This is a genomic window from Citrobacter sp. 506 (genome assembly GCF_050434985.1).
GTDB lineage: Bacteria > Pseudomonadota > Gammaproteobacteria > Enterobacterales > Enterobacteriaceae > Citrobacter > Citrobacter braakii.
In genome coordinates, this window is the sequence record NZ_JBNDJN010000001.1 from 632,046 (window position 1) to 1,554,791 (window position 922,746).

878 protein-coding genes, 13 tRNA genes, 2 other RNA genes, 14 pseudogenes, 2 riboswitches and 1 other annotated feature (2 of these 910 running past the window's edge) are annotated in these 922,746 nt (G+C 51.0%); of the genes and pseudogenes, 423 read left to right on the forward strand and 484 right to left on the reverse strand.

Translation table 11 applies throughout. The features are described 5' to 3' along the window. Both rstB and tus read left to right on the forward strand, forming a co-directional pair. On the forward strand, positions 1–677 hold the 3' portion of the coding sequence (gene rstB, locus ABIE10_RS03175) for a two-component system sensor histidine kinase RstB (protein WP_429154701.1). Its footprint begins 625 nt before the window's first position; only the last 677 of its 1,302 coding nucleotides appear in the window; the start codon falls outside the window, past its left edge; it ends in the stop codon at positions 675–677. A gap of 73 nt (positions 678–750) precedes the next feature. Continuing rightward, positions 751–1,680 carry a DNA replication terminus site-binding protein gene (gene tus, locus ABIE10_RS03180; protein ID WP_259688610.1) on the forward strand — a complete coding sequence of 310 codons (930 nt, stop codon included), beginning with the start codon at positions 751–753 and terminating at the stop codon, positions 1,678–1,680. Here tus and fumC read toward each other — a convergent pair. Further along, a complete protein-coding gene (gene fumC / locus ABIE10_RS03185; RefSeq protein WP_259688611.1) occupies positions 1,677–3,080 on the reverse strand; it encodes a class II fumarate hydratase in 1,404 nt (467 codons plus the stop codon). The two genes, tus and fumC, sit on opposite strands and share 4 nt — an antisense overlap. 141 nt (positions 3,081–3,221) lie before the next feature. Next, a complete protein-coding gene (gene fumB, locus ABIE10_RS03190) occupies positions 3,222–4,868 on the reverse strand; it encodes a class I fumarate hydratase (protein WP_425135741.1) in 1,647 nt (548 codons plus the stop codon). A gap of 262 nt (positions 4,869–5,130) precedes the next feature. Between fumB and manA the strand changes: the two genes are divergently transcribed. Together manA and ABIE10_RS03200 are read left to right on the forward strand one after the other, a co-directional pair. Further along, complete coding sequence (gene manA, locus ABIE10_RS03195; protein WP_049041450.1) at positions 5,131–6,306, forward strand: mannose-6-phosphate isomerase; 1,176 nt, start codon at positions 5,131–5,133, stop codon at positions 6,304–6,306. Positions 6,307–6,412: 106 nt separating this feature from the next. Continuing rightward, positions 6,413–7,921, forward strand: a complete 1,509-nt coding sequence (locus ABIE10_RS03200) for a YdgA family protein (protein ID WP_429154704.1) — start codon at positions 6,413–6,415, stop codon at positions 7,919–7,921. Between the two features lie 45 nt (positions 7,922–7,966). On the opposite strand, the gene ABIE10_RS03205 is transcribed toward ABIE10_RS03200, so the two are convergent. Then, positions 7,967–8,995 (reverse strand): Mal regulon transcriptional regulator MalI, encoded by a 1,029-nt coding sequence (locus tag ABIE10_RS03205; RefSeq protein WP_016153014.1) that lies wholly within the window; start codon positions 8,993–8,995, stop codon positions 7,967–7,969. Between the two features lie 169 nt (positions 8,996–9,164). Between ABIE10_RS03205 and malX the strand changes: the two genes are divergently transcribed. From malX to add, 3 genes are all read left to right on the forward strand, one after another. After that, entirely contained in the window at positions 9,165–10,757 is a 1,593-nt protein-coding gene (gene malX / locus ABIE10_RS03210) for a maltose/glucose-specific PTS transporter subunit IIBC (RefSeq protein ID WP_016153013.1), read from the forward strand. Positions 10,758–10,767: 10 nt separating this feature from the next. Continuing rightward, positions 10,768–11,940: a MalY/PatB family protein gene (locus ABIE10_RS03215; protein ID WP_429154706.1), complete on the forward strand. Its 1,173-nt coding sequence runs from the start codon at positions 10,768–10,770 to the stop codon at positions 11,938–11,940. A 100-nt stretch (positions 11,941–12,040) separates the two neighbouring features. Further along, a complete protein-coding gene (gene add, locus ABIE10_RS03220) occupies positions 12,041–13,042 on the forward strand; it encodes an adenosine deaminase (RefSeq protein WP_094169216.1) in 1,002 nt (333 codons plus the stop codon). Positions 13,043–13,094: 52 nt separating this feature from the next. On the opposite strand, the gene ABIE10_RS03225 is transcribed toward add, so the two are convergent. Then, the gene (locus ABIE10_RS03225) at positions 13,095–14,135 is read right to left on the reverse strand and encodes an oxidoreductase (protein WP_016153010.1); all 1,041 of its coding nucleotides are present in this window, start codon (positions 14,133–14,135) and stop codon (positions 13,095–13,097) included. 241 nt (positions 14,136–14,376) lie between these two features. On the opposite strand from ABIE10_RS03225, the gene blr reads away from it, so the two are divergent. The 12 genes from blr (at position 14,377) to gstA (ending at position 24,732) form a co-directional block, all read left to right on the forward strand. Then, positions 14,377–14,502 carry a division septum protein Blr gene (gene blr / locus ABIE10_RS03230; protein WP_019076739.1) on the forward strand — a complete coding sequence of 42 codons (126 nt, stop codon included), beginning with the start codon at positions 14,377–14,379 and terminating at the stop codon, positions 14,500–14,502. Between the two features lie 293 nt (positions 14,503–14,795). Beyond that, a complete protein-coding gene (gene ydgT / locus ABIE10_RS03235) occupies positions 14,796–15,011 on the forward strand; it encodes a transcription modulator YdgT (RefSeq protein ID WP_003832804.1) in 216 nt (71 codons plus the stop codon). A gap of 91 nt (positions 15,012–15,102) precedes the next feature. Then, positions 15,103–15,543 carry a DUF2569 domain-containing protein gene (locus ABIE10_RS03240; RefSeq protein WP_016153009.1) on the forward strand — a complete coding sequence of 147 codons (441 nt, stop codon included), beginning with the start codon at positions 15,103–15,105 and terminating at the stop codon, positions 15,541–15,543. Between the two features lie 76 nt (positions 15,544–15,619). Further along, a complete protein-coding gene (rsxA, locus tag ABIE10_RS03245; protein WP_003029144.1) occupies positions 15,620–16,201 on the forward strand; it encodes an electron transport complex subunit RsxA in 582 nt (193 codons plus the stop codon). Next, entirely contained in the window at positions 16,201–16,779 is a 579-nt protein-coding gene (rsxB, locus tag ABIE10_RS03250) for an electron transport complex subunit RsxB (protein ID WP_006684670.1), read from the forward strand. Before rsxA ends, rsxB begins: the two co-directional genes overlap by 1 nt. Beyond that, positions 16,772–18,889: an electron transport complex subunit RsxC gene (gene rsxC / locus ABIE10_RS03255; RefSeq protein WP_429154711.1), complete on the forward strand. Its 2,118-nt coding sequence runs from the start codon at positions 16,772–16,774 to the stop codon at positions 18,887–18,889. The genes rsxB and rsxC overlap by 8 nt, the downstream gene beginning before the upstream one ends. Continuing rightward, a complete protein-coding gene (rsxD, locus tag ABIE10_RS03260; RefSeq protein WP_016153007.1) occupies positions 18,890–19,942 on the forward strand; it encodes an electron transport complex subunit RsxD in 1,053 nt (350 codons plus the stop codon). It begins immediately after the preceding gene. A 9-nt stretch (positions 19,943–19,951) separates the two neighbouring features. Then, complete coding sequence (gene rsxG / locus ABIE10_RS03265; protein ID WP_016153006.1) at positions 19,952–20,572, forward strand: electron transport complex subunit RsxG; 621 nt, start codon at positions 19,952–19,954, stop codon at positions 20,570–20,572. Between the two features lie 3 nt (positions 20,573–20,575). Further along, the gene (locus ABIE10_RS03270; RefSeq protein ID WP_016153005.1) at positions 20,576–21,268 is read left to right on the forward strand and encodes an electron transport complex subunit E; all 693 of its coding nucleotides are present in this window, start codon (positions 20,576–20,578) and stop codon (positions 21,266–21,268) included. Beyond that, positions 21,268–21,903: an endonuclease III gene (nth, locus tag ABIE10_RS03275; RefSeq protein ID WP_016153004.1), complete on the forward strand. Its 636-nt coding sequence runs from the start codon at positions 21,268–21,270 to the stop codon at positions 21,901–21,903. The genes ABIE10_RS03270 and nth overlap by 1 nt, the downstream gene beginning before the upstream one ends. Positions 21,904–22,516: 613 nt before the next feature. Further along, positions 22,517–24,022 carry a dipeptide/tripeptide permease DtpA gene (gene dtpA / locus ABIE10_RS03280; protein WP_016153003.1) on the forward strand — a complete coding sequence of 502 codons (1,506 nt, stop codon included), beginning with the start codon at positions 22,517–22,519 and terminating at the stop codon, positions 24,020–24,022. Positions 24,023–24,126: 104 nt separating this feature from the next. After that, entirely contained in the window at positions 24,127–24,732 is a 606-nt protein-coding gene (gene gstA, locus ABIE10_RS03285; protein ID WP_429154715.1) for a glutathione transferase GstA, read from the forward strand. Between the two features lie 83 nt (positions 24,733–24,815). Here the strand turns inward: gstA and pdxY are convergent, their stop codons facing one another. The 5 genes from pdxY to anmK all read right to left on the reverse strand — a co-directional run bounded on the left by pdxY (position 24,816) and on the right by anmK (position 29,395). Continuing rightward, the gene (gene pdxY / locus ABIE10_RS03290; protein WP_019076734.1) at positions 24,816–25,676 is read right to left on the reverse strand and encodes a pyridoxal kinase PdxY; all 861 of its coding nucleotides are present in this window, start codon (positions 25,674–25,676) and stop codon (positions 24,816–24,818) included. Positions 25,677–25,740: 64 nt separating this feature from the next. Beyond that, the gene (gene tyrS / locus ABIE10_RS03295) at positions 25,741–27,015 is read right to left on the reverse strand and encodes a tyrosine--tRNA ligase (protein ID WP_049281605.1); all 1,275 of its coding nucleotides are present in this window, start codon (positions 27,013–27,015) and stop codon (positions 25,741–25,743) included. A gap of 126 nt (positions 27,016–27,141) precedes the next feature. Beyond that, positions 27,142–27,798 (reverse strand): pyridoxamine 5'-phosphate oxidase, encoded by a 657-nt coding sequence (gene pdxH / locus ABIE10_RS03300; protein ID WP_047500532.1) that lies wholly within the window; start codon positions 27,796–27,798, stop codon positions 27,142–27,144. Positions 27,799–27,856: 58 nt separating this feature from the next. Continuing rightward, entirely contained in the window at positions 27,857–28,186 is a 330-nt protein-coding gene (mliC, locus tag ABIE10_RS03305) for a C-type lysozyme inhibitor (RefSeq protein WP_085951051.1), read from the reverse strand. Between the two features lie 87 nt (positions 28,187–28,273). Beyond that, complete coding sequence (gene anmK / locus ABIE10_RS03310; protein ID WP_016152999.1) at positions 28,274–29,395, reverse strand: anhydro-N-acetylmuramic acid kinase; 1,122 nt, start codon at positions 29,393–29,395, stop codon at positions 28,274–28,276. A gap of 274 nt (positions 29,396–29,669) precedes the next feature. Between anmK and slyB the strand changes: the two genes are divergently transcribed. Continuing rightward, a complete protein-coding gene (slyB, locus tag ABIE10_RS03315; RefSeq protein WP_046276343.1) occupies positions 29,670–30,137 on the forward strand; it encodes an outer membrane lipoprotein SlyB in 468 nt (155 codons plus the stop codon). 47 nt (positions 30,138–30,184) lie between these two features. Here slyB and slyA read toward each other — a convergent pair whose 3' ends face one another. After that, positions 30,185–30,625 (reverse strand): transcriptional regulator SlyA, encoded by a 441-nt coding sequence (slyA, locus tag ABIE10_RS03320; protein WP_019076732.1) that lies wholly within the window; start codon positions 30,623–30,625, stop codon positions 30,185–30,187. Positions 30,626–30,817: 192 nt separating this feature from the next. Here slyA and ABIE10_RS03325 point away from each other — a divergent pair, with 192 nt between their 5' ends. The 3 genes and pseudogenes from ABIE10_RS03325 to ABIE10_RS03335 all read left to right on the forward strand — a co-directional run bounded on the left by ABIE10_RS03325 (position 30,818) and on the right by ABIE10_RS03335 (position 33,957). Then, entirely contained in the window at positions 30,818–31,054 is a 237-nt protein-coding gene (locus tag ABIE10_RS03325; protein WP_016156432.1) for a DUF1656 domain-containing protein, read from the forward strand. Positions 31,055–31,056: 2 nt separating this feature from the next. Next, on the forward strand, positions 31,057–31,920 hold the full coding sequence (locus ABIE10_RS03330; protein WP_429154720.1) for an efflux RND transporter periplasmic adaptor subunit: 864 nt from the start codon (positions 31,057–31,059) through the stop codon (positions 31,918–31,920). Further along, positions 31,917–33,957, forward strand: a pseudogene (locus ABIE10_RS03335) (FUSC family protein). The gene ABIE10_RS03330 and the pseudogene ABIE10_RS03335 overlap by 4 nt, the downstream one beginning before the upstream one ends. On the opposite strand, the gene sodC reads toward ABIE10_RS03335, so the two are convergent. From sodC to ABIE10_RS03350, 3 genes are all read right to left on the reverse strand, one after another. Beyond that, positions 33,933–34,457 (reverse strand): superoxide dismutase [Cu-Zn] SodC, encoded by a 525-nt coding sequence (sodC, locus tag ABIE10_RS03340; RefSeq protein WP_016156429.1) that lies wholly within the window; start codon positions 34,455–34,457, stop codon positions 33,933–33,935. The pseudogene ABIE10_RS03335 and the gene sodC sit on opposite strands and share 25 nt — an antisense overlap. 81 nt (positions 34,458–34,538) lie before the next feature. Next, positions 34,539–35,435: an aldo/keto reductase gene (locus ABIE10_RS03345; RefSeq protein ID WP_016152993.1), complete on the reverse strand. Its 897-nt coding sequence runs from the start codon at positions 35,433–35,435 to the stop codon at positions 34,539–34,541. A 49-nt stretch (positions 35,436–35,484) separates the two neighbouring features. Next, a complete protein-coding gene (locus ABIE10_RS03350; protein ID WP_016156428.1) occupies positions 35,485–35,724 on the reverse strand; it encodes a DUF1289 domain-containing protein in 240 nt (79 codons plus the stop codon). A gap of 101 nt (positions 35,725–35,825) precedes the next feature. On the opposite strand from ABIE10_RS03350, the gene ABIE10_RS03355 reads away from it, so the two are divergent. From ABIE10_RS03355 to rnt, 4 genes are all read left to right on the forward strand, one after another. Continuing rightward, complete coding sequence (locus ABIE10_RS03355) at positions 35,826–36,425, forward strand: TetR/AcrR family transcriptional regulator (protein ID WP_016152991.1); 600 nt, start codon at positions 35,826–35,828, stop codon at positions 36,423–36,425. Between the two features lie 54 nt (positions 36,426–36,479). Further along, complete coding sequence (locus ABIE10_RS03360; protein WP_003029197.1) at positions 36,480–37,577, forward strand: alkene reductase; 1,098 nt, start codon at positions 36,480–36,482, stop codon at positions 37,575–37,577. A 97-nt stretch (positions 37,578–37,674) separates the two neighbouring features. Beyond that, the gene (gene gloA, locus ABIE10_RS03365; RefSeq protein ID WP_003029198.1) at positions 37,675–38,082 is read left to right on the forward strand and encodes a lactoylglutathione lyase; all 408 of its coding nucleotides are present in this window, start codon (positions 37,675–37,677) and stop codon (positions 38,080–38,082) included. 94 nt (positions 38,083–38,176) lie between these two features. After that, positions 38,177–38,824, forward strand: coding sequence for a ribonuclease T (gene rnt / locus ABIE10_RS03370; protein WP_429154723.1), 648 nt, complete (start codon positions 38,177–38,179; stop codon positions 38,822–38,824). A 54-nt stretch (positions 38,825–38,878) separates the two neighbouring features. Here rnt and grxD read toward each other — a convergent pair whose 3' ends face one another. Further along, positions 38,879–39,226 carry a monothiol glutaredoxin 4 gene (gene grxD / locus ABIE10_RS03375; protein WP_003832760.1) on the reverse strand — a complete coding sequence of 116 codons (348 nt, stop codon included), beginning with the start codon at positions 39,224–39,226 and terminating at the stop codon, positions 38,879–38,881. 333 nt (positions 39,227–39,559) lie between these two features. Between grxD and ABIE10_RS03380 the strand changes: the two genes are divergently transcribed. Further along, positions 39,560–40,390 carry a C40 family peptidase gene (locus ABIE10_RS03380; RefSeq protein WP_019076728.1) on the forward strand — a complete coding sequence of 277 codons (831 nt, stop codon included), beginning with the start codon at positions 39,560–39,562 and terminating at the stop codon, positions 40,388–40,390. Between the two features lie 127 nt (positions 40,391–40,517). After that, positions 40,518–41,099, forward strand: a complete 582-nt coding sequence (sodB, locus tag ABIE10_RS03385) for a superoxide dismutase [Fe] (RefSeq protein WP_016152988.1) — start codon at positions 40,518–40,520, stop codon at positions 41,097–41,099. A 40-nt stretch (positions 41,100–41,139) separates the two neighbouring features. Here sodB and ABIE10_RS03390 read toward each other — a convergent pair whose 3' ends face one another. Together ABIE10_RS03390 and cydH are read right to left on the reverse strand one after the other, a co-directional pair. Continuing rightward, a complete protein-coding gene (locus ABIE10_RS03390; protein WP_103283845.1) occupies positions 41,140–42,309 on the reverse strand; it encodes an MFS transporter in 1,170 nt (389 codons plus the stop codon). A 176-nt stretch (positions 42,310–42,485) separates the two neighbouring features. Then, positions 42,486–42,575, reverse strand: a complete 90-nt coding sequence (cydH, locus tag ABIE10_RS03395) for a cytochrome bd-I accessory subunit CydH (RefSeq protein ID WP_003029209.1) — start codon at positions 42,573–42,575, stop codon at positions 42,486–42,488. Between the two features lie 297 nt (positions 42,576–42,872). Between cydH and purR the strand changes: the two genes are divergently transcribed. After that, on the forward strand, positions 42,873–43,898 hold the full coding sequence (gene purR, locus ABIE10_RS03400; RefSeq protein ID WP_003832757.1) for an HTH-type transcriptional repressor PurR: 1,026 nt from the start codon (positions 42,873–42,875) through the stop codon (positions 43,896–43,898). Here purR and punR read toward each other — a convergent pair. Then, positions 43,895–44,827, reverse strand: coding sequence for a DNA-binding transcriptional activator PunR (punR, locus tag ABIE10_RS03405; RefSeq protein ID WP_049281608.1), 933 nt, complete (start codon positions 44,825–44,827; stop codon positions 43,895–43,897). The genes purR and punR overlap by 4 nt on opposite strands. A gap of 113 nt (positions 44,828–44,940) precedes the next feature. Here punR and punC point away from each other — a divergent pair, with 113 nt between their 5' ends. Both punC and cfa read left to right on the forward strand, forming a co-directional pair. Then, positions 44,941–46,146 (forward strand): purine nucleoside transporter PunC, encoded by a 1,206-nt coding sequence (punC, locus tag ABIE10_RS03410; protein ID WP_016156423.1) that lies wholly within the window; start codon positions 44,941–44,943, stop codon positions 46,144–46,146. A gap of 290 nt (positions 46,147–46,436) precedes the next feature. Beyond that, on the forward strand, positions 46,437–47,585 hold the full coding sequence (cfa, locus tag ABIE10_RS03415) for a cyclopropane fatty acyl phospholipid synthase (RefSeq protein WP_016152983.1): 1,149 nt from the start codon (positions 46,437–46,439) through the stop codon (positions 47,583–47,585). 41 nt (positions 47,586–47,626) lie between these two features. On the opposite strand, the gene ABIE10_RS03420 is transcribed toward cfa, so the two are convergent. Then, entirely contained in the window at positions 47,627–48,274 is a 648-nt protein-coding gene (locus ABIE10_RS03420; RefSeq protein WP_047417658.1) for a riboflavin synthase, read from the reverse strand. Positions 48,275–48,491: 217 nt separating this feature from the next. Between ABIE10_RS03420 and mdtK the strand changes: the two genes are divergently transcribed. Then, positions 48,492–49,865 (forward strand): multidrug efflux MATE transporter MdtK, encoded by a 1,374-nt coding sequence (mdtK, locus tag ABIE10_RS03425; RefSeq protein ID WP_429154727.1) that lies wholly within the window; start codon positions 48,492–48,494, stop codon positions 49,863–49,865. A 38-nt stretch (positions 49,866–49,903) separates the two neighbouring features. On the opposite strand, the gene ABIE10_RS03430 is transcribed toward mdtK, so the two are convergent. Beyond that, positions 49,904–50,602: an RluA family pseudouridine synthase gene (locus ABIE10_RS03430; protein WP_429154729.1), complete on the reverse strand. Its 699-nt coding sequence runs from the start codon at positions 50,600–50,602 to the stop codon at positions 49,904–49,906. Between the two features lie 133 nt (positions 50,603–50,735). Here ABIE10_RS03430 and ABIE10_RS03435 point away from each other — a divergent pair, with 133 nt between their 5' ends. The 7 genes from ABIE10_RS03435 (at position 50,736) to ABIE10_RS03465 (ending at position 57,257) form a co-directional block, all read left to right on the forward strand. Further along, positions 50,736–51,527 (forward strand): PhzF family phenazine biosynthesis protein, encoded by a 792-nt coding sequence (locus ABIE10_RS03435; protein ID WP_200107803.1) that lies wholly within the window; start codon positions 50,736–50,738, stop codon positions 51,525–51,527. Between the two features lie 36 nt (positions 51,528–51,563). Continuing rightward, positions 51,564–51,872 carry a monooxygenase gene (locus ABIE10_RS03440; protein ID WP_016152978.1) on the forward strand — a complete coding sequence of 103 codons (309 nt, stop codon included), beginning with the start codon at positions 51,564–51,566 and terminating at the stop codon, positions 51,870–51,872. Between the two features lie 245 nt (positions 51,873–52,117). Then, entirely contained in the window at positions 52,118–52,513 is a 396-nt protein-coding gene (locus tag ABIE10_RS03445; RefSeq protein WP_019076721.1) for a RidA family protein, read from the forward strand. A 27-nt stretch (positions 52,514–52,540) separates the two neighbouring features. Beyond that, complete coding sequence (locus tag ABIE10_RS03450) at positions 52,541–53,509, forward strand: threo-3-hydroxy-L-aspartate ammonia-lyase (protein ID WP_429154731.1); 969 nt, start codon at positions 52,541–52,543, stop codon at positions 53,507–53,509. Between the two features lie 124 nt (positions 53,510–53,633). Then, positions 53,634–54,275, forward strand: coding sequence for a helix-turn-helix transcriptional regulator (locus ABIE10_RS03455; protein ID WP_016152975.1), 642 nt, complete (start codon positions 53,634–53,636; stop codon positions 54,273–54,275). Positions 54,276–54,816: 541 nt separating this feature from the next. Then, positions 54,817–55,311 carry a molybdopterin-dependent oxidoreductase gene (locus ABIE10_RS03460; RefSeq protein WP_016152974.1) on the forward strand — a complete coding sequence of 165 codons (495 nt, stop codon included), beginning with the start codon at positions 54,817–54,819 and terminating at the stop codon, positions 55,309–55,311. 17 nt (positions 55,312–55,328) lie between these two features. Then, positions 55,329–57,257: a putative bifunctional diguanylate cyclase/phosphodiesterase gene (locus ABIE10_RS03465; protein ID WP_137380396.1), complete on the forward strand. Its 1,929-nt coding sequence runs from the start codon at positions 55,329–55,331 to the stop codon at positions 57,255–57,257. Between the two features lie 155 nt (positions 57,258–57,412). On the opposite strand, the gene ABIE10_RS03470 is transcribed toward ABIE10_RS03465, so the two are convergent. After that, positions 57,413–58,372: a YbgA family protein gene (locus ABIE10_RS03470; protein ID WP_016156416.1), complete on the reverse strand. Its 960-nt coding sequence runs from the start codon at positions 58,370–58,372 to the stop codon at positions 57,413–57,415. A gap of 202 nt (positions 58,373–58,574) precedes the next feature. On the opposite strand from ABIE10_RS03470, the gene ABIE10_RS03475 reads away from it, so the two are divergent. From ABIE10_RS03475 to ABIE10_RS03530, 12 genes are all read left to right on the forward strand, one after another. Beyond that, positions 58,575–59,684 (forward strand): AI-2E family transporter, encoded by a 1,110-nt coding sequence (locus tag ABIE10_RS03475; RefSeq protein ID WP_016156415.1) that lies wholly within the window; start codon positions 58,575–58,577, stop codon positions 59,682–59,684. A 119-nt stretch (positions 59,685–59,803) separates the two neighbouring features. Continuing rightward, positions 59,804–61,588 (forward strand): sensor domain-containing diguanylate cyclase, encoded by a 1,785-nt coding sequence (locus tag ABIE10_RS03480; protein WP_047500554.1) that lies wholly within the window; start codon positions 59,804–59,806, stop codon positions 61,586–61,588. 218 nt (positions 61,589–61,806) lie between these two features. Next, positions 61,807–62,811, forward strand: a complete 1,005-nt coding sequence (gene trpS / locus ABIE10_RS03485; RefSeq protein WP_429154734.1) for a tryptophan--tRNA ligase — start codon at positions 61,807–61,809, stop codon at positions 62,809–62,811. 349 nt (positions 62,812–63,160) lie between these two features. Further along, positions 63,161–63,322, forward strand: a complete 162-nt coding sequence (locus tag ABIE10_RS03490) for a hypothetical protein (RefSeq protein ID WP_016152967.1) — start codon at positions 63,161–63,163, stop codon at positions 63,320–63,322. 289 nt (positions 63,323–63,611) lie between these two features. Beyond that, the gene (locus ABIE10_RS03495; protein ID WP_429155482.1) at positions 63,612–64,355 is read left to right on the forward strand and encodes an SDR family oxidoreductase; all 744 of its coding nucleotides are present in this window, start codon (positions 63,612–63,614) and stop codon (positions 64,353–64,355) included. Between the two features lie 413 nt (positions 64,356–64,768). Continuing rightward, positions 64,769–65,467, forward strand: coding sequence for a hypothetical protein (locus ABIE10_RS03500; RefSeq protein ID WP_429154736.1), 699 nt, complete (start codon positions 64,769–64,771; stop codon positions 65,465–65,467). A 6-nt stretch (positions 65,468–65,473) separates the two neighbouring features. Continuing rightward, positions 65,474–67,084 carry a hypothetical protein gene (locus ABIE10_RS03505; RefSeq protein ID WP_429154737.1) on the forward strand — a complete coding sequence of 537 codons (1,611 nt, stop codon included), beginning with the start codon at positions 65,474–65,476 and terminating at the stop codon, positions 67,082–67,084. Between the two features lie 554 nt (positions 67,085–67,638). Next, the gene (locus ABIE10_RS03510; protein WP_032947028.1) at positions 67,639–68,001 is read left to right on the forward strand and encodes a RidA family protein; all 363 of its coding nucleotides are present in this window, start codon (positions 67,639–67,641) and stop codon (positions 67,999–68,001) included. A 13-nt stretch (positions 68,002–68,014) separates the two neighbouring features. Continuing rightward, entirely contained in the window at positions 68,015–68,671 is a 657-nt protein-coding gene (locus ABIE10_RS03515; RefSeq protein ID WP_016152954.1) for a helix-turn-helix transcriptional regulator, read from the forward strand. Then, on the forward strand, positions 68,658–69,464 hold the full coding sequence (locus ABIE10_RS03520; RefSeq protein ID WP_016152953.1) for a PhzF family phenazine biosynthesis protein: 807 nt from the start codon (positions 68,658–68,660) through the stop codon (positions 69,462–69,464). Before ABIE10_RS03515 ends, ABIE10_RS03520 begins: the two co-directional genes overlap by 14 nt. A gap of 85 nt (positions 69,465–69,549) precedes the next feature. Continuing rightward, positions 69,550–70,719 (forward strand): branched-chain amino acid transport system II carrier protein, encoded by a 1,170-nt coding sequence (gene brnQ, locus ABIE10_RS03525; RefSeq protein WP_429154739.1) that lies wholly within the window; start codon positions 69,550–69,552, stop codon positions 70,717–70,719. Between the two features lie 258 nt (positions 70,720–70,977). Then, complete coding sequence (locus ABIE10_RS03530) at positions 70,978–71,490, forward strand: GNAT family N-acetyltransferase (RefSeq protein ID WP_016156401.1); 513 nt, start codon at positions 70,978–70,980, stop codon at positions 71,488–71,490. A gap of 51 nt (positions 71,491–71,541) precedes the next feature. On the opposite strand, the gene ABIE10_RS03535 is transcribed toward ABIE10_RS03530, so the two are convergent. Further along, the gene (locus tag ABIE10_RS03535; RefSeq protein WP_429154741.1) at positions 71,542–72,432 is read right to left on the reverse strand and encodes a LysR family transcriptional regulator; all 891 of its coding nucleotides are present in this window, start codon (positions 72,430–72,432) and stop codon (positions 71,542–71,544) included. A gap of 172 nt (positions 72,433–72,604) precedes the next feature. Between ABIE10_RS03535 and ABIE10_RS03540 the strand changes: the two genes are divergently transcribed. Next, positions 72,605–73,741 (forward strand): alpha/beta hydrolase, encoded by a 1,137-nt coding sequence (locus ABIE10_RS03540; RefSeq protein ID WP_181634777.1) that lies wholly within the window; start codon positions 72,605–72,607, stop codon positions 73,739–73,741. Between the two features lie 141 nt (positions 73,742–73,882). Further along, the gene (locus tag ABIE10_RS03545) at positions 73,883–75,076 is read left to right on the forward strand and encodes an MFS transporter (RefSeq protein ID WP_429154743.1); all 1,194 of its coding nucleotides are present in this window, start codon (positions 73,883–73,885) and stop codon (positions 75,074–75,076) included. Between the two features lie 98 nt (positions 75,077–75,174). On the opposite strand, the gene ABIE10_RS03550 is transcribed toward ABIE10_RS03545, so the two are convergent. After that, the gene (locus ABIE10_RS03550; RefSeq protein ID WP_019076706.1) at positions 75,175–75,645 is read right to left on the reverse strand and encodes a GNAT family N-acetyltransferase; all 471 of its coding nucleotides are present in this window, start codon (positions 75,643–75,645) and stop codon (positions 75,175–75,177) included. A gap of 248 nt (positions 75,646–75,893) precedes the next feature. On the opposite strand from ABIE10_RS03550, the gene ABIE10_RS03555 reads away from it, so the two are divergent. From ABIE10_RS03555 to ABIE10_RS03580, 6 genes are all read left to right on the forward strand, one after another. Further along, positions 75,894–76,874 carry a GlxA family transcriptional regulator gene (locus ABIE10_RS03555; protein ID WP_153690405.1) on the forward strand — a complete coding sequence of 327 codons (981 nt, stop codon included), beginning with the start codon at positions 75,894–75,896 and terminating at the stop codon, positions 76,872–76,874. Positions 76,875–76,952: 78 nt separating this feature from the next. Further along, entirely contained in the window at positions 76,953–77,963 is a 1,011-nt protein-coding gene (gap, locus tag ABIE10_RS03560; RefSeq protein WP_047417734.1) for a type I glyceraldehyde-3-phosphate dehydrogenase, read from the forward strand. 267 nt (positions 77,964–78,230) lie between these two features. Next, entirely contained in the window at positions 78,231–78,713 is a 483-nt protein-coding gene (locus tag ABIE10_RS03565) for a glutathione peroxidase (RefSeq protein WP_016152944.1), read from the forward strand. A gap of 199 nt (positions 78,714–78,912) precedes the next feature. Then, positions 78,913–78,989: transfer RNA gene (locus ABIE10_RS03570), tRNA-Val, on the forward strand. 4 nt (positions 78,990–78,993) lie between these two features. Then, positions 78,994–79,070 (forward strand) — tRNA-Val (locus tag ABIE10_RS03575). 199 nt (positions 79,071–79,269) lie between these two features. Continuing rightward, complete coding sequence (locus ABIE10_RS03580) at positions 79,270–80,010, forward strand: substrate-binding domain-containing protein (protein WP_429154747.1); 741 nt, start codon at positions 79,270–79,272, stop codon at positions 80,008–80,010. On the opposite strand, the gene ABIE10_RS03585 is transcribed toward ABIE10_RS03580, so the two are convergent. The 4 genes from ABIE10_RS03585 to puuE form a co-directional block, all read right to left on the reverse strand. Then, positions 79,979–80,731 carry an ABC transporter ATP-binding protein gene (locus ABIE10_RS03585; protein ID WP_429154749.1) on the reverse strand — a complete coding sequence of 251 codons (753 nt, stop codon included), beginning with the start codon at positions 80,729–80,731 and terminating at the stop codon, positions 79,979–79,981. The two genes, ABIE10_RS03580 and ABIE10_RS03585, sit on opposite strands and share 32 nt — an antisense overlap. Then, positions 80,728–81,732 carry a FecCD family ABC transporter permease gene (locus tag ABIE10_RS03590; protein WP_235116771.1) on the reverse strand — a complete coding sequence of 335 codons (1,005 nt, stop codon included), beginning with the start codon at positions 81,730–81,732 and terminating at the stop codon, positions 80,728–80,730. The genes ABIE10_RS03585 and ABIE10_RS03590 overlap by 4 nt, the downstream gene beginning before the upstream one ends. Then, a complete protein-coding gene (locus ABIE10_RS03595; protein WP_047358855.1) occupies positions 81,719–82,774 on the reverse strand; it encodes an ABC transporter substrate-binding protein in 1,056 nt (351 codons plus the stop codon). The genes ABIE10_RS03590 and ABIE10_RS03595 overlap by 14 nt, the downstream gene beginning before the upstream one ends. A 175-nt stretch (positions 82,775–82,949) precedes the next feature. Beyond that, a complete protein-coding gene (gene puuE, locus ABIE10_RS03600; protein WP_046274906.1) occupies positions 82,950–84,212 on the reverse strand; it encodes a 4-aminobutyrate transaminase in 1,263 nt (420 codons plus the stop codon). A 106-nt stretch (positions 84,213–84,318) separates the two neighbouring features. Between puuE and ABIE10_RS03605 the strand changes: the two genes are divergently transcribed. Beyond that, complete coding sequence (locus ABIE10_RS03605; RefSeq protein ID WP_429154752.1) at positions 84,319–85,794, forward strand: PLP-dependent aminotransferase family protein; 1,476 nt, start codon at positions 84,319–84,321, stop codon at positions 85,792–85,794. Positions 85,795–85,841: 47 nt separating this feature from the next. Here the strand turns inward: ABIE10_RS03605 and ABIE10_RS03610 are convergent, their stop codons facing one another. From ABIE10_RS03610 to ABIE10_RS03625, 4 genes are all read right to left on the reverse strand, one after another. Further along, complete coding sequence (locus tag ABIE10_RS03610) at positions 85,842–87,050, reverse strand: c-type cytochrome (protein ID WP_429154754.1); 1,209 nt, start codon at positions 87,048–87,050, stop codon at positions 85,842–85,844. 3 nt (positions 87,051–87,053) lie between these two features. Beyond that, positions 87,054–88,946 (reverse strand): NAD(P)/FAD-dependent oxidoreductase, encoded by a 1,893-nt coding sequence (locus ABIE10_RS03615; protein WP_016156387.1) that lies wholly within the window; start codon positions 88,944–88,946, stop codon positions 87,054–87,056. Positions 88,947–89,034: 88 nt separating this feature from the next. Then, entirely contained in the window at positions 89,035–89,508 is a 474-nt protein-coding gene (locus tag ABIE10_RS03620; RefSeq protein ID WP_016152935.1) for an ester cyclase, read from the reverse strand. An 11-nt stretch (positions 89,509–89,519) separates the two neighbouring features. After that, positions 89,520–90,947, reverse strand: coding sequence for a gamma-aminobutyraldehyde dehydrogenase (locus ABIE10_RS03625; RefSeq protein ID WP_016152934.1), 1,428 nt, complete (start codon positions 90,945–90,947; stop codon positions 89,520–89,522). Positions 90,948–91,262: 315 nt separating this feature from the next. On the opposite strand from ABIE10_RS03625, the gene ABIE10_RS03630 reads away from it, so the two are divergent. Both ABIE10_RS03630 and ABIE10_RS03635 read left to right on the forward strand, forming a co-directional pair. Next, positions 91,263–91,988 carry a FadR/GntR family transcriptional regulator gene (locus ABIE10_RS03630; protein WP_016156385.1) on the forward strand — a complete coding sequence of 242 codons (726 nt, stop codon included), beginning with the start codon at positions 91,263–91,265 and terminating at the stop codon, positions 91,986–91,988. A 24-nt stretch (positions 91,989–92,012) separates the two neighbouring features. Next, positions 92,013–92,711: a cache domain-containing protein gene (locus ABIE10_RS03635; protein WP_016152932.1), complete on the forward strand. Its 699-nt coding sequence runs from the start codon at positions 92,013–92,015 to the stop codon at positions 92,709–92,711. Between the two features lie 21 nt (positions 92,712–92,732). Here the strand turns inward: ABIE10_RS03635 and ABIE10_RS03640 are convergent, their stop codons facing one another. After that, on the reverse strand, positions 92,733–94,214 hold the full coding sequence (locus ABIE10_RS03640) for an APC family permease (protein WP_016152931.1): 1,482 nt from the start codon (positions 94,212–94,214) through the stop codon (positions 92,733–92,735). Positions 94,215–94,545: 331 nt separating this feature from the next. Between ABIE10_RS03640 and ABIE10_RS03645 the strand changes: the two genes are divergently transcribed. The 5 genes from ABIE10_RS03645 to ABIE10_RS03665 all read left to right on the forward strand — a co-directional run bounded on the left by ABIE10_RS03645 (position 94,546) and on the right by ABIE10_RS03665 (position 97,996). After that, positions 94,546–94,686, forward strand: coding sequence for a hypothetical protein (locus ABIE10_RS03645; RefSeq protein ID WP_016152930.1), 141 nt, complete (start codon positions 94,546–94,548; stop codon positions 94,684–94,686). 204 nt (positions 94,687–94,890) lie between these two features. Beyond that, positions 94,891–95,724 carry an ABC transporter substrate-binding protein gene (locus ABIE10_RS03650; protein WP_049281875.1) on the forward strand — a complete coding sequence of 278 codons (834 nt, stop codon included), beginning with the start codon at positions 94,891–94,893 and terminating at the stop codon, positions 95,722–95,724. Position 95,725: 1 nt separating this feature from the next. Next, positions 95,726–96,544 (forward strand): amino acid ABC transporter ATP-binding protein, encoded by an 819-nt coding sequence (locus tag ABIE10_RS03655; protein WP_016156382.1) that lies wholly within the window; start codon positions 95,726–95,728, stop codon positions 96,542–96,544. Continuing rightward, positions 96,544–97,329 (forward strand): amino acid ABC transporter permease, encoded by a 786-nt coding sequence (locus tag ABIE10_RS03660; protein ID WP_235116768.1) that lies wholly within the window; start codon positions 96,544–96,546, stop codon positions 97,327–97,329. The genes ABIE10_RS03655 and ABIE10_RS03660 overlap by 1 nt, the downstream gene beginning before the upstream one ends. Then, positions 97,319–97,996 (forward strand): amino acid ABC transporter permease, encoded by a 678-nt coding sequence (locus ABIE10_RS03665; protein ID WP_016156380.1) that lies wholly within the window; start codon positions 97,319–97,321, stop codon positions 97,994–97,996. Before ABIE10_RS03660 ends, ABIE10_RS03665 begins: the two co-directional genes overlap by 11 nt. A 9-nt stretch (positions 97,997–98,005) precedes the next feature. On the opposite strand, the gene ydhT is transcribed toward ABIE10_RS03665, so the two are convergent. From ydhT to ttrS, 9 genes are all read right to left on the reverse strand, one after another. Then, the gene (gene ydhT / locus ABIE10_RS03670) at positions 98,006–98,818 is read right to left on the reverse strand and encodes a protein YdhT (RefSeq protein WP_316147537.1); all 813 of its coding nucleotides are present in this window, start codon (positions 98,816–98,818) and stop codon (positions 98,006–98,008) included. Positions 98,819–98,821: 3 nt separating this feature from the next. Then, complete coding sequence (phsC, locus tag ABIE10_RS03675) at positions 98,822–99,607, reverse strand: thiosulfate reductase cytochrome B subunit (protein WP_016152924.1); 786 nt, start codon at positions 99,605–99,607, stop codon at positions 98,822–98,824. Next, complete coding sequence (locus tag ABIE10_RS03680; RefSeq protein ID WP_016152923.1) at positions 99,604–100,272, reverse strand: 4Fe-4S dicluster domain-containing protein; 669 nt, start codon at positions 100,270–100,272, stop codon at positions 99,604–99,606. Before ABIE10_RS03680 ends, phsC begins: the two co-directional genes overlap by 4 nt. Before the next feature lie 64 nt (positions 100,273–100,336). Beyond that, positions 100,337–101,002, reverse strand: coding sequence for a YdhW family putative oxidoreductase system protein (locus tag ABIE10_RS03685; protein ID WP_131379214.1), 666 nt, complete (start codon positions 101,000–101,002; stop codon positions 100,337–100,339). Positions 101,003–101,012: 10 nt separating this feature from the next. After that, a complete protein-coding gene (locus ABIE10_RS03690; protein ID WP_429155484.1) occupies positions 101,013–103,115 on the reverse strand; it encodes an aldehyde ferredoxin oxidoreductase in 2,103 nt (700 codons plus the stop codon). Positions 103,116–103,234: 119 nt separating this feature from the next. After that, entirely contained in the window at positions 103,235–103,861 is a 627-nt protein-coding gene (locus ABIE10_RS03695) for a ferredoxin-like protein (RefSeq protein WP_016152920.1), read from the reverse strand. A 482-nt stretch (positions 103,862–104,343) separates the two neighbouring features. Next, entirely contained in the window at positions 104,344–104,553 is a 210-nt protein-coding gene (gene fumD / locus ABIE10_RS03700) for a fumarate hydratase FumD (protein ID WP_003029345.1), read from the reverse strand. 92 nt (positions 104,554–104,645) lie between these two features. Further along, positions 104,646–105,230 (reverse strand): tetrathionate respiration response regulator TtrR, encoded by a 585-nt coding sequence (gene ttrR / locus ABIE10_RS03705; protein ID WP_019076688.1) that lies wholly within the window; start codon positions 105,228–105,230, stop codon positions 104,646–104,648. Then, positions 105,205–106,938: a tetrathionate respiration histidine kinase TtrS gene (gene ttrS, locus ABIE10_RS03710; protein ID WP_087121883.1), complete on the reverse strand. Its 1,734-nt coding sequence runs from the start codon at positions 106,936–106,938 to the stop codon at positions 105,205–105,207. The genes ttrR and ttrS overlap by 26 nt, the downstream gene beginning before the upstream one ends. Positions 106,939–107,165: 227 nt before the next feature. Between ttrS and ttrB the strand changes: the two genes are divergently transcribed. The 3 genes from ttrB to ttrA are packed head-to-tail and all read left to right on the forward strand — an operon-like array spanning position 107,166 to position 111,987. Further along, the gene (gene ttrB / locus ABIE10_RS03715) at positions 107,166–107,900 is read left to right on the forward strand and encodes a tetrathionate reductase subunit TtrB (RefSeq protein WP_019076686.1); all 735 of its coding nucleotides are present in this window, start codon (positions 107,166–107,168) and stop codon (positions 107,898–107,900) included. Then, positions 107,901–108,923 carry a tetrathionate reductase subunit TtrC gene (gene ttrC / locus ABIE10_RS03720; RefSeq protein WP_104651772.1) on the forward strand — a complete coding sequence of 341 codons (1,023 nt, stop codon included), beginning with the start codon at positions 107,901–107,903 and terminating at the stop codon, positions 108,921–108,923. Next, entirely contained in the window at positions 108,916–111,987 is a 3,072-nt protein-coding gene (gene ttrA, locus ABIE10_RS03725; protein ID WP_429154762.1) for a tetrathionate reductase subunit TtrA, read from the forward strand. The genes ttrC and ttrA overlap by 8 nt, the downstream gene beginning before the upstream one ends. 74 nt (positions 111,988–112,061) lie before the next feature. Here the strand turns inward: ttrA and ABIE10_RS03730 are convergent, their stop codons facing one another. From ABIE10_RS03730 to ABIE10_RS03740, 3 genes are read right to left on the reverse strand one after another with little or no spacing between them, the layout of a single operon-like run. After that, positions 112,062–112,874 (reverse strand): MetQ/NlpA family ABC transporter substrate-binding protein, encoded by an 813-nt coding sequence (locus ABIE10_RS03730; RefSeq protein WP_003029358.1) that lies wholly within the window; start codon positions 112,872–112,874, stop codon positions 112,062–112,064. A gap of 21 nt (positions 112,875–112,895) precedes the next feature. Next, complete coding sequence (locus tag ABIE10_RS03735) at positions 112,896–113,564, reverse strand: methionine ABC transporter permease (RefSeq protein ID WP_016152914.1); 669 nt, start codon at positions 113,562–113,564, stop codon at positions 112,896–112,898. Continuing rightward, entirely contained in the window at positions 113,557–114,579 is a 1,023-nt protein-coding gene (locus ABIE10_RS03740) for a methionine ABC transporter ATP-binding protein (RefSeq protein ID WP_016156371.1), read from the reverse strand. Before ABIE10_RS03740 ends, ABIE10_RS03735 begins: the two co-directional genes overlap by 8 nt. An 896-nt stretch (positions 114,580–115,475) precedes the next feature. On the opposite strand from ABIE10_RS03740, the gene ABIE10_RS03745 reads away from it, so the two are divergent. The 3 genes from ABIE10_RS03745 to lpp all read left to right on the forward strand — a co-directional run bounded on the left by ABIE10_RS03745 (position 115,476) and on the right by lpp (position 117,672). After that, a complete protein-coding gene (locus ABIE10_RS03745; protein ID WP_429154766.1) occupies positions 115,476–115,706 on the forward strand; it encodes a hypothetical protein in 231 nt (76 codons plus the stop codon). A gap of 7 nt (positions 115,707–115,713) precedes the next feature. Next, positions 115,714–117,126, forward strand: coding sequence for a pyruvate kinase PykF (gene pykF / locus ABIE10_RS03750; RefSeq protein WP_016152912.1), 1,413 nt, complete (start codon positions 115,714–115,716; stop codon positions 117,124–117,126). A 309-nt stretch (positions 117,127–117,435) separates the two neighbouring features. Further along, on the forward strand, positions 117,436–117,672 hold the full coding sequence (gene lpp, locus ABIE10_RS03755; RefSeq protein WP_003029373.1) for a murein lipoprotein Lpp: 237 nt from the start codon (positions 117,436–117,438) through the stop codon (positions 117,670–117,672). A 68-nt stretch (positions 117,673–117,740) separates the two neighbouring features. Here lpp and ldtE read toward each other — a convergent pair whose 3' ends face one another. From ldtE to ABIE10_RS03800, 9 genes are all read right to left on the reverse strand, one after another. Next, a complete protein-coding gene (gene ldtE, locus ABIE10_RS03760) occupies positions 117,741–118,745 on the reverse strand; it encodes a L,D-transpeptidase LdtE (RefSeq protein ID WP_181545894.1) in 1,005 nt (334 codons plus the stop codon). 117 nt (positions 118,746–118,862) lie between these two features. Further along, complete coding sequence (gene sufE / locus ABIE10_RS03765; protein WP_016152910.1) at positions 118,863–119,279, reverse strand: cysteine desulfuration protein SufE; 417 nt, start codon at positions 119,277–119,279, stop codon at positions 118,863–118,865. 12 nt (positions 119,280–119,291) lie between these two features. Then, a complete protein-coding gene (gene sufS / locus ABIE10_RS03770; RefSeq protein WP_429154769.1) occupies positions 119,292–120,512 on the reverse strand; it encodes a cysteine desulfurase SufS in 1,221 nt (406 codons plus the stop codon). Further along, positions 120,509–121,780, reverse strand: a complete 1,272-nt coding sequence (gene sufD, locus ABIE10_RS03775) for a Fe-S cluster assembly protein SufD (RefSeq protein ID WP_047417792.1) — start codon at positions 121,778–121,780, stop codon at positions 120,509–120,511. Before sufD ends, sufS begins: the two co-directional genes overlap by 4 nt. Further along, positions 121,755–122,501 (reverse strand): Fe-S cluster assembly ATPase SufC, encoded by a 747-nt coding sequence (gene sufC / locus ABIE10_RS03780; RefSeq protein WP_016152907.1) that lies wholly within the window; start codon positions 122,499–122,501, stop codon positions 121,755–121,757. Before sufC ends, sufD begins: the two co-directional genes overlap by 26 nt. Before the next feature lie 16 nt (positions 122,502–122,517). Then, positions 122,518–124,005, reverse strand: coding sequence for a Fe-S cluster assembly protein SufB (gene sufB / locus ABIE10_RS03785; RefSeq protein WP_016152906.1), 1,488 nt, complete (start codon positions 124,003–124,005; stop codon positions 122,518–122,520). Positions 124,006–124,013: 8 nt separating this feature from the next. Next, a complete protein-coding gene (sufA, locus tag ABIE10_RS03790) occupies positions 124,014–124,382 on the reverse strand; it encodes a Fe-S cluster assembly scaffold SufA (protein WP_153690418.1) in 369 nt (122 codons plus the stop codon). A 342-nt stretch (positions 124,383–124,724) separates the two neighbouring features. Next, positions 124,725–125,501, reverse strand: coding sequence for a hypothetical protein (locus ABIE10_RS03795; protein ID WP_032947027.1), 777 nt, complete (start codon positions 125,499–125,501; stop codon positions 124,725–124,727). 376 nt (positions 125,502–125,877) lie between these two features. Then, positions 125,878–126,765, reverse strand: a complete 888-nt coding sequence (locus ABIE10_RS03800; protein WP_029139523.1) for a LysR family transcriptional regulator — start codon at positions 126,763–126,765, stop codon at positions 125,878–125,880. 122 nt (positions 126,766–126,887) lie between these two features. Here ABIE10_RS03800 and ABIE10_RS03805 point away from each other — a divergent pair, with 122 nt between their 5' ends. Next, a complete protein-coding gene (locus tag ABIE10_RS03805) occupies positions 126,888–127,739 on the forward strand; it encodes a Vmh family MBL fold metallo-hydrolase (RefSeq protein WP_429154773.1) in 852 nt (283 codons plus the stop codon). A 67-nt stretch (positions 127,740–127,806) separates the two neighbouring features. On the opposite strand, the gene ABIE10_RS03810 is transcribed toward ABIE10_RS03805, so the two are convergent. From ABIE10_RS03810 to ydiJ, 3 genes are all read right to left on the reverse strand, one after another. Further along, complete coding sequence (locus ABIE10_RS03810) at positions 127,807–127,995, reverse strand: YdiH family protein (RefSeq protein ID WP_029139522.1); 189 nt, start codon at positions 127,993–127,995, stop codon at positions 127,807–127,809. A 77-nt stretch (positions 127,996–128,072) separates the two neighbouring features. Continuing rightward, positions 128,073–128,483: a 1,4-dihydroxy-2-naphthoyl-CoA hydrolase gene (gene menI / locus ABIE10_RS03815; protein WP_016152900.1), complete on the reverse strand. Its 411-nt coding sequence runs from the start codon at positions 128,481–128,483 to the stop codon at positions 128,073–128,075. Next, positions 128,480–131,536, reverse strand: coding sequence for a D-2-hydroxyglutarate dehydrogenase YdiJ (gene ydiJ, locus ABIE10_RS03820; protein ID WP_049281888.1), 3,057 nt, complete (start codon positions 131,534–131,536; stop codon positions 128,480–128,482). Before ydiJ ends, menI begins: the two co-directional genes overlap by 4 nt. Positions 131,537–131,749: 213 nt before the next feature. On the opposite strand from ydiJ, the gene ydiK reads away from it, so the two are divergent. From ydiK to ABIE10_RS03865, 9 genes are all read left to right on the forward strand, one after another. Continuing rightward, positions 131,750–132,859 carry an AI-2E family transporter YdiK gene (ydiK, locus tag ABIE10_RS03825; RefSeq protein ID WP_016156362.1) on the forward strand — a complete coding sequence of 370 codons (1,110 nt, stop codon included), beginning with the start codon at positions 131,750–131,752 and terminating at the stop codon, positions 132,857–132,859. A gap of 184 nt (positions 132,860–133,043) precedes the next feature. After that, positions 133,044–133,151, forward strand: an RNA gene (gene rprA, locus ABIE10_RS03830) — antisense sRNA RprA. 158 nt (positions 133,152–133,309) lie between these two features. Continuing rightward, entirely contained in the window at positions 133,310–133,666 is a 357-nt protein-coding gene (locus ABIE10_RS03835; protein WP_019076677.1) for a YdiL family protein, read from the forward strand. A gap of 48 nt (positions 133,667–133,714) precedes the next feature. Continuing rightward, positions 133,715–134,935 carry an MFS transporter gene (locus ABIE10_RS03840; RefSeq protein ID WP_047500326.1) on the forward strand — a complete coding sequence of 407 codons (1,221 nt, stop codon included), beginning with the start codon at positions 133,715–133,717 and terminating at the stop codon, positions 134,933–134,935. A gap of 240 nt (positions 134,936–135,175) precedes the next feature. Then, positions 135,176–136,411 (forward strand): MFS transporter, encoded by a 1,236-nt coding sequence (locus ABIE10_RS03845; RefSeq protein WP_181632585.1) that lies wholly within the window; start codon positions 135,176–135,178, stop codon positions 136,409–136,411. A gap of 21 nt (positions 136,412–136,432) precedes the next feature. Then, entirely contained in the window at positions 136,433–137,299 is an 867-nt protein-coding gene (gene ydiB / locus ABIE10_RS03850; protein ID WP_016156358.1) for a quinate/shikimate dehydrogenase, read from the forward strand. 36 nt (positions 137,300–137,335) lie between these two features. Continuing rightward, complete coding sequence (aroD, locus tag ABIE10_RS03855; RefSeq protein ID WP_429154778.1) at positions 137,336–138,094, forward strand: type I 3-dehydroquinate dehydratase; 759 nt, start codon at positions 137,336–137,338, stop codon at positions 138,092–138,094. Between the two features lie 156 nt (positions 138,095–138,250). Beyond that, complete coding sequence (locus tag ABIE10_RS03860) at positions 138,251–139,846, forward strand: acyl CoA:acetate/3-ketoacid CoA transferase (RefSeq protein WP_046274671.1); 1,596 nt, start codon at positions 138,251–138,253, stop codon at positions 139,844–139,846. Positions 139,847–139,859: 13 nt separating this feature from the next. Continuing rightward, the gene (locus ABIE10_RS03865) at positions 139,860–141,011 is read left to right on the forward strand and encodes an acyl-CoA dehydrogenase (protein ID WP_429154780.1); all 1,152 of its coding nucleotides are present in this window, start codon (positions 139,860–139,862) and stop codon (positions 141,009–141,011) included. Between the two features lie 54 nt (positions 141,012–141,065). On the opposite strand, the gene ABIE10_RS03870 is transcribed toward ABIE10_RS03865, so the two are convergent. Continuing rightward, positions 141,066–141,956 (reverse strand): AraC family transcriptional regulator, encoded by an 891-nt coding sequence (locus tag ABIE10_RS03870; RefSeq protein ID WP_429154782.1) that lies wholly within the window; start codon positions 141,954–141,956, stop codon positions 141,066–141,068. 505 nt (positions 141,957–142,461) lie between these two features. Here ABIE10_RS03870 and ABIE10_RS03875 point away from each other — a divergent pair. The 5 genes from ABIE10_RS03875 (at position 142,462) to fadK (ending at position 147,545) form a co-directional block, all read left to right on the forward strand. After that, positions 142,462–143,226, forward strand: a complete 765-nt coding sequence (locus tag ABIE10_RS03875; RefSeq protein WP_016156353.1) for an electron transfer flavoprotein — start codon at positions 142,462–142,464, stop codon at positions 143,224–143,226. Positions 143,227–143,247: 21 nt separating this feature from the next. Continuing rightward, entirely contained in the window at positions 143,248–144,183 is a 936-nt protein-coding gene (locus tag ABIE10_RS03880) for an electron transfer flavoprotein subunit alpha (protein WP_429154784.1), read from the forward strand. A 53-nt stretch (positions 144,184–144,236) separates the two neighbouring features. After that, positions 144,237–145,526: an FAD-dependent oxidoreductase gene (locus ABIE10_RS03885; protein ID WP_429154786.1), complete on the forward strand. Its 1,290-nt coding sequence runs from the start codon at positions 144,237–144,239 to the stop codon at positions 145,524–145,526. Beyond that, complete coding sequence (locus tag ABIE10_RS03890) at positions 145,523–145,816, forward strand: ferredoxin (protein WP_016152887.1); 294 nt, start codon at positions 145,523–145,525, stop codon at positions 145,814–145,816. The genes ABIE10_RS03885 and ABIE10_RS03890 overlap by 4 nt, the downstream gene beginning before the upstream one ends. 82 nt (positions 145,817–145,898) lie before the next feature. Continuing rightward, positions 145,899–147,545, forward strand: coding sequence for a medium-chain fatty-acid--CoA ligase (gene fadK / locus ABIE10_RS03895; protein ID WP_429154788.1), 1,647 nt, complete (start codon positions 145,899–145,901; stop codon positions 147,543–147,545). A 94-nt stretch (positions 147,546–147,639) separates the two neighbouring features. Here fadK and ppsA read toward each other — a convergent pair whose 3' ends face one another. Further along, on the reverse strand, positions 147,640–150,018 hold the full coding sequence (gene ppsA / locus ABIE10_RS03900) for a phosphoenolpyruvate synthase (protein ID WP_016152885.1): 2,379 nt from the start codon (positions 150,016–150,018) through the stop codon (positions 147,640–147,642). A gap of 327 nt (positions 150,019–150,345) precedes the next feature. Here ppsA and ppsR point away from each other — a divergent pair, with 327 nt between their 5' ends. The 8 genes from ppsR (at position 150,346) to ABIE10_RS03940 (ending at position 158,428) form a co-directional block, all read left to right on the forward strand. Next, complete coding sequence (gene ppsR, locus ABIE10_RS03905) at positions 150,346–151,179, forward strand: posphoenolpyruvate synthetase regulatory kinase/phosphorylase PpsR (RefSeq protein WP_429154791.1); 834 nt, start codon at positions 150,346–150,348, stop codon at positions 151,177–151,179. 126 nt (positions 151,180–151,305) lie between these two features. Beyond that, positions 151,306–152,352 carry a 3-deoxy-7-phosphoheptulonate synthase AroH gene (aroH, locus tag ABIE10_RS03910; protein ID WP_016152883.1) on the forward strand — a complete coding sequence of 349 codons (1,047 nt, stop codon included), beginning with the start codon at positions 151,306–151,308 and terminating at the stop codon, positions 152,350–152,352. Between the two features lie 124 nt (positions 152,353–152,476). Next, the gene (hemP, locus tag ABIE10_RS03915; protein WP_016156349.1) at positions 152,477–152,707 is read left to right on the forward strand and encodes a hemin uptake protein HemP; all 231 of its coding nucleotides are present in this window, start codon (positions 152,477–152,479) and stop codon (positions 152,705–152,707) included. Between the two features lie 74 nt (positions 152,708–152,781). Further along, positions 152,782–154,767 carry a TonB-dependent hemoglobin/transferrin/lactoferrin family receptor gene (locus ABIE10_RS03920; protein ID WP_047500312.1) on the forward strand — a complete coding sequence of 662 codons (1,986 nt, stop codon included), beginning with the start codon at positions 152,782–152,784 and terminating at the stop codon, positions 154,765–154,767. 47 nt (positions 154,768–154,814) lie between these two features. Then, positions 154,815–155,846 (forward strand): hematinate-forming heme oxygenase ChuS, encoded by a 1,032-nt coding sequence (gene chuS, locus ABIE10_RS03925; RefSeq protein ID WP_259686187.1) that lies wholly within the window; start codon positions 154,815–154,817, stop codon positions 155,844–155,846. Next, on the forward strand, positions 155,843–156,664 hold the full coding sequence (locus ABIE10_RS03930) for a heme/hemin ABC transporter substrate-binding protein (protein WP_429154794.1): 822 nt from the start codon (positions 155,843–155,845) through the stop codon (positions 156,662–156,664). Before chuS ends, ABIE10_RS03930 begins: the two co-directional genes overlap by 4 nt. After that, entirely contained in the window at positions 156,664–157,656 is a 993-nt protein-coding gene (locus ABIE10_RS03935; protein WP_032947022.1) for a FecCD family ABC transporter permease, read from the forward strand. Before ABIE10_RS03930 ends, ABIE10_RS03935 begins: the two co-directional genes overlap by 1 nt. After that, entirely contained in the window at positions 157,649–158,428 is a 780-nt protein-coding gene (locus ABIE10_RS03940) for a heme ABC transporter ATP-binding protein (protein ID WP_181220500.1), read from the forward strand. Before ABIE10_RS03935 ends, ABIE10_RS03940 begins: the two co-directional genes overlap by 8 nt. Here the strand turns inward: ABIE10_RS03940 and selO are convergent. The 6 genes from selO to btuC form a co-directional block, all read right to left on the reverse strand. Continuing rightward, positions 158,425–159,867: a protein adenylyltransferase SelO gene (gene selO / locus ABIE10_RS03945; protein WP_047500304.1), complete on the reverse strand. Its 1,443-nt coding sequence runs from the start codon at positions 159,865–159,867 to the stop codon at positions 158,425–158,427. The two genes, ABIE10_RS03940 and selO, sit on opposite strands and share 4 nt — an antisense overlap. A 61-nt stretch (positions 159,868–159,928) precedes the next feature. Further along, the gene (locus ABIE10_RS03950; RefSeq protein ID WP_049281901.1) at positions 159,929–160,642 is read right to left on the reverse strand and encodes an EAL domain-containing protein; all 714 of its coding nucleotides are present in this window, start codon (positions 160,640–160,642) and stop codon (positions 159,929–159,931) included. 319 nt (positions 160,643–160,961) lie between these two features. Continuing rightward, positions 160,962–161,426 (reverse strand): NlpC/P60 family protein, encoded by a 465-nt coding sequence (locus ABIE10_RS03955; RefSeq protein ID WP_047500302.1) that lies wholly within the window; start codon positions 161,424–161,426, stop codon positions 160,962–160,964. A gap of 77 nt (positions 161,427–161,503) precedes the next feature. Then, on the reverse strand, positions 161,504–162,253 hold the full coding sequence (gene btuD, locus ABIE10_RS03960; RefSeq protein ID WP_047500298.1) for a vitamin B12 ABC transporter ATP-binding protein BtuD: 750 nt from the start codon (positions 162,251–162,253) through the stop codon (positions 161,504–161,506). After that, the gene (locus ABIE10_RS03965) at positions 162,253–162,804 is read right to left on the reverse strand and encodes a glutathione peroxidase (protein WP_016156341.1); all 552 of its coding nucleotides are present in this window, start codon (positions 162,802–162,804) and stop codon (positions 162,253–162,255) included. Before ABIE10_RS03965 ends, btuD begins: the two co-directional genes overlap by 1 nt. A gap of 59 nt (positions 162,805–162,863) precedes the next feature. After that, complete coding sequence (gene btuC / locus ABIE10_RS03970) at positions 162,864–163,844, reverse strand: vitamin B12 ABC transporter permease BtuC (protein ID WP_032931198.1); 981 nt, start codon at positions 163,842–163,844, stop codon at positions 162,864–162,866. 304 nt (positions 163,845–164,148) lie between these two features. Here btuC and ABIE10_RS03975 point away from each other — a divergent pair, with 304 nt between their 5' ends. From ABIE10_RS03975 to ABIE10_RS03995, 5 genes are all read left to right on the forward strand, one after another. Then, complete coding sequence (locus ABIE10_RS03975; protein ID WP_049268801.1) at positions 164,149–164,307, forward strand: DUF1427 family protein; 159 nt, start codon at positions 164,149–164,151, stop codon at positions 164,305–164,307. A gap of 86 nt (positions 164,308–164,393) precedes the next feature. Continuing rightward, positions 164,394–165,608, forward strand: coding sequence for a PfkB family carbohydrate kinase (locus tag ABIE10_RS03980; protein WP_200013741.1), 1,215 nt, complete (start codon positions 164,394–164,396; stop codon positions 165,606–165,608). A gap of 31 nt (positions 165,609–165,639) precedes the next feature. Then, a complete protein-coding gene (locus tag ABIE10_RS03985; RefSeq protein WP_016152869.1) occupies positions 165,640–166,374 on the forward strand; it encodes an outer membrane protein OmpK in 735 nt (244 codons plus the stop codon). 17 nt (positions 166,375–166,391) lie between these two features. Further along, complete coding sequence (locus tag ABIE10_RS03990) at positions 166,392–167,354, forward strand: nucleoside hydrolase (protein WP_286454708.1); 963 nt, start codon at positions 166,392–166,394, stop codon at positions 167,352–167,354. Positions 167,355–167,357: 3 nt separating this feature from the next. Next, positions 167,358–168,587, forward strand: coding sequence for a NupC/NupG family nucleoside CNT transporter (locus ABIE10_RS03995; RefSeq protein ID WP_016152867.1), 1,230 nt, complete (start codon positions 167,358–167,360; stop codon positions 168,585–168,587). Between the two features lie 40 nt (positions 168,588–168,627). Here the strand turns inward: ABIE10_RS03995 and ihfA are convergent, their stop codons facing one another. From ihfA to thrS, 8 genes are all read right to left on the reverse strand, one after another. After that, positions 168,628–168,927: an integration host factor subunit alpha gene (ihfA, locus tag ABIE10_RS04000; protein WP_003030571.1), complete on the reverse strand. Its 300-nt coding sequence runs from the start codon at positions 168,925–168,927 to the stop codon at positions 168,628–168,630. Between the two features lie 4 nt (positions 168,928–168,931). Continuing rightward, positions 168,932–171,319, reverse strand: a complete 2,388-nt coding sequence (gene pheT / locus ABIE10_RS04005; RefSeq protein WP_065554668.1) for a phenylalanine--tRNA ligase subunit beta — start codon at positions 171,317–171,319, stop codon at positions 168,932–168,934. Between the two features lie 15 nt (positions 171,320–171,334). Continuing rightward, positions 171,335–172,318 carry a phenylalanine--tRNA ligase subunit alpha gene (pheS, locus tag ABIE10_RS04010; RefSeq protein ID WP_016152865.1) on the reverse strand — a complete coding sequence of 328 codons (984 nt, stop codon included), beginning with the start codon at positions 172,316–172,318 and terminating at the stop codon, positions 171,335–171,337. A gap of 167 nt (positions 172,319–172,485) precedes the next feature. Next, positions 172,486–172,610: a sequence feature (Phe leader region), on the reverse strand. Then, entirely contained in the window at positions 172,561–172,605 is a 45-nt protein-coding gene (gene pheM, locus ABIE10_RS04015) for a pheST operon leader peptide PheM (RefSeq protein ID WP_001386830.1), read from the reverse strand. Its footprint overlaps the feature before it by 45 nt. Positions 172,611–172,730: 120 nt before the next feature. After that, positions 172,731–173,087: a 50S ribosomal protein L20 gene (gene rplT / locus ABIE10_RS04020; protein WP_003030578.1), complete on the reverse strand. Its 357-nt coding sequence runs from the start codon at positions 173,085–173,087 to the stop codon at positions 172,731–172,733. A 55-nt stretch (positions 173,088–173,142) separates the two neighbouring features. Further along, entirely contained in the window at positions 173,143–173,340 is a 198-nt protein-coding gene (rpmI, locus tag ABIE10_RS04025) for a 50S ribosomal protein L35 (RefSeq protein ID WP_003030583.1), read from the reverse strand. A 96-nt stretch (positions 173,341–173,436) separates the two neighbouring features. After that, complete coding sequence (gene infC, locus ABIE10_RS04030) at positions 173,437–173,979, reverse strand: translation initiation factor IF-3 (protein ID WP_048997935.1); 543 nt, start codon at positions 173,977–173,979, stop codon at positions 173,437–173,439. A gap of 3 nt (positions 173,980–173,982) precedes the next feature. Then, positions 173,983–175,911: a threonine--tRNA ligase gene (gene thrS / locus ABIE10_RS04035; RefSeq protein WP_047500283.1), complete on the reverse strand. Its 1,929-nt coding sequence runs from the start codon at positions 175,909–175,911 to the stop codon at positions 173,983–173,985. A gap of 304 nt (positions 175,912–176,215) precedes the next feature. On the opposite strand from thrS, the gene yniD reads away from it, so the two are divergent. Further along, positions 176,216–176,323 (forward strand): small membrane protein YniD, encoded by a 108-nt coding sequence (gene yniD / locus ABIE10_RS04040; protein ID WP_003030590.1) that lies wholly within the window; start codon positions 176,216–176,218, stop codon positions 176,321–176,323. Between the two features lie 167 nt (positions 176,324–176,490). On the opposite strand, the gene ABIE10_RS04045 is transcribed toward yniD, so the two are convergent. After that, a complete protein-coding gene (locus tag ABIE10_RS04045) occupies positions 176,491–177,249 on the reverse strand; it encodes a DUF481 domain-containing protein (protein ID WP_016152863.1) in 759 nt (252 codons plus the stop codon). A 287-nt stretch (positions 177,250–177,536) separates the two neighbouring features. Between ABIE10_RS04045 and pfkB the strand changes: the two genes are divergently transcribed. Then, positions 177,537–178,466: a 6-phosphofructokinase II gene (gene pfkB, locus ABIE10_RS04050; RefSeq protein WP_016156336.1), complete on the forward strand. Its 930-nt coding sequence runs from the start codon at positions 177,537–177,539 to the stop codon at positions 178,464–178,466. A gap of 269 nt (positions 178,467–178,735) precedes the next feature. Then, positions 178,736–179,596 (forward strand): fructosamine kinase family protein, encoded by an 861-nt coding sequence (locus tag ABIE10_RS04055; RefSeq protein WP_016152861.1) that lies wholly within the window; start codon positions 178,736–178,738, stop codon positions 179,594–179,596. Between the two features lie 64 nt (positions 179,597–179,660). Here the strand turns inward: ABIE10_RS04055 and ABIE10_RS04060 are convergent, their stop codons facing one another. Further along, the gene (locus ABIE10_RS04060; RefSeq protein WP_019076635.1) at positions 179,661–180,197 is read right to left on the reverse strand and encodes a YniB family protein; all 537 of its coding nucleotides are present in this window, start codon (positions 180,195–180,197) and stop codon (positions 179,661–179,663) included. A 168-nt stretch (positions 180,198–180,365) separates the two neighbouring features. Between ABIE10_RS04060 and hxpB the strand changes: the two genes are divergently transcribed. The 4 genes and pseudogenes from hxpB (at position 180,366) to tcyP (ending at position 183,397) form a co-directional block, all read left to right on the forward strand. Beyond that, entirely contained in the window at positions 180,366–181,034 is a 669-nt protein-coding gene (hxpB, locus tag ABIE10_RS04065; protein ID WP_016156335.1) for a hexitol phosphatase HxpB, read from the forward strand. Between the two features lie 30 nt (positions 181,035–181,064). Next, positions 181,065–181,187: pseudogene (locus ABIE10_RS04070) on the forward strand (SDR family oxidoreductase); the annotation flags it as partial. An 83-nt stretch (positions 181,188–181,270) separates the two neighbouring features. Beyond that, positions 181,271–181,870 carry a metal-dependent hydrolase gene (locus ABIE10_RS04075; RefSeq protein ID WP_087121839.1) on the forward strand — a complete coding sequence of 200 codons (600 nt, stop codon included), beginning with the start codon at positions 181,271–181,273 and terminating at the stop codon, positions 181,868–181,870. Between the two features lie 135 nt (positions 181,871–182,005). Beyond that, the gene (gene tcyP, locus ABIE10_RS04080) at positions 182,006–183,397 is read left to right on the forward strand and encodes a cystine/sulfocysteine:cation symporter (RefSeq protein ID WP_019078417.1); all 1,392 of its coding nucleotides are present in this window, start codon (positions 182,006–182,008) and stop codon (positions 183,395–183,397) included. A 67-nt stretch (positions 183,398–183,464) separates the two neighbouring features. Here tcyP and cedA read toward each other — a convergent pair whose 3' ends face one another. Further along, positions 183,465–183,710 carry a cell division activator CedA gene (gene cedA, locus ABIE10_RS04085; protein ID WP_369707928.1) on the reverse strand — a complete coding sequence of 82 codons (246 nt, stop codon included), beginning with the start codon at positions 183,708–183,710 and terminating at the stop codon, positions 183,465–183,467. A 209-nt stretch (positions 183,711–183,919) separates the two neighbouring features. On the opposite strand from cedA, the gene katE reads away from it, so the two are divergent. Then, entirely contained in the window at positions 183,920–186,178 is a 2,259-nt protein-coding gene (gene katE / locus ABIE10_RS04090) for a catalase HPII (protein WP_235116730.1), read from the forward strand. A 36-nt stretch (positions 186,179–186,214) separates the two neighbouring features. Here katE and chbG (ABIE10_RS04095) read toward each other — a convergent pair whose 3' ends face one another. The 7 genes from chbG (ABIE10_RS04095) to osmE form a co-directional block, all read right to left on the reverse strand. Next, positions 186,215–186,973: a chitin disaccharide deacetylase gene (chbG, locus tag ABIE10_RS04095; RefSeq protein ID WP_429154806.1), complete on the reverse strand. Its 759-nt coding sequence runs from the start codon at positions 186,971–186,973 to the stop codon at positions 186,215–186,217. Positions 186,974–186,985: 12 nt separating this feature from the next. Continuing rightward, on the reverse strand, positions 186,986–188,341 hold the full coding sequence (locus ABIE10_RS04100) for a 6-phospho-beta-glucosidase (RefSeq protein WP_016152854.1): 1,356 nt from the start codon (positions 188,339–188,341) through the stop codon (positions 186,986–186,988). Positions 188,342–188,465: 124 nt separating this feature from the next. Continuing rightward, the gene (chbR, locus tag ABIE10_RS04105) at positions 188,466–189,308 is read right to left on the reverse strand and encodes a transcriptional regulator ChbR (RefSeq protein ID WP_085951046.1); all 843 of its coding nucleotides are present in this window, start codon (positions 189,306–189,308) and stop codon (positions 188,466–188,468) included. A 10-nt stretch (positions 189,309–189,318) separates the two neighbouring features. Further along, the gene (chbA, locus tag ABIE10_RS04110) at positions 189,319–189,666 is read right to left on the reverse strand and encodes a PTS N,N'-diacetylchitobiose transporter subunit IIA (protein ID WP_003030618.1); all 348 of its coding nucleotides are present in this window, start codon (positions 189,664–189,666) and stop codon (positions 189,319–189,321) included. 54 nt (positions 189,667–189,720) lie between these two features. Beyond that, a complete protein-coding gene (gene chbC, locus ABIE10_RS04115; protein WP_003030619.1) occupies positions 189,721–191,079 on the reverse strand; it encodes a PTS N,N'-diacetylchitobiose transporter subunit IIC in 1,359 nt (452 codons plus the stop codon). A gap of 87 nt (positions 191,080–191,166) precedes the next feature. After that, positions 191,167–191,487: a PTS N,N'-diacetylchitobiose transporter subunit IIB gene (chbB, locus tag ABIE10_RS04120; protein WP_003832547.1), complete on the reverse strand. Its 321-nt coding sequence runs from the start codon at positions 191,485–191,487 to the stop codon at positions 191,167–191,169. A 297-nt stretch (positions 191,488–191,784) separates the two neighbouring features. Then, positions 191,785–192,126: an osmotically-inducible lipoprotein OsmE gene (osmE, locus tag ABIE10_RS04125; RefSeq protein ID WP_016152853.1), complete on the reverse strand. Its 342-nt coding sequence runs from the start codon at positions 192,124–192,126 to the stop codon at positions 191,785–191,787. 210 nt (positions 192,127–192,336) lie between these two features. Here osmE and nadE point away from each other — a divergent pair, with 210 nt between their 5' ends. Next, positions 192,337–193,167, forward strand: a complete 831-nt coding sequence (gene nadE, locus ABIE10_RS04130) for an ammonia-dependent NAD(+) synthetase (protein ID WP_047498859.1) — start codon at positions 192,337–192,339, stop codon at positions 193,165–193,167. A gap of 105 nt (positions 193,168–193,272) precedes the next feature. After that, entirely contained in the window at positions 193,273–194,187 is a 915-nt protein-coding gene (cho, locus tag ABIE10_RS04135) for an excinuclease Cho (RefSeq protein ID WP_429154808.1), read from the forward strand. Here the strand turns inward: cho and ves are convergent. The 7 genes from ves to astC all read right to left on the reverse strand — a co-directional run bounded on the left by ves (position 194,147) and on the right by astC (position 201,933). Beyond that, the gene (gene ves / locus ABIE10_RS04140) at positions 194,147–194,722 is read right to left on the reverse strand and encodes an environmental stress-induced protein Ves (protein ID WP_200102373.1); all 576 of its coding nucleotides are present in this window, start codon (positions 194,720–194,722) and stop codon (positions 194,147–194,149) included. The genes cho and ves overlap by 41 nt on opposite strands. Before the next feature lie 351 nt (positions 194,723–195,073). Further along, on the reverse strand, positions 195,074–195,559 hold the full coding sequence (gene spy, locus ABIE10_RS04145; protein WP_003030629.1) for an ATP-independent periplasmic protein-refolding chaperone Spy: 486 nt from the start codon (positions 195,557–195,559) through the stop codon (positions 195,074–195,076). A gap of 349 nt (positions 195,560–195,908) precedes the next feature. Continuing rightward, on the reverse strand, positions 195,909–196,874 hold the full coding sequence (gene astE / locus ABIE10_RS04150; RefSeq protein WP_049282040.1) for a succinylglutamate desuccinylase: 966 nt from the start codon (positions 196,872–196,874) through the stop codon (positions 195,909–195,911). Next, entirely contained in the window at positions 196,867–198,210 is a 1,344-nt protein-coding gene (gene astB / locus ABIE10_RS04155; protein WP_202195172.1) for an N-succinylarginine dihydrolase, read from the reverse strand. The genes astE and astB overlap by 8 nt, the downstream gene beginning before the upstream one ends. Continuing rightward, positions 198,207–199,685, reverse strand: coding sequence for a succinylglutamate-semialdehyde dehydrogenase (astD, locus tag ABIE10_RS04160; RefSeq protein WP_429154811.1), 1,479 nt, complete (start codon positions 199,683–199,685; stop codon positions 198,207–198,209). The genes astB and astD overlap by 4 nt, the downstream gene beginning before the upstream one ends. Next, positions 199,682–200,716: an arginine N-succinyltransferase gene (astA, locus tag ABIE10_RS04165; protein WP_016152846.1), complete on the reverse strand. Its 1,035-nt coding sequence runs from the start codon at positions 200,714–200,716 to the stop codon at positions 199,682–199,684. Before astA ends, astD begins: the two co-directional genes overlap by 4 nt. Beyond that, positions 200,713–201,933, reverse strand: a complete 1,221-nt coding sequence (gene astC / locus ABIE10_RS04170) for a succinylornithine/acetylornithine transaminase (protein WP_169330182.1) — start codon at positions 201,931–201,933, stop codon at positions 200,713–200,715. The genes astA and astC overlap by 4 nt, the downstream gene beginning before the upstream one ends. Positions 201,934–202,377: 444 nt before the next feature. Here astC and xthA point away from each other — a divergent pair, with 444 nt between their 5' ends. From xthA to ABIE10_RS04205, 7 genes are all read left to right on the forward strand, one after another. After that, on the forward strand, positions 202,378–203,184 hold the full coding sequence (xthA, locus tag ABIE10_RS04175) for an exodeoxyribonuclease III (protein WP_016156323.1): 807 nt from the start codon (positions 202,378–202,380) through the stop codon (positions 203,182–203,184). 223 nt (positions 203,185–203,407) lie between these two features. Then, positions 203,408–204,064, forward strand: a complete 657-nt coding sequence (locus ABIE10_RS04180) for a TVP38/TMEM64 family protein (protein ID WP_186336866.1) — start codon at positions 203,408–203,410, stop codon at positions 204,062–204,064. After that, positions 204,061–204,771 (forward strand): TVP38/TMEM64 family protein, encoded by a 711-nt coding sequence (locus ABIE10_RS04185; protein ID WP_047417892.1) that lies wholly within the window; start codon positions 204,061–204,063, stop codon positions 204,769–204,771. Before ABIE10_RS04180 ends, ABIE10_RS04185 begins: the two co-directional genes overlap by 4 nt. Positions 204,772–204,803: 32 nt before the next feature. Next, the gene (locus ABIE10_RS04190; RefSeq protein WP_286454735.1) at positions 204,804–205,973 is read left to right on the forward strand and encodes an ABC transporter substrate-binding protein; all 1,170 of its coding nucleotides are present in this window, start codon (positions 204,804–204,806) and stop codon (positions 205,971–205,973) included. Next, complete coding sequence (locus ABIE10_RS04195; protein ID WP_103766212.1) at positions 205,946–207,481, forward strand: thiamine ABC transporter permease; 1,536 nt, start codon at positions 205,946–205,948, stop codon at positions 207,479–207,481. The genes ABIE10_RS04190 and ABIE10_RS04195 overlap by 28 nt, the downstream gene beginning before the upstream one ends. Continuing rightward, positions 207,481–208,113: an ATP-binding cassette domain-containing protein gene (locus tag ABIE10_RS04200; RefSeq protein WP_429154815.1), complete on the forward strand. Its 633-nt coding sequence runs from the start codon at positions 207,481–207,483 to the stop codon at positions 208,111–208,113. The genes ABIE10_RS04195 and ABIE10_RS04200 overlap by 1 nt, the downstream gene beginning before the upstream one ends. An 86-nt stretch (positions 208,114–208,199) precedes the next feature. Beyond that, positions 208,200–209,507: a sulfurtransferase gene (locus tag ABIE10_RS04205; RefSeq protein ID WP_429154817.1), complete on the forward strand. Its 1,308-nt coding sequence runs from the start codon at positions 208,200–208,202 to the stop codon at positions 209,505–209,507. Positions 209,508–209,607: 100 nt separating this feature from the next. Here ABIE10_RS04205 and ABIE10_RS04210 read toward each other — a convergent pair whose 3' ends face one another. Together ABIE10_RS04210 and ABIE10_RS04215 are read right to left on the reverse strand one after the other, a co-directional pair. After that, complete coding sequence (locus tag ABIE10_RS04210) at positions 209,608–210,231, reverse strand: CDP-alcohol phosphatidyltransferase family protein (RefSeq protein ID WP_429154819.1); 624 nt, start codon at positions 210,229–210,231, stop codon at positions 209,608–209,610. After that, a complete protein-coding gene (locus ABIE10_RS04215; RefSeq protein WP_429154821.1) occupies positions 210,224–210,793 on the reverse strand; it encodes a carboxymuconolactone decarboxylase family protein in 570 nt (189 codons plus the stop codon). Before ABIE10_RS04215 ends, ABIE10_RS04210 begins: the two co-directional genes overlap by 8 nt. A 79-nt stretch (positions 210,794–210,872) precedes the next feature. Here ABIE10_RS04215 and ABIE10_RS04220 point away from each other — a divergent pair, with 79 nt between their 5' ends. Beyond that, positions 210,873–211,286 (forward strand): pyrimidine (deoxy)nucleoside triphosphate diphosphatase, encoded by a 414-nt coding sequence (locus ABIE10_RS04220; protein ID WP_032947020.1) that lies wholly within the window; start codon positions 210,873–210,875, stop codon positions 211,284–211,286. Here ABIE10_RS04220 and ABIE10_RS04225 read toward each other — a convergent pair. Further along, positions 211,246–211,521 carry a YnjH family protein gene (locus ABIE10_RS04225; RefSeq protein WP_016152834.1) on the reverse strand — a complete coding sequence of 92 codons (276 nt, stop codon included), beginning with the start codon at positions 211,519–211,521 and terminating at the stop codon, positions 211,246–211,248. The two genes, ABIE10_RS04220 and ABIE10_RS04225, sit on opposite strands and share 41 nt — an antisense overlap. Before the next feature lie 237 nt (positions 211,522–211,758). Between ABIE10_RS04225 and gdhA the strand changes: the two genes are divergently transcribed. Further along, positions 211,759–213,102: an NADP-specific glutamate dehydrogenase gene (gene gdhA, locus ABIE10_RS04230; RefSeq protein ID WP_047498892.1), complete on the forward strand. Its 1,344-nt coding sequence runs from the start codon at positions 211,759–211,761 to the stop codon at positions 213,100–213,102. A gap of 63 nt (positions 213,103–213,165) precedes the next feature. Here the strand turns inward: gdhA and topB are convergent, their stop codons facing one another. The 3 genes from topB to ABIE10_RS04245 all read right to left on the reverse strand — a co-directional run bounded on the left by topB (position 213,166) and on the right by ABIE10_RS04245 (position 216,828). Beyond that, positions 213,166–215,112, reverse strand: coding sequence for a DNA topoisomerase III (gene topB / locus ABIE10_RS04235; protein ID WP_049282049.1), 1,947 nt, complete (start codon positions 215,110–215,112; stop codon positions 213,166–213,168). A gap of 4 nt (positions 215,113–215,116) precedes the next feature. Next, complete coding sequence (gene selD / locus ABIE10_RS04240; RefSeq protein WP_103766207.1) at positions 215,117–216,160, reverse strand: selenide, water dikinase SelD; 1,044 nt, start codon at positions 216,158–216,160, stop codon at positions 215,117–215,119. A 116-nt stretch (positions 216,161–216,276) separates the two neighbouring features. Then, positions 216,277–216,828, reverse strand: a complete 552-nt coding sequence (locus ABIE10_RS04245) for an NAD(P)H nitroreductase (RefSeq protein ID WP_016152830.1) — start codon at positions 216,826–216,828, stop codon at positions 216,277–216,279. Positions 216,829–217,003: 175 nt separating this feature from the next. On the opposite strand from ABIE10_RS04245, the gene sppA reads away from it, so the two are divergent. Genes sppA through pncA form a run of 3 tightly spaced genes read left to right on the forward strand, consistent with a single transcriptional unit; the run spans position 217,004 to position 220,585 of the window. Beyond that, positions 217,004–218,860 (forward strand): signal peptide peptidase SppA, encoded by a 1,857-nt coding sequence (sppA, locus tag ABIE10_RS04250; protein WP_016156312.1) that lies wholly within the window; start codon positions 217,004–217,006, stop codon positions 218,858–218,860. Positions 218,861–218,915: 55 nt separating this feature from the next. Continuing rightward, on the forward strand, positions 218,916–219,932 hold the full coding sequence (gene ansA, locus ABIE10_RS04255; RefSeq protein WP_016156311.1) for an asparaginase: 1,017 nt from the start codon (positions 218,916–218,918) through the stop codon (positions 219,930–219,932). A gap of 14 nt (positions 219,933–219,946) precedes the next feature. Then, positions 219,947–220,585, forward strand: a complete 639-nt coding sequence (gene pncA, locus ABIE10_RS04260) for a bifunctional nicotinamidase/pyrazinamidase (RefSeq protein WP_046275890.1) — start codon at positions 219,947–219,949, stop codon at positions 220,583–220,585. Positions 220,586–220,622: 37 nt separating this feature from the next. On the opposite strand, the gene ABIE10_RS04265 is transcribed toward pncA, so the two are convergent. From ABIE10_RS04265 to ABIE10_RS04300, 8 genes are all read right to left on the reverse strand, one after another. Then, complete coding sequence (locus ABIE10_RS04265; RefSeq protein ID WP_047498903.1) at positions 220,623–221,981, reverse strand: MFS transporter; 1,359 nt, start codon at positions 221,979–221,981, stop codon at positions 220,623–220,625. A 140-nt stretch (positions 221,982–222,121) separates the two neighbouring features. Continuing rightward, a complete protein-coding gene (locus tag ABIE10_RS04270) occupies positions 222,122–222,880 on the reverse strand; it encodes a DeoR/GlpR family DNA-binding transcription regulator (protein ID WP_016152825.1) in 759 nt (252 codons plus the stop codon). 136 nt (positions 222,881–223,016) lie between these two features. Next, the gene (gene ydjG / locus ABIE10_RS04275; protein WP_016152824.1) at positions 223,017–224,000 is read right to left on the reverse strand and encodes an NADH-dependent methylglyoxal reductase; all 984 of its coding nucleotides are present in this window, start codon (positions 223,998–224,000) and stop codon (positions 223,017–223,019) included. Between the two features lie 9 nt (positions 224,001–224,009). Then, positions 224,010–224,957: a carbohydrate kinase family protein gene (locus ABIE10_RS04280; protein WP_047358601.1), complete on the reverse strand. Its 948-nt coding sequence runs from the start codon at positions 224,955–224,957 to the stop codon at positions 224,010–224,012. A 4-nt stretch (positions 224,958–224,961) separates the two neighbouring features. Next, on the reverse strand, positions 224,962–225,798 hold the full coding sequence (locus ABIE10_RS04285; protein ID WP_016152822.1) for a ketose-bisphosphate aldolase: 837 nt from the start codon (positions 225,796–225,798) through the stop codon (positions 224,962–224,964). A gap of 24 nt (positions 225,799–225,822) precedes the next feature. Next, positions 225,823–226,866, reverse strand: a complete 1,044-nt coding sequence (locus tag ABIE10_RS04290) for an NAD(P)-dependent alcohol dehydrogenase (RefSeq protein ID WP_047498905.1) — start codon at positions 226,864–226,866, stop codon at positions 225,823–225,825. A 17-nt stretch (positions 226,867–226,883) separates the two neighbouring features. Then, a complete protein-coding gene (locus ABIE10_RS04295; protein WP_016152820.1) occupies positions 226,884–228,263 on the reverse strand; it encodes an MFS transporter in 1,380 nt (459 codons plus the stop codon). A 27-nt stretch (positions 228,264–228,290) separates the two neighbouring features. Then, positions 228,291–229,367, reverse strand: coding sequence for a zinc-binding dehydrogenase (locus tag ABIE10_RS04300; protein ID WP_016152819.1), 1,077 nt, complete (start codon positions 229,365–229,367; stop codon positions 228,291–228,293). A gap of 294 nt (positions 229,368–229,661) precedes the next feature. Here ABIE10_RS04300 and ABIE10_RS04305 point away from each other — a divergent pair, with 294 nt between their 5' ends. Both ABIE10_RS04305 and yajD read left to right on the forward strand, forming a co-directional pair. Then, entirely contained in the window at positions 229,662–230,915 is a 1,254-nt protein-coding gene (locus tag ABIE10_RS04305) for a glycoside hydrolase family 18 protein (protein ID WP_429154825.1), read from the forward strand. Between the two features lie 93 nt (positions 230,916–231,008). Continuing rightward, positions 231,009–231,353 carry an HNH nuclease YajD gene (yajD, locus tag ABIE10_RS04310; RefSeq protein ID WP_003832478.1) on the forward strand — a complete coding sequence of 115 codons (345 nt, stop codon included), beginning with the start codon at positions 231,009–231,011 and terminating at the stop codon, positions 231,351–231,353. A gap of 44 nt (positions 231,354–231,397) precedes the next feature. Here yajD and ABIE10_RS04315 read toward each other — a convergent pair whose 3' ends face one another. Together ABIE10_RS04315 and msrB are read right to left on the reverse strand one after the other, a co-directional pair. Then, positions 231,398–231,673, reverse strand: a complete 276-nt coding sequence (locus ABIE10_RS04315; RefSeq protein ID WP_016152817.1) for a YeaC family protein — start codon at positions 231,671–231,673, stop codon at positions 231,398–231,400. 42 nt (positions 231,674–231,715) lie between these two features. Further along, on the reverse strand, positions 231,716–232,129 hold the full coding sequence (gene msrB, locus ABIE10_RS04320; RefSeq protein WP_049282061.1) for a peptide-methionine (R)-S-oxide reductase MsrB: 414 nt from the start codon (positions 232,127–232,129) through the stop codon (positions 231,716–231,718). A gap of 341 nt (positions 232,130–232,470) precedes the next feature. Here msrB and gapA point away from each other — a divergent pair, with 341 nt between their 5' ends. Next, entirely contained in the window at positions 232,471–233,466 is a 996-nt protein-coding gene (gene gapA, locus ABIE10_RS04325; RefSeq protein ID WP_003030697.1) for a glyceraldehyde-3-phosphate dehydrogenase, read from the forward strand. Positions 233,467–233,665: 199 nt separating this feature from the next. Further along, the gene (locus ABIE10_RS04330; protein ID WP_016156308.1) at positions 233,666–234,550 is read left to right on the forward strand and encodes a D-hexose-6-phosphate mutarotase; all 885 of its coding nucleotides are present in this window, start codon (positions 233,666–233,668) and stop codon (positions 234,548–234,550) included. A gap of 95 nt (positions 234,551–234,645) precedes the next feature. Here the strand turns inward: ABIE10_RS04330 and ABIE10_RS04335 are convergent, their stop codons facing one another. The 4 genes from ABIE10_RS04335 to ABIE10_RS04350 form a co-directional block, all read right to left on the reverse strand. Continuing rightward, a complete protein-coding gene (locus ABIE10_RS04335) occupies positions 234,646–235,500 on the reverse strand; it encodes an aldo/keto reductase (RefSeq protein ID WP_429154829.1) in 855 nt (284 codons plus the stop codon). 178 nt (positions 235,501–235,678) lie between these two features. After that, positions 235,679–236,032: a hypothetical protein gene (locus ABIE10_RS04340; protein ID WP_429154831.1), complete on the reverse strand. Its 354-nt coding sequence runs from the start codon at positions 236,030–236,032 to the stop codon at positions 235,679–235,681. A 10-nt stretch (positions 236,033–236,042) separates the two neighbouring features. Beyond that, the gene (locus tag ABIE10_RS04345; protein WP_131348408.1) at positions 236,043–236,285 is read right to left on the reverse strand and encodes a hypothetical protein; all 243 of its coding nucleotides are present in this window, start codon (positions 236,283–236,285) and stop codon (positions 236,043–236,045) included. Between the two features lie 578 nt (positions 236,286–236,863). Continuing rightward, positions 236,864–237,610 (reverse strand): MipA/OmpV family protein, encoded by a 747-nt coding sequence (locus tag ABIE10_RS04350; RefSeq protein ID WP_235116717.1) that lies wholly within the window; start codon positions 237,608–237,610, stop codon positions 236,864–236,866. Positions 237,611–238,044: 434 nt separating this feature from the next. Here ABIE10_RS04350 and yeaG point away from each other — a divergent pair, with 434 nt between their 5' ends. Next, entirely contained in the window at positions 238,045–239,979 is a 1,935-nt protein-coding gene (gene yeaG, locus ABIE10_RS04355; RefSeq protein WP_047498919.1) for a protein kinase YeaG, read from the forward strand. 123 nt (positions 239,980–240,102) lie between these two features. After that, a complete protein-coding gene (locus tag ABIE10_RS04360; RefSeq protein WP_047498921.1) occupies positions 240,103–241,386 on the forward strand; it encodes a YeaH/YhbH family protein in 1,284 nt (427 codons plus the stop codon). Between the two features lie 62 nt (positions 241,387–241,448). Here the strand turns inward: ABIE10_RS04360 and ABIE10_RS04365 are convergent, their stop codons facing one another. From ABIE10_RS04365 to ABIE10_RS04405, 9 genes are all read right to left on the reverse strand, one after another. Next, entirely contained in the window at positions 241,449–242,705 is a 1,257-nt protein-coding gene (locus tag ABIE10_RS04365) for a fimbrial protein (protein ID WP_429154834.1), read from the reverse strand. Further along, positions 242,698–243,303: a fimbrial protein gene (locus ABIE10_RS04370; protein WP_047498925.1), complete on the reverse strand. Its 606-nt coding sequence runs from the start codon at positions 243,301–243,303 to the stop codon at positions 242,698–242,700. Before ABIE10_RS04370 ends, ABIE10_RS04365 begins: the two co-directional genes overlap by 8 nt. A 74-nt stretch (positions 243,304–243,377) precedes the next feature. Continuing rightward, the gene (locus ABIE10_RS04375; RefSeq protein WP_429154837.1) at positions 243,378–243,992 is read right to left on the reverse strand and encodes a fimbrial protein; all 615 of its coding nucleotides are present in this window, start codon (positions 243,990–243,992) and stop codon (positions 243,378–243,380) included. 16 nt (positions 243,993–244,008) lie between these two features. Beyond that, positions 244,009–244,575: a hypothetical protein gene (locus tag ABIE10_RS04380; RefSeq protein WP_153690440.1), complete on the reverse strand. Its 567-nt coding sequence runs from the start codon at positions 244,573–244,575 to the stop codon at positions 244,009–244,011. A gap of 145 nt (positions 244,576–244,720) precedes the next feature. Next, positions 244,721–245,332 (reverse strand): fimbrial protein, encoded by a 612-nt coding sequence (locus ABIE10_RS04385; RefSeq protein WP_200079652.1) that lies wholly within the window; start codon positions 245,330–245,332, stop codon positions 244,721–244,723. Between the two features lie 15 nt (positions 245,333–245,347). Next, positions 245,348–245,914 carry a hypothetical protein gene (locus ABIE10_RS04390; protein ID WP_153690442.1) on the reverse strand — a complete coding sequence of 189 codons (567 nt, stop codon included), beginning with the start codon at positions 245,912–245,914 and terminating at the stop codon, positions 245,348–245,350. A gap of 63 nt (positions 245,915–245,977) precedes the next feature. Continuing rightward, positions 245,978–248,605, reverse strand: coding sequence for a fimbria/pilus outer membrane usher protein (locus ABIE10_RS04395; protein ID WP_429154840.1), 2,628 nt, complete (start codon positions 248,603–248,605; stop codon positions 245,978–245,980). 33 nt (positions 248,606–248,638) lie between these two features. Beyond that, a complete protein-coding gene (locus ABIE10_RS04400; RefSeq protein WP_047498933.1) occupies positions 248,639–249,346 on the reverse strand; it encodes a fimbria/pilus periplasmic chaperone in 708 nt (235 codons plus the stop codon). Positions 249,347–249,411: 65 nt separating this feature from the next. After that, positions 249,412–250,020, reverse strand: coding sequence for a fimbrial protein (locus ABIE10_RS04405; protein WP_429154842.1), 609 nt, complete (start codon positions 250,018–250,020; stop codon positions 249,412–249,414). 860 nt (positions 250,021–250,880) lie between these two features. Here ABIE10_RS04405 and dgcJ point away from each other — a divergent pair. From dgcJ to ABIE10_RS04420, 3 genes are all read left to right on the forward strand, one after another. Further along, positions 250,881–252,371 carry a diguanylate cyclase DgcJ gene (gene dgcJ / locus ABIE10_RS04410; protein WP_016156302.1) on the forward strand — a complete coding sequence of 497 codons (1,491 nt, stop codon included), beginning with the start codon at positions 250,881–250,883 and terminating at the stop codon, positions 252,369–252,371. 44 nt (positions 252,372–252,415) lie between these two features. Beyond that, the gene (locus tag ABIE10_RS04415) at positions 252,416–252,919 is read left to right on the forward strand and encodes a YbaK/prolyl-tRNA synthetase associated domain-containing protein (RefSeq protein WP_046275927.1); all 504 of its coding nucleotides are present in this window, start codon (positions 252,416–252,418) and stop codon (positions 252,917–252,919) included. A 137-nt stretch (positions 252,920–253,056) separates the two neighbouring features. Beyond that, positions 253,057–253,503: a DUF441 domain-containing protein gene (locus ABIE10_RS04420; protein ID WP_016152803.1), complete on the forward strand. Its 447-nt coding sequence runs from the start codon at positions 253,057–253,059 to the stop codon at positions 253,501–253,503. Here the strand turns inward: ABIE10_RS04420 and ABIE10_RS04425 are convergent. Beyond that, positions 253,480–254,278, reverse strand: a pseudogene (locus tag ABIE10_RS04425) (AraC family transcriptional regulator). The gene ABIE10_RS04420 and the pseudogene ABIE10_RS04425 overlap by 24 nt on opposite strands. 99 nt (positions 254,279–254,377) lie before the next feature. Here ABIE10_RS04425 and ABIE10_RS04430 point away from each other — a divergent pair. Next, positions 254,378–255,565 (forward strand): CynX/NimT family MFS transporter, encoded by a 1,188-nt coding sequence (locus ABIE10_RS04430; protein ID WP_429154845.1) that lies wholly within the window; start codon positions 254,378–254,380, stop codon positions 255,563–255,565. A gap of 36 nt (positions 255,566–255,601) precedes the next feature. Here the strand turns inward: ABIE10_RS04430 and ABIE10_RS04435 are convergent, their stop codons facing one another. After that, complete coding sequence (locus tag ABIE10_RS04435; RefSeq protein ID WP_429154847.1) at positions 255,602–256,309, reverse strand: CTP synthase C-terminal region-related (seleno)protein; 708 nt, start codon at positions 256,307–256,309, stop codon at positions 255,602–255,604. 198 nt (positions 256,310–256,507) lie between these two features. Between ABIE10_RS04435 and ABIE10_RS04440 the strand changes: the two genes are divergently transcribed. Further along, on the forward strand, positions 256,508–256,855 hold the full coding sequence (locus ABIE10_RS04440) for a DUF488 domain-containing protein (RefSeq protein ID WP_016152799.1): 348 nt from the start codon (positions 256,508–256,510) through the stop codon (positions 256,853–256,855). A 7-nt stretch (positions 256,856–256,862) separates the two neighbouring features. On the opposite strand, the gene ABIE10_RS04445 is transcribed toward ABIE10_RS04440, so the two are convergent. Continuing rightward, entirely contained in the window at positions 256,863–257,111 is a 249-nt protein-coding gene (locus ABIE10_RS04445) for a putative hemolysin (protein ID WP_016152798.1), read from the reverse strand. A gap of 186 nt (positions 257,112–257,297) precedes the next feature. Here ABIE10_RS04445 and ABIE10_RS04450 point away from each other — a divergent pair, with 186 nt between their 5' ends. From ABIE10_RS04450 to yoaJ, 3 genes are read left to right on the forward strand one after another with little or no spacing between them, the layout of a single operon-like run. Next, positions 257,298–258,323, forward strand: coding sequence for a sensor domain-containing diguanylate cyclase (locus ABIE10_RS04450; RefSeq protein WP_131381123.1), 1,026 nt, complete (start codon positions 257,298–257,300; stop codon positions 258,321–258,323). A gap of 47 nt (positions 258,324–258,370) precedes the next feature. Then, the gene (locus ABIE10_RS04455) at positions 258,371–258,469 is read left to right on the forward strand and encodes a YoaK family small membrane protein (protein ID WP_032941789.1); all 99 of its coding nucleotides are present in this window, start codon (positions 258,371–258,373) and stop codon (positions 258,467–258,469) included. Between the two features lie 2 nt (positions 258,470–258,471). Beyond that, on the forward strand, positions 258,472–258,546 hold the full coding sequence (gene yoaJ / locus ABIE10_RS04460) for a protein YoaJ (RefSeq protein WP_101700011.1): 75 nt from the start codon (positions 258,472–258,474) through the stop codon (positions 258,544–258,546). A 49-nt stretch (positions 258,547–258,595) separates the two neighbouring features. Here the strand turns inward: yoaJ and ABIE10_RS04465 are convergent, their stop codons facing one another. Beyond that, a complete protein-coding gene (locus tag ABIE10_RS04465; RefSeq protein ID WP_016152796.1) occupies positions 258,596–258,844 on the reverse strand; it encodes a GlsB/YeaQ/YmgE family stress response membrane protein in 249 nt (82 codons plus the stop codon). A 359-nt stretch (positions 258,845–259,203) separates the two neighbouring features. Here ABIE10_RS04465 and fdhF point away from each other — a divergent pair, with 359 nt between their 5' ends. Next, positions 259,204–261,351: a formate dehydrogenase subunit alpha gene (gene fdhF, locus ABIE10_RS04470; RefSeq protein WP_429154851.1), complete on the forward strand. Its 2,148-nt coding sequence runs from the start codon at positions 259,204–259,206 to the stop codon at positions 261,349–261,351. 49 nt (positions 261,352–261,400) lie between these two features. Here fdhF and ABIE10_RS04475 read toward each other — a convergent pair whose 3' ends face one another. The 10 genes from ABIE10_RS04475 to ABIE10_RS04520 form a co-directional block, all read right to left on the reverse strand. Beyond that, positions 261,401–262,048, reverse strand: coding sequence for a hypothetical protein (locus tag ABIE10_RS04475; protein WP_047498949.1), 648 nt, complete (start codon positions 262,046–262,048; stop codon positions 261,401–261,403). A gap of 216 nt (positions 262,049–262,264) precedes the next feature. Beyond that, complete coding sequence (locus ABIE10_RS04480; protein WP_003832433.1) at positions 262,265–262,447, reverse strand: DUF1869 domain-containing protein; 183 nt, start codon at positions 262,445–262,447, stop codon at positions 262,265–262,267. A 3-nt stretch (positions 262,448–262,450) separates the two neighbouring features. Further along, positions 262,451–262,813 (reverse strand): DUF1971 domain-containing protein YeaR, encoded by a 363-nt coding sequence (gene yeaR / locus ABIE10_RS04485; RefSeq protein ID WP_429154853.1) that lies wholly within the window; start codon positions 262,811–262,813, stop codon positions 262,451–262,453. Between the two features lie 173 nt (positions 262,814–262,986). Beyond that, on the reverse strand, positions 262,987–263,625 hold the full coding sequence (gene leuE / locus ABIE10_RS04490; protein ID WP_141875084.1) for a leucine efflux protein LeuE: 639 nt from the start codon (positions 263,623–263,625) through the stop codon (positions 262,987–262,989). Positions 263,626–263,765: 140 nt separating this feature from the next. Beyond that, positions 263,766–264,416, reverse strand: a complete 651-nt coding sequence (gene zinT / locus ABIE10_RS04495) for a metal-binding protein ZinT (protein ID WP_016152792.1) — start codon at positions 264,414–264,416, stop codon at positions 263,766–263,768. Between the two features lie 85 nt (positions 264,417–264,501). Further along, positions 264,502–265,092, reverse strand: coding sequence for an ATP-binding cassette domain-containing protein (locus tag ABIE10_RS04500; RefSeq protein ID WP_049041643.1), 591 nt, complete (start codon positions 265,090–265,092; stop codon positions 264,502–264,504). Continuing rightward, positions 265,076–265,870, reverse strand: coding sequence for an ATP-binding cassette domain-containing protein (locus ABIE10_RS04505; protein WP_016152790.1), 795 nt, complete (start codon positions 265,868–265,870; stop codon positions 265,076–265,078). Before ABIE10_RS04505 ends, ABIE10_RS04500 begins: the two co-directional genes overlap by 17 nt. After that, positions 265,864–266,676, reverse strand: coding sequence for an ABC transporter permease (locus tag ABIE10_RS04510; protein WP_429154856.1), 813 nt, complete (start codon positions 266,674–266,676; stop codon positions 265,864–265,866). Before ABIE10_RS04510 ends, ABIE10_RS04505 begins: the two co-directional genes overlap by 7 nt. After that, complete coding sequence (locus ABIE10_RS04515) at positions 266,666–267,640, reverse strand: ABC transporter permease (protein ID WP_016156289.1); 975 nt, start codon at positions 267,638–267,640, stop codon at positions 266,666–266,668. Before ABIE10_RS04515 ends, ABIE10_RS04510 begins: the two co-directional genes overlap by 11 nt. After that, positions 267,640–269,226, reverse strand: coding sequence for an ABC transporter substrate-binding protein (locus ABIE10_RS04520; RefSeq protein ID WP_286454744.1), 1,587 nt, complete (start codon positions 269,224–269,226; stop codon positions 267,640–267,642). Before ABIE10_RS04520 ends, ABIE10_RS04515 begins: the two co-directional genes overlap by 1 nt. 432 nt (positions 269,227–269,658) lie before the next feature. Here ABIE10_RS04520 and ABIE10_RS04525 point away from each other — a divergent pair, with 432 nt between their 5' ends. Next, positions 269,659–271,746, forward strand: a complete 2,088-nt coding sequence (locus ABIE10_RS04525) for a TonB-dependent receptor (RefSeq protein ID WP_429154858.1) — start codon at positions 269,659–269,661, stop codon at positions 271,744–271,746. A gap of 285 nt (positions 271,747–272,031) precedes the next feature. On the opposite strand, the gene htpX is transcribed toward ABIE10_RS04525, so the two are convergent. From htpX to ABIE10_RS04545, 4 genes are all read right to left on the reverse strand, one after another. Next, a complete protein-coding gene (htpX, locus tag ABIE10_RS04530) occupies positions 272,032–272,913 on the reverse strand; it encodes a protease HtpX (protein WP_003034964.1) in 882 nt (293 codons plus the stop codon). Between the two features lie 192 nt (positions 272,914–273,105). After that, complete coding sequence (gene prc / locus ABIE10_RS04535; RefSeq protein WP_046276431.1) at positions 273,106–275,154, reverse strand: carboxy terminal-processing peptidase; 2,049 nt, start codon at positions 275,152–275,154, stop codon at positions 273,106–273,108. A gap of 19 nt (positions 275,155–275,173) precedes the next feature. After that, the gene (proQ, locus tag ABIE10_RS04540; RefSeq protein ID WP_003833781.1) at positions 275,174–275,860 is read right to left on the reverse strand and encodes an RNA chaperone ProQ; all 687 of its coding nucleotides are present in this window, start codon (positions 275,858–275,860) and stop codon (positions 275,174–275,176) included. A 96-nt stretch (positions 275,861–275,956) separates the two neighbouring features. Continuing rightward, positions 275,957–276,454: a GAF domain-containing protein gene (locus tag ABIE10_RS04545; protein ID WP_016152783.1), complete on the reverse strand. Its 498-nt coding sequence runs from the start codon at positions 276,452–276,454 to the stop codon at positions 275,957–275,959. A 128-nt stretch (positions 276,455–276,582) separates the two neighbouring features. Here ABIE10_RS04545 and yebS point away from each other — a divergent pair, with 128 nt between their 5' ends. The 5 genes from yebS (at position 276,583) to ABIE10_RS04570 (ending at position 282,604) form a co-directional block, all read left to right on the forward strand. After that, positions 276,583–277,866 carry a membrane integrity lipid transport subunit YebS gene (gene yebS, locus ABIE10_RS04550; RefSeq protein WP_016152782.1) on the forward strand — a complete coding sequence of 428 codons (1,284 nt, stop codon included), beginning with the start codon at positions 276,583–276,585 and terminating at the stop codon, positions 277,864–277,866. Next, the gene (locus tag ABIE10_RS04555) at positions 277,835–280,468 is read left to right on the forward strand and encodes a PqiB family protein (protein WP_047498962.1); all 2,634 of its coding nucleotides are present in this window, start codon (positions 277,835–277,837) and stop codon (positions 280,466–280,468) included. Before yebS ends, ABIE10_RS04555 begins: the two co-directional genes overlap by 32 nt. 83 nt (positions 280,469–280,551) lie before the next feature. After that, entirely contained in the window at positions 280,552–281,973 is a 1,422-nt protein-coding gene (gene rsmF, locus ABIE10_RS04560) for a 16S rRNA (cytosine(1407)-C(5))-methyltransferase RsmF (RefSeq protein WP_227021106.1), read from the forward strand. 100 nt (positions 281,974–282,073) lie between these two features. Beyond that, positions 282,074–282,310: a YebV family protein gene (locus ABIE10_RS04565; RefSeq protein WP_029139506.1), complete on the forward strand. Its 237-nt coding sequence runs from the start codon at positions 282,074–282,076 to the stop codon at positions 282,308–282,310. 102 nt (positions 282,311–282,412) lie between these two features. Continuing rightward, complete coding sequence (locus ABIE10_RS04570; protein WP_016152779.1) at positions 282,413–282,604, forward strand: YebW family protein; 192 nt, start codon at positions 282,413–282,415, stop codon at positions 282,602–282,604. On the opposite strand, the gene pphA is transcribed toward ABIE10_RS04570, so the two are convergent. The 3 genes from pphA to ABIE10_RS04585 all read right to left on the reverse strand — a co-directional run bounded on the left by pphA (position 282,605) and on the right by ABIE10_RS04585 (position 284,166). Continuing rightward, a complete protein-coding gene (gene pphA, locus ABIE10_RS04575) occupies positions 282,605–283,246 on the reverse strand; it encodes a protein-serine/threonine phosphatase (protein ID WP_429154864.1) in 642 nt (213 codons plus the stop codon). It abuts the gene before it with no gap. Positions 283,247–283,336: 90 nt separating this feature from the next. Then, positions 283,337–284,059 carry a GIY-YIG nuclease family protein gene (locus tag ABIE10_RS04580; protein WP_429154866.1) on the reverse strand — a complete coding sequence of 241 codons (723 nt, stop codon included), beginning with the start codon at positions 284,057–284,059 and terminating at the stop codon, positions 283,337–283,339. Next, positions 284,044–284,166 (reverse strand): GIY-YIG nuclease family protein, encoded by a 123-nt coding sequence (locus ABIE10_RS04585; RefSeq protein WP_429154868.1) that lies wholly within the window; start codon positions 284,164–284,166, stop codon positions 284,044–284,046. The genes ABIE10_RS04580 and ABIE10_RS04585 overlap by 16 nt, the downstream gene beginning before the upstream one ends. A 685-nt stretch (positions 284,167–284,851) precedes the next feature. Here ABIE10_RS04585 and ABIE10_RS04590 point away from each other — a divergent pair. Beyond that, positions 284,852–285,523: an SOS response-associated peptidase gene (locus ABIE10_RS04590; RefSeq protein WP_429154869.1), complete on the forward strand. Its 672-nt coding sequence runs from the start codon at positions 284,852–284,854 to the stop codon at positions 285,521–285,523. Here the strand turns inward: ABIE10_RS04590 and ABIE10_RS04595 are convergent. Continuing rightward, positions 285,516–286,784, reverse strand: a complete 1,269-nt coding sequence (locus ABIE10_RS04595; protein WP_429154871.1) for a Y-family DNA polymerase — start codon at positions 286,782–286,784, stop codon at positions 285,516–285,518. The two genes, ABIE10_RS04590 and ABIE10_RS04595, sit on opposite strands and share 8 nt — an antisense overlap. Before the next feature lie 2 nt (positions 286,785–286,786). Then, positions 286,787–287,206, reverse strand: a complete 420-nt coding sequence (locus ABIE10_RS04600) for a translesion error-prone DNA polymerase V autoproteolytic subunit (protein ID WP_287119254.1) — start codon at positions 287,204–287,206, stop codon at positions 286,787–286,789. 77 nt (positions 287,207–287,283) lie between these two features. Here ABIE10_RS04600 and ABIE10_RS04605 point away from each other — a divergent pair, with 77 nt between their 5' ends. Further along, complete coding sequence (locus ABIE10_RS04605; protein ID WP_429154872.1) at positions 287,284–287,526, forward strand: DinI family protein; 243 nt, start codon at positions 287,284–287,286, stop codon at positions 287,524–287,526. 113 nt (positions 287,527–287,639) lie between these two features. On the opposite strand, the gene ABIE10_RS04610 is transcribed toward ABIE10_RS04605, so the two are convergent. The 21 genes from ABIE10_RS04610 to ABIE10_RS04710 form a co-directional block, all read right to left on the reverse strand. Beyond that, positions 287,640–288,899 carry a tail fiber domain-containing protein gene (locus ABIE10_RS04610; RefSeq protein WP_429154874.1) on the reverse strand — a complete coding sequence of 420 codons (1,260 nt, stop codon included), beginning with the start codon at positions 288,897–288,899 and terminating at the stop codon, positions 287,640–287,642. 64 nt (positions 288,900–288,963) lie between these two features. Continuing rightward, the gene (gene cor / locus ABIE10_RS04615) at positions 288,964–289,194 is read right to left on the reverse strand and encodes a phage exclusion lipoprotein Cor (protein ID WP_429154876.1); all 231 of its coding nucleotides are present in this window, start codon (positions 289,192–289,194) and stop codon (positions 288,964–288,966) included. Positions 289,195–289,309: 115 nt separating this feature from the next. After that, positions 289,310–290,002: a hypothetical protein gene (locus ABIE10_RS04620; protein ID WP_429154878.1), complete on the reverse strand. Its 693-nt coding sequence runs from the start codon at positions 290,000–290,002 to the stop codon at positions 289,310–289,312. After that, positions 290,002–290,313, reverse strand: a complete 312-nt coding sequence (locus ABIE10_RS04625) for a hypothetical protein (RefSeq protein ID WP_429154880.1) — start codon at positions 290,311–290,313, stop codon at positions 290,002–290,004. The genes ABIE10_RS04620 and ABIE10_RS04625 overlap by 1 nt, the downstream gene beginning before the upstream one ends. Beyond that, the gene (locus tag ABIE10_RS04630; RefSeq protein WP_429154881.1) at positions 290,306–293,506 is read right to left on the reverse strand and encodes a host specificity protein J; all 3,201 of its coding nucleotides are present in this window, start codon (positions 293,504–293,506) and stop codon (positions 290,306–290,308) included. Before ABIE10_RS04630 ends, ABIE10_RS04625 begins: the two co-directional genes overlap by 8 nt. 52 nt (positions 293,507–293,558) lie before the next feature. Then, positions 293,559–293,927 carry a hypothetical protein gene (locus ABIE10_RS04635; RefSeq protein ID WP_071667516.1) on the reverse strand — a complete coding sequence of 123 codons (369 nt, stop codon included), beginning with the start codon at positions 293,925–293,927 and terminating at the stop codon, positions 293,559–293,561. Between the two features lie 79 nt (positions 293,928–294,006). After that, positions 294,007–294,606 carry a tail assembly protein gene (locus ABIE10_RS04640; protein ID WP_071667515.1) on the reverse strand — a complete coding sequence of 200 codons (600 nt, stop codon included), beginning with the start codon at positions 294,604–294,606 and terminating at the stop codon, positions 294,007–294,009. Then, positions 294,594–295,325, reverse strand: coding sequence for a C40 family peptidase (locus ABIE10_RS04645; RefSeq protein WP_429154884.1), 732 nt, complete (start codon positions 295,323–295,325; stop codon positions 294,594–294,596). The genes ABIE10_RS04640 and ABIE10_RS04645 overlap by 13 nt, the downstream gene beginning before the upstream one ends. 12 nt (positions 295,326–295,337) lie before the next feature. Beyond that, positions 295,338–296,111 carry a phage minor tail protein L gene (locus ABIE10_RS04650; protein ID WP_429154886.1) on the reverse strand — a complete coding sequence of 258 codons (774 nt, stop codon included), beginning with the start codon at positions 296,109–296,111 and terminating at the stop codon, positions 295,338–295,340. An 8-nt stretch (positions 296,112–296,119) separates the two neighbouring features. Next, entirely contained in the window at positions 296,120–296,470 is a 351-nt protein-coding gene (locus tag ABIE10_RS04655) for a phage tail protein (protein WP_429154887.1), read from the reverse strand. A gap of 65 nt (positions 296,471–296,535) precedes the next feature. Continuing rightward, positions 296,536–296,952, reverse strand: a complete 417-nt coding sequence (locus ABIE10_RS04660) for a hypothetical protein (protein ID WP_429154889.1) — start codon at positions 296,950–296,952, stop codon at positions 296,536–296,538. A 1-nt stretch (position 296,953) separates the two neighbouring features. Then, entirely contained in the window at positions 296,954–297,712 is a 759-nt protein-coding gene (locus ABIE10_RS04665) for a hypothetical protein (RefSeq protein ID WP_429154890.1), read from the reverse strand. Positions 297,713–297,880: 168 nt separating this feature from the next. Then, the gene (locus ABIE10_RS04670; protein WP_071684445.1) at positions 297,881–298,294 is read right to left on the reverse strand and encodes a hypothetical protein; all 414 of its coding nucleotides are present in this window, start codon (positions 298,292–298,294) and stop codon (positions 297,881–297,883) included. A 22-nt stretch (positions 298,295–298,316) separates the two neighbouring features. After that, positions 298,317–298,703 carry a hypothetical protein gene (locus ABIE10_RS04675; protein ID WP_418224566.1) on the reverse strand — a complete coding sequence of 129 codons (387 nt, stop codon included), beginning with the start codon at positions 298,701–298,703 and terminating at the stop codon, positions 298,317–298,319. 101 nt (positions 298,704–298,804) lie between these two features. After that, a complete protein-coding gene (locus ABIE10_RS04680; protein ID WP_429154893.1) occupies positions 298,805–301,858 on the reverse strand; it encodes a phage tail tape measure protein in 3,054 nt (1,017 codons plus the stop codon). Continuing rightward, positions 301,858–302,115 carry a DUF1799 domain-containing protein gene (locus ABIE10_RS04685; protein ID WP_429154895.1) on the reverse strand — a complete coding sequence of 86 codons (258 nt, stop codon included), beginning with the start codon at positions 302,113–302,115 and terminating at the stop codon, positions 301,858–301,860. Before ABIE10_RS04685 ends, ABIE10_RS04680 begins: the two co-directional genes overlap by 1 nt. 47 nt (positions 302,116–302,162) lie before the next feature. Further along, a complete protein-coding gene (locus ABIE10_RS04690; protein WP_429154897.1) occupies positions 302,163–302,501 on the reverse strand; it encodes a phage tail assembly chaperone in 339 nt (112 codons plus the stop codon). Between the two features lie 41 nt (positions 302,502–302,542). Continuing rightward, positions 302,543–302,827, reverse strand: coding sequence for an immunoglobulin domain-containing protein (locus tag ABIE10_RS04695; protein WP_429155490.1), 285 nt, complete (start codon positions 302,825–302,827; stop codon positions 302,543–302,545). Further along, the gene (locus ABIE10_RS04700; protein ID WP_429154899.1) at positions 302,791–303,960 is read right to left on the reverse strand and encodes a DUF4055 domain-containing protein; all 1,170 of its coding nucleotides are present in this window, start codon (positions 303,958–303,960) and stop codon (positions 302,791–302,793) included. Before ABIE10_RS04700 ends, ABIE10_RS04695 begins: the two co-directional genes overlap by 37 nt. Positions 303,961–303,964: 4 nt before the next feature. Then, entirely contained in the window at positions 303,965–305,269 is a 1,305-nt protein-coding gene (locus tag ABIE10_RS04705) for a terminase large subunit domain-containing protein (protein WP_429154901.1), read from the reverse strand. Then, the gene (locus ABIE10_RS04710; protein WP_429154903.1) at positions 305,247–306,230 is read right to left on the reverse strand and encodes a terminase small subunit; all 984 of its coding nucleotides are present in this window, start codon (positions 306,228–306,230) and stop codon (positions 305,247–305,249) included. Before ABIE10_RS04710 ends, ABIE10_RS04705 begins: the two co-directional genes overlap by 23 nt. A gap of 320 nt (positions 306,231–306,550) precedes the next feature. On the opposite strand from ABIE10_RS04710, the gene ABIE10_RS04715 reads away from it, so the two are divergent. Beyond that, complete coding sequence (locus ABIE10_RS04715; RefSeq protein WP_133086478.1) at positions 306,551–306,934, forward strand: hypothetical protein; 384 nt, start codon at positions 306,551–306,553, stop codon at positions 306,932–306,934. Between the two features lie 229 nt (positions 306,935–307,163). On the opposite strand, the gene ABIE10_RS04720 is transcribed toward ABIE10_RS04715, so the two are convergent. The 20 genes and pseudogenes from ABIE10_RS04720 to ABIE10_RS04815 form a co-directional block, all read right to left on the reverse strand. Further along, on the reverse strand, positions 307,164–307,442 hold the full coding sequence (locus ABIE10_RS04720) for a hypothetical protein (protein ID WP_429154905.1): 279 nt from the start codon (positions 307,440–307,442) through the stop codon (positions 307,164–307,166). Further along, entirely contained in the window at positions 307,439–307,984 is a 546-nt protein-coding gene (locus tag ABIE10_RS04725; protein ID WP_429154907.1) for a glycoside hydrolase family 108 protein, read from the reverse strand. Before ABIE10_RS04725 ends, ABIE10_RS04720 begins: the two co-directional genes overlap by 4 nt. After that, positions 307,981–308,256 (reverse strand): phage holin family protein, encoded by a 276-nt coding sequence (locus ABIE10_RS04730; RefSeq protein ID WP_128611492.1) that lies wholly within the window; start codon positions 308,254–308,256, stop codon positions 307,981–307,983. The genes ABIE10_RS04725 and ABIE10_RS04730 overlap by 4 nt, the downstream gene beginning before the upstream one ends. After that, a complete protein-coding gene (locus tag ABIE10_RS04735; protein WP_049041756.1) occupies positions 308,253–308,651 on the reverse strand; it encodes a putative holin in 399 nt (132 codons plus the stop codon). Before ABIE10_RS04735 ends, ABIE10_RS04730 begins: the two co-directional genes overlap by 4 nt. Positions 308,652–308,780: 129 nt before the next feature. Next, positions 308,781–309,422 (reverse strand): hypothetical protein, encoded by a 642-nt coding sequence (locus tag ABIE10_RS04740; RefSeq protein ID WP_429154910.1) that lies wholly within the window; start codon positions 309,420–309,422, stop codon positions 308,781–308,783. A gap of 479 nt (positions 309,423–309,901) precedes the next feature. After that, positions 309,902–310,711, reverse strand: a complete 810-nt coding sequence (locus tag ABIE10_RS04745; RefSeq protein WP_429154911.1) for an antitermination protein — start codon at positions 310,709–310,711, stop codon at positions 309,902–309,904. After that, a complete protein-coding gene (locus ABIE10_RS04750; RefSeq protein WP_200044079.1) occupies positions 310,708–310,848 on the reverse strand; it encodes a YlcG family protein in 141 nt (46 codons plus the stop codon). The genes ABIE10_RS04745 and ABIE10_RS04750 overlap by 4 nt, the downstream gene beginning before the upstream one ends. Further along, positions 310,845–311,453: a recombination protein NinG gene (locus ABIE10_RS04755; protein WP_429154912.1), complete on the reverse strand. Its 609-nt coding sequence runs from the start codon at positions 311,451–311,453 to the stop codon at positions 310,845–310,847. The genes ABIE10_RS04750 and ABIE10_RS04755 overlap by 4 nt, the downstream gene beginning before the upstream one ends. Positions 311,454–311,455: 2 nt before the next feature. Further along, on the reverse strand, positions 311,456–311,662 hold the full coding sequence (locus ABIE10_RS04760; protein ID WP_049281697.1) for a hypothetical protein: 207 nt from the start codon (positions 311,660–311,662) through the stop codon (positions 311,456–311,458). Continuing rightward, positions 311,662–312,264, reverse strand: coding sequence for a DUF1367 family protein (locus tag ABIE10_RS04765; protein WP_103766165.1), 603 nt, complete (start codon positions 312,262–312,264; stop codon positions 311,662–311,664). Before ABIE10_RS04765 ends, ABIE10_RS04760 begins: the two co-directional genes overlap by 1 nt. Positions 312,265–312,346: 82 nt before the next feature. Continuing rightward, on the reverse strand, positions 312,347–312,568 hold the full coding sequence (locus tag ABIE10_RS04770) for a hypothetical protein (protein WP_019076552.1): 222 nt from the start codon (positions 312,566–312,568) through the stop codon (positions 312,347–312,349). Positions 312,569–312,677: 109 nt separating this feature from the next. Further along, complete coding sequence (locus ABIE10_RS04775) at positions 312,678–312,911, reverse strand: DinI family protein (RefSeq protein WP_016236996.1); 234 nt, start codon at positions 312,909–312,911, stop codon at positions 312,678–312,680. A gap of 198 nt (positions 312,912–313,109) precedes the next feature. Next, a complete protein-coding gene (locus ABIE10_RS04780) occupies positions 313,110–317,261 on the reverse strand; it encodes an autotransporter outer membrane beta-barrel domain-containing protein (RefSeq protein ID WP_258040536.1) in 4,152 nt (1,383 codons plus the stop codon). A gap of 15 nt (positions 317,262–317,276) precedes the next feature. Next, positions 317,277–317,405, reverse strand: a pseudogene (locus ABIE10_RS04785) (ESPR domain-containing protein); the annotation flags it as partial. Between the two features lie 506 nt (positions 317,406–317,911). Then, on the reverse strand, positions 317,912–318,121 hold the full coding sequence (locus tag ABIE10_RS04790) for a hypothetical protein (RefSeq protein WP_103766163.1): 210 nt from the start codon (positions 318,119–318,121) through the stop codon (positions 317,912–317,914). After that, complete coding sequence (locus ABIE10_RS04795; RefSeq protein ID WP_103766490.1) at positions 318,118–318,429, reverse strand: hypothetical protein; 312 nt, start codon at positions 318,427–318,429, stop codon at positions 318,118–318,120. Before ABIE10_RS04795 ends, ABIE10_RS04790 begins: the two co-directional genes overlap by 4 nt. Before the next feature lie 14 nt (positions 318,430–318,443). Beyond that, positions 318,444–319,139 (reverse strand): replication protein P, encoded by a 696-nt coding sequence (locus tag ABIE10_RS04800; protein ID WP_103766162.1) that lies wholly within the window; start codon positions 319,137–319,139, stop codon positions 318,444–318,446. After that, positions 319,136–320,137 (reverse strand): replication protein, encoded by a 1,002-nt coding sequence (locus ABIE10_RS04805; RefSeq protein ID WP_200101237.1) that lies wholly within the window; start codon positions 320,135–320,137, stop codon positions 319,136–319,138. Before ABIE10_RS04805 ends, ABIE10_RS04800 begins: the two co-directional genes overlap by 4 nt. Positions 320,138–320,266: 129 nt before the next feature. Next, a complete protein-coding gene (locus ABIE10_RS04810) occupies positions 320,267–320,806 on the reverse strand; it encodes a toxin YdaT domain-containing protein (RefSeq protein ID WP_103766160.1) in 540 nt (179 codons plus the stop codon). Between the two features lie 11 nt (positions 320,807–320,817). After that, the gene (locus ABIE10_RS04815; RefSeq protein WP_103766159.1) at positions 320,818–321,039 is read right to left on the reverse strand and encodes a YdaS family helix-turn-helix protein; all 222 of its coding nucleotides are present in this window, start codon (positions 321,037–321,039) and stop codon (positions 320,818–320,820) included. Positions 321,040–321,149: 110 nt separating this feature from the next. On the opposite strand from ABIE10_RS04815, the gene ABIE10_RS04820 reads away from it, so the two are divergent. The 8 genes from ABIE10_RS04820 (at position 321,150) to ABIE10_RS04855 (ending at position 328,079) form a co-directional block, all read left to right on the forward strand. Beyond that, positions 321,150–321,563: a helix-turn-helix domain-containing protein gene (locus ABIE10_RS04820; RefSeq protein ID WP_181012489.1), complete on the forward strand. Its 414-nt coding sequence runs from the start codon at positions 321,150–321,152 to the stop codon at positions 321,561–321,563. Between the two features lie 290 nt (positions 321,564–321,853). Next, entirely contained in the window at positions 321,854–322,060 is a 207-nt protein-coding gene (locus ABIE10_RS04825) for a hypothetical protein (RefSeq protein WP_001568763.1), read from the forward strand. Between the two features lie 11 nt (positions 322,061–322,071). Next, positions 322,072–322,233, forward strand: coding sequence for a YdaE family protein (locus ABIE10_RS04830; protein ID WP_181012488.1), 162 nt, complete (start codon positions 322,072–322,074; stop codon positions 322,231–322,233). A 141-nt stretch (positions 322,234–322,374) separates the two neighbouring features. Further along, positions 322,375–325,302 (forward strand): RecE family exodeoxyribonuclease, encoded by a 2,928-nt coding sequence (locus ABIE10_RS04835; RefSeq protein ID WP_103766157.1) that lies wholly within the window; start codon positions 322,375–322,377, stop codon positions 325,300–325,302. 12 nt (positions 325,303–325,314) lie between these two features. Then, entirely contained in the window at positions 325,315–326,406 is a 1,092-nt protein-coding gene (locus ABIE10_RS04840; protein ID WP_429154916.1) for a RecT family recombinase, read from the forward strand. Between the two features lie 39 nt (positions 326,407–326,445). Continuing rightward, entirely contained in the window at positions 326,446–326,688 is a 243-nt protein-coding gene (locus ABIE10_RS04845) for a DUF4060 family protein (protein WP_047415379.1), read from the forward strand. Positions 326,689–326,752: 64 nt separating this feature from the next. Continuing rightward, the gene (locus ABIE10_RS04850; RefSeq protein WP_072034353.1) at positions 326,753–327,025 is read left to right on the forward strand and encodes an excisionase; all 273 of its coding nucleotides are present in this window, start codon (positions 326,753–326,755) and stop codon (positions 327,023–327,025) included. Beyond that, entirely contained in the window at positions 326,994–328,079 is a 1,086-nt protein-coding gene (locus ABIE10_RS04855) for a tyrosine-type recombinase/integrase (RefSeq protein ID WP_103766155.1), read from the forward strand. The genes ABIE10_RS04850 and ABIE10_RS04855 overlap by 32 nt, the downstream gene beginning before the upstream one ends. 336 nt (positions 328,080–328,415) lie before the next feature. On the opposite strand, the gene ABIE10_RS04860 is transcribed toward ABIE10_RS04855, so the two are convergent. Genes ABIE10_RS04860 through yobA form a run of 3 tightly spaced genes read right to left on the reverse strand, consistent with a single transcriptional unit; the run spans position 328,416 to position 330,025 of the window. Then, positions 328,416–328,754, reverse strand: coding sequence for a YebY family protein (locus ABIE10_RS04860; protein ID WP_003833793.1), 339 nt, complete (start codon positions 328,752–328,754; stop codon positions 328,416–328,418). Positions 328,755–328,774: 20 nt separating this feature from the next. Beyond that, on the reverse strand, positions 328,775–329,647 hold the full coding sequence (gene copD, locus ABIE10_RS04865) for a copper homeostasis membrane protein CopD (protein ID WP_047502000.1): 873 nt from the start codon (positions 329,645–329,647) through the stop codon (positions 328,775–328,777). Positions 329,648–329,650: 3 nt separating this feature from the next. After that, entirely contained in the window at positions 329,651–330,025 is a 375-nt protein-coding gene (gene yobA / locus ABIE10_RS04870; RefSeq protein WP_047415373.1) for a CopC domain-containing protein YobA, read from the reverse strand. A gap of 143 nt (positions 330,026–330,168) precedes the next feature. On the opposite strand from yobA, the gene ABIE10_RS04875 reads away from it, so the two are divergent. The 3 genes from ABIE10_RS04875 (at position 330,169) to exoX (ending at position 331,848) form a co-directional block, all read left to right on the forward strand. Then, on the forward strand, positions 330,169–330,399 hold the full coding sequence (locus tag ABIE10_RS04875; protein WP_003034925.1) for a DNA polymerase III subunit theta: 231 nt from the start codon (positions 330,169–330,171) through the stop codon (positions 330,397–330,399). Positions 330,400–330,505: 106 nt separating this feature from the next. After that, complete coding sequence (locus ABIE10_RS04880; protein ID WP_047415371.1) at positions 330,506–331,162, forward strand: carbon-nitrogen hydrolase family protein; 657 nt, start codon at positions 330,506–330,508, stop codon at positions 331,160–331,162. A gap of 23 nt (positions 331,163–331,185) precedes the next feature. Beyond that, on the forward strand, positions 331,186–331,848 hold the full coding sequence (exoX, locus tag ABIE10_RS04885) for an exodeoxyribonuclease X (protein WP_181220539.1): 663 nt from the start codon (positions 331,186–331,188) through the stop codon (positions 331,846–331,848). On the opposite strand, the gene ptrB is transcribed toward exoX, so the two are convergent. From ptrB to yebG, 4 genes are all read right to left on the reverse strand, one after another. After that, positions 331,845–333,905: an oligopeptidase B gene (gene ptrB / locus ABIE10_RS04890; RefSeq protein WP_429154921.1), complete on the reverse strand. Its 2,061-nt coding sequence runs from the start codon at positions 333,903–333,905 to the stop codon at positions 331,845–331,847. The two genes, exoX and ptrB, sit on opposite strands and share 4 nt — an antisense overlap. Before the next feature lie 86 nt (positions 333,906–333,991). After that, entirely contained in the window at positions 333,992–334,651 is a 660-nt protein-coding gene (locus ABIE10_RS04895; RefSeq protein ID WP_016156220.1) for a tellurite resistance TerB family protein, read from the reverse strand. Positions 334,652–334,752: 101 nt separating this feature from the next. Beyond that, positions 334,753–335,106 carry a protein YebF gene (gene yebF / locus ABIE10_RS04900; protein WP_049282078.1) on the reverse strand — a complete coding sequence of 118 codons (354 nt, stop codon included), beginning with the start codon at positions 335,104–335,106 and terminating at the stop codon, positions 334,753–334,755. Positions 335,107–335,227: 121 nt separating this feature from the next. Next, positions 335,228–335,518, reverse strand: coding sequence for a DNA damage-inducible protein YebG (yebG, locus tag ABIE10_RS04905; protein ID WP_003833810.1), 291 nt, complete (start codon positions 335,516–335,518; stop codon positions 335,228–335,230). Between the two features lie 132 nt (positions 335,519–335,650). On the opposite strand from yebG, the gene purT reads away from it, so the two are divergent. Further along, complete coding sequence (gene purT / locus ABIE10_RS04910; protein ID WP_046276424.1) at positions 335,651–336,829, forward strand: formate-dependent phosphoribosylglycinamide formyltransferase; 1,179 nt, start codon at positions 335,651–335,653, stop codon at positions 336,827–336,829. Between the two features lie 66 nt (positions 336,830–336,895). Here the strand turns inward: purT and kdgA are convergent, their stop codons facing one another. From kdgA to zwf, 3 genes are all read right to left on the reverse strand, one after another. After that, positions 336,896–337,537: a bifunctional 4-hydroxy-2-oxoglutarate aldolase/2-dehydro-3-deoxy-phosphogluconate aldolase gene (gene kdgA / locus ABIE10_RS04915; RefSeq protein ID WP_016152768.1), complete on the reverse strand. Its 642-nt coding sequence runs from the start codon at positions 337,535–337,537 to the stop codon at positions 336,896–336,898. Positions 337,538–337,571: 34 nt separating this feature from the next. Beyond that, positions 337,572–339,383: a phosphogluconate dehydratase gene (gene edd, locus ABIE10_RS04920; RefSeq protein ID WP_047358576.1), complete on the reverse strand. Its 1,812-nt coding sequence runs from the start codon at positions 339,381–339,383 to the stop codon at positions 337,572–337,574. 232 nt (positions 339,384–339,615) lie between these two features. After that, complete coding sequence (zwf, locus tag ABIE10_RS04925) at positions 339,616–341,091, reverse strand: glucose-6-phosphate dehydrogenase (RefSeq protein ID WP_003034896.1); 1,476 nt, start codon at positions 341,089–341,091, stop codon at positions 339,616–339,618. A gap of 368 nt (positions 341,092–341,459) precedes the next feature. Here zwf and ABIE10_RS04930 point away from each other — a divergent pair, with 368 nt between their 5' ends. Further along, positions 341,460–342,329 (forward strand): MurR/RpiR family transcriptional regulator, encoded by an 870-nt coding sequence (locus ABIE10_RS04930; RefSeq protein WP_429155493.1) that lies wholly within the window; start codon positions 341,460–341,462, stop codon positions 342,327–342,329. 118 nt (positions 342,330–342,447) lie between these two features. Then, positions 342,448–343,890, forward strand: coding sequence for a pyruvate kinase (gene pyk / locus ABIE10_RS04935; RefSeq protein WP_046276423.1), 1,443 nt, complete (start codon positions 342,448–342,450; stop codon positions 343,888–343,890). Between the two features lie 45 nt (positions 343,891–343,935). On the opposite strand, the gene lpxM is transcribed toward pyk, so the two are convergent. From lpxM to znuA, 3 genes are all read right to left on the reverse strand, one after another. Further along, complete coding sequence (gene lpxM, locus ABIE10_RS04940) at positions 343,936–344,907, reverse strand: lauroyl-Kdo(2)-lipid IV(A) myristoyltransferase (protein ID WP_080858667.1); 972 nt, start codon at positions 344,905–344,907, stop codon at positions 343,936–343,938. 119 nt (positions 344,908–345,026) lie between these two features. After that, entirely contained in the window at positions 345,027–346,346 is a 1,320-nt protein-coding gene (gene mepM, locus ABIE10_RS04945; RefSeq protein ID WP_016152763.1) for a murein DD-endopeptidase MepM, read from the reverse strand. Between the two features lie 15 nt (positions 346,347–346,361). Continuing rightward, on the reverse strand, positions 346,362–347,306 hold the full coding sequence (gene znuA / locus ABIE10_RS04950; RefSeq protein WP_019076521.1) for a zinc ABC transporter substrate-binding protein ZnuA: 945 nt from the start codon (positions 347,304–347,306) through the stop codon (positions 346,362–346,364). 78 nt (positions 347,307–347,384) lie between these two features. Between znuA and znuC the strand changes: the two genes are divergently transcribed. The 5 genes from znuC to roxA all read left to right on the forward strand — a co-directional run bounded on the left by znuC (position 347,385) and on the right by roxA (position 352,424). Then, positions 347,385–348,140 (forward strand): zinc ABC transporter ATP-binding protein ZnuC, encoded by a 756-nt coding sequence (gene znuC, locus ABIE10_RS04955; protein ID WP_016152761.1) that lies wholly within the window; start codon positions 347,385–347,387, stop codon positions 348,138–348,140. Next, positions 348,137–348,922, forward strand: coding sequence for a zinc ABC transporter permease subunit ZnuB (gene znuB / locus ABIE10_RS04960; protein ID WP_103766149.1), 786 nt, complete (start codon positions 348,137–348,139; stop codon positions 348,920–348,922). Before znuC ends, znuB begins: the two co-directional genes overlap by 4 nt. 153 nt (positions 348,923–349,075) lie before the next feature. Next, a complete protein-coding gene (gene phoP / locus ABIE10_RS04965; protein WP_046274776.1) occupies positions 349,076–349,747 on the forward strand; it encodes a two-component system response regulator PhoP in 672 nt (223 codons plus the stop codon). Next, entirely contained in the window at positions 349,747–351,210 is a 1,464-nt protein-coding gene (gene phoQ / locus ABIE10_RS04970) for a two-component system sensor histidine kinase PhoQ (RefSeq protein ID WP_016152698.1), read from the forward strand. The genes phoP and phoQ overlap by 1 nt, the downstream gene beginning before the upstream one ends. 92 nt (positions 351,211–351,302) lie before the next feature. Further along, complete coding sequence (roxA, locus tag ABIE10_RS04975) at positions 351,303–352,424, forward strand: [50S ribosomal protein L16]-arginine 3-hydroxylase (RefSeq protein WP_429154928.1); 1,122 nt, start codon at positions 351,303–351,305, stop codon at positions 352,422–352,424. Positions 352,425–352,528: 104 nt separating this feature from the next. On the opposite strand, the gene pepT is transcribed toward roxA, so the two are convergent. Then, positions 352,529–353,755, reverse strand: coding sequence for a peptidase T (pepT, locus tag ABIE10_RS04980; protein WP_047415361.1), 1,227 nt, complete (start codon positions 353,753–353,755; stop codon positions 352,529–352,531). A 250-nt stretch (positions 353,756–354,005) separates the two neighbouring features. Between pepT and potA the strand changes: the two genes are divergently transcribed. Together potA and potB are read left to right on the forward strand one after the other, a co-directional pair. Next, complete coding sequence (potA, locus tag ABIE10_RS04985) at positions 354,006–355,142, forward strand: spermidine/putrescine ABC transporter ATP-binding protein PotA (protein ID WP_047501985.1); 1,137 nt, start codon at positions 354,006–354,008, stop codon at positions 355,140–355,142. Then, positions 355,126–355,989, forward strand: a complete 864-nt coding sequence (gene potB / locus ABIE10_RS04990; protein WP_016150058.1) for a spermidine/putrescine ABC transporter permease PotB — start codon at positions 355,126–355,128, stop codon at positions 355,987–355,989. Before potA ends, potB begins: the two co-directional genes overlap by 17 nt. A 502-nt stretch (positions 355,990–356,491) precedes the next feature. Here the strand turns inward: potB and ABIE10_RS04995 are convergent. Next, positions 356,492–356,668 carry a YnfU family zinc-binding protein gene (locus ABIE10_RS04995; protein WP_213083733.1) on the reverse strand — a complete coding sequence of 59 codons (177 nt, stop codon included), beginning with the start codon at positions 356,666–356,668 and terminating at the stop codon, positions 356,492–356,494. A gap of 153 nt (positions 356,669–356,821) precedes the next feature. Here ABIE10_RS04995 and ABIE10_RS05000 point away from each other — a divergent pair, with 153 nt between their 5' ends. After that, positions 356,822–357,055, forward strand: coding sequence for a hypothetical protein (locus ABIE10_RS05000; protein WP_029139493.1), 234 nt, complete (start codon positions 356,822–356,824; stop codon positions 357,053–357,055). A gap of 19 nt (positions 357,056–357,074) precedes the next feature. Here ABIE10_RS05000 and ABIE10_RS05005 read toward each other — a convergent pair whose 3' ends face one another. Both ABIE10_RS05005 and ABIE10_RS05010 read right to left on the reverse strand, forming a co-directional pair. Continuing rightward, positions 357,075–365,657: a GH36-type glycosyl hydrolase domain-containing protein gene (locus ABIE10_RS05005; protein WP_429154932.1), complete on the reverse strand. Its 8,583-nt coding sequence runs from the start codon at positions 365,655–365,657 to the stop codon at positions 357,075–357,077. 156 nt (positions 365,658–365,813) lie between these two features. Then, complete coding sequence (locus ABIE10_RS05010) at positions 365,814–365,978, reverse strand: YnfU family zinc-binding protein (protein WP_175299807.1); 165 nt, start codon at positions 365,976–365,978, stop codon at positions 365,814–365,816. A 318-nt stretch (positions 365,979–366,296) separates the two neighbouring features. On the opposite strand from ABIE10_RS05010, the gene ABIE10_RS05015 reads away from it, so the two are divergent. Further along, entirely contained in the window at positions 366,297–366,413 is a 117-nt protein-coding gene (locus ABIE10_RS05015; protein WP_350185928.1) for a YnaM/YnfT family protein, read from the forward strand. A 262-nt stretch (positions 366,414–366,675) separates the two neighbouring features. On the opposite strand, the gene ABIE10_RS05020 is transcribed toward ABIE10_RS05015, so the two are convergent. The 4 genes from ABIE10_RS05020 to cspG form a co-directional block, all read right to left on the reverse strand. Continuing rightward, positions 366,676–366,849, reverse strand: coding sequence for a GnsA/GnsB family addiction module toxin (locus tag ABIE10_RS05020; RefSeq protein WP_016152691.1), 174 nt, complete (start codon positions 366,847–366,849; stop codon positions 366,676–366,678). A 206-nt stretch (positions 366,850–367,055) separates the two neighbouring features. Next, positions 367,056–367,286 carry a hypothetical protein gene (locus ABIE10_RS05025; protein ID WP_019076503.1) on the reverse strand — a complete coding sequence of 77 codons (231 nt, stop codon included), beginning with the start codon at positions 367,284–367,286 and terminating at the stop codon, positions 367,056–367,058. 73 nt (positions 367,287–367,359) lie between these two features. After that, complete coding sequence (locus tag ABIE10_RS05030; protein ID WP_103766489.1) at positions 367,360–367,548, reverse strand: cold-shock protein; 189 nt, start codon at positions 367,546–367,548, stop codon at positions 367,360–367,362. Between the two features lie 10 nt (positions 367,549–367,558). Next, positions 367,559–367,771, reverse strand: coding sequence for a cold shock protein CspG (gene cspG / locus ABIE10_RS05035; RefSeq protein ID WP_016152690.1), 213 nt, complete (start codon positions 367,769–367,771; stop codon positions 367,559–367,561). Positions 367,772–369,072: 1,301 nt separating this feature from the next. Here cspG and ABIE10_RS05040 point away from each other — a divergent pair. Then, a complete protein-coding gene (locus tag ABIE10_RS05040) occupies positions 369,073–370,158 on the forward strand; it encodes an FUSC family protein (RefSeq protein WP_080858655.1) in 1,086 nt (361 codons plus the stop codon). Between the two features lie 203 nt (positions 370,159–370,361). Here ABIE10_RS05040 and ABIE10_RS05045 read toward each other — a convergent pair whose 3' ends face one another. The 3 genes from ABIE10_RS05045 to cspE all read right to left on the reverse strand — a co-directional run bounded on the left by ABIE10_RS05045 (position 370,362) and on the right by cspE (position 371,701). Next, positions 370,362–370,532: a hypothetical protein gene (locus ABIE10_RS05045; protein ID WP_230852500.1), complete on the reverse strand. Its 171-nt coding sequence runs from the start codon at positions 370,530–370,532 to the stop codon at positions 370,362–370,364. A 339-nt stretch (positions 370,533–370,871) separates the two neighbouring features. Next, complete coding sequence (locus ABIE10_RS05050; RefSeq protein WP_071600303.1) at positions 370,872–371,060, reverse strand: cold-shock protein; 189 nt, start codon at positions 371,058–371,060, stop codon at positions 370,872–370,874. 428 nt (positions 371,061–371,488) lie between these two features. Continuing rightward, on the reverse strand, positions 371,489–371,701 hold the full coding sequence (cspE, locus tag ABIE10_RS05055) for a transcription antiterminator/RNA stability regulator CspE (protein ID WP_005127641.1): 213 nt from the start codon (positions 371,699–371,701) through the stop codon (positions 371,489–371,491). A gap of 553 nt (positions 371,702–372,254) precedes the next feature. Here cspE and ABIE10_RS05060 point away from each other — a divergent pair. Then, the gene (locus ABIE10_RS05060) at positions 372,255–372,467 is read left to right on the forward strand and encodes a KTSC domain-containing protein (RefSeq protein WP_016152687.1); all 213 of its coding nucleotides are present in this window, start codon (positions 372,255–372,257) and stop codon (positions 372,465–372,467) included. A gap of 138 nt (positions 372,468–372,605) precedes the next feature. Here the strand turns inward: ABIE10_RS05060 and ABIE10_RS05065 are convergent. Then, positions 372,606–372,713 (reverse strand): annotated as a pseudogene (locus ABIE10_RS05065) (antitermination protein); the annotation flags it as partial. Positions 372,714–372,952: 239 nt separating this feature from the next. Here ABIE10_RS05065 and potC point away from each other — a divergent pair. Then, positions 372,953–373,732 (forward strand): spermidine/putrescine ABC transporter permease PotC, encoded by a 780-nt coding sequence (gene potC, locus ABIE10_RS05070; RefSeq protein WP_003030794.1) that lies wholly within the window; start codon positions 372,953–372,955, stop codon positions 373,730–373,732. 27 nt (positions 373,733–373,759) lie between these two features. Beyond that, entirely contained in the window at positions 373,760–374,806 is a 1,047-nt protein-coding gene (potD, locus tag ABIE10_RS05075) for a spermidine/putrescine ABC transporter substrate-binding protein PotD (RefSeq protein ID WP_029139492.1), read from the forward strand. A gap of 51 nt (positions 374,807–374,857) precedes the next feature. Here the strand turns inward: potD and cobB are convergent, their stop codons facing one another. From cobB to lolC, 5 genes are all read right to left on the reverse strand, one after another. Next, positions 374,858–375,679 carry a Sir2 family NAD+-dependent deacetylase gene (gene cobB / locus ABIE10_RS05080; protein WP_016152685.1) on the reverse strand — a complete coding sequence of 274 codons (822 nt, stop codon included), beginning with the start codon at positions 375,677–375,679 and terminating at the stop codon, positions 374,858–374,860. A 15-nt stretch (positions 375,680–375,694) separates the two neighbouring features. Next, entirely contained in the window at positions 375,695–376,606 is a 912-nt protein-coding gene (gene nagK, locus ABIE10_RS05085; RefSeq protein ID WP_287108706.1) for an N-acetylglucosamine kinase, read from the reverse strand. Between the two features lie 141 nt (positions 376,607–376,747). Then, complete coding sequence (gene lolE / locus ABIE10_RS05090; protein ID WP_429154939.1) at positions 376,748–377,992, reverse strand: lipoprotein-releasing ABC transporter permease subunit LolE; 1,245 nt, start codon at positions 377,990–377,992, stop codon at positions 376,748–376,750. Further along, positions 377,992–378,693 carry a lipoprotein-releasing ABC transporter ATP-binding protein LolD gene (gene lolD / locus ABIE10_RS05095; RefSeq protein ID WP_003832278.1) on the reverse strand — a complete coding sequence of 234 codons (702 nt, stop codon included), beginning with the start codon at positions 378,691–378,693 and terminating at the stop codon, positions 377,992–377,994. Before lolD ends, lolE begins: the two co-directional genes overlap by 1 nt. Further along, the gene (gene lolC / locus ABIE10_RS05100; protein WP_003030806.1) at positions 378,686–379,885 is read right to left on the reverse strand and encodes a lipoprotein-releasing ABC transporter permease subunit LolC; all 1,200 of its coding nucleotides are present in this window, start codon (positions 379,883–379,885) and stop codon (positions 378,686–378,688) included. Before lolC ends, lolD begins: the two co-directional genes overlap by 8 nt. Before the next feature lie 261 nt (positions 379,886–380,146). Between lolC and ABIE10_RS05105 the strand changes: the two genes are divergently transcribed. The 3 genes from ABIE10_RS05105 to ldtC all read left to right on the forward strand — a co-directional run bounded on the left by ABIE10_RS05105 (position 380,147) and on the right by ldtC (position 385,890). Then, on the forward strand, positions 380,147–381,211 hold the full coding sequence (locus ABIE10_RS05105; RefSeq protein WP_019076499.1) for an acyltransferase family protein: 1,065 nt from the start codon (positions 380,147–380,149) through the stop codon (positions 381,209–381,211). A 118-nt stretch (positions 381,212–381,329) separates the two neighbouring features. Beyond that, a complete protein-coding gene (mfd, locus tag ABIE10_RS05110) occupies positions 381,330–384,776 on the forward strand; it encodes a transcription-repair coupling factor (protein WP_429154942.1) in 3,447 nt (1,148 codons plus the stop codon). A gap of 148 nt (positions 384,777–384,924) precedes the next feature. Next, positions 384,925–385,890 (forward strand): L,D-transpeptidase LdtC, encoded by a 966-nt coding sequence (gene ldtC / locus ABIE10_RS05115; protein ID WP_016156209.1) that lies wholly within the window; start codon positions 384,925–384,927, stop codon positions 385,888–385,890. Positions 385,891–385,975: 85 nt separating this feature from the next. On the opposite strand, the gene bhsA is transcribed toward ldtC, so the two are convergent. Further along, entirely contained in the window at positions 385,976–386,233 is a 258-nt protein-coding gene (gene bhsA / locus ABIE10_RS05120) for a multiple stress resistance protein BhsA (protein WP_029139491.1), read from the reverse strand. 243 nt (positions 386,234–386,476) lie between these two features. Between bhsA and comR the strand changes: the two genes are divergently transcribed. Next, positions 386,477–387,112, forward strand: coding sequence for a TetR family copper-responsive transcriptional repressor ComR (comR, locus tag ABIE10_RS05125; protein WP_200010164.1), 636 nt, complete (start codon positions 386,477–386,479; stop codon positions 387,110–387,112). Between the two features lie 254 nt (positions 387,113–387,366). Continuing rightward, positions 387,367–389,547 carry a TonB-dependent siderophore receptor gene (locus ABIE10_RS05130; RefSeq protein ID WP_429154944.1) on the forward strand — a complete coding sequence of 727 codons (2,181 nt, stop codon included), beginning with the start codon at positions 387,367–387,369 and terminating at the stop codon, positions 389,545–389,547. A gap of 57 nt (positions 389,548–389,604) precedes the next feature. Here ABIE10_RS05130 and ABIE10_RS05135 read toward each other — a convergent pair whose 3' ends face one another. From ABIE10_RS05135 to hinT, 8 genes are all read right to left on the reverse strand, one after another. Next, positions 389,605–390,144: a glycine zipper 2TM domain-containing protein gene (locus ABIE10_RS05135; RefSeq protein ID WP_003030814.1), complete on the reverse strand. Its 540-nt coding sequence runs from the start codon at positions 390,142–390,144 to the stop codon at positions 389,605–389,607. Between the two features lie 167 nt (positions 390,145–390,311). Beyond that, positions 390,312–391,616 (reverse strand): NADH-quinone dehydrogenase, encoded by a 1,305-nt coding sequence (gene ndh / locus ABIE10_RS05140; RefSeq protein ID WP_016152676.1) that lies wholly within the window; start codon positions 391,614–391,616, stop codon positions 390,312–390,314. Between the two features lie 236 nt (positions 391,617–391,852). Next, positions 391,853–392,395 carry an alpha/beta hydrolase YcfP gene (gene ycfP, locus ABIE10_RS05145; protein ID WP_003030817.1) on the reverse strand — a complete coding sequence of 181 codons (543 nt, stop codon included), beginning with the start codon at positions 392,393–392,395 and terminating at the stop codon, positions 391,853–391,855. A 21-nt stretch (positions 392,396–392,416) separates the two neighbouring features. Beyond that, a complete protein-coding gene (gene nagZ, locus ABIE10_RS05150; protein ID WP_047501964.1) occupies positions 392,417–393,442 on the reverse strand; it encodes a beta-N-acetylhexosaminidase in 1,026 nt (341 codons plus the stop codon). Positions 393,443–393,452: 10 nt separating this feature from the next. Continuing rightward, on the reverse strand, positions 393,453–394,277 hold the full coding sequence (thiK, locus tag ABIE10_RS05155; RefSeq protein WP_429154948.1) for a thiamine kinase: 825 nt from the start codon (positions 394,275–394,277) through the stop codon (positions 393,453–393,455). Beyond that, on the reverse strand, positions 394,258–394,899 hold the full coding sequence (gene lpoB, locus ABIE10_RS05160; protein ID WP_181220550.1) for a penicillin-binding protein activator LpoB: 642 nt from the start codon (positions 394,897–394,899) through the stop codon (positions 394,258–394,260). Before lpoB ends, thiK begins: the two co-directional genes overlap by 20 nt. Before the next feature lie 13 nt (positions 394,900–394,912). After that, positions 394,913–395,287, reverse strand: coding sequence for a YcfL family protein (locus ABIE10_RS05165; RefSeq protein ID WP_019076489.1), 375 nt, complete (start codon positions 395,285–395,287; stop codon positions 394,913–394,915). A gap of 2 nt (positions 395,288–395,289) precedes the next feature. Beyond that, positions 395,290–395,649, reverse strand: a complete 360-nt coding sequence (gene hinT / locus ABIE10_RS05170; protein WP_016156204.1) for a purine nucleoside phosphoramidase — start codon at positions 395,647–395,649, stop codon at positions 395,290–395,292. Positions 395,650–395,997: 348 nt separating this feature from the next. On the opposite strand from hinT, the gene fhuE reads away from it, so the two are divergent. Further along, positions 395,998–398,184 carry a ferric-rhodotorulic acid/ferric-coprogen receptor FhuE gene (fhuE, locus tag ABIE10_RS05175; RefSeq protein WP_429154951.1) on the forward strand — a complete coding sequence of 729 codons (2,187 nt, stop codon included), beginning with the start codon at positions 395,998–396,000 and terminating at the stop codon, positions 398,182–398,184. Between the two features lie 76 nt (positions 398,185–398,260). Here the strand turns inward: fhuE and ABIE10_RS05180 are convergent, their stop codons facing one another. Next, positions 398,261–399,151: a LysR family transcriptional regulator gene (locus tag ABIE10_RS05180; RefSeq protein WP_200010162.1), complete on the reverse strand. Its 891-nt coding sequence runs from the start codon at positions 399,149–399,151 to the stop codon at positions 398,261–398,263. 145 nt (positions 399,152–399,296) lie between these two features. On the opposite strand from ABIE10_RS05180, the gene ABIE10_RS05185 reads away from it, so the two are divergent. The 5 genes from ABIE10_RS05185 to ABIE10_RS05205 are packed head-to-tail and all read left to right on the forward strand — an operon-like array spanning position 399,297 to position 405,146. Next, positions 399,297–399,896, forward strand: a complete 600-nt coding sequence (locus tag ABIE10_RS05185; protein ID WP_047501958.1) for a cysteine hydrolase — start codon at positions 399,297–399,299, stop codon at positions 399,894–399,896. Next, positions 399,893–400,930 (forward strand): hydrogenase expression/formation protein HypE, encoded by a 1,038-nt coding sequence (gene hypE, locus ABIE10_RS05190; protein ID WP_429154953.1) that lies wholly within the window; start codon positions 399,893–399,895, stop codon positions 400,928–400,930. The genes ABIE10_RS05185 and hypE overlap by 4 nt, the downstream gene beginning before the upstream one ends. Then, on the forward strand, positions 400,905–403,238 hold the full coding sequence (gene hypF / locus ABIE10_RS05195) for a carbamoyltransferase HypF (protein ID WP_235116470.1): 2,334 nt from the start codon (positions 400,905–400,907) through the stop codon (positions 403,236–403,238). Before hypE ends, hypF begins: the two co-directional genes overlap by 26 nt. A gap of 22 nt (positions 403,239–403,260) precedes the next feature. Continuing rightward, positions 403,261–403,980: an HAD family hydrolase gene (locus ABIE10_RS05200; protein ID WP_200046489.1), complete on the forward strand. Its 720-nt coding sequence runs from the start codon at positions 403,261–403,263 to the stop codon at positions 403,978–403,980. Between the two features lie 17 nt (positions 403,981–403,997). Further along, entirely contained in the window at positions 403,998–405,146 is a 1,149-nt protein-coding gene (locus ABIE10_RS05205) for an MFS transporter (protein WP_235116484.1), read from the forward strand. Positions 405,147–405,244: 98 nt separating this feature from the next. On the opposite strand, the gene ABIE10_RS05210 is transcribed toward ABIE10_RS05205, so the two are convergent. Further along, positions 405,245–405,320: transfer RNA gene (locus ABIE10_RS05210), tRNA-Asn, on the reverse strand. Positions 405,321–405,480: 160 nt separating this feature from the next. Between ABIE10_RS05210 and ABIE10_RS05215 the strand changes: the two genes are divergently transcribed. Further along, positions 405,481–406,968, forward strand: coding sequence for an EmmdR/YeeO family multidrug/toxin efflux MATE transporter (locus tag ABIE10_RS05215; RefSeq protein ID WP_049040618.1), 1,488 nt, complete (start codon positions 405,481–405,483; stop codon positions 406,966–406,968). Between the two features lie 99 nt (positions 406,969–407,067). Next, a tRNA-Asn gene (locus ABIE10_RS05220) sits at positions 407,068–407,143 on the forward strand. A gap of 42 nt (positions 407,144–407,185) precedes the next feature. On the opposite strand, the gene cbl is transcribed toward ABIE10_RS05220, so the two are convergent. Together cbl and nac are read right to left on the reverse strand one after the other, a co-directional pair. Next, complete coding sequence (gene cbl / locus ABIE10_RS05225) at positions 407,186–408,136, reverse strand: HTH-type transcriptional regulator Cbl (RefSeq protein ID WP_016152661.1); 951 nt, start codon at positions 408,134–408,136, stop codon at positions 407,186–407,188. 101 nt (positions 408,137–408,237) lie between these two features. Beyond that, the gene (gene nac / locus ABIE10_RS05230; RefSeq protein ID WP_016156200.1) at positions 408,238–409,155 is read right to left on the reverse strand and encodes a nitrogen assimilation transcriptional regulator NAC; all 918 of its coding nucleotides are present in this window, start codon (positions 409,153–409,155) and stop codon (positions 408,238–408,240) included. Between the two features lie 60 nt (positions 409,156–409,215). Here nac and ABIE10_RS05235 point away from each other — a divergent pair, with 60 nt between their 5' ends. The 4 genes and pseudogenes from ABIE10_RS05235 to ABIE10_RS05250 all read left to right on the forward strand — a co-directional run bounded on the left by ABIE10_RS05235 (position 409,216) and on the right by ABIE10_RS05250 (position 412,649). After that, the gene (locus ABIE10_RS05235; protein ID WP_181012486.1) at positions 409,216–409,368 is read left to right on the forward strand and encodes a hypothetical protein; all 153 of its coding nucleotides are present in this window, start codon (positions 409,216–409,218) and stop codon (positions 409,366–409,368) included. A 113-nt stretch (positions 409,369–409,481) separates the two neighbouring features. Beyond that, a tRNA-Asn gene (locus ABIE10_RS05240) sits at positions 409,482–409,557 on the forward strand. A gap of 161 nt (positions 409,558–409,718) precedes the next feature. Next, positions 409,719–410,987 carry a tyrosine-type recombinase/integrase gene (locus ABIE10_RS05245; RefSeq protein ID WP_014229917.1) on the forward strand — a complete coding sequence of 423 codons (1,269 nt, stop codon included), beginning with the start codon at positions 409,719–409,721 and terminating at the stop codon, positions 410,985–410,987. Positions 410,988–411,411: 424 nt separating this feature from the next. After that, positions 411,412–412,649 (forward strand): annotated as a pseudogene (locus ABIE10_RS05250) (IS110 family transposase). 76 nt (positions 412,650–412,725) lie between these two features. Here ABIE10_RS05250 and ABIE10_RS05255 read toward each other — a convergent pair. After that, entirely contained in the window at positions 412,726–413,520 is a 795-nt protein-coding gene (locus ABIE10_RS05255; RefSeq protein WP_041165282.1) for an AraC family transcriptional regulator, read from the reverse strand. Between the two features lie 86 nt (positions 413,521–413,606). Here ABIE10_RS05255 and ABIE10_RS05260 point away from each other — a divergent pair, with 86 nt between their 5' ends. Next, positions 413,607–414,797: a CynX/NimT family MFS transporter gene (locus tag ABIE10_RS05260; protein ID WP_014229922.1), complete on the forward strand. Its 1,191-nt coding sequence runs from the start codon at positions 413,607–413,609 to the stop codon at positions 414,795–414,797. 208 nt (positions 414,798–415,005) lie between these two features. Here ABIE10_RS05260 and ABIE10_RS05265 read toward each other — a convergent pair whose 3' ends face one another. Continuing rightward, positions 415,006–415,611, reverse strand: coding sequence for a nitroreductase family protein (locus ABIE10_RS05265; RefSeq protein ID WP_048762596.1), 606 nt, complete (start codon positions 415,609–415,611; stop codon positions 415,006–415,008). 216 nt (positions 415,612–415,827) lie between these two features. Continuing rightward, positions 415,828–416,403 (reverse strand): YceI family protein, encoded by a 576-nt coding sequence (locus ABIE10_RS05270; protein WP_048762607.1) that lies wholly within the window; start codon positions 416,401–416,403, stop codon positions 415,828–415,830. A gap of 308 nt (positions 416,404–416,711) precedes the next feature. Here ABIE10_RS05270 and ABIE10_RS05275 point away from each other — a divergent pair, with 308 nt between their 5' ends. Continuing rightward, positions 416,712–417,098: a winged helix-turn-helix transcriptional regulator gene (locus ABIE10_RS05275; protein WP_014229926.1), complete on the forward strand. Its 387-nt coding sequence runs from the start codon at positions 416,712–416,714 to the stop codon at positions 417,096–417,098. Between the two features lie 189 nt (positions 417,099–417,287). Here ABIE10_RS05275 and ABIE10_RS05280 read toward each other — a convergent pair whose 3' ends face one another. From ABIE10_RS05280 to ABIE10_RS05290, 3 genes are all read right to left on the reverse strand, one after another. Then, on the reverse strand, positions 417,288–417,860 hold the full coding sequence (locus tag ABIE10_RS05280; RefSeq protein ID WP_014229927.1) for a flavin reductase family protein: 573 nt from the start codon (positions 417,858–417,860) through the stop codon (positions 417,288–417,290). A gap of 93 nt (positions 417,861–417,953) precedes the next feature. Then, the gene (locus ABIE10_RS05285; RefSeq protein ID WP_014229928.1) at positions 417,954–418,469 is read right to left on the reverse strand and encodes an NAD(P)H-dependent oxidoreductase; all 516 of its coding nucleotides are present in this window, start codon (positions 418,467–418,469) and stop codon (positions 417,954–417,956) included. 17 nt (positions 418,470–418,486) lie between these two features. After that, entirely contained in the window at positions 418,487–419,452 is a 966-nt protein-coding gene (locus ABIE10_RS05290) for an aldo/keto reductase (protein ID WP_082144865.1), read from the reverse strand. 116 nt (positions 419,453–419,568) lie between these two features. On the opposite strand from ABIE10_RS05290, the gene ABIE10_RS05295 reads away from it, so the two are divergent. After that, on the forward strand, positions 419,569–420,462 hold the full coding sequence (locus ABIE10_RS05295) for a LysR family transcriptional regulator (protein WP_041165285.1): 894 nt from the start codon (positions 419,569–419,571) through the stop codon (positions 420,460–420,462). 196 nt (positions 420,463–420,658) lie between these two features. Here ABIE10_RS05295 and ABIE10_RS05300 read toward each other — a convergent pair whose 3' ends face one another. Further along, positions 420,659–421,546: a LysR family transcriptional regulator gene (locus ABIE10_RS05300; RefSeq protein WP_048762594.1), complete on the reverse strand. Its 888-nt coding sequence runs from the start codon at positions 421,544–421,546 to the stop codon at positions 420,659–420,661. Between the two features lie 142 nt (positions 421,547–421,688). Between ABIE10_RS05300 and ABIE10_RS05305 the strand changes: the two genes are divergently transcribed. The 3 genes from ABIE10_RS05305 to ABIE10_RS05315 all read left to right on the forward strand — a co-directional run bounded on the left by ABIE10_RS05305 (position 421,689) and on the right by ABIE10_RS05315 (position 424,535). Then, positions 421,689–423,086 carry an amidohydrolase family protein gene (locus ABIE10_RS05305; protein WP_172569584.1) on the forward strand — a complete coding sequence of 466 codons (1,398 nt, stop codon included), beginning with the start codon at positions 421,689–421,691 and terminating at the stop codon, positions 423,084–423,086. Between the two features lie 14 nt (positions 423,087–423,100). Continuing rightward, the gene (locus tag ABIE10_RS05310) at positions 423,101–423,574 is read left to right on the forward strand and encodes a DMT family transporter (RefSeq protein WP_012539997.1); all 474 of its coding nucleotides are present in this window, start codon (positions 423,101–423,103) and stop codon (positions 423,572–423,574) included. Positions 423,575–423,674: 100 nt separating this feature from the next. Further along, positions 423,675–424,535 (forward strand): SMP-30/gluconolactonase/LRE family protein, encoded by an 861-nt coding sequence (locus ABIE10_RS05315; RefSeq protein WP_048762592.1) that lies wholly within the window; start codon positions 423,675–423,677, stop codon positions 424,533–424,535. Positions 424,536–424,640: 105 nt separating this feature from the next. On the opposite strand, the gene ABIE10_RS05320 is transcribed toward ABIE10_RS05315, so the two are convergent. Beyond that, entirely contained in the window at positions 424,641–425,594 is a 954-nt protein-coding gene (locus ABIE10_RS05320) for an aromatic alcohol reductase (RefSeq protein WP_014229934.1), read from the reverse strand. 69 nt (positions 425,595–425,663) lie between these two features. Between ABIE10_RS05320 and ABIE10_RS05325 the strand changes: the two genes are divergently transcribed. Both ABIE10_RS05325 and ABIE10_RS05330 read left to right on the forward strand, forming a co-directional pair. Next, the gene (locus ABIE10_RS05325; protein WP_196781243.1) at positions 425,664–426,098 is read left to right on the forward strand and encodes a winged helix-turn-helix transcriptional regulator; all 435 of its coding nucleotides are present in this window, start codon (positions 425,664–425,666) and stop codon (positions 426,096–426,098) included. A gap of 330 nt (positions 426,099–426,428) precedes the next feature. Further along, positions 426,429–427,385 (forward strand): alpha/beta hydrolase, encoded by a 957-nt coding sequence (locus ABIE10_RS05330; RefSeq protein ID WP_048762591.1) that lies wholly within the window; start codon positions 426,429–426,431, stop codon positions 427,383–427,385. Positions 427,386–427,902: 517 nt separating this feature from the next. On the opposite strand, the gene ABIE10_RS05335 is transcribed toward ABIE10_RS05330, so the two are convergent. Continuing rightward, on the reverse strand, positions 427,903–428,835 hold the full coding sequence (locus ABIE10_RS05335) for a LysR family transcriptional regulator (RefSeq protein ID WP_048762590.1): 933 nt from the start codon (positions 428,833–428,835) through the stop codon (positions 427,903–427,905). Positions 428,836–428,956: 121 nt separating this feature from the next. Here ABIE10_RS05335 and ABIE10_RS05340 point away from each other — a divergent pair, with 121 nt between their 5' ends. Genes ABIE10_RS05340 through ABIE10_RS05350 form a run of 3 tightly spaced genes read left to right on the forward strand, consistent with a single transcriptional unit; the run spans position 428,957 to position 431,784 of the window. After that, complete coding sequence (locus tag ABIE10_RS05340; protein ID WP_014229938.1) at positions 428,957–430,396, forward strand: NAD-dependent succinate-semialdehyde dehydrogenase; 1,440 nt, start codon at positions 428,957–428,959, stop codon at positions 430,394–430,396. 41 nt (positions 430,397–430,437) lie between these two features. Beyond that, a complete protein-coding gene (locus ABIE10_RS05345) occupies positions 430,438–430,764 on the forward strand; it encodes a carboxymuconolactone decarboxylase family protein (protein WP_014229939.1) in 327 nt (108 codons plus the stop codon). Between the two features lie 39 nt (positions 430,765–430,803). Continuing rightward, on the forward strand, positions 430,804–431,784 hold the full coding sequence (locus ABIE10_RS05350) for an NAD(P)H-quinone oxidoreductase (RefSeq protein WP_048762588.1): 981 nt from the start codon (positions 430,804–430,806) through the stop codon (positions 431,782–431,784). A 239-nt stretch (positions 431,785–432,023) separates the two neighbouring features. Here the strand turns inward: ABIE10_RS05350 and ABIE10_RS05355 are convergent. The 5 genes from ABIE10_RS05355 to ABIE10_RS05375 all read right to left on the reverse strand — a co-directional run bounded on the left by ABIE10_RS05355 (position 432,024) and on the right by ABIE10_RS05375 (position 436,772). After that, positions 432,024–433,171 (reverse strand): IS3 family transposase gene (locus ABIE10_RS05355; RefSeq protein WP_172568949.1). Its coding sequence is split into 2 segments (ribosomal slippage): positions 432,024–432,934 and positions 432,934–433,171, totalling 1,149 coding nucleotides; the frame shifts between segments, so codons are not numbered across the junction. 73 nt (positions 433,172–433,244) lie between these two features. Further along, positions 433,245–434,405: an acetylornithine deacetylase gene (gene argE / locus ABIE10_RS05360; protein ID WP_012541192.1), complete on the reverse strand. Its 1,161-nt coding sequence runs from the start codon at positions 434,403–434,405 to the stop codon at positions 433,245–433,247. Beyond that, positions 434,398–435,072: a DUF1028 domain-containing protein gene (locus ABIE10_RS05365; protein WP_012541191.1), complete on the reverse strand. Its 675-nt coding sequence runs from the start codon at positions 435,070–435,072 to the stop codon at positions 434,398–434,400. Before ABIE10_RS05365 ends, argE begins: the two co-directional genes overlap by 8 nt. Further along, positions 435,069–435,494 carry a RidA family protein gene (locus ABIE10_RS05370; protein ID WP_012541190.1) on the reverse strand — a complete coding sequence of 142 codons (426 nt, stop codon included), beginning with the start codon at positions 435,492–435,494 and terminating at the stop codon, positions 435,069–435,071. Before ABIE10_RS05370 ends, ABIE10_RS05365 begins: the two co-directional genes overlap by 4 nt. Positions 435,495–435,503: 9 nt before the next feature. After that, on the reverse strand, positions 435,504–436,772 hold the full coding sequence (locus ABIE10_RS05375; protein WP_012541189.1) for a flavin-containing monooxygenase: 1,269 nt from the start codon (positions 436,770–436,772) through the stop codon (positions 435,504–435,506). 608 nt (positions 436,773–437,380) lie between these two features. Here ABIE10_RS05375 and ABIE10_RS05380 point away from each other — a divergent pair. From ABIE10_RS05380 to ABIE10_RS05390, 3 genes are read left to right on the forward strand one after another with little or no spacing between them, the layout of a single operon-like run. Continuing rightward, positions 437,381–438,784, forward strand: a complete 1,404-nt coding sequence (locus ABIE10_RS05380; protein ID WP_012541188.1) for a purine-cytosine permease family protein — start codon at positions 437,381–437,383, stop codon at positions 438,782–438,784. Positions 438,785–438,798: 14 nt separating this feature from the next. Further along, complete coding sequence (locus tag ABIE10_RS05385; protein ID WP_082144862.1) at positions 438,799–440,445, forward strand: GMC family oxidoreductase; 1,647 nt, start codon at positions 438,799–438,801, stop codon at positions 440,443–440,445. Continuing rightward, on the forward strand, positions 440,438–441,928 hold the full coding sequence (locus ABIE10_RS05390) for an aldehyde dehydrogenase (RefSeq protein WP_048762581.1): 1,491 nt from the start codon (positions 440,438–440,440) through the stop codon (positions 441,926–441,928). The genes ABIE10_RS05385 and ABIE10_RS05390 overlap by 8 nt, the downstream gene beginning before the upstream one ends. A gap of 44 nt (positions 441,929–441,972) precedes the next feature. Here ABIE10_RS05390 and ABIE10_RS05395 read toward each other — a convergent pair whose 3' ends face one another. Beyond that, on the reverse strand, positions 441,973–442,893 hold the full coding sequence (locus tag ABIE10_RS05395) for a LysR substrate-binding domain-containing protein (protein ID WP_040206036.1): 921 nt from the start codon (positions 442,891–442,893) through the stop codon (positions 441,973–441,975). Positions 442,894–443,538: 645 nt separating this feature from the next. Between ABIE10_RS05395 and ABIE10_RS05400 the strand changes: the two genes are divergently transcribed. Next, positions 443,539–444,807, forward strand: a complete 1,269-nt coding sequence (locus ABIE10_RS05400; protein WP_048762580.1) for a tyrosine-type recombinase/integrase — start codon at positions 443,539–443,541, stop codon at positions 444,805–444,807. 149 nt (positions 444,808–444,956) lie between these two features. Here ABIE10_RS05400 and ABIE10_RS05405 read toward each other — a convergent pair whose 3' ends face one another. Beyond that, positions 444,957–445,679 carry a sulfite exporter TauE/SafE family protein gene (locus ABIE10_RS05405; RefSeq protein ID WP_040206044.1) on the reverse strand — a complete coding sequence of 241 codons (723 nt, stop codon included), beginning with the start codon at positions 445,677–445,679 and terminating at the stop codon, positions 444,957–444,959. Between the two features lie 11 nt (positions 445,680–445,690). Next, positions 445,691–446,587 carry an oxidoreductase gene (locus ABIE10_RS05410; protein WP_032936819.1) on the reverse strand — a complete coding sequence of 299 codons (897 nt, stop codon included), beginning with the start codon at positions 446,585–446,587 and terminating at the stop codon, positions 445,691–445,693. Between the two features lie 76 nt (positions 446,588–446,663). Between ABIE10_RS05410 and ABIE10_RS05415 the strand changes: the two genes are divergently transcribed. From ABIE10_RS05415 to ABIE10_RS05425, 3 genes are all read left to right on the forward strand, one after another. Next, positions 446,664–447,548, forward strand: coding sequence for a MurR/RpiR family transcriptional regulator (locus tag ABIE10_RS05415; protein ID WP_004899254.1), 885 nt, complete (start codon positions 446,664–446,666; stop codon positions 447,546–447,548). Next, on the forward strand, positions 447,548–448,405 hold the full coding sequence (locus ABIE10_RS05420; RefSeq protein ID WP_032754802.1) for a DMT family transporter: 858 nt from the start codon (positions 447,548–447,550) through the stop codon (positions 448,403–448,405). Before ABIE10_RS05415 ends, ABIE10_RS05420 begins: the two co-directional genes overlap by 1 nt. 235 nt (positions 448,406–448,640) lie before the next feature. After that, entirely contained in the window at positions 448,641–451,415 is a 2,775-nt protein-coding gene (locus tag ABIE10_RS05425) for a winged helix-turn-helix domain-containing protein (protein WP_048762579.1), read from the forward strand. Here ABIE10_RS05425 and ABIE10_RS05430 read toward each other — a convergent pair. After that, entirely contained in the window at positions 451,392–451,745 is a 354-nt protein-coding gene (locus ABIE10_RS05430) for a hypothetical protein (RefSeq protein WP_227952981.1), read from the reverse strand. The two genes, ABIE10_RS05425 and ABIE10_RS05430, sit on opposite strands and share 24 nt — an antisense overlap. A gap of 12 nt (positions 451,746–451,757) precedes the next feature. Next, positions 451,758–452,579, reverse strand: coding sequence for an MFS transporter (locus ABIE10_RS05435; RefSeq protein WP_227952978.1), 822 nt, complete (start codon positions 452,577–452,579; stop codon positions 451,758–451,760). Between the two features lie 172 nt (positions 452,580–452,751). Between ABIE10_RS05435 and ABIE10_RS05440 the strand changes: the two genes are divergently transcribed. Together ABIE10_RS05440 and ABIE10_RS05445 are read left to right on the forward strand one after the other, a co-directional pair. Further along, a complete protein-coding gene (locus ABIE10_RS05440; protein ID WP_016530710.1) occupies positions 452,752–453,558 on the forward strand; it encodes an SDR family NAD(P)-dependent oxidoreductase in 807 nt (268 codons plus the stop codon). A 235-nt stretch (positions 453,559–453,793) separates the two neighbouring features. Then, a pseudogene (locus ABIE10_RS05445) lies at positions 453,794–454,712 on the forward strand (hypothetical protein). Between the two features lie 571 nt (positions 454,713–455,283). On the opposite strand, the gene ABIE10_RS05450 reads toward ABIE10_RS05445, so the two are convergent. From ABIE10_RS05450 to ABIE10_RS05465, 4 genes are all read right to left on the reverse strand, one after another. Further along, positions 455,284–455,640, reverse strand: coding sequence for a helix-turn-helix domain-containing protein (locus ABIE10_RS05450; RefSeq protein ID WP_048762578.1), 357 nt, complete (start codon positions 455,638–455,640; stop codon positions 455,284–455,286). A 112-nt stretch (positions 455,641–455,752) separates the two neighbouring features. Next, complete coding sequence (locus ABIE10_RS05455; RefSeq protein ID WP_032754812.1) at positions 455,753–456,616, reverse strand: efflux RND transporter periplasmic adaptor subunit; 864 nt, start codon at positions 456,614–456,616, stop codon at positions 455,753–455,755. After that, complete coding sequence (locus ABIE10_RS05460) at positions 456,613–456,828, reverse strand: DUF1656 domain-containing protein (protein WP_032754814.1); 216 nt, start codon at positions 456,826–456,828, stop codon at positions 456,613–456,615. Before ABIE10_RS05460 ends, ABIE10_RS05455 begins: the two co-directional genes overlap by 4 nt. Further along, the gene (locus ABIE10_RS05465) at positions 456,818–458,854 is read right to left on the reverse strand and encodes an FUSC family protein (protein ID WP_032754817.1); all 2,037 of its coding nucleotides are present in this window, start codon (positions 458,852–458,854) and stop codon (positions 456,818–456,820) included. Before ABIE10_RS05465 ends, ABIE10_RS05460 begins: the two co-directional genes overlap by 11 nt. A 76-nt stretch (positions 458,855–458,930) precedes the next feature. On the opposite strand from ABIE10_RS05465, the gene ABIE10_RS05470 reads away from it, so the two are divergent. From ABIE10_RS05470 to ABIE10_RS05565, 20 genes are all read left to right on the forward strand, one after another. Beyond that, a complete protein-coding gene (locus ABIE10_RS05470; RefSeq protein WP_032754820.1) occupies positions 458,931–459,737 on the forward strand; it encodes an AraC family transcriptional regulator in 807 nt (268 codons plus the stop codon). A 600-nt stretch (positions 459,738–460,337) separates the two neighbouring features. After that, positions 460,338–460,532 carry an AlpA family transcriptional regulator gene (locus ABIE10_RS05475; protein ID WP_032754823.1) on the forward strand — a complete coding sequence of 65 codons (195 nt, stop codon included), beginning with the start codon at positions 460,338–460,340 and terminating at the stop codon, positions 460,530–460,532. Between the two features lie 52 nt (positions 460,533–460,584). Further along, complete coding sequence (locus ABIE10_RS05480; RefSeq protein ID WP_032754824.1) at positions 460,585–461,172, forward strand: DUF2857 domain-containing protein; 588 nt, start codon at positions 460,585–460,587, stop codon at positions 461,170–461,172. Then, positions 461,162–461,371 carry a TraR/DksA family transcriptional regulator gene (locus ABIE10_RS05485; RefSeq protein WP_022065314.1) on the forward strand — a complete coding sequence of 70 codons (210 nt, stop codon included), beginning with the start codon at positions 461,162–461,164 and terminating at the stop codon, positions 461,369–461,371. The genes ABIE10_RS05480 and ABIE10_RS05485 overlap by 11 nt, the downstream gene beginning before the upstream one ends. Positions 461,372–461,765: 394 nt before the next feature. Next, positions 461,766–461,987 (forward strand): hypothetical protein, encoded by a 222-nt coding sequence (locus ABIE10_RS05490; RefSeq protein ID WP_048762577.1) that lies wholly within the window; start codon positions 461,766–461,768, stop codon positions 461,985–461,987. Positions 461,988–462,059: 72 nt separating this feature from the next. Further along, positions 462,060–462,704 (forward strand): lytic transglycosylase domain-containing protein, encoded by a 645-nt coding sequence (locus ABIE10_RS05495; RefSeq protein ID WP_032754830.1) that lies wholly within the window; start codon positions 462,060–462,062, stop codon positions 462,702–462,704. After that, positions 462,701–462,979, forward strand: a complete 279-nt coding sequence (locus tag ABIE10_RS05500; RefSeq protein WP_032754832.1) for a TrbC/VirB2 family protein — start codon at positions 462,701–462,703, stop codon at positions 462,977–462,979. Before ABIE10_RS05495 ends, ABIE10_RS05500 begins: the two co-directional genes overlap by 4 nt. Positions 462,980–462,990: 11 nt before the next feature. Continuing rightward, entirely contained in the window at positions 462,991–465,738 is a 2,748-nt protein-coding gene (locus ABIE10_RS05505; protein WP_087051070.1) for a VirB3 family type IV secretion system protein, read from the forward strand. A gap of 22 nt (positions 465,739–465,760) precedes the next feature. Next, a complete protein-coding gene (locus ABIE10_RS05510; RefSeq protein WP_040206876.1) occupies positions 465,761–466,489 on the forward strand; it encodes a type IV secretion system protein in 729 nt (242 codons plus the stop codon). Between the two features lie 11 nt (positions 466,490–466,500). After that, a complete protein-coding gene (locus ABIE10_RS05515) occupies positions 466,501–466,776 on the forward strand; it encodes an EexN family lipoprotein (protein WP_040206878.1) in 276 nt (91 codons plus the stop codon). Positions 466,777–466,847: 71 nt separating this feature from the next. After that, positions 466,848–467,879 (forward strand): type IV secretion system protein, encoded by a 1,032-nt coding sequence (locus ABIE10_RS05520; RefSeq protein ID WP_040206880.1) that lies wholly within the window; start codon positions 466,848–466,850, stop codon positions 467,877–467,879. Between the two features lie 89 nt (positions 467,880–467,968). Then, positions 467,969–468,109 carry a hypothetical protein gene (locus ABIE10_RS05525; RefSeq protein ID WP_040206882.1) on the forward strand — a complete coding sequence of 47 codons (141 nt, stop codon included), beginning with the start codon at positions 467,969–467,971 and terminating at the stop codon, positions 468,107–468,109. Then, a complete protein-coding gene (locus ABIE10_RS05530; RefSeq protein ID WP_040206884.1) occupies positions 468,102–468,785 on the forward strand; it encodes a virB8 family protein in 684 nt (227 codons plus the stop codon). The genes ABIE10_RS05525 and ABIE10_RS05530 overlap by 8 nt, the downstream gene beginning before the upstream one ends. Beyond that, positions 468,782–469,672 (forward strand): P-type conjugative transfer protein VirB9, encoded by an 891-nt coding sequence (gene virB9 / locus ABIE10_RS05535; protein WP_170928019.1) that lies wholly within the window; start codon positions 468,782–468,784, stop codon positions 469,670–469,672. Before ABIE10_RS05530 ends, virB9 begins: the two co-directional genes overlap by 4 nt. Beyond that, positions 469,669–470,976, forward strand: coding sequence for a VirB10/TraB/TrbI family type IV secretion system protein (gene virB10 / locus ABIE10_RS05540; protein ID WP_048762575.1), 1,308 nt, complete (start codon positions 469,669–469,671; stop codon positions 470,974–470,976). Before virB9 ends, virB10 begins: the two co-directional genes overlap by 4 nt. Further along, on the forward strand, positions 470,966–471,985 hold the full coding sequence (virB11, locus tag ABIE10_RS05545) for a P-type DNA transfer ATPase VirB11 (RefSeq protein ID WP_048762574.1): 1,020 nt from the start codon (positions 470,966–470,968) through the stop codon (positions 471,983–471,985). Before virB10 ends, virB11 begins: the two co-directional genes overlap by 11 nt. A 60-nt stretch (positions 471,986–472,045) precedes the next feature. Next, positions 472,046–472,348, forward strand: a complete 303-nt coding sequence (locus ABIE10_RS05550; RefSeq protein WP_072032071.1) for a TrbM/KikA/MpfK family conjugal transfer protein — start codon at positions 472,046–472,048, stop codon at positions 472,346–472,348. A 698-nt stretch (positions 472,349–473,046) separates the two neighbouring features. Beyond that, positions 473,047–474,918 (forward strand): type IV secretory system conjugative DNA transfer family protein, encoded by a 1,872-nt coding sequence (locus ABIE10_RS05555; protein ID WP_429154978.1) that lies wholly within the window; start codon positions 473,047–473,049, stop codon positions 474,916–474,918. A gap of 11 nt (positions 474,919–474,929) precedes the next feature. After that, positions 474,930–475,676, forward strand: coding sequence for a MobC family replication-relaxation protein (gene mobC, locus ABIE10_RS05560; RefSeq protein WP_064793695.1), 747 nt, complete (start codon positions 474,930–474,932; stop codon positions 475,674–475,676). A gap of 107 nt (positions 475,677–475,783) precedes the next feature. Continuing rightward, the gene (locus tag ABIE10_RS05565) at positions 475,784–476,071 is read left to right on the forward strand and encodes a hypothetical protein (RefSeq protein WP_064793694.1); all 288 of its coding nucleotides are present in this window, start codon (positions 475,784–475,786) and stop codon (positions 476,069–476,071) included. A 163-nt stretch (positions 476,072–476,234) separates the two neighbouring features. Here the strand turns inward: ABIE10_RS05565 and ABIE10_RS05570 are convergent, their stop codons facing one another. The 6 genes from ABIE10_RS05570 to ABIE10_RS05595 all read right to left on the reverse strand — a co-directional run bounded on the left by ABIE10_RS05570 (position 476,235) and on the right by ABIE10_RS05595 (position 484,423). Next, positions 476,235–477,179, reverse strand: coding sequence for an ArdC family protein (locus tag ABIE10_RS05570; RefSeq protein WP_064793693.1), 945 nt, complete (start codon positions 477,177–477,179; stop codon positions 476,235–476,237). Positions 477,180–477,762: 583 nt separating this feature from the next. Then, positions 477,763–477,951, reverse strand: a complete 189-nt coding sequence (locus ABIE10_RS05575) for an IS66 family transposase (RefSeq protein WP_391585437.1) — start codon at positions 477,949–477,951, stop codon at positions 477,763–477,765. A gap of 491 nt (positions 477,952–478,442) precedes the next feature. After that, positions 478,443–480,260, reverse strand: a complete 1,818-nt coding sequence (locus tag ABIE10_RS05580) for a hypothetical protein (protein ID WP_227514810.1) — start codon at positions 480,258–480,260, stop codon at positions 478,443–478,445. Between the two features lie 532 nt (positions 480,261–480,792). Then, complete coding sequence (locus ABIE10_RS05585) at positions 480,793–482,736, reverse strand: DUF3732 domain-containing protein (protein ID WP_064793691.1); 1,944 nt, start codon at positions 482,734–482,736, stop codon at positions 480,793–480,795. Then, entirely contained in the window at positions 482,733–483,236 is a 504-nt protein-coding gene (locus tag ABIE10_RS05590) for a three component ABC system middle component (protein WP_064793690.1), read from the reverse strand. The genes ABIE10_RS05585 and ABIE10_RS05590 overlap by 4 nt, the downstream gene beginning before the upstream one ends. After that, a complete protein-coding gene (locus ABIE10_RS05595) occupies positions 483,236–484,423 on the reverse strand; it encodes an ABC-three component system protein (protein WP_064793689.1) in 1,188 nt (395 codons plus the stop codon). Before ABIE10_RS05595 ends, ABIE10_RS05590 begins: the two co-directional genes overlap by 1 nt. Positions 484,424–484,788: 365 nt before the next feature. Here ABIE10_RS05595 and ABIE10_RS05600 point away from each other — a divergent pair, with 365 nt between their 5' ends. Together ABIE10_RS05600 and ABIE10_RS05605 are read left to right on the forward strand one after the other, a co-directional pair. Next, positions 484,789–485,562, forward strand: coding sequence for a Hachiman antiphage defense system protein HamA (locus ABIE10_RS05600; protein WP_064793688.1), 774 nt, complete (start codon positions 484,789–484,791; stop codon positions 485,560–485,562). Next, positions 485,549–488,950, forward strand: a complete 3,402-nt coding sequence (locus ABIE10_RS05605; protein WP_064793687.1) for a DEAD/DEAH box helicase — start codon at positions 485,549–485,551, stop codon at positions 488,948–488,950. The genes ABIE10_RS05600 and ABIE10_RS05605 overlap by 14 nt, the downstream gene beginning before the upstream one ends. A 24-nt stretch (positions 488,951–488,974) precedes the next feature. On the opposite strand, the gene ABIE10_RS05610 is transcribed toward ABIE10_RS05605, so the two are convergent. After that, positions 488,975–489,223 carry a JAB domain-containing protein gene (locus ABIE10_RS05610; RefSeq protein WP_081277351.1) on the reverse strand — a complete coding sequence of 83 codons (249 nt, stop codon included), beginning with the start codon at positions 489,221–489,223 and terminating at the stop codon, positions 488,975–488,977. 408 nt (positions 489,224–489,631) lie between these two features. Between ABIE10_RS05610 and ABIE10_RS05615 the strand changes: the two genes are divergently transcribed. Continuing rightward, on the forward strand, positions 489,632–490,207 hold the full coding sequence (locus tag ABIE10_RS05615) for a hypothetical protein (RefSeq protein ID WP_172569583.1): 576 nt from the start codon (positions 489,632–489,634) through the stop codon (positions 490,205–490,207). 5 nt (positions 490,208–490,212) lie between these two features. After that, a complete protein-coding gene (locus tag ABIE10_RS05620) occupies positions 490,213–490,512 on the forward strand; it encodes a hypothetical protein (protein ID WP_172569582.1) in 300 nt (99 codons plus the stop codon). A gap of 158 nt (positions 490,513–490,670) precedes the next feature. Here ABIE10_RS05620 and ABIE10_RS05625 read toward each other — a convergent pair. Then, positions 490,671–490,790: pseudogene (locus ABIE10_RS05625) on the reverse strand (CBASS cGAMP-activated phospholipase); the annotation flags it as partial. A gap of 498 nt (positions 490,791–491,288) precedes the next feature. Here ABIE10_RS05625 and shiA point away from each other — a divergent pair. The 3 genes from shiA to ABIE10_RS05640 all read left to right on the forward strand — a co-directional run bounded on the left by shiA (position 491,289) and on the right by ABIE10_RS05640 (position 495,972). After that, positions 491,289–492,605: a shikimate transporter gene (gene shiA / locus ABIE10_RS05630; protein ID WP_016156198.1), complete on the forward strand. Its 1,317-nt coding sequence runs from the start codon at positions 491,289–491,291 to the stop codon at positions 492,603–492,605. Between the two features lie 118 nt (positions 492,606–492,723). After that, entirely contained in the window at positions 492,724–494,178 is a 1,455-nt protein-coding gene (locus ABIE10_RS05635) for an AMP nucleosidase (protein WP_016152657.1), read from the forward strand. A gap of 15 nt (positions 494,179–494,193) precedes the next feature. After that, entirely contained in the window at positions 494,194–495,972 is a 1,779-nt protein-coding gene (locus ABIE10_RS05640; RefSeq protein WP_429154984.1) for an aminopeptidase P family protein, read from the forward strand. Positions 495,973–496,027: 55 nt separating this feature from the next. On the opposite strand, the gene ptsG is transcribed toward ABIE10_RS05640, so the two are convergent. The 14 genes from ptsG to yceD form a co-directional block, all read right to left on the reverse strand. Further along, positions 496,028–497,461 carry a PTS glucose transporter subunit IIBC gene (ptsG, locus tag ABIE10_RS05645; RefSeq protein WP_016152655.1) on the reverse strand — a complete coding sequence of 478 codons (1,434 nt, stop codon included), beginning with the start codon at positions 497,459–497,461 and terminating at the stop codon, positions 496,028–496,030. A gap of 293 nt (positions 497,462–497,754) precedes the next feature. Next, positions 497,755–498,552 (reverse strand): metal-dependent hydrolase, encoded by a 798-nt coding sequence (locus tag ABIE10_RS05650; protein WP_286454770.1) that lies wholly within the window; start codon positions 498,550–498,552, stop codon positions 497,755–497,757. A 10-nt stretch (positions 498,553–498,562) separates the two neighbouring features. Continuing rightward, complete coding sequence (holB, locus tag ABIE10_RS05655; protein ID WP_286454771.1) at positions 498,563–499,567, reverse strand: DNA polymerase III subunit delta'; 1,005 nt, start codon at positions 499,565–499,567, stop codon at positions 498,563–498,565. Continuing rightward, positions 499,564–500,205, reverse strand: a complete 642-nt coding sequence (tmk, locus tag ABIE10_RS05660) for a dTMP kinase (RefSeq protein ID WP_016156195.1) — start codon at positions 500,203–500,205, stop codon at positions 499,564–499,566. Before tmk ends, holB begins: the two co-directional genes overlap by 4 nt. Next, positions 500,195–501,217 (reverse strand): cell division protein YceG, encoded by a 1,023-nt coding sequence (yceG, locus tag ABIE10_RS05665; RefSeq protein WP_370916023.1) that lies wholly within the window; start codon positions 501,215–501,217, stop codon positions 500,195–500,197. The genes tmk and yceG overlap by 11 nt, the downstream gene beginning before the upstream one ends. Before the next feature lie 2 nt (positions 501,218–501,219). Continuing rightward, positions 501,220–502,029 carry an aminodeoxychorismate lyase gene (gene pabC, locus ABIE10_RS05670; protein WP_286454772.1) on the reverse strand — a complete coding sequence of 270 codons (810 nt, stop codon included), beginning with the start codon at positions 502,027–502,029 and terminating at the stop codon, positions 501,220–501,222. 135 nt (positions 502,030–502,164) lie between these two features. Then, a complete protein-coding gene (gene fabF, locus ABIE10_RS05675; RefSeq protein ID WP_003036260.1) occupies positions 502,165–503,406 on the reverse strand; it encodes a beta-ketoacyl-ACP synthase II in 1,242 nt (413 codons plus the stop codon). Positions 503,407–503,491: 85 nt separating this feature from the next. Continuing rightward, complete coding sequence (gene acpP / locus ABIE10_RS05680) at positions 503,492–503,728, reverse strand: acyl carrier protein (RefSeq protein ID WP_000103754.1); 237 nt, start codon at positions 503,726–503,728, stop codon at positions 503,492–503,494. Between the two features lie 155 nt (positions 503,729–503,883). Beyond that, positions 503,884–504,618: a 3-oxoacyl-ACP reductase FabG gene (gene fabG, locus ABIE10_RS05685; protein WP_016152641.1), complete on the reverse strand. Its 735-nt coding sequence runs from the start codon at positions 504,616–504,618 to the stop codon at positions 503,884–503,886. Between the two features lie 12 nt (positions 504,619–504,630). Continuing rightward, complete coding sequence (gene fabD, locus ABIE10_RS05690) at positions 504,631–505,560, reverse strand: ACP S-malonyltransferase (protein WP_286454773.1); 930 nt, start codon at positions 505,558–505,560, stop codon at positions 504,631–504,633. Positions 505,561–505,575: 15 nt separating this feature from the next. Further along, positions 505,576–506,529 (reverse strand): beta-ketoacyl-ACP synthase III, encoded by a 954-nt coding sequence (fabH, locus tag ABIE10_RS05695; RefSeq protein WP_286454776.1) that lies wholly within the window; start codon positions 506,527–506,529, stop codon positions 505,576–505,578. Between the two features lie 77 nt (positions 506,530–506,606). Next, positions 506,607–507,686, reverse strand: coding sequence for a phosphate acyltransferase PlsX (gene plsX, locus ABIE10_RS05700; protein WP_071601761.1), 1,080 nt, complete (start codon positions 507,684–507,686; stop codon positions 506,607–506,609). Positions 507,687–507,808: 122 nt separating this feature from the next. Next, complete coding sequence (gene rpmF / locus ABIE10_RS05705) at positions 507,809–507,982, reverse strand: 50S ribosomal protein L32 (RefSeq protein ID WP_003036242.1); 174 nt, start codon at positions 507,980–507,982, stop codon at positions 507,809–507,811. Between the two features lie 16 nt (positions 507,983–507,998). After that, on the reverse strand, positions 507,999–508,520 hold the full coding sequence (gene yceD / locus ABIE10_RS05710; RefSeq protein ID WP_003036239.1) for a 23S rRNA accumulation protein YceD: 522 nt from the start codon (positions 508,518–508,520) through the stop codon (positions 507,999–508,001). Between the two features lie 197 nt (positions 508,521–508,717). On the opposite strand from yceD, the gene ABIE10_RS05715 reads away from it, so the two are divergent. Next, entirely contained in the window at positions 508,718–509,302 is a 585-nt protein-coding gene (locus ABIE10_RS05715) for a Maf family protein (protein ID WP_016152637.1), read from the forward strand. Between the two features lie 90 nt (positions 509,303–509,392). Here ABIE10_RS05715 and rluC read toward each other — a convergent pair whose 3' ends face one another. Then, on the reverse strand, positions 509,393–510,346 hold the full coding sequence (gene rluC, locus ABIE10_RS05720; protein WP_049259723.1) for a 23S rRNA pseudouridine(955/2504/2580) synthase RluC: 954 nt from the start codon (positions 510,344–510,346) through the stop codon (positions 509,393–509,395). A 698-nt stretch (positions 510,347–511,044) separates the two neighbouring features. Between rluC and rne the strand changes: the two genes are divergently transcribed. Continuing rightward, positions 511,045–514,293, forward strand: coding sequence for a ribonuclease E (rne, locus tag ABIE10_RS05725; protein ID WP_429155009.1), 3,249 nt, complete (start codon positions 511,045–511,047; stop codon positions 514,291–514,293). 242 nt (positions 514,294–514,535) lie between these two features. Here the strand turns inward: rne and flgL are convergent, their stop codons facing one another. The 11 genes from flgL to flgB all read right to left on the reverse strand — a co-directional run bounded on the left by flgL (position 514,536) and on the right by flgB (position 524,430). Next, positions 514,536–515,489, reverse strand: a complete 954-nt coding sequence (gene flgL / locus ABIE10_RS05730) for a flagellar hook-associated protein FlgL (RefSeq protein WP_016152634.1) — start codon at positions 515,487–515,489, stop codon at positions 514,536–514,538. Between the two features lie 14 nt (positions 515,490–515,503). After that, the gene (flgK, locus tag ABIE10_RS05735) at positions 515,504–517,162 is read right to left on the reverse strand and encodes a flagellar hook-associated protein FlgK (RefSeq protein WP_016152633.1); all 1,659 of its coding nucleotides are present in this window, start codon (positions 517,160–517,162) and stop codon (positions 515,504–515,506) included. A 64-nt stretch (positions 517,163–517,226) separates the two neighbouring features. Next, positions 517,227–518,177: a flagellar assembly peptidoglycan hydrolase FlgJ gene (flgJ, locus tag ABIE10_RS05740; RefSeq protein WP_429155011.1), complete on the reverse strand. Its 951-nt coding sequence runs from the start codon at positions 518,175–518,177 to the stop codon at positions 517,227–517,229. Further along, positions 518,177–519,253 carry a flagellar basal body P-ring protein FlgI gene (locus ABIE10_RS05745; RefSeq protein ID WP_019076467.1) on the reverse strand — a complete coding sequence of 359 codons (1,077 nt, stop codon included), beginning with the start codon at positions 519,251–519,253 and terminating at the stop codon, positions 518,177–518,179. Before ABIE10_RS05745 ends, flgJ begins: the two co-directional genes overlap by 1 nt. A gap of 33 nt (positions 519,254–519,286) precedes the next feature. After that, complete coding sequence (flgH, locus tag ABIE10_RS05750) at positions 519,287–519,985, reverse strand: flagellar basal body L-ring protein FlgH (protein WP_016152630.1); 699 nt, start codon at positions 519,983–519,985, stop codon at positions 519,287–519,289. A 57-nt stretch (positions 519,986–520,042) separates the two neighbouring features. Further along, positions 520,043–520,825, reverse strand: a complete 783-nt coding sequence (flgG, locus tag ABIE10_RS05755) for a flagellar basal-body rod protein FlgG (protein ID WP_003036202.1) — start codon at positions 520,823–520,825, stop codon at positions 520,043–520,045. 13 nt (positions 520,826–520,838) lie between these two features. Further along, complete coding sequence (locus ABIE10_RS05760) at positions 520,839–521,594, reverse strand: flagellar basal body rod protein FlgF (RefSeq protein ID WP_016156188.1); 756 nt, start codon at positions 521,592–521,594, stop codon at positions 520,839–520,841. 20 nt (positions 521,595–521,614) lie between these two features. After that, the gene (gene flgE, locus ABIE10_RS05765) at positions 521,615–522,868 is read right to left on the reverse strand and encodes a flagellar hook protein FlgE (protein ID WP_016152628.1); all 1,254 of its coding nucleotides are present in this window, start codon (positions 522,866–522,868) and stop codon (positions 521,615–521,617) included. A 26-nt stretch (positions 522,869–522,894) separates the two neighbouring features. Further along, positions 522,895–523,593, reverse strand: coding sequence for a flagellar hook assembly protein FlgD (gene flgD / locus ABIE10_RS05770; protein WP_016152627.1), 699 nt, complete (start codon positions 523,591–523,593; stop codon positions 522,895–522,897). A 12-nt stretch (positions 523,594–523,605) separates the two neighbouring features. Then, the gene (gene flgC, locus ABIE10_RS05775; protein WP_006685091.1) at positions 523,606–524,010 is read right to left on the reverse strand and encodes a flagellar basal body rod protein FlgC; all 405 of its coding nucleotides are present in this window, start codon (positions 524,008–524,010) and stop codon (positions 523,606–523,608) included. A gap of 3 nt (positions 524,011–524,013) precedes the next feature. Then, a complete protein-coding gene (gene flgB / locus ABIE10_RS05780; protein WP_016152626.1) occupies positions 524,014–524,430 on the reverse strand; it encodes a flagellar basal body rod protein FlgB in 417 nt (138 codons plus the stop codon). Between the two features lie 157 nt (positions 524,431–524,587). On the opposite strand from flgB, the gene flgA reads away from it, so the two are divergent. From flgA to flgN, 3 genes are all read left to right on the forward strand, one after another. Further along, on the forward strand, positions 524,588–525,247 hold the full coding sequence (flgA, locus tag ABIE10_RS05785; protein ID WP_047359507.1) for a flagellar basal body P-ring formation chaperone FlgA: 660 nt from the start codon (positions 524,588–524,590) through the stop codon (positions 525,245–525,247). 93 nt (positions 525,248–525,340) lie between these two features. Beyond that, positions 525,341–525,634, forward strand: a complete 294-nt coding sequence (gene flgM, locus ABIE10_RS05790; protein ID WP_049269896.1) for a flagellar biosynthesis anti-sigma factor FlgM — start codon at positions 525,341–525,343, stop codon at positions 525,632–525,634. 3 nt (positions 525,635–525,637) lie between these two features. Continuing rightward, a complete protein-coding gene (gene flgN, locus ABIE10_RS05795; RefSeq protein WP_016152623.1) occupies positions 525,638–526,060 on the forward strand; it encodes a flagella biosynthesis chaperone FlgN in 423 nt (140 codons plus the stop codon). A gap of 84 nt (positions 526,061–526,144) precedes the next feature. On the opposite strand, the gene murJ is transcribed toward flgN, so the two are convergent. From murJ to rimJ, 4 genes are all read right to left on the reverse strand, one after another. Then, positions 526,145–527,680 (reverse strand): murein biosynthesis integral membrane protein MurJ, encoded by a 1,536-nt coding sequence (gene murJ, locus ABIE10_RS05800; protein ID WP_016152622.1) that lies wholly within the window; start codon positions 527,678–527,680, stop codon positions 526,145–526,147. 223 nt (positions 527,681–527,903) lie between these two features. Continuing rightward, positions 527,904–528,827 (reverse strand): Gfo/Idh/MocA family protein, encoded by a 924-nt coding sequence (locus ABIE10_RS05805; RefSeq protein ID WP_429155017.1) that lies wholly within the window; start codon positions 528,825–528,827, stop codon positions 527,904–527,906. Between the two features lies 1 nt (position 528,828). Next, the gene (locus ABIE10_RS05810; RefSeq protein WP_181545791.1) at positions 528,829–529,476 is read right to left on the reverse strand and encodes a YceH family protein; all 648 of its coding nucleotides are present in this window, start codon (positions 529,474–529,476) and stop codon (positions 528,829–528,831) included. Between the two features lie 34 nt (positions 529,477–529,510). After that, entirely contained in the window at positions 529,511–530,095 is a 585-nt protein-coding gene (rimJ, locus tag ABIE10_RS05815; RefSeq protein WP_006685101.1) for a ribosomal protein S5-alanine N-acetyltransferase, read from the reverse strand. A 259-nt stretch (positions 530,096–530,354) separates the two neighbouring features. Between rimJ and mdtH the strand changes: the two genes are divergently transcribed. The 9 genes from mdtH to ABIE10_RS05860 all read left to right on the forward strand — a co-directional run bounded on the left by mdtH (position 530,355) and on the right by ABIE10_RS05860 (position 537,102). Further along, on the forward strand, positions 530,355–531,563 hold the full coding sequence (gene mdtH, locus ABIE10_RS05820) for a multidrug efflux MFS transporter MdtH (RefSeq protein WP_049040972.1): 1,209 nt from the start codon (positions 530,355–530,357) through the stop codon (positions 531,561–531,563). A gap of 114 nt (positions 531,564–531,677) precedes the next feature. Next, positions 531,678–532,238, forward strand: coding sequence for a lipoprotein (locus tag ABIE10_RS05825; protein WP_016152618.1), 561 nt, complete (start codon positions 531,678–531,680; stop codon positions 532,236–532,238). 106 nt (positions 532,239–532,344) lie between these two features. Beyond that, positions 532,345–533,391, forward strand: a complete 1,047-nt coding sequence (gene pyrC, locus ABIE10_RS05830; RefSeq protein ID WP_429155020.1) for a dihydroorotase — start codon at positions 532,345–532,347, stop codon at positions 533,389–533,391. A 65-nt stretch (positions 533,392–533,456) separates the two neighbouring features. Next, a complete protein-coding gene (dinI, locus tag ABIE10_RS05835) occupies positions 533,457–533,702 on the forward strand; it encodes a DNA damage-inducible protein I (RefSeq protein WP_003036157.1) in 246 nt (81 codons plus the stop codon). A 339-nt stretch (positions 533,703–534,041) separates the two neighbouring features. After that, the gene (bssS, locus tag ABIE10_RS05840; protein WP_003036154.1) at positions 534,042–534,296 is read left to right on the forward strand and encodes a biofilm formation regulator BssS; all 255 of its coding nucleotides are present in this window, start codon (positions 534,042–534,044) and stop codon (positions 534,294–534,296) included. A gap of 114 nt (positions 534,297–534,410) precedes the next feature. Next, positions 534,411–535,529, forward strand: a complete 1,119-nt coding sequence (gene solA, locus ABIE10_RS05845) for an N-methyl-L-tryptophan oxidase (protein WP_047501073.1) — start codon at positions 534,411–534,413, stop codon at positions 535,527–535,529. A gap of 52 nt (positions 535,530–535,581) precedes the next feature. After that, positions 535,582–535,695: a YceO family protein gene (locus ABIE10_RS05850; RefSeq protein ID WP_003036148.1), complete on the forward strand. Its 114-nt coding sequence runs from the start codon at positions 535,582–535,584 to the stop codon at positions 535,693–535,695. A gap of 263 nt (positions 535,696–535,958) precedes the next feature. After that, on the forward strand, positions 535,959–536,525 hold the full coding sequence (locus ABIE10_RS05855; protein WP_047501075.1) for a cytochrome b: 567 nt from the start codon (positions 535,959–535,961) through the stop codon (positions 536,523–536,525). A 1-nt stretch (position 536,526) separates the two neighbouring features. After that, positions 536,527–537,102, forward strand: coding sequence for a YceI family protein (locus tag ABIE10_RS05860; protein WP_047501078.1), 576 nt, complete (start codon positions 536,527–536,529; stop codon positions 537,100–537,102). A 46-nt stretch (positions 537,103–537,148) separates the two neighbouring features. Here the strand turns inward: ABIE10_RS05860 and ABIE10_RS05865 are convergent, their stop codons facing one another. After that, the gene (locus ABIE10_RS05865) at positions 537,149–538,201 is read right to left on the reverse strand and encodes a rhodanese-related sulfurtransferase (protein WP_016152613.1); all 1,053 of its coding nucleotides are present in this window, start codon (positions 538,199–538,201) and stop codon (positions 537,149–537,151) included. A 220-nt stretch (positions 538,202–538,421) separates the two neighbouring features. On the opposite strand from ABIE10_RS05865, the gene ABIE10_RS05870 reads away from it, so the two are divergent. The 3 genes from ABIE10_RS05870 to ABIE10_RS05880 all read left to right on the forward strand — a co-directional run bounded on the left by ABIE10_RS05870 (position 538,422) and on the right by ABIE10_RS05880 (position 541,177). Next, on the forward strand, positions 538,422–539,342 hold the full coding sequence (locus ABIE10_RS05870) for a Kdo(2)-lipid IV(A) acyltransferase (RefSeq protein WP_047501080.1): 921 nt from the start codon (positions 538,422–538,424) through the stop codon (positions 539,340–539,342). Between the two features lie 155 nt (positions 539,343–539,497). Continuing rightward, the gene (gene mdtG / locus ABIE10_RS05875; protein WP_016156180.1) at positions 539,498–540,718 is read left to right on the forward strand and encodes a multidrug efflux MFS transporter MdtG; all 1,221 of its coding nucleotides are present in this window, start codon (positions 539,498–539,500) and stop codon (positions 540,716–540,718) included. Positions 540,719–540,799: 81 nt separating this feature from the next. After that, complete coding sequence (locus ABIE10_RS05880) at positions 540,800–541,177, forward strand: MysB family protein (RefSeq protein WP_016152610.1); 378 nt, start codon at positions 540,800–540,802, stop codon at positions 541,175–541,177. On the opposite strand, the gene ABIE10_RS05885 is transcribed toward ABIE10_RS05880, so the two are convergent. The 3 genes from ABIE10_RS05885 to mdoG form a co-directional block, all read right to left on the reverse strand. Then, positions 541,178–541,405, reverse strand: a complete 228-nt coding sequence (locus tag ABIE10_RS05885; protein ID WP_047502427.1) for a YceK/YidQ family lipoprotein — start codon at positions 541,403–541,405, stop codon at positions 541,178–541,180. Between the two features lie 75 nt (positions 541,406–541,480). Next, positions 541,481–544,009 carry a glucans biosynthesis glucosyltransferase MdoH gene (gene mdoH / locus ABIE10_RS05890; protein ID WP_019076449.1) on the reverse strand — a complete coding sequence of 843 codons (2,529 nt, stop codon included), beginning with the start codon at positions 544,007–544,009 and terminating at the stop codon, positions 541,481–541,483. Continuing rightward, a complete protein-coding gene (mdoG, locus tag ABIE10_RS05895; RefSeq protein ID WP_085951042.1) occupies positions 544,002–545,537 on the reverse strand; it encodes a glucans biosynthesis protein MdoG in 1,536 nt (511 codons plus the stop codon). Before mdoG ends, mdoH begins: the two co-directional genes overlap by 8 nt. Positions 545,538–545,808: 271 nt before the next feature. Here mdoG and mdoC point away from each other — a divergent pair, with 271 nt between their 5' ends. Beyond that, positions 545,809–546,969, forward strand: coding sequence for a glucans biosynthesis protein MdoC (mdoC, locus tag ABIE10_RS05900; RefSeq protein WP_016152606.1), 1,161 nt, complete (start codon positions 545,809–545,811; stop codon positions 546,967–546,969). Between the two features lie 24 nt (positions 546,970–546,993). Here the strand turns inward: mdoC and ABIE10_RS05905 are convergent, their stop codons facing one another. From ABIE10_RS05905 to csgB, 6 genes are all read right to left on the reverse strand, one after another. Continuing rightward, positions 546,994–548,433, reverse strand: coding sequence for a phospholipase D family protein (locus ABIE10_RS05905; RefSeq protein WP_152903216.1), 1,440 nt, complete (start codon positions 548,431–548,433; stop codon positions 546,994–546,996). After that, positions 548,417–548,959 (reverse strand): O-acetyl-ADP-ribose deacetylase, encoded by a 543-nt coding sequence (gene ymdB / locus ABIE10_RS05910; RefSeq protein WP_016156177.1) that lies wholly within the window; start codon positions 548,957–548,959, stop codon positions 548,417–548,419. Before ymdB ends, ABIE10_RS05905 begins: the two co-directional genes overlap by 17 nt. Positions 548,960–549,059: 100 nt before the next feature. Beyond that, on the reverse strand, positions 549,060–549,380 hold the full coding sequence (locus tag ABIE10_RS05915; RefSeq protein ID WP_016152603.1) for a type 1 fimbrial protein: 321 nt from the start codon (positions 549,378–549,380) through the stop codon (positions 549,060–549,062). 151 nt (positions 549,381–549,531) lie between these two features. After that, positions 549,532–549,864 carry a curli assembly chaperone CsgC gene (csgC, locus tag ABIE10_RS05920; protein ID WP_016152602.1) on the reverse strand — a complete coding sequence of 111 codons (333 nt, stop codon included), beginning with the start codon at positions 549,862–549,864 and terminating at the stop codon, positions 549,532–549,534. 60 nt (positions 549,865–549,924) lie between these two features. Beyond that, a complete protein-coding gene (gene csgA, locus ABIE10_RS05925; RefSeq protein ID WP_016156176.1) occupies positions 549,925–550,374 on the reverse strand; it encodes a curli major subunit CsgA in 450 nt (149 codons plus the stop codon). A 40-nt stretch (positions 550,375–550,414) separates the two neighbouring features. Beyond that, positions 550,415–550,870, reverse strand: coding sequence for a curli minor subunit CsgB (gene csgB / locus ABIE10_RS05930; protein ID WP_019076446.1), 456 nt, complete (start codon positions 550,868–550,870; stop codon positions 550,415–550,417). A 759-nt stretch (positions 550,871–551,629) separates the two neighbouring features. Here csgB and csgD point away from each other — a divergent pair. The 4 genes from csgD to csgG are packed head-to-tail and all read left to right on the forward strand — an operon-like array spanning position 551,630 to position 553,975. Next, positions 551,630–552,280, forward strand: a complete 651-nt coding sequence (csgD, locus tag ABIE10_RS05935; RefSeq protein WP_003036091.1) for a biofilm master transcriptional regulator CsgD — start codon at positions 551,630–551,632, stop codon at positions 552,278–552,280. A 4-nt stretch (positions 552,281–552,284) separates the two neighbouring features. Continuing rightward, complete coding sequence (gene csgE / locus ABIE10_RS05940; RefSeq protein WP_016152600.1) at positions 552,285–552,677, forward strand: curli production assembly/transport protein CsgE; 393 nt, start codon at positions 552,285–552,287, stop codon at positions 552,675–552,677. Positions 552,678–552,702: 25 nt separating this feature from the next. Further along, positions 552,703–553,116 (forward strand): curli production assembly/transport protein CsgF, encoded by a 414-nt coding sequence (gene csgF, locus ABIE10_RS05945; RefSeq protein ID WP_016152599.1) that lies wholly within the window; start codon positions 552,703–552,705, stop codon positions 553,114–553,116. Positions 553,117–553,141: 25 nt separating this feature from the next. Beyond that, positions 553,142–553,975, forward strand: a complete 834-nt coding sequence (gene csgG, locus ABIE10_RS05950; RefSeq protein WP_016152598.1) for a curli production assembly/transport protein CsgG — start codon at positions 553,142–553,144, stop codon at positions 553,973–553,975. A gap of 48 nt (positions 553,976–554,023) precedes the next feature. Here the strand turns inward: csgG and ABIE10_RS05955 are convergent, their stop codons facing one another. The 4 genes from ABIE10_RS05955 to ghrA form a co-directional block, all read right to left on the reverse strand. Further along, positions 554,024–554,506: a DUF1097 domain-containing protein gene (locus ABIE10_RS05955; protein ID WP_016156175.1), complete on the reverse strand. Its 483-nt coding sequence runs from the start codon at positions 554,504–554,506 to the stop codon at positions 554,024–554,026. Between the two features lie 101 nt (positions 554,507–554,607). Continuing rightward, positions 554,608–555,162, reverse strand: a complete 555-nt coding sequence (locus tag ABIE10_RS05960; protein ID WP_016152596.1) for a TorD/DmsD family molecular chaperone — start codon at positions 555,160–555,162, stop codon at positions 554,608–554,610. A gap of 23 nt (positions 555,163–555,185) precedes the next feature. After that, entirely contained in the window at positions 555,186–555,923 is a 738-nt protein-coding gene (locus tag ABIE10_RS05965) for a phosphatase (RefSeq protein ID WP_016156173.1), read from the reverse strand. 86 nt (positions 555,924–556,009) lie between these two features. After that, positions 556,010–556,948: a glyoxylate/hydroxypyruvate reductase GhrA gene (gene ghrA, locus ABIE10_RS05970; protein ID WP_141875058.1), complete on the reverse strand. Its 939-nt coding sequence runs from the start codon at positions 556,946–556,948 to the stop codon at positions 556,010–556,012. Positions 556,949–557,183: 235 nt separating this feature from the next. Between ghrA and ABIE10_RS05975 the strand changes: the two genes are divergently transcribed. After that, positions 557,184–557,271: transfer RNA gene (locus tag ABIE10_RS05975), tRNA-Ser, on the forward strand. 368 nt (positions 557,272–557,639) lie between these two features. Further along, positions 557,640–558,008, forward strand: a complete 369-nt coding sequence (locus ABIE10_RS05980) for a hypothetical protein (RefSeq protein ID WP_429155029.1) — start codon at positions 557,640–557,642, stop codon at positions 558,006–558,008. Positions 558,009–558,065: 57 nt separating this feature from the next. On the opposite strand, the gene phoH is transcribed toward ABIE10_RS05980, so the two are convergent. The 6 genes from phoH to putP all read right to left on the reverse strand — a co-directional run bounded on the left by phoH (position 558,066) and on the right by putP (position 564,407). Continuing rightward, positions 558,066–558,854 (reverse strand): phosphate starvation-inducible protein PhoH, encoded by a 789-nt coding sequence (gene phoH / locus ABIE10_RS05985; protein WP_016152592.1) that lies wholly within the window; start codon positions 558,852–558,854, stop codon positions 558,066–558,068. After that, positions 558,833–559,129 (reverse strand): hypothetical protein, encoded by a 297-nt coding sequence (locus tag ABIE10_RS05990; RefSeq protein WP_016152591.1) that lies wholly within the window; start codon positions 559,127–559,129, stop codon positions 558,833–558,835. The genes phoH and ABIE10_RS05990 overlap by 22 nt, the downstream gene beginning before the upstream one ends. A 246-nt stretch (positions 559,130–559,375) precedes the next feature. Then, the gene (efeB, locus tag ABIE10_RS05995; protein ID WP_429155032.1) at positions 559,376–560,659 is read right to left on the reverse strand and encodes an iron uptake transporter deferrochelatase/peroxidase subunit; all 1,284 of its coding nucleotides are present in this window, start codon (positions 560,657–560,659) and stop codon (positions 559,376–559,378) included. Positions 560,660–560,664: 5 nt separating this feature from the next. Then, a complete protein-coding gene (efeO, locus tag ABIE10_RS06000; RefSeq protein WP_429155034.1) occupies positions 560,665–561,792 on the reverse strand; it encodes an iron uptake system protein EfeO in 1,128 nt (375 codons plus the stop codon). Between the two features lie 58 nt (positions 561,793–561,850). Continuing rightward, positions 561,851–562,684 carry an iron uptake transporter permease EfeU gene (gene efeU / locus ABIE10_RS06005; RefSeq protein ID WP_019076441.1) on the reverse strand — a complete coding sequence of 278 codons (834 nt, stop codon included), beginning with the start codon at positions 562,682–562,684 and terminating at the stop codon, positions 561,851–561,853. 214 nt (positions 562,685–562,898) lie between these two features. Continuing rightward, positions 562,899–564,407 carry a sodium/proline symporter PutP gene (gene putP, locus ABIE10_RS06010; protein WP_016152586.1) on the reverse strand — a complete coding sequence of 503 codons (1,509 nt, stop codon included), beginning with the start codon at positions 564,405–564,407 and terminating at the stop codon, positions 562,899–562,901. Positions 564,408–564,829: 422 nt separating this feature from the next. Between putP and putA the strand changes: the two genes are divergently transcribed. Then, a complete protein-coding gene (gene putA, locus ABIE10_RS06015) occupies positions 564,830–568,792 on the forward strand; it encodes a trifunctional transcriptional regulator/proline dehydrogenase/L-glutamate gamma-semialdehyde dehydrogenase (protein ID WP_429155037.1) in 3,963 nt (1,320 codons plus the stop codon). A 776-nt stretch (positions 568,793–569,568) separates the two neighbouring features. Then, on the forward strand, positions 569,569–569,964 hold the full coding sequence (locus ABIE10_RS06020) for a lysozyme inhibitor LprI family protein (RefSeq protein ID WP_053389922.1): 396 nt from the start codon (positions 569,569–569,571) through the stop codon (positions 569,962–569,964). Here the strand turns inward: ABIE10_RS06020 and rutR are convergent. The 3 genes from rutR to ABIE10_RS06035 form a co-directional block, all read right to left on the reverse strand. Continuing rightward, positions 569,961–570,599, reverse strand: coding sequence for an HTH-type transcriptional regulator RutR (gene rutR / locus ABIE10_RS06025; RefSeq protein ID WP_016156165.1), 639 nt, complete (start codon positions 570,597–570,599; stop codon positions 569,961–569,963). The two genes, ABIE10_RS06020 and rutR, sit on opposite strands and share 4 nt — an antisense overlap. A 58-nt stretch (positions 570,600–570,657) precedes the next feature. Further along, complete coding sequence (locus ABIE10_RS06030) at positions 570,658–571,572, reverse strand: DMT family transporter (protein ID WP_153690534.1); 915 nt, start codon at positions 571,570–571,572, stop codon at positions 570,658–570,660. Positions 571,573–571,736: 164 nt separating this feature from the next. Further along, positions 571,737–571,910: a general stress protein gene (locus ABIE10_RS06035; RefSeq protein WP_003036022.1), complete on the reverse strand. Its 174-nt coding sequence runs from the start codon at positions 571,908–571,910 to the stop codon at positions 571,737–571,739. A 386-nt stretch (positions 571,911–572,296) separates the two neighbouring features. Between ABIE10_RS06035 and wrbA the strand changes: the two genes are divergently transcribed. Together wrbA and ABIE10_RS06045 are read left to right on the forward strand one after the other, a co-directional pair. Continuing rightward, on the forward strand, positions 572,297–572,893 hold the full coding sequence (gene wrbA, locus ABIE10_RS06040) for an NAD(P)H:quinone oxidoreductase (protein WP_003832057.1): 597 nt from the start codon (positions 572,297–572,299) through the stop codon (positions 572,891–572,893). A 20-nt stretch (positions 572,894–572,913) separates the two neighbouring features. After that, on the forward strand, positions 572,914–573,141 hold the full coding sequence (locus ABIE10_RS06045) for a YccJ family protein (protein ID WP_016152581.1): 228 nt from the start codon (positions 572,914–572,916) through the stop codon (positions 573,139–573,141). A 38-nt stretch (positions 573,142–573,179) separates the two neighbouring features. Here ABIE10_RS06045 and agp read toward each other — a convergent pair whose 3' ends face one another. The 8 genes from agp to ABIE10_RS06085 all read right to left on the reverse strand — a co-directional run bounded on the left by agp (position 573,180) and on the right by ABIE10_RS06085 (position 580,058). Then, positions 573,180–574,421 (reverse strand): bifunctional glucose-1-phosphatase/inositol phosphatase, encoded by a 1,242-nt coding sequence (gene agp / locus ABIE10_RS06050; RefSeq protein WP_279265074.1) that lies wholly within the window; start codon positions 574,419–574,421, stop codon positions 573,180–573,182. A gap of 87 nt (positions 574,422–574,508) precedes the next feature. After that, positions 574,509–575,216, reverse strand: coding sequence for an ArsR/SmtB family transcription factor (locus tag ABIE10_RS06055; RefSeq protein ID WP_049283240.1), 708 nt, complete (start codon positions 575,214–575,216; stop codon positions 574,509–574,511). Positions 575,217–575,285: 69 nt separating this feature from the next. Continuing rightward, complete coding sequence (locus ABIE10_RS06060; RefSeq protein ID WP_279265075.1) at positions 575,286–576,041, reverse strand: sulfite exporter TauE/SafE family protein; 756 nt, start codon at positions 576,039–576,041, stop codon at positions 575,286–575,288. 134 nt (positions 576,042–576,175) lie between these two features. Further along, entirely contained in the window at positions 576,176–576,682 is a 507-nt protein-coding gene (locus tag ABIE10_RS06065; RefSeq protein ID WP_279265076.1) for a protein disulfide oxidoreductase, read from the reverse strand. Then, positions 576,672–577,295, reverse strand: coding sequence for a DsbA family protein (locus tag ABIE10_RS06070; protein ID WP_279265077.1), 624 nt, complete (start codon positions 577,293–577,295; stop codon positions 576,672–576,674). The genes ABIE10_RS06065 and ABIE10_RS06070 overlap by 11 nt, the downstream gene beginning before the upstream one ends. After that, entirely contained in the window at positions 577,292–579,172 is a 1,881-nt protein-coding gene (locus tag ABIE10_RS06075; protein WP_103766122.1) for a protein-disulfide reductase DsbD family protein, read from the reverse strand. Before ABIE10_RS06075 ends, ABIE10_RS06070 begins: the two co-directional genes overlap by 4 nt. A gap of 48 nt (positions 579,173–579,220) precedes the next feature. Continuing rightward, positions 579,221–579,583 (reverse strand): copper resistance protein, encoded by a 363-nt coding sequence (locus ABIE10_RS06080; RefSeq protein WP_103766121.1) that lies wholly within the window; start codon positions 579,581–579,583, stop codon positions 579,221–579,223. Between the two features lie 70 nt (positions 579,584–579,653). Beyond that, positions 579,654–580,058: a VOC family protein gene (locus ABIE10_RS06085; protein ID WP_103766120.1), complete on the reverse strand. Its 405-nt coding sequence runs from the start codon at positions 580,056–580,058 to the stop codon at positions 579,654–579,656. A 397-nt stretch (positions 580,059–580,455) separates the two neighbouring features. Between ABIE10_RS06085 and dsbA the strand changes: the two genes are divergently transcribed. From dsbA to ABIE10_RS06105, 4 genes are all read left to right on the forward strand, one after another. Next, positions 580,456–581,079 (forward strand): thiol:disulfide interchange protein DsbA, encoded by a 624-nt coding sequence (dsbA, locus tag ABIE10_RS06090; protein WP_016156157.1) that lies wholly within the window; start codon positions 580,456–580,458, stop codon positions 581,077–581,079. Positions 581,080–581,285: 206 nt separating this feature from the next. Continuing rightward, entirely contained in the window at positions 581,286–582,206 is a 921-nt protein-coding gene (gene cbpA, locus ABIE10_RS06095; protein WP_016152571.1) for a curved DNA-binding protein, read from the forward strand. Then, positions 582,206–582,499, forward strand: a complete 294-nt coding sequence (gene cbpM, locus ABIE10_RS06100; protein WP_016152570.1) for a chaperone modulator CbpM — start codon at positions 582,206–582,208, stop codon at positions 582,497–582,499. The genes cbpA and cbpM overlap by 1 nt, the downstream gene beginning before the upstream one ends. Positions 582,500–582,620: 121 nt before the next feature. Then, the gene (locus ABIE10_RS06105) at positions 582,621–583,307 is read left to right on the forward strand and encodes a Crp/Fnr family transcriptional regulator (protein ID WP_016152569.1); all 687 of its coding nucleotides are present in this window, start codon (positions 582,621–582,623) and stop codon (positions 583,305–583,307) included. 47 nt (positions 583,308–583,354) lie between these two features. On the opposite strand, the gene ABIE10_RS06110 is transcribed toward ABIE10_RS06105, so the two are convergent. The 3 genes from ABIE10_RS06110 to deoD all read right to left on the reverse strand — a co-directional run bounded on the left by ABIE10_RS06110 (position 583,355) and on the right by deoD (position 586,187). Then, the gene (locus tag ABIE10_RS06110) at positions 583,355–584,191 is read right to left on the reverse strand and encodes an outer membrane protein OmpK (protein WP_429155045.1); all 837 of its coding nucleotides are present in this window, start codon (positions 584,189–584,191) and stop codon (positions 583,355–583,357) included. 95 nt (positions 584,192–584,286) lie between these two features. Further along, on the reverse strand, positions 584,287–585,441 hold the full coding sequence (tsgA, locus tag ABIE10_RS06115; RefSeq protein ID WP_080858576.1) for an MFS transporter TsgA: 1,155 nt from the start codon (positions 585,439–585,441) through the stop codon (positions 584,287–584,289). 38 nt (positions 585,442–585,479) lie between these two features. Further along, positions 585,480–586,187 (reverse strand): purine-nucleoside phosphorylase, encoded by a 708-nt coding sequence (gene deoD, locus ABIE10_RS06120; RefSeq protein ID WP_153690539.1) that lies wholly within the window; start codon positions 586,185–586,187, stop codon positions 585,480–585,482. 319 nt (positions 586,188–586,506) lie between these two features. Here deoD and ABIE10_RS06125 point away from each other — a divergent pair, with 319 nt between their 5' ends. From ABIE10_RS06125 to ABIE10_RS06175, 11 genes are all read left to right on the forward strand, one after another. After that, complete coding sequence (locus ABIE10_RS06125; RefSeq protein WP_316147679.1) at positions 586,507–587,091, forward strand: GNAT family N-acetyltransferase; 585 nt, start codon at positions 586,507–586,509, stop codon at positions 587,089–587,091. A gap of 165 nt (positions 587,092–587,256) precedes the next feature. Beyond that, positions 587,257–587,480: riboswitch (cobalamin riboswitch) on the forward strand. 221 nt (positions 587,481–587,701) lie between these two features. Beyond that, the gene (locus ABIE10_RS06130) at positions 587,702–588,757 is read left to right on the forward strand and encodes an ABC transporter substrate-binding protein (protein ID WP_016152563.1); all 1,056 of its coding nucleotides are present in this window, start codon (positions 587,702–587,704) and stop codon (positions 588,755–588,757) included. A 66-nt stretch (positions 588,758–588,823) separates the two neighbouring features. Next, positions 588,824–589,891 carry a FecCD family ABC transporter permease gene (locus ABIE10_RS06135; RefSeq protein ID WP_016156150.1) on the forward strand — a complete coding sequence of 356 codons (1,068 nt, stop codon included), beginning with the start codon at positions 588,824–588,826 and terminating at the stop codon, positions 589,889–589,891. Continuing rightward, a complete protein-coding gene (locus ABIE10_RS06140) occupies positions 589,888–590,703 on the forward strand; it encodes an ABC transporter ATP-binding protein (RefSeq protein ID WP_316147670.1) in 816 nt (271 codons plus the stop codon). The genes ABIE10_RS06135 and ABIE10_RS06140 overlap by 4 nt, the downstream gene beginning before the upstream one ends. 10 nt (positions 590,704–590,713) lie before the next feature. Then, complete coding sequence (locus ABIE10_RS06145) at positions 590,714–591,154, forward strand: pseudoazurin (RefSeq protein ID WP_047501117.1); 441 nt, start codon at positions 590,714–590,716, stop codon at positions 591,152–591,154. A 27-nt stretch (positions 591,155–591,181) separates the two neighbouring features. Continuing rightward, positions 591,182–591,733: a ubiquinol-cytochrome c reductase iron-sulfur subunit gene (gene petA, locus ABIE10_RS06150; RefSeq protein WP_049042414.1), complete on the forward strand. Its 552-nt coding sequence runs from the start codon at positions 591,182–591,184 to the stop codon at positions 591,731–591,733. 1 nt (position 591,734) lies between these two features. Further along, entirely contained in the window at positions 591,735–592,895 is a 1,161-nt protein-coding gene (locus tag ABIE10_RS06155; protein ID WP_047501122.1) for a cytochrome b, read from the forward strand. 2 nt (positions 592,896–592,897) lie between these two features. Further along, positions 592,898–593,701 carry a cytochrome c1 gene (locus ABIE10_RS06160; RefSeq protein WP_200079703.1) on the forward strand — a complete coding sequence of 268 codons (804 nt, stop codon included), beginning with the start codon at positions 592,898–592,900 and terminating at the stop codon, positions 593,699–593,701. Between the two features lie 334 nt (positions 593,702–594,035). Then, positions 594,036–595,256, forward strand: a complete 1,221-nt coding sequence (locus tag ABIE10_RS06165) for a tyrosine-type recombinase/integrase (RefSeq protein WP_121584454.1) — start codon at positions 594,036–594,038, stop codon at positions 595,254–595,256. A gap of 115 nt (positions 595,257–595,371) precedes the next feature. After that, positions 595,372–597,195 (forward strand): hypothetical protein, encoded by a 1,824-nt coding sequence (locus tag ABIE10_RS06170; RefSeq protein ID WP_121584453.1) that lies wholly within the window; start codon positions 595,372–595,374, stop codon positions 597,193–597,195. A 171-nt stretch (positions 597,196–597,366) separates the two neighbouring features. Continuing rightward, complete coding sequence (locus tag ABIE10_RS06175) at positions 597,367–598,113, forward strand: hypothetical protein (protein WP_429155051.1); 747 nt, start codon at positions 597,367–597,369, stop codon at positions 598,111–598,113. A 254-nt stretch (positions 598,114–598,367) separates the two neighbouring features. Here the strand turns inward: ABIE10_RS06175 and ABIE10_RS06180 are convergent, their stop codons facing one another. The 4 genes from ABIE10_RS06180 to pilV form a co-directional block, all read right to left on the reverse strand. Further along, a complete protein-coding gene (locus tag ABIE10_RS06180) occupies positions 598,368–599,258 on the reverse strand; it encodes a plasmid partitioning protein RepB C-terminal domain-containing protein (RefSeq protein ID WP_121584451.1) in 891 nt (296 codons plus the stop codon). Next, the gene (locus ABIE10_RS06185) at positions 599,251–600,153 is read right to left on the reverse strand and encodes a ParB/RepB/Spo0J family partition protein (RefSeq protein ID WP_161958602.1); all 903 of its coding nucleotides are present in this window, start codon (positions 600,151–600,153) and stop codon (positions 599,251–599,253) included. The genes ABIE10_RS06180 and ABIE10_RS06185 overlap by 8 nt, the downstream gene beginning before the upstream one ends. Before the next feature lie 13 nt (positions 600,154–600,166). Then, a complete protein-coding gene (locus ABIE10_RS06190) occupies positions 600,167–601,678 on the reverse strand; it encodes a recombinase family protein (RefSeq protein WP_121584449.1) in 1,512 nt (503 codons plus the stop codon). A 593-nt stretch (positions 601,679–602,271) separates the two neighbouring features. Continuing rightward, on the reverse strand, positions 602,272–603,801 hold the full coding sequence (gene pilV, locus ABIE10_RS06195) for a shufflon system plasmid conjugative transfer pilus tip adhesin PilV (RefSeq protein ID WP_121584448.1): 1,530 nt from the start codon (positions 603,799–603,801) through the stop codon (positions 602,272–602,274). Positions 603,802–603,983: 182 nt separating this feature from the next. Here pilV and ABIE10_RS06200 point away from each other — a divergent pair, with 182 nt between their 5' ends. Next, positions 603,984–604,382: an H-NS family nucleoid-associated regulatory protein gene (locus tag ABIE10_RS06200; RefSeq protein ID WP_121584447.1), complete on the forward strand. Its 399-nt coding sequence runs from the start codon at positions 603,984–603,986 to the stop codon at positions 604,380–604,382. Between the two features lie 127 nt (positions 604,383–604,509). Here the strand turns inward: ABIE10_RS06200 and ABIE10_RS06205 are convergent, their stop codons facing one another. Together ABIE10_RS06205 and ABIE10_RS06210 are read right to left on the reverse strand one after the other, a co-directional pair. Next, on the reverse strand, positions 604,510–604,863 hold the full coding sequence (locus ABIE10_RS06205; protein WP_103929098.1) for a conjugal transfer protein TraD: 354 nt from the start codon (positions 604,861–604,863) through the stop codon (positions 604,510–604,512). Then, on the reverse strand, positions 604,863–605,111 hold the full coding sequence (locus ABIE10_RS06210; RefSeq protein ID WP_103929097.1) for a hypothetical protein: 249 nt from the start codon (positions 605,109–605,111) through the stop codon (positions 604,863–604,865). Before ABIE10_RS06210 ends, ABIE10_RS06205 begins: the two co-directional genes overlap by 1 nt. Positions 605,112–605,451: 340 nt before the next feature. Between ABIE10_RS06210 and ABIE10_RS06215 the strand changes: the two genes are divergently transcribed. From ABIE10_RS06215 to ABIE10_RS06230, 4 genes and pseudogenes are all read left to right on the forward strand, one after another. Further along, positions 605,452–606,576 carry a protein NO VEIN domain-containing protein gene (locus ABIE10_RS06215; RefSeq protein ID WP_429155056.1) on the forward strand — a complete coding sequence of 375 codons (1,125 nt, stop codon included), beginning with the start codon at positions 605,452–605,454 and terminating at the stop codon, positions 606,574–606,576. Between the two features lie 629 nt (positions 606,577–607,205). Beyond that, on the forward strand, positions 607,206–608,609 hold the full coding sequence (gene mobQ / locus ABIE10_RS06220; protein ID WP_121584445.1) for a MobQ family relaxase: 1,404 nt from the start codon (positions 607,206–607,208) through the stop codon (positions 608,607–608,609). Between the two features lie 268 nt (positions 608,610–608,877). Further along, entirely contained in the window at positions 608,878–609,819 is a 942-nt protein-coding gene (locus ABIE10_RS06225) for a hypothetical protein (protein WP_121584444.1), read from the forward strand. Positions 609,820–610,429: 610 nt separating this feature from the next. Continuing rightward, a pseudogene (locus ABIE10_RS06230) lies at positions 610,430–610,651 on the forward strand (MobQ family relaxase); the annotation flags it as partial. A 187-nt stretch (positions 610,652–610,838) separates the two neighbouring features. On the opposite strand, the gene ABIE10_RS06235 reads toward ABIE10_RS06230, so the two are convergent. The 7 genes from ABIE10_RS06235 to ABIE10_RS06265 form a co-directional block, all read right to left on the reverse strand. Next, positions 610,839–611,741: a hypothetical protein gene (locus ABIE10_RS06235; RefSeq protein ID WP_121584443.1), complete on the reverse strand. Its 903-nt coding sequence runs from the start codon at positions 611,739–611,741 to the stop codon at positions 610,839–610,841. Positions 611,742–612,041: 300 nt separating this feature from the next. Continuing rightward, the gene (locus tag ABIE10_RS06240; protein WP_429155059.1) at positions 612,042–614,201 is read right to left on the reverse strand and encodes a hypothetical protein; all 2,160 of its coding nucleotides are present in this window, start codon (positions 614,199–614,201) and stop codon (positions 612,042–612,044) included. A 708-nt stretch (positions 614,202–614,909) separates the two neighbouring features. Further along, positions 614,910–615,281, reverse strand: a complete 372-nt coding sequence (locus ABIE10_RS06245; RefSeq protein ID WP_153070201.1) for a hypothetical protein — start codon at positions 615,279–615,281, stop codon at positions 614,910–614,912. Between the two features lie 2 nt (positions 615,282–615,283). Continuing rightward, on the reverse strand, positions 615,284–615,547 hold the full coding sequence (locus tag ABIE10_RS06250; RefSeq protein ID WP_121584441.1) for a DUF1883 domain-containing protein: 264 nt from the start codon (positions 615,545–615,547) through the stop codon (positions 615,284–615,286). 457 nt (positions 615,548–616,004) lie between these two features. Next, complete coding sequence (locus ABIE10_RS06255; protein ID WP_429155062.1) at positions 616,005–616,178, reverse strand: hypothetical protein; 174 nt, start codon at positions 616,176–616,178, stop codon at positions 616,005–616,007. Between the two features lie 279 nt (positions 616,179–616,457). After that, positions 616,458–617,114: a hypothetical protein gene (locus ABIE10_RS06260; RefSeq protein ID WP_121584439.1), complete on the reverse strand. Its 657-nt coding sequence runs from the start codon at positions 617,112–617,114 to the stop codon at positions 616,458–616,460. A gap of 15 nt (positions 617,115–617,129) precedes the next feature. Beyond that, positions 617,130–617,684, reverse strand: coding sequence for a membrane lipoprotein lipid attachment site-containing protein (locus ABIE10_RS06265; RefSeq protein WP_121584438.1), 555 nt, complete (start codon positions 617,682–617,684; stop codon positions 617,130–617,132). A 620-nt stretch (positions 617,685–618,304) separates the two neighbouring features. Between ABIE10_RS06265 and ABIE10_RS06270 the strand changes: the two are divergent. After that, positions 618,305–618,682, forward strand: a pseudogene (locus ABIE10_RS06270) (hypothetical protein). 57 nt (positions 618,683–618,739) lie between these two features. Here the strand turns inward: ABIE10_RS06270 and ABIE10_RS06275 are convergent. From ABIE10_RS06275 to ABIE10_RS06330, 12 genes and pseudogenes are all read right to left on the reverse strand, one after another. After that, a complete protein-coding gene (locus ABIE10_RS06275) occupies positions 618,740–619,816 on the reverse strand; it encodes a hypothetical protein (protein ID WP_429155064.1) in 1,077 nt (358 codons plus the stop codon). Positions 619,817–620,356: 540 nt separating this feature from the next. After that, entirely contained in the window at positions 620,357–620,626 is a 270-nt protein-coding gene (locus tag ABIE10_RS06280) for a hypothetical protein (RefSeq protein ID WP_121584436.1), read from the reverse strand. Positions 620,627–620,788: 162 nt separating this feature from the next. Next, on the reverse strand, positions 620,789–621,553 hold the full coding sequence (locus tag ABIE10_RS06285) for a hypothetical protein (RefSeq protein WP_121584435.1): 765 nt from the start codon (positions 621,551–621,553) through the stop codon (positions 620,789–620,791). A gap of 840 nt (positions 621,554–622,393) precedes the next feature. Further along, entirely contained in the window at positions 622,394–622,639 is a 246-nt protein-coding gene (locus tag ABIE10_RS06290; RefSeq protein ID WP_202617564.1) for a DNA-binding protein, read from the reverse strand. 66 nt (positions 622,640–622,705) lie between these two features. Then, positions 622,706–623,046: pseudogene (locus ABIE10_RS06295) on the reverse strand (hypothetical protein). Between the two features lie 39 nt (positions 623,047–623,085). Continuing rightward, positions 623,086–623,322: a hypothetical protein gene (locus tag ABIE10_RS06300; RefSeq protein ID WP_121585474.1), complete on the reverse strand. Its 237-nt coding sequence runs from the start codon at positions 623,320–623,322 to the stop codon at positions 623,086–623,088. A gap of 80 nt (positions 623,323–623,402) precedes the next feature. After that, positions 623,403–623,699 carry a hypothetical protein gene (locus tag ABIE10_RS06305; protein WP_032816176.1) on the reverse strand — a complete coding sequence of 99 codons (297 nt, stop codon included), beginning with the start codon at positions 623,697–623,699 and terminating at the stop codon, positions 623,403–623,405. Positions 623,700–623,778: 79 nt separating this feature from the next. Beyond that, positions 623,779–624,093 (reverse strand): hypothetical protein, encoded by a 315-nt coding sequence (locus ABIE10_RS06310; RefSeq protein ID WP_004713594.1) that lies wholly within the window; start codon positions 624,091–624,093, stop codon positions 623,779–623,781. A gap of 31 nt (positions 624,094–624,124) precedes the next feature. Beyond that, positions 624,125–624,337 (reverse strand): helix-turn-helix transcriptional regulator, encoded by a 213-nt coding sequence (locus ABIE10_RS06315; protein WP_103929083.1) that lies wholly within the window; start codon positions 624,335–624,337, stop codon positions 624,125–624,127. 197 nt (positions 624,338–624,534) lie between these two features. Continuing rightward, positions 624,535–625,455, reverse strand: a complete 921-nt coding sequence (locus ABIE10_RS06320; RefSeq protein ID WP_121584431.1) for a DUF6387 family protein — start codon at positions 625,453–625,455, stop codon at positions 624,535–624,537. A gap of 293 nt (positions 625,456–625,748) precedes the next feature. Continuing rightward, positions 625,749–625,836: transfer RNA gene (locus ABIE10_RS06325), tRNA-Ser, on the reverse strand. A gap of 142 nt (positions 625,837–625,978) precedes the next feature. Then, positions 625,979–627,607, reverse strand: coding sequence for an ABC transporter substrate-binding protein (locus ABIE10_RS06330; RefSeq protein WP_429155066.1), 1,629 nt, complete (start codon positions 627,605–627,607; stop codon positions 625,979–625,981). Between the two features lie 270 nt (positions 627,608–627,877). On the opposite strand from ABIE10_RS06330, the gene yccA reads away from it, so the two are divergent. Further along, on the forward strand, positions 627,878–628,537 hold the full coding sequence (yccA, locus tag ABIE10_RS06335; RefSeq protein ID WP_016152501.1) for an FtsH protease modulator YccA: 660 nt from the start codon (positions 627,878–627,880) through the stop codon (positions 628,535–628,537). Between the two features lie 56 nt (positions 628,538–628,593). Here yccA and ABIE10_RS06340 read toward each other — a convergent pair whose 3' ends face one another. Further along, positions 628,594–629,070, reverse strand: coding sequence for a hypothetical protein (locus tag ABIE10_RS06340; RefSeq protein WP_429155068.1), 477 nt, complete (start codon positions 629,068–629,070; stop codon positions 628,594–628,596). After that, entirely contained in the window at positions 629,067–629,822 is a 756-nt protein-coding gene (locus ABIE10_RS06345) for a winged helix-turn-helix domain-containing protein (RefSeq protein ID WP_049042089.1), read from the reverse strand. Before ABIE10_RS06345 ends, ABIE10_RS06340 begins: the two co-directional genes overlap by 4 nt. Before the next feature lie 308 nt (positions 629,823–630,130). Between ABIE10_RS06345 and ABIE10_RS06350 the strand changes: the two genes are divergently transcribed. The 6 genes from ABIE10_RS06350 to tusE all read left to right on the forward strand — a co-directional run bounded on the left by ABIE10_RS06350 (position 630,131) and on the right by tusE (position 636,365). After that, positions 630,131–630,874, forward strand: coding sequence for a fimbrial protein (locus ABIE10_RS06350; protein WP_047359363.1), 744 nt, complete (start codon positions 630,131–630,133; stop codon positions 630,872–630,874). A gap of 74 nt (positions 630,875–630,948) precedes the next feature. Then, entirely contained in the window at positions 630,949–631,455 is a 507-nt protein-coding gene (locus ABIE10_RS06355) for a CS1 type fimbrial major subunit (protein WP_016152497.1), read from the forward strand. A gap of 72 nt (positions 631,456–631,527) precedes the next feature. After that, positions 631,528–634,245, forward strand: a complete 2,718-nt coding sequence (locus tag ABIE10_RS06360; protein ID WP_279265087.1) for a TcfC E-set like domain-containing protein — start codon at positions 631,528–631,530, stop codon at positions 634,243–634,245. Between the two features lies 1 nt (position 634,246). Beyond that, a complete protein-coding gene (locus tag ABIE10_RS06365; protein WP_279265088.1) occupies positions 634,247–635,404 on the forward strand; it encodes a CfaE/CblD family pilus tip adhesin in 1,158 nt (385 codons plus the stop codon). A gap of 10 nt (positions 635,405–635,414) precedes the next feature. Then, entirely contained in the window at positions 635,415–635,966 is a 552-nt protein-coding gene (locus ABIE10_RS06370) for a LuxR C-terminal-related transcriptional regulator (protein WP_279265089.1), read from the forward strand. Positions 635,967–636,035: 69 nt separating this feature from the next. After that, positions 636,036–636,365, forward strand: coding sequence for a sulfurtransferase TusE (tusE, locus tag ABIE10_RS06375; RefSeq protein WP_016152493.1), 330 nt, complete (start codon positions 636,036–636,038; stop codon positions 636,363–636,365). Here tusE and yccX read toward each other — a convergent pair. Beyond that, on the reverse strand, positions 636,362–636,643 hold the full coding sequence (gene yccX, locus ABIE10_RS06380; protein WP_016152492.1) for an acylphosphatase: 282 nt from the start codon (positions 636,641–636,643) through the stop codon (positions 636,362–636,364). The genes tusE and yccX overlap by 4 nt on opposite strands. A 34-nt stretch (positions 636,644–636,677) precedes the next feature. Continuing rightward, positions 636,678–636,824: pseudogene (locus ABIE10_RS06385) on the reverse strand (AraC family transcriptional regulator); the annotation flags it as partial. Positions 636,825–636,937: 113 nt separating this feature from the next. Here ABIE10_RS06385 and rlmI point away from each other — a divergent pair. Together rlmI and hspQ are read left to right on the forward strand one after the other, a co-directional pair. After that, complete coding sequence (rlmI, locus tag ABIE10_RS06390; RefSeq protein WP_049283229.1) at positions 636,938–638,149, forward strand: 23S rRNA (cytosine(1962)-C(5))-methyltransferase RlmI; 1,212 nt, start codon at positions 636,938–636,940, stop codon at positions 638,147–638,149. 57 nt (positions 638,150–638,206) lie between these two features. Further along, complete coding sequence (gene hspQ, locus ABIE10_RS06395) at positions 638,207–638,524, forward strand: heat shock protein HspQ (RefSeq protein ID WP_016152490.1); 318 nt, start codon at positions 638,207–638,209, stop codon at positions 638,522–638,524. A 67-nt stretch (positions 638,525–638,591) separates the two neighbouring features. Here hspQ and ABIE10_RS06400 read toward each other — a convergent pair whose 3' ends face one another. Then, positions 638,592–639,005 (reverse strand): CoA-binding protein, encoded by a 414-nt coding sequence (locus ABIE10_RS06400; protein WP_016152489.1) that lies wholly within the window; start codon positions 639,003–639,005, stop codon positions 638,592–638,594. A gap of 171 nt (positions 639,006–639,176) precedes the next feature. Here ABIE10_RS06400 and csgI point away from each other — a divergent pair, with 171 nt between their 5' ends. Next, the gene (gene csgI, locus ABIE10_RS06405) at positions 639,177–639,839 is read left to right on the forward strand and encodes a curli synthesis inhibitor (RefSeq protein WP_016152488.1); all 663 of its coding nucleotides are present in this window, start codon (positions 639,177–639,179) and stop codon (positions 639,837–639,839) included. Positions 639,840–639,932: 93 nt separating this feature from the next. Then, positions 639,933–640,391, forward strand: coding sequence for a methylglyoxal synthase (mgsA, locus tag ABIE10_RS06410; RefSeq protein ID WP_016152487.1), 459 nt, complete (start codon positions 639,933–639,935; stop codon positions 640,389–640,391). Positions 640,392–640,423: 32 nt separating this feature from the next. Here the strand turns inward: mgsA and helD are convergent, their stop codons facing one another. After that, positions 640,424–642,478, reverse strand: coding sequence for a DNA helicase IV (gene helD / locus ABIE10_RS06415; RefSeq protein ID WP_103766105.1), 2,055 nt, complete (start codon positions 642,476–642,478; stop codon positions 640,424–640,426). A gap of 125 nt (positions 642,479–642,603) precedes the next feature. On the opposite strand from helD, the gene ABIE10_RS06420 reads away from it, so the two are divergent. Both ABIE10_RS06420 and yccS read left to right on the forward strand, forming a co-directional pair. Then, the gene (locus ABIE10_RS06420; protein WP_429155073.1) at positions 642,604–643,050 is read left to right on the forward strand and encodes a YccF domain-containing protein; all 447 of its coding nucleotides are present in this window, start codon (positions 642,604–642,606) and stop codon (positions 643,048–643,050) included. Positions 643,051–643,068: 18 nt separating this feature from the next. Further along, positions 643,069–645,222, forward strand: a complete 2,154-nt coding sequence (gene yccS, locus ABIE10_RS06425) for a YccS family putative transporter (RefSeq protein ID WP_429155075.1) — start codon at positions 643,069–643,071, stop codon at positions 645,220–645,222. Here yccS and ABIE10_RS06430 read toward each other — a convergent pair. Then, positions 645,200–645,814: a TfoX/Sxy family DNA transformation protein gene (locus ABIE10_RS06430; RefSeq protein WP_047501141.1), complete on the reverse strand. Its 615-nt coding sequence runs from the start codon at positions 645,812–645,814 to the stop codon at positions 645,200–645,202. The two genes, yccS and ABIE10_RS06430, sit on opposite strands and share 23 nt — an antisense overlap. Before the next feature lie 216 nt (positions 645,815–646,030). Here ABIE10_RS06430 and sulA point away from each other — a divergent pair, with 216 nt between their 5' ends. Both sulA and ompA read left to right on the forward strand, forming a co-directional pair. After that, entirely contained in the window at positions 646,031–646,540 is a 510-nt protein-coding gene (gene sulA, locus ABIE10_RS06435; protein ID WP_032931135.1) for an SOS-induced cell division inhibitor SulA, read from the forward strand. Positions 646,541–646,897: 357 nt separating this feature from the next. Then, on the forward strand, positions 646,898–647,956 hold the full coding sequence (gene ompA / locus ABIE10_RS06440; RefSeq protein ID WP_047414154.1) for a porin OmpA: 1,059 nt from the start codon (positions 646,898–646,900) through the stop codon (positions 647,954–647,956). 97 nt (positions 647,957–648,053) lie between these two features. Here the strand turns inward: ompA and matP are convergent, their stop codons facing one another. After that, positions 648,054–648,506: a macrodomain Ter protein MatP gene (gene matP / locus ABIE10_RS06445; RefSeq protein ID WP_016152480.1), complete on the reverse strand. Its 453-nt coding sequence runs from the start codon at positions 648,504–648,506 to the stop codon at positions 648,054–648,056. A gap of 185 nt (positions 648,507–648,691) precedes the next feature. Between matP and ABIE10_RS06450 the strand changes: the two genes are divergently transcribed. Continuing rightward, positions 648,692–650,452: an AAA family ATPase gene (locus ABIE10_RS06450; RefSeq protein WP_049283226.1), complete on the forward strand. Its 1,761-nt coding sequence runs from the start codon at positions 648,692–648,694 to the stop codon at positions 650,450–650,452. Positions 650,453–650,520: 68 nt separating this feature from the next. Further along, entirely contained in the window at positions 650,521–651,039 is a 519-nt protein-coding gene (fabA, locus tag ABIE10_RS06455) for a bifunctional 3-hydroxydecanoyl-ACP dehydratase/trans-2-decenoyl-ACP isomerase (protein WP_003035875.1), read from the forward strand. Positions 651,040–651,146: 107 nt separating this feature from the next. On the opposite strand, the gene rmf is transcribed toward fabA, so the two are convergent. The 6 genes from rmf to rlmKL form a co-directional block, all read right to left on the reverse strand. Then, positions 651,147–651,314, reverse strand: coding sequence for a ribosome modulation factor (gene rmf / locus ABIE10_RS06460; RefSeq protein WP_003035871.1), 168 nt, complete (start codon positions 651,312–651,314; stop codon positions 651,147–651,149). Positions 651,315–651,572: 258 nt separating this feature from the next. Further along, positions 651,573–652,136 carry a membrane integrity-associated transporter subunit PqiC gene (pqiC, locus tag ABIE10_RS06465; protein ID WP_016152478.1) on the reverse strand — a complete coding sequence of 188 codons (564 nt, stop codon included), beginning with the start codon at positions 652,134–652,136 and terminating at the stop codon, positions 651,573–651,575. Continuing rightward, on the reverse strand, positions 652,133–653,773 hold the full coding sequence (pqiB, locus tag ABIE10_RS06470) for an intermembrane transport protein PqiB (RefSeq protein ID WP_003836843.1): 1,641 nt from the start codon (positions 653,771–653,773) through the stop codon (positions 652,133–652,135). The genes pqiC and pqiB overlap by 4 nt, the downstream gene beginning before the upstream one ends. Before the next feature lie 4 nt (positions 653,774–653,777). Further along, a complete protein-coding gene (gene pqiA, locus ABIE10_RS06475) occupies positions 653,778–655,025 on the reverse strand; it encodes a membrane integrity-associated transporter subunit PqiA (protein WP_047501146.1) in 1,248 nt (415 codons plus the stop codon). A gap of 15 nt (positions 655,026–655,040) precedes the next feature. After that, positions 655,041–656,948, reverse strand: a complete 1,908-nt coding sequence (locus tag ABIE10_RS06480; protein ID WP_016152476.1) for an ABC transporter ATP-binding protein — start codon at positions 656,946–656,948, stop codon at positions 655,041–655,043. Positions 656,949–656,960: 12 nt separating this feature from the next. Then, positions 656,961–659,069, reverse strand: coding sequence for a bifunctional 23S rRNA (guanine(2069)-N(7))-methyltransferase RlmK/23S rRNA (guanine(2445)-N(2))-methyltransferase RlmL (gene rlmKL, locus ABIE10_RS06485; RefSeq protein WP_016152475.1), 2,109 nt, complete (start codon positions 659,067–659,069; stop codon positions 656,961–656,963). Between the two features lie 98 nt (positions 659,070–659,167). Here rlmKL and ABIE10_RS06490 point away from each other — a divergent pair, with 98 nt between their 5' ends. Next, positions 659,168–660,274 (forward strand): YcbX family protein, encoded by a 1,107-nt coding sequence (locus ABIE10_RS06490; RefSeq protein WP_049042107.1) that lies wholly within the window; start codon positions 659,168–659,170, stop codon positions 660,272–660,274. Here the strand turns inward: ABIE10_RS06490 and zapC are convergent. Further along, a complete protein-coding gene (gene zapC, locus ABIE10_RS06495; protein ID WP_016152473.1) occupies positions 660,271–660,813 on the reverse strand; it encodes a cell division protein ZapC in 543 nt (180 codons plus the stop codon). The two genes, ABIE10_RS06490 and zapC, sit on opposite strands and share 4 nt — an antisense overlap. Positions 660,814–660,978: 165 nt before the next feature. Next, positions 660,979–661,989, reverse strand: coding sequence for a quinone-dependent dihydroorotate dehydrogenase (gene pyrD / locus ABIE10_RS06500; protein ID WP_047501150.1), 1,011 nt, complete (start codon positions 661,987–661,989; stop codon positions 660,979–660,981). Between the two features lie 242 nt (positions 661,990–662,231). On the opposite strand from pyrD, the gene ssuE reads away from it, so the two are divergent. Genes ssuE through ssuB form a run of 5 tightly spaced genes read left to right on the forward strand, consistent with a single transcriptional unit; the run spans position 662,232 to position 666,483 of the window. Further along, positions 662,232–662,807, forward strand: coding sequence for an NADPH-dependent FMN reductase (gene ssuE / locus ABIE10_RS06505; RefSeq protein ID WP_016152471.1), 576 nt, complete (start codon positions 662,232–662,234; stop codon positions 662,805–662,807). Then, on the forward strand, positions 662,800–663,774 hold the full coding sequence (locus tag ABIE10_RS06510; protein WP_153690550.1) for a sulfonate ABC transporter substrate-binding protein: 975 nt from the start codon (positions 662,800–662,802) through the stop codon (positions 663,772–663,774). Before ssuE ends, ABIE10_RS06510 begins: the two co-directional genes overlap by 8 nt. Continuing rightward, positions 663,771–664,916 carry an FMNH2-dependent alkanesulfonate monooxygenase gene (gene ssuD, locus ABIE10_RS06515; RefSeq protein ID WP_016156131.1) on the forward strand — a complete coding sequence of 382 codons (1,146 nt, stop codon included), beginning with the start codon at positions 663,771–663,773 and terminating at the stop codon, positions 664,914–664,916. The genes ABIE10_RS06510 and ssuD overlap by 4 nt, the downstream gene beginning before the upstream one ends. A gap of 11 nt (positions 664,917–664,927) precedes the next feature. Next, positions 664,928–665,719, forward strand: a complete 792-nt coding sequence (gene ssuC, locus ABIE10_RS06520) for an aliphatic sulfonate ABC transporter permease SsuC (RefSeq protein WP_016156130.1) — start codon at positions 664,928–664,930, stop codon at positions 665,717–665,719. Further along, on the forward strand, positions 665,716–666,483 hold the full coding sequence (ssuB, locus tag ABIE10_RS06525; protein ID WP_016152467.1) for an aliphatic sulfonates ABC transporter ATP-binding protein: 768 nt from the start codon (positions 665,716–665,718) through the stop codon (positions 666,481–666,483). Before ssuC ends, ssuB begins: the two co-directional genes overlap by 4 nt. A gap of 103 nt (positions 666,484–666,586) precedes the next feature. On the opposite strand, the gene pepN is transcribed toward ssuB, so the two are convergent. Further along, the gene (pepN, locus tag ABIE10_RS06530; RefSeq protein WP_429155085.1) at positions 666,587–669,199 is read right to left on the reverse strand and encodes an aminopeptidase N; all 2,613 of its coding nucleotides are present in this window, start codon (positions 669,197–669,199) and stop codon (positions 666,587–666,589) included. A 266-nt stretch (positions 669,200–669,465) separates the two neighbouring features. Between pepN and pncB the strand changes: the two genes are divergently transcribed. The 4 genes from pncB (at position 669,466) to aspC (ending at position 675,287) form a co-directional block, all read left to right on the forward strand. Further along, a complete protein-coding gene (gene pncB, locus ABIE10_RS06535; RefSeq protein ID WP_047501156.1) occupies positions 669,466–670,668 on the forward strand; it encodes a nicotinate phosphoribosyltransferase in 1,203 nt (400 codons plus the stop codon). Positions 670,669–670,834: 166 nt separating this feature from the next. Further along, positions 670,835–672,235 carry an asparagine--tRNA ligase gene (gene asnS, locus ABIE10_RS06540; protein ID WP_016152464.1) on the forward strand — a complete coding sequence of 467 codons (1,401 nt, stop codon included), beginning with the start codon at positions 670,835–670,837 and terminating at the stop codon, positions 672,233–672,235. Between the two features lie 601 nt (positions 672,236–672,836). Further along, positions 672,837–673,913: a porin OmpF gene (gene ompF / locus ABIE10_RS06545; RefSeq protein ID WP_016156126.1), complete on the forward strand. Its 1,077-nt coding sequence runs from the start codon at positions 672,837–672,839 to the stop codon at positions 673,911–673,913. A gap of 183 nt (positions 673,914–674,096) precedes the next feature. Beyond that, on the forward strand, positions 674,097–675,287 hold the full coding sequence (gene aspC / locus ABIE10_RS06550) for an aspartate transaminase (protein ID WP_016152462.1): 1,191 nt from the start codon (positions 674,097–674,099) through the stop codon (positions 675,285–675,287). Positions 675,288–675,341: 54 nt separating this feature from the next. Here the strand turns inward: aspC and ABIE10_RS06555 are convergent, their stop codons facing one another. The 7 genes from ABIE10_RS06555 to cmoM form a co-directional block, all read right to left on the reverse strand. Continuing rightward, entirely contained in the window at positions 675,342–675,989 is a 648-nt protein-coding gene (locus ABIE10_RS06555) for an MBL fold metallo-hydrolase (protein ID WP_003035823.1), read from the reverse strand. Between the two features lie 28 nt (positions 675,990–676,017). Beyond that, on the reverse strand, positions 676,018–676,566 hold the full coding sequence (locus tag ABIE10_RS06560; protein ID WP_016152461.1) for a YcbK family protein: 549 nt from the start codon (positions 676,564–676,566) through the stop codon (positions 676,018–676,020). 177 nt (positions 676,567–676,743) lie between these two features. Then, positions 676,744–678,495: a L,D-transpeptidase gene (gene ldtD / locus ABIE10_RS06565; RefSeq protein ID WP_016156125.1), complete on the reverse strand. Its 1,752-nt coding sequence runs from the start codon at positions 678,493–678,495 to the stop codon at positions 676,744–676,746. 255 nt (positions 678,496–678,750) lie between these two features. Then, entirely contained in the window at positions 678,751–683,211 is a 4,461-nt protein-coding gene (gene mukB, locus ABIE10_RS06570) for a chromosome partition protein MukB (RefSeq protein ID WP_425135646.1), read from the reverse strand. After that, the gene (gene mukE, locus ABIE10_RS06575) at positions 683,211–683,915 is read right to left on the reverse strand and encodes a chromosome partition protein MukE (protein ID WP_016152457.1); all 705 of its coding nucleotides are present in this window, start codon (positions 683,913–683,915) and stop codon (positions 683,211–683,213) included. Before mukE ends, mukB begins: the two co-directional genes overlap by 1 nt. Continuing rightward, positions 683,896–685,218, reverse strand: a complete 1,323-nt coding sequence (gene mukF / locus ABIE10_RS06580; protein ID WP_016156123.1) for a chromosome partition protein MukF — start codon at positions 685,216–685,218, stop codon at positions 683,896–683,898. Before mukF ends, mukE begins: the two co-directional genes overlap by 20 nt. Continuing rightward, positions 685,211–686,014, reverse strand: coding sequence for a tRNA uridine 5-oxyacetic acid(34) methyltransferase CmoM (cmoM, locus tag ABIE10_RS06585; protein WP_016152455.1), 804 nt, complete (start codon positions 686,012–686,014; stop codon positions 685,211–685,213). The genes mukF and cmoM overlap by 8 nt, the downstream gene beginning before the upstream one ends. A 135-nt stretch (positions 686,015–686,149) precedes the next feature. On the opposite strand from cmoM, the gene elyC reads away from it, so the two are divergent. Further along, on the forward strand, positions 686,150–686,914 hold the full coding sequence (elyC, locus tag ABIE10_RS06590; RefSeq protein ID WP_047501165.1) for an envelope biogenesis factor ElyC: 765 nt from the start codon (positions 686,150–686,152) through the stop codon (positions 686,912–686,914). Between the two features lie 35 nt (positions 686,915–686,949). On the opposite strand, the gene ABIE10_RS06595 is transcribed toward elyC, so the two are convergent. From ABIE10_RS06595 to ABIE10_RS06655, 13 genes are all read right to left on the reverse strand, one after another. Beyond that, entirely contained in the window at positions 686,950–687,843 is an 894-nt protein-coding gene (locus tag ABIE10_RS06595) for a YcbJ family phosphotransferase (RefSeq protein WP_016152453.1), read from the reverse strand. A gap of 162 nt (positions 687,844–688,005) precedes the next feature. Then, complete coding sequence (gene kdsB, locus ABIE10_RS06600; RefSeq protein WP_016152452.1) at positions 688,006–688,752, reverse strand: 3-deoxy-manno-octulosonate cytidylyltransferase; 747 nt, start codon at positions 688,750–688,752, stop codon at positions 688,006–688,008. Then, positions 688,749–688,931 (reverse strand): protein YcaR, encoded by a 183-nt coding sequence (gene ycaR / locus ABIE10_RS06605; RefSeq protein WP_003035793.1) that lies wholly within the window; start codon positions 688,929–688,931, stop codon positions 688,749–688,751. Before ycaR ends, kdsB begins: the two co-directional genes overlap by 4 nt. 51 nt (positions 688,932–688,982) lie before the next feature. Continuing rightward, positions 688,983–690,215, reverse strand: a complete 1,233-nt coding sequence (locus ABIE10_RS06610) for a winged helix-turn-helix domain-containing protein (protein ID WP_016152451.1) — start codon at positions 690,213–690,215, stop codon at positions 688,983–688,985. Between the two features lie 41 nt (positions 690,216–690,256). Further along, on the reverse strand, positions 690,257–691,234 hold the full coding sequence (gene lpxK, locus ABIE10_RS06615; RefSeq protein ID WP_047359381.1) for a tetraacyldisaccharide 4'-kinase: 978 nt from the start codon (positions 691,232–691,234) through the stop codon (positions 690,257–690,259). After that, the gene (gene msbA / locus ABIE10_RS06620) at positions 691,231–692,979 is read right to left on the reverse strand and encodes a lipid A ABC transporter ATP-binding protein/permease MsbA (protein ID WP_047501171.1); all 1,749 of its coding nucleotides are present in this window, start codon (positions 692,977–692,979) and stop codon (positions 691,231–691,233) included. The genes lpxK and msbA overlap by 4 nt, the downstream gene beginning before the upstream one ends. A gap of 36 nt (positions 692,980–693,015) precedes the next feature. Continuing rightward, positions 693,016–695,280, reverse strand: coding sequence for a ComEC family protein (locus ABIE10_RS06625; RefSeq protein WP_429155094.1), 2,265 nt, complete (start codon positions 695,278–695,280; stop codon positions 693,016–693,018). Positions 695,281–695,486: 206 nt separating this feature from the next. Beyond that, positions 695,487–695,771: an integration host factor subunit beta gene (ihfB, locus tag ABIE10_RS06630; RefSeq protein WP_003035780.1), complete on the reverse strand. Its 285-nt coding sequence runs from the start codon at positions 695,769–695,771 to the stop codon at positions 695,487–695,489. A 160-nt stretch (positions 695,772–695,931) separates the two neighbouring features. Beyond that, positions 695,932–697,605, reverse strand: a complete 1,674-nt coding sequence (gene rpsA, locus ABIE10_RS06635; RefSeq protein ID WP_003035776.1) for a 30S ribosomal protein S1 — start codon at positions 697,603–697,605, stop codon at positions 695,932–695,934. Positions 697,606–697,718: 113 nt separating this feature from the next. After that, a complete protein-coding gene (gene cmk / locus ABIE10_RS06640; protein ID WP_016152447.1) occupies positions 697,719–698,402 on the reverse strand; it encodes a (d)CMP kinase in 684 nt (227 codons plus the stop codon). A 233-nt stretch (positions 698,403–698,635) separates the two neighbouring features. Further along, positions 698,636–699,919 carry a 3-phosphoshikimate 1-carboxyvinyltransferase gene (gene aroA / locus ABIE10_RS06645; protein WP_047501177.1) on the reverse strand — a complete coding sequence of 428 codons (1,284 nt, stop codon included), beginning with the start codon at positions 699,917–699,919 and terminating at the stop codon, positions 698,636–698,638. Between the two features lie 68 nt (positions 699,920–699,987). Continuing rightward, positions 699,988–701,076 (reverse strand): 3-phosphoserine/phosphohydroxythreonine transaminase, encoded by a 1,089-nt coding sequence (gene serC, locus ABIE10_RS06650; protein ID WP_235116562.1) that lies wholly within the window; start codon positions 701,074–701,076, stop codon positions 699,988–699,990. 212 nt (positions 701,077–701,288) lie between these two features. Then, positions 701,289–701,981: a DUF421 domain-containing protein gene (locus ABIE10_RS06655; protein WP_235116563.1), complete on the reverse strand. Its 693-nt coding sequence runs from the start codon at positions 701,979–701,981 to the stop codon at positions 701,289–701,291. A gap of 136 nt (positions 701,982–702,117) precedes the next feature. Here ABIE10_RS06655 and ycaO point away from each other — a divergent pair, with 136 nt between their 5' ends. The 4 genes from ycaO to pflA all read left to right on the forward strand — a co-directional run bounded on the left by ycaO (position 702,118) and on the right by pflA (position 708,408). Next, positions 702,118–703,878 (forward strand): 30S ribosomal protein S12 methylthiotransferase accessory factor YcaO, encoded by a 1,761-nt coding sequence (ycaO, locus tag ABIE10_RS06660; RefSeq protein WP_047414124.1) that lies wholly within the window; start codon positions 702,118–702,120, stop codon positions 703,876–703,878. A gap of 404 nt (positions 703,879–704,282) precedes the next feature. Continuing rightward, a complete protein-coding gene (gene focA, locus ABIE10_RS06665; RefSeq protein ID WP_003831909.1) occupies positions 704,283–705,140 on the forward strand; it encodes a formate transporter FocA in 858 nt (285 codons plus the stop codon). A 59-nt stretch (positions 705,141–705,199) separates the two neighbouring features. Beyond that, positions 705,200–707,482, forward strand: a complete 2,283-nt coding sequence (gene pflB, locus ABIE10_RS06670) for a formate C-acetyltransferase (protein ID WP_016152441.1) — start codon at positions 705,200–705,202, stop codon at positions 707,480–707,482. A gap of 185 nt (positions 707,483–707,667) precedes the next feature. Next, positions 707,668–708,408 (forward strand): pyruvate formate lyase 1-activating protein, encoded by a 741-nt coding sequence (pflA, locus tag ABIE10_RS06675; RefSeq protein WP_003035751.1) that lies wholly within the window; start codon positions 707,668–707,670, stop codon positions 708,406–708,408. A 60-nt stretch (positions 708,409–708,468) separates the two neighbouring features. On the opposite strand, the gene ABIE10_RS06680 is transcribed toward pflA, so the two are convergent. Next, positions 708,469–709,317 carry a MurR/RpiR family transcriptional regulator gene (locus ABIE10_RS06680; protein WP_016156113.1) on the reverse strand — a complete coding sequence of 283 codons (849 nt, stop codon included), beginning with the start codon at positions 709,315–709,317 and terminating at the stop codon, positions 708,469–708,471. Between the two features lie 121 nt (positions 709,318–709,438). Between ABIE10_RS06680 and ABIE10_RS06685 the strand changes: the two genes are divergently transcribed. From ABIE10_RS06685 to ABIE10_RS06705, 5 genes are read left to right on the forward strand one after another with little or no spacing between them, the layout of a single operon-like run. Beyond that, positions 709,439–709,714 (forward strand): PTS sugar transporter subunit IIB, encoded by a 276-nt coding sequence (locus ABIE10_RS06685; protein ID WP_016152439.1) that lies wholly within the window; start codon positions 709,439–709,441, stop codon positions 709,712–709,714. Positions 709,715–709,730: 16 nt separating this feature from the next. Continuing rightward, positions 709,731–710,996 (forward strand): PTS ascorbate transporter subunit IIC, encoded by a 1,266-nt coding sequence (locus ABIE10_RS06690; protein ID WP_047501181.1) that lies wholly within the window; start codon positions 709,731–709,733, stop codon positions 710,994–710,996. A 12-nt stretch (positions 710,997–711,008) separates the two neighbouring features. Next, positions 711,009–711,806 (forward strand): transketolase, encoded by a 798-nt coding sequence (locus ABIE10_RS06695; protein ID WP_016156111.1) that lies wholly within the window; start codon positions 711,009–711,011, stop codon positions 711,804–711,806. Beyond that, a complete protein-coding gene (locus ABIE10_RS06700; RefSeq protein WP_429155103.1) occupies positions 711,806–712,717 on the forward strand; it encodes a transketolase family protein in 912 nt (303 codons plus the stop codon). Before ABIE10_RS06695 ends, ABIE10_RS06700 begins: the two co-directional genes overlap by 1 nt. Before the next feature lie 53 nt (positions 712,718–712,770). After that, positions 712,771–713,247: a PTS sugar transporter subunit IIA gene (locus ABIE10_RS06705; protein ID WP_429155105.1), complete on the forward strand. Its 477-nt coding sequence runs from the start codon at positions 712,771–712,773 to the stop codon at positions 713,245–713,247. Between the two features lie 45 nt (positions 713,248–713,292). On the opposite strand, the gene ABIE10_RS06710 is transcribed toward ABIE10_RS06705, so the two are convergent. After that, positions 713,293–714,441, reverse strand: a complete 1,149-nt coding sequence (locus ABIE10_RS06710) for an MFS transporter (RefSeq protein ID WP_016152434.1) — start codon at positions 714,439–714,441, stop codon at positions 713,293–713,295. A gap of 385 nt (positions 714,442–714,826) precedes the next feature. On the opposite strand from ABIE10_RS06710, the gene ycaC reads away from it, so the two are divergent. Continuing rightward, on the forward strand, positions 714,827–715,453 hold the full coding sequence (gene ycaC / locus ABIE10_RS06715; RefSeq protein ID WP_016152433.1) for an isochorismate family cysteine hydrolase YcaC: 627 nt from the start codon (positions 714,827–714,829) through the stop codon (positions 715,451–715,453). A gap of 29 nt (positions 715,454–715,482) precedes the next feature. Here ycaC and ABIE10_RS06720 read toward each other — a convergent pair whose 3' ends face one another. The 8 genes from ABIE10_RS06720 to lrp all read right to left on the reverse strand — a co-directional run bounded on the left by ABIE10_RS06720 (position 715,483) and on the right by lrp (position 727,653). Then, the gene (locus tag ABIE10_RS06720) at positions 715,483–716,346 is read right to left on the reverse strand and encodes a dimethyl sulfoxide reductase anchor subunit family protein (protein ID WP_200079542.1); all 864 of its coding nucleotides are present in this window, start codon (positions 716,344–716,346) and stop codon (positions 715,483–715,485) included. Position 716,347: 1 nt separating this feature from the next. Beyond that, entirely contained in the window at positions 716,348–716,965 is a 618-nt protein-coding gene (locus tag ABIE10_RS06725; RefSeq protein WP_003035741.1) for a DMSO/selenate family reductase complex B subunit, read from the reverse strand. Between the two features lie 10 nt (positions 716,966–716,975). Beyond that, positions 716,976–719,420 carry a dimethylsulfoxide reductase subunit A gene (dmsA, locus tag ABIE10_RS06730; protein WP_019076391.1) on the reverse strand — a complete coding sequence of 815 codons (2,445 nt, stop codon included), beginning with the start codon at positions 719,418–719,420 and terminating at the stop codon, positions 716,976–716,978. Positions 719,421–719,656: 236 nt separating this feature from the next. Beyond that, positions 719,657–720,949: a serine--tRNA ligase gene (gene serS / locus ABIE10_RS06735; protein ID WP_003831902.1), complete on the reverse strand. Its 1,293-nt coding sequence runs from the start codon at positions 720,947–720,949 to the stop codon at positions 719,657–719,659. A 92-nt stretch (positions 720,950–721,041) separates the two neighbouring features. After that, entirely contained in the window at positions 721,042–722,385 is a 1,344-nt protein-coding gene (gene rarA, locus ABIE10_RS06740) for a replication-associated recombination protein RarA (protein ID WP_016152429.1), read from the reverse strand. Positions 722,386–722,395: 10 nt separating this feature from the next. Next, positions 722,396–723,007, reverse strand: coding sequence for an outer membrane lipoprotein chaperone LolA (gene lolA / locus ABIE10_RS06745; RefSeq protein ID WP_003831898.1), 612 nt, complete (start codon positions 723,005–723,007; stop codon positions 722,396–722,398). 111 nt (positions 723,008–723,118) lie between these two features. Then, entirely contained in the window at positions 723,119–727,024 is a 3,906-nt protein-coding gene (ftsK, locus tag ABIE10_RS06750) for a DNA translocase FtsK (protein WP_429155111.1), read from the reverse strand. Positions 727,025–727,158: 134 nt separating this feature from the next. Continuing rightward, positions 727,159–727,653 carry a leucine-responsive transcriptional regulator Lrp gene (gene lrp / locus ABIE10_RS06755; RefSeq protein ID WP_002439523.1) on the reverse strand — a complete coding sequence of 165 codons (495 nt, stop codon included), beginning with the start codon at positions 727,651–727,653 and terminating at the stop codon, positions 727,159–727,161. A gap of 547 nt (positions 727,654–728,200) precedes the next feature. On the opposite strand from lrp, the gene trxB reads away from it, so the two are divergent. The 5 genes from trxB (at position 728,201) to infA (ending at position 734,025) form a co-directional block, all read left to right on the forward strand. Continuing rightward, positions 728,201–729,169, forward strand: coding sequence for a thioredoxin-disulfide reductase (gene trxB, locus ABIE10_RS06760; protein WP_016152427.1), 969 nt, complete (start codon positions 728,201–728,203; stop codon positions 729,167–729,169). Between the two features lie 114 nt (positions 729,170–729,283). Continuing rightward, positions 729,284–731,050 carry a heme ABC transporter permease/ATP-binding protein CydD gene (gene cydD, locus ABIE10_RS06765; RefSeq protein ID WP_103766088.1) on the forward strand — a complete coding sequence of 589 codons (1,767 nt, stop codon included), beginning with the start codon at positions 729,284–729,286 and terminating at the stop codon, positions 731,048–731,050. Next, a complete protein-coding gene (cydC, locus tag ABIE10_RS06770) occupies positions 731,051–732,772 on the forward strand; it encodes a heme ABC transporter ATP-binding protein/permease CydC (protein WP_019076386.1) in 1,722 nt (573 codons plus the stop codon). A gap of 44 nt (positions 732,773–732,816) precedes the next feature. Continuing rightward, the gene (aat, locus tag ABIE10_RS06775) at positions 732,817–733,521 is read left to right on the forward strand and encodes a leucyl/phenylalanyl-tRNA--protein transferase (protein ID WP_046274664.1); all 705 of its coding nucleotides are present in this window, start codon (positions 732,817–732,819) and stop codon (positions 733,519–733,521) included. 285 nt (positions 733,522–733,806) lie between these two features. After that, positions 733,807–734,025: a translation initiation factor IF-1 gene (gene infA / locus ABIE10_RS06780; RefSeq protein WP_002211347.1), complete on the forward strand. Its 219-nt coding sequence runs from the start codon at positions 733,807–733,809 to the stop codon at positions 734,023–734,025. Positions 734,026–734,104: 79 nt separating this feature from the next. On the opposite strand, the gene ABIE10_RS06785 is transcribed toward infA, so the two are convergent. Next, on the reverse strand, positions 734,105–735,016 hold the full coding sequence (locus tag ABIE10_RS06785; protein WP_016152423.1) for a LysR family transcriptional regulator: 912 nt from the start codon (positions 735,014–735,016) through the stop codon (positions 734,105–734,107). Positions 735,017–735,124: 108 nt separating this feature from the next. Here ABIE10_RS06785 and ABIE10_RS06790 point away from each other — a divergent pair, with 108 nt between their 5' ends. From ABIE10_RS06790 to ABIE10_RS06805, 4 genes are all read left to right on the forward strand, one after another. Then, positions 735,125–735,985 carry a pirin family protein gene (locus tag ABIE10_RS06790; RefSeq protein ID WP_141875031.1) on the forward strand — a complete coding sequence of 287 codons (861 nt, stop codon included), beginning with the start codon at positions 735,125–735,127 and terminating at the stop codon, positions 735,983–735,985. A 16-nt stretch (positions 735,986–736,001) separates the two neighbouring features. Then, entirely contained in the window at positions 736,002–736,679 is a 678-nt protein-coding gene (locus tag ABIE10_RS06795) for an isochorismatase family protein (RefSeq protein ID WP_429155115.1), read from the forward strand. Between the two features lie 149 nt (positions 736,680–736,828). Then, positions 736,829–736,916 (forward strand) — tRNA-Ser (locus ABIE10_RS06800). Between the two features lie 44 nt (positions 736,917–736,960). After that, a non-coding RNA gene (locus tag ABIE10_RS06805) (RtT sRNA) lies at positions 736,961–737,098 on the forward strand. 343 nt (positions 737,099–737,441) lie between these two features. Here ABIE10_RS06805 and rlmC read toward each other — a convergent pair. The 10 genes from rlmC to ABIE10_RS06855 form a co-directional block, all read right to left on the reverse strand. Beyond that, entirely contained in the window at positions 737,442–738,569 is a 1,128-nt protein-coding gene (gene rlmC, locus ABIE10_RS06810; RefSeq protein WP_429155117.1) for a 23S rRNA (uracil(747)-C(5))-methyltransferase RlmC, read from the reverse strand. Positions 738,570–738,610: 41 nt separating this feature from the next. Continuing rightward, positions 738,611–739,099 (reverse strand): YbjO family protein, encoded by a 489-nt coding sequence (locus tag ABIE10_RS06815; RefSeq protein WP_047501197.1) that lies wholly within the window; start codon positions 739,097–739,099, stop codon positions 738,611–738,613. A 59-nt stretch (positions 739,100–739,158) separates the two neighbouring features. Next, positions 739,159–740,004 (reverse strand): putrescine ABC transporter permease PotI, encoded by an 846-nt coding sequence (gene potI / locus ABIE10_RS06820; protein ID WP_016152417.1) that lies wholly within the window; start codon positions 740,002–740,004, stop codon positions 739,159–739,161. Further along, positions 740,001–740,954 (reverse strand): putrescine ABC transporter permease PotH, encoded by a 954-nt coding sequence (potH, locus tag ABIE10_RS06825; RefSeq protein ID WP_016152416.1) that lies wholly within the window; start codon positions 740,952–740,954, stop codon positions 740,001–740,003. The genes potI and potH overlap by 4 nt, the downstream gene beginning before the upstream one ends. 9 nt (positions 740,955–740,963) lie before the next feature. After that, positions 740,964–742,097 carry a putrescine ABC transporter ATP-binding subunit PotG gene (potG, locus tag ABIE10_RS06830; RefSeq protein WP_016152415.1) on the reverse strand — a complete coding sequence of 378 codons (1,134 nt, stop codon included), beginning with the start codon at positions 742,095–742,097 and terminating at the stop codon, positions 740,964–740,966. A 138-nt stretch (positions 742,098–742,235) separates the two neighbouring features. Next, the gene (potF, locus tag ABIE10_RS06835; protein WP_016152414.1) at positions 742,236–743,348 is read right to left on the reverse strand and encodes a spermidine/putrescine ABC transporter substrate-binding protein PotF; all 1,113 of its coding nucleotides are present in this window, start codon (positions 743,346–743,348) and stop codon (positions 742,236–742,238) included. A gap of 433 nt (positions 743,349–743,781) precedes the next feature. Next, positions 743,782–744,258: a YbjN domain-containing protein gene (locus ABIE10_RS06840; protein ID WP_016152413.1), complete on the reverse strand. Its 477-nt coding sequence runs from the start codon at positions 744,256–744,258 to the stop codon at positions 743,782–743,784. 90 nt (positions 744,259–744,348) lie between these two features. Beyond that, positions 744,349–745,251, reverse strand: a complete 903-nt coding sequence (rimK, locus tag ABIE10_RS06845; protein ID WP_016152412.1) for a 30S ribosomal protein S6--L-glutamate ligase — start codon at positions 745,249–745,251, stop codon at positions 744,349–744,351. Between the two features lie 59 nt (positions 745,252–745,310). After that, complete coding sequence (gene nfsA, locus ABIE10_RS06850) at positions 745,311–746,033, reverse strand: nitroreductase NfsA (protein ID WP_016156098.1); 723 nt, start codon at positions 746,031–746,033, stop codon at positions 745,311–745,313. Continuing rightward, positions 746,017–746,307: a YbjC family protein gene (locus ABIE10_RS06855; RefSeq protein WP_016152409.1), complete on the reverse strand. Its 291-nt coding sequence runs from the start codon at positions 746,305–746,307 to the stop codon at positions 746,017–746,019. The genes nfsA and ABIE10_RS06855 overlap by 17 nt, the downstream gene beginning before the upstream one ends. A 172-nt stretch (positions 746,308–746,479) precedes the next feature. Between ABIE10_RS06855 and ABIE10_RS06860 the strand changes: the two genes are divergently transcribed. After that, a complete protein-coding gene (locus tag ABIE10_RS06860; RefSeq protein ID WP_016152408.1) occupies positions 746,480–746,743 on the forward strand; it encodes a GrxA family glutaredoxin in 264 nt (87 codons plus the stop codon). Positions 746,744–746,777: 34 nt separating this feature from the next. On the opposite strand, the gene ABIE10_RS06865 is transcribed toward ABIE10_RS06860, so the two are convergent. Further along, positions 746,778–747,158 carry an inner membrane protein YbjM gene (locus tag ABIE10_RS06865; protein ID WP_016152407.1) on the reverse strand — a complete coding sequence of 127 codons (381 nt, stop codon included), beginning with the start codon at positions 747,156–747,158 and terminating at the stop codon, positions 746,778–746,780. Between the two features lie 269 nt (positions 747,159–747,427). Here ABIE10_RS06865 and ABIE10_RS06870 point away from each other — a divergent pair, with 269 nt between their 5' ends. Both ABIE10_RS06870 and ABIE10_RS06875 read left to right on the forward strand, forming a co-directional pair. After that, on the forward strand, positions 747,428–749,113 hold the full coding sequence (locus tag ABIE10_RS06870; protein ID WP_016152406.1) for an aspartate:alanine antiporter: 1,686 nt from the start codon (positions 747,428–747,430) through the stop codon (positions 749,111–749,113). A gap of 267 nt (positions 749,114–749,380) precedes the next feature. Next, positions 749,381–750,178 (forward strand): SDR family NAD(P)-dependent oxidoreductase, encoded by a 798-nt coding sequence (locus tag ABIE10_RS06875; RefSeq protein WP_429155122.1) that lies wholly within the window; start codon positions 749,381–749,383, stop codon positions 750,176–750,178. Here the strand turns inward: ABIE10_RS06875 and ABIE10_RS06880 are convergent. Further along, positions 750,165–750,725, reverse strand: a complete 561-nt coding sequence (locus tag ABIE10_RS06880) for a TetR/AcrR family transcriptional regulator (protein ID WP_425135602.1) — start codon at positions 750,723–750,725, stop codon at positions 750,165–750,167. The genes ABIE10_RS06875 and ABIE10_RS06880 overlap by 14 nt on opposite strands. Positions 750,726–750,810: 85 nt before the next feature. Here ABIE10_RS06880 and ABIE10_RS06885 point away from each other — a divergent pair, with 85 nt between their 5' ends. From ABIE10_RS06885 to ABIE10_RS06895, 3 genes are all read left to right on the forward strand, one after another. After that, positions 750,811–752,019 carry an MFS transporter gene (locus ABIE10_RS06885; RefSeq protein ID WP_029139467.1) on the forward strand — a complete coding sequence of 403 codons (1,209 nt, stop codon included), beginning with the start codon at positions 750,811–750,813 and terminating at the stop codon, positions 752,017–752,019. Continuing rightward, entirely contained in the window at positions 752,019–752,834 is an 816-nt protein-coding gene (locus ABIE10_RS06890) for a Cof-type HAD-IIB family hydrolase (protein ID WP_429155124.1), read from the forward strand. Before ABIE10_RS06885 ends, ABIE10_RS06890 begins: the two co-directional genes overlap by 1 nt. Before the next feature lie 106 nt (positions 752,835–752,940). Then, positions 752,941–753,222, forward strand: coding sequence for a hypothetical protein (locus tag ABIE10_RS06895; RefSeq protein WP_429155125.1), 282 nt, complete (start codon positions 752,941–752,943; stop codon positions 753,220–753,222). A gap of 28 nt (positions 753,223–753,250) precedes the next feature. Here the strand turns inward: ABIE10_RS06895 and ABIE10_RS06900 are convergent, their stop codons facing one another. Further along, positions 753,251–754,483 (reverse strand): MFS transporter, encoded by a 1,233-nt coding sequence (locus ABIE10_RS06900; protein ID WP_047501216.1) that lies wholly within the window; start codon positions 754,481–754,483, stop codon positions 753,251–753,253. A gap of 297 nt (positions 754,484–754,780) precedes the next feature. Between ABIE10_RS06900 and ybjG the strand changes: the two genes are divergently transcribed. Both ybjG and deoR read left to right on the forward strand, forming a co-directional pair. After that, positions 754,781–755,389: an undecaprenyl-diphosphate phosphatase gene (gene ybjG, locus ABIE10_RS06905; RefSeq protein WP_181545950.1), complete on the forward strand. Its 609-nt coding sequence runs from the start codon at positions 754,781–754,783 to the stop codon at positions 755,387–755,389. Between the two features lie 64 nt (positions 755,390–755,453). Beyond that, the gene (deoR, locus tag ABIE10_RS06910) at positions 755,454–756,212 is read left to right on the forward strand and encodes a DNA-binding transcriptional repressor DeoR (RefSeq protein WP_019076372.1); all 759 of its coding nucleotides are present in this window, start codon (positions 755,454–755,456) and stop codon (positions 756,210–756,212) included. Between the two features lie 45 nt (positions 756,213–756,257). Here deoR and dacC read toward each other — a convergent pair whose 3' ends face one another. Then, positions 756,258–757,460 carry a serine-type D-Ala-D-Ala carboxypeptidase gene (gene dacC, locus ABIE10_RS06915; RefSeq protein WP_016156089.1) on the reverse strand — a complete coding sequence of 401 codons (1,203 nt, stop codon included), beginning with the start codon at positions 757,458–757,460 and terminating at the stop codon, positions 756,258–756,260. A gap of 328 nt (positions 757,461–757,788) precedes the next feature. Here dacC and ABIE10_RS06920 point away from each other — a divergent pair, with 328 nt between their 5' ends. Continuing rightward, on the forward strand, positions 757,789–758,415 hold the full coding sequence (locus tag ABIE10_RS06920) for a glutathione S-transferase family protein (protein WP_141875023.1): 627 nt from the start codon (positions 757,789–757,791) through the stop codon (positions 758,413–758,415). Between the two features lie 5 nt (positions 758,416–758,420). Here the strand turns inward: ABIE10_RS06920 and ABIE10_RS06925 are convergent, their stop codons facing one another. Next, positions 758,421–759,518: a PQQ-dependent sugar dehydrogenase gene (locus ABIE10_RS06925; RefSeq protein WP_200107591.1), complete on the reverse strand. Its 1,098-nt coding sequence runs from the start codon at positions 759,516–759,518 to the stop codon at positions 758,421–758,423. Between the two features lie 102 nt (positions 759,519–759,620). Beyond that, positions 759,621–760,004 carry a biofilm formation regulator BssR gene (bssR, locus tag ABIE10_RS06930; RefSeq protein ID WP_094760733.1) on the reverse strand — a complete coding sequence of 128 codons (384 nt, stop codon included), beginning with the start codon at positions 760,002–760,004 and terminating at the stop codon, positions 759,621–759,623. A 230-nt stretch (positions 760,005–760,234) separates the two neighbouring features. Here bssR and rimO point away from each other — a divergent pair, with 230 nt between their 5' ends. Continuing rightward, positions 760,235–761,560, forward strand: coding sequence for a 30S ribosomal protein S12 methylthiotransferase RimO (rimO, locus tag ABIE10_RS06935; RefSeq protein ID WP_016152393.1), 1,326 nt, complete (start codon positions 760,235–760,237; stop codon positions 761,558–761,560). Positions 761,561–761,616: 56 nt separating this feature from the next. Here the strand turns inward: rimO and gsiD are convergent, their stop codons facing one another. The 6 genes from gsiD to ABIE10_RS06965 all read right to left on the reverse strand — a co-directional run bounded on the left by gsiD (position 761,617) and on the right by ABIE10_RS06965 (position 768,869). Then, positions 761,617–762,528, reverse strand: coding sequence for a glutathione ABC transporter permease GsiD (gene gsiD / locus ABIE10_RS06940; RefSeq protein WP_103766081.1), 912 nt, complete (start codon positions 762,526–762,528; stop codon positions 761,617–761,619). A 2-nt stretch (positions 762,529–762,530) separates the two neighbouring features. Beyond that, entirely contained in the window at positions 762,531–763,451 is a 921-nt protein-coding gene (gene gsiC, locus ABIE10_RS06945; protein ID WP_016152391.1) for a glutathione ABC transporter permease GsiC, read from the reverse strand. Between the two features lie 46 nt (positions 763,452–763,497). Next, positions 763,498–765,036 (reverse strand): glutathione ABC transporter substrate-binding protein GsiB, encoded by a 1,539-nt coding sequence (gsiB, locus tag ABIE10_RS06950; RefSeq protein WP_200083715.1) that lies wholly within the window; start codon positions 765,034–765,036, stop codon positions 763,498–763,500. 28 nt (positions 765,037–765,064) lie between these two features. Next, complete coding sequence (gene gsiA, locus ABIE10_RS06955; RefSeq protein ID WP_429155128.1) at positions 765,065–766,936, reverse strand: glutathione ABC transporter ATP-binding protein GsiA; 1,872 nt, start codon at positions 766,934–766,936, stop codon at positions 765,065–765,067. Next, positions 766,923–767,888, reverse strand: a complete 966-nt coding sequence (gene iaaA / locus ABIE10_RS06960) for a beta-aspartyl-peptidase (RefSeq protein WP_016156081.1) — start codon at positions 767,886–767,888, stop codon at positions 766,923–766,925. Before iaaA ends, gsiA begins: the two co-directional genes overlap by 14 nt. A gap of 192 nt (positions 767,889–768,080) precedes the next feature. Beyond that, on the reverse strand, positions 768,081–768,869 hold the full coding sequence (locus ABIE10_RS06965; protein ID WP_103766079.1) for an aminoglycoside adenylyltransferase family protein: 789 nt from the start codon (positions 768,867–768,869) through the stop codon (positions 768,081–768,083). 175 nt (positions 768,870–769,044) lie between these two features. Between ABIE10_RS06965 and moeA the strand changes: the two genes are divergently transcribed. Further along, a complete protein-coding gene (moeA, locus tag ABIE10_RS06970; protein WP_115190784.1) occupies positions 769,045–770,280 on the forward strand; it encodes a molybdopterin molybdotransferase MoeA in 1,236 nt (411 codons plus the stop codon). Further along, positions 770,280–771,029 (forward strand): molybdopterin-synthase adenylyltransferase MoeB, encoded by a 750-nt coding sequence (gene moeB, locus ABIE10_RS06975; RefSeq protein WP_016152385.1) that lies wholly within the window; start codon positions 770,280–770,282, stop codon positions 771,027–771,029. Before moeA ends, moeB begins: the two co-directional genes overlap by 1 nt. A 120-nt stretch (positions 771,030–771,149) precedes the next feature. Here moeB and fsa read toward each other — a convergent pair whose 3' ends face one another. Continuing rightward, on the reverse strand, positions 771,150–771,812 hold the full coding sequence (fsa, locus tag ABIE10_RS06980) for a fructose-6-phosphate aldolase (protein ID WP_016152384.1): 663 nt from the start codon (positions 771,810–771,812) through the stop codon (positions 771,150–771,152). Between the two features lie 132 nt (positions 771,813–771,944). On the opposite strand from fsa, the gene ABIE10_RS06985 reads away from it, so the two are divergent. From ABIE10_RS06985 to ABIE10_RS07000, 4 genes are all read left to right on the forward strand, one after another. Continuing rightward, positions 771,945–772,844, forward strand: a complete 900-nt coding sequence (locus ABIE10_RS06985; protein WP_016152383.1) for a glycyl-radical enzyme activating protein — start codon at positions 771,945–771,947, stop codon at positions 772,842–772,844. Positions 772,845–772,849: 5 nt separating this feature from the next. After that, on the forward strand, positions 772,850–775,282 hold the full coding sequence (locus ABIE10_RS06990) for a glycyl radical protein (protein ID WP_049040697.1): 2,433 nt from the start codon (positions 772,850–772,852) through the stop codon (positions 775,280–775,282). A 121-nt stretch (positions 775,283–775,403) separates the two neighbouring features. Next, positions 775,404–776,219 (forward strand): Cof-type HAD-IIB family hydrolase, encoded by an 816-nt coding sequence (locus tag ABIE10_RS06995; protein ID WP_429155130.1) that lies wholly within the window; start codon positions 775,404–775,406, stop codon positions 776,217–776,219. A gap of 153 nt (positions 776,220–776,372) precedes the next feature. After that, positions 776,373–777,635, forward strand: coding sequence for a DUF1479 domain-containing protein (locus tag ABIE10_RS07000; protein WP_429155132.1), 1,263 nt, complete (start codon positions 776,373–776,375; stop codon positions 777,633–777,635). 69 nt (positions 777,636–777,704) lie between these two features. Here the strand turns inward: ABIE10_RS07000 and ABIE10_RS07005 are convergent, their stop codons facing one another. Together ABIE10_RS07005 and ABIE10_RS07010 are read right to left on the reverse strand one after the other, a co-directional pair. Beyond that, positions 777,705–778,550 carry a hypothetical protein gene (locus tag ABIE10_RS07005; RefSeq protein WP_103766074.1) on the reverse strand — a complete coding sequence of 282 codons (846 nt, stop codon included), beginning with the start codon at positions 778,548–778,550 and terminating at the stop codon, positions 777,705–777,707. A gap of 108 nt (positions 778,551–778,658) precedes the next feature. After that, a complete protein-coding gene (locus tag ABIE10_RS07010) occupies positions 778,659–780,251 on the reverse strand; it encodes an ABC-F family ATPase (protein WP_049043037.1) in 1,593 nt (530 codons plus the stop codon). A 232-nt stretch (positions 780,252–780,483) separates the two neighbouring features. Here ABIE10_RS07010 and ldtB point away from each other — a divergent pair, with 232 nt between their 5' ends. Continuing rightward, entirely contained in the window at positions 780,484–781,404 is a 921-nt protein-coding gene (gene ldtB / locus ABIE10_RS07015) for a L,D-transpeptidase (protein WP_003035268.1), read from the forward strand. Positions 781,405–781,484: 80 nt separating this feature from the next. Here the strand turns inward: ldtB and ABIE10_RS07020 are convergent, their stop codons facing one another. Together ABIE10_RS07020 and mntR are read right to left on the reverse strand one after the other, a co-directional pair. Continuing rightward, positions 781,485–782,594 (reverse strand): anion transporter, encoded by a 1,110-nt coding sequence (locus ABIE10_RS07020; protein WP_429155135.1) that lies wholly within the window; start codon positions 782,592–782,594, stop codon positions 781,485–781,487. Next, positions 782,591–783,064, reverse strand: a complete 474-nt coding sequence (mntR, locus tag ABIE10_RS07025; RefSeq protein ID WP_003831586.1) for a manganese-binding transcriptional regulator MntR — start codon at positions 783,062–783,064, stop codon at positions 782,591–782,593. The genes ABIE10_RS07020 and mntR overlap by 4 nt, the downstream gene beginning before the upstream one ends. A 186-nt stretch (positions 783,065–783,250) precedes the next feature. Here mntR and mntS point away from each other — a divergent pair, with 186 nt between their 5' ends. Together mntS and ABIE10_RS07035 are read left to right on the forward strand one after the other, a co-directional pair. Then, a complete protein-coding gene (gene mntS / locus ABIE10_RS07030; RefSeq protein WP_016152374.1) occupies positions 783,251–783,379 on the forward strand; it encodes a manganase accumulation protein MntS in 129 nt (42 codons plus the stop codon). 276 nt (positions 783,380–783,655) lie between these two features. Further along, entirely contained in the window at positions 783,656–785,242 is a 1,587-nt protein-coding gene (locus ABIE10_RS07035; RefSeq protein WP_131380983.1) for a phosphoethanolamine transferase, read from the forward strand. Between the two features lie 63 nt (positions 785,243–785,305). Here the strand turns inward: ABIE10_RS07035 and ompX are convergent, their stop codons facing one another. Next, positions 785,306–785,821 carry an outer membrane protein OmpX gene (ompX, locus tag ABIE10_RS07040; protein ID WP_016152372.1) on the reverse strand — a complete coding sequence of 172 codons (516 nt, stop codon included), beginning with the start codon at positions 785,819–785,821 and terminating at the stop codon, positions 785,306–785,308. A 411-nt stretch (positions 785,822–786,232) separates the two neighbouring features. Between ompX and rhtA the strand changes: the two genes are divergently transcribed. From rhtA to ybiO, 6 genes are all read left to right on the forward strand, one after another. After that, positions 786,233–787,120: a threonine/homoserine exporter RhtA gene (rhtA, locus tag ABIE10_RS07045; protein WP_016156069.1), complete on the forward strand. Its 888-nt coding sequence runs from the start codon at positions 786,233–786,235 to the stop codon at positions 787,118–787,120. Between the two features lie 303 nt (positions 787,121–787,423). Beyond that, positions 787,424–787,927: a DNA starvation/stationary phase protection protein Dps gene (gene dps / locus ABIE10_RS07050; protein ID WP_006685362.1), complete on the forward strand. Its 504-nt coding sequence runs from the start codon at positions 787,424–787,426 to the stop codon at positions 787,925–787,927. Positions 787,928–788,292: 365 nt separating this feature from the next. Continuing rightward, entirely contained in the window at positions 788,293–789,039 is a 747-nt protein-coding gene (gene glnH, locus ABIE10_RS07055; protein ID WP_016152370.1) for a glutamine ABC transporter substrate-binding protein GlnH, read from the forward strand. A gap of 107 nt (positions 789,040–789,146) precedes the next feature. Continuing rightward, positions 789,147–789,806 (forward strand): glutamine ABC transporter permease GlnP, encoded by a 660-nt coding sequence (glnP, locus tag ABIE10_RS07060; RefSeq protein ID WP_003035248.1) that lies wholly within the window; start codon positions 789,147–789,149, stop codon positions 789,804–789,806. Next, entirely contained in the window at positions 789,803–790,525 is a 723-nt protein-coding gene (glnQ, locus tag ABIE10_RS07065) for a glutamine ABC transporter ATP-binding protein GlnQ (RefSeq protein ID WP_003035246.1), read from the forward strand. The genes glnP and glnQ overlap by 4 nt, the downstream gene beginning before the upstream one ends. Before the next feature lie 118 nt (positions 790,526–790,643). Then, positions 790,644–792,881, forward strand: a complete 2,238-nt coding sequence (gene ybiO / locus ABIE10_RS07070; RefSeq protein WP_049043042.1) for a mechanosensitive channel protein — start codon at positions 790,644–790,646, stop codon at positions 792,879–792,881. On the opposite strand, the gene rlmF is transcribed toward ybiO, so the two are convergent. Further along, positions 792,878–793,804 (reverse strand): 23S rRNA (adenine(1618)-N(6))-methyltransferase RlmF, encoded by a 927-nt coding sequence (gene rlmF / locus ABIE10_RS07075; protein ID WP_016152368.1) that lies wholly within the window; start codon positions 793,802–793,804, stop codon positions 792,878–792,880. The two genes, ybiO and rlmF, sit on opposite strands and share 4 nt — an antisense overlap. Before the next feature lie 210 nt (positions 793,805–794,014). Between rlmF and mcbA the strand changes: the two genes are divergently transcribed. The 5 genes from mcbA (at position 794,015) to ybiJ (ending at position 798,478) form a co-directional block, all read left to right on the forward strand. Next, complete coding sequence (gene mcbA / locus ABIE10_RS07080; RefSeq protein ID WP_016152367.1) at positions 794,015–794,275, forward strand: DUF1471 family periplasmic protein McbA; 261 nt, start codon at positions 794,015–794,017, stop codon at positions 794,273–794,275. Between the two features lie 293 nt (positions 794,276–794,568). Beyond that, entirely contained in the window at positions 794,569–796,854 is a 2,286-nt protein-coding gene (locus ABIE10_RS07085; protein ID WP_429155141.1) for a catecholate siderophore receptor Fiu, read from the forward strand. Between the two features lie 43 nt (positions 796,855–796,897). Continuing rightward, the gene (ybiX, locus tag ABIE10_RS07090; RefSeq protein ID WP_047501257.1) at positions 796,898–797,575 is read left to right on the forward strand and encodes a PKHD-type hydroxylase YbiX; all 678 of its coding nucleotides are present in this window, start codon (positions 796,898–796,900) and stop codon (positions 797,573–797,575) included. Between the two features lie 75 nt (positions 797,576–797,650). Continuing rightward, positions 797,651–797,917 carry a DksA/TraR family C4-type zinc finger protein gene (locus ABIE10_RS07095; RefSeq protein WP_279263442.1) on the forward strand — a complete coding sequence of 89 codons (267 nt, stop codon included), beginning with the start codon at positions 797,651–797,653 and terminating at the stop codon, positions 797,915–797,917. Between the two features lie 300 nt (positions 797,918–798,217). Then, on the forward strand, positions 798,218–798,478 hold the full coding sequence (gene ybiJ, locus ABIE10_RS07100; protein ID WP_016152363.1) for a DUF1471 family protein YbiJ: 261 nt from the start codon (positions 798,218–798,220) through the stop codon (positions 798,476–798,478). 97 nt (positions 798,479–798,575) lie between these two features. Here the strand turns inward: ybiJ and ABIE10_RS07105 are convergent, their stop codons facing one another. The 4 genes from ABIE10_RS07105 to rhlE form a co-directional block, all read right to left on the reverse strand. Further along, a complete protein-coding gene (locus tag ABIE10_RS07105) occupies positions 798,576–799,661 on the reverse strand; it encodes a malate/lactate/ureidoglycolate dehydrogenase (protein ID WP_200079522.1) in 1,086 nt (361 codons plus the stop codon). 161 nt (positions 799,662–799,822) lie between these two features. Continuing rightward, entirely contained in the window at positions 799,823–800,791 is a 969-nt protein-coding gene (gene ybiB, locus ABIE10_RS07110) for a DNA-binding protein YbiB (RefSeq protein ID WP_016156063.1), read from the reverse strand. 29 nt (positions 800,792–800,820) lie between these two features. Further along, the gene (gene dinG, locus ABIE10_RS07115; RefSeq protein WP_046274637.1) at positions 800,821–802,971 is read right to left on the reverse strand and encodes an ATP-dependent DNA helicase DinG; all 2,151 of its coding nucleotides are present in this window, start codon (positions 802,969–802,971) and stop codon (positions 800,821–800,823) included. Between the two features lie 96 nt (positions 802,972–803,067). Further along, positions 803,068–804,411 carry an ATP-dependent RNA helicase RhlE gene (rhlE, locus tag ABIE10_RS07120; RefSeq protein WP_047415258.1) on the reverse strand — a complete coding sequence of 448 codons (1,344 nt, stop codon included), beginning with the start codon at positions 804,409–804,411 and terminating at the stop codon, positions 803,068–803,070. 221 nt (positions 804,412–804,632) lie between these two features. Here rhlE and cecR point away from each other — a divergent pair, with 221 nt between their 5' ends. Genes cecR through ABIE10_RS07145 form a run of 5 tightly spaced genes read left to right on the forward strand, consistent with a single transcriptional unit; the run spans position 804,633 to position 810,274 of the window. Then, complete coding sequence (gene cecR / locus ABIE10_RS07125) at positions 804,633–805,310, forward strand: transcriptional regulator CecR (protein WP_016152358.1); 678 nt, start codon at positions 804,633–804,635, stop codon at positions 805,308–805,310. Continuing rightward, a complete protein-coding gene (gene hlyD, locus ABIE10_RS07130) occupies positions 805,307–806,302 on the forward strand; it encodes a secretion protein HlyD (RefSeq protein ID WP_016156061.1) in 996 nt (331 codons plus the stop codon). Before cecR ends, hlyD begins: the two co-directional genes overlap by 4 nt. Then, a complete protein-coding gene (locus tag ABIE10_RS07135; RefSeq protein ID WP_016152356.1) occupies positions 806,295–808,031 on the forward strand; it encodes an ATP-binding cassette domain-containing protein in 1,737 nt (578 codons plus the stop codon). Before hlyD ends, ABIE10_RS07135 begins: the two co-directional genes overlap by 8 nt. Then, positions 808,024–809,157: an ABC transporter permease gene (locus ABIE10_RS07140; RefSeq protein ID WP_016156059.1), complete on the forward strand. Its 1,134-nt coding sequence runs from the start codon at positions 808,024–808,026 to the stop codon at positions 809,155–809,157. Before ABIE10_RS07135 ends, ABIE10_RS07140 begins: the two co-directional genes overlap by 8 nt. A gap of 10 nt (positions 809,158–809,167) precedes the next feature. Then, positions 809,168–810,274, forward strand: coding sequence for an ABC transporter permease (locus ABIE10_RS07145; RefSeq protein WP_016152354.1), 1,107 nt, complete (start codon positions 809,168–809,170; stop codon positions 810,272–810,274). Here the strand turns inward: ABIE10_RS07145 and ABIE10_RS07150 are convergent. Further along, positions 810,236–810,646 (reverse strand): YbhQ family protein, encoded by a 411-nt coding sequence (locus tag ABIE10_RS07150; RefSeq protein WP_016152353.1) that lies wholly within the window; start codon positions 810,644–810,646, stop codon positions 810,236–810,238. The two genes, ABIE10_RS07145 and ABIE10_RS07150, sit on opposite strands and share 39 nt — an antisense overlap. 131 nt (positions 810,647–810,777) lie before the next feature. Here ABIE10_RS07150 and ABIE10_RS07155 point away from each other — a divergent pair, with 131 nt between their 5' ends. From ABIE10_RS07155 to ABIE10_RS07165, 3 genes are read left to right on the forward strand one after another with little or no spacing between them, the layout of a single operon-like run. Continuing rightward, on the forward strand, positions 810,778–811,539 hold the full coding sequence (locus tag ABIE10_RS07155; RefSeq protein ID WP_016156057.1) for an endonuclease/exonuclease/phosphatase family protein: 762 nt from the start codon (positions 810,778–810,780) through the stop codon (positions 811,537–811,539). Then, on the forward strand, positions 811,536–812,777 hold the full coding sequence (gene clsB / locus ABIE10_RS07160; RefSeq protein ID WP_200079517.1) for a cardiolipin synthase ClsB: 1,242 nt from the start codon (positions 811,536–811,538) through the stop codon (positions 812,775–812,777). Before ABIE10_RS07155 ends, clsB begins: the two co-directional genes overlap by 4 nt. After that, positions 812,777–813,739 (forward strand): lysylphosphatidylglycerol synthase domain-containing protein, encoded by a 963-nt coding sequence (locus tag ABIE10_RS07165; RefSeq protein WP_103766067.1) that lies wholly within the window; start codon positions 812,777–812,779, stop codon positions 813,737–813,739. Before clsB ends, ABIE10_RS07165 begins: the two co-directional genes overlap by 1 nt. 39 nt (positions 813,740–813,778) lie before the next feature. On the opposite strand, the gene ABIE10_RS07170 is transcribed toward ABIE10_RS07165, so the two are convergent. The 6 genes from ABIE10_RS07170 to moaA all read right to left on the reverse strand — a co-directional run bounded on the left by ABIE10_RS07170 (position 813,779) and on the right by moaA (position 817,226). Continuing rightward, the gene (locus ABIE10_RS07170; protein ID WP_003831536.1) at positions 813,779–814,483 is read right to left on the reverse strand and encodes a Bax inhibitor-1/YccA family protein; all 705 of its coding nucleotides are present in this window, start codon (positions 814,481–814,483) and stop codon (positions 813,779–813,781) included. A gap of 41 nt (positions 814,484–814,524) precedes the next feature. Beyond that, complete coding sequence (gene moaE, locus ABIE10_RS07175; RefSeq protein WP_046274634.1) at positions 814,525–814,977, reverse strand: molybdopterin synthase catalytic subunit MoaE; 453 nt, start codon at positions 814,975–814,977, stop codon at positions 814,525–814,527. A gap of 1 nt (position 814,978) precedes the next feature. Beyond that, positions 814,979–815,224 (reverse strand): molybdopterin synthase sulfur carrier subunit, encoded by a 246-nt coding sequence (moaD, locus tag ABIE10_RS07180; protein ID WP_016152348.1) that lies wholly within the window; start codon positions 815,222–815,224, stop codon positions 814,979–814,981. Continuing rightward, on the reverse strand, positions 815,217–815,702 hold the full coding sequence (gene moaC / locus ABIE10_RS07185) for a cyclic pyranopterin monophosphate synthase MoaC (protein WP_003035188.1): 486 nt from the start codon (positions 815,700–815,702) through the stop codon (positions 815,217–815,219). Before moaC ends, moaD begins: the two co-directional genes overlap by 8 nt. A 2-nt stretch (positions 815,703–815,704) precedes the next feature. Next, the gene (gene moaB, locus ABIE10_RS07190; protein ID WP_016152347.1) at positions 815,705–816,217 is read right to left on the reverse strand and encodes a molybdenum cofactor biosynthesis protein B; all 513 of its coding nucleotides are present in this window, start codon (positions 816,215–816,217) and stop codon (positions 815,705–815,707) included. Positions 816,218–816,236: 19 nt separating this feature from the next. Continuing rightward, positions 816,237–817,226: a GTP 3',8-cyclase MoaA gene (moaA, locus tag ABIE10_RS07195; RefSeq protein WP_279265141.1), complete on the reverse strand. Its 990-nt coding sequence runs from the start codon at positions 817,224–817,226 to the stop codon at positions 816,237–816,239. Next, positions 817,214–817,359: riboswitch (molybdenum cofactor riboswitch) on the reverse strand. Its footprint overlaps the gene before it by 13 nt. 392 nt (positions 817,360–817,751) lie before the next feature. Between moaA and yvcK the strand changes: the two genes are divergently transcribed. Further along, entirely contained in the window at positions 817,752–818,660 is a 909-nt protein-coding gene (gene yvcK / locus ABIE10_RS07200; protein WP_016152345.1) for a uridine diphosphate-N-acetylglucosamine-binding protein YvcK, read from the forward strand. A 64-nt stretch (positions 818,661–818,724) separates the two neighbouring features. Here the strand turns inward: yvcK and nhaC are convergent, their stop codons facing one another. The 3 genes from nhaC to uvrB form a co-directional block, all read right to left on the reverse strand. Then, a complete protein-coding gene (gene nhaC / locus ABIE10_RS07205) occupies positions 818,725–820,191 on the reverse strand; it encodes a Na+/H+ antiporter NhaC (protein ID WP_429155148.1) in 1,467 nt (488 codons plus the stop codon). 15 nt (positions 820,192–820,206) lie between these two features. Beyond that, positions 820,207–821,418, reverse strand: a complete 1,212-nt coding sequence (locus ABIE10_RS07210) for a trans-sulfuration enzyme family protein (protein WP_141875006.1) — start codon at positions 821,416–821,418, stop codon at positions 820,207–820,209. A gap of 316 nt (positions 821,419–821,734) precedes the next feature. Then, a complete protein-coding gene (gene uvrB / locus ABIE10_RS07215) occupies positions 821,735–823,756 on the reverse strand; it encodes an excinuclease ABC subunit UvrB (protein WP_016152344.1) in 2,022 nt (673 codons plus the stop codon). 770 nt (positions 823,757–824,526) lie between these two features. Here uvrB and ABIE10_RS07220 point away from each other — a divergent pair. Further along, a complete protein-coding gene (locus ABIE10_RS07220; protein ID WP_047359446.1) occupies positions 824,527–825,249 on the forward strand; it encodes an ATP-binding cassette domain-containing protein in 723 nt (240 codons plus the stop codon). On the opposite strand, the gene bioD is transcribed toward ABIE10_RS07220, so the two are convergent. Genes bioD through bioB form a run of 4 tightly spaced genes read right to left on the reverse strand, consistent with a single transcriptional unit; the run spans position 825,215 to position 828,839 of the window. Then, positions 825,215–825,913 (reverse strand): dethiobiotin synthase, encoded by a 699-nt coding sequence (gene bioD / locus ABIE10_RS07225; RefSeq protein ID WP_286455099.1) that lies wholly within the window; start codon positions 825,911–825,913, stop codon positions 825,215–825,217. The two genes, ABIE10_RS07220 and bioD, sit on opposite strands and share 35 nt — an antisense overlap. After that, positions 825,906–826,661: a malonyl-ACP O-methyltransferase BioC gene (gene bioC, locus ABIE10_RS07230; protein WP_181632741.1), complete on the reverse strand. Its 756-nt coding sequence runs from the start codon at positions 826,659–826,661 to the stop codon at positions 825,906–825,908. Before bioC ends, bioD begins: the two co-directional genes overlap by 8 nt. Then, positions 826,645–827,802 carry an 8-amino-7-oxononanoate synthase gene (gene bioF, locus ABIE10_RS07235; protein ID WP_286455100.1) on the reverse strand — a complete coding sequence of 386 codons (1,158 nt, stop codon included), beginning with the start codon at positions 827,800–827,802 and terminating at the stop codon, positions 826,645–826,647. Before bioF ends, bioC begins: the two co-directional genes overlap by 17 nt. Next, positions 827,799–828,839 (reverse strand): biotin synthase BioB, encoded by a 1,041-nt coding sequence (gene bioB / locus ABIE10_RS07240; protein WP_029139462.1) that lies wholly within the window; start codon positions 828,837–828,839, stop codon positions 827,799–827,801. Before bioB ends, bioF begins: the two co-directional genes overlap by 4 nt. 76 nt (positions 828,840–828,915) lie before the next feature. On the opposite strand from bioB, the gene bioA reads away from it, so the two are divergent. From bioA to ABIE10_RS07265, 5 genes and pseudogenes are all read left to right on the forward strand, one after another. After that, positions 828,916–830,205 (forward strand): adenosylmethionine--8-amino-7-oxononanoate transaminase, encoded by a 1,290-nt coding sequence (bioA, locus tag ABIE10_RS07245; RefSeq protein ID WP_286455101.1) that lies wholly within the window; start codon positions 828,916–828,918, stop codon positions 830,203–830,205. A gap of 358 nt (positions 830,206–830,563) precedes the next feature. Continuing rightward, positions 830,564–830,998, forward strand: a complete 435-nt coding sequence (locus tag ABIE10_RS07250; protein ID WP_153690586.1) for a hypothetical protein — start codon at positions 830,564–830,566, stop codon at positions 830,996–830,998. 171 nt (positions 830,999–831,169) lie between these two features. Further along, positions 831,170–831,430: a hypothetical protein gene (locus ABIE10_RS07255; protein ID WP_429155153.1), complete on the forward strand. Its 261-nt coding sequence runs from the start codon at positions 831,170–831,172 to the stop codon at positions 831,428–831,430. Beyond that, positions 831,399–831,551 (forward strand): annotated as a pseudogene (locus ABIE10_RS07260) (gp53-like domain-containing protein); the annotation flags it as partial. The gene ABIE10_RS07255 and the pseudogene ABIE10_RS07260, both read left to right, overlap by 32 nt. Before the next feature lie 99 nt (positions 831,552–831,650). Further along, a complete protein-coding gene (locus ABIE10_RS07265; protein WP_429155154.1) occupies positions 831,651–832,127 on the forward strand; it encodes a kinase inhibitor in 477 nt (158 codons plus the stop codon). A 56-nt stretch (positions 832,128–832,183) separates the two neighbouring features. Here the strand turns inward: ABIE10_RS07265 and hutH are convergent, their stop codons facing one another. The 5 genes from hutH to hutI all read right to left on the reverse strand — a co-directional run bounded on the left by hutH (position 832,184) and on the right by hutI (position 838,485). Continuing rightward, entirely contained in the window at positions 832,184–833,704 is a 1,521-nt protein-coding gene (gene hutH / locus ABIE10_RS07270; protein WP_047501300.1) for a histidine ammonia-lyase, read from the reverse strand. Between the two features lies 1 nt (position 833,705). Then, the gene (gene hutU, locus ABIE10_RS07275; protein ID WP_286455102.1) at positions 833,706–835,391 is read right to left on the reverse strand and encodes a urocanate hydratase; all 1,686 of its coding nucleotides are present in this window, start codon (positions 835,389–835,391) and stop codon (positions 833,706–833,708) included. A 125-nt stretch (positions 835,392–835,516) separates the two neighbouring features. Continuing rightward, positions 835,517–836,236: a histidine utilization repressor gene (locus tag ABIE10_RS07280; RefSeq protein WP_016152334.1), complete on the reverse strand. Its 720-nt coding sequence runs from the start codon at positions 836,234–836,236 to the stop codon at positions 835,517–835,519. Positions 836,237–836,323: 87 nt separating this feature from the next. After that, the gene (gene hutG / locus ABIE10_RS07285) at positions 836,324–837,265 is read right to left on the reverse strand and encodes a formimidoylglutamase (protein WP_103766055.1); all 942 of its coding nucleotides are present in this window, start codon (positions 837,263–837,265) and stop codon (positions 836,324–836,326) included. Next, on the reverse strand, positions 837,262–838,485 hold the full coding sequence (gene hutI / locus ABIE10_RS07290) for an imidazolonepropionase (RefSeq protein ID WP_049269855.1): 1,224 nt from the start codon (positions 838,483–838,485) through the stop codon (positions 837,262–837,264). Before hutI ends, hutG begins: the two co-directional genes overlap by 4 nt. A gap of 223 nt (positions 838,486–838,708) precedes the next feature. On the opposite strand from hutI, the gene ABIE10_RS07295 reads away from it, so the two are divergent. The 13 genes from ABIE10_RS07295 (at position 838,709) to ABIE10_RS07355 (ending at position 852,915) form a co-directional block, all read left to right on the forward strand. Then, positions 838,709–839,992: a putative acyl-CoA thioester hydrolase gene (locus ABIE10_RS07295; RefSeq protein WP_047502440.1), complete on the forward strand. Its 1,284-nt coding sequence runs from the start codon at positions 838,709–838,711 to the stop codon at positions 839,990–839,992. A 560-nt stretch (positions 839,993–840,552) separates the two neighbouring features. Further along, positions 840,553–841,260 carry a type IV pilus major pilin gene (locus tag ABIE10_RS07300; protein ID WP_049282673.1) on the forward strand — a complete coding sequence of 236 codons (708 nt, stop codon included), beginning with the start codon at positions 840,553–840,555 and terminating at the stop codon, positions 841,258–841,260. Between the two features lie 84 nt (positions 841,261–841,344). After that, positions 841,345–843,522 (forward strand): type II secretion system protein, encoded by a 2,178-nt coding sequence (locus ABIE10_RS07305; protein WP_153690589.1) that lies wholly within the window; start codon positions 841,345–841,347, stop codon positions 843,520–843,522. 16 nt (positions 843,523–843,538) lie between these two features. Continuing rightward, a complete protein-coding gene (locus tag ABIE10_RS07310) occupies positions 843,539–843,994 on the forward strand; it encodes a TcpQ domain-containing protein (protein ID WP_019076325.1) in 456 nt (151 codons plus the stop codon). Positions 843,995–844,014: 20 nt separating this feature from the next. Continuing rightward, entirely contained in the window at positions 844,015–845,457 is a 1,443-nt protein-coding gene (locus ABIE10_RS07315; protein WP_047497825.1) for a type II and III secretion system protein, read from the forward strand. Positions 845,458–845,464: 7 nt separating this feature from the next. Then, positions 845,465–846,010 carry a hypothetical protein gene (locus ABIE10_RS07320; protein WP_153690590.1) on the forward strand — a complete coding sequence of 182 codons (546 nt, stop codon included), beginning with the start codon at positions 845,465–845,467 and terminating at the stop codon, positions 846,008–846,010. Positions 846,011–846,014: 4 nt separating this feature from the next. Continuing rightward, positions 846,015–846,872, forward strand: a complete 858-nt coding sequence (locus ABIE10_RS07325; protein WP_153690591.1) for a hypothetical protein — start codon at positions 846,015–846,017, stop codon at positions 846,870–846,872. Then, entirely contained in the window at positions 846,854–847,390 is a 537-nt protein-coding gene (locus tag ABIE10_RS07330; RefSeq protein WP_429155159.1) for a hypothetical protein, read from the forward strand. The genes ABIE10_RS07325 and ABIE10_RS07330 overlap by 19 nt, the downstream gene beginning before the upstream one ends. Beyond that, positions 847,387–848,916, forward strand: a complete 1,530-nt coding sequence (locus ABIE10_RS07335; protein WP_047497808.1) for an ATPase, T2SS/T4P/T4SS family — start codon at positions 847,387–847,389, stop codon at positions 848,914–848,916. The genes ABIE10_RS07330 and ABIE10_RS07335 overlap by 4 nt, the downstream gene beginning before the upstream one ends. Beyond that, a complete protein-coding gene (locus ABIE10_RS07340; protein WP_047497804.1) occupies positions 848,900–849,937 on the forward strand; it encodes a type II secretion system F family protein in 1,038 nt (345 codons plus the stop codon). Before ABIE10_RS07335 ends, ABIE10_RS07340 begins: the two co-directional genes overlap by 17 nt. Before the next feature lie 12 nt (positions 849,938–849,949). Then, positions 849,950–850,747: a prepilin peptidase gene (locus ABIE10_RS07345; protein ID WP_047497801.1), complete on the forward strand. Its 798-nt coding sequence runs from the start codon at positions 849,950–849,952 to the stop codon at positions 850,745–850,747. Between the two features lie 12 nt (positions 850,748–850,759). Next, positions 850,760–851,536: a M23 family metallopeptidase gene (locus ABIE10_RS07350; protein WP_410399678.1), complete on the forward strand. Its 777-nt coding sequence runs from the start codon at positions 850,760–850,762 to the stop codon at positions 851,534–851,536. 14 nt (positions 851,537–851,550) lie between these two features. Next, the gene (locus tag ABIE10_RS07355; RefSeq protein ID WP_200079508.1) at positions 851,551–852,915 is read left to right on the forward strand and encodes a hypothetical protein; all 1,365 of its coding nucleotides are present in this window, start codon (positions 851,551–851,553) and stop codon (positions 852,913–852,915) included. Positions 852,916–853,030: 115 nt separating this feature from the next. Here ABIE10_RS07355 and pgl read toward each other — a convergent pair whose 3' ends face one another. After that, positions 853,031–854,026 (reverse strand): 6-phosphogluconolactonase, encoded by a 996-nt coding sequence (gene pgl / locus ABIE10_RS07360; RefSeq protein WP_016156024.1) that lies wholly within the window; start codon positions 854,024–854,026, stop codon positions 853,031–853,033. 165 nt (positions 854,027–854,191) lie between these two features. On the opposite strand from pgl, the gene ABIE10_RS07365 reads away from it, so the two are divergent. Further along, entirely contained in the window at positions 854,192–855,010 is an 819-nt protein-coding gene (locus ABIE10_RS07365) for a pyridoxal phosphatase (RefSeq protein WP_410394487.1), read from the forward strand. Here the strand turns inward: ABIE10_RS07365 and modC are convergent, their stop codons facing one another. From modC to ABIE10_RS07385, 4 genes are all read right to left on the reverse strand, one after another. Beyond that, entirely contained in the window at positions 855,011–856,069 is a 1,059-nt protein-coding gene (gene modC / locus ABIE10_RS07370; RefSeq protein WP_200051433.1) for a molybdenum ABC transporter ATP-binding protein ModC, read from the reverse strand. A gap of 2 nt (positions 856,070–856,071) precedes the next feature. Next, the gene (modB, locus tag ABIE10_RS07375) at positions 856,072–856,761 is read right to left on the reverse strand and encodes a molybdate ABC transporter permease subunit (protein WP_016152327.1); all 690 of its coding nucleotides are present in this window, start codon (positions 856,759–856,761) and stop codon (positions 856,072–856,074) included. Further along, entirely contained in the window at positions 856,761–857,534 is a 774-nt protein-coding gene (gene modA, locus ABIE10_RS07380) for a molybdate ABC transporter substrate-binding protein (protein ID WP_016152326.1), read from the reverse strand. The genes modB and modA overlap by 1 nt, the downstream gene beginning before the upstream one ends. A gap of 201 nt (positions 857,535–857,735) precedes the next feature. Beyond that, a complete protein-coding gene (locus tag ABIE10_RS07385) occupies positions 857,736–857,885 on the reverse strand; it encodes an AcrZ family multidrug efflux pump-associated protein (RefSeq protein WP_003023026.1) in 150 nt (49 codons plus the stop codon). 130 nt (positions 857,886–858,015) lie between these two features. Between ABIE10_RS07385 and modE the strand changes: the two genes are divergently transcribed. From modE to galM, 6 genes are all read left to right on the forward strand, one after another. Then, positions 858,016–858,804, forward strand: a complete 789-nt coding sequence (gene modE / locus ABIE10_RS07390; protein WP_016152325.1) for a molybdenum-dependent transcriptional regulator — start codon at positions 858,016–858,018, stop codon at positions 858,802–858,804. 67 nt (positions 858,805–858,871) lie between these two features. Then, on the forward strand, positions 858,872–860,344 hold the full coding sequence (gene modF, locus ABIE10_RS07395) for a molybdate ABC transporter ATP-binding protein ModF (RefSeq protein ID WP_429155166.1): 1,473 nt from the start codon (positions 858,872–858,874) through the stop codon (positions 860,342–860,344). A 217-nt stretch (positions 860,345–860,561) separates the two neighbouring features. Beyond that, positions 860,562–861,578 (forward strand): UDP-glucose 4-epimerase GalE, encoded by a 1,017-nt coding sequence (gene galE / locus ABIE10_RS07400; protein WP_016152323.1) that lies wholly within the window; start codon positions 860,562–860,564, stop codon positions 861,576–861,578. A 9-nt stretch (positions 861,579–861,587) separates the two neighbouring features. Continuing rightward, the gene (galT, locus tag ABIE10_RS07405; protein WP_016156021.1) at positions 861,588–862,634 is read left to right on the forward strand and encodes a galactose-1-phosphate uridylyltransferase; all 1,047 of its coding nucleotides are present in this window, start codon (positions 861,588–861,590) and stop codon (positions 862,632–862,634) included. A 3-nt stretch (positions 862,635–862,637) separates the two neighbouring features. After that, entirely contained in the window at positions 862,638–863,786 is a 1,149-nt protein-coding gene (galK, locus tag ABIE10_RS07410) for a galactokinase (RefSeq protein WP_047359465.1), read from the forward strand. Next, positions 863,780–864,820 (forward strand): galactose-1-epimerase, encoded by a 1,041-nt coding sequence (galM, locus tag ABIE10_RS07415; protein ID WP_019076309.1) that lies wholly within the window; start codon positions 863,780–863,782, stop codon positions 864,818–864,820. The genes galK and galM overlap by 7 nt, the downstream gene beginning before the upstream one ends. A 50-nt stretch (positions 864,821–864,870) precedes the next feature. Here galM and chbG (ABIE10_RS07420) read toward each other — a convergent pair whose 3' ends face one another. The 4 genes from chbG (ABIE10_RS07420) to chbC (ABIE10_RS07435) form a co-directional block, all read right to left on the reverse strand. Next, positions 864,871–865,629 carry a chitin disaccharide deacetylase gene (chbG, locus tag ABIE10_RS07420; protein WP_429155168.1) on the reverse strand — a complete coding sequence of 253 codons (759 nt, stop codon included), beginning with the start codon at positions 865,627–865,629 and terminating at the stop codon, positions 864,871–864,873. After that, positions 865,607–866,998, reverse strand: a complete 1,392-nt coding sequence (locus ABIE10_RS07425) for a 6-phospho-beta-glucosidase (protein ID WP_052137983.1) — start codon at positions 866,996–866,998, stop codon at positions 865,607–865,609. The genes chbG (ABIE10_RS07420) and ABIE10_RS07425 overlap by 23 nt, the downstream gene beginning before the upstream one ends. Before the next feature lie 73 nt (positions 866,999–867,071). After that, a complete protein-coding gene (gene chbR / locus ABIE10_RS07430; RefSeq protein ID WP_047497788.1) occupies positions 867,072–867,890 on the reverse strand; it encodes a transcriptional regulator ChbR in 819 nt (272 codons plus the stop codon). 12 nt (positions 867,891–867,902) lie between these two features. Further along, positions 867,903–869,261 (reverse strand): PTS N,N'-diacetylchitobiose transporter subunit IIC, encoded by a 1,359-nt coding sequence (chbC, locus tag ABIE10_RS07435; RefSeq protein ID WP_103766043.1) that lies wholly within the window; start codon positions 869,259–869,261, stop codon positions 867,903–867,905. A gap of 407 nt (positions 869,262–869,668) precedes the next feature. Between chbC (ABIE10_RS07435) and gpmA the strand changes: the two genes are divergently transcribed. Continuing rightward, positions 869,669–870,421: a 2,3-diphosphoglycerate-dependent phosphoglycerate mutase gene (gene gpmA / locus ABIE10_RS07440; RefSeq protein WP_003022999.1), complete on the forward strand. Its 753-nt coding sequence runs from the start codon at positions 869,669–869,671 to the stop codon at positions 870,419–870,421. Between the two features lie 155 nt (positions 870,422–870,576). Here gpmA and aroG read toward each other — a convergent pair whose 3' ends face one another. Further along, positions 870,577–871,629 (reverse strand): 3-deoxy-7-phosphoheptulonate synthase AroG, encoded by a 1,053-nt coding sequence (aroG, locus tag ABIE10_RS07445; RefSeq protein ID WP_016152319.1) that lies wholly within the window; start codon positions 871,627–871,629, stop codon positions 870,577–870,579. A gap of 317 nt (positions 871,630–871,946) precedes the next feature. Here aroG and ABIE10_RS07450 point away from each other — a divergent pair, with 317 nt between their 5' ends. Both ABIE10_RS07450 and zitB read left to right on the forward strand, forming a co-directional pair. Beyond that, positions 871,947–872,321 carry a YbgS-like family protein gene (locus ABIE10_RS07450; RefSeq protein ID WP_016152318.1) on the forward strand — a complete coding sequence of 125 codons (375 nt, stop codon included), beginning with the start codon at positions 871,947–871,949 and terminating at the stop codon, positions 872,319–872,321. Between the two features lie 113 nt (positions 872,322–872,434). Further along, complete coding sequence (gene zitB / locus ABIE10_RS07455) at positions 872,435–873,376, forward strand: CDF family zinc transporter ZitB (RefSeq protein WP_019076308.1); 942 nt, start codon at positions 872,435–872,437, stop codon at positions 873,374–873,376. On the opposite strand, the gene pnuC is transcribed toward zitB, so the two are convergent. The 18 genes from pnuC to cydA all read right to left on the reverse strand — a co-directional run bounded on the left by pnuC (position 873,373) and on the right by cydA (position 885,283). Next, positions 873,373–874,092: a nicotinamide riboside transporter PnuC gene (gene pnuC / locus ABIE10_RS07460; RefSeq protein ID WP_047497780.1), complete on the reverse strand. Its 720-nt coding sequence runs from the start codon at positions 874,090–874,092 to the stop codon at positions 873,373–873,375. The genes zitB and pnuC overlap by 4 nt on opposite strands. Before the next feature lie 27 nt (positions 874,093–874,119). Then, positions 874,120–875,163, reverse strand: coding sequence for a quinolinate synthase NadA (gene nadA / locus ABIE10_RS07465; RefSeq protein WP_016152315.1), 1,044 nt, complete (start codon positions 875,161–875,163; stop codon positions 874,120–874,122). A 269-nt stretch (positions 875,164–875,432) separates the two neighbouring features. Beyond that, positions 875,433–875,508, reverse strand: a tRNA-Lys gene (locus tag ABIE10_RS07470). Positions 875,509–875,540: 32 nt separating this feature from the next. Then, a tRNA-Lys gene (locus ABIE10_RS07475) sits at positions 875,541–875,616 on the reverse strand. Between the two features lie 152 nt (positions 875,617–875,768). Continuing rightward, positions 875,769–875,844 (reverse strand) — tRNA-Lys (locus ABIE10_RS07480). Positions 875,845–875,847: 3 nt separating this feature from the next. Next, positions 875,848–875,923 (reverse strand) — tRNA-Val (locus ABIE10_RS07485). Positions 875,924–875,949: 26 nt separating this feature from the next. Next, positions 875,950–876,025, reverse strand: a tRNA-Lys gene (locus ABIE10_RS07490). A gap of 165 nt (positions 876,026–876,190) precedes the next feature. Further along, a complete protein-coding gene (gene cpoB, locus ABIE10_RS07495) occupies positions 876,191–876,979 on the reverse strand; it encodes a cell division protein CpoB (protein ID WP_016156016.1) in 789 nt (262 codons plus the stop codon). Positions 876,980–876,988: 9 nt separating this feature from the next. Further along, entirely contained in the window at positions 876,989–877,507 is a 519-nt protein-coding gene (gene pal / locus ABIE10_RS07500) for a peptidoglycan-associated lipoprotein Pal (RefSeq protein ID WP_003022983.1), read from the reverse strand. Positions 877,508–877,541: 34 nt separating this feature from the next. Beyond that, a complete protein-coding gene (tolB, locus tag ABIE10_RS07505; protein WP_003022981.1) occupies positions 877,542–878,834 on the reverse strand; it encodes a Tol-Pal system beta propeller repeat protein TolB in 1,293 nt (430 codons plus the stop codon). 127 nt (positions 878,835–878,961) lie between these two features. Beyond that, positions 878,962–880,218 carry a cell envelope integrity protein TolA gene (tolA, locus tag ABIE10_RS07510; RefSeq protein ID WP_016152313.1) on the reverse strand — a complete coding sequence of 419 codons (1,257 nt, stop codon included), beginning with the start codon at positions 880,216–880,218 and terminating at the stop codon, positions 878,962–878,964. Between the two features lie 64 nt (positions 880,219–880,282). Beyond that, positions 880,283–880,711: a colicin uptake protein TolR gene (tolR, locus tag ABIE10_RS07515; RefSeq protein ID WP_003022978.1), complete on the reverse strand. Its 429-nt coding sequence runs from the start codon at positions 880,709–880,711 to the stop codon at positions 880,283–880,285. A gap of 3 nt (positions 880,712–880,714) precedes the next feature. After that, positions 880,715–881,407 (reverse strand): Tol-Pal system protein TolQ, encoded by a 693-nt coding sequence (tolQ, locus tag ABIE10_RS07520; RefSeq protein ID WP_016152312.1) that lies wholly within the window; start codon positions 881,405–881,407, stop codon positions 880,715–880,717. Beyond that, positions 881,404–881,808: a tol-pal system-associated acyl-CoA thioesterase gene (gene ybgC / locus ABIE10_RS07525; protein WP_003831439.1), complete on the reverse strand. Its 405-nt coding sequence runs from the start codon at positions 881,806–881,808 to the stop codon at positions 881,404–881,406. The genes tolQ and ybgC overlap by 4 nt, the downstream gene beginning before the upstream one ends. A gap of 330 nt (positions 881,809–882,138) precedes the next feature. After that, positions 882,139–882,432 (reverse strand): cyd operon protein YbgE, encoded by a 294-nt coding sequence (gene ybgE, locus ABIE10_RS07530; protein ID WP_016152311.1) that lies wholly within the window; start codon positions 882,430–882,432, stop codon positions 882,139–882,141. After that, positions 882,432–882,545 (reverse strand): cytochrome bd-I oxidase subunit CydX, encoded by a 114-nt coding sequence (gene cydX / locus ABIE10_RS07535; protein ID WP_003022970.1) that lies wholly within the window; start codon positions 882,543–882,545, stop codon positions 882,432–882,434. Before cydX ends, ybgE begins: the two co-directional genes overlap by 1 nt. Positions 882,546–882,559: 14 nt before the next feature. After that, a complete protein-coding gene (cydB, locus tag ABIE10_RS07540) occupies positions 882,560–883,699 on the reverse strand; it encodes a cytochrome d ubiquinol oxidase subunit II (RefSeq protein ID WP_016152310.1) in 1,140 nt (379 codons plus the stop codon). Positions 883,700–883,714: 15 nt separating this feature from the next. Further along, the gene (gene cydA / locus ABIE10_RS07545; protein ID WP_016152309.1) at positions 883,715–885,283 is read right to left on the reverse strand and encodes a cytochrome ubiquinol oxidase subunit I; all 1,569 of its coding nucleotides are present in this window, start codon (positions 885,281–885,283) and stop codon (positions 883,715–883,717) included. 1,217 nt (positions 885,284–886,500) lie between these two features. Here cydA and glmS point away from each other — a divergent pair. The 10 genes and pseudogenes from glmS to cobO all read left to right on the forward strand — a co-directional run bounded on the left by glmS (position 886,501) and on the right by cobO (position 897,654). Beyond that, positions 886,501–886,950: a methylaspartate mutase subunit S gene (gene glmS / locus ABIE10_RS07550; protein WP_016152308.1), complete on the forward strand. Its 450-nt coding sequence runs from the start codon at positions 886,501–886,503 to the stop codon at positions 886,948–886,950. Continuing rightward, complete coding sequence (gene glmL, locus ABIE10_RS07555) at positions 886,950–888,338, forward strand: methylaspartate mutase accessory protein GlmL (protein ID WP_047497777.1); 1,389 nt, start codon at positions 886,950–886,952, stop codon at positions 888,336–888,338. Before glmS ends, glmL begins: the two co-directional genes overlap by 1 nt. 18 nt (positions 888,339–888,356) lie before the next feature. Next, positions 888,357–889,802, forward strand: a complete 1,446-nt coding sequence (locus ABIE10_RS07560) for a methylaspartate mutase subunit E (RefSeq protein ID WP_047497775.1) — start codon at positions 888,357–888,359, stop codon at positions 889,800–889,802. Beyond that, a complete protein-coding gene (locus ABIE10_RS07565; protein ID WP_016152305.1) occupies positions 889,802–891,043 on the forward strand; it encodes a methylaspartate ammonia-lyase in 1,242 nt (413 codons plus the stop codon). Before ABIE10_RS07560 ends, ABIE10_RS07565 begins: the two co-directional genes overlap by 1 nt. A gap of 3 nt (positions 891,044–891,046) precedes the next feature. Further along, the gene (locus ABIE10_RS07570) at positions 891,047–892,417 is read left to right on the forward strand and encodes an acyclic terpene utilization AtuA family protein (protein ID WP_016156013.1); all 1,371 of its coding nucleotides are present in this window, start codon (positions 891,047–891,049) and stop codon (positions 892,415–892,417) included. Next, positions 892,414–892,731 (forward strand): DUF4387 domain-containing protein, encoded by a 318-nt coding sequence (locus ABIE10_RS07575; RefSeq protein ID WP_016152303.1) that lies wholly within the window; start codon positions 892,414–892,416, stop codon positions 892,729–892,731. Before ABIE10_RS07570 ends, ABIE10_RS07575 begins: the two co-directional genes overlap by 4 nt. 168 nt (positions 892,732–892,899) lie before the next feature. Next, a pseudogene (locus tag ABIE10_RS07580) lies at positions 892,900–894,181 on the forward strand (dicarboxylate/amino acid:cation symporter); the annotation flags it as partial. Positions 894,182–894,329: 148 nt separating this feature from the next. Then, the gene (gene glsA, locus ABIE10_RS07585) at positions 894,330–895,331 is read left to right on the forward strand and encodes a glutaminase A (RefSeq protein ID WP_429155179.1); all 1,002 of its coding nucleotides are present in this window, start codon (positions 894,330–894,332) and stop codon (positions 895,329–895,331) included. A 58-nt stretch (positions 895,332–895,389) separates the two neighbouring features. Next, a complete protein-coding gene (locus ABIE10_RS07590; protein ID WP_047497766.1) occupies positions 895,390–897,042 on the forward strand; it encodes a class I fumarate hydratase in 1,653 nt (550 codons plus the stop codon). Positions 897,043–897,051: 9 nt separating this feature from the next. Beyond that, positions 897,052–897,654 carry a cob(I)yrinic acid a,c-diamide adenosyltransferase gene (gene cobO, locus ABIE10_RS07595; RefSeq protein WP_016156012.1) on the forward strand — a complete coding sequence of 201 codons (603 nt, stop codon included), beginning with the start codon at positions 897,052–897,054 and terminating at the stop codon, positions 897,652–897,654. Between the two features lie 82 nt (positions 897,655–897,736). On the opposite strand, the gene ABIE10_RS07600 is transcribed toward cobO, so the two are convergent. Beyond that, entirely contained in the window at positions 897,737–898,639 is a 903-nt protein-coding gene (locus tag ABIE10_RS07600) for a LysR substrate-binding domain-containing protein (RefSeq protein ID WP_047359471.1), read from the reverse strand. Positions 898,640–899,044: 405 nt separating this feature from the next. Between ABIE10_RS07600 and cobA the strand changes: the two genes are divergently transcribed. Further along, positions 899,045–899,833, forward strand: coding sequence for a uroporphyrinogen-III C-methyltransferase (cobA, locus tag ABIE10_RS07605; RefSeq protein WP_200048814.1), 789 nt, complete (start codon positions 899,045–899,047; stop codon positions 899,831–899,833). Here the strand turns inward: cobA and ABIE10_RS07610 are convergent. After that, positions 899,812–900,705, reverse strand: coding sequence for a PocR ligand-binding domain-containing protein (locus ABIE10_RS07610; protein WP_429155183.1), 894 nt, complete (start codon positions 900,703–900,705; stop codon positions 899,812–899,814). The two genes, cobA and ABIE10_RS07610, sit on opposite strands and share 22 nt — an antisense overlap. Before the next feature lie 371 nt (positions 900,706–901,076). Here ABIE10_RS07610 and otnK point away from each other — a divergent pair, with 371 nt between their 5' ends. The 8 genes from otnK to ABIE10_RS07650 are packed head-to-tail and all read left to right on the forward strand — an operon-like array spanning position 901,077 to position 907,831. After that, on the forward strand, positions 901,077–902,333 hold the full coding sequence (gene otnK, locus ABIE10_RS07615) for a 3-oxo-tetronate kinase (protein WP_049281823.1): 1,257 nt from the start codon (positions 901,077–901,079) through the stop codon (positions 902,331–902,333). Beyond that, positions 902,330–902,974, forward strand: a complete 645-nt coding sequence (locus tag ABIE10_RS07620; protein WP_016152294.1) for an aldolase — start codon at positions 902,330–902,332, stop codon at positions 902,972–902,974. Before otnK ends, ABIE10_RS07620 begins: the two co-directional genes overlap by 4 nt. Before the next feature lie 9 nt (positions 902,975–902,983). Then, the gene (locus tag ABIE10_RS07625; protein WP_046274719.1) at positions 902,984–903,790 is read left to right on the forward strand and encodes a DeoR/GlpR family DNA-binding transcription regulator; all 807 of its coding nucleotides are present in this window, start codon (positions 902,984–902,986) and stop codon (positions 903,788–903,790) included. Then, a complete protein-coding gene (locus ABIE10_RS07630) occupies positions 903,771–904,547 on the forward strand; it encodes a hydroxypyruvate isomerase family protein (RefSeq protein WP_429155186.1) in 777 nt (258 codons plus the stop codon). Before ABIE10_RS07625 ends, ABIE10_RS07630 begins: the two co-directional genes overlap by 20 nt. Positions 904,548–904,575: 28 nt before the next feature. Beyond that, positions 904,576–905,388: a 3-keto-5-aminohexanoate cleavage protein gene (locus tag ABIE10_RS07635; RefSeq protein WP_429155188.1), complete on the forward strand. Its 813-nt coding sequence runs from the start codon at positions 904,576–904,578 to the stop codon at positions 905,386–905,388. 21 nt (positions 905,389–905,409) lie between these two features. Then, positions 905,410–906,756, forward strand: coding sequence for a bile acid:sodium symporter family protein (locus tag ABIE10_RS07640; protein WP_049281826.1), 1,347 nt, complete (start codon positions 905,410–905,412; stop codon positions 906,754–906,756). Positions 906,757–906,761: 5 nt separating this feature from the next. Further along, entirely contained in the window at positions 906,762–907,181 is a 420-nt protein-coding gene (locus tag ABIE10_RS07645; RefSeq protein ID WP_016152289.1) for a GlcG/HbpS family heme-binding protein, read from the forward strand. Continuing rightward, positions 907,178–907,831: an aspartate/glutamate racemase family protein gene (locus ABIE10_RS07650; protein ID WP_019076296.1), complete on the forward strand. Its 654-nt coding sequence runs from the start codon at positions 907,178–907,180 to the stop codon at positions 907,829–907,831. Before ABIE10_RS07645 ends, ABIE10_RS07650 begins: the two co-directional genes overlap by 4 nt. A gap of 53 nt (positions 907,832–907,884) precedes the next feature. Here ABIE10_RS07650 and mngB read toward each other — a convergent pair whose 3' ends face one another. Together mngB and mngA are read right to left on the reverse strand one after the other, a co-directional pair. Beyond that, positions 907,885–910,518, reverse strand: coding sequence for a mannosylglycerate hydrolase (gene mngB / locus ABIE10_RS07655; RefSeq protein ID WP_429155190.1), 2,634 nt, complete (start codon positions 910,516–910,518; stop codon positions 907,885–907,887). Between the two features lie 24 nt (positions 910,519–910,542). Then, positions 910,543–912,459 (reverse strand): PTS 2-O-a-mannosyl-D-glycerate transporter subunit IIABC, encoded by a 1,917-nt coding sequence (gene mngA, locus ABIE10_RS07660; protein WP_049281830.1) that lies wholly within the window; start codon positions 912,457–912,459, stop codon positions 910,543–910,545. A 184-nt stretch (positions 912,460–912,643) separates the two neighbouring features. On the opposite strand from mngA, the gene ABIE10_RS07665 reads away from it, so the two are divergent. Next, positions 912,644–913,360 carry a GntR family transcriptional regulator gene (locus ABIE10_RS07665; protein WP_019076293.1) on the forward strand — a complete coding sequence of 239 codons (717 nt, stop codon included), beginning with the start codon at positions 912,644–912,646 and terminating at the stop codon, positions 913,358–913,360. Between the two features lie 81 nt (positions 913,361–913,441). Here the strand turns inward: ABIE10_RS07665 and sucD are convergent, their stop codons facing one another. The 8 genes from sucD to sdhC form a co-directional block, all read right to left on the reverse strand. Continuing rightward, the gene (sucD, locus tag ABIE10_RS07670) at positions 913,442–914,311 is read right to left on the reverse strand and encodes a succinate--CoA ligase subunit alpha (RefSeq protein WP_003022929.1); all 870 of its coding nucleotides are present in this window, start codon (positions 914,309–914,311) and stop codon (positions 913,442–913,444) included. Next, complete coding sequence (gene sucC, locus ABIE10_RS07675; RefSeq protein WP_003022927.1) at positions 914,311–915,477, reverse strand: ADP-forming succinate--CoA ligase subunit beta; 1,167 nt, start codon at positions 915,475–915,477, stop codon at positions 914,311–914,313. The genes sucD and sucC overlap by 1 nt, the downstream gene beginning before the upstream one ends. Before the next feature lie 90 nt (positions 915,478–915,567). Further along, on the reverse strand, positions 915,568–916,791 hold the full coding sequence (gene odhB, locus ABIE10_RS07680) for a 2-oxoglutarate dehydrogenase complex dihydrolipoyllysine-residue succinyltransferase (protein ID WP_016156001.1): 1,224 nt from the start codon (positions 916,789–916,791) through the stop codon (positions 915,568–915,570). Between the two features lie 14 nt (positions 916,792–916,805). Further along, the gene (gene sucA / locus ABIE10_RS07685; protein WP_016152283.1) at positions 916,806–919,607 is read right to left on the reverse strand and encodes a 2-oxoglutarate dehydrogenase E1 component; all 2,802 of its coding nucleotides are present in this window, start codon (positions 919,605–919,607) and stop codon (positions 916,806–916,808) included. Positions 919,608–919,842: 235 nt separating this feature from the next. Beyond that, the gene (gene sdhB / locus ABIE10_RS07690) at positions 919,843–920,559 is read right to left on the reverse strand and encodes a succinate dehydrogenase iron-sulfur subunit SdhB (RefSeq protein WP_003022921.1); all 717 of its coding nucleotides are present in this window, start codon (positions 920,557–920,559) and stop codon (positions 919,843–919,845) included. A 15-nt stretch (positions 920,560–920,574) separates the two neighbouring features. Next, the gene (sdhA, locus tag ABIE10_RS07695) at positions 920,575–922,341 is read right to left on the reverse strand and encodes a succinate dehydrogenase flavoprotein subunit (RefSeq protein ID WP_003022919.1); all 1,767 of its coding nucleotides are present in this window, start codon (positions 922,339–922,341) and stop codon (positions 920,575–920,577) included. After that, on the reverse strand, positions 922,341–922,688 hold the full coding sequence (sdhD, locus tag ABIE10_RS07700; protein WP_005122550.1) for a succinate dehydrogenase membrane anchor subunit: 348 nt from the start codon (positions 922,686–922,688) through the stop codon (positions 922,341–922,343). The genes sdhA and sdhD overlap by 1 nt, the downstream gene beginning before the upstream one ends. Continuing rightward, on the reverse strand, positions 922,682–922,746 hold the end of the coding sequence (gene sdhC / locus ABIE10_RS07705; protein WP_016152282.1) for a succinate dehydrogenase cytochrome b556 subunit. Its footprint extends 340 nt past the window's final position; only the last 65 of its 405 coding nucleotides appear in the window; its start codon lies beyond the right edge, outside the window; it ends in the stop codon at positions 922,682–922,684. Before sdhC ends, sdhD begins: the two co-directional genes overlap by 7 nt.

Consider the following 922,746-nt stretch of genomic DNA (forward strand, 5'->3'; position numbering starts at 1 on the left):
TCGCCAGTAAGAAACAACTTATCGATGGCATTGCCCATGAGCTTCGTACCCCACTGGTACGCTTACGTTACCGGCTGGAAATGAGTGATAACCTCACCGCGCAGGAATCCCAGGCGCTGAATCGCGATATTGGCCAACTGGAAGGGTTAATCGAAGAATTACTGACCTATGCCCGGCTGGACCGCCCGCAAAATGAACTGAAGCTCAGCGTCCCGGACCTGGCCGTTTGGCTGACAACCCATCTGGAGGATGTGCAAAGCGTAAATCCTGAGCGTGCGGTGCGCTTACGCCATCTTAATATTGGCGACTACGGCGCGCTGGATATGCGCCTGATGGAGCGCGTACTGGATAATCTACTGAATAACGCCCTGCGCTATTGCCAGTCTACGGTGCAAGCGAGCCTGTTATTGAATGGCAATCAGGCGACGCTGGTTGTGGAAGATGACGGTCCCGGTATTGCTCCAAACGCCCGCGAACAGGTTTTTGAACCGTTTGTACGCCTTGACCCCAGCCGTGACCGGGCGACCGGTGGTTGCGGGCTTGGGCTAGCCATTGTTCACTCGATCGCATCGGCTATGGGCGGTACGGTCGTCTGTGATGAAAGTGAACTCGGCGGTGCCCGCTTTTGTTTCAGTTGGCCCGTCTGGCATAACATTCCTGAAATTTCAGCTGCCTGACCCATTCGGCTCGGTGGTCAAATGGTGGAGGTTGTGCTATAAAAAAGTATGTTGTAACTAAAATGGTAAATCTATGGCCCGTTACGATCTCGTCGACCGCCTGAACGGCACCTTCCGCCAGATTGAGCAAGAGCTGGCGCTTCTGAACGACAATCTTTTGCAGCAGACGCTGCTGATTGCGCGCGTCTTCTCGTTACCGGAAGTGGTCAAAGAGGCAGAGCATGCTCCACTGCAGAACATTGATGTTAAGCAGCATTTAGGTAAAGAGGCTGAAACGCTGGCGCTACGCCACTATCGTCATCTGTTTATCCAGCAACAGTCCGAGAATCGTAGCAGCAAAGCGGCCGTCCGCCTGCCAGGCGTACTGTGTTATCAGGTAGATAACGCAGCTCAGCGCGCTCTGGAAGAGCAAATACAGCGTATTAACCAGCTAAAAACCACCTTCGAGCGCATTGTCACGGTGGAATCAGGGCTGGCACCGGCAGCGCGTTTTGAATGGGTGCATCGCCACCTGCCGGGACTGATTACGCTGAATGCCTATCGTACGCTTACCCTTGTCAGAGAGCCTGCCACCCTGCGATTTGGCTGGGCCAACAAACACATTATTAAAAATCTGAAACGCGATGAAGTACTGCAACAACTGGAAAAAAGCCTGACGTCGCCGCGCAGCGTACATCCCTGGACGCGGGAAGAGTGGCAGGCGAAACTTGAACGGGAATATCAGGATGTCGCCGCCCTGGGCCAGCAGGCGCGCCTGAAGATTAAACGGCCGGTAAAAGTGCAGCCCATCGCCCGCGTCTGGTACAAAGGAGAACAAAAGCAGGTGCAATATGCCTGCCCGACGCCCTTGATCGCGTTGCTCAACAATGAAAACGGCATGACCGTACCAGATATCGGCGAGTTACTGAATTATGATGCCGACAATGTTCAGCATCGTTTTAAACCTCAGGCGCAGCCGTTGAGATTGATTATTCCCCGGCTGCACCTGTACGTTGCGGATTAACTGCCTGGCCGCATACTGCCAACCATCAGTTCCGGGCGTACCCAGCTGTCAAACTCCGCTTCGGTTAGATACCCCAGCGCCAGGGCGGAGGCTTTTAACGTCAGCCCCTCTTTGTGCGCCTTTTTGGCAATTTCAGCGGCTTTATCATAACCGATATGGGTATTGAGCGCGGTCACCAGCATTAGCGACTCGTTGAGCAGTTGATCGATTCGTTCACGATTGGGCTCGATCCCTGTCGCGCAGTGCTCGTTAAAGCTTTCCATACCGTCAGCCAGCAGACGCACCGACTGCAGGAAATTGTGGATGACCATCGGACGGTAAACGTTGAGCTCAAAATTACCTGACGCTCCGCCCATGTTGATGGCGACATCGTTGCCCATTACCTGACAGCAAAGCATGGTGAGCGCTTCACACTGGGTAGGATTGACCTTACCCGGCATAATGGAGCTGCCCGGTTCATTTTCAGGAATCGAAATTTCGCCAATCCCGCAACGCGGACCGGATGCCAGCCAGCGCACATCGTTGGCGATTTTCATCAGCGATGCCGCCAACCCTTTTAGCGCGCCGTGGGCGTGAACCAGCGCATCGCAGGTGGCTAGCGCTTCAAATTTATTCGGTGCGGTAACGAACGGCGCACAGGTAATGTCCCGCAATTCATCCGCGACCCGACGGGCATATTCCGGATGCGTGTTCAGTCCGGTCCCTACCGCGGTTCCCCCCAGCGCCAGTTCCGCCACGTGGGGTAAGCTGTTTTCAATGTGTCTGAGGTTATGTTCAAGCATTGCCACCCAGCCGGAAATCTCCTGGCCAAGCGTAAGCGGGGTTGCATCTTGCAGATGTGTACGACCAATTTTGACGATATCCGCGAAAGCGTGTGATTTATCACTGAGCGTTTTGGTTAAGACATTTAACTGCGGGATCAGTGAGTTACGCAGCGCCAGCAGAGCGGCAACGTGCATTGCGGTCGGGAACACATCATTCGAGCTTTGGCTTTTATTAACATCATCGTTGGGGTGAACTTTCCGTTCCATCCCCCGCACGCCGCCCAGCAACTCGCTGGCCCGGTTTGCCAGCACCTCGTTCATGTTCATATTGCTTTGCGTACCTGACCCGGTTTGCCAGATGGCCAGCGGAAACTCATCGCGGTGTTTATCCGCCAACACCTCAGCTGCGGCCTGCATAATAGCCCTGGCTTTATCCTCCGCCAGCAGCCCGAGATCCAGGTTAACCTTTGCTGCGGCGCGCTTCGTCAGCGCCAGCGCATGGATCAGCGAGACCGGCATTTTCTCCGTAGAGATACGAAAATGCTCCAGCGAACGTTGGGTTTGCGCGCCCCAAAGCTTATCGGCTGGAACATCAATCGCCCCCATTGAATCATTCTCGCGGCGTACCGTTACCATTACCTGCTCCTTACATTAACAATTGATTAGGTTATGTTTCGACATTGCCCATTTGCATTGGTCTTATGAGTATTAACGAGGATTAATCTGTCGTTTGGTGGTTCGTGCGGTAAAAAAAACCGCCCCGAAGGGCGGCTGACGTTACTTAACGCAGCGTGCGCACTGCGACGTCTGAATCTGCTTGAAGAAATCGTTGCCTTTGTCATCCACCAGGATAAACGCCGGGAAATCTTCCACTTCAATTTTCCAGATGGCTTCCATCCCCAGTTCAGGGTATTCCACACACTCCAGACTCTTGATACTGCCCTGGGCCAGCACCGCTGCCGGGCCGCCGATACTGCCTAAGTAGAAGCCGCCATGCTTATGACAGGCATCGGTCACCTGCTGGCTGCGGTTGCCTTTCGCCAGCATGATCATGCTGCCACCTGCGGACTGAAGCTGGTCAACATACGAATCCATACGCCCTGCCGTGGTTGGTCCAAGCGAACCAGAGGCATAGCCTTCCGGCGTTTTTGCCGGGCCAGCGTAATAGATCGGATGATCTTTAACATACTGCGGCAAACTTTCGCCGTTATCCAGCCGTTCTTTCAGTTTCGCATGCGCAATATCACGGCCAACAATGATGGTACCGTTAAGCGACAGACGTGTAGAAACCGGGTACTGCGACAGCTGAGACAGGATCTCTTTCATCGGACGATTGAGGTCAACGCGTACCGCTTCGCCTTCTCCCGCCTGGCGCAACTCTTCTGGTATATATTTGCCTGGATTATGCTCCAGTTTTTCGATCCAGATACCTTCACGGTTGATCTTAGCTTTGATATTTCGATCGGCTGAGCAAGAAACGCCCATACCAACCGGACACGACGCACCGTGACGCGGCAGGCGGATCACGCGGATATCATGAGCGAAGTACTTCCCGCCGAACTGCGCGCCCAGCCCTAAATTCTGTGCCTCAATCAGCAGCTCTTTTTCCAGCTCCACATCGCGGAATGCCTGACCATGTTCGTTACCTTCGGTCGGCAGCTCATCGTAATATTTAGCCGACGCCAGTTTCACCGTTTTCAGCGTGGCTTCCGCTGACGTTCCACCGATCACAAACGCAATGTGATACGGCGGACAGGCCGCTGTTCCCAGCGTTCGCATCTTCTCAACCAGGTAATTTTTTAATTTGCCCGGCGTGAGCAGCGCTTTGGTCTCCTGGTACAGATAGGTTTTGTTCGCCGAACCACCGCCTTTAGCAATACACAGGAATTTGTATTCATCGCCATCGACGGTATACAAATCTATCTGTGCCGGCAGGTTGGTACCGGTGTTCACCTCTTTATACATATCCAGCGCGGCGTTTTGTGAATAGCGCAGGTTGTCTTCGATGTAGGTGTTATACACACCGCGCGCCAGTGCAGCTTCATCACCGCCGCCGGTCCAGACGCGCTGACCTTTTTTACCCACGATAATCGCGGTGCCGGTGTCCTGACAGGTCGGCAAAATACCTTTTGCCGCAATATCAGAGTTACGCAGGAATTGCAGGGCCACATATTTGTCGTTTTCGCTGGCCTCCGGGTCACGCAGAATGTCGGCCACCTGCTGCTGATGCGCAGGACGCAGCATAAACGAGGCATCATGGAAGGCCTGACGAGCCAGCAGCGTTAAGGCTTGCGGCGCGACTTTAACAATCTCCTGCCCTTCAAATTCGGCAACGGAGACATGGTCACTGGTCAGCAGATAGTATTCGGTATCATCCTTTTTGAGGGGGAAAGGATGCTGATAATGAAAGGGTTTGTTTGACATTGTGCTCTCACTTACTGCTCGGTCTGGTTATTCTCTGGGCAGATGTTCCATTGCCCTGCTTCCCTGCCGCAGGTCGGGTTGTAGAAGGAAAGGCTTTCTGCAACCGGAATTACTCAGGGTATTAAAAGCGAGTCACCATATCCTACACAATTTTTTAACAAAAACTGAGACAAGTACGACTTTTTACATGTGCAGGTTACTTCGCTCAGGGTTTCTTGGTTTAATAGCCGTAGAAAATTCCACATTGAAACAGGGCTTGAGAATGCAAAAACTCATCAACTCAGTGCAGAACTACGCCTGGGGAAGTAAAACTGCGTTAACGGAACTTTATGGGATTGCCAACCCCACTCAGCAACCGATGGCTGAGCTGTGGATGGGCGCGCATCCGAAAAGCAGTTCGCAGGTTCTGGACGCTAACGGCCAGACGGTCGCTCTGCGTGATGTCATCGAACACGATAAATCCGCACTGTTAGGCGATGCCGTTGCGAAACGCTTTGGTGAACTGCCTTTCCTGTTTAAAGTGCTGTGCGCCGCGCAACCTCTTTCGATTCAGGTTCATCCTAACAAGCACAACTCTGAAATCGGATTTGCCAAAGAAAACGCGGCGGGGATCCCGATGGATGCCGCCGAGCGCAATTACAAAGATCCTAACCACAAACCGGAACTGGTTTTTGCTTTGACACCGTTCCTGGCGATGAACGCATTCCGCGAGTTCTCAGACATTGTCGCATTGTTACAACCGGTGTCCGCCGCGCATCCGGCTATTGCGCATTTCCTGCAGGAGCCGAGCGCGGAACGTCTGAGCTATCTTTTCGCCAGCTTGCTGAATATGCAGGATGAGGAGAAATCCCATGCGCTGGCGATCCTGAAATCGGCGCTGAACAGCCAGCAGGGTGAACCGTGGCAAACCATTCGCCTGATCGCCGATTTCTATCCGAATGACAGCGGGCTCTTCTCCCCGCTGCTGCTCAATGTGGTGAAACTCAATCCTGGCGAAGCGATGTTCTTATTTGCCGAAACCCCACACGCCTACTTGCAAGGTGTGGCGCTGGAGGTAATGGCTAACTCGGACAACGTGCTGCGCGCCGGACTGACGCCAAAATACATTGATATCCCGGAGCTGGTCGCCAACGTTAAGTTTGTCGCCAAGCCAGCCAATCAGTTGCTGACCACGCCAGTTAAGACTGACAGCGAACTGGACTTCCCCATTCCGGTCGACGATTTCGCGTTCTCCTTGCATGAACTGACCGCCAATGGCGCAGATATCAGCCAGCAAAGTGCGGCCATTTTGTTCTGCATCGAAGGTGAAGCCGTGCTGAGCAAGGGCGAGCAGCGTCTGGTGCTGCAGCCGGGTGAGTCGGCCTTTATTAGCGCGAATGAATCGCCGGTAAACGTCAGCGGCACGGGCCGTTTAGCTCGGGTTTATAACAAGCTGTAGCAAGATACTGATATTTTTAACAACTCTTGCTAAGCTGTAGTGAGTTAAAGACATGTCACTCCTCCAGGCGTCTTCAAACGCCTGGTTTTATTTTATGGATATCAAAATGAAAAAATCGCTGGTAGCTGCGGGTGTGGTGGTTGCACTGGGTATCGTCTGGACGGGCGGCGCCTGGTACACAGGAAAGAAACTCGAAACGCATCTCGCCGAGATGGTGACGCAGGCAAACGATCAGTTAAAACGCTACTCCCCAGAGGCGGGCATTGAACTGAGTTATCAAAACTACCAGCGCGGCGTGTTCAATAGCCAACTGCAGTTGGTGGTGAAACCTGTTGCCGGGCAGGCAGATTCCTGGCTGAAACCGGGACAAAGCATCGTCCTGAATGAAACCGTGGATCACGGTCCTTTCCCGCTGGCTCAGCTGAAATCACTGAATCTTGTTCCGGCAATGGCCTCCGTGAAAACGACGCTGGTCAATAACGACGTGACGAAGCCGCTGTTTGATATTGCCAAAGGTGAGACGCCATTCATCATTAATTCACGTATTGGCTACAGTGGGGATACCCGTTCCGATCTCTCCCTCAAACCGCTGAACTACGAGAAAGGCGACGAAAAAGTGGCCTTTAGCGGCGGGGAGTTCCAGTTTACGGCAGATAAGGATGGTAATGAGGTGTCGCTGACTGGCGAGGCGCAAAGTGGCCTGGTTAATGCCGTCAATGAGTATGATCAGAAAGTACAAGTTACTTTCAATAACCTGAAAACTGAAGGTTCCAGCAGTATTGCAAGCTTTGGTGAGCGCATCGGCGATCAGAAATTGTCCCTCGAAAAACTGTCGATTTCAGTCGAGGGCAAAGAGCTGGCGGTGCTGGAAGGCATGGGTATCGATGGCAAATCCGATCTGATTAACGATGGCAAAACCGTCAACAGCCAGTTGGATTACACCCTGAACAGCCTTAAATTGCAGGGCCAGGATATGGGGAGCGGTAAGCTGACGTTAAAAGTTGGCCAGATTGACGGTGAAGCACTGCACCAGTTCAGCCAGCAGTACAGCGCCCAAACCAAAGCGCTGATGGCGCAGATTGATGTGGTCCAAAATCCTGAGCTTTATCAGCAGAAAGTCACCGAAGCCTTCTTTAATGCGCTACCGATTCTGATGAAAGGCGAACCGGTTGTCACCATTGCTCCACTGAGCTGGAAGAATGCAAAAGGTGAAACCACATTTAATCTGTCACTGCTGCTAAAAGATCCGACCGCAAACACGGTGGAGCCGCAAACGCTGGCCCAGGAAGTGGATCGTTCCGTCAAATCGCTGGATGCGAAACTGACCATCCCTGTCGATATGGCGACTGAGTTCATGACGCAAATTGCCAAACTGGAAGGATATCAGCAGGAAGAAGCGGCTGGTCTGGCGAAGCAACAGGTTAATGGCTTGGCGGCGATGGGGCAGATGTTCCGCATTACGACTTTGCAGGACAACGTCATCGGCACCAGCCTGCAATACGCAAACGGCCAGGTGACGCTGAACGGACAAAAAATGCCGCTGGATGAGTTTGTTGGTATGTTCGGTATGCCTTCTCTTACACAGCCGGATGCCCCTGCCATCCCGCAACAATAATCACTCGTCAGTGACAGGCCCGATAACAGTGTTTATCGGGCTTTTTTATTTCGCCGCCACCAGACGAGCGGAAAGCGTCAGATTGCGTGAATGACCTTCATCGTGGGCAATGCGTTGTAGCATACGTTCAGCAAGGGTGTATCCCATTTCACGCGCGGGCGAACAGGCCCAGGTAATCGGGATATCGTCCAACGCGTTTTCCGCCACATCAGCGAATCCGGCCAACGATATTTGCTGTTCGAAATAGCGATCGACACCAATTTCACCACTCTGACGTCCTGCTCTCATCAGGCCAAACCAGGCGCCTATGGCGATTATTTCGTTGTAGCACACCACCGCGCTGATCGTGGGATTGCGGCGTAACAGCGCCGTTACCTCTTCTGCGGCCTGCTTCTGGCTGGATGAGCACTCCAACACCCAGTCGCTATGAAACGGTAAACCATATTTTAGTAACGTTGCACAATAACCGCCGACGCGCTCTGCGCGAGTCAATGAAGAACTCTGCCCGCCCAGCCAGGCAATACGCTGGTGTCCGTGGCGGATAAGATGTTCAACCAGTAACTGTGCAGCCTGCATGTTATCGGGCCTGACGGTGTCTGCGTCATCCATGTAGCTGGCGCGTGATGCAAATACCACCGGGATCCCTTTGTCAGCGGCCAACTGTTGCAGTGCATCACTGCTACCGGCGGCCCCGGCAATGACCACGCCATCCACCCCCTGGTTGAGTAACATCGCGAAACGCTGCGCCAGCTGCTCCCCATCTTTACCGCCGTGCAGTAAGAAGACCATGCGCCCCTGCGCTTCTAACGCTTCCGTCAGACCCGCCGTCAGCTCGGCGTAAAACGGCGTTGAGAGATCGCGTACAATCAAACCAACTACTCCGCTCTGCCCGCCGCGCAGCGCTGATGCCTGGCGGTTACGCACAAACCCCAGTTGCTCAATAGCAGCATTCACCCGCTCCCCGGTCGCTGATGAAATTCGCCCTTTTCCACTGAGCACCAATGAGACGGTGCTGACCGAAACCCCCGCAGCCAGCGCAACATCATGGATGGTTATTTTTTTGGCTATAGCCATAAAAACAGAAAACTCCCTGATAACGTGACGGATAAAACGTTTTATCAATCACTTATATTTATACCCCCTATTATCGTTCGATAATGTGATTTATACCGCACTAAAATTAGGTAAAACGTTTTATCTTCTCGCCATCATTAGTCAGCTAGCCTTTACAAGGAGTCGTTTGATGACGGCGAGAACCACACCAAAAATAACGTTATGGGAATTTTTCCAGCAGTTGGGCAAAACCTTTATGCTGCCTGTAGCGCTGCTCTCATTTTGCGGGATCATGTTGGGGATCGGCAGCTCGTTGAGTAGCCATGATGTCTTGACGCTGATCCCGGCGTTGGGGAATCCGGTGCTTCAGGCCATCTTTACCTGGATGAGTAAAGTTGGCTCATTTGCGTTTAGCTTCCTGCCAGTCATGTTCTGTATTGCCATTCCTCTGGGCCTGGCGCGCGAGAACAAAGGCGTTGCGGCGTTTGCCGGTTTTGTCGGTTATGCGGTCATGAACCTCGCCGTCAATTTTTGGTTAACCGCCAAAGGTATCTTACCCACCACAGATGCGGCGATCCTGAAAGCCAACAACGTGCAAAACATTCTGGGGATCCAGTCGATCGACACCGGGATCCTCGGTGCCGTTATTGCCGGGATCATTGTCTGGATGCTGCATGAACGCTTCCACAACATTCGTCTGCCGGATGCGCTGGCGTTTTTCGGTGGTACGCGCTTTGTGCCGATCATCTCCTCGGTGGTGATGGGATTGGTCGGGCTGGTCATTCCCCTGATTTGGCCAGTTTTCGCCATGGGCATTACCGGACTCGGTCACATCATCAATAGCGCGGGGGAATTTGGTCCTATGCTGTTTGGTACCGGTGAACGTCTGTTGCTGCCTTTTGGCCTGCACCATATTCTGGTGGCACTCATTCGCTTCACCGAAGCTGGCGGCACACAGGAAGTCTGCGGCCATAGCGTGAGCGGCGCACTGACTATTTTCCAGGCTCAACTGAGCTGCCCGACAACGCAAGGTTTCTCTGAAAGCGCAACACGCTTCCTGTCCCAGGGTAAAATGCCGGCGTTCCTCGGCGGTTTACCGGGTGCGGCATTAGCCATGTACCACTGCGCACGCCCTGAAAATCGTCATAAAATTAAAGGGTTATTAATTTCTGGTCTGATTGCCTGTGTCATCGGAGGTACAACCGAACCACTTGAGTTCTTATTCCTGTTCGTCGCTCCGGTTCTGTATGTAATCCACGCCCTGCTAACCGGTCTTGGCTTCACCGTGATGGCGGTGCTTGGCGTCACTATCGGTAACACTGACGGTAACCTGATTGACTTCGTGGTGTTCGGCATCCTGCACGGATTGTCCACCAAGTGGTACCTGGTCCCTGTTGTCGCGGCTATCTGGTTTGCGGTGTACTACGTGATCTTCCGCTTCGCCATCACGCGCTTCAATTTGAAGACGCCGGGCCGTGAAGTCGAAATTGCCAGCAATATCGAAAAAGTAATGGCCGGAGCGCCGGGTAAATCAGGTTACAACGTCCCTGCTATTCTGGCGGCGCTGGGCGGCGCGGAAAACATTGTCAGCCTGGATAATTGCATCACCCGTCTGCGCTTGTCGGTGAAAGATATGTCGCTTGTTAACGTACAGGCTCTGAAGGACAATCGTGCCATTGGCGTAGTACAACTCAATCAGCATAACCTTCAGGTCGTTATCGGTCCGCAGGTCCAGTCAGTGAAAGACGAGATCGCGGTTCTGATGAACACCGTACAGGCTTAAGGATAACAATATGTTTGATTTTTCAAAGGTTGTGGACAGGCACGGTACCTGGTGTACTCAGTGGGATTACGTTGCCGACCGTTTTGGTTCAGCCGATCTGCTGCCATTCACCATCTCCGATATGGATTTTGCCACCGCACCTTGCATTCTGGAGGCGCTGACTCAGCGCCTGTCACATGGCGTGTTGGGTTACAGCCGCTGGAAAAACGATGAGTTTCTGGCGGCGATAAGCCATTGGTTTCTTTCGCGACATAACACCCAGATAGATCCTCAGTCGCTGGTATACGGCCCCTCGGTCATCTATATGGTGTCGGAGTTGATCCGCCAGTGGTCATCCGTGGGCGATGCGGTGGTTATCCATACTCCGGCGTACGATGCGTTTTACAAAGCGATTGAAGGTAATCAGCGCCAGGTGTGCGCAGTCGGACTAGAAAAACGCGCCGACGGCTGGTTTTGCGACATGGTTGCGCTGCAGAAAGCCCTGTCTCGACCTGAAAGCAAAATTCTTCTGCTTTGCAGCCCACAAAACCCAACGGGCAAAGTGTGGACGCGCGACGAGCTGGAAACCATGGCAGAACTGTGTCAGCGCCATGGTGTAAAAGTCATCTCCGATGAGATTCATATGGATATGGTATGGTCAGACCGGCCGCACATCCCGTGGAGTAACGTCGCGCGTGGCAGTTGGGCACTGCTCACTTCCGGCTCAAAGAGTTTTAATATTCCGGCATTAACCGGGGCTTACGGACTCATTGAAGATGCTCAAAGCCGCAACGATTACCTCAGCGCGTTAAAAGGCCGCGATGGTCTTTCCTCGCCTGCGGTGCTGGCGCTTAGCGCACATATTGCCGCTTATCAACAGGGTGCAAGTTGGCTTGATGCGCTGCGCGATTATCTTGCCAGCAATCTGCATTACGTTGCGCGTGAGCTTAATGCCGCATTCCCCGAACTCAACTGGCAGATTCCGCAATCCACCTATCTGGCATGGATTGACCTGCGTCCGCTCAATATTGATGACCATGCCTTGCAGGATGCTCTCATCCACCAGCAGAAAGTCGCTATCATGCCGGGATACACCTACGGAGAAGAAGGTCGCGGTTTTGTACGCCTCAATGCCGGATGCCCAAGATCCAAGCTTGAAAAAGGCGTTCAGGGGCTGATTAACGCCATCCGTTCTGTACGCTAATTAAGTTTGCGCAATGAAATTATTCATTGCGCAACATAGCTTTTTATCCCGATTTTTTCATATAATACGACGCACTTTACCTAAATACACGAGTGCGACCATGATTGATACTTCCCTCCCCCTGACCGACGTCCATCGCCACCTTGATGGTAACATCCGTGCCCAAACGATCCTGGAACTGGGTCGTCAGTTCAATTTAACGCTTCCGGCACAAACGCTGGAAACGCTGATCCCTCATGTGCAAGTCACATCAACTGAGCCGGATTTAGTGAGCTTTTTATCCAAGCTCGACTGGGGCGTGAAGGTACTGGCCTCGCTGGATGCGTGTCGCCGCGTGGCATTTGAGAATATTGAGGATGCAGCACGTAACGGCCTGCACTATGTAGAATTACGTTTTTCACCCGGCTATATGGCGATGGCGCATCAGCTCCCGGTTGCGGGCGTGGTTGAAGCCGTCATTGCCGGCGTACGCGAGGGCTGCAAGACCTTTGGCGTCGAAGCTCGCTTAATTGGCATTATGAGCCGTACCTTCGGCGAAGCCGCCTGCCTGCAGGAACTGGATGCGCTGTTAGCCCACCGTGACCATATTACGGCACTGGATCTGGCTGGTGACGAATTGGGTTTCCCGGGCAGTCTATTCCTGTCGCATTTCAATCAGGCGCGCGACGCCGGCTGGCGTATTACCGTACATGCGGGCGAAGCCGCGGGACCAGAAAGTATCTGGCAGGCTATTAAAGAGCTGGGCGCAGAACGTATTGGTCACGGCGTAAAAGCCGTTGAAGACCGTGCGTTGATGGATTACCTCGCCGAACACCGTATCGGCATCGAATCCTGCCTGACATCGAACATTCAGACCAGCACCGTCGCCTCTCTGGCAACCCACCCGCTGAAAACATTCCTTGAGCATGGCGTTTTAGCCAGCTTGAATACGGACGATCCGGCGGTACAGGGTGTGGATATTATTCACGAGTACACCATTGCCGCGCCAGCAGCAGGACTCACGCGCGAACAGATCCGTCAGGCGCAAATCAACGGCCTGGAAATGGCATTTCTGAGTAACGAAGAAAAACGTGCCCTGCGCGAGAAAGTCGCGGCAGCGTGACGGTTAAAGTGCCGGATGAGATGCTGAGCATCGCCATCCGGCATTTGCCTAATCAGGCAAGGCACAGCGTCGAGCGATGTTTCGCCGATTCAAGACCCAGCTCAATCAGCTCCATGATTTGAATAGCTTGTCTCGCCGGTACCGGGTTTTCACCATGACCATTTAGCGCATCACGAATGCCAGCATAGTACGCCGGGTAATTACCCGGTACAGTCAGCCAGGTCTCTTCAACCTGCTCTTCGCCTTCTATTCGCGTCAACACGCCATCGCGCATGTCGTAACCCCAGTCTTCCTGAGGAAGTCGCTCGCCATTTTTCAGGCGCTCTTCCTGCGGGTCAAGACCATACTTCACATAGCTGCCACGCGATCCGTGCACGATATAACGGGCCGACTCAGCGGCAGCGAGCATGGTGCCGTGCAGAATCACACGACGCTGCGGGTAAGTCAGGATGGCATGGAAGTAATCCGTCGCTTGCGCACCTGGGCGAAGCTGAGCCAGGTCTACCGTCATGCTGACGGGCAAACCAAACAGGTTAATCGCCTGATCCAGAAGATGCGGTGCTAAATCATACCAGATGCCGCTTCCCGGCCCCCCCTGTTCACGCCAGCGGTCACGAACCTGCGGGCGGAATCGATCGAAATGGGATTCGAAATACGCCACCTCCCCCAAAACGCCATCCGCCAGCAGGGCTTTCAACGTCAGAAAATCACTGTCCCAGCGGCGGTTATGGAAAACGGACAGCACGCGGCCAAGGCTACGCGCCAACGCATCCAGTTCGCGCGCTTGTGACAGTGTCACGGTGAAAGGCTTATCAACAACCACATGTTTGCCCGCTTCCAGCGCAGCCTTCGCTAACGGGAAGTGAGTGTCATTAGGCGTGGGGATCACAATCAGGTCGATATTCGGATCGTTAAAAAGGTGTTTAGGCTCAGCAACAACCGCCACCGTTGGCCAGTCTGCCTTCACTTTTGCTTCATCACTACTGGAAACCGCAGCCAGTTCGAGGCCCGGTGTGCCCACAATCAGGGGGGCATGGAAGGTTTTACTGGCGTAACCATAGCCAATTAGCCCAACGCGGATGTTGTCACTCATGTTATAGCCTCTCAATTCAGGACTGACCTATTTCACACCATACCCTGCAACGTCTCAATAGTTTAATAACCATTGCGCTACAAAGGTTGTTTATTAACTTAAGTCAAACATATGCCACTTATGCTTAACTTGCAGCGAAAAAGAGGGAGAAATCGTTCCCAATTATCTTGCTGTATTATTGAGAGATTAGTAACATTTGCAGCCTGTGTTTATGGATAAATCAAAGCAAATGTCATCAGTAATGAATCGTCTTATTGAATTAGCAGGTTGGATTGTTCTCACCGTCTCTGTGATCCTGCTGGGTGTTGCCAATCATATTGACAATTACCAGCCACCGGAGCCCGTTGCTGCTGTGCAGAAGAAATAAGCATCTGCAGTCCCTTATAACCCGGCAATTAACATCGAGTAACGGCAGGGTTTGGCTGCAAAAGATCGAATTTTGTCAAAAAAAGAGAATAATGCCGCATCCCACTCCGGTGCATATTGCCTGCTGTAGCGAAGCGCGTTACCCTTACCGCAGGTGCGCATAGCGCCTGCTTTTCCACAGGTATGAACACTCTTCTCACATTTGCGCGTCAATCCGCTTTTACCTGTGCATGTTGTTTATTATTTATATTTACTACTCCGTTGGTATTATTTTATTAATATGGATTTCCATTTATGACTGTTCAGGATTACTTATTAAAATTCCGCAAAATCAGTTCACTCGAAAGTCTGGAAAAACTGTTCGACCATCTTAACTACACGCTCACCGACGATAGCGACATTATCAATATGTATCGCGCTGCAGACCATCGCCGTGCCGAGCTTATCTCAGGAGGTCGTCTGTTTGATGTTGGTCAGGTACCCAAATCAGTCTGGCATTACGTGCAATAAAGAAGAAAGTAGCGCTCAACGTTAAAAGCTTTATAATAATTGCCCCAAAATGAATGGCATGTTTGATTGCGCGCGTAAACCTGGAGAAGAGATGACTACCACACCGGCACAACGTATCGGGGGCTGGCTACTTGGGCCACTGGCCTGGCTGTTAGTCGCATTGTTGAGCGCTTCGCTGGCGTTATTACTTTATGTCACTGCGCTGGCTACACCGCAAACCTTCCAAACGCTGGGTGCGCAAAGTACGGCAAATTTGCTGTTATGGGGCGTCTCTTTTATTACCGCGATTGCCATGTGGTATTACACGCTGTGGCTGACGATTGCGTTTTTTAAACGCAGAGCCTGTGTGCCTAAGCATTATATTCTATGGCTGCTGATCTCCGTGTTACTGGCGATTAAAGCGTTTGCGTTTTCACCGGTTCCGGACGCCTTTGCCGTGCGCCAACTGCTGTTCCCATTGCTGGCTGCAGCACTGTTGGTGCCCTATTTCAAACGCTCGCAACGCGTTAAATCGACGTTTGTGAATCCGTAATAACCCTACAGTTAACCTGTTGTCGCCTGTTGTAGATTGTCAGATAATAGGCGGCTTTTTTATTTCAGGCCGAAAAATGACTGATTACCTGCTGCTGTTTGTCGGAACTGTACTGGTCAATAACTTTGTACTGGTCAAGTTTCTGGGGCTCTGCCCGTTTATGGGCGTTTCCAAAAAACTGGAAACCGCAATGGGTATGGGCCTTGCCACGACGTTTGTCATGACACTGGCATCCATCTGCGCATGGCTGATTGATACCTGGATCCTCATTCCACTCAATCTCATCTATCTGCGTACGCTGGCTTTTATTCTGGTCATCGCCGTCGTCGTGCAATTTACCGAGATGGTTGTACGCAAAACCAGCCCTGCACTTTACCGCCTGCTGGGGATCTTCCTACCACTGATCACCACTAACTGCGCGGTATTAGGCGTGGCGTTACTGAACATCAACCTCGGTCATAACTTTTTACAGTCGGCGCTATACGGTTTTTCCGCCGCCGTCGGCTTCTCACTGGTGATGGTACTGTTCGCCGCGATCCGCGAACGCCTCGCCGTGGCGGACGTGCCTGCACCGTTTCGCGGTAATGCGATTGCGCTGATTACCGCTGGTTTAATGTCATTGGCCTTTATGGGCTTTAGTGGTTTGGTGAAGTTGTAATGAATGCTATCTGGATTGCCGTTGCCGCAGTGAGTCTACTGGGTCTGGCGTTCGGCGCTATTTTGGGTTACGCCTCACGACGTTTTGCCGTCGAAGATGATCCTGTCGTGGAGAAAATTGATGAAATTCTCCCGCAAAGCCAGTGTGGACAATGCGGCTATCCGGGCTGTCATCCTTACGCTGAAGCGATCGGCTCTCAGGGCGAAAAAATCAACCGTTGCGCACCCGGTGGCGAAGCGGTGATGTTAAAAATTGCCGCCCTGCTGAACGTCGACCCGCAGCCGATTGATGGTGATGAACACGATGTTACCCCCGTGCGTATGCTGGCGGTCATTGATGAAAATAACTGTATCGGTTGTACAAAGTGCATTCAGGCCTGCCCGGTTGATGCGATCGTGGGCGCGACCCGCGCTATGCACACGGTGATGAGCGATCTCTGCACCGGGTGCAACCTGTGCGTTGATCCGTGCCCGACGCAATGTATCGAATTACGCCCGGTGGCCGAGACACCTGATAGCTGGAAATGGGATTTAAACACCATCCCTGTGCGCATCATTCCCGTGGAACAACATGTTTAAGTTATTCTCTGCATTCAGAAAAAACAAAATCTGGGACTTTGATGGCGGCATTCATCCACCAGAAATGAAGACCCAGTCGAACGGTACGCCGCTGCGACAGGTTCCGCTGGCGCCACGCTTTGTTATTCCGCTGAAACAACATATTGGCGCGGAGGGTGAGCTGTGCGTAAACGTAGGCGACACTGTACTGCGTGGTCAGGCGTTAACCCTTGGGCGTGGTAAAATGCTTCCGGTACATGCGCCAACGTCAGGCACCGTTGTTGCTATTGCGCCGCATTCTACTGCACATCCATCGGCATTAGCTGAGCTGAGCGTTATTATTGACGCCGATGGCGAAGATCGCTGGATTGAGCGAGACGGCTGGGCCGATTACCGTTCCCGCAGCCGGGAAGAGCTGATCGCACGTATTCACCAGTTCGGCGTCGCCGGACTGGGTGGCGCGGGTTTTCCCACCGGCGTTAAGCTGCAGGGCGGCGGAGATAAAATTGAAACGCTGATCATTAACGCTGCTGAATGCGAGCCGTACATTACGGCTGATGACCGCCTGATGCAGGACTGCGCGGCGCAGGTCGTCGAAGGTATCCGCATCCTGGCGCATATTCTTCAGCCACGCGAAATTCTACTGGGCATTGAAGATAACAAGCCACAGGCAATTTCCATGCTGCGCGCGGTGCTGGCTGATTCACACGATATCAGCTTACGCGTGATCCCCACCAAGTACCCGTCAGGCGGGGCCAAACAGTTAACGCAAATCCTGACCGGCAAGCAGGTTCCCCACGGGGGACGCTCCTCAGATATCGGCGTGCTGATGCAAAACGTTGGAACCGCCTACGCGATTAAACGTGCGGTGATTGACGGAGAACCGATTACCGAACGTGTCGTGACGCTGACCGGCGAAGCCGTCAGCCGTCCGGGCAACGTCTGGGCGCGTTTAGGCACGCCGGTTCGTCATCTGCTCAACGACGCGGGCTTCTGCCCTTCCGCCGACCAGATGGTGATTATGGGCGGGCCGCTGATGGGCTTTACGCTGCCGTGGCTGGATGTACCGGTGGTGAAGATAACCAACTGTCTTCTGGCGCCCTCTGCCAGTGAAATGGGAGAAACGCCGGAAGAGAAAGGCTGCATTCGCTGTAGCGCATGCGCCGATGCCTGTCCGGCCGATCTCCTGCCGCAACAGCTTTATTGGTTCAGTAAAGGGCAGCAGCACGACAAAGCAACGGCGCACAATATCGCGGACTGCATTGAATGCGGTGCCTGCGCCTGGGTATGCCCAAGCAATATTCCACTGGTGCAGTATTTCCGTCAGGAAAAAGCCGAGATTTATGCCATTAGTCAGGAAGAAAAACGTGCCGCTGAAGCGAAAGCGCGATTTGAAGCCCGACAGGCGCGACTCGAACGTGAAAAAGCAGCTCGTCTTGAACGTCACAAAAGCGCTGCCGTTCAGCCTGCGGCTAAAGATCATGATGCCATTGCCGCCGCGCTGGCTCGCGTAAAAGAAAAGCAGGCTCAGGCAATGCAGCCGGTAGTCATTCAGGCTGGCGAAAAACCTGACAATAGTGCCGTGATTGCCGCACGCGAGGCGCGTAAGGCGCAAGCTCGCGCAACCCGGATGGAAAACCCTCCCCAAACAGGAGGCAGCAGTACAGAGGTCGATCCGCGTAAAGCTGCCGTGGAAGCGGCAATCGCTCGTGCCAAAGCCCGCAAGCTTGAGCAGGAAACCGTAACGGAAACAGCCGAACCGGTCGATCCGCGTAAAGCCGCCGTGGAAGCGGCTATCGCCCGCGCCAAAGCTCGCAAGCTCGAGCAGCAGACGGTTACGGAAACGGTCGAACCGGTGGATCCGCGTAAAGCCGCCGTGGAAGCGGCTATCGCCCGCGCCAAAGCCCGCAAGCTTGAGCAGCAGGCGGTTACGGAAACAGCCGAACCGGTGGATCCGCGTAAAGCCGCCGTGGAAGCGGCTATCGCCCGCGCCAAAGCTCGCAAGCTCGAGCAGCAGACGGTTACGGAAACAGTCGAACCGGTGGATCCGCGTAAAGCCGCCGTCGCGGCCGCTATTGCACGCGCTCAGGCAAAGAAAGCCGCCCAGCAGCAGGTTGTAAACGAGGAATAAATGGTATTCAGAATAGCAAGCTCCCCTTATACCCATAACCAGCGCCAGACATCGCGTATCATGATGCTGGTGTTACTGGCTGCATTGCCGGGGATCGCCGCTCAGCTGTGGTTCTTTGGCTGGGGTACGTTGTTCCAGATAGTTCTGGCCGCCATCAGCGCTATCGCCGCCGAAGCGGTCGTGCTTAAACTGCGCAAACAACCCATTGTCGCGATTTTAAAAGACAACTCCGCATTGCTCACCGGGTTACTGCTGGCCGTGAGTATTCCCCCGCTCGCCCCGTGGTGGATGGTAGTTTTAGGCACGGTATTCGCCGTTATCATTGCTAAACAGCTGTATGGCGGCCTCGGTCAGAACCCGTTTAACCCCGCCATGATTGGTTACGTGGTGCTGCTTATCTCATTCCCGGTACAGATGACAAGCTGGCTGCCGCCGCATGAAATTGCGGCGACTGTGCCTGGTTTTTTTGACGCCCTGAACGTTATCTTTAGCGGACATACCGCCAGCGGCGGGGATATGAACACGCTGCGTATGGGTATTGATGGTATCAGTCAGGCAACACCTCTCGATACCTTTAAGACTTCGCTGCATGCGGGACGTACTGTTGAGCAGGTGATGCAATACCCAATCTACAGCGGCATGCTTGCAGGTGCTGGCTGGCAGTGGGTTAACCTTGCCTGGCTGGTGGGCGGCGTCGTGTTGCTATGGCAGAAAGCGATTCGCTGGCATATCCCGGTTAGCTTCCTGCTGTCGCTCGCAGTTTGTGCCACTTTAGGCTGGATTTTCTCGCCAGATTCGCTGGCCTCGCCTCAGTTGCACCTACTTTCCGGCGCGACCATGCTGGGTGCATTTTTTATTCTTACCGATCCCGTTACAGCATCAACAACCAACCGTGGTCGCCTGATTTTTGGCGCACTTGCGGGCCTGTTAGTGTGGTTGATTCGCAGTTTTGGCGGTTATCCTGATGGCGTGGCTTTTGCCGTATTGCTGGCAAATATCACGGTTCCCCTGATTGATTATTACACCCGCCCTCGCGTGTACGGACATCGCTAAGGACTCCCTATGCTGAAAACGATTCGTAAACACGGTATTACTCTGGCGCTGTTTGCAGCGGGCTCGACGGGGTTAACCGCGGCAATCAATCAATTAACCAAGTCCACCATTGATGAACAAGCCGCGCTGCAGCAAAAAACGCTGTTCGATCAGGTTCTGCCAGGCGATCGCTACAATAATAACTTGTCCGAAAGTTGTTATCTGGTCGATGCGCAGGCGTTGGGCAAAGGCACTCACCGAGTGTATATTGCCCGCCAGGACGATCGTCCTGTTGCAGCAATTCTTGAAGCTACGGCGCCAGATGGTTATTCCGGGGCTATTCAACTGCTGGTTGGTGTCGATTTTTCGGGTACCGTGTTGGGTACGCGGGTGACCGAACATCATGAAACGCCAGGGCTGGGCGATAAAATCGAACTGCGACTGTCCGACTGGATCACCCACTTTAGCGGCAAAACGATCGCTGCGGGTAACGACGCTCACTGGGCGGTGAAAAAAGACGGCGGCGACTTTGACCAGTTTACTGGCGCAACCATTACGCCGCGTGCGGTAGTTAATGCAGTAAAACGTGCCGGTTTGTATGCGCAGACGCTGCCCGCGCAACTTCCTCAACTTAGCGCCTGTGGAGAATAAACCATGAGCGAAATTAAAGACGTTATTGTCCAAGGGTTATGGAAAAATAACTCCGCGCTTGTGCAGTTACTCGGGATGTGTCCGCTGTTGGCCGTCACCTCGACCGCCACTAACGCGCTGGGCCTGGGACTCGCGACTACGCTCGTCCTGACGCTGACGAATCTGACGATTTCTGCCCTTCGTCGCTGGACACCGCCTGAAATTCGTATTCCGATTTATGTCATGATCATCGCCTCCGTGGTGAGCGCGGTGCAAATGTTGATCAATGCCTACGCTTTTGGCCTGTATCAGTCTCTGGGCATCTTTATCCCGCTGATTGTGACCAACTGTATTGTTGTTGGCCGCGCTGAAGCCTTCGCAGCCAAAAAAGGCCCTGCGCTATCCGCACTCGATGGTTTTTCCATCGGCATGGGCGCAACTGGCGCCATGTTTGTTCTGGGCTCGCTACGTGAAATAATTGGTAACGGTACACTCTTTGATGGCGCAGACGGTTTGTTGGGTAGCTGGGCCAAAGTATTGCGCGTTGAGATCTTTCATACCGATACGCCGTTTCTGCTGGCCATGCTGCCACCAGGCGCGTTTATTGGCCTGGGTCTGATGCTGGCAGTTAAGTATCTGATTGATGAGAAAATGAAGAAACGTCGTGCCGAGGCGGCTGTCACGGACAGTCCGGCTGGTGAAACAGGGAATGTGTAATGAACAAAGCAAAACGGCTGGAAATACTGACGCGCCTGCGTGAGAACAATCCGCATCCGACAACCGAACTTAATTTTACATCGCCGTTCGAACTGCTGATTTCAGTCTTGCTCTCCGCGCAGGCCACCGATGTCAGCGTCAATAAAGCGACGGCCAAGCTCTACCCCATCGCCAATACGCCAGCCGCGATGCTGGAGCTTGGCGTTGAAGGGGTTAAGTCCTACATCAAGACAATCGGTTTGTTTAACAGCAAAGCGGAGAACGTGATTAAAACCTGCCGCATTCTGCTGGAGCAACATAATGGTGAAGTGCCTGAAGACCGGGCCGCATTAGAAGCCCTGCCCGGGGTTGGGCGAAAGACGGCTAATGTGGTGTTAAATACCGCCTTTGGCTGGCCCACTATTGCCGTAGATACCCATATTTTTCGCGTTTGTAATCGTACCCAGTTCGCCCCGGGTAAAAACGTTGAGCAGGTTGAAGAGAAGCTGCTGAAAGTCGTACCCAGTGAATTTAAAGTCGATTGCCATCACTGGTTAATTCTTCATGGCCGCTACACCTGCATAGCCAGAAAGCCGCGCTGCGGCTCCTGCATTATCGAAGATCTTTGCGAATTCAAAGAGAAAGTCGATATCTGATGCTGCCGGGGCATACTGCTTGCCCCTCGCTAACATAACGATTAGTTATGCACTCCCCTGAGTTTATTTTCCCGACAATGATGCCGTTCAACCGCGCATATCTAATGCAATATTCTTGTTAATTAACACCTGAGCAGGTTAATCGTTTTTTTAGTAAAAGAAATTTCTATCTATACGTGATCCAGATCATCCAGATAACACAATGTTAAAAAATATTTATTTTTTAGTTAAAGTGACAATCAGATGACCTAACTGAACAGTTTCTAAACAAAACATTACACTGGCTATTTTTCAGATAATGGCCTATATCACTGGATTCAAGCGCAAATAGCAGAACATATCGCCACATTGCGGTTTTTACCCTGATTAAACAGTGTAAAAATCTGCCATTTTTCAAATGAAGAAATTTAACGCTAGATAACATTTCACAGTCCCGACGATTTCACCAGTCATGATATATGTAACAGATTATTACAAACCACTTGTCTGAATGGTCAAGATAGTGAACATTACTTGCCGTTTCCCCTCCCACTATAACAATCGGACGGATGAACTTGACTCATCACGTGCCTGAACACCCCCGTTGATATGGGATGTAAAAAAAGAGGTAAAAGTGTCTACTGCAAACAATAAACCAACAGAAAGCGTGAGTTTAAACGCCTTCAAACAACCAAAAGCGTTCTATCTCATTTTCTCTATTGAGCTGTGGGAGCGTTTTGGTTATTACGGCCTGCAAGGAATTATGGCCGTCTACCTGGTTAAACAACTGGGTATGTCAGAAGCGGATTCCATCACCCTTTTCTCGTCCTTTAGCGCCCTGGTGTACGGTCTGGTTGCCATTGGCGGCTGGTTAGGTGATAAAGTTCTGGGTACAAAACGTGTCATTATGCTGGGTGCCGTTGTCCTGGCCATCGGTTATGCGTTGGTAGCATGGTCTGGTCACGATGCGGGCATCGTTTATATGGGCATGGCGGCCATCGCGGTCGGTAACGGCCTGTTTAAAGCAAACCCATCATCCCTGCTCTCTACCTGCTATGCCAAAGATGACCCGCGTCTTGATGGTGCATTTACCATGTACTACATGTCCGTCAACATCGGTTCATTCTTCTCTATGCTGGCAACACCGTGGTTAGCTGCGCATTACGGCTGGAGCACCGCGTTCGCTCTGAGCGTCGTGGGTATGCTGATTACCGTTGTTAACTTCGCATTCTGTCAGCGCTGGGTTAAACAGTACGGTTCTAAACCTGACTTTGAGCCGATCAACTTCCGTAACCTGTTGCTGACTATTGTTGGCGTCGTGGTACTGATCGCGATTGCAACCTGGTTGCTGCACAACCAGCAGATCGCTCGTATGGTTCTGGGCGTCATTGCTCTGGGTATCGTGTTTATCTTCGGTAAAGAAGCATTCACCATGCACGGTGCTGCGCGTCGTAAAATGATCGTCGCCTTCATTCTGATGCTGGAAGCGATTATCTTCTTCGTGCTGTACAGCCAGATGCCGACCTCACTGAACTTCTTCGCGATTCGTAACGTTGAGCACTCTATTCTTGGCATTGCTTTCGAACCTGAGCAGTACCAGGCACTGAACCCGTTCTGGATCATCATTGGTAGCCCAATCCTCGCCGCTATCTATAACAAGATGGGCGATACCCTGCCGATGCCAACCAAGTTTGCGATTGGTATGGTGCTGTGTTCCGGTGCGTTCCTGATCCTGCCGCTGGGTGCTAAATTCGCTACCGATGCGGGCATCGTTTCCGTTAACTGGCTGATCATCTGCTACGGTCTGCAAAGTATCGGTGAACTGATGATCTCCGGTCTGGGTCTGGCAATGGTGGCTCAGCTGGTTCCGCAACGCCTGATGGGCTTCATCATGGGTAGCTGGTTCCTGACCACTGCCGGTGCAAACATCATCGGTGGTTACGTAGCCAACATGATGGCTGTACCAGAGAACGTCACTGACCCGCTGATGTCCCTTGAAGTCTACGGTCGTGTGTTCCTGCAGATTGGTGTTGCTACGGCTGTTATCGCTGTTCTGATGCTGTTGACGGCACCGAAACTGAATCGTATGACTCAGGACGATGACGTCAATGAGAAAGCCTCTAAGGCCGCGACAGCGTAATTCTCAGGGAAACTCTTTTTCAGGCCGCTAACTGGTGTTAGCGGCTTTTTTTTTGCCTGAGCTAGCACTACCATACGATATACCTCAGCCAAAAGGAGTTACCGATGAAACTGTTCTACAAACCGGGCGCTTGTTCTCTTGCTTCCCACATCACACTTCGTGAGAGCGGTAAAGATTTCACGCTGGATGGTGTTGATCTGATGAAGAAGCGTCTGGAAAACGGCGATGATTTTTTCGCGGTAAACCCAAAAGGGCAAGTTCCCGCGCTGCTGCTGGATGACGGTACGCTACTGACCGAAGGCGTCGCCATCATGCAATACCTGGCGGACACCGTTCCAGACCGTCAACTCCTTGCCCCGACCAGCAGCCTCTCCCGTTACAAAACAATTGAATGGCTTAACTACATTGCGACAGAACTACATAAAAGCTTTACCCCACTGTTCCGTCCCGATACGCCGGAAGACTTCAAGCCAACCGTTCGCGCGCTGCTGGAGAAAAAAATGCAGTATGTGAACGACGCGCTGCAAGATAACCAATGGATCTGCGGTTCGCGCTTCAGCATTGCGGACGCCTATTTGTTCACCGTGCTGCGTTGGGCCTATGCGGTTAAGCTGAATATGGCAGGGTTAAGCAATATCGATGCGTATATGGCGCGTATGGCTGAACGTCCGGCGGTTGCCGCGGCGTTGAAAGCAGAAGGGTTAAATTAATTGTTGTTGCCGGGTAGCGCTTGCGCTTACCCGGCCTACAGCCAAACGCAGGCCCGATAAGCGTGAGCGCCATAGGGCATTGGTTATAGCTGCGTCGCGCTGAAGTAGTGTTCAGGCTTCGCGATACAATCCTGCGCAGCCACGACCTGCAGCTCATACTCGTGCATTTTTTTGGTGGCAATCATCACTTCGTACACCGCCGCCGTCACGTGCTCCAGCGCCTGCTGTAAAGACGCGCCCTGCAGCAGTTTAACCAACAATAAGCCGCTGGTGACATCACCCACGCCAACCGGTTGACGAGCGCCAAAATCGACTAACGGTCGGCTGATATGCCACGCTTGTTCAGCAGTAACTAACAGCATCTCGAAACGATCTGCGCTGATACCCGCGCGAGCCAGATGCTTCACCAGCACAATTTCTGGTCCCTGAGCGATGAGCTCACGCGCTGCCGCCACGGCCTCATTGACATTATTCACCGCATGCTCGCACAGAATTTCGAGCTCAACCAAATTCGGGGCGATAATATCGCTGGCCGGAAGCGCATGGCGTACATGAAACTCCGCTACGCCCGGCGCGACGATACACCCTTTTTCCGGATGGCCCATCACCGGGTCACAAAAATATTTCGCCTGCGGATTGGCCGCTTTTACTTTGCGTACAATACCCAGAATATGCTCGCCCTGTTCAGCCGAGCCAAGATAGCCGCTCAGTACTGCGTCACAAGTCTGGAGTTTATCGATATCGGCAATACCCTGGACAATGTCAGTCAGATGACTCGGCGGCATAACGCAACCGGTCCATTTGCCGTACTGTGTGTGGTTAGAAAACTGAACGGTATTCAGCGGCCAGACATTTGCGCCAAGGCGACGCATTGGAAATTCTGCTGCACTGTTGCCCGCATGACCAAAAACAACGTGGGACTGGATGGCGAGGATATTCTTCATTTTACTTACCACAACCCTGAAAAAATAAAGGGGCGTAGTTTCCCACGCCCCTGCTAACTAAATCTTACTTCCAGCAAATCAGACAATAGTTCTTCTTGCCACGGCGCAGTAAGGTGTAGCGCCCGAACAGGATATCACTCTCCTGGAAGAAATATTCCGGATCGGATTGCTTCTCACCGTTGATGGTCACCGCATTAGACGCGATAGTCTTACGTGCCTGGCCGCGGGAAGGTTGCAGCTCGGAGTCCACCAGCGCCTGCATCAGATCGGCACCTTTGTCCATCTCGATCATCGGCACGCCATCTTGCGCCAGCTGTTCGAAATCCGCTTCGCTCAAATCGCTCAGATTACCGTTGAACAAGCTTTCGGTAATACGTTTTGCCGCTACCAGCCCTTCTTCGCCGTGAACCAGACGCGTTACTTGCTCAGCCAGAACATACTGGGCGCGCGGCGCTTTACCGCTATTTTTATCATCTTCTTCCAGCGCATTGATCTCTTCAATGTCCATGAAGGTGAAGAATTTCAGGAAGCGATAAACATCCGCATCGGCGGTGTTGATCCAGAACTGGTAGAATTTGTACGGACTGGTTTTCTTCGGATCCAGCCACACAGCGCCGCCTTCCGTTTTACCGAATTTCGTGCCGTCAGCTTTAGTGATCAACGGAACGGTCAGACCAAACACCTGGTTCTGGTGCAGGCGACGGGTCAAATCGATACCCGAAGTAATGTTGCCCCACTGGTCAGAACCGCCAATCTGCAGCGCAACACCGTGCAGTTTGTTCAGGCAGGCAAAGTCATAACCCTGCAGCAGGTTGTAAGAAAACTCGGTAAAAGAGATCCCCTGATCGTCACGGTTCAGACGCTGCTTCACCGCTTCTTTGTTGATCATCTGGTTAACGGAGAAGTGTTTGCCGATATCACGCAGGAAAGTCAGTACATTCATACTGCCAAACCAGTCATAGTTGTTCGCAGCAATCGCCGAGTTGTCGCCACAGTCGAAATCGAGGAACGGTGCAACCTGTTTGCGGATTTTATCCACCCACTCCTGCACGGTGTCTTCGGTATTCAGTTTACGCTCAGCGGCTTTAAAGCTCGGGTCACCAATCAGACCGGTTGCGCCGCCCACCAGTGCGACAGGTTTATGGCCTGCCTGCTGGAAGCGTTTCAGGCATAACAATGGAACCAGATGCCCCAAATGCAAGCTGTCAGCGGTAGGATCGAAGCCGCAATAGAGCGCGATCGGGCCTTGCGCCAGTCGCTCTGCTAACGCTTCCTCGTCCGTCACCTGGGCCACCAGCCCCCGCTCTTGCAATTGTTTAATCAAGTTACTGCTTGCCATCAAAATCTCCATGTATAAAACGACTGCACCTTAGCCGGTACACGACTTTTCGCCTGATGCGAAAGAAACATAGAATAAAGCGCCGGATTGTTCAGCACCAGCGCTTAAAACAAGAATTTTGCATCTTTAGGGGGCCAGGCGATCAATTTTCCACGCGTTATCTTCGCGTTGGTATAAAAAACGATCGTGCAGACGGTTTTCGCCACCCTGCCAGAACTCCATCTGCTCAATACTCACGCGAAAGCCTCCCCAGAAACTGGGCAGTGGAACGTCCCCTTGCTGAAACTTCTGCTTCAGTTCGAGGAATTTGCTTTCCAGAATACCGCGCGCGGAGATCCGACTGGATTGCTTAGAGACCCAGGCGCCAATCTGGCTATCACGTGGGCGACTGTGGAAGTATTTCACCACTTCCAGCGTGGACAGGCGCTCAGCCTTGCCGATCACCATCACCTGCCGTTCCAGCGTATGCCAGGGAAACAGGAGGCTGATGCGTGGGTTTTTCTCAATCTGATGTGCCTTACGGCTACCGAGGTTGGTATAGAACACCAGCCCTTTATCATCATAATGTTTGAGCAACACGATACGCTGATAAGGCTGACCGTTTTCATCGACGGTAGCAACGACCATCGCTGTGGGATCGGCCAGTTTGGCGTCACAGGCTTGCCCCAGCCAGCGCTCGAACAGCGCAAGGGGCTCGGCGGGAAGATCGCGGCGGCGGAGACCGCCTTTCGTGTATTCACGGCGCAAATGCGCGATTTGCTGCAATTCGTCGTTATCAGACATGATGTTGGCTACGGATTGTCAGTGGGTGACGCTATTGTGCGCCGCCCAGGTGAAAATCTCAACGCTTCGGGTTCTGTAACTGACAGTTATTTAGCACAATTCTGTCTCGTTTATAGACCGTTGCCTCGTCGCCTTTAGACCAGAAGACGTAAATACCATCGGTATAGCGAGCACCTGATGCCGACACGCCCTGTTTGAGGTTCAATAGCTGATTATCATAAACAAAACTCGCCATCTGACGGGTATTGTTCAGCTTCACGGTAAGCGGTTTTTCGTCACAGCGGTATTCAAGCGTATCCGTTTGCATACGCTCGACAAATTGGTTGTACACGCTGCACCCGCTAAGCAGTACCGGCAGACACACTAACAACAGTTTTTTCATAGCCATATCCTGAAGACTTTCCTGGTCCTGGAGGGTAATGGCACCCTCCCTAATATCCCTAGTTTATCGACATATGGCGCTGAATAATTTCAGTTAACTCTGAGTTCGTGGGTTAGCAGGATAAATCGCCCCTAAAACGCTCGGTTCTGATGCGCCGGTCACGGAAGGCAGATTTCCCGGTAATCCCGCCAGCGTTCGCCACGCCAGCCAGGCAAAAGCCAGGGCCTCCATATCATCGCCGCTGATCCCAGCCTCATCGGTTGAAGTGACCTCTGTCCCTGGCAATAATGCCGCCAGACGCATCATCAGCAGCGGATTACGGCTGCCGCCGCCGCATACCATTAGCCGTTCACAGCCTCCGCTTAGCAAGACCTGCTCGGAAATGGTCACGGCCGTCAGTTCGGCAAGCGTCGCCTGCACATCCCGCGGGCTTATTCCCGGGAACTGCGCCATATGACGTTCTATCCAGCCATAATTGAAATACTCGCGGCCAGTGCTTTTCGGCGCAGGCGCAGAAAAATAAGGATCGTTAAGCATATTTTGCAGTAAAGGCAGGATCACCGTTCCCGATGTGGCCCACTGCGCATCTTTGTCGTAGGGTTGGCCGCATTGCCGCCAGATCCAGGCATCCATCAGCATATTGCCCGGCCCGGTGTCGTAACCGCGAACGGGTTGCTGTGGGATAAGCAGAGACAGATTGGCAATTCCGCCGATGTTTAGCACCATCCGCCGCTCCGTTGGATGAGCCAACAGCGCCTGATGAAAAGCGGGAACCAACGGCGCGCCCTGCCCGCCGAGAGCAATATCGCGGCGACGAAAATCGCCGATCACCGTTATCCCGGTACGCGCGACGATTTGATTGTTGTCGCCAATTTGCAGCGTGTGCGGCGCAATTCCCGTCGGTTCATGCCACACGGTTTGCCCATGACAGCCAATCGCAACGATCTCCTGCGGTTTCAATTTTTCCTGTGCCAACAGCGCATTCACCGCCTCGGCAAACAGATAACCGAGCTGTGCGTCAAGTTGGCCAAACTGCGATAGCGTAAGCTGCTGCCCCTGACAGATATCCAGGATCGCCTGCTTTATATGGAGAGGGATAGGCCAGGTCAGACTCGCCTGTTGCGCAACCATCGTTTCATCTATTGTCGCCAGCACAACATCGACACCATCAAGGCTGGTTCCAGACATTACACCGATAAAACGGCCCGATTTCATATGTCATCCTTTTAAGCAAATTAGCCTTGACACTCAACCATAAAGTGCCGACTAATGCCATGCTTCCTTAATGATTTTTGAGGGCTAATCATTACAATGGACGCTTTATTACATCAATTATATGAATGATTCGTTTATACTCGGTATATCCGATTTCGGTTAAGATTTTCATATTGTTCCAGTAGAACATGTGACCTTAGGCTCACAAGTGCCATATAATTTAGCCATGAAGGGTGCTTTATTAGCGTTTCGTGGTGTTAAAGGAGATTTGTAAATGATTAAACGTGTGCTGATTGTTGCATTAATGGGTGTGTCTTTGGCGGGCTGCGTTAACAATGATAGCCTTTCAGGCGACGTATACACCGCATCCGAAGCGAAACAAGTTCAGAACGTTACCTACGGTACAATTGTTCATGTTCGTCCGGTGCAAATCCAGGGTGGCGATGACGCAAACGTGATTGGCGCAATTGGTGGTGCGGTACTCGGCGGGTTCCTGGGTAACACCGTCGGCGGCGGTACGGGTCGTTCATTAGCCACGGCGGCTGGCGCAGTTGCCGGTGGCGTAGCGGGTCAAGGCGTACAAGGTGCGATGAATAAAACCCAGGGTGTAGAACTGGAAATCCGTAAGGACGACGGTAATACCATCATGGTGGTTCAGAAACAGGGTGCGACCAAGTTCTCAGCTGGCCAGCGCGTTGTTATGGCTAACAACGGCAGCCAGGTTACCGTGTCTCCACGCTAATCGAATTCACGTGTGGTCAGGCTCTGGCCACACGTCATCTTATCGTTTCAGCCCTGTGACTGCAGTTCAATAATATTGTGTTCCAGTCTGGCGACCAGTTTAATCAGCAGATCAATTTCCTCAGCTGAAATCCCTTCCAAAATTTCTCCACGCGTCTTGTTGATAACCGCTTCCATATCTGCAATCAGCGGCTCTGCTTTTTCTGTCAGTTTAATTCTCTTTGCCCGACGATCGCTGGCGCAAGTCTGTCGTGAAATGAGTCCCTTTTCTTCCAGCTGGTCAAGCGTGCGTACCAACGAAGGCTGCTCGATGCCAATCGCTTTAGCCAACTGAATCTGCGATTGATCAGGCGGCAATTGATGAATGTTGTGCAGCGTAACCCAATGCGTCTGCGTCAACTCCAGAGGTTTCAGGCGATGGTCAATCAGAGCACGCCAAATGCGCACCAACCGTGCCAGATCAGAACCTAATGGCGATTCCAATTTCATCTCCTTATAATTAGCTTGCTAAGTTATTATGCTGATTTTAGAATAGTGTGCAGCATTTGTATTCCCAAAACAAATGTATTGCCAAATTTGCTTACCGGCTGACATTTTTTCAGACATTATGCGTTACAGAGACTCATTGTCTCTTTTTTGCTAAACCTATAGCAATGCTCTCTTCCGCCAAGGATTTTGCCCGTGAAGTTTATGTTTAATGCAACAGGATTGCCCCTACAAGATTTAATGATCGGAGCATCTGTCTACTTCCCTCCTGTTTTCAAGGCGTTTGTAGCAGGATTTATTCTCTGGCTGGTTGTTCATCGCCTGCTACGCGACTGGATTTACTCCGGCGAAATCTGGCATCCCCTGTTAATGGATCTGTCACTCTTTACGCTTTGCGTATGTCTGGCCTTTGTAATGCTGATTGTGTGGTGATTATGTCGCTTAAAACCATTAAATACTTCTCCACCATTATAGTCGCTGCCATCGCAGTTTTCGCCGGATGGTGGATGTGGAATTACTATATGCAATCGCCCTGGACACGTGATGGCAAAGTGCGTGCTGAGCAGGTCAGCATCACGCCGCAGGTCTCAGGCAGCATTAGCGAACTCAATATAAAAGATAACCAGTTTGTGAACAAAGGCGATGTCCTTTTTATCATCGATAAGACGCCGTTTCACATTGCTGAACTAAATGCGCAAGCGCAGCTGGCGAAGGCACAGTCCGATCTGGCGAAAGCCAATAACGAAGCCAACCGCCGCCGTCATTTATCGCAAAATTATATCTCAGCCGAAGATCTGGATACTGCTAACCTCAACGTGAAAGCCATGCAGGCCAGCGTTGAAGCAGCCGAGGCCAGCCTGCGCCAGGCACAGTGGCAACTGACGCAGACGGTGGTCAAAGCGCCCGTAGCGGGCTGGGTCACCAACCTTTCAACTCGTACTGGAGACTACGCCTCAACCGGTAAGCCCCTGTTTGCCCTTGTCGACAGCCACTCTTTCTATGTGATGGGGTATTTTGAAGAAACCAAATTGCGCAACATTCGTGAAGGTGCACCTGCGGTTATCACGCTCTACAGCGGCAACATAAAGTTACAGGGTCACGTATCCAGTATTGGTCGCGCCATCTACGACCAAAGTGTGGAAAGCGATTCCGGTCTGATTCCCGACATCAAACCCAATGTGCCGTGGGTGCGTCTGGCCCAACGCGTTCCGGTCCGCATCGAATTCGACGCTCTGCCGCAGGATGTCACCCTGGTTTCTGGTACGACCTGCAGCGTGTCTATCGGCCAGCGTAAATGAAACTGTCCCACCTGATGCCAGGCCATTGGCCGTGGTTTAAAGCCACGGTAGCGCAGTGGCGTTATGCGTTGCGAAATACCATTGCGATGTGTCTGGCGTTAACGTTCGCCTATTACCTGAATCTGGATGAGCCCTACTGGGCGATGACCTCGGCGGCAGTGGTCAGCTTTCCCACCGTCGGCGGGGTTATCAGCAAAAGTCTGGGTCGTGTTGCGGGTAGCTTGCTGGGTGCCACCGCCGCGTTGATTATTGCCGGTCATACCCTCAATGAGCCGTGGTTGTTTTTGCTGAGCATGTCAGTGTGGATCGGTTTTTGTACCTGGGCATGCGCGCATTTCACCAATAACGTCGCCTATGCCTTTCAACTGGCCGGTTATACGGCGGCGATCATTGCTTTTCCCATGGTCAATACCATAGAGATTACGCAGTTGTGGGATATCGCTCAGGCCCGCGTATGCGAGGTCATCGTCGGTATCCTGTGCGGCGGCATGATGATGATGATCCTCCCCAGCACCTCCGATGGCACTACGCTGCTTACCGCGCTGAAAAACATGCATTCGCGTTTACTGGAGCATGCCAGCTTACTCTGGCAACCGGAGACAACAGATGCGATTCGCACAGCTCATGAAGGTGTTATCGGTCAGATTCTTACCATGAACCTGCTGCGTATTCAGGCGTTCTGGAGTCACTATCGTTTTCGCCGTCAAAATGCGTTGCTCAATTCGCTGTTGCATCAGCAGTTACGTATGACCAGCGTGATCTCCAGTCTGCGCAGGATGCTCCTGAACTGGCCCACTCCCCCGGCTAATACCCGGGAAATCATCGAACAACTGCTCAGCGAGCTGGTCAAATCCAATACCGACACCTACACCGTCGCGCGTATTATCGCCCCCCTGCGTCCTCTCGATGCGCGCGACTATCGGCACGTCGCCTTCTGGCAACGACTGCGTTATTTTTGTCGGCTGTACTTACGCAGCAGTCATTATCTGCATTTACTGGAAAATGGCGTTACCGCCGAGCGTATTACTATCGCCCGCACGCCAGGACTTGCCCGTCATACCGATAATGCGGAAGCTCTCTGGAGCGGATTGCGTACGTTCTGTACCCTGATGCTTATCGGCGCATGGAGCATTGGCGCGCAATGGGAATCAGGCTCTGGCGCACTAACGCTCGCGGCCATCAGCAGCGTGCTGTATTCTGCCGTAGCCACGCCGTTCAAGTCGCTTTCTTTGCTGATGCGCACGCTGGTTCTGCTGTCGCTGTTTAGCTTTGTGGTTAAGTTTGGCCTGATGGTGCAAATCTCTGACCTCTGGCAATTCATTCTGTTTCTCTTCCCGTTGCTCGCTACCATGCAACTCCTGAAGCTGCAAATGCCCGCGCTGGCGGGTCTTTGGGGACAGCTAATCGTGTTTATGGGATCGTTTATCGCGGTGACTAATCCACCGGTTTATGATTTTGCTGATTTCCTGAATGACAATATGGCGAAAATCACCGGCGTGGCGCTATCGTGGCTGGCATTCGCCATTCTGCGGCCTGGATCGGATGCGCGGAAAGGCCGCCGCCATATTCGCGCCCTGCGCCGGGATTTTGTCGATCAGCTCAGCCGACATCCCTCGCTCAGCGAAAACGAATTTGAGTCGCTGACCTATCACCACGTCAGCCAGCTCAGCAACAGTCAGGATGCCCTGGCGCGACGCTGGCTATTGCGTTGGGGGGTTGTCTTGCTGAACTGCTCGCACGTGGTGTGGCAACTGCGCACCTGGGAGGTGCGTTCAGATCCTCTGGCTCGCGTCAGAGACGTGTGTATTTCGTTGCTTCGCGACGTAATGAGTGAGCGCGGCGTCCAGCAACGACCGCTGAATGCCACGCTGAGTGAGCTACAGCGTATTTGCGACACGCTCGCCCACCATCATCAACCTGCGGCGCAGGAACTGTCGGCGCTTATCTGGCGACTACACTGCTCGCTTTCGCAGCTCGAACAGGCGCCTCCGCCGGGTACGCTAGGCAATTGATTATTTGATAACGCCACAGGCGTAGCGCGCTCCGCCACCGCCAAGCGGTTTTGGTTGATCGGACATATTATCGCCACCGACATGGATCATCAGCGCTTTGCCTTTAACCTCATCGAGCGTTTTCAGCCGCGGCGCAATGACCGGTGTTGTGGCGTTACCGTCGTTATTCACCACCAGCAGCGGCAGGTCGCCCATGTGGCCTGCGCCTTCCGGGCCTTCGTGCTTGCCGGTTTGGTGCGGATCATAATGGCCTCCAGCCGATTCCGCGGCTGAGGCTTTTCCTTCTTTAATCGCCGGTTGGCAACTGCCATTCGCATGGACATGGAAGCCATGTTCACCCGGCGGCAGCGCTTTCAGATCGGGCGTAAACTCCAGCCCTTTCCCGGTTTCAGCAATAGTGACCGTACCAATCGCCTGGCCGACGCCTTGCGACGTTACCAGATTCATCGTCACTTTTTCTTCACTTGCAGCCTGCGCACCTGCACAGGCGAGTAGAGTAATAATGGCCAAACTCAAACGCTTCATAAGACCTCCGTCCGAAAGGTGTCTGATTGATAAGTGTAAACCAGTGACACAAATTTGAACGGAGAAGCGTCAAAAACGCGATTACGGTACGTCGTAACCCAGCGCGGCTTTGCGAATACGGAACCACTGCTGGCGAGACATGTTCAATGACTCAGACTCAACGGCAGCGCGTACGCGCTCTATCTTCCCTGAGCCAATAATCGGCAACGGCTGAGACGGCAGACGTAAAATCCAGGCGTACACCACCTGCTCAATGGACTGCGCGTTTAACTCTTCTGCGATTGTGGCAAGTTCATTACGTAATGGCTGGAACGCATCGTCATTAAACAGACGACCACCGCCGAGGCAGGACCAGGCCATCGGACGAATGCGCAGTTGTTGCAGTTGATCTAAAGTACCATCCAGCAGGAGCGGCTGATGTACCGGTGAGATCTCAACCTGGTTAGTCGCCAGCGTGAACGGCAGACGCGATTGCAGCAGTGAGAACTGTGCCGGGGTGAAGTTAGATACGCCAAAGTGACGCACTTTTCCGCTATGGTGCAATTTTTTGAACGCGTCAGCGACGTCGTCAGCATCCATGAGCGGATCGGGACGGTGGATGAGCAGCAAATCAATATGATCGGTCGCCAGTAACTTCAACGATGCTTCCGCACTGGCAATGATATGCGCGCTGTCGGTGATGTAATGACCCAACGCATTTTCCGTGCGCGCCGTCGTGGCGATCCCGCACTTGGTAACAATCTGCATTTTTTCACGCAGATGCGGGGCCAGCTTCAGTGCCTCGCCAAACGCCGCTTCACACTGGTATCCGCCGTAAATATCGGCGTGATCGACGGTGGTAACGCCCAGGTCCAGATGTTCTTCAATAAAGCTGACTAGCTGGCGCGCGGACATATTCCAGTCCATCAGGCGCCAATACCCCATTACAAAGCGAGAAAATTCCGGACCTTGCGGCGCAATAGTAATACGCTGAACCATAGCAGCTTCCTTATAAGTGAATGTGCATCGAGTATACGCAATTACGCTTTTAAAAGAGTGAAGGTTGTTGCGGTTCTTCCGAAGGGTTGGCTTTGTTTGCTCGTAATTTACGCATCAGGCGCTGACGACAAAGCCGTAGCACTTCCTGCTTTTCGGCATCGCTCATCTTTTGCCAGTTAAAACGCTCATCCCGACTGCGAAAACAGCCGCGGCAAAAACCGCGCTCGTCAGACTGACATATTCCACGGCATGGGCTCTGGACGGGGAAAAACTCCAGCTGTTCGGCCACATCCCCTCCTTTAGTAAGATTGATATACCTATTGAAGACGTTAACTGAATTTCTCGCAAGCGCTATTGCATTAGACCGACTGGTCTATTACACTCCTTCCCATGAACAAAATCACTGAACACGATACACGCGAACATCTGCTGGCGACGGGCGAACTGCTGTGTATGCAGCGCGGCTTCACCGGCATGGGCTTAAGCGAACTACTGAAAACCGCTGAAGTCCCCAAAGGTTCGTTTTATCACTATTTTCGCTCTAAAGAAGCGTTCGGTGTTGCGATGCTGGAACGCCACTATGCGGCCTATCATCAGCGACTGGCTACGCACTTTGATACGGGGGCAGGAAACTATCGCGACCGTATTCTGGCCTACTATCAGGAAACCCTGAACCAGTTTAGCCAGCACGGCATTATCAGCGGTTGTTTAACCGTAAAACTGTCTGCCGAAGTGTGCGATCTGTCAGAAGATATGCGCACGGCGATGGATAAAGGCGCGCGGCACATTATTGCGCTGTTAGCGCAGGCGCTGGAGAAAGGTCAGGCAAACCATTGTCTGTCCTTTGTTGGCGAGCCGTTACAGCAGGCGCAGGTATTGTATGCGCTGTGGCTGGGCGCCAACCTGCAGGCCAAGATTTCTCGTAGCGCCACCCCGCTGGAAAATGCGCTGGCGCACGTTAAAACCATCATTACTACGCCTGCCGTTTAACAGGCGTTTTTATTTCTTTTATTACTAGACGACCGGTCTATTCAGGAGTGCCATATGTCATCTGAAAAACTTTTTTCCCCACTGAAAGTGGGTGCTATTACGGCAGCAAACCGCGTATTCATGGCGCCACTGACGCGTCTGCGCAGCATTGAGCCTGGCGACATCCCTACTCCGCTGATGGCCGAGTATTACCGTCAACGCGCCAGCGCGGGTCTTATCATCAGTGAAGCTACACAGATTTCCGCGCAGGCGAAAGGCTATGCGGGGGCACCCGGCTTACACAGCGAAGCGCAAATTGCCGCATGGAAAAAAATCACCGCTGCCGTACATGCGGAGCAAGGTCATATTGCGGTCCAGTTGTGGCATACCGGGCGCATCTCTCACGCCAGTCTGCAGCCCAACGGTCAGGCACCGGTCGCACCTTCCGCGATTAGCGCCGGAACCCGGACCTCGCTTCGTGATGAAAATGGTCTGGCAACGCGTGCGGATACCTCAATGCCGCGTGCGCTGGAAACTGAAGAAATTCCTGGCATCGTTAATGACTTCCGTCAGGCGATTGCCAACGCGCGCGAAGCGGGTTTCGACATGGTTGAACTGCACTCCGCTCACGGCTATCTGCTGCACCAGTTCCTGTCGCCAACGTCTAACCAGCGTACCGATCAGTACGGCGGCAGCGTCGAAAATCGTGCACGTCTGGTGCTGGAAGTTGTCGATGCCGGTATTAAAGAATGGGGTGCCGATCGCATTGGTATTCGCGTATCTCCGATTGGCTCATTCCAGAACGTTGACAACGGGCCGAACGAAGAAGCCGATGCGCTGTATCTGATTGAACAACTGGGCAAGCGCGGAATCGCTTACCTGCATATGTCTGAGCCGGACTGGGCTGGCGGCGAGCCGTATTCCGATGCGTTTCGCGAAAAAGTTCGTGCACGTTTCCACGGTCCGATCATTGGTGCGGGTGCCTACACACCTGAAAAAGCAGAAGCACTGATCGAGAAGGGCCTGATCGACGCCGTTGCTTTTGGTCGCGCCTATATCGCTAACCCGGATCTGGTTGCGCGCCTGCAGCGTAAAGCGGAGCTGAATCCGCAACGTGCCGAAAGCTTCTACGGCGGCGGCGCGGAAGGTTACACCGATTATCCTACCCTCTAACGTCACAAACTCCGTTCTGCCATTGATAGCGGCGTAACAACGCCGCTATACTAAAACAACATTTTGAATGTATTAGCCATTTTCGAAGGGGAAAAAGATGCGTTTACTTCATACCATGCTGCGCGTGGGTGACCTGCAGCGTTCCATCGAGTTTTATACCAACGTGCTGGGCATGAAGCTGCTGCGTACCAGCGAAAACCCTGAATACAAATACTCTCTGGCCTTTGTCGGCTACGGCCCTGAAACCAGCGAAGCCGTGATCGAACTGACCTATAACTGGGGTGTCGACAAGTATGAGCTGGGCACTGCCTACGGCCATATCGCCCTGAGCGTAGACAACGCAGCCGAAGCCTGTGAACGTATTCGTCAGAATGGCGGTAACGTCACGCGTGAGGCGGGTCCGGTAAAAGGCGGCACCACCGTAATCGCGTTCGTTGAAGATCCAGACGGTTACAAAATTGAACTGATCGAAGAGAAAGACGCCGGGCGCGGCCTGGGCGACTAACCTCCCCACGGGCGCAGATCGTCTGTGCCCGTAGTTTTATACTCATCATTTTGCCATAATACGCGCTGCAATTTTCCCGTATTAAGAGACCCAGATGTCCGATAACGCTCAACTTCCCGGTCTGTGTGACCGTTTTCGTGGTTTTTATCCTGTCGTCATTGATGTCGAAACCGCAGGGTTCAATGCCAAAACCGATGCGCTGCTTGAGATCGCAGCCATCACACTGAAAATGGATGAACAAGGCTGGCTGATGCCGGACACGACGTTACATTTCCACGTAGAGCCATTTGAAGGCGCGAATTTGCAGCCGGAAGCCCTCGCCTTTAACGGAATTGACCCCAACAATCCGCTACGCGGCGCGGTCAGCGAATATGACGCTCTGCATGCCATCTTTAAAATGGTGCGTAAAGGCATTAAAGACAGCGGCTGCAATCGGGCGATCATGGTGGCGCATAACGCTACGTTCGACCACAGTTTTATGATGGCCGCAGCAGAACGCGCCTCGCTCAAACGTAATCCATTTCATCCATTCGTCACCTTTGATACTGCGGCCTTAAGCGGCCTGTCTCTGGGGCAAACTGTGTTATCGAAAGCGTGCCTGGCGGCAGGAATGGAATTTGACGGGACTCAGGCGCACTCGGCGCTGTATGACACCGAACGGACGGCCGTGCTGTTTTGCGAAATTGTTAACCGCTGGAAACGTCTCGGCGGCTGGCCTCTTCCCGTGCCTGAAGAGGCATAACGGACCGATAAAAAAAGCGACCATCACGAGGTCGCTTTTTTATTTACGCTGATATTATTCAGCGTCCGGCTCTTCGGTTTTGTATTTCGCCGCTGTTTCTTTAATCAGCTGCTGCAACTCACCGCGCTGGTACATTTCGATCAAAATGTCACAGCCACCAACCAGCTCACCATCAACCCACAGCTGCGGGAAGGTTGGCCAGTTTGCGTATTTCGGCAGCTCGGCGCGAATATCCGGGTTCTGCAGAATATCAACATAAGCAAAGCGTTCACCACAGGCGGACAGCGCCTGCACAGCCTGAGCGGAGAAACCGCAGCTTGGCAGTTTAGGGGAACCTTTCATGTACAGGAGAATCGGGTTTTCAGCGATCTGGCGCTGGATTTTTTCGATAGTGGTGCTCATTATCTTGCTTCCTTAAACTTCTTTTACGGCAGTAGTCTGACATTGTAGCGGGTCAGACAGGCAACGGAAAATAACATTTTCATTACGCGTTATTATTTTATCCCCTGACGCCAAAAGTTGCATTCACAATCTCATTTATCCCCTTAAAGCCTGTGGATTTGATTATTCATTCACCAACGCCAACTTTAATTGCTGATTTTTTTTGCGGTCGGTTACGAAACGTAGTTTTAAACAAAAAAGCTATTAACTTTCCCTCTTTCTATAGATTAGAATCATCAAGTTTTGAAAATCACACGCAGGCATGATAGACCTGCCTTACCAGAGGATTGCTCAGTGGCGCGGATAAACCGAATCTCGATCACGCTCTGTGCTTTACTTTTTACTACACTGCCCTTTACGCCCATGGCTCATGCTTCCAAGCAGGCCAGGACGACACCTACCCATTCCCACACCATCAAAACGGTAGATAAAAAGAAAAGCGCAACAACCAGCCAAAAAACAACAAAGACCAGCAAAAAAACGGCGACAAAAACCACCAGCAAAACCAGCACCAAAACCGCTTCTTCTTCTAAACATCGCACTGCCGCTCCGGCAAAGTCGACTAAAACGGCAAACCGTCGTGGTAAAAACACCGCAGCACAAACCGCTGCCGTTACCTGGACTGAAAAATGCACGCCGCGCAAAGGTCATAAGCCGCGCTGTGTAAAAGTGAAAACCACCGCACCAACGACGCTGGCTGACGCGCATAAAGTGAAAGTGCAGAAAGCCACTAAAACCGCCATGTCCACGCTGATGAACCAAATCGGCAAGCCTTATCGCTGGGGCGGCACCTCACCAAGAACCGGGTTTGACTGCAGCGGTCTGGTCTATTACGCCTATAAAGATCTGGTGAAATTCCGCATTCCACGTACAGCGAACGAAATGTATCATCTGCGCGATGCTGCGCCGATTGAACGTGGCGAACTGAAAAATGGCGATCTGGTATTTTTCCGTACCCAGGGGCGTGGAACTGCCGATCACGTTGGCGTTTATGTTGGCAACGGTAAGTTTATTCAGTCACCGCGCAGCGGCCAGGAAATTCAAATCACCTCTCTGAGTGAAGATTACTGGCAGCGCCACTATGTGGGCGCTCGTCGGGTAATGACGCCAAAAACAATTCGTTAAAAACTTACCCTACAGTACATGCTGTAGGGTAAGTTCTTCTTTTGCATAACCTTTCAATTTGCTACCCTATCCTTACTCACAATGAGGCTATTGTGTGTACTCAATATAAATAATAAGGAGAGAAGCAATGTCGTTTGAATTACCTGCATTACCGTATGCCAAAGATGCTCTGGCACCGCACATTTCTGCCGAAACGCTGGAATATCACTATGGCAAACACCATCAAACTTACGTGACTAATCTGAACAACCTGATTAAAGGCACGGCGTTTGAAGGCAAATCACTGGAAGAGATCGTACGTAGCTCTGAAGGCGGTGTATTCAATAACGCAGCACAGGTATGGAACCACACGTTCTACTGGAACTGCCTGGCACCGAACGCAGGAGGCGAACCTACCGGTAAACTGGCCGAAGCAATTGCCGCCTCCTTTGGCAGCTTTGCGGATTTCAAAGCGCAGTTCACCGATGCCGCTATTAAAAACTTCGGTTCTGGCTGGACCTGGCTGGTAAAAGGAACGGATGGCAAACTGGCTATCGTTTCCACATCCAATGCAGGTACACCGCTGACCACCGACGCGACGCCGCTGATGACCGTTGACGTATGGGAACACGCCTACTACATCGATTATCGCAATGCCCGTCCTGGCTACCTGGAAAACTTCTGGGCGCTGGTAAACTGGGAATTTGTTGCGAAGAACTTCGCAGCATAAAAAAGATGACGCAGAAGGAGAACCCTTCTGCGTTTTAGCATTAATTCGCGGTAGTGAAAGCCTCTTCAGGCTGTTTGCGCGCCGAGATAAAGACCAGCAGCAGCGCAAGTCCCGCCACAATTGCCCCCATCACCGGAACAAAGCTATAGCCCAACCCACCGGAAATCACCGCCCCACCGGCTGCGGCACCCAGAGCATTCCCCAGATTAAACGCGCCAATGTTGACTGACGATGATAATCCAGGCGCTTCGCTGGCAACGCGCATCACGCGCATCTGCAACGGCGGAACGACCGCAAACGTCGCTGCCCCCCAGATGACCATACTGACTGCCGCACCCAGCTCATTACGCGCCAGGAAAGGAATGGCCAGCATAATAACCATCAGCAGCAGTAAAAAGCCTTTCAGCGTACCGTTGACGGAACGGTCAGCCAGTTTGCCACCAAGATAGTTACCGATTGAGAAGCCAACGCCAATCAGCACCAGCATACCGGTCACAAACGCCGGTGTGGCATGGGTGATCGTATGTAACACTGGCGAGATATAGGTATAAAGCGTGAACATCGCCCCGGCTCCCAGTACGGTCGTCAGCAGCGCCGACAGCACCTGCGGACGCATAAGTACCGCCAGTTCGCTACGGACATCCGGGCGCTCTCCCGCCCCACCTTTGGGTAATGAGAAGAACAGGCTGACCATGGCGATGACGCCCAGACCCGCCGTTGCCATAAACGACATACGCCAACCGATGGTTTCACCAAGCCAGGTCGCCGCAGGAACACCGCCGATATTGGCAATGGTCAACCCCATAAACATGGTTGCCACGGCGCTGGCCTGCTTATGTTTGGGTACTACGCTTGCAGCGACAACGGAGCCAAGACCAAAAAATGCCCCATGGTTCAGACTGGTCAAAATACGCGATAACATCAGGGTGGTGTAATCCGGCGAAATAGCCGAAAGCACGTTGCCCAGCGTGAAAATCGCCATCAGGAATATCAACGCATTACGTCGCGCACGATGGGACAGCAGTAATGTCATCAGCGGAGCACCCACCATCACCCCAACCGCATACGCGCTGATTAACATTCCGGCCGCGGGAATCGAAACATCCACACCTTTGGCAATGACGGGCAATAATCCCATTGGCGAAAATTCAGTGGTGCCAATGCCAAACGCGCCGATCGCCAGCGCCAGTAAAGGATAATTGAGTTTCATATTTCGACTCCGTAACGTCGAGCCGGGGCGCGACATAAAATAAGAGTCAAAAGCATGACATTGATCGCAAAATTAATAAAGTTAACAAAATTGCAAAAGACTTTTGCTTATTCGCAAACAATCGACGGGAAAGGCAAGCGGAAAGGATGAGGGAGAGCGAACTCCCTCGGGGGAAATCAATGCAGCGCTGCGGTCAGGCCACCCGCGACGATCAAACCCAGAACAATAATGGTAGTCACTAACGAAAATTTCAGATCGGTGCTCATCAAGTTTTCTCCTTTTTATTCCCACACAAAAAGTGATATTGCGCATTTTTACACACTTGAAAGCAAAAATCTCTCACGATTTATATTGATAACTGCTTTTAACTCTTCCCCTTTTCGTTAAGATCAGACAAAATTCCACGCTTACTTGATTAGCGTACCGGCCATTGACCCCTTCCTGACGTTCCGTGTCGTTTTCCCGGCGTGCCGCAACCCTTACGTTGCGCTAAGGGTGTGTTAAGGCAAACGTTTACCTGGAGTATTCTCAGGAGCTTAGGATATGGTCTGGAGTGAGATGTAATGGCAACAATTAAAGATGTAGCGAAGCGAGCAAACGTTTCCACTACAACCGTATCACACGTAATTAACAAGACGCGCTTTGTCGCGGAAGAAACGCGTAATGCTGTCTGGGCGGCGATCAAAGAGCTGCACTATTCTCCGAGCGCCGTGGCGCGCAGCCTGAAGGTGAATCACACCAAGTCTATTGGCTTGCTGGCCACCAGCAGCGAAGCGGCCTATTTCGCTGAAATTATCGAAGCCGTTGAGAAAAACTGTTTCCAGAAAGGCTATACCCTGATTCTGGGTAACGCATGGAACAGTCTCGAAAAACAGCAGGCTTATCTGTCAATGATGGCGCAAAAGCGCGTTGATGGTCTGCTGGTGATGTGTTCTGAGTATCCGGAGTCGCTGCTTTCGATGCTCGAAGAGTACCGCCATATTCCGATGGTCGTCATGGACTGGGGCGAAGCTAAAGCCGACTTTACCGATACGGTCATTGATAACGCCTTCGAAGGCGGTTACATGGCGGGTCGGTATCTGGTAGAACGCGGTCATCGTGAGATTGGCGTGATCCCAGGCCCAATGGAGCGTAATACCGGAGCCGGGCGTCTGGCAGGCTTTATGAAAGCGATGGAAGAAGCGCTGATTAAAGTTCCTGAAAACTGGATTGTGCAGGGCGATTTTGAGCCTGAATCGGGCTATCGCGCCATGCAGCAAATTCTGTCACAGTCGCATCGTCCGACCGCCGTCTTCTGCGGTGGCGATATCATGGCGATGGGTGCGCTGTGCGCCGCTGACGAGATGGGACTGCGCGTACCGCAGGATGTTTCGCTCATCGGTTACGACAACGTGCGCAACGCCCGCTTCTTCACGCCGGCTCTGACGACCATTCACCAGCCTAAAGATTCACTGGGGGAAACGGCCTTCAACATGCTGTTAGACCGTATCGTGAATAAACGTGAAGAGTCGCAGTCTATCGAGGTTCATCCGCGCCTGGTAGAGCGCCGTTCCGTTGCCGACGGCCCGTTCCGCGATTACCGTCGTTAAGACTGTGGTGCGGGAGCCTCATCGGGCTCCCGCAACCATTCCTTATTCAGCGTTTCACTATCCCCTAAATAGTCCAGCAGCCAGCTCAATGCCGGCGATGTATCGTTCTGTTGCCATGTCAGGCAACATGCGGCATCAGGAAATGGATTCTCCAGCTGTAGCGCGACCCATTTGCCGCTATCAATCCACGGTTTGGCAAAATGCGTCGGTACCATGCCCACGCACAGACCTGCAGATAAACAGGTAGCAGAAGATTCCCAGTCAGGCACCACGACGCGCTTTTGGTTATCCAGCAGCCAGGTAATACGCTTAGGAAGCGTACGCGACGTGTCTTCACGCACCAGAGACGGCCAGTTGCGCAACGTGTCGTCGCTTAGCGGTCCGGGCATTGACGCCAACGGATGATGGCTTGCCACGACGCAGCTCCAGCTCAGCATTCCCATGTCGCGGAAGGTATAGCGCCCCCCCACCGGAATCGCCTGCGTGGCGCCGATTGCCAGCTCAACGCGCCCATCGGACAGCGCATCCCAGACACCGTTAAACACCTCCTGGAAAACCAGCAGTTCCACATCATCAAAATGACGATAGAAATCCACGATCATCTGTCGGGTACGATCCGGGCGGACAATGTTATCTACCGCGATCGCCAACTGCCCGCGCCAGCCGTTGGCAATTTGCTGACATTGCTGGCGGGTGATCTGCATTTTTTTGATAACAGAGCGGCCTTCTTTGAGAAACCATGCACCGGCAGGCGTCAATTCCACGTCCCGATGGCGTCGCTCAAAAAGCGGCACCGCCAGCCACTCTTCCAGTTGACGCACGGTGTAGCTTACCGCCGAGGGTACGCGGTGCAACTCCTGCGCGGCCGAACTAAAGCTACCGTTACGCGCAACCGCATCCACAACTTCAAGTGAATATTCCGACCACATATTCTGCCTACAAAAAATTTGAAATCAGTAAGCAAATATTAGCGTTTCACAGCAAGAATTACACTCACTACACTCAGCGGCATTGTACTACTGCTAAAAAAAGAGAAATGATGATGCAACCTGGGAAAGGATTTTTAGTCTGGCTGGCGGGTCTTAGCGTACTCGGCTTTCTGGCAACGGATATGTATCTGCCCGCCTTCGCCGCAATTCAGTCCGATCTGCAGACGCCTGCATCTGCCGTCAGCGCCAGCCTTAGCTTATTCTTAGCGGGTTTTGCCGTCGCGCAACTTCTGTGGGGGCCGCTCTCTGACCACTATGGTCGCAAGCCTGTTTTGCTGCTGGGTTTATCCATCTTCGCGCTGGGCAGTCTGGGCATGCTGTGGGTTGAAAATGCCACCGGTCTGCTGGTACTGCGCTTTGTTCAGGCCGTTGGCGTTTGTGCGGCATCGGTTATCTGGCAGGCGCTGGTCACCGATTATTATCCTTCACAAAAAGTAAACCGCATCTTTGCCACCATTATGCCGTTGGTCGGGCTATCCCCGGCATTAGCGCCGTTATTAGGCAGTTGGATCCTGGTACATTTTTCCTGGCAGGCCATTTTCGCCACCCTGTTTGCCATTACTCTAATCCTGATGCTTCCGGCTCTGCGCTTAAAACCAACAGCTAAAGCACGCGACGACAGCCAGGATAAACTGACTTTCGCTACCCTGTTGCGCTCAAAAGTTTACCGCGGAAACGTGCTGATTTATGCCGCCTGCTCCGCGAGCTTCTTCGCGTGGCTGACGGGTTCCCCGTTCATCCTCAGCGAAATGGGCTACAGTCCGGCGGTGATTGGCCTGAGCTATGTTCCACAAACCATCGCTTTCTTAATTGGTGGTTACGGCTGCCGCGCTGCGCTGCAAAAATGGCAGGGCCGTCAGCTGCTGCCCTGGTTACTCATTCTGTATGCCTTTAGCGTAGTGGCCACCTGGGCAACCGGATTTATTCACCATGTTGCGCTGGCTGAAATCCTCATCCCATTCTGCGTTATGGCGATTGCCAATGGAGCAATCTACCCTATTGTTGTGGCTCAGGCGTTACGTCCTTTCCCACAGGCTACGGGACGCGCAGCGGCATTGCAGAACACACTGCAACTGGGTTTATGCTTCCTGGCAAGCCTTGTGGTTTCCTGGTTGATCGCCACCCCGCTGCTCACCACCACCAGCGTGATGCTGACAACGGTGCTGCTGGCGGCCGCGGGTTACAAAATGCAATCGCAGAAGGCTAACGCCCCGCACACAGATGATCGGGCGCAAATTGCCCACGGTGAGTCTCACTAGTAATCACCTTTGATAATTGATTAGCCTGCTAATATTTATTGGTTGAATCGTCAAAAATTCAGGCCTATACTGATTTCCAGTTGTTAAAAAAACGATAATTGTTATGTGTTAACGGGGACAAGAACGTTCCCGTTTTCCCATGGATGGTCTTTTCGGCAAGGGTTCCTCCCTTCCTCTGTTCTACGTCGGATTATAGATTCGCGGATTAATTCCGTGAGAGTTCTCACAAAGCCCAAAAAAGCGTCTACGCTATTTTAAGGTTCTGATCACCGACCAGTGATGGAGAAGCTATGAGTTCATCGTGTATAGAAGACGTCAGCGTACCGGATGATGACTGGTACCGCATCACCAATGAATTATTGAGCCGTGCAGGTATTACCATTAATGGTCCGGCACCGGCAGATATTCGCGTAACGAACCCCGATTTTTTCAAACGCGTACTGCAGGAAGGATCGTTAGGGTTGGGCGAAAGTTATATGGATGGCTGGTGGGAATGCGACCGGCTGGACATGTTTTTTTGTAAAGTCCTGCGCGCCGGTCTTGAAAACCAACTCCCCCGCCACTTTAAAGACACGCTACGTATCGCCACGGCTCGCCTGTTCAATTTACAGACCAAAAAACGTGCGTGGGTCGTCGGCAAAGAACACTACGATTTGGGCAACGATCTCTTTACCCGCATGCTGGACCCTTATATGCAGTATTCCTGCGCCTACTGGAAAGATGCCGATACCCTGGAATCTGCCCAACAGGCGAAGCTAAAAATGATTGCCGAAAAACTGCAGTTGAAGCCAGGCATGCGGGTGCTCGATATTGGCTGCGGCTGGGGCGGCTTATCCCAGTTTATGGCGTCACAATATGGCGTTAGCGTGGTGGGCGTGACCGTTTCGGCAGAACAGCAGAAAATGGCGCAGGCGCGTTGTGCGGGGCTGGATGTCACAATTTTGCTGCAGGATTATCGCGACCTTAACGACAAATTTGATCGCATTGTCTCCGTCGGCATGTTTGAGCATGTGGGGCCGAAGAACTACGCGACTTATTTTGAGGTGGTTGATCGTAATTTAAAACCCGACGGCCTCTTTTTGCTGCATAGCATCGGCTCTAAAAAGACCGACAATAACGTTGATCCGTGGATCAATAAATATATCTTCCCGAACGGCTGTTTACCGTCAGTTCGCCAGATTGCCAACGCCAGCGAGCCGCATTTTGTGATGGAAGACTGGCATAATTTTGGCGCGGATTACGATACAACGTTGATGGCCTGGCACGAGCGTTTCATGAGATCCTGGCCTGAAATCGCCGATAACTATACCGAACGCTTTAAACGGATGTTCAGCTATTACCTGAACGCCTGCGCCGGTGCGTTTCGTGCTCGCGACATCCAGCTGTGGCAGGTGGTATTTTCCCGCGGCGTTGAACACGGCCTGCGCGTTCCCCGCTAATCGTTATTACCCCCGTGCCAACGGGGGTTTTACACTCTGACTTAGGCTCCCGCCTCACCCGTTACGTTACTGATGGCGTTTTCACGCGCCGCCAGTACGCGCTCAACGGTATCAACCACCGCCTGGGTTTGAGGATCGATTTCGATATTGACCCGCGCGCCTAACTTTTTCTTACCCAGCGTCGTACGTTCCAGCGTTTCCGGGATCAAATGCACACAGAAACGCGTCGGTGTCACCTCGCCGACCGTCAGACTGATGCCATCAATTCCGATAAATCCTTTGTACAAGATGTATTTCATCAGCGACGGATCCTGAACTTTAAACCACACCTGGCGGTTGTTCTCCGAGGTCAGAATTTTCGACACTTCGGCGGTCGTCATAATATGGCCCGACATTAAATGTCCGCCAATTTCATCACTGAATTTTGCCGCACGCTCAACGTTGACCAAATCCCCAACCTTCAGGTCACCCAGATTGGTGATACGCAGCGTTTCTTTCATCAGATCAAAGCTTATCTGGTTACCGTTGATTTCGGTTACCGTCAGGCAGCACCCATTGTGGGCAACCGATGCGCCGGTCTCCAGCGCATCCAACATATATTCAGGTAACTCCACAACATGCGTACGAAAATTTGGTTTTTCATCAATGGACACCAATTTCGCGGTGCCCTGCACAATACCCGTAAACATACTTCTAACTCCTGAACTGAATTAAGACATCTCTGCACAGCACAATAGCAGGTGGAAATTCAGGTTGCCAGCAATGCGCCGCTACTGCCTGTTTTTTCACTGGAGAATTACGTATTCCTCGCTACAATAGACTGAAATTTCCCCTGCTTTTTCTCCTTGCTGCCATATAAGGCGGCTTTTTTAGTCTCTCAAATAACAACAATATAGTGGTGTACACGTGCAAAAGTATGTAAGTGAAGCGCGTCAGTTATTAGCTCTGGCAATTCCGGTGATTCTTGCGCAAATCGCTCAAACCGCAATGGGATTCGTTGATACCGTCATGGCGGGCGGATACAGCGCCACGGACATGGCGGCCGTCGCCATTGGCACATCTATTTGGTTGCCGGCCATTTTGTTTGGTCACGGACTGCTGCTGGCCTTGACGCCAGTGATTGCGCAACTCAATGGTTCCGGGCGCCGCGATCGTATTGCCCATCAAATACGCCAGGGTTTCTGGCTGGCGGGCAGCGTCTCTATTCTGATTATGATCGTGCTCTGGAACGCGGGATACATTATTCGCTCCATGCATAACATCGACCCGGCGCTGGCGGATAAAGCCGTCGGCTACCTGCGTGCGTTGCTGTGGGGCGCGCCGGGGTATTTGTTCTTCCAGGTAGCCCGTAACCAGTGTGAAGGTCTGGCCAAAACCAAACCGGCGATGGTGATGGGATTTCTCGGCCTGCTGGTGAACATTCCTGTTAACTATGTTTTCATTTATGGGCATTTTGGCATGCCGGAACTTGGCGGCGTGGGCTGCGGCGTGGCAACAGCGGCGGTTTACTGGGTGATGTTTATCGCCATGCTGTCATACGTTAAACGCGCACGCTCGATGCGTGATATCCGTAATGAGCGTGGTTTCCAGAAACCGGACACCGCCGTAATGAAGCGCCTGGTACAGCTGGGTTTACCTATCGCGCTGGCGTTATTTTTCGAAGTGACGCTGTTTGCTGTGGTGGCGCTGCTGGTTTCCCCGCTGGGGATTGTCGACGTGGCCGGACACCAGATCGCGCTCAACTTCAGCTCGTTAATGTTCGTCCTGCCGATGTCTCTGGCTGCAGCCGTCACCATTCGAGTCGGTTATCGTCTGGGCCAGGGTTCCACGCTGGATGCGCAAACCGCAGCCAGAACAGGTCTGGGCGTCGGCGTCTGCATGGCGGTTGTGACGGCGATTTTCACCGTAACATTCCGTGAGCACATTGCCCTGCTCTACAACAATAACCCGGAAGTTGTCACTCTGGCAGCGCAGCTCATGTTACTGGCCGCGGTGTATCAAATATCGGACTCTATCCAGGTTATTGGCAGCGGTATCCTACGTGGTTATAAAGACACGCGTTCCATTTTCTTTATTACCTTTACGGCATACTGGGTACTGGGTCTGCCGAGCGGTTATATTCTGGCGCTCACCGATCTGGTGGTTGACCGGATGGGACCGGCAGGATTCTGGATGGGCTTTATTATCGGCCTGACCTCTGCGGCAGTGTTGATGATGTTGCGGATGCGTTTTCTTCAGCGCCAGCCGTCAGCGGTTATTTTACAACGCGCTGCACGATAATCCCCAAATAGCCGCCATCTGGCGGCTTTTTTATATCCTCAAAACGGGCTGGCGTTTTGGGTCGTCATCCATTCCTGACTGACCGGATGCCTGAAATGCAGTTCACTGGCATGCAGCATCAGTCTCGACGTCCGTTCGGTGCCTGGCAGCAGACGCCCACCATATAAATCGCACCCCAAAATGGGATGCCCCAACTGCTGACAGTGGATCCGCAACTGGTGGGTACGCCCGGTTTCAGGTGTCAGCCGTACCCGCGTCAAAGCGAGTAACTCCCCATCTTGCTGGCGATGATGAAAACGCTCAATAACCTGATAGCGCGAGCGCGCGGGTTTACCGTTAATGGCGCAAATCGACATCAGTGGAAACAGCGCCGGGTCTTTGGCAATCGCTGCGTCTATAACGCCTTCATCGTTTTTCAGATGCCCGCACAACAACGCACTATACACCTTGCTTACCGCGCGCTGACTGAACTGCTGGCAAAGCGCGGCGTTGATAGCCTTGTTACGGGCAATCACCATCAGCCCTGACGTCCCAAAATCAAGCCGATGTACCAGCGTACAGCCGGGGTAAATCTGTACCAGCCGGTGATGTACCGAATCGAGATTCTGCGGGTTTTTCCCCGACAAACTAAGCAGGCCGGTGGGTTTATTGATAAGCACCAGATGCTCGTCCTGATAGAGGATCGCTATCTCCTCATGACAAGGCGGGGCAATAAAGGTATCGAGGATCGTAGACATGAGCGGCCAGGATGAAGTGTGGAAACGGATGATAGCGAATTTTTACCACACTAGCGAATCAGGGCGCTTAACCAATGACAATCATTGCATGATAGAGTGTGGGATATCCTGAGTGCGATGAGAGGGTTACACCGTGCAACAAATCGATTTCTACATGGTAGATGCCTTTACCACTACGACGTTTGGCGGTAATGCCGCAGCAGTATGCCCGCTCGATGACTGGTTGCCCGATGAAATATTATTAAAAATGTCGCAGCAGCATAACCAGTCGGAAACCGCTTTTTTTGTCGCTAGTGAGAATGGCTTCGAGCTGCGTTGGTTTACCACGCAAGGCGAAATTAATCTGTGTGGGCATGCCACGCTTGCCGCCGCACATGTCATCTTTGAACATCTGGATTACCCGGAAGCGACCATCCATTTTGCCACCCGTTTTGTGGGTCCACTGACGGTCACGCGCAACGGTGATTGGCTGACGCTTGATTTTCCTGCCTGGCAAAGCGAACCTGCCGAACCGCCCGCCTTACTGCTGGAAACATTGGGCATCACCGAATATAAAGAAGTGCGCGTCGCGCGCGATTACATGGTCGTGATGGAGAATCAACAGCAGGTTGAGGCTGTGCGCCCGAATATCCACGCCATGATTCCCCTCGGGAAAATGGTATGTATCACCGCGCCGGGTGACGGGGAATACGATTTCGTCAGCCGTTTCTTCTGCCCGGGTGAAGCAGTCGCAGAAGACCCGGTCACCGGTTCGACGCATAGCATGCTGATTCCTTACTGGGCTGCAAAACTGAATAAAACGCAGATGCTGGCGCGACAGGTCTCTGAACGCGGCGGCGATTTACGCTGCCAGCTGACAGGAACACGTGTTTATATCGGTGGACAAGCAGTAACTTATCTGACGGGTAAAGTGCTGTTACGCTAGTAGCCTTACCCGAATTAACCAATCCATGGAGGATTTATGGCAAACAAACTCGTGCAGATACACTTTGATTTTCCTGGGCCGTTTGGCGCTGAGATGTCACATCAACTTGTTGAACTGGCCGAATCCATCAACCAGGAGCCGGGTTTCATCTGGAAAATCTGGACCGAGAACGCAGCAAACCACGAAGCGGGTGGCATCTACCTGTTTCAGGATGAAGACAGCGCTCTGGCCTATATCAAAAAACACACGGCCCGCCTGAAGCACCTGGGTGTGGAAGACGTGACGTGCAAAATCTTCGATATCAATGAACCGTTAAGTAAGATTAACCACGGCCATATCGGCTAATTTTTGGCTTTAACGCCCCGCCCCGGGGCGCTTCTTCACTCCCCTGCTTTACCCTCATCAAAAGCGTTCCCCCTCTTTCACCGCGCCAGGATAGCTATATAACGTGGGTCACGTTTGCCATAGTTCACAAAATCATCACCTGTGAAAACTATCACTAGCCGAACGCGGTATGAAAGCGTATAAAATAATACAAACAGTATTATTTTATACAAAATGAATTACCACTAACTACAGGAGATTCTCTTATGTCCGTGGACATTACATTGAACTCATCTGCAGGAGGTTTTCCGCCTGCAGGTCATTACTCACACAGTACAACGGCTGGCGGATTCGTCTTCATTTCTGGTCAGTTGCCGGTCACAAGTGATGGCGAAAAAAAAACCGAGGCCTCTTTTGAAGAACAGACGCGGCTGGTACTGCAGAATATTGATGCCTGCCTGGCTGGCGCAGGGGTTTCTCGACAGCACCTGGTGTCAGTACGCGTCTATGTAACAGATATCAACCAATGGCCAACGTTTAACAAAATCTATGGGGAGTGGATCGGTGATTTCCGGCCCTCCCGCGCGGTAGCGGGCGTTGCAGAGCTTCATTATGGTTTCGCGCTGGAAGTTGAAGCTATTGCCCTGGCCCCACAAGCATGACTTTTAACGACATACAGGTGAACAACAATGACTGAAATGACACTGCCTGATTATAACGATGTTGCCGCCGCGGCAGAGCGCATCGCCGACTATGCCAACAAAACGCCGGTGATGACCTCCCGAACGGTTAATGACGAATTTGGTGCTGAAGTTTTCTTCAAGTGCGAAAACTTCCAGAGAATGGGCGCGTTTAAATTTCGCGGAGCCATGAATGCGTTACGCCAGTTCACGCCAGAACAACGCGCTGCGGGCGTCGTCACCTTTTCGTCCGGCAACCATGCGCAGGCCATTGCCCTGTCGGCAAAATTGTTGGGGATCCCGGCGACGATTATCATGCCGCATGATGCCCCGGCGGCTAAAGTTGCAGCCACAAAAGGCTATGGTGGAAATGTGGTGATTTACGATCGCTATACCGAAGATCGTGAAAAAATCGGACGGGAGCTGGCAGAGAAACAAGGATTGACGCTGATCCCGCCATACGACCATCCGCACGTGATTGCGGGCCAGGGCACCGCCACAAAAGAGCTGATTGAAGAAGTGGGTCAGCTAGACGTTCTTTTCGTGTGTCTGGGCGGCGGCGGCCTGCTTTCGGGCTCCTCACTGGCAGCCAGACATCTGTCACCTGACTGCATCATCTATGGTGTCGAGCCAGAGGCAGGAAACGATGGTCAACAGTCGTTTCGCAGCGGAAAGATTGTTCATATCGATACGCCGAAAACCATTGCTGACGGTGCTCAGACCCAACATCTCGGGAATATTACGTTTCCGATTATCCAGCGAAATGTGCACGATATTCTGACTGTCTCAGACGATGAATTAGTCGCCTCGATGAAATTTATCGCTGAGCGAATGAAAATTGTCGTGGAGCCGACTGGCTGTCTGGGTTTTGCCGCCGCCAGAGCGCGCAAAACTGAACTTCGCGGCAAGAAAATCGGCATTATCATCAGCGGCGGGAACGTGGATATCAGCCGCTACAGTGAATTCCTTGCCGAGTAATTAAGAAGGTATCTGCCATGCGGATACCTTATTACCGTCTGAACACTCGCGTCTGGAAAAGCGAACCCTGCTCACTGTAAACTGCCCGCAATTATGGCAACAGGCATCACCGCAGGAGACTGGCATGCCAAAAACCGATAACAACTCACTTCTCAGCCAAATTGACACTATCGCCAGGGGCTTGAGCGAGACCTTCTCTCCGTTTTGCGAAGTGGTGGTTCATGATCTCAAAAATCCTGAACATGCCATTTTATCCATCCATAATAACCTGTCCGGGCGAGAACCCGGCCAACCGGCAACAGAACTGGGTCTGGCGCGAATCGCATCGCCTGAATTTCCCAGCATTATTGCCAACTACAGCAACCAGTTTGCCGATGGCCGCCCGGTGAAAAGTACCTCCATCGGCATCAAGGATGACGAAGGCAAATACGTAGCAGCACTCTGTCTGAACGTGGATATGACGCTGTTTCGTGGCATGCAGAGTGCCCTTGCGCGTTTTACTGAAACCGCTGACTCTCCCATTAAGGAACATATCGATCCCGGCAGTAACGAAGTCATCCGCCAGCGTATCGATGACTTTGCCGCTAAATGCGCAACGACGGCCCGCGCCCTGAAACCTGAAGACCGTAAACGACTGATTCAACAATTACGCAAAGACGGTTTGCTGAACGTACGAAAATCTATGGACACAGTGGCGCAGCATCTGGGCGTCTCCAGAGCAACCGCGTATCTGTATGCCCGCCAGTCGGCTCAGGCTGGCGAATAAACCCGGTTATGCGGCGCTCAGCAAGGTATATCCGCCTGGCTCATGCAGCAAGCCAGCGCGGCATATTCCCCCAATCGCGGTGCATCCAGCCATTGATAAGTTCATTAAGTTGCTGACGATCCCGTAGGTGATTTTGCATATTTTGAATTCCTGATAATTGACTATTTTTGAACGTCTGCTACGCCTGTGTAATCTAATCCCGGGAATAGGCAAAAGTTCGATTTATTCAACAAGGTTACCCGCCGATAAAACAACGATTTCCTGTCGCTGCACAAAAAAATAAACCTTTATGATCGTGTGATTTTTTAACAACCACAGAGTGAGTGTTTTTTGTACAGATACAACAAAAATCACCGTCCGTTAATAACAGACTTCGCCTGATTTAATAAATATTCATAACCATTAATCATGGCAACCCATTGATTTAAATGAATTAAAATACAAATAACTTCACATCATCAATAATAGACAGGCGGAATATATAAATAGCGTGATATCTAAATTATAATTCTTTTACATCCGGCTGATTGGTGAGGTTAGAATGCGGTTAATAGTCATGTTGGTAAGCGTTGTGCTCTCCACCCAGCTTTGGGCGGGTGAACTTTCCAGGCCCACCGGTAAAGTTCTTTTAACGTTATCCGGTAATATTGAAAATACAAATGAAGATGGGAAAGCGGTTTTTGATACCGCCAGCCTTGAGAAGCTGGGCATGGTAAGTTTTCAGACCACCTCCCCCTGGTATAATGGACGTACGACCTTTACGGGTATTCCACTACAAAAACTCATGGATTATGTTGGGGCGAGCGGCTCCGTTGTAAAGGTTACTGCGCTTAATGACTACACCACCGTTATCCCTCTCAGTGATTTCAAAAAATACAATGCCATCCTTGCTTTAAAAATCAACGGAAAATATATGCGCATCCGTGATAAAGGCCCATTATTCATTGTGTACCCCTATGACAGCATGCCGGAACTAAATAATCAGATTTATTATTCAAGGTCTGCATGGCAGGTCAGTAGTATGGATATTGAGTAAGCGTTCAGAGGAACATCATGAACAGAATACTGGCTGGCATCATCTTTTTTCTTTTTATATCGACCGGATATATCTCTTTCCTCGTGCATGAAAGGCAACAAGAGCTACAAAAACTGACTCACTACACCGATTCCTGGTCTGCCGCTCAGTTGGTATCTCAATATTACCGATTTGAATCGTTGCTTGGTCTTTACACTATCGATGATACGATGAATCTTGATGATGTACGCATGCGTCTCGACATTATGCTCAGCCAGAGTGATTTGATAAAAGAAGGTGATTTGGGGCGCTACATAGAAAGCAATATAGCCCACCGTGAGCTAGCGGTAACACTTGAAAATATCCTTAGTTATCTGGATGATAATCTCGAGAAAATGAACCGTCCAGCACTCCAGGCGTATCTGAAAAAAATGCATACCCTGGATGCACAACTTGGGCGTCTTTCATCCGGCGCATTAAACAAAGATGTTAACTCGATTAATAACGCCAACCAAAAAATTCAAACGCTGTACTATATTTACTCAACGACATCTGTACTGCTAATAATACTGAGTGCGATTCTGGGCGTGCTCATTTTTTATCAAAACAGAAATATTCTGCGGGGGCACCTTCAGGTCAAGAGTCTTGCCGAAGAACTGCAAAAATCGAAGGAAAAGCTACAGATTCAGAATGCCAAGCTGGAATATGACGTCTACCATGACTCGCTCACCGAGATGAATAACCGTCAGCTATTCTGGAGCGATTTAAATAAAACAATCGAAATGGCAGAGAAAAATAACGATGCTGTGACTGTGATGTTGTTTGATTTAGATCGATTCAAAGAGGTCAATGATACGTATGGTCATGATGCCGGTGATATGTTACTGCGCCAGATATCCGATCGTCTGATTTCGACAAGCCTTACGTCGGATACGCTGTATCGCTTAGGCGGGGATGAGTTTGCGTTTCTCTCAAGTGGCCTGACAGAAAGTCGGGCCGTGTCGCGAGCCCAGAAAATATGTGAGTTTATCAGCCAGCCCTACACCATTTACAACACAATTATCAACATAACTACCTGTGTTGGCATTGTTATCTCAGAAAATGAGCGTCGCTCCGACTATCTTTATAAATTTGCCGATCTGGCCCTTTATGAAGCCAAAAATGAAGGCTCTGGCAAGATAAAAGTCTTCCGGCAACGAATGTTAGAAAAATTGCAGGAAAGCAGAACGCTTGAGCATGATATGGCATTAGCAATAGTCAACAAAGAGTTCGTGGTGTATTACCAGCCTATTGTCGATTCTTTCAGTCAGAAAATATACAGCTATGAGGCGCTAATTCGTTGGGTCCATCCTCTCAAGGGCCTCCTGTCGCCGGATAGCTTTATTCCTGTTGCTGAAAAAACAGGGATGATTAATGAGATGGGGAAAGCGGTGCTGGAAATTGCCTGCAGGGAAGCCGCGGGTTGGGCGGTTCCGGCTAAAATTTCAGTCAATGTCTCCCCTGTCCAGCTAAGCAGCAAGGCCTTTGCAGGAATCGTGTTAACCATTCTGAAAGAAACTGGACTTCCACCTGACCGCCTCGAACTGGAAGTGACTGAATCCTCTCTCTTTACCGAGAGTGCTACACCGATAAATACGCTTAATAAGCTCCGGACCCTGGGGGTAAAAATCTCCATCGATGATTTCGGTACCGGATACTCTTCTCTTTCGCGCCTCAGCAGACTGGCCTTCGATAAAATCAAAATAGACAAGTCCTTTGTGCATTCGATATCTACGCAGGAAGACGCCCTGACTATCATCAAACTGATCACGGGTATGGCGAAATCTCTCAATATGAAGGCTGTTGCAGAAGGTGTTGAAACGCAGGAGCAACTGACAAGACTTCAGGCTCTGGGCTGCGATTTCGCGCAAGGATATCTGTTTGGTAAACCTCAGCCTTGTATCGATGAAGAAATCAGAAACGGTTAAATCGCGGTCGGCACATTTGCCCGTGGGTGCAGGGCCGCATTTTTATCATCGATTACACACCGTGAAAATTATCCCTGCTTAAACGCATCAGAAAACGGCAGGGATAACCTTCGCGAACAACGGATATTTTTGCCCCAGATTTACTCGCTATCAGGCTAATTAATCATTAACCGTAGGGCTAAATCCTTCGGATAAGGATCAAAATAGTTCTGGGTAAGCAAATAGCTGTCTGGGTATTCAGCAAGGTAGTGCTTGAGCAGAGTCAGTGGCGCCAATATTGGCAGCAGTCCGCCGCTATAGTTGAGGATAACGTCACGCAACTCTCCGCGCTGGCGGGTGTTCAACCGATCGCGGAAGTAGCCCTGAATATGCATCAGTACGTTGGTGTGATTTTTCCGTGAGGCGGGCTTTTTGAGGATCGCCATTAGCTTTTCGCGATATACCACGAAAAAAGCGTCCAAATCATCCCACTGATGGAGCGAGGCGACAAAAGGGCCAATATCCCGGTAACCCGCCTGGTGATGAGCCAAAAGCTGGAGCTTATAGCGGCTGTGGAAGTTGAGTAAACCGTGGCGAGTAAGACCAGAGGCTCGCAGCATATTAAGCTCATGTAACGCGAACACTCGCTCGACAAAGTTCTCCCTCAGCACCGGATCGTGCAAGCGGCCATCTTCTTCGACCGGCAACCACGGGTAGGTTTCCATTAAGGTGCCGGTAAACAGACCGGTTCCCTCTTTTCGCCCGCGATTTCCCTTTTCGTCATACAGCCTCACTCTCTCCATTCCGCAGCTCGGTGATTTAGCACAGACGATAAAACCCGACAGACCGCCAAGCCCATTGATATACGAAGCAGTGAAATCGGACATTTTATCGGTTACATCCTCACCAGGCGCATGGCTAAAACACATGCGGATATTCCCCTGGGCGGTTTGAACCAAACGCAACGCGGGGCGTGGTACAGGCAAACCGATGGACATCTCCGGGCAGACAGGTTTAAAAGTCACCCACTGAGCCAGCTCGTCCATCACAAATCCCATCCGTTTATGCCCGCCGTCAAATCGCACGGCTGAGCCGGTTAAACATCCACTAATCCCGATGACAGGTTGAGTGTTCATAACGCCCCCTCTTTTTTGACGCCCTTTTTCGGGAAGAAAAGTATGACTGTTTCACTAATAAATCATAGCGTACGTTATTTATCTGTCGCAGGCTCCCTACGAAAAACAGGTTAACCAATTTAAGTAAATATGCGCAGCGAAAGTTGGTAATTCCCCTGAACGGTTCTATAGTCGGGACTGCTTCTCATTACAGGGTTCACTAATGCGATTTAACGGACTGACTAAAGGTTTCTTCATTTTCATACTTGCCCTTGTGACCTGGGCGTTCTTCGATGTGTTGTCTCCCTATTTCTCTGCCATTTTGTGGGCCGCAATCTTAACCACCATCTTTAACCCGGTGAAAAACAGACTGCGCAGCGCGCTTGGCGAACGTAACGGGCTGGCGTCACTGCTCACCATCGGCATCATCTGTCTGATTGTTTTTATCCCACTGATGGTGATCTTCTCCTCGTTGGCTATTGAGCTGAACGTGGTGTATGCCAAATTACAACAAAACGACACTCAGTTCCCGGAAGTGGTCACCGCCATTATTTCGTATCTTCCTGACTGGGCCAGAGGATTCCTCGCAGAACATAATCTGGATAACGTCGCGCAGATCCAGAAAAAACTGTCCGACGTTGTACTGCAGGGTGGACAGTACCTCGCCGGCAGCGCGTTTCTGATTGGTAAGGGGACATTCGGCTTTGCTATTAGCTTTGGCATCATGCTGTATCTGCTGTTTTTCTTACTGAAGGACGGGCCGTACCTGGTGCGCCAGATTCTGGACTCATTACCGCTTTCTGATTTTGCCAAACAGCACCTGTTTGCCAAATTCGTCGGCGTGACGCGGGCAACGGTCAAGGGCACAGCGGTCGTGGCGTTGGTTCAGGGTATTCTTGGCGGCATCGCGTTTGCAATTGTCGACATCGACGGCAGCGTTCTGTGGGGCGCGCTGATGGCGTTTCTCTCCCTCGTGCCCGCGGTCGGCTCAGCGATCGTCTGGGTACCTGCGGCAATCTTCCTCTTCGCCACGCACCAGCTTTGGCAAGGGCTGTTTATCGTTGGCTTCTTCGTGATTATCGTCGGGCTGGTGGACAATATCCTGCGCCCGCTGCTGGTGGGTAAAGACACCAAAATGCCGGATTATCTGATTCTGATTTCCACTCTCGGCGGAATGGAGATCTACGGCATTAACGGCTTTGTGATTGGCCCCCTGATTGCCGCACTGTTCATTACCTGCTGGAACCTGTTTTCCGGGCGCGATCATGAAGGTAACGTGGAAGGAATCGACGAAGCCTTTATGGAAGAAGGAAAAAATCCTCCAGATTTATGATGGCAGGACGATAACAGAAGGCGGTCCTGAGACCGCCTTTTTTATTTTCACGCAAAATCATACGTTTCCTATAATTTCAATCATGCTTATTCATTAATCGTCGCAGAAGGAACTAATCAGTGCGAATTGCCACAATCACCAACTGGGCCTACAGCGCGACGGTGTGTCTGACCATTGCCTCCGGCGTTGTCATGTTGATGGCCTCCAGCGCCGATAACACCGAACGCCAGGTGGTGGAGCAGCGTTATCAATTCGATCAACTGACCGAAGAAGTCGAGCTCGATGCCTGGTCGCTGTCCAGTCTGGCACGCGAATATGTTATTGCAAAAGACCCGGAAGCGCTTAACGCCTACCGCCAGAAAGAAGCGTCGCTGAAAGCCGTTGAACAGCGGCTGTCGAAACTAAAAGACATTGGGGCGACGGATGAAGAGCTGGCGCTATTGCATGAAGGGCTGCAGATTGTTGATACCCTGCAGGATGAGCAAGCTGCGGCGCTTGCCAGCGTCGCGCGCGGAGAAGAGTCGCAGGCCATCGCCCTGCTGTATGGCAAATCCTATGAACAGGAACTGGAGCGAGCCCAGGACCGGATAGATCATTTCCGTCAGTTACTCGACAGCCGCGTACGCAACACCATTGAAGATGCCACTCAGACATCGCGCACGCTACGTACGGCTTCGGAAGTGATGGTCGGGCTGACGGCGCTGCTATTTTTGTTTGTTCTCGGCTTTATTTTAAAACGCCGCGTACTGCGTCCCGTGGTGCGTTTGAGCGATGTGGTTAACCGTCTGGCGTCGCAGGATTACGCCGTTGAGACACCCAGCTTTAATCAGATCGATGAAATCGGCGATATGGCGCAGGCGATCCGCATTTTTCGCGAGAACGGCCTGGCACGTCAGCGACTGGAGAAAGAACGAGACGCCGACTGGGCAATCCGCGAGCTGCTCGCACGTATGACTCAACGTTTGCAAGGCTGCGAGAATTTTGCCGATGTCATTAATGTGGCAGAGCTGTTTGCGCCGAATGTTGCTCCCGGTATTGCCGGGCGGCTTTACATACTGGATCGAGAGCCCTGGCAAATGCGCTGCGTTGCGCAATGGCTTTCACCGCAGGGCAAAGCGGATGCTTTCCACCCGGACGAATGCTGGGCAGTGCGCCGTGGTCAGAGTCATCCACCGGTGCAAGGCGAACCCGATATCGCCTGCTACCATCTACCGGAATCATGCCAGCAGCATACCCTATGCGTGCCACTGATTGCCCAGGGTGAAGCCATCGGCCTGCTCTCATTCCAGAACCTCAGCAATGATTCCGCTCCCTCTCGCGCGTATCTGGAACTGATGGCGGAAGCACTCGGTTTGGCGTTAGCCAACCAGCGCCTGCGTGATGCGCTGCTGGAGAAAGCACTCTACGACCCGCTAACCGGCCTGCGCAACCGTCATCATCTGGAAGATACGCTGCGCACCCAGATGAGCCAGGCAGTGCGTAACAAAGAGCCAATCAGTTGCCTGATGATCGATATCGATCATTTCAAAAATATTAACGACCGCTTTGGCCATGAGGCGGGCGATAGCGTGATAAAAAGTATCGCCACCACTATTCAGCGCGTTGTCCATGACAGCGGCATGGCCTTCCGCTACGGCGGTGAAGAGTTTCTGGTGTTGCTGGCCAATACGGATGAGCAGGCCGCCAACCGCTTTGCGACAGATATTTATAATGGTGTACGCGAACTGTCGCTGCGCTTTGGACTCTCAGAGATTGGTCACGTTGATGTCTCTATCGGCGTTGCCAGCTATCCGCAGCACGCCCAGAGCGACAATCTTCTGCGCGCCGCAGACGTGGCGCTGTATCGCGCGAAAGAGTTAGGCCGTTCGCGCATCGTGAGCTTTGGCATGCTGGAAGCGAGCTAAGATACGTCAGTACGCCGTGCATTGCTTTACCTCTGCGCCAGGCGGTGATATGTTGACTGGATGAACACAAAACACGATATCACCGCGTTTAATCACAACCTGTGGTGGCTGCCTTCTTAAAGGCGGTCAGAATGTGTTTTCCTCATTTTAAATAACCGCCGAAAGGCGGTTATTTGCATTTAAAGACCCCTTTCGGTTTTTTGATTAAGGAGTCTTACATGAACAACAAAACTATCATCCTCACTGGCGATCGTCCCACTGGCCCGCTGCATCTCGGCCACTATGTTGGCTCTCTGCGCCAGCGCGCCACGCTGCAACATGATTATCAGCAGTTTATATTGGTTGCTGACCTGCAAGGGCTAACCGATAACGGCAGCACACCACAAAAGATCCGCAACAATATTCCCGAAGTGCTGGCTGATTACCTCGCCGCAGGAATCGACCCGTCACTCACCACCATTTGTCTGCAGTCGGCCCTGCCCGCCCTCGCTGAGCTGACCGCGCTTTATATGAACATCGTTACCGTGGCTCGCGTGGAGCGAAATCATACGGTCAAAAACGAAATTGCGCAGAAAGGATTTGCCCGCTCGTTACCGGTTGGCTTTCTGGTTTATCCCATCAGCCAGGCGGCAGATATTACCGCCTTCAAAGCCGAGGTGGTTCCCGTCGGCGACGATCAGTTGCCCATGATCGAACAGACCAATGAGATCGTGCATAAGATGAATAGTCTGTTACCGACCTCTGTCTTGTCGCATTGTAAAGCGCTACTGAGTGAGACCAGCCGTCTTCCAGGGATCGACGGTAATGCCAAAATGTCAAAATCGCTCGGCAATACACTACTCCTGTCCGCCAGCGAAGAGGCTATTCATCATGCGGTCAGCGCAATGTACACCGATCCCAATCATCTAAAAGTGTCCGATCCGGGGCAGATTGATGGCAATATGGTATTTACTTACCTCGATGCCTTTCATCCGGATAAAGCAAAAGTGGCGGAGATGAAAGCACATTATCAGCGCGGCGGGCTGGGTGACCGGACATGCAAAAACGAGCTGGAGATGTGCTTGCAGGAGCTTATCGCCCCGATGCGCGAGCGGCGGGCAACCTACATCCAGGATAAAGGTATGCTGATGGCGATGCTCAAAAAAGGAAGCGAAGAGGCGCACGAGGTCACGCAGCAGACATTAAAAGAAGTAAAGCAAGGGCTGGGTTTGCCGGTGTTCTGAACTCGAAGCACTACAGGTTCGATAATTAAAGATAGCTCCCGACGAATGACAATCGCCGGGAGTGTCGCAGCTATGCGTTGACGCGTAAAGGTAACCTCTGTCACAGAGGCTAATTAATTCGCTGTTTAATAATCCGCGCAATACGATATGTCGTTTTTTATGCAGAGCTATTTCTACCCTGCACCTTCAATTATTTCAACTAATCATTATGAATTACCCATTACATGTACGGGCTCGAAATCCTCACCTTGCCTGAGATATGATTATTTGTTAAATTAACCGCATTAGCGTTAAATACATTGAGCATTACACAGACGCTATTTATACAATAATGAATGATGGAGTTAAAATGAAGTATGCGTTTGCATTAATGTTGAGTATGGTATTATCAGGTTGTACCGCAAATGATTGGGTGGATGCTGCAAGTGGAATAATGCAGGCAAAAGACCAACACGATAAAGACGCAAGAAACAATCGCATCAAAGAAGCCAACAGGGCTGCAGGCTACTGATATAAAAATGATTAGCACATCCCTCTTCTTGTCTTTATAAACAGAAGAGGAATGGTATTCTAAACAAATTTACTGACTAAATAGCACAATTAAAATTGGTGTATAGCGCATACATATCCTTGCAGAGAATATAATAATCTAACGCTCAGTCCGCTCCGCGCCAGATGCTGGCTTTGCAAGTCCCCTGTCCCTATTCCTCATGTAAAAATGGCACTAATTGAAAGATGCCAATCCACTTCCTCATGTATATCTATATCCACACATAGTCATAAAGAAAGGATGGATGAAGATGCTAAGAGGTAAAAGAGCTGTAATTACGGGTGGAGGTGGAGGATTTGGTCAGGCGCTGTGCGTGTGGCTGGCGCAAGAAGGCGTCGAGGTGGATTTTTGCGCGCGGCGTGCTGATGATATTCAAAAAACTTGCAGTATCATCGCGGCTGAAGGCGGGATTGCAAAAGGATATATCTGTGATTTAACCCAGCCTGAATCCCTTTCGCAGTTTTCTTCACAGTTGTTAACTTCAGACAAGCCCATCGATATTTTAATCCTCAATGCCGCCCAGTGGCTGTCAGGAACGTTAGACGATCAACCAGACGCAGAAATTATCAATACCATCAGTTCAGGCCTGACAGGTGCGATTCTACTGACTCATGCATTGTTGCCTGGATTAAGACGTTCAGAAAGCGCGGATGTCGTCTCAATAATATCTTCATGTGGGATTCCGAATTTTACGGATTCAATTGCGCATCCCGCTTTTTTTGCCAGCAAACACGGGCTTAGCGGATTCACAACTAAACTGTCACACCAGTTGTCCGAAGAAAATATACGTGTGACCGGGTTGTATCCACCGGATTTCGAACTTACAGGGTTAGATACGTTTGTTGATAGTCAATCCAGAATGGGGGAACGTTTATTAAATGGACGCTCAGTCTGGGAAACTATTCGTTTTGTACTCGCTCAACCGCGTAGTTGCCATATAGGTAGTATCTACTTTCAAGGTCCAACTCGCGAGAAACTGAGTTCCAGGGACTGAATTTGGTGACGTTTAACAACACGGTCAACGTCCGCTCTTGACATAGCAGCTCTTGAAGGTCGCCAGCCAGCTAGATGGTGATGGGAATGAGTAGTCAAAAGTTGTAGCCCCCTACCAGCACCATCAGAGATTCATGATTGTAACCCCCTAAGTTACAGTTGCTTCATTCTGTAAATAATAACTAATATGTTGTTATAAGGATGTATTTTTTTGGTAGTGATTTAGATCACGGTATTTACCTCAATAATAATGTAGTTGTTAAGGGGTTGCTAAAATCATAAGCAATTAAAAAGTTTAACTTTATTGTTTTATATTGTATTATCATGAAGTCTAATTAATAGTTGTTATGGTGCTCTTGACTTTTTAACGTGCTTTTCGGCGGTGAGTTAGTTAAATTGGAGGTTTAATTATTCATGGATATTCAAGAATACTTTACTAAATTAAATGCAGAATCCCAAACAGTCTTCGAACAGTCTATATCCCAAAAAGAAACTCTTGGTAAACTACACCATTTGTCTTCGTGTATATACGAGATGTCAAATTTTTTGAGAGACCCCCAAGAAAAAAGAATTTTAGAAACTGTTAGCGCTCAATTAGAATCATCAAACTATAGTTTGATTGTAGGTTTATATAGACAAGCCTTTTCATCACTAAGACTCGCACTTGAAATGGGGTTGGGGGCTATTTATTTTTCAGCTAGTAAATTAGAAATGCATGAATGGCTTGATGGGCGAAGGGATATTAAATGGTCAAGAATAATAGATGAGGAAAATGGAGTGTATTCCAAAAGATTTATTATGGCTTTTTTTTCTGATTTAGTGAATGATTCCGAAATTTACAGAAGAAATGCAATAAACGTTTATAGAAAACTTTCAGAGTATGTTCATGGCAACAACGAGACATGGATAAATGGAAGTATCAAAATCATGTATAAAGATGAGCTATTTGAACAATATTGTCAATATTACCAGTGTGTAACTGAATCTATATTGTTCGCAGCTACATGTAGATATGCTAAAACTTTTGATGATACTGAGCGCGAATCTTTGCAATTTTTGCCAGAAGATTTTAATCATATAGAAAAAATTAGAGAATTATTCGGTAGATCATAGGAATGAATGATGAGTGAATTTTATCTACGCACAGAAAGCATAAAACAATCAGATATTTTATCCTTGTCTGTTGTAAATTCAACTGACAGAGGGATTCTAGAAGCTCTGAAATCTAATGAACCTTGTCTTCTTGAAGGCTCAAGGGGCACTGGTAAGTCATTCCTTATGAGAGTTGCGGAATTAGAGTTAGAAGAAGGAGATAAGGCATGCGTAACAGTATTTGTTCCTTTCAACATGAGCTCTTTGATAACGACTGATGATAACCTTCAGTTTTATCATTGGATGATGGCTAAGACATTAAAATACTTGCTTAATAAGCTCAGAAAAATGGGGATGGTTGTTTCAGGCTTGACTTCTAATTTACTCAGTAATGAGCATAGTGACACAGAAGAAAGCGTTGAAACCAGTTTGAAAGAAATCGTAAGACTTTTCGAAGATTCTTATAAAGGAAAGATTTCTGTTGATATATCATCTCTACCTGATATTGAAGATGTTAAAGAAGCAATACAAATCATTTGTGAAGAAAATAATCTAGATAGAGTTGTTTTCTTTTTTGACGAGGCGGCGCATGTATTTAGACCAGAGCAGCAGCGTCAATTTTTCAGTTTATTCAAAGATCTTCGCTCACCATATATTACATGTAATGCGGCTATTTATCCTGGAGTTACTCACTTCGGTGATTCTTTTGAACCAATTCATGATTGTGTATTCAAAAAGCTTGAAAGAAATATTTTAGAATCAGATTACCTTCAATATTTTAAAGATATTGTATTTAAGCAGTCAGATGAATCGCTAAAGAAAGAAATAGATAATCAAAGAGATCTTTTCAATACGTTAGCTCTGGCTTCAGGTGGTAATCCTCGAATGTTGTTGCGAACGTTACAAGATCTATCAAAATTAAATGCCAGTGGAGTTAACTCCATAATAAAGTCCTTTTATCGGAATCAAATTTGGACAGAGCATACTGATTTGGGGGAAAAGTACAAGGGGCATCGTGAAGTTATAGATTGGGGTCGAGATTTCTTGGAAAACTCTGTTATACCTCGAGTAGAAGATTATAACAAGACTCGGAGAGATAAGGGTACAGATGAATCAACAATTTATTTTTGGATTCATAAAGATGCGCCAGAACCGGTTAAGGAGTCTTTAAGACTTTTAACTTACACAGGGATAATTAGAAAGATCGATAGCGCGGTTAGAGCCACCAGATCTGAACTTGGAACAAGATATGAAATAAAATATGGGTGCATGTTATCTTTAGAAAGCAACCCACATTCTGACTCAAAAGAATTTTATAAAAATTTGTCTGTTAAAAAATTCCCTGAGTTTGGTAAGAATCATGCTAGCTATGCTGGAAGTGAAAAGCTTCTTAATAAGCATGAACTTCAATATGAAGAGTCGCTAAGATCTCTCTTGAAAAAACCAATTAATGTATTAGTAGCGCTCACAAAATGGCAAAAAGAAAGATTACAGTCTGTTGGCATTAACACAATTGAAGATCTTCATAGTAATACTGAAGAAAGTCTAATTGAAAAAATATATGGCGTAGGCCCTTCGAGAGCACGGACTATGAAAAATGCTGCGACTGCAGAACTTCTTGAATATATTTCAGGATGATTTACTGATGTTGGCTAATGTGTTCTAAAATGTGTATTCCCTATATTCAGCTGACTGAATTTATTTGACTATAGCGCCATAAATTCACCTGCAACTGGTGGAATTATGGCGTATTTTATAGCTCAGATTCCACACGTCTTGATACAAAACCATCGGACTTACCATCCAAACACTACTATCTATTACATAGATAAAATATTTTGGGGTACTTGTGGTATGACCTTAAAAAAATGTAAATAAAACCTTACAGATCAATACGTTATAATATTTAGTATTGTTCCTATTATCGGTTTAGGTCCGCTCCTCGCCCACTACGGACATTCGCTCAGTTAGCTTATCCGATCAGTACCAGAAACAGACAAGCTTGTCCTTACAGAGCTTAAACGCGGTTCAGAGCATGTCCCATCCCGTCAACAAAACATCTGTCGATTCTCAGCTAGTGGAGATGCATGAAAGCCATAAAATCAACAAATGTTTAAAATAATAATTTTGTTTAATTTAAAATTAAGTCATGCTACCGTGCTACTACACTTTCTTTAGGGCAAATCTGACACATGTCTATCGTACGCTACCCCACGACCAAGCCTTTTCCCTTTTCAGACGCCGTGCAGGTGAACGGGTTTGTTTTTCTTTCAGGCCATGTCGCCATGAGCCCCGAAGGTGAACCGTTGTATGGATCTGTCACCCAGCAGACCCGGCATATCATGCACGCCATCCGGGAAACTCTGGCGCGGGCGCATACGACGCTGAACCACATTGTGAAAGTCCAGGTTTGGTTAAGCAGCATGGAGCACTTTAGCGAATTCAATGTTGCTTACAGCGCGTTCTTCCCGGAAGGTTTCCCGGCAAGGAGCGTCGTCACCAGCCACCTTGCATTTGATTTAGACGTCGAAATAGAAGTCCAGGCGGTTGTCTGATGGAGAGAGCAAAATGAAAGACGAACGTGAACGTTTAATCACTATTTTGACGGCTTCGCTTGAGGCATTGAGAACCACGCTTCCCTTAAACACAGAAGCAGTTCTGCATGACCTTACCCGCCCCGAATCGTCCGTGATAAGCATCATTAATGGACACGTCAGCGGCAGGAAAGCCGGTGATGCGCTGTTGTCCGGCCCGGAAAATGACACGGGATTTTTAGGTTTACTGGATGCTTCGCAGCGTGTTTCCAGTCAGGTATTCAGTGGATATACCACCACCACTCTCTCTGGCACCACATTGAATAGCGCATCGACGATTTATTACAGCAAGGACGGCGTGCCGTTAGTAGCTTTTTGCATTAACGTCGATATGGATGTGGTATCAAAACTCAAACGCGACCTGGACTATTTACTCCATCCGGCCGCCGCGGCTGAAACGCCGGATAATCCGCTAGCTGATATTCAGGATAAATCTCTGGATGACGTTATTTCGAAATTCAGACCCACGGGTTCAGAAAATAAAATTGATTTCAGAAAACGGGTTATTTCTGAAATACATGCTCAGGGCTTTTTCAAGATTAAAGGCAGCGTTAATCATGTCGCTAAAGCGCTGGGCGTCACCCGATACACCGTTTACAACTATCTGGATAAATTAAATGACAAAGTCTGACACCACAGTAATTCCTTTTTATCAGGTTGATGCTTTCACCTCTCAACCTTTTGGCGGCAACCCGGCGGGCGTTTGTCCGTTAACTGAGTGGCTGCCTGACGCTGTTCTGCAAGCCATCGCCACGGAGAATAATCTTTCTGAAACCGCGTTTTTTGTGCCGTTCGAGGAGGGTTATCAACTGCGCTGGTGTACGCCTGCGGTTGAAGTGGATTTGTGCGGTCATGCCACTCTCGCTGCATCCTGGGTGCTGTTCAACAAGCTTGGCTACCAACAAGAAACTATCAGCTTCCACACCCGCAGCGGCCTGTTGACGGTGAGTAAGAACGGGGACGAACTCTGCATGGACTTCCCGGCTAAATCGGCCATGAAGATTGATACTCCTGATGGACTGCCGGCAGCCCTCGGCATTACCGCCGGTGTTATCGGGGTGTGGAAATCGGACGATCTGATTGTACTGGTCGATGACAAAAATATCATCGACGGGCTTAATCCTGACTTCAACAAGCTGGCGGTATTCGACACCCGCGGCGTGATCGTGACCGCCGCTGATAACCAGTTTGATTTTGTGTCCCGTTGGTTCGGCCCGCAGGTCGGCGTGAACGAAGATCCAGTCACCGGGTCGGCACACACTTTCCTCGCCCCGTTCTGGGCGGCGCGTACGGGTAAAAATGTCCTGACCGCTCAACAAGGCGGGAAGCGTAAAGGGGCGTTGCGCTGTGTAGTTCGGGATGACGGGCGCGTGGAATTGCATGGCTTCGCTCGTATGACCATCGAAGGAATATTCCAGTTGTAATAACGATGTATGACCGGAACGGTGACCAGGCATATAATGACCACGCCTTCCAAAGCATGATGTTTATATAAAATAAGAGTTAATAATGACAGCAAACACCAGACTTTCATTGCCAGAGACAATGGCTCTTGGCGGGATGACACTTGCGCTTTTTTTGGGTGCAGGCAATATTATATTCCCGCCGCTGGTCGGCATGCAGGCGGGCGCAAACGCCTTTAATGCAGGCTTTGGCTTTATCATCACAGCGGTTCTGTTCCCGGCGCTGGCGATTATTTCCCTTGCCATTAATGGCGGAGATATCGCGGAATTAACGAAACCCTTAGGCAAATGGCCGAGCCTGATTTTTATTGGCATTTGCTTTTTAACGCTGGGGGTTTTATTTGGTACGCCACGCACCGCGACGATTAGCTACGAGGTCATCACCGATGGCGCAGCTAGTTCCCTGATGCAGAAGATTATATTTTCCGCCGCGTTCTTTGGCCTTGCTGGCGCGACGCTGGCTAAACCCGGAGAACTGCTGGAAATCGTCGGTTTCTTCCTTTCGCCCATTAAAATTAGTGCCCTGATTTTTATCGGCGTATGTGCCTGGTTACATCCGATTGGTGAGCTCACGACCGCCACAACCGCGTATCAAACTCGCGCGTTCGATACAGGGTTCGTCAACGGTTATCAGACCCTGGATGTGATCAGTGCGCTGTGCTTTGGCGCCATTATCACCCACACGCTTAAACAGCGCGGGATCCACCATCCGCGGGGCATCTTTACCCATTCCATCGCCGCAGCCTTTATCGCCGCGGCAGGTCTGGCCGTGATTTATATCTGCTATCTGTCGATGGGGTCCCACAGCCCGGTGCGGGGCGCAACGAACGGTATGCAGGTGATGAGCGCCTATGTCGAGACTGTTTTTGGCGTTTATGGCCGGGTGTTGTTGGCGGCGATCATTACCCTCGCCTGTCTGGTCACGGCCATTGGTCTGACGACCGGAACGGCGCGCTATTTCAACCAGACGACCGGTGCGTCTTATGGGCTGCTGGTGACGCTCTCCCTGATGGTGTCAGCAGCACTTGCCGTGCTGGGACTGAATTCCCTCACCGCAATGGCGGTTCCCGTGCTGTGCGCCATTTACCCGGCTGCGCTGGTCGTGGTCGCGCTGGGCATCGTTAGAAAATGGACAGACGTGCCGACGAATCTGTATCAGTTGCTTTTCTATAGCGCCCTGGCAGTAGGAATAATGAGCTTGTTTGTAAAATCCTGAATGAACAGCCGCAAGTTCGGAAGATGTCTTTTCATTTTCGCTCAAAGCAGACCAGGCAATCAGTTGGCCTGCCTGCTTCGAGCCAGAAGCTAACATCGATAAAAAATAACTTAATGGTCGAGCTCCACCAACTTCAGACCTTAGATTGCGTATTCAAAGTTTGAGGGTAAGACAGTCACAACGGACATATAGACTTAACAGGCCGTATATATTACAAATTTAAGATCATTTTTCTCTCATAAAGTAAGGGCCTCTCCCATGTCTTTAATCATACGACAAGCAACATTAGCCGATTCGGGATTACTAAATGAGCTTGGCTACCGCTTCTATACTGCGCACTTTAAGCATATGTGGAAGTCAGAATCAGAATTTGATAATTATTTGGAGGGTGAATATTCACTTCCTGTTATTGAGCAGAGTATTAATGATAAAAACATTAGCTGGTATATAGTTGAAATCGAGCAGCCGATTGGTTTTGTGAAGCTGACATGGCAAGCAACTATCCCGAATACAGACATCAGCGGTGTTTTACTTAATAAACTCTACCTTGCCCCAACCAAAACGAATCAGCATTACGGTCAACTAATGTTTAATAAAGTCATAGATCTTGCCCGAAGTCAGGGGAAAAAATATTTATGGCTGGAGGTTCTTGAACAAAATGAACGTGCTCAAAAATTCTATAAAAAGCAGGGAATGAAACACATCAGCGACATCATTTTCGAAACAAATTCACAGAGGAGCATACTCAAGTTAATGGGGATGTGTATATAAGGCCCGCTCCTCGCTAAGACCCGTTACCCTGACACTTGTGCAGCCTGGCCTTCATTCATAAATTCTCAGTGTATCGATAACTGCTCGCAGAGCGGGAGACACATTGCGGTGCGGATAATAGAGAAATGAGCCTTCCAGGCGTTGACTGTAGCGTTGTAAAACTCTGATGAGCGACCCCTCTTCTAAATCATCGGACACCAGTTCTTCCGGAACATAAGCCAGCCCCAGCCCCAGTCTGGCGGCTTTGGCTTCCATATAACTGTCAGCAAAAGCCCATTGTCCCTGCGGCTGATGCGTTATTTTTTTACCATCCTGTTGAAGCTCCCATGTATAGAGGCTTCCATCGCCATATTGATAAGCGATGCAGGGATGAACCGCCAAATCTGCCGGGACTTGTGGAAAGCCATAGCGGCGAAAGTGTTCTGGCGTACCAACAATGGCCATCTCCATGTCGGGGGAAATACGGACCGCTATCATGCCACCGCCAACTTCCGGTCCGAGACGTACACCGGCATCGAATCTTTCCGCAATAATATCGACAAACCGACTTTCGCTAATGAGTTCCAGCCGGATGTCAGGATAGCGTTGCTTAAACACCGCAAGCTTTGGCAGGAGCAGTTTATCAATAGCGTGCTGACTGGCATTAATCCGTACCGTACCTGACGGGGACTGGCGATAATGGGCCAGCGTGGCAAGCCCCATATCTAAAGCGTCGAATCCTGACTCAATAGTCCGGTAGAGTTGTTCGCCGGCATGGGTGAGCGATAGCCTACGCGTAGTGCGAGCCAGAAGCTGAACGCCCAGTCTTTCTTCAAGTTCGCGTACGGAACGGCTTATACCTGATTGTGCCAGGCCGAGTCGTTGCGCCGCAGCGGTAAAACTCCCTTCCCGCACCACCTGCATGAACAGGTATAAATCATTATAGTTTTCCCGTTTCGCCATCACGTTTCCCTCGCTATCGCATCACCATTTAGAACAATATGGTATTAATTCTAGCAATTTTACCCCTCTAATAAGCACTATTACTGCTCACTATAATGCTCGCATTGCAACAAAGCACAGCAGTGTTGTCCGTATGAAACCTGTATCTATCACGTTTTATGAGGGGATTTTGATGACTGCCTTCACCAAAAAACTGACAGCCGCGATACCAGCCATGCTGCTCTGCGCATCATTAAGTGGAGTTACAACGATGAGTTATGCCAATACAACCAATCCGAACGCGCCAGTTTCACTGGTCGAGACATGGGATAAAACCTTCGCTAAAAGTACGAAAATTAATCACCGTAAAGTGACCTTTCAGAACCGCTTCGGGATCACCCTGGTCGGTGATCTCTACATTCCAAAGGATCGCGGCGAGCGCAAACTGGCGGCCATTGCCATCAGCGGGCCTTTCGGCGCGGTGAAAGAGCAGTCCAGCGGTCTGTATGCGCAGACGTTGGCTGAGCAGGGATTTGTTACCCTGGCTTTTGACCCTTCATATACGGGGGAAAGCGGTGGCTATCCGCGTAACGTTGCCTCTCCGGATATCAACACCGAGGATTTCAGCGCGGCTGTTGATTTCCTTGGCCTGCAAAATGAGGTTGATCGAAATCGTATAGGATTACTGGGTATCTGCGGATGGGGAGGGATGGCCTTAAACGACGCCGCGATGGATACCCGCGTGAAAGCGGTGGCGACCAGTGTGATGTATGACATGAGCCGTGCGATGGGGCATGGCGTAGGTGATGGTAAAGACCGTTATACCACTGCGGATCGTCGCGCCGTATTACAGTATCTGAACGCACAGCGCTGGGAAGATGCGAAGAACGGAGCTTTCGCGCCCGGCGGGCATGACATTTATGTTGATGAAAAGGGGGACGTCAGTACGTCGAAACGTATTCTGCCAGAAACGTTACCCGCAAATCCCAATCCGGTTCTGAAAGAATTCTTTGATTATTATCGCATGCCGCGTGGTTTCCATGCGCGTTCGGTCAACTCAACTGGGGCCTGGAATGCGACGATGCCGCTGTCATTTATGAATATGCCGCTGCTGAGCTACGCCAATGAAGTCACTATCCCCACGCTTATCGTGACCGGCGAAAAAGCCCATTCACGCTATTTTGCTGAAGATGCCTTTAGGGCGATCGGCAGCAATGAGAAAGAGCTGGTGATTGTCCCGGGGGCAAATCATGTTGATCTGTACGACAACGTTGCGGGTAAGATTCCGTTTGCTAAATTTGAGCAGTTTTTCAATACCAACCTAAGATAACCGCTCCAAGCCGCCTGATATTTACAGGCGGCTGTAAAACGCCTGTAGATCATTTTCATCCATGTTTTGACGTGATTTCCTGAATGACGTCTGTCCGGACTGCGCCTGAACCAGGCCGATTCGATATTAAGAGATCTGATAATGTCCACAGTAAGACTAAAACCACATTACGAAAAAAAGCATGCGCATTGGGGGGGCGTGTTTGCCATGACGCTGTGCGTGTTTGTGCTGATCGCTTCCGAGTTTATGCCGGTCAGCCTGCTTACGCTTATTGCCAGTGATTTACACATTACCGAAGGGCTGGCTGGCCAGGGAATTGCAATCTCTGGCGCGCTGGCGGTCATTACCAGCCTGACTATCTCCCATATTGCCGGAGATCTGAACCGAAAACATCTCCTGCAGGGGCTGACGGTTTTAATGGCCATATCGGGGATAGTCGTCGCCCTGGCACCCAGCTATCCGGTTTATATCCTGGGGAGGGCCCTGCTTGGGGTGGTCATTGGTGGATTCTGGTCCATGTCTGCTGCAACCGCCATTCGGCTCGTTCCGCAGCATCAGGTTCCCCGCGCGCTGGCGATTTTTAACGGTGGGAACGCGCTGGCTACCGTTGTAGCGGCACCGCTTGGCAGCTATCTGGGGACGACCGTGGGCTGGCGAGGGGCTTTTTTATGCCTCGTTCCCCTGGCTATAGCCGCGTTCATCTGGCAGTGGGTCAGCCTGCCATCGATGGAAAACGATAAAAAACAAAAATCCCAGAGATCTATGCTTCGTCTGTTCCGCATCACCATTGTCCCTGCGGGACTCCTGGCCTGCGGGCTCTTCTTCATGGGGCAGTTTGCCTTATTTACCTACGTGCGCCCCTTTCTTGAAACCGTAACCCGCGTAGGCCCTTCTGGTCTCTCTCTGATTTTGCTCGCAATAGGCGTGGCGGGTTTTGTCGGCACACTGGCCGTATCAATATTCCTGAACACAAGTTTTTATCAGACTTTAATCATGATCCCCCTGCTTATGGCAGTGACTGCCGGGGCGTTACTGCTGGTTGGACACAGCATCTGGGCTGTTGCCGTATTGCTCAGCCTGTGGGGACTACTAGCAACGGCTGCGCCAACGGGATGGTGGACATGGATAGCGCGGGCACTACCCGAAGATGCAGAGGCGGGTGGTGGCTTAATGGTTGCGGTGATCCAGCTATCGATTGCACTGGGTTCAACGGCAGGTGGGTTGGTATTCGACACTCTGGGATGGCGCAGTACTTTTGGCTTGAGTGGTTTCTTACTTCTGGCGGCGGCAGCAATGACGATTGTCACATCCCGTCAAAACAGCAAAGCAAACTAGAACTATCCATTCATTTCTGGCGTGCTCTCTGTCATGGCATACGGCAGAGAGCCGAGTGTCCGCCCTCGCTGATCGCGGACCATTAGCCCAGTTATCTTCTATTTTTTCACCAAATATTTTCGCATCAGTGCATTTTGTAATGTCACTCCGCGACAGGCAGGAAACCCACGTTCCACAACATGAAAACCGTGTCGTAGAAAGAACGCCTCCGCAGCCTTACTGACATTTGAAGTCAGTTCGCCAATTCCACGTTGTCTGGCTTCTTCATGAATGCGATTCATCAGTAGTGTCCCTACTCCCTGTCTCGGGTAGGTTCCCGAGACAAAGAAATGGTCAATGTACCCATTTGGCTGAACATCTGCATATCCAGCTATTTCACCATCCACTTCAACAACAAAGGGGCGTAATTCCTTCATGTGATTGGCCCATTGTTCCGGGTCGATATCCGTTGGGGCCCACGCATCTATTTGTTCCTGTGTGTAATAGTGTGATGCGAGGGTATGTACAGAAGATAAAAAGACGCTGAACAACGAAATTTCATCTCCATTACTAAACCTTCTGATTTTCATAAGACCTCGTCAGGAGAGTGACTTGTAGAACAAGTCCATTTTTGGTGCAGCGGAGCGTCAGCTCCTCGCGGTGAGTTTAATGGGTCAATGCAACGCTATTCTTAATCAAGGGAGATGCTCAGGCAACGCCATTGAGTCAACATCAAACCATCGGCCTGTGGCGGTAATGTCGCTACGCCACGGGTAAGGCTTTTTCCAGTTGAGTATGTAATATTGACTTATTGTGTAAAAAGATTACTTTTCAGGACATGAAGAAGATACTCATTATTGTTCCCGATGGCGGTATGCTGTTTGAGTCCGCCGGTATTGCCGACATTCTGATGCAGGCCAACCGCCTGCATCCCAAAGGCGCTACGAAGACGTGTTACCAGGTTCAGTTAGCGACAACGCAACCGCATCAGGTGATCCATGGTCAGTCCGGCCTAAATTTACTGGCAGATCACCGCCTGCATGAGATAGACCCTCGCGAACCTCTCGATACCATCATCATCACTGGCAGAGGTCAAAACCCGCAGGAAGGAATTGCAGTGGTTGACTGGCTACGCCTTGCCGCTCCCCACGCCCGCCGCATTGCATCCATTTGCGGCGGCGCGATGCTGCTGGCAGAAACCGGGCTGCTGGACGGCAGACGAGCCACCACCCACTGGAAGCTACTGGAAACCATGCAGGCAGAATTCCCAAAGGTGCGCGTCGAAAGCGGTCCGCTCTATATCCAGGACGAACACATCTGGACATCAGGTGGCGTCAGTTCCGGCTTTGACCTGACGTTAGCGTTAGTTGAAGAGGATTACGGCTTCAGTCTGGCGCGCGACGTCGCTCAGGATTTCGTCATGTACCTGCGCCGTCCCGGGGGACAACTCCAGTTTAGCCGCTACAACCTTCAGCAGACCAGTACCCTGGGCCCGATTAACGATCTGCTCGCCTGGCTGCTTGAGAACCTCACCGCCGATCTCAGTGTGGATAAACTGGCGGAAAAAGTCGCCATGAGCCCACGTAATTTCACCCGCGTGTTTACCCGAGAAACTGGCGCATCACCGGCACGCTACGTGGCCGAAGCTCGTCTGGCCGCTGCACGACAGCGTCTGGAGCAGACCAACGAGACGCTGGAGCGTATCGCCGAACAAACAGGATTTGGTAGCAGCATTAACCTGCGACGGCTGTTTGAAAAACAGCTTCACCTGACGCCTGGTGAATATCGTCAGCGCTTTCACTGTCGTAAAATGGCGTAAAGTGATCCTTATTTGTCATTTACGCCAACTCGTGACCGGCCTAAATTGACTCCAGAGACAACAGATAAGGAGTTCATCATGGTAAAGGTCGGTATTAACGGTTTTGGCCGTATCGGACGTAACGTACTGCGTGCTGCACTGGGTAACCCGGAGATTCAGATCGTGGCAATCAACGATCTGACAGACAGTAAAACGCTGGCGCATCTGCTGAAATACGACTCGCTGCTCGGTAAACTCGACGCCGACGTCACCGCCGGTGAGGGGCAGTTGGTGGTTAACGGTAAATCCATTACCGTGTTCAGCGAACGCGACCCAGCCAACATCCCATGGCGTCAGCGTGAAGTCGATATTGTCATTGAAGCAACCGGCTTCTTCACTGAACGTGACAAGGCGGCGGTGCATATCCACAGCGGTGGCGCAAAACGAGTGATTATCTCCGCCCCCGGTAAGAACGATGATTTAACCATCGTGATGGGCGTTAACGATCACCTCTACTCCGCGGATAAACACTTTGTCGTCAGCAACGGTAGCTGCACCACTAACGGTCTGGCACCTGCCGCACAGGTTTTGCACCAACATTTCGGCATTAAGCATGGTTTGATGAATACCACCCACGCCTATACCAACAGCCAGGCGCTGCACGACCAGCCGGAAAAAGATCTTCGTGGTGCCCGCGCCGCTGCATTGTCGATTGTCCCCTACTCCAGCGGTGCCGCGAAGGCGCTTGGCAAAGTCATCCCGGAGCTGGATGGTCGCTTAACCGGTTACTCGCTGCGCGTACCGGTTCCGGTGGTGTCCATTGTCGACCTGACCGTAACGCTTGAGCGGGATGTTACAGCAGAGGAGGTCAATAATGCGTTTCGTGACGCCGCCGCGACAGGGCCACTGAAAGGGATCCTCGGCTACAGCGATGAACCGCTTGTCTCAAGCGATTACCAGGGTGACCCGCGCTCATCCATCATCGACGGCCTGTCAACGCTGGTGATTGGCGGCAATATGGTCAAAATTCTGGCGTGGTACGACAACGAATGGGGATTCTCTAATCGCCTCGTCGACCTGGCACTGCTAATGGCAAGGCACGAACGTTAATCCCCTGCTCTCACACTCTCTCTAAATCCACGCCAGGCGTGGATTTTTTTATATCTGTTACGTGTTTGTCGCAGTGACAATCGCGCACAACGTCACGCCCCCCATTTTTAGTCGTCACCTAACGATGCTGCTGGGGTGACGCGTTTAAAAACATTAGCGATAACCCGACAAAATAATAAATCGCCAGCACTTCAACGGTCAGTTTATTAATCAGACAGTTGCGACCATAATAAAATGAGTAATGCGATCTTATTTGAGGATTCCGGCATGATCACCTTTTATCAACTTACAGCCACCCGTCTGCATGGTGAGCCCGTCTCTATGGCCGACTACGCTGGCAAACTGGTTCTGGTGGTCAATACTGCTAGCCATTGTGGCTTCACGCCGCAATATGCAGGCCTCGAAGCGCTTTACAAGAAGTACGCCGCGCAGGGTCTGGTGGTGCTTGGTTTCCCCTGCAACCAGTTCGGTAATCAGGAGCCCGGCGGGGCCGACGAAATCTCGCAAACCTGTCACATCAACTACGGTGTGAGCTTCCCGATATTTGAGAAAGTGGAAGTCAACGGTGCGGCTACGCATCCGGTGTTTCGTTACCTGAAAAACGAATTACCCGGCGTGCTGGGTGGGCGTATCAAGTGGAATTTCACTAAGTTCCTGATCGGGCGTGACGGCAAACCGCTCAAGCGTTTTGCGCCGTTCACTACCCCTGAGAAAATAGAAACCGCGATCCTTGCTGCGCTTAAAGTCTGAGCGCACCTGTCATTCAAACCGTCCCCATTATGCCCAAGCTCACTGTCTGAATAAAAAACACGCAGCAAAATCAACAAAATATAATCAACTTGCTTAATTACTCTGCAATCGCGTGAGTTCAGGAAGAAAAATGCTATTTCCCTCTTGCCTCATTCGGTCTGTGCCGCTAATATTCGTCCCCGTTGTCACCTACAACGTTGCGTTCATAGCTCAGTTGGTTAGAGCACCACCTTGACATGGTGGGGGTCGTTGGTTCGAGTCCAATTGAACGCACCATCTTGCGTCCGTAGCTCAGTTGGTTAGAGCACCACCTTGACATGGTGGGGGTCGGTGGTTCGAGTCCACTCGGACGCACCAAATTATTTCTATGATTTGGTGCTATTTCCCTTCGTTACACCTCATAATTTCTTTTTATTCCCCTGTTCGTAGCCTTAAGCTTAATCATTACTCCGTATGATGCTGGCACAAAGCGATGCGCCAAAGCCTTCTAAACTCTATGCTCAGCGCGTATCATTTATCCTCTTCGCAAACCCTTTTTCGTCAGAGATCGGATACCATGCCCTCTTCCATTATTCTGTTTGCCGCGGGCAGTTTACGCCTGGCATTTGCCCCTTTAATAAGCCAGTTCTCGCGCCATAGCGGAATAGACGTGAAGGTGGAATATGGTCCGGCAGGTTTATTACGCGAGCGTATTGAAGCCGGTGAACCGTGTGCGCTCTTTGCCTCAGCCAATCGGGAGCACCCGCAACGCCTGCTGGTTTTGCAAAAAGCTGTCCTCACGCAAACCTTTAGTTGGAATCAACTGAGTCTGGTCAGCAACCGAAACGGCGCCTGGCTGGATTTGCTCCGCGACCCAACGCTACGAATAGGTACATCCACGCCCGGCTGCGACCCTTCCGGAGACTATACCTGGGCATTTTTCGACAATATGGATGTACTGGAGCCAGGACTCGGACAACAGCTTCGGGCGCGCGCCATCCCGCTGGTTGGTGGGCGTGATACGGTGAAAATCCCGTCTGGTGAACTGGCGAGCGCCTGGATCCTTCGCCAGGGACTGGCCGATCTGTTTATCGGCTACGCGCATTACGCGAATACGCTGCGCGCCCAACCCGACGTGCATTATGTAGCTATCCCTGATGAGCACAATATTCGCTGCGAATACCAACTGGCGGTGCTCGAGGCATCCAACGAGGTGATGGCGCTGGTTAAATTCATGCTCTCCAACGGCGGTCAGGCGTTTCTTACCGCCGCCGGGTTCTTACCTCTTAACGACGAACAGAAAACAGCGGTGCGATAAACGGCGTCGGGTGGTTCTCTACACGGAGTTTTCGCAGCAGTAAGCCATAGGCCAGGAACAGATTCTCTTCCGTCACAATGCTGTCCGTTGGCCCTGCCCGCCATTTTCCTTCGGGGAGCAGCAGCAAAGTATGGGTGGCTATTTGTAACGCATGCAGCGGATCGTGGGTCGAAAAAAGAATGCTGCATCCCTGTAGATGGGCCAGATCGCTGATGAGCTGAAGCACCACCTGCTGATTGGCGAGATCCAGCGCGGAGCACGGCTCATCAAGCAGCAGCGTTTGACACTCCGTCACCAGCGCCCGGGCTATCATCACCAGTTGCTGTTGACCCCCGGAAAGTGAGCTAAACGAGTGGGAAGCAAGCTGGGCAATATTTAACTGCTCCAGCGCCTGGGTCGCTCTTTGTTGATCCTGCTGGCTGGGTTGCGCAAAAAGCTTCACGTGCTGTGCCCGCCCCATCAGCACCACGTCGCTCACCGTATAAGGAAATGGCAGGTGGCAATGCTGCGCCACAATCCCTATCCCGCCGTCAATTTCAATGCTGCCGTCCAAAGCTGGTAGCGTGCCGGTTAGCGTATCGAGCAGCGTACTTTTACCCAGGCCGTTACGTCCCAGCACAGCCCAGATCTCACCTTTCTGGCAACTGAATGTAAGCGGCTCAAATAGCGGCGTGCGATATCCATAGGCAAGCGTGTTTACACGCAATGCGGCAGGTTTCATGATGTCTCCCGGCGGCTGGAGCGGATGAGTAAAAAAGCAAACAGCGGCGCGCCGAATATTGCGGTGATGATCCCAAGCGGTATCTCCGCGTGCATCAGGGTACGGGCAATATCATCCACCACAATCATAAAACCGCCTCCCATCCAGAAGGCGCACGGCAGTAGACGCCGATGATCAACCCCCACCAGCAAACGCGCCAGATGCGGAATAACCAACCCAACCCAGGCGATACTGCCGCTGACCGCTACCTGAGCGGCGACTAAAAAAGCGCAGCACAGCAAAACGCTGCGTCGCAGAGGAACCACCGCGACGCCTAGCGATCGGGCATCTTTATCATTGAGTGATAACAGGTTTATCCGCCAGCGTAGCTGGTACAAAACTGTCGCAGCGATACCGACTGGAATCGCCAACAGCAGAACTTTATGCCAGTTAGCCGTCGCAAAGCTGCCGAGCAGCCAGAACACGATATTGGGTAACGTTTCTTCGGTATCAGCCTGATACTGAATCAGACTCACCAGCGCGGCAAAAAAACCACTCAAAATGATACCCGACAGGATCAGCACCAGCGTATTCTCCAGCCCCTGCAGCGCAGCAATGGCATACACCAGGACCAGCGCCGTCAGACCGAAGAAAAACGTTGAACCCATCATCAACCACGGCGACAGGCCAAGCAGAATAGCCAGCGTTCCGCCAAAAGCGGCCCCGGACGTCACGCCAATAATATGCGGGTCGACCAGCGGATTATGAAATACCCCTTGCAGCGTCGCGCCACATAACCCCAACGCCCCACCCGCCAGCAGCGCCATCAGAATTCGCGGTAGCCTGACTGTCCAGATAACCTGACCGGCAATCCCTTCAGCGTCGCTATAGTGCATCAGGTGATAAAAGACTTCGCTTAATGACAGCGGATATTGTCCGAGACACAACGAACCAAGGCCCAGCAACAGGACCGTCGCGATTAAGAGTGGTTGCTGGAGTAAAATGCGCTTACTTAACTGCATCAGGCTGCCAGTTCACACCATAAAAACGCTGATAGTAGTCTTGCGCCTGCGCATCAACATCCACGTCTTTATAGGCGTCCGGGTACAATTTTTTGGCCATCCACAGCTCACCAATCGCCAACGCTTCTGGCATCGGATAGCCCCAGGCTTTGGCGTACTCAGGCATCAACCAGACGCGATGATTTTTTACCGCATCAATCCCCTGCCAGTTAGGATCGTTTTGGATCTCCGTTACCACCTGCGGGTAGCGATCCTGAACAAAAATTACCTGCGGGTTCCACGCCAATACCTGTTCCAGCGCAACCTGACGGGCGCCTTTCACACTGGCAGCCGCCACGTTTAGCCCACCCGCGTGCTGCATCATGAGTCCCGTGTACTTCCCGGAGCCGTAAGTCATCAGGTCGGGGTTAGCCATATAAATACGGACTTTTTGCGCATCCGGGATTTTTGCGACCGGCGCATTGAATTTTGCCCGCGCCGCAAAAACGTAGTCGATCAACGTCTCAGCTTGCGGTTTGCGCCCCACGACGTCCGCAATCAGGCGAATCCCCTGCTTTAACCCTTCGTTGTAGACCTGCTCTTCATCGGCCATGGTCGGGTTCATTTTATTCTGTTGCCCGGCTGCATCCTTGCGCAATGAGATTGCCACGACCGGAATACCGGCGTTCTGAATCTGCTGGATCATCTCCGCGGGCGCATAGTTGGCGACAAAAACCACCTGTGGATGAATCGCCAGTAGGCTTTCAATATTCACGCTGGTGAGATCGCCCGGCGTCGGCAATGTGGCAATTGTCGGCATAAAGCGCGCAAACTCAGGCCCGAGCTGTTTTTTCCAGCTCGACATCACGCCAATAATGTCCTGCTGAGCATTAAGCTGGACCAGAATATTCAGCGTCTGGTGTTGCAGCACGACCACTTTGTCGACGTGGTCCGGAATCGTGACCTGACGACCAAGCTGGTCGGTGATCGTACGGTCGGCCTGGGCAGAAAACGCAAACAACATGCTGGCGCATACCAGCACAAAAGAGCGGAAAGTTAACATGGGATACCATCTGGATAGCGGAGTAAAAGCGATGTGTATTAAATTACATAACGATATAACAGGCAACCCATTCGCGATAAATACCGCACGACACACGAGGAAGATCAATTTATGCCGACAAAAAAGCCGACGGTGATGACCACCGTCGGCTGTGGGTAACACGATGACTAATAGATTATTTGGTTGCCGCTTTAATGATATCGAGCGCTTTGGCGAACTGATCCTGCGGGATCGTCAGCGGATAAAGGAAACGAATAACGTTGCCATACTGACCACAGGTCAGCAGCAGTAATCCTTGCTCAAGGGCTTTCTTCTGCACGCGTTGTGCGGCGGCTGCGTTGGGTTCTCCCGTCGCTGCGTCACAGAATTCAGCGGCGATCATAGAGCCTAAGCCGCGCACTTCGGCCAGTTCAGGACACCCGGCTTGCGCGTCAGTCAGAGTGGCGCGCAATTGTTCGCCAAGAGCTGCCGCACGCTGGCACAGCTGTTCATCACGAATGATATCCAGCACCGCATGAGCTGCCGCAATTGACAGCGGGTTTCCGGCGTAGGTTCCGCCCAGACCACCCGGCGCAGGCGCATCCATAATTTCAGCTTTGCCCACGACGCCAGACAGCGGCATGCCGCCCGCAAGGCTTTTTGCCATAGTCATCAGGTCAGCTTTGTCAGCGTAATGGTCCATCGCAAACAACTGGCCCGTACGGGCAAACCCGCTTTGCACCTCATCGGCGATCATCACGATGCCATGCTCGTCGCAAATACGGCGGATGGCAGCCACAAACTCCGGCGGCGCCACCACGAAGCCCCCTTCGCCCTGGACGGGTTCGAAAATAATCGCTGCGACCTGGGTGGGATCGATATCGGCTTTAAACAGGCGCTCAATCGCTTTGATGGAATCCGCCGTAGAAATCCCCTGCAACTCGCAAGGATACGGTGCGTGGTAGACGGAGCCAGGGAACGGGCCGAACCCTTTTTTATACGGCGCCACCTTGCCGGTTAACGCCATCGTCATGTAGGTACGCCCATGAAAACCGCCGCCAAAAGCAATAACGCCAGGACGGCCGGTATGTGCACGCGCAATTTTCACCGCATTTTCGACCGCTTCAGCCCCGGTGGTGAAGAATGTGGTTTTGCGCTTGCCGTCGATTGGCGCAACGGCGTTGATTTTCTCCGCCAAAGACACATAGCTTTCGTACGGGACAATCTGATAAGCCGTATGGGTAAAAGCCTGCAGTTGCGCTTCGACTGCCTGCACCAGGCGAGGATGACGGTGTCCGGTGTTCAGCACGGCAATCCCGGCGGCAAAATCGATGTACTGATTGCCTTCGATATCGGTAATTGTGCTGTTTTCTGCTGACTGGGCATAAAAATCACACATTACACCCACGCCACGCGGGGTGGCATCCAGACGACGTTGTTGCAGGTTTTTATTGTTCATTCTCTACACCTTGTCCATTAATACATTTAGGTTGAATTACCCTTTAAATTTAGACGCCATCTGGTACTTTAATCGAGAGCCAAATCGTTTTATTTTAAGGATCCAAATGCGTTCACTTGCCGGAGATGTGATCAAGCAGGCATTTAGCCAGCAGACCGATGAAAAGCTGCATCGTCGCCTGTATGCCGCCATCTGCAGTTGCATCCTCGAAGGTAGCCTGAAACCGGCTACCCGAATGCCTCCGTCGCGTGACCTGGCAGGCGAACTGACGCTATCGCGCAATACCGTCCTGCGGGTTTACGAGCAATTGCAGGCCGAAGGTTATATTTCCGCGCGCACCAGCAGCGGCACATTTGTCACCGACAGCGTGCTGGACAATCTTGACCTGCGTCCCCACAAAGAGCCCGTTGCCGCCACACTGGAGGATCACACCCGCTTATCTGCCCGCTGCCTTGAGCTGCTGGGTCATGCCAGCGCCAGCCCTCGTCAATGGGGCGCATTTATTCCAGGCGTACCTGATGTGGAGCATTTCCCTCACCGGGTGCTCAAAAAAATTCAGGATCGGCTGGCGAGACGGTTGCGCCCGGAGTTTCTCACTTACGATGCCGCAGGCGGCGTGACTGAGCTGAAAGAAGCGCTGGCAGACTATCTGCGCACCGCACGCGGGGTGCGGTGTTCACCGGAGCAAATTCTGATTACTGAAGGTATTCACCAGGCGCTGGATCTGGTGACCCGGACGCTATGCAACCCGGGGGATAACGCCTGGATTGAGGAGCCGGGCTACTGGGGAATCAAAAATATTCTGCGCATCAATGCGGTTAACTTTTCGGCGATCCCGGTTGATGAACAAGGTATGGTGCCGCCGGAGGCTGGCGAATCTGCGCTAAAGCTGATTTTTGTGACACCGTCACATCAATATCCGCTCGGTTCGGTAATGAGCCTCAACCGCCGTCGGGCACTTCTCTTTCGCGCACGTGAAACGCGAAGCTGGATAGTGGAAGATGACTACGACAGCGAGTTTCGCTTTTCCGGCCAGCCAATTCCATCATTGCAGGGACTGGAAGAAGAGACGCCGGTCATCTATATCGGGACATTCAGTAAAACACTCTATCCCGCACTGCGGCTCGGGTATGTGGTACTGCCCAAACCGCTCGCCGCGCCGCTGAAGAAGGTTCATAACGACCTCTATCGTGGTGGACATTTGCTGATTCAGGCAGCGCTGGCGGAGTTTATCCGCGAGGGTTACTACGCGGCGCACATTCGTAAAATGCGCCAGTTGTACAGTCGTCGCCGCCAGACGTTGGTGGAGCTTATCAGTCGCCAGTTGGGCGAGCAGTATCTTGGCTCCTTCAGCAGCAACGCCGGGTTGCATATGATTCTACAGTTGCCCGTCGGGAGCGATGACGTTCTCATTGCCCAACAGGCAAATGCGCAAGGGCTGCTGGTGCGCCCGCTGTCTCGCTATTACGTGAATGAAGAGAAACGCAGCGGCCTGCTGCTGGGATTTGCCAGTATCGAAGAGAATGAAATGGCGTCGGCGTTTACCCGACTGGTGGGTATTATCAGAGTAAACGCCGTTTAAGCACTGCCGGATGGCGCTGCAAGCACCTTGTCCATCCGACATGCTGTTTAATGTGACGCTTTTTTAATTCCTGCCAGGTCCTTCTGGCTTACTTCGCCGTTCCCTTCTCCCCAACTTTTACGCACGTAATTAATCACGTCGCGCATTTCGTTGTCGCTTAACATGCCACCGTAAGCCGGCATCTTAAAGGAGACGCTGCCACGTGTTGTCGGTGTTTCTGCGCCGTGGGCAATAACTCTGAATAGCGGCGTCGGGTCATCAACCATCACCAGCGAATTGTTGATCAAAGACGGTGCGTTATCATCCGTACCTTTCCCCTCCAGACCGTGACAGGTGGAGCAGTAGCGGTTATAGGTCACTTTGCCCGCCTCGGGTGAATTCGACCAGGACACCGTAGTTGCCGCTGCGCGCACCGTTTCAGGCTTCTCGCTTTTCAGGCTCAGCAGATATTGCGCGATCGCCGTGGCATCGTCATCGGTCAGATACTGTGTACTCTGCGTGACGACTTCAGCCATCGAACCTGAAACCGCGGCATGCTTGCTTTTACCGGTCAGCAACAGCGATTTTAATTCCTGCTCAGACATTCCCGTGCCGCGCAGCGAAGGTGCATACCAGCCGTCGATCATCGCGCCGCTCAGGTACTCGGCATCAGCATTGGTATACGCTTTTTCGTTCATCGCCATGCCTCTCGGGGTATGGCAAGAACCGCAGTGTCCGGGACCTTCCACCAGATAAGCGCCCCGTTTTACTAACGCAGCGTTGTCATCCGTTTTCGCACTCTCTACAGCCGTCGCTGGCGCGTCGGTAAACAGCCAGTTCCAGATATGCAGCGGCCAGCGGGCGGAGAGTAGCCACGGAATGGCATTCTCTTTATTGGGCTGCGCAGTGGGGGTGACATCATGCATAAAATAGCGATATAACGCCTGTACATCGTCATCAGAAAGTTTCGCGTAAGAGGGATAAGGCATGGCCGGATAGAGCGGATGACCATCTTTGGCAATTCCCTGACGTACGGCCTTGTCAAAATCCTCGTATGAGTAATTACCAATACCCTGGGTCTTGTCTGGGGTAATGTTGGTCGAATAAATATCCCCTACCGGAGTAGGAAACTTTTTGCCACCCGCCATCGCCGCCCCCCCTTCGGTGGTATGACAGGCCACACAGTCAGAGATACGGGCGATATATTCGCCATTAGATTCCGCTGCACTCACAGAGGCGGTAAACAAACAGGCGGCAAGAACGGTTACATTACGCATAGATCACCCCATATCCTTGAGTTCATTAACCGCACGCCATGCCTGATCGATGGCCGTATGGGCATAAGCGCCCCAGTCAGAATCGGAATTAGCGATGGCAATGCGACCAACTGGCTGACGCGCCCGCTCGATAATTTCTGGCATTTTATCCATATCATCGAACAACGCGTTGGCGTAATACGCATAGCCATGCGCCCAGCGGTTAACCGTAATGGCGGAGATATCGCGTTGATTATCAAAGCCCGTTGAGCCAAACATTTCCTGTAACTGGGAGCGAATCATCTCCTCATGCGTCGCAAATGTGGTCCCCAGTAAATACGCTCGCCCCAGACGGAATTGCTCTCTGGCCGACAGATTACTGCCCGGATAAGTAGGCACATAGACCATGTGAATGACCATCGGATCGTCCGGTGAGGCCGGGTGTTGATACCCGCCGATGCTGACCGGATAGTCGAGCTTAATCCGGCTGTATGGTGCCGCCGGAGAGTAAAATTCATGCACGCCAAGCTGTTTGAACGCCTGCCAGTTTTTGACCACCACGTTGGTGTACACCAGCGGTGCCTTCACGTTCAGTTTGAGATCCGCCTGCTGCTGTTCCGGCATCTCAGGCACCAGATACGGGATCATCATGTTATAGCCCGCCATGATGGTGTTTTTACCGCGCACGCGATGCATTTTGCCGTCACGCAGATAGGTCACCACCACGCCATCCTTTGTGTTGGCCGCATTAATCACCGTGCTATTCAGACGCAAGCGCGTGGTGTTTTCCGGCAGATCCAGCTTTTCGTAATGCAGTCTGGCAAGGACAGAGTCTTCCATCGTGTTACCCGGTAGCGCATCCGGCAGCATATACCTGACTAACAGTCGGGCCAGCCCGGCGTTACCGTCAGGGAAATGGTAAACATACGGCTCTTCGAGGTCGGCCAGCGACTCGCCGTCCAACGGCGGTATTCCCAGCGCCTCCATGCCGGGTAATGCGCACGCCCTGGCATCGCTACAGGAAATGCCTTCAATGCCGATGGCGAAGAAGTCATTAGAACGCTGCTGAAAATAGAGCAGCGCCATTTTGCTCAAACCAACTTTTGTGGCCAAAAATTCACTGTAGCTGTGGGTATCCAGCCATTCCATTTTCTCATCGACCGTCATGCCCGGAAGATAGTCGCCAGGATGGACGTGCAGGTCGATCAACGCCTTTCGGTCGTGCTCACTTAGCGGAAAATCATTGATAAAGTCTTCAATTTTACGGCCATTGAGCCTGTTCGGCGGGATATCATCAGATACCGCGCGCCCCGGATCGCCGCTGACGATTTTTGTCTCGCCAAAATTCTTTTTGTCGAAGAAAACACCGCGACTGAGCTGCCAGTCGGGGTAGAAGTTTACGTCAAAACTCTCTTTTAACCGCGTGACGCTGACGCCCACGGTTTCCATCAGTTTTTGCACCTCAGGGCTGAAATTGTGCGCGGGCGACTGGAATGCTTCGCTACCGCCATAGCCGAGTAATTTCTTACCTGAGCTCGTAAATTCGTTACGTTTGGCGTGTCCGCCAAAATCGTCATGGTTATCGAGGATCAGGATCCGGCTATTTTGCCCGGCAAGCTGGCGCCAGAAACAACCGGCAGCCAGCCCGCTAATACCGCCGCCCACAATCACCAGATCGTACTCTTCCTCAACGGGCAGAGCGTTTAAATCAAAATGTTTATGCTCGCGGCCTACTGCATGCGCCATTTCAAACGATCCAGGATGATTACCCCGCAGCCCCGTCAGCCCTGGCGGATAATAATTTCCATCTATAAATGCGTTTCCCTTTCCTGCCGCCCTGACCCATTCCAGCGGGGTAAGCCCCGCAGCAATAGTCACCGCGACGCCGTTGAGAAAATCACGTCTGGTAATTGCCATTAACTTTTTTCCTTATTGCTACACACTGCCCTAAATACGACACAAATAAGAGATGTCCCCCTTCATAGTAATAAAGGGGGACAGCCGACTATTTCCCTGGCTTTAACTCTTCATCCAGTTTTTTAGAATCATAATAATCGCCTTGCCAGGTGATTTTACCTGCTTTAACATGAATATAGCTGACACCTTCAAATTTTATCGGATTATTTGTCGGCGGACTCCCTGCCCATTCGCCACTATTTTTGCCTGAAAATTCCCAACGAAACGCCACGGTATCTTCGTCGTAAACGGGTTTGCCGACCATTTTCCAGCTCAGATCTGGCACCGCCTTAATAAAGGCACCGATAACCTCTTTTTCAGCTTTTTCTCTGCCATTTATCGGTTCGCCAGCGGCGGCATCATAATAGACTGCGTCATCAGCAAGATATTGCGCGGCTCGCGAAGCATCGTGTGCATTCCAGGCCGCCATATACTCTTTAACGGTATTCAGCGATGTGCTTTCTGCCAGGCTATAGCCCGAGAACATCACGAATGAAAGCACCGCTATGTTTAATGTTTTCATCGAAATCCTCTCTATTCAGAAATGTCACACATGATATGTTTCACCCGAGTATATTCTTCGAGCGAATAGGATGAGAGATCTTTGCCATAACCCGATTTTTTGAACCCGCCGTGCGGCATTTCGGCGCACAGAGGAATGTGATTGTTGATCCACACGGTGCCAAAATCGAGGTCAATGCTGAAGCGCTGTGCGCGACCATGGTTACTGGTCCAGACGCTGGCGGCCAGACCATATTCCACATCATTCGCTTTGTGTAGACCCTCTTCATCAGTCGAAAACGGCTGAATAGTCATTACCGGTCCAAATACTTCATGCTGAATAGCTTCGTCATGTTGATGCAATCCGGAGACGATCGTCGGCTCAAAATAGAAGCCCGGACCTGGCCCGGCACGCCCACCCGTTTCAATTTTTGCATGTGCCGGTAAACGCGCAATAAAGCCTTTCACCTGCTCCAGTTGGTTTTTACTGTTCAATGCGCCATATAGCGCAGCCTGATCCGCTGGCGGTCCAAATTTAATACTCTTCGTTTTCTGAACCAGCTTTTCCAGGAATTCAGCGTAGATGGATTGTTCGACCAGAATACGCGTAGCCGCCGTGCAATCCTGGCCGGCATTGAAGAAGCCTGCCGTGGTGATCGTCGCGATCGCCTTGTCCATATCTGCATCAGCAAACACCACCGCAGGCGCTTTCCCGCCCAATTCCAGATGTGCCTTGGTCAGGTTCGCCGCTGCCGAAGCCGCAACCTGTAGACCCGCGCGGACCGAACCGGTAATCGAAACCAGTGAGGCCTTTGGGTTTGAAACCACCAGCGAACCGGTGCTGGCTTTACCTAATACGACGTTAAACGCCCCTCTTGGGAACAACGGCGCGGCCAGTTCAGCCAACAGCAGCGTGCTGACCGGCGTGGTGTCGCTGGGTTTTAATACGACCGTATTGCCTGCTGCCAGCGCTGGCGCAATCTTCCATACCGCCATCATGAACGGGTAGTTCCATGGCGTGACTTGGCCAACGATACCCAGCGGTTCACGGCGGATAGTCGAGGTAAACCCAGCGGAATATTCCCCTGCCGCTTTCCCTTCAAGACAGCGCGCCGCACCGGCAAAAAAGCGGATGGCATCGCAGGATGCCGCGATCTCTTCCTTCTCAATAAAATGGCGAAGCTGACCGGTCTCCTGACTCTGCGCGTTCACCAGCCGCTCAACGTTTCGTTCAATCTCATCTGCCAGCTGCAATAACGCCTTTTGCCGCTGTGCCGGCGTCGATTTTCGCCAGATGCTAAACGCCGCCTCCGCCGCCGAGTAGGCCTGCTCCACCTCTTCCGCATTGGCGTTGGGTGATAATGCGTACGTTTCGCCGTCGACCGGACTCACCAGTTCGAAGGTATCTTCGCTACGACCTGCTACGTATTGCCCATTGATAAAATGCTTCAGGGTTTTCATGTCTGTCTCCTGCCCGTTAATACATAAAGAATCTTATGTAATATATATATTGTAAAAGATTTTCAAATGCGCAACATTGACACTATGATAAGCCTCGCATTTTTAACTTAATTTTTACATTTTCGGGATAAGGCTTTTCATTGTGAGCCGAGGCTTTATGCTCAGCTCACAATGAGGTTATCGGGACACACATCCGCTTGTGCAGTGACGTTGCGCATAGGCATGTAAAATAACTCGGCCATTCTTACCTTCCTTGCCTGACGGGCATGTGTTAAAAATGGTCGTTGTTTCAGGGAATTGAGTGCAGAAAAGATTATGATTACTCACGCGGTCATATTTGCGCCTATCGGGCAGGTCAGTCGTTCAGACCAGATAGTGCAGCGCCTGTCAAACGCCATTATCACGGGGTTGCTGGAGCCAAAAGAACAGCTCCCCAACGAAACTGATTTGGCAAAGATGATGGGTGTCTCACATATCACTATCAGAGAAGCGCTAAACACGCTTCGGGCTAATAATCTTATCCATACGGTTCGTGGTCGTAATGGCGGGAGCTTCGTTTGCGAAAATATTGATGGCAAAAACAGCGCCCTGCATCCGTTCAAAGCGATCAGTACGGATTATCTTTCTGACCTGGGCGAAATGCATTGCGCCATTATCAGCCATAGCGCAAGGCTGGCTTCCAGACGGATGACCGGCGCGGATATCGCCAAATTTCGCGAGTTTGTTGAGGTGCTCAGCAAGGCAAACTCACCAGAGCTGATGACCCAGGCCGATATGCGCTGTCTACTGGCGATAGCTGCCAGTTCACATTCGGCGCGACTGGCCAATCAGGAGCTGCAGGTCCAGGCTGAATGGGCATCGCTGGTGGCGATACTTTATCGCGCAGACAACATTCATGCCGAAATTATTGCGCTTTACTCGGCACTGGCCGATGCGCTGGCTGCTCACAACGAGGCAGAATCCGTGCAGCTTGCCACACGGATCATCGACACGTTTACCTATTACCTTATTGAAAAAAAGCTGAAATATAACTCGAACTGACAATCAGTGAAGGCAGGACAGACAATGAGCTCTTCGACATCCTTAAGCGCATTAATTCGTAAGATTGATGATATTACCGCCTCTACCGTAGATTCTACCGTTGCGCTGGCGAGGAGCATCCATGAGGCGATTTCCGGGGTGCAAAAGGCCTCAGCAGAAGTTGTCCTCGATCCATCGGTGAGATCTACCGTTCAGCAACACATCAAGCGCACCCTCAGTAACAATCATTACTGTTCAGGGGCCGGGTTCGCCAGCCATATTGAGAGCACTGCCACCACAAAAGAGTATTGGCTGCTGGAATGGTGGTATAAGAAAGATAATGGTTTGAGTCAGGCGCACCTCGATTTAGATCAGGCCACCCAGCAACGCCTGGATTTCAGAACCTTCGAGTGGTTTAAGCACTCACCTCCGGCAGGAAAAGCCTATATCCACGGCCCCTACGTCGACTATATCTGCAATATTTCCTACACCCTGACCTCGGCAGTGCCGATCTACTACAACGATCAGTTTCTTGGCGTTGCCGCCGTCGATCTGCTGGTCAGTCAGATTGAGGCCGAACTGCTCTCCTGCGCTCATCCTGACTATGTCATTCTGACCAATCTGGAAAACAGAATTATCTTTTCCAGTTGGCCACGTTTTCGCGTGGGTGAATTACTCTCTCCCGCAAACAGTACCGTTGTTTATCAGAGCGACTACTTTATCCTTTATCACTATCAAAACTAAGGGCCCGAAGGCCCTTAGTTTTTAGTTATCCTGCCCCATATTCAGCTTGTTAGCGTAGGCAATGGCGTCGTTTTCCGGTGCCGCAGAGCGACCAAACGGTCGGGTCAGGAACATATAGATAAGCCCGGAGCCAACGACAATCGCCAGGCCGAACAGTACCGTCCAACGGTCGATGAAATCGCTGCTGTCTGCCGGTTGCGCCAACAACCAGATCCCACACAATCCATAGGCTAGCGCCAGCACGTTCACAATCACGCCCCAACCGCCAATGGTCCACTCCCCGGCCGGTTTCCAGCCTTTCAGGCGCTGGCGCAGTGCGGCAAGCACAACCATCTGGAACGAGATATAAATACCGATGACGGCAAACGCGGTAATACGCGACAGATTGTCTGGCTGGAAATAGACCCAAACGCAGATGATGACTGGCAGCAGACAGCTAACAACCATCGCATTATCCGGAACGCCATTTTTAGAGATCTTTGACATCCACTCACTTCCCGGCAGCATTCTGTCGCGGGAGAAAGAAAAGATAAGACGGCTTAACGCAGCCTGCAGAGACAAAATGCACGACAGCATCGCCACAATCGCGACGATGATAAAGATAGTTGCGCCGGTTTCACCAAGTGCTTCATTAAGGATGGCCGGAATCGGGTCAGACGTTTTGCCATTCACGATACTGACCAGATTTGGTGAAGCCAGGAGGTATCCCATGACGGAAATAATCGCCGAAATCGCACCAAATACGATGCTCAAAATCATCGCAACCGGGATCTTTTTACTTGGATTCTGTACCTCTTCCGCAACGTTACCGCAGGCCTCAAAGCCAAAGAACATAAACAGCCCCATCAGCGCGGCAGACATAAACGCGGTGGAATAGCTGCCGTCATGCGCCAGCACGCCCATCGAATCAAAAATAACGGAGAATGGCTGCGAACGGTGGAATATCAGCAGATAAATTCCCAGCGCAATCACGCTAACGATTTCACACCAGAAGCCAATTTTTGCGACCCGAGCCAGATTTTTAGTCCCGGACATATTAACAGCCATCATCAAAAGCAGCAGCAGGACGGAAGTCGCCAACATAGTGGCTGGCGTCTGACCATAGTGGAAGAGCGACTCAACAAATGTTGACGTATATTCCGCGATTGACGTAATGGTGACCACCAGGGCCCACAGGTAAATCCAGGCAGCGATCCACGCATATTTCTTGCCCCATAACCTTCTGGCCCAAGGATAAAGCCCGCCGGTTATCGGATACTGGGAAGCCACCTCACCAAACACCAACGCCACCAAAAGTTGTCCACATGCGACGATTAAAATCCACCAGACTGCGGGCGGCCCCGCCAGCGTTACGGCCAGTGCAAACAGCGAATAGACGGCGGTAAGCGGCGAAAGGTAGGTAAAACCCAACGCAAAGTTTGAAATAAGACCGATCGAGCGATTGAACTGTTCTTTGCCATCTTTTTGAAAATTATCGTTTTTCTTATCAGGTGTCTGTTCCATATAGCTTTCTCTTTTGTGGAATAGTCGCAGGGTTGAACAATTAATGTATAAAAGATATTAAGTTATATGTATAGTGATTTTGTCGCTAATTTGTTAAAAATGATCGCGCATCACGTTAATGAAAAGGTGGGAATTAAACAGTCGAGGGCACAAGCATTATTCGGTATTTACGCTTCACGGTTCTTTAGCAATTGCTAACTGTTGGCCAATTGGCGGGTAAACAGGCACCCCGAATTGAGTTCGACGCTAAGTAGCAAGAATCGCTGCTGTTAAGCAACATTTTTGCAATATAATAATGTGATGTTAAACGCTGAACCTGAGCAGGTGAATGATGGAAATTGATCTCGATAATCTGGTCTTTGATGGACTGGAAGAAGCGCAAGAGCGTAATGCTGAACGTCTGGAAGATGCAGACAAGAAAGCGCAGGACATTATTGCTGATAATGACTGCGGCGACGCCTGTAAAATCTGATTTCCAAACCGGCGCAATGCCGGTTTTTTTACCGCCAGACTATGCCCCTCCTCTTATCTACATTTCCCATTGCGTTTACCCATTGTTAACACCGCTTTCACTAATAACATTTTGTAAATAGATAAGAATTTTTTCTTATTTTGTCCTGAACGTAAGTTATGGGAGCGTAAAAAGCACAAACCAAAAACGACAGGGATTTACATCATGATGGCAACGAAAACTTATCGCGCTAAAAAAACACTGCTGGCACTCGGCGTGCTGCTGGCCACCGGCATTGCCGCCTCGCAGGCTCAGGCTGACCAACTGGCCGATATCAAAGCCGCAGGCATAGTAAAAGTTGCGACATTCGACGCGAATCCACCGTTTGGCTCCGTCGATGCCAAAACGCATAAGATTGTCGGCTATGACGTTGATTTTGCTGAAGCGCTGGCAAAATCCCTCGGCGTAAAACTGGAACTGGTAGCGACTAATCCGGCAAACCGCATTCCGTTATTACAATCCGGTAAAGCCGATTTAATCGTGGCGGATATCACGATTACGCCTGAGCGGGCGCAGGTCATTGACTTCTCCGTCCCCTATTTTGTTACCGGGCAGCAGTTCCTGGTACCGGCCAAATCCCCGGACCAGCTCGATGCATACAGCAAAGCGCGAATCGGTGCGGTGAAAGGCACTACCGGTGAGCAGGCGCTACATCAGCGCTTCCCGCAGTCACGTGTGCTGGCCTACGACGATATTCCACTGGCGTTAACCGCGCTACGCAATGGCAATGTTCAGGCCATCACCCAGGACAGTACGATTCTGGCCGGTCTATTAAGCGGTGCGCCGGATAAAGCAGATTTCAAAATTCTGCCTGACCTGTTGAGCAAAGAAGAGATTGGCGTGGGAGTGAAAAAAGGTGAGCCAGCGCTGTTAAAAGCCGTCAATGATGAGCTTTTGAGGCTGGAATCTACCGGGCAGGCGGCAAAAATTTATGATGTCTGGTTTGGCCCTGAAACCAAAAATCCGCAACCCCGCGCCTTTAAAATAGAAGCGAAGTAATATGCTCTCAGCCCTGTTTCATCGTTGTGCAGTTTCCGCGGCGGATTTTAACCATTTGCGCCAGGCAAGCGTCGAACTGCGCAATGTCATCAAACAGTTTGACACTCACACCGTACTTAACGGCGTCAGCCTGTCAGTTGAACCCGGTGAAGTGGTGACTATTCTGGGCCCTTCTGGCTCGGGAAAATCCACGCTTATACGCCTTATCAACCAGCTTGAGTCGCTCAGCGGTGGCGAGATTTTCATTGATGACAAACCAATTAGTCAGTTGCGCGGGGCAGCATTACGCCAGTTACGCAGCCGTATCGGTTTCGTTTTTCAGCAATTCAATCTCTATTCGCATCTGACAGCGCATCAGAACATCTCGCTGGCGCTGGAATATGTTCACGGCTGGAACAAGGCGGCAGCCGCGCGTCGGGCACTCGAATTGCTGGATCAGGTGGGACTGGCAGAAAAAGCGAGCGCCTATGCCGCACAGTTGTCCGGTGGGCAGCAACAGCGCGTGGCCATCGCCCGCGCGCTGGCCTCATCGCCACAAATCCTTCTGTTTGATGAACCCACCTCCGCGCTGGATCCAGAAATGATCGGCGAGGTATTACAGGTGATGAAAAACCTGGCCCACAGCGGTATCACCATGATCGTCGTGACCCATGAAATGCATTTTGCCCGTGAGATTGCCGATCGCGTGGTATTCATCGATGGCGGAGAAATTCTTGAAGTGGCCGCGCCGGAGGATTTTTTCACCCGGCCACAGCACCCGAGAACCCAGCGTTTCCTGAAAAAAGTGCTCGACCCGTTACACCAGGAGTCATCGCTATAATGCTTGCAATGGACTGGCAGGGAGTGCTGAGCGGGCAACCTCTGCAATGGATAATTTCCGGTTTTCTCACCACGCTCTGGGTGACACTGGCAGGTGTCGTACTCGCCACGCTCATTGCCATCTTCCTACTCGGCCTGCGTCTGACGGGCAATCGCTTCAACAAAGCGGTGGTCAGTGTATGGGTTTCGGTGTTTCGCAACACGCCTTTACTGGTGCAACTGATGTTCTGGTATTTTGCCGCATGGAACTGGCTGCCCCGCAACGTCATTAGCTTCATCAATGCAGAGCATCCCTGGTCTATTCTGCCAGGCGATGTCTGGTGGTTAACACCAGAGTTTATCTGTTCAGCATGGGGGCTGGGCGTATTTACCTCGGCATTTTTGGTCGAGGAGATCGCCTCTGGTTTACAGGCGGTTTCTGCCGGACAACGTGAGGCTGCCGTGGCGCAGGGTTTTTCATCCTGGGCGACGTTTCGTCACATTCTGCTTCCTCAGGGACTGGCGAACGCCTGGCAACCCATTGTTGGGCAATACCTTAACCTGATGAAACTTTCCTCGCTTGCCAGCGGTATTGGATTTGCTGAGCTAACCTACCAGGTGCGGCAAATTGAGAGCTACAACGCGCACGCGCTGGAAGCCTTTGCTGTTGGCACTGCGCTCTATCTGTTCACAGGCATCGTTCTGGGTATGCTGCTTACGCGTCTTGGCCCACGACCTGCATCGGGTAAATCGTCCAAGGTTAAAACGCGTATCTTCAGCGTCAGGAGCATACTGCATGATCGCTAATATTTCGGTCATTACCGACAATCTTGATTATCTCCTGTGGGGACGGGTGGCCCAGGGACAACCCGGCGGCGTTCTGCTCACGTTGTTAATGGCTCTCGGCGCGGCGCTGCTGGCCTTGCCTGGTGGGATAGTTCTTGCCTGCTGCGCCTGGCGTTTTCCAGGCACGGTTCGCAACGGGTTGTTTATCTGGGCGGAGTTTATTCGCGGCATTCCGCTAATCTTTGTGATTTTCTGGATGTGGTATTTGCTACCCATGCTGACCGGAAGCGATCTCCCCGGAGCCGTTACCGTGACGCTGGCGCTGGCATGGTTCACCGCTGCCTCGGTCATGCACTCAGTGTATGCAGGAATTAGCGCGCTGCCTGGCGGGCAATATGATGCTGCCGTGGTTCAGGGTTTTCGCCCGTATCAGGCCCTGTGGCTTATCTTATTGCCGCAGGTGCTGCGTAACGTACTGCCATCGCTAACGGGTATTTTTATTGGATTACTGAAGGACACGTCGCTGGCGTTTATCGTTAACGTGCCGGAACTCACAACGGTTGCGGGCCAGGTTAACAGCCGGGTACAAATCTATCCGGCAGCCATTTTTATTTTTACGGGACTGGTCTATTACCTGCTGTGCCTGAGTCTGGAGAAAATCACCCAACGCCGCTTCGCGTTAAAATGAGATCACGGCTCAACATTCCACAAACTGGTGGTCTTCGTTGAGCCGATATTTCACGCCCGCCTGAATGTTATTTTCCCCCTCAACGGCAAGCGCAAAACGCATTCTCTCACCATCGTGATAGGCCAGCGCCGCGCAGCCGCCGGGACCGAGTATTATCGAATCGACAACACCGGTACTGGCAACAACGGCGTTCTCTCCGCTGGCAATAATGTGGATGTTGTCGGCGCAGTTGGCGATTTTAGACTCTGCGCCAAAACAGGCCAACTGAGTTAAATCACCACCGCAGGCAATCCGGTTTCTGTCGCCGAGCGAACTGATGCGTACGCGCATGCCGGTACTGGCGATACGCGTCCCGTCACCCACGCTACTGATACGTGCCGAATTTCCCGCAACCGCAATTCGCCCGCGATCGCCTGAACTGCCGATATGCGCGTTATAGCCTACGCTACCAATACGTGCGCTGTAACCTGCGCTGGCGATCTGTGCGGCATACCCGGCGCTGGTGATTTTAACGTTATCGCCTGCACAACTGAATCGGGCATTATCTTCCGCACTCGCCAGCGGAGGGCTGATTTCCCCCGCCGTTTGCACACGGGAAATATTCCCCATCGCGCGAATATCCTGCTGGGCAAAACTCGCCTCTTCCCGCCATTTTGACCAGCCGTATTCCACCAGGCTATTTGCCCAGTCTGTATACCCTTCCCGCTGGAGCGCACGATGGACATCAGCATAGCTTCCGCCAGTTGGAAACGCGCGTAGAAACCAGCGATACATTACGGGCCCAACGCGCCAGGCCCGTAAGTCACTTCGCGTAATCATCATCGCTTAATGCCGGTGATAGCCATCCACCATACACTTGAAGGTTTCGCCCGGCGTACGTCCTGTCGTGCAGAGATAAAGATGCCCAAAAATGAAAAACAGACTGATTATTGCCAGCGCGAAGTGCGCCTGGAGCAACCAGTAACGCACGCCGGGGAACAGGTCACCGACAACCGTCGGATAGAGCGATAACAACCCTGAGATCAGCAGCAGTGGCAGTAAGCCATACATCACGCCAACATAGGCCGCCTGCTGTAGCGGGTTGAATTTAGAACGCTTTGATGCCGGGAATGGGTGTGACTCGCCCTGCATAATGCCAAACAGGTAAAAACGCGTTTGTCTTTGCGCTCGTCCGATCCAGCCCTGACGTTGAATAATATAGTGATGCCCGTTGCCGCCAATCAGATTGATCAGGACAAAGCCAATCCAGCAAGCGAGCAGCAAAAAGCCGCAGACCTCATGCACGGTAAGCAGGCTTTTCATCACCGACGCACTGACGACGGAAAAGTGATTGACCAGGCCACTGACCAGAAGTAGCAGAAATAGCAGCGCATTCGACCAGTGCCACAAACGAACGGCCTTCGAGTATAAATAGACTTTCTCACCGTGCCCTGCCGACGCTTTATGTGCGGCCCGAAAGCGCAGCATGGCGTGTAGCGCCAGCACCAGCCACATCCCCACCAGCATTAACCCGGCGATGACCAACCACACAGGCCAGTAGTCCGGTGAAAACAGGGGAACATACTGCGCAAGCTGGGCGTGAAACTGTTCGGCATTCTGCGACGCGTTCATACATTTTCCTTTTTAATCAAATGTTGACCGAACCGACGATACAGATGGGGTTTCCCGGCGCCTGCAAGTTGATGCTCGTAATACTTATTTTCTCTCAACCAGGTCTGAATTTCCGGGCTATCTTCGCGACCAAAAATCAGCGCATGTTCCGGGCAGGCGTTAACACAGATCGGCGGGAAACCTTTCGCCAGACGTGACTCAGCGCAGAAGTCGCATTTATCCGCCACTTTGGTCTGCGGGTTGAGATAGCGCACCTGATAAGGACACGCGCCAATACAGTAACTGCAGCCGATACAGGAAGACGTGTCTACCCGCACAATGCCGTTGTCATCTCGCCATGAGGCGCCGGTCGGACACACCTCAATACAGGGGGCATCATCACAGTGCTGGCAGGACTGACGGAAGTAGTGATACAGCGTTTCGTTGTCGTTGTCCGAAACCGGAATATGAGCTATCGACAAACGGCTACCCTGCGCAGGAACATGGTTGGTTTTCCTGCATGCGCGGGCGCAGATATTACATCCGTTACACAGTGATTCATCGTGAATCATGACGTAATGTACGTCTTTAGAACTCCTGGTACTCGCTAACAGATTTTGACCTGGGCCAGTGAAAAAAATCACCGTCCCCATGCCAATGACAAATTTTCGTCGGGTGAAGGACATCGGGTTATCCTCTAATACTGTGACAGTGGTCGTCCACACGTTCCATGACATCAACCTGAATAATTCAGGGGTTCTGATACTGCTCAACCTCAAGCCATTCGCACAGGCCGTACGCTTTGCCATAACTCATAAAACGTTCGCTGAACAAATAAGGCTCCGCATTTGACGATTCCACAGTCCGTATATCTGCATAATCAGGATGCGTTTCCATGGTCGTGAGTGCAGCGGCAATCTGTTGAGACTCAAAGCGATACGGCGGTTGCGTCAACATGGCGACCTTATAAGGGCGAGGATACGTTCGACAGTCGAAGCGTACCGCCTCGGCAATCGCACGGCAGATGTCGTTTTCCACCACCTGCACACACATGTCGGCGTAATTTGCCGTCATGGTTTGCGTCGAATAGAAATATGCTTCTTCCGCACCCTGCACACAGGTGATATCCGCACCATTCGCGTCCTGGCCCAGCACATCCAGCAGCGCGGAAAGATCGGTTTCAGGAACCGAATAAGGCGGCAGCAAAAAGACACTGCGCGCCACCAGTTGCCCCGATGCTGAATGCTGACGGATAAAATCTGCCACAATCGACTCCGGGCTGGCTGGTTCCTGAACCTGGGGCGCATTCATCTGTTCTACAGGCGGGTGAAACGCCTGCAGCCACTGTCTCTTTCGGCTATCCACTTCGTCAGGAAACGCCTCAACGGGGGTCAGAACGTCGCTCACGTTAGTCATCTCGCATTCCTTACGCCGGCAACAGATCTTGTGCAGCCAAATCAGCGGCTACATCTTCAAGTCCGAGTCGGTTCAGGGTTTCACGCGTTGGGCAACCCAGCTCTGGATCCCAGCCCATTTCCTGATAGAACATCGTCAGCGACTGACGCATATCCTCCCGGTCCATCTTGTCGGTCCCTTCAGTGAAGACCGGGATCTTCGGATCTTTATCAAACACCCAGGAGCAGATGAGATCATGCTCATTGCGCATATCTTTGGTTTGCATCAATTTGACCGTATAGGCACGGTGCAGGGTAAAGATGCGTTCAGCGGCCAGATCCAGACTCTCCTGCGTGGTTTCATCGCCGGTGACCGCCTGGAAGAATTTTGCTTCCAGATCCAAATCGCCGCGATAGTTACGGCTCTTGAGTGGTGAAACCGTCATCGGCCACACCCAGTTGCACAGCGTAACCGCGTTATGCAGACAGACTTTCAGCAGCGTCCATTTGGCATATTTGATCTTGGCGGCATTGATCGGGGTGTAGTTTTTGGTTTCGTCGTATGCATCCTGCGAACCAAATAGCTCGCCCGCCACTTCGCGCTGTAATTTCAGCGGTAAACCGGAACCGATGAAGTTGATATGGGTGTGCGCCATACAGTCACGGTTAAACATACAGTTAGTGATCGCCCCCACCTGTGCAGAGGCCTCGTTTGCATGGTGGACAGGGAAACCAAACGGCGACCACAGTTTATTTTTGGCATAACCCCAGTACTCTTCGCCCAAATTCCAGCGTTCAGCAATGGCATACGATCCGTCCGCAAGATGGCTGAGTTCCCCCGCGCGATGCGCCAACCGGTAGTAAAAATCTTTAATAAAATGAGGATCGCCCGCTTCCAGCTGATCCCAGCGGATCTCCGCATACTCTTCAGCTGGCAGTACGCGCTTAAAGACGCCTTTCGAATAGCAGTAAGTAAAATCACGGTGCAACTGTCCGTAGTTACACCAGATGCCATAATCGTCAAACAGGTTCAGACCAATCAGATTTCCCACCACGCGCCCATCGTCTTTATCGTCGAAATCTTTCGGGCCATTGGGGAAAATGGTGGTGTGGACAAAGTTCGCCACGCAGGTGTTACCGCCGGTACTTGGCACACCAAAATCTTTCACACGCGGGACATTGAGCTGCGACATACAGCGAATGGGGCATGAATGGCAGCCGCTCATTTTGACCGTGTATTTCTCAGCGGCTGGCCCCAGATCGAACACGGATTTATAGGTACGGAAACCCACGGTATTCTGGTTACCCGGCGGGATTTCCCCGGTTTCGATTGGTCCCCCTTCTGCCGCGCCCCAGAACAGTCCCTTACGGGCCGTCCAGCGCGAGTTTGGCGAAGAGTATTCTGCCCAGGCCTGCGGGGTGCTTGGCACAACGTGGTTGTTGTTGGCACCGATGAGCTCGGTCATCATGTAATCATTGAGCCGCTTCATCTCTTTACGATCGGCAATATTAACCCCTTTGGTCCCTTCTACCGCAATAGCCTTCAGGTTTTTCGACCCCATTACCGCGCCAGTACCGGCGCCTCCGCTGTGGTTGCGACTGTTGATCATGCAGGAGAGCGGCACCAGATTTTCACCCGCCTGACCAATAGCGGCGACGCAGGTTTCCGGGCTGGTAATGCGGCAAATCTCTTCGGTTGTGGCGCGCGTTCCCTTACCCCACAGGAAATCGGCTTTTTCGATGCTGACCTTTTCGTCTTTAATGTTGATCCAGACAGGCGTCGCGGACTTGCCTTCGATAATAATGGCGTCGTAACCGGCGAATTTCATTTGCGCAGCAAAGAAGCCGCCCATATGAGCATCCACCACTAAATTGCCTTTGGTAAAAGTCGATAAGGAGGTGATATTGACGCGGGAGCTACAAGGGGCACCAGAGCCCGTTAATGGCCCGGTGGCGAAAACCAGTTTATTCCCTTCATCAAAAGGCATGGTGCCTGGCGGGACTTCGTCGTACATAATTTTATAACCAAAGCCCATCCCGCCGACAAATTTTTTAAATTTACTGGAATCTTCAAGGGTGATATTCCCCGTGGTGAGATTGACCCGTAAAATATTACCTGTCCAACCATTAGCCATCATGTTTTCCTTTGCAAGAAGGTTTAATAGATATACCCGCCATCCTTCAGGCAGTTTTTTTTGCAAAACTGCGATATTTTTGGCAATTAATGACGCGTATCAGGTATGCCTGCTATCTATCAAACAGTAATATCTTTCCACTCGATAATTTTTAATGCCCCAGTCGGACAAGCATTGGCGCACTCCCCACATAACACACATTTTGAGGATTTTTTTGTTTCGGTATTCACGGTCGCCATCATCCACGGGCAGGCGGTGGTACAAGCGCTACAGCCAATACAACGTTTATGATCCACCGCAATACAGCCGTCTTCCTGTTTCCAGGTAATAGCGCCAATGGGGCAGACCTTCATGCATTGCGGATCTTTGCACTGACGGCAGGTATCAGCGGTATAGTTTAAATCGCCATAAAGTCCGCCACCGGACCCGACGCCATCATCGCCAAAGAAGAAGTTGCGATGGATTTTTATACGGGAAAAGAAAGTCCCCACGGCACCATCGTTATAGTTGGTACAGGAAATTTCACAGCGGTGGCAGCCAGTACAGCGCGCTCGCTGGGTCACCAGCACCCCTTTCGGCGTATTGATAAGCCCCACGGTACCGCTGTCGATATCTTCCTGCTTACAGCCAAAAAGTGATAACAGTGCAGGGGCGATGGTTAATCCCGCCAAACCTTTTCCTGATATCCGCAGAAATTCAAGCCGCGTTAAACCACAATCTAAAAATGGACGATCAACCTGATTCATTTATTTCGCATCCTCTTCGCAAACGCTGTGTTAGCAACACCTCCGGGCTAAATTAAACCCGTGCAACTCAAGCCATTTCGGGCGGTTAATGTTGCCAACAACACGTAAATTTTTGCCCTAACCTGATCGCGTAAAATGACGGTGGTTAAACTGAATGAATCTAATCCTTTAGGGTTAGGCGTAAAGATAATGTGGTTATTCAGCGCTCATAGTTTTGATCGTCATCAATTAAAAAACGGAAGGGAAATAATAAATGCGGAGTGAGATTTATTATCATTAAGATAAGTTGAAATAATATTTCACATGCTTTGCAAATATTTGTGACTCTACTCGCATGTATATTTTAATATATCATTCGGAATATAACTCAATATACAGCGAAGGTTACTCTTCTAATTGCAGCACTAAATTATTTATATTGATAGATTAACGTGACGAGAATAAAAGGACGGCGAACGAGACCACCATCCTCTTTTTGTGGATTAACCGGCTAATGCTTTAATGACGGTCTCAATAGCCTGTTTTTCTAACTCGCTGCGCTTCACGCGCTGGTTGGCGAGGGTGGTTCTCAGTACTCCCGCAATGACGATATGCTTAGGCTCTTGTCCCAGATCGCGCATTTCCAGCACTACTTTACCGACTACTCTGCACATTTCACGGTACAACTCATCGTCTTTGGTCTGATTTCCCATTTTTTCCCGCTCGTCATTAACTCAAACCAACAGCATATATCAGTCTGACGGATTAGACAAAATTCAATGAAAATCAAATAAATGTCATAAATTTACTGAATCCTCTGCAGTCGATTAACCAGTTCAGCAAGACTCCCCGCCTGCATTTTTTCCATCACCCGCGCCCGATGAACCTCAACCGTGCGCACGGCAATATTCATGGCATCAGCAATTTCCCGATTCATTAACCCTTTTGCTACCAGTTGCGCCAGCTCTCGCTCCTTTGGCGTAAGCTGCTGATAGCAAACCACGATCTCTTGTCGCGAAAAGGCGGCGTGAGAAATCTGCACTGCATGCTCTAACGCCGCTTGCAGAGGCGCGGCGGAAACCGGCTTTTGCAAAAAATCGACCGCACCGCGTTTCATTTGTTCAACCGCCATCGGCACATCGCCATGCCCGGTGAGAAATACCACCGCCAGCGTACTCTCACGCTGGCGCATGGCTTCATGCACAGCATGCCCATCCATTACAGGCATACGCATATCCAGCAAAAGTACGCCCACCTGGTGCAGATTTGCCTCGGTGAGGAATGTTTCGCCTTGCTCCCAGCAACACACCTCATATCCCAGACTTTCCAGTAAAAACGCGCAAGCCTGGGTGACGGCAATATCGTCATCCAGCAGATGAATGATTGCCACGACGGCCTCCCTCCGGGTTTTGCTTAAAATGTAATGTCACCACCACGCCCGCTTTTTCATCTGGAGCCTGATGATTTTTGATCTCAATGTCTCCGTTTGCGTAGCGCACCAGCCGCTGACAAATGGCTAGCCCCAGCCCCATGCCCTCTTTACGGGTGGTCATAAACGGCTGAAAAGCCTGGTACAGCTGCATCTCATCAATACCTCCGGCGTTATCCTGCACCTGAATACTCACATCACCATCCTCACGCTGAGCGCTAAACCACACGGTGGTTGCCCCCGCCTGGGCGGCGTTGAGAACCACATTGGCCAGTACCTGTTCGAGGAGAACACACGGCAACGTTAATGTTAACGCCTTACCGATCTGCGTTTGCAGCGCTACCGCCGGAAATTGCTGGGGCATGCGTAATAATTGCCAGACGTGATGGATAGCATCGTGAACGTTAACAACTTGCCAGTCATCGGTCATCACCGGATTGCCCTGTGCCTGGCTGACCCACTGGCGAAGATTGTGCAGCGTATCAGCCCCCCGCTGCGCCTGGGTATCAATGTGTTCCAGCGCGGGCAGCAGTGGATGCTGTTGATCCTGATTACGCAGGCGGATCAGACAGCCCTGCGCATAATGACGGATAGCCGATAGCGGCTGATTGAGCTCGTGGGCAAAACCCGACGTCATCTCGCCAAGCACGCTCATTTGGCGAGCGGTTTCCAGCTCCTGTTCCTGTTTGCGCAACAATACGTTGTTTTGCTCCAACTGCCTGCCGCGTCGGCGGACCAGCAACATCACCCAGATGTAATTGAGCGTCAACAACAACAAGACAAGAGCCGCGGCCCCCATCGCCAGCCGATGTTGAATAAACCAGCTTTTGACATCCAGCCACAGCTGGCGCTGCTGCGGATGCTGGCGGACATCGCGCAGCAACGCTTCCACCTCGCGGGTCGAGGCGGGCGCCCCCCAGCGAAACGTCGCGTTCTGCGGCGCATTGAACAGGGCCCGCGTGACGCGATCGGCCAGCTCGTCGCTTACCGCAGGCAGTGCCGCAAATGACCAGTCAGGATAGAGCGGCGTACTGGTTAAACAGGGAATCGACGTTGGATGGTTAAGCACGGCCGTAAAATCTGTTTTACGAATAAGCCCTTCTTCGTCCATTTTTTCCAACAGGCACACCGGCACAATCACTGCCTGCACGGCTTTTTCGCGTAATAAATAGAGTAAGGCATCGGCTGGAAATCCGGTAAACGTCAGGCGCAAATCGCGCTCCGGGCGCAGGCCGGCATCGCTGAGCGCTTTATATCCCAGCAAATAGCCGCCAAATGCCTGAGCGTCAATGGCACCCACCGTTTTGCCGATCAGATCGTGTGCGGAGGTTATCCCGCTATCGCGCCTGACGAGGATCGCGCTGCCAATCACATTACTGGTGGCTTTCCCCCCGCGAGTAGAACGGAGTGACGCCAGCCAGCGTAGCGCAGCGCGGCTGTTTAGTTGAACAAATTGCGCCGGATTAGTGACCACAAATTGTACCGTTCCACGATTCACCGCCTCCTGCATCTGCCGCAGGTCCAGTGGTTGAATGTGAAACTGTTCGCCGGGAATTTGCTGATTCAACAGGGTTTCCAGCGGCTGCCAGTGATTACGAGTGGAGACCTCCCCACGCATCGCCAAAACGCCAATGTTCCACGTCTGGGCCCTGACCACACCGCTTAGCATCCATAGCGACACCAGCACCGTCAGACATTTTGCTACGTTGCGTCCCACTCAATTATCCCTGTCAATTATGTTGTTTTAGATCAACAACAAGCCGGGTATGTGGTTAACCACAATAGAGTACCCCCCGTCACGATTTTTACACTGTAAATCATCAAGATTCTTTATTCATCACACGCAAACCAACGGCGTGACCAATGTTTCGTTGTTGCATCGTGACGGGAGAAAATATGGACAGCAGTAAACGGCAGTTTCTCCAGCAACTGGGCGTCCTGACCGCTGGCGCATCACTGGTACCCTTGGCTCAGGCGCAATTCCCCTTCTCGCCTGAACGCCATGAAGGCTCACTTCAGCATCGCTACGCCATGCTGGTTGACCTGCGACGCTGTATCGGCTGCCAGGCCTGTACTGTCAGTTGCGCCATTGAAAACCAGACGCCACAGGGTGAATTTCGCACCCTCGTTAACCAGTACCAGGTGCAGATTGAAGGTCAGCAGAGCGTCACCAACGTCCTGCTGCCGCGGCTGTGCAACCATTGTGATAATCCTCCCTGCGTGCCCGTTTGCCCGGTACAGGCTACCTTCCAACGCGAAGACGGCATTGTGGTGGTCGACAACACGCGCTGCGTGGGCTGCGCCTACTGCGTGCAGGCCTGCCCTTATGATGCGCGGTTCATCAACCATGAAACACAAACCGCCGATAAATGTACCTTTTGCGTTCACCGCCTCGAAGCAGGCCTGCTCCCGGCCTGCGTGGAATCCTGCGTCGGCGGCGCGCGCATCATAGGCGATATCAAAGATCCGCACAGCCGGATTTCTCAAATGCTGCGTGAACACCATGACGCCATCAAAGTCCTGAAACCGGAAAACGGGACATCACCGCACGTGTTCTATCTGGGTCTGGACGAAGCGTTTGTAACCCCGTTGATGGGACGTGCTCAACCCGCTCTCTGGCAGGAGGTTTAAATGAACCATTCACTGGTTATTGAAGAGGTTCTGGCCCATCCCCAGGACGTAAGCTGGTTACCCTGGGCCGTACAATATTTCTTTTTCATCGGCATTGCCGCCTGCGCCGCGCTGTTCGCCTGCGTGCTTCACTGGCGTAAACAAGAGATGCCGGAACTGGAAAACCTGACGCTGTTAATCGCCCTGACCTGCGCAATTACCGCGCCGCTGGCGCTGACCGCTGACTTACACCAAACCGCCCGCGTCTGGCATTTCTACGCCTGGCCGACGCCGTGGTCCTGGATGCCCTGGGGCGCGCTGTTTTTACCGCTCTTTACCGGCTTCTTAGGTCTGTGGTTTCTGGCGCAGCATGTTAAACGGTTAACGCTTAAAAGTTACAGTGTCACTAAGTGGCTGGCGATAGGTAGCGCCTTGTCAGCCATCGGGTTGCTGGTATACACCGGCCGCGAAGTGTCGGTAGTGCAGGCGCGTCCCGTCTGGTTCAGCTACGCCTTTCCGGTTGCGATGTTCCTCAGCGCGCTGCAAACGTTTCTCGCCCTACTCATCGCCGCGACAAAACGCGAGGGAACATTGACCCGCAAACTGGCGTGGGGGCAGACAGTCACCCTGATGGTACTGGCTTTGGTCGTGGTGATATGGGTGAGCGGCAATACGCTTTCCGGTTCGGCTATTCGCCAATGGCTGAACGTTGCCCCGTTAGCACGACACTACGCCATCGGTTGGGTTGCGCTATGGCTTGTTTCGCTTGTCCTGTGCGGGCTGGTGCTCCGTAACCCCTTATCACTGCCGCTGCGCATATTACTTGCATTTAGCGCGATGGCGCTGTGCTGGCTGATGCGCTGGACGTTACTTATCCAGGTGCAGACCATCCCGAAATTTAACGCGCTGTTTAATCCTTACACCCTGCCCGGTGGTACCGATGGCTGGCTGGCCATTGTGGGCACCTTCGGCCTGTGGATAGCACTGATCATTATTGTTCGTGAAGCCCTGAACGCGATCGCAAGGAGAATGCAACATGGTTAATTTAACCCGTCGTCAGTGGCTTAAAGTAGGCCTTGCCGTAGGTGGCATGGTGACTTTTGGCCTGAGTTATCGGGATGTGGCAAAGCGCGCGATAGACGGTTTGCTGGACGGCTCCTCGGGCAAAATTACCCGAGACCGCATCTTTGGTAACGCCCTCATCCCCGAAGCCAATGCCCAGCCGCGCTGGCAGCAGAACCCGCAGCAGGTTATCTCCATGACACAGTGCTTCGGCTGCTGGACGCAGTGTGGCGTGCGGGTGCGCGTTGACAGCGAACAAGGCAAGGTGTTGCGCATTGCGGGCAACCCCTATCACCCATTGTCTCACGAGCACCATATTGACGCCTCCGTCCCCTTTGCCACCGCAATGGAACAACTGGCGGGCGAAACGGGTCTTGACGCGCGTTCCACGGCCTGCGCCCGTGGCGCAACCTTACTTGAAGGTTTATACAGCCCGTTACGCATTCTCCAGCCCATGAAACGTGTCGGCAAACGCGGTGAGGGAAAATGGCAGCGCATCAGCTTCGAACAGCTGATCAAAGAGGTGGTGGAAGGCGGCGACTTGTTTGGTGAAGGCCACGTTGACGGCTTGCGGGCAATCCATGACACCAACACACCGCTTGATGCCAGGCATCCCGGCTTTGGCCCTAAATCCAATCAACTGCTGGTCACCAATACCAGCGATGAAGGACGTGATTCATTTTTGCGCCGCTTTGCATTAAATAGTTTTGGCAGTAAAAACTTCGGCGCTCATGGCGCTTACTGTGGTCTGGCATACCGGGCCGGTTCCGGTGCGTTAATGGGCGATCTGGATAAAAATACCCACGTGAAGCCCGACTGGGACAATGTCAAATTCGCGCTATTTATGGGAACGTCTCCGGCGCAATCCGGTAACCCGTTTAAGCGCCAGGCTCGCCAACTGGCCAGCGCCCGTTTACGCGACGACTTCCGTTATGTGGTGGTGGCGCCGGCCCTGCCATTAACCACGGTGCAGGCTGACAATCGCGGCCACTGGCAGCCTGTACGTCCGGGAAGTGACTCCGCGCTGGCGATGGGGATGATCCGTTGGATTATCGAAAAACAGCGTTATAACGCCGATTATCTCACCATTCCCGGCGTACAGGCCATGCAGCAGGCCGGGGAAAAAAGCTGGACTAACGCCACGCATCTGGTGATTACCGATGAGCTTCCAACCCTTGCCGGACAGCATTTAACCCTCGCGCACTTGAGTGCAAACGCCGCCCAGGAGCCGGTGGTCATTAACGAGGCCGGCGAAATTGTCGCCGCCAGCAGTTGCCCACGCGCGCAGCTGTTCGTCACCCGCCAGGTCACGCTGGCAGACGGTCAGACGGTGACGGTAAAAAGCAGCTTCCAGTGTCTGAAAGAGTCCGCCGGGAAACTAACGCTGACGCAGTACAGCCAACAATGCGGCGTGTCTGAAGCTGACATTGGCGCCCTGGCCGACGCGTTTACCCGCCATGGCCGCCAGGCTGCGGTGATTACGCACGGTGGAATGATGGCAGGCAATGGATTTTATAACGCCTGGGCGGTGATGATGCTCAATGCGCTGATTGGCAATCTCAGTCTTGAAGGCGGCGTGTTTGTCGGCGGCGGCAAGTTCAATGGCGCCACCGACGGTCCGCGCTACAACATGGACAGCTTCGCCGGGAAGGTAAAACCAAAAGGATTAAGCATCGCGCGCAGTAAAACTGCTTATGAGTCTTCCGAAGAGTATCGCAATAAGGTGGCCGCCGGACAATCGCCCTTCCCGGCCAAAGCCCCGTGGTATCCGTTTGTCGCAGGCCAGCTTACCGAACTCCTCGTCTCGGCGCTGGAAGGCTACCCTTATCCGCTGAAAGCCTGGATCTCCAACATGACCAACCCGTTCTACGGCATCGCAGGGTTGCGCGGCGTGGCGGAAGAAAAGCTCAAGGATCCTGCGCGTCTGCCGCTGTTTATCGCTATTGATGCCTTTATGAACGAAACCACGGCGCTGGCCGATTACATCGTGCCGGATACCCACAACTTTGAAAGTTGGGGATTCAGCGCCCCGTGGGCCGGCGTTGCCAGTAAAGCCACCACCGCGCGTTGGCCGGTAGTGACAGCGGCAACCAGCAGTACCGCTGATGGTCAACCCGCCTCGATGGAATCTTTCTGTATCGCAGTGGCAAAACGTATCGGGCTCCCCGGATTTGGTGACAATGCGATTACCGATCCGCAGGGCAATCACTATCCGTTGAATCGTGCGGAAGATTACTACCTGCGACTCGCCGCCAATATTGCGTTTATGGGCAAAGCGCCGGTCGCTGAAGCGCAACCGGAAGACCTGGCGCTGACTGGGGTACAGCGGATCGTGCCTGTGATGACCCAAACGCTGAAAGCCGATGAAATCAGCCGGGTGGCGTTTATCTACTCCCGCGGTGGGCGTTTTGCGCCAGACAACAGCGGGCGGGTTGAGAATCGGATAGGCTATGCGTGGGAAAAACCGCTACAAATCTGGAATGCGGACGTCGCCGCGCACCGCCATGCAATTACCGGCGAGCGCTACAGCGGCTGCCCGGCCTGGTATCCTTCACGCCTGTCAGATGGGCGTGCGGTCGAGGAGTTGTTCCCGGAACAAGAGTGGCCGCTGAAACTGATTTCTTTTAAATCCAATACCATGTCCAGCGCCACGGCGGTGATCCCTCGTTTGCATCATCTGAAGCCGGTTAATCTGGTGGCGCTTAATCCGCAGGATGGTCAACGGTATGGTTTAGCGCACGGCGATATGGTGCGTATCACCACGCCTGGCGGTCAGGCGCAGGCGCAGATAAGCCTGCTTAATGGCGTGATGCCGGGCGTGATCGCCATTGAACACGGTTATGGGCATAAAGAAATGGGCGCGGCGCAGCATACGCTCGACGGCAAGCCGATGGCGTTTGACGCACAAATAAGGTCGGGGATTAATCTCAACGATTTGGGCTTTGCGGATCCTACCCGGCAGGTAGCCAATACCTGGCTTGACTGGGTGTCAGGTGCAGCGGTGCGCCAGGGGTTGCCAGCGAGGATTGAGCGAGTGAAACTCTAGCGCCGGATGGCCACACCAACGCGTTTTATCCGGCCTACAGAACATCGTAGGCCGGATAAGGTAACGCCAGCGGATCAGTTATTTACCGGGATCACCGCACCTTTATATTTGGTGCGGATCCAGTCCTGGATCTCTTTTGAGTGCAGGACATCAACCAGCGCCACGATATCTTTTTTCTTCTCGTCGCCACGATGCACGGTAATGATGTTGGCATACGGGTTGTTTTCACCACTTTCGACAGCGATAGGATCTTTCACCGGATCCAGCCCGGCGTCGATGGCGTAGTTGGCGTTAATCACCACCGCATCGCCTTCGTCGTTGTTATACATCTGCGGTAACAGCGCGGCTTCCACGTTAGGCAGGAACTTCAGTTTTTTCGGGTTCTCGACGATATCGCTAATGCGCGCGGTGACTTTATCCACGCCCGGCTTCAGCTTGATTACGCCCTCTTTTTCGAAAATCGACAGAATACGGCCTTCCTCAGATACCGCATCGCGCATGATGACCTTGCCGCCTTCCGGCAGATCTTTAAGCGATTTCACTTTTTTCGAATAGATCCCAATTGGCTCGATGTGAATCGCTCCGGCACTGACGAAATCGTAGGTTTTATCGCCCGCATGATCTTTAATCACGCTGTTCAGGTACGGAATATGCTGGAAGTAGTTAGCGTCAATCTCACGGCCAGCCAGCGCGGTGTTGGGCAGAATGTAATCCTGGAACGGTTTAATCTCTAAATCGATCCCTTGCTTCGCCAGAATAGGCTTAGCCTGCTCAAGGATCTCCGCGTGCGGCACGTTTGAGGCACCAACGGTCAGAGTATCTGCCCAGGAGGCAAAGCTCAGGGCGCTTAAGGTTGCTGCGGCGAGTAACGTCAGTGATTTTTTCATGATAATGGTTTCCGTATTTTATTAGCGTTTATCTAACAGAGAGGTGATCACATCGCCGCAAAGCTGGATGATGAAGACAATGAGCAAAATCGTCACCGTCGCCACCAGCGTGACGTCGCTGTGGTTGCGCTGAAAACCTTCCAGATAGGCAAGATTCCCTAAACCACCGGCGCCAATTACCCCTGCCATCGCGCTGTAGCTGACCAGCGCAATCAGCGTCACGGTGATCCCGGACACCAGAGCAGGAGAGGATTCCGGCAGTAAAACCCGAAAAATAAGCGTGCTTAGCCGTGCGCCCATCGAACGCGTCGCTTCAATAACGCCTTTGTCGACTTCACGCAGGGCTATTTCGACCAGACGCGCATAAAACGGTGCGGCACCTACAATCAGCGCAGGCAACGCGGCATTAGCGCCGAGAATGGTGCCAACCATCGCTTTGGTAAACGGGATCAGCAGCACGATCAGAATGATGAACGGGATGGAACGAAAGATATTCACCACCAGCGAAATAACGCTATACACCGCGCGATTGTGAAACAGTCCGCCGCGTGCGGTCAGGAACAGCGCCAGACCAAGTGCAACGCCCAGGACAAAGGTCGCCGCGCCAGAAAGGACCGTCATGTAGAGCGTTTCCTGGGTTGCTGCCAACAGTTGCTCCCACTTCAGATGAGGAAACAGTTCTTCAGCCATGGTTGATCACCTCGCCTTCAATGTCGCTCTGGCGCAGATCGGCCAAAATATTGTTCAATTGTTCCTCAGAGGCCACAACGTGCACCCAAAGCTGACCAAACACGCCGTGCGCGGTTTGCGTCATCTTGCCGTGTAAAATGTTAAACGGCAGGCCATAGCGCAGGGTCAATTCGCCAACCACAGGCCGATGCGTACGTTGCCCGGTAAACGTTAGCTTGATCACCACACCGCCCAGCTCGCGGGCCAACTGTGGGTTAAACTCGTCTTCTTCGGTGTACTGACTCACCTGACGAACGAACTGTCGGGTGATCGGCTGCTGCGGATGGGTAAAGACGTTGAGCACGTCGCCTTCCTCAACGACCCTGCCGTTTTCCATTACCGCGACGCGATCGCAGATTTTGCGTACCACGTGCATTTCATGCGTGATCAGCACAATGGTTAATTTGAAACGGCGATTAATATCGAGCAGCAAATCGAGGATCTGATCGGTAGTTTGCGGATCCAGCGCCGAAGTGGCTTCGTCACACAGCAGAACGTCAGGATTGTTCGCCAGCGCACGGGCAATTCCTACCCGCTGTTTTTGCCCACCGCTAAGCTGGGACGGATACGCATTTTCACGACCGCTCAGCCCCACCAGCGAAATCAGTTCAGCAACTCGCGCTTTAATTGATGCTTTTGGCGCTCCAGCAATTTGCATAGAGAACGCAATATTTTCACTAACCGTTCGTGACCACAGCAAATTGAAGTGTTGAAACACCATGCTGATTTTCAGTCGCGCCTGACGTAAAGATTCCCCACGGGCGGCAGAGATATCGTGGCCGTTAATCGTTACGCTGCCTGAAGTCGGTTTTTCCAGACCATTAAGTAAGCGTATTAAGGTGCTTTTCCCCGCCCCGCTGTAACCAATAATTCCGTAAATCTGTCCTTGTTCAACCGTCAGGTTGACGTTATCGACAGCGGTAATGGCAAGCCTGCCTGGCGTAAACACTTTCGAAATATTTTTCAGGACAATCATGTCGTTTAGGTATCCGCTGCTGCTTATTGTTCTGCTGCTAGCGCTTTTGGCTGTTTAGCAGTATGGATGTCCAAACGAGTGTAATCAGTGAGATTAGCTTTTAAAATGAATTAAAACGCATTTGATATAACTTTTAGAAATATGTCGGTTTGGTCGGCGTTATACACAAAAAGTCAGGGATTGGGATGTAATGCTTGTCAGTTAAGCATTATTGAGAACATATGATTTCGGCTCAGGGTTCCGTTCACCTCAGTGGTATCAATTCTCTGAAGCTCAGATACCCGTGAACGTGCAAGGGAGGCTCATCGATTTTCAGCCTGACCGGGGTCATCGCTGCAACGCACTGACTTCCAGTTAACTCTGTTTTGCTGTTCAGATAAAAAACGCAGGTGGTCAGGTGTGGGCTGGTCCGGCTGAAAATTGCCGACGTGTTTCCGTAAGGCCGGGAGAACCCGCAGGGATGCGGGTTCAGGGCGCGTTTTGCAGGGACGCTGCCTCGCGCCCGGCCCGGTAGCCTGGAGGAATAAACGGAGGGGACCGCGGAGCGGCAATTTTCCCGCCGGGAGCCGGGATTGTTAAGGGTACGGCGATAGTACCCTTAACACGTTCACAGGAATCGGTGTTTCAGAGAAACGATGAACATGAGGTGAACGGAACCCTTTCTCTGTGATGGGATGTTCATTACCTCCGCCAACACATGTTGATGCTTTCTGAAACTAAGGTGTTAGCTGAACGGCATTGGGATGACAGTTACACCTTGTTGCGCAACAAATGCTGCTGCGAATAACCTCTTTATCCATACCTGGAAACAAATTAATGAATATTTTCTGTAAAACTGCACAGAAGTGTTTTGAAACGCTGTTTCCATTTTCCTTTTTGATAATTTTCAGCGTATAATGCGCGCCAATTGTCTCTTGAATGGTTTCAGCACATTGACCTGTAAAACTCAACGACTACAAAACTCACCATCCCGTTGGGCTGAAACACAAGCACACATTCCTCTGCACGCTCTTTCGATGTCACCTATCCTTAGTGCGAGGCATCACAACTTTCGTAACTCAGGTTTAGCTTCCCGTCCGTGCGCGGTGGGAGCCAGATTTCCATATCCTTCTCAACTTAAAGACTAAGACTGTCATGAAAAAGACGAAAATTGTTTGCACCATCGGTCCGAAAACCGAATCCGAAGAGATGTTAACCAAAATGCTGGACGCGGGCATGAACGTCATGCGTCTGAACTTCTCCCACGGGGACTATGAAGAACACGGTCAGCGCATCAAGAATTTGCGCAACGTCATGAGCAAAACCGGCAAGAAAGCCGCAATCCTGCTCGACACCAAAGGTCCGGAAATCCGTACCATCAAACTGGAAGGCGGTAACGACGTTTCCCTGAAAGCGGGCCAAACCTTCACCTTCACCACCGACAAATCCGTTGTCGGCAACAACGAAATCGTTGCTGTTACTTATGAAGGCTTCACTAAAGATCTGTCCGTCGGCAATACCGTTCTGGTTGACGATGGTCTGATCGGCATGGAAGTTACCGCTATCGAAGGTAACAAAGTTATCTGTAAAGTGCTGAACAACGGCGACCTGGGCGAAAACAAAGGCGTTAACCTGCCGGGCGTTTCCATCGCGCTGCCAGCACTGGCTGAAAAAGACAAACAGGACCTGATCTTCGGTTGCGAGCAAGGCGTTGACTTCGTTGCAGCATCCTTTATCCGTAAACGTTCTGACGTCGTTGAAATCCGTGAGCACCTGAAAGCGCACGGCGGCGAAAACATCCAGATCATCTCCAAAATCGAAAACCAGGAAGGCCTGAACAACTTCGACGAAATCCTCGAAGCATCTGACGGCATCATGGTTGCTCGTGGCGACATGGGCGTTGAGATCCCGGTTGAAGAAGTTATCTTCGCGCAGAAGATGATCATCGAAAAATGTATCCGTGCACGTAAAGTCGTTATCACTGCGACCCAGATGCTGGACTCCATGATCAAAAACCCGCGTCCGACCCGCGCTGAAGCCGGTGACGTAGCGAACGCCATCCTCGACGGTACCGATGCAGTAATGCTGTCTGGCGAGTCTGCAAAAGGTAAATACCCGCTGGAAGCCGTCACCATCATGGCAACCATCTGTGAGCGTACCGACCGCGTGATGACCAGCCGTCTGGACTTCAACAACGACAGCCGCAAACTGCGCATCACCGAAGCCGTTTGCCGTGGCGCGGTTGAAACTGCAGAAAAACTGGATGCTCCGCTGATCGTTGTAGCAACCCAGGGCGGTAAATCTGCTCGCGCAGTACGTAAATACTTCCCGGATGCCACCATCCTGGCGCTGACCACCAACGAAACTACCGCGCGTCAGCTGGTGCTGAGCAAAGGCGTTGTTGCACAGGTAGTTAAAGAAATCAGCTCTACCGATGATTTCTATCGTCTGGGTAAAGAAGTCGCTCTGGAAAGCGGTCTGGCTCAGAAAGGTGACGTTGTGGTGATGGTTTCCGGTGCACTGGTTCCGAGCGGCACGACCAACACGGCATCCGTTCACGTGCTGTAATAATTCCAACGCGAATTAATTTGCTTAAAAAAGCGCCCTGGTGGCGCTTTTTTTATTTTATCGATAGCTACAATTAATAAAAAATCAAATCGGATTTCACTATCTAATCCGTGATTATCTAAGATGAATCCGATGGAAGCTTTCTGTTTTCACTCGGGTTTTTAGCCGTTTTTGCACAATTCGATGCTTCTTTGAGCGAACGATCAAAAATAAGTGCATTCCCATCAAAAAAATATTCTCAACATAAAAAACTTTGTGTAATACTTGTAACGCTACATGGAGATTAACTCAATCTAGAGGGTATTAATAATGAATCGTACTAAACTGGTACTGGGCGCGGTAATCCTGGGTTCTACTCTGCTGGCAGGTTGCTCCAGCAACGCTAAAATCGATCAGCTGTCTTCTGACGTTCAGACTCTGAACGCTAAAGTTGACCAGCTGAGCAACGACGTGAACGCAATGCGTTCCGACGTTCAGGCTGCTAAAGATGACGCAGCTCGCGCTAACCAGCGTCTGGACAACGCAGCTACTAAATACCGCAAGTAATAGTATCTGTGTAATAAAAATGGCGCACATTGTGCGCCATTTTTTTTGCTCTGAATTTCCCTTCCCTGTTATTGCGTAACACGCACCTCTGCATCCTCTCCCGGCACGCCATTCTGTGCAGACTTCACTTCCGCGCCATTGCTTACGACCGACGCTTGCCCGGCCGTTACGGTGACCGGATAGCCCGCACGACGATACAAGGCTCTTTCCACCAAACTGTTATCGACGGCTTTATTGTCTTTAAACTGGGTAAAACCGGCTGGCAGCACATACGGCATGGTCTGGACGTTTTGCTCCTCTTCCGGCGACAGCGGTCGATGCACCTCGACATAGCGCATTCCGTTCGGCTCTATCGAATATTTTATCGGCTCATTAATCACCCGAACCGGCGTTCCTGTCCGGACCTGAGCAAACAGTGCTTTGATGTCCGGCGCGTTCATGCGAATACACCCAGAACTTACGCGCAGTCCCACGCTGTCCGGTGCACTGGTGCCATGGATCAGATATTCACCATTTCCATGTGCCAGACGCAGTGCAAAGCGTCCTAACGGGTTATTTGGCCCGGCAGGTACTACTGGCGGTAATGTTATGCCGCGCTCCAAAGAGCGTTTACGGATGCCTGCTGTAGGGGTCCAGGTCGGATTCGGGATTTTCTGCCCAACCCGGGTTTCCATTACCGGCGTTTCCAGCCCCTGCAAACCGATACCAATTGGGAAAACCTGAACAATATTCTCTCCCGGCGGGAAGTAATACAGACGCAGTTCCGCCAGATTCACAATAATGCCTTCTCGTGGTGCATCCGGTAGCAGTAATTGCGAGGGAATAGTAATTAGCGTTCCGGGTTTAGGTACGGGGGCAATCGTATTATTGGCTTCAAGGATCAGCATTGCGGCGGTATCAAACTTACGGGCAATCGCCTGTAGGTTTTTATCGCCTTCCTGCACGGTGTAGGTTTGATTTTGCCCAACAAGACGGCTGTTCGCCTGAGGCAAAGGATAATCGACCGCCCATGCGGCCTGAATAGCGCTGTAAGCGCCGATTAGCATTAACGTAATAACAGACGCGCGTTTCATACTCACCCCCCTGGCGTTCCTGCCGGACGGCGTCGAGCGCCCGATCCGGCCTACGAGTCACTGCGTTGCACTACCTCACTCTTTCACGTCGAGCTGAAATTGACGTGTTTTATCAGTTTAGCTAAGAGTTGCGGCTTTGGTGCGAATAGCCCGAATCATCGCCTCCAGCCCTTGTGAACGAGACGGTGTGAGATGCTGTGCGAGCGCCATTTTTTCAAACCACGGACGCACATCAAAATTCACAATATCCTGGGCCGTCATGCGGTCATATAAAATGAATACGACAGCGATAAGCCCTTTCACAATTGCCGCATCGCTGTCGCCCTGTAATTCAATAATTCCTTCAGCATTCTGACGCATGACAATCCATACCTGACTTTGACAGCCCTGGATGCTATTTTCCGTATTACGATCGTCGTCATTTAATTCCGGCAAACGCTGACCCAGTTCAATAATGTACAGGTATTTCTCTTCCCAATTAGCGCAACGCAGAAAATTACGCAACAACTTTTCTTTATCCGGCAGCGCAGCCATAACGCCTCCCTGTTATCCCAGTAAGTGATGAATACGCTTGAGGCCCGTTACCAGGCGATCAACTTCTTCGTGGGTGTTGTACATGGCAATCGACGCCCGGCACATCGCAGGAACGTTATAGTAGGCCATCAGCGGCATAGCGCAGTGATGCCCTGTCCGCACGGCGATGCCATAGTTATCAAGAAAACTCCCGACATCATAGGCATGATGTTTGCCGAGGTTAAACGCAATCACCCCCAGACGATTATCCGGCCCGTAGAGCGTTAAATCCGGCACATCCGCCAGCTGTTCCAGCGCATAGCGCATCAGGAATTGTTCATATTCGCTGATTTCAGTAAGCCCCAGCGCGGAAACATATTCAATAGCCGCACCGAGTCCAATAATCCCCCCGGTGTTTGGCGTTCCGGCTTCAAACCGCCAGGGGGCTTTGGCCCACGTCGTCCCCTGGCTCAGGCTCACCGTCGCAATCATCGACCCTCCGCCTTCCCACGGCGGCATCTCCTGCAGCAACGACTCTCTGGCATACAGAACGCCAATACCGGTTGGCCCGTAGAGCTTGTGCCCAGAGAAAACATAGAAGTCGCAATCCAGCGCCTGCACATCCACATGATGATGCATAACTGCCTGTGCGCCATCCACCAGCACTTTCGCACCGTATTGATGCGCCAGCTCAATCATCTCAACCAATGGGTTTTCCGTGCCCAGCACGTTAGACACATGGGTAATCGCCAGCAGTTTCGTGCGATCGTCAAACAGCGTCGGCAACGTTTCCAGTTGCAACGTACCCTCTGTATTGAGCGGAATAACGCGCAGTTCTGCACCTACGCGAGCGCACAACATCTGCCAGGGCACAATATTGGCGTGGTGCTCCATTTCGCTGATGATAATGTTATCGCCCGCCCGCACATTGCTGCCGCCCCAGCTGTTAGCTACCAGGTTGATACCTTCCGTTGTGCCGCGAACAAACACCAGTTCTTCAGCTGAACGGGCGTTGATAAACAGCGAGGCGAGCTTGCGCACATTCTCCATTTTTTCCGTGGCCTGCGCGCTCAGCGTATGGATCCCGCGGTGGACCGCGGCATAGCCGTGACGGTAAAACTCGGCTTCGGCATCAATCACCTGGTTGGGCTTTTGCGCGCTGGCGGCGCTATCCAGATACGCCAACGGTAAACCGTTCACTTCGCGCGTCAGGACCGGAAAATCAGCCCGCACTTTTTCAATGGGAAATGTCATGCTACGCCTCCCGGCAAGCGTTGGGCGATCCGTGCCAGGACCTGTTGTTTCAGCGTTTCCTCGCCCAGGGCTTCCGTCAGTTCAGCGGCAAACGCATAGAGAATCATTTGTTGGGCATCCTGCTGGCCGATCCCGCGCGAACGCAGATAGAACATCTGCTCGTCGTCGATCCGCCCTACCGTCGCCCCGTGGCTGCATTTCACGTCGTCGGCATAAATTTCAAGCTGCGGCTTGGTATCCACTTCTGCCAGTTTTCCGAGCAGCAAATTATTGTTGGTCATCTGACCGTCGGTTTTAATGGCGTGCTGAGCGACGTTGATCAGGCCATTGAATACCGCGCGCCCCTTATCGCTGACAATCGTTTTATGCAGTTGTCGACTGTTGCAATATCCCTTGTTGTGCGCAAGCCAGGTGCGGGTATCGCAGACTTCATTTTTCACCGGCATCGCCAGGCTGTTAAGCCGAAGCGTGGTGTTTTCGCCGTTAAGCTGGGTGCTGGTGTTATGGCGCAACACCGCATCACCGAGTAAAAAGCTGTGGCTGGCGGCCGTGGCATCAGCGCCCAACTGAATATCATTATGCGCGAAGTGGTGGCTGAGCGGATTCTCAAACGCCAGTTTGATGTGGCGCAAGTGTGCGTTTGCCGCAACGTTCATCGTTAATCGTGCACCGGTAAAATGGCGATATTCGCTGAGGCTGACATAGTGTTCAATGACGGTGGCTTCTGCGCCTTCTGCCAGATCCAGATGGTGGCGATAGTGCGCCGTGTTCACCTCATCACCCGCCAGCCCCTGGGTAATGTGCAGCAGCAGCAACGGTTTTGCCGGTCGCTGGTTACGCTTCACCTGAATGTGCGTTACGCTGCGGGAGAGGCTTTCGGTCAGGTGCAGAAAGACTTCCGGTTGGATAGCCGCCGGTAGCGACTGGCGCACATCATCAACGGTAATGTTAAACCCGCTACCTTCCGCGCTGTCGCTGAGCGTTGGACAGAATTGCCCGTCAACAAACACCAGGCGGACAGCATCAATAGCCGGCGCTAACGCTTCACACTGGGCGGACGTTATCTCAGTGACATGACTGACAAACTGGCTGTTGGTTAATCCTTCCAGCGGCGTGTATTTCCAGTCCTCATGCTTACGCGTTGGCAGTCCCAGACGCAGCATCTGCTGCAGGTGCTGCTGGGCGTGGTGCGAGCGCGTCTCCCCTTGCGTTTCAAACAGATGATGCCACTGTTGCAGCACGTTACTGCTGTTCGCTAAGCCAGCCATAACCTTGCTCCTCCAGTTGTTTGACCAGCGTGAAATCGCCGGATTTCACAATTCGCCCCTGGTAGAGAACGTGCACATAATCGGGTTTGATGTAATCCAGGATGCGCTGATAGTGGGTGACGATAATGAATGAACGTTGCCCGTCGCGCAGCGAGTTTACGCCATCCGCAACGACTTTCAGCGCGTCGATATCCAGCCCGGAGTCCGACTCATCAAGAATGCACAGCTGAGGTTCCAGCACCGCCATTTGCAAAATGTCATTACGCTTTTTCTCGCCACCGGAGAAACCAACGTTGACCGAACGCGTTAGCAAATCTTCCGGCATCTTCAATAACGCGATTTTCTCTTCCATCAGATCCTGGAAGTCAAACCTGTCCAGCGACTCTTCGCCACGGTAGCTGCGCACCGCATTCAGTGCCGTTTGCAGGAAAAACTGATTACTGACGCCGGGGATTTCTACCGGATACTGAAATGCCATAAAGATCCCTTCACCGGCCCGGTCTTCGGGTGACAGTTCCAGTAAATCCTTACCGTTGAATTCTACCGTCCCGCCGGTGACTTCGTAGTCATCGCGCCCGGCGAGCGTTGCGGAAAGCGTACTTTTCCCGGAACCGTTCGGCCCCATAATGGCGTGTACCTCTCCGGGGCCAATATCCAGGCTCAGCCCACGCAGGATCGCCTTATCTTCCACACTGACCTGTAAATTTTTAATGCTTAACATGTGCTTTCCTTAAATTTTAACCGACGCTGTGTTCAAGACTTATGGCGAGAAGTTTTTGCGCTTCAACGGCAAATTCCAGCGGCAGTTCAGAGAACACGTCTTTACAGAAACCATTAACGATCATCGAAATGGCATCCTCTTCGCTGATGCCGCGCTGCAAACAGTAAAACAGCTGGTCTTCACCAATGCGCGAGGTCGTGGCTTCATGCTCAAGCTGGGCGCTGTTGTTACGACACTCCACATACGGGAAGGTGTGCGCTCCACAATCCGCGCCAATCAGCATCGAGTCGCATTGGGTATAGTTGCGGGCGTTGGTTGCGGTCGGCATGATCTTCACTAAGCCGCGATAGCTGTTTTGACTGTGTCCCGCAGAGATCCCTTTCGAGATAATGGTCGATTTGGTGTTCTTGCCGATGTGGATCATCTTGGTGCCGGTATCGGCCTGCTGGTAACCACTGGTCAACGCGACGGAGTAGAATTCGCCGATAGAGTTGTCGCCGCGCAGAATACAGCTTGGGTATTTCCAGGTAATGGCCGAGCCGGTTTCCGACTGCGTCCACGACATTTTGCTGTTTTCGCCTTCGCACAGAGCGCGCTTGGTGACGAAGTTCAAAATGCCGCCGGTGTTACCATCACCAGGGAACCAGTTTTGTACCGTCGAGTATTTCACTTCGGCATCTTTGTGGATGATGACTTCCACCACCGCGGCATGCAGTTGGTAGCTATCGCGTACCGGGGCTGAACAGCCTTCGATATAGCTGACGTAACTGCCCTCATCCGCAACCAGAATGGTGCGTTCAAACTGACCGGTTTTTTCCGCATTTATACGGAAATAGGTCGACAGTTCCATTGGGCAACGTACACCTTTCGGGACATAAATAAACGTGCCGTCGGAGGCCACCGCCGCATTCAGCGCCGCAAAAAAATTGTCATTACCCGGGACAACCGTACCCAGATATTGTTTTACCAGCTCAGGGTGATCGTGAATCGCCTCACCAAACGAACAGAAAATAATGCCCTGTTCCGCCAGTTTATCGCGATAAGTTGTCGCCACCGACACCGAGTCAAAAATGGCATCAACCGCCACCTCTTTGCCTTCGCGGACCGGCACGCCAAGCTGCTCAAATGCGTCCTCAACTTCTTTACTTAAAAACGCATTCGCCCCCGTTTGCTGCACCGCGCCCGGCTCAGACGCGCAGGTTTCATCGCAATTACCGCAGGACGGCGCGGAGTAATAACTGTACTCCTGGTAGTTCAGCTTATCGTAATGCGCTTTTAGCCAGTGCGGCTCTTCCATGGTCAGCCACGCTTTAAAGGCATTCAGGCGAAATTCCAGCATCCAGTCGGGTTCATTACGTTTTGCCGAAATCGCGCGCACGACATCTTCGTTGATCCCTTTCGCCAGCTCATCGGTTTGTAGATGGGTGAAGAAGCCCTCTTTGTAATTAAGGTGCCCGCCAGCCCAGGTGTTGACATCGTCAGTTGCTTCAGTATTACGAGACATAGTACCGCCTATACCCCAAAACTTTCGCCACAGCCGCATTCGTTCTGGGCTTTCGGGTTATGAAATTTAAATAGCTGATTTAATCCTTCGCGCACGAAATCAACTTCTGTGCCGTCGATGAATGGCATCGCCTGTAACGGTACATAAAGTCTGGCCCCCTCCGTTTCAAACAGCAGATCGTCTTTTTCCACCTGGCGAACGGTGTCCAGCACGTAGCCAAATCCCGCGCATCCCGTTTGCTTCACGCCTAAACGCACGCCTAACATGTCGGGCTGCTTTGCCACCAGCTCGCGGATGTGCGCCGCAGCCGCTGGCGTTAACGTCAGACCACGCCAGGCAAAATCGTCCGGGTTAAATGTTCCTGAATGCAATTCCATAGGGTTACCTCGAGTCACTAGCTTTCAAGCTATAATAACATGTTAGTGATAATGATTATCACTTCAACCCCTCAACAGCAGGGGCATTCGGGTTAATAGCCCTTTTTGACCCCTTTTACTAAGCATAGACCCTGCTGCGTGGGTTAACAGGGATGGATTTTTTTGTTCAATGCATTGATTAATAATGGATTAAGTAATTTCAATCGGCGAGACAGGTCGATAATCAAAAGATGTATAGAAAATGACTATTTCTGTGATAGAAGGGGTAACTTCCTCTGTCAGGCTATACCTAACCAGGGAGTTATCAGAGATGAGATTCGCAGAGCGGTGAACGGACAAAAGTTAACGGCTGGCTAACCACCCATTGCCATTTTTCACTCGCCCGTAGGCAGGGGTTATATTATTTTCAAGCTGATAGATGATGGATAAAATAACATTTAAGTTATATCGCGTTATTTGATTATGTTCGGTTGCAAAGGATGAACTGGTTTCCACAAGATTGAAATGATTATATTCCTGCAACAGTGCTAAATTTGGCGCAATCTCAACAGGAAACTGTTTATCATTTGGTGAGGTGAAAAGATAGATATTCGCAGTTTTATGTTTATCTCTGTAGATAACATCCTGCAGCATATTATCCAGCTTATTAATATTCGCTGGCGAGATGGTGCCCATCATCTCTTGTCCGACGTGCGTCCAATATCCTTTTGCAACATAGCTACCGATGTAAAACTGGGGGACTGCTGTAATGATGTTCCGAATGTTGTGCTTAATGCCGTAATACATCGACATCGACCCGCCTTTGGAAGCGCCAAGAATAGTCGTGTTAGTGGGTTTTACAAAATCAATCACCCCCTGCATGAGTAGACTAACCCCCTGCTCAATATCGAAATTCATTTTATTACACAAGTAATAAGCTGGCAGACCGCCAAAATCATCTTTAATCCATAGAATTGCAGAATGGCAATGGTCAAGCATGACAAAGTCGTAGATAGTAGCATCCGGGATATTAAATCCAGACATGACAATCAACAAATGCCGACAATCTCTGGAGGCTGGTTTGAATCGATAGTGAATCGGTGTCTGATTTTTGTAATTGAAAACAAGATTCTCTACCATTATTTAAACCCGGTTAACGTTTCACGGTGACCAGAACAGCACACACAGTAATGATTTACCAAAGCGTCTGTTCTGTATTCTCTGTGCGATATAAAGCGGTTATGATTCTTTAAACTTAAATGTCACCACGGCTATTTTTTGACAACACCGGTCTGCAGACTCACGGCAAGTAGGTACAATCCCGTTCGGGCACTACGTGAAGACAACAAAAAACCCTTAAGGCTGCTTGCTGGCAGGCTTAAGGGTTCCGGCCCCATCCGGCGCTTATCTCCGGCACTCACGATGGCTTAGCTCTTGAAGGGGCGATAAGAATAATCTCACTTCCGGATATGTTTTGTTTAACACAAATTGCGATTTGACTATTTTATAAGCGTATTCAATCAATTATTAGGCGCTGTTTTTCACTGAGCGCGTCCAGCAACAGGCGCAGTCCTGCAGGCTGATGCTCCCGCGAAAGATATAAACCATAAATTGGCAGGCTTTTAGGTTGAAGCTCGGGCAAGAGTCTAACCAGCTTTCCCTGTGCCAGCCCTTCCCGCGCCTCCAGTTCCGGCACCAGCGCAATGCCCGTTCCCGCCAACGCCGACTCACAGAGCAACGAAGAGATCCCGGCGCTCAAATTGCCTTTAATCGCAACAGCGGCAGCCCGTCCCTGGGCATCCAGAAAGTGCCAGGATTTTCCGGCAAACCCGCTGTAGTAGAGACAATTATGCCGCGTAAGGTCGTCGATAGTCTCAGGAGTGCCATGTTGATGCAGGTACTCTACAGACGCGCACAGTACCGATTTACAGTCGCCAAGGCGACGGGCGATAGTTCCAGGTTCAGGGTTTTCCGTTATGCGGATCGCCACATCAATGCGTTCTCCAACGAGGCTTACCGGTTGATTATTGATCTCCACCTCGATACGCAGTTGCGGATACTTCGTCAGAAACGCGGGCAGTACCGGCGCTAAAATATGCATAGCTGTAAAATGCGCACAGGCCACACGTAGCGTGCCAGAGGGAGTTTGCGCGGCGCTGGCGGCTCCAATATCCAGCGAAAGCTGCGCCAGAGAACGCGTTTTCACTAATGCTTCTTCACCCGCTGGCGTGATCGTCAGACGGCGCGACGAGCGATGGATAAGCCTTGCACCCGCCCATTTCTCCATCTCGTCGAGGTAACGACTGACCATCGGACGGGAAAGCCCCAGCGCACGCGCGGCGGCGCTCAGACTGCCCAAATCACAGATATGGTTGAATACCGTTGCCGCCATCACTCTGTCCATTGCATCCCATCCGATCGTTTTATGAAACTCAGCATGTCCTAATAAGGGAATTCTAACAGATCCGAATTTCCTTAAAATACAGGAACTATCAAAAGACAATTCCCTGCACAAGGATACCTGGCATGAAAGTTAAAACGCTGGCCCTGCTGTTACCTCTGTTCGCCTCTTCAGCCTTTGCCGCGACGCTACAGCTGGACGTCTACAATCCACAGGACAAGGCTATTTTCCCGGTCTCTTCAACGCTGGTTTCAGGACCGAAAGAAGCAATATTGTTTGACGCACAGTTCAGTACTAAAGATGGTGAACAGCTGGTGCAGATGATTCGCGCCAGCGGTAAAACGCTGAAGGCCATCGTGATCACCTCCGGCGATCCGGATTTCTATTTCGGACTGCAGCCTATCGTCAAAGCCTTCCCACAGGTAAAAGTCCTGGCAACATCGCACGTAGTAGACCATATCCGTGCCACCAAAGAGGCCAAACTGCAATTCTGGGGTCCGCAAATGAAGGATGGCGCACCAACATCGCTCACCGTTCCGCAAGCAACAACGCAAACGCATTTCACGGTTGATGGTGAAACGCTGGAGCTGCGCCACCCTAATGATTATGCAGCCTATGTCTGGATCCCGGCGAACCGTGCCATTATTGGCGGTACCGGCGTGGCGTCTGGTATACACGTCTGGACGGCGGATACGCAATCTGCAGAACAGCGTAGCGCGTGGCGTAGCGTATTGGGCGAAATGCAGAAGTTACAACCCACCCAGGTGGTCCCGGGGCATTACATCGGCGAACGCCCTGCGGGCGATAAAGCGATTCGCTTCACACAGGACTATCTGCAATCGTTTGAGCAGGCGTTAGGGGCGAAGAAAGGTTCGGATTATGTGATTAAAACCATCACTGCGGCATGGCCAGGTCTTGCAGACGCAAGTTCTCTGGAGCTAAGTGCGAAGGTTAATACTGGTGAGATGAAGTGGTGATTGAGATTTAACGCAAAAAATAACCCCGAACGCGTGTCGGGGTTTCATTACGATAAGCATACCGGAATCAATGAACGCCCATGCGCCAGGCAAAATAGATCTCTTCTTTTAGTTCAGTCGAAGAAAGCGTCAATAAATCCGCGAACTCCAGCTCTAACTGTTTCAGTCTTTTCAGGTACTGAGCTGGTGAAAGATCGGTTTTATCACGACGTAAAAACTCTATTGCCAGTTGGGCCGGGTCTAATTGGGTAGACATATCATCCTCGCTTGTGTTCAAAACCTGCACAGTATAACACCATTCCCTGTGCAGATAATGACCAAAAGCAATATGCATCACAAAATTGCTGTCGTCAGACGCGACGTGCAGCACAATCGTCCCTGCTCATCGAAGATTTCGATTTGCCATACCTGATGACGGGAGCCGGTATGCACCGCGCGACATACCCCTCTGACGCGCCCTTCCCGCGCCGAGCGAATATGGTTGGCGTTGACCTCCAGGCCCACCACTTTCTGCTCACCCTGAGTACACAGGTAGCCAGCCACCGAACCAATGCTCTCAGCCAGCACTACGGACGCGCCGCCGTGCAGCAAACCAAATGGTTGTTTAGTACGGTGGTCTACCGGCATTGTGGCTTCCAGCGTGTCATCGCCAATGTGCACAAAACGAATATCGAGCAGCCCAACCATATTTCCTTCACCCATGGCGTTGAGCGCTTCGAGTGTGACTTCACGTTTCCAGATCATCCTATAATCTCCAGCAGTGCCTGTAATGGATGGCGAACGCCCGTGCCTTCAACGCGTTTAACCTGACTGCGACAGGAGTATCCGGTAGCCAGACAACGGTTACGCGGCAATCGTTGCATTGCCTGGTGCCATGATAGCTCATAGATCCCCAGTGAGTTCTGATGATTCTTCACTTCGTGGCCATAGGTGCCCGCCATGCCACAGCACCCTACGCTGATGTTCTCCAGCTTTGCACCAAAGCGGGCAAAAATAGCCGCCCACTGAGCAGGCGCGCCCGGCAGGGCCGTCACTTCGGTACAGTGTCCAAAGAAGTACCACGGTTCACCGCCCACAGCGACTGGCGGCTGTGACTCCACAACTGTCGATAACCATTCGTTGGCGAGTAACACATGGAAATCGCCCCGCTGTTCCCCGAGCGCCAGTTTGTATTCATCGCGATAGCAAAGCACCAGCGCCGGATCGACACCCACCATCGGAATATTCAGCTTCGCCACCCGATTGAGAAACTCAGATGTTTTCTTTGCGGTTTTAGCAAAACGGTTTAAAAAGCCCTTAATATGCTGGGCCTTGCCGTTTGGCGAGAACGGCAGCAGTACCGGCTGCAAACCCAGCTTTTCAACCAGACGTATAAAATCAGCCACCACCTGTGCATCGTAATAGCTGGTGAACGGATCCTGCACCACCAGCACCGTACGGGCTTTTTGCTCAAGGCTGAGTAATTCGAGCTGTTCCAGCGTCATATTGGCGGAACGATGGCCAACCAACTGACGTTGAAGCGACGGCGCAGACAGCAGCGGTAAGTCGACCATGCCGATGTGCTTTTTAGCCAGATTACGCACCAGCGGCTGGTTGATGAAGAAGTTAAACGCGTTGGGCGCCCGCGCCATTAACGGCGCATAACTCTCAACGGTCGCCACCATGTGATCGCGCAACGGCCGCAGATAACGCGTGTGATACAACTGCAGGAAGCGTGAGCGGAACTCCGGCACATCGATTTTAATCGGGCACTGTGTAGAGCAGGCTTTACACGCCAGACAACCCGACATTGCCTCTTTCACTTCGTGCGAGAAATCGTATTCGCCTTTGCGCGCATGCCAGCTATTGCGGGTACGGGCAATCAGCGTACGTAAACTGGCACGTTTTTCCGGTAGCTCTTTTTCCAGCTGTAGCGGGTCAATCCCGCGATCTGCCAACAGACGCAGCCATTCACGCACCAGCGTAGCTCGCCCTTTCGGTGAATGGATGCGGTTGAGGCTGATTTTCATCGACGGACACATCGGGCTTTTCGCATCAAAGTTAAAGCATAACCCGTTGCCGTTACACTCCATCGCCCCACGCCACTCCTGGCGGACGGCCAGCGGGATCTGACGGTCATACGTTCCGCGCTTCACCGCGTCCACTTTCATCATCGGCGCATCAACATCTTCCGGTGGACAGATTTTGCCCGGATTGAGCCGGTTTTGCGGATCAAACACCGATTTCACTTTACGCAGTTCACGATACAATTCCTCACCGAAGAACGCCGGGCTATATTCTGCACGAAAACCTTTCCCGTGCTCGCCCCACAGCAGACCGCCATACTTTGCCGTCAGCGCGACAACATCGTCAGAAATGCGTTTCATCAGCACTTCCTGCTGCGGGTCGCACATATCCAGCGCCGGTCTGACGTGCAGCACGCCTGCATCTACGTGACCAAACATGCCGTAACTCAGGCCGTGGCTATCGAGCAGCGCACGGAACTCGGCAATATAGTCAGCCAGATGTTCCGGCGGAACGCAGGTATCTTCAGCAAACGGAATCGGCTTCGCGGCCCCTTTCGCATTCCCCAGCAGACCGACAGCTTTTTTACGCATCGCGTAAATGCGCTCGACGCCTGCCAGCTCGGTACATAGCTGCCAGCCTATAACACCCGCTTCCTGACGCGCAATTAAGCCATCCAGCCGTTCGCACAGTGCGCTGACTTGCGAATCAATCAATGCTTCATCGTCACCGGCAAACTCCACAATATTCAGACCCAGCATCTCTTTATCCGCCACATCGGTAATCAATTCACTTACCGAGTGCCAGACAATATCTTCCCGTGCCAGGTTAAGCACTTTGGAGTCGACGGTTTCTACCGACAGCGCGCGCGCTTCCACCATCACCGGGGCATTACGCAATGCCGAGTCGAAAGAGTCGTACTTAACGTTAACCAGTTGTCTGACTTTGGGTAGCGGCGTGATATCGAGACGGGCTTCGGTGATAAACGCCAGCGTGCCTTCAGAGCCGGTAAGAATGCGGGTTAAATCAAATTCGGTCATCTCATCGTTAAAGACGTGCCGCAGATCGTAACCGGTCAGGAAGCGATTAAGTTTCGGGAATTTATCAATGATCAGCTGTCGGTTGTCGCGGCAACGCTCATAAACCGTCTTGTAAATGCGGCCAATAGTGGTGTTGCTATTACCCAGCGTTTGGGCAAGTTCGACCGGCATTGGCTGGGTATCAAGAATATCGCCGCCCATTAGCACCGCGCGGATACCCAGCACGTGATCGGAGGTTTTACCGTAAACCAACGAGCCTTGTCCGGATGCGTCGGTATTGATCATCCCACCCAGCGTTGCCCGGTTACTGGTGGATAACTCGGGGGCAAAGAAATAGCCGTAAGGCTTCAGAAACTGGTTGAGCTGGTCTTTTATCACCCCGGCTTCGACCCGCACCCAACCTTCCTGCGCATTGATTTCAATGATGCGGCTCATATAGCGGGACATATCAACAATAATGCCCTGATTCAGCGCCTGACCGTTGGTCCCGGTGCCGCCACCGCGTGGGGTAAAAATCAACGAAGAGAAAAGAGGTTCCGCCGCCAGACGAGCGATGAGCGCCACATCTGCGGTTGAACGAGGGAATACGACAGCATCAGGAAGCAGCTGATAAATACTGTTATCCGTCGACATTGTCAGACGATCGGCATAGCTCGTTGCCGTATCGCCCGTAAATCCTTGCTGCTCCAGTGCCTGCAAAAAATTGAGCACCAGTTGAACGACACCTGGCGCCTGAGAAATTTGTGGAATCATTATAGTGACCCTTTCCTGCGGTCTGTGTTGTGAATTTAATCGTTTGCGTGTTGCTTTGTTTGTTGTATCACATTTTTTTCTAATACGCTCAGCAGATTTACAGGCAGAATCCGCCTGTTAAAAACCGCTGAAATTGCTCATCATTACAGGGTGTCATTTAAGTGTTCACGTCGCGTCAACGTTCTGGCGCAAAGACAAAGGTGAAAAGTATTTATGGTAAATTTCCGCCAGCCCAAGGATATTGCACAAGTGCTGCTATCGGCGCTGTTTTTAGCCGTCATGATTGTGGCCTGTCTTTGGATTGTTCAGCCCTTTATCCTCGGTTTTGCATGGGCGGGGACGGTGGTCATTGCGACCTGGCCGATCCTGCTACGCTTACAAAAATTGCTCTGGGGCCGCCGCTCGCTGGCCGTGCTGGTGATGACCCTGCTGCTGGTGCTGTTGTTCATCATTCCTATCGCGCTACTGGTCAATAGCATTGTTGATGGCAGCGGGCCATTGATCCATGCCGTAACCGCAGGCGATATGACCCTGCCGGATCTGGCGTGGCTGAACAGTATTCCGTTGGTCGGCGCAAAATTGTATGCCGCGTGGCACAGTCTGCTGGATATGGGCGGCGCGGCCATCATGGCCAAGGTTCGTCCTTATATCGGCACAACGACGACCTGGTTTGTTGGCCAGGCTGCACATCTTGGCCGCTTTATGATGCACTGTGGTCTGATGCTGCTGTTCAGCGCCCTGCTGTACTGGCGCGGTGAACAGGTGGCGTTAGGTATTCGCCACTTCGCTTGTCGCCTGGCATCCAAACGTGGCGATGCCGCCATTCTGCTGGCAGCACAAGCCATTCGCGCCGTCGCATTAGGCGTTGTGGTCACCGCGCTGGTGCAGGCAGTGCTTGGTGGCATTGGTCTGGCGGTAACCGGCGTGCCGTACGCCACGCTGCTGGCGGTATTGATGATCCTGTCTTGTCTGGTGCAACTGGGGCCATTGCCGGTGCTGGTCCCGGCCATTATCTGGCTGTACTGGACGGGCGATTCAACCTGGGGCACGGTGCTGCTGGTGTGGAGCGGCGTGGTCGGAACGCTGGATAACGTTATTCGCCCGATGCTGATTCGCATGGGGGCCGATTTGCCGCTGATCCTGATTCTCTCAGGGGTCATCGGCGGACTGATTGCCTTCGGCATGATTGGTCTGTTTATCGGCCCGGTGGTACTGGCCGTGTCCTGGCGTCTGTTCTCCGCCTGGGTAAACGAAGCCCCTGCGCCAGGTAGCGATCCGGACGAAATCCTCGAAGAAATTGCTGAAATCGAACGCAATAAGTAATCCCACGTCAGGCGGCACCGCCGCCTGATTGTTTAACATTGCTAATCAATTCCGCCCGCTTACTGAATAAGACCCAACGTTATCCTTCTTTAAATACTCATTTGCTTCGCAAATTATTTACAGTTTTTAAACTATTGAGATGAATCTGATCGACGTAAAAAATCAGTATGCCTACTATTAGCCCATGGCTTTAGATCAACACATTGATTTATAAGCATGGAAATCCCCTGAGTGAAACAACGAATTGCTGTGTGTAGTCTTTGCCCATCTCCCACGATGGGCTTTTTTTTGTCCTTCGCGCGGCTCGCCACCAACCTTACCGCACCACAGCTCCCCTCTTCCCCGTTGATAACCAAATAATATTGCACAAGATACTGTGACTCTCTTCAAGCCGAAATATCCACAGCAATGTTATTACTATTCCACCGTCTTTTATGAGGTGATCAAATAATGAACGCATTAGAACTCCAGGCTATCCGCCATATTTTTGCTATGACGGTAGAAGAAAGCGCTATGTATATCTCGCGGGATCACAATGTTGCCGCCTGGCAACAATGGGAGAATGGCGAAAGGGAAATCCCGGAAGACATCACGCGCATTTGTGCAGAAATGAAAGCCAGACGAAAGTTAAGAATTAACGCCATTATCGAAAAAATAAATAACCGTATCGGTAATAACACCATGCGTTTCTTTCCCGATCTGAACTCTTTTCAGGCGGTTTATCAGCACGATGATTTTCTCGACTGGAAAATCTATCAATCGGCCGCTGTTGAACTGTATGCCCACGACCTTGAGCGTTTGTGTTAAGAGACCGCAGCGCCACACTCATTTAGCCTCTTCGCTGAGTAATATATTATGAAAAACACCTATTTCTCCACTGCGATAGGGCTGTACTTTAATTACCTGGTACACGGCATGGGGGTCATTCTGATGAGCCTCAATATGTCTTCACTGGAACAACAGTGGCACACCGATGCCGCAGGCGTCTCAATTGTTATTTCCTCACTCGGCATTGGCCGTTTAAGCGTGTTATTGGTGGCGGGCATGCTTTCCGATCGCTATGGCCGTAGACCGTTTATTATTTTCGGTATGGTCTGCTACCTGCTGTTCTTTGTAGGCATCATCAATACTCACAGCATTTATATTGCCTATGCTTTTGGATTTTTAGCCGGAATGGCAAACAGTTTTCTTGACGCCGGAACCTACCCCAGCCTGATGGAGGCGTTTCCCCGCTCTCCCGGCACGGCTAATATCTTAATTAAAGCGTTTGTTTCCATCGGTCAGTTTCTGCTGCCGATGATTATCAGTCTGCTGGTGTGGGCAGAACTTTGGTTTGGCTGGTCCTTCCTTGTGGCGGCCGCGGTAATGCTAATCAATGGCGTATTTTTGTTTCGCTGTCGATTCCCGGCCCATCCTGGGCATCAAGCCCACCTCAAGGCATTACCCGTTGAACAGAAAAGCATACAATCTGAACATCGTTGTTCTCTTCTCGATCTCGCCAGTTACACTCTGTACGGCTACATCGCCATGGCGACATTTTATCTGATAAGCCAGTGGTTGGCACAGTACGGACAGTTTGTCGCCGGGATGTCCTACACCTTATCGATCAAGCTGTTAAGCATTTACACCTGCGGTTCTCTACTGTGTGTGTTGATCACCGCGCCACTGGCACGAAAGACAGGGCGCGCAACCTCTCTGTTAATGCTGTACACCTTTATCTCATTTATCGCATTGCTGATGGTCTGCCTGCATCCGTCGATCTACATGGTGATCGTCTTCGCGTTTGTCATCGGTTTCTCTTCAGCCGGAGGCGTTGTACAAATCGGTTTAACGCTGATGGCCGCACGCTTTCCCGATGCGAAGGGCAAAGCCACCGGGATTTACTACAGCGCGGGCAGCATTGCGACCTTCACCATCCCACTGATAACGGCAAGACTCTCGCAGACCAGCATTGCTCACATCATGTGGTTTGATACCGGCATAGCCGCGGTAGGCTTCCTGTTAGCATTGTTTATTGGCTATCGCAGCCGTATCGCGACAAAGCAGCAACTAAACATGGCGACGGTCGTAAAATAACGCGGATGCAATATTGTTCTCCCCCGTTGCAAAATAATTGGTCGCGGTTTTAAAACCTCAGCAAAATCTTGGTTGAAAGAATTAAGTTTCACAGTTGAGCATGCAACATACCTGGTAACTTAAACGCCATGCTATGTAGGCACAATATCAGCGCCTCGGTATATTAATCACAAGGTCGCCGCAATTTAAACAAAATCGACGAGCACAGAACAATTTTAAAATCCGCAAGGAGTTGTGAACATGTCTCAAAATAAGACCTTTAATACGCCATTCCTTTTGGCGATAATCTGTATTTATTTAAGTTATTTTTTACACGGCATTAGCGTCATTACACTGGCGCAAAATATGAGCTCTCTCGCAGAAAAATTCTCCACTGACAATGCTGGGATAGCCTATTTAATTTCCGGCATTGGTCTTGGTCGCCTGGTGAGTATTTTATTCTTTGGCGTGCTCTCAGATAAATTTGGTAGACGGGCTATCATTCTGTTAGGGGCAATTCTGTACATGCTGTTTTTCTTCGGCATTCCCGCCAGCCCGAATCTGATGATTGCCTTTATTCTCGCTGTTTGTGTCGGCGTCGCTAACTCGGCCCTGGATACAGGTGGCTATCCGGCATTGATGGAATGCTTCCCTAAGGCATCTGGGTCAGCGGTTATCCTGGTTAAAGCGATGGTCTCATTCGGGCAGATGATCTACCCCATCGTCGTCAGCACCATGCTGCTCAACCATATCTGGTACGGCTATGCGGTCATTATCCCGGGGGCACTGTTCGTCGTCATAACGTTGATGCTGCTCAAAAGCCGCTTCCCCAGCCAGATGGTGGATGCGGGCATTGCAAAAGAGCTACCGCAGATGAACAGTAAACCGCTGGTCTGGCTGGAAGGCGTAGCCTCCGTTATGTTTGGGGTGGCCGCATTCTCGACCTTTTACGTCATCGTAGTCTGGATGCCGAAATACGCGATGGCATTTGCCGGCATGGCAGAAGCCGACGCGCTGAAAACCATCTCTTACTACAGTATGGGATCGCTGGTCTGCGTGTTTATTTTTGCTGCACTGCTCAAGAAAATGGTTCGACCCATTTGGGCGAATGTGTTTAACGCCGGGCTGGCAACCCTCACCGCAGCGGTTATCTATTTATATCCATCCCCATTGGTGTGTAACGCCGGTTCATTTCTTATCGGGTTTTCTGCCGCAGGCGGTATTTTACAGCTCGGCGTTTCGGTGATGTCAGAGTTTTTCCCCAGGAGCAAAGCCAAGGTCACCAGTATTTATATGATGATGGGGGGCGTAGCCAACTTTATTATCCCATTAATCACCGGATACCTTTCAAACATTGGTCTGCAGTACATCATTTTGCTGGACCTCGCATTTGCTTTGCTGGCCTTCATCACCGCCATCATCGTCTTTATTCGTTACTACCGCGTATTTGATATTCCCAAAAATGATGTGCGGTTGGGCGAACGTTATTTTCAATAAATTGCTTAGAAGGAGTATCAAATGGACGTAACTGCAAAATATGAACTGATTGGTCTGATGGCCTACCCGATCAGACACAGCTTGTCGCCTGAAATGCAAAATAAGGCATTAGAAAAAGCGGGATTACCTTTTACCTACATGGCATTTGAAGTCGATAACTCCACGTTTGCTAATGCGATTGCCGGGCTGAAGGCCTTAAAAATGCGCGGTACCGGAGTCTCAATGCCCAACAAGCAACTGGCATGTGAATATGTTGATGAATTAACGCCTGCAGCCAAACTGGTCGGCGCGATTAATACTATCGTCAATGATGATGGTTACCTGCGCGGCTACAATACTGATGGCACGGGGCATATTCGCGCCATCAAGGAAAGCGGTTTCGATATCAGGGGTAAAACCATGGTACTGTTGGGCGCAGGCGGCGCGTCAACGGCCATTGGCGCCCAGGCGGCGATTGAAGGCATCAAAGAAATCAAACTCTTTAACCGTCAAGATGAGTTCTTTGCCAAAGCACAGGAATTCGCCAAACGTGTTAATGAAAATACCGATTGCGTGGTCACCGTTATCGATCTCGACGATCGACAGGCTTTTGCGGACGCACTGGCAAGCGCGGATATTCTGACCAACGGTACGAAAGTGGGAATGAAGCCGCTGGAGAACGAATCTCTGGTGACCGACGTTTCCCTGCTACGCCCGGATCTGCTGGTGACTGAATGCGTCTACAACCCGCATATGACCAAATTATTGCAACAGGCACAACTTGCCGGTTGCAAAACGATTGATGGTTACGGCATGTTGTTATGGCAAGGGGCTGAACAGTTTAAACTCTGGACCGGGAAAGATTTCCCTCTTGAGTATGTGAAACAGGTTATGGGTTTTGCAGCCTGATGGGCAAGCATTTGTAAAATATTTAAAGGGTAATCGATGAAAACCGTAACCGTAAAAAACCTCGTCATTGGCGAGGGTGCGCCGAAGATCATTGTCTCACTGATGGGTAAAGACATCGCAACGGTAAAAAGCGAAGCGCTGGCCTATCGCGAGGCGGATTTCGACATTCTGGAATGGCGCGTTGACCATTTCACCGAGGTGTCCTCCGTTGATGCCGTACTGGAAGCTGCACGCGTCATCCGCGAGGTGATAGCTGACAAACCGCTGCTGTTCACCTTCCGTAGTGCCAAAGAAGGTGGTGAACAGGCGCTGGCTGTCGAAAACTATATTGCGCTAAACCGTGCGGCGGTAGATAGCGGTCTGGTCGATATGATTGACCTGGAGCTTTTCACCGGTGACGAACTGATTAAAGCCACCGTCGAATATGCACATGAAAAAAATGTCGCCGTCATTATGTCGAATCATGATTTCCATAAGACGCCAGCGGCACAAGAGATTGTCCTGCGCCTGCGTAAAATGCAGGAGCTTGGCGCTGATATCCCGAAAATCGCCCTGATGCCGCAAAACAAAACGGATGTATTGACCCTGCTTGGCGCAACTCTGGAAATGCAGGAACGCTATGCCGATCGCCCGATCATTACTATGTCGATGGCTAAAACAGGGGTGATTTCACGTCTGTCCGGTGAGGTTTTCGGTTCAGCGGCAACCTTTGGTGCGGTGAAAAAAGCCTCTGCCCCTGGGCAAATTTCGGTCACCGACCTACGTACCGTTTTGACCATATTGCATCAGGCGTAATAGTACCGTTTATCCATATTAATATCAGTAATGCCCTGCCCCAGATATTCGCTTAATCACGAATATCGGGCAGATGGCCGGACATTATTAAATAACTCACATTATTATTGTCGAATATAGCGACAGGTAGTCGCACGCATATAATCTGGAGTTCATATGAAATTATCAAGACCAAAACGCATTGATGGTCGGGTCCCCGTATTATCCGCAGCGGATGCCATTAATTATATTCCTGATGAGGCAACGCTCTGTGTATTAGGCGCAGGTGGCGGTATTCTCGAAGCAACAACATTAATTAATGCGCTGGCTGAAAAATATAAAAACGCACACTCTCCCCGAAACTTATCATTGATTAGCCCAACGGGATTAGGTGACCGTGCTGACCGTGGAATTAGCCCGTTAGCACAAGAAGGTTTAGTCAAATGGGCATTATGCGGCCACTGGGGACAATCACCACGAATTTCCGACCTCGCTGAGCAGAATAAAATTGCCGCCTATAACTATCCTCAGGGCGTATTAACCCAGACCCTGCGTGCCTCGGCAGCCCACCAGCCGGGTATTCTGAGTGAGATCGGTATCGGAACATTTGTCGATCCCCGCCAACAGGGCGGAAAGCTGAATGAAGTGACCACCGAAGATCTGATCAAGCTGGTGGAAATTGATAACAAAGAGTACCTCTACTACAAAGCCATTGCGCCAAACATCGCCTTTATTCGCGCCACCACCTGCGACAGCGAAGGTTACGCCACGTTTGAAGATGAAGTTATGTATCTCGACGCGCTGGTGATCGCTCAGGCCGTTCACAACAACGGCGGCATCGTCATGATGCAGGTGCAAAAAATGGTGAAGAAAGCCACACTGCACCCAAAAGCCGTGCGTATTCCGGGCTATCTGGTCGATATTGTGGTCATCGATCCCGATCAAACTCAATTGTACGGCGGTGCGCCGGTTAACCGCTTTATCTCGGGCGATTTTGTCCTTGATGACAGCCAGCAGACTGCCCTGCCGCTCAATCAGCGTAAACTGGTGGCCCGACGCGCCCTGTTCGAAATGCGTAAAGGCGCGGTCGGCAACGTTGGCGTGGGTATCGCCGATGGTATTGGTCTCGTTGCACGCGAAGAAGGCTGCGCTGACGACTTTATTCTGACGGTCGAGACCGGTCCGATTGGCGGAATTACCTCCCAGGGCATCGCTTTTGGCGCCAACGTCAACACCCGCGCGATTCTGGATATGACCTCCCAGTTTGACTTCTACCACGGCGGTGGGCTGGATGTATGCTATTTAAGCTTCGCCGAAGTGGATCGCCACGGCAATGTCGGCGTACATAAATTCAATGGCAAAATTATGGGGACCGGCGGTTTTATCGATATTAGCGCCACCTCGAAGAAAATAATATTTTGCGGCACCTTAACTGCCGGAAGCCTGAAAACGGAAGTTGCCAATGGCAAATTAAATATCGTTCAGGAAGGCCGGGTGAAAAAATTCGTCAACGAATTACCAGAAGTCACTTTCAGCGGAAAAATTGCACTCGAGCGCGGACTGGATGTCCGTTACATCACCGAGCGTGCTGTATTTACGTTAAAAGAAGATGGCCTTCATTTAGTCGAAATTGCGCCAGGAGTCTCTTTGCAGGAAGACATTCTGGACAAAATGGATTTCCCTCCGGTTATTTCTCCGGAACTGAAACTGATGGACGAAAGATTATTTATCGATGCTTCGATGGGTTTTATATTGCCCGATGCCGCCAATTAAAAGGAGTACCCTGATGGATTTTTCATTAACTGAAGAACAAGAGCTGCTGCTTGCCAGCATTCGCGAACTGATTACCAGCAATTTCCCGGAGGAATATTTCCGTACCTGCGATCAGACGGCTACCTATCCGAAAGAGTTTATGCGCGCCCTTTCGGACAACGGTATTTCAATGCTGGGCGTTCCGGAAGAATTCGGCGGTATCCCGGCAGATTACGTCACGCAGATGCTGGCACTGATGGAAGTTTCCAAATGCGGCGCACCCGCTTTTTTAATCACGAACGGTCAGTGCATTCACAGTATGCGTCGTTTTGGCTCCGCCGAACAGTTACGTAAAACGGCAGAAAGCACCATGGAAACGGGCGATCCGGCTTATGCGCTGGCATTAACCGAACCGGGAGCAGGTTCAGACAATAACAGCGCCACCACCAGCTACACCCGCAAAAACGGCAAGGTATATCTCAACGGACAAAAAACCTTTATCACCGGCGCTAAAGAGTATCCTTATATGCTGGTACTGGCTCGCGACCCGGAGCCGAAAGATCCGAAGAAAGCCTTTACGCTGTGGTGGGTGGATTCGAAGAAACCCGGCATTAAGGTTAATCCGCTGCATAAAATCGGCTGGCACATGCTCAGCACCTGCGAAGTTTATCTTGATGATGTTGAAGTAGACGAAAGCGATATGGTCGGCGAAGAAGGCATGGGCTTCCTCAACGTCATGTACAACTTTGAGATGGAACGGTTGATCAACGCCGCGCGTAGTACCGGTTTCGCCGAGTGCGCCTTCGAAGATGCCGCCCGTTACGCTAATCAGCGCATCGCATTTGGTAAACCGATTGGCCATAACCAGATGATCCAGGAAAAACTGGCGCTGATGGCGATTAAAATTGAAAACATGCGCAATATGGTGTTGAAAGTCGCCTGGCAGGCCGATCAGGAACAGTCGCTGCGGACCAGCGCGGCGTTGGCAAAACTGTACTGCGCCCGCACGGCAATGGAAGTGATTGATGACGCCATTCAGATCATGGGCGGGCTGGGTTACACCGATGAAGCGCGCGTTTCCCGATTCTGGCGCGATGTTCGCTGCGAGCGCATTGGCGGCGGCACCGACGAAATTATGATTTACGTCGCCGGACGCCAAATCCTGAAAGATTATCAGAATAAGTAAGCGATAATCCGTGCCGGATAGCGCACAAGCGTTTTCCGGCACGATCCAGGATAATCAGACCTCTGGGATCAAGCATTCCTGCTCAATCAGATTATTTTTAAACTGCTTGCGATAATCACTGGGGGTACAACCCACATGCCGCTGAAAGAGTTTGGCAAAGTGATCGACATTTTCATACCCTACCCGCCAGGATATTTCCGCTAACGAAGCTTCCGTATTCGTCAGGGCAAATTTCGCCTCGGTCATTCGTCGCTGAATCACATAATTGATCGGCGAAATTCGATACTCCTTAGTAAATTCATGGCAGATATAACTCACGCTGGCCCGGAATTTTTTGGATAACTGATCGAGAGTAATTTTTTCTCGGAAGTTATTATTTAAATAAACCAGCACATCTTTAATTAAGACATCTTTTTTAATATAACCTTGCTCAGAACGATAGGCATTTTTAAAGTTTTCGTAAAATAAAACGGTTAGAGCATAAGCAAAAGCGTCGTAGGCTGAAGATGTCAGGTTATTTTTGCTCTGGGGGAGCATAACCCCCAACTCATTAAAGATACTCTTAATAACCTCCTTCCCCTGAGTAACGCTAATCACCGGACACGAGTGCATCTGCAATAGCTGATTATCCTGCCAGCCGTTGAAACAAAACCCGTAGAGCGCGCAGGTGTAAGTCGTTGCAGGTGCGCTACTATCCGAAGCAACCGCATGGAGTCGCCCTTGCTCTATCACCACGATATCCCCGGCATGCGCGACATACAGCGACGAATCGATAATTAATCTTGCGACCCCTTTTTTGACATAAATAAGCTCTGTTTCATTATCGTGAACGTGATGACCCGACTCCCAGTTAGGGTCATCACTGATGACGAATCGCGAGAATCTTGGGGTTTTCCCCTGTTCAAAAAGGGTCTCCACGGCATTATCAAAGCAGCGTTGATACATGACAACCTCCACCTAAAGACAGCAATTTTGGGATTATTAATATCAGAAAATAAAAACGATAATGACGTTATACAACGTTATTCCTTCCCGGCGAAACAAAATTATTTGCGCCGTCTGCAAGATGACACCTTTTGCTTTGGTACATTGCTGCAATTGATTATTTGCGTTTTATAATAATCAAAAAGAATAAATGTTATTAAGTCTGCATTAATAATTTACATATAAGAAACAAATTCAGCGCAGAGGCGATTAAAAACATGATGCATTTCGCAATTATTTTCACTGCCTTTGTGTTCCCGTTTTTTCCTCTGGGACGCACCGTCTGATTATTGCTGATAAACCAGGCATTCCCGGGACGTTTTTTTTGCAAGATTGTTGGCAATGAAAACAGATTTCCCCGTCGAAAACAGCCCTCCCTCTGTCGCACACTATTTTCAGTCAATTTTCCCTACTGTCGATAATGACGCACCACGTCATCATCCACACGAGAATCACTGGAGATGCCATGAAAATAATAACCTGCTTTAAGTTGGTGCCTGAAGAACAGGACATTGTTGTTACCCCACAGCGCTCGCTTAACTTTGACCGGGCCGATGCCAAAATTAGCCAGTTTGACTTAAATGCGATAGAGGCCGCAGCGCAGCTTAGCGCGGAGGGTGATGAAATCATCGCCTTAACGGTGGGCGGGTCGCTACTACAAAACTCCAAAGTGCGTAAAGACGTGCTGTCCCGCGGGCCGGACAGTTTGTATATGGTGCAGGATGCACAACTGGAGCATTCATTACCCCGGGATACCGCTCAGGCGCTGGCCTGTGCGGCCAACAATATGGATTTCGACCTGATGCTGTTCGGTGAAGGATCGGGGGATATCTACGCGCAGCAGGTCGGCTTACTGGTTGGCGAACTATTACAGCTCCCGGTGATTAATGCCGTCAGCAGCATCCAACGTAACGGCGATCGCCTTGTGGTTGAGCGCACGCTTGAAGATGAAGTCGAAGTAATTGATCTGCCGCTCCCCGCCGTACTGTGCGTGACGTCGGATATCAACACACCGCGTATTCCCTCGATGAAGGCGATTCTGGGCGCGGGTAAAAAACCGGTCACCCCGTGGCAAGCCAGCGATATTGGTTGGATACCTGCTTCACCGTTAGCGGAGCTGGTGAGTCTTACCGTGCCGCCGCAAACAGAACGTCAGCACATCATTCTGGAAAATGACTCAGCAGAAGCCATTGCCGAACTGGCTGAACATCTGAAAAAAGCCCTGAACTAAGCCCAACGGAGAGAAATCATCATGAGTAAATTAGCCAACGTCTGGGTGTTCAGCGATAACGTAGAACGCTATGCAGAATTAATGGCCGGCGCTCGCCTGTGGGGTGAGCAGGTACACCTTATCGTACAAGGCAGCGACCAGGCCAATCAGTTGCAAGCCCTGGGCGCCGATAAGATAGTCGTGCTCGACGCAACCTCCGGTTTACAGCGTGTTGAAAATTACGCTGAGACCATCGCAGCCCTGATGCAGGAACACGCCGGGCTGTTGCTGATGTCCGCGACTAAACGAGCCAAATCCCTTGGCGCACGCTTAAGCATTCAGCTCAACGCAGCGATGGTGAACGACGCCACATCGGTAACGCTGGATGCAGGCATTTTGTTCGCCGAACACCGGATGTATGGTGGTCTGGCATTTGGCAAAGAAAAAATCAAAAGTACGCTGGCGATTATCACGCTTGCCCCAGGCCAGCTTGAACCGGTCGCGGAAAACGCCTCACACAACTGCCCGGTTGTCTCAGCAACGTACATCGCGCCGCACCATGAAGTGATGTGCCTGGAGCGTCGTGCCAAATCCGTGAGCAGCGTGGATCTCAGCAAAGCCAGGCGCGTGGTGGGTGTGGGTCGCGGTCTGGTGGCGCAAAACGATCTGGAAATGGTGCGCCAGCTGGCATCCGTGCTGGGTGCTGAAGTGGGTTGTTCACGACCGATTGCCGAAGGCGAAAACTGGATGGAACGCGAACGCTACATTGGCGTTTCTGGCGTGTTATTGAAATCAGACCTGTATCTCACGCTGGGCATCTCAGGACAAATTCAGCATATGGTCGGCGGTAACGGCGCGAAAGTCATTATCGCCATCAACAAAGATAAAAAAGCCCCTATTTTCAATTACGCCGATTACGGTCTGGTGGGCGACATCTACAAAGTGGTTCCGGCCCTTATCGACCATCTCAGCCGCTAATCCCGTTAACGCACATCTCCCGCTGCCCTCGCGGCGGGAAAGGAGCATAAAGCATGTCAGATGAAAAATTTGATGCCATTGTGGTCGGTGCTGGTGTAGCGGGTACAATGGCAGGCTACGTTATGGCCCGGGCCGGACTGGACGTACTGGTCATTGAGCGCGGCAACAGTGCGGGCAGTAAAAATATGACCGGCGGGAGACTCTACGCGCACAGCCTTGAGCGCATCATGCCCGGATTCGCGCAGGAAGCGCCTCTCGAACGTAAAGTCACCCGCGAAAAAATCTCCTTCCTGACCGAAGAGAGCGCCGTTACCCTCGACTTCCATCGTGAAAAAGACAACGCGCCAGCGCAGGACTCTTATACCGTTTTGCGCAACCGGCTTGACCCATGGCTAATGGAAAAAGCGGAACAGGCTGGCGTGCAGTTCATCCCCGGCGTGCGCGTCGACGCGCTAATTCGCGAAGGCAATAAGGTCACCGGAGTGCAAGCCGGGGACGATATCCTTGAAGCCAATATTGTCATCCTAGCCGATGGCGTTAATTCTATGCTGGGACGGTCGCTGGGAATGGTTCCCCCCTCTTCTGCACAGCACTATGCCGTTGGCGTAAAAGAGCTGATCGGCTTACCGTCGGCGGTGATTGCGGATCGGTTCAATCTGTCAGGCAACGAAGGTGCAGCCTGGCTGTTCGCAGGCTCACCGTCTGATGGACTGATGGGAGGCGGATTTCTGTATACCAACCAGGATTCCATCTCTCTGGGCCTGGTGTGTGGTCTGGGGGATATTGCCCATGCCACGAAAAGCATTCCGCAAATGCTGGAAGACTTTAAGCGACACCCGACTATTCGTCCGCTGATTGCCGGCGGTGAACTGCTGGAGTATTCCGCACATATGGTACCGGAAGGCGGTCTGGCAATGGTTCCGAAACTGGTTGATGACGGGGTAATGATCGTCGGCGATGCCGCTGGTTTCTGTCTGAATCTGGGTTATACCGTGCGCGGCATGGATTTGGCGATAGCCTCCGCAGAAGCCGCCGCCCAAACAGCCATTGCAGCAAAAGAGCGCCAGGATTACTCGGCCAGTAGCCTGATGGATTACAAACGCGCCCTCGAACAGGGCTGTGTGATGCGTGATTTACAGCATTTTCGCAAGATCCCGGCGCTGATGGAAAACCCGCGCCTGTCCACCCAGTATCCCCGCATGGTGGCCGATATCATGAACGATATGTTTACCGTCGACGGAAGCCCAAATCAGCCCGTTCGCAAGATGATCATGTCCCATGCCAGGCAAATTGGGCTGATGAACTTACTGAAAGACGGCATCAAGGGGGCCACCGCACTATGAATCAGGACACTAACGTTAACGTCGACGTCAAACTGGGCGTCAATAAATTTAATGTTGATGAAGGCCACCCGCACATCATTCTGGCTGAACATCCCGACCTTAATGAATTTCGCAAGTTGCTGAAAGCCTGCCCCGCCGGACTGTATAAACAGGATGAGAGTGGAAATATTCATTTTGATTCCGCAGGCTGCCTGGAGTGCGGCACCTGCCGGGTGCTGTGCGGTGACACGATCCTCACACAATGGGAATACCCGCTCGGAACATTTGGCGTTGATTTCCGCTACGGCTAATGGATTTTGCATGTTGTACGCCGGATTGGCCGCGCCGGCCATCCGGTCAGATGTATGCCGAAATAATCCTGGGAATAACTTCATGAGTATCACACTTACGTTTAACGCCGAACGTCGCCAGGCCTGGCGACAACTGGGTTTATGGGGAGATGCTTCGCTTGGCGATTACTGGCACCAAACCGCCAGAGCCATGCCGGATAAAATCGCCGTGGTTGATAATCATGGCGCTTCATATACCTACGCTGCACTCAACGATGCTGCCAGCAGTCTGGCAACCTGGTTTGTAGCCTGCGGGATCCAACCCGGCGATCGCATTGCCTTTCAGTTGCCTGGCTGGTGCGAGTTCACCATTATCTACCTGGCCTGCCTGAAAACCGGGGCCGTTTCCGTACCACTGCTGCCTGCCTGGCGCGAAGCGGAACTGGCGTGGGTACTGAACAAATGCAAAGCGAAGATTTTTTTCGCACCGACGTTGTTTAAACAGACCCGACCGGTTGATCTGATCCTCCCCTTGCAAAATCAATTGCCGCATCTGCAAAAGATTGTCGCCGTAGATAAACTGGCACCGGCCACCGCTTCGCTGGCGTTCAGCCAACTGCTTCTGGCTCCGCCATTAACCCAGGTTATTAACGTTCACGCCGATGAACTGGCTGCCGTGCTGTTTACCTCCGGGACCGAGGGAATGCCGAAAGGCGTAATGTTAACCCACAACAATATCCTTGCCAGCGAACGCGCCTACTGTGCCCGACTCAATCTCACCTGGCAGGATGTGTTTTTGATGCCTGCCCCACTGGGACACGCTACCGGTTTTTTGCATGGCGTTACCGCGCCGTTTTTAATCGGCGCACGCAGCGTATTGTTGGATATATTCAACCCAACCGCCTGTCTTGAACTGCTCGAGCAACAACGCTGTACCTGCGTGCTCGGTGCAACCCCCTTCGTCTACGACATGTTGTGTAGTCTGGAAAAACGGCCCTGTGATCTCACATCACTACGTTTTTTCTTATGCGGTGGCACCACTATTCCGCAAAAGATTGCCCGTGACTGCCAACAGCGCGGCATTAAATTGTTAAGCATCTATGGTTCGACGGAGAGCTCGCCGCATGCGCTGGTCAATCTCGACGATTCACTTTCACGCATGATGAACACCGATGGATATGCCGCCGCAGGCGTTGAAATTAAAGTCGTCGATGAAGCGCGCAATACGTTGCCTGCAGGGGTCGAAGGTGAAGAGGCCTCGCGTGGCCCCAATGTTTTTATGGGCTACCTCGATGAGCCTGAACTGACCGCCCGCGCGCTGGATAAAGATGGCTGGTATTACAGTGGCGACTTATGTCGCATGGACGAAGCGGGATACATCAAAATTACCGGGCGTAAAAAAGATATTATTGTGCGCGGTGGGGAAAACATCAGCAGCCGCGAAGTGGAGGATATTTTATTGCAGCATCCGCGCATTCATGATGCCTGCGTTGTCGCGATGCCAGACGATCGGTTAGGTGAACGATCGTGCGCTTATGTGGTGCTGAAACCGCCGCATCATTCGCTGTCGCTGGAATCAGTGGTGGCCTTTTTTAGTCGCAAACGGGTGGCAAAGTATAAATATCCGGAACACATCGTCATTGTCGAAACGTTACCGCGCACGGCGTCAGGCAAGGTACAAAAATACCTGCTGCGTCAGGATATCATTCAGCGTTTAAGCGTGGAGAGTGTGGAAAGCGTTGAAGGGTAAAGTACCGGATGGCAATGCTAAACCTCTAATCCGGCCTACGTTGCATACTAACCGTAGGCCGGATAAGGCATTTACGCCACCATCCGGCATGATGTTACTTCTTCAGTTCAGCCAGGCTCAGCCAGGTCTGCACGACGGTGTCCGGGTTCAGCGACAAACTGTCGATCCCCTCTTCCATCAGCCAGGCCGCGAAGTCTTCGTGATCGGATGGACCCTGACCGCAAATACCCACGTATTTGCCCTGTTTCTTGGCTGCACGAATCGCCATCGACAGCAGCGCTTTCACCGCGTCGTTACGCTCGTCAAACAGTTCAGAAACCACACCAGAGTCACGGTCCAGTCCCAGCGCCAGCTGCGTCATGTCGTTTGAACCGATGGAGAAGCCGTCAAAGTACTCAAGGAACTGTTCGGCCAGCAAAGCGTTGGACGGGATCTCACACATCATGATGATCTTCAGTCCGTTCTCACCGCGTTTCAGCCCCTGACGCGCCAGCTCTTCCACTACCGCTTTCGCCTGGGCAACGGTACGTACAAACGGGACCATCACTTCTACGTTAGTCAGGCCCATATCGTTACGGACACGTTTCACTGCGTCACATTCCAGCGCGAAACAGTCGCGGAAGCTATCAGCAATGTAACGGCCCGCCCCGCGGAAGCCCAGCATCGGGTTCTCTTCATGCGGCTCATAACGCTCACCGCCGACGAGGTTGGCATATTCGTTGGACTTAAAGTCTGACATACGCACGATAACGCGTTTTGGATAGAACGCTGCACCCAGCGTGGCGATCCCTTCCGTCAGACGACCAACGTAGAATTCACGCGGGGAATCAAAACCTTTCATCATGCCGCGGATTTCGTTTTGCAGCTCAGGCGTCTGGTCATCGAACTCCAGCAACGCACGCGGGTGTACGCCAATCATGCGGTTGATGATAAATTCCAGACGCGCCAGGCCGACACCTTCGTTTGGCAGACAGGCGAAGTCGAAAGCCCGGTCCGGGTTACCCACGTTCATCATCACCTTCAACGGCAGATCCGGCATGGTTTCCACGCTGGAACTCTTCACGCTGAAGTCGAGCATCTCAGCATAAACATAACCGGTATCACCCTCGGCGCAGGAGACTGTGACTTTCTCACCGTCCTTCATACGCTCGGTGGCGTCACCACAGCCAACCACGGCCGGGATCCCCAGTTCACGGGCAATGATCGCCGCGTGACAGGTACGACCGCCACGGTTGGTGACAATCGCCGCCGCTTTCTTCATGATCGGTTCCCAGTCCGGGTCGGTCATGTCGGTAACCAGGACGTCGCCAGGTTCGATACGGTTCATTTCGCTGATGTCCTGAATGACTTTGACCGGACCCGCGCCAATGCGGTGACCGATAGCACGACCTTCAGCAATAATTTTACCCTGAGCATGCAGCGTATAACGCTCCATCACCTGGCCGCGCGAGCGCACGGTTTCCGGACGCGCCTGCACAATGAACAGCTTGCCGGTATGACCGTCTTTCGCCCATTCGATGTCCATCGGACGACCGTAGTGCTTCTCGATCTGTACCGCCTGCTTCGCCAGCTCCTGCACTTCTGCGTTGGTCAGGGAGAAAATGTCACGCTGCTCCTGCGGTACATCTTCAATCGTCACCTGCTTGCCGTGTTCCTGGGTTGGCGCGTAGACCATGCGGATTTTTTTCGAACCCATTGTGCGACGGACGATCGCCGGACGGTTTGCCGCCAGAGTCGGTTTGTGCACGTAGAATTCATCCGGGTTAACGGCACCCTGCACGACCATCTCGCCCAGGCCCCATGCGGAAGTGATGAACACCACCTGATCGAAACCGGATTCGGTATCGATGGAGAACATTACGCCGGAAGACGCGAGGTCTGAGCGCACCATCCGCTGAACGCCAGCAGAGAGCGCCACGCCACGATGGTCATAACCCTGGTGAACGCGATAAGAGATTGCTCGGTCGTTAAACAGCGAGGCAAAGACGTGTTTGATAGCAACCAGTACGGCATCAAATCCCTGGACGTTGAGGAAGGTTTCCTGCTGACCGGCAAATGACGCATCTGGCATATCTTCTGCGGTGGCGGAAGAGCGCACGGCAAAAGAGGCATGGGCATCGTCTGCTGACAGCTGCGCGTAGGCATCGCGGACGGCATTTTCCAGCTCCGGCTGGAAAGGAGTGTCGATAATCCACTGGCGGATCTGTGCGCCGGCTTTCGCAAGCTCGGTGACATCGTCAATATCCGTTTTATCCAGCAGCTCATAAATGCGCTGGTTTACACCGCTCTGGTCCAGAAACTGGTTAAACGCATCGGCGGTCGTTGCAAAACCATTCGGTACGGAAACACCCATACCGGAAAGGTTAGTAATCATTTCACCCAGGGAGGCATTTTTGCCCCCAACTCTGTCTACATCATTCATGCCGAGTTGGTTATACCAAAGCACCAGCGGTGACGAGCCATTGTTGGACATCGAACAATCCTTATATATGAACGAGGTTAGGAAACTCAATTTTGCGTAATTATCTTTGCATATTTACTTCAGCGAAAAAAACGGTGAATCGTTCAAGCAACTTTATTTTTTATTTTTTCAGATTGTTTCCGCATTTGCGCAAACCCGCGAGCCACAGGGGATCACCACAAAAACTACCGGTATAAACATTTGTTCCGAAAAATGAAATGTACTTTTCAGTAAATATAAAAATACCGTTTCATTTTACAAAATAGATGCAGCAATATTCGCTTCTGGCGAATTTTAATTTATGCTTTCAGAGAATTATGTCAGCCCAGGATGAGCAAAATGGATAATGCTGTTGATCGTTACGTATTTTATATTTCTGATGGTACGGCCATCACCGCCGAGGTATTGGGCCACGCGGTAATGTCGCAATTTCCGGTTACGATCAGCAGCATTACGCTGCCGTTTGTAGAAAATGAGAGTCGTGCGCGAGCGGTTAAAGACCAGATTGACGCGATCTATCAACAAACTGGCGTGCGCCCTCTGGTGTTTTACTCTATCGTTTTGCCGGAAATTCGCTCGATCATTTTGCAAAGCGAAGGATTTTGTCAGGATATCGTGCAGGCGTTGGTTGCCCCACTGCAGCAAGAGATGAAGCTCGATCCTACGCCGATCGCCCATCGTACCCACGGCCTGAACCCCGGCAACCTTAACAAGTACGACGCGCGCATTGCCGCCATTGATTATACCCTCGCCCATGACGACGGCATTTCGTTGCGCAACCTCGATCAGGCGCAGGTGATCCTGCTTGGCGTTTCCCGTTGCGGTAAAACCCCGACCAGTTTGTATCTGGCCATGCAGTTTGGCATTCGCGCGGCCAACTACCCCTTTATTGCCGATGATATGGATAATCTGGTGCTGCCAGCATCCCTGAAGCCGTTACAGCATAAATTGTTCGGCCTGACCATTGACCCTGAGCGCCTGGCGGCCATCCGCGAAGAGCGCCGGGAAAACAGCCGTTACGCCTCGATGCGCCAGTGCCGGATGGAGGTTGCTGAGGTGGAAGCGCTATACCGGAAAAACCAGATCCCATGGCTGAACAGTACCAATTATTCGGTAGAAGAGATTGCTACCAAGATCCTCGACATCATGGGGCTGAATCGCCGCATGTACTAGAATGCTAGTGCATTGGTTCGATTTTTTGTTATTATGCTCGCCACCAGGCAGGATGAGTATGATATTGTGATATACATCACTTCCCGGTAGTCCTGCCGTTGAAGCAACAAATTTCTGAGACAAGTAATGAACAGAACCGATGAACTCCGTACTGCGCGTATTGACAACCTGGTCACTCCAGCAGAGCTTGCGCAACGGCATCCTGTTTCGTCCTCCGTCGCCCGTCATGTTACGGACTCCCGACGCCGGATAGAAAAAATATTAAATGGTGAAGACGCTCGTTTACTGGTGATCGTAGGTCCCTGCTCGATTCACGATCTTGATGCCGCCATGGAATACGCGACGCGTTTACAGGCGCTGCGCGAAAAACATCAGGCGCGTCTGGAAATCGTGATGCGCACTTATTTTGAAAAACCGCGCACCGTAGTGGGCTGGAAAGGCTTAATTTCCGACCCAGATTTAAACGGCAGCTACCGCGTGAACCACGGCATTGAACTGGCACGCAAACTGCTGTTGCAGGTCAATGAACTGGGCGTACCCACGGCAACAGAATTCCTCGACATGGTGACCGGTCAGTTTATTGCCGATTTAATCAGTTGGGGAGCCATTGGCGCACGCACCACCGAAAGCCAGATCCACCGTGAAATGGCCTCTGCGCTTTCCTGCCCGGTCGGCTTTAAAAACGGTACGGATGGCAATACGCGTATTGCCGTCGATGCGATTCGCGCCTCCCGTGCCAGCCATATGTTCCTCTCTCCGGATAAAACCGGCCAGATGACCATTTATCAGACCAGCGGTAATCCTTACGGGCATATCATCATGCGCGGCGGTAAAAAGCCGAATTATTATGCTGAAGATATTGCCGCCGCCTGCGATACCCTGCACGAATTTTCCCTGCCTGAACATCTGGTGGTCGATTTTAGCCATGGCAATTGCCAGAAGCAGCATCGTCGTCAGTTGGACGTTTGTGATGATGTGTGCCAGCAAATTCGCAATGGTTCGACGGCGATTGCCGGGATTATGGCGGAGAGTTTCCTGCGTGAAGGTACGCAAAAAATCGTTAGCGGCCAGCCGCTGGTTTACGGCCAGTCCATTACCGACCCGTGCCTGAACTGGGAAGATACTGAACTACTGGTTGAAAAACTCGCCTCTGCGGTTGATAGCCGTTTTTAATGCTGTTCGCTGGGTAACATCACGTTGCCCGGTGCTAATCCTTTGTTTTCCCCCTCCTTATTGTACAAAATCTATTCTCGTCACAATTATTTCACAAAAAGGCTTGCCGCAATTTTGCAGTTTGATGATAATGATTATCATTGTTAAATTGATTGTTATTTTTAAAAACTATTCACGTATGGATAACACAACAACGCCCGCAAAAGAAAAAACACCGCCAGCCGTCGCGCCAAACGAGCGTCGAATTGACAGTAAAAGTCTGCTGGGCAAAGAGGGGCGCGTGATCATAGAACACGATGGTCAGCTCTATTTACTGCGCCAGACACAAGCCGGAAAACTCATTCTGACCAAATAAACACCACTTTTCGCCAGCCACCCAGGTAGTACCCAGGCAGCCAGCGCTTTTCGATTTCCTAATGGAGAGTTGCTATGCCACACCTGCACACTGCATCCCTGCGCCCTTCGCTCTTGGCGCTGGCGATTATCAGTAACCTGCCCGCCGTCGCGTATGCGGCGGTAGAAGATATGACCGTCACCGCTACCGGCAATGCCCGTAGTGCTTTTGAAGCACCGATGATGGTTAGCGTGATTGATGCCACCGCGCCGGAAAACCAGACCGCCAGCTCAGCAGCCGACCTGTTGCGTACGGTTCCGGGCCTGACCCTTGACGGCACCGGTCGCACTAACGGCCAGGACGTGAATCTGCGCGGCTACGATCGACGTGGCGTTCTGGTGCTGGTTGATGGCGTTCGTCAGGGAACCGACACCGGACACCTGAACAGTACCTTCCTCGATCCGGCGCTGATCAAACGCATCGAGGTCGTCCGTGGCCCTTCTGCACTGCTGTACGGTAGCGGCGCGTTAGGTGGTGTGATCGCCTATGACACTGCGGATGCCAAAGATCTGCTGGAAGCCGGACAAAACAGCGGTTATCGCGTGTTCGGTACCGCGGCAACTGGCGATCACAGCCTCGGTATGGGCGCCAGCGCGTTTGGTCGCAGCGATACGCTGGACGGACTGCTTGCCTGGTCCAGTCGCGATCGCGGTGATTTGCGCCAGAGCAACGGTACTACGGCACCAAACGACGAAGCGATTAACAATATGCTGGCGAAAGGCAGCTGGAAAATTGACAGCGCCCAGACGCTGGCCGGCTCGCTGCGTTACTACAACAATGACGCCCGTGAACCTAAAAACCCGCAAACCAGCGCGGCGGATGCCACCAGCAACCCGATGACCGATCGCTCAACCATCCAGCGCGACGCGCAACTGACCTACTCGATTGCTCCAGCCGACAATGACTGGTTGAACGCGGATGCCCGCGTCTACTGGTCCGAAGCACGCATTAATGCGCAAAACACGGATAACACCGGCGAGTTTCGCAAACAAACCACCAAAGGCGGCAAAATCGACAACCGCAGCCGCCTGTTTACCGACTCTTTTGCATCTCATTTGCTGACCTACGGCGGGGAATACTATCGTCAGGAACAACAGCCAGGCGGCGCAACCACCGGTTTCCCGGAGGCAAAAATCGATTTCAGCTCCGGTTGGTTACAAGATGAAATCACCCTGCGCGACCTGCCGGTTACGCTGCTGGGCGGTACCCGTTATGACTCTTATCGCGGCAGCAGCGACGGCTATGAAGATGTCGATGCCGATAAATGGTCGTCCCGCGCCGGGCTCACCGTTGCGCCAACCGACTGGCTGATGCTGTTCGGTTCATACGCTCAGGCCTTCCGTGCGCCGACCATGGGCGAGATGTATAACGATGCGAAACACTTCTCGATTGGCCGTTTTTACACCAACTACTGGGTGCCGAACCCTAACCTACGCCCTGAAACCAACGAAACCCAGGAATACGGATTTGGCCTGCGCTTTGACGATCTGTTGATGGCGAGCGATGCGCTCGAATTTAAAGCCAGCTATTTCGACACCAAAGCGAAAGATTACATCTCCACCAGCGTCGACTTTGCCGCCGCGACAACCATGTCCTATAACGTCCCCAACGCCAAAATCTGGGGCTGGGACGTGATGGCGAAATATTCCGCCGATCTGTTCAGCCTCGACATGGCCTATAACCGTACGCGCGGCAAAGATACAGACACCGGCGAATACATTTCCAGCATTAACCCGGATACCGTCACCAGCAAACTGAACGTGCCGGTTGCGCACAGCGGTTTCTCCGTTGGCTGGATAGGTACCTTTGCTGACCGTTCAACGCATATCAGCAGCAGCTACACGAAACAGCCCGGTTATGCGGTAAACGATTTCTACGTGAGCTATCAGGGCCAACAAGCGCTGAAAGGCATGACCACCACGCTGGTACTGGGCAACGCCTTCGACAAAGAGTACTGGTCGCCGCAGGGCATTCCGCAGGATGGTCGTAATGGAAAAATTTTCGTGAGTTATCAGTGGTAATCACTTTTCCCCGGTTCGCCGGGGCAGCAATCTGGAAGGAAGAGACAATGAATCATTACACACGCTGGCTGGAACTGAAGAAAGAAAATCCTGGCAAATACGCACGTGATATTGCGGGATTGATGAATATTAGCGAAGCCGAACTGACCTTCGCGCGCGTCGGTCATGACGCCTGGCGCTTACGGGGCGAAGTGCGTGAAATCCTCGGCGCACTGGAAGCCGTCGGCGAAACCAAATGTATATGCCGCAACGAATATGCGGTGCATGAGCAGGTTGGTGCGTTTACCAATCAGCACCTGAACGGTCATGCCGGACTGGTACTCAATCCGCGCGCCCTCGACCTGCGCCTGTTCCTCAATCAGTGGGCAAGCGTGTTCCATATCAGCGAAACAACCGCCCACGGTGAGCGTCAGAGCATTCAGTTCTTTGACCATCAGGGGGATGCGCTACTGAAGGTCTATGCCACACAGAATACCCTCATTGAGGAATGGGCTGCGTTGCTGACCCGTTTCATCTTCGCTGAAAACCCGCCTCTGGCGCTGCAACCCGCCACCCCTTCTACTCCAGCTACCGTCACGGTCGATGCGCAGACCGTGGATCAAGAGTGGCGAGCCATGACCGATGTACACCAGTTCTTCGGTCTGCTGAAACGCCACGATCTCACCCGCCAACAGGCGTTTAACCTGGTGGGCGACGATCTGGCCTGTAAAGTCGCAAATAGCGCATTGGCGCAGTTACTCGACACCGCGCGCCAGGATGGCAATGAAATTATGGTCTTTGTGGGTAATCGTGGCTGCGTACAGATTTTCACCGGTGTGATAGAAAAACTGGTGCCGATGAAAGGCTGGCTGAATATATTCAACCCGACATTTACCTTACACCTGCTGGAAGAGAGCGTGGCAGAAACATGGGTAACGCGCAAACCGACCGCCGATGGCCACGTCACCAGCCTGGAACTGTTTGCTGCCGACGGCACGCAAATCGCCCAGTTGTATGGTCAACGAACGGAAGGCGAACCGGAGCAGACGCAATGGCGCGCGCAAATTGACGCACTGACGCCGAAAGGGCTGGCCGCATGAAAAAACTGCTGGTCCTGATTGCGCTACTGCCCATCGTCGCGATGGCTGCGTCCAGGGAACGGGTTGTTGCTCTCGGTGGCGATGTCACCGAGATTGTATACGCACTGGGAGCACAGTCTTCCCTTGTGGCGCGAGACAGCACCAGCCAGTGGCCTGAAGCAGCAAACGCCCTACCTGATGTCGGTTATTTGCGCCAACTCAACGCCGAAGGGATCCTTGCCACCCATCCTACGCTGGTCCTTGCCAGCGCGCAGGCGCAGCCCTCTCTGGCGCTAAAACAGCTCGAACAGAGCAACGTCAGGGTTGTGACGATCCCGGCAAGCAACGCGCTTAACGTGATTGATGAAAAAATTCGCGTCATCGCCGAAGCCACCCATAGGGAGGCCGATGGCGAAACGCTGCGCACCCGCTTACGTCAGGAACTGGCGGCGTTGCCGTCCTCTGAACTTAACAAACGCGTGCTGTTTATTCTCAATCATGGCGGGATGACCGCGATGGCAGCGGGCCAGCAAACCGCAGCCGATGCGGCTATTCGTGCCGCCGGTTTGCGCAACGCAATGCAGGGTGTTAACCGCTATCAGCCGCTGTCGCAGGAAGGTGTCATTGCCAGCCAGCCCGATCTGGTGGTGATTTCACAGGACGGCGTTAAGGCGATGGGGGGCGAAGATAACCTGTGGGCGCTGCCGGGCCTGGCGCAGACGCCTGCCGGACGGAATAAACAGGTATTGCAGGTTGACGATATGGCGCTGCTCGGCTTTAGCGTACGCACCCCGCAGGCCATTTTGCAGCTTCGCGCTAAAGCTGAGCAATTGCCCTGATGTCGCGACGTATCCGTTGTTCTTTATGGACACTCGCACTCATGTTGGTCGTGATGACAATCATGGCTACCGGTTTTGGCGCGTTGCGCCTGCCGGTAAGTTTGCTGTGGCGTGATGGTGATGAGGCACTGCGTCAAATCTGGCTCACCATTCGCCTGCCCCGCGTCCTGCTGGCGCTGGTGATTGGCGGTTCTCTGGCGCTCGCGGGCTGCGTGATGCAGGGCCTGTTCCGCAACCCGCTTGCCGATCCGGGATTACTGGGGATAAGCAGCGGTGCCGCCTGCGCCGTCGCCCTGTGGGTAGTGCTGCCGGTCTCTTTGCCCGCGCTGTTGATGCTGTACGCCCCCATGCTGGCCGCTTTTCTCGGTGCGCTGGCGGCAACGGTGGTTATTTTTATCCTTAGCCAACAACGCGACGCTTCACTCTCACGTCTGCTGTTGGTCGGTATTGCCATCAACGCGCTGTGCGGGGCGGCGGTTGGCGTTCTGTCGTGGGTCAGTAATGACGCGCAACTGCGCCAGCTGTCGCTATGGGGGATGGGCAGTCTGGGGGCCGCGCAATGGTCCACGCTGCTGGCTGTCACTTCATTGACTGTCCCGACGGTGCTGATCATTTGGCGTCTGGCACCGGCGCTGAACCTGCTGCAGTTAGGTGAGGAAGAGGCGCATTACCTCGGCGTAGATGTGCGTACCGTTCAGCGTGTTTTGCTACTTTGTAGCGCATTGCTGGTTGCCGCAGCCGTGGCGGTAAGCGGCGTAATAGGCTTCATCGGGCTGGTTATCCCGCATCTGATGCGCATGTGGCTCGGCTCAGACCATCGGGCCGTTATCCCAGGTTCAGTGCTGGCGGGCGCATTTTTATTGCTGATAGCCGACACGCTGGCCCGTACGGCGGTTGCGCCTGCGGAAATGCCGGTCGGTTTGCTAACCAGTCTTCTGGGCGCACCGTGGTTTTTATGGCTTATTTTTCGTCAGCGAGGACCGCATGGCTGAACATTTCATCGCTGAAGGGCTTCACTATCGCGTCGCGGGCAGAGCGGTGATTGACGACGTCTCTCTTGCTCTCGAAAAAGGTGAACTGGTGGCGCTCATCGGCCCAAATGGTGCGGGGAAATCCACCCTGCTGCGCCTGCTGACCGGTTTTCTGAAACCGGCTACAGGGCGCTGCGTGCTGGCGGGTAAACCGCTGGATGAATGGCATACCCAAACACTGTCGCGGCATCGGGCGGTGATGCGCCAGCAAACGCAACTGGGATTTGACTGGCCGGTAGAGGCCGTCATCGCGATGGGGCGTGCGCCCTGGACCTCGCGGTCGGAACCTCGACTTATCGCTCAGGTGATGGAAATGACCGGATGTACACCGCTGGCGGGCCGGCAATACGCTGCGCTTTCCGGCGGCGAGCAACAGCGAGTACAGTTAGCCCGTGCATTGGCGCAACTTTGGTGCGACGGCGCGCCTCGCGGCTGGTTATTCCTTGATGAACCGACCTCTGCGCTGGATCTTTACCACCAGCAGCATCTGTTGCGCTTGCTGAAGACGCTTACCGCTTCACAAGAGCTGCATGTGTGCATTGTGCTTCACGATCTGAATCTCGCCGCACTGTGGGCAGACAGAATAGTGTTGCTGCACAACGGCAGGCTGGTGTCGCAGGGAACGCCTGAAGCCGTGTTACAGGCCGATGACCTGAAGCGCTGGTATGGCGCGCAGGTACACGTTGGCCAGCATCCGGCCAACGGATCCCCGCAGGTGTTTCTGGCCCCTTAGCTTGAACAGCTCACTTCCAGCCGTTTGCCCCAGTCAGGTGGACGGCTGACATAGTCATCATCACGATCGACAAATGGGGTACGCAACGCTTCGTGTAACCGATGCAGCTCAGCGTAATCCCCCTGCTCTGCCTGATTAATCGCCCGTTGCGCCAACCAGTTACGTAATACCATCGCCGGATTAGCCGCCTTCATCTGCGTTTGTCTGACTGCGTCGGCAATGTTGTCTTGCTGCAGGCGTGAGCGATACCGTGTGAACCAGTCATCAAACGCTGCGCGGTCGATAAACTCATCGCGCAGCGGGGATTGCGCGCTGTGTTGTTCCGTCTGACTGAGCATGCGAAACGTTCGGGTATAGTCGCTTCTTTCCCGCGCCATCAGGTTAAACAGTTCACTAAGCAGTTCGTTATCGTTTTTTTGCTCGCTAAAGAAGCCAAGCTTTTGTCGCATCCGCTGACCGTAGCGAGTTAACAGCGCCAGTTGATAACTGTCCAGCGCATCATTAAGCGCCTCGACCGGGATAAATGGCGACAGAGTCTGCGCCAGACGTTGCAGGTTCCAAAGCGCCGCGGCCGGTTGATTATCGAAACTGTATCGCCCCTGGTTGTCTGAGTGGTTGCAGATAAAATCGGGCACGTAGTCATCAAGGAAACCGAATGGGCCGTAATCCATCGTCAGTCCCAGAATCGACATGTTGTCCGTGTTCATGACACCATGCGCAAATCCCACCGCCTGCCAGTCTGCGATTAACGTCGCAGTACGCGTGACAACATCGTTAAACCACAGCTGATACTTATCGGCTTCTTCCTGCCATTGCGGCCAATAATAGCGAATCGCAAAGTCAGCCAACTGGCGCACTTTTTCCGGCTCGCGGCGATAGTAAAAATGCTCAAAATGGCCAAAGCGCATATGGCTTTGCGCCACGCGAATGAGCATCGCCCCTGATTCTACCGTTTCGCGATACACCGGCGTGTCGCTGGTAACAATCGACAATGCCCGCGTGGTCGGTATTCCCAGGTAATGCATCGCTTCGCTGGCCAGGCTTTCGCGAATTGTCGAGCGCAGTACGGCGCGACCATCCCCCATACGGGAATAAGGCGTAAGTCCGGCGCCTTTCAGGTGCCAGTCACACGTTGAGCCGTCAGCGAGCTGTTGTTCGCCCAACAGGATCCCGCGTCCATCGCCAAGCTGGCCCGCCCAGACGCCAAATTGATGTCCGCTATAAACTTGCGCTAAAGGCGACATCCCGGGAAGCAACGATTCACCGCCCCAAACACCGGCTCCGGTTGGAATATCAAATAGTGTCTCTGGAATAGCTAATTGCTCCGCCAGCGCATCGTTATGCCAGATCAGGCGCGCGTTTTTCAGGGGAGTGGGTGAAAGTGCTGTATAGGTTGCTGGTAATTCATCACGCCAGCGGGTGGTAAAAGACAGGGTCATAGGGCCTCCTGTCTCTAGTGTAGACTGTTAAAAGCCTGTTAAACACCAGCAAATATGAGGGTTATATCTTCGCGAGCGAAATTATCTGCGCGGGGGGCACAGCAGGCCACAGCGCGCCCTGCATGGCGCTGAATCCCAGAGGCAGTACGCGCGCTAACATCTCGGGTGTATCAATACCGCTAATGATAATTGACTCACTGCTGGGAAATAGCTGTGCCAGGATAGCCCGCATAAACGGCTCAAACGAAATATGTGTAATCCTTTGTTGAACAAAGTTTTTATCGAGCACGACGCGTTTGAACAGCCCATCAAAAATTGCCCGGTTTGATATGCCGCCAGCACCATAGTTTGTCAGTACTAATGGAAATCGCGCCGCCAGTGCAGCCAGCGTTGGATTCGCTTTTCCATTATTTAACTCTGGATAGTTTTCATTAATAGCCAGTTCCAGAAATGACAATCGTTCAACTTGTGAAGCAAATTTAGCATCTGATAATAAAGTATTAGCAATTGCCGGCGTTAAATTAATCCAGGCAGAAACCTTTCGTTGAATAAAAAAATGTTGGCACGTTTCGATTAATTCAAGCTTTTCGGTAAATAAGCGACATTGCTCTTCGCCCGACATCCGAGGTAGGACCAGCTCGGTGGGTATACGAACATCCCCCTGCGCACTGGCAAAACTGGTAATGATATCTACGTATTCAAGATCGCCTTTTTCGTTTCTCGCAGGGAGAAAAGAGAACTCTGAATGGTAAAGAGTATCCATTGAAACAATCATCGTGCCAGCCCCTCTGCATAGGTGTTATCCGGCATCCTGTAGCAAAGGATGGAGAAATACGTTATTGCTGATGCAAGTAGAGGCCCTTTCATTTTTCCCTTTATAGCCAGTAAATCGAATCCCTTTTTTTTAGCTTATCCTGATTATAAGCGAATATCCAGCTTTGCACTTTTTAATATCTCGGAATAAATCATATTTTTAGCAAGATACGCTCTTAATGTTCAGGGGTATTGTCCGGCTGGCGGCAGAAATAAGAAGTTACTAACAAATGGAAATGTCGAGGCTGCTCAGCCGTAGGCAGCCTCGTGACTGATGAGGATTAAATACGTCGCGCCTGCCAAAAGTTTTTGCGCCAGTAAACGTTGTCCAGTGATGAGCGCATCACACCACGGCTGGTTGAGGCATGAATAAATTGATTATTGGTATCGTAAATTCCGACATGCAGACCGCTTTCCCCAGACCCGGTTTTAAAGAACACCAGATCGCCGGGCAGCAAATCATCTTTATCAATTTCGGTACCAATCTTTGATTGCGTGCGGGTATCACGCGGGAGTTGCAGATCGAATTTATCGCGCATTGTCATCAATACAAATCCAGAACAATCCACTCCGTTACGGCTCATGCCGCCATAACGATAGGGTGTGCCATGCCAGGTTTGTAACTGGTCATTAAGCCCGGCGATAACGGCGATAGAATCCGACAAGCGGGCATTTGGCGCAGGAGCACGATGGCTGCTGCAGCCCGCCAAAAACAATGCTGTGATGAAAAGAAGCCAAAAGCGCATTCAGGACGAATCCTCTGAATTATATTTTTATGTCAATTTAGCGTGGAAATTATATGATTTTCAAGAACCCATTTAACTTAAGTGGTTGATATGAGCATTCTGTGGCCTTCAATATCCAAACGACGGAAGTTCACACCATAAGCCGCAGACAGATTGGCCGGCGTTAGTACCGCATCACGAGCACCACTGGCAAGCAGCTTCCCGCGTTTGAGGAGCCAGGCCTTGTGCGCATGACGTAAGGTGTGATTAAGGTCATGGCTGCTCATTACAATCGCGATGCCCTGCAAACACAACTGACCCAGCATCCGGTCCAGTGCATTTTGTTGCGCCACGTCCAGGCTGTTCATCGGCTCATCCAGCAGCAAAAGCTGGCCGAATGGATTCGCTTGTGGGCAAATCTGCAGGATAACCGCAGCCAGGCGCACGCGCTGCCACTCACCGCCAGAGAGCTGATTCACGCTGCGTCCCAGCTTATCCCCAAGCCCAAGCGCATCGGCGACTTCCTGTAACAGATCGGTGCGTGTTTTATCGGGTTGATGCAGCGTCAGAAAATGCCAGACCGGCATCGCAAACGGCGGGTTTTGCTGTTGCGCAAGATAAGCGCGATATTGCGCCAGCTTTGCTGCCGGCCATTCATCCAATGACACATCACCAAAGGTGATGCTGCCCTTGCCGGTCGTCAGCCCCGCCATTCGCGCCAACAGTGTGCTCTTTCCTGCGCCGTTAGGTCCCACTAAATGCAGGATCTCCCCTGCTTTTATCTCACCAGAAAGTGGGCCGAGTCGGGTCGATTCTGCTACGTCCTGTAGCTGCATCAATCGAGACATTAGTTTGCCAGCGCCGTCTTGATGGATTGCACCAGAACAGGATCCTCAGGCGTCATATCGGGTGAAAATCGTTGCAGTACCTGACCATCCCGACCCACTAAAAACTTCTCGAAATTCCACAGAATATCGTCCGGGTAGAGCGGCGCCCGACCTTTACTCGCCATACGCTCATAGAATCCACTATCCGCAGGCGCAACGGCGGTTGGCGCGGCATCAATCAGTTTCTGATACAGCGGATGGCGTCCCTCGCCGTTGACCTCAATTTTGCTGAACATCGGGAAGGTAACGCCCCAGGTGGTACTGCAGTACGTTTTTATTTCCTCTTCACTGCCCGGCTCCTGGCCCAGAAACTGGTTGCAGGGGAACCCAAGAACGGTAAAGCCCTGCTGATGCCAGGCTTTCTGCAGATTCTCCAGTTGCTCATATTGCGGCGTTAGCCCACATTTTGAAGCAACGTTGACGATTAACAGCACATTTCCGGCATACGGCTGCAGTGAGGTCACCTCGCCGTCGATGGTCGTCACGTCTGTATCGAGGATAGTGTTTTGCATAGCATCTCCAGAACAACAGGTGGATTTTAGTTTTTAATCATAGACCGAATCAACGCGTTCTAGCGCGCGGCTTTTAACAATAGCCAGATAAATACCGGTGCGCCCATGGTGGCCGTCACCACGCCAATTGGCAGCTCAGCCGAGGCCAGCACCAGACGCGCGACAACATCAGCCAACAGTAATACGATAGCGCCAGCCAACGCGCAGCCCGGCAGTAACACGCGATGATCGGTTAAGCCGCACAGCCGCAGAATATGTGGGATCACAAGCCCAATAAAGCCAATCGCTCCCGCCAGAGCCACGCTTACGCCAACCATCCAGCCTGTGGCGACCACCAGCAGGTTGCGCCAGAACCATAATGGCAATCCCAACTGACGTGCAGAAGTCTCCCCCAGCGCCAGCATATTCATCGGCTGCGACTGACAGCAGATCCACACCAGCACCGGAATCAACGCCACCATGAGCCAGGCCTGATGCCAGTCAACGCCGCCAAAGCCCCCCATCATCCAGTACATTAGCTGTCGCAAATCAAAAGAAGTGGAGAAGTAGATGGCCCATGTCATCAGCGCGCTACAGATAATGCCCAGCGCCACCCCCGCCAACAGCAGACGGCTGGTAGACAAATGACGGCGGGCAAAACGGAGCAGAATAAGCGTGATAATCAGCGCCCCAGCGATGGCGCATAAACCCAACGCCCAGCCGGGGAGCTGACCCTGCCCCAGCAGCACCGCCGCAATGAGCCCGACTCCCGCGCCATTAGACACGCCCAGTAATCCAGGCTCTGCGAGCGGGTTTTCAAAGAGAGCTTGCATCACTGCGCCAGATAAGGCCAACGCAGCACCTACCAGCAAAACGGCGAGGGTACGGGGAAATCGGATTTGCCAGACGAACAGATCGCCGCGGGCGCTGAACCAGTCGCCGGGGGCGATCCACTGTTCTCCTGCGCATAAGCTAATCACGAGCATGACCAATAGCAACAGCGATAAAGTGCCTAACCAGTATCGGTCTCGCCGACGTTGTAATTGTGCAAAAGGTTGCATGTTTATACTTTTTTTATGGGTTATCTCATTAATTTTACGATGAAAGCAAAAAACATGGAAGGAAGCTCTACCGCAAATGAGGCAATGGCCCAAAACAACATGAACCTTAGACTTTTGCATAATGCAATGCTGGCAGCAATACCAGGTAGTCGCTGTCATTATTAATATCGTTCCTGAGATTAAATAAATAACCACAACCGGACAAGATGTCCGGTTGCAGAAGTTTTGTGTGATTGTCTTCTCATCAATACGTAAATATATTGTGTAGTCTTCATATCATCATAACACCCTCAGGAATTATCTTATGGATATAATTCTTTCGCTTATTGCTGGTGCAATTATTGGTTTCATATTTACATTAATAAAACTCCCCATTCCAGCCCCTACTGTCTGGCCTGGTGTATTTGGTATCATCGGTGTACTTAGTGGTAATCAGATCTTTAACTATTTATTCAACAAATAAATTCATTCACCAAAAAAAATTAACGTATAGACAAAATAAACTTATTACATGGACCTCTCATCACATTCATGAAAAGTGAGGATTAGATGCCCTGTCGTTACAAAAAACAGCGTCTTCGCTATATTTTAACACTACTCAAAAAACAAGGAAGTGTAAAAATATCATCTCTTGTTAAGGTACTTGATGTTACGGAAAGAACACTCCGCCGCGACATCAATGACCTTGTAAAAACAGGACATGTCCGCTCATGCTATGGAGGTGCTGTATATAATCACGACAATGCATTCCCATTATATGAGAACAACTCTCTTTATTTGCACCAAAACATCATCATTAACCAATCAAAGATCGAACGAGAAATATCAATGAACGAAAACAATGGTAAAGTTTACATTCTGGGTTCATTTAACACCGACTTAGTCTATCGGCTTCACCGTTTTCCTATTTCAGGGGAAACCACGCGCGCGCTTTTTTCCTGTTGTTTACCCGGAGGGAAAGGCAGCAACCAGGCGATAGCATCAGCACAAGCCAATGCTCGCACTTATTTTACAGTCAAATTAGGTGAAGATGAGTTTTCAACTAAAGCCCAGCATTTTTTAAATGGCGTAGGATTAGAAAAGCTAACCATCTTTACCAAAAATGATGCACCAACCGGCAGTGCCGTAGTGATGATATCCGAAGAAGCTGGCGATAATGTAATCGTTATTAATCCAGGGGCTAATCAGGAAATAACGAGTGAAGAAATTATATCCTGTTATGACGAGATAGGCACCGCCAATGTTTTTTTGACGCAGATGGAAAACAATCCTGACGCTACAGCTCAAGCTATTAAGTTCGCACATGCCGCCGGGGTGATGACAATCCTGAATCCAGCGCCATGGCGTAAGGAAGTGACAGAGCTTCTCCGCTGGACACACATCCTGACCCCAAACCTCACAGAAGCAGAGGCGATAATTGGCAAGGCTATTCGTACGCCAGACGATATTCGTCAGGCCGCCGAAACCATGCACCAAATGGGACCACAATATATTCTAATTACGTTAGGCAAAGATGGGTGCTGGTTATTTGATGGATCTACACACCAACAGTTCCCGGCATATCCCGCCGTTAATATTGATACATCCGGCGCCGGTGATGCATTTAATGGTGCACTCGCTGCACGACTTGCCTGTGGAGAAAATATTGCCAACGCAATTCATTACGCCTGTGTATTTGCAGCACTGGCCGTAGAGCGTGAAGGCGCAGCCAATATGCCATCCCATGAACTCGTATTAAAACGATTAGCTTGTACTAAATACTGATATTTACCCACCACCAAAATAGGGATATAAAATGAAAAAAATCGCCTTCGGGGCTTTATTATCGTGCGTAGCTTTTTCCTCATTAGCTGAACAACAATACGGTTGGGGGAATATACATTTTGACTACCAATCCTGGGATGCCGGTGTTAAAGACCTCGAATATGAACAAGCCTTAATTGGTATTGAGGGAGGTATTGGTTTTGATTGGGGTGAAATGTACGGCTTTTATGATTTTGAAAATATTCTAGACGACGAGGGAAATCAGGGGCAGACTGCGAATGGTGAAATTCATACCTACCTCTGGAAAACGGGTGCCAGCCTATTTACAAAAGTCTATAATTCGCAAAGTCCCAATTTTAAAGAGACGAATCAATTTATTGGGCTTGGCTATACCGACCTGAAAGGCGATGGATGGTGGTTTAAACCCTGGATTGCTCGTCAGTACATTACCGCACACAGTAATTTTGGCCCAGCTTATGATATTAATGGACTCAATGGTTTCTCAATTGGATGGAACGCTGGTTATGCTTTCAATCTTCTCAATCAGGACTTCTTACTGTCCAATTGGAATGAAATAGAACTTGACCGTAATGATGACTATACCGCTAACAATCATGGTAGCAATGGTTTAAACGGCGGTCTGAATATTACCTGGAAAATCATGCCTCATATATCCACCACATTAATGTATCGATACTTCTATAACAAACTTGGTGCGGATGGATATGGCGATATTCTCATTTATCGACTGGCCTACGACTTCTAACTTAAGGAACATTAACGATGTTAAGTATCCACTGGCCTGAATTAACTTCAGCGCAGCGTATTGCCTTAATTACGCCACCTAAGCATGGCAAAGTGCCTATCATTATTGACAGCGATACCTACAATGAAATTGACGATCAGATGGCCATTGCCTGGGCATTCTTACACCCGGAGCGCCTCGATCTGCAAGCTGTTTACGCCGCTCCGTTTACCAACCACTATTTTGGTAAAGAGGGCTCGCACACATATGTTGACGATCCCGCAGTAGGCATGCAACTGAGCGTCGATGAGATCTATCGCGTATTTAACAAACTCCCCCGCCGCGAAAACATACCGCAAATATTCCAGGGTTCAACACGCTATCTGAAAGATAGCAATCAGCCGGAGATGTCAGCTGCAGTAAAGGATTTGATTAACCGGGCAAGAACGGCTGAGCAAACATTACATGTACTCGCAATCGCCGCGCCGACCAATATCGCTAACGCACTGCTCCTCGCGCCGGACATCGTCACAAAGATTCATGTCATCTGGCTTGGGGGTAACAGTTATGCCTGGAAAGATAATCATGAATTCAACCTGATGCAGGACATTGCGGCGAGTCGGGTACTTTTTGATAGCGGCGTAGCGCTCACCCAAATCCCCTGCTTTGGCGTGGCTAACACTATGGCCTCATCGGTCCCAGAGATGCAGCACTATTTTGCAGAGACCAGCCGCATTGGTAGCTACTTTGCTGAAATTGCCCCGCGATGCCCCTGGATTGGTTTTGCATCCCGCAAAGTCATTTGGGATATCACTACGGTTGGCTATGTCCTGAATCCTGACTGGTTCACCTGTGAATACCGTACATCCCCTTTGATCAATGACAATCTGAGCTGGAGTTTTGATAACCGCCGTCACGTCATTCAGGTCGCAAAATTTATTGAGCGGGATGCTCTCTTTAAAGATCTTTTCCGTAGCATCATTGATGCCGATGAGGGATAAACCATGCAGATACTCATCGTCATACTTGGCATTGTTGTCCTGTTACTCGTTGCCTGGCTATGTTCAGAAAATCGCAAAGCTATCCGGTTTCGCACCGTTGGCGGCGCCTTTGCAATCCAGGCTCTTTTTGCTGCATTTATCCTGTATGTCCCCTTAGGGGAAAAAATCTTACTCGCCATATCAAACAGTCTGTCAGGCATGCTGAACTATTCGTCGGAAGGGATTAACTTTCTCTTCGGTAATCTCGGACAGTTCAAAATGGGGTTTGTATTTGCCGTGCATGTTCTGCCGATTATCATTTTTATGTCGGCATTGTTCTCCGTGCTGTACTACCTGGGCATCATGCAGTGGATTATCCGTCTCATCGGTACGGGTATCCATAAACTGCTGCGCACCAGCCCGGCAGAATCCATGGCTGCAACGGCCAATATTTTTGCGGGCAATACTGACGTCTTCGTCCTGATGAAGCCTTATGCGCCACGCATGACGCGCTCAGAACTGTTTGCCCTCATGACAGGTGGTGTGGCCTCTATCGCAGGCTCAGTGCTGGTTGGCTATGCCAGTATGGGGATCGAAATTCGCTATCTGGTAGCCGCCTCTTTTATGTCAGCACCAGGCGGTCTGTTAATGGCGAAAATGCTGTTTCCAGAAACGGAACCCGAAAACACTGCCGACGTGTCAGGCGATATGCTTGGTCAAGATGAAAAGCCTATCAACATCGTTGAAGCGGCGACAAATGGCGCGACTATCGGGCTGAAGCTCGCCGCTAACGTGGGGGCAATGCTTCTGGCACTGATTGCATTAATTGCTATGGTGAACGGCTTGTTGGGCTGGTTTTGTAGCTTTTTCGGCTATGGTAACGTCACGCTACAATTTATCTTTAGTTACCTCTTTGCTCCGGTTGCCTGGCTGTTGGGCATTCCCGCTAACGAAGTCTTGCAAATTGGCAGCCTGTTAGGTCAAAAATTGGTGTTGAATGAGTTCGTCGCGTATACCAGCTTTATTCCAATGAAAGACCAACTGTCGGAATATTCGCAGATAATAACGATCATGGCGCTGGCTGGGTTTGCCAATTTGTCCTCTCCTGCCGCATTGATTGGCGTACTGGGGGGGATTGTGCCGGGGAAAAAAAGTTTCATTGCTAAAATGGGGCTTAAAGTGATCCTGGCGGGCACGTTGTCTAACCTGCTGAGCGCAGCACTGACCGGGCTGTTTTTCCTTCTGGCCCACTAAGAAAAAAGGCCGCATTCGCGGCCTTTTTAGTTAGTTCAGATTACTCTTCTTTCGGCGTTGCGTTTTCAACCCGGCTTTTTAACTTCTGTCCGGGTCTGAAGGTCACCACGCGCCGTGCTGTAATGGGAATATCTTCGCCCGTTTTCGGATTACGGCCCGGACGTTGATTCTTATCACGCAGATCGAAGTTACCAAAACCAGAGAGTTTTACCTGCTCACCATTTTCCAGAGCACGACGGATCTCTTCGAAAAACAGCTCGACCAGTTCTTTGGCATCCCGCTTGCTAAGCCCAAGCTTATCAAACAGATATTCTGACATTTCAGCTTTTGTAAGCGCCATAGGTTCAATCCCTCAATGATGCCTGGAATCGCTCTTTTAATGCCTCTACACATTTGGCGACGGTAGCGGCAATCTCCTCTTCTTCAAGTGTACGGCTGGTATCCTGAAGGATCAGGCTGATAGCGAGGCTCTTATAACCCTCCGCAACACCCTTACCGCGGTACACGTCAAACAAGTTTACGCCAACTACCTGATTTACGCCAACTTTCTTACATTCGGATAAAATATCCGCAGCGGGAACGTTTTCTGCCACAACGACCGCGATGTCGCGACGGTTCGCCGGGAAGCGAGAAACTTCACGCGCCTGAGGCACCACGCGGTCTGCGAGCTTGTTCCACTCCAGTTCAAACACCAGAGTGCGACCGTTCAGATCCAGTTTACGTTCAAGTTCAGGATGAACAACCCCAATGAAACCAATGCGTTCACCTTTCAGATAAATCGCCGCAGACTGCCCCGGATGCAGTGCTGGATTCGCTTCAGCTTTGAATTGAATATCCGCCAGCTTGCCGGTCAGGTCGAGAACCGCTTCCAGATCGCCTTTCAGATCATAGAAATCAACGGTCTCTTTTGCCAGATTCCAGTGTTCATCATGACGGTTACCGCAGATCGCGCCCGCCAGCATCAGATCCTGACGGATCCCGAGATTAGCCTGCGTGTCCGGTACGAAACGTAAACCCGTTTCGAAAATACGCACGCGGTTTTGCTGACGATTCTGGTTGTACACTACCGTAGACAGCAAGCCGGTCCACAGGGATAAACGCATTGCCGACATATCAATCGAGATTGGGCTTGGCAGCAACAGCGCTTCTTCACCCGGGTGCAGCAGCGCCTGGACTTTCGGGTCGACAAAGCTGTAGGTAATAACTTCCTGGTAGCCTTTGTCATTCAGCATGGTTTTTACGCGTTTCAGCGACAAATCCGCTTCACGATGCGTACCCATGATAAGACCCGCCTGAATTGGCGTATTCGGGATATTGTCATAACCGTATACACGGGCGACTTCTTCGACCAGGTCTTCTTCGATCTCCATATCGAAACGCCAGCTCGGCGCTACCGCTTTCCACTCATCTTGCCCTTCCGTGACATCACAACCCAGACGGCGCAGAATATCGCTCACCTGCTCATCTGCAATATGGTGTCCGATCAGACGATCCAGTTTGCTACGGCGAAGCGTAATGGTTGCGCGTTTTGGCAGCGAGGCTTCGTTCGTCACGTCAATGATTGGACCCGCTTCGCCGCCGCAGATATCAATCAGCAGGCGCGTAGCACGTTCCATGGCTTTATGTTGCAGCGCCGGATCGACACCACGCTCATAGCGGTGAGAGGCATCGGTGTGCAGACCGTGACGACGCGCGCGACCGGTAATAGACAGCGGGCTGAAGAACGCGCATTCCAGCAGGACGTTTTGCGTTTCATCATTCACACCGGAGTGCTCGCCACCAAAGATGCCGCCCATTGCCAGCGCTTTGTTATGGTCCGCAATCACCAGCGTATCCGCATTCAGCTTCGCTTCACTGCCGTCCAGCAATACCAGGGTTTCACCTTCTTTTGCCATGCGGACAACAATCCCGCCTTCAATGCGGTCTTTGTCGAATGCGTGCATCGGCTGGCCCAATTCGAGCAGCACATAGTTAGTCACGTCAACCACGGCATCGATCGAGCGGATGCCGCAACGACGCAGTTTTTCTTTCATCCACAGCGGGGTTGGCGCTTTAACGTTAATGCCTTTCACCACGCGGCCCAAATAGCGTGGGCAGGCTTCCACCGCGTCGACCTGAATCGGCAGGACGTCGTTAATGGTTGCGGCTACTGGCGCTATTTCCGGCTCAACCAGAGGGGCTTTGTTCAGTACAGCAACGTCACGTGCTACACCGATAATGCCTAAGCAGTCGGCGCGGTTCGGAGTGACGCTGATTTCGATAGTATTATCGTCAAGTTTCAGGTATTCACGGATATCGGTACCAATTGGTGCATCGACAGGCAGTTCGATAATACCGTTGTGATCGTCGGAAATACCCAGCTCGGAGAACGAGCACAGCATGCCTTCAGACGGTTCACCGCGCAGTTTCGCGGCTTTGATTTTGAAATCGCCCGGCAGAACGGCACCAACGGTTGCTACAGCCACCTTCAGCCCTTGACGGCAGTTTGGCGCACCGCAGACGATATCCAGCAGGCGGTCGCCGCCGACATTCACCTTGGTGACGCGCAGTTTGTCAGCGTTAGGATGCTGAGCGCACTCAACCACTTCACCCACTACAACGCCGTTGAACGCGCCAGAAACAGGATCCACACCGTCAACTTCCAGACCCGCCATCGTGATTTGGTTTGACAACGCATCGCTATCAATAGCCGGGTTTACCCATTCGCGTAACCACAGTTCACTGAATTTCATTGTTTTATCCTGCCTTTATTTAAACTGTTTGAGGAAACGCAGATCGTTTTCGAAGAAAGAACGCAGATCGGTTACGCCGTAACGCAGCATGGTCAGACGCTCCATACCCATACCGAATGCAAAGCCAGAGTAGATTTCCGGATCGATACCGACGTTACGCAGCACATTCGGATGAACCATTCCGCAACCCAATACTTCCAGCCATTTGCCATTTTTACCCATCACATCGACTTCCGCAGAAGGTTCGGTGAACGGGAAGTAGGAAGGACGGAAACGAACCTGCAGGTCTTCTTCAAAGAAGTTGCGCAGGAAATCGTGCAGCGTGCCTTTCAGGTTGGTGAAGTTGATGTTGGTATCAACAATCAGCCCTTCCATCTGATGGAACATTGGGGTGTGCGTCTGATCGTAGTCGTTACGATATACGCGGCCCGGAGCGATAATACGGATCGGCGGCTGTTTTTCTTTCATGGTGCGGATCTGCACGCCGGAAGTCTGCGTGCGCAGCAGACGCGTCGCATCAAACCAGAAAGTGTCGTGGTCAGCGCGCGCCGGGTGATGGCCAGGAATGTTCAGCGCATCGAAGTTATGATAATCATCTTCGATTTCCGGACCGGTCGCCACGGTAAAGCCCAGCTCACCAAAGAAACTTTCAATGCGATCGATAGTCCGCGTTACCGGATGCAAACCGCCGTTTTCGATACGACGCCCAGGCAAGGAGATATCGATCGTTTCTTCAGCCAGACGAGCATTCAGCGCGGCATTTTCTAATTCGGCTTTACGCGCGTTCAGCGCTTGCTGAACCTGCTCTTTGGCTTCGTTTATCACCGCACCTGCTGCCGGGCGCTCTTCTGCCGGCAGTTCACGCAGGGTAGTCATCTGAAGGGTCAGGTGCCCTTTCTTGCCCAAATATTCGACGCGGACATTGTCTAACGCGGCAACATCTGAAGCCTGGTTAATGGCGGCCGTTGCACTGGCAACCAGCTCTGCGAGATGTGACATGGTTTTCCTCGTTATGTTGCGATATTCACTAGTCGCTCGTATATACACAAAATCATTCTGGCTGAGTCAAGGCAGCAGTAAAGCGCTAATCCTCAGGAGCGTACACAAGTACGAGACTGGGGGAAGCGACTGCAGCCAACGCAGAGGCAGCCTGAAGGATAACGTGTATAAAAAAAGCCTCCACCAGGGAGGCTTTTAGGCGCTGTTTTCCGTTTCTTCTTTCACGCGCAAGCCTCCTGAGTTCAGGTGCTAAAGTAAAAGAAGAAGCGGAAAATAGCAGCATTCATGCTTGCGTTACCTTGTGTGGTAAAAACCGGACAACCTTTATTGAAAAGGCTTACGGATAAATTGTCAACCAATTGATTGCACTACAAATAAAAGAGAGGGAGCCAGGCTCCCTCTTTTCACCGGCTTATGCCAGAGCTGCTTTCGCTTTTTCGACCAGAGCGGTGAACGCTACTTTGTCGAATACTGCGATGTCAGCCAGGATCTTACGGTCGATTTCAACAGAGGCTTTTTTCAGGCCGTTGATGAATTTGCTGTAAGAAATACCGTTCTGACGTGCTGCTGCGTTGATACGCGCAATCCACAGTTGACGGAACTGACGCTTTTTCTGACGACGGTCACGATAAGCGTACTGACCAGCTTTGATAACAGCCTGGAAGGCAACGCGGTATACGCGAGAACGCGCACCGTAGTAGCCTTTAGCTTGTTTCAAAATTTTCTTGTGACGTGCACGGGCAACTACACCACGTTTTACGCGAGCCATATGTGCTCTCCTGTATCTATATTCTTAGTAAAAAAATTAATTAAACGTTAACGGCTTATGCGTACGGCAGGCACGCGATAACCAGACCCAGATCGCCTTTAGAAACGAGGCCTTTTGGACGCAGGTGACGTTTACGCTTAGTAGATTTTTTGGTCAGAATATGACGCAGGTTTGCGTGCTTACGCTTAAATCCACCACCACCGGTTTTTTTGAAGCGCTTAGCAGCACCGCGTACGGTCTTAATTTTTGGCATTTTAATAACTTCCACTTCGCATTGTTAATAAACGAAACGTAGGCGAACAACGGCTGTGGAACCCGCAGGCTCCACAGACATTGCTACTTGAAGGCCTTACTGTTTCTTCTTAGGAGCGAGCACCATGATCATCTGGCGGCCTTCGATCTTCGTAGGGAAGGATTCGACTACTGCCAGTTCACTCAGATCGTCACGGACGCGGTTGAGCACTTCCATACCGATCTGTTGGTGGGCCATCTCACGACCGCGAAAACGCAGCGTGATCTTAGCCTTATCGCCATCTTCCAGAAAGCGTACCAGGCTGCGGAGTTTTACCTGGTAATCGCCATCGTCGGTGCCAGGACGGAATTTAATTTCCTTAACCTGGATAACTTTTTGCTTTTTCTTCTGTTCCTTAGAAGACTTACTCTTTTCATAAAGGAACTTGCCGTAGTCCATAATACGACAAACTGGCGGTTCGGCGTTAGGGCTGATTTCAACTAAATCTACTCCAGCTTCTTCAGCTTTTTCGATCGCTTCTCTCAGACTCACAATACCCAAAGCTTCGCCTTCCAGACCTGTTAAGCGAACTTCCAGGGCGCGAATCTCGCCATTGATACGATTCGGACGTGCCGTTTGAACTCGTTTTCCGCCTTTAATACCTTATTCCTCCAGTTGTTGAAGACTGCGGCTGCGAATCTCTTGTTGCAGCTTCTCAATCACTTCATTTACGTCCAGGCTGCCCAAGTCTTTGCCACGACGGGTGCGCACGGCAACTTTGCCTGCTTCTACCTCTTTGTCGCCACAGACCAACATATAAGGGACACGACGTAAAGTGTGCTCGCGGATTTTAAAGCCAATCTTCTCATTTCTCAAGTCTGCTTTTACACGAATACCCGCATTTTGTAGTTTCTGCGTTAATTCGTTGACGTATTCAGACTGTGAATCGGTGATGTTCATGACGACAACCTGAACTGGCGCAAGCCAGGTCGGGAAGAAGCCAGCGAACTCTTCGGTCAGGATACCGATGAAACGTTCCATCGACCCAAGAATTGCGCGGTGAATCATAACCGGCACCTGACGCTCGTTGTTTTCGCCAACATAAGAGGCGCTTAAACGGGACGGCAGAGAGAAGTCCAGCTGTACAGTACCGCACTGCCATGCACGATCGAGGCAGTCATACAGGGTAAATTCAATTTTCGGACCGTAGAATGCGCCCTCACCCAGTTGGTACTCAAACGGGATGTTGTTTTCTTCCAGCGCAACGGCCAGGTCAGCTTCAGCACGGTCCCACATTTCATCGCTACCGATACGTTTTTCGGGGCGAGTGGACAGTTTGACGACGATTTTCTCGAAGCCAAAGGTGCTATACATATCGTAGACCATACGAATGCAAGCGTTAACTTCATCACGGATCTGCTCTTCTGTACAGAAGATATGTGCATCATCCTGAGTGAAGCCACGAACACGCATCAGGCCATGCAGCGCGCCTGACGGCTCATTACGGTGGCAGCTACCAAACTCGGCCATACGCAACGGCAGATCACGATAGGATTTCAGACCCTGATTGAAGATCTGCACGTGACCCGGGCAGTTCATGGGCTTAATGCAGTATTCACGGTTCTCAGAGGAGGTCGTGAACATCGCATCTTTGTAGTTATCCCAGTGACCTGTTTTTTCCCACAGCACGCGGTCCATCATGAACGGACCTTTAACTTCCTGATACTGGTATTCTTTCAGTTTTGAGCGAACAAAGACTTCCAGTTCACGGAAGATTGTCCAGCCATCATTGTGCCAGAACACCATACCCGGCGCTTCTTCCTGCATATGATACAGGTCAAGCTGCTTACCGATTTTACGGTGGTCGCGTTTGGCCGCTTCTTCCAGACGTTGCAGGTAGGCATTCAGGGCTTTTTTATCGGCCCATGCAGTACCATAAATACGCTGCAGCATCTTATTATTGCTGTCGCCACGCCAGTATGCCCCAGCGGTCTTCATCAGTTTGAAGTGATGACAGAAACGCATGTTCGGCACGTGCGGGCCACGGCACATATCGACATATTCTTCATGATGGTACAAGCCAGGCTTGTCATCATGGGCAATGTTTTCATCAAGAATGGAGACTTTATAGGTCTCGCCACGCTTCACGAAGGTTTCACGCGCTTCGTACCAACTGACTTTCTTCTTAATGACATCGTAGTTTTTCTCAGCGAGCTCGTGCATCCGCTTCTCGAGCGCGTCGACATCTTCCTGGGTTAGCGTACGGTCAAGATCGATATCGTAGTAAAAACCGTTATCAACAACCGGTCCGATCGCCATTTTGGTGTGCGGCCAGAGTTGTTTGATCGCGTGCCCTAACAGGTGCGCACAGGAGTGACGAATGATCTCCAGACCTTCTTCATCCTTCGCGGTGATGATGGAGAGCTTCGCATCATGCTCAATCAGATCGGAAGCATCTACCAGCTCACCGTCAACACGGCCAGCAATAGTGGCTTTCGCCAGACCTGGACCGATGTCCAGCGCAACATCCATGGGGCTTACAGCGTGGTCGTAATGGCGTTGGCTGCCATCAGGAAGAGTAATAACAGGCATGTTATATCCTTATTTGCAGTGGTGACCCACACGTAAGATCACATACAAAGATTCAATATTTAAAATCATCAAAAAGGTGTGGGCTGATTCCCGCTTCACTCTGCGAAATATGTCACTGGTCGCCTTAATGGCTACACTGGACCTACACCCGCTTTTTGATAACACCGTTTGACAGTGTACACGGCATTACGAGCCGATCAAAGCAACAATCAACGCGCACTCTATGATGTAAATCAATTCACTGACACCCTGATGTTTTTGTTACACTTGTATAAAGTCATCTAACCTGAGCAGGAAAAGGACAATGCCAACAAATCGCTTTGCGAAGAAACACTGGAAGATGGTTGTAATACTGCTCGTTATTTGTGCGGCAATGCTGATGCTACGTTGGGCTGCGATGATCTGGGGTTAAAATACTGGCGCACGCTGTTCCGGTTCCGTTGTATTTATCAATTAAATCGAATTCGTCTGAAAATAGCGCGTTATTGATAAGTATTAAAAATAAAACACAGATTTAATATTAATTAAATTTAACGTTAATTGAGAAAAGCCGGGCCAATTATTTGACCCGGCTTGTCATTACATACGATAGCCGAGTGACACAGTAGTACGACGATCGGTATGCTCCGGCGCTGTTGCCGGTGGTTCAGAGTTCCAGGTAACGTTGTAAGCCACCTTTAACCCAAAGTGTTCGTTGATGGCAACGTTCAAGGCTGTTTCAGAATTGAGCGTTGTATCGTCAGCACCAAATACCGACACACCTTGCGTAAACTTAGTATTGTCCGTCATCTGCCACGCATAGGCCCCGGACGCATAGCCCAGCGGCTGTGTTTCGGTGGTACCATCCGTGTGCTCGTCATAGCGCACACCAGGACCGAATTCAAAACGGAAGCTGTGCACTGGTCCGTTGAGGAACTGACGACCATAACCTGCGGTCAGCACGTCACGCTCGCGATAGCCGTTGTAACGGTCGGTCAGCCAGCTTGCCTGACCAAAGAGATAATCATAGTCGGTCATGTTGTAACGACTACGGCCACCTACGGCATATTTCTCTGATGAACGCTCATCATTTGAGGAGGTATTGCTGGCATTTCCCCACAAAGACCACGCTGTAGTTTGACCGTACCAGGTCATGGTGGTGTCTGCAGTTAAAGAAGAACTTTTTGTGTTGCCTGACTGGGCGAGATATCCCGCGTTCAGGTTACCTTCAAAGGGTTTTTTCGCGCTGGAAGGGTCATCCATGACAGTAAAAACGGAATCATCGGCGGCAGCCTGCATTGACGCAAGCAGGCCACCCGTCAGCAGTAACGCTGCGGGCACTGTCTTCAAAAGCTTCATTTATTAAGAGTCCGTACAACAAAAAAAGAGACCATAACGGTCTCGGAAACTTTCATATGGATCAATGACAAAAGACCCTTGAAAGGTAACAAATTATAAAAAGACTCGAATAACATAGCAATAAATTCTTATTTCATTTTTTGAATAAGAGCGTTCCTAAACCGTTTTTTTATTTATATATCTTTAACGCGATTATTTTAAATAAAGATATGAAAAATCATGTTGTTAATTACTTCACTTTCGGGGGGTTAAGTGCCAGACTGAGGACAGCCTAACAGGAGGTAAAGATGGTACGTATCTATACGTTAACACTTGCGCCCTCTCTCGATAGCGCAACAATCACGCCGCAAATCTACCCGGAAGGTAAGCTTCGCTGTACCTCGCCGGTTTTTGAACCCGGCGGCGGCGGTATCAACGTCGCTCGCGCGATTGCCCATCTTGGCGGCACCGCTACGGCCATCTTCCCTGCGGGTGGCGCCACCGGAGAGCATCTTGTTGCTTTGCTCGCCGACGAAAATGTTCCCGTGTCCACCGTCGAAGCTAAAGACTGGACCCGACAAAATCTCCATGTCCACGTTGAGTCCAGCGGCGAACAGTATCGCTTCGTCATGCCAGGCGCTGCGCTCACCGATGATGAGTTTTACCAACTTCAGGATCAGGTGCTGGAAATTGAGTCTGGCGCACTGCTGGTTATTAGCGGCAGTTTGCCGCCTGGCGTACAGCTTGAGAAGCTGACCCGGCTCATTACCACAGCACAAAAACAAGGGATTCGCTGTATCGTCGATAGTTCTGGCGAAGCGCTGGCGGCAGCATTAACCATCGGCAATATCGAACTGGTCAAACCCAACCTCAAAGAACTGAGCGCGCTGGTGAATCGCGAACTCACGCAGCCCGATGATGTGCGCAACGCCGCGCAGGAAATCGTGCAAAGCGGAAAAGCGCATCGCGTAGTGGTCTCGCTTGGACCACAAGGAGCGCTGGGCGTTGATCGTGAAACTTGTGTGCAGGTGGTTCCGCCGCCGGTGAAGAGTCAAAGTACCGTAGGCGCGGGCGACAGTATGGTCGGGGCCATGACGCTTAAACTGGCTGAGAGCGCACCTTTTGCAGATATTGTTCGTTACGGTGTCGCCGCAGGTAGCGCCGCCACCCTGAATCAGGGTACGCGTCTGTGCGCTTTAGACGATACGCAAAAAATATACGCGTATCTGGCTCAGTAATAACGGCTTCCCCTTGTTTAGCTACAAGGGGATTTCCCCGTAAAACTGTCGGCATAGGTGTTATACGTCTATGATGAAAAATCACGTGATTACAAAGCAGTGAATCATGTGCGACCAGGCGTCTTCACAACTATGCGAGGTGAAGAAGAACGACACACATTAAGTGCCTTTCCAGCGATGACGCGTCCGTGGTGTGCGTCAGTTCGTGTTTTTTAACCGCATTCTTGCGCTAACCTTATGATCTGGCAGACAACATGGGGAGAGACATCATGTGGCAGGCTATCAGTCGTCTTTTAAGCGAGCAATTAGGTGAAGGCGAAATCGAACTGCGTAACGAACTGCCCGGCGGAGAGATCCACGCCGCATGGCATTTACGCTATGCGGGGCGCGATTTTTTCGTTAAATGCGATGAAAGAGAGCTGTTAACCGGCTTTACGGCGGAAGCCGATCAGCTGGAGCTACTTTCTCGCAGTCAAACCGTATCTGTACCGAAAGTCTGGGCGGTAGGCGCAGACAGAGATTACAGCTTTCTGGTGATGGATTTCCTCCCTCCCCGTCCGCTTGATGCGCACAACGCGTTTATCCTCGGCCAGCAGTTGGCACATTTGCACGAATGGAGCGATCAGCCGCAGTTTGGGCTCGACTTCGATAATGCGCTCTCTACCACGCCGCAGCCCAACACCTGGCAACGTCGCTGGTCAACCTTTTTTGCCGAGCAGCGTATTGGCTGGCAGCTGGAACTCGCCGCTGAAAAAGGCATTGCGTTTGGCAATATCGACGCCATCGTCGAGCATGTTCAGCAGCGTCTCTCTTCCCATCAGCCGCAGCCATCTCTTCTGCATGGTGATTTGTGGTCCGGGAACTGCGCCCTTGGCCCGAACGGCCCGTACATCTTTGACCCTGCCTGCTACTGGGGGGACAGAGAGTGTGACCTGGCAATGCTGCCGTTACATACCGATCAGCCGCCGCAACTCTATGACGGTTATCAGTCTGTTTCTCCGCTACCATTGGATTTTCTCGACAGACAGCCTGTCTACCAGCTCTATACGCTGCTGAACAGGGCTATTCTGTTTGGGGGACAGCATCTGGTCGTGGCGCAGAAGGCGCTGGACAGGTTACTGGCGGCTTAGCAAAGTCGCACGTTGCTTATCTGGCCTGGCGTTTCGCAACGCGTCAGGCCTGATAGTGCAGCAGTTACAAAAAACCCAGTAATGAAAAGAAGAAGTAGCCAATCACGATAACGATCACCGGCAAAATATAGAGCGGGAAAATTTGTAAAAAGATCGTATGGTGCGGTACCACAATACGCGACTCAAGTTGCTCACGTGATAACCCTTCACTGCCCTTTGCCTGTTCCAGAATCAACTGGTCCTCAACACCCTCGCGTAAATAACGCGCCTGACGGCTCATTCTGGCGCCTGAATCCTGCAACGCCAGACCGATAAAAATCAGAATGAAAATCAGCCAAAAAACGAGATTCAGTCCACTTTGAAAATCGGGCGTCGGCGAGTTATACCAAAACACGTTAAGAAAAGGTGTGTTCACACGCATCATGTCGATCATCACGTGAGCAAAATCGAGCATGACCGCGTTAATCCCTTCCTGCTTTTCGCTGTGCGCATACATAAACTTCAGTACTGAAACCAGGGTTGAAATCAGCGCGGGAATGAAAATCACCCATCCCACCAGCCTTTTCAAGATAGCAATGCGTCCAGCTTGTTGATACGTCATGAGTTCCCCTTGATTAAGACGTGTCATTTTGGCCTAAGTTTACCCGTTGATTATCGTTTTCGCCTGATCTTTAAAGGCGGTATACTGCTGAATTAGCCATAATGAACGCTCAGAGCCCGTCCAGGCTGGCTCTTAATCCCTTTTATCACCCGTAAAGGAGAGGTTGTGATGTCAACCCCGCGTCAAATTCTTGCTGCAATTTTCGATATGGATGGATTACTGGTCGATTCTGAACCGCTTTGGGATCAAGCCGAACTGGATGTGATAGCAAGTTTAGGCGTTGATATCTCCCGCCGCCATGAACTTCCCGATACACTTGGCTTACGCATCGACATGGTGGTTGATTTGTGGTTTGCACAACAACCGTGGAACGGTCCCTCACGTCAGGAAGTAACCGAGCGCATCATTACCCGGGCAATTGCGTTAGTTGAAGAAACAAAACCACTGCTGCCGGGCGTGCGTGAGGCCGTGGCATTGTGCAAATCTCAGGGGTTGAAAGTAGGACTGGCATCCGCCTCGCCGCTGCATATGCTGGAAAAAGTGCTAACCATGTTTGATCTGCGCAGCAGCTTCGATGCACTGGCTTCTGCGGAAAAACTGCCCTACAGCAAACCGCACCCGCAGGTTTATCTCGATTGCGCGGCAAAACTGGGCATTGACCCTATAAACTGCGTAGCACTGGAAGACTCGGTGAACGGCATGATTGCTTCGAAAGCCGCCCGTATGCGTTCCATCGTAGTACCTGCGCATGAAAATCAAGACGATCCTCGCTTCGTTCTGGCCGACGTCAAACTGGCCTCGCTCACCGAACTCACTGCCGCTCACCTGCGCGGCTAATCCTGCGACGGGCAATGATCGCATTGCCCGCCTGCCGGACGCTGGGGCACGCCTGATGACCTGAAAGGCCCGGTCGTGTTCCTCGCAAGTGCTGCCTCGGACTATATACATGGCTATACGCTGGTCGTGGATGGCGGTTGGCTGGCGCGGTAAAGGCGCACTTGTGACAAAGGGTTACAACGTCACCTCTTCCGCCTACTGTATAAAACCCCTATACTGTATGAATCGACAGTTTATTGGGTTTTATCATGACGGCGGAAGGTCACCTTCTTTTTTCTATTGCCTGTGCGGTATTTGCCAAGAATGCCGAGCTAACGCCCGTTCTTGCGCAGGGTGACTGGTGGCATATTGTTCCTTCAGCCATTTTGACGTGCCTGCTGCCGGATATCGATCATCCAAAATCCCTGCTGGGGCAGCGTCTGAAGTGGGTATCAAAGCCCATTGCCCGGGCATTTGGTCATCGCGGGTTTACGCATAGCCTGCTGGCGGTTTTTGCCCTGCTGGCCACGTTTTACCTGAAAGTCCCTGATACCTGGATAATTCCAGCGGATGCCTTACAAGGTATGGTTCTCGGTTATCTCAGCCACATTCTGGCCGACATGTTGACCCCGGCGGGCGTCCCCCTGCTTTGGCCCTGCCGCTGGCGTTTTCGTCTGCCTATCCTCGTGCCGCAAAAAGGCAATCAACTGGAGCGGTTTCTGTGCATGGCGCTGTTCGCGTGGGCAATCTGGATGCCGCAGACCGTACAAGAGAACAGTGCGGTGCGCTGGTCATCACAGATGATAAATACGCTGCAAATGCAGTTTAATCGTTTTATAACGCACCAGGTTGACTAATAAATCAGCCAAAAAGTTATTTTTGGCATAAACAATTCCATTTGAATATAAGAGGCAAGTCACAGTTCTGCTAATCTTGCGCCAACAGAATCACCGTCACACGGTGATACGCATAATAAGATCAGGAGAACGGGGATGAACTATCCATTAATCGCGAACATTATCGTGTTCGTAGTGCTGCTGTTCGTGCTGGCGCAAGCCCGTCACAAGCAGTGGAGTCTGGCAAAAAAAGTACTGGTCGGTCTGGTCATGGGTGTGGTGTTTGGCCTCGCCCTGCACACCATTTATGGTTCCGACAGCCAGGTTCTTAAAGATTCCGTACAGTGGTTCAACATTGTCGGCAACGGTTACGTCCAACTGCTGCAGATGATTGTCATGCCGCTGGTGTTTGCGTCTATTCTCAGCGCCGTTGCGCGTCTGCACAACGCCTCTCAGTTAGGTAAAATCAGCTTCCTGACCATCGGTACGCTGCTGTTTACTACGCTGATTGCCGCGCTGGTAGGGGTTCTGGTGACCAACCTGTTCGGCCTGACCGCGGAAGGTCTGGTGCAAGGTGGGGCCGAAACCGCTCGTCTGAACGCGATTGAAACCAACTATGTTGGCAAAGTAGCTGACCTCAGCGTTCCACAACTGGTGTTGTCGTTTATCCCGAAAAACCCGTTTGCCGATCTGACCGGAGCTAACCCGACGTCGATTATCAGCGTGGTTATCTTCGCGGCATTCCTCGGTGTTGCCGCACTGAAGCTGCTGAAAGATGATGCGCCGAAAGGCGAGCGCGTGCTGGTCGCTATCGATACCCTGCAAAGCTGGGTGATGAAGCTGGTTCGTTTGGTGATGCAGTTGACACCGTACGGTGTTCTGGCGCTGATGACCAAAGTGGTTGCAGGCTCCAACCTGCAGGACATTATCAAGCTGGGTAGCTTTGTCGTGGCCTCTTATCTCGGTCTGGGCATTATGTTCGTGGTACACGGGATCCTGTTGGGTGTTAACGGCGTTAGCCCGCTGAAATACTTCCGCAAGGTGTGGCCGGTGCTGACTTTCGCCTTCACCAGCCGTTCCAGCGCAGCCTCAATTCCGCTGAACGTTGAAGCGCAAACCCGTCGTCTGGGCGTGCCTGAATCCATCGCCTCTTTTGCCGCCTCCTTTGGCGCCACCATTGGCCAGAACGGTTGTGCAGGGCTGTACCCGGCAATGCTGGCAGTAATGGTCGCCCCAACCGTCGGGATCAACCCGCTGGACCCGATGTGGATTGCCACGCTGGTCGGTATCGTCACCGTCAGTTCCGCAGGGGTTGCGGGTGTGGGTGGCGGTGCAACGTTTGCCGCGCTGATCGTCCTGCCAGCTATGGGTCTGCCGGTCACGCTGGTTGCGCTGCTGATTTCCGTTGAGCCGCTGATCGATATGGGTCGTACTGCGCTGAACGTGAGCGGTTCTATGACAGCCGGTACGCTGACCAGCCAATGGCTGAAACAGACCGATAAAACAATTCTGGACAGCGACGATAACGCCGAACTGGCGCATCGCTAAGTCTGTTAGATCTGAAAAACAAAAAAAACCGCCGGAGTGTCATGCTCCGGCGGTTTTTTTATATCCATTAATCGCTCAGTTCATTTTCCTGGCGAACCTGATTAGCCCAGCGTTGCGCTGATTCCGGGACCGTAAATGCAGGCGAACGCTGAAACGCCTCCCCTATTAAGACAAAAGCGACATATTTTCCGCGCAGTATCCATACGTCACGAAACGCATCCATTTTAACTGCATGCTCTGGTGGGGCTGGCTCCACGCGAGGAACATAGCTAATTACCGGACGATTTTGTTGGCGAAGAGGTTTCATAATCAGTTGCTTCACTAAAGACTAATTCTAAAAATCAGAAAACGGCTATCTTAGCCGATTTTGCCTCCTGACGTCCTGCCTTGCGTGCGCTGTTTGCCTGGTTCATCGCGCTTTACGCCCTCGGTCAGTTCCTGCACCACTGAGCAAGTGGTCTATAGTTAAAGCTTTTGACGGCAACAACGACCTTTAAGCGATGAAAACAGGAGACGAGTTTAATGTCACAGAATGATAAGCACCCACTCCATCACTCAGCGCCGGTTCATGATGCCAGCGAATCCCAGCCAGGACTTGACTCACTGGCGCCAGCAGACGGTTCACATCGGCCAACACCTGAACCCACGCCACCAGGCATGCAGCCCACTACGTCCGGCAGCTTAAAAGCGCCTGACACCAAAAGTGACAAACTCAACGCGCTGGATAGTTTTCGTAAAGGCAGCGAAGATTTTGCTCTGACAACCAATCAGGGAGTGCGCATCGCGGACGATCAAAACTCTCTGCGCGCAGGAAACCGTGGGCCAACTCTGCTGGAAGACTTTATCCTGCGGGAAAAAATCACCCATTTTGATCACGAACGCATCCCGGAGCGGATCGTACATGCCCGAGGTTCGGCCGCTCATGGTTACTTTCAGCCCTATGCCAGCCTCAGCGCGACAACGAAAGCGGACTTTCTGAGTGATGAAAATAAAATCACCCCGGTTTTTGTCCGTTTCTCTACGGTTCAGGGCGGCGCAGGCTCAGCGGATACGGTCAGAGATATTCGAGGATTTGCGACCAAATTTTATACTGAGGAGGGCATTTTCGATCTGGTGGGAAACAACACACCAGTCTTCTTCATTCAGGATGCCCATAAATTCCCGGATTTCGTCCATGCGGTAAAACCGGAGCCGCATTGGGCTATCCCACAGGGTCAAAGCGCCCACGATACCTTTTGGGATTATGTCTCGTTACAGCCAGAAACGTTGCACAACGTTATATGGGCGATGTCCGACCGGGGTATTCCACGCAGCTATCGCACGATGGAAGGCTTTGGCATTCACACGTTCCGGTTGATAAATGCGCAAGGGAAAGCCACCTTTGTCCGTTTTCACTGGAAACCGCTGGCGGGCAAAGCTTCGCTGGTATGGGATGAAGCGCAAAAACTTACCGGTCGTGACCCCGATTTTCATCGCCGCGATCTGTGGGAAGCTATCGAAGCAGGCGATTATCCGGAATACGAACTGGGGCTGCAGCTCATTCCTGAAGAAGACGAATTCAAGTTCGATTTTGACCTGCTCGACCCGACCAAGCTGATCCCAGAAGAGCTGGTTCCGGTGCAACGCGTCGGTAAAATGGTGCTGAATCGTAATCCGGATAATTTCTTCGCCGAAAATGAACAAGTCGCTTTTCATCCCGGACACATCGTCCCTGGTATCGATTTTACCAACGATCCCTTGCTGCAAGGCCGCTTGTTTTCGTATACCGATACCCAAATCAGCCGCCTGGGCGGGCCCAACTTCCATGAAATACCGATTAATCGCCCGACCTGCCCGTACCATAATTTCCAGCGTGACGGCATGCATCGTATGGACATCGATACCAACCCTGCCAACTATGAACCTAATTCCATCAATGATAACTGGCCGCGTGAAACACCGCCGGGGCCAAAACGCGGTGGATTTGAATCGTATCAGGAACGGATTGAAGGAAACAAAATCCGCGAACGTAGCCCCTCTTTTGGCGAATACTATGCGCACCCTCGCCTGTTCTGGTTAAGTCAGACGCCAATTGAACAGCAGCATATTATCGGCGGATTCAGCTTCGAACTCAGCAAAGTTACGCGCCCCTATATTCGGGAAAGAGTGGTCGAACAGTTAGCCCATATTGATACAGCCCTCGCCGAGGCGGTTGCCGATAATCTCGGTTTTGAGCTAACCGAGGAACAGGCCAAAATCGCCCCACCGGCTAACGTCAATGGTTTGAAAAGTGCGCCGTCACTCAGTTTATATGCGGGTGCGCAAGGTGAGATTAAGGGCCGCGTGGTCGCCATTCTACTTAATGACCAGGTGAAATCGGGCGACCTGCTTGCCATCATGCAAGCCTTACAGGCCAAAGGCGTTCACGCCAAACTGCTCTATTCCCGAATGGGTAATGTGGTTGCCGATGATGGTTCCGTCCTGACAATCGCCGGTACCTTTGCGGGTTCACCATCGCTGACCGTCGATGCGGTTATCGTTCCGTGTGGCAATATCGCAGATATCGCTATGAACGGTGATGCCCGATATTACTTACTCGAAGCGTATAAGCACTTAAAACCTATCGCACTGGCTGGCGATGCGCGTCAGTTTAAAACAACGTTGGATATCAAAACTGAAGGAGAAGAAGGCGTGGTGGAGGCAGACAGTGCAGACGCACAGTTTATGGATACCCTGCTGACGCTAATGACTGCGCACCGCGTCTGGTCACGCGCCGGAAAAATAGACACGATACCTGCCTAAAAAAATGCGGCGCATTATGCGCCGCAAACTCAGGAGTTAGACGTTCAGAAAACTGCCAAGACGATAACCGCGCTCCGCAATAGCATATTTCAGTGACGGAGACGTCAGCACGTCGAGCTCAGTTAAGCGGGGGTAACAGTAGGCACTTTGACGAATAATGTCATCGATAAAGGCCGGATGACACATCACTTCCAGCGAGGACTCTCCCCGGTCTGCTGACGCGTCAAGCGTTTGCAAAAACAGGGCTTCAGAAATCGCTTCGCCATAAAACTCGCTGCTGAATCCCTGGGAAGTCCGTAACGTCTGCGGAAAGTCAGACGCCTGGAATACCGTCTGACGATCGATCCGTAACGCAATCCCCCGTTGGGCAGCAAACCCGGCCACGATAGGGAAAATCTGCGGGAACATATGCACATGGTGATGGCTATCCAGATGCGTTGGCTCCCGCCCGAACAGGTCAATAAAACGCTGATACTGCGCGGCCAGTTCCTGAGAAATTTCATCCAACGGCAAGGTGTCTTCTTCAGCCATCTGCCAGATCCATTTTCCCAGTAACCCGTCACGAGTAAGGCCTGGCATTGCCGTCAACGGCCTGCCCAGCGTCAGAACAAAATGCATCCCAACGGCAAGTTCAGGAATATCGCCACTCAGCTGTACCGCATGGTCAATGGCTGCGCCATTAACCAGTGCGGTTGTCGAGGTGACCACGCCATTGCGACAGGCTTCAACAATGCCGTAGTTTTGTCCTTTACTCAGGCCAAAATCATCCGCATTTACAATCAGTACGCGTTCCATAGCCGACCTCAGTTAGTGTTGTTCGCTTTTGAGTTTCTCGATACACCCGGCGAAGTTTGGCAGCCATTTTTCATGCGCCAGAATCAGCTCACGCGCCAGAATCTCGGCATCGCTGTCAGAATGCACCAGCGGACTCAGGTTCAACGCCAGCAGCACATCATTCAGCTCACCGCTCAGTGCCGCATTGCTCGCCGCGACTTCAAAGCCTTTTATGGTATAGATAAGGCCGAGCACTTTCTCATCAAAATGGGTAATACGTGGGTGCGGCGTGGCGCCGTTGCGTCCCAGTGTACAGGTCATCTCAACCGCCCAGTCTGCCGGGATATTGTCAACATGCCCATGGTGCGGAACGTTGACATAGTGCTCGGTCTGTTTGTCGTTGTAGATGGCGTTGATCACTTCACAGGCCGCATCGGAGTAATAGGCTCCACCGCGCTGTTCAAGCTCTTTCGGTTTCACGTTCAAATCCGGATTTTTGTACAGATCAAACAGTTGTTTCTCCACTTTCTGTACCACCTGAGCGCGAGCGCCGCCCTTATAGTATTCACCCATTTCAATCGCCAGCATCTCTTTTGGCTTGAAATAGTAAAGCAAATATGAGCACGGCAGCAGCTTCAGCGAGCGAATCAACCCTTCACTGAACGGCAGATCGAAGATGTTCTTCACGGTGGAGGCTTTCAGTTGACCTGAAGCCACGCCATCCAACAGTTCATCAAAGCGTGATTTACCATTCACCAGTACGTCTTTAATAAAGACCATATGGTTCAGACCGAACAGATCGATGGATAAGTCATCGCTCTCTTTCAGCGCCAGCACATCGCTAATGAACATTTTCATGCCGACAGGAATATTACATACACCGATGAATTTCTTAAAATTCGTATGGCGATAGACCGCTTCCGTCACCATCCCGGCCGGGTTAGTAAAGTTAATTACCCACGCATTCGGGCACAGTTCTTCCACATCTTTGACAATATCAAAGATAACCGGAATAGTACGCAGACCTTTGAACAGCCCACCAGCGCCGTTGGTTTCCTGCCCCAGATACCCGTGGCTCAGCGGAATGCGTTCATCCTTTTCGCGGGCTTTCAGTTGCCCTACGCGCAACTGGGTGGTAACGAAATCAGCATCTTTCAGCGCTTCACGGCGGTCCAGCGTTTTAAACAACTTCATCGGCACGCCAGCTTTATCGATCATGCGCTGGCAAAGGTCAAAAATAATGTCCAGCTTCTCTTTTCCATCGTCGACATCAACCAGCCACAATTCAGAAACCGGTAATTCATGATAGCGCTTAATAAAGCCTTCAAGTAACTCAGGGGTGTAGCTGCTCCCGCCACCGATAGTGACGACTTTTAATTTCTGGCTCATACTTTCTCCCTTCAGTGTCAAAACACTGACGTGTATTATGCTCAACCCGTTTATCAGATATAGCGTGGCTGTCCCGACGCTATTTTGGGCAAGCTATAAAAAATGGGTTATTGGCAAATAATATCTACTGATTAAATTCAGTTAATTTCTTACGATAGCTATTAGGTGTAAATGACGTCAGCTTTTTAAACGTTTTAATAAACAGACTTGGACTACTGTAGCCAGATTCGTAAGCAATATCCGTTACAGAATAGTTAGTCATTTCCAGCTGTTTTTTAGCAAAGTTAATGCGGATTTCATTAATGATCTGCATCGGTGTTTTGCTGTAATAACGCTGGGTTGCGCGGGTCAGATACTCCTGGGATTTCGCGGACAGGTGTACCATGTTTTCCAGCGCATTCTCGCTAAACTGCCGTTTGTCATGCATGGTCTCCACGGTGGTTTTAAGCCACTGCGGAATATCATCCAACACCTGCTCTTCGCGATGATGGCGCAACCGGTTAATAATATAGAAGGTGACCACTTCTACAAATTCATCCAGTCCACTCTCGCGAAAGTTCAATGATGCAATAACCGTTTCAATGTAAGTGAGAAACGAATTATTCGCCCGATAGACCTGCGATGCAACGAAACAAAATGGCAGCAGCGGGTGGTAGTGCTGTTCAAAAAAGCGTTTACTGATACCGACGTTCAGGATCCTTGTCGCCCCAAAATCATAAAAACTCTGGTGGTGCGATCCCAATGGAATAAAAACAAAGTCCCCGCGTTCGAGCAATACGCGTTTACCGTTGATTTCCTGATAATAGCGCCCGGTTAAAACCAGGGTAAATTCGTAGTAGTCATGCTGATGCAGCCCGCTGATGCTCTCAGTTTTGTTGTAGATGAACACATGGAAATTTTTGCCATTAAACAGCTGCTGCTCATAGACGGTTTTGATTTCCGGTGCGTTAATCTGTAGCTGCATTATGAACTCCTCGCTATTTCAGCTTTTCGTGAAGCTCAATCAGTTCAGTCACCAGCTCACGCGCCAGCATTGATGTCATCAGGTGGTCCTGAGCATGAACCAGCACCAGGCTAACTTTCATTTTACCTTCGCCCTGATCGCCTTCAATCAGTTTCGTTTGCACGAGGTGCGCTTCGTTCAGCGCCAGACGGGACTGGTCCATCATAGCCTTAGCTGACTCGAAATCGCCTTGCTTGGCCATTTTGAGCGCGCCGTACGCCAGGCTACGCGCCTGACCGGAATTGATGATGAGCCCCATCACCACTTCTTCAAGTTCTTCTGCTTCTGACTGCGTGTCGACGATGTTCTCGATATCCAACATACTTTTTTCCTCTGGTTCAGTCCGGCATGACCGTGAAGCCATGCCGGATTAAATTTAGAATTTCAATGCGTTAGCGATATCTTCTTCGCTTTCTTCTTGATCAATAACGTTCTGCGCTTTGTTGGCTACCACCACGAACGGCAGGTAAACCAGCGTGGCGATACCAAGGTTGAACAGCGCGACCAGCAGAGCAGCGACGCTACCGTTGGTGTTAAAGAACGCGCCCAAACCGGTTGGCATGGTCCACGGTGCGATGTTGGTAATCGGTGGAATAATGCCGGAGTAATAAGCTGCCAGCGTAATCGCCGCCAGAATCGGTTGCACCAGAATGAACGGGATAAACATCACCGGGTTCATGATGATCGGCAGACCGAACAGGATAGGTTCGTTAATCTGGAACAGGCCTGACGGCAGTGCCAGTTTAGCAACCTGACGATAATCCGGACGACGCGATGCCAGGAAGATAGCGATAATCAGACCCAGCGTAGCCCCGCTACCCCCGAGGAAAATATAGGAGTCGAGCATCGGTTTCGCCCAGACGTGGAAGGTCTTTCCGGCTTCCAGCGCGGCGTCTACGGAACCAAACTGTTGGTAAATGGAGATGTTTTCCAGCGCCCATGGCGTCATGATACCGCTGTCCAGCGCGGTCAGCGCCAGTGAACCATGAATACCGAAGAACCACAGCAGCGGAACAAAAATCACGTAGGCCCAACCCACCACGCTACCCAGCGATGCCAGCGGAGTTGAAATGGAATCCATGATGATCTGGTGGAAGTTCGTACCCCAGGTGTTCAATGCCCAGGCGATGATCCCCATAATGGAGAGGATAAGGAAGCCAGGAATCAGCGCAGAGAAAGAGCGCGACACGGATGTCGGTACGCTATCGGGTAATTTAATTACCCAATTGCGACGGACCACAAAGGTGAACATTTCCGCGACCGCGAGGCCGATAATAATACCGGAAATAATATTGGCACCGCCGAGCCAGTTCGCGCCAACGGCATAGGCTTCACCCACGCTATATGGCGTTACGGTCATAAACGCGGCGACGGATAACAGCCCGGCAGCCAGTGAGTCGACTTTGCGTTCTTCTGCCAGCGCCATACCGATAAAGAACGGCGCCATCAATGACATGATACCCAGCGTACCGTTATAGACGTTTCCACCAATGCCTTTCAAACTATTCAGCGTTTCAATAGTTGAAGCATCAAGTCGAATGCCCATTGAATAAAAAAACGACCCCTCCCCAAAGCTCAGGAAAACGTTATTGATTAATACAAACATGGCCCCTGCGAGGGTTAACGGCATTAAACGAATAAAACCGTTTTTGATTGCATTAACGTGTGGCTGCTTTCCAATTTTTACAGCAAAAGGAAGGAGTACCTTTTCAAGTGAAGCAATAGCGTTACTCATAGAAAAATACCCTTAAATACCGCAATTAATAATTGCGGTGAATGTTAATGAAATAACTCTTTGACGGGAAAAATTAAAATAAAATAATTAATTTGCTGCGGCTTTTTTAATTGCTGCAACCGCAGCCTTAAGCACGCCTAAACCATCGACTTTGCCATACAGCAGCGAGTCAATCACTTCCACAGGCTTGTTAGGTAACAAACGTTGAATTTCGGGCAACATATAAGCAATTTGTGGACCTAATAATACAACATCGGCCACTGGACCTTTTTCTCCGGCCAGCGTTTCAGGAAACGCTTCAATAATAACCGGTACTTCGTATTTTTCGGCCTGAGCACGCATCTTCGAAACCAACAATGAAGTCGACATGCCCGCAGAACAAAACAGATAAATGTGTTTCTTTTCCATTAAAACGATCCTCATGTGCGATTATCTGTCACCAGACACTCCGCAAGCCCTAACCTGCATCCATGCTCTGGGTAACTTGCGTCAGCTAAATTACTTTTTTAGGTGGCTGAAATGAGTATACGGGATTGCACCGGCGGATGGTATTTCCTTGACCAACTAAATTGTCTCTCCTTGACCTGGCGTTATGACCACCCTCACACTTCAGGTAAATAATTCGCGTCAATAATTAAGATCGTGTGACATAAAAAAACCGGCGCAGTGGCCGGTTTTCCCGAGTGCTCAGGCAATAAACAGTTGTTACTTCTTCGCAGCCTGCGGGTCGGTGTCGTACTCTGCGCAGCTCTGGTAGCCAGAGTTAATCACGTGTCCGGTGTCATCTAAAGCAACAAAATAGGTCTCAGCTTTACCATCTCGTTGACCCAGGATGTAGGTCTGACACGTCCCACGCGCATGGATCATACTGACTTCGGAAGACGGTTTACCGGCAATCTGCGCTACCTGCGCCCGGCTCATCCCTTTCTTCACATCTTTCACCACGGGCTGAACAAATTGGTCTTTCGTACGATCGTAGGCCGTACACCCTGCCAGCATAGTCAAAACAGCCGCTGCGCTCAGAATTCCTGTTAGATTCTTGTTCATATTCCGTCCTCTTGTATTTCAGCGTGTTATATAAGCCTGGAGCACAACAACGCATTTTTCAAGCAATCAGAGGATACTTAGGTGGTTTCGGAAAATTCTATTAAAACAAAATGATGCTATATCAGGCTCGCATCCCTTGTCGTTTGGGCCTCAACGCGTTAGCTTTAACACATCATTTTTTTGATCATTTTATTTTTCGGAGGGGGTTAAATGACTCTGCAGCAAGAGATAATCCAGGCGCTTGGCGCAAAACCGCACATCGATGCAGAAGAAGAAATTCGCCGCAGCGTGGATTTCCTGAAATCGTATCTGCAGACCTACCCCTTTCTGAAATCACTGGTGTTGGGAATTAGCGGCGGACAGGACTCAACGCTCGCGGGAAAACTGTGCCAGATGGCGATCACCGAGCTGCGAAAAGAAACGGGTAATGACGCACTGCAGTTTATTGCCGTACGCCTACCGTATGGCGTTCAGGCCGATGAGCAGGACTGCCAGGATGCCATCGCCTTTATTCAACCGGACCGCGTACTGACCGTCAATATTAAGGGCGCGGTGCTGGCCAGCGAGCAGGCCCTGCGTGAAGCGGGTATTGAACTGAGCGATTTTGTGCGTGGCAATGAAAAAGCCCGTGAACGTATGAAGGCACAATACAGTATCGCCGGCATGACCAGCGGGGTTGTCGTGGGTACCGATCATGCTGCAGAAGCCATCACCGGATTTTTCACTAAGTACGGCGATGGCGGTACCGACATTAACCCACTATTTCGTCTGAACAAGCGCCAGGGCAAACAACTGCTCGCCGCGCTGGGGTGCCCGGAGCACTTATATAAGAAAGCACCAACTGCCGACCTCGAGGACGATCGCCCTTCTCTGCCGGATGAAGCCGCACTCGGCGTCACTTACGACAACATCGACGACTATCTGGAAGGAAAAACGCTGGATGCCGACGTCGCGAAAAAAATTGAAGGCTGGTACGTGAAAACTGAGCATAAACGTCGCACACCGATCACCGTGTTTGATGATTTCTGGAAAAAAGCGTAATCCTTTCCCTTCAAAATGCCGGGTAGCGCCAGGATTGGCCCTATCTGGCATTAGCCTGCTGAATCTCATGCCGCTTTTTTAATCGCCCTCAAACTGCTACACTGGATGTATAACCAGCATCTGGAGTCAACAGTGGTACAGCGTCAATCAGCCCCTCGTCTGACATTTGAGGCAGCGGCAATCTATGAATATCCCGAGCACCTGCGCCCGTTTTTGAGTGCGCTTCCCACCGCGCCAGGCGTCTATCTGTTTCACAGTGATAGCGACACCATGCCGCTTTATATTGGTAAAAGTGTCAATATTCGCAGCCGTGTGCTGGCGCATCTGCGTACCGCAGACGAAGCGAGTATGCTGCGTCAGGCCAGGCGCATTAGCTGGATTTGTACGGCAGGAGAAATTGGCGCCCTGCTGCTGGAAGCGCGGCTTATCAAAGAACAGCAGCCCCTGTTTAACAAACGGCTGCGACGCAATCGCCAGCTGTGTGCCTTGCAGCTTACCGATCGAACGGTTCAGGTGGTTTACGCACGAGATATTGATTTCTCCCACGCCCCCAATCTGTTTGGCCTATTTGCCAACCGCCGCGCAGCGCTACAGACGCTGCAAAGCCTCGCCGATGAACAACAGCTGTGCTACGGCCTGTTGGGGCTGGAACCCCTCAGCCACGGGCGCGCCTGTTTTCGCTCTGCGCTTAAACGCTGCGCCGGAGCCTGCTGCGGGAAAGAAAGCCCTGAAGCACATCATTTGCGTCTGGTAGAAGCCCTGGAAAGAGTGCGCGTAATCTGCTGGCCGTGGAGCAATGCCATTGCGCTGCAGGAAACCCGCGCTGAAATGACGCAGTACCATATCATCAATAACTGGCTGTGGCTGGGAGCCGTTTCAACGCTGGATGAGGCAGCTACACTGGCGCGAATGCCGGCCGGCTTTGATCAAGATGGCTACAAAATTCTCTGCCGGCCAATTCTGTCTGGTCAATATGACATTATTGAACTAAGTCCGGAGAATGCCCCGGCATCCAGTTAATCTCGCTGAACAGCAGTTTCCCCTCGCGCTCCAGCAGTCGTAACGTGTGTTTACCGTCGTGCCAGCTTGCACCCTGATCGACGGTCAACAACTTATCACCCAGTTGCCAGGCTCCGCTGATAACAAACACCACGCCGCCGCGCGAACCAAAGGTCGTAAAGGTGCGATCGGCAACTCTGACTTTTGCCTGGCAGACATCCCGTCGGGTCATGATATTAAAATCCATCGACATCTGCCCTTCCGTCAGCTTCGCTTTTACCACCTTGTCACCGGCAAAGGTAAAAGGCTGATGCTGTTTCAGGGTATGCGTGAAGGTGTTCGGCTCTTCCAGCGTCACTTCTCCGCCTTCCAGCAGGGTAATCACGCGTTCTACGCCGGGAAAAAGAGAAAACTCTCCATTTGCTGCGATGGAGGCGATACTCGCCCGCCAGTGAAAATCTCGTGTTGCTGGCGGAAAACAGCAAATCTCACGCGTTTCTCCCGCACCATTTCGCCACAGATTGACCGGCATTTTGCGGATATCAAAGTATTCCATCATCCCTCCAGAAAGGCGCAGCACGGCAGCCCACCGTAAACAGGCAGCCATAAATCATCATTGTTATGTTCACCCTGCAGATTATTGTTATCGGCAGCAGAGTTGATTTGCCTTAGCGATGAACCCGGTGTTTTGCAAAAAAGAACAACGCGCTATCCAGGTGGAGTTTTCGCGGGCTTCAGGAGAATAACGTGTCACAAGCGCGGTGCAAGAGGCAGCAAAGAAAAAACCGCCGATCCTGCCCACCTCGTTAAACGTGTTGTGGACAAGAGCGGCGGTCTTGAGTTTGGTTTCACACTGTGCGGCAATCAGCACACACAGCGTGAATGATATAGTGTAGACGCTGAACGATTACTCAGCAGCTTGCGGCATTTTACCCTTCTGCGCGGCACGTTCTGTCAGACGCTTCTCAAAATTGGCATTAAACTGCTTTTTCTGTTCCGGGGTCAGAATGTTGTAAATCTTGTTCTGGGTTTCCATATGCGCCAGCATGTTGGCTTTGCGCTGTTCTTCCATCTTCGCAATCTGCGCTTCCGCTTTCGCTTTATCAAAGCTATCGCTGGCGATGATGTCGTGCATTGCGCGGCGCTCTTCCAGCGGCGGACGTTTCATCTGATCGCGCTGACCTTTCATGATCTCGCGAATCTGCTGTTTCTGCGCATCGGTCAGGTTCAGGTCTTTAAACATCATGTCATGATGCGGGGCAAACTTACCGTTGTGGTGCATCATTGGTTTGGCATCAGCTGGCGCAGCTGTTGTCGTGTCAGCGGCGTGGGCCAGGTTTGCAGCGCCCAGCGCCAGGGTAGAGGCAACAAACAGAGCAGTCAGTTTACGCATAATTTCTATCCTTTCTTTCAGTTATTTTTACGACACTCATGCGACTCTTATGCAATGTGATGTCGTGTTGACGAGATTAACTTTACCGGCTTAAGCGTCAATTAATCAGAGCAACGGTAAAACAATGAAAGTGTAAAAAACAAACTTTCATCAATTATGGAGAAAAAAAGAATAAATTGCGCAGAGTTGCAATAAAAAATTACAACAGGATGATTTTGAAGGGATTATGAAGAACTATACCTCATCCCTGATTATTAAGAAAGCAATTCACCAGGAATAATCCGCAATAAATAAAAACAGCACGTAAAAATAAGCCCTTAGGGATAAACCAAAAGGGCATATATATTTGTCACAATTTTTCGAGCATCAATCCGGCACGTAAACCACAGGCCACGTTTGGATTTGGAAAAAGAACGTATTCAACATCATGGGTGACGGTAAAACGTTCATCACCGTCCTGCGCCAGCAAGGTGCCCTCTGTAAAAGGGGTAAAGTTGAGCGTCTGGTTATCCATGTGAAGAATGAAATCGTCGCTACGCCGCGTGATTTGCGACACCACGCGGTAACGCAGCGGAGATGTTTCTCCCGGTGACATTCGCTCGCCCTGCAGCAGCTTCGCCAGCGCATCTGCCGTCTGCGCAAACTGAGTCAGATCGTTTTGTCCAAACGGCAGCGCTTTACCCAGTTCCAGCGTGCAGGCCAGCGCGCCAAAATGTTCAGCGCTAAAATGGGTGAACGTGCCGCCAGGTGTCTGATGGAAAACCAGCGCCTCCAGCCCTGCCTCTCCCAGCCATCCCAAAAAATCTTCGTCCCAGGCAACGTTGCGTTGTGGCAACACACCAAAGCGCAGATGCTGCGAGCCGCGAATCGCGGTGTGTAGATCCAGATGCCAGCGTACAGGCTCTTTCGCCCGCGAATAAAAACCCTCCAGACACAGCTCAAGCTGATGGGCTCGGTGCGTTTCTTCACTCGCGGCAAAAATCTGCCAACGGCCGCCAAACATACGGTTCAGGTCGCTATGACAATAACGTTGTCCCGCCGCCAGCGCCTGCGGGTTCCCCAGAATCACCAGCAGCCGCCATGTCAACGTTAGTTCACCGCTAAACAGCCTGGAGAGAATTGAATCAAGTATCTCTACCGGGGCCGTTTCATTGCCGTGGATCCCCGCAGACAGCACCAGCGAATATTCCGCCGGAGTGTCCGGCGTCAGCTCCAGAATCCCATGACCAATCCACTGCCAGGAAAAGCCGCGAGCTGTGCCCTCGGTTGTCTCGGGGGTTATCCCTGCCAGCGTCTGGGCCAGAAAATTATCCATGGCTGGTCCTCTCCTGCTGGAAGGGATACACAGAGCCGAGGTTGAGCAATTGCGTCAACGTATCCAGCGCTTCACGCCCCTCACGCAACAGCTGCGGGTCGGCAAGGTCGGCGGCGGTAAGACGATCGCGATAGTAACGGTCGACCCAATTATTCAGCGTGTTAAACAGCGTATCGTTCATGATAACCGCCGGATTTACGGCCTGCAGCTCCTGTGGCGTAAGCACCACTCTCAGGCGCAGACATGCCGGACCGCCGCCATTGGACATACTTTCACGCAGATCGAATACCTGCAGGTCATCGATCGGATTGTCTTCCTCGAGCAGACGGTTCAAATACCGCCACACGCCCGCATGCTCCCGACACTCCTGCGGCAGGACCAGCATCATCGAACCGTCATCACGGCTCAGTAACTGGCTGTTAAACAGATAGGTAGTCACCGCATCCTGCACCGACACTTCCGCAGCCGGGACTTCCAGCGGGGTAAAACCTGCCACCTGACTGCGTAACTGCTCGAACAACGCCTGCTGTCTGGCAAACGCCAACTGATGACAAAACAGTACCTGGCGATTCGACACCGCAATCACATCGTTATGAAACACGCCAAGATCGATAACGTCCGGGTTTTGCTGGGCAAAAATGCGCTGATGCGGGTTAACCTGATTCAGTCGGGCGACCGCCTCGCTGGCCTCACGGGATTGCCTCGCCGGATAGCGCTTCGGATGGGACGCATTCCCTTCTTCACGACCGTAAACAAACAGCTGTACGCCAGGGTCGCCGTAATCCCCGCCGAGGCGGTTATGGTTTGCCGCACCTTCATCACCGAATAGTGCAACCTGGGGTAACGCGCCGTGGACCGTAAAACTATTCTCATCACGGAAAATCGCCCGTAGCAACGCTTCGGTGGTCGGCGCTTCCAGCGAACGGTGAAACTTATTATTCAGATTCGCCACCGTCAGATGCACTTTCCCGTCCAGCGCATCGGCTGAAGGGCAGACCGTTGCCGCATTCGCCACCCACATAGACGATGCGGAGCTGGCGCTGGAGAGCCAGTGAGGCGCCTGACGCGCCACGTTCTCCAGTATCTGTTCGTCGCGGCCGGTAAAGCCCAACTGACGCAGCACCGGAATATACGGCCGCTCATGAGGCGGGATCACCGCCTGGGGAAATCCCGCATCCGCCAGCGCTTTCATCTTTAGCAGACCCTGCTTCGCCGCCAGACGCGGGTTCGATACCTGAAAACGATGTTTGGTTGAGGCCTCATTACCAAATGAAAGCCCCGCATAGTGGTGGGTCAGCCCCACCAGACCATCAAAATTTACCTCACGGGCTTTCATAGCTTATCCTCGCGAGAAAAATCCAGGCCGGGGCTAAGCGTCGTTGGCAGCGTTAAGGCCGGTGATTCCAGACTTGCCATCGGCCAGGCGCAATAATCTGCGGCATACCACGCGCTGGCGCGATGGTTCCCGGAAGCGCCAACGCCGCCAAACGGCGCTGTACTCGCCGCGCCGGTTAACGGCTTATTCCAGTTGACGATCCCGGCCCGCGCCTCGAGCAGCAGTTGATCAAACTGGTTGCGATCGGGGGAAACCAACCCACACGACAATCCAAAGCGGGTGTTGTTCGCCATACGAATTGCGTCATCAAAGCTGTCATAACGCCAGACGCCAAGCAGCGGTCCAAAGACCTCTTCATCGGGTACGTTCGCTGCCCCGGTCAGTTCGATGATCCCTGGGGTGAGCAGTGACGTTCCGGCTTGCACCAGACGTGGCGCTAACAGCGTCCGGCCTCCTAACGACTCCAGACGCTGCCAGGCATCATAGACATGCCGCGCGGCCTGTTCGGAAATCAGCCCGCCAATAAATGGCTGCGGTTCTGCATCCCAGTTGCCGGGCATTAAACGCTGGCTGACGTCCACCAGGCGCGTCAGGAACGCATCCCCCTGCGCGCCTTTTTTAACTAACAGGCGACGGGCGCAGGTACAACGCTGTCCGGCGGTGACAAACGCGGACTGAATAGTCAGATGCACTGCGGCATCAATATCTTCCGGGTTCTCAATAATCAGCGGGTTGTTGCCCCCCATCTCCAGAGCGAGGATTTTTTCCGGCTGGCCGGATAGCTGTCGATGCAGTTGATAACCCGTATTGGCACTGCCGGTAAACAGCAGGCCATCGAGATCGTCCTGCCCGCTCAGCGCCTGCCCCGTATCGCGACCGCCCTGCACCAGGTTCAGCACACCCGGCGGCAATCCCGCCTGCTCCCACAGCTTTGTCACGGCTTCACCGGTCCACGGCGTCAGCTCGCTGGGTTTGAAAATCAATGTGTTGCCTGCCAGCAGTGCCGGAACAATATGACCATTGGGTAAATGGCCGGGGAAGTTATACGGGCCAAAAACCGCCAGCACGCCGTGCGGGCGATGGCGCAACGTCGCTGCGCCATCCGGTAATTCGCTGTGCTGCTCTCCGGTACGCGCATGCCAGGCTTTCACGGAGATGGCAATTTTATTGATCATCGCCGTCAGTTCCGTGGCAGCTTCCCAACGGGGTTTGCCGGTTTCCCGGGCGATAATCTGTGTGAGTTCGGCTTTATTGCTTTCCAGCAATGAGGCAAATTTTTCAACAATGGCCTGGCGTGCACCAAAGGGCTGTTTAGCCCAACCGGCAAAGGCTGCGCGCGCTGCCCGGCACGCCTGCGCTACCTGGGCTGCATCGGCATCATTCCCCTGCCACAGCACATCACCGCTTACGGGATTGGTTTTCACCCGACGCTCGCCCAGCCCCGTCACCCAGTCGCCGTTTATCCATAATGTCATGCTGTTTTCTCCTCTGCACAAAGACGCACAAAACGTACATGATCGCCCGCGTGACATTTCAGGGCGTCCAGTTGCGCCGCCGTCAGTACCAGACGCTGAGTATCCGGGTCGGCACGAACCAACATGACGCGGAAGTTTTGATAATTTTCATTGGCAACCAGACAAGCAGGATAGTCGCCTGGCGCAGGCTGCCCTTCAGCCACCTCCACCAGCCTGCTTTTACGGATAGCCCGTACCCGGTCAATATCGCACTCCAGGGTCGGTCCACCGTCGAAAATATCGACGTAGTTGCGGTAGCGAAATCCTTCTTTCTCCAGCACCGCCCGCGCAGGAGCCGTTTGCGGATGCACCTGACCAATCACGCTCTGCGCTTCGTCAGACAGGAAATGGGTATAAATCGGATGCTTAGGCATCAGTTCAGCAATAAAGGCTTTTTGCCCGGTTCCGCAGAGAAAATCCGCCCGGCTGAACTCCATTGAGAAAAAACGTTTGCCGAGGCTTTGCCAAAACGGAGAGTAGCCGTGTTCATCGATCACGCCGCGCATCTCGGCCACGACCTTCTCATTGAACCGGTCACGAAAGGCCGCCATAAACATAAAGCGCGACTTCGACAACAAATAGCCGTTGCCTTCTTTACGCCAGTCCGGATCGAGAAACAGAGAACAAAGTTCGCTACTGCCCGTGTGATCGTTACTCAGAAACAGCGTCGGCAGCGCGTTATACACGTTCAGCTCTTTCGAAGCATGCACCAGTGTACCGACCCGGTAGTTGTACCAGGGATCGTTAAGCCCTACCGCCACCTCAATGGCGCAAATCCCCGCCACGGTTCCGCTGGCGCTGTCTTCAAGCACAAACACATATCCCTGCTCACTTTTGGGCAACTCACCGCGCCAGGTTTGTAGCGAACGTTCGATACGCGCCATCAGCGTAGCTTCATTCGCCGGTAGCGAGGTCAACCCGCCGCCGGTCTTACTGGCAAGCTGCATCAGCGCGGTGATATCAGCGCGTTCAATGGGACGAATCACCATCATGATGAACCTCCTGCTTTAATGCGTTCGCAGGCCAGCGCAAAGCGATCCAGTCCGGTGGCGATTTCTTCTTCGCTGACGTTTAACGCTGGCGCAAACCGCACCACATTAGCGCCAGCAATCAGCACCATCACTCCGGCAACCGCCGCTTCTTGCGAGATGAGTTTTGCTTTCCCGGCAAATTCCGCGTTCAGCACACAGCCAATCAGCAGTCCGAGTCCACGAATTTCACTAAACAGTCCAAAACGTTCGTTAATGGCGTTAATACGCTCCACAAACCAGTCGTGGCGCTGTTTCACTCCGTTAAGCATTTCCGGCGTGTTAACAATTTCCAGCAGTTTTCCCGCCACCGCAGTGGCCAGCGGGTTTCCGCCGTAGGTTGTACCGTGCGTACCGACCGTCATCACACTGGCGCAACGCTCTGTCGCCAGCAGTGCGCCGATAGGGAAACCACCGCCCAGCGCTTTTGCTGTCGTCAGCAGGTCCGGCGTAACGCCGTAGTGCATGTAGGCATACAGTTCGCCGGTACGGCCAACCCCGGTCTGAACTTCATCAAAAATCAACAGCGCATTATGGCGATCGCATAATTCACGCAGCCCCTGCAAAAAGGCGTTTGTTGCCGGCACTACGCCGCCTTCCCCCTGCACCGGCTCCACAATAACCGCACAGGTGTTGTCATCAATCAGTTGGCTGGCAGAGTCGAGATCGTTATACACGGCATGGCGGATATCCGGCGGCAGCGGCGCGAAGTCCTGTGAATAGGCGGGCTGTCCTCCGGCGCTGACGGTAAACAGCGTGCGACCATGGAAAGCATTTTTAAAAGCCACAATGCCGCTCTTCTGGCTACCAAAACGATCGTGGGCATATTTACGTGCCAGTTTTAATGCCGCTTCGTTAGCTTCTGCGCCAGAGTTACAGAAGAAAATGCGCTCGGCAAAAGTGGCATCAATCAGCTTTTTCGCCAGGCGCAGCACCGGCTCGTTGGTGTAGCCATTTCCCGTATGCCAGAATTTGCTCGCCTGGTCGTTTAATGCCTCGCGCAATGCCGGATGTGCATGACCCAGCGCGTTAACCGCAATGCCTCCCGCGAAATCGATATACTCTTTACCCTGCTGATCCCACAGACGTGAACCTTCGCCACGCACCGGAATAAAAGGGGCCGGAGCGTATACGGGCATCATCCATTCATCAAAATTTTCACGCGTAATTGACAGAGACATAGCGACCTCAACGGTAAATAAAAGGTTATTTATATGTTAATAAATATAGTGTTTGCGGTGTAAATGTAGATTGCAGGCTTCGTGCCAGCCAGCGAAAAAAGTGCATAAACGGAGGGCGGTGACGGAATATCAACGAGTTACAACCTGACGATATTCACTGTATGTGCATATAAAGTGAATATGTTTGCGTACCAGATGACTAAACAGAGGAAAAAACGCAATTTTATTCAGTCGCCAAATATAATTCTGGAATTGTGATCGTATACGAAATTTATCGGAAATTATTGCTCTCTTCCGACGCGCTACGCGCCAAAACGGTGCAGTTTTTGCTCCATCGTTAACACCATTAGCAATCATTGTTGGAATCAGGTGACAAGAAGCAGTCAGCCTGCAGAAATTCTGCTACCATCCTTGCACTATTCATCTTGCAAAGTGACAGCGACTATGAAATTTGTCTCTTTTAATATCAACGGCCTGCGTGCCCGTCCCCATCAACTGGCAGCCATTGTCGAAAAACACCAACCGGATGTTATTGGCTTACAGGAGACAAAAGTCCACGACGATATGTTCCCTCTCGAAGAGGTAGCAAAGCTGGGTTATAACGTCTTTTATCACGGTCAGAAAGGCCACTACGGCGTAGCACTATTAACGAAAGAAACGCCGATTGCGGTGCGTCGTGGCTTCCCGGGTGATGGCGAAGAAGCGCAGCGTCGTATCATCATGGCGGAAATTCCGTCGCCTCTGGGCAGCATCACTGTGATCAACGGCTATTTCCCGCAGGGCGAAAGCCGTGACCATGAAACCAAGTTCCCGGCCAAAGCCGCGTTTTATCAGAACCTACAAAACTACCTGGAGACTGAACTGAAGCGCGACAATCCGGTATTGATCATGGGTGATATGAATATCAGCCCAACCGACCTCGATATCGGTATTGGCGAAGAGAACCGTAAACGCTGGCTGCGTACCGGCAAATGTTCCTTCCTGCCAGAAGAGCGCGAGTGGATGGAACGTCTGCTGGGCTGGGGCCTGGTAGATACCTACCGTCACGCCTGGCCTGAAAAGAACGACCAGTTCTCGTGGTTTGATTACCGCTCAAAAGGCTTTGACGATAACCGTGGCCTGCGTATCGATCTGCTGCTGGCGAGCAAACCGCTGGCGGAGCGCTGCGAAGAAACCGGCATCGACTATGAAATCCGCAGCATGGAAAAGCCGTCCGACCATGCGCCTGTATGGGCTAAATTCCGCGTCTGATCGTCTGCGTATTTTCACTCTCCGGGCCAGGCCTGGAGAGTCTGTTTATTCTGTGCAAAATCAATAAAGCCACGGTAATACATTGTTGCGGCCGGAAATTTATTATATCTTCGCGCGCACTTTTCGCTGACGAAAACGCTACATTGCATTCGGTTTTACAGGAGAACCCCCATGAAAAAGAAGTTCGCATAACGCAGAATATCGGCTGCTAATTGTTGCGGTATTGTTCTGCGTTCTGGCGGGAGTTTTCCATCATTACGGTCTGACCGATCTGATCACCAATTTCCATCATTTACAAGATGTCATCCGCCAAAGCGGCCTGTTCGGCTATACCCTTTATATCCTGCTGTTTATAGTTGCCGCGCTGTGTCTGATCCCTGGCAGCATTCTGGTGATCGTCGGCGGTGTGCTGTTTGGCCCGGTGACAGGGACGCTTATCTCGTTAGTGGCGGCAACCATAGCTTCGGCGCTGTCGTTTATGCTGGCTCGCTGGCTTGGGCGGGAATTACTGCTGAAATACGTTGGCCACACGGCAACGTTTCAGGCTATCGAAAAAGGCATTGCCCATAGTGGAGTAGACTTTCTGATCCTGACCCGGCTCGTGCCACTGTTCCCCTATAACATTCAAAACTATGCCTATGGGCTGACGGCCATTCCGTTCTGGTCATTTACCGTGATATCTGCGCTAACCACCTTGCCCGGCATCTTTATCTATACGCTGATGTCGCACGAACTGGCCAGCGAAGGGATTAGCTGGGCATTTATCGGTAAGCTCAGCGTTGCGGGGCTGGCGCTATTCGTCCTCGTTCAGGCCGCCAAAGCCTGGGCGCGACATAAACATGTCGATCCGGCGCCCGGTCACGAGTACGCGGGTAAATGATCAAGATGAATAAAGCGCGGCGGACACGCTATTACCGTATTAGCTTGCTTGCCCTGCTGCTGCTCGCCCTGATGGCGTGGGCGTGGATACCTGGCGTGAGTGATTTTCTTCACGCCAGCCTGGCGGCATTTACCACGCTCGATCAGCATGCTCTTGAGAACTTCATTCGTTCTTACGGAACCCAGGCGGCGGTCGTGTCGTTCTTCCTGATGATCTTACAGGCCATCGTCGCGCCGCTTCCCGCCTTTGTGATCACCTTTGCCAATGCCTCGCTGTTTGGCGCATTTTGGGGCGGCGTTCTGTCCTGGAGCAGCGCGATGGCTGGCGCGGCGCTGTGCTTTTTTATTGCCCGTGTTTTAGGTCGCAGCGCGGTGGAAAAACTGACCGGAAAAACGGTGCTGAACAACATGGACACTTTTTTCGAGCGCTATGGCAAGCACACAATTCTTGTCTGTCGCCTGTTACCTTTTGTGCCGTTCGACCCGGTAAGCTACGCAGCAGGCCTGACCTCGATTCGTTTTCGCCATTTCTTCATCGCCACCGGCATCGGTCAGTTACCGGCCACTATCGTCTATTCATGGGCTGGTAGCCTGTTAACCGGCGGCACATTTTGGTTTGTTACCGGCCTGTTCATCCTGTTCGCTCTGAGCGTGGTGATTGCCGTGGCCAGAAGCCTTTATCTTGAGCATCAACGGAAAAAGACCTGAGTCTTTCCCCCATTTTTAGCAATGGAGATATTATGCGTTACTGCTTATTGTGCCTGAGTTTGCTGCTCTCTCCGCTGGCGGCTTTCGCCGAGGACGCCAGTTGGCAGCAAATCAAAAATGACGCCCGCGGTCAGACGGTGTGGTTCAACGCCTGGGGTGGCGACAACGCAGTTAACCAGTATCTCGACTGGGTTAGCGGCGAGATGAAATCGCACTATGCCATTAACCTGAAAATCGTACGCCTGGCGGATGCCGCCGACGCCGTAAAACGTATCCAGACGGAAGCGGCATCTGGGCGAAAAACCGGTGGCTCGGTCGATTTACTGTGGGTGAACGGCGAAAATTTCCGCACGCTGAAAGAAGCCGGGCTGCTACAGACCCAGTGGGCACAAACGCTGCCTAACTGGCGCTATGTTGATACCCAGAAACCGGTGAACGAAGACTTTTCCATTCCAACGGAGGGGGCTGAATCACCGTGGGGCGGCGCACAGCTTACCTTTATTGCCAGGCACGATCTCACCGCGCAGCCGCCGCAATCCCCGCAGGCACTGCTTGAGTTTGCCCAGGCGCACCCTGGCACGGTGACCTATCCGCGTCCGCCAGACTTTACCGGAACGGCTTTTCTTGAGCAGTTGTTAATTTCGCTCACCAACAAGCCGCAGGCGCTGAAAATAGCGCCAGATACGTCCACATTCGCCGACGTTACCGCTCCATTGTGGCATTACCTTGATGCTTTGCATCCTGCCCTGTGGCGCGAAGGTAAAGATTTTCCGCCCACGCCCGCGCGAATGGATGCGCTGCTCAACGGTGGCACCCTGCGTTTATCAATGACCTTTAATCCTGCCCACGCGCAGCAAAAAGTGGCCAGCGGTGAATTACCCAAAAGCAGCTATAGTTTTGGTTTCTCACAGGGCATGCTCGGCAACGTGCATTTTGTCACCATTCCAGCGAATGCGCGTGCCAGCGCCGGAGCGAAAGTCGTGGCAAATTTCCTGCTTTCACCCGAAGCGCAGCTGCGTAAGGCCGACCCGTCAGTCTGGGGAGATCCTTCGGTGCTTGATCCACAAAAATTGCCTGTCGACCAGCGTAATGCGCTGCTGGCGCGGATCCCACAAGGGCTCCCTGCCGTACTGCCAGAACCGCATGCTGCATGGGTAAACGCTCTGGAACAAGAATGGCTACGCCGCTACGGTACACATTAATTCTGCTACTCTGGGCCATCATGGCGGGCGTTTATCTGCCGCTGGCGCCAGCGGCTTTTTCTCTGATAACGCCGGCGCTGAGCACCAGACACTGGCTGGCGCTATTTAGCGATCCTCAACTCCCGCAGGCGTTACTGGCAACGCTGGTTTCCGTAAGCCTCGCGGCTGGTGGCGCGCTGATCATCGCCCTGCTGGCGATCCTCGCCTTATGGCCCGGCGCAGGCTGGGCGCGTCTGTGCACGCGTCTTCCGTGGCTGCTGGCGATTCCACATGTTGCCTTCGCCACCAGCGTGCTGTTGGTTTTTGCCGAAGGCGGCATGCTCTGGCAATGGCTCCCGTTTCTCAGCCCCCAGCCTGACCGCTACGGCATTGGGCTTGGCGTGACGCTGGCGGTAAAAGAGAGTGCCTTTTTGTTATGGATCCTCTCAGCTCTGCTGAGTGAAAAACAGCTTTCGCAGCAGGTTATCGTCCTGGATTCGCTGGGTTACAGCCGACTGCAATGCCTGAACTGGCTGGTTCTGCCCTCTCTCGCCCCCGCGTTAGGCAAAGCCATGCTGGCAATCGTCGCCTGGTCGCTCTCGGTAGTGGATGTAGCAATCGTCCTTGGTCCCGGAAACCCACCAACGCTTGCCGTGTTGAGCTGGCAATGGCTCAGTCAGGGCGATGCCGAGCAACAGGCTAAAGGAGCACTCGCCAGCCTGCTGCTGGTACTGCTGCTACTCATCATCGCGCTGGCGGGGTATCTGCTCTGGCGCGCCTGGCAACGCACTATTCCCGCAGTAAACGGGGAACGCCTGCGTTTTTCATCCTGTACAATCGGACGTTCGCTGGTACAACTTTTGCCCTTTGGCGGTGTGGTGTGCGCGCTGGTTCTGGCGCTGATCGCCAGCTATTCGTCGCTAAATAGCGAGGCGCTCAGCAATAGCCTGCAACTGGGGCTTCTCTCCAGCGTGCTGGCGCTGCTGATACTTTTTGCCTGGCTGGAATGGGGTCCACAAACCGGACACCGTTGGGTCTGGCTACCGCTCATTTTGCCTGCGCTGCCGCTGGTGACTGGACAGTATCTGTTGGCGTTATATGCCGGACAGGATGGGCTGATGATAACCATTGTCTGGGGACACCTGCTGTGGGTGATGCCATGGATGCTGTTTGTGCTCAAACCGGCGTGGCAACGCATTGACCCACGATTGATTTTGATTGCGCAAACGCTGGGTTGGACCCGGGGGCGCATATTCTGGCAAGTAAAATGTCCGCAGCTGGCGCGCCCGGCGCTGGTTGCCTTCGCGGTAGGGTTCTCAGTCAGTATCGCCCAGTATATGCCGACGCTGTGGTTAGGCGCCGGGCGCTATCCCACGCTGACCACCGAAGCGGTGGCATTAAGCAGCGGCGGTAGCACCGCCATTCTGGCAACCCAGGCGCTATGGCAGCTTCTGTTACCGCTTATAATTTTCGCACTGGCGGCGTTTCTCGCTGCGTGGATTGGCCGCTTTCGACAAGGACTCCGCTAATGCTCATTGTACAAAGCGTCTCGTTGTACCAGGGTACGACAGCGCTACTGAAGGACGTTAATTTCCAGGTTAATAAAAGTGACATTGTCACCATTATGGGACCTTCCGGCAGCGGTAAGTCTTCGTTATTTTCGTGGATGATCGGGGCGTTGTCTCCTCAGTTTCAGGCGTCAGGCGAACTGTGGCTCAACGAACAGCGCGTAGACACACTGCCTACCGCGCAGCGCCAGATTGGCATTCTGTTTCAGGATGCGCTGCTGTTTGACCATTTCAGCGTTGGGCAGAATTTACTGCTGGCCTTACCCGCCAGCGTGCAAGGTCCCGCCAGACGCCATGAAGTGGAAAGCGCCCTCGCACGCGCGGGCCTGGCAGGATTTTATTCACGCGATCCGGCTTCGCTCTCCGGCGGGCAACGCTCGCGTGTCGCCCTGCTTCGCGCGCTGCTGGCGCAACCCCAGGCGCTGTTACTCGATGAACCCTTTAACAGGCTGGATGCGCCGCTGCGCGATACCTTTCGCCAGTGGGTCTTCACCGAGGTACGTAAACTGGGTATTCCGGTGGTCCAGGTTACCCACGATGCGCAGGACGTTCCGCCAGCAGGTCGCGTATTACAGATGGAAAACTGGGCGTGAATGTGGCGATATGCTGCGTTAACGCAAGGTTTTTACTTAACTGGCGGCACAGAATGTCGTCCTCTTTTTCAACGTCGGGCTATTCGATGAAACGTGTTTCTCAAATGACCGCGCTGGCACTGGCTTTAGGGCTCGCTTGCGCTTCTTCCTGGGCTGCTGAAACAGCACAGACGCTCACCCTCAACCAGTTACAGCAAAAGCAAGGCGCGGCGATCGATACCCGTCAGAGCGCTTTTTACAACGGCTGGCCGCAATCGCTTAATGGTCCTTCAGGACACGAGCCTTCCGCACTGAACCTGTCTGCCGCCTGGCTCGACAAGATGAATGATGAACAACTCAGCGCCTGGGTTAAGGCGCATCACCTGAAAACCGACGCGCCGGTGGCATTGTATGGCAGCGATACTGACATGCAGGCCGTCAAATCCCGCCTGCAGAAAGTCGGCTTTAACGCTATCTTAACCCTCAGCGATGCGCTTACGGACCCTGCCCGCCTGCAACGTCTGCCGCACTTCGAACAGTTGGTTTACCCGCAGTGGCTGCACGACCTTCAGCAGGGTAAAGAGGTGACCGCCAAACCGGCCGGTGACTGGAAAGTGATTGAAGCCGCCTGGGGCGCGCCGAAGTTGTATCTGCTCAGCCATATCCCTGGCGCGGGCTACATTGATACCAACGAAGTCGAAAGCGAACCGCTGTGGAATAAAGTGTCCGACGCGCAGCTCAAAGCGATGCTGGCGAAACACGGCATCCGCCACGACACCACGGTGATTTTATACGGCCGCGATGTCTACGCCGCCGCGCGCGTGGCACAAATTATGCTGTATGCAGGTGTGAAAGATGTTCGTCTGCTCGACGGCGGCTGGCAGACCTGGTCTGACTCAGGTTTACCGGTCGAACGCGGTACGGCACCAACGGTGAAGCCTGAACCTGATTTCGGCGTGACGATCCCTGCCCAACCGCAACTGATGCTGGATATGGAACAGGCTCGCGGGCTGCTGCATCGCCAGGATGCGTCTTTGGTGAGCATTCGTTCATGGCCGGAATTTATCGGTACGACCAGTGGCTATAGCTACATTAAGCCAAAAGGTGAGATCGCAGGGGCGCGTTGGGGCCATGCAGGCAGCGACTCCACCCACATGGAAGATTTCCATAATCCGGATGGCACCATGCGCAGCGCCGATGACATCGCCGCCATGTGGAAGCAATGGAATATCCTGCCAGAGCAACAGGTCTCATTCTATTGTGGTACCGGCTGGCGTGCTTCGGAAACGTTTATGTATGCCCGCGCAATGGGCTGGAAAAACGTCTCCGTCTACGACGGCGGCTGGTATGAGTGGAGCAGCTCTCCGAAAAACCCGATCGCCAGCGGTGAACGGGGTCCGGACACCAGCAAGTAAGATTGTCATTGTTGCCGGATGCAGCGAGAACGCTTTACCCAGCCTACATAAACCATCGTTGTAGGCCGAATAAGCGAAGCGCATCCGGCAACGCACTACGTTACGCCTGACCCTGGACCGCTTTCAGCGTCAGATATCCGCTCCAGATCCGGGTGAACGTCGTCATCCAGCACAGCGCGCCAAAGACCCACGCCATTACGGCAAAATATTCCGGGAACAGACATCCCAACACAAACAGCAAAATCGTCTCGGTTCCTTCAGTCAGTCCGCCCAGATAATAAAACGATTTATGCGCATAACCGGGGTTATCAATCTGATGCTTTGCCGCCAGCGCGGCGAAGGCCAGAAAGCTGCTGCCGGTGCCAATAAACGCGAACAACAGCCAACCGCCTGCCAGCGCATTTTGCGCCGGCGCAGCAAGAATAAAACCAAACGGCACTAAGGCGTAAAACAGAAAATCGAGCGAGATATCGAGAAATCCTCCCGCGTCCGTTAGCCCTCTGCGCCGTGCCAGCGCCCCATCCAGCCCGTCAAACAGCCGATTGAGTACAATGGCCACCAGCGCCGCCATATACCAGCCTAACGCCAGAAATGGCAACGCCAGCACGCCAATAGCAAAACCGACCAGCGTAAGTCCGTCCGGGGTAATCGCCGGTTGATCAATGATGCCCACGCAGCGATGCAAAAGCGGTTTTAATCGCGGATGAAGATGGCGGTCAAGCATGCGGGCGTCCTTTAAAACTGTCGCACAGTCCCTGGGAGGGAATATCGAGAGCGGCATTAAAACGCGCAGAGAGATTTTGAAACGCAATCAGCGCGGTCATTTCAGTAATGGCGTCATCGGTAAAATACTGCTTCATCTGCGCTTTCAGCGCATCGTCAACCTGTGGTGGCGTTGCGGTGACCGCATCAGCATAGGCCAGCCCTACACGTTCTTCTGCGCTAAATAGCGTTGATTCTTGCCAGTTGGCAACCTGTAAGACTTTATCCAGCGCGCCGCAGCGTTCAGCCAGCCGTAAACTGTTGGCGTCAACGCAGAAAGCGCAGTGGCACATCTGAGAAACGCGGGTCATCAACAGCGCGCGCATCACTGGCGACAGGCGTGCCTTTTTACGCTCCAGAAACCCGACAAACAGCGCCACCAGCCAGAACAGGAACGGCATCCGCCCCCACCAGCGCGTGGGATGCAGCACATCACCATAATGTTTTTTCTGCGTAGCAACGAGCGGTTGCAAACTGGAAGGGATACGCATTAACGGTTTTACCCACGACTGAGGATCGTTCAACGGTGGCTCCTGAATACTTTAGATAAAACAAAGATAACGATAGTATGGCATTTTCTACCGTTAGATCTTGATGAATATAATGAAAACCCTCGACGTGGTCGCCGCTATCATTGAACGTGATGGCAAAATTTTACTGGCTCAACGCCCGCAGCATGCGGATCAGTCAGGTATGTGGGAGTTTGCTGGCGGTAAGGTTGAGCCGGGGGAAAGTCAACCAGAGGCTCTGGTCCGTGAACTGCGTGAAGAGTTGGGCATCGAGGCGGTCGTTGGGCGCTACATTGCCAGCCATCAACGCGAGGTTTCAGGCCGACTCATTCACTTACATGCCTGGCATGTACCGTCATATCAGGGGGAGCTGAAAGTGTATGAACATCAGGATATCGTCTGGTGTTCACCCGAAGAGGCGCTGCGTTATCCGCTGGCGCCTGCCGATATCCCGCTATTAGAAGCGTTTATCCTTTTACGCGACGCCAGACCAGCGGATTCGTGCTGATCGTTTTATCATCGCGCTGGCACTGAAGCAAAACGCCATCCGCTTTAATCACCGCCCCTTCTGAGTAGTTTTGATCCTGATAAATACAGCACTGACTACAGGGTTGCGCCCGCTGACCGCTGGAACTGAACACTTCCGGCGGGACATTCACCTGCACGTCCGGGCGATAGAGCTGATTTGCCAGCGTCGCACTGGACACCAGTGCCAACGCTCCTGCCATGATTATACGGCGCATATTCTTTCCTTTTTGACTGACAGTTATGCTCAGTATAACGGTATAAACCGGCAGAAACTTTAGCCCTTGCCATCATCGCTTTTGGTTATGACCCACGCCGCAATATTAATTTACTTAGCGCGGTTAATTTTTTCTTGCGTCCCGTCACACTGCTGATGTTATAGTCAAAAACTGCAAAACACTTAACACAAAAATCAAAAATATAACCATATCAATACATAAGAGGTACTTATATCTATGGATCAGACATGTTCTCTGGAGTCATTCCTTAACCATGTGCAAAAGCGCGACCCGAATCAGACCGAGTTCGCGCAAGCCGTTCGTGAGGTAATGACGACACTGTGGCCCTTCCTCGAACAAAACCCGCGTTATCGTCAGATGTCGTTGCTGGAACGTCTGGTTGAACCGGAGCGCGTGATCCAGTTCCGCGTCGTCTGGCTGGACGATCGCAATCAGGTGCAGGTCAACCGCGCGTGGCGCGTGCAGTTTAGCTCCGCCATTGGCCCATACAAAGGCGGGATGCGTTTCCACCCTTCCGTGAACCTGTCGATCCTGAAATTCCTTGGCTTCGAGCAAACATTTAAAAACGCCCTCACCACGCTGCCAATGGGCGGGGGTAAAGGCGGGAGCGATTTCGATCCGAAAGGTAAAAGCGAAGGCGAAATCATGCGTTTCTGCCAGGCGCTGATGACCGAACTGTTCCGCCATTTAGGGCCCGATACCGATGTTCCGGCGGGCGATATCGGTGTGGGCGGTCGTGAAGTCGGCTTTATGGCCGGGATGATGAAAAAACTGTCCAACAACAGCGCCTGCGTCTTTACCGGTAAAGGTCTCTCTTTCGGCGGCAGCCTGATTCGCCCGGAAGCTACCGGCTACGGTCTGGTGTACTTCACCGAAGCGATGCTCAAACGCCATGGTCTGGGCTTTGAAGGCATGCGCGTGGCCGTCTCTGGTTCCGGTAACGTGGCGCAATTCGCCATTGAGAAAGCCATGGAGTTTGGCGCGCGAGTAGTCACCGCCTCCGATTCCAGCGGTACCGTGGTCGACGAAAGCGGATTTACCAAAGAAAAACTGGCGCGTCTGTGCGCGATCAAAGACAGCCGCGACGGCCGCGTGGCGGATTACGCCCGCGAATTTGGCCTGACCTATCTGGAGGGCCAACAGCCGTGGTCGGTTCCGGTTGATATCGCCCTGCCGTGCGCCACCCAGAACGAACTTGATGTCGATGCGGCACGCGTGCTGATCGCCAACGGCGTGAAGGCTGTCGCCGAAGGGGCAAACATGCCTACCACCATCGAGGCCACCGATCTGTTCCTGGAAGCCGGTGTATTGTTCGCGCCGGGTAAAGCGGCCAACGCGGGAGGCGTAGCGACATCCGGTCTGGAAATGGCGCAGAACGCCGCGCGTCTGGGCTGGAAAGCGGAGAAAGTGGATGCGCGCCTGCACCACATCATGCTGGATATTCACCATGCCTGCGTCGAGTACGGCGGCGAAAGCAAGCAAACCAACTACGTACGTGGCGCCAACATCGCGGGATTCGTGAAAGTTGCCGACGCGATGTTGGGCCAGGGTGTGATTTAATTCAGATCTGTTGTTCCCGTAGGCTAGATACGGCACACGTGCCTTATCCAGCCTAAGAGCGCATTACAGGCCCGCCTCTTCAGATGGCGGGCTTTTTTTCGCCGTGCGTTTACGCGGCGCACTCTTTTTCTTGTCACCACCACTACTACCCGGTGCGGCAATACCACGGAAGCGTCGTACCGGCGTGCTGCGCGCCTGATCGATTAGCTGATACAGCGTCCCCACCAGCGGCTGCATGAAATCCTGATATCGACACTGCTTTTCGCTGATTTGGGTCAGGATAGATTCCCAGTGCGCGGTCATATCCGGGCGCGTCGCCATTTCAGGCAGCGAATGAAACAGCGCTTTTCCGGCATCGGTAGAATGGATATAGCGCCCCTTCTTCACCAGGAAACCACGCTTAAACAGCAGCTCGATAATCCCGGCGCGCGTCGCTTCCGTTCCCAGTCCGTCCGTTGCGCGCAGGATCTTTTTCAGATCTTTATCCTGCACAAAACGCGCGATTCCGGTCATCGCTGACAGTAGCGTGGCATCGGTAAAGTGCCGCGGAGGCTGGGTCTGTCGTTCAACCACTTCGCCTTTTTCGCACAGCAGTTCGTCGTCTTTTGCCACCACCGGCAGCGGCGTCCCGTCGTTATCTTCGTCGCGCTCTTTGTTGCCAAGCAGCGTACGCCATCCGGCCTCTGCCAGAAAACGGGCTTTGGCGACAAACTTACCTTTCGCGATGTCCAGCTCAATAACGCACTTCCTGAATACCGCATCCGCGCAAAACTGCATCAGATATTGACGGGCAATCAGATTGTATATCTTCGCTTCATTATCGTTCAGGTTGATGGACGAACTGCGCGCGGTTGGAATGATGGCGTGGTGGGCATCCACTTTTTTATCATCCCAACAGCGGTTTCGCGTATCGGGATTGACCGCCGGTTGCGGAAGCAGATCCGGCGCATGGACGCTAATCGCGTTCAGCACCGCGTGACGCCCGGCAAAGTGTTCTTCCGGCAGATAACGGCTATCCGAACGCGGATAGGTGATCAGTTTATGGGTTTCATACAGCTTCTGGCAGATATCCAGAACGTTTTGCGCACTTAAGCCAAAGCGTTTCGCCGCTTCAATCTGCAACGCCGATAGCGAAAACGGCAGCGGCGCGGATTCTGATTCCCGTTTATCGTTATAGCTGGTGACAATCGCCGGCTGACCGTTAATGCGGTTTACCACGTGTTCAGCCAGCGAGCGATTCAGCAAGCGCCCTTCTTCATCCTGATGCGGCTCACACGCTTCGCTCGGCTGCCAGATAGCGGTAAACCGCTCATCGGCGGGCGTCACGATATGCGCTTTCACCTCGAAGAAGTCTTTGGCAACGAAGTTTTCAATCTCTTCATCGCGACGCACAACCAGTCCGAGCACCGGCGTCTGCACGCGCCCGACCGAAAGTACGCCCTGATAGCCCGCGTTACGCCCCAGAATGGTATAAGCGCGCGTCATGTTGATACCGTACAGCCAGTCCGCCCGCGCTCGCGCCAGTGCCGACACGCAAAGGGGGATGAACTCACTGTTGGCGCGCAGACGCTCAATCGCCCGCTCGACGGCCTGCGGGTTGAGGTCGTTAATCAGGCAGCGTTGCACCTGCTGGCGCTTTTCAGGGGCCAGTTGCAGGTAATCCAGCACTTCATCCACCAGCAGCTGTCCTTCACGATCGGGGTCACCTGCGTGAATGACTTCACTGGCCTCATGCAAAAATCGCTTAATAACGTTGAGCTGTTTGGTCACCGAGGGACGCGGCTGCAGTTGCCACTTTTCCGGGACAATCGGCAGATCAACCAGACTCCAGCGAGCATAACGACTGTCGTAGGCATCTGGCTGCGCCTGCTCAAGCAGGTGACCAATACACCAGGTCACCACTTGCCCGTTTCCGCATTCGATAAAACCGTCACCTTTGCGATGTGGCTTCGGCAGCACATCGGCGATAGCGCGCGCCAGACTCGGTTTTTCGGCAATAAACAACCGCATCGAGTTAACGGATCTCAACCATGGCGCGACCGCCACGAGCTTCCACTAACTCACCAATCGCGGTGAGGTCGATGCCAAACTGCGCCGCTGACGCTTTAACTTCGGCTTCAGCTTCCGGCGTTACCGCTAACAGCAGACCACCGGAAGTTTGCGGATCGCAGAGCAGATCGCGAACCGACTGCGGCATTTCACCCATCAGGTGTCCGTAGCTGGCAAAGTTACGCTGGGTACCGCCCGGCACCGCGCCCTGCGCGATGTATTCTTCAACACCTGGCAGCTTAGGAATAGCCTGGTAGACGATCTGCGCCTGAACGCCGGCCCCCTGACACATCTCGCTCAGATGCCCCAGCAGCCCAAAACCGGTAACGTCGGTCATGGCTTTCACGCCGTCGATATCGGCAAATGCCGCCCCGGCAATGTTCATCCGGCACATCACTTCCGTCGCCAGCCCTTTGTGCTCGTCCTTCAGCAGCGATTTTTTCTCTGCGGTGGTCAGGACACCAATACCCAGAGGCTTGGTCAAAAACAGCTTGCATCCCGCCTCGGCGGTGCTGTTTTTCTTCACGCGTTCAGTTGGAACAACGCCGGTTACCGCAAGACCAAAGATAGGCTCAGGGGCATCGATAGAGTGCCCCCCCGCCAGCGCAATACCCGCCTGACGGCAGGCAAAGCGTCCGCCTTCGGTTACTTCGCGGGCGATTTCCGGCGCCAGCTTATCAAGCGGCCAGCCCAGGATAGCAATTGCCATAATCGGTTTGCCGCCCATGGCGAAAATATCGCTGATGGCGTTGGTGGCGGCGATGCGGCCAAAATCAAACGGATTATCGACAATCGGCATAAAGAAATCGGTAGTGCTGATTACGCTGGTGCCGTTCCCCAGATCGTATACAGCCGCGTCGTCGCGGGTTTCATTACCCACCAGTAAGTTTGGATCAACAAACTTCGCCTGCTCGCTGTGCAGGATGGTTTCCAGCACTTTCGGGGAAATTTTACAACCGCAACCGGCTCCGTGGCTGTATTGCGTTAAACGAATAGCTTGCTCGCTCATGGACATCTCCTGTCATTGCAATCCGGATATGGTAGCGCTCATTCCATGATGTGGTAAGAGTGACTGTCTGAATTCGGGTGCCTTTGCTCATAATCCAGACAGTTTTGCCGTTGATATCAGAAATAACGGACGAATGCGCTCGGATCGGCAAGGGTAATCGTCGTGGATGCTTTCAACTGTGGTGTGCCCAGATAGAGAAAACCGACGATTTTATCTTGTGGGCGACAGTCAAACGCTTCGCGGACGACCTCACTTTCGGTTAATGCGCCACTGCGCCAGATACCGCCAAAGCCCTGGGCAATGGCAGCCATCTGCATGGCCATCACCGCACAACCGGCAGACATTTCCTGTTCCCATAGCGGAACCTTGTCGTTTGCTTCACATTTCGCTACCACGGTAATAATCAGCGGTGCGCGAAACGGCGCGCTGCGCGCTTTTTCCTGGGCCTTCTCATCGCTGCCAGATGCAATAGCGCCTTTTTCAAGCACGGCGGCAAAGCGTTCACGCCCTTCGCCCTCAATGACAAAGAATTGCCACGGTTGCAGCGTTTTGTGGTCCGGCGCGCGCATTCCCGCACGCAGAATATTTTGCAGTTGCTCTCCTGCCGGGGCCGGTTCGACGAGACGAGAGGCGCTACGACGGGTCATAAGTAATTCGAGTGCATCCATTTGCTTAACTCCAACAATGAAATTTGTTCACAAAATTAACACGTGAGCGGATTTTGTTACAGCACAGGCGGTGATTCCTGCTGACAAGTGCCTGTCGGGTCATTACGATAGCCTCATCTTATCGCCTTTCTCCGGGATTTCGGGGTGGCGTGTTGTTAATTGGTAGGGAGAATACATGCGAACCCTGTGGCGATTTATTGCCGGATTTTTTAAATGGACATGGCGATTACTCAATTTCGTCCGTGAATTTGTGCTTAACCTGTTCTTCATCTTTTTGGTGCTGGTTGGCGTGGGCATCTGGATGCAGGTCAGCAGCAGCAACACCAGCGAACACGCTGAGCGAGGCGCGTTGCTGCTCGATATCTCTGGGGTGATTGTCGATAAGCCTTCGAGCACCAGTCGTTTAAGCGTTATTGGCCGTCAGCTGTTTGGCGCCAGTTCCGATCGTCTGCAGGAAAACTCTCTGTTTGATATCGTGAATACGATTCGCCAGGCAAAAGATGATCGCAACATCACCGGCATCGTGATGGATCTGAAAAATTTTGCCGGGGCAGACCAGCCTTCCATGCAGTATATCGGCAAAGCACTGCGGGAATTCCGCGACAGCGGTAAACCGGTCTTTGCCGTGGGCGATAACTTCAGCCAGGGGCAGTATTACCTCGCCAGTTTCGCTAACAAAATTTACCTCTCTCCGCAGGGTTCCGTTGATCTGCACGGCTTTGCCACCAACGGTCTGTACTACAAGTCCCTGCTCGATAAGCTGAAAGTTTCCACGCACGTATTCCGCGTCGGGACCTATAAGTCTGCCGTAGAACCGTTTATCCGCGATGATATGTCTCCTGCCGCGCGTGAAGCCGACAGTCGCTGGATCGGCGAGCTGTGGCAGAACTATCTCGACACGGTCGCCGCCAACCGCCAGATCCCAGCTCAGCAGGTGTTCCCTGGCGCACAGGCAATGCTGGACGGTTTGACGAAGGTCGATGGAGATACGGCGAAATATGCGCTCGACAACAAACTGGTGGATGCACTCGCCTCCAGCGCCGAAGTCGAAAAAATGCTGACCAAACAGTTTGGCTGGAGCAAAGCGGATAAAAACTATCGCGCCGTCAGCTATTACGATTATTCGCTGAAAACACCGGCGGATACCGGAGACAGCATTGGCGTTATCTTCGCGAACGGCGCGATTATGGACGGTGAAGAAACCCCAGGAAATGTGGGGGGCGACACCACTGCCGCACAAATCCGCGAAGCGCGTCTCGATCCGAAAGTGAAAGCTATTGTTCTGCGCGTGAACAGTCCTGGCGGCAGCGTCAGCGCCTCGGAAGTCATTCGTGCTGAGCTGGCTGCGGCAAAAGCGGCGGGTAAACCGGTTGTCGTGTCTATGGGCGGCATGGCGGCCTCCGGTGGCTACTGGATCTCCACCCCAGCCAGTTACATTGTGGCAAACCCCAGCACTTTAACCGGTTCAATCGGGATCTTTGGTGTGATCAACACCGTAGAAAACAGCCTGGATTCCATTGGTGTACATACCGATGGCGTGGCCACTTCCCCGCTGGCGGATATCTCCATCACCAAAGCGTTACCGCCTGAAGTGCAGCAAATGATGCAATTGAGCATTGAAAATGGCTATAAGCGCTTTATCACGCTGGTCGCGGATGCACGTAAGACAACCCCTGAGCAGATTGACAAAATCGCGCAGGGTCACGTCTGGACCGGTCAGGATGCGAAGGCCAACGGACTGGTAGACAGCCTCGGTGATTTTGACGACGCCATCGCGAAAGCGGCTGAGCTTGCCAAGCTGAAACAGTGGCACATTGCGTATTATCAGGATGAACCGACATTCGTCGATATGGTAATGGACAGCATGTCAGGCTCCGTTCGCGCCATGCTGCCCGAAGCTATTCAGGCCATGCTCCCGGCGCCGCTGGCTTCTGCGGCCAGTGCAGTTAAAGCGGAAAGCGATAAGCTGGCCGCGTTTAACGATCCGCAAAACCGATATGCGTTTTGCCTGACCTGCGCCAACGTTCGCTAACAATTGCCCCCTCTTCGGGATGAAGAGGGGTTTTCATTGAGACAGAAGAAAAGTCATGCAAAAGAAATCGATTTACGTTGCCTATACCGGCGGTACCATTGGTATGCAGCGCTCAGAACAGGGTTATATTCCTGTTTCTGGTCATCTCCAGCGTCAACTGGCATTGATGCCTGAATTCCACCGCCCGGAGATGCCAGACTTCACCATCCACGAATACGTCCCGTTGATGGATTCCTCCGACATGACGCCGGAAGACTGGCAGCATATTGCGGAAGACATTAAAGCGCACTACGACGATTACGATGGTTTTGTCATTCTGCACGGCACCGACACTATGGCGTTTACGGCTTCGGCGCTCTCTTTTATGTTGGAGAATCTGGGTAAACCGGTAATTGTGACAGGGTCACAAATTCCGCTGGCAGAGCTACGTTCAGACGGGCAAATCAACCTGCTCAACGCGCTGTACGTTGCGGCAAATTACCCGATCAATGAAGTAACCCTGTTTTTCAACAATCGACTGTTTCGCGGCAACCGTACCACTAAAGCGCACGCCGATGGCTTTGACGCCTTTGCCTCACCCAACCTTGCGCCGCTCCTGGAAGCCGGGATCCACATCCGTCGACTGGGAACACCGCCAGCACCGCACGGCGCAGGTGAACTGATTGTTCATCCTATTACTCCACAACCGATTGGCGTAGTCACCATTTACCCAGGTATCTCCGCTGATGTGGTGCGTAACTTCCTGCGCCAGCCGGTAAAAGCGTTAATTTTGCGCTCCTACGGCGTGGGCAATGCACCGCAAAATAAAGAGTTTCTGCAAGAACTTGAAGATGCGAGCTCGCGTGGCATTGTGGTGGTGAACCTGACCCAGTGTATGTCCGGCAAGGTAAACATGGGTGGCTACGCGACGGGTAATGCCCTCGCCCACGCTGGCGTGATTGGCGGCGCGGATATGACCGTCGAAGCCACGCTCACCAAATTGCATTATTTACTCAGTCAGGGACTGGATGTGCAGAGCATTCGTGAAGCAATGACGCAAAATCTGCGCGGCGAGCTCACCCCTGACGAATAAAGGAGTCTATGCCCATGGCCCGAGCCTTACTGTTGGTCGATTTACAAAATGACTTTTGTGCCGGCGGCGCTCTCGCTGTTCCGCAAGGCGATAGCACAATCGAGATTGCCAACCGTCTGATTGACTGGTGCGCCCTACGCGGCGACACGGTTGTTGCCAGTCTGGACTGGCATCCGGCTAACCACGGTAGTTTTGCCAGCCAGCATCAGGTCGCCCCCTACAGTCAGGGACAACTGGATGGTCTGGCGCAAACGTTCTGGCCCGATCATTGCGTGCAAAACAGCGAAGGAGCGGCCCTGCATCCGCTGCTGAACCAGCGTGCAATAGCGAAAACCTTCACCAAGGGCGAGAACCCGCTGGTCGACAGTTACAGTGCGTTTTTTGATAACGGTCGTCGTCAGGCAACCGCGCTGAACGCCTGGCTGCTCGAACACCGCATTGCGGAGCTTATTATCATGGGTCTGGCTAGCGACTATTGCGTTAAATTCACCGTTCTGGATGCGCTCGATCTTGGGTATACCGTCAGCGTTATTACCGACGGCTGCCGTGGCGTCAATATTCAACCCCAGGACAGTGCAGAGGCGTTTATGGAAATGGCCGCAGCGGGCGCAACGCTGTATACGCTTGATGACTGGCTGGAAACCCATCGCTAATTGATGTCGACAGGATCCCCCCTGTCGGCACGTTATCTCAAGCCAGTGTCGAAATCTCTTCCAGCGAAACTTTGCGTGTTTCGATGCCAAAGCAAAAAAGAATCAGCGCGCACAGCACCAGCATTATGCCTAGCACGATAAAGACCGTAATCGAGCCGTAGCGGGTCAACAAGATAGCGACGCCATAGGGCGTAAATACTGCGACAATTCTTCCCACGGCATTCACAAAGCCCGATCCCCGCAATCTAAGGTGTGTGGGCCACAGTTCGGGGACATATACCGCAGAGGCAAAGCACACGTACATATACAAAAAAAAGATCATCACCAGCCCGTAGCTCAAAATAGCCCACTCTTCGGTTTGAATCGAATAGAAATATCCGAGCAGCGCGATAATAACCAACAAGAATGAACCAAACAATCGACGTGGAAAACGATCAATAATCAGTGTGGCAATAAATATCCCAACGGGTGCGCCAATCATAATTATCGCGGTCATAAAAATAGATTTCGTCACATCGATTCCCGAATTAACAAAAATCGTCGGGATCCATACCGTAATGGTATAGAGCGAAATATTCATCGCGATAAGCACGGTGATTGCCACCAGCGTACAACGCAACATCGGCCCTTTGAACAAGAGCCAAAATGAATCACTTTCCGTGCTTATATCCGCCGTCAGGCAATCGCTATGGCAGGGAGGTAAAGTGATGTTTTTTTCTTTCTGAATTTGCAGTTCCACCTGTAGAAGATGTTTTTCAGCTTCGTTTCTCTTTCCTTTGCCAGCCAGCCAACGAGGAGATTCAATATAATACTTTCCCGACAGATACCATGCTAAGAGCATCGCCATGCCACCGAGTAAAAACATCATCCGCCAGCTTAGAAAGGCGATAATCACAACGCCAATCGCCGCTGAAAGCATCGGCGACCAGTTGCCGACAAACGACAGGCGAGCAGACCACTTCCCACGCACCCCGGGCGGAATAAATTCAGTAAATGAGGCATAGCCCACCATAATCAGCGCTCCCATTCCGCTCCCCATTAGGAAGCGGAAAAAGATAAGCCAATACATGTTAGGCACAAACGTTGCCGCACAGGCAGAGACCCCGACGATCAGCAAATTGAAGCGGAACGCTTTGCGTCGACCAAGATAATCACCAATAAAGCCACCGGTTAGTGAGCCAATAAAATAGCCAAACATCAGAGCCGAGGTAAACGCGGCGTTGAGGTAATTATTTGACCAACCGGTACTGACTAATTTTGCCAACACCACATTCCCGGAATAGCTGAGAAAACCGGTGACTAATAAACTAAAACTGATAATGCCGAAAATACGAAAATGAAATCGAGATAAAGGTAAGCGATCTAATCTTGCACCGATAGGGTCACATTGTTCCATCTGGATGCCTCAAATTAAGCTAAATAGAAAGTATGGCGATCGCGGCAGAAAAAATCTCACCGCGCCATCCATCATCATTAGATTCTTCTGGCATTTTCCAGGTGCAAACTAAAATAATATCGATACGACCCACGTTAAAATTAATATACGAGTTGAATATTATTTTCTTTGCAAAATGCAATCCACTCTGCACCCGGTGCCTTATTGGTTATTAGGTAATTAATATGGCTAAAGTCCACGAGCTGGACGAACGCTTTACGATCGAACTTCGAATGATCAACCAACAGAGCCACCTCGGTCGCCTGGCGGATCATCGTCTTTTTGATTTCCGCTTCCGCTTCGTTAGAGTCAAGCGCTCCGCTCTGCATATCCAGACCTTTGCAGCTCATTACCAGGATATCAACATGATAGCGGCTGATAATCTCCTTGGTGATCCTTCCCTGAAGCGACAGCGTATTCTTATTTAATTCACCGCCAGTAGAAACAACGTTAATTTCTGACTGTGCAAGTTCATGAAAAGCTTCAGCCGAGTTGGTCAGTAGCGTCAGATCGTTTCTTTCCTTCAACAGTTTCAATAATTCCATCGCGGTACTGCTGGCGTCGGCAGCCATGGTGGTCTTATTTTTAATGAACGGTAATGCATTACGGGCAATGATCTGCTTTTCTTCAAAAAAAGATTTTGCACGCTTATAAAAATGGATATTGTCGGACAACGCGGTTGTATTGAGTACAGCACCGCCATATGTTCGGGTCAAAAACCCTTCATCTTCCAGTTTTTCCAGATCGCGGCGAATCGTTTCTTCAGTCACCTGAAAGATCGAACTTAAATTAGATACCGCTACTTTCTTATCATTCACCACCATTTGCTTAATGGCCTGAATCCTGTCTTTTGCCGCCACGATGACACCTCTGTTTGCTGCAAAGTAATAATAAGACCCAAGTATCTCACAGGCCATGTTTATTTTCAAAATAACATGTCTGAATCACAGATTTTAGCGCTATTTTACACAGAAACAGAGGTGAACCCCATTTGGCTTATTTTGTATCCAACGCCTCAGCCATTCGCCTCATCAATAAAGAATCATCATCGGTCAGGGGAATCGTTAACGCCTGAACATTATCACGGACCTGTTCAGGTGCGGTTGCGCCGCTCAGCAAGGTGATTAAATCGCTTTGCTTTAAAATCCACGCCAGTGCCAGCGCGGGGATTGTGCAGCGGTATTTTTCGCACAACGGCCGCCATTGCTCAAGCATGTCAATCACCCGTAGCATATTGTCTCGTTGGAACCAGACTTTGTTGGCCCGCGCCCCGCCAGGGACATAATCGCGATCAATAGTTCCGGTCAGTAGACCCTGCTCAAGCGGTGAATATACCTGCACGACGATGCCATGCTGCTGACATAACGGCAGCAGTTCAGCTTCCAGTGCCCGGTCAAGGATGCTGTACTTGGCCTGGATGATATCCAGCTCACCGTGTTTGAGATACTCCCTGATATGTTCCGCATCGACGTTAGCCGCACCGATAGAACGAATTTTCCCCTCTTTCTTGAGTGCGTTTAGTGTATCGACGGTTTCCGCAATCGGCGTAAAACAGGGTTCGACCGACTGCCAGTGGGTCATGTAGATATCAATGCTCTCAATACCCAGTCTTTGCAAACTGGCATCCACCTCTTCGCGAATCGACTCGGGTGTGAGATTTTTATACAACTGCCGGTCGCCCACTTTGTTAAACAAACTTCCTGTTCGCTCCCAGACGATGCCGCATTTGGTTTCAACAACGATATCGTTACGCGGCAGTTTTTTCAGCGCCTGCCCGACAATCACTTCACTATTGCCGAAGTTGTAACCTGGCGCGGTATCAATCAAATTAATACCGCAGCGATGCGCCTCAACAATGGTATCAATACAGACCTGCAGATCGAGATCGCCGTTCCACGCCGGACCGCCGCCAATCGCCCATGTGCCTAATCCCATGCGGGAAAGCGTAATATCCGTACTGCCTAAAGGAATCATTTTCATCTGCCGCTATTATCCTTCATATTCATCGAGAAGTTGTTCAACCAGCTTTCTGTTCTTCACACCCGTCGTGGCCCCTACGCTCAAAACCGATATGGCCGCCGTTGCATTAGCAAACAGCGCGCACTCACGCAGTGTTTTGCCTTCAAGCAGCGCGGAAATAAATCCCGAGGCAAAATTGTCTCCCGCGCCGATAGTGTCGATGGCGGTAATTCCCGAAACGGCTGGAACCTCGATTTTCATATCGACACGTTTGATAAAGCAGCCTCTCTTGCCGGTCTTAATCACGACTGTTTTCACGCCGCAGTTCAGGAAACTGTCGGCAATGTCATCCAGCGTCTCTTTCCCGGTGAGCAGTTTGGCCTCCTCAAAATTAGGAAACAGATAATCCACGTAGCTCAATGCCTGTCGAATATCTTTCAGTGTTTCATTAAGCCGCGGTTTGATCATATCCGCACAGATAATTAACCGATGCGCTTTCGCCTGAGCGAAAATTGCCGTCAGTGCATCGCTATCCAGTAACGGGCTATTAAAAATACTCGCCAGCGACAGCAGCTTTGCTTGAGAGAAGCGGTCAAAATCAACATCGCTGATATTCAGCTTCCACAGGCTGCCGTTACGGTTAGTCACGAAAGTACGCTCGCCATCGGCGGTGACTAATCCCACGTTAATAGATGTATCAATTGCGGCATCCTGCTTCAGGCTCTGAATATCTATATTCTCCCGACGACAGTGGTCGAGAATAAAATGACCTGCTGCATCAGCACCTACCCGGCTCATTAACGCTGTACGATGGCCGAGACGAGAAATAATAGTCGCTTCATTAATTGCGTCGCCGCCGGTTGTCATCGCTATTCTTTCTAACGGATAAGAATCAACATCAAAAATATTTTTACTCACCGGCTGTAAGGGAATATCAACAATAGCTGCCCCTATACAAATAACCTCGATATTATCCATGTTGTCATTCCGCTTTACCGTCAGAACCAAACAATTTAATTTTCTCCAGCGCGCGCTCTTTTACCGCTTTGCGAACTTCACGTTCAACGTGCAGGAAGGGCTGATTCTGGTTCTCCTGCACTGCCACCATGGCAGCCTGGCACAGTTCGGTATGAATGTTGATTTTAGAGATACCTAATGAAATGGCTTTTTTGATATCCGCATCGCTGATACCCGACGCACCATGCAACACCAGTGGCACGGATACGGCTTCCCGCACGCGTTTAACCACGTCGAAATTCAGTTTCGGCTCTGAGGTATAGACGCCGTGCTGGTTACCAATCGCCACCGCCAGAGAATCACAGCCGGTACGCTCGACAAATTCCGCCGCCTGGTTCGGATCGGTATAGTGATAACCCGCGAGCGCTTCTTCGTACACCGTTTCATTGCCCACATGGCCCAGCTCAGCTTCGACCGGCACACCCAGCGGATGGAAAAAATCCACGGCCTCTTTTGTCAGACGAATATTCTCTTCGAAATCAAAGGCAGAGGCATCACGCATCAGCGAATTCATACCATGAGTCCAGGCGTTATGGATAATCTCCATGCTACGTCCGTGATCCCAGTGGGTAATAACTGGAACCGAGGCCTTTTTAGCCATTGAAACCATCATGTGCGAAAAATCTTCGAACGAGGTATTACCCACAAAACCAGTACCGAAAGAGATAATCACCGGCGATTTCGATTCTTCCGCCGCATCAATCACCCCCATTAGCATTTCCGCATTCCACACGTTAAAGTGAGCAATCGCATAATGTTTATTTTGGGCATCATTTTCCCAATATTTAATATCTGCCAGCATAGTTATTTCTCCCTTTTCGATAAATTAATGATTTACTTTAATTACGCCTTTAATAATTTCGCTTTTGTTATTAACGGATTCATCAAACGCGCGCTGAACATCTGCATAATCGTAAATATGCGTCACCATCGATTTCACATCGAACCGACCGGAGGATATGGCTTCAATAGTAACCGGATAGCGGTTGGCGTAACGGAAAACGGTCTGAATAGACACTTCACGGTTAATTTTGAGGAAATTAATTGCGGAATCACCAGGTACTGTACCAACGATCATGATTTTCCCGCCGCGCATCACCAGATACGGCGCCTGCTTAACGGTTATGGCTGAACCGGCAGTTTCGAAAACAATGTCCGCGCCCATATCGCCAGAGAACTGCTGGCAGCGGACAATGGTGTCCTCTTTTGCACCGTTTATAACGGTTGTCGCCCCGAGTTGTTCAGCCATCGCCAGACGTTTTTCCAGCACATCAACCACCGCGATCTCGGTTGCGCCCAAACATTTACACGCCTGCAAAGTCATTAAACCAATACACCCCGCCCCAAGAATGACGATTTTCTTACCCGGTTTAACGTCTGCCAGCATTGCAGCATGCATACCCACCGCCGCTGGCTCCACCAGCGCACCTTCCAGGGTGTCCATGTTATCGGGCAATTTGTAAGTGAAACTCTCCGGATGACACAGATAGTGGGTTAGCGCGCCGCGGTAGTTGGGCTGCGTAGCCATAAAATCGACGTCCGGGCAGATATTGTATTTCCCTTCCAGGCAGTAGCGGCAGTGACCGCACGGTACACCGGGTTCAATATTCACCCGATCACCCGGTTTAAATTTGGTTACACGGTTCCCTACCGCCACCACCGTACCGGCGCATTCATGCCCCAAACCAATTTCCTGATTAGGATCTTTCGGCGGAATAAAAGGACCTGATTCAAAACCGTGAACATCTGAACCGCAAATACCAACGTATTCAACTTTGATCAGCACTTCATGCTCATTGGGCACCGGAATATCGGCGGCGATGATTTTCATCGTGCCCGGCGTTTTTAATATCGCTTTCGAGTTTTTCATTTTATTTCCCGTCAATATTATTTGCTGGTAACTGCATCAATCCCGAGACTTTCGACAGAGACGCCTTTGGTTTCAATTCCGATGGTAGCAATGGCAATGGCGACAATAATGGAGACCGCACCTAGCAGTACAAACACCCCTGTCACGCCGTAACCATTAAGTAATACTGCGACTGCATAAGGTGCGGCGATACCACTGACACGCCCGACAGCGTTGGCCAGTCCCGAACCGCGAAGTTTCGCTTCGGTCGGCCATATTTCCGGAACGTACACAGCGGAGGCATAACAAACATACATATAAACAAAAGTAATCAGGAAAAAACCGATTAATGTAATTAGCAGCATACTGGTTTGCAGCGAATAGATATAACCCAGCACAGCAATTAACACTAATAACCCCACCCCCATTGTTTTTCTCGGAATTTTATCCATTACCAGCATGGCGATAAAAATCCCAAATGGCGCACCGAACATGCTCATGGTATTTAAGACAATGGAGTCTTTCAGATTAATACCCTGGGTCATAAATATTGTCGGTAGCCAGTTAATTAAGGTGTACTGAACGACGTTCATGGCAATCAGAACAAAAGAACCCAAAATAACCCGCTTCAGCAATACACCTGTTAATAAGGCGGAGTACGGTACAGAACGAGGTTGTTTGCCATCATCCTTTATCACGACTGGCGGAAGAGGCTTACCGGTCTGTCGAATAACACCTTCTTCAATTGCCCGCATCACCTTTTCGGCTTCCTGGTAGCGCCCGCGAGACTCCAGCCAGCGAGGCGACTCAGGGAAACTGCGCCAGGCAATAACGGTTGCTATGAGCGACAGCACCGCAGGAATCAACAGCTGTACGCGCCAGTTCCATTCCGCGCTGATAAGTGGCGTCAGCCCCATCGCGATCAGTGAACAGAGCGGATAAGACCAGTTGCCGATAAACGAGACCCGACTCGACCAGGTACCACGATTTCTGCCAGGCATATATTCGGTAAACCCGGCAAATAAGGTGACCAGCAGCGCGCCTAATCCAACTCCCATCACAAAACGACAGGCGATCAGGAAGGTCATATTGGGTGAAAACGCACCAACGATCATAGAAAAAATATGAATCGCTTCATACAGAATAAATGCATTTTTACGCCCGATCTTATCGCCAATAATTCCCCCCCCGAGCGCACCGAGAAACATTCCAGCCGTCGTAATGGCAGAGAATGTGGCGGTGGTGGAATTATCAGTCCAGCCAAGTTCTTTTAATTGCGCGAGAATTAATCCGCCGACGGCATTACTCCAGCAAACCAGTAATCCGAAGGCAACCATGGCAAACATAGACGTATGCCAGCGACAGTCAGGCAGCCTGTCCAACCTCGCGCCGCAGTGTGGTTTTGCTATCTGTTCCATCCGGGAACCTTCCTTTAATAAATGGGGTTATTCATCAAAGTCGTAGGTCATGATGACCTTAATCGCGGTCTTATCGACCATCGCGTCAAAACCTTCTCGCCATTGCGATAAGCCGATACGGTGAGTGATCATCGGTTTGACTTTTATCGCACCGCTAGCGAGCAGGCGAATAGCATTGCGCCAGGAAGTGGAATCGTAGGCCATATGACCAATGATGCTTTTATTCCACGCAGTGATGTCGTTAATAGAAAAATCGAGAGGTTTGAAGCCCATCCCCACGCGGACGACTTCACCGTTAGGACGCAGCATTTCGATAGATTGTTTCAGGGCAATATTGGCACCAGAACATTCGATGACCAGTCCCAGATTGTCTTTCCCGCAGATCTCCTGACAACGTGCGACCACATCTTCGGTTGAACCGTTGACGACAGCCGTGGCCCCCATTTCTTTGGCTATCGGGAAACGTACCGCGACATCGTCTTCCAGCCCGACCATCACGATATTAACGGCCCCCATAATGCGCGCCATTTGTACCGAAAAAAGTCCCAGCGGGCCGGTACCAAAAACCACCACATCCTGACCCGGAAGAAATTTGGATTGCTGGGCGATAGATTTGTAGGCATTGCAGATGGGATCGAGTACAGCCGCCTCTTCATAATCAACGCCTGTTGGGATTTCCCACAGCGCATGACGGTGAATTTTGAGGATCTCCCCAGGGACCAGACAGTATTTCGAAAACCCCCCTCCCCAGGTATTGTTATCCAGACCTAAATTCACCTTTTCTGTACAACAAAGAAAATCACCTTGTTCGCAAGACGGACAAACGCCGCAGACGTGCCCGCTGTTGTCAGAAACCACTCGCTGACCGACTTTCCAGTCCTTAACCTTATCGCCAACCTGCACAATTTGGCCGGCAAATTCGTGACCACGAATCGAATTGAACTGGTCGGACCCACTGTCGACATTGTAGTGTTTCATGTCCGCGCCGCAGATAGCTGCCGCCTTGATTTCAATCACTACGTCATCCGGGCCGCATATCGGTTCTGGGACATCAATCATCTTGTAGCCGCCAAAGCTCTTGCCAAATCTTGCCAGTGCTTTCATTGAATTTTCCTTTGTGTTTAGTTTTGCATCACCTGGCATCATACTTATCCATATAATTTTTGAGGTCAACACAAAATCTTTAAAACACAGATTATGATCTGCATTTCACAACTTAGATCACAAATAAGTGCCAAAATGAATTGAAAGCCAAAGACACAGCAGCCGCTTGGTTAAAATGACGTGAACACCTTCGCATTTTTCCTGTTATGAAACTGTTAACCTGCAGGTGCTGTTTTTTTCGCCACGCCATTTCCGTGGCGTGTTTGCTTGTTTAAATGTCAAAGAGGAACACCGATGAAACTATTGCCTTTGTTGGCAGCATTACCCCTGCTTTGCGCCAGCGTTGTTTCCGCCAGTTCACTGATGTCAGTTGGCTACTTCAATGGTGGCGGCGACGTCACTGCCGGTCCTGGTGGCGACATCAATAAACTGGATGTTCGTCAGATAACCCATATCAACTATTCGTTTGGCCTTGTCTACAACAACGAAAAAGACGAGACCAATGACGCCTTAAAAGACGCCGGCAAGCTGCATCAGATTTGGCTTTCACCGAAAGTGCAGGATGATTTACTGAAAATTCCACAGCTGCGTAAACAAAATCCGAACCTGAAAGTATTGCTTTCCGTCGGTGGTTGGGGGGCACGTGGATTCTCCGGCGCGGCAGCAACGAAAGAATCGCGCGCGGTGTTTATTCAGTCTGCTCAGGAGATAATTGCGAAATATGGACTGGATGGCATCGACCTCGACTGGGAATACCCGGTCAACGGCGCCTGGGGACTGGTCGAAAGTCAACCAGCCGACCGAGCTAACTTTACCGCGCTGTTAAAAGAGCTCCGCGCCGCATTGGGGCATAAAAAACTACTGACCATCGCCGTGGGCGCAAATGCGGAAAGCCCGAAAAGCTGGGTGGATGTGAAAGCCATTGCGCCATCGCTCGACTACATAAACCTGATGACCTATGACATGGCTTACGGTACGCAGTATTTCAACTCGAACCTGTACGATTCGACACAATGGCCGACAGTCGCCGCGGCGGATAAGTACAGCGCTGATTTTGTGGTCAACAACTATCTTGCTGCCGGTCTAAAAGCGAGTCAGATGAACCTGGGCATTGGTTTTTATGGTCGCGTACCGAAACGCGCTGTTGAGCCAGGCATTGACTGGAGCAAACCTGACGCACAGAAAAATCCTGTTACCCAGCCCTATTTCGGGCCCGCGCAAGTTGAATTGTTCAAATCACTGGGCGTCGATCTGAGCAAAGATACCTATGTGAAGTACAACGATATCGTGGCGAAATTGATCAACGATCCGCAGAAGCGCTTTAGCCAGCATTGGGATGATGAAGCAAAAGTACCGTGGCTGTCAGTGCAGTCTGTGGATGGAAAAGCGCTCTTTGCCCTCTCTTATGAAAACCCGCGCTCGGTAGCGATCAAGGCTGACTACATCAAGAGCAAGGGGCTGGGAGGCGCCATGTTCTGGGAATACGGTGCAGATGACCAAAACCAGTTGGCGAAGCAGTTAGCCGATTCGTTAGGCATCAAACACTGATCCCAACGCCTGACACAATAGGTTATGATTATCGCATTCTGCTGCGCCAGCTTTTGGCGCAGCTTTTCATTTTCTACTGGAGGCATGAGCTTTATGGCTTTTATCCCTAAAAATTACGCCCGTCTGGAAGTCGGTTACCGGGAAAAGGCGCTTAAACTCTTCCCCTGGGTCTGCGGACGTTGTTCCCGTGAGTTCGTGTACTCAAATTTGCGCGAATTGACGGTACACCATATCGATCACGATCACTCCAATAACCCGGAAGATGGTAGCAACTGGGAAATGTTGTGCCTGTACTGCCACGATCACGAACATTCCAAATATACGGAAGCGGACCAGTATGGTTCAACGGTGGTTGCAGGCGAAGATGCGCAGAAAGCGGTGGGCGAAGCGAAATATAATCCGTTCGCCGATCTGAAGGCGATGATGAACAAGAAATAACTTCAACTGCGGGCCCGACATAGATGTTTGCCGGGCCTGAGTAATCAGGATTTAAACGTCGCAATGGGTTCGGGCGTAATACCAAACTCCACTTTCAACTGCTGCTTACTCTTCATCACCATCTCACCGTTGGTATCAATCGTCATATGCTGCGCGTCAATATTGTTTCGCGCCTGCCATAACATCACCAGCTGTAAGCAGTTCTCTTTTTGTTCTGCCGTTAGCGCCACGCCATCCGGCCATTTTCCGAGTTCAACGGCAGTTGATAAGCGCTGATAAACTTCCGGCGTCATGCTGTTGATCATCTCATCAAGATTCATGTTAAATCCACTCTCCGTAGAATAATTTGCTGAATCGTTTCTTCAGCCTTTGGTCTGCTCACCGTTTTCACCATCGGTGAAGTTCAAAGAGGCTGAGTTAACGCAGTAACGTTCACCGGTAGGTTGCGGACCATCCGGGAAAACGTGCCCCAGATGCGCATCACAGTTACCACAGCGGATTTCAATGCGCTGCATACCGTGTGAAGTATCTTTAATGTAACGGATAGACTCTGCGCTGACAGGCTCGTAAAAGCTGGGCCAGCCGCAGCCAGAGTCATATTTTGTCTCGGAACGAAATAGCGGTTTGTCACAGACCAAACAGTGGTAGATTCCGTCACGCTTGTTGTGCAGCAAACGCCCGGTAAATGGCGGTTCTGTCCCGTGATTCTGCGTCACGTAGAACTGCATTTCGGTTAAATTTTTTTTTAGTTCTTCTGGAGAAGGTTGATTAGCCATTTGCTCACATCTCGCTTTATCTAAACTCACATCGCAAGACAGATTCTAACAAAACATTAACACCAGAGTGCGAACTTTTGTTCTAAACTTGATCCGTGCGAAATGGCAGCCTGCAATTCGTGATCACAATCACGTTTTTATCTTGATTGCCCTTTAGAATTCGGGCCGCCGACCCCATGTGGTTTCAAGCCCAAAGGAAGAGTGAGGCGAGTCAGTTGCGCAAAGCTTAAGCAGCAGATTGATTTGTCGCAATGATTGACACGATTCCGCTTGACGCTGCGTAAGGTTTTTGTAATTTTACAGGCAACCTTTTATTCACTAACAAATAGCTGGTGGAATATATGACTATCAAAGTAGGTATCAACGGTTTTGGCCGTATCGGTCGCATTGTTTTCCGTGCTGCTCAAGAACGCTCTGACATCGAGATCGTTGCAATCAACGACCTGTTAGACGCTGACTACATGGCTTACATGCTGAAATATGACTCCACTCACGGCCGTTTCAACGGTACCGTTGAAGTGAAAGACGGTCATCTGATCGTGAACGGTAAAAAAATCCGTGTTACCGCTGAACGTGATCCGGCTAACCTGAAATGGGACGAAGTTGGTGTTGACGTAGTAGCTGAAGCTACTGGCCTGTTCCTGACAGATGAAACCGCTCGTAAGCACATCACTGCTGGCGCGAAAAAAGTGGTTCTGACTGGTCCGTCCAAAGATAACACTCCTATGTTTGTTAAAGGCGCTAACTTTGACAAATACGAAGGTCAGGACATCGTTTCTAACGCTTCCTGCACCACTAACTGCCTGGCTCCGCTGGCTAAAGTTATCAACGACAACTTCGGCATCATCGAAGGTCTGATGACTACTGTTCACGCGACCACCGCTACTCAGAAAACCGTTGATGGCCCGTCTCACAAAGACTGGCGCGGCGGCCGCGGCGCATCCCAGAACATCATCCCGTCCTCTACCGGTGCTGCTAAAGCTGTAGGTAAAGTACTGCCAGAACTGAACGGCAAACTGACTGGTATGGCGTTCCGCGTTCCTACCCCGAACGTATCTGTTGTTGACCTGACCGTTCGTCTGGAAAAAGCTGCTTCTTACGAAGAAATTAAGAAAGCAATCAAAGCTGCTTCCGAAGGCCCGATGAAAGGCGTTCTGGGTTACACCGAAGACGACGTAGTATCTACCGATTTCAACGGTGAAGTTTGCACTTCCGTGTTCGATGCTAAAGCTGGTATCGCACTGAACGACAACTTCGTGAAACTGGTATCCTGGTACGACAACGAAACCGGCTACTCCAACAAAGTTCTGGACCTGATTGCTCACATCTCCAAATAAGTTGAGATGAAACAGTAATCTGTAAGAGCGACTCAGGTCGCTCTTTTTTTTGCCTGAAGATACCCGTCATACTTCAAGTTACCGGTGTGTTGGCAATGCTCTCTCACCCGAATCACTTACTTCTGTAAGCTCATCGGGATCGTTCACTTGCCGCCGTCCTGCAACTCGAATTATTTAGGGTAAAAAAAAGGATTGCATAATGATTAATAAAATTTTTGCACTTCCGGTAATCGAACAAATTACCCCGGTCCTCTCCCGCCGCCAGCTTGATGAACTTGAGATTCTTGTGGTCGATCATCCACAGGTTAAAGCATCTTTCGCACTGCAGGGCGCACATCTTCTTTCCTGGAAACCCAACGGCGAAGAGGAAGTCCTGTGGCTAAGTAACAATACCCCGTTTAAAACCGGCGTAGCGCTGCGTGGCGGCGTACCAATTTGCTGGCCGTGGTTTGGTCCGGCTGCTCAGCAGGGCCTGCCTTCTCATGGTTTTGCCCGCAACCTGCCATGGACGCTGAAAGCGCACAATGAAGACGACAATGGTGTGGTGCTGACGTTTGAATTGCAAAGCAACGCTGAAACGCGTCAGCTATGGCCGCACGAGTTCTGCCTGCTGGCCCGTTTCAAAGTAGGTGCCACCTGTGAAATGGAACTGGAAGCCCACGGTGAATTTGAAACCACCTCTGCGCTGCATACCTATTTCAACGTCGGTGACATTGCGGCAGTAAAAGTCAGTGGACTTGGCGATCGCCTGATCGACAAAGTGAATGATGCTAAAGAAGATGTGCTGGCTGATGGTATCCAGACCTTCCCGGACCGCACCGATCGTGTCTATCTGAATCCGCAAGCGTGCAGCGTTATCCATGATGATGCGCTCAACCGCAATATCGACGTCGTCCATCACCACCATCTGAATGTCGTGGGCTGGAACCCGGGTCCGGCGCTGTCCGTTAGCATGGGCGACATGCCGGATGACGGCTATAAAACGTTTGTTTGCGTAGAGACGGCTTACGCGACCGCGCCGCAGAAAACCCGCGAAGAAAAACCATCACGCCTGGCGCAAACTATCCGCGTTGCTAAACGCTAAAATTGTGTCTGTAGCCTGACGGAGCTTGCGCCTTATCCGGCCTACCAAACATTGCGTAGGCCGGATAAGAAGCGTGAGCATCGCCATTCGGCAAATCAGGCCATATCCAGCGCCGTTTTACCCTTTGGCGCTGGATATGCCTTATCTAACTGCTTCAGCTCATCAACAGAGAGCGTTATCTCCAGCGCGGCGGCATTTTGTTCGACATGCGCTACGCTTGCCGCTTTTGGAATCGCCATCACGCCCGGCAGACGGATCACCCATGCCAGCAAAATCTGCGCAGCACTAACATTGTGCGCGTGCGCGATGTCGTTCACCACAGAGTGAGAAAACAAGTCACCGCGCAATCGCCCCGCCTGAGCCAGCGGACTGTAAGCCATGACCGGCATCTGCTGCTGCTGGCACCACGGCAGTAAATCATATTCAATACCGCGCGATGCTAAATGATAAAGCACCTGGTTAGTGGCACATTCCCGCCCACCTGTGACTTGCCATAACGCCTGCATGTCATCGTAATCGAGATTAGAGACGCCCCAGCGGCGGATTTTCCCCTGCGCAATGAGTGCTTCCATGGCATCAACGGTCTCAGCAAATGAAAAACTGCCCGTCCAGTGGAGCAAATAGAGATCCAGATAATCGGTTTTTAGTCGACGCAGGCTCGCTTCACAGGCGGCAATGGCTTTCTGACCACCGGCATTCCAGGGGTATACTTTCGAGACTAAAAAAGCGCTATCACGACGCCCGGTTAATGCTTCACCCACTACCTCTTCCGCTGCACCATCTGCATACATTTCGGCGGTATCAATCAATCGCAGACCGAGATCGAGACCAGCCCGCAGCGCTGAAACCTCTTCCCGACGTCGGCCAGTATCCTCGCCCATGTACCATGTTCCCTGCCCAATAGCAGGCAGCGATACCTGCTTTGTAAACATCACCTGTTTCGCTGTCATCGCACCCTCCTGTGTTAATGCACCACAGTAAAGCAAAACAACTGGCATGTGTCCTGTTAGGGTGCACAAATTGCACCTTCTAAGATTGGAAGTTGACCGCTATGGCAACGGCAATAAAAAACCCGGGAACAAACAATGCGCCCGGGCCAAATGACAGAAAATCTTAACTGCACTGCGGTTATTTTAAGCGACCTAAATATTTCCCCTCTTTCATCGCGTTAATTTTCCCGTTTTTATAGACGATGACGGAAATCAAGCCCGCGCTATAAGACTGAGCGTCTGCATTGTTCTCATCATTTGCCGCAGCTTTGCCATTAATATAAGCAATACCATCAGCGCCACGTTTAAAGTCTACGCCCAGTTTATTCACATGCACGGGTGTGATTTTACTGGCGTGCAGCGGAGCATTAGCATCGCTGACCATCGTTTTATGTTCATTCTGTAACTGCTGACGGTAAGCCTCGCTGATGGCATAGGCTGGTGCAGCAGCAGATGTTGCGACCAGTACAGCGATAATTATTAATTTCTTCATAAGTTACACCTTAATAATTATTGTGTTTGTGGTGATGACTGGAATTAGTCTCATTTGAGTTATATACGTTTTGCGCGTTCTCCATAGCTTGTTTTTCAGCTACGGCATTGATTGTCGCCTGACGGTTTTGCTCAGCGATATAGCAGGCATCGCGGCTCACGCCCTTGCTTTCGCAAGCACTCATGCGTGAAGCCTCGGTGGAACATCCCGTCAGGATCCCACCCATCACTGCTATCATGATTAACTTTTTCATTATCTCTACCAGGTTTATTCGCAAGAAAACCACATGACATTTAATATCAGAGCCATGCAGCGTTACTGTCTTTACTTATTAAGTTGGAGTAATATCTGCAATCGCTTATTTAATGTCAATTTTAATTTTTTCAGATAAATACCTAAAAGATGTAAAATAAAAATTAACTTAATGATTATATTTTTTCAAATGAAAGTTAACTTTCATCGTTACACAAAAATAATAAAATAGTTATCTTGCTATTTTTAGTGGCGAGAGTTTCACGATAAAATTATACCGTGATTATAAAATAGAATATTATCAATATATTGCGAAACCAGAAATCACTCTCCCAGAACAATGATTCGTGAAACTGTACAGATACTCTTCCATTCACAAACGAATAGATTTCAGTCTCATCAAACAACAGGTTTAATTTTGGTAATTGCGGCAGGAAAAATACGTTAACTATTTGTTGCGGCCGATGTAATGCCAAAACAGCACAAAAAATCAAATCACATGTTTTGGATCAATATTCATCTCTGATATGCACAAAAAAGCCCGCATCTCTGCGGGCTAGTGTTTGACACGCAGTGGCATCAGAACTTGTAGGTAACACCCGTTGAAATCAGACCCGTCCAGGATTTATCCACCATCGGGCTGTCTGTCACTTCATCAGACAGGCGGGTATAACGCGCAGTACCGTATACGCTCCAGTTGCCCAGGAAGTTATAGTTTGCGCTGAGCTCCAGATACGGGTTCCAGGAGCTTTCAGGATCGTAGCTACGCAAGCCGCTACGGGCAGATTCATGGCGTGAAACACCATAATAGTATTCATTCTGGTTTTCACTGTTCCACTCGACACCAATCCCCGGAGTCAACGTCAAACCGCCATTGGTATAGCGGTATAACCACGCCAGATCCCATACAATACCATTGCTGTTATCCAGCGTATCGCCTGCAAGGCTGGTACGCAGGAAACCGTATTGCGTGTTGTGAATGTAAGAAAGGCCAGCCATCATGGTGCTCTTACGTTTATCCAGACTACGCAGACGGTTGTCGTCGCTGTCACCCGGTTTGAAGTACATTGGCGACCAATAGGCCATCACCGACAGCTTATCGGTATCGTCATTCCACAGGTAGTAACCACCGCCCAGACCATGGAACCAGAAGTTATCGCTTTCATAACTCACAACCGGGACCGGGTAAACGTCACTGTCGTAATCTTTGTAAGGGTGCTCAACCACACCAACGCCTGCGCCCAGCGTCAGGTTGCTCTCTGCCTGTGCGACGTTAGCGGAAGTGGCAATAAGCACGCTAAGTGCCAGAAGTTTGAGTTTGGTCACAGTCAATAATTCCTTATTTAAATGTGTAGCGGTCAAAGTTTAACCGTTAATACGCTTCAGCCCAACTATTTTACGGATTCACCCCAGAATGTAACCCCCTAATTTCTCAGCGAGTGATGACATTTTGCTTGCAGGACAGTGAACACTGCATGAATCCTGCCCCATTTATTTACAAAAGATGTGCTTTTTTTGCGGATGAGTTATTGATATGCCATTGAAATTCATTTGCGCACACAGGCAAGTTTTGCAAATGCCATCTACGCTTAATTTTAGAAGGTGTATCACCGAATACGTTGATCTCCTGACCACCACAATGGCATGAGAGTTGCTTATTTCTTCAGCAGCGACGTCGTTCAGTTTACCTCTTCAGGGGCCTCTACTATTCATATGAACGGCTCTTAACATGTGCTAAAAAAACGAAAGGACGGCATACCATGAATATATTCGATCACTATCGCCAGCGTTATGAAGCTGCCAAGGACGAAGAGTTCACGCTGCAGGAGTTTCTTACCACTTGTCGGCAAGATCGCAGCGCTTATGCCAATGCGGCAGAGCGGCTATTAATGGCTATTGGTGAGCCTGTCATGGTCGACACTGCCCACGAACCTCGTCTTTCTCGACTCTTTTCGAATCGGGTGATTGCACGATACCCCGCCTTTGAAGAGTTTTACGGCATGGAAGAGGCCATTGAGCAGATTGTTTCTTATTTGAAGCATGCGGCTCAGGGTCTGGAAGAGAAGAAGCAGATTCTGTATCTGCTGGGGCCTGTGGGAGGGGGGAAATCATCTCTTGCTGAGCGATTGAAGTCGCTGATGCAGCGAGTACCGATTTATGTCCTGAGCGCCAACGGCGAACGTAGCCCGGTAAACGATCATCCGTTATGCCTGTTTAACCCACAGGAAGACGCGCAGATCCTGGAAAAAGAGTATGGGATCCCGCGTCGTTATCTCGGTACGATCATGTCGCCCTGGGCTGCAAAACGTCTGCATGATTTTGGCGGGGACATTACAAAATTCCGCGTTGTTAAAGTCTGGCCGTCTATTCTGGAGCAGATCGCTATCGCCAAAACGGAACCTGGTGATGAAAACAACCAGGATATCTCTGCGCTGGTCGGGAAAGTGGATATTCGTAAACTCGAACACCACGCCCAGAACGATCCTGATGCCTACGGTTATTCGGGCGCACTGTGCCGCTCAAACCAGGGGATTATGGAGTTCGTTGAGATGTTTAAAGCACCAATTAAAGTGCTGCATCCTCTGCTGACCGCAACCCAGGAAGGAAACTACAACGGCACAGAAGGTATCTCTGCCTTGCCGTTTAACGGAATTATTCTCGCCCACTCGAACGAGTCCGAATGGGTGACGTTCCGTAATAATAAAAACAATGAGGCGTTCCTTGACCGTGTTTACATCGTCAAAGTGCCTTATTGCCTGCGGATCTCCGAAGAGATCAAAATTTACGAAAAACTGCTTAACCACAGTGAGCTGACCCATGCGCCTTGCGCACCGGGCACGCTGGAAACGCTCTCTCGCTTTACCATTCTTTCTCGCCTGAAAGAGCCTGAGAACTCGAGCATTTACTCGAAGATGCGTGTTTACGATGGGGAAAGCCTGAAAGATACCGATCCAAAAGCGAAGTCCTATCAAGAGTATCGGGATTACGCCGGGGTCGATGAGGGAATGAACGGTCTTTCGACGCGTTTCGCGTTTAAGATCCTCTCACGCGTGTTTAACTTTGACCACGCCGAAGTGGCAGCTAACCCGGTGCATCTGTTCTACGTACTGGAGCAGCAAATCGAGCGCGAACAGTTCCCGCAGGATCTGGCAGAACGTTATCTTGAGTTCCTGAAAGGCTATCTGATCCCGAAATATGCTGAGTTCATTGGCAAAGAGATCCAGACGGCTTATCTCGAATCCTATTCCGAATATGGACAAAACATTTTCGACCGTTATGTCACTTATGCGGATTTCTGGATTCAGGATCAGGAGTATCGCGACCCGGATACCGGTCAGCTGTTTGACCGCGAGTCGTTGAACTCAGAACTGGAGAAAATTGAGAAACCGGCGGGTATCAGTAACCCCAAAGATTTCCGTAACGAGATCGTCAACTTTGTTCTGCGTGCCAGAGCGAATAACAGCGGTCGCAATCCAAACTGGACCAGTTACGAAAAACTGCGCACGGTCATTGAGAAGAAAATGTTCTCCAATACCGAGGAGCTGCTGCCGGTCATTTCGTTCAACGCCAAAACCTCAACTGACGAGCAGAAAAAACACGACGATTTTGTCGACCGGATGATGGAAAAAGGCTACACGCGTAAGCAGGTACGTTTACTGTGCGAATGGTATTTGCGCGTACGTAAATCGTCTTAAAAAAAGTGCCCGGAGGCGCATACGCTTGCCGGGCCTACAATACACATCCGTAGGCCGGATATGCTCAGCGCATCCGGCGTTACTGATGTAGCATAAAGTTGGCAAATGCAGTACGGGGGGCTTATGACCTGGTTTATTGACCGGCGTCTTAACGGCAAAAACAAGAGCACGGTAAACCGCCAGCGCTTCTTACGCCGTTATAAATCGCAAATTAAACAGTCGATCTCCGAGGCCATTAACAAGCGTTCGGTGACTGATGTGGATAGCGGCGAATCTGTCTCTATTCCGACTGATGATATTAGCGAACCGATGTTCCATCAGGGGCGTGGCGGCTTGCGCCATCGCGTGCATCCGGGTAACGACCATTTTGTGCAGAACGACCGCATTGAACGCCCGCAGGGCGGCGGCGGCGGTTCAGGAAGCGGACAAGGCCAGGCCAGCCAGGATGGCGAGGGTCAGGATGAGTTCGTCTTCCAGATCTCTAAAGATGAATATCTCGATCTGTTGTTCGAAGATTTAGCACTTCCTAACCTGAAGCAGAATCAGCAGCGTCAGTTAACGGAGTACAAAACGCACCGGGCAGGTTTCACCTCTAACGGCGTGCCTGCCAACATTAGCGTGGTGCGCTCCCTGCAAAACTCACTGGCGCGCCGCACAGCGATGACGGCTGGTAAGCGTCGCGAACTGCATGCGCTCGAAGCGGATCTGGAAACCATCGCGAAAAGTGAACCAGCGCAGTTGCTGGAAGAGGAACGGTTACGCAAAGAGATTGCCGAACTACGGGCAAAAATCGAACGCGTGCCGTTTATCGACACCTTTGATTTACGCTACAAGAATTATGAAAAACGGCCCGATCCTTCCAGCCAGGCAGTGATGTTCTGTCTGATGGACGTCTCCGGTTCAATGGATCAGTCGACCAAAGATATGGCCAAGCGTTTTTATATCTTGCTGTATCTGTTCTTGAGTCGGACCTACAAAAACGTGGAAGTGGTTTATATTCGCCACCATACCCAGGCGAAAGAGGTGGATGAGCACGAGTTCTTCTACTCTCAGGAAACCGGGGGAACCATTGTCTCCAGCGCGCTGAAGTTAATGGATGAAGTGGTAAAAGACCGTTACGACCCGGCTCAGTGGAACATCTATGCCGCACAGGCCTCGGACGGTGATAACTGGGCGGATGATTCCCCGTTGTGTCATGAGATTCTGGCGAAAAAACTGCTGCCGATGGTGCGATATTATAGCTATATCGAAATCACCCGCCGCGCGCACCAGACCTTGTGGCGTGAATACGAACATCTGCAATCAACGTTTGAAAACTTTGCGATGCAGCATATCCGCGACCAGGATGATATTTATCCGGTATTCCGTGAGCTTTTTCACAAACAGGGCGCGTCAGTGAAAGATTAACTGAATCAGCACCATCCTGATAAACGACAATCCCAGCAGACGCTGGGATTGTCAGAATTCACTCAGGGAACTTCAAAGGTTACGGTAGCCGTCGCGCTAAAATCGCCACCACCAGATGGCTTGGTATCTGTCGTCATCGTCGGGTAGGCATAAAACGTCGCCATTGCCTTATTGCCAATGACCTCTGCTCCTTGCAAATTATCACCACCTAGCTTAACAGGCGTATTTCCTGAAGAATCGCTGGTGATTTTCACCCCCACCCCATCAATGGTGTTCCCATTGCTGGGTTTCGCGACCAGCACGCCATCCAGCCCTGAACCACTGCTGGCTGAGGTCGGTGAAATTGACCATTTCATCGCACCGTAGGTATCGCCAATGTCTCGTTTACAGGAAAATGTCAGGATTGTGGGTTTTGGCGTATACCCCGATGGTTTTCCCCCTTTCGTCGTAAACGTCGAACTGACGATGTTACCCAGAGGCACTTCCAGAACGACGGGACCATTACTAATTTGGCAGGACTGATCCATCCTCAAAGTACCTGATAAAAAAAAGTGAAAATAGTCATAGCCTTGGCTACCAACAACACTTTTCGAATAATCGCGGGCAGCGGACCAGCTATCAGTTGAATACGCTGAATGGATCTTGCCCCTGGCAATCTCTATACCGGTGAACGTTATATCATTGGTCGGTATTTTAGGCATATAAAAATAGATCGTACCATTACGCCCGGAAACTGAACCACGTTGATTGATATCAATAGTAAGACTACAAGTATAAAGATCTTCTGTATTGTTCCACGTGTTTACACAATCGGAGTAACTACTCATGGTCTGTATCTCCGTCACCGAGTTATTATGTTCCAGGTAGGGTACAAAATAGTAACTCATGGCGTCTGCTGTATTGTCGTAGATACCTTGTCTAATAGCGACATAGAGAGGAATGTTACTCCCTACGTCTGTACTTACCTTATAATATTTAATACCGCCAAACGTTGTGGTACTGGACGTGTCTACTGCACTTGTGAAATCAACTTTAAAAACCTGAGGACCGAAAATATTCAACGTATTAATTTTGTTCGGAAATCTCCAATTCATAGCACCTGAAGGGGAACTAAATTCTGTCTGCTCGGCCAGCGAGCCGACAGTGCCGGTAAAAAGCTTATCCACCTGCATGGTGTAGTTAACATTTGGCACTCCCCCATTTAGGGTTGCAGAGGCTGTTACCGCAGAGGCATTTTCTGAAACAATATATAAACAGACTGCGGGTATCAGTAAAGAATAGTGACAACTACGTAGTTTTGATCTAATCAACTTAATCATAAAATGCACTCACTAACAATGTGGCTGTCACCTGCCCGGCGGTGATTGCGGTTCCCGCTTGCATATATCTGACATAATAATCACGCGGTGTCGCCAACGGAGCCTGAGGGGTAATCGGATACGTCAGAAGGCGACTCTGACCCGTATTATCTAACACGTTCTGATTATCCCGCTGGTCAAATACCGCAAAGCCCACGCCGTTATCAATACGTTGACCAGAACCGTCGACGGCCTGATTGGTAAATATGCCGGGCGCGGCTTTACCATTACTCGCCAACGCATCGAAGCTAATGCGAATGTTCGACGCGGTTATCGGAGACAATATACAGTTTTCAACTATCAACGAAAAATTTTTACTCAGGGAAGAGAGCCGTTGTTCTGAAAATTCCCCTACACCGATGGGTGATAAAAACAATACATCACTATTGAAACGGACATCGCAGGTTGTTTGAATTAGTTCACCGCCAAAATTTAAGCCATACCCACTACCGTCAGCAATAATACCGTCCGCCGCGACAGCATTCCCAGGCATAAAGTAAGGTGTCATCAGAAAGGCTAATGAAATAATTCCCTTTCTTTTCATTATCAACTCACTCACGGTAAACGCTCCAGAATATTCATATCAGATTAAAAAGCGCACGGCATACACGCTACCGCGCGCTTTTATCGGTATTACTCGTAAGCAATATTTACATAAGCAGATGCGCTAAGATCTTTACCCGCACTGTTGGTATTGACAGCGGCAGAAGTGTTAAGCAGTGAGTTTTTAGTCACTACCATTTTGGCATACAGCGGTAATTTATAGGTTTCACCTGTCTTGGTCAGGTTGGCAAGCTCGAAATATTCTAATTCGCCAGCTTTCATGCTAATGGCTTCAAGATTCGATGTTGTTGTTTGATCTTTGAAAATGGCAAAACCAAGGCCAGATAATGCATTAGCATTAAGCGGATCCACGAAAGACGCCGCGGTACCGTTAAAACCATACCCTGAAAGTGCTGTACCGACAAAATCTAGTGAAACACGGGTAATACCGCCACCACAACCCGTCAATTGTATGGACACATCTTTTACCGGAGCTGCTGTAATAACAGTATTGTCTGCTTTGCCCACAATATCGGATGCGTTGATGTTACCAAAAGCAATATCTGTCCCCCCCGCCATACCGGTAAATGCAGCACTACAGGTTGGCTGGGTCAGCGTTCCTTTGAACGTTAAATCAACAGTTGCATCTGCTGCCAGAGCAGAAAGCGGTGCGCAAAACAGAACCGCAGAGATAATTTTTTTCATTGTAAGCGTCCCTTTCTTACTGATAAGTAATATTTACAACAGCGGTGGAGTTCAGAGAACCTGAAACCATGTTGCTATACGCTGCAACGGTCGGCACGATAGTGGACTTAATATAAACACTCCGTTGTGGCGCAAATTTATCTGTGCCAGTATTCACCGTTTGGTTATCTGCCTGCATCGGATAATAGGTCCCCGTTGAATCGTCTTTCACCTCGGTCTTGAACGCCACACCTGTCGCACCACCGGTGGCAGGGATAACCCATTTACCTTTATAGGCACCAGCGGCAATATCAGTAGTACTGGTGGAACTCAAAGAAAGGGTCATGTTGTTTACAGCGACACAGTTATTCAGTTTGAATGACTGCTCAATATTCCTTGTCCCGGCAAATGCCACAACAGGCGTCACCTCGCCAAAATCATATACCAGCCCTTCAGTCCCCGTACTCAGGGTACAGGTACCACGATTAATATGGGTGCTTGCCGTAAAGTCGACTCGTTCAGCCAGTGCGGAACCACTCAGCATCACTGCGCACAGCAAACCTGAAATAAGTGCGGCTTTCCTACCCGCCAAATGCTTATTCATAATCATTCCTTTTTAATTTTAGAGAGTTTTTTACTCTCAAATAATTTGGCAGAAAATATCCTGCCCCTCATACGACAAGAGTGTTATAAGGCGAACACCCGCGCCGCATTTGAAAGAGTGTGTTGCACAACCCCGCTAGCGGGTATTAGTCATAAACAATATTTGCGTAAACATCTGCTTTAAGATCTTTTCCCGCACTGTTGGTATTAACAGCGGCAGAAGTGTTAAGCAGTGAGTTTTTAGTCACTACCATTTTGGCATACAGCGGCCAGGTATAAACTTCGCCCGTTTTGGCCAGGGTCTCCAGTGACAAAACGGTCGGTTCACCTGCTTTATCCGCACTAACGTAAACCGCATCATCAGTCGAGGTAGAGTCGGCATTTTTGAGTAATGCGACCCCCAGACCTGACTCTCTATCACTGGTATCACGGAAATTTACCGCTTTACGGACAAAGCCATAACCTGAAGTGGATGCACCAACAAAATTGACTTTAATATTAGTGATACTATTACAGCCAGAGAACTTCAGAGAGACGTTTTTGACTGGCGCAGCTGGAACAATCGTCCCTTCCGCTTTCCCCACGATATCAGATGCATTGAGGCTGCCAAACGCAATATCCACACCACTAGAACCAGTAAAAGAAGCCGTACAGGTTGGTGCGGTCAGTGTTCCTTTAAAGGTTAAATCAACCGTTGCATCAGCCGCCAGAGCGGAAAGCGGTGCGCAAAGTAACATTGCAGAAATAAGTTTTTTCATTGGTCGCCGCTCCCCTTACAGATAAGTAATATTTAAAACAGCGGCAGAGCTCAGAGAGCCTGAAACCATAGCCGAATACGCGCTAACTGTCGGAACGATAGTTGTTTTGATATAAACGCTCCACTGTGGTGAAAATTTTTGCTCGCCAGTATCCAGCGTGTTGTTATCAGCCTGCAGCGAATAATATGTCCCCGTTGCACCATTTTTTACTTCGGTCTTAAACGCCACACCTGTCGCGCCACCGGTAGCCGGTGCAACCCATTTCCCCTGATAAGTCCCGGAGGCGATATTGACCGTACTGGAAGAACTCAGAGAAACGGATATGTTGTTGACAGCAACACAGTTTTGCAGATTAAATGACTGCTCAATGTTCCTTGTCCCGGCAAATGCCACAACAGGTGTCACCTCGCCAAAATCATATACCAGCCCTTCAGTCCCTGAACTCAGGGTACAGGTACCACGATTAATGTGGGTACTTGCCGTAAAGTCGACTCGTTCAGCCAGTGCAGAACCACTCAGCATCACCGCACACAGGGAACCCGTAATGAATACTGATTTCCCTTTTAATTTGAATTTATTCACTAAAAACTCCTTTTTTAATTAAAGACATCAATGCTGATGTGGCTTAACTTAACGATGATGTTATTAATCACAGATTACGTTATCGACAGACAACGTCTTACTGTTGATATCTTCCTGAGTCGTTTCAGGTAACTGATAATTAAACCGACACTGTTCTTCGGTGTTATCGCCCCAGATAACAGATAACGTCCCGGACTGCTCTATTCCTCGAGTAAAGGCACGACCACCTTGTCCAACCGTGCCCACGACCTCATTATTTTCATTAAATATCTCAGACCCCAGAGGAATATTTTTACCATTTTTCAAACTAAGACGGAAAAATACCGAGCGACGATCGTCCGTAGCGAAAGGAACATAAATAATAGCCCCTGCACGCGGAACAACTTTCGTCGATGTCTCTTTTAATTCGGTATCCTGTTCCATTTTCGATGGATCGATACTCACATCATTAAAGCGGTAAGGTGACAGGCTAGAAACATAGGCATACCCGGCACTGTTAATTCGCGCAGCCCTGTCACCCATCGCCAGTGCGCCTTTCGCACCTTTCGCCTCAATCAATGCAACAGGCGTGTCACCGTTAATGGTTCGTCCGAAAGTTACGCCGCCCTTGTGAATTAAAACCCCACCGCTGCCGTTCACAGACATCTGACGGCTGTTCTCTGTATCGGCAGATATGTTCCCCCCCCAGCTACCGTAACGGGTATCCCAGGAGGCATTCGCCCCAATATTCTCAATCTTATTATCGTCGTAGCCGTTGCGGCGATAACTTGCGTTGACGCCATAGTTCATGCCTGCATCCTGGTTATAACCCGAGGTCGAGGTCGATAAATTACTGTCTCCCTTGCTGCTTCGGGTATAACTGGTGTTCAGGTAATCAAACAGCGGCGCTTTATCACCGGAACGATCGCCAAGCGGTATAGAAAACGACAAATAAACCTGATCGTCTTTCTCATTACCGTCAGTGTAGTAACGGTTAACGGAAACGCTATAGCTGACTTGTCCCAGAGAGTTGCTGTAACCCAACTGATAACTTTTCTCTTTGCGCCCTGAACGCCAATACTCTGATAGCATCGCTGAAGAATAAAATGAGCCCCATCCATTTTCCAGCGACTGGTTGACGTTGAGTTGTACCTGTGACTTGAGGCGATCCTCCAGGTCCATCCAGTCGGTTTCCGATAGTCGATCCACTGCCTCACTCAGCGTATAGAAATCTTTTGTCGAATAACGGTAAGCCGCAATATTGAAACTGGTATTTGTCGAGGAGATAAAACTGTTGTATTTAATCCCCACACTCTGCCCTTCCCGGCTGCCTTCTTCCGCTGACAAATGCGACTGTGTCAAGTCTATTGAGACTGCACCAATCGGCGTATTCAGCGCCACCCCGCCGAGAGCAGAGTAGTAGCCCGACATATATTCAGCACCAGTATATAAAGACAGATAATTATTCAGACCGTATTGCCAGGTTCCCTGGGTGACAACAGGTTTCTCTGCGCTGCTCGATCCGTTATATTCCCCCACCGCCAGCGAATAAAGGCTGACCCCTGGGTAAAGCAGCTGCCCACTGCCATTGAAAGGTATAATCAACTGACGCGTCCGACCGTCCGCCTCCTGAATCGTAACGTCAAGCTGTTCGCTGGAGCTGATCGGATTATAATCGTCAATCGAAAATGCTCCCGGCGGCACGGTTGTTTCTAATATTTTAGTGCCAGCCTGGCTGATAATAATTTTCGCATTCGACTCCGCAACCCCACGAATAACCGGACGGAAGCTGTTCAGGGAGTCTGGCAGCATTCGCGTGTCGCTGCTCAGCGTCACGCCGCGTAATGGAAACCCATCAAAAAAGGTGCTGCTGCTATAGATCTCACCGACCCGTAGCCGTGACTTCAGCGGCGCGACATCGTGTTCCACGTACAGGTTCGAACTGTCGAACGTTGTTCCACTGTCTTTTGTGTAGTTCGCGTCGCCACGGACACGGACGCGCCAGCCCAGTAAATTCAGTCCACCATCAAGGCCGACCCAAGCGCTATCAGAGCTAACCCCACTGTAACTTGAACGATAATAACTGGTGTTATAACCGACAAACGCCGCGTTAACGCCGTCATCCCAGAGCGTATCCGGCACTTCATCAGGACGTGTTGCCAGTACCATGGCCTGTGGAATATTCAGCATAAAACGCTGATCGTTGATATCCATTTTCCATTTAGCCTGGGGGATCAGGATTTTCAGCGAAATGCAGCTTTCCGCCTCTGCGCCAGAAACATTAATGGCACCAGGATCAACACCAAAATTCGCCAATTCTTTCAGGCTCAGGCAAGGAATTGCACGTAACGGATCTTTTGGGTTTTCATCAAACTGAATTTCAAACTTACCCATTTCGCGCTCGTTAAGTACAACGGTTGCGTAATGCTTCCCGGCGGTAACAGGGTTTCCTTTGGAAAAACGGCTAACGTCTATTGGCTGATTAGATAAAAAGATATTACTAAATTCTACCTCTTCATCTTCAGTACCGATTTCCTCACTTTCTTTATTTTCTTCTTTTTCCTGCACATTAGAATTTTCTACTGATGATGCAGGCGAAACACTATTTTGTGCAGGGGTTTCAGTAGCATTCGCTGTCCCGACAACATTCAATAAAATAAATGTGCTAGCAATACTCGACAAACGAAAACGATCGCTAATTAACATATCCATAGAAAAACCCGAACGTTCCATCGTGAAAAAATACTATTTGATAACAGCAGTACCCTCTACATCGTTACCATAATCCGAAATATAGCTATACGTCAGATTGGTTCCTACAGCTGCTTTAAACGTTTTGTTATCAAATGTGAACTTTTCCGTTGCAAAAGGTGCAACCATTCCTGGCTTCGCCGAATTATTACCAACTTTCATCATGTTGAAGGTCAGATAATAAGGGGAGTTATTTTTTGCAACTAATGTGCCATTTTCCGCACGCCATTCAACCTTACCTGCCGCATCTTGTGGTTTTACGGGTAAAGCATCTGGGCGATAAAACATCTTAATCCGAGTACGAAATGCCAGTTGTAATTTATTATTGCCAGCAGCCTCACCTTTTGCTTTTGGCGGAACCTCTAACACGTTCAGATAATAAATACTTTCACGATCTTTCGGCAAACTGGCGTCCATTTTAGAAATACGCAGCGTCTGGCCTTTCTTCGCATCAATACGTGACACCGGAGGTGTTAACATAAATGGCAGATCGATATTTTCCGGCGATTCCGTTGCACGACCATCATCCAACCATGACTGCACCAGCAGTGGACGCGGCCCCTCATTGGTCAGGCGAACGTTAACTTCTTTGGCTGCTTCTTTATAAATCACACGCGTGGTATTAATGACGACATCGGCCCATACAGACGAACTGAAGGCCAAAGTCGCGGCCATAATTGCAGATAAATATTTGATGGACATTTAATTTATTACTCTCTGAAAAATAAGGCGGCAATAAAAACTGCCGCCTCAGTCTTAATCAATAATTACTGGTAAACTACGCTGAAGGTAGCTACCGTTTCGATATCACCAGCGACAACATCTGTACCCGTCTGGACATAACGAGTGTTAAAACTGTAGGTCTGGGCATTCGTCTGTGTACTTTTATAATCCGCTTGATCTACAGTATTTGGACCCATCGCCAGTGTTTTGGTAGCGTCAGTGTCTTTAGTGAAGCCAATCTGCACGCCTTTAGCAGCAGTATCCATGGTATTGACGGAGTCCAGCAGGACGTTACGATAGGTGCTGGTGCCTGAATCCGCATAACCAGTAGAATCAAAGCTAACCGCAACACCGGTTTTACCGGCTGGCATCACGCAGCCTTCCAGAGTGATATTTACAGTACGCATATCTCGAGAAGCATTCATATTGGTACCATTCGCGATCGCAACAGAATCCGTCATATCCACAGCAGCAATCGGATCAATCTGCAGCAAAGTAGAAGTCGGTGCACCGTTGATCGCCACAGCACACGTTTTGTTAATGACTTCGCCATTAATACGAATCTGGCCATCAGCCGCCATCGCATTCACCGCACTTAAACCACCTGCAACCAATGCAGCAACCTGAGCAATTTTAATAATTGAACGACACATAATTCATAACTCCATTTATTTACAAAAAATATAACTAATACTTACCGTGCATTATGCTGGCGTATACAAAAGCACCACATTTTAGTTCCACTGCAGCCCGCAATAGCGGTGTAGATCAAAAACAGTAGCAAAGATTATTAAGGGTAACGCCGTGAGCACATTATTATATTAATGGATGTAAATTGCAACCAATTGACACGCTACAAAATATATATGAAAGCATTCACAAGCCGCATTTAAAATTCACTTAAAACATAGAAAAAAAGTCACACAGAAAATAAAATGATAAGTTAAAACAATTAGTTAAAGAAAACATAATATAATTTATAAATAGAAAAACCTATGACATCAATAGATGAAATACACTCTATTTTTAGGAATAAATCCAAGATCAATCGATCTCATGAATAAATTCACGAGATGAATTTAAAAAAAATATTGATACAATTACAATATAAAATATTTGAAAACAATTTTATTGTCGCAACTTATTTACCTTATCATTAATAAAACATATACATTAGGAACAATAACCACCGCCGTTATATTCCTCCCAACCCAGAACAATAAACGAGTCACTGGATGTCTGACTCTCCATTGCAAGCAATCTGCCTCTCGGCTTTTATAGATAACGTTGTTATCAGCGACCTTAGTGATAACTTCTGCCCATCTTTATGCCCGTATCAGCATGGTAAACACTCTGTTGCTTTAACGCCCCCGGACGCTGACGGGTTTTGCCCTGGCTGACTAAGAACACACGCGAATGATTTTTATTACAAAATGCCCTTCCCAGTAGCGTTAGAGCGGATGTATGGCGTGTGATAGACTGAAGTATCAGACTTACAGGGCTGTACATCATTATGCAATTGCATCATAAAGCGCTCAGGCTCTTTATCTCCGTCAGCGTCGTTGTTTTGACGTTTTCTTTTTTAGTTTATGAGCTCATTGCCAGCGATAAAGCAATGAATGCGTACATGCGCTATATCAATGAGAAAGCCGACTCATCGTTTCTCTATGATAAGTATACTAATCAAAGTATTGCAGCCCATCTGATGCGCACATTTTCATCCCCCCAGGTACCCGCTTCTATCGAGCAACAAAAAGCACTTTGCAACGCTTTCGACAGCGTTAACGGCACTCATGGGCTCAACCTCACCCAGCATAACTACCTACCATTACACGGTACGTTGCAAACCCCCACCACAAAATGTAGCGAGAAACTTGAAGACATATTTCTACTGCCCTCTTTTGACCGGGCGGTAAACGTTAATCGTGAGCAGAAAGATTACGGTCATGGTTTAGGTATGCAGGAGTATAAATTTCGATATTACGTCGATCTCAAAAATAACTACGTCTATTTCTTTGATCTGGTCGACTCGCGGAAATTTGCGATACACAACTGGTCGTTTTTGCAAAAAGGAAACCTGGGTATCAACCAGAATGACATTGACGGTATTTTCACTGGCCGCACGGTAATCTCCCGTATTTATGAAGATAACCTGACCGAGAAAAAAGTGATGAGCTTTTTAACACCGGTCTACTATGCCGGTAAGCTAAAAGGCGTGGTGATGGTGGATATCAACAAAGAGAATTTAAAGAATATTTTCTATACCAGCGACCGCCCTCTCGTCTGGCGCTATCTTAACGTGACGCTTTCGGACATCAACTCAGGTAAAGAGATACTCGTTCACCAAAGTGAGAACAACCTGTTTAGCTATGTTCACTACCAGGAGGACATGCCCGGCGGTATACGCATCACCTTATCGCTTGATTTTATGTACTTTATTGTCTCCTCCTGGAAAGTATTCGCCTTCTATCTGCTGGCGACAATACTGTTGCTGAATATGGTCAGAACGCATTTTCGGCTATATCACAACGTCACGCGTGAAAATATCAGTGACGCGATGACCGGGCTCTACAACCGCAAAATTTTAACGCCGACGCTCGAACAACGTTTACAGCAGTTGGTAAACGCGGGCACCCTCGTGACCTTTATCGCCATTGATTGCGATAAACTAAAAGTCATTAATGATACGCTGGGGCATAAGGAAGGCGATCGCATTATCACCATTCTGGCTAGAGCCATTCAAACCTCGATTCGCAAAAACGACTATGCCATCCGCCTCGGTGGGGATGAATTTTGCATTATCCTCATCGATTACCCCGCTGAATTAACGCCTCGTCTGCTGGAGAGGATTCGCTATAACTTACAAATTATTGCGCAAGATAGAGCAATCAGCTTCTCCGCAGGGATTTATAATATGCAGCCAAACGACACCATTGATGATGCCTACAAAGCATCCGATGCACAGCTCTACCTGAACAAACAGAAAAAACGCGCGGATGCGTAATCATTTTTCTGACAGGATTTTCATTGTTGTACCAGGAGTAAGTCATGACGGAAGTGAACAAAGGTAACGCAACGCATCAGCGTTTAATTTCGCTGTTGTCAGAACAAGGCGCGACGTATCGCGTGGTAAGCCATGAAGCGGTCGGCAAATGTGAAGCGGTTTCTGAAATTCGCGGTACCGCACTGGGCCAGGGAGCAAAAGCGCTGGTTTGTAAGGTCAAAGGCAACGGCGTTAATCAGCATGTCCTGGCGATTCTTTCTGCCGACCAGCAGGCCGACCTGAGCCTGTTAGCCAGCCATATCGGCGGGTTAAGAGCATCACTTGCCAGCCCGGCGGAAGTCGATGCACTGACAGGTTGCGTATTCGGCGCTATCCCACCGTTTAGCTTCCATCCAAAACTTAAGCTGGTCGCCGATCCGCTATTGTTTGAGCGTTTTAATGAAATTGCGTTCAATGCCGGAGTGCTGGAAAAATCCGTGATCATGGATACCGCAGATTACCTGCGTATCGCGCAACCGGAATTACTCCCGTTCCGCCGCGTACAATAGCCGCCCGAGTCAGGTGTAAAAACGTAGCATCGTGCATTAGCCCAAAAAAAATCATAATCATTAAAAAAAGCCTGTTCCGTCACGCGTTTACGCGTACAGTAAGCAGGCTTATTTTTTCTTTTGGCAAGGAAACTACGATGTTTGATGTCACTCTGCTGATCCTGCTCGGACTGGCAGCTCTGGGCTTTGTCAGCCACAACACCACTGTCGCTGTTTCAATTCTGGTGCTGATCATTGTCCGTGTTACCCCTCTGAATACTTTCTTTCCATGGATAGAAAAACAGGGCCTGACTGTCGGGATTATAATTCTAACCATTGGCGTCATGGCGCCGATCGCCAGCGGAACGCTCCCCCCCTCCACGCTCATCCACTCCTTTGTGAACTGGAAATCACTGGTCGCTATTGCCATCGGGGTATTCGTCTCCTGGCTTGGCGGGCGCGGTGTCACGCTCATGGGTAGCCAGCCTCAGCTTGTGGCCGGTTTACTGGTGGGTACGGTACTGGGCGTGGCGCTATTTCGCGGTGTGCCGGTGGGACCGCTCATTGCGGCAGGTCTGGTGTCATTGATTGTTGGGAAGCAGTAGCCAGTCCAGCCAGATAACGGCCTGGCGTCTGTCCCAGGCCTTTTTTGAACATGGTGATAAATGCCGTGGTCGAATCGTAACCGAGCATGTGCGCAACCTGTTGCACGTTATGACCATCTATCAGCGCCTGCAGCGCCAGAATCAATTGAAGCTGGTGACGCCAGCGGCGAAAACTCAACCCCGTTTCTTTAACGACCAGACGGGCGAGGTTCCGCTCACTCATCGCAAATACGCTGGCCCACTGTCCCAGCGTCTGCCACTGCGCGGGCTCCCGTGCCATCGTCGCGACCATTCTGCGGATTTTCGGGTGATCGGAAACCGGCAACTGCATTTGCTCCTGCGGTTGCTGCGGGAGTTCATCAAATAGCACTTGCGTCAGCCGCTGGGTAGACGGCTCCAGCCGTTGATCATCCGTTTTGGACGCCAGCGCCAGAATGAGCTCCCGACATAATGGGGCGATTTTCAGGGTGCAGCAGCGTTCAGGCATCACGACTGCCTGCGGCTCAATAAACAAAAAGCACAGTTGCGCCCCAACGGTAACGTGGTTGCTGTGTGGAATTTCACCGGGGATCCATACCGCATATTGTGGAGGCACCATCCACATGGCATTTTCAACCTCACAGGTGATCGCGCCATGCAAGGCCAGAATCAACTGCCCCTTACGGTGCTGATGCAGCGGACTGAAGAGTTCATCTTCCCGGGCCTGAATACAAAACGCCACCGCCGCATCGTGGTAAAGGTCGGGCTCATACCCATCCAGCCTCAGTCCTAACATAAAAATGTCCGTTTTTAGCGATAAACTGTCATTTTAGCTTGATTCATCCATTGAGTAAAAACGCTAAAGTATCGCCTCGCCTGACGATATGAGAAAAAAATGACAAATATGCCTTCCTCCCGCGGCAAAAACGCAGCCTGGCTGATCGCGGGGATCCTGATGATTGCCACCACGCTGCGCGTCACCTTTACCGGAGCCGCCCCGTTGCTGGATGCAATTCGCACCGACTACGGCCTGAGTACCGCCCAGACGGGACTTCTGACCACCCTGCCGCTGCTGGCCTTCGCACTGGTATCGCCTCTGGCCGCCGCCGTTGCACGCCGTTGGGGTATCGAACGCAGCCTGTTTGCCGCAATGCTACTGATTTGCTCAGGTATTGCGATACGTTCGCTGCCCACGCCAGGTTTCCTGTTTAGCGGCACCGCTATCATTGGTTGCGGAATCGCGCTGGGAAATGTGCTGTTACCTGGGCTGATCAAGCGTGATTTTGCTCAGCATGTGGCAAAACTCACTGGCGCATACTCGCTGACTATGGGCGCAGCGGCGGCACTGGGTTCAGCTATTGTGGTTCCGCTGGCGCTGAGCGGGTTTGGCTGGCGCGGTGCGCTGATGGTACTGATGGTCTTTCCGCTGCTGGCGCTGATTATCTGGTTACCCCAATGTCGCCAGACGGCCAATGCCAGTTTGAGCAACTCGCGCGCTTTGCATTCCCGCGCGATCTGGCGCTCGAGCCTCGCCTGGCAGGTGACGCTGTTTCTCGGGATCAATTCACTTATCTACTACGTGATCATTGGCTGGCTACCCGCCATTTTAATCAGCCACGGCTACAGCGAAGCGCAGGCCGGTTCGTTGCATGGTTTACTGCAACTGGCAACCGCCGCGCCGGGGTTATTGATCCCTCTCGTCCTGAACAGATTTAAGGATCAGCGCGCCATCGCCGCACTGGTTTCGTTAATGTGCGCCATCGGCGCAGCGGGATTCGCGGTAATGCCCGGGCAGGCTTTGCTGTGGACCATACTGTTTGGCTTTGGCTCAGGCGCTACGATGCTCCTTGGTTTGACCTTTATTGGCCTGCGCGCAAGCTCAGCGCATCAGGCCGCGGCCCTGTCCGGCATGGCACAATCCGTCGGGTATTTACTGGCCGCCTGTGGGCCACCGCTGATGGGTAAGATTCACGACCTCAATGGTAGCTGGCTGATTCCATTAGCTGGGGTCGCCGTGTTAGCGATACTGATGGCAGTGTTTGGTCTGTGCGCGGGGCGTAATCGGGAGATCGCAAGCGCATAAAGCAGCGGGCAGGTTTGAGAACAACCTGCCCGTTTTTTATCCTCGCGCAGCGCGCAGCATTGCCTGAACTAACGGCACGGGTTTTCCCGCCAGCGCTCCACGTTCATGCTGAAAGAGTGTGCCGACAAAAAAAGGATGCGTCACCAGCTCAATGGCACGGATATCACCAGCCTCATCCCAGCCAGTCACACGAAGATCACCGCTCTCAAGCTCGGCGGCAAAATCTTCCGATACGCCATAGTTGCAGTGATACCCCTCGGAGATAACACCCCGTCCGTAGGCTTTGGCAATCAGCGTATTGGCCCTCAGTTCAATATCATCCGTTTTTTCTACCAGCGAGCAGGTCAACGGTGCGATGACCATCCGCCCCGTGGTATCCGTTTCCGCATGGGCAGCATCACTCCAGCCCAGCACGTTGCGGGCATACTCCAGAATCGCATGTTGAAAACCGCCACAGGTCCCGAGGAATGGGATGCTGTTTTCACGCGCGTAGCGTATCGCGATCAGTGCGCCTTTCAGGTGCCGATATGGACTGCCAGGAACGACCCAAATAGCATCATAGCCAATCAGATCTTCACTGCTGCTAATATCAGAGGTGGTTAGCCAGTCATAATCAGCCACTAATTCCAGGACGGCAGCGGCATCATCGATAGCAAGAGGAATGGCCTGATGCGCCACAATATCAGGGCTGTAATCACCCACCAGCGCAATGCGAAGCGTATCTTTAAACGGGGAAATTTCCATTAAGCTTTCCTTATGTCCAGACAATGAGGGACAATATAAGGAGCCTCAGCCTACCGATTTTTTGTTGGTATCACAATCCCTTAAATTGGGAGTCAGGACGGGCAGAATGTTACAATTGTCACGTTTTACGATCTTATTTAACCGTAATAAAGGTGTTGAAATAGATCAAAGCAGTGGATTAATGGAGCGGATGAAAAGATGAAAATTCAATGTAAACGCGTATATGACCCAGCAGAAAAAAATGATGGTTATCGCGTACTGGTCGACAGGTTGTGGCCTCGCGGGGTAAAAAAGACCGACCTTATTTTTAACGAATGGAATAAAGCGCTTACGCCGTCATCTGATTTACGCAAGGCGTTCCACGCAGAATTGATTGATTTCACACACTTTTCCGAGCAATATCGCGCTGAACTCGCCCTACAGCAGCAGGAAGGAAAGCGTCTCGCAGAGATTGCCCGACAGCAAACCTTAACGCTACTGTATGCGGCGAAAAACACCCAGCAAAACCACGCGCTGGTGCTGGCTGAATGGATACGTCAATGCTAACAGGATTTCATTTGCCCGTTGTCGGATGATCTCTGCGCCAGAGCGCCCATTCATCAATCACTTCCCCGCCCGGTAATTTGCAGTCCGACCTTACGCCTTGCGGGGTCTGCACAGCAATCAGCGAGCCGCCCTTTTGTTCGCAATATACCGATGCCGGATTCGCCAGACCAATCTTCGGCGGTTTGGGGGCTTCGGGCTGAGTGGTACATCCCGCTAACACCAACAAGCCGGGCAAAATAATAGACGCCAGTTTCATATCGACTCCTGTTAAAAACCTTATCCCGGCAGGTTACCCCGACTTTCCATCTATCTCCATGTTTTACTGTCAGCTTTCAATTTAATGTTTAAGTTTTGAGCGGGATGGCGTGTTTCATCTTTCATCTTGATGTTCTATCATGCGGGCCACGTTAGCCCAGTCATTACTCAGGAGCATTTACACCTCATGTCGGACATGATCCTTGCCAGAGTCTCACAATCCTTAGCCACGGAGCAGTCAGTTGAGAGCCTGGTTCGGCAACTTCTGGAGATGCTGGAAGTGGTGACTGAGATGGAATCCACCTATTTAACTAAGGTCGATTTAGATGCCCGCCTGCAGCATATTTTGTATGCGCGCAATAGCAAGCAGATGCAGATCCCTGAAGGGCTGTCCGTACCCTGGGATGAGACGCTATGCAAACGCGCCATAGACGAAAACTGTCTGTACAGCGACAACGTCCCCGCTCGCTGGCCGGAGTGTACCGCCGCCCGCGCGCTGGAGATAACCACTTTCCTGAGCACGCCGGTTCATCTTCCCGACGGAACGTTTTACGGTACGCTCTGCGCCACCAGTCGCCACCAGCACGCATTAAGCCAACGTGGCGAGCAGGTGTTACATCTGTTTGCGGGCCTGATCGCCCAGTCAATTCAAAAAGAGTCGCTGGTTGCTCAGTTACGCGAAGCGAATGCCGCGCTGATTGCGCACTCTTACACCGATGCCCTGACCGGATTACCGAATCGGCGCGCCATTTTTGAAAATGTTGAGACTCTTTTTTCCCTTGCCCGACATCTCAGGCAGAAGATTATTTTTGCCTATATTGATTTGGATGATTTCAAATTGATCAATGACCGCTTTGGCCACGAGGTTGGCGACCAGTTTCTGATCCAGATTGGTCAGCGTCTGCTTCGCGAATGCGGTGACAATGATATCCTTGGCCGACTGGGTGGTGACGAATTTTTAGTCGTGAGCCTGTCACCGGAAGATGACAGGGATCCGCGAGACCGCCTGCAGCAGGTGAAAAATCAGCTACAACAGCAAATTTGTGGTGACTACCACCTGGGTGACATTCATCTATTTTATCCTGGCGCCAGTCTGGGCGTGGTGGAAATTAATCCGTTGGAGACTGATGTAAACTGCGCGCTTCACCTCGCAGACAGCGCAATGTACAAGGATAAAAAGCGTCAGGATAAAACCACTTTTGTCGTACATTAAGCCCTGCTATGCTAACCCGTCTTTAAATAACTCTGGCAGATAATCGTATGCGACTCGGTATTATTTTCCCCGTCATCATTTTCATTTCCGCTGTCGTTTTCTTATCCTGGTTTTTTATTGGCGGCTACGCTGCGCCGGGAGCATAACGATGAAAAAAACAACGCTTATTATGATTGGCGTGGCTATCATCGTCGTTCTGGGAACAGAATTCGGCTGGTGGTGACCTAAGAAAAAGGCCACATATTAGTGGCCTCTATTGTCTGTATGTTTACTTAGCTTTTGATTTTTCTGTAGATAAACAACACCACAATCGCACCGATCACCGCCACGGCGAAACTGCCGAAGTTGAAACCATCGACTTTACCAAAACCAAAGAAGGTGCTGATCCAGCCACCCACTACCGCACCGACAACCCCTAAGATAATGGTCATAAAGAATCCGCCGCCATCTTTACCCGGCATAATCCATTTTGCCAAAATCCCAGCAATAAGACCGAAAACCACCCATGAAATAATGCCCATAATTTCCCTCACTTATGTTTTTAAATTAACAATTCACTCGTCGTATAAAAGCATAGCATAGCGCTGAAAAATTAAAATTTGTGATCGCTATCACTTCTGTTTTTCATCTTTTTCTGATGTTTCATAAGGTTACACCGCTGACCGGCAGACTAATTTTGTCGCGCCTCGTCATTAATGTCGAATCGTCAGTCATTCTGCTTAACGCTTTGGCCGCCAGCCCCTGCTATTGCTGGGTTTTCACTTCTGGCACACTTTATGCTTAAACAGCCCGTCACTACGACACATCGTAGTCCGCGATACGTATCGCGTGACTGCGTCTACAATTCGCGCTATTTCAGCATTTAACAGGTCTGTTATTGATGAAAAAAATCACCAGTGTATGCCCATACTGTGGGGCCGGGTGCAAGCTCAAGCTTGTTGTTGAGAATAACAAAATCATCCGCGCTGAGGCCGCAGAGGGTGTAACGAACCAAAATCAGTTATGCCTGAAAGGCTATTATGGTTGGGACTTTCTTAACGACACACGCCTTCTGACTCCCCGTCTGACTCGCCCGATGATCCGTTATGAAAAAGGTGGAAAATTCACTCCCGTTAGCTGGGATGACGCCATTCGTTACACCGCAAAACGCTTAACTGAAATCAAAAATACCTATGGCCCTCGTGCCATCATGACCACCGGATCTTCCCGTGGAACTGGAAATGAGACCAACTACGTGATGCAAAAATTCGCACGTGGCGTGCTCCATACCAACAATGTCGATTGCTGTGCCCGCGTCTGTCACGGCCCTTCCGTGGCCGGGTTACAGGAAACGTTAGGCAATGGCGCCATGAGCAATTCCATCAGCGACATTGAAAACTCAAAATGCCTGCTGATCTTTGGTTATAACTGTGCCGATTCACACCCAATTGTGGCCCGCCGGGTAATTAAAGCTCGCCAGAACGGCGCAAAAATCATTGTCTGCGACCCACGCCGGATTGAAACTGCCCGTATCGCTGACCAACATTTGCAGTTGAAAAACGGTTGCAATATGGCGCTGGTCAACGCGTTTGGCCATGTTCTCATCGAGGAGCAACTCTACGATCGCGAGTATGTACAAAAGCATGCGGAAGGACTGGAAACATACTGGGAAACCGTTAAGGAGTATGCGCCTGAAGACGTTGAACATTTAACCGGTGTTCCCGCACAGCAGGTTCGTCAGGCGATGCGTACATTTGCTGCGGCGCCATCGGCCACCGTGATGTGGGGGATGGGCGTCACCCAGTTTGGTCAGGCCGTTGACGTGGTTCGTGGTTTGTCGAGCCTGGCCTTGCTGACCGGAAATCTGGGACGCCCTAACGTCGGTGTTGGCCCGGTGCGCGGGCAAAATAACGTGCAGGGCGCGTGCGATATGGGGGTGCTACCTAACCAGTTTCCAGGGTATCAGGACGTAACCGATTTCGCCGTCAGGGAGAAATTTGCCACCGCATGGGGCATTGACGTTAATCAGATGGATGACAAGGTTGGGACCCGCATCACCGAAGTTCCGCATCTGGCTATCGAAGGCAAAATCAAAGCCTACTACATCATGGGAGAAGATCCGCTGCAAACCGAGGCCGATTTGGGTCTGGTCCGCGAAGGATTTAACGCGCTCGATTTTATCGTCGTGCAGGATATCTTCATGACCAAGACGGCGGAAATGGCCGATGTCCTCCTGCCAGCCACCTCATGGGGCGAACACGGTGGCGTCTTTACCTGCGCCGATCGCGGTTTCCAGCGTTTTGAGAAAGCGATTGAACCCACTGGTGATGTAAAGCGTGACTGGGAGATTATCAGCCTGCTGGCCAGCGAAATGGGCTATCCAATGCAGTATCAAAATAACCAGCAAATCTGGGATGAGATGCGCGAGCTGTGTCCACTGTTCTACGGCGTGACCTATGAGAAAATGGGTGAGATGGGTCATGTTCAGTGGCCATGTCCGGATCTTGATAGTCCTGGTACGCCCTACCTTTACGCGCACAGCCAGTTCGATACCGCCAATGGCAAAGGCAAACTGTTTGCCGCACCGTGGCGAGCGCCTGCAGAAGTTCCTGATGAACAATATCCGCTGGTGCTGTGTACCGTGCGTGAGGTTGGGCACTACTCCTGCCGTTCGATGACCGGCAACTGCGCAGCGTTGCAAGCACTGGCAGACGAGCCTGGGTATGTGCAAATCAATACCCATGATGCTGAAAAATTGGGTATTCGTCATCGCGATCTGGTATGGGTCAGCTCGCGCCGCGGTAAGGTTATCAGCCGCGCGGATGTCTCCGAGCGCATCAATGCCGGAACGGTCTATATGACCTATCAATGGTGGATTGGCGCGTGTAACGAGTTAACCCAGGACAATCTCGATCCTATTTCGAAAACGCCGGAAACCAAATATTGCGCCGTAAATATTGAACACATTACCGATCAGGGGTGGGCAGAAAAATATGCCGCACAAACGTATAGCGACATGAAGTCACGTCTGTGTGAGGCTATTGCGTAAGTCACCGCCATCATCGCCTGAGTCTGGCTTTCCAGACTCAGGCCTTATCTCATGACTTCGCCAGCTGTGGTTCACTGAAGCGGATGGATGCAGCTTCCTCCTGCTTATCCCGCCGCATAAAGCCGAGGTTCATCAGAAACAATCCCGCCATAAACGGTAGTTCGTACAGTTCTTCAATCAGATCGCCATACTGAGCATTGTGCAGAAAGATGGGAGCCAGCAGACGATGATGCTCTACCGTATCGGAGATCAAAAATGCACAGGTGGTGATCGCTAACAGCCACAGAGGTAGCGGTTCATTGCGCAAGCGACGGGCAATATCCTGGCGTAAGCGCTTCGAAATCAGCACTGGCAGAATAATCATGGCAATCAATACCACTGAGATAGCCCGGAACAGGAGTTTAGGATGCTCAGGAAAATAATCGCGGCCCCAACTTGTGCTTCGGCCCAGTAATACCAGCCACCACGCTGCCGCCCAAAGCCAAAATTGCTTCTCGCCTTCGGGACGTGATAAGGGCCTGATGTAACTGAGTGTAAATATGGCACCAAACAGCAGCCATAGCGCCTGGCCATTTTCAATCCAGCTGACGACAGTACCGTTGAGTAGCGGGAGATGCCAGTTCGCGGCGAACGGGATCGCCACGATGGCTAATCCGAGAATGATTGTGGGTAATGTAAGTCGGGTATTGAGTTTCATAAGCGCGATGTTCTGTTTTATATCTGTTTCGCGATCATAACCCCTGTGAATGATCAACTATTAGCAATCAATGCGAATCTCTTAAGGTATTCTTAAGGAATCCTTGCAGGATATTTCCCTGTTTCGCCCAGATAAAAAAACGCACTGCGCCGTCAAAGCGCAGTGCAGTTTTTAGATTAAAAACTAATATATTCAATCAGTAGCAGTGACTAATGCCTACCACCCGCAGACTTCGTGCTCATTTTCGGTATCGTACGAACGCACGGTATTGACCAGATCTTTGACCACTTCAGCTGCCACATCCGGCACCAGTAATGTCATTGGCGCCTCTGTTTCATAATCAACAGAAACACCGTTGCTGTTATTGGTCACGGTTACGGTATAGGTTGCTTTACCCATGATTTACTCCTTGCCGGTGCGCACGACTTTTCGTTGATTTGCACTCTCCATCAGAACTTCCGGGGCGACGAAAAAATCGATATTAAAGTAAGTGTCGTCGGTCATCACTTCGATGTTATGCCATTTTTCCGGTGGAAAAACGCCAAACTGACCGGCTTCAATAATCATCACCTCTACTGGCTCCGTACTGTGTTCGTCTGCGTATCCGAGATATTTGACCGCCCCCTGCATAACCGAAAGTCGAGGATAAACCCCGGCTCGGGTCCCTTTATCAAGGTGGCGTTCGAAAATTCCGGCAGGCGCCGTTTCTTTGTTCCAGAATGGCGTAGAGCGTGTATGGATATGATTCTGTGGAATTTGAAGCATTTTTCTTCCCTTTTCCAGTCGACAACCAGCGAGTCATATTGAACCGCTGCTGTACACAGGGTACGCCTCAAAATATACATTTAAAATACCATTTATTGGTTATAACCCTACGATTATAAATGAAAAGAAGAGCGCAATATTAAAGGCCCGCCGCAATCAGCGGGCCGATGGCATCACGATTGAAGCGTGGCCAGACGGGCGGCAAAACCAACGAAAATCAGGCCGATAAGGGAATTCCCCACTTTCGCCAGTTTCTTCTTCGTACGGATATATTGCGTCACAAACGCGCCGGAGAAAATAAGGAAGCTCAAATAGAAAAAGCTCACTATCTCAAGCGTAATAGCCAGAATAAAGAATGACAGCCCTGAATGCGGCGCATTGACATCAATAAACTGCACGAAGAATGACACATAAAACAGAATAGCTTTGGGATTGGTCAGGCTCAGGATTAATGCGCGCTTAAAAATAGCACCAAACGGGACTTCCTCGGGCACGGCGTCGCTTGCTTTCGATTTCAGTGTTGCATACAGGATCTTCGCGCCAAGATAGAGTAAATAGAAAGCGCCAAGATAACGAACGATATTGAACAAAACGGGCGTTGTTTTAATCAATGCAGCAACACCGGCATAGGCCAAAAACATCAACACGGCATCACCAATAAACACACCGCTGGCGGCGAGATAACCCCCCTTTACTCCCCTACCGACGCTGTTCTTCAGCACAAATATCGTATTTGGCCCCGGTACCAGCACGATAAAAATAGCCCCCACCAGATACGTCCAGTAATTCAGAACTCCATACTCTGCGAACACGTTAACCTCTTCCTGAAAAAACACATGCACTTGCTGCGATACAATATGCTAACGAATGCGACAGGTGATGGAAAGAGCAGGTTATTAATTAAAAAAACCCGCCACTGGTGGCGGGTGTGTACAGATAAGGTTAGCCCAGATTAATGGTGCAGCATCTCATCCACTACTTCTTCGCCCTTCAGCTGATAAGGGTAGTAGGTAGGCCAGTTTTCCATCTCCTCAAGCAAGGCAGCCTGCGAGGTATTTCCCATAAAGATATGGAAGTGGCTCGATTTACGCGGCGCGATAATATGATCGCTGAATTGCACGTATTTAGGCGCTTTGCTGTCAGCGGCTTTACACTCAAACAGATACCGTACACCTTTCTTGCCTGATTTATAGTGCAAGATTTTATACCCGGCATAATCGTATTTGCACGATGCGACCTGATTACCGGTGTGAAATTCCATCACGCCATCTTCGATGCCGATGGTGTCTACATTGGTTGCATAGCCTGTACGGTAATAAGCTTTAATTTGTTCTGCCGTTTTGCTTTTATCTTTCTCCGCTTTCTTTTTGAAAACCGGATCAAGTTCGCCACTGACCAGATACGGATAGACAGATTGCCACATGCCATCCCAGTCGGACAGCGCCCGGTTCTGCACCTGGTTATCATCAAATACCCCTTCCGACGCCTTTTGTTCTGCTTCACTCATCGGCGCACCATGGGAATGATGACCATGGGCCAAAACCTGCCCACTGACCAAAAGCATCCCCAGAGCGATTGTCAGTTTGTTAAAACGAATAGCCAAAATTTCACCCTCAAATCGTTTGCGAGTGAATTGTTATAATATAACGTAACAGTTTAATCAATAGACATTACTGCACGTTATTGCCTCACGCTTCAATGAGTTTTCTGGAGCAAATCTGCTCAAGCAGAGCCTGCTGATGGCTGATAATGAGCATACCTAATGGCCGACGCTGGCACTCTTCAAGCAGCAATACCCAGATATCTTTTTGAATGGAAGGATCGAGCTGGGCGGTAATTTCATCGGCAATAAGAAAACGTGTCCGCGGATCCAGCGCGCGAAGTAAAGCAATTCGCGCCAGTTCACCGCCAGAAAGCTGTCCGGGACGGCGGGTTAACCACTCAGGGTTGATGTGAAGACGGGTAAGCAGTTCAGCATCAGGTCGCCAGGCATCATAAACCGCATCGCCGGTGCTGCGCCGCGGATTAAAGGTTAATTCCGGATGCTGTGGCACCAGTTGCACCGGGCAATACTGGTGCATTGGCAGCGGTTGGTCATCAACCAGAATGTCACCCGAGGTCGGTTTTTGCCAGCCCGCCAGTACGCGTCCCAGCGTTGTTTTGCCGGTTCCGCTGGGTGCACAAACCCCAATGCGTTCTCCGGGGCGCAGAGAGAAGTTCAGATTTTGCCAAAGCACCTTTCCTCCCTGACAAATCGTCACTTCACGACAGCACAGCATCGCGCTCTCCAAAAAGTTGATTTCTTTCAGGCAGGGCCCGCCATTGGCGTTGCAGATGCTCGCTGATCTCTCCGCGTAACAGCTGTTCCCGGCTGACGTTATCCGACACCCTTCCCTGGTGCAGCGCGACAATGCGGTCCGCGTGGCGAGCGGCAAGCGTGAGGTCGTGCGTTACCCATAAAACGCCAGCCCCTTGCTCACATTGCTCACGTAGCTGTTCAAGCAGTTGATTAGCCAGCGGTGCATCAAGCCAGGCGGTAATTTCATCCGCCAGAATATAGCGAGCCTGACTCAGCGACGCGTGACAGGCCAGAACACGTTTCGCCATCCCCCCTGAAAGCTGGCGTGGGAAGGCATCTAATACGCGACTTTCTAGTTGGCTACGCTGGAGCAATCGTTCAATTTTTCCGGCATTCCAGGCCTGGCCAGAGAGCTGACTTGCCCTGCGCAGATGCTTTTCAATCGAGAGCAGCGGGTTAAGCGCCTGAACACCTTGCGGGACATAGCTGAAAGTATTGCCACGACATTTGCGAATATCATCACTGTCCAGCGTTTTCCCCTCCAGGGTGATGGAGCCGTTGAAGCGCAAATTGTCCGGTAAGAGATCAAGCAGACATTGCAGCAACAGGCTTTTACCTTCCCCACTTCCCCCGACTAACGCCACCATCTGACCTGGCGCTACGTCGAAAGAGATATCCTGCAACAGCGAAGACCAGTTTCTCGCGCCGTACCAGCGATAACGCGCCACGTCCAGCGAGACCTGTCTTAAACTCAACATGCGTCACCTCGTAACCATAAACGATGCACTGCCCTTGCGAGCTGATCGAATAACATAACCAGACTGAATAGCATCAGCCCAGGAAACAGCACTAACCACCAGTCTCCATGACTGATAAACCTCAGCGCATCAGCCAGCAACAGGCCCAGCGATGGTTCATGCGGCGCCAGCCCAAAACCGAGGAAGCTCAACGCCGCGCTGTGCAACACCGCGTGGGGAAACATCAGCAAGGTTCCCGTTAACCACTGGGGTAACAATGCCGGGAGATAGTGAAGCCGCCAGCAGTAAAAATGTCCGTGTCCCAGACGCCAGGTTAACGTCAGATAGTCACTGTGGGCCACGCGCTGCGCTTCGGCACGCAGGATTAGCGCCAGACGCGGCCAGTGGGTCAACGCAACCGCCATAATCACCCCATTTTTTCCGCCACCCAGCGTGAAACAGATCAATATGAGCAACAGCAGATGCGGCATTGACAGCATGGCATCGGTAATCAGACGCATTAGTACATCCAGACGCGGATGTATACGTGAAACCGCCGCCATCAGTAATGCGATGAAGCCGCTGCACAACGCCGCGCCAATACCAATTTGCAGACTGGTTAACGCGCCCTGAAAGCAACGAATCCACAGATCGCGACCGAGGTTATCGGTGCCAAACCAATACAGCGCATCAGGCGGTAAATGACGGGCAAGCAGATTAACGCTCAATGGGGTTTCCAGCGTCGCGGCGCCATACACCGCAATGCCTAACAGGCAGCTAAAAGAGAGCAGAAGACGAATCAGCGTCGGCGTCGGATTATAGAGCATCAGGTCGCTCCAGAGCACGGTTCAACACATGGACAAGCCAGGTAGACAGCGAGTTGCCAATGAACACTAACACGGTACTGAACAACACAATCCCCATCAGTAACGGCAGATCGCCGCGTAATCCGGCATCAATAGTGGCCTGTCCCAGTCCCGGATAAGCAAAAACTTTTTCCGCCAGCAGTGCGCCGCCCAGCAGTTCTCCCAACGAGGCGAACTGCAGGCACAGCGCGGGCGTAATAGCGTGGCGCAGAACCTGATGACGCAACAGCGACCAGCCTTTATCTCCCTGCGAACGCGCAAAACGGACAAAATCGCTTTTCATCACGCTGGCGATACTTTCCCGCGTATGAAGTGTAATTTGGCCAAGTCCCAATAAACTTAGCGCGCAAACGGGCAGCACTAAATGGCGCAGACGCTCAGCCAGCGTAGCCATATCGCCACTGTTGCCCGGCTCCCACGCGCAGCAGACCGGAAATACCGGCCAGCGCACGGCAAATAACGCCAGCAGCAGCATGCCAATCCAGAAGGTCGGCAACGACGAAAGCAGATAGCTGAGTCGACAGATTGCTTTATCCGGCCAGCGATTCAGATAACGACCCGCGACAAACCCCATTGCCGTTCCCAGTATGCCGGAGAGCAGCCACGCGCCGCCAAGCAAGGCAAACGAAGTCGCAAAGCGCTCCTTGATTACGCTGGCAACCGGTGCATTAAACAACATTGAGTAGCCGAGATCGCCCTGCAATACACGTATAAACCAGTGACCAAAACGCTCCCATAACGGCTGGTCTAATCCCCAGCGAGCAGCGATACGCGCATATTGTTCCGGCGGCACGTGCAGGAGATCGTTGCCGATATAGGCGCGAATCGGATCGACAGGAGAAAAGCTGAGCAGCATAAAAGTGCCAGCCGCAACCAGCACTAATAACACTATCAGCCGTAGAAAATGGCCTACAACAGACTTCATCAACGGCAGGTCCAGGTCCATTCATCCAGATTATTGAGCAGGGACCAGCTACCGTGGATCTCCGGCGCGCCTTTGCCTAAGTCAATACACGGATTTGCCAGATAAGTGTGCTGAATGTTCAGCAGCCATGCCCAGGCGGCATCGCCCTGCACCCCAGCCCCTTGCTTGCCATCCCACTCCACCTGTTGCCAGAAAGGCAACGCTTTTTGCCAGTCCGGAGCATCAATGGCTTGTTTAAGATGTTGTTCAACGACGGGATTGCTGTAATAGCCTGGATTGTAGTATTCCACGCCCGCGGCCTGATTGCTGTAGTGATGGAAAAGTTCCATCGGATCCAGGCTTCCCCAGCCAAACAGCGTCGGGTTCGCATGCATATGCCGCTCAACGGTTTCCCAGCTTCCGGATTGCAGCGAGACCTGAATACCCACGGGCTCCAGCATCGCACGTACGGCCTCGGCTAAATCCCGGCGCGTACTGTCACCGCTGGCGTACCACAGAGTCAGGCGAGCCTCTTTACCGTCTTTCACGCGTACGCCATCTTTCCCCACCTTCCAGCCGGCTTCTTCCAGAATCATCCGTGCTTTTTCGCTGTCGCCATCTTTGAACGCAACTGACTGTCCCTGCCATGGCAGGCCCTGAACCGCGCTATACGCCGGAATCGCATGACCTTCCATGACCTGATCGGCAAGTTGTTTACGATCGATGGCGTAGTTGATGGCGCGTCTGATGGCGATATCAGCCGTGATATCGTTACCGATCGGATAACCATTGGCGTCTTTTTTACCCGCTGGAACCATCGGGAACACAATGCCACGGTTTTCCACGCTGTCGCGTACCCACAGCTTCAAATTCTGCTGTTGAGGGGCAACCGCCATCGAAGGCGCAATACGCACGAGTCCCAGTTGACCACTGCGCGCTGCGGCATAAGCGTTATCTTCATCAAGGAAGACAAACACCAGCTTACTGAAATCATTTTTCTTACCGGCATACCAGGGGTTCGCCTCCACGATCAGCTGCTGCCCCGGCTGAAAACTCACCAACCGATAAGGGCCCGCGCCAATCGGATTTTTGGCGAATGTTTTTTCGTCATACCGTTTTTCGGGAACAATACCCAAAGAGCCCAGCACGTTCACAAAGGTGCTCTGCGGGCTGCGCAGCGTGATTTCTACCGTGCGGTTATCTTTCAGGCTGGCATGAGTAAAGTTACCCATGTCGATTTTGCCGCCGCTCTTTGCGGCTTTATTATAGGTGAACACCACATCTTCAGCGGTTAGCGGGGAACCATCGGAGAATTTAAGGTCGGGTTTTAACGTCAACGTCCAGGTTTTGCCGTCAGCACTGGTTTCAACTTTTTCCGTTAGCAGGTTACCCCAGCTCATATCTGCGTTTTGTTTTAATAATGGTGCATGCAAAAGCAAATAGCTGCCATGACTCCAGCCCAGCATCGGGTCAAACCCTTCCGTTGGCTCAGGTCCAATTGCCAGCTTCAACGTCTGCCCCTCGCTCACATTTTGCGCGGCGAGAAGTGGTGAGGTTATTGCGAGAGTCAATGCGCACGTAAGCAGTGCCAGCTTGCCTTTAATCATTATGTTATCCAGATTTGCGTTATTTTTATGCCGCTCAACGATTCATTGCCGTTAAACGGTCTCCTGGGGAAGGGATTATGGCGGACTGAAATGACGAAAAAAATGATGCGGCGCAGAAAAGTATGACGATTTTCTAAAATTATCATACTTTTTTCTGATACTCCTAATTGAGTACCCTCTGAATCACAGAAAATAGATTAAATGTTAGCCATTCAATTAATGGCAAATTAATTACAACCTAATGATTACAAATACTAATTATTGGTCATTTCCGCTATTTACTTAGCTAAAACTAATGACAATTTATGTATATTTATTCAAGAAAAACACCAGAAGTGATAAGTTATGTAAACATATAATGATAATTATTTTTATTATCATTCCCATCAATTATCTTACTTCCTTTGAATTTTTAACAAAGGAAGTTTGACTATGCGTTTAAAACCTGTTGCTTCTGTTGTTCTGTCCTGTTTAGGATTTTCCAGTCCCCTGGCCTTTGCTGAAGATGTTATGGTGGTAACCGCTTCCGGTTACGAAAAGAAAATCACCAACGCTGCCGCCAGCGTCTCCGTTATTTCACAGCAAGAGTTACAAACCAATAAATATAATGATTTAGGCGAAGCCTTGCGTTCTGTTGAAGGGGTGGATGTTGAAAGCAGCACCGGTAAAACCGGTGGTCTGGAGATCAGCATTCGTGGCATGCCCGCCAGTTATACCCTGATCCTGATTGATGGTATTCGTCAAAACGGCAGCAGCGATGTGACGCCAAACGGCTTCTCAGCTATGAATACCAGCTTTATGCCTCCACTGGCGGCAATCGATCATATTGAGGTGATCCGCGGCCCGATGTCGACGCTTTATGGCTCCGACGCAATCGGTGGCGTGGTGAATATCATTACCAAAAAAAGCACCGATAAATGGAGTACATCCATCAATACCGGCGTTAACCTGCAAGAGAGTAATAAATGGGGTAACAGCACGGTCGCCAACTTCTGGTCAAGCGGCCCGTTAATCGCTGGCGTACTGGATATGCAGGTTCGGGGTAGCACCACCCAACGTCAGGGTTCCAGCGTTACCTCCCTGAGCGATACCTCCTCCACCCGCGTACCTTATCCTACCGAGTCAGAAAACTATAACTTCGGCACGCGACTCGACTGGAAAACGAATGAAAGCAATACGCTATGGTTAGATCTCGACTCCGCCAGACAGCGCTATGATAACGATGACGGTCAGTTGGGTAACCTGACGGGGGGTTACGATAAAACGTTGCGCTATGAGCGTAACAAAGTCACCCTCGGCCACGATACCGCCTTAACGTTCGGCACCTGGAAATCCTCCCTCGGCTGGAATGAAACTGAGAACAAAGGACGACAACTGGTCTCCTCCGCACTCACGCCAGAGAACGCAGGCCGGGCCGGTGACGCACGTGAACTGAAGAACACCAACGTCATTCTGGACTCAGTACTGCTGACGCCATTAGGTGATTCGCACCTCTTAACCCTCGGCGGGGAATATTGGGATGCGCGGATGAAAGACGGTGTGGTGCTGGCCAATACCGGCGAAACGTTCCATCAAAAAACGTGGGCGGCCTATGTAGAAGATGAATGGCATATTCTCGACTCGTTGGCCTTAACCGCAGGGACACGCTACGAGCATAACGATGTCTTTGGCGGTCATTTCAGCCCACGAGCGTATATGGTTTGGGACGTATCCGACGAATGGACGCTCAAAGGCGGCGTGACGACAGGTTATAAAGCGCCATCACTGAGCCAGTTACATAACGGGATCAGCGGCGTCACCGCGCAAGGAACCGTGAATACGGTCGGTAATCCGAACCTAAAACCTGAGGAAAGTATCAGCTATGAAACCGGGCTGTATTACGAGAACGACACCGGGCTGAACGCCAACATTACCGGCTTCTATACCGAATACAAAAATAAAATTGTCTCGTATTCTATCGATGATAATACCAACAGCTATACCAACAGCGGCAAGGCAAGGACCGATGGCGTTGAATTTGCCAGCACCTTCCCTCTGTGGTCGGATGTGCTGACTTTATCCCTCAACTACACCTACACCCAGAGCAAGCAAAAAGATGGTGACAATAAAGGCGCGCCGTTAAGCTACACGCCAAAACATATGGCTAACGCTCGCCTGAACTGGCAGGCAACGGAAGATATGAATGCCTGGCTGAGCGCACGTTATCGCGGTAAAGCCCCACGCTTTACCGAAAATTACAACAACCTCAGCGCAGTACAAAAGGCCGTCTATGACGATAAAGGCGCTGATTTAAAAGCCTGGACCGTTCTCGACATGGGGATGTCTTATAAGCTGACCAAAGATCTGACGCTGAATACGGCGGTCAATAACGTGCTGGATAAAGACTTTAGCGAGGTTAAACTTTATCAGGTGGGCCGTAATAGCACCTACGCAGGAGATTACTATCAGACTGCGCAATCCACTACCGGATACGTAAACCCGGGCCGTAACTATTGGGTATCATTAAACTACCAGTTCTGATTTAGTTTTTTCCTACCAGACGGGCTGTCAATGATAGCCCGTCTATCACTGGGTATCATCAAAAGCCTGGCACTGTTCTTTTTGCCAGCCAGCGGGGCTCTAATGTTTTTCACCAGAGATAAAGCGACAAGGAATATTTTCGTCCCCGGCAGAGAAAAATGGCGGAATGAGAGGTAAAGCTGAACTGGGACAGAATAATCTGGGCGAGGCTTTAATCGATAGCTTTAAATAGCCATTATGTTTTATGAGTCACGGAGCAACGGGTGCCCCGTGACAGTCATTAACTTACTTCAAATACTCTCCGCTGCGCAGCGCTTCAATACGTTTATCCAACGGCGGGTGAGTCATAAACAGCTCACTCAACGACTTGGATTTACCGTTGATGCAGAACGCCATCATGCTGGTCGCTTCCTGCGGCTCATAGCTGGTTTTCAGACGCTGCAGCGCGGCGATCATTTTCTCACGCCCCACCAGTTTTGCTGAACCGGCATCCGCATGGAATTCACGATGACGTGAGAACCACATGGTAATAATGCTCGCCAGAATACCAAACACCAGTTCCAGCACCGTCGCCACTGCGAAGTAGATCAATGGGTTGCCGTTACTGCCCTCACCCTCATCGCGGTTTCCGCCCATAAAGCCAGCGGCAATTTGTGCCAGAATACGTGAGATAAAGATAACGAAGGTGTTCACCACACCCTGAATGAGCGTCATGGTAACCATATCGCCATTAGCAATGTGGCTGATTTCATGCGCGATAACGGCTTCGGCTTCGTCCGGGCTCATGTTTTGCAACAGGCCTGTACTCACAGCCACCAGCGAAGCATCCCGGCGCGCACCGGTAGCAAACGCGTTAATATCTGGCGCATGGTAGATTGCAACCTGCGGCATAGCGATCCCAGCCTGGCGAGCCTGATTCGCTACCGTATTCATCAGCCAGCGTTCTCTTTCATTGCGAGGCTGTTCGATCACTTCCCCACCAACGGATTTTAACGCCATCCATTTGGACATCAGCAGCGAAATGAAGGAACCACCAAAACCAAACAGCAGTGCCATGATCAACAAGCCTTGAACGCTGCTTGACTGAATCCCTGTCAGGCTCAATACCAGCCCGAAAACGACCATCACAGCCAGGTTCGTCAGCAGGAAGAGCGCGATTCGCATCATAATTTTCTTTTAACCTCAATTTAACAAAACGCACTATGCGATTACCCATATCGTATGGGTCTTATGGCTATTTTCAAGCATCCATAGGTGCTAAGTCACCAGAAAGACACAACTTTACATTTTATCGTATCACACTGACGTCTTCATGCGTTTGTTAAAAAAACAGGCACAATTTCTTGTGCCTGTTGGAGGTTATTTACTGGTTGCGGGCTGTTCCGCTGGCTTTTCTTTTTCAAGATGCGCCAGGTCAAGCGCAATTTTTACCGTTTCATCCAGGTAGGGATCTGGCTCCTGGTAATCCTTCGGTAAATCGTCCAGTTTCTTCAGCGGCGGCTTACCTTCTCGCTTAAACCGATCGTTGATACGCGCCAGACGCATTGCGTCATCTTCGTTATTCTCTTTCTCACGCTGAGCGTAATTGAGAGAAGCGATGTTGCGTTTATCCTTCATCGCATTGAAACGCGCAATATCCTTCATGATGTACTGGAACTCAGGATCGTTGGCAATACGTGCATTGTGCTCTTTTAACAATTCAGGTCCGAACGGCGTCAGATTCTCTGATTTGGTGTAAGTCGCAGCATCAATGCTATCCCACGGCAGCGCGTTATCTTCAAACTTCTCACCGGTTTCTGTTTCTTCATTACCTGTCGGCATGATGATGTCCGGCGTAACGCCCTTACGCTGCGTACTGCCACCGTTTACACGGTAGAATTTCTGGATCGTATACTGAACAGAACCCAGCGCCGGCCATTCCGGACGCAGCATCTGATCATAAATACGGTTCAGAGAGCGATACTGCTGTACAGTGCCTTTCCCGAAAGTCGGTTCACCAACGATCAGCGCACGACCATAATCCTGCATTGCCGCAGCAAAAATCTCTGATGCCGAAGCACTGAAGCGATCGACTAACACTACCAGCGGGCCTTTGTAGTACACAACGCCGTCGGTATCGCTGTCTTCACGCACTTTACCGTTATTGTCACGAACCTGAACCACCGGGCCGGAAGGAATGAACAGACCGGAAAGCGAAACGGCTTCGGTCAGCGCGCCGCCACCGTTAGTACGCAGATCGATAATGACGCTGCTGACGTTCTGTTTTTCCAGCTTCTGCAACTGAACTTTGACATCATCTGTCAGGCCAACATAGAAGCCAGGGATATCCAGTACGCCGACTTTTTCTTTGCCAACGGTTTTCACGGACATTTTCACGGCGCGGTCTTCGAGACGAATACGTTCACGCGTTAACGTGACGGTGCGCGTCTTGGTTCCTTTACCGGCAGGCAGGATTTCAAGGCGAACTTTGCTGCCTTTGGGTCCTTTGATCAGCGCAACAACGTCATCCAGACGCCAGCCAATCACGTCGACCATTCCCTTACCGGTCTGACCCACGCCGACAATACGGTCACCAACGCTTATTGCTTTGCTCTTGGCTGCCGGGCCGCCCGCCACCATGGAGTTAATGACGGTGTAGTCATCATCCATTTGCAAAACCGCGCCAATACCTTCCAGAGACAGGCTCATTTCAGTATTGAACTGTTCGGTATTGCGTGGAGAGAGATAATTAGTATGCGGGTCGATCTCACGGGCGAAAGCCGTCATCGCCAGAGAGAACACATCTTCGCTGTTGGTCTGCGCCAGACGACGAATCGCAAACTTGTAGCGACGCGTCAGCGTTTCACGAATTTCCGCATCGGTTTTGCCGGTCAGCTTCAGGCTGAGTTCGTCAAATTTAACCTTGCCGTCCCACAGCGCGTTAAGCTCTGCTTCGCTCTTCGGCCATGGCGCTTTGCTTCGGTCGAGGTTAAAGGTGTCGGTACCGGTGAAATCCATTGGACGTGCCAGTACGCTTAACGCGTACTGATAACGTTCAAATCGGCGTTTTTGCGCCAGATTATAGAGATCGTAAAAGACATCCAGCTTGCCGGTACGCAGTTCATCGCCGAGGACCGTTTTCTTTTTTGCATACTGTTCGATATCGCTCGCCAACAGCACGTTGTGGCTGTAGTCGAGCAGATTCAAATAGCGATCAAAAATTTTTGCCGAAAACGCCTGATCCAGATCGAACTGGCGATAGTGCGAACGCGTAAAACGCGATGTCACACGTTCACTTACCGTCGCATGCTGGGTTTCTTCCTTTAAAACGGGGATTTGATCGGCACGCGTGATGTCTTCCACAGCAAGTGCCTGGCCTGCTAATGCAAGCAGACCAGCTAACGCAGTAAGCCTAAAAAAAGTGTTCATGCCAGGCCTGGCCTCCGTTTCAGAACACCAGGTGTTCTGCGCGTACAATCAAAGACATACCCGAATTCAGCTGTACACGGACGCCATCTTTGGTGATTTCTAATACGGTGGCATCCATCGCATTATTACCTGCTTTCACCTTCAGAGACTGCCCTACCGTCAGTACTGAAATATCAGATACCGGGGTATGCTGTTCTTCACGAGGAGCACGCGGTGCTTTTGCTGCTGGTTTCTCAGCGCGAGGTTTACGCTCAGCGCCTTCTTTACGACGCGGTGCAGGACGCGGCTTACGCTCGCGACGCGGTGCGTCTTCTTTTTCACCGGCAGCAGCGGCTGCTTCGCGTTTTTTCGCCTGTTGCTCTGCACGTTGCGCCTGAACGCGGGCTTTAGCTTCTTCCAGCTGTTTGCGAGCATGTTCAACGTGCTGCTCATCCAGCTCACCACAAGGGTTGCCGTCGAGATCAACACGCGTTGCGCCCAATTTAACGCCATACAGATAGCGCCAGCTTGAAGTATAGAGACGTAAGGCAGAGCGGAGCTGCGTCTTGCTGAGGTTCATTTCGCCCTCAACACGCTCTACCAGATCCTGAAAAATGCCAATTTTCAGTGGGCGCGCTTCGCCTTCCGCACTAAAACACTGCGGGAAGCGTTCGGCCAGAAACGCGATGACTTCTTTACTGCTATTCAACTTAGGTTGATTTTCCATGAAATTTCCTGATTACAACGGACGTAGCCAACAAGCGCAGGCATGAACAGGCGACATTATAATGACGTCATCAGTAATTGCTACGTTATCCGTTGATTATCCTGCGACGCGCGCAAAGAATTTTTTGTAATCCGTCGTTGCAAGCACGGTTTCAAGCTGTGCCACCAGCGTTCGCAGCCCCTGTTCATCCTCGTCAGTAAAGCGGCCAAACGCCGTGCTATCGATATCCAGCACGCCGATTATCTGATTTTCGACGGTGATTGGCAGGACGATTTCAGCGTTGCTGGCGGCATCACATGCGATGTGTCCGTCAAAAGCATGAACGTCCTCAATGCGCTGAACCTGGTTCTGCGCTACTGCGGTCCCACACACCCCGCGTCCTACTGGGATCCGCACGCAGGCGATTTTTCCCTGGAAAGGCCCCAGCACCAGCGTATCGTTTTCGAGCAGATAAAAACCGGCCCAGTTCACTTCTGCAAGACGTTCGTACAACAACGCGCTGGTATTTGCCAGCGTTGCCAGAAAACTGGTTTCACCTGCCATTAATGCCTGAAAGTCACGGTTCAGATCCGTGTATAGCTCTGTTTTGTTCATTATGTAATCACTTAGTTGTCTTACTTAAAGCTGCAGCCTACTAAAATAAACATTAAATGCGTTAATGCTCAAGATCATTCCCGTCATGAGTTAAGATAACATTACTTCAACAATTTGATTCGCGATACATGGCCTTAACGACACCACGCATCACGCCGACTAAAAAAATAGCCATCAGGTCCATTGGTGATGCACTCCCTCGTGCGCATTACCATCGTTGCCCTGAATGTGACCTGATCTTTAGCTTGCCTAAAATGCGTTCGCATCAAAGTGCATTTTGCCCACGCTGTCAGGCAAAAATTCGTGACGGACGCGACTGGTCATTAACACGACTGGCGGCTATGGCTTTCACCATGCTGCTGCTGATGCCCTTTGCCTGGGGAGAACCGCTCCTGCACATCTATTTATTAGGTGTGCGCATTGACGCCAATGTGCTGCAAGGCATCTGGCAAATGACCCGACAAGGCGACCCACTCACCGCATCCTTTGTACTCTTTTGCGTTGCCGGCGCGCCCATCATTCTCGTAACCTCAATCGCTTATCTGTGGTTTGGCAATATTCTTGGGATGAACCTGCGCCCAGTGCTGCTGATGCTGGAAAGGCTCAAAGAGTGGGTGATGCTTGATATCTATCTGGTGGGCATTGGCGTCGCATCAATCAAAGTTCAGGACTATGCTTTTTTGCAACCCGGTGTGGGTCTGTTTGCTTTTATTGCGCTGGTGATCCTCAGTGTTTTGACGCTGTCGCACCTTAACGTTGAGCAGCTTTGGGACCGTTTCTATCCGCAAAGACCAGCCCGTCGGCCCGATGAAAAACTTCGCGTCTGCCTCGGTTGCCACTTTACAGGTTATCCGGACGCCCGAGGTCGCTGCCCTCGCTGTCATATCCCGTTACGCTGGCGCAGGAATCAAAGTATCCAAAAGTGTTGGGCTGCTCTGCTGGCCTCGATCGTCCTGCTTTTGCCTGCTAATCTGCTGCCTATCTCGGTAATTTATGTCAATGGTGGCCGCCAGGAAGACACGATCCTGTCAGGCATAATGTCCCTGGCGAACAGCAACGTCGGCGTGGCGGCGATTGTTTTTATCGCCAGTATTCTGGTGCCATTCACCAAAGTGATTGTGATGTTTACGTTGCTCATCAGCATCCATTTTAGATGTGAGCAAGGATTGCGTACCCGCATCAAACTGCTGCGTATGGTGACCTGGATTGGTCGCTGGTCGATGCTGGATCTCTTTGTTATCGCTTTAACCATGTCGCTGATTAATCGCGATCAGATACTTGCTTTTACTATGGGGCCAGCTGCGTTTTATTTCGGCGCAGCGGTAATATTGACTATTCTTGCTGTGGAATGGCTGGACAGCCGCTTACTTTGGGATGCACATGAGTCAGGAAACGCCCGCTTCGCAGACTGAAGCGCAGATTAAAACTAAACGCCGTATCTCTCCGTTCTGGCTGCTGCCGTTCATCGCGCTGATGATTGCAGGATGGCTTATCTGGGGAAGCTATGAAGATCGCGGCAATACCGTAACCATTGACTTTATGTCTGCTGACGGCATTGTACCGGGCCGTACTCCCGTTCGTTATCAGGGCGTTGAAGTGGGCACCGTGCAGGATATCAACCTCAGCGAAGATCTACGCAAAATTGAAGTGCGCGTCAGCATCAAATCGACCATGAAAGATGCTCTGCGCAAAGATACCCAGTTCTGGTTGGTCACACCGAAAGCGTCGCTGGCGGGGGTTTCTGGTCTGGATGCGTTGGTTGGCGGCAACTATATCGGCATGATGCCCGGAACCGGCGAGCCGGAAGATCATTTCGTCGCCCTCGATACGCAGCCCAAATATCGTCTGGATAATGGCGATTTGATGCTGCACCTGCGCGCCCCTGACCTCGGGTCGCTCAATAGCGGTTCGCTGGTTTATTTCCGCAAGATTCCGGTGGGCCGGGTGTATGACTACACCATCAACCCAAATCATCAGGGCGTAACCATCGACGTGCTGATCGAGCGTCGCTTTACCAACCTGGTGAAAAAAGGCAGCCGTTTCTGGAACGTGTCCGGTGTGAATGCGGATGTCAGCCTCAGCGGAGCGAAAATCAAGCTGGAGAGTCTGGCGGCGCTGGTCAATGGCGCCATTGCTTTTGATTCGCCCGAAGACTCTAAACCCGCGGTGGCCGATGACACGTTTGGTTTGTATCAGGATCTCGCGCACAGCCAGCGGGGAGTGATCGTCAAGCTTGAGTTACCCAGCGGCGATGGACTCAAGGCCGGCTCAACGTCGCTGATGTATCAAGGATTAGAAGTCGGGCAACTGACCAAACTGGATTTAAATCCAGGCGGTAAAGTGACCGGCGAAATGACGGTCGATCCCAGCGTCGTAACGCTGCTGCGCGACAATACGCGGATTGAATTACACAGCCCTAAATTATCGTTAAACGATGCAAATATCAGTTCGCTACTGACGGGCAAAACTTTCGAGCTGGTACCTGGCGAGGGCGAGCCGCGTAACCAGTTTGCGGTTATTCCTGCTGAGAAGTCGTTGTTACACGATCCGGGCGTCATGACGCTTACGCTGACCGCGCCGGAGAGTTACGGTATTGATGCCGGTCAGCCGCTGATTCTTCACGGCGTACAGGTCGGTCAGGTGATTGATCGCACGCTCTCTGGCAAAGGTGTTTCATTTACCGTTGCCATCGAACCACAGCATCGCGCCCTGGTGCAAGGTGACAGTAAGTTCGTGGTCAACAGCCGCGTTGACGTCAAGGTCGGGCTTGATGGCGTGGAATTCCTAGGCGCCAGCGCCAGCGAATGGCTCAGCGGCGGCATTCGTATTTTGCCCGGTACCAGGGGTGAAATGAAAAAAAGCTACCCGCTGTATGCCAACCTGGAAAAAGCGATTGAAAACAGCCTGAGCGATCTGCCAACTACCACGCTCAGCCTGAGCGCCGAAACGCTGCCTGATGTGCAGGCCGGTTCGGTGGTGTTATACCGCAAATTCGAGGTCGGTGAAGTGATTAGCGTTCGCCCACGCGCCGATGCGTTTGATATCGATCTGCATATCAAACCGGAATATCGCAACCTGCTGACCAGTAACAGCGTATTCTGGGCCGAAGGCGGGGCAAAGGTTCAGCTTAACGGTAGCGGATTGACCGTACAGGCATCTCCCCTGTCGCGAGCGCTCAAAGGGGCGATTAGCTTCGATAACCTCAGCGGCGCCAGCGCCAGCCAACGCAAAGGCGACAAGCGTATTCTGTATGCTTCCGAAACCGCCGCGCGTGCGGTGGGCGGCCAGATAACCCTGCACGCGTTCGATGCCGGTAAACTCGCGGCCGGCATGCCAATTCGTTACCTGGGGATAGATATCGGCCAGATCCAGACGCTTGAGCTGATCACCGCCCGTAACGAAGTTCAGGCAAAAGCGGTTCTGTATCCGGAATACGTGCAGACTTTTGCCCGTAGCGGTACCCGCTTCTCCGTGATCACACCGCAAATCTCAGCGGCAGGCGTCGAGCATCTGGATACGATCTTACAGCCGTATATTAACGTTGAACCAGGACGCGGTAACCCGCGCCGTGATTTTGAACTGCAGGAAGCCACCATTACCGACTCTCGTTACCTCGATGGTCTAAGTATTGTGGTAGAAGCGCCGGAAGCAGGTTCGCTGAATATCGGTACGCCGGTCCTGTTCAGAGGCATTGAAGTGGGGACCGTCACCGGGCTGACGCTGGGCTCGCTTTCTGACCGCGTGATGGTGGCGATGCGCATTAGCCAGCGCTATCAGCATCTGGTGCGGAACAACTCCGTGTTCTGGCTGGCATCCGGATACAATCTCGACTTTGGTTTGACCGGCGGCGTCGTGAAGACCGGTACCTTCAATCAGTTCATTCGCGGCGGAATCGCCTTCGCTACGCCACCGGGTACGCCGCTGGCCCCGAAAGCGCAGGCAGGTAAACACTTCCTGCTGCTCGAAAGCGAACCAAAAGAGTGGCGTGAATGGGGAACCGCCCTGCCACGTTAATCTCTCCCCTTGCTCCGGCGTACATACTCGCGCCGGAGCACTTATGCTACACTGCGCACCTGTTTTTTTGCCGGTGGTACCAAGTGGCTTATTTTCCCGACGCCTTTCTAAACCAAATGCGTGAAGCAATGCCTTCCACGCTCTCATTTGATGATTTTCTCGCTGCCTGCCAGCGTCCGCTTCGTCGCAGCATCCGCGTCAATACGCTGAAAATCTCCGTTGCCGATTTCCTCACTCTGACTGCACCTTACAACTGGTCGCTCACTCCGATACCCTGGTGCGCTGAAGGTTTCTGGATCGAACGCGATGATGAAAAGTCAGTACCGCTCGGCAGTACCGCGGAACATTTAAGCGGCCTGTTTTATATTCAGGAAGCCAGCTCAATGCTGCCGGTAGCCGCGCTGTTTGCCGATGGCAATACCCCGGATCGCGTGATGGATGTCGCGGCAGCCCCCGGCTCCAAAACCACGCAAATTGCCGCAAAAATGAAAAATCAGGGTGCGATTCTGGCGAATGAGTTTTCCGCCAGTCGCGTCAAAGTCCTGCATGCCAATATCAGCCGATGCGGGATAGCCAATGTCGCGCTAACCCATTTTGACGGGCGGGTATTTGGCGCAGCGTTGCCAGAAGCCTTCGATGCCATTTTGCTGGACGCGCCGTGTTCCGGTGAAGGCGTGGTGCGTAAAGATCCCGATGCGCTAAAAAACTGGTCGCCAGAAAGTAATCTGGAAATTGCCGCAACCCAGCGCGAACTTCTCGACAGCGCCTTTCATGCCTTGCGTCCTGGCGGCACGTTGGTTTACTCAACCTGCACGCTGAACCGTGACGAAAATGAAGACATTATGCAGTGGCTGATTGAGACCTACCCGGACGCCGTCGAGTTTTTACCACTGGGCGATTTATTCCCGCAGGCTGAACGCGCCCTGACCCCGGAAGGATTCCTGCATGTGTTCCCGCAGATCTACGATTGTGAAGGTTTTTTCGTCGCGCGTCTGCGCAAAACTGCCGAGATCCCTGCACTACCGACGCCAAAATACAAAGTCGGTAACTTCCCGTTCAGCCCGCTTAAAGGACGTGAATCCGCGCTTGTCACTCAGGCCGCTAACGCCTGTGGATTGCAGTGGGAAGACACTCTGCGCCTGTGGCAGCGTGATAAAGAGATTTGGCTATTCCCAACTGAGATTGAACCCCTGATCGGCAAAGTCCGCTTTTCCCGACTCGGCATCAAACTCGCTGAAACGCACAATAAAGGGTACCGCTGGCAGCATGAAGCCGTCATTGCTCTCGCCAGCACAAATCACAGCCATGCGTTTGAACTGACCCTTGCCGAAGCCGAAGAGTGGTACCGCGGTCGGGATGTCTACCCGCAGACCGCACCGACCACCGACGATGTGCTGGTTACGTTCCAGCATCAGCCGATTGGCCTGGCGAAACGTATTGGATCGCGATTAAAGAATAGCTACCCGCGTGATCTTGTCCGGGATGGCAAACTCTTTACAGGATAACGCACGTTTTTACTGGCGCTTTTGCTAACGTTGACTACGCTGAAAAATGGACGACCTAACTGGTCGTACCACAACCAGCAAATAAACGGAGAGCACGATGATGAAAACCAGTGTGCGCATTGGCGCTTTTGAAATCGACGACGCCGAGTTACATGGCGAATCGCCAGGGGACCGAACGTTAACCATTCCGTGTAAATCCGATCCGGATTTATGCATGCAACTTGATGCCTGGGATGCCGACACCAGCGTCCCGGCTCTTCTTAACGGAGAACATTCAGTTCTATTTCGCGAGCACTACGATCGTAAGTCAGATGCCTGGATCATGCGCCTTGCCTGATTCAAAAAGAACCCGTCGCCAGACGGGTTATTTCTTGGTTAATTTCCCTCATCTATCAACATCTTCTACACTACAGCTATGGCTTTACCATTTGAGGATGGAATGTTCACGCTGGTTCTTTTTGTGTGCTACCTGGGTGGCGGTTGTGAAGATATCGTTGTTGATGTCTACAAAACTGAGCAGCAGTGCCTGATATCGATGGACGATCAGCGTATTCGTAACGGCGGATGTTTACCCGCGGATGACTACATCGACAGCTTCTGGCGTCCGGCCCAGGAATACAGCGATTTTTGATTATTGCAGTTGCACCAGCGTTAACTCGCCGCCAAACACCGCACCGGTATCAATATAGTGCAGATTCTCGTGATCCACCCGCTGACGCAGAGGCGTATGACCAAACCAAAAGTGATCCGCGCCGCGAATGCCGTTGCCTTTATTCATCAGCCTTGTGCGATCCCACAGTACCCGCTGTAAATCGACCTCTTTTTGCCACTGATAATTATCATCAGGGTAATCTGCGTGAGCAATAACGTGTATGCCGTTCTGGCAACGCAGCTCCAGAATCCAGGGTAATTGCCGACACGTTTCAAGAGCGGCTGTCGCCGCTGGCTGCTCCGCCTGCGCAAACCACGAACCGCCATTCATAAACCACAGGAATTGCTCCCCGGTTGCCAGCGCGTCCAGCCCCATCTGTTCATGATTCCCTCTGACCGCGATAATCCAGCGTTTACGCAGTAGTTTCAGGCAACGCAGACTGTCAGGCCCGCGATCGATAACATCCCCCACTGAAACCAGCAGGTCCTGCCACGGATCAAAATGACACAGGCGCAATTTCGCCATCAATAATGAGAAGCAACCGTGGATATCCCCAATCACCCAAACATGTCGCCAGCGCGTCGCTTCCACTCTTTGATAAGCATTGTCAGGCAGTCCCATTTGACCTCCTGTACACAGTTCTCATGCAACTTTAATTTTAGCAAATACATCAGAAAGGCGGGGATGTTTCTATTTATATCCGAGACATAATTATTTATGGATATGTAATCGGGCATCCATTTTAATCCCATTCGCTGTAATAACGACAAGTGGTGTTGGCTTTAAATCGTAACAGTCAAGTATTCGTGAAAGTAAGTCATGAGGAACCTCCGATGAAGCCATAGCTTTCATGACAAACGATTTATCATTAATGGTCCGTAGAAGCAGGCTATTAAAAACTTCTTGTTTATATGCATTGAATTCATAATAACGCTTGGCTTTACAAAAAGCCTTAACTAACGATTCCCAAATTTGTATTTCTTTTTCCGGATCATGGTCTTTCATAAATCCATCATACCAACCCACAAGATCGTTAGGGAACACTTCAGCTAATACAAGCATCAATATTTCGATTCTATCTTTTTGCTCGCTATTTAATTTAGAATTATATTTTTCTTGCATAAGAATATCTTTCATAGATATCAAAAAGTTAGACTCATTATACTTTTCAATTTCAATAGCGATCTCTTTCTTTTCCACCAATATTATAGGATTAATACAATTGAAATTAAGTCGTTCATTTATCTTATTACATTCATCTAGAACTACCTTACTGCAAATTTCTATTGGTAGTTCAAAAAACTCTCTTCTATGGTTTACTCTATAAGGTTTTAAGCGAAGATGAATATTCTTTTCTGCTTCCCGATAATTTCCTACTTTACATGCCATAACCACATCGAATGGTAGTGGAACACCGGTCACCCCATTAAACAATTGCTAGCCCGATGCTCAGGCATGTTCTTTGTAAACCCTATCTTAAAAAGATTATCCTGATAGGCATCATTCTTTAAAATATAAACATAACCATCTGAGTCATTCATATATCCATTCCATCTTTAATAATTTTATCGCTATAATCCGCTCATAATAAATCATAATCCTTAGATTATTACCAATTAACTTTATCCGATATCCCCATGGCTATGAACAAATTAATATACTGTCATTTTCAATAGTACAACATTTAAGTCATATCCATCTGCCACGCTACGAGAACATTTGCATAAAGGGATACAGATAGCACCGAGTTCAAGACCAAAGTGAAAAATGACAGAAAAGTACTTGGATATGGGGACAAAAATGTTTAGATTGTTGTAGCAGGCATAAAATGCCGCACAAAGAATTTCGTGTGTTTTGGCACCGTGCTTTCTAACCTTTTGGTTTTTAAAGTACATAAAAAGAGACCGAATACGATTCCTGTTTACAATTCAAAACGCAATAACCATTAAACTTCAATAAGTTAACACCAAAAAATCACTAAAAAACACCTCATAATACTTACTATTGCACCCATTCAAGATCAATCAGTTGCTATTGGTTTCGTGGTGTCGTCGGGAAAAATTCGGGATCGCATTGATCCAGCGTCTACCCATTTTTAAGAATTCATCAATTAACAAAACCATCATTCCGGTTTACCTTACAAGCTCCTTTTTAAATCATTACCGGTGCGCACCACTTTTTCTTCCTGCCCTATACTTTCAGTCTGACATATGGCTGGAGGTTTCTATGTGTGGACGTTTTTCACAGTCGATGACGCGTGAATACTATCTTGCCCTTCTCGCTGAAGAAGTCGAACGAGACATTCCATATGACCCGGAACCCATCGGACGTTTTAACGTCGCGCCAGGCACCAAAGTTCTGCTTCTTAGTGAACGTGACGATAAACTCCATCTTGATCCAGTTATCTGGGGATACGCCCCCGGATGGTGGGATAAACCACCGCTAATTAACGCACGCTATGAAACTGCGGCCACCAGCAGAATGTTTAAACCACTCTGGCAACATGGTCGCGCAATTTGCTTTGCTGATGGATGGTTTGAATGGAAAAAGGAAGGTGACAAAAAGCAACCCTACTTTATTCACCGGGCAGACGGTCAGACAATTTTTCTGGCGGCGATCGGCAGCACACCATTTGAACGTGGAGATGAAGCAGAAGGTTTCCTGATAGTTACAGCTGCAGCTGACAAAGGACTGGTTGATATTCACGACAGACGACCGTTGGTACTGCTACCGGAAGCCGCGCGCGAATGGATGAGGCAGGATGTTGGAGGGAAAGAAGCAGCGGAAATTGCAGCCGACGGTGTCGTGCCGGCTGATAAATTTATATGGCATGCCGTAACGCGCGCCGTCGGGAATGTGAAAAATCAGGGAGCAGATTTAATTAAGCCTGTTACTTAACCTGAAGCAGGTCCTCATAGCGGGTCGTGTATCGTGGTGACAGCATCTCTCTCTTCATCGCCCATTGTTGCTGTATCCCCTGTCCGGCGAAATAAAGCGCCCCCTTTCCTTCCTTCGCATTCAGGTGATCCAGAATTTCCATCAATTTCTCACTACCCCGGCGCGGCGCATTATCATCGAACAGATTCAACTGGGCGATGCCCTGACTGAAGAAGTCTCCTAGCATTACCCCGGCTTTCTGATATCTGTGCCCGTCTTTCCAGATAGCGTCCAGACTCCGCGTCGCTGCTGCAATGATATCCCGGCTGTCCTGTGTCGGGGTGAGCAGCTTCACCGACGCGCTGTTACCGTAGTACGGTTCGTTCAACGCAAAGGGTGACGTTTTGACAAAAGTTGATATGAAGCGGCAATACTGATGCTCTCCACGTAACTTTTCTGCGGCGCGCGACGCGTAGGTGCAGATGGCCTGTCGCATAGCGTCATAATCCGTAATACGTTCCCCGAATGATCTGGAACAGACAATTTCCTGTTTTACGGGGGCAAATTCCTCCAGTTCAAGACAGGGTTCGCCGCGCAGTTCGCGCACCGTTCTCTCGAGGACAACATTGAAGTGCTTCCGGATAAAACGAATATCAGTATCAGCCAGATCCAGAACCGTCTTAATCCCCATTGCCTCCAGCTTTTTGCTGATACGGCGCCCTACTCCCCAGACCTCATCAACCGTAAGTGCAGCCATCAATTTGCGCTGGCGATCCAGGTTAGATAAGTCCACCACCCCACCCGTTTGTCTCTGCCATTTTTTGGCGGCATGATTCGCCAGTTTCGCCAGAGTCTTTGTCTGGGCAATACCAACGCCAACCGCCAGCCCCGTATTTTGATAAACAGCATCTTTTAATTCCCGCCCAAAATCCTCCAGAACACGACAATTCCTTACACCAGCAAGATCACAGAATGCCTCGTCTATCGAATAAATTTCGCAGCGTGGCGACAACGCCTCCAGCGTGAACATTACCCTGCTGGACATATCCGCATACAGTTCATAATTGCTGCTGAAACAAACCACGCCATATCGACGGAATAAGTCCTTCTGCTTAAAATACGGATCCCCCATTTTCACACCAACCGTTTTGGCTTCAGCGTTACGGGCAATAACACAGCCATCGTTGTTTGAGAGAACCACAACCGGCCTTCCTTTCAGATCTGGCCGGAACGCAGTCTCACAACTGGCATAAAACGAGTTCACATCAACCAGAGCAAACATGTTCAGCTTGCCGTTTTAACGATAAACGTCACAACGCCAAAGATATCCAGCGTGTCTTCGCTGTTTATCATAATGGCCGCATACGCACTGTTTTCAGGAACAAGCATGACGCTCGGGTGCAATTGCAGACGTTTAACAGTGAACTCCCCGTCTACAGCAGCGATAACGATATCTCCATGCGCAGCCTTTCTTGATCGATCGACCACCAACAAATCACCATTACTTATGCCCGCCCCATTCATGGAATCGCCGGACGATTTCACAAAATATGTTGCGCTGGGGTGTTTCACTAACAGTTCATTTAAATCAATACGCTTTTCAACGTAGTCCTGCGCCGGAGATGGAAAGCCACAGGGAACAAGATCGCTGAACAAGGGGATCCCAACTATCTGGCGAAGCTCTGCTGGTGAATAAAACATCATAATAAACTCTCTCACATTGATACTGTTTATACATACAGTATATACTGACGTTATACACAGTAAAGAGGAGTTAAAGCATGTTCGTGGAACTCGTTTATGACAAAAGGAATTTTGATGGTCTGCCCGGTGCAAAAGATATCATTCTGGGCGAGTTGAGTAAGAGGGTTCACCGGGTCTTCCCTGGTGCTGATGTCCGGGTAAAACCGATGATGACACTGCCGGCGATCAACACTGACGCCAGCAAGCATGAGAAGGAACAGATAAGCCGAACTGTTCAGGAAATGTTTGAAGAGGCTGATATGTGGCTGGTTTCAGATTGAGTGTAATGTTTATCATGAATCTGTACTGGCTGATGATCACGCGTACTGTCGGACGATCATCAGCCTGCCGCAACTATGCCCTTGCATACGATGTAGTTGCGGCAGCCCTGTCTTCACGCGCCATTACCGTTAACGATGCCTGAAGCGCTACCTACGATTAATGCCTCCAAAGATTCTATCTGTTTTTGTTGCGCCTTAATCGCCTCGATACACAACCCAACCAGACCTGAGTACTCAACGGCAAGGTGCCGGTTACCATCATCATCCTCTGCACATGCAATCACCTCAGGAAGCACACTCATAACGTCCTGAGCGATTACCCCGGCAGATGGATACTCATTATCTTTCCAGCGAAAAGTAACCCCTGTCAGCAAACTGATTTTTTCCAGCGGGTCTTCTATGGGCTCTATCATTTCCTTCAGGTCGCGGTCAGACGTTTGAGTAAGGCTCACGCAGGTCACGCTGCCGTTAAACGTTGTATTCCCGCGCACAAAGTTCGTACCATCCTGCCGCAGTTCAAAACTGTTGTTATTTGAAAAATTATAGAACGATAACGCCCCGGGACTATTCGACGGATTACCAACAAATCCATACTGATTACCGGACGCATCTTCAAACCGGATATAGGAGCCGGCGGCCTGACTCCCCTGTGTTTTTATCGTTGCCCCACCACCGCGCGCAACCATTCCACCATCTGCCGTTATCTGGGCATTGAACGTCGTTGCTCCTCTGATGTAGTTGGTGCCATCCCCTCTCAGGTCAAAGCTGTTATTACCCTTAAGCCCGTAAAGAGATACAACATCACTGTTTACCGTTCCACGGCCTAAAAAAGCCAGATCGACATTGTTTGTTGCATCCCTGAACCGGATATAGCTTGTATTTGACAGGGTGTTTAGTAGCGTTATACAAGCCCCTGCTTTAGTGAATATGTTTTCATCTGAAAAGGTATTCGATGAGCTTTTGTTAACAACGTTTTCCGCCAGATATTTCCATGACGGCCCAGGAAAGCTCGAGCCATCAGGCAGCTTCACCGTTATCATTCCAGAGGCACTAAACACCTGTTGCCAGTTTTGCTTGTCGTAGTTCAGCCCACGCAGCGCTTCAGCAGCTTGTGTTACTACAGCTGCGGTGACCAGATTCATAGCGATACGAGGGATCGCATACCACGCAGCACCTGATTGAGTTGGCCCTGTGAAGTTACTCACCAGCGTCATTGATGTATTGCTGTTAACGGTCTTAACCGGAAGGGTGTAAGGAATACCACCGACCGTAACGACAATAAAATCACCGGCCGCCAGTTCTGTAGTGAATGCGGTTCCGCTGCCGGCTACAGCAGCAGAGTTATTCGTCAGGATTAATGTTCCTGCTGACATGGATTTCTCCTGAATTCAGATAATAAAAAACCTGCCGTAGCAGGGTTAGTCATTGATAATTAGGTTACTGACACGTTGTACTGGTGAAGTTCGTTATGCTGACCCACCTCCAGTTAAACGGATAACCGGCCTGATATTGTGTCTGGTTTGCAACTTTACGGATCCCGTAAATGGACACGTCTGCTTGCTGATTGCCGATCATCGCCGTTGCTGAACATAAGGGTGATTTCTTTTCGATAGTACCGGAACATGCTACTAATGATAAAAATGCAAGAACGATTAATATAATTCTCATATTGTTACTCGCTGTAGTTATTCATATTCAAAATACCAATAGCGGGCAACAATAGATAATAGATTTAGCAGATCATTTAAAATATATTGATCGTTTAAAACGATCGTACAGACATTCAATATTTTGAAACTTCAACTGCAATAACTGTGTTACCTGCATTTACAGGGGCCATTGGCTCCGCGCTACCAGACGGAATTCTCTGAATGGCAGCGGTATAAATTCGGGTGCTGGCCCCGTTATATACAGCAGTAAAAGTAACCGGCACTGGCCAGAGCTGACCGCCCGGTCCACCGCCAGTTATTCGCCATACCTGCTGACCTGCAACATCCGGGATAATTGCCCATTTACCCGCTCTGCTCTCGTCAATATAAATGCCTCCATTTGCCCCGATTGTTCCGACAGTTACCACGTCCGTCAGTATTTTCGATTCATGAGTAATAACCAGATTCCCCGTCTGGTCGTCCCAGACAGCCAGCCCATACGGAGGATTAGGCATGGGCTGAGGGAATATAGTGAATAAATAGACTGTCAGGGTAAATGCGGTATTCAGTATCTCATAGGCCCGTACAGCCAGTTGTCCGTTTGATTCAATCCAGACAGCACACGCAGCCTGACGGGATGTCAGAACAAACGGGATAACAGGTTGTGATGCATCGGGTATATTAACCAGTTGCTCAATATAATGTAGAGCACCGTTCGATACTGACGAAAACGTCTGCTGTGAATACAGACAAGCAGGAACTGACTGGGGGGTGATAAATGTTTCACCGCTTTTCAACGATAAGAACGCACCATATCTGTCAGCCATTATGCATTTTCCAGAAAAACCAAAACATAGCTCTCATTTGCCTGAGGCTGGGTCAGAGAGTTATCAGTGCCTGCGCCAATTACAATACTATTGCCTGAAACGGTTATTGTTCGGCGTCTCTCTACATACGCTATAGTTTTCGCCAGACCCAGCATATATCCAAGCTTCTTCCCTGCCGGCACGTTGAACGAATATGTACCTGACGTCTGGCCGGCACTCAGCTTTATCGTTCCAATGATTGATATTGGTTTAATACCAAAGTTTGCCGATGATCCGTCCTCATGCCAGCAATCAAAACCAAAATCAGACATTAGGCGCTACTCCGGTAATATGCCCCAGCTGTACCAGCAGTCGCCCGCTGGGACCAGTAAATGACAAGTTGTTATCAGCCTTAGACAGACACCAACCACCCTGATTTGCAATTTTATAGCCCGTAGACCAGAAGGCACCTGAGATTTTACCGTTAGTAATCGCAGCATCCGCAATTTTCGCACTGGTGATACTGGCGTTCTGAATAAACGCATCGCTAATAAATACCTGACCATTAACAACGGCAAACGGAGAATATTGCGTATCACCGCTGCCACTCATCAGGACTAACTGATTGGCGTTAAACCCGACGCGGGTGACTACCGGCTTACCCGCTTCTGCCAGCACCGCAATCGACATTCCGGCGTTATACATCACACCGTTTATTCGAACCCCGGTTTTAAGGGTGTAAATTGCAGATGCCCCGGCCGCATCAACCACGGCGGTGAGCTTATCCTCCAGTGCGGCAGTTACATTATTGAACTGCGCCTGCACTTGAGTGGACATTTCAGCCATGGCCTTATCGACCTGCGCAATAGTCGTTTTAACCACCAGAATATCCGCGCGTACCTCGCCGTACTGCGCCCACTGGTGTTCCACCGTTCCATGGTTGGCCAGCGCATTCTGCAATGCGGCTTCCAGGTTGGTATCAATGTCGCTTGTCAGGCGGTCACCATCGGCAGATGTCAGAAAATCATCGGCAATATCGCCCAGGTAGTCGTCAGCATTCGCGTTGGATTCACCGCGAACCCAGCCAGTCCAGTCACTCTGGTTGCCGATACGGTCGACCAGACGAGCCCGGTACCAGAACTCCTGACCAGCCTTCAAACCCAGTTGGGTGTATGTGTGTTGCGGGTAAGGAACCCCAGCAAGCAACAGAGGATTATTCCCGCTACCATTAACTGAATACTGCAGTTCGGTCTGGAGGGTATCTCCGGTATCTGCCGGGAAAGACCAGTCAATCTGAATACCCCAGTTGATAGCTGTGGTGCGCAGACCAACCGGTTTGGGAACACCCCCAGTACGTCCAGTGAGATGAGTCAGAACAGAAGAGGCCCACAGACTGGACGCTCCACCAGAGTTAATGGCGCGGACGCGCACAAGGTAATCACCGGAATAAATCCCGGAGACCTCTATATTGCGCAGGCCTGTTTCGAGAATATTGATCCACTCATTATCACCGCGTTTCCACTGTGCCTGATACGCGACAATATCCGCCTGAGGTTTCCCGTTTTTATCTACTGGCGCATCCCAACTCGCAACCATGGTCGCAATACGCTGCCCCTGCCGGACCGAGTCGTAGCTGCTAATTGCGATGTTCGACGGTTGCCCTACCAGGCCTGTCGGTATCAAACTGATCGGTGGCGTATCCAGCCGGGCGTTGTTATCAACGGCATCGTACTTCGCCCCGTTGTACTCTGCACCGGTGATACTGTAGGTGTTCTCCTCATCGTTAAATGTCAGGTTGGTTACACGGAAATACTGCAGGCGTAACTGGCCGGCATCGATAACAAAAATGGCATTAGGTAATGGCTCAGCGGTAAAGGCGGTTGCCAGTATCAGTTGCTGGCCATTAACTGCCTGGATGGTTCGGCTCTCAACGGTACCACCCTGAGTACGAATCATCAGAGTGTCGCCGGGTACGGCACTTGTCCCCCGATCGGTAGTTACAGATTTCAGCGCGGCGTTGTATTCAGTAATACGTCCACCATAGACACGGCCAGACAGCCGCTCATTCGCAAACGCAAATACGGTCCCCGGCACATAAGCGAAGCCATCAAGTCCAGTCTGAACAGTGATAATGCGATCCAGCGAGTTGGAATAGACGGCCCACCCTCCGCGGCGCTGAGCTTCACTCTCTCTCGTACAGCCAATCGCGGTCAGTTGCGTCTGCTTAAACTTGAACTGCTTAACCAGATCGGGAAACATCACTGCCGTAGTGCGATCCTGATAGTGATTATCCGGGTCACTAAAGTTTATCAGCGCTGAGCTATAGCGGTTCTTTTCACTTCCACTGGAATACGTTGGCTTGCCGACAACAGAGGCGCGGGTCAGTATCTGAAGTTTTGACGTATCCGCTGGCATATCAGAGACAACATTGAACATATTGTTGCCCCAGAACGTCATGCCGTTAAAACCTGCCGCAATATCCTTAATCACCTGCCAGGCATCAGCCTGAGCCTGGATATAAACATCAAACATAAAGCGAGGCTCGGTACCGCTGCCACCCTTACCATCCGGCACCTTCTGGTCGCAGCGTTGGGCAATACGATACAACTCCCATTTATCGAGCATCGCTGGCGTAACCCTGCGACCAAGACCGAAGCGCGGTTCAGTAAGAATATCGAACCAAATCCATGCAGGATTATTCGTCCATCCCCATTTGAATGTACCGTCCCATGTACCGCTATAAGTGCGTGCAATTGGATCGTAGTTTTGAGGGATACGGATTACTCGACCTTTAGGTTTACAAGAAATTTTCGGGATGTTGCTGAACGACTTTGCGTTGAATGACACATACAGCAGTGCGGTATGCGGGTAGCGCAAGCGGGCGTCGATCACCTCTGTGATGGCCTGCACCTGGGTTTTGTTCTGCAACATCTGGCTGGTACTATCTGCAGTATCCCGGACAACTCGAATCTGCCAGCCGGTGCTGGCTTTGGGAAGATTAATACGGTGGGTTAGTTCGTAGAGCGAACTGAGCTTTTCTGTGATGGTTTTAGTCATAACTGTCGAGTAAGCCCCACCGTCCACAGCAAGGTCGATATGATACTGAACCGTTGTGCCAACGATATCGCCATCATTCTCCTGCTGTTGAAGGCCAGGAATGCCAATTCGTACTAATACGGCATCGATCTGGGTATTGCTGATAGCTCTAGTCCATGGGGTAACTTTCGTCAGCGATACGCCAACCGTAGTTTCGTTCTCGACTGCGGGAAAACCCGGAATCGGTGTCTGGGTCTGTGTGCCCGGTCGAAATTCCCAGGAAACGTTCTCAAAATTCATTGTTCCGTCGGCATTGCCCAGCGGCGTACCATCCAGGAAGATACGTGTGGCATCCAGACCGCCTGCAAACTCGCCCTCACCTAGCGCCAGCAGCATGCGACAGCGAGCCATAGACTGGGCGGAATCCGGCTGTTCTAAGGGCGTGTGCTGCTTCTGGCTGCCGCCTTTTGCACCAGTAATCGTGGCCATATAGCATCCATAAAAAAACCCGCCGAAGCGGGTTGGTGTTTACTGAGGTTTATCACTCAAAATACGTGACTGAAGTTATCTCATAATCAAACGTATTTTCGGCTCCAGGTTTTTCAAAATAGGTAATAATTTCCCCTGGTCGTAACGTCCTTCCAAGTACGTCAATTGTTGAATTAAATTGCTGGTAATCTCGACCCCAGTCTATTCGTAGGCACTTCTGATCATCACTAATTTTACTGATGAATGAATAATCGCCCGGAGGGAAAGAGCCATACCCGTATCCAGTGATGACCCCATACACACCTTGTTCAGGTTTGATATGCCCACCAGAATTTATAGCGGCGACAAACTCCAAAGTAGAATCGATACGATTATCGTTTTCCTGTTTCAACCATTCAGCGACTATTTTTACTGCTGGCATTAAACTCTTCCCTATAATGAAATGCTGAAGAAAATAGCATAACACTTTGCTGATTACCCATGACCTATGGTGCTGAAAGTTAAATGTCTTCTGCAACAATCCCTGCACTGATTATGGCGCCGCCGATCTCCCGTTCTCCATATAGCGCAGCGACCGGATTACCCATCGCCAGGGTGTTTACTGAACCACCGAAAGCATAACTAGGTTTGTTATCGGGATCATCTCGCCCCTGAAGACCTTTTGGTTGGGGTGATAGCATCTGGTAGATACCGCCGGCCATCATTGAACTACCCGACATTATCAAACCGGCAGCGAATGTGAGCCCCACACCTGTCCATCCAGTAAGAACACCGGTTACAACGCCAGCCACAACCATCACGGCCCCAAGGATCGTCTGAAACAGACCAGCCTTCTTTGCACCTTCCATAACTGGTGCGATGCGGATATCACTGTCACCGGCCAGTTCTTTGAAGTCCTCAACGCCGATGTTTCTTTTTCCACGAAACACCGCGAATGTCATTCCATTTTTCTTGGCGTTCATCAGATAACTTTCCAGGCCATCCAGGTTAATGCAGAGTGCCTTTACCGCTTCAGCAGATGTTTGTACCGCCAGTTTATGCACTCGCCCGAATCGGGCACCCAAGGCGCCATACAGACGAATAGTGGTTAAACGCGCCATGGCTTTATCTCCTGTGGCAGGTCTTTGTGACGAACGCAGATCATCGTGCGGTCTTTGAAATAGCCGCGGGCATACGGCGTGATGCAGGATGGTTGCCCGTACAGATGGTGAAGCAGCTCGCCTTCCTCGGTAATGATCCCCGCGTGGTTCCACTTACTGGATTCAACCTGCATGATGACCATACAGCCTGGCGACGGGTCGCATTCGACAAACCCCTCCCGTTCCCAGTTATCGAAATAGAGGTTGTCAGGGTACTGGCTTTCCCACCACGGGTATTCAACGCGAAAATCAGTCAGCATTACACCCTGGGTGGCATGCCAGTCCATGATTAACCCCCAGCAGTCGTGAGAGCCAAGGATGAACGGGCGTCCTATCAGCGGGATAGCGTCCGGCGTTACCTCAGCATATTCATCGCAGTCCGGCGCGTAGATGCCCCAGACCACACTGGAGTTATTGCACTGCTGGCGGTCGAGGTCAGATGGGATAGGTCGTGCGCCATCGCCCGGGTGGGAATGGATGACGCGGACAATGGTCCCGGCATCCTCAGCGTTCGCCCAGTGCTCGCCGTCGATTCGGAAATGCTCTGTCGGATTTTCGTGGGTATTTGGTACGGGGATATAACGCTGGCGTCGGCCAGACTGGATGACGAAGCCGCAGCACTCTCGTGGGGACTCATCCAGTGCATGCGCCCGGATAGCAGCCATAATAGTTTTGTTCATTGGTATTTCCGTTTATCGGGAGAATAAAACCGTTGCGGGGAAACCGCCGAAATCAAGAATCGCGGTGTTTGGCTCTGCCAGCCCGGCACCAAATCGTTTACGGCAGTCACTAAGGCATCCGCCGCACACATCAAGAGAAGGATCCGATACCGCATTCCCTTTGGCATCGAAACAGGCTGTGCCGTTGTAGCTGCAGCCGTCACCACTGCGGTATTGACCGCGCAGCGCCCACTCGCACAACGATGTGATTTGTCTGGTTGGGATAACTAACCCTTGCAGGTCAGCCGGACTACTCAACGACCACGTAACCACCTCATCATCCTCGGAGGTTTTGGTATCCAGCCAGAAGGTCTGGAGAGTAAACATCGACGGATCAGCTGTCGCGTTCACGCCACCTGGGAAGTTCACCGCATCGAGGTAAACAGCGTAGGTGTCGATAATACTCACCTTTGCATTCACCATATCCTTGAACTGGAGGCACAACGCAGTGATATGCCCGTCAAGGTTCGATACGCTCAGTTTCGGTTCTGCGGCCTGGTCGGTCGAGAGAGCGAGGTCAGAAATCTGGAAGGGCCAGAAGTCGAAGATTTTTCCATCCCAGATGATGGGCTTTGGTCCAAGCTTAGTCTCATCACCGTTCGCCGCTTCAATCTCGGCGGGCGTATGCGGAAATGGACTATAGTGAAAGCGGTGAATACCGCCGCTGAACTCTGAAGCATCTACTTCGACCAGGCGGACCCTGCCACCTGGCGCCAGCATTGCCGCCGTATCAATCAGTGCTGTCATGCTCCACCTCAGGCATAGACGCCATAGGCGCGCTTAATCGTGAATGTCAGCTCAGCGAATTTGCTGCTAATCTGGTTTTTGCGCACGGAGTCGGCGACAACGCGGTACAGCCCCTTCTCTTCGCCCGGCGGCGTGATGATAAAAGCTTTAACGGTATGAGCCAGGAGAAAGTCCCGAACGGTATTCACCTCAGCATTAGAACCAACATGCTTCATCGGAACCTGAATAGCAGTCGAGTTAATACCGTTCTCGGCTACCTGCTCGTAGCCATCACCGAACTGCGCAGACCGTATCGTTTGACTATATTCGACAGCACCCGCGCCGAGCTGCGAGTGCCAGTTGTAGGTATCAACTGCCATATTTACTCCATAAAAAAACCCAGCCGGAGCTGGGTTGATAATGATGAGTAGTATCTAAGAAATGTTTAGGCAACTAATGCTTTAATTTTTTTCAAAATATTTTGAGCCATTTCAGCATCTTTTAATATGCAGTCTAATTGTGACTTATGTATATTTTGAGTTAATTCATAATCTGCTTCACACCTGAATTTATGACACATTTTCAGTTTTACAGATAATAGTTGCAATGCTCTTACATGCGCCGGGTGTAAATCTTCGGCACAGTCGGCTAAATACTGAGACAAGCGGGCATGAGTTCCGCCTTTGAAATTTTTGCCCGGGATTGGATGGTTTTTTGGGACACGACCACCAGCAAGTTCATGTGCAACGTGAAACATGCTGTAGTACGCACGGCCTATTGAAGCCCTCAAATTAACTTCATTTTCAGCATGTTCTGCCATCGATTTTGCTAGATGAAGGATTTCAGAATGTGAGATAGCCATTTCAATCACCTATCACATGGAATGTGGCAATGCTATTGGACGAGAAAATTTGATGTTCAACAATCAATGAAGCAAGTTCATCATTGAGTTTCCATAAATTATCAGAGAGATCTGAAGTTATACCGAAAGAGAAAATTAACATTCCTTCTGCGTCAGTATGGATTGATGCTTGTCTCGGTGGGAGTTTCAGCCTTTCTGCAATTTGCATTACAAGAGAAGCCATTTGAAATAAATAATTAGATTCTTCTCTGTCATCCATCAAAATATCAAAGATGGAATCGCAACGCATGATGTCATACCTTTGTTTTTCTGCAAATGCTGATATATCGCAGGAATTGAAAATTGGCTGCCCCTTTATAAGCAACATGGTTTCAAGATCCCCCCAAAACCCTGCATTTAAATAAGCATGGCAAAGCCCAGCAAAACCGACATAAGGGATACTATTGTGGGATATTTCACGTGCCAATCGATACTGGCATCTCTGGCCTAACGCGACTGAAAAATTCACCCACACCACATCATTATAAGGATTGATAAGAGTAAGTCGTCGATGAGTTTCCATAGCGGCAACATAGTTACCATCAACGATTTCTGCAAGTCCTATGACTAAAAGAGACTGATAGGCATCTGGTATTTTTTTAGCCTCTCTGATAACTACACGCAGGCCAAATTCACCAATCAGGTTTTCTCCCGACTCGATAGAGGGAACTAGCTTGTCAAGAAGCTCATTAGTTTTCAGTTGAGGGTTAGCGCTAGTCATATCCGTATCGACCAAAGGATGTTTAGCCGAATCATAGCAAAACTACTAAGATGCCTAAACCTGGCTAAATATACATTGAACACGACGCATCGTTCTCCGGATAGCAACAAAAAGCCCCGCGTTAGCGAGGCTTTTTGAGCTATAGGCCCGGGAGGGCTTGGTTAGTTGTTAAAATGCAGTTGGGTAAATCCCAAATTCTGAACCAGAGCCGTAACCTATCCTGTAAGTTAATACCTTACCTTCGGTTACTTTGCCAGCCTGTTCGCTCATTCCTCCGCCGCACATACCTTTTGGCCATGCACTGAAGATATGATCACCCAAACTAGGGTAGATTGTAATTTTTTGTTCTGGGTCAAGGTCAGCAACTTCACGACCATCAACATATACCCTTGTAAGACAAGCACTCCCCACATAACCAGAGTCACGTTTGATTACAACCACTCCGGTTTCTGGCTTTTTCGTGAAAAGTGACTTATCAAGTATTTGTTTTTCTGGTGCGGGCTTTGCCTGCTCAGTCGAAATAGGTTTTGTAGCACATCCAGTCAGAAATACAGCGCCAAAAAACAGAGCTATCGTTCTCATTATCATCCCCAAAAAATATTGATTAATTACTGGTCATTTCTTCAATTCGGTAATCAGTTTTTCCGTCTTTGCCCTCGATGCATACAGCCCTGAATTTTTGCTCAAGTCCAAATTTGTTTTTTGCGCTAAATTCCTGTGTAGCATAGAAGTTACCATCGCTACCCAACCATCTTTTTGAGTCAAACACAGACATATCCAGGGTGCTTTTGTTGATGACCGACATTCTAACGTAGGCCTCACACGCCCCACGAAGATCATCAAGTTTCTTGTCAGATAACTCTTTGGCTTCCTTTTGTTTCTTCTCTGCCTCAGTTGGCTTATTAACTACAGCAGCAATACCGACTACAACGATAAGAAGAATAAGCATCCCGATGGTTTTGAGAATCTTCTTCAGTATCTTTTTAAGCACTATCATCCCCTGATTAGTATTTTTTTAGCATAATAACCAGGAGATACGTTGGTGTAACCAGTTACGGGTGATATTGCTGTATCAACATCGTAGTGCGGTCATTATTTTGTCTGGAACTGCCTGCCAAGCAATCCATCACTTCTGGCAGCTCGCGCCAGGATCTCAGTCACCTTGGCTTCAATTTCCTTTCCTAAAGCCCTGGCGGCAGCACTTCCATCACCAGAGGTGGTTGATGAGGTGTTGCCCTTGTTATCGACGTAGATATCAATGTTTACCTGCGGCTGCACCCCTCCTCCACCTTGAGCTCTGACGCCTAAACGTCCGGCAGAGTCGCGCGTCAGTGGCATGATTGCCTCTGCGCCGGCCTCAGCGAAGACGCCACCTTTGGCAAACTTCGACGCCCCCTGGAACGTGAAGTATTGAGGAGAATCGTAGACGCCATTCACATACTTACTTAACCCGGATGACTCATACACGCCGCCTTTGGCATTGAACGTTACGCCAGCAGCAGCGTTAGCATATGCCCCACCAGGAGTACTGCCACCGCTACTTCCACCACTTATCCAACCCATCGCTGCCTGCACTGCATAAGCAACCATAAGGCGATTTGTCACCTCAAGGATCATCTTAAGCATTGATTTGCCGAACTCTTTAACCGAAGCGGTACCGGTTGTCATTAGTTCGGTGAGCATGTCAGATAATCCGGTTAACGTAGAACTGGCTACGTTCTTAACAGCGTCATAGGTGTTCGTGGCGGCATCAAGATACTCATTCCAGCCGCTTACTGCGCCAGCCTTCCAGTCGCCGCGCAGCTTGTCTTCTTCAGCATAGTAATTACGAAGCGCTGCCAGCTCTTTCGCATAGCCTGCATCTTCAAGCTTTCCGCCACCATTCAGCCATCCTTGACGAAGTTGCGCCTCTTCCATCAGACGCTGCGTTTGACGACTACTTAACCCGGCGCTATCACGTAATGCATCGGTTTTTTCCGCCATCTGTGTGACGTACTTGTTCGCCTGCTGCGCCAGCCCGTTAATCTTCTGCTGGGCTTCGACTTCCTTATTTTTCTGATCCACCACTTTGGCAGCGTTGAGGATGGCCTCTCGGCTAGACAGGAGTGACTTCTCCTGCGCGGTCAGCGCGCGGGTTTTGGCGGACTCGTCCAGTTCCGCAAAGCGTGACTGTTGTTTGCTGAGCTCAGTATTTTTGGCATGAAGATCGCCAGTCTGTCGCAGGGTTTCGAGCGTTTCGGTTAGGGTTCTAGCCTGGGCGCGGTAATTTTCAAGAGTGCGATCGCCAGCATCCAGCGTAGCTCTTGCCTCTTTGGTCTTTTTGGCAGAGTCTTCTGCAAGCTTCGAGACTGCGTCCCTAGACTCGCGACTAGATCCTCCCTCACCTTTAACCGTGGCCCCTCGCGCTTCGGCTTCATAGCTTGCCTGTGCATTAGGCGCAGTGACCCGCTTCCAGAGTTCATCGTAGCGTTTTTTGTTCGCTGCGATCTCTTTGTCAGCTTCCGCCCCGGCCTTTTTCATTGCCTCGATGTCCATACCGAGGAAGTCGGTTATTGCTCCGCCGCCCGGGATTTTCTCAGCCCATCCTGCAATGGTCCCAGTAAACTTGGAATCCAGAGAGGTAATGTTGAGGAACAGGTCCTTTATCGAAGCTTCAACCAGGTTGAAAATATCGATCACCTGATTTCCCCAGGCGCGGACAGTAATCCCGATATCATCAAAGGAGTCAGATGCTGTTTTCTTCAACCACTGCCAGGACTGCCCAATATTGTCGGTGGCCCTGTTGGTCTCTTCTGCGCGCTTTGCCATAACGCCAGCAAACAGGTTGATGGCTTCGTTTACCGCCGCCTGCTCCCCCTTCTGCTTACGCAACTGGATGATGTGCTTCATCATGGCTTCATCAACAAAGCCATACTGCTCATTCAGGCTGGCCAGCCCTTTCACCGGGTCGCTGACAATCTTGCCGAAGTCGGACATCGCCGTTTTGGTGTCACTGCCAGCCTTGCCCATCAGAGTGATGGACGTGGCGATCTGCTTCATCTGGCTGGCGGTATATTTACCAGTGTCATTCAGCGTAACCAGCGTATCTACGGTGGAACTGATGGATGTATTCGTCTTGCCGGCCACCTCTTCAGCAGCCTCATTGAGCTTCTGCATTGAGGAAAAACCAGCGCCACCCATCATGATGACCGATCGCGCCACCTGATCGAACTGTTGAGACGAACTGTATGCAGCAGCAGCCAGCAAGCCAATGGTACCGACCAGACCGGCCAGCGCAATAGTGGTTGGGTTAATCATCCCAGCCATGCTGCGGATGTATTCGCCGACGCCAGTGAGCGCCCCCTGAACCCCGCCAAACTGGTCTTTAATCTGCCCGCCCTGTTGCAGCAGGATCAGGAAAGGAGACTGCCCACCAGCCAGCTGCGTGGCGATATCGGTGAACTGTGCTGGTAGTGTGCGCATTGCTGCGCTGTACTGGCCGACAGATATACCGGCACGACGCGCCGCTGCCTCCTGGCGAGATAGTGCCTCTGGCAGCACGTCAGCCACGCCAGACAGGCGCTCACGCGTCTGGTTCAGGATTGTATTGAAGTGCTCGAACTGCGCGCCGTTAATACGCCCCGCTTCGAAGTGTGCCACCAACTGCGCATGCTGCTCATCCAGCGAGTTAAACGCGCGGATAGTCGGGTCGATAGAGCCCAGCAGGTTTTTCAGTGCTGCTGATTGTTTCTCGGCAGCCTGGGTCGCGGCCAGTTCTGCCTGGGCGCGCGCCGCTGCTTCTCCGGTATCCGTCAGTTTTAACCGGGTCTCGTCCAGGATTTTGTTGTAGTGCTGAAAATCATCAGTATCCAGGAAACCTTTGGTCTGGAAGTTACGCAGTGCGGCCTGTTGTTCATCCAGCCGGTTCAGCGCCTTGTTAACTGGATCGATATTCTCCAGCAGCCCCTTCAGCGCGGTCTGCTGTTCCTTGATACCTTCAGTGCCCTGTTTCGCAGACTCAGCACCAGCACGGAATACGCTATTAAGGTCATCAGCTTTGCCTACGGCACCCGCCGCGGCTTCACCGAGTTTATCCAGCTCGTTGCTGGCTGTTTTCAGGTCAGAAACATCGGCCCGTAAAGTAATCGAGGCGATCTGGTCAGTCATTATTTCGTCTCCTTATGCATTACCTTGAGAGCCTCGCTTTCCATAATCTGAAGGTCAGCCATGCAGGCCGCCGCATCCTCAACCCCGTGTAACTTAAACATCCAGGGGAGAACATTGTAATCAAGGCCGGTCACCCCGCTCGCACCAACGCGCCATTGAGTCGCCAGTGCAGAGAAGATGGTGAAGGCTTTCCATACCGACGGCAGGATCCCCACCTCTTCCTCCACGTCCTCAGGCATCAAACCAAAAGCGCTCAACTCCGCGAGAGTCGGTCCCGGCGTGTACAACGCTGCGGCGACCTGCCTCAGTTTTTTTCGCGGATACCCATCAGTTCTTTGGTGTAGGCCAGACCGATGCTGTCGAAAGCGCGAGGGTAGTTTTTCAGAAGGATGATCACGTTATCGCGGTTGAACTCATCCGGCAGCGCCCAGCCTTCGACAATTTCCATGAGGTAATTGGCCTGCGGCTCAATAGCAGCCTTTTTACCTTCAGCAGCCTTTTGCAGCTTCTCGTCCATGGAGCGCAGCTCCTCCAGAGTCTTATGGCGGAAGGTTAAGGTCAGCTTACCGTCTTCGCCGCCAGCGCGTGGGATGCTGGCAGTAACGGAAAATGTCGGATTGGGGATCAGGGAGAATTTGGTCATTTGTTCATCTCGGTAGGGCCCGGCTCACCGGGCCAGATTAATCAAGTAATGCTGACGGTGCATCCGGCAGAAGTGAGCGTCTTGCCTGCGGCGTCGGTAACTTCGCAGGTATACACCCCAGCATCGGAAGACTGAGCGGACGGAATGTTGAACGTGGATGCGGTTTTGCCCGGAATGGCTGTGCCGTCCTTCTTCCATACGTAGGTATACGGCGCGGAACCGCCCTGCATGACCACCGACAGATCCAGAGCTGCATTAGCAGCAACAGACTTAGTTGCTGGCAGGTCGGTCAGGAACGCAAGTGGCAGGACGGATGAATCAGCAATCGGGTATCGATCGCATCTTCCAGGCTGGTCGCCATAGTGTAGAGCGGGGACTGTTCCTGCATTTTTTCTTCAGAGGTCTGGTCTACGGACTTCGTGGAGGTATTGTCGGTGCGCAGCAGCTTCGCGCCAGCCTGGCGCATCTGCTCCACCAGGTCGGTTAGAGACTCTTTACCGGCACTGATTGAAGTTCCAGTGTGTTCGACATATTCAAGTCCCTGTTTCTGTCGATCGGAGAACTGAGTCGCAGAGGATGAGCCAATAACCAGTTCCTGCCCCTCCTCCAGCCCGAATACCGTGAGCAGTGGGACGCGCGCTACGTGCAGGATGTTGTCCTGCTCGCTCTGGCTCTGCCAGTGCTTCACGTTCAGCAGCGCCATATTCAGCAGCGGTGGCGAACCACACATGAACCCGGTGCGCTTGGTGTAGAGGGTGACCAAGGTTATGTCCTTGCGGGATGTTTGCCACTCTTCGTGTAGTATCCAGTTGGCCTGGGCATTGTCACCGGTCGCCTTGCGGTAAATCTGCACCTGTCCAGGTGTCAGCAGTCGAATCTGCTCAACCTTGGTCTGCCCGAAGTCGTCTCCGTCCTCGACCACCACTTCTTTGATGCGCAGCTCGGTCAATACGACCTTGCCGCCGACCATCGTCGACTTCCAGCCAATTACCTGTCGGGGATTAAGCATCGTGACGTATGGCCGCGCGCCAGTAGCTTTCTCGTCAGCCTTAGTCTTCACCTGTTCGGCATCTATTCGGGGATAATCCACCAGCGCATGCGAAAGACCGTACTGCATCGCCAGGCTGAAGAATGCCTGTGCCCATACATCGAGGCGACTACCTTCAAGATCCACGTTCTTCGCGAACTCGCGCAGCTGATCTGGGACGTTCTCGCCCAGTTGGATGGGCTCAGCAAATACTCGCCCAACATTCTGGTTGATCGTCTCTTCATACGCAGGGAGTAACGTGGCCACAGCCAAGCGCTTTTTGTAGTCCTCTTTGTCTTCTTTCGGCCAGCGAGGAAGATATTCCTCACCCAACTGGCGCATGTACAGCGTGCCGCCCATCAGGGCATCATTAATGTCCCACGCCTGCACCATGTTCCCATAGTCCAGATTGGGTGTTGAAATATCAGGCATGGTTTTACATCCGTAGTTTGGTGACTTTGCCAGTGGGTTTGATGATCGGGAATTGTTTCACGATGTAATAACCACCAGCATCATTGGGGTGATCGTTGTCAGCTGATTTATCCGGCTCGCCGTTCGCCGCCCACACCTGTTGTTCCAGACTCTCGGTATAGACCGGGCAGCGGGTCACGTTGACTTTGTAGCGGCGCTCGCCGTTCCCGTTGCAGAACATGGCGTTTACTGAGTTGATGCGATCCTTCACTGGCGGGTTTGCGGCATTCACCACCACGCTAAATCCGGCCTGTTTGAGCTGCGCAATATCCGTTGCACTGGCATTGTTCGATTTGCGCGAATCACCGGAGGCATCCGGGTAGATGTAAATCTGACGAGAGGAGACATAACGCCCACCCTCATAGCGCCAGAACTCTTCCTGAATGCGTTTAATCATCGCCGGGGTGTCATAAACTTTTATCAATTCTCGTACCGCGCGCGGCTCGCCATCCCGAAGAACGTGGACGATAGCCGCCATCTTTCCAACGTTAAAGTCCATGCCGATATAGAGCGGTTCGCCAGCCTGTTCTTCATCGGTGCAGTTATTCAGGCGTCGATCGAACTGGTGATAGATGGTGCCGCTGGTCAGGTTGGTGAAGCGCCCCCTCAGATACGCCTTAATCAACTCCGGTGGGTAGGAATTCATCAGCGAAGGGATGTAATCCGCGGGCAGGTTCTTCGCGTTATCGAACGTGCTGGCCTGTATCAGACCATACAGGGACGCAAGCTCTGGCTTTTCACGTACCGCCTTCACGAACTGCTGGTAAACGAACTTGAAGCCTTCCGGCGTTGTCGTTACATCGATGCCGTTACGCAGCCCATCAACTTTGTAACGCATACGGGCTATGATTTTTCGCCAAGCCTGCTGCGCTTTGGCAGCCGCCATGACATCCAGCTCATCCACCATCGCGTTACCGATTTTGAAACCAACTATCGAGCCGGGCTTTTCCATCGAGCGGCAGATTGTGGTCCCGCGGAACCTTCGTCCCTCGTAGAAGTGAACCTCTTTGTTACCCTCGTTGATTTTGACGCTCAGGCCCCAGTCAAAGGCCACCTCTTCGATCGTCGGATAGAAGATGTCACGGATCTGCGGGTAAGTTGGCGCGAAGTAGCCCTGGTTGATTTTCGGGTGCTCCCACATGCCCTTACAGATGCCACCACAACCCACCCACGTCTTACCGGACCCGAACCCGGCAACGTAGGCTTTAAACTTGTGATCCATCGCGAGGAAACGCGCCTGTGGGATGTTAAGTGTCGGGCTGATCCCCATCTTCCGCCCTCGCATCCACTACGTTGATTTGAATCTGCACTGGCGTTGGTTCGTCATCATCACCATCACCGGCCAGCTCTTTGCGGAGTTTTTCCACCTCCAACTGCCGGCGGTCGATTTCGATTTGCTGGAGACGCTTAGCGAACTCGCTATCCGCCAGGCCAAGCCGCTTCATTACGGCTTCGAACATTCGCTCGCGGCTGATAGCGGTTATCTCAACGCCATTTTTGCCAAGCTTCACACCGGAATAGGCAAGTGCAGCATCCGGCGCCAGTTTGCGCGTATCAGCGAAGAACGGCTGACCGATGCCGTCACCATTGCAGCGTGGGCATTCAGGGTTTGGTTCTCGGTTGTGGTCGTAACCATAGCCGCCAGTATCCTGCGGCAGCCTGGCACCTTCCCTTCCCTCGACTTTTGCCGTTTCCTCATCGAACTCCACGGCATCACGCCACTGATATTGATAACCGAAGCCCCAGCAGTAACGACACGCACCACGGCGATACTGCGAAAGCTGGTTTGCATCGAAGGTGGCTAGCTGCCACATCTGCGCGAGGACCTCATCGGCACTGCCAAGCGTGCGCGCAATAGAGGCTTTCTGCTGCTGCGCAATGGCCTGAGCAACGTTAGGATTCGATATGAGTTGACGACCGTAGTTTGGGTCACTATAACCAGCACGTGCAGCGGCAGCGGTGGCGTTGTTGTCCTTAAGGTACTCCGCGACAAATAAGCGCTGCTGAGCAGTAAGTCCATCATCATCTACCAGCTCATTTGCGCTTTTATCTTTCTGCGCAGTGCGCACTTTCTTCTGCGCAATTTTTTGCGCAGTTGGCTTTTTGATGTAGCGCCGTGCAGATGTGTAATTCAGTCCCTGCGCTTCGCACCATTCCTTCGGTGATATACCCGTTTTAGCATGCTCGGCGAGGAACTGGTCTTGCAGCGCTCCCCAGTCCGGTTTTGCCATGATTATGTCCTATGGTTAAAGCCATTAAAAATACCACTCGAAAGTGGCCTTTGTGATGGCAATCTTTGCTTCAAACGTGGCTATTCATTTGGATACCCCGACTTTATGCTGACCATCACAATTGGCCTACCACGCTTTGTTATGCGTCGGTCTGGTTCTTGCCTTTGATGATGGAGAGACATAATTTCTGTTGAAGTGGAGCCAGCACATCGAAAACAAGCTGCTGCTCTGCAGGGAGCTTTTTCGATGCCATAGGTACCTTCCTCTTACAAAGGTTCGTGCTATATTAGAAATCAACAACTTGATTTAAAGGAACAGATATGGAACAGAAGCCTGCTATATATATCGGACGTGCCCGCTCTGCGATTGTAGAAGACAATGATATTTACGGTTGCGAGAGGGGTATACACATAGAGGAAGCAATAACTGCATCAGTCAAACGCAACAAAATATTATCATCTGAAGCGCTTTCTCATATCGACAAAATCAGGAGCATTCTTTTAGACAACGCTGCCACACTTGAGCGAGAAATTGGAACTGAAAACAAAGATAAGGTTCTTTCGGCGGTCAATGAATTACCCAATAGCAGAGACTCCGAAGCTCTTGATAAGTTATTAACAATTTCAAGCCTATGTTCGAACGCAGTCACTATCTGGCCTGTTATAAAACCGATTGTTATTAGCTTAATCGGAGCTGTTAGTTAGACTTTCATCATAAAATGTATTTTCGATGCAAATCTAACCTCTTTGTTAGCATGCAAATATGTGCTCTGCGGGCAACATAAAACCGTTAAACTGAATAAGCTTTGAAAATCATTCGCAATTTGACTGCCATGCTTTGTTGTACGCCAGCACATCACGTTTGGTCTGCTTGTCCATAACGTCAATGTCATGGTCGGTCAGGTAGATGGGCTTAACCCAGTCGCAAGCAGTATCAACGACAACCGGGACGCTTCCACGATTCCCGCAGCTCGCGATCAACATCGTCATCAGGCATATGGCTAACAGTCTGCTGTACATTGCTGGCCTCTTTGGTTACTTCGACGCGGCGTTCTACGGCTGCCTTGGTGGCTGCGGCATTATCGTCGGTGCGCTGTTTATCTGATTTGGCTTCGGCTTTTTCGCGTCCACGCATGCTGCCCAGGCCAAACGCACCCAGCACAAGCATTACGATCAATCCGATTGCCGCCAGAATGGCTTTCAGTTTCGTCATAGGCTCACACGCTCCCGTACCCAGCCATACACGAATGACTCGTTAGCCGGGCGCTGCTCTGCCAGCTCGAGATAGCGCTGCCCTTGGCTGCAATTCAGTGCACGGAGCAATACTGATTCCCCTTCGCTCCCGCGTTTAGCCAGGAACGATTTCAGGGCGCCGATGCTACGAGGGCCAATCTGGCCGTCGGCGATTAAGTCTGGGTAAAGCTTCTGCTGGTCGTTGAAGACATTCAGCCAACGCTGGAACCACTTCACCTGCACTGATGGCCCCATGTTCACGCCAGTGTCGCAGAGTTCGGCGGCAATGGTCGGCGACACAGCTTCCACCTGGTCGAAGCGTGGACCATACCAGTAATCAGCCTCAAGTATTTCGAGTGCTTGCTGGCGTGTCAGGTTGCGCATATAGCCGGAATAACCGTGGGCGCGCGCCGTTGCCTGGGTAATTCCCCAGTTCGTCGGCCCGCCTTTGTCGTTCGGGTGGTTAACGTAGCCGCCCTCTTTGCCGAGGATGCTGTTGAAGATATCGTCTTTGGTCATCATTCAGCCCTTACGACTTTCGCCAGATTGCCTTTGGCTCGCCACACAGCAATACAGATTGCCAGATTGAGGAATAACTCACCCGGGTCAACGTTGCTGTAATGACCGAGAAGAATACGGAAAGCGGTGAAGCCAGCTGCCAGTATCAGCAGGTAAGCCATCCACGCGTAACCGGGTCGATGTGTCTTCCCGGCTTTACTGAAGAACATCAGACGCATCACGATCGCCATACAGATGATCGCGTTTGCGTCCAGGATGACGGAATGCCATGTCATTTCCCTTCCTCCTCCAGTCCGGGCATCTTTCCGCGCCGTGACTTAGCGACGATTCGAAGCAGGACTGCGACGGAAATGGAAGCGGATACCAGCGCACCAACATTCGGTGAAACTTCGATACTTACCGGCGGCTGCAACAGCCCGAGAGCTGTGTTGATTACCCCGGCGAGTATCTTGGCCATGGGAACAGAGAAGAACACGCCGCCCATAAACGAGATGACCGCGAAGAGCATCTGCTTCCAGAGTTGATGAGGCTCTGAGGTCAGCACATACATTGCCGCCCCGGCAAGCGCACATAACATTACGCCAGGCGTCGCCTCCGGGAACATAGTGGCGAAAGTGATCCCTACCGTAGCGGAGGTCACCCCACTGGCAATTGTGATTGGCTCAGACATAGTTATTCCGTGTGTAGAGGGTCAGGCTTCACGGGCTGGATTTATCAACAAAGCACGTAGCGGATGATTCCCGTGAGCCTGAAATAGAAAAGCCCCGCTATTACGGAGCAGTTAATAGAATTGTAAACCTTAAAAATTTAAAGGAACCATAAAGCTACCAGGTTCTGCACCAGGTTCTTTATTTATTTCTTTACGTATTACCTCATTAATCTGAAAAGCCTCATTGTAAACTTTCTCTAAGTTAATTGAGGCTTTCATATTATAGTATGTTTTTTCCTCACAAACATATAACCTTATCGGATATGGCCTAGGGTTGATTGCCTTCCGGTGGGAAATCACAAAATTATAAACTGCAATACCATGACCTTTCATCTTCCCTGCTGTAACTTCTATGTTTAGTTGATCTAAATACTCATCGAAGTGTTGCAAGGTATTCCTCACCTTCACGGAATTAATTTCCTTAACTTCAATGTCTTTTATTTTTTCTTGAAGGTAATTACTTCGCTCAATATGCAACCTGAATTGTTCAGGGGATTCTTCCCTAGTCTTATTTTTAGGAACTGCGATTAGTTTTTTGACGTTAGCCGCATCTGAAAGAATATTATTTATTAATAGATGAATATTGTAATCAATTTTAAAGTAGTAACCAGCATCAGGAAGTGGTGTCTTATGAAAAAGCTCTTCACAGCGTGTTTTTATCGAATGAGTTAACAACCATAATTCGTGCAAATAAATAAAATTAAGTTTCATTTGCTCAAAGGTTTTTGACATAGCGAACTCTCCTTTTCAATAGTCCGCTTTTATAGCATTTACATAAGGGGCCTGTGAATTACTATTCTGTTGCCTACCACACTCTCGCAGTGGCTGCGCCCATGCCCTTGAGTTCGTCACCCCGGTTCGTCTCTGCTCCCAGTTAGCTCTAACCAGTGCGTGATTGGCTGTCACGCGGCGACGCCGGTGCTTCTTTTCTTATTTACCCTCACCAGATGCAAAGCTGGCTCTCTATGCGGAGACTCGGGGCAGCATCATGACTGCTGCATTGCCTTCGACTGCGGTCTATCCGTTTACTGATGCATTTTCTTACCCTCCAGGAACGCAAAAGCCCCGCGGAATTAACCACAGGGCTTGGATGACTTCTTGCTGGTCGAAACGATTGAACGGATTCCCAGCGTTAGAGCTGATACTAGACGAAAATTCCGTAAACTACAATATCTTTTTTCTCCAAAAATTACATTTTGTGGAAAAAATAACTACCGAGTAACAGATTTCAATGCACTGTCTGCATATCCCTCCTGTCTGTGACACTCTTCCACTAGCAATTCAAAAAACGGCTGTATGTGATCATATGCCGTGGTTTTCTTCACATCCCATACAGTGCGGACACCTTCCAGGACACTGGCGAACTTCAGCCGGGCGTAACCTCTTCCGCTGCAGCGGTCGCACACCTTCATAACCGGCACGCCCTGCAACTCCGTTTCCTTCTTGTCCAGTACCTTCCCTTTCCCATGGCAGCGACACGCATTGCTGATAACACCTTTGCCGTTACAGGCCGAACATAAAACGCGTGCTGTTTCCCGAACAGATTTCCATTCTTCCCAATAGGAAGGGCAAACCCCCTTCGTGATTTTTGCCCATTTAGGCGGTTTCCCATCCGGGTACTGAATTTTATTTGTAAAAATATCCGCCTCGGTAAAGCCGTCCCCATCGCAACAGTCGCATCTGCGAACGCTTGCCGCACTACGGGCGTAATCCTGATAAGCAAAAGCGCATAGTATTTCGAGAACTCGTTGGCGTAACCCTTCATCGAGTTCAGTAACTGGTCTGAAATGTCGTGATATCTCAACGGCTGAACCATATAGAGCCTCCATTGCCCGATCCGGGCTGCTGATGCCAATTTTTGCCAGGTAAAGATCGAAACCAAATCTGCACTTAGCATTAACGAGGCCAAGAGCAGCCATCACATCAGTACCAGTGAGATTATCTGTAGCTGTTGCCCGTGAGGAATCACTGAACATCGGGGATTTCGGTGCAAAGTATTTTGCGATTGATTCGAGGTTCATCGTGTTTCTCCAGCATAAGTTTTCAGGTAATTTTTCAGTATCCGGTAGTCCGTCAGTACAGAGCCGGGAAAATGGTATAAGCGCAATCGCTGCCAACGAACACGGAGGTGATCTGCAAAATAGGATTCGAATGTCATGCGGCCTCCCTTGTTTTGACGAGTTGACGCCTCAGCTCGCTGTAATGCTTTCTGATGGCTTCGAGTTCTTCCATGGTGTATCGGTACGGGGTGTTGTTGTTTTCGAGAGCCTCAACGCGCTCAGGCCCAATTTTCTCGATAAGGCCAAGGCGGTACTGCTGCTGATTTCCCGACAGTTGCACATTGCAGTGGTGACATTGTTTATTGATATTGTCTTCATGGTAGCGCAGGTGTGATGCCTTACCTCGCGATCGGTAATGCCCGGCTTCCCACTGGACAGTGTCGAACGTTCCGCAGCTGATACACGGCAGGTCATGGTCACGTTCTCGGATGTAGTCATTAACGACGCGCTGGGTTAAATCCTCCCAGTGCTTAAGCGGCTTAACCGCTGCTTTACGCTGACGCCAGGCGGCTCGCTCTTTCTTCTCAGCGGCACGCTGTCTGGCAGACTCTTTGCGTTGTGCAGCCTCCCGGGCTTTTCTGGTCTGCTCTTTCCCGACGGCGCTGGCGCACTCATAACCGCAGACGGTCTGCGTGTCTCGCACCGGATGGAACCACTGGCGGCATTCTTTGTTGGCGCACTTCCGGCGCGGTAACTTAGCCATAATCACCCCCAGACCTTTTGTCGAAAGGTTCTTGGTGTACGCGCCGGATGCTCGCATTCAGGTAATTTTGCGCTGACAGTCCAGGTGATGTTGTCACGATTAAGGCTGCGTTCTACCGTGGCGCCACGACGGCGGTAACTGGCCACCAGTTCTTCGGCCTGTTCGGTTGTGCATTCGTGATGGTGGAACCAGGAAAATTTCATCGCCATCACCCCGCAAAGCTCATTAGCTGCGATGCGGCGTTTTCCGCTTCTCGCTGAGTCTTGAATGCCCGGGACAATACCCAGCGCCACAGAACATCGAGCGCGGCTTTGTAAAGTTGCTGGAACTCGGTTTCGTCCATGTTGGCGAAAGCTATGCTGCGGGGGTGTTTACGAAGAGTTCCGTCAGGTAGTTGAATGGCGTCGTAGTGGCCGGCCTCGACAATTACCCAGGCACGGTACGCGTCAAAGGATTTACACAGGCTGATCCCATTGGTAATTCGGCGACTGGCTACCTGCTCAAGATACTGCTCGGCAGCATCAAAAAGAGCAGTTTCGCTTCCTCCGAATGAGGCAAGGTATTTGGCGTACCCGGTCACCAATTTACGCTCGTTGGAAGATATTGCCCCGCCAGTAGGTTCCCAGTATTCGAAACCGAGATTGAGTAATGCGAAGAAACGACGGTGAAAGGCCGGGTTGCGTGCCTGCCGGAACTCGGCCACCAGCACAGCACCGAGTTTGATTTTTGATTGCAAAATATCACTGGTCTCCGGCGTCGCGGGGATCAGGATTCCTGAGGACTGCTTGATGAGTTGTAGTTCGTGCGCCATGGTATTCCCCGTGGCGCATAATTGTCAGGTTACTGGTTGTTCAGGCCAGTGACAGAATTATGATTGGGTACGTAGCATTAAGTCAATTTTTAGAAGTCATCTCCCTTACAACTTCCATGATGGTTTCTTTGGACCAGTACAATTCATCTCTGGATAATTTTCTGTTAGTTACAGAACCGGCCTTGGCTGAAAGGATGTAGCGTTCATCCGCTGCAAGTCCGAAAGACAAAAGCTCCCGACCTTTCCCATCGGTTATGATCACCCGTAAATTATCAGCAAGACCTGATTGGGCTACATCTGCCACTTAATCCCCCTGAGCGACATACAGACGCGATTAAAGAATGTCGGCAGCAGCATCAAAGGGATACACATTTTGGTATTCTGATAAATGCGCGCCAGCCTTAAGCGCAATTCTAATAAAACCAGTCGTCAGCGCTTTCCCAGGTATCCTGGAGGATTGATTCAATTTTCTTTTTGTCGTCCTTGTCACCGCCAAAAACACTTAACCCATCTGAACCGGCACGGCGGATTGTGAGCCTGCAATTGTCATAGTGATCATTCAGGCGCTTAAGCAATTCTTTCTCCAGTGCAGGAACCGCGCCTTTAGGAAGTTCTTTCATACGATCAATGGTTAATTCAACTTTCATAATGGCCTCCATTGCATGCACTGTGTTTTTATACAGTATATCTATGAGAGGAAATGATCAACGTTTTAAGAGCACAAATTGTTAATTTTTTGTCAGGAGTAAAAAAAGAAAACCCGCCGTAGCGGGTTTGAATGATTAGCTGAATTGAAATGATTATGGAAGATAGAGACCGGAGAGTATCCCCCCGTCTCTATAGCATCAGAAGTTATATTTGATACCCACCATAGCGCTAGAATCACTGTACCCTTTATCACCTACCTGAGTACCGATATTCCCCCATAGATTCACACGAGAGTTAATCTGCCCTTCAACACCCACTTTGACTTCGCCAATGTTACGGGCGCCAGCCTGGTTGATGTGGACATTATCCATGTTCACGTTATAACTGCGCGTATTATGCAACCAGTTGGCTTCAATGAACGGCTCGAAAGTACGGTCTTTGTTGTCATCCATTGCATGATGGCTCTTCAGGTACGTACGAAGGCCCAGACGGGTTTGTACGTTACCGTCACCACCGCTGTTAACGCGGGTTCCATTGGCTTCACGGTGGTCATCTGCTTTCACACCCATCCAGGTGGCCTGGGCTTGTGGCTGGATAAACCATTCATTAAGCGTCCCTTTGCTGCCAGCAAACTCGCCCAATTTCTGGGTGTAACCCGTCTCCAGCGAGGCCGTAAAGCCTTTAGACTTGTAGGATTCGCTGGCCAGTTGCTGCCCGTTAACCTGGTTGTTGAACCAGCTGTATTGGAGCCAGCTGTCCACATACAACCCTGCTTTATCCGCATCGCTGGCAAACCAGGTGCCGTAAGCGCCAACACTGTAACCGTTTATCGAACCTTTTGAATCATAACCCGTGACTGAAGAGCGGGTAGAACTGTGGTTATTACCGTAACCCGCCATCAGACCCAGGTGGCCTCTGTTCAGGCCATCAGTTGACCACTGCACAATATCGCCACCCAACTGTGCGACATAACTGTTGCTCTGTGTTTTCAACTGACCACTGCCATCACGCCAGTTATTATGGCTACCGACCTGGCGTAGCCACAGACTGGTAACTTTCTTCTCACCAGTCAGAGCATCAACGTACTGCGTTTCCCCCAGACGGTCGTGCAGACGGGTGTTGAATAACGTGTTCGCAGCCGCAATATTTGCAAGGTAGCTGCCTGCTTCCGGGCGGTTGACAGGTGTAGATGGGTCAACTGGTGGGTCTACAGGATCAACTGGCGGCATAGTGTTAGTTAAATACCAGTTGCCACTGTTGGCGTCGGAGCCACGAACCAGAGAGTAGTCGTAAGCCCCTGCAACAATTCGGCCTGCCTGAGAGAAGGTGCCGTCAGATTTACCACCAACGCTGATAATTTCAATACCATTGAGAGTGTAGTCCCCATTGCCCCCGGCATTCGTCACGCTAACGGAAGTATCACCTGACGTATCGCCAGTGATCACCAATTTATCGGTGACTGAATTATCATTTCCCAGTACGGTATTAAATTGCAGGTGACCATTATTTCCCGTGTAATTGCCGTTGACAGTAAGTGTAGTACCCGCTACTGCATTACCCGTAGCATCGTTATGGCCAATACTGACCGTACCACTATTGCTCAATGAGCCGATTTTGTAGTCGATGGGCGCGGAACTACTTGTGCTTTCCCCAAGTGCAAGTAACCCCTGATTATCCACATCACCACTACCAAGTGCATCGGCAGATAACATACGGATTATGCCATCAGAATCGATGGTTGTTTTCGCAGTCATTCCTGAACCGCTACCACTAACAGTAACTGCACCTCCCGTTACTGTAAGGTCACCAGCACCGATCATATCACCAGCAATCGTACCGTTGCTGACGGTCAAACTGCCTTGGTTAAAGTCGAGAACACTCCCAGCTTCAGTCTGGATATTTTTTAATGTCTGAGCGTAGCCGTTCATATCAAATTGGCTGCCGCTACGAATATTCAGTAACCGGGTCTGACCCAGAACGTTGTTATTGCCCATTTTCAGTGTGCCGGCGACCACATCAGTAAGACCACTGTAGCTGTTATCACTGTTGGATAAGCTAACATCGGTATCAGTATCAATGCGCAAATCTCCGGTTCCTGTGATTTTGGCACTTAGGTCTGCAGCATTTCCGGTATTACCTTCAGCATTCAGCGTCAAAGCATTACTAGCCTGTGCCAGCAATTCAACCTCAGTTAATCCATAGTTTACGTAGAGGCCATCTGCATTATCACCACTGGTGAGGCGGTAATCATAAGTACCTTTCGCAACCGTTTCTCCATTTTGAGTGATATCGGAAGTCACCGGCTGAGAAATAACATCACCGTTCTGGTCTATGAAGGAAAGATTACCGCCGTCGCCCGTTACCGTACCATTGGATCCAGCTAATTTAACCATTACGCCAGCACTATCCTGTTGTAACAACGGTAAAGTAGTGTTCGGCGTTTGTGGCATATTTTCAAAGGGTCCGCCGTCAGTGATTTGGATCTGACCGTTACCAGTTAAATTAAGTTCTTTGCTGGTTTCAATGTACCTATCGCTGGTGGTATCACCAGGGTTAACATCACCAAAAATGAGTTTTCCACCGTTAAAGGTAAGACCACCGATATTCTGTGCGCCAGTTCCTACCGTAGTTGCGTTTCCAGTACCAATATGCAACGTAGCATTAGTAAGTGCTGTTGTATTAGTATTCTCCAGATCAAAAGTGTTATTTTTTAAAACAACATCCCCGGCAAATTGATCACTAGTACCCGCGGTAAATTTAAACTCGGCATTGTTATTGTCTGCAATGAGAGTGCCATCCCCGACCAACTTATTGATGAAATCAAACGCGCCTGCGGTTTGCGCTATCAGGGTACCACTACTAGCAATTTGGATTTCGCCAGTACCAAAATTATTGACGGTTGAAGACACACCTTCATCTGTTATCGCAGTCCCAGTGATATTCCAGCTACCTGTATAGGCCTGGTTAGAGCCAACGATGCGCGCTTTCCCAGAGACTGTTGTATATCCTGAACCTGATAGTTGATTTCCAAACGACGACCCGTCTGTATAGGCAATATCGAGTCCTTTGGTATTATCGTTGTTTGCAGTGTTAATAGCGACGCCCGCACTACCCAGAGCTTGGTTGTTAGCAATGGAAAGCAAACCGCCGCTGATGACTGTGCCCTCAGTGAAATTGGAAGCCGCACTAAGAGTCGTGTGGCCAGATTGCTGCTCAACGGAACCATTACCGTTAATTGCAACATCAAATAAATAGCCGCTGCCGGTCGGATTATTTATATTATTGTTAAATATGACCTTATTGTCCCCTGCACCTGTCATATCAATGCTCTTAGCTGAAATATCGGTAGGGGCACCATACTTGGAATCGCCAATGTAAAGATTTGTTGCTCCACCAGCTACGCTGTTAAGTGTAATATCCTGGTAACTTGTCACTTTGGCAGCATGACCAAAAATCACATCGGTTGTGTTTCCACTCACTGTTGACGATATATTAAAGTCGCCAAGAGTGGTTATGCCTGTACCAGTACCATTAATAATCTGCAGCCCAGTACCGCCGACATTTTTCCCTATGACATTGATATCACCATCAACGTTTACAACAGTAGAATATATCCCAGCCTCTGTACTTACCGAATTTATATCAGAAGATAGCTGAGTATTGTTTGTCAATGTAAGATCACCGCCAACGTTGATGCCACTGCTGTTACTATTATTAGTCGCGAGAAATGAACCATTGGTTGTATCAAGATACAGATTCCCACCAACATTTAGCTGGGAATTGCCAACTAACAGGAAGCTTCCTCCAACCTTATTAATTACTGTCATATCGTTGACTACGTTGATCTCTGCCCCCAACTCCGAGCTGCTAGGGTTAGAAATAAACAAATCATTCTTGTCAGCTTCCAGATCAATGCTGTCTGCATATAATTTCGCTGTCGATGAGGCAGAACCGAACATCCATAATGTCGCATTCGTTGCCCCTGATACCGTTTTTAACTCACCAACAGACAGCGTTCCTGCAGAACCGCCAGACTGTTCTGAGGTCAACCCACCTATCTGAGCTCCCCCTATTTGCAACATGCTGTTGGTGCCCATCAATAGACTGCCGTTATCGCTAGCGGTTAGCGTACCACCATTCATCCATAGAGAAGTATAACCCCCAGCGGCAGGGTTCATATTCAATGCTGAGCTACCTGATGCATTTGAAACAGTAACATCAGCCCCCTGATCTACCTGTACTGTTGCAGTACCGTTCCACTGTAGGCCGTCAGAAATAGAGGTCGATGTATTAAAATCAGTATATCCATTAACATCATATGCATGCGCATTACCGCTCACTACAATCATTGCTGAGACAACCAGGCTCGCATTTATCCTAGATATTGAGACCGTTTTTGGAGATGAGCATTTCGTCCTTCCTCTGCCCAATTCCGATACGACAGTCCATACCATAAGGGAATGGTTCCAAACAACGTTGTAAATACGATTCATTTATTTTATTCCAGATTTTCTGATAGCTGAGTATTAAACCTAACCCGTAAAACATGACTGGCAAATCCTCGCCAGTCTAAACTTCACTAGTTACGTTGCAGCCATGCAGGTTTTTAGGCATCCAAAACAAAGACTTACTAGTCTTTTCGTTAGGTTTAGATAGTGAGCGCATGTATGTTCTATAGTACATAACAATTTTAAGGTTTTTCCGTTTTTTGGTTAACCATGAATATGCCTATATTTTGTTGCAAAATATTACAAAGAGCAAATAAGAATTATCTTATACTTCCAGCAGAAAAGTTAGTTCACTAACAATATCAATAGGCATAGCAATTTGAATCATAAACAATTTAATTTTCGGGTGGATTTATTTTAGCCTTTGGACTAAAATAGATACTTTATAAAATATCTTAGACTCCTCAATCCATATTTTGTAATATAACCCCTTCATAATCTAAATCCAGCCCATAATTAACGATACAGAATCAACTTTAGTGCTTGCTTAATTATGTGATGGGTGATAGTAAAGACGCAAATACAACCTCCTCGTCGTAGAAATTTCCCTGCTCAAAATGAGTGACATGGCAGTCGCTAACGATGAAGCTTTTGAGCTCCGCACTCTCCGCAGCCAGCGCCCTGCACTTGCTCTCGGCGTTAGCGAGCTGTACCGCCTGTTCGAGCACCTGCTGTTCAAGTTCTTCGTATGTTGGTTTCATGCTGATGCTCTCCCGTAAAACGCCAGTACACGCTGCATAGCCGGACTTGTGCGGCAAACTGATGTGACCATGTTTTTGCTCATGTTCGATTTGAGCTGCTTTATGTTCAGCTCCCCACCTGGCTGAAGTGAATAGACCGGGCGATGCGGCTCGCCAGTGCGGATTACTACCGCCCTACGTACCAGGTGAAGCAGCAGGTTGTGTGCTTTCTTGCAGTCGCACCCCAGCAGGTTCTGAACCTGGCGCGGCGTGATGCAGTGGTTAACCCGAAGGAAATCGACGATCGCCCACAGTGATTTGCTTGCCATAGTGATTTCCCCCATTAGACCAGACCGGCGTTTTTGCGTTGTTTGTACTGAGCCATCAGCATTTCTGCAGGCGTTGGGCCAGTAGCTGCTTTCGGCGCTGCAAGTGCGCGACGGATTGGCGGTACCGGCTTACCGGACAGTGCTCGCTTTTCCCAGTCATGCAGGATGTCACCAGCGGCTCGGACAAGTTCCTTCTCACTGAACTGTCCCTCTGTTCCACGACGGCGAAGCTCCAGGCAGACGTGGTAATACAGCGGGTTTTTATCCTTCCATGGGAACTGCTCACTGGTCGGGTAGCGAAAAACAAGTTTCCGCCAGCGCCAGTATTCGCTCATGATGTCGTCCACACTGACCCCCAGCGCACCACTCCCCTCACGGCACCACGAAATAAACTGACCCGGCGACGGCCAGAACGGTGACTGGCTGGATCGGGCTTTCTGCATCCCGGCGGAAAGTTGCTCCCGGGAGGTAATGCCTGACTCAGCAAAAGCCGCGATCCATTGCTGCTTTGCAACGCGGATATCAGCATCAGTACGTAGGTTCGTCTGAGTGGATGCCGGGAATACCTGCATGAGGTTTTCAAAAAGCATATCCACCAGCTTTTCAGCGTCAGCGTTAACAACCTTGCGTCCGTCGTAAGAATCTCCAGCCATGCGTGATAGCATTTCGCTGTCGCGATTCTGAATTGCACGATAAAGATCCGGGGTCATAAAAATTTCTCCCATGCTTCAGGACTGTTCCAGTGCGGGCCAGTTTCGGATTTGTTTGCGCTGACATCTGTGCGTGGCTTACGGGTAGTGTCTTCGCTGTGAAGGGTTAACGTGTCCCACTTGGCGCGGAGCTTTGCGGGGGAGAGAATATTTTTGTACCAGAACGAGTCTTTGCAGGCCCATCGGAACAGCTCACAAATCTCTTTGTGGGTGCGTCCGTCCAGTTGGCGCATCAGGCGTATATCATTCGCCCAGCCAGCTATATTCGGTTTTTTCAGGGATGGTTTGGTGATGTCGCGCAGCGCCAGCATCCACTCTGCACAACGGAGATCGTCAGATGTCCCCCACTTGTCACCTTTCGGAGTCTGGACAGCTGCATCAGGAACAATTTTGGAAATTCTCTGACGTACATTAAATACGTTAGTATTTAATATTACTTCTTGTTCATGATTCTCGGGCTTAAGCGCGCCCTTATGCTCGGGGTTATGCTCGGCATCCACTCCCGAAGCCTCGCCATTGCTGTGTTCGTTATGCGCGGGGCTATGCTCGCTGTTATGCGCGGCGTTATGCGCGGGTAAATCGTCCATTTTTTGAGCGTAATGCGCAAAATTTGTGATGGTAATTACAGTGCCTTTTCTCTTCTCGCCAGCGGTTGAAATCATCCCTTCTCTCACGAAAAGAGACAGCATTCGATCCACTGCATGACGGCTTGTTGGCTCCCCATTTCGGTCGCATAATTTCAGCCCGAGATCTGCCGACGTGGTCACCAGTTGTCCGGTTTGTAATGGCCACTGCCGGCCTTTAAAGTTTGCCGTGTAGGGCTGGCGGGCGGCGCCCAACAGAAGGTTCTCCCATAACGTGCGCAGGAAGACATCTTTAGCCCAGGGCTTCTTCAGTACACTCCGGTACAACGGGATGAATCCGGTCTTCTGGTTCTCCATCCGGTTGCTCCTGACGGCGGTACGCGCCGCAAAATCGGCGTAGGCGACATTCGACATAGCTATGCCTCCCTTACCTGGTATTTTGAAAAACTCTTTGTCATAATGACCTCGCAATGAGTACGCAACGAATTGCACCTGAAAGCCGTTGGTGTTCGCGCACCGCGGCTTTCGCCATTTTTGAACCGGTCATATAGCCCCCAGCATCATCTGCACCATTTCCATCAGCGGACCGGTTAACCCAGGGTCAACGCGATACATCTCCACGATCCCCTCGCTCAACTCTTTCAGCTTCTGATGACGTGGCGCATCCATTGCGACGGCAATCTTCGCTTCGCTGGTTTCTTTCTCCAGCCTTGCCAGTCGGGCCATAACGTTGTCTTCTGGTAGCAGGCGGTTGCGGAACTCAATCGGCAGAACCGCGAGGATTGCCGGAGTCAGCAGGCGGACGTTATCGCGGTATCTTTCACTGTTGAAATGGTTATCCAGGAAGCGGAAAAGCTTCTGACGCTGTCGGCTGAGATCATCAGGGAAAGTGATCTCGTCCCCCCCTTGCGCCAGGTACTCTTCGATGATCAGAGCAGAAACGACATCCTGACCATCTACACCCGCCCATGAGCGAACGGCATCACGAATATCTTCGTGACACGGCCCCTTATATGTTTGAGCGCGATTTATCATTCCCCCTCGAGGAATGTCGCTATCATTCTGATAAGTAAGTGTCTGCATAGTGAAACCTCCTAACGTGGTAAACCGTCTGTTGGATTTGGATATGCGTTCGGATCAATTTCATGTGGCGTCACCTGCCAGTTGAGGAACTGACATAATGGGATAATCCTTTTTTGTGGCACCCCGTTCGCATAGATCCATTTCCCGACTGCTTGGCTGCTAATACCGAAGTGCTTGCCAATACGAGTTCGCGATGCCGCTTTACTTATTTTTTCTTGGGTTTCTTTGTTCATGTGCTCTCCTTCAATGATGAATCGAAGAATACACGACGAAAGTTTATGTTTCAACAAACGAAAGATATTGTTTTAGTGCTGAGTGAAACCTTAGGTTGTAAAATGTGCGTATGAACGAAAACACTTTCCCGACCTTCGCTAGAAGAATTCAACAAGTTATGGCTGAAAATGGCTGGTCGAAATCTGACCTTGCTAAAAAAGTCATGCTTTCGCATACGGCTGTTCAAAATTGGGCCAAGGGAAGGAACGTAGCCAGTGGAGAGCGGTTAAAGAGACTTGCTGCTGTAACGGGGAAACCTGAGCACTGGTTCTTTATGGACTCAGAACAAGAAAGTGCGGCAACTCATGTATCTGGGCCTTCAGCAGTTGAACTTGATGATAAAGAACAAGCACTCCTTTCGCTCTTTAATCAGCTTCCTGAAGCTGAAAAGCTACGACTCATTCTTCACACCAAATCGGTTCTTCATGAAATTGAGCTTCTAAAAAACGACGTTTACGACATTATCAACAGCTCTAAACCATAGCTTGGGATCTTTACCACACCACATGGCGCCTCTCTAGGCGCTTTTTTTCACCTCAAAACGAAAGTTTTTCTTTCTTTCACTTTACACGTGAAACTTTATGTTGCAGTATTATCTCCATCGACAACAAGCGCATCGTTGTCAGGTAAAGAAACGTTCCGCCAGCCTGGCGACAAGGGCAAAGCACAGAAGTGAGCTTCGCGGTGGTGAACTGCAGTGTGAAAAAGCTCAACCGTGAAGATCAGCGCCGCGGCGCCACCAGCGAAGTTCACTCAGAAAAACTGGAGAACATCATGGTTCATCAGCACTACGGTACACAGACAGTAAACCGCGGCGCAGTTCAGCCGGGGATGCTCGTCAAACACAAAGACTCAACCTGGACAGCATCAGCTAACGCTCGCGGACGTTTGTATCTGCATCGCGGCGTGGAGATGACTTACACCAAGGATTTGCTGGTTGAAGTTTATCTGAACGGTCTGGGGCATGGACTCAGCCACTAGCGGAGGTCGTCATGGTAGACAAGAAATGCGGTTACTGCGGCAAGCCGGTTAAACCGGAAGAAGTAATCAAAAGCACACTTCTCTATCGCAACGGCTCACAGCTGGCGCGCAAAGAGAAAGAGTATTGTTCCAAACGTTGCGCTTCGCACGATCAGATGGCCCACGAGTCCTAACGTAAAAACCCGCGCAAGGCGGGCCTGTACGTCCGGTGCTTCCGACCAAAGTTACACCGGAATTTATACAAAACCAAAAACACACCCAATGGGCGCTATCAATGGTCCGGGGATTCTAACACCCAAAAAAGAGGATCTCACATGGAATTCTTTTATGTGGTTAAAGCCACTCAGAAATCCGGAAAGCAAGATGCAGTGGTCTGGTTCACTGCAAAAACTGAGGCTCGCGCCAACCTGATGCTGGATGTTGCTCTGGAAGACGCTGGCATCGAAACGGGCCGTGGTAAGGACTACACCAAACCAATTCGCACTGATTTCCCGGTTGTTGACGGTCTGCCAAAAGAAGGTGAAGTTGATTTCACCTGGTGTGATCGTTACGAACTGGCCGAAGACCAGCGCACCTGGAATGTGAAATTGAAAGCTGATGATGCGGCACAGGAAGAAAACCACCAGACAGATAACAATGTCGTTGATGGTGAAGTCGGTACTGAAGAGCAATCTCAGCAGACAGAGCAACCGAACCTAATCGTCGTTGCCACCCTGCCATTCCGCCAGCGCGTACTGGCTCAGTTCATCGGTGATGGTGAATATCTCTATCACGTAGATGCCGTGCAGAAAAACGAGATTGTCCGCCTTGAGATGGACACCGATGACGCGTACGTCCAGAACCTGCTGCTGGCTGCTGAAAACGTAGAACCATTTAAGAAAGCACAGGAAATCGATATACACAGAGTGGTGAATGACCTCAAAAAGGCATTTCCTAATAATGGTAAAACGCCGGAACTGGGGCTGGTCATCCGCTTTTTTAGAAAATGGTTCGACACCCCTCATATTGAACGTGGCCTGCTTGTAAAAGAATGGTCAACCGGAAACCGCATCAGCAAAGTAGTGTCACCGGAAACAAAAGAGAAAAAAGAAGAGTTGCCTCCAGTTCCGGCAGAACGCTACAAACGCGCCGTTGCTCAAACAGTTTATAACCTGAATGTTGAATCCTGTATTGCCCGTATGTATCCCGACGCGGAACCTGGTTCAGTCACGATCGAACAGTTAAAAGCGGCGAAAAATCTCATCGATTCTCGGGATGATGTGCAGGCAAAAGTCATCAAAGTCATTTCTCATATTAACGACATCCTTGAATACGATGCCCTCTCCATTTTCGGCGTCACTCGCGCTATTGACTGGACTGACTGCCTGAATATCGGTCCTGTAATACTTCGAGATCAGGCGCGTAAGTGGCTGGCAGAGAACGGCATCTATTCCAACGGTAAGAAGTCGAACGGCTATAGCGAATGGGAGGAAGATCCACGCGCGGCTCGCCACTCCGAAACCCAATCTAAGGAAGAAATTGGTAAGCAACTTGCTGCTCAGCGTGGAGAGTTCGTCGAAGGTATCAGCGACCCTGACGATCCGAAATGGGTAAAAACTGAGACAAGCCAGCACTCTACAGAAACAGAACTGGTTAAAAATGTCGGCAACGGAATATTCGACGTTACGGCTTTGCTTCAGAACTCAGCAACTCATGGCACGAAAAAGGCTACGGAGACCACCAGCGATGTGCAGGTTCAAGAAACTGTCAGTGATGAAAAACAGGCTGGTGATGAAGTGCAGTCAGGCGAAAGCAGTCTGGAAACTGGTGAAGAGTCACATACCAGCCAGCAGGCCGATGTAAACCAGAATACGGATTCTGTCGCCCAAAATAGCGATTCTGTAAACCAGACTGAACCAGTTTTGGCGCAAACCGAGCCAGAAGCGCAATCTGACGAACCAGCTGTTGTTTACCCTGCTTACTTCGAGCCAGGCCGCTATGAAGGTCTGCCGAACGAGGTTTATCACGCGGCCAACGGTATCAGCTCTACCCAGGTGAAAGACGCACGTGTTTCGCTGATGTACTTCAATGCGCGCCACGTAGATAAAACCATTATCAAAGAACGCTCTTCTGTACTGGATATGGGTAACCTGGTGCATGCACTGGCGTTGCAGCCAGAGCAGCTCGATGAAGAATTTAGCGTTGAACCCATAATTCCGGAAGGCGCATTTACCACCACGGCAACGATCCGCGCGTTTATTGATGAGTACAACGCCAGCCTGCCAGCGCAACTGAGTGCAGACGACATCAAAGCTTTGTTAGAGGAATACAACGCCACTTTGCCTGCACAGGTGCCGCTGGGTGGTTCAGCCGAGGAAACCGGCCAGAGCTATATGTCGCTGCCCGAAGAGTACCAGCGTATCGAAGCGGATCAGAAACAGACCGCTGCGGCGATGAAAGCCTGCATCAAGGAATACAACGCCACTCTGCCTGCACAGGTGAAAACCAGCGGTAGCCGCGATGCATTACTCGAGCAGTTGGCAATTATCAATCCTGACCTTGTTGCACAGGAAGTGCAGAAGCAGGCGCCGCTTAAAGTGTCCGGTACCAAAGCAGATCTGATTCAGGCCGTAAAGTCTGTTAACCCGAACGCCGTCTTCGCCGACGAGCTGTTGGATGCGTGGCGCGAGAATCCGCATGGGAAAGTGCTGGTCACCCGCCAGCAACTGAGCACTGCACTGAGCATTCAGAAAGCCCTGCTCGAGCACCCGACCGCGGGCAAATTGCTGACACATCCGAGCCGCGCCGTTGAGGTGAGCTACTTTGGATTTGACGACGAAACCGGACTCGAAGTTCGTGTGCGCCCGGATCTGGAAATCGACCTGGACGGCGTGCGCATCGGTGCCGACCTGAAAACCATCAGCATGTGGAACGTTAAGCAGGAAGGTCTTCGCGCCAAACTGCACCGCGAAATCATCGACCGTGACTACCACCTGAGCGCGGCAATGTATTGCGAGACAGCTGCGCTGGACCAGTTCTTCTGGATTTTCGTCAACAAAGACGAGAACTACCACTGGATCGCCATCATCGAGGCATCAGCCGAACTGCTGGAACTGGGCATGCTCGAGTACCGCAAGGCGATGCGCGCTATCGCTACCGGCTTCGACACTGGCGAATGGCCAGCGCCGATCACCGCTGATTACACCGACGAACTGAATGACTTCGACCTGCGCCGCCTTGAAGCGCTGCGTACTCAGGCATAAGGGGAAAAGAACATGTCTACTGCAATTACTACCAACGAAAACAAGACGCAAATGATCGATAACATCTCAATTTTGACTAATGGGGAACTTTTCGACCGCCTACGCACCTTGTCGACAGTGATGGCAAATAGTGGCGCTTTTGTACCTGACCACTTCCGCGGAAAACCAGATGCCTGCATGGCTGTGGTCATGCAGGCCGCACGATGGGGTATGGACCCGTTTGCCGTAGCTCAGAAGACCCACATCGTCGGTAATAGCGGAGTATTGGGTTACGAAGCTCAACTGGTTAATGCGGTTGTTACCAACATGTCGCCTACAAAAGATCGCCTTCATTACGATTGGTTTGGCCCATGGGAAAACATCATTGGTCGATTTGTAGAGAGAACCAGTTCTAAAGGCAATAAGTACATCGCGCCTGGTTGGGATTTAAAAGATGAGGCCGGTGTAGGAATTCGGGTGTGGGCAACTATGAAAGGCGAGGATGAACCACGCGAACTGGTACTCATGCTCTCTCAGGCTCAGGTTCGTAACTCGACACTATGGGCAAGTGATCCGCGTCAGCAGCTTGCTTATCTCGCGGTAAAGCGCTGGGCTCGCTTGTACTGCCCTGATGTGATTCTCGGTGTTTACAGCGCCGATGAAGTCGAAGAACGAGAAGAAAAAGTTATTAACCCTGGCTCAGCCCAACGAACGAGCGTTGCTGAAATCGCATGTGACACCGTCACAACCACGCAAAGCGCACAGGAATCATCGGTAAATATCGACTCACTGGCTGATGATTTCCGCGAACGCATCGATGCCGCTCAGGATGTTGATAGCGCAAAAGCACTGCGCGCTGATATCGAAAGCGCGAAGGCCACGCTCGGATCTGCCCTGTTCACCGAGCTGAAGAATAAGGCAGTGAAACGCTATTACTTGGTTGATTCACGTAACAAGGTTGAAGCCGCGATCAACTCCCTACCGTCTCCGGAGGAACCGGATGCAGCTGAACGGTTTGGGGAAGTTGAGCGAGTTCTTGCAACGGCGAAACGTCATCTGGGCGACGAGCTGCACGATCAGTTCAGCATCATCCTGGCGGATATGAAACCGGAATACGTGGCCTAAGGGAGGCGGGAGGCTTCGCCCTCCCACTGAGGAGATGTAATGCGACTGATTAACCGAGCCAATCAGCAATCCCCGTTAGCGCGTCAGGCATGCGACATAGCACTGGCCACTCATGCAGAACGTTACGGCGACTATGGCCGCAGCAAGATGAAAGAGACGTACACGGTGAGAGTTGAAGGCGTAAAGGTCTGGGTTGAGGTAGTTAACCGTAAGGCGAGCTACGTGGCCACGGCAATGACAGGTATGCGCCGGTTGCGCGCTCTGCCAGGTCAGGTGAGTTGATAACGATATTTCATTAACAGTTTTCCGGCAGCTCTATAATAAGTTGCCGGAAGCCGGAGGTAGTATGGCCAAGCTTCTTAATCTGCTGGAATGGGCGAATTCAACTTATTCAACCCCTCCGTCTCTTTCAACACTTCGCCGCTGGGCGCGGGAGGGGCGCATTTTCCCTGCCCCGGAGCTTCACGGCAAAGAATATAAGGTTCAGCCTGACGCCATCTATGTGGATCCGAGCAAAAAGAACCTTCGTCACAAAGCAAAACACCTAGCGCTGCCAACTGGCGGCACTCTACTGGAGAGACTGACTCATGGCGAAAAGGCCAGTTCGTTACGACGCTAACCTGCCCCGTAACCTGACCTATCGTAAAAGAGACAGGCTTTATAGCTGGCGAAACCCGATTACCGGTCAAGAGTTATCTCTTGGCCGGATCGACAGAAAGGACGCCATTTCTCAAGCCATCGAAGCCAATAACTACATCGAACAGAATTACCTTCCATCAGCGCTGCTGGACCGCATAAAGGAAACACCCACATTTACGGTGAAAGCGTGGCTCGAGCGCTACGAAGTAATTCTTGAGCGAAGAGAATTGAAGCCCAACACGATGAAGGTCAGGCGCAATCAGATCGCCACTATCAGTGATGAATTCGGACGTATGCCGTTATCGGCGGTCAGCACGAAGGACGTATCTACTTTTCTGGAAAGTTACATACTCTGCGATAAGAAAAGCATGGCATCCGGGCTGCGTTCGGTGTTGTTGGATATTTTCAGGGAAGCGATTGTCGAGGGGCATATTGAAAGAAATCCGGCAGAGCCGACAAGAACGCCGACACCAAAAGTGAAGCGTGAGCGTCTTTTGCTTGAACAGTTTGAGATAATAAGAGATGCCGCAACAACCCATTCCGAATGGGCTGCAAATGCATGTGACCTTGCACTTGTCACCGGACAAAGAAGAGAGGACGTATCGTTGTTCAGATTCAGCGATATCAGGGATGGAAGGTTGTTTGTCACGCAGGAAAAGACAGGTCACAAATTGGCGTTGCCACTTGATTTGCGACTGGACTCTGCTGATTTGGTACTGCAGGATGTTATCGACCGTTGTCGTAAAAACAACCCGTCAGACTTCATGATTTATTCTTCGGTAAGGCGTGGCGGTAGGAAGCCAGGTCCGTTAACTCCGGACGGAATCACTCAAGCGTTTTCCGATATCAGGGATTCTACAGAGTTAAAGTTTGGCCCCAACCCTCCTCCGTTCCATGAAATCAGGAGTTTGGCGAGTAGACTCTATGAAAGGGAGCGCGGAGAGGATTTCGCACAGAGGCTGCTGGGGCATAAAAATTTAACAATGACCAAAAAATACCTGGACGCACGTGGTGCAGAATATGTTATGGTTTAGACAGGATATGGAAATTTCGAGTAATTTTCGTGGGATTTCGTGAAAGCACCGAAAAAACCCAACGAAAACAAGAATATAAAAAGAGACCGAATACGATTCCTGTATTCGGTCCAGGGAAATGGCTCTTGGGAGAGAGCCGTGCGCTAAAAGTTGGCATTAATGCAGGCTAAGTTACCCTGCCATTTAAGAATAGATGACAGCGCCAGGTTTTCCAGTCCGCGACTAAAGAGGCCTGAAAAAAAGGACGATTGTCACACATCCAAACGTAAAAACCGCAAGTTCTCCTGAGCGAGCCTTGCGGTTTTTTATTGGAAATCAGAACGCTACATCTGACAATTAGCAGAGCTTTTCTGCACGCTCCACAAACGGTGCGAGGCTCATTTTTTCGCCCGGTTTCGCCGGGTCGTCAATCTGGATAATCTCGATTGGCTTCGCCGTAGTTTTCCCACTCTCTACCTGCTGTCTGGCAACATCATTCAATGGGTATTGCACCAGCGTACTGGGATTGATGACATACAGCGCGTTACCCGGACGGCAGGTCAGCATCACCTCTTCCCGATTAAACGCCCACTTATCTTTGCCAACCTCAAAACGGCTGACGGTGATGACCTGTGGCGCAGCCAGCGCGGCCCCTGAACTTGCCAGTAGTAATAACGAGATAATGATTTTTTTCATGCGTTTCGCCAATCCATCAATCAGAAAGGTTCGAGGGTTGCAAACAGGCTGACAATCGCCAGCACAACGGCCCCAATTCCCCATTCCAGCTTAGTCATCCAAACAAAATAGAGTGTCATACTGCGGTTATCCTGCCGCATGCGTGGTACCAGAACATACCTATTCACCAGCGCAATCGCCACCATTAGCATCACCAGAGCACCTTTTAACAAAAGCAGTTGCCCGTAAGCCATGTGCCAGGGAACAGAAAAACCGACAATAAACAGCGCATTCATGATACCGGTAAGTAAAACGCCGATAACGAAAAGATGCCCGTAGCGGGAGAAACGCATCATAGTATTGATGGCCTGTTCCCGCCAGCGGCCTTGCGCCATTTGCATACAGTAAAGTACGGGCAGCAAACCGCCGAACCAGGCGGCAACGCATACCAAATGCAAGGCGTGGTTAACCTGCTGGATTGCACCAGCGATACCGCTATGCAGCGTCGCGTGTCCGACGCCAGCCAGCAAAATAAACTGCGCAATCGTCAGCATTAACAGCCTTCGCGGCATGCTGCGCGGCACTATAATTACCACCACCAGCGTGACCAACGCGAGGATAATCTGCCATAACCAGACGCCGCCAAACTGCGTTTGCAACACGGCGCCCCATACGTCACTAGAAATAACATCCCGCCAGCCTGAGCCCATTAAACCACCCTGGATCGCCAGCATCAGCGTCGCGCTAATAAAGCTCCACGCTGCGGCATGTCGTTGCAGACGCAAAAAACGACGCATCATTAAACGACGAACCGAAACGGGAGCCAGCCATGCGCCGTAGAGCGCACAGCCAAAGACCAGCATCAACGTGGTAAAATGGATAAACCGTAGTGCAACCCAGGTAAATTCCAGCATCGGTTATTTCACGCTAAAGGTATATTGCCCCTTTGTCTTATGGCCATCCACGGAGACGACGTGCCAGTCGACAGTATATTTTCCGGCCTCAAGCGTTTGAGCAAGCGGAATAATCAGTTGTGTTTTGTCCTGTTCACTGCGTGATGCCTTGCCCGTTTTGATCTGTTCTTTGTTTGGGCCTGTTAGCGTTGCGCCGCTGAATCCCGGCTCGACACCTTCAGAGAAATTCAGCGTCAACGCCTGAGGAGATACCGCAACATCGGCATTAGCCGCCGGGCTTTGTTTCGTCAGGTGAGCATGAGCCAGGGCGGCGGGAGTTGCCAGAAGGCTGGCGAGTACGATGAGAGCGTTGCGAAGCATAGATGCAGATGAAGCCATTTCAACTATTCCTTTTTGTTATGTCTAATCTATAGAGAATAACCTTCTACAATGATCGAGTCGAGAATCATCATTTCGGTCTTGCCATTAATGCACACTCTTAGTAACTTTGCGCGCCGAAAGATAGAGAAAAGGAGAAGCCCATGAACATCAATCTGGCCAAACTTGAGCAAGCTGAAATGGATAAGGTCAATGTTGACCTGGCCGCGGCGGGTGTCGCATTTAAGGAGCGATACAACATGCCGGTTGTTGCCGAAGTCGTTGAGCGTGAACAGCCCGAACATTTACGCGACTGGTTTCGGGAAAGACTGATCGCGCACCGTCTGGCATCCGTTTCCCTTTCACGTTTACCCTATGAGCCTAAAGTTAAATAAAACTTATATTACGTTACGATTCCTTACATGATGCCTGCTACAGTATAAGTATATTCTTAATCTATACTTTAAAGATGGTTGTAGACACTATGAAAAGGAAATCATTATGTCGCACTGGAAAATCGCAGCAGCACAGTACGAACCTCTTCAAACCTCAGTTACCGAACATGTCGCGCATCACCTGCAATTCATTCAGGCAGCCGCTCAATGCCAATGTGAATTGCTGGTTTTCCCCTCCCTTTCCCTGTTGGGTTGTGTTGATGAGAATGACGCGCTCCCTGCCCCACCCGATGAAGCGTTGTTAGAACCTCTCGCGCATGCAGCCGTGACTTATCGCATGACGATTATTGCGGGGCTATCGGTAGAACATAACAATCGGTTCGTAAAAGGTATCGCGCTTTTCTCTCCCTGGATGACCTCCCCCTTAATGTTTCATCAGAGCCACGGGGCCTGTATCGCCAGACAGCAAAATGCCATCAGTGTTGTGGATAGCCAGCCGGAAGGTATCGATATCGACCCGGCGTACTCGCTATTCACCAGCAGTCAGTCTGTCAGTGAGCCCGAATTGCTCTCCTCCACATCTCGTCTACAGAGTTTCTCGCATAAATTTGCCATTGCGGTATTAATGGCCAATGCGCGTGGCAGCAGCGCGTTATGGGATGAGCAAGGTCGATTGATTGTTCGCGCAGACAGCGGTTCCTTACTCTTAACCGGTCAACGCACGCCACGGGGTTGGCAAGGTGATATCATTCCTTTACGCTAATCGTTTTGGGTCAGGAGCATGGCATGTTGCGCATAATAGATACGGAAACCTGTGGTCTGCAGGGAGGCATTGTTGAGATTGCTTCTGTCGATGTGGTTGACGGAAAAATAGTCAACCCCATGAGCCACCTGGTGCGTCCTGACCGCCCCATCAGCCCTGAGGCGATGGCAATTCATCGCATTACGGAAGCGATGGTGGCCGATAAGCCGTGGATTGAAGATGTCATCCCCCAATATTACGGCAGCGAATGGTACGTGGCGCACAATGCAAGTTTTGATCGCCGCGTATTACCCGACATGCCCGGGGAGTGGATTTGCACCATGAAACTCTCCCGTCGTTTGTGGCCAGGAATCAAATACAGCAACATGGCGCTGTATAAATCGCGCAAGCTGAGCGTGCAGACGCCAGCTGGCCTGCATCATCACCGTGCCCTGTACGACTGCTACATCACCGCGGCACTGCTGATCGACATCATACAGACGTCTGGCTGGTCAGCAGAACAGATGGTCGATATTACCGGCCGTCCTGCGTTACTCACTACTTTCACTTTTGGTAAGTATCGCGGAAAACCTGTATCAGAAGTGGCTGAACGCGATCCGGGCTATCTGCGCTGGTTATTTAATAACCTCGACAGTATGAGCCCGGAGCTGCGCTTAACGCTGAAACACTATCTGGATAACGCCTAAGCAGACGCCTGTCCAGGCAGTGTCCCCTGCGCCAGTCCGATCAAAAACGCGTATTCCAGGGCCACGCCTTCGTATGATTTAAAACGCCCTGATTTTCCGCCATGCCCGGAATCCATATCCGTGCAGAGTAACAGCAGACGATCGTCCGTTTTCAGCTCGCGCAGTTTTGCCACCCATTTTGCCGGTTCCCAGTATTGCACCTGGGAGTCGTGTAATCCCGTCGTAACCAGCAGATGAGGATAATCCTGCGCTGTAACATTGTCATACGGGCTGTAGCTTTTCATGTAGGTGTAATACTCTTCGTCCTGCGGATTCCCCCACTCTTCAAACTCACCGGTCGTCAGGGGAATGGACTCATCCAGCATCGTGGTCACCACATCGACAAAAGGCACTTGCGCAATGACGCCATGGAAGAGTTCCGGGCGCTCATTAATGGCAACACCCATTAACATTCCTCCGGCGCTCCCCCCCATGCCATAACACAGCGAAGGCGCGCCATAACCCATTTTTAGCAGCGCGTCGCAGACGTCGAGGTAGTCATTGAAGGTATTTTTCTTGAGCAGAAACTTACCGTCTTCGTACCACTGCTGTCCTAACTCGCCGCCGCCACGCACATGAGCAATGGCATAAACAAAGCCGCGATCCAGTAAGCTCAAGCGGCTGCTGCTGAAATCGGCGTCCATGCTGGCGCCATACGAGCCATAGCCGTAGACCAGTAACGGGTTTTTCCCTTTCAGGAAATACTTTTGATGGTAAACCAGCGAAACCGGAACCTCGGTGCCATCACGCGCGGTGATCCAGACGTGTTCGCTACGGTAGTTCGCCGCATCAAATCCTGGGACCTCCGTCTGTTTGAGTACGCGACGCTCTCCGGTGTCCATATCCAGTTCAAACAGCGTGTCCGGTGTGGTCATGGAGGAATAGCCATAACGCAGGCGCGATGTCTCAGGTTCTGGATTATAGGCAAGCCATGTCACATACGCCGGATCATCAAAAGCGATACCGACCACTTCGCGCGTTTTACGATTAATCTGTCGCAGGCTGGTTAAGCCCCGCTGACGCTCTTCCACCACCAGCCAGTCTGTGAACAGCGTAAAGCCCTCCAACATGACGCTGTCGCGCGGCGGGATCAGCGTCTCCCAGGCTTGTTCATCACGCACACGGGTACGGTACAGGCCGAAATTTTTACCCTGACGGTTGGAACGCAGATAAAACGTATGCTGATAGTGATCGAGGCTGTACTCGTGATCTTTGCGTCGCGCTAAAAAGACTAACGGCTCGGCATCCGCCAGTTCTGCGTCAAGCAGCAAAACCTCACTGGTGGTCGCGCTGGCGATATGAATAACCACATAATGTAACGAGGTGGTTTTATGCAGACTGACATAAAACATGTCATCGGCTTCTTCATACACCAGCTCATCCAGTGATGACGGCGAGCCGACGGTATGCCGCCACACTTGATACGGGAGCAGCGTCGTTGCGTGTTTGCGCACGTAATAGAAGGTTTGCGAGTCATTCGCCCAGACCAGATCCGCTTCAACGTTTTCCAGCACTTCCGGATACCAGTTGCCGCTGTGCAGATTGCGAAAACGCACGCCATATTGTCGACGAGAGAGATAATCTTCGGCCAACGCCATGATGGTGTTATCCGGAGATATCGCCAGTCCCCCCAGCGTATAAAACTCACTGTGGGCCGCGCGCTGGTTACCATCCAGCAAGGTGTCCCATTCATCCCACTCTTCACTGAAGGCAGACTGACACTGATAAATGGCATATTCGCACCCCGGTTCATAAATATGCCGGTAGCGATAACCATTCTTTACATAGGGGGCGGAAGCATCCTGAGGCGGGATACGGTCGATAATCTCTTTCAGGACGCGATCCTGCAATGCCTGCTGCGAGGCCATGATCTGGCGGCCATACGCATTTTCTTGTTGCAGATAATCCAGCACTTCTGGCTGCGAGCGGGTGTCATCTCGCAGCCAGTAATAATTATCAACGCGGGTATCGCCATGATTCGTCATGGCGTGGGGGATACGAGAAGCTTTTGGTAGCATGTCATTGTTCTTTTGCTTAAACATCCTATAAGGGTGGCAAAAGACAGCAATGATGCAAGCGAAACATGCGCCTTAACGGTAAGTAATTAACCCGGTAAAGCCTGTTTTTGTTCCTTGAGATCCTGTTCAATGCCTTCACGAACATCCTGCGGGATCTTCAACGCATCGCCCAGCGCGTTCAGATAGCTACGCTCCATAAAGTGGTCGATATCAATCGCCGCACAGCTCAGGAAGTAAATTTCCAGCGCCTCTTCTTCGTTGCGGATCCCTTGTGCCAGGCGCTGAGGATCTAACGGTTGTTCAATAGCGCGTTCGATCAGAACACGGCCCTGCTCTTCCACGCCTGCTTCACGGAGCTGCTGCTCGATGGCGGTACGTTCTTTGGCATCAATGTGACCATCGCTTTTCGCAGCAAAAACCAGCGCCAGGATCAGTCGTTCGGTTCGCTCATCCAGCGGCGAGCTTTGTGCACCGAACTGCGGTTCACCCTGATGCGCCGCGCGAACCTTATCCTTGTATTTGTTCCATAACACGGTACCGGCAACCGCACCGCCGCCCACCAGAAGCGCGCTGGTGCCGTATTTACTCAGTAATTTACGTGAAGATTTGTTGGCAACCAGTAATCCTGCCAGACCGCCTAACGCGCCGGGAACCAGAAGTTTACTCAGCCCTTGCTCACCAGAAGATGACGCGGAAGATCCTTTTTGCCCAAGAAGAGATTGAAGTTGATTCAGCCAGTTAGCCATGTTGCCCCTCAAGTACAGACGAATAATCATCAAAGCGTACCCGAGGGGATGTCAGGAAGTGTTCAGGTCATCAAAAGAAGTGCAAATACCTTCTACCTTCGTTACTGCGACTGATACTCCGCCGTTCCGGCTTTGCAGTCGACTTTTACCTGGTAGTGAATATCCGCGCTTTTACCGCGAACCGTGAGGGGAACTGACCATTTCCCATCTTTACCCGAAATATCGGGCGTATTGACCCAGGCGACAGGATCGGCTTGCCCGACGCGTTTTTGATCGTCAGCCCAGCGCGCAATGCGATTTTGCTGATAATCACGTTTCACGCTCGCCGCGATACCGTCAGCATTCAGTCCTTCGCACTTGGGGAACTGAACTTTCTTGCTTTCCATATTTGCCGCAAATACAGCTACGCTGGCAGACAACAACAGCAGGCTCAACAACGCTCTTTTTTTATACATTCTTTTCTCCTTAATCTCCCCTTCGTCCTTCAGGTTGCCTGTTGCAACGTGAAAAGACGTCAGGGATTGCACAATGATTCAGGGAAAAGCATGGTACAAAACGTCAGGAGCGCAAGTCGTTTCAGGCAGCCTGAGTATCATCCTCAGCGTGCGCATCGTTTTCGACCGCCTGCGGAGAGGGCAGCTTGCCGTTTTTCAGAATGGCGCTCAGCACATCTTTCTGCTCAGCCAGCCACAGGGAAAGCGCTTCGCGCTGCTCGTCTTCCAGCGCTACCGGCGATTGCTCGAGCCATGTGTCGAGCAAATCTGCTGTATCAAGCATTTTGTCATACGCATCGGCTTCCTTTTTGCTGGTAAACGACATTTTTTCCTCACCTTCCCGAATGACTACGTATTTAACTTCAACCGCCATTTTTGCAGCCTCTTAAATTACCTGTATTTATGTACAGTATATTCTTTTTGCGCCTTGAAATCAACCTGGTAATAAAGACAGACGCAAACGTTTTCGTATATACTGCGCCCAGATAAAACAGGGGATTAATTTATGACGTTATTAGGCACAGCGCTGCGTCCCGCAGCAACGCGAGTGATGTTATTAGGTTCAGGTGAACTGGGTAAAGAGGTGGCGATTGAATGCCAACGCCTGGGTGTGGAAGTCATTGCCGTGGATCGTTACCCCGACGCGCCAGCCATGCACGTTGCCCATCGCTCATACGTAATCAACATGCTGGATGGCGATGCTTTACGCCAGCTCGTCGAGCGTGAAAAACCACATTATATCGTGCCGGAAATAGAGGCGATTGCCACGGATATGCTGGTAAAACTGGAACAGGACGGTCAAAACATCGTGCCGTGCGCCCGGGCGACGCAGTTGACCATGAACCGCGAAGGAATCCGTCGTCTCGCCGCCGAAGAATTATCTCTACCGACCTCTTCTTACCGCTTTGCTGACAGCGAAGCCCGCTTTCGCGAGGCCGTCGCCGAAATCGGCTATCCCTGCATCGTGAAGCCGGTAATGAGTTCCTCCGGTAAGGGACAGAGCTTTATCCGTTCCGCCGATCGACTCACTGAAGCCTGGAATTATGCTCAACAAGGCGGCCGAGCAGGTGCCGGACGCGTTATCGTCGAAGGCGTAGTGAATTTTGATTTTGAAATCACCCTGCTTACCGTCAGCGCCGTTGATGGCGTGCATTTCTGCGCACCGGTAGGACATCGTCAGGAAGATGGCGATTATCGCGAATCCTGGCAGCCGCAGCAAATGAGTGACCTGGCGCTGGCTCGAGCGCAGGAGATTGCCCGTAAGGTGGTGCTGGCGCTGGGCGGCCACGGTCTGTTTGGGGTAGAGCTATTTGTCTGCGGTGATGAGGTGATTTTCAGCGAAGTTTCCCCTCGCCCTCACGACACGGGTATGGTGACCTTGATTTCGCAGGATCTGTCTGAGTTTGCCCTGCATGTACGCGCATTTCTCGGTCTGCCGGTTGGCGCAATCCGTCAGTATGGGCCTTCTGCTTCCGCCGTTATTCTGCCGCAGCTTACCAGCCAGAATGTCACGTTTGATAACGTACAGGCCGCTGTGGGCACAGGTATGCAAGTCAGATTCTTCGGCAAGCCAGACATCGACGGGAGCCGTCGTATGGGCGTTGTGCTGGCAACAGCGCAGAGTATTGAAGACGCGGTGACACGCGCGAAAGACGCGGCGGCACAGGTGAAAGTCGCAGGATAAAAAACGGGCCAGATGGCCCGTTTCAGACTCGCAGGCCCGGTAATGATTACCGGGCATTTTGCGTTATTACAGCTTCGCGCCTTCGACTGCTTCACGAGCCAGCTTAGTAATGCGTGCGTAATCACCAGCTTCCAGCGCATCTGCCGGAACCAGCCAGGAACCACCGATGCACAGCACGCTTTTCAGTGCCAGGTAATCACGGTAGTTCGCTGGAGAGATACCGCCGGTTGGGCAGAAACGGACCTGAGAGAACGGACCCGCAATTGCCTGCAGCGCTTTAGTACCGCCGTTTGCTTCTGCCGGGAAGAATTTGAACTCTTTCAAACCGTAGTCCATACCCAGCATCAGTTCAGAAACGGTGCTGATGCCTGGGATCAGCGGAATAGTGCCTTCAGTTGCAGCTTTCAGCAGCGGCTCGGTCAGGCCCGGGCTGATAGCAAACTGCGCACCCGCTTCAGTGACTTCAGCCAGTTGCTGTGGATTCAGTACGGTACCTGCACCCACGATAGCGTCGGGAACTTCTTTTGCGATCGCGCGAATAGCATCCATCGCACATGCGGTACGTAAGGTCACTTCCAGAACGCGCACGCCCCCTGCAACCAGCGCTTTTGCCATTGGCACCGCGTGTTCCAGTTTATTAACCACGATAACCGGTACAACCGGGCCAGTGGTCAGGATTGCTTCTGCACTTGTCTTCCAGTTTTTCATCAGAGTTTTCTCTCGCCTGATTACAAAATAAGTCTTAAAAAGTGATACAGGTTGCGCCCTGCTCCGCACCGGACAGCTTTTCACGCAACGCGCTGAACATTTCACGTCCCGTACCCACGCGCGATGCGCTGAGATCAGGAATGTGTGGCTGACGGGAGGCAAGTTCCTCTTCATCCACCAGCAGCGTCAATTCACCTGTCTGTCCATTCACACGAATGATGTCGCCATCGCGTACTTTTGCCAGCAGCCCGCCATCATAGGCTTCCGGGGTTACATGGATTGCTGAAGGCACTTTACCTGAAGCACCTGAAAGTCGTCCATCGGTAACTAACGCAATTTTGAAACAACGGTCCAATAATACACCAAGTGGCGGCATGAGTTTATGTAATTCTGGCATTCCGTTCGCTTTTGGCCCCTGATGGCGCACAACCACCACGCAATCCCGGTCAAGCAGACCGGCATCGAACGCGGGTAACACATCATGCTGACTTTCAAAGACGACTGCCGGTGCTTCAATAATCTGGTTTTCTACCGGTACCGCCGACGTTTTCATCACCGCACGCCCGAGGTTGCCGCTCAGCACTTTGGTGCCGCCGTGGTGGGAGAATGGTTGGTCAAAGGTGGCGATCACGTTGCTGTCCAGAGACTTCACCGCCCCTTCGCGCCAGTCCAGTTCACCCTCGTTAAGCCACGGTTCCATGGTGTAGCGGGATAAACCGAATCCGGCAACGGTGTTCACATCTTCATGTAGCAGACCCGCATTAAGCAGTTCACGCATTAACACCGGTACGCCACCCGCCGCCTGGAAGTGGTTAATATCTGCCGGACCATTCGGGTACAGACGCGCCATCAGCGGCACGATATCGGACAGATCGGAGAAATCATCCCAGTTAATCAGAATCCCGGCCGCACGCGCCATAGCCACCAGGTGCATCGTATGGTTGGTAGAGCCCCCGGTCGCCAGCAGCGCCACAATACCATTCACTACCACTTTTTCATCGATCATTTTACCGATCGGCATCCATTCATTGCCGTTGCCGGTCAGGCGTGTTACCTGACGGGCTGCAGCCGCGGTCAGCGCTTCACGCAGCGGCGCATCAGGATGTACAAATGAGGAGCCAGGCAGTTGCATACCCATAAACTCCACCACCATCTGGTTAGTGTTCGCCGTGCCGTAGAACGTACAGGTACCCGGAGCGTGATAAGACGCCGCTTCGGATTCAAGGAGCGCCATGCGATCGACTTTACCTTCAGCATACAGCTGACGGATACGCACTTTTTCTTTGTTCGCCAGACCGCTCGCCATCGGACCGGAAGGAATAAAGATTGACGGCAGATGACCAAATGACAGCGCAGCCATTACCAGGCCCGGGACAATTTTGTCGCACACGCCGAGGAACAACGCGCCGTCGAACATGTTGTGGGAAAGGCCCACTGCAGCAGACATCGCAATCACTTCACGACTCAGCAGCGAAAGCTCCATCCCATCCTGTCCCTGGGTCACACCGTCGCACATTGCAGGTACACCGCCAGCAACCTGGCCTACTGCATTGGCTTCATGCAGTGCTTTACGAATGATGGCCGGATAGTGTTCATACGGCTGATGCGCGGAAAGCATGTCGTTATAGGAGGTAATGATCGCGATATTGTTACGCAGCATGCTTTTCAGCGAGGCCTTATCGTCCGGCTGACACGCAGCAAAACCATGCGCCAGGTTACCGCATGCCAGTTGCGAGCGATGAACGGTAGTTGATTTCGCTTGTTCAATACGGGCGAGGTAGGCGGAACGTGTGTCACGAGAACGTTCGACGATACGTTGTGTTACGCGTAACAAATTCGGATTCATAGAGGCTCCTAAAATTTATCTGTCAGAGCGTTGGATCAACAATGTGTTTCAGTTGGGTAAAAATAGCTGAATCGCTTGTTGGCCGTAGCTCAGGGGCAAAATCGTTTCAGGCAGTGTAATAAAAAAAGCCCCGCGGGTGAATCCACGCGGAGCTTAAAAGTGCAAAAATTATTCTACAATCTGTGTTAGATCATGTTACCGGTAAAATAACACCTATGGGCTAGATGATATTTTACTCGAATTCGTTCCAGGAACGACCATCTCGGGTAATCATCGCCACAGAAGCAACCGGGCCCCAGGTCCCTGCCTGATACGGCTTCGGCGCGTCGTTGTCCATCGCCCAGGCTTCGGTAATTGAGTCGACCCACTTCCATGCTTCTTCAACTTCATCACGACGCACAAACAGCGCCTGTATTCCGCGCATTGTTTCGAGCAGCAGGCGCTCATAGGCGTCGGCAAGGTGCGTCTGGTTGAAGGTTTCGGAATAGCTCAGATCAAGCTTGGTAATTTGCAGATTATGCTTGTGATCCAGACCCGGCACTTTGTTCAGTACCTGGATATCGACACCTTCATCAGGCTGCAAACGGATGGTCAACTTGTTCTGCGGCAGATCCTGCCAGGATTCTCTGAACAGATTCAGCTCAGGCGTTTTGAAGTAAACCACCACTTCAGAGCACTTCGTCGGTAAACGTTTACCGGTACGCAGGTAGAACGGAACTCCCGCCCAGCGCCAGTTATCGATATCCACACGGATCGCCACAAACGTTTCCGTGTTGCTGCTCTTGTTCGCGCCTTCTTCTTCCAGATACCCCGGCACTTTTTTGCCCTGGGCAAAACCAGCGGTGTACTGACCGCGAACCGTTTTTTCACGTACGTTCGAACGATCGATACGACGCAGCGATTTCAGTACCTTCACTTTTTCATCACGAATGCTGTCGGCGCTCAGATCGGACGGCGGAGACATCGCAATCATGCACAGGATCTGCAGCAGGTGGTTCTGAATCATGTCGCGCATTTGACCTGCCTGGTCAAAATAGCCCCAACGGCCTTCAATACCCACTTCTTCCGCCACGGTAATTTCTACGTGATCGATAGTGCGGTTATCCCAGTTGTTCACAAACAGGGAGTTGGCAAAACGCAGTGCCAGCAGATTCAGGACCGTCTCTTTGCCAAGATAGTGGTCGATACGATAAACCTGACACTCTTCGAAATACTCGCCGACCTGATCGTTGATTTCACGGGATGTTGCCAGCGACGTACCCAGCGGTTTTTCCATCACAACACGGGCTGGTTTAGCATTCAGCTTTGCTTCACCCAGGCCTTTGCAGATCGCGCCAAAGGTACTCGGCGGCATCGCGAAATAGTTAATGGTGGTACGTGATTTTTGATCCAGCATTTCGCCCAGACGGCTAAACGCGGCGGTGTCATTGACGTCCAGATTACAAAACTCCAGACGACCGCTGAGAGTCTCCCACAAACCTTCGTCGATTTTTTCTTTCATGAAGGTTTCGAGCGCTTCACGCACAACCTTGGTATAGGCTGCTTTGTCCCAGTCGGCACGCCCTACCCCAATGATACGGGTTTCCGGGTTAATCTGGCCGGCCTTTTCCAGTTGATACAGGGAAGGCAGCAATTTCCGCCGCGCCAGGTCGCCCTTCGCGCCGAAAATGACCAGGTCACATGCCTGGGCTGTTTGCGTTACCGCCATGTCATTCTCCTCAATTAAGTGCCTGGTGCTTTTGCCAGACACTGGTTGTAATTTTATTACAGTGCACTGTACTGCTTTTACGTGAATCCGGAAACCGTAAACGCTTATCCAGCCGTGCTGTTACCGCGAACAGTCGCTTTATGGGCGTTTGTCGTCGCAAATTGGACAAAAAAGTCATCTTTTTTCGTACCCCTGAAGACGTAAGAAAACCCGACTCCGATCATGTAATGAAAAAAAACAACAACTATTCTGTCCATTTTGCCCCGTTGCTGCATTAGCAGGGGTAATATCTATACACGAAATTATGCCCCGATTTCTCCGTATCATTGAAATCGTTTTTGCCCATGACCCATGAGTCTACCTACATCATGAATATGCTGGAAAAAATCCAGTTAAAACTGGAACAGTTGAGCAAGTCAGAGCGTAAAGTCGCCGACATTATTCTTGCCTCTCCCGAGCGGGCAATCCATTCAAGCATCGCCACACTTGCTGTGGAAGCCAATGTCAGCGAACCGACGGTGAACCGTTTCTGTCGCAGCATGGATACCCGCGGCTTCCCTGATTTTAAACTGCATCTGGCGCAAAGTCTGGCAAATGGCACCCCTTATGTTAATCGCAATGTGGATGAGGATGACAGCGTAGAATCTTACACGGGGAAAATCTTCGAGTCAGCGATGGCAAGCCTCGACCACGTCCGCCAGTCTCTGGATAACGCAGCGGTAAACCGGGCAGTAGATTTATTAACTCAGGCGAAAAAAATTGCCTTCTTTGGCCTCGGTTCTTCTGCCGCAGTGGCGCATGACGCAATGAATAAATTTTTCCGGTTTAACGTACCGGTAATCTATTCCGACGATATTGTTCTGCAACGCATGAGTTGCATGAATTGTAGCGACGATGACGTCATTGTGCTTATTTCTCATACCGGAAGAACCAAAAGTCTGGTGGAACTGGCGCAGTTGGCGCGGGAAAATGACGCCATGGTTATCGCCCTCACCTCTCACGGCACGCCACTGGCGCGTGAAGCAACGCTGGCAATTACTCTCGATGTACCGGAAGATACTGACATTTATATGCCCATGGTCTCTCGACTTGCTCAACTGACCGTGATAGATGTGCTGGCTACAGGATTTACTTTGCGCCGTGGGGCAAAATTTAGAGATAACTTGAAGCGTGTCAAGGAAGCGCTCAAGGAATCGCGTTTTGATAAAGAATTACTCATCAAGAGTGATGACCGCTAAAAGCAATAACAATGTTCTACCCTTTTATCATCCGGGTCGTTCATTTACCGTTAATATTTGAGAACGACCGGATTAATGTTCACGCAACACCAAGTTGTTTCAGTCAACGGAGTATTACATGTCCAGAAGGCTTCGCAGAACCAAAATCGTTACCACGTTAGGCCCGGCAACTGACCGCGATAATAACCTTGAAAAGATTATCGCCGCGGGTGCGAACGTCGTACGAATGAACTTTTCTCACGGCTCTCCAGAAGATCACAAACTGCGGGCGGATAAGGTCCGTGAAATTGCCGCAAAACTGGGACGTCATGTAGCTATTTTGGGTGACCTGCAGGGACCTAAAATCCGCGTATCAACCTTTAAAGAAGGTAAAGTATTTCTTAACGTTGGCGACAAGTTCCTGTTAGACGCCAACCTCGGCAAAGGCGAAGGCGACAAAGAAAAAGTCGGTATTGATTATAAAGGACTGCCTGCTGACGTCGTCCCAGGCGATATCCTGCTGCTCGACGACGGTCGCGTACAGCTTAAAGTGCTGGAAGTTCAGGGCATGAAAGTCTTCACCGAAGTTACCGTCGGTGGCCCGCTGTCCAACAATAAGGGCATTAACAAACTAGGCGGCGGTCTCTCTGCTGAAGCCCTGACCGAAAAAGACAAAGCCGACATCGTCACCGCTGCGCAAATCAGCGTTGACTATCTGGCCGTCTCCTTCCCGCGCTGCGGCGAAGATCTGAACTATGCCCGCCGTCTGGCGCGCGACGCTGGCTGCGATGCGAAAATTGTCGCCAAGGTAGAACGTGCAGAAGCCGTCTGCGACCAGAATGCGATGGATGACATCATCCTTGCCTCCGACGTGGTGATGGTGGCGCGTGGCGACCTGGGCGTTGAAATTGGCGATCCTGAGCTGGTAGGTATTCAGAAAGCGTTGATTCGCCGCGCACGTCAGCTGAACCGTGCGGTCATTACCGCCACGCAGATGATGGAGTCGATGATCACCAACCCAATGCCGACCCGTGCGGAAGTGATGGACGTGGCTAACGCCGTCCTCGACGGTACCGATGCCGTTATGCTCTCTGCAGAAACTGCAGCAGGTCAGTACCCGGCTGAAACCGTCGCGGCTATGGCGCGCGTCTGTTTGGGTGCTGAGAAGATCCCGAGCATCAACGTCTCTAAACACCGCCTTGACGTGCAGTTTGATAACGTTGAAGAAGCGATTGCCATGTCAGCGATGTATGCCGCTAACCACCTGAAAGGGGTCACCGCTATCATCACAATGACGGAATCCGGTCGTACTGCGCTGATGACTTCACGTATCAGTTCTGGTCTGCCGATTTTCGCGATGTCTCGTCATGAACGTACGCTGAATCTTACTTCCTTGTATCGCGGCGTCACCCCAGTTCACTTTGACAGCGAAACTGACGGCGTCGTTGCCGCCAATGAAGCAGTGAATCTGCTGCGCGATAAAGGCTATCTGGTTTCCGGCGACCTGGTCATTGTGACGCAAGGCGATGTCATGAGCACCATTGGCTCAACGAATACCACGCGTATTCTGACCGTCGAGTAACGCCCCGTTTGATGTAAAAAAGCCTCTCGTTTGAGAGGCTTTTTTTTATTTCTTCGGATAAAGATCTTTACGCTTATAAGGCTCAATTTCACCCGGTTTACGCGTCTTAAGCAGTTTTAGAATCCAGGTGTATTGCTCGAGATGCGGCGCCACAAAGATTTCCACTTCTTCGTTCATTCGTCTGGCAATGGTGTGGTCATCCGCCGTCAGGATGTCATCCATCGGAGGACGAACCTGAATCGTTAAGCGATGCGTTTTCCCATTGTATACCGGGAACAGCGGCACCACACGGGCGTGACACACCTTCATCAGGCGGCCAATCGCCGGTAACGTGGCTTTATAGGTAGCAAAAAAATCCACAAACTCGCTGTGCTCAGGGCCATGGTCCTGATCCGGCAGGTAGTATCCCCAATATCCCTGACGTACAGACTGAATAAACGGTTTGATGCCATCATTACGCGCATGCAAACGACCACCGAAACGACGGCGTACCGTGTTCCACACATAATCGAATACCGGGTTTCCCTGATTGTGGAACATCGCAGCCATTTTCTGTCCCTGGGAAGCCATCAGCATCGCTGGGATATCTACGCCCCAACCATGAGGAACCAGAAAAATCACTTTTTCATCGTTGCGACGCATCTCTTCGATGATTTCCAGCCCCTGCCAGTCGACCCGATGCTGAATTTTTTCCGGACCGCGTATGGCGAGTTCCGACATCATAACCATCGCCTGAGGCGCAGTCGCAAACATCTCATCGACAATAGCTTCACGCTCAGCTTCGCTGCGCTCAGGAAAGCAGAGGGATAAATTGATCAGTGCTCTGCGACGCGAGCTTTTTCCCAGCCGCCCGGCCATTCTTCCGAGCTTTGCCAGAATTGGATCGCGAAATGATGCTGGCGTTAACGAAATGCCTGCTATCGCCGCTACGCCCAGCCATGCCCCCCAGTAGCGCGGATGGCGAAATGATTTGTGAAACTCGGGGATATATTCAATATTCTTTTTTTTCGTTTCCATGCTCTTCCAGTGTCTGGTGCGGCGAAAAGTAGATCTGCTGATAGTGTAGCGGCGCGCGATGCGCCGCACAAAATAAAAAAGCCGGCACGCATAGCGTACCGGCTCTGTCAGCGTGTTAATTAATCGAAACGCAACTGAGGAACAACCTCTTTCACCTGTGCCAGGTAATCTGTACGATCCGAGCCGGTCAGGCCTTCTGTGCGCGGCAGTTTCGCCGTCAGAGGATTCACTGCCTGCTGGTTGATCCAGACTTCGTAGTGCAGATGTGGACCCGTTGAACGCCCGGTATTGCCAGACAGCGCGATACGATCGCCACGTTTCACTTTTTGTCCTGGTTTGACCAACAACTTACGCAGGTGCATATAACGTGTGGTATAGGTGCGACCATGACGAACCGCAACATAGTATCCGGCTGCGCCGCTGCGCTTCGCTACAACCACTTCGCCATCACCCACCGACAGCACCGGCGTCCCCTGCGGCATCGCAAAGTCGACACCTTTGTGCGGCGCAACGCGTCCGGTCACCGGGTTCAGACGACGCGGGTTAAAGTTGGAAGAGATGCGGAACTGCTTAGCCGTCGGGAAACGCATAAAGCCTTTCGCCAGTCCGGTACCGTTGCGGTCATAGAACTTACCGTCTTCAGCACGGATTGCGTAATAATCTTTGCCTTCAGAACGCAAGCGGACGCCCAGCAGTTGGCTTTGCTCACGTTTACCGTCCAGCATTTCGCGAGACATCAGTACCGAGAACTCATCGCCTTTTTTCAGTTTGCGGAAATCCATCTGCCACTGCATGGCCTTAATCACTGCGCTGATTTCAGAGCTGGTCAGTCCGGCATCTTTGGCACTGGCGACGAAGCTTCCGCCCACGGTGCCTTTGATTCGGCTGTTAACCCAATCGCCCTGCTGCATTTCGCTGCTCATTTTAAAACCCGTCGCGGTGCGATCGTAAGTACGGGTTTCACGACGGGAGACTTCCCAGGTCAGGCGCTGCAAGTCACCTTCCGCGCCTAACGTCCAGGAAAGTTGCTGACCAATTTTCAGATTACGCAGTTGTTTGTCGGAAGCCGCGAGCTGGCTGATGTCACCCATATCGATGCCGTACTGATTCAGAATACTGCTCAGCGTATCGCCCGTGGAGACGACATACTCATGCACGCCGGCTTCACCAGACGTTTTGTCATCCAGTTCGTCCTGTGGGATAGCTTCGTCTTCCTGAGCGGCCTGATCGATAGGTTCGCTGGCCTCAGGCAATAGTGAACGAATCTCGCTTTTTTCCAGCTCGATAGTTTTGACGATGGGTGCAGAATCAGGATGGTAAACATAGGGCCGCCAGACAGCGACGGCCAATGTCAGTACGGTAAGCGACCCCAGCATAACGCGATGGGGCCGCGGCAGATTATTAAATGCCAGAGCGACAGAGCGGGCTATCTGTTGCACGTAATCACTTCCTCATTAATCTCCTTTCAGGCAGCTCGCATACTGGTTGGCTAATTGGTTCAAAAACGCTGAATAGCTTGTTTTACCCAGTTTGATATTCGTTCCGAGCGGATCCAACGTTCCCATTCGAACGGATGTCCCTCTCGCGACGGCTTCAACGACCGCTGGCCTGAACTGTGGCTCAGCAAAAACGCAGGTTGCTTTTTGCTCAACCAACTGTGTTCTTATTTCATGTAAACGCTGCGCACCAGGTTGAATCTCAGGGTTCACGGTAAAGTGACCAAGCGGTGTTAGTCCGTAGTGTTTTTCGTAGTAGCCATAGGCGTCATGAAAAACGAAGTAACCTTTTCCCTTGAGCGGCGCGAGCTCGTTACCTACCTGCTTATCGGTTGCGGCTAATTGTGCCTCAAAATCCTTCAGGTTGGCGTCAAGTTTGGCTCGACTTTGCGGCATAAGTTCCACTAATTTTTCATGGATTGCAACCGCTGAGGCCCGTGCTATCTCTGGGGAAAGCCAAAGATGCATGTTGTAATCGCCGTGATGGTGATGCTCGTCACTTTTTTCACTGCCGGCATCATTATGTCCATGATCGTCATCATCGTCGTCAGCACCTTTCATGAGTAACGGTTTCACGTCATTGAGCTGCGCAATCGTTACCTGTTTTGCGTTAGGAATATTCTTGACTGATTTTTCCATAAACGCTTCCATCTCAGGTCCAATCCAAACGACTAAGTCCGCGCCCTGTAAGCGTTTTACGTCTGAAGGACGCAATGAGTAATCGTGTTCGGAAGCCCCGTCAGGCAGCAGAACCTGGGTGTCAGTAACCCCGTCAGCAATGGCTGAAGCGATAAACCCCAGTGGCTTAAGAGAAGCCACGACAGCGGCATTTGCCGACTGTGTTGCACTACCCCAAAGAGCAGCGGATAATGCTGCGAAAAGAAGCGTATTTTTATGTAACATAATGCGACCAATCATCGTAATGAATGTGAGAATTGTGATATTATAACATTCTATAACTTCTGCAAGACTAAAATTGATATGACGACTTTGGTTTCACTGGAAAATGTCTCGGTCTCTTATGGTCAACGCCGCGTCCTCTCTGACGTATCGCTTGAACTTCGACCCGGTAAAATATTGACGCTTCTCGGCCCAAATGGTGCCGGGAAATCTACGCTGGTTCGCGTTGTATTAGGGCTGGTAGAGGCTGATGAGGGAGTTATCAAGCGTAATGGTCGATTGCGGATTGGCTATGTGCCGCAAAAACTGTACCTCGATACAACGCTTCCGCTGACGGTAAGTCGGTTTATGCGCCTGCGTCCCGGCACCAAAAAAGAAGATATCCTTCCGGCACTGAAGCGTGTTCAGGCCGGACATCTGATGAATGCGCCGATGCAAAAACTCTCTGGCGGGGAGACACAACGCGTCCTGTTGGCCCGTGCTTTATTGAATAAACCTCAGCTACTGGTGCTTGATGAGCCAACCCAGGGCGTGGATGTCAATGGGCAGGTCGCACTGTACGATCTTATCGACCAGTTGCGACGTGAACTGGATTGCGCCGTACTGATGGTTTCTCATGACCTGCATCTGGTGATGGCAAAAACCGATGAGGTACTGTGCCTGAACCATCATATTTGTTGTTCTGGTGCGCCGGAAGTGGTTTCCATGCACCCGGAATTCATCTCAATGTTCGGACAACGCGGTGCCGAACAACTCGGAATTTACCGTCATAATCATAATCACCGCCACGATTTACAGGGTCGTATCGTCTTACGCCGGGGAAATGGTCACTCATGATTGAATTGTTATTACCCGGTTGGTTAGCCGGGATCATGCTGGCCTGTGCCGCTGGCCCGCTCGGCTCGTTTGTGGTCTGGCGTCGAATGTCTTATTTCGGTGATACGCTGGCCCACGCTTCGCTACTGGGGGTCGCCTTTGGCCTGCTGCTGGATGTAAACCCTTTCTATGCGGTCATCGTCGTCACCTTGATGCTGGCAGGCGGTCTGGTATGGCTGGAAAAACGCCCCCACCTCGCGATCGATACTTTATTGGGCATTATGGCCCACAGTGCGCTGTCATTAGGGCTGGTTGTCGTCAGCCTGATGTCCAACATCCGAGTGGATCTGATGGCCTACCTGTTTGGTGATTTGCTCGCCGTGACGCCAGAAGATCTTATTTCCATCGCCATTGGGGTGGTTATCGTTCTGGCGATTTTGTTCTGGCAGTGGCGCAACCTGCTGTCGATGACCATCAGTCCGGATCTGGCATTTGTGGATGGCGTGAAGCTGCAACGCGTTAAGCTACTGCTGATGCTGGTCACAGCATTAACTATTGGCGTGGCGATGAAATTTGTCGGGGCGTTAATTATCACCTCGCTGCTTATTATCCCTGCGGCAACCGCCCGTCGCTTTGCCCGTACGCCAGAACAGATGGCAGGGGTTGCCGTTGGTGTGGGAATGATAGCGGTTACAGGCGGGCTGACCTTCTCGGCCTTCTATGACACCCCGGCAGGTCCTTCCGTGGTGCTGTGTGCTGCGCTGCTGTTTATCTTCAGCATGATGAAAAAACAGGCGAGCTAATGCGTATTTTAGCCGGATGGAGGCTATTGCCTTATCCGGCTTTTTATTTCATGAGCGAAATGCTTCCCTTCCCGCGGTTTATTAAATGTTTATCCCCACAGCCACATAATCAGCGTTAAACTATTTATACCGTTATTTTAGGGAGAAACGATGATGCGCGTACTGGTTGTCGAGGATAATGCTTTATTACGCCACCACCTCAAGGTTCAGTTACAGGATTTAGGGCATCAGGTGGATGATGCAGAAGATGCGAAGGAAGCGGACTATTATCTGAATGAACATCTGCCGGATATCGCGATCGTTGATTTAGGACTCCCCGATGAAGACGGTTTGTCATTGATCCGCCGTTGGCGCAGCAATGAGGTTTCGTTGCCGATTCTGGTGTTAACCGCGCGTGAAGGCTGGCAGGACAAGGTGGAAGTACTCAGCGCCGGAGCCGACGATTACGTCACAAAACCGTTTCATATCGAAGAGGTGGCTGCGCGCATGCAGGCACTGATGCGTCGCAACAGCGGTCTGGCATCGCAGATTATCTCTCTTCCTCCTTTCCAGGTGGACCTCTCTCGGCGCGAGTTATCCGTCAATGATGAAGTTATCAAGCTCACGGCGTTCGAATACACCATTATGGAAACACTTATCCGTAATAACGGCAAAGTGGTCAGTAAAGATTCGCTCATGTTACAGCTTTACCCGGATGCCGAGCTGCGTGAAAGCCACACCATTGATGTTCTGATGGGGCGTCTGCGTAAAAAAATACAGGCGCAATACCCGAATGATGTCATCACCACCGTGCGTGGCCAGGGATATCTTTTTGAACTGCGCTAATGAATAAATTATTGCGTCATTTTTTCCCGTTATCACTGCGGTTGCGCTTTTTACTGGCAACCGCAGGCGTGGTATTGGTGCTTTCGCTGGCCTACGGCATGGTTGCCCTGGTGGGTTACAGCGTCAGCTTTGATAAAACAACGTTCCGCCTGCTGCGGGGCGAAAGTAACCTGTTCTATACCCTGGCAAAATGGGAGAACGGTAAGATAAACGTCGAGCTGCCCGAGAATCTCGATATGCAAAGCCCAACAATGTCGCTGATCTATAACGAAGACGGTGAGTTGTTGTGGGCGCAGCGCAATGTTCCCTGGCTGACGCACAGTATCCAACCAGAATGGCTAAAAGCGAACGGTTTTCATGAGATTGAAGCCAATGTAGATGCCACCAGCACCTTACTGGGCGAAGATCATTCCGCTCAGCAGCAGCTAAAAGAAGTCAGGGAAGATGATGACGATGCCGAAATGACCCACTCGGTCGCCGTGAACGTCTACCCCGCCACTGCCAGAATGCCACAGTTGACCATAGTGGTTGTCGATACCATTCCTATTGAGCTAAAGCGCTCGTATATGGTCTGGAGTTGGTTTATTTATGTGCTGGTCGCCAATCTGTTGCTGGTCATTCCGCTGTTATGGGTAGCCGCTTGGTGGAGTCTGCGGCCTATCGAATCGCTGGCGCGTGAAGTCCGTGAGCTTGAGGAACATCATCGAGAGATGTTAAACCCCGCCACCACGCGCGAACTGACCAGCTTGGTCCGCAATCTTAATCGACTTTTAAAAAGCGAACGCGAGCGCTACGACAAATACCGTACGACGTTAACAGACCTCACCCACAGCCTGAAAACACCGCTGGCGGTATTACAGAGTACGCTCCGCTCGATGCGTAATGAAAAAATGAACGTGAGCGACGCGGAACCCATCATGCTGGAACAAATCAGCCGTATTTCCCAGCAGATTGGCTATTACCTGCATCGCGCCAGCATGCGTGGCAGCAGCGTGCTGCTTAGCCGCGAACTGCATCCGGTCGCGCCGTTGCTGGATAAACTCACCTCGGCGCTAAATAAGGTGTATCAGCGTAAAGGCGTCAACATAAATCTCGATATCTCACCCGAAATCAGTTTTGTGGGCGAACAGAACGATTTTGTCGAAGTGATGGGCAACGTGCTGGATAACGCATGTAAATATTGTCTGGAGTTTGTCGAAATTTCAGCGCATCTGTCCGAGGATCAGCTACACATTCTGGTTGAAGATGATGGTCCTGGTATTCCGCAAAGCAAACGGGAAGTGGTGTTTGACCGTGGACAGCGTGTCGATACGCTACGACCAGGGCAAGGCGTTGGACTGGCGGTGGCGCGAGAAATCACCGAACAGTATGACGGGCAGATTATTGCAGGCGATAGCCTGCTGGGTGGCGCGCGCATGGAAGTTATTTTTGGCCGCCAGCAGCCGGGGCAGATAGACGAGTAATCGCCGCATGTAATAAATATGTACTGATTTCCCGCTTGCGGTTAAGTATCCGTTATAATCGGTTGCAGATACCAGCCTGCGGGATGCTCATTATGGAATACCAACTCACACTTAACTGGCCCGATTTTCTTGAACGCCACTGGCAGAAACGCCCGGTGGTCTTAAAACGTGGGTTTAACAACTTTATTGATCCACTCTCTCCTGACGAACTGGCTGGACTGGCAATGGAAAGCGAAGTCGACAGCCGACTCGTCAGCCATCAGGACGGTAAATGGCAGGTTAGCCACGGTCCGTTCGAAAGCTATGATCATCTCGGCGAGAACAACTGGTCGCTGCTGGTACAGGCGGTCAATCACTGGCATGAACCCACCGCCGCGCTGATGCGTCCGTTTCGCGAACTGCCGGACTGGCGGATTGACGATCTGATGATCTCCTTCTCTGTCCCCGGCGGCGGCGTTGGCCCACATCTTGATCAGTACGATGTGTTTATCATTCAGGGAACCGGGCGACGTCGCTGGCGCGTGGGCGAAAAACTGCAGTTGAAGCAGCACTGCCCTCATCCGGACCTGCTGCAGGTCGCCCCGTTTGAAGCCATCATCGATGAAGAGCTGGAACCCGGCGATATCTTGTACATTCCACCAGGATTCCCGCACGAAGGCTATGCGCTGGAAAACGCCATGAACTATTCGGTCGGTTTCCGCGCGCCAAATACCCGCGAACTGATCAGCGGCTTCGCCGATTACGTTTTGCAACGTGAGCTGGGCAGCACGTATTACAGCGATCCTGACCTGCCGCCGCGCGATCATCCGGCTGACGTTCTGCCGCAGGAAATGGACAAGCTGCGTGAAATGATGCTTGGACTGATTAATCAGCCGGAACATTTCCAGCAGTGGTTTGGCGAGTTTATTTCTCAGTCTCGTCATGAGCTGGATACTGCTCCACCGGAGCCGCCGTATCAGCCAGACGAAATTTACGATGCCCTGAAGCAAGGGGATGTGTTAGTGCGTCTGGGCGGATTGCGCGTATTGCGCATCGGCGATGACGTCTACGCCAACGGTGAGAAAATTGATTCACCGCATCGCCCTGCCCTGGAAGCGCTTGCCAGCCATATTGTTCTGACGGCCGAGAACTTTGAGGATGCGCTGGAAGATCCGTCTTTCCTTGCCATGCTTGCCGCACTGGTAAACAGCGGATACTGGTTCTTCGAAGGATAATACGAACGGTGCCTGATGCGACGCTAGCGCGCCCTATCAGGCCTTCTGGAGTGAAATACTGTAGGCCGGATAAGCGAAGCGCTATCCGGCATCTATCGATAAATTTACTGCTGCTTTGCGGTTAACTCCGCAATACGTACAATCACCCGCACCGCTTTTTCCATTCCTTCCAGAGTTACAAACTCATGTTTACCATGATAGTTGTAGCCTCCGGTAAACAGATTCGGACACGGTAACCCCATAAACGACAGCTGCGCGCCGTCGGTGCCGCCACGAATAGGTTTCAGCACCGGCTCAATATCGCAATCGCGCATCGCCTTCTGGGCGATATCCAGCACATGCGGATGCTCAATCACTTTTTCGCGCATATTGTAGTAGCTGTCTTCAATCACCAGTTCGATATAGCAATCCGGGTGTAACCCTTTGCCGACCTTTTTGGCGATCTCCATGATCTTGCGTTTGCGCGCTTCAAACTGCTTGCGGTCAAAATCACGGATGATGTAGTGCATATCCGCCCGATCGACCGTCCCTTTCATGCTCGCCAGATGATAAAAGCCTTCGTAGCCTTCCGTCGTTTCCGGGCTTTCGTCTGCCGGAACCTCAGCATGAATACGAGCAGCCAGCGACAGCGCATTCACCATCACCCCTTTTGCGGTACCGGGATGGACATTGTTGCCGACAATTTTGATATTAACCGACGCGGCGTTGAAGTTTTCAAATTCCAGCTCTCCCACGCCACCGCCGTCAACGGTATAGGCCCACTGCGCATCAAATGCCGCAACGTCAAAATGCTTCGCCCCTTTACCAACCTCTTCGTCCGGCGTAAAGGCCACGCGGATATCACCGTGCGGAATATCTTTTTGGATGAGCACCGCCAGCGCGGTCATGATTTCCGCCACGCCTGCTTTATCATCCGCGCCCAGCAGCGTTTTACCGTCTGTGGTGATCAGCGTCTGACCCAGAAGTTGATGCAGCACCGGGAACATCACCGGCGACAGAACTTCATCACCAATGCCTAACGCAATATCGCCGCCGCGATAGTTTTCAACGATTTGCGGATTAACGTTTTTACCGCTGAAATCCGGTGAGGTATCCACATGGGAAATAAAGCCGATCGCGGGAATATTGCCAGCAACGTTAGCGGGCAACGTGGCCATCAGCGTCCCCTTTTCGCTCAATGAAATGTTAATCAGCCCCATCTCTTCGAGCTGTTGTTTGAGCAGTTGTAATAACTTCCACTGTCCTTCGGTGCTGGGTACCTGCCGCACGCCCGATTTTGATTGGGTGTCCAGCGACACGTAGTGTAAAAAACGCTCAAGTAGTTTATCCATGCAGTCACCCTCACTTTTTGTGACAACATTATCAATAAGCAACAAAAGACAAATATTGCGTCAGGTCACTTTTATCCCCGCAAGTGAGAATATTTCGCCCTGACATCCCCTCTGACTATAGGGCTAAGTCAGTAATTCGCAACAAGGATTGGCGATTACCATGGTTTGCCGTAGAATAACGGCCCTCATTAAGAGTCATCAAGGTGGTTAACCACGAACCCCGCAGCGGTCAGCCATCCGTTGCGTTTACATGGGACAGAGTAAAAAATTGAATAAACAACCGCGTTCGCTTTCTCCACTGGTGCAATTAGCGGGAATTCGCAAAAGTTTCGATGGCAAAGAGGTGATTTCCAGCCTGGATTTGACCATCAATAATGGCGAGTTTCTCACGCTGCTTGGCCCCTCTGGCTGCGGTAAAACAACCGTTCTTCGCCTGATTGCCGGTCTGGAAACGGTTGATTCCGGTCATATCATGTTGGACAACCAGGACATCACTCACGTTCCTGCGGAAAACCGCTACGTGAACACCGTCTTCCAAAGCTATGCGTTATTTCCCCACATGTCCGTATTTGAGAATGTGGCCTTTGGCTTACGCATGCAAAAAACGCCCGCAGCCGACATTACCCCGCGCGTTACCGAAGCTCTGCGCATGGTGCAGCTGGAAGAGTTCGCCCAGCGAAAACCGCATCAACTCTCCGGTGGACAGCAGCAGCGCGTAGCGATTGCCCGAGCGGTGGTCAATAAACCCCGTTTACTCCTGTTAGACGAATCTCTCTCTGCGCTGGACTACAAACTGCGCAAGCAGATGCAGAACGAACTGAAAGCGCTGCAACGTAAGCTTGGTATCACCTTTGTCTTTGTCACTCACGATCAGGAAGAGGCGCTGACCATGTCAGACCGTATCGTGGTGATGCGCGATGGCAAGATTGAGCAGGATGGTACGCCGCGCGAAATCTACGAAGAGCCGAAAAATCTGTTCGTCGCCGGGTTTATCGGTGAGATCAATATGTTTAACGCGACGGTGATAGAACGTCTGGACGAACAGCGCGTTCGTGCTAACGTTGAAGGTCGTGAGTGCAATATTTATGTCAACTTCGCGGTGATTCCCGGACAGAAGCTGCACGTCCTGTTACGCCCTGAAGATCTGCGCGTTGATGAAATCAACGACGACAATCATATCGAAGGCCTGATCGGCTACGTGCGTGAACGCAACTACAAGGGCATGACGCTGGAGTCGGTTGTGGAACTGGAAAATGGCAAGATGGTGATGGTCAGTGAATTCTTCAACGAAGACGATCCTGACTTTGACCACTCTCTCGACCAGAAAATGGCGATTAACTGGGTAGAAAGCTGGGAGGTCGTACTGGCTGATGAAGAACACAAGTAAATTCCAGAGTGTGGTGATCGTCACCATTGTCGGTTGGCTTGTGTTATTTGTCTTTCTGCCCAACCTGATGATCATCGGCACCAGCTTTTTGACCCGCGACGACGCCAATTTCGTCAAAATGGTCTTTACGCTGGAAAACTATACACGCCTGCTCGATCCGCTCTATTTTGAGGTACTGGTTCACTCCCTCAATATGGCGCTGATTGCCACGCTCGCCTGTCTGGTGCTCGGCTATCCGTTTGCCTGGTTTTTGGTGAAACTGCCGGAAAAAGTGCGTCCATTGCTGCTGTTCCTGCTGATTGTTCCGTTCTGGACCAACTCGCTTATTCGCATCTACGGACTCAAAATATTCCTCAGTACCAAGGGCTACCTCAACGAATTTCTGTTGTGGCTCGGCGTTATCGATACCCCCATTCGCATCATGTTTACCCCCAGCGCGGTGATTATCGGCCTGGTGTACATCCTGCTGCCGTTTATGGTGATGCCGCTCTATTCCAGCATTGAAAAGCTCGATAAACCGCTGCTGGAAGCCGCGCGCGATTTGGGCGCCAGTAAACTTCAGACCTTCACCCGCATCATTATTCCGTTAACGATGCCGGGAATTATCGCCGGATGCCTGCTGGTTATGCTGCCCGCAATGGGGCTGTTTTACGTTTCCGATTTAATGGGCGGGGCGAAAAACCTGCTGATTGGCAACGTGATTAAAGTTCAGTTCCTGAACATCCGCGACTGGCCGTTCGGTGCTGCCACCAGCATTACGCTGACCATCGTCATGGGTCTGATGCTGCTGATCTACTGGCGCGCCTCCCGCTTGCTGAACAAGAAGGTTAGCGACATTGATAGTTAACCGATATTACTCAAAAAGTTAAAATAATCATGGCATGCAGTTTACCCTCAAGTAAACTGCATGCCAGGTCAGGAACGGGGATAAGATTTGTAAAATCAGAAAGGAATTGTAAACCCGCAAAATTATGCCGTCATGATACGCATGAATTTATTATCGATATTCAAGAAATTGTCTTCTGGATTCATCATCTTCAAGGTACTCAAATGAGAGAAGGCGAATTTTGGTAAGGTTATAAAACCACTCGCAATCGTTTCGTTGAATAATTTCGCCAGGCTTGAAACATATTCCTGATGCTTCCCGGATAATCGCATATTTACCATTATTAAACCTGGCCCTGTGGATACAGAAAGATTGACCAACCTGCCCATGACAGCTGTTCGAAAGGATATGTCCTTCAATAAAAATAGATTTTTTAGATTTCATCATCATATCCTCTCAAACTACAGTACAGGAGCAATATTGTCATTTCCCAACATCACTCACGTTAGGTGGCAGAAGCCGATCAGCCGCCGATACACCAGCATTCTGATGGTCTGAACAACAGCCCGCAGGCAGGGCACTCCAGAACCGCATCTTTTCTTAGTTTACCTGCTTTCTGATCGGCTCTGTATGCGCATACCGGGCAGGCAACATGCACCGGTCTTTCTTTAAAGTGCCTGAGTCCTTTTGTATAAGACATAAATAATTCTCTGAGGAACACAGTAATTATTATACGCCTTAATATAAAAATAACTGGCTTAAGTTATGTTAATTTATGATTAAATCAGGAGATCAGATATTGAAAATTAAACGTCTGATTTATGATATAATACCCTTCCGTGAGAAATTTATCATGAAATCAGAAGACACCCTTGACTGGTACCCAGCCCAGTTGCCACCAGTGAAAATTATTCTTGGCGAAGCCGTGCTGGCAGTGGGAAAACAGGGCCGACCTATTAATACCCGAACTTTGCTGGAATACCTTCAGGTCATGCAGGACAAGCAAAAAAAACGAGATGACAAAATCGCCATGCAGACAGCGATTGAGGTTCTCAGGGATAATCAGCGCATTAACGGCAGACGTTAATGCGCGTCTGGACTCAGTGTCAGTTCTGAATAATCTCAACCGTATGGTTTTGTCCATCATCCCGCAGCGGTATTCTGTCATCAGGGAGGAGAGCACCATCCAGTGTAACGCGATATTCTGCATCGCCGCGTGAGACACTAATCTGATAATGGCTTTCGCCATATTGATAAGCCATAGAAAAAGACGGCCACCCATCCGGCAACCGGGCATGAACCGTCAGGTCAGCACCGGAACGTTTTATCCCCAGTAATTCCTCGGTAAGTAAACGCCAGGCCCAGCCTGATGAACCGGTATACCAGCTCCATCCGGCACGTCCGATATGGGGAGCGACGCTGTAGACATCAGCGCTCATGACATAAGGCTCGGCTTTATAGATCCCGACTGAGTTCACATTCAGAGTATGATTTATCGGACTGAGCATGGACCAGAGTTGCCAGGCACGATCGGCATTCCCCATTCGGGCAAATGCCATCACAGCCCAGATAGCGCCATGTGTATACTGCCCTCCGTTTTCCCGCACACCAGGCAGGTAGCCCTGTATGTAACCCGGATTTGGACCGTGCCCATCGAAAGGCGGCGTCAATAGTTTTATCAGTCCCCCCTCGCTATCCACAAGGTGCTTATCCAGCGCCTGCATGGCCTTTGCGCACCGTCCCAGGCTAGCGGCCCCGGACAATACTGACCAGCTCTGGGCAATCGCATCAATCCGGCAGTCCTGTGAGGCTTTCGACCCCAGGGGAGTACCATCGTCAAAATATCCACGCCGGTACCATTCACCATCCCAGGCGTGGGCTTCGAGATTGCTTTGCAGGCGTACAGCCTGTGAACGGCACATTGAGGCGACGCTTTCATCCAGCCTGCGATCAGCCAGCGCCGCAAACCGCTGCAAAATGTCGAACAGGAAGAAGCCCAGCCAGACGCTTTCACCCTTGCCGTCGATCCCCACCCGGTTCATGCCGTCATTCCAGTCACCCGCCCCCATCAGCGGCAGACCATGCTCCCCGAACTGTTGTCCATACTTAATGGCTTTGACGCAGTGTAACCAGAGTGTCTCTTCGGTACCGCTGATCACCGGCGTATCATAGGCAGACTCTTCACCAGGCTGAAGCGGACGTCCCTCCAGATAAGGAATACGTGTTTCCAGTACATCCATATCCCCCGTCGTTTCAACATAGTGGCAAACGGCAAGCGGAAGCCACAGATAATCATCGGAACAGCGGGTGCGCACCCCGTTGCCGTGTGGCGGGTGCCACCAGTGCTGTACATCACCCTCAATAAATTGCCGTGATGCACAGAGGATTATCTGTTCTCGCATCCGGTTCGGATCAGCATGGCTCAGCGCCAGCGTATCCTGCAGTTGATCGCGAAAACCAAATGCGCCGCCGGACTGGTAGTAACCGCTGCGAGCCATCAGGCGACAGGCTACCGTCTGGTACAATAGCCAGCCATTCACCAGTAAATTTACCGATGTGTCGGGGGTGTTAACCGCGATTTTATCGAGCACATTGTGCCAGTGGTTGTGAACCCGGTTCAGCTCCTCGCGGACCGTCTCCTCATTCATATAACGGGCAAGCGTCTCCTGAGCTCGAATATGATTCTCCTCTGCGCCGAGGATAAAAATAAACGTCCTCTGATCGCCATCAATTAATGTTACCGCCGATTGTACTGCCCCGCAGGGATCCAGACCGGCGCCCGTTTTACCTGAAAGCCTGCGTAGCTTCATGACCGACGGGGCGTGCAGAGAACCATTACGACCGATAAACTCCCGGCGATCCCCGGTCAACGAACAGTCATTACCGCTGACGGCAAAAAAGGCAGTACGACCGCTACCGTTATCACCATAAAAGTTGTTCGCCAGCACTCCGCAGCCGCCAGGCGGTCTGGCCGCATGAGTCACAATGTGAGGGGCTGAGCGAGTTCGTGTTCCTCCGAGCGTCCACTCCACATAGCCGGTGACGGAAAGTTTGCGTGTCCGCCCCGAAGAGTTACTGAGCGTCAGGAGCGCCAGTTTAACCGGCGCCTCTTCGGCAACCAGGACCGTCAGCTCGCTGTCTATACCACTCTCTCGATGGGCAAACACGCTGTAACCGAAACCATGGCGGGTCAGGTAATCACCATGTCCGCGAACAGGTAAGGCCGTCGGTGACCAACACTCACCGCTCTCTTCATCGCGCAGATAAAACGCCTCGCCGCTGCGATCGCTCACCGGGTCGTTCTCCCACGGTGTCAACCGGTATTCATGTGCATTCTCATACCAGGAGTAGGCCTGTCCCGCCTCTGAAATCACAGTGCCAAAACGGGCATTTGCCAGTACGTTTGACCAGGGTGCCGGTGTCTGCGCATCTTCCCGCAGGACAATCTGATATTCCCGACCATCCTGAGAAAATCCACCGTACCCATTGAAATGGCATAACTGACTGATATCGGGACTCCAGTCCGTATGTTGATTACGCTCGCGTACAGCCCGTGGAATGAGTGCTCTGGCCTGAGGTTTAAGGGTGTGAGTACGCTGATTAAGCTGCTCATTAATACTGCCTGTGCGGTCATCAAGATAAAGACAGGCCACGCTCATCAAAAGCAACTTATCCTCAGCAGAGAGATGCTCGCCATTACGAACAAAAATACCGCCCGTTTTGTCCAGCAGGCTGGCTTCAGACCCGGCATAAATTAAGTCCATAATCTGATTTTGTAAGCCCTGCTGGTAGCCGCCGGGACTGTTATTCAGGATAACCAAATCAACATCCAGCCCTTTCTGTCTCCAGTAACGGTGCGCCTGAATCAGTGTGGTCACTGAGGCAATACTTTCCTCGCTGGTAATACTGATCAGCACTATCGGCAGATCGCCTGAAATTGCCCAGCCCCACAGACCGGACTGACCACGCCGGTTGCGGCTGATCGCCTGGCCTTCGGCGCGCAGCTCCTGGACAGGGTAAAGCACCGCGCTGGCAAGACGATTAAACAAAGTGGCATCATCTTCACTGGCGTTCATCTGGCGTAACACCACCAGACTGTGAGACCAGGCCAGTTCAAAGACGCGATCAGCGATAGGGTAATCGCGGTATTTTTCCAGCAACGCCAGGCTCTGCTGGCGGGTCTCGCTGATGCCATAAATGATATCAATCGTGACCGGCTGCCCCGGCTGCAGAGTGATGGTGTGGCGTATTGCCAGGATCGGATCCAGCACTGACCCCGACGTGTTGCTGAGCGCCCCGCCTGTCTTTATTGCCTGGGCATCCGCAGGGTTTCTGCCACGACCAAGAAATTTTGCCCTGTCTGTTTCAAACGAAACGTTATGACGGTTATCGCCATGCACCACCATCATGTGAAACAGGCAGGGACTCGCTTCACCCGGGGAACGCGGGCGCCGGTGGCAAAGAATAGCGTCACGCTCAGGATCCAGTTCCGTCTGAATAAACAGATTGCTAAATGCCGGGTGTGCCAGATCGCTGGCTTCAGGCGCCAGTACTACTTCGGCATAGGTTGTCAGTTCCAGAGAGCGAGGCTGGCGACCACGATGAATCAGTGTGAGTCGTCGCAACTCAATATCATCCTCCGGGGAGATCACAACCTGAGTTTTGACGCTGAGCCCATCGAAAGTGCGTCTGAATTCAGCACTCGCATCGGTGAATATCACTTCCTCGTCATGCCCGCTGGTGTGGGCTGTCGGTTGCCAGGTATTGCTCGACACATTCCCCGTCTGTATATCGCGGATATAGCAAAATGCTCCCCAGTTATCGCGGGTGGTATCACTGCGCCAGCGCGTAAGCGCAATATTATTCCAGCGACTATAGCCGCCGCCGCCCGTGGTCAACATCAGATGATAATGGTTGTTGGACAGCAGTTGAATATCCGGGGCTGGCGTGTCCACGCCATAGAAAATACGGGGTTCATAGCGAACGGGTTTGACCCTGCCCTCATGAGATTCAAAATGACGGCGTGGGCTGTACAGATCGACCGCATCCGGCACGCGTTCCTGTAACAGCAGGCTCGCTGATCGGAAGACCGTACTGGACATGAAGCGTTCAGTCATCGGGGCGTCAAGTAGCACATGAGCCAGCGCCTGAAACGCCATGCCCTGGTGATGCGCCATCCAGGACTGAACCACCGCATAGAGCTGACCGGTTGCGAGGCGAGAGGGAGTATAGTCCAGCGCTTCATAAAAACCGTATTCACCATGTGCGCCATTTTTTTGCAGCCTGAACAGGTTCTCACAGGCTTTCTGTGGCGAGACCATCAACGCCAGCAGTGTGGCGTAAGGGGCGACAACCATGTCATCAGCAAGCCCCCTGCGCAGGCCGAGACCCGGCACACCAAATGCCTGATATTGATAATTATGCTGAACATCAAAAGCATGATAACCAGACTCTGAAACGCCCCACGGTACTCCGCGTTCTTTCCCCCAATGAATCTGGCGCATAACCGCCGACTGACTCATTTCATCGAGCAGGCTGCCAGGCCAGGTGGGCATTACCAGATTCGGCATCAGGTATTCAAACATTGACCCGCTCCATGACATCAGGGCGGTTTCATTGTCAATGGTGGTGAACAGTCGCCCCAGCGCGTACCAGCTTTTAAGAGGCAGTTGATTAGTGGCAATGGCAAGAAAGCTGGTCAGGCGGATTTCAGACGGCAGAAGATCGTAGTGGCTCTTGTCAGGCATATTCGTGTCACAGTTATAGCCAACACTGAGCAGACTGGTTGCTTCGCTATACAGAAAGGCGAAATCCATCCGGGCATGCTCATCCAGCCGTTGTTCAAGTTCAGTGATAATATTGAGTCGCATCCGGGCCTGCTCCGTCGCTGACGCCGGGGGGGTTCCTACACCAGTAAATGTTGCGCGGGCAAGCTCGCACAAAGTCGGCAGCGTCTGTTCGTTCCAGGATGCAGGTAACCAGCCAAGCAGCAGCGACCACTCATGGCAAAGCTGAACCAGTTGATGCTCCAGATGTCCTGCCCAACGCATCTGAAGAGGAGATCCCTGATGGCATAGCGTGTTCAGGTGATTGCACTGGGTGCGCATATTTTTCAGCTCGCTGAAAAATGTCTGCGGAGAGAGCGACACCGCGCTCAGGCAGTGTTTTCGCAGCAACCGCAAGCTGTCAGGCGGGTTCTGACCCCACTGTTTTTCCAGAATATCCAGCGTATCGTTCAGTCCTGCCAGTATCTGTTGGCGATTTAAAACTGGCTGATGACGCATGGCGGACAGCCCTGCACGCAGGGTCAACAAATGCCCTGCCATGTTGCCGCTGTCGACGCTTGAGATATAGCGTGGGCTGAGGGGGGCCAGCGTACGAGTGTCATACCAGTTGTAGAGATGGCCCCGGTAGTGCTCCATTTTATCCATTGTGTCGAGCGTGAGCGACACGCGCCGGAGCACTTCCCCGCCGGGCAGGTAGCCAAAGTCCCATGCCGTCAGGTTAGCCATGAGGGAAAGGCCAATATTGGTAGGAGAAGTTCGATGGGCCACCGTCGGCTGCGGTATTTCCTGGTAGTTATCAGGCGGAAGCCAGTTCTCTTTTTCTGTGGCAAAGGTTTCAAAAAACGCCCAGATTTCACGGCTTGTCTGGCGCAACAGCTGTTTTTGTTCCGGATTGGGCGAAAACACCTTACGCGCAGGCTGGCGACTCAGCCAGCTCATCAGCAGCGGTGCCACACACCATAACAAACCGATCGGCAACGCAATCCCCAGCAGTTGTGGAGCAAATTGTCCGGTCAGAATTATCAGCATCACACCACATGCAACATTCAGCCACATCGCCTGATAAAAACGCGCGACAGTGGGGCCGGCCTGATTGCTGTCCTGGCTGTGGCTGACCCACTGGCTGAGGTGACGCCTGCTGATCCCCAATCGCCATAACGTCACGGCGATCGCTTTTAGCGAATATCCGGCTTCGTGCGGCAGTATCGCAAAATTAAGGCCGATACCTGACAAACGCTTCAGCGCACCCGCCCCTACCAGTAACAGATGCGGCTTCAGGCGGCGACGCAGAGGTTTATGCAGCAGGTCATGGGTGATGCAGAGGATGGTTGGCAACAGCCATATCAGCGACAGTAAGCCCAGCCAGTAAACCGGATTAGGTACCCCAAGCAGGGTGAAGAACAGCAATACCAGTAATGAGGGGGCGACCAGACTGCGACGCAGATTATCAAGTAATTTCCAGTAAGAAAGCGCGGTCAGCGGATTCCTGGTCCGGGTTCCATCGGCTCTTCTGACACGTGGTTTCAGCCAGTTAAGCAGTTGCCAGTCACCCCGGATCCAGCGTGAACGGCGTGCAACATCCGACAGATAATTATTCGGGTACTGTTCATAGAGTAACACCTCACTGAGCAGACCCGAACGTGCATAGCATCCTTCGAGTAGATCATGGCTGAGAACCAGGTTTTCCGGGCAGGTGTTGGCCGTGGCCTGCATAAAAATGTCAACATCGTAAATCCCTTTGCCCACGAACGATCCTTCCCCAAAAAGATCCTGATAGATATCCGACGACATCATCGAATAGGGATTATTGCCCGGTATGCTGCTGCGCATGGCGGCGTAACGTCCCTGACCGTTGCGTGGTATCTCCTCCGCAAGGCCGGGTTGTAAAATGCCAAATCCTTTGACAACCCTCTGGCGTACCGGATCATACTCTGGCGTATTCAGCGGATGCGCCATTGTCGCGACCAGTTTGTGCGCCGTATCGCGCGGCAGCACCGTATCACTGTCCAGGGTAATGACGTATTTAATGTGGCCCGGTAAAAGGTTAGCAGGCATGTCTGCAATGCTGACGAATTGTGTCCCCGGATGGCGCAACCAACTGTTCAGTAACGCCAGTTTTCCCCGCTTGCGTTCATAGCCCATCCACGTTCCTTCAGCGGGGTTCCATTCAGGCTGGCGGTGTAGCAGGTAAAAACGCGGGCGGCTGGAGGGATAGCGGCGATTCAGCACCTGCGTATCGGCGATCGCCTGTCTGAGCAGCATCTGGCTTTCCGGCGAGGGTTCATTTACAGAATCAGCGAAATCAGTGAGCAGCGCAAACCTGAGATTTTCGTTTTCATTCCCCAGCCAGCAGACTTCAAGACTGGTGAGGAGTTGGCTGAAACTTGCGTGGCTGGTCAGCATGCAGGGGATGACTAACAGAGTGGCGCTGTCAGGGGGAATGCCGGTTGAGAAATCCATCCGCGGCAAGGGGCGAGGAACGCGAAAACGGGTAGTGGCGTCACTGAGTAAATCGCTCATCAACTGAGTTACAGCGATAATCAGAGGGAATATCACCGCGATCAACAACCAGTCTGCGCCCTGCATGGCTGTTTCGTGCAAAATTGCCGCGGTCGTTGCGGTTGTCAACAACGCCAGGCTTCCAAGCCATGACAGCAGGGTTATTCTGTTGAAACTGTGCCGCAGGCGCATGAGCCTTGAGGTGTCTGCTAACAGATGAATTTCCAGCGCCTGCCGACCTTCGCCTGCGAGATAATAACCAACATGATATTCCAGTGTATCGGGAGCACTGTTTCCTGAAAGCGTCAGCACCCTGTCAGCAACTTCAGGCTCGCTGAGACCACTGTCTCTGGCCAGTACCTCAACAACGTGCCGGTAATGATCCCGGGTATTGAAGTGCATCCGAGGATAGATACCGGCAGGATCATTGCGTAATGCCTGTTCGACGACACTTATCGTTTCGGCGAAATCAGCCCAATCCGTTTCACTCAGTAATCGCAGGCCCGCGATACTGTTACTGACAGATAGCTGGCTGGCGGCAAGCTGTTGATTGAAATTATGTATGAGAACGTCGGTGGTGATCCCCTGTTCCCGAAGGCACTGATCAACCCAGGTCAGAGGTAACGACAGCGCATTGCCATGCCCCTGCAGACGCCGCACCAGCTCTGCGACAAACGCACTGGTTAACGTAGGTCGGGAGCGTGCCATATCGGCAACAACCATGATTAAATCGCCAGGGGCATTCTCTGCACATCCGAAAATCTTTGTTATCCACATATCGGCCAGCGTTCTGTCCTGCTGCGCTTTGATCACTTCGATACTGATACGACGAAGATTTTCAATCAGCGCCAGGCGCAGCATTCCCGGTAACGCCCAGACTTCACCTAATGTCAGCGGGGTCACCTGTTGATAGGCGGTGAGATAGCTGGTCAGGCTGGCGGCATCCCAGCGCCCGTCACCGTGAGCAATGGCCTCTGATGCAATATTGTAAATTCGTGGGCAATTCAGCGGCGACATCAGCGACGGGAGACCTTTACCAAAGCTTTTCGGCAAGTGCTGGCGGACAGTGCGGATTTGTTCCTCAATCAGATAATAATTGTCCAGCAACCACTCCCCGGCAGGCATGATGCTGGTCTTTTTACCCGCGTTAAGCTCATAACAGCTTTGGGTAATGATGGCCTCATTCTCGCCGAGTCTTTTTAGAAGATAATAAGGATGTTTATCCGGCGATAATTTATGGGTCCGTGCGAGCTTCTGACCGTAGCGTTCCATCTGGGCGGTCGAAAAGAGTTCTGACTGCAGCGTGCTTTCACCGGCAGGATCGTTCGCCGAAAACGTTACGCTTTCGGTAGCATTCATCGGAATATGGGAGCGGTTAAACCACGCCCTGGGGTTCATTTTCATAGCATTGCTCTGATGCAGAGTTAGCATGCAGGAGCAGTTGCGAAATCAGTTCAGAAACGTTCTCTCAGGATGGGCGTAAGGCATCAGGGATTTAACAGCTGCCGGGATTTGACTTAAGTATAGAACACCGGGTTTAGGTGCAACTAAGTGTCAGGGTTATCGTGGTGAAACAAACAGTGTTTTACAGCCAGGACACAGCATTGTCTGCTTAAGGCGAATTTTAGAAATAGATTGGGATGAACGTAAGCCGCAGGCCGGGCAGATGACAGTAGTCGTCGATACGCCGCCGAGGTACTTCATTGCGTAATCGATGAGAGACATGGTGATTACCCTTTCGATGAATGAGATTCACTGTACCACGTTTGGATAAAATTTAACCATTTAATTTATCGTCCTATTCTTTATCCAAAAGGGGGATATCACAGGGTAGATGACGACGTTTGCCAAGATAGATATTTGCAGCCACAGGGGCCGTTGAGACCGTTGACCCGCCACTCTTGGATACGGCTCCCTGCAGCCCGCTCTGGTATACAATGACCCGCTTCGATATTTTTTCCGGGAAATACTATGATATTTACCCTGAACTTTTCCTTTATGCCTTAGTCTAATAATCAAATCCATCTGAAATGAAGAAAATTTATGATTACCAGCCTTTCATTGGTATTTACCGTCATTACCGCTCTGTGCATTATGTTGTTTGCTGCGGTAAAAGTAGGAGTTGGGTTATCTAACAATCCCGACCGAAATGATAATTAACCCATTCGCAGGCTACTACGTCATCCCACTCCCCTCAATGTGATACCCACTGACCACGAAATTTCCGACAAGTGCATTCCCTGCCCTGAGCCAGCAGTAGCCCGATAGCGCGGACTGGCATCGGAAAGGCCCCATTAAAAAGTCAGGCCTTGTCTCTATGATTAAAAATGAAGGTTTTGACAACATCCAAATTTTTTGACAGCAATAAAAAAGCATTACCTTTTAAGATAATGCTTTTCATTCAAGCTGGGTCTTTTAACAATTAGATCAATGTAATTTTAATATCATAGCTTTCAAGCCCAGTCATTTTTTCACGAGCAGTAAACTGGATGTCGGAAACTTCTTTGCCTGTCTTTTTTTTGAGTTCAACAATTTTTTTTGTAATGAATTCAGAAATATCCGCTTCAGTTTTTGTTTTTAACTCTTCGACGTTCATTATTTACCTCTCTTGATCTCTAACGTATCAACGCCAAGTATGTAACATTCCCCGTGGAGCACTTATAACAGCGCTGACATGTTTAAAAGATAGAATGGAAAGACTCAATAATCAAGAGGTTGCAGTACAATCTTCATACAAGAAAAGCGCAAAACATCTGCAAACCACTGGACTACTATCTTGGTCGGTAAAGAAACAATCAGATGTCACTTCAAAAGCTTCGATGCTGCCTCGAGAATCTCTTCGGAACTGACATCGCGATCAGAGGCAACATAAACTATTTTATGGTCTCCTGTCAGAGATGGAAATCCTGCTGACATCACGGACAGGTGTGCTTTTTCCCCATTGGGAAACTCACGCATTATTGAAGTAATTCCCTTCATTACGGATACAACAACTGCCGGTTCTGAGTTAAAAAAAACGATTACTTTTTTCATAATGATACCGTGATGGTTCGTACAGAGATGAACGGTTTAGCATACAAAAAAGGCTCCATAAGGAACCTGAACTTTATTTTCTAAAATCTAACGAAGTCTGACCAGAACGAATGTATAGCGCAACATTGTCAAATGTAATCATTACCGATTTGCAAAAAATACATTTTGCTCCGAAAGGATTTTTTTCAGTAACATCAAAGCTCGACGTTCTGTACTGAGATCCGTGGCAACACGGGCATCTGAAGTGAATATGATGTGTAATAACAGTTACCTTATACAACCACGACATTAACTGCTGAGGGGCCTTTAGGTCCCTGTTCAACACTAAACTCAACTTCCTGATTCTCATTCAGTGTCTTGAAATCGTTACTCTGGATAGCAGAAAAGTGGACAAACACATCTTTACTGCCATCTTTAGGGGTGATAAACCCAAAACCTTTTTCAGGATTGAACCATTTAACTAAGCCAGTCATTTTATTAGACATAATTATTACCTTTCTTGAGTAAGCCCTTGGGTAGAATGGTCCGAAAAAAATCATCAGAGAGAAAAGCCAGCAAGGAAATCTCAACAGGAACAAGAAATAAAATTAATACAGCACTTGCTTTAGATAAATTCGTTACAAACCAAGAATTCATTAACGCATGATTAACCAAACATAGCAAGATTTAGTTCTATAGGGAAATCGCACATGATTCTTATCATAAAAATGAATTTAAATAGCTTAAATCGAAAATTATGTCATGCTGCTTAAGACCTTTATCTATCACCCTAAGTTTTCAGGGATTTTGACTCACGGAAGAGTAGTATTTCCTCCATCTCAGCATAATATTTAGCTTCTACCACGAAATTTCCGAGCATATCAGAGAGGATTACAACGTCAGCTCCTGCTGTTTTGCTTTTGGCAGGAACGGCAAGATTTGTTGTACCGGTGTGCAGCTGGCAAAGAGTGTCAGACAGGATAGAAAAAGCCGCATATGGCTGCCTGGGTTATATTTATCAGTAGATTGATCGCGTCTTAATGCCCGGCTGACACTAAGCTCACCATAACAATGCAAAAATCCTATTGTTGGTGCAAACGCACCGTCATAGCGCATCACTGAAACAATATGAAACAATCAAACAATCAATGCCCATGCTTTTTTGTTTGTTGTTGACATTTAAATCTGCCATTAATTAGGAACCGAATCTGTGGAGGATATTTATGCTCAAACTTTTCCATTACCATTCTCAATACTGGATATTTCTCGCACTTGCACTTTCTGTTTACGTAGTTGCTTTTCGATAACACATGAATAGGTTGTGTACTGCTTCCATCTAATGTAGCCAGAACTTATATTTCATGAGCTTTGGTCCGGGCCTTAGCTCATCAAAGTGCATTGTTATTAATATAATGATACCGTTGCTGATATAAAGCCGTGCACAGACACCATCTGACCTGTTTTGATTAGCCTTATAACAACCTGTAAAAGAAAACGTTTTATACATGCTAACCAGTATTTTGGAAGTCCACAACTTTTTAATATCTGTCAAAGTCAACATGTTGAATTTAAGTCAGGGGCCACTCAAGATGTGTAGAACCGCTTACCACCATAATGGCAAATCCACAGATATTGTGGGTATTAAAAATTACGTCTTCTTTCGCTACTGCATTAGCAATTGATTAACAATAACCTATATCAGGCATCGCCCTCCTTTTTTATAAGTTAAAAAAGTAAGACGAGATTATTTTTTCAGTGTGTATCTGAACTTTCTTTATAATTCTGTCTATGTTAAAGATTTTAACCAATGAAAAACAATATTTTTTCCATTGAACGGAATAAACCGATAAGTCCTTTAGAACTTAAGATTTACCGCAACTATCGCGTAGTTCATGGGATCCGTATTGCTTTAGCATTTGTTATAACTTTCTTACTGATAAGAATGTTGAATTTACCAGACCACTCCTGGCCCCTGATTACACTGGTTGTGGTCATGGGACCAATTAGTTACATGGGCAATGTGATACCCAGGGCACTTGAACGTATGGCGGGAACTGTAGGGGGTGCGATTTTGGGGATCATCGCATTACACATTGAAATGTACTCTCTCACTATGATGATGCTGTGGTGTGGATGCGCAGCTTTCCTTTGTGGTTTTCTGGCCATGAGTAAACGTCCCTATGCCGCATTATTGATTGGTATCACGCTGGCGGTTGTCAGCAGCGCTCCTGCAGGAGACTTACAAACAGCATTGTGGCGAAGTACCAACATTATTATAGGATGCATTCTGGCGATGTTGTTTACCAGCATTTTTCCCCAAAGAGCATTCATTAACTGGCGTATACAACTTGCTGACTTTCTTTCTGATTATCTAAAAATAACAACTGCGGGAGTCTCCCGAAACGTTCTTGCGCCTCCGAGAATGACCAAACTTCAAACGCGAGCGCTGAATAATGTAGTAAAAATGCGCAGTCTTATTACACCAGTAAATAAAGAAACAAAGATTGCGAAGAGTCTACTTGAAGATATTCAATCGATAACCCGCGATATGATAGCGGCGCAAAAATTTCAGATAAATGCCCACTGGGCATCCCGTGGCAGTCGATTTCTCATATTGAATACTCACACGCTGTCAGATATGGAACAAATGACCCGTAGCACCCTCAACACCCTCGCACATGCCTTGCATGAAGGAAACCCAACGCCGATAGCATCAAATAGCGAGCATCTTCTCGAAATTACTAAAGAGTTGCATTGTCTTTTACTCGCCAATGAGGGCGAGGAAATCATTGAAAGCGCCGTTCACGGATATGTCTGGTTGAGCATTCAGCTTGCTATCCAACTTGAAGCACTATCAACCCTAATCACAAAAGCGCTTAAAGAAAATAATTGATTTCAATGTCAATCGACAAATATGTAATCATTATTGCCTCACACCGTCCAGATATCACAACCTATCTTTTAGTAATGAAAAAGGCCCATTTTATTATGTGGGCCAGAAAAGAAGAGTTTTGCACTACCAGGCTGGATGCCTCTCAGTAGGTCTTTGATTGAGAAACCATAATCCGTGAGCACCGTAGGTGATTTATAACACGTTTACAGAACCGATTTTTTCCTGATAAATATCAATATTTCTCTTATCTCATCGGCCTTTTGACCGTGCAAGGCATGACTTTTCCGTTCGAGCAAATCAATGATATTCCCTGTCGTAACCCTTTTGCCATTTTCAAGTAGCTGGATAACTGTTTCACCAATTTCCTGGGCCATAATATGGTTTTGTATGATTCTCAATGCGTTGCCCTTTATATGGTTATTAGTAATACCGTTACACATCAGACATGATGTTAATAGCAAAACAAAAAATACAATTCTTTGCCCAACTTACTTGTATGTTGCACGGATAACCCTGAAATGACAAAACCCCGTTAGAACGAGGTTTTTATTCATGGTGTAACCATAGAGGATCAAACCCTCGTCTCCTGCAAGTTCAAAAGTCGCCCGCTCAATTCGATGAGGTAGTAGCTGACTGGCGGCCCTTGTTGGACTTAAACCAGTGCCCGGCCATAATGAATCTTGCCGCCTTAACTGGAAGGTCAGAGCCAAATGTTACTTTCGCAACACCTGTTCATTTGATTTACTGGAAGTATATGGCGCATAGTTATCAGGTGTGATCATTGAGGATTTACAAAAAATACACTTTGCACCAAAGGGATTTTTCTCAGTCACATCAAAATGGGAAGTTCTGTACTGTGACCCATGACAACAAGGGCACTTAAAATAAATATGGTCGGTCATGATGTTAGCCTTTATTTGCTACAACACTCACTACCGCAGTGATATCCAAAAGATCTATTTAACTAATAATTTCTCTTGGTTTTCAGCATCAGGTTACAACTCACTATTAAAAGCAATAAAAAATAAATATTTCTTATCAGTTCACATGAGGAATCTAAAATAATATAATTTTCTTTATATTATAGCACCAGCGATTTTTGGGATGTTGTTAGCTTTTACGAATGCACTTAAGCGTGCAAGAAAAACTACAGAGGTAAAACAACAAATGACATTTATAAAATAATCATTTCAACTGTTCTACCCAATAATTAGACTCAGACATCTGTTCAGCTTTATGTTGACAGATGTTGAGTTTCTGAAAAACCAATATATCTACTCAGGCATTCACCGTCTTCGCTATCGTATATTGGTTTACATCAGGAAAAATATCAGGCAGCTACAACGTTTTCAGCTGACGGCCCTTTTGCACCAGCAGTAATGCTGAACTCAACTTTTTGGCCTTCATTCAGCGTTTTAAAGCCACCACTCTGAATAGCAGAGAAGTGTACAAACACATCTTTACTACCATTGTCAGGGGTAATAAAACCAAAACCTTTAGACTCGTTAAACCATTTTACTAAACCAGTCATTTTATTAGACACAGGTAATTCCTTAAATTCTATGTAGCCTTACGGCGAAAAGGGCTTCGCACACAATCTAATTAGTAACGATAAGAAGGCTCAAAAGAAAGGATTATCTGTGGATAACGCTTGAGATGAGAACTGCTTTACTAAACCGCTTTAATGGGTCTGTGTACCTAACCGACCCCTCATTAATCACACACCCCACAAACAATAGCAAGTTATTTTTTCATTTAATTTTTCGCAAAATCTTAGAAATGGAAACTGAGACAGCATAATCAATGAGTTCTGTTCACCAGCAATAACATACAGCCGGTCGTCCCCTGGATAACGAAAAATAAAATAAAATATATTTATCAGTCACTTAAAGGAAATCCCGTTTCAATCCGTAAAAATCCAGCAACGAATTTTCGTGCTATTTTTCGCAGCTAAGGAAATTAATAGCAACAAAGAAAATCATTTCATCCAACCAGTAAACTCTGAAACAACCATAACATTTACAAAACTATGCTCCTTTTGTTTCATATCAGTGTATTATCAGAGAAGGAAAATTAAAAAATTTGAAGGAGAAAAAATGCAACGACAGGCAATGATTTCATCAAAAATAAAATTTATTGGTTACTACCCATTAGAAAAGATTCTGGAGATAGGGTTCGTAAATTCTTCAACTTTCCAGTATGTGGGCGTTCCAGAAAGCATCTATAACTCTTTTCTCACGGTGCAATCTAAAGGCCGTTTCTTTGACGGTGTCATTAAAGGTAAATTCTTGTGTCGTAAAACAGGGTGATTCAAGAAATTTACGCTGTAGATAGCGTAAAACGCCGTTCTGGTGTTTTCTGTTTTTGTTACCACCGGTCCAGGAAATTGATATCCAAAAAACCACTATTCCCGTCAATTTCGTTACCCTTCGTTAAGCATGCTCCCTGCAGCGTTCACAGGTTTCAAACACTGGGACGCCATGCTCTTTCGTGGCTTTGCAGTCAAGTACCTCCTCTTTACCACCACAGCGGCAGCGTGCGCTAATTGTTCCCTGAACCGATTGCTATACCGACACTCGCAGTCAGGAATGGGTAAAGCGGGTCATTTAAATGGCCTTTTTTTCCCGATCATCCTAAAAATTGTTGTAAAATTCGCGGCCTTAGTGATAGCTGCTTCTTTTTTGGCTATCTGTTTTGGCGAGAAGTTTTGGAGAGATTTTGGAGAAGAGAAAAAGTTGATTATTTTCAATACTCTGAAAACATCGCGCCTTCTGAACAAGAAGGTGAAACGAGAATGATCGGTCGGCTGCTCAGAGGCGGTTTTATGACCGCTATCTACGCGTATCTGTATATTCCAATCATTATTTTGATTGTGAACTCCTTTAACAGCTCGCGCTTTGGCATCAACTGGCAGGGTTTTACCACCAAATGGTACGGCCTGCTGATGAACAACGACAGCCTGCTACAGGCAGCGCAACACTCGCTGACGATGGCGGTGCTATCCGCCACGTTTGCCACGCTGATCGGCTCACTCACAGCGGTTGCACTGTACCGCTACCGTTTTCGCGGTAAACCGTTTGTCAGCGGCATGCTGTTCGTGGTGATGATGTCGCCGGATATCGTAATGGCGATTTCTTTGCTGGTGCTGTTTATGCTGATCGGCATTCAACTGGGTTTCTGGTCACTGCTGTTCTCGCATATCACTTTTTGTCTACCTTTTGTGGTGGTGACGGTTTACTCACGTCTGAAAGGTTTTGATGTACGAATGCTTGAAGCCGCCAAAGATCTCGGCGCCAGTGAAGTGACTATTCTGCGCAAGATTATACTGCCTCTGGCAATGCCTGCAGTGGCTGCCGGCTGGTTGCTGAGCTTTACGTTGTCGATGGATGATGTCGTCGTGTCGTCCTTCGTTACCGGGCCTGGTTATGAAATTTTGCCGTTAAAAATCTACTCAATGGTAAAAGTCGGCGTATCACCAGAGGTGAACGCGCTGGCGACCATTTTGTTGGTTCTGTCGCTGGTTATGGTGATTGCCAGCCAGCTTATTGCACGTGATAAAACCAAGGGCCGCTAAGGCCCTTAATTCAGGGGACGTTAAATGATGAAAAAATGGTCACGCCACCTGCTCGCGGCGGGTGCTCTGGCACTGGGCATGAGCGCCGCTCACGCTAATGACAACAACACGCTCTATTTCTATAACTGGACCGAGTATGTCCCACCTGGACTGCTGGAGCAGTTCACCAAAGAGACTGGCATTAAGGTTATCTATTCGACCTACGAGTCGAACGAAACCATGTACGCCAAGCTCAAAACCTATAAAGACGGCGCATACGATCTGGTGGTTCCGTCCACCTATTACGTCGATAAAATGCGCAAAGAAGGCATGATCCAGAAGATCGACAAGTCGACGTTGACCAACTTCCACAACCTCGATCCGGAAATGCTCAACAAGCCATTCGACCCCAACAATGACTACTCTATCCCGTATATCTGGGGTGCGACGGCCATTGGCATCAATAGCGATGCCATCGACCCGAAAACAGTAACCAGCTGGGCCGATCTGTGGAAACCGGAGTACAAAGGTAGCCTGCTGTTAACGGATGATGCGCGTGAAGTGTTCCAGATGGCGCTGCGCAAGCTGGGATACTCCGGCAATACCACCGATCCTAAAGAGATTGAAGCCGCCTATAACGAGTTGAAGAAGCTGATGCCTAACGTCGCGGCATTTAACTCTGACAACCCGGCCAACCCGTATATGGAAGGCGAAGTCAATCTGGGGATGGTGTGGAACGGCTCCGCGTATGTTGCGCGGCAGGCAGGTACACCGCTGGAAGTGGTATGGCCGAAAGAAGGTGGGATTTTCTGGATGGACAGCCTGTCTATTCCAGCAAACGCAAAAAATAAAGAAGGTGCGCTGAAGCTGATTAACTTCCTGCTACGCCCGGACGTGGCGAAAGAAGTCGCGGAAACCATCGGTTATCCGACGCCAAACCTGGCAGCACGTAAGCTGTTAAGCCCTGAAGTAGCGAACGATAAAACCCTCTACCCTGATGCAGAAACCATCAACAAAGGGGAATGGCAGAACGATGTTGGTTCCGCCAGCGCTATCTATGAAGAGTATTATCAGAAGCTGAAAGCAGGACGCTAATTCAGCGTTGTAAGGAATGCCCGATAGCGCTGCGCGTATCGGGCAAAAAAATCACAGTCCTTTCAATAATTTCTCAACAAACTCAGGCACCACCTGGCTTGCCGGACCGTAATACTTCTCTTCAAACTCGCTTCCTACCTGGCTCGGTTCGAGATTTAGCTCTACCGTATGCGCCCCATGTAGTCGAGCTTCATGCACAAACCCCGCTGCCGGGTATACATGGCCCGATGTACCAATCGCAATGAACACATCGGCCATTGCCAGTGCCATATAAATTTCATCCATGCCCAGCGGCATTTCACCAAACCACACCACGTGCGGGCGCAGCGGCGCCGGAAACTGGCAACAATGGCATTTATCTTCCGCAGTCACATCGCCAGTCCACTCCAGAATCTGCCCGCTTTGCGAACAGCGAACCTTGAGCAGTTCGCCGTGCATATGGATTACGTTCTGGCTGCCCGCACGTTCATGCAGGTTATCAATATTCTGCGTCACCAGTAAAAAACGGTCGCCCAGCTCGGCTTCGAGTTTTGCCAGCGCGATATGCGCCGCGTTAGGCTGGATTTCTGATTGTTGCAACTGATGACGACGGGCGTTATAAAACGACTGGACCAGTTGCGGATTACGACTAAATCCTTCCGGAGTCGCAACGTCCTCTACCCGATGTTCTTCCCAGAGACCATCCGCCGCGCGAAAGGTTCGAATTCCTGACTCAGCGGAGATTCCCGCTCCCGTCAGTACCAGCACTCTTGGTTTTTCCATCAATTCAGGCACCACTCTGTCTCTGAAAAAGATTCGTTGACGCAGGCGATCGCGCATATGGCGTTTATTTTTACGAAAGCGGCTTAACCGATGACCCCGGCGCGACAGCATAACAACCTCTTTGTATTAATCGGTAAGATGTAGGAAAGCGGCTCCGCGCATCCCGCCCGCATCACCGTGCCGCGCCCGCTCAATACGCGGCACCCGGGCAACCGGCAGCAGATGACGTGGCAGTCGGTCCGCCAGTTGCGTCGTAATAGCGGTAAAATTCGACAAGCCTCCGCCAATCACCACCAAATCAGGATCGACGATAGTCAGGATATTCCCAAGGCACACCGCCAGCAAATCCAGATAGCGTTCAACATGGGCACGTGCTTGTTCATCACCCTGCTCCCACAGGGCGATAATTTCCCGGGCATCCAGCGATTGATGGTAGTAATGCTGATACAACCACGCAAATCCACCGCCGGAAAGATAGCTTTCGATGCATCCCAGTTGACCGCACCCGCAGCGGCGCAATGGGAAATCAAAGCCCATCAACGTCAGCGCATCGACTGGCAAACGAATATGACCAAACTCGCCGGTGATATAGCTGCGCCCGGTGATGGATTTTCCGTTAAACACCAGACCGCCGCCAACACCGGTGCCGAGGATCAACCCCATCACGAGCGGATATTGGGTGAACTCGTCATCCCAGGCTTCGGAAAGAGCAAAACAGTTAGCATCGTTATCCAGACGCACATCGCGGTCAAGGCGAGCGCTGAGATCGGCGCGGAGCGGCTTACCACTGGCAGCAGGAACATTGGCCGCATACAGCGTGCCGTCTTCCGTTTCCGGCATGCCAGGAATGCCGATGCCTACCGAACCTTTAACGCCGAACCGCTGGTCCGCTTCCGTCACCAGATTGCAGACCGCATCAAGGAAAGCATCATAGCTGTCGCGAGGCGTAGGGACGCGTGTTTCCCATTGCAAACGACGTTGCTTATCAAACACGCCCAGCGCAATTTTGGTCCCGCCGATGTCAAATCCGTAATACATCACCGCTCCTTGATACACGTCATCCTTCAAGATGCCTTGGGGTTGGCTGCGCCCTCACCCTCCAGTCACATCGTTATCTATGCTCATGGAGATTTCGGTTTGCCGCCTTACCGCCGCATGAATGCTTTCGTGTATATATTGTTATTGGCCGCTAAGTACTCTCGCAGGATCAATATTGCTGGCGCGACGCGCCGGATACCAACTTGCCAAAAGACTCAGCACGAGTGCTGTCACCAGCACGTAAATCACATCCAGCCAGTGTAATTCCGATGGCAGGAAGTCAATGAAATAGATATCGCCGGACAGGAACTGATGGCCGATAAGCGCCTCAATCCCGTTAATGATCGGCGTCAGTTGCAGCGAGACAAGCACCCCAATGACGACGCCTATCAGGCTACCGAACAGACCCGCCAGCAGGCCGTACCAGACAAAAATGGCACGGATAAGGCCATCTTTAGCCCCCAGGGTTCTTAATACCGCAATATCGCCGCTTTTGTCTTTTACCGCCATCACTAACGTGGAAACGATATTAAAACAGGCCACGCCAATCACCAGCACCATCGCCAGATACATAATGGCGCGGATCATCTGGATATCGCGATACATATAGCCGTATGTACCGATCCAGCTCTTAATGTACACATAGTTATTGGTGACTTCACCCGCGTCTCGCACCAGCTTATTGGCGTTAAACACGTCGTTCACTTTCAGCGCGATCCCGGAAACGCTGGATCCCATATCCAGGTATTGCTGCGCATCTTCCATTGGGATCATGGCAAAGCTGTGATCGAGCTGACCGCTCAGTTGCAGGATCCCCGTGACGTGCAAACGCACGCGTTTAGGCTGCTGTAACTTATGATCCGCACTGGCGTTAGGGATCATAATCGATACCCAGTCGCCCTGCTTCACCTTCAGCGCATCGGCAATTCCCTTACCAATAATGATTTGTTGCTCACCCGCTTTGAAATTATCCCATGCGTGGTTTTGCACAAACGAGGGTAGCGCGCTTAAACGCTGCTCCTGCTGCGGATCAACGCCCTTCACCTGCACTGCGCGTAGGTTCGCCCCACTCTCCACCAGCCCGGTAAAGTTAATATAAGGCGCCGCAGCAGCAATGCCTGGTACCTTCTGTACCTTGTCGAGCGCTTCCTGCCAGTTGTTCCACGGCTGATTCACGGCTTCAATCTCACCGTGCGGCACCACGGCCAGAATACGGTTGTTTAGCTCACGCTCAAATCCGTTCATGGCGCTTAAGCCGACGATCAATACCGCTACGCCCAACGCAATGCCAACGGTGGAAATCACGGAAATCAGCGAGACCATGCCGCCGCGCCGCCGACCACGGCTAAAACGCAGACCAATCAATAACGATAAAGGCGAAGCCATTACTCAGCTCCCATCAGGCTCAGTTCAGCCGTCAGGCGACCATCGCGCATTTCAAGCTGTCGACTCATGCGCTTCGCCAGTTGCAGATCGTGTGTCACCACCAAAAATGCCGTGCCCTGAGAGCGGTTCAGCTCACCCAGAAGCTCGAAAATGCTGTCCGCGTTACGCGCATCAAGGTTACCCGTTGGCTCATCCGCCAGTACCAGGCGCGGGTTATTCACCAGCGCACGAGCAATGGCCACGCGCTGGCGTTCACCGCCTGAAAGTTCAGACGGACGATGGCTGGCACGATGGTCCAGCCCTACTGCTTTCAGCATATCCCGTGCGCGCTCGGTGATTTCAGCCGGTTTTTTCTTGCCGATCAGCAACGGCATCGCCACGTTTTCCAGCGCGGTAAAGTCCGGCAGCAGATGGTGGAACTGATAAATGAAGCCCAGCTTCTGATTGCGCAGTTCCGCTTTCGCCGCCGACGAGAGTTTGCTCATCGGCTGACCGCTAAAAATGACATCGCCGGAAGTTGGCGTATCCAGCCCGCCTAACAGATGCAGCAACGTACTCTTACCGGAACCGGAGCTGCCGACAATCGCCATCATCTCACCTTCACCGACGCAAAAACTGACATCGTGCAGTACATCGGTCTGCACTGTGCCTTCCTGATAGCGTTTGCACAGGTTGTCGCATTGCAACAGGATCTTATTCATAACGTAAAGCCTCAGCGGGTTGAGTGGCGGCAGCGCGCCAGGAAGGATAAAGCGTAGACAGCAGCGCGATGGCCATCGCCACCAGCGCAATGACGATAACCTGCAGCGGCTCAATGGCGACCGGCAGCGCAGCCCCATCCAGAAGCACACCGATAATTGGCATCAGGTTGTTCAGTTGACTGGCGAGTAATGCGCCCAGCACCGCGCCCAGCAGCGCGCCGATAATCCCGGCACTGGCCCCCTGCACCATAAACACCATCATTATCTGCCGCGGCGTCAGCCCCTGCGTTTGTAGAATCGCCACTTCCCCTTGCTTCTCCATTACCATCAGACCCAGCGAGGTAATAATATTAAATGCCGCCACCGCCACGATCAGGCTAAGCAGCAGCCCCATCATGTTTTTCTCCATACGCACGGCCTGGAACAATTCCCCTTTGCGCTCGCGCCAGTCCTGCCATTTGGTGCCTTGCGGCAGCGTTTGCTGGCTCAGCGTATCAACCTTTAACGGTTCGTTCAGCCACAGACGCCAGCCGGTAATATTGCCCACCGGGTAACGCATCAAACGTGATGCATCCTGGATGTTGGTCAGCATCTGGTAGCCGTCGACTTCGCTGTTGGCGGCGAAGGTGCCAATTACCGTAAACAGACGCTGGCTCGGCAGACGCCCCATGGGGGTAAACTGGCTGGCTGAGGGCACCATCACGCGAATTTGATCGCCACGATTAACACCCAGTTGCCCGGCAAGCTGCTCTCCGAGGATGACATTATACTTACCCGGCTGCAGATCTGTTTGCTTCACATTGACCAGATATGGCGTTAATGGATCTTTTTGCGCCGGGTCGATACCCAGCATCACGCCGACTGCCACGCTACGCGCACTTTGCAGTACCACATCCCCCGTGGTTATCGGTGCAACGCGGTTGACGCCGTTCAACACCACCGCTTTTTCCGGTAGCTGTTGCGGGTTTAGGGAACCCTGTTCAGACGAGAGGACGGCCTGAGGCATCAGGCCAAGAATATTGTTTTGCAGCTCGCGCTCGAAACCGTTCATCACCGACAACACCGTAACCAGCGCCATTACCCCGAGAGTAATGCCAATGGTGGAGAGCCAGGAAACGAAGCGACCGAAGCGATCTGCTGCACGCCCACGCATATAACGCAGGCCGATGAATAGAGCGACAGGTTGGTACATGAAATCCGTCTGGTTGCTGTTAGCAAAGTCACGAGTATATAAGCGAAAGCGGAATGGGTAAATGACTGAACCGTAAGTGTTCGTCAGCACTATTCTTAAAAGTATAAATAAATCAAACCGCTAAAGTTGTCCCTCTCCCCTGCAACCCTGATCCCTGACCTTTATCCTAAAAAAACAAAATGCAGACAGTTACGCATTACAGCGCACAGCGGGTTGCGCAGGATGGCAGGCTATTGCAATCAATATGGATGCGCCGTCTCAATGAATAAAAAAGAACTATGGATTAATCAAATCAAGGGGTTATGCATTTGCCTGGTAGTGATTTACCACTCGGTGATCACATTTTACCCGCACCTCACCACTTTTCAGCATCCACTGTCAGAGGTGTTGAGCAAATGCTGGATTTACCTCAATTTGTACCTGGCACCGTTTCGCATGCCGGTGTTTTTCTTTATTTCGGGGTATCTAATCCGCCGCTACATCGATAACGTCCCGTGGACAACCTGCGTGGATAAACGGATCTGGAGTATCGCCTGGGTGCTGGTGCTTTGGGGAGTGGTGCAATGGCTGGCGTTGGTGGCGCTCAATAACTGGCTCGCCCCGCAGCGCGATCTGACCCATGCCGCCAACGCCGCTTATGCGGATTCGATTGCGGGTTTTACCCACGGGATGCTGACCGCCAGCACCAGCCTGTGGTATCTGTACGCGCTGATTGTCTATTTTGTTCTGTGTAAAATTTTCAGCCGTTGGGCGATGCCGTTGTTAGCATTATTTGTGGCGCTGAGCGTGGCGATCAATTTTTTCCCGACCCCTTGGTGGGGAATGAACAGCGTGATTCGCAATTTGCCCTGGTATAGCCTCGGCGCATGGTTTGGCGCAACGCTGATGGCGTGGATCAAGGAAGTGCCCCTGCGCCGCCATGCGGTCATTGTTTTGGGTTGCACAATCGTCGCCATCATCGCGTGGCTGGCAAATGTCTCGCTATTGCTTTCTCTCCTTTCCATTGTGCTGATCATGAAGCTGTTTTATCAGTTCGAGCTCCACTTTGGCATGCGCGCGTCCAGTCCGTTAAGCGTGATTGGCGCCAATACCATCGCCATCTACACCACTCACCGTATTCTGGTTGAGCTGTTCAGCTTAACGCTTATCCCCAAAATCAATCATGCCACCTGGCCTGCATACGCGGAGCTGGCCCTGCTACTGGTGTATCCGTTCGCCTGTCTGCTGCTGTGCACCCTGTTTGGCCTGCTGGTGCGTAAGATTTCACAAAAAACCGTGGCCGATCTGCTCTTTTCCCCGCCCTCTTTATCGCTCGCCTCGCGCTAACCCCTACGCGCTTTTTGCCCCCATTCGGGGGCGAATCAATTTGCTTATGAGAAACGATCACGGATAATAAAGAACATTGCTTATCAGATGTATATCTAAACGAGATCCTGACAACCGAATGCCTGAACAACATCGTTACACGCTCCCAACGGGCGCTTCCGATCAGCGCCAGTTGGGTGAGCTTACGGGTGCCGCCTGCGCAACGCTGGTCGCCGAAATCGCCGAACGTCACGCGGGTCCAGTGGTGCTGATCGCGCCAGACATGCAAAATGCTTTGCGTCTGCATGATGAAATTCGTCAGTTTACTGACCAGATGGTGATGAACCTGCCCGACTGGGAAACGCTTCCCTATGACAGCTTTTCTCCCCATCAGGAGATTATCTCCTCACGGCTCTCCACGCTGTATCAACTGCCCGCCATGCAGCGCGGCGTGCTGATCGTTCCGGTAAATACGCTGATGCAGCGTGTCTGTCCGCACAGCTATCTGCACGGTCATGCGCTGGTCATGAAAAAAGGCCAGCGGCTTTCGCGCGACGCCCTGCGCGAACAACTGGACAGTGCTGGCTATCGCCATGTTGATCAGGTCATGGAACACGGCGAATACGCCACGCGTGGCGCATTGTTAGATCTGTTCCCGATGGGCAGCGAATTGCCTTATCGTCTGGATTTCTTTGATGACGAAATCGACAGCCTGCGTCTGTTTGATACTGACACTCAGCGCACGCTGGAAGAAGTCGATGCCATTAATTTGCTGCCCGCACACGAATTCCCGACTGACAAAACGGCCATCGAACTGTTCCGTAGTCAGTGGCGTGATACGTTTGAGGTAAAACGCGACGCCGAGCATATTTATCAACAGGTCAGCAAAGGCACGTTACCTACGGGGATTGAATACTGGCAGCCGCTGTTTTTCAGCGAGCCGCTGCCGCCGCTGTTCAGCTACTTCCCCGCCAATACGTTGTTGGTAAATACCGGCGATATCGAGACCAGCGCTGCACGCTTCCAGGCCGATACCCTGTCACGCTTTGAGAATCACGGCGTTGATCCGATGCGCCCGCTTCTGCCACCGGAATCGCTGTGGCTGCGGGTTGATGAGCTGTTTTCTGAACTTAAACGCTGGCCGCGTGTTCAGCTGAAAACCGAGAGTCTGCCGAAGAAAGCGGCGAATACCAACCTCGGGTTCCAGAAGCTGCCAGATATCGCCGTTCAGGCACAGCAAAAAGCACCGTTAGATGCATTACGTAAATTCCTTGAAGGCTTTACCGGTCCGGTAATTTTCTCGGTGGAAAGTGAAGGACGCCGGGAAGCGCTAGGCGAACTGCTCGCCCGCATCAAAGTCGCGCCGAAGCGGATATTGCGACTCGACGAAGCCGTAGACAACGGTCGTTATCTGATGATTGGCTCAGCCGAGCACGGCTTCATCGATAGCAAACGCAATCTGGCGTTGATTTGTGAAAGCGATCTGCTCGGTGAACGTGTGGCGCGTCGCCGCCAGGATTCTCGTCGCACCATCAACCCGGACACGTTAATTCGTAACCTCGCGGAGCTGCATCCCGGTCAGCCAGTTGTGCATCTGGAGCACGGCGTGGGTCGCTATGCCGGTATGACCACGCTGGAAGCAGGCGGCATTACCGGTGAATACCTGATGCTCACCTATGCCAACGACGCCAAACTGTATGTGCCGGTGTCGTCGCTGCATCTGATCAGCCGCTACGCCGGCGGCGCGGAAGAGAATGCGCCGCTGCATAAACTGGGCGGTGATGCCTGGTCACGCGCCCGACAGAAAGCCGCTGAGAAGGTTCGCGATGTCGCGGCAGAGCTGCTGGATATTTATGCCCAGCGCGCAGCGAAAGAAGGCTTTGCCTTTAAGCATGACCGTGAACAGTATCAGCTGTTTTGCGACAGCTTCCCGTTTGAAACCACGCCGGACCAGGCGCAGGCGATCAACGCGGTACTCAGCGATATGTGTCAACCGCTGGCCATGGACCGCCTGGTGTGTGGCGATGTCGGCTTTGGTAAAACCGAAGTCGCGATGCGTGCCGCCTTTCTCGCCGTAGAGAATCACAAGCAGGTTGCCGTGTTGGTACCGACCACCCTGCTCGCTCAGCAGCACTTCGACAACTTCCGCGACCGCTTTGCCAACTGGCCGGTACGCATTGAGATGCTGTCCCGTTTCCGTAGCGCTAAAGAGCAAGCGCAGATTCTGGAGCAGGTTGCCGAAGGTAAAATCGATATTCTCATCGGCACTCACAAACTGCTGCAAGCGGATGTGAAGCTAAAAGATCTGGGGCTGCTAATTGTCGATGAAGAGCACCGTTTCGGCGTTCGCCACAAAGAGCGTATCAAGGCAATGCGCGCGGATGTAGATATTCTGACTCTGACGGCAACGCCAATTCCACGCACGCTCAACATGGCGATGAGCGGCATGCGCGATCTGTCGATCATCGCCACACCGCCCGCTCGTCGTCTGGCGGTCAAAACCTTCGTGCGCGAATATGACAACCTGGTGGTACGCGAGGCTATCCTGCGTGAAGTTATGCGCGGAGGACAAGTTTATTATCTCTTTAACGACGTCGAAAATATCCAGAAAACCGCTGACAGATTAGCGGAACTGGTGCCGGAAGCGCGCATTGGTATCGGCCACGGGCAAATGCGCGAGCGCGAACTGGAACGCGTGATGAACGATTTCCACCATCAGCGTTTTAACGTGCTGGTGTGTACCACCATTATCGAAACCGGGATCGACATTCCCACTGCCAACACTATCATCATTGAACGAGCTGACCACTTCGGTTTAGCGCAATTGCATCAGCTACGGGGTCGTGTGGGACGCTCACACCATCAGGCATACGCCTGGCTGCTAACGCCGCATCCAAAAGCGATGACCACCGACGCACAAAAACGCCTGGAAGCCATCGCCTCGCTGGAAGATTTAGGTGCAGGTTTTGCGCTGGCAACCCACGACCTCGAAATTCGTGGCGCTGGGGAACTGCTGGGCGAAGATCAAAGTGGCTCCATGGAAAGCATCGGCTTCTCACTGTATATGGAGCTGCTGGAAAACGCTGTCGATGCGCTCAAAGAAGGGCGTGAACCGTCGCTGGAAGATCTCACCAGCCAGCAAACCGAAGTCGAACTGCGCATGCCATCGCTTCTGCCGGATAACTATATCCCGGATGTCAACACGCGACTGTCGTTCTACAAGCGCATTGCCAGTGCGAAAGGCGAAACCGAGCTGGAAGAAATTAAGGTCGAGCTGATAGACCGTTTTGGCCTGCTGCCCGACCCGGCCCGGACGTTGCTGGATATTGCCCGTTTACGCCAGCAGGCGCAGAAACTGGGGATCAGAAAGCTCGAAGGCAATGAAAAAGGCGGTACTATTGAGTTTGCCGAGAAAAACCACGTTAACCCGGTCTGGCTAATTGGTTTACTGCAAAAACAACCGCAACACTTCCGTCTGGATGGTCCAACACGCCTGAAATTCATGCAGGAGTTGGGCGAGCGTAAAGCACGGATCGACTGGGTTCGCCAGTTTATGCGCCAGCTTGAAGAGAACGCCGTAGCCTAGCGTCAAGCCGGGTGAGTCCTCCACTCACCCGGCCTGATGAATTTACAAACTCTTTGCACTTCCCTGCACTTCCCGACACTGCAAACCGCCATAATTCTTGTTTACTTTTACATAATAAAAACCACGTAAAAACAATGGATTTATGGTGATGTTAAACAATAAACGACTCTCTCGCTGGTTAGCATTTTTTACGCTTGCCGCGACCTTCGCGTTAGCACTTCCGGCCCAGGCAAATACCTGGCCGCTGCCGCCACCGGGAAGCCGCGTGGTGGGTCAGAATGCCGTTCACGTTGTCGAAGACAATGGCGGTTCTCTGGAAGCGATTGCGAAAAAATACAATGTCGGCTTTCTGGCGCTGCTACAGGCCAACCCCGGCGTTGACCCTTACGTACCACGTCCGGGCAGCGTGCTGACTATTCCGTTACAAACCCTGCTGCCGGACGCGCCGCGCGAAGGCATTGTTATCAACCTCGCCGAACTGCGTCTTTATTATTACCAGCCGGGGACAAATTCGGTGACCGTGTATCCTATTGGTATTGGCCAGTTAGGCGGTGACACGCTGACGCCCACAATGGTAACCACCATCTCTGATAAACGTGCCAACCCGACCTGGACGCCTACGGCAAATATCCGCGCGCGATACAAAGCAAACGGGATCGACCTTCCTGCCGTAGTGCCTGCCGGGCCGGATAACCCGATGGGCCATCATGCCATTCGCTTAGCGGCATACGGCGGCGTGTATCTGCTGCACGGAACCAATGCTGATTTTGGCATCGGAATGCGCGTCAGTTCCGGCTGTATTCGTCTACGCGACGGTGATATCGAAACTCTGTTCCGTCAGGTGAAGCCAGGAACCAAGGTCAATATTATCAATACGCCAATCAAAGCATCTGTTGAACCTAACGGCGTGCGCCTGGTTGAAGTACACCAGCCGTTGTCCGAAAAAATCAATGACGACCCGCAATTGCTGCCGATCGTGCTGAACGCATCCATGCAGACGTTTAAGAATGCGGCGCAAACGGACTCTGCCGTCATGGAACATGCGATGGAGATTCGCTCAGGCATGCCGGTCGATGTCACCCGTCATCACGACGTTGCTCAACAACCGCTGTAAACTCAGCGCATAAAAAACCCCCGCTGGATTTTATTCCGCGGGGGTTTTTTATTTAACTCGCAGTGGCATTGCGATGGGTTAAATCTTATTTGTAGATAACTGCAGTCCCGTGGAGGGTGTTAGGACCGGTAACAGAAGTAATACGGAAAGACTTCGCCCCCATCTCATCCGCTTTCTGCGCCAGTTGATCTTCCAGAGAACCTAAGTTAGTCCCCGCATTCGCTGAAATAGTACCAACTTTCTGTTGGCCCGCAGGTGTGGCCTGAACTTCAACGGCAGCAAAGCTTGCAAATGAGAGTGAGCTAAGAACAGCAGCAACAAACAGAGTTTTTACGTTTTTCATGATAGTGACCTTTAGCAGATGAATGTATGTCGCAAATATTAACTTAACGATCGATAGGTAAATCATAGATGTGATCCAGGTCACACGTCAACATTTTTTTGTAATGATCGTTATATAAAATACAAAGACCTTATTTTTCATATCAATAGCGTAAAATTATTTTTATCGTTAATCCGCTGGAGTGTGCAGTCGAATATTTTTATAATGGTTATTCAATAAACCCAACAAAGGTACATCGGCGCCATGACAACTGAAATGACAGGTTGTGCTAAAAAAAGCCGTGGCCGACCAAAAGTGTTCGACAGGGAAGCCGCGCTTGATAAGGCCATGACACTCTTCTGGCAGCACGGGTATGAAGCGACATCGCTCGCCGATCTCGTAGAAGCAACTGGCGCAAAAGCGCCCACGCTGTATGCGGAGTTCACCAATAAAGAGGGGTTGTTTCGTGCCGTACTGGACCGCTACATCACCCGCTTCGCGGCGAAACATGAAGCCCAGTTATTTTGTGAAGAAAAAAGTCTTGAGTGCGCGCTGGAAGACTATTTCACCGCAATAGCGACCTGCTTTACCAGTAAAGACACCCCGGCGGGATGTTTCATGATTAACACATCCGCGACACTGGCAGCCTCTTCCCGGGATATTGCGCACACGGTGAAATCCCGCCATGCCATGCAGGAACAGACGCTTACCCAGTTCCTTCACCAGCGCCAGCAACGAGGCGAAATTCCGTCCCATTGCGACGTGCAAAAACTGGCCGAATACCTGAACTGTATTTTACAGGGTATGTCGATCAGCGCCCGTGAAGGCGCAACGTTTGAAAAACTGATGCAGATCGCACACACGACTCTGCGACTGTGGCCTGAACTTATCAAAGTTTAACCCTTTCCCGCTATTTCCCCGCAGTACTGACACCACCGGGAGCTGATTAAGCCCCCGGTTAGATTCCCGCGGATTACCCCTACATTATTCAGTGTTTTCATCATCTTATCCGATCATTTTTTGTAAAATGTATTGATAACAACAATTATTATCAGCAATATTCGCATTTGTTTTAACACCTGTTTCACAATGTAACCATCGGTTTCTCTACCGCCATAACAAAAACAGATCGACTCTTTTTAAAAGGAATACAAATGCATAAGCGTCTCTGGGTGCTCAATCCTCTCCTGTTGTCTTTAACTCTCCCAGCCATCGCGGCTGAGGAAGATAACCTCATCGTCAGTGCCAACCGTAGTCAACGCACCGTGGCAGAAATGGCACAAACGACCTGGGTTATTGAAGGAAGCGAGATTGAACAGCAGGTTCAGGGGGGGAAAGAGTTCAAAGATGTTCTTGCTCAGTTAATCCCAGGAATCGATGTCAGCAGCCAGGGGCGCACAAACTACGGCATGAATATGCGCGGTCGTGCCATCGTAGTACTGATAGACGGTGTCCGTCTGAACTCCTCGCGTACTGACAGTCGTCAACTTGATTCTATTGATCCGTTTAACATCGCACACATTGAAGTCATCTCAGGTGCAACCTCACTGTATGGCGGCGGCAGTACCGGTGGGTTAATCAACATTGTCACCAAAAAAGGCCAGCCGGAGCGTGAAGTAGAACTCGAACTGGGGAGTAAAAGCGGCTTCAATAACAGTAACGATCATGATGAACGCGTTGCCGCGGCGGTGAGCGGAGGAACCGATCGCGCTTCCGGGCGCATGTCCGTCGCGTATCAACGGTTTGGCGGCTGGTATGACGGCAATCACGATGCCCTGCTGCTGGATAACACCCAAACCGGCCTGCAGCACTCCGATCGTCTGGACGTGATGGGCACCGGGACGATTGAGCTTGACGACAACCGTCAGTTACAACTGGTTACGCAGTATTATAAGAGCCAGGGGGATGACGATTACGGACTGGATCTTGGCGAGAACATGTCCGCCGTGACGGGAAACGGTAAGGCTTATACCAGCAGCGGACTGAATTCCGATCGTACTCCCGGCACCGAGCGTCATCTGATCAGCCTGCAGTATTCAGACGCGGATTTCTTCGGCCAGAACCTGGTCAGCCAAATCTATTACCGTGACGAATCGCTGAAATTCTACCCCTTCCCTACGCTGAGCAAAGGCAAGGTCACCAGTTTCTCCGCATCGCAGCAGGACACAGACCAGTTTGGTGCCAAAATCACCCTCAACAGCCAGCTGATGGATAACTGGGAGCTGACCTGGGGTGTCGATGCCGATCACGAAACCTTCGATTCCAATCAGAAATTCTTCGATCTGGCCTGGTCCCTGCCCTCCGGCGGTATGGACAACCGAACCGCTTATACCACCGGGCGTTACCCCGGTTACAGCATCACCAACTTCGCGCCTTTCCTGCAGAACAGCTATGACATTAACGACATCTTTACCCTCAGCGGCGGTGTGCGCTATCAATGGACCGAAAACAGGGTGGATGATTTCGTGGGTTATGCCCAACAACAGGGAATTGCCATCGGCCTGGCAAACTCCGCCGATACCATTCCTGGCGGTAAAACCGATTACGATAATTTCCTGTTTAACGCCGGTATTCTCGCCCACCTGACCGACCGTCAGCAGACATGGTTTAACTTCTCTCAGGGCGTGGAGCTTCCGGACCCGGGGAAATATTACGGTAACGGCACCTATTCCCTGGTTGGCGATCATTACCAGCTCCAGCGCAGCGTCAACGTGGCGGATTCACGCCTGGAGGGGATTAAAGTTAACTCCTACGAACTGGGATGGCGCTACACTGGCGACAGTCTGCGCACGCAGCTGGCCGCTTACTACTCTACTTCGGATAAATCGATCGTTATCAACCGCAGCGATATGACCATTAACGTCCAGCCCGACGATCGCCGTATTTATGGCCTTGAAGGTGCGGTGGATTATTTCATTGCGGATACGGACTGGAGTCTGGGCGGTAACTTCAACGTCATTAAATCGGAAGTGAAGCAAAACGGTAAGTGGCAGAAATGGGATGTCACCCTGGCTTCCCCGTCCAAAGCCACCGCGTGGGTCGGCTGGGCACCTGAACCGTGGACATTGCGCGTACAGAGCCAGCAAACATTTGATCTGACGGACGCCAGCGGCAATAAGCTGGACGGCTATAACACGATGGACTTTATCGGCAGCTATCAGCTCCCGTTGGGTAAACTGACCTTTAGCGTGGAAAACCTGCTGAATGAAGAATACACCACGCTGTGGGGACAACGTGCGCCACTGCTGTACAGCCCAACCTACGGTAGCCCGTCACTGTATGAATACAAGGGCCGGGGCCGCACGTTTGGTCTGAACTACGCCTTAACCTTCTGATAAAAAAAGCCCCCCAGCCTGAGCGAATGGGGGGCTAATGTTCAGGATAATGCTATTTTACGCTTTGTTATTCAGTACCAACTGTCCATTGTTATCCAACGGAATTTGCGCGCCGGGGTCCTTATCCATACGGATTTTCCCCTGCTGATCGCCAATTTTGTACGTCACGTCGTAGCCCAGCATTTTTTCAGATTTGTCATACACCGTTTTACAACGCTGCTGCGTAGTAGTGTACGTATCATTTTCTTGCATCGAACCCTGGATCTGGTTACCTGCATAACCGCCGCCTAAAGCACCGGCCACGGTAGCAATATCTTTACCGCGTCCGCCGCCAAACTGATGGCCGATAACGCCACCAGCAACCGCACCCAACACGGAACCCGCGATACGGTTTTCATCTTGTACCGGCTTACGGTGCGTGACCGTCACGTTCCGACACTCCTGGCGCGGTGTTTTTACCGACTCTTTAATCGGTGTTGCAGAGACAACTTGTGCATACTGTGGGCCACGCTCGAAAACGTTAAGACTGGCCACCGCTGCAACACCCAGCGCAGCAGCTACGCCAATCCCTATACCCGCCAACATAGATTTATTCACGGGACTTCCTCCTTTTTTGCTATTAGCAACAACTTTGCAACAGAAGGTAAGGAATGCCAATCAGATTACGGATGAAAATAGCACGAGGAGGAGCGAAGGCAGGATGATTCGGAGAACTCTGAAGGAAAGCGCCGGATAAGTACAAACATCCGACGCCATAAGCCGTATTAATGCAGTTTCAGACGCGGGCGGATCACCCGGTTAATGCTGCCAACCAGCATCATCAGACCGGTTTTAAAGTAACCGTGCAGAGCAATCTGGTGCATGCGGTACAGTGAGATGTACACAAAGCGCGCAATACGCCCTTCTACCATCATCGAACCACGGGTCAAGTTACCCATCAGGCTACCCACGGTAGAGAAGTTAGAAAGTGAAACCAGAGAGCCGTGGTCTTTGTACTGATACGCTTTCAGCGGCTTGCCGTTCATCTGCGCCAAAATGTTGTTCATTGCGCAGCTTGCCATCTGGTGCGCAGCCTGAGCGCGCGGCGGCACAAAACCACCTTCCGGGCGAGCGCAGGAAGCGCAGTCGCCAATCGCGTACACGTCGGGATCGCGCGTGGTCTGCAGAGTCGGCTCAACCACCAGTTGGTTAATACGATTGGTTTCCAGACCGCCAATGTCTTTCATAAAGTCTGGCGCCTTGATCCCCGCAGCCCACACCATCAGATCGGCTTCAATGTACTCGCCATCCTTGGTATGCAGTCCGCCTTCATCAGCGCTGGTTACCATCGTCTGGGTCAGTACGCGTACGCCCAGTTTGGTTAACTCATTATGCGCAGCACTGGAAATACGCGGCGGCAACGCAGGCAGAATACGCTCACCGGCTTCTACCAGCGTAACGTTCAGCGCTTCGTTGGTCAGCCCTTTGTAACCATAGCTGTGCAGCTGTTTTACCGCATTGTGCAGCTCGGCTGAGAGTTCAACCCCCGTCGCACCGCCGCCGACAATGGCGATATTTACTTTGCCGTTAGCGCCCAGATTCGCGGAATACTTCAGGAACAGATTCAGCATCTCCTGGTGGAAACGACGCGCCTGATGCGGGTTATCCAGGAAAATGCAGTTTTCTTTGACGCCCGGCGTATTGAAATCGTTGGAGGTACTACCCAACGCCATCACCAGCGTGTCATACGGGACTTTGCGCTCAGGAACCAGCAGCTCGCCCTTCTCATCGCGCAGCTCGGCAAGAGTAATGGTTTTCGCTTCGCGATCGATATCCACCACCGAACCCAACTGAAACTGGAAACCGTGGTTACGGGCATGCGCCAGATAGCTCAGCGCATCCACGCCTTCGTCCAGGGATCCCGTCGCGACTTCATGCAGTAACGGTTTCCATAAATGGCTGTGGTTTCTGTCCACCAGCGTGATTTTGGCCTTTTTCTTGCGCCCCAGCTTTTTACCCAGCTGCGTCGCCATTTCCAGTCCGCCAGCACCGCCGCCGACAATCACGATTCTTTTTAATGGTGTAGTCAACGTGACCCCCTTAAATTTATTAACCAATTGTTAATTAAAAGTTATAGGCATAGCCTTTAATTAACAACAAGTTACGATAATGAAAATGTTCTTCGAGAGTGAGAATAACACGAACGGTGCATTGGTCATACCAAAATTGATGTGTATCAAGTTTTGATGCTGAAAAGATAGACAACACGAACTTTAAGAACAAAAAAACCAGCCCGAAGGCTGGTTTTTTACACGTTCATTGAGGATTAACCTAACGTCTTGAACGCTTTGATGCGCTGCAAATGCGGGGAGATATTCTTAAACTTGTGCGTCTGCTCTTCGTCCCAGACTATCTCGTAAAAATGATGCAGCTCTTCTGACGAACGCTGACTATTGAGCGCTTCATCATGACGTGACAGGATCACCAGGCAGCGATCGCGATTCTTTTCGCGGAAATTGGTCACGCATTTTGTCGCGATATCGGCATACTCTTCAGGCCTGTCGATTTTTCCCTCCATGTTCTCATACGGGAACAGGTTGGGATTAAACACTACCTGACGAATATCACACAGGAAACCAATCCGTTCAGCCCAATATCCCCCGAGCCCCACGCCACAAATCAGCGGACGGTCGTCCACATTAAGCTGCAGCATTTTGTCCACTTCTTTCAGTAGATGCTGCATGTCATGTTTAGGATGCCGCGTACTGTAGCTAATCAGCCTGACATCCGGGTCGATGAACTGCAGCTGCAACACCTTTTCGTGGTTGCCCGGGCTGTTAGAGTCAAAACCGTGTAAATAGATAATCATCGCATCCTCGCCAAACTTGCGTTAATGACCTGCTTTCTCTTCCTGCCAGCGCTCATGAAGCTGGTTGAGCTGGGCGCTTACCGTCTTCCAGCGTGCCGAGTCCATCAGTTCCTGACGTGAAAATGAACCTTTATGATACAAACGTGTAACACGTTCTGCATTGATCGGCGACAGATTATCTAACACACTGACCGCTCCCTTACGATTATTGCAGACCAGGATCATATCGCAACCCGCATCCAGCGATGCCTGACCACGCTCAGCATAGCTTCCCATAATCGCCGCCCCTTCCATCGACAAATCATCGGAGAAAATGACGCCATCGAAACCAAGCTCCTGACGCAGCACCGTTTTCAGCCAGTGTGGCGAACCGCTCGCCGGACGCGGGTCCACGTCACTGTAGATGACATGCGCAGGCATAATGGCATCGAGTTTGTTTTCCGTAATCAACGTCTGGAACACGGACATATCTTTTGCACGAATTTCGGCTTCTGAACGTGGATCGGTTGGGGTTTCTTTATGCGAATCCGCCGTCACAGCCCCATGCCCGGGGAAATGTTTACCGGTAGTTTTCATGCCAGCAGCATGCATACCGTCAATGAAGCGAGTCGCCATAGCCAGCGCTTTCCGCGGATCGGCATGGTAAGAGCGTTCGCCAATCGCCGCGCTGATATGCCCCACATCCAGCACCGGCGCAAAACTGATATCTATATCCATTGCGATCATTTCGCTGGCCATTAGCCATCCGGCGTCCTGAGCCAGATTGCCGCCTTCTTCCAGACCGTGCAGCGCAGCAAAGGATTGGGCCGCGGGCAGACGCGTAAATCCTTCGCGAAAACGCTGTACCCTGCCGCCTTCCTGATCTACCGCCACCACCAGATGATTGCGTGATGCCTCGCGAATCTGGCGCACTAATTCACGCAACTGTTCCGGGTCATGATAATTTCGGGTAAAGAGGATCAACCCACCTACCAGCGGATGCGCCAGAATCTCGCGCTCTTCAGCGTCCAGCTCATACCCTTCGACATCCAACATTACTGGGCCCACACTGCTCTCCTTATCCTTTCATTATTAGCTGCCGCCAGGTTTCATCGGCCAGCCTGATAAATTGTCGATCGCCGGTTTGTCGCCAGCGATACTCAAACCACCCCGCTTTCAGCATTATGACCCAGGGCCGCCATCGTCTGACCTGCCGCCACAGCGCGTTTTGTTCAATGTACGCTCGTTGGGCGTAGGCGCTCACCAGCCGTTGGTGCTGAGATTCGTCGTTGACCCAAACCGCCGCCAGTTCCAGAGCGATATCACCGTCTCCGGCATATTCCCAGTCAATCAGCCGCAGTCCTGATGCTGTACGTACGATGTTGTCACCGTGGACATCCATATGCAGAGGCCCCAGACGCAAAGGTCGAGGCTCACCGCTTTTCCTGAGTCGCTTCAACGCTTGCAACCAGCATGGCGTACGACGCGCCGGATCGCCACACTGCCAGTACTGTTCGAGTAGCGGCAGCAGACTGATTCGCCAGCCCAATTGGGGTTGTTGGTGCAGATGATACAATAAGCCAGCGAGTTCGTCGGCGTCCGGCAATCTGGATTCTACCTTACCGTGAAAAAAGTCGACCGCCATCCACCCACGTATATAAAAGCGGGGGCGCGGCGCAAGGCTTTCAGGCAGATGCTTTAACGCGTGATAGTGACGTAAGAAATGCGATTCCGCCGCGTCAGGGTCGTGATGACAGCGCAACACTAAGCGGTGGGTATCGTGTTCGATGATGCAGCTCCCGCCGCTCAGGCCGCTCTGGTTGGCTACGACGGGATGATACTGCGGGAAATAGCGCGACAACACCTCGTCGCGCGTTAGCCGGTTATTGTTGCTGTACGGCACCTTTACCTGACCAGATTATCTCGCCAGTTTGTACCAGCATTAATTGCATTTGCAGCGCCGGCGAATTGACGTTGCCGGAGGCGCTGGAATAGAGCACATACTGTGCGCCAACGTTACGGGCGATACCAATCGCTTTGCTGCGCGTTCCCAGACTGTCGTTCGGCGACAAACCTAACTGCTGTTTGGCGAGAGCCAACTGCTGGGCGGAAACCAGGGTAAACTTGCCGTTATTCGCCAGCGCGTTCCTCAAGGTCTCGGTGGCTTCACCGGCATTCAACGAGCCGTTGGTCCGGTTATTCACGCTATCAACCAGCAGAACGCCTCCCGCTTTGACGCCGTCAGCCTGCAGCATTTTACCGACCATCGGCTGCATAGCCCCGTTCCAGTCATAGTGACGTTGACGCGGCGTCGGCTGCGCCGTTTGGTCCTCGTGCTCAATCGGACCCGGCTGCTGCGGTATGCTTGGCACCGTTGGTACAACCGGCACCGGCTGTTGCGGCTGCGCGGGCTGTTCCGGCACCGGCTTCACTTCCTCTACGGGTGCGGGCTCACGTTGCGCCACACAGCCAGAGAGAAACATCGCCAGCGCGGCAATCAGTGCGTAGCGATTCATTTTGATCATCAAGATTCACCCCTTACAAATAAAGATAAAGTCTAACCTTGTGCGCCCCCAGAAAATTGGCGCTGCCGTACAGCGTCACCGACGAATGAGCCGGGATAGTCACGCTGCGTGGCGCTTCCAGAGGATGCATTTCCAGTCCTCTGGCGTCATACCAGTAAAACCGATAATGAACGGTAACGGGTTCTTGTCTTTCGTTATAAAGTCGCGAGGATGCTGAGGCCTGAATATCAGACGTGGTTAACGTCGGTTGTTCTGCTGTAATGCCCGACGCCAGAATCGTTGATTCCATCACCAGCGACTGTTCATCACTTACCGGAATTTCAGGATGTGCCCGACAGCCAGCCAGTAGCAGCAAGCTCAGTGAAAGTGCAATGCATCCTCTGGTCATGCTTAGAGACCTTTATGCGCAAGCATTGGACCAAGCGCACGTCCACCCAGCAGGTGCATATGAATGTGATACACCTCCTGACCGCCGTGACGATTGGTATTCATAATTAAACGATACCCATCCGCAGCAATGCCTTCCTGCTCGGCGATTTTCGCCGCTACGGTGATCATGCGACCCAACGCCTGCTCGTGTTCCGCCGTCACATCGTTGACGGTCGGGATCAGGACGTTAGGAATGATCAGAATGTGCGTAGGTGCCTGAGGGGAAATATCACGAAACGCAGTGACCAGTTCATCCTGGTACACGATATCTGACGGAATTTCACGACGGATAATTTTGCTGAATATAGTTTCTTCTGCCACGACGTTTTCCTTTTTCATTAACAGCCCAAGCGTTATGCCATGCTACGCCGGGTCACTCTGCGAGTATAGAGTATGAGCGAGTTACTCACGCTCTTTCAACTTTAACCCTCGATTTTTTAAGCAAAAAGCCCTGCCACTGCTGTTCTTATAACCATTTCCCGTCGCTATTGCTTAAGCATAGTACTGAAACAACATTTCACTTATGCCGTAGCATCTGTTTACACATTGAATGTGAATGCGTATATTTCGCATTTGCATTCATATGCAAACTTAATAATTTACAACCAAAGGGTTCATCACAACCTCAGCGATTCGAACTTAATATTAATAATTATCAAGGACTTTTCGATGTCTTTCACAACACACAACGGGGATGACCAGCGCCAACCGGGGCTTGCCCCTTCTGTACTGGCAGCCTGCATCACGTTAGCACTATTGCCTTCCACCGGCCTCGCAGCCCCTGCTGAAGAGACGGTGATCGTTGAGGGCTCTGCTCCAGCCACATCCAGCGAGGAGCAGGATTACAGCATCAAATCAACGACTGCTGGCACCAAAATGCAGATGACGCAGCGCGATATTCCGCAATCAGTCAGTATTATCAGTCAGCAGCGCATGGAAGATCAGCAACTGCAAACGCTGGGCGATGTGATGGACAACACGTTGGGGATAAGCAGAAGTCAGGCGGATTCAGATCGCAGTAGCTATTACTCTCGCGGATTTCAGATTGATAACTACATGGTCGATGGGATTCCGACCTATTTTGAATCCCGCTGGAATCTCGGTGATGCCCTTTCCGACACGGCCCTTTTTGAGCGTATCGAAGTGGTCCGTGGCGCAAACGGGCTAATGACCGGGACGGGTAACCCCTCAGCCTCGATTAATATGATCCGTAAGCATGCCACCAGCCGCGAGTTCACCGGTAATGTTTCTGCGGAATATGGCAGTTGGAATAAACAACGATATGTGACCGATCTTCAAAGCCCGCTCACGGCAGACGGCAACGTGCGCGGGCGCATCGTGGCGGGCTACCAGAATAACGACTCCTGGCTTGATCGCTACAATAGCGAAAAAATGTTCTTCTCCGGGATTGTCGATGCCGATCTGGGCGACACCACCAGCCTGTCTGCGGGTTATGAATACCAGCGCATTGATATCAACAGTCCAACCTGGGGTGGATTGCCGCGCTGGAATACCGACGGCAGTAAAAACAGCTATGACCGCTCGCGCAGCACTGCGCCGGACTGGGCGTACAACGATAAAGACTTCAACAAAGTGTTTGTCACCATCAAGCAACGTTTTTCCGATACCTGGCAGGCGACAATGAATGCCACCCACTCCGAGGTCAAGTTTGACAGTAAAATGATGTACGTCGATGCCTATGTCAATAAAGCCGATGGCACGCTGATTGGCCCGTATGGCAGCTATGGTCCGGGCTATGACTACGTCGGAGGTACCGGCTGGAACAGCGGCAAGCGTAAGGTGGATGCCGTCGATCTGTTCGCCGACGGCGGTTACGACCTGTTTGGTCGTCAGCATAATCTGATGCTGGGCGGCAGCTACAGTAAACAGAATAACCGTTACGAAAGCGCGTGGGCGAACGTATTCCCCAACGAAATCGGCAGCTTCTATACCTTCGATGGTAACTTCCCGGAAACCAACTGGAACCCGCAGTCATTGGCTCAGGACGATACCACGCACATGAAATCGCTCTACGCCGCAACACGTATTTCGCTGGCCGACCCACTGCATTTGATTGTCGGCGCGCGTTATACCAACTGGCGTATCGACACCCTCGCCTACAGCATGGAACAAAACCATACCACGCCGTATGCGGGCCTGGTGTATGACATTGACGATAACTGGTCTACGTACGCCAGCTATACCTCAATCTTTCAGCCGCAGAACAAGCGCGACAGTTCCGGTAAATATCTCTCCCCAATTACCGGCAATAACTATGAACTTGGCCTGAAGTCCGACTGGATGAACAGCCGTTTAACCACCACCCTCGCGGTCTTCCGCATTGAACAGGATAACGTGGGCCAATCAACCGGCGTACCAATTGCCGGTAGCAATGGCGACACGGCCTATAGAGCGATGGATGGAACGGTCAGCAAAGGGGTCGAATTCGAAGTTAACGGTGCGATCACCGATAACTGGCAGATGACGTTCGGCGCGACACGCTATGTTGCTGAAGACAACGAAGGCAATGCGGTAAACCCGAACCTACCGCGTACCACAGTAAAACTGTTTACCCGTTATCGCCTGCCAGCCATGCCGGAACTGACCGTGGGCGGTGGGGTTAACTGGCAGAATCGTGTTTATAGCGATACGGTCACGCCGTATGGCACATTCCGAGCGGAACAGGGAAGCTACGCCCTGGTCGATTTATTCACCCGCTATCAGGTGACGAAAAACTTCTCTGTGCAGGGTAACCTCAATAACCTGTTCGATAAAACCTACGACACCAATGTCGACGGTTCTATCGTCTATGGCGAGCCGCGCAACGTCAGCGTCACCGCCAGCTATCAGTTCTGATTCGAAACACATCACGCTCCACCTGCTCGTCAGGTGGAGTGATATTGATACATTGCGGCGAAAACTCCCCCCTTTTTTACACCACAATAGAGGTATCTCCTGCTACGACCAAGCGCAAAAAATCATCCCGACGATGATTTTTTATTTTTGGGTTCCACACCACACCTATATCCCAGCGTATTTGCTTTTCCATAGGCATTAATAAATTAACATTGGCGGGCAAAAAAGTACGAACGCTTGCGGGTAAAAAGGCAACGCCGTTACCACCAGCAATTAATGCCAGTAACGACGTCATATCATCCGTAGCGGACACCGTAACAGCCTTCAACTGGTTACTTTGGAGAAAATATGCAGTTTGTTCAGCAAGGCAAGGGCTGGTAGACGGATCGAGTTGGAGTAAGGGATATGCCGATAGTGCACTCTGAATATTCATATTGTGTATATCGCTATTCGCCGGCATAGCAAGCGCCAGCGTTTCCTCATAAAGAATATATGAAACCAGACCTTTACTTACAGGTGCCCGCACAAAACCAATATGCAACCGCCCCTCCAACAGCATTTTCATTTGAACACTAGAAGGAAGATGATTAATAACAACCTCACACTCAGGAACTTGCTGATGAAATTGTCTTATCCACTTTGGAACTTGCTGAAATGACGAAATCCCAAAGCCCATAAATAACTTTTCACGATTTTTCGAATTTACCTCTCTCGCATAGTTCAGAAATTCAATATGGGATTGTAAAAGCTCATTTGCTTTAGAAAAAAGCTGCTGCCCCAATACAGTTAAACTTGCGCCATGACGTCCGCGCAAAAAAAGAACGCCACCTGTCAAATGTTCCAGCGTCTGTATCTGCTTTGATAGTGCTGGTTGCGTCAAGAAGAGTTCTTTTGCAGCATTGCTGTAACTTCCTTTCATCGCCAAGGTAACAAAAGCTCGAAGCAGTTTTATATCTATTCCTTTCATTTATTGAACCCTGAAAAAAATGGAATTATACAAATACCTATAACAGGCCCATGATAGCAAGGGATGGCAATAAAGAAAAATAACTGACCAGTAGAAAACTGTAAAAAAACTATCAATTAATATTTAATTATAAAGGAATATAAATATGCCAAATGTAGCCGTGCTAACAAATGATTTGCAATATGAGTTTACGTATAAAATCACCCGATCGGCTCAGGAATTAGAACAAAAACTAACAGCATTTAATCAATTTCTTGATGGTGTCAGAAACCAAAACCAGGCCGTCATCCATTTGCAGTTAATAAACGATCCCGACGACCCCGCAGTACAGCGCCGCTATAAAAATCGCGCTGCGGGTATTCCAGCTTTGGCCGGGCGGCCAGAAAACCAAATAATCGACAGTATTTACCACCCTTCTGACCTCATCGTAGTAAAAGGGAGAGACAGTGGTTTCTTTAACAATAACCTCGATGAAACGCTGCAAAATCTGGGCATCAAAACGGTTATCGTGACCGGTTTGCAAACGCACGTCTGCGTTCAAACCACCGCTGCAGATGCTTTTTTCCGCGGATACAATGTGTGGGTGCCAGAGGACTGCGTTTTTGCCCCTTCCACAGATGACACCACTCGCGCCTTAGAGTGGCTTGCCAACTATTGCGCAACCGTTGCCCCTTCAACTGAGATTTTATCGCTGTTGGCAAAACATAGCGATCTTCCTGAGCGCAATGAAGGGAAATCCGCATGAAAAATCCATTAATACAGGAACTGGAACCGACAGATACCGTTGTTCTGGACCATGGGACAGGCGCTCGCCTTAGTCGAGAACTTTTCGAACTAATTGCGGAAATTCTCGGCGATACCTATCTGGGTACCATGGAAGACAGCGCCTTACTCGACCTACCGTCGCGACAAATTGCATTTACTACCGACTCTTTCGTTGTTACACCACTGATCTTTGGTAATGGGGATATCGGTAAAATTGCGGTATGCGGTACCGTCAACGATCTTGCTGTGAGTGGTGCACGTCCGCTGTATCTGACGCTGAGTCTTATTATTGAGGACGGCATGCCCATATCCGAACTCGTCACTGTTATTGAATCGGTCCGCGATACTGCTATTGCGGCAGACGTCAAAATCGTTGCCGGGGACACCAAAGTTGTTGGGAAGGGAGAAGCCGATCGTCTGTTCATTAACACGGCTGGCTTGGGCGTTCTTGAACAGTCCCCTGTTTCAATTAAAAACGTTCGTCCTGGGCAAAAAATAATACTGAGTGGCTATATTGGAAATCACTCTATCCACCTGCTATCCCTGCGAGAAGGACTAGGATTTGAACGAAATATCCTCAGCGACTGCGCCCCACTCAACATGATGATTCGCCAACTTCTCGATACCGTTCCTGCCGGAAAAATTACCTCAATGAGGGATGTAACTCGCGGTGGCCTCTCTGCAGTGCTTCATGAATATGCGCGTGCAGCAAAACATGAAATGCGTTGCGAGCGACAATCTTTGCCGATCCAGCCTGAAACAGCGATGGCGGCAAATATGCTGGGCGTCGATGTCATCAATCTTGCTAACGAGGGATGCCTTTGCTTGTTTGTAGAATCGGATAGTGCAGAAGAAGTGCTCAAACTCTTACAAGCGCACCCGCTTGGCCAAAAGGCCGCGATTATTGGCGAGGTATTAACAATCCCTCAAGCCAAAGTCAGCATGCTTGAACAGGATGGAACCGTATCGACTATAGAGGAGCTCTACGGTGCAGAATTGCCACGACTCTGCTAAGCAATGCGACGCAGTGGAAACCCGGCGTTACCGCATTTGCGGTATCGTCCAGGGGGTAGGATTTCGTCCTTTAGTCCATCGACTGGCTCGCACCTTCGAAGCCACAGGCTGGGTACTTAATGATTCCGAAGGCGTATTGCTGGAGCTACAGGCCACGTCCAGACATATCGCGCAACTCATTGATGAGCTAGTATCTAAACCGCCACCAATGGCCCGCATCAATAGTATTGTGGAAGTACCACGAGAAAATTCGGTTCAACAATACGCAGAATTTAGTATCCGTAAAAGCCGTCAGTTGGCGCGGATGGATACTATTATCCCACCAGATTCAAACGTCTGTAAGGATTGCCTTAATGAAATGTCTGACCCGCTAAACCCGAGGTATCGGTACGCTTTTATTAATTGCACCAACTGCGGGCCACGATACTCAATTATCCAGGCAATGCCTTATGATCGTTCACAAACAACAATGCAAGCCTTTGCAATGTGTCCTGCCTGTCAGCGTGAGTATGATGACATCAATAATCGCCGTTATCACGCGCAGCCCAATGCTTGTCCAGAATGCGGACCAAAACTGGACCTAAGGTCTTGCAACGGCGAAACGATAATCACAAACGATATCGTCAAATTTGCCCTAGCAAGGCTACAAGAGGGCGCGATTATTGCGATGAAAAGCCTTGGTGGTTTTCATCTGGTTGTTGATGCGAATAATGAAAATGCCGTTTCGCAACTGCGAAAGCGCAAGCACAGAGATGCCAAAGCTTTTGCTATTATGGTAAGGGATTCAAATCAGGCAGCTCGCATAGCCCGTGTCAGCGCGCATGAAAAAAAAATTCTGGAAAGTGTTGAGCGCCCAATCGTATTACTGCGTAAACGTAAAAATACACTGCCGGAAATTATCGCACCGCATAACCCCAATATTGGTGTCATGCTCCCATCCACACCACTTCAGTATTTAATGCTAGAAGATACCACAATGCCAGCCCTGGTGATGACCAGTGGTAATCTCTCAGGCCATCCAATCGTATTTGATAATACGAGTGCTATTGTGCAGTTGGGTGAAATCGCAGACTATTTTATTCTTAACGATCGTGACATTCATACTCGTGTCGATGATTCCGTTGTCCGTGTCATGACCCATGGTAATAACCTTTCATTCCTTCGGCGCTCACGAGGTTATGCCCCCTATCCTGTACACCTTACTTCCCGGGTTGATCCGATCATCGCTCTTGGCGCAGAACTAAAAACAACCGTGAGTATAGCGAAGGGTAATGAGGTGTTTATGAGCCAGCACATTGGCGATCTCAAAAATGATCTTACGTTTACATCACACCTTACGTGCGTTAATCATCTGCAAAAGCTTCTTAATATTGAGCCGAAGGTTGTGGCTTGCGATCTCCATCCAGCGTTTCGCTCGACGCGTCGTGCACTGGAACAATCGCAACTGCGGGTTATTCAGGTGCAGCATCATCATGCACACATGGCATCGTGCATGGCTGAAAACGGACTCAGTGGAAAAACTATTGGCGTTGTGTTCGACGGTACGGGCTACGGCGTTGATGGCACTATCTGGGGTGGCGAATTTCTTGTAGGGGATACCAGAAGCGTTAAACGTGCAGCACACCTTCGTTATATCGGCCTACCAGGCGGTGATAGCGCGGTTAAAGAACCCATTCGGATTGCTATTTCGTTATTAACGGAAATCTACGGGGAATATATTCCTGAGCTTTCTATTCCTGGCCTACAAACATTGTCGGCTGTCCAGAGGGACGTTTTCGCCAAAATGACTTACCGAAGGATCAATACACCAGTGACCAGCAGTATCGGCCGACTTTTCGATGGCATTTCCGCATTAATGGGCATTTGTACACATATTGAATATGAAGCACAGGCCGCCATTGAATTGGAAGCATTATTGCAGAGCGATCTTCATATGTCGCAACCTTTTTCTTTCTCGATTGTCGAGTCAGAAGACCATCTCGAGGTGGATTATCGCCCGATGGTTCATGAGATGATTACAGCATTAACAGTACACTCCCTCGATTTACCTGAATTAAGCAGGCGCTTTCATTCAACTATCGTAGAGATTATTACCGCAGTCTCTACCCGTTTATCTGCCCTTGCCATGACACGGCAAGTTGTACTGAGTGGAGGTGTCTTTTGTAATGCGTTCCTTCTCTACAATGCCCTTGACAGACTGCAAGCGGCCGGACTTAAAGTTTACTGCCATCAACTCGTCCCCACTAATGATGGTGGCATCTCTTTAGGGCAAATTGTCGTTGCATCCAGACTAAGCCAAACGAATTAACTTAATAATAAGGAAATAAAATATGTGTAATGCCATCCTGAAAGCTGCTGCCGTATTATTTGATATGGACGGTGTGCTTATTGATTCAAATGAAGTGATTGAAAGAGCCTGGCATGAAGCGGCTGCAATGTATGGTAAAACAATATCGGAACAAGAAATTATTAAGCATATCCACGGACAGCCTGGTCCGCATACTATTCGGGCGCTCTTCAGTGACCTACCGCTCGTTGATCAGCAAAAGGTTCAGGCTCATATTATTCATGTTGAAAATACTGCGTCTTATAATCCTATCCCGGGAGTCGCAGAACTTATTACCGTACTGGATGCTTCAGGTATTCAGGTTGGCATTGTAACCAGCGGCTGGCGTGAGAAAATCGACCGTGTGACGGCGATGCTTCAGATTCAGTCCTGCATTTCTGTGATTGTTGAGCGCGATGACGTCGCCCGAGGGAAACCTTTCCCAGACCCTTATCTTCTTGCAGCCGAGCGTTTTGCTATTCCCGCGGAGAAAACAATCGTCTTTGAAGATTCCAAAAGTGGCGTCACGTCTGCTGTTGCAGCTGGAGCTTTTTGCGTCGGGATCGGTAGCGCTGAACTGATTTCCTGCGGAGCTCGGCTTACTATTTCGGACTTTACCGGTGTTGAAGTCATATCACGACTGGATGGAAACATCGCGATTTCATTTTGCCCAGGGCATGTTTTGATGATCGATAAAAAAGACGCATCTCAAGAAACAAAGTAGAGTAAAAAGGGCCATCAATGGAAATCGCGCAAAAAGGACGCTGGGCTGTTACAACATTATTTTTTGTTAATGGATTAGTTACCGGTGCCTGGGCTGTGCAAATTGCCCAACTGGTTTCACGTTTTCACATTACTGATAAAGTAATAGGCCATTTGATACTTATTTTCGGTCTGGGTGCATTATTTATGATGCCGCTATCCGGCATGGCGATGGAAAAATATGGCTCACAACGCATCGTGCGTATTTTTTCCATCGCAGCCTCGCCTGCTCTTATTCCCGTGGGACTCGCACCTGATATCTACCTGTTAACACCGATACTCTTTTTTCTTGGTGCCATGATCGGGGCAATGAACGTTGCGATGAATTCGAATGCAGTTGCCGTCGAGAAAGCCTTATCACGCACAGTGTTATCTTCATGTCACTGTTTTTGGAGCATAGGGCTTTTCACTTCAGGCCTGATTGGGGGGTATCTGGTTAAGCAGTTCGGTTTTCTCACGCACCTTTTTTTGATTGGCACGTTTTCCTTAGCGATAACATTGTCGGTATGTCCACATGTCATCAAAGATAAATCGATAAGAATTAAACGTTCAATTAAAGAAAAACAGCCTCATCATTCGAGCACCATCTACGTTATCGGTGTTATTGCCCTGCTGGCCATGATCCCGGAATGTGCGGTCGTTGACTGGTCGTCACGTTATTTACTGAAAAACCTTAATGCAACTACGGAAACGGCAAGTCTTGCTTTTGCCTGCTTCGCGGGAACCATGGCGATTTTTCGCTTTATGGGGGATTTCATTCGCAATCGTTTCGATGCCATTTTTGTAATGCGCACATCCAGTCTGGTGGCTGGAATCGGACTGCTGGCAGCGGCAGCGGCAAATACCCCTTGGCAGGCTACCGTTGGTTTCGCTATTGCTGGTATCGGTATCGCCAATCTGGTACCGATTGCTTTTTCCGCGGCCGGAAACCAGCCTGATATCTCAACCAATGCAGGAATGGGTGTCGTTACCACCATTGGTTATCTGGGCACGTTGCTGGCACCTGCTCCTGTTGGTCTGGTCGCTGAACTGACGGGATTTCCTGTCGTATATATAGGGATGGCCGCCATGATGGGCGTGATTATGCTGCTTGCCCCTCTCGTTCGGGTAAAACCCTGCGAAACTTGAGGCAAGCTGGATGGGAAAGCCATTGGCAAGCCTGATGTCGCCTAACGCATTGAAAACAAAAAGCCCGCTTAAGTTTCCTTAAGCGGGCTTCTTAAATATGGCTCCTCTGACTGGACTCGAACCAGTGACATACGGATTAACAGTCCGCCGTTCTACCGACTGAACTACAGAGGAATCGTTGTGGAGGCTTATCTTAGCGGCGAAAAAATTTTTGTCAAACCCCATTTCCCCGAATAAGTTTCAATTGATGCTTCTCTCGACAGTTTGTTGCATTTCCAGACATTTTAAATGGAAAAAACTTTGCAGCTTTTTGGATTCTCCCTCATCATTTGAAATGAGGTTTCAACTTTCTTCTTTAAGGTCCACTTTGAACGTCTCCGCTGCCTTACGCCAGGTCGCTTCCCGCACACCCTGGTATGCCAAACGCAAGAGTTATAAGGTTCTCTTTTGGCGCGAAATCACTCCGCTTGCTGTCCCCATTTTTCTGGAAAACACCTGTGTGCTGTTGATGGGCGTACTGAGTACCTTCCTTGTTAGCTGGTTGGGAAAAGAAGCAATGGCTGGCGTTGGTCTCGCCGACAGTTTCAATATGGTCATAATGGCGTTTTTTGCCGCCATCGATCTGGGAACCACGGTGGTGGTAGCATTTAGCCTGGGAAAACGAGATCGTCGACGGGCAAGGGCAGCAGCCAGACAATCGCTGGTGATCATGACGATTTTTGCTACCGTGCTGGCAGCGGTCATTCACTATTTTGGTGAACAGATTATTGACGTTGTCGCCGGTGAAGCCACCCCCGACGTTAAGGCTTTGGCACTCACCTATCTGGAACTAACGGTGCTCAGCTACCCGGCGGCAGCCATTGCTTTGATCGGTAGCGGCGCACTCCGCGGAGCCGGAAATACCAAAATTCCGCTGTTGATTAATGGCGGTATGAATATCCTAAATATCATCATCAGCAGCATCCTGATCTACGGGGTCTTTTCCTGGCAAGGGCTGGGATTTGTGGGGGCAGGACTCGGGCTGACCATTTCACGCTACATCGGTGCGTTCGCCATTATCTGGGTGCTGATGATTGGTTTTAATCCGGCGCTGCGTATTCCCTTCAAAAGCTATTTTAAGCCGCTCAATCTCGCCATTATCTGGGAAGTTATGGGGATCGGTATTCCGGCAAGTATTGAGTCAGTGCTATTTAATGGCGGTAAACTGTTAACGCAGATGTTTGTCTCCGGCATGGGAACCAGCGTAATTGCCGGAAACTTCATTGCATTTTCCATCGCCGCACTCATCAACCTGCCGGGGAATGCTTTAGGCTCCGCGTCGACAATCATTACCGGCAGGCGTCTGGGAAATGGTCAGATAGCCCAAGCGGAAATCCAGTTACGCCATATATTCTGGCTCTCAACAATCGGCTTAACCGCCATCGCCTGGCTAACCGCCCCCTTTGCCGGCGTTATGGCCTCATTTTATACCCACGATCAGGATGTAAAAGAGGTCATAGTCATCCTAATTTGGCTCAACGCAGCGTTTATGCCGATATGGGCAGCATCCTGGGTGCTACCATCAGGGTTTAAGGGCGCGCGTGATGTGCGTTTTGCGATGTGGGTATCGATGTTGGGCATGTGGGGCTGTCGTGTTGTGGCGGGTTACACCTTGGGAATCGTATTAGGATGGGGTGTAGTCGGCGTTTGGTTAGGGATGTTCTTCGACTGGGCCGTGCGCGCCGCGTTATTTTACTGGCGTATGGTCACAGGCCGCTGGTTATGGAAATACCCTCGTCCCGAGCGTGAAAAGTGCATAAAACAACCGGTTGCGTCTGAATAAGCGACGAAATGGGGAATATTTCAGCAAACGATCGCATTTAGCTATTCAAGCTTTGACAACGCTGAGTGGCATCGCTAATATTCGCCTCGTTCACACGATTCCTCTGTAGTTCAGTCGGTAGAACGGCGGACTGTTAATCCGTATGTCACTGGTTCGAGTCCAGTCAGAGGAGCCATATTTAAGAAGCCTGCTTAGGAAACTAAGCAGGCTTTTTGCTTTATATCTGATAATCAATCACGGCTTCATCTGGCTCCATCGCCTGGCGCTTGATTTCATCGACGGATAACCCTGCGTTGCATAGCTCAATGAATCGCCAAACGTAGTTGCGCTGCAGTTGCCCGCGTTTCAGGCCCAACCAAACGGTATTTGCATCAAATAAGTGCCGGGTATCCAGACGGGTTAAGCTCCCCTCCTCCTGCTCTCCACTGGATTGTTCTGCCACCAGCCCGATTCCCAGCCCCAGCGACACATAAGTTTTAATTACATCCGAGTCCTGGGCGCTGAGGATAATATCCGGCACTAACCCTTTACGGGCAAATGCCTCATCGATACGGGAACGCCCCGTAATCCCCTGACGATACGTAATTAATGGCCAGTGGGCGATAGATTCCAGTGTGAGAGGAGACGTTTTCACCAAGGGATGATCGTGAGGAACAAGCAGGCTGTGGTGCCAACGGAACCAGGGAAAAGCTACCAACAGCGGATCGCTGCTCAGTCGCTCGCTGGCAATCCCGATGTCTGCCCCACCGTTTTGCAGCAGTACGTCAATCTCCTGCGGTGTACCCTGGATCAGTTCCAGACGTACCTCAGGAAAGAGCTCACGAAAGGCTTTAATCACCGCGGGCAGGCTATAGCGTGCCTGTGTATGCGTGGTGGCAATCGTCAGTACACCGGACGTGTCATTGGTAAACAGATCCGCCAGTCTGCGAACGTTGCTGGCCTCATTCAGAATACGCTCGGCAATAACCAGCAAGGCTTTGCCCGGTTCGGTCATGCCCAGCAGGCGTTTACCGCGACGGATAAAAATCTCAATGCCAAGTTCATCTTCAAGTTCACGAATATGTCGGCTGACTCCCGACTGCGAGGTGTACAGTATATTCGCGACTTCCGTCAGGTTGTAATCCTGACGGGCCGCCTCGCGGATTATTTTAAGTTGCTGGAAATTCACTTTTCGCTCCGGGCACATCAGACATTACGCTATTGTTAAAGTCTGATGCCCGGCATAACAAATAATAAAAACCCGCATCTTATTCCTGAAGGGAATAAGGTTTAGCTGACCAGCTGTAGTTCGCGGTTTTCCAGTGCCGGACGGCTTACCAGCGACAACAGGATCTCCTTCACGGCCTGTGCCTGCGGCGATAAGCTCCCTCTGGCTGAGACGTTCAGCGATAATGGCAGATTCATCGACGGGGTTGTTATCCGCGCCATCCAGCCGTTCGCGGCATTACATAATGAACGTGCCGCCGACTCAGGCAACACTGTGACGCCCATCCCACTGGCGATGGCAGCCGTTAAGGTGGCGATAGATTCAATTTCGCCAATCACTTTGGCCGTCAGGCGACGAAGCGAAAAAGCTTCATCTACACGCAGGCGAACTGCGCTGTAATCCCGTGGCAAAAACAGATTCATCTGCGCCACCGCGGCTAAATCGACGCTTTGCCCCGGGCAATCACGCGTCCCGACCAGGTACAGATCCTCTTTAAGCAACGGTTGACTGCTGATACCCGCCACGGGTGAGCGCTCGTAGAGCACCGCCATGTCTAAATGCCCGCTGAGCAGCTTGTCATTCAGCACCGCCCCACTGTTTTCATGCAAATAGACCAGCACATCGGGCAGCTCTGCTCGTACTGTCTGTAATAACGGCATAGTGATGGCTGACGCCGCCGTCCCCGGCGCCAGGCCAATAGAGACCTGTCCCCCCAGGGTCTGACCTACGTTATTGACCGCAAGTTGCGCCTGCTCGCACTGGCGTAAAATCGTCCGCGCATGGGCATACAACACTTTCCCCGCTTCCGTCGGTGTGACGCCGCGTTTGGTGCGAATCAGCAGTTGCTGATCCAGTTCGCCTTCCAGCGTAGCAACCTGCTGGCTCAGCGCGGGTTGCGCGATATGCAACACTTCCGCTGCCTGGGTCAGGCTACCAATATCGACGATTTTCACGAAATATTTCAGTCGTCTGAAGTTCATTTTGCCTCCTGTCGGAATACCAGAACCCGTGCTGGCAGTCATTAAATTCAGGATTGCAAGATGCTTGCCAGTTTAGTCAGCAGCCGTGTTTTACGGTTAAAACCGCGTAAAGTCAGGATCAAAGGTAAAGAATGGACTTTTTGCACACCTGAATCTCTCATTCTGGCTGCCCTGGAAGAGGTAGGCGCGCACCAGAATGGGGCAAAAGCATAAAAAGACGGAAAGATCACCGCTTTGCTGATTTTGTCAGCAAACGAACGCACAAATGTATTTCCCCCTTTGACAAGCCTCATCGCCCTCGCTAATATGCGCCTCGTTCAAACGATTCCTCTGTAGTTCAGTCGGTAGAACGGCGGACTGTTAATCCGTATGTCACTGGTTCGAGTCCAGTCAGAGGAGCCAAACTCTTGTTTTCATGCCGCTCTGCGAATCCTTATGTAATTTAGATTCAATAAGTTAGCGTGAAAAGTCTTCCCGATGTATTTTTAGTTTTCCCTCCGCATCGGGAGAATTTGGTGGTCAGATTTGGGGTCAAGTTGGTTCGATGACGGAGTGACCCCCAAATGTCTCTTAACGACTCAAAAATCCGCAACTTAAAACCATCCGCAAAACCCTTTAAAGTCTCCGATTCCCATGGTCTGTATCTGCTGGTTAATCCAGGCGGTTCACGTCTCTGGTATCTCAAATATCGTATCAATAGAAAAGAATCTCGCCTTGGCTTAGGCGCATACCCTGATGTGTCTTTGGCTGATGCTCGTCAACAGCGTGATGGTATCCGTAAATTGCTGGCGCATAATATCAATCCTGCACAACAGCGCTCTGCGGAAAGATCCACTTCCTCGCCAGACAAAACTTTCAAGTATGTGGCACTGGACTGGCATAAAAGCAACCGAACATGGTCAGAGAACCACGCCTCCCGTCTGCTTGCCAGCATGAACAATCATATATTCCCTGTGATTGGACACTTGCCCGTAGCAGAACTAAAACCTCGTCACTTTATTGACCTGCTAAAAGGCATTGAGCAAAAAGGTCTGCTGGAAGTCGCAGCACGCACCCGGCAGCATATGTGCAACATCATGCGTCATGCCATACATCAGGAGTTGATAGAGAACAATCCGGCAGCAAATCTGGAGGGTATCATCTCCCCGCCCGTTAAACGTCACTACCCCGCCCTTCAGTTGGAGCGGCTACCGGAACTGTTGGCTCGCATTGAGGACTACAAGCAAGGACGAGAGTTAACCCGCCTGGCCGTATTACTCACCCTTCACCTATTCATCCGTTCCAGCGAGCTTCGTTTCGCCCGTTGGTCTGAGATCGATTTCAAAAATAGAATCTGGACCATTCCTGCCACTCGCGAGGCCATCTCCGGTGTCCGCTACTCTGGGCGTGGTGCAAAAATGCGCACTCCACATATCGTTCCACTCTCCCGTCAGTCCATCGCTATTCTGAAACAGATACGGGAAATATCCGGGCATCGCGTGCTGATATTCCCCGGTGACCATAATCCGTATAAGCCAATGTGTGAAAACACCGTCAACAAGGCGTTGCGCCTGATGAGATATGACACAAAAAATGAAATCTGCGGCCACGGATTACGGGCAATGGCCTGTAGTGCCCTGATGGAGTCTGGCCTGTGGGCACAGGATGCGGTTGAACGGCAGATGAGTCATCAGGAGCGTAACAGCGTTCGAGCGGCTTACATCCATAAAGCAGAATATCTCGATTCCCGTAAAGCGATGATGCAATGGTGGTCGGATTATCTGGATATGTGCAGGAAAGCGTATGCCCCACCTTATATTTGTGGGAAGGAAATCAGTTACACAATGGGATAACCCCTCTGACAGAATAAGCCACAAAAAAAAGCCGTATCAGTCTGTACTGGTAGGGCATTTTTCTGGCTTCAACTCGGAGAAATTGTTAAGCCGTTTATGAGCATCTTTAACCGAATTGACCTGCGTGAATCGAAAGTGTGAGGTCCGCTTATCATTTAGATCTATCCACGGAAACGGATTGGGTCAGTTATGAGCGAACTATAGTCATTCTAACCCTGAGAATTACACTTTTGAGTGATTCAGGGTATGCGCTTACTGGTTACGAATATTGAGCGAGAATCATGTGATGATCGCCGCTTCTCTTTCGAACCAGTAGGTGCTCCGCGTTCGCTAACGAATACTCAGGGCATGCAGATACACTGCTGACTATATTTCTTTCGAAGAGCGTGGAATGCATACCAATCCCCGATGAAAGGAGTTGGTGATGACTGCGACTAATCAATTTGCTGCACATGTTGGTCTGGACTGGGCAGATAAAAAACACGATGTCTGTGTTCAGTTCAAAAACGGTGAACGCGTATTCCATGTGATTGAACATACGGCAGAAGCGCTTGATATCTGGCTTACTGAGTTACACCAGAAGGTAAAAGGCAGAATCGCAATAGCTCTCGAGCTGAAGAAGGGCCCCGTGGTATATGCTCTTCAAAAATATCCCTTTATCACCGTTTTCTCCGTCCACGCTTTGTCCCTGGCTCGTTACCGGCAAGCCTTCTCACCCAGCGGCGCTAAAAATGACCCGCAGGATGCCGAGCTAGCATTAGAGTTAATGCTACGCTATCCCCAAAAGATAAAAGCCATTGAACCCGACAACGCAGATATCCGGTTACTCCAGCAATTAGTTGAGCAGCGCCGACTGCTGGTCGAAGACAAGCGTCGCTTTGTAAATCGGCTCATCAACACGCTTAAGCAGTATTACCCCCTGCCCCTGGAATGGTTCTCCCATCGGGACAATTCACTGTTCTGCGAGCTAATCATTCGCTGGCCCAGCCTGCAACAACTCAAACGGGCTCGCAGCGATACTGTTCGTCATTTTATGAACGCTAAAGGTGGTCCTGCTGTTGCATATACCGAACAGCGGGTTGCAAGTATTGCCAATGCTATTCCACTGACCACAGATAAAAGTGTAATAGAGGCAAATGCATTGATGGCAACAGCACTCGCATCTCAAATCAAACTGGCAGGCGACCTAATCAGAACCTACGACGAACGTATTGAATCCTTATTCGGTACGCTTCCGGATGCAGAACTGTTCAAATCACTTCCTGGAATGGGACCGTGCATGGGTCCAAGGATGCTTGCCGCACTGGGTGATAACCGCGACCGCTTCAACAGCGCTGAAGAAATTCAAAACTACGCAGGTATTGCACCGGTGACAGAACGAAGTGGCCAGAAATCCTGGGTTCACTGGCGATGGCAGTGTGCTAAGTTCGTCAGGCAGACTTTTGTTGAATGGGCTGCCAAGACGGTTAACTCATCATACTGGGCCAGACTTTATTATCAGGGACTGCGAGAAAAAGAGAAATCGCACCAATCTGCAATCCGGGCTCTTGCTTTCAAATGGATAACGATCATTTACCGCTGCTGGAAGACCAAACTCGGTACGATGAAGCGAAGTATTTGCTGGCTCTCGAAGCGCGACACTCGCCCTTACTGAAGCCATAAAAAGCTTGTTGAATGTCTCAGGGCGTGAAGCGGACGCTGGTGTTCTTTGAATAAATCCGGCTTCTGTGCTTGTGCACTAATCCAGGGAAGAAAAATATTGCGTCGGTGATTTACCCAGCGCTTTTCTGAACATCGTAATAAACGCACTGACCGAATCATATCCCAGCGTTCCGGCTACGCGCTGCACGGGCTGACCTTCAGACAGATGGCTCAGGGCAATCATCAAATGCAGCTGCTGACGCCAGCGACCAAAGCTCATTCCTGTCGCCTCTTTTATCAGCCTGGCCAGAGATCGTTCGCTGATGGCCAGATGAGCAGCCCAATGCTTTAACGTTCGCCGGTCATCTGGCTCATTAAAAAGTGCCTCAGCCATAATCCGGATTTTAGGATGATCTGATACAGGAAGATGGAGTGCTTCAACCGGCACATCCGGAATATGCTCCAGCAGCACCGCTGCAAGCCTGGCGGTTTTACTGTCAGGAGAATAAGCATGTTCCTGCTCTGCAAGATACAGAACAAGCTCGCGAACCAGAGGTGTAATCGCTATGGTACAGCAGATTTTCGGCATCGCTGCCGTGCCGGGCTCGATGAATAAAAGGCACGTGTCTGCATTCTTCGTGATCCGGCAACGGTGGGGGATTTCTCCCGGAACCCAGACGGCATGTCCTGGTGGAACAAGCCACAGCGCATCCTCAACCTCACAGCGCACTGCACCGCGCAAAGAGAGAATAAGTTGCCCCTTGCGATGAGCGTGCGGACTTTGCCCGGCATACTCACCTGACGATGATACATGCAGGGCGATAGCGGCCTGACTGAAATCATCGGCATTAAACTCTTCCGGCGAGGTCACAGATTTTTTATTAACTGGCATGATTTAGCTATATGTTGTCAGGTTATCTATATTCTGTAACTCATGCGTCCTTTAAAGTCTTTCTTTTTTCAGAGAAAGCAAAACTTATGTCCCACACTACGAACAAGTGGTCTTCAATCATACTTGTGACCGGCATCCTTTTTATCGCCATTAACCTGCGTGTTCCTTTTACCGCTATAGCACCCGTTTTAGAGTCCATTCGCCATGATTTTGGGCTAAGTATCACAGCCGTTGGGTTGCTTAACTCGCTTCCTTTACTGGCCTTTGCCGCCTTTTCTCCACTGAGCGCATCGATTTCCCGCAAGTACGGCCTGGAACGCACCCTTTTTGGTGCCCTGGTCGTGATTTCAGCGGGGATTCTGCTTCGCTCAACAGACAGCGTCTGGGCGCTTTATGGCGGAACAGTGTTAATTGGTATCGGGATTGCCCTGGGCAATGTCCTGCTGCCTGGCCTGATCAAACGTGACTTTTCCGGCAACGTGGCTTCCGTGACGGGAGCATATTCCATCACCATGGGCGCCGCTGGCGCCATTGGATCTGCCATTGTCATTCCTCTGACGCAGAGCTGGGGCTGGAACATCGCGTTAGCCATGTTGGTTATTGCACCGCTCCTTGCGTTGCTTTTATGGTTGCCGCAGTTGAAGAAAAAGCATCAACTGCCAGTAGCAGGTGAGAAAAAAGCAGCGACCGTTGCGGTCTGGCGCTCGTCTCTGGCGTGGCAGGTCACCTTGTTTATGGGCCTGAATGCGATGCCGTTTTATGTTGCGGTCGGCTGGCTGCCAGCCATTCTGACAGACAGTGGGCTCTCCTCAGCTCAGGCTGGTGAGGTACATGGCATCCTTCAGCTCACCACCGCCATTCCCGGCCTGATTCTGGCAGCCACGCTGCGTCGTCTTAACGATCAGAAATTAGCCGCTGCTGGCGTCAGCCTGTTAACCGCAGTGTCCTTTATTGGCATCCTTTATTTGCCAAATCTGGCGATGCTGTGGGCTGCACTCCTCGGCTTCGGCTCGGGTGCCAGCATGATGCTGGGTCTGACCTTCATCGGGTTGCGCACTACAAACGCTGGTGATGCTGCCGCGCTGTCAGGTATGGCGCAGAGTATCGGTTATCTGATGGCGGCGATGGGACCGCTGTTGCTGGGTAAAGTACAGGAGTTGTCCGGAGGTTGGACGGTGCCATTACTGATGACCACAGCAATCTCAGTTGCAGGAGCCTGCACCGGAATGGCTGCCGGACGAGATGCGCACCTGGAACCTGTACAGCAGCCGGGCTGAATGGGTTTACACAGCAAGGTACCAGCTGATCCTCTGCGGCGGATGCTTTCCATCGAGGTTCTGAAGCGTCTTAATGGTACCGGAGCCATCTGTACTATCCCGATGAGCGGACTTTTCGGTGAAAAGGCCGCTCAGGGCGAGCGTAACATTCAGCGGCCGCCCTGAAGCTCAGGGCGATCGCGGTCAGTAATAATATAATAAACAAGCCTTATGACTGTTTGGCAACGATGAATCGCTTTTCATCACTCATAAAGGCTTTTTCACTGGCGGGTGAAAGGATGGCACCGAAATTCATATGCGCGCGGAGTTTCCATGATGGAGGAACATTCCACTCAGTGCGAATATCTTCATCGATCAGAGGATTATAATGCTGCAGGTTGGCACCAATTCCTTTTTCAGCCAGCGCCAGCCAGACAGCATACTGTGCAATACCTGTGCTGTGCTCAGACCATACCGGGAAATTGTCCGCATAGGCCGCAAACTGCTCCTGTAGTGACTTGACAACATCCTGATCCTCGAAAAAAAGTATTGAGCCGGCAGCCGCTGCAAACCCGTCTATTTTATCTGAGGTGCCGGAGAAACTTTCTGCAGGCACGATTTTGCGTAACTGTTCACGCGTGAGTTCCCATAAGCGAGCGTGCTGCTCACCCAGTAAAATCAGAAGCCTTGAGCTTTGCGAGTTAAAAGCAGAAGGAGCCTGCTTCACTGCCTCAATGACAGTGCCGATCAGCTCGTTCTCCGGGACAGGAATATCTTTTCCAAGTACATAAATGGTGCGTCGTTTTCTGGCAAGCTCTAAAAAGTTACCTGTCATGAATTAGCCCTCAGATGAATTGTTTGACATCGTAATTTGCCCCGTCTTGCCCTCTGACTGGACTGATAGGGTCAGCATGCAATAATACACGCTGACTCATTAGTGCATGCTTTCCGAAGGATTACGGACAGGATGCGACATTGTTAAAAGTTTGGACTGGAAGTAAAGATGCTTCATCAGCCCACGCTTCTGAAGCATTAACGGCTCCGCATCTTATTAATCTGAATACGCCTCCGAAGACACGGTCAGTGTGATATTATCGCTTACATAAGGAACGTATTTATCAATTTTAAAGTCTGATCTCTTAATCACACCGGTGGCGTTAAAACCTACCGCATTTTTCTTCTCCATAGCCTGAAAACCTGCTTTGTTCAGGGTTGCATGAAGAATAACCGGCCGGGTTATGGATTTAATGGTTAAATTTCCCCGTACGTCATACTTATCACCATTCATTTCAATGCTGGTGCTTTTAAAATTTGCGACCGGATATTTCTCCGCATCAAAATAATCTGGCTGACCAAACTCTTTATTCAGTGCTGGAACGCCGGTATCAATACTGGCTACAGGAATGTTGATATCAACCAGTGATAAAATTTTTGTTGCCGGATCGAACTTAACTGTGCCATCTACATGATGAAGGGATGCCGTCGGGTTCGAAAAACCTAGGTGGTTCCAGCTAATAACCACAGACGTATGCGATTCATCAAGTTTATAACTCGCTGTTTTCGCCTGTGCAGCAGTAGTAAAGAGAAGTGAAAATAACAGTGAAGCAGAAAGTACATGATATTTCATTGATATAACCCGATTCATAAGGATTGATTGTTATTAGCGCAGGCGCTTATATAGCAAGCCGGCTTATTTGATAAAATTTTCGTTATTACACAAAAAAATTATTTGTTCGTGCTGGCGGCTAATGGCTATCAGTGTTCGTAACGTATGACATTATCGTGTCACAAACTCAGCATTACCAACTCATTATCTGGTTATTTCAATAATTACGATGGTTAAGCCGCAGCAGCATGGCACATGCAAATCTCTTGATTTCAGCGCTATAGTAGATTTAGACTAACTTATCTTCAAGTACCCACCTCAAGGTAAGTATGGAAAAATTCAACGACTGTTTTACACTGGACAACAAAGAACCCGGTAATGTTTTGCGGGAGGCATGTCCTGCCCGTGAAGTTCTCGAGGTTCTGGTGAGCAAATGGACATTGCTCATTATTCATGCCCTTTCTGACGGTGCATCAAGGCCGGGTGATTTGCGAAGAAAAATTCAGGGTATATCAGAAAAGGTGCTGTCACAGAATCTTAAGGAACTTGAAAGCAGGAATCTTGTTACGCGCACTGTCTTTCGTGAAGTACCGCCCAAAGTCGAATATGCACTCACGGAACTGGGAACGTCCCTCTGGCAGGCAGCGAATGAACTCAACCGGTGGGTAGAACAAAACTGTCACTTTCTGATTAAAGACACTGATCCTTCCATGTGACATGCCATTGTTCATTTATGAGTGCTGCGGGCTAACAGGAGCATATAAGAAGGCAGGCTGCAGGCGCCGAAAAGCGACTTCCCTTGCTGGCTCAGAGGCGGTATCGCCTGCTGGCCATGAGGGAACAGCAAGGCATTTTAACAACAAGTCCCTGCAGTTTGTTGTATCAGTACAAAAAGCACTCGCGTCTCAGTCTTTGCCCGGCCCATGGTCAAACCGGGTTCCTTTGCCGATGGCATAAAACTGCCCCCCGGCGACATAATGTATGGTTCGTAATTCGTCAGGTGCTTCATCAAATATCCAGTGTCCATTGCGAAAAACCCGATCGTCACTCCACGCGCCGGCAATTTCTCCCATAAACAGATTATGTTCCAGCTCATATGCCGCGTTGGGTATTACCTTACATACAAGCCAGCCAGCACAACCCTCTACCAGCGGAACATCGAACTCTTTCAGGTAGAACGTCGGTATTTTATGATTCTTGTCAGGCCTGTCACGGTAGCTGTGCTCACCTGCGTACAAAACGGTTTCCATCTGGCTGACTACGGGGATCTGTACGGCAAACAGACCACTTTCTTCCACCAATCCACGGGTATAAGCCTGCGGACCGATATACGCCATGACTTTATTGATCCCCACCAGACTCACCCAGGCAGCGGCCATCACATTGGCATTACCATTATGCTTAGCGGAAATCATTGTAGTTGGGCCGACCTGCAATAATCGATATGCTTTGTTCAGTTCGACTGGCTGTAAAGACACACGATTTCTCCTTCCCATAAATGAAAAATGTGCCGTTATCAGCAACGGCACATTTGAAGGCGTTTTAATACACTGATGATCGCCTGAAGATAATCAGGCTAATACCGTTTTGTATCGTCCGGCCTGAGCTGCGATTTCTTCGTCAGTTATCGTCGCGCTTCCGCCTGTAATGAACGGCTTGATGTAGTTCATACCCAGATACCCGGAGATGGTTTCAAAAGACAGCAGGTACTCTCCTACCGTATGTCCGGCAGCGCCATCAGGCTGATAGGCAGACTCAGCACCTCCAAGCGAAACTGCCAGCATGAGTTGCTTGTCGTGCAGCGCCTGTGTTTCTCCACCATGTGACCAGCCGTACGTCAGTACATCGTCAAGCCACTGTTTCAGAAGTGGCGGCGTGCTGTACCACTGCATAGGGAACTGCAGCACGACACGATCCGTCTTCTCCAGGGCAGCCTGTTCAGCGGCCACGTCGATTTTGCCATCCGGATACAGGTCATAGAGATAACGCACTTCAACGCCTGTCAGTGATGCTGCACCTTTTGCCAGGGCTGAGTTTACCCGGGACTGATTAATGTTGGGATGGGTAACAAATACTGTTGTTTTCATAGCGATCTCTTATTTTTTCAGAAGAATGTTTCGTCAATTTCAAGCCGGGATAAGGCTTCGTTGATATCATTTAATTCGGCGTCACTGAGCTGAACATTTGCGGCGTGAAAATTCTCTTCCAGCCGGTGTAGTTTTGTTGTTCCCGGGATCGGCACAATGTAAGGCTTCTGAGCCAGCTCCCAGGCAAGAACAATCTGTGCTGAAGTTGCGTTGTTTCTTTCTGCAATTTCAGCGATTAGCTTAAGAAGCGTCTGGTTATTTTCCATCACCTCTGGTTTGAAGCGCCCCATCATGCCCCGGTAATCGCCTTCCCCGTAGGTTGTATTAGCTGTGACCTGACCACTCAGGAATCCATTACCCAGCGGGCTGTAGGCCATAAAACCAATATCAAGTTCATCGCAGACCTTAAACAGATCCTGTTCAGGTTTACGCCACATCATTGAATACTGGTCTTCAACCGCAGTGACCGGGCAGATGGCATGAGCCCGGCGTATGTAAGATACGGGCGCATTGGATAAGCCCCAGTACTTTATTTTGCCCTCCGCGATCAGCTCTTTCATTAATCCTGCCACCACTTCCGGCTCAACTTTTGGGTCGACACGATGCTGATAAAACAGGTCGATATGGTCGGTCTTCAGGCGCCTGAGGGAACCTTCCAGTTGCTCTCTGACAGATGCCGGACGGCTGTCTAATACCGGCACCAGCTGTCCATCACTATTTTCCATTCCTGTCACGCCGAATTTGGTCGCGATGACAACGTTGTCCCTGTGTTTGCTGAGCGCTACCCCCAGCAGTTTTTCGTTTTCAAATCCGTAAATGGGGGCAGTGTCGAAAAGGTTGCAGCCCAGCTCTACAGCCTTGTCTATCAGCTTTGTCCTTTCCCGGATCTCAACTGAATAGCCATAGCCATGGTCCATGCCCATGCACCCCAGCCCCATTTCCGAGACATGAAGCCCCTGGCTACCTAACCTTCTAATTTTCACGATTATTTCACCCTTCTTTAAGGTATTAACTATTCTTAGATGCTAAGTATACGGTTGGATTTATTGCTGAAAAATTGTTAATTTAGAAAATCAGAATTGCTAAAATCACAATTATTATGAATAAACTCGATGCCCTGAGATTTTTTGTTACTGCTGCAGAAACAATGAATTTTCGCGAAGCGGCAGTCAGGCTGGCCATTTCTCCATCCGTGGTGACACGCACGATTGCTGATCTGGAACATCAGCTTGGCGAACCGCTTTTTAAGCGCAATACCCGATCCATTGTGCTGACCAGCTTTGGTGAGTTTTTCTTGCCCCGTGCCATGCGGCTGCTTGAAGACTCAGAGGCCCTTTTCCAGACGGCCAGAGATGACAATGAGATGAAGGGTGTTGTGAGGATCACGCTATTCCGGTTTCCCGGCCACGAGCAGGTGTTATATGAGCTTCTGACCGCTCTCGATCCCTATCCTGAGCTGTTTATTGACTGGCGGTTAGACATGATGAAGCTGGATACTGTCCAGAACCGTATTGATATGGGGATCCGTATAGAGCGGGAGCCAAACCCGAATTTTATCGTCAGGCCCATTACGCTGGTTCATCATGCCCTGATGACTTCTCCCCGGCTCATTGACAGGCTGGGCGCACCGAAAAATTTTGAAGACCTGCGTCAGCGTTACCCTTTCAGCGGTCTGCTTAACCCTGAAACCGGCAAGGTGTTTGAATTTATGCTCGACGGCGTCAATACCTTTATTCCCCGGCACCTGGAGTTTTTTACCACCGACTCCCAGTCTGAGATTCAGGCTGCGTTAACCGGTAAAGCCGTGATTCAGTCGAGTAATCTGGCCTGCAGGGAATACCTTGAAGACGGCAGGCTGGTGAATGTCCTGCCGGAACTGAAACTGGAAACCTGGCAGCTTTATCTTTACCGGCCCTATCAGACCCTGGTACCACAGCGCATCAGGACCGTTTTTCACATCCTTGAAAATATTTTACTCAGACACTTTAGTTAAAAGAGGGCCCGGATGTGGCTGGCGCTCTTAGCCGGCGTCCCCCCGTAAACCGGAGATGTGAATTTCTGGGTACAGCCTTTCTCCGGGAAGTCGCTGCTCCGGGATGCTCATATCCGCGAAATAAAGTCTGCCGTTCTTTCAGGTCCCCTGAATACTGCTGACTTTTAGTATGCAACGGGGAGCTGTGACAGACGTATCAACTGAATATTTCATCTATCCAGTCTGCAAATGCACGTACGGCGGGTGAAAGAAAACGCTGATGGGGATAAAGCAATGCGACAGGAACAGACGACGGCTGCCAGTCGGCCAGGACTTCAACCAGCGTTCCTTTCTGAAGGTGTTCTGCTACAACGTTCTCAGCAAGCTGCGCCAGCCCGAATCCTTCGAGGCACATTTTTATATAGAGTCCCGTCTCGTTGACGGCTGCCTGCCCCCTGACGGGTACGGACAGCGTTTCTGTTCCCTTTACAAAACGCAATTCGTCTGTACGCCGGCTTTGTCCGGAAAAATAATGAATAGCCCGGTGATGAGATAAATCTTCAGGTGACTGCGGAATACCGTACTCCCTGAGATAATCGGGAGAGGCGCAGGTGATCCAGCGAAATTCTCCGAGCGGACGGGCTACAAGCGTGGAGTTAAGTAACTCTCCGGTTCTGATCACGCAGTCCACGCCCTCCTGAACCAGGTCAACCTGCCGGTCGCTGACGCCGATCATCAGGTAAATATCAGGATAACGGCTGTAGAACTCTTTCAGGTTTGGCATCACGAGGAAGTGCGCTATACCGCCGGGCATATCAACGCGTAAACGACCACGGGGGCGCCTGTTCGAATCGGCCAGACTGGCTTCCGTATGTTCAATTAAGGCCAGAATTTCCCGGCACTGCGCCAGATACTGCATACCTTCCGGAGTCAGGCTGACACGTCTTGTGGTCCGGTTCAGCAGACGCACCTGCAGATATTTCTCCAGGTTTTTGATGGTGCTGGTAACAGTAGAAGAAGGCAGGGACAGTGTTTCCGCTGCCCGGACAAAGCTTCCGGCCTCAGCCACCCTTATAAAAACCTGCATAGCCTGAATACGATCCACCTGATTGCGCTCCTGAATAGCATGTGACGGTGATAACCATCATTATTCGCAAATTCTGAATGATGAAAACACGTTAGTCATCTTTTTCAGCTTAAACAGGAGGCGTATTGTTTTCCTTCTGAACCTGAAAGAGACAATTCAAATGACCGATTACTGCAGAAATATTGTTAACAATCAGACGGAAAATGCGCCGGTAACGCTGATCAGCGGTGCAACCATACTGAGTATGGATGAGAATGTTGGTAACCATGAACGTGGCGATATTCTTGTCACAGGGTCAACCATCACCGCCATCGGTAAGGACCTGAACGCCGAGGGTGCTCACGTCATTGATGCCACAAATATGATTGCCATGCCGGGGATGGTCGATTCTCATCGTCACGCCTGGGAAGGCCAGCTGCGCCGCATCAACCCAAACGCCACCTGTCTGGACGACTATAGCAATGCCACGCACTTCTCGTTTGCGAAATACTATCGGCCCGCAGATATCTATGTCGGTAATCTCCTGACGGCGCTGGGCGCGATTGATGCGGGTATCACTACCATGATTGATAACTCGCACAACAGCCGTACCGCAGCACATGCAGACGCCGCCGTTGAAGCCCTGCTTGATGCCGGAATTCGCGCTATTCATGCGTCCGGCGCGCCGGTAGCAGGCGAATGGGACAGAGCGCACTGGCCGGGTAACTGGCAGCGTCTGCAGGAAAAATATTTCAAAGACAATCCTGAGGGACTGGTTTCTCTGGGCGTCATGGCCCAGCTGGAGCCGGAATTGTGGGCCGAGGCCCGCCGGCTCGGGCTGCCAATCGTGACCGAATTCTTTGGGGCTGAGATGGCTTCAGAGCTTAAATCACTGCATCAGCAGGGCCTGCTGGGCCCGGACAATATCTTCAATCACTGCACAGCACTGCCTGATGAGGGCTGGGAAATCCTGCGTGAAGCCGGCGTACGAGTGAACGTCTGTCCGCGCTCAGATTCGCACTATGGCATTGAAAGCGGGATGTTTGCCATTGAGGCCGCGCAGCGCCATGGCATCAATCCTGGCCTGAGCGTGGATAACGAAACGTCTTACAGCACAGATATGTTTATGGAAATGCGCGTGGCGTTCTATCTGCAGCGCGTGATGGGTATGCATAAGCAGCACTGCTGTGATTCAGGGCATTCTCTGACAACGCTCCCGGCAGCGCAGCTGCTGAAGTCGGCAACCGTCGATGGTGCGACCTGTGCCGGACTACAGGATAAAGTGGGTAGCCTGACGCCAGGCAAACAGGCCGACCTGATCCTGATTAACGCTGCTGATCTCAATCTCTATCCGAACGGGAATGCCTTCGGGACGGTGGTGCATGCAACTGAACGCAGCAACATCGATACTGTCATGATTGGCGGGCGCATCGTCAAGCAGAACGGCAAAGTTCTGGGCGTGGACAGCGAGCGTCTTCGTGCTGCCATCGATGAATCACGCGAACACCTTTTCGCCGCCGCCGGGTATGAGCCGGACATCTTTGCGGAGAAATTCCTGCCGCTGGTACAGGCAAACTGACAGGGAATAACAGCATGAGCGCGATTTATTACGTAATAGCTTTTGCAGCGGGTCTTGGTATTACCTTGCAGACAACCCTGAACAGTCAGCTCGCAAAAGGACTCGGGGGCGATCCGGTCACCGCCGCGTTCTTTTCCTTTACGGCCGGGGCGTTGAGCCTCGGGATTTACTCGCTGCTACGTGGCGGGTTATTTAGCTCTCTCGCTGCTATTCCTTCGCAGCCAGCATGGAGTCTGGCGGGCGGCCTGATCGGTGCCTGTGCGTTGTTCAGCTACGTGGTGCTGGCACCGAAAATCGGTTTTTCAGCCCTGCTCGGGCTGGCAATCGTTGGGCAGTTACTCTCGTCGCAGATGATTGACCATTTCGGTCTGCTGGGTGCTGTACGGCGACCGGTTTCGCTACTCAAACTGGGGGGCATGCTGGTCATGCTGGCAGGACTCGCCATCATGCTTTTTGGTGACAAACTTTCAGCGCGTTTTTTGCCCTGACAGGGTGGGAATAGCTTGTTACTGCCGTCTGCCATAATGCAGATGGCCTTACGCTTTTGGTCAGGCGCGATGCGAAACTTTTATATGCGGGAGAAATAACATGTTTTCAGTGTCTGCTGATGCCAGAAATTTGCTGGGAGAGTGCCCAATCTGGTGCGAGAGGACACGCAGGATTTACTGGACTGACATTGAAGGCAGCGAGCTGCTTGCCCTTGAAGAAGACACCAGTGTTGTGATGCGCTGGTCCCTGCCTGAACGCCTCGGATCGTTTGCTCTTACTGAACATTCTGACGTTTTATTGATGGGACTGGCGTCCCGATTCGCCTTCTGCGATCTGAATACGGGTATCTTTACGCCGGTTGTGGCGTCACCGGGAGGACCGGGAACACGGACAGGGGATGGTCGGTGCGACCGCGAGGGTAATTTCGTCTTCGGGACCATGGATGACGGATACCCCGCGAAAATCATAGGAAGATTTCACAGGCTAAATGCAGCGACACTCAGCATTGAGACGCTACCCCTGCCTGAGGTGGCCATCCCGAACAGCATCTGTTTCAGTCCGGACGGCAGCACGATGTATTACTGTGACTCGATGCAGGGCCGTATAATGTGCTGTGATTACCCCTCCATGAATAACCAGCGCGTGTTCACTGCAACAGAAGGAAAGGGAGCGCCTGACGGCTCCTGCGTGGACGCAATGGGCTATGTCTGGAATGCCGAATGGGGAGGAAGCCGTGTTGTACGTTATCGTCCGGACGGAACGACGGAGAGTATCCTGCCCTCTCCAGGAGTTCAGAGCACTTGCCCGACACTCGCGGGAGAAGCATTCACAACGCTGTATTGTACCAGTGCCAGCGTGGGTCTTTCTGTGCCGTCAAGGCATGATGGAGCATTGCTAAGAGCGAAATCAGCCGTATTCCCCGGTTTACCGGAGAGCCGGTTTTCAGCGCACACAGCGTAACCGCTTTGCTATCAGTGCCAACAGGGGGAACAGAGTCTTTCTCTTCACCATATTCGGGCAGGCAGGAGAAAGACTCTGGTATTTATTACAGCAGCTTAAATACGATTATAATGAGCTGCCCGGGGTCAGATTTGCATTTATCCAGGCTGCCACGTCGGTAACCGGAATGTTATGGCGTTCATTGAATGTCTGCTTTTTATCCCATGCAACACCCCGCCCCTGTGCAAAAACGGCACGATACTTAGACATCATGTCTTGCGGGTTGAGCGCGAGTTTATCCATCAGATATTGTTCGCTCCATTCCGTGCAGCTGAAAGGACGGCCAAGCGCTGATTGCAGCTTATCTGCTACCTCTGCGTAGGTCAGTGTATCACCGGCGATATACACAATTTCGTTCCGGATGCGAGGAGTTTTAAATACGATCGCTGCCGTCAGCATCCCGATATCATCGGGAGTTGTCAGCGTCATGGTGTTGTCAATACTGCCGAGTGCGTGAACAGTATCGTTCTGCAGATCGACCACACCGAAGTCTGGTTCGAACAAATAGCTCATGAAGATGCCGGTCGAAATGATGACCCACTCAGTTTCATGCTGGCTGCGTAGTAAATCACGCACGTCAATCTGCGCGTCGAAGATGTCTTGTGGACTGCCGCGTCCGATGGCATCAAAATCGGCACCAAACTGCCATGGAAAATAGCGTGGAATCCGCGCCTGCAGGGCCGCCTGCGCCAGTTTCATCGGTGTATTTATGCCGGCCGCGTACCCCGCGCAGCCAACGACTGTGTCAAATTGCGCAAAGAGGCTGGCCAAATCGTCGACAGAACTCATGACGAGATCGCCCGTGACTATATTAATACCGAGGTTTCTGATTTCCGTGATAACGAATTGTTTTCCAGGTTCATCTGACGTTACGGTACTTTCGCGCAGCAGCACGCTGATTTTCGTTCCCTCCACATCTTTTGCCCGAAGGGCAAGATTTCGCAGAACGGGGAGGCCCAGCTCACCGGCACCGAGCACGAGGATATTTTCAGACGTAGTGTTAAGATCTGTTTTGTTCATAATCTGGCCTTACATGAATTGTTGCACCACTCTAGCAATTCATAACAGGCTAAAAAAGAAGGTACATGTATGATACCGGGAGTCAATGAAATGGATCGGGAAGATATTCTTCAGTATTCGCAGGCTGTTTGTAAGGGGCTGAGAGACGATGATGATGGCTTGCGGCGGGAGGTGCTGGCTCATGCCGGAAGTCGCTGGTCGCTGGGTATCGTCAACACGCTTGGCGTTTATGGCAGACTGCGTCATGCCGAAATTGGCAGGCGTATGCACGGAGTGACTCAGCGCATGCTGACGCGTACATTACGACAGCTTGAGCGTGACGGACTGGTTATCCGCCATGATTTCAGTGAAATCCCGCCACGAGTCGAATACGAACTGTCCGATACAGGTATGGAGTTACTTGTACGGATGATCCCGCTGTGGACCTGGATTGTCGATAATGCTGATCGCTTTCGTGAAGACCGGTTGAGATATGAAAAAAATAACAGTAACCCGGGGACGTAACTGGCCATGAATATAAAACATCACTTTTCATGGTTTGTAACGAATACAAGTATCTGAATAGATAAGCCTTCGGATATGTATGTATACAGTAGTCATCCGGAGACAGAACCGATTTCACCGGGCTCGGCCGGGATGGTGTAATTAAAGAGGATTAGATTTTACGTATCTCTATCATCAATATCAGTCGGTGCATATTTCAAATGGGTGTTATAGCGAATTTGATTTTCGCCACCATTAATTCGGCCTTAAAAATTATCTGACAGGATGACCTATCCTTTCAGAATAATAGGTTGACTGGCGAAACAATATTTTAAAAACTGGTGATTTTTTATGATTCCTAAAATAAATAGTGAAGTCTCTTCTGATTATCATGATCTGCCTGGTTATATTCATGGGGCGAAAATTATCCAAGTCGCTTTGACTAAACACCCTATAGACAATATCAGTGATGTGGTTTATGAGACAGTGAAAAACACTCGTTCTGTCAGGCAATTGCATATGTCTTTTCTGGTTCCTCGTACCAAAATTTTGAAACCAGCCATCATCTATTTTCCTGGGGGAGGATTTATGACAGCTGAGCACAATAAATTTGTGGAAATGCGCATGGCTTTAGCGGAGGCTGGCTTTGTTGTTGCAGCGGCAGAATACAGGACAATTCCGGATACTTTCCCTGCGCCAGTGATAGATGCTAAAGCAGCAGTAAGATACCTTCGTCAACATGCCCACGATTATGGAATTGACCCCTCACGAATTGGTGTATTTGGCGATTCTGCAGGAGGATGGCTGGCGCAGATGCTTGGTACCACTAATGGCGATAAATCATTCGATCACGGCGATTTTCTCAGCCAGTCCGCTGATGTGCAGGCTGTGGCTACGCTTTACGGAATATCAGATCTGCGTAACATAGGTGACGGTTTTCCGGATCACCGACAAAAAGTGCATCAGTCTCCTGCAGTCGCGGAGTCACTGCTAATTAATGGTGTGGCTTTCAAGAATTTTGCAGGTGCCTCCATCAGTTCTGTACCTGAAAAAGCGATAAATGCAAGCCCCATAGGACGTCTCAAAGGATGTAAACCTCCGTTCCTAATAATGCATGGAAGTAAGGATACATTAGTATCGCCTAAGCAGAGCGCAACGCTTTACAAAGCCCTTTTGGAATCGGGGAACAAAACGGACTACGTACTTATCGAAGGTGCAGAACACGGTGATGATCACTGGTATCAACCCGTTGTCATAAATAGGGTTGTTGACTGGTTCAGCGGGCATCTTTGTCCTGATAATACATGATGACTGACGCTCTGTTGAATCACTCAAACTGTTGTCAGCAACGTCCGCTTCACGCCCTGAGACATTTGACAAGCTTTTTACGGCATCAGTAAGAGCGATTTTCGCTCTTCCAATGCCAGCAAAATAGTTAGCGAACGTGGAGCACTTACTGGCTCGAAAGCAAAGCGGCAATCATCAAACCGCATGATTCTGGCACAGTATTCGTAACCAGTAAGCGCATACCCTGAATCACTTAAAAGTGTAACTCTCTGGGTTCGAATGACTATATCTGGCACAGGCTGTGTGAAAACTCTGCCCTAGAACTGAAGTGCGCGCATCTACGCAAAATCTGGAATTGCTCGACTGGTTAGTTTACGTATGAGCGCAGTTTTCAGCCCTGTTTTAGTCGCAGTTTAATCTACCAAAACAGTTTTCACACAGTCTGGGCTCGGAGCGGACAGGCTCAGGAGTATGATGTCCGCTATAAGCGAACAGCGGAAGTTCGCATAGAATAAAAATGGCAATGTTGCTTACATCGTCAGAGCTGGCAGTGAAATGTTGACCATTTTGCAGGATGTCCGATGAATTCACGCAATGCGTCGAGAAATACCGTGACTCTGGCAGGTGGGTGACGTAACGCGCGTAGCGCATATATTCCTGTAGATACATGTGGTTGCGATGACATTTCCGGAAAGAGTTGTACCAGCGCGCCACTGTTAATCTCATCTCCCGCCACCCAGTCCGGCAGGAACGCGATCCCCATCCCTTCGACCGCTGCCTGACGCATTGCTTCGAAATCATCACAGCCAAACATAGGCAGGCCCGAGTTTTCTCTGGCCGGATGGCCAATCACGCTCGACCAGCAAAGCAGATCCGCACCGTACAGCTTATCGATTAACCGATGTGAGGCGATGTCGTCCAGCGAGGCGGGAATCCCCGCGCTTTCCAGATAGGCAGGGCTTGCGCACAGCACACGTATTTGCGTTGCTATTTTGCTGGCAATCAACGTGCTGTCGGCCATATTACCAATACGGATGACAACATCAAGGCGTTCAGCGACGGGGTCTGCCAACCGTTCGGTCAGATCCAAATCGAAGCTCAGCGCCGGATACTGTCGGGAGAGTTTTGCCATAACCGGCAGCACATAGCGTTTACCAAATGTGGGATAACACGCCACTCTCAGCACACCGGTTACTTCGCCCTTCATTGACGCCAGTTCCTGCTGCGTATCCTCCAGTGAATCGAGGATCCGTCTGGCGCGAATCAGCAACATTTCCCCGGCATCCGTCAGGGTTAAATGCCGTGTAGATCGCAAAAAAAGCGGGGTATCGAGGTATGCTTCCAGCGCATCAATCTGCCGTCCTATCGAGGAGGGCGTGCGTCCGCGACGGCGACCAGCACCCGAAAAACTGCTTTCACGGGCGACATCGACAAAGACTCCAAGGAACTCGGCAAATTTCTCTGATTGCATCTGTGCATTTCTTGCATAGCTGTTGTGGGGAGAAGCCATCTTATCAGTGATGTGCGCTGAACTTAAGATCCCCTCAGCCGAATGACATTACACAAACACGCACACACTGAGGATAACGACCATGCAAAATCATCAATACGATCCCCTTTATCTATTCATCGACGGTGACTGGATTGAAGCGGGCAATCGCGACACTGTCGCTGTGATTAACCCCGCAACCGAAGCCACTATCGGCCGCTTGCCGCTCGCGACCGCCGCCGACCTTGAACGTGCCCTGTCAGCCACCCGTTCTGGCTTTGACATCTGGCGCCGTACCGTGCCTGCCGAACGCGCCCGCATCATGAAGAATGCCGCTGCCCTGATGCGCGAACGCGCTGAACATATTGCCTCGTTGATGACGCTGGAAGAAGGGAAGCCCCTGGCTGAAAGCCGCGACGAAGTATTGCGTGCAGCCGACTATTTTGAATGGTTTGCGGAGGAAGCCCGCCGCATTGATGGGCGCGTTGTACCGTCAAATCGCCCCGGTGTACTGCAACTGGTCAAAAAAGAGCCCATCGGCCCGGTTGCCGCCTTCACTCCGTGGAATTTCCCGGCCATTACCCCGGCACGCAAATTATCAGCGGCGCTGGCCGCAGGTTGTAGCGTGATCCTGAAACCCGGTGAAGAGAGCCCGGCGACGGCGCTGGCTCTGGCACGCTGCCTGGATGATGCCGGTCTGCCTGAAGGCGTACTGCAAATTGTGTTTGGCGTACCGGATCAGGTTTCCGCCACGCTGATCGCCTCACCGGTTATTCGCAAAGTGGCATTCACCGGTTCTGTACCGGTAGGTCGACTGCTGTCTGAGCGTGCTGCCGCCGGTGTTAAACCGATTACCCTGGAACTGGGCGGCCACGGACCGGTGCTGGTTTTTGCCGATGCCGACATTGATGCGGCGGCAACTGGCGGAGCGGCTAACCGTTTTCGGGGCACCGGCCAAATCTGTATCTCTTCAACCCGTTTTCTTATTCAGCGAGGTGTTTACACACAGTTTGTCGAACGCTTCGTGAGTGCGACGGAGCAACTGATTATCGGCGATGGCATAGCGGAAGGCACTCAGGTGGGGCCGCTGGCGAATATCCGCCAACTGGAAAAAATGGAATCGCTGATTGCCGATGCTGTTGCCCTGGGCGCGAAAGTGCTCACTGGAGGGAAACGGCTCAACCGTCCTGGCTTTTTCTTTGAACCTACGGTGCTTACCGATGTGCCGATGGAAGCACGGATCATGCACGAAGAACCCTTTGGCCCGATCGCCGTGATGCGTCCGTTCGACGCGCTTGAGGACGGGCTGGCAGAAGCAAACCGTCTGCCGTATGCCCTGTCAGCTTACGCTTTTACGCGTGACGCCCGTACCGTGCTGGATGTTGGCGATGGCCTTGAGGCCGGAATGATCGGCATTAATCAGTACCGCATGGTGGCGACGGAACTGCCTTTCGGCGGCATGAAAGAAAGCGGACATGGTTCGGAGGGCGGTCGGGAAGGTCTCAGCCATTATCTGGTGAATAAATTCATCAGCCAAATCTAAAACACACTGGCACTAATGACAGAATATAAGAGGAACTGACCATGAAAGCTGTTGATTTTACTCGCCCGCGTGAAGCTGCACGCGCATTTACTCCTAAACTGTCCGGCTTCGTTGAGCAACCACTGTATTCCGATGTCTGGACAGATCCGGACCTGGCACCACGCGACCGTAGTCTGATTACCATCGCCTGTCTTATCGCGCTGAATCATTCCAATGAGCTACCGGCCCACCTGCGTCGCGGCATTGAAAACGGGCTGACCAAAACAGAAATTTCCGCCCTGATTACGCACATGGCGTTTTATGCAGGCTTCCCGGCAGCGATTACCGCTTCTGGTTATGCCAATGCCACGTTTGAAGAACAGGCCTGAACGACGGCTATCCATCTTCTTATTTCGGGAAAGAGAATCATGAAAGCAATCACTTTTGAACAATTCGGTCCGGCCGATGTACTTAATATCAGTGAAGTCGCAGACCCACAGCTGCGCCCCAATGATCTGCTGGTTCGCACGCGGGCAGCGGGGGTCAACCGGGCCGATCTAACTCACCGACGCGGCGGGTATGGCCGCCCTGATTTTGGCGACTCGACGATTATGGGGCTGGAAATCGCCGGTGACGTTATTGCCGTCGGGGAGAATGTAAAAGGCTACAACTTGGGTGACCGTATTATGGGTATCGTCGGGGGCGGGGCTTACGCTGAAATGGCCCGCATTGATTACCGGATGGCTATGCCAGTGCCGGAAGGTATGGACTATATCCATGCGGCGGCCATTGCCGAGGTCTTTGTAACCGCGCATGAAGCGCTTATCCATCTGGGGAAACTGAAGCCCACGGAAACGGTACTGATCCACGCCGGGGCCGGCGGTGTGGGAGGTGCCGCCGTGCAACTGGCGCATGCGACAGGCGCGACGGTAATCACCACCGCGAATGCTGCAGCACACGATCTCGTTCGCCGTCTGGGTGCCGATCACGCCATTGATTACGTGACAGAAGACTTCTCCGAGGTTGTCGCCAGCAGTACGGATAACAAGGGGGTTGATCTTATTCTCGATTTTATTGGCGCGCCTTATTTTGAACGAAACGTGAATGCACTCAACTTTGGTGGACGTCTGGTGCAGATTGGCATCATGGGGGGGATTGAAAACGCGAAGATCCCGCTGGATCGGGTGTTGTACCGCCATCTGCAGATTATCGGTACGGTAATGAAATCGCGTTCGCAAGAAGTGAAACATGAGATGTCCCGTCGCTTTAAAGAGTGCTGGTTAACTCGCTTCGGTAAAGATGGGCTGAGCCCGGTGATTGACAGCGTATTTCCGCTGGCTGAAGCCAGCAAAGCTCACCAGCGTATGGAAGACGGCCTCAATGTCGGAAAAATTGTGTTGACGATGTAGAGGACGCAAACAATAAGGCGACTTTTCCTGCCTTTTCGTCACTAACCCCCTTCGCTATCTGGCATGAACAGCCCGCGCAATATTCTCTGGGCTGTTCAATGTCAGAGGATGTATGAAGTACCGTCAAAAAAGCATCACTAATGGGTTAAAAGTGATACCAGAGTATTGCTGTTACATTGTTTGTCAAAGCTAAGTTCAGATGTCCGCTCATGGCACCAAACTGAATCGCCACGGATAATCTAGACACTTCCGAGCCGTTGATAATACTGGTTTTCATATTCTGTCGGTGACATCTGATTGCTCGAACCATGCCGACGCTTACTGTTATAAAACATTTCGATGTAATCAAAAATATCGCTGCGGGCTTCTTCCCGCGTTCCGTAGATCTTTTTCTTTATCCGTTCGCGTTTCAGCAACTGGAAAAAGCTTTCTGCAACCGCATTATCGTGACAGTTACCGCGACGGCTCATGCTCCCCTCCAGGCCGTGTGATTTCAGGAACGACTGCCACTCATGGCTGGTGTACTGACTGCCCTGGTCCGAGTGAACCAGCACCTGTTTTTGGGGATTACGCCGCCATAAAGCCATCAGCAGTGCATTCAGGACAATGTCCTTTGTCATCCGGGATTGCATTGACCAGCCGATAATTTTGCGTGAGAACAGATCAACAACCACAGCAAGATACAGCCAGCCTTCGTGGGTCCTGATGTAGGTTATGTCCGTTACCCAACGCTTATCCGGAGCATCCGGATTGAACTGTCGCTGGAGCCTGTTGGGCGATACGATACTGGCCTCGCCTTTGTGTGCCCGCGGGCTCCGGTACCCGACCTGAGCCTTTATCCCGGCACGATTCATCAGTCGCCAGACTCTGTTCACTCCGCACTGTTGCCCGCTATCCCGCAAGTCCAGATGGATCTTGCGATAACCATAAACGCAACCGGACTCCAGCCAGAACTGTTTGATCTGTCCCGTCAGTCTCAGATCTACCTGGTGGCGCTGAGAATACGGTTGCTTAAACCAGGCGTAAAAGCCACTGGGATGAACATTCAGCACCCTGCAGAGCAGACGAACAGGCCAGCAACGGGAGTTGTCACGAATAAAGGCGTACCTCAGTCGGACAGCTTTGCGAAGTACGCCGCGGCTTTTTTTAATATGTCCCGTTCATCAGTAACCCGCTTCAGCTCTTTCTGGAGTCGGCGGATCTCGGCCTGAGCATCTGACTGTTCTTTATTAGTGGATGAGTCCGGACCGTACTTCTTTATCCAGGCGTAAAGGCTGTGGGTGGTGATATCGAGACGTGTTGCAACGCTGGAAACAGAATGACCGCGACCAATAACCTGTTTGACTGCTTCAATTTTAAACTCTTCGGGATAACGTTTACCGCTCATGGGCACCTCTCTTTAAGTCATCTTAAATGACTCCGAAGTGTCTGTTAAACCCGTGGCGATTCAGTTGACTGTTTCATTTTAAAGGAACTGTACGCATCCATTTACATAGATTTACCAGCATACTCATGCAGTGTTCTACTTGTTCAATAGCAATAAACTCATCCGGCTTATGCCCCTGCGCCATGCTGCCTGGCCCGCAAATCAGGGTGGCAATCCCCGCTTCATCAAACAATCCCCCTTCGGTGCCAAACGCCACGGTTGAGAAATCATTGCTGCCACTCCATTGCGCCAGCCACTGCGCGAATTGCGATTGCGGATCGGTGAGCAGGCTAGGATAGTAGCTCAGCGGCTGAAAACGGATCGCGCTCTCGGCTGCCACCGCCTGCATTTGCGGTAACAATTGCTGTTGCGAGAACAGCTCGACCTCGGTCATCACACCCTGAACATTAGCGCCCGGCAGATAGCGGATTTCAAAATCAAACTGACAATCCTGCGGCACGATGTTCAGCGCGCTGCCGCCCTGAATCATACCGGTCTGGAGCGTGCTATAGGGGGGATCAAAACGCGCATCCTCGATCTGCTTCAGTTGCTGCGCCGCTGCGCCCAGCTGGTTGATAAGCCTGGCCGCGTATTCGATGGCATTGACGCCAGAGGGTGCATAGGCCGAGTGACAGGCGCGGCCATGCACCTGACAACGCATCGCCACCTTGCCTTTGTGTCCATACACCGGGCGCATTTCTGTCGGCTCGCCGATGATACACATGGCGGGTTTTTCCGCAGACGCGCGCAGATAGTCCACCATGCTGCGCACCCCGAGGCAGCCCACTTCCTCATCATAGGAAAAAGCCAGATGCAGCGGCAGGCGCAACGGCTGGGTCAGAAAGTTATCCAGCGATGCCAGCACGCAGGCCAGAAAGCCCTTCATGTCGGCACTGCCACGGCCATAGTAGCGCCCTTCCTGTTGTGTCAGGGCAAACGGCGGCAGCGTCCATTGCTGACCATCGACCGGCACCACATCGGTATGACCGGACAACATCACCCCGCCGTCACCGCCCGGTCCCAGCCGGGCATACAGATTGGCTTTGCGCCCGCTGTCATCCATGATGCGTTGCGACGCGATACCCCGTTGCGCCAGAAAATCTTCAATCCAGGCAATCAACGCCAGATTGGATTCGCGGCTGGTGGTATCAAACGCCAGCAGTGCCGCGAGGATGTCGCGTACCGCGTTACTCATCGCCGGGTACGCCATAGCTCGGGGCATCGCGTGGATCCAGTGCCCGGGTGACGTAAGCCTGCATCTGCGGTTCATACGCCAGCCACAACTTGTGCAGCTCTGCCAATGGGTTTTCTTCTGCCCAATCGACGCGCAGGTCCACCAGCGGCCAGGTGTAATCATCGACTACTTTCACGGCAGCAGAATGCACCGGCCCCGCCTCACCACCAGCGTCGATCCCCGCCTGCAACGCCGTAATCAGACGACTGGTGAGTTCACCGGTGGTGGCTTCAAAAGCCGTCACCATTGCGGCGATCACCGCTTGCTCCGCCAGCATATTGCCTGCGGCCACGCATTCTTTGCCCTGCACCACATGATAAATACCCAGCGTCTTGTCACCGCTAAAGGCGGCGCTGCGACCGCTGGCGTCAATGACAGTCACCTGGCGATACTCGCTAAAGCGATCTTCTGCCAGCGCGCTTTTCAGTGCCTGTTCCGGCGCTAACCCCGCCTCCAGCCGCGCCAGAATCTGCTGCCCCAGTGCCGGTAATGTAATGTTCTGGCTGGATACCGCCCCCACTCCGGCCACCAGCCACGGGCAACGCGCGCCGACGGCAATGCTCGACGAGCTAATGGCGATACCGAGTTGGCCGGACTCCGCACAGCGTGCGGCAATCGAAAGCGTCATTTCGCCTCCCAGTCATCCGGGATCACCGCAATCACATCAATTTCCATCAGCCACTGCGGCTGTGCCAGCGCCGAAACCACCAGACCAGTTGAAATCGGAAACACCCCTTTCAGCCATTTGCCCACTTCCTGGTAAACCGGCTCGCGATAGCGTGGATCGGTAAGATAGGTGGTGGTTTTCACGATATGGCTCAGGTCGCTACCGGCTTCTTCCAGCAGCTGTTTGAGGTTTTTCATCGCCTGTTCGGTTTGAGCGCGGGGATCGCCCAGCCCGACCAGATTGCCTGCAAAATCGGTACCGACCTGGCCGCGCACGTAGACGGTATTACCAGCGCGTACCGCCTGGCAGAGATCGTTGTCCAGCGTCTGATTCGGATAGGTTTCTTTGGTGTTGAACATACGAATACGTTGATGAGTAGGCATAACAGTTCCTTAAAGCGAGTCAGAGGGAGCGCGGTAATGCTGGTACTGGCGCTGGATAGCGATCTGGTCAGCAATAAATTTGGCATCGTGCCAGACGCCCCAGATAAAGGTGGAACCACGACGTGACAACCACGGCAAGCCGAGAAAATAGACGCCAGGCTCGCTGGAAACACCACGATGATGCTGCGGTCTGCCCTGGTCATTAAAGGCATTAACCTTCAGCCAGCTGTAATCGGCCACGTAGCCCGTCGCCCAGATAATGCTGGTGATGCCAGCTTCGGCCAGATTAAGTGACAGCTGCGGATGGGTTACGCAGGCGGGGTCTGGCAGGAACTCACGTGCTTGCGGTTCAGGCGGTAAATCAAGACCGTTACGGTCGATATACGCGTCAGCAGCATCCAGCAATGCGAGATAATTAGCATCGCCGCGCGCAATATTCACCGCCAGGTCATCCTGAAAACGTACGGTGTTAGCGGTGAAACTTTCAGTCAGGCCAACGAGGTTAACGCCCTGCGCCGCCAGACGACGGAAATCGACGGTATGCCCACCGCGTGCGCCACTGACGGCGATGGTGACATGCTCTTTGCCCGGCTGGCTGGCTGCGGCATCCCACAGACCGAGTACCCCAAGCCACCAGCAGAAGTCCCGGCCACGGTAGGAACGTGGTGGACGATCGTGCGGTCCCACCGACAGCCATACGGGCTTACCGGCACGTTGCAGCTCATCAGCAATCTGCACGCCGGAAGAACCGGCACCAACCACCAGCACGCCCCCCTGCGGCAGCTGCTGCGGATTTTTATAGTCTGCCGAGTGCAGCTGTTGTACCTGGCTATGCTGAGGAGCAATCGCCGGGATGACCGGACGCTGGAAAGGACCGGTAGCGGCCACGATACGCTGCACATTGATCACGCCTGCGGAGGTGGTGACGGTGAAACCACTGCGCCCCTGATTGCGTTCAGCGCTTAACACTTCGACGCCAGTATGAATCGGTGACTGGTTCATGGCGGCGTAGCTGACAAAATAATCGGCAACCTGTTCTTTCGCCACGAAGCTGTCAGGTGAGCAGCCGGGAAACTCCATCCCCGGAAAGCGGTCATGCCAGGCCGGACCGTTGGCAACCAGCGAATCCCAGCGACGACTACGCCAGGATTCGGCAATCCGATTTTTCTCCACTACCAGATGCGGAATGCCCAGACGCGTCAGGTGTTCGCTCATGGCAACCCCCGCCTGACCCGCGCCAATAATCAGCGTATCTGTTTCAGTTTTTAATGATGTCATTTCAACGTCCTTCATCCCGCATCACGCAGGGGATTAACCACTTAAGAAGGACCCAAGACTATTGGAGCACGTGCAGGCGGTAAAATATTATAAAGTGAGCGTCTGGATAGAAAATATTTAACCTGCTGGCAACCTTGTCCGCCGAAATAAAATACAAAGCCCTGTTAAAGCCGCATCCGCTCTGCACAGGCAAGATAAAAAGGTGCTGAGATAAATCAAATTAACGCGATTCACAGACAACATTTTTACTTATTAATTTTGCAAAATTGACGATATTTAATATTGCCAACGATGCTTCAGTGACGAGCAGACGCGCACCAAAATAAGGCATTCAGCCAGAACGTGGCATTTTAGATGTTAATAATCAAATAGTTAATTAGATTCAAAAATATCTCACCTGTCATTCTTTAACGTTCCAATTTGGGGCAGCCAATCCATAAGCGAGATTGCATCTTTTTTTTATATTAGTTGGCTATATTTTTCTTCATTTCTCTCTATAGCCAACTGTTGCAACATCCCATCAACGTTATTTTCACCCCTCCCAATTTTTTGGGTGGTTATAACCGCAGCCATGCGGCAAGCCTGCAAATGACTTTGTTGAGATAACTATGATGACAAACAACCCAAAAGATAATGCTGTTGCAACCACAATAGAGTTGAGCACCATCCAGCCCATTCCCGCGCATGAACGTCATGGCAAGCCACGGGATCTTTTTACCATCTGGTTTGGTTCAAACATCATGTTGCTTACCGTGATTACCGGTGCGCTGGCGGTGAGTATTTTCCACTTATCTTTTATGTGGGCCACCCTCGCCGTATTGATTGGTAACCTTGCCGGTGGGCTGTTTATGGCATTGCATTCCGCGCAGGGGCCACAATTAGGTGTGCCGCAGATGGTGCAAACCCGCGGCCAGTTTGGTTCTTATGGTTCCGTGCTGGTGGTGGCGTTAGTCGTCATCATGTATATCGGCTTTCTGGCATCGAACCTGGTGCTGGGCGGTCAGTCACTGCACGCCATCTACGCACCGGTTTCTACCGATACCGGCATCCTGGTTTCTGCGGTACTCAGCCTGGTCGCCTGTGCCTTCGGTTATAACCTGATTCATGCCTACACCAAGGTGATGTCGTGGGTATCCGGTATTATTTTGCTCGCGGCCTTTGCGTGGATTGTTTTCGTGCATGGTCTGCCGACTGATTTTCTCGCACGTAATGGCTTTAATCTCAGCGGATTCCTCGGTGCCATTTCCATCGCCGCGTTATGGCAGCTGGCCTATGCGCCTTATGTATCCGATTATTCCCGCTACATGCCAAAAGATATCAGCGAAAAAAGTGTCTTCTGGTGTAGCTACCTGGGATGCGTACTGGGTTCATTGTTCCCGATGATTCTTGGCATTCTGGTTTCTATTTGCATCGTGGATGGTGATTTAATCACCGGCATTGTGAATATGACCGGCGGATTATCCTCCACCGTAATTATTGTGTTTGCCTTAGGCATTGCCGCGACCAATGCAATGAACCTCTATTGCGGCGTGCTCTGCACCCTGACGCTCGGCCAGACATTCCTGCCTAAATGGTCGCCACTTTCTGGCGCCCGCATTGTGGTTTCGATTGTCACCATCCTTATCGAAGTGCTGATTGCGATTTATGGTCAGGAAAACTTTCTGGTCAATTACACCAACTTTATTCTGATGCTGCTGTATGTGCTGGTGCCGTGGACGGCAATTAACCTGGTTGATTACTATCTGGTGGCCCACGGTAATTATGATGTCGCTTCATTCTTCCGTCGCGACGGTGGCATATACGGTTACTTCAATTCAAAAGCCATTTTCTGTTATCTGCTGGGCATCATCGTCGAGATTCCCTTTATGTCTACCGCCATCTATACCGGCCCGGCAGCAAATATGTTAGGTGGTGCCGACATCTCCTGGATTATTGGTTTAGCCATCGTCTCACCTGTTTATTATTTCCTCTGCCGTACTCAGGCAGTGGCGCAAACCTCTGTTGCTAAATAATCACCGGAATGACTATGAACAATAGCAAGACCTATGACTACATCATTATTGGTGGTGGTTCCGCAGGTTCAGTACTGGCCGCCCGGCTTGCAGAGCAGGCAGATCTCAAGATCTGCCTTATCGAGGCCGGTAGCCGTGATGAAACCCCGCGTATCCAGACGCCTGCGGGCACCATCACCCTGTATAAAAGCAAAAAGTTCAGCTGGAACTTTTATTCAACGCCACAAAAAAGCCTGGGGGGACGGCAAATCCACGTCCCGCGCGGCAAGGCGCTGGGTGGTTCCTCATCCATGAACAGCATGATTTATATTCGCGGATTACCTTCTGATTATGACCGCTGGGAACAGCAAGGTTGTGAGGGCTGGGGCTGGAATAATGTCCTGCCCTGGTTCAAACGATCGGAAAAGAATCTGCTGTCTCAGGACCCGGCATATCATGGTTTTAACGGCGAATTACTGGTCGATAAACCGCGCGATCCCAATCCGGTATCAGCGCTGTTTGTCGCGGCGGGCAAGCGGGTCGGATTAGCGGAGAACACCGACTTTAACGGTAAATCGCTGGCGGGGGTCGGCATTTACAACGTCACGCAAAAGGATGGCAAACGGTTATCATGCTATCGTGCATTTTTGCATCCCCATATTGGGCGCAGCAATTTGACCGTGATGACTGACTGCACCGTGCAAACGTTGATCATTGAAGACAAAGCGGTCAAAGGCGTGCGAATAACTGAGCATGGCCGCGATCAACCCACGTCAATTCTCTGCCGCCATGAAGTCATCCTTTCGGCCGGCTCGATCGGCTCACCGCATATTCTGCTGAAATCAGGTATCGGGCCTGCTGCCGAACTTGAGGCCGCAGGTATTCCGCTGGTGCACCCTCTTCCCGGGGTGGGCAAAAATCTTCAGGACCATCTGGATGGTCTGGTCACCGTGCGTTCCAGAAACCCTCTGACGCTTGGTTTTTCCCTCGCCGCCTGGAAACCGATCCTGACATCCCCCTTCCAGTATCTCTTTCGTCGCAAAGGTTGGCTAACCACCAATTATGTTGAAGCCGGTGGCTTTGCCGCGACAAAACTCAGTAGCGATGAACCCGATATTCAGTTCCATTTTGTGCCGGGTTATCGCAGCCATCGTGGCCGTTTATTTGAATGGGGCCACGGCTATGCGATTCACACCTGCGTTTTACGTCCGCGGTCGATCGGCGCGTTGCAGTTAAAGCGTGATGGGCAGATCGCTATTGATTTTAATTTCCTCGCCGATCCTTATGACGCCAGCGTGCTGGTGGAAGGGATAAAAGTGGCAAGGAATATTCTGGCTCAGCCGGAATTCAATGCATTGCATGGCGAAGAGATGCTGCCGGGCAAACATATCCAGACTGACGAACAGCTGCATCAATACGTCAAAGAATATTGCGCCACGGTTTTCCATCCGGTTGGCACCTGCAAGATGGGGCGGGATGAAATGAGTGTTGTCGCACCGGACACTCTCAAGGTATATGGCGTGGAAAATTTGCGCGTGGCAGATGCATCAATTATGCCGACGCTTATCAGCGGCAACACCAATGCGCCTTCAATTATGATTGGCGAACGTGCGGCAAGCATGATCCTGCAAGGAACGCCGGTAGCTGAGACCGAGACGAATAAGGAGAACGCTTATGCATAATCGTGATTACTGGCAAGGTCTGCTGAACCAACAACGCTTTAGCACGCATGCCCTTATCGGGGGTAAACCTTACTTCGCCAAAGCGGAGAAAACCTGGGCGGTGGTGAATCCCGCCACCAATGCAGTGTTAGCGGACGTCACCGCTTGCCAGGCTGAGGATATTGACGCTGCGGTGCGTTCAGCACGCCAGGCATTTACCTCTGGTATCTGGTCTGAATGTCCTTTAGCGCAACGCAAAGCCGTGCTGCGCAGGCTGGCGGAGCTGATGCTGGAGCACCGGGAAGAACTGGCGCTGCTGGAAAGCGCAAGCATGGGGAAACCGGTGCTCGATGCCTATAACGTTGATGTGCCTGGTGCTGCTCATGTGATGGCCTGGTACGCAGAAAGTATCGATAAGATTTATGACGAGGTTGCCCCCACCCGTCCGGGTACCCTGGCAACCATCACCCGTGAACCTGTCGGCGTGGTTGCCGCCATTGTGCCGTGGAATTTTCCCCTCGATATTGCCGCCTGGAAAATTGGCCCAGCGCTGGCAGCCGGAAATAGTGTGATCCTGAAACCCTCGGAGAATTCGCCTTTCACCGCACTGAAACTGGCAGAACTAGCGCTGGAGGCCGGGTTGCCCGCCGGGGTGTTAAACGTTGTTACCGGGCTGGGGATCGAAGCCGGTGCTGCGCTGGGCCAGCATAACGATGTTGATGTGCTGACCTTTACCGGTTCAACCGCGGTGGGCAAAGCCTTTATGGCCTATTCCGGCCAATCCAATTTGAAGCAGGTGTGGCTGGAATGTGGTGGCAAAAGCGCCAACATTATTTTTGCCAATTGCCAGGATCTCGATTTAGCCGCCGAAAAATCCGCCTTCGGTATCTGTTTCAACCAGGGTGAAGTTTGTTCAGCTAACTCCAGATTATTAGTTGAGCGTAAGATCTATCCCGACTTTATGGCGAAGTTGATCACGAAGTTGCACGGCTGGCAACCTGACCACCCGCTTAACCCCAATGCGAGGATGGGCGCGATGGTTTCGACTGCGCATAAAGATAAGGTGATGGATTTTATTCAGACCGCAGTGACTCAGGGCGGTATTGTGCGCGCGGGTGGCGAGCAACGCGAAATCGAGACAGTCGCTAACTACATCCTGCCGACGGTGATTGAGATTGAAAGCGAAAACGTTAACTTATGGCGTGATGAAGTATTCGGTCCGGTGCTCGCGGTAAAAGTCTTTGATGATGAGTCGGAAGCCATCGAACTGGCGAATAATCATATTTACGCCCTTGCTGCGTCTGTATGGTCGGACGACCTGAATCAGGCACATCGTGTGGCGCGCAAACTGAACGCCGGAACGGTGTCGGTCAACACCGTTGATGCGCTGGATGTGACCGTTCCTTTTGGTGGCAATCAGCAATCGGGTTTTGGCCGCGACCTGTCTTTACATGCCTTTGATAAATTCACCAAATTAAAAACCACCTGGCTTGAATTACGTTAAATACAACTGACGTTTGCTCTACCCGCAACGGGTAGAGTAACAATTTAATGGCTGCTGACGGCCGGAGTTAATTCAACACTGCGGCAATAATCCATAAATAACCGCGTGGGCCGCGTGGGTTCATTATTTTGCAGATAAGCCATAATCAGCGTCGATGCCGCCATTTCATCGATAATATCCAGTTGCACCAAGCGCTGCCCATCGTATGTCATATCCGAACAGGGCCGGGTCACCAGCACCGAAAAGCCCAGCCCCTGCCCGACCATGCACCGCACCATTTCAATTGACGGAGAGCTATAGGCCACTTCAGGGTAATAACCATTCTCTTTGAAAATGCTGATAAAGTAATTTTTGCTGGGTACCGCATCCAACAGGATCATCGGTTCGCTTGCCAGTTCCTGTAATGTCACCGCACTTTTTTTCGCCAGCGGATGCGCCGCCGGTAGCAGCGCATAGGGTTTATGCGGCGCATTCAGCGGTTCTTTCTGAATCGCGTTGTCCAGGTCAAGATCGTAGAGAAATGCCATGTCAAAACGGCCACGATGTAAACCGTGCATCAGCTCATGCTGTTCACCGTCGTACAGCTGAATATTGATTTCCGGATAGAGTTTTTTGAAACCTGCAATCAGCTTGGGCATATACAGCGGAGCCGCCGATTCAAAACAACCCACGGCGATGGTGCCGCAAACCAGCTCATTTTCTGCGCGTGAACTTTGCTCAAACTCATAGGACAACCGCAGCAACTCCTTTGCTTTTTCGTAGAACCGTCTCCCACTGGAGGTGAGCGATACGCCCTGTGCATGATGGCGAATGAACAGCTGCTGTTCAAAAGCGTCCTCAAGGTTTTTGATGGCGACCGAAATCGAAGGCTGGGCGATATGCAGCTGGCGTGACGCTTCGGCGATGCTTTCGGTCTCAACCACAGTGACGAAATATTTAAGTTGCTTGAGTGTGAAATGTGTCATGAAAAAACCTTTATAAAATATCTTCGCGTTAACATTCTAAATAGTCTCATTCTATCTAATTTTAATATGCAATATTTGCGCCATAGTTAAGAGCTACATTGTTATTCTAAAATTTAAGCTTCAGTTCGCCCTTCTGTAGATAGACATAACCATGGGTGTAACGCGACTACCGTTATGCGTTGAAGCCTGGGGGGGTAGAAAACGTCACAAGTAGCGTAGCTACTCATTGTGGTATTTATCGGTGGCAATGACTCAGCCAGAAGCCAATGTTTCTTAAATGCTTCAGTTTAAGATGTAGAACCTCTGCTCCCAACACCGCTGCCGACGTGGAGGCTAAAATGTCAATTTATGAATCTATATGGATTGCTGCCGAAACAGCATGACATTTCGTCTTCCGCCCGAGAACTAAGGATTACTGCTAGTTAGTCATATTGGTTTTTGTAATAGCCCCATGCTCGCAAATGCGACCCAGTCAGAGGAGCCAATTTCCTGTTTGCATGCATCTTTGCGAATCCTTATCTGATATTGATTCAAGAGGTTAGCGTGAAAACTCTTCCCGGTGCATTTTGATTTTACCCTCCGCATCGGGAAAAATTGGTGGTCAAATCTGGGGTCAGGTTAGTTCGATGACGGAGTGACCCCCAAATGTCCCTTAACGACTCAAAAATCCGCACTTTAAAACCATCCGCAAAACCCTTCAAAGTTTCTGATTCTAACGGTCTGTACCTTCTTATCAAACCAGGCGGCTCACGTCACTGGTATCTTAAATATCGTATAAACGGCAAAGAATCCCGCATTGCACTGGGTGCCTATCCTGCCGTCTCCCTGTCTGATGCCCGCCAGCAGCGCGAAGGTATCCGTAAGATGCTGGCGCTGAACATCAACCCGGCACAGCAGAGGGCTGCTGAACGCAGAGCCTGCACACCAGAGAAGGTGTTTAAAACAGTGGCGCTGGCATGGCATAAAAACAATAAAAAGTGGTCGCAGAACACCGCTGACCGTCTGCTTGCCAGCATGAACAACCATATCTTTCCTGTAATTGGTCATCTGTCCGTCACGGAGCTTAAACCCCATCATTTCATTGACCTGCTGAAAGGTATTGAGGAAAAGGGCCTGCTGGAAGTCGCGTCCCGCACGCGGCAGCACCTCAGTAACATCATGCGCCATGCGGTCCATCAGGGATTTATCGACACCAACCCGGCAGCAAATCTTGATGGCGTGACGGCTCCCCCCATGAGACACCACTATCCCGCCCTGCCGCTGGAGCGGCTGCCTGAATTGATTGAACACATTGAAGCATATCATCAGGGCCGTGAACTGACCCGGCTTGCTGTCCTGCTGACGCTGCATCTGTTCATTCGCTCCAGTGAGCTGCGCTTTGCACGCTGGTCAGAAATTGATTTCATAAACAGAATTTGGACGATACCCGCCACACGCGAAGCCATTGTGGGTGTGCGTTATTCAGGGCGCGGTGCAAAAATGCGCACTGCTCATATCGTGCCCCTCTCACAGCAGGCTATAGCTATTCTGAAACGGATTAAGGAAATATCCGGGGCTTACGAACTGGTCTTCCCCGGCGACCATAACCCGTACAGGCCGATGTGCGAAAACGCGGTTAATAAAGCACTGCGCCTTATGGGATTCGACACGAAACAGGACATCTGCGGACATGGCTTTCGGGCAATGGCATGCAGTGCCCTGATGGAGTCTGGCTTATGGTCGCAGGATGCAGTGGAACGCCAGATGAGTCACCAGGAGCGCAACACCGTGCGTCTGGCTTACATTCATAAGGCTGAGCATCTGGAAGCCCGCAAGGCGATGATGCAGTGGTGGTCAGATTATATCGATACATGCCGGGTCGCATACGTACCACCTTTTAACACAGGGCGGGATAAAAACAACGAAGCTGCATGACCAATAACAAAAAGCTGTATCAGCATACCCTGGTACGGCTTTATTCATTTCTGATGGCTTGCCAACCCCTCCACCCCGACCCGTCGCTGCCTGTAGAAAGCTGTTACACAACAACAACACGCTTGCGCCGTCAGCCCTGGCGTGCCATTTCATTTGAGAGCAAGGATCATCCCTACTGCCCCAGCGACGAGAACGGCATCAATGAGAAGCTCGAACGTATGCGTCTGGAGTTTCTGGACGAGACGTTTCGCAATCATCGAACCGACGAACAATGCGATGCCGATGGCAAGTCCATGTGTGAGGACAGGCTGCGCGAGTGCGCCCGATATACCGAACGTAGCTAGCTTGCCAGCGTAGAGCAGGATTGCGCTTGCCGCCTCTGATCCCAAAAATACGCCTCCACTCATTCCGTACCCGGTAAATACCGGCACGCTGAGCGGCCCGGTGGACAGCACGAATCCGGTCAGAAACCCGACAATCGCCCCGGCAAAACTCATGTGCCAGAGATTCAAGTGGAGGTTCGATCGTCTGATGAGACGGCGCAGCGGGATCATCGCAAGGAAGAAAGCTGCCAGGAATACCTCCACTGTGCCAGGAGAAATCGTAAGTAACGTGTGCGCCCCGAGAACAGCCGCAGGAACTCCCGCCAACGAATAGGCAAACACCGGTCGCCAACGAATCTCATGCCACCAGACAATCACCCGTCCGATGTTGCCGAAAAGGGAGGCGATCGCCATAACAGGCACAGCAATCCGTGGCCCGTACGTGGCGACGAGGACGGGCAGCATGATTAACGACGAGCCAGTGCCGACGACACCGCTGAGTACTCCGGCACCGAGAGCGACGAAGAAGAGAAGTAAGAGTGCAATCATCGGCTTTAAGATCAACCAGGGCCATCGCTCGCAGCCGCAAGAAGCGGTACCAGGATGTCGCTGATCGGCGTTGGAATGCTGTGAACCCGGCCGCGACGCGCAATGACGCCGTTGCGGATATCCCATTCAAGCGGTCGGCCAGCTTCTCGATCCGTGAGGATGGAGGTGCTCATGTCTGCAGGAGCCGCCCGGAACTTATCGAGGATCTCCTGCGGCACTTCGTCTCCGAGTTCAGCGCCCTCTGCACGTGCCACGGCCAGGCATTCCTGCAGATAAGCCAGCGTAAGCCTGGCGATATCAGCACGGCCAAACATGCCTGAGCGGCGGTGCGTGAGTGCCATGAGTCCAGCCACCGCATTCTGCATCAGCTTGCGCCAGGCCAGGGAGCTGAAATTCGCGGCCAGATCTACGGAGCACCACGTGCCTTGCAGCGCTGCGGCCACTACACGGGAAGCTGGTGCGTCTGGCACGCTGAGGCGCGCCTCACCACGCAAGCGTACCGAGCCATCGGACTGCGCTTGAGCAGGGAACCACACGACAGCGGGAACGATCTGTCCGGGCAGAGAGTACGTAGCGAGCCTGTCCAACTGTTCGACCCCATTCTGGAGCACGCATATAACCGTCTCCGGGCCAGTCAACGCCCTGAGCCATTCTGCTGCCGCGTCGATTTGTGTGGACTTGACTGCCAGAAAGATAAGATCAACCGTGCGAGTGATTTGTGCCGGATTCGTCTGTACCGGACCGGGTACGGTGATAAAGCGGTTGCCATCTTGCAAGGTCAGGCGATCGCGGGGAGTACGTCCACACAGCAATGGTGTGCGGCCGACTTCGTGTAACGCCGCCGCGACTGTTGTGCCGATGGCACCTGGACCTAAAACAGCAACAACTGTATTGATTTCAGTGTTCATGAATGTGGACTCCTTGCAACAGAATCTAATTACGTGGTGGTTGTGCCCTTCCCAAAGGACATGTAATATATTACATATGAATAAAGAAAATGGTAATAGAATTTCAGAAGGTGAGCAGCGGTTACAGCAATGGCTTGGCAGCATTCACGCCCGAAGCGGCGACCTCGCTGCAAGTGAGGCTAAAGTTGTCGATCTCCTGCTTGTCGATCCTTTATTTGTCGGTACAAGCACGGCAGCACAGGTTGCCACCCGTGCTGGTGTATCACCGCCGACAGTAATACGCGCTGCACGAGCGATCGGGTTCACCGGGTTCACTGAACTTAAGATAGAGATTGCCCGGGCTCGTGGCACTGCCCAATTCTTTGCCCCGCCTGAAGTTCTTACAGCGGATGCGACGCTGGCATCAGTGCTGGAAACATCAATTCGTGCTGGTGTAGACGCACTGACTGCGCTCAGCGGTGCTATCGAAATCTCCGCACTTGATGAGGCGGTCGATTTAATCCAGAGCGCACGCCAGGTATTTGCATTTGGTGCTGGTCCCTCTGCGACGGTTGCCGCTGATGCGGTCTTTCGTTTGCGGACGGCGGGTGTGATAACCGTCAGTATCCAGGATTATTTATCAGCGATGATTGCTGCTCGTCTACTCGGTCCAGGCGATGTCATCATCGTCGTCAGTTCAACAGGGCGCACATCATCCACACTCTCCATCGCTGATGCAGCATCCTCGGCAGGAGCATCGCTTATTGCAATAACTAACCAGTACGATACCCCACTGGCGACACTCGCCAACGTTTCGCTCGTTGTTGGCGGAATGCCACTCCCGGCACAGATGGCCGCTGCCGGGAGTCGACTGGCCCAGCTCGTCGTTATTGATACGCTGGTCGCTGCTCTCACTCTGCGGGATAAAGAACAAAGTCGCCGGGCTGAACGGGCGGGTATTGATTTGCCCGATATGTCCTGATGCAGTTCAGCACGGTAGCAATGATTCTTACTGCTGCGGTAGCTCATGCAGTATGGAATATAGCCTCAAAATACAAGAGGGAAGACACTCTTGTGTTCGTCTGGGCGTACAGCTGTGCCTCATCATTGCTGTGGGTCCCGTTCAGCCTCATTCTGATAGTTGAGGGACAACAGGAACTCGACTGGAGACTCGCTGTCGGCGCAGTTATCTCGTCTGCACTTCATATCGCTTATTCTCTAATCTTGCAGGCTGGCTACGAGCGCGCCGAACTGGGTGTTGTTTATCCGATTGCCCGAGGAAGTGGACCAGTTCTGACGATACTGTTTGCAACCCTTCTCATGGGAGAACGGATTTCACCAGGCGCTTTACTCGGCGCTTTTATCGTTATCGCTGGTATTTTCGTTGTCACCGGCAATCCGTTCAGGAGCGGAAGCCGACCACTACAGGGAATGCTTTGGGGGGCAGCGACAGGCACCGCCATCGCTGGCTATACACTCTGGGACGGTTATTCGGTAATCTCTCTGCACCTGGATCCAGTGCGCTACTACGCCAGCACACTCCTGCTACAGAGTCTGATTCTTACCCCTGGTGCGATGCGGCGACGAAATCGCATTCCAACTGCTGTACGTGTGGATATCATCCCAATCCTTATCATTGCTGTATGCTCTCCCCTTGCCTATATCCTTGTACTGACAGCCATGCAGAGCATGCCACTGGCACTCGTCGCTCCTCTCAGGGAAACATCCATTATTGTCGGCTCCCTTCTTTCGTACTGGCTTTTTCGTGAAAATCATCTGGCACGCCGGATTGCCGGTGCAGTGGTGGTGCTGACCGGCATCGCAATAATTAGCCTTTGATCGCTTCGTTGGATGCCAATCGTCGTCTTATTGTCAGCGTGGATCGTTCGTCGAAATTCAGTTTTCATCACCAGCTTGATCGCAAAGCTATGCCACATAGCACTATTGGCTTTATAATCATTAACGGTAAAAGTGGTATTGAATAGTTATACGCCGATGCAGCACATTCAACATGTAGCCTGATTCTGATGACCACTTTCGTTAGAAATGGCTTACTCCATACCGAGAGTTCGTGATGCTCAAAACAGAAGATCTCAACACCATGATATCAATTGATGAGATTCACTTTGCTGACTGGCAAATCTGGCCACAGCTAAGGATTCTGTTACATCGGGGTAAGCCAGTAAGAATTTCTGCCAGAGCTTTTGATGTTCTGGTTGTTCTGGTGAGTGCTGGAGGTAAAGCGGTAAGTAAAGAATCTTTACTTACTCAAGTGTGGGGAAATGAAATCGTCGAAGAAAATAATCTTCAGGCACAAATTTCTGCTATACGCCGCATACTGGGACATGACCGCCATCTACTGATTACTGAATTTGGTTGTGGTTATCGCTTTAATATCAACAAATTGCCAACTAAACCGCTCTCTAAATCAGAAATACCTGAGCCCGCTGTTACCCCTTTTCTCGCATCGATTCTGGGGCGTGATAAAGCTGTGCAGGAATTATGCACCTTATTGGATCAATACCGTCTGGTGACGGTTACAGGCTCAGGGGGCGTGGGTAAGACTCGTTTGGCATGGGAAGTCGTCAGCCTTACACACTCGCATTTTCCTGATGGAATATGTGTGGCTGAACTGGCGCATATCACCGAAGCATCCAGCTTGCTATCTGTTATTTCACAAGCGCTCCATCTTCCATTAGCTGCCATTCATAATGATGCCGATTTACGGCAACAGCTTGCACGGCGTCGATGTTTACTGCTGATTGATAACTGTGAACATGTAATTAGTGAACTGGAACCAGTGATTACGTTGCTCCTGCGCCTGGCTCCCCATATAAAACTGTTGTTGACCAGCCAGGTAGCGTTACAGGTTGCCGGCGAGCAACAATATCTACTACCGCCATTACAAGTTCCTGAGAGCGAAGAGGCTGATACCCACGAGTTACTGACTTTTGACAGTGTCCGCCTCTTTATCGAACGTGGGCAGGCCAACCGACATAATTTCCATCCATCAGCCAGCGAACTGTCGTTGATTGGCGAGTTATGCCGTCATCTTGACGGTCTGCCGTTGGCGATTGAACTTGCGGCCTCCCGTCTGCCAGTCATGAGTGTCAAAGAGATCTATAGCCGACTGGAAGACCGTTTCCAGCTATTGAGCAATACGCACAGCTCTCTGGTGCCCAGACATCAGAAAATACTGACCACGCTGGAGTGGACTTATCAGTTACTCAACACTCGTGAACAAAGATTATTTTGCTCTCTGGGGATCTATACCGATATGTTCAGTGTGAAATCAGTAAGTGACCTTCTGCTGATTAAAGACAAGCATCGCTGGCAGGTTGTTGACGATCTGCAAAGATTGCTGTCTTTATCCCTGATTCAGGTCAGTACTCAGGTACCAGAGACCCGTTTCCGCCTGCTGGAAACCATGCGCCAGTTCGCATGCGATAAACTCAGGCAACAGGGTGAATATACTGTTCTTGAAGCCCGTTTTACCGGTTATTATAAAGTTCTGGTAGAAGAGGCCCAAGGTGATTGGTTTATGCTGCCAACGGGACAGTGGCGTGAACGTTATAGCCATATGCTTAATGATTTGCGGAGCATATTACAGCAAACGTTGGCTGAAGGGGCCGCTCCCTCTAAGGGGCTTGAGATCTTACAAGCGATGACCCCTTTTTGGATTGAATATTCACTCTACGATGAATGTCAGCGCCATATCTATCCTTTGCTTTATGAAAATACTTCTCGGGTAGTATTAACGCTACGCCAGAGAATGAATCTCAGCGCTGTAGCAGGTAAGGCGTCAACCTGGGCAAAAGGCCCTACGCCTGAAACACATTCAGCCTGGAAAACCGCGCTTGCACTTGCAGAAAAGCTCGACGACAAAGAAATACGTTTACAGGCTCATTACGGATTATGGTTGTATTATCTGCGTACTGGCGAGTTGGATAAAGCGCTTGAGCATGCGCAATCTATGTGCGAGCTGGCACGGTCCATTAGTGACGAGGAGGCGATGGCAACCGGGCTGCGTATTCTCGGTGTATCCCTGCATTTTTTGGGGCGTCATTATGTCGGGCGTGATTATCTCCAGCAATCTCTTGACTGGTATGAACATGGCGAATTAAGTCACTCTTTCCGTTTTGGTCTTGATCAAGAGAGCGCCGGTCAGGCCTTTCTGTCTCGTTTACTCTGGTTACAGGGTGAGTATAAGGCCGCGAAACAGATGGCATGGCGCGGTGTTAAAAAAGCCGCTCGTTTGCAGCATGTCTGTTCTCTTTGCTGTGCACTGGCTGAAGGCGCTTGTATGACAGCAGCACTGGATCGTAATCCGCGTTGGGTTATAAAGGCCGCAAACTGGCTTATTCATCTGGCAAAAAGGCATGATTTATATTTCTGGAAGACATACGGCGAGCTGTTTCTTGTTTGGGCCAAACAGTTCAGTCATACCGATGTTAGTCAAACCACACTGTTTAGCTCGTTGCGGGCGATGGGATTAGATTGGCAATATTCCCCCTTGTTGTCAGAAATTGATACCGGGTTATCGCTGAGAGCCACCCGCCAGGATCATGAAAACTGGTGCACGCCTGAGCTGATGCGTCTTTCTGCCACTCAATTACCTCCTCAGAAGCAACGCCTGCTGTTGGAGAAGGCCCTGGACAAAGCGCGTCAGCAACAGGCTCATGGCTGGGCCCTCCGTATTGCTTATTCATTGGCGACATTGCAGGCTGAAGCCGGGGAAAAATGGGCTGCTAAACAATTGATACAGGACGCTTTACATGATGTTGATGACTCAGACAATGCGACGGATGTAAGAAGTGCTATTGCGCTATGTGCCCGAATAGGGGCCTGAATATTTACGTTTTACGGCTATCAACATCCCCATGATCACGAGTCCGCCCCCTGCTGAAGAAATCAGCGCCCAGCTATGAGTTGTCTCCCATAACCAGGTGGCAGTCAGTGAGCCACATGCTCCGCCAATAAACATAACGCACATAAATAATGTATTAAGACGGTTTCTGGCATCCGGACGCAAAGAATAAATCGTGTGCTGATTAGCTATCAGTACACATTGCTCACCCGCATCCAGTAGTAGAATGCCCACCACCATACCCACAATACTGTTCCATCTCCAAAAAACAGTCCAGGCTAGCAGCATGAGTATCACACCAAAAACAACCATTCGGAATGGTCCCTAACGATCGCTGAAACTTCCCGCCAGAGGCGCACACAGAATACCGATTAACCCCAAAGCAGCTAGGGCGCCGGTTATCCCTGCACCGTAATCGTAGCGATGAGCTAACCAGAAAGGGAGCACGGTCCACAGCACGCTGAAGGAGGCAAACAGCATTGCTTGTGTAAGAGTTGCACCACGCACCTGCGGCTCGTTTTTCCACAGCAGTCCTAATGAACGTAATACCGCCAGATAGTTAAACTTTGGCGTTGACAACGACTGAGTAGGCAAAATGCGTAAGATGAAAAATATAGCCAGCAATGTCATGATCGCGCCGGATAAAAAGACGCCACGCCAGCCGAAATACTGACCAATAAGGCCTCCGATAGCCCGGCCAGCAAGGATACCTGCCAGGACACCGCTCATCACCGTACCAACGGTTTTACCTCGTGCAGAAGTTCTTGAGAGCGAGGCGGCAAGCGGCACTATCTGTTGAGCTACTGTTGCAGCCATCCCGGTAAGGAAGGAGAAGAACACCAACACTGTCGCCGTTGGGGATAACATCATGCCGATCATTGCCAGGAAAAGCACCTGCGCTTGACGCAGGATAAGCCACTGACGTTCAATATAATCGCCAAGGGGGATCAGAAAGAATAAGCCCACCGCATAGCCTACCTGGGTGACCATGGGGATCAAAGAAACAGCTCCCCATTCATTGGGAAAGGATCCGGCAATTAAATTCAGGACAGATTGATTAAAATAAATATTAGCCACAACAATACAACAAATAATCCCCAGCATAAGAATCCTGGTAGAAGAAAGCTCGTGATTGTCCGAACGCATTGACCACTCCTGGCACTAAACTCAATATTGTCTGGAGTATAAGCAAAGGCGACACCCAACTCTTTGACCGCTTTTTTCAGACATCTGAATTCTGATGCACAAGCTCCTGAAAAAGAGATTTGTTACTAATACTGCTCATGTTATTGACTGTGCTTAACTTGAGGAGCAACAAATGGATTTAAAACTGACTGGAAAAGTGGCTCTGGTAACTGGAGCCCATACCGGAATTGGTTTCAGCATTTGTGAAGAATTGGCCGTGAATGGTGTGCATTTAGTCATGGTGGCCAGACGAGAACCTGAGCTGATTCTTGCTGCGAAAAAAATTTCAGAGAAATACGGTGTTTCGGTGCTGCCTATTGCCGGGGATGTGACTGATCCCAAACTACCTTCTTTAGTGGTTGAACAAGCGGAAAAAGTTTTTCAGCGTATTGATTTACTGGTGAACAATGCCGGAAGAGCCCATGCGGGCACGCTGTTAACCACTTCGGAAGAAGACTGGCAGATAATGACTGAGACCAAATTCTCCGCCATGCGACGTTTTTGTAAGGTAATCATCCCCGGGATGCAGAGACGAAACTGGGGGCGTATTGTCAATATCTCATCCATTGGCGGTATCTACCCTAATCCGCAACTTACCGTCTCACACGCACTGAGCGCCGCTATCAACAACCTGACCCGTAGTTTAGCACTTAGCGTGGCTCCGGATGGCATTCTGGTCAATGCGATCGGAGTGGGTGCTGTCGCGACGGATAACTGGGCGCAGAACATGCTACCGAATGTTCGCAATCGTCGTCCTGAACTGGCTGACAGAACAGACGAAGAGGTAATGGCATTACTGGGTAAAGAGAAAACGCCTGTGGGCCGCTTTGGACTTCCTGAAGATATTGCTGCAATTGCTACGTTCCTACTTTCTGGGAGGAATCAGTTTGTTACTGGACAGACAATTGAAGCATCAGGCGGAGCAGACAGATTTATGTAATGTCTTCCATTCAACTTAAATAATGTTTGAGAATTGAATTAGTTTAACCTGATATTTGTTCTTCTTTTCAATCACTGCGAAATATGAGGCCGGATATGGGGGACTGAAACGCTAAGAAGCCCCCGTATCAATATAATCCAAATATTATAACGTAATAGATCCCGCACCATGAAATTAATTTCACTGGAAAATTCATGGTATTTTTTTTAAAAAACAGAAATAGAGGAAAACCACTATGTCAAAAAAACAAACACTATCAAATACAAACTATAGTTCGCCTGACTGGCTGACTATCCGTGAAGCAGTCGAAGTGATAAATAAAAAAGGACTGAAAATTAAAAAAAAGTGACATTTACAGGCATGCATTACATGGCAGCATTCATCTCTCTATTTACTTTCAGTCGCCAATTACATTACGAAAAATACAGAGATCGAGCTACAAAGTAAGGCTCAGACCATGTGATATGTCATCAATAAATCGTTTATGCCTTCTTGACAAAAAAGCGTTTATTGAAGGACATAATTTTATTGTTAGCACTACTGGCAAATATATCATTCCCACAGAGAGAGTGATTGACACTCTATTGATTGGATATGAATATGTTCTAGTGCAAAAATTACTTTCCCGATCTCTTAAAATACCATTACCTGTAACAGGAGCTATTGATTTTAATCATGGCATAACAGTTAGCTTACAAGGAGAACCATTTCAACTATTCGATAAAATGACATGGGAAGAAAGAATAACACAAAAAATTATGCAACTCCCTAAAAACATTTCACCATATGTACATAAAGAGATATTCTCAAAGAGGATAAATAATTACCTGGGGAAAGAGTATTTCCCGGCTCATATTTTACCTCGGGATGCCTGGTTTGTTATTCGACATGCTGAACTTGATAAAGTCATTGACATCATAACCAATAGCAGAGTGCCCTCATTATCTGCAACGCGAATATCAACACCACTATCTCGTTTTTTCTGGCTGGCCTGTAAAAACAATGAAGTCATCCGTCCATTAATTAGTAAACCGTACAAACTACTATCTATTTTCGAACAATGGGCATCTGACGAAGGCATTACCGACAGGCTCAGTGGTGATACGTTAAAAACTGCACTCGTACGCGGTTCCCCCACATCAATGTCGGATTGACGCAAGTGAATTTTACCAAACCCAAATGTCCGTATTAAGGACTCTAAAATCAGTAATACGGACATAATTAGTTTTTTTGACTCTTTTTTCCTTGTCACCTCAAGGGACATTGTATTTCTGTACTACTGGTATCAATACATATCATCAATTATCAAGCATTAGAAAAGTAAAAGCAAAACAGTACTTAAATGCTCGCAACCACGCATATACATTAAAGCCACTCCTTATTAAAGGAGGGTTTAGTCGAATTGCATAGGTTCGATCGAATCCAAAATGCACGAAATAGATTAACCTTAATTTATCCAATCATTAAATACATACATGGGCTCGTAATTATATTCCAATTAATGAATACGAATTTACTTACCAATACATTACACATGCAAAAACACGAAAGCATACATTGCACAGGAAGACTTAGATTCTTTTCAATGAAATAAATGAGTGATTTCATTTCGTTCAATAAATCTATAACTGAGGTACTAAGACCATGATTACCAGATGAACCCCGTCCATAATCCAGATAGTTACTAAAGATTTAAAAGCTCACCTTATGATACGAGTAATTACCTTACTCCAAAGAAGACTTGCTTTTAATATTTACGGCATTTTTTCTATACCGGTGTGGTGGGACATTATATCTTTTTCGAAATGCCCTGGTTAATGATTGCTGAGAGTCAAAGCCAAATCGCATCGCGATGTTTATCAAAGATTCATTTGTTGTGATAACAGCTTCTAAAATAAGATATAATTCTTTCTCTCTGATAAAACCTCCTAGACTCTGCCCTGTTTCAGAAAAAAACAATCTCTGCAAATGCCATTTTGAATATCCGGACTTGATAGCCACATCATCAATTTTTAGTGGCATCTCTATATTTTTGTTTATCCAAACAATTAAGTCATTTACAATATCTTTCCTGTTTTTCATAACCGAAACCTCAGAATTACTCTAACAGAAACACATTCTCATCAGGCATATAGATCAAGAGCTGACAATCCCTAAGTTCTGCATAAATCCTCAATAGAGACCATACTTTTTATTATGGTGTGATGGATATACTCGCAGACAGTCCAGCCACCAATTCAATTCCCTCCGGCAATCTGTCAATATGAATCCGAACCGGGATACGCTGCGCGAGCCGCACCCAGCTAAAGGTTGGCTCGACATTAGGCAGGCCAAGCCCCCCGGTCTCGTCATTGTTATCATCTATTCCGCGTCCGATGCTCTCAACATGACCCGTGATCACCGGCTTAAATCCCATCAGCGTAATGTGTGCAGTATTTCCCGTGCGGATATGTTGCAACTTAGTCTCTTCAAAATAGCCAACCACCCAAAAACTATGGGCATCAATGATGGAAACTTTAGTTTCTCCCGCTGTGGCATAGTCACCAGGGCGAAGCCGCAAATGTGTGACATAGCCCGTAACCGGAGACCGAACAATAGCATGCGATAAGTTAAGCTCTGCAAGGTCCAGCGCAGCCAGTGCACCGTGGTAATTAGCCGCAGCGACGCTGGCTGCGCTGGCTGTTTGTTGTAAATCCTCGCTGGAAATTACCCCTTTAATCTGAGAGCGTCGTCTCGCCGCATCCTGGCGCATCAGCATTTCATGACGTTTCGCCTCAACATCAGCCTGTGCGCTGACCACGGCCAACCTCAACCAGTGCGGGTCAATGGAATAGAGCACATCGCCCCGATTAACCCACTGATTATCGCGGACGGCCACATTCAGCACCGGTCCGGAGACATCCGGCGCAATCTGTACCACATCCGCACGAACTCGACCATCGCGGGTCCAGGGGGTTTGCGCATAATGTTTCCAGAGAATAAAAGCCAAAAGCGTAGCCACCGCCACAGCGCTGAGCGTCAGCACGTAGCGGCCCAGTAGAGAAAGTAACGATTTCATTTAAAAAACCCCAGTTCGGTCAGCCCCTGCAGCAGCAGGTAAAAAGTAATAATGAAGACGGAAAAATCGATCATCGGTCTAAAGGGCAAGCGGCGGTAACCCTTGCTGAATGACAAGATATGTACGATAAATAGCGTACATGTCAGTGCAATGAGGGCAATTACCAACAGACCGGGTACAAAAACGCCCTCAATATTGAAATCATTGATCATTAGCAGGCTCCATTTTCTGAACGCTTAATGCGCAGTAAAGATCAACCAGTTGATCGACATAATGTCGCGATAGTTCATCTGTTACGCTCAAGCTGCGCTCAGTCAGAATGGCGATCCGTTGAAGTAAGGTGTCAATATCTGTCGAGTGTGTAAGAAGGGTGAGTACTTCTTTTATTTCTTTGTTCGCATGCGCATCACATCGGCGTAATCGCATTACACACAGCCCTATGCGCAGGGCGTACAACAAATGATGTGCCCGTTCCGGTGACTGTCCGCTGCGCTGCAAACGCGGCAGTATCAACGCAGCCCGATCGATCATCAGGTTGATCCAGAGAGTTTCATCAGTATTCAGCACACCTTTCACGCTGCGGTTAATATCGCGCTGACATAATTGAAGCAGGCGATTTATTGCCGCATCTGCCTGTACAGTTTGCAGAAAGCCCATGCTGAATACCGCAAAGCCAGTTGCAGAAAATAGTGCGATTGCGGTATTCACCGCCACGGCAAAATCCCCGCTGTAGTGGGCACCCAGCTCGCACAAAATAGGCAGCGTCAGTGTGATCCCCATCGCCATAAACGTGGTAGGCGGTCTGGCCTGGAGCGATCCAGCCAGCAGATAGATCGGAGCTAAAACCGTTACCAGCACGATAAAATCACTGACTTGTGGTAGTAGAACGAAACTGTAGATCAGGCTTATCACAACGCCCCAGAAGGAGCCGATAATGTATTTCACAATATGCGGGGCAGGCGTATCGAAGCCGCCAAACAGTGTGCAACAAACGCCAAGGATAGAAACCGCCGTACCGCCATCAGGCCATGCCGAGAAAATCCACACCATGCAGCCGCTCAGAATGATGGTGAAAGCGCCCAGAGCGGTGCGGGCAGCAGTGAGAGAATCGCGGTGGAATACATACCCTCTCACGGTATTCTTTTCCGATTGCGCAGGCGTCTGCTTCGCGTGATGAATGGCGTCCGAAAGACGATAGCACTGCTGCACAAGGACAATGGCCTCTAACAGGTAGCGCATAAAACTTACACGCAGCGCTTCTTCAAGCGTCAGCTCATACACTGAATAGCGCTGCAGTAATTTTTCACTGCTTTTTTTGAGCGCTTCACCCTCGCTTTTGAATTTTCCTTCATCTTTGCAGGCCAACCAGACCTCAACATCACCCAGCAGAATTTGCACATCGACAGGTATCGTCGCTATCAGCGCTAAACGGTCGCGTAACTCACAGTTAACAATGACTAATCGCGCAAGCCTGTCATGAAGCCTTTTTCTCGCTTGCCGGACCGGTACAGAGAACGCAAAATCATAAGGGACATGATGGCTGATACCCTGCAGGAACTGTAATGCCAGTGCCATATGCAGCGGCCCGGAAGCAGCGTCGGGTTTGCCTGCTAAAGTCTCTGCGATACGCTGTCGCGCCGCGAGTAGCGTCTGCGACAATTTACTGTTGAACTGGCCTGAGATGCGCGCGGGCAATACATAGCGATGAATAAGTGCCGCGCAGAAGATACCGATCATGATTTCCTGTATCCGAGTGATAGCGATGTCAAAAATCGCGCCAGGATCGGATACCGCAGGGAAGCCAATCAGACTCGCAGTGTAACCAGCCAGGACAAAACCATAGGCCCGGGGCGTGCGTTCCAGCAAGGATAAATAGAGGCAGAAGGTAATCCAGCCTGTCAATATCACGCTGCAAAATACGGAGGAATTCGCGAACGTGGGTACAATTAATACCGTTATGCCCGCGCCGACTACCGTTCCCACCAGACGATACAGACTTCTGCTCAGCGATGCTCCGACGGAGGTTTGGGAAACAATATACACGGTGATAATTGCCCAGGAAGGCCGCTCCAGGCCAATTGACAGTGCAATGTAGTATGCGAGCATCGCTGCGGCAAAACTCTTCGCGGAATAGAGCAGAGCGTTCGCATCATTCAGTAGTGAAGGAGAAGCCATACCGCGAAGACGTTGGCATATCGTGTGTAAAAAATGAAAGTAACTCGCGTTAATTTTTTTCATGCCGGAAATTATTACCGGCTTGCATATCCACTTAAATACTCTATTCTGTCAAAAAATACCTAAATGTTGCCAATCTATGTTACCCCCACTCGCCAATACGCTGTTTGATCCGGATGCCACCCCCTGTCCCGCAGTCGCGCGTCATCTGGATTTTGTCGATTACGCGGCCGAAGTGCCTGTGCATACGCACCGCAAAGGGCAATTGATTATTGCCCTCTATGGGGCGGTCATTTGTCGCGCCGAAAATGATATCTGGATCGTGCCGCCTGATTGTGCCGTCTGGATCCCTGGGGGAGTGCCGCACAGCGCCAAAGCTACCTGGAATGCGCATCTCAACTATCTGTTTATCGAACCCGGAGCCGCCGCGTTGCCGGAGCGATGCTGTACTCTGGCAATTTCCAGTCTGATTAAAGAACTTGTTGCCCGTTTAACCCGCGAGGGCGTCGGATACCCACCAGAAAGCCATCTCGCCAGACTGACCAGAGTAACACTTGATGAATTAGCCACCATGCCTCAGCAGAAACTGAGCCTCCCTGTGTCGTCGCATCCTAAAATCCGCGCCATGGCCGATGCTCTGGTCAGTCAACCTGATGACCGAAGCACATTCAAAACATGGGCAAAAAGACTGGCGCTTAGCGAGCGTTCTCTCGCGCGTTTAATGCTGCGCGAAACCGGGTTGACGTTCGGACGCTGGCGTCAGCAACTGCAACTGATAATTGCTCTCCGGGAACTGGCTAGCGGCGTTTCGGTTCAGAATGTTGCAGCTAATCTGGGGTATGAATCGGTTAATGCGTTTATCACCATGTTCAAAAAAACAATGGGAAGTACACCCGCGCACTATTTTGCCGAACGGAAAACAAGCGCACACTTAACCGATATTTAGCGACATCAGGTTATCCAAAAAACCATAGGTGAGTCATAGAGCTGCCATATCCGTCTCCCTGTGCGGGGGATCACACTACAGAATCTTTACGGCATGGAACCTCCAGCCAAGACTATATTGCCTCAGCCGCCTTAACGATAACAAGAATCAAAGGACTTTATTATATCTGTTGGATCGGTCTATACATGATCGGGAAGCACAATCAATTCAGCATTGTGTTAAGGAAGTAGTTGAGCATATATGTTTCGACCACACAGAACACTTCTATGGCGATGCTTCATAGCGCATTACCGCCAGAGTGGTAACGCCCCCCCTGACTGAAATTCACAATGAATGTATTTAACCGCATCTTTTTATTGTCCTCATTATCACGCTAAGTCATGACACCATTGCACCAGCGAAACGCTGAAAACTACACAGCAGCACAACTATCCTTCTCCACATCCTTATACAACTAATAACTTATTATTTATTCACTACAAAACCGTACTAAGGATCTTCCCATCAGTAATAAGGTGCTATCGGCTTTTCCTAAGCTTACTGCTGTGTTCTTTTATTTTCTCTGGACATGCACCAGTCATTCCACAATAGGAGAATACAATGACATCACATCAGTTATTACGTTTAAAACAGGTCGAAGAAAAAACCGGTTTGAAACGCTCTCAAATTTACCTGTATATGAAAAATGGAACCTTTCCACGTTCAATAAAAATTGGCCCGGCCAGTGTGGCCTGGCTCGAATCGGAAATTGATGAATGGATCAGCCTTAAATTGGCCGGACGTTCAAACAGTTAAAAATGTCCGTTTATTTGCTCAACTTTTCCATATAGATTGAGGAGATAACAGAATGATTCCATTAATTAATTACACCATCTTAACTGATGCGTTGCACGCTCTGAAAGTTGGGGATATTCGTCACTGCGAGTCCCTCGGATTCACTTTCGACGAAATGAATGCTCTTAATCAGTTATCACTCGATGAACTGTTTGCTGTCAGCCGGGCGACGGCTCCCTTTGTTTCGGTCAGTGTCCGCCATGATGTCCTGCATCATTTACTGGCGCAGGCCCGACAGGAATACCGACAACAGCAGCAGATTAACCGGGCTATCCGGCTGGGCGGTTCTATCGCGTTGCTCAACCACTACTTTGGCTTGACGTCTAATGATGTCTGCCTTCGCCGACGGCTGCTTGGTGTCAGCGTGCCATATGGACGTACACCTGAGCCGGATGAAGAGACAGATGCCGAGATCTGGCGGCAATGGCAGAAGTGCCGGGTGGAAAGCCTTGAATCCCCCGACGCGCTGATGGCCATGATGCAGGTTACTGAACTCCTGCTACCAAGTTCCCTGGGACTATCACTCACCATGGTATGGAGACGTATCACGCTTTGTGAAAAGGAAGTTGCCGCTAACAGGAGGGCACCACATGCCGGATGAGATCGATCGCGATCAGGAATTTAATGAGCAGCGCCTGGAGGAGATGATTGAACAGAGTCGTTTTAAGCCGGGGTCGACACCATCATTATTTCACTGTCGTGTATGTGGTAAACCCATTCCAGAAAAGCGACGGCAAGCACTGCCGGGTGTAACCACCTGTACGGAATGTCAGGAAAAACTTGAACGTAGTAGCCGCTGACAGGATAAAAAGGACGTGTAGAGATGTTATATCTCTGCATGTCTTTATTATTCACGGTGAATGTTAATACCACTCTCTCGTGTTTTTTAAATCCTCATTATTCTCACTGCATCTTAAATACTCCACTATTTTTCTCTCTTCTTTTTGTTTTGAGTTTCTCATTTATATCCCTCACCAGATATTCGAATCTGAGAACGCCATTACAGCATTAGTCGCCCCTATGGACATTAATTCGTCCTGACAGGGTATTGCTCTTTAACAAAATGGATCGGGCTGTCACGTAACCACAATTCAGGGTGCCGCTGAATGTTCTCGCTGACCCGTTAAAACCGGAATGCAGAACCGGGATGTGACTGGTTTATTTCATTTACTGTTTTTGATCAAAGGAAATTCCATGAGAAAACCCGCTTATCACGTCTTTGTTACCCAGGAAAGCCAGCCCGATGTGCAGGGCGAAACAAACACGTACTGGACAAAAGTTGGCGTGGCCTTCGCGCATAACGGCAAGCCCGGTCTGAATATCGTGCTGATACCCGGTATTGCGGTTTCCGGCAGGCTGGTACTGCTCGAACCGAGAGAAGAAAGCGACATTTCACAGGATGCCGCTGCCACTTAATCCATTTTCTCTTCTTCTCACCCGGCGGCGTACTTTTCTGTAAGCCGCCGGTCTCTCTGTTGCGAGGCCAGCATGCTTTCCACCACTGCCTTTCTGGCACTGGCGGTGCAGTGCGCCGCCAGTATTCACCCGTCCACGTCACTTGATGTCGCACGGGTCGAATCCGGCTTCCACCCCTACGCCATTGCTGAAATCCTGCCAGACAGCCGGGGCGTGATTTCACATTTCCCCTCGAGCCTGCCGGAGGCGATCCTCCTTACCAGACAGCTGGCTGCACAGGGCCGACGCTATTCGGTCGGCCTGATGCAAATCACCAGCATCAATTTCCGCCATTACGGCGTCACGGCCAGCGACCTGCTTAACCCTTGCATCAATCTGTCGGTATTTGAGCGCATTCTCGCCGACTGTTACCGGCGCGGCGGAACACTGAAACGGGCGCTCAGTTGTTACTACTCCGGCAACTTTGAAACCGGCCAGCGGCCGGAATCCGCCTTTAACCAGACCAGCTACGTGCAGCGCATTGGCTATGTCGTCCCGTCCACGCGGAAAGACCGGCAGCGTGCCCCTGACCGGAACGCACAGCCGTCTGTCCGTTATCCCGCCGTTGTGCTGCGCGGCGAGCCTGCCGGTGCCACTGCGCCGATCCTGACTTCCCTGCATTATCCCGGTTCCGTCATTCGCGGCGCTATCCCTGTTATCCCTGATGAGGAGAAATGATCATGCGTAAACGCCGTTACTCCGCTGTTGTTTCCGTGCTGCTGTCTTCCCCGGTGCTGGCGGCGGACAGTGGTTTTAACAAGGCCAATGAAACACTGAGCAATACCTCGACCGGCCTGCTGGGACTGGCCGCCGTCACCATCACGCTGGCGACCATGTGGGTGGGCTACAAGGTGCTGTTCGACGGCAAGAGCCTGCACGACATGCGTAACGTCATCATCGGCGCGATCCTGATTGTCGGTGCATCCGGCTTCGGTGCCTACTGGGCGTCATAAGGGAGGCAACGATGGCTACGCTGAATAAAGCGCTTACGCGGCCTGCCGCCATTATGGGTATTCCTCTTGTGCCGTTCGTTCTTGTCAGCGGGGCCATCGTCCTGCTGGCGGTCTATGTCAGCTATTACCTGGCGGTTCTGCTCATTCCTGCCTGGGCGGAAATGAAAAATAAAGCCCGAAAGGATATTCATTATTTCAGCCTGCTCTGGCTGGCGTTTAAAACCCGTGGACGGCTTTTCACCAATACCCATTTTGGCGCGAATGCCCTTCTGGCAAACCAGTACGATAATGTTGATGTCTCGGAGTTTATTCAGAAAATGAAATTAAACGAGCGTATTACGCTGGATAAATATATTCCGTATTCCTCCCATATTCACCCCTACGTCATCAGAAATCGTCACCGTGATTTTGTTGCCACCTGGGAGCTGGGCGGCACAGTCTTTGAATGTGAAGACGAACATCACCTGACCCTGATGGCCACGCACCTGAATAACGTTATTCGTTCGTATGAGGGGCTGCCGGTAACATTCTATATTCACCGGCTCCGTGAAAAATACCATGATACTTTTGAAGCCCGTTCGGGTATTCCCTTTTCCGATGAGGTAACACGGCGGTATTACCAGCCGGTAAAAGAAAAACCGTTCTGGCGGCACCGGCTGTTTTTTACCGTCTGCTACGCGCCGTTCTCTGCGATTGAGAAAAAAACCATGAAAGCGCAGCCGCCCGGTAAACGCCAGCCAGCACTGGAGGACGCGCTCAAAATCATGCTGGAATACCGCGACGCGCTGGAGTCTGCGTTATCCCGCTATATGGCAATGCCGCTGGGGATATATGAAGAAAACGAGCGGGTGTATTCCTCACAACTGGCGTTCTTTCATCGTCTGCTTACCGGCCAGTGGCAGAAAGTGGCCGTAACGCGCTCACCATTTTATGAAACGCTCAGTACGCCAGACGTCTTTTTCACCACCGACACCGGTGAATGCCAGACGGTCAGCGGTTCCCGCTTCTTCCGCAGCCTCGAGATTAAGGATTATTCCCCGGAAACCCATACCGGTATGCTGGACGCACTGCTGTACGCCGAAAGCGAGTATGTTCTGACGCAGTCCTTTACCTGCATGGCGCGGGATGAAGCGCAGGATCATATCCGGCTGGCGGAAAAACGGCTGAACTCAGCGGACGACGACGCGATTTCCCAGCGCGAAGAGCTGATTGTCCTGCGCGACCTGCTCCAGTCCGGGCATGTGTCGTGCGGTAAATTCCACTTTTCCCTGCTGATCTCCTCAGACAGTGCCGGGCAGGTGGTGAAGGACACTAACGTTCTGGCCCAGCCCTTCGCCGATCTGGGTATTATGACGACGCTCTCCACCCTGTCACTGCCCGCCGCATATCTGGCGCAACTGCCGGGCGTCTATACGCTGCGTCCCCGACTGGTGGCCGTCAGCAGCCAGAATTTTGCCGATATGGCCTGCCTGCATAACTTCCATCCCCACAAACGCAGCGGCAATCCGTGGGGGGAAGCCATCGCCATCCTCACATCGCCCGGCGGTGGCGGGTATTACCTGAACCTTCACGACAGCCAGGCCGGACGGGATGACACCGGTGAGAAAACGCCGGGAAATACGGCGATTATCGGGAAAACCGGCTCCGGCAAAACCCTGCTGATGACCATCCTGCAACAACTGATGCAGAAGTACCGTAACCCGGCGTCGTTTGCGCCTTCTGCCACCCTCAAACGGCTGACCACGGTGTATTTCGATAAGGACCGGGCGGCGGAGATGGCGATCCGCCAGGCGGGCGGGCGTTATTTCCGCATCCGTACCGGCGAGCCCACCGGCTTCAACCCGTTTGCGCTGGAGCCAACCCGCCGGAACATCAGTTTCATCAAACGGCTGGTGCGCATGCTGTGCCGCCGCAACGGTAAGCCGCTCGATCCGCGCGATGAGGAGCGGATCAGTGCCGCCGTTGACACCATCATGCTGGACTATCCGCCGGAGTACCGCCGGTTCGGAATCACCCGGCTGCTGGAAGTGCTGCCGGAGCCGCCGACCACAGACGCCCGCACCAACGGGCTGCGTATCCGCCTGAAACAGTGGGCACAGGGGGGCGAGTTCGGCTGGGTGTTTGATAACGAGGCTGATACTTTCACCATCAGCGATGTCGATAACGTTGGTATCGACGGCACCGAATTTCTGGATGATGACGATATTCGCGGCCCCGTGACCTTTTACCTGCTGTATCGCGTGACCAGCCTGCTGGACGGTCGCCGCCTGGTGATGTTTATGGATGAGTTCTGGCGCTGGCTGTCCGATGTCGAATTTTCCCGTTTCTCGCTCAATATGCTGAAAGTTATCCGCAAGCTGAACGGCATATTCGTCCCCGCAACACAGTCACCGGATGAAATCGTCAGACATCCCATCGCCCCGGCGATTATTGAACAGTGCGGCACCCAGATTTTCCTCGCCAACCCGAAGGCCAGTCATGCGGATTACGTGGAGAAAATGAAAGTGCCGGACAGCGTTTATGAGACTGTCAGGAACCTTGATCCGGGCGAGCATTATATGGTCATCCTGAAAACACCGTTGCGGGCCGGGGAAACCCGCCCGTTTGTGGCGTTGGCAAAAATGGATCTGTCCGGGCTGGGTAAACTCACCCGGCTCCTCAGCGGCAGTGAGGACAACCTGAAAATATTCGATGCCATCTATCAGGACGGTATGCGACCTGATGAATGGAAAGAAACCTTCCTTGAGCGGGCAATCTGATATTAATACGGAGGTCGTTGATATGCGTACCAGATATACCTTTCTGGCATTATCGTTATTTTTCCCGACGCAGACGTTCAGCGCCGGAATACCGGTTTTCGACGCCGTGCAGAATACCGAATCCATTAACCAGTGGATGCAGAAATTACAGCAATGGGAGGATACGGTTACCCATTATAAAAGTGAACTTGATGCGTATAAAAAACAGTTAGCTACTGCAACCGGCGTGCGGGATATTCAGGGTTTTCTCAGCGATGCCCGAAGCCTGAAAACCGATATTGATAATCTCCGTAAGAGCAGTATTTCACTGGATGATCTGCTGACCACGCAAAACAGTTCATATTCTTCTGAACTGCAAAACCTTTACAGTAAATACAAATCATTCAGCGTATGCAGCGAGGAACAGGAAGGGATAAAGTCTCAGGCCCTGGCCGACAGTTGTAAACAGATAATCCTCAATCAGGCAATGGCGATTGAGAATACCACTGACGTTGAAAACAGGATCAACAGCACACTCAGCGATATATCAGACTTATCTGACCGTATATCGAATGCACAGGATTCGAAAGAGTCTCAGGATCTGGCTAACGCCATCGCGGCGAAAAGCGTACAGTTAAATGCGCTGACAAATCAGTGGGAGATGTCTGTCAGACAGGCTGAACAGCGAACGACATTGCTGGAACAGCAAAGACAGAAAGCCTTTGAACAGCAGCAGCTATCGGCACCTGTTGCTGACCTTAATAATTTATAAGGAGGTTATCCGTGGTCAGATCCTTATTCACCTTATGCACACTCTCAGGCGTGATATTACTTTCCGGCTGCAAGGAAACCAAATCCGAAACCTGGTATAAGCAGCATCCTGACGAAACATATGCGGTTTACACGCAATGCCTGAAGGATGGCGAGGCAAGCGATAACTGCGAGTTTGCTCAACGGGCTGCCATTATGTTCGCTCAAATTGGCAAACCCGGAATAAAAGAAAAATTTGAGACATTCTTTCAGCAAGAAGCCGAAAAGAGAAAATCCGTCACACAATAATATCTCCTCCAGCAAAACAGAGAATTCTCCCTGTTTTTTATTTCCTTTCTTTATCTATCAGGTGAGGCACCATGTCCGGTGGTATTTTTGTGGGTATGGACAAAAACATCATGGATGGACTGAATGCCGTACTGGAAGGTCAGTCTTCCACTTACGGTACGATGATCAGCGTTATCATCGTCAGCTCTTTTACCTTATTTATACTGTATCGCGGTTATCAGACGCTGGCTGGCAAACTCCGGGCCCCGGTTGAAGATGTCGTCTGGGATGTGGGGCGAATGTTGCTGATCACCACCTTTGCGTTAAACCGGGATGGCTGGCTGGATATGGCGGTAGCGGCTATCCAGGGACTCAAAGACGGTGTCAGCGGCAATGATAACGTCTGGGCGCTGCTTGATACCGTCTGGGAAAAGGCACAGACACTGGGGCAGACACTGTTCAGTATGGACACCTCGACTTACGTCAAACTGAATGGTGGCTTTGCCGAAGTGCTGGTATGGGGCGGCGCGATCGTTCTGTTACTGGCTGCCACCTTTGTCAACCTGCTCGCTGAAATTATCATCCTGTTAATGACGACCACCGCGCCGCTCTTTATTTTCTGCCTGCTGTACGGTTTTCTTAAGCCGATGTTTGATAACTGGCTGAAAACGATTTTCGCGGCAATATTAACGATCATGTTTTCCGCCTTATCCATCCGTATCGCCATCAATTACCTGAATAAAATCCTTGATGCAGCGACCCGGACATCCAATGTCAGCAACATGGTGACGCTGGCGGCACAGTGCCTGCTGGCCGGGATTGCAGCGGGTGTGGTGGTCTGGTTCTCGGCGAAGCTCGCCAGCGCCCTCAGCGGAGCCGCTGTACAGGCGGTGTTACAGGGGGCGGCCATGAGTGGTCTGACCGGACTGGCGAACAAATCCGCTGACCTGGCCGGGCCGGGGATAAAGGGCGGTGCCCGCCTGGCTGCGAAAGGCGGCATGGCCGTCGCCGCGGCGACCGGCAGACTCACTGGCGCAGGCGCGGGTAAAACCGTGAGCGCCTGGCAGAAACGCGCCGCCGCCATCGAAAGCATGAAACGCCTGAACCGGCAGCGTCACCGTTAATCCTCCCGACCCTTAATTTCCTTTCCCCGTCACGCCGTGGCCTGCGCCACCGGTGCGGCATTTCTGCATCCCTGTAATAAGGAACTTCCATGAAATTCAGCATCTTCCTTCTGATGCTGTGCGCGCTCACGGGCTGCGTACAGTATCAGGGCGACCTTCCGCCGGTATCCGGCGAACCCGAGCCGGTAAATTCCCCCGCCATCATTCAGGAGCTCACTCACCATGTCTGATATTCAGAACATTGTTAATGTTTCCCGCTCTTTTGAATCCATCCTGCTGGAAAAGGAAGAGCGTTCCCGAAGAACCGCCTGGCGGGTGGCCGCTGCCGGACTGATTCTGGCCGCAATGGCGATTGCGACCATTATTATTCTGCTGCCGCTGAAAACCACCGACACTGAATTATGGTCAGTGGATAAACAAACCGGGCGCTATGAATATATGACGCGCGTAAAGGAGCGGGATATTTCGTCTGAAAAGGCACTGGCGCATTCACTGGCAGCACACTATGTCAGGCTCCGCGAAGGATATAATTATTTCTCCCTCCAGCGTGATTATGACGACGTGCAGTTATTTAACAGCGACAGCGTGAACCGGGACTATCTGGACGGGTTTAACGGCGACCAGGCACCGGACGTGATTTTTAACAAGGCGGAATATATTGTTGATATCGACATTATTTCCAATGTGCATGCGCCTGCCACCGGGCCGGATAATCTGGCAACCCTGCGTATCAAGCGCACTATCCGCCGTATTGCTGATAATTCCGTGAAAACGGATGTCTGGAATATCCGCCTCACATACCGCTACGTCCCGCACCGGCAACTGACCGACAGCCAGCGCGAAGTGAACCCGCTGGGCTTTATCGTCACCAGCTACCAGCGCGACAAAGAGCTGAGGGGGGAATGATGCTGAAACACATTCTGCTCCTCACGGGTTTACTGGCGTCATGCGTGGCATGGAGCTCGGCGACACCGCGCGGCAGCGCGTATGACAGCCGGATGCAGAACGTCACGTACAACAGCCAGAACGTCACGGTCGTCAGTACCCGACCCGGCTACGTCACCATGCTGGTATTTGATGACGATGAAACAGTCATCGATGCGCAGGCGGGTTTTCCCAGAGGCTGGACCGTGACGAAAAGCGATAACCGGGTGGGTGTCAGCCCGAATCCCATCGCCCAGCCAGTCACGGATGCCAGCGGCAACAACATCAGCCAGGTCTTTCTGCCGACGGCAAAAGACTGGAAAACCAACCTGTTCGTGGTGACATCGAAACGCGACTACAGCCTGGAGCTGAACGTACTGGATAAAGACTCTCCCGCCCAGGCATTCATTATCCGCTACCACTATCCTGACGAACTGCGGAAAAAGTCAGCCGCCGCCAGTGCCACCCGCCAGCAACAACAGCAGGAAGCGCTGGACCGACAGCGGATAGCGTCGGCATTCCGGCATCCGGCCACGCCGCGCAACTGGCGCTACACCAGGCGTGTAGCCGCCGGTTCAGCCTCCATTGCCCCGGACTTTGCCTGGGATGACGGTCGTTTTGCTTATATCGGTTTTTCTCCCGCGAAAACCCTGCCTTCCGTTTTCCGGGTGGTTAACGGTCAGGAGCAGGCGGTCACGCCCGGAACGGTTAAACGGGGCAACTACACCGTGATGGTGGTTCCGGCATCTCCGCAGCTGGTTCTGCGCTACGGGAGCTCAGTGGTGGGGATCGAAAACGACGGATTCGGGCGTATCCCGCTGACCAACAGTGACACCGTTTCGCCGTCCGTTACGCTGGAGGCAAAATGACCGACAAATCTTTCCCGGACGAACCGGAAAAAACCACCGCCGAACGGGAAGCGGAAGCCCGTGAACGCGCCCGCGCGGCAATGGCATATCAGGAGCCGGAGCAGAAAACGCCGCCCGGTAAGCCGGAAGTGACCCGTTTCCGTAAAGCTTCCGGTCACCGCACGCTGATCGTCAGCCTGCTGAGTCTGGTCCTGGTCATCGCGCTGGCATCCGGTGGCGATCGTCTTCTCAGCGCCCTGAAAAGGGGTGATGAGAAAGAATCTGACACCGCGTCGCCGCCCTCCTCCGGGGCGGTGCAGCAGGAGCGTAAAAATCTGGGCATGGACAGTAATCCGTTTGGCCTCTTCGGGCCAGGGAGGCAGGAAAGCGTAGCCCCTGCCAGTCAGAGCCCCCCTGCCACTCCAGCCCTGCCGCCCGGGCCACCCGCCCTGAACAAGGCGGCAGCGCTGGCAGACGGGCTGAACAGCGGCAGTACAGGGTCAGGCGACGATATACGCACGTCCCGAAGCGGATCGCGCAGCAATGCGGGAACGTCGGGCAGCCCGTCAGCCTCCACGGCGTACACATCCTGTCAGTCGGTACTGGTCAGTGGCGAAGATGGACGCCTGCGCTGCCCGGATACAACAGCACCGGCAGGCAGCAATAACAACGACAATCCGGGCGTCGCACGCGTCACCGGTGTCAGGCGGCTGGGCCTTGATCCCGATCTCTATATCCCGGTGGATCGCTATATTCCGTGTTCGATGATGCGGCGCTTCGTGTCCGATGTTGGCGGTCATATCTCCTGCCTGATCGGTGAGAATGTCTGGAGCTCCAGTAACCATGTAATGCTGATCCCGGCGGGAACAGTTGCCCGTGGTATCTACCGCACCGGGGCACTGCAACACGGGCGCAGCCGGATGTTTGTACTGTGGACGGAGTTGCGCACGCCGGAGCCCGGCAGCCTGCAAATCCCGCTCACCGATACGCAGGCCACCGGCCCGCTTGGCGAGGCGGGGATCACGGGCTGGATCGACAGCCATTTCTGGGAGCGTTTCGGCAACGCCCTGATGCTGAGTACCGTACAGGACGTGGCAGCAGCGGCATCAGATGCCGCGCCGGGTAAAGACCGCAATACCGACTATACCGAAAATACCCGCGCCGCCACGGCGGAAATGGCGAAAACGACGCTGGAAAACAGCATCAGTATCCCGCCCACGATGTACCTGAACCAGGGCGATGTGATCGGCATCATGACCGGCACGGATATTGATTTTTCCTCTGTTTATCAACTACGGCTGAAAAAGAAATGGTATGAACGCTGAAAACCTGTCACTGGACTTTATGAAAAACCGGCTCTTTGGTGATTTTCTTGCGCAGGATGGCCTGACAGAAATTGCCGTTAACCGACCGGGCGAACTGCATACGAAAATCCGGGGGAATTGGCATAAACAGGCATCCCCGATCACGCTGCGTCAGTGTCATGCCTTTGCCAGGGCGCTGGCATCCTGGCAAGACGACAATATTGACGATACATCACCCATCCTTTCTGCAACATTAAGATCCGGCGAACGTATTCAGGCGATTATTCCCCCGGCCTGTGAGCGTAATACGGTATCCATTACGCTGCGCAAGCCTTCGTTTGAGCAGAAAACACATCAGTCATGGATTGATGCAGGATTTTATCAGCGTGTGGCTGGTCAGGAGAGAACGGAAAGCCAGGATGATGCACTGGTTCAGTTATATCACAGCGGGAATATCCCCCGTTTTATGGAAAAGGCCGTGGAATATGGCAAAACGATTTTTATTGTGGGTGAAACCGGCTCCGGTAAAACCACCTATATGAAAACGCTGCTGCATTATATTCCACTGCATCTTCGGCTGACCACAATCGAAGATAATCCCGAAATCCATTTTTATCACCACGCCAATTATGTGCATCTTTTTTACCCGGCGGATGGCGGGGATAATGCCATTGTCACCCCCGGCAGGCTGATCCGTGCTAATTATCGGATGAACCCTGACCGGATATTACTGGCGGAAATTCGTGGGCGGGAGGCATGGGACGCGCTTAAAATTATTGGTTCCGGGCATGAGGGATTAATCACCTCCCTGCATGCAGGCAGCCCGGAAGAATGTATTGAAGGGATCATTGACCGCTGCTATGAAAACCCCGACTGCCGGAATATTCCTTTTGATGTGCTGTTACGCAAGGTACTTAAAAGCATTGATGTCATCGTCAGTATTGACATACACGGCGATGTGCGCCGGATGAGTGATATTTACTTTAAGCCAGTTCATTTAAAAAGCATGAAAGAGGCATTCAGACAATAACTCTGGCAAATAACATTACCCTAAATACGCAACCTTTCATTAATCATACCGGTGACTGAAATGAAGAAAGTCATACTCTCCTTATTATTTCTCGGCGTTATGGCGTCATGTTCAACATCCGCAACGACCGCTGAAGCCTGCGAAGTGGTTTTATGCATGTACGGTAAAACAACGGGAAACAGCGGCAGCAGTGAATGTCATTCCGCTGAACGGGCATTCTTTAATATCGTGAAAGAGAATAAACACGGTTTTCTTCCTGACCATACGGCCGATGCCAGAAAATCGTTTTTACTTGAATGTGTTTCGGCAGACCCGGCGGCTATCAGTCAGGTCATCAGTAAATATGGCCGCGTTCGTGGTTAATACTGGCGAGACGGGCGGAGAGCGTGACGGTTTTCAGGTTTTTATGGCTTCTGTTTTTCGCGGATTAAGGAGCGAAGAAACAGGGGCCGTAAAAATGAGGCAGCGGACAGAAATATTTTCGCGGGTTAAGGAGCGAAAATAATTCAGGCACCGCGCCTCACCTGCAAACAGCCGCGCCCACGCGGATTTTGCAGGCCGGGGGAGCCGGATAAATTTCGCCGCCCCAGCGAGCGAAAAGCTGTCGCCCACGACAGCGGTTTATTTGGGGGGCATCGCCCCGCACACCGTCGCAGATAAGTCTCCGGCCAAAAGCCGGTAGCGTGGCGCGACCACCCTCTTTAAAGGTCAGCTTCCCTTTTATTCCCGCTACGAGGAACGAGTAAAGGGAAGAAAAAGGCGAAAGCGACCGTCTTAAAGGGGGTGGTCGCGCGTAGCGGGCGACGGTGTGCCGCCGTTGACGTTGGGGGTTTTGGCACGGCGTCCAGCCGCGACATTACCCCCATGTGACAGGCCATAAGGGCGTCCAGCCCGCATGTACTGGTGCACGCCGTTTCGTGCAGGAAAGCATGCTTCCCTGCACATGGCCGCAACGCGGCCACCTTCTTTACCCCATACGCTCGCCCCGCCTTTTCGCCCAACACCGTGGGGCGAACTGATGGGGCGATGTCATGGGGCGAACTGCTGACGAAGGAGGCATCGTGATTTTGAATAAGCTGGCCGTTTCACTGTCGCCGATAGTGAATGGCGCGCTGAGCTTCATTGCTTTTATGCAACAGCATCAGCTGATGCTAGCGCTGTTATCGGGGCTGACGATGCCGTTTTTCGCGTCGATGAAAAGCGATGAACGGCAAAAAGCCCCGTTGTGGCAAAAGCTGATTATTGCTTTCTCCATAGTCTGTTTTCTTTGCGGTACGATGGGGCCGGTACTTATCTGGATTTTCCAGTGGCTTTATCGGGGCCGTGTTATCGCCAGCATTCCCGTTCTGGCATGGCCGGTGCTGATTACCTTTACCGTAACAGGTTTTATTTTCCATATTCTGCTGCGCAGGGTATTAACCCCTGAATTAGATAAAATAAAGAAACGCCTCGTCAGGAAAACCACGCTTGAACGGGAATTACGCACCGATGTCCGTACTGTGAAATCCCTGCTGCCGGAAACATTGCATTATGACCCGCTGGATTATATCGACCTGAACAAAGGGTTATTTATTGGCATGGACCGCGATATTCAGCCGATGTACCTGCCGTTAAAAGACTGGCAAAAACAACACGCGGATATCATCGGCACCACCGGCGCCGGTAAAGGCGTTGCCACCGGGATATTACTTTACCAAAGTATTCTGGCCGGTGAAGGCGTATTTGTTATGGACCCCAAGGATGATGAATGGGCACCACACCTTTACCGAAAAGCCTGTGAAGATGCAGGGAAGCCCTTTGCCTTAATTGACCTGAGGAAACAGGCATACCAGTTAAACCTGATTGAAGAGATCACCGCCGATGAACTGGAAGAGCTTTTTGTTGCTGGTTTCAGTCTGGCAGAGAAAGGTCAGGAGTCGGACTTTTATCGCATTGATGACCGGAAAGCGGCCCGGATAGCCGCGCAGTTTGTCACCCGTAATACTGCCTCAACCATTCGGGATGTGTATAGCGGAGACTACGTTCAGGGCATTGCAGATAAGATAAAAGCCTTTTTCGGGAAAATTGAAGAGCTGGCCTTACTCAATGCCATTAATGCCCCCACCGGATTTTCGCTTAATACGATATTTGAGGAAGGTGGTTGCTGTTATGTGATTGGTTCAATGCGCAACAGCAAAATCATTACCGCGCAGCGCATGCTGCTGGTTCGCCTGTACCAGCTGGCAGAAAGGCGTGAGCGAGTGAAAGACGTGCCCCGCCCCATTGCTATTTATCTTTCGGAACTGAAATACCATTTATCCAGGCCCGCGCTGGAAGGTTTAGGCGCGGCACGCGATAAAGGCGTGCATATTATTATGGACCATCAGTCGATTGCCGATTTAAAAGATTGTCCGGCAGATTTGAAAGGTGACGCCGTTGTCGGTGCGGTGGTTGAGAACGCCAAATTCAAACTGGTTTACCGTGTCATGGACCCGGACACCGCGGAATGGGTAGCCAGGATGTCAGGCACCATATTAGTCGATGATGAGGTCCGCAAAGCGAAAACCGATGCCGTGCTGACAGAGACTATCGACGATGAACGCACCATCAGGCAGGCCGAGCGTTTCTTTACCGACAGCAATATGATCTTGAACCTACCCGATTTTGTCAGCTTCATCTTTACGACAAAAGCACTCCCGGCTGCTTCGCTGATTTCGCCCATCAGGGTGAAAAAACGCGAACTGGAGATCAGTGCAGTGTCGCCCGCGATTGCCGCCAGCGCCGCAACGGTAAACATCACCCTGGATTTTAACGAGGAGGAAACCTCCCCCCGACCGTCATCAACGCCGGATATCACCAAAACTCGGCCTGATCTTTTTTTTGATACGGACGAAAAAGATACAACAACACCGATTGCCGATAAAGAGGATAACCCGTCATTGCTGGATTTTTAAAGGGGGGAATGATGCTGATCACCGCATACCGCGAACGCCAGACGCGACACCGCGAAAAAATACAAAAACTGCTGAATTTCCTGAAAGAAGAGACGTACAGTGACTTTAAAACACTGATGCTTCTCTTCGGCTTCAGGGATCATAAATCGCTGTATTCCCTGCTTTCAAAAGTCGAGGGCATGGGGTTAATACAAAAGCACGTCCTGGTATCACGCACGATGAAAATTTCATTGTGGGGCATTACCAGTGACGGGATAGCCGTTGTGTTAACACCCGACGATGCACTTTTCCCGGCGCGGTTTGAGCCGTCAAAAGTTACCGGCTGGACGCTGGAGCATCACCTCGATAATCAGGTCGCCCGGATCACCCTTGAGCAAAAAGGCGCATCCGGGTGGATCAACGGCGATCGCACAACCTTCCTCAGTCGTTACCAGGTCAGTCACCGGCCGGATGGGCTGATCACCTTTCCCGGCGGCACCGTGATCGCCATAGAGACCGAGCGCCGCCTAAAAACTAAAGCCCGTTATCAGTCGATCATCGCCAGCCATTTACTGGCCCGGACCCGTAAAGACTGGATTTACGTTTTCTATATCGTGCCGGATCCGCAGAAAAAGCGCGGTCTTGAACGGTTGTTTGACAGCATCCGGCACGTCATCGTTAACCACCAGCACATCCCGCTGGAAACCCGCCACCGAAATGTCTTCCGCATCTACACGCTCGACGAGTTGCAACGGCTGGATTTAGGCAACTTCATATAGTTGTTCTGTTTCACCAACTGCCCCAACCAGCCCACCAGCAGTGCAACGACCAGAAGTAATGCCCTACCGAAATACTCCCCCATCATCAGAATAGACAGGAGTCCAGAATGAACAGAGAAACTGACCGACTTTCGGACGTACTAACCGAAATGAGCGCAAAAGCGCTGGTCACATGGATGACGCATTCCGCATTGCGGGACATACCGCGCGAAGCATTATTGGAACGCGGCAACGATTTTGTATATGCCCTGCACGCAAATTTTGTGCTGCTACGTGATCTTCTGTCAGAAACGCTGGAAGATATTGAGCAGCAAAGTCATGGCCTCGAAGAAAGACTAGATTGCCTGGAGCAGCGGCTGCAGACGCTCCAGGCAGTTACTGATAACAGAGAATAGCTGCCCGTTCAGTCCTATCCGTGTGGCTTGCTTTATTCCACTGTAGTGACATGACTGTTCGGTGCTCGCCTGGCTGCGCTCCGCCTCACTCATGTCTCTACAGCGTTACTGGTCAAGCCTATCCCTGCACACAAAGCCGCATTCCTTTGCGGCCACTTCCTGCTCAGATTTTATCAATTAAATAACGATGCGCTTTCGATGCCGCGCTGGCGGCCTTGAAAATATAGCGTTTGTCGTTCTTCAGTGCTTTCAGCCAGGAAGCAATATAACTTTCATGCTGAACCTCTCCGACAATCCCCAGGTCCGCCATCAGGAACGCGCTTCCCAGTTCGGCGATCAACTCCTCAAAAGCATAATCCTCACTGCCAAACTTCCCTCTCATTTCTCGGTTCAGCCGACTTTTGGCCCCGCTCCAGTGAACCAGCTCATGCAGGCCCGTAGCGTAGAAATTGGCAGCATCGCTAAAAAGACGACGTTCCGGTAAATGGATTTCATCGGTTGACGGTGCGAAAAAGGCGTTTTGTCCCTTCTCAATGATGGTTGCACCACTGTTACGGAAAAGCGCTTCCGCACGCGGTAACGACTCAAAGGTCTCTGCCGGGCAAACTGCTTTGTCACTCAGAGGCAAACCGTCAATTTGCCCAACATTAAACACGGTAAAAGTTTTCAGCATCGGGATATAGTCAGTTTCTCCTTCGTTATTTTCCCTTTCCAACATGGTATAGAAAATAGCTGTTGTGCCGTGTTCTCCCTTACGTACCTGCCCGCCTTCCGTTTTTGCCTGTTTGTAGGTCATCCAACGCGAATCATTGAATCCCTGTTCTGACGCACTGCACCACAACAACATGATATTCATTCCACTGTAACCCATACCAGTTGCGTAATTGGACGGTAAACCCGACATACCAGGGGTACGCTGCCACGGACACGCCCAGGGTTTAACACCAGTTTCCAGTGCCGCAATGATGCTGTCAGTGACGGTCTGATAAATATCAGTTTTGGTTTTGGAAAATTTCGTTTTTGAGGAGCCTGACGGGTCCAGCGGGGATACGCTGGTCGCTGCTGCGGTGTTAGGGGCGCTAGCCTGGGTATGCAGGGAAATAGTCATGATTTTTTCTCCGTCAGTGGTGTGATTTTCGTCTTCGAATCGCCTGACGGTTCGCTTTCCCGACATCGTTCCGGCCCGCAAGGGCGCAGAATGCGTGCTATTTACCCTTGCGGGACGGGTTGTGTTGGGAAACGATTAGCCGGAAGCTGATACGGGAACGAAAAGCACACGGAAGGAAAAGATATGACCTACATAGCCGGGCGTAGCGCCCCTTGGTTCGCAGCGGTGAAATGGGTTGAAGGTTGTGATTTAGAAAATGAATTTCACTGTATAACTTCAGACCTGATGTAGCAGTGTTCTGAGGTAGAACACATTCAAGTCTGACACTCATCTTTAACGAAAGCGGACGTTAGAGAGTACACACTAGGCATAAAGCTACGCCACAAGGGTATATCTCTTGAAGAAAAATGGAATGACTATATCGATAAGCGTTAAGTGAACGCCGTATTGACGGTTATTTATCGGTGAGAACCACGTTCCATGGCAGCAATTCGGCCACTTTATTTGTAGACGCCTTCGGCAGTACGCCAGGATATGGTGCAGATAAGCCTCAGGGTCAATACATTGAGTTTGCACGTGCCTATCAGCCCATAAAGCAGTGCGCCGCGCTCACCGCCATTGTCACTACCGAAGAATATATAATTCTTTTCCCCAGACAGACCTCTCTCAGCGCCCGCTCCGCATCATCATTATCAGGTTCCACCGGCCCGTCATCGCAGTAATAACACAGAGCACCCCACTGATTGAACGCATAAGCGAACGCCACCCCCAACCGGGATTTCTACGACAGTGTCGCGCTTTTCTCTATCAACCACTTATGCAGCGAAGCCAACTGCGGTTTGCTCGGGGATTGCCTGGCAGCTAGGCGCTCTGATGCCGGGAGCCCGCGTATTTCTGGCCTCAGCCTTATTTAAGGTCATGATAAAATCCCACATATTCAAGTGCTGACTTTTCAAGGGATTATCCTATAGGATCAGTTGCCTTCCTGTTGGCGCGTAACTTAAAGCTCATCAATTCAGCTTATGAGTTTTTTATTATTTATTCTCATAGCTCTGCGATTGATACCTGATCAAAAGAGTAGTATCAATTGTCTCCTTCTAAATAAAGCATGCTGTATAGAGCTTGAAATTTAATCTATTGAGATTGGATACATAGAGTTTGATGCACCTTTCAAACAAATTCCAAACCTCCAATCGATAGTATAAATTAGGAATATTCATCGGTATTGTTTTGAGAGGTTTTCTACCCCTCTCAAAATGTTTTCTAGTTATCGCAATAAATAATTGGAACAGCATTAGCCTCTTTTACAGCATGAGAAAAAGAAGACAAGATCCATAGCAGTTGAATCACATGAGGCTTAACCGGTTTTTTTCTTCGCAAATTAATGAACTCGCGTTCTATCTCTTTTTTGGATAAAAATGAACAGCTAAGAATGCATTTTCTATGCAATTTAACATCCTTAAAAAGGTCGTCAAGGTATTTTTTAATGTTTTTAGTGTCACCTTTTCTTACCTTTTTTATCTTGGTTGACACTGACTTTTTATTGTAAACTCCAGTATAGTTTTTATTAAATTTTGTTTTTAATTTAACAGTAAAATCAGCAGTGTTAAAATACATATATCCAAGATTTTTTATACCCTGACCAACAACGTCATGAAGTTTACTTGCTGATGTGCTTTTGTCACCATGCTTTGAATGAATGAAACAAATGCATGAATCCGCTTTATTAAATGTGATATGGTCTGCCCATTCATTCCCTAAGTCATCGCAAAAAATGTAATCATCCCCACTATGAATGTTTTCCACCACATCAAACATGGAATCATTAGAGAACTTATCCATTCCTTTTAAAAGCAAACCTTTCTCACTTAAAACGTTTTTTATATTAGCTTTAGGGACAAGCATTTCTAATATGCTATTGATTTCCGATATGCCTGAAGAGTCTTCGAAACAATTACCCATAAAATACATATAGCATGGGTCAGTAAACGTAATGCTGTAGAAACCATTTTTAAAGATAAAACTTTGCAAAGTTATATCTTTAGAGTTGTACGAAACTTTTATTTTTTTTAGAACAGTAGAGTCAATCGTTAGTGTTTTGTTGTTTTTTCGTACCTTAGCCTTACCAAGCGGCACTTGAATAGTCAAGTCAGGTTTTATTTCATAAACTTTTTCAAGTTTATGAAGCAACCGATTTACTTGTATTTCATTTAGAATGCAATCGGATCCATCAGGCAATTTGTATTTTAGTATGGCGCCTTCCGATTGTAACTTTTCATATAATGAAGTACTTTCTATTAATAAGGCACTTGGCACAGTAGAGCTTAAAACCTCACTTAAATCTTTTTGTTTTGCAAAAGAATTGAGGAAGTCCTTAACCCCTCCACCTTGCCTTATCAGACAAAGTTGATTATAAGACCATGTCGCAATTTCATCGAAATTAACTCTCTGTGACGCCTCTACCAATCGTCCTGAACCAGAGATTGTCTTAATTATTGCACCTTGCCTAAGTTTTAAGTAGTAAGGTATTGACCTGCCAGCAGCATGAGTAGAGTAAGAACCTTTAAGATCTGCTGATTCTGCAGATCTATTTCTGATTGCCTTATCTGAATTAGTTATTGTTCTTGTGGATATTTTTTGGAATAAAACATCAGAATCATTAAAGGTGCTAGCCAATAAATTACTCGATACTAAATTAAAACTTCTTTCAATATCATCTGAAATATTTGCACAGCTTTTCTTTATTATTGCCACACTATTATCAAACTCAAGAATTAATATAAAAGCATAAATTTTATCTTGGTAGTTCTCTCCGCCCTCGATCTCCCCAATAAAATACACTGGCTTGAGTGTTGGGAAGATTCGCAATGAATATTTATACGGGATATCATTTTCAATTAATCTTTTTTCAATTCTAAATTCCTCTAATAGGTAATCACTACCAGGTTCAATATTGTCATCTGCAGCATCCAAAATATTAGTTATTTCAACGTCTGTTATTGTTCTGTTTCGATTGTCTTCTGGTATTATTAAGTTATAGAATTGAATGTTTTTTGTAAGTTCTAATCTATCAATCATCATAAAACTCCTGTTAGTATTTGGCACATTTTCATGATTGTACATTCCCTTATAAATCACACCATTAATATCTATCTATCATAAGGTTGAACAGGCGAATCGCTAATGGAAGATTACTCTTACCGACGAGGTTCTCGCCCAACAAGACTATGTTGCCCGTCAGAGGGATATTAACTGTCTCAAAATCACGAAAGTTGAGTATCTTTAAATTTGCAAAACACATAACAACCCCTATAAATCAACCTATCAAATCTAGCCATCATATTTTTACTAAATTTATTGCTTTGGCACAGCACTGCAGCAAGTTATAGTTAATGCCTCAATTGGATTTATGTTCCAGCGTTCACATTCTCATGCAGAGCCAAACCTTATCTTCTCCAGACCTACTTACAAATCTTTCGCCTGCCTAGACGTCGTTGTTCCAGTTAAACCTTCATTACTTCAGTCACCGGATAGTAGCTATCCCCGCCAACATAGCACAGTGTTCTTACACTCAGAAATAAGTGCGCTGTAGGCTCAAATTTGCGTCTTGCCATTATTTCTGGGGTGTTATCCAGCTTGTTGGAATAAGTTTTACGCCATTACGCCAGCGATCAGAGACTGCAGCCTGAAACCAGTCATCTTTAAGGTCTGCATGGTCCATAACTATTATCTGTAAATCAGGGGCGAGCGTTTTAGCAGCGTGGTTGATTAGGCTGAACAGCCGATTTACAGCGTTCTGATCTTCATTCTTCAGAGCGTCAATAGACCCATCATTATCTTTTTCAGGTGGATAATGCGCCTGCGATGGCTGGTCGAGAATTAGAAATCCTGGCACGGGGCGTTTTTTTTGACGGAACCAGCGATGAAGGGCCAGATGAGCCAAAATATGGTAGCCGACCCAATTTTCCCCGCTGCCCATACGGAAAAGTGGTACCGGTCCGTCCAAGGTATCTGCCACAACGGTGAGTTTGCGAATATCTAGACGCAGGTTGCTTCCCTGATGTTCTAGATCGAGAAGTTCCGAATATTCAGTCATATAACGGCCGATTATATTGAGGAAGGCCGCAAGTTTCTCTCGTACAGCAGTCGGATCCAATTTTTTTTCAAGGAAACTTACAGTCAATTGCTGATTTTCTAACCGGGTGCGAAGACCCGAATACTGCTCTGCATCGCTGACAGTTTCAAGATACTGTGCGATTTTCCCCAGAGTCCGCGCCTGCAGCATAAAGTTTTCCTGCTGTACTCGCAGATATTCAGCTTGTTGGATGCAATCACTGATTTTTTTCTGATTCTCTCGAAGATTATTGAGGAGAGTATTTTCCTGTATTTGGAGGGCTGCTAAGCGCTTCTGGAGCCTTGGATTTTCTGCTTCTACCGCCTCAAGTTGTCGGCTCAATTCACTGAGTGAATGGTTGAGTTGAGCAACAGAAGGAGGAACGTTTTCGAGGTGACTTTCGCAAAGAGGACAAAGCTGCGATACCTCTGAGGACTTTATCAAATTCACTACGCTGAGTCTTGCACGCTGCTCCCGCGCCTCTCGCTCATAGCCGGTTGATTCTGAGGTAAACGCCCGCGTTTCACGAATCTCGCTATTCAGTCTCTCAAGCTCAGTACGCATCCCTTGACGTTCTGAGCGCAGTCGCATCAATATGTCATCATGATCACTTACTACAACTGCATCTGAAAATACTCCTCGCTCGCTCAAGCTTTGGAGCAGAGTCATGCAGGCCTCATAGTTTACAACTACGGTTCGATCGTCGGTAAGCCCTGCCATTTTAGCTTCTTCAAGAAGAGCTTTTGCACGCGGAAATGTGGCGTCATCCAGCGATTCAGCTTCCCGTACCAACCTTTCAAGCTGACGCAGTAGTTTTCGCGCATCGTCCAATTGGGCTTGCTGTAAGAGCCGCTCTTCATCCATTGCGCCAAGAAAATAAGGAAAGGTGTCCCGGATAGCCTGCGCTATAAAACCATCATCTTGGCGATGAAACAGACGCTGTTTGTTATCAATATCGTTCTGATCCTGGAAACAAAAAAGAAGCGAGTGGCGGAAATTTGCCTCCAGAGAGGGTCGCGTAGGACTCGGGGGACGGTGTTCGTTTTCATTAATGCCGATTGCCGTTCCCAGAAATTTCTCCACAGCGTTGACTGTAGTGTTTTTGTGGAGAGTTGCGCCATCGGGAATCGACAGGGAGCTCCCGCGGGCAATATAGATGTCGCCGTGAGACTGTGTACCGGCATCTGGATTGCGTCGCGCGATAAAGATTTGGCTATCATTCAGTTGAAAAAGGATCCCATACCATTGTGTACATTTGCGGATAACGCCATCGGCTACGTAACATTCGCTTCGCCCGGTAACGTAATCAATAATATCAATTATTGCTGATTTACCCGTTTTGGATGCGCCGGTCAAGATGTTCAGTTGACCGGGATGAAGGGTGATTTCACGACGTTCTCCCCCGTGGTTGTAAATCACAAGGCTGGCTATCTGAAGACTCATGGCGCTATCCCCCATGCAGCATAAATAGTCGCTGTTGTACCAGCTGCTGCGAGCCAACGCCCCAGAAATGCCGCACGCTCAATGCATTCTCCGGCTTCCTGAGTAAACAGCGGCGTTCGTTTTTCTGAAGGTGAGAGCAGTTTAGCTCCTTTCTTTAAGTCACCATTTTCATCCAAGCAAAGAGCGCTTTGCCTTGTGCCAAATAATATGCTCTCACGGGTAATACCGTTTAGCCGCCTGACTCTGTCGGGGAAATTAATCATCGTATCTCGGTTGTCCTGGCACCATGCCATTAGTGACGTTACGGTTGTAGCAGGCAGAGCCTTGCGTGTTTTCTGATGAAGAATTATCGGAAGGATTATAAAGGCTAGTGCAAAGGGTAAAGAGCAACCGGTCTTTTTATTGAATTCTGACGATGTATTGGCTATAAGCAATACGCAGAAAGCTGGGTTGAAGAGGTAGCTCTCCTCGATGGGACGGGAAGACCAAGGCTCCATCATCAATCCTCTCCTTTCTGTTCATCACTATTATTCTGCATGAAGTCAGGGTGCCACCCCACTGCGTATCGGTTAGCCAAAATATGGTAGCTTCCGTGGGTAAGAAACCGCTCTCGTAGGCTGCGGAGAGGAAAACATGCCTGCTGTTCTGCCCATGTGAACAGGTCCTTTCCAGAACGTATACGATCGGACTCATCACTATCAGGTAATAAATCGTCTTTCTGTGCGGCGAATCGTGGTTGCCAAGCCTCTATCAGGTCTTGCTCGAACGTTTTAAGCTCATCATTAAGCAATAATTCTTCTCTTACCCATTTTGAGCGTTGCTCTGAAGCTCGGTAATAATCACGGATGGCATACTCAATACGGGCCGAACCGAGATTTATCTTACGCAATTGATTGACAAAGGGTCGACTATCTAGCTGAGCGATCACTTCTTGAGGAGGAGAAAATGACCGAAAATCTACAGGTAATGAGGAACGTCGAAACTCCTCTCGCAGTTCATCAATGCGGGATTCAATAGCCAGCACTGGGATGCTGCCCACCTCATTGCCGCTGAGCATACGTATCACTTGGTCGAACCACCAGCCTTCTAAACGCTCGGTGAAAATTTCGATATGCTGTCTTCCTACAGCACGGTGCAACTGCCGGTAAATATCTTCTTTAACATCAGTAATCGAAGGAGATCTATCAAGTACATATATTGATCTTAACAGAGCAAATCGAGCCTCCTCCGGTAAGAGCTTATAGGCGTTGAAAGCTTCTTGTAGCGCGCGGTTATTTGAACTGTTTGCAGTCGTGAGTAACAAAAAATCGGCTTGAGCCTCGTTACGACTTTCTGTTCGTAATAGAAAAGATGCCGAATTCGAAGGTGCCAAACCAGTTGTTATTAGGAAGTGACGAGTTCTTGAGAAACCGCCACTATCGGTGGCTACACTTTTTATCCAGATGAGTAGCGTTTTCCAAAGGTCAGCGCTGCTGTCAGTCAGCTTTCCAGTTTTGGCTTTATGATGTTTGGTCTGGATAAGATGAATCGGTAAGCCGTTTGCCTCAAAAGCTATATCATCAAACTTTTCAATTGAAATCCTGAACTCTGGTGAATCCAGAGTAGCTTCCAGTCCTTTTAGCAATGCGTAGCGACACTGATACAGATAGCCAGTGGCCGACGCGCTGGCCTCATGCGCGTTACTCATCCCGTCACTCCGTTAATTTATCGATAATATTTTCTAACTGAAATCCAATCAATTTACTACTGTCAACACCCAAGATTCTGAAAAATATTTTATGAGTGGTGACCTGCTCCCCGTTGATTAGTACACCCCGATGTTAGTAATGTCTTCATAAGCCACATGAGGGCATCCCCATGAAGAAGCGTTTTTCCAACCAACAGATCATTAGTATTCTCCGCGAGGCTGAAGCCGGGGTAACGTCGAAGAACTTAAAGTGATGACGTGAGGCAACTTTTGGGTTGGAAGAAAATTGCAGCTTGCGGCCGTCGCACTGAGGGTTTAATCCACCTCTCTCAGAAAGACCTGGCATAAGAATACGGAGCTTTTGAATGCTATATCCACGTTGGTGCGACATAACTATCCAAGAGCAAGACAACAAGCAGCTATGGCGCTTGTCCGAACGCGATGGAGGAAGGGCTGCTATCGAAGCTACCCTAACTACTCGGATCCGAGCTCACTACGACAATTTGGACGAAATAGCTGAAGACGTCCGTGAGTTGGGATATCCAGGCGCGGCTGCAATTTTGGCTGAGCGCATGCCGCGCTCCACCCGAGCACGTTCGGGAGAGCTTGGCGAGATCCTCGCGTCCGAGTTGGTCGAAGAACATCTTGAATTCGAGGTTCCGATCCGTCGCCTGCGATACAAGGATGGTCGAGAGATGGCGCTGCGCGGCGACGATTTCGTCGGTCTAAAGCTCGATGACCAACAAAATTTGCACTACTTAAAAGGCGAGTCTAAGAGTCGTGCAAACCTTGCCAACGCCACCATCTCTGAGGCGCGAAAAGCACTGTCCAGAGACGATGGCAGACCTACGGCAACATCCCTTCTCTTCGTCGCGGATCGACTCATGGAGGGTGAAGGCGAACGACGGCAGATAGGTAGACGGATTCGTAATGAAGTCGCCAGTCGAGCTGCGCCCCAAGGGCGAACCAGTCACATGCTGTTCACCTTGTCGGGCAACGCCACGCCTCAGGCACTGTACGACGATCTCGCAGCGGCGGATCTGGTTCGTCCCCATCTTTCTGCAAATTTGCGCATAGAAGACCATCAGGCCTTCATTCTGGCCTGCTACGAGAGGGCTCTGGCACTTGGAAACGATTGAAGAATTGACTGCATTCCTGCTCGACATCACACAAGACGGATATCGAGGTCGCCTGCAGGCCCGGGGTCAAGCAAGGGCTCTTATTCGCCATGAAGGAAACTTGCCACCAGACGCTCCAGCCTTCAGCGAAGGGCTCGACTCCGATCTTGCGGACTATGGCTTCTCAGTACTACGTGTTTCCTTGGCGCTACGCGAGCTTGGAGGCGATGCAGTGACTTGGCGAAAAGGCTTCGTACAGGCAGGTGGGGCTTTTGAGGCATTGGTTCAGAACGGGTCACAGGCCGACGCATCTCGAGGGTTCTATCGAACAATGGGGGCTGCTTCCTATCACTTGGCCAACTACTCTGCGCTGGCATTTTCGCTTCTGTCGCAATTACAGGCCGATCAGAATCGTTCGCCTGCCGAGGATGCGCTCGCGCTCCTAATCGTGCGTGATCTTCAAGGCCTGGTTCAACGTGCGAGGGATTGGCTTAGCAGCCCAGCGAACCGAGATGAGGGAATCGCCAGAGCTGCGGCCGAGGGAGCGCTTGACCCCGACGATATCGTTTCGCGTGTAGCGACGTCGACAATGTTCAGAGCATTGGTGTTCTTTGAGTTTGCCCTGCAAACCGGCCAAGAGTCCCTCGTTGTAGAAGCTCGCAACCTGCTGAGACGGGCGATTTCGTTGACCGGAGCGGCCAGCGCGGTGTCACTCTGGTGGATTCTTCGAATCACCGTGAACCTGATAGATGATCTTTGGGCAAGCAGTCTGCACAAGGTTCTGCCCTCCGAAGGGCCACTTGGCTCGCAAGACTACGCACAACTTCGGAAGCTTTTTGTCTCTGAGTTGTACTGCAGGAGGTCATCTGAGGTCGAATTGTGGCCTTCTCAACTTCTGGCGGCACAGCGAGCCGTCGATGTCTCCGACGACCTAGTGGTCGCGCTCCCCACGAGCGCGGGCAAGACACGGATTGCAGAGATCGCTGTGTTGATGGCCCTGGCGTGTGGTAAACGCGTTTTGATAGTCACACCACTCAGGGCTCTGTCCGCTCAGACCGAGCGCTCCTTCCGCAAGACATTCACACCTCTTGGATTTTCTGTCTCGTCGCTGTATGGAAGCAGCGGTGTAGCAGGAAATGACGAGGATGCGCTGCGGGAACAGAACATCGTCATAGCCACCCCAGAAAAGTTGGATTTTGCTTTGCGGAACGACCCCGACATCATCAATGATGTCGGCTTGATCGTCCTAGACGAAGGACATCTGATTGGCCCAAGTGAACGCGAGATCCGCTATGAGAATCTGGTGCAACGGTTGCTGCGGCGCACTGACCATGGCGACCGACGGATCGTTTGTCTTTCGGCAATTCTACCGGCAGGCGATCAGCTCAACGATCTGACTGCGTGGATTCGCAGTGATGCGCCTGGCGATCCGATCCAGTCCAGTTGGCGCCCTACGCGTCAGCGCTTTGGCACTCTGTCTTGGCTCGGAAATTCTGCGCGGCTGAGCTTCGACCTTGAGCCAGATGGCCCTTTCATTCGACACTTTGTGCCAGAGGTCCCACCCATTCGCCCTCGTCGAAAGGCGTTTCCAAAGGACAACAAGGAGCTAACTCTCGCAGCGGCATGGAAGTTCTCTGAGCAAGGAAAGAGAGCTCTCGTATTTTGCACCCAACGAGATCATGTTGAAGGATTTGCCGAGACTGCCCTGGACCTGCAGCGACGAGGCTTTCTGCCATCTCTGCTTGCCAACGCCCAAGAGGTTGAACGTGCCATGTCCGTAGGTAGGGAGTGGCTAGGCGCCGAACATCCTGCAGTACGCTGTCTGGCCATCGGCGTTGCGATTCATCATGGTCGTCTTCCCGGCCCCTTCCTGCGGGAAGTGGAGACACTACTTGCCGCAGGCGTTCTACGCGTTACCGTGGCATCACCCACCTTGGCGCAGGGACTGAACCTCAATGCAGCGGTACTCCTGATCCCAAATCTGTACAGGGCGGGCACTCTGATCACGGGTGAGGAGTTTGCCAACGTTGCGGGCCGCGCCGGGCGCGCATTCGTGGATCTCGAAGGACTCGTGATCCACGTAATGCATCAGCCAGAAAATTGGCGCCACCAGCGATGGAGAGAGTTGGTCACGTCGGCCAAGACTCGGTCACTTTCAAGCGGCATCATTGTCGTGGTAAACGAGGTCATACGTCGCCTCTCGACGTCGGGTGTTTTTGCGCGTGGGGATGCCATGGACTACCTGTCTAGCACGCAAGATGCTTGGTTCCCGGACGCTGTAGATGGTGAGATGGAGTCAGACTCAATGGAGAGCCTCATCGAGCGGTTGGATACAACCGTCCTTGGGCTCGTCGAAGCGCTTGACGCGCAAAGTGCGGATCTACCAAGGCTGCTCGATGAAGCCCTTGCGGGTTCACTTTGGGCAAGGCAAATCGCTCACCTTGACGGCGTCGAAAAGCAGAAGCAAGTGTGGATTCTCCTCAGTAGAGCACAGCTCATTTGGAACAAAACAACGGTCGAGCAACGCAAAGGTCAGTTCGCGATGGGAGTGGGCCTAGAATCGGGCCTTGCCATCGACGCGTTGGCTGTCGAGCTGACTGTGCTTCTTGACCGTGGCGATGCAGCCGCCCTCGCCAGTGACGCAGATGCCCTGATCGCTGCTCTCATTGGAATGGGAGAGCGGCTTCTTGCGATCCGTCCCTTCGTTCCAGATGACCCACTGCCGGCGAACTGGAGAGACTTGCTGGGAGCTTGGGTGCGAGGGCAAGACGTAGCGGCCATCGGCCAAGAGGGAATGCGCTTCGTGGACGACGCATTTGTCTATCGCCTGGTTTGGGCGATTGAAGCCATCCGGATGAATCGGCGCATCAATGGAGACGAATCAGAACTACCCGTCGAAGGAGCTGCTGCCGCCTGCCTGGAAGCTGGACTACCGTCCAACGCCATGGCCATGCTTGTTCGGGCCGGACTGCCCTCGCGGGTGGCCGCCAAGACAGCCGTGGAGCAGCTCGCGCCCTGCTTCACAAATCGCGCGGAAATGAAAACCTGGTTACGATCGGAAGAAGTAGCAGGCTTCGACCATGTTCCTGGATGGCCCACGCTTGAGACTCATGCAATCTGGCAGCAGTTTCGGCACGACGTTGTGTCAAGCGTAGATGGCAGGTGGGCGTCGCAGGAGTGGACCATGCAATGGGCAACAGACTCAACAGTGCCTCTGCGTATTGAAGTTGATCCGCAAGATGGACAAGTGTCGATCGCGACGCCAGATTTTTCACAGCTCACAACAATCAGACAGAGGCTTCAGGCGGAACTACCGAGCCTGCTTGAAGTTGAATCTCTACAGAACGGAACGAGTGTCACCATCCGCCGTATTGGAAAAGGCGAGGCGCGTTGGGTGGATAAGGACTGATAGCTTTTTTGTGTAGATGGTACGTCAAATCAGCCACTGCTCCGAAAACGACACGGAGCCTGCTCCGGCCACAATGACCTGATCCTGCATACGCACCTCAACTAGCCCCAGGGCTTCCTTGACCACTTCACGCGGATACACCGATGCACTGTCGATGGTGCCGTGGAACATCTCCCGGTACTTGATCAGCCGGTGGCGCGTATCCAGAAACAGCACCGCAAAGACTTCATGCTCAAAGCCTACCAGCTCGCTGCGCAGGTATTCCTTGACCAGCGCCGTGGAACTAAAACGGGTGTACTTAAACTCTGACTAACAAAAGATTTGTATGCTCAAGATAGATTGCATGTACAGCATAAGTGGTCAGTTTGGGGGGCTTGACAGAAAGGGATTTGCGATTTAGCTTAATTATCAGCCAATTAATGGCAAAGGCGATCCCAGTCAAAGGAGCCGTATTTAAGAAGAGTCCGCTTAAGGATACTTAAGCAGGATTTTTTGCTGTTCTGCGTTCTGTATACCCGTTAACAAGACGATACCCCTATCACACTCTTGGTAAAATGGCGGACATCAGTGACCAATCATTGCTTTTGTCTCAACACCACAATGTTAGGATCATTGGCGCAAATTTAAGTATTCCCCTCTTATCTAAGGTTTTTTTATGTTTTACAGACATGGAGTCACAGTATGATGCAAAAACATTTTGACATTGTTCAGGCTATTATCGGTAACTGCTTTATGAACAATATGGCAAACAATAGATTTTTATACAGCAAGACGAATGGTAGCTCAACTACAAAATACCCATTAAACTGCATAGGTTTTTTCTCATGGAATAGCAGTTTGCAAAATAATTACACAAAATTTGTCTTATTTCCTATTTTCTTTGATTATCTGGATAGCTATGTTGATCTTCGTTTTGACTGTGTCAACGAAAGCTTCAACAAAAAAATCCTCATTCTCGAATCCAATATTGATAAAGATTCAATTGATGATTTGTTCCTTCATACGCTGTACAAAATGTGTTCTCAGATTAGAAATAAAATGCTTCACCATCGGCTCAACTATAACGGTGCCGAAGTGACAGCCAGCGAGACCACTGTCACCATTCCGCAGTTTAGAGTTATCAATGAACTGATTTACCAATATGTAAAATTCTCAAAGACCGGTAATTCACTCTTTGAAAAAAACGCTCTCTATTCCGGGTTAGTTGATATTCTTAAAAAAATAACGATAGTGAACATGAGTTTGTTCAACGAGTAGAGTTGATGTCCGACTACTTGTTCATAACCCCCTATGAAGCTCGCGATTTGCACACTATCAACGCCCCCATGACTTCCACTGACCTCATTATCGATCGAGTCTCTTATCCTGCAAAATGTTTCTACGATGACAATGAAATATTTAAGGAAAAATATCCAGATCCTGAAGAAAAAATCATCATTGGAAATCGTTATTATTTTTTCCAAATGGAAGACAAATTATACTTAGTACCTTCGGAAGCGGTAGACCATCGCAAAAAGATCACTTTCGGTGAGATTGATGCCTGGGAGTTTCAAACACAGTAACCTTTCTACATGCCCGATGCACGAGTGTATCGGGTACTTCAGCGTGAGCCAGTGCATCCGGGTTATGCTCGCAGGAAGAGATACAAAGAGTGCAGTCGGTGAAAATGTGGAAACAAAGCATCACCTATTACGATACATACACTGACTTTATGAGTAACATCAGGAAAATCAAACTTCATGTCCCTGAAAACTTCCAGCAGACCGATATAGCTGGGGTTGTTAGCGACCAAACCACCATCCGCAAAATAAGTGTGGAGATCTTCACAATAGGTTGGTGATTTGTTTTGATTTGGTGATTGATCTGATCGCACAATCCGGGCTGGGTTCCCTCAAAGTGATCTACTATTCCGCGCAGCTATTTAGTCGATGTTGAGCAGGTCATTAATATGCGGCGTTCATGGTCAGAGAAACCAACTCGATAGCCGACTGGCGAGAGGCCATTTTATGGTCTGTTGCACTTCAGCACTTGGTGGTCATTCTGGTGGTCTTGACAACAAGAGCTTTCAGGTTTAGCTTATTTATTAGCCAGTTACTGGCAAAGGCGATCCCAGTCAGAGGAGCCAAATTTAAGAAGCCTGCTTAGGAAACTAAGCAGGCTTTTTGCTTTTCTGTTTTTCATTCATCTTATTTTTCATGTAGCCCTCTGGTGAGGGAGATAATCGTTTTCTCTTCCCGTCTGTCGCGGTAATCTCATAACGGTCGTTAATATATCGACTGCAATGTGTGTAGCCCAATTCAAATACTAATAACTAAAAGACAGTACAGACAGGATAACTATGGATTCCACTCTCACCTCCGCGGGTCCCCAAGAGGACGTCTCTTCGCTTCATCGTGCCCGACGCGCTGCGCTTGGTAGCTTCGCTGGCGCCGTGGTCGACTGGTATGATTTTCTGCTTTATGGCATCACCGCCGCACTGGTCTTTAATCGCGAGTTCTTCCCGCAGGTTAGCCCGGCAATGGGAACACTTGCCGCATTTGCCACCTTTGGCGTCGGATTTTTGTTCCGTCCGTTAGGCGGGGTTATCTTCGGCCACTTTGGCGATCGCCTTGGCCGTAAACGCATGCTGATGCTCACCGTCTGGATGATGGGGATTGCCACTGCGCTGATAGGGATTATTCCTTCTTTTGACACTATTGGCTGGTGGGCCCCTGTGCTGCTGGTGACGCTACGCGCCATTCAGGGATTCGCCGTTGGTGGCGAATGGGGCGGCGCGGCGTTGCTCTCGGTCGAAAGCGCGCCGAAAAATAAAAAAGCCTTCTACAGCAGTGGCGTTCAGGTCGGTTACGGCGTCGGACTGCTGCTTTCTACCGGTCTGGTCTCACTGATTAGCTCGCAAACTACCGATGAGCAGTTCCTGAGCTGGGGCTGGCGTATTCCGTTCCTGTTCAGCATCGTACTGGTTTTGGGCGCGTTGTGGATGCGCAACAGAATGGATGAATCAGCCGAATTCGAACAGCAGCAACAGGCAGCGCAACCAGAGAAAAAGCGGTTACCGGTGGTCGAGGCGTTAATCCGCCATCCGGGCGCATTCTTAAAAATTATCGGCTTGCGCTTATGTGAACTGCTGACGATGTATATCGTCACCGCGTTTGCCCTTAATTACTCTACGCAGAACCTGGGCCTACCCCGCGAGCTGTTTCTGAATATCGGTTTGTTAGTGGGAGGACTGAGCTGTCTGACCATCCCCTGCTTTGCCTGGCTTGCCGACCGCTTTGGTCGACGGCGCGTGTACATTACCGGTGCACTGGTCGGTACGCTGAGCGCCTTCCCGTTCTTTATGGCGCTGGAAGCACAGTCTATTTTCTGGATCGTGTTCTTCGCGATTATGTTGGCCAATATTGCGCACGATATGGTGGTCTGCGTACAGCAGCCTATGTTTACCGGTTTGTTTGGCGCAAGTTATCGCTACAGCGGCGCAGGCGTTGGCTATCAGGTGGCAAGTGTGGTTGGCGGTGGTTTTACCCCTTTCATTGCTGCAGCACTGGTAACATTCTCGGGCGGAGACTGGCACAGCGTGGCCATTTATCTGATGGCCGGGTGTCTTATTTCCGCCGCCACTGCATTGCTGATGCGGGATAAGCAGCACAGTTAAGCCCTGATGCGAAGGTCATTCGGCCTTCGCACAATCTTCCTCAACGTCTGACTTTTGTTTCATATTCCTGTGACATACTATCGGGAGAGCAGTACATCTGTGGAACAAGGAGACAGACATGAACAATAAGGGCTCCAGCCTGACCCCAACTCAGGCACTGGATAAACTGGACGCGCTGTACGAGCAGTCGGTTAAAGCACTGCGTAGCGCCATTGGTAAGTACATTGAAACAGGGACGCTCCCTGACATAATTGCCCGCCATAATGGTCTTTTTGTTTACCCATCGCTTTGTGTCACCTGGGATGGCAGCGCCACCAATCCCCCGAAAACCCGCGCTTATGGCCGTTTTACCCATGCGGGCAGCTATACCACTACGATCACCCGTCCGTCGCTTTTTCGTCCCTATCTTGAAGAACAACTCACGCTGCTGTATCAGGATTATGATGCGCATATCTCCGTCGAACCGTCGCAGCATGAAATCCCTTATCCCTATGTGATTGACGGTTCTGAGCTGACGCTCGACCGCTCAATGAGCGCCGGATTAACGCGCCATTTCCCCACTACCGAGTTGTCACAAATTGGCGATGAAACAGCCGATGGTACCTATCATCCGGCGGAATTCTCCCCGCTGTCGCACTTCGACGCCCGACGAGTAGATTTTTCGCTCGCACGACTGCGTCACTACACGGGAACGCCGGTTGAACATTTCCAGCCATTTGTGCTGTTCACCAACTACACCCGCTATGTCGATGAGTTCGTGCGCTGGGGTTGCAGCCAGATCCTCGATCCGAACAGCCCCTATATCGCGCTGTCATGCGCGGGCGGGATCTGGATCACCGCTGAAACGGAAGCTCCGGAAGAGGCCATCTCCGATCTCGCCTGGAAGAAACATCAGATGCCCGCCTGGCATTTAATCACCGCCGACGGTCAGGGGATCACGCTGGTCAATATCGGCGTTGGCCCGTCTAACGCCAAAACCATTTGCGATCATCTGGCCGTCCTGCGCCCTGACGTCTGGCTGATGATTGGACACTGTGGCGGCCTGCGCGAAAGCCAGGCGATTGGCGACTATGTTCTGGCCCACGCTTATCTGCGTGACGACCATGTGCTGGATGCCGTACTACCGCCGGATATTCCGATTCCGAGCATTGCGGAAGTACAACGCGCACTGTATGACGCCACCAAAGAAGTCAGCGGCATGCCCGGCGAGGAGGTGAAACAGCGCCTGCGTACCGGTACCGTCGTCACCACCGACGATCGCAACTGGGAGTTACGCTATTCCGCTTCTGCGCTACGTTTTAACCTCAGTCGCGCGGTGGCCATTGATATGGAAAGCGCCACCATCGCCGCCCAGGGCTACCGCTTCCGCGTCCCTTACGGCACGCTGCTGTGCGTTTCCGATAAACCGCTGCACGGCGAGATCAAACTGCCTGGTCAGGCCAACCGTTTTTATGAAGGTGCCATTTCCGAGCACCTGCAAATAGGTATCCGGGCAATTGATCGTCTGCGTGCTGAAGGCGATCGACTGCACTCCCGTAAATTACGTACGTTCAACGAACCGCCGTTCCGTTAAGGCCTGAAGGTAACTATGCACAACTCAACTCCTCTTTCCGCTCTGCGCAACCTGCTGTTAGCGCAAGGGCTGGATGGCATGATTGTTCCGCGCGCCGACGCTCACCAAAGCGAAGATTGTACACCGCATGACAATAAGCTGGCCTGGCTGACCGGTTTTAGCGGCTCCGCTGGTCTCGCGTTGGTCCTGCGCGACCGCGCATTAATGTTTGTCGATGGACGCTATCAGGTCCAGGTGCGCAATGAAGTCTCGCTGGATGATTTTGAAATTCACCATTTACATGACGAACCGCTGGCCGACTATTTGCAGTCTCACGTTGCTGCGGGCGCGCGTATCGGTTTTGAACCGTTGCTGATGGTCAACAGCCAGTTTGAAGCACTGTCGGCGACCCATTGCGAGCTGGTGCCTCTTGAGCAAGATCCTTTCGACCAGGTATGGCTTGACCGCCCGGCATCCCCCTGCGGCATCATTCGTGAAATGCCCATTGAAATCAGCGGGGAAAGCAGCACACAAAAACGAGCCCGCGTCGTGGATCTGCTCACGCAACAACAGGCCGACGTTCTGGCGATCACGCTGCCGGATAACATTGCCTGGCTGCTGAATGTGCGCGGTTCCGATCTGCCAATGGTGCCAGTGCCGTTTTCGTTCGCCCTGCTCCATCGCAGCGGCGAGCTGGAATGGTTTGTTGATAGCAACAAAACCCAGCAGCTCCCTGCTGCACTGCTGAATACGCTCACGCTGGCCCCACAAGAGAGTTTTCTTGCCCGCTGCCAGCAGTTGGCCAAAGGGAAACGCTTTTTGGTCGATAAAGACTACGCCCCGGTCGCGCTGCGTTTTGCCATTGTAGAACACGGTGGCGAAGTCTTATGGGCACCCGATCCCATCACCTTGATGAAAGCGCACAAGAATGACGTTGAACTGGCGGGCTATCGGGAATGCCATGAACAAGATGGCGCGGCCTGGGTTAACTTTCTGGCATGGCTTACGCATGAAGTTCCCTTGCGCGAAGCGGCAGGCAATCCGGTCACTGAGCTGGAAGCGCAGGCCAGGCAACTGGAATTTCGCCAGCAGCAGCCGGGATTTATCGAGCAAAGCTTCAACACGATTTCGGCCTCAGCCAGCAATGCCGCAATGTGCCATTACCATTCCAGCGAAAAAACCAATACGCCCATTACCTCTCAGGCCATGTATCTGAATGATTCCGGCGGCCAGTACCATAATGGTACGACGGATACAACGCGCACCCTCGCGTTTGGTCCACAGGATCCGCAGCGTCGTCTGCATTACACCGCTGTGTTGAAAGGCTTTTTGTCGCTTATCTCGCTGCAATTTCCCAGCGGCACTCAGGGTCATCAACTGGATGCCTTTAGCCGTCGGGCGCTGTGGGATCTGGGTCTGGATTTTGATCACGGTACGGGACACGGCGTAGGCCATCAGCTCCTGATCCATGAGCAGCCCCATCGCATTGCCAAAAAAGTAAACCCCTGGCCTCTGGTTGCGGGCAATATCATTACCATCGAGCCGGGTTATTATCTGGCCGGAAAATATGGGATCCGTATTGAGAATCAGGTAGAGATTATCAACAGTCGTCCTGGCTTCTGTCGCTTCTCAACGCTGACGCTGGTGCCGATTGATTTAAGTCTGGTTGAACTGCACCTGCTAAGTGAGGCTGAAAAGCAGTGGATTGATGATTACCACCAGCAGGTCAGAGAGACGTTATCCCCACGCGTGAACGCAGAGGCTCGTCCGTGGTTGTTCGCCGTCACTGCGCCGATTCGCGTTCAGGCCAATTAATGCATTAAAAAAGGCAGCCCGCTGGCTGCCTTAATTCTCCCCAACTTTTTACTGCTTAGCTGTGACGGATGTACTCATCCATTTCAGTTTTCAGGTTATCGGACTTAGTACCGAAGATAGCCTGAACACCGGAACCCGCCACTACAACGCCCGCTGCACCCAGTTTCTTCAGGCCAGCCTGATCCACTTTGGCAACGTCAGCGACGCTGACACGCAGACGAGTGATGCACGCATCGAGGTTAGTGATGTTTTCTTTACCGCCGAATGCCGCAACCAGGGCCGGAGCCATTTCGCCGGACGCACCCGCTTTGGTGTCTTCGGTAGCATCTTCACGACCCGGAGTTTTCAGGTCCAGCGCTTTGATCAGCACACGGAAGATGGTGTAGTAAACAATCGCATAACCGATACCGACAATCGGGAACAGCCACAGTTTGCTGCTGTTACCGGACAGAACGATAAAGTCGATCAAACCGTGGGAGAACGACGTACCGTCACGCATACCCAGCAGGATACAGATCGGGAATGCCAGACCAGCCAGAATTGCGTGGATGATGTACAGGATCGGTGCCACGAACATGAACGAGAACTCGATCGGTTCGGTAATACCGGTCAGGAACGAGGTCAGCGCCGCGGAGATCATGATACCGCCCACTTTCGCGCGGTTTTCTGGTTTAGCAGAGTGCCAGATAGCGATAGCGGCAGCCGGCAGACCGTACATTTTGAACAGGAAGCCACCAGACAGTTTGCCCGCAGTCGGGTCACCCGCCATATAGCGAGGGATATCGCCGTGGAATACCTGGCCCGCAGCATTGGTGTATTCACCGATCTGCATCTGGAATGGAACGTTCCAGATATGGTGCAGACCAAACGGCACCAGGCAGCGTTCAATGAAGCCATAGATACCGAACGCTACGACCGGGTTCTGGTATGCAGCCCACTGGGAAAACGTCTGAATAGCAGTCCCGATCGGCGGCCAAATGAAGGACAGAACCACACCGGTGAAGATAGCGGCCAGACCAGAAATGATAGGAACGAAGCGCTTACCCGCAAAGAAGCCAAGATACTCAGGCAATTTGATACGGTAGAAACGGTTGAACATATACGCTGCAATCGCACCGGAGATAATCCCCCCGAGAACACCCGTATCAGCAAGGTGTTTAGCTGCGATCTCTTCAGCAGGTAAATGCAGAACCAGCGGCGCAACAACAGCCATGGTCTTAACCATAATGCCGTAGGCAACAACGGATGCCAGTGCAGATACGCCGTCGTTATTGGTGAAGCCTAACGCGACACCGATGGCAAAAATCAGCGGCATGTTTGCAAAAACAGAACCGCCTGCTTCTGCCATTACGTGCGATACAACGGCTGGCAGCCAGCTGAAGTTAGCGGAACCGACACCCAGCAGGATACCTGCAATCGGGAGTACGGATACCGGCAGCATCAGCGATTTACCGACCTTTTGCAGGTTAGCAAATGCATTCTTAAACATAATTGAGAGTGCTCCTGAGTATTTGTGCTTTTCTACGTTCTCACGCATTAGCGAGGGGGGAGAACCTCGCCGTGTACAGGGCATCTAAGTACCCTTTATTTATTACACAGAGTAAAATAATTCAGTTTGTTTTTGTTTGACGGCTATCACAATTCAGTCGTGGATGGCCGTAAAATCCGCACATTCCGATAAAATGCGTTTCTGAATGTGTCAAACCGGTTATTCACCGCCCATTTTGAGGCGGTGAACTTTACTCGCTTTGCTTATTAATTACGAGCTTTAAAAAAAGTCAGTTAACGAACGGATTGCAGGCGAGAAGCGTCGATGTGAAACAGGCGGGCAAAGTTATCAGTGGTTGCCTGCGCCAGTTCTTCAACGGCAACACCTTTCACTACGGCCATATACTCCGCAACGTCACGGGTCATGGCAGGCTGGTTCTCTTTTCCACGATGCGGTACAGGCGCAAGGTAGGGAGAATCCGTCTCAACCAGCAACCTATCCAGAGGAACATAGCGGGCGGCATCACGGAGCTGATCTGCGTTACGGAACGTGACGATGCCGGAAAACGAGATATAAAATCCGAGGTCCAGCAATTTGCCCGCCGTTTCTCTGTCTTCTGTAAAACAGTGTAGTACGCCACCACAATCCGTCACTTTTTCTTCGCGCAGAATAGACAGCGTATCGGCTCGCGCATCGCGGGTATGTACGATAACTGGCTTTTGTAACTCACGGCCAATCTGAATATGATGGATAAAAGATTCCTGCTGGCGCACCTTTGTTTCCGGCGTATAGAAATAGTCCAGCCCGGTTTCCCCCATCGCCACAACGCCCTCTTCGGCGGCAAAACGGCGCAGGTCTTCAACATCATAGGCTTCATCCTGATTTAACGGATGCACGCCGCAGGAGAACACCACATTGTCACGTTCACCGACCAGTTCGCGCATACTGCGGTATCCTGGCAGAGTGGTCGCGACGGCAAGAAAGAATTTCACATCGCGTGCGGACGCTTTCGCCAGCACGTCATCCACGTCCTTATGCAGAGATTGATAATCCAGGCCATCAAGATGGCAGTGTGAGTCGACTAAAAACATAATGTCTCTCTCAAAGATGGGGAACAGGCAATACGGTGCCTGGTTGCAGGTAATGCTCAATACGCAGGATAAGATCGGTTAACACCAGTTCACGGTTTACGCCTGTTACGTTCAGCAACTGCTGACGGCAATGACAAACGTCACCGAGTATCGCCTGTATCCGGGCGACGGATAACCGTTCTGCGATAGAAGATATCAGGTCCAGCGCATCAGGATTGGTTAAATGGGAAATCCCATACGGACGCTTCAAGGCATCCGTCAACAACGTTGCCAGCCAGTGTAAACGGGCGGCAGCCTGATCGTGGTTTAACGCCGCGAGCAGGATATACCAGTCACCTGCGTTTAATGTGTTTGCCAGTGCCGCACAAAAATCTGTGCGATGCGCCCAGCTTTCAGCCTGTAACAACGAGAGTGCCGCACCTGGCGAACCCGCGCTCAGGCGTAATGCGCTCAACAGCGCTTCTGGAGATGCGGTCACTTCGCGGGCGAGCCAGGAGATAGCGTACGACTCAGCCGGCGGCGCAAGATGGTGTAACCGGCAGCGGCTGCGCAATGTCGCCAGCAATCGCGCAGGCTCTGTGCTGGCGAGGAAAAACCAGGTTTGTGCCGGCGGTTCTTCCAGCGTTTTTAGCAGGGCATTGGCAGCGGCATCAGTTAACTGGGCGGCAACAGGGATCCACACCACTTTCGCACCGCCAAGGCGTGAATGCTCGTACAGTTTTTCACTCACTTCACGTACCGCATCAACTCCCAGCGTGCTTTTACCTTTTTCCGGCAGCAGCGAATAGTAGTCAGGATGCGTCCCCGCCTGCATCAGCTGACAGCCCCGGCAGTGTCCGCAGCTTTTATGCCCTTCCGGCTTCTGGCACATTAAATAGCGACTGAGCGCGTAAATCAGCGCGTCGTCACCCATTCCGGGTAATGCCTGAATCAGTAACGCATGGTGACCACGACCCGCCTGGTAGCTGGCTACCAGTTTTTCAAAATCTGGTCGTAACCATGGGTACCATTTCATGCGCCCTGCTCCTGCACCCACTGGGTGATGGTATTGCGGATATCAGCCATCACAGCTTCCAGCGGCTGCGTAGCGTCGATGGTACGAATGCTGGCATCTTTGGCAGCCAGTTCAAGATAGCGCGCGCGGGTGCGATTAAAGAAATCGAAAGATTCCTGCTCAATACGATCCAGCTCGCCGCGCGCACGGGCACGCTTCAATCCGACCTCTGGAGTCACGTCCAGATAGAGCGTCAGGTCCGGGCGAAAATCACCTAGCACCGCATCGCGCAAGGTTGCCAGCATGTTTTGATCGATGCCGCGTCCGCCCCCCTGATACGCCTGGGTCGACAAATCGTGACGGTCGCCAATTACCCATGCGCCTTTTGCCAGCGCAGGTTTAATAACGGTTTCGACCAGCTGTACGCGCGCGGCGTAAAACATCAGAACTTCAGCTTTGTCAGTGATGACCTCGTCACCCACCGACTTAATGTCCAGCACCAGACTTCTTAGTTTCTCAGCGAGCTGCGTTCCCCCCGGTTCGCGGGTAAAAACCATGTCACGAATACCGAGTTGCTCAAGTGTCTCTACCACCACGTTACGCGCGGTGGTTTTTCCGGCGCCTTCCAGGCCCTCGATGACGATATAGTTACTGCCCATTTTTTTCCTTAAGCACTTTCAGGTAATCCTGCACGGACCGGTTGTGGCTGGCAAGATTGGTGTTAAACGTGTGACCGCCTTTACCGTCAGCCACGAAATAGAGGTACGGCGTTTTTGCCGGATACGCCGCGGCCTGCAATGAGGCCTCTCCCGGCATGGCAATCGGGCCAGGCGGCAACCCCGTAATGGTATAGGTGTTATAGGCGGTCGGGGTATCTAAATCCACACGCGACAACTTGCCATTATACCGTGACCCCATCCCGTAAATCACCGTCGGATCGGTCTGTAAACGCATGCCAATCCGTAAGCGGTTAATAAAGACGGAAGCCACCTGGTCACGCTCGCTGGCAACCGCAGTCTCTTTTTCGATAATAGAGGCCATGGTTACCAGCTGATTTTTGTCCTGATAAGGCAGGCCTTCAGCGCGCCCTTCCCAGACGGAGTCTACCGCTTTAACCATTTTCTGATGCGCGCGTTTTAGCAACGCCACGTCGGTTGTATTGGCGGTATACATCCAGGTATCTGGCCAGAACCAGCCTTCTACCCATTGCGGGTTCTCCAGCTTCAGCGCCTGAGCAACGGTCTCGTAATTATCATCGCTCAGCGTATGTTTGATGTACGGGGCGTCGCGCAGCTGCTTGAGGTAGTCGCTCAGACGCATCCCTTCAACCAGACGTAACGGAAACTGCGCCTCTTTACCGCTTTCCAGCAGTTGCAACATGTCCCGCACCGTCATGTCGGGCGTAAAACGGTAGGTTCCGGCTTTAAAATGCGACAGTTCGGGTTCCACACGCAGCAGCCACTGGAACACACGCGGACGATTGATAACGTTGTCCGCATACAACTGTTCACCGAGAGCCAGACGGCCCGTACCCGCTTTCAGCGTAAAAATCGTCTCTTCTTTAATCAATAATTTACTGTCCGCCAGATGGCGAACTTTCCACATTCCCACTCCTGCAGCTATGCCCAGCACAACCAGCAATAACAGGACAACAAGTAACAGTTTTTTCATGACTAATTCGGGTGCTCACAAAGTGGGGCTAAAAAATCGAACAACATACGTGCAGACAGCAGCGTGTCGCCACAGGTGCGTACGGGAATAACAGGCATTAACGCATTACAGACGACGATTTCATCGGCCTGCATAACCTCTTCCAACCCGGCATACACTTCGACAATGCTGAACGACGATTGTGCCAGCATCCGGATACAGAATTGTCGCATAATGCCGTTCACTCCGGCCTGATCCAGCCGGGGAGTGTAAACCACATCCCCCTTACGCCAGAACAAATTAGCCGCACAGCATTCCGTAACCCATCCCTCACTGTCAAGAACCAGTGCTTCATCAGCTGCCGTCTGCTCAAGATGAGAGCGAATCAACACCTGTTCCAGTCTATTCAGGTGCTTAAGTCCGGCAAGCAACGGATTACGCCCCAGACGCACTGGACTTAACGCCAGCGTTATCCCCTCATGCCGCCAACGATCGTAATGATCGGGCCGGGCTGAAACAGAGAGAATACGTGTGGCACTGCGACAGTTTGCGCCGCTGTAACCACGGCCACCGCTACCACGGCTGATAATCACTTTTAACACGCCACGCGCATGCCCTTGCGCCAGCATTTTCATTTCACTTTGCAGCTCTGACCAATCTTCGAAAGAGATCAGCAATTTTTGGCAGGCGTCTTGTAAACGCGCAAGATGCGCTGCAAAGAGGCAAATTTCGCCGTCAATAATACGCGCAGTGGTAAAACAGCCATCACCGAATTGGGTCGCTCGATCGCTTGCGGCCAGCATATTCTGCTCGCAGCCATTAATTAAGAACATGGTGGCTCCTTATTTCTGGTCCGCTAGTTTGGCAGGATGAACAACACAGGACAAGGGTGGAAAACCGAATAAAAAAAGGCCCGACAAGCGGACCTTTTTAAATTGCTATCGATGCTAACGCACCACCTGGCAGACTTAAATCTTTTTAAAGATCAAAGAGCCGTTGGTACCACCAAAGCCGAAGGAGTTACACAGTGCGTACTCCAGACCACTAACCTGACGCGCTTCGTGAGGTACGAAGTCCAGGTCACAACCTTCATCCGGGTTATCCAGGTTGATGGTTGGCGGAATAGCCTGATCGCGCAGCGCCAGGATAGAGAAAATAGACTCTACCGCGCCCGCCGCACCCAACAGGTGTCCGGTCATGGATTTAGTGGAGCTTACCATCACACGGCTTGCCGCATCGCCAAAGACAGATTTCACTGCCTGGGTTTCGGCTTTATCGCCAGCAGGAGTAGACGTGCCATGCGCGTTGACATAGCCGATCTGACCCGCTTCGATAGCCGCATCGCGTAGTGCGTTGACCATTGCCAGCGCAGCGCCCGCACCGTTTTCAGGTGGTGACGTCATGTGGTAAGCATCGCTGCTCATGCCAAAACCAACGACTTCAGCATAGATTTTTGCACCGCGCGCTTTCGCATGCTCGTACTCTTCCAGTACCACCATGCCTGCGCCGTCGCCCAGCACAAAGCCATCACGTTCTTTATCCCACGGACGGCTTGCCGCTTGCGGGTTATCATTACGTGTAGACAGCGCACGTGCCGCGCCAAAACCACCCACGCCCAGCGGGGTACTGGCTTTTTCTGCACCACCCGCAACCATCGCGTCTGCATCGCCGTATGCAATGATACGTGCTGCATGACCAATGTTATGCACACCTGAGGTACAGGCGGTCGCAATGGAGATGCTTGGCCCTTGCAGGCCGTACATGATGGTCAGGTGACCTGCCACCATGTTAACAATCGTTGACGGAACGAAGAACGGGCTGATCTTACGTGGACCGCCATTCACCAAAGAGGTGTGGTTTTCTTCGATCAATCCGAGACCGCCAATACCAGAGCCGATAGCGGCGCCAATACGGTGAGCGTTCTCTTCCGTAATTTCGAGACCAGAATCCTGCATGGCCTGAACGCCAGCGACAATTCCATATTGAATGAAAGCATCCATCTTGCGCTGTTCTTTGCGCGAGATAATGTCTTCACAGTTAAAATCCTTTACTAAGCCAGCAAATTTCGTTGCATAGGCGCTAGTATCGAAATGGTCGATCAGGCTGATGCCACTCTGACCGGCAAGGAGAGCTTTCCAGGTAGACTCTACGGTATTGCCGACAGGAGACAACATGCCCAGTCCGGTCACAACTACACGACGCTTAGACACGGTTGTCCTCCAGGGAGGGAAAATAATTCAAGTGGGATAAAAAGATAAAACTCAGGCGGTCGAATGACCGCCTGGAGATGTTCACTTACGCCTGGTGGCCGTTGATGTAATCAATGGCAGCCTGAACGGTAGTGATTTTCTCAGCTTCTTCGTCCGGAATCTCAGTATCAAACTCTTCTTCCAGAGCCATTACCAGCTCAACGGTGTCAAGAGAATCTGCGCCCAGGTCTTCAACGAAGGAAGCATTGTTGGTTACTTCTTCCTGCTTAACGCCCAGCTGTTCGCCGATAATTTTCTTAACGCGTTCTTCGATAGTGCTCATACTCTTAAATTTCCTATCAAAACTCGCTTTCGCGATGGTTTTCGTAGTGTATAAAATGTTGAAAAATTTGCAACTAAATCCCGGCAGGTCTTACCACGATTTTACGTTATTTTGAGGGCATTCACCCTAATAACGCAAATTTTTTTATCTCGTGGTTAAACCATGTACATCCCGCCGTTGACGTGCAAAGTCTCACCTGTGATGTAACTTGCTTCGTCAGAAGCTAAAAATGCAACCGCACTGGCGATTTCCTGAGCGCCGCCAAGGCGACCCGCAGGAACCTGCGCCAGAATACCCGCACGCTGATCATCAGACAGCGCACGCGTCATGTCCGTTTCAATAAAGCCCGGAGCAACAACGTTTACAGTAATGCCACGAGACGCAACTTCGCGCGCCAGTGATTTACTGAAGCCGATCAGACCCGCTTTCGCCGCAGCGTAGTTTGCCTGACCCGCATTTCCCATGGTACCAACCACAGAACCGATAGTGATAATACGCCCATGACGCTTTTTCATCATAGCTCGCATTACCGCTTTTGACAGACGGAAAACAGATGACAGGTTGGTTTCGATGATATCGTTCCACTCGTCATCTTTCATGCGCATTAACAGGTTATCACGAGTAATCCCGGCATTATTGACCAGGATATCGACTTCACCAAATTCTGCGCGAATATTTCCCAGAACAGATTCGATAGATGCTGGATCGGTCACATTCAACATCAGACCTTTACCATTTGCACCTAAGTAATCGCTAATGGCCTGCGCACCGCTTTCGCTGGTTGCAGTACCGATAACTTTCGCGCCACGGGCAACGAGTGTTTCAGCAATTGCGCGGCCAATGCCACGGCTTGCACCGGTAACCAGCGCGACTTTTCCTTCAAAACTCATGGTCTTCCTCTTTTATTGCTCTAGCGCCGCAGAAAATGCCGCCGGCTCATTCAGTGCCGAAGCAGTCAGGGTGTCAACAATACGTTTCGTCAAACCGGTCAGAACTTTGCCCGGACCAACTTCATACAGGTGCTCTACGCCCTGGGACGCCATAAATTCAACGGTTTTAGTCCATTGAACCGGGCTGTACAGTTGGCGAACCAGCGCATCGCGAATAGCGTCTGCGTCTGTTTCGCACTTCACGTCGACGTTGTTCACAACCGGAACAGTCGGCGCGTTAAAAGTGATTTTTTGCAGTTCAACGGCCAGTTTCTCAGCAGCAGGCTTCATCAGCGCGCAGTGAGAAGGAACGCTGACCGGCAGTGGCAGAGCACGCTTAGCGCCAGCCGCTTTACAGGCTGCGCCAGCACGTTCTACGGCTTCTTTGTGCCCGGCAATAACTACCTGACCTGGTGAGTTAAAGTTTACCGGTGAAACCACCTGGCCTTCGGCAGACTCTTCACACGCTTTAGCAATAGCAGCGTCGTCCAGACCGATAATAGCAGACATGCCGCCAGTGCCTTCCGGTACCGCTTCCTGCATGAATTTGCCACGCAGTTCAACCAGACGAACGGCATCGGCAAAACCGATAACACCCGCACATACCAGCGCAGAGTATTCGCCCAGGCTGTGACCTGCCATCAGCGCAGGTGTTTTACCACCCTGCTGCTGCCATACGCGATAAAGCGCAACAGAGGCAGTCAACAGTGCTGGCTGCGTCTGCCAGGTTTTATTCAGCTCTTCGGCCGGCCCCTGCTGAGTCAACGTCCACAGATCATAGCCCAGCGCAGCTGATGCTTCAGCAAAAGTTTCTTCAACAATTGGGTAGTTTGCTGCCATTTCAGACAACATCCCAACGGTCTGGGAACCCTGCCCCGGGAACACAAATGCAAATTGCGTCATGTTTAAATCCTTATACTAGAAACGAATCAGCGCAGAGCCCCAGGTGAATCCACCCCCAAAGGCTTCAAGCAATATCAACTGCCCAGCTTTAATACGCCCGTCGCGGACGGCTTCGTCCAGCGCGCACGGTACGGAGGCCGCGGAGGTATTGCCATGTCTGTCGAGCGTCACGACAACATTATCCATCGACATACCCAGCTTTTTCGCGGTTGCGCTAATAATGCGGAGGTTTGCCTGATGCGGCACCAGCCAGTCCAGTGCAGAACGATCGAGATTATTTGCTTCCAGCGTTTCATCAACGATGTGTGCAAGCTCGGTCACCGCGACTTTAAATACTTCGTTACCCGCCATCGTCAGGTGGATCGGGTTTTCCGGGTTCACGCGATCGGCATTAGGCAGCGTCAACAGTTCGCCATAGCGACCATCAGCGTGCAGATGCGTAGAGAGAATGCCGGGCTCTTCTGATGCGCTCAGTACAACCGCACCTGCGCCATCACCGAAAATAATGATCGTCCCGCGATCGGTTGGATCACAGGTACGAGCGAGGACATCTGAGCCAACCACCAGAGCATGCTTCACTGCGCCAGACTTAACGTACTGGTCGGCAACGCTCAGGGCGTAGGTGAAACCGGCACAAGCGGCTGCAACGTCAAACGCCGGACAGCCTTTGATCCCCAGCATACTTTGGATCTGGCATGCCGCACTTGGAAATGCGTGTGTGGATGATGTGGTGGCAACCACAATCAGAGCAATTTGTTCTTTGTCGATGCCCGCCATTTCAATTGCACGGTTTGCGGCGGCAAAGCCCATCGTCGCAACTGTTTCATTTGGCGCTGCAATATGGCGTTCACGGATACCTGTGCGAGTGACGATCCACTCATCAGATGTCTCAACCATTTTTTCCAAATCGGCGTTAGTACGCACTTGTTCAGGCAGATAGCTGCCAGTACCAATAATCTTCGTATACATGTACGCTCAGTCACTTTTTGGTTATATACCGCCACGAGCAAATCGCTGATACGTTGGCAGCATTCACAAACGCACCGTTATCTGTGTGCTCGCGAGTTTGCGTTTTCGCCACCGTCCAGCAGTTCGAATCCAGCTGGGTATACAGATTCCAGGCGAGCGGCAATTCGCTGAGGAACTTGTCGCTGCACCGCCTGCACTGCCTGTTCAATCGCGACTTCAAATGCTCGCTGATTGGCCGCACCATGACTCTTAATCACCGTGCCGCGCAATCCTAACAGACAGGCGCCATTATACTGGTCGGGGTTGAGGTGACTAAATCGCCTTGTCAGGCTTTTTTGTAACCAACGTTTTAATAACAGCAGCCACCACGACCGTTTTTTGCCCTCACCCTGAGACTTCAGCAGTGAAAGGAACATTCTGACAACACCTTCCATCGTCTTTAATGTGACATTACCTGTAAAGCCGTCACAGACCAACACATCAGTTTTGCCAGTCAGTAACTCATTGGCTTCAAGATAGCCGATATAATTGATAGAAGGGATTGTTTTTAGCACTGCAGAAGCATCCCGAATACTGTCGAGACCCTTGGTTTCTTCTTCACCGATATTGAGCAACGCAACACGGGGATTGGCAATTCCAACCACCTCTTCTGCCAGCACGGAACCCATGACGGCAAATTGCACCAACATCGTGCTATCACAATCCACGTTGGCACCCAAATCCAGCACCACCGTTTTGCCCTTTTGCTGATGGGGTAAAACCGTCACCAGCGCAGGACGCTCAATCCCCTCAAGGGGTTTGAGCAATAACTTCGCAAGTCCCATTAGCGCGCCTGTATTACCGGCGCTCACACAGGCTTCCGCTCGTCCTTCTTTCACGAGCTCCAGGGCAACGCGCATTGAGCTTCCACGACTGGCGCGAATAGCTTGCGAGGGCCGGGCATCACTGGCAATAACTGACTGAGCAGGGATAATCTGCAGACGTGAACGTTGTTCGAAGTCAGCTTTGGCAAGTAATGGCGTGATTGTATCGGGATCCCCGACTAAAAGAAGTGTGAGTTGCGAATTAGAATTCAGTGCCTGCAATGCTGCAGGCACTGTCACGGTAGGGCCAAAATCTCCCCCCATGACATCTAACGCCAGGGTTAGACGTGTCAAGGTATCGTCGCTGCCCGGTTAGGTGTTTCCCCAGTTACCCGGGGAAAGCCTCACTAAGCTTCATCACGCGTGTACTCTTTGTCTTTCTCACCGTAGCAGGAAAGCCATTGAGTCATGCGTGATTACTTAGCGATTACCTTACGGCCACGGTAAAAACCGTCGGCAGTGATGTGGTGACGCAGGTGTTGTTCACCAGAAGTTTTGTCTACAGACAGGCTGGTGACTGCGGTCAGAGCGTCATGAGAACGACGCATGCCACGTTTGGAACGGGTTGGTTTATTCTGTTGTACGGCCATGGACCTTACTCCTCAATTACTTACGCTTTAAGCTGGCTAATACGGCAAATGGGTTTGGTTTTTGCGCTTCATCAGGCAATTCGCCAAAGACCATGTCCGCCTCGGACACTTCACAGTGTTCAGAATCATGCACCGGAACTACCGGCAAGGAGAGGATAATCTCATCTTCAACCATTGCAAGCAGATCGATTTCACCGAATTCGTTAACCTCAATCGGCTCATACGCTTCCGGGAGTGCTTCAGCCTGCTCGTCAGAACGGACAGGACTAAAACAATATGTTGTGTGAACATGAAGTGGGAACGGTTTCCCGCAACGCTGACATTCGAGCGTAACCGACACCTTTGCATCACCGGTTATAACGGCAAGGCGCTGGTTATCGATAGCGAACGACATGGAGCATTCCACATCACTGTCCACACTGACTACAGAATCGGCGACACGCTCAACCAGATCAGAAGTATAGATACCTTCATAATCGAGGCGTTTCTGAGCCGTACGAACCGGATCAAGAGTCAGGGGTAATTTTACCTTTTGCATAGGGCGCGCATATTAACTTTGTAACGTCATATAGTCAAAGAAAAAGGCAGCCTGTGGTTGCCTTTTGCCAATAATTCGCACACATTGCGGGTCATCGACTTAAAATCGCTCAACACAAGCCATTACAGCCAGCTTGTAGGACGAAGTCCATAGTTTAAAATGGCTCTCATCAATACGCTATATGCGAGGGAAAAAATATGCCTCAACTTATTCTTGCTTCTACCTCTCCCTGGCGTCGCGCTTTACTAGAAAAACTGGCAATCCCGTTCGAATGCGCAGCACCAGAGGTTGATGAAACGCCGTTACCGGGCGAAGCCCCCCGGCACTTAGTCTTGCGACTGGCGCAGAAAAAAGCGCAATCTCTCGCCCACCGTTATCCATCGCACCTTATTATTGGTTCCGATCAAATTTGTGTTCTCGATGGTGAAATAACCGGCAAACCGTTAACAGAAGAAAATGCACGCCAGCAGTTACTCAAAGCCCGTGGCAATATTGTGACGTTTTATACCGGACTGGCGCTGTATAATTCTGCGACCGGACATTTACAAACTGAAGTTGAACCGTTCGACGTGCATTTTCGTCATTTAAGCGAAACGGAAATTGAAGATTACGTGCGCAAAGAGCGCCCGCTGCATTGTGCCGGTAGTTTTAAAAGCGAAGGATTGGGCATTGCACTTTTTGAGCGTCTGGAAGGCCGCGACCCAAATACCTTAATCGGTTTGCCGCTAATCGCACTGTGTCAAATGCTGCGACGAGAAGATATGAACCCGTTAAAAGCCTGACGGGTTGACGGCTGTACAGGCCAATCCTGTAGGCCTGATAGGCACAGCGCCATCAGGCCTACAGGTAATGCGCGATAATATCAATGCGCATCAGCCTTTACTGCGTAACACCTCGAGGCAGCGCTTCAACTGCTTATCCATTGGCGCTTCAATACGCATTACTTCACCCGTCCCCGGATGAGTAAATTTCAACGCTGCAGCGTGCAAAAAGAGCCTGCTCAGTCCGGTATCCGCCAGTTGCTTATCGAACTCACGATCGCCATAGCGGTCGTCAAAGGCAATCGGATGCCCGGCATATTGCGTATGCACGCGAATCTGGTGCGTGCGTCCGGTCACCGGACTGCAGCGCACAAGCGTAGCGAACGCATAACGCTCTTCCACTTTAAAGCGTGTTTCCGATGGTTTGCCTTCCTGATTCACCCGCACGATACGCTCGCCGCTTTGCAGAATGTTCTTTAACAGCGGGGCCTGAACGGTTTTGACATGGGACTGCCACTGGCCGCGTACCAACGCGAGGTAGTCTTTCTGCATGCCTTTTTCACGCAGTTGTTCATGCAACGAACGCAAGGCAGATCGTTTTTTGGCCACCAGCAGCACGCCGGAGGTATCCCGGTCGAGGCGATGCACCAGTTCAAGGAAACGCGCTTCCGGGCGCAGCGCACGTAAGCCTTCAATGACGCCAAAGCTTAAGCCGCTTCCACCATGCACGGCCGTACCTGAAGGCTTGTTAAGCACCAGAATGTGGTCATCTTCATATAAAATGACATCGGTCAGCGCCGCGACCTTCTGCAAATTCGGTGAAATGGCCTCTTCTTCACGTTCAGCGACACGTACAGGTGGAATACGCACAATGTCCCCGTCTTCGAGTTTGTACTCGGGTTTAATGCGTTTTTTGTTCACCCGCACTTCGCCTTTACGCAAAATGCGATAAATCATACTTTTCGGCACGCCCTTGAGCTGGGTGCGCAAAAAGTTGTCGATGCGTTGCCCTGCTTCGTCGGCAGTAATGGCAACTGTTTTTACGGCTGGAGTCTCTGTTTTCATGGGGGCCGATTTTAAATAGCCATCAAGATTCGCGCCACACATTTTTCTATGCTTATATTAACTGCTATACCTTATTACTTAAGTTTGACATAGCCGATTTGGTGGTTATTAAAGCAATCACTACGCGGAAGTGAAAAAACTGTGAGTAACCGGGTGATAAATGGCAAAAGTCATCTTGCTATAACAAGGTTAGCAGTGGAATAATGAGGTTGTTTCCGTGTTGAATCTTGTTAAAACAAGACCTTTTCCGGAATGACCCAATTTTGCCCGACCGATCATCAACGCAGCAATGGCGTAAGACGTATTGATCTTTCAGGCAGTTAGCGGGCTGCGGGTTGCAGTCCTTACCGGTAAGTGCTCTATAGATTTCGCGTTGTAGGAAGGCGGCAAGTCTGGGAACCCCAGGTGCTTACTCCTGTAAGTGGTTGGGGTAAGAAGATGAAGCCAACGCACCCACAGCGTGAAAGACGATAAGCACAATGGAAGCTTCTCTGGAGAGTAACACCCAGACTGTTCCCCTGATAATTGCGCTGTGTTTCCGTATGAAATACAGGCAACCGACACTCTGCGCCTCTTTGAGCTGACGATAACCGTGAGGTTGGCGACGCGAATAGACACGAGGCCATCGGTTCACACCCGGAAAGGCATTACTCTGCCCGCAGCTTAGTCGTCAATGTAAGAATAATGAGTAAGTTACGATGAAAAGAATGTTAATTAACGCGACTCAGCAGGAAGAGTTGCGTGTCGCCCTTGTAGATGGGCAGCGTCTGTACGATCTGGATATCGAAAGTCCTGGACACGAACAGAAAAAAGCCAACATCTATAAAGGCAAAATTACCCGTATTGAACCGAGTCTGGAAGCTGCTTTTGTTGATTACGGCGCTGAACGTCACGGTTTCCTCCCGTTAAAAGAAATTGCCCGCGAATACTTCCCCGCTAGCTACAACTCCCATGGTCGTCCCAACATTAAAGACGTGTTGCGCGAAGGTCAGGAAGTCATTGTTCAGATCGATAAAGAAGAACGCGGCAATAAAGGCGCTGCGCTGACCACCTTTATCAGCCTGGCAGGTAGTTATCTGGTTCTGATGCCGAACAACCCGCGCGCGGGCGGCATCTCCCGTCGCATTGAAGGCGACGACCGTACCGAATTAAAAGAAGCGCTGGCAAGCCTGGAACTGCCTGACGGCATGGGACTTATCGTGCGTACCGCAGGTGTCGGCAAATCTGCCGAAGCGCTGCAGTGGGACCTGAGTTTCCGCCTGAAGCACTGGGAAGCGATTCAAAAAGCCGCTGACAGCCGCCCTGCTCCGTTCCTGATCCATCAGGAAAGCAACGTTATCGTTCGCGCATTCCGTGACTATTTACGTCAGGACATCGGCGAAATCCTCATCGACAACCCGAAAGTTATGGAGATGGCGCGTCAGCACATCGCCGCGCTGGGTCGTCCGGATTTCAGCAGCAAAATCAAACTGTACACCGGTGAAATCCCGCTGTTCAGCCACTATCAAATCGAATCTCAGATTGAGTCCGCGTTCCAGCGCGAAGTGCGTCTGCCGTCCGGCGGCTCAATCGTTATCGACAGCACAGAAGCGCTGACCGCTATCGATATCAACTCCGCACGCGCGACCCGCGGCGGCGACATCGAAGAAACTGCGTTCAACACCAACCTTGAAGCAGCCGATGAAATTGCTCGTCAGTTGCGTCTGCGCGACCTCGGCGGCCTGATTGTAATCGACTTCATTGATATGACGCCGGTTCGTCACCAGCGTGCGGTTGAAAACCGTCTGCGTGAAGCCGTGCGTCAGGACAGAGCGCGTATTCAAATCAGCCATATTTCTCGCTTCGGCCTGCTGGAGATGTCCCGTCAGCGTCTGAGCCCGTCGCTGGGGGAATCCAGCCATCACGTATGCCCACGCTGCTCCGGCACGGGTACCGTACGTGATAACGAATCACTGTCGCTGTCTATTCTGCGTCTGATCGAAGAAGAAGCGCTGAAAGAAAATACGCAGGAAGTTCACGCTATTGTTCCTGTGCCGATCGCATCCTACCTGCTCAACGAAAAACGTACCGCGGTAAATGCTATCGAGACACGTCAGAATGGCGTGCGCTGTGTGATTGTGCCAAACGATCAGATGGAAACTCCGCATTACTCCGTGCTGCGCGTACGCAAAGGGGAAGAAACACCAACCCTGAGCTACCTGCTGCCAAAACTGCATGAAGAAGCGATGGCATTGCCGACTGAAGAAGAGTTCGTCGAGCGTAAACAGCCAGAGCAGCCGGCATTAGCCACCTTTGCAATGCCAGAGGTGCCGCCAGCCCCTGCTTTGCAGGAACCTACTGCGAAGGCCGCCGCGCCTAAAGCCGCAGCAGCGACCGCGGCCGTCGCCGCGCAGCCAGGTTTGATTAGCCGTTTCTTCAGCGCACTGAAGTCCATCTTCAGCGGTAGCGAAGAAGTGAAACCGGTTGAACAACCTGCGCCGAAAGCTGAAGAGAAAACCGATCGCCAGCAGGATCGTCGTAAACCGCGTCAGAACAATCGTCGCGACCGTAACGATCGTCGTGATAATCGCGACAACCGTGGCGAGCGTGATAACCGTAACGAGCGTTCAGAAAGCGGTGAAAACCGTGAAGATAACCGCCGTAACCGCCGTCAGTCGCAGCAGCAAAATGCGGAAGCGCGCGATAACCGCCAGCAGTCTACTGACGTCGCCGACAAAGCGAAATCCGGTGATGACCAGCAGGCTCCGCGTCGCGAGCGCAACCGCCGTCGCAACGATGATAAGCGTCAGGCGCAGCAGGAAGTTAAAGAGCTGAACCTGGCAGAACAACCTGCGCAGGATACCGAGCAGGAAGAGCGCGTTCGTCAGCCTCAGACTCGCCGTAAACAGCGTCAGCTGACTCAGAAAGTTCGTTACACAGACAGCCCGGCTGTTGAAGTCGAAGTCGCTACTGTCGAGGTGGTCGCTGAAACGGCTGTCGCTCAACCAACTGAACAGCCCGTGCCGGCACAGCGTACTGAACTGGCGAAAGTTGATCTCCCTGCCGTCGTTGCGACTGAGCAGGAAGACAACAGCGAAGCGCGTGACTCTAATGGTATGCCGCGCCGTTCCCGTCGCTCACCTCGCCATCTGCGCGTCAGTGGACAACGCCGTCGTCGCTATCGTGACGAGCGTTACCCGGTTCAGTCGCCGATGCCGTTAACGGTTGCCTGCGCATCTCCAGAATTAGCGTCCGGTAAAGTCTGGATCCGCTACCCTGTTGCTCGTCCTCAGGATCAGCAGGTTGCAGAGCAGCGCGAGCAGGAAACGGTTCAGGGGCAAACTGCACCTGTCGCCGTAGAGCCTCAGGTTGCTGCAACTGCCGTTGAGCATATTGTGAACGCCCCTGCTTCGGTTGAAACCGTACAGCCAGAGGTGGTCATTGCTGAACCTCAGGCTACCGTCGTTGAAACCACGCATCCGGAAGTCATCGCTACTCCGGTCGAGGAACAACCGCAAATTATCGCTGAATCTGACGCGCCTGTTGCTGAGGATACCGCGGCGAAAGCCGAACCTGTCGCTGAAATTGTGGCTGCGCCGGTTGTCGAAGAATCTGCGGAGGTTGTTATTTCTCAGCCTGAAGTGGCTGAAGAGATTGCCGAGGTTGTGGAAACAGCGCCAGTGGTTGAAGAAGTTGCCGCGCCGCAAGAGGTTGTTGCAGCACCGGTCGTCGAAGACGCAGTCGTTAAGGCTGAAGTTGTCGCAACCCGCGTTGACGCAGAACATCTTCACAGCCACGCGGCCGCCCCGATGACCCGAGCTCCGGCACCAGAGTATGTGCCTGAAGCGCCGCGTCATAGTGACTGGCAACGCCCTGAATTCACCTTTGAAGGTAAAGGTGCCGCAGGTGGACACAGCGCCACGCACCAGGCGACTGCGCCAGCAACGCGCCCGCAGCCCGTTGAGTAAGTCATAAGCAACATCAAAGCCGACCTTCGGGTCGGCTTTTTTTTATCTCTGCTCTACACACTGACAAACTGAGAAGGCGTGGTTACGCTGGCAATCTTTAGCGGTGCGATTGCGCGGGTAATAAGATTAACGGGTAATCTGTCGCTGAGAAAATAACAGTGGCCTAAAAAAATGCCCGCTCCGGGGTGTTAAAGGAGCGGGCAGACAAACATATCCAGTTTCATGATATGTTCAAAAAGGTGTTACCGGTTCAGTTGAAATAGCGACATTCCCTGCATATCGGTAAATGTTTTGTACGATGCCTGCAGTGCGGCCTGCTGCATCACGTAGGACGAAATCGCTGCGTTCCAGTCAACATCCACCAGATTGCTCATCTGCTGAGTCTGGCCCAATGCGCGATCGGCGCCCAGTGAATCCAGTGAACTTAACTCGCTGAGTTGAGTCCCTAATTCTGCACGAACAGAAAGCACGTTATTCAATGAATTTTTCAGGCCACGACTGGTTTTATCAATGGCTGCAGAGGCGGTAGCTTTTGCCGCGTCATTGCCCTCAATCGGGGTTTTGAGCGCATCAATAGCGGTATCCAGCATTTTGAACAGGTTCTTTTCCTGAGTACCGCCGCCTGGTTCCGGTACGGCATTACTGGTCAGATTAACAAATACTTTATCGCCAGTATGACCAATCACCATGGTACGGGAGGCATCGACCTGCTGGGTCACATTTGTTGTACCGCCACTGTAAGCGCCATCTGCCTGAGCAAACGGTGCAGATTCTGTTTTATATCCGCCAAAAATATAGCGTCCATTACCGTCGGTGCTGTTCGCCAGGTTCATCAGTTGATCGCGGATCCCCTGCAGGTCGGTGGCCAGCGATGCACGGTCGTCATCGCTTAACGTGCCGTTCGCGGCATAGACAATTTTTTCCTGCGCGGTCTGAATTGCCGTCGTTACCTGACTCAGTACGTTCTCTTCCAGCGACACTTTTTGCGTCGCAAATGAACGTGCCAGCGTATATTGGCTGTTCTGCGCCTGTGCTTGAGAAAGCACCACGGCCTGCGAGGCGGCGATCGGATCGTCAGATGGGTTGATCACACGTTTGCCCGTTGACATCTGCTCGCCGAACTTCATCCATTCAGCCTGAGAGTTAGTGATGCCACGCATATTCTGCTGGTACATCATCTGGGTGCTGATACGCATTGTGTCCCTCTCCCTTAGCGAATATTAATCAGTGCATCAAACAGCGCATTTGCAGTTTGCAGCACTTGCGCGTTAGCCAGGTAATACTGTTGGTAGCGCTGTAAGTTACCGTATTCTTCGTCGAGGTTGACGCCGGAAATAGACTGCTGCTGCTTATAAAGCTGCGTTACCACGTTGTTCTGGGTAATGGCGCTGGTTTTCAGCGTCGCGGTTTTGTTCCCGACATCGCTTACCAGCGTGGCATAGGCATCGTTGAAGGTCTTATTACCCACGGTAGCTTTGGTCTGCAGATCCAGCAGTTTCTGACCGTTACGGTTATCGCTTTTTCCCTTATCAATATCCGGGTCCGGATCATTTTTTGAGACCTGGGCCATGGCGATTTTCGACTCATCGGTCACCATGACTTTCATATCAACAACGGCGTTACTGACAGGTTTCACTGTGAAGCTGTCATTTGCTTTTGCGCCAGTGTTAACGGTGATTTCCATCCCGTCAAAGGACATCTTCCCACCGGTAACGGTAGCTTTGAAGCTGGTATTATCCGCCAGGCGAGTAACCTGCCAGTCCGTCCCGTCATAAACGATTTTATAATCGGTCGCCTGTACAGCAGAGCTGTCGGTAATCTTCGCGCTTAACGATCCTGTTCCTGTATTTTTAGCGTTGTTGAATACTGCCGGGCTACCGATAGCAAAGAAATCCTTACCCTGATCGCCGTTCGCATCAAAACCTTCTTTATGCTGAGTGTTAAACGCATCGGCAAACGCCAACGCCAGTTGGCCCAGCGTGTTACGCGTCTGGTCAAGCTCTTGAGAACGGAAGGTCAACAGCCCGCCCAGTGAACCGGTATTCAACAGTTTTTCGGGAATTTCAACCTCGCCGGCAACCCCGTCGACGTAGGCCACTGTGGTTCGATTGGGATCGTCACTGGAGGGCACAGCCGCCAGCTGGCGTGCATTGCTGCCCTGCACCAGTGAATAGCCGTTCGCCATGGTTATGTTGTAAGTCCCGCCGTCCTGAACGCTGACTTCAACACCGACAATCTGGTTCAGTTCACTGACCAGTTGGTCGCGCTGGTCGAGTAAATCGTTAGGCGATGCGCCCGCGCCGACGCCGGTCAGACGGGAAATCTGATCGTTGAGGCTGGCAATCTGTTTTGAATAGTTGTTGATCTGGTCAACGCTGGCCTTGATCGCAGTATTAACCTGCTTGTCTTGATCGCGCAGATACTGGTCGGTTGTTCTGAACTGGTTGACTAAACCATCAGCTTTACCGATCAGCGCCTGGCGCGCCGCCGGGTCTTCCGCGTTACTGACAAGCGTTTGCAGGCTGGTAAAAAAGTCCTGCATTGAGGTCGAAATGGAACTGGTTTTGCTGGAGAGCAGATTGTCGATTTTCGACATTTGTTCATAGCGCGTTGTCAGGCCGCTGCTTTGGTTCTGCGCGGCACGTAACTGATTCGTGATAAAGGAGTCATACTCGCGCTGTACGCCAGAAACATAGACGCCATTGCCAACCCAGCCCCCCGCACCCAGCGTGCTGTTCGCTTGTGCCATAATTGTCGTTTGACGGGTGTATCCGGCAACGTTATAGCTGGAGATGTTATTACTGGCAGAATTCAACGCGGCCTGCGCTGCGGCGAGTCCACTCATCGCGTTATTAATCAAGCTGGACATGGAGGTTCCTTGTAATCCTTCAATACTCGTTATTATCGGCAGCAGGTTGGTAGACTTGAGCTATTTAAAAGAGATTATCGATATTCGTACTGTAGGTTTTGCTCACTTTTTCGCTCATCGATTTCAACTGCTGGATCATGCTGGTTAATTTACGCGCATAGTTAGGGTCAGTCGCGTAACCGGCATTCTGCAAAGCCTGTGCCCCCTGCTCGGCGGTAGCAGCGGCGGTTACCGCCGCATAGCGCGGGTTACGCGATATCAGACCGACATAATCCGACAGTGCCTCAAGATAAGAGCTATAGACGCGGAATCGGGCTTTCACCTTTTTCGCCTCGCCGTTTTCATATTCGGTGGTGGTGATTTCGGTGGTTGGGCCTTTCCAGCTTCCCGAAGCCTTCACGCCAAAAATGTTAAAGCTCGGTTCACCGTTCTCACGGCGGATTTGTCGCTGGCCCCATCCGGACTCCAGCGCCGCCTGCGCCAGAATCAGATGATGCGGAACCCCGCTTTGCTGACTTGCCAGCTTAGCCGGCAGCGATAGCTGGGCGAGGAAGTCTTTGCTGTCACCTGACAGCGGCTCATCATTGCTTTCCGTCGCGCGGGGAATGGCTTTACGGACCAGTTGCGTCAGCGCCTGGTTTTGATAGCTGGTCACCGTTTCCAGAGAGAACTTCATTGGCACCTGCGGCGTATCGTCTGCGGGTTGCGCCTGGCCTTCGGTCATCTGCTTAACCATCATTTCAGCCAGTCCCAGACCTTTACCTGCGGTCATCTGCTGCGCAATTTGTTGGTCATACATGCTGGTATACAAACGTGTCGAATCACTGCTAAAAACGCCATCTTTCGGCAGCGCTTCACGCATGCTTTTCAGCATCATTTGTACGAACATCCCTTCAACCTGACGGGCAACCGGGTGGATATTCGCCGCCGGGTCCTGACCCGCTTTCGCTTTCAGTTCGTTCAGTGATTGCGCATCCCAGGCGGCACTGGTCAGCAGTTTGCTGTCACCAATCATTAGATGATTTCCAGTTTGGCGCGTAAGCATCCCGCGCTCTGCATCGATTGCAGAATGGACATCAGATCCATCGGCGTTGCCCCTAGCGCATTAAGCGCACGCACAACGTTGTTCAGGTTGGCGCTGGAACGCACGCTTTGCAGCGAACCGCCGCTCTGGCGCAGATCGATCTGGGTTTGAGGCGTCACCACGGTCTGTCCACCGCCAAACGGTGTATCCGGCTGGCTGACGTTCGCCTGGCGGTTTACTGTTATCGACAAGTTGCCTTGCGCGACGGCACAGCTATCCAGCGTGACTTCACGGTTCATAACGACGGATCCAGTGCGCGAGTTGATAATCACTTTCGCATCCTGCGGCGTGACGTTCACCTCCATATTCTGGATGTCAGCCAGGAAACGCACTTGCGAACTGTTGCCGCTTGGCACGCGTACCTGAATCGTCCGGGCGTCCAGCGCAGTGGCGCTACCAAAGCCGCGCGAACGGTTAATGGTGTCGGTTATCTGCTGCGCCATAGTGAAATCTTCATTATTGAGCTGCAGATTAATGGTGTTACCGCCACCGAACTGGCTGGGTAATTCACGTTCGATGGTCGCGCCGTTGGTAATACGTCCGCCATTGAGCTGGTTTACCTGCACGCTGCTGCCACCCGCAGCAGCGCCTGCACCGCCTACCAGAATATTCCCCTGCGCCAGCGCATATACCTGGCTATCGACCCCTTTCAGCGGGGTCATCAGCAGCGTACCGCCGCGCAGGCTTTTGGCGTTCCCCATGGAAGAGACCACCACGTCAATGGTTTGCCCCTGACGACCAAAAGCAGGGAATTGCGCGGTCACCATCACCGCCGCCACGTTTTTCAGTTGCATATTGGTGCCGGTTGGCACGGTAATTCCCAACTGCGAAAGCATGTTGTTGAGCGTTTGCGTAGTAAACGGCGTCTGCGTAGTCTGGTCACCCGTGCCATCCAAACCGACCACCAGCCCATAACCGATCAACGAGTTTTCCCGCACGCCCTGAACGCTGGTCAGGTCACGAATACGGTCGGCATGCGCAAAGGTGGTTATCAGCACCAGTACCATTCCAACTAAAGATTTAAACACTGGCTACCTCGCTTACATCGGCGACAAGTTAAGGAAGAAACGCTGCAACCAGCCCATATTCTGCGCTTCATTGATGTAGCCGTTGCCGACATACTCAATACGTGCGTCCGCAACCTGAGTTGACGGTACGGAGTTGCTGCCACTGATGGTGCGCGGGTTAACGACCCCGGAGAAGCGAATGAATTCAGTGCCCTGATTAATGGCGATCTGCTTTTCACCCACAACATGTAAGTTGCCATTCACCAGTACCTGATCGACCGTTACGGTCAGCGTACCGCTGAAGGTATTGCTGGCGTTCGCGCCGCCTTTACCGTTAAAGGTGTTACCGCCTGAAGCTTCTACGTCAGCACGCTCGTTGCCAAACAGTCCTTGCAAATAACGCGGTACGGTATCAAAGCCAAAGTTGGTTTTGCCGTCGCGGCTGGCATTAGCCGAAGAACTTTTGCTCGCGCTGACGTTTTCCTGCAATACGATGGTCAACGTATCGCCAATATTGCGCGGACGGCGGTCTTCGAATAGCGGCTGATAACCGTAGTTAATCGGTTGGGCCGACTGGAAGATTGATCCATTCGCCACCGGCGTCGGGCCAGGAACAGGCTGGGCAGACGTTGCGCCCTGCACGAGGGGCGTGGCCGGGATCCAGGCGCATCCTGTCAATGAAACCACCAACAGGGCTAAAATTGGGTATGGGTGAAGCGCGTATTTTCGCATTGCGGTCATCTTCAAAATCAGTGTGCCGGTGAGGCTTTCACCCCACCGGGCCACACTTTAGAGTTGCGTCAGTTTTTGCAGCATCTGATCGGTGGTCGATACCGCTTTACTGTTGATTTCGTAAGCGCGCTGAACCTGGATCATGTTTACCAGCTCTTCCGCCACGTTGACGTTAGAGGTTTCAACATAACCCTGGTACAGCAGACCCGCGCCGTTCAGCCCCGGAGTGCTCTCATTCGGCGCACCGGATGACTGCGTTTCGGTGTACAGATTCTCACCAATGCTTTCCAGACCGGTATCGTTCATAAAAGTAGTCAGGTTAAGCTGCCCAACCTGAACCGGTGCTGCCTGGCCCTGCTGGGTTACGCTGACGATACCGTCGCGTCCAATGGTGATACTGAGCGAGTTAGCCGGGATGGTGATAGCCGGTTGAACCTGAAAACCACCCGCAGTCACCAGTTGGCCGTTCTGATCCACCTGGAAAGAACCGTCACGGGTGTAGGCGGACGTGCCATCAGGCAGCATGACCTGGAAAAAGCCCTGCCCTTTAATCGCCACATCTTTACTGTTGTTGGTCTGCGACAGATTCCCCTGGCTGTGTAAACGCTCGGTCGCGACCGGGCGCACACCGGTACCAATCTGCAAACCAGACGGCAGTGTGGTTTGTTCAGAAGACTGTGCGCCAGGCTGGCGAATCGTCTGGTACAACAGATCTTCAAACACGGCACGTTGACGCTTAAATCCGTTGGTACTGACGTTTGCCAGGTTGTTGGCAATCACATCCATGTTGGTTTGCTGCGCATCCAGGCCGGTTTTGGCGATCCACAATGAACTGATCATAAAATGTCCTGTATTAACTCATCGACAGCAGTTGGTTGGCGCGACCCGCGTTATCATCCACGCTACTGATAATCTTCATTTGCATTTCGAAACGACGGGCGTTGGCGATCATGTCACTCATCGCGGCTACCGGCTTAACGTTACTGCCTTCCAGCACACCCGACATAACGCGAATGCTGGGGTCGGCCTGTAACGTAGCGCCACGGGTAGCCTGTGCGGCCTGAGTCAGACGGAACATACCGTCATCGCCACGTTGCACTTCACTCCCCGTGGCCTTCACCAGTTTCAGTCGCCCAACTGGTGCAACGGTGTTAGCCGGATCGCCAGGGTTGAGCGCCGAGATCGTGCCGTCTGCCGCAATGGTGACTTCTGAACCTTCCGGTACGGCTATTGGTCCGGCTTCGCCAATCACCGGGTGTCCCTGAATGGTCAGCTCCCCCGTAGGGCTTACCTGAATGGCGCCATTTCGGGTATATCCTTCGCTACCGTCCGCGGTCTGCACGGCCAACCAGCCATCCTGTTGCAGCGCCACGTCCAGCGGACGTGAGGTATAGTCCATCTGACCCGGTGTCATATCGGCCCCCGGCGTGGAGGCCACCACCAGCGTACGCGTCGGTAAAGACAATCCTTCAACGGGAACCGCGCGCAGCGCATTGAGTTGCGCACGAAAACCCGGCGTTGAGGCGTTTGCCAGGTTGCTGGCCGTCACCGCTTGTTGATTCAGCGTCTGACTGGCCGCGCCCATGGCGGTATAAATTGCGTGATCCATTAAGCCATCCCGTCAGGCGCTTAGCGCAGGTTGACCAGCGTGTTGAGGATCTGGTCCTGGGTTTTGATGGTCTGCGCGTTCGACTGATAGTTACGCTGGGCGACGATCATATTCACCAGTTCTTTACTCAAATCCACGTTTGATGCTTCCAGCGCGCCGTTGGTCAGCTTGCCGAAGTTACCCTCGCCTGCGGTACCCAGCAGCGCCACGCCGGAAGACTGAGTAGCTGCCCAGACGTTGTCACCCTGAGAAGCCAGACCTTCGTTGTTGGCAAAGTTTGCCAGCACGATCTGCCCCAGAACCTGTTGCTGTTCGTTGGAGTAGTTACCGACCACAGTACCGTCATTGTTAATCTGGTAGCTCACCAGGTCGCCCGGCTTGTAGCCATTCTGATTCGTGGCAACGATGTTGTTGGCGCCAGTGTTTTGCTGCATGGAGTTCAGGAAGCTCAGAGAGAAATTTGCCGCATCAGCACCGTTAATCTGCCCGGTTGTGATGTTGATTTCCTTTGGCCAGACGGTAGGAGGCGTTGGTACCGCCTCGGCGGCTGTGGCGCTAATCCCTAAGAACACACCATTTTCATTAAAGCGCATAAACCCTGCTGATTTTGCAGCGGCTCCGGTTGAAGCATCCTGTGTGTGAACTTCCCAGGTGTTGCTCTGCGCATTTTTGACATAAAAAATATTCATGTCATGGGCGTTACCCTGGCTATCGAAAACGGTAACGGTGCCTTTTTTGTTGTAGGAATCCGCATCGCTGGGATTAAACGGGGTCTTCGTTGGCACCTTGTCAGTGGAGTTCAGGTTGATCTGCATTGACGCAGTCGTGGTGGTTTTAGCCGCCATCAGCGTATTAGGGATAGTGATCGGCGCCGGGTTAGCACCTTGCTGTATCGTTGGCGGTGTACCGGTAGCCGGATAGCCCGTCAGTTGGAGCCCCTGCATGTTGACGATATTGCGGTTTTCATCGAGCTTGAACTGACCGTTACGGCTGTAGAAAACGGAACCGTTGCTGTCTACCATGCGGAAAAAACCGTTCTGGCTGATAGCGACATCCAGCCCGCGACCGGTGTTGGTCGTGGTACCGTCGGTAAAGTCCTGGGTAATGCCCGCAACTTTAACGCCCAGACCCACTTTAGAACCGGCGAACATATCGGCAAAAGAGGCCGTACCGGATTTAAAACCGTAGGTGGCGGAGTTGGCGATGTTGTTACCAATGACATCGAGGTTGGTCGCTGCAGCGTTCAGACCGCTGACCGCTTGTGAAAAGGCCATGACTTACTCCTGATAAGTGTGAAGGCTTAAATGATCTGCCGTACTTCGTCGAGGGTGGTGGTTCCATAGGTGCCCAGATCCAGCGTATTACCGCCGTTACTGCGAATAACGCCCTGCACCAGCGCAAACTGAAGCGGCTGAGCCACCAGTTGTGTTCCGCCATTACTGGCAGCAATTGACACGTTGTAAGAACCGCTTGGCGCATCCGTGCCATCGGTCATGGTGCCGTCCCAGGTAAAGGTATGAACGCCCGCTTTCAACCCACCAATATCAATGGTGCGTACCACCTTGCCGTCTTTATCGGTAATGGTTGCGGTAACCTTATCTGCCGGTTGCTGCAGTTCAACGCCAAACGGCGTAGTGGTGGTTTTTGCGCCCTCTTCCGTACCTTTACCGGTCAGGATGGTGGTACCTGGGATCATGACACCGTGGCCAATCAGCGTACTGGCCTGCAGCGACTGACTGTTGTCGATCTGCCCGGAGATCGATCCCAACGTGGTGTTCAGTTTCTCAATTCCACTCACGGTACTGATTTGCGCCAACTGGGTGGTCAGTTCGTTGTTTTGCAGCGGGTTGGTTGGATCCTGGTTTTTCAGCTGTGCAACCAGCAGCGTAAGGAAGCTGCTTTGCAGGTCCGCGGCGTTGCTGCCCGTCAGCGAACTCTTCCCCGTTGCGTCATTCACACCCGTCGTGCTCGGGTCATTCATTTTTACAGCAATAGACATGTGCGCCTCCTTTTACTGGCCTAGCGTCAGCGTTTTGAGCATCAAGCTTTTCACCGTATTGAGCACTTCGACGTTTGCCTGGTAGCTACGCGAGGCTGACATGGTGTTGACCATTTCGCCGACGACGTCCACATTCGGCATTTTTACGTAACCGTTAGCATCGGCCAGCGGATTACCGGGTTCATAAACCAGCTTATCCGGCGCCTGGCTTTCAATGACGTCAGCGACTTTTACGCCACCGGTTGCCGCACCTGGCGCGGCATCTACCTGAAAAACAACCTGCTTCGCGCGATAGGGCTGACCGTCAGGTCCGGTGACACTATCCGCATTCGCCATGTTGCTGGCCGCCACGTTCAGGCGCTTAGACTGAGCCGTCAGCGCAGAGCCTGCGATATCAAAAATATTTAACAGCGCCACGAATTAGTTCCCTCCTTGCAGCACGTTCATCATGCCTTTGATTTGTCCACCCAACGCGGTCAGCCCCATTTGATACTTGAGGCTGTTGTCTGCAAATTGCGTACGCTCCCGGTCCATATCTACCGTGTTGCCATCGAGAGATGGCTGATCAGGAATGCGGTAGAGCAGTTCCGTAGAAGGAGCGGAAACGGTCTGGGCCGGAATGTGTTGTGCAGAGGTCAGCGTCAACGAGACACCGCCGGTTTCTTCCCGTCCTCGCACCATGACTTTTTTTAATTCACTGGCGAAATCCAGGTCGCGCGCCTGATACCCCGGCGTGTCGGCATTGGCTATGTTGGCCGCCAATACTTCCTGGCGTTGGGCGCGCAAATTCAGCGCTTCCTGTTGAAAACGTAAGGCGGCGTCGAGCTTATCGAGCATATCTCCTCCGCAAATGACAAAATTCAGCCGACAGCTTAAATCCCATTACGCGCGCGTTATCGCCGGAATAAACGCAAAATGCGTCGCTATTTGTTGCGTTGATGACTGCGTCACACAGGTAGAATCCTGTCACTACCTGAAAAAGCGCGAGGTTTTGATGCAAACGTTTAAACGTGGAGTCGTCGTGGCAGCACTGCTGTTCAGTCCTATGACGCTGGCGCAAGACCTGAATTCACAGCTGACGGCATGGTTTTCCCAGCGTCTGGCCGGATTTAGCGATGAGGTCGTCGTTACTATCCGAACGTCGCCAAACTTATTGCCGAGCTGCGAACAACCAGCATTAAGCGTGTCCGGGAGTGCAAAATTGTGGGGTAATGTGAACGTGCTGGCGCGCTGCGCCAACGAGAAACGTTATCTGCAGGTGAGCGTGCAGGCCACAGGAAACTACGTTGTTGCCGCCGCGCCCGTAGCTCGGGGTAGCGCCCTGACTTCGGCCAGCGTAACGCTAAAACGAGGTCGACTGGACCAACTCCCTCCGCGCGCCGTGCTGGATATGAATCAGGTGCAGGATGCCGTAAGCTTGCGCGATCTGGTGCCAGGTCAGCCGATACAGCTTTCAATGTTGCGCCAGGCATGGCGAATCAAGGCCGGTCAGCGCGTCCTGGTTATCGCCAACGGAGATGGCTTTCGGGTGAATGCCGAAGGTAAAGCGCTGAACAATGCCGCCGTCGCCCAGAATGCCCGAGTACGGATGATTTCAGGCCAGGTGGTGAGCGGTGTCGTCGATTCTGATGGGAATATTCTTATTAACCTATAATAGGTTAAAGATTTTTTAGCGTGTGCCGATAGATAAACAACCAATGATTACAGCGGGCCGCTATAGCGTAACCCCTCGATGAGGATAAACAAAATGAGCATTGATCGTACCTCACCATTGAAGCCAGTAAGTACCGTTCAGCCACGTGAAACCAGCGATGCGCCGGTACAAAAAACGCGGAAGGAAAAAACCACCGCCACCACCAGCACCAGCGTCATGCTGAGCGACGCCCAGGCCAAACTGATGCAGCCCGGCTCCAATGACATCAATATGGAACGCGTGGAAGCACTCAAAACCGCAATCCGTAATGGCGAGCTGAAAATGGACACCGGAAAAATTGCCGACTCGCTGATCCGCGAGGCGCAGAGCTACCTACAGAGTAAATAAAGTATGACTCGTTTGTCAGAAATACTTGACCAGATGACGACCGTCCTCAATGACCTGAAAACGGTAATGGATGCTGAACAGCAGCAGCTTTCCGCAGGATATATTAACGGCAGCCAGCTACAGCGTATTACAGAAGAAAAAAGCTCTTTGCTGGCAACCCTTGATTATCTGGAGCAGCAGCGCCGTCTGGAGCATGACGCCACGCGCAGCGCCAATGATGAAATTGCCGAGCGTTGGCAGACCATTACCCGGAAAACACAGGACCTACGCGAACTCAACCAGCACAACGGTTGGCTGCTGGAAGGGCAGATCGAGCGCAATCAACAAGCGATTCAAGTGCTGAAACCGCACCAGGAACCGGCGCTGTATGGCGCAAACGGTCAAACCTCTGCTGCGCACCGCGGCGGGAAAAAATTCTCTATCTGATGCTAGCCTGATAACGTTTTGCTTATCAGGCCTACGCGTTTGTAGGCCGGATACGGCGTCATGCCGCCATCCGGCATTAATCTGTTACGCCGTCCGGCGCACAAACTCTTTCACTTTAAAGCCCAGCACCGCGAGCGCAGCGAAGTAAGCAGCAATACCTGCCACCACAACGGCCATCAGACGCAGCAGACGCCATAACATCGTTCCCTGCGACCAGTCCGGCATGATGTAGAGCATCCCAACCAACGCCGCCGACATCACCAGCACAGAAATCACCAGTCGCGCCAGGAACCAGGCCCAACCCGGTTGTGGGGTAAAAATTTTCTGTTTACGCAGTTGCCAGTACAGCAGTGAAGCGTTCAGACACGCCGCCAGACCAATCGACAGCGACAGCCCGGCATGTTTCAGCGGCCCAATAAATGCCAGGTTCATTACCTGGGTCATAATCAGCGTGACAATGGCAATCTTGACTGGCGTTTTAATATCCTGGCGCGAATAAAAACCAGGGGCCAACACTTTCACCACGATCAAGCCAATCAAACCTACCGAGTATGCCACCAGCGCGCGCTGCGTCATCGCTGCGTCAAAGGCGGTAAATTTACCGTACTGGAACAGAGAAACCGTCAGCGGTTTGGCCAGAATCCCCAACGCCACGGCGCTCGGTAATGCCAACAGAAAACACAAACGCAGGCCCCAGTCCATCAGACGGCAATACTCATCATGATTACCGCTGGAAAAACTTTTGGACAGCGAGGGCAGCAGGATAGTCCCCAACGCGACGCCAAGTACGCCAGACGGAAACTCCATCAGACGGTCAGCATAATACATCCATGACACTGAGCCAGAGGCCAGAAATGAAGCGAAAATCGTATTGATGATCAGTGAAATCTGGCTGACAGATACCCCAAGGATCGCCGGGCCCATTTGCTTGACGACGCGCATCGCCCCCGCATCACGGAAGTTCACGCGCGGCAGCACCAGCATGCCAATTTTCTTCAGGTGCGGAAGCTGATAAATCAGCTGTAGCACGCCGCCAACGGTAACGGCCCACGCCAGCGCCAGCACCGGAGGGTGAAAATAAGGAGCAGCAAACAGCGCGAAACCGATCATGCTGATATTCAGAAAGGTCGGCGCAAACGCCGGAATGGAAAAGCGATTCCAGGTATTCAGGATCGCACCCACCAGCGAAGCCAGTGAGATCAGCAGAATATACGGAAAGGTGATCCGTAGCAGTTGAGTGGTCAGCGCAAATTTGTCCGCGGTGTCGGCAAACCCAGGCGCGGTGACTAAAATCACCCACGGGGCAGCCAGCATCCCGGCGACCGTCACCACGGCCAGCGCCAGGGTCAACAGCCCGGAAACGTAAGAGACAAAGACGCGGGTCGCATCCTCACCCTGCTTACTTTTATATTCGGCAAGAATAGGCACAAACGCCTGCGAAAAAGCGCCCTCAGCAAAGATTCGGCGCAGCAGGTTAGGAAGTTTGAATGCCACAAAAAAGGCATCAGTCGCCATCCCTGCGCCAAAGATTCTGGCGACAATCGCATCACGCGCAAAACCCAGCACACGTGAAAACATCGTCATCGAGCTGACGGCTGCCAGCGACTTTAATAAATTCATCTATGTTGTATTCCAGACTCTGAGGCAAAACCCCGACAAACCTGCCCGTAGGTCGGATAAGGCATGATCGCCGCCATCCGGCACTTTTGCTGTGCCTGATGGCGACGCCGTAGCGTCTTATCAGGCCGACAAACCAGCCTATGGTTAAAAAGAGGTGTTATTTTTGAGTTGGCATATAGTACCTGGATTACAATGAATTACTACCGCCAGATGTTACAGGGGGTTATTCAGCCATTGCCTCCCGCCACAGCTTTTCGACAACGCGCTGGGCCAGGAGCGCCTGCTCACCTGCCGTCTGGGGAACCGTCTGATTTTGCACGCACTCAATGAAATGACGTGCGCATCCGGCAAAACCACGCTGTTCCAGGGTAGTTTGCCAGCCTGCTACCGGCTTGTGCACCACTCCTTGCCCGCGCTCTTCCCGCCATTCCCGCATATCCGTGACGTCAATCAGGCCACCATCCGTCACCGCCTGCACGCTCTCGCGCTGGCTACCGGCGCGGCGGTGCATACTGGTCGTTACCTGCATTTGCCCGGCACAAAAATGGTGCTCCGCATAGAGCATCGCGCCGGATTCATTGGTTAACAGCGTACCGTTATTTAACTGCACTTTCTCTCCCGCCAGCCACAATGCGGTATCGACAACGTGCAGATAGTCGTCCAGCAGAGTGAAGCGCAGATCGTGCGGCCCGACGCTGTCCGTCCGGTGCTTATCCATGCGTACGGACGCCGCATTGCCCAACTGGGATTTGAGATCCTGATACAGCGGCGCAAATCGACGGTTAAACCCCACCATCAGCGTCAGCTTTTTCCGCTCGGCCAGCTCCACCAATTGTTCAGCCTCGCGCAGGTTTTCCGCCAGCGGTTTATCCACGCACACGTGAACCCCGGCATTCAGCAGTTCGCTGACCACCGCATAATGCGTTGCGGTACTGGAATGGACGAAAACCGCATCGCAGGTTTGCGCCAGATTAACCAGTGAATCAACGTAGGGTATCCGCCAGGTATGACAGATACGCTGCGCTTTTTCCCGCGAAGGTGAAAATGCCCCTTCCAGCGTCCAGTCTGCACTAGCGCCCAGCACGGGCAGCCAGGCCTTTTGCGCAATTCCGCCGAGCCCGACAACGCCGATACGTAATTTATTCACATCAGTCTCCCAGGTGCGCCAGCAAGGAATCAAGCCGCTGCTTAAGCTCCGCGACGTCTGTTTCCAGCGCGTCAACGCGCGCCTGTAGATCACCCGAAGCTGCCGGAAGTTCATCTGCCGTGGCCATCGCTTCATCAACGTCACCGCAAAACAGGTGCATATAACGGCTTTCACGTTTGCCCGGCTCACGCGCCAGGCGAACGACATAAGGACCATCTTCCCGGGTTGCCAGTTTCTCCAGTGTCGACTCTACTTCGGCCATGTCGCTGAATTCGTACATCCGGGAAGCGCGGCTACGTAGCTCACCTGGTGTTTGAGCGCCGCGCAGCAACAGCGTGGTAATGAGCGCGACTTCCCCCGCGCTGAGCTTAAGATTACCAAACTCAGAGTTGCAGAAACGCTGCTCATATTTCGTGACGCGATTACCAAAGCCACTCACCGTACGCAGGAAATGCCGTTTCACCAGGTTATCAAGCTGATCCTGCACGTCGGATTCCGACAGGTTCATCACGGGTTCACGATTCGTTTTTTGATTGCAGGCGGTTACGACTCCGTTAACGGAGAGCGGATACTGTTCAGGTGTAGTCACTTGTTTTTCTAATAAACAGCCAATCACCCGTGCTTCAGTGGCGGTTAATTCGTATTTCATCGTCTTCTCCATTAATCATGGCTGCATCTGAAACTTAGCGGCCGGGGGTCCATTCTGATGTGGTCAACGCCGTCAGCACGTGATCGCGCCACTGCCCGTCAATCAGCAGGTAGTCTTTGGCATACCCTTCTTTTTCAAAACCCAGTCGCGCCAGCAGGTCACCGCTGCGTTTATTATGTGGCATGTAGTTAGCCATAATGCGGTGAATATGCTGCGTGCGCTGCATATAGCGGATGGCCGAGGTTAAGGCTTCATACATCAGCCCCTGCCCCTGCCACTTCTGCGCAATGGAGTAACCGAGATAACAGGCGTGGAAAGATCCCCGCACGACGTTCGAGAAGTTCGCGACGCCAATAATCTCTTTTTCTTCCGGATCGAGCAGCGCAAAGTAATAAGCGGTGCCCTGTTTATGAAACTCAGAGATCATGCTCAGACGCGCCTGCCAGCCTGACGGATAACAGTGGCTTTCATCGCGAATAGGCTCCCAGGGTTTTAAGAAATGACGATTTTCTGCGTAATAATCTGCCAGACGCCAGGCATCACGCTCATGCACTAAACGCACGACCAGGCGGTCCGTGGTTAAGCGCACTTTTGGCACGTTACTGCGATAGCCAAACATTCTATACCTACTCCTTCCCGTAACGTCTTCAATACGCTATTCGCATTACTATACCTGCGCAAATACGCCCTGTGAAAAGAGCAAAATGCCATTTTTTGAATTATTCACACATTTTGATGAAAACTCTCTATCAAGACGGACTTTTGATAAAAAAATATTGTCCCGCGAAGGGTGGGAAAAGCGATGACGACACCGCAGAATAGGAGGTGCTTATCTTTTAAACTCTATCCAGAGTGACGAGTTTTTCCCTGGAGGGGAAATGTCGCAAGTCTCGCAGGCAAGGAACCTGGGTAAATACTTCCTTCTTATCGATAACATGCTGGTCGTGCTGGGTTTCTTCGTCGTTTTCCCGCTGATCTCAATTCGTTTCGTCGATCAAATGGGCTGGGCCGCCGTGATGGTCGGTATCGCGCTTGGATTACGTCAATTTATCCAGCAAGGTTTAGGTATCTTCGGCGGTGCTATTGCTGACCGTTTCGGGGCAAAACCGATGATCGTCACCGGCATGCTGATGCGCGCTGCCGGATTCGCCACCATGGGCATTGCCCATGAACCGTGGCTGCTGTGGTTTTCCTGCTTTCTTTCCGGGCTGGGCGGCACGTTGTTCGACCCTCCCCGCTCGGCGCTGGTGGTCAAACTGATCCGTCCGGAAAAGCGCGGGCGTTTTTTCTCTATTCTGATGATGCAGGATAGCGCCGGGGCCGTGGTTGGCGCGTTGCTCGGCAGTTGGTTATTGCAATACGATTTCCGTCTGGTGTGTGCCACCGGCGCAATTTTGTTCGTTCTGTGCGCGGCGTTTAACGCCTGGCTGCTTCCGGCATGGAAACTGTCGACGGTGAAAATTCCTGTGCGCGAAGGAATGAGCCATGTGATGCATGACAAGCGCTTTGTCACTTATGTGCTGACGCTGGCGGGCTATTACATGCTGGCGGTACAAGTGATGCTGATGCTGCCAATAATGGTAAACGACATCGCTGGCTCACCGGCCGCTGTGAAATGGATGTATGCCATCGAGGCGTGCCTCTCTTTAACGTTGCTCTACCCGATTGCCCGCTGGAGTGAAAAACGCTTTCGCCTTGAGCATCGCCTGATGGCCGGTCTGCTGGTGATGTCTTTCAGCATGATGCCCATCGGCCTGGTCGGGAATTTGCAGCAGCTGTTCACCCTGATTTGCACGTTCTATATTGGCTCAATCATCGCCGAACCGGCGCGTGAGACCCTGAGCGCCTCGCTGGCGAATGCACGTGCCCGGGGAAGCTATATGGGTTTCAGTCGACTGGGACTCGCCATCGGCGGCGCCATTGGTTATATCGGCGGCGGCTGGCTGTTTGACATGGGTAAAGCCCTGGCACAACCGGAGCTGCCCTGGATGATGCTCGGTATTATCGGCTTCATCACTTTCCTGGCGCTGGGCTGGCAATTCAGTCTCAAACGCCCAACGCGTGGTATGCTGGAGCCTGACGCCTGATAGCCAATCTGGTGTACGCGCATTTTTCAGTTTTTTCTGCTGTTACCCGCAGCGCTGGTGCTCGATGATGCTTTGTGTCACGATTACACCACAAGCATCATGTTGAGGAACCCCATGAAAAAGTTTTTTTTTGCCGCTGCACTAATTGTCAGCGGCCTGTTGGTTGGTTGTAATCAACTCACGCAATACACGGTTAGCGAGCAAGAGATTAATCAGGCCCTGGCGAAGAATAATAACTTTTCTAAAGATATCGGTTTGCCTGGCGTCGCTGAAGCACATATCGTACTGAACAACCTCGCCAGCCAGATAGGCCGTGAAGAACCCAATAAAGTGACGCTGACCGGAGACGCCAATCTGGACATGAACTCCCTGTTTGGCAGTCAGAAAGCAACCATGAAGTTGAAGCTAAAAGCTTTACCGGTTTTCAATAAAGAAAAAGGCGCGATTTATCTGCAAGAAATGGAAGTCGTGGACGCTACCGTCACGCCGGAAAAAATGCAGTCGGTACTGCAAACGCTGATGCCTTATTTAAATCAGTCGCTGCGCAACTATTTCAACCAGCAGCCAGCGTACATTCTGCGGGATGACAGCAGCCAGGGGGAAGCGCTGGCGAAAAAACTGGCGAAAGGCATTGAGGTGAAACCGGGAGAAATCATTATCCCGTTCACCGACTAATATGACAGAGGGCGCCGATGCGCCCTTTTTTTTTCGTGCAAACGAAAACGTTTCCGCTTATCCTTTGTTTCCGGCAAAAAAGACTATCCTCAGCCGGAGCATATTGATGACTGCACCATCCCAGGTTTTAAAGATCCGCCGCCCAGACGACTGGCATCTTCACTTTCGCGATGGCGACATGTTAAAAACTGTCGTGCCCTATACCAGCGAAGTTTATGGCCGCGCCATTGTCATGCCGAACCTGGCTCCGCCCGTCACCACGGTGGACGCGGCTATCGCTTACCGCCAGCGAATTCTTAACGCGGTACCTGCCGGACACGACTTCACGCCATTAATGACCTGCTACTTAACGGATACGCTGGATCCCAATGAGCTGGAACGTGGATTCAACGAAGGCGTGTTCACCGCCGCAAAACTCTATCCGGCCAATGCCACCACCAACTCGACGCATGGCGTAACCTCTATTGATGCCATCATGCCAGTGCTGGAACGGATGGAAAAATTGGGTATGCCTCTGCTGGTGCACGGCGAAGTGACGCATGCGGATATCGATATTTTCGATCGCGAGGCGCGCTTTATTGAAACGGTGATGGAACCACTGCGTCAGCGCTTGACTGCGCTGAAAGTGGTGTTCGAACATATCACGACTAAAGATGCTGCCGAATACGTGCGCGACGGCAACGACCTTCTGGCGGCGACCATTACGCCGCAGCACCTGATGTTTAACCGCAACCACATGCTGGTCGGCGGGATTCGCCCTCATCTGTACTGCCTGCCGATCCTCAAACGTAACGTCCATCAACAGGCGCTGCGTGAGTTGGTCGCCAGCGGGTTTAACCGCGCCTTCCTCGGTACCGACTCAGCGCCGCATGCGCGTCATCGCAAAGAGTCAAGCTGTGGCTGTGCGGGCTGCTTTAATGCGCCGACCGCACTGGGCAGTTATGCCACCGTGTTTGAAGAGATGAATGCACTGGACCATTTTGAAGCCTTCTGCTCACTCAATGGCCCACAGTTCTACGGTTTGCCGGTGAATGAAACCTTTATTGAGCTGGAACGCGTGGAGCACCAGGTCCCGGAGAGCATTGCGCTGCAAGATGATACGCTGGTGCCTTTCCTGGGTGGCGAAACGGTACACTGGTCCGTGAAAAGCTAAAAAAAGTGTAGCCAACTGGTGAGAATGACTGTATAAATAAACAGTATATTCCACAGGGGGCTACTATGCGTATTGAAGTCACTATTGCCAAAACTTCACCTTTACCTGCTGGTGCAATTGACGCGCTGGCAGGTGAACTCTCCCGCCGTATTCAGCACCATTTTCCGGATAACGAAGGTAACGTTACCGTCCGTTATGCCGGCGCAAACAATCTGTCGGTTATTGGTGCCACCAAAGAGGATAAAGAACGCATCAGCGAGATCCTCCAGGAGACCTGGGAAAGCGCGGATGACTGGTTCATCAATGAATAAATAATGATATGCAGTGATGTTTGTTTGCCGGGTCGCCCCGGCTTTTTTATACACACCATCTTTTAATCAATAGTTCATTCCTTCTGGCAAACTGATATTTTAATAATAAATTCCTGGCTATCTTTTAACCACAACACCAAAATAATTGTGCAACATGCTTAAAAAAAATGAATAACATGTCGGTTTGTTAGTCAGATAACGCTGAAAACGAAAATTTTATGTGCTTACCTCTTTAAATTTTCAATGAATACCCTTATTTATTGATATACTGAAGTTGCTTCAGAAAAAACGCATTGAACCTCGAAAACCGTTGTCTAGTAACACGAATTAGGGGGCATGATGGAAAAGAATAATGAAGTCATTCAGACTCATCCGTTAGTAGGATGGGACATCAGCACTGTTGATAGCTACGATGCGCTGATGCTGCGTTTGCACTACCAGACCCCGAATCGTCCAGACCCGGATGGGACTGAAGTTGGTCAAACGCTCTGGTTAACCACTGATGTTGCCAGGCAATTTATTTCGATATTAGAAGCAGGAATCGCTAAAATTGAATCCGGCGATTACCAGGTAAATGAGTATCAGCGACATTAAATCTGATACATCCAACCATCAAAAGGCACCTTTCCGGTGCCTTTCTTATTTCCAGGTTGAATATTCCGGGTCACTTATTTACCCTGCTACTATCGCGATTGCAGAGAGAAGCGGATGAAATACGACTTAATCATAATTGGCAGCGGTTCCGTGGGCGCCGCAGCCGGATACTATGCCACTCGCGCCGGTCTGAAGGTTCTGATGATCGATGCGCATATGCCACCGCATCAGCAAGGCAGCCACCACGGCGACACTCGATTAATTCGTCATGCCTATGGCGAAGGTGAAAAATATGTTCCGCTGGTGCTGCGTGCGCAAACATTATGGGATGAATTATCCACCCAAAATGAAGAGCCGATTTTTGTGCGCTCTGGTGTCATCAACCTTGGTCCGGCAGATTCAACCTTCTTAGCGACCGCGGCGCAAAGCGCAAAACAGTGGCAACTCAATGTTGAACAACTGGATGCAGCAGCCATTATGGCGCGCTGGCCAGAGATTCGCGTACCTGAAAACTATATCGGTCTGTTTGAAGCGGAGTCTGGTTTTTTACGTAGTGAGTTAGCGATTAAAACCTGGATCCGTCTGGCGGAAGAAGCAGGCTGTGCGCAGCTATTTAAATGCCCGGTCAGCGCAATTCGTCATAGTGATGATGGCGTCACGGTAGAAACCGCCGATGGTGACTATCACGCGCAAAAAGCGGTGATCAGCGCCGGAACCTGGGTACAGGCATTAGTCCCTGAACTACCGATACAACCGGTACGCAAAGTGTTCGCCTGGTATCAAGCCGATGGGCGTTACAGCGTTAAGAATAACTTCCCTGCCTTCACCGGAGAGCTACCAAATGGCGATCAATTCTACGGTTTCCCGGCAGAAAACGACGAGCTAAAAATTGGTAAGCACAATGGCGGACAGGTAATTCATTCGGCAGAAGAGCGCAAGCCGTTTGCCGCTGTAGCCAGCGATGGTTCTGAAGCCTTCCCATTCCTGCGCACAATACTGCCAGGCGTGGGTTGCTGTCTGCACGGTGCGTCCTGCACCTATGATAACTCACCAGATGAAGACTTTATTATTGATACTCTACCGGAGCATGACAACACGCTGATCATCACCGGGCTGAGCGGACATGGCTTTAAGTTTGCCTCCGTCCTCGGAGAGATTGCGGCTGACTTCGCCCAGGACAAATCGTCTGACTTTGACCTGACGCCCTTCAGGCTAAGTCGTTTTAAGCGATAATAAATGAATGGCCTCGTTGGTGAGGCCATTTTTAATGACAGGAATAACGTTGATGCGCCGCATCTTTCACTATCTGGTTAATAATATTCGCGAGCATCTTATGCTCTACATTATTTTATGGTCGCTGCTGGCAATTATGGATGTGATATATATTATGTTTTTCTGAACCCGCAACGCTGACACTAATTGACATAAACTGATATTAACTTAATTTTCATTGCAATTAACTGAACAAGAAAAATACCTTAACCCCCCCAGAAACCACGCCTTAATGTCATCCATCCCTACTAATTCCTTGATGATTACTTCACAATTCAATCAATTTTATTGAATCAAAAACAAATATCATCATTATTGTTATTTATTAGTTGCATTAATGTCTTTTACGCGCCATTTTCATTCACTTCTGAAATATCTAACGGTGCACTTATGCAATTCAATAATACTTCACAACGCTATGGCGTGGTGTCTGCCGCTTTACACTGGCTGATTGCGATTGCTGTATATGGCATGTTTGCGCTGGGATTGTGGATGGTCACACTCAGCTATTACGACGGCTGGTATCACCAGGCCCCTGAACTGCATAAAAGCATCGGCGTTATGCTCATGATGGGGCTGGTTATCCGCGTCGTCTGGCGGTTGATCTCCCCTCCTCCTCCTGCGCTGGCAAGTTATTCCCGTTTCACCCGCATCGCGGCGGCACTGGGTCACCTCGCGCTATACACATTGCTCTTTTCAATTGTCATCAGCGGGTATTTGATTTCGACCGCTGATGGCAAAGCGATAAGCGTATTTGGTTGGTTCGACATTCCTGCCACCCTTGCCAATGCGGGCGCTCAGGCCGACCTCGCCGGTAGTGTGCACCTGTGGCTTGCGTGGACCGTGGTGGTTTTATCGCTTCTGCACGGACTGATGGCCCTGAAACATCACTTTATCGATAACGACGATACCCTGAATCGCATGTTGGGAAAATCGTCATCTGACTATGGAGCTTAAAATGAAAAAAAACCTGCTGGGACTTACACTCGCCTCTCTGTTATTCACCACCGGGTCAGCCGTGGCGGCAGATTACAAAATTGACAAAGAAGGACAGCATGCCTTTGTTAATTTCCGTATTCAGCACCTGGGTTACAGTTGGCTGTACGGCACATTTAAAGATTTCGACGGGACTTTTACCTTTGATGAGAAAAATCCCGCAGCCGATAAGGTTAACGTCACCATCAACACCAACAGCGTTGACACCAATCACGCCGAACGCGACAAGCACCTGCGCAGCGCAGATTTCCTTAACGTGGCCAAATTCCCGCAGGCGACCTTTAGCTCTACCAGCGTGAAGAAAGAGGGGAACGACCTGGATATCACCGGTAATCTCACCCTGAACGGCGTCACTAAACCGGTTACGCTGGATGCGAAGCTGATCGGTCAGGGCGGCGATCCGTGGGGTGGCACGCGCGCAGGTTTTGAAGCAGAAGGTAAAATTAAGCTGAAGGACTTCAACATCACCACCGATCTCGGCCCGGCGGCTCAGGAAGTCGATCTGATCATCTCAGTGGAAGGCGTCCAACAGAAGTAACGTATGAGTTGCCGGATGGGGCTAAAGCCGCCATCCGGCATGATGACTATTGCGCAGGGTCCGGAATACCCAGTTTGGTATTCAGACGACCGCGTGACTTATTAAATATTTTGTTGCCATTTTCACGTCCTGCTCGAAGACGACGTTGCTCTTCTTCCGGCAACTTACTCTCTTCGCTACACAACTCGCTACAGCAGCCGTTATACTTCTGCGCGCAGGCCGGACACTGGATAAACAACAGATGGCAGCCATCATTTTTGCAATTAGTATGGCTGTCGCACGCCGTTCCGCACTGATGGCAATGCGCAATAACATCTTCAGAAATCCTTTCGCCCATACGCTCATCAAAAACGAAGTTTTTACCGACAAAACGCACAGGAAGCCCCTGTTCACGCGCCTTGCGGGCATATTCAATAATACCGCCCTCAATGTGCCAGACTTTGCTAAATCCGTTGTGTTTCATCCAGGCGCTGGCTTTCTCACAACGGATCCCGCCTGTGCAATACATAACGATTTTTTTATCTTTATGCGCCTGCATCATTTCAACGGCTTTCGGTAACTGGTCGCGGAACGTGTCTGCCGGGATTTCTAGCGCATTCTCGAAATGGCCCACTTCATATTCATAGTGGTTGCGCATATCAATGAATACCGCGTCAGGATCGTCCAGCATGGCGTTTACTTCCGCCGCCTTCAGGTAATCACCTACGTTGCTGGCGTCAAATTGCGGATCGTCAATGCCATCCGCCACGATGCGTTCACGCACTTTCATGCGCAGCACCCAGAACGATTTACCATCATCATCCAGCGCGATATTCAGACGTAACCCGGCGAATGCGGGATCAAACGCATAAAGCTGCTGACGGAATGCCTCGACGTTGCTTTGCGGTACGCTGATTTGCGCATTGATTCCTTCATGGGCAAGATAAACGCGCCCGAAGACGTTCAATGCAGTGAACATCTGGTACAGCGCATCACGCGTGTGCTGAGGATTGGCGATGGTGAAATATTTATAGAATGAGATCGTCGTGCGCGGCTCGGTCTCAGCCAACATTTTGGCTTTGAGCGCATCGTTCGAAATGCGGTTGTGTAACACTGGCATGGTGTACGTATCCTGCAAATAGGGAGAAAATGAAAATCGGCGGCATAATAAAGCAAACACCGCCAATTTACATCCACACATTTTACGCTACATTTCTTACTCCAATATAAAAGTGCAACAACAATTGCTGGTTTAATCACCGTTCTCCCGTCACAAATTTTTGATATGCGCGAAAAAATGCGACAATACAGGCAATTGGTCGTTTGAAGACAGGATAGACATGACGAATTTACCCAAGTTTTCGGCTGCGTTACTGCATCCACGTTATTGGTTAACCTGGCTGGGCATTGGCATCCTTTGGTTAATCGTGCAGTTACCCTACCCGATTCTTTACAAGTTGGGCTGCGCATTAGGTCGTCTGGCATTACGTTTGATGAAACGTCGGGCAAAAATTGTTTCCCGTAATCTGGAACTGTGCTTCCCGCAAATGAGCGAGCAGGAACGCCAGCAGATGGTCGTCAAGAACTTTGAGTCCGTGGGCATGGGCGTGATGGAAACCGGAATGGCCTGGTTTTGGTCTGACAAGCGCATTTCACGCTGGACGGAAGTTATCGGGATGGAACATATCCGCGACGTTCAGGCGCAAAAGCGGGGAATTTTGTTAGTGGGTCTGCACTTTCTGACCCTTGAACTGGGTGCGCGTCAGTTTGGTTTGCAGGAGCCGGGGATAGGCGTATATCGCCCTAACGACAACCCACTGCTCGACTGGCTACAAACCTGGGGCCGTATGCGCTCTAATAAATCAATGCTCGATCGTAAAGACCTGAAAGGAATGATTAAAGCGTTGAAAAAAGGCGAAGTGGTCTGGTATGCGCCGGATCATGACTACGGTCCCCGCGCCAGCGTATTTGTCCCGCTTTTTGCTGTTGAACAGGCCGCAACAACCTCCGGGACCTGGATGCTTTCACGCATGTCGAATGCCTGCCTGGTACCGTTTGTTCCTCGCCGCAAGCCAGACGGTAAAGGTTATCAATTGATTATGCTGCCTCCGGAGTGTTCACCGCCGTTAGACAACGCGGAGACTACGGCTGCGTGGATGAATAAGATCGTTGAGCAATGCATCATGATGGCCCCGGAGCAATACATGTGGCTACACCGTCGTTTCAAGACGCGCCCCGAAGGTTCACCTTCCCTGTACTAAAGCACGGTTGCAGTCCTGTGGACTGCAACACCTCCCCCGCCCGCTTTAGGTTTAACTGCTATCCGCATTGCAGCAACTATCAACCAGGCGCATAATTAGCCTGCTTTCTTATATTCAATCGATAGCGCAAACAGCGCGCCACACTGCGGAACGCTATGTCACCCTCAGATGCTCCCATAAACTGGAAACGTAACCTCACCGTTGCCTGGTTGGGTTGTTTTTTAACCGGTGCAGCATTTAGCCTGGTTATGCCCTTTTTGCCCCTCTATGTCGAGAGCCTCGGCGTCACGGGTCATAGCGCCCTGAATATGTGGTCAGGTCTGGTCTTCAGCATCACTTTTCTCTTTTCCGCCATCGCCTCTCCTTTCTGGGGTGGCCTTGCCGATCGCAAAGGGCGAAAAATCATGCTGCTGCGTTCCGCATTGGGTATGGCGATTGTGATGCTGCTGATGGGGCTGGCGCAAAATATCTGGCAGTTCCTGGTCCTGCGTGCCCTGTTGGGTCTGCTCGGCGGTTTCATTCCCAACGCAAATGCACTCATCGCCACCCAGGTTCCGCGCAATAAAAGCGGCTGGGCGCTGGGAACGCTTTCCACCGGCGGCGTCAGCGGCGCACTGCTCGGACCGTTGGCAGGCGGGCTGCTCGCGGATCAGTACGGACTACGCCCGGTATTTTTCATCACCGCCAGCGTACTGCTGCTCTGTTTTATCCTGACGCTATTTTTTATTCGCGAACGTTTCCAACCGGTGAGCAAGAAAGAGATGCTGCACATTCGCGAAGTCGTGGCCTCGTTAAAAAATCCCAAACTGGTGCTGAGCCTGTTTGTCACAACGCTGATAATCCAGGTGGCAACCGGGTCCATCGCGCCAATTCTGACGCTGTACGTTCGAGAGCTGGCTGGCAACGTCAGTAACATCGCCTTTATCAGCGGGATGATTGCTTCCGTACCGGGCGTGGCTGCGTTAATTAGCGCCCCGCGGCTCGGCAAATTAGGTGACCGAATTGGCCCGGAGAAGATCCTGATTGTTGCTCTGGTCATCTCCGTGCTGCTGCTTATTCCAATGTCGTTTGTACAATCGCCCTGGCAACTTGCCGTTCTGCGCTTTTTATTGGGGGCCGCTGACGGCGCTCTGCTCCCGGCAGTACAAACGCTGCTGGTCTATAACTCAACCAATCAGATCGCCGGGCGTATTTTCAGTTATAACCAGTCATTTCGCGATATCGGTAACGTTACGGGACCGTTAATGGGGGCGGCAATATCCGCCAACTACGGTTTTCGCGCCGTCTTCTGCGTGACCGCGGGCGTCGTACTGTTTAACGCTTTCTACTCGTGGAATAGTCTGCGCCGTCGCCGGAACACTGAGGCCACGGGATGATTTTTGTGCATTCATACTTGCAATATCGGAGAATCAACTATTATTTCCCTGAATACTTCATTAAATCAAAGGGAGACTCTGATGACCATGTATGCCACGCTGGAAGAAGCCATTGATGCCGCTCGTGAAGAATTTCTGGCTGATAACCCTGACCTTGAGCCCGACGAAGCCAGCGTTCAACAGCTAAGCGTACAAAAATACGTGCTACAGGATGGTGACATTATGTGGCAGGCGGAATTCTTTGCTGACGAGGATGAGGGAGAGGGTGAATGCCTGCCAATGCTGAGTGGTGAAGCGGCCCAAAGCGTTTTTGATGGCGACTATGATGAAATTGAAATCCGTCAGGAGTGGCAGGAAGAAAACACGCTTCACGAATGGGATGAAGGTGAATTCCAGCTGGAACCTCCCCTGGATACCGAAGAGGGTCAGACCGCGGCCGATGAATGGGATGAGCGATAGCTACTCGTAAGGTCCGTGGTGAATGTCGAGCGGGAGCAGCAAGGTATCAAACACCAGCGAAAATGGCAGGTCGAGGATGGTGACGTAGCGCCACGCGGAGTCCCGGACATCCCATTGCACACCAGGATAGTATTGGTTTCCGTGCCCTTGCCCTGGGATAGTTCGGCTAATAATACTGCCGCATCCGCTCAGGAAGCACACCATGATTGCCACTGCCAATATTCGCACCTGATACCTCACGGCTCTTTTATTTAGTATAAAAAAATACCGGCACCAGGCCGGTATTTTCACGTTACATAACGCTTACTTTTTCCTGAGCGCCAGCGGATTCAGGGTCAGTCCCTGGTAGTAATTCACCCACGAAGAATACTTATCAGGTGAATTCCAGACGCGATAGTGCAAACGCGCCATCGTCACCGGATCGCTCAACAGCACCAGACGGCGGTCACGGTTTAGTTTCTCCGGCGTTTCGTTCAGCGCCTGCTCCACATGGCGGTCACGGGCAATCTCAAGCACGTTACTCGCGCGGTGACGTGCAGTCGCCATTGCCGTTGCCAGTGCGTTAAATGACGGGTTAAACACCGCATGCATAAAGCCGTCGTCCAGTGTACGATTGCGGTTCATCACCAGGTAGGTATCCGTATCCACCAGCACCTGCGGCGGAGAATACTCTTCCGGGATCAGGAACAGCTTCCAGCGCTTGGTACGTAACCCAACCGTGGAACGGCTGGAAATCACAGAAACAAACGGCGACAGGATCAGCGAGAAGACAATCGGCGCCAGCCAGAACAGGAAACGCAGATCCAGCCAGGCCATACCTACCGCCCACACCAGCCCCAGCAGTAACTGAGAACCGTGACGCATAAATGCTTCACCCCACGGGGTGGAATCGTCATCACGCTGCGGTGAATTCCACACCACTTCCCAACCGAGGAAGGCGCTCACGACGAAGACGGTATGGAACAGCATACGCACCGGCGCCAGCAGCACGGAGAACAGAACCTCCAGCAGCAGCGACAGCGTGACGCGGATAAACCCGCCGTACTCTTTCGTCCCTTTACACCAGATGAGCAAAATACTCAGCAGCTTCGGCAGGAACAGCAGCACCATCGTAGAAGCAAACAGCGCGATCGCCAGTTCAGGACGCCACTGCGGCCATACCGGGAACAGCTGGCGCGGTTGCAGGAAGTACTGTGGTTCCGTCAACGCATGCACCACCTGCAATGCGGTCGATAACGCGAGGAACATAAACCACAGCGGCGCGGACAGATAGGACATAACGCCGGTCAGGAATACCGCACGGTGAACCGGGTGCATCCCCTTCACCAGGAACAGACGGAAGTTCATCAGGTTGCCATGACACCAGCGACGGTCACGCTTGAGTTCATCCAGCAGGTTCGGCGGTAGCTCTTCATAAGAGCCCGGCAGATCGTAAGCAATCCACACGCCCCAGCCGGCACGACGCATCAACGCCGCTTCGACGAAGTCATGGGAGAGGATCGAACCCGCAAACGAGCCTTCGCCCGGTAACGGCGCAAGCGCACAGTGTTCGATAAACGGCTTCACGCGAATAATCGCGTTATGGCCCCAGTAGTGCGATTCCCCCAATTGCCAGAAGTGAAGTCCAGCGGTAAACAACGGACCATAAACACGGGTCGCAAACTGCTGACAGCGCGCATACAGTGTATCCATACCGGAAGCCTTCGGTGAAGACTGGATAATCCCGGCATTTGGATTCGCTTCCATCAGGCGCACCAGCCCGCTCAGACAGTCACCGCTCATCACGGAGTCAGCGTCCAGCACCACCATGTAGCTGTACTGATTTCCCCAGCGACGGCAGAAGTCATCAATGTTACCGCTTTTACGCTTCACGCGACGACGACGACGACGGTAGAAAATCTGCCCTTCGCCTTGCACTTCGGCAATCAGCTCCATCCACGCTTTTTGTTCTGCTACGCAGATATCGGGGTTGTAGCTGTCGCTCAGGATGTAAACATCAAAATGCTCGGCGTTGCCCGTCGCTTTGACCGACTCCCACGTGGCGCGAAGTCCCGCGAATACGCGGTCAACGTCCTCGTTACAGATCGGCATAATCAACGCGGTCCGGTGCTCGGGATTTAACGGCTCGTCCCCAACCGTTGAGGCGGAGATACTGTACTTATCTCGCCCAATCAACAGTTGCAGGAAGCCCATCAGCGCGGTCCAGAATCCTGCTGAAACCCAACAGAAAAGCACGGCAAACAAAATGAGAATGCCGGTCTGGAGCATGTAGGGCAGCAGTTGCATAAAGGAGACCCATAAATCCTGCCCCATCATGTCAACAGGATTAATGAATGCCCAACCCTGATACGGAAGGATCGTCTTCATATACCAGGTTGCGACGACCGTTTGCGCCAGCGTTAAGATTAACAACGTATAGCGGCGGATGGTGCCAACCGTACGCCATTTTTGCTCGCTCTCCTGTTCTTCTTTCGTCAAACGCGAAAGATAACGCGGAGTCACATCGCGCCCGCGCAGGCGATCCCAAAAGCGGCCAACCGGGTTGGTACGCCAGGGATCGGGGAACATAGAGGTACGCGTTGCTTTTGGCATCGCCTGCAGCTGATCGCGCCCCTCATCGTCCTTAACCAACTGCTCTTTGGCCAGAGAATCCGGCCACGCCTGCTCCAGGCGAGCTTTCACCGAACCCTGCGGTGAATCATCTTCGCGCGAGTACGTACGATGCTCGGCATCCAGCGCCTGATGAACGGCGCGGATGTCAGTTTTCGGCAGTGCCGCTTTTTCGATATCCGAAAGCGGCATTGCGTCAATATACTCAGTTGTCTTATTCATTGGCAGGTAACTGGTAGCTCCAGGTTTCACTCAGCGTCTGATCGGCATTGACCAAGGCAGCACGCATTTCAGTGGTTTTCTTCACGTCTTTCACTTTCACGCGCAATACCAAACGCCAACCTTTAGTTACCGGGTTGTAGCGCACAGTACTTTCAACGATCTCGCCGTTGTCGCCAATACTGGTTTGTGCGGTAACCGGGGTATCCTGCGGCAGCTTTTTCATATCCGTGCCGGTAAAGTCCACCACAAACGCGATGGTGCCATCAGGCTGACGAATGAGGTTAGACTGTTTTACATCACCGGTAGAACGACGAGTCTGCTGGACCCAGGCGCTATCAGGGGCATGAAGCTTGTCTTCGTCACGCGTGAACGTCAGGGTGTACTTGAAGTTCATCTCTTTACCAGCTTCAGGCAGTTGATCCGGCGTCCAGTACGCAACGATGTTATCGTTCGTTTCATCGTTAGTTGGGATTTCAACTAACTCAATCTTACCTTTACCCCAATCACCTTTTGGCGTGATCCAGGCGCTTGGGCGCAGATCGTAACGATCGTCGATATCTTCAAAACGCGAGAACTGACGGCCACGCTGCAGCAGGCCGAAACCTTGCGGGTTTTCCATCGCAAAGCTGCTCACCGCCAGATGTTTCGGGTTATTCAGCGGACGCCAAATCCACTCGCCGTTGCCAGCGTGGATCGACAAACCGTTAGAGTCATGCAGTTCCGGACGATAGTTGGTCGCCGGAGAAGGCTGGTTTGGTCCGTACAGGAACATACTGGTTAACGGTGCCACGCCCAGCTTGCCCACTTTGTCGCGCAGATAAACTTTGGACTGAACATCGACTACCGTGTCACGACCCGGAATGATGACAAAGCGATACGCTCCGGTTGCGCGCGGAGAATCCAGCAAGGCATAAATGGTCAAACGTTTGTCAGTCGGTTTCGGACGCTCGATCCAAAACTCACGGAAGCGGGGAAATTCTTCGCCAGAAGGCAGAGCGGTATCAATCGCGAGACCGCGCGCAGACAGACCGTAGACCTGCCCTGCCCCCAGAACACGGAAATAGCTGGCACCGAGCATGCTGACGATTTCGTCGTTTTTATCTTTGCTGTTGATCGGATACAGCACTTTGAACCCGGCGAAACCGAGATCTTTTACCGTGTCTTTATCATGCTGAACATCGCCAAAATTAAAATAATCCGGGCTGTATTTGATTCTTTTCACCGCTGTAGCGGTAACTTCGTTGATTTTGACCGGCGTGTCGAAGTACATACCCTGGTGGTAGAACTCGAGCTTAAATGGGGTCTTGAGATTACTCCAGTAGGCTTTATCGCGGTTAAACTGGATCTGCTGATAATCCGCATATTTCATGTCGCGGAAAACGGAGGGCAAGTTACTTTTTGGCGCCTCATAGCCTTTACCGGCTAAGGATTGAGCTTGTTTTGCAACATCATCGATGCTGAACGCCCAGCTCGATGATGTGTACAGCGTTAACATAACTGCTGCACCCAACCAACGCATTTTCATCATTTGTAGTTTATGTTTCATAATTAGTAAGCACTTCCCCCTTTGTGTGCTTATATTGATCCGATCCATTTTAATGGATAATCGGGTATTCCGACAACTGAATCCCTGTATTGTTCGCGCGCTGGCTCATGGTTTAATCAGGTTCAACTACCTGTTTTCACTTTGCGTGCTTATCCTGGAGACAGGTTGTTGGACTTCGTGTAGGGTTGCCCTCGAATGTAACCATTATTCGTCTTAGGGATAAGACGAAAAGTCTGAGAATACATAACTGTCTATGAGCTCTGTATCACCACCACGCGAATATTTTCTTGACTCCATCCGTGCCTGGCTAATGTTGTTAGGGATCCCATTCCATATTTCATTGATTTACTCGACCCACACCTGGCACGTGAACAGCGCGGAACCGTCGTGGTGGTTGACCCTGTTTAACGACTTTATCCATGCTTTTCGCATGCAAGTCTTCTTTGTCATTTCGGGTTATTTTTCCTACATGCTATTTTTGCGCTATCCACTAAAGCGCTGGTGGAAGGTGCGTGTAGAACGCGTGGGGATCCCGATGCTGACCGCGATTCCATTACTTACGCTGCCGCAATTTATCATGCTGCAATACGTAAAGGGAAAAGCAGACAGTTGGCATACTCTCAGCGGCTACGATAAATACAATGCACTGGCCTGGGAGCTGATTTCCCATCTGTGGTTTTTACTGGTTCTGGTCGTATTAACGACCGTGAGCATGTGGGTGTTCACCCAGATGAAAAACAGACTGACGCGTAGTGACGCCGCCAGCGCCCCGGCGGTGTCGATGACTAAATTATCGCTGATCTTCATCTTGTTAGGTGTCGGTTACGCTGCCGTCAGAAGGACAATTTTCATCCTCTACCCTTCGATTCTCAGCGATGGCATGTTCAATTTTATCGTTATGCAAACGCTGTTCTATGCGCCGTTCTTTATCCTCGGCGCACTGGCGTTTATCAACCCGAATCTGAAAGCGCTGTTTACCACACCGTCACGCGGTTGCACGCTCGGTGCTGCATTCGCATTTGTGGCATACCTACTCAATCAGCGTTATGGCAACGGCGATGCCTGGATGTATGAAACAGAATATGTCATTACCATGGTCATGGGACTGTGGATGGTGAACGTCGTCTTTTCGTTGGGTCACCGTTTGCTTAATTTCCAGTCTGCCCGCGTGACCTATTTTGTCAACGCGTCGCTGTTTATCTATCTGGTGCACCACCCGTTAACGCTGTTTTTTGGCGCTTACATCACACCGCATATCACGTCGAATCTGCTGGGTTTTCTCTGCGGTCTGCTGTTTGTGGTTGGGATTGCGGTAATACTGTACGAAATCCATTTACGCATACCGGTGCTGAAGTTTCTCTTTTCGGGTAAACCGCCCGTTAAGCAGGATAAAAACAAGGCCGTAGCCGGCTAGTTTTTCCCTCAATCATTGTGTGGTTCAAAGCAGCCATTCAATGGGTAACACGGACGCCAGCTTTACCAGAACCCGCTTCCAGAATCCTGTGGCGGGTTCTTTTTTCAGGACCTGTTCACTGCCAGAAAGTCGGTCGACCCAATTAATTCTCCCCCAACGGTCAAGGCGTAGCTGCCAGGCCATATCACGCTGGCTTTGCATAAACCGTTTATGAATCAATTCGGCCAGCACTTCACTCTCAATCACAAATCCCATTTCCGTATTGAGCAGCGTCGAACGAGGATCAAAATTAAGCGAGCCGATAAACACTTTGCGATCATCAATACTGAACGTTTTCGCATGCAGGCTGGACCCTGAATTACCGGTTAATCCACGATCGTGAACGACCGAGACGCGATCGCGGGTCGGTTTAAGTTCGTATAATTCTACACCGTAGCGCAGCAGTTTTTTTCGCCAGCGCGCATAGCCCGCATGGACGATCGCCACATCATTCGCCGCCAGTGAATTGGTTAAAATGGCAATCTTGACGCCTTTTCTTACCAGTCTCAGGAGCTGCGCCACACCGGCACGCGTCGGCACAAAGTAGGCAGAAATAATATCAATACGTTCGGTCGGCGAGCCCATTACGTCAAACAAACGCTGCGGTAATAGCGAGTGGCGCGGCGCTTTCCCTTCTCCTTTTGCAGGATCATCGCTCAGCAAACGCGTTTTGGCCCAAATCAGCGGCAGCGACCTTTGATCGAGACTGGACATAAACTGGCTGGTTTCCAGCTTATGCAGATAGCGGCGGGTAATATCATCGTTATACCAGGATTCTGGTAGCTCAATACGCTGCACAGAATCTGGCTCAGACATCTCAAGCACATTTTGTAACGTTGAAACCGAGCGGCAGTGCCAGTAACGCTCAAAATCATCTGCCACATCTTTGACAACCGGCCCGATAGCCATGACGTCCAGGTCGGAAAATAGCGGTTGCTCACCCGCGCCAAAATAGGCATCGCCAATATTACGCCCACCAACGAGAGTCACCACGCCGTCAGCGGTATAACTTTTATTGTGCATGCGCCGATTAAGCCGGGCAAAATCGGTTAAATAGCCCAGCGCGCGCAGGATGCGAAAGGAAAACGGATTGAAGAGGCGAACTTCTATATTGGGGTGCTTATCCAGCAGACGCAGCGTGTCGTCCAGACCCGGCGTGTTGTTATCATCCAGCAGCAAACGCACCCGTACGCCTCGCTTCGCTGCGGCCAGCAGTACGGAAAATAGCAATAACCCGGACATGTCGTTTTCCCAGATGTAATACTGCACATCCAGGGTACGTTCCGCCATTTCCGTTAACCGATAGCGAGCAGCAAACGCATCCAGGCTGTCATCCAACGCAAGAATGCCGCATTCTCCCGGGTGGTCTTCGCAAAGGGGCGTGATGGCACGCTCAAGTCGCGTCATATCAGTCCGTGTGATCATCACCTTGTTGTGTTAGCAATCTCTTATAAAGTTGAGCGTTTTCGTCATCAAAGCACACGAAGTATATCTGATCAGGAAGTGCGCGGCGGGTAATAAATTTCAGCACCGTTTTCACCGCTATTTCTGCCGCTGCGGCGCGTGGATAGCCATAAGCCCCGGTGCTAATCGCCGGAAAAGCAATGGAGTGATAACCATTGGCCAGGGCCAGTTGCAGGGTGTTTAAGTAAGCTTCTTCGAGGCGTTCGGCCTCATGATGACCTCCCCCTTGCCAGACGGGTCCTACGGTATGAATGACCGCTTTTGCCGCAAGCGCCCCCGCCAGAGTGATAACCGCATGCCCTGTCGGGCATTCTCCTTGTTGCTGGATAACCTGTTTGCAGGCCTCCAGCAATGCTGGTCCGGCAGCGCGATGGATTGCGCCATCGACGCCACCGCCTCCCAGTAGCGATGAATTCGCCGCATTGACAATCACATCAACAGCGACAGTCGTAATATCGCCATGTAACACATGAACACGTGATTGCATAAGTTCCCCCTGACAAAACACCATTCGTTAAGTGTACAGCAGGGTTTTCCCTTAAATCTCTCTTTTTAACCGTAAGTGTGCATATCTACGCCACAGCGAGTCATTTATATTCAATATTAAGAATCGCCATGTTTTTCTGTTCATTGAGGTAGTGCATTTTGACTGTGGCAATTTCCTGCACATTCTGAGGGGCTGTCGCGAGCTGTTGCGGGTTGTAAAGACTATTCTGGTTGGTGCCGTTGCGGATACATGACAATTCAATTTGCTGCTGCTGTCTGTTAACGTCGCAAGGTGATTCAACTATCGCTCCGCGAAAATGAATAACCCCGCCGGTTGTGATTTGCTGCGCAATTGCAGGGAGGGTTAAAAGAGAAAAAGCACATAAACTGGTACTTAAAATACGCTTTAATAATGTACACATAAGGGTTCCTCAATGATTAGCCATCTTTGAGGGATCGAAATGATCCTTCACCGCTACGATTAACGATCAAATACAAACGCTCACACGCTTCTATATTCATAGAACAGCAGCGCATTCCCAGCCACACCCTTAATGCAAATACAGCAAAAAATTATGGGTGACTGTTTGAGTCAGGCCATTGTTGCGACAGATGCAGAGACTGCCCATCTGAAACGGTAACGATAATTTTGACCGAGTCCTCAGATGAAATATTAAAGCTCAGTTTGGTTAATTCAATCGGTCGATTAGCAGGGACCGAAAGGCTTATTTTCTGCTGCGACTGGCTTTGTCCCCCCTGCCCTTTACGTATGGCAAGGACTTGTACCTCACATACGCACGGTTGGGTTAACGTCACCTGAGGAATAATGGTGTACATATCACCTTGCTGAGTAGTATTGAATGTTATTTGATTTGCCAGCGCGGCAATGAGTAATAGCGTATGCATCATATTCTCCCGAAAAAAAAACAGGGCTCACGCCCTGTTTATTATCAGTCAGAAACTGAATTAGTGTTGGTTAGCTGTAGCGTTGTTGCCAAAGCCAACTTGCTGAATCAGCACATTGGAGTCAGAAGCGGTCTGATTAACCAACGCACCGTTACGGCCACCGAACTGGGTTACACTAATATCAGCATTTTTAGCATTCCACTGATCGATAGTGGCATTGTTCTGGAAGCCAGTCTGTTTCAGGCTAATGGTACTGTCATCAGCGCCCTGACCAACTACAGCCCCGTTACCACGCCCCTGTTGTGTGATAGTGACATCTGATTTACGCGCATCACTTTGCAGAGCATTCGCAGCGTTGTTTGACCCATATTGGTAGATACTCAGTGAAGAGTCTGGGCCATAATTACTACCGCCACCATGATGATTGCCGCCCCATTGCGGAACAACACCAGCCAGAGCACTGCCAGAAACTACGATTGCTGCGAATGCTGCCACTTTTAAAAGTTTCATGGTAAACCCCCATCGGATTGATTTAATCGTCGTTAATGGATTAGCGTTGAGTAACGCGAATTGCCATTTGCGACTGTCTCTGCACCACAACTGCTGTTTTTTGTGTACCGTACTGAGTAATATTGGCTTTATTACCAGAACCTTTCTGGATAATTACCGCCGTATTACCGTATGAACCTTGTTTAATACTCGCGTCATTGGAACTACCCGTTTGATCAATATATGCAAAGTTATATGATCCCGTCTGGTCTGTTTTCGCTCGGTTACCAGAACCTTCTTGCGAAATAACCGACAATAACTTCGAGCCCCCCTGTCGAGTATTTGCACTGTTCGCAGTGCCAACCTGACCAATAATGGCTGCCTGATTAAATGAAGACTTACTTAATTCATTTACCGCAAAGTTATATTCTGAGTTAGCTAAATCATAACTTGTAGCGGATGCAATCCCAGGCACACCCAGCATTGTAAACATCATAAATAACAACTTGTTTTTCATGTTGTCACCCTGGACCTGGTCGTACATAAGGTTAAATTATTTACCACTCAAATTATTGTTAACGTGACTTACATTTGTTAACGCCACGTTACGATGAAGAGTATGTCCGTTGAAACATTTTAAATAACTCACCCACCAGTTGTATTTTTATATCCAGATTCACCCCAAAGTACTAATTAACCGCAATTAACACCGTTATAGCTCTGGATTTTATTTCTTTTGTAACCCAATGACTGAATTTCTATGCAGTAACAAAAAAACGCGTTTCCCGCGTTTTCTGGGCCTTGCAGACGGTAGTGGGATTGTCCTCGGTACAAGTCGTGACAAGTGTCATTTTTTTCTATCTAAAATTGTTCAACTTAAAGTGAGACCATAAAATCAAAATTCATTAGAAATCTAAAACCATCTAATTATAATTTTATCCCTTAAAATTCAACAAGATATTATAATTTGTATGATTTTTTAAATCTATGCAATAACGCTAAAATGTACAACTTTACTATCAAATCTAAACTCCACAAAAACGCAAAAATCACATTTTAATATATAAATTTACATTATGTAACATGTTTAACACTTGCTTTAAGATTTGTAATAGCTAGATTGAAATCAGTTGAAGTCCATTTGTTTTAATATTTTCACCCCGTTGGGTCGAAGTTTTATTTCTACACAGCAGTGCAACATCTGTCAGTACTTCTGGTGCCTCTATTTTAGTAGAGGCAACTGTCAGGTGTGCGACTAAAAAAGTGGAGTTTCATCATGTTTAATGAAGTCCATAGTATTCATGGTCATACATTATTGTTGATCACTAAACCATCCCTGCAGGCAACTGCGTTATTACAGCATTTAAAGCAATCGCTGGCGTTAACCGGAAAACTACATAATATTCAACGTTCTCTGGATGATATATCCTCCAGCTGCATTGTTTTACTGGATATGATGGAGGCAGATAAAAAACTGATCCATTACTGGCAAGATAATTTGAGCAGAAAAAACAACAATATAAAAACTTTATTGTTGAATACCCCAGATGATTATCCTTACCGGGATATTGAAAACTGGCCGCATATCAATGGCGTATTTTACGCAACTGAAGATGAGCAGCGTGTAGTCAGCGGTTTGCAGGGTGTGTTGCGGGGCGAATGTTACTTTTCGCAAAAGCTCGCCAGCTACCTGATCACGCATTCCGGGAACTACCGCTATAACAGCACGGAGTCGGCATTACTTACGCACCGTGAAAAAGAGATCCTTAATAAACTGCGTATCGGCGCCTCAAATATTGAAATCGCGCGTTCACTATTTATTAGTGAAAATACGGTGAAAACACATCTTTATAATCTTTTCAAAAAGATAGCTGTCAAAAATCGTACGCAGGCGGTCTCGTGGGCCAATGATAACCTCAGGCGATAAAGCCATGAAACGCTATTTGACCTGGATTGTGGCAGCAAATTTGTTCCTTGCTGCCGGGAATCTACACGCGGCTGTAGAGGTGGAGGTTCCCGGACTGTTAACTGACCACACTGTCTCTTCCATTGGCCATGATTTTTACCGGGCCTTTAGTGACAAGTGGGAAAGTAAGTACACAGGAAACTTAACCATTAATGAAAGACCCAGTGCACGTTGGGGAAGTTGGATCACCATAACGGTCAATCAGGACGTTATCTTCCAGACTTTTTTATTCCCGACGAAAAGAGACTTCGACAAAATTGTGGTCTTTGCATTGGCAGAAACAGAGGAAGCATTAAATCGTCGGCAAATAGATCAAACACTATTAAGCACGAGCGATTTAGCGCGCGATGAATTCTAAAACATGATTTTGTCCGGAGGCTTTCATGCGTGTCAAACATGCAGTGGTTTTGCTCATGCTGATTTCACCATTAAGTTGGGCCGGAAATATGACGTTCCAGTTCCGCAATCCTAACTTTGGTGGTAACCCAAATAACGGCTCTTTTTTACTGAACAGCGCCCAGGCGCAAAACTCGTATAAAGATCCGAGTGCCGGCGACTACGGGATTGAAACCCCAACAGCGCTGGATAACTTTACCCAGGCGATCCAATCACAAATACTCGGTGGCTTACTTACCAATATCAATACCGGTAAGCCGGGAAGGATGGTAACCAGCGATTTTATCGTTGATATCGCCAACCGGGATGGACAACTGCAACTGAATGTCACGGACAGGAAAACGGGGAGAACGTCGACTATTGAAGTGTCGGGTTTACAAAATCAGTCGACCGATTTCTAAATTATAGCCACGAAAGGAAAAAATCATGCAGCGCTTACTTATCATGGTGGCAGTAATTTTACTCAGCGGATGTTTAACAGCCCCGCCGCAAGAAGCCGCTAAGCCGACATTAATGCCCCGAGCCCAAAGCTATAAAGACTTGACGCACCTGCCCATGCCTACAGGTAAGATATTTGTCTCGGTATACAATATTCAGGATGAGACTGGCCAGTTTAAACCTTATCCGGCAAGTAACTTCTCAACCGCCGTCCCGCAAAGCGCCACGGCGATGCTTGTCACCGCATTGAAGGATTCTCGTTGGTTCGTTCCGCTGGAACGTCAGGGATTGCAGAACTTGCTTAACGAACGAAAAATCATTCGTGCAGCTCAGGAAAACGGCACAGTTGCCATTAATAACCGGATCCCTCTGCAGTCTCTGACCGCGGCAAACATCATGGTAGAAGGATCAATTATTGGTTATGAAAGCAACGTTAAATCGGGTGGCGTTGGTGCGCGCTATTTCGGTATTGGCGCCGATACGCAGTACCAGCTCGACCAGATAGCGGTCAACCTGCGTGTGGTTAACGTTAGTACTGGTGAAATCCTCTCATCGGTGAATACCAGCAAAACTATCTTGTCTTATGAAGTGCAGGCTGGGGTATTCCGCTTCATTGACTACCAGCGACTGTTGGAAGGTGAAATTGGCTACACCTCTAACGAACCGGTTATGCTTTGTCTGATGTCAGCAATTGAAACCGGTGTTATCTTCCTGATTAATGACGGGATTGATCGCGGATTGTGGGATTTGCAGGATAAGAAACAAGTTGATAATGACATCCTGGTTAAATACCGCCATTTGTCGGTACCTCCGGAATCCTGAGTGGTCTGATACAGCATAAAAAGCGTGAGGAAAACCCTCACGCTTTTTTTATTTACTGGTCAGCGTCGACGATAGCCGATTCTCACGACGAGATGCCAGCCACAATCCGCTGTTTTTCATCGCATAGCCGAATACCAGCCCCAGCGCCAGAGAAGGCACGACCAACTGCCAGTCACCCTGCCCTGCAAACGTTGCGCATGCGCCAATAAAGGTGCCCGGCACAAATGAAAGCAACCATTGCTTTGCCTGAATACACATGAGAAACGCGACAATTCCCGTCATGACATAACCAATAATGTCCATATGCGGGGCAAGCGCGCTACCGTTAATAATCACCAACGCCCACACCACACCGCTTAGCAGCGTACACGCCGAGATCCACAACCCTTTCAGCCCACCCTGCGGACAGGCAAAATAGGCCGTGCAGCCCAGAAAGCCAGCCCAACTGAGTAAACCAAGAGATACGGCCACCCATCCCCAAATCCCAGAGAGAATGCCCGTTGTGATTGCAATTGAGAGAAGTATGTTCATGCCGCGTATCTTAGCAGAAAAACGGCATGGGAATGAGATCGTGCACACAATTCATGCAATGATGTAAATTGAGTTGCAGTTTAATGAGACCTAAATCACATTTATTCTTCAGTATCTTCCTGCAATTCGTCCCACATCGCGCCAATGGCATCACGCGTTAACGGTGCCATGGTACGCCAGAACTGTGTGTTTGCGTGCGCTTCAACTTTGCCAAGGAACGTGCCGCACCAGGGCAACAGGTATTCCACAAACAAGGTTTCGAGTGCTTCACTTTCATCTTCCGCAGACTGGTCTTCAAGCCATGAAGCCGCCAGCAACAGCGTGCCAATATGATCTGCAGGCGTATCTGCCAGCGGCATTCCGCGGGCAGAAAGAAAAGCACGAACATCGGATTCTTTCGCCCCTTCTACCCAGGCGCTACGATAAGGCGGCACCGCACACTCGTCGCCGACAAACAGCGCGTTGTAATCCGCAGCCAACTGAGGCATATCGCAGCTTTTCTGCAGACGAGTGAGCAGTTCGTCCTGTTCCAGCGGCCAATTGGCGGACAGTTTACCTTCACTAATCAGGGTAAACAGAGGAACCAGTAAAGGGTCTTGCGGTTGGCGGTAAAACAGCGAGCCCAGTACACGACACAGGATAGAAAACTCGTTCATTGATATATTCCAGTTAGTAACAATTACAGTTCAGCAAATTCCGCGATCGGCTCCATGCCTCGCGATTCCAGAAACGCCAGCAGGCGTTTAGGGGTGACGTTTAAAATTCTGTCTTCCGGGAAATTTACATCATCCAGAATTTTACGGCATTCACCAAATTCACCCAGTGTGAAAGCGGTATGTGAATCCGACCCTAACGCCACCCAGCCTCCGGCATCACGCACCGCCGCAGCGACCGCGCGACAATTGTCCTCACTCCCCTTACGCGAATGCAAAAACGAGGAGTTATTGATTTCCAGCGCGACCTGGTATTTTGCCGCCGCCTGCGCAATCGCTGTGATATCAACGGGATATTTGGGATTCCCCGGATGGCTGATGATGTGCACGTGACCACTGGCCATCGTGGCTATCATTGCCTGGGTATTGGTGTCTTTATCGTGAGGTGCAAAAACCGGCTCATGGAAGCCCGCAATGATGAGATCCAGGGAGGTAAACATCGGACCTGAACAGTCGATTTCGCCTTCAATATTCTTAATATTCGCCTCGATACCGCGCAGGATCCCTACGCCATCGACGATACGAGGCCAAATGCGCATATTAATAAAGTGCCAGTGATGAGGCGCATCCGCCATGTCCGGTCCATGATCGGTTATGGCAAACAGCTTGATGCCTTTGCGATGGGCTTCGGCGATGTAATCACTTAAGGTGCTGTAGGCGTGGGTACTGGCGACGGTATGCATATGCAGGTCAACGGGATACATAACTCTCTCCTGTAGTCATTTTCCGTCAAGGATAGCAGGTATCGTCGCCATTTATTAGCTGAAACCCGGCACTTGCCGGGTTACCATCAATATCCCCGAACGCGATCGACCTGACCCGTTACGGATTTCCCACTTTCCAGGTCCAAAATCGTACGGGAGATGTAGTCCACCGCCTCTGCCGGGCGTGTTACCGCGGCGATATGCGGCGTCATTGCCACACGCGGATGTTTCCATAGCGAGCTGGTTTCCGGCAGCGGTTCACGGCTATAGACATCCAGCATGGCACCTTTTACTTTGCCGCTGTCCAGCGATGCCAGAAGATCGTCTTCATTGAGATGAACGCCGCGCGCCAGGTTCAGCACGTAAGCGCCATCCTGCAATTGGCTGAGTAAATCAGCGTTAATAATGCCTACGGTTTCTGCCGTATTAGGCAGGAGGTTGATCAGCACGCGAGTTTGACTCAAAAACGCGCCCAGTTCCTCGGTACCGGCGAAGCTTTCCACACCAGACCAGGATTTACGCGTACGACTCCAGCAGCGTAGCGGGAACCCCCATGCTTGCAGACTTTCTGCAACTTTTGCGCCTAAAACACCAGCGCCCATGATCCCGACGCTAAACTCATCGCGGGTATATTCTGGCAACGGTTGCCATTTCGCCTGGTTTTTTAATGCCTGGTAGTCATCAAAGCGACGGAACCAGTGCAATACCTGACTAACCGCATATTCCTGCATTTGCAGGCCCATCCCCGTATCTTCCAGACGGAAAAGCGGGATCGACGCATCCAACATTTCCGGATGAGCGTTTAGTTTACTGAGAATAGAATCGACGCCCGCACCCAGCGCAAATACGGCTTTTAATTTTCGTCCGGCGAGCATTTCAACCGGAGGATGCCAGACCAGCGCGTAGTCAGCATGCGCATTATCACCTGCCTTCCACTCACGGACCCGCGCGCCAGGTATGGCCTTTGTCAGCGCATTAAGCCACCAGGTTGTATCGAATGTTGGGTGATAGAAAATTATATCCATAGCGTCTCCTGAACATTGTTATGCGGAACGTACTCGCACTTATAATCATCATTTTTCGAGGGAACATCAGAGTAGCAAATTTTAGGGTGCTGGCAAAAAAAACAATTCCCGCTTATTTAAGCTGCATATTGATTGAAGTTTGTGTAAATGCACGTTTTTTTCAAAAAGTTGATTGACGCCGGAGCGGTATTTCCCTAAATTAGCGCCCGTTCCGGTAGCACAGGAACAACAATATGGTGAGGTGTCCGAGTGGCTGAAGGAGCACGCCTGGAAAGTGTGTATACGGCAACGTATCGGGGGTTCGAATCCCCCCCTCACCGCCATATTCGAGAAAGAGCTCGTACGCAAGTACGGGCTTTTTTTTCGCATGTTGCACGCCTGCGGGGGGATGAGAAGCCCCGACCGGGGGTCGACAACTGGCGCAGCCAGTTGGACAGACTGAGAGTGCAGCGAACAGGCTGCCCGAAGGGCGAGCGAAGCGAGTCAATCCCCCCCTCACCGCCATATTCGAGAAAGAGCTCGTACGCAAGTACGGGCTTTTTTTTCGCATGTGACCCGTCCTGAATAGCGTTAACCTGTAGGTCTGATAAGCAACGTGCTATCAGGCATCATCCCCCGCCCCGTTGCACATTATCTAAACCACTCTTATGCTGTAACTACCGCTTTCTCAAGCAATCAGGAAAATAACGGCATGTTAAACATAGAAGGAACTTTGCTTGATGAGATCATGTCGCAGGCAGACGAAGCAGGATTTATTCCTTTAAAGGTTTTCTCGCGAAAAATCCTCAAACGTACACCGAATGAAATAAATACGTTTTTCGATCCTGACAGCCGATTCTACGAAGAGTATCAGCGAACGGTTATTTGCAACGTCAGGCATAACGTCACCATTAAAAAAACCTACACCAGCAATGGGATCTTACGAAAAGAAACTACGGAAGGTGGGATTTATAAGGATGACCTACTGACCTTTCTGGTACAAGCGCTAAAGAAAATAGACGAAAATAACCAGCTGTTTGACCAGGCCTGCGCCAACTACTGGAGCAGCAAAAGAAAGTAATCTGCTGACGTCAAATAACAAAGCCCGGTTTCCCGGGCCTTGAAGACGGAGTACTTATCAGTTGTAAGCATTGAGCGTCCGCTGACAGAGTGCCGAACGGACGCAATCGTCTTTATTGAAACGAACAATCCCAACCATATCATCTTCTTCGAAACGGGCCAGCGCATCGCTTAGCCCTGAGCGAACGTGGGCGGGTAGATCGCACTGGGTCACATCCCCGTTCACAATCACCGTCACATTCTCCCCGAGGCGAGTCAAAAACATCTTCATCTGCGCTGCAGTAACATTCTGAGCCTCGTCAAGAATGACCACTGCATTTTCAAATGTGCGTCCACGCATATAGGCGAATGGCGCGATTTCCACCTTACCAATCTCAGGCCGCAGGCAATATTGCATGAAGGAGGCCCCCAGACGTTTCACCAGCACGTCATACACTGGACGAAAATAAGGCGCAAACTTCTCGGAAACATCTCCAGGTAAGAAGCCGAGGTCTTCATCAGCTTGCAGAACTGGACGGGTTACAATGATCCTGTCCACGTCTTTGTGGATCAGGGCCTCTGCTGCTTTTGCCGCGCTGATCCAGGTTTTACCACACCCGGCTTCACCGGTAGCGAAGATCAGCTGTTTACTCTCGATAGCATTCAGGTACTGGGCCTGAGCTTCATTCCGCGCCGTGATTGGCGTGGCGTCGCGACTATCACGCGCCATACCAATCGCTTCTACGCCGCCCATCTGCACAAGCGAGGTGACCGATTCATCTTCACGTTGTTTATGGCTACGCGAATCCCGCCTCAGCACACGTTTTGCTTCACGACGAGCTTTGATCACTGCTTTTTGTCTTCCCATGGATAGCACCTTGAGTTGTAGGTATACATCACACGCGCCGTTGGCGGCACGATTATGCGCACGAACATCTGAGGGTTGGCTTCCTTGTAAGCCATTGCTTGCTTTCGGATAAGACGCCACACACGGCTACGCGCACCGTACAAGGTGTCAGTTACGAAGATAAGAAGTGAAAGGGAGAGAGATTTAGCGGTGACGAGGTGGCTACCGGAAGAGAAACGTCCGCGTAACGTACTGCAGCTACTGTGAAAAATGTGTCCAATACAGGACTTTTCCATCGCGATCTCCATAGTGAACGACTATCACCGCCGGGAACTACCGCTGTTTCTTATAATTACATCATAATCTTTCGTTAATGCAACAATATTTTTACTTGTCGTTAACTTAAATTCTATCTAATCACCAAAGACAGTCTCTTGCAGAGAGATGACAGAATTATTTCAGTCTCGTACCGATCATAAAAAATAATTTGTTCATTCATACAGATGTCAGGAAAAGCCCCGCTGTACAACGGGGCGTAATCATCAGGCTTCGAGCAGAGACTGTCCCAGATATTGATCTGCGGTTTTGACACCCGGCAAAGCAAAGAAGTAGCCCCCACCAATTGGTTTGACATACTCTTCCAGCGCTTCACCGTTGAGGCGTTTCTGCACAGTCAAAAAGCCTTTTTCCAAATCGTGTTGATAGCAGACAAACAACAGTCCCATATCCAGTTGACCGGATGGGGTCACACCGAGCGAATAGCTGTAGCCACGGCGCATCATCAGGCTGGACTCAGTCTCTTTCGTGCGCGGATTCGCCAGGCGGATATGACTGTCGAGCGCAATCACCTCACCCTCGGGATCGCTGGCATAGTCAGGCACATCATGCTCGTGCTGCATACCCAGCGGCGCGCCGGTGTGTTTATTTCGACCAAATATCGTTTGCTGCTCTTTCAGCGGCGTACGATCCCAGAACTCGACGCGAAACTGAATGAGCCTGACGGCCTGATAGCTACCACCTTGCGCCCAGACAGGTTCGCCCTGCCCGTGCGTAACCCACACCACGTCCTGCATCAACTTCGTATCCGTCGCGTCCGGATTCGCGGTGCCGTCCTTAAAGCCAAGCAAGTTGACCGGGGTCTCTTTGCCTTTGCTGCGCGCGGCATGGTCGGAAATAAACCCTTCACGTTTCCAGCGCACGCTAAGGAGATCGGGCGTATGTTTAATGATATCGCGCAGTGCATGGATAACGGTGTCCTGCGTGTTGGCACAAATCTGCAGCAGCAAATCACCATGGCACAGCGCCGCATCCAGCGAATCATTCGGGAAGCGGGTCATTTTTTGCAGCTTTTTCGGCATCTGCGATTTCAGGCCATAACGTTCATCAAATAGCGAGGCGCCGACTGACAACGTCATCGTCAGGTTATCTGGCGCAATGTATGCGCCGAGGATACCGGAATCCATAGGGGGCAAACGCGGATTCGGCGTATCCGGCGCCGGCCCGCCCGTGGTCAGAAACGCAAATCGGGCGGTCAGCAAGCGGAACAAGCGTTCCAGATCAGCCTTATCGCTGGCGAGAACATCGAACGCCACCAGCATCATCGATGCCTGCTGTGGCGTCAGGATCCCTGCCTGATGCTGACCATAAAACGGCTGCGCTTCACTACGCGCATCGGGGGACAGCGTTCCCGGCGCACTTTGTGGTTTTTGCGCGTGGGCAACCGGACATCCACCCGCCAGCGCCAGCGCCCCACCCAGGGCGCCCATCCCTTTCAGTAAACGTCGGCGTGAAGGTTCGCTCACGCCGTTTTCATTATCTTGCTGCATTTTGCTTAATCCAGACCCAGAACACCGCGTAATTGCGACAAGTCTTCCGCCAGCGTCGTGATTGGCCCTTTCAGCGCATTGCGATCGGCGTCGGTCAGTTTGTCATAGGTTTCAAAATCGTCTTTGGTACGGTACTTGCTCAGAATGGTATCGACTTTTTTGAAGTTCACATCCACCTTCGCCAACAGCTCAGCATTGGATTTTTGTAACTGAGGGCGCAGGAGATCGACGATTTTCTGCGCGCCATCGATATTGGCCTGGAAATCCCACAGATCGGTATGGCTGTAGCGATCCTCTTCTCCGCTGATTTTGCTGGCAGCGACTTCTTCAATCAGTCCTGCTGCCCCGCCAACCACTTTTGACGGTGGGAAGGCCAGTTCGCTAATACGCGTTTGCAGGTCAAGAACATCGCGGTTTAATTGGTCGGCATACTTGTCCATGCCTTTGGTGGTGTTGTCGCCGAACAACGCTTTCTCCAGGCGGTGGAAGCCGGTGAATTTAGGATCGGCGGCTTTTTGCTCATAATCATCTTCACGCGCATCGATGCTGCCGTCGAGATCGGAGAACAGTTCAGCAATCGGTTCAATACGCTCATAATGCTGACGGGTTGGCGCATACAGCGATTTCGCTTTTTCCAGATCGCCAGCTTTAATCGCATCGGTGAATGCTTTGGTACCCGCAACCAGTTGTGCAGTTTCGGCTGTCACATAGGCTTTGTATTCGGTAATTGCGCCACTTAGGCTCAGCAGAGCATCGCCCTGCGCGGCATCCGCCGTTGCGCTACCTTTTACAATGAGTTTGCCTTTCGGGTTAGTCAACAGACCGCAGGTCATATCATATTCACCTGGCTGCAGGTTAGCTGTCATTTTCTGGCTAAAGCCCGGCGCAATGTTTTCACGTTCTTCAACCACCATAACCCCTTTAAGGATCTCCCACTCCAGCGCTTTCTGGCTGTGGTTCTGGATGATGAACTGCGTTTTCCCAGCGTTAACCGTTATCGTCATCGGCTCACACTGTTTGTCGTTAACCGTGACTTTCACCTGCGGAATATCGGCGGCTTGTGCAGAAAAAGCGGAGGCAAACAGCGCGGCAATACCCAACTGCAGCGCACTACGGCGAAAATTAAACGTCATGACCTATCCCTATAAATAAGTATGTTGTAACTAAGGAGTATTCTGCATCGCGTTTTTATCAGGGTGCGGTACGCGATGCCGTAGTGCCTGAACGCGGCGGCAGTGCAAACATAATCAATGCCGGAATCAGGTAGATAAACCAAATGGCGACTTCGCTGACGCTCGGCGCTTCCTGATAGCCGAAAATACCTTCCATCAATGTGCCAAACAGCGAATGCGTTGAAAGCACGCTGCTCATGTCAAACGCCACATCCTGAAAATGATTCCATAACCCGGCTTCGTGGAACGCACGGATGGCCCCAGCAGCAAGACCAGCGGCCACCAGCAAAATGAACAGGCTGGTCCATTTGAAGAATGCCCCGAGGTTGAGGCGAATGCCGCCGAGGTAAATCAGGTAACCCAGTACCACCGCGGTGGCCAGCCCCAGCATCGCACCTAACGGTGGCCAAATGCCTACATCCTGCTGGAATGCCGCCAGCAGGAAGAACACCGATTCCAGCCCTTCACGGGCAACGGCAAAAAAGACCATCATCACCAGCGCCCAGCCGTGATGATTGCCGCGTTGCAACGCGTTATCGACAGCCTGTTCAAGCTGGACTTTGACGTTGCGCGAAACTTTACGCATCCAGAACACCATCCAGGTGAGGATCACCACGGCAATGACCGCCACGATGCCTTCAAACAGCTCCTGTTCCTTTTGCGGAAATTCACCGGTGGTTTCATTGATGAAAACGCCTAACGCCAGGCATAACGCCGCCGCCAGCAGAACACCAATCCACATCACACCAATCCATCGACCACGCTGAGTCCGTTTCAGGTAGCTGGCAATCAGGCTGACTATCAGCGCGGCCTCTAACCCTTCGCGCAACATAATAAGAAATGGAACAAACATGCGAAGAACCCTTAAACGTTATTCTCAGTCAATTGATGAAAAGAAAAGTAAATTACAGTGATAGTGATTATCATTACAGCAAAGAAAAACTCAAGCAGAATGTTTTGAGAATGATGACTTAATGTAAACAGTTAGGCGGGTAACGATTAGGGCGGTTTTGCAGCGGGGATAAATAAAAAAGCCCGCACGCGGCGGGCTTAAGGAGCGAGGCGGATTACTCTGCCTGTAAACGTGATGGCGGAGCTGTATGATAATGCGCATCAGCCTCGGCAAAACGTTGCTGCATAGCGGCTGAAGGCGCTTTACCCAACAGGCTGAAGACCACAATACCGATGCTGCCGAAAATAAAGCCCGGGATGATTTCATACAGACCCAACCAGGCAAACTGCTTCCAGACGATTACCGTCACCGCACCGATGAGCATCCCGGCCAGCGCGCCGTTACGCGTCATACGCGACCACATTACGGAGAACAGAACCACCGGACCAAACGCCGCGCCAAAGCCGGCCCAGGCGTAGCTTACCAGACCAAGCACACGGTTCTCCGGGTTCGCCGCCAGCGCGATAGACACCAGCGCTACAACCAGCACCATGATGCGACCAATCCATACCAGCTCTTTCTGGCTGGCATTTTTACGCAGGAACGCTTTATACAAGTCTTCGGTAATTGCGCTGGAGCACACCAGCAGCTGGCAGCTCAGAGTCGACATCACCGCAGCGAGGATCGCAGACAGCAGAATACCGGCAATCCACGGGTTGAACAGGATTTGCGCCAGTTCAATAAACACGCGTTCGGCGTTCTGGTTAACGGCACCGGCAAGCTGTGGGTTGTTGTTAAAGTAAGCGATACCAAAGAAGCCAACGGCAACTGCACCTGCCAGACACAGGATCATCCAGGTCATACTGATGCGGCGAGCATGAACAATGCTATGGTGAGAATCAGCCGCCATAAAGCGCGCCAGAATATGCGGCTGCCCGAAGTAGCCCAGACCCCAGCCCATCAGGGAAATAATGGCAACAAAATTCAGCCCTTTGAACATGTCCACGTTCTCAATGCTCTTTTGTTTAATCACTTCCAGTGAATCGTCAAACCCACCCACGCCAATGACCACCATCACCGGCGTCAGGATCAGGGCGAAGATCATCAGGCTGGCCTGGACGGTATCGGTCCAGCTTACCGCCAGGAAACCACCGATAAAGGTATAAATAATCGTCGCGGCCGCCCCTGCCCACAGCGCTGTTTCGTAACTCATGCCAAAGGTGCTTTCAAACAGACGCGCCCCTGCCACAATACCGGAAGCACAGTAGATGGTGAAAAACAGCAGAATAACCAGCGCGGAGATAATACGCAGAATTCGGCTTTTATCTTCAAAGCGACCGGTAAAGTAATCCGGTAACGTCAGCGCATTGTTATTGTATTCGGTATGCACGCGTAAACGTCCGGCCACCAGTTTCCAGTTGATCCACGCGCCCAAAATAAGGCCAATAGCGATCCAGCTTTCTGAAATCCCCGACAGGAAAATCGCGCCAGGCAGCCCCATCAGCAACCAGCCGCTCATGTCAGATGCCCCGGCGGATAACGCGGTCACGAATGGACCCAGACTGCGTCCACCCAGAATGTAATCGTCAAAGTTTTTGGTTGAACGCCATGCAATAAACCCTATCAATATCATGCCGAAAATATAGACACAGAATGTCACTAACATCGGTGTGCTAATAGCCATCAAAACTCTCCAAAATTATGTATCAGCAATGCCGTGGCTTGCCGTTTTATTACCCTGCCGGAACGTGGCAAAGATATCTATGTTTACCAGGGCGACCGTATCCTGCCGGAAGCGATGGTCATTCACAATCGATTTAACACACCATTTACATCAAATTTGATCCAGAGTAGATAGCATTTTTCTGTAGGTTGCACTCTCTCACACTTTTTTCGGTTGCACCTTTTAAAAGTGTTAACTACCGCAGAGAAAAAGATTCAGCAACTTTTATAGCCCCCGTCAAAACACTCACGTTTATTAACATTTCATTCATTTCCAAGCTTGCAAACCAAGTCACATTTAACACGGTTGCACAAAGTTGCAACATAGTGGATATTTCTCGGTAACTATCAGACCCGTATTTCAGTACAACAGGAGTAAACGGCATGGGAACCACCACGATGGGGGTTAAGCTGGATGACGCCACTCGCGAGCGTATTAAAACAGCAGCATCACGAATCGATCGCACGCCACATTGGCTGATCAAACAAGCCATTTTTAATTATCTCGAAAGACTGGAAAATGACGACGCGCTTCCTGAACTACCGGCCCTGCTGGCGGGTGCTGCGAATGAGGGCGATGAGTCGACCACGCTGCAAAATGAAGCGCATCAGCCTTTCCTGGAATTTGCTGAACAGATCCTGCCGCAGTCAGTTTCTCGCGCGGCAATCACCGCTGCTTACCGCCGCGCCGAAACCGACGCCGTACCGATGCTGATAGAGCAGGCTCGTCTGCCGCAGCCTATCGCCGAGCAGGCGCATAAGCTGGCATACGATCTGGCAGACAAACTGCGTAACCAGAAGACCGCCAGCGGTCGCGCCGGGATGGTACAAGGTTTATTGCAGGAATTCTCCCTTTCTTCACAGGAAGGCGTCGCGCTGATGTGTCTGGCCGAAGCCTTGCTGCGTATTCCTGATAAAGCGACCCGCGATGCGTTAATCCGCGACAAGATCAGCAACGGTAACTGGCAGTCGCACATTGGCCGCAGCCCGTCTCTGTTCGTCAACGCGGCGACCTGGGGGCTGTTGTTTACCGGTCGTCTGGTTTCTACGCATAACGAAGCCAGCCTCTCACGCTCACTCAACCGTATTATCGGCAAGAGCGGTGAGCCGCTGGTGCGTAAAGGCGTCGACATGGCCATGCGCTTGATGGGCGAGCAGTTTGTCACCGGGGAGACCATTGCTGAAGCGCTGGCTAACGCGCGTAAACTGGAAGAAAAAGGCTTCCGTTACTCCTATGACATGCTGGGCGAAGCGGCCCTGACCGCCGCCGATGCACAGGCTTATATGGTTTCGTACCAGCAGGCGATCCACGCCATTGGTAAGGCCTCTAACGGGCGCGGTATCTACGAAGGGCCAGGTATTTCTATCAAGCTGTCGGCACTGCATCCGCGTTACAGCCGTGCGCAGTACGATCGCGTGATGGATGAACTCTATCCTCGTCTGAAATCGCTTACTCTGCTGGCACGTCAGTACGACATCGGCATTAATATCGACGCCGAAGAGGCTGACCGACTGGAGATCTCCCTCGATCTGCTGGAAAAACTGTGCTTTGAACCCGAACTGGCAGGCTGGAACGGGATCGGTTTTGTTATCCAGGCCTACCAGAAGCGCTGCCCGTATGTTATCGACTACCTGATTGACCTCGCCACGCGCAGCCGCCGCCGCCTGATGATCCGTCTGGTTAAGGGCGCCTACTGGGATAGCGAAATTAAACGTGCCCAGATGGACGGTCTGGAAGGTTATCCGGTCTACACCCGTAAGGTGTACACCGACGTTTCTTACCTGGCCTGTGCGAAAAAACTGCTTGCCGTACCGAATCTGATCTACCCGCAGTTCGCCACCCACAACGCCCATACGCTGGCGGCGATTTATCAGTTAGCCGGTCAAAACTACTATCCGGGTCAGTACGAGTTCCAGTGCCTGCACGGCATGGGCGAACCGCTGTATGAGCAGGTCACCGGCAAAGTTGCGGATGGCAAACTGAACCGTCCATGCCGCATTTATGCACCGGTCGGCACGCACGAAACGCTGCTGGCGTACCTGGTGCGTCGTCTGCTGGAAAACGGCGCCAACACCTCGTTCGTCAACCGCATTGCCGACACGACCCTGCCGCTGGATGAACTGGTTGCCGATCCGGTCGAGGCTGTTGAAAAACTGGCGCAGCAAGAAGGTCAGGCCGGTCTGCCGCATCCGAAGATTGCCCTGCCGCGTGACCTGTACGGTAAAGGCCGCGAAAACTCAGGCGGGCTGGATTTAGCTAACGAACATCGTCTGGCCTCGCTGTCCTCTGCCCTGCTCAACAGCGCGCTACAAAAATGGCACGCTAAACCCATTCTGGAGCACCCGGTTGCTGACGGCGAAATGACGCCAGTCGTTAACCCGGCCGAGCCGAAAGACATTGTCGGTTACGTGCGTGAGGCGACTCACGCTGAAGTGGAACAGGCGTTACAGAACGCAGCGAATAACGCGCCGATCTGGTTCGCCACACCGCCACAAGAGCGCGCCGCCATTTTGCATCGTGCCGCCGTTCTGATGGAAGGTCAGATGCAGCAGTTGATTGGCATCCTGGTACGCGAAGCGGGTAAAACCTTCAGCAACGCCATTGCGGAAGTACGCGAAGCGGTAGACTTCCTGCATTATTATGCCGGTCAGGTTCGCGATGATTTCGATAATGAAACCCATCGACCATTAGGACCGGTGGTTTGTATCAGCCCATGGAACTTCCCGCTGGCCATTTTCACCGGGCAGATTGCCGCCGCGCTGGCGGCGGGTAACAGCGTGCTGGCAAAACCGGCGGAACAAACCCCGTTAATTGCCGCCCAGGGCATCGCTATTTTGCTCGAAGCGGGTGTCCCGCCGGGCGTGGTACAACTGTTGCCTGGTCAGGGTGAAACCGTCGGGGCGCAGCTCACTTCCGATGAGCGCGTACGCGGCGTCATGTTTACCGGCTCAACGGAAGTCGCCACGCTGTTGCAACGCAATATTGCCACCCGCCTTGATGCTCAGGGGCGTCCAATCCCGCTTATCGCCGAAACCGGTGGGATGAACGCAATGATTGTCGACTCCTCCGCGTTGACGGAACAGGTCGTGGTCGACGTTCTGGCTTCAGCGTTTGACAGCGCCGGACAGCGCTGCTCCGCGCTGCGCGTCCTGTGTCTGCAGGATGATGTAGCCGACCATACGCTGAAAATGCTGCGCGGCGCGATGGCGGAATGTCGCATGGGTAATCCAGGTCGCCTGACCACGGATATTGGGCCGGTAATTGATGAAGAAGCCAAAACCAATATTGAGCGCCATATTCAGGCCATGCGCGCCAAAGGACGCCCGGTGTTTCAGGCCGTGCGCGAAAACAGCGACGATGCGCGTGAATGGCAAACCGGTACCTTTATTGCTCCGACGCTGATCGAGCTGGAAAGCTTCGACGAATTACAAAAAGAGGTGTTTGGTCCGGTACTGCACGTCGTGCGCTACACCCGTAACAATCTGGGCAACCTGATTGAGCAAATTAATGCCTCCGGCTACGGCCTGACGCTGGGCGTACACACTCGTATCGATGAAACCATCGCCCAGGTCACAGGATCGGCACACGTGGGGAACCTGTACGTTAACCGCAATATGGTCGGTGCCGTTGTCGGCGTGCAGCCATTCGGTGGCGAAGGCTTGTCTGGTACAGGGCCAAAAGCAGGTGGACCGCTGTATCTGTATCGCCTGCTGGCTAACCGCCCGGAAAATGCGTTAGGCATTACGCTTGCCCGTCAGGATGCAGACTACCCGGTCGATGCGCAGCTTAAAGCTGCACTCGTTCAGCCGCTGGAAGCACTCAGCGAATGGGCAACCGATCGACCCTCGCTGCATGCGCTCTGCCAGCAGTTTGGCGAACTGGCGCAGGCCGGTACTCAGCGTCTGCTGCCAGGACCCACTGGCGAGCGGAATACCTGGACGCTGTTGCCGCGTGAACGCGTACTGTGTATCGCCGATGATGAACAGGACGCGCTGGTACAGGTTGCCGCTGTGGCTTCCGTTGGTAGCTTAATCCTGTGGCCAGATGATGCGTTCCATCGTGAACTGGCAAAACGTCTGCCAGCCGCCGTCTCCGGGCGCATCCAGTTTGCCAAAGCGGACAACATCACCACGCAGCCGTTTGATGCCGTTATTTTCCACGGCGATTCCGATCAACTGCGTTCACTGTGCGAAGCGGTAGCTGCCCGCGAAGGGGCGATTGTATCAGTCCAGGGCTTTGCCCGTGGCGAAAGCAATATTCTGCTGGAGAGGCTGTACATTGAACGCTCCCTGAGCGTCAATACCGCCGCTGCCGGGGGGAACGCCAGCCTGATGACAATCGGCTAAGGTTGTGGTTAATTAAGGCTCCGGTTAGGGGGTAATGCCTGTCAATTAAGCATTACGGCGAACATGTGATTTCGGCTCAGGGTTCCGTTCACCTCAGCAATATCAATTCTATGAGGCTCAGACACCCGTGAACGTGCAAGAGAGGCTCACCGCCGCCTCCCTTGCATCCCTGGCTCCCGGCGGGAAAATCGTCGCTGCGCGATTCATTCGTCTTATGCCGTCTGCCTTCGGGTCGGGGCCGGGCCTGCGTCCCTGCAGGCCGCCCCCTCTGCCCGCATCCCTGCGGGCAGCCCCGGTCAGCCGTCAACGCCTCATCGATTTTCAGCCGGAACGAGGTCATCGCTGCAACGCACTGACTTCCAGTTAACTCTGTTTTGCTGTTCAGATAAAAAACGCAGGGGGTCAGGTGTGGGCTGGTCCGGCTGAAAATTGCCGACGTGTTTCCGTAAGGCCGGGAGAACCCGCAGGGATGCGGGTTCAGGGCGCGTTTTGCAGGGACGCTTCCTCGCGCCCGGCCCGGTAGCCTGGAGGAATAAACGGAGGGGACCGCGGAGCGGCAATTTTCCCGCCGGGAGCCGGGATTGTTAAGGGTACGGCGATAGTACCCTTAACACGTTCACAGAGAGGATCGTTTCAGAGAAGTGACAAACATAAGGTGAACGTAGCAATATACCGGAGGCAACAGATTCATTACCTCCGTATGTGCCACTCATCCTCGTTAACTGACAAGCATGACTCCGGTAACGGGGCCTTTTTTTATGGATCCAGAGGGAAGCATGAAACGAATCGTACTGACATGTGCAACGCTGCTGTTGAGCGGCCAGGCGCTGGCGGATGACTGCGCCAACGCGAACACTCAGATTGAGATGAACACCTGTGCGGCAGAGCAGTTTAAGGCGGCCGACACCAAACTTAATGACACTTATCAGAATGCGCTTAAGCGCGCCGCCCCGACCCAGCGCGATTTACTGAAAAAAGCGCAAATCTCATGGATAACCCTGCGCGATGCGGACTGCGCGTTAATCAGTTCCGGTACCGAAGGCGGTAGCGTCCAGGCGATGATTTCCAGCCAGTGTCTGACGGATAAAACCAACGAGCGTGAAGCGTTTCTCGCCTCACTTTTGCAGTGTGAAGAGGGCGATTTAAGCTGTCCGTTACCGCCTGCCAGTTAACGCACGCGGATCCCTTCAATAATCATCCGCTGCACGCTCTCCACCGTTTGGTTAAAAAAGGCTTCATCACGCAGCGTTGCGCCCGTTACCGCCTCAACCTGTGGGGCAAAGTCGGCGTAGTGCTGGGTTGAAGCCCAAATCATAAAAATCAGATGATGCGGATCGACCGGAGCCAGTTTCCCACTTTTGATCCAACCGGCAATCAGCGCCGATTTCTCATCAATTAGCGTTTTGAGATCGCCAGTTAATTCAGCCATCAATAAAGGCGCACCTGCCAGCATCTCCATACAAAATAGCCGTGAAGCCTGAGGGTAATCGCGCGACACTTCCAGCTTAAGGCGAATGTATTCTTTAATGGCCACCAGCGGCGCAAAGTCTTCGCGAAAAGCCTTCAACGGAGCCAGCCAGACGTCGAGGATTTGCCGCAAAACGGCAATATAGAGCACCTCTTTTGACGGGAAGTAATAAAGCAGATTCGTTTTTGACACACCCGCCTGCTCAGCGACCTGTTCGAGACGCGTGCCGTGGATCCCATATTGGGAGAAGATATTTAATGCCGCGGTTAATATGGCCTGGCGTTTTGCACTGACGGCCTGCGAGCGCTTACCTGTTTTTTTCTCTGCGCGTTGGACCATGCGCCCTCTCCTTCTTGTGAGGGCGTCAGCATACCAAATCACGCGGTGAATGGTTAAATTAAAGCGACTCCGGCGGTGCCTCTTGCACTACCCCTTTTTTCTTTTTGAACTTCAGTTCGCTGACCAGCACGCCAACAATAATGAATGCTGCGCCGAGCAAAGCCAGTAGCGGTAAGCGTTCCCCCGCCAGGCGACCAAAGATCCCCGCCCACACCGGCTCACCGGTATAAATGACCGTCGCGCGCGTCGGCGAAACGCTGCGCTGTGCCCAGTTCATGGTGACCTGAATAATCGCACTGAAAATCCCCAACCCCAGCGCCACCACCAGCAATCCCGTAGACATCGGTGGTACGGACTCTCCGGCCGGTCCCATCGCAATAAACGCCACTATCGAAGCGGTTGCCAGTTGTACCACCGTTACCCGCCGCACATCCACTTTTCCCGCCCACGCGCTAATCAGGATAATTTCTGCCGCAATCGCCACCGCGCCGGCGAGTGTGATCCACTCTCCTTCGCCTAAAGCCAGCAAATTGCCTCCTGGTCCGGCGAGAAAAATCAACCCGATAAAGGCCAACACAATGCCGACACACGGCATCAGGCCGGGCATACGCCCCAGACACAGCCATTGTAAAAGCGGGACCAACGGCACATACATCGCGGTAATAAACGCCGATTTACTGCTGGGAATAAACTGTAGCCCCCAGGTTTGCAGACTATAGCCCAACGCAATTGCGATACCGATCGCAACGCCTGCTTTGACTTCCAGCCACGTCAGTTTATGCAATGTGCGTAGTGACAAAAGCGCGACCGCCAGCGCAGCGGTGGCAAAACGCACGCCGACAAAGAAAAAAGGTCCGCTCAGGGTAACGGCATATTGCACTGCCAAAAACGTGCCACCCCAGAACATAGTGATCACAATAAGGATCGCTTCCTGAGGTTTAACAGAAAAGGAATAACGAGAAAGTAATGACATGAGACACCCGATTAACTGAATGTCGTTAGTCTGCGTTGCGTTTTGTTACAATTCAACCTTGCAGACAAAAAAACCGCCGGAAGAAACCGGCGGCGGTGGGTGGCTACGTAACGTCTGACTCTGATCATCAGCCGTCACGGCATATCTGACAGCTAGCCCGGCAATTACGATTTGTTGTTGCCGTGGCTATTTTTGCCCCCTTTTTTGCCTGCCTCTGAAGCGCGTTGCGGGTCATTCTTAAAGTTGCCCCCGCTGTGCTGGCCACCTTTTCGACCTGCTTCTGATGCTCTTTCGCGATCTTCCGCAAAGTTGCCGGAACCGCCTCGATGGTTTGCCATTACTGACCTCCGTCATTGATTAGACATCATATTGCATAGGTACTGAGGAGTGATACCTCACGCAGCGTTACGGGCGATACCCTGAAAATAACTGCGTGGGATTAAGCATAGTGAAGCGTGGCCTGAGCAGCCGCTAACTGTAATATCCTGCAACAGGATTGGCGGTGATAGAGAAATAATCACAGCGAGAAATCAATAAGTCTTTCTTATGACTACCAAATTCCACCCGGTTAAATATGTATCATTTTGCAACAAGAGAAGTTGTTATAAAAATTGTTATAAATCAAAGAAGTGATTGTGAAATTTGCACTCCTGACAGTACGTCATATCTTTAAAGGTAGGTAGCGAGTCGCTACGGACACGGTTAACTCGAGGAGTAGTGTAAAATGGCAAAAGTTCTGGTGCTTTATTATTCCATGTACGGACACATTGAAACTATGGCCCATGCAGTCGCAGAAGGCGCAAATAAGGTTGATGGCGCGGAAGTGATTATTAAGCGCGTACCAGAGACCATGCAGCCGGAGATTTTCCTCAAAGCTGGCGGCAAAACACAAAACGCACCAGTCGCAACCCCGCAAGAACTGGCAGATTACGATGCCATTATTTTTGGTACCCCCACACGCTTTGGCAATATGTCCGGTCAGATGCGCACCTTCCTCGACCAGACTGGCGGGCTGTGGGCTTCAGGCGGCCTGTACGGCAAACTCGCCAGCGTATTCAGCTCGACAGGAACCGGCGGCGGTCAGGAACAAACCATTACATCAACCTGGACTACGCTTGCTCACCATGGGATGGTGATTGTGCCTATCGGTTACGCGGCGCAAGAGCTGTTTGATGTTTCTCAAGTTCGCGGCGGTACCCCTTACGGCGCAACCACCATCGCCGGAGGCGACGGCTCACGCCAGCCAAGTCAGGAAGAATTATCTATCGCCCGCTATCAGGGTGAATATGTCGCAGGTCTGGCAGTAAAACTCAACGGCTAATCTTCAACAGGAGGATTCGAATGCCAACTCAAGAAGCGAAAGCCCATCGCGTCGGCGAATGGGCAAGTCTGCGCAATACATCGCCGGAAATAGCCGAAGCCATTTTTGAAGTCGCGCATTATGACGAGAAACTGGCGGAAAAAATTTGGGAAGAAGGTAGCGACGAGGTGCTCATCAAAGCCTTTAAGAAAACAGACAAAGATTCGCTCTTTTGGGGTGAACAGACTATCGAACGCAAAAACGTCTAGCGCTCAGACTCCCCCGCGAACACGGGGGAGTTTTTCTTTTACTTAGCCGCCTCATTCAACACGCTGTCGAACTTATCTATCGGGCAAAAGCCATCCGCATCTATCGGACACCCTTTCAGCTCCAGCGTTACGCGCTGCGCCGGGGATTTCAGGGTCAGAACGTCTGCATTACGCAACTGCTGCGAGCTCTGATACACGTACTCGATTTTCATCAGATCACGATTCGCGTTGCTGTCATGCCAGCGCTGGAAGACAATCTTCCCGCCAATCGGCGTACGCTCGTTCTGATCGTGAAGCTGGTACGGTTTGAAATCCAGCGCGGTGAGCAGCGATGCGATGTTTGAGTCATGCCCCACCAGCACGGTTATTTTTGGCGCTTTTACGCGTTCAGTAACCAGCGCATTATCAATATACTTCACCAGCGGTTTGGCGACATTCTGCGCCACTTCCGGGGAGGTGAACAGGCTGTCCTGATAGCCATTTTTCAGCTTCGACAGAACCTTCCACTGTTGATCGGATTTAATCTCGCCCCAGGCAACCTTATCCATCGGGAAGCCTTCGTAATATTGCAGCGTGAAGGCATCAACCAGCGAATTTCCGACCTTCAGCGGCCCCGAAACCCCAGGCTCCTGCTGATATTTCGCGCTAAACGTATCTTTGGCACCGGTCAGGGAACACTGCTGTTTTTCTTTGCAGGACGGAGAGTCTTTGTAGTCGGTCATTTGCTCAAGCAACTGATAGCTGTCGTTGAGCTGCATTTGGCTACGCTCTTTCTCCATTGCCTGAACCGCCTGCTGGCTGAAGGCGGCGGAATCATCGGTGATCACCGGGTTAAAGGTGGGATCCATGGTGCCCATTTTTTCCTGATGATGGACCGGGACGTCGCAACCCGGGAAAGCACCGGTGACAAAGAACTGCGCCGTCGCGACGGTACGCTGCAGGCTGTTAGCATAGGTATAGACCGTACCCGGCGCCGGACATTCGCCCGATTTCACCATCCCCTGCTCTGCCAGCCACTCTCGCATATAGTGGCCCATATAGATTTCCAGCACGCCGCCTTTGGTGGTGAGTTGCCCGCCGGGGACATCCCATTCTGGCCATTGTTTGGGGGTGGACTGCTCAAGAACACTGCCATTATTGGCTAAAGGTGCGCGTAAGTTATGCCGACTCATCATCAATACTTGCTGAAGCTGATAGCCTTCCGGCGCGGTCTGCGCCTGCGCGGCGGTTGACATTAATACAGCCCCTGCCACGGCTGCGGCGATTAACGATTTATTCATCCCTACGACCTCTTGTTGTTATCAATCACAACAGAGTGTGACAGAAATATGACATATTTCCCGGAACGCTTTCGCAAAACGAACCATCTACGGTGTCGTTTTAATACCGAACTCGGTTTCTAATTTGCGAATGCCAAGCGGGGTGAAGGTGACGCGGCGACCACTCAGCTCCGTTTTTATCCATCGTTTTTCAATCAGCCAGCGTAGCAGCGATGCGCCAAGCACGCCGCCGGGATGGTAACGTCGTTCACTCCAGTCCAGACAACCACAGGTTAATTTCCGCCGCGATGCGCTCGCAGCCAGGACAATCCCCATTTGTGCCAGTTTTTCCTGCCCAAGAGAGGTCAGCGTTTCACCATCCGGCGTTAACCACTGACGGGAAACCAGCGTATCGAACAGCCTCACCGCCACCTCGCCAGCGAGATGATCGTAGCAGGTTCGGGCATGTCGTAAGCCTGCCGGCGTCGTGATTTTTCGTGGCGTTGATGTAGCCCACGCCACGCCCATCAGACGCTCCAGCAGTTCAGCGATATCGGAGCCTGCAAGGCGAAAATAACGATGCCTGCCCTGCGCGAGCGCCACAACAAAACGTTGTTCGCACAGACGCGCCAGATGCGCACTGGCGGTCGACGCTGATACATCCGCCACTGCGCTGAGCTCGGTCGCGGTCCAGGCGCGGCCATCCATCAGGGCGCACAACATTCGCGAGCGCGATTTATCGGCCATCGCCGCCGCGGTGAGCGCCATTCGCGACTCCAGAGCGCCCTCTTCCTCACTTAACATCACTGATGCCATAGCGACCTCTTTGACCCTGAATGTCTGAATTAACGATGCCATGAATGCGTTCTAAAGTCACCGCACAGGTCACACCGCACGCAGCATCATCTCGATACCCAACCCGACCAAACAAAACAGAAAACAACGTTTAAACACGAGCGGAGAAATAACCCGTCGTACACGGGTTCCTAACCACTGACCAATCAGCGCAGGAACAATGGCCAAAGCCGATATGCTCAACGACTGTACGGGCAGCGCATTGTGCCACCACAGACCAAGCGCCAAAGCCAATGTCGAAAACGTAAAAGAGATCCCGAGCGCCTGAACCAGTTCATCTTTCTCAAAACCCAATGACTGGATCCAGGGCACGGCGGGCATCACAAATACACCGGTTCCGCCAGTCAATAAGCCAGTAACAAATCCTATGATGAGGGAGTACGGTTTTTCATGCTGCGGAGCCACTGCGATTTTCTTTCCGGCCAGCGTCCAGATAGCGTAAGCCACCAGCGCCACGCCAAGCGCAAACTGGGTACGGGTGGTATCGCCGCCGGTAATCCAGGCGCTGGCAAGCAGTGTCGCCACCACCACCGTCAATAACATTGGCCACAGTCGTTTGACTAATTGACGCGTATTTCCGCCACCGCCAAACTGAAACAGATTGCTAATCAGCGAAGGCAACAGCAGCATGGCCGCCGCCGCAACCGGCGAAATAAGCGATCCGAGGATCCCCATAGCCACGGTGGGCAATCCCATACCAGTGACGCCTTTTACCATCCCGGCGAGGACAAACGTGGCGGCAATCATCATCACCAGAGCGGGCCCAAACGCTAACGAACTCGTCATGTTGCACTTTCCTGAAAAAGAGAAGATGACCCATTCTGGACGTTAATCGCGGTGCTCGCTTCGCCAGGCAACGAAATATGTCTTCCCGCTTACGGGTAATAATATAAAAAATGCCGGGTTTCCCCGGCACATTATCAGAACGTTTTTGCCCACCACAGCCGAAGCTTCATGCCCCAGTAGCTGGTCCAGCCGCTGGTTGTTGACACCACCCGACCTTGTGACATCACCACCAGCGTGGGCGTGACGCTAATCGCCCAACTGCGGGAAATTGCCCCATTCGCATCATTGATGACCGGAAAGTCCACGCCTTTACGCGACAGCCAACGAGACACCTCAGCTTCACTGCCGGAGCGTAACGCAATGGTCATCACGTTTGCCCCTTCCGAACGCAGCCTGGCGACTTCCGGCGTCGTGAAGCGGCAAACGCCGCACCAGCTCGCCCAGAAATAAAGCAGCACCGGCTCGTCTTTGCTGAGCGCCGCCAGCGTGACGGTTTCACCATCCAGCGTTTGCAAAGGCGTGCTGTCAAAAGAGCCAGGGAGCTGCGGCGCGCGCCAGACATCCATCAGCAGCATCGCCCCTGCCAACAGCGCCAGTAAGATCAGCCCTTCGCGCAGCCAGCGGCGCAGTTTACTGAGCATTGGCCGCCGCCAGCTTTTCTTTGACCACTTCCTCAAGGGTTTCCCACGGCACCGCACCGGGAATAAGCTCATCACCAATAATCGTTGCGGGGGTGCCCTGCACGCCCACCAGTCGCGCCAGTTGCAGGTTAGTGCTTAGCGTTTCAGCGCTTTGGGCATCCAGCGTCACCGGACTGGCTCCCGATTTTTCCTGCGCCTGTTTGATACTGACATCGGTATGGTAACCCTTTTTCTGCATCAGTTTTTCATGTAGCGCCAGAAACTGCTGCGGATGCTCAAGCCAGGTGGTCAGCACGGTCTGCGCCGCCAGTTCCGAACTTTCCCCTTTAAACGGCAGCGGTTTAATCACTACCGCCACGTCAGGATATTTCTGCACAATTTTTTCCAGCATGGGATCCAGTTGCTTGCAGTACGGGCAGTTGTAATCGGTGAAGTTTATCAGGGTCAGTTTCGCCTGCTTAGCGCCAATCCGCGGGCTGTTGGGATCGTTAAACAGGGCCTCCTGGATTAATGCTTCAATTTGCTTTTCCTGTTCCGGGGTAAACGGTGCAGGCTCTTTCGCTACGCTGACGGCAGAAAACAGGGTTAACAGCAGAACAATCATTATTTTCATGGGGTTACTCCTTTGGCATCGGTCAACGTTTGCAATACCGCATCACGGGTTAACAACGTTGGTAACGCCTGGCCTTCCGGCAGACCGGGGCCATAAATTTGGTTATACGGCACAGCAACCTGGCCGCGTTTTTTCAGAAATTCGGTGATGGCTTCAGAAGGGAGCGTCCAGTCGCCGCGCAGCGCCACTACATCCGGCTGTTGCAAAGCGGCCTGTACGTCATCTTTATGCAACACGTTGTATTTGTTGACCTTACAAGTGATGCACCAGTCGGCAGTGACGTCAATGAACACACGCTTATGTTGCGCCAACGCATCCTCAATCGCCTGCTCGCTAAGCGGTTGCCAGTTCACGCTTTCTTTAGCGCTAGCGTGTCCGGCCAGCCCTAAATGTGGGAGCAGCAACGTCGCAAGCCAGATAGCCGAACCCAGCATCATGACACCGAGAAGACGCCGCAAAATATTCATCCAGCGTCCCGGACGCGGCAAACGCAGCGCCAGACCGGGACGCAGAGCCACCAGCAGCCACGGCAAGCTCATCCCCAGGCCAAGTGCGATAAACAGTCCCCACAACGTTGGTAACGAAGCGGTCAATGCCACCGCTACCGCTGTTCCCAGAAACGGGGCGCTGCACGGCGTGGCGAGCAGGGTCGCAAATGCGCCTTGCCAGAAATGTCCCGACAAGCCGTTACCACCGCGAGTCGCCAGCGTGGTGGTCATCGCCGAAGGCAGGCGGAATTCAAACCACCCGAACAGGCTGGCGCTGAACGTCAGCATCACCACGACCATGACGCCAATGAACCACGGGTTCTGAAACTGGATCCCCCAGCCCAGCGCCTGATTGGTTAAACGTAGCACTGTCATCAATAGCGCCAGGGCCATAAAAGAGACCAGGATCCCGGCTACCGATGCGAGGAATTGACGGCGGATCTGGCGACGGCTTTTTTCCTCAACCAGCAAAATAGAGCCCAGTTTCATGCCGAGAACCGGTAACACGCAGGGCATCAGGTTGAGGATTAAACCGCCCAGCAGCGCCATTAGCACCACCTGCCACAATGGGAGTGAGGCGTTCTCAATAACCGGGGCTTCGCCAATCGCAAGACGACTTTCCTGGGCAACACCGTTATCTGCCAGCACCAGCGTGACCGACTTACCGCGTAAATCCGGCGCGCCTTCCCCCCAACCGTCATGAACGGGTACCGTGGCGCGTAACGTCTCACCTGCGACGTGAATTTGCGGCATGCCAAAATCAGCATCATTAACGGCGTCAAGATACAGCCCTGGCGCAGTCCATCCTCCCGCGCGGTGAGCCTCGACGACCAGCTCGCCGGCCCGTGCGCCAGCGCGCAAAGTATCGGTCAGGCCGCTGGCAAGCGGGATCTGCCCCATTGCCTGCGCATAGTCATGCGCAAAAGTCGGGTCCTGGGTCGTGGAGGTCACGGAAAAAGGAAAATCCGTCAACAGGCAAACGTTGCTACAGGTGGATAGCGTCAAAACACCGCTAAGCGTGGCGGGCGATCTGCCGCGCACAACCATCGGGAACGTCACATTATCGTGATAGCCCTGGGTCGTGATATTAGCGACCTCAAAGCGTGCAGGGGTTGGCCAGAACCAGTCGACCGCAGGCATTTCCCCTTGCCAGGCGATAGATGGCGCGACGCCTCCCTCGCCCGGCGAACGCCAGTAGGTTTTCCAGCCGTCCTCCAGTTTAACATCCAGCAACAGACGAGTTTCGCCGCCTGAGGACGTATCAGCGCGTAACCGCACACTGGCGTGATCGTTATCGGGTGAACGCAGCCAGCCGGGTTCAGCCGCCCAGGATACGGGCAGCCATAGCAATAACAGACAGAGCAGCGCCTGCCTGAAAACAGTCATCATATATTTTCTCCGTGAATAATTATCTAACAGTCAGCAACGGCTGTTCTGTCATTCACGGAAGACGCAAAATCGCAGATGTACCCTTAGCGTGGGCGGCGAGATGGCTCGCGGTGGGAAAAAAGGCAGACGAAACGCCCGCACTGGCGCCAGCAGCGACAGTAGCAGACACAGCACCAGAATAGCGCCTTCGAACAGTACCGGGGGCGCCGCCAGTAATGACTTCGCGCTCAGTTCACAAGGGGTAACGGACGAGGCCTCATCGGTCTGAGCTTGTCCGCTTACGACCACGCTTGTGGCAACGGTGTCCATCTGCAACGCGTGCAGGCCCGCCATGCGTTGTGCGGTGCAAACCATCACCACAACACATGCCAGACAGAGGAACCACCATCCCATCCGTTGACGTTTCGCCATTATACCCTCACTGATTGATGCGAGTTATCTTAACCACTCACCAGGTTTTGGCAACCTTTGCGCTGTAAAGTTATGTCCTGTCATCAGCAGGATATACCGCGATTTCAATCAGATTGAGATCGGGATCTCTGACATAAACCGAGCGAATCGGTCCCATCGCACCGGTTCGTGCAACCGGTCCCTCAACAATATCGACCCCGTGCGTTTGAAACGTGGCAATCACCTCTTCCAGCGCACGCGTGGTGATAAAACACAAATCCAGCGCCCCCGGCGTTGGCGCGTGAGCTTTGGGTTCAAACTCTTTTCCCCGAATGTGGAGGTTAATTTTCTGATTGCCAAAGACGAAGGCTTTCCGCCCTTGCGCGAAGGTTTCCAGCCTCATCCCTAAAAGTTCGACATAAAAATGAACGCATGCCTCTTCATTATTGGAGGTCAATACCAGATGATCCAGGTGGTCAATCATAGCGATATCCATTTTGGTTGCTCATCACTGACACTTACCCTATTCATTCAAACGCTACAAGAAAAAGAAAATCTTACGGCTGCGTTGACAGAACATAGCGCAACGCGTTGCTGCTCACGTTTTATAAATTAAATGATAATTAATCATATTTTCGTTTTTATTTATTACAATATAACATTGCCAAAATAATTACGAAAATATCACGGAAGTGATCATTCACTATTTACGAAGAGTACCAAAGGATATTCGCAGAACAGTACATAAATACTGTCCCGCTACGTATTGATGCGTAAATGAAAGTAAGGGTCAGCGCATTTTTAGGTGATTATCGTATTATAGCCCGACGCAATGAAGAGCGTATTCATTCGCAGAAAATTTGTTTATTGAATGTTATTTAGAGTATATGGAAATGAAAAAATATTTATTACCCCTGATTGGGTTACTTTTTACCGTTAGCGCTCAGGCAGCACCATTTACCGACGGCAAAGAGTTTATCTCACTGGAAAAACCCGTCGCTTCAGCCCCGGCAGCGCTGAAGTTTTTCTCGTTCTATTGTCCTTCCTGCTATCAGTACGATGAAGTTTTTGAAATCACTGATAACGTGAAAAAAGTTTTGCCTGCTGACGTCAAACTCACCGAATACCACGTCGACTTTTTAGGCCCTCTGGGGCAAGACATGACGCACGCCTGGTCCGTCGCCATGCTGTTGAACGTGCAAGATAAAGTTAAACCGTTGCTTTTTGATGCCGTGCAGAAAAAACAAACCATTAAATCGGCGGACGATATTCGTAACGTATTTATCAGCGCGGGCGTCAGTGCCAGTGATTATGATGCCGCATGGAATAGTTTTGCCGTAAAATCACTAACCGCCAAACAGCAAGAAATGGCTAAAGCTGTAGATTTAACCGGGGTGCCCGCCATTTTTATCAACGGTAAATATATGATCAATCCGAAAGGACTGAAATCTGATGACCTTAACGCGTTCGTACAAAACTATGCTGATACGGTCCGCTTCCTGATCACTAAATCCTGATGTTTAGCTAATCTCACTATTCGCACCACACAACAGACGCCATAACGTTAAAAAGCGCTGTTGGTGGTGCAATGCCCGCATCGTTTATAGCAATATCCTCCCTTCCCGGTTGGCATTCTCCGTTATCAGGATTACCCTAAACTTAGCGGTGATACCTGTTGTCAGGGTTCACCTTCTGCAAGTGTTGATTTACACGAGAGAACGCTATGGAATTAAAGGATTATTACGCCATTATGGGCGTGAAACCGACAGACGATCTCAAGACAATCAAGACCGCCTATCGTCGACTCGCCCGTAAATATCATCCTGATGTCAGCAAAGAGACTGACGCGGAGGCCCGGTTTAAAGAGGTTGCTGAAGCCTGGGAAGTCCTGAGTGATGAACAGCGACGCGCCGAGTACGACCAGTTGTGGCAGCACCGCAACGACCCACAGTTCAACCGTCAATTCCAACAAGGAGAGAATCAACGCTATAACGCCGAAGATTTCGACGATATCTTCTCCTCCATTTTTGGTCAGCATGCGCAACAGTCTCGCCAGCGTCATGCCAGCCGCGGGCACGATATTGAAATTGAAGTCGCCGTATTCCTCGAAGAAACGCTTACTGAGCATAGCCGCACGATCAGTTACACCCTGCCGGTTTACAATGCGTTCGGCATGGTCGAACGTGAAATTCCTAAAACGTTGAATGTGAAAATTCCGGCTGGCGTCGGTAACGGTCAGCGTATTCGTCTGAAAGGCCAGGGCACCCCCGGTGAAAACGGCGGGCCAAACGGTGATTTGTGGCTGGTGATTCATATCGCGCCACATCCGCTGTTCGATATCGTTAATCAGGATCTGGAAGTGGTCGTTCCCCTGGCGCCGTGGGAAGCCGCGCTGGGCGCGAAAGTAACCGTTCCGACGTTAAAAGAGAGCATCCTGCTGACCATTCCTGCGGGCAGCCAGGCCGGGCAGCGGTTACGCATTAAGGGCAAAGGTCTGGTAAGTAAAAAACATACCGGCGATTTGTATGCGGTGATCAAAATCGTCATGCCGCCGAAACCTGACGACGCCAGCGCCGCCCTGTGGCAGCAACTGGCGGATGCACAAAAGACCTTTGATCCGCGCAAAGAGTGGGGGAAAGCATAATGGCTAACGTCACCGTCACCTTTACCATTACCGAGTTTTGTCTGTACACCGGTGTGTCAGAAGAAGAGCTACATGAGATTGTCGGCTTAGGGGTGATAGAACCTCATGAAGACGAGACTTTTGACGATCATGCGCTGACCGTCATGCGTCGCGCGATACGCCTGCGTCAGGAGCTGGAACTTGACTGGCCGGGAATTGCCGTTGCGCTGACATTGCTGGAAGAGAACGCTCAACTGCGGCAGGAAAACCGCCTGCTGCGCCAGCGATTGTCTCGCTTTATCAGCCATCCTTAGTGTGTCAAGGCCAGCATGATGCTGGCCCTTTTATTATCCGCAACCCGCTCTTAATGACATTGCGCAGCAGATGGCATACAGTCAGCGATAAGAATTATCTCAAACAATAAGACGTTGAGCCATGCAGCTTAAACCCCTCACAAAAGGTCGTTTTCACAATATCTGGCAGCAGGATGATGCCTTAATTGAGAAGATATTCCAGGAGTTGCTCTCAGAAACACAGATTATCCAGGAAGATGACTATCTTTACCGCCAGGGACAGGTAGTCGATCGACTGATCATGGTGCAGTCAGGAAGAATTTCTCTGCGTTATAGCGCGGAGAATGGTCGCCGTTTCCAACTGGGTGCAATGGAATGTGATGAGCAACTGTTTGGCGAAATGGAGTTTTTTACCGGGTATCGTTGCCAGCTTGATATCGTAGCCGAAGAACCGCTGACCGTGGCGGTATGCAACTGTGACCGTCTGGAGGAAGCGCTGAACCAGCACCCCAGACTGGCGATATTTTTCGCCAGCGCAATGGCCGTTGATTATCAGGATATGCTGGAAATCTTCCTGCACCGGATGCTCTACCCTATCGTACATAACGTGGCGTATGACCTGTATCGCCAGCATCAGGACAAGCAGCCAATGGATGGTTTTCATAAAAAATACCAGGAAGCTGAGCGATTCGGCACCACCGACCGGGTCTATCGGCGGGCGGTGAAAGCGCTGACGGATGCCGGGCTGGTAACGCGCACGAAGCAAGGACTGGAAATTAAGGATCTGGATGGGCTGCGTAAATTTCTCGGCAATGACATTATTGACTGACACACCAACCCTGGCAAACGGAGCATTGGTGTGTCATTTCAGCGCAATCAGAACTTATAGGTGAGGTTGAAATAGTGACCCAGCCCGGTGGTACGCCCTGCTCCACCGTGGTTTTCCATCAATGCCATGTTGCGGAAATATTTTAAGCCATAACCTACCGCATAATGCTCTGAATGCCAGTAGATGCCGTTATACCATTCAATCGCGTTATTGCTATATAACGGCTGGTTAGCAATCTTGTTCGCGGCGAACTGGTAGTCAAAGTAACCCTGATAGTTCAAATAACTGCCGTTGGCGAACGTATAGAACGGCGTCGACCAGTTGGTCGAGAACATGTAACCATCCCACTTGCCTTCGTTATCTGCACCATAATTTTCACGTACATAGTGCGCATAAATGTTCATTCCCACCAGACCAAACCACGGCACTTTAACATCCGTGCCGAGACCAATGTAATGCTCAAATAATTCCGGGTCACCAATGTTATTTACCGTTGCGATATAGAATTCGTTAAATGGCCCAACGGATAAATCTTTATTAAAAATGGCGTCCAGGGAAAAACGTGGAGATATCTTGGCAAAGAAGTTATCCCCCCCGTGACGATCGTCCTGCTCGCGATCCAAAATATCAAAGAAATCCACATAACCATACAGATCGATAATCCCGGATCGTGCGCCAAACTCCAGCTCAAGATAGGTGTCATTACGAATACCATAAGGCACTTTCGCATCCACACTTTGCATTAAGTTCATCTGCATCCAGTTAAAATCATTTTTGCGGATGTTGCCATCGGCATAATCAGCCGCAAGCGCTTGCGTACAGCACATCGCAATTACCGCACCCAGAACTGTTTTTTTCATCATTGATTTATTTTTCTTCAGCATTTTCAATTCCTTTGAGCAAGGTTGAGTGTCGCCCCACCAGATAAATGGCGTGACGGCGGGCTATCTAATTAAAGAGGCAAGCGTTATTACTGTGTTTAATTACGTTTGAGTTTTAATGTACCCATCAACATAATAAAGATAATTAAATACAACACCGGTATTGCGTACATAATTTTCTGCAATCCCATAGTTTTTTCCATTAGCGCACTGATCGCCGGACTAAACATGGCGCCAGCACTACCACTAATTAAAATATAAGAAACGTTCTGGCTACTCGCGCGCTTCACGAAAGAAACCCCGTAGGCAATAAAGGAGTTATACAGCGCTGCGCAGACAAACCCGTAACTATAGGCCAGATAATCAAGCCCGGAGATATTTTCCTTCGTGACAATGATGGTGGTAATAACGCAAGCTAACAAAATAATGCTAAGCAGAAAATAATGTATCTTTACGCGGGAAACAATAACGGTTGAGACTAACGCGCCGACCAGCGCAGCACCCCAGTATTGCGTAATAATATTACCTGCTTCTTCGAAGGGAATACCAAATTTGTTCTTCACAAATAATGGTGCCCAGGTCAGGAAGGTATACAGCGCCAACATACCTAAGAACAGGCCAATGCCTCCGCTGATAATCCCTGGATTCCACTCGGATTTCACCGGGTCTGCGCTATCCGCTGCTGGGGCCGCTTCACAGGCGGTAAAGCGGGTGAGAGCCACAACGCCCAGCGTGAGTAAGGCCACTATGCCTACGCTCAGATAGCTGTAACTCCACGACATATTGTGCGTCAGGGCGAAGGTGGTAATCAGCGGGAAAACTACGCCCGCGACGTTAAAGGTGGCGTCCTGCACCACCAGCATCGTACTTTGAATGCGATCCTGCCAAACCGACACCACGATCGTTCCCGCCACGCACAGACCAATCCCGCCGCAGAAACCCACCAGGGTCATGGCGACCATCACCGGCCATAAGCCAGGGCTTAAGTGCATTGCCAGAGCGCAGAGGAACACTATCGAATAGATAATGAGCGTCATACGCTTAACGCCGATTTTCTCAATCAGGAAAAAGGCGGCAATGGTCCCGGCTAACGCCCCACCGTTAAGCAACGAAAATATCGAGGCGACGGTATTCACATCGGCACTGTAGCGTACTGCAATCGGTTCAATCAGCATGCCAAACTGACTGGCAAATCCTGCCATAATAAAATTTGCCAGAAAACTAATCAGCGTAAGTGCTATTTTATTCTTCATATAATGCCATCTCTGATTGGTTCATTTAAATGCTGATGCTAAGCCGTAACAGCTGTATTTAGCGCCAGCTCTATCATATTTTTAAAGGTTAACTGCCGTTCTTCCGCCGTTGTTTCTTCTCCTGTCAGGCAATGATCGGATACGGTTAATATAGCCAACGCTTCAATATTAAACTGATGCGCTAAAGCGTATAACCCTGCCACTTCCATATCCACACCCAGCACACCAAACTTTTCCAGTGCAGGTATTAAATTTTCGTCAGGATCGTAATAAAGATCGCCACTGAAGACATTGCCGACTTTAACGTCAATACCGGCCTTCTGCGCCAATGCCCACGCCTGCTGCAATAATGGGAAATGGGCAGATGTCGCCATCGTGTAGCCCGCGCTACGTTTTAAATTTGTGATGGAATCCGTTCCGGCGGCGATGGCAAGAATAATATCTCGCATTTTGACATGATGTTGTGTTGCCCCCAGACTGCCGACACGAATAATTCTCTGTACACCGAAATCATGTACCAGTTCATGAGCATAAAGCGTCATTGACGGTATACCCATGCCATGTCCCATCACCGAAACAGGTTGCCCAAAATAAAGACCGGTATAGCCCAGCATATTGCGTACATTGGTGACTTCGCGGTAATCCATTAGATAATTTTCGGCAATAAACTTAGCGCGAAGCGGATCGCCCGGCATAATAACGGTTGGCGCAAAATCACCCGCTTTAGCATTAATATGTGCAGTCATAACAATTCCTGAATTATGGGTATTGAAGATATGCAGGGATTGTAACCAGCGGATTGCAGAGGATTGAGGACAAAAGTCCTGCTCAGAGGATCGGCCTCTCATTTCTGAGAGTTAGTGTTGCGGGCAGAGGGTACAGAAGAAAAATGAGCCTCCTCCACAGCGAAGAAAAGCGAGGGCCAGCGCAACAAAGGAACAGATTTGCAACCAAATCGTTGGTTACCACCGCGTTGACACGAGTATCCATTGCAGCGTCAATATTGTTTTTAAAGTGGTCTTATTGTTATTATCATTTTCCTTTATAAATTTGAGTTATGCTGTCATGATCCCATTTAGGTTTAGTGAGATGACTCCCGCCGATATTCCTGCTGTTCAGTCGTTTCTTGTTGAGCATCTTAATTTATTCTTCAATGCCGGTAGAGCCATGCCTTCTGCCGAAGAAGATCTCTTTGATCTCGAACAACAGTATATCTTGCAGGAAAGGAATTCATTACTTTGCGCGTGGAGTGAAAACCAGGAATTAATCGCCACACTGGCGGTATGTCAATATGATGATCGTATTACTGAACTACGTGGTCGCTATAACTTGTCTGAAACGGCGGAAATTTGTCGTTGCTACGTAGATGAGCGCTACCGCAGACAGGGGATCGGAAGTCAGTTGTTTGCTTTAGCTGAGGTATTCTGTCAGCAACATCAATATAAGACTTTGTATCTTCACACACATCATTTTTTACCCGGAGGGTATTATTTCTGGTTACGTAACAATTTTAACGTGATTATGGATATGCAGGATGAGTGGCAATTGGTACATATGGAGAGTACACAAAAAAAGAGTCAAGCGCTGATATGCGGAACTTTTGATGGTGATCAATATGTTTCATACACAGAAGTTTCAGCATGCGTGTAATTTGATCAATATCAACCAATTCTCATTTAGCTTCCTGTTGCTATTTTCATTTACAACATCGCAGTAACCAACAAAATCATAACTCACTGTATTAAATGGGTATTTTTTTCTACACCACTACCTTTTATCTCTTACCCTCTATGGTTGACCTTGTTAACAATTGCCGCTAGAGTCGCTTTCGACAGCATTTCATTACATTTTTGTATATGAATAGGAATATGGTGAGAATTATTCAATTCAATTCCATAACTGCCCCCGCAACTGTAGGCGGATGCAGAATATCCCTGTGTGGCTCATAAACCACAGGTCACTGTAAAGTTCATCTTTATGGGAAGGCCGATATTCTGATTACCGTGAGTCAGGAGACCTGCTGTCAAAGGTGTATGCCATTGAGTGGACGGGATGGTCCATGGGATGAATTATTTGACGCAAGCGGTAGTGTATTTATGAATAAGATTTTGGCTGAGTAAAGCTTATTTGCATTTTTTGCATATCTTCATTCTTAAATTTCACGATTCAATGTCATCTATCTTCATGTTTCCTCCCGATATATGGAATGAAATAAGCCATGACCAGACCTTTAGATTCTGGCATCAACGGGACGATGATAATGCACGCTAATTCTACCTTTTACTTCTCTAAAAAAACGCTTCTGGCTATTTTTGGCACGACTGCTCTCCTGCTTACTTCCGGTTTTTCCGAGGCAGCAAAAACCGAATATCCTCTGACGATTAAAAACTGTGGCCGCGATATTACCTTCAATCAGGCACCAACGCGCGTGGCGACGGTGGGTCAGAACAGTACCGAGATTCTCTATTCACTGGGGCTGGCCGATCGCGTCGTGGGTACTTCGCTGTGGTTTGGCCCGGTACTGGAGGCTTATAAAACAGCAAACGAAAAAGTCGCCGTTATCGCGCAAAATATTCCAAGTTTTGAAGGGATCGTGGCGAAAAAACCGGATCTGATCGCCAGTCAGTTTGAGTGGCAAATCGGCCCTGCTGGCACGGTTGCCTCTTACGAACAGTTTAGTGAACTAAAAATTCCCGTTTACACCGCGCCAGCTGACTGTGCGAAAGATAACGAAGATGGTGGTGATGGTGTCCGTAAGGGCATGTTTGATATTGCCATGGTGTATCAGGAAGTCGCCGATCTGGCGAAAATCTTCGATGTTCAGGATAAAGGCGAGGCGCTGATTGCCAGCCTTAAAGCACGTGAAGCCGCAGCGAAAAACAAAATTACCGGAATGGATGAGAATGTTTCCGCCGTGTTCTGGTTCTCAAGCGCCGACCTCCAGCTTGACCCTTACGTTGCCGGGAAGTTTGGTCCGGCGGCATGGATCGCCCAAACGCTGGGAGTGAAGAATGTGATTGATTCTGCTGAAGAGTGGCCAACGGTGGGTTGGGAAACCATCGCAAAAGCGAATCCTTCACTCATTGTGCTCGGTGAGATGAGCCGTCGCCGTTTCCCGGCGGATGACTGGAAGGTCAAGATGGAATACCTCAAGTCCGATCCTGTCGCCAAACTGGTTCCTGCCGTCAAGGAAAACCATCTACCGGTCATTGACGTACAGACCATGAATGCCGGGATCAGAACTATTGATGGTGTGGAAAAACTGGCTGATGCCCTTGTTGAATATGGCTTAGCACATCCGCAGGCTGCTCATTAATCTACGTTTTGCGCTATATCCTCACACGGTATAGCGCATCTCCGTTACTCAGGAACGCAGATAATCATGAGTGATTCACGCAGGATGCGTCGCGCTGTTGGTCAGCTTGCGGTGAGAGTCAGTGGGCATGCCGTTTGGGTCAGTGCGCTAATGTGTGGCGTGCTGCTGGCGGGGATTTCCATCGGCGAAACGCTTATCCCCTGGCAGCATGTTCTCAGCACGCTGGCAAATCATCTTTTTGATACACACTATCCTGTCGATGCGCTGGATGCAGGGATCGTCTGGAACTACCGCCTGACCCGAGCGCTGGTCTCGGCCAGTTGCGGCGCGTGCCTGGCTGTTTCCGGCGTAGTGTTACAGTCGCTGCTACGCAATGCGCTCGCCGAACCCTATCTACTGGGGATTTCTGCCGGAGCGTCCACCGGGGCGGTGCTGATTGCTCTCACTGGACTTGGGGCTGGCATCATCAGTATGTCATTGGGCGCTTTCATTGGTGCGCTGACGGCATTTCTGTTCGTTGCGCTATTGGCGATGGCCGCTGGCGGTAGACAAGGTGGGGGTGTAACAACCCAAATCATCCTTGCCGGGATCGCCAGCTCCCAGCTTTTCAATGCGATTACATCGCTTATCATCACCCGCTCAGCAAACGCCGAGCAAGCACGCGGTATTATGTTCTGGCTGTTGGGCAATTTGAGCGGTGTACGCTGGCCCGATGTAGTCTTAGCCATTCCTACCGCTCTGGTCGGTATCGCGCTGTGCTTCTGTTATGCCCGCCATCTTGATGCTTTCTCCTTTGGTGCGGAGTCTGCGGCATCGCTGGGCATTCCGGTAAAACGTACCCGTGCAGTACTGATTGCCGCCGTCACCGGCATGACGGCGATTATGGTCTCCATTGTGGGGGCGATCGGCTTTGTCGGTCTGGTGATCCCTCATGCTGCTCGTCTGCTGGTCGGCAACCAGCATCATCGACTGCTGCCGGTTAGTGCGCTTACCGGAGCTATTTTCCTCATTATCGCTGATGTTATTTCCCGCACGTTACTACCCGGTCAGGTACTCCCAATAGGCGTGATCACGGCTCTGGTTGGCGCTCCTGCGTTTTCAATCATTCTGATTAGAGGAAACCAGAACAAATGACGGTGAATCTCGTACAGCCACTCGTTACCTCTGCGCAAGTCGTTATTGAAGCCTGTAATTTGTACTGGAAGGTAAAAGGTAAGACGATTGTTGAAGATATTTCACTCAGCGTAACGCCCGGCGAGTTTGTCGGCATCATCGGTCCCAACGGCTCGGGCAAAACGTCACTGATTTCACTGCTGGCCGGTTTGCTGAAGCCAACTTCCGGGCGTATCACCCTGCAGCAAAAGGCGCTCCAGCATTATTCGCGGCGTCACCTTGCGCAGCGGGTGGCGCTGGTCGAACAACAGGCAGAAACCAGCGAGCGTCTTACCGCTTTACAAGCCGTTTCTCTGGGGCGCACGCCCTGGCTTAGCCTGCTCTCGCCCTGGTCCGCCAAAGATGACGATATCGTGCAAACTATGCTGGAGAAGGTCGATCTCCGTGAATTACAGCACCGATGCTGGCATACCTTTTCCGGGGGAGAAAAACAGCGCCTGCATATCGCCCGGGCGCTGGCGCAGCAGCCGCAGTTGTTACTGATGGATGAACCCACCAACCATCTCGACATTCAACATCAGATTGGCCTGCTTAGTCTGGTTAAACGTGAAAAGCTCACGGTCATTGCCGCTCTGCACGACCTCAATCATGCCGCGATGTTCTGCGATCGCATCATCGTCATGACATCCGGGCAAATGGCGATGCAGGGGACTCCTTGCGCCGTGTTTACCCGCGAAAACCTCCATGCCTGGTTTGGTATCGACGCCATTGTTGAACATGAAACAGGCGCTGAAAACTGTTTTATCCGTTATCAAAGACCTGATGAATTTTAAGGAAGAATCGATGAAATATCTCAAACAGAGTCTGAAAGTTTTATGTTTACTCGCCCTCGCCTCTTCAACCTTCGCACAAACTCACGACGTTTTGATGAAAAATCGTGGGTCTGCGGGACCAATGGTCTATGAGCCGGATTATCTGGAGATCCAGCCCGGGGATACGGTGAAGTTTATCCGTAAACATAAGAGCCACAACGCGGCTTCAATCGCTGAATTGTCTCCGGCTAACTATCCCGGTTTTTTGGGAAAAATAGATGAAGAGATCGAAGTAACTTATGACAATGCCGGATTTTACGGCATCAAATGTACACCGCATTACGCTCAGGGCATGGTGATGCTGATTAAGGTAGGAGATGCCACGTTACCAGCAAGCTATCGGGCATTCAAAGCACCGGGTATTGCTGATAAGCGCTTTCAGGAAATTTACGCGCGTATCGACAAACGTTAATCCGCGATACTCAGGGAGAAATTCGAGGTGACAGAGAACAAACTTGCAGATGGCGAAATCCAGGAACAGCGCCGGGAATGTCTGTGTAAACTGACAAAATTCGTCGGTGCGGCAGGCGTCGCTGCTGCCGTCTGGCCGCTGGTTTCGGCCCTGGGCCCGGATGAGAAGACTCTTGCGGAAAATGAACCGATTGATGTCTCTCTTGCGGGGGTTGCTGCTGGACAAACCGTCAGACGCGTATGGCAGGGAAAGCTGATTCTTATTCACCATCGCACCCAGGATGAGATTATTACTGCCAGAAGTGCCGACTGGCATACGCTTATCGACCCACAACCGGACAGCGAGAGGGTCTCTGCTACTCATCCTCAATGGCTGGTGGTTCAAGGGTATTGTCCACATGCCGGGTGCGTACCCAACGCCCGACCAGGAGGGGTGGGTTGGATCTGTCCGTGCCACGGTTCAGAGTTTGATACGTCCGGGCGCGTGACGCGCGGCCCCGCGACGACCAACCTGGCAATCCCGGACTACGTTATTCATTCGGATGGTCAGGCCGTGCGTATCGGCACGAAGGAAGCCTGAAATGAGGAGTGAGCGCGTCTATTCGCTTCGCTGGCGTATCCCGTTTCCTCGCTCGATTGCCGGACTCTGGGTATTCGCAATCGGCGCCATCCTGCTGGTTATACTCGGTGTGCAGATCCTCACGGGTATCGTGCTGGCGATGTTTTACGTACCGACGGCCGAGCTGGCATTTGACTCCATTATTCATATTATGCGTGCGGTTCGCCATGGAGAACTGTTACGCAACATGCATGCTATTGGCGCGTCGCTCTTTTTCTTTGCCTGTTATCTGCATATTTTTCGTGGCATGTACTACAGCGTTTACCGCAAGCCCTGGACGACAATGTGGATGATTAGCGTGACGCTGTATATCCTGCTGATGATGACCGCATTTCTTGGTTATAGCCTTATCTGGGGGCAAAAAAGCTACTGGGCGGCTACGGTAATTACCCGCTTTGCCCAGGCCATTCCGCTGGTGGGCGATACCCTTTACGCATATTTAGTCGGCAGCCATACTCCGGGAACGCCGATGCTTGGCCGCTTTTTTGTTCTCCACTTTATTCTTCCCTTTGTGATTGTCGGCGCAACGGTTTTTCATATTCGCACCGTACAGTCGGCGTTTGCGCAGGCGATGAAAAAGAGGTTTAGCGAGAAAGAGTCCAGGAGCCTGCTGTTCGATTACAAAATTACCGATCTTGATGCCATCAAAATCATCCTTTTTTTGATGATTTTCGCCTGGTTTTTATTCTTCGCGCCGCATTATCTGAGCAGCGCCGATAACTTTATTCCTGCGGATCCAACAGTTACACCCGCGATTGTTGCGCCGGAATGGTATTTTCTCCCCTTCTTCTCCATCTTGCGTTGCTTCCCAAATGAATTCGTTGGCTTAGCCGCAATGTGCAGCTCGGTACTGATTTTCTATTTCCTTCCCTGGCTTGATACTTCCCGGGCTCGTTTTCGCCATTACAGCAAACTGGTTAAATGCGGATTCTGGCTGTGGGTCATTAATGCCTGCTTTTTAGGCTGGTTAGGGTCGAAAGCGCTGGTTGGCCCCGATCTTATTGACGGTTTCCGTAACGAAGAGGGCTGGATCCGTGCCGCATCGCAGCTTTCGACTCTGATTTGGTTTGCCTGGTTTTTAATCGTATTACCTTGCCGTCGTTTTCTGGAAAAGCAGGATTGATGATGAAACAACTATTGAAAATCAGCATTCTGTCCTTTTCTCTGTTGGGACTGGGTTCCTCCTATGCGCAGGAAGCCACGCCTGAACGGCAGGAATGGAGCTTCAGCGGCATCAATGGCCAGTATGATAAAGCGCAGCTTCGACGTGGCCTGCAGGTTTATGAAGAGAAGTGTCGCGCTTGTCACGGCATAAAGCACCTTAGCTTTCGGTCGTTGACCAGACCCGGCGGTCCGGAACTCACGGCTGAAGAAGCAAGAAGTATCGCCAGCGGCTATCAGTTTCCTGAGATTCAGGATGACGGCCAGATTGGTGAGCGAGACGGGACGCTAAATGACAGCTTCATCTCGCCGTATCTAAACGAGCAGGAAGCACGATACCTTAACAATGGTGCTTCTCCCGTTGACCTGAGCTATATCGTGCGTGCCCGCTCATACGATCGCGGATTCCCGCAATTTCTGTTGGATGCTTTTCTGCCCTACACGGACCAGGGAGCAGATTACGTCTACGCACTGCTAACCGGTTATCAACCTGCCGATCCCGAACTGAAGGCTAATCGCTATTTTCCCGGTGGCGTGATTAACATGCCGAAACCGCTGACCAGCGGAGAGATTCAATGGCGCCCGGCGTCGCTACAAGCTGAAACGGAGGAGCAATATGCCAGGGATGTTACCGCCTTTCTGGCATGGGCGGCCGACCCAACGCTCGCAGAACGAAGACAGCAGGGATATTACGTTATGGGCTACCTGGCCTTTATGCTGGGGCTGCTATGGATATTACGACGAATGAAAAGGCGTTCGCTCATGTAGGCCTTGCCAGATATGAAGATGATTCAGTTCGTCAGCTTTCCGCCGGGCAGCAGCGCTGAGTTGCCCTTGCGCGACTAAGGCTGGTGAAAGATGGCATGACATAAACTGCACAAAACAAAAAAACCCCGAGCTATTAAATAGCTCGGGGTTTATGTTTGGCGGAAGCGTAGTCCGCCAAATTAATGTCCGATAATGTCAGAAATTGTTTATTTTTACCATTAATAAACAATATGTTGTCAAAATACATTGTTCGAGGACGTCTTGCTACATACGGAAAAATCTGACATTTTATGCAGTACCTTATGCATGGCGGTTTGTATGACAGGATTTTACTATGCCGAAAAAAGCAAAAGAACTCACCGGACTCGCAGTCGCTAAGTTGAAAAAAGAAGGTTCTTTTGCCGTCGGTGGCGTTGACGGCCTGTATCTTAGAAACAGAGGCCAGTCGCGTTCATGGGTGCTTTGCGTTGCTATGGGGGTAAGAGTAAATGCTCTAGGAAGAACCGTTCCGAGACGTTTAAACATGGGTCTAGGCCCCTACCCTGAAGTTTCATTAGCAGAAGCGCGTGACAAAGCTCGTGAACTGCGTAAACAAATCCGTAATGGGATTGACCCCCTTGCAGAAAAACACGCTCAAAAAGCATTTCAGGAAAGTTTAGCGCACAAGAACAAATCCTTTGCTAGCTGTGCTGAAGACGTTATCGCAATTAAGACCAAAGAGCTAAAGAACCAGAAACACATTGCCCAATGGCGGTCCACGCTGGAAACGTATGCTTATCCTGTTATTGGTCAAAAACCCATCTCTGGGATTACTAAGAATGACCTGCTAGCAATACTTGAACCAATCTGGTTAACAAAAAACGAAACAGCCAGCCGTCTGCGTGGTCGCATTGAAGCGATCATTGATTACGCAAAAGCGAAAGAATACTTTGAGGGCGATAACCCTGCTTCATGGAAAGGTATGCTTAAGCCCCTCCTGCCAATGCCAAGCAAGGTTCAGACCCAAAAACATCATGCTGCATTACCCTACAACGAGATCGGTTCGTTCATGGCCGAACTAAGTAAACGAGCAGGCATTTCAGCGCGAGCACTTGAGTTTTCAATACTGACAGTTTCGCGCTCTGGTGAAGTCCGTGGCGCTGAATGGTCAGAAATAGATCTGAAGAACAAAACTTGGACCATCCCAGCCAGCAGAATGAAAGCCAGCAAAGAGCATAAGGTTCCACTGCCTGAGGCTGCCATTGCCCTGTTAAAGGATTTACCCCGCTTCAAAGAAAATAATCTTGTATTCCCTGCCCCGCGTGGAGGACAGCTATCAGATATGTCATTGCTGGCAGTCTTGAAACGAATGGGACATAGTGGTTTAACACAACATGGCTTCCGTTCAACATTTCGTGATTGGGCTGGTGAAACCACAGACCATCAACGTGAGGTAATTGAACATGCGCTGGCTCACCAGTTAGCTGATAAGGCTGAGGCTGCGTATCAACGTGGGACGTTATGGCCTAAGCGTGTGGCGTTGATGGATGATTGGGAGAAGTATTGCCTTTCTTAGACACGCCTGCGGATTACAAAAAATCATAAATTACTTTACTATCCGGAAAGATATTTAGATACTATAAATTTCTAATCATGTTTAACTAAAAGTTTTATATTTTAAGGAAAAAATCATGAGCGATATAGATGAATATGATATTAACTACTCACGATATGGTTTTGAATCGCTTGCACTAGCCCATCCTGAAATGGATATAAAGGGATTATGGTATTGTGATTCAAAATATTATGTGTTGATTGAAAAAGATGGAATGCTCACTGAATCTGATTTAGAGAAATTTGAAAAAATACAAGAAGAGCATCGAATTATTGGTAGCCCTAAATTATTACTAACACAAACCATTCCTAATGGTGCAATAAAAATCAGAGGAAGAGAAAACTACGAAGTTGCTCTTTCCTTTGGCGCACCATATACAAATTCCGAATTAGAAAATTTACTTTTTCAATATATAAACAAAAAATTACACCCATTTAGGTATAATCTTAAACTCCCATCATTATATTTAGAACTGTCTTTCTCCAAACAATTAACCGAAGATGAAAAAGCAGAAATAGAAACAACATTATATAGCATCGGCATTAAATACAAGATCAAATATATAACAGACTACAATTTACTAAATATCAGCAAGTCTGAAACAAAACACTCAGATCCTTTAGCTTTAATACCAAACAAAATATTACCTAATAATATCCCAACAAAGCTAAGAAATCTACATGAGGAAGATGAGGATTTTTGGCTTGATAACCGAAGTCGAATTCTTACATCTTATGATTTAGAAAAGGACAAGGTTCTCCCAACGAGTTTCAATAATAAATACAGCAGTTGTTTTGTTGACGCACAAGTTCTGAGGCCTGACAATATAAGAAACTATTTATCAATTTATGAACGAGTGATAATATCATACCCTCTCATAGGACAAGATAATGACTTTTTAAGCCATTTAAAGATACCAAAGCATCACCTATTAGAGTTAATATCAAGAGGAAGAATTCAATTTGCGTTACCGCAAAACATAACAAGATATAACGTATCTTTTTTAGAAGAGTGCCTAAATACTCATCCTGAATGTATTATTTTATCCAGACGTTTAGCATCATCATCAATCGTTGACATCCGAAAAAAAACAGGTTTTCTTGCTACAACCTTTTCTTTTGAAGAAAAATTAAACATTCTAAAAACATTGAAAAAATTAGATAGTGAAATATTCAATTTATTTGTTTCCGCATTATCTAAAAATTGGCACTCAATGGAAATGAATATCCATGAACGCGGAGCCATGGGGGTAGCAAATATTGGCATAGCTCCAGTCATGTCCGAACTATTCAATAAAAAAGGTCGTGATCTTTATCTTGAGTTATTATTTTCCGCAATGCCACTAGAATGGGCTATGGCATTAAATGCTGATTTTTATCCATATCAAGGCAATGAGCATTCACAATATAATGCTTCGGCGTGCTGTTTATATGGATACAATGGATTCAGGATAGATAAAGATGCAATTGTGCAGTCAAAAATCGGTGAAATAGCCACAAAAATATTATCATTAGATAATGACATATCAGCACTAGAATTAGACGATGCGATACTCAGGGGTGATATACCAAGAATAAAAAACTTTTCAAAAAAACTTTCAAATTTATCAAGTGAAGAACTTGATATGAAAATTTACGAACTAAATAAAGAAATAAGAAAAATAGAAAATAAAGAAAGTAAGCTATCTTCGTTAGATCTATGTGGATTGATAGCATCTGCAATTGGTGTTTATCATGACAACCCTTATATCCCATTGGGATTTGCTTTTTTTAAAATAATATCTGGAATGTTAAACTCCAACGATATTAGCTCACAAAGCATCGATAAAATAAAATCAACACTTTTAGGCACTCAAAATGAAACATTGTTGATCAAGAGAACAAAAGCTAGATTACACTAAAAACTCGCTTTAATATAAAATCAAAATGCACAACATCTTTATCATGTCGTGTACTTTGAATTTATGAAAGTAATTAAAATTTTCTCATTAACCTGAAATCCAAGAATGGCTTGCATCGCTTCTTTAAGTCGTTAATATAAGAAGTTTAGTAAAGAATGAAAGAGGCAATATATGTCATCCAGTAATAGCAATAGTAGTTCGACATTTTCTGTATTAAGTTTTGCAGATGGACTATGGGATTTAACCAAAGTAGCAAAAGTGATTTATTTTACCCTTTGCTTCGATGTACTTTTTTTCTATTTAAAAGGATATGGTCTCTTTGGTATTAAGCTGGGTAAAGAATTCGATTTATCATTAGCGGATCTGGCCGGAATGATTATAGCTTTAGGTATTTTCTCATCAGTAATATTAGAAGTAATGACATTGTTTTTTTACATGTTCTTATCAAGAATAAAATATAGCGATTATTTACAGAGTAAAGACGAGAGGAACTATTCACGTTCTTCAACTGAAGTTTTTATTTCTGAGCTGCGAGATGATGCCTTAGATAACGGAGACGATATGTCATTTAAATTATATAAGGAAGAACAAAATAAAAGCGAGAAAAATCTCAAAGAAGGAAGGTTGATTGAAATAGTTTCTGTCGGGACTTTCTTTGTTTTCTTCATAGAGTGGTATCTATCTGCATCGGACGGTTCCAGTAAGATGTTTATTGACTGGTTATGGGAACAATCTAAACATCGCGATCCAATAACTCCGCATTACCTTATTGGTCTTTTAGTTTCGTTAGCATTACTATTCTATGCCGTAGCAGTTTGCTGGCCTAAAGAGGATAACCGCAAAATATATTATCCTAAGCTTGCTAAAAAACTGAGAAAAAAAGAAGAAGACCGGAAGAAAAAATTTGAGAACATGTAATATATTTTAAAGGGCCTTTCGGCCCTTTCATTTTCCCTTAAAGGGAACTCTCCATTGGAGAGAATATACATATCCCCATATATGGGGCAATCAGACACTTGATAAAGTGAATATTCATAAGGAACACTTATTAAAAACATCTATTGTCAAATTTATTTCTCTTAAACTTTCAGGTTTAAAAATAATCGTATAGCACAACTATGAACAACACACTACAACATAAAATGCATTGTCCATAGTGGTCCGTATGGTATTCAACGCAACTCTTCGTCTTCACACACTGGCAATGAGTCAATAGCAGCAATTTTCTTTAGTTGAGCTAGATAATCCGAATTGTTATCTACCAACCAATTTAATACAGAATAATTAGAAAGTAATTTTTTAATATGGCCAATAATCACTGCCAACTTTAAATTATTTGTACCATATATATTTTCGAGTTGTTTAGTCTCCATTTCCATAGCAGCCATTTCGCGCTCCATTCTGGCAAAGTTTTTTGCTATGTCTTGTTGCTTGAGCTTCGAATCTTTCGGATTTATTAACATGTCATCAGGAGTATAATGTAATAATGATAAAACAAATTTACGACTAAAATTGTTTATACTCATCATCGTGGATACCGCTTCCAGCTGTCTTTCTGGTTTCATTTTACGTAAAATAGCAAATATCGCTTGAGGTACATGTTGATTTGCTAATAATGCAGTAGTTTCCGGACTAATCCCATCAAGTAATCTGAACTTTGCCCTGAGTGTTTCTACTGATATATTAAGAGATTGACTAATTTTTTCTTCTGAGACACCAGCATCCACTGCCTGTAAGATCATACGATACTCCTGAATAACTGGTAATCGATTGACATACTTATTATAACTGTAAGATTCTTCATCCTCAGAAATCAAACAAGGCACAGTGGATAGTCCAATATCCTTTGATGCTTCAACTCTTAAATGACCATCGAGTATGATCTTTTCTGACATTTTATTAATATAAATTACTATAGGTTCTATGATACCAACAGTTTTCACAGTTGAAAGTATTTGAAGATATTTAACGCTTAATTTCACATTGATAGGCAAATCTTTCCCATATAACAGGTCAGAAATATTAATAATATAACACTTATTACCGAAGTTAGGTTTATTCATTTTCAAGGCCTCGCTCAGGGTCAACATTATCTAAAATAAATGCAGGGACAGAATTTAGGCTCTCAACAGATAGGAGTTTGGAAAACTCTCGATTTCTCAGTAAATTAATCATTATCTCTTTAACAACCATTAGGCTAGATATTGTAAACTCAGATCTTGTATGAATAATTTTATGCCTTTTGACATTTTCTTGATAAAGTTCTTTTAACTCATCAGAAGTAATCCGCTTCTTTTTTATTCCCTGAACAAAAGAATTATTATCACTTCCCTTACCTGATGTTTCTCTCTGAGCTAAGATCCTTTTAATTGCACCGATCTGCTTTGAGTTAAGATCACCAGAATTAAAACCTTCTAAAAGAAGGTTTTGTATATCAACTCCTTTAGCTCTTGATATTTCCACCGCTATATATATCGGAATTCTACCAGACTCAACAGCAGAAAGTAATTTATCTTCACCATTTTCTTTTAATGATACAATAGAAGCTACCCAATTCTTAGAACGTCCAATTTTATTAGCAATCTCTAACTCCGAAAAACCTTTATTCTTTAATTCCATAATGCTGTTGAGAAGCTCAGTCGAACGTGGTTTTCTTCGAGCAATATTTTCTGCAAGACTCATGATATGACCATCTTCATGATCTACTGACTTTACTATTGCTGGGATTTGGTTTTCACCTAATATTTGATAAGCCTCAATCCGCCCTTGACCACAAATTAAATCGTACACATACGTCTTACAGGTTGAATCAGATAACCTAACCGTAATAGGTTTTTTTAGCCCTATGTTTTTTATACTTTCAACAAGTTCATCGTGAATAGATTTGCTTCTTGAACGTGGATTAACGATTCTGATCTCGGAGATATCTATAAACTTTATTTCTTCGTATTCATTCATCAGTGAATTCCTTTTAAAAAACATCACGTTTAAGGATTTGCAAAAAAGGTATCAAGTCATCATATCGATAAAACTCTAACTGGAAAGGATTTAACTCTTCAAAAACAAACTGATTATCTAATAACTCTATTGAAGGGAATATATAGTAATCTTTGGTGTTAACGTTTTGACTATCAAGTCTAACAACGATACAAATATCATAGCTAAACCTTCGCTCAAACCGGATTCTCCAGCGTTTTCTCGTGTTATTCATAAAACAACGGGAGATAACTACAGACATTTTAACTTCATCATTAATAGTAAATAATTTAGACTCCTCATCATATTCAACATAACAGCCTTGTTCTGCAATATCAAAAATGAGTTTTTCAACTAAGCTATGGTATTTCTCTCTTAGCAAGGAATTAATACGCAGATAGTCATAATCATGCTTTGGTTTATAGTCAATTAATTTATAAGCCTGTAATAGGCCACCAAAACGTTTCCTATAAACAGATGAGGATGGTGTATCATCATCTTCATCAATAATTATACCGGAAAGTTTCCCTTTTGTTTTAAAAAGCTCGGAGAGTTTACCAAGTAAATCTTCATTACTAAGGTGAATGCTTCTATTACTAATAATAGCCTGCGCTTGTAAAAATAACTCAGGAGAAATAATAGCTTCAAAAGCATTTTCACATCTTATCCATTCATGCTGTGGGTTGTGGATAAGCCGCTGCTTTAAACGAGAAGATGTTCGGTTATAGACATTATGACCAATATACTTTTCGTTAGTTAAAATCTCGTGGATCTTTCCTCTGGTCCATTTAGTGCCATGCTCTGCAGTAATCCCTCTTCTATTCAACTCAGAGGCAATAACCCTCTCTGGCTTAGAGTTATTCACGAATTGGTCGTATATCCATCTAACCGTTATGACCTCATCTTCCGGCCCTAATACTAAAATTATTCGATCAGTCTGGATGCTTTTCCACTCTTTATATTTAAGAATACCTTTAATTTTTCGATTTTCATCTATCAGCATTCTACGTAAACCATAACCAGCAGGACCACCTTGATGATATCCACGACTGGCTAAATTAATTTGTCCCAAAAAAACTTTTTGCGAAAGATTCTTGCTAAACGAAGATGCCTCTTTTCGGCTGACAAACAACTGAAAATCAGCATAATCACCATCCGAATCTGAAATTGGATTAGCACAATATATTATTTCAACATTATTTAATCTGAGTTGATGTGTATAATAACCAAACTCATCATTATGGGGAAATCTACCAAAACGGCTGATATCATAAACTAAGACGGCTCTGATGCTAATTTTTTTTAGAATAACATCATCAATAAGTTTCTTGAATGCTTCTCTGCCGCTCGTAGTTACTCCACTTTTACCTGAGTCATCGTAGGTATGAATGATATTCATACCATGTTCCGATGCATATTTTCTTATAAATTGGGACTGATTAAATAATGAATATTGCTGATGGTCCGTAGACATCCTAAGATACTGAGCAACGTTGACCTCATCCATAACATCCACCTCACCTCATAATAAAGATTGTGGTTTCATGGAAAGCCAAAATTCAAAAACCTTTCTCCACAATACTCTTTTTAAAAGACGCTTAAGCTAAACTACACCATAGAGCACTGTGAATTTCTTGAACACGATCCCAAAAACGAACACTTTTTGAACAATTTCCTCTACAAAACTAAGTACTTAATTGTCCATGAACATATAAAAACTATCATTATCATAATGTTATTGCTTTTGAGCCATTACACCTGTCGACCTACCATATCCTCATGTAATCTTTTCCTTCTCAATTCAATTCTTGCTGTAGCCTCCTTATTAATATTCGAAGTTTGTAATAATATCTCCAATAAAAAAATATTCACCAGCACTTAATGATTCCCGCTGAGATGTTATCGTTGCACCTGAAAAAGCGTTATTTGAATTGATTACTCCATTAACCTAACAGTCAAATGTAATACCCATGAAATTGTTGCAATCTGTTTTGTTATATTTCTGAAATTATTTACACCCTGATTATCCATGTTTAAATTACCATTCATAGGTGATTCGTCATCATGGCAAAATGAACTGTTCGGAATCCCGCCAGTCACCTAATTACATGTGTATAGTCTTCTATCCGGCTCTCTACAGTTACTTCCACCATTATTACATTCATTTCCTCGATATCTTGACACTTCTATTTGTTTTAGACGATTAGGGTCGTTTGGACAAGAACAACCTCCGGTATCTTTATTTGGAACATAACACTTTCCCTCAACAACAATAAACATCCTATTTACACTTCCGCCCCCTTCTTTCCACACACCATTAGTACAAGATAATATAGAACCATCAACTGCCCGACCTTGTAAACCATTAGGAGAACATCCATTTCCAGCATAGGCCACTCCATTTAGTTGAAGATATTCTCCAACTGTTGTTCTACCACCTGATACAACTCCACCAGCACCATAAACTTGTCCAACTGCATCAATATTGCCATTAGAGTGTACGTAGTTAGAATTAAGGTTTCCTGATGCCCATACATATCCAGCATTAACTGTTCCATTAGCATCTATATTCCCGGTTGATTTAACGTATCCGCCATATAATCCTGCTGAAGTCTGAATGCTTTTACCATTATATGCTGTTATAGTATTGAAATCTGTCATATTCCATCCGCCACCATATTTTTGGAAATAAATTCCCCCATCTCCCATGGTTCTGAACCAGTTATTAGTATAGGTCTCACCTCTGGATGTTATGGTTGTTCCTGATACGGTTTTATTAGAATTTAAATTTCCATTGACTTGACCATTACCCGCTACAATCAAATCAGAGTTTAATGTTGCCACACCGCCAACATCTAATGTTGTGTCTATCACCGCTGCCCCGCTAGTTCGTAATACCTCCGTAGTTATGGTTCCCGCTGCCGTTATATTTCTGGCATTATTTATGTCCTGATTACTCATGTTTAAATTACCTGTCATAGGTAATGTGCCATCACGACGCAAATACACTGAATACATAGAAGAATCGTATCCAACACGATACGCCAGTAGACCCGCTGCAGTAATATTATTAAAAGCTGATGATGTCTCGGTCCATGCGCCCTGTAGACCTGATACTAAAGCTGCTGATTTCGTCATTCCGCTATCAATACCAGCAACTTGCATAGCCTTTCCTAACAAGTCATAACGATACTTCCCGCCTTCCAGCCAAGGCGATGTTGTTGTAATAAGACCATTGATAACAAAATTGGGAGCAGTTCCTGCGCGTTTTAATACTATTTTGTAAGATGACTTTTGCATGTTAACGCCTGTATAACCTACAGGCAGGAACCCTTCATTTACTAACGTTTGATATGTAATTTCACAACCATTAGACGAACATGTTCTTGGTCCCGGATCACTGGACTGACTGCTACTTGATGAAAGTGTTGATAGTTTATCATAGTGAATGCTGATATAGCGATTTACCGCCTCTCCTATCTGTTTTATCTGATTACCAACAGTATCAGCCATCATGTTTTCTTGATTATTTTTCATATCCTGAAATTTTATAAATGCCATCATACCACCTACACTCAACACTAAAATGAGTTCCAGTAATGAGAAGCCTTTCTTATTTTGTTTTTTCATTTTCATCGTCCTTTTTGTTTTACGTACATATCAATTAGCAAAAATAAAAAAGAGGTCAAGATTGGTTAAGATATAATCCACAAAAAACATTTAATATAAAATTTTAAGAGGGGTAATTTTATCCATTATCGTCTTTTGTATGTTATCCTGCTCATGACCTTAAACATTCAGGATAAAAGATAATGACTGAAGCTATTAAAGCAATTAATAACATCCGTACCCTTCGCGCTCAGGCACGAGAAACAGATCTGGCTACACTGGAAGAGATGCTGGAAAAATTAACTGCTATTGTCGAAGACAGACGCCAAGAAGAATCACTTGCACTGCAACAAAATGCTGAACGTCAGGCCAAAATTGAAGCGCTTCGTGCGCAATTGCTTGAAGATGGTATTGATCCATCTGAACTGCTGGGCAATCCTAAATCTTCCCGTCCGGCTGCCGTTCGTGCTCCTCGTCCTGCTAAATACAGGTACATTGACGAAAATGGTGATGAAAAGACGTGGACGGGTCAAGGTCGTACGCCAAAAGCGATTACTGCTGCACTAGAAGGTGGTAAAGCTCTTGAAGACTTTGCCATCTGAGTTTGGTTGTAATTTATTGCCACGGATGGCAGTAAAAATTGACTACCGCGCCCTCTGGGGCTTGGTCAACAGCTCCCCAACCTAAAACAAGTTTTAAGCCGTGGAGCTGTTCGGACGTGAATTGATTTTATGGTCTGAATATTTTGAGGACTCTTTCAATGTAGATTTGTCCATTTAATTTATACCTTTCGATATCGTGCGTATGTAAGGATGGAACTTCTAACAACAAACCAAAGAGTAATTGTTTATCTACCTCACTTATATCACAGTTTAAAACCTTGGCAACTTCAGCACCAAGAATTATTTTTTGTCTCGTATTTTCTTTTTTGCTGTCTCTTTTTTCTTTTGCTTTAAGGTAATTTAATTTGTTTTGTGCTCCAGCAATTTTTTGCTCAAGTGTTTTCTTTATTTCGGCCCTGCTTCTATCACCCACAAAGGCTTTACCTGTTAAATATGTATTTTGTATTTTATCATCACTCATTATTTACCCCACTGATTTCTATGATTATAAGGGACATTACTTCTGAACTCATCATCTGAAAGTGCACACTTGATTGATTTAATCCGAGATCGGAACTGTTGTTTTTCCTGTTTCTTTTTAAACTCAACTCTCACTTTTGTGATTATCTTTTCTGCTTCACTATACGCTTTTTCCAGATCGGTATAGATACCATTATCAAGTAATCGTTTTGCTTCAAGATCAATGGCTTCATCATTATTTTTATACATAAAACCTCCCTTCTTTTATTTCCTGATTATGTACTAACACAATTTACAGATAAATCAATAAGTAAGTTTTAATATTTTATCTGACAACCCAAATACTTATAAAGCCAATGTTAATAGTCCATAACGCAGCATTGACACAGATCAGTATTATTTCTGACTCACACAACTCACCGATATTCATATTCACCCCGTTTATTTCATGTTCTTATATTCTTTTATATTAAACTATTTACTTTGGCAAATTATGCTTGAGTTAATGTAATATTGGGAGTTACAATGACCTTACATTATTGAATCTGTTAATACTGATAAATTTTTAATATAATGTGTGAGGTTATCAATGACAAAATTCGTTGCCATTAAGATTCATTATGATCATAGAAAATCATTAGCACCATATTTAAAATACTCGAAAGCGCCAACACCTGAAGAATACATGGAGTACCTTGATCTTTTTCATGAAGAAGGGATTGGTGGAGCTGGTTTTCACGAGTGTTTAAACTTTTCAGTTCGTAGTAATACACCGACAAAAATTTATTTACCACCAACTTGTATACCCAGTGATAAATATTTAGATGAAGAGATTGTATTTTTCTCTTTCACTTATAAATATGATAAAGAAATGCCATCCAGTATAATTGGTGTTCATGCCGCAGCACGACTCGTATCTAATGGAAAAGACTCAATTACTCGTCATGATATAGAGAAAATTGAAGCTACTGAACAGTTCCATTATCATGCTGAAGCTCCAAGTGAGTTTTCCACATTAATTACTCCTACCATAAAATATGACTTCAAGGATGGCATTTATACTCCTGAATACTCATCTTGGGGTTATGGATTACGATACATAACTGCAGAGCATGCAGCCAATATTATAGATACAGCTCTTTTAGGTGCGAAAAAACGATTATCAGCATCAACTGTTTCAGAATCAATTATCTTAGAGCGCGAAATATCTGTTCTGAATGCTATACAAAGAAGATATTCCCTTTATTCATCAAAAGTTAACTCTCAACAAAAAAAACCTGCTAATTCAAAATCTGGATGGAATAATATCCCACCAGATAAAGAAGTTGGCTTTTTAGGAGAGAAATTCATATATGAACAGGAAGTTGCTTATGCCATTAAGCATGGCATTCCAGTAAGTGAAGTTGAATGGGTATCACAATCCGATCCGCAATCACCATATGATATAAAATCAGTTCGTATAACACCGACTGGTAAACAAGAACATTTCATTGAGGTAAAATCAAGTCGGAGTATGAATGAAAGCAATATTTATATTTCTTCACGACAAGTTAAATTCTTTCAGGAAAATGAATCCAATTCAATACTAAAGTGTGTTACTTTTATTTCCAATACTCAAGTAGATACAGTACAAGAGTACAGTTTAAAACAACTCATGGATGAGTTTGAATTAATCCCTATAAAGTTTAAGTTAAAAAAATTGAAACAACAATAAATCCAGACTGATAAGTAAGAATGTTAGTGCGCTGGAGTAAAAAATAAAATATACAAACAGCGCATACATAACCCCCCTCCACTAACACCCCATTCTCTCCGCGTTACTTATTTTTATTTTTTAGTGATTTTCATTTCACCTTCCAATTCTCTAATCTAATTCTTTACCCTCATCTGTGAATTGTGCAACAGGGAAAATCACTAATAAACTAATCTATTTCATGTGCTTTAGTCTTTTCCCGTCTTACCGCGGGATAAATTAACACTCTTTTTGTCCTTCGGACGCCATCTAAACCCCATTTATGTAATATCGTGGAATAGTTCGCCCGTCCATCCAGTTTGCGCCGCTTAATTCGGCGTTTTGTTTTACAGACATTAATATATTTCGTATTAATTAAGTAGGTAAGCTTTATACATTGTTATTATTTTCTGAGCCATTTATGGCGATAAAAAAATAAAGCAATGCCCACTTACGCATTATCGCTTCGCTCTAATGCCGTGGGGTCTACCGACGGTTGCCTGCCGCAGGCTAAAACCGTTTCCTTCGGAAACAAAATCAAGGTCAACGTCATACCCGGCGTTTTCCTTACGTAAAACGAAAAGCAGCATTTGGCATTGAGGAATATTTGGATGGCGATATACAGTTTTAAAATGGAGAACATCAGCAGAGGCGAAGGTCAGTCTTCGGTTAACTCTGCTGCATATCGTCACCGTAAAATTTTCTTCGATAACAGAACAGGTGAAGTTTGTGGCCGCAAAACAGCACATAAAAAGGACCTTGCCTTTGCGCAGATTTTTGCACCCGAACATACCCCTCCTGCCCTGATTGTTGACAGTGAAACACTCTGGAATGCTGTTGAAGTTTCAGAAAAGAGAAAAGATGCCCGTCTTGCCAAAGAATTTAAAATTGCCCTCCCTGCCGAGCTAACACCAGAACAGAACATTGAACTCACTGCAGCTTTTGTTCTTGAGCACTTTACCAAGCAAGGCATCATCGCAGATGTTGTTATCCACGATATCAATGGTCATAACCCACATATCCATATAATGGGAACAACCCGTGAGATTCTTTCTACTGGTTTTGGTAAAAAGGTCCGTGAGTCGGATAGACCTGAAACCCTCGATTGCTGGCGTAAAGGCTGGCAGGACACCTGTAATGAGTTCCTTCAACTGTATGGTCATGATGAACGCATTGATCACCGTTCTGTCAGGTCTCAGTATGAAGAAGCCCTTGAACAGGCAACTGTTGCCGCTACCAATGAAGAGAAAGCCATCTGGCTTGCTAAAGCTATTGAAACGAATCGTGATCCAATACTTCATATCTCTCGTGACCGCTGGGGAACCGTTGCAGCTCAAGAACAACGTGCTGCAGAGCAAGCCATACGTGATGAGCAGAAAAAAGAAGCTGTTGAAGCCTACTTTGCCTTTAAGGATTTACCATTAGACATCGTTGTTGATGTTGCCAGCTTTACGGTGCATGCACTGGCGGAACCGAAGGAAATTGTTATCCCAGATAACACAGGTAGAGCTTCATCTTCAGACTCGCAAAAACCTATTCTGGTTGCCCCGGCACCTCATACACGCACTACACTGAAAAACCCATCCTCTTTAACATCAAGAGCGATTAAACGCGCTCCTGTTAAAGCGAAGAGGGAGAATGTTGAACCTCGTCAGGACGGGATTTTCAAACGTTTCACACTGTTGGTCGTCGGATACCTAAAAGAGAAATTCGTCTGGGCCAGAAAGAAACCGTCCCCTGTTTCAGTTGATGCTGAACATGATAAACGTATAGCCGAAAACTATGTCTTCGATGAGGTCCAAGGTATCTATGTGCCACGCGCTGAGTATGAGAAACGAGCTAAGTTTAACCAAGATGACTACAAGCCAACACCGGATGACATCAGGCGTTTTCCAAGTCGTCCTGTTAAGCCAGAACTGCCAGATAGCAATCTTGACTACATACCAACACTCGTGGCAAACAGGAAAAGGCCAGTGCCTAAATTGAGACCTCTCGGTTACCGAGGCAGAGAGTGAACAGTAAACAGAAGACTTTTTATCCTCCTTGCTGTTGATCACGACAAACGGCAAGAGTAAACTTAGGGACTCCAGCATTACTACTGACAAAGATTTTTTAGTCCATAAATTAAATCTACCATTGTTGTCAATCCGGAACAATATAGCAAATTGATGTAATAATAAATACTCGTATCCTGAACATGAGTAATGGTAATAGCCAGCAAGAACTTAATAACATTTATCTTATTGCCACACAATTCAAAACATTATATTTCATGAGGTCGAAATGGATTTTTTTACAATGAATCAAACAGAATTAAAACTTTTCTTAGGACGCAGTTTTTTAACTGAGGCTAAAAAAAAGTGTGAACATGTAAAGAATAAGGTTTTTTTAGATGAAAAACTAACAGAGATTGAAAGGCTAAAATATGTCTTCAATAACGATATTAGAATCAATAATAAAAAGTTAATTTCTGCACATCTCCAAGCGTTGCATACGCAACTCAAAAAGATACTTTCTCCAGAGTTAGAAACCACATTCAAAACCGAGGGCCTGTTTGTCGAGTTTTCAAAAGGAATAACCATTTTTGATCACATTACAAAAATTCTAGCAATGCAAGGAGGGACATATGGTGACAACACAGTATTTAGTAATAACTTTTATTATGATGCTAGCCGTGCAGTACAAAAAATGCCACATCCTTTCTATCAAGGAGACTTGGAGATAGCGTGCATTCCGATGAAACTACGATTGGCTATCGAGCTATACATTAAAAACATGATCGAATTTAAAGGAGCCAAAAAGAAAAATAAAAAAGGGAAAGACATTAACTACACAGTTAAAATTTCTGAGCTTCTTGATTTCTTCCAAGATAAACGCTTTGTTAAATATGCGAATCTCCCAGTCTCCATTGATACTTTAAAAGTAATAAATTCTTGGTCTAATAAATTCATCCATTCTGGAGTAATACCTTTACCTTGGCAAAGCCTTACGGCAATTGATATGCTTTATCCTCTTTTTAAAATATGGAGCAATAATAAGGAGTTTAGTCTTAATGGTTTTAATTTCATAAATTTAAATTACTCTCAAGACGAAATGGTCAAAGATTTAAATCTTTTCTTATCTGAAAAATCCAAATCACTTATAACTGTAGAGTTATATCCAAGATGTGAACGTCCATTTGAAGGAGTATATGCCAACAGACCCAAACCTATTGTTCATGAGTGAAATCATTAAAAATGACCCGATGAGATATATTCACGAGTCATTAAAACAAGCCTGACAAGATTATCTACTTACTGGTTATCAGTATCTCGAACTTCCAAACTCTGAATTATAATATTACCACCTTTATTTTTAGCCCAAAAATTCACTGCTTTCAACTTTGCCGCTTTTATAGATCGAGACTGACTCGCCTCATTTTGTTTATTATGACAATCAAATTCAATTCCAATCCGTTCATAAAACCAATTTCTTCCATCCTTATTTTCTTTATCTGCTTGTCCATATCCAATATCAATATTGATATTGATATTGATATTGATAGGTAAAAATTAGCATCAGGCCATTACTTTGGCCATATTAATATTTCATTCATCATCCATGTTCCAATCCGCTGTCCTCGGTAAAGTATGTTGCCAATATCAACACTACCACCAATAAGAGAAATTATTTCTTTTAGAACGTTTAAGGATAAGGATTTTCTATATGTATGAGATGCGATGAAATAAAAACAAGAGTTATTAGCTCCGGTAGTACGTTCAAAATAAATAGTTATTCTATCCCTGTTTCAGTTGATGCTGATGCTGATGCTGATGCTGATGCTGATGCTGATGCTGAGCACGATAATCGTATTGCCGAAAACTATGTCTTTGATGAGGTTTTAGGTCGTCATGTATCTCGTGAGGAGTACGAAAGACATAAATACTTCAACAGTGATGACTACAAGCCTATACAAGATGAGATCAGACGTTTCCCAAGTCGCCAACAACAGAAGCTTGCTAATACGCAACAGAAGATGGACTACTTACCGCCCCCCATCAAGGGGAAGCTGCGGTAGCATTCCTAAAATGAAACTACCGCATTATCCGTTACCATCGGGGCAGAACCCCCATTAAATAGCTTAGACCAAATTTTGCAATATTTGTGGTAAACACTACTAAAACTGACACTCGGTTTTGAGCAAGAAGTTGATATAGCATTTCGCAATTATATCAATCACGTGACAATCAAGCCTCTGTATAAGTTTATTCAGCGACACCAGCTACCAACCAACTAAGACGATTTAGGTAGCAAAAATGATATACAGTACTGTACGACATAACAGCCTCAAATTCCTCACCTTGAGATAATTCGCTAGCAAATTGCTGTATATTCCTTATGCCTTCAAAGTATCGTGCTTGCAAGTAAGACGCTTCATCAGGTAATGATTCCATTGAAGAATTCACCGCCTTTGATAACAATGATAATTCCTCAATAATTGACATTGAGTCATCTACACTGTCCTCAACAAGAGCACTAACTCGCGCTAGCAGAGGCATTCCCTCGCTAGGCGTTGGAACGGAGTTTGCTACGCCATTTGCTCCCGGAGCTGAAAAATTCCATGCAGAATGACTCTTCAGGACTGTTACATCTGGAAAAGTAGAGTGCTCAACGATTTTGGGCTCAACTGTCCATTTGTGAAGAAGTGCTTCTTTGTGGAATACAGGACACGCATAACAGACGATTGCTCGCCCTTTCAATTTCAAGTTAAGTGCCTCAAGAGCTATTTGTTGATGAGGGGTTACTTCAAATCTCCAGTAAGGAGACTTTAATCCATGAGCTTTTAGAGCCTTTGGAGTATATTGTCCATACTGAGGCCGCTTAGCTTGGATAAAGACATTTAGACGGAAAGACGGAAGCTTTTTCTTTTTCCGACGATTAAACCAAATATAATCCCAATTGTAACGAGATAAAACAACTCCATCCAAGGGGGCATGGTGACCATGAAGCATATGAAGATATGAATGTGTTGTTAACAAAGCATGATCAATACCAATATGCTTTTCGAAGACCTGTCCGGGCTCCCAAAGCAGGTTTGAAGTGGAAAGCTGATTAAAAAGTGGTCCACGATATTCAGCTTCTTCAAATTCTGATGGTTTTAGAGACATTTAATACCTCATAGTGATTACTAGAACATATGCGATTGGTCAATTCAAACCTACTACTTGGATTTTTTATGAAAATAGAATATTCCTCATTTAATATATCAAATGAGATAGACAAAGAACTAATGCCGAATTATTGCTAGCATCTAATAACAACGCCAAACAATCAACATGAAAAAACGCAGAACTGCGGGATTTGGAACCATAGTAATATAATGCTGCAGAGTGGTGGCCTTCCATTATGAACGTGTATTCGTAACTTACTTAAACCACCACATTGTCTGAAAATCCACCCGAAAAAATTTAGGGTAGTTGCTTCACATCTGAATACAACGTTTTTAGGTGAGTAATTCCTAAATCCAGAATTGGCTCGTACATAAATGAATTTAGATGAATGTTCTCCGGTGTCATTAGGTTTACCTGTTCAAGAATTGAAACATCCTCTGCGCTACCAAGCGCCAATTTCTTATACTTCTGAAGAAGTTTGATAGTTTGGTTTTCAGTGATGGAACTTGTAAATGTTGCATCATTAATGGCTTTAATCATATGCCTCTCTGCAATCAACCTAATAGCAATCGAAAGAGCGATTTTGCCTTCAAGCTCTACAGTTTCCTCCTGTGCAACGGAAACTGATTCCGCTTCTTCGTTAATTAAATCAATCACAAGCTTTGTTGATGGATTTAAAGCCAACTGCTGCTTATCAGCAAGAATTTTCTTAAATATAGTACATAGATCATCAAGAGTTATATTGTTAGTATCCATCTTAACATGGAGTAATGACGTCAGCTTTTGAAACTCAGCATCCAAGCCACAGTATTCAGCTAAGTTTCTAACAAATGGAATTGCCGAGATACAAAATGCAGGAGTTGTTAAATGGTCTTTCCAGTGATTAAACGGATTTTTCTGATATTTCTCTTGAATAAGTCTCAGTTTCCTTCCTTTTTTTGCCGCATGTAGCTTGCACTCTCGCCTTAACCCAAGTCTTCCACTGATACTTCTATAGAAATCAAAATTATGAGACAAGAAAAGGCACCGGAACTGACCTGAAGCTGAAATATCTTTCAGATATTCAATGATTGCATATTTGTTTTTGTAATCAAATGAATCTGCAATATCATCGATTATCAAGATTGTCGTCGTTCCTTGTTTTCTTCTCGTCTCTATTTCAAATAATATATTAAGTATGTAAAGTGCTCTACGTTCTCCTTGACTAAGTACTTTCAACAAGGAATCTCTTGGAACATCCCCTTCTCCATCGCCATCGGAAAATTTAAATGAAATTGCTGGCTGTGATCCTTTCAGAATCACATCATCTTGATTTGATACACTCATTTTGAATGGGACAGTGAATCGCCTATTGAATGCTTCAACAACCGTCTCCCACTCTGTACTTTCATTCTTGGCTTGCTCCACAGCGTCTTCAATAGTAACTTTACTAGTTCTATACGCCCCCAAGAATTCATTATAGAGATTTTTCTGATCAACTAGATAGGAAATCCACAGTTCCTTTTGAAGCTGTTTAAAGTCTTTCAGGCATGGAAGGATATACTGATTGTCAAAGAGGTAATCCCTGAACTTCCTCAGTTCAGTGTTTTGAATTTTTTTATCTATCGCATCAAACTTTGAAGCAAGATCCTTGTCAGTTAGTATTTTTTTTCTTTCATCTTCAATCTTTTCGGCGAGCTCGTCAGCAGTAGAAATCTCTTTCATTCCATCTTTTGTTCTTAGATTTACTGTATGTTTGGCTTCAAAAAAACCATTATCTTTTAGTTGTTTATTTACAGTTGATGCACTGTAGTGGTTGAACTGTTTGCTTAACAGGTCTGACTTTGATATCAATTCATTATATTTTTGGATGTACTCTTCAAGTTTATCTTTAATTGAGCCTGACTCTAAAAAACCGACGGACTTATCATTGAAAACTTCTGCATAGACTATAGTAGAAAGTTGTGATGGTGTCCCAGCATTTATCTTCTCTTCTAAGGATTCCATCAGCTCAGCAAGAGTTTTCTTGCCGAAGCATTTTAAGAGCTCAGTTTCAGGAGTAACTGTTCTACCCGTTAAACCTGATAACTGCTTAAGTTTCACAAACAAAGCAGACTGTTTATCTGCAATATCTTTGAGGGCATCATCATACTTTTTCTTGACATCACTATTCACAAGTAATAATGATGTCTTTTCAGATGAGAAATCTGCATTGTATGGTTCAACAACAAATACTGAATTTCCGGCAATGTCGTTACCTGCATCATCTTTAATGACTCTGCCTGATACTCTATCTGGAAAAATTAAGTCCTTCGTTTCTCTTCCCTTAGCTAAATCGTCAAAGGTTTTAGAAAACGAGGTTTTCATGAAACCATTTGGCGCATATATGGTATAACCCTTAGTGATGTTGAAATCAAACTCATGCACTAATTCACTAATTCCATAGCAGTTCTTAAGGTCTACAATAAGCTTCATCATTATCCCTTTTTGAAGATCAAAAAACGCACCTAATTTAGCGCTCTACCGTCATAGAAGGTAGTTTATCTAACTCCCTCTAATCTCCTATTTTTGAAACAAGAGATAAGATTACAACTTCGGGCTTTGGAACAGATAAGGGTCGGATATTATGATGTTACAATATAACTAAATACTTAAGGCCATCAATTGACTACCAACCTTTTTGACACGCTATATACATCGCAAGTCAAAGTCAATGTCTACTACTGAACCGACACTGACTGTCAGGCTAGAACTATAGAAAAATAAAAGAAACCTACTAGAATTGGTAGGTTAATATCGATTAGCACATCAGATGGTAATCGTGAAATAGTAAACTCCACTCAAACAAAAGCAGAGATTGAACTGCCTCATAGTAAGGTGTTTATGTCAGCACATAAACACATGTATTAACTAAATTATATATGATTGTTTCGCCGATCTTGCACCACAACTTGAAAAAAACCGATTTTTTTGCTCCAACCAATCCACTAAACCATCTACAATAATCTCCTCTTTCACTTATAGCATCCTGATACTGTCAGGAAGCTACTCTGCTCCAATAGCTGAAGTTGTCAATAATTTGGTTCGTTAATCAGCGGGGGAACTGATTAATGATTAACAGTGGTGGGCTGGCCTATCTTAGATGCCCACATCTCAATATTTAAATAAAAGTCATTATTAGTAATTTTAAACTTGTGTCTGCTCTCCTTCTGGAGGTGGTAATCTTTTACGTATAACAGTTATACAGGCTGTTACAGAACTCTCTGTTCTTTTCCATAATATCAATAGTATAGAACCAATTATAAATCCAACAATAACTATTACAACATAAACAATCATAACCACTGTAGATTTTATTTCTGTAACAAGTAACGAGCAAAATATTGCTGATGAAAAAGATAATAAGGCGATAGCAATCGTAAGATAAATGGAATCTGGTGATCCACGTTCTATAGTTAGTAACTCATCTTCAGATATTTCATATATAGTTAGTGTATCAAGTTTTGCGCGGCGTATTGCAACAGTAAAACCATCATTTTTCTCTGATATCTGTGTCATAGTTATGCCTTTAGAACCCTGACAGATGCATTAACTTTCCCGGAGTATCCTCCTAAATCTATAACCAAATGCCAGTGTCCTTGACGTGGAGCCGTTATCCTAGCGGGAGACAAAGTGGTATATCCACCATAGTATTGATGCCGCATACCATTTTTATAATTTGAAAAATTGTTGTCATCCATCAGACGTACATTTGCTTGTTTATCTAATGTAATTTCAACAACATCGCCACTAAATAAGTTAAGATTATAATGTAAAAAATTCATGACAAGTTCCTTATTCATAAAACACTAACTACTAGTAAAGAAACTTAATTTTGTGGCTTTTGTGGTAACTTGTAAACAGCTTGATGGTGATAAAATCGAGCAAATAATACTAATATTTGGTAGTACCACTTCAAAAACAAAAAGTATATAGTGGAAGATCGTCGTTTTTTTGGGGATGGTCAATATGTTTTCATTATATTCACATACCACCGATGTAACGTGATAACTCTTATACACGATAAAATCATCAAGTCTGCTTATCATTAGAAATGAGTTGTCCCCGCGAAAATCCTGACAGTAGAAGTCTCTTAACTTAAGAGACAGGCTTGAATATATGTCTAACACTAAACTAACGTTAATTTTGAAATGCCCGGAATGCTGTAGCACACGCCAAAGCGGTCACGGATGAGCATCACACAATATTGACCGTCGTGATGTGAATGATGTTAGTAAGAAGCTAACAATGTTCTGTAGATTCCCCGGAGCTGAGATGCTCCTGCGAGCCACCGTTATCAGAGGTGAGCTTACCGTCGCTGAGATAATCAGAAAGATGACGCAGAACCGTGGTCTCATGAATGAGTTGAGACTGTACAATCATGGCAGGAGACCAGCCCTGTGCAGAAAGCAGCACGCAACGTATCCGGTCGCAGACACGGCGATCACTACTCCGTCGGTGCTGAGCCTCAAGAGCGGCAATCTGCGCGAAAGTCAATTTTACGTTCTTGGCCTGAGCATGATCCTCAGCACCAAAGAAATCAAGCAGTTTCAACGATCACGGGTATAATTTAGCCTATGAAGAAAAATGCGAGTTGTGAAAAAAAATTTAATTAGCCGGATGCAGATAAGTAAATACCACCATGTCTCAATACGGAACTAAAAGCCGACGAAAGTCGGCTTTATCAAAATAGTATCAATATTCATTTTCTTTTTTCTCAAGCGCATCACGATAACGCTGCTGCTCAACAATACTCAGATTGGGATTAGACAGAACACTCTGCCCCTTCACTGCAATATCGTAGTCAATTTGAGATTGTGTTTCATATTCTTTGTTTGGCTTAAAATAATCTGATTGTGGTGCAGATGACGATTCAGAAGAACCAGAATACGTTTTACGTCCAGCACAACCGAGATAAGCCAGTAGACAGACAAACAGGAAGAAGAATGTCCATACTGTGTTATAGCCGTTAATCGTATATCCACGTCCATTCAAATCTGAAAACACGCCATGAAACCTGACAGCATAGGCAATCAGGAATGATGAGAGGATAACAGCCCGACTTTTCCCAACAGTCAAATGCTTACGCACTAATTTTACCGTTGGTACTAGCGTGACCGCAAACAGCACTATTGCAGCTAACACCAGCCATATTGGAAACAGCCCGTATTTTTGCGTGATATTCTGCGATAGCGTCACAAGGCACAGCACCAAGAAAGCGTTAAGTAGAAACAGTCTGATCGAAATAGATATCTTCACGTTCTTTTGAGTCTTACGGAGAAACAGCACCGGAGCCAGTGATGGTATATTTATCAGCAGCCCAGTGAAAATCACCCAAGAGATAGAGTTCATAGCTTTTTCCTGTAATTACCGAGCAGTCCAGCCGTTATTGGTTTTCACCAGAACAATTTTGGCTTCTTCTGGTTCAGACATCCCTTTCACGCCAGAGAAGGCTTTCTTATCCACCCAGCCCGGCACGCCATCGAGTTTCCACGTATAGATCACTTGCGTCATTTTAACGCCATTACCTTCGCTGGGTTCAGTCCAGCTTGTAATCTCAGCAACAGTACGATGACCGACACAGGCACCATTCTCACGGTCCCAAAACTCAACTTCTTGGCCTTTATCTGTTACTTCCAGAGCATCAACACTACTAAAGCCATTTGCCTGTTTTGAAACAGTGAGCAGCCCTTGTTCAGCAAGTCCTTTAAGGATTTCATCACTGGCACTGTATCCGGCAGAACGGTAGCCGCGATTAACCTTAACCGGAAAACCTTTGTTGAATACAATGTCGTTGTCCTGCAGGGAGTAGCACACCTTCGATTTTGAAATTTTCGCGTTGATAGCTTTCTCAAAATCGCTTTTTTCACCACATCCCGCCAGAACAAGAGCTGTGCCAGCAACGAGTAAAATCTTCTTCATCTTCCTATCCATCCCGATAATCAAAAATGCTGTTATGTAGAGGTAGCCTGCTGCGCACCAGAAGCCGTTACAGCTTGCTTTGACAGACATAACGAAGCAAAACCACCTGATTAACCAATTGATAGGATTCAATTATTTTTGTGGTCCGTCATATCGTTTGTAACGATCAAAAACAAAATAACGATAGATATTACCTATCGTTAAATTTACATCGATCGATAAAATCAATTAAAACACCGATCGATAAATCATTTTCAATCGTTATAATCTATTAATAAATTATTATCGATCTGTAATATCGATCATTTTCTTGCTAGAGGAATCGTTAATGAGTAAAGTAAACCAGAGGACCACCAGACAGTTTACGAGCTGATTCAAGTGGATAGAGCGTTGAACCATGAGACAAGCGGTTAATTTCGATTTATAGCTTTTAGATAGCTTTGATTAATGCAACATCAGGGAAAGCCACAATGAAAGATGCCATTAGCTGATTGGATAAAAAGGTCATAGGCTTCTTTCACTATCAATTGACACAACTTTTTTGATCTCCAGCGACAATACAGCGCTGGTTCTGAACTCTTTACGCCTATTTTTACGTTTACTGTTTATATGGAGTTAACATGAGAAAACTGTTTATCGCTGCGTTGGTGACCCTGCCTCTTACCGCTTGCACTACTTATGGCAATAAATCCCTGAAAGACGAATCCCAACAAACCGTAAAAGCCAAAATCGTTAAAGGGAAAACTACTCAGCAAGATGTTATTAAAGCATTCGGGGAGCCACAAACACGAGCTACAAATGATGGTCAGGAAATGTGGTCCTACTCCAGCATGTCAGGCGAGACTCAGATCTCGAACTATATTCCCGGTCTGGCCCTGCTGAAGAACAGCAATACGGCTCACATGAACTCGCTTGATATCTGATTCAAGGGGAGTGTTGTTGACCGATATAGTTTCAGTCAGACTGCGAGTAAAGTTTCGCGTGGGTTGCTAGATTAATTATTAAAACACCTTTTATTTTTTTAAATAACAGGTGTTAATGAGCATTAATAATCATCAACAAGATTCATAACGCAACTCTTGAAATTTCACCATCATATCATAAGATATATTTTTGCATAAAGTAAGTCTTTGTATGAATTGCTGCTTTTCTGAGAAGTTATTTGATTCAAAAATAAAACGGTACTTATCATTCCCATGTGCTAACTCGTTCCTTATTGTAGCCAATTCTATGAAATCATCCAGTTCAGGAGCAGGACCAGTAATATTTTCATTTGAATTAAATCGACAAGTATGATAATCCCACATAAACAGCATGATAGCTTTTTGAGTTATTGATTTCAGATGTTTAGCATACTTATTGGATTTACCAATGACTTCGGCGAAGTGTGAGAGATAAATATCTTCCTTAAAAAGGATCTCTATGATTTTATAGTAATTCAGAAATGCATCATCATAAAAATGATTAGCTTCAAACTTCAGTGCTATATTGTAAATATTAAATAAATTTTTACATTTCTTATTAGAATCGTTGTTTATTTTACTAACTGCCTTAATTAGTTTTTCCACTTCACTTTTATTATCTAAAATCTTACTTCTATCGCAAGGGTGTCTATATACCCTACTCCCACTAAAGCCTACAAGCCTTTTTACATCCCCATCAAAACAAATGTATATATTTTCACTTGCAGGTTTTATTACTAAAAATGATTGTAGGATAGTTGCTATGAGATTAAGGTTACTTATTATTTGATCGAAGCCATTTTTCGCCGCATCAATAAATTTAAGATATGGTTTTTCATCTTCAACAGGCATCGGAGTCATAGAATATTTAAAATATATGACACTATCATATTCATTGTCTTCATAATCCCTTTCCTCCAAATAAAAATCATGAAGATACAGTCCCTTATTCAATTTCAAACGCTCAAATTCTAATTTAATATAATTATTTTTTATATCACACACTGCTATATTTGTCAGATTCTCTTCTTTTATTCTCTTCAAAGCTTCATGACTTATAAAACTAAAATTACTGCTTATGCAAAGTTCAGCAACAAAATCATAACTTACATCTCCTGAAGAGAGTATCTTTTCTAAATCTGCAAACTCATCCGAAAGTAAACTGTTCATTTATTTCCTCATGAAGATTTTATCTAACCATTAATTTAAAAATTAAAAACATGCTCAAATCATACACTGTAAAAAACAAATAAATATACTGCAAATAAATTATACAATATATTAGTATTTTATTGTGCGTATACTAAATACTTCTCTTTGATAACACAACAACGATCTTAAGCCTATCGGCAGCCTGAAACAGTGCCTCATAGAGATCGCTCTCGATCTCATACTCAAACTAACCATCCCTGAACATGACCAATTAACCATTGGTCAGATCTCGCATGTGTGCAAGGTTTATTGATTCTATAGCCATTCTAATAGCTGCACGTTTGATTCAACTGCTGGATATCCCATATCAGTGTGAAGCACGATACCGCCAGATGTTTCCAGTTCAGCTAAGAAGATATCTTCGGCTTTGGCCTCATGCAGCTCCTGCAGACTAAGCGCACTCATCAGTGTGGATTCATCCGGCGCTTTAGCTTTCACCCTGCAATAATAATAGTCATCATCCAGAACACTAACGGGGCGTGTTAGGATGGTTTTGGTTTACGGCATCAGCGATCTTACTGTTTCTTCGCTTACTTGGCTAAGTTCTGAAATGAATCTCCTATACACCTTAACCATCCGTTCCTTATCGCAATCATCTGCTGATTCAGACAGGAAGAAGGAATCGTAATATTTAATAAAGATGTTATTGTCGTTTTCAAGGGTAAGCTTTATTCCGTGTTCATTCTCTTCAACATCTTTAACTATGCAGGTCATAAATGGTATGTTTTCATTGGCGTTAAAGAGCGTAATGATTTTAATATTACTCATTATTTTATTTTCCTTTTCATTTTATTTTTAATACCATATCTGCTTTAGAAAGATCAAATTTAACTCAGGTTATATAAATAATATTTCATACAGCGCTTGTACATTAAGCATTCCCGTTAAGCTTATTTATTCAATCACTACACATCATCTGTGTAAATACCCTTAAATATTATCCCAAACTAACGGTTCTTCTGGTGGTAAAAGAGTTACTGCCTCAACAGCGCTACATCTTCCCATGCTTTTACTCATCATCGCTCCTTGGTGCTTTTTAGCCTGTAATCTTGCGATTAACAAATCTATATCTTCTTGGCTATTTACGTCTTCTATGACTGCCTCAATAGCTATACCTTCTGCTTTAATGCTTTTATTTCTTCGGTCAGTGCTGGCAACGTGTTCGGGTTGTTCTTCCATTATTTCTTTCTTTTTTATAATCTCTGAAACAAAGCGAGCACGATCACCATTGAAGACAATAGCTGGGTTTATGAAATACCAGTTTTTTTCATTAGTTTTAGCAATAATACGTTTCTCAATAAGTTCTTTTATGCCTCTGTAAAAAATAGATTCAGACAAAGCAAAGTGATCTATTTTTTCTGCGAGCGACATTGCTTTTTTACAACTCAGATAAAAGTGATCTTTTCCAATCGCATCCTGATATATACGTAAAAAGATAAAAAACACTTTGTAAGCTGTTTTCGTTAAATCAAAGTATGCTTTTATCTGGGATGTATAGAGCTTAATGAACTCTTCTTTATCGACCTCTTGTGTATGTACAATATTGGCAAAATAAGTTTTACTGGTATCCTTCCTTTCAATAAGTTCTGCACCTCTTGAAACAGTCAGATTTCTTTTTCTTGTTTCAATCTTTAGCTCGATCTCAAAGCAAAAAGGATTTAAGCCTAAATCTAAATCAACTTCTATTTCATTCATTTTATTCTTACCTCTTGTTATTTTATTTATAATAAATTAAATACCATACACAAAAAAGATATCAAGTTTTTTTGCATATTTTTTTGCGAAAATATTTTTAAAATCGCAAGTATTCCAGTGACTATAATTTAAAGCACAGTCATTTTTAATCTATAAAATGACATAGAAACTGACTACAAAGTCAGGAAAGCTCACTGTACAGTCAGGAATACTGACCATAGAGTCAGGAACACTGACCGTACAGTCAGTCACCTATTTTCGTCATAAGCCTTATACCGCAAGGGCTACAAGCCGATTTTGTCTTAATTTAATTTTGCAAGAAGTAAGAGATAATACTTAAGAGGGTTAAAAGAAACCGGGCGATTTTTATGATCGCCATATGGGGTTTCAACATTTAGCAATGATGGACTATTTTTAAGTAAAAAATATAATTTTCATTGCGAAGCTTTCCTTTTTATTGCACTAACATCTTTTTTGAAAATCACTGCCCTCTATGAGCTAACGCTCATGTGCTGAAGCACGGCTACGCCCTAACACTGAAATTAATATATTTTCATCTTGATAAGGTAGTTTTCATATTGGCTAGGAAAGTCGAAAAGGATCGGATTTAGATCGTTTCATCATTCTATTGTAAAACCGATCCCATGATAGAGTTTAGTGTTAAGTTTATAAAATAGGCTATTTACTCTTCAACATATTAAATATATTCACAGAATCAGCACTTAGTGATTGTTCAAGACAATCACATTGCTGGAACAGGGTTCACCCCTGTTGATGATGGATTTATCCATAAAGAATAGCGGCGTAGCCGCCTGTTAAATACGTTATTGTGACTGGTTATTACCTGTCAATAAGATCTTCTGGTAAAACTCTGTCACGTTTCATTTTCTCCCATATTTTTTGTAGCCTCTCGCACCTTAGCTCTTGTGCCCTTTTCTCACCAATCTCCAGATAGTATTCTTCACGGCGCTTCGCTACTACCTTGCGGAACTTCTTCAACAGTTGATTCAAGGTTTTTAAATCAGTTGTAGCCGCTTCAGCTTGGATTTTTCTATACATATACATTACGTAGAATTCATCAATCATATTATAACCCTTGGTTTTATCATTCATGTATTTCCCTCTTTCGAGGGAATAATCATAATATTTAGATCAAACAACTGTCATTTTCAGCTTCCAATAAACAGGATCGTCATTTCCATCCTGATTTATATTCCTTGAAACAAGTTCAATGATATGATCAAGATGCCAATGTAATATTTCATCCTTTAAATCATTTTTATTTATACCAGACAAATTATTTTTAATAGAGTATTTCATGTTATCACTACATCATAAATAACTTCTGAAAGTTTACCCCAACTCATAATATAAATTGCTGTTTCAGGATCACTTTCATAAATATTATACATCTCATCACAAAACCCTTGTAAAATGTTAGCAATAAGATGGTTTTTTGTTTTATCATAACTGTTCAATACAATCTCTTTCATTTTCTCATCCTCACTTTTCAGTTAATAGTCAGTAAAAAATTAGTTGTTATAACCGATATTGATGACGACACAGTCATACTCCAGCCCCAAATCATCTACTAGCTCGTTATTAATAAATCGATTTAACTCATCAAGTATATTCTTATCATCCATGATTTCTTCTACTGAATATCCAGTAATGGCAACAAATATTTCAAAACGCTCTTGAATAGTATTCATTACTTCTGGAGTTCCATCACACAACACGCTTACAGCTACAGATATTTTATTTGTCATAGAACTTTGTTCGTTGTTGTTTACCATTTATATTTTCCTCTTATACTTTTGGTTAGCCCCTTTCGGTGAAATAATTGTTTTTACTTTCTAAAGTTGTCCGAATACCCAACTAACATAGCAGCGACTTTTTCAAAGTTTACTTGATTAATATCACCGCTGTTTCCTTCTTGGGCAATGAACCTTTCAAAGTTGTTCTGAATATGATTAATCACATGGATAATAAATGGACTCATAAAATCCGGGTCATCCAAATAATCATTGGCGTCACCATCACCATTAACTTCCATAAACATATTCCAGCTTGCGGAAAACGATCTGCATGCAAGGTCATAGAACAGTTCGGTTGATTTATTAACACATACCTTCTCTTTAGACATATTTATATCCTCATAGTTAAATGCTTATTTAATTCATTGTGTTTTTTATTAGCCTCTTTCGGGGCCGAATACGCTGTTGTTAACTCATGCCAAAAAGCAATGCCTTTATATGGACACTTTTCATCTCCAATATAACTTTATCCATATCAACATAAATCAGTCTTTCTCTTTTACCAGCTTCTTCCATATGCCCATCAAAACGCTTAGCCAGATAATCTTTAACATGTGAAAGATACGATTCCGTTCTATTATTATCTAACATAATAGATGCGACTAACTCATGATCTCCTTGCTCTTTATATATCAGCATTCCAGCCACATAAAGATACTTTGCCATAGCAAAAAATGTTTTTGTGGATAACTCTTTGATACTTTCCATTTCTTGATTATTCATTTTATTTCCTCTTGTTGTTATTAAAATATTTTTATTCAGATACAGGGCGTGAATCAGAAATGACTTTATCAATCCAAGCATCAATCTCACTTTCCACAAAGGCTACAGCCCTTGAACTTATTGTTATCTTATCGGGGAATCGTCCTTCTTTGATAAGCTCATACATTGTGGTTCGACTAAATCCGACTCTTCTCAGAACTTCTGGAACACGGATTAATCTTTTACCTGCGATTTCATTTTTCATTTGTCTTTTCCTCTGTTGTTTTGACAAGAGCTATAGTAGGAAAAATTGAGATCGCAGGATGCAGAGATTGGCAAACAAGATTTTTATGAGGAAGTCGAAAGAAATGATTTTCGGGGAAAATGGAAATTTATGAATTTCGCTGGTTTTGAAGAACGGGGCGCATCTTCATCAGATGCCCCCCAATTGCAGAAGAAAAGTTATTCCTCTTGCTGCTCTTTTTCGTTCATCTTCAAGGCCTCAGCAACTTTGGTGTGTATCATGCTGTCATTTTTGCTCAGGTAGATGTTAAACATCCTATCAAACTCACGGGTAAGCACTTTGTCAGCCAATGGCTTATCCGTGTCTTTGATCTGAGATCCACCTCTAATATCCTCAGAATCATTAGGATAAAGAAGCCTGCTAAGCTGTTCATAGGAAATTTTTTCGTTGTTTCTCTTGGCCCAGAACAGCAGATCCAGTAGAGGGATGATCCTGAAGTTAATTAGCCTCTTGATCGTGCTAAGCCCGAACCTGAATGTTCCCGTTAACGGTTCCGGGATACCATGCGTCCTGCGCCATTCTGGAAGCATACGCTTCATATGTTCGATGACTTCTTCGTCAGTAAGCCTTCTGATGTTGAGTTCCAGATAAAGTGGCTTGTGGGGATGAAGCATTTCGATATCAGTCAACCGCCACCGACCAATCTCTTCTGAGGCTGGCATGGTTACCCCTTCTTCCTTAAGCCCCATACGCCTGAGTATCTTTATCTCTCTTAATTGACGCTCATATTTCGCAGCATCCGCTACGGTGATGTGTTTGATGTATATTTTTGCGTTCTGGAGAGGATTTTCCACTGCCTGCCTGAGTGGGTAGTCTTTTCCATAGGTAGGAGCTGGAGCGTTGCTTGGACTTACTAATAAAGGCTTTCCCGCTAAAATTTTAGCTTCATAGTCCAGATAACGCTGGCGGATCTCACGGTCGTCGTCGTCATCCAACTCTCCATCAAAATCATGTTTAGCTAACCTCAATCGGGCAAACGCTTCCCTCTTCAGGTCTTCAATCGTGATCTCCTGCAAAGCATCATAATTGCTCACCTTAAACCACGTCTTTACCGCCTTCATGACTTCACTAGCTTTCATTTTCAATTACCAGTTAACTTTTTTAGCTGTTTTAACCGACAGAACAATTGGTTGTCCAGCTAACCATTACGATTACAAGTTTGTGGTCTAAGGATGTTGCTTGGTTAATTTGTATAGGAAGAGAAACAGGTAGGGGCCTTTCTCAGGCAAGAACGGAGTGTTTAAAATATTTGTTGCGGGGAAATACCAGATTTTAGATACAAAAAAAGCCCGTTTACACGGGCTTTTAATGCAATACTTTATGCAGTACAAAATCAAAACTAACATCTAAGCTATTGATTTTGTTAAGAAATTGGCGGAAGCGTAGAGATTCGAACTCTAGAACCCTTTCGGGTCGCCGGTTTTCAAGACCGGTGCCTTCAACCGCTCGGCCACGCTTCCAATGAGGCGCACTATAAACATCCCGAACGGACCTGTAAAGCACCAATGCGTTCGTTTGCCTGAAAAACAGCCAAAATATTGTTAATCGACTGAAATAACAACAGATTGACCGTTTATTCAGCACAAATACTGGCTACAGCGCTTAATGTTTTTTGATGAACATATCTTTGGTGTAGTAATTTCCCCGGTTATCTGGCGCAAATCCTCCCACCCACGGCTTCACAAGATGCGTGCGGACATAGTGGTAAACCGGAATCGCTGGTACATCCTCTCCTAAAAGGTCTTCGGCCTGCTGGTAGTATTTGCCTCGCTCCTCCAGCGAAGTTGCTTTCGCCGCATTGCGCATCGCGTCATCAAAAGCGGGATTGCTGTACCTGGTGGTATTCTCGCTATCGCCGGTACGGAAAATATTGAGGAAACTTGAGGCATCATCATAATCGGCGATCCATGCGTAGCGCACGACGTCAAAATTACCGGTGTGCATGGTATCCAGCATGGTTTTCCATTCCTGATTTTGCAGCTTCGCCTCTACGCCGAGGTTTTTCTTCCACATTGACGATGCGGCAATGGCAATACGCTGGTGCGTTTCGAAAGTGTTATAGAGCAGATTTAGGCTAAGCGGATGCTCAGGGCCATAACCGGCTTCAGCCAGCAGTTTCTTAGCCTCGGTAATGCGTTTTTCGAGCGGCCACGCCGCATATTCCGGCGCATGCAATTGCACTCCCCCTATTTCCGGCTGGCTGATAACCCACGCCGCGCGTTGTCCCTGCCCCATCACCTTTTGTGCGATGATGTCTTTATCTAACGCCATATTCAGCGCCCGGCGCACGCGCGGGTCATTAAACGGCGCTCGAGTCGTATTGAACTGATAGTAATAGGTTGAAAGCTGAGGTGAGACATGGAGTTCATCGCCCATCGTCTTTTTCAACTGCGCGAACTGATTGACCGGGACGCTATACACAATGTCGATTTCGCCGGCCTTATAGCGGTTAACGTCTGCGGACTCTGAACTGATGGGCAAATAAGTGACCTTATCAATGACGGTGTGCCGATCGTCCCAATAATGCGGGTTACGCACGGCAACGATGCGCTCATTGACTACCCACTGCGATAACTTGTACGCCCCGCTGCAGACAAAATGTTCTGGCCGGGTCCACTTGTCACCAAAGCGGCCGATCAGCACTTTATCCAGCGGAACCAGTGACGGGTGCGCCAGCATCGCCAGAAACGCCGCCGTTGGCTGCGTCAGGGTAATTTCCAGCGTGCTATCATCCAGGGCTTTGACCCCGATAGCGGCAGGATCTTTTTTCCCTTGGGCAATATCGAGGGCGTTTGCTACGTGCATATTGCCCAGATACGAGGAATAAGGTGAAGCTGTTTGCGGTGAGACCAGACGCTGCCAGCTCCAGACGACATCCTGTGCGGTAATGGCAGACCCATCTGACCAGGTTATGCCCGGACGTAAATGAAAGGTCCAGACGGTGTTGTCTTTGTTCTCCCAGGACGCGGCCAGCCGGGGTTCGATAGACCCATCCGACTTAACCGCCACCAGTCCGTCGAACATATCGCTGATTAAATTAAATTCAACGTTGCTTTCGACTTTATGCGGATCCAGCGACGCTGGCTCACTGCCATTGTTTCTGACCAGTTCCTGTTTTTCTGCAAGTATTGTTCCTGCGGGAACATTTGCCGCCATCGCCACGCCGTTGATAGACATCAAACAGACAGCCAACAGCGTAAACGTCAATATCTTCGATTTATGTTGAATCATTCCCTTTACCTTATTGCTCTGTTTTATGTAGACACCGCTGTCACTGTCAGAGAGAAACAGGAATAACGCAATATTTTTCAGTTACCTGGCAGATATCTAACAGGCATTTTTACACATATAGTGCTAACATCTGATTCGGGAGCTTTTGTTGAAATAATATGCTTAAGCCTGGCGGGTTAAAATGCGTAAAGATGGGTAAAACCGCTGTGTCATTCCCCTTGATTTCATTATCCTCCATCATTAATTACATCTGTCATAAGAGAGTGACTCATGGATCGTATTATTAGTTCTTCACGCGATCGTACATCGCTACTCAGCACGCATAAGGTGCTGCGCAATACCTATTTCCTGCTCAGCCTGACGCTGGCGTTTTCGGCGCTCACTGCGACTGCCAGTACCGTACTGATGTTGCCCTCTCCGGGGCTTATCCTGACGCTGGTGGGTATGTATGGTCTGATGTTCCTGACCTATAAAACGGCGGATAAACCGGTTGGTATTCTGTCAGCTTTCGCTTTTACCGGCTTCCTGGGCTACATTCTGGGACCGATCCTGAACACATACCTGTCTGCGGGCATGGGTGATGTTATCGCCATGGCTTTGGGCGGTACGGCGCTGGTCTTCTTCAGCTGCTCAGCCTACGTGCTGACCACACGGAAAGACATGTCCTTCCTCGGCGGTATGCTGATGGCAGGGATCGTGGTGGTGCTGATTGGTATGGTTGCGAATATTTTCCTGCAGTTGCCGGCTTTACATCTGGCGATCAGCGCGGTGTTTATTCTGATTTCTTCAGGCGCAATCCTGTTTGAAACCAGTAATATCATCCGTGGTGGTGAAACCAACTACATCCGTGCCACCGTCAGCCTGTACGTTTCGCTGTACAACATCTTCGTCAGCCTGCTGAGCATTTTGGGCTTCGCCAGCCGCGATTAATCAGCATCACTGATACGAAAAAAGAGAATGCCAATGGCATTCTCTTTTTTTATACCTTATTGACCCCGGCAGATATAGGTAGGATAGCGCCGGTCCTGAATAAGCCACACAGCAGGTGAAAGTTCAGAGATCGTCAGGTAGTAGCGTGAGGTCGGATAGGCGAAGCTCCCCCATTGGGCATTCGGCGTATTGTCACTGTGGCGAAGCCAGGTTTTGGTGTAGGTCAATACAATGACGTTGTCATCGTCCCGCTGCTCCCACGTAAAGTCTACATCCCTGTCAACGATAAAATTTTGCCCGCCAGCTCTTGCCGCACCTTTATAGGTGGTCAACCCTGTACCGTCCCGATGAAAATAGAACTGAGCAAGGGCATTTACCTTCACTTCACTTGCTTTCCCTTCATTGCGCGTAAAGTTAAATTCAGTGCTGCAGGCCAGCACATCACTTTTTCCCGTCGCGCCGCAATAGTAAAACAGCGCCACCGCGCCGCCGACCAGGGCTCCGCCCAGTCCAAAAAGAAGCCTTATTTTCATTTTCCAGCCCCGTTTTTATAGCGAATGGTCTTGCACAGACGTGTTTTATTGACCGGGCAGGCCCCGATAAACAGTTCATCAGCAGTTGCAAGCGAAAAACGGGCGCTGAAAAAATAAATAGCATACTCCTCGCGCTCGCAAGCCACGTCATTGGCCTCCAGTCGCTCAGCTAATTTTGATAGCACTAACGGCCGTCCATGATCTTCGATGACCCAGATACTACAACGCGCGATTTTTTCCTGGACCGGCTTTAATTTCGCCGGAACAGTTATCTCCTGCGGACGGCTAACGTAAAAGATCGCTCCCAACGGCACGGCAATCAATGCCCCTATTCGGAACCACTTTTTCAGGGATACTCGCCGGGGCAGAACGTCTTGTTGCGCTGAGGGGGGGTGCGGATCAACGGCTTGAATTTTCTCTCCAGGCTGAAAAATCACATCAGCATCAAAACGGAAACCATAGCGCGGGACAGTGACTATCAATTCGTGCCCCTCTCCCAGAGACTGGAAGCTTTTACGCAGTTCGCTTACCGCTTTATTGAGATTATTTCCTGATGGCGTAAAGCCAAATTCTTCCCACACGCGAGCGATCAATTCCTCCCGGCTTAAGTCGCGTCCTCGGTGTTTAATGAATTCCTGTAAAAGACGAACGGCTGGCGCCGAAAGTGTTAATACAGACTCGGGTTGTCCAACAAGACTTATTGCATGTGCTTCAGGATCAAATAACAACGAATTATTGCATATAAAAAACATCTTTTATTCTCGGCTGTTACCGCATGCTTTTTATTCCCTGGTACGTCGATATGAAAACCGCCCCCTGACCTGCTTATTTTTTCATCAGAAGGAATTTTCCTCCCATCCTTGGCCGCGGTATTTTCGCTTAACTATACAACCTTAAAGCCAGAAAAGCAGGATAAAAAACTGTATATAACGAGTTAACTAATACAAATTTTCACAAACCGCTGTTCTGGTTAAAGTTTCCCTGCCCTGAAGCGATACGAAAGCAGACGGTGTCCTGGTGTTAACGCGCCGCCTTTAAACTCAGAGCAGGCAGACTGATTGTGAAACAGAAAAAAAGAGTGAGCATGACAACCGCCTTTTATGTCGCCGCGCTGTCATTGCCATTTTTCTCAGAAATGACAATGGCCAATATGAGCGTGTATCCCATGGAGCTGAATGTAGACAGATCCGGTGCGGCGCAAATTAAGGTGGCTTCAAAAACGGATGATATTCAGTTCATTCGGGTGAGGCAAAAGAAAATTCTTAATCCCGGAACAGCCCAGGAAAAAGAAATTGACGTCGCTTCGTGGAAAGAAGGTGGCGTGGTGGTTACGCCCGAGAAATTTGCTCTGGCTGCAGGCGCTATGCGCGTTGTTCGTCTGGTATCGCTTATACCGCCGAAAAAAGAGACCACCTGGCGTGTCTATTTTGAAGGGGTAAAACAACCTGACAGCATTATTCCGGGCAAGGCAGAAACCCCTGCAGCAATGGCGACATTAGGTGTCAATGTGATCTGGGGCGCACTGGTCCACATTGCTCCAGAAGAAAACGTAATTTCACTGTCGATTGACCCTCGCCGGGGAACGTTAAAAAACAACGGCACATTGCGTGTGCCGCTCAGAGAGATTGGTATTTGTGATGCTGTTTCATCGTGTAAATGGATAAAAGAAGACGCGACGATTTATCCGGACACTGAACGGAAATTAAAAACGCTCACTATGAAACAGGGTCAGAAATATAAGTTCCGCTACTTCAACTGGGTGAATAAAACCGCTGAAGAAGCTGATTTACCCGTCGTGCAATAACACGACGGCACAGTAAAAACCCACGTAGTTTGTTTAAAGAGCCAAGGTGCTCATTTGTAAATATGGAGATATCAATGCGTAACTATATTAAACCTCTGATGATTGTTGCCGCGATGGCCTCGTCCTTTAGCGCGCTGGCGATTCAAAAAGATATTACCGTCAACGCCAGCGTTGACTCACAGTTGGATATGACTCAGGCCGATAACACGCCACTGCCGGCCAGCATCGACATGCAGTACCTGCCAGGTCGTGGGCTGGAAAGCTACCGCCTGAACACCAAGGTGTGGTCTAACTCCGCCACCAGCAATGTCAAAGTGCGCCTCGTTAGCGCAGCTAAGCTCACCAATATGGATGGCGACGAGACTGTACCGATGACGGTGATTCTGGGTGATAAAACACTGTCTACCACCGATGCCGAATTTACCGGAACTGAACTGTTCCCAGGCAGCATTGAAAACGGTTCAGCGGTACTGCCACTGACCATTTCTCAGACCACCAAAGGCATTCTGAAAACCGGTCAGTACAGCGGCGTTGTCAGCCTGATGCTGACGCAGGCGACGACCACGGAAGGCGGTGCGTAACACCACAGTACATAAGGGATAACGTCAGAGGGTGCCCACCCTCTGACGTCAGGATGATGTCGAGGCTTGGTCATGGCGTTTCACAGAAATACTCTCCTCTTAGTTGCTTTATTACCCGCATCCATCCAACTCGCCTGCGCCGAGATGGCCGTCCCGGCAGGGTTCGAAGATCTGGCGAAAACGCAGCGCCTGTGGATAGAGGTTAACCTCTATGGCGAATCGCTTGGCCTTTTTGAAACGGATATCACACTTGAATCGGTCAGTTTTGTCGCACCCGAAACCGTGGTCGCGGCTATCAAACGTCAGTTTAATGACGCTCCTGCCCTCGTTGCCACCGTGTCTGCAGCTCTCGCCGTTCCACTTGCCCGTAACGGCAACCTGGCGTGCAGCAGCAATGGCTCCGCAACGGGATGTGATTACATTGATACCCATCGCGCGGCCATTATCTATGATGAGAATAACGCGCGCATTAGTCTGTTTTTGGACAAGAAATTTCTGCCTAAACAGACCACAGAAAACCAGTGGTATCAGCCTACGCAGGGCACTGAGAATGCGTTGATCCATCAACAGAATATCAATTTTGTTGCCGACAGGGATTACCAGTCAGCCACCGTTCAGGGCAATGGCGCGCTGGCCATGACGCAGGACGGCTACTTTAATCTCGACTGGACCTGGCTGGGGCAGCGTTCAAGGCACCAGCAGCAACAAGAAATAACCGTCAACAATGCCTGGTTTCGCCAGGATATCTGGCGTCAGTACTATATTCAGTTAGGCGAGATGGATACCCGCGATCTGTTCAGTAATGCTGGTGGGAATATCAACCTCAGCCAACTGCCGCTGGGCAAAATTCGCGGCCTGCGCACAGGCTCGACAAGGGCATGGATTAATCCGGTTCAGCAGTCAAAGGGTACCCCTATCACCGTGCTGCTTTCCCATGATGCGCGTATTGACGCCCGCCGGGGCAATCAGCTGCTGGCCAGTTTTTATCTCAATGCCGGGGCTCAGACCCTGGACACGCGATCGTTCCCCGACGGGAGCTATACCGTGACGCTGTCCGTCTATGAAAATAACCGGCTGACACGTACCGAGCAGATACCGTTTACCCGCACCGGTATTACGCCGTTTGACCGCGTCGAGTGGTTCCTGCAGGCGGGCGAAACCGACAATAACAATCAAAACGATGAACGTAGCGCGGTCGCTCAAGCGGGTGTCCGCCTACCTGTCACTCCAACGCTGGCACTCACCAGTGGCGCAGCGATAAAGAAAAACCAACGTTTTCTGGAAAATGCACTCGACTGGAGTCGTGGTTTCAATGCGGGTCCGATCGATGGCGTACTCTCGACCCGGTTTAGCTACCTTTACGGCAGCGAAGGACAACGCGGCAATATTCAGCAAATCAGCTATAACGACGGTTTTTCACTGAGCTTCTATCGCAACGCGTTATCAGCGGAAAACTGCAATACCCGAAGCGCGGGATATGACGCCGTAAATGGCTGTTACCGAAGCCTGTCGGTGATGTTCTCCGTTCCTGTCGGCACCTGGTACGCCAGCCTGGGATATTCGGATAACCGCAACGAAGGACGATACGTTTCTCGTCGGGAACTCCCGGACAGTGACGATCGCCACGATGCAGGCTTGCCCTGGGAGTCGGTTTATATGACCCGCTCACGCACGCGGGCCTGGCAGGGTGGCTTGAGTACGGCTTTCAGCACACGCGGTCTGAACATCAACAGCAGTATTAACCTTTTCATGCGTAACGATGACTCACGCGAAGGCAGGGATAAAGGCGGCTACCTGAGCGTGAGCCTGTCAATGGCGCATAACCGTCAGGGCAATGCGACAAGCTATACCTCTCTGGGCGCGACATGGCAGCACCAGCAGCATGATAAAAACCAGCTGAGCTATAACGTAGCGCACAACTGGTATGCCGACGCACGTGGTGAAAATGAGTATGGACTGAGCGCATCAGGTATTAACAGCGATTCACTCAATACCTCTGCCTACACGCGCCAGGGCGGACGATATGGCAACGGGAGCCTGACAGTCAGCGATGCCTGGGATCGTCAGGATCGGCGCCATACCCTGAGCAGCAGCGGCAATTACAACTCCACGCTTGCGCTGTCGCGCTCTGGTCTGTGGCTGGGCCGCTGGAGCGACGGACGTCCTGCTTCAGCCATCGCGGTTAACGTTGCCACACCGGAAGATTCCCAGGATCCGAGTATTGTCGTGTCGCTGGATAACGGCGGCAGTGCAGACATTCCAGGCAATAGCCGCGCCCTCTTCGCCGTGCCGGGCTATCAGCAGACTACGTTGACGATTAACGAATCGCTGGATGTCTCGCGGGGTGCCAGCAGTGAAATCACACAAGGTTCAGGCAGCAGAACGTTGTTTATGGTGCCTGGCAAACTGCTCCGCCGGGACGTGCAAACCACGGCAAGCTACACCTGGCTCGGCCAGTTAACTGACGAGCAACATTCACCGTTTATCGGCGGCGTGCCACTGAACGTTAACGGCTGGAGCGACCTTGGCAACGGCGGGTTTAGCGCTCAAAGCGACGCTCTGCTGCATAACCTCTACCTGGTGCGTCAGCAGCAGTTTTATCAGTGCGAGCTGAATGTAAAGACTATGCGCGACGTCGTGCGTTACGTCGGGTCGATCCCTTGCCGGGAATTAACCTTCTCTGCCCTGCCGAATACTGTCCAGCAACAGGCACAGCTGATGCTCGCCGGACGATCAGTACCAACGGGTCCAACTGCCATGAATGCAGACAACGTCACAAAAGGGAAATGATGTGAACAAGCACTTAATTATTTTACTTTTTTTAAGCCTGTGGGCGGGCCAGACCCAGGCAGCGGCCCCTGCCGGAAGAAACACCAGCGTCGATATCAGCTTCGATCGCATGGCCGCCCCCGCGCGCTTTGATATCTGGGTTCATGAACCGAGCGGCTATGATGTCGCCGATCCGCAAAAGTGGGGACGTAATACTCTGACGTGTCTGTCCCGTACCGACTCCGCAGTTGGCGCCTGCATGACCGCCCCGGCCTGGTTCACGGCGAACCCGGGGACACCTTATGCCATCAATTTACGTTTTACGCATGCCCTTACCAGCAAAACGGTGGATCTTAAGGTCTATGGCGACCACTACATGTTTTTCAATAATAAAGTCTTTACCTATCCCAGTTTTATCACGGGAGGGACAGAGATTGTTGCAAACTGGACCAGAGAACCCTACTTCGATTTCTATATCGTGAAAAGCGAACTGGAAAAGCTCGCTCTGCCGGGTATCTGGACCGCAACGCTGAGGCAGAACCTTCGTGAATGGGATAGTGGCAACTGCGGCGGGAACTTCGCTGACCCCAATACCGGATGTCCAGGCTATCGCGCCATTGCTAGCTGGCAGGCCACGATGCGCATTGAGGTTGTCGATCCGGGTAATCAGCAGATTTATCTGCCGGCATTTCCGCACTCAACGCCTATCGTTAACCTCAACCTGACCAACTTCCCGGGGCGGCCGGGTGGCAGTGAAATCCAGGGTGAAAACACGCTGGATATGTGCCTGTACGACGGCAAAAACAGTACCAGCACCCGTACTTATCTTCGGTTTGAGGATGACGGACTCCCCTCAACGGACCGTGCTGAAGAGGCATTTTCAATCCGGCGACGCGGCGGAAGTCAGACCGATGCGCGGGATCGTCTCGACTATCAGGTTTTCGTCACTAATCCCGTCACGGGCGCAACCGAAACCGTCGCCAACGGTAAAACCCTGGTATGGCAAGGCACCAACGATCCGCAGCATCTGCGTCAGGTCGTCCTGCCCGGCGGACGTGAGAGCGTACTGTGCGTACCTGCCCCTATTGTTTTGAAAACCCCTGCGTTTGCAGCCAGCAGTAAAAACGCCGGGGATTACACCGGCACGCTACGCATCATCTACACACCCAGTACGTTATAAAGAGGCCGCCGTGAATTACGTCATTCTTGATAATAATCGTTTTTATGCCGAAGGGTTGCGCTACGCTCTTCTGCGCCGTAACGCTCACACTCAAGTTGAGAGTGGCGCGTTACAGTGGCACCGTTCGCTGTTAGCCTGCGACACCCTCGTTGTGCGTTGCCGCTTTTCCGTCGCGAGGACGCATCTGGCGCTGGTCCACATTCTGCTTCAACTGGAGGCCAGGCGCTGGGAGGGAACGGTTTATCTGGTGTGCAATGAAAAAGGTTGGGCACTGGCCACGCATTTACGAAAGCGTTTTGCCACGCTGACCTTACATATCATTGATGACAGAATTGCCGTCGTGGATGCGGCGTATCTGCTTGCTAAAGAGCCCCGTCGGGTACGCAGTCTGAATTGCTGCCTGACTGGCATGGAGTTCAATGTTCTCGACAGGCTGGTTAACGGTCAATCGGTAAAACATGTTGCGCATATGACGCAAATTAGCGAAAAACAGGTTTCGACGTATAAATGCAACGCGCTGAAGAAGCTTAATGCCAACAATCTGCTACAGCTTCTTCTGTAGGTCGAGGTTTCTCACGCCGCCCCTTATTTGCTAAACTAAGGGCGGTTTTTACTTTATCGACAGAGCACTATGTTCATTTTTGCAGGCCATGAAATTGAGACCGATAGCGAAGGCTATCTGAAAGACACCACGCAATGGAGCGAGCCGCTGGCGGAGAAAATCGCCGAAAACGAAGGTATCGTTCTCTCCCCCGAACACTGGGAAGTGGTGCGTTTCGTTCGCGAGTTTTATCTGGAGTTTAATACCTCCCCCGCAATCCGCATGCTGGTAAAAGCGATGGCCAACAAGTTTGGCGAAGAAAAAGGCAACAGCCGTTATCTCTATCGCCTGTTTCCGAAAGGCCCAGCTAAGCAGGCAACTAAAATTGCCGGCCTGCCGAAACCGGTGAAATGTATTTAATAGCGGATACTAAATCCCTTTAGCTCGTCGCCAGGGCGGTGCGGTTCGCTGAGAACCCGATCAACCCTGGCGCTGCGCGGTCCTCCGGCTTTCAACCACTTCATCAGTTGTTCCACCCGCTCGCTTTCACCACAGGCGACAACTTCTACGCTGCCGTCATCCATATTCTTCGCATAACCGGTCAACCCCAGCCGTTGCGCCTCATGCTGGGTGGTGTAGCGAAATCCTACCCCCTGAACCCGGCCATAGACCCAGGCAATGATGCAGACTTTCGACATTGCGGTTCTCCTTATCAACATAAATGAAAGAACAGGTACCGATGGACAGATGACCGGCAATCTCCTGATCTGTCCATAGATTAGCAGGGGATAACTGAATAAGTTGTCGCACCTGTTCAGTGAGATTAAACCGTCGCTCGATAAGCAGAGGCCCCGCCATACCATCATGCAGTAGCGCCAGACGCTGATGATTGACCTCATCATCTGTGCTACTCTACGCGCCATTTTATTTTAATGGTTTCAGGTTGGTACTTTCATCCAACCCGCGTCACTGTTTGTGAGAGGTTGCTCCGCATGACTGAATCTACAATTCCACATTATCCTCGTTTAGTGTTAGCCAAGGGGCGCGAAAAATCATTACTTCGCCGCCATCCATGGGTATTTTCCGGTGCTGTCGCACGTATGGAAGGTAAAGCCAACCTCGGTGAAACCGTTGATATTGTTGACCACCAGGGGAAATGGATAGCGCGCGGTGCGTTCTCTCCGGCGTCGCAGATCCGTGCGCGCGTCTGGACCTTCGATAAGTCTGAATCCATCGACATTGATTTCTTTACCCGTCGTCTGCAGAAGGCGCTGACATGGCGTGACTGGCTGGCGAAAAAGGACGGTCTGGACAGCTACCGTCTGATCGCCGGAGAATCCGACGGCCTGCCGGGTGTCACTATTGACCGCTTCGGCAACTTCCTGGTATTGCAGTTGCTCAGCGCGGGTGCTGAATACCAACGCGCCGCGCTGATTAGTGCTCTGCAAATTGTTTTCCCGGACTGCGCTATTTATGACCGTAGCGATGTGGCCGTGCGTAAAAAAGAAGGTATGGCGCTGACCCAAGGGCCCGTCACGGGCGAACTGCCGCCTGCTCTGCTGCCTATCGAAGAGCACGGGATGAAGCTGCTGGTTGATATTCAGCACGGTCACAAAACCGGCTATTACCTCGATCAACGCGATAGCCGCCTGGCGACGCGTCGTTATGTGGAAAACCAGCGTGTCCTGAACTGCTTCTCCTATACCGGCGGCTTTGCGGTCTCAGCATTAATGGGCGGATGCCGTCAGGTGGTCAGCGTCGACACCTCTCAGGAAGCACTGGATATTGCCCGCCAGAACGTGGAACTGAACAAACTGGATCTGAGTAAAGCCGAGTTCGTGCGTGATGACGTGTTCAAACTGCTGCGCGCCTATCGCGATCGCGGTGAGAAATTTGATGTCATCGTGATGGATCCGCCGAAATTTGTCGAAAACAAAAGCCAGTTGATGGGCGCCTGCCGCGGTTATAAGGACATCAATATGCTGGCTATTCAGTTGCTAAACCCAGGCGGCGTACTGCTGACATTTTCCTGCTCCGGGCTGATGACGACCGATTTATTTCAGAAAATCATCGCTGATGCCGCAATAGATGCTGGTCGTGATGTACAATTTATAGAGCAGTTCCGTCAGGCCGCCGATCATCCGGTGATCGCTACCTACCCGGAAGGGCTGTATCTGAAAGGGTTTGCCTGTCGCATCATGTAACTTGAAAAGTGGAATATTACCCTTACATAGAGGGTATCTATTTCCCGGGAGGTGACTATGATTGCCAGCAAATTCGGTATCGGCCAGCAGGTCCGCCATTCCCTGTTAGGTTACCTCGGAGTGGTCGTGGATATCGACCCGGAATATTCGCTTGATGAGCCGTCAGCCGATGAGTTGGCGGTTAACAGCGAACTTCGCGCCGCTCCCTGGTATCACGTGGTGATGGAAGACGATAATGGTCTGCCAGTGCATACGTATCTGGCCGAAGCGCAACTGAGTAGCGAGCTACAGGAAGAACATCCGGAGCAACCGTCAATGGATGAACTGGCGCGCACAATCCGTAAACAGCTTCAGGCTCCACGCCTGCGTAATTGATAATAACACAGGCCCGATGGCGCTTCGCTTATCGGGCCTGTACGTTTCATCCGGCGACAGTCAAACTTTACTTCGCCAGTCCCAGTCGCGGGATCTCAATCGCCGGGCAACGATCCATCACCACCGTCAGCCCCGCATCACGCGCCAGCACGGCCGCCTGCTCGTTAATTACGCCAAGCTGCATCCATAGCGTCTTCGCGCCAATGGCGATAGCCTCCTGAGCGACGCCCCACGCCGCTTCAGAATTACGGAAGACATCGACCATATCCACTTTCTCTGGCACATCCGCCAGCGTTGCATAGCCCTGCTGCCCCAGTAGCATTTTTCCGGCAACCTTCGGTGAAACGGGAATAACGTGATAGCCCTGATCGAGTAAATACTTCATCACGCGATAGCTTGGGCGATCGGGTTTATCGCTTGCGCCAACCAGTGCAATCGTACGGGTAGATGTCAAAATGCCAGCAATATCGGTCTCTTTCATCGTGTTCCTCCAGGCTGTTTAACAAAGTGTACGACAAACCTGCCCCCGCAACCATTCATCCCATACTGGCGTATGAGAGCTAAACTCAAAAATATGTCTATATGTTAGTAAACGTGATTATCGAAAAATTTAGATACATGTTTGCAGCTATTTTCTGGACAGGAGAAACCTATGAAAGCCGGCATTGTGACAGCCTTAATTGCCCTGTGTTTGCCGGTAACCGTTTTTGCTACCTCATTACGCCTGTCTAATGATATTGACCTTTTGGTGCTGGACGGAAAAAAAGTTTCCAGCTCATTACTGCGTGGCGCCGACAGTATCGAGCTGGAAAATGGTCGCCACCAGCTCGTATTTCGCGTAGAAAAAACCATTCGCTTGTCCAGCCACGAAGAACGTCTGTATATTTCGCCTCCGCTGGTCATCAGCTTTGATACCCAACTCGTCAGCCAGGTTAATTTTCACCTCCCGCGTCTGAACAATGAGCGGGACACCGCGCATTTTGATGACGCTCCACGCGTGGAATTGCTGGATGGGGACTCCATGCCTATCCCCGTCAAGCTGGATATTCTGTCAATCACATCCACAGCGAAAATCGTGAATTATGAAATGGAAACTGAACGCTATAACAAAGCGGCTAAACATGCGTCATTACCGCAGTTTGCTACGATGATGGCCGATGACAGCTCGCTGCTTTCCGGGGTATCTGAACTGGATCGCGTGCCGCCTCAGTCGCAAACGCTGACCGAACAGCGCTTAAAATATTGGTACCAACAGGCCGACGCACAAACGCGAAGTAACTTTTTGCAATGGGCTCAGAAACAGCCTCCTTCATGACATTTATGTTCGCATACGCATTTTTTTTGTCTTTCTCTTGCAGCGTCAAGAGCTTCCAGTACTCTGTAACCAGGTTAACTTGGGAGCTGTACTATGGAATTAACAACTCGCACATTGCCAGCGCGTAAACATATTGCGCTGGTTGCACACGATCACTGTAAAAAGATGTTGATGAGCTGGGTGGAACGCCACCAGCCGTTGCTGGAAAAGCACGTTCTGTACGCCACAGGAACAACGGGAAACTTAATCCAACGCGCAACGGGAATGGACGTCAACGCCATGCTGAGCGGTCCGATGGGGGGTGACCAGCAGGTGGGCGCGCTGATTTCAGAAGGGAAAATTGATGTGCTGATTTTCTTCTGGGACCCGCTGAACGCCGTACCTCACGATCCTGATGTCAAAGCCCTGCTGCGTCTGGCGACGGTATGGAACATTCCGGTTGCCACCAACGTGTCGACCGCCGATTTTATTATCCAGTCGCCAAACTTCAACGATGCAACGGACATCTTGATCCCAGATTACGCCCGCTATCTGGCAGAGCGCCTCAAATAAACGCCGGGCAGGCGGCAATTGCCGCCTGCTATTCAGGGTTTTCTTGCTACCGGAACATCCAGTTGTTTAAGCTCATCAACAAAGCACGACGGTGTTTCTTTATTAAACAGCAGCCATACCCGATGCCGTGCCCGCGTTAGCGCCACATACAGCAAGCGTCTCTCTTCAGCATCCGGGAAATCCTCCACCGCCGGAAGCAACGCCTCTTCCATAATCGACTCGCGGGCCGGGGCGGGAAAACCATCATTCCCATCATGAAGCCCCACAACAATAACGTAATCTGCCTGCTGTCCTTTACTGGCATGGATAGTCATGAAATCCAGCTGTAGCTTAGGCCAACGGGTAGCTGCTTTCTCCAGACTGGCAGGTTTCAGGTGATGGTATCGCGCCAACACCAGAATTCTCTCTTCTGCCTTCACAAATCCCGACAGCTTATCAAGCAGCAGATCCAGCTGGCTTTCATCGAGCAACGTGACGGCTTTTTTATCGCCTGCCATCAGACTGTTGAGCGGTTTCGTAAGCTGATGAGGGTTTTGCTGGATAAACTGGTTTGCGACTTCACCAATGCGGCTATTAAAACGGTAAGTCGTATCCAGATTACAACGGTCGCCCTCGCCGAAGTTTTGCTGGAATGCGGTGGTCAACGAAAGCTGTGCTCCGCTAAACCGGTAAATTGCCTGCCAGTCATCCCCTACGGCGAACAGTGTAGTCTGTGAGTTTTGCTTGCGCAGTGCGGCTAACAGGGCGGCTCGCTGAGGAGAAATGTCCTGAAATTCGTCGACCAGAATGTGTTTCCACGGACTGATAAACCGGCCTTTTTCCAGAATGACAATGGCCTGATGAATCAACCCGGAAAAATCGACGGCATTCTCATCCTTCAGGGCGCCCTTCCAGGCCTTGAGCAGGGGAGACATCAGCTTAATGCGTTTACTGAAAAGATCGCGAATCTCCTCCGGAGCATTGGCGATCATCTCCGCCTGCGCTCCGCCATGCATACGCATCAGGCTAACCCAACGATCCAGCCGGGAAGCCAGCCGGCGCTGTAATTTTTCGTCATCCCAGAAGTTACCTTCGGGTACAGACCACTGCATCTCTTCTTCTAACCATTGCCGCCAGCCTTTGGCCTGTGCCTTTTTCTCACTGCACTGCTGACGCCAGGTCGTGATAAAAAGTTTGCTGCGCGCGGCAACATCATTTTCCAGCTTGCTAACCGTCGGGACTTTTTTGCTCCCCTGCGAAATAATGTGCAACGCCAGTGAATGAAACGTCCTCGCGGTGACTTCTTCCGTATGCAGACGTTCACGGATGCGATCGTCCATCTCCTGGGCCGCTTTGCGTCCAAACGCCAGCAGCAGGATTTGTTCGGCCGCCGCTTCCCCTCGCGCAAGTAGCCAGCCCGCACGGGCGACCAATACGGATGTTTTGCCGCTTCCGGCCCCCGCAAGAACCAGTAATGATTGTTCCCCGTTCACCACCGCCCGCGCCTGGGCCGGATTCAGCGGCGAGGACTCAATTTGCTGGAAAAAATCGGCATGTTCTTCCAGCATGGCATCGGTATACGCCTGGTTGTGCTGTAAGCGACAAGCTTCAATGTCCTTCAACCATGCCTGACATTGACGTAACGCCTCACGGCAATTTTCAAATTCTTCCAGCCGGTTGATCGGGAGCGGCAATGCGGCAAAGGCGCGGCGGATCTGCTGCTGTAGTCCTGACGTCTGTTCGCGCGTCAGCCATTTATTCTCACTGGTGCGGGTGGCGATCGCCTCCAACTGCTGCTGTAAAACTCCCGCAGCGACGTCGCTCATTTCCTGACTCCACTGCTGCCAGAGCGAATTCAAATGGTGATGGAAGCGCTGGGTTTCAGCCCATTCAGTGCCGTGAAGACGAACCACCTTATCATCCGGGAGCACAAACTCCAGCTCACCCCATACCAGGCCGCGTTTACAATGAATAGCCAGTAACTGATTGAAGGGAATAAGATACTCGTGACGATCGCCGGAAACCTTAATCCCGGCATTGAGAATAACGGCCCGATCGTAAGGGTGTTGTGCCAGACGTTTTCCAAGAGAAGTTGCTTTCAGTTCCATAAGACTCAAGCGGATCCACACGAAGAGGTTTGCTTATCAGTGTAACCGCCAGAGAAAACGTGCTCCAGCCCAAAAAAACGTTACAATTGCCGAATTCACAGAAAACCAGAGTTAACCGAGGGTTTATGCGTACTGTTCTGAATATTTTAAATTTTGTGCTCGGGGGATTCGCCACCACCTTAGCCTGGTTACTGGCTACGCTGGTCAGTATTGTGCTGATTTTTACTCTCCCCCTGACCCGTTCATGCTGGGAAATTACCCGACTCTCGCTGTTTCCCTACGGTAACGAAGCGATTCATGTCGATGAGCTTAATCCAGCGGGCAAAAACGTCCTGTTGAATACCGGAGGCACCATGCTCAATATTTTCTGGCTGATTTTCTTCGGCTGGTGGTTGTGCCTGATGCACATTGTCTCCGGTATTGCCCAGTGTATTACGATTATTGGTATCCCGGTTGGCATTGCGAATTTCAAAATCGCGGCGATTGCACTGTGGCCGGTGGGTCGCCGGGTAGTGTCAGTTGAAGTTGCTCGCGCAGCGCGTGAAGCCAACGCGCGTCGTCGCTTCGAATAATCAGGACCGATGGCCTTTATGTTAAGTCCTCTGCTCAAACGCTATACCTGGAACAGCACCTGGCTGTACTACGTGCGGATTTTTATCGCGCTTTGCGGCACAACAGCGCTGCCCTGGTGGCTGGGTGACGTTAAGCTGACCATCCCGCTCACGCTGGGTATGGTCGCAGCCGCGCTTACTGACCTGGACGATCGTCTTGCAGGTCGCCTGCGCAATTTGATCATCACGCTGGTGTGCTTTTTCATTGCCTCGGCCTCGGTCGAACTGCTCTTCCCATGGCCATGGCTGTTTGCCCTTGGGTTAACGCTCTCCACCAGCGGCTTTATACTGCTGGGGGGATTAGGGCAGCGCTATGCAACCATCGCCTTTGGCGCGTTGCTGATCGCCATTTACACGATGCTCGGCACCTCGCTTTACGATCAGTGGTATCAGCAGCCAATCCTGCTGCTCGCGGGCGCCATTTGGTACAACCTGTTAACCCTGACCGGACATCTTCTGTTCCCTATTCGCCCGTTGCAGGACAATCTGGCGCGTAGCTATGAACAGTTAGCGCACTATCTGGAACTGAAATCGCGTCTTTTTGATCCCGACATAGAAGATGAAAGCCAGGCGCCGTTGTATGATCTAGCTCTTGCGAATGGGCAACTGATGGCGACTCTAAACCAGACAAAGGTGTCACTGCTGACCCGCCTGCGCGGCGACCGCGGACAGCGAGGAACACGTCGCACGCTACATTACTATTTTGTGGCGCAGGATATTCACGAACGCGCAAGCTCCTCGCATATTCAATATCAAACGCTGCGCGACCATTTCCGCCACAGCGACGTGATGTTCCGCTTCCAGCGCCTGATGTCGATGCAGGGGCAAGCGTGTTCGCAACTGTCTCGCTGTATTTTATTACGCACGCCTTATCAGCACGATCCGCACTTTGAGCGCGTCTTCACCCATATTGATGCTGCACTTGAGCGCATGCGCGCGAGTGGTGAGCCTGCCGATCTGCTCAACACGTTAGGATTTTTGCTGTCAAACCTGCGGGCCATTGATGCCCAGTTGGCTACCATTGAGTCCGAACAGGCTCAGGTACTTTCGCGCAATGAGTCTGAAAATCAGCTTGCCGATGACAGCCCGCATGGGTTCAGTGATATCTGGTTGCGTCTGAGCCGTAATTTCACGCCTGAATCCGCCCTGTTTCGTCATGCTGTTCGCATGTCGCTGGTGCTCTGCGTCGGCTATGCCATTATCCAGATAACCGGAATGAACCACGGGTACTGGATCCTGTTGACCAGTCTGTTTGTCTGCCAGCCAAACTACAACGCCACCCGACATCGTCTGGCACTAAGGATTATCGGCACATTAGTCGGGATCGCCATTGGGTTACCGATCCTGTGGTTTGTACCTTCTCTCGAAGGGCAATTGATACTTCTGGTGATTACCGGCGTGTTGTTTTTTGCCTTTCGTAACGTCCAGTACGCGCATGCCACCATGTTTATCACGCTGCTGGTGCTGCTGTGCTTTAACCTGCTCGGTGAAGGTTTTGAAGTTGCACTTCCGCGCGTCATCGATACGTTGATCGGCTGTGCCATCGCCTGGGCTGCTGTCAGTTTTGTCTGGCCAGACTGGCGTTTTCGGAATCTGCCGCGAGTGATTGAACGGGCCACTGACGCTAACTGTCGTTATCTTGATGCTATTCTCGAACAATATCATCAGGGGCGTGATAATCGTCTGGCATACCGTATCGCCCGCCGTGACGCGCACAATCGTGATGCGGAACTTGCTTCGGTGGTGTCGAACATGTCGAGTGAACCGGATGTCACGGCCCAAACACGCGAAACGGCGTTCCGCTTGCTGTGTCTTAACCATACGTTTACCAGCTATATTTCCGCCCTCGGCGCACATCGCGAGCAGTTAACCAATCCTGACGTCCTGGCATTGCTGGATGATGCCGTCTGCTATGTAGATGATGCGCTTCACCATCAACCTGCTGATGAGCAGCGCGTATACCAGGCACTGGAAGATCTGAAGCAGCGAATTCAGCATCTCGAGCCACGTCCGGACAGTAAAGAGCCGCTGGTCGTACAGCAAGTTGGGTTACTGATTGCCCTGCTCCCGGAGATTCGGCGATTACAGCAACAAATTGCTGCGCTGCCATCTAATACCCCGGTTCCGGCGTAAGAGAACTCACCCACTCCACCAGCTCCTGGCGACGCGTCGCCGGGAGCGCGGCTTCATGCACCCCGTCAACCGCCCCTTCAAGGGCATAGAGTATTTTTACCGTTAAGGCAGGGTTATTTTGCCGAAGTTTCAACCAGCACATCTGAGCTCCCAGCGATCGCAATGTCCCCTCATCCTTAATTCCTGCTTCATTTAGCAAGGTCTCGAGATGAAACGTCATATTCGGTAATTCCCGCAGGCGATGTTGTGCAAAGCGACTCTGTTTTTCCTTAACGGCTGCATCGAGTGAAAATTGTGATAGCGACACTAACTGCTGCTGGTTCTGCCACAGGGTATCGTTCACCTGGTAATAATTGAGTACAACCGGACGCCCGCGCTTGATAAATGTTAGCCAGACAGGAGAATTTTTTACACAGTACTGGGCGCTCTGCTCACAGGCGCGAAGATATAACTCACCGCTGGCAACCATGGCAAAGACCGTATCACCAACCGTCAGACTATAGCTGCCAAACAGTGAGCGGTAGTGAATTGTTCCCAGAGAAGCCAGATATTCTTGTGATTTATAGATTCTTGCATAAGACTTTTCTTTCATAAAAATCCTTTTAAATCATAACGTAAGCAAATAATTTGCAGTAGCAGATCCGTTAATGACGAAAATAGGCAACTTATGCGTATGGGGCAAGATGAATTTTATTTTTCCCGTGATGATGACTAAAAATTGCGAACCTGTTTCCGAAAATAAGGTTGATCTTTATTGATGGCGGGGTTACTGTATATCCATACAGTAACTCACAGGGCTGGATTGATTATGTACACTTCAGGTTATGCAAATCGTTCTTCGTCGTTCTCTTCCGCATCGAGCAGCATTGCGCGCGTTTCAGCAGAGAACGCTACCGCTGGGCTTATCAGTGAAGTGGTCTATCGCGAGGACCAGCCCATGATGACGCAGCTCCTGCTGCTTCCCCTGCTGCAACAGTTAGGGCAACAATCACGCTGGCAGCTGTGGCTGACGCCTCAGCAAAAATTAAGCCGTGAGTGGGTGCAGTCGGCCGGGCTTCCATTGACCAAAGTCATGCAAATCAGCCAGCTCTCCCCCTGCAATACGCTGGAATCGATGGTTCGTGCGCTGCGCACGGGTAACTACAGCGTCGTCATCGGCTGGTTGACGGAAGAATTAACCGAAGATGAACATGCCGAGCTGGTAAAAGCGGCAGATGAAGGTAATGCGATGGGATTTATCATGCGTCCTGTTCGCGCTCAGACACTTGCGGGGAGACAGCATTCCGGGCTAAAAATTCACTCGAATTTGTATCATTGAGTAAAATTAGGAATTATCCTGGAATTTTTTTTCATGTTTTAATTTGCCATTGAGTTGTAACGCGTTTTCCGGCTGAAGGCCTGTCTGAAGCGGTTTTCAGGAAATCCTCAGTACATTTATTCATCTATAAATGTTAAATAATGTGTACACAAGCCTTTTTTTTTCATATGCCTGACGGACTTCACACTTGTAAGTTTTCAACTACGTTGTAGACTTTACATCGCCAGGGGTGCTCGGCATAAGCCGCAGATATCGGTAGAGTAACTATTGAACTGGTCCCCGGGTGAAGGATTTAACCGTGTTATCTCTCTTCGGAGATATTCATGGCGAATTTTGGATGATAACGAGGCGCAAAAAATGAAAAAGACAGCTATCGCAATTGCAGTGGCACTGGCTGGTTTCGCTACCGTGGCGCAGGCCGCTCCGAAAGATAACACCTGGTACACTGGTGCTAAACTGGGCTGGTCTCAGTACCATGATATTGGTAACAACCAGATCAACAACTCCGGTCCTACCCACGAAAGCCAACTGGGTGCTGGTGCGTTCGGTGGTTATCAGGTTAACCCGTACGTTGGTTTCGAAATGGGTTACGACTGGTTAGGTCGTATGCCGTACAAAGGCGCCACCGATGCTACCCACAATAATGGCGCTTTCAAAGCTCAGGGCGTTCAGCTGACCGCTAAACTGGGTTACCCAATCACTGACGATCTGGACGTTTATACCCGTCTGGGTGGTATGGTTTGGCGTGCAGACGCTAAAAACAACCAAGGCTTCAAAGACCACGACACTGGTGTTTCCCCAGTATTCGCAGGTGGCGTAGAGTATGCAATTACTCCTGAAATCGCTACCCGTCTGGAATACCAGTGGACCAACAACATCGGTGACGCGAACACCGTTGGCGGTCGTCCGGATAACGGTCTGTTGAGCGTTGGTGTTTCCTACCGTTTCGGTCAGCAGGAAGAAGCAGCTCCAGTAGTTGTTGCTCCGGCTCCGGCTCCAGAAGTACAGACCAAACACTTCACTCTGAAGTCTGACGTTCTGTTCAACTTCAACAAAGCAACTCTGAAACCAGAAGGCCAGCAGGCTCTGGATCAGATGTACAGCCAGCTGAGCAACCTGGATCCGAAAGACGGTTCCGTAGTGGTTCTGGGCTTCACTGACCGCATCGGTTCTGACGCTTACAACCAGGGTCTGTCCGAGAAACGTGCTCAGTCCGTTGTTGATTACCTGATCTCTAAAGGTATTCCTTCTGACAAAATCTCTGCACGTGGCATGGGCGAATCCAACCCGGTTACTGGCAACACCTGTGACAACGTGAAAGCTCGCGCTGCACTGATCGACTGCCTGGCTCCGGATCGTCGTGTTGAGATCGAAGTTAAAGGTATCAAAGACGTTGTAACTCAGCCTCAGGCTTAAGTTATCGTCTTATAAAAAAACCCCGCTTTGCGGGGTTTTTTTTCACTTTTTATCAATCAAAGCACGCCTGTACACAACACATTTAGCCATTCTGTGGTTATTCTTTTCCCAGCAGCGCCTGTAAATCCTGCTTCAATGTCGACATTTTATTCGCGTACTTCTCTTTATGCTCTGCGTCTTCAATCAGTTGTACAATAGTTTCAGAAAGCGTTTTGCCGCGCCGCTGCGCAAGCCCCGCTAAGCGCTGCCAGACCATAAATTCCAGATCGATAGATTTCTTTCGCGTATGCTGATGCTCCGCGTTAAAGTGCCGCTTACGCCTCGCTCGTATGGTTTGTTTCATACGATTTAGCAGCGCAGAGTTCATGTGTTCTTCAATCCAGGTATTGACCCGAACCGGTTCATTTTCGAGGGTTAGCAACAAATCAACGGCTTCTTCGGCAGCGCTGGCCTCTACGTAACGGGTGATTAACTCCCCCTCACGATGCTTCTTCACCAGATACTTCCATTTCCAGCCGCTTTCAAGGTTTTCAAGTTGTTGATATTTCATTGCGATCTCAATGTTACCGTGTAACTCTTATCAGAATATCAGCTTTTTCGGCATCTGAAGAAAAGAATATCCAGCCTGTGAACTGTCGCGCGTCATCGCATTCGTTTCACAGCGCTTTCCACGTGTGCAGTGATGATGGTTACGGTATAATCTCGTTTTTTACAACAGACTAAAAAACATCAACTTTGACCATTACGAAACTTGCATGGCGTGATCTGGTTCCTGACACCGATAGTTATCAGGAAGTATTTGCACAGCCGCACGTCACTGACGACACCGATACCTTACTTAGTGATACTCAGCCACGTTTACAATTTGCGCTGGAGCAGCTTCTTCAGCACTGGACGACGTCTTCGTTCATGCTGGTAAAAGCGCCGGAAGAGCTTGAGTACATCAACCTTATTGCAGAGGCCGCGCGGCCTCTGCACTCTGATGCCGGAAGTCTCACCGGAGGTCATTATGATATCTCCGGTCACACTATCCGCTATCGTACAGCTGAGAGAGCAGAAGACAATTTTGCGACATTAACCCAGGTAGTCTGCGCTGACTGGGTTGAAGCCGAACAACTGTTTGGCTGTCTGCGTCAGTTCAACGGCGAAATTACCCTACAGCCAGGCCTTGTGCATCAGGCCAACGGTGGTGTGCTGGTTATTTCGTTGCGCACGCTACTGGCCCAACCGCTGCTGTGGATGCGCCTGAAAGCCATTGTCAGCCACGAGCGTTTTGACTGGGTAGCTTTTGATGAGTCTCGCCCGCTGCCCGTCTCCGTTCCACCTATGCCGCTTAAACTCAAAGTGGTATTAGTCGGTGAACGTGAATCACTGGCAGACTTCCAGGACATGGAGCCGGAGCTGGCTGAGCAGGCTATTTATAGCGAGTTTGAAGATAATCTGCAGATAGTGGATGCCGAAACCATGACGCAGTGGTGTCAGTGGGTAACACATACCGCTACGCGCAACAATTTGCCCTACCCGGCCCCTGATGCATGGCAAGTGCTGATCCGTGAAGCCGTTCGTTATACCGGCGAACAGGATACATTGCCGCTTAACCCGCTGTGGATCACCCGGCAGTTCAAAGAAGTGGCCCCGTTATGCGAGGGCGAAACCTGCAACGCTGAGCAGTTCAGTCTGATGCTGACCCAGCGTGAATGGCGGGAAGGTTTCCTCGCCGAACGAATGCAGGATGAGATCCTGCAGGAACAGATCCTGATCGAGACGGAAGGCGAGCGTATTGGCCAAATCAACGCCCTGTCGGTGATTGAATTTCCTGGCCACCCCCGCGCGTTTGGTGAGCCTTCTCGTATCAGCTGTGTGGTTCATATTGGCGACGGCGAATTTACGGATATTGAGCGCAAAGCCGAGCTTGGCGGAAATATTCATGCTAAGGGTATGATGATTATGCAGGCGTTCCTGATGTCGGAACTCCAGCTTGAACAGCAAATCCCCTTCTCTGCCTCGCTGACCTTTGAGCAATCCTACAGCGAAGTGGACGGCGACAGCGCGTCCATGGCAGAACTTTGCGCATTGATTAGCGCCCTCGCCGACGTTCCTGTTAATCAAAGCATCGCCATTACCGGTTCTGTCGATCAGTTTGGTCGGGCACAACCTGTTGGTGGTCTGAACGAGAAAATTGAAGGCTTCTTCGCCATCTGTCAGCAGCGTGAGCTGACAGGCACACAGGGCGTTATCATTCCTTCAGCGAATGTCAGACACCTGAGCCTGCATCCCGCACTGCTACAGGCCGTAGAAGAAGAAAAATTCACTATCTGGGCGGTGGACGACGTGACCGATGCGCTGCCACTGTTATTAAATCTGGTGTGGGATGGTGAAGGCCAGACAACGCTGATGCAAACTATCCAGGAGCGTATTGCTACGGCAACGCAGCAGGAAGGTCGTCACCGTTTTCCCTGGCCGCTACGTTGGCTGAACTGGATTATTCCGAACTGATCGGACTTGTTCAGCGTACACGTGTTAGCTATCCTGCGTGCTTCAATAAAATAAGGCTTACAGAGAACATGGTAGATAAACGCGAATCCTATACAAAAGAAGACCTTCTTGCCTCTGGTCGCGGTGAGCTGTTTGGCGCAAAAGGGCCACAACTGCCTGCACCAAGCATGCTGATGATGGACCGTGTCATCAAGATGACCGAAACCGGCGGCAACTTTGACAAAGGTTATGTTGAAGCTGAACTGGATATCAACCCGGACCTGTGGTTCTTCGGATGCCACTTTATCGGCGATCCGGTGATGCCGGGCTGCCTGGGTCTGGATGCCATGTGGCAGTTGGTTGGATTCTATCTCGGCTGGCTGGGCGGCGAAGGTAAAGGCCGCGCGCTGGGCGTAGGCGAAGTTAAATTCACCGGCCAGGTTCTGCCGACTGCAAAGAAAGTGACTTACCGCATTCACTTCAAACGCATCGTTAATCGTCGCCTGATCATGGGCCTGGCTGATGGTGAAGTGCTGGTTGATGGTCGTCTGATCTATACCGCAAACGATCTGAAAGTGGGTCTGTTCCAGGACACTTCCGCGTTCTAATCCAGGTCAGCGTAGCCGCCAGACATTAACGTTTATTCGTCTTGTCTGGTGGGCAAAAAGGCGAAACCTCCGCTCTGCGGAGGTTTCTTTTATCTAAAGAGACAGAATCAGGCCATTAAAACCCTATCCCCCATGGCTTCTCGCCAGCCTCCCAGCCAGTATGACCTCTGATTCAGCGTCTGATAGGGACACATTTCTTTTGATCGTCCGGCAATGCCGGCCTGATATCCACGTTGATGTGCCCGTTCCAGGCGATCTCGTTTTTGTCTCTTCATGCCTCGTTTCCCTCATCTTTTGGGTCTGGTGGAAAAGAAAACAGTGATTACTAAGTGTGCAATCACACTAAAACGAATACCCCTAAACATCAGGCTCGTCAATGCGCAAAATTCACGCCAGTGTCATATTTGTGAGCTACCCGCAAAATCATTTGTACAAAAATAGTCTGTCAGAACAGCTATCTCCACGGCTAAAAAAATAAAAAAAACCGCCCCGGGCAATGAACCAGGGGCGGCATAATTTACAATTATTTAAGCTTAAGGGATGCGTTTCAGCTCTTGAGCCATTGCCGTCGCTTCCTGGCTCCAGGCGTTGGCCAGAACCTTCACCATCTCATCGTAGCCGTCTTTAGTCTGTACAGCTTCGATGTGGAATGGACGCTTGATCAACTGCCCCTGGTGATTCAGCAGCCATTCACCGCTCACGATGACCTTACCATCGTACCGACCGTGGAAGCCGGTCACGGTGACGTTCAACGTGTCCTGAGTGCTTCCCAGCGGCTGCGAAGCGACAACCCAGCCAGGCAACTGCATACTGAGGTTCGTAACCAGGGTATTGCGCAATTGCTGATCTAAGGGGCTGGCCCAGAGATTATTATTCGCTATCACATATTGCACATCGCTGGTCTGGTAAACCACCCCATTACCCGCCAGATAGTCCGGGACCGCAATCTGTTCAACCCACAGCAGACGGTTACCCTGGTTAGCTGAGCTCTGTACGCCCCCTTGCGCGATAGGAAGCTGGTAATAGCTTTTATTTTCTCCGCTGGAGCTGCATGACGTCAGCCAGACCGCCATCATCGCCACTAGCCACTTTTTCATTGTTTCGCCCTCTTCGGCTCTGGATCTTTTTTGTCCTTCGCTTCAAATACCAGCGCATTGCTCTTATCGTTCAACGTTTTCAGTACCGGTTGCAGTTCTCGCAGCACCTGATCAAGACGCTGCATATCCGCCACCATCTTGTTGTAGGCGGCGGACCCCGGCTGGAAGCCCTGCATACTACGGTTCAGTTCGCGCAGCGTGTTCTGCATATCCGCCGGAAGATCCTGCATCGACTGACTGGACGTGATCTTATTCATGTTGTCCAGCGTGGTTTGCAGATGCTTCATCGTGCGCTGGCTTTCCGACAACGTATTGGTCGCCTGCTCAATCATCGGGTTCAACGGCAGATTGTTAATCTTATCCAGCGCTTCCATCAGTCGCTGCTGGATCTGCGCCAGACCACCGCTCACGGTCGGAATAATTTGATAACCATTAAATTCGCGCACACCGGTAATCGGCGGTTCTTTCGGGTAGAAGTCGAGATCGACATACAGAGCGCCAGTCACCAGGTTCCCGGTTTTCAGCGATGCCCGTAAGCCGCGTTTAAGCAATTCTGCCAGATGAGCGCCAACATCAGTATCTTCTCCCAGCTGTGCCTTCAGACGTTCTGGTTCGATACGTACCAGCACCGGAATGCGGTAATCATTGTTGAAGACCTGACGCATATTCGGGGAGAAGAAAGGTACTTTGCTTACCGTACCCAAACGGATGCCACGGAATTCCAGTGGCGCGCCGGGCTGCAGGCCACGAATTGAATCTTTAAAGAACATCAGGTAATCAATATGATCGGTATACAGTGAATCCTGAATACTTTTTTGGTCGTCATAAAGATTAAACGCAGACTGTTGTGCGACCGGTTCGCCTTGTTCCAGCCCTTCTGGCACATCAAAACTTACGCCACCGCCAAACAGCGTGGAGAGAGATCCCATTTCCACGCGCATACCTGCCGAAGTAAGATCTACGGCGATCCCACTGTCTTTCCAGAAACGCACATTGCTGGTCACCAGACGATCGTTAGGCGCATTGATAAATAGCTGGTAGCTAATCGTACGCTTTTGCGCATCAAATGTGCTGGTTTCAACCGAACCTACACGATAACCACGGAACAGAACCGGGTCGCCCGGGCTCAACTGACCGGCTTTTTTGCTGTCCAGAATCACACGGATCCCTTTCGCATCTGGCGGCGCCAGCGGCGGTGAATCCAGCAGTTGGTAATTTTCCAGCTTGCTGCCTTTATTGCCAGGCTGCAGTTCAATATAAGCCCCGGACAATAGCGTGCCGAGCCCACTGATACCTTCACGTCCAACCTGCGGCTTCACCACCCAAAAGACAGAATCTTTATGCAGCAGCTTTTCCATTCCGGAGTTAAGACGAGCTTTAATTTCCACATGTGTCAAATCATCAGTCAGGGTTGCGCTCTCGACGATACCGACATCCACACTGCGGCTCTTAATCGTCGTTTTGCCCCCTTCAATACCTTCGGCATTGGTGGTAATCAGCGTGACTTGTGGCCCCTGATGACTGTAATGATAAAACAGGACCCACGCGCCAATGAGGGCAGTGACTATAGGGAATATCCACACGGGCGACCAGTTTTTTACCTTTTGCACTTTGGCTTCCCCACTTTTAGATTCCATGCTGTCAGGACTCCTCATGATCTGGTTCACGGTCCCACGACAGACGGGGATCAAATGTCATCGCAGAAAACATTGTCATAATGACGACTAAAGCAAACATCAAAGCACCCATTGCAGGATAAATGTTCATTAACCCTCCCATGCGCACCAGCGCAGAGAGTACGGCAATTACAAAAACGTCGATCATTGACCAGCGACCGACAAATTCTACAACCTCGTAAATTAAATGCATTCGTTCACTATCGCGTTTGCCGTGCCCTTTGGCATCCCAACACAGCCAGGCAATGGCGATCATTTTCAACGTCGGCACCATAATACTGGCGATAAAGATAATCGCAGCCACCGGGTAAGAGCCTTCGCTCCAGATTAAAACCACGCCCTCGAGTATCGTCGAAGGCAGCTTTGACCCGAGCAGATCGGTGATCATGATCGGCAGAATATTGGCAGGAAGATAAAGCATGATCGACGTAAACAGTAATGCCAATGTCCATTGCAGACTGTTTTTACGCCGCACATAACCTTTCGTCTGACAGCGTGGGCATACCAGCTCGTCTGCCGGAAGAATAGCGGTGCAGCAGGAACAAGAACGCAATCCTTGTCGGATGCCGGGCACACCAGGCTTTAATTCCTGCTTAATGGCTGGCATAGGGGCAATATCATCCCACAGCCAACGGCGATCCACACACTGAAAAGCCCGCAACTGGAGCATACAAAACATGCACCACGGGATGAAGCTGCTGCCCACACCGATATCGCCGTAGGCCATCAGCTTAACAAAGCTCACCAGCACGCCCGCGAGGAAAATTTCTGCCATTCCCCAGCTTTTTAACTGAAACAAAATACGCGCCAGCCATGTTTTAAGCCGCTCAGGCATATGAACCCGATTCACCAACAGCAAAATGGTCAACAAGCAAAAAGCGGGAACCAACTGAACGAATAAGATAAAGAAGGTACCGAGGCTGGCGTAATCTTCCGAAAAGAGAACGCTGGGGATTTGCAGCAGCGTCACTTCGCTGCTCACCCCCGCAACATTCATATTCACAAAGGGAAAGAGGTTTGACAAAAGCAGCATAAATAATGCTGCTAACACATAGGCGGTAGGACGCTGCCGTGGCGCGTCCCACTCAACCGTTAACGTAGTGCCACATCGTGGACATGCCGCTTTCTGACCATGCTCAAGGCGAGGTAACGCCACCAGCATGTCACACTGCGAGCACAGAATATGCTTCGCGGCATGGTGATGTTCGCACATATGTGCTCCTTTAAATTATGCACCGTTCTTCAAAGACTCAAGATACTCCCAGCGCTCAAAGGCTTGCTCAAGTTCTTGTTCAGCTTCGTTCAGATTAGCTAATACCTGTTGCGTTTGCTCATGCGGCTGACTGAAAAAAGCGGCGTCAGCTACCTGAGCTTGTAATGCTTCCAGTTTAGCTTCCAGTTCTTCAAGCAGCGCGGGGAGCAGCTCCAGTTCGCGCTGCAGTTTATAGCTTAGTTTGCTCGTGCTGCGTTTGACAATTTCTGCTTTAGGAGCAACGGTTTCCTCTGTTTTTTTCGCAACTGGCTGTTTAAACGCCACATACTGCGATTGCTGGCTGCGGGCATCATGATAACCGCCGACATAACGACCAATTTTACCGCCGCCTTCGAAGATCCAGCATTCGGTGACGGTATTATCCACAAACTGACGGTCGTGGCTCACCAGCAGCACGGTGCCCTGGTAGCTATCAATCAGCTCTTCAAGCAGTTCCAGCGTTTCGACGTCCAGATCGTTCGTTGGTTCATCGAGAATCAAAAGATTACTGGGTTTGAGAAAAAGACGCGCCAGCAGTAGGCGATTGCGTTCCCCACCAGAGAGCGCACGTACTGGCGTCATCGCCCGTTTCGGATGGAACAGGAAATCCTGGAGGTAGCCCAGCACATGGCGAGGTTTACCGTTAACCAGCACCTCTTGCTTACCCTCAGCAAGGTTGTCCATCACGGTTTTATCCGGATCCAGTTCGGCGCGGTGCTGATCGAAATACGCCACTTCCAGCTTCGTGCCGACGTGAATGCGTCCGCTGTCAGCCTGAAGCTGACCTAACATCAGCTTCAGCAGCGTTGTTTTACCGCAGCCGTTAGGTCCAATTAGCGCAATCTTGTCGCTACGTTGCACCTGCGCGGAGAAATCTTTTACCAGTTGCTTTCCATCAACCTGGTAATCAACATTCTCCATTTCGAAGACAATCTTGCCAGAGCGGCTCGCCTCTTCGACCTGCATCTTCGCCGTGCCCATCACTTCGCGACGTTCGCCACGCTCGCGACGCATGGCTTTCAGCGCCCGCACGCGGCCTTCATTACGGGTACGACGCGCTTTGATGCCCTGACGGATCCACACTTCTTCCTGCGCCAGCTTGCGATCAAATTCCGCGTTTTGGAGATCTTCCACCCGCAGCGCTTCTTCTTTATCCAGCAGATACTGATCGTAGTTCCCCGGATAGGTCACCAGCTTGCCGCGGTCGAGATCGACAATACGCGTCGCCATATTGCGAATAAATGAACGGTCGTGGGAAATGAAAATAATTGTCCCATTGAAGGATTTCAGGAACCCTTCCAGCCAGTCGATAGTTTCAATATCCAGGTGGTTAGTTGGTTCATCCAGCAGCAGTACGCGCGGGTTGCTCACTAACGCGCGGCCCAGCGCCGCCTTACGCAGCCAGCCGCCCGAAAGCGAAGAAAGCGCGGCGTTAGGATCCAGTCCCAGTTGTGCCAGCACTTCATTAATGCGGCTTTCGAGCTGCCACAGATTATGGTGATCGAGCATTTCCTGAACCCGCGCCATTTCATTCAGGTTTCTGTCGCTGGGATCGGTCATCACCAGGCGCGAAATATCGTGATAACGCTTCAGATATTCAGCCTGTTCCTCAATACCTTCGGCAACGAAGTCATAGACGCTGCCCTCAACATTACGCGGCGGATCCTGCTGCAGACGCGCCACAACCAGGTCCTGCTCATAAATAATACGCCCGTCGTCAAGACCCTGTTCACGGTTGAGGATCTTCATCAGCGTCGACTTACCTGCGCCATTACGGCCAACCAGACAGACGCGTTCGTTATCTTCGATATGCAGTTCTGCATTATCAAGAAGCGGCGCATCGCTGAACGACAGCCATGCACCATGCATACTGATCAATGACATTTATTTATCCTTTCAGGCTGCGGTAATCAGCCAGCAATTGTGGATCTGACGGTTACGGGCAAAGTCCTGGGAAAGCGTTTTTTGGGTGATTTCTTGTGCTTTTAATCCCAGTTCAGCCAGACCGTCGAGATCCATACGGAACCCACGCTTGTTGTTGGAGAACATGATCGTGCCGTCTTTACGCAGCAGACGTTTCAGATCTTTCATCAGCGCCAGATGATCGCGCTGTACATCAAACGAGTCTTCCATACGTTTTGAGTTAGAGAACGTCGGCGGATCGATGAAAATCAGATCAAACTGTTCATTGGCATCGCGCAGCCAGCCCAGGCAATCGGCCTGAATTAAACGGTGAGCGCGACCACTCAGGCCGTTCAGCCGCAGGTTACGCTCAGCCCACTCCAGGTAGGTACGCGACATATCAACCGTCGTGGTGCTACGCGCACCGCCCAGTCCGGCATGAACGCTGGCACTGCCGGTGTAGGAGAACAGGTTAAGGAAATCCTTACCTTTACTCATCTGGCCCAGCATGCGGCGCGCAATACGGTGATCGAGGAACAAACCGGTATCAAGATAGTCTGTCAGGTTGACCCACAGGCGGGCGTTGTACTCACTTACCTCAATGAATTCACCCTTCTCATTCATCTTCTGATACTGGTTCTTCCCTTTCTGCCGTTCACGGGTTTTCAGCACCAGTTTATTTGGCGCGATTTCCAGGACCGACAACGTTGCGGCAATGATATCGAACAGGCGTTGACGTGCTTTTTGCGCATCGACCGTCTTCGGCGGAGCGTATTCCTGAACCACGACCCACTCACCGTAACGGTCCACTGCAACGTTGTATTCCGGCAGGTCAGCATCATACAGGCGATAGCATTCAATTCCTTCCTGACGCGCCCATTTTTCCAGCTTCTTGATATTCTTGCGCAGGCGATTGGCATAATCTTCCGCGACCGTGGCTGGCTTGCTGTCCGCAGTGGTCTCTGCAACGTGATAGTTTTTCTGTACGCAATCCAGCGGACCGTTTTTCGCTTTGAACTGCTTATCAGCGCGCAATTGCAGGCTGCTGAGCAAATCCGGAGAGGCGCTGAACAGCGACAAATTCCAGCCGCCAAACTGGTTTTTCATCGTACGGCCCAGCAAGCTATGCAGGGCAATCAGCGCCGGTTCGCTATCCAGACGTTCGCCGTAGGGCGGGTTACTGATCACCGTACCATACGGTCCCTTCGGCAGTGGATTACTCAGTTTGGCGACATCTTTAACGTCAAATGTCATCAGATCGGCAATACCTGCGCGGCGGGCGTTACTACGCGCTTTTTCAATCACGCGCGCATCGCTGTCGGAGCCATAGAAGTGCGAAGTATAGTCAGCTAGTCCCTTACGCGCACGCACCTGAGCTTCGGCTTTAACCTCTTGCCAGACGGCTTCATCGTGCTGTGCCCAACCGCTAAAGCCCCAGTACCCGCGGTGCAGGCCCGGCGCGCGATCGGTTGCCCACATCGCCGCTTCAATCAGCAGCGTGCCGGAGCCGCACATCGGATCGAGTAACGGTGTGCCCGGCTGCCAGCCAGAACGCATAACAATAGCGGCGGCCAGCGTCTCTTTAATCGGCGCCTGACCCGCGCGATCGCGATAACCGCGCTGATGCAAACCGTCACCGCTCAGATCGAGTGCAATGCTGGCGGTATCTTTGTTCAACCAGACGTTGATTCGCAGATCCGGAGATTCACGATCCACATTTGGACGCGGCAGATTTTTGCGGGTAAAAGCATCGACAATCGCATCCTTGACCTTCAACGCACCGTACTGGCTGTTACGAATGGTCTCGTTCAGGCCGCTAAAATGGACGGCAAACGTAGCACCAGGATTAAATATCTCTGTCCAGTCGATTGCCTGAACGCCGAGGTACAGATCAAGATCGCTGTAGACCTTGCACTCTCCCATCGGCAGGATAATGCGCGAGGCCAGGCGGCTCCACATCAGGCTCTGGTAAACAAGCCGCGTGTCGCCCTTAAAATGGACCCCACCCTGAACGACCTGACACTCCAGCGCGCCGAGGTTTTCCAGTTCAGTTTTTAACAGCTCTTCCAGCCCGCGGGCCGTACTGGCAAACAGAGAATTCATAATGTCACTTTTACTCCTAGAAAATTGCTGCGCATTATAGCTAATATGGGCTGTATGTCATAAAGTTGAAGGCTTATTTTCGTTCAAGGGGCTGTGCAGTGGTAACGTTGACCCGACTTTTTATTCATCCGGTTAAATCAATGCGTGGAATTGGACTCACGCACGCCCTGGCAGACGTGAGCGGTCTCGCCCTGGATCGTATATTTATGATTACCGAACCCGACGGGACGTTCATTACCGCCCGACAGTTCCCGCAAATGGTCCGCTTTACCCCTTCCCCTTTCCACGATGGACTTCATCTCACGGCTCCAGACGGCAGCAGTGCGCTCGTGCGATTCGCAGACTTCGCCACCCAGGATGCGCCGACTGAAGTGTGGGGAAACCATTTTACCGCGCGTATTGCGCCAGCGGCTATCAACCTGTGGCTGAGCGGCTTTTTCTCCCGTGACGTGCAGTTGCGCTGGGTGGGTCCGCAACTGACACGCCGGGTGAAGCGCCACGCTGATGTTCCTTTGTCCTTCGCCGATGGTTATCCCTACCTGCTGGCCAACGAAGCATCTCTGCGCGATGTGCAACAGCGCTGTCCGGCAAGCGTCAAAATGGAACAGTTTCGCCCCAATCTGGTGGTTTCGGGGGCTGACGCATGGGCAGAAGACACGTGGAAAGTGATTCGCATTGGCGACGTCATTTTTGATGTGGCAAAACCCTGTAGCCGCTGCATTTTCACTACCGTTAGCCCAGAAAAAGGCCAGAAACATCCGTCTGGCGAGCCGCTCGCCACGCTGCAAACCTTCCGGACAGCGGTGGATAACGGCGACGTCGATTTCGGCCAGAATCTTATCGCACGCAACAGCGGCGTTATTCGCGTCGGCGATGAGGTAGAGATTTTGGCAACCGGTCCCGCCAGAGCTTACGGTGCGGCGGAGCCAGACGATACCGCACTGGAACAACAGCCCGATGCCACGGTACTTATTGACTGGCAGGGCCAGACCTTTCGCGGAAATAATCAGCAGGTATTGCTTGAACAGCTGGAAAACCAGGGTATCCGGGTGCCCTATTCATGCCGGGCAGGAATTTGCGGATGCTGTCGAATTCGACTGTTGGAAGGCGAAGTTAGTCCGCTGAAAAAATCAGCGATTGGGGATGACGGGACGATTCTGTGCTGCAGTTGCGTTCCCAAAACGACAATCAGGCTGGAGAGTTAAACCGCCTGTTCAAGGCTGAAACTGTCGGCAATAACCTGCGGTTTCAGTCTGTCATTCATTATTTTAATCGCGTCGCCAAGCTGCATTGTGCGCCCGGCAATAACCACACCAGGTTGTGCAAGCAGACAAAGCGCGGCATTTTCACCCGGTTCAACCACTAACAGGTTTACCTGTTCATCCGTATCGCTTAAATCCACACAAGCAGCATCCCCCACGACTGGCGACCAGTTAATACCGTGTGCGACAAAGTGCCAGCTTTTTGGCATTTGCGGTTTAAGGTAACGAATCGCCACCAGCGCATTAAGCACCAGTTCCGCCTTTTGCTCTTTGGCTAAATCCAGGTAGCGACATTTTTCTTCAAAGGAAAAATAAAGCGCGGCGTCATCAACACAAAAACCCGACGGAGAAAATGCATCCGGAGTGAGCATTTTACGAGCAAAACGCGAACGGAATAACATGCCATTGGCTAAATCGAGCATCATACGATCGTGCTCTTCATCATAATACCAGCGCCAGTTATCGTCGGGTTTAATTCGCATCAGTTTCTCTCCTTTCCTTAATCATCACCATTACGACAGTATCCTTTTGCCGCTTCGTTTATTGCCTTAATAATAAAAGCTCAGAATGTTTAAATAAGCAACAGTAAAGGAATATAAAACAACCAGGGCCAGAAATAAAGCCCTGGATTGTGATTAAGGTAGCATTCAGATATTGGTGACGATTTCTTTAATCAACGGTGGGCCTTTAAAAATAAAGCCCGAATAAATCTGTACCAAAGAAGCACCGGCAGCTATTTTCTCACGCGCGGCGATTACTGAGTCGATACCACCAACCCCAATAATCGGCAGCTGACCTTTTAATTCCTGAGACAACTGGCGAATAATTTCTGTACTTTTTAATTGTAACGGTCGACCGCTCAGGCCACCCATTTGATCGCAATTTTTCATTCCCTGAACGAGAGAACGATCGAGAGTGGTGTTAGTCGCAATTACGCCATCAATATTATGACGAACTAAACTGTCAGCAACCTGGATCAGTTCTTCCACAGAAAGATCCGGTGCGATCTTAACCGCCACTGGAACATATTTATGGTGGATCTCTTGCAGATCATTTTGCTTATTTTTAATTGCCGTCAGAAGATCATCCAGCGCCTCACCATATTGCAGCGTACGTAATCCCGGCGTATTCGGTGAAGAGATATTAATCGCGATATAACCAGCATAAGCATAGACTTTTTCCATACAAATCAGATAGTCATCTTTGCCGTTCTCTACCGGAGTATCTTTATTCTTACCAATATTAATCCCCAGAATACCGTCAAAATGCGATTTTTTGACGTTCTCAACCAGGTTATCAACCCCCAGGTTATTAAACCCCATGCGGTTGATCAAACCTTCTGCATCGACCAGACGAAACAGACGTGGTTTATCATTACCCGGCTGAGGACGCGGCGTCACGGTACCAATCTCAATGGAACCAAATCCCATCGCGCCGAGCGCATCAATGCACTCCCCGTCTTTATCCAGTCCGGCAGCAAGCCCGAGTGGATTTTTAAACGTCAGCCCCATACAGGTAACCGGTTTTGCGGGTACTTTCTGGCGGACAAGCGCTTCGAGCGGCGTGCCGGTAATGCGACGTAATTGCTGGAATGTCAATTCATGAGCGCGCTCTGGATCGAGCTGGAAAAGGGCTTTACGAACGAAGGGGTAGTACATGAACTCTCCTGGATTCCCGGTGTGCAAACCGGGGGCGTATTATGTGCGATCGCGAGCAAAAAGGGAATTGACCTGCGGCAATAAATAGCAATCGTTTTCCTGCTTCCTCCTTTTTATTCATTTTTCAACTTTTCTATCCCGTATAAATCATTTCGATAAACAAAGTCTCTCTGCCAGACTGCACAAATTGTTATCAATGTTAATCAAAAGCAAACAATTGGTTATAAGTGGAGAATAAAATTATGCGCGTCATCACTCTGGCGGGAAGCCCACGCTTTCCCTCTCGCTCCAGCGCGTTGCTGGAATATGCCCGAGAAAAATTGAACGGCCAGGATGTCGAAGTCTTTCACTGGAACCTGCACAACTTTGCCCCGGAAGACCTGATCTATGCCCGTTTTGACAGTCCGGCGCTGAAGACATTTATCGAACAACTACAGGATGCAGACGGGCTGATTGTCGCAACGCCGGTCTACAAAGCCGCTTACTCTGGCGCACTGAAAACGCTGCTCGATCTGCTCCCCGAGCGGGCGCTGGAAGGAAAAGTGGTTTTGCCGCTGGCGACTGGCGGCAGCGTGGCGCATTTACTGGCCGTCGATTACGCGCTGAAACCGGTGCTGAGCGCGTTAAAGGCTCAGGAGATCCTGCACGGCGTGTTTGCCGATGATTCACAGGTCATCGACTATCAGCATAAACCGCAGTTTACGCCCAACCTGCAGCAGCGCCTGGACAGTGCGCTCGACACTTTCTGGCTGGCGTTGCATCGTCGCGATCTCCAACTCCCGCAACTGAACGCCCTGCGAGGTGCCGCCCATGCTTAATCTGCTCAAGCGTCACACCTCATGGCTGGCATTTACCGGGCTGCTGTCCCTGTCATCCTTGGCGCATGCCGCAGAATCGGCTCCGGATGCCCTGCGCATTGGGTATCAGAAAGGAAGCGTCAGCATGGTGCTGGCAAAAAGTCATCAGCTACTGGAGAAACGCTACCCACAGACCAAAATCTCGTGGATTGAGTTCCCGGCTGGACCGCAAATGCTGGAAGCACTCAATATCGGCAGTATCGATCTCGGCAGTACCGGTGACATTCCGCCAATTTTCGCCCAGGCCGCCGGAGCCGATCTGGTTTATGTGGGCGTCGAACCGCCCAAACCGAAAGCCGAAGTGATTCTGGTGCCGAAAAATAGCCCGATCCAGAGCGTTGCGCAGCTCAAAGGGCATAAAGTCGCCTTCCAGAAAGGTTCCAGCGCCCACAATTTACTGCTCCGGGCGCTGCAACAGGCAGGGTTGAAATTTACCGATATTCAACCGACTTATCTGACCCCCGCCGATGCGCGAGCGGCCTTCCAGCAAGGAAACGTCGATGCGTGGGCTATCTGGGATCCCTACTATTCGGCCGCATTACTGCAAGGTGATGTGCGCGTGCTGAAAGACGGCTCAGACCTCAAGCAGACCGGTTCGTTTTATCTCGCTGCACGTCCTTATGCCGAAAAAAATAGCGCTTTTGTTCTTGGCGTACTGGATACCTTTAGCCAGGCGGATGCGTTAACTCTCAGCCAACGCCAGCAAAGTATTACTCTGCTGGCTAAAACCATGGGTCTGCCCGAGCCGGTAATTGCGTCTTATCTGGATCACCGTCCGCCAACCACCATTACGCCCGTCAGCGCCTCGGTTGCCGCCCTACAACAACAAACCGCGGATCTGTTTTATGACAACCGTCTGGTGCCGAAAAAAATCGATATTCGCCAGCGTATCTGGCAACCCACTCAGCAGGCAGGAGAAAAATTATGAGTCTGAACATGTTCTGGTTTTTACCCACCCACGGTGACGGTCATTATCTGGGGACGGAAGAAGGTTCGCGCCCGGTCGATCACGGTTATTTGCAACAAATTGCGCAAACAGCCGATCGTCTGGGATTTACTGGCGTTCTGATCCCAACCGGTCGCTCCTGTGAAGATGCCTGGCTGGTCGCCGCGTCGATGATCCCGGTCACCCAGCGATTAAAGTTTCTGGTCGCGCTTCGTCCAAGCGTAACCTCGCCGACGGTCGCCGCCCGCCAGGCTGCGACGCTCGACAGACTCTCTAACGGCCGGGCGTTATTCAACCTGGTAACCGGCAGCGATCCACAAGAGCTGGCGGGTGACGGCGTGTTCCTTGATCACACCGAGCGCTATGAAGCCTCTGCTGAATTCACTCAGGTCTGGCGGCGTTTGCTGCAAGGTGAAACCGTGGATTTCAACGGCAAACACATTCATGTCCGCGGCGCGAAACTGTTTTTCCCTCCTGTACAACAACCCCGGCCACCGCTTTATTTCGGCGGTTCGTCTGATGTCGCACAAGATCTTGCTGCCGAGCAGGTTGATCTCTATCTGACCTGGGGCGAGCCGCCTGAACAGGTGAAAGAGAAGATTGAACAGGTGCGGGCCAAAGCGGCGGCGCTCGGGCGCAAGATCCGCTTTGGTATTCGTCTGCATGTGATCGTCCGGGAGACAACGCAAGAGGCGTGGCAGGCAGCGGATCGTCTGATAGCCCATCTGGATGACGACACCATTGCCAAAGCCCAGGCCGCCTTCTCAAGAACGGATTCGGTTGGTCAGCAGCGAATGGCTGCACTGCACAACGGTAAACGCGACAAACTGGAAATCAGCCCGAACTTGTGGGCAGGAGTAGGACTGGTGCGCGGTGGCGCGGGTACCGCGCTGGTCGGAGATGGTCCAACGGTCGCGGCGCGTATCAACGAGTATGCCGCACTGGGAATCGACAGTTTTGTGTTGTCCGGGTATCCACATCTGGAAGAGGCATACAAGGTTGGCGAGCTGCTGTTCCCACATCTGGATGTCGCTATACCAGAAATTCCACAGCCGCAGCGCCAGCATCAACAAGGCGAAGCGGTGGCAAACGAATTTATCCCACGCAAAATCGCGCAAAGCTAAGGAGCCTGCTGATGGCAACGCCGAAAAACAGGTGGTTACTGCGCCTCGCGCCCTGGTTTTTACCGGTTGGGTTGGTCGCGCTCTGGCAGCTCGCATCATCAATGGGCTGGTTGTCCACCCGCATCCTGCCCTCTCCGGAGGGCGTTGTCGAAGCCTTCTGGACGCTTTCCGCCAGCGGCGAGCTTTGGCAGCATCTGGCGATCAGCTCCTGGCGCGCGCTGGTAGGCTTCTCCATCGGCGGATCGATTGGCCTGACGCTGGGACTGATTAGCGGTCTTTCGCGGTGGGGAGAACGCCTGCTGGATACTTCGGTGCAGATGCTGCGTAACGTGCCGCATCTGGCGCTGATCCCACTGGTGATTTTGTGGTTCGGCATTGATGAATCCGCCAAGATCTTTCTCGTCGCGCTGGGCACGCTTTTTCCGATTTACATCAACACCTGGCATGGGATCCGCAATATCGATCGCGGTCTGGTAGAGATGGCTCGCAGCTATGGGTTGTCTGGTTTTTCACTATTTATTCATGTGATCCTCCCCGGCGCCCTGCCCTCGATTATGGTTGGCGTGCGTTTTGCTCTCGGGCTGATGTGGTTAACGCTTATTGTCGCGGAAACCATTTCAGCCAATGCCGGCATTGGTTACCTGGCAATGAACGCCCGCGAATTTCTGCAAACCGATGTGGTCGTGGTGGCCATTATTCTCTACGCCCTGCTCGGCAAACTTGCCGACGTCAGCGCCCAATGGCTGGAGCGGATCTGGCTGCGCTGGAACCCGGCTTACCATGTGAAGGAGGCTACCGTATGAATACCGCTCGCCTAAACCAAGGCACGCCGCTTTTACTGAGTGCCGTGACGAAACAATACGCCGCCAATACGGTGCTCAATCAGTTAGATTTGCACATTCAGGCCGGACAGTTTGTTGCCGTGGTTGGCCGCAGCGGAGGAGGTAAAAGCACGCTACTGCGTCTGCTGGCTGGGCTGGAGTCTCCCACCTCAGGTGCATTACTTGCCGGAACCACCCCGCTGGCAGAAATTCAGGAGGATACGCGAATGATGTTTCAGGATGCGCGTCTGCTGCCCTGGAAGACGGTTATCGATAATGTGGGTCTGGGTCTGAAAGGTCACTGGCGCGATGCGGCCCGGGACGCGCTGGCCGCAGTTGGGCTGGAGAATCGTGCTCAGGAATGGCCTGCCGCCCTGTCCGGTGGACAAAAACAGCGCGTGGCCCTGGCGCGGGCATTAATTCATCGCCCCGGTCTGCTGCTGCTGGATGAACCCCTCGGTGCGCTGGATGCCTTAACCCGCCTTGAAATGCAGGAGCTGATTGTCTCTTTATGGCAAGAGCACGGCTTTACCGTACTGCTGGTCACCCATGACGTCAGTGAGGCGGTGGCAATGGCCGATCGCGTGTTGCTTATTGAAGATGGAAAAATCGGACTGGATTTAACGGTGGATATTGCGCGACCACGCCGGATTGGTTCGGTGCGTCTGGCAGAGCTGGAAGCAGAAGTGTTGAACCGGGTAATGCAGCGTAGCGAAACGGAACAGCCGATCCGCCGGCATGGATAAGCATTCAGAAAAATCAGGCCCAGTAAGCGCAAGCGCCACCGGGCCTTTTGCCGGATAGCGGCGTTACCGCCTAATCCGGCTTACAAAACGACAGGTCAACGATTCAGGCTAACGCTTTGGTTACCTTCTCGAACAGATCGCCGGAGAGATTCTCCAGACCTTTCAGCTGTTCCAGCGCCGCGCGCATCTGCGTCTGACGTTTTGCATCATACCGTTTTAAGCGAATCAGCGGCTCAATCAGACGTGACGCCACCTGCGGGTTACGGCTATTGAGTTCAGTCAGCATGTCGACCAGGAACTGATAGCCGCTGCCATCTTCCGCATGGAATGCCGCCGGGTTGCTGCCCGCAAAGGCGCCAATCAGAGATCGGATTCGGTTCGGGTTACTCATACTGAAGGAACGGTGCTTCAGTAAGCCACGTACCGTTTCCAGCACGTTTATCGCCGGGCTGGTGGATTGCAGGATAAACCATTTGTCCATCACCAGACCGTCATGATGCCACTTATCGTCATACTCCTGCATTAGCGTGTCGCGGCAAGGCAGTTGCGCCGCGACTGCCGCGGACAGCGCCGCCAGCGCATCGGTCATATTGTTTGCTTCACGGTACTGCTTGCTGACCAGCGTGTCGGCCAGATGGGTTTCGCCAAAAGCCAGGAAACGCAGGCAGGCATTACGTAGCGTACGCTTGCCAATATCGGCATGCTCAACGCGGTACTCATCAAGATGATTAGCGTTATAGATGGCGAGGAATTCATCAGCCAGTTCGGCCGCCAGCGTGCGAGTTAACGCTTCACGTACTTCCGTTATCGCCACCGGATCGATGATGTCGAACAGTTCAGCAATTTCATTCACCGAAGGCAGCGTCAGAATCTCTGCCGCCAGTGCCGGATCGATTTTCTCATCCAGCAAAATCGCCCGGAATGCATCGGCCACGTGTACCGGCAGCGACAGCGGCTGTCCCTGCTGATGGCGGGCTACGTTGAGCTTAATATAGGTCGCCAGCAAGCTTTGCGCCGCGTCCCAACGAGAGAAATCGTTACGCGCATGACGCATCAGGAAGGTCAGTTGCTGATCGCTCCATTTGTATTCCAGTTTTACCGGTGCGGAGAATTCGCACAGCAGTGCCGGAACCGGCTGGAAGTAGACGTTATCGAAGACAAACGTCTGCTCAGCCTGAGTGACATTGAGTACGGAATTCACCGGGTGTCCGCCTTTTTGCAGCGGGATCACTTTCCCTTCGTTGTCATACAACTCGAGGGCGAAAGGAATATGCAGCGGCTGTTTTTCGGCCTGATCCGGCGTGACCGGCGTGCGCTGGCTGATAGTCAGCGTGTACTGCTCAGTGGATGGATTGTAGTCATCACGCACGGTCAGAATCGGCGTACCGGACTGACTGTACCAGCGGCGGAAATGCGAAAGATCGACGTTGGACGCATCTTCCATCGCCTGCACGAAATCATCACAGGTTGCAGCGCTGCCGTCATGACGCTCAAAGTACAACTGCATCCCTTTCTGGAAGTTAGCCTCACCGAGCAGGGTGTGGATCATACGAATAACTTCAGCGCCCTTTTCGTACACGGTCAGGGTATAGAAGTTGTTCATTTCAATGACCATATCCGGACGGATAGGATGCGCCATTGGGCTGGCATCTTCGGCAAACTGCAGGCCGCGCATGGTGCGCACATTGCTGATCCGGTTTACCGCGCGTGAGCCGAGATCGGAACTGAACTCCTGATCGCGGAACACGGTTAGCCCCTCTTTCAGGCTCAACTGGAACCAGTCGCGACAGGTCACGCGGTTGCCGGTCCAGTTGTGGAAATATTCGTGACCGATGACGCGCTCAATATCGAGGTAGTCTTTGTCGGTGGCGGTATCGGTACGTGCCAGCACATATTTGGAGTTAAAGATGTTCAGACCTTTATTCTCCATCGCCCCCATGTTGAAGAAATCGACCGCGACAATCATATAAATGTCGAGGTCATATTCGAGGCCAAAGCGCTCTTCATCCCATTTCATGGAGTTTTTCAGCGAGGTCATCGCCCACGGCGCGCGGTCCAGGTTGCCGCGATCGACGTACAGTTCCAGCGACACTTCACGCCCGGAACGGGTGGTAAAGGTGTCGCGCAGGACGTCGAAATCACCGGCTACCAGCGCAAACAGATAACACGGTTTCGGGAACGGATCCTGCCACTGTACCCAGTGACGACCATTTTCCAGTTCCCCCTGCGCCACGCGGTTACCGTTGGAGAGCAGGAACGGATATTGGGTTTTATCGGCGATAATTTTGGTGGTAAAACGCGCCAGGACATCCGGCCTGTCGAGATACCAGGTAATATGGCGGAACCCTTCCGCTTCACACTGGGTGCACAGCGCGTCGCCGGACTTGTACAGTCCTTCCAGCGCGGTATTGGCCGCCGGGCTAATTTCATTCACGATACGCAGCGTAAAACGTTCCGGCAGTTGACTGATGACCAGAGCGCCCTCTTCTTCTTTATACTCTGCCCACGGCTCGTCGTTCACGTGGATCGACACCAGGGTCAGATCTTCACCATTCAGGCGCAGGGGCGCATCGGACGCGCCATGACGGACAGCCTGGCTCACGGCGGTGACCACGGTTTTTTCAGCATCCAGGTCAAAGGTCAAGTCAATATCAGTAATCTGGTAATCCGGCGCACGATAGTCGTGACGGTATTTGGCTTGTGGCTGTTGTGTCATAAAAAAACCTTTAGCATCTTTGGTAGAGTCTCGGCTTCAGTCTATTCCTGTTGCGTAAATCGCGCTACGCAGAATGTTCATCTTTTCAGGTACAAACACCCTTTTTGCTACATTTTTATAACACGCGGCACGAATTGCCCTCGACCAGAAAGACAGCTTATGGTGTGATCGGGGTTCAATAAATCGCTAAACAAGGTATACTCCAGCGGTTTTCTTAGTTGTTTATTGTACTAAACGCTCCCGTGAGAGGATGCTACTGCGCACCTATGACACAATTCGCTTCTCCTGTTCTGCACTCGCTGCTGGATACAGACGCTTATAAGTTGCATATGCAGCAAGCCGTTTTTCACCACTACTATGATGTACAAGTAGCGGCTGAATTTCGTTGCCGTGGCGATGACCTGCTCGGTATTTATGCCGATTCTATTCGTGAGCAGGTGAATGCTATGCAACACCTGCGACTGCAGGAGGACGAGTACCAGTGGCTCTCCGACCTGCCTTTCTTTAAAGCTGATTACCTCACCTGGTTACGTGATTTCCGCTATAACCCGGAACAGGTTTGCGTCACCAATGATAACGGTAAGCTGAACATCCGCTTAACCGGGCCGTGGCGTGAAGTGATCATGTGGGAAGTCCCGCTGCTAGCGGTTATCAGTGAGATGGTACACCGTTACCGTTCGCCCGAATCAGGCGTCCCGCAGGCACTCGATGAGCTGGAAAGCAAACTAGTAGAATTCTCTGCTTTAACGAAAGATGTCGATATGTCCCGCTTCCATCTGATGGATTTCGGTACGCGTCGTCGTTTTTCACGTGAAGTACAGCAGGCTATTGTTAAACGCCTGCAGCGAGAGCCTTGGTTTGTCGGCACCAGTAACTACGATCTGGCCCGCCGCCTGTCATTAACCCCAATGGGCACGCAGGCGCATGAGTGGTTCCAAGCTCATCAGCAAATCAGCCCTGAGCTTGCCACCAGCCAGCGCGTTGCCCTGGCCGCCTGGTTAAATGAATATCCTGACCAACTCGGCATTGCGCTGACCGATTGCATCACCATGGATGCGTTTTTACGCGACTTTGGCGTCGAGTTTGCGACCCGCTATCAGGGTTTACGCCATGACTCAGGCGACCCGGTGGAATGGGGTGAAAAAGCCATCGCCCATTATGAAAAACTGGGCATTGATCCGCTGAGCAAAACGCTGGTGTTTTCAGATAACCTCGATTTGAAAAAAGCGATTGAGCTCTACCGCCACTTCTCTTCTCGTGTGCAGTTGAGTTTTGGTATTGGCACACGTTTAACCTGTGATATTCCCCAGGTTAAGCCGCTCAATATTGTAATCAAGCTGGTGGAATGTAACGGCAAACCTGTGGCGAAGTTATCTGATAGCCCGGGTAAAACCATCTGCCACGATAAAGCGTTCGTGCGCGCGCTACGCAAAGCCTTCGATTTGCCGCATATTAAAAAAGCCAGTTAAACCTTCCAGGGAGCCAGTTTGGCTCCCTTTTCACGCTAATTTCCGAAATCTTTCACTCCAGCTACGAATTCTGCTTGTCTGATTGCAGATGCCAGGTAACATAGGTATCCCCCCCATTACGGGTGGACATGTGTTTATATATCCGACTATTAACAGAGAGAATATTATGAGCGTTGTGCCTGTAGCCGACGTACTCCAGGGCCGCGTAGCCGTTGACAGCGAAGTCACCGTGCGCGGATGGGTGCGTACCCGCCGAGATTCAAAAGCTGGCATCTCCTTCCTCGCCGTTTATGACGGTTCCTGCTTTGATCCTGTACAGGCCGTCATCAATAATTCTCTGCCCAATTACAATCAGGACGTACTGCGCCTGACGACGGGTTGTTCAGTTATCGTAACGGGTAAAGTCGTTGCATCTCCTGGACAAGGACAGAGCTTTGAAATTCAGGCCACTGAGGTTGAAGTAGCCGGCTGGGTTGAAGATCCTGATACCTATCCAATGGCGGCTAAGCGTCACAGCATTGAGTATCTGCGTGAAGTGGCGCACATGCGCCCACGTACCAACATGATTGGTGCCGTCGCGCGTGTACGTCATACGCTGGCGCAAGCGCTGCATCGCTTCTTCCATGAGCAGGGTTTCTTTTGGGTATCGACTCCGCTGATCACCGCTTCCGATACGGAAGGTGCCGGTGAAATGTTCCGCGTGTCTACGCTGGATCTGGAAAACCTGCCGCGTAACGATCAGGGCAAAGTCGATTTCGACAAAGACTTCTTTGGTAAAGAAGCTTTCCTGACCGTTTCCGGTCAGCTGAACGGCGAAACCTACGCCTGTGCTCTGTCCAAAATTTATACCTTTGGCCCGACGTTCCGTGCAGAAAACTCTAATACCAGTCGTCACCTGGCAGAGTTCTGGATGCTGGAACCGGAAGTGGCTTTCGCCGACCTGAACGATGTTGCAGGCCTGGCTGAAGCGATGCTGAAGTACGCGTTCAAAGCCGTACTGGCTGAGCGTGCGGATGATATGAAATTCTTCGCCGAACGTGTCGACAAAGACGCGATTTCACGCCTGGAACGTTTCATTGAGGCTGACTTCGCGCAGGTGGATTACACCGACGCGGTAAGCATTCTGGAAAAATGCGGCAAACAGTTCGAAAACCCGGTTTACTGGGGTGTGGATCTCTCTTCTGAGCACGAACGTTATCTTGCTGAAGAGCACTTTAAAGCGCCGGTCGTCGTTAAAAACTACCCGAAAGATATCAAAGCGTTTTATATGCGCCTTAACGAAGACGGTAAAACCGTTGCAGCAATGGACGTCCTGGCTCCGGGAATCGGTGAAATCATCGGTGGTTCTCAGCGTGAAGAGCGTCTGGACGTACTGGATGCCCGTATGCTGGAAATGGGTCTGAACAAAGAAGATTACTGGTGGTATCGCGACCTGCGTCGCTACGGTACCGTTCCACATTCCGGCTTCGGTTTGGGCTTTGAGCGTTTGATCGCTTACGTGACCGGCGTGCAGAACGTCCGTGACGTTATTCCGTTCCCGCGTACCCCGCGTAACGCCACGTTCTAACCCTGCATTTTTGATACAAAAGCCAGCATTGCTGGCTTTTTTTTGTCACCGCTTCACGTTTTGGGATCCCCCTCCCGCGTTTAACACAACCCTTCGCCTTCCCCCTTCCTGTTACGTAATATTTCACCGCAACATATTTGAACAAAAAATAATCAGCATTTTTATTGTGGATTAGCATTTTCTGATTAGATAGTACATTTTCTGACCATTTGCACGGCATTCCAGACGTCCAGAAATAGCTATCTGTAAACCATGAACTTTATGGCAGAACAGAGAAAAAAGGAGTTTATCTAAATTAAATATAAGAAAATCATATAAATAGAAATAGAAGTGGTGATTTTTAGCGCACGGACATCTGAAATTTGAAGTTGTTCACAAAGTTGCACAAAAATAACATTTTGTTACACACTTTTTCTTTTTGAAACCAAATCTTTATATTTGTAGCACTTTGACGGTAGCGAAACGATAGTTTGAATGGAAAGATGCCTGTCAGACACATAAAGACACCAAACTCTCATCAATAGTTCCGTAAATTTTTATTGACGGAAATTATTGGCGGCAGTGGCAGGTGTCATATAAAAACCGATGAGGGTAATAAATAATGATGAAGCGCAATATTCTGGCAGTGGTTATCCCTGCTCTGCTGGTAGCCGGGGCAGCTAACGCTGCAGAAATCTATAACAAAGATGGCAACAAAGTAGACCTGTACGGTAAAGCAGTAGGTCTGCACTATTTTTCCAAGCACAACGGTGACAATGCCTACGCACCTAATGGCGATCAGACTTACGCCCGTCTTGGTTTCAAAGGGGAAACTCAGATTAACGACCAACTGACCGGTTACGGCCAGTGGGAATACCAGTTCAGCGGCAATAACTCTGAAGGCGGTGATGATGCTCAGAATGGCAACAAAACCCGTCTGGCGTTTGCCGGTCTGAAATTTGGTGACGCAGGCTCCTTCGATTACGGTCGTAACTACGGCGTCGTTTACGATGCTCTGGGTTACACCGATATGCTGCCAGAATTCGGTGGTGACACTGCTGCTTCCGACCAGTTCTTCTCCCAGCGTAACGGCGGTCTCGCAACTTACCGTAACTCTAACTTCTTCGGCCTGGTTGAAGGCCTGAACTTCGCTGTTCAGTACCTGGGCAAAAACGAGCGTGATGACGTTCGTCGCTCTAACGGTGATGGCGTTGGCGGCTCTGTTAGCTACGAATTCGAAGGTTTTGGTATCGTAGGTGCGTATGGTGCAGCTGATCGTACCGATGCCCAGCAAAACCCACTTCTGCGCGGCCACGGCGACAAAGCTGAGCAGTGGGCGACCGGCTTGAAATACGATGCTAACAACATCTACCTGGCGGCGAACTACAGCGAAACCCGTAACGCAACCCGTATCGCTAACGGTTATGCTAACAAAACTGAAGACGTCCTGTTGGTTGCTCAGTACCAGTTCGACTTCGGCCTGCGTCCGTCCCTCGCCTATACCAAATCTAAAGGTAAGGACATCGAAGGAATCGGCGACGTAGATCTGGTGAACTACTTCGAAGTGGGTGCGACTTACTACTTCAACAAAAACATGTCCACCTATGTTGATTACATCATCAACCAGATCGATTCTGACAACAAACTGGGCGTAGGCTCTGACGACACCGTTGCAGTGGGTATCGTTTACCAGTTCTAATAGCAGACCTCTTTGTTAAATGCCTAAAAAACAGGACTTCGGTCCTGTTTTTTTATCTCTGCTAGCGGATTCTTGCGTCTTAAAAAAACACCTCGGCTTTTCGTCAGTAACGGTTGGCATTTTGTAAATCTACCGTTAACCTGATAGCGGACTTCCCTTCTGTAATCACTATGGAACCTCGTCATGTTTGAGAACATTACTGCCGCTCCTGCCGACCCCATTTTGGGTCTGGCTGATTTGTTTCGTGCCGATGACCGCCCAGGAAAAATAAACCTTGGGATCGGTGTATATAAAGATGAGACAGGCAAAACGCCGGTACTGACCAGCGTTAAAAAAGCCGAGCAATATATTCTGGAAAATGAAACCACCAAAAATTACCTTGGCATCGACGGTATTCCAGAGTTTGGTCGCTGCACTCAGGAATTACTGTTTGGTAAAGAAAGTTCGCTTATCAACGACAAACGTGCGCGTACAGCACAGACTCCTGGCGGCACTGGCGCACTGCGTGTGGCCGCTGATTTCCTGGCAAAAAACACCTCAGCTAAACGCGTATGGGTGAGCAATCCAAGCTGGCCAAACCATAAGAGCGTCTTTAACTCTGCCGGTCTGGAAGTTCGTGAATACAACTATTACGATGCCGCGAACCACTCATTAGACTTTGATGCGCTGCTGGCAAGCCTCAGCGAAGCGCAGGCTGGCGACGTGGTGTTATTCCACGGCTGCTGCCATAACCCAACCGGTATCGATCCTACGCTGGAGCAGTGGCAAACGCTGGCTCAGCTTTCTGTCGAAAAAGGTTGGTTGCCGCTGTTTGACTTCGCATACCAGGGTTTTGCCCGCGGTCTGGAAGAAGATGCAGAAGGTCTGCGCGCATTCGCTGCGCTGCACAAAGAGCTGATCGTCGCCAGCTCCTACTCCAAGAACTTTGGTCTGTACAATGAGCGCGTAGGCGCCTGTACGCTGGTTGCAGCCGATGCTGAAACCGTCGACCGCGCGTTTAGCCAGATGAAATCCGTCATTCGTGCCAACTATTCCAACCCACCAGCACACGGTGCGTCGGTTGTGGCAACCATCCTGAGCAACGATGCCCTGCGCGCTATCTGGGAGCAGGAACTGACTGATATGCGTCAACGCATCCAACGCATGCGTTTGCTGTTTGTGAATACGCTGCAAGAGAAAGGTGCGAACCGCGATTTCAGCTTTATCATCAAACAGAACGGCATGTTCTCATTCAGCGGCCTGACCAAAGAGCAGGTTCTGCGTCTGCGTGAAGAGTTTGGTGTCTATGCCGTCGCTTCCGGACGTGTGAACGTAGCAGGAATGACGCCAGATAACATGGCGCCGCTGTGCGAAGCGATTGTCGCAGTACTGTAATCTATCGCGTACTAAAAAGGCCGCAATAGCGGCCTTTTTCATTTATCTGCGGTGTTACCAGACTGGCATTTCATCCTGCAGGAACGGATTATGTAGCCGTTCGTTGCCCAACGTCGAAAGTGGGCCGTGACCCGGAATAAACGTCACGTCATCGCCCAACGGCAACAGTTTACGTTTAATCGAATCAATCAATTGACTATGATCTCCGCGAGGAAAATCGCTGCGCCCTACGCCGCCTTTGAAAATCACGTCACCAGAAATCAGTAGCTTTGATTGTTCATCAAAGAAGACCACATGTCCCGGCGTGTGACCCGGGCAATGCAGTACCTGCAACGTCACGTTACCCACGCTTACCCGGTCGCCTTCATTCAACCAGCGATCGGGCGTCAGCGGCTCACAATCGCCCAGGCCAAACATGCGACTCTGAGCAGGAAGTCCTTGTAACCAGAACTCATCTTCTTTTTCCGGACCAATAACCGGTACACCATAATGCTGTGCCAGTTCAGCCGCCGCACCTACGTGATCAAGATGACCATGGGTGAGCAGGATCTGCATTAGCGTCAGGCCACTGGCATCGACTTCCTGTTTGATTTTCTCAGCATCGCCGCCGGGATCGACCAGCGCAGCCAGACGGGTTTGCTCACACCAGATTAACGAGCAGTTCTGGGCGAATGCAGTGACCGGAATAATACGATAGTTCATACGGCTCCTGTTTCATTAAGCTTATGGATCACCAATGACGCGCCGGTCCGGTGTCAATATGCACAAAGTTACTGCGTGGGTAGTATCCTACACCACCTGCGCGCATAGATAACGCAGCTTTGCGAATATTACTTAATGCGATGCCTTCAATATGGAAATCCATGGCCTGCCCTTTCGTGTGGTAGCTTTTCTTTGCCACACCGCGGCTGTGCGCACGTAATTCATTATTGGTATCAATAGAGCGGTAACCAGAAATAAGCTGTACGGGTTTACGCGTGCCCAGCAGGCCCTGCAGACGGAAGAGTTGATCGAACAATCCCGGATCGATGGATTTCACTTTATTCGCACGAAAATCACGGAAAAAGTGATTAAGTTTAGCTAATTCGTCCTGAATATAGCCCCTGCCATCAAAAAACTCTGCTTTTATTGACTCACCGGTATGCAGGTTATTCAGAGTCAAAATGCGCGGACGTGGGGTAGAGAGTGTAGCAAACGCAGGCGTAGGCAGGATGGCAGCGCCGAGGGCAATACCACCAAGCGCCAGCAGTTTGCGGCGATTAGCGTCAAATTTGTCCATGGTTTTAAGGTCTACAAGGTCAATGTTATCGTATGTATGCTCTAGCGCACGCGGGAAACCTTATCTGGCTAAGTAGTCCACGTCAAGGCTCCCAACCCCAGGAAATACGGGGCTTGCAGCCATTTCGCCCCGTTTCCAGCATAACTTACGACAATTATTTTCCTCGAACTGCTTCATTTATCTGATTAATTGTTCAGCTTTTGACACAATTTGTGCACTGGATCGCGCTGTCTGATCGTAATTGTAAATATCTGTACGATACTGCGTGCGACCATCCGGGCCAACAAATGCGGTCAGATAGTAGAGGTTGACGGGGATATTCTGGCGAATATTCACGTACCTTGTATCCCCTTGCTTCAGGGCATCCGAGATGCGCGTATCATTCCACCCCGCATCCTGTAGCAGCATATTCGCCAGCTCAGATGCCTTGTTCACGCGCACGCAGCCGGAGCTTAACGCCCGCGAATCCTTCTGGAACAGAGTGTGGTTCGGCGTATCGTGCAGATAAATAGCATCCGAACTCGGCATATTGAATTTATAGCGTCCGAGCGAGTTACGCGCTCCCGGAGCCTGCTGGAACCGGAACGGCAGATTGGAGGCGGTGATGGTGGCCCAGTCAACCTGCCACGGATCTATCGTCTCTTTGCTGTTCCAGCCGCGCATTACGGTATAGCCGTGACGCTCAAGATACCCCGGGTCATTCCAAACCTTAGGCAGAATATCCTTCCGGGCCAGCGTCGGCGGCACGTTCCACGGCGGGTTAACGACCACGTTATTCAGCGCACTGCTCATCATCGGCGTTTTACGATCGGGACGTCCGACGATAACGCGCGAGGCCAGCACCTGATTGCCGTTTTGATAATACACCAGCGAGTAGGCAGGAATATTCACCATAATACCGGTAGACAGCGTACCCGGCAGCAGGCGCAAGCGCTGAATATTTAACGCCAGTACGCCCGCACGTTGAGCGGGCGTCACGTTCAGCCAGTCACGCGTGGCAGGGCCAATCGCGCCATCGGCCCCAAGCCCCTGCCACGTCTGAAACCGCTTAACCGCGTCAACAAGTTCACGATCGTAAGCGCTACGGCCTTCTTTGGCAGCCGTACTGACAACAGACTCCAGCATCCCGGTACGGCGCAAAATTTCACGCAGCGCAGGGATGTCGTTACTCCACTCCCCCGGACGCAGCGTCGCGGTACTGGTCAGTTGCGGCCAGGGCCGCGTATCGCCCACCAGCTTGAGCAGCGATTCATGCATGGCTGCGTACTGCGGATGTTGCGGTGCCAGGCTGGCGACAAACGAAGTCAGTTGACCGTTATCCAGCGCGACTTGCCATTGGTTGATCACGGAAATCGGCGGCGTCGTCAGCGCATAGGGCTTATCGCTATAGAGCCAGCGATTGCCTTTGACGGGGATGTTGGCAATAAAGTGCAGATACCCCATCATCGCATCTGAGAGCACGATATCTCGCGCCTGACCGGTTACTGCCGGGTCAGTCAGTAAAGCGACCCAGGTGGTGAACTGCGGCTGAAAGCCGGCAATCGCCACTTCAGCTAACTGTTGCTGAAAGGCTTTTACCGCATCACGATTTTCCCACATCGGTTTCATTTCGCGTGCGGCATACAGCAGTTCCAGTTGGCTCATATAAACCGGTGTGAAGCCCGCTGGAAGTTGAGATTGTAATTCGGCGCGGGCTTTATCAACTGACACGCCCTCGGGCAGCGGTTGGATACCTGCCATGATAGCCGTCGCGGAAGATTGAGCCTGCGGCTGCGATAACGCTGTTGGCTGTTCACTGACGGTCGCTGAGCTATCGCCAGGGATCATTTCAGGCTCATCGGCCTGCGCATTGAACAGTGGAGCGAATGTTACGGCCAGGCACAAACTAATTGCCGACAGCCGACGACCACACATTTTATTAAGCAACATCCCTTGCCCCCTGTTTTTTATCATACTTTGAGTAGCCAGGCCGTATGTCTTCCCCTTATTTTGGCGGGGCCGAACCTGTAAAACGCCAATACAAGCTGAAGTATGACGAGCAAGCCTGTGACGCGTTAGGCTTACCTTTAGTATATAAACATGAAAAAATTTTTGCCTAACCTAATGTAAAGAAGTTTAAAGAAATTACACCAGTTATTGAGAATTTTCGGAAGAAAAGAAGGCGGCCATTTAGCCGCCTTTTATTTAGCTTGCCTGCGAGGAGGCATCTTCGGTGCCAGGCAGCGGCTCAGGTAACTGAGGCGCAAACCCGCGCAGACCTACCACGTGAACGTGTTCGGTGTTCTGGAAGACTTTACGCACCAGTTTGTAGGTGGTGCCTTTCTCCGGGCTAATGTTTTCTGGGGCTGCGATAATCAGCTGCATTTGCAGACGCTCGCACAGTTCAAACAGGGTCGCGATAGAGCGTGCATCAAGTCGCGCAGCTTCATCAAGGAACAGCAGACGGCAAGGAGAAATATCTTTCCCGCGCAGTCTACGCCCTTCGTCTTCCCAGCTTTGCACAACCATCACCAGAATAGACATCCCGGTCCCGATCGCTTCACCGGTTGACAGCGCGCCAGATTCAGCACGCAGCCAGCCGTCAGAGCCACGGTTAACTTCAACTTCCATTTCCAGATAGTTACGGTAATCCAGCAGTTCTTCACCGATGGTTTGCGGCGTACGTTGCCCCATATCAATCTGCGGATTCAGACGCTGATACAACTTCGCCAGCGCTTCAGAGAAGGTCAGACGATTGCTGTTAAACAGATCCTGGTGCTGCTCATGCTGTTCGGAAAGTACGTCCAGCAAGGTAGCATGCGTCTCGCGTACGTTGACGTTCAGACGAACGCTGTTTACCTGGCCAAACGACACGCTTTGCAGCCCCTGGTTCAGCATGCGAATACGGTTCTGTTCGCGCTGAATGGTCTTACGAATGATATTCGCCACGCTGCGAGAGCTGATCGCCAGTTTCTGTTCGCGAGACGTTAATTCTTCCGTCAGACGGCTCAGCTCAATTTCCATCTGTTCGATCGCTTCAACCGGATCGTCGGTACGGATGATATCCTGGCGAATACGTTCACGCAGATGCTGATAAACCGCGACAAAGAACTGAATTTTACGCTCTGGACGTTTTGGATCTTCAGACATGCGCAGTACATCACGCAGGTGTTCGTTATCCGCAACCGCCAGGCGCAGCGCACCAAGCGCCTTATCCGACATCGAGCGCAGTTCATCACCGGAAAGATACGCCAGCTCACGACGGTGCAGGCGGCGTTCAACGCCGTTATCTTTCACCATCCGCATCACCGCACACCATCCGGCTTTCGCGGTAACCACCTGCTCGCGCATTTCAAAATAATCACGTTCCAGCTTGCGCAGCCTGCGGGTCAGGTTTTCCATCTCCGCTTCGCAGAAGGTCAACGCTTTTTCCAGTTGGTTACGGCGCGCACGGTTATTGCTGAGCTGCGCATGCAGTTCATCACGACGAATACGCGCGCGCTCTTCGGCACCGCTGTCCGCACGAACGCCAATATCCTGCAGTTCACGTTGTAAATCGTTAAGCAGCTCTTTTTTGGTGTCATAGGAGCTTTTCAGCGACGCCATGACCTGGTTGTACTGGCTTAACTGTGCGGCGTGACTGCGTAGCGCTTCACGGGCGCGGGTACGTTCAGCTTCCGCCAGTTCCAGGCGCTCACGCAGTTTTTCGTTCAGATCGCTGTTGCCGCTAAGCATTTCAGCAGAGTCGGAATAGCTAAAGTGCGCCCGGCGCTGCACCACTTCGGTCAGAGCAAAAGCTTGCTGACGCGCATCGCGCTGCATCTGCTGGGAATACGCGTAGTCTTCCTTCAGTTGTTCAAACTGCTCAGGGTCATTTTGCAGGACCGAAACAATCGGTTCCAGTTTGGCTAACTGGTTGCCATGTTGCTGTACAAAACGCGCTGCTTCCTGGGCTTCATCCAGGCGCTCACGAATTTCGTCCACGCGATCGGCCAGCGTGTCATCCGCCAGCAGATTCAAACGCGGGAGAAGGCGGTTAAGAGCGGAGACCCCCTCTTTCGCCTGCTCAAACTGCATACGGCTTTGCTGATTATCATTTTCATGATTGGTCAGCGCCCGTTCCAGTTCAACGCGACGGCCATTCAGTTGGCGAATTTCCGCTTCCGGATCGGCTTCAAACGCCACCGACAAATGACTGCCAATGAAACGACTGAACGCCTGATGCAGACGCTGGGTTTTCTGGACGTCAAAGGAGAGCGTTGCGAAACGTTCAGACAGCCCTTCACGCTCGGCATGCAGGGTTTCGATACGGCTTTCGCGCGCTGCACGGCCAAAAATCGGCACCGTCGGGAAGCGGGAATAACGCCACTGACGCTCGGCGGTTTTCACCACTACTGCTTTTTCCAGCTCATCAACGCTGAAAACGCTGTCATCAAACGACTGCGGATCCCCTTCGATGAAATAGAGATCTTCCGGACAATCCGTCAGCCCATCAAGCTGCTCGGTAATCAGCGACAGATCCGGCACCACGATGGCATGACGCGAAGGACCGTACAGCGCAGAGAAGTACGGCGCATCTTCAAGGCTAACGTCGTCATAGATTTCTGACAGCAGAACGCCACCGAAGCGCTCCGCCAGCGCGTTCAGACGCTGATCTTCCGCCCCGCCCGGCTGACTTAAACGTTCAATCTCTTCATCAACTGCATTTTTGCGCGCACCGACTTCATCACGCTCAACAATGGCTTCACGCTCGCGCTCCAGCAGTTGTTGCAGATACTCGGTCACGTCCTGGCTTGAGGTAAACTCTTCGCCACACTGCTCGCTAAGCTGATTCAGGCTATTCTGCGCGGCCAGCCAGACAGGCGCACGTTTCATCAGATGCTGGATACGAGACTGCAGCTGTTCCTGCTCCTGACGCAACGTCATACGCTGTTCGCTGGCAGAAGAGACGCTGTCCGACAAGGCGGCGATGCGTGCTTCCAGTTCCTGGTGCAGCGCTTCCAGCTCATCGATATCGAACTGTTTACCCTGACGCTTGCAGAATTCAGCCAGCAGACGCTCTGCGTCTTGCTGTTCGCGCAGACGCTGCTCCAGCTCGCTAAGTCGCATACGCAACGGCTGAACCTGTTCCGCCAGGTGGCGCTGTTCAACGCCTTCTCGTAGCAGTTCACGCGCCACGCTCCAGGCTTCACCACGCGCCAGCGGGCCATTGATAGCCGCCACCAGCTGATAAGCCTGTTCGAACTGGCTGTGCGCGGTTTGCGCCACGCTCATTTTTTGTTCCAGCGTCAGCAGTTTTTCAGTGGCTTCCTGCTCTTTAGCCTGGAAGGTTTCCAGCCATTCAGCAGCGCTGTCGGCGGTCAGATCCGGTAAATGGCAGAGCTCTTTCGCCCGATTCAGCGCCTGGATCGCCTGGGTATACTGGATGGCTCGCGTTTGCTGGACGTCCAGCGCTTGCTGATAATCGGCAAGCTGGCTTTTCAGCTCATCCACTTCCAGTTCCGCGGCTTCTGCGCGGGCTTCGTTTTCATCCTGGCGGTCAACGGCCTCCGCGACCACCTCATTTTGTTCTTCGAGACGGACCTGCAGTTCTTCAAGATCCGCTTCGTAGCGTTCAATTTTTTCCTGCTGACGCAGCGCGGTTTGCACCAGATTCAGGTGATCGCTCGCGGCCTGGTAATCAGCTTCCAGATCGCCTTCCGCGCCGTTATGCTCGCCCAGTTCGCGCGCCATATCCACGTGCTTATACTGCTCAGCGGCCAGCTGCTTACGTGAAGTATGCAGCTCACGACGATATTCCAGCGCTTTATCAAGATGGATACGACGTTCGTTGGCGTGACGCATATAATCCGCGGCCACATAGTTGGTCGCTTCGCTGATCAAATGCTTAAACAGATCACGGTCAGACTGAGTTACGCGAATCGCTTCCAGCGTCATGCGGTTTTCACGCAGCGCAGCTTCCATATCCTGGAAGGCTTTACGTACGCCGCTGTTTTCCGGCAGCAGGTAGTCACGCAGTGAACGGGTAATGGCACTGGAGATCCCGCCGTACAGCGAGGCTTCAATCAGACGATAGAATTTACTACGGTCAGACGCGGAACGCAGACGACGGGCGATGATGCCCAGATCGAACATCAGTGAGTGATAATCGGTGATTGAGTTGAACTGTTTAAACTGCACGCCTTCCATCTCATCAAGCTTCTCTTTCAGCTCAGAGAGGGACAGCACGCGCGCCTGGCGTTCATTCAGCGTTTCCGTCACCAGTTGGGTTGGCTGCACCGACATCGGCAGTCCCTGAATGGCAAACGGTTTGATATCCACTTTACGATCGCGACCGGCAACCTGTTGCAGACGCACCCCCACGACCACGCGCTGATGGCGCGAGTTGAGGACGTCGAGCATTGAGTAACAGACGCCCGCTTTCAACTTACCGTGCAGGCCCTTATCACGTGAACCACTGGTTGCACCGGCTTCGGTGGTGTTACGGAAATGCAGCAGGGTTAAGTCCGGGATGAGCGCTGTAACAAATGCCGCCATGGTGGTGGACTTACCCGCACCGTTACCGCCGGACAGCGTGGTAACCAGTTCATCAAGGTCGAATGTACGGGCAAAAAAACCATTCCAGTTAATCAGCGTAAGTGAGCGAAATTTACCGCGTTCAATCATTATTCTTCTTCTCCACTGTCCGGCTGATTCTCTTCGGGCTCATCGTTGAGCTGCAGGCGGTTCTCGACCGGCATCGCTTCGCCATCACGAATTAAGCGACGCTGCGCTTCGCGCGGATCGTCACCGCTGCGCACGTCCGCGCCAAAGCGGAAGACTGATTCCGTAATACGGAATTTGCTGCTGTCGTGACCCATAAACCACACCATGCCTAAACGGCGCAGACGGTTTAGCGAAGAACGAACTTTTTCCTGTAGCTTCTGGCGATCAACATCCGAACCGGTTGAACGATTGTTCACCAGTTTCAGCAGCTTCGCTTCATCAGCCAGCGTTAGCAGCTCGTCGTACAACTCTTGCTGGGTAAAAATCCCTTCATTCGCCAGGCGTTCCGGGCTGAGATAGAGATAGCAAAGAATTTTACCGACCATCATGTCCAGTTCAGACAGGACCGAACGGGGAATGAGCGTCGTTGAACGCGGGCGAAGGTAGAAGAACCCTTCCGGCGCACGGATCAATTCCACGTTATAGCGGCTGTAAAACTCTTCAAAATATTCCTGAAAATCCATCAGGAAGGCATGATTATCCAGTTCATCCAGACCGATATGGCGGCCCGAACGTAAGGCGCTGTCCAGCGCCGGAAATAACGGATTCGCCAGCGCCTGCGCCAGCTTTACCGGCATCACTTGTTCAATATTTGTCAATGACATGCGCCTGTACCTTGGCTCCGTAATCATTAATCGGCTGCCATTTGGCTGGCAGTCCGGTGAAGTCTGCTTGCGCTACGCCAAGGCGTACCGCCTGATCGATAACTATGCGCGCGACGTCGAAATGACGCGCACGTGGGTATTGCGCCAGATACTCGCGCACGACCAAACCGAGATCCAGTGGTGTTTGTCTGGATTTGTAGATAGCTAGCTGTTCTTCGATGATCGCCGCCAACTGTTCACGGATCTCGTTAAATTCTTCATATTCCAGATCTTCCGGAAGCTCGCCGGTGACCTCTTCGTCACGCAGCACCATCTCTTCGTCACGCATATCCAGCAGACGATCGGCGTTGGCATAGGTTAGCGCCCACGGATCGTCAAAGTATGTCTGCACGGACTGGCGCAGACGCTGGGCAAAGACGCGGTTTTTATCCATATCGATCGCGGTACGGATAAACTTATGCACGTGACGATCGTAGCCGATCCATAAATCAATGGACTGCTGACCCCAACTGATAATGCGGTCGAGCTTACTTTGTAAGTCAAACACCAACCGATCGACGAAATGCAAATCGTCATGCGTCATCGTGGCGTCCTGGATGTGTAACAGGTGAGCCTGTAGCTTATCCCCCGCCGCTTCCAGCGTATCCTGCAGTTCACGCAGCGTACCAGACGTTTCAGAGAGCAGCAGTTCACAGCTGGAGATCGCCGCCCGCCAGTCTTTATTAAGCAACTGTGCGATGTCGTCTTTTACCTGCTGCTGCTGTTCATCCATGATGCGCTGGGTCAGATCGATACTGTCGAAAATCTCCGCCACCGAGTATTTCAATGGCGCGTAGACGTTACGATGCCAGTGGAACTCATCGCCACCTTCCGCTGCCGCATCCGCCGCACGCTTTAGTTCACCTGCAACAATCGACAGCTGCATTGAAAGACGCAGCGTAGAGAATTCGCGCTGACGAATGTAGTAATCCGTGATGCCAATTCCCAATGGCGTTAAACGATATATAGCGTTGCCTTCCGCCTGCTCGCTGGTAAAGCGGTTCAGCAGACGTTGACGCACCATATCGTTGATCGCGTTGTTGGCGCGTACGCCGATGGTTTCGCTGGTTTGCTCAAACGCATCACTCACATGGCGGAACGCATCCACCAGCTCACCTTCACTCATCTCGCCGTCAAGTCGCTCACCGTTTAAGGTCGCGACCGCCAGCAGGAACGAAAGTCTGTCTACCGGCAGAGAGATGGAGAAGTCATTTTTTCTGGCCCAGGCAACCAGTTCGGGGACTGTCTGGGAAAATTCACTCATAAATTATCCTTGCATCTGCGGCTCGGGCCGAACTTTTAATCGCGGTGACATGAATATAGCGCCCAAGGCTGATATACGGTTCCTGGCGGCAATAGCGCGTTTCTAACTCAAGTAACATTTCAAAGTCGTCATGCTGTTTATGTTTATCTCGCAGATAATCATGAAACACACGGACGCCCGTTTTACCGGTTATCTGCCAACCGATCTCGTCCAGCCACTGGTAGACCTGCCCCGGATCGCGTGGGTAGTCCGGTGAAAGCGTGCGTTTTTTACGTTTCGGCATCCCCACCTGCACATAGTCAAAGTTCCCTGCGACCATGTTATGCATCAACAGACCGTTAGCATTGTAGAACATTAACGACAGCGCGCCGCCTGGACGCAATACTGACCACAGAGTCTGCAACACGCTGACCGGATCTGTCACCCACTCCAGCACAGCATGAAACAATATCAGATCAACCGGGCTTTCCAAATGCGAAGCAACATCCTGAGCGGCGCATTGTATAAAATGCATGTTCCCGCTCACACCTTTTGCCTCTGCCGCCTGTTGCGCTCGGGCGATCATCTCGCCAGACAGATCGCATAATGTGACGAAATGTCCTCGTTCCGCCATTTTGATGGCCGTTTGCCCTTCACCACCACCGGCATCCAGAATGTGCAGTTTTTGCTCACCGAACGTTTCCAGTAATCGATCCAGATCCTGCCAAAGGATAGCCTGTCTTAATTGACCTTTGGTGGTGCCGTAAATGTTACGGGAAAACTTCTCTGCAATGTCATCAAAATTGCGATCCCGCATCGGGCTCTCCGCATACTGGCTTTAGGGTGACTAAGTAAAACCGCTATTTTGTCACACCCACGCCGAGAATGAACCTTCCTGGTGTAATATCCCTGCAGATCCCCTGCTGTATGGTTAAAAAAGGAACCAAAAAGGATGCTTTTTACGCTGAAGAAAGTGATTGGCGGTATGATGCTGCCGCTGCCACTGATGCTAATTATGATGGGTATTGGCCTGGCGCTGGTCTGGTTCAGTCGCTTTCAAAAAACAGGGAAAGTGTGTATTAGCCTGAGTTGGCTGGCACTGTTACTCCTTAGTTTACAGCCCGTCGCCGACAGCCTGTTGAAACCGATTGAGGACAGTTATCCAACGTGGCAAGGTTCGCAAAAAGTGGAATATATTGTGGTGCTGGGCGGAGGGTATACCTGGAATCCGCAGTGGGCGCCGAGTTCAAATCTGATCAGCAACAGCCTTCCACGTCTGAATGAAGGTATTCGCCTATGGCGCGCAAACCCGGGATCGAAGCTCATCTTTACCGGCGCTGCTGCAAAGACGAATAACGTCAGTACCGCAGAAGCTGGCGCCCGCGTAGCGCAGTCGCTGGGGGTGCCAGCCGATGAAATCATCACCCTGGATCACCCCAAAGATACCGAAGAAGAAGCCGCAGCGGTAAAGAAAGCCATCGGCAATGCGCCGTTCCTGCTGGTAACCTCTGCCTCCCACTTACCGCGGGCGATGATCTTCTTCCAGCAGGCCGGCTTGCATCCGCTGCCAGCGCCAGCCAATCAGTTAGCAATTGATTCACCGCTTAATCCGTGGGAGCGCGCTATACCTTCACCCGTCTGGTTGATGCACAGCGATCGCGTTGGTTACGAAACCCTGGGACGCATCTGGCAGTGGCTGAAAGGATCGGAACATTGACAGGAATGTTGCCTGATAAGATGTTCACATGTTTATCATGCGAGCCACGGCAGCAATGATTTCGTTGCCAGGTCAAAGTTGGAACGATTAAAGCGTCCGGTGTTGACCAATTGCGTCACTTCATCCCATAACACATACAACCAGCGCCGCCAGATGAATGACTCCGCCACTGGCGCGCGCTGCAGGTATTGCCAAAGCAGGCTTTCCGCCAGCGCATTATCCATCAGGCGGAACAGTTCATATTCCCTTGGCGCCCACAGCATCAACCCCGGTCCCACCATAGCCAGAAGCTGATCGCTACGGGCGTCTTTGAGCATGCTACGTAAACTGAAATTACCGTGGATCAGCACGCAGTTATCATTGAATCCTGCAAATAAGGTAGGTAAGCACTCACGGGTGCGAAACAGGATCCGCTTGTCCTGCATCGTTAGCCCGGTATTGTTGAACTGATTTAACGTGGTCCACAGCACCTCAACCCGCTGACGATACCAGGATGGCCAGATATTCTCTTGCGTGTTATCCACCATTCCCACGCAGCCAGCACTATCCTGCCGATGCCATGACAGCAGACCTTCTACGATCTGATCTTTTAAATGTTCCCAGCGTTCGGGCGTTCGGGCAGGCGCTTCCACCGGCACTCCACGTAAACGCTCAAGCAGTAGCACATCAGGACCGGGATGTTCCTCGTGGGTTAAGACCCCATAAATGACGGGCATACGCACCGTACCACTGCGCGCCAGCATGGAGGTTTTCCATGCCAACTGCTGCGCCATACCCGGCGTGGTGAAACTTCTCGCCATCAGTGGCATCGGATTTCCCTGGCTGTCGTACAGTGACCACAGGGCCGTATCCACTTTTTCATTCACGCATTCTATACGACTGAGTTTTTCACCCAACAGATGACTGAGTTCGGCACGCAACTGTTCCATTTCGGATTGCCCTCATAAATGCTACTGCTTTCATAATGAGCGTCGTGCAGACAGATGTCACCCGGATGAGATCAATTGATGAAAAGAAAAGTGGCGGGAAAGCGTAACGATATGACACTCCTCCCAAAAATTCGCGTCCTCAGGGGAGTGCCGTGAGAAAAACTAACGCATTTCGGCGCGAACGCGCTCAAGATCTTCGGCAGTGTCTACGCCGGTACCGGGTACTTCTTTGGCGACGGCAACATGAATTTTTTCGCCGTACCACAGCACACGTAGTTGCTCCAGCATTTCAATATGCTCAAGCGGGCTGGGCTGCCAGTTAACATAACGGCGGATAAAACCGGCGCGATAGCCGTAAATACCCAGATGTCGCAAGAAGGTGTCACCCACCGTTTCCAGGCTTTTAGCGAAACGGTCGCGATCCCACGGAATGGTCGCGCGTGAAAAATAGAGTGCATAACCTTCGGCGTCCAGAACGACTTTCACCGCATTCGGATTAAATGCCTCTTCCGCACTGTGAATCGGGGCAGCAAGGGTCGCCATACCGACCTGGCGCTGTGCTAGATTCTCAGCGACCTGGCGAATAATGACCGCCGGGATCATCGGCTCATCACCCTGTACGTTCACAATAACGGTATCATCGCTAAAGCCACATTTCTCGACGACTTCCGCCAGACGCTCCGTACCGGACTGGTGATCGGCGCGGGTCATGCATACTTCACCCCCCACCGCTTCTACCGCGCGAGCGACATCTTCGTGATCGGTCGCAACGATAATACGTTCAGCGCCAGATTCACGCGCACGCTCCAGCACATGCACGATCATCGGCTTGCCATTGATATCCAGCAGCGGCTTGCCCGGCAAACGTGTGGACGCATAACGCGCAGGAATAATGACCACAAAACTCATGATTTACTCTCATCAGCAGTCAGAACGCGAGCTTCGGTTTCCAGTAACACGGGAATGCCATCACGCAGTGGGAAAGCAAGGTTATCCAGTTTACAAATCAGTTCCTGTTTTTCCTGGTTAAACCAGAGTTTGCCATTGCATACCGGGCAGGCAATGATTTCAAGCAGACGATGATCCATAGTTCCTCCAGATGGACCGGATTGTGAATCCGTAAATATTAACATAATCGCTTACCGTGCTGGGTCTATTTCCCAACCATGGCGTGCATCAGCAAATAAACCTTCAGGATAGCGTCCCAGCGTCACACGTGTTGCCTGCTGCCAGCGGGCAAAATCATCAATCGCCTGAAACAATCCTTTTTGCAGAGTAACCCCAGGTTTGACGCCATCCTGTAACCACAGCGAAATCACTTCCAGTACGCCCGTTTTGCGGTGCATTTTGGCATCCATCCGCCCAACTAACTGCCCGCGATGCAGCAGCGGCAAGACGAAATAACCATACTGACGTTTCGGTGCTGGCGTGTAACATTCGAGCCGATAGCTAAAATCGAATAGCTGCTCTGCCCGTTTACGATCCCAGACCACCGGATCAAAGGGTGATAATACTGCGCTATGCGTCGCCGTTAATTTACCCGTCAATGCCTGCTCCAGCAGCGGCTGAAGGTGGCTATGCAGCCACAGGGTTCCTAACCCTTCGACATCGACAGGAATAATCTGTTGCTGCTGTGCACGTACGTTGCACCAGTTTTTTAGCGCCGGACGCTTCAGGCGATAGTAGTCTGCCAGCCATTGTTCGCGAAAAATCCCCAGACTGCGGGCGCTGTTATCCAGCATGAGGCTTTCAGCTTCTTCCTGTGAAAGCCGGTCGCGTTCATCATCCCAGTGCGGCATGACGCGATGGGTTAAATCATACACTCGCTGGAAATTACGCCGTTCCACCACCATCACTTTCCCGGCGGTGAACAGGCCTTCAAGATGACGCTTATGCGGTTTCCATGCCCACCAGCCGCTGGCCCCCTTGCGCAGATGCTCAAAATCGGCAGAGCGTACTGGTCCGTTATGCTGGATGTGCTGGAGCAGTTGCTCAATCTCATGCGCATGTTCTTTCATCCACTCCGCTTTATACTTCCAGCCCATTTTCTCCGGGGCCAGCATGCGGTGACGTATCAGCATAAAGTCGCTACGCGGCAAAAAGCAGGCCTCGTGCGCCCAGTATTCCATCAGTTCGCCCCGCTGCAATGCGTCATCCAGCCACTGGGGCGAATAATCACCCAACCGACTAAACAGCACCAGGTAAGGGCTGCGCGACACAATATTGATGGTATCGATTTGCAATAACGACATGCGCGAAATGGTAGCAAGAATATCTGCTGGGGTTGCCCGACGGCGTGTTTTTTTCAGCAGCCCTTGAGCGGCAAGGTGAAGATGACGGGCATCCGTTAAAGAAAGACGCGGCAACGACATTTATGGCCTCATAAATGATTCGCTGCCGCAGCGTGAATCAGTTAGCGAGTCAGCGAGATTAAGCTATCCAGCAACATATCAGGCCGATCGCCTGACAAATGAGCGTCAACAGGTAAATACCACCAGTTTTCATCGGCAAATGCACGGCACTTAACCGCATCTTTTTCCGTCATCACCAGCGTTTGCCCGGCGTCTGCAAACGCACTGACGTCACTGTAGGTCAGAGACTGATGGTCTGCCAGCGCAATACTTTTTTGCACGCTGGCACCGCATGCTTCCAGCGTGGCAAAAAAACGCGGTGGATGGCCAATGCCCGCCATGGCGACAATATTGGACAGCTGCGACACATCGCGGCGTTCACCCGTACGTAAATTAACGGCCAGCCCCGGTTCAAGTCGCATAGGGATTTCCCCTGGCTGCGCAACGCCACCGTTAACGATAGTCGCATCCACCGATTTAAGCCGGCCTGCGCGTTCCCGCATGGGACCCGCGGGAAGCCACCAGCCATTGCCAAACCGACGTTCTCCGTCAATAACCACGATTTCAACATCTCGCGCCAGACGGTAGTGCTGTAGCCCATCGTCCGTCACAATAATCTGCACATCGTGTTGGGCCAAAATGGCTTTGACTGCATCCGATCTTACCGGGGATACCGCTACGGGCACGCCGGTACGTTGGGCGATCAGCACAGGTTCATCACCCGCTTCTGCCGTAGTGGTATCTGCGGTCAGTAACAGCGGGTAAGCAGCCGCTTTCCCGCCATAACCACGCGACACCACGCCCACGCGAATCCCACGTTGACGCAGTTGTTCAACCAGCCAAATCACCACTGGCGTTTTGCCATTGCCGCCCGCGGTCAGGTTTCCGACCACCACAACCGGGACTGGTGCACGCCACGCGCGTTTAATCCCAAGCTTGTAACATAAGCGGATTCCCCCGCTCACGAGGCCATACAGCCAGGAGAGCGGGAGTAACAGTCGCCACAGCGGCGACTCACCAGACCAGATTCGAGCGATCATTGACCGAATTGCATTTTGTGTAATTGTGCATACACCCCACGCTGCTCAATCAGCTCGCTATGGGTTCCACGCTCAACAATAATACCGTCTTCCACCACGATGATTTCATCCGCCTGTTCAATGGTAGAAAGGCGGTGAGCAATCACCAGGGAGGTACGGTTTTTCTGAAGCTCATCCAGAGCAGCCTGAATTGCGCGTTCAGACTCGGTATCGAGTGCCGACGTTGCTTCATCAAGGATCAGAATCGGACTGTCACGCAACAAGGCGCGGGCAATAGCGATACGCTGGCGCTGACCACCAGATAGCAGGACGCCGTTTTCGCCAATCACCGTATCCAGGCCATTGTCCATCTTATTGATGAAATCCATGGCGTAAGCCATTTTCGCCGCTTTTTCGATCTGCTCACGGCTGTACAAATCGGTACGCGCGTAGGCGATGTTGTTGGCAACCGTATCGTTAAACAGGTGCACATTCTGCGAAACCAACGCGACCTGATCGCGCAGGGATGCCAGGGTATATTCACGTAGATCGTGTCCGTCCATCAGAATCTGCCCTTCATCAATATCATAGAAGCGCGTGATCAAGCTGGCGATAGTGGATTTCCCGGAACCCGAACGGCCAACCAGGGCAACGGTTTTCCCCGCTGGGATACTCAGGTTGATGTTGCGCAGCGCAGGTACTTCACGTCCCGGATAGGTGAATGTCACGTTGCGGAATTCGAGATTGCCGGTAGCGCGTTCGATTTCGCGTGTACCTTCATCTTTTTCCTGCTCGCTATCCAGAATCGTAAATAAGGTCTGGCAGGCCGCCATACCGCGCTGGAACTGCGCGTTGACGTTGGTCAGCGATTTCAACGGACGCATCAGCGCGATCATTGACGAGAAGACAACCGTAATTGTCCCTGCAGTCAGGTTTTCCATTACGCTTGGGAAGCTGGCTGCATACAACACGAAGGCCAGAGCCAGAGACGCAATCAACTGGATGATAGGATCGGAGATAGAAGAGGCGGAAACCATCTTCATGCCCTGCAAACGCATCTTATTGCTGACTTTATCAAAGCGCTTAGTTTCAACTTCCTGACCACCAAAAATCAGAACTTCTTTGTGGCCTTTCAGCATCTGCTCCGCACTGGTCGTAACCTGACCCATGGTGTTTTGCATATTTTTACTGATGCTACGAAAACGCTTGGAAACTATACGAATCGCCACTGAAACAATTGGCGCCAGTACAATCAGGATCAATGACAGCTGCCAGCTGTAATAGAACATCATGATAAACAGGCCAATAATTGAAGCCCCTTCACGTACCACGGTGATCAGCGCGCCGGAGGACGATGATGCGACCTGCTCTGAATCATAGGTAATACGTGACAACAGCGTACCTGTAGACTGTTTATCAAAAAAGGAGACCGGCATGCCCATCATATGGCCAAACAGGCGGCGACGCATGGTCATGACCACTTTGCCTGATACCCATGAGATGCAGTAGCTGGAGACATAGCTGGTGAATCCGCGAAGAACCATTAGTCCAATGACCACCAGCGGCATCCACAGCAGCACCGAGCGATCCGTTTTACCAAAACCATCATCCAGTAATGGCTTAAGGAGCGATAGCATGAAGGTATCGCTGGCCGCGTTCAGGATTAACGCTATACCCGCCACGATCAGACCCGATTTAAAAGGCGCTATGGTTGGCCATAGTCGGCGAAACGTCTGCCACGTAGAGAGATCTTTATCGTTATGCATTCAAAAAACCAGCATTTGTTAGAATAGCCGCATATTCTACCCGTTATCCTCCGACACGCCAAACCACTGATGATACCAACGAGGTAAAATCTGATCCCGCAAGCTGTTTATTCGCCAGTTTTTTTGATAAAAATCCAGCGTAATCTGCCCCTGGTGTGGTGTATCCAGCCATTGATAATTTTGTTGCCGATAACGTTGCTTCACTTTCCTGGACGGGAGACGCCAGGCATTGTAACGGGATGCGGAGGCTAGCGCGGCCTGCCCGCCGACCCGCTGAATCAGCGCCTGCGATGATGAGGTATTGCTACCATGATGTGGAACCTGTATCACCGTAGACTGCAGATGCTGCCAGTAGTGACTTAGCATTTTTTGTTCAGCGGGAGACTCAATATCTCCGGTCAGCAGAATACTCTGATGCCCGTCATCGACCTTAACCACGCAGGAGTGGTTATTCCCCAGATCTTTATTTCCACGCACGGGCCAATGCGCACTAAAGGTTAACCCTTGCCATTGCCAGCGCTCCCCGCGTAAACACGGGAGATGCCCTTCCCAACCTAATGGGCTTCTTATCCATAGCGACGGCCAGGCTTGCTGCAGCGAACGCAACCCGCCCCGGTGATCCATATGCTCATGGCTTAAAATAACGCCTTCTGGCTCCAGGTTGTGCCAGCGTAGCCATGGAATAATCAGCTGTTGCGCGCTATCGCCTTCAGGCCATGCCAGACCGGTATCGTAAAGAATCGCTTTCCCATTGCGCGCAATGACCATCGCCAGCCCCTGCCCGACGTCCAGCATATGCACTTGCCAGACATCAGTACGTAGCGTTCGCCAGAACGGGGCGCTCAGTAAAAGGAGCACAGTGACGCAAACTACCGGTATAGTTCGCCACGCGTTCAGCCGATATGCGATGAGCAGGAGTCCGGGTACAAATGCAAGCCATTGCCAACGTGCATCAATATTGATCCACCCTTCAGGCAGGCTCCTGAGCCCCCAAAATAATAGCGCGAGGGAGCGATCCGCTAAATACCATAGGTTCGGCTCAACCATCGCCAGCCCGGTTAAATGGACGATCATGCCTGCTAATATCAATGGTACGGAAATAAACGTAACCAGCGGTACAGCAAACAAATTCGCCAGAAATGAGGTCAGGCTAAAACCGTGAAACATCGCGATTTGCACAGGCAGAAGCAGGAGCGTAATTCCCAATTGCAAATGAGCAAGCGCCAGAAATTGGCGTCCAATGCGCGACAGCGGCCAATCCGGCATCGGAACCCATTGATACCAGAACAGCAGCGCCGCAACGGCAAAAGCAGACAACCACAGACTTTGTGAAAGAACGGCGACAGGATCCACCACCAGAATGGCTGCCAGACAGCAGATCCACACCGACCATCCACTCCACTGCCTGCCGCTGAGTTTTAGCCCTCCCCAGACCAGAAGCGCAATAACCGTACGTAATGCCGGGGGCTGTAGCCCCGTTAACCAGGCATAGAATGTTGCGCAGACGATCCCGCCAACTAATGGAACCTGCCAGCAAATCCATCGGGTTGGCATAAAAAATTGCCCCGCGCGAATTAATCCTGCTGCCAGAAGTGCGGCAAATGCAATATGCAGCCCGGAGATAGCCATCAAATGGGCCGTACCGGTATCTCGCATAATGGTTTTCACCGCTTGTGACACGGACAAGCGCTCCCCCATTCCCAGGCCCAGTATAACCTGCTGCCAGGGATAGTCAGCGAGCGCGCTTTTCAACGAGGAGAGATACCGCGAACGCAAACTGCATTGTTGTGTGATAACCGAAGCCTGCAAAAATCTTCCCGTCAGCAGCTGGTGCTGCGCCAATGCGTAACGCTGGCTATCAAACCCGCCCTCGTTCAATTGACCGTGTATGGCACGAACCTTCAACGTCATCGCCCATGTCTGGCCCGCACAAACGTTGCCGGGTAGGTACTGCCCATACAGAGTAATTCCGATGGCAGGAAATACCCGCTTCCCCTGCAGATGCGTGATCTGGCCGTAGTGCGTTGTCATATTATCGGTTCCGGTTATCCGCACGATGGCCTGCTGGCTTTTTGCAGGCAGCGTATTACCGGCCCACAGCGCATCTTTCGCAGCCAGAACTCCCCAAAGAAAAAATAGCAGGGTTAATCCGGCGAAACGTACAGGGCTGTGAGAAATAAGACAGAGCAGAATTGCCAGACCAAATATAACGCCGATGCACAGCATGTCAGGTAACGCAGGTAATAGCATAAGCGGGAGAATGCCGAATAATGCACTCGTACTAACCGTTGTTATTTTCATCAGTCACCTCCCTGTAGCAGGAAGTGTGCAGTAATGTTCGACGGTTGTCTGGTGCCAATTTAGCGTTATACGGTACGCATTCCGCTAACATTTAGCGGCGCTTGTAACGTGCAAATTAACTGGGATGGAGATTCCAGGATGGGTTGGCAGAAATGAAAAAAGCACCCATGCGGGTGCTTTTCTCGGCGTTAAGTCTCGCTAAAAACTTAACCGTAAATATTGGCGCGATCGCGCAGTTCTTTACCTGGTTTAAAGTGCGGAACGTATTTTCCTTCCAGGTCCACTTTATCGCCGGTCTTCGGATTACGTCCGGTGCGCGGTGCGCGGTAATGCAAAGAGAAACTGCCGAAACCGCGGATTTCAATACGCTCGCCCTGCGCAAGAGTCGAGGCCATATGTTCCAGCATCTCTTTAACTGCATCTTCAACCGCTTTCGCGGGAATATGAGGTTGCTGGGTTGCAAGTCTTTCAATCAATTCTGACTTGGTCATGATTCCTCCGGTTCCTTAAAGGCATAATTAGCTGCTGCATTGATTAAGGGCGGCCTTAGCCGCCCTTTGTCATTGATTACAGGACGAATCCTGTAATCTGTCAAGCTACTCGTCACCCTTTGTGCTGTTAACAGCACAAAGGATTTAGGAGCACTCGATATTACTCGCCTTTAGCTGCTTTGAAAGCTTCAGCCATTGCGTTGTTAGAGAAGTTAGCATCTTCCTGTTTGTTAACAGTTGCGATTGCATCTTTCTCATCAGCTTCGTCTTTAGCACGAACAGACAGGCTGATTGCGCGGTTCTTACGATCAACGCCGGTGAATTTAGCTTCAACGTCGTCGCCTACGCTCAGAACCAGAGTTGCATCTTCAACGCGGTCGCGGGAAGCTTCAGAAGCGCGCAGGTAACCTTCAACGCCGTCAGCCAGTTCTACGGTTGCGCCTTTAGCATCAACAGCAGTGACTTTACCGTTTACGATTGCGCCTTTCTTGTTCAGTGCAACCCAGTTGTTGAACGGATCTTCTGCGAGCTGTTTAACGCCCAGAGAGATACGCTCACGCTCTGCGTCAACCTGCAGAACAACAGCTGCGATTTCGTCGCCTTTTTTGTATTCACGAACTGCTTCTTCGCCTGCAACGTTCCAGGAGATGTCAGACAGGTGAACCAGGCCGTCGATGCCGCCGTCCAGGCCGATGAAGATACCGAAGTCAGTGATAGACTTGATTTTACCTTCAACACGGTCGCCCTTGTTGTGGGTTTCCGCGAACTGCTGCCATGGGTTGTTTTTGCACTGCTTCAGACCCAGGGAGATACGACGACGTTCTTCGTCGATATCCAGAACCATAACTTCCACTACATCGCCAACGTTAACAACTTTGGACGGGTGGATGTTTTTGTTGGTCCAATCCATTTCGGAAACGTGAACCAGGCCTTCAACGCCTTCTTCGATTTCAACGAAGCAGCCGTAGTCGGTCAGGTTGGTCACGCGACCAGTCAGTTTGGTACCTTCCGGATAACGCTTAGCGATAGCTACCCATGGATCTTCGCCCAGCTGTTTCAGGCCCAGAGATACACGAGTACGCTCGCGGTCGAACTTCAGCACTTTAACAGTGATTTCGTCGCCAACGTTTACGATTTCGCTCGGATGCTTAACGCGTTTCCATGCCATGTCGGTGATGTGCAGCAGGCCGTCAACGCCACCCAGATCAACGAATGCACCGTAGTCAGTGAGGTTCTTAACGATACCTTTAACTTCCATGCCTTCCTGCAGGTTTTCCAGCAGCTGATCGCGTTCTGCGCTGTTTTCGGATTCGATAACGGCACGACGGGAAACAACAACGTTGTTACGCTTCTGATCCAGCTTGATTACTTTGAATTCAAGCTCTTTGCCTTCCAGGTGCAGCGTGTCGCGGACCGGACGAACGTCTACCAGGGAACCCGGCAGGAACGCGCGAATACCATTCAGCTCAACAGTGAAGCCACCCTTGACTTTGCCATTGATAACACCAGTAACGGTTGCAGCTTCTTCGTAAGCTTTTTCCAGCGTGATCCAAGCTTCGTGACGTTTAGCTTTTTCACGGGACAGCAGGGTTTCACCGAAGCCGTCTTCTACTGCATCCAGAGCAACGTCAACTTCGTCACCAACCTGGATTTCCAACTCGCCCTGGGCGTTTTTGAACTGCTCTGCCGGAATGGCGGACTCAGATTTAAGACCAGCGTCAACCAGTACTACGTCTTTGTCGATAGCAACAACAACACCACGAACGATGGAACCCGGACGGGTTTCGATTTCTTTTAAGGATTCTTCAAACAGTTGAGCAAAAGATTCAGTCATGTTTAATCTTCAGGTTTCATATTTAACGTCCACCTGGCTCCATGCCGGATGGGGTTGTTTAACATACCCGCTGTCAATCCATTGCAACGGGGGTACTGCAAATTCGGTCGCACTTAAGCGAGTGCCAGTTTTTGGCGCGCGTATTGTAACGCTTTTTCAATCACTTGCTCAATGCTTAATCGGGTTGAATCCAAAACTAAAGCATCAGCAGCGGGAACCAGCGGCGCTACAGCACGGTTACGATCGCGGAAATCGCGTTCTTCGATCTCGGCCAAAAGGCGTTCAAAGTTAACACTAAAGCCCTTTTCCTGCAACTGTAGCATACGTCTATGCGCACGTTCTTGCGAGGAGGCGTCCAGGAAAATTTTCACTGGTGCATCCGGGAACACCACGGTCCCCATGTCTCGTCCGTCGGCAATCAGGCCGGGCGCTTCACGAAACGCGCGTTGACGACGTAACAGCGCTTCGCGTACGCGAGGAAACGCAGCGACCTGAGATGCGGCATTCGCTACTTCCTGGGTGCGGATTTCGCCGCTGACATCTTCACCTTCCAGAATGACTTCCAGGTTGCCGTCCGTTGAGATAAAACGCACATCCAGGTGTGAGGCAAGCGGTACCAGAGCATCTTCAGATGTGACATCAACATGGTGATGCAACGCTGCGAGCGCCAGTACGCGGTAGATCGCGCCTGAATCTAACAGATGCCATTGCAATGCTTCCGCCATTGCCTTGCACAAGGTGCCTTTTCCTGCACCACTTGGGCCATCAATGGTAATAACCGGGGCAATTGCCGTCATCTTTTTCTCCTTAAACGGGCATACATTAACGTGAACGCCGCGCATTATACGCGCCAACGCTAATAATCGTTAACACAGAGTGTAAAAACCCGATTAGTCTGTAACGATGTGAGGAAGAATTGCGCAATTATAGCGGGCTGGCGAGAAACCAGCCCGGAAGATGACACTGATTTACTGTTTATCTGCAGCGATGCGCTCACGAATATGCTGAGCGCGAGCGTCAGATGTGAGGATCAGGCAGGTGTACTAATACGCGCCAGCTGTTCGAAATAATCCGGGAAAGTTTTGGCGGTACATTTAGGGTCCAGAATGGTCACCGGCGTGTCAGACAACGCCACCAGCGAGAAACACATCGCCATGCGGTGATCGTTGTAGGTCGCGATCTCCGCAAACTGTAACGTCGCCGGTGGTGTAACGCGAATATAGTCTTCGCCCTCTTCAACGATCGCACCCACTTTACGCAACTCGGTCGCCATCGCGAACAGGCGGTCGGTCTCTTTGACGCGCCAGTTATAGATGTTACGTAAGGTCGTGGTGCCTTTAGCGAACAGCGCTGCCGTGGCGATGGTCATCGCCGCATCGGGAATATGGTTCATATCCATGTCTACCGCGTTCAGCTCACCGTGAGTACAGGCAATAAAGTCTTCGCCCCAGGTAATGGTCGCGCCCATTTTTTCCAGCACATCAGCGAAGCGGATATCACCCTGCATACTGTTGCGGCCAATCCCGGTGACTTTTACCGTACCGCCTTTAATGGCTCCCGCTGCGAGAAAATAGGAAGCGGAAGAAGCATCGCCTTCAACCAGATATGCACCCGGTGACTGATACTGCTGCTGACCCTGCACAACAAAGCGCTGGTAGTTCTGATTCTCAATTTCAACACCAAACGTTTTCATCAGGTTCAGTGTGATATCAATGTAAGGTTTAGATACCAGCTCGCCTTTAATGGCGATCGTCGTATCCTGCGGCGCCAGTGGCGCAGTCATCAGCAGCGCAGTCAGGAACTGGCTGGATACGCTGCCGTCTACCTCAACCTGTCCTCCGGTAAAGCCACCGCGCAGACGTAAAGGCGGATAGTTTTCCTGCTCCAGGTATTCAATGTTGGCTCCGCCCTGGCGTAACGCATCAACCAGATGGCCAATCGGGCGCTCTTTCATGCGCGGCTCGCCCGTCAACACGATGTCATTGCTGCCCAGACACAGCGCAGCGGCCAGCGGGCGCATTGCGGTTCCGGCATTGCCAAGGAACAGTTCCACTGCGCCTTCGGCATGCAGCGCGCCGCCATTGCCGATAATCTCGCAACGCGTACGGTCGGCAGAAAGGGTATAGCTAATTCCTAACGCATTCAGAGCATTAAGCATATGGCGGACATCATCGCTGTCCAGCAGATTAGTCAGGACAGTGGTGCCATTTGCTAATGCAGCCAGCAGCAAAGCGCGGTTAGAAACACTTTTGGATCCAGGCAGATTGATGGTGCCATCCACCCGCGCAATGGGTTGTAACGTCAGGGATTCCATGAAACTCGACTCTCAAAAACAGACATAAAAACCCCACAGACTGGCTGTGGGGATGAAAATACAGCAGATTAACCGCGGCGGCGCTCGAAATCGACCATGAAATCGGTCAGCGCTTTTACACCTTCTAGCGGCATTGCATTGTAGATGGACGCGCGCATACCACCGACCACACGGTGCCCTTTCAACGCGTGCAGACCCGCAGCGAAAGACTCTTCCAGGAAGAGTTTATCCAGGCCGCTGTCAGCAAGCTGGAACGGTACGTTCATGCGTGAACGGTTCGATTTTGCCACGTCGTTACGGTAGAAATCGCTGTTATCGATTACGCCGTACAGCAGTTCCGCTTTTTGCTGGTTAATTTTATCCATCGCGTTAACACCGCCCTGCTCTTTCAGCCATTTAAAGACCAGGCCAGACAGATACCAGGCAAAGGTTGGCGGCGTGTTGAACATGGAGTCGTTGTCATTCAGCACGGTATAGTCGAGGATTGACGGGCATGACACATGAGCCTTACCCAGCAAATCTTCACGTACGATGACAATGGTCAGCCCGGCCGGGCCGATGTTTTTCTGCGCCCCGGCATAAATTACGCCATAACGGCTCACGTCAAGCGGTGCGGAAAGAATGGTAGAGGACAGATCCGCCGTAACCACTACATTGCTGGCAAAATTCGGCGTTTCATCGATCGCAATGCCATCAATGGTTTCATTCGGGCAATAGTGCAAATACGCCGCGTTGTCAGAAAGCTGCCATTCGCTCATTGGCTTAACAGCACGCAGTCCGTCAACGGTGACTTTGGCGTCGATAACGTTTGGCGTACAGTATTTTTTCGCTTCTTTAATTGCGCTGGCGGCCCAATAACCGGCATCAACGTAATCCGCCGTGGTTTTGTCACCCAGAATATTTAACGGGATACCCGCAAACTGCCCGCGCCCACCGCCATGGCAGAACAACACTTTATAGTTGGAGGGGATGCTGAGAAGATCGCGAAAATCCTGCTCCGCTTCCTCTGCGACCTGGATGAATTCTTTGCCACGGTGGCTAATTTCCATCACCGACGTGCCAAGACCGTTCCAGTCGCGAAGATCCTGTTGAGCCAGTTTAAGTACTTCTGCCGGTAACATTGCCGGACCTGAACTAAAATTGAAGACCTGAGCCATTTCCCCTCACCACGTTGTGTTGTTGTCCAATCAACATCCTGTCATTGGCGATAATCCGGTGACAGACATTGGTATAAGTTATTCCTGTGGATATCGGTTTTATCATTCAGTGACACGCGCCGCAATGGGTAAAACTGACCAGGGTAAAAATGTGTCATTGGTCACACAACAGAATCTATCGGATTGACGGGTAAAAACCGAGATTTTCGCTGTCAGGTGACCCGTTTTGCCCGACTGGCCTTCGACCATTCTGGATTTGCACAGCGTGGACATAATTGATGATCTCCGGCGTTCATTTGCATCACTTCACTACACCGTATACAGGCATAGTCCCCAGCTTCAGGTATCACTTTAAATCGCTGTGTACAGCGTTTAGGCAAAATACTGAGCCCCGGCTTTACGTCTTCATCGGCAAAGAAATAGACGCTGATTTGCCCATTTGTCTCCAGGATGGCCAGTCTCACCTGTCCCAATTGCTCCACGCCGTTCAAACGCAATTCCATAAAGAATTCGAATTCCGTCATATTGGCGCTATTGAGCTTCGACCATGCCAGCTCGCCGTCCTCAATGATCACAACGGGCTTGCCCTCCAGCAAATCCTCCATTTTCTCGCTATGCGCCATCAGCCACATAACCAGCCGATACAGCACGGCAAGCGTAATAAAGACCACCAGCACCGGCAGCATCGGGACATCATCATAAAATGCCACGTCTCCCGCCGCGGATCCCAGCGTAAGGATAATCAGCACTTCAAAAAGCGACATCTGGCGTACGCCGCGACGTCCGGTGATTTTTAAAAACAGAAAAACCAATATAAAGGTATAGAGGCTGCGCAGAGCAACTTCTCCCAGAAAGTCCATGGGCACCTTATCCAGTACCATTCGGTGTAAATCGAAAGCTTTCATTATTATGCTCTAAACGTGGTTGGCTGTAGGAAAGCATAGCTAATACTTTTATTTACGTCTGAACTCCGGCGACGATAGCGCCATTCATTTAAAACCCGTATCATTGCGCGCTTTCCGTACGACAAAAGTGATTTTCATGACGCAAACATTTATCCCCGGCAAAGATGCCGCTCTGGAAGACTCCATCGCTCGCTTCCAGCAAAAATTGCTCGACCTTGGTTTTCAAATTGAAGAAGCCTCGTGGTTGAATCCCGTCCCTAACGTCTGGTCTGTACATATTCGCGACAAAGAATGCGCGCTGTGCTTCACCAACGGTAAAGGCGCGACGAAAAAAGCGGCGCTGGCTTCCGCGCTGGGCGAATATTTTGAGCGTCTGTCGACTAACTATTTCTTTGCGGATTTCTGGCTGGGTGAAACCATCGCCAACGGTCCATTCGTGCATTATCCGAACGAAAAATGGTTCCCGTTGACTGAAGAAGACGACGTACCAGAAGGTCTACTGGATGCTCGTCTGCGTGCGTTTTACGATCCAGACAACGAACTGACTGGCAGCATGCTTATCGATCTGCAATCCGGTAATGAAGAACGTGGGGTCTGCGGCCTACCGTTTACCCGTCAGTCGGATAACCAGACCGTCTATATTCCGATGAACATTATTGGCAACCTGTACGTTTCTAACGGCATGTCTGCGGGTAACACCCGAAACGAAGCGCGCGTTCAGGGCCTGTCTGAAGTCTTTGAGCGTCATGTGAAGAACCGTATTATTGCGGAAAGCATCAGCCTGCCGGAAATCCCGGCCGAAGTCATGGCGCGCTATCCGGCAGTGGTGGAGTCCATCGCCAAACTGGAAGCGGAAGGTTTCCCAATTTTCGCCTACGATGGCTCGCTGGGCGGCAAGTATCCGGTGATTTGCGTTGTCCTGTTCAACCCGGCCAATGGTACCTGCTTTGCCTCCTTCGGTGCGCACCCGGATTTCGGCGTTGCGCTGGAGCGTACCGTCACTGAACTGCTGCAGGGCCGTGGTCTGAAAGATCTTGATGTCTTCACCCCACCAACCTTTGACGACGAAGAAGTGGCTGAACACACTAACCTTGAAACCCACTTCATCGATTCCAGCGGCCTGATCTCCTGGGATCTGTTCAAGCAGGATGCTGACTATCCGTTCGTTGACTGGAATTTCTCCGGCACCACGGAAGAAGAGTTCGCCACCCTGATGGCCATCTTCAACGCTGAAGATAAAGAAGTGTATATCGCCGACTACGAGCACCTGAGCGTTTACGCGTGCCGCATTATTGTTCCGGGAATGTCTGACATCTATCCGGCTGAAGATCTGTGGTTAGCCAACAACGCCATGGGCGCCCATCTGCGTGACACTATCCTCTCTCTTCCGGGCAGTGAATGGGATAAAGAAGACTATCTCAATCTGATCGAACAACTGGATGAAGAAGGCTTTGACGACTTCACCCGCGTACGCGAGCTGCTCGGTCTGGCAACCGGTGCGGATAACGGTTGGTACACCCTGCGCATTGGCGAGCTTAAAGTGATGCTGGCGCTGGCCGGCGGCGACCTGGAGCAGGCGCTGGTCTGGACAGAATGGACGATGGAATTCAACGCCTCTGTCTTTAGCGCTGAACGTGCCAACTACTACCGCTGTCTGCAAACGCTGCTGTTGCTATCTCAGGAAGAAGATCGTCAGCCGCTACAATATCTGAACGCGTTTGTTCGCATGTACGGTGCCGAGGCGGTTGAAGCCGCAAGTGCAGCATTAAGTGGCGAAGCGCCGTTCTACGGGCTTCAAACTGTTGATAGCGATCTGCAGGCTTTCCCGGCGCATCAGTCTCTGCTGAAAGCCTACGAAAAACTGCAGCGCGCGAAAGCAGCACATTGGTCAAAATAGTGACAATCAGCCTGCGCTGAGTAGGCTAAAGGTATTGTCTGGGCTATATTACGGGGCGCTTAATGCGCCCTGTTTTTTATTTTGGTCAAATCAAAAAATAAATGTAAAAACAAGGTTAAATATTAGTAGTTGATATTAAGAAAATTAGCTTATTAATGTGGTTTTTTATCTCAATTACTCCATTTTAATTAACCGCCCCAGAGGAGACAGAAAGAAAAAATTCAACTCACTTTATAATTTTTAAAATTTATTTTTATTTGGATAATCAACAAGTTACACCGTAATCGCATAAAAACCATGCGCCTTACGGGCCTATAAGCCAGGCGAGATATGATCTATATCAAATTCTCATCTATAATGCTTTGTTAGTATCTCGTCGCCGACTTAATAAAGAGAGAGTTAGTGTGAAAGCTGACAACCCTTTTGATCTTATTCTTCCTGCTGCAATGGCCAAAGTTGCCGAAGAAGCAGGCGTCTATAAAGCAACGAAACATCCGCTTAAGACGTTCTATCTGGCAATTACTGCCGGTGTATTCATTTCAATTGCCTTTGTTTTCTATATCACCGCCACAACCGGTACCGGCACAATGCCTTTCGGCATGGCGAAGCTAGTAGGTGGTATCTGCTTTTCCCTGGGGCTGATTCTCTGCGTTGTCTGCGGTGCAGACCTCTTCACCTCAACCGTACTGATTGTCGTAGCGAAAGCCAGTGGCCGCATCACCTGGGGCCAATTGGCGAAAAACTGGCTTAACGTTTATGTCGGCAACCTGATTGGCGCCCTGATCTTCGTGTTACTCATGTGGCTTTCTGGCGAGTATATGACCGCTAACGGCGCGTGGGGTCTCAACGTCCTGCAAACAGCCGACCACAAAGTGCACCATACTTTTGTTGAGGCGGTAAGTCTTGGCATCCTGGCGAACCTGATGGTGTGTCTGGCAGTATGGATGAGCTATTCGGGTCGCAGCCTGATGGACAAAGCGTTTATCATGGTATTACCGGTCGCAATGTTTGTTGCCAGCGGTTTTGAGCACAGTATCGCAAACATGTTTATGATCCCTATGGGTATTGTAATTCGCGATTTCGCCACCCCGGAATTCTGGACCGCTGTTGGGTCTTCTCCGGAGAATTTTTCTCACCTGACCGTGATGAATTTCATCACCGATAACCTGATTCCGGTTACGATCGGCAACATTATCGGCGGCGGTTTGTTGGTCGGGTTGACATACTGGGTCATTTATCTGCGTGGTAACGATCATCATTAATCTGATGATGCCCATTACACGCAGTAAATAAAAAATCCACTTAAGAAGGTAGGTGTTACATGTCCGAGCTTAATGAAAAGTTAGCCACAGCCTGGGAAGGTTTTACCAAAGGTGATTGGCAGAATGAAGTAAACGTCCGTGACTTCATTCAGAAAAACTACACTCCGTATGAGGGTGACGAGTCCTTCCTGGCTGGCGCAACTGATGCGACCACTGCACTGTGGGACAGCGTGATGGAAGGCGTTAAACAGGAAAACCGCACTCACGCGCCTGTTGACTTTGACACCTCCGTTGCTTCTACCATCACTTCTCACGACGCTGGCTACATCAACAAAGCGCTCGAGAAAATTGTTGGTCTGCAGACTGAAGCTCCGCTGAAACGTGCGATCATTCCGTTTGGCGGCATCAAAATGGTTGAAGGTTCCTGCAAAGCGTACAATCGCGAACTGGACCCGATGCTGAAAAAAATCTTCACCGAATACCGCAAAACCCACAACCAGGGCGTATTCGATGTTTACACCAAAGACATTCTGAACTGCCGTAAATCCGGTGTTCTGACTGGTCTGCCAGATGCCTATGGCCGTGGCCGTATCATCGGTGACTACCGTCGCGTTGCGCTGTACGGTATCGACTACCTGATGAAAGACAAATACGCTCAGTTCGTCTCTCTGCAGTCCGATCTGGAAAACGGCGTAAACCTGGAAGCCACTATCCGTCTGCGTGAAGAAATTGCTGAACAGCACCGCGCACTGGGTCAGATCAAAGAAATGGCTGCTAAATATGGCTGCGATATCTCTGGTCCGGCAACCAACGCTCAGGAAGCTATCCAGTGGACTTACTTCGGCTACCTGGCCGCGGTTAAATCTCAGAACGGCGCAGCAATGTCCTTCGGTCGCGTATCCACCTTCCTGGATGCCTACATCGAACGTGATATCAAAGCAGGCAAAATCACCGAGCAAGACGCTCAGGAAATGATTGACCACCTGGTCATGAAACTGCGTATGGTTCGTTTCCTGCGTACCCCTGAATATGATGAACTGTTCTCTGGTGACCCGATTTGGGCAACTGAATCTATCGGTGGTATGGGCGTTGATGGCCGTACTCTGGTTACCAAAAACAGCTTCCGCTTCCTGAATACCCTGTACACCATGGGTCCTTCTCCGGAGCCGAACATCACCGTTCTGTGGTCTGAAAAACTGCCTCTGAACTTCAAGAAATTCGCCGCTAAAGTGTCCATCGACACCTCTTCTCTGCAGTACGAGAACGATGACCTGATGCGTCCGGACTTCAACAACGACGACTACGCTATCGCTTGCTGCGTAAGCCCGATGGTTGTTGGTAAACAAATGCAGTTCTTCGGTGCGCGTGCAAACCTGGCGAAAACCATGCTGTACGCAATCAACGGCGGCGTTGATGAAAAACTGAAAATGCAGGTTGGTCCTAAATCTGAACCGATCAAAGGCGACGTTCTGAACTTCGACGAAGTTATGGAGCGCATGGATCACTTCATGGACTGGCTGGCTAAACAGTACGTCACTGCACTGAACGTTATCCACTACATGCACGACAAGTACAGCTACGAAGCCTCTCTGATGGCGCTGCACGACCGTGACGTTATCCGCACCATGGCGTGTGGTATCGCTGGTCTGTCCGTTGCTGCTGACTCCCTGTCTGCAATCAAATATGCGAAAGTTAAACCGATTCGTGACGAAGACGGTCTGGCTGTCGACTTCGAAATCGAAGGCGAATACCCGCAGTTTGGTAACAACGACTCTCGCGTTGATGACATGGCGGTTGACCTGGTAGAACGTTTCATGAAGAAAATTCAGAAACTGACTACTTATCGTAACGCTATCCCGACTCAGTCTGTTCTGACCATCACCTCTAACGTGGTTTATGGTAAGAAAACCGGTAACACCCCAGATGGTCGTCGTGCTGGCGCGCCGTTCGGACCGGGTGCTAACCCAATGCACGGTCGTGACCAGAAAGGTGCTGTTGCCTCTCTGACCTCCGTTGCTAAACTGCCGTTTGCTTACGCTAAAGATGGTATCTCTTACACCTTCTCTATCGTTCCGAACGCACTGGGTAAAGACGACGAAGTTCGTAAGACCAACCTGGCTGGTCTGATGGATGGTTACTTCCACCACGAAGCGTCCATCGAAGGTGGTCAGCACCTGAACGTGAACGTCATGAACCGTGAAATGCTGCTGGATGCGATGGAACATCCGGAAAAATATCCGCAGCTGACCATCCGTGTTTCTGGCTACGCAGTACGTTTTAACTCCCTGACTAAAGAACAGCAGCAGGACGTTATTACTCGTACCTTCACTCAGACCATGTAATTGGTTTTGACTGAAATCGTACTTTAAAAAGCGTACAATAAAGGCTCCACGTAAGTGGGGCCTTTTTAATAGCCTGCTTTGTCAGCTATCTATACTTATGGATAGCAGCCAAAACAGACTCGACACAGTTAATAACTGTGCACTAACACTGGCCCCGGATGGGCCACACCTGGAGAAACACCGCAATGTCAGTTATTGGTCGCATTCACTCCTTTGAATCCTGTGGCACTGTTGATGGCCCGGGCATCCGTTTTATTACCTTCTTCCAGGGCTGCCTGATGCGCTGCCTGTATTGTCATAACCGTGACACATGGGATACGCACGGCGGCAAAGAAGTCACCGTCGACGAGTTAATGAAAGAGGTCGTGACCTACCGCCACTTTATGAACGCCTCCGGTGGCGGTGTGACAGCGTCCGGTGGCGAAGCTATCCTGCAAGCTGAATTTGTACGCGACTGGTTTCGTGCCTGTAAAAAAGAAGGTATTCATACCTGTCTGGATACCAACGGTTTTGTTCGCCGCTACGATCCGGTGATCGATGAATTGCTGGAAGTCACTGACCTGGTGATGCTCGATCTCAAACAGATGAATGATGAAATCCATCAGAATCTGGTGGGCGTATCTAACCATCGCACGCTTGAGTTTGCACGTTACCTGTCCAATAAAGACATCAAGGTGTGGATCCGCTACGTCGTTGTGCCTGGCTGGTCTGACGATGACGACTCCGCGCACCGCCTGGGCGAGTTTACCCGCGATATGGGCAACGTAGAGAAAATCGAACTGCTGCCATACCATGAGCTGGGCAAACACAAATGGGTGGCAATGGGTGAAGAGTACAAACTTGACGGTGTTAAGCCACCGAAGAAAGAGACCATGGAGCGCGTGAAAGGCATTCTTGAGCAGTATGGTCATAAAGTAATGTACTAAGTATGACGACCACGGCGTCGCAGCGCTCTGCTTGAGTAGCGCGACGCCAACGTTCTATGCCTACGACATAAAATATTCTGAAAGTTTATTGGTCACGCTTTCAATAGAGAAAATACGTTTCTGGTGTGCTTTACGACACTGCACGTAACGCTCATCCTGCTCTTCCAGAGCACTGAGTATGCGATCCGCCACCATCATCGCACCAGCAATTTCAGCAAAACCAGACTCACCTTCCCCCTGTAACGCAACCGCCGCCTGCAAATTCCAGTCAGAAAGCCGATTTAATGGAGCAAACGATCCGCGAGTTAACGAGAGAATTTTTATGCCTTGTTCCTTCGCTAGCGTCAGCGACTGCATCATATCGGTAGAGACTTGTTCTGTATGAATAACGATAATCCCTGTTTTTTGGCTGTCCGCCAACGGAGAGATAGCCGCCGGATAAAACCGGTCGATATAACTGGCTATTTTCCCCATCTGCACCAGATTGATTTGCAGGAATAACGCCACCGGCACCGCAGTACCTACCGCATAAATTGCAATATTACTTAGCTGATTTAACCAGGTCGCAACCGCCTGCAACTCTTTGCTGTCGATGATGGCATTGCTGTCACAAACGCTTGCCAGTACCGCCGCCGTCTCCTCACTTCCTCCATCATTCGGCCGTGCAGCTCCTTGCTCCAGTGCAAGAGCCGTTCTGAAATCAGAAAACCCCTTAAAACCAAAGGCACGGCAAAAACGAGTGATGCTCCCCTCACTGGTATCAATAGAATCGGCCAGCTCGGTTATCGTATGCCGCATCACAAAATCAGGATTTTCAGTGATAAAACGCCCTACCTTTTCCAGGATCGGACTCAGTTCTGAAGCCCCATTTCTTATGTTAATCAATAAATTAGTATCTATCTGACTCATTTTTCGCCTTTTTGCACAAAATGCAAATGCTGTCACATACTTTGCCTGGCTTTGCGATAATAATTTTTATCGCACCAATGATAATTAAAAATAATTATTTTTACAAACAGGAGAACGTCTAATGAAAGGTCTGATCGTCTGTCGTACCGGTATGGGCAGTTCGCTAATGCTGAAAATCAAAGCCCAAAAAGTCATCGATAAACATGGCTGGGATATCGATCTTGAACACGATGTCCTGTCAGGGCTACGAACCTGGCAAAACATCGACTTCGTGATCACCATGAGCGACCTGACCGATGAGGTAGAAGCCGCCGGGTTCAGAGCAATCGGTATCACCGATCTGATGAACAGCGAAGAAATGGAATCTGCGCTCACCAGCGTTGTTCAAAACAACTAACCTCTCCGGGGGAAATATGGATCTCCTAAAGTTCATTGTATTCGACATTTTGGGTGTAACCCCACTTTTAGTTGGCTTTATTGCGCTAATTGGTTTGCTTATCCAGCGTAAACCCATCGAAAAAGTGCTTTCAGGTACCTTTAAAACCATCGTCGGATTTCTGGTATTTGCCGGCGGAGCAGGGATTGCGGTGACATCCTTAGGTAATTTTCAGACCTTATTCAGCGATGGATTCGGTCTGAAAGGTGTGATGCCGTTAGCCGAAGCGTTAACTGGGCTGGCACAAACCAAGTTTGCCATGTGCGTTTCACTCATCATGGTCGTTGGTTTCGGCTGGAACTTGTTTTTTGCCCGCGTAACGCCGTTCAAATACATCTTCCTGACGGGCCAACATAATCTGTATCTGTCTGCCCTCTTAACCGTTACGCTTAAGGCGCTTGGCTACAGCGATGTGACAACAATCATCGTCGGCTCCATACTGCTGGGGCTTGCGGCCTGTGTCTATCCAGCTATCGCTCAGCCGTGGATGCGTAAGATTACCGGTAATGATGAAATTGCGATGGGTCATTACGTTACTCTGGCCTACGCGCTATCGGGATGGATCGGTTCGAAAGTGGGCGATCCTAAGCAGTCAACAGAAAAGCTAAATCTTCCCGGATGGTTGGGGATTTTTAAAGACTACATCGTCTCCGTGTCCATCTCTGTCAGTATTTTCTATTACATCGCGGCGCTTGCCGCAGGCAAAGAAGCGGTAACAGCCGCCGCCGGTGGAATGCATTGGCTAGTTTATCCGCTATTCCAGTCACTCACGTTTACCGCATCGCTTTATATCATCATCACCGGCGTTCGCTTGCTGTTGTCTGAAATAGTCCCGGCATTTCTGGGCATCTCTGAAAAATTTATCCCGAACGCCAAACCCGCACTGGATTGCCCAGTCGTCTTTCCGTATGCCCCAACCGCCACCGTTTTAGGTTTCATCTCTTCCTTTGTGGGTGGATTGGTGGTTATGGGGGTACTCGCATCAATTGGGCAAACGGTCATTATCCCCGTCGCCATCCCCTACTTCTTCATTGGTGCTACCGCCGCCGTCTTCGGTAATGCGTCAGGAGGCTGGAAAGGGGCCATCGCCGGTAGCTTTGTCACTGGCATATTAATTGGTATTGGCCCGGCACTCATCTATCCCATCATGGAATCGGTGGGATTGTCCGGTACTAGCTTCCCGGAGACAGATTTTGTCGCCCTCGGCTTAGTGGTTTATTACATCGGCAAAATGTTGCCCTGATAAGGAATGAACATGAATATTGACGAATTGAAATCCCATGCGCTGGCTGCTCGCCGGGATATTGTTACCATGATTTATGAATCAGGCATTGGCCATCCTGGCGGTGCATTGTCCATCATCGACATTCTGACCTGGATTTACGATCAAGAGGTGGACTTCTCCTGCGCCCCTCGCGCTCGCGTGGTCATGAGCAAAGGTCATGCGGTTGCTGCTCAGTACGCCATGCTGCATCAAAAAGGCAAAATTGAGCGCAGCGAATTTAATACTTTTCGACAAATTAACTCACGTTTACAGGGGCACCCTAGCATCAAATCTCTGCCCGAAGTCGATGCAACAACCGGCCTGCTGGGCCAGGGATTATCCATTGCCTTTGGTATGGCGGCGGCCAAAAAACAGCGGGGGGAATCACAGCGCGTTTTCGCCATCATTGGCGATGGCGAAATGCACGAAGGACAAATCTGGGAAACGCTACAACAAGCAGGCCATATGAAGATGGATAACCTGGTGGCGATTATCGACTACAACGGTTTTTCCTCCCACGACCCCGTTAATCAGGTGGTGAATCTGGAACCTCTGGCCGACAAAGTGCGTCTTTTCGGCTGGCACGTACTCGAACTCCATAACGGTAACGATATGCATCAGGTTGCCGACACGCTGATGCTTTCACGCCATCTGAAAGGAAAACCTGTCGCCATTATTGCGCATACCACCAAAGGCAGTGGCGTTAGCTATATGGAAAATAACGGTGACTGGCATTCAAAAACCCCAACCACCGAACAATATCAGCAGGCTATGGAGGAGTTGCAGTGATGAAAGCCCCACGTGATGAAATTGGTAACGCACTCATTGCCCTGAAAAAAAAGGACTATCCCATTGTCGCCATTGATAGTGATTTAGCCAGCTCCACCCGCACTGACCAGTTCCAGGCCGTCTATCCAGACGCTTTCTTTGAAATGGGTATTGCGGAAGGATCGGCAATGAGCTTTGCCACTGGCCAGGCGTTGGAAGGAAATATTCCGTTCTACGTTAACTTTGCGATATTTGTGACAGGCACCGCCTGGACTCAACTGCGCCAGGCGTGCTACGCCAAAGCTAACATTAAATTAGTTGGTAGCCACCCAGGAATGGATGATGGACCTGACGGCGCATCGCATCATGCGCTGGAAGATCTGGCCCTGACGCGCGTACTGCCGGGGCTCACAATTCTAACGCCTGCCGACGCTGAAGAAGTTGAGGCCGCATTTGAACAGGCAGTAAACATTCCCGGTCCGGTCTATATTCGCGTAGCCCGAGAACCGATGCCCGTGCGCGATAAATCTGCCGTTCCGCGAGTGACCGATATCGCCGCCGTGGAGGACTCAGGCAATGACTTCGCCATTCTCTATGAAGGGACCGTTCTGGAGCAAGCAAGCGCAGGTTATGTGCAGCTGTGCGCCCAGGGAAAACGTGGCAAGCTGATTCACGTCGCCATGCTAAAACCGTTTAACCGCCAGCGCTTTCTGCAACTGATTGCCAGTTGCCCGCAGATCGCAACGATTGAAAATCACACGATCACCGGTGGGCTTGGCGGACAGGTTGCTGAAGTATTGGCGGAGGAAGGATTAACCACGAGATTAATCCGACTGGGGACACAAGACACGTTTACGGAATCAGGCAATAGCCGCCAGTTGAAAGAGAAATACGGTATTTCGGCGACCGCACTCTTTGAAGCCCTCAGATAGTTCGGGTTGGCAGACCGCAATGCGGTCTGCTGCTCTGAAATAAGGAGAACACAATGACATCTGCGCTATTTTCTGCCTGTCAGTTTCGTGAACAATGCCACTCCTGGCAGGAGGCCGTGACGCTGGCTTGCCAGCCTCTGGAAGAACTGGGCGCGATTACGTCCGCCTACGCTCAGGCAATCATCCGTGAAACAGAACAACTGGGTCCGTGGTACATCTTAAGCCCTGAGTTTGCCCTACCGCACGCTCGTCCGGAAGAAGGAGTGATAAGCAGTGAGACACATTTGTCGCTCTTGTGTCTGAAAGAGGCGGTGCCTTTTCCAGGGCATCCAGATGTGCGGTTAATTATTGTCCTGGCGGCTGCCAGCAGCACCCAACATATTGAAATGATTAAAAAACTGGTTTGCTGGCTGGATGAAGGGGAGCATTTACAACAGCTGACGAGTATGACCAGTCAGGCGCAACTCCACTGCACGCTGAAAGCATGCGAATACCTCGCAACTTCCGGCATACCCGCAATGGGAAAATGAGTCACGGTATGCAAACATTTTGCCTTGCATACCGTCTGGCGCGCTTTATACGTGAGCCACCGGAGTCGGCGTATGTCTGGCGCTACGCAACAACATCAGCAGATAAATAAACGATACGCTGGCAATCATAATGAATAACAGATTATCGGAATAATTCTGCATCAGCATTGCGGTGAATGAAGGACCAAGCAGGCTGCCAACGGTATAGCTTAATAACAATGCCTGATTCATGGCGACCAGCTGATGATGTTCAACCTTTTCACAGGCCCAGGCCATCGCCACCGGATAGAGGGTAAAACCTGCCGCACCCAACATAAACAACGCAGGCGCCATCGCCGCCTGATTCAGCATGGCAATACTTCCGACGATAACCACGAAGACCTGGACGCGTAAAACCAGCAGGCGTCCCAGCTTGTCTGCCAGGCGGCCAATCGGCCATTGCCCCAGAATACCGGCGCTAACCAGAACCGCCATCCAGAAACCAATGCTGGCGTTGCTCACCCCTTGATGGTTGAGATACAGCGGCATCAGGCCATACAAAGACCCCAGAACAATCCCGGAAATAATACAGCCGTTAACGCCCAGACGCGCCTGACGCAGCTTCAGCATGGAGGTAATAGGAGTAGACTGCTGTTCATCACCCTGCTGATTGGCAATGCGCGTAAAGAGCAATGGCAAAACACCAGCCAGGATCGTACCCGTCACCCACGGCAGGACGTTCATCAATTCTGTTGATACTTTACTAACCAGTAGCTGGCCTAAAAACGTCCCCACGTAATAGATCATCATATAGGCGGCAAGCAAGCGTCCGCGATTACGCGAAGTCCCGCTGCACATCAGCGCACTTTCCACTACCACCCAAATCATGGCGCAGCCAACACCGGCGATAAAACGCCAGGTCATCCAGCTCCAGAACCCCACCATAACCCCCAGGCCGATACAGCCCGCGGCAAAAATAAGCGAGGCAATGTAATAGCTGCGATTAAAACCAAGGTGTTTTATTAAATACCCGGTCAGCAACGTCCCTACCAGATTGCCGGTAAAGTAGGAAGAACTCACCACACCTACCTGCCAGGTTGGCAGATTTTCATGGGCGAGCCAAAGCGGGACGAGCGTGTTTAACACGGCGATCGCCAGGGTCAGCAGAAGCAGCCCGCACAGCAACAGCATGACGGGACGGGTATAGATGGACATGAATAAAAACCGTGAGGAAGTTCAAATTTCATGCGCATCATGCCACTGCCAAAAACATTGTCAATCGGCGCAATCAAAGGGCTGAGGCGCTTTCCGGACGATCGATTTGCATTACTGATTCTTAATGTGAATAGATAAAAAACACAAAAACACATCTGCTTGTTTTTATTGATCTAAAACAAAAATCTCGCGTTGCGTTCAGTCGAAAAATTTCATGGACTCCCCTTACTTTTATTTCTTACTAAACTCTATGCGGGATGCAGATCTGCATTGTCTTCAAAATAGAACAGTGAGTTCTTATTTAGGTATCTAATCCATATATCGTTCTTTCTGTAGACTTAAACTCATCAAATTTCCCCCACTGATGCTGAACAGGAGAAATATCATGACTAAACCTTACGTAAGACTTGATAAAGATAATGCGGCAGTACTGCTGGTCGACCATCAGGCTGGCCTGCTCTCTCTGGTTCGGGATATCGATCCCGATAAATTTAAAAACAACGTGCTTGCCCTCGGCGACTTAGCAAAATACTTCAAACTCCCAACCATTCTGACAACCAGTTTTGAGACAGGACCAAACGGGCCACTGGTACCGGAACTGAAAGCTCAATTTCCCGATGCGCCTTATATTGCTCGCCCCGGAAACATTAACGCGTGGGATAACGAAGATTTCGTGAAAGCAGTGAAAGCGACCGGTAAAAAACAGCTGATTATTGCCGGTGTCGTGACGGAAGTTTGCGTAGCTTTCCCTGCGCTCTCGGCTATTGAAGAAGGTTTTGATGTCTTTGTCGTAACCGATGCGTCGGGTACGTTTAATGAAATTACTCGCCATTCAGCATGGGATCGGATGTCCCAGGCCGGTGCTCAACTGATGACGTGGTTTGGTGTCGCATGTGAGTTGCATCGCGACTGGCGCAACGATATCGAAGGTCTGGCGACGCTGTTCTCTAATCACATTCCTGATTATCGCAATCTGATGACCAGCTACGACACGTTAACTAAACAGAAGTAAAAAACCGGGGCTATGCCCCGGTTTGTCATTTAGCTGGCAACCGCCATACCGACGGTCATATGCAGCCCGTAGAACACGCCACGACCAATCAACTCGCCGACTAACAGCAGAATAAACGCGACGGAAAGCAGCGGAACTGCAGGCTGGTAGCCTTTCACTTGCGGTACAATCCAGCAGCACAACGCTACTGCCAGAGCGACAATCCGCCACGCCATCAGCGAGCCGTAATCCGGAACCAGCGCAGACGCCTGTTGAATGGAACTGTGGATCGTCGCCAGTTCAGCCCCCTGCATTACAGACATGATGGCGCTCACGACCAGAGCAAGCACTGAAATAGCCGGCAACAGGCGCATCGCCCAACCGTCCACGCCAGCAATTCTCAGCAACAGATATCCCAGCAGCGGACCGCCCATAAACATCGTCAGGAAGAAGCCCAGCGGCGTCCAGATGCTGTACCAGGTCGGCACAGTATCGATGGTGTTATACACTCGCACCATCATCCAGACAAAAATCACGCCCAGAACCATGGTGACAACTAACCACAGATTGCGTAATACAGGCGACATTTTTTTCAACGTTGCCAGGAGCCAGCCGATGCCGCCAACGGCAAAGAAGATTGAGCCGCTGGCAATTTCATTACTCAACGCAGAAGACCCTACACGATTGAGTGAGTTAAAGGCGCGCATCGGTGAGCCCAGGTGGAGCATGGAAGCAATAAAGCCAATGCCCATTAATACCCACAGCCCGAACATGCAGGCAATCACGCGCTGCTGCGATTCAGGGCGTAAGTCCCCTTTCATCAACGCCAGCGCCAGAACGATAAAGCCACCAACTACACACTGTCCGAAGACAGTGAAGATCATCAGCGGCCATTCATGCCATCCACTTCCCATCTTACACCTCCTTCGGATTGGCCAGATAACCTGTAGTATCCCCGGTCGGGCGGCTATTGGCGTTAGGTTTGATGACAATACTTGGTTTGGTAAAGTGCGCGCCCGGCAGTGGCGCTACCGCAGCCAAAGTACCGTGTTTTTTGCGCAGCTCTTCAATCGGACCAAAATCCAGCGCACGCAGTGGGCAGGACTCCACGCAGATAGGTTTCTTGCCTTCAGCGACGCGCTCATGGCAGCCATCACATTTAGTCATATGCCCTTTTTCGGCATTGTACTGCGGCGCGCCGTAAGGACAGGCCATGTGGCAATACCGGCAGCCAATGCAAACATCTTCGTCGACAACGACAAAACCATCTTCACGTTTGTGCATCGCACCACTCGGACAAACCTTGGTACAGGCCGGATCTTCACAGTGGTTACACGCAATGGAGAGGTAATAAGCAAAGACGTTCTGATGCCAGACGCCGTTGTCCTCCTGCCAGTCGCCGCCTGCGTATTCATAAATGCGGCGGAAGCTGACTTCCGGGGTTAAATTTTTGAAATCTTTGCAGGCCAGTTCGCAGGTTTTGCAACCGGTGCAACGGCTGGAATCAATAAAAAATCCATACTGGGTTGTCATCGGTTACTCCTTACGCCTTTTCAACCTGGACAAGGTTCGTGTGTGACGGATTCCCCTTTGCGAGAGGAGACGGACGCTGGGTCGTCAGGACGTTAATGCAACCGCCCTGATCCACGCGTTTTGCATCCGGGTCATACCAGGCCCCTTCGCCCAATGCCACCACGCCGGGCATCATACGTGGCGTCACTTTCGCCTCGATATGCACTTCACCACGATCGTTAAAGATACGTACCTTGTCGCCGTTGTTAATACCGCGTCGCTGCGCATCCATCGGGTTGATCCACATTTCCTGGCGGCAGGATGCTTTCAGGACGTCCACGTTGCCATAGGTCGAGTGAACGCGAGACTTATAGTGGAAGCCGGTCAGCTGCAAAGGGAATTTCTCCACCAGCGGATCGTTTAAGCTTTCAAAGCCTGGGGTATAAATCGGTAGCGGATCGATTACATCACCTTCCGGCAGTTCCCAGGTTGCCGCGATCTCGGCAAGCTGCTGCGAATAAATTTCGATCTTACCTGACGGCGTGGTCAGCGGATTGGCTTTAGGATCCTCACGGAATGCCTTGTACGCCACATGATGTCCTTGCGGATCGCGCTGTTTAAAGATCCCTTGCTGACGGAATTCTTCAAACGTAGGCAGTTCAGGAATCGCTTTGCGCGACTGCTCATACAGATGGCGCATCCACTCTTCCTGAGTACGACCTTCTGTAAACTGCTGCTCAACGCCAAGGCGCTTCGCCAGCTCGCTGGTCATCTGGTAGATAGTCTTGCATTCGAAGCGTGGTTTGATCGCCTGATCGGTGAAAATCACATAGGACATGTTCCCGCATGAGGCATCCAACGCGAAATCCATCTGCTCAGAGGCGGTGCAGTCCGGCAGCAAAATGTCCGCGTATTTCGCCGAGGAAGTCATATGACAGTCGATGACGACGATCATCTCGCACTTCTTCTCGTCCTGGAGGATTTCATGCGTGCGATTAATATCAGAGTGTTGGTTAATCAGACAGTTACCGGCATAGTTCCAGATCATCTTAATAGGAACATCGAGCTTGTCTTTGCCGCGTACGCCGTCACGCAGGGCCGTCATCTCCGGGCCTCGCTCAATCGCGTCCGTCCACATGAACATCGAGATGCTGGTTTCAACAGGGTTTTCCAGCGTTGGCATACGCTCGAACGGCAAACTGTATGAGCCCTCACGCGCCCCGCTGTTGCCGCCGTTGATCCCAACGTTACCGGTCAGGATAGCGAGCATAGAAATGGCGCGGGTCGCTATTTCACCGTTAGCATGACGCTGCGGCCCCCACCCCTGGCTGATGTATGCCGGTTTAGCGCTACCTATTTCACGCGCCAGTTTGACGATACGTTCAGCGGGAATACCGGTAATCTGCGCCGCCCACTCCGGGGTCTTGGCAATGCCATCCTTACCCTGCCCAAGAATATACGCCTTATAGTGACCGTTCTTCGGCGCGTCGGCCGGTAAGGTTTTCTCGTCGTAACCCACGCAGTATTTGTCGAGGAACGGTTGGTCAACCATATTTTCGGTGATCAGGACATACGCCAGACCATTGACCAGCGCCGCATCAGTACCAGGACGGATCGGGATCCATTCATCTTCACGCCCCGCACCGGTATCCGTATAACGGGGATCGATAATGATCATGCGGGCATTGGATTTCTGTCGCGCCTGTTCAAGGTAATAGGTTACCCCACCCCCGCTCATACGGGTTTCACCAGGGTTATTACCGAACAGAACCACCAGCTTGCTGTTTTCAATGTCGGACGGGCTGTTACCGTCAGCCCAGCCGCCGTAGGTATAGTTCAACCCGGCAGCGATTTGCGCTGAAGAGTAGTCACCGTAGTGATTAAGATAGCCGCCGCAGCAGTTCATCAACCGTGCCACCAGCGTTTTACCCGGCGGCCACGAGCGCGTCATAGTGCCACCCAGCGTACCGGTACCGTAGTTCAGGTAGATAGACTCATTGCCGTAGTCTTTGATAAGACGCTGCATATTGCTGGCAATGATGTCGTAGGCTTCATCCCAACTGATGCGCTCAAATTTTCCTTCGCCACGCTTACCAACGCGTTTCATCGGGTATTTCAGACGATCGGGATTATAGACTCGGCGACGCATGGAACGACCACGCAGACAGGCGCGTACCTGGTGCAGACCGTCATAGTTGTCATCGCCGGTGTTGTCGGTTTCGACATACTTTATTTCACCGTCGACCACATGCATACGCAGCGGGCACCGGCTGCCGCAGTTCACCGTACACGCGCTCCAGATCACTTTCTCATTAATCGGCGTCGGATTAAGGGCTTCTGCAGCATTTGCAATACGGGTAAATGGCAGGGTAAACGCGCTACTGGCCACCGCCAGTCCGCCTATCGCCGTCGTTTTCACCAAACCGCGGCGAGTAACCTCAGCTGCCAGCACGGCATCGGGGATCTTAGTTTTCATAGTGGCTCACTCTGCTGCTCACAATAAACAAAATACAAATATTCGATGTATAGTTTTTTATATAACGTTAGTATCGATATACGGGCTGGTAGAAACTGAATTTGCTAAAAGACAGAGAAAAATACTGACTTTCATTCGAAGTCAGTATTACCCCTATGGGAGTAGTCGTTATTGTCCGACGTCAAACGGGCATAAAAAAAGCGCCCTGAGGCGCTTTTTTAGCAGAGAAAGGTAGCTTAGCCGATGAATTCCAGGCCATTCATGTACGGACGTAATACTTCCGGAACCTGAATGCGGCCATCAGCCTGCTGATAGTTTTCCATTACCGCAACAAGCGTACGCCCAACCGCCAGACCGGAACCGTTCAGAGTATGCACTAAACGAGTCTTTTTGTCGGATTTGCTGCGGCAACGCGCCTGCATACGACGAGCCTGGAAATCCCACACGTTGGAGCAAGAGGAGATTTCGCGATAGGTGTTCTGCGCCGGGATCCACACTTCCAGATCGTAAGTTTTGCATGCGCCGAAGCCCATGTCGCCAGTGCACAGGATGATTTTGCGATACGGCAGACCCAGCAGTTGCAGGACCTTCTCGGCATGGCCGGTCATCTCTTCCAGCGCGTCCATCGAATCTTCCGGGCGAACAATCTGCACCATCTCAACTTTATCGAACTGGTGCATACGGATCAGACCACGCGTGTCACGACCGTAAGAACCTGCTTCAGAACGGAAGCACGGCGTATGCGCAGTCATTTTGATCGGCAGCGCATCTTCATCGATGATTTCGTCGCGCACCAGGTTGGTCAGCGGAACTTCTGCCGTTGGGATCAGCGCATAGTTGCTGCTATCAGCTTCTTCATCCAGCGGACGGGTATGGAATAGATCGCCAGCGAATTTCGGCAGTTGGCCTGTACCGTACAGCGTGTCATGGTTAACCAGATACGGGACGTAGTTTTCGCTATAGCCATGCTGTTCAGTATGCAGATCCAGCATGAACTGAGACAGCGCACGGTGCATACGCGCAATCTGCCCTTTCATGACCACGAAACGAGAGCCGGTCAGCTTAACCGCAGCGGCGAAATCAAGACCCGTGTGCATTTCACCCAGGGTAACGTGATCGCGCACTTCGAAATCAAACTCACGCGGAGTACCCCAGCGGCTGACTTCGACGTTGTCATTTTCATCTTTACCCACCGGAACGTCGTCCGCTGGCAGGTTAGGAATAGTCAGCGCAATGTCGCGGATCTCGGCCTGTAAGGTATCAAGTTCAGCTTTCGCGGCATCCAGCTCTTCGCCCAGTTTGTTCACCTCCAGACGTAAAGACTCGATATCTTCCCCGCGCGCTTTTGCCTGGCCGATGGATTTCGATCGCGAGTTACGCTCTGCCTGCAGGTTTTCAGTTTGTACCTGCAGAACTTTACGACGCTCTTCAAGAGCGCGCAGCTTATCTACATCCAGCTTAAAGCCCCGGCTTGCCAGTTTTTCTGCGACTGCGTCTGGCTCATTACGCAGCAGATTGGGATCGAGCATGCTTATCCTGTGCTTATCGAATTAAAATAGGAGAAAGTGACCACAGCCTGCGGTCACAGGGATACAGAGACAACATTACCGCAACGATAACACTAACGGTAGCGTTTTATAGGGCTATTTTGATCCTGTCCGGCGAGCCAGGCGAGCTTTTCGCCAATCTTGCCTTCAAGACCTCTGTTTGTGGGGCGATAATAGCGCGTTTGTGCCATTTCCTGCGGGAAGTACTCTTCTCCGGCGGCATAGGCATTAGGCTCATCATGGGCATAACGATACTCCTGACCGTAGCCCATCTCTTTCATCAGCTTAGTCGGCGCATTGCGCAGGTGAACCGGCACGTCGTAATCCGGACGTTCGCGGGCATCAGACAACGCGGCTTTAAAGGCGGTGTAAACCGCATTACTCTTCGGCGCACAGGCTAGATAAACAATCGCCTGAGCAATCGCGCGTTCGCCTTCCGCGGGTCCCACGCGGGTAAAACAGTCCCATGCGGAAATCGCCACCTGCATGGCGCGGGGATCGGCATTGCCGACATCTTCTGAGGCAATCGCCAGACAGCGACGGGCAACATACAGCGGATCGCCACCAGCGGTAATAATTCGCGCATACCAATAAAGCGCCGCATCTGGGGCGCTTCCACGTACCGACTTGTGTAATGCGGAGATGAGATCGTAAAAACGATCGCCTTTATTATCGAAACGCGCACTACGTTCACCGGCAATTTCGGTGAGCAATTCTGGTTTCAATACGCGCTTGCCGGAATCATCAACTTCGGCCATATCGGCCATCATTTCCAGCGTATTCAGCGCCCGCCGCGCGTCACCATTAACCAGTTCGGCAATAGCCCGACGCGTTTCTGGCGGCAGAACAATATCCTGGCCGCCATAACCACGCGCTTTGTCTGACATCGCCTGGTCCAGCACCTGTTCAATGTCGTCGGAAGTTAACGATTTCAGTAGATAAACGCGTGCACGCGACAACAGCGCCGAATTGAGCTCAAACGAGGGGTTTTCAGTGGTGGCGCCAATAAACGTAATGGTACCGTCTTCAATATGCGGTAAAAACGCATCCTGTTGGCTTTTATTAAAACGGTGAACTTCGTCCACGAACAGGATCGTGCGTCGACCCGCGTTACGGTTCTGACGCGCACGCTCAATCGCTTCACGAATTTCTTTAACGCCAGACGTAACTGCCGAAATTCGTTCGACATCGGCGTTGGCGTAACGGGCAATAACTTCGGCAAGCGTCGTTTTCCCGGTCCCCGGCGGTCCCCATAAAATCATGGAGTGCAGATGCCCGGCCTCGATAGCGCGCGGCAAGGGTTTGCCCGCAGCCAGCAGATGCTGCTGGCCGATATACTGCGCTAAATTTTCTGGCCGCATACGCGCGGCCAGCGGCTGAAAAGTATTATCAGAAAAGTCGAGCGACAGATTGCTCACTCACACGCCTCTACTTACGTTGATCGTCAACCGTTACACCTTGCGGCGGGGTAAAGGTGAATTTAGAGGGTTCAATCGCACCATTCTGCTGAGATTTCAGCTGATAGCTGCTGCGCTGATCGTCTTGTTCAACGGCGCTGAACTGGTGGATCGTCCCGTCACGCCCAACATTGATAGTAAACTGTTTAAGGTTACCGCTGCTGGTTTTTGGCGTCAGCACGAAATCATCGCCATTTTGCTTAATATTGTACTGCTGCCAGTCGCTGGCCTGGTTACGTGCAATCAGCATGAACGGCGTGTTGCCCGTGGCGTCTTTCAGCCATGTCGCCGTCGCCTGCTCAACAAACGGGTTAAAGAACCACAGCGTTTTACCATCGGAAACCAGGATGCTCTCGTCAGGCTGCGTCATATGCCAGTTAAACAGATTAGGACGTTTAACCCATAAGTCACCCTGACCTTCCTGCACCGCCGCACCGCTACCGTCCGTGACCTTCTGAGTAAAGCTGGCATGGAAGCTACTGACTTTATCCAGGCGGCTTTTCAGGTCGCTGGCAGCATCTGCCCAGACGCTGCTCACCACAAAGCTCGACAATAATGCACAGGTGATTGCGATTCTTTTCATTGTTATTCCTCAAAATACGTCACTCCCAACGGGGAGATCCCTCTGCTATCCATTTCAGGCCAAAAATCAGCATGAGGAAAGTAGAAAATACTGAATTACTTAACTTTGCAATCATTCGAAGGGCGGTGGAGCCAGCACTTCACGATTACCATTATGCCCTTGCTCGCTGACAATTCCCTGCGCTTCCATCTGTTCGATGATGCGCGCCGCTCGGTTGTAACCGATACGGAACTGACGCTGGACGCCGGAGATTGAGGCTTTGCGTTTCTGGGTAACAAAGTTTACCGCCTGATCGAACAGCGGATCCAACTCTTCGCCACCATCAAAGCCGCCACCGCCGCCTTCGCTTTCGCTGTCAGACGTTATGCCGTCAACGTATTGTGGACGACCGCGCGCTTTCCAGTCCTGAACCACAGCGTGAACTTCTTCATCACGTACAAAGGCGCCGTGTACACGCACTGGGATCGTTGAGTTTGGTGCGGAATACAGCATGTCACCCATACCCAACAGCGATTCCGCGCCGCCCTGGTCAAGGATGGTACGCGAGTCAATTTTACTGGACACAGTAAAGGCGATACGCGTTGGGATGTTCGCTTTAATCAGACCAGTGATAACGTCAACCGACGGTCGCTGGGTCGCCAGCACCAGGTGGATCCCCGCCGCACGCGCTTTTTGCGCCAGACGAGCAATCAGTTCTTCCACCTTTTTACCCACGGTCATCATCAGGTCGGCGAATTCATCCACCAGCACAACGATATACGGCAGTTTTTCCAGCACCGGATGCTGAACATCCATACTGTCGCCCGGCTTCCAGTACGGGTCCGGAATCGGACGCCCCATACGGGCGGCTTCAGCAATTTTTTCGTTATAACCGGCAAGGTTACGCACACCAAGCGCCGACATCAGCTTGTAGCGACGTTCCATTTCATTGACGCTCCAGCGCAGGGCGTTGGCGGCATCTTTCATGTCGGTCACAACTTCAGTCAGCAAATGCGGAATGCCTTCATAAACCGACAGTTCCAGCATTTTCGGGTCAATCATGATAAAGCGAACGTCTTCCGGCTGCGCCTTGTATAACATGCTGAGGATCATGGCGTTCACCCCAACCGACTTACCGGAACCGGTTGTCCCTGCCACCAGCAGGTGCGGCATTTTCGCCAGATCGGCAACCACCGGTTCGCCCGCAATATCTTTACCCAGTACCACGGTCAGCGGAGATGAGTTATCACGGAATTTGGCGTTATCCAACACTTCGCGCAGATAAACGGTTTGACGTTTTTTGTTGGGTAACTCCAGCCCGACATACGGTTTGCCCGGAATTACCTCGACCACGCGTACCGCTGCGGTCGACAATGAACGCGCCAGATCTCGCGACAGGTTGGAAATACGCGCCGCTTTAACCCCTGGAGCAAGATTAAGCTCAAAGCGAGTAATAACCGGACCAGGTGAGTAGTTCACTACATCGGCTTTAATGCGGAAGTCCGCCAGACGAGCCTCCACCAGACGAGCCATTTGCTCCAGAGCGAAAGTATCTATCGGCTCAACCTCACTCGGCGGCGGCGTGAGCAGATCCAACGATGGCAGCGGCGTACTTGGACGGTGCGCCGGACGACTGTCGCCATTACGCATCAGGAGCGGATGGATCAGACTATCCTGCGGCGATGGTGTAACAGGCTGCGCCGGCTGCTGGTAATGCTGCTGTGGTGCGACTGGCTGCGCTGGCTGCTGATAATGCTGCTGCGGTGCGACTGGCTGCGCTGGCTGCTGGTAATGCTGTTGTGGTGCGACAGGCTGCGCCGGCTGCTGAAAATGCTGCTGTGGTGCGACAGGCTGCGCTGGCTGCTGGTAATGCTGCTGCGGTGCGACAGGCTGCTGGTACTGCGGCGCAGGCTCCGGCATTACGCCTGGAGTAAATAGCGGCTCATGCGGACCATCATCCACCAGCGTTTTCATTGGCGAAAATTCAAAGTCATCAAGCGAGAACGGATTCGCCCCGGCAGGCTGTTCACCGGAATAGCGCTGCTGCTGGGAAGAGGCAAACTGGCGTGCCAGTTCTGCTTCTGCGGCTGAATCATCATCAGTCTGACTGGCATCATCCTGATACTCGTCGCCGTAGCGGTGCTGCTGCGACTGGGCGAACTGACGCGCCAGCTCATCTTGCTGCATTGCGTCAATTTCTTCGTCACTGTACGCATCTGTATCAAGATGCTCTTCGCGCGCTTTCTCTTCAGCCATACGTTGTGACGGCAGTTTTATGCCATACGACGCCAGCTCCCGACGAGTAGGTACGCGCACACGATTCGGACGCGGTAACTGCGGACCAATCCCCTCTTTCACCTGTGGACGCGGTGCACCGCTACCCGCAAGACTAAAGACAGGTGTTGCGGCAGCCGCACCCGCCCCTAAAGCGGCGTTTTTCACCCCGGCGGCCAGCGGCGCAACGGCAGCCACTGACTCAACGGGCGGTATGGATGCTGCCGTCGGCATAGACGGCTTAACACGTTCAGGCTCCTGAGCAGGCTCTGGAATCGGCTGATACCAGGCGGCCAGTTGCTCGCGCTCACGTGCACGTTTCTCTTCAACTTCTTCAAAATAGTAGAGTGGCGGACGAGTCGGTTTAACCTCTTCAACTACCGGCTCAGGTTCCACTACAGGCGGTTGTTCAACCGCAGGCTGCTGGAACGCGGCGTTTTGTTGAAAGGTTGATTCCGGCTGATAAACAGGCGGCTGCACGGGATCCGGCTGATATGCAGGTTCCGGCTGCCAGTTGTGCTCCGCGGTAAATTCCTGCGGCTGCGGACTTTCTTCCACAGCCGGCTGCTGCCATGGTTCATACTGCTGCTGCACCGGTGGCTGTGCGTAGTGAGCTGGCTGAGGATAACCCTCAGGCGCTGGCGCAATCACCGCATCACCGGTTTGCGGACCAGGCACGGCTTGCCAGGCTACGGCTGGGGCCGGTTGTTCTATAACCGTATTGGTCACTGGCGATGTTTGCAGCAGCGGATCAACCGGTGCGCTCCAGGCCTGAGCTGCCGTTGTCGCTGCCGCTGCGGCGGCAACTGGCTCTGTCACCGAATGACCATTCAGCAGTGGGTCAAGTTCGTCATATTCAGGCAGCGTCGCACGATTACCGGAGAACAGCACATCGTTAGGATCGGCAACCACGCCACGAGCGCTGTATTCAATTTCGTCTTCATCATCCATGCGTTTGCCGGAAAACAGCGCGGCATCAGTATGACGGCCAAGCGGGTTGGTAAATTTCTCCGCCAGACGCTTACGGCGCGCTAACGCACCGCGCAGAATACGCGCCCGACGCGATTCATGAGGTTTGCCATCAGCGGTGTCGAAAGACTCATCTTCATCTTCATATTCTTCGTCATCGACCCAGGTATCGTCGCGACGGGTACGGTTGCTGGCAAACGTCAGGATATTGAGTAACCAGCCGCCCAGTTTTTCCGCAATGCTCACCCATGACCAGCCGGTAAACAGCGTTAATCCCGCAGCCCAAATGCACAATAGCGTCAGCGTACCGCCGCTACTGTGCAGTAATGGTTGCAACGTGGTGCTGAGCAGGCTGCCGATCACGCCGCCAGAGGCGAAATACCAGATGTCATCGGCATTGATTGCGGCAAGCCCGCAGGAGGTAAGGATCAGCGCCAGAACGCCAATAATACGCAGCGAAACGGCAAAATAATCGACGTATTCGTCGCTGGCCTGGTGTCGCCATGCAAACCAGCAGCCGCCGACAATGATGACGGGAATGGTGTAGGCCATGACGCCAAAAATAAAGAACAGTGTGTCTGCCAGCCATGCTCCGGGTATCCCCCCCAGATTATGGATAGGTTCGTGCCACGCGGTTTGCGACCAACTGGGATCCGAAGGGTTAAAGCTGAGTAAGGCAGCCATCAACCAGACGGCAAAAAGGGCAATAAGGATCAGTAGCGCTTCCAGGAGTCGGCGCCCGCTGCTTAACTTCGTCAATGTGACGTCTTTGTCTTCAGTGTATTCCTGGCTCAAAAACGGCTCTCCAGGTTTCAGGCTTTTCCTGCCCGATGCTAAAACGGACAACAGCACCGGGTTGCCCCGGCACTGTTGCTGTATGGATTAACAGGAGTGTAATCAAACTGCGTCGATTTTGCACCTGTTCCGTGTTAGCGCGTCTTAATTACCAGACGATTGCTCTGTTTGACTTCTTCCATTACGACATAAGTACGTGTGTCATTCACGCCCGGCAGACGCAGCAGGGTTTCCCCCAACAGCTTACGGTACGCCGACATATCCGGTACGCGTGTTTTCAACAAATAGTCGAAATCACCGGAAACCAAATGACACTCTTGAATTTCTTCAAGTTTTTGTACTGCAGAGTTAAATTGCTCAAACACATCCGGGGCGCCACGATTCAGAGTAATCTCAACAAAAACCAGAAGTGATGCATCCAGATAATGCGGGTTTAACAGCGCTGTATAGCCCTGAATAAAACCCTGTCTTTCCAACCGACGCACACGCTCAAGGCAGGGCGTTGGTGAAAGTCCCACACGTTTAGAAAGCTCGACGTTAGAAATACGCCCATCCTTTTGCAGCTCATTAAGAATGTTACGATCGATACGGTCGAGATCTTTGCCAGGGCGCTTCTTACTATCTACCATTATTATTGTCTCTCTGTATTCCTTCCCTACTCCTGCCTGACTCTACCAACATCACTGTTCAGAGTCGCTACCCATCAAAATAAACCGCAACCCAGAGGGATTTTCGGTTTGTAATGCCTGGGCTTATGGTGAGAAGACCGTTGCCTGTCGGCGGCTATCGACATCACGAATGGCATCTGTCCACACCATGCGTAGATTTCGCTAACACGGTAAACATGGTAACTACATGCATGATTATGCAGCACATACATGACACATTTTTTTTCTTCCTTGACTGTTTTCGCAAAACAGCAGGTGATTGTCAAAGCAAAACATCGATTTTTAGTACAACATGCCAGTTATTCATTCGTAGTGATGGAAAATCGTCATTTTATCACCTTATAACTGACCGATTTTTAGTAGAAATCGTTATAGTATTACGACTTATTCCCCCGCTCATCGGTTTCTGCTATTACACAAATTGTTAACAAAATCGCCATACTCTTTTTTTACGCCTGTAAATTCCCTACAATCCTGCTCATTGCCTGCCAACAACTATGGGGATCTCATGGGCGCAACCAAACACAGTAAACTTCTTATTCTGGGCTCAGGCCCTGCGGGATATACCGCTGCGGTCTACGCTGCACGCGCTAACCTGCAACCGGTACTGATTACCGGTATGGAAAAAGGTGGTCAACTGACCACAACAACAGAAGTGGAAAACTGGCCTGGCGATCCGCACGATCTCACTGGCCCGCTGCTGATGGAGCGTATGCACGAACATGCGACCAAATTTGATACAGAAATCATTTTTGATCACATCAGCAAAGTTGATCTGCAAAACCGCCCTTTCCGTCTGACCGGCGATAGTGGAGAGTACACCTGTGACGCACTGATCATCGCTACCGGCGCTTCAGCACGTTACCTGGGCCTGCCTTCAGAAGAAGCATTCAAAGGCCGCGGCGTTTCCGCCTGCGCGACCTGCGACGGTTTCTTCTACCGTAACCAAAAAGTTGCGGTGATTGGCGGTGGCAACACTGCGGTTGAAGAAGCGCTGTATCTGGCGAATATCGCATCTGAAGTGCATTTGATTCACCGTCGCGACAGTTTCCGCGCAGAGAAAATTCTCATCAAGCGTTTAATGGATAAAGTTGAAAACGGCAACATCGTGCTGCACACCCACCGCACGCTGGAAGAAGTAACCGGCGATCAAATGGGCGTAACCGGGCTGCGCCTGCGTGATACGCAAAACACTGACAATGTGGAGTCACTTGACGTTGCCGGATTGTTTGTCGCTATCGGTCACAGCCCGAATACGGCCATTTTCGACGGTCAGCTTGAACTGGAAAACGGCTACATCAAAGTTCAGTCCGGTATTCACGGTAATGCCACACAAACCAGCATTCCGGGGGTCTTCGCAGCCGGTGACGTAATGGATCATATTTATCGCCAGGCGATCACCTCTGCGGGCACAGGCTGTATGGCCGCGCTCGATGCAGAACGTTATCTCGACGGTCTGGCGGACGCTTGCAAATAAGTTTTACAAATCAGTAACAAAAGTAAAAAAGGCGACTATAAGTCGCCTTTATTTTTGCCTCGTTGTAACATTGCCCTGCCCAAAAATTCCAATAACTCACCTGCTAAGCGTGCAATGAATAAAACCCGTCAAAAAGAGCTGACCCGCTGGTTAAAACAGCAAAGTGTAATTTCCCAACGATGGCTGAACATTTCACGCCTGTTGGGGTTCGTGAGTGGTCTGTTAATCGTCGCTCAGGCCTGGCTCATGGCCCGCATTCTGGACCATATGATCATGGCCAATATTCCCCGAGAGGCGCTACTGCTTCCGTTCATCGTGTTGGTATTGATTTTCATCCTGCGGGCATGGGTCGTCTGGTTACGCGAACGGGTCGGGTTTCACGCAGGGCAACATATTCGCTTCGAAATTCGCCGCCAGGTGCTTGACCGTCTGCAACAGGCTGGTCCGGCCTGGATACAGGGCAAACCGGCCGGGAGCTGGGCCACGCTGATCCTGGAGCAGATTGACGATATGCATGATTACTATGCACGTTATCTGCCGCAAATGGCGCTGGCCGTATGCGTCCCATTATTGATTGTGGCGGCGGTATTCCCGTCAAACTGGGTAGCCGCCCTTATTCTGCTCGGAACAGCCCCGCTGATCCCGTTATTTATGGCAATGGTCGGAATGGGCGCTGCCGATGCTAACCGCCGCAATTTTCAGGCTCTTGCCCGCCTCAGCGGTCATTTCCTCGATCGTCTGCGGGGCATGGAAACACTAAGAATATTTGGTCGCGGTGAAGCCGAAACGGAAAGCATCCGCGCTGCGTCGCAAGATTTCCGCCAGCGCACCATGGAAGTCCTGCGCCTGGCGTTCCTGTCATCCGGTGTCCTTGAGTTCTTTACCTCTCTGTCTATTGCGCTGGTGGCGGTTTACTTCGGTTTTTCCTACCTCGGAGAGCTCGATTTCGGCCACTACGGGACGGGCGTCACGCTGGCAGCAGGCTTCCTCGCGCTCATTCTGGCGCCGGAGTTTTTCCAGCCCCTGCGCGATCTGGGCACGTTTTATCACGCCAAAGCGCAAGCCGTTGGTGCAGCTGATAGTCTGAAAACTTTCATGGAAACCCCGCTGGCTCATCCAGAACGTGGCGACATTGAGCTGGCGACGAAAGACGCCGTTTCAATTGAGGCACACGAACTGATTATCACTTCGCCGGAAGGTAAAGTGCTGGCCGGCCCGCTCAACTTTACCCTGGCAGCCGGTCAACGCGCAGTGCTGGTTGGACGCAGCGGTTCCGGTAAAAGTTCGCTGCTTAATGTCCTGTCCGGTTTCCTCTCTTATCGGGGATCGCTGCGAATTAACGGCTTTGAACTTCGCGACCTGTCACCTGATTCCTGGCGTAAACAACTGTCATGGGTCGGGCAAAATCCGCAGCTTCCTGCCGCCACGTTACGCGAAAACGTTCTGCTGGCGCGCCCCGATGCCAGCGAAGAACAGCTACAAGCCGCACTCGACAGCGCCTGGGTCAGCGAGTTTTTACCGCTGCTGCCGCAGGGCGTGGATACGCCAGTCGGCGATCAGGCGGCCCGACTTTCCGTCGGGCAAGCGCAGCGCGTTGCCGTTGCTCGCGCCTTACTCAATCCCTGTCAGTTACTGCTGCTGGACGAACCCGCCGCCAGCCTTGATGCGCACAGCGAACAACGCGTGATGCAGGCGTTGAACGCGGCATCTCGCCGCCAGACCACGCTGATGGTAACGCACCAGTTGGAAGATCTTGCCGACTGGGACGCTATCTGGGTGATGCAGGACGGACAGATCGTTGAACAAGGTACCTGGACCGAACTTAGCTCAGCCAACGGGGCTTTTGCGACATTACTGGCTCATCGTCAGGAGGACATCTAAATGCGCGCTTTGCTACCTTATCTGACGCTGTATAAACGTCACAAATGGATGTTAACGCTGGGGATCGTTCTGGCGATCGTCACGCTGCTGGCAAGTATTGGTTTGCTGACGCTTTCAGGGTGGTTCCTGTCGGCTTCTGCGGTGGTTGGCGTCACCGGAATTTACAGCTTTAACTATATGCTCCCTGCCGCAGGCGTACGCGGCGCAGCGATCACCCGCACCGCGGGGCGTTATTTCGAACGACTGGTCAGCCATGACGCAACGTTCCGTGTGCTGCAGCATTTGCGTATTTATACCTTCAGCAAACTACTGCCGCTCTCTCCTGCGGGCCTGTCCCGTTATGGACAGGGTGAATTACTTAACCGCGTGGTGGCTGATGTCGACACGCTCGATCATCTGTACTTGCGCGTGATCTCCCCGCTGGTAGGGGCTTTTGTCGTCATCATGGTGGTCACGCTGGGGCTAAGCGTTCTCGATTTCACGCTGGCTATCACCCTCGGCGGTATTATGCTGCTAACCTTATTTATTCTGCCCCCACTCTTTTATCAGGCAGGCAAAAGCACCGGACAAAGTCTGACGCATCTGCGTGGGCAATATCGTCAGCAGTTAACCTCCTGGCTACAGGGCCAGGCTGAATTGACCATTTTTGGCGCCAGTGAACGCTACCGCGCTCAAATGGAAGCCACCGAGCTGCAGTGGCACGAAGCCCAGAGACGCCAGTCTGAATTAACGGCGTTGTCGCAGGCAGTCATGCTGTTAGTCGGCGCGCTGGCAGTGATTATGATGCTATGGATGGCCTCAGGCGGCGTGGGCGGTAACACCCAGCCAGGCGCACTGATCGCGCTGTTTGTCTTCTGTGCACTAGCCGCGTTCGAAGCGTTAGCGCCTGTCACCGGCGCGTTTCAGCATCTCGGCCAGGTTATTGCCTCTGCGCTGCGCATCACCGAACTGACCGAACAGCAGCCAGAAGTGACCTTCCCGGATGCGGGTTCCTCGGTTTCAGAGCAGGTAACCCTTACGCTACGCGATGTGTCATTCAGCTATCCAGGACAGGCGCAAAAGGCGCTCGATACACTTTCCCTGCAGGCCAACCCCGGTGAACACATTGCGATTCTCGGTCGCACCGGCTGTGGTAAGTCAACGTTATTGCAATTGCTAACCCGCGCATGGGATCCGCAGAGTGGCGAGATCCTGATTAACGAACAGCCGATTGCGACCCTTAGTGAAGCCACGCTGCGCCAGAGTATCAGCGTCGTGCCACAGCGCGTGCATCTGTTCAGCGCTACGCTTCGCGATAACCTGTTGCTGGCGGCACCGCACGCCGGCGATGACGCATTAGCCGCGATGTTGTGCCGCGTCGGTCTGGACAAACTGCTTGAGGATGATGGACTCAACGCATGGCTGGGCGAAGGCGGTCGTCAGCTTTCTGGCGGCGAGCTCCGTCGTCTGGCTATCGCCCGCGCCTTATTGCACGATGCTCCGCTGATGCTACTGGATGAACCTACCGAAGGGTTGGATGCCACAACGGAAAGTCAAATGCTTGAATTAATTAGCGATGTCATGCGCAACAAAACCGTATTAATGGTTACACATCGTCTGCGTGGGCTGTCACGTTTTGATCAAATAATAGTAATGGACAACGGACAAATTATTGAGCAAGGTAATCACGCAGATCTGTTAGCCAGGCAGGGGCGTTATTACCAGTTTAAGCAACGTCTGTAAGCTATTATTGAACGATCAAACTCGCGTAGTGGAGTTTCGCTGTCATGCGCCTGGTGCAACTGTCCCGCCATTCCATAGCCTTCCCGTCACCGGAAGGCGCTTTACGCGAGCCTAACGGTTTGTTGGCGCTTGGCGGCGATCTCAGCCCTGCCCGCCTGCTGATGGCTTATCAGCGCGGTATTTTCCCATGGTTTTCACCTGGCGACCCCATCCTTTGGTGGTCGCCCGATCCGCGCGCCATTCTTTGGCCCGAGAAATTTCACCTCAGCCGTAGCATGAAACGCTTTCATAAAAATTCGCCTTATCGCGTGACGCTCAATTACGCGTTTGGTCAGGTGATTGAAGGCTGCGCGAATGACCGGGAAGAGGGCACCTGGATAACGCATGATGTGGTGGATGCTTACCATCGGCTGCACGAACTGGGGCATGCCCACTCAATTGAGGTGTGGCGACAAAATGAATTAGTGGGCGGTATGTATGGCGTGGCGCAAGGTACGCTGTTTTGTGGCGAATCGATGTTCAGCCGTCAGGAAAATGCGTCGAAAACCGCACTGCTTGTTTTTTGCGCTGAATTTATCCGTCAGGGCGGAAAATTAATCGACTGCCAGGTATTAAATAGCCACACAGCCTCGCTGGGCGCCGTCGAAACACCGCGTCGGGAGTACCTTGAGCACCTGAGCAGACTGCGCCAGCAGCGGCTACCGAGCCATTTCTGGATTCCCAGGATGTTATTTTCACCTCAGGAGTGAATGTTTTCGGCACATTTTTTGTCGGGGTGTTATAATTGTCGCGCAGAGTTGGTTTAGCCCATTACCCCGCCGCCGTTAAGGAACAGTTCGCGTCAGGCAACGCCTATCGTTTATCTCCTCGTTCCCTTACACGTTGCGCTTTAAGTGCGGCTTTGCCGTGTGTGGATAGAGTAATGCGCCAAACCCGATTTGCTGTGTTTTAAACGCACAAATCTTTACTTATTAAAAGAACTTCGGCATTATCTTGCCGGTTCAAATTACGGTAGTGATACCCCAGAGGATTAGATGGCCAAAGAAGACAATATTGAAATGCAGGGTACCGTTCTCGATACGTTACCTAATACCATGTTCCGCGTAGAGTTAGAAAACGGTCACGTGGTTACTGCACACATCTCCGGTAAAATGCGTAAAAACTATATCCGCATCCTGACGGGCGACAAAGTGACTGTTGAGCTGACCCCGTACGACCTGAGCAAAGGCCGCATTGTCTTCCGTAGTCGCTGATTGTTTTTAACGCCCGAATGGCGTCCAGATAATAAAAGGTCGGTTTAACCGGCCTTTTTTGTGGGCTGAAGCCTGGTATTTAATCCTCAATCATCCGCGCATATTCTTCCGTTAAGAAATCCACTAATGCGCGCACTGACGGTAATAATCCCCTGCGTGATGGAAAGACTGCGTGAATAATTTCTCGCTTAGGTTCCCAACCGTCGAGCAACGCCACCAACTCACCCGCAGCTAATTGATCTTTTACCATCAACTGTGGAAGTTGAACAACACCTACGCCGGCGACTGCGGCTTCGCGTAACGCCAGCATATCGGTGGTGATCATACGCGGCGTGAAATGCACCTCCGCCCGCGCGCCCTGCGGGCCGAATAACTCCCAACGATGCACATGTTTACCAGAGGCCAGACTCAAACCTGGCCAACGGGTCAGCTCTGCCGGAGAGTGTAGCGCCCCCATCTGCTCAATTAACTGCGGGCTGGCATACAAGCGATGTCCTCTGTCCGCCAGGACGCGCATCACCAGGTCGCTATCCTCAAATGGCCGAGGTCTGACGCGAATCGCCACATCTAGGCCTTCTCCAACGACGTCAACACGACGGTTCGTGGCCTCCAGTTGTACTGATACGTCAGGATAACGTGCCATAAAACGGGCAAGCATTGGCCCGATATGCACATGCAGCAACGTAACAGGACAAGTCAGCTTCACAACGCCACGCGGTTCGACCTGTAACGCGGCAATGGCATCCTGCGCCGCCTGCGCCTCCACCAGCATCGCCTTACAGTGTTCATAAAAGGTTTGCCCGACTTCAGTCACGTTAAATTGCCGGGTGGTTCGCTGAATCAGTCGTACCCCCAGTCTCTCTTCGAGTTGCGCTATTCGTCGGCTCAGTTTTGATTTTGGTTCATCAAGCGCCCGACCCGCCGCCGCGAATCCCCCTTCCTCTACAACATGCACAAACCATGCAAAATCATTGAGATCCGGCCTTGTCATTTCATTGTCCTATTTTTGAGACAGTGAGAGCTATTTTAGCTACTACTCAGCTCGCTGTCATGAATATAAGCTTATTCACATCAAAACAACGCCACTGAGGAGACACATATGAAACAAGTAACAGGCGTCTACACCGCACCTCGCCCACACTGGGTTGGCGATGGATTTCCGGTTCGCTCGATGTTCTCTTACCAGTCTCATGCTGAGCAATTAAGCCCGTTCCTGCTGCTTGATTACGCGGGTCCGCATACGTTCACGCCGGGTAACGAAAAACGCGGCGTAGGTGAACACCCTCACCGCGGTTTTGAGACGGTGACTATCGTTTACAGCGGCGAAGTTGAACACCGTGATTCAACCGGTCGCGGCGGCATTATCGGCCCTGGCGATGTGCAGTGGATGACCGCTGGTGCAGGAATATTACACGAAGAGTTCCACTCCCCGGAATTTACCCGTCAGGGCGGTGAACTGGAAATGGTGCAACTGTGGGTCAATCTGCCGGCAAAAGACAAAATGGCCGTACCGGGTTATCAGGGCATCAGCAGCGATGTTATTCCCACCGTCGCCTTGCCCGATGATGCAGGCAGCGTTCGCGTGATCGCGGGCAGCTATCAGGATACGAAAGGCCCGGCACACACCTTTTCACCGCTGAACGTCTGGGATATGCGCCTGCAACGTAATCATCCGCTGACGTTGTCCCAGTCTGAAGGGTGGAGCACCGCTCTGGTGGTATTAAAAGGGAATATCACCGTAAACGGCACCACGCCTGCCGGCGAAGCACAACTGGTAGTGCTAAGCCAGCAGGGGAAAACGCTACACATTGAAGCCACCAGCGACGCCAGCGTGCTGCTGCTGTCTGGCGAACCATTGAACGAGCCGATTGTAGGTTACGGTCCGTTTGTGATGAATACGAAACAAGAAATCGCTGAAGCCGTCCGCGATTTTAACGCCGGCCGCTTTGGCCAAATCTGAATCGAAGGAGAAGAATATGTCCAGTCCTGCAAACTTTAATGGTTCACGTCCGGTCATCGATGTGAATGATTCCGTCATGCTGCTTATCGATCATCAGAGTGGGCTGTTCCAGACCGTCGGCGATATGCCAATGCCGGAACTGCGTGCGCGTGCCGCCGCGCTGGCTAAAATCGCAACCCTGGCGAAGATGCCGGTAATTACCACGGCATCGGTACCGCAGGGGCCTAACGGCCCGTTGATCCCAGAGATCCATGCCAATGCGCCACATGCCCAATATGTAGCACGTAAAGGCGAAATCAACGCCTGGGATAACGAAGACTTCGTGAAAGCGGTCAAAGCTACGGGTCGTAAGACGCTGATTATCGCCGGTACGATCACCAGCGTGTGCATGGCTTTCCCGGCCATCAGCGCGGTTGCGGAGGGCTACAAGGTCTTCGCAGTGATCGACGCCTCCGGTACTTACAGCAAAATGGCGCAGGAAATCACCCTGGCACGTGTTGTTCAGGCTGGCGTGATACCGATGGATACCGCCGCCGTCGCTTCTGAAATTCAGGGAACATGGAACCGTGAAGACGCCGCTGAATGGGCGGAAGTGTATACCAAAATCTTCCCGGCTTATCAGTTGCTGATCGAGAGCTATAGCAAGGCCCAGGAAGTCGTGACCAACGGCGAAAAACTGGACTCGCAGCACTAATCATATTCTCCGCGCCTGTCCGGGCGGAGGAATATGTACATTGCGTAACCAAACGAGAGTTAACACGTAAATTCTGCTTGACCGTTTTAGCGCAACTCCCTATAGTAGCGCCCCGTTGCCCCCCAAGCGGTCAGGCAGCAATACAATATGGTGAGGTGTCCGAGTGGCTGAAGGAGCACGCCTGGAAAGTGTGTATACGGCAACGTATCGGGGGTTCGAATCCCCCCCTCACCGCCATATTCGAGAAAGAGCTCGTACGTAAGTACGGGCTTTTTTTTCGCATGTTGCACGCCTGCGGGGGGATGAGAAGCCCCGACCGGGGTTCGACCACTGGCGCAGCCAGTTGGACAGACTGAGAGCGCAGCGAACAGGCTGCCCGAAGGGCGAGCGAAGCGAGTCAATCCCCCCCCTCACCGCCATATTTGAGAAAGAGCTCGTACGTAAGTACGGGCTTTTTTTTCGCATGTTGCACGCCTGCGGGGGGATGAGAAGCCCCGACCGGGGGTCGACACAAAATTGCCGGGAGCAATTTTGAACAGTGCAGGCGCTGGCCCCGTAGGGGCGAGGCCCAGGGATGGGCCGAGTAGCGGCGCAGCCAGTTGGACAGACTGAGAGCGCAGCGAACAAGCTGCCCGAAGGGCGAGCGAAGCGAGTCAATCCCCCCCTCACCGCCATATTCGAGAAAGAGCTCGTACGTAAGTACGGGCTTTTTTTTCGCATGTTGCATTTGCCTGATAAGCGTAGCGCCATCAGGCATGTCGGTTATTGTCGGCTGAGCAGTGTTAACACTTCGTAATGCGCGGTATGTGGGAACATATCAAAAAGTTGGACGCGTTCAATGCGATATCCAGGCAACTCGCGGATATCCTTTGCCATGGTTTGTGCATTACAGCTGGAGTAAACGATAAAACGCGGCGCCATGCGGGACAGAAAATCGCACAGCGGCTTCCCAATCCCCCGACGAGGCGGATTCACCAGTACCAGGTCCGGCACTTCTCCCTGCGCGGTAGCAAACTGGGTTGAATCCAGCGCCTGAAAATGCAGATTCTGCAACCCAAGCTCCTGCGCCGACTGTTTCGCACAGGTAATGGCCTCTGGCGCAATTTCAATACCCGTCAGTTTCATCTGCGGCGTGGCGCAGTGCAAACCAAAACCCCCTACGCCGCAAAACAGATCCCACATGTGATTAACCGGAAGCTGTCGCACCCAATCGCGCGCCGTGGCATATAAATGCCCAGCCACCACGGGGTTGGTCTGGAAGAAGCTCTGTGGGCGTATCCACAATGGCACATCGTTAAAGCGTTCAGCCAGCGCCTGTTGTTCCGTCAGGAAGATTTCGCTCTCCCCTTCCATAATCGCCATATGCACAGGTTGAATATTGGCGGTGATCACTTTTAACTGCGGAAGCTGGGCCTGTAACCATGGCAGCGCCGTACGCAGTTGTGCCAGTTTCGCATCGGAGCGCAGAACAAAACGCAGCATCATACCGCCATCAAACCGGCTTTCCGTTAACAGCAGATATTTCAGCTCCCCGCGTTTGCGCGCCACGTTATAGGGCGTCAACCCCGCACGGGCGATAAACGGTTTTAGTGCGGCAAACACCGGCGCAAAAGACTCAGGATAGAGCGGACACTCGCACAAATCCTCCGGCGTACCGTCACGATGCAGCATCCCCAGCAGCGGTTTTTCCACGCTGCCGCTGACCACCATTTTGGCTTTATTACGAAAAGCGTTCTCCGGGCCGCTGACCGGCGCGCACCATTCTCCGACCGGATAATCGGCCAGCAGATTCTGCAGATCGGCTGTTTTGGCGAAGAGTTGATCGGCGACAGGCTGCGTTATCCACTGACAAGAGCGGCAGCGTTCGGCGTCATAAAGTGCGCACTGCATACAAAAACCTACAAATTAACAGGGGGCGAAGATTATACACGTTATTGCAAGCGGAAGAACCGCCTGCTGGACGCAGGAACAAACAGCAGTAGCAACACCAGCATATCCGGTAATTTTTGCATCACCAGCGTATGCAGGATTTCACGTCTGGACTCTCCCGCAATACTGAACAGTTCCGGATATCCATAGCCCAATGAGGCCGCCCACAGATAGAAGCTGGCGATAATCTGGGTCAGTAGATAGACCCAGCGTGCCCAGTTCCGACCTTTAACCAGCGAAAATGCGCAGTAAATTTCGATAAACAGCAGCACCAGGCTACCCAGAAACACCAGCGTCAAATTCCAGGTCTGGACGCTGCGATGAATAAACTCGCTGGTTCCGCGAAACCCGAGCGTATTAAAAATCATCAACAGATCGAGACAGCGGATCATGATAATAGCCAGCGCCGCCACCTGCACTAAAGTAGGGACGTTTAAACGGGCATGTGATGTGGATGATTTCTTAAAAAATCCCAACGCGTCGTCTTCCATGAAAACGGCGCAGCCACCGCAGCTGCGCCGTATAGACAGGTTGGCAGATTTTAGTTTTTTCAGCCGCGTCTTGCACGTTGGATATCGCGAATCCGTTGTTTTTCTGTTCGCGCCATCAGATACCACGCGATAAATCCGATAATTCCTACTACGCCAAGTATCAACGTCGCCAGCGCGTTGATCTCCGGATTGACCCCCATACGTACGCTGGAGAACACCAGCATGGGTAACGTTGTGGCGCCAGGACCAGAGACAAAACTGGCAATGACCAGGTCATCGAGCGACAGCGTAAAGGCCAGTAACCACCCAGAGATCACCGCCGGCATAATCATCGGCAGCGTGATGACGAAAAAAACCTTCAGCGGCGTGGCACCAAGATCCATCGCCGCTTCCTCAATGGAGTGATCCAGTTCGCGTAAACGCGAGGAAATCACTACCGCCACGTACGCTGTACAGAATGTGACGTGCGCCAGCCAGATGGTCAACATACCGCGATCCGCTGGCCAGCCGATGGCGTGCGCCAAAGCCACAAACAGCAGCAGCAGCGACAAACCGGTAATGACATCCGGCATCACCAGCGGTGCGGTGATCATAAAGGCGAAACCATTTGATCCACGAAAACGACCAAAGCGCACCATCACCACGGCGGCGATGGTACCGAGAATTGCCGCCATCGTCGCAGCGCAGGCGGCAATCGTTAAGCTCATGCCGACGGCGCTTATCATCGCGCTATCGTGGAAAAGCTCACCATACCAACGCGTTGACCACCCCGCCCAGACCGTCACCAGCTTGGAGCTGTTAAACGAATAGATAACCAACATCAGCATCGGCGCGTACAGGAAGGTAAAACCCAGTACCAGGATAAAAATACGCCACGGCGAGCGAACGACCGGTAAGTTATTCATCCGTGTTCCCCCACGCTTTTTTGCTGATATTTATGGAACCACATGATCGGCACAATCAGTAACAGCAGCATAATAATGGCGACGGCAGAAGCCACCGGCCAGTCTCGGTTATTGAAAAACTCCTGCCAAAGCACGCGCCCAATCATGATGCTGTCCGGGCCGCCCAGCAGTTCCGGGATCACAAACTCTCCAACCGCCGGGATAAACACCAGCATTGACCCGGCGATAATCCCGCCCTTGGTCAACGGCACGATCACGCTAAAGAAGGTTTTCAATGGTCGGGCGCCTAAATCCAGTGCCGCTTCCACCAGCGAGTAATCAATACGCGTCAGCGCGGTATAAATCGGCAGCACCATAAAGGGCAAATAGGCGTAAACAATACCGATATAGACCGCCAGATTGGTGTGCAGAATCGTCAACGGTTGGTCGATAACGCCCAGCCACATCAAAACGTTGTTCAGGACACCGTTATTTTTCAGGATCCCCATCCAGGCGTATACGCGAATCAAAAATGACGTCCAGGACGGCAGGATCACCAGCAGCAACAGAATATTGCGTGTCGAGGGTTTGCTGTGCGCGACCGCCCATGCCAGCGGATATCCCAACAGCAGGCAACAGACAGTCGAAATCCCCGCTACCTGCAAAGATTGCAGATACGCATCAAAATAGAGCGGATCGTCCGTCAGTTGCAGGAAATTGCCTAAATTGAGGGTGATGGATAACTGATCGTCAGCCCATGAAATGAGGTCGGTATACGGCGGAATAGCCCGCGCCATTTCAGCCAAACTGATTTTGAAGACGATCAGAAACGGCAGCAGAAACAGGAGCATCAGCCACACATACGGCAGCGCGATGACCAGCTTGCGCCCGTGCTTCATTTGCAGCCGCGACATAAACAGCGTGAAACGCCCCACGTTATCCACGCGCGCCGGAGGTTCAAGTGTACTCATCTTCGCTCCTTAAACCGTCAACACCACACAGCTGTCCGCATCCCAACATAAACGGACTTCGTCACCCCAGGTTGGTAATCCCTTGCGATAACGATGTTCATTTTGTAACTGAGCGCTCAGCATCTGGCCACTTTTCAAGCGTACGTGGTACACCGACAAATCACCCAGATAGGCAATGTGCACCACTTCGCCTACCGCGAAGTTATATCCCTCTGGCGGAGGGGCTTCGCAGAGCATGATTTTTTCCGGGCGCAGCGCAACATACACCGGGACGTTATCGACAACGGAAGCGTCTGCGTCCACTTTCAGCGGATGTACCAGTCCTGGAGACTCAATAACCAGACCATCTTCCTGACGTTCTTTCAGCAGTCCTTCAAAGACGTTAACCGAACCGATAAATTCTGCACTGTAACGCGTAGTCGGATGCTCGTAGATCTCTTCAGGCTCGCCGATCTGGACAAATTTGCCACGGTTCATGATCGCAATGCGGCCCGCCATCGTCATGGCTTCTTCCTGATCGTGCGTCACCATCACGCAGGTCACGCCGACACGTTCAAGGATATCCACCACTTCCAGTTGCATGCGGTCACGGAGCTTTTTATCCAGCGCCCCCATCGGTTCATCCAACAGCAGCAGCTTCGGGCGTTTCGCCAGGCTACGCGCCAACGCCACGCGCTGACGCTGACCGCCAGAAAGCTGATGCGGCTTACGTTTGGCGAACTCCTGCATATGCACGAGGCCCAGCATCTCACTCACCCGGCTGGCGATTTCAGCCTTTGGCAGCTTGTCCTGCTTGAGACCAAAGGCAATGTTCTGCTCTACCGTCATGTGCGGAAACAAGGCATAGGACTGAAACATCATATTAATCGGACGCAGATAAGGCGGGACATGCGCTAAATCGACGCCATCAAGCATAATTTGCCCGGTTGTTGGCTGTTCAAATCCCGCCAGCATCCGCAACAGGGTCGATTTACCGCAGCCGGACGCCCCGAGCAGAGCAAATATTTCGCCTTTATAGATAGTAAGATTGACGTCATCAACGGCGTGCTGACCGTCAAAGGACTTGGTCAGGTTGCGAATTTCAAGCAGCGGGGTCAGCGCCTTGCGGATTTTCGCTTGTGGGCGTGGGGTTGCATCATTCAATTAGGCGCTCTCCGGCATAAAACAAAGAAACGGTGCAAATAACGCACCACGGTGGTGCGTATTGCCGGGTTATATGTGTCCGGGATCAACACTGCCCGGCAGGCGTAAATCCTGCCGGGTCACGTCCCGTACATCGGGTTATTTCCCGCTTTTTACCTTCGTCCAGGCGCGAGTACGTACACGGTCGATCTTCGGATCCTGTACTTTCAGCGTGAACAGCTTGGCGCGAACATCGGCAGGCGGGTAAATGCCCGGGTTGTCGCGAACGTCCTGGCTGACCAGTGCTGTCGCTTCTTTGTTGGCATTGGCATAGAACACGTGGTCAGAAATATGCGCAATTACATCAGGGCGCAGCAGGTAGTTGAGGAACTGATAGGCTTCGTCTTTGTTTTTCGCATCGGCTGGCATCGCGAACACATCAAAGAAGGCCATCGCACCTTCCTTAGGAATTGAGAAGGAAATATTGACGCCATTTTTCGCTTCTTTCGCCCGGTTTGCCGCCTGCCATACATCCCCGGCCCAGCCAATCGCCACGCAGGTATCACCGTTTGCCAGGTCGTTAATGTACTGCGAGGAGTGGAAGTAGCGAATATTTGGGCGCAGTTTCAACAGCAGATCGGTTGCTGGTCCGGTGTAATCATCCGCTTTGGTACTGTTTGGATCTTTACCCAAATAATTCAGCACGGTGGCAAACACTTCTTCGGGCGCGTCGAGGAAAGAGACGCCGCAGCTTTTGAGTTTTTCCAGATTTTCTGGCTTGAGGATCAGATCCCAGCTATTAACCGGCGCATCCGGCCCCAGTACCGCTTTCACTTTATCCACGTTATAGCCAATACCGGTTGTTGCCCACATATACGGCATCGCAAACTTGTTGTCCGGATCGTGTTTACCCACCAGCTTCAGCAGCTCAGGATCGAGGTTTTTCCATCCAGGCAATTTGCTCTTATCCAGCGGCTGGAAGACGCCCGCGGTCAGTTGACGCTCAAGGAAACTGGCGGATGGAACGACAAGGTCAAAGCCGGTACTGCCAGCCATGAGCTTACCTTCCAGCACTTCATTGGAATCAAATACGTCATAAATAACTTTAATTCCGGTCTCTTTTTCAAAATTAGCTACCGTATCCGGGGCAATATAATCAGACCAGTTATAAATATGCAGCGTTTTTTGTTCAGCAGCGAGCGTGCCAGCAGAGATGGCCATCAGAGCACCCGCAACCAGGCCTGGTAACCATCGTTTATTTAAGGCGGTCATAATCTCTTTCCTTCTGAAGGTTCGTTAACAAACGAACAAAAATGTCACACTCTAATGATATGCAAGAAACGTGCATATTCTTTCAAGCGGCACCCATGAAAAGAGAGGCCTCTCCTCACGCCGCTATTGCGCGCTGGTATCCCCCCATGCATTCAATATGCATTGTGGCCACAGGTCAGGCCACAAGGGGCTGTTTGAATGATGACGTTGATCAGCTTCGCAAGAATAACTTTAGCCAGGATTTGTGGATATAGCCCAGATTAAAAAACGTCTTTTATCAATTTTTTATGCATGAATTGTCTATGACATACAGCGGAAGGCGCTGAATGGAAGTGAATAATTCTTTAATGAACGGTTAAATGCAGAATAAAAACAGGCAATACGCAACCGCTTTGGCAGCGGCTGCGCAATATATGTCCAGATTCAGGAAGAATTAATGGAGGAAATGAACTTCGGCGTTGCTGTTTTGCGCATCTTCTTCAGCGTTAAATAACAGCTGATGCGCACCGGCCTCAAGGATCACCATCGATATTTGCTCTTCACTCTGGCGAACAAAATATTCGAACTGCTCAAACGTCACGCCCGGGATAACGGATAAAGACTGGCAGACCACCAGCTTTGGCAGATTATCATCCTGCATATCCAGAAAGGCTTTCACCGTCAGTGAACTGGCGTTAATCGCAGACAGATCGGCGGCCAGCGGCAGTAGTGCAGAAGGTCTGACTTCTGCCATCGCCGAAAACAGAATGACGTTATCGACCAAATCAACTTTTGCATCAAAGATGCCGTCAAAATTCTGCATGTGCGGCAAATGCAGCGCCTGACAGGTATCGCATTCAAAAAAACTCATGCCCAGGTCGTCGAGCCATTGACGCAACGTATCCAGAGTGGGAACGACCAGTGATGTCATAATAATGTGCGACCTCTATTGATGAAAAAAATACCGGCACAGCTTACGCAAAAAGAGCGTGTCATACTACGATCGCAATCGATATTGTGCTTAGCCGCCGATTTTAAGGCAAAATTCAGGCGTAGCGTGACGCTCAATCCACTGGATCATCTTGCCGGCAATGTCTATTCCGGTAGTTTTCTCCACCCCTTCCAGGCCAGGAGAAGCGTTGACCTCCATGACCAGCGGCCCACGTTCAGCACGCAGAATATCAACGCCAGCAACGTCCAGACCCATTGTCTGAGCGGCTTTGAGCGCAATTTCCCTTTCGCGCGGCGTGATATTCGCAATAGTGGCAACCCCACCGCGATGGAGATTAGAACGAAAATCACCTTCTTTGGCCCGGCGCTCAATGGCGGCCACCACCTCGTCACCGACCACGAAACAGCGAATATCTCGCCCTTTCGCTTCTTTGATATATTCCTGAACCAGAATATGGGCATTCAACCCACGAAAGGCATCCACCACGCTTTCTGCGGCCTGCCGCGTTTCCGCCAGTACCACGCCGATCCCCTGCGTACCTTCAACCAGTTTCACCACCAGCGGCGCGCCGCCAACCATGTCAATCATGTCGCTGGTATCGTCCGGAGAGTGAGCAATCCCGGTGATGGGTAAATCGATTCCCTGACGCGCCAGCAACTGCAGCGAACGCAGCTTATCGCGCGCACGCGTAATTGCTACCGACTCATTCAGCGGATAGCTACCCAGCATCTCAAACTGGCGCAACGCCGCAGTACCGTAAAAGGTAATCGCTGAACCAATCCTTGGGATCACTGCATCGAAATGAGGAAGCTGGCGGCCCTTATAATGAATTGAGGACGCCGCCGGGCTGATGTTCATATAGCAAGAAAGGGGATCGATAATTTCAACCAGGTGACCACGCTGCATCGCCGCTTCACGCAGGCGCTTACAAGAATAGAGCGTTCCGTCCCGGGACAAAATGGCAATTTTCACCCTGCACCTCTCTGAATGACCTGGTAAAAGCTGGCGTATCATACACTGCGTTAAAATCTTTAGCGCGTAGCCCATCCCTGTTTATGCAAATATTCCAGGATAAAGGGACGACTTTCTTTAATGATGGTGCGGCGAATATGGTCGCTCCAGGTGTCACGGCGCGTATTGCTCCCGCGGGTCAGATAGTACTGCGCGAGCTGCTCATCATATTGCGATAAAACGTCTTTGTTGAGTGGCTGATACTGATTTTCGTGCACCACAAGTGACGCTGGCAGTCGCGGCTTGATATCCGGGTTATCAGCAGGCCAGCCGAGGCACAGCCCAAACAGCGGCAGAACATGTTGCGGAAGCTTCAGCAGTTCAGTGACCGGCTCAATGTTATTTCGCAGACCGCCAATAAACACGCCGCCAAGCCCCAAAGACTCTGCCGCCGTCAGCGCATTTTGCGCCATCATCGCGGTATCAACAACGCCCAGTAGCAGCTGTTCCGCCAGCCCGAGTTGCGCGTCAGGGCAAATCTGCAAATGGCGATTAAAGTCAGCGCAAAACACCCAGAACTCGGCGGCCTGCGCCACATGTTTTTGTCCGCCGGATAAAGTAGCCAGTGATTCGCGCAGTGCGTTATCCGTTATGCGAACGATGGTTGTGCATTGTAAAAAACTGGAGCTTGAGGTCCCCTGAGCGGCGGCAATAATCGCCTCCCGCTGCGCATCCGAAATGGCATCATCGGTGAAATGGCGAATGGAACGGTGGCTACGAAGTAAATCAATGGTTGGCGTCATCTCTTTTTTCTCTGTCTGAACGTGAAGAATCACCGGGGGTTCGTGACATCAGCTGCGGCGCAACCAGTTGAGCAATACGCCACGTTAATACCACTGCGGCGGGAAGCATCAGCAGCACCCCCAGAAATATCATCACCACGCAGGCTAACGGACTGCCAAGCGGTGCGGGTAAAGTGAGGTAATCGTTAAGCGATAGCAGCGCCAGCGATAACAAAACCATCCCGATTATTTCCAGCATCAATACGCTTTTGGGTAATGCACCAATTGTGCGCATAAGCGGCCTCCCGGCGAAATGGCTATCATTATAAAACGTTCCGGCTTGTCGTGTTTAACAGTTATAGCTTGAGGATATCAAAGCAACAGGCTGAACCTGCTTTTCATCCGTCACAAATCGCGGCATCATAACAAGTATTGCCATCCGGCCTGATAAGTTCGAGGAGAGAGAGATGTTTGCCGTTATTTTTGGTCGCCCAGGGTGCCCGTATTGCGTGCGCGCAAAAGAATTAGCAGAAAAATTAAGCAATGAGCATGACGATTTTAACTTCCGCTACATTGATATCCATGCCGAAGGTATTACGAAAGCCGATCTGGAAAAGACGGTAGGTAAGCCAGTTGAAACCGTTCCGCAGATTTTTGTTGATCAAAAACACATCGGCGGCTGCACGGATTTTGAAGCGTGGGCAAAAGAGAACATGAATCTGTTCGCCTGATCGCCGTTTCTACGCCCTCCGCTGGAGGGCGTCTTCAGTTCTTTTTCCGTCGATGATGCTGATTGAACAAGTTGCTGATAAACAAAAAACACAATGCGCCAAGCGCGCACCAAAACACCGCACTAAACAACCACGCCAGCTCTTGCCACAATGAACGCGTCGGCATAAAAACGAACCGCATCAGTAACAGACAGCACGGCGCCGCCAACATGGCACCAAGAAGGGGTTTGAGCACCTCCCGACGATGGGAGAAAAAGCTTGCTGCAGCACCAGGCAGGATAAAAAACAACAATCCGACCTCAGGATGCCCTGCCGCTCTGAATGCCCCTTTCACGTTCAGCGTTAATGAAAGACACACCACAATAAAGAGCACAAAGCAGCAGACCGCACCCGCCCAACTTTGCTTATGTTTCAATTGTTCCTCCTGACACATTCTCTATCGAACACTCTTTTCGCCCGCAGGCGTCCAGTCAGATAAAGTAACCAGGCATTCCATGCCAAAAACACACTCACACGATTCTTATAGCCGTTGATACGTAATGAGATTAAACTAACCGTATATATTGTTATGCTGCATTATTCGGGGCTGTGTACGAAGCTGCCGCCCCTTAATTTCTGGCAAAAACATTAGCGTAAATTGCCATTTCTTTCAATAGCTTACTAGTAAACAAGAAGTTAGTCTCCGTGAATATAAACGTCGCAGATTTGTTAAATGGGAATTACATCCTGTTATTATTTGTGGTCCTGGCACTGGGCCTGTGTCTGGGTAAATTACGTCTGGGTTCAGTCCAACTCGGTAATTCCATTGGCGTTTTAGTGGTGTCCCTATTATTAGGTCAACAGCACTTTAGTATTAACACCGATGCATTAAATCTCGGCTTTATGCTGTTTATTTTTTGTGTCGGCGTCGAAGCCGGTCCCAACTTTTTTTCGATTTTTTTTCGCGATGGGAAAAATTATCTAATGCTTGCTCTGGTGATGGTCGGCAGCGCCATGCTGATCGCCCTGGGGCTGGGTAAGCTATTTGGCTGGGACATCGGCCTGACGGCAGGTATGCTGGCCGGCTCGATGACCTCAACGCCGGTGCTGGTCGGCGCGGGTGACACCTTGCGCCATTCCGGAATGTCGGGGACATCGCTTTCAACCGCCCTCGATAACCTGAGCCTCGGTTATGCGCTCACCTATTTGATTGGTTTGGTCAGTCTGATAGTTGGCGCGCGCTACCTGCCGAAACTTCAGCATCAGGATCTGCAAACCAGCGCCCAACAAATCGCACGTGAACGAGGTCTGGACACTGATGCCAACCGTAAGGTTTATCTGCCGGTAATTCGTGCCTATCGCGTTGGCCCGGAACTGGTGGCATGGGCCGATGGCAAAAATCTGCGCGAGCTGGGTATCTATCGCCAGACCGGTTGTTACATTGAACGCATCCGTCGCAACGGCATTCTGGCCAATCCGGATGGCGACGCGGTACTGCAAATGGGCGATGAGATAGCCCTCGTGGGTTATCCAGATGCGCATGCCCGCCTCGATCCCAGCTTCCGTAATGGTAAAGAGGTGTTCGATCGCGATCTCCTCGATATGCGCATCGTTACTGAGGAGATTGTGGTGAAAAATCACAATGCCGTTGGCCGCCGTCTGGCCCAGTTGAAGCTGACCGATCACGGCTGTTTCCTCAACCGCGTGATCCGTAGCCAGATTGAAATGCCTATCGATGATAACGTCGTGCTTAATAAAGGCGACGTGCTGCAGGTCAGTGGGGATGCTCGCCGCGTCAAAACCATTGCCGATCGTATCGGCTTCATTTCCATTCACAGTCAGGTGACCGATCTGCTGGCCTTCTGCGCCTTCTTTATCATCGGTCTGATGATCGGGATGATCACCTTCCAGTTCAGTAATTTCAGCTTCGGCATCGGGAATGCGGCTGGACTGCTGTTCGCTGGGATCATGCTGGGCTTCCTGCGTGCCAACCATCCAACGTTTGGCTATATCCCACAGGGGGCGCTGAACATGGTCAAAGAGTTTGGCCTGATGGTATTTATGGCAGGCGTCGGTTTAAGCGCGGGCAGCGGCATTGGCAATGGCCTTGGCGCCGTGGGTGGTCAAATGCTGATTGCCGGCCTGGTTGTCAGCCTGGTGCCGGTTGTCATCTGTTTCTTATTCGGTGCTTACGTATTGCGCATGAACCGCGCCCTGCTTTTTGGCGCCATGATGGGCGCGCGTACCTGCGCTCCGGCAATGGAAATCATCAGCGATACGGCACGCAGCAACATCCCCGCATTAGGCTATGCCGGGACCTACGCAATTGCCAACGTACTGCTGACATTAGCGGGGACACTCATCGTCATTGTCTGGCCTGGGCTTGGTTAGCGCTGAAATTTACTCTTAAACGAAAATTTTTTGCAGGTAAGCAGAACTTTTCTTCAAGACGTCAGTCATAACTATTGCCACTGCTTTTCTTTGATGTCCCCAATTTGTGGAGCCCATCAACCCCGCCGTTTTGGTTCAAGGTTGATGGGTTTTTTGTTGCCTGAATTTTGCGTTCGCTGACTCCCTCCCCCGAAACTCTCTCACATTTGCAGCATGCTGGTTATGACACATACTTTTAGTCAGAGCCAAATGGTAATGGGGGGTGTTATGTTACTCGCAGGCAAAGTCGCGGTAATCTTCGGAGGCAGCGGCGCTATAGGCAGTGCAGTTGCGCATGCTATGGCGCGTGAAGGCGCCCATGTGTATCTGGGCGCGCGTAGTCAGGAAAAGCTGGATTGGGCGGCCAGTAGCATTCGAACCGCGGGCGGTGCCGTCGAAACCTTTGTCACCGATGTACTCGACGAATACGGCACCTCAAAACAAGTTACTCAGCTTGCGCAGCAAACCGGTGGAATAGATGTGGCGGTTAACGCAACCGGCTTTATGCATGAACAGGGCAAACGCATCGAGGCGTTATCCCTTTCTGAGTTTATGAGCGGTATCACCCCTTTCCTCTCGGCGCAGTTCAATATCGCAAAAGCCGTAACACCACACATGGGCGGCAATCGTGCGGGCGTCATTCTCACCGTTGTTGCGCCCGCGGCCCCGATGGCGATGCCTGGCCATCTGGGACACATCGTCGGCTGTGCGGGAACAGAGGCCTTTATTAAAGCGCTTGCCAGCGAACTGGGGCCGGCGAATGTTCGGGTCGTCGGCGTGCGCTCGCATGCGATTGTGGATGCCGTTCAGGCCGGTTCCTATACCGGGGAGATTTTTACCGCTAAAGCGCAGTCAATGGGTATAACCGTCGCACAATGGTTAGCTGGTGCGGCGCAAAGTACCATGCTTGGGCGCCTGCCTACGCTTGCACAAATCGCTGAGGTAATGACCTTTCTGGCTTCAGACCATGCCGGAGCAATCACCGCAACGGTGGTGAATATTACCGGCGGCGCTACGCACAGCTGACCGTCGCGGGCAACCCCGCAATACGCTCCACCATCAGCAAGATATCTTCTCGCCGCAGCGGTTTTTTGTCCGTGACAAAATGCAGCGTCATCCCTTCAATAAACGCATCCAGCGCCCGCGCCGTAACCGGAGCAAACCACTGCTCCAGCGTTTGTTGGCTGCGTAACATCCAGTTTTGCATCACCGTTTTTAGTGCCGGTTTACGGCTGGCGAAGGCATACAGCTGATACATGAGTTCCATGTTATCGGGTGTCGTGACCTGGGAGCTGTAAATCATATCGGTAATCGCATGGCAAGCCTGCGACGCATCCGCAACGTCGGCAAAAAAAGCCTGATACTGCAGCATCATCCTGTCAGTAAAACGGTCAAATGCCTCCATTAAAAGCTCATCAATTCCCGAAAAGTAATAGGTCATAGAACCCAAGGGCACCTGAGCAATTGTCGCAATCTTCCGATGTGTAACCGCATGAATACCATGGACTATTACCGCATCCAGAGTCGCCTGAACTATTTTTTCCCGCCGCTGCGGATCGTTCGCACGTCGCACTGCATTACCTCTTCTTGCATTTGTGTACAAATGTACACAACCTTGCTAAGGTTGTCTTCTTTCCTCTTTTCTTCGGCTCGAATTCATGACTGGCATCTCATCACGCAAAGCCTTAAGACGTCGCACCTGGGCACTGTTCACGTTTTTCTTTTTACCAGGATTATTAATGGCCTCCTGGGCAACGCGTACCCCTGCCATCAGAGATATCCTCTCCATCTCAACCGCCGAAATGGGCGCGGTGCTGTTTGGACTCTCAATTGGTTCGATGAGTGGCATTCTTTGTTCGGCCTGGCTGGTGAAACGATTTGGCACGCGTAAAGTGATCCGCACCACCATGTCTTGCGCAGTCCTCGGAATGGCAATCCTCAGCGTGGCGCTCTGGCTGCATTCCGCATGGCTTTTCGCATTTGGTCTGGGCGTGTTCGGCGCCAGCTTTGGCGCAGCAGAAGTTGCCATCAACGTCGAAGGTGCGGCTGTTGAGCGCGAAATGAATAAAACCGTACTGCCGATGATGCACGGTTTTTACAGCCTGGGAACGCTGGCGGGTGCCGGAGTCGGGATGATGCTTACCGCCTTCAGCGTACCGGCGACCGCGCATATCTTGCTGGCGGCGATGGTGGCTATCACCCCTATCTTCATCGCCATCAAAGCCATTCCTGACGGCACGGGTAAAAATGCCGCTGACGGGTCTCACTCCGGCGAAAAAGGACTGCCTTTTTATCGCGATATTCAGCTATTGCTGATTGGCGTCGTGGTGCTTGCAATGGCATTTGCTGAAGGTTCCGCCAACGACTGGCTTCCGCTGCTGATGGTGGACGGACATGGATTTAGCCCGACATCAGGCTCGCTGATTTATGCCGGATTTACGCTGGGTATGACCGTTGGACGATTTACTGGCGGCTGGTTCATCGACCGCTACAGCCGCGTCGCGGTAGTACGCGCCAGTGCGCTTATGGGGGCTCTTGGGATTAGCCTGATTATTTTTGTCGACAGCACTTGGGTGGCGGGTGTTTCCGTTATTCTGTGGGGACTCGGCGCATCACTGGGCTTCCCACTGACCATTTCGGCTGCCAGCGACACCGGCCCCGATGCGCCAACCCGCGTCAGCGTTGTCGCCACTACCGGCTATCTGGCATTCCTGGTTGGACCACCGCTGCTGGGCTACCTGGGTGAACACTACGGCCTGCGTAGCGCTATGCTGGTGGTGCTGGCGCTGGTGCTTGTCGCCGCCATCGTCGCGAAAGCGGTGGCAAAACCGGATCTCAAAAACACCACTGTGATGGAGAACAGCTAATGCGTATCAAACTGATTGCAGTCGACATGGACGGCACATTTTTAAGCGACCAAAAAACCTATAATCGTGAGCGCTTTATGGCGCAATACCGCCAGATGAAAGAACAAGGGATCCGCTTTGTGGTCGCCAGCGGCAACCAGTATTACCAGCTCATCTCCTTTTTCCCTGAACTGGCCAGTGAAATCTCATTTGTCGCCGAAAACGGCGGATGGGTGGTCAGTGAAGGGGAAGATGTCTTTAACGGTGAGCTGGCAAAAGACGATTTCCAGGCCATTGTGGAACATCTGCTGACACGTACAGACATCGACATTATCGCCTGCGGTAAAAATAGCGCCTATACCCTGAAGCGGTACAGCGATGAGCATAAGACGGTCTCCGCCATGTATTATCATCGTCTTGAATTTGTGGATAATTTTGACAACCTCAACGACATTTTCTTCAAGTTCGGGCTAAATATTTCAGACGATCGTATCCCCCAGGTGCAGGCTGACCTCCATGAGGCGATTGGCGACATTATGGTGCCGGTACATACCGGCTACGGCAGCATCGATTTAATTATACCCGGTGTGCATAAGGCAAACGGGCTGCGTCTGCTGCAACAACGCTGGAATATTACCGATGATGAGGTTGTTGTGTTTGGCGATGGCGGCAATGATATTGAGATGCTGCGTCAGGCAGGATTTAGTTTTGCAATGGCGAACGCCCATAAGCCGGTTATCCAGGCGGCAAAATATCGCGCAGGGTCGAACAACGAAGAGGGCGTGCTGGATATTATCGACCGCGTGTTAAAGAATGAAGCACCGTTTACGCAATAACGCCTCAGCACAGACGGCAACATAATGATGGCATGATCTATTCATAATCCGCCTCAAATTAACCCGCTGGATTATTACCTCCAGTGAATATTCAGACGAGCGGATTATGAAGAAAAGTGTACTGATAGCGACATTGTTGCTGGGTTTTGAGGGGACAACATTTGCGCAAAGCGTTACCGTTGATGTACCAAGCGGTTATAAGGTGGTGGTAGTGCCCTCTTCCGTCAGCGTTCCGCAGGCGGTCAGCGTCACCACCGCGCCACAAACGGTGTATGTTGCTCCGGCGCCTGCCCCGGCCCCAGTCTATCGCGCACATCCTTATGCGCGACATGTTGCAAGCGTCGGTGAAGGAATGATCATCGAACACCAGATTGACGATCACCACTAAGTTTTTGCCTGGCCCGGGCAACCGGGCTTTAACCTTCCCGTGAATCCCCTACCCGTTTATCTTTCAGAAAGATAACCATCAGAATCACCCACAGTACGCCGCTTGCCAGATTGAACAGGCTGAACAAGCCGTTTCCTCCGAGCAGATAAGCGTGTTTACTCAGCTCAATACCGACGGTAAAAATCAGCATCTGCAACATACCCATGGCGGCAGAAACCGTGCCCTTACTCATTTCACTGGCAAACAGCGTCAGACGTACCAGTCCCGCATTCGCCACGCCAATACCAAACGCATAGATGCTTAAACCCGCCGTCATCCATAGATACGCATGGGATGACACCACCGTGGCCGCAGCGGCAATCACCAGCCCGACGGCGATTGGCCAGCCGCCCATGATAATCAGCGAACGTACGGTTTTTCGCGAGGTCAGGCGCGCCAGTACCAGGTTACCGGCAATCAACGCGCCAAAAATCGGTACCTGCAACAGGCCATATTCGTAACTGCTGAGATGTTCACCGCTGATGATAATAATCGGGGACTGCGCAATCCACGCCAGTAACGGCAGGCTGACAAAACCCAATGCCAGCGCGCCTGCAACGAAGCGCACGTTCCTCAGCACCAGCTTATAATCTTTGCCCAGCTCTTTAATCGACAGCTTTTCACCAAGCCGTGTTGCCGTTTCCGGCATCGCGCGTTGCAGACCAAAAAAAGAGATGGCGGCCAGGGCGGCAAACAGGATAAACATCCCTTCCCACGGCAGAACATGTACCCAGGCTGCACCGACCAACGGCCCCAGCAGGGGCGCAATCAACGCTACGTTTGCCATCAGCGCGGTAATTTTTATGCACACCGCTTCTTCAAAGGATTCCTGAATTGCGGCGTAACCCACCGCGCCAATAAAGCACAGGCTTATCCCTTGTAAAAAACGCAGGAAGGTAAATTGCTCAATATTCTGCGCAAGCAGGGTTGCAAGGCAGGTCACAATGAACCAGAGCACGCCGGTTAACATCACCGGGCGACGTCCAATTCGATCCGACAGCGGTCCTAATAACCACTGCAAAAACATGCCGCCAGCCAGATAGGCGGTCATGGATGTGGGCACCCAATCTAATCCGGCATTATATTGCTCCACCACCGCCAACATTCCGGGCTGGATCATATCGTTGCCGATATAAGTAGAGAATTCGTAAAGCACCAGACAGAGAGGGAAAAGTAATGCCTGACGCCCCAAACGGGCGCCTGAAGATAAACGGTTCTGCATGCAGTCTCTTAACTATAGGAAAATCGCGCAAAGTGTAATAAATGCGCCGTACTGGTGATAGTGAATTATGTGATTTGCAAGCAAATTGCGCACATTTTTACACTCAATTGCTCAGGAACATTTTGCGTTAAGGTTAATTTAAGTTGAGGCCGCTATCATGTTCAATAAGTCTCATTAATTGTCTGAAAAATAATCATTTAACAGACAAATAAGACAAGACCGCTTTTTATCCCGTGAAAGCAATTTTATGCTCTCCCCTCATGGGCCTTTTTAACGATTACACTGAGTCTGGACGTTATGCTGGAAAATCTGAACAACTCACTTTTTTATCTCATCAATGCCACGCCGGACTCTGCGCAATGGATGATATCGCTTGCCATTTTTATTGCCAAAGACCTGATTAACATCGTACCGCTGTTAGCCGTTGTGCTTTGGCTTTGGGGGCCGCGGGCCCAGGTAACTCTCCAGCGCCAGTTAGTTATAAAAATGGCGATTGCGCTGATCGTCGGTCTGACGATTTCATGGCTGATGGGGCATCTGTTCCCTCACGATCGTCCGTTTGTTAACCACATCGGTTACAACTTCCTGCATCATGCGGCGGATGACTCTTTCCCGAGCGATCACGGTACGGTTATCTTTACCTTTGCACTGGCTTTCTTGTTCTGGCATCGCCTGTGGACGGGCGCTCTGCTGATGGTCGTTGCTGTGGCGATTGCCTGGTCGCGGGTCTACCTTGGCGTACACTGGCCGCTGGATATGCTGGGAGGATTACTCGCCGGGCTGATTGGCTGCCTGAGTGCCCAGATGATCTGGCAGCGGTTTGGCACGCCCCTGTACCTCGGCTTGCAAAATTGCTATCGCGCCTGCTTCGCTCTGCCCATCCGTAAAGGCTGGGTGCGTGACTAACCCACGGTAAAAAGAGTAGTATTAAGCGCGATACTGAGCACTTATTCTACTCTCCAGGGGAACTATGGAAACTCGACGCGACGAGCGTATTGGTCAATTACTGCAGGCGCTGAAACGCAGCGATAAATTACACCTCAAAGAAGCCGCGACGCTGCTGGGCGTATCTGAGATGACCATTCGTCGCGACCTGAATAATCACGATGCTCCCGTCGTCTTGCTCGGGGGCTATATTGTTCTGGAACCCCGCAGCGCCAATCACTATTTAATCAGCGATCAAAAATCCCGACTGGTTGATGAAAAGCGCCGTGCCGCCCAGATGGCGGCAAGCCTCGTGCAGGCACATCAGACTATCTTTTTCGACTGTGGTACCACCACGCCGTGGATCATTGAGGCTATCGACAATGAATTGCCTTTCACCGCAATCTGCTACTCGCTGAATACGTTTCTGGTGCTACAGGAAAAACCGCAGTGCCGCGTCATTCTGTGTGGTGGCGAATTCCATGCCAGCAACGCAATTTTCAAACCGCTTGATTTCCAGGAAACGCTGAACAACCTGTGCCCGGATATCGCTTTTTATTCCGCAGCTGGCGTTCATATTGAGAAAGGCGCGACCTGTTTTAACCTGGAAGAGCTACCGGTGAAACACTGGGCGATGTCGATGGCGCAGCATCACGTGCTGGTGGTCGATCACAGCAAATTTGGTAAGGTGCGTCCTGCGCGGATGGGTGAAGTAAAACGCTTTAATACCATCGTCAGCGATAGCCGTCCTGACGAGGCGTTTGTTGAGTACGCGAAAGCGCAACGTATCAAACTGATGTATTAAGCGATACTGCCGGATGGCGATAGCGTCATCCGGCAAACGCTAAGATTAAGAGAACCAGCCGCCAAACCACTGGTGGAATTTCATCATCACAAAGTCCCACATGCGACTAAAGAATCCCCCCTCTTCCACGGCCTCCATCACCATCAGTGGACGCTGCTCGATGGATTTCCCGTTCAACTGGAAGTCGATAGTTCCCACAACCTGACCTTTCTTCAGCGGCGCGGTTAACTGTGGTTCGGTCAGGGTAAAGCTGGCCTTCAGGTTTTTGAGCTGACCACGCGGGATAGTCACCGAGCCCGCTTCTCCGGCGCCCAAATTAACTTCACTCTTATCGCCAAACCAGACGCGCTGCGTCACGAAAGTGGCATCCGGTTTAATCGGCGTAACGGTTTCAAAGAAGCGGAAGCCCCAGGTCAGCAGCTTTTCTGACTCATTAAAACGAATGCGGTCGGTTTTCGCCCCCAACACCACGGAAATCAGGCGCATATCCCCCTGGGTCGCGGAAGCGACCAGGTTGTATCCCGCCCCGGCCGTGGTACCGGTTTTCATACCGTCCACGTTCAGGTTGGTGCTCCACAACAAACGGTTGCGGTTCGGCTGGCGGATTTTATTAAAGGTAAATTCTTTCTCTTTGTGGATAGCGTACTCTTCCGGGACATCGTGGATTAGCGCCTTCCCGAGCAGGGCCATATCACGTGCGGTACTGAACTGTCCTGCCGCATCCAGGCCATGCACGGTCTGGAAAGTGGTATTGGTCAGCCCCAGTTTTTTCGCGTAGCCGTTCATCAGACCAATGAAAGATTCCTGGCTGCCGGCAACGTAATCAGCCAGTGCGATACAGGCATCGTTACCAGACTGGATGATAACGCCTTTGTTCAGATCGGACACTGCAACCTGATCGCCGGGCTTGAGGAACATAACCGACGAACCGCGCAGGGCCGGATTACCGGTCGCCCAGGCGTCTTTGCCCACGGTGACCATGTCGTTGAGGTTAATTTTCCCGGCCTTCAGCGCCTGACCGACTACATAGCTGGTCATGATCTTGGTCAGACTGGCAGGATCCAGTTTCTCATCAGCATTACCTTCCGCCAGTACCTTACCGCTGGCGTAATCCATTAGGATCCACGCGCGCGCGTCGACGCTCGGTGGGGCCGTTGGTTGCTCCGCCGCCTGTACGCTCGGCGCCAAAAGGATTAAGAGTGCAGAACCTGCAGCAAAGCTGCGAAGTGAAGAGAAGTATTGCGTCATAAATGCCACCCGAGTATCCATTCCAAAAAACCACGTCATACCACACCGTGTTTACACAAAACCAGCCAAGCGACCCAGGCCAACCCATGCAGAAAAGGTCTGATGGATGACGTGTAAAATAAGTGCGGTGAGTAATAACGCACTAACGAGCTTAAAGAAACCGTAAGTTGGTAAAGTTTTTAAAGTTTATGCAATAACACCGCGCTGCGCTGCTCCCGGCACGATTTTTTTAGACTTTGTTGCGTAAATATTAGGTTTACCCCACCATGTGGGCTAGTCAGATGGCATCTGCAGCCATAAAGCTGCTCAATTAATTTGCGGGGTTACTATGATTACACTGTGGGGTCGCAATAACTCGACCAACGTAAAAAAAGTATTGTGGACGCTCGAGGAACTGGAACTGCCGTATAACCAAATTCTGGCGGGCGGACAGCATGGCGGTAACCGCGATGCCGACTATCTGGCACTCAACCCGAACGGACTGGTCCCGCTGCTACGTGATGATGAAACGGACGTTGTTCTGTGGGAATCCAATACCATTGTCCGCTATCTGGCAGCTCAGTACGGACAAAAGCGTTTGTGGATTGACACCCCGGCCGCGCGCGCCGTCGGTGAAAAATGGATGGACTGGGCAAACCAGACGCTAAGTCCTGCGCATCGGGTTATCTTGTTTGGCCTGGTCAGAACCCCTGCCGAGAAACGCGATATGGCGGCAATAGAGGCGGGTAGTCAGGTGTGCGATAACCTGTTTGCTATTCTGGATAACGCGCTGGCGGACCAGCCATGGTTCTCCGGGGCTGAATTTGGCACTGCCGATATCGCCGTTGCGCCGTTTATCTATAACCTGTTCAACGTTGGCCTGAGCTGGACCCCGCGCCCACATCTGGAGCACTGGTATCAGCAACTGACCGAACGTCCGGCGTTTCAAAAAGTCGTGATGATCCCGGTCAGCTAACTAAATCAGGGACTCACTTTCAGTAATTCCCCGTCGGACTCGTCGGTTAGTACGTATAAGTACCCGTCTGGTCCGACGCGCACATCACGGATCCGTTGTCCCCTTTCCTGCAACAGACGACCCTCTTCGGTGACGGCATTCCCTTTGACGCTCAGCACGATCACTTCTTTCTCTTTCAACGCGCCAATGAATAACTTCTGCCGCCACTGTGGGAAGGTATCGCTATTATAAAAAGCCATTCCGCTGACCGCCGGTGACTTTTCCCAGTAAAAGATGGGTTGCTCTGTTCCAGCAACAATTGGGCCTTTTGCTTCGGGAATTTTAAGACCACTGTAGTTAACGCCCCAGGTCGCAAGCGGCCAGCCGTAGTTTTTCCCTTTCTCCGGGATATTGATTTCATCGCCCCCACGTGGACCATGCTCATTGAGCCACAGCGTATCGCTCCAGGGATTCATCGCCATCCCCTGCGGGTTGCGGATACCATATGACCAAATCTCTGCCCGCGCTCCTGCCCTCTTCACAAACGGATTATCCGGCGGAATTTTTCCCTCATCGGTCAGTCGTACGACCTTGCCCTGCAGCTTATCCAGATCCTGTGCGGTAGAACGTTGATTGTTTTCACCAAGGCCAATAAACAGATAACCGTTGCCATCAAAAACCATACGTCCGCCAAAATGGTTTCCGCTGGAGAGCTTCGGCTGTTGGCGAAAAATGGTCTGGAACCCTTGCAGATGTTTGAGATCGTCGCTCAGTCGTCCGTAACCAACCGCTGTGCCGGCGTTACCTTCACTGTCAGCTTCAGCAAAGCTAAGCCACACCCGGCGGGATTGTTTAAAATCCGGTGCTAATGCCACATCAAGCAATCCCCCCTGACCATTCGCCCAGACTTTGGGTACGCCGGTTAGCGGGTCGGAAAGCCCCTTTCCAGACTGCCAAAGTCGAAGCTGGCCGCCTTTGAGCGTAATGAGCATACCGCGATTGTCGGGTAAAAACGCCAGCGACCACGGATGATCGAGTTTCGTTTGCAGCACTTCCACCTCTACCGCGGCGGCATAAGAGGAAAATAGCGCAAGTGGGACAGCACAGAGAAAGAGTCGACGCATAACACCTCCTTAATGGCTCTGCATAAAGCGTAGCCAGCAAGGGGAATTATCCCGCCACATTTACATAATCTTAACGAAAAGGGGGAGCGCCCTCCCCCTGATTCAGACGTGTTCCAGCGTTGAATAAGATTGCAAACACTGGATACTTAGCGTCAGCGTTGTCAGGCAGTTTTCCAGTTTCTCTGCGTTAACGGCGATAAAGGTTGGACAATCGTGATGTCCACTCATAAGACAAACAGCGGCGGCGGCTAACGCCCCTTCAGCACGATGAAGGGCATTCCACTCTTCCTGATCAAGATGCATACCGTGAAGCTGTGATTGCTCGTGCAATTCGCGATTCAGTACAAAAAAATTATCACGCAGACGATCGCTCTCGCTGACTGACATGTAGCCTTTCGCTTTTCTCAACAGCAGATAAGCGGCAAGTTCGACACGGGCGTTTATCAATTTGTTGAGAAGATCGGTTCTCAGTCTGTCAACAACCATACTTTGTTCCTCCTCTTTCCAACTATGGTGCAACTTAATAGTATGGTCATTTTTTGAACAAAGTCGTGTCCAGGATCAATCCATCACCGAAAATTAACACAATTTACAAATAATCTTTAATTCCACGCCGGGCGTGGCGACTGATGGTATGAGATTGCGATACAATTTTTATTCAGAACTCTGTAGAATCCGTGCCCTGAATATTCCAATAACTGAACAATTTTTACGCTATGAGCAATGTAACCCACCAGCCGAAAATCGGCTTTGTCTCCCTCGGCTGCCCGAAAAACCTCGTCGATTCTGAACGCATCCTGACCGAACTTCGTACCGAAGGCTATGACGTTGTGCCAAGCTACGACGACGCGGATATGGTTATCGTTAACACCTGTGGCTTTATCGACAGCGCGGTTCAGGAGTCGCTGGAAGCAATCGGCGAAGCACTGAACGAAAACGGCAAGGTGATCGTCACCGGCTGTCTGGGCGCGAAAGTCGATCAGATCCGTGAAGTCCACCCGAAGGTGCTGGAAATCACCGGGCCGCATAGCTACGAACAGGTTCTGGAGCACGTTCACCACTATGTGCCCAAACCAAAGCACAACCCGTTCCTGAGCCTGGTTCCTGAACAGGGCGTCAAGCTCACTCCGCGTCATTATGCCTATCTGAAAATATCTGAAGGCTGCAACCACCGCTGCACGTTCTGCATTATTCCGTCGATGCGTGGCGATCTGGTGAGCCGTCCGATTGGCGACGTCCTCAGCGAAGCCAAACGTCTGGTGGATGCGGGCGTAAAAGAGATACTGGTCATTTCTCAGGATACTTCCGCGTACGGCGTGGATGTGAAGCATCGCACCGGTTTCCATAACGGCGAGCCGGTCAAAACCAGCATGGTTGATCTGTGCGAGCAGTTATCAAAACTGGGGATCTGGACTCGTCTGCATTACGTCTATCCCTACCCGCACGTTGATGACGTGATCCCACTGATGGCGGAAGGGAAAATCCTGCCGTATCTGGACATCCCGCTGCAACATGCCAGCCCGCGTATTCTTAAGCTGATGAAACGCCCAGGCTCCGTGGACAGACAACTGGCACGCATCAAGCAGTGGCGTGAAATCTGCCCTGAACTGACGCTGCGCTCAACCTTCATTGTCGGTTTCCCGGGTGAAACGGAAGAAGACTTCCAGATGCTGCTCGACTTCCTGAAGGAAGCGCGTCTGGACCGCGTGGGTTGCTTTAAATACAGCCCGGTAGAAGGCGCTGGCGCCAATGACCTGCCGGACCAAATCCCGGAAGAGGTGAAAGAGGAACGCTGGAACCGCTTTATGCAATTGCAACAGCAAATCTCTGCTGAACGTTTGCAGGAGAAAGTGGGCCGCGAAATTCTGGTTATCGTTGATGAAGTTGACGAAGAAGGCGCGATTGGCCGCAGCATGGCTGACGCCCCGGAAATCGACGGCGCGGTATACCTGAATGGCGAAACCAAGGTGAAACCTGGCGATATCATCCGCGTGAAGGTCGAAAACGCTGATGAATACGATCTGTGGGGCACCCGCGTTTAAATAAGCGCAACCCAACTGTAGGCCGGATAAGCGTTACGTCTTATCCGGCCTGTGATTTATCCTTTAATTTTCGGGTCCAGCGCGTCGCGCAGACCATCTCCGAGTAAGTTAAACGCCAGCACCGTCAGGAATATCGCCACCGCCGGGAAAATCGCCACGTGCGGCGCGATCACCATATCAGCGCGGGCTTCATTGAGCATTGCCCCCCACTCCGGGGTCGGCGGCTGCGCACCCAATCCCAGAAATGACAGGCTCGCGGCAGAGATAATCGACGTGCCAATTCGCATGGTAAAAAAGACCACGATCGATGAAACCGTACCCGGCAAGATATGGTTGAAGATGATGGTCGCATCGCTGGCGCCGATACTGCGCGCGGATTCAATAAAGGTCTGCTGCTTTAGCACCAGCGTATTTGCGCGCACCAGCCGCGCGAAGGCCGGAATGGAGAAAATGGCCACGGCAATAATCACGTTTGCAATGCCGCTGCCCAGCACGGCGACCACGGCTATCGCCAGCAAAATACCCGGAAAGGCGAACAGCACATCGCAGATACGCATAATCAGTCGATCCCACCAGCCTTCGAAGTATCCCGCCAGCAGACCCAGCACAGTGCCAATCGCCGCGCCAATAAATACGGCAAAGACCCCCGCCGCCAGCGAGATTTGCGCCCCCACCAGCACGCGGCTAAAAATATCCCGCCCCAGCGAGTCAACGCCGAACCAGTGCAGCATCGACGGTCCGTCATTCAGACGGTCATAATCGAAGTAATTCTCGGCATCAAATGGCGTTAACCAGCGAGCAAAAATCGCCACCATTATCAGCAGCACGACAAATAACCCCGCTAACATCGCCATGCGCTGGCGACGGAAACGACGCCAGAATTCATGCCACGGCGTGCGTATCTGCTCAGGCTTAACAAGGGGCATCGCATTTAAAATCGCCTGTCGGCGCCAGTTAAAAAATCGCATCCTTACTTGTACCTGATAGCCGGATTAATGGCGGCATAGAGCACATCCACCACTAAGTTAATAAGAATAAACTCCAGAGAAAACAACAGCACCTCGGCCTGAATCACCGGGTAGTCGCGCATTTCGACTGAGTCCACCAACAGCCGCCCAAGCCCTGGCCAGTTAAACACCTTCTCAACCACAATCGAGCCGCCAAGCAAAAAGCCAAACTGTAGCCCCATCATGGTGACCACCGGGATCATCGCATTACGCAAACCATGTTTTAACACCACCCAGGTTTCACTCACCCCTTTGGCCCGCGCGGTGCGCATATAGTCTTCACTGAGCACATCGACAAACGAAGCGCGGGTAAACCGGGCTAACACCGCAGCCACCGCCGCACCCAGGGTAATAGACGGGAGGATATAGTGCCGCCAGGTATCAGCGCCAACGGTGGGCAACCAGCCAAGCTCAACGGAGAATATCTGCATGAGCAGCATGCCGAGCGCAAACGCCGGGAAAGAGATCCCGGTGACGGCGAGCGTCATACTCAATCTGTCCGGCCAACGATTGCGCCATACAGCAGCAATAATCCCTGCCGTCATGCCGAATAACACCGCCCACGCCATGCTGGCAATGGTCAGCCATAGCGATGGCATAAAACGACTGGCTATCTCTTCGGAGACCGGGCGACGAGAAACCATTGAGGTTCCAAAATCGCCTTGCAACACGTTAGTAATGTAATGCCAGAACTGAATATGCAGCGGCTGGTCCAGACCCAACTGCTGACGCACCAGTTCGATCACCTCAGCATCAGCCTCCGGTCCGGCAATCAGCCGGGCCGGATCGCCGGGTAGCAGGTGAACAAATAAAAATACCAGCACCGCTACAATCAACAGAGTTGGAATCAACCCCAGCAGGCGCTTGAAAACATAGTTAAGCATCACACTCCCTTCGCCGGCCCCTGTGTGGCGGGGCCGGATGAATAGCTTATTTTAAATCCGCATCATCAAAGCTAAATCCGGTATCCGGCATGATCCAGAACCCGGTCAATCTGGTGTTGTGCGCCGAAATCAGTTGTTCCACTACCAGTGGGATCCACGGCGACTCTTTCCAGATGATATCCTGCGCATCCTTGTACAGCTTCGCTTTCTGGGCCGGATCGTTGGTTTGCAACGCTGCTGCTAAATCACTGTCCACCTGCTTATTGCTGTAGAACGCCGTATTAAACAGCGTTGGCGGCCAGTTTTGAGATGCAAACAGCGGTGACAGCGCCCAGTCTGCTTCACCCGTAGAGGCAGACCAGCCGGTGTAGAACATGCGTACCCCGCTCTCTTTCTGCGCTTTACCTTCGACTTGCGCCGCGCGCTGACCGGCATCCATCGCCGTCACCTGAGCCTTAACGCCCACCTGCGCCAGTTGCTGCTGGGTAAATTGCAGCACTTTTTGCGCGGTACTATGGTTATGAGAAGACCATAGCGTGGTGGTAAAACCGTTCGGATAACCCGCTTCTTTCAGCAGTTCGCGCGCTTTTGCCGGGTCGTATGGCCATGGCGTATAGCTTTGCGCATAGGCGATCGACGGAGGGAGAACGCCGGTTGCTGGCGTCGCGTAACCGGCAAACGCCACTTTCACCAGCGCCTGACGGTTGATGGCATAATTCAGCGCTTCACGCACCTTCGGGTTATCGAACGGTTTTTGCGTGACGTTCATGCTGATGTAACGCTGCATAATAGACGGACTGGCCACCAGTTCCAGGTTTTTATTCTTCGCCAGTAGCGCCGCCTGCTCGTAAGGGATCGGGAAGGCAAACTGCGCTTCCCCGGTCTGCAGCATTGCCGCACGCGTGTTGTTGTCGGTCACCGGACGCCAGGTAATCGTATCCAGCTTTGGCAGCCCTTGCTGCCAGTAACCCGCGAACTTCTTAACCTTTACAAAATCCGTCTGATTCCAGGTCTCAAGCTGATACGGCCCGGTCCCCACGGGATGGAAACCGATCTCCTTGCCGTATTTCTCCAGCGCGGCGGGAGAGATCATCGCCGTAGCCGGGTGCGCCAGAATATTGATAAATGCAGAGAACGGCTGCTTCAGCGTTATCTTCACCGTCGACGGATCGACGACCTCGGTTTTATCGATATTCTTATACAGGTTGTAGCGTTTCAGATGGTTTTCCGGGTTGCTGGCCCGGTCGAGGTTAGCTTTAACCGCATCGGCGTTGAAGTCGGTGCCGTCCTGAAACTTCACGCCCTGTCGCAGCTTAAGGGTATAAGTCAGGCCATCATCAGAAACCGTATAACTCTCCGCCAGCACATTTTTCAGCTTCATCTCTTTATCTAGGCCAAACAGCCCCTGGTAAAACGACTTCGCTACCGCCTGCGACAACGTGTCGTTTGCGTCGTAGGGATCGAGGGTGGTGAAATTGGATCCTACCGCCACTACTACATCTTTGGCGGCCCAGCTCGGTGTGGCCGCCAGCGCAGAGGCTACTCCCACAGCAACAAGCCATTTTCGAGCAACAATTTTTGTCATGTTATTCTCCTTAAACCCTGCCTGCCTGTTATAAACGCGAAAGCGCATTTTCTGGTTGCCCACGCGCAACATAATGCCCCGGGCCAACTTGCTGGAGTGAAACGGGGGAAATCTCTTCACCGCGTTTGCGGATATTACTGGGGATATCATCCGACAACAGCACGCGCTGGGGCCGGTGATGTGAGGGATCGGCGACCGGGACTGCCGCCATCAGTTTGCGGGTGTACGGATGCTGCGGATTTTCAAACACCGCGCGTCGGGTGCCGATCTCGACGATTTGCCCAAGGTACATCACCGCCACCCGATGACTGATCCGCTCCACCACCGCCATATCGTGGGAAATAAACAGGTACGCAATCCCCATTTCTCGTTGGAGGTCGAGCAACAGGTTGATAATTTGCCCGCGAATTGAGACATCCAGCGCCGAGACTGACTCATCGGCAATAATCACCTTGGGATTGAGCGCCAGCGCCCGGGCAATACAGATACGCTGACGCTGACCACCGGAAAACTCATGCGGATAGCGCCAGGCATGCTCAGGGAGCAATCCTACGCGTTCCAGCAGCCATGCAACCCGTTTTGCCGCCGCATCGCCTTGCAGTAGCCCATGCACCCGCAGCGGTTCTAAAATGGAATATCCCACGGTCTGACGCGGATCGAGCGAAGCATAGGGGTCCTGGAAGATAAATTGAATATCCCGACGCAGCGGCTGTAGCTTACTGGCGGCCAGGGTATCGATACGCTGTCCGTTGAAAACAATCTCCCCGCGTTGAGACTCTACCAGACGTAGCAGCGCCCGACCGGTGGTGGATTTCCCGCAGCCTGACTCCCCCACCAGCGAGAGCGTCTCTCCGGGCCACAGGTCAAAGCTAACGTTTTCCACCGCATGCACCTCGCGGGTCACCCGATTAAGAATGCCGCTGCGCAGCGGAAAACGCGTCACCAGATTACGTACCTGCAAAATAGGCTCGCCTTCAACCACGGTATCCTGTTCAGTCTGTGGTTCTACATGACTGGGATCGTGTAACGAAATGAGAGGAAACCGGCGCGGGTACGCTTGTCCGGTCATCGCCCCAAGCTGCGGCACGGCTGCCAGCAGCGCTTTGGTGTAAGGATGCTGGGGAGCGTGAAAAATCTGCTCAACGCTGCCGGTTTCTACCGCCTCGCCCTGATACATCACCAGCACGCGATCGGCAATATCCGCCACGACGCCCATATCGTGGGTAATAAAGATCACTCCCATCGACATATCCTGCTGCAACACTTTTATCAGTTGCAAGATTTGTGCCTGAATAGTGACATCCAGCGCGGTGGTCGGCTCATCGGCAATTAAAACCGCAGGGCGACACGATAGCGCCATGGCGATCATTACCCGCTGGCGCATGCCGCCAGAAAGCTGGTGCGGATAGCGCGATAAAATAGCCTTCGCCTCGGGGATACGCACCTGGTCGAGCATCCGTTTCGCTTCCACCATCGCCTCTTCGTGGCTGGCCCCCTGATGCAAACGGATTGACTCAGCAATCTGCTCACCCACGGTAAATACCGGATTAAGCGATGTCATGGGCTCCTGGAAGATCATGGCGATATCCGCGCCACGCACGTGACGCATCCGCGACGCGCTCTGTTCACCCAGCTTAATAACCTGTCGGTTACGGCGTCGAAGGAGCATTTCATCGCAGCTCACCTCGCCGCCTGACTGTTCAATCAAACGCATCAGCGACAAGGCTGTTACCGACTTTCCTGAACCGGATTCGCCCACTATCGCCAGCGTTTCACCACGCTTCAGGCGAAATGACAGACTACGCACCGCACTGATGCGCTGTTGCTCCTGTTCAAAGGCAATGTTCAGGTTGCTGACTGCCAGCACGTCGCTGGCGTCAAGCTCATCACTGTGTGGCAACGGTATCTCCTTTTTCCCGATAAATACCGGTGGTTGGCGTATCGCCTGCATATCCCCAGGCACGGTACATGCCTTCGCTGTTAAACGGCAAGGCGACGTTGCCCTCGTGATCGACGGCAATTAAACCGCCGCTACCGCCGAGCGCCGGTAATTTTTCCATTACTACGCGTTCGCACGCCTCCGATAAACTCAGGCCGCCATAGTCCATCAACGCCGCAATGTCATACGCCGCCAGCGCACGAATAAAGACTTCACCGGTTCCGGTGCAGGAAACGGCCACACTTGCGTTATTGGCATAACAGCCTGCGCCGACCAGCGGACTGTCACCTACCCGCCCCGGTAATTTGTTGGTCATTCCGCCGGTCGATGTTGCTGCCGCCAGATTGCCAAACATATCCAGCGCGACCGCACCCACAGTACCCATTTTGTTGTTTTCATCCAGCGGGGTCGCGCTATGATCCAGCACCGTTTCACCCGCCGATTGCGCTGCCAGCAGTTGAGCGTAGCGTTCTGGCGTCGAGAAAATATCCGCCGAAACGCGCTCCATCCCCTGCGCAATGGCAAAGTTTTCAGCCCCTTCACCTATCATCATGACGTGGGGGCTGTGTTCCATCACCAGGCGTGCCGCGAGAATCGGGTTGCGCAGATGGCTAACCCCGGCGACGGCTCCCGCGTTTAGCGTATTACCGTCCATCACACAGGCGTCCAGTTCATGGGTTTCATCACGGGTATACACCGCGCCAATTCCGGCATTAAACAACGGACACTCTTCCAACAAACGCACGGCTTCGGTAACCACATCCAGTGCGCTACGACCGTCTTCAAGCATCCGCTGGCCGGTTTCAACGATATCCGACAGCGCCTGTATATAACGCAATTCTTGCTCCTGGCTCAGTAGCGCGCGGGTGATAGCCCCTGCGCCGCCGTGAATTGCAATGACTGCTTTACCCATTTTATTCGTCCATTAGGTGGCGGGTACCGGGGGATTATAAATATCAGAATTTCGGTGACTTATTGATTCGATTTTTGAATATAGAAAGATGCAGACGTCATGTAAAGGTAAAGGCCCGCACCTCACACCCCGTCTCATCAGGTCATTCAGATGTATTTAACGGAAAGGAGATCTCTCGACGTTGGTGCTAAATTATTCAAGCCGATCGGTAATCTGTTTTTTTGCATAAAACACAAAGCGTTCTACAGACGGCATACACGCTGCCCAGTTATGTTTGGTTAACCCCAGATATTCGGCACGCGCTGCTTGCAGCAAATCAGCATGCTCAGCGGGTAATTGCGGCAGAAGCCAGGATGCGGCCTCATCTTTAGCGACAATATTACCCGTAACCACGCTATACCAGATACGTGCCAGAGCAAGGATGATATTACGCTCGTCCCCCTCTAAATCAGCCGGTTTCTGCCACATCTCAAGGATATGCCGAAATGTTTGCAATACATCGCTAAACGGAATGACGTTAAATAACGTCTCAGCCGGTTCACCGAACAGCGGTACGCTGGCGCGCCGGGCCTGGGTTAGCAGAATAGAAAGATCAGGATCCACCATTGCCGGTTCAAACACGCCAGCGCGAATATCATCACGCAGCCATTCGCCAAACTGCATTTCTCTCGCCGGTGGGAATCGCCACGGCACGATCTGCGAGTGCAGAACAACGGTCACTTCCAACGCACGATATGGCCCGGAGGTGCCGGGAGGCGCTGAAATGGTCAGCAAATCCTGCATCAGTTTTTTTCTTTGTCGGGCATTTATTGGTTCACGCAGGGTGACCAATAAATCAATGTCGCTTTGGGGTTTTAAGCCGCCTTCAACCGCAGAGCCATACAAATGAAGGGCAATGAGATTCCCCGCGAAAATCTGGCGGATGCACGCACTGGCGGCCTCCACCTGTCGTCGAATTGCGTCTGGAATAATATTAGCCATTTAGCCCCAGGGAAAAATGAGCTGAAATATTGAGTCTATACTGCATTCTTCTTGCAGCGCTATCCCTGGCACAAAACCTTTACCAGATCTGATTCTAAGCCTGAGGTAGCATACTGCCCGCGTCCATTTTCTGACATAATGAGCAGATTCGATTTTGCCCCGCAGGAGTCTTCTCATGGAATTTACCGCCGGACTGATGCCGCTTGAAACGGCTCTCTCTCAGATGCTTTCGCGTATTACCCCGCTCACCGCCGTCGAAACGCTGCCGCTGGTTCAATGCTTTGGCCGTATTCTGGCTACCGACGTTGTCTCCCCCATTGATGTACCGGGATTCGATAACTCAGCAATGGATGGCTATGCGGTACGATTAGCCGATTTACAATCTGATCAGCCGCTTGCGGTGGCGGGTAAAGCCTTTGCCGGTCAGCCTTTCCATGGCGAGTGGCCTGCGGGAACCTGCATCCGTATTATGACCGGCGCCCCGGTGCCAGCTGGTTGTGAAGCGGTGGTGATGCAGGAGCAAACGGAACAAACTGACGACGGGGTGCGTTTTACTGCCGAAGTCCGCCGCGGGCAAAATATTCGTCTGCGCGGTGAAGATATTGCAAACGGCGCGGTGGTGTTTCCCGCCGGGACTCGCCTGACAACCGGCGAGCTTCCCGTTCTGGCTTCGCTCGGTGTTGCCGATGCTCCCGTTGTGCGCAAAGTCCGCGTGGCGCTGTTCTCCACCGGTGATGAACTGCAGTTACCAGGTCAGCCGCTGGGAGACGGGCAGATTTATGACACTAACCGTCTGACCGTTCACCTGATGCTGCAACAGTTGGGCTGCGAAGTGATCAACCTGGGGATTATTCGCGACGATCCCAACGCGCTGCGTGCCGCGTTTATCGAAGCCGACAGCCAGGCCGATGTCGTCATCAGCTCCGGCGGCGTTTCAGTAGGCGAAGCGGATTACACTAAAACTATTCTGGAAGAGCTGGGAGAAATTGCCTTCTGGAAGCTGGCCATCAAACCGGGCAAACCGTTCGCGTTTGGCAAACTGAGCAACAGCTGGTTTTGCGGTCTGCCGGGTAATCCAGTGTCTGCGGCCCTCACCTTCTATCAACTGGTACAACCGCTCCTGGCGAAACTCAGCGGCAACACCGCCTGTGGACTACCGCCTCGCCAGCGCGTGCGCACCGCCTCACGCCTGAAGAAAACACCTGGCCGTCTGGATTTTCAGCGCGGTGTATTGCAGCGTACCGCTGAAGGCGAACTGGAAGTCACCACTACCGGGCACCAGGGCTCGCATATTTTTAGCTCTTTTAGCCAGGGTAACTGTTTTATCGTGCTGGAGCGCGATCGCGGTAACGTCGAAGCCGGCGAATGGGTTGAGGTCGAGCCGTTTAACGCACTGTTTGGAGGCCTGTAATGGCAGAACTCAGCGACCAGGAGATGATGCGCTATAACCGGCAAATCATTCTGCGCGGCTTCGATTTCGAAGGTCAGGAAGCGCTCAAGGAGGCGCGGGTACTGGTTGTTGGTGTGGGGGGACTGGGATGCGCAGCAACTCAGTACCTTGCAGGCGCTGGCGTCGGGCATTTAACCTTGCTCGACTTTGACACGGTCTCCGTGTCGAACCTCCAGCGCCAGACGCTGCACAGCGATGCGACCGTTGGACAGCCAAAAGTATTATCCGCCCGCGACGCACTGGCGCGGATTAACCCTTATATCGCCATTACGCCGGTGAATGCGCTGCTGGACGAGAGCGAGATTCACACGCTTATTACCGAACACGATTTGGTGCTGGACTGTACGGATAATGTCAGCATCCGCAATCAGTTGAATGCCGGATGCTTCGCCGCCAGGATTCCGCTGGTTTCCGGTGCGGCAATTCGCATGGAAGGACAAATTACCGTATTTACCTACCAGGAAGGAGAGCCCTGCTACCGTTGCCTGAGCCGTCTGTTCGGTGAAAACGCCCTGACCTGCGTAGAGGCCGGAGTGATGGCCCCGCTGATCGGCGTGATCGGCTCGTTACAGGCGATGGAAGCCATTAAGCTACTGGCTAACTACGGTAAACCGGCTTCAGGAAAAATCGTCATGTACGACGCCATGACCTGCCAGTTTCGCGAAATGAAGCTGATGCGCAATCCCACCTGTGAGGTCTGCGGGAGTTAGCAGAGAAATCGTCGGCACCGCACTATTTGCCAGAGGGCGATGCTAATGCCTCCAATCAGGCCTACAACAGCGCATTGTGTAGGCCGGATAAGGTGTCAGCCGCCATCCGGCAAAACAGACTTACAGAGAAGTGCGTCCAAATGCGCTCTGCCAGTCGTGCTCGAACTTCGCTACGGCAGCATCAACGGCCGGAGAGCTAATCATCTGCTGAGCGACATCCAGCGGCAGCGTGATGGACTCGCAGCCTGCCAGCAGGCAATCCAGCGCCTGACGCGGCGTTTTAAAACTGGCGGCCAGTACTTTGGCGTGCGGGGCATGCATTTTCAGTAAGGTCTGCAGATCGGTCACCGTCTGAATGCCGTCCCCCCCCTGCGCATCCACACGGTTAACGTATGGCGCAACGTATTCGGCCCCCGCAAGCGCAGCTAATAGCCCTTGAGCAGCGCCGTATACCGCGGTACCCAACGTCGGGATCCCTTCTTCTTTCAGCAATTTAATGGCCGTCAGACCTTCTGCCGTGACCGGCACTTTGACCACGATATCCGCAATGATTGCCCGCAGCTTACGCGCATCGCTGACCATGCCTTCGGCGGTGGTCGCCATTACCTGAGCAAACAAGCGTCCTTCCCCTCCCATCGCTTCCTGCAGTTGCGGCAGTAACACGTCCAGCGTCTGCTTACCTGCCGCCACAATGCTTGGGTTAGTGGTCACCCCTGCCAGCGGAAAAACCCGCGCCAGAGCTTTTACCGCGTCAACGTCAGACGTATCTAAATAGAGTTCCATAACCTTTCCTCAAACGAATAATTAGCATGAATAAAAGGTAGCACGGCGAAACCTCACGGTTAGTTGACGTACGTCAATATAACTTTCATTCGAAAGTAATTTAATATTTATACGAAAGATGAGAGGCCGCTTATGATTTTCAATATCCAGCGCTATTCCACACATGATGGTCCCGGTATCCGTACCGTGGTGTTCCTTAAGGGATGCTCTCTGGGCTGTCGGTGGTGCCAGAATCCGGAAAGCCGCGCCCGCACGCAGGATCTGCTCTATGACGCGCGTTTGTGCCTCGACGGTTGCGATCTCTGTGCTCAGGCCGCACCGAAGGTGATTGAACGCGCGCTGAGCGGATTGCTGATTCATCGCGAAAAACTGACCGATGATGCGCTCACGGCGTTGACCCACTGCTGTCCAACCCAGGCGCTGACCGTCTGCGGAGAGGAAAAAAGCGTGGACGACATCATGGCGACCGTAGTGCGTGATAAACCGTTTTACGATCGCAGCGGCGGGGGTCTCACCCTGTCTGGCGGTGAACCCTTTATGCAGCCAGAACTGGCGGCAGCGCTGCTCAAAGCCAGCCACGATGCAGGTATTCATACAGCGGTTGAAACCTGTCTGCATGTCCCGTGGAAGTATATTGAACCGTCATTACCTGACGTCGACCTGTTCCTGGCCGATTTAAAACATGTCGCCGACGCGCCGTTTAAACAGTGGACCGATGGCAGCGCCTCTCGCGTACTGGAAAATCTGAAAAAACTGGCCGCCGCCGGTAAAAAAATGGTTATCCGCGTCCCCCTGATTCAGGGGTTCAACGCTGACGAAGCCGCTATTCAGGCCATTACCGATTTTGCTGCCGACGAGCTTCACGTCGATGAGATCCATTTTTTGCCCTACCACACGCTGGGCATCAACAAATACCACTTACTCAGTCAACCCTACAACGCACCGGATAAACCGCTTGATGCGCCTGCGCTGCTCGAATTTGCCCAGCAGTACGCCAGCCTGAAAGGTTTAACCGCGACCCTACGAGGATAATCGCCATGACCACTCTGAAACTGGACACACTCAGCGACCGTATCAAAGCGCATAAAACGGCCCTGATTCACATCGTGAAGCCGCCGGTTTGTACCGAGCGCGCCCAGCACTATACCGAGATGTACCAACAGCATCTGGATAAACCTATCCCGGTTCGCCGCGCGCTGGCGCTGGCCCATCATCTGGCGGAACGCACCATCTGGATCAAGCATGACGAACTGATCATTGGTAACCAGGCAAGCGAAGTGCGTGCCGCGCCAATCTTCCCGGAATACACCGTGTCGTGGATTGAAAAAGAGATCGATGACCTCGCCGACAGGCCGGGCGCGGGCTTTGCGGTAAGCGAAGAGAACAAACGCGTATTGCACGAGGTGTGTCCATGGTGGCGTGGTCAGACCGTGCAGGATCGCTGCTACGGAATGTTTACTGACGAGCAGAAAGGGCTGCTGGAAACCGGCATTATCAAAGCCGAAGGTAACATGACCTCCGGTGACGCACACCTGGCGGTAAACTTCCCGCTGCTGCTGGAAAAAGGTCTCGACGGCCTGCGCCACAAAGTTGATGAACGTCGTTCCCGCATCAATCTGACATGTCTGGAAGACCTCCATGGCGATCAGTTTCTGAAAGCGATTGATATCGTGCTGGAGGCCGTCAGTCTGCACATTGAGCGCTTTGCCGCGCTGGCACGTAAAATGGCGGCCACGGAAACTCGCGCCAGTCGTCGTGATGAACTGCTGACCATGGCGGACAACTGCGATGTGATCGCCCATGAGCCGCCAAAAACGTTCTGGCAAGCGCTACAGTTGTGCTATTTCATCCAGTTGATCCTGCAAATTGAATCAAATGGTCACTCGGTGTCGTTTGGTCGCATGGATCAGTACCTCTATCCGTTCTACCGTCGTGACGTAGAACTGAACCAGAGCCTCGATCGTGAGCACGCCATTGAGCTGCTACACAGCTGCTGGCTGAAACTGCTGGAAGTGAACAAAATCCGCTCCGGCTCCCATTCGAAAGCCTCGGCGGGTAGCCCGCTGTATCAAAACGTGACCATTGGTGGCCAAAACCTGGTCAACGGTCAGGCAATGGATGCCGTCAATCCGCTCTCTTACGCCATTCTGGAATCCTGCGGTCGCCTGCGTTCTACTCAGCCAAACCTGAGCGTGCGTTATCATGCAGGGATGAGTAATGATTTCCTGGATGCCTGTGTACAGGTGATCCGCTGCGGCTTCGGGATGCCTGCCTTTAATAACGACGAAATCGTCATACCTGAATTCATTAAGCTTGGCATTGAACCGCAGGACGCCTATGACTATGCGGCCATTGGTTGCATCGAAACCGCCGTTGGCGGCAAATGGGGCTACCGCTGTACCGGTATGAGCTTTATTAACTTTGCCCGCGTGATGCTGGCAGCGCTGGAAGGTGGTCGCGATGCCACCAGCGGTAAAGTATTTCTGCCACAGGAAAAAGCGCTCTCGGCTGGTAACTTCAACAATTTCGACGAAGTGATGGACGCCTGGGATGCGCAGATTCGCTACTACACGCGTAAATCTATCGAAATTGAGTATGTCGTCGACACCATGCTGGAAGAGAACGTACACGATATTCTGTGCTCTGCGCTGGTAGATGACTGTATTGAACGCGCGAAAAGCATTAAGCAAGGCGGCGCGAAATACGACTGGGTATCGGGTTTGCAGGTGGGTATTGCCAACCTCGGCAACAGCCTGGCTGCGGTGAAGAAACTGGTCTTTGAACAAGGCGCTATCGGTCAGCAACAGCTGGCCGCCGCGCTGGCCGACGATTTTGACGGTCTGACCCACGAACAATTACGCCAGCGGCTAATTAACGGCGCACCGAAATACGGCAACGATGACGATAGCGTTGATACGCTGCTGGCCCGCGCTTATCAGACCTATATCAATGAGTTGAAACAGTATCATAATCCGCGTTACGGACGTGGCCCGGTTGGCGGCAATTACTACGCGGGTACCTCATCGATCTCCGCAAACGTACCGTTTGGCGCGGCAACGATGGCCACGCCGGATGGTCGTAAAGCGCACACTCCGCTGGCAGAAGGCGCAAGCCCGGCTTCCGGAACGGACCATCTCGGCCCAACAGCGGTAATTGGCTCGGTGGGTAAACTGCCGACCGGTTCAATCCTCGGCGGCGTGTTGTTAAACCAGAAGCTGAACCCGGCCACGCTGGAGAATGAATCCGATAAGCAAAAGCTGATGATCCTGCTGCGTACCTTCTTTGAGGAGCACAAAGGCTGGCATATTCAGTACAACATTGTCTCCCGTGAAACGCTGCTGGAAGCCAAAAAGCACCCGGATCAGTATCGTGACCTGGTGGTCCGTGTAGCAGGTTATTCGGCCTTCTTCACCGCGCTGTCTCCAGATGCGCAGGACGATATCATCGCACGTACTGAACATATGCTGTAATCCCCCTTACCCGGCGGCATTTCGCTTGCCGGGTATTCTTCTTTCGAATGAAATAAATTTGTGCTTTAGCTCACATTGTTATTAAAATGTTTCTGGTCGCAGTTATGAGCCAGGAGCAAGTATGACCATCAAAGTTATCGTCACTGATATGGACGGAACTTTTCTCGACGACGCCAAAAAATACGATCATGCACGTTTTATGGCGCAGTATCAGGAACTGAAAAAACGGGATATTGAATTTGTCGTGGCCAGCGGCAATCAGTATTACCAACTGATCTCCTTTTTCCCGGAACTCAAAGATGAGATCTCTTTTGTTGCCGAGAACGGGGCGTTCGTCTTTGAACATGGCAAACAGCTGTTTCACGGTGAGCTGACCCGCCACGAATCCCGCATTGTCATTGGCGAACTGCTCAAAGATACGCATCTCAACTTTGTGGCTTGCGGCCTGCAAAGCGCCTACGTTAGCGAAAATGCCCCCGAGTCCTTTGTCGCATTGATGTCAAAACACTACCATCGCCTGAAACCCGTGAAGGATTATCAGGACATCGATGATGTGCTGTTCAAGTTCTCGCTGAATTTACCGGACCAACAAATCCCATTAGTGATCGATCACCTTCATTCTGCCCTTGACGGTATAATGAAACCCGTCACCAGCGGCTTTGGGTTTATTGACCTGATCATTCCAGGCTTGCATAAAGCCAACGGAATCAGCCGTCTGCTAAAGCGCTGGAACCTATCCCCGCAAAACGTGGTCGCCATTGGCGATAGCGGCAATGACGCAGAAATGCTGAAAATGGCGCGCTACTCTTTCGCCATGGCCAACGCGGCAGAGAGTATCAAATCGATTGCCCGCTATCAGACCGACGACAATAACCATCAGGGCGCGCTGAACGTGATTCAGGCGGTGCTGGATAACACTTCCCCTTTTAATTGCTAATCCTGCCCAACCGGGGTATCCCCTTGCCCCGGTTTCCACGCTTTTTCATGTTTCTCACACCATCAAATTTTAAACTTGCGTTAACTAAATTTTAACTTATATTATCACCTGTAAGTTAAATAAGTTTCGAATGAAAGTTAATGCGAGGTGGATATGGCTTTTACTTTTACCAGCGACACGTTGCCCACCGATCACAAAGCGGCAATCCGGCAGATGAAAAAGCAATTGCGTGAACAGCTTGGAGATGTTCAGTTGATTTTCAATCAGTTGAGCGAGGCCATTGCTAATCGCGTGGCGGAAATCAACGACCTCAAAGCGCAAGGCTCTCCAGTATGGCCTGTGTTGTCCTATGCGGATATCAAGGCGGGCCGCGTGAGTACTGAGCAGCGTGAAGAAATTAAGCGTCGCGGATGCGCGGTCATTAAAGGCCATTTCTCTCGCGAACAAGCCCTCGAGTGGGATAGGTCAATGCTGGACTATCTGGACCGCAACCATTTTGACGACGTTTACCAAGGACCGGGTGATAATTTCTTTGGTACCCTGAGCGCATCGCGGCCTGAAATCTACCCCATCTACTGGTCCCAGGCGCAGATGCAGGCCCGTCAGAGTGAAGAAATGGCAAATGCGCAGTCATTTCTCAACCGTCTTTGGACATTTGCAGGCGAAGGTAAGCAATGGTTTAACCCGGATGTCAGCGTTATCTACCCCGACCGCATACGCCGTCGTCCACCGGGAACGACGTCCAAAGGGCTGGGCGCGCATACGGATTCCGGTGCGCTGGAACGCTGGCTTCTACCGGCATATCAGCAGGTCTTTGCTAATGTTTTCAATGGTAAGCTGGAAGATTACGACCCGTGGCAGGCCGCGCATCGCACTGAAGTAGAAGAGTACACGGTGGATAACACCACCAAATGTTCAGTATTCCGTACCTTCCAGGGCTGGACTGCTCTCTCTGATATGCTGCCAGGTCAGGGGTTGTTGCACGTGGTCCCTATCCCTGAAGCGATGGCCTGGGTACTGTTACGTCCATTGCTTGACGATGTGCCGGAAGATGAACTTTGCGGCGTAGCGCCCGGCAGAGTTCTGCCGATTTCTGCGCAATGGCATCCGCTGCTGATTGAAGCGTTAACCAGCATTCCGCAACTGGACGCCGGAGACTCCGTCTGGTGGCATTGTGATGTGATCCACTCCGTCGCGCCGGTAGAAAATCAGCAGGGTTGGGGCAACGTGATGTACATCCCTGCCGCACCGATGTGCGAAAAGAATCTGGCCTACGCCCATAAAGTGAAGGCCGCGCTGGAAAAAGGCGTATCGCCGGGTGATTTCCCACGCGAGGATTATGAAACTCACTGGGAAGGACGCTTCACGCTGGATGATTTGAATATCCATGGCAAGCGTGCGCTGGGGATGGAATAATCCGTCCCCTTCCAACGCCTTTAAAACAGTCCGGTTTTCTTCACTACATGACAAAAACCGGATACTTTTTTATTCTATTGATACTGCTGCCAGTTTCCATTTATCATTTTCTTTGAGCATTGTAACGTTAATCTCGCCAGACTCTCCGTTTTTAAACTCTACGCTTCCAGACAAAGAACCAACATCATTTACTACATTGAAACTATCGAAACTGTATTCGCTAATATCATCAAAATGAACAAACTCGGTTACAAGCTTAAAATCCTCGCTGTTCATTTTTCTTTGCAGAAAAGAAGAGCTTGCCTGATAAGCCTGAACATATTGTCCATCGCGGAGCAAATCTATCTCTGTTCGCGCAGCATCCTTCAAATCACCCATCGTGGAAAAAAGGAAAGTGCCAATACCAATAAAAATAATTAGTGCGGCAATCACCGCTCCCGCAATAACAAATTTCCTTTTTTTCTTGTCTGCTAACACACCACGAACCTGCCATCCAGCATCACGAACCATATCAAAAACAGGGTCGGTAATTTCCGTTGATGCAAATTTGTAGCCATCAATTTTACCAAAGCTACCATCTTCTTTTTTACCCAAGGATCCCCCAGCAGAAAACTCAAGACGTTGCCCGATTTGGACAGATTTGCTCAATCTGAACCCACCCAAATCTGCATCCCACTCCACATCGGTAGTTTTTTCCCGATAGCTAATCTGCTTTTTACTTTCATCGAAGAACAGTCTTAACTCATATTGTTTTTGCAATCCGTATTGACTGAAGTAATCTATCCACTCAGCATCTACGATATTCCAGGATGCAACAATATCATCGCCATCTTCACGTAAAATGAAAGGATGCTCGTTGCTGTTGTTTAAACTTAGTAAGTTTAATTTAAGATTGGCTAAAGAAAGCGGTTCCATCTGACTTATTTCCTTTCCCTGTGTAGGTAGTTATGGAAAGTATCTTAGCCACAATTGTGGCTAAGATTAATAAGCAGAGCTTTTTTTCAGAAAAGTGCGGGGAGAGACTTATTCAATACCTTTACTACGCAGGTAATCTTCGTAGTTACCGGTGAAGTCGATTACGCGTTCCGGCGTAATTTCTATCACGCGGGTTGCCAACGAACTGACGAACTCACGGTCGTGAGAAACGAAGATCAGCGTGCCCTGGTACATTTCCAGCGCCATATTCAGCGACTCGATAGATTCCATATCCAGGTGGTTGGTCGGTTCATCCATTACCAGAATATTCGGTTTCTGCATCATCAGCTTACCGAACAGCATGCGTCCTTTTTCACCACCGGACAGCACTTTAGCAGGTTTCTTGATATCGTCCTGGCTGAACAGCAAGCGACCAAGGAAGCTACGTACTACCTGCTCATCATCGCCTTCCTGTTTCCACTGACTCATCCACTCGAAGACCGTCAGATCGTTTTCGAATTCGTACTCGTGATCCTGCGCGTAGTAACCAACCTGGGCGTTTTCAGACCATTTCACGGTACCGTTATCCGGCTGTAATTCGCCGACCAGCGTTTTCAGCATGGTTGATTTACCCACCCCGTTGGCACCCAGAATGGCAATTTTCTCGCCAACTTCCAGCAGCAGGTTAAAGTTTTTAAACAACGGACCTTCATCAAACCCTTTCGTCAGCGCTTCCACTTCCAGCGCGTTACGGAACAGTTTCTTATCCTGTTCGAAGCGGATGAACGGGTTCTGACGGCTGGACGCCTTCACTTCGTCAAGCTTGATCTTATCAATCTGACGCGCACGAGAAGTCGCCTGACGAGATTTAGATGCGTTGGCGCTAAAGCGGCTGACGAAGGATTGCAGATCGGCAATCTGCGCTTTCTTCTTGGCGTTATCGGCCAGCAGACGTTCACGCGCCTGGGTTGCCGCCGTCATATATTCGTCGTAGTTACCCGGATAAACACGCAGTTCGCCGTAGTCCAGATCCGCCATGTGCGTACAGACCATGTTCAGGAAGTGACGGTCGTGCGAAATGATGATCATGGTGCTGTCACGCTCGTTCAGCGTCTGCTCCAGCCAGCGGATGGTGTCGATATCCAGGTTGTTCGTTGGTTCGTCAAGCAGCAGAATGTCCGGGTTAGAGAACAGCGCCTGTGCCAGAAGCACACGCAGCTTCCAGCCGGGGGCGACTTCGCTCATCGGGCCGTAATGCTGTTCTACCGGAATACCTACGCCCAGCAGCAGTTCACCCGCACGCGCTTCCGCAGAGTAGCCGTCCATTTCGCCATACTGAACTTCAAGGTCAGCAACTTTATAGCCGTCTTCTTCGCTCATTTCGGCCAGGGCGTAAATGCGATCGCGCTCCTGCTTTACTTCCCACAGTTCACCGTGACCCATGATCACGGTGTCAAGCACGGTGAACTCTTCAAAGGCGAACTGATCCTGACGCAGCTTACCAATGCGCTCGTTCGGATCGAGGGAAACGTTGCCCAGCGTCGGTTCGAGGTCGCCGCCGAGAATTTTCATAAAAGTGGATTTACCGCTACCGTTCGCGCCAATCAGGCCGTAACGGTTGCCGCCGCCAAATTTGACGGAAATATTTTCAAACAGCGGCTTACTGCCGAACTGCATGGTGACGTTGCTGGAAACTAACACTGGCGTATCCTGAAAGAGAAAGAAATATGTGACGAACCGCTTATTATGCCATAAGTCTGCAATAAGATCGCGCCTTGATGCTGAAGGGATAAAGTGAAAGCAAAAGGAAAAAAATGTGATTTAGTACACATCCGAATTCCTTGTTGCTCAGATTGCACATATAATGCGTGCCCAACACTACATAAATCTCAACCCACTAGCCTGCCTGGCACTGAATCTCGCATACATGAACATGAATATGAAATTAACAACGCTTTTCGCGGCGGCACTCGCAATAGTTGGTTTTTGTAACACCGCTTCTGCCGTCACGTACCCGCTGCCTACCGATGGCAGCCGTTTGATCGGCCAAAACCAGGTCATCACTATTCCTGAAGGCAACACCCAACCGCTGGAGTATTTTGCGGCGGAGTATCAGATGGGTCTGTCTAATATGCTGGAAGCCAACCCGGGCGTGGATACCTTCCTGCCAAAGGGCGGCACCGTACTGAACATACCTCAGCAATTGATCCTGCCGGATACCGTGCATGAAGGTATTGTTATTAACAGCGCTGAAATGCGTCTGTATTACTACCCGAAAGGCACCAACACCGTTATTGTTCTGCCGATCGGTATTGGCCAGTTGGGCAAAGACACGCCAATCAACTGGACCACCAAAGTAGAACGTAAAAAAGCGGGCCCAACCTGGACGCCAACGGCAAAAATGCATGCGGAATACCGCGCTGCGGGCGAACCGCTGCCAGCTGTTGTTCCGGCAGGTCCGGATAACCCGATGGGCCTGTACGCGCTGTATATCGGTCGCCTGTACGCCATCCACGGCACCAATGCTAATTTCGGCGTCGGCTTACGCGTCAGCCACGGTTGCGTGCGTCTGCGTAACGACGACATCAAATTCCTGTTTGAAAATGTGCCGGTCGGCACCCGCGTACAGTTTATCGATGAGCCGGTAAAAGCCACGACTGAACCAGACGGCAGCCGTTACATCGAGGTACACAACCCACTGTCTACCACTGAAGCACAGTTCGAAGGCGGGGAAATCGTACCGATTACGCTGAACAAGAGCATTACCAGCATCACCGGTCAGTCTGACGTCGATCAGGCCGTCGTTGAGCAGGCGGTACAGAACCGTTCAGGTATGCCGGTTCGTCTGAACTAAGCATCAAAACTGCCCTTTCGCCTTATCGGGCCTACTTAACCTGTAGGCCCGATAAGCGCCAGCCCCATCGGACACAATCCTTACATCACCTGCAATAAACCATACCCTACCAGCGCCGCCCATATCAGCATCGGCACCGAATACCAATGAAAACGCCACCAGATCCGTCGATCGTTTGCCATCCGTAAAGCAATAAGATTCGCCAGCGATCCCGGCAACAACCCAAAACCGCCCACATTGACCGCCCAGGCCAGCAGCAGCGTTGGCGGGACGTAGTTCAGCAGCAAAATCGTGCTGGGAACATTACTGATAAACTGCGACAGGCCAATGGCCGTCAACCAAAGCCCCGGCGCTGAAAGCGTGACAATCTGGTGGGTAATCTCCTGCAAGGCCGGGAGTTGCGTCAGCAAGTGCACATCAATGAACATCGCCATAAACACCAACAGCAGCGTCCAATCCACGCTGAGGATCACGCGGCGAGCCAGCACCATGAATCCTGCCGCGACGATCGCCAGGCCCCACAGCTCTTGTTTTAACTCCAGTGCCGCCAGGAAAATGATATACAGCCCCAGACAGCTCCACACCAGGCGCGGTTGCCAGTCAGGCGCGCGCGTACCGGTATGATAATGCAATGCTTTATGCGGGAAACTGAACCAGCACAGCGCCACCAATGTCAGCATCATGGCCCCCGCAAGCGGCGCCATCTGCCAGGTAAACGCGGTAAACGATAAGCCGGAGCGTCCCCACATCAGAATGTTTTGCGGATTACCTATTGGCGTGAGCAACGATCCGGCGTTTACCGCCAGCGCCTCAAAGATAATCAGGCGATTTACAGGAATGGCGCACAATTTTTTCAGGGTGATCGTCAGCGGAACAACAATAAACAGCGCAACATCGTTGGTCAGAAACGTCGACAGCAGGGCCGCCGCCAGCACCATAAATATCGCCAATTGACGTTCGGTGTTAAAGCGCCGGGTCATCTTGCGCCCTAACACATCGAAGTAACCGCTTAGCTCCACGCCTTTGGTCAGTAACATCAGGCCGCTAAGCGTAATGATCGTGTGCCAGTCTATCGCCCCCGGCCACGACCTTGGCGTAAACGGCACGAACAGGCTCAGTACAACCCCGACGATGATTAACAGCTGAAAAAAGCGATCGCGCTGTAAGGCGCGTAGTAAAGGAAAACTCATTCAGAGCCTGTGCCTTGCTGTTGCGTAAACCGGCTAAAAGCCTCCAGCGTTTCCTTACTGACGTGATGCTCCATTCCCTCCGCGTCGCGACGGGCAATTTCCGGGCTGATACCTAACATCAGCAGGAAGTTCTCCACAATCTGGTGACGCTCCCGACTCTCCTGAGCCAGTCGCTCACCTTCTGCGGTTAAAAACACGCCCCGCCAGGGGATCATTTCAATCAACCCAACTGAAGCAAGACGCTTAAGCATTTTAGCAACCGTCGGCTGGGAAACCCCAAGCCGTGCTGCCATATCTACCTGGCGCGCTTCACCCACCTCAATAATGAGATCGGAAATCAGCTCTACGTAGTCATCAATCAGCTCACGGCGATGTGCCTCCCGGACCTGACGAAATCCTTCAACGTGTTCTTCGACATTCACCAATTGCGTCACTTTTTTTGTTGTTGGCATACCTGCGCGACGACTCATTCTGCTTCCTCGTTACTGTGACGCGTTAACGGCATCTGATTAGAGAACGCTCATTGTAAACCAGAGTTGCGTGGGCACAAAAAATTAACGTTTTAGCAATAGCTATATAATATAGCCTGTGCTATATCTGTATATAATAAAGACATCCCTCAAGGACTGATGGGATCGTGAAGTCAGGAGGTTTATATGAATGAATTTAAGAGGTGTATACGCGTGTTTAGCCACTCTCCCTTTAAAGTACGGTTAATGCTGATCTCTATGCTGTGCGACATGATTAACAGCAAACCAGAGCAGGATAAACCTGCAGATAAATAATGCGGCGTCGCGGCACGCCGCTTCATTTTCCTGCCGTAACTCGGATACGGTGATCGTTTTCGTGCCAATAACCCTTCTTTTTGTCAGTTTTGCCACGCCCCTCGCAAAACAATTTCTTAGTAGTAGTTGACCTTCTCTTGCACACACTCTATCTTTTCGCAGCCCTGCATATATTGCGGCTCGCGGATGCGGACCCTATCCCCCTTCTCGCTCTCTCAGGCAGGCAATGACCCTTAGCGCCAGGGTAAGCACATGGCGTTTTTGTAACAGTGGCATATGAATTTAACCCTCAAAGATTCAATCATTGCTCGTAGCCGGGCGATTAGTCCGTGGACTGGCCTCTATTTCTTACAGTCTCTGCTGATCAACCTTGCGCTGGGCTATCCGCTTAGCCTGCTCTATAGCGTTGCTTTCACCTGTATATTGATGCTGCTGTGGCGCAGCGCGCCGCGTGCGCAGAAAGTGCTGATTGGCATTTGCTCGCTGATAGCGGCAATGTACTTCCCGTTTGGCCAGGCTTACGGTTCGCCGAACTTCAATACCTTGCTGGCGCTGCACTCAACCAATATGGAAGAGTCTACTGAAATTCTGACTATCTTCCCCTGGTACAGTTATCTGGTTGGGGTGTTTATTTTCGCCCTCGGGGTTATCGCCGTACGCCGTAAAAAAGAGGTGCAGCAGCGTAGCTGGAATAAGTTCGACAGCATTTGTTTGCTGTTCAGCATAGTCGCGTTCTTTGTGACCCCGGTGCAAAACCTGGCCTGGGGCGGCGTGTTCAAGCTGAAAGACACCGGCTATCCGGTTTTCCGCTTTGCCAAGGACGTTATCGTTAATAACAACGAAGTGCTCGACGAACAAGAGCGTATGGCGAAGCTGGCGAGCGTGAAAGACAGCTGGACGGTAACCGCCGTGAAGCCGAAGTATCATACCTACGTGGTGGTCATCGGCGAAAGCGCCCGCCGCGATGCGTTAGGCGCTTTTGGCGGTCACTGGGATAACACCCCGTTTGCCAGTTCCGTTAACGGCTACATCTTCGCGGATTACATCGCGGCAAGCGGTTCGACACAAAAATCACTCGGCCTTACGCTAAATCGGGTGGTCGACAATAAACCCCAGTTCCAGGATAACTTTGTCACTCTGGCCAACCGCGCGGGATTCCAGACGTGGTGGTTCTCCAATCAGGGACAGATTGGTGAATACGATACGGCCATCGCCAGCATTGCGAAGCGAGCTGATGAAGTTCAGTTCCTCAAAAGCGGTGATTTCGAAGCGGATAAAAATACCCGTGACGAAGCGTTGTTGAAGATGACCGCCCAGGTGCTGGCAACCGAGCGCACTCAGCCACAGCTTATCGTGCTGCATTTAATGGGCTCGCATCCGCAGGCCTGCGACCGTACACAGGGTAAATACGAGACTTTCGTCCAGTCAAAAGAGACATCTTGCTATCTGTACACCATGACGCAGACGGATGACCTGCTGCGCCAGCTTTACGATCAGTTACGTAACAGCGGTAACAGCTTCTCAATGGTCTATTTCTCCGATCATGGCCTCGCGTTTAAAGAGCGGGGGAAAGAGGTGCAGTACCTGGCGCATGACGATCAGTTCCAGCAGAATTTCCAGGTACCATTTATGGTGCTGTCGAGCGATGATAAAGCACACCGGGTGATTAAAGCCCGTCGCTCCGCCAATGATTTCCTCAGCTTTTTCTCGCAGTGGACGGGGATAAGCGCGAAGGAAATCACCAACAGCTATCGCTTTATTTCAGAGAAAAAGGCTGGCCCGGTGTACATCACCAACTTCAAATTGCAGAAGGTGGACTACAACCATCTGGGTACCGACATCTTTGAGATCAAATCTCGTTAATCTCTGAATTGCGCACAAAAAAAATCCGCCCCGAGAGGCGGATTTTTTGTATCACCGAAGTGATTAGAAGCGGTAACCCACGCCAGCGATCCAGGTGCCAACGTCAACGCTACGAATACGGCTCTGCTCGTAGGAGAAGTCCAGAGCAACGTTTTCGATCGGGTTGAACTGCAGACCAGCACCGTAAGAGAAACCGTAGTCACTGGTGGTGTGGTTATCAGCCGGGGATGCTGCGTTCTGGAATTTACCGTAGCCAACACCCACTACACCGTAGATGCTTGCCCAGTCGTTCAGACGGTAAGCCGGACCAGCAGTGATGCCGTAGTACTGGGTTTTGTTGTAGTCGCCAGACGCATCGGTACGATCTTTTTCAGTGTAAGTGAAGGAACCGATAACACCCAGCGGGTTGCTGTCCTGCTCGTAGCGATACTTCAGGTTAAAACCGTTCATTTTGTTCGCTGCGCCCTGAGCATCGCTCTGAGCGTAACCACCGGTAACGGTAGAAGTCGCAGCTACAGCAGTACCTGCGGAGAAAGCCAGAACAGCGGCCAGTGCTGAAAGACATGCAATTTTTTTCATAACCACCTCAAATGTGCTTCAAGTAAATCCTAAGTTTTAAATATACCAAAAATTGATGGGAAACTCTTTGCGATTCGCGATGTCTAACGGGGTCTTTCATGTAACAGAACGTTTCAGAAACCCGCTATCTCTTTCAATTAACATCACTTTTCTAACCTAAAATGCCATTATTGCGCGCACAATATGGCACATTCATCCAGAATATTCCTAATCACACAGATTATTAATCCATCACTTTCATGCCATTGTACGGAACTGAGCAATTTTTTTTTCAACGAATACTCAACCAGCGGTGCGTATTTCCATTACACTCGCTGTTTTACTTTTCTATACATCACGTCATCCGTGTCGTAGCAAGTTTGCAACGTCGCGCAGATGAAGGCGTGTAATTATCATTTGACAGGAGAAAGGATGCCGGGGTCGTCACGTAAAGCGCCAGTCTGGTTGCCTATTTTGGTTTTGCTTATTGCTATGTCCTCCATTCAAAGCGGAGCATCTCTGGCAAAATCGCTATTCCCACTCGTCGGTGCGCCGGGCGTTACCGCATTGCGCCTTGCGCTGGGCACCCTCATCCTTATTGCCTTCTTTAAACCCTGGCGTTTGCGATTCGCCAAAGAACAACGCCTGCCGCTGCTGTTTTATGGTCTGTCTCTGGGTGGGATGAACTATCTCTTCTACCTGTCAATCCAGACCGTCCCGCTGGGAATTGCCGTTGCGCTGGAGTTCACCGGCCCGCTCGCGGTAGCGCTGTTTTCATCCCGACGCCCGGTGGATTTCATTTGGGTTGCACTGGCTGTACTCGGACTTTGGTTCCTGCTGCCGTTAGGTCAGGACGTTTCTCACGTGGATTTAACCGGTGCTGCGCTGGCGCTGGGCGCTGGCGCCTGCTGGGCAATCTATATTCTTACCGGGCAGCGTGCCGGCGCGGAACATGGTCCGGCGACCGTTGCGGTAGGGTCATTAATTGCGGCGCTGATTTTTGTACCCATCGGCGCGCTCCAGGCTGGGGATGCCTTGTGGCACTGGTCCATTCTGCCGTTAGGCCTGGCCATTGCGGTCCTCTCCACTGCGCTTCCCTACTCGCTGGAGATGATTGCGTTGACGCGGCTGCCAACACGCACTTTTGGTACTCTGATGAGTATGGAACCTGCACTGGCTGCGGTTTCAGGAATGATCTTCCTCGGTGAAACGCTGACGCTTGTCCAGACGCTCGCTCTGGGCGCCATTATTGTCGCATCAATGGGTTCGACGCTCACTATTCGCAAAGAACCACAAATTAAGCAAGTTGACGTGAATTAACCACTTAATATTCTGCATGGTTTGCATAATCATGCAGAATATCCAATCGTAAATCTGCGTGATAATTATTCTAATAAATATAATTTTCTCATCTGCATATTTCTTGAAATTTTTACATTAACATAACAATAACACACCTCCATTAATAACCATCATATCCATATGATTTTATTGGTTATTTCAAACCAACCCCTCTCTTCGCTATTAAAGTGATAGGTAACACCAGAAAAATAAATCCAAAATTCACGCTATACTTATTCCCGTTGAAGAGCTGGGACATAATTATCAAGAGGATATGAAAATATGAGTACCGCAAAACTGGTAAAAACAAAAGCATCTGCCCTCCTTTATACCCGCAACGATGTAACAGATAGCGAAAAGAAAGCGACCGTAGAGCTGCTGAATCAGCAAGTGATCCAGTTCATCGACCTGTCTTTGATCACCAAACAGGCTCACTGGAACATGCGCGGCGCGAACTTCATTGCTGTGCATGAAATGCTCGATGGCTTCCGTACTGCCCTGACCGACCACCTCGATACCATGGCTGAGCGCGCCGTACAGTTAGGCGGTGTGGCATTGGGTACCACCCAGGTTATTAACAGCAAAACGCCTCTGAAAAGCTATCCGCTGGATATCCATAGCGTACAGGACCACTTAAAAGAGCTGGCCGATCGTTATGCCGTCGTCGCTAACAGCGTCCGTAAAGCCATTAGCGAAGCAAAAGACGAAGATACAGCAGATATCTTCACCGCCGCTTCACGCGACCTCGACAAATTCCTGTGGTTTATCGAAGCCAACATTGAATAACAGCAGACATAAGAATTACCTATATAACCCTCGCCCTGGCGGGGGTTTTGCACATCTATGGTGCATGACATTGATCGTTCGTCACTCCAAAGTAAATTATTTGTAATAATCACTTCACACAATCGTTAACGAAAGATTGTTTTATCAACAATTTTTACGCTAAATAGTCATACCGTTTGCACCGTGTCAGGTACGCACCAAATGAGTGCCCCAAAACAGTGCAGATTACCCGCTTTGCCCTACTTATTGTGCAGAGAAACGAGACACCCTCTTGTTAAAACAATGAGTTGCAAAACTGGCACGATTTTTTCATTAAGCCATATGTTCTCGCAGGGGATCGCCCCGTGGATATAAAAGGAAATCCTATGAAGTCTGTATTAAAAGTCTCACTGGCTGCACTTACCCTGGCTTTTGCGGTGTCCTCCCATGCCGCAGATAAGAAACTGGTTGTCGCAACCGACACCGCATTTGTACCGTTCGAATTCAAACAGGGTGACAAATACGTTGGTTTTGATGTGGATCTGTGGGCTGCCGTGGCCAAAGAACTGAAGCTGGATTATGAACTGAAACCAATGGATTTCAGCGGCATCATCCCGGCTCTGCAAACCAAGAATATCGACCTGGCGCTGGCGGGTATCACCATCACTGATGAGCGTAAGAAAGCGATCGACTTCTCTGACGGCTACTACAAAAGCGGTCTGTTAGTGATGGTCAAAGCGAATAATAACGACGTGAAAAGCGTGAAAGATCTGGATGGTAAAGTCGTCGCTGTGAAGAGCGGCACGGGTTCCGTTGATTACGCGAAAGCTAACATCAAAACCAAAGATCTGCGTCAGTTCCCGAATATCGATAACGCATATATGGAACTGGGCACCAACCGCGCAGACGCCGTGCTGCACGACACGCCAAACATTCTTTACTTCATCAAAACCGCTGGCAACGGTCAGTTCAAAGCAGTAGGCGAATCCCTGGAAGCCCAGCAGTACGGTATCGCCTTCCCGAAAGGCAGCGATGAACTGCGTGAGAAAGTGAACGGCGCGCTGAAAACGCTGAAAGAGAACGGCACATACAACGAAATCTACAAAAAATGGTTCGGTACCGAACCTAAATAACAAGAACGTTCTGTAACGCCCGGTAGCGCCAGCGCCGCCGGGCCTGCAATTTTGAGTCATCGCGTTATGGCTCATTACTTTTCTCACCACGGTAACAGGAACGAAATATGCAGTTTGACTGGAGTGCCATCTGGCCCGCCATCCCGCTTTTGATTGAAGGCGCCAAAATGACCCTGTGGATCTCGGTCCTCGGTCTGGCAGGCGGTCTGATAATCGGGCTTGCAGCAGGGTTTGCGCGTACTTTCGGCGGTTGGATAGCCAACCACGTAGCGCTGGTGTTTATCGAAGTCATTCGCGGTACGCCAATCGTTGTGCAGGTGATGTTTATTTACTTTGCCCTGCCAATGGCATTTAACGATTTACGCATTGATCCCTTTAGCGCCGCCGTTGTCACCATCATGATCAACTCCGGCGCCTATATTGCGGAAATCACCCGCGGCGCGGTGCTCTCAATCCATAAAGGATTCAGCGAAGCCGGACTGGCGCTTGGGCTTTCACGTACAGAGACTATCCGCCACGTTATTTTACCTCTCGCGCTGCGTCGTATGCTGCCACCGCTGGGCAACCAGTGGATCATCAGCATTAAAGATACCTCGCTGTTTATTGTCATTGGCGTCGCTGAACTGACCCGTCAGGGCCAGGAAATCATTGCCGGTAACTTCCGCGCACTGGAAATCTGGAGCGCCGTTGCGGTGTTCTATCTGATCATTACGCTGGTACTGAGCTTCATTCTGCGTCGTCTGGAAAGAAGGATGAAAATCCTGTGATTGAATTTAAAAACGTTTCTAAGCACTTTGGCCCAACCCAGGTGCTGCACAATATTGACCTGAACATTCAGCAGGGCGAAGTGGTGGTAATTATCGGACCATCCGGGTCCGGTAAATCAACCCTGCTGCGCTGCATTAACAAACTGGAAGAGATAACCTCTGGCGATCTGATCGTCGACGGTCTGAAGGTAAACGATCCAAAGGTAGACGAGCGGTTAATCCGCCAGGAAGCCGGGATGGTGTTTCAGCAGTTCTACCTGTTCCCGCATCTGACGGCGCTGGAAAACGTCATGTTCGGACCGCAGCGCGTACGCGGTGCGAATAAAGAACAGGCCGAGAAACTGGCTAAAGAACTGCTGGCGAAAGTAGGTCTGGCCGAGCGTGCGCATCACTATCCTTCTGAACTGTCTGGCGGTCAACAGCAGCGTGTGGCGATCGCCCGTGCGCTGGCGGTGAAGCCGAAAATGATGCTGTTTGATGAGCCAACCTCAGCGCTGGACCCGGAACTGCGCCACGAAGTTCTGAAAGTTATGCAGGATCTGGCGGAGGAAGGGATGACCATGGTCATTGTGACCCACGAAATCGGCTTTGCCGAAAAAGTGGCTTCACGCCTGATTTTCATCGATAAGGGACGTATTGCCGAAGACGGTAATCCGCAGGCCCTGATTGAAAATCCGCCCAGCCAACGTTTACAGGAATTCTTGCAGCACGTTTCCTGATAGCTCTCCCTCCCTTCGCCTGAAGGGAGGTTTTTCACCAGAATCCTCTCATTTCATTTCTCCCCCGCCCTGACATCTATACTTATCCTTTTGAATTTATTTTCTCATGGGAGGAGTCATGCGCTGGATCCTGTTCATCTTTGTTTGTCTGGTGAGTCTCCCGACTCAGGCGGTGACGATACCTGGCGTCACTACGCCAACGTCAACCAACGCGCAAACCGCGCCGGCGAAAGAGCCGGATGTTGAACAGAAGAAAGCGGCCTACGGCGCACTGGCTGATGTGCTGGAAAATGACGCCTCGCGCCAGGAACTGATCGGTCAGTTACGCAAAGTGGCGACAGCGCCCCCTGCCGAGCCGGTGCCAACCATTGTTCCGCCCACGTTAACGGAAGAAAAAACGGTGCTGGAAAACGTCACGGATGTCACCCGCCACTACGGTGAGGCGCTCTCCAGCCGCTTTGCTCAGCTTTACCGCAATATTACCGATGCACCACACAAGACCTTCAACCCGCAAACGTTCACCAATGCCCTGACCCATTTTTTAATGCTGGCGGCGTCAGTGTTCGGTTTTTTCTGGCTGCTTCGCCTGTGCGCGCTGCCGCTGTATCGCAAAATGGGGCAATGGGCACGACGGAAAAACCGCGAACGCAGCAACTGGCTCCAGCTTCCGGCGATGATCATCGGCGCATTCATTATCGATTTGCTTCTGTTGGCGCTGACTTTGTTTGTCGGGCAGATTCTGAGCGACAGAATGAACGCAGGTAGCCGCACTATCGCCTTTCAGCAAAGTCTGTTTCTCAATGCCTTTGCGTTGATTGAGTTCTTCAAAGCCATTCTACGCCTGATATTTTGCCCAACGGTGGCCGAACTGCGCCCGTTTAACATTCAGGATGCCGGTGCGCGCTACTGGAATCGCCGTTTAAGTTCATTGAGCAGCCTGATTGGATACGGACTTATCGTTGCCGTTCCCATTATCTCGAATCAGGTCAACGTGCAGGTCGGCGCGATGGCCAATGTCATCATCATGCTGTGTATCACCCTATGGGCGCTGTACCTGATTTTCAGAAACAAGAAAGAGATAACGCAGCATTTGCTGAATCTGGCGGAAAGATCGTTAGCGTTTTTCAGCCTGTTTATCCGCGCCTTTGCACTGGTATGGCATTGGCTGGCCAGCGCCTACTTCATTGTGCTGTTTTTCTTCTCGCTGTTTGATCCTGGCAACAGCCTGAAATTCATGATGGGCGCTACGCTGCGCAGCCTGGTGATCATTGGGATCGCCGCTTTTGTTTCCGGTATGCTTTCCCGCTGGATAGCCAAGACCATTACCCTTTCTCCACACACCCAGCGCAGCTATCCGGAATTACAAAAACGGTTGAATGGCTGGCTGTCGACGGCGTTAAGCGTAGCCAGGATCCTGACGGTGTGCGTCGCGGTAATGCTGCTACTGAATGCCTGGGGATTGTTCGACTTCTGGAACTGGCTGCATTACGGCGCAGGAGAAAAAACGGTGGATATCCTGATCCGTATCGCGCTGATTTTATTCTTCTCCGCCATCGGCTGGACGATCCTTGCCAGCCTGATTGAAAATCGTCTGGCTTCCGATATTCACGGCCGCCCGCTCCCCAGCGCCCGTACCCGCACCCTGCTGACGCTGTTTCGCAACGCGCTGGCGGTGATCATCAGCACGATCACCATCATGATTGTGCTATCCGAAATTGGCGTCAATATCGCGCCCTTACTGGCCGGGGCCGGGGCGCTGGGGCTGGCTATCTCTTTCGGCTCGCAAACGCTGGTAAAAGATATTATTACCGGGATCTTTATTCAGTTCGAAAATGGCATGAACACCGGCGACCTGGTGACCATCGGTCCACTCACCGGTACGGTTGAACGGATGTCCATCCGCTCTGTGGGCGTCCGTCAGGACACTGGGGCGTACCATATCATTCCCTGGTCATCGATAACGACCTTCGCCAACTTTGTACGCGGGATTGGATCGGTCGTCGCCAATTACGACGTAGACCGCCATGAGGATGCAGATAAAGCGAATCAGGCGTTGAAAGACGCTGTGGCTGCAGTGATGGAACAGGACGATATTCGCGGGCTGATTATTGGCGAACCGTCGTTTGCCGGGATTGTGGGGTTAACCAATACGGCCTTCACGCTACGGGTCTCATTTACCACATTACCGCTGAAACAGTGGACGGTACGTTTCGCGCTCGACAGCCAGGTGAAGAAATACTTCGATCTGGCCAACGTACGCGCGCCGGTACAGACGTATCAGGTTTTGCCTGCACCGGTGAATGGCCCTGCGTCGGCAGCAAGCGAACCGCTGCCGCCAACCGAGCCAACGCTTTAGCGTTTACGCGCCATAAAACGGCGACGCTGATCGTTATCCATAAAGGTCCAGGCAATAAAGCGACTCTGCTTTTGCCCCTGGGCCATCTCTTTCTTAACCACTTTCACCGCACCCGCATCCGTTAACGCGTGGTACAGCGGAGGCAAATTCTCACCGCGCGAAACCAGCGTGGTGAACCACATCACCTGACGGCCAAAGGCCTGGCTTTCGGCGATCATTTTTTTGATGAACGCCACTTCACCGCCTTCACACCACAGCTCCTGCTGCTGCCCGCCAAAGTTCAGCGCATCATCTTTATCCTGCCCCAGATTACGACGTTTGCGCTCGCTTCCGGCGCGGGCTGAAGCCGCAGAATCATGGAAAGGCGGGTTACACAATGTGGCTTCATATTGCTCATTCTTGTGAATGATACCGTTGAAGATTGCCGTAGCATCTTTCTGGCGACGCAGACGAATAGCACGAGTTAACCCCGGATTGGCATTTACGATCGCCTGAGCGCTGTTAAACGCTTCGCTACTGGTCTCACTACCGGTGAATCGCCAGCCATATTCATGCACGCCGATCAACGGATAAATACAGTTTGCCCCAACTCCCACGTCCAGCACGCTCGCATTTGCCGGAATGGTTCCGCTGGTTTCACCTAACAGGTCGGCCAGATGGTGAATGTAGTCAGCGCGACCAGGAACCGGCGGGCACAGAAAACCGTCTGGAATATCCCAGTTTTTCACCGCATAAAAATGCGCCAGCAGTGCTTTATTGAGCGCCTTCACTGCCTGCGGATTCGCGAAATCAACACTCTGCTCGCCGCCCGGCGTGAGGGTGAGAAATTGCGTCAACTCGGGTGTAACCTGGCATAAAGTCGCAAGATCATAACGGCCATTGTGGCGGTTACGTGGGTGTAATCCCGGTTTCTGGGGGGACATAGCATTCTCCTTTTAACAGCGGCGTAAGATACCCGCATAACGCCACGCGGTAAACACACAGCAAGGAAATTTGCTTTTTTTATACCTATTTGATGGCTTGCTGATTGTTCAAAAAACAGACGGCTCATCACCAGTTTTTTGCGGTAAATGTCATCCGCTGACGGCCTAAACTTATCAGGCACGACCTGTTGTTTCTCAGAGGATATCACCATGAAGAAATGCCTCACATTCCTTGCCGCTACCGTACTGACCGGCATGACATTTGCGTCCTTTGCTGCACAGCCCTACACCAGCCCTCAAACCGGCCAGCTACAAGCTTCCGGCACTGTTTTCGCTACCGGAGCTTCTAACCTGAGCGATCTCGAAGACAAGCTGGCAGAGAAAGCGAAAGAGCAAGGCGCAAAAGGCTTTGTCGTCAATTCTGCGGGCGGTAAAAACCAGATGTACGGCAGCGCAACTATCTATAAGTAGTCCCTCACCTTAGCCCAACTGCATTCACCCCGAATGCAGTTTGCTACCTACTGTTCACGTCGTTCACCGCTCAAATTGTAATCATCGTGTAGCAATTTTGAATCCAATGTAAATAAATGTATTTATTTTTGAATTAATGAATGCTAAAACGTCGCACTGATTAGTAATGCTTATCAAAATCATTATCAATTACACATTCACTCCCGCGAGGCCTGCAGGGTATAACATCCACAGAGATGTCCCTTCACGCGAGTGAAACCGTCTACTCAAAAAATAATAAGTCACTCACTAACATGGATAAAAATCGCAATTTGCCTGCCAGTAGTTTTCATTCACTGACTTTTTTTGCCGGTCTGTGTATTGGCCTGTGTCCGGTAGCTCAGGCTGTCGCCGCGGGCGATCAAGATAAAAAACAAGAAGATACGCTGGTTGTTGAAGCGGCCAAACCTTCGTTATACGCCCCAACGCAGTCTGCCGACCCTAAGTTCTCCCGCCCGGTAGCGGATACAACCCGCACCATGACAGTGATTTCTGAGCAGGTGATTAAGGATCAAGGTGCAACCAATCTGACCGATGCGCTGAAAAACGTACCGGGCGTTGGCGCGTTTTTCGCCGGTGAGAACGGTAACTCCACCACCGGTGACGCGGTGTACATGCGTGGTGCGGATACCTCGAACAGTATTTATATCGACGGTATCCGAGATATTGGCAGCGTTACGCGCGACACTTTCAATACCGAACAGGTTGAAGTGATCAAAGGCCCCTCCGGCACCGACTATGGCCGTAGCGCGCCAACGGGCTCCATCAATATGATCAGCAAACAGCCGCGCACTGACTCAGGGATCGATGCCTCGGCCAGCGTCGGTAGCGCCTGGTTCCGCCGTGGTACGCTGGACATTAACCAGGTCATCGGCGAGACCACCGCTGCACGGTTAAACCTGATGGGTGAAAAAACGCATGATGCCGGTCGCGATAACGTTAAGAATGAACGTTATGGTGTGGCCCCCTCTCTCGCCTTTGGCTTAGGCACTGAGAACCGACTGTATCTGAACTATCTGCATGTCACCCAGCACAACACCCCGGATGGCGGTGTCCCGACCATCGGTCTGCCGGGATATTCCGCGCCTTCCGCGGGGACTGCTGCACTGAATCAGTCAGGAAAAGTGGATACGCATAACTTCTACGGTACCAACTCGGATTACGACGATTCAACGACCGATACCGCAACGATGCGTTTTGAACATGACCTGAACGACAGCACCACTATTCGCAACACCACCCGCTGGTCACGCATTAAGCAGGATTATCTGATGACGGCGGTGATGGGCGGCGCGACTAACATCACTCAACCCTCCAGCAGCGTCGACACCTGGACCTGGTCACGCCTGGCAAATACCAAAGATGTCAGCAATAAGATCCTGACCAACCAGACCAACCTGACCTCAAAATTTTACACGGGAGCCATCGGTCACGACATCAGCACCGGCGTGGAGCTAACGCGTGAAACGCAAACCAACTATGGTGTAAACCCGATCACCCCGCCGCCGGTAAATATCTATCATCCCGACAGCAATGTGAATATCGGCGGATTGTCTCGTAACGGCGCTAATGCTAACGGGCAAACCGATACCTTCGGTGTATACGCCTTTGATACGCTACAGATTACCCGTGAGTTTGAACTAAACGGTGGTATTCGCCTCGACAATTACCGCACGGAATATGACAGCGCCACCGCTTGCGGCGCTTCTGGTCGCGGCGCGGTCGCGTGTCCGACAGGCGTGGCGAAAGGTTCTCCGGTCACCACCGTGGATACTGCCAAATCAGGCAATCTGGTGAACTGGAAAGCGGGCGCGCTGTATCATCTGACCGATAACGGTAACGTTTACATTAACTACGCCGTTTCTCAGCAACCGCCGGGCGGCAGCAACTTTGCCCTCGCTCAGGGCGGAAGCGGTAACAGTGCGAACCGTACCGATTTCAAACCGCAGAAAGCGAAAACCAGCGAGATCGGCACCAAATGGGAGGTGCTGGATAAGCGCCTGCTGTTAACTGCCGCGATTTTCCGTACGGATATTGAGAACGAAGTTGAGCAGAACGACGACGGCACATATTCCCAGTACGGGGAGAAGCGCGTTGAAGGTTACGAACTCTCGGTAGCAGGGAACATCACTCCCGCATGGCAGGTTATTGGGGGTTACACCCAGCAGCGCGCGACGATCAACAGCGGCAAAAACGTTGCTCAGGATGGTTCTTCATCCCTGCCGTATACGCCAGAACATGCGTTCACGCTGTGGAACCAGTATCAGGCTACCGATGATATCTCTGTTGGCGCGGGCGCTCGCTACGTGGGCAGTATGCATCGCGGTTCCGACGGGGCCGTGGGTACGCCATCCTACACCGAAGGTTACTGGGTCGCCGACGCGAAACTGGGTTATCGCGTGAATCGCAATCTCGATTTCCAGTTGAACGTCTATAACCTGTTCGACACCGATTATGTATCCTCCATTAACAAGAGCGGATACCGTTACCATCCGGGTGAGCCAAGAACCTTCCTGCTCACGGCAAATATGCATTTCTGATCTTTTACGTGGGGCGTAAGCCCCACTTTCAGGAGAAACACTGATGATGTATCACATTCCCGGCATTCTGTCGGCGCAGGATGTCGCCTGGTTTCGCGAACAGCTGGACGCTGCCGACTGGGTTGATGGCCGCGCAACCACCGGCGCTCAGGGCGCGCAGGTTAAAAACAACCAGCAGGTGAATACGCAAAGTGAACGTTACGGCGTTTTACAACAGGCGGTACAAAACGCGGTGAACAACAGCGCGTTATTCTTCGCCGCTGCATTACCGAAAACGCTCTCCACACCGCTGTTCAATCGCTACCAGCACAACGAGACCTACGGTTTTCACGTTGACGGCGCGGTGCGTAGTCATCCGGAAAACGGCTGGATGCGCACAGATCTTTCCGCCACCTTATTCCTGAGTAATCCTGACGATTATGAGGGAGGAGAGCTGCTGGTCAATGATACCTACGGCCAGCATGCGGTAAAACTTCCGGCAGGCGATCTGGTACTTTACCCTTCCAGCAGCCTGCACTGCGTTACGCCGGTGACCCGTGGGGTTCGGGTGGCATCCTTTATGTGGATCCAGTCGATGATCCGGGACGACAAAAATCGCGCCATGCTTTTTGAACTGGATAAAAACATCCAGTCCCTGAAGACACGTCATGGGGAGAGTAGCGAGATCCTGTCGCTTCTCAATCTCTACCATAACCTGCTGCGCGAATGGTCTGAAATCTGATACCGCTGACACGTGGTCATTTTTCAGCCATCACATTCGCTATACTTATTCTGTAGACATCAGCAGGAGGTAGGTATGGCATCCGGATGGGCAAATGACGACGCTGTTAACGAACAGATCAACAATACTATTGAAGATGCTGTTGCCCGCGCCCGCGGTGAGTTACCGACGGGGGAAAGTCTGTATGAATGCGAAGAATGTGGCACTCCAATCCCTCAGGCCAGACGGGAGGCCGTGCCCGGCGTACGCTTATGCATCACATGCCAGCAGGATAAAGATTCACATAGCGCTGCATTTTCAGGATATAATCGCAGAGGTTCGAAAGACAGCCAGCTACGTTGACTTATCTTTACCGAAAGTTTCAGCGCATACGATTTCCTTTACGAGCACGCTTTTTTGCACTCTGTGTAGCAAAATGTGCCGTTGTCGGTTTCTCTGTAAAGCGCAATGACAAGAACTGTAAATCCCTCTTTCGAATTTATTAATATTCAATAAGTTATTTGTCATTCAATTTTTTTGATTGATGTCGTCAATTCTATTCGATTTTATCTCGCATAAAAAAACGTGATACTTCTCACATCGACGAAACAACGTCTTCTTAAAGAACACTGACTAACAGAACAAACCTGCGAGAAATTAATCATGAAAAATATCAAATTTGCTGTTGCCGCCATCGCTCTGTCTACCCTGTCATTTGGCGTTTTTGCTGCCGAGCCAGTTTCCTCTACTCAGGCGCAAAACATGAACAAAATTGGTGTGGTATCTGCTGACGGCGCCACCACGTTGGACGGCCTGGAAGCAAAACTGGCTGAAAAAGCGACCGCTGCTGGCGCAACGGGTTACAGCATCACTTCTGCTATCGGCAAAGACAAAATGAGCGGCACCGCGGTTATCTATAAATAACCGAAAGATTACCTGTACGACCCAATGCTCCAACCCTCATTGACCCTGTTTGTTACCCTTTGTTTGCCCGTCCGCCACTGGACGGGCTTTTTTTTGCTTAGTGTTCCAGTCGTTGACGGAATTCCTGCAACACGGCGTCTGGCATCCCTATTTGCAACGCCGCCTCGCAAATCGCCTGCCAGCTTCCGGCATCCAGCGGAATACCTTGCTCCAGCCGTTCTTCACGAGTATTCACCTCCCACTCCCCTGGCAACAGGATCGGGGCATCTTCAGCATGGGGGGACGCTTTCACCCACTTAGCAAAGGCCGCGACCTGGTTGTCGCAGTCCGGCGCGCCAAACAGTTCCGGATTCATAATGATGGTCGTCATACAGTTAATGATGGCGTCCGCGCTGGTCTGCAGGCTCTCTTCATGTGTGGTTTTACCACCAGAAAGCGCTCCCCCCATAATTTCGCACATTGCCGCCAGCGCATAACCTTTGTGTTGGGCGAAGGTCAGCAACGACCCCAGCGGAGAGACCTGCATTACGGCAGGATCGGTTGTGGGTACCCCATTAGCATCAATCAGGCATCCCGGAGCCACCAGCTCACCCTTGTGCCATGCCACGCGGGTTTTGCCAAACGCGATGGCGCTGGTTGCATAGTCCAGCAACAACGGGAACGTATTTTTACGCGGGAACACCACGCAGAAGGGGTTAGTGCCAAATCGACTATCGCGGCCATGAAACGGTGCGACCATCGGGATCCCTACCACATTCACAAAGTGCACCGAAACAAAACCCGCCGCCGCACATTGCTCCGCCCAGTAGCCAATGCGTCCAATATGGTGCGAATTATGTAATGCCACGGCAGCGATACCGTACTGGCGCGCTTTTTCGATCCCAAGCGTAATTGCCTCGTGGGCCGCCACCTGACCAAATGCGCAGTCGCCGTCAAGCGTAATCACCGCTCCCGCATCGTTGACCACTTTGGCATGGCGGTTGATCTGCAGGTGTCCCTGCGAAAATGAGCGAATATAGCTTGGGATCATGCCGATACCGTGGGAGTCGTGGCCGGCGAGGTTAGAGGCTATCAGATGATCTGCTACCAGCCGCGCCTCCAGCTCATTGCTTCCCATCTGGTGAAAAACGGCCTGGATAAAGGCGTGCAGCGTTGGCACATGGAAGCGATGTCCACTGTTCATTGTTATCTCCTGTTGAGTCGCGTGTTGATTGTGTTTCTTATTTTTCAACAAACTATGCTGCGCCACAGCGCTCAGGAGATCAATAAACGTGCAGAAATTTCACGTTGCCGGAAAGCGTGAACCGACGGGCCTGGCAAATGACCCGTCGAGAGAAAGAAAAATCAGAAGCTTTGCTCGACGCGGCCAAGTCCTTCAGCCAGCGTCGCGGATTCACCGGTTGCTACCAGACAGCAGGCCATCTGGATTTTCAGCGATGCCGGAACCGGCTCACTGCCCGCCAGACAACGCTCAATCCAGCGCGCGGTAGTTTCCGGGTCTTTAGCCACCGGCAGCGGGACCGGCTCATCGGGCATCTCGCTCTGCCGGTCCTGTAGCACTCGCACGCCGGACGAATCTATCAGGCTTATCTGCGGGCAGCGCTGCGGGTTGGCGTACACTTCACCCTCGGTACCGTGCATCAACAGGGCACGCCCACCGATATCGCCGAAAAATTTCGCCACGCGCGATACGTATTCCGGGTGGGAAACGCTGGAAAGACGCAGCGCGGCATCTTCGGCAAACGGCGTGGCTAATTTAGCCAACGTATGCGCACTGTTACGCACGCCCATTCGCCAGCGCATCGCCAGCTGTTTTTCCAGCGGAGGACACAGCGCACTCACCGGGATAAACACCGGCTCATGACCATCCAGCTTTGCCTGCGCCTGCCCGGCATGCAGCGTCGGCGCAATCCCCATCAGTTCGAAAATGGTTTCAGTCAGCACGCGGGTTGGATCCTCGCTGACACCGTGCACCACCACCGGGAAGCCCAGCTTATGCAGTAAAATCGCCAGCAGCGGAGTCAAATTTGCCTGCTTGCGCGCGCCATTGTAGCTGGGAATGACAATCGGCATGGGTTTGGCCACTGGCGGAGTCAGGCGAATGGTGTGGTTCTGCATCGCTTCGTAAAAGCCCAGCATCTCCGCTTCGCCTTCGCCTTTAATACGCAGCGCAATCAGTACACCGCCCATCTCAAGATCGGGTACCTCGCCGTTCATCATATGGGTATACAGTCCGCGAGCAGTATCCTTATCCAGGTCACGCGCGTGATTTTTTCCTCGCCCAATCTCTTTGATGATTTTGCGGTAATCCATCGATAACTCCTTGCCTGTTGCTCGCATCGTTAACGCCGACGGCGACGCGTGGGTTTCGCTTTTTCTTTTGGTTTTACTATAACGTCTGGCACAGCAGGTTGCTCTATCGGAAATATGGGTAATGCGTTCAGTAAACGCTTGCCATAGCTTTTGGTCAATAAACGCTTGTCATAAATAACCACTTCTCCCCAGCAGCCGTGGCTACGAATGAGTCGCCCAACCTGCTGGATCAAATTGAATGACGCCGCGGGCAAGCTCTGCACCTCAAAGGGGTAGCGGTTCAGGCTTTTCAGCCACTCGCCCTCGGTGATCACCACCGGGCTGTCGATAGGCGGAAAAGCAATTTTGTGAATATGCACCTGGGTCAGCAAGTCGCCTTTCAAATCCAGACCTTCGGCAAAAGATTGCAGCCCAATCAGTACGCTACGCTCGCCGTTGGTCACCCGCTTGCGGTGCAGCTCCACCAGTCGATAGCGCGGCTGGTCGCCCTGTACCAGCAACAGCAAGCGCAGATCGGTAACGTGCTCAAGAAAACGCTGCATTGCCCGACCGCTGGCAAAGAGTACCAGCATGCCCTGATGCTTTTTACTTTCCAGCTGTTCGCGGAAATAGGCGGCCATTTCCGCGATATGCTGCTCTTCGTTATCAATTGACGGTTCGTAGCGCATCTGCGGAATGACGATTTTGCCTTGCTCAACGTGATTAAACGGTGAATCCAGCGCGATAAACCGGTCCCCTGCTTTTTCTTTCAGCCCGCTCATCTCCTGCAAACGCGAGAAGCTGTTGAGCGATCGCAGCGTGGCGGAGGTCACGATAATATGCGGTACGCTGCGCCACAGCAGTCGTTCAAGCTGATCGCTCACACGGATCCCCACACAGTGGAACCAGACGTGGATCTGCCCGTCACGCACTTCGCGCGTCGCCCATTTACTCACCGGCGCGCCTGAAGACTGCGCGAGCGAAGCCAGCCGCCACAGTTTGCTTTGCGCCTCAAACATGCCCAACGCCCGATTCATCTGCAAAATAACCCGATGCAGACGCACAATATCGTGGGTGCCGGTTTTTTCGCTGAGATCGTTGAGGAACAGTTCCGCCAGACCGCGCAGCATTTCTGTTAGCTTCGCCAGACGCTGACAAATCTCCATCACTTCCGCAGGCAGTTCGCCCATCGCGAAGCGGTGTTCCGCCTCCTGGGTCGCAGGCATGTACAAATTAAGAATGTTATTGAGCGATGAAATCAGCTCATACAGTTCCTCACAGTGACCGTTCAGACGCTCGGCATTCGCCAGCGGCGGCGTAGTTTTTGGACGAAACTGTTCCAGGCAGGTGGCTACTAATTTGCAAAACAGATCCAACTGCAGTCGATACCAGGGGGCGCTGATTTCTGCGCTCATCTCCAGCGCATCGCGCGCGACGTCCGGCAAATGGTGACCTTCATCAAGGACCAGCAGCAGGTTCTTCGGCTCCGGCAAAACAGCTTCGCTTTCCATGGCCGCCATCACCAGCGCGTGGTTAGCCACCACCACTTCGGCTTCCTGAATCTCACGGCGGGCGACAAAAAAGGGGCATTCACGATAGTAGTGACAGTTACGATTCAAACAGCTGGCTTTATCAGTGCTCAGGCGCTGCCAGAGTCCGTCGTCGATAGCGATATCCGTGTGATCGCGCAGCCCGTCCCACTTGTAGCTGTCGAGATCGCCTTTTAGCCTGGCGCAGCGCTTTTGTTCTTCCTGGTTGTTGGGCGTCAGGTCATCGTCGAGAAAGGCCAACAGATCCTGCTGATTGGGTTCGCTACTGGCCAGCGCCGCTAAATTACGCGGGCAGACATAACGCCCGCGACCAAACGCGGCGGTAAAACGCAGATCGGGGATAATTTTGCGCAGCAGCGGTAAATCTTTGCTGTAGATCTGATCCTGTAAAGCAACGTTGGCGGTACTGACCACCAGCGTTTTTTGTTCTTCACGCGCTATGGCAATACCGGGAATCAGGTACGACAGCGTTTTCCCCACCCCGGTCGGCGCTTCAATCGCCAGATGCCGCCCTTCTTCCCCGGTGAGCGTTTTCGCGACGTCAGCAATCATCTGCCGCTGCGGCGCACGGGGAATAAAGTCGGGGATCTGTTCCTGAAGCGCCTTATACCAGGCGGCAATTTGCGCTTTTAGCGCAGCCGTTAGTGCCATGAGAAAACCTGAAATACTGTATAAACAGCCACTATTGTGGCACTTTCTGATACGTGTCGCAAAAAGAAAAGCCCGACCTTTCGGCCGGGCTCGCAATTACTGCGCTGTAGACGGTTTGCGCGGACGGCGCGGTGGACGAGGCTTATCGCCCGCCGGTTTGCCTTCGCCGCTACGCGGTTTCGCTTTTGGCGCACCGCCATCCTGACGACGCGGCTGCTGGCCACGCCCTGCGCCACCCTGACCGCGACCACCGCCGCCACGCTGCTGGCGACCATTCTGGATCGGCTCGGCTTTGATGGACGGGTCTGGCTCGTAGCCTGGCATCGCAATTCGCGGGATCTCTTTTTTCAGCAGCTTCTCGATGTCACGCAGCAGCTTGTGTTCATCAACGCACACCAGAGACAACGCTTCGCCGGTAGCGGCCGCACGACCGGTACGACCAATACGGTGCACGTAATCTTCCGGGACGTTTGGCAGCTCGTAGTTCACCACGTGCGGCAGCTCTTCAATATCCAGACCGCGCGCGGCAATATCGGTCGCCACCAGCACACGAATATCACCGGATTTAAAATCAGCCAGCGCACGCGTACGCGCCCCCTGAGATTTGTTACCGTGGATCGCCGCGCTGCGAATGCCGTCTTTATTCAGCTGTTCCGCCAGATGGTTCGCACCATGTTTGGTACGGGTAAACACCAGCACCTGCTGCCAGTTGCCCTGACCGATCATCTGCGACAACAGTTCACGCTTACGCTTTTTATCAACGAAATGAACGTGCTGAGTCACCTGCTCTGACGCGGTATTACGGCGCGCCACTTCGATTTCCAGCGGATTGTGCAGCAGCTTTTCGGCCAGCGACTTAATATCATCAGAGAACGTTGCTGAGAACAGCAGGTTCTGGCGTTTTGCCGGCAGTTTCGCCAGAACGCGACGGATATCATGAATAAAGCCCATATCCAGCATGCGGTCAGCTTCATCCAGTACCAGAATCTCAACCTGATCCAGTTTCACCGCATTCTGGTGTTCCAGATCGAGCAAACGACCAGGCGTGGCGATCAGCACATCCACACCGCCGCGCAGCTTCATCATCTGCGGGTTAATGCTCACGCCGCCGAAGACCACCAGCGAGCGAATATTCAGATACTTACTGTAATCACGTACGTTTTCGCCAATCTGGGCCGCCAGTTCGCGAGTTGGCGTGAGGATCAGCGCACGCACCGGACGACGGCTTTTGCCATGCGGCTGATGGGTAATCAGGTGCTGCAACAGCGGCAGGGTAAAACCTGCCGTTTTCCCCGTACCGGTCTGGGCGCTAGCCATCAGATCGCGGCCTTCCAGCACGGCAGGGATCGCCTGCTGCTGAATAGGGGTAGGTTCACGGTAACCCTGCTCGGCAACGGCACGTAAAATATCAGGGTTTAAACCAAGGGAATCAAAAGACATAACAACTCCGAACCACCCTGACCGTTACCGGTGTCGTTTTCAGGGAGATACATATAATAAAGATGACAAAAACCACAATGTCATGAAGGGGCGGAGTGTAGCAGTTTTTGTGATGTGCCGCATAAATTATCCCTGCGCTGAAAAATAACGGTCCGGACTGGACAAGGTTACACATCAGTCATAATCTTAATCAATCGATTGATTAAGATCTGAGTCGTGCTATGAATACACCCACCATGACAACCAAAGGTGAACAGGCGAAAAATCAGCTCATTGCCGCCGCGCTGGCGCAGTTTGGCGAGTATGGTCTGCACGCCACTACTCGCGATATCGCCGCGCAGGCCGGGCAAAATATTGCTGCTATCACCTACTATTTTGGCTCAAAAGAGGATTTATATCTCGCCTGCGCCCAGTGGATTGCGGATTTTATCGGCTCACAGTTTCGCCCGCACGCTGAAGAAGCCGAGCGTCTGTTTGCTCAGCCGGAACCGGATCGTGGCGCGATGCGCGAACTGATCCTCCGCGCCTGCAAAAATATGATCATGCTGTTAACCCAGGACGATACCGTTAACCTGAGCAAATTTATTTCGCGCGAACAGCTTTCCCCCACCGCGGCTTATCAACTGGTGCACGACCAGGTTATCAATCCGCTGCATACTCACCTGACGCGCCTGATTGCTGCCTATACCGGCGGCGATGCCAACGATACCCAAATGATCCTGCACACCCACGCCCTACTCGGCGAGGTACTGGCCTTTCGTCTGGGGAAAGAAACCATTCTGTTGCGTACGGGCTGGTCACAATTTGATGAGGATAAAACCGCGCTGATTGACCAAACGATCACCTGTCACATCGATCTTATTCTGCAAGGTTTAACGCAAAGGAGTCTGGAGTCATGAAAAAACCTGTCGTTCTCGGGCTGGTCATCGCGGCCCTCGTTGCCGTGATTGCCGGTGGAACGTGGTGGTATCAAAGTCGGCAAGATAACGGTCTGACGCTGTACGGCAATGTCGATATCCGTAGCGTCAACCTGAGTTTTCGCGTCGGCGGCAGGCTGGCCTCGCTGGCGGTTGACGAAGGCGATGCCATTACCGCCGGTCAGGTGCTGGGCGAACTGGACCGTGCACCGTATGAAAACGCATTAATGCAGGCAAAAGCGAATGTTGCCGCCGCCCAGGCGCAATACGATCTGATGCTGGCAGGGTATCGTGAAGAGGAGATCGCGCAAACCGCAGCGGCAGTCAAACAGGCGCAGGCAGCCTATGATTACGCGCAAAACTTTTACAATCGGCAGGTGGGATTGTGGAAAAGCCGCACTATCTCCGCCAACGATCTGGAAAACGCCCGTTCATCACGCGATCAGGCGCTGGCCTCTCTGAAATCCGCACAGGATAAACTCAGCCAATACCGCAGCGGTAATCGTGTGCAGGACATCGAGCAGGCGAAAGCCACGCTCGAACAAGCTCAGGCCGAGCTGGCCCAGGCAGAGCTTAATTTGCATGACACCACGCTGACCTCGCCGTCTGACGGCACGTTACTCACCCGTGCGGTCGAACCCGGCAGCATGCTGAACGAAGGGGGCACGGTACTGACGCTGTCACTCACGCGTCCGGTATGGGTTCGCGCCTACGTTGACGAACGAAATCTGAGCCAGGCGCAGCCAGGACGCGAAATCCTGCTTTACACCGATGGCCGTCCGGACAAACCGTATCACGGTAAAATCGGCTTCGTGTCGCCCACCGCCGAGTTTACCCCAAAAACAGTCGAGACCCCTGACCTGCGCACCGACCTGGTTTATCGCCTGCGTATTGTGGTGACCGACGCGGACGATGCGCTGCGCCAGGGAATGCCGGTAACGATAAAGTTCAGCGATGAGGCACGGCATGAATGACGCCGTCATTACGCTGAATGGACTGACGAAAAACTTTGCCGGAATGGATAAACCGGCCGTCGCCCCGCTCGACTGTACCGTTCATGCGGGCTACGTGACCGGGCTGGTCGGGCCGGATGGCGCTGGCAAAACCACGCTGATGCGAATGCTTGCAGGGCTGTTGAAACCCGACGCCGGTAGCGCAACGGTAATTGGTTTTGATCCCATCAAAGACGACAGCGCGCTGCATGCGGTACTGGGGTACATGCCGCAGAAATTTGGTCTGTATGAAGATTTGACCGTCATGGAGAACCTCAATCTCTATGCAGATTTACGTAGCGTTACCGGTGAAGCGCGAGAAAAAACCTTTGCCCGGTTACTGGAATTTACTTCGCTGGGGCCGTTTACCGGACGCCTGGCCGGCAAGCTTTCCGGCGGCATGAAACAGAAGCTCGGACTTGCCTGTACGCTGGTCGGTGAACCCAGCGTGTTACTGCTGGATGAGCCTGGCGTGGGCGTCGACCCTATTTCCCGTCGCGAACTGTGGCAAATGGTTCATGAACTGGCCGGGGACGGCATGCTGATCCTCTGGAGCACGTCGTATCTGGATGAAGCTGAACAATGCCGTGATGTGCTGCTGATGAACGAAGGTGAATTGCTGTATCAGGGCGATCCCACTCAGCTTACGCAAACCATGTCGGGTCGCAGCTTCCTGATGAGCAGTTCGCAGGAAAATAACCGCCGACTGCTGCAACGCACGTTAAAACTGCCGCAGGTTAGCGACGGGATGATTCAGGGGAAATCCGTCCGCTTAATCCTGAAAAAAGAAGCGACGGCCCAGCAGATTCAAAACGCTGACGGCATGCCGGAGATAACCATCAACGAAACCGCCCCCCGCTTCGAGGATGCCTTTATCGATTTACTCGGCGGGGCCGGAACATCGGAGTCACCGCTGGGCGCTATCCTGCATACCGTGGAAGGCACGCCAGGTGAAACGGTGATCGAAGCCAAAGCGCTGACCAAAAAATTTGGCGATTTTGCCGCTACCGACCACGTAGACTTTGCCGTGCAGCGCGGCGAGATTTTTGGTTTGTTAGGGCCCAACGGCGCGGGCAAATCCACTACCTTTAAAATGATGTGCGGCCTGCTGGTCCCCACCTCGGGTAAAGCGCTGGTGCTGGACATGGACCTGAAGGTCAGCTCCGGTAAAGCGCGCCAGCATCTGGGCTATATGGCGCAGAAATTCTCCCTGTATGGCAACCTGACCGTTGAACAGAATCTGCGCTTTTTCTCCGGCGTCTACGGCCTGCGCGGTCGGGCGCAGAAGGAGAAAATCGAGCGGATGAGCGAGGCATTCGGCCTGAAGAGTATCGCCTCCCACGCCACCGACGAACTGCCGCTGGGTTTTAAACAGCGTCTGGCGCTGGCCTGTTCGCTGATGCATGAACCCGACATTCTGTTCCTCGATGAACCCACTTCCGGGGTCGATCCCCTCACCCGTCGGGAGTTCTGGTTACATATCAACAGTATGGTGGAAAAAGGCGTCACGGTGATGGTGACCACCCACTTTATGGATGAGGCAGAATACTGCGATCGCATCGGGCTGGTGTATCGCGGCAAACTGATTGCCAGCGGTACACCGGACGACCTGAAAGCTCAGGCTGCTGACAGTGAGACGCCAGACCCGACCATGGAACAGGCCTTTATCACGCTAATCAATGACTGGGATAAGGAGCATACGCATGAGTAACTCCGTTCTCTCCTGGCGTCGCGTACGCGCGCTGTGCGTGAAAGAGACGCGCCAGATCGTCCGCGATCCCAGCAGTTGGCTGATTGCGGTGGTGATCCCGCTGCTGCTGCTGTTTATCTTCGGCTACGGGATCAACCTCGACTCCAGCAAGCTGCGGGTAGGGATTTTGCTCGAACAGCAAAGCGAAGAGGCGCTGGATTTTACCCATACCATGACCGGTTCACCGTATATTGACGCCACCATCAGCGATAACCGTCAAGAATTGATTGAGAAAATGCAGGCCGGGCGCATTCGCGGGCTGGTGGTGATCCCGGTGGATTTCGCCCAGCAGATGGCGCGACCCAACGACGTGGCGCCGATCCAGGTGATCACCGACGGCAGTGAACCGAATACCGCTAACTTTGTACAGGGTTATGTCGAAGGCATCTGGCAGATTTGGCAACAACAGCGGGCGGAAGATCGCGGAGAATCATTTGAACCTTTGATCGACGTGCAGACCCGCTACTGGTTTAACCCGGCGGCCATCAGCCAACATTTTATTATTCCCGGGGCGGTAACCATCATCATGACGGTCATTGGCGCTATCCTCACCTCATTAGTGGTGGCGCGCGAATGGGAGCGCGGAACCATGGAAGCGCTGTTGTCTACCGAAGTCACCCGCGTCGAACTGCTGTTGTGCAAACTGATCCCCTATTACTTTCTGGGCATGCTGGCGATGCTGCTGTGTATGCTGGTGTCGGTGTTTATTCTCGGCGTGCCCTATCGCGGTTCGTTGCTGATCCTGTTTTTCATTACCAGCCTGTTCCTGCTCAGCACGCTCGGCATGGGGTTGCTTATCTCCACCATCACCCGCAACCAGTTTAACGCCGCGCAGGTCGCGCTAAACGCCGCCTTCCTGCCCTCGATTATGCTGTCGGGTTTTATCTTCCAGATAGACAGCATGCCGGCGATTATCCGGGCAGTAACCTATATTATTCCGGCTCGTTATTTCGTCAGCACCCTACAAAGCCTGTTTCTGGCGGGAAATATTCCGGTGGTGCTGATTATCAACGTGCTGTTTTTAATCGCTTCGGCGGTGATGTTTATTGGCCTGACGTGGCTTAAAACCAAACGTCGGCTGGATTAAGGGGACGGGCATGTTTCATCGCTTATGGACATTAATTCGTAAAGAGCTGCAATCACTGTTACGTGAACCGCAGACGCGAGCCATTCTGATTTTACCGGTGCTGATTCAGGTTATTCTGTTCCCGTTCGCGGCCACGCTGGAAGTCACCAACGCCACTATCGCTATCTATAACGAAGACAACGGTAAACATTCGGTGGAACTAACCCAGCGCTTCGCTCGCGCCAGCGCCTTTACGCACGTTCTGCTGCTGAAAAGCCCGCAGGAGATCCAGCCCACCATCGACACGCAAAAAGCCCTGTTGCTGGTGCGCTTCCCGGCCAACTTTTCGCGTAATCTGGATACTTTCCAGCAGGCTCCCATGCAGATTATTCTCGACGGGCGTAACTCTAACAGTGCGCAAATTGCCGCGAATTACCTGCAGCAGATCGTTAAGGAGTATCAGCAGGAGCTAATGGACGGCAAGCCGAAACCGAACAACAGCGAGCTGGTGGTGCGTAACTGGTATAACCCGAATCTGGATTACAAATGGTTTGTGGTTCCGTCGCTGATCGCCATGATCACCACCATCGGCGTCATGATCGTCACTTCGCTCTCGGTTGCCCGCGAGCGCGAGCAAGGCACGCTGGATCAGCTGCTTGTCTCCCCGCTTACCACCTGGCAGATATTCATCGGTAAAGCGGTGCCCGCGTTAATTGTGGCAACGTTTCAGGCCACCATTGTGCTGGCGATCGGCATCTGGGCTTATCACATCCCCTTTGCCGGTTCACTGGCGCTGTTCTATTTCACGATGGTGATTTACGGGCTGTCGCTGGTCGGCTTTGGTCTGCTGATTTCATCACTGTGCGCCACCCAGCAGCAGGCGTTTATCGGCGTGTTTGTGTTTATGATGCCGGCGATTTTACTTTCAGGCTACGTCTCGCCGGTCGAAAATATGCCGGTCTGGCTACAGAATCTGACGTGGATAAACCCAATCCGCCATTTTACGGACATCACGAAACAGATTTACCTGAAGGATGCGAGTCTACAGATTGTGTGGGGAAGTTTGTGGCCGCTGTTGGTGATAGCGGCCACGACCGGCTCAGCGGCGTATGCGATGTTTAGACGCAAGGTGATGTAGCTTTTTGTCTTTTGCCAACAGCGAGACCACGGCGGGTCCGGCAAGGATCACCAGCCCCGCCAGGGCCAGCAAGACGTTGTTTTGCAGCACGCGCGACAGCAACCACAGTACGATCATCGCGGCACCGAAATACCACGTGGTAGTCAGCTCTTCCAGCACATCAGCTACGTCGCGCCAGCGTTGTTCATGGTGACGTTGCAAGGCCAGCATTAATAAAACCGTTACGCCGTAAACGACGCATAATCCCAGGCCGACGCGCACCAGCGTACCGCTCATCCAGCCCATTACCAGCAACGCCACTACCAGTAAATGCAACACAATCTGCCAGCAACTTAGACCCGTTGCGACACGAACACGTTGTTGCCACCTCATGGCTTTTCTCCTGAAGGATTTTCAACTAATTATTCAGAGTACCGGACTTTACGGAAAATTCCGCAACACCGCATCTTTTTGTGACGACGACTACACTATTTTATTTAGGAAGTGACGCCAACGGGAGGCTCATGAGCGGATCGGGAGTTCAATTTTCATTCAATGTGCTCACCATTAATACTCACAAAGGGTTCACCGCCTTCAACCGGCGTTTTATTTTGCCTGAACTACGGGAGGCTGTCAGAACGGTCGGTGCAGATATTGTCTGCCTGCAGGAAGTTATGGGCGCGCACGATGCTCACTCGCTGCAGATTGAGAACTGGCCGGATACCACCCACTACGAATTTCTGGCGGACACCATGTGGAGCGACTTCGCCTACGGGCGTAACGCCGTGTACCCGCAAGGGCATCACGGTAACGCGGTGCTGTCGCGTTATCCTATTGAACATTATGAAAATCGCGATGTGTCCGTCGGCGCGAGTGAAAAGCGCGGGGTCCTCTACTGCCGCATCGTGCCGCCAATGCTCTCGCACCCAATCCATGTCATGTGCGTGCATCTCGGTTTGCGTGAAGCACACCGTCAGGCCCAGCTCGCTATGCTGGCTGACTGGGTCAATGCCCTGCCCGACGCGGAGCCCGTGGTGATCGCCGGAGATTTTAACGACTGGCGGCAAACGGCCAATCACCCGTTGAAAGCCAGGGCCGGCCTTGACGAGATTTTTACCCGCGCCCACGGTCGCCCGGCGCGGACGTTTCCGGTGCAGTTTCCCCTGCTGCGTCTGGACAGGATCTATGTGAAAAACGCGAATGCCAGTACCCCAACGACGCTGGCGCTGCGTCACTGGCGACATTTGTCCGATCATGCCCCCCTGAGTGCGGAGATTCATTTATGAAAAATGGCTGGCGTGAAGGCAATCAAATTCAACTGCTGGAAAATGGCGATCAATACTATCCTGCCGTCTTTGACGCCATTGCACAGGCACAGAAAAAAATTATCCTTGAGACTTTTATCTGGTTTGAAGATGCGGTCGGAAAACAGCTGCATGCCGCCTTGCTCGGAGCCGCCCAGCGCGGAATCAAAGCAGAGGTGCTGCTGGACGGTTACGGTTCGCCGGATCTTAGCGACAGTTTTGTCGAAGAGTTGACCGTAGCTGGCGTTATTTTCCGCTACTACGATCCGCGCCCGCGTCTGTTCGGTATGCGCACCAATCTCTTTCGCCGTATGCATCGCAAAATTGTGGTCATTGATGATCGTGTTGCCTTTGTCGGCGGTATTAATTATTCCGCTGAACACATGTCTGATTACGGTCCCGAGGCCAAGCAGGATTATGCCGTTCGCGTGGAAGGTCCTGTCGTGGCCGACATCCTGAAATTCGTGCTGGATAACTTACCGGGACAGAGCGCCGTACGACGCTGGTGGCGACGTCATCACCGGGCAATTGAAAATCATCGGCCTGGCGAAGCGCAGGCGCTGTTTGTCTGGCGCGATAACGAAGAGCATCGCGATGATATTGAACGCCACTATTTGAAAATGCTGACCCAGGCCCGGCGGGAAGTAATCATTGCCAATGCCTATTTCTTTCCGGGTTATCGCCTGCTGCATGCCCTACGAAAAGCTGCGCGACGCGGTGTTCGGGTAAAACTCATCGTCCAGGGTGAACCGGATATGCCGATTGTGAAAGTGGGTGCCCGCCTGCTGTATAACTATCTGGTTAAAGGCGGCGTCCATGTCTATGAATACCGGCGTAAGCCCCTGCATGGTAAAGTCGCGCTGATGGACGATCATTGGGCGACGGTAGGTTCCAGCAATCTCGACCCGCTCAGTCTGTCGCTCAATCTGGAGGCAAATCTTATTATTCATGACCGCACGTTTAACCAGACCCTGCGTGACAACCTGAACCCCATTATTGCGCAGGACTGCAAGCGAGTTGATGAATCAATGCTGCCAAAACGTACCTGGTGGAACCTGACCAAAAGCGTGCTGGCCTTCCACTTTTTACGCCACTTCCCGGCGCTGGTCGGCTGGCTACCGGCGCACACCCCGCATCTGGCCGAGGTAGAACCACCCGCACAGCCAACTCTGGAAACCCAGGATCGTATTCCGACTGAGGATGCAGGAGGGGAAACCTGATGCCAAAAAACCACCGACGCTGGCGCTTAGCGAAAAAGATCCTCACATGGCTATTTTTTATTGCGGTCATCGCATTGCTGGTCGTTTATGCCAGCAAGGTCAACTGGCAGGAAGTGTGGACGGTAATTCGCGATTACAATCGGATCGCCCTGCTCAGCGCCGTAGGGCTGGTGATCGTCAGTTATTTACTTTACGGCTGCTATGACCTGCTCGGGCGCTACTACTGTGGGCACAAGCTGGCAAAACGCCAGGTCATGCTGGTGTCGTTTATCTGTTACGCCTTCAACCTGACGTTAAGCACATGGGTGGGCGGTATTGGGATGCGTTATCGTCTCTACTCGCGTCTCGGATTACCGGGGAGCACAATTACGCGAATTTTTTCACTGAGCATTACCACCAACTGGCTGGGCTATATTCTGCTGGGCGGTTTTATTTTCACCTTCGGCGTCGTTGAACTGCCCGCGCACTGGTATATCGATGAAGGTACGCTACGCCTCTTAGGCATTGCGCTGCTGCTGATGATTGTTGTTTATCTGTGGTTTTGCGCTTTCGCTAAACATCGCCACATCACCATCAAGGGCCAAAAACTGGTACTGCCCTCCTGGAAATTTGCCCTCGCGCAAATGGCGATATCCGGTACTAACTGGATGGTAATGGGGGCGATTATCTGGCTGTTGCTGGGTCAGAATATCAACTATTTCTTCGTGCTGGGCGTGCTGCTGGTGAGCAGTATCGCCGGTGTTATCGTGCATATTCCGGCGGGGATTGGTGTGCTGGAGGCGGTCTTTATGGCGCTGCTGGCAGGAGAGAATACCTCTCAGGGGACAATCATTGCCGCCCTGCTCGCGTATCGCGTGCTGTACTATTTTATTCCGCTGCTGCTGGCGCTGATGTGCTATTTGCTGCTGGAGAGTCGGGCGAAAAAGTTGCGGGTAAAAAACGAGAAGGCGATGGCGAAATAATTCACCGGATGGCGGCTTACGCCATCCGGCAACAGAGAATTAACGACGATTGCCGAAGATACGCAGCAGCATCAGGAACAGGTTGATGAAGTCCAGATACAGCGTTAAGGCCCCAAGAATTGCGTATTTACGCAGATTGGAGCTGTCACGCAGGTCGATCTGCTCACCGATGTTTTTCAGCTTCTGCGTGTCATAAGCGGTCAGGCCGACAAACACAATCACCCCAATATAGGTCACCGCCCACATCAGCGCTTCGCTCTTCAACCAGAAGTTAACCAGCGAGGCCAGCACAATACCGATCAGTGCCATAAACAGCATATTGCCGAAACCGCTGAGATCGCGTTTGGTGGTGTAGCCGTACAAACTCATGATCCCGAACATCCCGCCGGTGACCACAAAGGTGCTGGCGATAGACGAGTAGGTATAGACGATAAAAATGCTTGATAGCGTCAGCCCGGTTAATGCCGAATAGAGCATAAACAGCGTGGTCGCCATTCCCGCGCTGAGCCTTTGCACCATGCCGGACAGGACGAACACCAGCGCTAGCTGGGCGATGATCAGTCCAAAGAAGGTGATTTTGCTGGAGAAGACAAACATCATCACCGCGGGCGTATTTGCCGCATACCAGGCGATAAACGCCGTCAGCAACAGTCCGCAGGTCATCCAGCCGTACACCTGCGCCATATACGTTTGCAGGCCGGAACGGGCCTGTACAATAGAATCGGATCGTGGGAATCGGTCCATGACAATCTCCTGAATCAGTATGAGCCTACACCAATTGTACTCTACCAGCGTTTTGCTGCTAGCTTATCGCTGTCGCGGGCATCAACCCAGCGCTCACCTTCTGGCGTGGCCTCACGCTTCCAGAACGGTGCGCGGGTTTTCAGATAATCCATAATGAACTGCCCGGCATCAAACGCGCTGCTGCGATGCGCACTGGTCACGCCAACAAAAACGATTTCGTCACCCGGCCACAGTTCGCCAATGCGATGAATGACCGTTACTCGTCCCAGCGGCCAGCGCGCACGCGCTTCGTCGACAATCTCCGCCAGCGCTTTTTCGGTCATTCCCGGATAGTGTTCCAGCGTTAACGCCTGCACGCTATCGCCGAGATTGTGATTGCGGACTTTACCGGTGAAAGTGACCACCGCGCCATCTTCATCGCGTTCGGCCAGCCAGGGATACTCATCCCCGACGCTGAACGGCGCATGACCAACAACAATTCGCGTTTCAGCCATCTTAGCCTCCGGTTACCGGTGGGAAGAAAGCCACTTCGTCACCCGCATTAAGGGGATGGTCAAAACTGACCAGCGTCTGGTTTACCGCGGCCAGCAGCTTGCCGTCTTCCAGCGCCAACGCCCAGCGATCGCTTTTTGCCGCAAGACTCCGGCGCAGCGCTTCTACCGTTGCAAACTCAGCGGCGACTTCTATCGCATCCGTGTTCACCAATTCCCGTACCTGAGCAAAGAAAAGAACCTTAATCATGCGCATCCACCTTAAAATCTCCCGATTTGCCGCCGCTTTTAGCCAGCAGACGCACCGGACCAATCACCATATCCTTTTGCACCGCTTTGCACATATCGTAGATAGTCAACGCTGCCACGGAGGCCGCCGTTAACGCTTCCATTTCGACGCCGGTTTTCCCGGTCAGGCGACACAGCGTTTCAATGCGTACGCGGTTGTGTTCCGGCTCGGCGTGCAGATTAACTTCAACCTTGCTCAACATCAGCGGATGGCACAGCGGGATAAGATCCCAGGTCCGTTTGGCGGCCTGAATACCGGCAATACGCGCCGTGGCGAAAACGTCGCCCTTATGGTGGCTGCCGTCGATAATCATCGCCAGCGTTTCGCTACGCATGGTAACGAATGCTTCTGCACGCGCCTCGCGTACGGTTTCCGCTTTGGCGGAGACATCCACCATATGCGCTTCGCCAGCGGCGTTAATATGAGTCAGTTGCGACATACTTATTTCTTCAAATGTGGGTGGAAATTACACGGACGCGTACGGGCATCGAGCTGCGGCGCAATGATATTTTCCCATGCGGTACGACACGCTTTAGTCGACCCCGGCATGGCGAAAATCAGCGTTTTGTTGGCCACTCCGGCAATCGCCCGGGATTGCAGCGTCGCGGTGCCAATCTCTTCAAACGACAGCATACGGAATACTTCACCAAACCCTTCGACTTCTCTGTCAAACAGCGGTTGCAGCGCTTCTGGCGCCTGGTCCCCTTCGGTTAAGCCCGTGCCGCCTGTAATGAGCACGACCTGCACATCCTCACTGGCAATCCATGCAGAAACCTGGGCGCGAATGGCGTAGCGGTTCTCTTTGACAATCGCCTTGTCGACAATCTGATGACCCGCCTCTTGCGCCGAGTCACGCAGATAATGGCCGGAGGTGTCATCTTCTTCGCCGCGACGGTTGGAAACAGTAAGAATAGCAATGCGTGTCGGGATAAATTCAGCGCTTACCTGACTCATGAAAAACTCCTTTTAGCGATCAGCCGCCAATGTAAGATAAGTTTTGCGTAATACCGGTATTGTTCTGATGCAGGAAATGAGTCTGCTTTTTCTCCAGCAGCGCGGCTGAAATGCGTTCTTCCAGCGCCGACTGCTGAGTGTCATCTTCCAGCAAATCACGCAGGCTTACACCGCCTTCACCAAATAAACACAGATGCAGTTTGCCGACAGAGGAAACGCGCAGACGGTTGCAGGTGGCGCAGAAGTCTTTCTCATAAGGCATGATCAAACCAATTTCACCAGCATAGTCAGGATGACAGAAAACCTGAGCCGGGCCGTCGCTGCGCTGTCGGATCTGGTGGATCCAGCCGCGACGCAACAGCTCATCACGCAGGACCTGGCCTGAGATATGGTGTTTACGGAAGAGAGAGCTGCCCTCGCCCGTTTCCATCAGTTCAATAAAGCGTAGTTGGATAGGACGGGGCTGAACCCACGCCAGGAAGGTGTCCAGTTGATGATGGTTTACGTCGCGCATCAGCACGGTATTGACTTTCACTTTTTCAAAACCCGCATCAAAGGCTGCGTCAATGCCTGCCATCACCTGCTGAAATTTGTCCTGCCCGGTAATGGCGTGAAACTGACGGGCATCGAGGCTGTCGACGCTGACGTTAAGTGCGGTCAGTCCGGCATCGCGCCAGGCAGCGGCATCACGCGCCAGACGATAACCATTAGTGGTCACCGCAATCTGACGGATGGCATCGTTTTCGCGCACGGCGGCGATAATGTCGGTAAAGTCGCGACGCAATGAAGGTTCGCCCCCTGTCAGACGCACTTTTTCCGTTCCCAGACTGGCGAACGCGCGCGTAACGCGGCGAATTTCATCAACGGTCAAAAAGCCGTTATTGGTGACACCGCCGGGCTTATAGCCATCCGGCAGGCAGTAGGTGCAACGAAAGTTACACACATCGGTAATCGACAAACGTAAGTAGTAAAACTTACGTGCGAAAGCATCGGTAAGTTGAGAGCCCATGTACACCTTTCCAAATACGGGAGACGTAGTCATTTCTTCCTACGCCCTGGTGACAAACTTATTCAAGTATTGTCACGGCCAAAGCACCGTATCATTTGACCCAGGTGCAGAGGCTAGAGTGTTTATTCTCGTCATACTTCAAATTGCAGAAGCGTGGGCTTTGTTCGTTCACCCCAGTCACGTACTTATGTCCGCTTACGGGGGATTCTCTCGCTCACTGCCTTCCTGCAACTCAAATTATTCAGAGTACATTGTGGTTATGCCGATACTAGCGTGTAAATGACGCTTTTGCCATGTACACTTTCGTTGTATAAACACATACATAGCGAAATGATCGTGCAATTTCGCTACAGAATAAGCAAAAACCACAGTTTTGCATTGATATACATCATCTTGCCGGCAGGTGAATCTCGTCAGAAAGGAGTAGATCGCAGAAAAAAATTACGCCAGATTCCGCCTGGATAATTGCTGAAAACACACTATTTACGTTACTGTAGCGCCGATCAATTGATATCAGGAAAATATATGCGCACTCGCACGCTGGCAGATCTGGACCGCGTTGTCGCTCTCGGCGGAGGGCATGGATTGGGACGCGTTCTCTCCTCTCTTTCCCCTTTAGGTTCACGCCTGACGGGGATCGTCACCACGACCGATAACGGCGGGTCGACAGGTCGTATTCGTCGCTCTGAAGGAGGAATTGCCTGGGGAGACATGCGTAACTGTCTGAACCAGTTAATTACTCAACCCAGCGTTGCATCCGCCATGTTTGAGTATCGTTTTGGCGGTAATGGTGAGCTTTCCGGGCATAACCTCGGAAATCTGATGTTAAAGGCGCTCGATCACCTCAGCGTGCGGCCTCTGGAAGCCATCAATTTAATTCGTAGTCTGCTGAAAGTTGACGCGCATTTAATTCCGATGTCGGAGCTGCCGGTGGATCTGATGGCTATCGACGATCAGGGACATGAAGTCTATGGCGAAGTGAATATCGATCAGCTCACCATCCCGCCTCAGGAACTGATGCTGTCGCCAAAAGTCCCCACCACGCGGGAGGCAGTTGAAGCTATCGCCGAAGCGGATTTGATTTTGATCGGACCCGGCAGTTTTTACACCAGCCTGATGCCGCTCCTGCTACTCGACGAATTGGCGCAGGCATTACGTCGCACACCTGCCCCGATGGTCTACATCGGCAATCTGGGTCGTGAGTTAAGCCTGCCAGCAGCCAGCCTGACGCTTAACGATAAGCTGGCAATCATTGAACAGTACGTTGGCAGGAAAGTGATTGATGCGGTGGTTGTAGGCCCGAAAGTGGATGTATCCACCGTTACCGACCGCGTTGTTATTCAGGAAGTGCTGGAAGCCAGCGACATTCCCTACCGCCATGACCGCCAGCTATTGCATTACGCGTTGGAGAAAGCGGTACAGGCGCTGGGGTAATACCAAGTGCGTGATTAGCATACAATCCTCATCGTAATGAGGATTGTACTTGTAGCTTATTGCATTAACCTCTCAGCACAGGTACCTGCTCGGCGGATATTGGCTCTTCGTATCTTGTGCCAAAATTAGACCACCGGGCAAGAATGGCAAAGAATACGGCCATAACCAGGCAACTTAAATTGAACAAAACCCAGGGTGCATAATCCAGCGTCGCCACCCCCAGCGTCTTCGCCATGAACATACCAGAAATTGTCCAAGGGAAAAGTCCTTCAAGTAGCGTGGCTCCAGACTCCATTGATCGGGACATATTAACCATATGCAATTTTTTGTTTTTAAAACAAGGATCATAAATATTCTTCACCAGAAAGAAACTGATGACTGCATTGCCAGTGCAGGCAACTAATAGAGAACTTGTGAACATTGTCGCCAACAGAGTACTGGTCACCGTTTTTAATTTCTGAACCAGTCGCCCAAGCAGCACATTAAGGCCACCAGAAACATCAAGTGCCGAAGCGAACATAAATGCACAAAGCATAACCACAATTGGGCTAACCATTGAATACATACCGCCACGATTAAGCAATATATTAATATTTTTAGTCGTAGATTCATTCATCGCGACATCTGAAAAATTGCTGATCATATTGGTATTAAAGCCATTAATCGATGCTTGAACGAGGTCCATCATGGTAAACGGCTGAAAAATTGCGCATATTGCCAGAGCAAAAAAAGAAGATGCGATCAAGACAATAATGGTATCCCATTTTTTTATCGCACCAATAAAGACCAGCAATGTCGGTAATATTAATAAGGGGTTAAGCCAGAATAATGAGTTTAGCGCTTTTTTCATGACCGGGATAGTATCTAGTTGGATTGAATTTACCACATTTAAATCTAACCCCGCGATATAAAACCCCAGGCAGGCAATCAAAAAAGCAGGAACCGATGTATACAACATATTTCTAATACTTTGATAAAGCTCAGCCCCCGCAGCTAACGCGGCCATGTTTGTGGTATCTGATAAAGGAGATAATTTATCACCAAAATAGGCACCGGAGATAACGGCTCCAGCAGTAATCGGCAATGACACATTCATCGCCGACGCAACGGCAACCAACGCCACACCAATTGTTCCTGCGGAACCCCATGAAGTGCCTGTAAATGTCGAGATGCAAACCGTCACTAAAAAAGCTGTAAGATATAAGTAAGCTGGGTTGATAATTTCCAGGCCATAATAGACCATTAACGGAATGGTACCACTAACCATCCAGCATCCAATCAACATACCGATCGACAGTAGAATTAACATTGCAGGGACGGCATCTTTTATTTTTTCTGTAAAAGTCTGGAGAATTTCCTTCCAGCCCGCGCCATAGTATCTGGCAAAAAAACCTGTAATAATCGTAATAACAATTAAGATAAATTCAACTGGGTAATTTAAAACCCCAATACCTATAAAGAAAACCAGGAAAATAGCCACTAATAACATCAATGCTGCATAAAAGCTCGGTTGCTTATTTGTGCTTACCATGTTATTTTCCCGCTATTAATATGTTTTTATAGAATCAAACGCATTCTCTAAGTCCGCGATTAACACCTCTGGAGATTCCTGTCCAATTGAAATCCTAATTAAACCAGGCGCCATCCCATCTTTGCATATTACATCCTGGTTATAACCGCGATTTGGAGAAATAATCAGGCTTTCATATCCCCCCCAACTGCACCCCGGTTTGAAAATTCTACAACTATCAATAATGGCTTTAACTTTTTCAAAACTGCCATCTTTAAGTTCAAAACTAATGAGACCAGAAGTACCAAACATTTGTTGTGAAACAATTTCACGTTGTTTTGCATCAGCCATAAGAGGGTGACAGATATTCTCAACCTCTGCTCTGCTATTGAGAAAAGTAAGAATTGCATAGGTATTATTCTGATGTTGTCTCATGCGCAGCGGCAACGTTCGTAAACCGCGAATCACTAGCCATGCACTATCCGGGGCCAGCACTGCGCCAAGAAGCTGATGTGAAAAATCACGAATAATATCAAGATAGACTTTTGCGCCTACCACAGCACCCGCCGTTAAATCACTGTGACCGCCGATATATTTAGTACAAGAGTGGAGCACTAAATCGAAACCAAGAGTCAATGGCTTTTGGAAGAGTGGCGTAGCCCATGTATTATCAATGGCAGTAATAATATTATTCTCTTTCGCCAACCCTGCTATCATCTGCAGATCCACAACTCGCATGGTCATTGTTCCTGGGGATTCCGTGTATATCATACGAGTATTAGGCTTTATTTTCTGCCGAATATCCTCGACATCGCCACTGAGAACAATGTCATAGTCAATACCAAAGCGTTGTTGCATTTGCTTCACCAGCACAACTGTTGGACCATAAACATTATTCACCAGAATAATATGGTCGCCACTTTTCAGCAGGCCAAACAATGTTGCGCTTATCGCGCCCATGCCCGAGCCAAAAACTTTGCAGGCCGCGCCACGCTCCAACGCTGCCAGTTTATGCTCTAACAGTTCCGTTGTTGGGTTAAGCCCCCGTGAATAGATGTACCGTTCAGCTTCGTGCTGCATATCATCACAGTATTGCTGATAGCTCTGCTGCACAAACAGACTGGTTTTTACTAGCGGAGGGCTGACTGCACCAAAATTTTTCTGGTGTTGTTCACCAACTCCAGAACATATCATGGCGTCCTGAACGGCATAATCATTCTCAGCGTAATTGCATATTATCTCTTTCATAATTTTCCTTTATATTTTCGTCAGGGAAATTTCTATAACAGGACAATTATAAAAAAAAGGAACAATGACAGCCTTTTGCTTGCTGCCAAAATGCTGAAAGAATCGTCAGAAATGTAAAGAATAAAACGATGAGATTCACAAAGCTGAAAAACAAAAATCAATTCAGCAAAGAATCAATTAGAGTGAGTGCATTAATTTTAAGAATAATAAATGGCAATAGAAAAACGAATAATATAATTATAAATGATAATACATTCTGTATTTTTCCAATCGCCATGGCATTTACGCGATGGCGAATTGGAAAGTGGAAACAATCTTACGATGCCGCGATAAACAACTCGCGCAGCTGATGCAACTGGTCGCGGATCGTCGCAGCCTCTTCAAATTCAAGATTCTGCGCATGCTGCATCATCTGCCCTTCCAGCTCATGAATCTTCTGCTGCAGCGCTTTTGGCGTCATATCCAGTTCGACAATTTCAGACTTCGCGCCTGCGCGTGACTTCCCTTTGCCTTTCGCCTTAGTCTTCGCAATATTCTGACCCAGCGCCAGAATATCGACCACTTTCTTGTTCAGCCCCTGCGGCGTAATACCGTGTTCTTCGTTGTAGAGCTGCTGTTTCTCACGACGGCGTTCAGTTTCACCTATCGCCTTAGCCATTGAGGCGGTAATTTTGTCACCGTAGAGAATAGCCTTCCCGTTGATATTACGCGCCGCACGGCCGATGGTCTGAATAAGCGAACGTTCAGAACGCAGGAACCCTTCTTTGTCTGCGTCCAGAATCGCCACCAGTGAGACCTCAGGCATGTCCAGACCCTCACGTAACAGGTTGATACCCACCAGCACGTCAAACTCGCCCAGACGCAGGTCACGAATGATTTCCATACGTTCCACGGTATCGATGTCTGAGTGCAGATAGCGCACCCGCTCACCGTGCTCTTCGAGGTATTCGGTGAGATCCTCTGCCATCCGTTTCGTGAGCGTAGTGACCAGCACACGTTCGTTAATCGCCGCACGGATGCGGATCTCAGACAGCAGATCGTCAACCTGCGTCGCCACCGGGCGTACCTCAATGATAGGATCCAGCAGGCCGGTCGGTCGTACTACCTGATCGACGACGTCATCACCGGATTTCTCCAGTTCATAGTTGCCCGGCGTCGCTGAGACGTAGATGGTCTGCGGGGCCAGCGCTTCAAACTCTTCAAATTTAAGCGGACGGTTATCCAGCGCCGACGGTAGACGGAATCCGTATTCGACCAGAGTCTCTTTACGCGCCCGGTCACCACGATACATACCGCCAATTTGCGGGATAGTGACGTGGGATTCATCCACCACCAGCAGGCCGTCGGCAGGCAGGTAATCAAACAGCGTCGGCGGCGGCTCGCCGGGGCCACGCCCGGACAGATAGCGGGAGTAGTTTTCAATCCCCGAGCAGTAACCCAGCTCATTCATCATTTCCAGATCGAACTGCGTACGCTGACTTAGCCGCTGTTCTTCCAGCAGTTTGTTATTTGCCAGCAGGACCTTACGCCGCTCTGCCAGCTCCACTTTGATTTCTTCCATCGCCTGCACGATACGTTCGCGCGGCGTCACGTAGTGCGTTTTAGGATAGATGGTGTAGCGCGAAATCGTGGATTCAACCTGCCCGGTAAGCGGGTCAAACAGCGATAAACGTTCGACCTCTTCATCAAACAGTTCCACGCGCAGCGCAATGTCGTCGGATTCAGCCGGGAAAATGTCGATCACTTCACCACGCACGCGGAAGGTTCCGCGCTGAAATGCCTGATCGTTGCGGGTATATTGCAGTTCCGCCAGGCGGCGCAGGATCGCACGCTGGTCGATAATCATCCCCACCGTCAGGTGCAGCATCATTTTCAGATACAGATCCGGATCGCCCAAACCATAGATAGCGGAGACTGACGCGACGACGACGACATCCCGACGTTCCAGCAGCGCTTTGGTCGCCGACAGACGCATCTGCTCAATATGTTCGTTAACCGAGGCATCCTTCTCGATGAAGGTGTCAGAACTTGGAACGTAGGCTTCCGGTTGATAATAGTCGTAGTAGGAGACGAAATACTCCACCGCGTTATCCGGGAAGAACTCTTTCATCTCACCGTACAACTGCGCGGCCAGCGTCTTATTGGGAGCCAGCACCATGGTAGGCCGCTGCAAGTCCGCAATTACGTTAGCGATGGTGAATGTCTTCCCCGAGCCCGTCACCCCCAGCAGCGTCTGATGCGCCAGACCATCCTCCAGCCCTTCTTCCAGACGGCGAATAGCCTCAGGCTGATCGCCAGAGGGTTTAAAAGCGGAATTTAGTTTGAACGGTTTACTCATGAGCAGCTACCTGAAGCAATGGGCGGGCAGGTGTGTAATTTTACTCGCAGTCGTATATTTTGCCAGTAAAATATACTGGATGAAAAAACAGTAACGCACCAGAATATTTCTGATACGCCATCAGAATGACCGTGACCGCAGGCTAAAATTTGGCCTCAGACAAGATAAAACACCAGCAAAAACGTGTTATCCCCAAAGCAATGACTTTTTTAACATTTGTCAAGCTGCCCGATGAAAGTTTTGTGGCAACGCATGACACTTCTGCGACAGCCATTGATTTTATCTAAGATTCTGTAATTTAATGACTATTATCCCGAGCCGTCTTTCGCATCAATTTAGTCGCAGGCCGCGTCTTCTCTCGCTTACATTGTGTTTTCTAACTCTAATACACAAGGTTATCCACAGGAATAGTGGATAACTGCCTCCAGCCCGTATGGACTGTAGCCTGGCAAAAACGCCCTCACTCCCTTTTCCGGAGGGATAAAAAAAATTTATCGCTATTTTTTGATATTTATCAGCTAACGAAACGGCCTGGAATGGCCGGGATCTTGCTCGCATTTTCATCATTTTCTTGCCTGCACCATTACGACACCGCCAGGCACTGGCAATGTGCACAAAACAACGCCAGCCCTCCGGCCAGCCAGACGTTACCGCCTGCGCGGCACACTCTCCTGCTGTTTTTTGACCCCAATCCCTCTTCTGGCAAGAGAATTGCAATTTTCTTCCGACGACCTGTACGTGGGGCGGATAGCATCATGCTGGAGGAATCTATGTTGAGTCTTCGCGCAGTGAATCATTATTACGGTAATCAACACTCCCTATGGGATGTGGATCTCGACCTGCTGCCCGGTAAATGTACCGGTGTGTTGGGGCTTCCAGGGATGGGAAAGACTACACTGACCAATTGCATTATCGGCAATTTACCGATCGAAAGCGGCACCATGTTCTGGCATCAGGCTGGCGCACCACCGCGCGACCTGAGTCCCATTCCGGCGGCAAATCGCATCGCGCTGGGCATTAACTACGTTTCACAAGAGAGACGGATTTTTTCGCAATTGACGGTAGAGGAAAATCTGCATATTGCGCGCCAGGCGGTTGAGGAAAGCGAAACGATGAACAGCAGTGATATTTACCGCCTGTTTCCGCAGTTGTTCGTACTGCGTCAGGCCAAAGGGGCGGCATTATCGGAAGATGATCAGCACCAGCTTGCGCTCGCCAGCGCGCTGGTCACACGCCCGCGCCTGCTGATCCTCGATGAGCCCACGCGGGGAAGTGGCCAGGCATATATCCACAAGCTGGGGAACCTGGTGGTAAGGTTAAGCCAGGAGCTCGGCATCGCCATAATGCTCGCGGAGCAGAGCCTGCCGTTTATTCGTCGGGTCGCTGACTGCTACTGCCTGTTACACCGTGGGCGCAACGTGGCTCAGGGGCAAATCACACAGCTCAGCAACCCGCTAATCACCGACTGGGGGGCGCTACAGACAAAACGCTAAGATCGATATAACGTCCTGTCGATGCCCGCTCCGGCTCTTCTGCCAGCCAGGGAATTTCCCCCAGCAGCGGAGCCGCAAGCACACGCCTGAGCGTTGCCATATATTCAGCATGACGCTTGCCAGGTGGCGTCACATCATTGGCGACCCATCCGGCAAGCGTCAGCCCGGCCTGCTGCACCGCCTGGGCGGTCAGCACAGCGTGGTTGATGCAGCCGAGCTTAACGCCAACCACCAGAATAACCGGCAGCTGCTCTGTTTTCACCCAGTCAGCAAAACTCAGCGTTGGCGAAAGCGGCGTAAACCACCCTCCGGCACCTTCCACCAGCACCCAGTCAGCCTGTTGTTCCAGCGAGCGTAAACCCGCAGACATTACTGAGGCCTGAATGGGGCGACCTTCGTCCGCGCTGATGATATGCGGTGAGGTAGGTTCCGCGAAGGTATAGGGGTTGATAGCCGCATAGTCCACCGTCACAACGCTGTTGCGCTGTAATGCCAGGGCATCGCTATTGCGCAGACCTTCAACCGTCATTTCACTACCCGACGCCACTGGCTTATAGCCGACGGTTCGCAATCCCCTCTGCCCCGCCGCCTGTAGCAACGCGCAGCTGGCGATAGTTTTCCCCACTTCGGTATCCGTCCCGGTGACAAAAAAAGTGTTAGTCACGTTGAATCACTCCCAAAAATAGATGATAGGTCAGCGGATATTTCCCCTGCTGGCAGGGCCAGGCTAGCTGTAGCTGGCGCAACTGTGAGCGGGTGAGGACGCGCGGCTCGCGGCCATCATGCAAATGCGTCGCGCCAATGCCCTTCAGCGAGCGCATGGCGCTCAGCGCATCGTCAAACCACAGCGTGACGGCATGAGACTGGTATTCAACGTCCCACCCATGCAGGGCGTTTTCCAGTTGCTCCACGGGCAAAAAACGATTGGCGTGCTCCCGCTCATCAACCGCTCGCCACGCCTGACGAAGTTCCGGCATTGACCCCTGCGCCAGGGTACTAAACGCCACCGTCCCGCCAGGACGCACCACCCGGTAAAGCTCGCGTAACGCGCCGCGCAGATCGCTGCACCACTGTACGGCCAGATTGCTCCAGGCCAGGTCGAAAGTAGCAGCAACCTGCGGAATGGCTTCAATATCCGCCAGCAAATAACGATGGGCGACATCGTGACGCTGTGCTTCAGTCAGCATTTGCGCCGACAGATCCAGCGCGCAGACCTCGCTCCCCTGCTCCCGCCAGTAACGGCTCATACGCCCGGGTCCGCAGCCCGCATCTAAAACCTGAGAGAATGCCCGACCATCGAGTCGCGCCAGTAACGCATCGGCGCTCTGACGCTGGAGTTCCGCGTGTTGCTCATAGTGAGTAGCCGCACGACCAAACGCGGCAGCAATCGCCTGCTTATTGACCTGCGCCATGCAGCACCTCCAGTAAGCGATCGATATCCTGGACTTCATGCGCCTGGGTCAGCGTAAGCCGCAGCCTGGCCGTACCAACCGGCACCGTCGGTGGGCGAATAGCCGTCACCCAGCATCCCTGTTGACGTAATGCCTCCGCCAGCTGCAAGGCTTTATGATTGTCGCCCACGATCAGTGGCTGAATGGCGCTGTCTGACTGCGCCAGCGTTAAGTCCGGCGTATTCACCCCAGCGCGAAAACGCCGGATCAGCATCGCCAGTTTTTCTCTGCGCTCATCGCCTTCGCGGCTGCGGATCACCTCCAGCGCGGCGCGCAAGGCCTGGGCCTGCGCCGGAGGCATACTGGTGCTGTAGATCAGATGACGGGCAAACTGCAGCAGATAATCGGCCACGCTGTCTGAGCACAAGATTGCCGCGCCGCTGACGCCAAACCCTTTGCCAAACGTGACCACTAACAGCTCGGGTTTCACCTGCTGTCGGGAGCACGAACCGCGCCCTTCCTCACCGCTCACGCCAATCCCGTGCGCATCATCCACCAGCAACCACGCGCCCTGCCGCTCTGCTACCGCGTGAATTTCCGCCAGCGGTGCGCTATCGCCATCCATGCTGAACACACCTTCAGTGACCACGAGTTGTTGCCCCGGACAGGGGGTGGTCAGCAGACGTTCCAGATGTTGGGGATCGTTATGGATAAAGCGACGTAGCACGGCAGGGCTAAGGCTGGCAGCTTCCAGCAGTGAGGCATGGCTGAGCCGGTCAGCAACAATCCGGTCCTCTTTGCCCATCAGCGCGGCAATAACCGCCTGATTAGCGGCAAAACCGGAGATAAACAGTAGCGCCCGTGAATAGCCGAGCCATTGCGCCAGCTCATCCTCCAACGCCTGATGAGCAACGGAATAACCGCTGACATGACCCGAGCCGCCGCTGCCGACGCCAAAACGCTCAGCGCCTTGCTGCCACGCGCAGATAATATGCGGATGGTGGCTTAAGCCAAGGTAGTCGTTGCTGGAAAAATTCAGGTATTGGCGACCGTCGGCCTGCAGCCAGCGACCGGCACCCTGCGTCACCGCATAGCGCCGACGCAACGCATCAGCACGACGACGCGCCGTTAACGCATCGTCTATTTTTTGCTGCCAGGTCATACGGTTGCCGCGTTGTAGTATTCGTCGGTATCTGGGGTACGCAGCGCCTGCTCCAGGCGTTGCTGCTGTTCGTTATCACCCGCCAGCACCGCCGTTTGCTGCGGATTGAGACCCAGTTTGCGAAACAACAGCAAATCCTTATCTTCGTTCGGGTTCGGCGTGGTCAGCAGTTTGCAGCCGTAGAAAATCGAGTTAGCCCCGGCCATAAAGCACATCGCCTGGGTTTGTTCGTTCATCTGCTCGCGTCCGGCTGAAAGACGGACATATGAAGTCGGCATCATGATCCGCGCCACGGCGATAGTACGAATAAAATCAAAGGCATCCACATCGTCATTATCGGCAAGCGGCGTGCCTTTCACTTTCACCAGCATGTTGATCGGCACGCTTTCTGGCGGCGTTGGCAGATTCGCTAATTGCAGCAACAGACCCGCACGGTCGGTCACCGTTTCCCCCAGTCCCACAATCCCGCCGGAGCAAACTTTAATGCCCGCCTCACGCACTTTATCCAGCGTATCCAGGCGCTCCTGGTACGAACGGGTTGTGATGATATTGCCGTAGAATTCCGGCGAGGTGTCGAGGTTATGGTTGTAGTAGTCCAGACCCGCATTAGCCAGCCGCTGGGCCTGATTTTCGTTCAGCGTACCCAGCGTCATACACGCTTCCAGCCCCAGTTCTTTTACGCCCTGAACCATCTGTTCCAGGTAAGGCATGTCGCGTTCGTGTGGATTCTTCCACGCCGCGCCCATGCAAAACCGCGTTGAACCGGCCTGTTTCGCTTTACGCGCAGAGTCCAGTACCTGTTCAACCTCCATCAAACGTTCCGTTTCCAGACCGGTTTTATAGCGGGAGCTTTGCGGGCAGTATTTGCAGTCTTCCGGGCAGGCACCGGTCTTAATCGACAGCAGCGTACTGACCTGAACCTGCCGCGGATCAAAGTGCTGACGGTGAACCTGCTGCGCTTCAAACAGCAGATCCAACAGCGGTTTTTCAAATAATTCGGTGACTTGCGACATTGTCCAGCGAGAAGAATGAGCCATATTGGTATACGTTTCGTTATGAGTTTGGTGTAGACTCGTAAACCTAAATCTTTTTAATTTGGTTTACAAGTCGATTATGACAACGGACGATCTTGCGTTTGACCAACGCCATATCTGGCACCCTTACACCTCCATGACCTCCCCGTTACCGGTTTATCCGGTGGCGCGTGCCGAAGGTTGCGAACTGATTTTAGCCAGCGGTGAGAGGCTGATAGACGGCATGTCATCCTGGTGGGCGGCGATCCACGGTTACAATCACTCACAGCTGAACGCCGCGATGAAAACGCAGATTGATGCCATGTCACATGTGATGTTTGGCGGCATTACCCATGCCCCGGCCATTGCGCTGTGCCGCCAGTTGGTGGCGATGACGCCAGAGGCGCTGGAGTGCGTTTTTCTCGCGGATTCAGGTTCGGTCGCCGTAGAAGTAGCAATGAAAATGGCGCTGCAATACTGGCAGGCCAAAGGCGAATCCCGTCAGCGTTTCCTGACATTTCGAAACGGTTATCACGGCGATACCTTCGGCGCGATGTCGGTCTGCGATCCCGACAACTCGATGCACAGTCTGTGGAAGGGTTATCTGCCGGAGAACCTGTTTGCGCCCGCCCCGCAAAGCCGCATGGACGGCGAGTGGGACGAACTGGATATGGTGCCTTTTGCCCGCCTGATGGCCGCGCATCGCCACGAGATTGCGGCGGTGATCCTTGAGCCGATTGTGCAGGGCGCTGGCGGCATGCGCATGTATCATCCCGAATGGTTAAAGCGCATCCGTAAGATGTGCGACCGTGAAGGTATCCTGCTGATTGCCGATGAAATCGCCACCGGATTTGGTCGTACAGGCAAGCTTTTTGCCTGTGAACACGCCAACATAACTCCAGACATTTTGTGTCTGGGCAAAGCGTTAACCGGCGGAACCATGACCCTTTCCGCCACCCTGACCACGCGTCAGGTCGCGGAAACCATCAGCAACGGTGAGGCCGGATGCTTCATGCACGGTCCAACCTTTATGGGTAATCCGCTGGCCTGCGCCGTCGCCTCCGCCAGCCTGTCGTTACTCGAAACCGGTGAGTGGCGCTCACAGGTAGCGGCTATTGAAGCGCAACTGCGGACAGAACTCGCCCCGGCGGCAGACTCCAGTTGGGTAGCCGACGTGCGCGTACTCGGCGCCATCGGTGTGATCGAAACCACGCATCCGGTGAATATGGCGGCGTTACAGAAGTTCTTTGTTGAACAGGGCGTGTGGGTACGACCGTTTGGCAAACTGATCTATCTGATGCCGCCGTACATTATTCAGCCCGATCAGTTGCGTCGTCTGACCCAGGCCGTAAACGAGGCTGTGCGCAGTGCAACATTTTTTAGCGATTAATCAGCGCCCGGTCCGGACGTGGAAAAGTGGAACAGCCCGGATTATTCGATGACTGATTAAGTAACAATATTTAGACATGAAGGCCGGATTATTCCGGCCTTTTTTTATTTGCATCAAAGAAATTGCAAATCGTTTTATATCAATGCTGAGCAAAAATTGACGGGTGATTTAGTAAGCGATAGCGTGAATTTGTCACGTAAGTGATTAAAGTGAAAGGATTTTATGAGATTTTCCTTAAATGGAGTTTTAAGAAAATGGCTATTCCAGCTTATTTATGGCTCAAAGATGACGGCGGCGCTGATATCAAAGGTTCCGTCGATGTTCATAGACGTGAAGGCGGCCCGCTTGAGGTTGTACGATGAAACGGCTCGCATTGTTGCTACTACTTCCGTTTATTGTGGCCACTTCAGCAGCTGGCGAAGTGAACTGGCCCGATGCGCTGAAAGGCGTGGCTACGGGCGATCAAGCGTGGCTGAATAAAACGCCAGAACTCGCGGCTGCGGCAGATGTTAAGCAGGCCATTAAACTGGAAGATGCTTTATCTGCTGCCCTAACAGCAAATACAACCGGCGCTCTTGATGCGCTCAGCGTCATTGACGCGGGAAAATGGCCGCACATGCTCGGGACTGATATTGTCTGCGGAGTGCCTGTTGAAGCTCCAGCAACCGTTGAGGATTTTTATCAGCGGACACGTCCTGCGTTGTTAAGCACTGATAAGGGCGCTCGCTGCTTGTGGTTCCTCGAAGCAACATATGAGGAATGGAAAGCAGACAAAGCCCGTCAGGTTAAGTAAGATAATTAACCCGGTCAATATGGCCGGGTCCTTTCCTCCGCTTCCCTTTGATTTTTCGTGCCGCAGCCGCTCCCTGAATACTCAACACCACACAATAACCGCTCATGCAGTGGGTTTAACCGACAGCACCGGCACGCCGCACACGTTCCGGCACCCAGTAAGGATTATTAAATGACATTTCACGTCCCAACCGTTGCGAAAAGTACCGACCGCCAGTTACGCGATATTCAGAACGCGCTACCCGATGAGAACGCCGACACCAGCAGCGACAGCGACTACGCCGTCTGGGCTAATGCTGTATCAGGCGTGGCGGACGATCTCTACGCCTATCAGGGCTGGATTATTCGCCAGATTTTCCCTGACACCGCCGAGAAGGAGTATCTGGAGTTTACTCGATGCCGCACTGGCTGGACTGGTCACCAGTGCGAATAAAGTATCCTACTTCACCGGAGAGGATAAGGCAGCGCTGGCTGATTTAACTTCTGTTGGTCGTGACATTATCAGCAAGAACGCTATTGCCGACATTCTCACATACCTTGGTTTGCACGAAACCGGATTTGCCACCCTTGATTGAACGCAAAACAGTCCAGAATATTTCGCCACGCTACATACGGTTCCTGGCTACACTTTTTGGCTAACGAGAGGAGTCAGCATGAAACTAATCAGTAACGATCTGCGCGATGGCGAAAAGCTTGCGCATCGCCACGTCTTTAACGGCGTGGGGTATGACGGGGATAATATTTCCCCGCATCTGGCGTGGGATGACGTGCCCGCAGGGACCAAAAGCTTTGTCGTGACCTGCTACGATCCTGATGCACCAACCGGCTCCGGCTGGTGGCACTGGGTGGTGGTAAATCTGCCAGCAGATACCCGCGTACTCACGCAAGGCTTCGGCTCCGGGCTGGTTGCGCTGCCGGATGGGGTGATTCAGACCCGTACGGATTTTGGGAAAGCAGGTTATGGCGGTGCTGCGCCGCCGAAGGGGGAAACCCATCGCTATATCTTTACGGTTCACGCATTGGATGTGGAGCGTATTGATGTCGATGAGGACGCCAGCGGCGCGATGGTTGGCTTTAACGTTCACTTCCACTCGCTCGCCAGCGCCTCGATTACGGCGATGTTCAGTTAAGCTGTGTTGTGCCGGATGTCGGCTTCGCCGCATCCGGCCTACTAAACAAGGCTTATCTACAGAAATTCAGGCATCAATTTCAACAACGTCCCCTGGGCTAACAGTTCGGTTGCGCACTCAATATCCGGAGCAAAAAAGCGATCCTGCGTATAGTGGGCAACCTGCTCGCGCAGAGCCTGGCGCGCCTGCTCCAGCAGCGGGCTTGAGGTTAACCCTTCACGCAGGTCAATCCCCTGACACGCCGCCAGCCACTCCACGGCAATCACGCCGCGCGTATTCGCCGCCATCTCCCACAACCTGCGGCCCGCTGCCGGCGCCATAGACACATGATCTTCCTGGTTGGCGGAGGTCGGCAAGCTGTCCACGCTGTGCGGATGCGCCAGCGCTTTGTTCTCGCTCGCCAGCGCGGCCGCGGTTACCTGAGCAATCATAAAGCCGGAGTTCACCCCGCCGTTTTTCACCAGGAACGGCGGCAACTGCGACATATGTTTGTCCATCATCAGCGCAATGCGTCGCTCTGATAACGCCCCGATTTCCGCAATCGCCAGCGCCAGATTATCTGCCGCCATCGCCACCGGTTCAGCATGGAAGTTGCCGCCGGAAATGACATCGCCCTCTTCGGCAAACACCAGCGGGTTGTCGGAAACCGCGTTGGCTTCTACCAGCAGGACCTCCATTACCTGACGCATTTGCGTCAGGCACGCCCCCATCACCTGCGGCTGACAGCGCAAAGAATACGGATCCTGCACTTTTTCACAGTTATGATGCGACTGGGAAAGCGCGCTGGTGTCGGTCAACACGTGGCGGTACAGCGTTGCGGCATCAATCTGCCCACGCTGTCCTCGTGCGGCATGAATACGGGCATCAAACGGACGACGAGAGCCTAAAACGGCTTCGGTGGTCAGCGCCCCACACACCGTCGCAGACGCAAACAGCTCCTGGGCTTCAATTAACCCGCGCAGCGCAAAGGCTGTGGAAGCCTGGGTACCGTTGAGCAGCGCCAGCCCTTCTTTCGCCTCCAGCGTAATCGGCTCCAGCCCGGCCTTTTTCAGCGCTTCGGTCGCCGGAAGCCATTCCCCCTGCCAGCGCGCTTTACCTTCGCCCAGCAGCGTCAGAGACATATGCGCCAGCGGTGCCAGATCGCCCGATGCGCCCACTGACCCTTTCGCCGGGATCAGCGGATACACCTCGGCATTCACCAGCGCAATCAGCGCTTCAATCACGCTGAGACGAATACCCGAAAAACCCCGCGCCAGGCTGTTGATTTTCAGCACCATAATCAGGCGTACCATCGCGTCATCGAGCGCCTCACCAACGCCTGCCGCATGGGAAAGCACCAGCGAACGCTGTAAATTCTGCAAATCTTCCGTGGCGATACGGGTCTGAGCCAGCAGGCCAAAGCCGGTATTAATGCCATACGCCGTACGGCCTTCAGCGACAATATTATTGACGCAGGCGACGCTTGCGTTGATCGCATCAATCGCCCCGGCATCCAGGCTCAGTTTGACCGGCTGCTGCCAGATGTCGCGCAGTTGCGCAAAGCTCAGATGACCCGGCGTTAATGTCATGGTGTTCATATCAGCGTTTCTCCTGCGTCGCCGCGACCATCGGCAAATTCAGCCCTTCTTCGACGGCGCAATCCACCGCAATGTCATACCCGGCGTCGGCGTGGCGCATCACCCCGGTAGCCGGATCGTTATGTAATACCCGGGCGATACGCGCTGCGGCTTCATCAGTGCCATCGCAAACAATCACCATCCCGGCATGCTGGGAGAAGCCCATTCCTACCCCGCCACCGTGATGCAGTGACACCCAGGTTGCACCGCTGGCGGTGTTAAGCAGCGCGTTCAGCAGCGGCCAGTCGGATACTGCATCAGAACCGTCGCGCATGGCTTCGGTTTCGCGGTTCGGGCTGGCGACGGAGCCGGAATCCAGATGATCACGGCCAATAACAATCGGCGCAGACACTTCGCCGCTGCGCACCATTTCATTAAACGCCAGCCCCAGTTTTTGACGCCATTCCAGACCGACCCAGCAGATACGCGCCGGTAATCCCTGGAAGTTAATCCGCTCACGCGCCATATCCAGCCAGTGGTGCAGATGCTTATCGTCAGCCACGATCTCTTTCACTTTGGCATCCGTTTTATAAATATCCTGCGGATCGCCGGAAAGCGCCACCCAACGGAACGGGCCAATGCCGCGGCAGAACAGGGGGCGAATATAAGCAGGGACGAAACCAGGGAAATCAAAGGCGTTTTCCACGCCCATCTCTTTGGCCATCTGGCGAATGTTGTTGCCGTAATCAAACGTCGGCACGCCCATTTTGCTGAACGCCAGCATTGCCTCGACGTGCGTTGCCATTGAGCGTTTCGCCGCCTGTACCGTGCCCTGCGGATCGGACACCGCTTTCTCCTGATACGCTTCCCAGCTCCAGCCGGACGGCAGATAACCATGCAGCGGATCGTGGGCGCTGGTCTGGTCAGTGACCATATCCGGGCGCACACCGCGCTTCACCAGTTCCGGCACAACGTCGGCGGCGTTAGCGCATAGCGCAATGGAGACCGCTTTCCCCTCACGGGTGTACTTTTCGATACGCGCCAGCGCGTCTTCAAGCGATGTCGCCTGCTCATCCACGTAGCGGGTACGCAGACGGAAATCGATCCGGCTTTGCTGGCACTCAATATTCAGCGAGCAAGCACCTGCCAGCGTTGCGGCTAACGGTTGCGCCCCACCCATGCCGCCCAGCCCGGCGGTCAGCACCCAGCGTCCGCTCAGGTTACCCTGATAATGCTGACGCCCGGCCTCAACGAAGGTTTCATAAGTCCCCTGCACGATGCCCTGGCTACCGATGTAGATCCAGCTCCCGGCGGTCATCTGGCCATACATCGCCAGCCCTTTGGCGTCCAGCTCGTTGAAGTGTTCCCAGGTAGCCCAATGTGGCACCAGGTTGGAGTTGGCAATCAGTACGCGCGGCGCATTGTCATGGGTTTTGAAAACGCCAACCGGTTTACCGGACTGGACCAGCAGGGTCTCATCGGTCTCCAGTTTGGTCAGCGCGTTGACGATGGCGTCATAACATTCCCAGTCCCGCGCGGCGCGACCAATCCCGCCGTATACCACCAGCTCATGCGGATTTTCCGCCACATCGGGATCCAGGTTGTTCATTAACATGCGCAGCGGCGCTTCGGTCAGCCAGCTTTTGGCCGTTAACGTGGTGCCGCGTGGGGCACGAATATCCTGCTGACGGTACTTGCTATGAGACATGGTAGAGCACTCCTCGCGAACGATCGGACAGATAAGTAACATATACTTGTCTATACAAGTTGTCGCAAGCGTGCTTTTAACAAAAAAGATACAATTTTATTATACTGCGGCAGCAATCACGCTTTTCAGGACATAAACCGCCCTTGCAGGCGATAGCGGGAACCCGGGAAGAGCAAACGGGCATGAGAGACAATAGATGACGCAGACCAGGTTTTACGGCGGATCAGCAGGCAGGGATCGTGTTCTTTGATATTCAGCAGCGCGCACTCTTCGGCACTGGCGCGGACCGCTTCAACAATATGCTCGCCTTCCGTTAAAGGGGCTATCAGCGACAGATAAGCGTGCGGCGTAGTCTGGCTGTAATCCTGCGCCAGATACGCTGGCACAATTTCGGCATTCACGCAGCGATCTTCAATCTGCACCGGCAGTTCGTTCTCGTAGTGCACCATGACAGAGTGAAAAATGGAGGTGCCTTCTTTGACGTTTAACACCAAAGCCTGCTGCGCGCTTGCCTGGGTTCGTTCCAGCGTGATCACCTCGCAGCGGTGCTGATGCTGACGGGCGTTGATTTCATCCGCGATGCTGCGAATTTCAAACAGCGCAGACTGGCCCTTCGGCTCGGCGACAAACGTCCCTACGCCCTGCAAACGAACCAGTAACCCTTCATCCGTTAACTCACGCAGCGCCCGGTTGATGGTCATGCGGCTGAAACCATACTGCGCCACCAGCTCCGCCTCAGAGGGAATGCGATCGTGAGGTTGCCAGATACCGCTGGCAATCTTTTCGCTGATCTCCTGTTTGACCTTTTCGTAAAAAGGTGCCGGAGCAGAACGGGATGGGAGCATGCGTAAGCCTTCCTTAAGCTGAGAATGTGAGTGGGTACAGTTTACAGGCATTACCCGAACCTGATAAGCGTAACGCCATCAGGTATATCAGTGCCACCAGTGCGCGATTTGCCAACCTAATCGCGCCGCAACGCGCGCCGCTCTGCCATCATCGTCAAAGCGTGGATTAAATTCAACCATATCCACCGCCTGCAGTTTACCGCTACGACACAGGGGTTCAATCAGATTCAGCAGCGTCGCCAACGGTACGCCCAGCGCAGCGGGTGCCGACACGCCGGGCATTTCCCACACCGGCAGCACGTCGAGATCGATAGTCAGATAGATAACATCCAGGTTGGCGACAAACTGCGCTAACTGCGCCTGCGCCGTTGCACAGTACAGATCCTCCACCACGGTCACACCGAGCCGTTGCGCCTCATCCCATAAAGCCTGGGTGTTTGCCGCCCGACTGACACCGATACAGGCATAGTGAAATTCACGCTGCTGTTCATCGCAAAGCTGCGCCAGTTGGCGAAACGGTGTGCCGGAAGTAGCCTGATCGGCATGGCGCAAATCGAGGTGGGCATCGAAGTTGACGATCCCCACTTTCGCCTGCGGGAACGCATCCAGCACGCCTGCGCCGTGCGCAAATGCAGTTTCGTGTCCTCCCCCCAGAACAAAGGTACGCATATTCTCCTGCTGACAGCGCTGCACCGCATTGCGTAGCGCCTGCTGTGCGCCCTCAAGATCGGGGGCCTGGGCCACAATATTTCCCAGATCTACCAGCCGATGATGCCCATCGTGGCTGGCTAAATTCGCCAGCGCCTTGCGCAGCACATCGGGCGCTCCGGCGGCTCCCGTCCGGCCCTGATTACGTTTCACGCCTTCGTCGCAGGCAAACCCAAGCAGCGCTATCTGTTCGCGATACATTTCTGGGCTAAATGTCGGGCTCAGCGTGATCGTCTGAAACAGGCGCAGCGCATTCGGCGATTCGGCGCGGTCATCACGTCCCTGCCACAGCGCAGGTGAAACAGGTTGCCAGTGAGTCATACTATTTGTCCTTTGAATACGCGTTGGTAGAGCGGATTACGCCCCGGTTCATACAGGATCTCGACCGGGAGAGTTGCATCCCACACCACAAAATCGGCCACAAACCCGGCCTTCAATTGACCATGAGTGGCATGACGTCCCAGCGCCCGGGCCGCATGTCGGGTGACGCCCGCCCATGCTTCTTCCGGCGTTAAGCCAAACTGAACGCAGGCCATATTCATCGCCCAGTGCAGGCTGATAAACGGGCTGGTACCTGGGTTAAAATCTGTCGCCACCGCCATCGGTACCTGATACTGACGCAGCAACGCCACCGGCGGACGCTGTTGCTCTTTAAGGAAATAGAATGCGCCGGGCAGCAGCACGCCGACCGTACCGCTTTGGCTCATCGCCGCTACGCCCGCTTCATCGAGATATTCAATATGATCGGCGGATAACCCGTGGTAGCGGCTTACCAGCTGTGCGCCACCCAGCAATGACAGCTGTTCAACATGGCCTTTAATCGGGATGCCCAACGCCTGCGCGGCCTGAAACACCCGCTCGCTCTGCGCCAACGAAAAACCCACGCTTTCACAAAACAGATCCACAGTCTCGAACAGCCCTTGTTCCCACAGCTGCGGCAAAATGGTCTCGCACACCAGCGTAATATAGCCGTCAGGATCATCCCGGTATTCTGCTGGAGTCGCATGGGCAGCCAACAGCGTGGGGCTTATTTCAATGATATTCTCCGCCGCCAGCGCCGCTGCCACGCGCAATATTTTCTCTTCTGTCTGCAAATCCAGGCCGTAACCGGATTTTATTTCCAGCAACGTAACGCCTTCTTTGATCAGCTGTTCCATACGCTGATGCGCTAGATGTAAGAGTTGTTCATCACTGGCGCTGCGGGTCGCTGATACCGTGGCATTGATACCCCCGCCCTGGGCGCTTATCTGCTGGTAGGAGACACCGTTTAGCCGCTGCTCCCATTCACCTGCGCGGTTTCCACCAAAGACCAGATGCGTATGACAGTCAATCAGGCCAGGTGTAATTAGCCTGCCCTGCATATCAAAGGTATTGTCATGTGTGAGATAGAGCGATGACTCCGGGACGATATCGCGAATCTTCCCCTGGCGGACGATCAGCGCATGACCCTCTACCAGCCCATACGGGGTGTTACGTTCGGGATCCATGGTCGCCAGACGAACATTGCGCCAGATAACATCATCAGGGAAGAATTGCTGCATTCGACTCACCACTTGTCATAGGTTGTATAGACATTTATTTTTGATTATACGGATGTTGTCAACCTGAAGGACCGTAATTGTTATGTATTTGTGATATAAGAACTCTCCGCGCCGGGCATTACGGCGATAAAAACAACTTTTTACCTTTTAACCTTCCCGTTTCGCTCAACTTAGTATAAAAAAGCAGGCTTCAATGGATAACTTTCAAAGCCCGGAGCAACCTGTGAACATATCATCAGTTTCCCGTCTGGCGCTGGCAATGGCTTTTGGCGTGACGCTGACCGCCTGTAGCTCTACGCCGCCCGATCAAATTCCTTCCGATCAGACCGCGCCAGGTACCTCTTCGCGCCCGATCTTGTCGGCCAATGAAGCGAAAAACTTCGTTGCTGCGCACTATTTTTCCGCGCTGACGCCAAACACCGCGCCGTGGAGCCCTTCTGCTATTTCTCTGCCTGCACAGCCTGACTTCGTGGTTGGCCCGGCTGGGACTCAGGGCGTCACCCATACCAGCATTCAGGCTGCGGTTGATGCGGCAATCATCAAACGTACTAACAAACGTCAGTACATCGCGATTATGCCGGGCGAGTATCAGGGCACGGTATATATCCCGGCAGCAACGGGAAGTCTGACGCTGTACGGCATGGGCGAAAAACCGCTGGATGTGAAAATTGGCCAGGCTATTGATGGTGACATGAGCACCGCAGACTGGCGTCGTACGGTGAACCCGGGCGGCAAATACATGCCGGGTAAACCGGCGTGGTATATGTTTGATAATTGCCAGAACAAGCGCGGCACAAATATTGGCGTGATGTGTTCTGCCGTCGTCTGGTCGCAAAATAACGGTCTGCAATTGCAGAACCTGACCATCGAAAACAATCTGGGTGACAGCGTTGATGCGGGTAATCACCCGGCCGTTGCGCTACGTACCGATGGCGATAAAGTGCAGATCAATAAGGTCAACATCCTCGGTCGCCAGAATACGTTTTTCGTGACTAACAGCGGCGTACAAAACCGTCTGGAGAACGATCGTCAACCGCGTACTTTGGTAACCAACAGCTACATTGAAGGCGATGTGGATATTGTTTCCGGTCGCGGCGCCGTGGTGTTCGATAACACCGATTTCCGCGTTGTGAACTCCCGTACTCAGCAGGAAGCCTATGTGTTTGCACCAGCGACGCTGTCAAACATCTACTACGGCTTCCTCGCCACAAATAGCCGCTTCACGGCGAGTGGTGATGGCGTGGCACAGTTGGGCCGCTCGCTGGATGTCGATTCAAACACTAACGGTCAGGTCGTTATCCGCGACAGCGTGATCAACGAAGGCTTTAACATGGCAAAACCATGGGCTGACAGCGTTATCTCGAAGCGTCCTTTTGCCGGTAATACCGGTGCAGAAGATGACAAAGGTGAAATCCAGCGCAACCTGAACGACACCAACTTCAACCGCATGTGGGAATACAACAACCGCGGTATCGGTAGCAAAGTGGTTGCCGAACCGAAGCAGTAATCACAGCCATCAAACCGCTGGCGGGAACACTCCCGCCAGCCCCCTTCACCGCTTTCAACGTCTTTTCTTCACACAGGTAATATTTTCACCAACGCAGGTTTAAATTGATCGCGTGAATCAATCTATTTATAGCCATAATAATTCGAGTTGTATGAAGGCAAGCCCAGGCGCTTACCTAAGTAAGTTACAGTAACGTTTAACTGGACAAATATTGTTTTGCCGCTAAACTCACTTTTTAACCTAAAATAGATAAAAAGCCAAGCCATATTAATTTTAATATATGAGCATTGTCAATATATATCACTCTCCGGAAAAGGAAGATTACCGTAACTTTTTCTAAAAATAAATCAAAAAACCCGTTACGATATTTCCAATATATAATATATATATTGTGAAATTTTATTCAAAAATAACTCATCAGACCAGTCACCTTTATTCCTAATTATCCCACCACAGCTTTTAGCTTCTGGTGATTTACGAAAAATGCCGCATATAATCTTTTGGCACAGTGAGTGCAGGGTTAATTTTTTACAGCAACTAATATCTAAGGATTTATGGATATGAAAAGCATGATTCATTCATGGAAAAGGAAATCAGCGCAGTATCGTGAGCTGAAAAAGCAGAAAGGCGTAACGCTGCTTGAAATTATCATTGTACTGGGCATTATCGGTATTATCGCCGCAGGGGTGGTTATTCTGGCACAGCGTGCGTTTACATCTCAGGATATTTCAGACCTGACCGATAATACGAACTCTGTCCGTGTTGCGATGACAGAGGCGTATAAAGACTCTGCTGAATATCCGACTCGCCAGGATTCAAGTGCAGAAACAAAAGCTGGGATCGAGACATCAGATGGATTATCCGCAATCGTTGGTCTGGTCAAGATGGGTAAAATCGGTCCTAGTGAAGCGTTCAATGGATTCTCTAACGATGCTTTTGAAATTGGACCTGCAAAACTTTCCGCTACTGCCACGAAGAATAAAGCTTTCTTTATGGTAATCAACGGACTGGAGATGGAAGATTGCCGTAACATTGTGTCACAGGTTGGTTCTCAATGGGATTATGTGGCGACCACTACAGCGGCTGCAGGTGCATTGTCTGGTGAAGGTGCTGCAGCAATTGATATCAGTGTTGAAGCGGCCCCTGCTAGTGGTATTTTGAAAACAACGACTGAAGATGAGTTAACGCCTGCCAATATCGTCTTAGATGGTGTCTGTGACGCTGATACAACTGGTCCAACTAACGCTATCATTTTAGGTAGCCGTTAATAAATACTGGCAATATTTTTTTAATTTGTTGTACTTATTCTGCCCTCTTTATTAGAGGGCAGTCCTTCTAAATGGACTTTATAAATGATAAGTAAGCACAGCACGAATGCTCACGGCCGTCAGGCAGGCGTCACCCTTCTTGAAATGATTGTTGTGCTTGCCATTATCGGCATGTGCCTGATGACTTATGCCAATTATAAACGAAAAGAAGCCCAGCAAAGTCACCAACTGATTGTCGCTGATATGATCGCCCGAGATATTTCCGGCGTGATGCGATTTGTGGCACAAGACAAACTGGCTACCACAAATAGCGCACAACAAGCCAACCCACTGTACGGAAAAAATACTCACGTCAATATCGCGAATTATGATAACCGCGTCACTAACAGGACATTACAGGATTCACCCGACAGGGATGATAATAATTTTTATTCCGGCTGGTCTGCTGCTGTGTCAACGCAAACCGATGTATCGCCCACCCGGGGTTCTCGCTATCTGTTTCTGGGTAGCGAATGTAGAAATGGCAATAATGAGAAAGGGAAACTGCCCTTCAAGCTTACGGAGTCTATGCTGCCGTGTGAACTGCGCCCTGGCGCCGAATCGCTGGAGTTAGTGCTGGAACGCGTGGACTTCGTCAACAACAGTCGCACCAGCGGGTTGGGCATTGAACGTGTCGACTTCTATCTCGTCTACCAGACAGATGCCGAGAACGAAGGTCTCCATTTTGCCGGATTTATTAAGCCGCTGGAAAAAGCGCTGAAAAGCGTCGATCTCGGTTATCTGCAGGCGGTGGTGTTTGAAGTCAACAATAGCGGTAATTTTAACCTGGTAACAACGGCCGCAGACCAACCGCTGCAGATGGGGGACGTTCCCAATAATCTGGACAGGCTCGATGCAAATAAACGTTACGGCATTCGCTTAAGCTTAGACAAAAACAGTGAAGATATTACTGCCGATGGTTCTGTTCCGGCTGCCAAGCTGTGCTGGAACGATGCCAAAGGCGAAGCCGGACCGTGTATTACGGCGATTGATGAAGACCGCCTACTGATTACCAGCAGCGATGCAACGGACAAAGATAAAAACGAACCGGCGATGTGCTGGAGCAGAGAGCAAAACAAGAGCACGCTGTGCCTGGCGGCAATGAACAGCAACGGCGTCAACCCGGATGGCAGGCTTAATCCAGACGGCACGCCGTATAATCCGGACGATCGCATTCTGCATCTGCGTACCAGCGCGGATAAAACAGACGGTAGCGAAGTGGATCCTGCTTCGCCGAGCTCGCTCAAAGGCACCACCGGCACGCTGTACGCCAATATCGTGATGGAAAATACCTCGCGCAAGCATCCGGAAAAATGGTATGTGGCTTACAATGGAACTGATGCTGACAGGCTTAAAAACGGTATCCAGGATGATGATGATACCAGTAGCTTACCTAATCAATTTGCAGATGCTTTCCATGGTCAGTATGAGCTGGTGACGCCCACCACCACCTTTTATCAGTCATTCAAAAACGATTACCCGCAGGGTAAAGGTCCGACAGGAGCTGATCCTGTTTATACAGCCGCAAATGATAGTACAAATTACAACAAGCTCTTAAGTGAGCCGGGCGTGATTCGTTTACCGTTGCAAACGTGTCCTAAAGTAACCGGTATCGATAAAGACCGTAAAACCAAGCTGCGTAGCCTCTATCCCCGCCTGTCGGTCGCCATATCATCTGTCGCGGCAGATGAGGATGATGGGGCAAACAAAACCGGTGGCTATTTCGACTATACCCAGCAGGGGGCAACCCGGACGAATAGCTACAAGAGTCAGAACGATCCGAAACCTGTGGGCGCGGTAGCCGCTGTGGCGATCCAGGCCAACATCGTGGTGAACAAAGATATTGTCTCTGCCAACGTCCCGGATAAAGTGAACGTAAACGGAATCTTTGAAGACTGGATCGCGGAGAAATGGTTTAAAGGCACAGGTAATAATCTGGACGAGCCCTTCTGGTTAATCAGCGCCGCGTCGGCAACAATTACCCCAGGTGGCAAAAAAGATGTGAATAAAATAAACCCACAGTCTCTCTCGGTGGTAATTAACCAGTGGTGCAGCACAATCCCGCAGGGGGGAATGATTTCATCCGAAGGTTACGCCTGGACTGAGGCGGAGCCGAATAAGTATGTGCTCCATTCTCTTGTTGCGGAAGATAACGATCTTAAATTTTATAAAGAAAACGGTGATGAACTTAAGATTCCGGACCATGAAAGAAACACCTATTAATCATTGGAAGAGTAAGATGAAAAAAACATGGATAATTGGGGCTGCCGTGTCCGCATTATTAGGCAGCCAGGGAAGTTTTGCCGCCAGCGCGCCAGCCGGGCAAAAAATTGACGCAGGGATGTTAACCACCACGCCAGTGAAAGAAAGTACAACCACGCCGCGAAATCCCTTTTCCGGAGATGATACGGTGAAAAGCGTCGCGCCTGTCAGTGCGCCAGTGGTGGAAATAAAAATTGATTTACTGGAAGAGGAGTTATTAAGCCAGCAGCTCTCAAAATGGGCGCAGCAAAATGGCTATAAGTTGCTCTGGAACAGCTCAACTGATTTTGTTATTTACAAGGCAATTCATTTGCAGGGTAAATCAACACAGGATGTGCTGGTTAAGCTTGGACAAGTATTTACGTCAGAAAACTACGGGCTGGTGATAAAAGACTACCAGGCGAATAACGTACTGATCATTGATGAGCAGTAATTAAGCAAGGGAATAATGCTATGAAAATTAAAGTTTCGCTTCTGGCGTTGACGCTGGCTCTTCAGGGTTGTACGTCTATTGATACCAAGTACGATAAAAGTATTGTCCCGCAGGAAACCGGCAACCCGACCACTGCGGATGAAATGAAAACGACCGGTTATATGAAATATAACGAGCCCTATCTGGGAAAAAAGGTTGAATATAACTCCCGTAAACAGGCGCTGCTGCGTAAGCAAGTGAGTATTCAGTCTTACGAGCCTACCGATCTGGCGACAATTCTTGAGGCGGTGACCGCGCAAACCGGTATTAGCTACCGTATTAATACTTCCGTTCCCGGTGGAAAATCGGATGCGGGGGAACCGGAGTTCCGTAGCGTTAAATTCAACGGAACGTTTGAGGAATTTACCCGCTATATTTCCGCGCTGTATGACGTGAATCCGCTGCTGGATAACAACGGCGTACTGGTCGTCTCTTATTTCCAGAACTATGTGCTGAAGCTCGATTTTTACGGCGAAGACAACAAGTTTGAGACCAGTCTCGATCTGTCCGGTAATGAAGCCACTTCCGGCGGCGGTCTGAAAGGCAAAGCCGAAACTAAATTTGAATCCAGCTTCTGGGACGACGTTGAGGATATGGCGGATAAATTCGTCTCCAGCGGCGTTTACAGTATTTTCAAAGACGCCTCGATTCTGACGATCACCGCGCGTCCTTCGGAATATCACGCGCTGAATGAGTCACTGAAGAAATTCCAGGCGGATAATACCCGTCAATTTGTCGTGACTTACAAAATATTTACCCTTGATAAGCGCAAAACGAAAGAGCTGGGCGGTGGGGTCAATATGACCTTCAACGACGGAACCTCCTCTTTTGGTATCGACAGCTCAGAAATGCTGATGAAGCTCTCCGGCGGCTTAACCGCAGGCTGGACCAATCAGCATATGAATATCAGCTCTCAGTTGGATGCCCTGTACGAACTCACCGGCAGTAAGGTGATCCAGAGCGGTTCGTTTATTACCCGTAATAACATCCCTATTCCGCTCAACATGACCACGTCGCAATATTATGTCTCCAGCCGAACCAGGGAACAAGATTCCAATACAGGAGACGTCAGTACGGAGGTGGAAACCACGGAACTGGTCACCGGCACCAGCTTTATTCTTACCCCGCGTATCTTAACCGACGGGCGAATTGAAGTGGCCAGCGGCTTTACCAAGCGCTACCTCAACTCAATCGATACCTTTGATGAAGTTCAGTTGCCGTCGGTAAGCACGACGGAAATGTTTAACATTTCCACAATTACGCCGGGTAGCCTGTTGCTGGTCAGCAAATACGAAGCGAAAGAGGATTCTGACGGTCAGGGATGGTCGGTGCTGGCAGGCTCAGTTACCAACAACGAACATGTCGAAACCGTGGTGATGGTAGTCGGTATTGATAATTACCGTGCCCCAACGCAGACCCGATGAGGGCATCATGCTTAAGCACTTATCAGAAAATCGGGTATTAATTGATCTGGTCTGGAGCTACGAGCCCACCTCTCACGAACCTTATTATCTTGACTGGCTGGCACATATACGGCGAACCCATCGCCAGTTAACGATCTTGTCGGATGAAGGGGAAATGGTTACGGGTTTCTGTACTAAACACTCCACCTTATATGAGCCTTTCGCTCTGTGGATGAAAGCCCTGTACGGTAACGGTATTTATTACTATGAGCAGGCGGAAAGCTACTATTTCCTGATTATCTCGCACGGTGCTCCCGTTTCGGGCAGCGATCGTCTGGTCTCCAGACGCTTCTGGATGAAGCTGAAAGAGCAACTGAAAGAATCGCCACAGTATGCGGATCTACCGTTAATTCAGTTAACGGAACAGCACTTTGAGGCGGTGATTGAAGGCTGTACTGAACATCAGCGGCGGCAGAAAAAACGGCGACAGATGATGATCGGCGCTCTGTTAGCAGGCGGCATCGTATTTTTACTGGTGTTTATGACACTGCTGAAATTATTTATAAAAGGATGAGAACGTGGCGGTCTCTGAAAATATCTATTTCTGGAAACGTCGTAATATTATAGGGGGCGGTTCTACCGGGCGAGGAGGTAATATTATCGTCTGGGTCGTTACGCTACTGATTTTATTAGCTGGCGGCGGCGGGGCGGGCTATTACTATTTTATCTGGAAACCGGAGCAGGAACGATTGGCCAGAGTCCAGGCTGAACAGGCTGCCCGCCAGCAAAAAATCAAAGCTATCGAAGATTTTTATCGCAACTCGCTCACGGGCGGCAGCATTTCTGATGCCAGCCTGCTGCTGGAGCAGCTCTTGCTGGCGAATAAAAAACTGTCGCAGGTGGGCTTTGCGCCAAAAAGTATTGAATGTACCAGTACGGGCTGTTCACTCAGCTATGCGCTAAATCCAGGACGGATATTTAGCGTGGCCGATATTAATCTCTGGGGCAAAACCTGGTCGCCCAGTTTTTCAAAAAACACGCTGGACTATACGGGCATTGAGTCCGGGATGAATAAACACCCATGGCTCATCGCGTGGCAGAGTAAAAACACGGTCAATCTGCCGGTCTGTACCGATGTATTAAGTTATATCAGCACCTGGAACTCATTAGGCGGACGAAATACCGAACTGGTATTAACGGGGATGCCCTCCTCTGCCGTCGGGCAAAATGAAAGCGCGCTGAAAAGTGCGGTAACGTCATTCGGCATGCTGTTCGCCGGTTGGACGATCACCTCACCGACCAAAATGGATTTCTCAGGCGTGTCGTTGGTGTTGAATAAACAACCCTTTGCCGACGCGTTTATTATCAAATCAATCGTATTCAATGAAAACTCAACGCTCGTTACCGGAGGACTGGCATGCAAAAAGGGAAATTAATCATTGCGGGAATAGTGTTGACGCTTTCACCTGCTCTTTACGCCGCAGATACGGCAGAAATCATCCCCACGCAGCAGGTTGTGCAAGCGGAAGGCACGCCGCCGTTAAGCGACGTATCGCCGATGCAGGATCACGTTGTTGAGATGATAGAAAAAGATTTCAACTTCGAGAGCCAGTACCGCGAGCTGGCGAATCAGCTTGCGCTGGAAAAAGTCCGCAGCGAGCTGCGTAAGCTGCGCGGTGAGAAAAAGGCGGATAGCGCAGCGGTTATGCCGATGAGCACCGCCAGCACAATGGATGATATTAGCGCTTCCCCAGGAGCAACGTCAGAATCTGCGCCAGGGCTGCGGCCGCTGCTGATTTCCGAAATCGCGGGTCAAAAACGCGTGGCGATTGCCGGCGCCGACGGCGGCGTGAAGATGGTGCCGCTGAATCAGCGTTTTAGCTACGGCGGTTATGACTATATTGCGCGTCATAACAAAGCAAATGACGTGACGGTCGAGGTTGTGGGTAAGTGATCGATTATATCCAGTTTAACGAGGAGAACATTCATTCTCAGGAGTGGCAATTCCAGGAGTATGACGGCGATATTCTGGTTGCTGAGCATGCGGATGAAGCCTGGTTACTGGTATCCACGCCTTTGATTGATAATCTGGCGCCAATGCAGGCGGTGTGCCACCGCCTGCAGGTTTCCCATAATATTCAGGTTAAGGGAATAGCGCAGGTTACTGAGAAAAATTATTACCTGATCGTTGAACAACTGCTGTCGGCGGGAAGTAAGCTGCTTGAGCAGGAAAGCAGTAACACACAGCTTGCGCTGGAAGAGATGCTGAAAAAGGCCGTGGGGTTAAAGGCCAGCGACCTGCATATCACCCGTAATGATATGGTGGCGAATATTGAGCTGCGCATTAACGGCGTGCTTTGTCCGTTTATACAGATGAAGGCGTCACGCTGCGATGAGCTGGTGTTCGTGCTCTACAACGTTGAGGCAAGCACCCGCGACACCACCTGGAACCGCAATATTGCGCAAAACGCCAATATCCTCTATTCGCTGGCGGGGAAAAGCTACCGCTTCCGCTATGCGCACTATCCGATATTTGGCGAGACCAGCGATTGCTATCACGCGGTATTGCGTATTATTCCATCGGGTCTGGACAGAGCCAGCGTCGCGAGCCTGGATAAGCTTGGCGTTTCCGATGAGGAAATTAGCGACCTCAAAAGGATCCTGAGTAACCCCTACGGCGCATATATTATTGCCGGAACAACCGGTTCGGGAAAATCCACCACCCTGAAAAATCTGATGGAGTGGATGCAGATCAACCGCTACGACAATCGCGGCTGTTTTCTGACCGTAGAAGATCCGGTCGAATATCAGATCTATGGCGCGACGCAAAGTTCGGTATTAAGCGGCGAATCCGGAGGATTCCATTCGGCGATCAAATCCTCGCTGCGTCGCGACCCGGACGTACTGATGGTGGGGGAAATTCGCGACAATATCTCTTCTAACGCGCTGGCCGGGGCGGTGGAAAGTGGTCACTACTGCTTTACCACCGTGCACGCAGGCAACATCGTTTCGTTATTGCAACGCTTATCCGCGCTCGGTATTACCAGCGATAAGCTTTCAACGCCGGGCTTTATTGCGGGCTTACAGTGCCAGAAGCTAATACCGGTACTGTGCCCGCAGTGTAAAACGTCGTTACAGACCACCGCCATTAAGGGACGCGAGTTCCAGCTTTATGAAAAAAACGCTGAAGGCTGTCCGGCCTGCAAACACACCGGTATTGGCGGACGCCAGTTGGTGATGGAGTATTTGCTGCCAGTGTATGACGAGCTGGAGGCCATTGCTGAACAGAAGTGGCTTAAAGTTTATACCGTCTGGCGCGCGAAGCGATTAAAACAGACCGGCCTGAGCGAAGGATTCGAAATTAAAGAAAAAACGATGGCGGCGGTACTTCAGGGACGCGTGTGCGCGACCTGGTTTCAAATGGAATTTGGGCAAGTCGTTCAGGAAGAGCTGGAGGTAATAGTTGAAAAAATTCGGTAAGAAACAGCGTATTTATCTTTATCAGTTTTGCGCAGACATGATTAACGCTGAACTTCCGCTATATGACGCGTTGCAAAAATTACGCGCGGAAGGGGAAAAACTGCTCGGCAAAGGATTTGCTAAACGTCTGGAAGAGCTAACTGCGAAAATGGCGAAAACCACCTCCATTGCGATGGTTTTCGAGGGGCTGGTCCCTGAATCTGAACTGAGCGTGATTAACGCGGCGGAGCGCAGCGGCAGCCTGGCCGACGGCTTTATCACCCTGGTAAACGTGATTAATTATAACGACGAGCTGCGCAAGAAAATCGTCGGTGCCATCACCTTCCCGCTCATTATGCTGGTCCTGTCGCTGGTGGTGATTGCGGGTTATGCCTATAAGGTGTTCCCGGCTTTTGAAAGTGTTGTACCGGTTGAAAAATGGCCTGGCGTCACCAGCGCGCTCTATATTTTTGGGATGGCGCTGTGTAAAGGGCTGTGGATATATATCCTCGTTGGTTTTATTGCGCTGGTTACCGTGATCAAAATAGCAATGGGCAAAATGACCGGGAATATTCGTAATCAGTTTCTTGACCGGATTATGCCTTTCTCAACGTATAAGCAGTTGACTGCCTCTATTTTTCTCAACAACCTGGCGCTGATGTTAAAAAACGGCATTCCACTCAACGATGCGCTCAGCATTATTAACCTGAACTCCAGCCGCTGGCTGCGCTGGCACCTGGCCGGGATGCAGAAGAAAATGGCGGCAGGCGTCAGCTATGGAGAAGCGCTCAACTCGGGTTTACTGAACACGGAAACGCTGCTTAATATCAGTCTTTACGCCGCGCTACCTTCGTTTAATGAGGTGCTGCTGGCGGTATCGAATAAATCACGTGAACACATTCGGGAATATATCACTAAACTTTCCGGGTTATTAAAAGCGCTCTCCACGCTGATATTGGGCGGTTGCGTAATATGGGTTTTTGCCGCGTTGTTTTCGCTCAGCGACAAGTTGGCGGCGATGGGCGCCAGCGGTTCTTTTTAGGAAAATTAAATCATGGATCTATTAATGCCATGGATGGTGGCTATTTTTATCCCACTTGGATTGCTGTTTGGCAGCTTAGCCAACGTGATTATTTATCGTCTGCCGCTGATGCTTGGCGTAATAGATGAGGATGATTCAGAAGGGGCGGCTGTTAATTTGTGGTGGCCGCCGTCGCACTGCCCTGCCTGTAAATCGGATATTAAGCCCTGGGATAATATTCCGGTTCTCAGTTGGCTGTTACTGAAGGGCAAATGCCGCCAGTGCGGCATTGCGATCCCGGTTATTTATCCGATTTCTGAACTGGCGATGGGGTTGGTATGGGGGGCGCTGGCCTGGTTTTACCTGCCGCAATGGTCTCCTCAGCTCGCGCTGGCATATGCGCTGTTGTTTATGGTGCTCTACAGCGCGGCGGTTATCGATTTTAAACATCTGATTCTGCCGGACGCGCTGGTCTTCACCGTGCTCTGGGGCGGGCTACTGCTTGCCGCATCGGGCTACTCCATGGTGCGGGTGAAGGACGCAGTTTACGGCGTCGCCGCCGCCTGGCTGCTGCTGTGGGGCGTGATGAAGCTGTGGGAGACGTTGTGCAAACGCGACGGTCTGGGCTACGGCGACGTCAAGCTCTACGCCGCCTGCGGGGCATGGCTTGGCTGGCAGCGCCTGCCGGAATTACTCTGCTTTTCGGCGCTGGCCGGGCTGCTGTTTTACGTCTGCGTGCGGTTCTTTTATACGCAAGAGGATGACAAACATCGCTTTTATATTCCGTTCGGTCCGGCTATCGCGCTGGTCGCGTTTTTACTGCTGCTCTGACGGAGGTCGATCGTGTCGTGTCTGATATGGAGCGTATGGCTGACAATAGCGCCGCTGGCGACGACCAGCTGCGAGCAGGCCTGGCAGCAGGCTTTCGTTCCGTCATTACAGGTGGCGCAAGTGTGGTCAGAAGAGAACCTGAAGATATCGTCCAGCGCTGCGGCGATAGTTGATGATAACGCGCCGGTACGCTTTATCTGGCCCGTGGCAAAGCGCCAGATCAGCTCAGGATTTGGACAACGCCTGCACCCTGTGCTGGGGCGCATGATGCAGCATAAAGGGATGGATATTCCTGTGCCATTCGGCAGCAGCGTGCATGCAATTGCCGACGGCGAAGTGGTGGAGAGCGGCTACGGTCGCGGCACCGGATACTTTATCACTCTCCGTCATGCAGACGGCTGGCTGAGCCGCTATTTTCATCTCGCCTCTGCGCGGGTGCGTAAGGGCGAAAAGCTGACGGCGGGCGAAGAGATCGCCGCATCCGGCAGCAGCGGTTTTAGCACTGGTCCCCATCTGCATCTGGAAATTGCCTGGCGGGGCGTGGCGCTCGACCCACAGCCCTTGCTGAACAACACCCCGCTGCTGGCGCGCACCGGGCGGGCGTCCACGGAAGAAAAATCCGACGCTCAGCCTAGGGTGGTGCTGGTTTCTCAGGGACCGGGCGGAACCCGGATTACCATCCGGTTTAACAACAAAACGCGCACCGTGGCACCAGGTAGTATGGTGTTTGGCAACTATCAGGTCGTGCTGTTGCGCAGTGGTAAATATCAGATTATTTCCGCTGTATAACAAGGAGCTACACAATGGAAAAAAAGAAAAGGATCGCTTTATCGGCGGGGTTGCTGGCGGCAGCGCTGCTTTTTAACCCTGGTGTGTTGGCAAGTGACGACACTCAGGAGCCAGAGAACAGCAAAGGGCATTTTGGCTTTCTGCCTCCGCAGCCACCGCTGAAACTGCCGGGATCACATTATTTTCTCGTTAAGGTTTCGAGTGATTTTAACAGTCTGGGTATGCCATCGCCTGGACGCTATCAGACCACAGGCGTGAATGTTTACTGGAAAACCAAGGGAATCGATCAGGAGCGGGGGCGTCCGCGATTTTCTTTTATTGGACCAAATCTGCCAAATTGTCCATTTTCGTCCAGTGCGCCCTGTAGCGTTACTTTGGCTAATGCTGATGGCGATAATGAGGACACCGTTGATGGTAAAAAACTGTATCAAATAGGATCAACGGAGCATCTGGAAGGGTTAGTCTGGGTTTATTCTAACACCGGTGCGACTAATGGAAACGATTGGTTTGGTTCCCCCTCACAGAACGAGGACTTTCATTGCTACGACCCAGCGCTATATCGTACTGATTATAGCAGGAGAACGCGATTTTTTCGGGGGTTTTATTGGGGATTTAAAGATTGCGGAAATAACATAGAAAACAAAGCAGACATCGTGTTCGATTCTAATGGTCAGTTTGTTCGCACGACTGAGCCTGATAATGATGTCCAGCTTTCTGCTATGTTCAATACGCAAGATCCAGAACTCTGCGAAGATGCGGGTTCCTTATACTGTGGTGGTTATCAACGCCCCGGTACTGCGGGAGGTAAACCCAGCGGCTATATCTATATCCCCAGTAATAATCTGGAGTATATGATTATTGAGGTAATGGGGTTTGAAGCTAGACTGGGTAATCCAGGTGCTCAGTATACTTTCCCCATTATAGCGATGAAATATACCAGCGTGAGTCCAGAAAACTATGAGATGGAATTTCTCTCAACGCATGACTCGGACAATTCGAATCCGCCCCCCATCCTGAAATCGTTTTATCAGAAAGGTTTTACCTCTTTCAGAAACATGAATCCAGAGGCATCCAACCTCCACTTGAATGAACCGGAACGTAACGACAGCGACGGATACGGTCGCATTTTGGATTTCAGAAATATTGACTATCTGGAGGTGGACATTAAATCTGTCGCCCATATGGAGATACATGGTGACCCCCCCATGGCAAGGGATAATTACACGGGTTCGGGTAGGGGCGGAGTCGGGGTTAGTCTTCGCAAATATGACTGGAAATGTTCAGAAGGCCCTGAAGTAGTCCCTGACGGGGCAGAACTTAATGGGGCAACAGAAGAGGAATACCTTAAGGCTAATTGTGCCTACAAGATGCGCTATTAATTGCTGACCGGCGGCGTCTGCGCCGTATGAGTTAATTTTTTCCCCGCGAGGTTCACACGGATGTGAACCTCGCTTTTTATCTTTGAACAGGCTTTTCCTGTTCTGACTGGTGGCGTTAGTACGCGTTCACCACGACCCACATCGGGCCCTGCCCCACAGCATAACGCCCCTTCTCTGCCAGCAGCCCCTGCTCGCCAGCAATCTCATACACCGCGATATGGTGCGATTTTTGCCCGGCTGCAATCAGGTATTTACCGCTGTGATCGATATTAAAACCGCGCGGCTGAACTTCAGTAGGCTGGAAACCCTCTTTGGTCAGCACGCTGCCATCTTCAGACACGCTAAAGATCGTAATCAGGCTGGCGGTGCGGTCACAGGCGTACAGATGACGACCATCCGGTGTAATGTGAATATCCGCTGCCCAACGGGTATCAGTGAAATCAGCAGGCATCATATCCAGCGTCTGCACACACTCAATCTTGCCGTACGGATCTTTCAGCGCCCAGACGTCAACGGAGCTGTTCAGCTCATTCACACAGTAGGCAAATTGCTTATTCGGATGGAACGTCATATGACGCGGGCCAGCACCTTCAACGGTGGTCACTTCTGCCGGTTCCTGCGCCACCAGATGTCCATCATCGCTTACCTCAAACAGACAGATACGATCCTGTTTCAACGCCGGAACCCACAGGATACGGTTATCCGGTGAGATGTTGGCCGAGTGGCAGCCGTCCAGACCTTCAACCACGTCAACCTGTTCCACCGGCAGGCCATCTTCCAGACGCGTGACGCTCACGCTCCCGGCGTTATAAGAGCCGACAAACACGAAACGTCCCTGATGATCGGTAGAAATATGCGTCGGGCTACCCGGCAGCGCAGACTCCGCCGCGAAGGTCAGCGCACCGTCATCAGGCGCAATGCGGTAAGCCAACACGCGAAACTCCGGGCGCACGCCAACATAGAGGTAGCGCTTATCCGGGCTGACGACCATCGGCTGTACCTGACCCGGCACATCAACCACCTGCGTCAGCGTCAAAGAACCATCATGATTCAGGCTCCAGACGTGGATTTGCTGACTTTCAGGGCTGGCGGTATAAACGGTTTGCTTCATGAATACTCCTTTGCTTTTTGGCAGGTGGCTGCAATTGCCTGACACACGCCTAAGGTAGACGCTTTTAACGGTGAATGCTTAATTAAGGCGCAGAATTTTGTCCGGCTCCCGTCTCGGTGTACCATTCCAGCAGACAAAATTCTCAACCTTAATCTGGAAATAACTATGACCGCACGCGTGATTGCCCTGGATTTAGACGGTACCCTGTTGACCCCGAAAAAAACCTTGCTGCCATCCTCTGTTGAAGCGCTCGCGCGCGCCAGAGAAGCAGGATACCAACTTATCATTGTCACAGGTCGCCATCACGTTGCTATTCATCCTTTTTATCAGGCACTGGCGCTGGATACACCTGCAATTTGCTGCAACGGCACCTACTTGTATGATTATCAGGCAAAAACGGTACTGGAATCCGATCCCCTTCCGGTAAACCAGGCATTACAGCTGATCGAAATGCTGGATGAACATCAGATCCACGGGCTGATGTATGTGGATGAGGCCATGCTGTATGAGCGCCCAACCGGGCATGTGGTGCGTACCGCTAACTGGGCGCAAACCCTGCCGCCGGAACAGCGCCCGACCTTCACCCAGGTACCTTCGCTGGCGCAGGCCGCACATGACGTTAACGCCGTCTGGAAATTTGCCCTCACCGACGAAGATATTCCGAAACTGCAGCAGTTTGGTAAGCATGTTGAACAGCAGTTGGGGCTGGAGTGTGAATGGTCCTGGCACGATCAGGTCGACATTGCCCGTAAAGGCAACAGCAAAGGGCGACGCCTTACCCAGTGGATTGAAGCACAGGGCGGGTCAATGGAAAACGTCATTGCCTTTGGTGACAACTTTAACGATATCAGCATGCTGGAAGCCGCAGGTACCGGCGTGGCGATGGGTAATGCCGACGACGCGGTCAAAGCCCGCGCCAACATCGTAATTGGTGACAACACCGCCGACAGCATCGCGAAATTTATCTACTCCCACCTGCTGTAATCACGCGGTAATCGATACGCTTTTAATTTGCGCGTACAGCCACAGGCCAGGTTTGATACCCAGTTCATCCCTGGCCCACGGGCTGATCCTCGCCCACAGCGTTTTACCGCCCACTTCAAGCTGAACCTCCACCTGACCATTATCGTCATAGCACTGCGCGACTTTCGCCCGCAGCACGTTACGAATACTGGTCTGCTGCGGCGGTTGAAGCACCAGCGAAACATCAGATGCCTGAATACGAATACGCAGCGCAGTTTGCAGCGGTTGATCCAGCTTATTGACCCATAGATGCTGATCGCCAAGCGCCAGTGCAGTCATTGCGTAATGTGGATGATGTTCCAGCACGCTGACTTTCAGAATGCTGCTTTGCTGTTCCTTTGGTAGCCACGGATGCATCACGCTGCTGCCCCAGACATCTTCCAGCGAACCGAACGCTTTGACCTGCCCGTTTTCCAGCACCATCACTTTGTCTGCCAGGTGCAAGATTTCATCGAGCGAGTGGCTGACGTACAGCATCGGAATATTAATTTCACCCGCCAGGCGTTGCAGGTAAGGCAACAGTTCGCGCTTACGCGGGATATCCAGCGAGGCTAACGGTTCATCAAGCAACAACAGTTCCGGCGCGGTAAGCAGCGCCCGACCGATGGCTACGCGCTGTTTTTCACCGCCAGAAAGACCGCCGGGCAGACGGTCAAGCAGCGATTCAATGCCCAACAGGGCCACCAGCTTATCAAACTGTCCGGCCATACTTTTCGCCATACCGTAACGCAGGTTGCCGCGCACTTTATAATGCGGAAACAGGCGCGCATCCTGGAAAACATAGCCCACCCGGCGTTTTTCGGGCGTTAAACAGATACCGTTCTCGACGTCGTTCAAAACCCGTCCGTTAAGCACGATGCGCCCGGACTGCGGCTGCGTCAGGCCGCTAATGGCGTTAATCAGCGAGGTTTTACCCGCGCCGGAAACGCCAAAAATAGCGGTGATCCCACTGGCTGGCAGCGTTTCGTTAAGCGTCAGGCAATGCGTCCCCAGCGTCTGGGAGAAATTAAGTTCCAGCATGATTACCGCCCCGTCCGTTCACGGCTAATACGCGCCAGCCATTCAGAAATCAGCAGTGAAATCAGCGCTAACACAATAGAAATGATACATAACCTTGCCGCCGCGCTTTCGCCGCCGGGGGTCTGGATCAGGGTATACATCGCCGACGGGATAGTGCGGGTTTCGCCAGGAATATTGGAGACAAAGGTAATCGTTGCGCCAAATTCCCCGAGGGAACGCGCAAACGCCAGCACCGTACCTACAATAATGCCGGGCAGCATCAGCGGTAACGTAATCGTCACAAATACGCGCCAACGTCCAGCGCCCAGCGTACGAGCCGCCTGCTCCAGCTTGACATCGACACCTTCCAGCGCCAGACGAATAGCCCGTACCATAAGCGGGAAAGACATCACCGCCGCAGCCAGTACCGCACCGCGCCAGCTAAAGGCAAAGGTAATGCCAAACCAGTCGTACAGCCATTCGCCAATGAATCCGCGGCGTCCCATGGCGACCAACAGCAGATAGCCCACCACGACCGGCGGCAGTACCAGCGGCAAATGCAGAACGCTGTCGAGCAGCGCTTTGCCCGGGAACTTGCATCGCACAAGCAGCCAGGCAAAGAAGATCCCAAACGGCAGACTAAACAACACAGCCAGGGAAGAAACTTTCAGGCTCAGTATGACGGCCTGCCATTCAGGATCGGTAAGTATCATTACTTGGTCGTAAATCCATAACGTTTAAAGATTTCAGCAGCCTGCGGTCCTTTCAGGTAATCATAGAACGCGCTGACCGTTGCGTTTTTGTGCCCATCAACAATTGCGATAGGGTATTCCACTTTTTTGTGTGAATCTTCCGGGAAAGTCGCAACAACTTTTACGCCCTTGCTGGCGACAGCATCGGAACCATAGACGATCCCCAGCGGCGCTTCGTTACGCTCTACCAGCGCCAGCGCACCGCGCACATCTTCGGCAGGTGCCAGTTTCGGGGCCAGGGTATCCCATGCCCCCAATTTTTGCAGCGCTTCTTTAGCATAAATGCCCGCCGGAACATGTTCCGGATCGCCAACGGCCAGACGCCCACCATTTAACAAACGGGTCCAGTTGGTTTTGCTGTCGATGGTGAAGTCTTTCTGCGCACTGTCTTTCGGTGCGACAACCACCAGGCTGTTACCCAACAGCGTTTCACGCGTTGCGGTATCAATCGACTTTTTGTCTACTGCGTAATCCATCCATTTCTGATCGGCAGAGATAAACAGATCGGCCGGAGCGCCTGCTTCAATCTGGCGCGCCAGCGTGGAAGAAGACGCAAAAGAGGAGACAACATCAACGTTCTTCTCTTTTTTGTATTGCGTCGCAATATCCTGCATCGCGTTAGTCAGTGAAGCCGCTGCGAAAACAGTAATTTTTCCTTCATCCGCCAGCGCATGCCCGGCAACAGTAAGAGAAAGTGTTGCCCCGGCAAACAAGCGTAACCATGTACGTGCCATCTGTAACTCCCTTGCGTTTCGTTATGTAGTCGCAAATATAACGAGTAAACCAGGATTTTCCCAGTGGTTATTGATACCAATTTGAGGTTACACGAAGAAAATATCGGCAGGGAAAGCAGGATCTTGAGAAACGGTAGACAGAGAAAACGGGTTGGAAGGCGTAAAAAATATAAACGCCCGACTGAGCGGGCGTTTGGGGAATCAATGATTCTGTCTGGACTGGTCTTTTTGACCGATACCGGAGAAAATGTTGAACACTTCACCCAGTCCGTAAATCAGACCCAGAATGATGGCCATTACCACAGGTACCATGATTACGGCGAATACCAGACTTTTCAATAACTCTAACATGGTCAACTCCAGATGTAGTCCTTAGCTGTATTCTAACCACATAACGCAGAAAAGCACTCCCCTTTTGTGCGGTCGACTTTGCTCAGGCACGGTTTTCCGTCACAATACCCTCTTTTGCCAGGAGCTTGTGATGCAGGCCGAAATCCTTCTTACGCTGAAACTTCAGCAAAAACTGTTTGCCGATCCCCGTCGCATTTCTCTGCTTAAGCATATTGCGCTTTCCGGCTCTATCAGTCAGGGCGCGAAGGATGCAGGTATTAGCTACAAAAGCGCCTGGGATGCGATTAACGAAATGAACCAACTCAGCGAGCAGACGCTGGTTGAGCGCGCCACCGGCGGCAAAGGCGGCGGCGGCGCGGTATTAACGCGCTACGGCCAACGCTTAATCCAGTTGTATGATTTGCTGGCGCAGATCCAACAAAAAGCCTTTGATGTTTTGAGCGATGACGATGCGCTACCGCTCAATAGCCTGCTGGCGGCTATCTCTCGATTTTCACTGCAAACCAGCGCCCGTAACCAATGGTTTGGCACAATCACCGCCCGCGACCACGATCAGGTCCAGCAGCATGTCGACGTCCTGCTGGCCGATGGCGAAACGCGCCTGAAAGTGGCGATCACTGCGCAAAGCGGCGAGCGTCTGGGTCTTGAGGAAGGCAAAGAAGTACTGATTCTGCTGAAAGCGCCGTGGGTGGGAATCACTCAGGACGACGCCATCGCTCAGGCCGCCGATAACCAGTTGCAGGGCACGATTAGCCATATTGAACGCGGTGCGGAACAGTGTGAAGTGCTGATGACGTTACCAGACGGCCAGACGCTGTGCGCCACCGTTCCGGCCCAAGACGCCGCAACGCTGCAAGAAGGCGCTAACGTCACCGCCTGGTTTAATGCTGACAGAGTGATTATCGCCACGCTGTGCTGAGTAGATTGACATCAGCCTGAAGAACACGTATCCCTGTTATTAATCGCTGCAAATAATGGGATACAAAATGTCATCGTTGCAAATTTCGCAAGGCACGTTTCGTCTTAGCGACACAAAAACGCTCCAGTTAGATGCGTTGACGTTAAACGCGGGTGATAGCTGGGCGTTTGTTGGCGCTAACGGGAGCGGGAAATCCGCGCTGGCCCGCGCACTGGCGGGAGAGCTGCCGCTTCTGAAAGGCGAGCGCCACTGTCAGTTCACGCGTATAACCCGACTCTCCTTTGAGCAGCTACAAAAGCTAGTCAGCGACGAGTGGCAGCGAAACAACACCGATCTTCTTAGTCCCGGTGAAGACGACACCGGGCGCACCACCGCCGAAATCATCCAGGATGAGATCAACGATCCCGCCCGCTGCGCTGCGTTGGCGCAGCAGTTTGGCATTTCTTCCCTGCTCAACAGGCGTTTCAAATACCTTTCCACCGGTGAAACACGCAAAACCCTGCTCTGTCAGGCGTTAATGTCCGCGCCGGATTTACTGATCCTTGATGAGCCCTTTGACGGGCTGGACGTGGCGTCACGCCGTCAGTTAGCAGAACTGCTCGCTGAGTTGCATCGGGCCGGCTTTACGCTGGTGCTGGTACTTAACCGCTTTGATGAGATTCCCGAATTCGTGCAGTTTGCTGGCGTACTTGCCGATTGCACACTGACAGAAACCGGCGCAAAAACCGACCTTCTGCAACAGGCATTAATCGCTCAGCTTGCCCATAGCGAGCGGCTGGAAGGAATTCAGTTACCTGAACCGGACGAGCCTTCGGTGCGCCGTACGTTGTCAGATAACGAGCCGCGAATTGTGCTTAACGATGGCACGGTCTCGTATAACGATCGCCCTATCCTTCACCATTTGAGCTGGCAGGTAAATCCGGGGGAACACTGGCAAATCGTCGGCCCCAACGGAGCGGGAAAATCAACTCTGCTCAGTTTAATCACCGGCGATCACCCCCAGGGCTACAGCAACGACCTGACCCTGTTTGGCCGTCGCCGTGGCAGCGGTGAAACTATCTGGGATATCAAAAAACACATCGGCTACGTCAGCAGCAGTCTGCATCTGGATTATCGGGTGAGTACCACAGTTCGCAACGTTATTCTCTCTGGTTATTTTGATTCAATCGGCATCTATCAGGCCGTTTCCGACAGGCAGCACAAGCTGGTGCAACAGTGGCTGGATATCCTTGGCTTCGATAAACGTACCGCGGATGCGCCATTTCATAGTCTTTCCTGGGGACAGCAGCGGCTGGCACTGATTGTTCGCGCGCTGGTTAAACACCCGACGTTGTTGATCCTTGACGAGCCTTTGCAAGGGTTAGATCCGCTCAATCGCCAACTGATTCGCCGTTTTGTGGATGTGCTAATCGGTGAAGGTGAAACTCAACTGCTGTTCGTCTCTCACCACGCCGAAGATGCCCCAGCCTGCATTACCCATCGACTGGAGTTTGTGCCCGAGAACGACATCTACGCCTATCGACTAACATCTCTGCGTTAGTTTTCATTGCAGGGCGTTTATCACGCCCTTTTTTTCTGCTTTTTTTCAGACAAACGCCGAAATAACAACCCAACATAATGATTTAAAATAGAAAAATCATTACAAATGCGTGAAACCCACGGAGTGTAAACGATTCCACTAATTTATTCCATGTCACACTTTTCTCATCTTTGTTATGCTATGGTTATTGCATACCATAGGCTTAACGGAGCGAATTATGAGAGTATTGGTTACAGGTGGTAGCGGTTACATTGGAAGCCACACTTGCGTGCAGTTGTTGAAAAACGGTCACGAGGTGGTGATCCTGGACAATCTCTGCAACAGCAAACGCAGCGTTTTGCCCGTCATTGAGCGTTTAGGTGGCAAGCAGCCGACCTTCGTGGAAGGGGATATCCGTAACGAAGCGCTGATAACCGAAATTCTGCACGATCATGCCATTGACACGGTCATTCATTTTGCGGGTTTAAAAGCCGTTGGAGAATCCGTTGCCAAGCCGTTGGAGTACTATGACAACAACGTCAATGGCACCCTGCGTCTGGTGAATGCAATGCGCGCCGCCAACGTGAAAAACTTCATTTTTAGTTCCTCCGCAACCGTCTATGGCGATCAGCCGCAAATTCCTTACGTTGAAAGCTTCCCCACCGGCACGCCGCAAAGTCCGTACGGCAAAAGCAAGCTGATGGTAGAACAAATCCTGACCGACCTGCAAAAAGCACACCCCGACTGGAGTATCGCCTTACTGCGCTACTTTAACCCTGTTGGTGCTCATCCGTCGGGCGATATGGGGGAAGATCCGCAAGGTATTCCCAACAACCTGATGCCTTACATCGCACAAGTTGCCGTGGGCCGCCGCGAGTCCCTTGCCATATTTGGCAACGACTACCCAACTGAAGATGGCACCGGCGTTCGCGACTACATCCACGTGATGGATCTCGCCGACGGCCACGTCGTCGCGATGGAAAAACTGGCGGGCAAACAGGGTGTGCATATTTACAACCTCGGAGCAGGCATCGGCAGCAGCGTACTGGACGTGGTCAACGCCTTCAGCAAAGCCTGCGGTAAACCCATTAATTACCATTTCGCCCCGCGCCGTGATGGCGATCTTCCAGCTTACTGGGCAGATGCCAGCAAAGCCGATCGCGAGCTTAACTGGCGCGTGACCCGCACACTGGATGAAATGGCACAAGACACCTGGCACTGGCAGTCACGCCACCCGCAAGGATATTCGGATTAAGGACCAATCATGACGCAATTCAATCCTGTCGATCATCCACATCGCCGTTTTAACCCGCTCACCGGGCAGTGGATCCTCGTATCACCGCATCGCGCCAAACGCCCGTGGCAAGGGGCGCAGGAAACCCCGTCTAAGCAGGTACTGCCTGCACATGACCCGGACTGTTTCCTGTGTGCTGGCAATACGCGCGTTACCGGTGATGTAAATCCGGATTACACCGGGACCTATGTTTTTACCAATGATTTTGCGGCGCTGATGTCCGATACCCCGGACGCGCCGGACAGTCACGATCCGTTGATGCGTTGCCAGAGCGCGCGCGGTACCAGCCGCGTAATTTGCTTCTCGCCCGATCACAGCAAAACGCTGCCAGAACTCAGCGTCCCTGCGCTGACAGAAATCGTAAAAACGTGGCAGGAGCAGACCGAAGACTTAGGGAAAACCTATCCCTGGGTGCAGGTATTTGAGAATAAAGGCGCGGCGATGGGGTGCTCGAACCCGCACCCGCACGGTCAAATTTGGGCCAACAGCTTTTTGCCTAACGAAGCTGAACGTGAAAATCGCCTACAGAAAGCATACTTCGCCGAACAGGGCGCGCCGATGCTCGTTGATTACGTCCAGCGTGAACTGGCAGACGGCAGCCGTACGGTCGTTGAAACTGAGCACTGGCTGGCGGTTGTCCCTTACTGGGCCGCGTGGCCGTTCGAAACGCTGCTGCTGCCGAAAGCGCACGTGCTGCGTATTACCGATTTGACCAACGAGCAGCGTGCTGACCTGGCGCTGGCGTTGAAAAAACTGACCAGTCGTTACGACAACCTGTTCCAGTGCTCATTCCCCTACTCCATGGGCTGGCACGGCGCGCCGTTTAACGGTGAAGAAAACGAACACTGGCAGTTGCACGCGCACTTTTACCCGCCGCTGCTGCGTTCCGCGACCGTGCGTAAATTTATGGTCGGTTATGAAATGCTGGCAGAAACCCAGCGAGACCTGACCGCAGAACAAGCGGCTGAGCGACTGCGTGCGGTCAGCGACATCCATTTTCGCGAATCCGGAGTGTAAATAATGAGTCTGAAAGAAAAAACACAATCTCTGTTTACAGAAACGTTTGGCTACCCCGCCACCCATACTATTCAGGCACCGGGTCGTGTAAACCTGATCGGCGAACATACCGATTATAACGACGGCTTCGTTCTGCCCTGCGCCATCGACTATCAAACCGTCATCAGCTGCGCGGCACGCGACGATCGAAAAGTACGCGTCATCGCCGCTGATTACGACAATCAGGTTGATGAGTTCTCTCTCGATGCGCCAATTATCGCCCACGACAGCCAGCAGTGGTCAAACTACGTGCGTGGCGTGGTAAAACATCTGCAAAAGCGCAATAACGCCTTTGGCGGCGCGGATCTGGTGATCAGCGGTAACGTTCCGCAGGGTGCGGGCTTAAGCTCTTCTGCCTCACTGGAAGTCGCTGTTGGTACGGTATTCCAGCAGCTCTATCATCTGCCGCTCGACGGCGCGCAGATTGCCCTGAATGGCCAGGAAGCTGAAAACCAGTTTGTCGGTTGTAACTGCGGCATCATGGATCAGCTGATCTCCGCACTTGGCAAGAAAGATCATGCGCTGCTGATCGACTGCCGTACGCTGGGCACCAAAGCCGTTTCTATGCCTGAGGGCGTAGCGGTGGTGATCATCAACAGCAACTTTAAACGCACGCTGGTCGGCAGCGAATACAACACCCGTCGCGAACAGTGTGAAACCGGCGCGCGTTTCTTCCAGCAGCCAGCGCTGCGTGATGTCAGCCTCGAAGCGTTTAACGCTGTCGCCCACGAGCTGGATCCGATTGTTGCCAAACGCGTGCGCCACGTCATCACGGAAAATGCGCGTACCGTTGAAGCCGCACAGGCACTGGAAAAAGGCGACCTGCTGCGCATGGGCCAGCTGATGGCGGAATCTCACGCCTCAATGCGCGATGACTTTGAAATCACGGTGCCGCAAATTGATACGCTGGTAGAGATTGTCAAAGCGACCATCGGTGATAAAGGCGGTGTGCGGATGACCGGCGGCGGCTTCGGCGGCTGCATCGTGGCGCTGATCCCGCAAGATTTGGTTCCTGCCGTTCAGCAGGCTGTCGCCGCACAGTACGAGGCAAAAACCGGTATTAAAGAAACATTCTACGTCTGCAAACCTTCACAAGGAGCCGGACAATGTTAAACGAAATCCCCGTGCAGGCTCCGGACGGTCAACCGTTTCGCCTGCTCACCCTGCGCAATGACGCAGGGATGGTAGTCACGCTCATGGACTGGGGGGCTACCCTGCTCTCTGCGCGTATTCCGCTTAGCGATGGTAGCGTGCGCGAAGCATTACTCGGCTGCGCCAGCCCGGAACAATACCCGGAACAGGCTGCATTTCTGGGGGCTTCGATTGGCCGCTACGCGAACCGTATCGCCAACAGCCGCTATACCTTTGCTGGCGAAACCGTTGAATTACTGCCGAGTCAGGGCAATAACCAACTGCACGGCGGGCCGGACGGTTTCGACAAACGTCGCTGGCAGATAGTCAATCAGAATGACCGTCAGGTGCTGTTCGCCTTAACGTCTGACGATGGCGATCAGGGCTTCCCAGGCCATCTTTGCGCCACCGCGCAGTATCGCCTGACTGATGATAATCGTATTTCGATAACTTATCGTGCCACGGTCGATAAACCCTGCCCGGTGAATCTGACGAATCACGTCTATTTTAACCTCGACGGCGATAAAACGGATGTGCGTCAGCATAAGCTGCAAATTCTGGCGGACGAGTACTTACCGGTTGACGAAATGGGTATCCCGCATGATGGACTGAAATCCGTCGCCGGTAGCACGTTCGATTTCCGCACCCCTAAAATCATCAGTAGCGAATTTCTGGCCGATGACGATCAGCGCAAGGTGAAAGGTTACGATCACGCCTTCCTGCTTCAGGCACAGGGCAACGCGCGTACGCCGGTCGCTCAGTTGTGGTCACAGGATGAAAAACTGCAGATGGTGGTCTACACCTCGGCCCCGGCATTGCAGTTTTACTCCGGTAACTTCCTCGGTGGTACGCCTTCCCGCGGGCCAGAGGCCTACGAAGACTGGCAAGGCCTGGCGCTGGAAAGTGAATTTCTGCCGGACAGCCCGAACCACCCTGAGTGGCCACAGGCGGATTGCTTCCTGCGTCCGGGTGAAGAGTATGCCAGCGTGACGGAATATCAGTTTATTCCAGCCTGATGTCGTCCTCAATGTAAAATGCCCGGCGATGTAAACCGCCGGGTAATTCATCACAGATCGCGATAGGTTCCCAGCCGGAATCCCAACTCCACCACTGCACGTTGCAGTGCAGGCGAAGTCAGTACCTCCAGTTCATCCAGTCGCGGAAAACAATAACTGCTGGCCATCCCTGTTTTGTCGATAAAAGCAGGATGACACATCAGCTCGACAGATTGTTCATCACCCAGTGTTGCCCGTCTTAGCGCTTCAAGAACGAAGCGATCAGAGACATTTTCAGCATAAAAATCATTGATAAAGCGTTCAACTCCGCTTACCCCTTGTACCGGGATATTTTGCTGCCGGATCGCCTGCCAGTCGAGGCGTACTGGTACGCCTTTTTTACGTGCAAAATCTGACACATGCTGCCAGACCTGAGGAATAAAATGGACATGATGATGGCTATCAATATGGGTTGGCTGACGCCCAAAAAGCGAGACAAAGCGGTCAAACTGCTGGTGTAATTCAGCCACAATATCCTCATCCGCCAGTGAGCCCTGTTTTGCTACCTCCCACACCCATTTCCCTAAATGACCTTCTCTCACCAGGGAAGGCATCGCGGACAGTGGCCTGCCATAACTGAGAACAAAATGTAAACCAACACCTAGCAAGGGATAATCAGCGCTGATCTCCGCCGCATGTTCGATACCCCCGGCATTCATCATTGCTGTCGTTGAGGTAACTAAGCCATGGCGATGTGCCTCAATAATGCCGTAATTTACCCCCGGGCTTAGTCCAAAATCATCGGCATTAACAATCAATAATTTCATCATGTCGCTGGTCCTTTGGTTGATTGTCTGGTTGCAGGAATAAGTGAAAAGCATCAGCAAACTGGGGCAAATACTGTTGATTAGCCAGCAGCATTTCCCGCGCCAAAACTTCAGCGCCCAGGTCTGAATTCACCAATGGATTGAGATTCAACGCCAGCAAAATGTCGTTAAACTGACCGCTCAGGGAAGCATGTGAAGCAGCGATTTCAAACGCTTTTATGGTGTGGATCAACCCCAGTACTTTCTCATCAAAATGCGTAATACGCGGGTGCGGTGTAGCGCCATGCTTACCCAGCAAACAGGTCATTTCTACAGCCCAATCCGCTGGGATATTATCAATATGTCCATGATGCGGTACATTAATATAATGTTCAGTTTGCTTATCGTTATAAATAGCATTAATTACTTCGCAAGCCGCATCTGAATAGTAAGCTCCCCCACGGGCTTCAAGTTCCGCAGGTTTAGTATCCAACTGAGGATTTTTATAGATTTCAAATAGCTGTTTTTCCAACTTCTGAACTATCTGTGCGCGAACGTTACCTTTGTAATACTCACCTATTTCTATCGCCAACATCTCTTTATGTTTGAAATAATAGAGAAGATATGAACACGGTAGTAAATTAAGTGAACGCAACAAACCTTCACTAAACGGTAGACTATAAATATTTTTGACTGAACTGCCGCCAATCGTTCCCGAAGCAACCCGTTCCATTACCTCAGCAAAACGTGATTGCCCATTTACCCAAACATCACGAATGAAAACCAAATGATTCAACCCAAACAGATCAAGAGAAACGTCATCTTGTTTGGTTAACGCCAATAGATCTTCTAACAACATCCGCATTCCTATCGGGACATTGCAGACACCAATAAAACGTTTAAAATCGGTATAGCGATATACAGCTTCTGTTACCATTCCTGCAGGGTTGGTAAAGTTAATAATCCAGGCCTGAGGACAAATATTCTGTACATCTTGCACAATATCTAAAATAACAGGTATTGTACGTAGCCCCTTGAATAGCCCACCGGCACCATTGGTCTCTTGCCCCAGATACCCCTGTGACAACGGTATACGCTCATCCTGTTCACGTGCCTTTAGCTGCCCAACTCGAAATTGTGTAGTAACAAAATCCGCATTTTGTAACGCTTCCTGCCGGTTAAGACTTTTATGGATGGTCATCGGCACGCCCGCCTTCGCCACCATACGCTGGCATAACGCGAAAATGATATCGAGTTTGGCTTGACCTTCTTCAACATCCACCAGCCATAACTCGCTGACAGGTAACTCGTGATAGCGCTTAATAAATCCATCGAGCAATTCCGGAGTATAGCTACTGCCTCCCCCAATGGTGACTACTTTTAATTTTTTCATTTCGACTCCTGAAAGCAGTCTCCTGCAATCTGTTGTTATTTACTTAACTCACTAGCGCCTGATACCAAAAGTGCTAATGATTGGTGTTGACCAACTGCCTGCGATAATTACCCGGCGTAAATGATGTCAATTTTTTAAAATTATTAATAAAAATCCCTGGGCTACTGAAACCTGCTTCAAAAGCAATATCCGTCACAGAAAAATTAGTTGTCTCCAACTGCTTCTTACAATAATCAATACGAATATCATTAATTATTTGCCCAGGTGTTTTCTGGTAATAACGATTTGTTGCACGCGTAAGATACGATTGGGTTTTTCCGGAGAGTCTGACCATGTTATTTAATGCCTGATCTGCAAACATTGATTTTTTGTGCATTTCTCTTATCAGTTGAGATAACCAGCCGGGCACGGAATCTGACCGTGGATTGTCTTCATAATGCTGTAGCCGATTGACGATATAAAAAGTAAGTAATTTATTGAATTCATCGCACTCGCTCTGATGTACGCCCAACGTTGATAATGTAGATTCTATGCAGGTCAAAAATGCATTTGACATCGTATAACGTTGTGATGCCACAAAACATGAGGGCAGCATATTCAAATAATGTTCATCAAAATAGCACTTACTGACTCCCATATTTAAAATGCGAGTAACACCGTAATCATAAAAAGTTTGATGATATGACCCCACAGGAATAAACACAAAATCACCACGCTCCATTATAACGTGTTTACCATTAATCTCCTGACAACAACTTCCGGTCAGCACAAGGGTAAACTCATAATAATCATGCTGGTGTAATCCACTAATACTCTCCGTTTTATCAAGGATAAAGAAGTAAAAATCCTTACCCTTTAAAAACTGATTTTCATGAACGGTGTTAATTTCCATGGTAGTTCCTCATTAAAACTTCAAAGCATTAGCGATATCTTCCTCGCTCTCTTCCTCATCAATAACGTTTTGCGCTTTATTAGCAATCACAACAAATGGCAGATAAATTATCGTTGCCATGGCAAGATTCACTAATGCCATAATCAAAGCAGCAACACTACCATTTGAATTGAAAAATGCTCCCAGTCCAGGCGGCATCGTCCACGGTGCAAAGTTTGTGGATGGAGGGATAATACCTAATGAATACACCAGCAGGGTGATTCCCGCCAGGATTGGCTGAATAAGCACAAAGGGGATCATCAACACTGGATTCATAATGATTGGCAAGCCAAACAAAATAGGCTCGTTAATATTAAAGAGTCCCGACGGCAGCGCCATTTTGGCCACCTGACGATAATCCGCACGGCGCGAGGCAATAAAAATGGCAACAATCAGACCAAGCGTCGCTCCCGTTCCCCCAAGGTAAACATACGATTCCAGCATTGGGCCTGTCCAAAAGTGGAAGCTTTTACCCGCGGCCAGTGCTGCATCGACAGAACCAAAATGGGTGTAGGTCTCCATGTTTTCCATTCCCCACGGACCGAGGATACCGCTATTCAGCGCAGTTAGCGCCAGGCCTCCGTGCACGCCGAAAAACCAGAGTAATGAATTAAATATGACATATGCCCATCCCACAATACTGCCAAGTGACGCCAGTGGAGTGGAGATCGAATTAATAATCACCTGGTGGAAATGGGTACCCGCCAGAGAAAGCCCCCATGATATGAGCCCCATAATTAAAAGAATGATGAAACCGGGGAGCAAAGCAGTAAATGAACGAGAGACTGACTCCGGTACGCTATCGGGTAGCTTGATAACCCATTGACGGCGGATAATAAAAGCAAACATCTCAGCAACGACCAGACCTATTACAATCCCTGAGATAATATTCGCGCCGCCAAGCCAGTTTGCGCCAATGGCACTCGCCTGCTCTACGGTAAATGGTGTTACGGTCATAAAAGACGCGATTGATAATAAGCCAGCGGCCAGAGCATCGACTTTACGCTCTTCAGCAAGTGCCATACCAATAAAAAATGGTGTCATTAATGACATTATCCCCAGCGTGCCGTTATAAACGCTGCCACCAATGACTTTTAATTGTTCCAGAGAAGCAATTGTTCCTCCATCCAGCCGCACCCCCATTGACCAGAAGAATGATCCTTCACCAAAATTAAGTAGCACATTGTTAATAAGAACAAACATTGCCCCAACCAGCGTTAAAGGCATTAACCTGATAAAGCCATTTTTAATGGCATTGACATGTACCTGTTTTCCCAGTTTTACGGCAACAGGTAAGATCACCCTTTCCAGAGAGCTTATTGCACCTGACATGATAAATATCCTCAAATATGAAATCTGATAAGGAAATGAATTATTGTGAAATTCTTTGACGGAAAATTAATCGTTCGAACATTTACTCAGAAATTATGAATAGCATACTTGAAGACATTCAAAGGCAGTAATGAGTAAGGTACTTGAATTCCGTTTGATTGACTTTTTGGTATGAGGATTTTCACATTTTGAACAATTTTCAGGCTCTGCATTCACTGAAAATCTCGCCCCTTTACTCTCGGGTGTTCAGTCACTCACCTTGCTCTCCCTAAACAACCTCTCATTTACATGTTTCTTACATTAATGACTAATTTTCGCTATTGTATAAGGATAAGCATTGCCGCTGACGGATTACGGCAATATAATGAGAATTATTATCATTCGATATGATTTATAGGAGTGAATGTATGGCTGTAACTAAGCTGGTTCTGGTACGTCACGGTGAAAGTCAGTGGAACAACGAAAACCGTTTTACCGGTTGGTATGATGTTGATCTGTCCGAGAAAGGCGTGGGCGAAGCAAAAGCGGCAGGAAAACTGCTGAAAGAGGAAGGCTACAGCTTCGATTTTGCTTATACCTCTGTGCTGAAACGTGCCATCCACACCCTGTGGAACGTACTGGACGAACTGGATCAGGCCTGGCTGCCGGTTGAGAAATCCTGGAAACTGAACGAACGCCATTACGGTGCGCTGCAGGGTTTGAACAAAGCAGAAACCGCGGAAAAATACGGTGATGAGCAGGTTAAGCAGTGGCGTCGCGGCTTTGCGGTTACCCCGCCGGAACTGACCAAAGACGACGAGCGTTACCCGGGTCACGATCCGCGTTACGCGAAGCTGACCGACAAAGAATTACCGGTTACCGAAAGCCTGGCGCTGACCATCGATCGCGTTATCCCTTACTGGAATGAAACCATTCTGCCGCGCATGAAAAGCGGTGAGCGCGTAATTATCGCCGCTCACGGTAACTCTCTGCGTGCGCTGGTTAAATACCTGGATAACATGGGCGAAGATGAGATCCTTGAACTGAACATCCCGACCGGCGTACCGCTGGTGTATGAGTTCGACGAAAACTTCAAGCCGATCAAACACTACTATCTGGGTAACGCTGACGAGATCGCAGCAAAAGCGGCGGCCGTTGCGAACCAGGGTAAAGCGAAGTAATTTTCGCGGTAAGTTAAAGACAAAGCGTGGATTTCTCCACGCTTTTTTTATTTCGACACGACCAGAAAATGTAGGCCAAATAAGACATCGCCCCATCCGGCAGTCTGCAACGGAATGCCTGATGGCGCTACGCTTCTCAGGCCCAGGGGACTTGGTTAACCGCGACGCGCTTTTACCGCATCCGCCAGTTGACGCAACACCGCATCGGTATCTTCCCAGCCAATGCAGGCGTCGGTGATACTCTTACCGTAGGTCAGCGGCTCACCGCTATCTGGATTCTGATTACCTTCCACCAAATGGCTTTCGATCATCACGCCAATAATTGCTTTTTCGCCACCGGCGACTTGTCCGCAAACATCCTTCGCAACATCCATCTGCTTTTTGAACTGCTTGCTGGAGTTGGCATGGCTGAAGTCGATCATCACTTGCGCAGAGAGTCCTGCTTTGACCAGACCTTCTTTCACGTCCGCAACGTGCTGGGCGCTGTAGTTCGGCTCTTTGCCACCGCGCAGAATGATATGGCAATCGCCATTACCACTGGTATTCACGATCGCTGAATGCCCCCATTTGGTGACAGACAGGAAGCAGTGCGGTGCCCCTGCAGCGTTGATTGCATCAATCGCCACTTTGATGGTGCCATCGGTACCGTTTTTAAAACCAACCGGGCAGGACAGACCCGATGCCAGCTCGCGGTGCACCTGAGATTCTGTTGTACGTGCCCCAATCGCGCCCCAGCTCATCAGATCGGCGAGATATTGTGGGGTGATCATATCGAGGAATTCACCCGCTGTCGGCAATCCGCTGTCGTTGATATCCAGCAGCAGTTTACGCGCAATGCGCAGCCCATCATTGATCTGGAAGCTGTTGTCCATGTGCGGGTCGTTGATAAGCCCTTTCCAGCCAACGGTGGTACGCGGTTTTTCAAAATAGACGCGCATGACGATTTCAAGCTCACCTTTTAACGCTTCGCGCAGCGCCAGCAGACGAGTGGCATACTCTTTGGCTGCTGCCGGATCATGAATAGAGCACGGCCCAATCACCACCAGAAGGCGATCGTCGCTCCCTTTCAGAATTTTATGAATCGCCTTACGGGCATGAGCCACCGTATTAGCGGCATTTTCAGTAGCGGGGAATTTTTCCAGCAGTGCGACTGGTGGTAATAACTCGTTGATCTCTTTAATGCGTAAATCGTCGTTCTGATAATTCATGATTATTCCAGCGTTGCCATACTTATATAAATGAATGCAATCCCTCCAATCTATATCTTCAGTCATAAAGTGTAAACGGGGTTTTACACTTTGGACGGATTAATCCTGGAATTGGCCAAAAAAACGCAATAAAGTAGCGAAAAACGAGATCCAAACTACAATTTCTAACTGTAACAGCTTTAATTTTCATAGATTTCAAGATTCTATGCTGGTTTTAATTTCCATAGCAAAACGATTAACCACATATTAATGATGTAACTGGCACATGCACTGTTGGAAGACGTTATCCGACATATCGACCTTAACAGGAGCATATTATGCATATGACAAAGCTGGCTTCACTCTTCCTTACCGCTACACTCAGCCTCGCCAGCGGCGCGGCACTGGCTGCTGAAAGCAACGCGCAGTCCAATAACGGTCAGGCAAATTCCTCGGCTGATGCAGGACAAGTCGCCCCAGACGCCCGCGAAAACGTGGCGCCAAATAATGTCGACAACAGTAACGTGAATTCAGGTGGCACAATGCTGCACCCAGACGGTTCATCAATGAACCATGAAGGGATGACCAAAGATGAGATGCACAAAAACACGATGTGTAAGGACGGTCGCTGCCCTGATGTGAATAAGAAGGTTGAGACCGGAAACGGCATCAACAATGATGTTGACACAAAAACTGATGGCACCACGCAGTAACGCTGAAATTAAAGCTAATAACGGGAGAGCAATAGCTCTCCTTTTTAATTTTATCATCCCAAAAACGGTATGATGGCATACAGTAAAGATGAGAATAACAAAGGGATGGCATAATGGCGCACGCACATACTCATACTTCCTCTGAGCAACCCAAGGACAATAATGCCCGCCGACTGATGTTCGCATTCTGCATTACAGCCGGATTTATGTTGGTTGAAGTGGTGGGTGGAATACTTTCTGGTTCACTGGCCTTGCTGGCCGACGCCGGGCATATGCTTACGGATGCTGCGGCGCTGCTTTTCGCGCTGCTGGCCGTCCGGTTTTCCCGTCGCCCGCCCACAATACGACACACCTTCGGCTGGCTGAGGCTCACGACGCTGGCCGCATTTGTTAATGCCATCGCATTGGTCGTTATCACCATTTTAATCGTCTGGGAGGCGATTGAGCGCTTCCAGACACCTCGCCCCGTGGCTGGCGGTATGATGATGGTTATTGCTGTCGCGGGTCTACTGGCCAACGTGCTCGCTTTTTGGGTTTTACATCGCGGCAGTGAAGAGAAAAATCTGAACGTCCGCGCCGCGGCGCTGCATGTGATGGGCGATTTACTCGGCTCGGTCGGGGCAATCATCGCTGCGCTGATTATTATCTGGACGGGCTGGACGCCCGCGGACCCAATTCTCTCGATTCTGGTTTCCGTGCTGGTGCTGCGTAGCGCCTGGCGATTGCTTAAAGATAGCGTTAATGAATTACTGGAAGGTGCCCCGCTGACGCTGGATATCGCCGCACTGCAGCGCCATCTCAGCCGGGATATTCCTGAAGTCCGCAACGTTCACCATGTCCATGTCTGGATGGTGGGCGAAAAACCGGTAATGACGCTGCATGTTCAGGTGATCCCGCCACACGATCACGATGCGTTGCTGGAGCGTATTCAGCATTTCCTTATCCATCACTACCAGATTGAACACGCCACAATCCAGATGGAGTATCAGCCGTGCAATGGGCCGGACTGTCACCTGTATCAGGGCGTGTCCGGCCATTCACATCATCACCATTAATGAGAAAGCGCGTGGGAACCCCGCTCACGCGCGCTGTTAATCCACATCCTGCTACCGTTCAGGGCGATAACCGTCAGGATCATATATTCCAGCGACATGGCATATACGCCTTGCAGGGCGAAGATCACCACGCTAATGACGTTAATGATCACCCACAGCAGCCAGTTTTCAACGTATTTGCGCGTCATCAGGATCATCGCCGCAATCGACAGCACCATCATGCAGGAGTCCCAGAACGGGAATGCATCGGGTTGTAGTTCAGGCACAACAACATGTAATCCCAATGCCTGCATAATATTCACTGCAATGCCTGTCAGGAACGCAAAGACCGGATCGATATAGATCGACATCAGGCCGATCGCCACCACGCAAGCCGCCAGCCAGCCGATCGCTTTTGGAAGCGGTAGCCAGCGAATTTTCAGTTCCGCTTCATGCTGGTTGGTTTGCCGGGACCAGGCATACCAGCCGTAGATATTTGCGGCAAAGAAGAAAACTTGCAGCAACAAGCTGGCATAGAGCTGGATCTGAAAGAAGATAATTGCAAACAGCGTGACGTTTATCAGACCGAAGAAGTAATTGCTGATTTTCTCAAGGCTCGCCAGGCCAATACACAGCAACCCGGCGATCGTTCCCACGGCTTCGATCCACGACAAATCGTAACCACCCGCGCCAATAGGAATATGTACCAGAATGTTCTGCGTGCTAAAAAAGTCCATCTTTTCCCCCAGAGCAAAAATAAATAATTACGCTCGAAGTGTAGCCGCAAATTCCAACATACGGTTTAACGGCAACAGCGCCCCTTCTCTCAGCGAGTCCTCAACATGTATCTCATGAGCCGCGCCGCCATGTTCCAGGCCCTCAGCAATCGCTTTCAGGCCATTCATCGCCATCCACGGACAATGCGCACAGCTGCGACAGGTTGCCCCCTCGCCAGCCGTCGGAGCTTCAAGCAGCTCTTTATCCGGAACGGCCTGCTGCATTTTGTAAAAAATGCCCCGGTCAGTCGCCACAATCAACTGCTTATGCGGTAACGATTTAGCCGCGTTGATGAGCTGGCTGGTTGAGCCAACCGCATCTGCCATATCAACGATAGACTGAGGGGACTCCGGGTGCACCAGCACCGCGGCATCAGGGTAAAGCCCTTTCATGCGTGTTAAAGCCTGGGTTTTAAACTCGTCGTGGACGATACAGGCCCCCTGCCAACAGAGCACGTCTGCGCCGGTCTGTTTTTGCACGTAGTTGCCCAGATGTCTGTCCGGAGCCCAGATGATTTTTTCACCTAAACTATCAAGATGTTCAATAAGTTCAACCGCGATACTGGAAGTCACGACCCAGTCCGCACGTGCTTTAACGGCAGCAGAGGTATTGGCGTAAACCACCACGGTACGATCCGGATGCGCGTCGCAAAATGCGCTGAACGCGTCAATCGGACAGCCCAGATCTAATGAACATTCCGCCTGTAAGGTCGGCATCAGGATGGTCTTTTCCGGGCTGAGAATTTTGGCTGTTTCTCCCATAAACCTCACGCCCGCAACCAGCAGCGTAGAGGCAGAATGCTTTGCACCGAACCGCGCCATCTCCAGAGAATCAGAAATACAGCCCCCGGTCTCTTCCGCTAACTGCTGAATTTCAGGATCGGTGTAATAATGCGCGACCATAACGGCATCACGCTCTTTCAGCAGGCGCTTGATTTTTTCACGATAAAATTGCTTTTCATCCACACTTAGCGGTACTGGCTTCGGCGGAAACGGATAAATTGCTGCTTCTGGATCAAACATCACGCTCATCTTGCTTTCTCGTTTCACTGGCTTAACGAAATAACCGATTAAAAGCGTGACGCACGCCATATTCGGTTTGATTTGTTTTGTATGCTAAACAAGATAGCGGATTGGCGCAGAAAAGTCACAATAATTGCGTGTGATGAATGCCGGATGGCGTCTGACGTCTTATCCGGCCAACGCGAGTAGTGTCGTCTGTAGACTGATAAGCAAAGGACATCAGGCAATCTTATAAATCGCAGATAGCAAAAAGGCGCCTTTAGGGCGCCTTTTTACACTGGTGGGGCGTGCAGGATTCGAACCTGCGACCAATTGATTAAAAGTCAACTGCTCTACCAACTGAGCTAACGCCCCCGTATGGGGTTTACTACTTCAATTATCCAGGATGGTGGGTCGTGCAGGATTCGAACCTGCGACCAATTGATTAAAAGTCAACTGCTCTACCAACTGAGCTAACGACCCGCTCGGATGTCACCTGAAAAATTCTTTACTCGACACCAATATAACAATTGATATGGCGGCGTGCAGGATGACTCGACTTCGTCTCGCCCTAACGGGCCGTTGCTAAAGCAACGTTATCCTTCACGTTTAACACCTGAGTACAATGTTAAAGTTGGTGGGGCGTGCAGGATTCGAACCTGCGACCAATTGATTAAAAGTCAACTGCTCTACCAACTGAGCTAACGCCCCGAGTGGTGGGTGATGACGGGATCGAACCGCCGACCCCCTCCTTGTAAGGGAGGTGCTCTCCCAGCTGAGCTAATCACCCGATACTACGCTGGATACTGCATTAAGTGGTGGGGCGTGCAGGATTCGAACCTGCGACCAATTGATTAAAAGTCAACTGCTCTACCAACTGAGCTAACGCCCCACTTTTTTCGCCGCTTTCGGGCTGTTTGATATCCCTTGGCAACGGCGGCATATATTACTGATTTCAGATTTTAGCGCAACAAAAATTTCGATGTAAATAACTCAACTGCTTAGGAATCACACGACACGACCAGAAATAACACGATTTCTGGTCGCATGGTGGTCATTACATCGCGCCAAGGCGTTTTTGCGCTTGTTTCGCGCCATCAGTGCCAGGATATTTAGTGATAACCTGCTGATAAACCGCTTTAGCTTTTGCTGTGTCACCTTTGTCCTGCATGATGACGCCGACTTTATACATCGCGTCTGCAGCCTTAGGTGATTTTGGGAAGTTTTTAACTACCGAAGCAAAATAGAACGCAGCATCATCTTTTTTACCCTTGTTGTAATTCAACTGACCCAGCCAGTAATTCGCATTGGGCAGGTAAGTAGAGTCCGGGTACTTTTTGATGAAGTTCTGGAATGCTTCAATCGCGTCATCCTGGCGGGATTTATCCTGCACCAGAGCAATCGCTGCATTGTAATCGGTATTCGCATCGCCAGTTTGCACGGGAGCCCCTGACGTTGCTGCAGCTCCCGCATCAGGTGCAGGGGTTGCCGCCCCACTCTGATCGCCACCTGTAGACTGTGCCGCAGGCGCACTACCGCTGCCAAGATTATTCATCTGCAGCAATATCTGCTTCTGTCGCTCAACAACCTGATTCAGCTGATATTGATTTTCCTGAATTTGACCACGCAGGGAATCGATATCGGACTGATTATCGGAGAGTTGTTGCTGGAGTTGGGTTAAAAGCTGACTGTGAGCGTTAGAAATACGCTCGAGTTGAGTGACACGGTCTTCGACCGAGCCTGAGCCGACACTACTGATTGGCGCCTGTGCAAAAGCGGCCCAGGGGGCCGCTATGCCAACCAGTAACGACAGACTCAACAGGTGATGTCTGAAGTTACTGCTCATGCAATTCTCTTAGTAAACCAGTACGGCGCGACGGTTTTTGGCGTAAGCCGCTTCGTCATGACCCAGTACTGCAGGTTTTTCTTTACCGTAAGAAACGATGGAGATCTGGTCAGCAGAAACGCCTTTACCCTGCAGGTACATCTTAACGGCGTTCGCACGACGCTCACCCAGGGAGATGTTGTACTCAGGAGTACCACGTTCGTCCGCATGACCTTCTACGGTGACTTTGTAAGACGGGTTGCTACGCAGGAAGTTAGCGTGAGCATCCAGCATTGCAGCGAAGTCAGAACGGATATCGTACTTGTCCAGATCGAAGTAAACGATGTTGTTCTGCTGCAGCTGTTGCATCTGAAGACGCGCTTGCTCTTCAGAAGACATGTTGCCGCTGCCGTTTGCATCCATACCAGTGCCGGCACCCAGCATGCCTTCGCTGCCGTCATTGCTGGCGTTCTTGTTAGAAGAACACGCTGCAATAGCCATAACAGGCAGAGCAATCATCAGCCCTTTCAGCACTTTGTTCAGTTGCATTTCAATGATTCCTTTATTAATCAATTATTTATTATCACAGATACGGCGACCAGGCAGGGAATTTAACCTGACCATCAGTTGCCGGAAGACGCGCTTTGAAACGCCCATCTGTAGAAACCAAATTCAGCACGGATCCCATCCCCTGAGAAGAGCTGTAGATTACCATAGTGCCGTTAGGTGCCAGACTTGGCGTTTCATCCAGGAACGTTGACGACAGGACTTGTACGCCACCCGCTACCAGATCTTGTTTGGCAATGTGCTGCTGACCATTGGCTGAGCTTACCATTACCATAAACTTACCGTCGCTGCTCACATCCGCATCCTGGTTTTGCGAACCTTCCCAGGTAATACGCTGCGGAGCACCGCCGTTGACGTTAACTTTATATACCTGCGGACGACCGGCCTGGTCAGAGGTAAAGGCCAGGTTTTGGCTGTCCGGGAACCAGGTAGGTTCCGTGTTGTTGCTGCGACCATCCGTCACCTGACGGATCTGACCGGAACCAATGTCCATGACATACAGGTTCAGGCTACCGGTTTTAGACAGGGCAAACGCCAGTTTGCTGCCATCCGGAGAAAACGCAGGTGCACCGTTGTGACGTGGGAACGACGCTACCTGACGAACCGCGCCATTAGACAACGTCTGAATAACCAGCGCAGAACGACCGCTTTCGAAAGTGACGTATGCCAGCTTTGAACCGTCCGGAGACCATGCCGGAGACATCAGCGGCTGCGGAGAACGGTGTACCACGAACTGGTTGTAGCCATCATAGTCGGATACACGTAATTCGTACGGGAACTGGCCACCGTTCGTCTGAACAACATAAGCGATACGGGTACGGAATGCACCTTTAATACCGGTCAGTTTTTCAAACACTTCGTCACTTGCAGTATGGCCCGCGTAACGCAACCACTGCTTGTTCACTTTATAGGTATTCTGTGCCAGTACGGTACCCGGTGCGCCACCGGTATCTACCAGTTGATAAGCAACGCTGTAGGAACCATCCGGATTAGGCGTAACCTGACCTACTACCACGGCATCAATACCCAGCGCAGACCATGCGGCAGGTTGAACTTCCTGTGCGGTACCCGGCTGCTGCGGCAGGCGAGAACGGTCTAACGGATTAAATTTACCGCTGTTACGCAGGTCAGCGCCTACGATACCACCGATATCTTCAGGTGCAGCACCCGGCCCTGCCCACTGGAAGGGGACAACACCAATCGGGCGTGCCGAGTCCACCCCCTGGGTGATCTCGATACGTACTTCTGCGTGCAGCACCGCTGCCCACAGCATCAGAAAACCAAATGCTACTCGTAATGCCTGCTTCATCATATCTCCCTTATCTGGACGGAAAGCCCACGATAATTTAGCAGAATGTTAACAAACTCAAATACACAAAACTACCAGAACGCTGTCTCAACCTTAGACCGTTTCCCCTGAATTCTCAGGGACGTTATTACAGTTTAAAGTCCAGCTTGGCATCTTTTACTTTTTCATAAACAGCCTGGCTAGGCGGTTTAGGAATTCTGGCTGTTTTCGCAGCCGTCAGCGCAGCCTGGCACAATGCCGGATCTCCGCCCTCTTCGGTCACATCCAGTAACAGACCATCGGGTGCTAACTTGATATGTAATACGCAAGATTTACCCGCATACAAATCGGCACCATACAGACGGCTCTGGATCGCATTACGAATTTGAGATGCGTAAGCACTGATATCAGCGCCAGATGCACCGCCATTTGCACCACTTGTACCACTATCTTTCGCCGGTTGACCGTTTCCTTTCGCTCCACCACCCGATTTCGGTGCATTCTTACCGGAGCTTAAGTCGCCTAACAAGTCGTCAACGCCAGAGGCTGCAGCTGCTTTTTCGGCCGCAGCCTTTTTCGCAGCCGCCGCTTTATCTGCCGCAGCTTTCTTATCGGCAGCGGCTTTCTCGGCTGCAGCTTTTTTATCTGCTGCTGCTTTTTCCGCTGCGGCTTTCTTATCAGCCGCAGCCTTTTCAGCAGCGGCAGCTTTCGCGGCAGCGGCTTTTTCTGCTTTCTCTGCAGCAGCTTTCTCGGCTGCTGCTTGCTTAGCGGCTTCAGCCTGAGCTTTCTTCGCAGCGTCTGCGGCAGCCTTAGCAGCTTGTGCTTCGGCAATTTTCTTCGCATCAGCGGCGGCTTTAGCGGCTTCAGCCTCTGCTTTTTTCTGTGCGTCCGCAGCGGCTTTCTTCGCGGCATCTGCCGCTTGTTTCGCCTGAGCATCAGCTTTGGCCTTCGCGTCTGCAGCAGCCTTCGCCGCAGCTTCTTCAGCCTGTTTCTGTTGCTCTTGCGCTTTCGCGGCGGCGGCTTCGGCCTGTTTCTGCTGTTCCGCCTGTTCGCGCACTTTTTCCTGCGCGGCTAAACGTTCTTTTTCAAGTTGCTTCAGTCGCTCTTGCTCGGCCGCCTGCTTCTCGCGAAGTTCCTCAGCTTGCTGCTGCGCCTGTTTTTCACGCTGCTCTTCTGCACGTTTAGCACTTGCCTGCTGTTGCTGCTGCCTGTCGTACTGTTGCACAACGGCGCCAGGATCGACCATAACGGCGTCGATGGACGAACCGCCACCGCCGCCGGCTGAAGCATCAATGTGCTCATCGAACGAACTCCAGATCAGCGCTGCAAATAAAATGACATGCAGCACAGCTGAAATAATTATCGCCCTTTTGAGCTTGTCGTTTTGTTCGGTTGCCTTTGACACTCTCGGTTCCCAAAAAACTGTTCGCCTGTTACGCGCTATCTTTCAAGCCAGCAAAACGCAGTCATCAGATTGGCTGCGTCATCAAGCCAACCGATTTTACGCCTGCACTGTGTAACAAGTTCAGCGCTTTAATTATTTCATCATAAGGCACGTCTTTCGCACCACCGATTAAAAAGACCGTTTTCGGATTGGTCTGCAGGCGACTTTTCGCTTCCGCGATAACCTGCTCCGGCGGCAGTTGATCCATACGATCTTTCTCAACGACCACGCTGTATTGCCCTATCCCGGAAACTTCAATAATGACCGGCGGTTCGTCGTTACTGCTGACAGCTTGCGATTCGGTCGCATCCGGCAGGTCGACTTCCACACTCTGCGTAATAATCGGCGCGGTTGCCATAAAGATCAGCAACAGCACCAGTAGTACGTCGAGCAGCGGTACAATATTGATTTCGGACTTGAGTTCGCGACGACCTCGTCCACGCGTTCTGGCCATGGCTTACCCCTTGTTGCTCTCGCTAACGGTAAACGCCTGGCGGTGCAGAATCGCGGTGAACTCTTCCATAAAGTTGTCGTAATTCAGTTCCAGCTTGTTCACGCGCTGATTCAGTCGGTTGTAAGCCATAACCGCCGGGATTGCCGCAAACAGACCGATAGCCGTTGCAATCAACGCTTCCGCGATACCCGGTGCGACCATTTGCAGCGTTGCCTGTTTTACCGCGCCTAACGCGATAAATGCGTGCATGATCCCCCAAACGGTACCGAACAGACCGATATACGGGCTGATAGAGCCTACGGTGCCGAGGAATGGAATATGCGTTTCCAGCGTTTCCAGTTCACGGTTCATCGAGATACGCATCGCACGGGATGCCCCCTCAACGACCGCTTCCGGCGCATGACTATTCGCCCGATGCAGACGCGCAAACTCTTTGAATCCGCTGTAGAAAATTTGTTCCGAACCCACCAGATTATCACGACGCCCCTGGCTTTCCTGATACAGGCGCGACAATTCAATGCCGGACCAGAACTTGTCTTCAAATGCTTCAGCTTCACGTGAAGCCGCATTAAGAATACGGGTCCGCTGGATAATAATGGCCCAGGATGCGATTGAGAAACCAATCAAAATCAACATGATAAGTTTAACCAGAAGGCTTGCCTTCAGGAACAAATCAAGGATATTCATGTCAGTCACTGCTTAAACTCCGCGACAATAGACTTGGGAAGCGCACGAGGCTTCATTTTGAGTGGATCAACGCAAACAATCAGAACTTCGGCTTCATTCAGCACGGTGTTCTCTGCGTTGACAATGCGTTGCGTGAAAACCAATGAGGTGCCACGCATTGACGTAATTTCGGTTTGGACTTCGAGCATATCGTCGAGCCGGGCAGGCGCAAAATACTCCAGCGTCATCTTGCGCACCACAAAGGCTACACGTTCGGCCAACAGGACCTGCTGACTGAAGTGATGATGACGCAGCATTTCTGTGCGTGCTCTTTCGTAAAAAGCGACGTAGCTGGCGTGGTATACCACCCCACCGGCATCGGTGTCTTCATAGTAGACACGAACCGGCCATCGAAACATATACTTGTTCATTCTTACTGCCTCTTTGTTGGCTTCGCCCACTCACACCGGTCGCTTAACTTTGTAAGCGCCTGGTGACTCGCGTTCTTGCCGCCGCGATGCTTCAAGAATGTCGTTGTATATCGCGCTGTATTCACTTTACATCCCGGTAATGCAATTAAGTTGCGTCCTGATGGTCCAGTGTCGCCACCGCACACAACTCCAGGGCACAACCTTAGGTTAATGCTTTCAAACTTCGCTACTATACGCGCGGGAATGGTGGTTTGGAATGGGGGAAAGTAAACGGAGAGTAAAAATTTATGGGCTTATGCAAGCCCATAAATATTTAAGGATGTTTCTTATTCAAAAGAAGAAGAAAATCAGACCAACAACCAGGACGATATCCGCGATTAGCGGGCAGAAAATGCCCTGCCAGTGTACGGCGCGTGGACGAAAACCAACGCCGTGAATGATGCCTGCGCAGACCGCCCACATCAGCAGGAGACCATGCCAGATTTCCAGCTCACTGGTTTTGGCCGCGAAACGTGACGGATCCCAGAATATGCAGCCAGCCAACACGATTGCCAGCACAAAGGAAAGCGCCCGCAAGGGGCGCTTATCCATCGCGTTATACTGCATCGCGATAATGTTGGTCATCAGCTATCTTCTTGTCCGGCTTTGCCTGATTCAACGTGCTCAAGCGCCAGCGCTGTGATTATCCCAAATGCACAGGCAAGAAGCGTTCCCAAAATCCATGCGAAATACCACATTTTAAGCTCCTTACTTAGTACAGAGAGTGGGTGTTGCTTTCAATATCTTCTTTGGTGATGCGACCGAACATCTTCCAGTAACACCAGCCGGTGTACAGCAGAATGATCGGAACGAACACACAAGCTACATACGTCATCAGATTCAGCGTCAGCTGGCTGGACGTTGCATCCCACATGGTCAGACTTGCGTTCATCATGGTGCTGGATGGCATCACAAACGGGAACATTGCGATACCAGCCGTCAGGATGATGCAGGCTAACGTCAGTGAAGAGAAGACGAACGCCCATGCCCCTTTCTCCATACGAGAAGTCAGGATGGTCAACAGCGGCAGAACTACGCCCAGTGCAGGAACCAGCCACAGGATAGGTGCATTGTTAAAGTTCACCATCCATGCGCCAGCCACGCGAGCCACTTCTTTGGTCAGCGGGTTAGAGGCGGCATGATGATCCAGTGCTGAGGTCACAACATAACCGTCAATACCGTAAATCACCCACACACCAGCCAGCGCGAAGCAGACCATAGTGACCAGTGCCGCAACCTGCGACGTTGCACGCGCACGCAGATGCAGTTCACCTACCGTACGCATCTGCAGATAGGTCGCGCCCTGGGTGATGATCATCCCAACACTCACGACACCCGCCAGCAGACCAAACGGATTCAGCAACTGGAAGAAGTTACCGGTGTAGTACAAACGCATGTAGTCGTCTACGTGGAACGGAACCCCTTGCAGCAGGTTGCCGAACGCCACGCCAATAACCAGCGGTGGAACGAAGCTACCAATGAAGATGCCCCAGTCCCACATGTTGCGCCAGCGCATGTCTTCAATCTTAGAGCGGTAATCAAAACCGACCGGACGGAAGAACAAAGACGCCAGTACCAGGATCATCGCCACATAGAAACCGGAGAACGCAGCGGCATACACCATCGGCCAGGCAGCGAACAGTGCGCCACCCGCGGTGATGAGCCAAACCTGGTTACCGTCCCAGTGCGGGGCGATGGAGTTAATCATAATTCGACGCTCGGTATCATTACGACCGAGGAAACGGGTGAGCATGCCCACCCCCATGTCGAAGCCATCAGTGACCGCGAAACCAATCAGCAGAATGCCAACCAGCAGCCACCAGATAAAACGCAATACTTCATAATCGATCATTTGACGACTCCTGTCTTAGCGTGCCGGCTGAGAAGTCACAGTGGACTGCTCGTAGTGATAACGACCGGTTTTCAGGCTACTCGGCCCAAGGCGTGCGAACTTGAACATCAGATACAGTTCAGCCACCAGGAACAGGGTATACAGGCCGCAAATCAACAGCATCGAGAAGATGAGGTCGCCAGCGGTCAGCGAAGAGTTCGCTACGGCTGTTGGTAACACTTCACCAATCGCCCACGGTTGGCGGCCGTACTCTGCAACAAACCAACCGGATTCAATGGCAATCCACGGCAGAGGAATCGCATACAGCGCGGTGCGCAGCAGCCATTTTTTCTCACCGATACGGTTACGAATCACGGTCCAGAAGGACACTGCGATGATTGCCAGCATCAGAATGCCGCACGCCACCATAATACGGAAAGCGAAGTACAGCGGCGCAACGCGAGGAATAGAATCTTTCGTTGCCTGCTGAATTTGCGCTTCGGTCGCGTCGGTGACGTTATCCGTATAGCGTTTCAGCAGCAGACCATAACCCAGGTCTTTCTTCATGCTGTTGAACTGGTCACGAACGGCCTGATCGGTAGTACCCGCACGCAGTTCTTCCAGCAGTTGATACGCTTTCATCCCGTTACGGATGCGCTCTTCGTGCTGCACCATCAGGTCTTTCAGACCAATGACCGGTGTATCAACAGAGCGGGTGGCAATGATGCCCAGCGCATAAGGAATTTGAATCGCAAAATGGTTTTCCTGCGCATCCTGGTCCGGAATACCGAACAGGGTAAAGGAAGCCGGTGCAGGCTGCGTTTCCCATTCTGCTTCAATAGCAGCGAGTTTGGTTTTCTGCACGTCGCCCATTTCGTAACCGGATTCATCACCCAGAACGATAACAGACAGAATAGCAGCCATACCAAAGCTGGCGGCGATTGCAAAAGAACGTTTAGCAAACGCGAAGTCACGACCGCGCAGCATATAGTAGGAGCTGATCCCCAGAACGAACATCGCGCCACAAACATAACCAGATGCCACAGTGTGAACAAATTTCACCTGTGCTACCGGGTTGAGCACCAGTTCAGAGAAGCTCAGCATCTCCATGCGCATGGTTTCAAAGTTGAAATCCGCAGCGATTGGGTTTTGCATCCAGCCGTTCGCAACCAGAATCCACAGTGCGGACAGGTTAGAACCCAGGGCCACCAGCCAGGTGACGCACATATGCTGGACTTTACCCAAACGGTCCCAGCCGAAGAAGAACAGACCTACAAAGGTGGATTCGAGGAAGAAGGCCATCAAACCTTCGATCGCCAGCGGCGCACCGAAAATATCCCCTACATAGTGGGAGTAGTAAGACCAGTTAGTCCCGAACTGGAACTCCATGGTCAGACCGGTTGCCACACCCAGAGCGAAGTTGATACCAAACAACTTGCCCCAGAACTTGGTCATATCTTTATAAATCTGTTTGCCGGAAAGGACGTAGACCGTTTCCATGATGGCCAGCAAGAACGCCATACCTAGCGTCAGTGGCACAAACAGGAAGTGGTACATCGCGGTCAAGGCAAACTGTAAGCGCGACAGTTCGACTATATCTAACATCATGACTCCTTGCTCATCGCATGAAGACTCCGAGAGTGAACCCCGTTAGAAAGGGTCACACGCATGCCCCAATACAAATTTATCTGCTTCCCTCCGCCGCTGCTCTTTCTTCTCATTTGAAGAAAGGACAATGATGAAAGGTTACAAACATGTTAATAAAACACTCAAATTGATCCCGCAATTATATTACGCCGTAAAATCCTTACAATAAACAGGTTTTTATCGAGGTAAATTTGCATTTTTCGATAGTGATCAATTTATAGCTAATTTATCACTTTCAGACCAATTTGATCTGCAGCAATTTAACCTCTTTTGAGGCTGTTTACCAAGTTTTAAACATTGATTTAAATCAATTTTCAAATTTAATGTTAATAGTGTTTAACAGTCAGGCGACTAGTGAACGCCATGTTAACAGTATGTTTTTCAATGAGTAATTGCCGTTACTACAAATGATAGGATATTTATTTAAATCTACACGATCTTTTAACCCGCCCGACTGACAAAATTGCCAGCAGATAAAGAGTCACTATTGCCGGGTAGCTCACAGTTTTTTGTTTAGCAAGTCATGGAATTGTTATTTCATACAAATTATTCATTTAAATTTTACTTATAATTAACACCAAGATGTAACTATCTCAAATGGAAGCGAAAGCGTCCCTCATTGACAGACGCATTGGGTTTGACGTCCTCAGCACAGCGCAGGCGAATCGCTTAAAGCATCACTGAAAGTTATCACTCACTTCTCTTTTTCTCTTATGTGGCAACGTTTAAATATGCCACAAACAATTCATTATCATTTTTATCTTAAATTTAACAAAATATAATTATGTCATATAAGATTAAAAAATAAAAAACCGTTATCCCGTTCACAAGTTATTTAGTAAAGGTAATTTTTTAAATTATAAAAAATGACGCATAAATGAGGCGCACAACAAAATAAGATTTCGATCACAAACATGGCAAGTCATTTATTCGTCATTTTCCTGGTAAATTACAAAAAGCCGCAAAAACAAAACCCAACCACCTGATAAACAAGGATTTTTACAAATAAAAAATATAACAATCATTTTGCGCAGGATATTTTGAAAATAGATCAATTGCTTCCTTTTCCGCTTACACAGAAACTCCGACCCTATTAAGAGGTTGTCACAAGCCATGTTCTAAATATTAGAAAATAATTTTCACTTATTGACCATCAGCCCTACAGAGGATTACCCATGAAGAAATCTACACTTGTTATTGGCGTCATCGGTGCTGACTGCCATGCAGTAGGTAATAAAGTTCTGGATCGCGTTTTTACTGCTCATGATTTTCACGTAATCAACCTCGGGGTGATGGTGAGCCAGGATGAATATATTGATGCCGCGATTGAAACAGGCGCCGATGCCATCGTGGTGTCCTCTATCTACGGTCATGGCGACATTGACTGCCTCGGGTTACGTGAGCGCTGCATCGAACGCGGCCTCGGCGACATTCTGCTGTACGTCGGTGGCAACCTGGTTGTCGGTAAACATGACTTCGGCGATGTGGAAGTGAAGTTTAAGGAGATGGGTTTTAACCGCGTCTTCGCACCGAGCCACGACCTGGAAGATGTCTGCGCGCTTATCACCAATGATATTCGCCAACACAATGGCCTCGAGCAGCGTTGCCTGGAAGAGGCTATCTGATGCAAACAGTTTCTGTCGATATCGGCTCGACATGGACCAAGGCTGCCCTCTTCGCCCATGAAGGCGAGGAATTAACCCTGGTAAACCATGTCCTGACCCCAACCACCACACATCATCTGGCAGACGGTTTTTTTGCCAGCCTGAATCAGGTGCTGAACGTTGCCGATGCTCGCCCGTTACTGAAAAGTGGTGAAGTGCAGTTGAAATACTCCTCCTCGGCCAAAGGTGGACTCGCCGTTGCAGCAATGGGGCTGGTGCCTTCCATTACGCTGGAATCAGCAAAAGTTACCGCCCATTCGGCAGGAGCGAAAATCGCGCAATATTATTCGTACAAACTGAACCGGCATGACATCCAGGAGCTGGAATCATCACCGCCAGACATTCTGTTGTTTACCGGCGGTACAGACGGTGGCGAAGAAAGCTACGGCCTGGCGAATGCGCACGCGCTGGCAGGCTCAACGCTTGATTGCGCCATTATCTACGCCGGAAACCGGGACATTCAGGACGAAATACAAACGATTCTGGGACACAAAGATCTGACCACGGTAGACAACATTCTGCCTGACCTCGATCACCCGAATCCGTTTGCCGCGCGCCAGGCGATTTGCGATGTGTTCTTGTCACGCATTGTCAAAGGTAAAGGTCTGGACGTCATCGTCGGCGAAACCGGTGAAGAGCCAATGCCGACGCCATGGACGGTATATGAGTTAGTCAAAGCCATTAGCGATTACGACAGCGCATGGAAGGAATTCATGCTGATTGATATGGGCGGAGCCACCACGGATGTCTATTCGGCCAGCGCGAATACCCTCTCCCCCGATACCGTCCTGCATGGTGTTCCTGAACCGTTCGTCAAACGTACCGTTGAAGGCGACCTGGGAATGCGCGTTTCCGCCGTCGTGGTGGGAGAAAGCACGCAGGATATGGTGAAAGTCATCTTCGCCCAACAACCGCAGCGCGAGGAAGCATTTTACCGCTACCTGCGTCATCTGGTTGGGCAACCGGATTACCTGCCGCTCAGCGAGGAGGAGAAATATTTCGACACCCTGCTGGCAGGTTTGTGCGTGGGCTATGCCGCTGAGCGCCACGCGGGCACTAAAAAGCAGGTTTGCACCTGCGTGGGTAACGTGGATTTACAGATGGGTCGCGATCTCACCACCGTACGCAAAGTCGTCGGTTCAGGGGGATGGCTCTCTCGCGCCAGCCAGTTCGATATCCATAGCTGGCTCAAATACCGGGAGCTGGACGACCAGGGTAAAAGAATTTTGTTACCGAATCAGTTTGAGTATTACCGCGATTCAAATGGCCTGCTCCCGCTACTGGCAAACGTCGCCAGGCTGTACCCGCAAGCCGCTGCTCGCACCAGCATTCAGTGTTTAACCCTATAAAACTTAAGGCAGCTACGAATGGAACTTCGAAATAAAAAATTGACCCATGACGAATTCATGACCGAAAGGCATCAGGTATTACAAACCTGGGAAACCGGCAAAGACGTTGAGAACTTCGAAGATGGCGTGAAGTACCAGCAATCAATCCCGGATAATAAGCGCTTCTCCCTTGCTCTGCTGAAGGCCGATCAGGAAGGGAAAACCCTGAGCCAGCCGCGCGCAGGCGTAGCATTAATGGATGAGCATATTGCGCTGCTCAAAACATTGCAGGAAGAGTGCGACCTCCTGCCGAGTACGATCGATGCCTATACCCGTCTGAACCGCTATGAAGAAGCCGCCGTCGGGATCCAGAAATCTATCGAAGCAGGTACTTCTAAGCTGAATGGTTTACCGGTCGTCAATCACGGGGTTGCTGCCTGCCGTCGTATGACTGAAGCGCTGGAAAAACCAATCCAGGTTCGTCACGGCACGCCGGATGCGCGCCTGCTGGCAGAAATCGCCATGGCCAGTGGCTTTACCAGCTACGAAGGCGGCGGCATCTCCTACAACATTCCTTACGCTAAACGTGTCACTCTGGAAAAATCCATCCGCGACTGGCAGTACTGCGACCGCCTGATGGGCATGTACGAAGAGAACGGTATTCGTATCAACCGTGAACCGTTTGGCCCACTGACCGGCACCTTGATCCCGCCGTTTATGTCCCACTCGGTGGCGATTATCGAAGGTCTGTTGGCTCTGGAACAAGGCGTCAAGTCAATTACCGTTGGCTACGGCCAGGTCGGTAGCCTGACGCAGGATATTGCAGCGATTCAGGCGCTGCGCGAACTTTCCCACGAATATTTCCATAACCACGGCTTCGACGATTACGAACTGAGTACCGTTTTCCACCAGTGGATGGGCGGATTCCCGGAAGATGAAGCAAAAGCCTTCTCCGTTATCGCCTGGGGCGCAGCGGTTGCCGGTATGTCAGGTGCCACCAAAGTGATCACCAAAAGTCCGCACGAAGCGTTCGGTATCCCAACGGCAGCAGCGAACGCCCAGGGTCTGAAAGCTTCACGCCAGATGCTCAACATGGTCAGCGACCAGAAATTCCCGCAGTGCGCTGCCGTGGAGCAGGAAGTTGATCTGATTAAGAGCGAAGTCCGCGCGGTGCTGAAGAAAGTCTTCGAACTTGGCAATGGCGACATTGCGCGCGGTACAGTGCTGGCCTTTGAAGCAGGCGTACTGGATGTACCTTTCGCGCCTGCCGCCTGTAACGCCGGTAAGATCCTGCCTGTTCGCGATAACACAGGCGCCATCCGTATTCTCGAAGCCGGCTCCGTTCCGCTGCCGAAAGACATTCTCGCCCTGCACCACGACTACGTCGCAGAGCGCGCGCATTTCGAAGGCCGCAAGCCTTCTTTCCAGATGGTCATTGATGACATCAACGCCGTATCCCACAGTAAATTAATAGGAAGACCATAATGAAAATTAAACAGGCCCTTTTCACAGCTGGCTACTCCTCATTTTATTTTGACGATCAGCAGGCCATCAAAAACGGCGCCGGTCATGACGGGTTTATCTATACCGGCGCTCCGGTAACGCCTGGATTTACGTCTGTTCGTCAGGCGGGTGAATGCGTATCCGTACAGCTGATTCTGGAAAACGGCGCAGTAGCAGTGGGCGATTGTGCAGCGGTGCAATATTCAGGTGCAGGTGGACGCGATCCGCTGTTCCTGGCTGAAAACTTCATTCCGTTCCTTAACGATCACATCAAACCGCTGCTGGAAGGCCGCGACGTTGATTCGTTCCTGACCAACGCCCGTTTCTTTGACGAACTGCGTATTGACGGCCATCTGCTGCATACCGCCGTACGTTATGGTCTGTCTCAGGCGCTGCTCGACGCGGCGGCACTGGCTACCGGTCGTCTGAAAGCAGAAGTGGTTTGTGATGAATGGCAACTGCCGTGCGTCCCGGAAGCCATTCCATTATTTGGCCAGAGCGGCGACGACCGTTATATCGCTGTCGACAAGATGATCCTCAAAGGTGTGGACGTCCTGCCGCATGCGCTGATCAATAACGTAGAAGAGAAGCTGGGCTTCAAAGGCGAAAAACTGCGTGAGTACGTCCGCTGGTTATCAAACCGCATCCTGAGCCTGCGCACCAACGAAACCTATCACCCGACGCTGCATATTGATGTCTACGGCACCATCGGTCTGATCTTCGATATGGATCCGGTGCGTTGCGCCGAATACATCGCCAGCCTGGAAGCCGAAGCTCAAGGCCTGCCGCTGTACATTGAAGGCCCGGTAGATGCCGGTAACAAGCCGGATCAGATCCGCATGCTCACCGAGATCACTCAGGAGCTCACCCGTCTGGGTTCCGGCGTGAAAATTGTTGCGGATGAATGGTGTAACACCTATCAGGATATCGTGGACTTCACCGACGCGGGCAGTTGCCACATGGTGCAGATCAAGACCCCGGATCTGGGCGGTATTCACAACATCGTCGATGCGGTGCTGTATTGCAACAAACACGGAATGGAAGCCTATCAGGGCGGTACCTGTAACGAAACGGAAATCAGTGCGCGTACCTGCGTACACGTCGCGCTGGCTGCGCGTCCAATGCGCATGCTGATCAAGCCGGGTATGGGTTTCGATGAAGGTCTCAACATCGTGTTTAACGAAATGAACCGCACCATCGCGCTGTTGCAAACTAAGGATTAAGAGATGGCACGCACATTTAAGATCTTATCGCCTACGGCTATCCTGGGTTATGGCTTCCCGGAAGAAAGTTTTCGTAAAGCCATGGAAGAGTCACCGGATCTTATTGCTGTTGACGCAGGTTCCTCCGATCCAGGCCCCCACTATCTGGGGGCGGGTAAACCCTTTACCGACCGGGCCGGTGTGAAACGCGATCTGCGCTATATGATCGTGGCAGGCGTGAAGAACAACATCCCGGTAGTGATCGGCACGGCCGGTGGTTCTGGCGCAGCTCCGCATCTGGAGTGGTGTCGCCAGATAATCCATGAGATCGCACAGGAAGAAAAACTGTCCTTCTCAATGGCGTTAATCCCGTCTGATGTCGACAAAGAAATCGTTCATCAGGCGCTGGATAACGGCAAAATCACCGCGCTCGATTTTGTGCCTGAACTGACTCACGATGCAATTGAAGAGAGCACCTACATTGTCGCGCAGATGGGCGTCGAGCCTTTTCAGCGTGCGCTCGAAGCTGGCGCGCAGGTGGTTCTGGGCGGACGTGCCTACGATCCGGCCTGCTTCGCCGCGCTGCCAATAATGCAGGGCTTTGATGAAGGTCTGGCACTTCATTGCGGGAAGATCCTTGAGTGTGCTGCCATTGCCGCCACCCCTGGCTCCGGCTCAGATTGTGCGATGGGGATCATTGATGACAACGGCTTTACGCTGAAGGCGTTCAATCCCAAGCGTAAGTTCACTGAAACTTCCGCTGCGGCGCACACCCTGTATGAGAAGTCCGATCCGTACTTCCTGCCAGGACCAGGCGGCGTGCTGAACCTGAAAGCGTGCACCTTTACCCAGGTTAACGAGGGCGAAGTGTATGTCAGTGGTTCACGTCATGAAGAAACACCGTATGCGTTGAAACTGGAAGGCGCGCGCCAGGTTGGCTTCCGTTGCCTGACCATCGCCGGAACGCGCGACCCAATTATGATTGCCGGGATTGACACCATTCTCGAAGAGGTACAGGCAAGCGTGGCGCGTAACCTCTCTCTGAATGACGACAGTATCCGCATGACGTTCCACCTGTATGGTAAGAACGGTGTGATGGGCAACCATGAACCGATGAAAACCGCCGGTCATGAGCTGGGGATTTTACTGGATGTCGTTGCGCCGACGCAGGATATCGCCAACAGCGTTTGCTCGCTGGTACGCTCTACCCTGCTGCACTACGGCTATGAAAATCGCATTGCGACTGCGGGCAACCTCGCCTTCCCGTTCTCGCCATCTGATATTCAAAGTGGACCGGTGTATGAGTTCTCGATCTATCACCTGATTGAAGCGAGCGATGCGCTGCGATTTGATTTCCACATTGAACAGGTGACGCCAGAAGGAGTTCAGGCATGAAACACTCAATTTGTTCACTGGCGCAGGTTATTCGCTCCAAAAACGCCGGACCGTACGAACTGGTTTTAGATATTTTATTTAAAACCAGGGAAGACTATCAGCGGGTAAAAGCCTGCGAGCAATTAACGCCGCAGCTTATTGCCAGTTTATATAATGTTGAACCTGACTTCATTCATAATATCGTGTGGTTCGATCCGGCGAATGCCGTAAAAATCGTCATGCCGCGCGATATTATTTCCGGCAACGTCGGTGACAATGATGTTTATGGTGCCCAGCAACACGCTCCATTATTAAGTATTGAGTTCGACTTGTAACAAAACACACAATAACAACCATTGGAGCACTGAATTCAGCGGTATCACAGTGCTTCGAATTATTCATGCGGTTGGTCACAACAGGCGTGCGTCTGAGCTGCTGTCCAGGCTCAGGCGCACGCCACCCTACACAATTCAAATTACCAGCCTTTATCCGATGGAGTACACATGAAGAAAATAAGTTTAACGAAGATGATCATATTAGGCCTGATACTCGGCATGATTGCCGGGGTGGCCATAAATAATATGGCCGCGGCTGAAACAGCAAAATCCTATGCAGCAGATATTTCTATTTTTACCACCATATTCTTACGCATGGTAAAAATGATTATCGCGCCATTGGTTATTTCAACTCTGGTTGTTGGTATTGCCAAAATGGGCGATGCCAAAACGCTGGGACGTATATTTTCGAAAACCTTCTTCCTGTTTATTTGCGCCTCTCTGGTGTCAATTGCACTGGGTCTGGTTATCGTTAACATCTTCCAGCCAGGCGCGGGGATCAACTTCGTGCCACATGACGTCGGGGCTGTTGCCGCCGTTAAGTCAGAGCCATTCACGCTGAAAGTGTTTATCTCGCACGCGGTACCGACCAGTATTGTCGATGCGATGGCGCGTAACGAAATTCTGCAGATCGTGGTGTTCTCAATTTTCCTCGGTTGCAGCCTGGCCGCAATTGGTGAAAAAGCCGAGCCTATCGTGAAGGTTCTGGATTCACTGGTACACGTGATGCTGAAGCTGACGGGCTACGTCATGCTGTTTGCACCATTGACCGTTTTTGCCGCTATTTCTGGTCTGATTGCCGAACGTGGTCTGGGTGTAATGGTCAGCGCCGGGATCTTCATGGGTGAATTCTATCTGACCCTGGGTATGCTGTGGGCAATCCTGATTGGCCTGTCAACCATGATAGTCGGGCCTTGCATCGCGCGTTTGACCAAATCAATCCTCGAGCCTGCACTGCTGGCCTTTACTACCTCCAGCTCAGAAGCCGCCTTCCCGGGCACCCTGGACAAGCTGGAAAAATTCGGCGTTTCTTCAAAAATCGCCAGCTTCGTTCTGCCTATCGGTTATTCCTTTAACCTGGTCGGCTCCATGGCGTACTGCTCATTTGCCACCGTCTTTATTGCTCAAGCGTGCAACATTGAGCTGAGCATGGGCGAGCAAATTACCATGCTGTTAATCCTGATGCTGACCTCTAAAGGGATGGCGGGCGTACCGCGTGCATCAATGGTGGTTATCGCCGCAACCCTGAACCAGTTCAACATTCCTGAAGCTGGTCTGATCCTGTTGATGGGCGTCGATCCATTCCTCGATATGGGTCGTTCTGCTACCAACGTCATGAGTAACGCAATGGGTGCTGCCATTGTAAGTCGCTGGGAAGGTGAACACTTCGGCCAGGGTTGTCGTGGCACTGCGCCAGTGAAGACCCCGGAACAAGAACGTCCGGTTACCGAAACAGAAGTCGCGTTGTCCTGATACGACGTTATTGCCGGATGGCGCTTGCGCTTATCCGGCCTACATAACGTTTCACTATCCGTTGGCCGGATAAGGCGGTAAGCCGCCATCCGGCACCATGATGAGTACACCAACAGGATTGCACCATGACTAAAACTCTTCTCGGCGTGAGTATTTTTTCCTTCAGCGTTTTGTTCAGCGCAACGACTCTCGCGCAAACCACGCCGGATTACGCAAAGCTTATCGACCAGGCACATCAAAAATATAAAAGTAACCACGATGGAAAAGTCGCCGACTACATCCCTGCCCTGGCGACCTACAGCCCGAATAACTTTGCCATCACCATTGCCACGGTGGACGGCAAGATCTACCAGGTTGGCGATGTTAACAAACCCTTCCCCATGGAATCCCTGAGCAAAGTCTTCACCATGGCGCTCGCCATGGAACAGCACGGCCCTCAGGTGGTGCTGGTTAAACTCGGGGCCAATGCCACCGGCATGCCTTTCAACTCCGGTTTAGCGGTTGAGCTGACCAAAGGCGCGCCTGAGAACCCGCTGGTAAACGCCGGGGCGATGAGCACCGTTAGCCTGATTGAAGCCAAAGACAAAACCGATCGCTGGAACAAAATCCTCGACAACCTGAACGTCTGGGCCGACGCCACGCTCACGGTTAATGAGCCGGTCTTTAAATCCGAGATGGAAACCAACCAGCACAATCAGGCGCTGGCGAAGCTGATGGAATCCTATAACAGCTTCTATGGCAATACCGACGAAGCTGTCGAAATTTATACCCGTCAGTGCTCGGTGGATATCACCGTTGAGCAACTGGCCAAAATGGGGGCGGTACTGGCGAACAAAGGCAAATCTCCATTCAACGGCAAGCAGTTGCTGAATGAAAAATATGTTCCGCAGGTGCTGGCAGAAATGGCGATTGCCGGACTATACGACGGCAGCGGTAAATGGCTCTACACCGTGGGCATCCCGGCAAAAAGCGGCGTCGGCGGCGGCATGGTCGCCGTTGTCCCGGGCGAATATGCGATTGCCGTCTATTCTCCGCCGCTGGATGAAGCCGGTAACAGCGTTCGCGCCCAGAAAACGATCGAATATGTCGCCGAAGCGACAAAAGCCAATGTCTTTTTAGCGCATTAAGCAATTACGGATGGCGTGAGCGCCATCCGACATATTAACTAAAAGGTGAGATGTAAACATGTCTAAACCATTTGTCTGGCAGGAACTCTTTGTTCAGAGTAAAGATAATACCGAATATGAATTACTGAGTAACCAGCACGTTGCGGTAACGGAGTTAGACGGAGAGGAAGTGATTAAGGTTGCGCCAGAAGCGCTAACCTTATTAGCCCAGCAGGCATTTTATGAGGCTTCATTTTTCCTGCGCGCCGGGCATTTAAAACAGATAGCCAGCATTCTGCACGATCCGCAGGCCAGCAGTAACGATAAGTACGTCGCATTGCAACTGCTACGCAATGCTGAGGTTTCGGCCAAAGGCGTCCTGCCCAACTGCCAGGATACCGGGACGGCAACCATTGTGGCCTGCAAAGGACAGCATGTCTGGACCGGCGGCGATGATGCAGAAGCATTAAGCAAAGGCGTGTACACCACCTTCACCGAAAACAACCTGCGTTACTCGCAAAATGCCCCGCTGGACATGTATACCGAGGTCAATACCCAGACTAACCTGCCGGCGCAAATCGACATCAGCGCCACGCCGGGTAACGAATACCGTTTCCTGTTCGTCAACAAAGGCGGCGGCTCTGCTAACAAAGCGGCGCTGTTCCAGGAAACCAAATCTATTCTGCAGCCGGAAAAGCTCACCGCGTTTCTGATCGAAAAAATGAAATCACTGGGTACAGCCGCCTGCCCGCCGTATCACATCGCTTTCGTCGTTGGAGGCTTGTCCGCCGACCAGACGCTGAAGGTTGCCAAACTGGCTTCAACTAAATATTACGATAACCTGCCCACCAGCGGGAACGAACTGGGTCAGGCATTCCGCGATACGGCGCTGGAAGCCGAGCTGCTCAACGCCAGCCGCGAGTTTGGCATCGGCGCGCAGTTTGGCGGCAAATACTTTGCCCACGATATCCGGGTGATCCGCCTGCCACGCCACGGCGGCTCCTGCCCTATCGCCATGGCTCTCTCCTGCTCAGCCGACCGCAACATCAAGGCCAAAATCAACAAACACGGAATCTGGCTGGAGAAACTCGAGCATAATCCGGGCAAATTTATTCCCGATTCACAGCGGGTAGAAAATAGCGCCCAGACCGTACAACTGGATCTGAATCGTCCGTTGCGCGAGATCCTGCATGATCTCACCACTCTGCCAATTGGGACGCGTTTATCGTTAACCGGCCCGATTGTTGTGGCTCGCGATATCGCGCATGCCAAAATCAAAGAGCGCCTGGATAACGGCGAACCAATGCCAGATTACATGAAAAACCATATCGTCTATTACGCGGGCCCGGCTAAAACCCCCAGTAATCTGGCCTGCGGTTCGCTAGGTCCCACAACCGGCGGGCGCATGGACGGTTACGTCGATGCTTTCCAGGCCGCGGGCGGCAGTCTGATCATGTTGTCGAAAGGCAACCGCAGCGCGCAAGTCACGGATGCGTGTCGCAAACATGGTGGTTTTAACCTTGGCAGCATTGGCGGCGCCGCAGCCTTGTTGGCGCAGCAGTACGTGAAGAGCCTGCACTGCCTTGAATATCCCGAGCTGGGAATGGAAGCGGTGTGGATGATGGAAGTTAAAAATATGCCGGCCTTCGTATTAGTGGATGATAAAGGCAATAACTTCTTTAGCCAGTTTGAGCAGCAGCATCGCTGCGCAACCTGTCCGGCAGGACATTAAGGAGTCACCATGGAAGCGCGAGCCAATAATGACAGACACCGCCAGCGTCAGCAAAAACTGAAAGAACAGGTTGATACCCGCGTGGCGGCGGCAACGGAGAAGAAAGGGATCCTGATTGTCTTCACCGGCAACGGTAAAGGAAAATCCACCGCAGCCTTTGGTACGGCAACGCGCGCGGTTGGTCACGGAAAAACCGTTGGCATCGCGCAGTTTATTAAAGGCCAGTGGGATAATGGCGAGTACAACACGCTGCAACCGCTCGGTGTCGAATTTCATATTATGGGCACCGGATTTACCTGGGAAACCCAAAATCGGCAAGCGGATATCGAGGCGGCAACGGTAGTCTGGCAGGAAAGTAAGCGCATGCTGGCTGATCCGCAGTACGATCTGGTGGTGTTGGATGAGCTTACCTACATGCTGGCTTACCACTATCTGGACACCCAGGAGGTTATCAGCGCCATCGAAAATCGCCCTGCGGAGCAAAGCGTCATCGTGACCGGGCGCGGATGCCATGCGCTGTTACTGGAACTGGCCGATACGGTCAGTGAAATTCGCCCGGTCAAGCACGCGTTTGACCGCGGGATTCAGGCACAGATTGGAATCGACTGGTAGCCGTTCTTTTGCCGGATAACGATGCTAACGCGTCTTATCCGGCCTACCAATCGTTGTAGGCCTGATAAAGCGCAAACCACCATCAGGCAGCCGACACCACGGACTTACTGAGCAACCAGTTACGAAATGTCTGTAAATGCGCAGACTCCGATTTCTCTTCACGCCACGTCATAATGAAACGGTTCCCGGTGCGCATCGGAACATCGCAAGGAATGACCATATCACCATTGTCCAGATCGTGCTGAATGGCAAAACGAGGAAGCAGCGCAACCCCCAGATTAGAACGGACCGCCGCAATCAACATCGACAACAGATCAAATCTCGGGCCTTTATTTACCAGCGGGCTGCTGACGTTGGACAGCGCAAACCATTCCTGCCAGCCTTTGATTCGCGTACTCTGGTGCAACAGCGGGTATTCGTTCAGCAGTTCGTGGACTGACAGTTTCCGTTCCGGTTCGGCCAGCAGGCAGCGGCTGCAAACTGGCAGAATTTCCTCTTCAAACAGGTACTCAACCTCTGACCACGGTGAGTAGAAATCTTCGCGCATAATTGCCGCATCATACTCACGATTAAGAAAATCACCGATATTCGCCAGCGAATGGATGTTCACGATAATATCAGGATTGAGTTTGTTAAACTCGCGCAGGTTGGGGATCAACCAATGCGTACTGAACGTCGGATTTACCGCCAGCTCAATAACCTGTACGGTCGGTTGCCAGGTCATTATTGTGGTCGTATCGCGCTCGAGTTTATTTAACGTTTCTTTAACGATACTTAAATAGTGTTTGCCGGCCGCATTTAAAAAAATACGTTTTTTGGCATGATTAAATAGCGCGGTATTAAGAAAATCCTCCAGTGCATTCACCTGGCGGAAAACAGCACTTTGTGTTAACGCCAACTCTTCAGCTGCCCTGGTATAACTTTCGTGACGCGCAACCACTTCAAAAGTTACCAGCAACTCCGTCTTGGGTATTTTTCCTCTCATAACCTCTTCCATATGCAGCGTACAAAAATAGTTTAATTTATAAAAAATAATTCAAGGCACCCAGATAAGCACCGAGAGTTATATTTTATTTTCTCCATTGATGTCATTGATCCAATCCATGATTTGCTCACACTGATGGCGGATAAATATTAACCAATAATACTCAAGCACAACAATAAACACAATTTAAATAAGGTTAAACTTAAGTAAATAGTGCCAATAAGTTCTTAATAATTTTTCAAGTCTTCTTGTTTATTGCAGAAAAAACTTTGCGAGATTAATCAATATTATCCACGCGCTAATCCTGGATAATTTCACGTTATAACTTACGGGCAAACGACTGCTTTTAATCATTTATTGATGTCGTTTGTGCCATTTTTTGACAGACGTGATAAAGGACACATTGTGAAAACTTTCGGAAAGGTCTGGCTCGTTGGAGCAGGTCCTGGTGATATTTCATTACTGACCCTCAAAGCAATGATCTGCATTAAACAGGCCGACGTCATTATTTACGATCGGCTGGTCAATCCTAAAATTTTAGAATGGGCATTACCTGACTGCCTGCTTATCAATGTCGGCAAAAATCCAGGATTCCATTGCGTTCCCCAGGATGAAATCAACGCACTGCTGGTCCAGTATGCCCAAACACACCACAACATTGTGCGCCTCAAAGGTGGCGATCCGTATGTATTTGGCCGTGGGGCTGAAGAAGTTGAGGATCTGGTTGAAATGGGCATCCCTTTTGAAGTTGTACCGGGTATTAGTTCTACGATTGGCGGCCTGACCTATGCCGGTATCCCGGTGACGCATCGCGATTTTGCCTCCGGCTTTCACGTGGTGACTGGCCACACGCGGGAAGGCAATCAGCAGCAGGACTGGCGTCAACTGGCGAAACTTAATGGCACGTTGGTCATCGTCATGGGTATCGCCAATCTGGCGTTTATCTGTGAAGAGCTGTTGATGGGCGGGAAATCAGCAGACACGCCCGCCGCGCTAATTATGTCCGCGACCCGGGAAAATCAACGCCGCCTGACCTGCACGCTCGGTTCATTATTGATCAAGGCGCAGGAAGCTAATATTGTACCACCGGCGCTGATTGTAATCGGAGATGTGGTGACCCTGAGCGATCGGCTCTCTTTTATACCTGAAGCCATCACGCTGCCAGACAATCTTTACTGCGAAAGTCTGGCGTGACGAAAAGACTGGGGCGACGTTTGATGCGCCGCCCGGAAAACGCGGCAAAAGTAACTGGTTTGCGCGTATTGCAGTTTCCTGGCAATACTGTCTATGGAATGAAGCGGATCGTGTAATAATTCCCCTGCTTTTTGCATTTTTTTCTGACTCACCCAGGTTTTAAAATTAACACCCTGGCGTTTCTTGAAAAACCGGCTGAAATAGTTCGCGCTTAAGCACACATGAGCCGCGACAGATTCCAGAGACAATTCACCATACAAATTTTCGTCAATATAACGCAGCGCCGCCATAAGTTTTTTCTCGTGGCGTGAAGGCTCAGTGAAATAATGATGAGCGTAACGGGTTGCCGGAACTACAATCTTCTCAGAGATCAATTGTTCTTTCTCAAAATTATCAACAATAAAACTTAACAAATTTGCTGACGCCACCAGCACATTATTATCCACCACCGCAGACTGGCCCCACTCAGCTTTAATTTCGGGGTTATTAATCCATGAGTTTTTGTTATCAATAGCGATAGTTTCATATTCCTGATATTTTACCCGCACCTGCCCGCAGATAATAAAACCGTAAAGATGTCCCTCATGAATTAATGGCATCGAGAACAGACTTAGCCCTGCATGACAGGTGAGTATTCTGGGTTTAAGCTGTTTTAATGCCTCAAAAGCACAGTACTTGTCGCACTTTTGGCAACCTGCTCGATAGCGCTCATCCGCACGCATTAATGTGCAAAACGAATTAAAATTATGACATTCAGACAACGCTATACCGTTAATATCAACGACGACTGTGGCTAACCCAGTGGCTCGGGAGAAGAGTTCTGCGATAGAGAAAAAACGGTGTAAATAGTCATCCTGGATTTTCAGCGGCACGTTATCCTCCGGCATTAACAATATTAAGGCCGCTAATATGCAAAAATTAGCCTCAGGAAAGAATGATGCTTACCGCAAAAAATAATCTCATTTGTGCAGATGATTATGATCAATTGGCAAGAAAATTATAGCGACCACGATAATACTCTGCAGCACACCGCGACTTCGCTTTCTCAAAGATTAACGAATCTTCACACTCTCTTGTGAGACTCTTTTCGCAACACTCAACACCTAACTTCATTATTTTCAATAAATTACCCGTTTTTAATCTGAATTGATGATGTGCTTATTTGTGATAATCATCATGTGAATGTGAAAGGCCCTCCTGAATAATATGTTCAATTAGCAAACAATCTGAACGGAGTTGATCCATGGCCGTCACCACAGGCGTTATCGCCGACGATTTTACCGGCGCAACGGACATTGCAAGCTTTATGGCGCAGCAGGGGTGGCGCGTCGCGCTTCTGCCCGGTATGCCCGATACCGCGCAATGCTGGAATGAAGAGGTTGACGCTATCGTCATCTCGCTGAAAAGCCGCTCATTACCCGCAGAACAGGCCGTCGCCCAATCCCTGTCCTGTGCCCGCTGGCTGAAACAAAATGCAGGTGTCCGCCAGATTTATTTTAAATATTGTTCGACGTTTGACTCCACGCCAACAGGCAATATTGGCCCGGTCAGCGATGCATTGATGAACGACCTGCAGGTTCCGCTGATCGTCCACTGCCCCGCTCTGCCGCAAAACGGACGCACGGTGGTGCATGGTCATCTTTTTGTACACGGTGTACTGCTTAACGAATCCGGGATGGAAAAGCATCCGCTCAATCCAATGAACGATGCCAGCCTGCCGCGCCTGCTAAGCGCGCAAACGCCAGGCGCGGTTGGTTGCATCAACCTCACGACCCTGCGTCAAGGTGTGGAAGCGGTCACTTACGCCCTGGCCCAACTTCAGGCTGAAGGTACGCGTCACGTTATTGTCGATACGCTGGATGAAGCAGATCTCAACACGCTGGCGCAAGCTCTTCATGCCAGCCCTCTGTTAGCCGGTGGCTCCGGGCTCGGCGGCGCGCTGGCCGCCTGCAGCGGAGGCCAGCAATCCATGCCGCCAGACTCTTTTCCACTGCCTGCCAAAACGGTGGTGTTCTCCGGTAGCTGTTCGGCAATGAGCAATCGTCAGGTTAATCGCTATAAGGCCGCGGCAGCGTCTCGTTTGCTTGATGTGTCCCGCTGCCTGTCTGATGCCGAACGCTACACCGATGAACTGAGCGCCTGGGCGATGACGCATATCAGCGACCCATTAGCGCCATTGATATACGCCACCCAGCCGCCAGACGTACTCAAACGTATTCAACAGGAGCACGGCGAACAGGCCGCCAGCCAGGCAATCGAACACGCTTTTGCCCGGCTGAGTTCAAAGCTACGAACTGCGGGTGTAAACACCTTTATCGTCGCGGGCGGAGAAACCTCCGGCACCGTTGTGGAAGCCTTGCAGGTGAAGCGTCTGTCCGTCGGCAAAGCCATTGCGCCAGGCGTACCGTGGGTATTTTCCTCCGGTCTGGCGCTGGCGCTGAAGTCAGGCAACTTTGGTGACGACGATTTCTTTTTTACTGCCCAGGAGTACGCATTATGAATTCGGTGAGTGAACACCAACTGCGCGAACTACTCGTCCACTATGGCCGTTCCCTGTTTATGCGCGGTTACAGCAGCGGCGGTTCCGGCAATCTTAGCGTCAAAATGCCGGATGGCGGCTATCTGGTGACCCCGACCAACTCTTGTCTGGGCGAGCTTGATCCTGCCACGCTAAGTCGGCTGGATGCCAACGGCGTTCATCTTAGCGGCGACAAACCCTCAAAAGAGGTGCCCATGCATCTGGCGTGGTATCGACATCGGCCATCCTGCGGCGCGGTCGTGCACCTGCATTCTCCATGGCTGACCGCGCTCTCCTGCTTGCCGTGCACCACGCCGAAAAACTGCCTGCCGCCGTTAACGCCGTACTATGTGATGCGCGTCGGGCAGTTACCGCTGCTGCCCTATTTCAAGCCTGGCCATGAAGGCATTGCCAGCGCACTGAGTGAAATCGCGGCAGACCATACGGCCGCGCTGCTGGCCAATCACGGGCCGGTAGTAAGCGGTCGCTCGCTGCGTGAGGCGGTGTTTAACGCCGAAGAACTGGAAGACAGCGCCCGCATCTGGCTGACGTTAAAACCGCTTGGCTATGTTCCGCTCTCAGAAGAAGCGGTGGCCGAACTTGAACATTCCCGGCAAGCGTGAGGTGACATAATGATCCCCGAGCAACGACGTGATTTTATCTACCGCTACGTGCACGAAAAAAATGCCGCCTCATTTAATGAACTGGCAGATTTGATGAGCGTGTCGCATATGACCGTGCGTCGCGACATCCAGTTGCTGGAAGAAGAAGGCAAAGTTATCGCCATTAACGGCGGAGTGAAGCTCAATAACCTGCTGAAATCCGAGCTGCCATGGCGGGAAAAAGCCGAGTTGAATCATGACGTGAAACGTAAAATGGGCCAGCTCGCCGCCATGCTCATTGAGCCCGGACAAACGCTGTATCTGGATGCCGGAACGTCGTTGTTTGAAGTGGCGAAAGCGGTCGCCGCCAGCCATTGTTTCAATCTGACGGTAGTAACCAACGATTTTTCCATCAGCCACTATCTGATGGATATGCCGCACATCACGCTCTATCACACCGGTGGTCTGGTGGATCAGCGTAACCGCTCATGCCTTGGAAAAAGCGCCGCCAGTTTTCTGCGCACCATTAATATTGACGTGGCGTTTCTGAGCTCCTCATCGTGGGATACCGAACGCGGCATGTCGACGCCGAGCGAAGGGAAAGCCTCGGTTAAAGAAGCGGTACTCACCGTTTCCCGGCGTCGGGTGCTGGTCTGCGACAGCAGTAAGTTTGGCAAATACGGCATGTTCCATATCTGTGGGCTGGAACAGTTAACCGACATTATTTCTGATAACCGGTTACCGGAAAACGCCCAGCAAACTCTTGCCAGCCAGGGCGTTAAGCTGCATCTGGTTGATAACCGGGAGGGTGCGCGCCATGCTGAAGTTAGCGGCTAACCTCGACTGGTTGTTTACAGATTTACCAATAGCGGCGCGATTTGCGGCGGCGCAGGCGGCTGGTTTTCGCGGCGTTGAAGGGCTATTTCTCTGGCAGCACCCGCTGGCGCATTTGCACGCTGCACAGCGGGAAACATCCCTGCCGGTGGTGCTGATGAACGCACCGGCGGGTAACTGGGCACAAGGTGAGCGGGGACTGGCCGCGCAGCCCGGTCGAGACCCGGAATTTCACCATAGCCTCAACGTGGCGCGTGATTACGCCACGGCGCTGGGCTGTCGTCGGGTTCACGTTATGGCCGGTTCGCGCTGCGACGATCTGACGCTTCACGCTCAGCGCACTCTCCTGGCCAACCGGCTGCGTATCGCCTGCGATATGATGGCTGAAGCGGAAATCGATGTGCTGATTGAACCGTTAAATTCGCAGGATATGCCCGGTTATTTTATTGACAGCTTTCCGTTGGCCGAATCTATTATTCAAGAGGTTGGCAAGAAAAATATCGGTTTACAGTTTGATATTTACCACTGTCAGAAAATTCATGGCAATGTGGCAAAAAATATTGAACGCTACTTCACCTTAATTAAACATTTTCAAATTGCTTCTGTCCCCTATCGCCATGAACCGGGAACAGGTGAATTAAATGAAACATGGCTATTCGATTTTATTAGAAAAATGAATTACCAGGGCTGGATTGGCTGTGAATATCAACCATCAACATCAGGGCCCGACTCATTAAACTGGATAACGCCTTACCTATAATTTAAATATCTCTGTACCGGAGGAAAATATGTCGGATACTGTTATTATTTCGCTGGCACCCGTTGCCGCGGATTGCCCCAGAGTTATACCCGCAGAACTGGCGCAGGAAATACTCGCCAGCGTAGAGCATGGCGCGTCCATCGTGCATTTACACGTTCGCGATAAACAGGGTCGCCTGACGCCGGATACCACCGATTTTCAGGCGACCATTGATAGCGTCATGCGCCATTCAGACCTGATTATTCAGGCGTCTACCGGCGGCGTCTCTTCAATGTCCATCGCCGAACGCTGCGCGCCACTCTCCTGCCCCGGCGTAGAGATGGCTTCGCTGAACGTCGGTTCCGTCAACCTCGGAGATGCGGTGTACTTTAATCCCGGTCCGGACGTGGAATATTGCTCCCGGCAAATTGTCGAGCGCGATATTATTCCCGAGTTTGAAGTTTTTGAAATTGGCATGATTAATAACATCCTGAACCTTGAAGATAAAATAAAATTCCAAAAACCCATGCTCTTTAATATCGTCCTCGGCCATCGCGGCAGTACGCCAGCAACCATTGACGCTTTAATTGCTCTGCGTAGCATGATCCCGCGCGATGCCTTATGGGGTATTACTCATTTTGGCAGAAAGAATTTCGATATTATTGCCGCCGCCGTCGGCATGGGGGCCAGTGAAGTGCGAATCGGCTTTGAGGATAGCTATTATTTAAGCGCTGAAGAAAAAGCACAGCATAATTACCAGCAGGTTGCCAAACTCGCCACGCTCATTCGCAGCATGGATAAAAAAGTCGCCACGCCAGAAATTGCGCGGCACATGTTATCTATTCCATCCCGGCAGCAATAACAACAGCAAGGACATTTCAACATGACTATGACCACTGTTATTCACAAAACCGGACTCGGTATCAGCGTTGCGGGCGCGGCGCTGGCGATTATCGGTGCGCTAATCCAGTCCGCGGCGCTCTGGCAGCCAGGGCTGGTGATGTTCACCGCCGGATTCGCCGCCGGTGCAGGCTACTGGCCGGGTCTACGCAGCTATCAATTTACGCTATGGATCATCGCCGGATTTGTCGCCGCCATGACCTGGTCTACGGATCTGATCGTCTGGGGCGGTTTCAATATCACCCATAAATGGATCGTATTCCTCGTCATTCAGGCCACCATGTTTAGCATGGGCACTAAGCTAACGATCCAGGATTTTATTGACGTCGCCAAAATGCCGTGGGCGGTGTTTATTGGCACCTTCTGCCACTTCGTTATCATGCCTCTGCTCGGCCTGAGCATTACGCTTATCTTTAACTTTCCGCCTGAGGTAGCGGTCGGGATTCTGCTGATTGGCGCCTGCCCAAGCGGACTCTCCTCTACCGTCATGGTCTATATCGCGAACGCCAACCTGGCGCTGGCGGTCTCGATCGCCGCAGTCTCAACGCTGGCGGCGACGGTGATGACGCCGCTGTGGGTTAATCTGCTGGCGGGGTCGATGATCGATATCCAGCTCACCGCAATGGTAATGGATGTGGTGAAAATCGTATTGATCCCCATCGGCGCGGCAATTCTGCATGACTATCTGAAAACCTATGCGGGCGTGCGCGGACGCCGTGTCGTCCAGATGCTGGCCGGGATCGGCGCTCTTTGGCTGCTGTATATGATTGCTGGCGGCTGGGACGCGCTGTTTGGTCACGCCAGCGCCGATGCGCAAATGTACGCGGTGGTGCTCAACTTCGTGGCAGGCGGTCTCGTCTGGGCATTGTTCTACAACTGGCTGTATGGCCGCGTGGCGGGCGTGAAGAAAATCATGCCGACCATCTCAATGATGGGGATCATTTTCTTTACGACCACCGCAGCCGCAGCCGGGCGCGAGAACCTGGTGCAGGTCGGCTTCCTGCTCTGCTTCGCCATGTTGATGCATAACCTCGGCGGCTTCCTGATTGGCTATCTGATGAGCCGCTGGATCTTCCGCATGGACGTACAGTCTGCCCGCACCGTAGCCTTTGAAGTCGGCCTGCAAAATGGCGGCATGGCGTCCGGGCTTGCCGCAGCGATGGGCAAACTGGCAACGGTTGGCCTGGCCTCGGCGGTGATGACTCCGCTTGGCAACGTCAGCGGCTCGCTGCTCGCGAACTACTGGCGCAAGAAAGACGCCAGACAGGCGCAGGCCGCCGCAGCCAAAGATCCCGTTCAACCCGCTTGCGAAAATCTGTCAAAAGGATAATCACGATGACAACTCTCACTCTGGGGCATGCCCTGCGCGCCGTGGCCTCTGCGCTCGACCTCGCCGAAACATGTTACGCAAAACGCCCGTTAAGCGTAGCCGTATGCGACGCCAATGGCGAACTACTCAGCTTTGCGCGGATGGATAACGCCAAACTGTTAACCATCGAGTTAACCCAGCGCAAAGCACGCACCAGTAGCCGCCTGGGCTGCACCACGCAGGCATTTTTACAGCGCCTGCAAAAAGAGCAACTGGATATTGGTTATTTTGCCGACCCGCTGTTTACGGCGCTGCCAGGCGGGATCCCGATTCTGCACCAAGGAAAATGCCTTGGGGCCGTCGCGGTAGGCGGTTTATCCGCGCAGGAAGATCATGATGCGGCGCTGGCCGTCGCGGAAACGTTACTTAAGGAGATTGCCCAATGAAAAAGGTCGCCATGCTGCATACCAGTGCCGCCACGCTTACGATGATGCAACAACTGATTACCGACATCATGCCGGATGTTGAAGTCATGCACCTGGTGGAAGAATCCATGATCAAGCAGGTAATGAAGGCCCAGGGCGTGACGCCCAATATTGCCGCCCGCATCGCCGACTATGTGCATATTGCCGAAAAGGCGGACTGCGATATCTTTATTACCGCCTGCTCCTCAATTGGTACTGCGGTGGAGCAATGCCAGTTTATGACCCCACTGCAGCTCGCGCGCATTGACTGCGCAATGGTGGAAGAGGCGATTGAAAAAGGTGAGCGGATCGCCGTACTGGCGACCGTGGCAACCACGCTGAAGCCAACGCTGGATTACGTACAGCGCAAAGTGCAGCAGAGCGGTAAATCGCGAACCATCACGCCTATATTAATGGAGGAGGCATTCCACGCGCTGCTGGCGGGAGACATGGATACTCATGACCGTATCGTCAGTGAAGGGTTACAGAGCGCCTTTACCCAGGCGGATGTTGTGATGCTGGCGCAAGCCTCGATGGCGCGCGTTTTACAGCAGCTCCCTTCCCCGCCGGTGCCGGTAATGACCTCGCCGGAAAGCGGAATTCGCTGGTTGAAAACACTGGCATCATCCTGATAGCGGCCGGTCAGCGCCAGCATAAGATTGCTGGCGCTGACTCATCACTTCTTTCAGGCCAGTTTCAGACTAAACGTCCGCGACTGCCCTGGCCGAAACTCGCCGTTAATCCCCTTCGCATCGCTCTGCTCGCCAGCGGGTATTTCATCCATACCGGTTTCGCGGCAATGCATTACGCTTTGGCTAAACGACACGGCGGCATCGCAGGTGACGCTGTCAGAGGGATTAAATAAACGCAGGATGATTTCATCTCTGTCCTCTGCTTTTTTTAGCGCGCTAAGCTGACAGCCAACCGGTGACATACTCAACAGGCTGTAGCTATCGGGAACAGTAAATGCTGCTTTGTTGAGCTTCATCGCATCCCACGGGATTTTGTTATAACACTGGACGGGCGTCAGCCAGGCACGCGCCTGCTGAGCCAGGCCAACGTTAAGCGGCGTCCCGCTATAACTAAACAGGCAAAAGCGCCCGTGTAGCACGCCCCGCATCTGGGAATCCGGTACCGCCATTTTTATGCCTGACGGCCTGCCGGGACGTAATAAGAGATCCTCTTTTCCGAGTAAGCCGACGCCACGGAGCAGCGTCAGAGCAAACATTTTTTTCTCCTCACCCACTACCTCAAATTCGCGCAATCCTTCGCTAAACACCGCGAGTCCATGACGCCCCTCCTGCAGCGCGGCGTAGTTGAGCAGATTCCAGACCGGCACCGGCGCTTCTTTCCATCCCTCAGCCTGCCAGTTGGCCATCGCTTCATCGTGAACAGGCCGTAGCAGCGAACCAAACTGGGTATCAGCCAACACGTCATTAGTGTGAAATGGCGTGGGGATAAGCACCCGAATTCGGTGATCGTCAGCCTGATTGTCAATGCGAATATCAACCTCAATCCGCCGGCTGTTATGGCTTAGCGTAACACCTATTTCGATGCTAACTTCACCATTGCGCTGACGTGACGCGCGCGCCTCCAGATCCGCCGGAACCGCCATCCGATAGCGAATGATTGCCCGGTCTTGCCATCCCTCGCGGATAATTTCATGCTCAAACGCAACGCCCGCAGACGTGAGGCGCCAATCCTCGCGCGAGGGGGAGTAATCGTACTCATCCCCGTCGTCGGCGCTTTCTTCAATCTCCAGTACGCGTTGATAAACAATCCCTGAATCCTTATCGCGTAGCTGTAGCGTTCCATCGTCATTGAGATCGATCAGCCAGAACGCGTTCTCCAACAGTGCCTGGGTCGCCGGAGCGGGTATCGCCTGACGGCCAGCAACATGCGGTTCGATATACAGCGTGCAGTAACCCATCGAAGGTAGAATCTGGTTGAGCTGAATATCAAACTCCATAAACGGCTCGTAGTTGCCGTAATGGACGATTTGCCGGTCGATAAGACCAGGATCAAGCTCGCGCACGCCACGAATAAAATAAGGGATTTCATTTCCTCTGCCATCAAGCAGGCGGAACTGGCTGGCGCGAAGACGTACGGTCGTATTGATCACCGCCTCACGCGGCCAGGGCATCAGGTTGAACATCACCAGCTTGTCTTCTTCACTGTGCGCCATGTTGTCAGTGATTTTACGCAGGTAAAAACGAATCAAATTGTCGGCCATATCTTCGGCCAGCACGAAGCGTGAAACGATTTCACGATGCACTTTATCGCTACAGCAACAGCCGATGCTGTCGTGGGCATGATTCTTTAAAATCTCTTTCCACATTTTCTCCAGCAGACCGTGGTGATAGTCAAAACCTAAACTCCAGGCCAGCGTGGCGAGCGGTTCCAGCAGGTTAACGATTTTATTCTCAATACGCGCATGGATAATTTTGATATCCATTCGTGTGGAGCCAATCGTACGATGCACGCGCATATATTTACCGTCGATAAACTCGCCGTGCAGGGTAGCCAACGTCTCCCGATGCGCTTCGATATGAGCAAAAACCTCCTCGAAGCGGCTCATGACAAATTTTCGCTGCGGGTAGATTTCACGCAGTTTATCCATCACCGCAAAGATGTTTTGTTGTAACGGCATCTGGTCATGCCCGTTGGGTAATAGGATTTCTTTAGTCACCGAGGCGTTCTCCAGCACCTCGAAGTAGCCGTCAAGTCGCTTCCGCAGCCCGGCCTCATCCTCGGGTAAGTACTTACCAATCGCATAGCCCAGCGGCAACACCTGTGTCGTCACCTGGCTACCGTCAGCGCTTTGCCATAAAAATTCGGTTTTATCGGTGCCATGACGTTCAGAGCACCCACGCCAGAACAGAGCCCGGTTGATACCAAAACCATTATAAATATGCGGCATCTGCCCGGACATCCCAAATGAATCAGGTAGATAACCTATCTTCATCGGTTCTCCAAAGGCCATACAATCGCGGATGCCGTACATCAGATTGCGGACAATTGACTCACCGGAAACGAGGGTCGTATCAGTTTGCGTGTACCAGGGGCCGATAATAAGCTTCCCGGCCTGCACCAGCGCTTTAACCCGCTGCCGGTTTTCAGGTTTCACCGCAAAATAGTCTTCCAGCACCGCCGTTTGACCATCCAGCACGTAATATTTGTACTCTGCATCCTGCTCAAGGCGAGCCAGGATCTCTTCCATATTGTTAACCAGCAAAATACGCGACTCTTCGGTGGTGAAGTACCACTCACGGTCCCAGTGCATATGCGGCGTAATGTGAACGCGAGATACTGCTTTCATCGTCATTTCCTGTTGAGTAAGTGCTTACGGCATCACGCTATCGGTGACGTATTTCCCCTGTTTAACCGCTTGACGCCGCCAGAGCAGTAAAATCGCCGTGGAGATAATCGTCCCAATCAGCGCAGCGCCAAACCAGCCCGCGGCGGCCATCACCGCGCTTAGGTCTGCGGGGATAAGTAAAAAGAGCGAGAAAATCCCGGCACCTGGGGTCGAAAGCCCAATCCCCATGGCCCCAACGATGGCTCCGGTCGCCATCGACCCCATCACTAAAGAGCCAATCACCCGAATCGGGTCCTCAATCGCCAGCGGAATCGCGCCTTCGGTAATCCCGGCAAGGCCGAGCAGCCAGGTGGATTTACCGGTCTCAATCTCAAACTGTTTGAACAGGCGTGGCGCCAGCATGGTTGAGGCGGTGACGGTAAAAGCAGAAACCATTTTTACCGAAGCGAAAATGGCGTAGGGACCGAATACGCCGTTGGCCATCGCGCCCAGACAAAAGGCATACGCCGCTTTATTGACCGGACCGCCAAGATCAAACGAACACATAAAGCCCAGGATCATACCGAGCAGTAGCGCGTTGGTGCCTGATAACCCATTTAGCCAGGCCGTCAGCGAGGTATTGATCCAGGCGACAGGCTCGCCAATCACAAACAACATCAGGCTACCCGCGCCCAACGTGCCAATCACCGGATAGAGGTAGAACGTTAAAAAGCCATTGAATTTGCTGCTTAAACGCAGATGCTGTTTCACCCAACGCATGAGATAACCGGCAATCAGGCCACCGGCAACACCGCCAAGAAAACCCGAGCCGATTAAGTTCGCCGCCAGACCCGCCGCAAAGCCTGGAGCCAGCGCTGGTTTATCCGCCAGCGAATAAGCGGTATAGGCCGACAGTACCGGAACCATCAGCGTGCCCAGCATCCCGCCGCCGAGTTGGCGATACATCCACAGCCAGGATTTCTCTAAGCTGTACACATCCTGTAGGCCGAAAATCTGTGCAATCAATACCGCCACCGCCAGTACCGTCCCTCCGGCGACGATTAACGGCACGGCAAACGAAATTCCGCTCAGCAGTGCTTGTTTCAGGTCGGTTTTCAGCCCCTTTTTCACCTCTGTCTGTGGCTGAGAAACACGCTGGCTTTGCAGAGGCTCCAGCGCTAACGCCTGTTCAATCAGCGCTTTTGCGTGGCGCAACGGTTCGGCAACCGGAACGGAGATCGCCGGGATACCGTTGAAACGTTCACTTTCTTTAATAGCGACCTCTGCGGCGAAAATGCAGGCGCGCGCATCATTCAGTTGTTGAGCCGTTAAGCGGTCTTCAATGCCATTGGCACCCTGTTTTTCCACCACCACGTTAACGCCCATTTGTCGGCCGGCTTTCTCCAGATACTCAGCCGCCATATAGGTATGCGCAATGCCCGCCGGACATGCGGTAACGCAAACAATCGTTGGCGCATCCGCCGTCGCCACTGCGGCCTGCGGCGGTGTTTCGACCACTAACGCCGCCAGCACCGCTTCGGCGCTGGTCGCCGCCATCACGCGAGCACGCAGACCCTCATCCGCAAGGCAGGTGGTCAGTTCGGTCAGGATTTGGATATGAGTTGAACCGGCTTCATCTGGCGGGATCGCCAGCAAAAAAATAAGTTCAACAGACTCCGGGCCATCAATACCTTCCCAGTCCATCGGTTCACTCAGCGTCGCCACCGCGAAAGCCGCCTCTTTCACGGCCGACGATTTACCGTGCGGTACCGCCAATCCTTCGCCAAGCGCCGTAGGTCCCAGCGATTCGCGGTGAAAAACTTCCGCCAGATAAGCGTCGGCATCGGTGATTTTGCCTAATTCGGTCAGCCGCTGCGTAAGTTGGCGAATGGCATCGTCACGATCGGTAAATCTCGCCTGCACACAGACTGCGCGAGGGTGGGACAGTATTGTCAAATTCATCATGGTCCTCAGAGGATTGTCATTATTATGTGCCGCGATTGTCGCAGACAAAACAATACCTTTACGTGATCAATTTCACTAACGAGACAATATTTGTATTTAATTTGTATTATTTACTATTGATAAAATGTACGCATAATTTGTCTTGAATATCTGACTTTATTGCCGACAAAAGCGAAAAGAGATGAGCAAAAAACCGATGTACCGCCAGATAGCCGACGTTCTGCGCGAACAAGTTGCAAAAGGTGAATTAAAACCAGGTGATGCACTTCCCACAGAATCTACGCTACAGAGCCGTTTCGAGGTCAGCCGCGTGACCATCAGGCAAGCACTCAAGCTGCTGACGGAACAGAATATTATCGAGAGCATTCAGGGCAGCGGTTGGTATGTGAAAGAGGAGCGCGTCAATTACGACATTTATCAGCTCACCAGTTTTTATGAGAAGCTTGCCGACCGTCAGGTTGAAACGCACAGCGAAGTGAAGGTCTTTGAGGTCATTCCAGCAGGAGAGATGCTGGCCGAGTGGCTACAGCTGGCGGCTGAAGATAAAGTCTGGCATGTAAAACGGGTTCGTTTTATTAAGCAGAAAGCCGTTACCCTCGAAGAGACATGGATGCCGCTCGCCCTCTTTCCCGATCTCACCTGGGAGGTGATGGAAAATTCTAAATATCACTATATAGAACAGATCAAAAAGATGGTTATCGATCGCAGCGAGCAGGAACTGATCCCGGTTATTCCGGATGAGGATACTGTAGAAATGCTGGGCATGCCGCAGGGGAAACCGGTGCTGGAGAAAATCTCTCGCGGGTTTCTGCTCGATGGACGCGTTTTTGAATACAGCCGCAACACCTTCAAAAGCGACGATTATAAATTTACGCTGGTGGCAAAACGACGCCATTAAAAAAGGCCATCATCAGATGGCCAACCATGTCGAAACGGGACCAGCCCTTGACTATGCAGAGAGTCAGGGCTGTTTTTTTTCTTACTTAATCACTGTTTTCAGCGCTTCGCCGATATCGGCCAGGCTACGAACGGTTTTCACGCCAGCGGCTTCCAGCGCAGCGAATTTCTCATCCGCCGTACCTTTACCACCTGCGATGATCGCACCAGCATGACCCATACGTTTACCTTTCGGCGCAGTCACACCCGCGATGTAACCCACAACCGGCTTGGTCACATGATCTTTAATGTACGCCGCCGCTTCTTCTTCCGCGCTACCGCCGATCTCACCGATCATGACGATCGCTTCGGTCTGCGGATCTTCCTGGAACAGCTTCAGGATATCGATGAAGTTAGAGCCTGGGATCGGGTCGCCGCCGATACCCACACAGGTAGACTGACCAAAACCGTAGTCGGTGGTCTGCTTAACCGCTTCATAGGTCAGCGTACCGGAACGAGAAACGATACCGACTTTACCAGGCTTGTGAATATGGCCCGGCATGATGCCGATTTTGCATTCGCCAGGGGTGATAACACCTGGGCAGTTCGGGCCGATCATGCGCACGCCAGCTTCATCCAGCTTCACTTTCACAGTCAGCATATCCAGCGTTGGGATACCTTCGGTGATGGTGATGATAAGCTTGATGCCTGCATCGATAGCTTCCAGGATGGAGTCTTTGCAGAACGGAGCCGGAACGTAGATAACGGTGGCGGTTGCGCCGGTCGCTTCTACCGCTTCACGTACGGTGTTGAACACCGGCAGACCCAGATGCGTGGTGCCGCCTTTGCCTGGCGTAACACCACCGACCATTTGCGTACCGTAAGCAATCGCTTGTTCAGAGTGGAATGTCCCCTGGCTACCGGTGAAGCCCTGGCAGATAACCTTGGTATCTTTATTAATTAAAACTGACATTATTTCCCCTCCACTGCGGCAACAACCTGCTGAGCTGCATCCGTCAGACTTTTCGCTGCAATAATATTCAGGCCGCTATCAGCCAATTTTTTCGCGCCGAGTTCAGCGTTGTTACCTTCAAGACGTACCACGACCGGAACGTTAACGCCCACTTCTGCTACCGCGCCGATGATACCGTCCGCGATCAGGTCGCAGCGTACGATACCGCCGAAGATGTTAACCAGTACGGCTTTAACATTGTCGTCAGAGAGGATAATTTTGAACGCTTCGGTTACACGCTCTTTGGTCGCACCGCCGCCAACGTCAAGGAAGTTAGCCGGTTCGCCGCCGTGCAGTTTAACGATGTCCATGGTGCCCATTGCCAGGCCCGCGCCGTTAACCATACAACCGATGTTGCCGTCCAGAGCGACGTAGTTCAGTTCCCACTGTGCAGCCTGTGCTTCACGCGGATCTTCCTGAGACTGATCGCGCATTTCACGCAGGTCAGCCTGGCGGAAAAGCGCGTTGCCGTCAGCGCCCAGTTTGCCGTCGAGGCAGATCAGATCACCCTGCTTGGTCACCACCAGCGGGTTGATTTCGATCAGCGCCAGATCGCGCTCAAGGAAGATAGTCGCCAGACCCATGAAGATCTTGGTGAACTGCTGAACCTGTTTACCTTCCAGACCCAGTTTGAACGCCAGTTCACGACCCTGATAAGGCATCGGACCGGCCAGCGGATCGAGCGCTACTTTGTGGATCAGGTGCGGCGTTTCTTCCGCCACTTTTTCAATTTCCACGCCGCCTTCGGTAGAGGCCATGAAGACCACACGACGGGAACTACGGTCAACAACTGCACCGAGGTAAAGTTCTTTACCAATGTCGGTCGCTGCTTCAACCAGAATCTGATTTACCGGTTGACCATGGGCGTCTGTCTGGTAAGTGACCAGACGTTTACCCAGCCAGTGTTCAGCAAAAGCGCGAATGTCTTCTTTGCTGTTCACAACCTTCACACCGCCCGCTTTACCACGGCCACCAGCGTGAACCTGACATTTCACTACCCACGGGCCTGCGCCGATTTTAGATGCAGCTTCTTCAGCTTCACGCGGAGTAGTACAGGCATATCCCACCGGTGCCGGTAAGCCATAGCGGGCAAAAAGTTGTTTTGCCTGATATTCATGTAAGTTCATGTGTTCTGTCCATCCTTCAGGTAATCGTTATCTTTTACCCGTAGGCCTGATAAGCCTCCAGACCTACGGGGCAGGTGATACTCTTATTTACTACACGTCCAGCAGCAGACGCGTCGGATCTTCCAGCAACTCTTTAATGGTTACCAGGAAGCCTACTGACTCACGACCATCGATCAAACGGTGGTCATAAGACAGCGCCAGATACATCATCGGCAGGATTTCAACCTTACCGTCTACGGCCATCGGACGATCTTTGATGGCATGCATACCCAGGATGGCGCTCTGCGGTGGGTTGATGATCGGGGTAGACATCAGGGAACCGAACACGCCACCGTTAGTGATGGTGAAGTTACCGCCCGTCAGATCGTCGACCGTCAGCTTGCCGTCGCGACCTTTAACTGCCAACTCTTTAATATTTTTCTCGATGTCAGCCATACCCAGCAGATCCACATCACGCAGGACCGGCGTGACCAGGCCACGCGGCGTGGAGACCGCCATGCTGACATCAAAGTAGTTGTGGTAAACCACGTCATCACCGTCGATGGACGCGTTCACTTCCGGATAGCGTTTCAGCGCTTCAACAACCGCTTTCACGTAGAAAGACATAAAGCCCAGACGGATACCGTGACGTTTCTCGAACGCGTCACCGTATTGCTTACGCAGATCCATGATTGGCTTCATGTTGACTTCGTTGAACGTGGTCAGCATGGCGGTGGAGTTTTTCGCTTCCAACAGACGCTCAGCTACGCGTTTGCGTAGACGGGTCATCGGAACACGTTTTTCGCCACGAGCGCCCAGTTGAGCCTGTGGTGCAGGCGCGGCGGCCGGCGCTTTGGCTTCTGCTTTCGCAGCCGGTGCTTTGGCCAGATGCTTTTCAACATCTTCACGCGTGATACGACCACCGACGCCGGTGCCATTGATGGCGCTGGCTTCGAGATTATGCTCACCCAGCAGGCGACGGATCGCCGGGCTCAGGGCATCGTTGTTCTGTTCAGCAAGAGACGCCTGCTGGCGTTGTGCCGGAGTAGAATCTTTCTCTTCAGACTTGGCGCTGGTCTCTTTGCCAGAGCTGTTGCCTTCACGCAGGCGACCGAGGATCTGGCGAGAAGTGACGGTTGTCCCTTCATCTTCCAGAACCGCATCAAGAATACCGTCCGCTGATGCCGGTACTTCCAGTACCACTTTGTCAGTTTCGATTTCTACCAGTACTTCATCACGACGTACTGCATCGCCCGGTTTTTTGTGCCAGGTTGCAACCGTTGCATCCGCTACGGATTCAGGCAGGTCGGGAACAAGAATATCTACGCTACTCATTATTTATCCTTTATTTAATCGACGTTCAGCGCGTCATTAACCAGATCTTGTTGCTGCTTCTGGTGAACGGACATATATCCTACTGCCGGAGAGGCAGAGGCCGGGCGACCTGCATAACGCAGAGCTGACCCAAATGGAATTACTTCACGGAAATGATGCTGGCTGCAGTACCATGCGCCCTGGTTGAGCGGCTCTTCCTGGCACCAGACAAAATCATGTACATGAGCAAACGGTTTCAGCGCTTCCTGCACCGCTTTATGCGGGAACGGATAGAGCTGTTCGATACGCACAATGGCGACATCTTTTTGGTCGTTCTTGCGGCGTTGCTCCAGCAGGTCGTAATAAACCTTACCAGAACACATCACGACACGCTTCACGCCTTTAGGATCAAGTTCATCTACTTCGCCAATGGCTGGCAGGAAGGTGCCATTTGCCAGTTCGTCCAGCGTGGACACCGCCAGCGGATGACGCAGCAGCGACTTCGGTGACATCACTACCAGCGGACGACGCATTCCGCGCAGCGCCTGACGACGCAGCATGTGGTAAACCTGTGCCGGGGTAGACGGGACGCAAACCTGCATGTTTTGCTCAGCGCAAAGTTGCAGATAACGTTCCAGACGCGCGGAGGAGTGCTCCGGACCCTGACCTTCATAGCCGTGTGGCAGCAGCATAACCAGACCGCACATACGGCCCCATTTCTGCTCGCCGGAAGAGATGAACTGGTCGATAACCACCTGCGCACCGTTGGCGAAGTCACCAAACTGCGCTTCCCAGATAGTCAGGGTGCGCGGTTCTGCCGTGGCATAACCGTACTCGAATGCCAGCACCGCTTCTTCAGACAGCACGGAGTCCCATACGCGGAACGTGCCCTGGCCGTTATGCACATGCTGCAGCGGAGTGTACGTTGAACCATTCGCCTGGTTATGAATCACCGCATGACGGTGGAAGAAGGTTCCGCGGCCAGAGTCTTCACCCGACAGACGTACCGGAATACCTTCATCAACCAGCGTGGCGTAAGCCAGATTCTCTGCGCCACCCCAGTCGAACAGCTTCTCGCCTGCGGCCATGGCCTGACGGTCGCCGTAAATCTTGGCAACACGCGACTGCATTTCCACCGCTTCAGGCACGGTGCTGATGCGTTTTGCCAGCTCCTGCAGACGCTTCATCTCAACTTTGTTCGGGTAGTTTTCATCCCATTCGTGGTTGAGGTACGGCGACCAGGTGAAGGAGTGCATATTCATTGGACGCCACTCTTTCACCACGCATTCGCCTGCGTCCAGCGCGTCACGATACAGATTGACCATTTCGGTCGCATCTTCCAGCGTAGCGACGTTGTCCGCTTCCAGCTTGTCAGCGTAGATTTTGCGCGGGGTCGGATGCTTTTTGATTTTCTGATACATCAGCGGCTGGGTTGCGCTTGGCTCGTCGGCTTCGTTGTGGCCGTGACGGCGGTAGCACACCAGATCGATGAAGACATCGCGTTTAAAGGTATTACGGAAATCCAGTGCCAGGCGCGTTACGAAAGCGACCGCTTCCGGGTCATCCGCGTTCACGTGGAAAATCGGTGCCTGAACCATCTTACCGATGTCGGTGCAGTACGGTGTAGAACGTGCATCTAGCGGGTTAGAGGTGGTGAAGCCCACCTGGTTGTTGATAACGATGCGAACGGTACCGCCCACTTCGTAACCACGCGCTTTCGACATGTTCAGGGTTTCCTGAACCACGCCTTGCCCGGTTACTGCCGCATCACCATGAATAGTGATTGGCAGCACTTTATTGCTGCTCGGCTCGTCCAGACGATCCAAGCGTGCACGTACGGAACCGATAACCACCGGGCTAACGATTTCCAGGTGCGACGGGTTAAACGCCAGCGCCAGATGCACCAGACCGCCTTCGGTTTCGATATCCGATGAGAAGCCCATGTGGTACTTCACGTCACCGGTACCGAGGTGTTCTTTATGTTTGCCCGCAAATTCGTCGAATAGATCCTGCGGCTTTTTACCCAGCACGTTAACCAGGACGTTCAGACGACCACGGTGCGCCATACCCAGTACCACTTCACGGGTACCGCTGTTACCGGCGTGGCGGATCATCTCTTTGAGCATTGGGATTAACGCATCACCGCCTTCCAGCGAGAAGCGTTTCGCGCCCGGGAATTTCGCGCCCAGGTAGCGTTCCAGACCTTCCGCTGCGGTCAGTTCGCTGAGGAAGCGTTTCTTCTCTTCACTACTGAACGCAGTACGGCCAGACTCGATACGCTGCTGAAGCCAGCGTTTTTCTTCGGTGCTGGTGATGTGCATATACTCGGCGCCAATCGGGCCGCAGTAGGTTTGTTTCAGCGCGACAACCAGGTCGCTCAGCTTCATCGTGTCTTTGCCACCGGCAAAAGAACCCACGTTAAAGCTTTCCTGGAAATCCGCATCGGTCAGATCGTGGAAGGAGGGATCCAGATCGGCCACATTTTCTTGCTGCCACAGTCCCAGCGGATCGAGATTCGCATGCTGATGACCGCGGAAACGATAGGCGTTAATGAGCTGCAGGACTTTAACCTGCTTCACATTGGCATCAGGGTCGGAAATAGAAGAAGAGTAACGTGGGGTAATCAACGCCTGTCGACGGAAATAATCACGTGTTTTTGAGTGGAGTTGATCCGGTTTGACTCCGGTACCAGGTAACTGCTGGAACGTCGAACGCCAGTTAGCATCTACCGAGTCAGGGTCGGTTAAGAAGTCTTCATAGAGCTGTTCTATCCAGCTCTGGTTAGAACCAGAGAGGTAAGAAGAGTCCAACCAGGCTTTCAAAGCGCTGTTCTGCATCGTGATCCCTTAAGCATTTGTATGCTTATTTCGCCGTGGATACTACCACGCACACCGATGTGCGTGCCGGGGTTCACTTGTTGCGGACTGTCGTGTCATCTGCGTCCGCTAAGGAACCTTTAAAAACTGTCTAATAATCGTCGTCGTTCAGGCTGCGATTATTGCTATCAATGTGGCAGTTTTTAGAGGTTTCCCTGCACGGCCGGGGAATCTCTTCCCCGGCAACTACAAATACTTATGCACTACGTTTGAGCAGCATCGACTTAATATGACCGATGGCGCGCGTCGGGTTCAGCCCTTTAGGACATACGCTGACGCAGTTCATGATGCTATGACAGCGGAATACGCTGAAAGCGTCACTTAAACCTTCCAGACGGCTGTCGGTCTCGGTATCGCGGCTATCAATTAAGAAGCGATACGCGGCCAACAGGCCTGCCGGGCCAATAAACTTGTCCGGGTTCCACCAGAATGATGGGCAGGACGTTGAGCAGCATGCACACAAAATACATTCATACAGCCCATCGAGCTTCTCACGCTGCTCTGGCATTTGTAAATGCTCACGAGCCGGAGGATTTTTCCCATTATTCAACAAGTAAGGCTTAATCTTCTCATACTGTGCGTAGAATTGCCCCATGTCTACCACCAAATCGCGCACAACCGGTAAACCTGGCAGCGGGCGAATGACAATTTTCTTGCCCGGCTGATTCAGCGCAGAAATAGGTGTGATACAGGCCAGTCCATTTTTGCCGTTCATGTTCAGACCGTCGGAGCCGCAGACCCCTTCACGGCATGAGCGACGAAACGACAGCGACGGATCTTTTTCTTTCAGCTGCATCAACGCATCCAGCAGCATCATGTCGCGCCCTTCTTCCGCCTCCAGGGTGTAATCCTGCATGCGCGGAGCGTCGTCAACATCCGGGTTATAGCGATAAACTGAAAACTCGAGTTTCATTGTCCTGTCTCCGCATTAATAAGTACGAATCTTCGGCGGGAATGCCGGGCGCAGCTTCGGTTCCATATTGACTTGACGTCGCGTCATGGATTCCGACTCTGGCAGGTACAGGGAATGGCACAGCCAGTTTTCGTCATCACGTTCCGGGAAGTCGAAGCGGCTATGCGCGCCACGGCTTTCGGTACGGAAGTTTGCAGATACTGCAGTGGCGTACGCGGTCTCCATCAGGTTATCCAGCTCCAGACACTCAACGCGCTGGGTGTTGAACTCGCTGGAGGTATCGTCCAGACGGGCATTTTTCAGGCGTTCGCGAATCGCTTTCAGCTCTTCCAGGCCCTTCGCCATCGCATCGCCTTCGCGGAATACCGAGAAGTTATGCTGCATACATTCTTGCAGCGCTTTACGAATTGCCACCGGATCTTCACCGTTACGGTTACCGTTCCAGCGATTCAGACGCGCCAGAGAAGCGTCGATTTCATCTTCGGTTGCATCCAGCAGGTCACCCTGCTCTGCGATAGATTCCTGCAGATGCAGGCCTACGGCACGACCAAATACCACCAGGTCAAGCAGTGAGTTGCCACCCAAACGGTTAGCACCGTGAACCGATACGCAGGCGATTTCACCGACCGCAAACAGCCCTGGGATCACCACATCTTCGCCCTGCTCATTCACGGTCAGCGCCTGGCCGGTGACTTTGGTCGGAATACCGCCCATCATATAGTGGCAGGTTGGGATAACCGGGATCGGCTCTTTCACCGGGTCAACGTGAGCAAAGGTACGGGACAGTTCGAGAATACCCGGCAGACGGGACTCCAGCACTTCTTTACCCAGGTGGTCGAGTTTCAGTTTGGCGTGCGGCCCCCACGGACCGTCGCAGCCGCGACCTTCGCGGATTTCGATCATGATGGAACGCGCCACCACGTCACGACCCGCCAGGTCTTTCGCATTCGGGGCATAACGCTCCATGAAGCGCTCACCGTGTTTGTTCAGCAGGTAGCCACCTTCACCACGACAGCCTTCTGTTACCAGAACACCCGCGCCAGCGATACCGGTTGGGTGGAACTGCCACATCTCCATATCCTGCACCGGCACGCCAGCGCGGATAGCCATACCGACGCCGTCACCGGTGTTGATGTGGGCGTTGGTGGTGGACTGATAAATACGGCCAGCACCGCCGGTCGCCAGCACGGTTGCGCGGGCTTTGAAGTAAACCACTTCACCGGTTTCAATACACAGCGCGGTACAACCAACAATCGCGCCATCGGCATTTTTGACCAGATCCAGCGCATACCATTCGGAGAAGATGGTGGTGTGGTTTTTCAGGTTCTGCTGATACAGCGTGTGCAACAGCGCATGGCCGGTACGGTCTGCCGCTGCCGCGGTACGTGCCGCCTGCTCGCCGCCGAAATTCTTCGACTGGCCGCCAAACGGACGTTGATAAATTGTGCCATTATCGAGGCGAGAGAACGGCAGCCCCATGTGGTCCAGCTCCAGAATCGCTTCCGGACCGGTTTTACACATATATTCAATAGCGTCCTGGTCACCAATGTAGTCCGACCCTTTCACGGTGTCGTACATGTGCCATTCCCAGTTATCTTCATGGGTATTACCGAGCGCAACGGTGATGCCACCTTGCGCAGATACGGTATGGGAACGGGTTGGGAACACTTTGGAGAGCAGCGCACAGGTCTGACCGCTCTGGGAAATTTGCAGCGCCGCGCGCATACCTGCGCCGCCGGCACCAATCACAACAGCATCAAATTCTCTGACTGGCAGTTTCATTACACACCCCACACCACAACAAATCCATAAATGACGTAAACCACCAGCGCAACGACGATAGCCAGTTGCAGAATCAGGCGCACGGCCAGCGGTTTAACGTAGTCGGTCAACACCTGCCACATGCCGATCCAGGCATGAATCAAGATGGAGAAAAGAGCCAGCAGGGTGAAGACTTTGGTGAATGCCGATGAGAAGAAACCGGTCCAGACTTCAAACGTCAGTTCGCCGCTGGTGGCGAAGAAGCCGACCATATAGATGATGTATAACGTCAGAACGATAGCGGTAGCACGGACCAGAATGAAGTCATGTACGCCGTTGCGTCCTAATGCGGAGGCGTTGCTTACCATACGAGGACTCCTGCGAGAAGTGAAAGCACGACAATGATAACGAAACAAATTTTGGCGG

Coding starts and splice junctions, on each gene's coding strand:
- tus (WP_259688610.1), top strand. CDS start 751: ATGGCCCGTTACGATCTCGTCGACCGCCTGAACGGCACCTTCCGCCAG.
- fumC (WP_259688611.1), bottom strand. CDS start 3,080: ATGGTAACGGTACGCCGCGAGAATGATTCAATGGGGGCGATTGATGTT.
- fumB (WP_425135741.1), bottom strand. CDS start 4,868: ATGTCAAACAAACCCTTTCATTATCAGCATCCTTTCCCCCTCAAAAAG.
- manA (WP_049041450.1), top strand. CDS start 5,131: ATGCAAAAACTCATCAACTCAGTGCAGAACTACGCCTGGGGAAGTAAA.
- ABIE10_RS03200 (WP_429154704.1), top strand. CDS start 6,413: ATGAAAAAATCGCTGGTAGCTGCGGGTGTGGTGGTTGCACTGGGTATC.
- ABIE10_RS03205 (WP_016153014.1), bottom strand. CDS start 8,995: ATGGCTATAGCCAAAAAAATAACCATCCATGATGTTGCGCTGGCTGCG.
- malX (WP_016153013.1), top strand. CDS start 9,165: ATGACGGCGAGAACCACACCAAAAATAACGTTATGGGAATTTTTCCAG.
- ABIE10_RS03215 (WP_429154706.1), top strand. CDS start 10,768: ATGTTTGATTTTTCAAAGGTTGTGGACAGGCACGGTACCTGGTGTACT.
- add (WP_094169216.1), top strand. CDS start 12,041: ATGATTGATACTTCCCTCCCCCTGACCGACGTCCATCGCCACCTTGAT.
- ABIE10_RS03225 (WP_016153010.1), bottom strand. CDS start 14,135: ATGAGTGACAACATCCGCGTTGGGCTAATTGGCTATGGTTACGCCAGT.
- blr (WP_019076739.1), top strand. CDS start 14,377: ATGAATCGTCTTATTGAATTAGCAGGTTGGATTGTTCTCACCGTCTCT.
- ydgT (WP_003832804.1), top strand. CDS start 14,796: ATGACTGTTCAGGATTACTTATTAAAATTCCGCAAAATCAGTTCACTC.
- ABIE10_RS03240 (WP_016153009.1), top strand. CDS start 15,103: ATGACTACCACACCGGCACAACGTATCGGGGGCTGGCTACTTGGGCCA.
- rsxA (WP_003029144.1), top strand. CDS start 15,620: ATGACTGATTACCTGCTGCTGTTTGTCGGAACTGTACTGGTCAATAAC.
- rsxB (WP_006684670.1), top strand. CDS start 16,201: ATGAATGCTATCTGGATTGCCGTTGCCGCAGTGAGTCTACTGGGTCTG.
- rsxC (WP_429154711.1), top strand. CDS start 16,772: ATGTTTAAGTTATTCTCTGCATTCAGAAAAAACAAAATCTGGGACTTT.
- rsxD (WP_016153007.1), top strand. CDS start 18,890: ATGGTATTCAGAATAGCAAGCTCCCCTTATACCCATAACCAGCGCCAG.
- rsxG (WP_016153006.1), top strand. CDS start 19,952: ATGCTGAAAACGATTCGTAAACACGGTATTACTCTGGCGCTGTTTGCA.
- ABIE10_RS03270 (WP_016153005.1), top strand. CDS start 20,576: ATGAGCGAAATTAAAGACGTTATTGTCCAAGGGTTATGGAAAAATAAC.
- nth (WP_016153004.1), top strand. CDS start 21,268: ATGAACAAAGCAAAACGGCTGGAAATACTGACGCGCCTGCGTGAGAAC.
- gstA (WP_429154715.1), top strand. CDS start 24,127: ATGAAACTGTTCTACAAACCGGGCGCTTGTTCTCTTGCTTCCCACATC.
- pdxY (WP_019076734.1), bottom strand. CDS start 25,676: ATGAAGAATATCCTCGCCATCCAGTCCCACGTTGTTTTTGGTCATGCG.
- tyrS (WP_049281605.1), bottom strand. CDS start 27,015: ATGGCAAGCAGTAACTTGATTAAACAATTGCAAGAGCGGGGGCTGGTG.
- pdxH (WP_047500532.1), bottom strand. CDS start 27,798: ATGTCTGATAACGACGAATTGCAGCAAATCGCGCATTTGCGCCGTGAA.
- mliC (WP_085951051.1), bottom strand. CDS start 28,186: ATGGCTATGAAAAAACTGTTGTTAGTGTGTCTGCCGGTACTGCTTAGC.
- anmK (WP_016152999.1), bottom strand. CDS start 29,395: ATGAAATCGGGCCGTTTTATCGGTGTAATGTCTGGAACCAGCCTTGAT.
- slyB (WP_046276343.1), top strand. CDS start 29,670: ATGATTAAACGTGTGCTGATTGTTGCATTAATGGGTGTGTCTTTGGCG.
- slyA (WP_019076732.1), bottom strand. CDS start 30,625: ATGAAATTGGAATCGCCATTAGGTTCTGATCTGGCACGGTTGGTGCGC.
- ABIE10_RS03330 (WP_429154720.1), top strand. CDS start 31,057: ATGTCGCTTAAAACCATTAAATACTTCTCCACCATTATAGTCGCTGCC.
- sodC (WP_016156429.1), bottom strand. CDS start 34,457: ATGAAGCGTTTGAGTTTGGCCATTATTACTCTACTCGCCTGTGCAGGT.
- ABIE10_RS03345 (WP_016152993.1), bottom strand. CDS start 35,435: ATGGTTCAGCGTATTACTATTGCGCCGCAAGGTCCGGAATTTTCTCGC.
- ABIE10_RS03355 (WP_016152991.1), top strand. CDS start 35,826: ATGAACAAAATCACTGAACACGATACACGCGAACATCTGCTGGCGACG.
- ABIE10_RS03360 (WP_003029197.1), top strand. CDS start 36,480: ATGTCATCTGAAAAACTTTTTTCCCCACTGAAAGTGGGTGCTATTACG.
- gloA (WP_003029198.1), top strand. CDS start 37,675: ATGCGTTTACTTCATACCATGCTGCGCGTGGGTGACCTGCAGCGTTCC.
- rnt (WP_429154723.1), top strand. CDS start 38,177: ATGTCCGATAACGCTCAACTTCCCGGTCTGTGTGACCGTTTTCGTGGT.
- grxD (WP_003832760.1), bottom strand. CDS start 39,226: ATGAGCACCACTATCGAAAAAATCCAGCGCCAGATCGCTGAAAACCCG.
- sodB (WP_016152988.1), top strand. CDS start 40,518: ATGTCGTTTGAATTACCTGCATTACCGTATGCCAAAGATGCTCTGGCA.
- ABIE10_RS03390 (WP_103283845.1), bottom strand. CDS start 42,309: ATGAAACTCAATTATCCTTTACTGGCGCTGGCGATCGGCGCGTTTGGC.
- cydH (WP_003029209.1), bottom strand. CDS start 42,575: ATGAGCACCGATCTGAAATTTTCGTTAGTGACTACCATTATTGTTCTG.
- purR (WP_003832757.1), top strand. CDS start 42,873: ATGGCAACAATTAAAGATGTAGCGAAGCGAGCAAACGTTTCCACTACA.
- punR (WP_049281608.1), bottom strand. CDS start 44,827: ATGTGGTCGGAATATTCACTTGAAGTTGTGGATGCGGTTGCGCGTAAC.
- punC (WP_016156423.1), top strand. CDS start 44,941: ATGCAACCTGGGAAAGGATTTTTAGTCTGGCTGGCGGGTCTTAGCGTA.
- cfa (WP_016152983.1), top strand. CDS start 46,437: ATGAGTTCATCGTGTATAGAAGACGTCAGCGTACCGGATGATGACTGG.
- ABIE10_RS03420 (WP_047417658.1), bottom strand. CDS start 48,274: ATGTTTACGGGTATTGTGCAGGGCACCGCGAAATTGGTGTCCATTGAT.
- ABIE10_RS03430 (WP_429154729.1), bottom strand. CDS start 50,602: ATGTCTACGATCCTCGATACCTTTATTGCCCCGCCTTGTCATGAGGAG.
- ABIE10_RS03440 (WP_016152978.1), top strand. CDS start 51,564: ATGGCAAACAAACTCGTGCAGATACACTTTGATTTTCCTGGGCCGTTT.
- ABIE10_RS03445 (WP_019076721.1), top strand. CDS start 52,118: ATGTCCGTGGACATTACATTGAACTCATCTGCAGGAGGTTTTCCGCCT.
- ABIE10_RS03450 (WP_429154731.1), top strand. CDS start 52,541: ATGACTGAAATGACACTGCCTGATTATAACGATGTTGCCGCCGCGGCA.
- ABIE10_RS03455 (WP_016152975.1), top strand. CDS start 53,634: ATGCCAAAAACCGATAACAACTCACTTCTCAGCCAAATTGACACTATC.
- ABIE10_RS03460 (WP_016152974.1), top strand. CDS start 54,817: ATGCGGTTAATAGTCATGTTGGTAAGCGTTGTGCTCTCCACCCAGCTT.
- ABIE10_RS03465 (WP_137380396.1), top strand. CDS start 55,329: ATGAACAGAATACTGGCTGGCATCATCTTTTTTCTTTTTATATCGACC.
- ABIE10_RS03470 (WP_016156416.1), bottom strand. CDS start 58,372: ATGAACACTCAACCTGTCATCGGGATTAGTGGATGTTTAACCGGCTCA.
- ABIE10_RS03475 (WP_016156415.1), top strand. CDS start 58,575: ATGCGATTTAACGGACTGACTAAAGGTTTCTTCATTTTCATACTTGCC.
- trpS (WP_429154734.1), top strand. CDS start 61,807: ATGAACAACAAAACTATCATCCTCACTGGCGATCGTCCCACTGGCCCG.
- ABIE10_RS03490 (WP_016152967.1), top strand. CDS start 63,161: ATGAAGTATGCGTTTGCATTAATGTTGAGTATGGTATTATCAGGTTGT.
- ABIE10_RS03495 (WP_429155482.1), top strand. CDS start 63,612: ATGCTAAGAGGTAAAAGAGCTGTAATTACGGGTGGAGGTGGAGGATTT.
- ABIE10_RS03500 (WP_429154736.1), top strand. CDS start 64,769: ATGGATATTCAAGAATACTTTACTAAATTAAATGCAGAATCCCAAACA.
- ABIE10_RS03505 (WP_429154737.1), top strand. CDS start 65,474: ATGATGAGTGAATTTTATCTACGCACAGAAAGCATAAAACAATCAGAT.
- ABIE10_RS03510 (WP_032947028.1), top strand. CDS start 67,639: ATGTCTATCGTACGCTACCCCACGACCAAGCCTTTTCCCTTTTCAGAC.
- ABIE10_RS03515 (WP_016152954.1), top strand. CDS start 68,015: ATGAAAGACGAACGTGAACGTTTAATCACTATTTTGACGGCTTCGCTT.
- ABIE10_RS03520 (WP_016152953.1), top strand. CDS start 68,658: ATGACAAAGTCTGACACCACAGTAATTCCTTTTTATCAGGTTGATGCT.
- brnQ (WP_429154739.1), top strand. CDS start 69,550: ATGACAGCAAACACCAGACTTTCATTGCCAGAGACAATGGCTCTTGGC.
- ABIE10_RS03530 (WP_016156401.1), top strand. CDS start 70,978: ATGTCTTTAATCATACGACAAGCAACATTAGCCGATTCGGGATTACTA.
- ABIE10_RS03535 (WP_429154741.1), bottom strand. CDS start 72,432: ATGGCGAAACGGGAAAACTATAATGATTTATACCTGTTCATGCAGGTG.
- ABIE10_RS03540 (WP_181634777.1), top strand. CDS start 72,605: ATGACTGCCTTCACCAAAAAACTGACAGCCGCGATACCAGCCATGCTG.
- ABIE10_RS03545 (WP_429154743.1), top strand. CDS start 73,883: ATGTCCACAGTAAGACTAAAACCACATTACGAAAAAAAGCATGCGCAT.
- ABIE10_RS03550 (WP_019076706.1), bottom strand. CDS start 75,645: ATGAAAATCAGAAGGTTTAGTAATGGAGATGAAATTTCGTTGTTCAGC.
- ABIE10_RS03555 (WP_153690405.1), top strand. CDS start 75,894: ATGAAGAAGATACTCATTATTGTTCCCGATGGCGGTATGCTGTTTGAG.
- gap (WP_047417734.1), top strand. CDS start 76,953: ATGGTAAAGGTCGGTATTAACGGTTTTGGCCGTATCGGACGTAACGTA.
- ABIE10_RS03565 (WP_016152944.1), top strand. CDS start 78,231: ATGATCACCTTTTATCAACTTACAGCCACCCGTCTGCATGGTGAGCCC.
- ABIE10_RS03580 (WP_429154747.1), top strand. CDS start 79,270: ATGCCCTCTTCCATTATTCTGTTTGCCGCGGGCAGTTTACGCCTGGCA.
- ABIE10_RS03585 (WP_429154749.1), bottom strand. CDS start 80,731: ATGAAACCTGCCGCATTGCGTGTAAACACGCTTGCCTATGGATATCGC.
- ABIE10_RS03590 (WP_235116771.1), bottom strand. CDS start 81,732: ATGCAGTTAAGTAAGCGCATTTTACTCCAGCAACCACTCTTAATCGCG.
- ABIE10_RS03595 (WP_047358855.1), bottom strand. CDS start 82,774: ATGTTAACTTTCCGCTCTTTTGTGCTGGTATGCGCCAGCATGTTGTTT.
- puuE (WP_046274906.1), bottom strand. CDS start 84,212: ATGAACAATAAAAACCTGCAACAACGTCGTCTGGATGCCACCCCGCGT.
- ABIE10_RS03605 (WP_429154752.1), top strand. CDS start 84,319: ATGCGTTCACTTGCCGGAGATGTGATCAAGCAGGCATTTAGCCAGCAG.
- ABIE10_RS03610 (WP_429154754.1), bottom strand. CDS start 87,050: ATGCGTAATGTAACCGTTCTTGCCGCCTGTTTGTTTACCGCCTCTGTG.
- ABIE10_RS03615 (WP_016156387.1), bottom strand. CDS start 88,946: ATGGCAATTACCAGACGTGATTTTCTCAACGGCGTCGCGGTGACTATT.
- ABIE10_RS03620 (WP_016152935.1), bottom strand. CDS start 89,508: ATGAAAACATTAAACATAGCGGTGCTTTCATTCGTGATGTTCTCGGGC.
- ABIE10_RS03625 (WP_016152934.1), bottom strand. CDS start 90,947: ATGAAAACCCTGAAGCATTTTATCAATGGGCAATACGTAGCAGGTCGT.
- ABIE10_RS03630 (WP_016156385.1), top strand. CDS start 91,263: ATGATTACTCACGCGGTCATATTTGCGCCTATCGGGCAGGTCAGTCGT.
- ABIE10_RS03635 (WP_016152932.1), top strand. CDS start 92,013: ATGAGCTCTTCGACATCCTTAAGCGCATTAATTCGTAAGATTGATGAT.
- ABIE10_RS03640 (WP_016152931.1), bottom strand. CDS start 94,214: ATGGAACAGACACCTGATAAGAAAAACGATAATTTTCAAAAAGATGGC.
- ABIE10_RS03645 (WP_016152930.1), top strand. CDS start 94,546: ATGGAAATTGATCTCGATAATCTGGTCTTTGATGGACTGGAAGAAGCG.
- ABIE10_RS03650 (WP_049281875.1), top strand. CDS start 94,891: ATGATGGCAACGAAAACTTATCGCGCTAAAAAAACACTGCTGGCACTC.
- ABIE10_RS03655 (WP_016156382.1), top strand. CDS start 95,726: ATGCTCTCAGCCCTGTTTCATCGTTGTGCAGTTTCCGCGGCGGATTTT.
- ABIE10_RS03660 (WP_235116768.1), top strand. CDS start 96,544: ATGCTTGCAATGGACTGGCAGGGAGTGCTGAGCGGGCAACCTCTGCAA.
- ABIE10_RS03665 (WP_016156380.1), top strand. CDS start 97,319: ATGATCGCTAATATTTCGGTCATTACCGACAATCTTGATTATCTCCTG.
- ydhT (WP_316147537.1), bottom strand. CDS start 98,818: ATGATGATTACGCGAAGTGACTTACGGGCCTGGCGCGTTGGGCCCGTA.
- phsC (WP_016152924.1), bottom strand. CDS start 99,607: ATGAACGCGTCGCAGAATGCCGAACAGTTTCACGCCCAGCTTGCGCAG.
- ABIE10_RS03680 (WP_016152923.1), bottom strand. CDS start 100,272: ATGTCCTTCACCCGACGAAAATTTGTCATTGGCATGGGGACGGTGATT.
- ABIE10_RS03685 (WP_131379214.1), bottom strand. CDS start 101,002: ATGACTAACGTGAGCGACGTTCTGACCCCCGTTGAGGCGTTTCCTGAC.
- ABIE10_RS03690 (WP_429155484.1), bottom strand. CDS start 103,115: ATGGCTAATGGTTGGACAGGTAATATTTTACGGGTCAATCTCACCACG.
- ABIE10_RS03695 (WP_016152920.1), bottom strand. CDS start 103,861: ATGAATCAGGTTGATCGTCCATTTTTAGATTGTGGTTTAACGCGGCTT.
- fumD (WP_003029345.1), bottom strand. CDS start 104,553: ATGGGAAATCAGACCAAAGACGATGAGTTGTACCGTGAAATGTGCAGA.
- ttrS (WP_087121883.1), bottom strand. CDS start 106,938: ATGCTAAGCGGTGTGGTCAGGGCCCAGACGTGGAACATTGGCGTTTTG.
- ttrB (WP_019076686.1), top strand. CDS start 107,166: ATGGACAGCAGTAAACGGCAGTTTCTCCAGCAACTGGGCGTCCTGACC.
- ttrC (WP_104651772.1), top strand. CDS start 107,901: ATGAACCATTCACTGGTTATTGAAGAGGTTCTGGCCCATCCCCAGGAC.
- ttrA (WP_429154762.1), top strand. CDS start 108,916: ATGGTTAATTTAACCCGTCGTCAGTGGCTTAAAGTAGGCCTTGCCGTA.
- ABIE10_RS03730 (WP_003029358.1), bottom strand. CDS start 112,874: ATGAAAAAATCACTGACGTTACTCGCCGCAGCAACCTTAAGCGCCCTG.
- ABIE10_RS03735 (WP_016152914.1), bottom strand. CDS start 113,564: ATGGCTGAAGAACTGTTTCCTCATCTGAAGTGGGAGCAACTGTTGGCA.
- ABIE10_RS03740 (WP_016156371.1), bottom strand. CDS start 114,579: ATGATTGTCCTGAAAAATATTTCGAAAGTGTTTACGCCAGGCAGGCTT.
- ABIE10_RS03745 (WP_429154766.1), top strand. CDS start 115,476: ATGCGCGCCAATTGTCTCTTGAATGGTTTCAGCACATTGACCTGTAAA.
- pykF (WP_016152912.1), top strand. CDS start 115,714: ATGAAAAAGACGAAAATTGTTTGCACCATCGGTCCGAAAACCGAATCC.
- lpp (WP_003029373.1), top strand. CDS start 117,436: ATGAATCGTACTAAACTGGTACTGGGCGCGGTAATCCTGGGTTCTACT.
- ldtE (WP_181545894.1), bottom strand. CDS start 118,745: ATGAAACGCGCGTCTGTTATTACGTTAATGCTAATCGGCGCTTACAGC.
- sufE (WP_016152910.1), bottom strand. CDS start 119,279: ATGGCTGCGCTGCCGGATAAAGAAAAGTTGTTGCGTAATTTTCTGCGT.
- sufS (WP_429154769.1), bottom strand. CDS start 120,512: ATGACATTTCCCATTGAAAAAGTGCGGGCTGATTTTCCGGTCCTGACG.
- sufD (WP_047417792.1), bottom strand. CDS start 121,780: ATGGCTGGCTTAGCGAACAGCAGTAACGTGCTGCAACAGTGGCATCAT.
- sufC (WP_016152907.1), bottom strand. CDS start 122,501: ATGTTAAGCATTAAAAATTTACAGGTCAGTGTGGAAGATAAGGCGATC.
- sufB (WP_016152906.1), bottom strand. CDS start 124,005: ATGTCTCGTAATACTGAAGCAACTGACGATGTCAACACCTGGGCTGGC.
- sufA (WP_153690418.1), bottom strand. CDS start 124,382: ATGGAATTGCATTCAGGAACATTTAACCCGGACGATTTTGCCTGGCGT.
- ABIE10_RS03795 (WP_032947027.1), bottom strand. CDS start 125,501: ATGGTAGAGAATCTTGTTTTCAATTACAAAAATCAGACACCGATTCAC.
- ABIE10_RS03800 (WP_029139523.1), bottom strand. CDS start 126,765: ATGGACAGAGTGATGGCGGCAACGGTATTCAACCATATCTGTGATTTG.
- ABIE10_RS03805 (WP_429154773.1), top strand. CDS start 126,888: ATGAAAGTTAAAACGCTGGCCCTGCTGTTACCTCTGTTCGCCTCTTCA.
- ABIE10_RS03810 (WP_029139522.1), bottom strand. CDS start 127,995: ATGTCTACCCAATTAGACCCGGCCCAACTGGCAATAGAGTTTTTACGT.
- menI (WP_016152900.1), bottom strand. CDS start 128,483: ATGATCTGGAAACGTGAAGTCACACTCGAAGCGCTCAACGCCATGGGT.
- ydiJ (WP_049281888.1), bottom strand. CDS start 131,536: ATGATTCCACAAATTTCTCAGGCGCCAGGTGTCGTTCAACTGGTGCTC.
- ydiK (WP_016156362.1), top strand. CDS start 131,750: ATGGTAAATTTCCGCCAGCCCAAGGATATTGCACAAGTGCTGCTATCG.
- ABIE10_RS03835 (WP_019076677.1), top strand. CDS start 133,310: ATGAACGCATTAGAACTCCAGGCTATCCGCCATATTTTTGCTATGACG.
- ABIE10_RS03840 (WP_047500326.1), top strand. CDS start 133,715: ATGAAAAACACCTATTTCTCCACTGCGATAGGGCTGTACTTTAATTAC.
- ABIE10_RS03845 (WP_181632585.1), top strand. CDS start 135,176: ATGTCTCAAAATAAGACCTTTAATACGCCATTCCTTTTGGCGATAATC.
- ydiB (WP_016156358.1), top strand. CDS start 136,433: ATGGACGTAACTGCAAAATATGAACTGATTGGTCTGATGGCCTACCCG.
- aroD (WP_429154778.1), top strand. CDS start 137,336: ATGAAAACCGTAACCGTAAAAAACCTCGTCATTGGCGAGGGTGCGCCG.
- ABIE10_RS03860 (WP_046274671.1), top strand. CDS start 138,251: ATGAAATTATCAAGACCAAAACGCATTGATGGTCGGGTCCCCGTATTA.
- ABIE10_RS03865 (WP_429154780.1), top strand. CDS start 139,860: ATGGATTTTTCATTAACTGAAGAACAAGAGCTGCTGCTTGCCAGCATT.
- ABIE10_RS03870 (WP_429154782.1), bottom strand. CDS start 141,956: ATGTATCAACGCTGCTTTGATAATGCCGTGGAGACCCTTTTTGAACAG.
- ABIE10_RS03875 (WP_016156353.1), top strand. CDS start 142,462: ATGAAAATAATAACCTGCTTTAAGTTGGTGCCTGAAGAACAGGACATT.
- ABIE10_RS03880 (WP_429154784.1), top strand. CDS start 143,248: ATGAGTAAATTAGCCAACGTCTGGGTGTTCAGCGATAACGTAGAACGC.
- ABIE10_RS03885 (WP_429154786.1), top strand. CDS start 144,237: ATGTCAGATGAAAAATTTGATGCCATTGTGGTCGGTGCTGGTGTAGCG.
- ABIE10_RS03890 (WP_016152887.1), top strand. CDS start 145,523: ATGAATCAGGACACTAACGTTAACGTCGACGTCAAACTGGGCGTCAAT.
- fadK (WP_429154788.1), top strand. CDS start 145,899: ATGAGTATCACACTTACGTTTAACGCCGAACGTCGCCAGGCCTGGCGA.
- ppsA (WP_016152885.1), bottom strand. CDS start 150,018: ATGTCCAACAATGGCTCGTCACCGCTGGTGCTTTGGTATAACCAACTC.
- ppsR (WP_429154791.1), top strand. CDS start 150,346: ATGGATAATGCTGTTGATCGTTACGTATTTTATATTTCTGATGGTACG.
- aroH (WP_016152883.1), top strand. CDS start 151,306: ATGAACAGAACCGATGAACTCCGTACTGCGCGTATTGACAACCTGGTC.
- hemP (WP_016156349.1), top strand. CDS start 152,477: ATGATAATGATTATCATTGTTAAATTGATTGTTATTTTTAAAAACTAT.
- ABIE10_RS03920 (WP_047500312.1), top strand. CDS start 152,782: ATGCCACACCTGCACACTGCATCCCTGCGCCCTTCGCTCTTGGCGCTG.
- chuS (WP_259686187.1), top strand. CDS start 154,815: ATGAATCATTACACACGCTGGCTGGAACTGAAGAAAGAAAATCCTGGC.
- ABIE10_RS03930 (WP_429154794.1), top strand. CDS start 155,843: ATGAAAAAACTGCTGGTCCTGATTGCGCTACTGCCCATCGTCGCGATG.
- ABIE10_RS03935 (WP_032947022.1), top strand. CDS start 156,664: ATGTCGCGACGTATCCGTTGTTCTTTATGGACACTCGCACTCATGTTG.
- ABIE10_RS03940 (WP_181220500.1), top strand. CDS start 157,649: ATGGCTGAACATTTCATCGCTGAAGGGCTTCACTATCGCGTCGCGGGC.
- selO (WP_047500304.1), bottom strand. CDS start 159,867: ATGACCCTGTCTTTTACCACCCGCTGGCGTGATGAATTACCAGCAACC.
- ABIE10_RS03950 (WP_049281901.1), bottom strand. CDS start 160,642: ATGATTGTTTCAATGGATACTCTTTACCATTCAGAGTTCTCTTTTCTC.
- ABIE10_RS03955 (WP_047500302.1), bottom strand. CDS start 161,426: ATGCGCTTTTGGCTTCTTTTCATCACAGCATTGTTTTTGGCGGGCTGC.
- btuD (WP_047500298.1), bottom strand. CDS start 162,253: ATGTCTCGATTGATGCAGCTACAGGACGTAGCAGAATCGACCCGACTC.
- ABIE10_RS03965 (WP_016156341.1), bottom strand. CDS start 162,804: ATGCAAAACACTATCCTCGATACAGACGTGACGACCATCGACGGCGAG.
- btuC (WP_032931198.1), bottom strand. CDS start 163,844: ATGCAACCTTTTGCACAATTACAACGTCGGCGAGACCGATACTGGTTA.
- ABIE10_RS03975 (WP_049268801.1), top strand. CDS start 164,149: ATGGATATAATTCTTTCGCTTATTGCTGGTGCAATTATTGGTTTCATA.
- ABIE10_RS03980 (WP_200013741.1), top strand. CDS start 164,394: ATGCCCTGTCGTTACAAAAAACAGCGTCTTCGCTATATTTTAACACTA.
- ABIE10_RS03985 (WP_016152869.1), top strand. CDS start 165,640: ATGAAAAAAATCGCCTTCGGGGCTTTATTATCGTGCGTAGCTTTTTCC.
- ABIE10_RS03990 (WP_286454708.1), top strand. CDS start 166,392: ATGTTAAGTATCCACTGGCCTGAATTAACTTCAGCGCAGCGTATTGCC.
- ABIE10_RS03995 (WP_016152867.1), top strand. CDS start 167,358: ATGCAGATACTCATCGTCATACTTGGCATTGTTGTCCTGTTACTCGTT.
- ihfA (WP_003030571.1), bottom strand. CDS start 168,927: ATGGCGCTTACAAAAGCTGAAATGTCAGAATATCTGTTTGATAAGCTT.
- pheT (WP_065554668.1), bottom strand. CDS start 171,319: ATGAAATTCAGTGAACTGTGGTTACGCGAATGGGTAAACCCGGCTATT.
- pheS (WP_016152865.1), bottom strand. CDS start 172,318: ATGTCACATCTCGCAGAGCTGGTTGCCAGTGCAACGGCCGCCATTAAC.
- rplT (WP_003030578.1), bottom strand. CDS start 173,087: ATGGCTCGCGTAAAACGTGGTGTAGTTGCCCGTGCACGTCACAAGAAA.
- rpmI (WP_003030583.1), bottom strand. CDS start 173,340: ATGCCAAAAATTAAGACCGTACGCGGTGCTGCTAAGCGCTTCAAAAAA.
- thrS (WP_047500283.1), bottom strand. CDS start 175,911: ATGCCTGTTATTACTCTTCCTGATGGCAGCCAACGCCATTACGACCAC.
- yniD (WP_003030590.1), top strand. CDS start 176,216: ATGCCAACAAATCGCTTTGCGAAGAAACACTGGAAGATGGTTGTAATA.
- ABIE10_RS04045 (WP_016152863.1), bottom strand. CDS start 177,249: ATGAAGCTTTTGAAGACAGTGCCCGCAGCGTTACTGCTGACGGGTGGC.
- pfkB (WP_016156336.1), top strand. CDS start 177,537: ATGGTACGTATCTATACGTTAACACTTGCGCCCTCTCTCGATAGCGCA.
- ABIE10_RS04055 (WP_016152861.1), top strand. CDS start 178,736: ATGTGGCAGGCTATCAGTCGTCTTTTAAGCGAGCAATTAGGTGAAGGC.
- ABIE10_RS04060 (WP_019076635.1), bottom strand. CDS start 180,197: ATGACGTATCAACAAGCTGGACGCATTGCTATCTTGAAAAGGCTGGTG.
- hxpB (WP_016156335.1), top strand. CDS start 180,366: ATGTCAACCCCGCGTCAAATTCTTGCTGCAATTTTCGATATGGATGGA.
- tcyP (WP_019078417.1), top strand. CDS start 182,006: ATGAACTATCCATTAATCGCGAACATTATCGTGTTCGTAGTGCTGCTG.
- katE (WP_235116730.1), top strand. CDS start 183,920: ATGTCACAGAATGATAAGCACCCACTCCATCACTCAGCGCCGGTTCAT.
- chbG (WP_429154806.1), bottom strand. CDS start 186,973: ATGGAACGCGTACTGATTGTAAATGCGGATGATTTTGGCCTGAGTAAA.
- ABIE10_RS04100 (WP_016152854.1), bottom strand. CDS start 188,341: ATGAGCCAGAAATTAAAAGTCGTCACTATCGGTGGCGGGAGCAGCTAC.
- chbA (WP_003030618.1), bottom strand. CDS start 189,666: ATGTTGGATATCGAGAACATCGTCGACACGCAGTCAGAAGCAGAAGAA.
- chbC (WP_003030619.1), bottom strand. CDS start 191,079: ATGAGTAACGCTATTGCTTCACTTGAAAAGGTACTCCTTCCTTTTGCT.
- chbB (WP_003832547.1), bottom strand. CDS start 191,487: ATGGAAAAGAAACACATTTATCTGTTTTGTTCTGCGGGCATGTCGACT.
- osmE (WP_016152853.1), bottom strand. CDS start 192,126: ATGAACAAGAATCTAACAGGAATTCTGAGCGCAGCGGCTGTTTTGACT.
- nadE (WP_047498859.1), top strand. CDS start 192,337: ATGACTCTGCAGCAAGAGATAATCCAGGCGCTTGGCGCAAAACCGCAC.
- cho (WP_429154808.1), top strand. CDS start 193,273: ATGTATAACCAGCATCTGGAGTCAACAGTGGTACAGCGTCAATCAGCC.
- ves (WP_200102373.1), bottom strand. CDS start 194,722: ATGGAATACTTTGATATCCGCAAAATGCCGGTCAATCTGTGGCGAAAT.
- spy (WP_003030629.1), bottom strand. CDS start 195,559: ATGCGTAAACTGACTGCTCTGTTTGTTGCCTCTACCCTGGCGCTGGGC.
- astE (WP_049282040.1), bottom strand. CDS start 196,874: ATGGATAATTTTCTGGCCCAGACGCTGGCAGGGATAACCCCCGAGACA.
- astB (WP_202195172.1), bottom strand. CDS start 198,210: ATGAAAGCCCGTGAGGTAAATTTTGATGGTCTGGTGGGGCTGACCCAC.
- astD (WP_429154811.1), bottom strand. CDS start 199,685: ATGACATTATGGATAAACGGCGACTGGGTGACGGGGCTGGGCGAGCGT.
- astA (WP_016152846.1), bottom strand. CDS start 200,716: ATGATGGTGATTCGTCCCATTGAACGCGCTGATATCACCGCGCTGATG.
- astC (WP_169330182.1), bottom strand. CDS start 201,933: ATGTCTCTGTCAATTACGCGTGAAAATTTTGATGAATGGATGATGCCC.
- xthA (WP_016156323.1), top strand. CDS start 202,378: ATGAAATTTGTCTCTTTTAATATCAACGGCCTGCGTGCCCGTCCCCAT.
- ABIE10_RS04185 (WP_047417892.1), top strand. CDS start 204,061: ATGATCAAGATGAATAAAGCGCGGCGGACACGCTATTACCGTATTAGC.
- ABIE10_RS04190 (WP_286454735.1), top strand. CDS start 204,804: ATGCGTTACTGCTTATTGTGCCTGAGTTTGCTGCTCTCTCCGCTGGCG.
- ABIE10_RS04195 (WP_103766212.1), top strand. CDS start 205,946: ATGGCTACGCCGCTACGGTACACATTAATTCTGCTACTCTGGGCCATC.
- ABIE10_RS04200 (WP_429154815.1), top strand. CDS start 207,481: ATGCTCATTGTACAAAGCGTCTCGTTGTACCAGGGTACGACAGCGCTA.
- ABIE10_RS04205 (WP_429154817.1), top strand. CDS start 208,200: ATGAAACGTGTTTCTCAAATGACCGCGCTGGCACTGGCTTTAGGGCTC.
- ABIE10_RS04210 (WP_429154819.1), bottom strand. CDS start 210,231: ATGCTTGACCGCCATCTTCATCCGCGATTAAAACCGCTTTTGCATCGC.
- ABIE10_RS04220 (WP_032947020.1), top strand. CDS start 210,873: ATGAAAACCCTCGACGTGGTCGCCGCTATCATTGAACGTGATGGCAAA.
- ABIE10_RS04225 (WP_016152834.1), bottom strand. CDS start 211,521: ATGCGCCGTATAATCATGGCAGGAGCGTTGGCACTGGTGTCCAGTGCG.
- gdhA (WP_047498892.1), top strand. CDS start 211,759: ATGGATCAGACATGTTCTCTGGAGTCATTCCTTAACCATGTGCAAAAG.
- topB (WP_049282049.1), bottom strand. CDS start 215,112: ATGCGGTTGTTTATTGCCGAAAAACCGAGTCTGGCGCGCGCTATCGCC.
- selD (WP_103766207.1), bottom strand. CDS start 216,160: ATGAGCGAGCAAGCTATTCGTTTAACGCAATACAGCCACGGAGCCGGT.
- ABIE10_RS04245 (WP_016152830.1), bottom strand. CDS start 216,828: ATGGATGCACTCGAATTACTTATGACCCGTCGTAGCGCCTCTCGTCTC.
- sppA (WP_016156312.1), top strand. CDS start 217,004: ATGCGAACCCTGTGGCGATTTATTGCCGGATTTTTTAAATGGACATGG.
- ansA (WP_016156311.1), top strand. CDS start 218,916: ATGCAAAAGAAATCGATTTACGTTGCCTATACCGGCGGTACCATTGGT.
- pncA (WP_046275890.1), top strand. CDS start 219,947: ATGGCCCGAGCCTTACTGTTGGTCGATTTACAAAATGACTTTTGTGCC.
- ABIE10_RS04265 (WP_047498903.1), bottom strand. CDS start 221,981: ATGGAACAATGTGACCCTATCGGTGCAAGATTAGATCGCTTACCTTTA.
- ydjG (WP_016152824.1), bottom strand. CDS start 224,000: ATGAAAATGATTCCTTTAGGCAGTACGGATATTACGCTTTCCCGCATG.
- ABIE10_RS04280 (WP_047358601.1), bottom strand. CDS start 224,957: ATGGATAATATCGAGGTTATTTGTATAGGGGCAGCTATTGTTGATATT.
- ABIE10_RS04285 (WP_016152822.1), bottom strand. CDS start 225,798: ATGCTGGCAGATATTAAATATTGGGAAAATGATGCCCAAAATAAACAT.
- ABIE10_RS04290 (WP_047498905.1), bottom strand. CDS start 226,866: ATGAAAAACTCGAAAGCGATATTAAAAACGCCGGGCACGATGAAAATC.
- ABIE10_RS04295 (WP_016152820.1), bottom strand. CDS start 228,263: ATGGAACAGATAGCAAAACCACACTGCGGCGCGAGGTTGGACAGGCTG.
- ABIE10_RS04300 (WP_016152819.1), bottom strand. CDS start 229,367: ATGAAAGCACTGGCAAGATTTGGCAAGAGCTTTGGCGGCTACAAGATG.
- ABIE10_RS04305 (WP_429154825.1), top strand. CDS start 229,662: ATGAAACTATTGCCTTTGTTGGCAGCATTACCCCTGCTTTGCGCCAGC.
- yajD (WP_003832478.1), top strand. CDS start 231,009: ATGGCTTTTATCCCTAAAAATTACGCCCGTCTGGAAGTCGGTTACCGG.
- ABIE10_RS04315 (WP_016152817.1), bottom strand. CDS start 231,673: ATGAATCTTGATGAGATGATCAACAGCATGACGCCGGAAGTTTATCAG.
- msrB (WP_049282061.1), bottom strand. CDS start 232,129: ATGGCTAATCAACCTTCTCCAGAAGAACTAAAAAAAAATTTAACCGAA.
- gapA (WP_003030697.1), top strand. CDS start 232,471: ATGACTATCAAAGTAGGTATCAACGGTTTTGGCCGTATCGGTCGCATT.
- ABIE10_RS04330 (WP_016156308.1), top strand. CDS start 233,666: ATGATTAATAAAATTTTTGCACTTCCGGTAATCGAACAAATTACCCCG.
- ABIE10_RS04335 (WP_429154829.1), bottom strand. CDS start 235,500: ATGACAGCGAAACAGGTGATGTTTACAAAGCAGGTATCGCTGCCTGCT.
- ABIE10_RS04340 (WP_429154831.1), bottom strand. CDS start 236,032: ATGAAGAAATTAATAATTATCGCTGTACTGGTCGCAACATCTGCTGCT.
- ABIE10_RS04345 (WP_131348408.1), bottom strand. CDS start 236,285: ATGAAAAAGTTAATCATGATAGCAGTGATGGGTGGGATCCTGACGGGA.
- yeaG (WP_047498919.1), top strand. CDS start 238,045: ATGAATATATTCGATCACTATCGCCAGCGTTATGAAGCTGCCAAGGAC.
- ABIE10_RS04360 (WP_047498921.1), top strand. CDS start 240,103: ATGACCTGGTTTATTGACCGGCGTCTTAACGGCAAAAACAAGAGCACG.
- ABIE10_RS04365 (WP_429154834.1), bottom strand. CDS start 242,705: ATGATTAAGTTGATTAGATCAAAACTACGTAGTTGTCACTATTCTTTA.
- ABIE10_RS04375 (WP_429154837.1), bottom strand. CDS start 243,992: ATGAAAAAAATTATCTCTGCGGTTCTGTTTTGCGCACCGCTTTCTGCT.
- ABIE10_RS04380 (WP_153690440.1), bottom strand. CDS start 244,575: ATGAATAAGCATTTGGCGGGTAGGAAAGCCGCACTTATTTCAGGTTTG.
- ABIE10_RS04385 (WP_200079652.1), bottom strand. CDS start 245,332: ATGAAAAAACTTATTTCTGCAATGTTACTTTGCGCACCGCTTTCCGCT.
- ABIE10_RS04395 (WP_429154840.1), bottom strand. CDS start 248,605: ATGGATATGTTAATTAGCGATCGTTTTCGTTTGTCGAGTATTGCTAGC.
- ABIE10_RS04400 (WP_047498933.1), bottom strand. CDS start 249,346: ATGTCCATCAAATATTTATCTGCAATTATGGCCGCGACTTTGGCCTTC.
- ABIE10_RS04405 (WP_429154842.1), bottom strand. CDS start 250,020: ATGTGTCGTTCAATTATTAAAATTGCTCAGGTTGCTGCATTGGTTGCA.
- dgcJ (WP_016156302.1), top strand. CDS start 250,881: ATGCAATTGCATCATAAAGCGCTCAGGCTCTTTATCTCCGTCAGCGTC.
- ABIE10_RS04415 (WP_046275927.1), top strand. CDS start 252,416: ATGACGGAAGTGAACAAAGGTAACGCAACGCATCAGCGTTTAATTTCG.
- ABIE10_RS04420 (WP_016152803.1), top strand. CDS start 253,057: ATGTTTGATGTCACTCTGCTGATCCTGCTCGGACTGGCAGCTCTGGGC.
- ABIE10_RS04430 (WP_429154845.1), top strand. CDS start 254,378: ATGACAAATATGCCTTCCTCCCGCGGCAAAAACGCAGCCTGGCTGATC.
- ABIE10_RS04435 (WP_429154847.1), bottom strand. CDS start 256,309: ATGGAAATTTCCCCGTTTAAAGATACGCTTCGCATTGCGCTGGTGGGT.
- ABIE10_RS04440 (WP_016152799.1), top strand. CDS start 256,508: ATGAAAATTCAATGTAAACGCGTATATGACCCAGCAGAAAAAAATGAT.
- ABIE10_RS04445 (WP_016152798.1), bottom strand. CDS start 257,111: ATGAAACTGGCGTCTATTATTTTGCCCGGCTTGTTGGTGTTAGCGGGA.
- ABIE10_RS04450 (WP_131381123.1), top strand. CDS start 257,298: ATGTCGGACATGATCCTTGCCAGAGTCTCACAATCCTTAGCCACGGAG.
- ABIE10_RS04455 (WP_032941789.1), top strand. CDS start 258,371: ATGCGACTCGGTATTATTTTCCCCGTCATCATTTTCATTTCCGCTGTC.
- ABIE10_RS04465 (WP_016152796.1), bottom strand. CDS start 258,844: ATGGGCATTATTTCATGGGTGGTTTTCGGTCTTATTGCTGGGATTTTG.
- fdhF (WP_429154851.1), top strand. CDS start 259,204: ATGAAAAAAATCACCAGTGTATGCCCATACTGTGGGGCCGGGTGCAAG.
- ABIE10_RS04475 (WP_047498949.1), bottom strand. CDS start 262,048: ATGAAACTCAATACCCGACTTACATTACCCACAATCATTCTCGGATTA.
- ABIE10_RS04480 (WP_003832433.1), bottom strand. CDS start 262,447: ATGGGTAAAGCAACCTATACCGTAACCGTGACCAATAACAGCAACGGT.
- yeaR (WP_429154853.1), bottom strand. CDS start 262,813: ATGCTTCAAATTCCACAGAATCATATCCATACACGCTCTACGCCATTC.
- ABIE10_RS04500 (WP_049041643.1), bottom strand. CDS start 265,092: ATGCTGTGCTGTCGTGAAGTGACGATTTGTCAGGGAGGAAAGGTGCTT.
- ABIE10_RS04505 (WP_016152790.1), bottom strand. CDS start 265,870: ATGTTGAGTTTAAGACAGGTCTCGCTGGACGTGGCGCGTTATCGCTGG.
- ABIE10_RS04510 (WP_429154856.1), bottom strand. CDS start 266,676: ATGCTCTATAATCCGACGCCGACGCTGATTCGTCTTCTGCTCTCTTTT.
- ABIE10_RS04515 (WP_016156289.1), bottom strand. CDS start 267,640: ATGAAGTCTGTTGTAGGCCATTTTCTACGGCTGATAGTGTTATTAGTG.
- ABIE10_RS04520 (WP_286454744.1), bottom strand. CDS start 269,226: ATGATTAAAGGCAAGCTGGCACTGCTTACGTGCGCATTGACTCTCGCA.
- ABIE10_RS04525 (WP_429154858.1), top strand. CDS start 269,659: ATGCGTTTAAAACCTGTTGCTTCTGTTGTTCTGTCCTGTTTAGGATTT.
- htpX (WP_003034964.1), bottom strand. CDS start 272,913: ATGATGCGAATCGCGCTCTTCCTGCTGACGAACCTGGCTGTGATGGTC.
- prc (WP_046276431.1), bottom strand. CDS start 275,154: ATGAACACTTTTTTTAGGCTTACTGCGTTAGCTGGTCTGCTTGCATTA.
- proQ (WP_003833781.1), bottom strand. CDS start 275,860: ATGGAAAATCAACCTAAGTTGAATAGCAGTAAAGAAGTCATCGCGTTT.
- ABIE10_RS04545 (WP_016152783.1), bottom strand. CDS start 276,454: ATGAACAAAACAGAGCTATACACGGATCTGAACCGTGACTTTCAGGCA.
- yebS (WP_016152782.1), top strand. CDS start 276,583: ATGGCCTTAACGACACCACGCATCACGCCGACTAAAAAAATAGCCATC.
- ABIE10_RS04555 (WP_047498962.1), top strand. CDS start 277,835: ATGAGTCAGGAAACGCCCGCTTCGCAGACTGAAGCGCAGATTAAAACT.
- ABIE10_RS04565 (WP_029139506.1), top strand. CDS start 282,074: ATGAAAACCAGTGTGCGCATTGGCGCTTTTGAAATCGACGACGCCGAG.
- ABIE10_RS04570 (WP_016152779.1), top strand. CDS start 282,413: ATGTTCACGCTGGTTCTTTTTGTGTGCTACCTGGGTGGCGGTTGTGAA.
- pphA (WP_429154864.1), bottom strand. CDS start 283,246: ATGGGACTGCCTGACAATGCTTATCAAAGAGTGGAAGCGACGCGCTGG.
- ABIE10_RS04585 (WP_429154868.1), bottom strand. CDS start 284,166: ATGAATGACTCAGATGGTTATGTTTATATTTTAAAGAATGATGCCTAT.
- ABIE10_RS04590 (WP_429154869.1), top strand. CDS start 284,852: ATGTGTGGACGTTTTTCACAGTCGATGACGCGTGAATACTATCTTGCC.
- ABIE10_RS04595 (WP_429154871.1), bottom strand. CDS start 286,784: ATGTTTGCTCTGGTTGATGTGAACTCGTTTTATGCCAGTTGTGAGACT.
- ABIE10_RS04600 (WP_287119254.1), bottom strand. CDS start 287,206: ATGATGTTTTATTCACCAGCAGAGCTTCGCCAGATAGTTGGGATCCCC.
- ABIE10_RS04605 (WP_429154872.1), top strand. CDS start 287,284: ATGTTCGTGGAACTCGTTTATGACAAAAGGAATTTTGATGGTCTGCCC.
- ABIE10_RS04610 (WP_429154874.1), bottom strand. CDS start 288,899: ATGTCAGCAGGAACATTAATCCTGACGAATAACTCTGCTGCTGTAGCC.
- cor (WP_429154876.1), bottom strand. CDS start 289,194: ATGAGAATTATATTAATCGTTCTTGCATTTTTATCATTAGTAGCATGT.
- ABIE10_RS04620 (WP_429154878.1), bottom strand. CDS start 290,002: ATGGCTGACAGATATGGTGCGTTCTTATCGTTGAAAAGCGGTGAAACA.
- ABIE10_RS04625 (WP_429154880.1), bottom strand. CDS start 290,313: ATGTCTGATTTTGGTTTTGATTGCTGGCATGAGGACGGATCATCGGCA.
- ABIE10_RS04630 (WP_429154881.1), bottom strand. CDS start 293,506: ATGGCCACGATTACTGGTGCAAAAGGCGGCAGCCAGAAGCAGCACACG.
- ABIE10_RS04635 (WP_071667516.1), bottom strand. CDS start 293,927: ATGCCAGCAGTAAAAATAGTCGCTGAATGGTTGAAACAGGAAAACGAT.
- ABIE10_RS04640 (WP_071667515.1), bottom strand. CDS start 294,606: ATGGCGCGTTTAACCACTATTCGTCTGTATGGCGCCTTGGGTGCCCGA.
- ABIE10_RS04645 (WP_429154884.1), bottom strand. CDS start 295,325: ATGAACAAAACTATTATGGCTGCTATCCGGGCGCATGCACTGGATGAG.
- ABIE10_RS04650 (WP_429154886.1), bottom strand. CDS start 296,111: ATGACAGCACTGATTGATACGGCGGCAATGCTGGCGCCAGGTGGCAGG.
- ABIE10_RS04655 (WP_429154887.1), bottom strand. CDS start 296,470: ATGGCAGTTGATACCTACAACTGGCACTCGCAGCTCGGCGCGGGTGCT.
- ABIE10_RS04660 (WP_429154889.1), bottom strand. CDS start 296,952: ATGGCTATCTCACATTCTGAAATCCTTCATCTAGCAAAATCGATGGCA.
- ABIE10_RS04665 (WP_429154890.1), bottom strand. CDS start 297,712: ATGACTAGCGCTAACCCTCAACTGAAAACTAATGAGCTTCTTGACAAG.
- ABIE10_RS04670 (WP_071684445.1), bottom strand. CDS start 298,294: ATGAGAACGATAGCTCTGTTTTTTGGCGCTGTATTTCTGACTGGATGT.
- ABIE10_RS04680 (WP_429154893.1), bottom strand. CDS start 301,858: ATGACTGACCAGATCGCCTCGATTACTTTACGGGCCGATGTTTCTGAC.
- ABIE10_RS04690 (WP_429154897.1), bottom strand. CDS start 302,501: ATGACCAAATTCTCCCTGATCCCCAATCCGACATTTTCCGTTACTGCC.
- ABIE10_RS04700 (WP_429154899.1), bottom strand. CDS start 303,960: ATGCCTGATATTTCAACACCCAATCTGGACTATGGGAACATGGTGCAG.
- ABIE10_RS04705 (WP_429154901.1), bottom strand. CDS start 305,269: ATGGGGATCAGCCCGACACTTAACATCCCACAGGCGCGTTTCCTCGCG.
- ABIE10_RS04710 (WP_429154903.1), bottom strand. CDS start 306,230: ATGGCAAAACCGGACTGGGGAGCGCTGCAAGACCAGTTCCTCGCCGAG.
- ABIE10_RS04715 (WP_133086478.1), top strand. CDS start 306,551: ATGGAACAGAAGCCTGCTATATATATCGGACGTGCCCGCTCTGCGATT.
- ABIE10_RS04720 (WP_429154905.1), bottom strand. CDS start 307,442: ATGACGAAACTGAAAGCCATTCTGGCGGCAATCGGATTGATCGTAATG.
- ABIE10_RS04725 (WP_429154907.1), bottom strand. CDS start 307,984: ATGATGACCAAAGACGATATCTTCAACAGCATCCTCGGCAAAGAGGGC.
- ABIE10_RS04730 (WP_128611492.1), bottom strand. CDS start 308,256: ATGACATGGCATTCCGTCATCCTGGACGCAAACGCGATCATCTGTATG.
- ABIE10_RS04735 (WP_049041756.1), bottom strand. CDS start 308,651: ATGTCTGAGCCAATCACAATTGCCAGTGGGGTGACCTCCGCTACGGTA.
- ABIE10_RS04740 (WP_429154910.1), bottom strand. CDS start 309,422: ATGTCAAAAACCTTTGAGCAAATGAAACTTAATTTTATTTATTTGCAC.
- ABIE10_RS04745 (WP_429154911.1), bottom strand. CDS start 310,711: ATGAACCTCGAATCAATCGCAAAATACTTTGCACCGAAATCCCCGATG.
- ABIE10_RS04750 (WP_200044079.1), bottom strand. CDS start 310,848: ATGACATTCGAATCCTATTTTGCAGATCACCTCCGTGTTCGTTGGCAG.
- ABIE10_RS04755 (WP_429154912.1), bottom strand. CDS start 311,453: ATGGCTAAGTTACCGCGCCGGAAGTGCGCCAACAAAGAATGCCGCCAG.
- ABIE10_RS04760 (WP_049281697.1), bottom strand. CDS start 311,662: ATGGCGATGAAATTTTCCTGGTTCCACCATCACGAATGCACAACCGAA.
- ABIE10_RS04765 (WP_103766165.1), bottom strand. CDS start 312,264: ATGGCGCACGAACTACAACTCATCAAGCAGTCCTCAGGAATCCTGATC.
- ABIE10_RS04775 (WP_016236996.1), bottom strand. CDS start 312,911: ATGAAAGTTGAATTAACCATTGATCGTATGAAAGAACTTCCTAAAGGC.
- ABIE10_RS04780 (WP_258040536.1), bottom strand. CDS start 317,261: ATGATTGTAGTGAGCGGTAATGCGCATGCATATGATGTTAATGGATAT.
- ABIE10_RS04790 (WP_103766163.1), bottom strand. CDS start 318,121: ATGAAACCAACATACGAAGAACTTGAACAGCAGGTGCTCGAACAGGCG.
- ABIE10_RS04795 (WP_103766490.1), bottom strand. CDS start 318,429: ATGGCAAGCAAATCACTGTGGGCGATCGTCGATTTCCTTCGGGTTAAC.
- ABIE10_RS04800 (WP_103766162.1), bottom strand. CDS start 319,139: ATGACCCCGGATCTTTATCGTGCAATTCAGAATCGCGACAGCGAAATG.
- ABIE10_RS04805 (WP_200101237.1), bottom strand. CDS start 320,137: ATGTCGAATGTCGCCTACGCCGATTTTGCGGCGCGTACCGCCGTCAGG.
- ABIE10_RS04810 (WP_103766160.1), bottom strand. CDS start 320,806: ATGCAGACACTTACTTATCAGAATGATAGCGACATTCCTCGAGGGGGA.
- ABIE10_RS04815 (WP_103766159.1), bottom strand. CDS start 321,039: ATGAACAAAGAAACCCAAGAAAAAATAAGTAAAGCGGCATCGCGAACT.
- ABIE10_RS04820 (WP_181012489.1), top strand. CDS start 321,150: ATGAACGAAAACACTTTCCCGACCTTCGCTAGAAGAATTCAACAAGTT.
- ABIE10_RS04825 (WP_001568763.1), top strand. CDS start 321,854: ATGGTTCATCAGCACTACGGTACACAGACAGTAAACCGCGGCGCAGTT.
- ABIE10_RS04830 (WP_181012488.1), top strand. CDS start 322,072: ATGGTAGACAAGAAATGCGGTTACTGCGGCAAGCCGGTTAAACCGGAA.
- ABIE10_RS04835 (WP_103766157.1), top strand. CDS start 322,375: ATGGAATTCTTTTATGTGGTTAAAGCCACTCAGAAATCCGGAAAGCAA.
- ABIE10_RS04840 (WP_429154916.1), top strand. CDS start 325,315: ATGTCTACTGCAATTACTACCAACGAAAACAAGACGCAAATGATCGAT.
- ABIE10_RS04845 (WP_047415379.1), top strand. CDS start 326,446: ATGCGACTGATTAACCGAGCCAATCAGCAATCCCCGTTAGCGCGTCAG.
- ABIE10_RS04850 (WP_072034353.1), top strand. CDS start 326,753: ATGGCCAAGCTTCTTAATCTGCTGGAATGGGCGAATTCAACTTATTCA.
- ABIE10_RS04855 (WP_103766155.1), top strand. CDS start 326,994: ATGGCGAAAAGGCCAGTTCGTTACGACGCTAACCTGCCCCGTAACCTG.
- ABIE10_RS04860 (WP_003833793.1), bottom strand. CDS start 328,754: ATGAAAAAAATCATTATCTCGTTATTACTACTGGCAAGTTCAGGGGCC.
- copD (WP_047502000.1), bottom strand. CDS start 329,647: ATGCTGGAATTTACCTGGGTTGCACTACGGTTTATCCATTTTACCACG.
- yobA (WP_047415373.1), bottom strand. CDS start 330,025: ATGGCTTCATCTGCATCTATGCTTCGCAACGCTCTCATCGTACTCGCC.
- ABIE10_RS04875 (WP_003034925.1), top strand. CDS start 330,169: ATGAACATCAATCTGGCCAAACTTGAGCAAGCTGAAATGGATAAGGTC.
- ABIE10_RS04880 (WP_047415371.1), top strand. CDS start 330,506: ATGTCGCACTGGAAAATCGCAGCAGCACAGTACGAACCTCTTCAAACC.
- exoX (WP_181220539.1), top strand. CDS start 331,186: ATGTTGCGCATAATAGATACGGAAACCTGTGGTCTGCAGGGAGGCATT.
- ptrB (WP_429154921.1), bottom strand. CDS start 333,905: ATGCTACCAAAAGCTTCTCGTATCCCCCACGCCATGACGAATCATGGC.
- ABIE10_RS04895 (WP_016156220.1), bottom strand. CDS start 334,651: ATGGCTAACTGGCTGAATCAACTTCAATCTCTTCTTGGGCAAAAAGGA.
- yebF (WP_049282078.1), bottom strand. CDS start 335,106: ATGTATAAAAAAAGAGCGTTGTTGAGCCTGCTGTTGTTGTCTGCCAGC.
- yebG (WP_003833810.1), bottom strand. CDS start 335,518: ATGGCGGTTGAAGTTAAATACGTAGTCATTCGGGAAGGTGAGGAAAAA.
- purT (WP_046276424.1), top strand. CDS start 335,651: ATGACGTTATTAGGCACAGCGCTGCGTCCCGCAGCAACGCGAGTGATG.
- kdgA (WP_016152768.1), bottom strand. CDS start 337,537: ATGAAAAACTGGAAGACAAGTGCAGAAGCAATCCTGACCACTGGCCCG.
- edd (WP_047358576.1), bottom strand. CDS start 339,383: ATGAATCCGAATTTGTTACGCGTAACACAACGTATCGTCGAACGTTCT.
- zwf (WP_003034896.1), bottom strand. CDS start 341,091: ATGGCGGTAACGCAAACAGCCCAGGCATGTGACCTGGTCATTTTCGGC.
- ABIE10_RS04930 (WP_429155493.1), top strand. CDS start 341,460: ATGAATATGCTGGAAAAAATCCAGTTAAAACTGGAACAGTTGAGCAAG.
- pyk (WP_046276423.1), top strand. CDS start 342,448: ATGTCCAGAAGGCTTCGCAGAACCAAAATCGTTACCACGTTAGGCCCG.
- lpxM (WP_080858667.1), bottom strand. CDS start 344,907: ATGGAAACGAAAAAAAAGAATATTGAATATATCCCCGAGTTTCACAAA.
- znuA (WP_019076521.1), bottom strand. CDS start 347,306: ATGTTACATAAAAATACGCTTCTTTTCGCAGCATTATCCGCTGCTCTT.
- znuC (WP_016152761.1), top strand. CDS start 347,385: ATGACGACTTTGGTTTCACTGGAAAATGTCTCGGTCTCTTATGGTCAA.
- znuB (WP_103766149.1), top strand. CDS start 348,137: ATGATTGAATTGTTATTACCCGGTTGGTTAGCCGGGATCATGCTGGCC.
- phoP (WP_046274776.1), top strand. CDS start 349,076: ATGCGCGTACTGGTTGTCGAGGATAATGCTTTATTACGCCACCACCTC.
- phoQ (WP_016152698.1), top strand. CDS start 349,747: ATGAATAAATTATTGCGTCATTTTTTCCCGTTATCACTGCGGTTGCGC.
- roxA (WP_429154928.1), top strand. CDS start 351,303: ATGGAATACCAACTCACACTTAACTGGCCCGATTTTCTTGAACGCCAC.
- pepT (WP_047415361.1), bottom strand. CDS start 353,755: ATGGATAAACTACTTGAGCGTTTTTTACACTACGTGTCGCTGGACACC.
- potA (WP_047501985.1), top strand. CDS start 354,006: ATGGGACAGAGTAAAAAATTGAATAAACAACCGCGTTCGCTTTCTCCA.
- potB (WP_016150058.1), top strand. CDS start 355,126: ATGAAGAACACAAGTAAATTCCAGAGTGTGGTGATCGTCACCATTGTC.
- ABIE10_RS04995 (WP_213083733.1), bottom strand. CDS start 356,668: ATGTCTTATACAAAAGGACTCAGGCACTTTAAAGAAAGACCGGTGCAT.
- ABIE10_RS05000 (WP_029139493.1), top strand. CDS start 356,822: ATGAAATCAGAAGACACCCTTGACTGGTACCCAGCCCAGTTGCCACCA.
- ABIE10_RS05005 (WP_429154932.1), bottom strand. CDS start 365,657: ATGAAAATGAACCCCAGGGCGTGGTTTAACCGCTCCCATATTCCGATG.
- ABIE10_RS05010 (WP_175299807.1), bottom strand. CDS start 365,978: ATGTCTCTCATCGATTACGCAATGAAGTACCTCGGCGGCGTATCGACG.
- ABIE10_RS05015 (WP_350185928.1), top strand. CDS start 366,297: ATGATTACCAGCCTTTCATTGGTATTTACCGTCATTACCGCTCTGTGC.
- ABIE10_RS05020 (WP_016152691.1), bottom strand. CDS start 366,849: ATGAACGTCGAAGAGTTAAAAACAAAAACTGAAGCGGATATTTCTGAA.
- ABIE10_RS05025 (WP_019076503.1), bottom strand. CDS start 367,286: ATGAAAAAAGTAATCGTTTTTTTTAACTCAGAACCGGCAGTTGTTGTA.
- cspG (WP_016152690.1), bottom strand. CDS start 367,771: ATGTCTAATAAAATGACTGGCTTAGTTAAATGGTTCAATCCTGAAAAA.
- ABIE10_RS05040 (WP_080858655.1), top strand. CDS start 369,073: ATGAAAAACAATATTTTTTCCATTGAACGGAATAAACCGATAAGTCCT.
- ABIE10_RS05045 (WP_230852500.1), bottom strand. CDS start 370,532: ATGGCCCAGGAAATTGGTGAAACAGTTATCCAGCTACTTGAAAATGGC.
- ABIE10_RS05050 (WP_071600303.1), bottom strand. CDS start 371,060: ATGACCGACCATATTTATTTTAAGTGCCCTTGTTGTCATGGGTCACAG.
- ABIE10_RS05060 (WP_016152687.1), top strand. CDS start 372,255: ATGCAACGACAGGCAATGATTTCATCAAAAATAAAATTTATTGGTTAC.
- potC (WP_003030794.1), top strand. CDS start 372,953: ATGATCGGTCGGCTGCTCAGAGGCGGTTTTATGACCGCTATCTACGCG.
- potD (WP_029139492.1), top strand. CDS start 373,760: ATGAAAAAATGGTCACGCCACCTGCTCGCGGCGGGTGCTCTGGCACTG.
- cobB (WP_016152685.1), bottom strand. CDS start 375,679: ATGCTGTCGCGCCGGGGTCATCGGTTAAGCCGCTTTCGTAAAAATAAA.
- nagK (WP_287108706.1), bottom strand. CDS start 376,606: ATGTATTACGGATTTGACATCGGCGGGACCAAAATTGCGCTGGGCGTG.
- lolE (WP_429154939.1), bottom strand. CDS start 377,992: ATGGCTTCGCCTTTATCGTTATTGATTGGTCTGCGTTTTAGCCGTGGT.
- lolD (WP_003832278.1), bottom strand. CDS start 378,693: ATGAATAAGATCCTGTTGCAATGCGACAACCTGTGCAAACGCTATCAG.
- lolC (WP_003030806.1), bottom strand. CDS start 379,885: ATGTACCAACCTGTCGCTCTATTCATCGGCCTGCGTTATATGCGTGGG.
- ABIE10_RS05105 (WP_019076499.1), top strand. CDS start 380,147: ATGAATAAAAAAGAACTATGGATTAATCAAATCAAGGGGTTATGCATT.
- mfd (WP_429154942.1), top strand. CDS start 381,330: ATGCCTGAACAACATCGTTACACGCTCCCAACGGGCGCTTCCGATCAG.
- ldtC (WP_016156209.1), top strand. CDS start 384,925: ATGTTAAACAATAAACGACTCTCTCGCTGGTTAGCATTTTTTACGCTT.
- bhsA (WP_029139491.1), bottom strand. CDS start 386,233: ATGAAAAACGTAAAAACTCTGTTTGTTGCTGCTGTTCTTAGCTCACTC.
- comR (WP_200010164.1), top strand. CDS start 386,477: ATGACAACTGAAATGACAGGTTGTGCTAAAAAAAGCCGTGGCCGACCA.
- ABIE10_RS05130 (WP_429154944.1), top strand. CDS start 387,367: ATGCATAAGCGTCTCTGGGTGCTCAATCCTCTCCTGTTGTCTTTAACT.
- ycfP (WP_003030817.1), bottom strand. CDS start 392,395: ATGATTATCTATTTACACGGTTTTGACTCTAACAGCCCGGGCAACCAC.
- lpoB (WP_181220550.1), bottom strand. CDS start 394,899: ATGATCAAAATGAATCGCTACGCACTGATTGCCGCGCTGGCGATGTTT.
- ABIE10_RS05165 (WP_019076489.1), bottom strand. CDS start 395,287: ATGACCAGAGGATGCATTGCACTTTCACTGAGCTTGCTGCTACTGGCT.
- fhuE (WP_429154951.1), top strand. CDS start 395,998: ATGTCTTTCACAACACACAACGGGGATGACCAGCGCCAACCGGGGCTT.
- ABIE10_RS05180 (WP_200010162.1), bottom strand. CDS start 399,151: ATGAAAGGAATAGATATAAAACTGCTTCGAGCTTTTGTTACCTTGGCG.
- ABIE10_RS05185 (WP_047501958.1), top strand. CDS start 399,297: ATGCCAAATGTAGCCGTGCTAACAAATGATTTGCAATATGAGTTTACG.
- hypE (WP_429154953.1), top strand. CDS start 399,893: ATGAAAAATCCATTAATACAGGAACTGGAACCGACAGATACCGTTGTT.
- ABIE10_RS05200 (WP_200046489.1), top strand. CDS start 403,261: ATGTGTAATGCCATCCTGAAAGCTGCTGCCGTATTATTTGATATGGAC.
- ABIE10_RS05205 (WP_235116484.1), top strand. CDS start 403,998: ATGGAAATCGCGCAAAAAGGACGCTGGGCTGTTACAACATTATTTTTT.
- ABIE10_RS05215 (WP_049040618.1), top strand. CDS start 405,481: ATGAGGTTTCAACTTTCTTCTTTAAGGTCCACTTTGAACGTCTCCGCT.
- nac (WP_016156200.1), bottom strand. CDS start 409,155: ATGAACTTCAGACGACTGAAATATTTCGTGAAAATCGTCGATATTGGT.
- ABIE10_RS05235 (WP_181012486.1), top strand. CDS start 409,216: ATGCTTGCCAGTTTAGTCAGCAGCCGTGTTTTACGGTTAAAACCGCGT.
- ABIE10_RS05245 (WP_014229917.1), top strand. CDS start 409,719: ATGTCTCTTAACGACTCAAAAATCCGCAACTTAAAACCATCCGCAAAA.
- ABIE10_RS05255 (WP_041165282.1), bottom strand. CDS start 413,520: ATGCCAGTTAATAAAAAATCTGTGACCTCGCCGGAAGAGTTTAATGCC.
- ABIE10_RS05260 (WP_014229922.1), top strand. CDS start 413,607: ATGTCCCACACTACGAACAAGTGGTCTTCAATCATACTTGTGACCGGC.
- ABIE10_RS05265 (WP_048762596.1), bottom strand. CDS start 415,611: ATGACAGGTAACTTTTTAGAGCTTGCCAGAAAACGACGCACCATTTAT.
- ABIE10_RS05270 (WP_048762607.1), bottom strand. CDS start 416,403: ATGAAATATCATGTACTTTCTGCTTCACTGTTATTTTCACTTCTCTTT.
- ABIE10_RS05275 (WP_014229926.1), top strand. CDS start 416,712: ATGGAAAAATTCAACGACTGTTTTACACTGGACAACAAAGAACCCGGT.
- ABIE10_RS05285 (WP_014229928.1), bottom strand. CDS start 418,469: ATGAAAACAACAGTATTTGTTACCCATCCCAACATTAATCAGTCCCGG.
- ABIE10_RS05295 (WP_041165285.1), top strand. CDS start 419,569: ATGAATAAACTCGATGCCCTGAGATTTTTTGTTACTGCTGCAGAAACA.
- ABIE10_RS05305 (WP_172569584.1), top strand. CDS start 421,689: ATGACCGATTACTGCAGAAATATTGTTAACAATCAGACGGAAAATGCG.
- ABIE10_RS05310 (WP_012539997.1), top strand. CDS start 423,101: ATGAGCGCGATTTATTACGTAATAGCTTTTGCAGCGGGTCTTGGTATT.
- ABIE10_RS05315 (WP_048762592.1), top strand. CDS start 423,675: ATGTTTTCAGTGTCTGCTGATGCCAGAAATTTGCTGGGAGAGTGCCCA.
- ABIE10_RS05320 (WP_014229934.1), bottom strand. CDS start 425,594: ATGAACAAAACAGATCTTAACACTACGTCTGAAAATATCCTCGTGCTC.
- ABIE10_RS05325 (WP_196781243.1), top strand. CDS start 425,664: ATGATACCGGGAGTCAATGAAATGGATCGGGAAGATATTCTTCAGTAT.
- ABIE10_RS05330 (WP_048762591.1), top strand. CDS start 426,429: ATGATTCCTAAAATAAATAGTGAAGTCTCTTCTGATTATCATGATCTG.
- ABIE10_RS05335 (WP_048762590.1), bottom strand. CDS start 428,835: ATGCAATCAGAGAAATTTGCCGAGTTCCTTGGAGTCTTTGTCGATGTC.
- ABIE10_RS05340 (WP_014229938.1), top strand. CDS start 428,957: ATGCAAAATCATCAATACGATCCCCTTTATCTATTCATCGACGGTGAC.
- ABIE10_RS05345 (WP_014229939.1), top strand. CDS start 430,438: ATGAAAGCTGTTGATTTTACTCGCCCGCGTGAAGCTGCACGCGCATTT.
- ABIE10_RS05350 (WP_048762588.1), top strand. CDS start 430,804: ATGAAAGCAATCACTTTTGAACAATTCGGTCCGGCCGATGTACTTAAT.
- argE (WP_012541192.1), bottom strand. CDS start 434,405: ATGAGTAACGCGGTACGCGACATCCTCGCGGCACTGCTGGCGTTTGAT.
- ABIE10_RS05365 (WP_012541191.1), bottom strand. CDS start 435,072: ATGACGCTTTCGATTGCCGCACGCTGTGCGGAGTCCGGCCAACTCGGT.
- ABIE10_RS05370 (WP_012541190.1), bottom strand. CDS start 435,494: ATGCCTACTCATCAACGTATTCGTATGTTCAACACCAAAGAAACCTAT.
- ABIE10_RS05375 (WP_012541189.1), bottom strand. CDS start 436,772: ATGACATCATTAAAAACTGAAACAGATACGCTGATTATTGGCGCGGGT.
- ABIE10_RS05380 (WP_012541188.1), top strand. CDS start 437,381: ATGATGACAAACAACCCAAAAGATAATGCTGTTGCAACCACAATAGAG.
- ABIE10_RS05385 (WP_082144862.1), top strand. CDS start 438,799: ATGAACAATAGCAAGACCTATGACTACATCATTATTGGTGGTGGTTCC.
- ABIE10_RS05390 (WP_048762581.1), top strand. CDS start 440,438: ATGCATAATCGTGATTACTGGCAAGGTCTGCTGAACCAACAACGCTTT.
- ABIE10_RS05395 (WP_040206036.1), bottom strand. CDS start 442,893: ATGACACATTTCACACTCAAGCAACTTAAATATTTCGTCACTGTGGTT.
- ABIE10_RS05400 (WP_048762580.1), top strand. CDS start 443,539: ATGTCCCTTAACGACTCAAAAATCCGCACTTTAAAACCATCCGCAAAA.
- ABIE10_RS05405 (WP_040206044.1), bottom strand. CDS start 445,679: ATGATTGCACTCTTACTTCTCTTCTTCGTCGCTCTCGGTGCCGGAGTA.
- ABIE10_RS05410 (WP_032936819.1), bottom strand. CDS start 446,587: ATGAACACTGAAATCAATACAGTTGTTGCTGTTTTAGGTCCAGGTGCC.
- ABIE10_RS05415 (WP_004899254.1), top strand. CDS start 446,664: ATGAATAAAGAAAATGGTAATAGAATTTCAGAAGGTGAGCAGCGGTTA.
- ABIE10_RS05420 (WP_032754802.1), top strand. CDS start 447,548: ATGCAGTTCAGCACGGTAGCAATGATTCTTACTGCTGCGGTAGCTCAT.
- ABIE10_RS05425 (WP_048762579.1), top strand. CDS start 448,641: ATGCTCAAAACAGAAGATCTCAACACCATGATATCAATTGATGAGATT.
- ABIE10_RS05430 (WP_227952981.1), bottom strand. CDS start 451,745: ATGGTTGTTTTTGGTGTGATACTCATGCTGCTAGCCTGGACTGTTTTT.
- ABIE10_RS05435 (WP_227952978.1), bottom strand. CDS start 452,579: ATGCGTTCGGACAATCACGAGCTTTCTTCTACCAGGATTCTTATGCTG.
- ABIE10_RS05440 (WP_016530710.1), top strand. CDS start 452,752: ATGGATTTAAAACTGACTGGAAAAGTGGCTCTGGTAACTGGAGCCCAT.
- ABIE10_RS05450 (WP_048762578.1), bottom strand. CDS start 455,640: ATGAAAAACAGGAAAGATATTGTAAATGACTTAATTGTTTGGATAAAC.
- ABIE10_RS05455 (WP_032754812.1), bottom strand. CDS start 456,616: ATGAAATCGTTACTTTCTCTACTGGGCCGCTACGTGCTGACGCTCAGC.
- ABIE10_RS05460 (WP_032754814.1), bottom strand. CDS start 456,828: ATGATCAATGATTTCAATATTGAGGGCGTTTTTGTACCCGGTCTGTTG.
- ABIE10_RS05465 (WP_032754817.1), bottom strand. CDS start 458,854: ATGAAAAAAATTAACGCGAGTTACTTTCATTTTTTACACACGATATGC.
- ABIE10_RS05470 (WP_032754820.1), top strand. CDS start 458,931: ATGTTACCCCCACTCGCCAATACGCTGTTTGATCCGGATGCCACCCCC.
- ABIE10_RS05475 (WP_032754823.1), top strand. CDS start 460,338: ATGACATCACATCAGTTATTACGTTTAAAACAGGTCGAAGAAAAAACC.
- ABIE10_RS05480 (WP_032754824.1), top strand. CDS start 460,585: ATGATTCCATTAATTAATTACACCATCTTAACTGATGCGTTGCACGCT.
- ABIE10_RS05485 (WP_022065314.1), top strand. CDS start 461,162: ATGCCGGATGAGATCGATCGCGATCAGGAATTTAATGAGCAGCGCCTG.
- ABIE10_RS05490 (WP_048762577.1), top strand. CDS start 461,766: ATGAGAAAACCCGCTTATCACGTCTTTGTTACCCAGGAAAGCCAGCCC.
- ABIE10_RS05495 (WP_032754830.1), top strand. CDS start 462,060: ATGCTTTCCACCACTGCCTTTCTGGCACTGGCGGTGCAGTGCGCCGCC.
- ABIE10_RS05500 (WP_032754832.1), top strand. CDS start 462,701: ATGATCATGCGTAAACGCCGTTACTCCGCTGTTGTTTCCGTGCTGCTG.
- ABIE10_RS05505 (WP_087051070.1), top strand. CDS start 462,991: ATGGCTACGCTGAATAAAGCGCTTACGCGGCCTGCCGCCATTATGGGT.
- ABIE10_RS05510 (WP_040206876.1), top strand. CDS start 465,761: ATGCGTACCAGATATACCTTTCTGGCATTATCGTTATTTTTCCCGACG.
- ABIE10_RS05520 (WP_040206880.1), top strand. CDS start 466,848: ATGTCCGGTGGTATTTTTGTGGGTATGGACAAAAACATCATGGATGGA.
- ABIE10_RS05525 (WP_040206882.1), top strand. CDS start 467,969: ATGAAATTCAGCATCTTCCTTCTGATGCTGTGCGCGCTCACGGGCTGC.
- ABIE10_RS05530 (WP_040206884.1), top strand. CDS start 468,102: ATGTCTGATATTCAGAACATTGTTAATGTTTCCCGCTCTTTTGAATCC.
- virB9 (WP_170928019.1), top strand. CDS start 468,782: ATGATGCTGAAACACATTCTGCTCCTCACGGGTTTACTGGCGTCATGC.
- virB10 (WP_048762575.1), top strand. CDS start 469,669: ATGACCGACAAATCTTTCCCGGACGAACCGGAAAAAACCACCGCCGAA.
- virB11 (WP_048762574.1), top strand. CDS start 470,966: ATGAACGCTGAAAACCTGTCACTGGACTTTATGAAAAACCGGCTCTTT.
- ABIE10_RS05550 (WP_072032071.1), top strand. CDS start 472,046: ATGAAGAAAGTCATACTCTCCTTATTATTTCTCGGCGTTATGGCGTCA.
- mobC (WP_064793695.1), top strand. CDS start 474,930: ATGCTGATCACCGCATACCGCGAACGCCAGACGCGACACCGCGAAAAA.
- ABIE10_RS05565 (WP_064793694.1), top strand. CDS start 475,784: ATGAACAGAGAAACTGACCGACTTTCGGACGTACTAACCGAAATGAGC.
- ABIE10_RS05570 (WP_064793693.1), bottom strand. CDS start 477,179: ATGACTATTTCCCTGCATACCCAGGCTAGCGCCCCTAACACCGCAGCA.
- ABIE10_RS05580 (WP_227514810.1), bottom strand. CDS start 480,260: ATGATGATTGATAGATTAGAACTTACAAAAAACATTCAATTCTATAAC.
- ABIE10_RS05585 (WP_064793691.1), bottom strand. CDS start 482,736: ATGAGTCTTCAGATAGCCAGCCTTGTGATTTACAACCACGGGGGAGAA.
- ABIE10_RS05590 (WP_064793690.1), bottom strand. CDS start 483,236: ATGATGGAGCCTTGGTCTTCCCGTCCCATCGAGGAGAGCTACCTCTTC.
- ABIE10_RS05595 (WP_064793689.1), bottom strand. CDS start 484,423: ATGAGTAACGCGCATGAGGCCAGCGCGTCGGCCACTGGCTATCTGTAT.
- ABIE10_RS05600 (WP_064793688.1), top strand. CDS start 484,789: ATGCTATATCCACGTTGGTGCGACATAACTATCCAAGAGCAAGACAAC.
- ABIE10_RS05615 (WP_172569583.1), top strand. CDS start 489,632: ATGATGCAAAAACATTTTGACATTGTTCAGGCTATTATCGGTAACTGC.
- ABIE10_RS05620 (WP_172569582.1), top strand. CDS start 490,213: ATGTCCGACTACTTGTTCATAACCCCCTATGAAGCTCGCGATTTGCAC.
- shiA (WP_016156198.1), top strand. CDS start 491,289: ATGGATTCCACTCTCACCTCCGCGGGTCCCCAAGAGGACGTCTCTTCG.
- ABIE10_RS05635 (WP_016152657.1), top strand. CDS start 492,724: ATGAACAATAAGGGCTCCAGCCTGACCCCAACTCAGGCACTGGATAAA.
- ABIE10_RS05640 (WP_429154984.1), top strand. CDS start 494,194: ATGCACAACTCAACTCCTCTTTCCGCTCTGCGCAACCTGCTGTTAGCG.
- ptsG (WP_016152655.1), bottom strand. CDS start 497,461: ATGTTTAAGAATGCATTTGCTAACCTGCAAAAGGTCGGTAAATCGCTG.
- ABIE10_RS05650 (WP_286454770.1), bottom strand. CDS start 498,552: ATGTTTTTAGTCGACTCACACTGCCATCTTGATGGCCTGGATTATCAA.
- holB (WP_286454771.1), bottom strand. CDS start 499,567: ATGAAATGGTACCCATGGTTACGACCAGATTTTGAAAAACTGGTAGCC.
- tmk (WP_016156195.1), bottom strand. CDS start 500,205: ATGGGCAGTAACTATATCGTCATCGAGGGCCTGGAAGGCGCCGGAAAA.
- yceG (WP_370916023.1), bottom strand. CDS start 501,217: ATGAAAAAACTGTTACTTGTTGTCCTGTTATTGCTGGTTGTGCTGGGC.
- pabC (WP_286454772.1), bottom strand. CDS start 502,029: ATGTTCTTAATTAATGGCTGCGAGCAGAATATGCTGGCCGCAAGCGAT.
- acpP (WP_000103754.1), bottom strand. CDS start 503,728: ATGAGCACTATCGAAGAACGCGTTAAGAAAATTATCGGCGAACAGCTG.
- fabG (WP_016152641.1), bottom strand. CDS start 504,618: ATGAGTTTTGAAGGAAAAGTCGCGCTGGTTACCGGTGCAAGCCGTGGC.
- fabD (WP_286454773.1), bottom strand. CDS start 505,560: ATGACGCAATTTGCATTTGTGTTCCCGGGGCAGGGTTCCCAGACCGTT.
- fabH (WP_286454776.1), bottom strand. CDS start 506,529: ATGTATACGAAGATTATTGGTACTGGCAGCTATCTGCCTGAACAAGTG.
- rpmF (WP_003036242.1), bottom strand. CDS start 507,982: ATGGCCGTACAACAGAATAAACCAACCCGTTCCAAACGTGGCATGCGT.
- yceD (WP_003036239.1), bottom strand. CDS start 508,520: ATGCAAAAGGTAAAATTACCCCTGACTCTTGATCCGGTTCGTACGGCT.
- ABIE10_RS05715 (WP_016152637.1), top strand. CDS start 508,718: ATGCCTCAACTTATTCTTGCTTCTACCTCTCCCTGGCGTCGCGCTTTA.
- rluC (WP_049259723.1), bottom strand. CDS start 510,346: ATGAAAACAGAGACTCCAGCCGTAAAAACAGTTGCCATTACTGCCGAC.
- rne (WP_429155009.1), top strand. CDS start 511,045: ATGAAAAGAATGTTAATTAACGCGACTCAGCAGGAAGAGTTGCGTGTC.
- flgL (WP_016152634.1), bottom strand. CDS start 515,489: ATGCGTATCAGCACCCAGATGATGTACCAGCAGAATATGCGTGGCATC.
- flgK (WP_016152633.1), bottom strand. CDS start 517,162: ATGTCCAGCTTGATTAATAACGCGATGAGTGGACTCGCCGCAGCGCAG.
- flgJ (WP_429155011.1), bottom strand. CDS start 518,177: ATGATTGGTGACAGCAAACTGCTGACCAGTGCCGCCTGGGATGCGCAA.
- ABIE10_RS05745 (WP_019076467.1), bottom strand. CDS start 519,253: ATGGTACTGGTGCTGATAACCACCTTTGCGCATGCCGACCGTATTCGT.
- flgH (WP_016152630.1), bottom strand. CDS start 519,985: ATGCGAAAATACGCGCTTCACCCATACCCAATTTTAGCCCTGTTGGTG.
- flgG (WP_003036202.1), bottom strand. CDS start 520,825: ATGATCAGTTCATTGTGGATCGCCAAAACCGGCCTGGATGCGCAGCAA.
- ABIE10_RS05760 (WP_016156188.1), bottom strand. CDS start 521,594: ATGGATCACGCAATTTATACCGCCATGGGCGCGGCCAGTCAGACGCTG.
- flgE (WP_016152628.1), bottom strand. CDS start 522,868: ATGGCCTTTTCACAAGCGGTCAGCGGTCTGAACGCTGCAGCGACCAAC.
- flgD (WP_016152627.1), bottom strand. CDS start 523,593: ATGTCTATTGCTGTAAAAATGAATGACCCGAGCACGACGGGTGTGAAT.
- flgB (WP_016152626.1), bottom strand. CDS start 524,430: ATGCTCGATAAGCTCGACGCCGCCTTACGTTTTCAACAGGAAGCGCTG.
- flgA (WP_047359507.1), top strand. CDS start 524,588: ATGCAAACGTTTAAACGTGGAGTCGTCGTGGCAGCACTGCTGTTCAGT.
- flgM (WP_049269896.1), top strand. CDS start 525,341: ATGAGCATTGATCGTACCTCACCATTGAAGCCAGTAAGTACCGTTCAG.
- flgN (WP_016152623.1), top strand. CDS start 525,638: ATGACTCGTTTGTCAGAAATACTTGACCAGATGACGACCGTCCTCAAT.
- murJ (WP_016152622.1), bottom strand. CDS start 527,680: ATGAATTTATTAAAGTCGCTGGCAGCCGTCAGCTCGATGACGATGTTT.
- ABIE10_RS05810 (WP_181545791.1), bottom strand. CDS start 529,476: ATGAAATACGAATTAACCGCCACTGAAGCACGGGTGATTGGCTGTTTA.
- rimJ (WP_006685101.1), bottom strand. CDS start 530,095: ATGTTTGGCTATCGCAGTAACGTGCCAAAAGTGCGCTTAACCACGGAC.
- mdtH (WP_049040972.1), top strand. CDS start 530,355: ATGTCGCAAGTCTCGCAGGCAAGGAACCTGGGTAAATACTTCCTTCTT.
- ABIE10_RS05825 (WP_016152618.1), top strand. CDS start 531,678: ATGAAAAAGTTTTTTTTTGCCGCTGCACTAATTGTCAGCGGCCTGTTG.
- pyrC (WP_429155020.1), top strand. CDS start 532,345: ATGACTGCACCATCCCAGGTTTTAAAGATCCGCCGCCCAGACGACTGG.
- dinI (WP_003036157.1), top strand. CDS start 533,457: ATGCGTATTGAAGTCACTATTGCCAAAACTTCACCTTTACCTGCTGGT.
- bssS (WP_003036154.1), top strand. CDS start 534,042: ATGGAAAAGAATAATGAAGTCATTCAGACTCATCCGTTAGTAGGATGG.
- solA (WP_047501073.1), top strand. CDS start 534,411: ATGAAATACGACTTAATCATAATTGGCAGCGGTTCCGTGGGCGCCGCA.
- ABIE10_RS05850 (WP_003036148.1), top strand. CDS start 535,582: ATGCGCCGCATCTTTCACTATCTGGTTAATAATATTCGCGAGCATCTT.
- ABIE10_RS05855 (WP_047501075.1), top strand. CDS start 535,959: ATGCAATTCAATAATACTTCACAACGCTATGGCGTGGTGTCTGCCGCT.
- ABIE10_RS05860 (WP_047501078.1), top strand. CDS start 536,527: ATGAAAAAAAACCTGCTGGGACTTACACTCGCCTCTCTGTTATTCACC.
- ABIE10_RS05865 (WP_016152613.1), bottom strand. CDS start 538,201: ATGCCAGTGTTACACAACCGCATTTCGAACGATGCGCTCAAAGCCAAA.
- ABIE10_RS05870 (WP_047501080.1), top strand. CDS start 538,422: ATGACGAATTTACCCAAGTTTTCGGCTGCGTTACTGCATCCACGTTAT.
- mdtG (WP_016156180.1), top strand. CDS start 539,498: ATGTCACCCTCAGATGCTCCCATAAACTGGAAACGTAACCTCACCGTT.
- ABIE10_RS05880 (WP_016152610.1), top strand. CDS start 540,800: ATGACCATGTATGCCACGCTGGAAGAAGCCATTGATGCCGCTCGTGAA.
- mdoH (WP_019076449.1), bottom strand. CDS start 544,009: ATGAATAAGACAACTGAGTATATTGACGCAATGCCGCTTTCGGATATC.
- mdoG (WP_085951042.1), bottom strand. CDS start 545,537: ATGATGAAAATGCGTTGGTTGGGTGCAGCAGTTATGTTAACGCTGTAC.
- mdoC (WP_016152606.1), top strand. CDS start 545,809: ATGAGCTCTGTATCACCACCACGCGAATATTTTCTTGACTCCATCCGT.
- ABIE10_RS05905 (WP_152903216.1), bottom strand. CDS start 548,433: ATGATCACACGGACTGATATGACGCGACTTGAGCGTGCCATCACGCCC.
- ymdB (WP_016156177.1), bottom strand. CDS start 548,959: ATGCAATCACGTGTTCATGTGTTACATGGCGATATTACGACTGTCGCT.
- ABIE10_RS05915 (WP_016152603.1), bottom strand. CDS start 549,380: ATGTGTACATTATTAAAGCGTATTTTAAGTACCAGTTTATGTGCTTTT.
- csgC (WP_016152602.1), bottom strand. CDS start 549,864: ATGCATACGCTATTACTCATTGCCGCGCTGGCAAATCAAATAACATTC.
- csgA (WP_016156176.1), bottom strand. CDS start 550,374: ATGAAACTTTTAAAAGTGGCAGCATTCGCAGCAATCGTAGTTTCTGGC.
- csgB (WP_019076446.1), bottom strand. CDS start 550,870: ATGAAAAACAAGTTGTTATTTATGATGTTTACAATGCTGGGTGTGCCT.
- csgD (WP_003036091.1), top strand. CDS start 551,630: ATGTTTAATGAAGTCCATAGTATTCATGGTCATACATTATTGTTGATC.
- csgE (WP_016152600.1), top strand. CDS start 552,285: ATGAAACGCTATTTGACCTGGATTGTGGCAGCAAATTTGTTCCTTGCT.
- csgF (WP_016152599.1), top strand. CDS start 552,703: ATGCGTGTCAAACATGCAGTGGTTTTGCTCATGCTGATTTCACCATTA.
- csgG (WP_016152598.1), top strand. CDS start 553,142: ATGCAGCGCTTACTTATCATGGTGGCAGTAATTTTACTCAGCGGATGT.
- ABIE10_RS05955 (WP_016156175.1), bottom strand. CDS start 554,506: ATGAACATACTTCTCTCAATTGCAATCACAACGGGCATTCTCTCTGGG.
- ABIE10_RS05960 (WP_016152596.1), bottom strand. CDS start 555,162: ATGAACGAGTTTTCTATCCTGTGTCGTGTACTGGGCTCGCTGTTTTAC.
- ABIE10_RS05965 (WP_016156173.1), bottom strand. CDS start 555,923: ATGTATCCCGTTGACCTGCATATGCATACCGTCGCCAGTACCCACGCC.
- ghrA (WP_141875058.1), bottom strand. CDS start 556,948: ATGGATATAATTTTCTATCACCCAACATTCGATACAACCTGGTGGCTT.
- ABIE10_RS05980 (WP_429155029.1), top strand. CDS start 557,640: ATGTTAAACATAGAAGGAACTTTGCTTGATGAGATCATGTCGCAGGCA.
- phoH (WP_016152592.1), bottom strand. CDS start 558,854: ATGGGAAGACAAAAAGCAGTGATCAAAGCTCGTCGTGAAGCAAAACGT.
- ABIE10_RS05990 (WP_016152591.1), bottom strand. CDS start 559,129: ATGGAAAAGTCCTGTATTGGACACATTTTTCACAGTAGCTGCAGTACG.
- efeB (WP_429155032.1), bottom strand. CDS start 560,659: ATGCAGCAAGATAATGAAAACGGCGTGAGCGAACCTTCACGCCGACGT.
- efeO (WP_429155034.1), bottom strand. CDS start 561,792: ATGACGTTTAATTTTCGCCGTAGTGCGCTGCAGTTGGGTATTGCCGCG.
- efeU (WP_019076441.1), bottom strand. CDS start 562,684: ATGTTTGTTCCATTTCTTATTATGTTGCGCGAAGGGTTAGAGGCCGCG.
- putP (WP_016152586.1), bottom strand. CDS start 564,407: ATGGCTATTAGCACACCGATGTTAGTGACATTCTGTGTCTATATTTTC.
- putA (WP_429155037.1), top strand. CDS start 564,830: ATGGGAACCACCACGATGGGGGTTAAGCTGGATGACGCCACTCGCGAG.
- ABIE10_RS06020 (WP_053389922.1), top strand. CDS start 569,569: ATGAAACGAATCGTACTGACATGTGCAACGCTGCTGTTGAGCGGCCAG.
- rutR (WP_016156165.1), bottom strand. CDS start 570,599: ATGGTCCAACGCGCAGAGAAAAAAACAGGTAAGCGCTCGCAGGCCGTC.
- ABIE10_RS06030 (WP_153690534.1), bottom strand. CDS start 571,572: ATGTCATTACTTTCTCGTTATTCCTTTTCTGTTAAACCTCAGGAAGCG.
- ABIE10_RS06035 (WP_003036022.1), bottom strand. CDS start 571,910: ATGGCAAACCATCGAGGCGGTTCCGGCAACTTTGCGGAAGATCGCGAA.
- wrbA (WP_003832057.1), top strand. CDS start 572,297: ATGGCAAAAGTTCTGGTGCTTTATTATTCCATGTACGGACACATTGAA.
- ABIE10_RS06045 (WP_016152581.1), top strand. CDS start 572,914: ATGCCAACTCAAGAAGCGAAAGCCCATCGCGTCGGCGAATGGGCAAGT.
- agp (WP_279265074.1), bottom strand. CDS start 574,421: ATGAATAAATCGTTAATCGCCGCAGCCGTGGCAGGGGCTGTATTAATG.
- ABIE10_RS06055 (WP_049283240.1), bottom strand. CDS start 575,216: ATGGCATCAGTGATGTTAAGTGAGGAAGAGGGCGCTCTGGAGTCGCGA.
- ABIE10_RS06060 (WP_279265075.1), bottom strand. CDS start 576,041: ATGACGAGTTCGTTAGCGTTTGGGCCCGCTCTGGTGATGATGATTGCC.
- ABIE10_RS06065 (WP_279265076.1), bottom strand. CDS start 576,682: ATGCTCAGTAAACTGCGCCGCTGGCTGCGCGAAGGGCTGATCTTACTG.
- ABIE10_RS06070 (WP_279265077.1), bottom strand. CDS start 577,295: ATGAAAATAATGATTGTTCTGCTGTTAACCCTGTTTTCTGCCGTCAGC.
- ABIE10_RS06075 (WP_103766122.1), bottom strand. CDS start 579,172: ATGATGACTGTTTTCAGGCAGGCGCTGCTCTGTCTGTTATTGCTATGG.
- ABIE10_RS06080 (WP_103766121.1), bottom strand. CDS start 579,583: ATGGCGAAACGTCAACGGATGGGATGGTGGTTCCTCTGTCTGGCATGT.
- ABIE10_RS06085 (WP_103766120.1), bottom strand. CDS start 580,058: ATGGATATCGCTATGATTGACCACCTGGATCATCTGGTATTGACCTCC.
- dsbA (WP_016156157.1), top strand. CDS start 580,456: ATGAAAAAATATTTATTACCCCTGATTGGGTTACTTTTTACCGTTAGC.
- cbpA (WP_016152571.1), top strand. CDS start 581,286: ATGGAATTAAAGGATTATTACGCCATTATGGGCGTGAAACCGACAGAC.
- cbpM (WP_016152570.1), top strand. CDS start 582,206: ATGGCTAACGTCACCGTCACCTTTACCATTACCGAGTTTTGTCTGTAC.
- ABIE10_RS06105 (WP_016152569.1), top strand. CDS start 582,621: ATGCAGCTTAAACCCCTCACAAAAGGTCGTTTTCACAATATCTGGCAG.
- ABIE10_RS06110 (WP_429155045.1), bottom strand. CDS start 584,191: ATGCTGAAGAAAAATAAATCAATGATGAAAAAAACAGTTCTGGGTGCG.
- tsgA (WP_080858576.1), bottom strand. CDS start 585,441: ATGAAGAATAAAATAGCACTTACGCTGATTAGTTTTCTGGCAAATTTT.
- deoD (WP_153690539.1), bottom strand. CDS start 586,187: ATGACTGCACATATTAATGCTAAAGCGGGTGATTTTGCGCCAACCGTT.
- ABIE10_RS06125 (WP_316147679.1), top strand. CDS start 586,507: ATGATCCCATTTAGGTTTAGTGAGATGACTCCCGCCGATATTCCTGCT.
- ABIE10_RS06130 (WP_016152563.1), top strand. CDS start 587,702: ATGCACGCTAATTCTACCTTTTACTTCTCTAAAAAAACGCTTCTGGCT.
- ABIE10_RS06135 (WP_016156150.1), top strand. CDS start 588,824: ATGAGTGATTCACGCAGGATGCGTCGCGCTGTTGGTCAGCTTGCGGTG.
- ABIE10_RS06140 (WP_316147670.1), top strand. CDS start 589,888: ATGACGGTGAATCTCGTACAGCCACTCGTTACCTCTGCGCAAGTCGTT.
- ABIE10_RS06145 (WP_047501117.1), top strand. CDS start 590,714: ATGAAATATCTCAAACAGAGTCTGAAAGTTTTATGTTTACTCGCCCTC.
- ABIE10_RS06155 (WP_047501122.1), top strand. CDS start 591,735: ATGAGGAGTGAGCGCGTCTATTCGCTTCGCTGGCGTATCCCGTTTCCT.
- ABIE10_RS06160 (WP_200079703.1), top strand. CDS start 592,898: ATGAAACAACTATTGAAAATCAGCATTCTGTCCTTTTCTCTGTTGGGA.
- ABIE10_RS06165 (WP_121584454.1), top strand. CDS start 594,036: ATGCCGAAAAAAGCAAAAGAACTCACCGGACTCGCAGTCGCTAAGTTG.
- ABIE10_RS06170 (WP_121584453.1), top strand. CDS start 595,372: ATGAGCGATATAGATGAATATGATATTAACTACTCACGATATGGTTTT.
- ABIE10_RS06175 (WP_429155051.1), top strand. CDS start 597,367: ATGTCATCCAGTAATAGCAATAGTAGTTCGACATTTTCTGTATTAAGT.
- ABIE10_RS06180 (WP_121584451.1), bottom strand. CDS start 599,258: ATGAATAAACCTAACTTCGGTAATAAGTGTTATATTATTAATATTTCT.
- ABIE10_RS06185 (WP_161958602.1), bottom strand. CDS start 600,153: ATGAATGAATACGAAGAAATAAAGTTTATAGATATCTCCGAGATCAGA.
- ABIE10_RS06190 (WP_121584449.1), bottom strand. CDS start 601,678: ATGGATGAGGTCAACGTTGCTCAGTATCTTAGGATGTCTACGGACCAT.
- pilV (WP_121584448.1), bottom strand. CDS start 603,801: ATGAAAAAACAAAATAAGAAAGGCTTCTCATTACTGGAACTCATTTTA.
- ABIE10_RS06200 (WP_121584447.1), top strand. CDS start 603,984: ATGACTGAAGCTATTAAAGCAATTAATAACATCCGTACCCTTCGCGCT.
- ABIE10_RS06205 (WP_103929098.1), bottom strand. CDS start 604,863: ATGAGTGATGATAAAATACAAAATACATATTTAACAGGTAAAGCCTTT.
- ABIE10_RS06210 (WP_103929097.1), bottom strand. CDS start 605,111: ATGTATAAAAATAATGATGAAGCCATTGATCTTGAAGCAAAACGATTA.
- ABIE10_RS06215 (WP_429155056.1), top strand. CDS start 605,452: ATGACAAAATTCGTTGCCATTAAGATTCATTATGATCATAGAAAATCA.
- mobQ (WP_121584445.1), top strand. CDS start 607,206: ATGGCGATATACAGTTTTAAAATGGAGAACATCAGCAGAGGCGAAGGT.
- ABIE10_RS06225 (WP_121584444.1), top strand. CDS start 608,878: ATGGATTTTTTTACAATGAATCAAACAGAATTAAAACTTTTCTTAGGA.
- ABIE10_RS06235 (WP_121584443.1), bottom strand. CDS start 611,741: ATGTCTCTAAAACCATCAGAATTTGAAGAAGCTGAATATCGTGGACCA.
- ABIE10_RS06240 (WP_429155059.1), bottom strand. CDS start 614,201: ATGATGAAGCTTATTGTAGACCTTAAGAACTGCTATGGAATTAGTGAA.
- ABIE10_RS06245 (WP_153070201.1), bottom strand. CDS start 615,281: ATGACACAGATATCAGAGAAAAATGATGGTTTTACTGTTGCAATACGC.
- ABIE10_RS06250 (WP_121584441.1), bottom strand. CDS start 615,547: ATGAATTTTTTACATTATAATCTTAACTTATTTAGTGGCGATGTTGTT.
- ABIE10_RS06260 (WP_121584439.1), bottom strand. CDS start 617,114: ATGAACTCTATCTCTTGGGTGATTTTCACTGGGCTGCTGATAAATATA.
- ABIE10_RS06265 (WP_121584438.1), bottom strand. CDS start 617,684: ATGAAGAAGATTTTACTCGTTGCTGGCACAGCTCTTGTTCTGGCGGGA.
- ABIE10_RS06275 (WP_429155064.1), bottom strand. CDS start 619,816: ATGAACAGTTTACTTTCGGATGAGTTTGCAGATTTAGAAAAGATACTC.
- ABIE10_RS06280 (WP_121584436.1), bottom strand. CDS start 620,626: ATGAGTAATATTAAAATCATTACGCTCTTTAACGCCAATGAAAACATA.
- ABIE10_RS06285 (WP_121584435.1), bottom strand. CDS start 621,553: ATGAATGAAATAGAAGTTGATTTAGATTTAGGCTTAAATCCTTTTTGC.
- ABIE10_RS06290 (WP_202617564.1), bottom strand. CDS start 622,639: ATGATTGATGAATTCTACGTAATGTATATGTATAGAAAAATCCAAGCT.
- ABIE10_RS06300 (WP_121585474.1), bottom strand. CDS start 623,322: ATGACAAATAAAATATCTGTAGCTGTAAGCGTGTTGTGTGATGGAACT.
- ABIE10_RS06305 (WP_032816176.1), bottom strand. CDS start 623,699: ATGTCTAAAGAGAAGGTATGTGTTAATAAATCAACCGAACTGTTCTAT.
- ABIE10_RS06310 (WP_004713594.1), bottom strand. CDS start 624,093: ATGAATAATCAAGAAATGGAAAGTATCAAAGAGTTATCCACAAAAACA.
- ABIE10_RS06315 (WP_103929083.1), bottom strand. CDS start 624,337: ATGAAAAATGAAATCGCAGGTAAAAGATTAATCCGTGTTCCAGAAGTT.
- ABIE10_RS06320 (WP_121584431.1), bottom strand. CDS start 625,455: ATGAAAGCTAGTGAAGTCATGAAGGCGGTAAAGACGTGGTTTAAGGTG.
- ABIE10_RS06330 (WP_429155066.1), bottom strand. CDS start 627,607: ATGATTCAACATAAATCGAAGATATTGACGTTTACGCTGTTGGCTGTC.
- yccA (WP_016152501.1), top strand. CDS start 627,878: ATGGATCGTATTATTAGTTCTTCACGCGATCGTACATCGCTACTCAGC.
- ABIE10_RS06340 (WP_429155068.1), bottom strand. CDS start 629,070: ATGAAAATAAGGCTTCTTTTTGGACTGGGCGGAGCCCTGGTCGGCGGC.
- ABIE10_RS06345 (WP_049042089.1), bottom strand. CDS start 629,822: ATGTTTTTTATATGCAATAATTCGTTGTTATTTGATCCTGAAGCACAT.
- ABIE10_RS06355 (WP_016152497.1), top strand. CDS start 630,949: ATGCGTAACTATATTAAACCTCTGATGATTGTTGCCGCGATGGCCTCG.
- ABIE10_RS06360 (WP_279265087.1), top strand. CDS start 631,528: ATGGCGTTTCACAGAAATACTCTCCTCTTAGTTGCTTTATTACCCGCA.
- tusE (WP_016152493.1), top strand. CDS start 636,036: ATGTTCATTTTTGCAGGCCATGAAATTGAGACCGATAGCGAAGGCTAT.
- yccX (WP_016152492.1), bottom strand. CDS start 636,643: ATGTCGAAAGTCTGCATCATTGCCTGGGTCTATGGCCGGGTTCAGGGG.
- rlmI (WP_049283229.1), top strand. CDS start 636,938: ATGACTGAATCTACAATTCCACATTATCCTCGTTTAGTGTTAGCCAAG.
- hspQ (WP_016152490.1), top strand. CDS start 638,207: ATGATTGCCAGCAAATTCGGTATCGGCCAGCAGGTCCGCCATTCCCTG.
- ABIE10_RS06400 (WP_016152489.1), bottom strand. CDS start 639,005: ATGAAAGAGACCGATATTGCTGGCATTTTGACATCTACCCGTACGATT.
- csgI (WP_016152488.1), top strand. CDS start 639,177: ATGAAAGCCGGCATTGTGACAGCCTTAATTGCCCTGTGTTTGCCGGTA.
- mgsA (WP_016152487.1), top strand. CDS start 639,933: ATGGAATTAACAACTCGCACATTGCCAGCGCGTAAACATATTGCGCTG.
- helD (WP_103766105.1), bottom strand. CDS start 642,478: ATGGAACTGAAAGCAACTTCTCTTGGAAAACGTCTGGCACAACACCCT.
- ABIE10_RS06420 (WP_429155073.1), top strand. CDS start 642,604: ATGCGTACTGTTCTGAATATTTTAAATTTTGTGCTCGGGGGATTCGCC.
- yccS (WP_429155075.1), top strand. CDS start 643,069: ATGTTAAGTCCTCTGCTCAAACGCTATACCTGGAACAGCACCTGGCTG.
- ABIE10_RS06430 (WP_047501141.1), bottom strand. CDS start 645,814: ATGAAAGAAAAGTCTTATGCAAGAATCTATAAATCACAAGAATATCTG.
- sulA (WP_032931135.1), top strand. CDS start 646,031: ATGTACACTTCAGGTTATGCAAATCGTTCTTCGTCGTTCTCTTCCGCA.
- ompA (WP_047414154.1), top strand. CDS start 646,898: ATGAAAAAGACAGCTATCGCAATTGCAGTGGCACTGGCTGGTTTCGCT.
- matP (WP_016152480.1), bottom strand. CDS start 648,506: ATGAAATATCAACAACTTGAAAACCTTGAAAGCGGCTGGAAATGGAAG.
- fabA (WP_003035875.1), top strand. CDS start 650,521: ATGGTAGATAAACGCGAATCCTATACAAAAGAAGACCTTCTTGCCTCT.
- rmf (WP_003035871.1), bottom strand. CDS start 651,314: ATGAAGAGACAAAAACGAGATCGCCTGGAACGGGCACATCAACGTGGA.
- pqiC (WP_016152478.1), bottom strand. CDS start 652,136: ATGAAAAAGTGGCTAGTGGCGATGATGGCGGTCTGGCTGACGTCATGC.
- pqiB (WP_003836843.1), bottom strand. CDS start 653,773: ATGGAATCTAAAAGTGGGGAAGCCAAAGTGCAAAAGGTAAAAAACTGG.
- pqiA (WP_047501146.1), bottom strand. CDS start 655,025: ATGTGCGAACATCACCATGCCGCGAAGCATATTCTGTGCTCGCAGTGT.
- ABIE10_RS06480 (WP_016152476.1), bottom strand. CDS start 656,948: ATGTCATTGATCAGTATGCATGGTGCATGGCTGTCGTTCAGCGATGCG.
- rlmKL (WP_016152475.1), bottom strand. CDS start 659,069: ATGAATTCTCTGTTTGCCAGTACGGCCCGCGGGCTGGAAGAGCTGTTA.
- zapC (WP_016152473.1), bottom strand. CDS start 660,813: ATGCGAATTAAACCCGACGATAACTGGCGCTGGTATTATGATGAAGAG.
- pyrD (WP_047501150.1), bottom strand. CDS start 661,989: ATGTACTACCCCTTCGTTCGTAAAGCCCTTTTCCAGCTCGATCCAGAG.
- ssuE (WP_016152471.1), top strand. CDS start 662,232: ATGCGCGTCATCACTCTGGCGGGAAGCCCACGCTTTCCCTCTCGCTCC.
- ABIE10_RS06510 (WP_153690550.1), top strand. CDS start 662,800: ATGCTTAATCTGCTCAAGCGTCACACCTCATGGCTGGCATTTACCGGG.
- ssuD (WP_016156131.1), top strand. CDS start 663,771: ATGAGTCTGAACATGTTCTGGTTTTTACCCACCCACGGTGACGGTCAT.
- ssuC (WP_016156130.1), top strand. CDS start 664,928: ATGGCAACGCCGAAAAACAGGTGGTTACTGCGCCTCGCGCCCTGGTTT.
- ssuB (WP_016152467.1), top strand. CDS start 665,716: ATGAATACCGCTCGCCTAAACCAAGGCACGCCGCTTTTACTGAGTGCC.
- pepN (WP_429155085.1), bottom strand. CDS start 669,199: ATGACACAACAGCCACAAGCCAAATACCGTCACGACTATCGTGCGCCG.
- pncB (WP_047501156.1), top strand. CDS start 669,466: ATGACACAATTCGCTTCTCCTGTTCTGCACTCGCTGCTGGATACAGAC.
- asnS (WP_016152464.1), top strand. CDS start 670,835: ATGAGCGTTGTGCCTGTAGCCGACGTACTCCAGGGCCGCGTAGCCGTT.
- ompF (WP_016156126.1), top strand. CDS start 672,837: ATGATGAAGCGCAATATTCTGGCAGTGGTTATCCCTGCTCTGCTGGTA.
- aspC (WP_016152462.1), top strand. CDS start 674,097: ATGTTTGAGAACATTACTGCCGCTCCTGCCGACCCCATTTTGGGTCTG.
- ABIE10_RS06555 (WP_003035823.1), bottom strand. CDS start 675,989: ATGAACTATCGTATTATTCCGGTCACTGCATTCGCCCAGAACTGCTCG.
- ABIE10_RS06560 (WP_016152461.1), bottom strand. CDS start 676,566: ATGGACAAATTTGACGCTAATCGCCGCAAACTGCTGGCGCTTGGTGGT.
- ldtD (WP_016156125.1), bottom strand. CDS start 678,495: ATGTTGCTTAATAAAATGTGTGGTCGTCGGCTGTCGGCAATTAGTTTG.
- mukB (WP_425135646.1), bottom strand. CDS start 683,211: ATGATTGAACGCGGTAAATTTCGCTCACTTACGCTGATTAACTGGAAT.
- mukE (WP_016152457.1), bottom strand. CDS start 683,915: ATGTCATTGACAAATATTGAACAAGTGATGCCGGTAAAGCTGGCGCAG.
- mukF (WP_016156123.1), bottom strand. CDS start 685,218: ATGAGTGAATTTTCCCAGACAGTCCCCGAACTGGTTGCCTGGGCCAGA.
- cmoM (WP_016152455.1), bottom strand. CDS start 686,014: ATGCGGGATCGCAATTTTGATGACATTGCAGAGAAGTTTTCCCGTAAC.
- elyC (WP_047501165.1), top strand. CDS start 686,150: ATGCTTTTTACGCTGAAGAAAGTGATTGGCGGTATGATGCTGCCGCTG.
- ABIE10_RS06595 (WP_016152453.1), bottom strand. CDS start 687,843: ATGGAACAGTTGCGTGCCGAACTCAGTCATCTGTTGGGTGAAAAACTC.
- kdsB (WP_016152452.1), bottom strand. CDS start 688,752: ATGAGTTTTGTGGTCATTATTCCTGCGCGTTATGCGTCCACACGTTTG.
- ycaR (WP_003035793.1), bottom strand. CDS start 688,931: ATGGATCATCGTCTGCTTGAAATCATTGCCTGCCCGGTATGCAATGGC.
- ABIE10_RS06610 (WP_016152451.1), bottom strand. CDS start 690,215: ATGTCGTTGCCGCGTCTTTCTTTAACGGATGCCCGTCATCTTCACCTT.
- lpxK (WP_047359381.1), bottom strand. CDS start 691,234: ATGATCGCTCGAATCTGGTCTGGTGAGTCGCCGCTGTGGCGACTGTTA.
- msbA (WP_047501171.1), bottom strand. CDS start 692,979: ATGCATAACGATAAAGATCTCTCTACGTGGCAGACGTTTCGCCGACTA.
- ABIE10_RS06625 (WP_429155094.1), bottom strand. CDS start 695,280: ATGAAAATAACAACGGTTAGTACGAGTGCATTATTCGGCATTCTCCCG.
- ihfB (WP_003035780.1), bottom strand. CDS start 695,771: ATGACCAAGTCAGAATTGATTGAAAGACTTGCAACCCAGCAACCTCAT.
- rpsA (WP_003035776.1), bottom strand. CDS start 697,605: ATGACTGAATCTTTTGCTCAACTGTTTGAAGAATCCTTAAAAGAAATC.
- cmk (WP_016152447.1), bottom strand. CDS start 698,402: ATGACGGCAATTGCCCCGGTTATTACCATTGATGGCCCAAGTGGTGCA.
- aroA (WP_047501177.1), bottom strand. CDS start 699,919: ATGGAATCCCTGACGTTACAACCCATTGCGCGGGTGGATGGCACCATC.
- serC (WP_235116562.1), bottom strand. CDS start 701,076: ATGGCTCAGGTCTTCAATTTTAGTTCAGGTCCGGCAATGTTACCGGCA.
- ABIE10_RS06655 (WP_235116563.1), bottom strand. CDS start 701,981: ATGAAAGCTTTCGATTTACACCGAATGGTACTGGATAAGGTGCCCATG.
- ycaO (WP_047414124.1), top strand. CDS start 702,118: ATGACGCAAACATTTATCCCCGGCAAAGATGCCGCTCTGGAAGACTCC.
- pflB (WP_016152441.1), top strand. CDS start 705,200: ATGTCCGAGCTTAATGAAAAGTTAGCCACAGCCTGGGAAGGTTTTACC.
- pflA (WP_003035751.1), top strand. CDS start 707,668: ATGTCAGTTATTGGTCGCATTCACTCCTTTGAATCCTGTGGCACTGTT.
- ABIE10_RS06680 (WP_016156113.1), bottom strand. CDS start 709,317: ATGAGTCAGATAGATACTAATTTATTGATTAACATAAGAAATGGGGCT.
- ABIE10_RS06685 (WP_016152439.1), top strand. CDS start 709,439: ATGAAAGGTCTGATCGTCTGTCGTACCGGTATGGGCAGTTCGCTAATG.
- ABIE10_RS06690 (WP_047501181.1), top strand. CDS start 709,731: ATGGATCTCCTAAAGTTCATTGTATTCGACATTTTGGGTGTAACCCCA.
- ABIE10_RS06695 (WP_016156111.1), top strand. CDS start 711,009: ATGAATATTGACGAATTGAAATCCCATGCGCTGGCTGCTCGCCGGGAT.
- ABIE10_RS06700 (WP_429155103.1), top strand. CDS start 711,806: ATGAAAGCCCCACGTGATGAAATTGGTAACGCACTCATTGCCCTGAAA.
- ABIE10_RS06705 (WP_429155105.1), top strand. CDS start 712,771: ATGACATCTGCGCTATTTTCTGCCTGTCAGTTTCGTGAACAATGCCAC.
- ABIE10_RS06710 (WP_016152434.1), bottom strand. CDS start 714,441: ATGTCCATCTATACCCGTCCCGTCATGCTGTTGCTGTGCGGGCTGCTT.
- ycaC (WP_016152433.1), top strand. CDS start 714,827: ATGACTAAACCTTACGTAAGACTTGATAAAGATAATGCGGCAGTACTG.
- ABIE10_RS06720 (WP_200079542.1), bottom strand. CDS start 716,346: ATGGGAAGTGGATGGCATGAATGGCCGCTGATGATCTTCACTGTCTTC.
- ABIE10_RS06725 (WP_003035741.1), bottom strand. CDS start 716,965: ATGACAACCCAGTATGGATTTTTTATTGATTCCAGCCGTTGCACCGGT.
- dmsA (WP_019076391.1), bottom strand. CDS start 719,420: ATGAAAACTAAGATCCCCGATGCCGTGCTGGCAGCTGAGGTTACTCGC.
- serS (WP_003831902.1), bottom strand. CDS start 720,949: ATGCTCGATCCCAATCTGCTGCGTAATGAGCCAGACGCAGTCGCAGAA.
- lolA (WP_003831898.1), bottom strand. CDS start 723,007: ATGAAAAGAATCGCAATCACCTGTGCATTATTGTCGAGCTTTGTGGTG.
- lrp (WP_002439523.1), bottom strand. CDS start 727,653: ATGGTAGATAGTAAGAAGCGCCCTGGCAAAGATCTCGACCGTATCGAT.
- trxB (WP_016152427.1), top strand. CDS start 728,201: ATGGGCGCAACCAAACACAGTAAACTTCTTATTCTGGGCTCAGGCCCT.
- cydD (WP_103766088.1), top strand. CDS start 729,284: ATGAATAAAACCCGTCAAAAAGAGCTGACCCGCTGGTTAAAACAGCAA.
- cydC (WP_019076386.1), top strand. CDS start 731,051: ATGCGCGCTTTGCTACCTTATCTGACGCTGTATAAACGTCACAAATGG.
- aat (WP_046274664.1), top strand. CDS start 732,817: ATGCGCCTGGTGCAACTGTCCCGCCATTCCATAGCCTTCCCGTCACCG.
- infA (WP_002211347.1), top strand. CDS start 733,807: ATGGCCAAAGAAGACAATATTGAAATGCAGGGTACCGTTCTCGATACG.
- ABIE10_RS06785 (WP_016152423.1), bottom strand. CDS start 735,016: ATGACAAGGCCGGATCTCAATGATTTTGCATGGTTTGTGCATGTTGTA.
- ABIE10_RS06790 (WP_141875031.1), top strand. CDS start 735,125: ATGAAACAAGTAACAGGCGTCTACACCGCACCTCGCCCACACTGGGTT.
- ABIE10_RS06795 (WP_429155115.1), top strand. CDS start 736,002: ATGTCCAGTCCTGCAAACTTTAATGGTTCACGTCCGGTCATCGATGTG.
- rlmC (WP_429155117.1), bottom strand. CDS start 738,569: ATGCAGTGCGCACTTTATGACGCCGAACGCTGCCGCTCTTGTCAGTGG.
- ABIE10_RS06815 (WP_047501197.1), bottom strand. CDS start 739,099: ATGGAAGACGACGCGTTGGGATTTTTTAAGAAATCATCCACATCACAT.
- potI (WP_016152417.1), bottom strand. CDS start 740,004: ATGAATAACTTACCGGTCGTTCGCTCGCCGTGGCGTATTTTTATCCTG.
- potH (WP_016152416.1), bottom strand. CDS start 740,954: ATGAGTACACTTGAACCTCCGGCGCGCGTGGATAACGTGGGGCGTTTC.
- potF (WP_016152414.1), bottom strand. CDS start 743,348: ATGACCGCCTTAAATAAACGATGGTTACCAGGCCTGGTTGCGGGTGCT.
- ABIE10_RS06840 (WP_016152413.1), bottom strand. CDS start 744,258: ATGACATCACTGGTCGTTCCCACTCTGGATACGTTGCGTCAATGGCTC.
- nfsA (WP_016156098.1), bottom strand. CDS start 746,033: ATGACGCCAACCATTGATTTACTTCGTAGCCACCGTTCCATTCGCCAT.
- ABIE10_RS06855 (WP_016152409.1), bottom strand. CDS start 746,307: ATGCGCACAATTGGTGCATTACCCAAAAGCGTATTGATGCTGGAAATA.
- ABIE10_RS06860 (WP_016152408.1), top strand. CDS start 746,480: ATGTTTGCCGTTATTTTTGGTCGCCCAGGGTGCCCGTATTGCGTGCGC.
- ABIE10_RS06875 (WP_429155122.1), top strand. CDS start 749,381: ATGTTACTCGCAGGCAAAGTCGCGGTAATCTTCGGAGGCAGCGGCGCT.
- ABIE10_RS06885 (WP_029139467.1), top strand. CDS start 750,811: ATGACTGGCATCTCATCACGCAAAGCCTTAAGACGTCGCACCTGGGCA.
- ABIE10_RS06890 (WP_429155124.1), top strand. CDS start 752,019: ATGCGTATCAAACTGATTGCAGTCGACATGGACGGCACATTTTTAAGC.
- ABIE10_RS06895 (WP_429155125.1), top strand. CDS start 752,941: ATGAAGAAAAGTGTACTGATAGCGACATTGTTGCTGGGTTTTGAGGGG.
- ABIE10_RS06900 (WP_047501216.1), bottom strand. CDS start 754,483: ATGCAGAACCGTTTATCTTCAGGCGCCCGTTTGGGGCGTCAGGCATTA.
- ybjG (WP_181545950.1), top strand. CDS start 754,781: ATGCTGGAAAATCTGAACAACTCACTTTTTTATCTCATCAATGCCACG.
- deoR (WP_019076372.1), top strand. CDS start 755,454: ATGGAAACTCGACGCGACGAGCGTATTGGTCAATTACTGCAGGCGCTG.
- dacC (WP_016156089.1), bottom strand. CDS start 757,460: ATGACGCAATACTTCTCTTCACTTCGCAGCTTTGCTGCAGGTTCTGCA.
- ABIE10_RS06920 (WP_141875023.1), top strand. CDS start 757,789: ATGATTACACTGTGGGGTCGCAATAACTCGACCAACGTAAAAAAAGTA.
- ABIE10_RS06925 (WP_200107591.1), bottom strand. CDS start 759,518: ATGCGTCGACTCTTTCTCTGTGCTGTCCCACTTGCGCTATTTTCCTCT.
- bssR (WP_094760733.1), bottom strand. CDS start 760,004: ATGGTTGTTGACAGACTGAGAACCGATCTTCTCAACAAATTGATAAAC.
- rimO (WP_016152393.1), top strand. CDS start 760,235: ATGAGCAATGTAACCCACCAGCCGAAAATCGGCTTTGTCTCCCTCGGC.
- gsiD (WP_103766081.1), bottom strand. CDS start 762,528: ATGCGATTTTTTAACTGGCGCCGACAGGCGATTTTAAATGCGATGCCC.
- gsiC (WP_016152391.1), bottom strand. CDS start 763,451: ATGCTTAACTATGTTTTCAAGCGCCTGCTGGGGTTGATTCCAACTCTG.
- gsiB (WP_200083715.1), bottom strand. CDS start 765,036: ATGACAAAAATTGTTGCTCGAAAATGGCTTGTTGCTGTGGGAGTAGCC.
- iaaA (WP_016156081.1), bottom strand. CDS start 767,888: ATGGGTAAAGCAGTCATTGCAATTCACGGCGGCGCAGGGGCTATCACC.
- ABIE10_RS06965 (WP_103766079.1), bottom strand. CDS start 768,869: ATGGCTAATATTATTCCAGACGCAATTCGACGACAGGTGGAGGCCGCC.
- moeA (WP_115190784.1), top strand. CDS start 769,045: ATGGAATTTACCGCCGGACTGATGCCGCTTGAAACGGCTCTCTCTCAG.
- moeB (WP_016152385.1), top strand. CDS start 770,280: ATGGCAGAACTCAGCGACCAGGAGATGATGCGCTATAACCGGCAAATC.
- fsa (WP_016152384.1), bottom strand. CDS start 771,812: ATGGAACTCTATTTAGATACGTCTGACGTTGACGCGGTAAAAGCTCTG.
- ABIE10_RS06985 (WP_016152383.1), top strand. CDS start 771,945: ATGATTTTCAATATCCAGCGCTATTCCACACATGATGGTCCCGGTATC.
- ABIE10_RS06990 (WP_049040697.1), top strand. CDS start 772,850: ATGACCACTCTGAAACTGGACACACTCAGCGACCGTATCAAAGCGCAT.
- ABIE10_RS06995 (WP_429155130.1), top strand. CDS start 775,404: ATGACCATCAAAGTTATCGTCACTGATATGGACGGAACTTTTCTCGAC.
- ABIE10_RS07000 (WP_429155132.1), top strand. CDS start 776,373: ATGGCTTTTACTTTTACCAGCGACACGTTGCCCACCGATCACAAAGCG.
- ABIE10_RS07005 (WP_103766074.1), bottom strand. CDS start 778,550: ATGGAACCGCTTTCTTTAGCCAATCTTAAATTAAACTTACTAAGTTTA.
- ldtB (WP_003035268.1), top strand. CDS start 780,484: ATGAATATGAAATTAACAACGCTTTTCGCGGCGGCACTCGCAATAGTT.
- ABIE10_RS07020 (WP_429155135.1), bottom strand. CDS start 782,594: ATGAGTTTTCCTTTACTACGCGCCTTACAGCGCGATCGCTTTTTTCAG.
- mntR (WP_003831586.1), bottom strand. CDS start 783,064: ATGAGTCGTCGCGCAGGTATGCCAACAACAAAAAAAGTGACGCAATTG.
- mntS (WP_016152374.1), top strand. CDS start 783,251: ATGAATGAATTTAAGAGGTGTATACGCGTGTTTAGCCACTCTCCCTTT.
- ABIE10_RS07035 (WP_131380983.1), top strand. CDS start 783,656: ATGAATTTAACCCTCAAAGATTCAATCATTGCTCGTAGCCGGGCGATT.
- ompX (WP_016152372.1), bottom strand. CDS start 785,821: ATGAAAAAAATTGCATGTCTTTCAGCACTGGCCGCTGTTCTGGCTTTC.
- rhtA (WP_016156069.1), top strand. CDS start 786,233: ATGCCGGGGTCGTCACGTAAAGCGCCAGTCTGGTTGCCTATTTTGGTT.
- dps (WP_006685362.1), top strand. CDS start 787,424: ATGAGTACCGCAAAACTGGTAAAAACAAAAGCATCTGCCCTCCTTTAT.
- glnH (WP_016152370.1), top strand. CDS start 788,293: ATGAAGTCTGTATTAAAAGTCTCACTGGCTGCACTTACCCTGGCTTTT.
- glnP (WP_003035248.1), top strand. CDS start 789,147: ATGCAGTTTGACTGGAGTGCCATCTGGCCCGCCATCCCGCTTTTGATT.
- ybiO (WP_049043042.1), top strand. CDS start 790,644: ATGCGCTGGATCCTGTTCATCTTTGTTTGTCTGGTGAGTCTCCCGACT.
- rlmF (WP_016152368.1), bottom strand. CDS start 793,804: ATGTCCCCCCAGAAACCGGGATTACACCCACGTAACCGCCACAATGGC.
- mcbA (WP_016152367.1), top strand. CDS start 794,015: ATGAAGAAATGCCTCACATTCCTTGCCGCTACCGTACTGACCGGCATG.
- ABIE10_RS07085 (WP_429155141.1), top strand. CDS start 794,569: ATGGATAAAAATCGCAATTTGCCTGCCAGTAGTTTTCATTCACTGACT.
- ybiX (WP_047501257.1), top strand. CDS start 796,898: ATGATGTATCACATTCCCGGCATTCTGTCGGCGCAGGATGTCGCCTGG.
- ABIE10_RS07095 (WP_279263442.1), top strand. CDS start 797,651: ATGGCATCCGGATGGGCAAATGACGACGCTGTTAACGAACAGATCAAC.
- ybiJ (WP_016152363.1), top strand. CDS start 798,218: ATGAAAAATATCAAATTTGCTGTTGCCGCCATCGCTCTGTCTACCCTG.
- ABIE10_RS07105 (WP_200079522.1), bottom strand. CDS start 799,661: ATGAACAGTGGACATCGCTTCCATGTGCCAACGCTGCACGCCTTTATC.
- ybiB (WP_016156063.1), bottom strand. CDS start 800,791: ATGGATTACCGCAAAATCATCAAAGAGATTGGGCGAGGAAAAAATCAC.
- dinG (WP_046274637.1), bottom strand. CDS start 802,971: ATGGCACTAACGGCTGCGCTAAAAGCGCAAATTGCCGCCTGGTATAAG.
- rhlE (WP_047415258.1), bottom strand. CDS start 804,411: ATGTCTTTTGATTCCCTTGGTTTAAACCCTGATATTTTACGTGCCGTT.
- cecR (WP_016152358.1), top strand. CDS start 804,633: ATGAATACACCCACCATGACAACCAAAGGTGAACAGGCGAAAAATCAG.
- hlyD (WP_016156061.1), top strand. CDS start 805,307: ATGAAAAAACCTGTCGTTCTCGGGCTGGTCATCGCGGCCCTCGTTGCC.
- ABIE10_RS07135 (WP_016152356.1), top strand. CDS start 806,295: ATGAATGACGCCGTCATTACGCTGAATGGACTGACGAAAAACTTTGCC.
- ABIE10_RS07140 (WP_016156059.1), top strand. CDS start 808,024: ATGAGTAACTCCGTTCTCTCCTGGCGTCGCGTACGCGCGCTGTGCGTG.
- ABIE10_RS07145 (WP_016152354.1), top strand. CDS start 809,168: ATGTTTCATCGCTTATGGACATTAATTCGTAAAGAGCTGCAATCACTG.
- ABIE10_RS07150 (WP_016152353.1), bottom strand. CDS start 810,646: ATGAGGTGGCAACAACGTGTTCGTGTCGCAACGGGTCTAAGTTGCTGG.
- ABIE10_RS07155 (WP_016156057.1), top strand. CDS start 810,778: ATGAGCGGATCGGGAGTTCAATTTTCATTCAATGTGCTCACCATTAAT.
- clsB (WP_200079517.1), top strand. CDS start 811,536: ATGAAAAATGGCTGGCGTGAAGGCAATCAAATTCAACTGCTGGAAAAT.
- ABIE10_RS07165 (WP_103766067.1), top strand. CDS start 812,777: ATGCCAAAAAACCACCGACGCTGGCGCTTAGCGAAAAAGATCCTCACA.
- ABIE10_RS07170 (WP_003831536.1), bottom strand. CDS start 814,483: ATGGACCGATTCCCACGATCCGATTCTATTGTACAGGCCCGTTCCGGC.
- moaE (WP_046274634.1), bottom strand. CDS start 814,977: ATGGCTGAAACGCGAATTGTTGTTGGTCATGCGCCGTTCAGCGTCGGG.
- moaD (WP_016152348.1), bottom strand. CDS start 815,224: ATGATTAAGGTTCTTTTCTTTGCTCAGGTACGGGAATTGGTGAACACG.
- moaC (WP_003035188.1), bottom strand. CDS start 815,702: ATGTCGCAACTGACTCATATTAACGCCGCTGGCGAAGCGCATATGGTG.
- moaB (WP_016152347.1), bottom strand. CDS start 816,217: ATGAGTCAGGTAAGCGCTGAATTTATCCCGACACGCATTGCTATTCTT.
- moaA (WP_279265141.1), bottom strand. CDS start 817,226: ATGGGCTCTCAACTTACCGATGCTTTCGCACGTAAGTTTTACTACTTA.
- yvcK (WP_016152345.1), top strand. CDS start 817,752: ATGCGCACTCGCACGCTGGCAGATCTGGACCGCGTTGTCGCTCTCGGC.
- nhaC (WP_429155148.1), bottom strand. CDS start 820,191: ATGGTAAGCACAAATAAGCAACCGAGCTTTTATGCAGCATTGATGTTA.
- ABIE10_RS07210 (WP_141875006.1), bottom strand. CDS start 821,418: ATGAAAGAGATAATATGCAATTACGCTGAGAATGATTATGCCGTTCAG.
- uvrB (WP_016152344.1), bottom strand. CDS start 823,756: ATGAGTAAACCGTTCAAACTAAATTCCGCTTTTAAACCCTCTGGCGAT.
- ABIE10_RS07220 (WP_047359446.1), top strand. CDS start 824,527: ATGTTGAGTCTTCGCGCAGTGAATCATTATTACGGTAATCAACACTCC.
- bioC (WP_181632741.1), bottom strand. CDS start 826,661: ATGGCGCAGGTCAATAAGCAGGCGATTGCTGCCGCGTTTGGTCGTGCG.
- bioF (WP_286455100.1), bottom strand. CDS start 827,802: ATGACCTGGCAGCAAAAAATAGACGATGCGTTAACGGCGCGTCGTCGT.
- bioB (WP_029139462.1), bottom strand. CDS start 828,839: ATGGCTCATTCTTCTCGCTGGACAATGTCGCAAGTCACCGAATTATTT.
- bioA (WP_286455101.1), top strand. CDS start 828,916: ATGACAACGGACGATCTTGCGTTTGACCAACGCCATATCTGGCACCCT.
- ABIE10_RS07250 (WP_153690586.1), top strand. CDS start 830,564: ATGAAACGGCTCGCATTGTTGCTACTACTTCCGTTTATTGTGGCCACT.
- ABIE10_RS07255 (WP_429155153.1), top strand. CDS start 831,170: ATGACATTTCACGTCCCAACCGTTGCGAAAAGTACCGACCGCCAGTTA.
- ABIE10_RS07265 (WP_429155154.1), top strand. CDS start 831,651: ATGAAACTAATCAGTAACGATCTGCGCGATGGCGAAAAGCTTGCGCAT.
- hutH (WP_047501300.1), bottom strand. CDS start 833,704: ATGAACACCATGACATTAACGCCGGGTCATCTGAGCTTTGCGCAACTG.
- hutU (WP_286455102.1), bottom strand. CDS start 835,391: ATGTCTCATAGCAAGTACCGTCAGCAGGATATTCGTGCCCCACGCGGC.
- ABIE10_RS07280 (WP_016152334.1), bottom strand. CDS start 836,236: ATGCTCCCATCCCGTTCTGCTCCGGCACCTTTTTACGAAAAGGTCAAA.
- hutG (WP_103766055.1), bottom strand. CDS start 837,265: ATGACTCACTGGCAACCTGTTTCACCTGCGCTGTGGCAGGGACGTGAT.
- hutI (WP_049269855.1), bottom strand. CDS start 838,485: ATGCAGCAATTCTTCCCTGATGATGTTATCTGGCGCAATGTTCGTCTG.
- ABIE10_RS07300 (WP_049282673.1), top strand. CDS start 840,553: ATGAAAAGCATGATTCATTCATGGAAAAGGAAATCAGCGCAGTATCGT.
- ABIE10_RS07305 (WP_153690589.1), top strand. CDS start 841,345: ATGATAAGTAAGCACAGCACGAATGCTCACGGCCGTCAGGCAGGCGTC.
- ABIE10_RS07310 (WP_019076325.1), top strand. CDS start 843,539: ATGAAAAAAACATGGATAATTGGGGCTGCCGTGTCCGCATTATTAGGC.
- ABIE10_RS07315 (WP_047497825.1), top strand. CDS start 844,015: ATGAAAATTAAAGTTTCGCTTCTGGCGTTGACGCTGGCTCTTCAGGGT.
- ABIE10_RS07320 (WP_153690590.1), top strand. CDS start 845,465: ATGCTTAAGCACTTATCAGAAAATCGGGTATTAATTGATCTGGTCTGG.
- ABIE10_RS07330 (WP_429155159.1), top strand. CDS start 846,854: ATGCAAAAAGGGAAATTAATCATTGCGGGAATAGTGTTGACGCTTTCA.
- ABIE10_RS07345 (WP_047497801.1), top strand. CDS start 849,950: ATGGATCTATTAATGCCATGGATGGTGGCTATTTTTATCCCACTTGGA.
- ABIE10_RS07355 (WP_200079508.1), top strand. CDS start 851,551: ATGGAAAAAAAGAAAAGGATCGCTTTATCGGCGGGGTTGCTGGCGGCA.
- pgl (WP_016156024.1), bottom strand. CDS start 854,026: ATGAAGCAAACCGTTTATACCGCCAGCCCTGAAAGTCAGCAAATCCAC.
- ABIE10_RS07365 (WP_410394487.1), top strand. CDS start 854,192: ATGACCGCACGCGTGATTGCCCTGGATTTAGACGGTACCCTGTTGACC.
- modC (WP_200051433.1), bottom strand. CDS start 856,069: ATGCTGGAACTTAATTTCTCCCAGACGCTGGGGACGCATTGCCTGACG.
- modB (WP_016152327.1), bottom strand. CDS start 856,761: ATGATACTTACCGATCCTGAATGGCAGGCCGTCATACTGAGCCTGAAA.
- modA (WP_016152326.1), bottom strand. CDS start 857,534: ATGGCACGTACATGGTTACGCTTGTTTGCCGGGGCAACACTTTCTCTT.
- ABIE10_RS07385 (WP_003023026.1), bottom strand. CDS start 857,885: ATGTTAGAGTTATTGAAAAGTCTGGTATTCGCCGTAATCATGGTACCT.
- modE (WP_016152325.1), top strand. CDS start 858,016: ATGCAGGCCGAAATCCTTCTTACGCTGAAACTTCAGCAAAAACTGTTT.
- modF (WP_429155166.1), top strand. CDS start 858,872: ATGTCATCGTTGCAAATTTCGCAAGGCACGTTTCGTCTTAGCGACACA.
- galE (WP_016152323.1), top strand. CDS start 860,562: ATGAGAGTATTGGTTACAGGTGGTAGCGGTTACATTGGAAGCCACACT.
- galT (WP_016156021.1), top strand. CDS start 861,588: ATGACGCAATTCAATCCTGTCGATCATCCACATCGCCGTTTTAACCCG.
- galK (WP_047359465.1), top strand. CDS start 862,638: ATGAGTCTGAAAGAAAAAACACAATCTCTGTTTACAGAAACGTTTGGC.
- galM (WP_019076309.1), top strand. CDS start 863,780: ATGTTAAACGAAATCCCCGTGCAGGCTCCGGACGGTCAACCGTTTCGC.
- chbG (WP_429155168.1), bottom strand. CDS start 865,629: ATGATGAAATTATTGATTGTTAATGCCGATGATTTTGGACTAAGCCCG.
- ABIE10_RS07425 (WP_052137983.1), bottom strand. CDS start 866,998: ATGAAAAAATTAAAAGTAGTCACCATTGGGGGAGGCAGTAGCTATACT.
- chbR (WP_047497788.1), bottom strand. CDS start 867,890: ATGGAAATTAACACCGTTCATGAAAATCAGTTTTTAAAGGGTAAGGAT.
- chbC (WP_103766043.1), bottom strand. CDS start 869,261: ATGTCAGGTGCAATAAGCTCTCTGGAAAGGGTGATCTTACCTGTTGCC.
- gpmA (WP_003022999.1), top strand. CDS start 869,669: ATGGCTGTAACTAAGCTGGTTCTGGTACGTCACGGTGAAAGTCAGTGG.
- aroG (WP_016152319.1), bottom strand. CDS start 871,629: ATGAATTATCAGAACGACGATTTACGCATTAAAGAGATCAACGAGTTA.
- ABIE10_RS07450 (WP_016152318.1), top strand. CDS start 871,947: ATGCATATGACAAAGCTGGCTTCACTCTTCCTTACCGCTACACTCAGC.
- zitB (WP_019076308.1), top strand. CDS start 872,435: ATGGCGCACGCACATACTCATACTTCCTCTGAGCAACCCAAGGACAAT.
- pnuC (WP_047497780.1), bottom strand. CDS start 874,092: ATGGACTTTTTTAGCACGCAGAACATTCTGGTACATATTCCTATTGGC.
- nadA (WP_016152315.1), bottom strand. CDS start 875,163: ATGAGCGTGATGTTTGATCCAGAAGCAGCAATTTATCCGTTTCCGCCG.
- cpoB (WP_016156016.1), bottom strand. CDS start 876,979: ATGAGCAGTAACTTCAGACATCACCTGTTGAGTCTGTCGTTACTGGTT.
- pal (WP_003022983.1), bottom strand. CDS start 877,507: ATGCAACTGAACAAAGTGCTGAAAGGGCTGATGATTGCTCTGCCTGTT.
- tolB (WP_003022981.1), bottom strand. CDS start 878,834: ATGAAGCAGGCATTACGAGTAGCATTTGGTTTTCTGATGCTGTGGGCA.
- tolR (WP_003022978.1), bottom strand. CDS start 880,711: ATGGCCAGAACGCGTGGACGAGGTCGTCGCGAACTCAAGTCCGAAATC.
- ybgC (WP_003831439.1), bottom strand. CDS start 881,808: ATGAACAAGTATATGTTTCGATGGCCGGTTCGTGTCTACTATGAAGAC.
- ybgE (WP_016152311.1), bottom strand. CDS start 882,432: ATGACCAACATTATCGCGATGCAGTATAACGCGATGGATAAGCGCCCC.
- cydX (WP_003022970.1), bottom strand. CDS start 882,545: ATGTGGTATTTCGCATGGATTTTGGGAACGCTTCTTGCCTGTGCATTT.
- cydB (WP_016152310.1), bottom strand. CDS start 883,699: ATGATCGATTATGAAGTATTGCGTTTTATCTGGTGGCTGCTGGTTGGC.
- cydA (WP_016152309.1), bottom strand. CDS start 885,283: ATGTTAGATATAGTCGAACTGTCGCGCTTACAGTTTGCCTTGACCGCG.
- glmS (WP_016152308.1), top strand. CDS start 886,501: ATGAAGAAATCTACACTTGTTATTGGCGTCATCGGTGCTGACTGCCAT.
- glmL (WP_047497777.1), top strand. CDS start 886,950: ATGCAAACAGTTTCTGTCGATATCGGCTCGACATGGACCAAGGCTGCC.
- ABIE10_RS07560 (WP_047497775.1), top strand. CDS start 888,357: ATGGAACTTCGAAATAAAAAATTGACCCATGACGAATTCATGACCGAA.
- ABIE10_RS07565 (WP_016152305.1), top strand. CDS start 889,802: ATGAAAATTAAACAGGCCCTTTTCACAGCTGGCTACTCCTCATTTTAT.
- ABIE10_RS07570 (WP_016156013.1), top strand. CDS start 891,047: ATGGCACGCACATTTAAGATCTTATCGCCTACGGCTATCCTGGGTTAT.
- ABIE10_RS07575 (WP_016152303.1), top strand. CDS start 892,414: ATGAAACACTCAATTTGTTCACTGGCGCAGGTTATTCGCTCCAAAAAC.
- glsA (WP_429155179.1), top strand. CDS start 894,330: ATGACTAAAACTCTTCTCGGCGTGAGTATTTTTTCCTTCAGCGTTTTG.
- ABIE10_RS07590 (WP_047497766.1), top strand. CDS start 895,390: ATGTCTAAACCATTTGTCTGGCAGGAACTCTTTGTTCAGAGTAAAGAT.
- cobO (WP_016156012.1), top strand. CDS start 897,052: ATGGAAGCGCGAGCCAATAATGACAGACACCGCCAGCGTCAGCAAAAA.
- ABIE10_RS07600 (WP_047359471.1), bottom strand. CDS start 898,639: ATGAGAGGAAAAATACCCAAGACGGAGTTGCTGGTAACTTTTGAAGTG.
- otnK (WP_049281823.1), top strand. CDS start 901,077: ATGGCCGTCACCACAGGCGTTATCGCCGACGATTTTACCGGCGCAACG.
- ABIE10_RS07620 (WP_016152294.1), top strand. CDS start 902,330: ATGAATTCGGTGAGTGAACACCAACTGCGCGAACTACTCGTCCACTAT.
- ABIE10_RS07625 (WP_046274719.1), top strand. CDS start 902,984: ATGATCCCCGAGCAACGACGTGATTTTATCTACCGCTACGTGCACGAA.
- ABIE10_RS07630 (WP_429155186.1), top strand. CDS start 903,771: ATGCTGAAGTTAGCGGCTAACCTCGACTGGTTGTTTACAGATTTACCA.
- ABIE10_RS07635 (WP_429155188.1), top strand. CDS start 904,576: ATGTCGGATACTGTTATTATTTCGCTGGCACCCGTTGCCGCGGATTGC.
- ABIE10_RS07640 (WP_049281826.1), top strand. CDS start 905,410: ATGACTATGACCACTGTTATTCACAAAACCGGACTCGGTATCAGCGTT.
- ABIE10_RS07645 (WP_016152289.1), top strand. CDS start 906,762: ATGACAACTCTCACTCTGGGGCATGCCCTGCGCGCCGTGGCCTCTGCG.
- ABIE10_RS07650 (WP_019076296.1), top strand. CDS start 907,178: ATGAAAAAGGTCGCCATGCTGCATACCAGTGCCGCCACGCTTACGATG.
- mngB (WP_429155190.1), bottom strand. CDS start 910,518: ATGAAAGCAGTATCTCGCGTTCACATTACGCCGCATATGCACTGGGAC.
- mngA (WP_049281830.1), bottom strand. CDS start 912,459: ATGAATTTGACAATACTGTCCCACCCTCGCGCAGTCTGTGTGCAGGCG.
- ABIE10_RS07665 (WP_019076293.1), top strand. CDS start 912,644: ATGAGCAAAAAACCGATGTACCGCCAGATAGCCGACGTTCTGCGCGAA.
- sucD (WP_003022929.1), bottom strand. CDS start 914,311: ATGTCAGTTTTAATTAATAAAGATACCAAGGTTATCTGCCAGGGCTTC.
- sucC (WP_003022927.1), bottom strand. CDS start 915,477: ATGAACTTACATGAATATCAGGCAAAACAACTTTTTGCCCGCTATGGC.
- odhB (WP_016156001.1), bottom strand. CDS start 916,791: ATGAGTAGCGTAGATATTCTTGTTCCCGACCTGCCTGAATCCGTAGCG.
- sucA (WP_016152283.1), bottom strand. CDS start 919,607: ATGCAGAACAGCGCTTTGAAAGCCTGGTTGGACTCTTCTTACCTCTCT.
- sdhB (WP_003022921.1), bottom strand. CDS start 920,559: ATGAAACTCGAGTTTTCAGTTTATCGCTATAACCCGGATGTTGACGAC.
- sdhA (WP_003022919.1), bottom strand. CDS start 922,341: ATGAAACTGCCAGTCAGAGAATTTGATGCTGTTGTGATTGGTGCCGGC.
- sdhD (WP_005122550.1), bottom strand. CDS start 922,688: ATGGTAAGCAACGCCTCCGCATTAGGACGCAACGGCGTACATGACTTC.